Consider the following 646,897-nt stretch of genomic DNA (forward strand, 5'->3'; position numbering starts at 1 on the left):
CATTGGCCCGGCGCACGTCGGCGGCTTTCGCCTGCTCAAGGGCCAGCTCTTCGGTGAGGCTGATGAAACTGTTGAGCTGCGGGTCGAGCTGAGTAATACGCGCCAGCAGGACTTTGGTCAGCTCTTCGGAAGAAAACTTTTTATCGGCGAGACCGCGGGCGATCTCGGCCAGAGTCAATTGATGCATTGCAGGCTCTTTCCCTTTAGTCGATGACTTTCGGAACCAGGTACAGGCCGTTTTCGACCGCTGGTGCGATGGACTGATAAGCCTCGCGGTTATTGCTTTCGGTCACGACGTCGGCGCGCAGGCGCTGACTGGCTTCCAGCGGGTGGGCCAGCGGTTCGATACCGTCGGTATTGACCGCCTGCATTTCGTCGACCAGCCCGAGAATGCTGTTGAGGGCCGAAGTGATGTGTGGAAGATCGGCGTCATTAAGGCCAAGGCTGGCCAGATGAGCGATTTTTTCCACGTCGGAGCGTTCTAGCGCCATCGGGTTTCTCCAGTGGAAAACAGGACGGACGGCGTCCGTGTGTTAGATTGTCGGAACACTACCGCACTTCTACGGTCATAAGGCCGCGATTGTGGGGCTTGGTGCACAGAAAAGCGGCCAATTTAACATATTGGCGCCTTGCCCAAAATCCCTGTCGTTGTTAGAGTTTGCCGCACTTTTTTACCCACGCGTTGCCTAGGGTCCCTTTCCCATGTTCAAGAAACTGCGTGGCATGTTTTCCAGCGATCTTTCCATTGACCTGGGCACTGCCAACACCCTTATTTACGTGCGCGAGCGCGGTATCGTCCTGAATGAGCCATCGGTTGTGGCCATTCGGACACACGGTAACCAGAAAAGTGTCGTCGCTGTCGGCACCGAGGCCAAGCGCATGCTCGGCCGTACGCCGGGCAACATTGCTGCCATTCGTCCGATGAAGGACGGCGTGATCGCCGACTTCAGCGTCTGCGAAAAGATGCTGCAATACTTTATCAACAAGGTTCACGAAAACAGCTTTCTGCAGCCCAGCCCTCGTGTGCTGATCTGCGTTCCATGCAAGTCCACCCAGGTTGAGCGTCGTGCCATCCGTGAATCGGCCCTTGGCGCCGGTGCCCGTGAAGTGTTCCTGATCGAAGAGCCGATGGCGGCAGCGATCGGTGCCGGCCTGCCGGTTGAAGAAGCTCGCGGTTCGATGGTCGTGGATATCGGTGGTGGTACCACCGAAATCGCGCTGATCTCCCTGAACGGTGTGGTCTATGCCGAGTCCGTACGTGTTGGCGGCGACCGCTTCGACGAAGCGATCATCACCTACGTGCGCCGCAACTACGGCAGCCTGATCGGCGAATCCACCGCCGAACGCATCAAGCAGGAAATCGGCACGGCCTACCCGGGCGGCGAAGTTCGCGAAGTCGACGTTCGTGGTCGCAACCTGGCCGAAGGCGTTCCACGCGCATTCACCCTGAACTCCAACGAAGTGCTGGAAGCTCTGCAAGAGTCGCTGGCGACCATCGTTCAGGCGGTGAAAAGTGCTCTGGAGCAATCGCCGCCGGAACTGGCTTCCGACATCGCCGAGCGTGGCCTGGTGCTGACCGGTGGTGGCGCGCTGCTGCGTGACCTCGACAAGCTGCTGGCTCAGGAAACCGGTCTGCCGGTGATCGTTGCCGAAGATCCGCTGACCTGCGTCGCTCGCGGCGGTGGCCGTGCATTGGAAATGATGGACAAGCACACCATGGACCTGCTCTCCAGCGAATAATCGCCGGGTGCAATACGTGGGTGAGCGCACAGGCAGCACTTTGCAGTGCTGCCTGTTGGCGTTTATCTTCTGTCAGTCTTCATCCAGGCCGGTTTGATGCCGTATGAATAAACAGAACATTTGCCTGGGAGGAGCGGCTTATTAAACCGCTTTTCGCCAAGGGCCCCTCACTGGGCGTGCGCTTGTTGGTGCTGGCCGTACTGTCGGTCGCGCTGATGGTCGTTGACGCGCGCTTCAGCCTGCTTAAACCCGTACGCAGCCAGGCCTCGCTGGTGCTGATGGACGCCTACTGGATTACTGACCTGCCCGGACGATTGTGGGAAGGTATCGCCAGCCAGTTCGGCAGTCGCACCGAGCTCGTCGCCGAAAATGAAAAACTCAAGTCGGAGAACCTGCTGTTGCAGGGTCGCATGCAGAAGCTTGCCGCCCTCACCGAGCAGAACGTCCGCCTGCGCGAGTTGCTCAATTCCTCCGCGCTGGTCAACGAGAAGGTCGAAGTGGCCGAGCTGATCGGCATGGACCCCAACCCTTTCACCCATCGCATCATCATCAATAAAGGTGAGCGTGATGGCGTGGTGCTCGGTCAGCCGGTGCTCGATGCTCGCGGCCTGATGGGGCAGGTGGTCGAACTGATGCCGTACACTTCCCGTGTGCTGCTGCTGACCGACTCGACCCACAGCATTCCCGTGCAGGTGAACCGTAACGGTCTGCGGGCGATTGCCAGCGGCACCGGTAACCCTGAGCGTCTGGAACTGCGCCACGTGGCGGACACTGCCGACGTCAAGGAAGGCGATCTGCTGGTCAGCTCCGGCCTGGGTCAGCGTTTCCCGGCCGGTTATCCGGTGGCGACGGTCAAGGAAGTCATCCACGATTCCGGCCAGCCTTTCGCCATTGTTCGCGCCGTGCCGACCGCCGCGCTGAACCGCAGCCGTTACCTGCTGCTGGTGTTCAGTGACAACCGCACGGCCGAAGAGCGTGCCAACGATGCCGCGCAGGCTCAGGAAAACCTCGATGCCTTTGGTGGTGGTCCGGTGATTCCATCCACGGTGCCGAAAATCGTCACCCCGCCAGCCGCAGCCGCAACTCCTGCCACGACGACTCCGTCGGCTGCGCCTGCTGCCGACACCGCGCCGGCCAAACCCGCTGCGAGCAAACCGCCTGCAGCCACACCCGCGGCCAGCAAGCCACCGGCCAATCAGCCGGCGGCTCGACCAGCGGCCAAGCCGCCTGTCACTGCGCCGGCGACCACCGGGAGGCAAGAATAATGGTCGGAGCTACCGCATCGCGTAACGGCTGGATCGTCTGGCTGACGTTCATCGTCGGCATTCTGCTCAGTGTGTCGCCACTGCCCATTTTCATGGAAATCCTGCGTCCGCTCTGGCTGGCCTTGCTCCTGACCTTCTGGGCTTTGTATCTGCCGCATACGGTCGGCATGGTCACGGCCTTCTGCCTGGGACTGGCCGAAGATGTGCTGCAAGGCGATCTGCTCGGTCAGAATGCCCTGATCCTGACCCTGATTACGTTCCTGGTGCTGTCGTTGCAACAACGCCTGCGAATGTTCCCGATGTGGCAGCAGAGCCTGGTGATTCTGGTGATCTTCGGCTTGGCCCAGCTCGTACAACTCTGGCTCAGTGCCTTGACCGGCAACCGTCAGCCGACCCTCGCACTGGTCCTGCCGGCACTGGTCAGTGCCTTGCTCTGGCCTTGGGTCAGCTTCGCTTTGCGTGGATTGCGTCGGCGCTACAAAATCAACTGATTCGGTCAGGCATTTGCCCGCACCTCGACAGGGAGATGTCTTGATGAAAAAGCTTTACCTCGCCTCAGGATCGCCGCGTCGGCGTGAATTGCTCACGCAGATCGGCATCCCGTTTACCGCCATCAGCGCGGATATCGATGAAACACCTCTAGCCAATGAATCCCCATCGGCCTACGTCGAGCGCCTGGCGCGCGGCAAGGCCGAGGCCGGGCGGCGCATCGTCACCTCCGAGCCACCGTTTTGCGTACTCGGCGCCGACACCGCCGTGGTGCTGGACGGCAAAATTCTTGGCAAACCGGTGGACGAAGCCGATGCATGCGCCATGCTGATGATGTTGTCCGGCAAAGAGCATGAAGTGCTGACGGCGATTGCCGTGCTCGACGGCGAGCGTTGCGAGTCGCGGTTGGTGCGCAGTCTGGTGCGGTTCCGCTCGATCAGCCGCGAAGAAGCCGCCGCCTACTGGGCCAGCGGCGAACCCCGGGACAAGGCGGGTGGCTACGGCATTCAAGGACTCGGCGCGGTGTTCGTCGCCGGCCTCAATGGCAGTTACTCGGCGGTCGTCGGCTTGCCGGTGTGCGAAAGCGCAGAACTGCTCGGCCATTTCGGCATACCCTGTTGGCAAACCCTGAACGCGCAATGAGCGTCGAACGGACAAGATGCGGCCATTATCGTGAACATGCCTGAACGAGACCCTGCCATGAGTGAAGAGATTCTGATCAACATCACGCCGATGGAATCGCGCGTGGCGGTGGTCGAAAACGGTGTGCTGCAAGAAGTGCACGTCGAGCGTACGCAAAAACGCGGGATCGTCGGCAACATCTATAAAGGCAAGGTGGTGCGAGTCCTGCCGGGCATGCAGGCGGCCTTCGTCGACATCGGTCTGGATCGCGCAGCCTTCATTCATGCATCGGAAATTTCACTGCGTGAAGGCCCGGCAGTAGAAAGCATCAGCGCTCTGGTGCACGAAGGCCAGAGCCTGGTGGTGCAGGTCACCAAGGACCCGATCGGTTCCAAAGGCGCGCGGCTGACCACGCAGCTGTCGATCCCATCGCGCTATCTGGTGTACATGCCGCGCACCGCTCACGTCGGTATTTCTCTGAAGATCGAAGACGAAGCCGAGCGCGAACGCCTCAAGCAGGTGGTCAGCGATTGCGTGGCCAAAGAAGGCATCAAGGAGGCTGGCGGCTTTATTTTGCGCACCGCCGCCGAAGGTGCCGGGGCCGATGAGATCCTGATGGACATCCGCTATCTGCGCCGCCTGTGGGATCAGATCAACGAACAGATCAAGACCATCGGCGCACCGAGCGTGATTTACGAAGACCTCGGCCTGGCACTGCGCACCCTGCGCGATCTGGTCAGCCCGAAGATCGAGAAGATCCGCATCGACTCCCGAGAAACTTTCCAGAAGACCACGCAGTTCGTCGCCGAACTGATGCCGGAAATCGCCGATCGTCTGGAACACTACCCGGGTGAACGACCGATTTTCGACCTGTATGGCGTCGAAGACGAAATCCAGAAGGCCCTGGAGCGCAAGGTGCCGCTGAAGTCTGGCGGTTATCTGGTGATCGATCCGGCCGAAGCCATGACCACCATCGATGTGAACACTGGAGCGTTTGTCGGTCATCGCAACCTCGAAGAAACCATCTTCAAGACCAACCTCGAAGCCGCGACCGCGATTGCCCGGCAGATGCGCCTGCGCAATCTGGGCGGGATCATCATCATCGACTTCATCGACATGGAAGACGAAGAGCACCAGCGTCAGGTGCTGCGTACCCTGGAAAAACAACTGGAGCGCGATCACGCCAAGACCAACATCATCGGCATCACCGAGTTGGGCCTGGTGCAGATGACGCGCAAGCGCACCCGCGAAAGTCTCGAGCAGGTGCTGTGCGAACCGTGCAGCAGCTGTCAGGGCCGGGGCAAGCTGAAAACCCCGGAAACCATTTGCTACGAGATTTTTCGCGAGATCCTGCGTGAAGCCCGGGCCTATCAGGCCGAGGGGTATCGGGTGCTGGCGAACCAGAAAGTGGTGGATCGCCTGCTCGATGAAGAGTCCGGTAACGTGGCCGAACTTGAAGGTTTCATCGGGCGCACCATACGCTTCCAGGTGGAAACCATGTATTCCCAGGAACAATATGACGTGGTGCTGCTCTGAATCCCTGCATCACCCTTTTCCTGAAACGGCTGGCCTCAGCTTTTTGCAGTATTTTTGCCATGGGAGCCAACTGACATGGAACGTCTGACACGCATTTTGGCTGCGCTGACCCGCTGGGGTCTGGGCCTGTGCGCGTTGGTTCTGGTATTGATGGCGTTGTACGTCAGCCTCGGCCGGGAACTCACGCCACTGGTGGCCGAATACCGCACCGATATCGAAGACAAGGCCAGTGACGCCCTGGGCATGCCGCTGCAGATCGGCGAGCTGGAAGGCAACTGGAGCGGATTTGCCCCGATCCTGCTGGCTCACGACGTGATGGTCGGCAGCGGCGCCAACGCCTTGCGCCTGGATCGGGTGCGCGCGGTGCCGGATCTTTGGGCCAGTTTGCTGGCCCGGGAAGTGCGCATCGCCCATCTGGAACTCAACGGTCTGAAGATCAGCCTCAAGGAAGGCGAAGACGGGAAGTGGGCGCTGGAAGGCTTGCCGGTGCAGCAGGACCAGCCCATGGATCCCGAGCAACTGTTCAACCGCATGCAAATGATTCAACAACTGTCGGTTCTCGACAGTCAGGTGACCTTGCAACCGCGGGAGCAGGCGCCGCTGACGCTCACGTATGTCGGCCTCAATCTCAAGACCGGCACCAGCCGTCAGCGCCTCGATGCCCGATTGACCCTGCCTGACGGCCAGCCCGTGGCGCTGAGTCTGCGCACGCGGATTCGTCCGAGTCAGTGGCAGAGCAGCGAAGTGGAAGGTTATGTCAGCCTGCCGCAGAGCGATTGGTCGAAATGGCTGCCCGAGCGCGTCACCCAGCAATGGAATTTCTCCGAAATCAAGGCCGGTGGCGAGCTGTGGGTCAACTGGCGCGAGGGGGCGTTGCAGAGTGCTGCGATCCGTCTCAACGCGCCGCAACTGACCGGTGCCTACGCCGAGCGCAAGCCGATCCAGATCCACAATCTGGCGCTCAACGGCTATTTTCAGCGCGGCTCCGAAGGGGCCACAATCACGCTTGATTCGCTGGCGATGAATGTCGGCGAAACCCGCTTCGAATCCCATGTCCAGATCAAACAGACGGCCGCCACCGACAAAGCGCAAGAGCTCTGGCATCTGCAGGCCGACCGGCTTGACCTGACGCCGATCACACCTTTACTCAATGCCCTCGGCCCATTGCCCCAAGGTTTCGCCACCGTGGTCGAGCGCCTGAAAGTGACCGGCGGCCTGCGTAACGTACTGCTGGATTTCCGGCCGAACGCCACCGACGACAGCAAATTCAGCTTCGCCGCCAATCTCGATCAAGTCGGCTTCGACGCCTACCACGGCGCGCCGGCGGCACGGAATGTCAGCGGCAGCCTTACCGGCAATCTCGGCGGCGGCGAGCTGCGCATGGACAGCAAGGACTTCGTTCTGCACCTCGATCCGATTTTCGCCAAGCCATGGCAGTACATTCAGGCCAACGCCCGGTTGACCTGGAAGCTCGACAAAGAAGGTTTCACCCTGATCGCGCCGTACCTGAAGGTGCTCGGCGAGGAAGGCAAGATCGCCGGCGACTTCCTGATCCGCCTGCACTTCGATCACAGCCAGGAAGACTACATGGACCTGCGGGTCGGTCTGGTGGATGGCGATGGACGCTACACCGCCAAGTATCTGCCGCAAGTCCTGAGCCCGGCCCTCGATGAATGGCTGCGCACGGCAATTCTCAAAGGCGCGGTGGATCAGGGCTTCTTTCAGTATCAGGGTTCGCTGAACAAGAACGCCGGGGAAGCGGATCGCAGCATCAGTCTGTTCTTCAAGGTGCACGACGCCGAGCTGGCGTTCCAGCCGGGCTGGCCGCACGTGAGCAAGGTCAGCGGTGACGTGTTCATCGAAGACAGCGGCGTGCGCATTCTCGCGAGCAAGGGCCAATTGCTCGACACCCAGGTCAGTGATGTTTTCGTCAATATTCCCCATGTGCCGAGCGGCGAGCACAGCCATATGTTCCTCGACGGCGCGTTCGCGGGTGGGTTGGGCGATGGCCTGAAGATTCTTCAGGAGGCGCCGATCGGCACTGCCGACACCTTTGCCGGTTGGGAAGGCGAGGGTGATCTGCAGGGCAAGCTCAAGCTCGATGTGCCGTTGGCCAAGGGCGATCAGCCGAAAATCCTCGTCGACTTCAAAACCGCCAATGCGCGATTGAAGCTTGCCGAGCCGAAGCTGGAACTGAGCCAGCTCAAGGGTGATTTCCGCTTCGACAGCGACAAGGGGCTGAGCGGTCAGAACATCAGCGCCAGGGCCTTCGATAAACCGGTCTCGGCGCAGATCTTCGCCGACGGCGGCCCCGGCAGACTCAAGACCCGGGTGGCGGCGTCGGGGCAGGTCGAAGTCAAGAAACTCACCGACTGGCTAGGCGTGACTCAACCGTTGCCGGTATCCGGAACCATCCCTTACCAGCTGCAGGTGAATCTGGACGGCGCCGACAGTCAATTGATGGTCAGTTCCAGTCTGAAAGGTGTGGCGGTGGATCTGCCGGCGCCGTTCGGCATGGCGGCCGATGTCGGGCGTGACACGGTGTTCCGCATGACGTTGCAGGGGCAAGAGCGGCGTTACTGGGTCAATTACGATCAACTGGCCAACTTTACCTTCGCCGCGCCACCGGGCAATTTTGTCGATGGTCGGGGCGAGTTGTTCCTCGGCACCGGCGAAGCGGTGTTGCCGGGCAACAAAGGCCTGCGGGTGCGCGGCGTGTTGTCCGAGCTGGACGTCAAACCCTGGCAGGATCTGCTGGACAAGTACGCTGGTCAGGATCCGGGTGGCAGCGCCAAGCAGTTGCTCAGCAGTGCGGACTTCAAGATTGGCAAACTCACCGCCTTCGGCACCACACTGGATCAGGCAGCCGTGCAGGTGAATCGCAAGCCCGGTGCCTGGGCTCTGGCCCTCGACAGTCAGCAGGCCAAAGGCACCGCCGGCATTCCCGACGCCAAGGGCGCGCCGATTGCGGTGAACCTGCAATATGTGCGGTTGCCGGCAGCGGACCCGACGGTGCAGGCCGACGAGAACGCGCCGGACCCACTGGCTTCGGTCGATCCGAGCAAGATTCCGGCGCTGGATATCACCATCAATCAATTGTTCCAGGGCCAGGATCTGGTCGGCGGCTGGTCGCTCAAGGTTCGCCCGACCGCCAAAGGCATCGCCCTGAACAATCTCGATCTGGGCCTCAAGGGCATTCTTTTGCAGGGCAGCGGCGGCTGGGAAGGCGCGCCCGGTGCTACGAGCAGTTGGTACAAGGGCCGGATCGGCGGCAAGAATCTCGCCGATGTGCTCAAGGGCTGGGGCTTTGCACCGAGCGTGACCAGCGAAGAATTCCACATGGATGTCGACGGCCGCTGGCCGGGCTCGCCGGCGTGGCTGGCGACCAAGCGCTTCTCCGGCACCCTCGATGCGTCCCTCAACAAAGGCCAGTTTGTTGAAGTGGAGGGCGGCGCTCAGGCATTGCGGGTATTTGGTCTGCTCAACTTCAACTCGATTGGCCGGCGTTTGCGCCTCGACTTCTCCGACCTGTTCGGCAAAGGCTTGAGCTATGACCGGGTCAAGGGATTGCTGGTGGCGACCAAAGGCGTGTATGTGACGAAAGAGCCGATCAAGTTGACCGGGCCTTCGAGCAACCTGGAACTGGACGGCACGCTGGATCTGGTGGGCGATCAGGTTGATGCCAAATTGCTGGTGACCTTGCCGGTGACCAATAATCTGCCGATTGCCGCGCTGATTGTCGGCGCACCGGCGGTCGGCGGTGCCTTGTTCCTGATCGACAAGCTGATCGGCGATCGCGTGGCACGGTTCGCCAGCGTCAAATACACCGTCAAAGGCCCGTGGAAAGAGCCGAAAATCACCTTCGACAAGCCTTTTTGAACAGCCAGCCCCTGAACCGATGGAGTAGCATGGCCGCATACCTCTTGCGGAGTGCGCCATGTCTTTAGCGGTGATTCAAATGGTCAGCCAGAGCGATGTGCTGGCCAATCTGCGCGATGCCCGACGTTTGCTCGAACACGCATCTAACGCCGGTGCGAAGCTGGCGGTGCTGCCGGAAAATTTCGCGGCCATGGGCCGTCGCGACATCGCCGATATCGGCCGCGCCGAAGCACTCGGCGAAGGCCCGATTCTGCCGTGGTTGAAACAGACCGCCCGTGACCTCAAGTTATGGATTGTGGCCGGCACCTTGCCGTTGCCGCCGGTGGGGCAGCCTGAGGCCAAGTCCCATGCCTGCTCGCTGCTGGTGAATGATCAGGGCGAAATCGTTGCGCGCTATGACAAGTTGCACCTGTTCGATGTCGACGTGGCGGACAATCGCGGCCGTTACCGCGAATCCGATGACTATGCTTATGGCAGTGGCGTGGTGGTCGCGGACACCCCGGTCGGGCGACTGGGCCTGACGGTGTGCTACGACCTGCGTTTCCCGGAGCTGTACAGCGAATTGCGCGCAGCCGGGGCTGAACTGATTACCGCACCGTCGGCCTTCACCGCGGTGACCGGTGCGGCGCACTGGGATGTACTGATCCGCGCGCGGGCCATTGAAACCCAGTGCTACGTGCTGGCGGCCGCTCAGGGCGGGACGCATCCGGGGCCGCGGGTAACCTTTGGGCACGGGGCGATTGTCGACCCGTGGGGCCGCGTGCTGGCACAGCAGGAGCAGGGCGAAGCCGTACTGCTGGCCGAGCGCGACAGCAATGAACAAGCGTCCATCCGGGCGCGAATGCCGGTGACGGGTCATCGGCGGTTTTTTTCGCAGGGCGCACAGCGACCTGCTTCAGAACACGAATTTAAGGCGTAAAACCTATGAGCGAGTTGTTGTCCTCAGTCAGTGATCACCTGTTGGCGCCCGGCGGCGTGACGATCGAGAGTCTGCAAGGCGTGCTCGGTGATCTGGCGGGTCCAGGCATCGATGCGGCCGACCTGTATTTCCAGGGGCAGATTTCCGAGTCCTGGTCGCTGGAAGACGGCATCGTCAAGGAAGGCAGTTTCAACCTCGACCAGGGCGTCGGCGTGCGTGCGCAGTCCGGCGAAAAAACCGGTTTCGCCTACAGCAACGCGATCACCCTCGAAGCCCTCGGCGCAGCGGCCCGTGCGGCCCGTTCGATTTCCCGCGCCGGGCAGAACGGCACAGTGCAGGCTTTCAGCAGCCAGGACGTCGCCCAGTTGTATGCGCCGGACAACCCGCTGGAAGTCCTGAGCCGCGCTGAAAAAGTCGAACTGCTCAAACGCATCGACGTGGCGACCCGCGCCCTCGACCCGCGTATCCAGCAGGTCAGCGTAAGCATGGCCGGGGTCTGGGAGCGAATTCTGGTGGCCTCGACTGACGGTGGCCTGGCTGCCGATGTGCGTCCGCTGGTGCGTTTCAACGTCAGTGTGATCGTCGAACAGAACGGCCGTCGCGAACGCGGTGGTCATGGCGGCGGCGGGCGTACCGACTACCGTTATTTCCTCGCCGAAGACCGAGCCATGGGCTATGCCCGTGAAGCGTTGCGTCAGGCGCTGGTGAATCTGGAGGCGATTCCGGCACCGGCCGGCACCTTGCCGGTGGTTCTGGGCTCGGGCTGGTCCGGCGTGTTGCTGCATGAAGCGGTCGGTCACGGTCTGGAAGGCGATTTCAACCGCAAGGGCAGCTCTGCCTACAGCGGTCGCATGGGCGAAATGGTTGCTTCGAAACTCTGCACCATAGTCGATGACGGCACCCTGAGCGGTCGTCGCGGTTCCCTTAGCGTCGACGACGAAGGCACTCCGACCGAGTGCACCACGCTGATCGAAAACGGTGTGCTCAAGGGCTACATGCAGGACAAGCTGAATGCGCGGCTGATGGGCGTGGCCCGCACCGGCAACGGTCGTCGCGAATCCTACGCGCACCTGCCGATGCCGCGGATGACCAATACCTACATGCTCGGCGGCCAGAGCGATCCGGCGGAAATCATCGCGTCGGTGAAGAAGGGTATCTACTGCGCCAACCTCGGTGGCGGTCAGGTCGATATCACCAGCGGCAAGTTCGTGTTTTCCACCAGTGAGGCTTATCTGATCGAGGACGGCAAGATCACCGCGCCAGTCAAAGGCGCAACGTTGATCGGCAACGGTCCGGAAGCGATGAGCCGAGTGTCGATGGTCGGTAACGATCTGGCGCTGGACAGCGGTGTGGGCACATGCGGCAAGGACGGGCAGTCGGTACCGGTGGGTGTCGGTCAGCCGACGCTGAAAATCGATGCGATCACCGTGGGTGGCACGGGCGCGTAAGAAGGGATGGAGCTTCGGGTGGCGCGCGGTGCGGCCACCCGGTGACGAATATCAACGCAGACCGCGTTGAGTCTCGTCCAGCTCACGGATGTACTTGAAGATCTTGCGGCTCGAGGCAGGAGGTTTGTTTTGCGCAACCTCGTGCTGGGCCTGACGGATCAGGGAACGCAGTTGCTGGCGGTCGGCGTCCGGGTAATCGACGACGAATTTCTCCAGCACGGCATCGTCACCGGCGATCAGGCGGTCACGCCAGCGTTCGAGGTTGTGGAAACGCTCGTTGTACTGACGGGTAGAGGCATCGAGTTGATCGAGCAAGGTGAGAATGGCGTCAGTGTCCTGATCGCGCATCAGTTTGCCGATGAACTGCAAATGCCGTTTACGCGCGATGTTCGCGGTGTGCTTGGGCGCATCGGCCAGGGCCCGGCGCAAGGCGTCGGTCAATGGCAGTTTTGCCTGCAAGTCGGGCTTGAGCGTTGTAAGGCGCTCGCCAAGGTCAACCAGAGCATGCAGCTCGCGTTTGACCTGGGATTTGCTTTTTTCTCCCGTATCGAGGGAGTCGTCGTAAGAATCAACCATGGTGGCAGTCCGCAAAGAAACGCCGCCATGATAACCAGTCGGGGGCCGCTTGTCCGGCCCGGTCGCTCGAAGGCCCCAGCCGAAAGCAGAATTTGAGTGGAGATGAGCATGAGTGCAGTTGAAAGCGTCGGCCCACAGGCATTGCCGGCACTGCAGGAACAGGTCGAGCAGATCATCGCCGAAGCCAGGCGTCAGGGTGCCAGTGCCTGCGAAGTAGCGGTGTCGCTGGAGCAGGGCCTGTCGACGTCGGTGCGTCAACGTGAAGTCGAAACGGTCGAGTTCAACCGCGATCAGGGTTTTGGCATCACGTTGTATGTCGGTCAGCGCAAAGGCTCGGCCAGCACCTCCGCCACCGGGCCGGATGCGATTCGCGAGACCGTCGCTGCGGCGCTGGCCATTGCCAAACACACCTCCGAGGACGAAGCCTCGGGGCTGGCCGATGCCGCGCTGATGGCCAGGGATATTCAGGATTTCGACCTGTTCCACCAGTGGGACATCACTCCGGAGCAGGCCATCGAGAAGGCGTTGCTCTGCGAAGCTGCCGCGTTCGACGCTGATGCGCGCATCAAGAATGCCGATGGCACCACGTTGAGTACCCATCAGGGTTGCCGCGTGTACGGCAACAGCCACGGTTTTATCGGCGGTTACGCTTCGACCCGACACAGCCTGAGCTGCGTAATGATCGCCGAGGCCGATGGCCAGATGCAGCGCGACTACTGGTATGACGTGAACCGCCAGGGCAGTTTGCTGGCGGATCCGGTGAGCATCGGCCAGCGTGCTGCGCAGCGGGCGGCGAGTCGCCTGGGCGCGCGTCCGGTGCCGACCTGCGAAGTGCCGGTTTTGTTTTCGGCGGAACTGGCAGGTGGGTTGTTCGGCAGCTTTCTGTCGGCGATTTCCGGCGGAAGCCTGTACCGCAAATCGTCGTTCCTCGAAGGCACCCTGGGGCAGAAACTGTTCCCGGAGTGGCTGACGATCGACGAACGCCCGCACCTGATGCGTGCCATGGGCAGTGCTTCCTACGATGGTGACGGCCTGGCGACCTATGCCAAACCGTTCGTCGAGAAGGGCGAGTTGGTGTCGTACATTCTTGGCACTTATTCCGGTCGCAAACTCGGCATGCCGAGTACCGCCAACGCGGGCGGCGTGCACAACCTGTTCGTCACCCATGGCGATGAAGATCAGGCGGCCTTGCTGCGACGCATGGGGCGTGGGTTGTTGGTCACCGAGTTGATGGGCCACGGTCTGAACATGGTGACCGGTGATTACTCGCGCGGTGCGGCGGGTTTCTGGGTCGAGAACGGTGAAATCCAGTTCGCGGTGCAGGAAGTGACCATCGCCGGCAACATGCGTGACATGTTCAAGCAGATCGTCGCGGTCGGTAACGATCTGGAGCTGCGCAGCAACATTCGCACTGGTTCGGTGTTGATCGAGAAGATGACTGTCGCGGGCAGCTAAGCCCCAGGCAGGTACAAAAAAGGCGCGCCACCCGATTGGGAGGCGCGCCTTTTTTTGTGTCTGCAAACTTTTCGATCTGATGAGGGCAGCAAAAAAGCTGCTCTTGTTTTGGTTCTCATTATCATCTAATAATAAATCTCATTATCGGATGAGCCCAGGATCATGAGTTCTGCCTTGCACGAGCAGCCGTATCTCGAAAGCTGGCGCTGGATGAGTCGCCAGATCCGTTGCGCGATGGATCCCGATGAACCTCGCCTGATTGAACACTACCTGACCGAAGGCCGGTATCTGGCCTGCTGCACGGCGACCTCGCCCTGGATGGTTGCTGAAACCTCTTTCCGCCTGCTGCTCGACACGGCCACCGACATCGCGCTGCCGTGGCATTGGCGCAGCCTGTGTCTCGATCAAGCCTGGCGGCCCTTGCGTGAAATGGAGCGCCTCTCGCTTTGCAAGTGCCGGCTCAAACGCTGGCAAAGCTACACCTGGCAATTGGCGATCTGCGAGCTGCTTCCCTCGATTCCCCTCATAGAACTGGTGCAAGGATTTTCAGATGACCAAGACACGTATTGAGCGCGACAGCATGGGCGAACTGCAGGTGCCGGTGGACGCTCTCTACGGCGCGCAGACCCAGCGCGCCGTGGATAACTTCCCGATCAGCGGCAAGCCGATGCCGACCCAGTTCATTCGCGCTTTGATTCTGGCGAAAGCCGCTGCCGCCCGGGCCAACGTTGAACTCAACCAGATCAGTGCCGCGCAAGGCAAAGCCATCAGCGATGCCGCCCAAGGGTTGCTGGAGGGCGACTTCATGCGGCATTTCCCGGTGGACATTTTCCAGACCGGTTCCGGCACCAGCTCCAACATGAACGCCAACGAGGTGATCGCCACGCTGGCCAGTCGTCTGCTCGAGGAGCCAGTAAACGCCAATGATCATGTGAACTGCGGGCAAAGCAGCAACGACATTATTCCAACCACTATCCACGTCAGCGCCGCGCTTGCCCTGCACGAACAACTGCTGCCGGCACTGCTGCACCTGGTGCAAGTGATCGAACGCAAGGCCGAGCAAGTCCATCACCACGTCAAGACTGGCCGCACCCACTTGATGGATGCCATGCCGGTGCGCATGAGCCAGGCGTTGAACGGTTGGGCGCAGCAGCTCAAGGCTAATATCGGTCACCTGCAGGACTTGTTGCCAAGCCTGCAATCCCTGGCACAGGGTGGCACAGCGGTCGGTACCGGGATCAATGCGCATCCGGAATTTGCTGCGCGGTTCAGCCGCCAGCTCAGCCAGTTGACCAATGTCCAGTTCACCCCTGGCAAGAATCTGTTCGCCCTGATCGGCTCGCAGGACACTGCCGTGGCCGTGTCGGGCCAGCTCAAGGCCACCGCCGTATCGCTGATGAAAATCGCCAACGACCTGCGCTGGATGAACTCCGGCCCGCTCGCCGGCCTCGGTGAAATCGAATTGGAAGGCCTGCAACCGGGATCGTCGATCATGCCGGGCAAGGTCAATCCGGTGATTCCGGAAGCCACTGCCATGGTGGCCGCGCAAGTGATCGGCAACGATTCGGTGATCACCATCGCCGGGCAGTCGGGCAATTTCGAACTGAACGTGATGCTGCCGATCATCGCCCAGAACCTGTTGAGCAGCATCGAGTTGCTGGCCAACTCCAGCCGTCTGCTGGCTGACAAGGCCATCGCCAGCTTCAGGGTCAACGAGTCGCGCCTCAAGGAAGCGCTGTCGCGCAACCCGATTCTGGTGACTGCGCTCAACCCGATCATCGGTTACCAGAAAGCTGCCGAAATCGCCAAGCAGGCCTACAAACAGGGCCGTCCGGTGATCGACGTTGCGCTGGAGCACACCGACCTGTCGCGCAGCCAGCTGGAAGAGTTGCTCAATCCCGAGAAGCTCACCGCCGGCGGCGTGTAAGCACCGCAACCGCTTTGGAGGTTCACCATGGAGCACTGGAAACGCACGATCGAACGGGCCAATCGCTGCTTCATGCTTGGCGAGCTGATCGATGCCCGCGAGGCCTACCTGCAAGCATTGGCCCTGGCGCAGGTGTTGTTCGAGCGCTGGGCCGATGCCGACGAAGCGGTGGCGGCCTGTGTCATCTCCCATCACAACCTGGCGGATCTGCATCTGCGCCTGAATCAGCCGGAGGAGAGCGCCGAGTACCTGTGCGCGATCCATCAACGGCTGTTGCAGACCATGCAGGACGAGCGCATGCGCCCGGCGCTGCGTGAAGCGGCCCTGCGCCAGAGCAGCAAGACCTACGTCGAGCTGCTCAATTTCATCAGCGAACACGGCGAATACCCGCGCACCCAGCGTTTGCTGCATCCGGATACCGGCAATGCGCGGCGCGCGCCTGCCCCACATCACCATGGAGTCCACTGAAATGGCTTTTACCCTGCCAGCTTTGCCTTACGCCTACGACGCACTGGAGCCGCACATCGATGCGCAAACCATGGAGATCCACTACACCAAGCATCACCAGACCTACATCAACAATCTGAACGCTGCGGTCGAGGGCACCGAATTCGCGGAATGGCCGGTGGAAAAACTGGTCGCCAGCGTTCAGCAACTCCCGGAAAAACTTCGCGCGGCGGTGATCAACCAGGGCGGCGGTCACGCCAACCATTCGCTGTTCTGGGAAGTGATGGTGCCTGGCGGTGGCGGCAAGCCGGACGGCGCGCTGGCCAAGGCGATCGATGAGCAACTGGGTGGCCTCGACAGCTTCAAGGAAGCCTTCACCAAAGCCGCGCTGACCCGCTTCGGCAGTGGCTGGGCGTGGCTCAGCGTGACGCCGGACAAGAAACTGGTAGTGGAAAGCAGCGGCAATCAGGACAGCCCGCTGATGAACGGCAACACGCCGATTCTCGGGCTCGACGTGTGGGAACACGCTTACTACCTCCGTTATCAGAACCGTCGGCCGGAATACATCAGCGCGTTCTACAACGTGATCAACTGGCCACAAGTCGCTGCGCGTTATCAGGCCGCGCTGGTTTGAGTCTCCTATAAAAACAATCCAAGGCTGACTATGGGCACTGAAACACTGGCGATCGGAAGTGGGCGCATGTTTCGTTACGCAATCGGATCGCTGCTGCTGTTGGCGGGTATGACTTTGCTGATCGCCCACGGACTGGAATGGCTGAACCTGGAGCCGAGGTTGTCGCGGGCTCTACAGGGCGGGGCGATTTGCGCCCTCGGCACCGCACTCGGGGCTGTTCCGGTGCTGGTGATTCGCAACATGCCTCAGGCATTGGGGGATACGCTGTTGGGTTTTGGCGCTGGCGTGATGCTGGCAGCGACCGCGTTTTCGCTGATCGTGCCGGGAATCGCCGCGGCCGAAGGTCTGGGGTTGAGCCCTTGGGGCGCCAGCGGCCTGATCTGCTTTGGCATCATGCTCGGGGCGTTTGGCCTTTATCTGGTTGATCGCCGGGTCTCGGGCGCCTCGCCGGAAATGCTCATCGGCACAGTCGAGCATCCGGTGATTCCGCCGCGGATCTGGTTGTTCGTGTTCGCCATCATTGCCCATAACATCCCGGAAGGCATGGCGGTCGGTGTCTCGGCGGGTGGTGGCATGTCGGACGCAGACAGTCTGGCCATGGGCATTGCCTTGCAGGATGTGCCGGAAGGGCTGGTGATTGCACTGGTACTGGCAGGTGCCGGGATGTCGCGGGTCAAGGCATTCTTGATTGGCGCAGCGTCAGGTCTGGTCGAGCCGGTGTTCGCGCTGCTCTGTGCCTGGCTGGTCAGTCTTGCCGAGTTGTTGCTGCCCTTGGGCTTGGCGTTGGCGGCGGGTGCCATGCTGCTGGTGGTGACTCACGAGGTCATCCCGGAGTCGCGACGCAATGGTCACGAGAAGCTTGCAAGCCTGGGATTGTTGATCGGTTTCTGTCTGATGATGGTGATGGATACGGCGTTGGGCTGAGCCGGGAAGAGGAAGTGAGCTCCCTCGCCTGAAACGGTTTCAACCACCTTCGTCGAAATAGTTGTTGATCAGGGTCACCAGCGCGTCCATGGCTTCCTGTTCCTGGTGGCCGTCGGTACTCAGGTGGATTTTGGTGCCCTTGCCCGCAGCGAGCATCATCATTGCCATGATGCTTTTACCGTCGACCGTGGTTTCCGGGGTGCGGCCCACTCGGATCGTGCAATCGGGAAACTGTCCCGCCACTCCGACGAATTTTGCCGATGCGCGGGCGTGCAGGCCCAGCTTGTTGATGATTTCGATTTCACGAGCAGGCATCGCGGTGTGAATCCTTTAGCTGAGGTCGCGGTGGCGGACCTGGACGTTCTTCAGGGTCTTCTGCAGCGCCTGGCCCAGACGTTCGGTCAGGTAAACGGAACGGTGATGCCCGCCGGTGCAGCCGATGGCAATGGTGACGTAAGCGCGGTTGCTCGCCGCAAAGCGCGGCAACCATTTGTACAGATACGTGTAAATGTCCTGGTACATCTCCTCGACCTCAGGCTGGGCCGCCAGATATTCGGCAACCGGCTGGTCGAGACCGGATTGCGCGCGCAGCTCCGGTTTCCAGTACGGGTTCGGCAGGCAGCGTACATCGAACACCAGATCCGCATCCACCGGCATGCCGCGTTTGAAACCGAACGACTCCACCAGAAACGCAGTGCCAGGTTCCGGCTGGTTCAACAGACGCAGTTTGATGGTGTCGCGTAGCTGGTACAGGTTGAGATGGGTGGTGTTGATTTTCAGGTCGGCGAGATCGGCAATGGGGCCGAGCAGGGCGCTTTCATCCTGAATGGCCTCTGCCAGCGAACGATTGGCGTTGCTCAGTGGGTGGCGGCGGCGAGTTTCGGAGAAACGCTTGAGCAGGGTTTCTTCGTCGGCATCCAGGTACAGGACATCGCATTGAATATGCTTGGCGCGTACGTCCTCGAGCAATTCCGGAAATCGGCTCAGATGGCTCGGCAGATTGCGTGCGTCGATCGATACCGCCACCAGTGGCTGCGCCAGTTCGGTGTGAATCAGGGCACGTTCGGCCAGCTCCGGCAGCAGGCCGGCCGGCAGGTTATCAATGCAGTAGTAACCGTTGTCCTCAAGGACATCCAGGGCGGTACTTTTACCCGAGCCGGAACGGCCGCTGACAATGATCAAGCGCATGATTACGGCCTGTTCTGCTCTTCCAGTACAACCTGGTACAGGGCTTCGTTGCTTGGCGCGCTGCGCAGTCGATCGCGCACGTCCTTGCGGTCGAGCATGCTGGCGATCTGGCGTAACAGCTCCAGGTGCGCATCGGTGGCGGCTTCGGGCACCAGCAGGACGAACAGCAGGTCCACAGGCGCGCCGTCGATAGCGTCGAAATCGATAGGGGCATCAAGGTGCATCAGCGCACTGATCGGCGCTTCGCAGCCCTTGAGGCGGCAGTGGGGAATCGCGATGCCGTTGCCAAAACCGGTGGAACCCAGTTTTTCACGGGCAATCAATGCCTCGAAGACATCTTGCATCTCCAGATCCGGAACTTCCCGGGCGATCAGGTTGGCAATTTGTTCGAGGGCTTTCTTTTTACTGCCGCCCGGCACGTTCACCAGGGAACGGCCGGGGGTCAGGATACTTTCAAGTCGGATCATGGGGTTGGGGGTTATCGACCGGTAGCGCCCTGAAGCAGGCTCTGGGTCTTTTCCTTATGCTTTTTGAGTTGTTTATCAAGCTTGTCGGTCAACGCGTCGATCGCAGCGTACATATCGGTATGTTCCGCGTTTGCGACGACCTCATTGCCGGGAATATGCAGCGTGGCTTCGATTTTCTGCTTCAGCTTTTCGACGCACATCGTGACCTGTACGTTGGTGATCTTGTCGAAATGCCCTTCGAGCTTCTTGAGCTTGAGCTCGATGTACTCGCGCAGAGGCTGGGTAACTTCCAGTTGGTGTCCACTGATGTTGACTTGCATACAGCTTCTCCTTCGTTGCCAGTGCATAAAGCGGCAGGCCGAAAAGCCTGCCACTGGAACGCTGTAACGTGGCTTACATCAACCGCTTGCGTTCGCTCGAAGGCGCGATCCCGAGGGATTCGCGGTACTTGGCGACGGTGCGGCGAGCCACCTGAATGCCTTGTGCCTCCAGTAAACCAGCGATCTTGCTGTCACTCAACGGCTTTTTCTGATTTTCCGCGGCAACCAGTTTCTTGATGATCGCGCGGATCGCCGTGGACGAGCATTCACCGCCTTCTGAAGTGCTCACATGGCTGGAGAAAAAGTATTTCAGTTCATATATGCCTCGCGGGGTATGCATGAACTTTTGCGTGGTCACGCGGGAAATCGTCGACTCGTGCATGCCCACCGCTTCAGCGATGTCATGCAGGACCAGCGGCTTCATCGCTTCGTCGCCGTATTCCAGAAAGCCGCGCTGGTGCTCGACGATCTGGGTCGCTACTTTCATCAGGGTTTCGTTGCGGCTCTGCAGGCTCTTGATGAACCAGCGGGCTTCCTGCAACTGATTGCGCATGAAGGTGTTGTCGGCGCTGGTGTCGGCGCGGCGCACGAAACCGGCGTACTGGGCGTTGACCCGCAGGCGCGGCACCGATTCCTGGTTCAGCTCGACCAGCCAGCGCTCGTTGTCCTTGCGTACGATGACGTCAGGTACCACGTATTCGGCTTCGGTGGATTCGATCTGAGAGCCGGGGCGCGGGTTGAGGCTCTGCACCAGTTCGATGACTTGGCGCAGTTCGTCTTCCTTGAGCTTCATGCGGCGCATCAGCTGGCTGTAGTCGCGGCTGCCGAGCAGGTCGATGTAATCGGTGACCAGACGCTTGGCCTCTGCCAGCCAAGGGGTCTTGGCCGACAGCTGGCGCAATTGCAGCAACAGGCATTCGCCCAGGTTGCGTGCGCCGATGCCGGCCGGTTCGAACTGCTGGATGCGGTGCAGGACGGCTTCGATTTCGTCCAGCTCGATGTCGAGTTCCGGATCGAAGGCGTCGAGAATTTCTTCGAGGGTTTCGTCGAGGTAACCCTGATTGTTGATGCAATCGATCAGGGTGACAGCGATCAGGCGATCGGTGTCGGACATCGGGGCAAGGTTCAACTGCCACAGCAGGTGACTTTGCAGGCTCTCGCCGGCGGAGGTGCGGGTGGTGAAGTCCCACTCGTCATCATCGCTGCTCGGCAGGCTGCTGGCGCTGGTCTGATAGACGTCTTCCCAAGCGGTGTCGACGGGCAGTTCGTTGGGGATGCGCTCGTTCCATTCGCCGTCTTCGAGGTTGTCGACTGTCGGCGCGGTCTCCTGATAGGAAGGTTCCTGGATCTCGGTGTTGGGCTTCTGTTCGGCGTTGTCGGCCATGGGATCGGAGTTGTCGAAGTCGTCGCCGTCTTCCTGGCGTTCGAGCATCGGATTGGATTCCAGAGCCTCCTGGATTTCCTGTTGCAGATCCAGGGTCGACAATTGGAGCAGGCGGATGGCCTGTTGCAGCTGCGGTGTCATCGTCAGCTGCTGGCCCATTCTCAAGACTAGCGATGGTTTCATGGCAGGGGCTTAACACCTTATTCGCCGGCGCTATGCGCCATCCACTACAGGGCGCCGAAGCGCCAAACTTAAGCAAATTATATGCCTGAAACTGTCGTGTTTGCCTAGAGCGCTGTAACAATAAAAGCGTATAAAAAGGCGCTTCAATGTTACAGCACCCGGACGGCTGGTCGAATGCTGTCACGCTTACAGGCGGAACTCGTGACCCAGATAGACTTCCTTCACCAGATTGTTGGCGAGGATGGTTTCTGAGTCGCCTTCGGCGATCAACTGGCCGTCGTTGACGATGTAGGCGGTTTCGCAGATATCCAGCGTCTCGCGGACGTTGTGGTCGGTGATCAGTACGCCGATCCCCTTGGCCTTGAGGTGATGGATGATCTGCTTGATGTCGCCGACCGAGATCGGGTCGACACCGGCGAACGGTTCGTCGAGCAGGATGAATTTCGGTGCCGTGGCCAACGCTCGGGCGATTTCCACGCGGCGGCGCTCACCACCGGACAGGCTCATGCCGAGGTTGTCGCGGATGTGGCTGATGTGGAATTCCTGCAGCAGGCTTTCCAGCTCCTTGCGACGACCTGCCTTGTCGAGTTCCTGACGGGTCTCGAGGATGGCCATGATGTTGTCGGCCACCGACAGTTTGCGGAAGATCGACGCTTCTTGCGGCAGATAGCCGATACCGGCCTTCGCACGGCCATGCATCGGCTGGTGGCTGACGTCCAGGTCGTCGATCAGTACGCGACCTTGATCGGCCTGAACCAGGCCGACGATCATGTAGAAGCAGGTGGTCTTGCCTGCACCGTTCGGACCGAGCAGGCCGACGATCTGGCCGCTGTCGATCGACAGGCTGACGTCACGCACGACCTGGCGGCTTTTATAGGCCTTGGCCAGGTGCTGAGCTTTCAGGGTTGCCATTACTGGGTCTTCTCGTCGGTTTTCTTCTTCGGCTGGATCACCATGTCGATGCGCGGACGCGCTTCGGTGACCTTGCTGCCGGTGGCGCGACCGGCACTGGCCAGTTTCTTCACCGTGTCATAGACGATTTTTTCGCCTTGAGTGACGTTGTTGTCCTTGTCGACGACCTTGGCCTTGTCGATCAGCACAACGCGGTTCTGCTGCGCGTGGTACTGAATGGTCACGCCGTAGCCCTGGACCGGCTTGGCGTCGCCCTGGGTCTGCAATTGCTCGAAGTAGGCCAGGTTGCCCACCGAGGTCACGACATCGATATCGCCATTGGGCGCACGGGTCATGGTCACGGTATTGCCTTTGACGATCATCGAGCCCTGGGTAATGATCACGTCGCCCTTGTAGGTCGCGATGCCATTCTTGTCATCGAGCTGAGCATCGTCAGCCTGGATGCGGATCGGTTGCTGACTATCGTTCGGCAGAGCCCAGGCGCTCACGCTTCCCAGTGCTGCGCCCAGACTGAGCAAAATAGGGAGGGTTTTAACGAGCCTCATACTGTCCTCTTACGTTCGATAGCAGGTGTATCCTGCTTTCCTTCAAATACGCTTTCATTCCCACGCCAGTCGATACACCGCCAGCGCCGTCGATTCTAACGGGTTGCTGGGTCTGCGCATATTGCTGCTGCGGGAACACCGTCATGCGAGTGGAGGTGATCAAGGTGTCGCGGTTCTTTTCGTCGGTGCGCTTGACGCGTACCGAGTCGATCAACTCGACCTCGGTGCCACCGGAGTTCACTTCACCGCGTTCACTGGTCACGTGCCATGGGAAATCGGTGCCGCGGAACATGTTCAGATCGGGCTTGGTGACCAGTGTAATGTCGGTCACCTTGACGTGCTCTGCCTTCTCGGACGTCATTTCGTACTGCACTTTGCCGTCTTCAAGGTACTGGATCGTGTGAGTATTGGTCGCATACCAGTCGATCGGGCTCTCCGCCGCCGAGACGGGGGGCTTGTCGAGAAAGCGCTCAGGGCTGATGTTCCAGTAGCCCACCGCACCGAAAATCGCTGCGATGCAACCGAACAGCAGGATGTTGCGAAACTTTTTGCTAAACATGGTTGGACTCACAGGTACGCGTTGTTGGCGGCGTCGAGGCTGCCTTGGGCGCGCAGGATCAGTTCGCAGAATTCGCGGGCGGCACCTTCGCCGCCACGGGCCTGGGTGACGCCATGAGCGTGTTCGCGCACGAAGGCAGCGGCGTTGGCTACGGCCATGCCCAGCCCCACACGGCGGATCACCGGCAGGTCGGGCAGGTCATCACCAAGGTAAGCCACTTGTTCATAGCTTAGGCCCAGTTGCTGCAGAAGACCGTCGAGAACCACCAGTTTGTCTTCGCGGCCCTGAAACAGGTGCGGGATCCCCAGGTTTTTTGCCCGACGCTCGACCACCGGGGTCTTGCGACCGCTGATGATGGCGGTCTGAACGCCGGCGTTCATCAGCATCTTGATGCCCTGGCCATCGAGCGTATTGAAAGTCTTGAACTCGCTGCCGTCTTCAAGGAAGTACAGGCGCCCGTCGGTGAGAACACCGTCGACGTCGAATACCGCCAGTTTGATGGCTTTGCCGCGTTGCAGCAGATCGGTGCTCATTTACATCACTCCTGCGCGCAGCAGGTCGGAGAGGTTGAAGGCGCCGATCGGGCGATCCTCCTCATCCACGACAACCAGCGCGTTGATTCGGTGGTCTTCCATGATTTTCAGCGCTTCGGCGGCGAGCATCTCGGCGCGGGCGGTCTTGCCGTGCACGGTCATCACCTGGTCGATGGTAGCGCTGTGGATATCGATGCTGCGATCCAGGGTGCGACGCAGGTCGCCGTCAGTGAAGATTCCGGCCAGTTTGCCGTCCGCTTCAAGAATGACGGTCATGCCCAGACCCTTGCGAGTCATTTCCATCAGCGCGTCCTTGAGCAGGGTGCCGCGCTGTACCTGCGGCAGTTCCTGGCCGGCGTGCATGACATTTTCCACTTTCAGCAGCAGGCGTCGGCCCAGTGCGCCGCCCGGGTGGGAAAAGGCGAAGTCTTCGGCGGTGAAACCGCGCGCTTCCAGCAGCGCCACGGCCAGGGCGTCGCCCATGACCAGCGCGGCGGTGGTCGAGGAGGTCGGTGCCAGGTTCAGCGGGCAGGCTTCGTGTTCGACGTGAACGTTGAGGTTGACCTCGGCGGCCTTGGCCAGCGGCGATTGCGGGTTGCCGGTGACGCTGATCAGCTGGATGCCCAGGCGTTTGATCAGTGGCAGCAGGGTGACGATTTCGTTGGTGGAGCCGGAGTTCGACAGGGCCAGTATCACGTCGTCACGGGTGATCATGCCCATGTCGCCGTGGCTCGCCTCGGCCGGGTGTACGAAGAACGCCGGGGTGCCGGTGCTGGCCAGGGTCGCGGCAATCTTGTTGCCGATGTGCCCGGACTTGCCCATGCCGACCACGACAACACGGCCCTTGCTGGCCAGAATCATCTCGCAAGCGCGTACGAAATCGGCGTCGATATGGGGCAACAAGCCTTGTACGGCTTCCACTTCGAGGCGGATAGTGCGTTGTGCCGATTGAATCAGGTCGCTGGTTTGGCTCATGTCAGAAATCGTATAGCCCGATGAAAAGGTGGCGATTATAGCGGTTATGTTGAAAAGCCTCACGCAAGTTCGTCGTGCTTTGTCATTCCTCGTTACCAAAACTCCATAAATAAGGCTTCAAGCCCTTCAACTCGCAGAATGCGGACCGGTGCAGGCCTTGGGCGCTTGCCCTTTGCAGTGATATAGTTCGCCGCCAGTTCGGCCTGCCCGGGATGTAGGGGCTTTCTCAAGAAAGCCAGGCGTCCGAGTGAGAGGCTGCATCGCAAGGAGTTTAGATGAGTGCCGATAACGCCTACGCGGTCGAGCTGAAGGGAGTCTCCTTCAAGCGCGGTGCGCGGAGCATTTTCAATAACGTCGATATCCGCATCCCGCGCGGCAAGGTCACCGGCATCATGGGGCCTTCCGGGTGTGGCAAGACCACGCTGTTGCGCCTGATGGGCGCCCAGTTGCGGCCATCCAAGGGCGAGGTCTGGGTCAACGGCCAGAACCTGCCGAAGCTGTCGCGCAGCGATCTGTTCGATGCGCGCAAGCACATGGGCGTGCTGTTTCAGAGCGGTGCGCTGTTCACCGATCTCGATGTATTCGAGAACGTCGCCTTTCCGCTGCGCGTTCATACCGAACTGCCGGACGAGATGATCCGCGACATCGTGCTGCTCAAGTTGCAGGCGGTAGGACTGCGCGGTGCGATCGAACTGATGCCTGACGAGCTGTCCGGCGGGATGAAGCGTCGTGTTGCCCTGGCCCGGGCCATTGCCCTCGACCCGCAGATCCTCATGTACGACGAACCGTTCGTCGGCCAGGATCCGATCGCCATGGGCGTTCTGGTTCGCCTGATCCGTCTGCTCAACGATGCCCTGGGGATCACCAGCATCGTGGTGTCCCACGACCTCGCCGAAACCGCGAGCATCGCCGACTACATCTATGTGGTCGGCGATGGCCAGGTTTTGGGACAGGGCACGCCGGACGAACTGATGAGCTCGGACGATCCGCGTATCCGTCAATTCATGACCGGTGAACCCGACGGCCCGGTGCCGTATCACTTTCCAGCGCCGGATTACCGCGCCGATCTTCTGGGGAAGCGCCGCTGATGCGCAGAATTACATTAATGGAGCGTGTGCGTCGCTTCGGCCTCGCCGGAATCGACAGCGTCGCAGTGTTCGGGCGTTCGACCCTGTTCCTGTTTCATGCCTTGCTGGGTCGTGGCGGCATCGGCGGCGGTTTCGGCCTGCTGGTCAAACAGCTGCATTCCGTCGGCGTGATGTCGCTGGTGATCATCGTGGTGTCGGGGATTTTCATCGGCATGGTGCTGGCCCTGCAGGGCTTCAACATCCTGTCGAGCTACGGCTCGGAGCAGGCTGTCGGGCAGATGGTGGCGCTGACCCTGTTACGTGAGCTGGGGCCGGTGGTGACCGCGCTGTTGTTTGCCGGTCGTGCCGGTTCGGCGCTGACGGCGGAAATCGGCAACATGAAATCCACCGAGCAGTTGTCCAGCCTGGAAATGATCGGGGTCGACCCGCTCAAGTACATCATCGCTCCGCGTCTGTGGGCCGGCTTCATTTCCCTGCCGGTACTGGCGATGATCTTCAGTGTGGTCGGCATCTGGGGCGGTTCGTGGGTTGCCGTCGACTGGCTGGGTGTCTACGAAGGTTCCTACTGGTCGAACATGCAGAACAGCGTGAGCTTCGGTGACGATGTGCTCAACGGCATCATCAAAAGTGCAGTATTCGCTTTTGTCGTCACCTGGATCGCCGTATTTCAAGGCTATGACTGCGAACCCACTTCCGAGGGGATCAGTCGTGCCACCACCAAGACCGTGGTTTACGCCTCGCTGGCAGTACTCGGCCTGGACTTTATTCTGACCGCTTTGATGTTTGGAGATTTCTGATGCAAAACCGCACCCTGGAAATCGGTGTCGGCCTGTTCCTGCTGGCAGGGATCCTGGCTTTGTTGCTGCTGGCCCTGCGGGTCAGTGGCCTGTCTCCGACTTCGACCACCGATACCTACAAGCTTTACGCGTATTTCGACAATATCGCCGGTTTGACGGTCAGAGCCAAAGTGACCATGGCGGGTGTGACCATCGGCAAGGTCACCGCGATCGATCTGGACCGCGACAGCTTCACCGGTCGGGTGACCCTGCAAGTGGATAAAAGCGTCGACAATCTGCCGACCGACTCCACAGCATCTATCCTGACTGCGGGTCTGCTGGGCGAGAAATACATCGGTATCAGCGTGGGTGGGGAAGACACCCGCCTGAAGGATGGTGGAACCATCCACGACACGCAGTCGTCTCTGGTACTGGAAGACCTGATCGGTAAATTCCTGCTCAATACCGTTAGCAAAGACGCCAAATGAGGAGCTTTTGAATGATCTCTACCTTGCGACGTGGCCTGTTGGTGTTGCTTGCGACGCTGCCGCTGGTGGCTAACGCCGTGGCGGCACAATCGGCGCACGATCTGGTTCAGGACACCACAAACCGGATGCTTGCCGATCTGTCGGCCAATAAAGAGAAGTACAAGCAGGATCCGCAGGATTTCTACACGGCGCTGAACACCATCGTCGGGCCGGTCGTGGATGCCGAGGGCATTTCCAAGAGCATCATGACGGTCAAGTATTCGCGCAAGGCAACCCCGGCGCAGATGAAGACCTTCGAGGAAAACTTCAAGCGCGGCCTGTTCCAGTTCTACGGCAACGCCTTGCTCGAGTACAACAATCAGGGCATCACCGTGGATGCGCCCAAGGATGAGTCGGGCGACCGCACCAGCGTCGGCATGACCGTCAAGGGCAACAATGGCGCGATCTATCCGGTGTCGTACACCCTCGAGAAGATCAACGGCGAGTGGAAGCTGCGCAACGTGATCATCAACGGCATCAACATCGGCAAGCTGTTCCGTGATCAGTTCGCCGACGCAATGCAGCGCAATGGCAACGACCTGGACAAGACCATCAACGGCTGGGCCGGGGAAGTCGCCAAGGCCAAACAGTCGGCCGAGCAGAACGAGAAGCCTGCCCAATGACCGAGTCGGCCATTCGTCTGGACGAAGCCAGTGAGCTGCAGCTCAGCGGTGTGCTGGATTACCGCACCGGCCCTGATCTGCGCGAGCAGGGCCGGGCGCTGATCAAGTCGTGCAATGCCCCGGCATTGGTGATCGATTGCTCGGCGGTGGAGAAATCCAGCAGCGTCGGTCTTTCGCTGCTGCTGTGCTTCATTCGCGATGCCAAGGCCGCCGGCAAGGCGGTCAGCATTCGCGGGATGCCCGAAGACATGCGCGAAATTGCTCAGGTCAGCGAGCTGACCGAGCTGTTGGCGCAACCCTGAACCCGCATCAGTAGAGAAGCCCCCCGTCAGAGTCCTGCGCAGCGGGGTTCGCAGGCGCGGGGCTTTTTTGTATGATGTCCGACCCGTGCGCACAGGGCGCCGATTGAGGTTGAGCATGCAGGCCGTAGAAGTGAAGAGCTTCCTTGAAGGAAAGCTGCCAGGAACGCAGGTGGAAGTTGAAGGCGAAGGCTGCAACTTTCAGCTGAACGTGATTAGTGATGAACTGGCGGCGTTGAGCCCGGTCAAGCGTCAGCAAAGCATCTATGCCCATTTGAACCCTTGGATCGCCGATGGCAGCATCCACGCGGTCACTATGAAATTTTTCAGCAGCGCGGCCTGGGCCGAGCGCACCTGAGCCCTAGGGCGTCGAGATTCTTATGGATAAATTGATTATTACCGGTGGCGCTCGTCTTGATGGCGAGATCCGCATCTCCGGGGCGAAGAACTCCGCCCTGCCGATCCTGGCCGCCACCCTGCTGTGCGATGGCCCGGTTACCGTCGGCAACCTGCCGCACCTGCATGACATCACCACCATGATCGAGCTGTTCGGTCGCATGGGCATCGAGCCTGTGATCGACGAGAAGCTCAGCGTCGAAATCGACCCGCGCACCATCAAGACCCTGATCGCCCCGTACGAACTGGTGAAAACCATGCGTGCGTCGATCCTGGTGCTGGGCCCGATGGTTGCGCGTTTCGGTGAAGCCGAAGTCGCACTGCCTGGCGGTTGCGCCATCGGTTCGCGTCCGGTCGACCTTCACATCCGTGGCCTGGAAGCCATGGGCGCAGTCATCGATGTCGAAGGCGGCTACATCAAGGCCAAGGCGCCTGAAGGCGGCCTGCGCGGCGCGCACTTCTTCTTCGATACCGTCAGTGTGACCGGTACCGAGAACATCATGATGGCTGCCGCTCTGGCCAAGGGCCGCAGCGTGTTGCAGAACGCCGCTCGCGAACCTGAAGTGGTCGACCTGGCGAACTTCCTCAACGCCATGGGTGCCAAGGTTTCCGGTGCCGGAACCGACACCATCACCATCGACGGCGTCGAGCGTCTGGGCTCGGCCTTCTATAAGGTCATGCCTGACCGTATCGAAACCGGCACCTACCTGGTGGCCGCTGCGGTTACCGGTGGCCGCGTGAAGGTCAAGGACACCGATCCGACCATCCTCGAAGCCGTTCTGGAAAAACTCCGTGAAGCCGGTGCAGAAATCACCTGTGGTGAAGACTGGATCGAGCTGAACATGCACGGCAAGCGCCCGAAAGCGGTCAACGTGCGCACTGCGCCGTATCCGGCGTTCCCGACCGACATGCAGGCGCAGTTCATCTCGCTCAACGCCATTGCCGAAGGCACCGGTGCCGTGATCGAGACGATCTTCGAAAACCGCTTCATGCACGTGTACGAACTGCACCGCATGGGCGCGCACATCCAGGTCGAAGGCAACACCGCCATTGTGACCGGTATCGAAACACTCAAGGGCGCGCCAGTGATGGCAACCGACCTGCGTGCTTCGGCGAGCCTGGTGATTTCGGCGCTGGTGGCACAGGGCGATACCCTGATCGACCGCATCTACCACATCGACCGTGGTTACGAGTGCATCGAGGAAAAACTGCAGATGCTGGGCGCCAAGATCCGTCGCGTTCCGGGCTAATCGCTGCATCTGGACACAGGGAAGTGTCCGTTGAATTCGTTTTGATCGGGGGTGGCAACGCCCTCGAAGTATGTCCGGCGCCGATTGCGACCGGACATGAGTACCTTGATAAGGACTGACGTTTCCCATGTTGACCATCGCACTGTCCAAGGGCCGCATCCTTGACGACACCCTGCCGCTTCTCGCCGAAGCGGGCATCGTGCCGACCGAGAATCCGGACAAGAGCCGCAAGCTGATCATCCCCACGACCCAGGAAGACGTTCGCCTGTTGATCGTGCGGGCCACCGACGTGCCGACCTATGTCGAGCATGGCGCGGCCGACCTCGGCGTTGCCGGTAAAGATGTGCTGATGGAATACACCGGCCAGGGCCTGTACGAGCCGCTGGACCTGCAGATTGCCCAGTGCAAGCTGATGACCGCCGGCAAGGTCGGCGCGGTCGAGCCCAAGGGCCGCCTGCGCGTCGCCACCAAATTCGTCAATGTCGCCAAGCGTTATTACGCCGAGCAGGGCCGTCAGGTCGACATCATCAAGCTGTACGGCTCGATGGAGCTGGCACCGCTGATCGGTCTGGCCGACAAGATCATCGACGTGGTCGACACCGGTAACACCCTGCGTGCCAATGGTCTGGAACCCCAGGAACTGATCGCCACGATCAGCTCGCGTCTGGTGGTCAATAAAGCTTCGATGAAAATGCAACACGCCCGAATCCAGGCGTTGATCGACACCCTGCGCAAGGCAGTGGAGTCTCGACACCGCGGCTGATGTACCTGCGCGACGTTAAGTCGCGCCCGTCTATCCGCCTCATAGCCAGAATCTCAGGTGCCCAAGCGGAAACGACTGCTAAGTTAGGGCGCCTGAGTTTTTGCCATTCCTATGAGGCTCTCGCTATGACCGCACCGACTGCAATTCGCCGACTCAACGCTGCTGACCCGGATTTCGCGCATCATCTGGATCATCTGCTGAGCTGGGAAAGTGTGTCTGACGACTCGGTCAATCAGCGGGTGCTGGACATCATCAAGGCTGTGCGCGAGCGCGGTGACGCGGCGCTGGTCGAGTTCACCCAGAAATTCGACGGCCTCGAAGTCGCCTCCATGGCAGACCTGATCCTGCCGCGCGAGCGTCTGGAACTGGCCCTGACCCGTATCACCGTGGCTCAACGCGAAGCGCTGGAAAAAGCCGCCGCCCGTGTGCGCAGCTATCACGAAAAACAGAAGCAGGACTCCTGGAGCTACACCGAAGCCGACGGCACCGTGCTGGGCCAGAAGGTCACGCCGCTGGATCGCGCCGGTCTGTATGTGCCGGGCGGCAAGGCATCGTACCCGTCGTCGGTATTGATGAATGCGATTCCGGCAAAGGTCGCTGGCGTGACTGAAGTGGTCATGGTGGTGCCAACCCCGCGTGGCGAGGTCAACGAACTGGTGCTGGCGGCGGCGTGCATTGCCGGCGTCGACCGGGTGTTCACCATCGGTGGCGCACAAGCCGTTGCTGCGTTGGCCTATGGCACCGAAAGCGTGCCGCAGGTGGACAAGGTCGTCGGCCCGGGCAACATCTATGTCGCCACTGCCAAGCGTCACGTGTTCGGTCAGGTCGGCATCGACATGATTGCCGGCCCGTCTGAAATCCTCGTGGTGTGCGACGGCCAGACCGATCCGGACTGGATCGCCATGGACCTGTTCTCCCAGGCCGAACACGACGAAGACGCCCAGGCGATTCTGGTCAGCCCGGACGCCGAGTTCCTCGACAAGGTCGCCGCGAGCATCGACAAGCTGCTGCCGACCATGGATCGCGCAACCATCATCGAAACCTCGATCAACGGCCGTGGTGCCCTGATTCACGTGCGCGACATGGCCCAGGCCATCGAAGTCGCCAACCGCATTGCCCCGGAACACCTTGAGCTGTCGGTCGCCGACCCTCAGGCCTGGCTGCCGCAGATCCGCCACGCCGGCGCGATCTTCATGGGTCGCCACACCTCCGAAGCGCTGGGCGACTACTGCGCAGGCCCGAACCACGTGCTGCCGACCTCCGGCACCGCGCGTTTCTCCTCGCCGCTGGGCGTGTATGACTTCCAGAAACGTTCGTCGATCATCTTCTGCTCCGAGGCCGGTGCTTCGGAACTTGGCAAGACTGCATCGATCCTGGCCCGTGGCGAATCGCTGAGCGCCCACGCGCGCAGCGCCGAATACCGCATCAAAGACGACGTGAAGGAGAACTGAACATGAGCAAATTCTGGAGCCCGTTCGTCAAGGATCTGGTGCCTTACGTGCCGGGCGAGCAGCCGAAGTTGACCCGTCTGGTCAAACTCAATACCAACGAAAACCCGTACGGCCCGTCGCCAAAAGCCTTGGCGGCGATGCAGGCCGAACTCAACGACAACCTGCGTCTGTATCCGGATCCGAACAGCGATCTGTTGAAAAATGCCGTCGCCAAGTACTACGGCGTACAGAACAATCAGGTGTTCCTCGGCAACGGCTCGGATGAAGTGTTGGCGCACATCTTCCACGGTCTGCTGCAACACGATCAGCCGATCCTGTTCCCGGACATCAGCTACAGCTTCTATCCGGTCTACTGCGGCCTTTACGGCATCACGTTCGACGCGGTGCCGCTGGATGCCCAGTTCCGGATCAACCCGGCTGACTACGCCAAGCCGAACGGCGGGATCATTTTCCCCAACCCGAACGCACCGACCGGTTGCCTGCTGGCGCTGGAAGCGGTCGAGCAGATTCTCAAGGGCAGCCCGGATTCGGTGGTGGTGGTCGACGAGGCCTACATCGACTTCGGCGGCGAAACCGCGATCAGCCTGGTGGACCGTTATCCGAACCTGCTGGTGACTCAGACCCTGTCCAAGTCCCGTTCGCTGGCGGGCCTGCGGGTCGGTCTGGCGGTCGGCCATCCGGACCTGATCGAGGCGCTGGAGCGGATCAAGAACAGCTTCAACTCCTACCCGATCGATCGCATGGCGAATGTCGGTGCTGCAGCGGCATTCGAGGATCGCGAATACTTCGACAAGACCTGCGCACTGGTGATCGAGAGTCGCGAATGGGTGGTTGCGCAGTTGCAGGCCAAGGGCTTTGAAGTGCTGCCGTCAGCGGCGAACTTCATCTTCGCCCGGCATCCGCAACACGATGCGGCGGGGCTGGCAGCCAAACTGCGTGAACAGGGCGTGATAGTGCGCCACTTCAAGCAGGAGCGGATTGCCCAGTTCCTGCGGATCTCGATCGGCACGCCGGAGCAGAATCAGGCGTTGATCGACGGTCTGGGCGAACTCTGAAACGACGCTGATCCCTGTGGGTTTCGTCCCACAGGGATCAGCGTTGGTTCATTCGTGATGCGGTTCGCCCAGGAACGTCAACGAACTGAATAACCCCCGACTGCTCACCTCTGCATTGTCCTTCACCGGCACCTCCACCTGCGCTGCAATCACATTCAATCCCTCGTTACGCACCAGCACCTGAGCGCGGCCGTCCTTGTCGGTTTCAGTGCTCAAGGTATTCGGCGCGCTGCGGTAGTCACCGATCAACTTCACGCCCGCTGCCGGTTTGCCATCCAGCAACACCCGCACCGGCAATGATTTCCCCGGGCCGACGGTCAGAGGATCGACCTCCGGCAAAATCAGCAATTTGATCTGATCGAGTTTGGGCAACTTCGCTCCCGGCTGATAAATCGCCAGGCTGTACTTGAGGGTCTCGGTCGACTCGATGGCGCCCGGGACTTTGCTGCGCCCCTCGTTGACCCATTTCTTGTCGGCGGTTTGCGACCACATGCCATTGTTCAGGGCCACGGCCATTACCGCCGGCGGTTTCAGCGGTTGCAGACGTGCATGATCGGTCAGGCGTTGCACGTTGACCGGGATCATCTTGCCGCTGACGTCATATGCCCATGCACCGCTGATTTTCTGCGCTTTGAACGCGTTGTCTTCTGCGCCGTGGCCGTAGATCACTTCGATATTGCCGCGTCGTTGTTCGGTCCACAGACCATGCGCTGATGCTTGGCCAGCGAACAACGCAGCGATGATCAATAAGAGTTTGCCGAAATGCATGGTGACGTCCTTTTACAGGTTGAATGTCAGGCTGACCGTGAAATTGCGCGGCTCGCCGGGGTTGACCCAATAGTTGCTGTACGAGCGCTCGTAGTACTTTTCGTCGAACAGGTTGTTCAGGTTCAGGCCGAGAGTGACGGTGTCGCTGGCCTTGTAATGGGCCAGCAGGTCGACGGTGTGATAGGCCGGCAGCTCGAAATCGCTGCCGGACTCACCTGAGCGGTCACCGACGTAAGTGAACGCCGCGCCGATATCCGAGCCGCGCAAGCGGCCGTCCTGAAACTCGTAGACACCCAGCAGGCTGCCGCTGCGTTTGGCCACCCCGAGGATGCGGCTACCGGCGGGGATCGCGGCATCACCCTTGGTGACTTCGGCGTCGATCCAGGCGAAGGCGCCGATCACCCTGACGGCGTCGGTGACTTGCCCGGTGACCTGCAGATCGAAACCCCGGCTGCGGGCCTTGCCCATGGCGCGGCTGGTATCGGTGCCCGGGTCGAGGGCGAGGACGTTTTCCTTGTCGATATGGAAGAAGGCGAGGGTGCTGCTTAAACGTTCGTCGAACAGCTCGTTCTTGATCCCGATTTCGTAACCCACGCCTTCTTCCGGATCGAAGGATTTGCCAGCCACATCGAGGCCGTTGTTCGGTTTGAATGAGGTCGAGGCGTTGGCGAACAGGCCGGTGTCCGGTGTCAGTTGATAGAGCAGGCCGGCACGTTGGGTGAGCGCGTCGTGGGTCTGGCGGCTGGTGGTGTTGCGGCTGTGGTCATCGATGGTTTGCTCGAAGTGCTCGAATCGGGCCCCGATCATCCCGCGCAGTTTTTCGCTGAAGACGATTTGATCCTGCAGGTTCAGCGCATGGCTTTCGACGTGTTCGAAGAAGTCTGTACCGGAGCGTGCGCCGTTGGGTTTGGGCTGGCCGTACACCGGGTTATAGATATCGATGGCGTAAGGCCCGCCGGCGATGGTGGTGACGCGCTCGTTCTTGCGGAAATTCTCGTACTCGCTGCCGATCAGCAGTTCGTGCTGCCAGGTGCCGAGGTCGAACAGGCCGCGCAGTTCCAGTTGGGTGATGCTGTCGTGCCAGTTGGTATCGCGTTCGCGATAGCGGCGGTTGACGGTGTGGCCATCGGCATTCAAGGGACGGTTTTCGGAGGCGAAACCCCAGAGTTTGCCTTCCTTGTAATGGCTGGCCAGGCGCAGTTTCCAGGCATCGTTGAGGTGGTGCTCAAGCGTGGCTTGCAGTCTGTTGTTGTGGTTGTCGATGTTGCCGTCGTTCGGCTCACCCAGGAATGTCGAGCGCGAGACGCCGCTCCATTTATTGTTAGGTGCAACGATGCCGCGGTCGAAGGTCGAGCTATGACGCACGAATTCGCTCTCCACCAGCAGGCTGGTGTCCGGGTTCAACTGCCAACTGAAAGAGGGGGCAACGAATACACGTTTACTGTCGACGTGGTCGCGAAAGCTGTTGTTGTCCTCGACCGCGAGATTGATTCGCGACAGCACATCACCCTGATCATCCAGCGGCGTGTTGACGTCCAGCGCGGTGCGATAGCGATCCCAACTGCCGGCGCTGGTTTGCAGGGTGGTGAAGGCCGCTGGCTGCGGTTTTTTGGTGACGATGTTTACCGTGCCGCCCGGATCACCTCGGCCATACAGGCTGGCGGCCGGTCCTTTTAGCACTTCGATGCGCTCGATGTTGGCGGCGTCCGGTGTGCTCGGATAACCACGGTTGGCGCTGAAACCGTCCTGGTAAAACTCAGAGGTGGTGAAGCCGCGCACGCTGTATTCGTAAAGCGTCAGGCCGCCGAAGTTGTTTTGCTTCGACACGCCACCGGCGAAATCCAGCGCGCGTTCTACGCTGGTGCTGCCCAGATCCTTGAGCACGCTGGCGGGCACCACGCTGATGGCCTGCGGAATATCGCGGATCGCGGTGTCGGTTTTGGTGGCGCTGGACGAGCGGGTAGCGCGATAGCCTTTGACCGGGCCGGCAGGGGATTCGTAATCGGAGATGACGCTGATGGCGTCGAGTTCAAGCGTTTGCGGTTCATCTGCAAACGCGGGATCGCCCAGCAGGCCAAGGGTCAGGCCGAGGAGGGAGGCCTTTTTTCGAGACGACATGTTATGTTGTTCCAATGTGCTAATTGAAACAATATAACATGCCTGTTGAGAATGTCTGTTATTCGCGTCAGTGACGCGAACAAAGTCTTACTCTTCTTTTTCCTTCACCGGCGCCGGCGGTGGACGCAGACCGATTTCAGCGGTCAGCTTCAACTCCTTGCCGTTGCGCATCACCTGAATCGTGACCTTGTCGGTCGGCTTGATCCGCGCCACCTGGTTCATCGACTTGCGGCCATCACCGGCCGGTTCGCCGTCGATGCTGAGAATCACGTCACCCAGTTGCAGGCCGGCCTTCTGGGCCGGGCCATCGCGGAAAATCCCCGCCACTACAATTCCCGGACGCCCGGACAGGCCAAACGACTCGGCCAGTTCCTGGGTCAGCGGTTGCACTTCAATGCCCAGCCAGCCGCGAATCACCTGGCCGTGCTCGATGATCGACTTCATCACTTCCATCGCCAGTTTCACCGGGATCGCGAAGCCGATGCCTTGCGAGCCGCCGGACTTGGAGAAAATCGCAGTGTTGATGCCGGTGAGGTTGCCGTTGGCGTCGACCAGCGCACCACCGGAGTTGCCCGGATTGATCGCCGCGTCGGTCTGGATGAAGTCTTCGTAGTTGTTCAGGCCCAACTGGTTGCGGCCGGTGGCGCTGATGATGCCCATGGTCACGGTCTGGCCGACCCCGAACGGGTTGCCGATCGCCAGTGCGACGTCGCCAATGCGGATATTGTCGGAGCGTCCGACGGTGATCGCCGGCAGGTTCTTCAGGTCGATCTTCAGGACGGCGAGGTCGGTTTCCGGATCGCTGCCGATCACTCGGGCCAGGGTTTCGCGACCGTCCTTGAGCGCCACGACGATCTGGTCGGCGCCGCTGGTGACGTGGTTGTTGGTCAGGATGTAGCCTTCCGGGCTCATGATCACGCCGGAGCCGAGGCTTGATTCCATGCGCTTCTGCTTCGGCGAATTGTCACCGAAGAAACGGCGGAACTGCGGGTCTTCGAACAGCGGATGGCTTGGCTTGTTGATGACTTTGGTGGTGTAGAGGTTGACCACCGACGGCGCGGCGATGGTCACCGCGTCGGCATAGGACACCGGCCCCTGCTGCACGCTTGTGGTCTGCGGGGCCTGTTGCAGGTTGACGTCGAGGCTCGGAAGCCCGACCCACTGCGGGTAACGCTGAATAATCAACAGAGCGATAAGCACACCGGCCAACAGCGGCCAGCCGAAAAAACGCAGCGCCTTGAGCATTAAGCACGTCCTGGAAAAGTTGCAGGCGGGGTCAGACCGCCCATAATGTCGCGCATTATACGAGGCCGCGCGCGCCTCTGAACGGGATATTTAGGAGTCTTTCATGGCCGTCGCCCTGAGCACCCTGGTCGAAGAAGCCGACCGTTACCTCGGCAGTGCGAAAATTGCCGATTATTGTCCCAACGGCCTGCAGGTCGAGGGCCGTCCGCAGGTGATGCGCATCGTCAGCGGCGTCACCGCCAGCCAGGCGCTGCTGGATGCCGCCGTCGAGGCCGAAGCTGATCTGGTGCTGGTGCATCACGGTTATTTCTGGAAGGGCGAGAACCCGTGCATCACCGGCATGAAGCAGCGTCGTCTGAAGACGCTGCTCAAGCACGACATCAGCCTGCTCGGTTACCACCTGCCGCTGGATCTGCACCCGGACGTCGGCAATAACGTGCAGCTGGCCCGGCAACTGGACATCACCGTCGAAGGGCCGCTGGACCCGGACAATCTGAAGATCGTCGGTCTGGTCGGTTCGCTGAGCGAGCCGATGACCCCGCGCGACTTCGCCCGCAAAGTGCAGGAGGTCATGGGCCGCGAACCGCTGCTGGTCGAAGGCAGCGCGATGATCCGTCGAGTCGGCTGGTGTACCGGCGGCGGCCAGGGTTACATCGACAATGCGATCGCGGCCGGCGTCGATCTGTTCCTCAGCGGTGAAGCTTCCGAGCAGACATTCCACAGCGCCCGGGAAAACGACATCAGCTTCATCGCCGCCGGCCACCACGCCACCGAACGCTATGGCGTGCAGGCGCTGGGCGACTACCTGGCGAAGCGTTTTGCCCTCGAGCACATCTTCATCGACTGCCCGAATCCGATCTGACTTTTGCCTGGAAGCACCCGAACGGGCAGGCATATTCATATACCCTTTCGATCTAGTTGGCGTCCTGATTAGAAGAGGTCGCTGTGCTAGGATTCCTCGCTCGAACACGGCCCGCTGGCCGTTCATAAGAAAGCTTTCGTGAGTAGCCATGGTCGACAAACTGACGCATCTGAAACAGCTGGAGGCGGAAAGCATCCACATCATCCGCGAGGTGGCCGCCGAGTTCGACAACCCGGTGATGCTGTACTCCATCGGTAAAGACTCCGCCGTGATGCTGCATCTGGCACGCAAGGCGTTCTTCCCGGGCAAACTGCCGTTTCCGGTGATGCACGTCGACACCCGCTGGAAATTCCAGGAAATGTACAAGTTCCGCGACAAGATGGTCGAAGAGCTTGGCCTGGACCTCATCACTCACATCAACCCCGACGGCGTGGCGCAGAACATCAACCCGTTCACCCACGGCAGCGCCAAGCACACCGACATCATGAAGACCGAGGGCCTGAAGCAGGCACTCGACAAGCATGGTTTCGACGCAGCCTTCGGCGGTGCCCGTCGCGATGAAGAGAAGTCCCGCGCCAAGGAGCGCGTCTACTCGTTCCGCGACAGCAAACACCGCTGGGACCCGAAGAACCAGCGTCCCGAGCTGTGGAACGTCTACAACGGCAAGGTCAACAAGGGCGAATCCATTCGTGTATTCCCGCTGTCGAACTGGACCGAGCTGGACATCTGGCAGTACATCTACCTCGAAGGCATCCCGATCGTACCGCTGTACTTCGCCGCCGAGCGCGAAGTGATCGAGAAGAACGGCACGCTGATCATGATCGACGACGAGCGCATCCTCGAGCACCTGTCCGACGAGGACAAGGCGCGCATCGTCAAAAAGAAAGTGCGTTTCCGTACCCTTGGCTGCTACCCGTTGACGGGCGCGGTGGAGTCCGAGGCCGAAAGCCTGACGGACATCATTCAGGAAATGCTCCTGACGCGAACTTCCGAGCGCCAGGGCCGGGTCATCGACCACGATGGCGCAGGCTCGATGGAAGACAAGAAACGTCAGGGTTATTTCTAAGGGGTTGTCATGTCGCACGCATCTGATTTGATCAGCGAGGACATCCTCGCCTACCTGGGCCAGCACGAACGTAAAGAGCTGCTGCGCTTTTTGACCTGCGGTAACGTCGATGACGGCAAGAGCACCCTGATCGGGCGCCTGCTGCACGACTCGAAGATGATCTACGAAGATCACCTGGAAGCCATCACCCGCGATTCGAAGAAAGTCGGCACCACCGGTGACGACATCGACCTGGCATTGCTGGTCGACGGCCTGCAGGCCGAGCGCGAGCAGGGCATCACCATCGATGTCGCCTACCGCTATTTCTCTACCGCCAAGCGCAAATTCATCATCGCCGACACCCCCGGCCATGAGCAGTACACCCGCAACATGGCCACCGGTGCCTCCACCTGTGACCTGGCGATTATCCTGGTCGACGCCCGTTACGGCGTGCAGACCCAGACCCGTCGCCACAGCTTCATTGCCTCGTTGCTGGGCATCAAGCACATCGTCGTCGCCATCAACAAGATGGACCTCAAGGGCTTCGATCAGGGCGTGTTCGAGTCGATCAAGGCCGACTACCTGAAGTTCGCCGAAGGCTTGAAGATGAAGCCGACGAGCATGCACTTCGTGCCGATGTCCGCTCTCAAGGGCGACAACGTGGTGAACAAGTCCGAGCGCTCGCCGTGGTACACCGGGCAGTCGCTGATGGAAATCCTCGAGACCGTGGAAGTGGCGGGCGACCGCAACTTCACCGATCTGCGTTTCCCGGTGCAGTACGTCAACCGTCCGAACCTGAACTTCCGCGGTTTCGCCGGTACCCTGGCCAGCGGCATCGTCAAGAAGGGCGACGAAGTCGTGGTCCTGCCGTCGGGCAAGAGCAGCCGCGTGAAATCCATCGTCACTTTCGAGGGTGAACTGGAACACGCAGGTCCTGGCCAGGCGGTAACGCTGACCATGGAAGACGAGATCGACATCTCCCGTGGCGACCTGCTGGTACACGCCGACAACGTTCCGCCGGTGACCGACAGCTTCGAAGCGATGCTGGTGTGGATGGCTGAAGAGCCGATGCTGCCGGGCAAGAAATACGACATCAAGCGTGCCACCAGTTACGTGCCGGGCTCCATCGCCAGCATCGTCAACAAGGTCGACGTCAACACCCTCGAAGAAGGCCCGGCGAGCGCGTTGCAGCTCAACGAAATCGGCAAGGTGAAGATCGCGCTCGACGCGCCGATCGCCCTAGACGGTTACGACAGCAACCGCACCACCGGCGCGTTCATCGTCATCGACCGTTTGACCAACGGCACTGTAGGCGCCGGTATGATCGTCGCTCAGCCGGTGACCCATGGTACGGCTACGCACCACGGCAAACTGGCCCATGTAGCGACCGAAGAGCGCGCTCAGCGTTTCGGTCAGCAACCGGCCACTGTGTTGTTCAGCGGCTTGTCGGGCGCTGGCAAGAGCACCTTGGCGTACGCGGTCGAGCGCAAGCTGTTCGATCTGGGTCGTGCGGTGTTTGTGCTGGATGGTCAGAATCTGCGTCATGACCTCAACAAAGGTCTGCCGCAGGATCGCGCCGGTCGCACCGAGAACTGGCGTCGTGCTGCACACGTGGCGCGTCAGTTCAACGAAGCGGGTCTGTTGACGCTTGCTGCGTTTGTGGCGCCGAGTGCCGAAGGTCGTGAGCAGGCGAAGGATCTGATTGGCAGGGAGCGTCTGTTGACGGTTTATGTCCAGGCCTCGCCGACTGTGTGCGCAGAGCGTGATCCGCAAGGTCTGTACGCTGCCGGTGGCGATAACATTCCGGGTGAGTCTTTCCCGTATGACGTGCCGCTGGATGCTGATCTGGTGATCGACACTCAATCGTTGTCGCTTGATGAAAGCGTGAAGCAGGTGTTGGATCTGTTGCGTAAGCGTGGCGCGATTTAAGCGCTGACTGGAAATGAAAAAACCGCCGATGAGGGATCATCGGTGGTTTTTTTTGTGTCCTTGAAGTTGTCATCGCAGGCAAGCCCGCGATGAGGGTATTACAGACACCTGATTACTTCGTTGGATATTCGCGGTGCATCTGTTCCAGCAGTGAATCCTTGTCTTGCCACAGCTGATTGATCCAGCCCTGGAATTGCAGGCGGTACTCGCCGTCCTGGTCATAGTTCCTGCCAATGAACTGCGGCGGGATCTTCAGCTCTTCAAAGTGCACCACTACGTCTCGGACGTTGCCGCACAGCAGGTCCCAGAAGCCAGGGCGTCCGCCCGGGTAGTGGATGGTCACGTTGACGATCGATTCCAGCTGTTCGCCCATCGCATCCAGTACGAATGCGATGCCACCGGCCTTTGGTTTGAGCAAGTATTTGAACGGTGATTGCTGCTGCGCGTGTTTGCCTTCGGTGAAGCGTGTGCCTTCGACGAAGTTGAAGATGCCTACCGGGTTGTCGCGGAATTTAGCGCAGGTCTTGCGGGTGGTTTCGAGGTCTTTGCCTTTCTTTTCCGGGTGTTTTTCCAGATAGGCCTTCGAATAGCGCTTCATGAACGGGAAGCCGAGTGTCCACCACGCCAGGCCGATGACCGGGACCCAGATCAGTTCCTGCTTGAGAAAGAACTTCAGCGGCTGAATGCGTCGGTTGAGCACGTATTGCAGCACCAGGATGTCGACCCAGCTCTGGTGGTTGCTGGTGATCAGGTACGAGTGTTGATAGTCCAGGCCTTGCAGGCCGCTGAGGTGCCAGCGGGTGCGGCGGACCAGGTTCATCCAGCCTTTGTTGTTGCTGATCCAGGCTTCGTGGGTGTGGCTCATCAGCCAGCGTGAGGCGCGGCGTGCGAGGTCGAACGGCAGCACTTTGATCAGTGCCACGAGAAACAGGAACGAGCACAGCAGGATCGTGTTCAGCGCCAGCAGCAGCGCGGCGATCACGCCGCGCAGGGTGGCAGGGAGGAAAGCCAGCATCGGGTCAGATATCCAGAGGTCGGTTGGCAGCCTGAATCGCGGTCAGGGCGATGGTGTAGACGATGTCGTCGACCTGCGCGCCGCGCGGCAGATCGTTCACCGGTTTGCGCAGGCCTTGCAGCATCGGGCCGAGGCTGACGCAATCGGCGCTGCGCTGCACGGCTTTGTGGGTGGTGTTGCCGGTGTTCAGGTCGGGGAACACGAACACTGTGGCGCGACCGGCCACCTGGCTGTTCGGCGCCAGTTGGCGGGCCACGGTTTCGTTGGCGGCGGCGTCGTATTGCAACGGGCCGTCGATCAGCAAAGAGTGCTGTTGTTCGTGGGCGAGCAGGGTGGCTTCGCGGACCTTTTCGACTTCCTCGCCGGTGGCCGATTCGCCGCTGGAGTAGCTGATCATCGCCACGCGCGGGGTGATGCCGAACGCGGCGGCCGAGTCGGCGCTTTGCAGGGCGATTTCGGCCAGTTCGCTGGCGCTCGGGTGCGGATTCATCACGCAGTCGCCGTAGACCAGCACTTCCTCGGGGAACAGCATGAAGAACACCGACGACACCAGCGTGCAGCCCGGCGCGGTCTTGATCAGCTGAAGCGCCGGGCGGATGGTGTTGGCGGTGGTGTTGATGATGCCGGAGACCAGTCCGTCGACCTCATCCAGCGCGAGCATCATGGTGCCGATCACCACGGTGTCTTCCAGTTGCTGCTCGGCCATCGGCGCATTGAGGCTTTTGCTCTTGCGCAGGGCGACCATCGGTTCGACGTAGCGTTCGCGGATCAGGTCCGGGTCCAGGATTTCCAGCCCCGGCGGCAGCGTGATGCCCTGGGCTCTGGCCACGGCTTCAACGTCTGCCGGTTTGGCCAGCAGCACGCAACGGGCAATCCCGCGTTCCTGACAGATCGCCGCCGCTTGCACGGTGAACGGCTCGCTGCCTTCGGGCAGGACGATGCGTTTGTTGGCGGCCTGCGCGCGTTGAATCAATTGATAACGGAACACCGCCGGCGACAGGCGCATTTCCCGTGGCGTGCCGCAGCGCTGGTGCAGCCAGTTGGCGTCCAGATGGCTGGCGACGAAGTCGGTGATGATCTCCGCGCGTTCGCGGTCATCGACGGGGATTTCCTTGTTCAGGCCGTTGAGCAGGTTGGCCGTGTCGTAGGAGCCGGTGCTCACCGACAGCACTGGCAGACCGGCCTGCAACGCGCCACGGCACAAGTCCATGATGCGCGGATCCGGCAGGGTATCGCTGGTCAGCAGCAGGCCGGCCAGCGGCACGCCGTTGATAGCGGCGAGACTGACGGCGAGGATGATGTCGTCGCGATCGCCGGGGGTCACCACCAGCACGCCGGGCTTGAGCAGGTCCACGGTGTTGCGCATGGTGCGCGCGCAAATGATGGTTTTGGTCATGCGCCGGGTTTCGTAGTCGCCGGCGTTGAGCACCTGGGCGCCCATCAGGTCGGCGACGTCGCGGGTGCGCGGGGCGTTGAGTTCGGGCTGGAACGGAATGCAGCCGAGCAGACGGAAATCACCGGTGCGCAGCAAGGGCGAATGCTCTTTCAGGCGCGCGGCGAAGGCGTCCATGCTTTCGTCGGTCTTGACCTTGTTGAGGATCACGCCGAGGACTTTCGGGTCTTTCGGCCCGCCGAACAACTGCGCCTGCAACTCGACGCGGCCCGACAGTTCGGTCAGCACTTCGTTTTCCGGGGCCGAGACCAGAATCACCTCGGCATCCAGGCTCTTGGCCAGGTGCAGGTTGACCCGCGCGGCGTAGCTGGCGCTGCGGGTCGGTACCATGCCTTCGACGACCAGCACGTCTTTGCCGATGGCGGCCTGCTGGTAGAGGGTGATGATTTCTTCAAGCAATTCGTCGAGCTGACCGTCGCCGAGCATCCGCTCGACATGGGCCAGGCCCAGTGGCTGCGGCGGTTTCAGGCCGTGGGTGCGGGCCACCAGCTCGGTGGAGCGCTCAGGGCCGGTGTCGCCCGGATGCGGCTGGGCAATCGGTTTGAAGAAGCCGACTTTCAGCCCGGCCCGTTCCAGCGTACGCACCAGCCCGAGGCTGATGGAGGTCAGACCCACACCAAAGTCGGTGGGCGCGATAAAAAAAGTTTGCATGCGGATTCTCTAAGGGTGCATGGCAATGGCGATCGTCTCTGTGTGCCGATCTGCCGCAATTCAGTCGCCAAGGTTATCGCTAACCGAGCCTTGAGCGCACCAACCGCAAGCAAAGGGTTGGCCTATTTTTTCAATACGTTGCGTTGCGTCCAGGACCCATGCCCTGGACTGCCAGGGCGGGAGGTGGCGCAGGTGCTGGGTGTGGCCGCAGGACAGCTCGGCGACCCAGTGGCCGTCCTCGTCCTGATGGAATCCGGTGACGGTCACGGGCGCCAATCGATCCCGTCTGTCCGGGTTCTGTTCGCTTTCGGGCAAATCCTTGTTTAGACTTGTCCGTTCTTCATTCTTATGCAAAAGGTCTCGCCCCATGCTGATCGCCGCCAATAAGGCTGTCTCCATCGACTATACCCTGACCAACGACGCTGGTGAGGTCATCGACAGCTCCGCCGGCGGCGCTCCGCTGGTCTACCTGCATGGCGCAGGCAACATCATCCCGGGCCTGGAAAAAGCCCTGGAAGGTAAAGAAGTCGGCAACGATCTGGAAGTTTCCGTCGAGCCGGAAGATGCCTACGGCGAATACGCCGCTGAACTGGTCAGCACCCTGAGCCGCAGCATGTTCGAAGGCGTTGACGAGCTGGAAGTCGGCATGCAGTTCCACGCTTCGGCGCCGGACGGCCAGATGCAGATCGTCACCATTCGTGACCTGGACGGCGACGACGTCACCGTCGACGGCAACCACCCGCTGGCCGGTCAGCGCCTGAACTTCAAAGTGAAAGTCGTTGCCATCCGTGACGCCAGCCAGGAAGAAATCGCTCATGGTCACGTCCATGGCGAAGGTGGCCATCACCACTGATTTTCTGCGCTAAGCTTTCGAGTACTGGAGAGGCGCCCGAGGGCGCCTTTTTAGTCCGCGGCTGTCCTTGGTGGCCTCGCCAAGTGGCTGTTTCGAGTAGAACACGGGAATCTGGAGTTCGTCATGAGTGCTTTTCACGACCTTAAGTTGACAGCCCTGGATGGTCAGGAGCTACCGCTGGCACCCTTCAAGGGCCAAGTCGTGCTGGTGGTCAACGTCGCCTCCAAATGCGGCTTGACCCCACAGTACGCGGCCCTGGAAAACCTTTATCAGCAATACAAAGGCAAAGGCTTCAGTGTGCTGGGCCTGCCGTGCAACCAGTTTGCCGGTCAGGAACCGGGCAGTGAGCAGGAGATCCAGGAATTCTGCAGCCTCAACTATGGCGTGAGTTTTCCGTTGTCGAAAAAGCTCGAAGTCAATGGCCACGACCGTCATCAGCTGTACCGTCTGCTGGCGGGCGAGGGCGCGGAGTTTCCCGGTGACATCACCTGGAATTTCGAGAAATTCCTGCTCGGCAAGGACGGTCGGGTACTGGCCCGGTTCTCGCCGCGCACGGCGCCGGATGATCCTTCGGTGATTACGGCGATTGAAAAAGCCCTGAGCTGAAACACCAAAATCGCAGCCCTCGAGCTGCGATTTTTTTCGCCTGCCTTTTGACCCTTAATCATTCAGATCAATAGTGCTAGCAGCTGGGTGGAACTAAACATATTATCGCCGTCATATGAATCGCATGCCCGTCGATAACCTTTTCGTGGAGCCTCCCATGCCCGTGCAAGCCCTGTTCAAACCGTTCCAGCTCGGTGCCCTCGAACTGCCGACCCGCGTGGTCATGGCGCCGATGACCCGTTCGTTTTCCCCGGGTGGCGTACCCAATTCCAAAGTGATCGAATACTACCGTCGTCGTGCGGCGGCCGGTGTCGGCCTGATCATCACTGAAGGCACCACCGTTGGCCACCAGGCTTCCAACGGTTACCCGAACGTGCCGCACTTCTACGGTGAAGCGGCGTTGGCCGGCTGGAAAAAAGTCGTCGAGGCGGTACACGCCGAAGGCGGCAAGATCGTTCCGCAGCTGTGGCACGTCGGCAATGTGCGCCGTCTGGGCACCGAGCCGGATGCGAGCGTGCCGGGTTACGGCCCGTCGGAAAAACTCAAGGACGGTCAGGTCGTCGTACACGGCATGACCAAACAGGACATCCAGGACGTGATCGCAGCCTTCGCCCAAGCGGCGAAAGATGCCCAAAGCATCGGCATGGACGGCGTGGAAATCCACGGCGCCCACGGTTACCTGATCGACCAGTTCTTCTGGGAAGGCAGCAATCAGCGCACTGACGAATACGGTGGCAGCCTGGCCAACCGTTCGCGTTTCGCCATCGAGCTGATCCAGGCCGTACGCGCCGCTGTTGGCGAAGGCTTCCCGATCATCTTCCGCTTCTCGCAGTGGAAACAGCAGGACTACACCGCGCGTCTGGTGCAAACCGCCGAAGCGCTGGGCGAATTCCTCAAGCCGTTGTCCGACGCAGGCGTGGACATTTTCCACTGCTCCACGCGGCGTTTCTGGGAGCCGGAATTCGACGGTTCCGACCTGAACCTGGCCGGCTGGACACGCAAACTGACGGGCAAACCGACCATCACCGTCGGCAGCGTCGGCCTCGATGGCGAGTTCCTGCAGTTCATGGTCAACACCGACAAGGTCGCGCAACCGGCCAGTCTGGAAAAACTGCTGGAGCGTCTGAACAACGAAGAATTCGATCTGGTGGCGGTGGGGCGTGCGCTGCTGGTCGATCCGGACTGGGCGCAGAAAGTGCGCGAAGGCCGCGAGCAGGACATTCTGCCGTTCAGCCGTGAGGCGTTGATGACGCTGGTTTGATCGTCGTGGGAGGCTTGTCGCGCAGGTCGCGGCAAGCCCCCAGCAAATGGTTTTCAAATTGTTCGACGATAGCTGCCCAACCCTGGCGGCTGGCGTGTTGGCGTGCGTTCAGGCGTACGCAGCGCAGCCTTTCATCCTCTTCCAGCACCCACACCGCTGCCTCGCAGAACGCCTCTTCATCCCCGGGCATCGCCAGCACGCCGTTGTAGCCATGGCGAATATGCTGGGCCGCCGCAGCCTGATCGTAAGCCACCACCCCAAGGCCCGAAGCCAGCGCTTCCAGCACGACGTTGCCGAAGGTTTCGGTCAGGCTCGGAAACAGAAACACATCCCCCGACGCATAGTGCGCCGCCAGTGCTTCGCCCCGTTGCGAGCCGCAAAAAACTGCCTTGGGCAGTTCCTTTTCCAGTGCCAACCGTTGCGGCCCGTCGCCGACCACGATCAGCTTCAGATTGCGTTGTGGATAAGTGCCGGCGAGCTTGTCGAAACTGCGCTTGAGCAGGCCGAGGTTCTTCTCCGGCGCCAGGCGTCCTACGTGAATGACCGCAATGTCCTGCTCGCCGAGACCCCATTGCTCACGCAAGGCATTCAGGCGTTTCGCCGGGTGAAACAACTGACTGTCGACACCCCGCGACAGAAGCGCCAGGCGTTCAAAGTGCCGACGCTCCAGTTCCAGGCGCTGGCTGACGCTCGGAACCAGCGTTAGCGCCGAACGGTTGTGAAACCAGCGCAGGTAATGGGTGAGCAAACGGGTCAGCAATCCCAGCCCGTACTGGTGGGTGTATTGCTGAAAATTGGTATGAAATCCGCTGACCACGGCAATCCCCAGATGCCGTGCTGCGCGCAATGCCGACAGCCCGAGCGGACCTTCGGTGGCGATATAGAGCACATCCGGGCGCTGGCGGGTCCAGCGCCGCAACAGTTTGTGCATCGACGACTGACCCCATTGCAACCCCGGATAACCCGGCAACGGCCAGCCCCGGCACAACAGCAGCGAGTCGTCTTCAGTGCGCTGCGGATCGTCAGCCTGACGCGGTCGGACCAGTTCCACCCGATGCCCGCGTGCGCGCAAACCGTCGCACAAACGGCCAAGGGTATTGGCCACGCCGTTGATTTCCGGTGGGAAGGTTTCGCTGATGAGGGTGATATGTAGAGCTGTCGTCATGACCTCAGTGTCGGCTGAGGCCATGTCGCGGTTGTGACGTTCGGATGATGGATTTGTGACGCGGCCTCAGCGTTGCGTCACCAGATTCTCGGCCCCGCGTTCGCGGACCCAGAACAATGTAGCCCCGGCCACCGCGGCCGGCATCATCAGGATATTGACCACCGGAATCAGCAACACCAGATAAACGATCCCGCCAAAGCTCATGCTCTGCCAGCGCTTCTGGCGCAGCCAGGCGAGCATTTCGTTCCAGCCCAGTTTGTGGTTGTCCGCCGGGTAGTCGATGTACTGGATCGCCATCATCCACACCCCGAACAGCAGCCACAGCGGTGCGGCGACGATGTTCACCACCGGGATGAACGAGAGGATGAACAGGCCGATCGCCCGGGGCAGGAAATAACCGAGCTTGCGCATTTCCCGGGCCAGGGTGCGCGGGATCATCGCGATCAGTTCGCCCCAGCTGAAGGCCGGGAAGTCGTCGGTGCCGCGTACTACGACTTCGACTTTTTCCGCGAGGAAGCCGTTGAGGGGCGCAGCGATCACGTTGGCCAGCATGGTGAAGGTGAAGAACACCATCAATGCCACCAGTACCACGAACAGTGGCCACAGGATGTAACTGAGAAAGCTCAGCCATTCGGGCAGCGACGGCATCAGCGTATCAACCCACAGGCTGAACTGGTGGCCGGCCAGATAGATCAATCCGACGAACAGCACCAGGTTGATGGCCAGCGGCAGCAGCACGAACAGGCGCAGGCCCGGGCTCAAGACCAGTTTGAGGCCTTCGCGCAGGTATTGCGGGCCGGACAGAACAGGGGCGGGCATAAGGTGCTCCGAACAAGGGAAAACGCGCCGACCTTACCGACTTTGCAGAACCTGTGAAAGCGCGGCGGCGAGATCGACATTCACTGTAACAAAGACGTCCGTCTCGTCAGTGTGTCGGCATAGAGACCACCTATGAGCTGGATTGTTAAACCGTATTTCCTTAATCTTGCCCCCCTCGATACGCTGCACCCAACTTTTTACAGGACTGTCGAGCTCACGCCTTCCCCAAGGTTATCCACAGTCCTTTTTTATTCCCGCCGGCAGTCCGGCGTCCGGCCAGGTGTCTTGGCCGGTCAACAGGAGCAGGTTCATGTCTGAAGTCCGTCATTCGCGAGTGATCATCCTCGGTTCCGGCCCTGCCGGTTACAGCGCTGCCGTCTACGCTGCCCGCGCCAACCTCAAGCCGCTGCTGATCACCGGCATGCAGGCCGGCGGTCAACTGACCACCACCACCGAAGTCGACAACTGGCCGGGCGACGTCCATGGTCTGACCGGCCCGGTGCTGATGGAGCGCATGCGCGAGCACGCCGAGCGTTTTGAAACCGAGATCGTGTTCGATCACATCAATGCTGTGGACTTCGCTTCCAAGCCATACAGCCTGACCGGCGACAGCGGCACCTACACCTGCGACGCGCTGATCATCGCCACTGGCGCCAGCGCTCGTTACCTGGGCCTGCCGTCGGAAGAAGCGTTCATGGGCAAAGGCGTTTCCGCCTGTGCGACCTGCGACGGTTTCTTCTATCGCAACAAGCCGGTGGCCGTGGTCGGTGGCGGCAACACCGCTGTCGAGGAAGCCCTGTACCTGGCCAATATCGCCAGCAAGGTCACCCTGATCCACCGTCGCGAAACCTTCCGCGCCGAGAAGATCCTGATCGACAAGCTCAACGCCCGTGTGGCCGAAGGCAAGATCGAGCTGAAACTGAACGCGACCCTGGACGAAGTGCTGGGCGACAACATGGGCGTGACCGGTGCGCGCCTGAAGAACAACGACGGCAGCTTCGACGAAATCAAGGTCGACGGCGTGTTCATCGCGATCGGCCACACTCCGAACACCTCGCTGTTCGAAGGTCAGCTGGAATTGAAAGACGGCTACTTGGTCGTTCAGGGTGGCCGTGAAGGTAACGCCACTGCGACCAGCGTCGAAGGCATCTTCGCTGCCGGCGACGTGGCCGACCACGTTTACCGTCAGGCCATCACCTCGGCCGGCGCCGGCTGCATGGCGGCACTGGACACCGAGCGTTACCTGGACGGTTTGCAGAACGCTTCGTTCTAAGATCGCAGAAACGAAAAAACCGGCCAATTGGCCGGTTTTTTCATGCCTGCGATTCGCTGGGGAATCAGCGGCGGGTCAGCGGTTGCGCTTCGAATTTCACGCCCGCCAGACCGTGCTGGATCAGCGCACGGATATTGCCGTGATCGCTGCCTTCAGGTGTTGCCACGACCGAGCGGTAGTGCTCGCCGAACGCCAGCAGTGCTTCTTCATCGCTCAAGCCTTCCAGCAACGCCAGACCCAAGGTCTTGCACGAACCTTCGTTCTGCCCGGCGGCGTTTTCCACGCCGCCGTTGTTGAACGCCTGCGGCTGGTAGTCGTAACCGGCGGCGATGAACGACAGGGTGTCGGCAAAAACGTGTTCGCCGCTCTTGAGGCTGGCGCGCAGGGTGTTCAGATCACTCATGGGGTTTTCCTTTGGCGAACGCCGCTTGTTGTTCGGCGCTGGCTTCTTGCTGATATTGGGCTTTCCAGTCGGCGTACGGCATGCCGTAAACCACTTCACGGGCATCGTCGAGGCTGACCTCGATCCGGCGCTCGTCAGCCTCGGCCTTGTACCACTTGGACAGGCAGTTGCGGCAGAACCCGGCGAGGTTCATCAGGTCGATGTTCTGCACGTCCTTGCGGCTGTCCAGGTGGGCGACCAGCCGGCGGAAGGCGGCGGCTTCGAGTTCGAGGCGTTGTTGCTCGGTCATGATGGGCTCTGTGCAGTCAAATCGTGGCGCGGATGATAAAAGTCTGACGCCCGGAGCGCCAGACACGTTCAGCGGCTGGCCGCGAGGGTGATCGACACCGATTCGGCAAATCGCAAGGCATGCGGCTTGTCGACTTCGACTTCGGCGTACAGCACCGATTCGTTGGCCATTACCAGATCCAGCAGCTCCTGGGTCAGGCGTTCGAGCAGGGCAAAACGGTTGCCCTCCACGTGGGCGATGATCGCCTTGGTGATGGTGCGGTAGTTCAGCGCGTGGTCGATGTCGTTGTCACGCACCGCTTCCTGTGCGGCGTACAGGATGGTCAGGTTGATCAGCACATCCTGCTTGTTGAGGATTTCGTCCTCGTTGATCCCGATAAAGGTGCGCAGGCGCAGATCCTTGACCCGGATGCGCGCCATTCCCGGTTGAAGTTGTGGCATTTACTTGCTCCGTCCAATCAATTGCAGGAACTCCTGACGGGTGTTGCTCGACTCGCGGAAGGCGCCGAGCATGACCGAGGTGTTCATGGTCGAATTCTGTTTCTCGACACCGCGCATCATCATGCACATGTGCCGGGCTTCGATGACCACCGCGACACCGGCGGCATCGGTGACTTGCCGGACCGCCTCGGCGATCTGGCGGGTGAGGTTTTCCTGGATCTGCAGGCGGCGGGCGAACATGTCCACCAGCCGCGCGATCTTCGACAGCCCCAGCACCTTGCCCGTCGGAATATAAGCCACATGGGCCTTGCCGATGAAGGGCAGCAGGTGATGTTCGCACAACGAATAGAGCTCGATGTCGGCGACGATGATCATCTCGTCGCTGTCGGAGGCAAACAGCGCGCCATTGACGATCTCGTCGACGCTCTGTTCGTAGCCGTGACACAGATACTGCATGGCCTTGGCCGCGCGCACCGGTGTGTCGAGCAAGCCTTCACGGTCGGGATCTTCACCGAGGCCGATCAGGATCTCGCGGTAATTCTCGGGCAGGGAACGGGTCATGGAGCATCCTCGCGGGGGCGTATTACTTGACGTGCCGCCCGCCGTTGACGGTCAGGGTGGTGCCGGTGACATACGGGTTGTCGAGCAGATAACGCAGGCTCTGATAAATCACTTCGCTGCCGGGTTCGATGCCCAGCGCGGACTTGGCCAGCGCCTTGGCACGGTACTCCGCGTCGTCGTCGGGATTGAACAATAGCAGGGCCGGTGCGATGCCGTTGACCTTGATTGACGGCGCGTAGCGCGCGGCGAAGGACAGCGTGAGACTGTCGAGCCCGGCCTTGCTGGCGCAATAGCCGATGTGTTTGCTGCTGCCCTTGCGGGTGACGTCATCGCTGATGTGGATGATGTCGGCAGGACTCGAACGTTGCAGCAATTCAGCGCAATGCAGATTGATCAGGTACGGCGCCAGCATGTGAATGTTGAACATGCGGCTGAAGGCTTCGGCTTCGCCGTCAGCGGTTTCCGCCAGCCACTCCGAGGCGTTGTGCACGATCGCGCGCAGGCTGTCGGTGTGTGACTTCAGCTCGGTGATGAAGGCGAGGATCGAAGCTTCGCTGGAAAAGTCCGCGTGCAGCCCTAGGGCGCCCAGATCCCGCAAGGTCTTCACACCCGGCCGTTCGCTGCGGTAAGTGAAGATCACCCGATGACCATCTTCCAGCAGACGCTGCGCACAATGCAGGCCGACCCGCTGGCCGGCGCCGGTGATAAGGATGGGAGCGGTGGGAGAAGTCATGTACGGCTCGCGTCGAAGTCAGAGCAAAAACTATAACAGCGACGCGAGCGACGGTTTCAGCGATTTTGCGTGGAGGGTGCGGCAGGCAGCGGGCGTGCAGGCGCCGGGTTGAGCCAGCCGGCCAGCAGGCGGGTCGACAGCGGAATGAAAAAATAGACCATCAACGGGGTCAAGCACAGCGTGCTGATGAAGACCCTCGGCAACAGGCTCATTTCCGCGAGCAGCGGGCCCAGCACGAAATTGAACAGCAGCGACACCGGGAAGAACGCGAGCCAGATCGCCACAGCTTGTTTCCAGCGCGGCGGGCGATGCCCGGCGGCTCCGAACCAGCCTTCGATCCCGCTGACCCGATGTTCCGTCGGGTGGGCGAACAGATCGCTGCCGCGGGCCAACCATGCAGTGCGCGATGCCGAGTGTTCCCAGGCGTGCAGGGTCTGTTCGTCGACGAAGCGGAAAATGATCTGGAATTCATCGTCGCCGGGAGGCGGAGCCAGTACGCCGGAGCCGAGATAACCGGGGAAGTCGGTGGCCAGTTGTTCGCCTTCTCGCAACCAAGCGATCAGGTCCTGATAACGACCATTGGCGACACGACGCGCGACCATCAGCGTGACGGGGGAAGTAGACATTGTGTATCTCCGTATTGCATGTGCGTCGCTCCGGGTAGGAGTTTCGCCTGACGCAGCGCCGGGGTAGAGGGCTGCGTTTTTTGACAAGCAAGGATTATTCCTTATTTCCGTGACGAACCCGAGACTTTCGTTCCATTTGATCGCTTGAACCTTCATGGGGCATCAGGAGTAGAATGGATCCAACTTTGCCAACAAGGACGTGTCCGCACCAATGCCTGTGATCACAGACGTTCGCCCTGCTTCGCAGGAATCTGTTGCGCTGGAGCGCGAGGATCTTTTCCCTATACGTGAAGTGGCGCGCCTGACCGGGGTGAACCCGGTGACATTGCGCGCATGGGAGCGGCGATACGGATTGATCCAGCCAACGCGCACCGAGAGTGGGCATCGCCTGTATTCGATGACCGATATCGAGCGTGTTCGCAGCATCGTCGACTGGATCGACCGGGGTGTTGCCGTGAGCAAGGTGGGCAAGATCCTGGCCAAGACCGAGCCGATGAAGGTGCTGGCTCATCTGATTCCCGATGACCTGGTGCACGCGGACTATATCCAGTGGCAGGAGCAGGTTAAGCAGGCGGTCAGCACTTTCGACGATCAGTTGCTTGATCGGGTCTACGGTCAGATTTTCTCTTCCTATGCTTTGCCCGTGGTGTTTCAGGACATCCTGATGCCGCTGTGGCTGCAAATGCTGCAGCGTCAGGATGCATTCGGGCAAACCAGTGAGTGGTTGTTCTTCGATGGTTTTCTGAGAGCCAAGGTGCTGCAGCGCATTGTCGTGCTGCGTGGCTCGCAACCGCGCAAGGTAATTGTCAGCGCGCTGGCCGGTCAATGTCGCGAGCTCGAATTGCTGGTGGCGGCGCTGTTCCTCAGTGGCAATGACGCGGGCGTTCGTGTGCTCACGACCGGTCAGCCGTTCGATGAGCTGACGCTGGTGTGCGAAAAGATCAAACCTCAAGCCCTCGTGCTTTTTTCCAATCACGCACCGACTGCCGAGCTTCCAAGGCGGCTGAACCGGTTGGCGCTGAGTCTGGATTGTCAGTTGCTGCTGGCGGGCGATGCGGCCGATCTGGCCCAGGACAGCCTGGCGGGATCATCGGTCGGCTGTCTGGGCAATGAAGGTTCGACAATGCGCCAGCGAATGAATCAGTTTCTGGCGGGGACGCTGGATACCTGAGTATCAGGTGTGCAGGGCAGGGTGGGTCAGACGATGCTGTTGCAGAATGAACTGGCGCAGACGCTCGGTTTCGTCGGCATCGCTCTGGCTCAGCTCGTAAGCGTAAAAGCCGCTTTCGGTTTCCCGCTCGAACGTCCCGCGCAGGGAGATCCGCTCGTAGCCCGAGGGGCTGAACCACAAGGCAAAATGCTTCGGCGGTTTGGTCTTGTTGCGCACTTCCAGCAGCACACCCTTGTGGGAAACCTCGTGCACCCACAACGTACCTGGCTGGCCCTTGGCATTTTCCAGTGCCACTGGCTCTTCCAGAGTCAGGCGCCATGGACGCACCATCGGCCCGTCTTCATAGATGCTCGGTACACCCAGGCGCAGGTGCAGGGCGTGAAATTCGTCCTCCACCAGATGCAGCGGGAAAGTCATCTGCTGATTTTCGAAGTTGGCCTGGATGGTGACTTGCTCATGGGCCGCCAGACGCGTTAGCAGGTCACGGATCTGCGAACCACCATTGACCAGCAGGCTCGACGTCGCATCCCGCACATTGAGTTGCGGGTTGTGTTGCATGGTCTGGATGAAATCCAGCTCATCCTGAGTGAGGAGGGCGTCGCGCTGCATTGGTTAACTCGAAATGAATAATTACAAAGTCATTGGTGATTGTAGTTACTGACACTTAGTTCGCAGTTTTGTTTGCGCCGTTCGTCGCTTTCAAGGCTGCAAGTTCTGCTTCCAGTGCCGCCACCTGGGCTTCCAGTTGCGCAACCCGCTGCTGAGCCTTGACCTGAACGGTGACGTCCTTTTGCACGCCGACGAAGTAGGTCTGCCCGTCGTCCACATTTTTAACCGTTGAAAGAGACAGCTCGTTCCAGAACGGCGTGCCGTCCTTGCGGTAGTTACGCAGAATTTCCCGGCATGAGCCGTTGTTGCGCAGGGCATCGCGAATCAGGGCCAGGTTCTCCTGATCGCGATCGCCCGACTGCAGGAAACGGCAATCCTGATAAAGGATTTCTTCGCTGGTGTAGCCGGTCAGGCGTTCGAAGGCCGGGTTCACGTAAATCAGGATGTTGTCATCCTTACCCTCCCGTTCGGCCACCACGATTCCATCGTTCGACGCGTTGATCACCATTTGCATGAGACTGGCATTGATCATCTTTGAATCCTTTCAAGGTTATCGACCGAAGGCATTCTAGAAGATCGCCCGGCGCTGTCTACTGGCCATCAGCGCTTATCGAGAGCCAATCGCAACATGACGTCGCCGGCTGTTACTATCGGCGCTCTTTTTTTCAGTTTCAGGATCAGATTGATGAAAGTCGCCATCCTCTCCGGCTCGGTGTACGGCACGGCCGAAGAAGTCGCTCGCCACGCTCAGAGCCTGTTGAACGCCGCCGGTTTTGAAACCTTCTACAACTCGCGCGCCAGCCTTGCCGATCTCCAGGCTTTTGGCCCTGAAGCCCTGCTGGGCGTGACCTCGACCACCGGCATGGGTGAGCTTCCGGATAACCTGCAACCTTTGTATTCGGCCATTCGCGATCAGTTACCGGCGGCCTGGCGGGGCTTGCCCGGCGCGGTAATCGCCTTGGGTGACGCCAGTTACGGCGACACTTTCTGCGGCGGCGGCGAGCAACTGCGCGAGTTGTTCGGCGAACTGGGCGTACGCGAGGTGCAGGACATGCTGCGCATCGACGCCAGCGAAAGCGTCACCCCGGAAACCGACGCCGAGCCTTGGCTGCAACAGTTGATCGCCACGCTCAAGGGCTGATCCCGCGTTCACGCAGCAGCGCCAGCCAGGCCTGCGCAGCCTTCGACAGATAGGCGCCCCGGCGCCAGATGAAAGCGATGTCCCAGCGCAGGTAGTCCGGCGCGTTCAAGGTCAGGCGCACCACGCCTGGCCGCACCAGACCGCGCGCCACCACGCTGGGCAGCAACACCACGCCCTGCCCGGCGGCGACCAGCGCCGCGAGAAAATCCGCCTGACCACTGCGCCCGCCTTCTTTCGGCGTGAAGCCCATTTGCTGGCACGCCTGAAGCAAACGATCGTTGAGCACGAAACTGCGCTGATACAAAAGGAACGGCGTATCGGCCAGTTCCTCCAGACCGATTTCGCCTTTTGCCGCCAGCGGGTGATCCACCGGAAGCAGCGCATCCAGCGGTTCATCACAGAACGGCTGAAAGTCGAATTGCGGATCCTTCGGCAGCAGACTGCCACCCAACTCCAGCTCCCCGCTGAGCACCGCCTGTTCGATATTGCGGCTGCCACCTTCAAGCAACTGCACGCTGATGTTCGGATAGCGCCGTCGGTATTCGGCAAACAGCCCGGCAAACAATGCATCGCTGCCCAGCAAGGGCAGCCCGAGACGTAACTCGCCCCGTGCCAGTTGGCTGAGGTCATCCAGTTCGCTGAGCAATTCATTGCGCAAGCGCAGCATGCCTTCGGCCCGATGCAACACCACACTGCCGGCGGCGGTCAGGCGTATCTGCGAGCCGAGCCGTTCGAGAAGCGGGGTGCCGAGACTCTGTTCGAGCTGGGCGATCTGCTTGCTCACGGCGGACTGACTGATGTGCAGGGTCTTCGCGGCTTGGGTGAAGCCGCCTTGATGAATGACTTCGACAAAGCTTTTGAGCTGTTTGAATTCCATGGCCCGATTCCAGATTGGAATGGCTTTGAGTCTAACAATTCGCTTCGGAGATGGCAGGCAGCTTCGTAAAATAGGCACCCGAAAGGAGCCCACCGATGAAAGCCTCGACCGTTAAATACCTCTCTCGCCTGCTGGCCGAACTGGCCGTGCTGCTCGCTTTTTACCTGCTCGGCTGCCAGATCGCAGCGTGGCTGGCCTGGCCGATTCCCGGCGGCGTGATCGGCATGGCGCTATTGCTGCTGGGCTTTGCGTTCGGCTGGATTAAACCGGCGGCGCTGCAAATGGGCGCCGGCCTGTTGATGGCCGAGATGCTGCTGTTCTTCATTCCCGCGCTGATGAGCCTGCTGGATTACGGCGCGTTGTTGCGTGACGACGGTTGGCGGATTCTGCTGGTGATCGCCGCCAGTACGTTGATGGTGATGCTGGTGACCGCGTTCGCAGTAGAGCTGGCCGTGCGCCTGAGGCGGTCCCATGAAGCTTGAGCTGATGCCGATGTTCTGGCTGGCGTTCACGTTGCTGGCCTACCTGTTCAGTCGCTGGCTGTATCGCCGGACCGGGCGTTACGTGCTGTCGCCACTGATTCTGGTCCCCGCGTTGCTGCTGGCGCTTGCCGTGCCGCTGCACACCGCTTACGCCGAATATTCGAGCAACACCCATTGGCTGATGCTGGTACTGGGCCCGGTCACCGTGGCGTTTGCGGTGCCGATCTGGCAACAGCGGCGTTTGCTGGTGCGGCATTGGTCAGCGTTGCTGCTGGGCATGCTGGCTGGCAGTGCGGCGTCGATCGCCACCTCGTTCGGCCTCGCGAAAGCGCTGGCGCTGGACAGTTCGGTGACGCTGTCGCTGGTGCCGCGTTCGATCACCACGCCGTTCGCCATGCCGCTGGCGCAGGACCTGGGTGGTGTGCCTGAGCTGACAGCGGTGTTCGTGATGTTCACCGGTGTGTTCGGCGCGATGCTCGGTGGTGTGCTGCTCAAGTGGCTGCCTTTGCGCAGCGCCCTGGCGCGCGGTGCATTATTCGGCGTCGGTGCGCACGGTGCCGGGGTCAGCCGGGCCCATGAAGTGGGCGGCGAAGAAGGTTCGGTGGCGGGGTTGGTGATGGTGCTGACGGGGTTGCTCAATCTGTTCGCCGCGCCTTTGTTGGCGGCGGTGCTTTGACATGGATCCAAGCTGTTTGCGTTGCTGACTCGTTCAGTCATCAAGCTGGCTGCCAATGCAACTACGCGACCGTCCGGGGCTGACTAGACTGCTGACACACGCAAAAACAATAAGAACGCAGAGGTGCATACAGTGAGCGTAGCCCCCGTCCCCTCGTCCGTGAATGTCAAAGACCAGGTCAGTGCCGCGGAATGGCAGACCCGGGTCGATCTGGCCGCCTGTTATCGTCTGGTCGCGCTGCATGGCTGGGACGATCTGATCTTCACGCACATTTCCGCCAAGGTCCCCGGCACCGAAGATTTCCTGATTAACCCGTTCGGCCTGATGTTCCATGAGATCACCGCCTCGAGCCTGGTGAAGGTCGACCAGGCCGGCAACAAGCTCATGGACAGCCCCTACGAGATCAATCCCGCCGGCTACACCATCCACAGCGCCGTGCACGAAGTGCGGCACGACGTGGCCTGCGTGCTGCACACCCACACCGCTTCGGGTGTCGCGGTGTCGGCGCAGAAGCAGGGCGTGTTGCCGATCAGTCAGCAATCGCTGTTCGTACTGTCGAGCCTGGCCTTTCACGCCTATGAAGGGGTGGCCCTCAACCATGAAGAGAAAGCGCGGTTGCAGGCGGACCTGGGTGACAACAATTTCCTGATGCTGCACAACCACGGTTTGCTGACCTGTGGCGGCACCATCGCCGACACGTTTCTGATGATGTTCACCTTCCAGCGTGCCTGCGACATTCAGGTCATGGCGCAGACCGGCGGGGCCGAACTGATCGCCATCGAACCGCAGATACTGGCGGGTGCCAAGGCAATGATTGCCGGCGTCACGAAAAGTGCTCAAGGCATGGGGGGCGCGCTGGCCTGGCCGGCGCTGCTGCGCAAACTCGATAAACAAGACCCGGGGTACAGACTCTAATGCCTCTCGCCGAGATCCCTCTGAGTGTCTGGCGCAAGCGCAGCCAGACGTTTGTCTTCCGTGGTCAGCCGATCCGCTACTGGACGGCCGGGCAGGGCGATCCGCTGCTGCTGATCCACGGCTTTCCGACGGCCAGTTGGGACTGGCATTACCTGTGGCAGCCGCTGTCCCAGCGCTACCGGGTGATTGCCTGCGACATGCTCGGCTTTGGCGACTCGGCCAAACCGCTGAATCACACCTACAGCCTGCTGGAGCAGGCCGATCTGCAACAGGCCTTGCTGTCGCATCTGCAGGTCGAACAACCGGTGCACATTCTGGCCCATGACTACGGCGACAGTGTTGCCCAGGAACTGCTGGCCCGGCATTACGAAGATCGGATCGAGGTCGCCAGTTGCGTATTCCTCAACGGTGGTCTGTTCCCGGAAACCCATCGGCCGCTGCTGGCGCAAAAGCTGCTGCTAAGCCCTTTGGGCTGGATGATCGGCCGGGCATTCACCCGCGATGCGCTGGTGAAGAGTTTCCAGCAGATTTTCGGCCCGGACACTCGGCCCAGTGAAAGCGAGATGGATGATTTCTGGAGCCTGATCGAATGCAATCGCGGGCAACGGGTCATGCACAAGCTGATTCACTACATTCCCGAACGACGGGTTCAGCGTGATCGCTGGGTCGCGGCAATGCAGCGTGGCGAGGTGCCGTTGCGGGTGATCGATGGCGAAGTCGATCCGATTTCCGGGGCGCACATGGTTGAACGGTATCGCGAGCTGATCCCTGACGCCGACACGGTGCAGTTGCCGGGCATCGGTCACTACCCGCAAATAGAAGCGCCGGTGCAGGTGCTCAGGCACTACCTCGAATTTCGCGATCACTTCGTGCTGCCTCCGCGCAAGGTAGCGTGTTCCTGAGTTCGTGCCGAACGCGCTTGGCGCCTCGGCACGTTTTCATCATCCTTCAGCCTTATCGCGCACCATTCAGCCCCAGCCGTGTTCGTTGTGACCGCACGCTCTGTGCCTGACACTCAGGGACACTGTCCCTCAGGTCTGCTGGAGTTGCCCCGATGAATGAGTCTGTGCGTTTCGAAGATAAAGTCGTGATCGTCACCGGAGCCGGTGGTGGCCTGGGACGCGCTCACGCTTTGCTGTTCGCCAAACAGGGCGCCAAAGTGCTGGTCAACGACCTCGGCGGCTCGACTCAGGGCGAAGGCGCCAACGCTTCGGCCGCCGACCGCGTGGTGGCGGAAATCCGCGAGGCCGGCGGCATCGCCGAAGCCAACCACGATTCGGTTACCGACGGCGACAAACTGGTACAGAACGCCCTCGACGTGTTCGGTCGCGTCGATGTCGTGGTCAACAACGCCGGGATCCTGCGCGACAAGACCTTCCATAAAATGGAAGACGCCGACTGGGATCTGGTCTACCGCGTCCACGTCGAAGGCGCCTATAAAGTGACCCGCGCCGCCTGGCCCCATCTGCGCGAGCAAAATTACGGCCGGGTGATCTTCACCGCCTCGACCTCGGGCATCTACGGCAATTTCGGCCAGTCCAACTACGGCATGGCCAAACTCGGCCTCTACGGCCTGACCCGCACCCTGGCCATCGAAGGTCGCAAGAACAACATCCTGGTCAACGCCATCGCTCCCACCGGCGGCACCCGCATGACCGAAGGCCTGATTCCGCCGCAAGTGTTCGAACAACTCAAGCCTGAACTGGTCAGCCCGCTGGTGGTGTACCTGGCCAGTGAACAGTGCCAGGAAACCTCGGGCCTGTTCGAAGTCGGCGGCGGCTGGATGGGCAAGGTGCGCTGGGAGCGCAGCCTGGGCGCCGGCTTCGATCCACGCGTCGGGTTTTCCCCGGAAGACGTCGCGGCGCACTGGCAGCAGATCTGTGATTTCGAAGGTGCGGCGCATCCGAAGGACAATATCGAGGCGCTGAAGGAAATGATGGGGAATTTGCAGAAGTATTCGTTGTAATACATAAAGAGACGAGCAGGCATGAGTTGCCTGCTCGTTGTTTGCTTTCTATTCTTCGTTTTTAAATCCGGGTTTTCCGTTGGCAGCGCGCCAAGCCTTGATGGTTTCTAAAACTCCTGCCGGACTGTCGTCCGTATCCTCTTCCGGGTAGTAAAGAACGTCCGTTCCATTTGGGTGCTCCGAGGTTTTTACAATGTTGTCGACGATAGCGTCATGCTCTTTTTCTGATGAGTAATCACCTTCGACCAGCCGATTAATAAGTGCTACATATTCGGCTTCCGTATATTCCTCAAATTTATTCTTGAATTTCATTTTTTTGTTTTCTCATTTCGGAATGGGTTTCAATGTGTCGTTTTGGAGTTAATACACGAAGATTGTCTAGATCGTAAACCGAACCACCTTCAGCGATAGGTACGACATGATGTATATCCAGTTTTGTTTTTCCACCCACTTGTTCTGACCTGGGAGCTGTTGGTGAAAGACCCTTTTTTATGTCAAATTTACTGAAAGTGGTGAATTGTTCAAACAACGCTTGATCATCCCCTACCGCCTTCCAAAACGCCTTGCGAAATGCCCTGAAACTCGAAAACTCCCTACCTCTGAGCTTATCCGCAATTTGCGTCGGAATCGGCGCACCTTGCTGCGTCGCAGCTGTTCCCAACCAATTGCCTGAAACCGTTTGCCCTATCCCACTGGCGATACCGGGATCCTGCCGCCGATCCCGAAACATCGTGAAAATCGGCGGTATTCCAGAGTCGATCGGGAAAACCGTAACCCACCCATCAAACCCATACTGATCAAGCTGAGGAAATGGATCGATCCGTCCGCTGTCAGGCGTGACATCGGCGCCTTCGTAGTTCGGCAAGTCTGTGTCGGCGACTGGCAAATCTGTCGAAGGATTCAGCGGTTTTACCAACGGCGTCCAAGTGACGACAGGGCCTTTGGAGTCGCTTTAGCAGTGGAAATGTAAGTGTTTTTCTGTACGTCAAAGCGTGCGAGTACCACCGGCACTTTGCTGGGGACTGTCACGCCATCGGTGCTGACGACGACAACTTCGACTGTGTTACCGAACGTTCTGGAGCCAAGCCTGACCGGCAGATCGACTTCACCGCCGGTCGTCGCCAGTTCGTACAGGTCGGTGTCCAAATCAGGCGCAAGTTCTGATAGCGGGACACTTGCAGCAAACAGGTCGCCGTTCCCAAGTTCCGAGGGAACGAGCAAAGCGGCGAACCCGACTATCACCGGCGCCGCCGCTGTGGATATGGCCGCCAGCGCCAGGGACACCGCCGTTCGCAGCGATGTTCTGAGTGCCAGCGTGGTTGCCGGGTTGTTGCCAAAAACACCGAGAGGCCCGGTAAAGGTCGGGCCGATTGCAGCCATCGATCCGGCATTGGCAAAGACGGGAGATTGTCCGCTCAGGGCGTTTTCTGCTTGCCGTCGGGCCTGTTCCCTGGCGATCTTGCGCGCTTTTTTACGGCGTTTTTTCTGTGCCTTTCGCAGCGCTTTCTGCTGTTTTTCCTGCCGTGTTTTTTCAGCCAGCAGCCAGCGCTCTTCATTGCGGCGCTGAGCATCGGCTTGCGCTTGCAGACGTGCCTGTTCGGCAGCAATCTGTTGCGCTGCAGCGTCGGCGGCGATTTGCGCCTGCTCAGCAGCAAGCCGTTGTGCTTCAGCCAGCGCTGCAAGGCGCGCCTCTTCACGAGCCTGGATTTCCTCTTGTTCCTTTTGCTGCCGTGCCGCCTCTGCGAGTGCTTGCTGACGGTGTTGTTCGGCGGCAACGCGCTCTCGCTCGGCCACTACACGTGCAGCTTGTGCCAGCGCTTCAAGTCGAGCTTGTTCATTGATCCGCGCCAGTTCGGCAGCAGCTCTCTGCGCTTGTTGCTCGGCGGCGATTCGCGCTTGATCGTTGGCCTGAACGGTCGCCAGCCAGTTGAGCACATTGACTTGCTGCTGGTTGAGCAACTGCAGCGATTGCGACAACAGCCTCGCTTCGTGAGCGGCCCGGTATGAGAACGACCAGGTCTGAAAGGCAATGCCATCAGGCTTGAGAGGGCGCTCCATCATTCGCGCTCGCGCGGTGAAATCGTTCAACGGCCGGTTCAGGGGATCGCTGCCATAAAACGTGTTGCCCAAGGCGGTCTGGCGATGAAACTCGGCAGTCTTGCGCGCCATCAGCGTATTGCGAACACCGAGTTCACGAATGATTGCCTCGGCGGGCGGCAGAGGGTGAGTTGAAACTTCGAGTCTGGCGGCGGCAAGTTCATGTTCGAGGGTTTGTGCAAGTTGACTGGCTCTGGCCTGAAACTCCTGATCCAGCACTTGAGCGGTGCCTTTCACGATATGTACGTTGCCCGCAAAGGCAGGCGGCCTTTGAAAGGCGCCGCTGCTGCTGACATCAAATGTAGTTGCCGGTAACGGGTTGTAGCCGGGAGGCGCTACCGCTGTCGTGTGGACAGGTTCAGTCAGCTCCAATGCTGGAGGCCTTTGCATATTCATATCCTTTTGAATGTGCGTTGTTTAAAAGTGATGAGTTGTTCTGCCATTTAAAGTTACAGGTGAAACGCCGGGCGCGGGTCCGAGAGTCCTGTAGGCAGTTACAGAGGAGCGCGGCAGAAAATTCGGTGATAAATAACGAATAGAAGTTGTTCGTTATTTCAATAAGGAAGTTTCCGAAAAGGATTCAGGAAGCATCTGACAGTGGCGGGGGGGAGTGACTGATTACTGGCTCAATGCGGTAAACCAGCGCCCATAAAAAAGGCCGCTGCAAACGCAGCGGCCAAGGTAAGACGTTGGATCAAGGAGCTACAAATCAACGTCAGTGAACACCGGGGCGATGGGTCGAAAAACGCTTCGGTCCATCAGAAATCGGTTGCCGACGACTAGGTCGCGGACTTCGGGCTTTCTGGCGGTCTGCCGTGAAAGCCCGCTCAGAATACGGGCTGGCGCCTCGGGGAAAAATAGCGATTCCGGACATGCACTGTTACGGGGCGTGTAACAGTGGCGCGCACCGGGGTGGTCATTATCCGCTGCGTTGATAGTGGTCCATCCAGCCTGTTCATGGTGGGCGCAAACCCTTGTCGCAGGCGGGGATTCATCCTTTCGAGCGACAGCGTGAATACCTCCTTGGTGCGCTTATCGTCCCCGTGTGGCGGCAGTAGGGTGAGGCCTTCTGTCACTCACCGGGGAAGACGCATGACAAAAACAACAATGCGCGCCATCTTCACTCCGCAGGCGCTTGCCGCTGCGGTGGCTTTGGGTTGCTGTGCCCAGGCGCACGCGGTCGCTTTCAATATCGGGGAAATCGAAGGCACGTTCGACTCGTCGCTGTCGGTCGGTGCGAGCTGGGGCATGCGCGATGCCGACAAGTCGCTGGTGGGTACGGTCAACGGCGGGACGGGCCAGTCGTCCACCGGTGATGACGGGCGTTTGAACTTCAAGAAGGGCGAGACCTTTTCCAAGATCTTCAAAGGCATCCACGACCTCGAACTGAAGTACGGCGACACCGGTGTGTTCGTGCGCGGCAAGTACTGGTACGACTTCGAACTCAAGGACGAAGACCGCGAGTTCAAACCGATCAGCGACAAGGGCCGCAAGGAGGGCGCGAAGTCTTCGGGCGCGCAGATTCTCGATGCGTTCGTCTATCACAACTATTCCATCGCCGATCTGCCGGGCACGGTTCGCGCCGGTAAACAGGTGGTGAGCTGGGGCGAAAGCACCTTCATCGGCAACTCGATCAACAGCATCAACCCGATCGACGTTTCGGCGTTCCGTCGGCCGGGTGCGGAGATCAAGGAGGGGCTGATTCCGGTGAACATGTTGTTCGCCTCTCAGGGGCTCACCGATCAACTGACGGTCGAGGGCTTCTATCAACTGGAATGGGATCAGACCGTCCTCGACAACTGCGGCACCTTCTTCGGTGTCGACGTGGCGGCGGACGGTTGCAACAACGGCTACACCGTCGGCAGCCCGGCGATCGCTCCGTTGGCGCCGCTGACGGCAGCCTTCGGTCAGCCGATCCAGGTCACCCGCGAAGGTGTGATCGTGCCCCGTGGCGGCGACCGCGATGCGCGGGATTCCGGACAATGGGGTACGGCACTGCGCTGGCTCGGCGATGACACCGAGTACGGCCTCTACTTCATGAACTACCACAGCCGCACGCCGACCGTTGGCACCAGCACCGCCGGCCTGTCGACCCTGGCGTCATTGCCGGGCATGGTCGGGATCGCCAACCGGCTGGCACCCGGCAGTGGTTCGGGACTGGCGCAAAGCGTGATGCTCGGGCGTGGTCAGTACTACCTCGAATACCCGGAAGACATTCGCCTGTACGGCGCGAGTTTCTCCACCACGTTGCCGACCGGCACCGCCTGGACCGGCGAGATCAGCTATCGGCCCAATGCGCCGGTGCAGGTCAACACCAACGACCTGACCCTGGCGCTGCTCAATCCGATTGCCGGCGGTGCTGCGTCGCCGCTGGTCACCTCGCCAGGGGCCGACAACAAGGGCTACCGGCGCAAGGAAGTGACGCAGATCCAGAGCACGCTGACGCACTTTTTCGATCAGGTCTGGGGCGCTCAACGTTTGACCCTGGTCGGTGAAGCGGCGGTGGTCCGGGTCGGTGGGCTGGAGTCGCGCAGCAAGCTGCGTTACGGCCGCGATTCGGTCTACGGCCAGTACGGTTTCGGCGGTGACACCGACGGCTTCGTCACCTCCACCTCCTGGGGCTATCGCGCACGGGCGATCCTCGATTACGCCAACGTGATCGGCGGGATCAACCTCAAGCCCAACCTGTCCTGGTCCCACGACGTCGCCGGTTATGGCCCCAACGGTCTGTTCAACGAAGGCGCCAAGGCCGTCAGCGTCGGGGTCGATGCCGACTACCGCAACACCTATACCGCGAGCCTGAGTTACACCGACTTTTTCGGCGGTGACTACAACACCCTCGAAGACCGTGACTTCGTGGCCCTGAGCTTCGGTGTGAACTTCTGATCTGCCCGAGAAGGATGAGTGCAATGCGCAAGATGATTCTGCAATGCGGTGTCCTGGCCCTGAGCCTGCTGGCCGCCAACGTGATCGCGGCGGTGTCGCCGGACGAAGCCAACAAGCTCGGCACCAGCCTGACACCGCTGGGGGCCGAGAAGGCCGGCAATGCCGACGGGTCGATTCCGGCCTGGACCGGCGGTATCCCGAAAAACGCCGGGGCGGTCGACAGCAAGGGCTTCCTGGCTGACCCGTTCGCCAGCGAAAAACCGCTGTTCACCATCACCGCCGCCAACGTCGACAAGTACAAGGACAAGCTGTCCGACGGGCAGGTGGCGATGTTCAAGCGCTATCCCGAAACCTACAAGATTCCGGTCTACCCGACCCACCGCACCGTGGCCGTGCCACCGGAAATCTACGAGTCGGCCAAGCGCAGTGCGCTCAACGTCACCACGATCAACGACGGCAACGGTCTGGCCAACTTCACCGGCAATCGCTACTACGCCTTCCCGATTCCGAAGAATGGCGTTGAGGTTCTGTGGAATCACATCACCCGCTATCACGGCGGCAATCTGCGACGGATCATCACTCAGGTGACCCCGCAGACCAACGGCAGCTACACGCCGATCCGCTTCGAAGAAGAGATCGCGGTGCCGCAACTGATGAAGGATCTCGATCCGGAAAAAGCCGCCAACGTCCTGACCTTTTTCAAACAGTCGGTGACCGCCCCGGCGCGTCTGGCCGGTAACGTGCTGCTGGTGCACGAGACCCTCGATCAGGTGAAAGAGCCGCGCCTGGCGTGGATCTACAACGCCGGCCAGCGCCGGGTACGGCGTGCGCCGCAGGTTGCCTATGACGGGCCGGGCACCGCCGCCGACGGCCTGCGCACCTCGGACAACTTCGACATGTTCTCCGGCGCGCCGGATCGCTACGACTGGAAACTGATCGGCAAGAAGGAAATGTACATTCCGTACAACAGCTACAAGCTCGACTCGCCGAGCCTCAAGTACGACGACATCGTCAAGGCCGGGCACATCAACCAGGACCTGACCCGCTATGAACTGCACCGGGTCTGGGAAGTGGTCGGTACGGTCAAACCGAACGAGCGGCACATCTACGCCAAACGCCACATGTACATCGACGAGGACAGCTGGCAAGTGGCACTGGCCGACCACTACGACGGTCGCGGGCAACTGTGGCGAGTGGCCGAAGGACACGCTCAGTACTACTACGATCACCAGGCGCAGGCCTACACCCTTGAGGCGCTCTACGACATCATCGCCGGCCGCTACATTGCTCTGGGGATGAAGAACGAAGAGAAGCACAGCTTCGAGTTCGGCTTCGAAGCCAAGGCCGCCGACTACACCCCGTCGGCCCTGCGTGCCGAGGGCGTACGGTAAGGGTTTCGATACATTTGCAAGGCAAAGGGCGACCGTACGGTCGCCTTTTTTATGGGCACCAATCAGCGTACTGAATACTCGTCAACAAGCGCCGGGGAGAGGGCTAGGGTGAGCGTACAACGATAAAAAGGCGTACCCGATGACCGCCATGACCCACGCTCCGGATCGCCCGGGATTTCTGCCCAGACTCTCAGCTCATCATCTTCCACGTCCACATCTGACTGCATCACTGCTCGAGTCTGCGGCACGGGTCCGGCTGATCTGTGCACCGGCCGGCAGTGGCAAAAGCACGCTGTTGACCGAATGCCTGCTGCAGGCGCCCGCCGAATGTACGGTGTGCTGGCTGCCGCTGGCGGGCCTGTCGATGAGTGTCGCGGCATTTTGCGAGCGGCTGGCGCAGGCATTGGGGCTGGCAGCGGCGGATGAGTCGTCGCTGCTGCATGAGCTGGCGCGCCGGTCCTCGCCGGTGTGGGTGTTTCTCGACGATTACTGCCGTGTTGAAGAACCCGCGCTGGATGCATTGCTCGACCGGATGCTGGCGCTTGCCAGTCCCGCCGTCACCTGGTGGATCGGCACCCGTCGACGCCCGCAATGCAACTGGCCGCGCCTGCTGCTTGATGACGCCGTGTACGAGTGCGAAAGCGCGGCGCTGGCGTTGAGTCGCGGCGAGATTGCACAACTGTTGCGGCACCTGCCGCCAGCCCAGGCCGGCGACGTGGCCGGGCGGATCCTCCAGCGCAGCGGTGGCTGGTGCGCCGGGGTGCGGATACTGTTGATGCAAAAATGCGACTGGTCGCAAAAGACCTTGCCGCAGCAACGCATGGATACCCTGCTGGACTATCTGCAACACGAACTGTTCAACGGTTTGAGCCCGGAGCTGGCCGACGCCTGGCGGGTGCTGGCGCATTTGCCGCGGTTCAACGCCAGTCTGTGCGATCACCTGTTCGGTGCCGGCGAAGGGGCGCAGTGGATGCGCACGCTACAAACCCTCGGGTGTTTTATCGAACCCTGGCAAGGGTCGCCGGACTGGTTGCAGGTGTGTGCTCCGCTGTCGCGTTTGATGCGCGACGAACCCTGGTCGGCCGGACGTTCCTGGCATCGCCTGGCCTGCCAGTGGTTTGCTGCCGGCCAGCATTGGAAATGCGCCTTCGAACAGGCGTTGCTGGCCGAAGAGTACGAAGTCGCGGTGAGCCTGCTGCAGCACTTTACGTTCGAGCATCTGTTCGAGGAGCAGACGGTTGTGCTGTTGTTGCGCCTCTACGAGCAGCGAGGCGAGGAATTGCTGCTGGGTTCGGCGCAACTGGTCGGGCTGATCACGGCAGCGCTGTTGTTTGCCGGGCGTTTTGCCCAGGCGGCGGATTGCATCGGGCAACTGTCGCGTTTTCTTCCGCCACCGTCGGCGGGTCAGCAACGGCAATTGATCGCGCGCTGGCAGGCTCAGCAAGGCTGGCTGTTGCATTTGCAGGGGCACATGGACGAGGCGCGCGCGCATTTCGAGCAAGCCTTGAACGATCTTTCGCCGCAGGCCTGGACGGCGCGCCTGCTGTGCCTGTCGGGCCGCACTCAGCAAGCGTTGCTGTGCGGTGATCTGGAGCTGGCGCATTCGATCAATCGTGAAGCGTTGTGCCTGGCCCGGGCCGAGGGGTCATTGCTGCTCGAGGCGTTGCTGGAGCTGGATCACGCCCAGCTGCTGGAGCAACGGGGGGCGACGGCTCGCGCCGAAGACTTGCTGGCCGGTCTTTGCGAAATGCTCGGCGCGTCCGTCGAGCGACCGACGCCGATGCTGGGGCGCATCGCCCTGCGTCGAGGGCGGCTGGCACTGACCATGGGGCAGCAAGGCCGGGCGGCCGTGTTCTTTCAACAAGGGCTCGACGACTGCCTGCGCAGCTATGACAAACGAGTGCTGTACGGCTTTCTGGGACAGGCACAACTGGCCGCCGATCAGGGCGATTATCCGCGGGCATTCATGCGTCTGCGTGATGCAGAGCGGCTCATGCAACAGCGGCAGATTCCCGACACGGTTTATCGCGGCGTTCTGCTGCAGGTCAGCAGCGAATTCTGGTTGCAACAAGGGCGACCAGAACTGGCTCGCGAAGCATTGAGTCGCGTGCTCAGGCACTATCGTGGCCCGCGCGCACGGCAGGCCCCGCCGGCGACGCTGGAACTGGTTCCGCGCATCGAGTGTTTGTTGATTCTGTCCGAGACCCGCTTGCATCAGATGCAAATCTCTCTGGTTCGCCTGCGTGCCTTGCTGACGTCGGCACAGGCTCGAGGAATGGTGAGGCTGGAGGCCGAGTTACTGTTGACGCTGACCGAAGTGGCGCTGATCCTGGGCGAGCCAGATCAAGCCAGGAGTTTCTTCGATCAGGGTTGCCAGATCATAACGCGCTGCAGCCTGCAGCAAATGCTGGCTGAGCTCTATATCCGATGCGTGGAGATGCCCTCGCGCTGGCGCATTGATGAAGCAGCGGAACAGGTGGACGAACAATCTACGACGATCAACCCTCTCAGTCAGCGAGAACTTAAAGTCCTGCAACTGATTGCCTTCGGCGATTCCAATCTACAAATTGCCGAGAAGTTGTTCATCTCATTGCATACAGTAAAAACTCATGTCCGTCGTATACATAGCAAATTGGGTGTTGAGCGCCGAACTCAGGCGGTGGCGAAGGCCAAGTTGCTGAATTTGTGTTGAGTTGTTTAAGTCTCGCCTTGATATTTAGACTTGTTGAAATATATGGCGTCTTTGATTTTTTAATTGGATGGGGCATTTTCGCTACAGTGAAAGTGACATTGAGTTGCTTTCGTTTTGTATGACATACAGGATGTGCCCAATGGGAATGATGTTTAAAGAATCAATGGTTGACGCTGTTTTGGATAATCCGGATGGGCAAGTTGCGCTGGATGACGCACGGCGTGCGGGAGAAGAGTTGAGGGGGATGCTGGAACGTTCTCCTTCCCTGAGAGAAGTTGTACGAAAAAGGCTTTCGGAACGATTCGAACGATTGGGGAAGTCTCTTGATGTGGAGCGTTTGTATATCAATGCCGGTTCTGATCAATATGAAATCGAGAGCAGGCCGTCCGGTTCCATACTTGATGTTTTTTTTGATCTCCTGAAGCGTGCTGTTTATCCGTCTTATATCCAGAATCATGACTTTGTCTATTTGAGCCCGGGTACAACAGATGCGCGCTTGAAAATCGAGAGTTTAAAGATTGTCGACGTCGAGGACGTTTTGACTCAGGCGTTACAACAGTTGGCCAGTGATCAGGCGAGCGCCTCGCGTCAATATTGGAGCAGTTCAATTCGCAGCCAGTCCGGGGAGTTGACAACTCACAAAGTATTGTTGGAAGCGGCGTTTGCCGAAGCATTGCGGGCCGAGTTGGCTCTGACGGAAGTAGCAGGTTCGCTCAAGAGTTATCAGGCACTGCGTGCCAGGGAGATGTTGAGGATGGACTCGCCCGGTGCGTATAAAATCAGTATTCGCGCGACATCCGGTATTGCGCGGGATCTGGCGTCTGGCTTTGTCATGTCCTATTCCAGCATCGCAGATTCTGAGGTCAAGCTGTCCAGCGATGCTTATGGCTGGTTCCTTTATACCCCGGACAAGGGTTTCGAATATTTCTCCAGCAGTTCCGACTTGCATGCAGCACTGTGCAGCCGACTGGCAGTCGCGCCTGATGCCATCAGGTATCCGGCATTGTCAGTCAGCCTGTTCACACACTGCGTGGACAGCAGGCTCAAGGAGCAGGAGACACACTTTGCTGCACGGCTCAGATCCGGTGAGCAACGCCAGGAAGGATTTGTCCAGGAACTGGAAAAAATTCATCAGGTCTTTGCGATGCATTCGGATCTGAACCAACGGATCGGCGCTCTGCGCGTACTCGTCAAGCGTCTGACGTGGCCAGACTGGTTAAAATCGGCCGGTGAGTCTGTAGGTCATGCTTACGAAACCCTGGAGGCTTCGAAAGAAGGGTATGAATTCGAGCACGCCCAGGTATTCGATACGCTGTTCTCACTGCGTCATTTCGCCGTAGAACATTTCGGTGCCTGGTGTGAAAGCGCATTGGGCATGCGTCTGGACCCGGATGCGATCAAGGTCCACAGCCTGCACCGGATCAAGGTCGGCGGACGCACGATCGAGCAGGAGGACACTTGCACCCTGACCGAGTTCATCGTTATCGGCCTGCAGGATGCCGGCAACCGCGCGAGCCTGCGCATAGAGGGTGCTCCGGCAGATAGCGGGTTGACCGTCGCCAGACTGGAAGGCTGGTTATCCAATCGGGACCTGCGCGTGGAGTTCAGCAATTCCCTGCCGTCCGACAGTCCGCAAATGTTTCGCGAGTCCTACTTCAATTATCTGCACAGTCAGGCGGAGTTCGCACTGTTCGTTGCCCAACATTCTGCAGTTTTCAATGAAGCAGATGCTGCATTGATCAAACGCACGTTGCAGGGTGACCCTTCCGTGGAAATTCGCGGAGTGAAACTGAAATCTCGACCTTCGATTTTGCAAGACGTGCTGTTGTTCGTTTCGCGCACAACAAGTACTCGTTACGCGTTGATGAAAATGCCCCATGGTCAATTCGAATTCGTGAAGTTTGCCGACATTTACCAGTTCAATCGCTGGCTGGAGTCTATGTTGTCGGATAATCGCGCGTATGCCGAATCATTGATCCCGCCTGACGACCTGGCCACTGCCGGCCAACTGATGGGAGGAGGATCTACCGCACTGCATTACATGTATGAACTGGATCCTTTGCCGGGTTACATGGCTCTGAAGGCGGGTGAGCCGTTATTCGGTTATAGCGAAGTGGCTTATGCGAATGAAGCAGGCCGTGTTCGAGCGCTGGCACCTCCAGCCTACACCTATGCGGGAATAGCGGCGCGGCAAAGATATGTGCGCCTCAGTACTGAACTCAGGGCATTGTCGATGGTGAACTCCCGGGATAATGGCTTTCCGACTTTTGAGCAATTTACCCGTGCCCTGATCAAACAAAGGATTGAAGAATTACTGCTTTCTCGTGGTCAGACGGTTCAAGTCGATCCCGATAAAATCATGATTCAGACCGACGATTTTCATCTGGATCTGACCACTGTCCTGATTGAAGGCCATAACTTCGACGTCCCCGAGACGCCCGGTCGGACGCCTGATGAGAATCCGAAGTTCTACGTGACCGGTGGACACCCTTCGATTGAAAAACTGGATATCAGGGATCTTTCCAGCTGGTCGGAAACCTTGCGTCCTGGGAATCACTACACCCGTCTTTTGCAAAACGACTATCTGGACCGGAAACATCCGGGCTATGAGTTCAAGCGGGCTGTGCATGCCACAAAAATCCGCTGCGAGATGCACTTCGACGCCTGTCATCAGTATTTCTCCGGGAACCTCTCTACGGAAGTCTTCAAAGGGATTCAACGCCTGGTCGACAACCTGAGCGAGACCGCCGGCACGGATGGCTCTCCGTTTCCATCGAATACAAACGAGGGGATCTACAAGTTCCGCCTGCTGAGCCGGCGAATCGTCGAAGGTGTTTATATTTTCCGGATGTCCATTAATGGAAAATTCCATGACTATCTTTACACGCCCAATGCGCCTGACGGTGTGAGTTTCCGTTCGCTCAACGAGTTTGTCGGCTCCATTCGTTACCGTTATGGGCCTTTCCGTGATTACTACACGGCGAGGGTGAAGATTGACGACCGCAAGGTTGTGGATGATTACTTCGACAACCTTGTTGCCACGGTCAATGCCGTCGCACCACCTCAACCCGAAGGCCAGGTACGGTTGCTGGGTCTCTCTATGCTTCATGACGACAGTATCTATCGCGTTCTCAGCGATATTGACGCACGAACCACAAGTCTGAATGAGGTCATAGCCGGTCTGGTGTATGACAATGTGATTTTTGCCGCCAACATTATCAGTCTTGTGATTCCTCCCGTTGGAGTAGTGGTCACCGCCGTGGAAGTGTTCAAGAGCCTTTATGACGGTGCCAGAGCGTATGAGCAGGGTGATTACTCATCCGCCTTTGGCCACGGAAAATCCGCGCTGATCGGATTGGTGAGTCTCGGAAAGGCAGCCGCAGCCGGCAAACCGGTCAAGGTGACACAGGCTCAGAAGAGTTTGTTTGACCTGGGCAAGGATGCCAGGACCGTGGTGGGCTGGATGGCCCAGGCCACAGGGCAGAAGTTGGGAGAAAAGCGCCTGATCGAAATCATCGAGCAATTGATGAAGGATCATCAGAGCCGCAGGAGTCAGACCACCGTCCTGTGACAGGCGGATCGAGCCTCAAGCGTCTAGTGCTTGAGGCTCATGACCCATCCGCCAGCTCACGGCCCGCGTCGCAGCCAATAACCGCTGCGCCGCCGGGCCGTTTTCGTCGGCATGAAACAGCGAGGTCGGGCCGACGATGGTCAACACCGCAGCGACCTGTCCGAGGGCGTTGAACACCGGTGCCGACAAGGCGTCCACACCGGGCATCAGCAAGCCGTGGACATGATGCAGACCGCGTTCGCGGATCTGTTCGCACAACGCCTCATAAGCTTTTTCGTCCGCCAGCGGTTGGCCGCCGCTGGCGATTTCCTGTTCGCGCAATTCATCGGTTTCCCGGTGCGGCAGGTACGCGGCGAAGACCAGACCGGTGGAGGAACTGAGCAGCGGCAATACCGAGCCCAGTTGCGTCACTACCGTTACCGCGCGCACCGCCGGTTCGATGTGCACCACGGTCGCGCCCTGATTGCCCCACACCGCGAGGAAACAGGTTTCGTTGAGTTCGTCGCGCAACTCGGCCAGCGGCAGGGCGGCAACTTTCAGCACGTCCATACTGTTGAGTGCGGCCAGGCCCACGCGCAGCGCTTCGCGGCCGAGGCCGTAATGGTTGGTGGCGGTGTTCTGTTCGGCGAAACCGCTGGCGATCAAGGCCTGCAGATAACGGTGAACCTTGCTCGCCGGCATCTGCACATGTTCGGCCAGACGCGACAGCGAAGTGGACGGCGACAACTCGGCCAGGGCCTTGAGGATGTCGGTGCCGACTTCGGCGGAGCGGACTTTCTGTTTGCCGTTGCTGTCGCTGGTCTTTTCCATGGTGCTGCCGTGTCCCGGAACGAATGGGCGTCTTTATAGCTTGACGCTGGATAGCGAGCAAATTACGTTATGCGTAATTGAATTACGATAAAAATAACCCCGGCGTGCCAAGACCTCTGATCCAGAGCGTCCGGCCATGCCGACGCCCTGTTCAGGAGGCTCCATGAACCTCGATTCAGCCCTGGCTTACCAGTCCGGTTTCGGCAACGAATTCAGCTCGGAAGCGTTGCCCGGCGCACTGCCCGTCGGCCAGAACTCCCCGCAGAAAGCCCCGTACGGTCTGTACACCGAACTGTTCTCCGGCACCGCGTTCACCATGACCCGCAGCGAAGCGCGGCGTACGTGGATGTACCGGATCCAGCCGTCGGCCAATCACCCGGCATTCGTCAAACTGGAGCGGCAACTGGCGGGCGGCCCGTTGGGTGAAGTGACCCCCAATCGCCTGCGCTGGAACCCGCTGGACCTCCCGACCGAACCGACCGACTTCATCGACGGTCTGGTGAGCATGGCGGCCAACTCCGGCGCCGACAAACCGGCCGGCATCAGCATCTATCACTATGGCGCCAACCGTTCGATGGAGCGCGTGTTCTTCAACGCCGACGGCGAGCTGCTGCTGGTACCGCAACTGGGTCGCTTGCGCATCGCCACCGAACTGGGTGTGCTGGACGTGGCGCCGCTGGAAATCGCCGTGTTGCCACGGGGCCTGAAATTCCGCGTCGAACTGCTCGACCCGCAAGCACGCGGGTACGTCGCCGAGAACCATGGCGCGCCACTGCGCCTGCCGGACCTGGGGCCGATCGGCAGCAACGGCCTGGCCAATCCACGGGATTTCCTGACCCCGGTCGCCGCCTACGAAAACCTGCAACAACCGACCACCCTGGTGCAGAAATTCCTCGGCCAGTTGTGGGGTACCGAACTCAATCACTCGCCGCTGAACGTGGTCGCCTGGCACGGCAACAACGTGCCGTACAAGTATGACCTGCGCCGCTTCAACACCATCGGCACCGTCAGTTTCGATCACCCGGACCCATCGATCTTCACCGTGCTGACCTCGCCGACCAGCGTCCACGGTCTGGCCAACCTCGACTTCGTGATCTTCCCGCCGCGCTGGATGGTGGCCGAGAACACCTTCCGTCCGCCGTGGTTCCACCGCAACCTGATGAATGAATTCATGGGCCTGATCCAGGGCGAATACGACGCCAAGGCCGAAGGTTTCTTGCCCGGCGGCGCGTCCCTGCACAGCTGCATGAGCGCCCACGGCCCGGACGGCGAGACCTGCACCAAAGCTATCAACGCGGACCTCAAACCGGCGAAGATCGACAACACCATGGCCTTCATGTTCGAGACCAGCCAGGTGCTGCGCCCAAGCCGCTTCGCCCTCGACTGCCCGCAATTGCAATCCACTTACGACGCCTGCTGGGCCACGCTGCCCGCCACGTTCGATCCGACCCGGAGATAACCCATGACTCAGAATTCCATCACCCGCAGTTGGGTCGCCTCGGCCAACGGTCACGCGGATTTCCCATTGCAGAACCTGCCGCTGGGCGTATTCAGCACCAACGGTTCGGCACCGCGCGCGGGCGTGGCGATTGGCGAACACATCTTCGATCTGCAAGTGGCGCTGGAATCCGGTCTGTTCGACGGCGCCGCGCGCAGTGCAGTCGAAGCCATGCGCGGCGGTCAGTTGAACGCGTTCTTCGAACTCGGCCGCGACGCCCGCGCTGCCTTGCGCGAGCGTCTGCTGGAACTGTTCAGCGAAGGCAGCACTCACCGCGGCAACATTGAAGCCCAGGGCGCAAAACTGCTGCCACTGGCCGCCGATTGCCAGCTGCACCTGCCGGCGCGCATCAGTGACTACACCGACTTCTACGTCGGCATCGAACACGCGCAGAACGTCGGCAAACTGTTCCGTCCGGACAACCCGTTGCTGCCGAACTACAAACACGTGCCGATCGGCTACCACGGTCGCGCGTCCACTGTGCGCGCTTCCGGTGCCGACGTGCGCCGCCCTAAAGGCCAGACCCTGCCGGCCGGCGCAACCGAGCCGACCTTCGGCCCGTGCGCGCGGCTGGACTATGAGCTGGAACTGGGGATCTGGATCGGTCAGGGCAACGAGATGGGCGAGCCGATCGCCATTGGTGATGCCGCCGAACACATCGCCGGTTTCTGCCTGCTCAACGACTGGTCGGCCCGTGACATCCAGGCCTGGGAATACCAGCCGCTCGGCCCGTTCCTGTCCAAGAGCTTCATCACCAGCGTCTCGCCATGGGTGGTGACCGCCGAAGCGCTGGCGCCATTCCGTACCGCGCAGCCGGCGCGTCCGCAAGGTGACCCGCAGCCGCTGCCGTACCTGCTCGACAAGCGCGATCAGGAGGGTGGTGGCTTTGACATCGAGCTGGAAGTGCTGCTGCTCACCGAGAAAATGCGCGAGCAGAACCTGCCGGCCCATCGCCTGACCCTGAGCAACACCCGTTACATGTACTGGACCGTCGCGCAAATGGTCGCGCACCACAGCGTCAATGGCTGCCAGTTGCAGGCCGGTGACCTGTTCGGTTCGGGCACTTTGTCCGGCCCTGAGAACGGTCAGTTCGGCAGCCTGCTGGAAATCACCGAGGGCGGCAAAAAGCCGATCGAACTGGCCTCCGGTGAGGTGCGCAAATTCCTTGAGGACGGCGACGAAATCATCCTGCGCGCCCGCTGCGCCCGCGAAGGTTTTGCCTCCATCGGTTTCGGCGAATGCCGTGGCACCGTGCTGGCGGCGCGCTGACAGGAGCGGCTCATGGATCTCTACACCTATTACCGTTCCACCTCGTCGTACCGGGTGCGGATTGCGCTGGCGCTCAAGGGCCTCGACTATCAGGCGTTGCCGGTCAACCTGATCGCACCGCCCGGTGGCGAGCATCGGCAACCGGCGTACCTGGCGATCAATCCCCAGGGCCGGGTGCCGGCGCTGCGCACTGACGATGGCAAGTTGCTGATTCAGTCGCCGGCGATCATCGAGTATCTGGAGGAGCGTTATCCACAGGTGCCGTTGTTGCCCGAAGACCTCGTTGCCCGCGCCCGGGTGCGCGGTGTGGCGGCGGTGATCGGCTGCGACGTGCATCCGCTGCACAACGTCAGCGTGCTCAATCGCCTGCGCGGTCTGGGGCATGACGAGCCGCAGGTCAACGAGTGGATCGGCCACTGGATCAGTCAGGGGCTGGCGACGGTGGAGCAGTTGATCGGCGACAGCGGCTTCTGTTTCGGCGAGTGGCCGTGTGTGGCGGACGTGTACCTGATTCCGCAGTTGTACGCGGCCGAGCGTTTCAATGTTTCGCTGGAGGCGTATCCACGGATTCGTCGGGTGGCTGCGTTGGCTGCTGAACATCCGGCGTTCATTGCGGCGCATCCGGCGAATCAGCCGGACACGCCGAAGTAGCATTTGATGGCTCTCGTGCAGCGCACGGGAGCCATTACGGTTACCCGCAAAAAATCATAAAAACAAAACAGGTACCTTGCGATGCATAACCAGATTGCCAGCTTTCGGGCGGCACTCGACGCCCGTCCTGTGTCCCGCTTTCAGTGGTTGCTCCTGATTCTTCTCGCCTTGCTGCTGGTCACCGACGGCTATGACGCCCAGGTGCTCGGTTACGTGGTGCCGGCACTGGCGCAGGACTGGGGCCTGGAAAAATCCGCATTCGGTCCGGTATTCAGCGCCAACCTTCTGGGCCTGACCCTCGGTTCGCTCGCTGTGACGCCGCTGGCCGATCGCTTCGGCGTTCGACGGATTCTGCTCGCCTGCGTGCTGATCTACGCCAGCCTCACCGTGCTGATGGTGTTCGCCGATTCCCTGAATACCCTGATGATCGCGCGTTTCATCTGCGGCATCGGCATGGGCGGCGCGATGCCCAGCGCCATGGCGTTGATGTCGGAATATTCACCGCCACGCCTGCGTACGCTGATGGTGACGCTGGCGGCCTGCGGTTTTTCTTTCGGCGGTGCGGCGGGTGGTTTTGTCGCGGCCGGTTTCATTGACCGTTTCGGTTGGCAAGCGGTGTTCCTCGCCGGCGGTGTCACGCCGTTGCTGTTGTTCCCGTTTCTCTGGTGGATGCTGCCGGAATCCTTGCCACGACTGCTGCGTGACGCACCACCCTATGCGCGCCTGCGCAAAGTCACCGCGCGAATGCTGCCAGACTGGCAACCGCCCGCCGCATCGGTCGAGCAGAATGAGCGCGAGCAGGGCAGCAAACTGACCGTGATGGAGTTGTTCCGCAATGGTTACGCACGTCCGACCTTGCTGATCTGGGCGACGTTTTTCGTCAGCCTGATCCTGCTGTATTTCATGATCAGCTGGCTGCCGTCGCTGCTGCTGGAAAGTGGCCTGAAACTCAATGAAGCGAACCTGGTGACGTCGATGTTCCTGTTCGCCGGCACGTTGGGGGCGATCTGCATGGCGTGGTTCGCCGACCGGCTGAAGAGCAAGGTGCTTCTGTTGTCCGGCGTGTTGGCCGGCGCGGCGGTGTGCACGATCCTGCTGGGCCTGAATCATGACAATCCGCGCTATCTGGTGGCCTGTGTGTTTGCGGCGGGGTTCTGCATCATCGGCGGGCAACTGACGCTTAATGCGTTCGCCAGCAATTTCTATCCGGCCCACGTGCGCGCCACCGGCACCGGTTGGGCGTTGGGAGTAGGGCGGTTCGGCTCGATTCTCGGGCCGCTGTTCGGCAGCCTGTTGCTGGCAACGCACATTCCGGTGGAGCAGATTTTCTTCTTCTGCGCGATTCCGGCGGTGATTGCGGCGTTGCTGATCATTCAGGTGCGTTCGCCAGCCACTGCGCTGTTCAGTGGACAACCGCGTTCGGTGGCAGATGGCCCAGCCGTTCCGTCAGGCGAAGTCGCTGAATCGGGTCGTCGCTGAGCAATAGCGCATGCTCCAGATCGAAACGCTCGGCGTTCGGGCAATCGAGACGCTGGTACAGACTGGCCCGCGCCAGGTAGTCGGCGGCGCTGGCGTTGCCCAGCTCGAGCACGCGCTCGGCATCGATCAGCGCCGCGATGAAGTCGTCGTGGGTCAGGTGCAACTGGCGCAGGTTGCGTGACAGACGCTGAAGCATTTGCAGAGGAGTGGCAGTCAGCAGGTGGTCGGCGTTGAGTTTCATCTGATGGCCGTACTGGCGATGCAGCAGTTCGCGGCAATCGTTCGGATACAGACGTCGTCCGCCGCACGGATCGAGCAGGTGATCGGCCCCGGGAACCTTGAGCAGGAAATGCCCGGGGAAGTTCACGCCAACCAGCGGAATCTCCAGACCACGGGCCAGTTCCAGAGCGATCAGTGCCAGCGCCAGCGGCTGGCCGCGTTTGGTCTGCATGACTTTGTGCACCATCGCTGCCTGTGGGCGCAACGGTACGAAATCATCCTGGGCAAACCCCAGATCGGTCATGCGCCGCAGCAGCGGTTGCGCCAGCTCGCTGACCGGCAGCAACGGCAAGCCATAGCTGACCCGCTGCTGCAGTTCCTTGAATTCCTGCAACAGCGCTTCGGGATCGGCTTGTTTGTCGTGCTCGGCGGCCATCCACAACGCCGCTTCGAACAGCGCGGGCGGTGAACGGTGCAGACAATCGAAGAAACGTTGGCGCGGACTCATCTAAATCTCCGGGGCATGCCTCGTTTTAGCCCCGTCTTTGCCATTCGTCCAGTGCCGGGCCGCGCTGCCATCGGGTTATGCCACAACCCTGTAATCGGTGGCGGCGCTTATTCCGGTGCGCTTCAGCAATTTTCGGGCGCAAGCCTATACTGGCGTCTACCAGAAGTGATTCGGGAGCCTGCCGATGTTCGCTCTCATGCAAAGCACTCGCCTGGAATCGCTGCACCTTAGCGTTGATCCGGTGTCCGGATTGAAGGCGGTCATTGCCATCCATAACAGTCGCCTCGGGCCAGCCCTGGGCGGGTGTCGTTATCTTGCCTATCCGAACGACGAATCCGCAGTCGAGGATGCCATACGCCTGGCCCAGGGCATGAGCTACAAGGCCGCATTGGCTGGTCTCGCCCAAGGCGGTGGGGTGGCCGTGATCGTGCGGCCGGCCCACGTGGAAAACCGCGCCGCACTGTTCGAAGCCTTCGGCCGTTGCATCGATCAGCTCGACGGGCGCTACATCACCGCCATCGACAGCGGCACTTCGGTGGCGGACATGGATTGCATCGCCCAGCAGACCCAGCATGTCACCAGTACCACCTCGGCCGGCGACCCTGCACCGCATGCGGCGATGGGCGTGTTCACCGGGATTCGCGCCACTGCGATGGCACGGCTCGGTAGCGACAACCTCGAAGGCTTGCGCGTGGCGATTCAGGGGCTGGGCAACGTCGGTTATGCCCTCGCTGAACAGCTGCACGCTGCCGGTGCCGAACTATTGGTCAGCGACATCGACCACGGCAAAGTGCAACTGGCGATGGAGCAGCTCAACGCCCATCCGATCGCCAACGACGCGTTGCTCAGCACGCCATGCGACATTCTCGCGCCGTGCGGTTTGGGCGGTGTGCTCAACAGCCACACGGTCACCCAGTTGCGCTGCTCGGCGGTGGCGGGTTCGGCCAACAATCAGCTGACGCACCTGGACGTCGCCGATCAACTGGAACGGCGCGGCATCCTGTATGCGCCGGATTACGTGATCAATGCCGGCGGGCTGATCTACGTTTCCCTCAAGCATCGGGGCGAAGAGCTGACGACCATCACTGCGCACCTGTCGAAGATCAGCTCGCGCCTTACCGAAGTCTTCGCCCACGCCCAGGCGGAAAAACGTTCACCCGCGCGGGTGGCTGACGAACTGGCGGAAAAGGTGTTGTACCGCTGAGATTCGTCCGGGCATGAAAAAGCCCCTGAGTCTTTCAACTCAGGGGCTATTCAATTCAGAGGCTTCAATTACTTCGCAGCCTTTGCCGCTTTGGCAGGTTTGGCTGGCGCTTCTACCGGTTCAGCCACGTCTGCTGGCTCGGTTGCCACAACCGGTGCAGCCGGTGCGTTGATTAGCTCCGACAGGGCATCAGGCTGGCTCTTGAACGCCCGGGCGAATACATCGCGGTTCTTCGCCATGAAGATCCCAACTTCTTCCACTTGCTGCTCGCTCAACGATGGAACGGCTTTTTCCAGCACTTCGGCCAATAGTTCGGCCAGTTCGAGCATTTTGTCATGACGGTCAGCTTCGGCTTTATCCATGAACAAGCGCTCCAGATCTCGGCTGCTGCGGTATACCACTTCGACGGCCATTCACCACCTCACATGCCTTCACATTAAGTTGTCTTCGCGACTACTGTATCTATATACAGCGAAAAGGATAAGCGAATCCCTGCGCTTTGGGTAGTGGCTTTTCAATGTAGACCGGATTCGGATTTTGTCAGCCCGACGCCTGCGCACAGGTGCGACCAAACGCCACGGCGCGGGTTTCGCGGCGGCTCGCCATGATGGCGTGGCCTCTTTTCTGCATGCATCTGCGTACGTGCGCAATAACCGTCACGTCCAGCAAGCAACATCCGCTCGAACCGGGCTAAGGAACCTTCATCGTGAAAATCAACTGGGCCGAGAAACTGCGGCAAAACGTGCATCAACTGGCCGAGTCCCTGGGCAACCTGTTCGTCGAGACCTTCCATTACCTGGCGCTATTCGCCATTGGTGCGGTAACCGCCTGGGCGGCGGTGATGGAATTTCTCGGGATGCTCGAGGAAGGGCACATCAAGATCGATGACATTCTGCTGCTGTTCATCTACCTGGAACTGGGGGCGATGGTCGGGATTTACTTCAAGACCAACCACATGCCGGTGCGCTTCCTGATCTACGTGGCGATTACGGCACTGACGCGCCTGCTGATCTCCAACGTCTCGCACCACAATCCGCCGGACATGGGGATCATTTACCTGTGCGGCGGGATTCTGCTGCTCGCATTCTCGATTCTGGTGGTGCGTTACGCCTCCTCGCAGTTTCCTTCGGTGAAAATCGAGAACCCGCACCGCAAGATCGGCACGGGTTCCAGTGAACATCCGGAAGTGGAGAAGGGCGAACTTTAAACGCCAGCGGCTGGCCGGGGCTGATGTTTGGCCTGACGCGGTGGCGGAGCGATTCCGTCGCCGCGGGTCATGGCATCGAGGATCGCCATGGCGCTGTGGCCCTGCTCGATGGCGATGCCGAATTGAATGCTTTGCACCAGGCGCTTCAGGCGCTTGGGATCATTGCGCTGTTCGGCGCTGATCATCCGTTTGGCGACGATCCGGCCGCCATTGGAGAGGGTCAGCATGATGCTGCCGTCGAGGCCCTGAATGCTCAGGTTGATCTGATAGTCCGGCGCAAAGGCATCGGTAATGATCTGAAAAGGATTGTCCATGATGCGTCACCGCCTGATTGAACGTGCAGTTGTTGACCGGCCTTGATCGGGTTGGTTCGCCAAACCTGACCATCGGCCCTTCCGTGGTCCTGTCTCCTTCAGCGATGTAGCAAGGGACATGCCGGGAATATTGTCGAACAATGAAACCGGCCAAAAAGAAGGCGAGCCCATGGCTCGCCTTCTTCGTTTACGGCCCGTTTCAGGGCAGAACCGAGTAGATGATCGCTGACAGTGCAATCAGGCCGATCAGCACCACGAACACGTTCGACACCTGACCCGAATACTGGCGCAAGGCCGGAACGCGGCGGATTGCGTACATCGGCATCAGGAACAACAGGCAGGCAATCACCGGCCCGCCGAGGGTTTCGATCATGCCGAGGATGCTCGGGTTGAAGGTCGCCACGGCCCAGCAGCTGAGGATCATGAACAGCGCGGTCGCACGGTTCAGCCAGCTCGCCGACATTACTCGGCCACGGCTGCGCAGGCTTTTGACGATCATGCCCTGAAAGCCTTCGCTGGCGCCGATGTAATGGCCGAGGAAGGATTTGGTGATCGCCACCAGCGCAATCAGCGGCGCGGCGTAAGCGATGACCGGAGTCTGGAAGTGGTTGGCCAGGTACGACAGGATCGAAATGTTCTGCGCCTTGGCCGCTGCCAGGTCTGCCGGCGACAGCGCCAGCACGCAGCTGAAGCAGAAGAACATCACCGTCACCACCATCATGCCGTGGGCCATGGCGAGGATACCGCTGCTCTTGCGTTCGGCCTGGTCGCCGTAGCGTTGTTTCTGCTCGACGGCGAACGCGGAAATGATCGGCGAATGGTTGAACGAGAACACCATCACGGGGATCGCCAGCCACAGGGTCTTGAGAAACACCGACATTTCCATCGGTTCTTGAGCACTGGCGAAGAACGCGCCGTTCCAGTTCGGAATCAGGCTGAAGCCGAGCAACAGCAGCGCGGCGACGAACGGATACACCAGCACGCTCATGGCTTTGACGATCACGCTCTGACCGCAGCGCACGATGGCCATCAGACCGAGGATCAGCGCCAGCGACAGCACCGCGCGCGGTGGCGGGGCGATGTGCAACTGGTGTTCGAGGAAGCTGCTGAGGGTGTTGGTCAGCGCCACGCTGTACACCAGCAGGATCGGGAAGATCGCGAAGAAATACAGCAGCGTGATCAGCTTGCCGGCACCGATGCCGAAGTGTTCTTCCACCACTTCGGTGATGTCACCGGAGCGGCCGGACAGTACGAAGCGGGTCAGGCCACGGTGCGCGAAGAAGGTCATCGGGAACGCCAGCAACGCCAGGATCAGCAACGGCCAGAAGCCGCCAACACCGGCGTTGATCGGCAGGAACAAGGTGCCGGCACCAATGGCCGTGCCGTACAGGCCGAGCATCCAGGTGGTGTCGAATTTGCTCCAGCCCTTGTGGGCTGTTTCGTTATTGCGTGTGCGGTCTACAGCGGGATTTTCGGCAGCAGGTGTGCGTACATCGGTCATCGTTTTTGCCTCGTTATTATTCTTGCTCGGGCTCACGTGTTACGGGCGGTCAGGGAGTGCTCCTCAGCACTCCACCCAGCTCACGGCCAAGCCGCCCCGTGAAGTCTCTTTGTATTTGTCATGCATGTCGGCGCCGGTATCGCGCATGGTGCGGATCACCCGGTCGAGGGAAATGAAGTGTTTGCCGTCGCCGCGCAGGGCCATTTGCGTGGCGTTGATCGCCTTCACCGCAGCGATGGCGTTGCGCTCGATGCACGGCACCTGCACGAGCCCGCCGACCGGGTCGCAGGTCAGGCCGAGGTTGTGTTCAAGGCCGATTTCGGCGGCGTTTTCCAGTTGCTCGGGCGTAGCGCCCAGCACATCGGCCAGACCCGCAGCGGCCATGGCGCAGGCGGAACCGACTTCACCCTGGCAGCCCACTTCGGCACCGGAGATCGAGGCGTTTTTCTTGCACAGGATGCCGACGGCGGCAGCGCCCAGAAAGAACGCAACCACGTCGTCGTCGGACGCGTCCGGGTTGAATTTCATGTAGTAGTGCAGAACGGCGGGAATGATCCCGGCAGCGCCATTGGTCGGCGCGGTCACCATGCGCCCGCCGGCGGCGTTTTCTTCGTTGACGGCGAGGGCGAACAGGTTGACCCACTCCATCGCCGACAGGGTCGAACTGATGACGTTCGGCTTGCCGATTTCCAGCAGGCTACGGTGCAATTTCGCAGCGCGGCGGGGAACATTCAGACCGCCAGGCAGGATGCCTTCGTGACGCAGGCCCTGCTCGACGCATTCGCGCATCACCGACCAGATGTGCAGCAGGCCCTTGCGGATCTCGGCGTCGCTGCGCCAGGCCCGTTCGTTGGCCATCATCAGTTCTGAAACCCGCAGGTTGTGTTGCTTGCACAGCGCCAGCAGTTCGACGGCGCTGGAGAATTCGTAAGGCAACTCGACGTCGCCGGCCGGCGCTACGCCGGATTCGGCTTCGGCCGCTTCGATGATGAAACCGCCGCCGACGGAGTAGTACGTTTGCTCGAACAGTTGGCCGGATGCACCGAAGGCCGTCAGCGACATGGCGTTGGGGTGGTAGGGCAGGCTCTCGTCCAGCAGCAGGAGATCGTGCTGCCAGTTGAAGGCGATTGAGCGTTTACCGGCTAGAGAGAGTTGGCCGGTTTCGCGCAGTTGCTGGATACGAGGCTCGATGGTCGACGGATCAATGCTGTCCGGCCATTCGCCCATCAAACCCATGACCGTCGCGCGGTCAGTGGCATGGCCGACACCGGTGGCCGAAAGCGAGCCGTACAAACGGATTTCCACCCGCTGCACATCGTTCAGCAAATGCTGGTCGATCAGCGCCTGGGCGAAGCTCGCGGCGGCGCGCATCGGGCCGACGGTGTGGGAACTGGACGGGCCGATGCCGACTTTGAATAGATCGAAAACACTGATAGCCATGCTAAACCCTTACAAGCAATGGAGTAGGAATCGCTGCCATTTTTTGTAGGACAAGCGCAATGTCGGCGATACTGCCTACCTCGCTTCGACGTGACTAACGAAACTTCCTAAGTAAGCCTTTAGCAGGACTAAACCATGAGTCGTCAATTGCATGCCCAGACTTACGTCTGGCTGCAGGTGTTTTCCTGTGCCGCGCGGCACCTGTCATTCACCCGTTGTGCCGAAGAACTGCACATCACGCCGGGGGCGGTGAGTCAGCAAATCCGACAGCTGGAAGAGCGGCTGGGATTTCGCCTGTTTCATCGCCGTGCGCGAGGCGTGGAGTTGAGCGCGGAAGGGCAGCGACTGGCGATCACGGTCAACGAGGCTTACGGCAGCATCGACGCGGAATTGCGTCGGCTGGATGCGGGGATGATCAGCGGGATTCTGCGGGTGCGCTCGATTCCATCGTTCCTCAGCAAATGGCTGACCCCGCGCCTGCCGCGCCTGCAACAGCGTTACCCGGACATCCAGCTGCGGCTGGTGGCCGAGGACAGCAGCGTGCCGTTGCATGAGGGGGATTTCGACCTGGCGATCGACCTGAACGACGGCAGTTATCCGGGACTGTTATCCACAGCCTTGCTCGACGAGCAGATATTTCCGGTGTGCGCACCGGGCCTGTTGCGCGGACGGCCGCCGCTGCACGGGCCGGCGGATCTGGTGCACTTCCCGCTGTTGCATGACATCACCGCCTGGCGCGGCAGCTATGAATACGCGGAGTGGGAGTTTTATCTGCATGCCATCGGTTTCGAGGGTGCCGATGTGCGGCGCGGGCACACGTTCAATCGCAACCACCTGACCATCGAAGCGGCGATTGCCGGCATGGGCGTGGCGATTGCCCGACGCACGTTGCTCAACGATGAGCTGGAGCGGGGGACGTTGATCGTGCCGTTCGGGATTTCGGTGCCCAATCACAAGCGCTATGTCTTGCTTTATGCGCCGGGGGCCCTGAGCCATCCGGGGGTGCGGGCGGTGCATGACTGGCTGGTGGAAGAGGCGGGGATTTTTCGCAGCCTGCACCCGTTGGGTGATGGCCAATTGTGAGCAGATTTTTCGGGGTGGCGGGGCAACCCAACTCCCGACCTTACCAGCGCTTTACTCGGTTGTCCGGCTTTTTTTGCGAATGAATATTTATCTTTTTTCAGGGGTTGAAATGTTCGTCCGGCGGGCCGATTGTTGTAATCAAGAGGTCACGAAATCCTGTTCCAGGCCTCTTGCGAGCTAGCTGAAATAAGGGATGAACTATGCAAATCCAAGTCAACAGCGACAACCATATTCAAAGCAGCAAACGACTGGAGGAGTGGGTACGCACCACAATTGAGAGCACGCTCGACCGTTATGAGGAAGACCTGACCCGTGTCGAAGTCCACCTGAGCGACGAGAACGGTGACAAACCAGGTCCTCATGATTTGCGCTGCCAACTGGAAGCGCGGCCAAAAGGCCATCAACCGATTTCCGTCACCCACAAAGCCGATTCGCTGGAACAGGCGATCGATGGTGCAGCCGAAAAACTGGAGCACGCGCTGGAGCACCTGTTTGGCAAACTGCGCGGCAAACCGCGAGCCGCTGTGGTGCCATTCACAAGCAAAGCCAATGACAAGCTATTGGCGGAGGAGTTTGACGAGAACGAACAGGCAGCGATCAACAGTTGATGCGCTGATTTTCCAAGCCACCCAATGAGAAAGGGCCTGCAATTGCAGGCCCTTTCTGTTTTCAACAGGATCAGAAAGCCACGGAGGTCTGCACGTACACCGTGCGCGGCTCGCCGACATACTTGCCCTTGTTGTTGTCATCGAACGAGCGGGTGAAGTATTGCGTGTTGAAGATGTTCTTCACCCCCACCGCCACGTTCAGGTCCGACAGCTGCGGGCCGAAGTCATAACCGGCACGGCTGCTGAACAGCATGTAGCCGGGGATCTTGCCGGTGCTGCCGTCGGCGCTTTCTTTCGAGGTGTTGGCGTTGTCGGCGAACTGGTCGCTCTGGAAGCTGCTGTCCAGGTTGAGTTTCCATGGCCCTTCGGTGTAACCGACGCCGATCGTGCCTTTGTGTTTCGACGAGAACGGCACACGATTGCCCTTGTTCGGCCCGTCTTCGCGGATGGTCGCGTTCACATAGGCGTAAGTGGCGTAAACATCGAAGCCGGCCAGCGCCGGGCTCAAGTCGTCGAGAGCATAATTGATGCTGGTCTCGATGCCCTGATGCCGGGTTTCGCCACGGGCGATTACCGAATCATTGGTCTGGTTGCTTTCGTACTGGTTGTCGAAGTTGATCAGAAATGCGCCGATCTCCGCTCGCAGCGCACCGTTGTCGTAACGGGTGCCGAGTTCCCAGGTGCGGGCCTTCTCCGGTTTCACTTCGCCGCTGCTGACGCGGTTGGGCATCTGGCTGTATTGCACGCTACCGAACGAACCTTCGGTGTTGGCGTACAGGTTCCAGCTGTCGGACAGGTGATACAGCACGTTCAGCGCCGGCAGCGCGGTGTTGTAGTCACCCTTGTATTTGACGTTGGTCAGGTTGTTGGTCTGTTGCGATTCGATCATCTCGTAGCGCACACCCGGGGTGATCGTCCACTTGCCGATGTCGATCCGGTCATCGACGAAAAACGCATTGGCTTCGGTGCCGCCGCGCGTGTCGCGGTCATTGCGGCTATTGGTGGTCGGGTACTCATTGCTGCTGATCGGCGTGCGATAGCGCAGTTCGTGGCCGGCCTCGTTGATATAGCGATAGCCGACGCCGACTTCATGGCTGGTGGCGCCGAGGTCGAAGCCTTGAGCGAAACGGGTTTCCAGACCGCGAACCCAATACTCGCGCGGCGACAGGGAGAGGAAGGTGCCCTGGTCCAGATAACCGCTGCGCAGGGTCTTGGTGAAGAAAGTATTGGCGGTGAATTCGCGGCGGTCTTCCTGATAGCGGTAGCCGACATTGAACATCGTGCGACGGCCCCAGAACTGGTCTTTCGGCCGGGTCGACTGATACGGGTCGGCATCGTAATCGGCGACGTTCAGGCCGCCCGGCATGTCGGCCTTGCCTTCGTAATACTGGGCCATGGCGTTGAAGCTGTTGGCTTCGTCGAGCTGGTATTTGCCCTTGAGGATCAGGTCGTCGATTTCCGTGTCGCTGTGTTCGCGCCAGTCGCCGCCTCGAGTGCCGGAGTACAGCAGAGCGCCGCCCAGGCCGTTGGCATTGGTGCCGCCGGCCAGCAGGTTGGCGCTGGTCTTGAAGCCGTCGTGGCTGGACGATGGGCTGGTTTCGGTCTGGAAGCCGCCCTTGACGGTCGGCTCGTCCGGAATCGCCCGGGTCACAAAGTTGACCACGCCGCCGACGTTCTGCGGGCCGTAACGCACGGCGCCGCCGCCGCGCACCACGTCCACCGCATCCATGTTGCCCATGCTGATCGGCGCGAACGACAACTGCGGCTGACCGTAAGGCGCGAACGGCACCGGAATGCCGTCCATCAACACCGTCGAACGTGCGGCCAGGCGCGGGTTGAGACCGCGAATACCGAAGTTCAGCGCCATGTCGTGGCTGCCGGTGCCGTTGTTTTCCGGCGCGTTGACCCCGGGAATGCGGTTGAGCACATCGCGGGCCTGAGTCGCGCCCTGGCGTTCGAATTCTTCGCGGCGGATCACGTCACGGGCACCGGGATGTTCGAAGACGTTGACCTGCGCCGCTTCACCCAACCAGTCGCCGACCACTCTCGAGGTGTCCAGCTCCAGTGCGCCGTCGTTCGACGGTTGCAGGCTGAAGGCATTGCCACCTTCGGCGCGGGCTTGCAGACCAGTGCCTTCGAGCAGCGCGTTCAGACCTTGCTCGGCTGTGTAGCTGCCTTCTAGGCCACGGCTCTGCACGCCGCTGGTGACTTGCGAGCCGAACGAAATCAGCACACCGGCTTCACGGCCGAACTGGTTGAGGGCGTTCTCCAACGACGACGGGGCGATGTGATAAGCCTTGGTGTCGGCAGCCTGCGCAAGGGGCAGGGCGCTGAAGCTCAGGCTGGCGCCGAGGACGAGGTTACGCAGGGTTCGGGCCAGCGGCGTGAGGCGGGTGGGTTGCATGAAGGACAGTCCTGAGAAGGTTGAATCAAGGGGGCTTTCCTTCTCTGTCACGCCAGATCTGAAAAACGGCTCATTTATTTTTGCGTTTGATCAAACCTTGGCTTCGACCGTCACCCAATAGCGAGTAAAACGCTTCACTTTCACCGGCAGGCTGATTTCCAGCAGGTCGAGAATCCGCTCGCTGTCGTCCAGTGGATAAGTCCCGGAGATCAGTAAATCAGCGACTTTCGCATCGCAATGGAGCTGCCCGCGACGGTAGCGGCCGAGTTCGTCGAGAAAGTCGCCAAGACGCATGTGCGCGGCCACCAGCATGCCGTCGGCCCAAGCGCCGCTGTTGGCGTCCAGTGGTTTGGCGTCAATGATGGAGGTGGCGCTGAAACTCAGTTGTCGGGCGACCGGCAGCAGCATCGGCGCGCGACCTTGCGCGTTCAATTCGACCCGACCTTCAAACAGTGCGATCTGTGTACGGTCGGCAAACTGCCGCACGTTGATCCGCGCACCCTGGGTTTTCAACAGGCCTTGGGCGGTTTGCACTTCGAAGGATTGAGTGGCGGTCAGCAGCATTTCGCCTTCGAGCAGGCGGATCAGGCCATCGCCCCGGACATCCGCCGCGCTGGCGGTGTTGAGCTGCAATTGGCCGCCGGCGCCGAGCGAGATCTTGCGTCGCTGACCGATCGGGCTGCGGTAATCGGCCAGCAGCGATGGCAGAGGATTGTGCTCGCGCATGCCCCAGGTCACCGCCGAGCCAGCGCCGAGAATCAGCAAAAATTTGAGTGCCTGACGACGGCTGCCGGACTTCGGCGCATTCAACGCGGCGTGGGCCAGTGGCGACGACAACCCGCGCAACCGCGAATTGACTCGCTGAATGTGCTCCCAAGCGCTGCGGTGTTCGCTGTGGGCGTCGATCCATTGCTGCCAGGCTTGTTGCTGACGCGGGTTCAAGGGGCCCTGCTGCATTTCCAGCAACCAGTGCACCGCCTGTTCGGCGACCTGCGCGGAAAAATCCATCGGCGGGTTCACAGGGCGAAGTAGCAGCGCATCGCCGCTTTATTCAGATGACGTTTGACCGTGGCGACGGAAATGCCCAGTTCGGTGGCGATCTGCGGATAGGTCAGGCCATCGACCTGCGCCAGCAGAAATGCGCGTTTGACGGCGCGCGGCAGACCATCGAGCAACTGATCCAGCTCCATCAGGGTTTGCAGGATGATCGCTTTCTCTTCTTCTGAAGGCGCGACCATTTCCGGCATCTGCGCGAGGGTGTCGAGATAGGCGCGCTCCAGGTCCTGGCGGCGGTAATGGTTGAACAGCACGCGCTTGGCCAAGGTGGTGAGGAATGCGCGCGGCTCGATGATCACCGCCGGCTCGCGGGCGGTCAGCAGCCGAATGAAGGTGTCCTGGGCCAGGTCGGCGGCGCTGTCCGGGCAGCCGAGTCTGCGCCGCAGCCAGCCGGTGAGCCAGCTGTGGTGGGCCTGGTAGAGCGATTCGACAGGATGGGCGGACGACAACGGCATCACTCCGGGCGCATGCGGGATGCGTTAGAGAACAAGAATGGTTCGCATTGTAGGGCTGTCAGGGATGCCCGGCAATCAGACTCTTTTGCGTATGAGAATATTTATCATTAATATTGCTCACCTGTCGTTCGGCGTCTTGGTCGGACGTTAATCGTTTCAGGGTCGAAACATGAAAGCCAAACTCGCCGCACTCCCCATGTCCTATCGTCTGGCCGTCACTTCGCGGGTGCTCGCGGCGGTGTTTGGCGGCTATCTGGTCGCGGCGCTGGCCAGTGTCACGCTGACGCTGTGGCTGCCGCTGAACCGTGCCGAGGCGGTGGTGACCGGCATGACCGTTTCGTTTCTGGTCTATCTGGTGGCGGTGCTCTGGTGTTTCGCCTGTCGCACGGCGTGGTCGGCGTGGGTCGGTCTGCTGGTGCCGAGCGTGATTCTGGCGACTGTTTCCGGGGCTGCGCGCGGTCTGGGTCTGGCATGAAAGAGGGTTTTCGGCAGGCGATGGCCTGGCTGCATACATGGACCGGGCTGGTCTTCGGCTGGCTGTTGTTCGCGATTTTCCTGACCGGGACGCTGGCCTATTTCAAGGACGAGATCAATCACTGGATGCAGCCGGAAATCCCGTCACGCCCGCTCGATGCCGCCGCGAGCCTGACGCTTGCTCAAACCTATCTGCAGCAGCGTGCACCCGACGCGCCGAGCTGGCAGATCACGCTTCCCGATGCGCGCGATCCCGGAATATCTGTAAGTTGGCAGCAAGCCCCGGCCAGACCCGGCGAGCGCGGCAGATTCACCGAAAAGATCCTCGACGCTCAGACCGGTGCCGAAGTGCCCGTGCGCAAAAGCTTTGGCGGCGAGTTCTTCTACCGCTTTCACTTCCAGCTGCAAATGCCTTATCCGTGGGGTCGCTGGCTGGCGACCAGCGCTGCGATGGTGATGTTCATCGCACTGATCACCGGCATCATTACCCACAAGAAAATCTTCAAGGACTTCTTTACCTTCCGTCCGCGCAAAGGCCAGCGCTCCTGGCTCGACGGACATAACGCGGTGGGCGTGCTGGTGCTGCCTTTTCACCTGATGATCACCTACAGCAGTCTGGTGATCTTCATGGCGATGGTGATGCCGGCGAGCCTCCTGGTGTCCTATGGCAGCGATCGCAGTGCGTTTTACGACGAAGTGTTTCCCGAAGCGCCCACACCGGAGCGCGCAGGCATACCCGCCACATTACCTGCAATGGCGCCGCTGCTAGCGCGTGCGAGCGAACAATTGGGCGGTGGTAATGTTGCGCGGGTGACCGTGATCAACCCCGGCGACACCAATGCCTCCGTGCAGGTGGCGCGTGCCAGCTCCGACAGGATCACCTACGAATACGGTAACGACGTGACCTTCAATGGAGTGAGCGGGCAAATCCTCGATGCGACTCCGGCCAAGCCGCTGCCGATGGCGATTGCCGGCAGTTTTTATGGTCTGCACATCGGCCACTTCGCCGGCCCGGTGCTGCGCTGGCTGTATTTCATCTGCGGCCTGGCCGGCACGGCAATGATCGGCACCGGACTGGTGATCTGGCTCGGCAAGCGTCAGCTCAAACACGCCAAAACCGGGGTGATGCTGTTCGAACTGCGGCTGGTCGAAGTGCTGAACATCGCCAGCATGGCCGGGCTGATCGGTGCGGTGGCGGCGTTCTTCTGGGCCAACCGTCTGTTGCCACTGAGTCTCGACGGCCGGGCCAACTGGGAAGTGAACACATTCTTCATCGCTTGGACATTGAGCCTGGTGCATGCGTTGCTCCGGCCCGGTCGCAAAGCCTGGGTCGAACAATTGACGCTGGCAGCGCTGCTGTTCACCACGGTGCCGTTGCTCAACGCGTTGACCACTGCGCATCACCTCGGCGTCACGCTGGCGCAGAAGGACTGGGCATTGGCCGGTTTCGACCTGACCTGTCTTGCTGCCGGTCTGCTTCTGGCGTGGGCTGCCTGGAAAATGCAGCGTGCCGCTCACACCGTCCGAGTGGAAAAAACACGTCGTGAAACGACCCGGCCGATCACGCTTGAGCAGGGGACGCGCTGATGTTGCTGGCGCTGTTGCTGTGTTACGTCGGATTCACAGCGTTGTGCCTGTCGATGCCACGGCATCACGATGAGCTGCTGGGTCGCAAGCCCTCATCCCGACGAGTTAGAAATCTGAAGCTCGCCGGTTGGTTGCTGCTGTGCCTTTCACTCTGGGCCGCCGTGGCTGCCAAAGACTGGGGATTTGGTCTGGTCGACTGGTTCGCCGTGTCGATGTTCAGCGCATTGTTGCTGGTGCTGCTGATGCCGTACCGACCAAAACTGGCATTGGCGCTGGCGGCGTTGAGCCTGTTGGCTGCGCCCGTCGCCGCATGGGCGTGGTGGTGACATGCTGATCGGCCATCCCCCCGAGCACCGCGACGACGAACCCCATGGCGCCCGTGCGCATTTTCTTCAGGTGTTCCTGTCCCAGCGTTCGCAGATGGAAGCGCTGGTGAGCCGGCGCGTCGGTTGCCGGGCGACCGCGGCGGATCTGGTGCAGGACCTGTTCCTGCGTTTCTGGCGTCGGCCGCTGGTGCAGGTCGAAGAACTCAGCACTTATCTTTTGCGCTGCGCCGGCAATATCGCCATCGATCATTTGCGCAGCGAAGGCGCGCGAGTTCGAGTCACCGAAGGCTGGCAACCGGACGAGCCGGACAGCAGCGCCAGCGAACCGCAGGCGGCGCTCGAAGCGGGCAACGATTTGCGCCACGTCGAGGCGGCGTTGCGCGCGCTGCCCGAGCGCACGCGGCAGATCTTTTTGCTCAATCGCATCCACGGGCGCAAGTACGCCGAGATCGCCAAGGCCATGGGCCTGTCCCAAAGCGCCGTGGAAAAACATATGATGCGCGCCCTCGAGGCCTGCAAGGCCAGCCTGCGCGAACCCGCGCCACGCACGCCAGGGAAAGCACCGTGAATCACATCGAACGCGTCATTCCGACGCCTGCTCAGGAACAGGCCGCTTTCGCCTGGTTGAGCCTGTTGCACGACCACCCCAGCGCCGGCGATCAACTGACGTTCAGTCAATGGCTGCATGCCGATCCGGCTCACGCCGAGGCCTACGCCCAGGCGCAAGTGGTCTGGGAGTTGAGCGAAGGGCCGGCGCGCACTCTGGCCGATGAAGACGCGTTGGCGTTGCAGGGTTTGCTCAATGTGATGGACCGGCCGCGTCGTCCGCAGGTCCGGCGTTGGGCCGGCGCGCTGGCCATGGCGGCCTGCCTGTTGTTGATGATCAGCCTCGGCACAGGTTGGCAGCCGCAGCGCTGGATCGATGATCTGGGCGCCGATTACGTGTCGGCACCGGGCGAGATCCGCACCGTGATCCTCGCCGATCAATCGCAGGTGACGCTGGACGCCGACAGCGCTATCGCCGTGGATTTCAGTCACGGCGAGCGGCATGTGCAACTGCGCCGGGGCGCCGGATTTTTCAGCGTGACTCACACGGGCGATCCTTTTGTGGTCGAGGCCGAGAAAGGCCAGGCGCGAGTGTTGGGCACGCAGTTCGAAGTGCGCCTGCAACCGCAAGGTGCCCAAGTGACAGTGCTGGCCGGACGCGTCGGCGTGACGCCATCCCGCGATGGCCAACAGCAGGTTCTGACCGCTGGCCAGCAAGTGGCGTACAGCGCAGGCACCGCGGAAAAACTCCACGCCGTGGACAGTGAAGCGCAACTGGCGTGGCGTCAGGGCTGGCTGACTTACTACAAGTCGACACTGGCCGATGTGGTGCAGGATCTGCGGCGTTATTACCCCGGGCGAATCGTGTTGCTCAACGACGAACTGGGCGCGCGCAAGGTCAGCGGCAGCTTTCCGAGCAAGGATCCGCAAGCCGTGCTGAATTCGCTGCAGGGGGTTCTGGGATTCGAGCAGCATCAGGTGCTGAACAAGCTGATTATCCTGCGCTGAAAATATTTTCAAATTTGTGGTGAGGTAAATCCCGACGCCATCCGTGTAGTGACTGAAACTGCGAGTCATTCGCATCCGTTGCGGTTCTACACAGGTCATGAGCAATGAAGTCCAGGGCAAAATCGGGTTCGGTCAAACAGTGGTTAGGCGTTTCGGCCTTGAGTTTTTCGGCATTGGCCCTGTTGCCGCTGAGTGTGGCGCTGGCCGCTGAATCCGTCAGCAGTCAGCTGCAAAAGCAATTCAGTTTTTCTCTGGCTGCCAAACCGCTGCCGCAAGCCCTGAGCGACTTCAGTCGCGTGACCGGGCAGAGCGTGGTCTACACCGATGAAGCCCCTTACGGCCTGACCGCACCGCCGATCAACGGCCAGATGAGTGCCGAACAGGCGCTGCAACGTCTGCTCACCGGCTCTGGCCTGACCTTCCGCCGCACCGACAGCCACACCCTGGCGCTTGAGCCGCAACCGACCGCTGGCGCATTGAACCTCGGTGCGACCACCATCACCTCGGTGGCCAACCAGCCGATGAGCTACCAGCCACCGGAAACCAGTTCGGTGATGCGCTCTTCCGCTTCGCTTCAGGAAATCCCCCAGACCGTCAACGTGATTCCGGCCCAGGTCATTCGCGATCAGGCTCCGCGTAATCTCGATGATGCACTGGCCAACGTCAGCGGCATCACCCAGGGCAACACCTTGGGCAGCACCCAGGATTCGGTGATGACCCGCGGCTTCGGCGACAACCGCAACGGCTCGATCATGCGCGACGGCATGCCGGTGGTGCAGGGCCGTGGCATGAACGCGACCGTGGATCGCGTCGAAGTGCTCAAGGGCCCGGCCTCGCTGCTTTACGGGATTCAGGACCCGGGCGGCGTGGTCAACATGGTCAGCAAGAAGCCTGAGCTGACTCAGTACAACGCGCTGACCCTGCGCGGCTCGACCTACGGTGACGGCAAGAATGGCAGCGGCGGCTCCTTCGACAGCACCGGTGCGCTGGGGGATTCCGGTCTCGCGTATCGCATGGTGCTGGACCACGAAGACGAAGATTACTGGCGCAACTTCGGTACTCACCGTGAATCGCTGATTGCGCCGTCGCTGGCCTGGTATGGCGAGCGCACCAAGCTGTTGTTTGCCTACGAGCACCGTGAATTCCTGACCCCATTCGATCGTGGAACCCTGATCGATCCGCGCACCAACCATCCGCTGGATATCTCGCGCAACGAACGTCTCGACGAGAAATTCAACGACATGGAAGGGCGTTCGGATTTGTATCACTTCGAGGCCGACCACGAACTCAACGACGACTGGAAAGCCCATTTCGGCTACAGCTGGAACCGCGAAACCTACGACGCCAGCCAGGTCCGTGTAACCGCGATCGACACCAAAAAAGGCACCCTGACCCGCAGCATGGACGGCACCCAGGGCGCGATCAGCACCGACCGTTTCACCACCGCCAGCCTCGAAGGCAAGGTCAACGTGCTGGGCATGCAGCATGACCTGGTGTTCGGCGTCGACGACGAGTACCGCAAGATCTACCGCGCCGACCTGATCCGTCAGAAAAGCCTGAGCACCTTCAGCTACGTCAATCCGGTCTACGGCCGCGAAGTCGAAGGCACCACCGTCAGCCCGGCGGACAGTGCGCAAACCGATCTGCTGCGCAGTGATTCGGTGTTCCTGCAGGACTCGATCCACCTCAATGACCAGTGGATTCTGGTGGCCGGCGGGCGCTTCCAGGAGTACGACCAGTACGCCGGAAAAGGCGTGCCGTTCAAGGCCAACACCGACAGCAACGGCCAGAAGTGGGTGCCGCGCGCGGGTCTGGTGTATCGCTACACCGACGAACTGTCGTTCTACGGCAGCTACACCGAATCGTTCAAACCGAACTCGACCATCGCTCCGTTGAGTGGTAGCAGCACCGTGCTCGACGGCAGCATTGCGCCGGAAGAGGCCAAGTCCTGGGAGCTGGGCGCACGCCTCGACATGCCGGGTCGCATCACCGGCAACATCGCGCTGTTCGACATCAAGAAACGCAACGTGCTGGTGGCCAACGCCGAAGGCCCGACCACGATCTACAGCGCCGCCGGTGAAGTGCGCTCCCGTGGCCTGGAAGTGGATCTGACCGGCCAGCTCAGCGACCGCTGGAGCATGATCGGCAGTTACGCCTACACCGACGCCGAGGTTACGGAAGATCCGGACTACAAAGGCAACAGGCTGCAGAACGTGGCGAAAAATACCGGCTCGCTGTCGGCGGTCTACGACTTCGGCAGCGTGATCGGTGGCGATCAACTTCGGGTCGGCGCCGGTGCGCGCTATGTCGGTGAACGAGCGGGTAACGCAGTGAATGATTTCGATCTGCCGAGCTACACCGTGGCCGATGCGTTCGCCACCTACGACACCAAGGTTGAGGGGCAGAAGGTCAAGTTCCAGCTCAACGTGAAGAACCTGTTCGACCGCACCTACTACACCTCGGCGGCGAGCCGGTTCTTTGTGTCGATGGGCGACTCGCGGCAGATTTCGTTGTCGAGCACGCTGGAGTTCTGATCAGCGCAAAAACGCCTGGCGATACTCGCCGGGCGTTCCACCCAGCACCTGGCGAAAGCGGTTGGTGAAATGGCTGGCACTGGCAAATCCGCACGCCAGGGCAATCTCGCCCAACGGCAACGCTGTCCCGCGCAACAACTCCCGGGCCCGGCTCAAACGCCGTGCCAACACATACTGATGCGGCGGTAGACCGAAGCTCACCCGGAACATCCGCGCAAAGTGGTATTCCGACAACGCACACAACCCGGCCAGTTGCCCGAGGCTGATCGGCTCGGCCAGTTGGCTGTCGATGAATTCCACCAGTTGCCGACGTTGATGCGGCGCCAGTCCACCCTTGAGACGCAAGCCCTGACGTACCCCGACCTGACTCAACAGGGTATGGCTGATCAGTTCGTGGGCCAGGCTGCTGGTCAGCAGACGTTCGCCGGGTTCGTCCCAGTTCAAGGTCAGTAACTGGCGAAACCGTTGGGCCTGTTGTGGATCTTCCAGAAACGTCTGTTCGCGAAGCTGCATTTCCCGGGGCTCGCGATCCAGCAGCGTGACGCACCCCAGGGCAAATTGTTCGGCGCTGAAATACAGGTGAGCCAGACGAATGTCGCCGTTAATGACCCAACCCGATTCGTGGTCGGCCGGCAGGATGCACAGCTTGTCCGGGCCGCCCTTGTGGCCGGGTTCGCCACGACGGAAGGTGCCGGTGCCGCCGGCGATGTAGCAGGAGAGGGTGTGATGGCTCGGCGCTTCGTATTCCTGGGCGTCGTGGTGATTGGTCCACAAAGCTGCAGACAGGCCGTCACCCAACTCGGCGCTGTGCACCAGGCGTGCATTGAGCGAATTGTTGAGGGCTTGAAAGACTTGCAGGGTATCGATGGCGGCCATGGTCGGTTCTCTTCAACGCCTTGCATCCTACTCCGTAGATTCTGCGCTGCCAGCCTGTGCCTCTTAAAAACCGCAAGTTTTCGCAAGTCATGAAAAAAGTATCAACGGTTGGTTTTTTAGTGCGTTTAGTACTTTGAGACTGTCAGAACTGACAGTTGGTAGATGCGGTGAATAAGCATTAGATGTGGGTTCACGATCCAGGTCTAAAAGGTGAAACATCATGGCGGAAGAAAAATTGTGGGAGGAAGGATTTGAAGGCGTGACTCCAGGCCGGCATCAGATCCTCAAGCTTGCCCATTTTGATATTGAACTAAAAACGACATGGGGAGCTGCAGATGTTCCATTGAACTGTCGTAATGCTACACCGACGGAAACTGCCGCTGGATTCCTAGGCAATGTGCTTGAGTTTTCTGGTGACCCCATGTCCGAAGGTGTGCGCGCACAAATGAAGGTTACCCTGAAATCGGAGGAGCGAATTCTGCGCATCAGATGCAAATTGATTTCCACGTTCAACGCAGTTGTCCAGATTTTCAATCAGGATGGTCGATTTGTGGATGAAATCAACGTGAGTGACGGTCAGTTCGACTACTCAATTCGTGATAGTCAGTGGGACAGCATTGGTTGGTTGTCTATGTTTTACACACTCGATTATTCCGGCCCCACTGTCGATGGTTTTGAAGGTTATACGTGGAAAGTATAGTTTTTCGGATGGCCCAGAACGTTGCAGATCCAGTCGGTCTGCAACGTTGTTGCGCAAATTGTATTGGTACCGGGCTTTCTGGTGATGTTCTCGTTGAGACTCACCGCCTGTTCTCACATCCCCGCAGTCTTGAATACTTCGTGCAGTGCGGGTAGTTAAAAAGAGCAATTTTTTGCAAGCGTGAAAGGTCGTCCTCAGCAGACACTGAAACCCAATCGAGGAGTGTCTGCCATGAACCTGTCGTTGTATTTGTTGACCGTGCTGATCTGGGGCACCACCTGGATCGCCTTGAAGTGGCAGCTGGGCGTGGTGGCGATTCCGGTGTCGATCGTCTATCGCTTCGGTCTCGCCGCGCTGGTGCTGTTTGCGCTGTTGCTGATCAGCCGGCGCCTGCAACCGATGAACCGGCGCGGGCATCTGATCTGTGTCGCGCAGGGCTTGTGCCTGTTCTGCGTCAATTTCATGTGCTTTCTGACTGCCAGCCAATGGATTCCCAGCGGTCTGGTGGCGGTGGTGTTCTCTACTGCGACCTTGTGGAATGCGCTGAATGCGCGAGTGTTCTTCGGCCAGCGTATCGCGCGTAATGTGCTGATGGGCGGGGCGCTGGGACTTGGCGGTCTGGGCCTGTTGTTCTGGCCTGAGCTGGCCGGGCATCACGCCAGTCCGCAAACTCTGCTCGGCCTTGGCCTGGCACTCTGCGGCACCTTGTGTTTCTCGGCGGGCAACATGCTCTCGAGCCTGCAACAGAAGGCTGGCCTCAAGCCGCTGACGACCAATGCGTGGGGTATGGCTTACGGTGCAGCGATGCTGTCGGTGTGGTGCCTGGTCAAGGGCATTCCGTTCGAGATGGAATGGACGTCGCGCTACATCGGCGCCTTGCTGTACCTGGTCATTCCCGGGTCGGTGATCGGCTTCACCGCGTACCTGACACTGGTCGGTCGTATGGGACCAGAGCGCGCGGCTTATTGCACGGTGCTGTTTCCGGTGGTGGCGCTGAACGTATCGGCCTTTGCCGAAGGCTATCAATGGACGGCGCCGGCGTTGGCGGGACTGGTGCTGGTGATGCTGGGCAATGTGTTGGTGTTTCGTAAACCGAAGGCGCTAGTGTCGCCGGTACAAGGAAAGTTGGCGTGAGATAAACGAGCGCTGAACTTCAGCGCTCGACTTTCAATGTGATGTAAATCATCACCGGGAATATAAAGTCAACAATATGCCGTGCCCAGTCCTTGGCATTCCAGGATTGAGAGGTGTCCATGTCAAACCATTCCACACCTACAGTTTGCAGGCAGACGTAGTAAATGAATATTGCGGCCAGTATTCCCATGATCGAGAAACTTTTTGCCTCGTGAAATAACTCTGCCGAGGCGTTGATGTTTCGATATAGCTGATAGGTGCCTATCAGGCACAGCACCGTATAGGTGACTTCCATCGTGATGATGAACCAGTAGATCCGGTGGTGAATCATTGGCGAGTCAATGGCTCGATACTTGATGTTTTCACTGCTGGTGGTCGTGTCCATGCTCAGGATATGGGAAACGTAAGTGTAGTTTGAGTCATAGTCGGTGAAATTGTGGATCATCACCAGTACGCCAAAGAAACTGATGTAAGCCATTAATATGACTTTGCTGTAGCGGATGATTTTGTCGGTCGTCAGGATGTTCAAGATTTAAGTTCTCCATAGCGTTTGTCGATAATTCGGCAGCCAGGGAGAGCTTATAATGCTGTTGTTTGAATTGGTTTGCTGTTCAATTTCAATTTGTGTATGGCGTAACTAACGGGCAAGTGCAGTCATGCACTTGCCCGTACTTTTTTATCCGCGCCAGACTTGTGGATTGACCAGATCCTGCGGCCGTTCGCCGAGCAGCGCGCTGCGCAGGTTGGCCAGTGCGCGGTTGGCCATGGCTTCGCGGGTTTCATTCGTCGCCGAGCCGATGTGTGGCAGGGTGACAGCGTTTTTCAACTGAAACAGCGGCGACTCGGCCAGCGGTTCTTTCTCGTAGACGTCGAGGCCGGCACCGCGAATGCGGTTGTTTTGCAGGGCTTCGATCAGTGCCGGCTCGTCGACTACCGGGCCACGGGAGATGTTCACCAGAATCGCGTCAGGTTTCATCAGCGCCAGTTCGCGATGGCTGATCAGGTGGCGGGTCTTGTCGCTGAGCGGCACCACCAGGCAGACGAAATCGGCTTCGGCCAGCAGTTGGTCAAGGCTGCGAAATTGCGCGCCGAGTTCCTGTTCCAGTTCGGTCTTGCGGCTGTTGCCGCTGTAGATAATCGGCATGTTGAAACCGAAACGTCCGCGACGGGCGACGGCGGCGCCGATGTTGCCCATGCCGACGATGCCCAGGGTCTTGCCGTGTACGTCGCAACCGAACAGTGGTGCGCCGACGCTGGCCTGCCATTGGCCGGCCTTGGTCCAGGCGTCCAGTTCGGCGACGCGGCGGGCGCTGCTCATGATCAGGGCGAAGGCCAGGTCAGCGGTGCTTTCGGTCAGGACGTCCGGGGTGTTGGTGAGCATGATCCCGCGTTCGTTGAAGTAGGCGAGGTCGTAGTTGTCGTAGCCGACGGAGACGCTGGAGACCACTTCGAGTTTCGCGGCGTTTTCCAGTTGGGCCTTGCCGAGTTTGCGACCGACGCCGATCAGGCCGTGGGCGTGGGGCAGGGCTTCGTTGAACTGGGCGTTGATGTCGCCGTTTTTCGGGTTGGGGACGATGACGTCGAAGTCCTGTTGCAGGCGTTCGATCATGGGCGGGGTGATGCGGCTGAAGGCCAGGACTGTTTTTTTCATTGGCATTGGGCTCGGGCTTGGCGGCTGATGTGATTGCCAAGCAAGCTAACATTTTCTGTTTGAGGTTGTCTTGGCGGCCTCTGGGCCGACCAGGCTCTTGGGGTTTTGGGTGAATATCCGTTGCTGCGGTAACGGCTTCTTAGGGTTTCGCCCTTACGGCGAGTCACTTTTTTCAAACGCCAAAAAAGTAACCAAAAACGCTGGGCCCCGGCGTTCGGCACCTCGCTTTGGCTCGGTGTTCCTTCGTTCCGGAATTCATCCGGGGGCATCGCCTACGGTTTGCTTCGCTGCACCTCCTCTCGATGCATGCGGCTGCGCCGCACGGTCGCTGCGCTCCCACCCCCCGGATGAATCCCTCCACTCAGCCTGCCGAAGGGGCCGGCACGTCAAAAGCGGTACTCGAGCTAACGCTCATTGTGTTGAGTGGGGGACGCGGAAGCGGAGTTATGTGCGTTTTAGAACCTGAGTTCACCTCGGTATTTCACGTCGGCGTACCTCTCCCAAACAACTCGGTCGGTCCCCTCTCCCTTGGGAGAGGGCTAGGGTGAGGGGTTGGCGCCCTCCGTATTCCCCCATTTTTCAGACCGGCCAACTCAATTCGCCACTCGCACCCCCGCCAGGCTCCCACTCAGCTCATAAGCCGCCAACTCCGCCTGATGCCCCGCCAATATCTCCGGCAACGACCCACGCAGGTATTCAACCCAGGTCTTGATCTTCGCATCCAGATACTGCCGCGACGGGTAGATCGCATACAGGTTCAGTTCCTGCGAGCGGTAGTTGGGCATGACCCGCACCAGCGAGCCATTGCGCAAGCCTTCAATCGCGGCGTACACCGGCAACACGCCGACGCCCATGCCACTGGTGATCGCGCTTTTCATCGCGTCGGCGGAGTTCACCAGGAAAGGCGAGCTGTTGATGGTGACCATTTCCTGGCCGTCAGGGCCGTCGAAGGCCCATTTTTCAAGGGGGATCACCGGGCTCACCAGGCGCAGGCAGGCGTGGTTCAGCAGGTCGCTGGGTTTTTGTGCGCAGCCGTTGGCTTTCACGTAGGCCGGGGAGGCGCAGACGATGCTGTAGGTGATGCCCAGACGTTGCGAGACGAAGCCCGAGTCCGGCAATTCGCGGGCCAGGACGATGGACACGTCGTAGCCTTCGTCGAGCAGGTCCGGCACGCGGTTGGCCATGGTCAGGTCGAAGGTCACGTCCGGGTGGGTCTTGCGATAACGGGCGATGGCGTCGATCACGAAGTGCTGGCCGATGCCGGTCATGGTGTGCACTTTCAATTGTCCGGCCGGGCGCGCGTGGGCTTCGCTGGCTTCGGCTTCGGCCTCTTCGACGTAAGCGAGGATCTGCTCGCAGCGCAGCAGGTAGCGCTTGCCGGCTTCGGTGAGCGCGATGCGGCGGGTCGTGCGATTCAGCAGGCGGGTTTGCAGGTGGGCCTCAAGGTTGGAGACCGCGCGCGAGACGTTGGCGGTGGTGGTGTCGAGCTGCACGGCAGCGGCGGTGAAGCTGCCGGCTTCCGCTACACAACTGAAGGCGCGCATGTTTTGCAAAGTGTCCATGGGGTGCTCTCAAGGGAGATGGCAAATTGTGACACGAAGTTTCAGGGGCTGAGACCCCCGACCAAGGGATTATCTCGTTAACGGTAACAAAGATTCACAGGATTCCCAGCTTATCGCCGTAATGACGCCCCCCTAGAATTGCGCCCACCTCGAAACATCTCCCACCTCAGGAATTCGCAGCAGTGCCGCGTCGCATCAACAGAGCGCTTTTGCCGCTCAGTGTTCTGGCTCTTTCGTTAGGTCTCGGCGGCTGCATTGGAACCGGAGGAATTGCCCCGCAGGGCAAGGCTCTGGAGGCTAATGAACTGGCCACCGACGAGGCCATCGCCCACGCCGCCCGTGACGCAAACTGGCCCACCGCCCAATGGTGGCAAGCCTACGGTGACCCGCAACTCAACCATTGGATCGACCTCGCCGTGCAAGGCAGCCCGACCCTGGCCATGGCCGCCGCACGCGTGCGTCAGGCCCGGTCACTGGCCGGTGTCGCCGAAGCCGCCGAGTCGTTGCAGATCAATGGCGAGTCGACCCTCAAGCGCCACAACTGGCCGACCGACCCGTTCTACGGCCCCGGTGAGCTGGCCAACAGCACCACCTGGGACAACAACGCCGCGCTGGGTTTCAGTTACGCCCTCGACCTTTGGGGCCGTGAAAGCAACAGCACTGAGCGAGCCGTCGATATGGCACACATGAGCGCGGCCGAGGCGCGTCAGGCGCAGCTCGAATTGCAGAACAACATCGTGCGCGCCTACATCGAGCTGTCGCTGCATTACGCTCAGCGCGACATCGTCGCGGCGACGCTCAAGCAGCAACAGCAGATTCTTGAGCTGGCGCAGAAACGCCTGGACGGCGGGATCGGCACCCACTTTGAAGTCAGCCAGGCCGAAACCCCGCTGCCGGAAACCCATCGGCAACTGGATGCGCTGGACGAAGAGATCGCCCTGAGCCGTAACCAGATCGCCGCACTGGCCGGCAAAGGCCCAGGCGCCGGCGCGCAGTTGCAGCGTCCGACCCTGTCCCTCGGCGCGGCACTGAAACTGCCGTCGGCATTGCCCGCCGAATTGCTCGGCCAGCGTCCGGACGTGGTCGCCAGTCGCTGGCAAGTGGCGGCGCAGGCGCGCGGGATCGATGTCGCGCATGCCGGGTTCTACCCCAACGTCGATCTGGTCGGCAGCCTCGGCTACATGGCCACCGGCGGCGGGGCGCTGGAGTTCCTGACCGGCAAGAAGCTCAACTACAACGTCGGGCCGGCGATCTCGCTGCCGATCTTCGACGGCGGGCGACTGCGCGCCGAATTGGGTGAAGCCTCGGCGGGTTATGACATTGCCGTCGCGCATTACAACCAGACCCTGGTCAATGCGCTGAAGAACATCTCGGATCAGTTGATCCGCCGCGAGTCGATGGACAAGCAGCAGACGTTCGCCGCCGAATCCGTGGCCACGGCGCAGAAGACCTACGACATCGCGATGATCGCCTACCAGCGCGGGCTCACCGATTACCTCAACGTGCTCAACGCCCAGACCCTGCTGTTCAAACAGCAGCAGGTTCAACAGCAGGTGCAGGCGGCGCGTTTGAGTGCTCATGCGGAACTGGTGACGGCATTGGGCGGTGGGCTTGGTGCGGGTAACGACGTGCCGACTTTTGAGCAGACCGCCGCACCGAAAACCCCGGCCCTTCTTCAAGCCCTCGACCACTGAGCAAGCCTTAATGACTCCCTTGCCCGCACCTTTGCGCTGGCTCTACTCCCTGGAATGGCGCCGGGGTTTCTTCGACTGGGCGCGCAGCGACGGCGTGACCTGGGTCTACATCTTCAAGGTGTTGATCGCTGCGTTCCTGACGCTGTGGCTGGCGATGCGCCTGGAATTGCCGCAACCGCGCACGGCAATGATTACCGTGTTCATCGTCATGCAGCCGCAGAGCGGCCAGGTGTTCGCCAAGAGTTTCTATCGCTTCCTCGGCACCCTGGCCGGGTCGGCGATGATGGTCACGCTGATTTCCCTGTTCGCCCAGAACACCGAACTGTTCCTCGGTTCGCTGGCGATCTGGGTCGGCATCTGCTCGGCCGGCGCCGCCCGTTGCCGCAACTTCCGCGCCTACGGTTTTGTGCTGGCCGGCTACACCGCCGCGATGGTCGGCCTGCCGGCGCTCGCCCATCCTGACGGTGCGTTCATGGCGGCGGTGTGGCGGGTGCTGGAAATCTCGCTGGGGATTCTCTGCTCGACCCTGGTCAGCGCCGCGATCCTGCCGCAAACCGCCAGCGCCGCGATGCGCAACGCCTTGTATCAGCGCTTCGGTGTGTTCGCGTTGTTCGTCACCGATGGTCTGCGCGGGCGCAGCAAACCGGAGGCGTTCGAGGCGAGCAACGTGCGCTTCATCGCCGAAGCGGTGGGGCTGGAAGGGCTGCGCAGCGTGACCGTGTTCGAAGACCCGCACATGCGCCGGCGCAATGGTCGGCTCAGTCGCCTGAACAGCGAGTTCATGGGCATCACCACCCGTTTCAACGCCTTGCACCAGTTGCTCGAACGCCTGCGCCGCAACGGTGCCGATCACGTGGACGCGGCGATCAAGCCGGGCCTGCAGGATCTGGCCGAAGTGCTCGACGGCTTCAGCGGGCGTGCCCTGACCAGCCCGGATGCGGCGCGTCTGGTGCTGGCGCTGGCGGCGTACAAGGAAGGCTTGCCGGCGCGGGTGCGCAGCCTGCGGGCGCTCTTTCAGGAGAGCGAGCCGAGCGACGCCGAGCAGCTGGATTTCCACACTGCATACGAGTTGCTCTATCGCTTCGTCGATGACCTGCACAGTTATGCACAGACCCACGCCTCGCTCGCCGATCACCGCCACGAACGCGAGCGCTGGGATGAGCCGTTCACCCCGCAAACCAGTTGGTGGGCCGCAGCGGCTTCGGGGATTCGTGCGTCATTCATCCTGATCGTGCTCGGCAGTTACTGGGTCGCCACCGCGTGGCCGAGCGGCTCGACCATGACCCTGATCGCCGCTGCTACCGTGGGCCTGTCCGCCGCCACGCCGAACCCGAAACGCATGGCGTTCCAGATGGCCTGCGGCACGTTCCTCGGAGCGCTGATCGGCTTCGTCGAGATGTTTTTCATCTTCCCGTGGATCGATGGCTTCCCGCTGCTGTGCGTGATGCTCGCGCCGGTGATCGTGCTCGGCTCGTTCCTCACCTCGCGGCCGCAATACGCCGGTGTCGGTCTCGGCCTGCTGATTTTTTTCAGCACCGGTTCGGTGCCGGACAACCTGACGATCTACAACCCCTACACCTTCATCAACGACTACATCGCCATGGTCATGGGCATGCTGGTCTGCGCGGCGGCGGGGGCGATCATTCTGCCGCCGAACAGCCGCTGGTTGTGGCAGCGCCTGGAGCAGGACCTGCGCGGGCAAGTGGTGTACGCGATCAGCGGCAAACTCAAGGGCCTGGCGTCGAGTTTCGAAAGCCGTACCCGCGACCTGATGCATCAGGCTTATGGCCTGGCGGCCGGTCAGCCGCTGGTGCAGAAAAACCTGCTGCGCTGGATGTTCGTGGTGCTGGAAGTCGGCCACGCGATCATCGAGCTGCGCAAGGAACAGGCGATCCTGCCGGTGCACCCGGCGTATGCCGAATCCCAGCCGTGGCGCCAGGCAATCCGGGTCATGGGGCGCTCGCTGGTGCGGCTGTTCCTGCAGCCGAATTCGAGCAATCTGGAACGCGCACTGGTCGCGGTGGATCACGCCATCAGCCGGGTCGCCGCCACTGACGAACCGTTCGCACCGCACTTCGATACCTCGGCGCTGCGGCGGGTGAAAAGCTACCTGCACTTCATCCGCACCTCGTTGCTCGACCCGCAATCGCCCCTTGCTGCCTACGCCATCGCCAAGCCCGAAGGACTTGCCCATGCCTCGTGAAATCGCCTTCCACGGCGTGTACATGCCGACCATGACCCTGATGTTTTTCGTCGCCGCGGCACTGGCCTGGGCGCTGGACCGGTTCCTCTCGGGGTTCGATCTGTACCGTTTCTTCTGGCACCCGGCGCTGCTGCGCCTGAGCCTGTTTACCTGTCTGTTCGGCGCGATGGCGCTGACTGTCTACCGTTGAGAACATTCTGATGAAAAAGTTTTTCAGCCTGCTCGCGACCCTGCTGGTGCTGGCCCTGGCGCTGTGGATCGGCCGCACGTTGTGGGAGCACTACATGAACACCCCGTGGACCCGCGACGGCCGGGTGCGCGCCGACATCATCAATGTTGCCGCCGACGTCACCGGTGAAGTGGTCGACGTGCCGGTCCGCGACAACCAGTTGGTGAAGAAAGGTGATCTGCTGATGCAGATCGACCCCGAGCACTACCGCCTGGCGGTGAAACAGGCGCAGTCGCTGGTCGCTTCGCGCAAGGCCACGTGGGAGATGCGCAAGGTCAACGCCCATCGCCGCGCCGACCTCGATAACCTGGTGATCTCCAAGGAAAACCGCGACGACGCCAGCAACATCGCCGACTCCGCACTGGCCGATTACCAACAGGCCCAGGCGCAACTGGAAGCGGCCGAACTCAACCTCAAACGCACCGAAGTGCGCGCGGCGGTGGACGGCTACGTGACCAACCTCAACGTCCATCGCGGCGATTACGCTCGTATTGGCGAAGCGAAAATGGCCGTGGTCGACATGAACTCGTTCTGGGTCTATGGCTTCTTCGAAGAAACCAAACTGCCTCACGTGCGGGTCGGCGATAAAGCCGACATGCAGCTGATGAGCGGCGAAGTCCTCAAGGGCCATGTGGAAAGTATTTCCCGCGGCATCTACGACCGTGACAACCCTGAAAGCCGCGAGCTGATTGCCGATGTGAACCCGACCTTCAATTGGGTGCGCCTGGCGCAACGGGTGCCGGTGCGGATTCACATCGATGAAGTGCCGGAGGGTGTGTTGCTGGCGGCGGGGATTACCTGCACCGTTGTTGTGAAGCAGGACGTTGTCGAGTAATCCGATGGCGAGGGAGCAGGCTCCCTCGCCAGAACCGGAGGGTGTCAGCCCTGGCAAAACGTTTCGTGCACATGCCGCCAGATCACCCGTCCGGATTCGGCTTTTTCGAACACCACGGTTGAACGTCGATCCGTGTGCAAGCCGCTCGCATCGGTCTGCTGCTCGCGATAACTCACTGTCGCGCCGTGCTCATGCAAGGCAATCCCTTGAAGCTCGCCGAGCTCGATCCTGAACCCGCTCTTCTTGCCGCCCGCCATTTGAAACAGCGCACGCAAAGCCTCGAAATCCAGCACACGCCCCAGCGGCGTCACCATGGAAAACCGTGACGAAAAACGCGCCAGCAATCGTTCAAGCGCTGCCTCTTCCTCGTCAACGGCAAACCATCGTTCGATGGCCTCATGGGCCTGGATCACTTCGTCAAAATAGTCGGCGTAGTCAGTCATGTGGATTTTTCCTGAAGGTGAGGTGAGCGCAGAAGGGCTAGCACTTTTGTCGAGTCGAAACGCAACACGGCGGCCATCGGCAACAGCGTGAGCAGTGCAGCGGCGAGAAAGCAGTATTTGAATCCGTTGGCGCCCAAAGCGTCCAACAGGGAGCTGAGCAGTGCCGCGCCGAGGCAGAAACCGAGTTGGCGATTGATATTCCACAGAGCGCTGGAGTGACCCATTTTTTCCGGCGTGATGCCGACAAATGCCAGAGTTTGTGCGGTGACGCTGCACAGGCTGCCGCCCAAACCCATCAGGGCATAGGCGAGGATCAACGGGCCGCTGGCGGGTTGATCGATCTGCATCAGTACAACGATGCCAAGGCATTGCAGCAACATGCCGGCGATCAGCAATGGCTTGGGGCCGATCCGGTTGAAGCGGCGTTTGCCCAGCATGATCGCCACGCCCGAGGCCGCCGCCCAGGCCAGCATCAGCGCCCCGGTTTGTGCTGCGCCGAAACCGAGATCGTGCAGGTACAACACGGCAATCATGTTGGTGCCGGTAAAGATGCCGGGCACGAACAGGTAGATCAGCATCGCCAGGCGCAATGACGGGTTCCTGATCAGTTGCAGATCAAGGACGGCACCCGGTTTGTTCCAGCCATCGCGCAGGTAGATCCACAAGGTGATGACGCTGAGCAGCAGGACACCGCCGGCGAGATGTCGGGTTGCGGGGGCGCTCGCCAGACTGACGGCCATCAGCAACAGACTCAGCGCGGCCACCGCCAGCAGCAGGCCGCGAGCGTCCAGTTTCGGGCGCTCACTCGCAGCCTGATCCGCTTTCAACCAGCGCAGGCCCAGACCGAAAGCGAAATGCGCCACCGGCATGTTCAGAAGGAAAATCCAGCGCCACGACAATGCCTCAACGATCAAGCCTCCAGCCGCCGGCGACAGCGCCGGCACCATCAGCGCCACCAGCAACACCACACCGGTGAAGTGCGCGCGTTGTGTCGCCGGAAACTCTCGATAGGCCAGCGCCTGACCAACCGGAAGCAGCAACCCGCCACCCAGCCCTTGCAGCAGTCGCCAGCCGATCAGACTTTCAATCGAGCTCGCCTGAGCGATAAGCCCGGAGGCAATCCCGAACACCAGCAGCGAACCAAGAATCAGCCGCCGCTCGCCAACCTTTGCCGCGAGCCAAACGCTCATCGGAATGATCAGCGTCAGCCCGAGCATGTAGGCGTTGGTGATCCACGCCAGTTGCGTCACCGAAGCGTGCAACTGCGTGGCGATGTCCGGGTAGGCGATGCTCGCGGCGAACATGTTCAGCAGGTCGAGGGCGAACCCCAACAGATACACCAGCGCGACTTTCGAGCGATAGGCCATGGCAGCTTCCCTGTGATGAGGCGTGCAGGGTAGGGCGCTGGCGGTAATAGAAATACGCTGGTTTGGCTGCTAGTTTGTCAAAATTATTTTGACACCGGAGCGCTGCGAACATGGTCAGCCTGGATCGATTCGATACCTTCAAAGCCGTGGTCGAGGCCGGCTCGCTGACCGCAGCCGCTGACACGCTGGGGCAAACGCGGGCGGTGGTGAGCTTCAACCTCAAGCGCTTGGAAGAGGAGCTGGGCGTCACCTTGCTCACCCGCAACACCCGGCAACTGGCCCTGACCGATGCCGGAGAGCGTTTTTATCGGCGCTGCCTGCGCACGCTGGACGAAGCACGGCTGGCCGTCGAGGAAGCGCGCTCGGAACACTCACAACTCAAAGGCACCCTGCGCATCACCACGACCGTGGAGTTTGCGCTGGCGCAGGTGGTGCCGGCGCTGGAAGTGTTTCGACAACAGCAGCCGCAACTGAATATTCACTTATCCACATCCTCGACCCACGCCGATCTGATCTCCGAACGGTTCGACCTGGCGATCCGTTTGGGACGCATGCTCGACTCCAATCTGCGCGCGGTGCAGTTGTCGACATTCGAGGTGTTTGCCGTGGCGGCGCCGGGACTGATCGAGCGTTTTGCGCCGGTCGATACGCTGGCGGTGCTGGAGTCGATGCCGACGCTGGGGCATGGTCGAGTGCCGGAAATGACGGTCAGCGACCCGGCCGGCACCGAGCATATCTACCAGCCAAAACCGGGAACCACCGCCATCGTCGCCGACAACTCGGCGACCCTGCGCGCCTTTGCGCTGACCGGGCAAGGCGTCGCGATTCTGCCGCAGTGGCTGATTCAGGAAGACCTGGATGCCGGGCGATTGCAGCGCTTGCTGCCGGATTACCGCTTCGCTCAGCAAGGGGTTTATGCGCTTTACCCGGACACCCGGCACCTGCCACTGAAGGTGCGGGCGTTCATTGATTTCATGAAGGGCCGGCGCTGACTCTGTCTCAGAGTTGCCGGCGCAAGCCGAAGCGCTTCATCAACGTTGACTCCAACAAACCTTTCGGCAACAACGTCGCCAGCAACGGCAACGCCCGACTGCCATTGCCGATGCGGATCAGCCGTGGAGGTTTGCTCTGCTGCACTGCCTTGAGCAACTCCGAAGCAAAGTCGCTGGCCGGCGTCGGTTTGTCCTGGGACGCTTTAGCCCGCGCCCGGATGCCTTCGCGCAACGGAAACCACGGCGATTGTTCGTTGATCAATTGTTCGGCCTCATGCCCGGCATTCTTGGCGAAACTGGACTGAATCGCCCCCGGCTGCACTTCCATCACGCGAATTCCGAACGGCGCCAGCTCCATGCGCAACGCATCGCTCAACGCATGCACCGCCGCTTTCGAGGCGCAATAGGCGCCGGCAAATGGCGTGACCAGCACCCCGGAAACACTGCCGACATTCACCACCAGGCCTTTGGCCCGGCGCAGCACCGGGAACAGCGCACGGGTCACGCCGACAATCGAAAACACGTTGGTTTCGAACTGGCGCTGCATGGCTGAAACACCGCCGTCGAGCAGCGGCCCCATGGCGCCGTAACCGGCATTGTTGATCAGCACATCGAGGCCGCCGTGTTGCTGATTGATTCGCTCGGCGAGCTGTTCCAGCGCGGCATTGTCATTGACGTCGAGCTGCACGGCGGTAAATCCGGCAGCGCCGAGTGTCGCGACATCTTCAACTTTGCGTGCACTGGCCCAGACCTCGTAGCCGGCATTTTTGAAGGCATCGGCGAGGGCGCGGCCGATGCCGCTGGAACAACCGGTAATCAACGCAACGGGCATGGCGCATTCCTTGTGCAAAACAGTGGGAGAGGGGATCAGTCGGAGAAACTGCCCTGCAAGCGCTCGGCGCGAAACTCCAGGGTTTGCGGGCGATAACCGGGGCGCAACGGCGGCATCGGCAGGCAGTCTTCCCAGTTGCCGCCCGCCTGCAATTCGCCTGGGCCGCGATAGCGTGGGGCGGCGTATTGATTGTCGGCCAGGTTCACGGTATCGCCCGGCGCGTACGCGGCAATGCGCCAGCGCAGTTCGGTCAGCGGCACGTCGTTGCCATTGTTCAACTTGAGCAACAGCGGACGGTCGGCAGGGCAGTGTTCGGGGGCATAAACGATGCGCAGTTCAAGGCGCGCCAGTTGCTTGACCTCGCGGTTGTCCAGCCACACCACCCACATCGCCACCAGCCCCAGGCCGACAGCGGCAGCCATCGACACCGGCAAGGCCTTGGCCGGGTAGCGCAACAGCAGGATCAGCCAGGTGATGACCAGCAAGACGCCGATAAACATGTTCTAACACTCCTTGAACTCGTGATGACCATCCTACCGAAGGGGCGCGGGAATGGACATTCACGGATTGCGCGCAGGTGCCGTTGGTCGGGACTGTAATTTCTGACAGTAGCCGCACGAGCGCCGCGCATGCTCCGCTACCCGAGGCAAGAAATGCCGGTCGCGCGGGGAACGGGCTCCATGAGTGTGCACATCAATACGCCGAGGATGTCTGTGTTCGACCCGCGCGGCTTGCCGGTGCGCACGGTCGACTATTGCCGAGACATCGAGGACGGACCGGTCGAGTCCCGGATCAACCGCACCCTGCATGACGCTGCCGGGCGTGCGATGAAACAGTGGGACCCGCGACTTTGGCTGTCGCAGGCCGACGACCGGCTGACGCCGGCCAATCTGACGCAGGTGTTTGCTCTGGACGCCACGGTGATTCGCTCGGACAGCGTCGATGCCGGTACGCAAATCGAACTGAAGGGACTCGCTGCACAAACGCTGTTCAGTTGGGACAGCCGTCAGACGCGGCGCGAGATCGAGCACGACAATTTGCTGCGCCCCGTGGCGATATTCGAAGAAGGAACAGGCGTGCCTCGGCGTTGTGTCGAGCGCCTGACCTACGGTCATCCCGGCAGCGGGGATCAGTCGCGAAACCAGTTCGGGCAGCTGATTCGTCATGATCATCCGGCGGGCAGCGTGCTGTTCACCGCGTTTGCAATCATCGGCGCATGCACCGAAGACACCCGCCACTTCACGCTGGAACTGCTGGCACCTGACTGGCCGGAGCGGGAGGCGGATCGTCTTCGGCTGCTGGAGCCTGGTGTTGGTGCGACATCGCGGTGGCGCCATGGTGCGCTGGGGGATGTACTGCAACAGACGGATGCCCGGGACAACCGGCATACGTTCGAGCTGACCGTTGATGGCCGTTTGCGCGAGCGCCGTTTGCAGTTGAAGGATGAGCCTGAGCAAACCCTGGTCACTGACATCCGCTACAACGCGCAAGGCAGTGTCACGCGGGAAACCGCCGGCAACGGTGTGCAAACCACCCGGACGTACCGCCCTGAAGACGGTCGCCTGCTGGACCGCCGGACCGAAGATGCTGACGGTGGAGTGCTGCAACATCTGATGTATGGATACGACAGCACGGGCAATGTCCTGAGTATCGAAGACAGGGCATTGCCGACCCGTTATTTCGCCAATCAGCGCATCGAGCCGGTCAGTCGTTTTTTCTACGACAGTCTTTACCGATTGACCAAGGCTTGCGGCTGGGAAGCCGGCACTGCCAGTCAGGGCCCGCAATCCATGGGGCGAGTCGATCCTGCGGCGATCAGCAACTATCAGCAGACTTACAAATATGACGCCGACGGCAATCTGTGCGAATTGATTCACCTTGGCCCACAAGATCATGGGCGCAAACTGCGACCGGCGAGCTACAGCAACCGCAGTCTGCCATACAAAGTCACGCCGCCTACCGATGCACAAATCGAAGCTGCATACGATCGAAGAGGCAACTTGCTGCAGCTGGAACCGGGGTGGTTGTTGAGCTGGAACCTGCGTAATCAACTGCAATCGGTCAGCCCGGTGGAGCGTGTTTCCGGTATCAATGACAGCGAGACCTATCTCTACGATGGCAGCAGTCAGCGGGTACGCAAGATCCGCTCCTTGTTAACCAATGCCCGGACCCTGGTTGCCGATGTGCGCTATTTGCCTGGACTGGAGTTGCGCACCGACAACGGCACCGGCGAACGGTTGCAGGTCATCACGGCCGACGGTATTCGGGTACTGCGTTGGGAAAGCCCACCGCCCTGGGGAGTCAACATTCAATATCGATACCAGCATGTCGATCACCTGGGCTCGGTCAGTCTGGAAACCGCCGATGACGGTGCGATGATCAGCCGGGAAACGTTTCACCCTTTCGGTACCAGTGCCTGGCAGGACGGCGAATTCAGCTACAAATACATCCGTTACTCAGGCAAGGAGCGTGATGCGACCGGGCTTGACTACTTTGATCTGCGTTACTACATCCCGTGGTTGCAGCATTGGTTGAATCCGGACCCTAAAGGCATGATCGATGGGCTCAATCTGTACTGTATGGTCGCCAATTCACCGGTCACATTTTTCGACAGCGACGGTGGAGGCAAAACCGAAGCCGCTGAATTGAACAATAGCGTGGACAAACAGCAGGCCTTGTTGTCAGCAGTCTCATCGGCCGCTGCGAACACCCGCAACTCCATCATGAATCACCTGTATGCCCGTCAACGTTTTCAGGCACTGGGCAGGCGCATCATCACGCAGTTGGGCAGTTCCGCATTCAGCGCCGGCGCCAGCGCGGCAGGCTCCGCAGCTGGGGGCGGCATTGGCGGGTTGTTGGGTCCGGGTGGTGCGAAATTGGGTGCCGCTGCCGGGGAAAAGGCTGCGTCAATGGCAGCAGACCGCCTTGTGTCTAAAGTGGTGGACGCCTATCAACTGGATCGCGCGATCAATTTCAAAGGCAATGAAATGAATCCCAAGGCTTTCATCGAAAGCGTCGAGCCGAAAAAGAGGCCGGGCCTGGCAACGCTGGGATTCGAGCTCGCGGCATCGGATCCTCGTACACCCGAAGGACGCGCCCGACTTGCGAGAGTGGTGGTCGATAAAGCCATTGACAAGGTGGGTGGCAAGCTGGGCTCGGAGGCGCCGGGCTTTATAAGAACGGGGATTGAGTTCTACCATGCCTCGCAAGGATTGGATGCAGAGACACTGAGTGAAGCCCACGAACATACGCTAGCGGTGATCGACATGCTGGAATTCAGAACACAGGCGATCAAGGACGAAGTGGCGGTATCCGATGATGCAACGGCGGAGGTCTTCGAAAAGGTTTCCGAGCTGTCGGCGCAAACTCCGGTCGTTGTTCAGGCGCTGAACAGGAATCAGGACTTCATCGCGCTGGTTGCGCCGACGCCCTATGCCGGCAAACGGCACTCGCTCAAACGAGGGGCGGGAGCGAAGTCTTCCCCTTCCAGGCAGCAGTCGTTTGGCTGAAGTAAAAAAAGCCCCCGCCCAACCCGCTGCGGATAGGGGACACAGCGGGCTGGACGGGGGCTTCTTGTTTTACGGAACGCTTACTGCGCGATGGTTTTCACCGACACGCCGCGTTCGATCGGGGTCGAGCGCCCGTAGATATCTTCGAAGCGCTCGATGTCGTCTTCACCCAGGTACGAGCCCGACTGCACTTCGATGATTTCCAGCGGGATCTTGCCCGGGTTGCGCAGGCGATGCACCGAGGCGATCGGGATGTAGGTCGACTGGTTTTCAGTGAGCAGAAACACGTTCTCGTCGCAGGTCACTTCGGCGGTGCCGCTGACCACGATCCAGTGTTCGGCGCGGTGGTGGTGCATCTGCAGTGACAGGCACGCGCCCGGCTTGACCGAGATGTGCTTGACCTGGAAGCGGCCGCCCATGTCCACCGAGTCGTACGAGCCCCACGGACGGTACACCTCGCAGTGGTTCTGGGTTTCGCTGCGGCCCTGGGCGTTGAGGGTGTTGACCATCTGCTTCACGCCCTGAACCTTGTCCTTGTGGGCGATCATCATGGCGTCCTTGGTTTCGACGACGACGATGTTTTCCAGACCGATCACCGACACCAGTTTGCCGTTGCCGTGGATCATGCAGTTCTTGCTGTCCTGGATCACCACGTCGCCCTTGCTGACGTTGCCGTTGGCGTCCTTTTCGTTGACCTCCCACAGCGACGACCAGCAACCGACATCGCTCCAGCCGGCGGTCAGCGGTACCACGCAGGCGCGCTGGGTTTTTTCCATCACGGAATAGTCGATGGAGTTGTCCGGGCAGCAGGCGAAGGTGGCTTCGTCCAGGGTGACGGTGTCGGCATCCTGCTGGCTGCGCTCGAGGGTCAGCAGGCAGGTGTCGTAGATGTCCGGATCGTGCTTTTTCAGCTCTTCGAGGAAGCGGCTGGCGCGGAACAGGAACATGCCGCTGTTCCAGTAGTAACCGCCGGACTCAACGTACTCGGTGGCGCGTTTGACGTCGGGTTTTTCCACGAAGTGCGAAACACGGCTGACGCCTTCCGGCAGCAGCGAATCACCGGTGGACTTGATGTAGCCGTAACCGGTTTCCGGTTTGGTGGCCGGTACGCCGAACAGCACCATCTCGCCGTTTTCGGCGGCGACGGTGGCCAGGGCCAGGGCGCGTTGCAGGGCTTTCTGGTCCTCCAGAACGTGGTCGGCCGGCAGCACCAGCATCAGTTCGTCGCGACCTTCATTGACCAGCATCATCGCGGTCAGCGCCACGGCCGGCGCGGTATTGCGCCCGAACGGTTCCATCAGGATGCGTTGGCATTCCAGATTGCGGCTGGCCAACTGCTCGTTGACGATGAAGCGGTGATCCTTGTTGCAGACCACGATCGGGGTGTCCATGCCTTCGAACACCAGACGCTCGAGGGTTTGCTGGAACAGTGTGTGTTCGCCGGTCAGGGCGAGGAACTGCTTGGGAAACTGCTTGCGCGAAAGCGGCCAAAGACGTGAGCCGCTACCACCTGACAAGATCACCGGAATCATATTGTTTACTCCATAAAATCGATTGGGTCAGAGCCACGAACGTTGTGTCGTTTCACTCTTGTTGTTGTTCCGTACCGGGCAGCGACGGCTGCCCGGTTTCATGTGCTTAGCGGGTCGACACCGGGCGTTTCACCCAGACTGGCGACAGGTTGCTGCCGTTGCCGGTGACGTACAGCACCGCTGCCTCACCGCGCTCCAGGGCGACCGGTTTCACGTCGCCGACTTTCTTGTCGCCTTCGTACAGCGCCAGGCTGACTTTCACCGGGTTGATTTCACGCTCGCCACGGCCCTTGGCGGCGACGTTCGGCACCACCTCGGTCTTGCCGTCGGCGGTCTTCAGGGTCAGCGGTTTGTCGCTGAGGTTCTGTACGCGCACCAGGGATTTCTGCTTGTTCTTGAACGGCGGTTCTTCGATCAGTTGCGGCGCGCCGGAGGCGTTGTTGACCAGGGTGTAGTAATGGTCACCGGCGAGTTTGACCGGCAGGGTCTGGCTGCCGACCTTGGCGCTGTAGTCACCGCCCGGCATGAAGCTGAAGTCGCTGCTGGCCAGCGGCGCGACGTCGCTCAGATTGGTGCTGCCGACGGTGGCGCTGACTTCAGCGTTGCTGGCGTTGTAGACCCGTACGAAGGTCGAGCCTTTCGGTGCAGTCGGGCCGTACAGCGCAGCGTCGCCACCGGCGAAGGCCTGGACCGACAGCACGCTCAGACCCGCAACCAGAGCGAAGCGTTTGGCGAGACGACGAGGAGTAGTAGTGAAAGTCATGGTGTTACCTCTCTTTCAGTTTTGCGCCCGATCGGGCGTCTCGGATTTAGTGTTGATGGCTACGTTTTGTTGGCGAGCACCGGCTTGTTTAAGCTCTGCGACCCACTGCGGGTCGGCGTCGCCGATTTCGTTGTTCACAGGCAGATATCGTTCAGGAAACTCCCAGATCAGCACCTGTGGCGGGCTGTTCTTGAAGTCATCGCTTTTCAGGTAGCTGAGCATCGGCAGGATCGGGCCGTGGCCGTCTTCGGCGTAATTGACCACGTCGCTGTGCAGCGCTTGCTTGAGCGCCCCGACGAAGTTCCAGTTCGGGTTGGCGCTGTAGCTGGTGCCGATCAGGGCCACCGGCACTTCGCTGTTGGCGAACAGCGCGTCGTCCCCGGCAGGTTGCTCGACGGCCACGGTGTTGCGCTTTTGCAGCGGTTCCTTGGCCGGCATCAGGTTTTCGAACAGCGGATCCAGCGGCAGGAACAGACGCAGGTCGCCCTTGTGCGTGACTTTCTCCGCCGGTGTGGTGACAAAGTTTTGCGGCTCGCCGCTGAGCGGGAATTTGTCGGAGATGGTCCTGGCCAGGGTGTTGGCGGCGATTTCCGCGCCTTCAGGTGTCCAGTGAGTGTCGGTGCGCAGGAACACTTGCTGACCGTTCTGCTTGGCCTTTTGCAGCGGGCCGAGCAGGTCGGGGGCGAGGATCTTGTCCGCCGCGACACGGGCATGGAAGTCCTGATAGAGATTGGCGTGGATGCTCGCCGGTTTCACTTCACCCAGGTGTTCCGGGTACAGGCGAGCCTTGGCCGGCACGATCGCCATCACCAGTTTCACGCCTTTCTCTTTCAGGGTCTGGCGCACGCCTTCGACCAGCGCATAGTTGCCTTGCAGGTTCAGCTCTTCGTTGACGATCGGGTTGAATTCCTCATCGCTGTACAACCACTGATCGCGACCGAGCACCACGCCCGGACGACCTTCGTTGAACAGTTTGAAATCCAGCGCGGCCCAGAGGTTGGTGCCCAGGCGCTTGATCGGGAATTCATCGTCGTAGTGGGTTTCCACGGCTTTGGTCCAGCGGCCGTTGAGCACCGTCGCGTCGGCGTTGGTGCTGAAGCCGAAGAAGCTGCGCACCGACCACAGACCGAGCACCAGCAGGGTCACCAGAAACAGCGCGATGTAGAAGATGCGTAATGAGCGGGTCATGTCAGATCCCTCAGAACTGGAAGTAAAGGAACGGCGAGAAGCTTTGCGCCGAGAGTTTGAGAATCGAGGCGATGAACAGCAGCAGGATCAACCCGCGCATCACGTAGCGCGACCAGTCCGCGGTCCAGTAGGCCGGTTGCACCTGGGCCTCGACGCCGACGGTGTAGCCAGGCTCGTGGATGCTCGCCGGGTTTTCGCCCGGGGCTGCCTTGATCATTCCCGGCGTCGCCGTGGCCGGGCCGTTGGCCTCGACGTTGACCTCAGGTTTGCTCTTGGCTGGCGGCTGGTTTGTGTACAGATCACGCAGGCCGAAGAACGCCAGGGTCACGTAAGCCACAACGAGGGTCGCCACTTGCAGGCCGGTGAGGCTGGCCTGATTGAGTTCCGACAGCGACCAGTCGCCGAAGCTGAACATCGCGCCGTACATGCGGCCGGCAACGTGCAGGTTTTCGGCACGGAAGATCACCCAGCCCATGACCACCAGCAGGAAGGTCAGCGCCCAGCGGATCGGATTGAGGCTGCGTGGCGCGGTGTTGAGGCCGAGCATTTTTTCGATCGCCAGCCACATGCCGTGCCACGCACCCCAGACGATGTAGGTGATGTTCGCGCCGTGCCACAGACCACCGAGCAGCATGGTCAGGAACAGGTTGCGATAGGTCATCAGCGTGCCTTTGCGGTTGCCGCCAAGCGTGATGTACAGGTAGTCACGCAGCCAGGTCGACAGGCTGATGTGCCAGCGGCGCCAGAACTCGGTGATCGACTGGCTGATGTACGGCTGCTTGAAGTTTTCCATGAAGCGGAAACCCATCATCAGGCCCAGGCCGATGGCCATGTCGCTGTAACCGGAGAAGTCGAAATACAGCTGCGCGGTATAGGCCAGCGCGCCGAGCCAGGCATCGCCCGTGGTCGGGTTTTGCAGGGCGAAGCAATGGTCGGCCACCACGGCGAGGGTGTCGGCGATGAATACCTTCTTGATGAAACCCTGCATGAACCGCGTGCAGCCCTCGGAGAACTTGTCGAGGGTGTGGGTGCGGTTGTTGAACTGGTCGGCCAGGTCACGGAAACGCAGCACGGGACCTGCGATCAGGTGCGGGAAGATCGCCACGAACGCTGCAAAGTCGATCAGGTTGCGGGTGGCCGGAGTGTCGCCGCGGTAGACGTCGATGATGTAGCTGATCGACTCGAAGATGTAGAACGAGATACCGATCGGCAGCAGCACGTGGGTCAGGATGAACGGCTCGAGCCCCATCGAGGTCATGATCGCGTTGATGCTGTCGACGCCGAAATTGGCGTACTTGAAGTAGCCGAGGATGCACAGGTCGACCGCCACGCCGAGCAGCAGCCAGCGCTGGGCCGGTTTGCTGCGCACGCCGGCGGCGCCGACTTTCAGGCCGATCCAGTAGTTCCACAGGGTGACGCCGGCGAACAGCGCCAGGAAGTCCACCCGCCACCACGCGTAGAACACGTAGCTGGCGATCAGCAGCAGCAGGTTGCGATAGCGTTGCCCGCTCAGGTAGTACAAGCCGAGAAAGATCGGCAAGAACAGAAACAGGAACACGTTGGATGAAAATACCATCCCGATCTCTCCATGTTTGAACCAACAGTCAAGGGCCAAAGCCCCCCCAAACCCCCCATGAAAAGTCCGGGGGATGTATTGCATCCAGATTCACCACAACTCTTGTGGGAACTGGCTTGCCAGCGATGGCGTCGGGTCAGTCGACATCAGTGTTGAATGTCGGATTGCAATCTCTGGCAAGCCAGCTCCCACAGGGTTTTGTGTTCTGCCTTACGATCCCTTGTTGCCCTTTTCATGGGACGGGTCGTAGACCTTGGTCAGGTCGCCACCGAGGCGGAAGGTCTTGAACGGCTGCATGCCGTGCTTCTTCTCGAGCACATCCGGCGAACAGGTGTAGAGGGTGCAGAACGGTTCAAGCCAGGCGAATTTCATATCCTCTTTCAGGTCGGTCATGTCCTGCTCTTTGCCGTTCTTCTTCTCGAACTGATCCGGGTCTTTCACCCCGGCCAACACCCGGTCACCCAGGCGTTTCAGCGCGCCGTTGTTTTCCTGACGCAGATCCACACCGTTGACCTGAGCAAAACTGGCGATCATCGCCAGCGGCGGCAGGGCGTAGTTGTGATAGGCGAGGGCGCGTTGCTGGCGCTTGAGTTCGTTCGGCAGGAAACCGTCGGCATCGACTTGATTGACGCCGACCTTGTATTCCTTGACTGCCCAATCGAACAGGTCGCGGCGGTTGGTCGCGACCGATGTCGCCATCACCGACCAGGCGGCCCAGTACGAGTGGTTATTGGTTTTTTCCAGCGGCAGGTTGTCCCAGTCGCTGACCACCTGATCGGCCATCTTGCTGAACCAGGCCTCGATCAACTGTGCCTCTTGCTGATGCTGGGCCAACGGATGGGAGTCGGAGAACTTCAGGCGAATGTACGAAGACGCCATGCTGCCCAGCGCCCATTTGCGCATCGACTTGCCGGTGTGGTTGAAATCCTTCGACATCAACGCATCGGCCTTGGCCCACGCGGTGAGCCAGTTCAGCGTGCAATCCAGTTGCTCAGGACGACCGTCGCGCATGAACTGCATCACCCGTTTGGCGGTGCCGCGCTCCAGGGTGGTGATGTCTTTCGTGGTGTCGCGGAAGGCTTTTTCCGACTGCACGTTCAGCGTCGCGCGGGCCTTGTCCGAGCCTTCGTATTTGCTGCGAAATTGCAGCGGCCCGGTGTAGGGCGCCGGCATCGCATCGCAGCCTTCGCTTTTGTCACCGGTCTTGAATTTATCCACAGGCGCAAAGTAGCCCTGAGGAGGACGCAGTGGTGCGGCGGCCTGCGCGGTGCCGGCGAAGATCGCCAGCCCGAGCAGTGTCGGCGCCAAAAGAGTTTTCAGTTTCGGATTTCGCATAGCAGACCTCATTGCCCGACCTGAGCGGTTTGTGGCCCAGCGCCCGGGAATACGTTGCGTTTGCAGATTTTCGCTTCGACTTTCTGTGGCGCGGTGCCCGCTTCCGGGCCCTGGACTTCGACCGCCAGCAGGTTCTGCGAGGCCCAGTCTTCGTCCGTGCGCAACTCAAAGGCGAAACGACCGTCGGTGTCGGAGGTTTCCGGTTTCTCGATCTTGATGTCCTCGTGGCGACCGTTCATGTACCAGAGGGTGGCTTGCAGGGTTTTCACCGAGGTGTCGGCGAAGCGGATGTCGACCTGATGGCTGCTGTTCTGCAGGTTCAGGTTCTTGCTGTTGACCAGCAGTTCTTGTTTGCCGCCCGGCTTGAGCGTGGTGCTGGCGGACATTTGCGCCTCTTTGCCTTCGCAGCCGTTGTCCAGCAGCGCCATCATCTGGCGATAGATGGTTTCCTGGTCGAGGCGGTACAGCGGCGAGAATTCCCAGATAAGGATTTTCGGCGGCGTCTTCTGGAATTCGTCGCTGCCCAGGTACTGCAGCATCGAACCTTCCAGACCGCCGCCGGGGAAGGCGACGTTGAGAATGTCGGCGCCGATGGCTTCTTCGAGGAAGCCGGCGAAGTTGTAGTTCTTGCCGCTGTGCGAAGTGCCGACCAGGGTGATTTGCGGATTGCCGGAATCACCGAACAGATCGCCGTCGCCAGCCTCGCCTTTCGGCTCGGTGGTGAACTGGTCCATGTACTGGATCGCGTAACTGGTGCCGCACAGTTGCCCGGCCATGTTGTGCAGGGTGCCGGTCTTGCCCATGCGCCCGGAGCGTTTGGTTTCGAACTCACGCTTGGGAATGTCGGCGAAGGCCGGGATCTGCTTGACCTTCTCGGCGACGATTTTCGCCGTGCGCTGGGCGCCGTACGGGGTCCAGTGCTGGTCGCCGCGGAAGTAGAAGTCGTGGGCAGGCAGGGTGTCCGGCAGCGATTCGTTGGTCAGCGGCGACAGGTCCGGCACCACGTAACCCATCTTCGCGAAGCGGCCGAGCATGGTCTTGTAGTTGCCCAGTGCTTTCTCGTAATCGAACGCGGCTTTTTCCGCCGGGTTGAGCTTGTTGCGGTTTACCAGGCCACGGGTCGGCTGGTAGACGATCACCAGTTCGACGCCTTTGGCCTTGAACGCATCGTGCAGTTGTTGCAGGCGCTTGTAGCCGGCCGGGGTGGTGTTGAACTCGGTGCGCAAGTCTTCCTGGGTCCGGAACAGCCAGTCGCCCTGCGCCTGCACCAGAGTGGTGAAGTTCTGCTGGTAGCGCGTGGTGTAGTTCTTCGCGTCGTGGGCGGCCGGGCACAGGCTGCAGCAAGGCTCGGCCGTGAATTTCGGCGGCTGGACTTCATCGGCGCGGGCGCCGTTGCTGGCCGCCAGGATGCCCACGGTCAGGGCCGACAGGCTGAGTAATTTGATCAGGTGTGGGTGCATAAAATTATCCTCAGTCCTGCAATTCGGTCTGGCGTTCGACAGGGTCGATCAGCACGGCTTTCTGCTGGCGCACCAGCAGGTCGAGAATCTCATCCTGGCGCTCGCCGAGGATGCCGTTGAAGCTGATGCCGCTGGATTTGGTCGGCGCCAGCATCGACACGCGATACAGCTCGACACTCAGGGGCGAATCGATAGCCATCGGGCCGCTGCCGTTGGCCGCCAGTTCACCGCCGACCACGATCAGCGAGACCTGGGCGTCGAACGGGTCGAGCTTGATGTCACGGTCGGTGTCGGTCAGGTCCTTGATGTGCCCGTAGACACCGGTCAGGCCGTTGGCCATGGCGACGTTTTCGTAGAGGCGAATGTTCACGCTGTTACGAATACGGATGCCGTGGCGCTTGTTGCTGATGACCTTGTTGCCCCACAGCAGGTTGTCGGCAGACTCGTAGAGGGTGATGCCGTCGGTGTGGTTCTTGTAGATCTCGTTGTAGGCAATGATGTTGTTGACGCTGTTACGGTCGATCACCAGCCCCGAGAGGTGGTTGTCGTAGCTTTTGTTGTTGAAGATGAAGCTGTCGTTCACCTCACGGGAAATGATGATCCCGTGCTTCTTCTTCGTGCCGTACACCGTGTTCTCGGCAATGATCAGACCGTGGGAACGGTCGTGCGGGTCGATGCCGTAGACGATGTTGTCCTTGTAGGTGTTGCCCTTGACCACGAAGTCGCGGGTCTCGTAGCAGTAGAAGCCGTACCACATGTCCGAGAACTCGGAGCCGACGATCCAGCCGGTCGGCTCGGGACGCTTGAGCACCTTGGCCATGTTCGGCGTGTACTGGGAAATACTCACCCCGTATGACTTACTGTTGGCGTAGCCGAAGCTGGCCATCTTGCTGTTGACGATGTAGGTCTCGGTGCCGCCCCAGGCCAGCAGGAACGGGCGGAATTCCTTCGGCGAACGGAAGGTTGCCGGGCCGTTTTCCTTCTCGCGCCAGCCGGTGACTTTGGTGTCACGCACGAACAGCTGGCCGTCGTTGACCAGGAACGAACCGGCCTCCTGGGACAGGCGCAGCTCCTGGGTCTGGCCGTCGATTTCGAGGATGCCTTTACGGCCGACCACGATCGGCAACTTCGCCAGGTAGACGCCCGGCGAGGTTTCGCTGAAGTACTGCTTGGGCAGTTTCTGCGCCAGCTCTTTCAGGTTCATGTAGCCGTCGTCGACGAAGATCGCCTGCGGGATGCCGTGCTGACGCACCACCCATTCGGCCATCTTGTTGTCGCCGCCGATGAAGTCCTTCAGGGCGTCTTCCTGCATCATCCGGCGCACGCTGATCTTGCCCGGTTTGCTGCGCACGATTTTCGCGGCGGCGGCTTCGGCGGTGTAGCCGGAGAGGTCGGGTAATTTCGGCTTGGCCAGTTCCAGCGCTTCGGTTGGCGCGCTGCTGACGGTGTAGGTCTTGGCCTGTTGCAGCTCCTTGGCGGTGGTCGCGGGTTTGGCGGGTTCCACACTGGCGAAGGCGCCGGCCGAGGCCAGCAGCATAGCGCCGGCCAGCAGGCTGAGTGAGCCTTTGCGGGCACTGTTCATGTCGGGCACTCCCTTGGCGGTCAGCATCAGAAGCGCCAGATCACGTCGATGAACGCGCGGTGCATGTACGAATCAACCTGGCTGCCGTAGGCATCACCCGGCTTGAACACACCGCCACGGAAACGTACCAGCGCCGACGGCTCGTCGATCGACTGGCTCAGCGCCGCCGGCAGCAAGCCTTGCTTGAAGTACTTGGTGACCACCAGATCCATTTCCTGGCCCAGATCCTTGTTGCCGTCCTGCAATGGCAGCGAGGTGCTGGAAAGGATTGCGCCGGTGACGTCGTCGGTGTTGTTTTCCACGGCGTTGATGCCGTTGCTGCCAACCGGCTTGTTGCCGTCCACGCGCCAGAACTTGTGGTAGATCAGGCTGGCGTCGTACTGGTCGTTGAGCATCCACGAACCGAACAGGGTGGCGGTCTGCATGTTGTTCATTTCGCCACGGAAGGCCTCGCCGAAACGGTGAACCCGCGAGCGAGTACCGGTGTAGTTCGAGCGGTTGCTTTCCAGGCCGTTCTGTTCGTAATCGGCGCTGGCACGGGCATACGCCGCACCGATCTGCCACTGCGGATCGAGGCGCAGACGCACACCGATGTCGGTGGCCCAGCCGTCGACGTTGTCGCTGCGCTTGGCTTGCGCCGGACGAGTGCCATCGGCGTTGAGGGCGTTGACCGTGTCGCGGTCGCCGCTCATGCCGGTGATGCTGCCCCAGTAGTTGACGGTGTTGGTGTTGCGCCAGTTGTAGGCGTCGCTGTCAGCGGTCAGGCCGAGCCAGCTGATGTCGCCGTTTTCTTTCTTGTCCAGCGAGTCGCCGGCCACGCCCGGCTCCGGATAGTCGAGCTTGCCGTCGTCATGGGTGTGGTGGCCGCGAATCCCGACCCAGTTGCCCGGTGTCCACTGGTAAGCGGCATCGGCGTAGGCGTGCAGGCGATCCTTGTCTTTCGGCGCCAGCTCTTTCAAGTCGGTGCGGTATTCGCTGAAGCGTTCGGCGACACCGGCGTTGGCCCGCAGCAGGGTGGTGTCGAAAGTCCAGTTCAAGGCTTCGATGTTGGTGTCGCGCCACTGGCCGTCGTCGTTGCGCAGGCGCTGGCGACCGAACTTGAGGATCTCGCCGGGGTAGGGCGTCAGGCCGCTGTAGCCGACCCAGAACTCGCGCATCGCCAGGTAGTTTTTCTTGGTCTTGCGGTCGCCGTTGTCGGTGGTTTGTTCACCGTCGGACTGCTTCAGGGTGTCGGTCTCGATGATGTCGGTCGAGGTCACGGCCTGGCCCATGGCGTAGGCGCTCCACGCGCCGCTTTCGCCGTAGACCCACGGACGCAGATCAAGGCCGAGGCCGTTGACGTCGCCGCCGCTGGCGGTGCCGAGGTCGCGGTCGTCTTCGGACTGACCGGTGATTTTCACTTCGAGGCCGAAGTTTTTCGATTCCGTCATCGCGGCCAGGGTCGGGCAAGACCAGATCAGCGCGAACGTGAGGCCAATGCCGGCCTTCACAAAGGGATTCAATTTCATAATTTTTCCTCGCCGTCTTCTTCTTGCAGGGCGTGCAGTTGCAGCGTGTTCTGGTTCAGGGCGCCACGGGTCGCCTGTTCCTGTTGCAGCAGGCGCTGGGCTTCGGCCAGGCGCTCGGGCGGCAGCTGGGCGGCGAGGGTGGTCGCCAGCTCATCGGCTTGCGGGGTGTTTTGTGCTTTGGCCAACTGGCTGAACACGTAGGCGTTGACCGGGTCGGGCTTGGTGCCCTTGCCTTGGGAAAACAGCTGGGCGATGGCGAAGTCGGCGCTGTTCTGGCCGTTGCGCGCAGCGGTCAGCAGATGGTCGAGGGCCTTCTGCGGATAGACCTTGCCCAGGTAGCCACGGCGGTAGATCTGGCCGAGGTAGTAGTCGGCAGCGACTTCGCGGCCGACGGCTTTCTGGAAATGTTCCTCGGCGACTTTCGCGTCGGCCGGGACCAGTTTGCCTTCGTAGTAGAGCTTGCCCAGCAACAGCTCGGCGCGCGGCTGGTCGGCGGCGCGGCCGTTGTCCAGGTATTTCATCATCTGGTCGATGTCGCCCAGTTCCGGGAAGTCATACAGCAGCTGCGCGAGGGTGACCCACGAGGCCGGATAACCCGGAGCGATCGGCTCAAGCAGCGACTGCGCGGTTTTTTCGTCGGTCTTGCCCAGGGTCGAATCGGCCAGCACACGGGCCACCGAATCCACCCGCTGAGCACTGACGGTGCCACGGCTGTAACCGGCCTGCAGTTGTTTGATCAGCTCGGCCTGTTGCTCCGGCGCGCCACGTTTCTGATAGACCGTGGCCAGCTCGACGTAGCAGATGTCGGTGGTGTTGAGCGCGGCCTTGCAGATCTTTTCCACGTCATCCAGATGCTGGTCGTAAGTGCCCTGGGTGCGATACAGCAGCACCTGAGCGAGACCGGCTTCCGGGTAACCGGATTTGCGCCATTGATCGATCTGCTGCTGGGCGTTGATGTTCGGGAAGCTGTGCGGGAATTGCAGGTACAGCATCGCGAGCGGGATCAGCGTGTTGCCTTCGCCACTGGCGGCGGCTTTCTTCAGCAGGCTTTCGGCTTCCTGATGCTCGGCTTCGGTGGAGCCGGGCTTGGCCACCAGCAAACGACCGAGTCGGGCCTGGGCACGCGGCGAAACACTGGCAGCGGCGCGGTAGGTGGCTTCGGCCTGTTTCATCTGTTCCGGGTCGCGGCTGTCGACCTGAATATCGGCGAGACCCACTTGGGCTTCGCTGTAACCCAGATCGGCCAGCGCACGGTAGTTTTGCGCGGCGGTTGCGGTGTCACCGCGCTTGAGCGCTTCGTTGGCCAGACGCTGGTCGGGCAGGCCGGCGCAACCGGCCAGGGCGATTGCCATGGCCAGGGTCAGCGGGACCGGCAGGATTCTGATAGGGCTCGTCACGGGCATGTCCTCGACTTAAAGACCGGCTGCCATGGCTTTGTCGATCAGCCAGTTCAGGTTCGGACCGCGGTCGCTGTTCACCTCCACCGGGCGGCCGGCGAAGCGGCTGTCCAGCGGCTCGTCAGGCTGGATCTGCACGCGGATGTCGGAGGACAGGTCAGCGCTTTTCAGGCTGGTGCTGCTGACGATCTTGCCGGTGCGGGTCTTGTCTTCGCCGGCGATCTGGAAGCTCACCGGGGTGCCCGGACGCACGTCGCCGAACTGGCGATAGGAGAAGCGCGCATCGACGGTGGCCTGGGTGTTGCGCGGCACCAGTTGGAAGATCACGTCGCCCTTGCTCGCGTACTGACCGTCGGCCACCAGTTGCTGGGCCACGGTGCAATCGCACGGCGAGGTCAGGGTGCCGGTCATTTGCTTGCCGAACAGTTCTTCAACCTTGGCCGGAGACAGTTGATCTTCTTCCAGGTGACCTTTGAGTACGTCGAGCATGCTGGTACTGAACGTTGCCAGTGGAGCGCCTTTGGCGGCGACGCCGTCGGACTTCACCAGGCTTTGTACGGTACCGTCGCGCGGCATGGTGATGTTCATCCCCGGCACGCTGACCAGACCGGCCTGCGCATGGCTGACGAAGTACATGCTGTACACCGATTTGAAAATGAAACCCGCCGCCACCAGGCCGACCGCGAAGATACCGGCGCTGAAGGTCACGGCTTTCAGGCGCCCGAACGGGGTCATGCCGGAGTCGCTGTCCTTGACTTTGCGCGCCTTGGTGAAGTTGTCGCGCTGCAGGGTCGCCAGCACTTCGCCGATGCTGACGATGTCGCCGGCCAGGTGCGAAGTGATCAGGTGGCGCAGGGTGGAAATGTCCTGCGGTTCAAGGTTCTGGAACTGGCAACCGGCGCGACCGGTCTGGCGGTCGAAGGAGCGCACTTGCAACTCCACGTCCATGGCCAGGCCGAGGTTGTCGATGACGAACTGCAGACGCGCCTTGTACACCTCGCCGACGGTCAGCGGCAGTTGTCCGGCGTTGAACGCCAGACCACCGGCGGACAGGTCGAGGACCCGCGCTTCAACCGGAGTCCGGTCGGGGCCGAAGAAACGCAGCTTGGCCGGGATTTTGACCCGGGCGTGCTGACGCTGGGCTTCGGATTCATGCACTACGTTGGCGTTGACGGCGGTATTCATGGGGGCGATTTCCTTGTTAATTCAATAGGGGCAGGTCAGACCATCATCAGCAGCACGGCGACGAAAATGCTGCCGGCGGAGAAGGTCATGGTCCGAGACGACCAGGTGTTGAACCAACGTTGAAAGCTGGCGAGATCACGGGTCAGGGAAGTGGGTTGGCGAGTCCAGGATTGTTGGTCGAGGCGGAAGAACACGTAGATCTTCACCAGCGCACCGACGATCTGGTTGTAATAGAGAATTGCCGGGTAAGCCGGGCCGATCCGGTGGCCTGAGCAGGACAGCAGCAGCGTCAGGATCAGACGGGTGATGCCGATCCACAGCAGGTAAACCAGGATGAACGCGGTGCCGTACTTGAAGCTGGCGATGATGGCCACGGTCAGGCCGAGCAGCGAGGTCCACATCGATACGCGCTGGTCGAACAGCACCACCGAGGTGAAGGCGCCGAGGCGTTTCACACCCAGGCCCAGCGCTCGCGAGTTCTGGCGCAGGTTGTTGCCGTACCAGCGGAACATCAGTTTGCGGCTGGCCTTGATGAAGCTCTTTTCCGGCGGGTGTTCAACGGTGTTGATCGCCGCGTCCGGCACGTAGAAGGTGTCGTAGCCCAGACGCATCAGGCTGAACCAGCTCGACTTGTCGTCGCCGGTCAAGAACTTGAAACGGCCCAGGCGCCAGTGTTGCAGCGAGTCACTTTCGACGTCGGCGATGAATTCCGGGTTGGTGACCACGGTGGCGCGGAACACCGACATGCGCCCGGTCATGGTCAGCACGCGTTTGGACAGGGCCATCGAGCACATGTTGATGTGGCGCTGGGCGAAACGCAGCTTGTGCCATTCGCTCATGATGTAGCCGCCGCGCACTTCGCAGAACTCGTTGGTGGTCAGGCCGCCGACGTTGCCGAACATCTGGAACCATGGCACGGTTTTGCGCACGACGCCTTCGCCGAGCACGGTGTCGCCATCGATCACGGCCACCACGGCGCGGTCGTCCGGCAAGTGACGGGAGATCGCGCGGAAACCATAAGCCAGGCCATCGCGTTTGCCGGTGCCGGGAATGCGTACGAAGTCGAGTTTCACCCGGTCTGGCGGATTCATCCGTGCCCACAGTGCCTTGACCAGCAGCTCATCGGACATTTCGACGATGGAGCAGACCACGGTGGTCGGCAGTTCGCAGTCGATGGCTTCGCGGATCACCGAGCTGTAGACCTGCGCGGTGGTCAACGCGTCGATGCGAAAACTGGTGACCATCAGAAACACATGGGACGGGTCCGCCGCTTTACCCAGCTTGCGAACCTTGCGGCGCAGGTGCGGGTAGACGATGTAGAGAAAAATCATGCCGCGCACAAAGTGCGTGGCACCCATCGAATAGCGCCAGATACCCACGGCGCCAATCAGGAAAATGAAGTCCTTCGACTCGGAGTCGAATGTGGACGTGGGCAGCATCAGGGCCAGGCCCATCAGCAGGCTCAGAAACAAAAGCCAGCCGGCGGATTGCAGAAAAAAATGTTTGAGCTTGGACATGACCGTCATCCGAAGGTGATGGGGGCTTCAAGCCGCCCGCCGATTCACGGCGTGCGGCCTGAAGCTCGAGGCTTGCTGCTGCGTTACCAGCAGATCCCTTCGGTGCGGCTACCGGCACTGGTGGCCTTGGACATGAAGCCCACCAGGTCGATCACCTGCTTGCCCTGCGGCGCTTCTTCGGCGAGGGCGCGGAACTTCTCGTCGCGGTTGCCGAGGATGATCACGTCGGAGTTGTCGATCACCGAATCGAAGTCCGAATTGAGCAGGGACGATACGTGCGGGATCTTCGACTCGATGTAGTCCTTGTTCGCGCCGTGGACACGGGCGTACTGGACGTTGCTGTCGTAGATGCTCAGGTCGTAACCCTTGCCGATCAGCATCTCGGCCAGTTCCACCAGCGGACTTTCGCGCAGGTCGTCGGTGCCGGCCTTGAAGCTCAGGCCGAGCAGGGCGACTTTGCGTTTGTCGTGGCTTTCAACGATGTCGAAGGCGTTCTGCACTTGCGATTCGTTGCTGCGCATCAGCGAGTTGAGCAGCGGCGCTTCGACGTCGAGGGAGCCGGCGCGGTAGGTCAGGGCGCGCACATCTTTCGGCAGGCACGAACCACCGAAGGCGAAGCCCGGGCGCATGTAGTACTGGGACAGGTTGAGGGTCTTGTCCTGGCAGACCACGTCCATCACTTCGCGGCCATCGACGCCCACCGCTTTGGCGATGTTGCCGATCTCGTTGGCGAAGGTCACTTTGGTGGCGTGCCAGACGTTGCAGGTGTACTTGATCATCTCGGCGACGGCGATGTCCTTGCGGATGATCGGTGCGTCGAGTTCTTCGTACAGCGACTGCAGAACGTCGCCCGACGCCTTGTCGAACTCGCCGATGACGGTCATCGGTGGCAGGTCGTAGTCAGCGATCGCGGTGGATTCACGCAGGAACTCAGGGTTCACGGCAACACCGAAATCAACGCCGGCTTTCTTGCCCGAGCAGTCTTCGAGAATCGGGATGACAACGTTTGCCACGGTGCCCGGCAGAACGGTGCTGCGCACGACGATGGTGTGACGGGTGGACTTTTCACGCAGGACAAAACCGATCTCGCGGCATACCGCTTCGATGTAGTTCAGTTCCAGGTCGCCGTTCTTCTTGCTCGGCGTACCGACGCAGATCATCGACAGGTCGGTGTCGCGAATCGCTTCGGCGAAGTTGGTCGTACCGCGCAGACGACCGGTCTGGATACCTTGTGCGAGCAACTCACCCAGGCCCGGTTCAACAATGGGAGATTTGCCAGCGTTGATCATGTCGATCTTGTCTTTGGCAACATCGACGCCCACCACGTCGTGGCCCCGAGCAGACAGGCAACCGGCACATACTGCGCCAACGTAACCCAAACCAAATATGCTGATGCGCATCGCAATTACCTCTGTATATATCAGGCCTTAGAGGGCCGGAGTTAATGGTGTTCAGCGTTCATTAGTGCACTCGAAAGTGCGGCATACAGGCGCCACAATGCCGTGTGCAGGCATACTAAGTTTCGAGTGTCTAAATAAGTGCACTCAAGATGTGCGTAACCAGGCCTTGTTATTATGACGTGCCCTGTTATGCAGCCGATCTTCTTTGGAGAAGACTCTTGTGCAATCGTCTTGCGCGCTCGATGTCAGGATTAAAGTCCCGTAAATCAAGCGGTTGGGTGCTCAGGCGAGCACGTTTATAAGGGCGCGGCCATGGCCTTTGTAGGGGATATTAATGGTGCGTATCTCCTGTCCATCGTCTGTTTTGAGACTAGTTAGTCATCTAGGCAAGTTGCTGTGACAACTTGGTTACATGGCTATCTGCTCCGCGTAAGTTATCTCGTACAAACTCGGCGAGAATCGTTACCGGTGGTATGAGCTATGCATTCGGACGAAGTTCCTGTCCGCTCATCGCGAAATCTGAAATTTCTTGAAATATTGTCAGAGATGGCACCAGTATCAATTTGATAGCAATTTCGTTTTCGACCTTTAATAACAGGCGAAAAATCACGTTAGATAGTTTTGTGCCACTACGGTGAAAAAATTTAGGTGCCACTACTGAAAAAAATGATCAGTGTCGAGTGAAACTAATCTTAGAAAAGACAGGGAGGTTTTTCTGGCGCCAGTAAAATGGCGAAATGTGGCGAGGGTTTTTTGACATCGTGCGAGCTGCACGACTCTTCATATAAAGAGTCGTGCATTAGGCATGCTTTATTCGGGGGCGTGATCGCGTAGAAAAACCAGATTATCCGGTTTCGATTGCTCGGCGCTGTAGCGATAACCCTGCACATCGAACTGTTTGAGCAGGGCCGGATCGTTGATTTTTTCCTGGATCACGAAGCGGCTCATCAGGCCCCGGGCTTTCTTGGCGTAGAAGCTGATGATCTTGTACTGGCCGTTTTTCAGGTCCTTGAATTCGGTGTTGATGATCCGCGCATTCAAGGCTGTACGTTTGACCGCCGAGAAGTATTCGTTGGACGCCAGGTTCAGCAGCACGTCGTCGCCCTGGTCGGCCAGCGCTTCATTCAGCCATTCGCTGATGCGCGTGCCCCAGAACGCGTACAGGTCCTTGCCTCGGGCGTTGGCCAGTTTGGTGCCCATTTCCAGGCGATACGGCTGCATCAGGTCGAGCGGGCGCAGCAGGCCGTAAAGGCCGGAGAGCATGCGCAGGTGCTGTTGCGCGTAGTCGAAATCGGCTTCGCTGAACGACTGGGCATCGAGCCCGGTGTAGACGTCGCCCTTGAAGGCCAGCAGTGCCTGTTTGGCGTTTTCCGGCGTGAACGCCGGTGTCCAGCTGCCGAAACGCGCGGCGTTGAGACCGCCGATCTTGTCGGACACGTGCATCAGTTCGCTGATCTGCGCCGGGCTCAGTTCGCGCAGTTGCTGGATCAGTTCCTGGGAATGGTCGAGGTATTGCGGCTGGGTGAAGCGCTGGGTCGCCGGCGGTGTTTCGTAATCGAGGGTCTTGGCGGGGGAAATCACCATCAGCATGAAGTCGTCTCCTTTAATCGTGGGGGCGATTCTAGGGGGTTGGGGCGGATGACTCCAGCTATCGCGTGCATAGGTGATCGGCGGTTTGCCAGCCGGATCGGCTATAGTGCGGCGCGGGTTTTGTTATGGAGACACCCTTTGCGCATTGTTCTTTTTTTCACCGCGTGGCTGTTGAGCGTCGGTGCCGTTGCGGCGCCGGGCGATATCGCGACGCTGGATCGCAGCACCTGGCCGGAAAAACTCGACAATCCGACCCTGTTCGACGTCGCCTCGCGGGCGGAAATCCTGATGTTCGCCCGCGGCCTGCTCGGCACCGAAGCGCCGGACGAAGCGGCGCTGGCCCAGCGTCTGGGGCTGCGCACGGTGAATCTGGACGCCATCAACAGCCTGCGCGAGCGCCTGTGGCAGCGTTTGCTCGCCAACTACAACTTTGCCCAACAAAGCTGCGATCAGGATGCCTCGTTCTGCTTCCTCGTCGAAGACCTGCCGACCCTGCGCGAGCAGGCTGCCAAATTCGTGGTCAGCGACGAAAGCTATTACACCAGGTGGGCCGAACCGAGCCGGATCTTCCACCTGCAATACCTTGATGAGCTGATGCGCAAGGCTGCGCTCTCGCCGCAGATCAGCAGCGAACTCGATCATTTCGGAGACTACGAGCGCAACGGCGACGACATGCACGATCGCTTGTTTCTGCTGAGTTTCGACAGCGCCGCCAACCTGCAACCGGACAACACCGACTGGCTCGCCGAGTACCTGCGCAAGTCGAACCTGAGCGGCACCTTTTTCATGCTGGGCAAGGATGTTCAGGCGCGGCTGGCCGATCGTTCCGTCAGCAGTCTGCAAGCGGCGTTTTCGCAGCAGTGCGTCGGCGTGCAGGGCTGGGAGTTCCGTTCCCACAGCCACTGGCAGGACTGGCAGGATTCGGTGCGGCGCAGTGCCGATCTGGTCCGCAACAAGCTGCCGGAAAACTACGTGCCGCTGTTCCGTCCGCCGGAAGGCCAACGACGCAGCGATGCCCGTAGTTTCTTCAACAGTCAGGGCCTGCAAGTGGCGCTGTGGGACATCGATGCCCAGGACGGCGCCGGCAAGCTCAAGGGCGCTCCGAGCGCGCAGCGGGTGCTGACCCTGATGCTGCTGTGGCGGCACGGGGTGATCAATTTCAACATGAAACAGGATGCAGTGAAGACCGCGTTGCCGTGGCTGATCACACAAACCGCGCAAAGCGGTATCGGCTGGGAAGACTGTCAGGACGCGTTTCGCTGAAAAACGGCAAGAGCCCGGAAACATTGGGCTTGGGGTGATTTTTTTGCGGAATTTGATGCAGGCGGACTTCCGACTCTAACGGGGGCAGGGCGGTCCGCCAAGGGCTTTTCGTCACTTTGCAAAATAAACTTCAAAAAAGCGTCAAAGTGCTTTTTTCTGTCACGGGTTTTGGAGTATTACGAAGTCAGACCGCCGAAACCTGCAACACAGGTGGCGTCTTCCAAGACCCATTTTGTGTGCGGTTCACCTGCTATCCCGACAAAAGCTGTGCAGGTGGATTCGGCAGTCACTTCGAGGCGCAGCACCGCCGAGGTATTGCGTCGAATGGCTCCCACAAAGGTGACCGAGTATGGATGATCACGGACGTAGCCCTTCCTCCAACCAGCCAATCCTTTATGTACTCGATACCAACGTACTGATTCACGATCCGAACGCCCTGCTGAATTTCGAAGAACACCATGTCGCGATCCCGATGACCGTGCTTGAAGAGCTGGACAAGCTCAAGAGCGGGCATCACAGCGTGGCCGCCGAGTGCCGTCAGGCGATCCGGCTGATCGACAAGACCCTGGGCGATGCCTCACCCGATGACGTCGAACAGGGCGTGCCGATCCAGCGCGGCAAGGGCGGCCCGAAGGGCTTGCTGTCGATTCTGATGAGCAAACAGGCCGAATCGAACCTGATTCTGCCCGAGCATCTGAACGACAACAAAATCATCAACCAGCTGATCGACCTGCACACCCGCGAACCGAGCAAACCGGTGGTGCTGGTCACCAAAGACATCAACATGCGCCTCAAGGCGCGCGCCTGCGGGATCGACGCCGAGGACTACAGCACCGACCAACTGGTCGACGACGTGTCCCTGCTGCCCAACGGCTATCACAACATGACCGGCTCTTTCTGGGACCGCGTGAGCAAGGTCGAAACCCGTCAGGACCACGGCCGCACCTGGCATCAGGTCCAACTGATCGACAACCTGCCCGCCGTGCACATCAACGAGTTCATCATTGATGAGCAGGGCTTCGTCGGCTGGATCAAGGAAATCGAAGAAGACAAGCTGCTGATCCTCGACCTGCACCAGGAACCGCTGTTGCATCAGGAAGCCTGGGGCCTCAAGCCACGGGACATCTATCAGAGCCTGGCGCTGTACGCGCTGCTGGATCCGGACATTCACCTGGTCAACCTGTCCGGCGCCGCCGGCTCGGGTAAAACCATTCTGGCGCTGGCCGCTGCGATCGAGCAGACCATGGTCAGCAAGCGTTATCGCCGCATCATCGCCACCCGCAGCGTGCAGGGCCTGGACCAGGAAATCGGCTTCCTGCCCGGCACTGAAGCGGAAAAAATGGAGCCTTGGCTGGGCGCCATCACCGACAACCTCGAAGCCTTGCACATGGATGACGAAAACACCCATGGCAGCGTCGACTACATCCTCAGCAAAGTGCCGTTGCAGTTCAAATCGCTCAACTACATTCGCGGTCGCAGCTTCCAGCAGAGCCTGATCCTGATCGACGAATGCCAGAACCTCACGCCGCACCAGATGAAAACCATCATCACCCGGGCCGGCGCCGGTTCCAAAGTGGTGTGCCTGGGCAACCTGGCACAGATCGACACCCCTTACCTGTCCGCGACCAGTTCCGGGCTGACCTACCTGACCGAACGCTTCAAGGATTTCCCCAACGGGGTGCACATCACCCTGCAAGGGGTGCCTCGCTCGATCCTGGCCGAATACGCCGAATCGCATCTGTAACCGTCAAACCGAACCGGGCGACTGCAAAGTCGCCCGGTTTTTTATGTGCGCAATTCTGACCCCCAGGTTTACAATCGACGCTCCTGATCAGGAGTAATCCCGTGCTGACTCATCTCGATTCCCAAGGTCGCGCCAACATGGTCGACGTCACCGAAAAAGCCGTGACGTTCCGTGAAGCGACGGCCCAAGCGCTGGTGCGCATGCTGCCCGACACCCTGCAGATGATCGTCAGCGGCGGCCATCCCAAGGGCGACGTGTTCGCCGTGGCGCGCATTGCCGGCATTCAGGCGGCGAAAAAAACCAGTGACCTGATTCCCCTGTGCCATCCGTTGATGCTGACCGGCGTCAAGGTCGAACTCAGCGCCGAAGGCGATGACACGGTACGCATCGTGGCTCGCTGCAAATTGTCCGGGCAGACCGGTGTCGAGATGGAAGCGCTGACCGCCGCCAGCGTCGCCGCGCTGACGATCTACGACATGTGCAAGGCCGTGGATCGCGGCATGACCATCGAAAGTGTGCGCCTGCTGGAGAAAGTCGGCGGCAAGAGCGGGCATTTCCAGGCGGAGCAGCCATGAACCTGACCGTGAAGTTTTTTGCCCGTTACCGTGAGGCGCTGGGCGTGGATTCGGTGAAGGTCGAGGGTGATTTCGCCACCGTCGATGATGTTCGTGCGTTGCTGGCGCAGCGTGAGGGCGCCGAGGTGCTGAGCGAACAGAACCTGATGTGCGCACGCAACGAAGACCTCTGCCAGCTCGACGAGCCGGTGGTGGACGGCGACGAAGTGGCGTTTTTTCCCACCGTGACCGGAGGCTGAGCCATGGGCATTCGGGTGCAGTCCGAACCGTTCGATCCTGGCGCTGAAGTCAACGCGATGCACGCGGCGAATGTCGGCGTCGGCGCGGTGGTGAGTTTTGTCGGCTACGTGCGCGACTTCAACGATGGCCTCGATGTCGCCGGGATGTTCCTCGAACACTATCCGGGCATGACCGAAAAGGCCCTCGGCAAGATCGCCTTGGAGGCCGAGCAGCGCTGGCCGCTGTTGAAGCTGGAAGTGCTGCACCGCATCGGCGCGCTGGAACCGGGTGAACCGATCGTGTTTGTCGCCGCCGCCAGTGCCCACCGCCAGGCGGCGTTCGACGCCTGCGCCTTCGTCATGGATTACCTGAAAACCCGCGCGCCGTTCTGGAAGAAAGAGAACACCAGCGACGGCCCGCGCTGGGTCGAAGGCCGTGACAGCGATCATGCGGCGGCGGATCGCTGGAAGCAGTAATTCCTCCCCCCGATCAATCTCCCCTCGACTCCCGACCATCGGCTGACGCCGATGGTGTTTGTTCAATTGACGGCTTGTACGTAAAAGTCCAGTATGGATTTACAAGTACAAAAAAGGCCTGTTCCCGTTTCAGCTTTTTCTTCTGTCTTGCCAAACCAACAACAACCCGCGAGAGAACGAACATGAAGAAATTCCCCCTCATTACCGGTCTGGCGCTGAGCCTGTTGGCGTGCAGCAGCGCGTTCGCCGCCGAGAAAACCCTGCGTATCGGTATCGAAGCGGCGTATCCGCCCTTCGCCTCGAAAACCGACAAGGGTGAAATCGTCGGTTTTGACTACGACATCGGCAATGCCCTGTGCGCGCAAATGCAGGTCAAGTGCGTGTGGGTCGAGGGTGAGTTCGACGGTCTGATTCCTTCCCTGAAAGTGAAGAAAATCGACATGGCGCTGTCGTCCATGACCATCAATGAAGACCGCAAGAAGTCGGTGGACTTCACCCACAAGTACTATTTCACCTCGTCGCGGCTGGTGATGAAGGAGGGCGCGAGCGTCGATGACCAGTACGCCAGCCTCAAGGGCAAAACCGTCGGCGTGCAGCGTGCGACCACCACCGACCGTTACGCCACCGAGGTGTTCGAGCCCAAGGGCATCAACGTCAAGCGTTACGGCAACAACGAAGAAATCTACATGGACCTGGCGGCCGGGCGTCTCGATGCGATCTTCGCCGACACCATCCCGTTGACCGACTTCCTGTCGATGCCGCGCGGCAAGGGTTACGCGTTTGTCGGGCCTGAGCTGAAGGATCCGAAGTACGTGGGCGAGGGCGCGGGGATTGCGGTGCGCAAGGGCAACACAGAACTGGTCAGCCAGTTGAACACTGCCATCGACGGTATTCGCGCCAGTGGCGAGTACCAGAAGATTTCCGAGAAGTACTTCAAGTCCGATATCTACGGCGACTGAATCTGAAAACCGTGCAGCCTTCGCAGGCTGCACGGTTTCAGCCCTTCAATTCCTTCAAATGCTTGTACACCGTGGCCCGCCCCATGTTCAGTACATTGGCCACATAGTTCGAGGCGCTCTTGCCCTTGAACGCCCCCTCGGCGTGCAGCGCCAATACCAGTTCGCGTTTGTGATCGCGGGTCAGCAGGTTCAGGCTCAGTTGCCGCTCGCGTAGCCAGGCGTGCAGGAAAGTGTTGATGCGCTCCTGCCAGTCATCGCGAAACAGCGAGTCCGGTTGCGGGATCAGTTTGCTCGGCGAGAGGAACAGGTCTAGCGCAGCCTTGGCATTCTCGAACAGCGAAATATTCAGGTTGATGCACAGCACCGCCAGCGGATGACCTTCGCTGTCGCGCAGCACGGTGCTCAGGCTGCGAATCTTCTGACCGTCCCAATTGAGCTTTTCGTACGGGCCGATGTTCCGTTCGCTGACGTCGTCGCTGAGCATGTCTTCCAGCGATGATTCATCGCCGATCACCCGTTTCGACAGGTTATTGGCGATGTAGTCGACCTTCTGCGTGCGCAGGTCGTGCAGCACCACTTCGGCGTGGGGAAAGAACAGCGTAGCGATGGCATCGGCGATGGCGTGGTAGTTATCCAGCGCGGCGTCATGCAACTCGGGCGTGTGTTCGGGGGCGGTCATAACTGTGTAGCTCCAGGCAACGTCAACGCCCCCGTGATCCAGGGGCGTTGCGAGTGTGCCGCAATCCGTCGGGCGCGTCATCCGGGTGGACGGTCAGGCCAGGCGGGCAGGGGCGAGCATGGCGGCTGTCAGGCCGAACTGCTTGAGATGGTCGGGCAGCGATTCGCCACGCACCAACGCCGCGCTGGCCATGCCCATGGCCGGTGAGGTCTGGATACCGTAACCGCCCTGGGCCGCGACCCAGAACAGCCCCGGCACCTGCGGATCGAACCCGGACAGCAAATCACCGTCGGCGACGAAACTGCGCAGCCCGGCCCAGGTGCGGGTCGGGCGGCGGATGGTCACGGTCGTCGCTTCCTCGATCTGGTAAATGCCCATGGCGATGTCCAGTTCTTCCGGCTGCACGTCGTGGGGCTCCACCGGGTCGGCGTTGGCCGGGGAGCCGAGGAACATCCCGGCGTCGGGCTTCATGTAGAAGGATTCGTCGAGGCTGACCAGCATCGGCCAGTGATGAATGTCCACGCCTTCCGGGCCGGCGAAGATGAACGCCGCGCGGCGTTTCGGTTGCAGGCCCAGCGGCTTGGCGCCGGCGAGGGCACCGATCTTGTCGGCCCAGGCGCCTGCTGCGTTGATCACGATGTGCGCGCTGAAGGTCTGGCCGTTGGTCTGCACGTGCCAGATGCCGTCGGCGTCCCGGCTCAGTCCGAGCACTTCGCAATCGGTCTGCACCTGGCCGTTGTTGCGACGGATGCCGCGCAGATAACCCTGATGCAGGGCGTCGGTGTCGATGTCGCTGGCGGTCGGGTCGTAGATCGCGCCATGGACTTTTTCCCGGCGCAGGATCGGCAGCCGCGCGCAGGCTTCATCCGCGCTGAGAAGCTGCATTTCCGGCACCGTGGCTTTGGCGCTGAGGTACTGATTGTTCAGCTCGGCGGCGTCACCCGTGAAGTCGACAGTCATTTCTCCGCGTGGAGTCAGCAGCGGGTGTTCGCAGAAGCCGCTGGGCGGATGGTCGAAGAATTCACGGCTGGCCTGGGTCAGCGCCCGAACCTGCGGAGTGCCGTATGCGGCGGTGAACAGCGCAGCCGAACGCCCGGTCGAGTGATAAGCCGGGTGCGACTCGCGCTCCAGCACCACGACCTTGCCGTGCTGCGACAGCCAGAAACCGGTGGACGCGCCGGCAATCCCGCCGCCGATGATGATGAAATCTGCATGACTCATGAAAATCTCCGGTGTCAGCGCTGCAATTGGTATACGGCGTTGGCCAGGGCGATGTCTTCCAGGCCCAGACCGATGGAGCGGAAAAACACGTGGCGGTGGTAATCGGGGCGCTGCACTTTTGCGCTGAGCAGATCTGCCAGGTCACCGAGGATCGCGCTGCTGTCCCAGCCATGCTGTTCGCCGGCAATCAGCATCTCGCCGGCCGAGCCCGGGGTGGTCAGACGATAGTCGCAGAACACCTGCATGTCGTTGAGGCTCTGTGGCGGCACTTCATGGGCGCGCGGTGCGTTGGTGCTGATCGAGGTGATCAGCGCCGGTTTGCTCAAGTTTGCCGGGTCGATCACAGGCCCTGCGGACGAGGTGCAGAGCATGATCACGTCGGCCTCGGCGATGGCGGCTTCACGGCTGTCGGCAATGGTCACACGTGGATCGAGGGCTTGCAGTTGGCGGATGGTTGCCGGGTCTTCGCTCAAGGTAGGCGAGTACACGCTGATGCTCTGCCAGTCGCGCAACATCTTGACGTAATGCAGGTGCGCCTGGGCGACCTTGCCGCTGCCGATGATTGCCAGACGCGTGGCGTTCAACGGGGCGAGGGCATCGACCGCCACGGCCGTGGTCGCAGCGGTACGGGCAGTGGTCAGTTCGCCGGCATCACAGAGCAGCAGCGGCTGGCCGGTCTGCATCGACATCAGCAGCGTCCACGCCGTCACCAGCGGGCCTTGTTCGCGAACGATGTACGGCGAAGTCTTGACCCCGTACACGCCGTCTTGTGCCAATACGCCCAGATAGTTGATGAAATCCCCGGCACCCTGGGGGAATTCCACCAGTTGCTGTGCTGGTTGCACCGCGTCTCCGGCCGCCAGATCACGGAACAGCTTGCGCAGGATCTGCGGCACATCGATTCGGGCCAGCAGCTCGCGGGCCTGGGTTTGGTCGATCACGTAAGGCGTACTGGACATGCCGGACTCCGAAGACTGTTTATAAACTAATTTGTCTATTATGGACTTTTAGTATTATTGAACAATATCCGGGCGAAAAAAAAGCGCAGTCCGTTGCCGGCTGCGCTTCTAGTTTTGGCGGCGCTTACTGTGGACGCTTGCGCTCAACCGCCCGCAATAGATGCGTCGGCGGTGTTTCACAGCTGATCTTGCGACCGAGTTTTTCTTCGATGGACGGCAACTGATAGGAGTCGTCCTCACCGGCGAAGCTGATCGACACACCGTCGGCGCCAGCGCGACCGGTACGGCCGATGCGGTGCACGTAGTCGTCCGGGACTTCCGGCAGAGTGAAGTTGATCACGTGGCTGATGCCGTCGATGTGGATACCGCGACCGGCCACGTCGGTGGCGACCAGCACCCGGATCTTGCCTTCGCGGAAGCCTTCCAGCGTCTTGATCCGCTTGTGCTGCGGCACGTCGCCGGACAGCTGCGCGGCGTTGATGCCATCACGCACCAGGCGTTCTTCGATACGACGCACTTCGTCCTTGCGGTTGGCGAACACGATCACACGCTCCCAACCGTTGTCGTTGACCAGGTTGAAGAGCAGTTTGTATTTGTCGGCACCGGCCACCGCGTAGATGTGCTGCTCGACGTTTTCGTTGGCCACGTTGGTGACCTCGATTTCGACGATCGCAGGATCAGTGGTCCACTGCTTGGCGAGGTTCATCACGTCATCGGTGAAGGTCGCGGAGAACAGCAGGGTCTGGCGTTCGCTTTTCGGCGGGGTCTGGCGAATGATCTGCCGGACCTGCGGGATGAAGCCCATGTCGAGCATGCGGTCGGCTTCGTCCAGCACCATCACTTCGACCATGTCCAGGTGCACGTCGCCGCGCTGGTTGAAGTCAAGCAGGCGGCCCGGGGTCGCGACGAGGATGTCGCAATGGCGCGCTTCGAGGTGCTTGAGCTGCTTGTCGAAGTCCATCCCGCCGACGAAGGTCATGACATTGAGACCGGTGTACTTGGTCAGGTCGGCGGCGTCCTTGGCGATCTGCACCACCAGCTCGCGGGTCGGCGCGATGATCAGCGCCCGTGGTTCGCCCATGTAGCGCTCTTTCGGCGGCGGGGTCTGCAGCAGCTGGGTGATGATCGAGATCAGGAACGCGGCGGTCTTGCCGGTGCCGGTCTGTGCGCGGCCGATGGCGTCTTTGCCGGCGAGGGTATAACCCAGCACCTGGGCCTGGATCGGTGTGCAATACGGGAAACCCAGGTCGTGGATGGCGTGCATCAGTTCCGGGGCGAGTTTGAAATCGTGGAAGCGGGTCTTGCCTTCCTGGGGCTCGACGACGAAGTCTTCGAGTTTCCAGGGAATCACCGGCGCCTTGGGCTTGGGTTCGCGACGTGGTCTGGCCGGTTTCGGTGTTTCGCTGCGGGCCGGCTCGGTGGCGGGCGCGGCAGCTGGAGCGGGTTTCGGTTCTTGCTTTGGGGGCGTGGCGGGCGTCTGGCGGTCGGCCTTGCTGGCATCGTTGCGATGACCGGCGGCGTGCGACGGCGCAGTGGGGACTGGCGCGAGCTGCTCAGCCTCGCTTTTACCGAACATTTTCTTGAGTGCTTTGAGCACGGTCATCTCATCAATTGGTTAAGGAATGTACGCCGGCCAGTGTAATGCAAGAAACGGGCGCGGCGTAGTGGGATGATCAAAGGGCGACCCCTGTCGCAATTGTCAGCGCAGGCGTTCGCTCAACCATGTGCCGATGTCGCGAATTTCTTCGGGTAACACTTCGTGCTCCATTGGGTATTCCTGCCATGTCACGGTGACACCATGGGCCTTGAGATACTCATAAGCCGTGCGTCCCATCGAGTTCTGCACCACGTTGTCGAACTGGCCGTGCAGCGCCAGCACCGGAATCCGCTGCTGGCTGGCGGACAACTCCAGTTCATCACTGAAGGTCGGCGCGTATGTCGATAGTGCCAGTACCCCACCCAATGGCCCTTGCCACTTCAGGAATGCGGTGTGATAGACCACGGCGCCGCCCTGGGAAAAACCGGCGAGGAAAATCCGCGAGGCGTCTATTCCGCTGCTTCGCTGTTCTTCGATCAATTCGATGATGCGATCGGCAGACGCTTCCAGCTCATCGCGGTCGATCGCCCGGGCCGGGCTCATCGCCTTGATGTCGTACCAGCTCGGCATGGCATATCCGCCATTTATCGTCACCGGACGGGTCGGCGCCTGGGGCAGGACGAAACGCGTGCTCAGCAGGCTTTCCTGAAGCGCTTCGGCCACCGCCAGAAAGTCGTAGCGGTCGGCGCCGAGGCCGTGCAGCCAGATCACGCAGGCGTCTGCGGGCTTAACAGGCTGAAGAATCAAGGGCTCGGTCATGGCTGCTCCAATTGTGTGCGGGCGCTCTCATTGAGTGCGTGATTTGCGTGCGCGCCCGGTTGATCCGTTAAGAAGATGTCGCAAGGCTGCAAGTTTTGCTATTGACGTGTCACTCAATCGCTTCAGCAGCCGGTGTGGTACGGGCTTTGCTATGAGGTAGTCGTGCAATCGATCTCGCGCCTGGCGGTAACACTATCAGTGAACGCCTGGCGACGGGATAGCAAAGAATCCGGTGATGGATGTTCGCCAATGGCCGCAACGGGCTTAGCGAACGTGAAAGGGCTACCGCCCGTTCGGCCGACTGGTGAGAAGTGAGTTGTCCATGATGTGGATTGTCTCCTACTAGACTCATAGCGAAGGTCCTGCGTCGGTTGACCCCAAAAAAAGCCAACACGGGTCAACAACGCCTCAAAAGGGTGCGACTGGACTCAAGCTCCGACACAACAAGAGCAAAACTGGAGGTTTGAATGAAGATGTTGAAATCCACGCTGGCGATCGTGACTGCTGCTGCAGTACTGGGTGTCAGCGGGTTCGCTCAGGCGGGTGCAACCCTGGATGCAGTGAAGAAGAAAGGATTCGTGCAGTGCGGCGTCAGCGATGGCTTGCCAGGCTTCTCGGTTCCGGATTCCACCGGCAAGATCGTGGGTATCGATGCTGACGTCTGCCGCGCCGTGGCCGCTGCCGTGTTCGGCGATGCGACCAAGGTCAAGTTCAGTCAGTTGAACGCCAAGGAGCGTTTCACCGCGCTGCAGTCGGGCGAGATCGACATTCTGTCGCGCAACACCACCATGACCAGCTCCCGTGACGCGGGCATGGGCCTGAAATTCCCGGGCTTCATTACCTACTACGACGGCATCGGCTTCCTGGTAAACAACAAGCTGGGCGTGAAGAGTGCCAAAGAGCTGGACGGTGCAACCATCTGCATCCAGGCCGGTACCACCACCGAGCTGAACGTTTCCGACTACTTCCGCGGCAACGGTCTGAAATACACCCCGATCACTTTCGACACCTCCGATGAAAGCGCCAAGTCGCTGGAATCCGGTCGTTGCGACGTGCTGACCTCCGACAAGTCCCAGCTGTTCGCCCAGCGCAGCAAGCTGGCTTCGCCGAAGGACTACGTGGTTCTGCCGGAAACCATTTCCAAGGAACCCCTGGGCCCGGTCGTGCGTAACGGCGACGACGAGTGGCTGGCCATCGTGCGTTGGGTTGGCTACGCGCTGCTGAACACCGAAGAAGCCGGCATCTCTTCGAAGAACGTCGAAGCTGAAGCCAAATCCACCAAGAACCCGGATGTCGCTCGTATGCTCGGCGCAGACGGCGAATACGGCAAAGACCTGAAACTGCCGAAGGACTGGGTCGTACAGATCGTCAAGCAAGTCGGCAACTACGGCGAAATCTTCGAGAAAAACCTCGGCAAGAGCACTCCGCTGGAAATCGACCGCGGCCTGAACGCGCTGTGGAACAACGGCGGCATTCAATACGCACCACCAGTGCGCTGATGGTTCTGTCACCCGGCAGGCCAACTGCCGGGTGACGTTCTGTTCCATTATTTCCGGGGCACTTCATGCAAAATTCAATCGGCGCACCAAAGCAGAGGCTCAGCCTCAGCGATCCACGAGTGCGTGCGTGGGTATTTCAGATCATCACCATCGTGGCGGTGGTCTCCCTGGGCTGGTATCTGTTCGATAACACCCAGACCAACCTGCAACACCGGGGTATCACTTCGGGGTTCGACTTTCTCGAGCGCAGTGCCGGGTTCGGCATCGCTCAACACCTGATCTCCTACACCGAAGCGGACAGTTATGCCCGGGTGTTTGTCATCGGCCTGCTCAACACGCTGCTGGTGACGTTCATCGGTGTGATCCTGGCCACGATCCTCGGCTTCATCGTCGGCGTGGCACGTCTGTCGAAGAACTGGATCATTGCCAAACTGGCAACGGTGTACGTGGAGGTTTTCCGTAACATCCCGCCACTGCTGCAGATTCTTTTCTGGTACTTCGCGGTGTTCCTGACCATGCCGGGGCCGCGCAACAGCCACAACTTCGGCGATACCTTCTTCGTCAGCAGCCGTGGCCTGAACATGCCGGCCGCGCAAATGGCCGACGGCTTCTGGGCGTTTGTGGTCAGCATCGTGGTGGCCATCGTCGCCATCGTGCTGATGAGCCGCTGGGCCAACAAGCGCTTTGAAGCCACCGGCGAGCCATTCCACAAGTTCTGGGCAGGCCTGGCGCTGTTCCTGGTGATCCCGGCGCTGTGCGCGCTGATCTTCGGTGCACCTGTGCACTGGGAAATGCCGAAGCTGCAAGGCTTCAACTTCGTCGGTGGCTGGGTGCTGATTCCGGAACTGCTGGCCTTGACCCTGGCGTTGACGGTGTACACCGCAGCGTTCATCGCCGAGATCGTGCGTTCGGGCATCAAGTCGGTCAGCCATGGCCAGACCGAGGCGGCGCATTCGCTCGGCCTGCGCAACGGCCCGACCCTGCGCAAGGTGATCATTCCGCAAGCGCTGCGGGTCATCATCCCGCCGCTGACCAGCCAATACCTGAACCTGGCGAAGAACTCCTCGCTGGCGGCCGGTATCGGTTATCCGGAGATGGTTTCGCTGTTCGCCGGCACCGTGCTGAACCAGACCGGTCAGGCGATCGAAGTCATTGCCATCACCATGAGCGTGTACCTGGCGATCAGTATCAGCATTTCCCTGCTGATGAACTGGTACAACAAGCGCATCGCGCTGATCGAGCGGTAAGGAATAGCGCATGAGTACTCATACTTTCAAACCCGACATGCCACCGCCGGCCAAGGTCTTCGGCCCGATGGCGTGGATCCGCGCGAACATGTTCTCCAGCTGGCTCAACACCCTGCTGACCCTGTTCGCGTTCTACCTGATCTATCTGGTGATTCCGCCGATCCTCAGCTGGGCGATCATCGATGCCAACTGGGTCGGCACCACCCGTGCCGACTGCACCAAGGAAGGCGCCTGCTGGGTCTTCATCCAGCAGCGTTTCGGCCAGTTCATGTACGGCTACTACCCGCCGGAACTGCGCTGGCGCGTGGACCTGACCGTGTGGCTGGCGGTCATCGGCGTGGCGCCACTGTTCATCAAGCGCGTGGCGCACAAGGCGGTGTACGGCCTGAGCTTCCTGGTGGTCTACCCGATTGTTGCCTGGTGCCTGCTGCATGGCGGCGTCTTCGGCCTCGACACCGTGGCGACCAGCCAGTGGGGCGGTCTGATGCTGACCCTTGTGATCGCCACTGTCGGCATCGCCGGTGCGTTGCCGCTGGGGATTGTCCTGGCGCTGGGCCGGCGTTCGAACATGCCGGCGATTCGTGTGGTCTGCGTGACCTTCATCGAGTTCTGGCGCGGCGTGCCGTTGATCACGGTGCTGTTCATGTCCTCGGTGATGCTGCCGCTGTTCCTGCCCGAAGGCATGAACTTCGACAAGCTGCTGCGGGCGCTGATCGGCGTGATCCTGTTCCAGTCGGCGTACGTCGCCGAGGTGGTGCGCGGCGGTCTGCAAGCGATCCCCAAAGGCCAGTACGAAGCCGCGGCCGCGATGGGCCTCGGTTACTGGCGCGCCATGGGCCTGGTGATTCTGCCGCAAGCCCTGAAGCTGGTGATTCCCGGCATCGTCAACACCTTCATCGCGCTGTTCAAGGACACCAGCCTGGTGATCATCATCGGCCTCTTTGACCTGCTCAACAGCGTCAAGCAAGCCGCTGCCGATCCAAAATGGCTGGGCATGGCCACCGAAGGCTACGTGTTCGCCGCCCTGGTGTTCTGGATTTTCTGTTTTGGTATGTCGCGCTATTCCATGCACCTGGAACGCAAGCTCGACACTGGCCACAAGCGTTAGGAGTTTTTTCGATGAGCGAAGCAATCAAAAAGCCAGTGGGCCCTGAAGGCATCATTCAGATGCAGGGCGTGAACAAGTGGTACGGCCAGTTCCACGTGCTGAAAGACATCAACCTCAACGTGCGTCAGGGTGAGCGTATCGTGCTGTGCGGCCCGTCGGGTTCCGGCAAATCCACCACCATCCGCTGCCTCAACCGTCTGGAAGAGCACCAGCAGGGCCGCATCGTGGTCGATGGCGTGGAGCTGACCAACGACCTCAAGCAGATCGAAGCGATCCGCCGTGAAGTCGGCATGGTGTTCCAGCACTTCAACCTGTTCCCGCACCTGACCATCCTGCAGAACTGCACCCTGGCGCCGATGTGGGTGCGCAAGATGCCCAAACGCAAGGCCGAGGAAATCGCCATGCATTACCTGGAACGCGTACGCATTCCGGAGCAGGCGCACAAGTACCCGGGGCAACTGTCCGGCGGTCAGCAGCAGCGTGTGGCGATCGCCCGCGCACTGTGCATGAAACCGAAAATCATGCTGTTCGACGAACCGACCTCGGCACTCGACCCGGAGATGGTGAAAGAGGTGCTCGACACCATGATCGGCCTGGCCGAAGACGGCATGACCATGCTCTGCGTGACCCACGAAATGGGCTTCGCCCGCACCGTGGCCAACCGCGTGATCTTCATGGACAAGGGCGAAATCGTCGAGCAGGCGACACCGAACGACTTCTTCGACAATCCTCAGAATGATCGTACGAAGCTGTTCCTGAGTCAGATCCTGCATTGAGATCTGATGAGTAAAAACAACCCGGCCTTGTGCCGGGTTTGTTTTTTGTGGGTCAGGAGGCGGTGAGGGCTTCTTGTTCTTTGTGCTCGGTGAACTTGAAAGCCCCCCTCAAATCAGCCCCTTCGGCCAGGTTTCTCGCATCGGCAAGCAAGTGTGGATAGCGATCCAGCAGACGCATAAGTAGCATCAATGCTTTCGGCGGAAGTACCTCGCCGCGTTCGTATCGTGAAAATGCGTTGTGCCCGCCTCCTGAAAGCAATTGCACCGTTTCCTTTTGCGTCAGATGCAGTTTGCGGCGGATCCTTTTCATTTCGTTACCTATCATTTTTCTACAGGCGAGAACGAGTTCATCGCATGCATCCGAATAGCGCTGCCCGCACTCGTCATCCAATTCGACCTCGCCGCACTTCTGGCACTCCCAGCCCGACAAGTCGTCGATGCGACGCTCCATTCCCTTGGCGCTCAAGGTTTCGCCTCGACCTTTGAAATGCACCATGCCTTCCGGGGCGCCGCAACTGAAACACTGCTGCGTGTTCATGAATTGTTCTCCTTGAAGGAGATCACGGGTGGGCGCCTGTCGTAGTGATAGGACACCTTGATGTAAATCTCCAAACCATGTGATTGGATGTGATAGACGTCTTGCCAGATACGATGGTCGTCATAAGTCGTCATCGATTTGTACAGCATGCCGCGCTGCAGTCTGAGAACGATTTCCTGCATTTCTGCGAGACTCAGTTCGAGTGCAGTCCCAGTCTTTCTCGCCGTGTGCGTGAATGCCTTCCAACCGAGTCGCCTGACATCCGCCTTGATCACCGCCAAGTCGTAATGGGGTGTGTTCTTTTCCATAAGAAACCAAAACCCTGTCCCTGAAATTACCCTTAAAGGGTAATTTTGACCAATCGAAAATCCCGCTCCATTTGCCTCTCTCTGACCCTAGGTGGTTGCTGTCCTACGAGGAGCTGACTAACATGTCAGAAAATTCATCCCATGATTGGATGAAGGGGCGAATCCTATGTCAGACATTTCTCCACTCATTAAGCGATCCCTGGTCGACCAAGCCCTGGATCAGTTGCGCCAGCGCATTACCGACGGCACGTGGCAAGTCGGTCAGCGATTGCCGACCGAGTCCGAGCTGTGCGCCGAACTGGGCATCAGCCGCAACACCGTTCGCGAGGCGATGCGGGTGCTGGCGTTTTCCGGGTTGATCGAGATCCGTCAAGGTGACGGCAGTTACCTGCGGGCGGTGGTCGATCCGATGGACACGCTCAAGGCGCTGTCCAAATGCTCGCTGGACCAGGCCCGGGAGACCCGGCACATCCTTGAAGTCGAGGCCATTGGCCTGGCGGCCTTGCGTCGTACCGATGAAGACCTCGTCGCGTTGCGCGAGGCGCTGGGTGTTGCCGGCAGCCACTACCACGGCGACCTCGACAGTTACATCCGCTGCGATCTGGTGTTCCACCGCCGTCTGGTGGACGCCGCGCACAACCCCACCCTCAGCGAGCTGTATCGCTATTTTTCCAGCATCGTCGGCGCGCAATTGCGCCAGACCCTGAACATCGTCCCCCGTCGACAGGAAGTCTTCGATTTGCACGTCGCCTTGCTTGAGGCTGTCGAGCAGCGCGATCCGGAGCGGGCCAAAGCCCTGTCGAGGCAGTTGATCAATGAACCTTGAAACCGAGAAAACCATGTCCCGCCCAGAAGTTTCCCCAGCACCCGTTCGCAAGGCCGAGCTCGAAGAGTTGTTGATCGACGCCGAAGCCGATGACGAGCAGGTGCAGCAAAGCCATCCGCTGGTGCGGCGTCCGTGGCTGTTGCTGTTGGGGCTGATCCTGGTGGCGTTGAACCTGCGTCCGGCGCTGTCGAGCATGGCGCCGTTGCTCGGTGAAGTGTCGAAAAGTCTCGGTTTGTCCGCTGCTCAAGCGGGGTTGCTGACGACGTTGCCAGTGCTCTGCCTTGGGTTGTTCGCACCTCTGGCCCCATTGCTCGCACGGCGTTTCGGTGCCGAACGGGTGGTACTGGGGATTCTTCTGACACTGGCCGGCGGCATCATCCTGCGCAGCAGTTTCGGTGAGATCGGTCTGTTCGCCGGCAGCGTGCTGGGTGGCGCGAGCATCGGCATCATCGGCGTGTTGCTGCCGGGCATCGTCAAACGCGACTTCGCCAAACACGCCGGCACCATGACCGGCGTCTACACCATGGCCCTGTGCCTGGGCGCGGCAATGGCGGCAGGATCGACCGTGCCATTGAGCGAACACTTTGACCACAGCTGGGCCATGGGCCTGGGTTTCTGGGTGATTCCGGCGCTGGTGGCGGCAGTGTTCTGGCTCCCGCAAATCGGCCAGAAGCATGGTGCACACAACGTTGCCTACCGGGTGCGCGGTTTGCTGCGGGATCCGCTGGCCTGGCAAGTGACCTTGTACATGGGCCTGCAATCGTCGCTGGCCTACATCGTGTTCGGCTGGCTGCCGTCGATCCTTATCGGTCGCGGGCTGACGCCGACCCAGGCCGGGCTGGTGCTGTCCGGATCGGTGATCATCCAGCTCGCCAGCTCCCTGGCGGCACCGTGGCTGGCCACACGTGGCAAAGATCAGCGGCTGGCGATCGTGGTGGTGATGGCGTTGACCCTGGGCGGCCTGTTCGGTTGCCTCTTCGCGCCGATCGAAGGCCTGTGGGGCTGGGCGATCCTGCTGGGCCTGGGGCAGGGCGGCACGTTCAGCCTGGCGCTGACCCTGATCGTGCTTCGCTCGCGGGATTCCCATGTCGCGGCCAACCTGTCGAGCATGTCCCAGGGCTTTGGCTACACCCTCGCGTCGATGGGGCCGTTCGCGGTCGGCGTAGTGCATGACTGGACCGGTGGCTGGAACGCCGTAGGCTGGATTTTCGGCATCATTGGTGCGGGTGCAATCCTCGCTGGCCTCGGTGCCGGACGTGCGCTGTACGTGCAGGTGGTCAGCGAAAAGGTCTGATGCGCACATACTGTCGGTATTCGAAATGCGAATGCCGATAGTGTTTCAGGCGTTTGCGGATTATCGTGCTGGCAATCTGTACCTTTCCTGGAGATTGCCCATGAGTGAAGAAGCCCACAGCGCCCTGATCACCCGTTTCTACCAGGCCTTCCAGCGCCTCGACGCCGAGGCCATGGCCGCCTGCTACACCGACGACGTGGTGTTCAGCGATCCGGCCTTCGGCGAGCTGCGCGGTCGTGATGCCGGCGACATGTGGCGCATGCTCACCACTCGCGCCAAGGACTTCTCCCTGACCTTCAACAACGTCCGCGCCGACGAGCGCAGCGGCGGCGCCCACTGGGTGGCGACCTACCTGTTCAGCCAGACCGGCAATGTCGTGATCAACGACATCCAGGCGCGCTTCGTCTTCCGTGACGGCAAGATCTGTGAACACCACGACCACTTCGACCTGTGGCGCTGGTCGCGTCAGGCGCTGGGTTTCAAGGGGGTGTTGTTGGGCTGGACGCCTCTGGTGCGCAACGCTGTCCGTGCTCAGGCGCTGAAAGGGCTGAAGGCATTTCAGGCGAGTCGCTGATAAGATCGCCACCTGTTTTTCTTACGCCTGAATTGTCCCGTGAACAGCCTCAGCGAAAATCCTCTCGATGCCGACGTTCCAGTGAGCAAATCCTGGTTCGTCTACCTCGTACGCGCCGCCAACGGTTCGCTGTACTGCGGGATCAGCGATGATCCCGTGCGCCGTTTCGCCAAGCACCAGAGCGGCAAGGGCGCACGGTTCTTTCTTTCAAGCCCGGCGATGGCGCTGGTCTACACCGAGCGTTGCCGCGACAAGGGTGATGCTTTGCGTCAGGAGCGGTTGATCAAGAAGCTCAGGAAGAGTGCGAAGGAGTGTCTGGTGGCGTCTTATCGGCCTGATTGAGCAGGTGCAAACGGTAAAATCACTGGATGTCGAAGCACTGCCTCGGGCACACAACAGGCGAAAAAAAACCGCCTTTGCGGAGCGGTTTTTTCTGTAAACGCCGGTTTGCGGCCGGGTTTACTGCATCTCAATGGACACACTAGCGTGTATTCCGAAGGCGTACGTGGTCCGGTAAGCACGCTGGAGGTTTGGCCCCCAACCGGAGGCCAAAATGTATGAAGCTTTTGCTACGTACTCTGAGCCTCGTATGGAGGTCGTTCAAAGCGTTTCGCTTTTACGAGTTCCTGCGAGATCACTTCGATGACCTGATGTAGGTTCATTGAAGTGGGAAGCCGTCTCGGCCTTGGCTGAGGCGGTTTTTTAGTGCCTTATCAACCTGACTGATCAGTTCCCATCAGCCGGATCCGTAGGCTGCGAACGAATTGCGCGCTAAGCTGCTGGCTCACTTTCTGTGCGGCGGAGCCGAGCATGTCCGAGTTGATTCTGCATCATTACCCGACCTCTCCATTTGCCGAAAAGGCCCGGCTGCTGTTGGGTTTCAAGGGCTTGTCCTGGCGCTCGGTGCACATTTCGCCGGTGATGCCGAAGCCGGATCTGACCGCCCTGACAGGCGGCTACCGCAAGACCCCGGTGCTACAGATCGGCGCTGATATCTATTGCGACACCGCGCTGATCGCCCGTCGCCTCGAGCAGGAAAAGGCCCAACCTTCGTTCTTCCCGGAAGGTCAGGAAATGATCGCCGCCAGTTTCGCCGCCTGGGCCGATTCGGTGGTGTTCCAGCATGCGGTGAGCCTCGTTTTTCAGCCGGAGTCGGTGGCGGTGCGTTTCGGCAAGTTGCCGCCGGAAGCGATCAAGGCGTTCCTCGCCGATCGTGCCGGACTGTTCAGTGGTGGCAGCGCGACCAAGCTTTCAGCCGAACAGGCCAAGCACAATTGGCCGACCCTCATGGCGCGTCTGGAGCAGCAGTTGCAGCGTGAAGACGGTGACTTCCTGCTCGGTGAGCCTTCGATTGCCGACTTCGCCATGGCCCATCCACTGTGGTTTCTCAAGGCCACGCACGTGACGGCGCCGTTGGTGGATGCTTATCCGGCAGTGTCGGCGTGGCTGGGTCGGGTGCTCGGTTTTGGCCATGGCGTGGCCAGCGAGATGAGTTCGGAGGAAGCACTGGAGATCGCGCGCAGCTCTAAGCCCGTAGCGTTGCCGGATGAGGTGTTCACTGATCCGAACGGGTTCGTGGCAGGTCAACAGGTGCTGATCGCAGCGACAGACTACGGTGTTGATCCGGTGGCCGGTGAGCTGGTGTTTGCCGGTCGCGAGGAGCTGATCCTGCGCCGTGAAGACGAACGCGGCGGAGTGGTGCATGTGCACTTCCCGCGTTTCGGTTTCCGGATCGAGAAACGCTGAAACAACTGAGGGAGCCGATTGGCTCCCTCGTTCATTTCAGTGCAGCGAGAATCTCGTCGGGATCAAACCCGCGGATCAACGTGCCATTGACGTCGATCAGCGGAATCCCGCGTCCGCCCAGCGCTTCATACGCCTTGCGTGCTTCGGCATCCTTCTCGATATCGAATTCCTTGAACGCAATGCCTTTCTGATCGAGAAAGCGCTTGGTCTGCTTGCAGTAGCCGCACCAGTCTGTGGCGTACAGCACAACCCTGGCGTTGGCGCGAACCTGCTCGGACGCCATCTGCGACGGGTTGAACACCCGCTCGATCTTGCCCCAGTTCTGATAGACCACGACCACCAGCAGAACCAGCAGAACCTTTTTCAGCACATTGCCGAGCATCAGTTGCGGCGCTTCAACTGATCGGTGAGCGAGGTCGGCAGGCCTTTGATGACCAGGGTCCCGGCTTCTTCGTCGTACTCGATTTTCGAGCCCAGCAGGTGCGCTTCAAAGCTGATCGACAGGCCTTCGGCGCGACCGGTGAAGCGACGGAACTGATTGAGCGTGCGCTTATCCGCCGGGATCTCCGGCGACAGGCCGTAATCCTTGTTGCGGATGTGATCGTAGAAGGCCTTCGGGCGTTCTTCGTCGATCAGCTCAGACAGTTCTTCCAGCCCCATGGGTTCGCCGAGCTTGGCCTGGCTGCTGGCATAGTCGACCAGGGTCTTGGTCTTCTCGCGGGCGGAATCTTCCGGCAGGTCTTCGCTCTCGACGAAGTCGCTGAAGGCCTTGAGCAGGGTGCGGGTTTCGCCCGGGCCGTCGACGCCTTCCTGGCAGCCGATGAAGTCGCGGAAGTACTCCGAGACCTTCTTGCCGTTCTTGCCCTTGATGAACGAGATGTACTGCTTGGACTGCTTGTTGTTCTGCCACTCGGAGACGTTGATCCGCGCCGCCAGGTGCAGTTGACCGAGGTCGAGGTGGCGCGATGGCGTCACGTCCAGTTGATCGGTCACCGCCACGCCCTCGCTGTGGTGCAGCAGGGCGATGGCCAGGTAATCAGTCATGCCTTGCTGATAGTGGGCGAACAGCACATGGCCGCCGACCGACAGGTTCGATTCTTCCATCAGCTTTTGCAGGTGCTCGACCGCGACCTTGCTGAACGCGGTGAAGTCCTTGCCGCCTTCCATGTATTCCTTCAGCCAGCCGCTGAACGGGAACGCACCGGACTCCGGATGGAACAACCCCCAGGCTTTACCCTGTTTGGCGTTATAGCTCTCGTTGAGATCGGCGAGCATGTTCTCGATGGCTGCGGACTCAGCCAGTTCGGAGTCACGGGCGTGCAGGACTGCGGGTGTGCCGTCGGGTTTTTTGTCGATCAAATGGACGATGCAATGACGGATCGGCATAGGCTTCTCGGCTGGTGGAAGGGAGGAGGGCGGGCTCCCCCGAAAAAGCGCCCAGTGTACCGCAACCACTGGATTTGGCGCGGGGTGAAGGGCAAATCCGGGTCACCCGACTGCCCTTATGCATTTATTTACCGATTTAGCGCAATAAACCTGACCATTTGGCTAGCTAGAGGCGGATATTTCCTTGTCTCTGTGCTAGTTTTGCCCGGTCTTGTGCGAAGTCACCGCGACAAGCATGCATTCAGCTTTTGTCAGGTCGAACCAAACCTTGATTTCGGCATCTATAACCCCGACTCGTCGTGGTTATCGCCGAGGGTGCCAGATCCAGAAGATCGGGCTCGATGGCTGACACTGCACTCTGCAATCCATATGAATTTGATAGGGAAGGAACACTACATGGCTCTTACTAAAGACCAACTGATCGCCGACATCGCTGAAGCTATCGACGCGCCGAAAACCACCGCGCGTAACGCTCTGGACCAACTGGGCCAAATCGTTGCCGATCAGCTGGAAAACGGCGGCGAAATCACCTTGCCAGGTATCGGCAAGCTGAAAGTGACCGAGCGTCCTGCCCGCACTGGCCGTAACCCATCGACTGGCGCTGCCATCGAAATCCCTGCCAAGAAAGTGATCAAGCTGGTTGTGGCCAAAGGCCTGACCGACGCTGTGAACAAGTAAGACGCAGCGATAAAAAAACCGTGCACCGGAGCGATCCGGGCACGGTTTTTTTGTGCCTGCTGTTTGTGTTTCAGCAGTAGCGGCGGCTGCTTGCGGTCAAGCGCCGCCCAGGTTGAAACGTATTACTTGCGCACCCAGCGTTCGCGCCGCCAGATCTGCTGCTCGGACTTGGTCTGGAAGGTCCAGGCGACGAAGCGGCTCTGCTTCTGCCCCTGGGACATTTCCACCACCTGGCTTTCCAGCGCACCGGCCTTCTTCAGCGCGGTTTCGATGGCAGGCAGGTTCGAGGCTTTCGAGACCAGGGTGCTGAACCACAGCACCTTGTGTGCAAAGTTCGCACTTTCGGCGATCAGTTGCGTCACGAAACGCGCCTCGCCACCTTCACACCACAGCTCGGCCGACTGGCCGCCGAAGTTCAGTACCGGCAATTTGCGCTTCGGGTCGGCCTTGCCCAGGGCTCGCCATTTGCGCTCACTGCCCTTGGTGGCCTCTTCCATCGAGGCATGGAATGGCGGGTTGCACATGGTCAGGTCAAAGCGTTCGCCGGGCTCCAGCAGGCCGATCAGGATGTGCTTGCGGTTCTCCTGCTGGCGCAGCTGGATGACCTTGTTCAGGTCGTTGGACTGAACGATGGCCCTGGCAGCGGCCACGGCGGTCGGATCGATCTCCGAGCCGAGGAAGTGCCAGCGATATTCGCTGTTACCGATCAGCGGGTACACGCAGTTGGCGCCCATGCCGATATCCAGCACATTGACGATGGCGCCGCGCGGAACCACGCCGTCGTTGTTGCTGGCCAGCAGGTCAGCCAAAAAGTGGATGTAGTCGGCACGGCCCGGCACCGGCGGGCACAGATAATCGGCCGGGATGTCCCAATGCTGGATGCCGTAGAACGATTTGAGCAGCGCCCGGTTGAACACACGCACCGCATCGGGACTGGCGAAATCGATGCTTTCCTTGCCGTACGGGTTGGTGATCACGAACTTCGCCAGTTCCGGAGTGGTCTTGATCAGCGCCGGGAAGTCGTAACGACCCTGATGGCGATTGCGCGGGTGCAGGCTGGCTTCTTTACGCGGCTCCACGGGCTTGGCCGGGGTGGCGGAGTCAGGCTTCTTGCGCGCAGGTTTCGGTGTACGTGGGGCGTTCATGGGCGTGGTCGATTCGGGTAGGGCTGAAAGTGGCGGCTATTGTCCCACAGGGCGCTGCGTTGTTGGCCGGAAAAGTGCCGGGCACAAAAAAGGGAGGCCGTTGCGGGCCTCCCTTTTTCAGTGCGATTCGCCGTTACAGGCTGGCAATCCGCGCGTGCTGCTCGGCCAGCTTGGCCAGAGCCTGTTCGGCTTCGGCCAGTTTGGCGCGTTCCTTCTCGATGACTTCGGCCGGAGCCTTGTCAACGAAACCGGCGTTGGACAGCTTGCCGCCAACGCGCTGGACTTCGCCCTGCAGACGCAGGATTTCCTTGTCCAGACGCGCCAGCTCGGCGCCCTTGTCGATCAGACCGGCCATCGGCACCAGCACTTCCATTTCGCCAACCAGCGCAGTAGCGGACAGCGGCGCTTCTTCGCCGGCCGCCAGCACGGTGATCGATTCCAGACGCGCCAGCTTCTTCAGCAGCGCTTCATTCTCGGTCAGGCGGCGCTGGTCTTCAGCGCTGACGTTTTTCAGGTAGATCGGCAGCGGTTTGCCCGGGCCGATGTTCATTTCGCCACGGATGTTGCGTGTGCCGAGCATCAGGCCCTTGAGCCATTCGATATCGTCTTCGGCCGCCGGATCGATGCGCTCTTCGTTGGCCACCGGCCACGCTTGCAGCATGATCGTCTTGCCCTGAATGCCGGCCAGCGGCGCGATGCGCTGCCAGATTTCTTCAGTGATGAACGGCATGAACGGATGCGCCAGACGCAGCGCCACTTCCAGTACGCGAACCAGCGTGCGGCGAGTGCCGCGCTGACGCTCGACCGGCGCGTTTTCGTCCCACAGCACTGGCTTGGACAGTTCCAGGTACCAGTCGCAGTACTGGTTCCAGATGAACTCGTACAGCGCTTGCGCCGCCAGGTCGAAACGGAACTGATCCAGTTGGCGGGTCACTTCGGCTTCGGTGCGTTGCAGCTGCGAGATGATCCAGCGATCCGCCAGTGACAGCTCGTAGGCTTCGCCGTTCTGGCCGCAGTCTTCGCCCTTGTCCAGAACATAACGCGCAGCGTTCCAGATCTTGTTGCAGAAGTTGCGATAGCCTTCGACGCGGCCCATGTCGAATTTGATGTCGCGACCGGTGGACGCCAGCGAGCAGAAAGTGAAGCGCAGGGCGTCGGTGCCGTAGCTGGCGATGCCGTCGGCGAACTCTTCGCGGGTCTGCTTCTCGATCTTCTTCGCCAGTTTCGGCTGCATCAGACCGGACGTGCGTTTCTGCACCAGGGTTTCGAGCTCGATGCCGTCGATGATGTCCAGCGGGTCCAGGACGTTGCCCTTGGACTTGGACATCTTCTGGCCCTGGCCATCACGCACCAGGCCGTGCACATAAACAGTCTTGAACGGAACCTGCGGCGTGCCGTCCTCGTTCTTGATCAGGTGCATGGTCAGCATGATCATCCGGGCAACCCAGAAGAAAATGATGTCGAAACCGGTGACCAGCACGTCGGTGGAGTGGAATTTCTTCAGGAACTCGGTCTTTTCCGGCCAGCCCAGGGTGGAGAAGGTCCACAAGCCCGAACTGAACCAGGTGTCGAGAACGTCGTTGTCCTGTTGCAGCGCAACGTCCGGACCGATGTTGTGCTTGGCGCGCACTTCGGCTTCGTCGCGACCGACGTAGACCTTGCCCGACTCGTCGTACCAGGCAGGAATCCGGTGGCCCCACCACAGCTGACGGCTGATGCACCAGTCCTGGATGTCACGCATCCACGAGAAGTACATGTTTTCGTATTGCTTCGGCACGAACTGGATGCGACCGTCTTCGACGGCAGCAATCGCAGGCTCGGCCAGCGGCTTGGTGGACACGTACCACTGGTCGGTCAGCCACGGCTCGATGACGGTGCCGGAGCGGTCGCCTTTCGGCACTTTCAGGTTGTGGTCGTCGACGCTGACCAGCAGGCCGGCGGCGTCGAACGCGGCCACGATCTGCTTGCGCGCTTCGAAACGCTCGAGACCGGCGTACTCGGCCGGAATCTTGCCGTCGATGCTCTCGTTCAGCGTGCCGTCGAGGTTGAACACTTGCGCTGCCGGCAGCACGTTGGCGTTCTTGTCGAAGATGTTGAGCAGCGGCAGGTTGTGGCGTTTGCCGACTTCGTAGTCGTTGAAATCGTGGGCCGGGGTGATTTTCACGCAGCCGGTGCCGAATTCAGGATCGCAGTAATCGTCGGCGATGATCGGGATGCGGCGGCCGACCAGCGGCAGCTCGACAAACTTGCCGATCAGGGCTTTGTAGCGCTCGTCGTTCGGGTTCACCGCGACGGCGGAGTCGCCGAGCATGGTTTCCGGACGGGTGGTCGCGACGATCAGGAAATCGTTGCCTTCAGCAGTTTTTGCGCCGTCGGCCAGCGGGTATTTCAGGTTCCACAGGAAACCTTTCTCGTCGTGGTTTTCCACTTCGAGGTCGGAAATCGCCGTGTGCAGTTTGGTGTCCCAGTTGACCAGACGCTTGCCGCGATAGATCAGACCGTCTTCGTGCAGGCGCACGAAGGCTTCTTTAACGGCTTCCGAGAGGCCGTCGTCCATGGTGAAGCGCTCGCGGCTCCAGTCCACGGACGAGCCGAGACGGCGGATCTGACGGCTGATGTTGCCGCCGGACTGATCCTTCCATTCCCAGACTTTCTCGAGGAATTTTTCCCGGCCCAGATCGTGGCGGTTCTGGCCCTGGGCTTCGAGCTGACGCTCCACCAGCATCTGCGTGGCGATACCGGCGTGGTCGGTGCCCGGCTGCCACAGGGTGTTGCGACCCTGCATGCGGCGGAAACGGATCAGGGCGTCCATGATCGCGTTGTTGAAACCGTGACCCATGTGCAGGCTGCCGGTGACGTTCGGCGGCGGGATCATGATGGTGTAGGAGTCGCCCGCGCCTTGCGGGGCGAAGTAGTTCTCGGACTCCCAGGTGTTGTACCAGGAAGTTTCAATGGCGTGCGGCTGGTAGGTCTTATCCATGCGCGGCGGGACCCTATTGGCATTTATTCAGGAAAAGCCGGGAAGTATAGCGGGGCATGGGGCGCAGGGCGAGCGGGGCGGGCCGGGTGGAGACTTAAATGTGGGAGCTGGCTTGCCAGCGATGCAGGCGCCACGGTTTTTCAGGAAAACCGCAGTGATGCTATCGCTGGCAGGCCAGCTCCCACAGGAGATCAGGGAATTATTCGTACTGGCCGAGAAGCCGTTCCATTCGCGCCTCGAGGCGGCGTTTTATTTCGGTTTCGATGTGCGGCGCGAAATCGTCGATCACGTCCTGCATGATCAGTTGCGCAGCGGCGCGCAGTTCGCTGTCCAGGTGCAGGAGGGCGTCGGGGCCTTTATCCACAGGCGCGACGGGCGCAGTGGCGGGCTTCACGACGGGGGCGGGAGGCGGTACGACGGCGGGCGGCTCAGTGCCGACCGAGTCGAACAACATCGGAATCTGTTCCTGTTCGCCATCATCGACCGTGTCGGTCAACAGCGGCGGTTGCAGGTTGTCATCGCCGAGCAACTGGCGGATCGACTCAAGGTCATCCAGCAGGTGCGCGGGTTTTTGCAGCGGTTTTGGAGTGTCCATCGGCGTACTCAGAGTCGCTGTAAACGGTGGTCTTGCAGAGGATAGCCCTGTTCGCGGTAGAAACGGAAACTCTCCCGCGCCGCAGTGCGGATCGCCGGATCTTCCACCACCACCTCGGCAACGCGGGCGAATTTACTGGCGAAAACCGGGACTTTCAGGTCGAGGTTGACCAGCAAGTCTGTGTGCTGGCCACAGTCCTCGCCCACTCCCAATACGATCAAACCTTCCGGCTCGCTTTCAGCCGGGCCGTGAGGCACGAAGGTTTCACCCTTGAACGCCCACAGGCGCGCATCGAGATCATCACGCTGGGCGGCATCGCTGCAATGCAGGTAGATGCGATGGCCCATGCGCCAGGCTTTATCGGTGAGCTTGCAGGCAAAGTCCAGGCGAGCCGAAGGATCGGCGCTGGGCAGGATATAAAAGTCGACTTTGGTCATTGCGGTTCCTGAGCTGCGAGCGGCGCCCCTCAAGAGAGGCGCCGCTCGCAGTCATCGGTTTCAGGCTTTGGCGCGGTCCAGCAAGTATTGGGTCAACAGCGGAACCGGACGGCCGGTTGCGCCCTTGTCCTTGCCGCCGCTGGTCCAGGCGGTGCCTGCGATATCCAGGTGCGCCCAGTTCAGGTTCTTGGTGAAGCGCGACAGGAAGCAGGCGGCGGTGATGGTGCCGGCCTTCGGACCGCCGATGTTGGCGATGTCGGCGAACGGGCTGTCCAGTTGCTCCTGGTACTCATCGAACAGCGGCAGTTGCCAGGCGCGGTCGTCGGCAGCCTTGCCGGCGCTCAGCAATTGCTCGATCAGTTCGTCGTTGTTGCCCAGCAGGCCCGAAGTGTGGGCGCCCAGGGCAACGACGCAGGCACCGGTCAGGGTGGCGATGTCGATCACCGCTTGCGGCTTGAAGCGCTCGGAGTAGGTCAGTGCATCGCACAGCACCAGACGGCCTTCGGCGTCGGTGTTGAGGATTTCCACGGTCTGGCCGCTCATGGTGGTGACGATGTCGCCCGGACGCGAAGCAGTGCCGCTCGGCATGTTCTCGGCGCAGGCCAGAATGCACACCAGGTTGATCGGCAGTTTCAGTTCCAGCACGGCGCGCAGGGTGCCGAACACGCTGGCCGCGCCACCCATGTCGTATTTCATCTCGTCCATGCCGGCGCCCGGTTTCAGGCTGATGCCGCCGGTGTCGAAGGTGATGCCTTTACCGACCAGTGCGTACGGCTTCTCGGATTTCTTGCCGCCGTTGTATTGCATGACGATCAGGCGCGGCGGCTGGGCGCTGCCCTGGCCGACGGCGTAGAACGAACCCATGCCCAGCGACTTGATCTTCTTCTCGTCGAGGACTTCGACTTTCAGATCCTTGAACTCTTTGCCGAGGTTCTTGGCTTGCTCGCCGAGGAAAGTCGGGTGGCAGATGTTCGGCGGCAGGTTGCCCAGGTTACGGGTGAATGCCATGCCGTTGGCGATCGCGGTGGCGTGGTTCACGGCGCGTTGCACTTCGGCCTGAGCGGCCTTGATGGTCAGCAGGGTGATTTTCTTCAGGGCGCGCGGTTCGGCTTTCTGGCTCTTGAACTGGTCGAAGGTGTATTCGCCGTCGACCAGGGTTTCGGCCAGCAGACGGGTCTTGCCGTAACTGTCACGGTTCTTGACGATGATTTCATCGAGTGCCAGTACGGCGTCGCTGCCGCCCAGGCCTTTGAGGGTGTTGAGGATGCCGGCGACGATCTTGCGGAACGGACGGTCGCCCAGTTCTTCATCCTTGCCCACGCCCACCAGCAGCACGCGTTCGGCTTTCAGGTTCGGCAGGCTGTGCAGCAACAGGCTCTGGCCGACCTTGCCGGCCAGGTCGCCACGCTTGAGCACGGCGCTGATGGCGCCGCCGCTCAGTTCGTCGACCTGCCTGGCGGCGGCACCGAGTTTGCGGCCTTCGCCGACGGCAACCACCAGGGTGGCGGTTTTCAACGTTTCTGGGCTAACGCTTTTTACAACCAGTTCCATGTCCGGATCCCTGAATGAATGGTCAACACACAGGCGTTCGACGTGTCCGCCGTCGCCTGCTTATAGAGAGAAGAGGCGCAGGCCAGTGCCTGCGACAGAGGCGGCAGTTTGAACCTCGCTCACCGCGCCTGACAACCCTCGGTTGTACGATCTTCAACCGATTGCACGCTTGCGTGTGTGCGCGCAGTGACAGGCGCCCTCAATCACAGGATAATGCCGCATCTTTTTTCGACGGCTCTGCCTTGCGGGCCCGTCGATACGTTTGCTTGTTTGGCCGCCTTAGCCTGACAACTCTGGAGTGTCTGGTTTGATCGTCTTCCGTTATCTGTCCCGCGAAGTCCTGTTGACCCTGAGTGCGGTAAGCGCCGTGCTGCTGGTCATCATCATGAGCGGTCGCTTCATCAAATACCTTGCCCAGGCCGCCGCGGGCCAGCTCGATCCGGGATCGCTGTTCCTGATCATGGGCTATCGCCTGCCGGGCTTCATGCAGTTGATCCTGCCGCTGGGGCTGTTCCTCGGGATTCTGCTGGCGTACGGCCGGCTGTACCTCGAAAGCGAGATGACCGTGCTTTCGGCCACCGGCATGAGTCAGCAGCGGTTGTTCCGCATGACCCTGTTTCCGGCCACCCTGGTAGCTGTGGTGGTGGCCTGGCTGAGCTTGAGCCTGGCACCGCAAGGCGCCAACCAGTTCCAGCTGCTGCTGAACAAACAGGATGCCCTGACCGAATTCGACACCCTCGAGCCGGGCCGTTTCCAGGCCTTGCGCGACGGTACGCGGGTGACCTACACCGAAACCCTCAGCGATGACCGGGTCAACCTCGGCAGCGTATTCATCTCGCAGAAGAACCTCGGTGCCAACCAGAAGGATCGCGGGATTTCCGTGCTGGTGGCGGAGAAAGGTCGTCAGGAAGTGCGTCCCGACGGCAACCGTTACCTGATCCTCGACAACGGCTACCGCTACGACGGCAGCCCGGGTCAGGCCAACTATCGCGCCATCCACTACGAAACCTACGGCGTGCTGCTGCCCAAGCCGGATGTCAGCGAGGAAGTCACCGACCGTGACGCCATGCCGACCTCGTCCCTGCTCGGCAGTGACGACATTCGCTCGAAAACCGAACTGCAATGGCGCCTGTCGCTGCCGTTGCTGGTGTTCATCGTGACCCTGATGGCGGTGCCGCTGTCGCGGGTCAATCCGCGTCAGGGGCGTTTCCTCAAGCTGCTGCCGGCGATTCTTCTTTATATGGCTTACCTGACCATCCTGATTGCCGCCCGCGGCGCCCTCGAGAAAGGCAAGATTCCACCGGCGCTCGGCTTGTGGTGGGTGCATGCGATCTTCCTGACGATCGGTCTCGGTCTGTTGTACTGGGAGCCTTTGCGCCTGAAGCTGGCCAGCCGTCGCAGCGCAGCGCTGGAGGTGGCCCGTGGTTAAACTCGACCGCTACATCGGCAGCAGCGTGTTCATCGCGATCATCGCGGTGCTGGCGATCATTCTCGGCCTGGCTACCTTGTTTGCGTTCATCGACGAGATGGGCGATGTCAGTGATACCTACACCCTGGTCGATGTCCTGAGCTTCGTGCTCCTGACCGCCCCGCGCCGGCTCTACGACATGCTGCCGATGGCGGCGCTGATCGGTTGCCTGATCGGCCTTGGCAGTCTGGCGAGCAGCAGTGAGTTGACCGTAATGCGCGCTGCCGGTGTCTCCATCGGGCGTATCGTCTGGGCGGTGATGAAGCCGATGCTGGTACTGATGCTGGCCGGTGTGCTGATCGGCGAATACGTGGCCCCAGCCACCGAAAGCATGGCCCAGGCCAACCGTTCGCTGGCGCAAGGCAGCGGCGACGCGCAAAGCGCCAAGCACGGCATGTGGCACCGCCAGGGTGACGAGTTCATTCACATCAACTCCGTGCAACCCAACGGTCGTCTGTATGGTGTGACCCGCTATCACTTCGACAAAGAACGCCATCTGCTCAGTTCGAGCTTCGCCAAGCGCGCCGAGTTCGACACCGATCACTGGCAGCTGACCGACGTGACCACCACCAAATTTCACGAGCGTAGCACCGAAGTGGTCAATACGCCGGTCGAGCGCTGGGATGTCTCGCTGAGCCCGCAATTGCTGAGCACTGTAGTGATGGCGCCGGAATCGCTGTCGATCACCGGTCTGTGGGGTTACATCCACTATCTGGCCGATCAGGGTCTGAGCAACGGTCGTTACTGGCTGGCATTTTGGGTCAAGGTGTTGCAGCCGCTGGTGACCGCTGCGCTGGTACTGATGGCGATTTCCTTCATCTTCGGTCCGCTGCGTTCGGTGACCCTCGGTCAGCGGGTGTTCACCGGCGTGCTGGTGGGCTTCACCTTCCGCATCGTTCAGGATCTGCTGGGCCCATCCAGTCTGGTGTTCGGCTTCTCGCCGCTGTTCGCGGTGCTGGTGCCGGCTGGCGTGTGTGCGCTGGCGGGTGTCTGGCTGTTGCGTCGAGCCGGTTGATGAATAAGGTTTCACCCACGCTTTAGCTTTGAAAACGCCTCGGTCGCCAGACCGGGGCGTTTTTGCATGCAATCCGGGTGACAGGCGAACGTGACGCTTGCGCCGTGTATCAGGTACAATTCCCGGCTATTTTTCGGCGGGCCAAGCCTGCAGCCTTTTTGAGTGTTGATCCGTGAGTGATTTGAGTCATATCCGCAATTTCTCCATCATCGCCCACATTGACCATGGCAAGTCGACGCTGGCTGACCGTTTCATCCAGATGTGCGGCGGCCTGGCCGAGCGTGAAATGGAAGCCCAGGTACTGGATTCCATGGATCTGGAGCGCGAACGCGGGATCACCATCAAGGCCCACAGCGTCACCCTCTATTACAAGGCCAAAGACGGCGTCACCTACCAGCTGAACTTCATTGACACCCCGGGTCACGTCGACTTCACCTACGAAGTCAGCCGTTCCCTGGCGGCCTGTGAAGGTGCGTTGCTGGTGGTCGATGCGGGGCAGGGCGTTGAAGCCCAGTCCGTGGCCAACTGCTACACCGCCATCGAGCAGGGCCTTGAGGTCATGCCGGTGCTGAACAAGATCGACCTGCCACAGGCCGAGCCCGATCGCGTCAAGGACGAGATCGAGAAGATCATCGGCATCGACGCCACCGACGCCGTCACTTGCAGCGCCAAGACCGGCCTGGGTGTCGATGAAGTACTCGAGCGTCTGGTCGCTACCATTCCTGCGCCGATCGGCAACATCGAAGATCCGCTGCAAGCGTTGATCATCGACTCCTGGTTCGACAACTACCTGGGCGTAGTCTCCCTGGTGCGCGTGCGTCACGGCCGCGTGAAGAAGGGCGACAAGATCCTGGTGAAGTCCACCGGCAAAGTGCATCTGGTCGACAGCGTCGGCGTGTTCAACCCGAAACACACCGCCACCGCTGACCTGAAGGCCGGCGAAGTGGGCTTCATCATCGCCAGCATCAAGGACATTCACGGTGCGCCGGTCGGTGACACCCTGACCCTGAGCTCCACTCCGGACGTTCCGGTGCTGCCAGGTTTCAAACGCATCCAGCCGCAGGTTTACGCCGGTCTGTTCCCGGTCAGTTCCGACGATTTCGAGGACTTCCGCGAAGCGTTGCAGAAACTGACCCTGAACGACTCGTCGCTGCAATACACCCCGGAAAGCTCCGACGCACTGGGCTTCGGCTTCCGTTGCGGCTTCCTCGGCATGCTGCACATGGAGATCATCCAGGAGCGCCTGGAGCGCGAATACGACCTGGACCTGATCACCACGGCGCCAACCGTAATCTTCGAACTGGTGCTGAAAACCGGTGAAACGATTTACGTGGACAACCCGTCGAAGCTGCCGGACGTCTCGTCGATCGAAGACATGCGCGAGCCGATCGTGCGCGCCAACATCCTGGTACCGCAGGAACACCTGGGCAACGTCATCACTCTGTGCATCGAGAAACGCGGTGTGCAGGTCGACATGCTGTTCCTCGGCAATCAGGTGCAAGTGACCTACGACTTGCCGATGAACGAAGTGGTCCTGGACTTCTTCGACCGTCTGAAATCCACCAGCCGCGGCTATGCTTCGCTGGACTACCATTTCGATCGTTACCAATCGGCTAATCTGGTGAAACTGGACGTGCTGATCAACGGCGACAAGGTCGACGCTCTGGCGCTGATCGTGCACCGTGACAATTCGCACTTCAAAGGTCGCCAGTTGACCGAGAAGATGAAAGAACTGATTCCTCGTCAGATGTTCGACGTGGCCATCCAGGCTGCCATTGGCGGTCAGATCGTCGCCCGGACAACCGTCAAGGCACTCAGAAAGAACGTATTGGCCAAGTGCTACGGCGGCGACGTCAGCCGTAAGAAAAAACTGCTTGAGAAGCAGAAGGCCGGTAAGAAACGCATGAAACAGGTCGGCAACGTGGAAATTCCACAAGAAGCCTTCCTCGCCGTGCTCAGGTTGGAATAGTCAGGTCCTATGTCACTAAATTTCCCGCTGTTGCTGGTCATTGCCGTGTTCGTCTGCGGTCTGTTGGCGTTGCTCGATCTGTTGATCCTGGCACCGCGTCGGCGTGCCGCCATCGCCTCCTATCAGGGCAGCGTCAGCCAGCCTGATGTGGTGGTGGTCGAGAAGCTGAACAAGGAACCGCTGCTGGTCGAGTACGGCAAGTCGTTCTTCCCGGTGCTGTTCATCGTGCTGGTGCTGCGTTCGTTTCTGGTGGAGCCGTTCCAGATTCCGTCCGGCTCGATGAAACCGACCCTGGACGTCGGCGACTTCATTCTGGTGAACAAGTTTTCCTACGGGATCCGTTTGCCGGTGATCGACAAGAAGATCATCGAAGTCGGTGACCCGCAGCGCGGCGATGTGATGGTGTTCCGCTACCCGAGCGACCCGAACGTCAACTACATCAAGCGTGTAGTCGGCCTGCCGGGCGACACCGTGCGGTACACCGCCGACAAGCGTCTGTTCGTCAACGGCGAGTCGATTGCCGAACAACTGGTCGGCTCCGAGCCGGGCACGCTGGGCAGCGCGGAACTCTACAAGGAAAAACTCGGCGTCGCCGAGCACCTGATCCGCAAGGAAATGAGCCGCTACCGCGCCACGCCGGACCATACCTGGACCGTGCCGGCCGGGCACTACTTCATGATGGGCGACAACCGCGACAACTCGAACGACAGTCGTTACTGGGATGATCCGAACATTCCCAAGGATCTGCTGGGCATGGTTCCCGACCAGAACATCGTCGGCAAGGCCTTCGCGGTCTGGATGAGCTGGCCGGAACCGAAACTCAGCCACCTGCCGAATTTCTCGCGGGTCGGCCTGATCAAGTAAACAAACACGGCGCTGTTGACCACAGCGCCGAATGCATTTCTGGCGTCGGCACAACCGGCTCCGGGGCATGAAGCCACGATATTCAGGACGTCATTTTTGAACACAGCGTTAATTGTCCCAGGCCTGCGCCGTATCCCGGCGATGGCAGTGGAATCCAGCCACGAACTCAGCGTGGGTAAACCGTGAGCGTTTCTCTAAGCCGTCTCGAGCGTCAGCTCGGTTACACCTTCAAGGACCAGGAACTGATGGTCCTGGCCCTTACGCACCGCAGCTTTGCCGGACGCAACAACGAGCGTCTGGAATTCCTCGGCGATGCGATCCTCAACTTTGTGGCCGGCGAAGCCCTGTTCGACCGTTTCCCGCTGGCTCGTGAAGGCCAGTTGTCGCGTTTGCGCGCGCGCTTGGTAAAAGGTGAGACGCTGGCGGTGCTGGCCCGCGGTTTCGATCTGGGTGATTACCTGCGTCTGGGTTCCGGCGAGTTGAAGAGCGGCGGTTTCCGTCGCGAATCGATTCTGGCTGACGCCCTTGAAGCACTGATCGGTGCGATCTACCTCGACGCCGGCATGGAAGTCGCCCGCGAACGCGTACTGGCCTGGCTGGCCGGCGAGTTCGAAGGCCTGACGCTGGTCGATACCAACAAGGATCCGAAGACGCGCCTGCAGGAATTCCTGCAATCGCGCGGCTGCGAACTGCCGCGCTACGAAGTGGTGGACATCCAGGGCGAGCCGCACTGCCGTACCTTCTTCGTCGAGTGCGAAGTTGTCCTATTGAATGAAAAAAGCCGGGGTCAGGGTGTGAGCCGTCGTATTGCCGAACAGGTAGCGGCCGCCGCAGCACTGATTGCCCTGGGTGTGGAGAATGGCAATGACTGATACAAACGCAACGCGCTGTGGCTATGTTGCCATCGTCGGCCGTCCAAACGTGGGCAAGTCCACGCTGCTGAACCACATCCTCGGCCAGAAGCTGGCAATCACCTCGCGCAAGCCGCAGACCACTCGCCACAACATGCTCGGGATCAAGACCGAGGGTGACGTGCAGGCGATCTACGTCGACACCCCCGGCATGCACAAGGGTGGCGAAAAAGCCCTGAACCGCTACATGAACAAGACCGCTTCGGCGGCGTTGAAAGACGTCGACGTGGTGATCTTCGTGGTCGATCGCACCAAGTGGACCGAAGAAGATCAGATGGTGTTGGAGCGCGTGCAGTACGTGACCGGCCCGCTGATCGTCGCGCTGAACAAGACCGACCGCATCGAAGACAAGGCCGAGCTGATGCCCCACCTGTCGTGGTTGCAGGAACAGCTGCCGAACGCGCAGATCATTCCAATCTCGGCGCAGCAGGGGCACAACCTCGACGCGCTGGAAAAGGTTATCGCCGATCATCTGCCGGAGAACGATCACTTCTTCCCGGAAGACCAGATCACCGACCGCAGCAGCCGCTTCCTCGCCGCCGAACTGGTGCGCGAGAAGATCATGCGCCAGCTCGGCGCCGAGCTGCCGTACCAGATCACCGTGGAAATCGAAGAGTTCAAGCAGCAGGGTGCGACGCTGCACATCCATGCGCTGATCCTCGTCGAGCGTGACGGCCAGAAGAAAATCATCATTGGCGACAAGGGCGAGCGCATCAAGCGCATCGGCACCGAGGCGCGCAAGGACATGGAGCTGCTGTTCGACTCCAAGATCATGCTCAACCTGTGGGTCAAGGTGAAGGGCGGCTGGTCCGACGACGAGCGTGCGCTGCGTTCGTTGGGTTACGGCGACCTGTAAGCGCTGATCCCGAGAACACCGATACCCACTGTGGGAGCGAGCCTGCTCGCGATAGCGGTATTTCAGTCGACATCCTTGTTGTCTGATACACCCTCATCGCGAGCAGGCTCGCTCCCACAGTAGTTTTGGGTTTGTGTGTAAAACTGCGTTTCGTCATCGAGAACTCAATGTCGCAAAGCCCGCCTCCCGCCCAACCCGCCTACGTCCTCCACTCCCGCGCCTACCGCGAAACCAGCGCATTGGTGGACTTCCTCACGCCGCAAGGTCGGCTGCGGGCGGTGTTGCGCAGTGCGCGGGGCAAGGCCGGGACGTTGGCGCGGCCATTCGTGCCGCTGGAAGTGGAGTTTCGCGGCAAGGGTGAGTTGAAGAATGTCGGGCGCATGGAAAGCGTCGGCAACGCGACCTGGATGGTCGGCGAGGCGCTGTTCAGTGGCCTGTATCTCAATGAACTGTTGATTCGCCTGTTGCCTGCCGAAGACCCGCACCCGGCGGTGTTCGATCATTACGCCGCGACCTTGCTGGCATTGGCCGAAGGCCGGCCGCTGGAACCGTTGCTGCGTTCCTTCGAGTGGCGGCTGCTTGATGACCTCGGTTACGGTTTTTCCCTGAACACCGACATCAACGACGAGCCCGTTGCTGTTGATGGTCTCTACCGTTTGCAGGTGGATGCCGGACTCGAGCGTGTCTACCTGCTGCAACCCGGTCTGTTCAACGGCACCGAACTGCTGGCCATGGCCGAAGCCGACTGGTCGGCACCGGGCGCACTGTCCGCCGCCAAGCGCCTGATGCGTCAAGCCTTGGCGGTGCATCTGGGCGGTCGTCCCCTCGTCAGTCGAGAGCTGTTTCGCAAGCCCTGATATGCTGTGCGCCGAATCTTTCCCTTCAGGAGCGCATCCGTGACCATCAGCAATCGCATTCTTCTTGGCGTGAACATCGACCACGTCGCCACCCTGCGTCAGGCCCGTGGTACGCGCTATCCGGATCCGGTCAAGGCTGCGCTGGACGCGGAAGAGGCGGGTGCCGACGGCATCACCGTGCACCTGCGCGAAGACCGCCGGCACATTCAGGAACGCGACGTGCTGCTGCTCAAGGATGTGCTGCAAACCCGCATGAACTTCGAAATGGGCGTCACCGAAGAAATGATGGCGTTCGCCGAGCGCATCCGTCCGGCGCACATCTGTCTGGTGCCAGAGACCCGTCAGGAGCTGACCACCGAAGGCGGTCTGGATGTGGCGGGGCAGGAAGAGCGGATCAGGGCGGCGGTCGAGCGTTTGTCGAAGATCGGCAGCGAAGTGTCGCTGTTCATCGACGCCGACGAGCGGCAGATTGCTGCGTCGAAGCGCGTCGGCGCGCCGGCCATCGAATTGCACACCGGGCGTTACGCCGATGCCGAAACGCCGACCGAAGTGGCTGAAGAACTCAAGCGTGTGGCGGACGGCGTGGCCTTCGGTCTGGCCCAGGGCCTGATCGTCAATGCCGGCCATGGCCTGCACTATCACAACGTCGAGGCGGTTGCCGCGATCAAGGGCATCAACGAGCTGAACATCGGTCACGCACTGGTGGCGCACGCATTGTTCGTAGGTTTCAAGTCGGCGGTGTCGGAGATGAAGACGCTGATTCTGGCGGCTGCCAGGCACTAAGTCTCAACATCTTGTGGGAGCGAGTTTGCTCCCACATGTGTTTTGGAATGGGTTAAAGCGGGGCGGGCTCTTGAGCGGGTTTCGACTTGTCGATCCCCGGCACATGCAGGTTGCCCTCGGCCACCTGATCGCCTTCAAGCTGCGGCTGGGTCACCCAGGTGAGGATGTCGTAGTAGCGACGGATGTTCGCCACGAAATGCACCGGTTCGCCGCCCCGGGCGTAGCCGTAGCGGGTCTTGCTGTACCACTGCTTCTGCGACAGGCGCGGCAGGATCTTTTTCACATCCAGCCACTTGTCCGGGTTCAACCCTTCCTTGGCAGCCAGTTTGCGTGCGTCATCCAGATGACCGCTGCCGACGTTGTAGGCCGCCAGGGCAAACCATGTGCGATCCGGCTCCTGGATCGACTCGTCGAGCTGATCCTTCATGTAGGCCAGGTACTTGGCACCGCCCATGATGCTTTGCTTCGGATCGAGGCGGTTGGACACGCCCATGGCCTGGGCGGTGTTCTGGGTCAGCATCATCAGCCCGCGCACGCCGGTCTTCGACGTGACCGCCGGTTGCCACAGCGATTCCTGATAACCGATCGCCGCCAGCAGGCGCCAGTCGACTTTCTCTTTCTTGGCGTAGGCCTTGAAATGCTGTTCGTACTTGGGCAACCGCTGCTGCAAATGCTGGGCGAAGGTGGTGGCGCCCATGTAGCCGAGGACGTCGACATGGCCGTAATAACGGTCTTTCAGGCGTTGCAGGGTGCCGTTCTTCTGCACCTTGTCCAGATAACTGTTGATCTCGTTGAGCAGGCTGTTGTCTTCGCCGGCGGCCACGGCCCAGCTCTGGCTGCGCGCGTCGCCGAGGTCAAAGGCCACGCGGATGTTGGTGAAGTACACCTGGTTCATCGCCACTTCGTTGGAATCGACCAGGGTCAGGTCGATCTGACCTTCATCGACCATGCGCAGCAGGTCGACCACTTCAACCGCGTCGGACTCTTCATACTGGATGCCAGGATATTTCTGTTTCAGCTCCGCCAGTTGTTCGGCGTGAGTGCTGCCCTTGAGCACCATGATCTTCTTGCCCACCAGATCGCCGGCGTCGGTGGGGCGTGACTGGCCGTTGCGATAGATGATCTGCGGGGTGACTTCTAGGTAGGAGCGCGAGAAGCGCACCTGTTTCTTGCGCTGTTCGCTGCTGACCAGACCGGCAGCCGCCAGTACCGGGCCGTTCGGCTTGCCGACCTGGTTGAACAGGTCGTCGAGGTTGTCGGCGGTTTCAATCTTGAGCTCGACCCCCAAATCGTCGGCGAAGCGCTTCACCAGCTCGTATTCGAAGCCGGTTTCACCGCTGCGATCCTGAAAGTAGGTGGCGGGGCTGTTTCGGGTGACCACCCGCAGCACGCCATCCTCCTTTACGCGCTCGAGTGTGTTGGGTTTATCAACACAGCCACTGAGCATCAGGAAGAGTCCGGTAGCGATCAGCCATTTGGCGTATCGCGGACGCAAAGCCGTTGGGGAAAACATGTGCGCAGTATACGCAAAGGACAACGGGCGCCATATCTCGACAGTGGCGGGGTTGTCTGCTAGGCATCACAAAACCGCGCGAAACCCCGCAGAAACGGGCCCGAAAGGTATTTTGTGACAGAAAAAATAACCCGCCTTGCAGCACCCCATAAATTTGACCCTCAAGGCAGGAACACCACTCGACATCCGGGTGCAACCGTGCGTAGCGTTTCGGGTGATGTTGAGGGCGGTTTAGGCTAGAATGCACGGCCTCAAAGCACACCCCTTCCCGAGGCTGTCCCGAAGATGTTGATCCTGCGCGGCGCTCCTGCCCTTTCTGCCTTTCGCCACAGCAAACTCCTTGAGCAACTGAGCCAGAAGGTTCCAGCTGTCAGTGGCCTGTATGCTGAATTCGCTCACTTCGCCGAAGTCACCGGCGTCCTGACCGGCGACGAACAGCAGGTGCTTGCGCGCCTTCTGAAGTACGGTCCAAGCGTTCCGGTTCAAGAGCCGACCGGTCGTCTGTTCCTGGTGTTGCCGCGTTTCGGCACCATCTCGCCATGGTCGAGCAAGGCCAGCGACATCGCCCGCAACTGTGGCCTGAGCAAGATCCAGCGTCTGGAGCGCGGCATCGCGTTCTACGTCGCCGGCCAGTTCAGCGAAACCGAAGCGCAACAGATTGCAGACGTACTGCATGACCGCATGACGCAGATCGTTCTGGCCAACCTCGAGCAGGCCGCCGGTCTGTTCAGCCACGCCGAACCGAAGCCGCTGACCGCCATCGACATCCTCGGCGGTGGTCGCGCCGCGCTGGAGAAGGCCAACGTCGAACTGGGCCTGGCCCTGGCCGAAGACGAGATCGACTACCTGGTCAACGCCTTCAACGGTCTCAAGCGCAACCCCCACGACATCGAACTGATGATGTTCGCCCAGGCCAACTCCGAGCACTGCCGCCACAAGATCTTCAACGCCAGTTGGGATATTGACGGCGAGAGCCAGGAAAAAAGCCTGTTCGGCATGATCAAGAACACCTATCAGATGCACAGCGAAGGCGTGCTGTCCGCTTACAAGGACAACGCTTCGGTGATCGTCGGCAACGTCGCCGGCCGCTTCTTCCCGGATCCGGAAACCCGCCAGTACGGTGCGGTGCAGGAACCTGTGCACATCCTGATGAAGGTTGAAACCCACAACCACCCGACCGCGATCGCTCCGTTCCCGGGCGCGTCCACCGGTTCCGGTGGCGAGATCCGCGACGAAGGTGCAACCGGTCGTGGCGCCAAGCCAAAAGCCGGCCTGACCGGTTTCACCGTGTCGAACCTGCAGATCCCTGGCTTCGAACAGCCGTGGGAAGTGCCGTACGGCAAGCCTGAGCGCATCGTCAACGCGCTGGACATCATGATCGAAGGCCCGCTGGGCGGCGCCGCGTTCAACAACGAATTCGGTCGTCCGGCCCTGACCGGCTACTTCCGTACCTTCGAACAATCGATCACCACTCCGCACGGTGACGAAGTTCGCGGTTACCACAAGCCGATCATGCTCGCTGGCGGCATGGGCAACATCCGTGAAGAGCACGTCAAGAAAGGCGAGATCGTTGTCGGCTCCAAGCTGATCGTCCTCGGTGGCCCGGCGATGCTGATCGGTCTGGGCGGCGGCGCTGCTTCCTCCATGGCCACCGGCACCAGCTCGGCGGATCTGGACTTCGCTTCGGTTCAGCGTGAAAACCCTGAAATGGAACGTCGCTGCCAGGAAGTCATCGACCGTTGCTGGCAGCTGGGTGACAAGAACCCGATCAGCTTCATCCACGACGTGGGTGCGGGCGGTCTGTCCAACGCCTTCCCGGAACTGGTCAACGACGGCGACCGTGGTGGCCGTTTCGAACTGCGCAACATTCCAAACGACGAGCCGGGCATGGCCCCGCACGAAATCTGGTCCAACGAATCCCAGGAGCGTTACGTTCTGGCGGTCGGCCCGGCCGACTTCGAACGCTTCAAGGCGATCTGCGAACGTGAGCGTTGCCCGTTCGCCGTTGTCGGTGAAGCCACTGCCGAACCACAACTGACCGTGACCGACAGCCACTTCGGCAACAACCCGGTGGACATGCCACTGGAAGTGTTGCTGGGCAAGGCGCCGCGCATGCACCGTTCGGTGGTTCGCGAAGCCGAGCTGGGCGATGACTTCGATCCGTCGAACCTCGACATCGGCGAAAGCATCGAGCGCGTTCTGCACCACCCGGCCGTGGCGAGCAAAAGCTTCCTGATCACCATCGGCGACCGCACCATCACCGGCCTCGTGGCCCGTGACCAGATGGTCGGCCCATGGCAGGTTCCGGTGGCCGACGTTGCCGTCACCGCTACCAGCTTCGACGTCTACACCGGTGAAGCGATGGCGATGGGCGAGCGCACTCCGCTGGCGCTGCTGGACGCACCGGCGTCGGGCCGCATGGCCATCGGCGAAACCATCACCAACATTGCCGCCTCGCGCATCAACAAGCTCTCCGACATCAAACTGTCGGCGAACTGGATGTCCGCTGCCGGCCACCCCGGCGAAGACGCGCGTCTGTACGACACCGTGAAAGCGGTCGGCATGGAACTGTGCCCTGAGCTAGGCATCACCATCCCGGTCGGCAAGGACTCGATGTCCATGGCCACCCGCTGGAACGACAACGGCGAAGACAAGACCGTCACCTCGCCGATGTCCCTGATCGTGACCGGTTTCGCGCCAGTGGCTGACATTCGTCAGACCCTGACCCCGGAACTGCGCATGGACAAGGGCACCACCGACCTGATCCTGATCGACCTCGGTCGCGGCCAGAACCGCATGGGCGCCTCGATCCTCGCGCAGGTTCACGGCAAGCTCGGCAAGCAGGCTCCGGACGTCGATGACGCCGAAGACCTGAAAGCGTTCTTCGCGGTGATCCAGGGCCTCAACGCCGACGGTCACCTGCTGGCGTACCACGACCGTTCCGACGGTGGTCTGCTGACCTCCGTGGTGGAAATGGCCTTCGCCGGTCACTGCGGTCTGAGCCTGAACCTGGACAGCGTTGCCGAAAGCTCCGCTGAAATCGCCGCCATCCTGTTCAACGAAGAACTGGGTGCCGTGATCCAGGTTCGCCAGGACGCGACCCCGGACATCCTCGCCCAATTCAGCGCTGCCGGTCTGGGCGACTGCGTGTCGGTGATCGGCCAGCCGATCAACAACGGTCAGATCAACATCACCTTCAACGGTGACACCGTGTTCGAAGGCCAGCGTCGTCTGCTGCAACGTCAGTGGGCCGAGACCAGCTACCAGATCCAGCGTCTGCGCGACAACGCCGACTGCGCCGAGCAAGAGTTCGATGCGCTGCTGGAAGAAGACAACCCGGGCCTGAGCGTCAAGCTGAGCTACGACGTCAACCAGGACATCGCCGCGCCTTACATCAAGAAAGGCATTCGCCCACAGGTTGCCGTGCTGCGTGAGCAGGGCGTCAACGGTCAGGTGGAAATGGCGGCGGCGTTCGACCGCGCCGGTTTCAACGCGATCGACGTGCACATGAGCGACATTCTGGCCGGCCGTGTCGACCTGAACGAGTTCAAAGGTCTGGTGGCATGCGGTGGTTTCTCCTACGGCGACGTACTCGGCGCCGGTGAAGGCTGGGCCAAGTCCGCACTGTTCAACAGCCGTGCCCGCGATGCGTTCCAGGGTTTCTTCGAGCGTAACGACAGCTTCACCCTCGGCGTGTGCAACGGTTGCCAGATGATGTCCAACCTGCACGAGCTGATCCCGGGCAGCGAGTTCTGGCCGCACTTCGTACGCAACCGCTCCGAGCAGTTCGAAGCGCGCGTGGCGATGGTTCAGGTTCAGGAATCGAACTCGATCTTCCTGCAGGGCATGGCCGGTTCGCGCATGCCGATCGCCATCGCTCACGGTGAAGGCCATGCCGAATTCGAAAGCGAAGAGGCACTGCTCGAAGCCGATCTGTCCGGTTGCGTGGCGATGCGTTTCGTCGACAACCACGGCAAGGTCACCGAAGCCTACCCGGCCAACCCGAACGGTTCGCCGCGCGGGATCACCGGCCTCACCAGCCGCGACGGTCGCGTGACAATCATGATGCCGCACCCGGAGCGTGTGTTCCGCGCTGTGCAGAACTCGTGGCGTTCGGAAGACTGGAACGAAGACGCACCTTGGATGCGTATGTTCCGTAACGCGCGTGTGTGGGTGAACTAAGCGCTGTGTACAAGCTCGCGTTTTTTGTTCCCGACAGCCATGTCGAGGTGGTCAAGGACGCTGTATTCGCTGCTGGTGGCGGGCGGATCGGTGACTATGACCACTGTGCTTGGCAGGTGCTTGGCTCTGGTCAGTTTCGGCCTCTGGACGGGAGTCAGCCGTTCATTGGTCAGGCTGGGCAGGTTGAGCGGGTCGAGGAGTGGAAGGTCGAGCTTGTCGTTGGCGATGAGTTGATTCGCTCGGTAGTGGCGGCTCTTAAGTTGAGCCATCCCTACGAGACGCCGGCTTATGAAGTGTGGCGGCTGGAGGATTTTTGATCTTCCTTGGCTGCTGAAATGGAAAACCCGCTGAGAGTGATTTCAGCGGGTTTTTTGGTTTTTGGGGCTTGGGTTTGGATTGAGTGAATATCCGTTGCTGCGGTAATGGCTTCTTATGGTTTCGCCCTTACGGCGAGTCACTTTTTTCAAACGCCCGGAATGCCGGCCCAGAAAAAAGTAACCAAAAACGCTGGGCCCCGGCGTTCGGCACCTCGCTTTGGCTCGGTGTTCCTTCGTTCCGGGATTCATCCGGGGGCATCGCCTACGGTTTGCTTCGCTGCACCTCCTCTCGATGCATGCGGCTGCGCCGCACGGTCGCTGCGCTCCCACCCCCGGATAAATCCCTCCACTCAGCCTGCCGATGGGGCCGGCACGTCAAAAGCGGTACTTGAGCTAACGCTCATCATGTTGAGTGGTGGGAAGCAGGAAGCAGGAAGCAGGAAGCAAAAGTTAGCTGTGTACTGCTTGATCGTTCCCACGCTCCGCGTGGGAATGCAGCCTGGGACGCTCCGCGTTCCATTTTCGAATGTTTAAAGATGTGTGGGATTTACCGAATCTTCCCATTTGGTTTGAGCTTGCCTCTCGCAAGCTCCGGTCATGCGGTGGTTGCTTCAAATGGAACAGGAAACCCGGCCTAGGCCGGGTTCCCTGGTTGTAACCGCTTCACGTCAAAACTGGATGGCGACCATCAGACCTTCGCACTCACCTCACTCCGATTAACCAACCCTTCCAGCGCCACACTCAAACTCTGCGCCCGCTCACCTACCAGCAAGTGCCACACGCCATCCTCCAGCGCGCTCACACCCAAACATCCAAGTTCTTTCAACCGGCTTTCCGACAGCGCTTTGCCATCGGCCAGTTGCAGGCGTATCCGGCTCGTGGCGATGCAGTCGAGTTGCAGCACGTTGTCGCTGCCGCCCAGGGCGTTCAGCCATTGCTGGGCCTGCGGTGCGGCTATAGCAACGGGCTCGCTGGTTTCGACGACGGCGACAGGAGCAGTAGTCGCTGCGGCTCGACCCAATGCGGGCATCGCCAGGCGGATTTCGTCGGCAATGCTGTCGGCCAGCGGCCCGACGACTACCTGCAGACTGCCGCCCTTGCCCGGACGTACCACGGCCATTGCGCCCAGTGCTTTCAAGTCCGCATCGGAGGCTTTGTTGCGATCGACCATTTCCAGTCGCAGACGCGTGGTGCAGGCGCCGACGGTGAGCAGATTCTCGGCACCTCCCAAGGCTTTGATGTACGCAGCGGCGCGCTCGTTTTCTGTCAGCACGGATTTCTCGGCAGTGGCGACGTCTTCACGTCCCGGGGTTTTCAGGTTGAAGCGGCGGATGCAGAAATCGAACACCGCGTAGTAGATGACCGCATATGCAAGGCCTACCGGCACCACCAGCCAGCCGTTGGTCGAGCGTCCCCAGCCCAGCACCATGTCGATGAAGCCGCCGGAGAAGGTGAAGCCCAAGTGGATGTTCAGTGCGTTGGTGATTGCCATCGACAACCCGGTCAGCAGCGCGTGCAGCAAAAACAGCAGCGGTGCGAGGAACATGAAGGCGAATTCGATCGGTTCGGTGACGCCGGTGAGGAATGCGGTCAGGGCCATCGACAGGAAGATCCCGCCCATGACTTTGCGCCGCTCCGGCAGGGCGTTGCGGTACATCGCCAGGCAGGCGGCGGGGAGGCCGAAGATCATGACCGGGAACATGCCGGTCATGAACTGCCCGCCCTTCGGATCGCCGGCGAAGTAGCGGGACAGGTCACCGGTCACCAGCGCGCCAGTGGTCGGGTCGGTGAAGTTGCCGAACACGAACCACGCCATGTTGTTGAGGATGTGGTGCAGGCCGGTGACGATCAGCAGGCGGTTGAACACGCCGAACACGAACGCGCCGAAGCTGCCGCTTTCCATCAGCAGGGTGCCGAAGCTGTTGATGCCGTGCTGGATTGGCGGCCAGATGTAGCCGAACAGCACGCCCAGGCCGACTGCGCTGAACCCGGTGACGATGGGCACGAAACGCCGGCCGCCGAAGAATGCCAGGTACTCCGGCAGCTTGATGTCCTTGAAGCGGTTGTACAGCGCGCCGGCCATCAGGCCGCTGACGATCCCGGCGAGCATGCCCATGTTGATGCTGGCGTCGAGCACCTTGAGGGTGGAGATCATCACCAGGTAGCCGATCACTCCGGCGAGGCCGGCGGTGCCGTTGTTGTCCCGGGCGAAACCGACGGCGATGCCGATGGCGAAGATCATTGCCAGGTTGGCGAAGATCACCTGACCGGCATCGTGGATGATCGCGATGTTCAGCAGGTCGGTGTCGCCCAGGCGCAGCAGCAGGCCGGCGATCGGCAGGATCGCGATCGGCAGCATCAGCGCACGGCCGAGGCGTTGCAGGCCTTCGATGAAGAGTTGGTACATGGCGTTTGTCCTTGTTGTTTTTGTTAGCGCAGAGGCCAATGTTGATGACAGGCATGACGCACCGCGGCGGCGCTGCTCAGCTTGAGCAGGTCCCGGGCGAGGCGTTGGCATTCGGCTTCGTGCAGCTGGCGCACGCGGTCCTTGATTTCGCCGATCTGTACCGGGCTCACCGACAATTCGGTCACGCCCAGGCCGATCAACACCGGCGTCGCCAGCGGGTCGGAAGCCAGGGCTCCGCATACGCCAACCCAGCGCTTATGCACCGCCGCGCCTTCGCAGGTCATGGCGATCAGGCGCAGCAGCGCCGGGTGCAAGGCATCGATCCGTGCGGCGAGGCCGGCGTGGTCGCGGTCCATGGCCAGGGTGTATTGCGACAGGTCGTTGGTGCCGATGGACAGGAAGTCGGCGTGCTCGGCCAGTTGTTCAGCCTGCAATGCAGCGGCCGGGACTTCGATCATCACGCCGATTTCCGGACGTTGATTGATGCCCAGTTCCAGGCACAGCGCATCGACCCGCTGGCGGATGTGCAGCAGTTCGTCGACTTCGGTGACCATCGGCAGCAGGATCCGGCAGCGTTGCAACGGGCTGACTTGCAGCAGCGCACGCAGTTGCTGATCGAGGATTTCCGGGCGGGCCTGGGCCAAGCGAATACCGCGCAGGCCGAGTACCGGGTTGGCTTCCACCGGTAGTGGCAGGTAGTCGAGTTGTTTGTCGCCACCGACGTCGATGGTACGGATGATCACCGACTTGTCGCCCATGGCATCGATCACAGCTTGATAGGCGGCGCGTTGTTCTTCGACGTCCGGCGCAGTGTGGCGATCGACGAACAGGAACTCGGTGCGCAACAGGCCGACGCCGTCGGCACCGTTGGCAAACGCATCCGCCGCTTCATGGCTGGAGGCGACGTTGGCGACCACTTCGATGGCCACGCCGTTGCGAGTTTCGGCTGGCAGATGGGCCTGGGCCTGCTGGGCATCGCGCCGTTGTTGGCGATCGATTTGCGCTTGTTGGACTTCGGCCAGACGTTCGGCATTCGGCGTCAGTTCGAGGCGACCGCCGTCGGCGTCGAGGACCACCGATTGACCTTGCGCTTGATCGAGCAGCGCCGAGCCCAGTGCGACCATGCACGGCAGGCCTTTGCCCCGGGCCAGAATCGCCACGTGGGAAGTCGCGCCACCTTCGGCCATGCACAAACCGGCGACGCCTTGCGCGCTCAGTTGCAGCAAATCCGAAGGTGTCAGTTCGTGAGCGGCGACGATGGCGCCGGCCGGCACGTCGTAATGCCAGGCTTCGCCGAGCAGGGCGCGCAGCACCCGTTGCTTGAGGTCGCGCAGATCGTTGGCGCGCTCGGCCAGCAGCGGGCTGCCGGTGTTTTGCAGCACTTGGCATTGCGCGTCGATGGACTGGCTCCAGGCGTGAGTCGCCGCCGTGCCGGTTTCAATCGATTGCCGGGCGGCGTCGAGCAGGGCCGGGTCTTCCAGCAAGGCCAGGTGCGCAGCGAAGATGGCTTCTTCGTCGGCATTGCGCTGTTTTTTCGCCTGGGCGAGGGTGCCGTCGATTTCGCTGCGAACCTGATTCAGCGCCGTGTCGAGAATCTGTAGTTGTTGCTCGGGCTGATGATTGCCGCTGTCGGCTGGCAGGCTGATCGCGTTCAGGCGAAACAGCGGCCCGCCGACCAGACCCGGTGCGGCGCACACGCCGTGCAACACGCCGGCCTCGGCCGGGCGATTGCGTGGAGTGGCGGCAAGCGGTGCAGCGGCGTGATGATCCTCTGGCAGGGCGGTGGCCAGTGCAGCGAGCAAGGCTTGCAGTGCCTCTTGCGCGTCGGAACCCTGACAACGGACCTGCACTTCGTCCTGTTCGCCAATCGCCAGGCCCATCAAACCGATGAGGCTGTTGCACGGTGCCGATTTGCCGGCGAAATGCAGCTGCGACTGGCTCTTGAACCCTTGCGCCGTCTGACGGATCAACGCCGCCGGGCGCGCATGCAGACCGCCGCGATGGGCGACCTTTACGTGACCGTGAACTTCCGGGCCGCCGAGTTCTTCTGTATTCGCCGCTGCGCTGTGACGAGCGACGATGTGCAGCAGCGGTTCGCCGACCTTCACCGTTTTCAGGGTGATGGGGCGCGCCTGGAAATCCTGGCTGTTGGTCAGGATCAGCAGGCTGACCAGGCTTTTGCACTGGCGGCCGACCTTGTCCAGGTCATAGCGCAGCAGCGGCTGGCCATTGCTGACCCGCGCGCCTTCCTTGACCAGCATCGAGAAGCCTTCGCCCTGCAACTCCACCGTGTCCAGACCGAGATGCAGCAACAGCTCGGCGCCGTTGTCGGCGCGCACGGTCAGTGCATGGCCGGTGCGGGCGACGTGGATCACCACCCCGGCGCAGGGCGAATACAGGGTGTCGTTCAGCGGATCAATGGCAATGCCGTCGCCCATCGCGCCGCTGGCGAACACCGCGTCCGGGACTTTGGCGAGCGTGAGCACCGGGCCGCTGAGCGGGGCGCTTAAAGTCAGCTCTTTATTGTTGTTGTGCATGGCTCGGTCTCATCAGGAAAACGTTCGGTTCGGACTCAGTGCGTACGGGTGACTTTGCTCAGGTGTCGCGGCTGATCCGGGTCCATGCCACGGGCCACGGCCAGGCCGGCCGCCATCACGTAGAAACTCTGGATCGCCAGGATCGGATCGAGGGCCGGGTGTTCGGCACGGCTGAGGGTCAGGTCGCGTTCGCTCACGTCATCCGGCGCAGCCAGCAACACGCGGGCACCGCGCTGACGCATCTCGGCTGCCAGGCTCAGCAGACCGGCCTGTTCGGCGCCGCGCGGGGCGAACACCAGCAATGGGTAGTGTTCGTCGATCAGGGCCATCGGGCCGTGACGGACTTCGGCGCTGCTGAAGGCTTCGGCCTGGATCGCCGAGGTTTCCTTGAATTTCAGCGCGGCTTCCTGGGCGATGGCAAAACCGGCGCCACGGCCGATCACCATCAACCGCTCGCAATCGCGCAGGGCGTCGATGGCCGGGCTCCAGTCCTGTTGCGCAGCTTCGCGCAGGCCTTCGGGCAGGGCGTTGTGCGCCTCCAGCAATTCGGCGTCCTCTTTCCAGTGCGCGATCAGACGGGCGCTGGCGCTGAGGGTGGCGATGAAACTCTTGGTCGCGGCGACGCTGCTTTCGGTGCCGGCCAGCAACGGCAGGCTGAATTCACAGGCGGCTTCCAGCGGCGAATCGGCGGCGTTGACCATCGACACGCTCAGGGCGCCGCGCTTGCGCAGCAGGCGCAGGCTGTTGACCAGATCCGGGCTTTGGCCCGACTGCGAGAAGGCGAACGCGACCTGACCGCTGACCTTCAACGGCGCCTGTTGCATGGTCACCACTGACATCGGCAACGACGCCACCGGTACGCCGAGTTGCTGCATGGTCAGGTAGGCGAAGTAACTCGCGGCATGGTCGGAGCTGCCACGGGCAACGGTCATCGCCACTTGCGGTGGCTGACGGCGCAGGCGTCCGGCGATCTCGATCATTGGCGGGTCGAGCTGTTGCAGTTGGGCTTGCACGGCCTCGAACGAGGACAGCGCCTCCTCAAGCATTTTTGAAGTCAATGTCTTCTCCTTCGACCATGACGGCGGTCAGTGTGAGTGAGCGATCCAGCCGCACGCAGTCGGCCCAGGCGCCAGGTGCAAGGCGCCCGCGTTCGGTGATGCCGAGGTAGTCGGCGGGGAATTGCGAAAGACGTTGCGAGGCTTCGGCGATCGGCAAACCGATCTTCACCAGATTGCGCAGGGCCTGATCCATGGTCAGGGTGCTGCCGGCCAGGGTGCCATCGGGCAGGCGCACGCCGCCCAGGCATTTGGTGACGGTGTGGCTGCCGAGCTTGTATTCGCCGTCGGGCATGCCGGCGGCGGCGGTCGAATCGGTGACGCAGTACAGGCACGGAATCGAGCGCAGAGCCACGCGGATCGCGCCGGGGTGCACGTGCAGCAAGTCCGGAATCAGTTCGGCGAATTTGGCGTGGGCCAGCGCCGCACCGACGATACCCGGCTCGCGGTGATGCAGCGGGCTCATGGCGTTGTACAAGTGGGTGAAACTGGTGGCGCCGGCTTCGAGGGCGGCGACGCCTTCCTCGTAACTGCCGAGGGTATGACCGATCTGCATGCGGATGCCACGGCGGCTCAGTTCACGAATCAATCCGTCATGGCCGGCGATTTCCGGGGCGATGGTGATCACCCGGATCGGCGCCAGCGCCAGATAGTCTTCAACTTCGGCCATCAACGCGGTGTGGGCGAAGTTCGGCTGGGCGCCGAGTTTGCCGGGATTGATGTACGGGCCTTCGAGGTGCACGCCGAGGACTCGGGCAGCACCTTTCGGACGCTGCTCGCAGAACTCGCCGACCTCCTTGAGCACGCTGGCAATCTCGGCTCTCGGCGCGGTCATCGTGGTGGCCAGCAGCGAGGTGGTGCCGAAGCGCACGTGGGTCTTGGTGATGGTCTCGAACGCGCTGGCGCCTTCCATGATGTCCTTGCCGCCACCGCCGTGGACGTGCAGGTCGATGAAACCCGGCAGCAGATACGGCAAGTCATTGGTCGCCGGATCGCAAGGCTCGCCTTCGATCGACACGACTCTGCCGTGTTCGTGGATCAGCCGGCCGCGAATCCAGCCGTCAGCGGTGAGGATGTTGTCTTCGGACATTTCGCTTCTCTCGTTTGGCCTGGCTGCTGATCAGCGGCGAAGCTCTGCAACAAAGTCGTAGTAGTCGTTGCGGCAATAGGTGTCGGTGACTTCGATCGGCGTGTTGTCTTCCAGGTAGCCGACCCGGGTCATCAGCAGCATCGCGGTGCCGGGGGCGATGCCGACGAGTGCGGCGAACTCGTCCGAGGCGTTGATCGCCTGGATGTGCTGCAAGGCGCGCACGATCGGCTTGCCGATGCTGTCGAGGTGTTCGTAGAGGGAATCGCCCACCACCTGTGGCTTGGGCATGATCGAGGCGGGCAGGGTGCTCATCTCGATGGCCATCACGGTGTCGTCGGCCTTGCGCAGGCGTTTCATGCGCGCGACCTTGTCGTTCGGCGACAGGCCGAGGCGGATCAGTTCTTCGTGGGTCGGCAGGGTGATTTCCCGCTCCAGCCATTGCGAGCTGGGCACGAAGCCCTTGAGACGGAGCATTTCGCTGAAACCCGAGAGGCGCGACAGCGGTTGTTCAAGGCGTGGGGTGATGAAGGTGCCGGAGCCTTGCAGGCGGCGGATCAAACCTTGATCGAGCAGGACTTCCAGCGCTTTGCGCGCGGTGACCCGGGAAATCCCCAGCATCTCGCTGAGATTGCGCTCCGAGGGCATCGCCTGTTCGGCTTTCCACTGGCCGGCATGGATCGCGGCTTCCAGGTTGCGCGCCAGTTGCAGGTACAGCGGCGTCGGCTGGGAATCGTCGGGGCGTAGGGCGTGGAGGTCATTCATGTAAGGCATTTCCGGCGCTGATATAGGATTGTTGTCGCTCGGTAGTCGGGCGAAACCTAATACCACTTGCATACCATGTCAACGCGTCGGAAAGGCCTGTAGTCCTTTGGAATCGGGTGTTTCAGGCTCGGTGGTTTCAAGTGGTATTAGCGCTGGGCGCTGGAAAGCAAAAGATCGCAGTCTGCGGCAGTTCTGGCGGGTGAAAGTGGTATCACTGTTCAGGCGTTGCCGCAGGCTGCGATCTTTTTGATTTATTTTTTGCGGGCGACCAATGGTCAGGAGAAAGGGCCGTTTTAAGGCCCCTCGGGAGCGTGCTCCCTGGATGACAGAATCAGGGGCGGATTTCGATCATCGTGCCGTCCGGCACCAGGTTCCAGACTTCGCGCATGTCGACGTTGCGCATGGCGATGCAGCCGTCGGTCCAGTCCAGGGTGTGGAACAGTTGTTCGGGGTTGTCCTCGGAGTCCGGCGTGCCGTGGATCATGATCATTCCGCCAGGCTCGACGCCTTCGCGGCGGGCGCGGGCGGAGTCGCTGATGTTCGGGTAGGAGATGTGCATCGACAGGTTGAATTTTTCGCTGGTCTTGCGCCAGTCGATCCAATAGAAACCTTCCGGTGTGCGTTTGTCGCCTTCAATCAGCTTCGGGCCTTTTTTCGCGCCTTTGCCCAGGGAAATGCGATAGCTCTTGAGGGGCTTGCCGTCGGCGATCAACTGCAGTTGATGGGCCGATTTGAGCACCAGTACTTTTTCGATGAGCGGGGTGTTCGAAGGCGTCACGGTGGTCACGAATGACGCTTGGGAGACGGTGACGAACGACAGGCAGAACAGGGCAAGCAACCAGCGCATTGAAACGATTCCCCAGAAATGAAGCAGATACTTTATTTATAGATAGTGTGCAGGCGCTGTCGCGGTCTGCGTCAGCCGGTTATCGGCCGGCCGCCGTCGAAATCAAGTGATGGCCGGTTGAGCGAGTGGCGGGATCGATTCGGAGCGAACCGGATAAACCTCGACACGCCGGTCAGCGAAGAAGCATTCCAGGGTACGGCCCACCGTGCGGAAAGCCAGTTCGTCCCAGGGAATGTCTTCCTCGTCGAACAGGTGCACTTCCAGGCTTTCGGGGCCGGCGGCGAAGTCCAGATCCGCCAGCTCGGCGCGGAAAAACACATGCACCTGACTGATGTGCGGCACGTCGATCAAGGTATAGATGCTCAGGTTGCGCACCCGGGCGCAGGCTTCCTCGGCGGTTTCGCGGATGGCGGCCTGTTCGATGGTCTCGCCGTTCTCCATGAACCCGGCGGGCAGCGTCCAGTAACCGAGGCGTGGCTCGATGGCGCGGCGACACAGCAGGACTTTGCTGCCCCAGGTCGGTACGCAACCGGCCACGATATTGGGGTTCTGGTAGTGAATCGTCTGACAGCTGTCGCAGACGAATCGCAGCCGCGAGTCGCCTTCGGGAATGCGCTGGGTCACCGGGTTGCCGCAGTGGCTGCAAAATTTCATGCTGGGGTTCCTGAATGCTGCGCCTATCTTGGCGTGCAGCGGTGTCAGTCGGCAAGTTGTCGTTTCGCGACATGACGGCCGTTCGGGGCTTGGGCGGTCGCAATGATTGGTGCATGATGCAGGGTAAGGCACCGATCGAGAACACTTATGCTGGACGAGCTACTGCACCGGGTAAGCAATCACACGCCGCGCACGCTGGAGACCGACACGCGTTTCCCCGAGGCCGCTGTCCTGGTGCCGATTACTCGCAGTGACGAACCCGAACTTGTCCTCACCCTGCGCGCCAGCGGGCTCTCGACCCACGGCGGCGAAGTCGCCTTCCCCGGTGGGCGACGCGATCCCGAGGACCCGGATCTGGTGTTCACCGCCCTGCGTGAAGCCGAAGAGGAAATCGGCCTGCCGCCGGGACTGGTCGAAGTGATCGGTCCGCTCAGCCCGCTGATTTCCCTGCATGGCATCAAGGTCACGCCGTATGTCGGGGTGATTCCGGATTTTGTCGAATACCAGGCCAATGATGCCGAGATTGCTGCGGTGTTCAGTGTGCCGCTGGAGTTCTTCCGCAAGGATCCGCGCGAACACACTCATCGCATCGACTACCAGGGTCGCAGTTGGTACGTGCCGAGCTACCGTTACGGTGACTACAAGATCTGGGGGCTGACGGCGATCATGATCGTCGAGTTGATCAACCTGCTCTATGACGCCAAAATCAGCCTGCATCAGCCGCCTAAAAGCTTTATCAACACCTGAAGCCATCGCTCGAATGGCCAGCCATCGTGAGCCCTGAGGAAAACAAGATGAAATACCGCCTGGGCGACGCCCGCGTCGAAACCCATCCGCAGAGCTGGGTCGCCCCCAACGCCGTGCTCGTGGGCAAGGTCAGACTGGAAGAGGGCGCCAACGTCTGGTTCAACGCCGTGCTGCGTGGGGACAACGAACTGATCCTGATCGGCAAGAACAGCAACGTGCAGGACGGCACGGTGATGCACACCGACATGGGCTATCCGCTGACCATCGGCACCGGCGTGACCATCGGCCACAACGCCATGCTCCACGGCTGCACGGTCGGCGACTACAGCCTGATCGGCATCAACGCGGTCATCCTCAACGGCGCGAAGATCGGCAAGAACTGCATCATCGGCGCCAATTCGCTGATCGGCGAAGGCAAGGAAATTCCTGACGGTTCACTGGTGATGGGCTCGCCGGGCAAGGTCGTGCGCGAACTGACCGAGCAACAGAAGAAGATGCTCGAAGCCAGTGCCGCGCATTATGTGCATAACTCTCAGCGCTATGCGCGCGATCTGGTCGAGCAGGAAGAATGACAACCCCGGAAAGACCCGTTGCCTCGCCGTGCGTGAGCATTTGCGCACTGGACGAAGACGACATTTGTACCGGTTGCCAGCGCACGGTCGAGGAAATTACTCGCTGGAGCCGGATGACCAATGATGAACGTCGGGTTGTTCTCGGGCTCTGTCATGAGCGGGCGAAGGCCAGTGGCCTGGTCTGGATGATCGGCAAAACGCCGGGGCAATAGCCGATTTGATTGGCGTCATCGAAGGGCTGAAGTAACCTGTGCGCCAAATTGACAGGTCACGCCCATGATTTTCCTCATCGCTTACATCAGCAGCGTCGTGCTGATCAACTTCGCCTTCTCCACCGCGCCGCACCTGGACATCATCTGGTCGGCCTGGGGCGGGCTGGTGTTCGTGTTGCGCGACATGGTGCAGATCCGTTTCGGCCACGGCGCGATCGTGGCGATGCTGGCGGCGCTGGTGCTGTCCTATGTCACGTCCGATCCGTCGATTGCGCTGGCCAGTGCCACGGCATTCGCGGTCTCGGAGTGCATCGACTGGCTGGTGTTCACCATCACCAGGCGCCCGTTGCGCGACCGGTTGTGGATCAGCTCGGCGCTGAGCATTCCCCTCGATACCTTCATCTTCTTTGGCATGATCGACCTGCTGACGCCGCCAGTGCTTATCACCGCGCTGGCCTCGAAGTTCGCCGGCGTGACTGCGGTCTGGCTGATCATGGCCTGGCGCGAACGCAAACAGGCTGTCGCCGGCTGAAGCCAAACCCTCAGGTTCATGTAAAATGCCGCGCTTTCTCCCCATGGAAAGCGCGTCCGGCGTTGCTTTCCTCGATGATCCGCTTCTTTGAGGACCTGAGATGACCCGTATCGGAACTCCATTGTCGCCGACCGCGACCCGCGTATTGCTGTGTGGCTGTGGTGAGTTGGGCAAGGAAGTGGTGATCGAGCTGCAACGCCTGGGCGTTGAAGTGATCGCCGTTGACCGTTACGCCAACGCGCCGGCCATGCAGGTTGCCCATCGCAGCCACGTGATCAACATGCTCGATGGTGCCGCCCTTCGTGCAGTGATCGAAGCCGAGAAGCCGCACTTCATCGTGCCGGAAATCGAAGCCATCGCCACTGCCACGCTGGTCGAACTGGAAGCCGAAGGCTTCACTGTGATCCCGACCGCTCGCGCCGCGCAACTGACCATGAACCGCGAAGGCATCCGTCGTCTGGCTGCCGAAGAGCTGGACCTGCCGACCTCGCCGTACCACTTCGCCGACACCTTCGAGGACTACAGCAAGGCCGTTCAGGACCTCGGCTTTCCGTGCGTCGTGAAACCAGTGATGAGTTCGTCGGGCAAGGGTCAGAGCCTGCTGCGCAGCGCCGATGACGTGCAGAAAGCCTGGGATTACGCCCAAGAGGGCGGTCGCGCCGGCAAAGGTCGCGTGATCATCGAAGGTTTCATCGATTTCGACTACGAAATCACTCTGCTGACCGTGCGTCACGTCGGCGGCACGACGTTCTGTGCGCCGGTCGGCCACCGTCAGGAGAAGGGCGACTATCAGGAATCCTGGCAGCCACAGGCCATGAGCCCGGTGGCGCTGGCTGAATCCGAGCGTGTAGCCAAAGCCGTGACCGAAGCGTTGGGCGGTCGTGGTCTGTTCGGCGTCGAGCTGTTCATCAAGGGCGATCAGGTGTGGTTCAGTGAAGTGTCGCCACGTCCACACGACACCGGTCTGGTAACCCTGATTTCCCAGGACCTGTCGCAGTTCGCCCTGCACGCCCGAGCCATCCTCGGCCTGCCGGTGCCACTGATCCGTCAGTTCGGCCCATCGGCTTCGGCGGTGATTTTGGTGGAAGGCCAGTCGACCCAGACTGCATTCGCCAACCTCGGCGCTGCACTGAGCGAACCGGATACCGCGCTGCGTCTGTTCGGCAAGCCTGAAGTCAATGGCCAGCGTCGCATGGGTGTTGCACTGGCCCGTGACGAGTCGATCGAGGCCGCTCGTGCCAAGGCGACCCGTGCTTCTCAGGCTGTCGTTGTAGAGCTGTAATCTCGCAACCTGATCGCTCCCGCATCGGGCGGGAGCGATCAGGGCATTTACGACACCTGATTCAAATCGTTATTGCGCGTTTCCTTCAGGCACAGCACAGCGATCAGGCTGAGCACCGCGGCCGCAGACACATACCCGCCGACGTAACTCAAACCACCCATCGCCACCAGTTTCTGCGCAAAGAATGGCGCCGCCGAGGCTCCGACAATGCCGCCGAGGTTGTAGGCCGCCGATGCACCGGTATAGCGGACGTGTGTCGGAAACAGCTCCGGCAGCAGCGCGCCCATTGGGGCGAATGTCACCCCCATCAGAAACAGCTCGATGCACAGGAACAGGGCCACGCCCCAGGTCGAACCCTGAGTCAGCAGCGGCTCCATCAGAAACCCGGAAAGAATCGCCAGCACACCGCCGACGATCAGCACCGGCTTGCGCCCGTAACGATCGCTTGCCCACGCCGACAACGGCGTCGCGGCTGCCATGAACAGTACTGCGAAGCACAGCAGCCCGAGGAAAGTCTCACGGCTGTAGCCCAATGTGGATACGCCGTAGCTCAGGGAAAACACCGTCGAGATGTAGAACAGGGCGTAGCACACCACCATGGCAGCGGCACCAAGCAATGTCGGTGCCCAGTATTGGCTGAACAGCTCGACCAGCGGCACTTTCACTCGCTCCTGACGGGCGATGGCGTTGGCGAACACCGGGGTCTCGTGCAGCTTGAGGCGCACGTACAGCCCGACCATCACCAGCACAGCGCTGAGCAGGAACGGAATCCGCCAGCCCCAACTGCGGAACTGATCGTCGTTCAGGCTCATGGCAAGGGTCAGGAACAGACCGTTGGCGGCCAGAAAACCAATCGAAGGCCCGAGTTGCGGGAACATGCCGAACCACGCCCGTTTGCCTTTCGGCGCGTTTTCGGTCGCCAGCAGCGCTGCACCGCCCCATTCGCCACCCAATCCCAGGCCTTGGCCGAAACGCAGTACGCAAAGCAGGATCGGCGCCCAGGCCCCGATGCTGTCGTAGCCCGGCAGCACGCCGATCAGCGTGGTGCAGACACCCATCAGCAGCAGCGAAGCGACCAAAGTCGATTTGCGCCCGATCCGGTCGCCGAAATGGCCGAACAGCGCCGAGCCCAGCGGTCGGGCCAGGAAGGCGATGCCGAAGGTAAGAAATGCCGAAAGCATCTGCGCCGTGCCGGAAGTCTGCGGGAAAAACACCGGCCCGATCACCAGCGCAGCGGCGGTGGCGTAGACATAGAAATCGTAGAACTCGATGGCCGTGCCGATGAAGCTTGCCGTGGCCACGCGGGTGGCGGAGTTGGTCGGTTGGGCAGGCGTGGTGTCGCTGTAAGCGGTACTGGTCGTCATGCGGTGATCCCTGACAGTCATGAGCTCCGTTGGAGCGAATTATTATGGTCGAACACCCAGGGATGTGGGATGAGGCGCGATCGCTGCTTCAGGTAGGAACAGTCGTCGGTGTGATGCGGATATTGCCGATGAACCGGCCGGAACTTGTCGGGTGCGGGGTAAGCACACGGTTCGGCGGGGCTTGGGTGAGCACCGCGATTATAGGAAGGTGGCTAACGATTGAACAAGGGGCTGGCTAGCGGGCCGTGGCCAGCGTCGGGGCCGAAGTGGTGTGCCAGATCAGGACCTTGCTGACCCGGTTCTCTTCGGTTTCGAGAATCTCCAGCCGGTAGCGGCCGATCTTCAGGCAGACCGCGCTTTCCGGGATGGTTTCCAGCGCTTCGGTCACCAGGCCATTGAGGGTCCGGGGGCCGTCGCTGGGCAGGTGCCAGCCCAGGCATTTGTTCAGTTCGCGGATCGACGCCGCGCCATCGATCACCATGCGGCCATCGGCCTGCGGGTGGATGTGCGGATTGTCGAGGCTGTGCTCGCTTTCGAATTCGCCGACGATTTCTTCGAGAATGTCTTCCAGGGTGACGATGCCGAGCACTTCGCCGTATTCGTCCACCACCATGCCCAGACGCCGTTGCTGCTTGTGGAAGTTCAGCAGTTGCAGTTGCAGCGGGGTGCTTTCAGGGACGAAATACGGCTCGTAACTGGCCGCCAGCAAGGCTTCGCGGGTCAGGCTGCCGTTGTCGAGCAGGTGACGAATCTGCCGGGTATTGAGCACCGCTTCGACCTGATTGATATCGCTGTGGAAAACCGGCAGGCGAGTGCGTTGGTTCTTGCGTAATTGCTCGATGATTTCCTCGATCGGGTCGTCGAGGTTGATGCCGTCGACATCGCTGCGCGGCACCAGAATGTCGTTGACCGTGATGTTGTCCAGCGCATGGATGCCTGAAACCGGGTGCGGGCGCACCGGATGATCCGGGTCGTCATGACGCTCCGCCGGCACATCGTCTTCGCTCTGTTGCACCACCTGGGCCTTGCGGATGAACGGTTGCATCAGCAAACCACTGGTGCGGCTGAGTAGCCAGGCAAGCGGGTAAACCACTTTCAGCGGTACTGCCAGCAGCGTATTGCCGAACGACAGCACCGCATCCGGATAACGCTGGGCGAGGGCGCGGGGGAAATAGTCGGCAAAAACCAGCAGCAAGGCACCGGCGCCGAGGCAGGCGGCCCAGGGGCCATTTTCTTCACAGAGAAAGATTGCCAGCAGGGTGGCCAGAATGACGGCGAGGGCGCGGCACAGGGTATTGCAGAGGATCAGGCTGTCGAGCGGGAAGTTGAGCTTCGCCAGCGGCTTGTCGCTGGCGCGGGATGCGGTGCGTTGCGCGAGCAGATACTGCTGCGCCGCTTCGACGGCGGTAAACAGCCCCGACCAGAGAATCAGCAGGGCAAATACCGCGAGCATCGGCCCTATGGGCAAACCGTCCATTTATGCCGCCCGTCAGATGTGCAGGATGTATTCACGAACCAGTTTGCTGCCGAAGTACGCGAGCATCAGCAGGCAGAAACCGGCGAGGGTCCAGCGGATTGCCTTGTGGCCGCGCCAGCCGAGGCGGTTACGGCCCCACAGCAGGACGCTGAACACGACCCAGGCCAGGCAGGCCAGCAGGGTTTTATGCACCAGGTGCTGGGCAAACAGGTTCTCGACGAACAGCCAGCCGGAAATCAGCGACAGCGACAGCAGCGTCCAGCCGGCCCAGAGGAAGCCGAACAGCAGGCTTTCCATGGTTTGCAGCGGGGGGAAGTTCTTGATCAGTCCGGACGGATGCTTGTGCTTGAGCTGATGATCCTGCACCAGCAGCAACAGGGCCTGGAACACCGCGATGGTGAACATGCCGTAGGCGAGGATCGACAACAGGATGTGCGCGAGGATGCCCGGTTCCTCGTCGATGATCTGCACCGTGCCGGCCGGCGCGAACTGCGCCAGCAGTACGGTGATCGCACCCAGCGGGAACAGCAGCACCAGCAGGTTTTCCACCGGGATCCGCGAGCAGGCCAGCAGGGTCAGGGCGATGACGGCCGCAGCAATCAGGCTCGAAGCGCTGAAGAAATCCAGGCCCAGACCGATCGGCGTCAATAAATGCGTAAGCAGGCTGGCGCTGTGGGCCAGCACGGCGAGGACGCCGAGCGAGACCAGCAGGCGCTTGTTGGCCTTGGCGCCGGTGGCCAGGCGGGTGCCCTGATAGAGAGTCGCAGCGGCGTAGAGAAGGGCGGCGGCGAGGGTGGTCAGCAAACTCGGTGACAAGGGGAGCATAAATCCTGTTAGGCAAGCCCGAAAGGGGCTGAGTTTGGCATAGAACCGCCGTTGCACGAAAGACCGGCAAGCTGACAGCGAGGTGTCCGCCGGACGCAGTCTTCGCTATAATCCGCGACCTGCCCACGCCGCAGGCTCGCCGAGCACATGTTGATTCCGGTCTGGGCCGCCATTATCCCGGTCTACACAGGGCCTGAAAGGATCGCGCAATGTTTGAAAACTTAACCGACCGTCTCTCGCAGACGCTGCGCCATGTCACCGGCAAGGCGAAACTGACCGAGGACAACATCAAAGACACCCTGCGCGAAGTGCGCATGGCGTTGCTCGAAGCCGACGTGGCCCTGCCTGTGGTCAAGGACTTCGTCAATTCGGTCAAGGAGCGTGCTGTCGGCACCGAGGTGTCGCGCAGCCTGACGCCGGGCCAGGCGTTCGTGAAGATCGTCCAGGCCGAACTCGAAAGCCTGATGGGCGCGGCCAACGAAGACTTGAACCTGAGCGCCGTGCCGCCTGCCGTCATTCTGATGGCCGGTCTGCAGGGTGCGGGTAAAACCACCACCGCCGGCAAACTGGCGCGCTTCCTTAAAGAGCGCAAGAAGAAGTCGGTCATGGTCGTGTCGGCGGACATCTACCGCCCTGCTGCTATTAAACAGCTGGAAACCCTGGCCAACGACATCGGTGTGACGTTCTTCCCGTCCGACCTGAGCCAGAAGCCGGTCGACATCGCCAACGCGGCTATTAAAGAAGCAAAACTGAAATTCATCGACGTGGTCATCGTCGACACCGCCGGTCGTCTGCACATCGACGAAGAGATGATGGGCGAGATCAAGGCGCTGCACGCCGCGATCAACCCGGTCGAAACCCTGTTCGTGGTCGATGCCATGACCGGTCAGGACGCGGCCAACACGGCCAAGGCCTTCGGTGATGCGCTGCCGCTGACCGGTGTGATCCTGACCAAGGTCGACGGTGATGCCCGTGGTGGTGCCGCGCTGTCCGTTCGTGCGATTACCGGCAAGCCGATCAAGTTCATCGGTATGGGCGAGAAGAGCGAAGCGCTCGATCCGTTCCATCCTGAGCGGATCGCTTCGCGTATCCTCGGCATGGGCGACGTGCTCAGCCTGATCGAACAGGCTGAAGCGACTCTCGATAAGGAAAAGGCCGACAAGCTTGCTAAAAAGCTGAAGAAGGGCAAGGGCTTCGACCTCGAAGACTTCCGCGATCAGCTGCAACAGATGAAGAACATGGGCGGCCTCGGCGGGCTCATGGACAAGCTGCCGAACATCGGCGGCGTCAATCTCTCGCAAATGGGCAATGCCCAGAATGCCGCAGAGAAGCAGTTCAAGCAGATGGAAGCCATCATCAACTCCATGACCCCGGCCGAGCGCCGCGACCCTGAGCTGATCAGCGGTTCGCGCAAACGCCGGATCGCCCTCGGTTCCGGCACCCAGGTGCAGGACATCGGTCGCTTGATCAAGCAGCACAAGCAGATGCAGAAGATGATGAAGAAATTCTCCGCCAAGGGCGGAATGGCGAAAATGATGCGCGGCATGGGCGGAATGTTGCCCGGCGGCGGCATGCCAAAGATGTAAAAGAACTCGCCGGTCGTCGCACCGGCGCAGTCCCGCAAGGAAGCGGGATCCACAGCAAACCCGCACTCGGCGGGAGCTGACCGGCCGTGTTAAACGACGGCCCCATATGCAAATCTGCACGGCATGCCACAGGCGCCGGAAAAAGTCATTTGCAAAAGTCCGGATATTCCTTAGAATATGCGGCCTTTCGGGCACCCATGCCCGCTGTGCATTTAGATTTGCAGCACCGACTACAGGAACGATGTTCACATGCTAACAATCCGTCTTGCCCTTGGCGGCTCCAAAAAGCGCCCGTTTTACCACCTGACCGTAACCGACTCCCGCAACCCGCGTGACGGTTCCCACAAAGAACAGGTTGGTTTCTTCAACCCTGTTGCCCGTGGTCAGGAAATCCGTCTGTCCGTGAACCAAGAGCGCGTTGCCTACTGGCTGAGCGTTGGTGCACAGCCTTCTGAGCGTGTTGCTCAGTTGCTGAAGGAATCTGCCAAGGCTGCAGCCTGAGCAGTATGAGCGCGACGCCAGAAAAAGCTGATGACCTGATCGTTGTCGGCAAGATTTTTTCGGTTCACGGCGTTCGCGGCGAGGTGAAGGTCTTTTCCTTTACCGATCCGATTGAAAACCTGTTGGGCTATCGCAACTGGACGCTTCGGCGCGAAGGCGTGGTGAAACAGGTCGAGCTGGTCAGCGGCCGATCCACTCAAAAGGATCTGGTTGTAAAGCTCAAAGGCCTCGACGATCGCGATGAAGCCCGTCTTCTGAGCGGTTACGAGATTTGCATCCCGCGAAGCCTTTTGCCCGACCTGACTGCCGACGAGTACTACTGGTACCAGTTGGAGGGTCTGAGCGTCATCAACCAGGACGAACAATTGTTCGGCAAGGTTGATCACCTGTTGGAGACCGGCGCGAACGATGTATTGGTGGTCAAGCCCTGCGTTGGCAGCCTGGATGATCGCGAGCGGTTGTTGCCCTATACGGAGCAATGCGTGCTGGCAATCGACCTGGAAGCAGGCGTGATGAGGGTGGAATGGGACGCGGACTTCTAAGCAATGGCCAGCCTGCGCGTAGACGTCATTACGCTGTTCCCCGAGATGTTCTCGGCCATCAGTGAGTACGGCATTACCAGTCGTGCGGTCAAACAGGGGCTCTTGCAGCTGACCTGTTGGAATCCGCGGGATTACACGACGGATCGACATCACACTGTGGACGATCGCCCGTTTGGCGGTGGTCCGGGCATGGTGATGAAGATCAAGCCCCTGGAAGATGCTCTGGTTCAGGCCAAGGCAGCAGCCGGGGAGGCGGCGAAGGTGATTTACCTGTCCCCCCAAGGCCGTCAACTGACTCAGTCGGCGGTACGCGAACTGGCGAAATCGGATGCATTGATCCTGATTGCCGGTCGCTATGAAGGCATTGACGAGCGCTTTATTGAGGCTCATGTCGATGAAGAGTGGTCGATTGGTGACTATGTGTTGTCTGGCGGCGAGCTGCCGGCCATGGTCATGATCGATGCGGTTACACGACTGCTGCCCGGAGCTTTAGGGCATGCGGATTCCGCTGAGGAAGATTCCTTTACGGATGGTCTGCTGGATTGCCCGCACTACACCCGACCTGAGGTGTATGCGGATCAGCGTGTTCCCGACGTGTTGCTGAGTGGCAATCACGCGCATATCCGGCGTTGGCGTTTACAGCAGTCCCTTGGTCGGACCTATGAACGACGCGCCGATCTTCTGGAAAGCCGCTCGCTTTCTGGAGAAGAGAAGAAGCTGCTCGAGGAATACATCCGCGAGCGGGACGATAGTTAACAACGTATCGATGGTAGATCAGACGATTTACCTTAGGAGCACAGCATGACCAACAAAATCATCCTTGCACTCGAAGCAGAGCAGATGACCAAAGAAATCCCTACCTTTGCGCCGGGCGACACCATCGTCGTTCAGGTGAAAGTGAAGGAAGGCGATCGTTCCCGTCTGCAAGCGTTCGAAGGCGTTGTAATCGCCAAGCGTAACCGCGGCGTGAACAGTGCGTTCACCGTTCGTAAAATCTCCAACGGTGTTGGCGTAGAACGTACTTTCCAGACCTACTCCCCGCAGATCGACAGCATGGCTGTCAAACGTCGCGGTGACGTACGTAAAGCCAAGCTGTACTACCTGCGCGACCTGTCGGGTAAAGCAGCTCGCATCAAGGAAAAACTGGCTTAAGTCCAGCTTCCGATGCAGAAAAAAGCAGCCTACGGGCTGCTTTTTTGTTGCCCGCAATTTATCCACAGCATTCCGTTTCAGGCCTGACCCATGACCCCTCGCGAGCAAGAAATCGAACGCCGCACCGAACTGTCGGTGACCCGCGTGACCAAGGCGGTTTTCCCGCCGACCACCAACCACCACAACACGCTGTTCGGCGGCACTGCGCTGGCCTGGATGGACGAAGTGTCGTTCATCACCGCCACACGGTTTTGCCGTTTGCCGCTGGTGACCGTGTCCACCGATCGTATCGACTTCAACCACGCGATCCCGGCGGGTTCTATAGTCGAACTGGTCGGACGGGTGATCAAGGTTGGCAACACCAGCCTCAAGGTCGAAGTGGAAGTGTTCGTCGAAAGCATGAGTTGCGATGGCCGTGAGAAAGCCATTCACGGGCAGTTCAGCTTCGTTGCCATTGATGATGACAAGCGTCCGGTGCCGGTGCTGCCGGGTTTCGCGGCCTGATCCAGCACCGAGTCGCGATCCGGCCGGTCAGGCGTTGACGCTCTCCGGCTGAATCAGCGCCACCAGCGTCCACCCCGGCCCAGGTTTCAGCACGGTTTCCGGCGACACGACATGCACCCAGCCGCTGTCATCGCGCATGAACAGCAGTGTCGCGCGGTTGCCATGCAGCGCCCGGTAATCGTCCCAGCCAAATCCGTCCGTCAGCGTCGTGCTGTACAGATCGGCGCCCTGACCCAGTTGGCTGGCCAGTCTGGCGTAAGTCAGCGCTTCGTTACCCAGTTGATTGCCGCGATGTTCGAGGCTGGCGCGGTGCTTGTCGCTGCGACGGCTTTCCTGACCACTGGCGAGCCCGAACAATCGTTGATGGCCGAAGTCATGACGAAAGCGCATGGCTGCCAGCGTATTGAGTTCGCCCGACGGTGACAGCGCCAGCAAATGCCCCAGCCCGACTAGGTCCAGATGTGCATCGGCGTGCTGCGAGGCCGGATTGCCAAAGTAGGTCGGCAAGCCTTCCATGCGCGCCGCCCGGATATTTTCCCAGCTTGAATCCGTCAGCAGCACCCGGCTGCCCAACTGCTGCAGCGACTTGCCGAGCAGGCGCGCAGGCCCGTTCGCCCCGACGATCAGGAAGCCGCTGGGCGCTGGTTCCGCAACTTTCAACAGTCGGGCCAGGGGCCGGGCAGTCGCACTTTGCAGCACGACGGTGCCGATGATCACGGCGAAGGTCAGCGGCACCAGCAACAGCGCGCCTTCATGGCCCGCTTCATCCAGGCGAATCGCAAAGATCGCCGAGACCGCCGCCGCGACGATCCCGCGCGGGGCAATCCAGCACAACAGTGCACGCTCACGCCAGCTCAGACTCGAACCGGCGGTACTCAGCACCACGTTCAGCGGCCGGGCGATCAACTGGATCACCAGCAACAGAATCAACACCAGCGGCCCGAGACCGATCAGCGCGTTGAGGTCCAGTCGTGCCGCCAGCAGGATGAATAACCCGGAAATCAGCAACACGCTGAGGTTTTCCTTGAAGTGCAGGATGTGCCGCACATCCACGCCCTTCATGTTCGCCAGCCACATGCCCATCAGCGTCACCGCCAGCAGACCGGATTCGTGCATGACCTGGTTGGCGGCGATGAATATCCCCAGCACCGCGGCGAGCGATGCCAGATTGTGCAAATACTCCGGCAACCATTGGCGCCGGATGATCGTGCCGAGCAGCCAGCCACCGGCGACGCCGAACGCGCTGCCGCAGACAATCACCCCGCCAAATGTCAGCAGGCTCTGTTCCAGGCCATGGCCTTCGGCCCGAGCAATGATGAAGCTGTAGACCACCACCGCGAGCAGCGCGCCGATCGGGTCGATCACAATCCCTTCCCAGCGCAGGATATTGGCGATCGAAGCCTTCGGCCGCACCACGCGCAGCATCGGCACGATCACGGTCGGCCCGGTGACCAGGGTCAGACTGCCGAAGAGGATGGCGAGCAACCAGTCGAAGCCCAGCAGCCAGTGGGTCGCGACCGCAATCACGATCCAGGTCGAGAGCGCGCCAAGGGTCACCAGCCGATGCACGACGCTGCCGATCTCGCGCCACTCCGACAGGTGCAGGGTCAGGCTGCCTTCAAACAGAATCAGCGCCACCGCCAGCGACACCAGCGGCATCAGCAGCGGGCCGAACATTTCCTGAGGGTCGAGCCAGCCCAGCACGGGGCCCGCCAGAATGCCGGTCAGCAGCAGAAACAGAATCGCCGGCAGCTTCAGGCGCCAGGCGAGCCATTGGCAGCCCAGCGCGGCGGCACCGATACCACCGAAAGCCAACAGAATTTGCTGCTCGTTCATTGAAGCTCCCTGTTCCTTGAAATAGCGGGCTATGAAAGACTAGCGGCCATTTCAACCGTTCACTCTTTATTTGCGCGCAGTGCCAAGCCTGCGTGTCTTGAGCGCCCATGCCTGCCATCGACCACCCACTGATCGACCAGTTTCTCGACGCCCTCTGGCTGGAAAAAGGTCTCTCCGACAACACTCGCGACGCCTACCGCAGCGATCTCGCGCTGTTCAACGGCTGGTTGCAGGATAAAGGTCTCGAACTGATCAATGCCGGTCGTGAACTGATCCTTGACCACCTGGCCTGGCGTCTGGAACAGAACTACAAACCCCGCTCCACCGCGCGATTTCTCTCCGGTGTACGTGGCTTTTATCGCTACCTGCTGCGGGAAAAACTGATTTCGGTCGATCCGACCTTGCGCGTGGATATGCCGCAACTCGGTCGGCCATTGCCCAAATCCCTGTCGGAAGCCGACGTCGAAGCGCTGCTGAAGGCGCCAGACCTGAGCGAAGCCATCGGCCAGCGGGACCGCGCCATGCTCGAAGTCTTGTATGCCTGCGGTCTGCGTGTCACTGAGCTGATCAGCCTGACCCTGGAGCAGGTCAACCTGCGTCAGGGCGTGCTGCGGGTGATGGGCAAGGGCAGTAAAGAGCGCCTTGTACCGATGGGCGAGGAAGCGATTGTCTGGGTCGAGCGCTACCTGCGCGACGGTCGCGGCGAGCTGCTCGGCGGGCGCCCCAGCGATGTGTTGTTTCCCAGCCAGCGCGGCGAGCAGATGACTCGGCAGACCTTCTGGCACCGTATCAAGCATCAGGCCAAGGTCGCCGGCATCAGTAAATCGCTGTCGCCGCACACCTTGCGTCACGCGTTTGCCACCCACTTGCTCAACCATGGCGCCGACTTGCGGGTGGTGCAGATGCTGTTGGGCCACAGCGACCTGTCAACCACGCAGATCTACACTCACGTCGCCCGGGCACGTTTGCAGGATCTGCATGCCAAGCATCACCCGCGCGGCTGAGCGCCGTTTGTCTTGCGACAGGCGCATTCGGCCACGCCAGCCTTATGTGGTAGGCTTTGCCGGTTTGCACGATGGGCGGTTATGACCCGGTGTTCCGGCACGGGCGTTCTGATCGTTCCATTTGTCCGCCTTCAGGAGTTCTCATGCGTCTGACCCAGATTTTCGCCGCCGCAGCCATTGCGTTGGTCAGCACCTTTGCCGTCGCCGATGACGCGGCCGACAAAGCGATTCGCCAAAGCCTGGAAAACCTCCAGCTCGACGTGCCGGTGGACACCATCACCGCCAGCCCGCTGCCGGGCCTTTACGAAGTCAAGCTCAAGGGCAGCCGCGTGCTGTACGCCAGCGCCGATGGCCAGTACATCGTTCAGGGGTACATGTTCCAGCTCAAGGACGGCAAACCGGTCAACCTGACCGAGAAGACCGAGCGCCTGGGCATTTCCAAACTGATCAACGCGATCCCGGTGGCCGAGACCGTGGTTTACCCGGCCGTGGGCGAAACCAAGTCGCACATCACCGTTTTCACCGACACCACCTGCCCGTATTGCCACAAGCTGCACGCCGAAGTGCCGGAGCTGAACAAGCGCGGCATCGAAGTGCGCTACGTCGCGTTCCCGCGCCAAGGCCTCGGCTCGCCGGGTGACGAACAGCTGCAAGCCGTGTGGTGCTCCAAAGACAAGAAAGCCGCCATGGACAAAATGGTCGACGGCAAGGAAATCAAGGCCGCCAAGTGCGAGAACCCGGTTTCCAAACAGTTCGCCCTCGGTCAGACGATCGGCGTGAACGGTACACCGGCCATCGTTTTGGCCGACGGACAAGTCATTCCGGGCTACCAGCCTGCGCCACAAGTCGCCAAACTGGCGCTGGGCGCGAAGTAATTCGCATCGTCACGCTCAGGCGTTGACGAGCGTGGTCCGGCGGCAGGATTGCCGGGCCATCAACAGAGAGCCGCGAACCTGCGGTTGTTTTCACGGCCGGCCTCGCGTCGGCCGTTTTATGGGGAGTTCACAGTGAAACCGGTCAAAGTAGGCATCTGTGGGTTAGGGACCGTCGGTGGCGGAACCTTCAACGTACTTCAGCGCAACGCCGAGGAAATTGCTCGTCGTGCCGGGCGTGGAATCGAAGTGGCACAAATTGCCATGCGCACGCCAAAGCCTCAGTTCCAGACGACCGGTATTGCGATTACCAACGATGTCTTCGAAGTGGCCACGAACCCTGAGATCGACATCGTCATAGAGCTGATGGGCGGCTATACCGTTGCCCGCGAGCTGGTACTCAAGGCCATCGAGAATGGCAAGCATGTGGTCACCGCGAACAAGGCTCTGATTGCCGTTCACGGTAATGAAATTTTCGCCAAGGCACGCGAGAAAGGCGTGATCGTGGCGTTCGAAGCGGCGGTAGCCGGTGGCATTCCAGTGATCAAGGCGATCCGTGAAGGCCTGTCCGCCAACCGTATCAACTGGGTCGCCGGGATCATCAACGGCACCGGTAACTTCATCCTCACCGAAATGCGCGAGAAGGGTCGCACCTTCGAAGACGTGCTGGCCGAGGCCCAAGCACTGGGTTACGCCGAAGCCGATCCGACCTTCGACGTCGAAGGCATCGACGCCGCGCACAAGCTGACGATCCTGGCCTCGATCGCATTCGGTGTTCCGCTGCAGTTCGACAAGGCTTACACCGAAGGCATCACCAAGCTGACCACCGCCGACGTGAATTACGCCGAAGCGCTGGGCTACCGCATCAAGCACCTGGGCGTGGCACGCAGCACCGCCGCCGGTATCGAGCTGCGCGTACACCCGACGCTGATCCCGGCCGATCGTCTGATCGCCAACGTCAACGGCGTGATGAACGCGGTGATGGTCAACGGTGACGCTGCCGGTTCGACCCTGTTCTACGGCGCCGGCGCCGGCATGGAGCCGACCGCTTCGTCGGTGATCGCGGATCTGGTGGACGTGGTTCGCGCCATGACCTCCGACCCGGAAAACCGCGTGCCGCACCTGGCCTTCCAGCCGGACTCGCTGTCGGCCCATCCGATCCTGCCAATCGAAGCCTGTGAAAGCGCCTACTACCTGCGCATTCAGGCCAAGGACCATCCGGGCGTATTGGCTCAGGTGGCAAGCATCCTCTCGGAGCGCGGCATCAACATCGAGTCGATCATGCAGAAGGAAGTCGAGGAACACGACGGCCTGGTGCCGATGATCCTGCTGACCCACCGCGTGCTGGAGCAGCACATCAACGACGCGATCGCCGCCCTCGAAGCGCTGGCGGGCGTGGTCGGTCCGGTTGTGCGGATCCGCGTCGAGCACTTGAACTAAGCCGATCTCCTTCACCGGTCCCGCCAGCGGGGCCGGTGTCGTGAACACTGTCCATTGGAGTCAGTCATGCGTTACATCAGTACCCGCGGCCAGGCACCGGCCCTGAATTTCGAAGACGTCCTGCTGGCCGGTCTTGCCACCGACGGCGGTCTGTACGTCCCGGAAAACCTGCCACGCTTCACCCAGGAAGAAATCGCTTCCTGGGCCGGCCTGCCGTATCACGAGCTGGCTTTCCGCGTCATGCGCCCGTTCGTCACCGGCAGCATTCCGGACGCCGATTTCAAAAAGATTCTTGAAGAAACCTACGGTGTGTTCGCCCACAACGCCGTTGCGCCGCTGCGTCAGCTGAACGGCAACGAATGGGTGCTGGAGCTGTTCCACGGCCCGACCCTGGCGTTCAAGGACTTCGCCCTGCAACTGCTCGGTCGCTTGCTCGACTACGTGCTGGAAAAGCGCGGCGAGCGCGTGGTGATCGTCGGCGCCACTTCGGGTGACACCGGTTCGGCCGCCATCGAAGGCTGCAAGCACTGCGAAAACGTCGACATCTTCATCCTGCACCCGCACAACCGTGTGTCCGACGTGCAGCGTCGGCAGATGACCACCATCCTCGGTGAGAACATCCACAACATCGCCATCGAAGGCAACTTCGATGACTGCCAGGAAATGGTCAAGGCCAGCTTCGCCGACCAGAGTTTCCTCAAGGGCACTCGCCTGGTTGCAGTCAACTCTATCAACTGGGCGCGGATCATGGCCCAGATCGTTTACTACTTCCACGCCGCCCTGCAATTGGGCGGCCCGGCGCGTTCGGTGTCGTTCTCGGTGCCGACCGGCAACTTCGGCGACATCTTCGCCGGTTACCTGGCGCGCAATATGGGCCTGCCGATCAACCAGTTGATCGTCGCCACCAACCGCAACGACATCCTGCACCGCTTCATGAGCGGCAACCAGTACGTCAAGGAAACCCTGCACGCTACGCTGTCGCCGTCGATGGACATCATGGTCTCGTCGAACTTCGAACGCCTGCTGTTCGACCTGCACGGTCGCAACGGCGCGGCGATTGCCGGCCTGATGGATTCGTTCAAGCAGGGCGGCGGTTTCAGCGTCGACCAGGAACGCTGGACCGAAGCACGCAAGCTGTTCGATTCTCTGGCCGTGGACGATGCGCAAACCTGCGAAACCATCGCCGAAGTCTACGAGCAGACCGGTGAAGTGCTGGATCCGCACACCGCCATCGGCGTGAAAGCCGCTCGCGAATGCCGTCGCAGCCTGGATATCCCGATGGTGATTCTGGGCACGGCGCATCCGGTCAAGTTCCCGGACGCGGTGGAGAAAGCCGGTGTAGGAAAAGCTCTCGAACTACCTGCACATCTTTCTGATTTGTTTGAGAGAGAAGAGCGCTGCACTGTGCTGCCGAATGAGCTCAAAGCCGTGCAGGCCTTTGTCAGTCAGCATGGCAACCGCGGCAAGCCTCTTTAAGCGCGCAAAGCTGTCACATTTTGAAGCCCGTCTCCTGACGGGCTTTCTTGTTTTTGCATGCCACACTGCGCGCGTTTCGCCCACCAAGGACGGGCGAGTCGATGACGAAGGATGTGGCAATGCGGTTTTTTTCAGGATTGAAACCAGCCCTGTGCTGGTGGTTTTTGTTGGGAAGCTTCGGGCTGGCGCAGTGGGCCGAAGCTGCCCATCTGGCGAAGCATTCCGAGGCGCTGGAGAGTGTTCAGCTTATCGAGCTGGATGAACATGAGCGTCAGTGGATTCGAGAGAATCCCCGAGTGGTCGTTGCCTCGGTGCAATACCCGTTGTATCTGTTTCAGGACGAGCATGGCCAGTGGAGCGGCTTGAACAACGATGTGCTCAAGCACATCAGCACCATGACCGGATTGCAGTTCGTCCATCAGGAGTCGTTTTCCACCGATCACATGCTGGAACGGCTCCAGAGTGGCGTGGCCGACATCAGCACGACGTTGGCAATGAATGACGAGCGCAAGGTATTTCTGGACTTCAGTCACGCGTTCGGTGGTGCCGGATGGGTGTTCGTCGGTCATTCGGACGAGCCGGCGATACAGTCGCTCGCAACGCTGACCAAGCGGGTACTGGTGCTGCCGGCCAGGCATGCGCTTGAGGACAGCATCCGACGCGACTACCCGTCGATCCAGATCCGCTCGGTCAAGACCTATGCCGAGGCTCGGGCACTGGTCGAGAGTGGCGAGGCCTACGCCACTATCGAAAACGAGATCGGGGCTCAGCTGTTTCCCTCAGGGCTGCTCAAGGTCGGTGGTCTCGTGGAGGGCAAGTGGGAGGCCGATCATCTGGCCGTCCGCAAGGGAATGCCTGAACTGCTGAGCATCCTCAACAAGGCATTGGGTGCTTTCTCGGGGGCTGAACTGCGGGCCATGCGTCTTAAATGGCTGGGAGGCGTTTCCCCTGTGCCCGCACCCTCGATCGGGGCACGCATGATCGAGTGGGGCTGCTGGGCAATGGGCGCTGTGGGTTTGTTTGGGCTGCTGTCGCTATTGTGGAACCGTCGACTGGCGGCGCAAGTAAAACAGCGACGTGAGGCGGAAAAGGATCTGGGCGATCAACTGGCCTTTCAACATGCACTGATCGATGCGATGCCCGACCCCGTGTTCGTGCGCGATCTGCAGGGACGCTTGATCATGTGCAACCGCAGTTATGAGGATGCTCTTTCGGTCAGGCAGGAGCAGGTGCTGGGCCGCATGCTGTTCGAGTTTGATGCACTTCCGCAGGCTACGGCATTGATGCTGCACGACGAGTTCATGGCGCAGTTGGGCACACATAAAACGCGCTTCAGCAAACGACAGTTGATGTTCAAGAGCGGCCCCCGTCAGATCTATCAGTGGACGGTGCCGTTTTACAGTGCCGACGGAAAGCTGCGTGGCCTGCTCGGGGGCTGGACGGACATCACCGAGCGGCGGAAGGAGAGCGGGTGTCGATGTCTGCATTAAAGATGGGAAAAGTCCTATAAGCAGCGATTCCTTTTCTGATGGGAGGCTTAGGACCACTGCCCTAGAGTGACAGGCCACTGCGGCGTGAATCCGCGATTGTCGCTCCAGAGGTCGTCCCATGCGCTCGCTCAAGATCCTGATTCTAGAACCCAATCCGTTCCAGCTGATGGCGTTGCACCAGATGCTCAACGCCATCGGTATCTACGATGTATTGACCGCTCCCACGCTGAGTTCGGCAAAGCGTTCACTCGAACGACGCGGCGCGGTCGATATCGCCATATGCAATCCCCAGCTGAAGGGCGGTGACGGACTGGCACTGATCACGCATCTGGTCGCTCGACAAAAGGCACGGTCGCTGATTTTGCTGGGGATGGTAGCCCCCAGCCTGTTGGCCGATCTTGAGGTGCTCATGGAGGACGACGGGGTGAGGCTTCTGGGCAGCCTGCCTACGCCGGTTTCGGCCGTGCTGATGCGCAAGTTGCTGGACCGCTACCTGTCGTCACCCCGACATCCGGTCAGTGCCTGAGGCGGCCGGTTATTTTTCTGTCATCTTCGCCATGCATGCTCCGATAGGCCGGTGACGCTCCGGGAGAGGCCGGCGGCAGGCAGAACTTTCCTCTCGGGCCGGTGGTCATTTACTGTGAACACGCCCCAGACACTGTGTTTTCGGACTATTGAGTGGAGATCGAGATGGAAAGTATCAGTCTATTGCTCGGTGAGGCTCTGAGCCCGTATCAGGTGACGTTGACCCCTCGCGGTCGCCATGGCGAATGCCTGGTGACCTTGAAGAACGGCAGCGGCGCGATCGTGGTGGAGCGCGAATTCAATCAGGCGCAATTGAGCGACAGGCGCCAACTGACGGATGTAGTCGACGGTCTGCACCGTGACATCCTGATTGCCGAAGGCCGGCTGGAGCCTTGTGTGATCGCGGCGTTGCGAAACGCGGCCCTCGACAAGCACCCGACCCTCTGAAACTGATTTTTCTTTTGTGGGAACCTTCCTGCACCCAGGTCAGTCAGACCCCGTAACGGCAGGATCAAGCATTGTGCTCCGGTGCTTGTCGCTTGCTGCTACGGGTCTTTGATACAGACCACGTTTAACCCCGAGTCGTCTCCCCACTTCTCGGGGTTTCTTTTTGCCCGGATTTCACTGCGCGGCTTGTTGCTGGAAGAAAATCCGCGCCTGTTCCAGATAGTCCTGGCGCCTCTCGGGGTCGAGCCAATCGGCGTAGAGCTGGTTGAGATGTTCGTGGGGCAGGGTGCGCAACAGCTGATTGATTTCCGTGATTGCCTGCCGGCCTGCGGTAGTGTCGGTGCAGCCCACATGGCCCGACAGATACTTGCCCGTGCCGCGAATCGGGAAGAACAGCAATTCGTCCTCGGCGATCTTGGCCTGGCGCGCCTGATAACGGATTTCCGGCCAGTAACCCAGCACCACCTGCAAACGCCCCAGACGCTGCATCGACAGCAGACTGCTGAGCGCATCGTTGCCGTAGTGAGGCGTCAGCGCGCCGCTCGGTGCCTGATGCAGCAATGTATCGATGTACTCGCCATAACTGCGCTCCGCGACCACTCCGACTTTTCGCTCGCCGTTGGCCAGAAACGCCGACAGGTCGACTTCGCCCTCGACCAGAAATGGCTCCAGCACTTCGCGATCTCTCTGACGCACCACCAAGCCATTGCTGACAGCACGGAACGCGGGAATGGAGAACGCGATCCACTGTGCCCGTTCCTTGTTCCAGATCAGCGACGGGTCGCAAGCGAAGGGATGTTCATGCAGCATTTGAGTGCCACGGGCGCGATTGACCCGCATCAAGGTGTGTTCGTATTGCGGCATGCCGGCAATCAGCATCGGCATCAATTGATCGATAACGCCCTGGCCCTTTTTCGGGCCTTCGAAGATCGTCAGCGGCGGCAGGTCGCGCAGCAGCCAGATCAACGTCGGTTTGGCCTGTGCCCACCCCGGCAGCACCAGCAGAAATAGCAGGCCGAACAACCGCCAGGTCCACCAATGGTGGGCGCGGTTCGAGGCCGAGGGCATCAGGCGCTTCAGCTCAGATGGCTCCGTCTTCGCGCAGCCGGGCGATCTGCTTCTCGTCGTAGCCAAGATCGTGGAGTACCTGCGCATTGTGTTCACCGAGCTGCGGTCCGACCCATTCGGACGTGCCGGGTGTCTCAGAGAGTTTCGGCACGATGCCCGGCATCTTGAAGGGTTTGCCGTCCGGCAGTTTGGCGTGCAGGAACATTTCCCGGGCCAGGTACTGCGGATCATTGAACATGTCCTCGGCGCTGAAGATCCGGCTGGCCGGCACTTCGGCCTGGTTCAGCAGGTCCAGCACGGTTTGCAGCGGCAGCGAATTGACCCAGCGGTCGATCACCCCATACAACTCGTCACGGCGGGTGTCGCGTCCGTCGTTACTGGCGAGCGTCGGGTCATTGGCCAGATCTTCACGGCCGATGATCAGCATGAAGCGCTTGAAGATCGCATCGCCGTTGGCGCCGATCTGCACGTGTTTGCCGTCGGCGCTGGTGTGGATCGAGGAGGGTGTGATGCCCGGCATGATGTTGCCGGTACGCTCGCGAATGAATCCGAACACATCGAACTCCGGGACCATGCTTTCCATCATGGCGAAGATGGCTTCGTACAACGCCACATCGACCACCTGACCGAGACCACCGTTGACCTCGCGATGACGCAAAGCCATCAACGCGCCGATCACGCCCCACAAAGCCGCAATCGAATCGCCAATGGAAATCCCGGTGCGCACCGGCGGCCGGTCTTCGAAACCGGTGATGTAGCGCAGGCCGCCCATGGATTCGCCGACCGCGCCGAAACCTGGCTGGTCCTTCATCGGCCCGGTCTGGCCGAAACCGGACAGGCGCACCATCACCAGTTTGGGATTGAGTGCGTGAAGGGTTTCCCAGCTCAGACCGAGTTTTTCCAGCACGCCGGGGCGGAAGTTTTCGATCAGGATATCGGCTTCACCCAGCAGTTTTTTCAGGATCGCCAGGCCGTCGGGGTGTTTCAGGTTCAGCGTCAGGGACTTTTTGTTGCGTGCCTGGACGAACCACCACAGCGACGTGCCTTCGTACAACTTGCGCCACTTGCGCAACGGATCACCGCCGTCCGGCGACTCGATCTTGATCACTTCGGCGCCGAATTCGCCGCAGATGCGCGAGGCAAACGGCCCGGCAATCAAAGTACCCAATTCAATGACTTTCAGACCGCTGAGCGGTTTGTTGGCGAACGGCATGCGAGATCCTGTAGGACAAGGCTGAGCGGATACAGCGTTTTAACATAGCCGGCTGTCAGTCGCGCAAGGTTGATCGCCATCAATTCGTGGATTGCCTACAGCATCGGTTAGACTTGCCGACTTTCCTCGTATCAAGAAGCTCGTTCATGGCCCAGCCGTCCACTACCTACAAATTCGAACTGAACCTCACCGATCTTGACCGCAGCGTCTACGAGAACGTGAAGCAGACCATTGCCCGCCACCCTTCGGAAACCGAAGAACGCATGACCGTGCGCCTGTTGGCCTACGCGCTCTGGTACAACGAGCAACTTTCGTTCGGTCGTGGTCTGTCGGACGTGGATGAACCTGCGCTGTGGGAAAAGAGCCTGGACGACCGTGTCCTGCACTGGATCGAAGTCGGCCAACCGGACGCGGACCGCTTGACCTGGTGCTCCCGTCGCACCGAGCGCACCAGCCTGCTGGCCTACGGCAGCCTGCGCGTCTGGGAAGGCAAAGTGATTCCGGCAATCAAGAACCTGAAGAACGTCAACATTGCGGCTGTCCCGCAGGAAGTGCTGGAAACCCTGGCCAAGGACATGCCCCGCGTCATCAAGTGGGACGTAATGATCAGCGAAGGCACGATCTTCGTCACCGATGACCGTGGCCAGCACGAAGTCCAGCTCACCTGGCTGCAAGGCGAGCGCGGTTAAGTCCGCGCTACTCCGGAAAAATCCCACGTATCCAAGAGAAGCTCCTGTCACCCCATGCGTATCGATCCTCGCCCGTTGCCCGCCACTCTGCCGTTTCTCGGTGAATTGCCACCTTTGCTGACCCGCCTGTACGCGGCGCGGGGCGTGAAGTCCGAGGCAGAGCTGGACAAGAGCCTGGCGCGGCTGATTCCGTTCCAGCAGCTCAAAGGGATCGATGCGGCGGTTGACCTGCTGGTGACAGCGCTGGAGCAGCGGCAGCGGATCCTGATCGTCGGCGACTTCGACGCCGACGGCGCGACGGCCAGCACCGTGGGCGTGCTCGGTTTGCGCCTGCTGGGCGCGGCGCACGTCGATTATCTGGTGCCGAACCGCTTCGAATACGGCTACGGCCTGACCCCGGAAATCGTCGAAGTCGCGATGACTCGCAAGCCGCAACTGTTGATCACCGTCGACAACGGTATTTCCAGCGTAGAAGGTGTGGCAGCCGCGAAGCGTCACGGTCTGAAGGTCTTGATCACCGACCACCACTTGCCCGGCGATGAACTGCCGCAAGCCGATGCACTGGTCAATCCGAATCAGCCAGGCTGCGAGTTCCCGAGCAAGGCGCTGGCCGGGGTCGGGGTGATTTTCTACGTATTGATGGCTTTGCGCGCACGCCTGCGCAGCCTCGGCTGGTACGAGAGCAAACCACAGCCGAACATCGGTGAACTGCTGGATCTGGTGGCGCTGGGCAGCGTTGCCGACGTGGTGCCGCTGGATGCCAACAACCGGATTCTGGTGCACCAGGGGCTGGAACGGATTCGCGCCGGGCGTGCGCGGCCGGGGATCAAGGCGATCCTGGAAGTGGCCAAGCGTGAGGCTTCGCGCATTACGTCTACCGACCTCGGCTTCATCGTCGGCCCGCGCCTGAACGCGGCGGGGCGTCTGGATGACATGAGCCTCGGGATCGAGTGCCTGTTGACCCAGAATGCAGAGCTGGCCCGCGAAATGGCGGCGCAACTGGACGGCATGAACCAGGATCGCAAATCCATCGAGCAGGGCATGCAGCGCGAGGCGCTGGCCCAGCTCAAGGACTTGCCGGTCGAGTCGATGCCGTTCGGGTTGTGCCTGTTCGATCCGGAATGGCACCAGGGTGTCATCGGTATTCTGGCGTCGCGGATGAAGGAGCGGTATTTCCGCCCGACCATCGCCTTCGCCGATGCCGGCGACGGCCTGCTCAAGGGCTCGGGCCGTTCGGTGCAGGGTTTCCATATTCGTGATGCGCTGAGCGTGGTCGCGGCACAACATCCGGATCTGATCAGCAAGTACGGTGGCCATGCGATGGCGGCCGGTCTGACCTTGCCGCAGGAGAATTTTTCGTTGTTTGCCGAGGCCTTCGACGCCGAGGTGCGTAGGCAACTTCGCGAAGAGGACCTGACCGGGCGCCTGCTGTCGGACGGCACGCTGGCGGTCGAGGAGTTTCATCTGGAGCTGGCTCGTGCCCTGCGCCACGCCGGGCCATGGGGCCAGCATTTTCCAGAACCGCTGTTTCACGGGGTGTTCCAGTTGGTCGAGCAGCGGGTTGTGGGTGAGCGGCACCTGAAAGTGGTGCTGAAAACCGAATGCGGTTCGGTGAAGCTTGATGGCATCGCGTTCGGGATTGATCGCGATATCTGGCCGAACCCGACGATCAAATGGGTCGAACTGGCTTACAAGCTCGACCTCAACGAGTTTCGCGGCAATGAGACCGTGCAGTTGATGATTGCTCATATCGAGCCGCGCTAAAGATCATTGCGCCCTTTACTGAAGGGCGCAGGCATCTTCAATTGTGCTGTTTCATTTCGGAACCCTCCCTCATCCCCGGATGTCGACTAGGCTCTAAGCACTGCTTGATTGGCCTTGTGACGTCTTGTCGAATTTTTTGCCCGCGGGGGCGGGTGCTGCACCTTTTTCCTGTCACTCGTCGACTTTTCAAACAGAACCCTGGAGCCTGCCCACTGATTTGAGAGGTGCCCCATGAGTCTGCTGCTTGAACCCTTTACCCTTCGCCAACTGACCCTGTCCAACCGCATCGCCGTGTCGCCCATGTGCCAGTATTCCAGCGTCGATGGCCTGGCCAATGACTGGCATCTGGTGCACCTCGGCAGTCGTGCCGTGGGGGGCGCTGGCCTGGTGTTTACCGAAGCTACGGCGATCACGGCCGACGGGCGGATCACCGCCGAAGACCTGGGCCTGTGGAACGACGAACAGATCCTACCCCTGCAACGCATCACCCGTTTCATCAACGCGCAGGGCGCAGTGGCCGGCATTCAATTGGCTCACGCCGGGCGCAAGGCCAGCACCCATCGGCCGTGGATCGGCAAGCACGGCAGCGTCAAACCGGAGGACGGTGGCTGGATCCCGGTGGGGCCTTCGCCGATTGCCTTCGACCCGCAACACACCCAACCGAAACAGCTGGATGAAGGGCAGATCGCCCAGGTCATTCAGGATTTCGTGGCCGCAGCCAAACGTGCGCTGACCGCCGGTTTCAGTGTGGTCGAGGTGCATGCGGCGCACGGTTATCTGCTGCACCAGTTTCTATCACCGCTGAGTAATCAGCGACGTGACCAGTACGGCGGTTCGTTCGAAAACCGTATTCGTCTGGTGCTGCAAGTGACCGAGGCGGTACGCGCGGTGTGGCCGGAAGAACTGCCGGTGTTCGTGCGCCTTTCGGCTACCGACTGGGTCGAGGACGGCTGGAATCCGGATGAAACCGTGGAGCTGGCGCGACGCCTGAAAGCCTTGGGGGCTGATTTGATCGATGTCTCGTCTGGCGGCACGGCAGCCAACGCGGAAATCCCCGTGGGGCCGGGATATCAGACGCGCTTCGCCGAACGGGTGCGCAAGGAGTCAGGCATCGCCACCGGCACCGTGGGAATGATTACCGAGCCGGCTCAGGCCGAGCACATCCTGAGAACCTGCCAGGCCGATATCATCTTCCTCGCCCGTGAGCTGCTGCGTGATCCGTACTGGCCACTGCACGCCGACGATGACCTGGGGGGACGCAAAGCGGTGTGGCCGGCGCAGTATCAGCGTGCGACCCATCGGGATCAGCCGATTCACGAGTCTGATCTGCGGGATTGATTCCGACCCGCCGCAAAGCCTATAAAACCCGCCATTGAAATGGCGGGTTTTTTCTTGCCTGCCGTCCGGAATTGCAAAGGAATGTATCGCAATGTTGATCGAACGTGAGCTGACTGAATCGGACTTGCCGCTGCTGGCGCTGATCGACCGCAGCGAGTTGGTCGAGGAATGCTATCGCGTGGAAAACGGTGAGTTGATTCTGTATCCGGCGCGTTTCGACATGCGCGGCTGGCCCGAAGGGGAGGCGGAGGAAAATGCGCGGGTATTGGAAAAATGCTGGCGCAGCGGTGGGTGGCTACACGGGATTTTCGATGGCGAGACGCTGGTGGCGGCAGTGGTTGTGGATAACCGGGTTATTCACAATCAGGGTTTGAAGATGCGGCAGTTGAAGTTTCTGCACATCAGCCGCGCCTGGCGCGGGCAGGGATTGGGCGGGCGATTGTTTGCACTGGCTTGCGGGCATGGCCGGGAGGTCGGTGCCGAGGCGCTGTATGTCTCGGCGACCGAGTCGCGCAATACCGTGGAGTTCTATCAGCGCCAAGGCTGCCGGTTGCTGGAACAACCGGATTCCGAGCTGTTTGATCTGGAACCCCACGATATCCACATGTACTGCCCGTTGGCCTGACGGCTCAACGCATCAAGGGTACTTGCGCTTGTCCGGCGCCGGCGGGAAGTACTGGTACAGCCAGGTCTCACTCAGCGTGCGGTCGTTGGTGCGGATGAACAGCCGCAGCTCCACCGGATCCACGCTGTCGTTGGTCGGGTACCAGTCGAACAGGATCCGGTAGCCCTTGATGTCATCCAGCACCAGCACGCTGAAGTCCTGCACCTTGCCGTTGGAGCAAGTCACCACCGGTTCGATCCCGGTGCCCTGCGGCAGGCGATCCAGGCCGCCACCGGTGAAGTCCACAGCAAAGCGACGGGCCCAGACCGGCGGGTAATGCTCGCCCGGTGCCCAGCCTTCGACGAAGCCTCCCATGCCCGAACGGGTCGCATGCACCCGCGCCAGCGGCGTGCCGACCGGCGGCAGGGCGCTCCAGTAGAGCTTGTAGCCGTAGTTCAGCGAATCCCCGGCGGCTACCGGTTTCTTCGGCGTCCAGAACGCAACGATGTTATCGAGTGTCTCGCCGGTTGTAGGAATTTCCAGCAGATCGATAGAGCCTTCGCCCCACGCGGTTGTAGGTTCTACCCACAGACTCGGACGCTTGCTGTACCAGTCGACGGTGTCCTGATAGTTGGCGAATTCGTGGTCGGTCTGCACCAGACCGAAACCTTTCGGATCGGTGTCGGCGAAGGCGTTGAATTGCAAGGTTGCCGGGTTGTTCAGCGGACGGCAGATCCACTCGCCGTTGCCGCGCCACATGGCCAGACGATCCGAGTCATGGATTTGCGGGTGGATGGTGTCGCACATCCGGCGCTCGTGGGTGCCGCAACTGAACATGCTGGTCATCGGAGCGATGCCCAGTTGTTCGATGGCGGTGCGGGCGTTGATGTGAGCATCGACTTCCATCACCACGCGCTCAGCCTGGCAATCGATGTCGAAGCGATAGGCGCCGGTCGCGCTCGGCGAGTCGAGCAGGGCGTAGACCACGAAGCGGGTCGCGTTCTGATCCGGGGTCTCGAACCAGAACTTGGTGAAGTCAGGGAATTCTTCGCGTTTCTTGGCGTAGGTGTCGACAGCCAGGCCACGGGCGGAGAGGCCATATTGGCCAGTGGCATCCACGGCGCGGAAGTAGCTGGCGCCGAGGAACGACACCACGTCATGCCGATCCAGTTCCGGCGCCTTGAACAGCTTGAAGCCGGCAAAACCTAGGTCGCCCTTGAGCTGCTGGGTGTCGACCGAGGTGTTTTCATAGTTGAACAGCTGAGGGCGGAAATGCACCTCGCGGGCCGTGCGGGTCTTCGGATCGACGCTGTACATGCGCACCGGCTGGCGGAAACCCATGCCGACGTGGAAGAACTGCACATCGAGCTGACCCTTGTTCTCCTTCCACAGCGAATGCTCGCCGTCGTAGCGGATCGCGTTGAAGTTCTGCGGGGTCATGGTCGCCAGGGTCGGCGGCAGCACCTGTTTGGTGTCCTGATAGGCGCTGCCGGCCAGTTGCTTGGCCTGGCGCTTCAGCGTTTCAAAGTCGAAGGCCTGGGCCTCACCGTCGGCGGCACCGCCAGAGGCGGCCCAGGCGCGGGAGGCCAGCAGGCCCGTAGCCGATAGGCCGGTATAGGCCGCAATGGCCATGGACGCTTTGAGCAAATTCCTGCGGTGCATAGATACAACCTGTCGTGGACAATCCCGCGCCGTTCCTGGCACGTACTGGATCAGAAATTACGGTTCGGACAAGCCTTCGGCCAAACGCTACGGACTAGTAACAGATGCCCGCTAGCTTAATCGGTTCGCCGATTTTGCAAAATTCATTGATGGCACGGCGACAGCGTCTCAATGAAACAAGACGTTACGGTTATTTATCTCACAGACCTTTCTGATTTATAGGGCATATCTGCTTTTTTCGACTAATTACTCTAAAAACAGCTTTTCAGCGCCGATTTAATTTCTATTCTATGGGCATCGCCGGTCACGACCCATCCGACCGGCAGGGCTCAAATCGCTGCTTAAAGGAGCAGGGCGATGCGGTTATCGAAAATTTCTGACGTACTGGAAAAGGACATCGTCCATGACAAAAGGACAAGGCATCACCGAAATGCTGGGCATCTTTCCCTGCCTCACCAACGTCCGGCGAAGACGCCGGCTCAGTCCTGACGAACTGAAACTGGTGGAGCGTTACCGGGAGTTGTCGGAAAGCGACCGGATTGCGATGCGGTATCTGGTGGATGCGATGAGGAGTGTTTCGCGGTTTTGAAACAGGAGGTTCACCGTGAAAGCCATTTGGCTTTCACGGTGGCCAGATCAATCAACTTACCCGCGTCAGCATCGGCGATGCCGACATGGATTGCGTGCAGATGCTCGGCATTGCCGACTTGCTTCAGGTATCCCTCCGCTAGGCACTCATCTCTCGAGATGGTCTCTAGAATCTGCGGCATTTCAATTATTGGCTCTTTCATCTGCATAAAGCTCGGTTAGGGTTTGCAGCGCTTAACCTGTGGCGAGGGAGCAACCACCCTTGCCACAGTTTTTTTTGTTGAGTCGACTTCTCAGATACAGGTATCCAACACCGGATATGGACGCTGGCTGTGCATTAACTCGGGGACGTCGCGCCATTTGACCCAAGCTTGTTGCTGCCAATGCAGCAGCGGCACAGTAATGCCAGCCCAATGCATTGAGCTCAGGCTCGGATAGTTTTCCTCAGAGATTGTGCTGGTTTCGCGCAGCATCGGAATGACTTCGTGGCTCAGCCATTGGCGCAGGTTGCGGTTCTCCGGGACGAAGTGATGGACGAGCAATGCGAACAGGCCGGACTCGCTGACCATCGCGCAATCGACTATTTCGCCGTCCTTACGCATGAGGACATTGCGACGCTGATCAGGATCTAGTTTCAGGGTGAGGCGTTCGTTCAGGGGGTAGCCCATCAGGCGACCAAGATCCTGGACGCAGAACCACACTTGATGGTCTTGCATGAATGCGCGGAGAAAACGGTTGTGGCGGGTGAAAACGGTGGGAGTAAAGAAAGGAGAACTTTCAGAAAGACTTTGGACGTGTTTAGACATTTATCGACTCCAATGTTGAGAAAAGAGCCGCCACTCAAATGAGTGCGGTCACGCCATGTTGATATCTGTTCCGGCCTCGACACCGGGCCGCTGACTTCGCCGCCGAGAGGAAGCCTATTGGGTAACCACCTGTGCTGCCAAGTCGGTTCTGTCGACACCCACCGTAGGAAAAAGAGGGGGTTTCTGAGGGTTGTATCTGTAGGACGTGCCTGTTTTTTTACTGCAGCCAGCGACCCCATCCCTAATCGGCATTTTTTACGTTATTCATTTGAATCTCGCGAATTGCTTCAGATGATGTGAACTCAATGACGACTGTATTTATTGCTGGCTCTATCAATATCAAGAACCTTGATCCGAAGGTTAAGGAGCGTATCAGTAATATCGTTGCGTCTGAATTCGATGTGGTCGTTGGTGATGCAGGTGGTGCCGATACCTCCATTCAGGAATATTTGCTGAGTCTTGAGCGATCCAAAACTACAGTGTTCTGTAGTGGTCCAGCACCGCGGAACAACCTCGGACAGTGGCCCGCCAGAACAGTGGACTCCAAACACTCCAAAGGATCGAGGGCCTTCTTCACCGAGAAAGACGTGGTGATGGCCGAAGCCGCTGACTACGGCTTGATGATATGGGATGCGAAGAGCACCGGTACGCTCAGCAACGTCATAGAACTGTTGTCGAGAAAGAAGAAGTCCCTTGTCTTCGTCAACAAGGAGAAGGAATTCAAAGTGGTGGGAGACGTCAATCAGCTCGAAGAGTTGATTGCATTCATGTCTGACCACGCCAAGCAAAAAGCCAACGAAAAAATCAAACTGTTCGATCGTATTTCCTCGCTGAAATACGATCAGTCCGAGCTTTTCTTTTGATGCTTTGCGTCGGCTTTCTTGAACCCCGGCACTCTATCGGTGCCGAGGCCAAAATCTTTTAGTGACTCACTTTCCAGGCATCCCCAGCCGGCGCCTTCCCATGGTCATACGGCTTGCCAATCCACATGTAAACCAGCCCCAGCCCAATCACGATCGCCGTGCTCAGCACCATCGCGTAGTTGATGTACCACGCCGCATCCGGGGTGCGTGGCCAGGCCATGTTGATGATTGCGCCGACGCCGTACACCAGCGCGCCGATGTTCACCGGCCAGCCCCAGGCGCCGAGGGTGAATTTGCCGCTGGGTTTCCAGCCTTTGCTGCGGGCGTACAGGGCGGCGAGGACGATCATCTGGAACGCGAGGTAGATGCCGATGGCGGCGAAGCTGACGATGGTGGCCACGGCGTCTTGCAGGAAGAAGCCGAGGGCGATGATCAGGCCGGGCAGGACGCCGGACACGAACAGGGCGGCAACCGGCACCTGAGTCGTAGGAGAAATCTTTTTCAGCAGTCGGCTACCGATGACCATCTCATCGCGGGCGTAGGAATACAGCAGACGACTCGCCGCCGCTTGCAGGCTGATGACGCAGGAGATGAAGGAAATCATCACCACGCCCATCACCACTTTCGAGCCTATCGGGCCGAAGGCGTTGTTGAGGATGGTGGTGACCGGATCCTTGTCGGTGCCGTTGATCACCGCTTGCATGTCCGGCACAGCGAGGATCAGCGCCAGGCAAGCGAACATCGCTGCGATGCCGCCGATGTAGATGGTCATGCGCATGGCCACCGGGATTTTCTTGCTCGGGTTCGGGGTTTCTTCGGCGACGTCGCCGCAGGCCTCGAAGCCGTAGTAGAGGAACATCCCGGCCAGCGAAGCGGTGAGGAAGGCCGGCAGGTAGGAGCCGTCGACGCTGATATCGAAGGTGTTGAACAGCACGCTGATCGGCTGGTGACGCTCGAAAATCAGCAGGTACACGCCGACGATCACCGCGCCCACCAGTTCGCAGAGGAAGCCGAACATGGCGATCCGCGCCAGCACTTTGGTGCCGCTGAGGTTGACCAGTGTGGCGAACAGGGTCAGTACCAGGGCGATGACGATGTTGGTGTTGTTGCTTGGCTCAAAACCCAGCATGGCGGCGAGGTACGGGCCGGCACCGACTGCCACGGCGGCGATGGTCACGCACAGGGCTATGGAGTAGATCCAGCCGACCATCCATGCCCATTTCTTGCCCACCAAGCGACGCGCCCAAGGATAGACACCGCCGGAAATCGGGAACTGCGACACCACTTCGCCGAAGATCAGGCACACCAGCAATTGACCGCAACCGACCAGCAAATAGGCCCAGAACATCGGCGGCCCGCCAGCGGCCAGGCACAGGCCGAACAGGGTATAAACCCCTACGACCGGCGACAGATAAGTGAAGCCCAACGCGAAGTTTTCCCACAGGCTCATGCTGCGGTTGAAGTTGGAGGTGTAACCCAGTTGGCGCAGTTGTTCGGCATCGCTGTCGGCAACGGCGGCTGAGAGATCGGGTAATGCACTCATGTGTGTTTTGCTCCGTGAAATCGGCAGATTTCGGATGGCCGAAGCCGTGGCGGGGCTTGGTGAGCGCCGCCCGGATCGGTAGTTATTGTTTTGAATGCCTGGTGGTGCGTAATGCCGGTTTCTGCCTTGAAGCCGGGGGATGCCTTTAGTGCTTGAACATCACATGCCGAACCGTGGTGTAGTCCTCCAGCCCGTACATGGACATGTCCTTGCCGTAGCCGGACAGTTTCTGACCGCCATGAGGCATTTCGCTGACAAGCATGAAGTGCGTATTCACCCAGGTGCAGCCGTACTGCAAGCGTGCGGACAAGCGATGGGCGCGTCCTACATCCGCCGTCCACACCGAGGACGCCAGGCCGTAGTCCGAATCGTTGGCCCACTCCAGCGCCTGGGCTTCGTCGGTGAATTTGGTCACCGACACCACCGGCCCGAACACTTCGCGGCGGACGATTTCGTCGTCCTGCTGCGCGTCGGCCAGCACCGTCGGTTCGAAGAAGAAACCGTTGCCGTCCACCGCCTTGCCGCCAGTGATCAAGCGAATGTGCGGTTGCGCCACAGCGCGTTCGACAAACCCGGCCACGCGGTCGCGATGCTGGGCGGTGATCAGCGGCCCGAGCTCGGTCGACGGATCATCCTGCAAGCCGTACTTGATGCTGCTGACCGCTGCGCCGAGCTTCTCGACGAACTTGTCGTAGATGCCTTGCTGGGCGTAGATCCGGCACGCGGCGGTGCAGTCCTGGCCGGCGTTGTAGAAACCGAAGGTACGAATGCCTTCGACTGCCGCGTCGATGTCGGCGTCGTCGAAGATGATTACCGGCGCCTTGCCGCCCAGTTCCATGTGCATGCGTTTGACGCTGTCGGCGGTGCTGGAAATGATGTTCGAACCAGTGGCGATGGAGCCGGTCAGCGAGACCATGCGCACTTTCGGATGGGTCACCAGCGGACTGCCCACGCTCGGTCCACGCCCGAACACCAGATTGAGTACACCCGCCGGGAAAATGTCCGACGCCAGTTCGGCCAGACGCAACGCGGTCAGCGGGGTTTGTTCCGACGGCTTGAGCACCACTGTATTACCGGCGGCGAGGGCCGGGGCGATTTTCCAGGCGACCATCATCAGCGGGTAGTTCCACGGCGCGATAGAGGCGATTACGCCCACCGGGTCGCGGCGGATCATTGAGGTGTGGCCGGGCAGGTATTCGCCGCCGGCCGAACCGCTCATGCAACGGCTGGCGCCGGCGAAGAAACGAAACACGTCGGCAATCGCCGGGATCTCGTCGTTCAGCGCGGCGTTGTAGGGTTTGCCGCAGTTGTCCGATTCCAGTTTCGCCAGCTCTTCGCCGTGGGCTTCGATGGCGTCGGCGAGTTTCAGCAGCAGCAGCGAACGGTCTTTCGGCGTGGTCTGCGACCACTCGGCGAAGGCACTGTCGGCGGCGCGCACGGCGGCATCGACCTGAGCCTCGGTGGCCTCGTTGATTTCCACCAGCACGTCACCGCGTGCCGGGTTGAGCACCGATTGCGCCGGGCCTTCGCCGTTGACCAGTTGGCCGTTGATCAAGAGTTTGGTTTGCATGTTGTTGTCCTCTTTCTACTGCAAATTCAGGGTGGGAAAGGTCAGGGAAATCATTTACCGCCGCTGCCGGCCACACTCTCGCCACCCCGGGTCAGGTAGTAGGCGCCGAGGATCGGCAGCATGGTCACCAGCATCACGAGCATCGCCACAACGTTGGTCACGGGTACGTCCCGTGGGCGGCTCAACTGGTTGAGCAACCACAGCGGCAAGGTGCGCTCATGGCCGGCGGTGAAAGTGGTGACAATGATTTCGTCGAACGACAGCGCAAACGCGAGCATGCCGCCCGCGAGCAGCGCCGAGCCGAGGTTCGGCAGGATGATGTAGCGGAAGGTCTGCCAGCCGTCGGCGCCGAGATCCATCGACGCTTCGATCAAACTGTGTGAGGTGCGGCGCAAGCGGGCGATGACGTTGTTGTAGACGATCACCACGCAGAAGGTCGCGTGGCCGACGATGATGGTGAACATCCCCGGCTCGATCCCCAGCGTCTTGAAAGTCGCCAGCAACGCGATCCCGGTGATGATCCCCGGCAGTGCAATCGGCAGGATCAGCATCAGCGAAATGCCCTGCTTGCCGAAGAAGTCCCGGCGATAAAGCGCAGCGGAAGCGAGGGTGCCGAGCACCATTGCGATCAGCGTGGCGATGGCCGCGATCTGCAACGACAGCTTGATCGCTTCCAGCACGTCCGGCCGGGAAAACGCCACGCTGAACCAATGCAGCGTGAAGCCTTTCGGTGGAAAGCTGAATGCCGCGTCTTCGGTGTTGAAGGCGTAGAGGAAGATGATCAGGATCGGGAAGTGCAGAAACACCAGCCCGCCCCAGGCTGCAATGCGCAAGCCTATTGAAGCCTTTTCAGAGTGCATCGAAGGCCCCCAGACGTTTGACGATGGACAGGTAAATGGCGATCAGCACGATTGGCACCAGGGTGAACGCCGCAGCCATTGGCATGTTGCCGATCGCGCCCTGCTGCGCGTAAACCATGCTGCCGACGAAGTAGCCCGGCGGGCCCACCAGTTGCGGCACGATGAAGTCGCCCAGGGTCAGCGAAAAGGTGAAGATCGAACCGGCCGCAATCCCTGGCACCGACAGCGGCAGAATCACCTGCATGAAGGTCTGGCGCGGCTTGGCCCCGAGGTCGGCGGAGGCTTGCAGCAACGATGGCGGCAGGCGTTCCAGCGAGGCCTGGATCGGCAGGATCATGAACGGCAGCCAGATGTAGACGAACACCATGAACCGCCCCAGATGCGAGGTCGACAAGGTGCTGCCACCGACCCCGGGAATCCCCAGAATGAACTGCAGAACCGGCTCCAGCCCCAGGTGCTGAACGAACCACTGCGCCACGCCGCCCTTGGCCAGCAGCAGCGTCCAGGCGTAGGCCTTGACGATGTAACTGGCCCACATCGGCATCATCACCGCGATGTAGAAAAACGCCTTGGTCTTGCCGGTGGTGTAGCGCGCCATGTAGTAGGCAATCGGGAACGCGACGATGGCGCTGGCGATCGACACCACGACGGCCATGCTCAGGGTGCGCAGGATGATGTCGAAGTTCGACGGCTGAAACAGCGCGGCGAAATTGGCCAGGGTCAGGTCCGGGGTGACCGCCATGGTGAAGTCGTCGAAGGTGTAGAAACCTTGCCACAACAGCACCAGCAGCGAGCCCAGATAGATCGCGCCGAACCACAGCAGCGGCGGCACCAGCAGCATCGACAGATACAGATTCGGCTTGCGATAGAGCAGGTTGGAAAACCTGCGCAACGGCGCCGATTGCGGGAGGGCGAGGGCGGTCATGTCACACCCCGCTCGCAACGGTGTCGTGCAACGGAATCATCGCTTCCCGCGCCCAGCGCGCGCTGATGCGCTGACCGGTCTGGTGCTGCGAGCTGGTGTCGATCCACTGATTGTTGGCCTGGCTGATGCTCAGGGTCTGGCCGTTTTCCAGCTTCAGTTCATAGCGCGTGGCGCTGCCCTGATACTGGATGTCGTGGAGCAGACCACTGACTTCGATCTCGTGGCTGGCCAGCGGGCCTTCGGCGAAACGCACGTGTTCCGGGCGGATCGAAAACGGCTGCGGATGACCGCTGAGCTGGCGCGCCAGATCGCCACGAATCACGTTCGAAGTGCCGACGAATTCGGCGACGAAGGTAGTGGTCGGTTTCATGTACAGATTGCGCGGCGTGTCGACCTGTTCGATGCGGCCCTTGTTGAACACGGCCACGCGGTCGGACATCGACAGCGCTTCGGTCTGGTCGTGAGTGACGAAGATGAAGGTGATGCCGAGCTGGCGTTGCAGCTTCTTCAGCTCGCTTTGCATCTGTTCGCGCAGCTTCAGGTCGAGAGCGCCCAACGGCTCGTCGAGCAACAACACTCGCGGGCGATTGACCAGGGCGCGGGCGAGGGCGACACGCTGGCGCTGACCGCCGGACAACTGCACCGGTTTACGGGCACCGTAGCCGCCGAGGGCGACCATGTCCAAGGCTTCTTCGGCGCGCTTGTGGCGTTCGGTTTTGTTTACGCCTTTGACTTTCAAACCGTAGGCGACGTTGTCCAGCACGTTCATGTGCGGGAACAGCGCGTAATCCTGAAACACGGTGTTGACGTCGCGTTGATAGGGCGGCAGGCTGGCGGCTTCGGCACCGTGAATGCGGATCGAGCCGGCGCTCGGTTGTTCGAACCCGGCGATCAGGCGCAGGCACGTGGTCTTGCCCGAACCGGAGGGGCCGAGCATGGAAAAGAACTCGCCGTCCTGGATATCGATGGAAACCCGGTCAACGGCTTTCACTTCGCCGAACTGCCGGGAAACGTTAGTGAACTGGACTGCAAGCGTCATGGTGCGGTGCTCCGAAAAGGCGAAGGCCGTCGCAGCGGCCCTGCCTGGACTTCTGAAAAAACTGGATCGTTTGGCGGTGTATGCCCGTGTTGGCTCACCTTTGATGAGGGCGACGCGGTTCGCTTTTAGCTCCCTCTCCCTCCGGGAGAGGGCGGGGGGTGAGGGCAGCGGTTTCGGCCATTGCTCGAATTTCAGAAGCAAAGTCAAAAGCTACCCCCTCATCGGCACGCCGCCCGCCCAGCCCTCTCCCCCAGGGGGGCGAGGGGAAAGGGGGCAGACCGAGTCGTTCCGGAGTGCTACCTACCGCCCATAATCGCAATGTAGTCCTGCGTCCACCGGCTATACGGCACAAACTTCCCACCCTCAGCCTGCGGGGTTTTCCAGAAAGCGATCTTGTCGAACTGATCGAACCCGTTGGTTTTGCACCCCTCGGCACCCAGCAGTTCACTACCCTGGCAAGCCGCCGGAACCGCTGGCAACGAACCGAACCAGGCCGCCACATCACCCTGGACTTTCGGTTGCAGCGACCAGTCCATCCACTTGTACGCGCAGTTCGGGTGCTTGGCTTCGGCGTGCAGCATGGTGGTGTCGGCCCAGCCGGTGGCGCCTTCTTTCGGCACGGTCGAAGCGATCGGCTGTTTCTCGTTGATCAGCCCATTGACCTGATACGGCCAGGCGCTGGACGCGACCACGCCTTCGTTCTTGAAGTCGCTCATCTGCACCGTGGTGTCGTGCCAGTAGCGGTGGATCAGTTTCTGCTGGGCGCGCAACAGTTCCAGCACAGCCTTGTACTGATCTTCGGTGAGCTGGTACGGATCCTTGATTCCCAGCTCAGGCTTGGTGGATTTCAGGTAAAGCGCCGCATCGGCGATGTAGATCGGGCCGTCGTAGGCTTGCACGCGGCCCTTGTTCGGCTTGCCGTCCGGCAGGTTCTGCGCGTCGAACACCACGTTCCAGCTGGTCGGCGCGGTCTTGAACACGTTGGTGTTGTACATCAGCACGTTCGGGCCCCACTGGTACGGGGTGCCGTAGGTCTGGTTGTTGACGACGTACCACGGTGCGTCTTTCAGGCGCGGGTCGAGGGATTTCCAGTTCGGGATCAACGCGGTGTTGATCGGTTGCACACGCTTGCCGACGATCAACCGCAACGAGGCATCGCCCGACGCGGTCACCAGGTCGTAACCGCCCTTGGCCATCAGGCTGACCATTTCGTCAGAGGTGGCGGCGGTTTTCACATTGACCTTGCAGCCGGTTTCCTTCTCGAAACCGGTCACCCAGTCGTAGGCCTTGTCGCTTTCACCGCGTTCGATGTAGCCGGGCCAGGCGACGATATCCAGCTGGCCTTCGCCGGCGCCGACGGCTTTCAGCGGCTCGGCGGCCTGCAGGCTGGCGCTGGCCAGCAGGGCCGTGGTGATTGCACTGAGCAGTGCGGTCTTGTGCACGAACATGGTGAACCCTCTTCTTCAAATTATGGTCGGGGCAGTTGTGAACGCGGTGGAGCATGCCGTCAGCGGCTTGTTATTAGCGTAGTCAGAGATGCTGGCCGTGGCGGGCCATGATGTGCCGCACCACGCTGTAGTCCTGTAGCGAATCGCTGGATAAGTCTTTGCCGTAACCGGAGCGTTTCAACCCGCCGTGGGGCATTTCGCTGACCAGCATGAAATGGCTGTTGATCCAGGTGCAGCCGTACTGCAGGCGTGCGGCGACCTGCATCGCCTTGTCCAGGTTCTGGGTCCAGACCGACGAGGCGAGGCCGTATTCCGAGTCGTTGGCCCAGTCCACCGCTTGCGCCAGTTCGTCGAAGCGGGTCACGGTCACCACCGGGCCGAACACTTCGCGCTGGACGATTTCATCGCTCTGTTTGCAACCGGCCAGCAGGGTTGGCTGATAGAAGAACCCGGCGCCGGAATGCACCGCCGCGCCGGTCACCCGCTCGATGTGCGGCTGGCCGAGGGCGCGCTCGACGAAGCTGGCCACGCGGTCGCGCTGGCGCGTGCTGATCAGCGGGCCGATTTCGTTATCGGCATCGCGTTTGCCGGCGAAGCGCAGGCTACTGACCGCCGCGCCGAGTTCAGCCACCAGTTTGTCGTGAATCCCGGCCTGGGCGTAAATCCGGCAAGCCGCCGTGCAATCCTGCCCGGCGTTGTAATAGCCATAAGTGCGCACGCCTTCGACCACGGCTTTGAGATCCGCATCGTTGCACACGATCACCGGGGCCTTGCCGCCGAGTTCGAGGTGGGTGCGTTTAAGGGTTTTTGCGGCAGCCTGGAGGATTTTCTGGCCGGTGACGATATCGCCGGTCAGCGACACCATGCGCACTTTCGGATGCCCGACCAAGTGACTGCCAACCCCTTCGCCGCCACCGCAGACGATATTGATCACCCCGCGCGGCAGGATTTCGGCCAACGCCGGAGCCAGCGCCAGAATCGACAGCGGCGTGTGCTCGGAAGGCTTGAACACCAGCGTATTGCCGGCGGCGAGGGCCGGGGCGATCTTCCACGCGGCCATCATGATCGGGTAGTTCCACGGCGCAATCGAGGCGACGACGCCAATCGGATCGCGGCGCACCATGCTGGTGTAACCCGGCACGTATTCGCCGCTGAGCTGGCCGGTCTGGCAGCGCACGGCGCCGGCGAAGAAGCGGAACACATCGATGGTCGCGGTTAAATCGTCCTGCCGCGCCAGATGCAGCGGCTTACCGCAGTTCAGTGCTTCGAGGCGGGCGAGGTGGTCAGCGTGCTTTTCGACGGCGTTGGCGATTTCCAGCAGCAGGTTCGAACGTTGTTGCGGGGTGGTGCGCGACCACTCGGCAAAAGCGCGGTGGGCGGCGAGGATGGCGGCTTCGACTTGCTCGGTGCTGGCTTCGGCGATCTGGGTCAGGACTTCGCCGGTGGCCGGGTTGAGGATCGGTTCGACAAAACCCTGGCCGGCGACCAGTTCGCCGTCGATCAGCAACGCGGTATGCATGTGGGTCTGCGCGCCAGCCATTTTCCGTGATCTCTTTTCTTGTATGGCCATGTTGCTCCCTGTTCCGGGAGCCGACCGTCTTATCGATGCAGCAAGACTAGTGCGCGGCTCCGGGGTCGACAAATTCTAAATATTGAAGGTGGCATTCGATTAAATAGATGGCTTGCGTCCGCCGTGGGGCTGTTCGCGGGCCACGGTCAGGAAAGGATCGACCAGCGCGGGGCGCGCTGTGCCGCGACGCCAGGCCAGACCGACGTCGAGGGTCTGGCTGAGGTCGGCAATCGGCCGGGCTTCGATGATGTCGCCTTCCAGCGACCAAGGGCGGTAGGTCATGTCGGGCTGGATCGAAACGCCGAGACCCGCCGCGACCAGACTTCGTACGGCCTCGGTGGACGCAGTTCTGAGGGTGATCTTCGGCTGCAGTCCGGCCCCGCGCCACAGGCGTTGGGCGTTGCGATCCATCTCGTCGACGTTCAGCTGAATCAACGGCTCCCGGGCGACATCGGCGAGGTTGATGCTGTCGTGTTCCAGCAGCGGATGCTGGGCCGGTAGCCACAAACGGTGCGGCGAATGGGTCAGCACTTCGGTCTGCAAAGCGTGGCGGTCTTCGAGGTTGGACAGGATCAGCACACCGACATCGATCTCGCCGCTGACCAGCAAATGCTCGATGTACGGCCGCTCGTCCTCCATCACCCGGATCTCGACATTGGGATAGGCGCGCTGGAAACGGGTCAGCAAATCCGCCAGGTAATAACCGGCCACCAGACTGGTCACGCCGACGATCAGCTGCCCGGCGACCTGATCGGTGCTCTGTTGCAGGCTGCGTTTGGCGTTGTCTACGGTCGCCAGAATCAGGTGCGCCTGGCGCAGGAACTGGTGGCCCTGATGGGTCAGCGTCATGCCCTTGGCGTGGCGGTTGAACAGGCTGACACCGATCTCTTCCTCCAGTTGCTGGATGGCCAGGGTCAGGGTCGATTGGGAAATGAACGCGGTTTGCGCGGCGGCGGAGATCGAGCCGGTCTCGGCCACGGCGATGAAATGGCGGATCTGACGCAAGGTCATCATGGAAGGTTTACCCAGTGGGCGGTTTTTATAGATTGCCTCGAGTGTATATCTATTTTCGCGAAGGGCTGCTCTGAGCCAGGCAACATCTGGAAGCACACTCGCACCCAAATGACGGGCACTTTCGAACTAGGCTGAGGGCCTTATTGATCCGGATAACCCCCTGTTTGGAGACGGAACATGAACACCCGTGGATTGCTCGATCAACTCCTCAAGTCCGGCCAGGATCTGCTGCAGAACAAGGCGGGCGGGGCGCAGAACAAACCGGCGGCCGGCGGTTTGGGCGGCTTGCTGGGCGGATCTTCCAGTAACGGCGCACTCGGCGGCTTGCTGTCAGGCGCAGGCGGCGGTGCCCTGGCGGCTGGCGCCATGGGCCTGCTGCTGGGCAGTAAAAAGGCCCGCAAGGTTGGCGGTAAAGTCGCCCTCTACGGCGGCCTCGCCGCACTGGGCGTGATCGCCTACAAAGCCTACGGCAACTGGAACGCCCAGAAAGGCACTGCCCCACAAAGCGAACCGCAAACCCTCGATCGCCTGCCACCGGCGCAAGTCGAACAACACAGCCAGGCGATCCTCAAGGCCCTGGTCGCCGCCGCCAAGGCCGACGGCCACATCGACGACCGCGAACGCCAACTGATCGAAGGCGAGTTCACCAAGCTCGACAACGATCAGGAACTCAAACACTGGCTCCACGCCGAACTCAACAAACCCCTCGACCCCACCGACGTCGCCCGCGCGGCGAGTACGCCGGAGATGGCCGCCGAGATGTACGTGGCGAGCGTGATGCTGGTGGATGAGGAGAACTTCATGGAGAAGAGCTATCTGGATGAACTGGCGCGGCAGTTGAAGCTGGAGCCGGGGTTGAAGGTGGAGCTGGAGAAGCAGGTCCGTGTAGCTACCCAGTAAAACTGTTGTCAGCGATATCAGAACCCGCAATCCCGCACAGGATGGCGGGTTCTTTCGTTGCAGCAGCTGAAATGACCAATCCATCGCCCCTTTTTGCCATTGCGTCACTGGCACGCCGACCTCCGATTGCCGGAAAGTCCCAGTCCAGAGCCCATCGCGTTTCATGAGCGAAAGGCCAGAGCGCGGCAAACCGTCTTATAAATGAAACACCGCCCTCAGCTATACTCCCCCGCATTTCGACCCGCCCCGAGGACTGACTGTGAAGAACTGGACGTTGCGCCAACGCATTTTGGCGAGCTTTGCGGTGATTATCGCCATCATGCTGCTGATGGTGGTCGTCTCGTATTCGCGGCTGCTGAAGATCGAAGCCAGTGAAAACAGCGTCCGTGACGACGCGATTCCCGGCGTCTATTACAGCTCGATGATTCGTGGCGCGTGGGTCGACAGCTACCTGCAGACCCAGGAACTGCTGGGGCTCAAGGAAGGGCAGGGCATCAGCAGTGAAGACGCGGCCGATTACAAGGCTTTCGAATCTCGGCTTCAGGAACAGATGGCTAATTACCGTGGCACAGTGGTTACGGACGAGGACAAGCTCGAATTCGCGGCGTTCGAGAAGTATCACGATGCCTACCTGAAAATTCAGGATGCGGTGCTCGATCTGCACAAGCGAAATCTGGAAGCGGATGCGGTCAAGCTGTTCCACGAGCAACTGACTCCGACCTGGTACTCGGGCCGGATGAAGCTCAACGACATCATCAGCGAAAACAAGAGAGTCGCCGACCAGGCCATGGCCAACATCGACGAGGCCGTGGCGGCAGCCAAAGTCAGCATGTTTGTGTCGCTGGTGGTGGCGGTGCTGGCCGCCGGTTTCTGTGGTCTGTTGCTGATGCGCGCGATCATGGCGCCGATGAACCGCATCGTGCAGATCCTCGACATCATGCGCACCGGCGATCTGAGCAGCCGCTTGAATCTCGAGCGCAAGGACGAGTTCGGCGCCGTGGAAACCGGCTTCAACGACATGATGACCGAGCTCACCTCGCTGGTGTCCCAGGCCCAGCGCTCGTCGGTGCAGGTCACTACCTCGGTGACCGAGATCGCTGCGACCTCCAAGCAACAGCAAGCCACCGCCACCGAAACCGCTGCGACCACCACTGAAATCGGCGCGACGTCTCGCGAAATTGCGGCGACCTCCCGCGACCTCGTACGCACGATGACCGAAGTCTCCACCGCCGCCGATCAGGCCTCGGTGCTGGCCGGTTCCGGGCAACAAGGCCTGGCGCGGATGGAAGACACCATGCATTCGGTGATGGGCGCGGCGGATCTGGTGAACGCCAAACTGGCGATCCTCAACGAGAAGGCCGGCAACATCAATCAGGTGGTGGTGACCATCGTCAAGGTCGCCGACCAGACCAACCTGCTGTCCCTGAACGCTGCGATCGAAGCGGAGAAGGCCGGCGAATACGGTCGCGGTTTTGCGGTGGTCGCCACCGAAGTGCGGCGTCTGGCGGATCAGACCGCTGTTGCCACGTATGACATCGAACAGATGGTCCGCGAGATCCAGTCGGCGGTGTCCGCCGGGGTGATGGGCATGGACAAGTTCTCCGAGGAAGTACGGCGCGGCATGGCCGAAGTGCAGCAGGTCGGCGAGCAGCTGTCGCAGATCATCCATCAGGTGCAGGCGCTGGCGCCGCGGGTGTTGATGGTCAACGAAGGCATGCAGGCCCAGGCCACCGGCGCCGAACAGATCAACCATGCGCTGGTGCAACTGGGTGATGCCAGCAGCCAGACGGTCGAGTCGTTGCGTCAGGCCAGTTTCGCCATCGACGAACTGAGCCAGGTGGCCGTGGGCCTGCGCAGCGGCGTTTCGCGATTCAAAGTCTGATGAGCGAAATCACCGCCAAACGCAGCGCTGCACCGGTGGCGAAGCAGGCGTTGTTTCTGCTGTTTCGCATCGGCAGCGAACGCTACGCCCTGCGCGCCACGGAAGTAGCCGAAGTGCTGCCGCGCCTGCCGTTGAAGCCGATTGCCCGGGCGCCGCACTGGGTGGCGGGGGTGTTCGCCTATCGCGGCACGGTGGTGCCGGTGATCGACCTCAGTGCCCTGACCTTCGGCCATCCTGCGCAAGCGCGCACCAGCACGCGACTGGTGCTGGTGCATTACCGCGCGGAAGACTCGCAACCCGCGCAGTGGTTGGGACTGATCCTCGAACAGGCCACCGACACCCTGCGCTGCAACCCGGATGAGTTTCAGTCGTACGGCCTCGACAATCGTCAGGCACCGTACCTGGGCCCGGTGCGCGAAGACGCGCAAGGGCTGGTGCAGTGGGTACGGGTCAACGACTTGCTCGACGAGTCGGTGCGCACGCTGTTGTTCCCGACACCGCCGCTGGATCCGGCGCGGCTTGAGGAGCAGCCATGAGCAGCGACCAGCGCTTCTTCGACTTTCTCAAGGAACGCATCGGCCTCGACGTCGCTTCGGTCGGGCCGGCGATCATCGAGCGGGCCGTGCGCCAGCGCATCACCCTGTCGCAAACGGTGAATGCCGATGAGTACTGGCAGACCCTGCAAGGCTCGCGGGATGAACAGCAGGCGCTGATCGAAGCGGTGATCGTCCCCGAGACCTGGTTTTTCCGTTACCCGGAATCCTTCGCCACCCTGGGCAAACTGGCGCGCAAACGCCTGGGCGAATTGAACAACATGCGCGCGCTGCGCATCCTCAGCCTGCCGTGTTCCACCGGTGAAGAACCCTATTCGATTGCCATGGCGTTGCTCGATGCCGGTCTCAAGCCCCATCAGTTCAAGGTCGATGGCATGGACGTCAGCCCGTTGTCGGTGGACAAGGCGCGGCGGGCGCTGTACGGCAAGAACTCGTTTCGCGGCCAGGAGCTGGATTTTCGCGAGCGGCATTTTTCTGCCGAGAACGAAGGTTACCGGGTGAGTGAAAGCGTCCGCGAGCAGGTGCGCTTGCATGTTGGCAACGTGCTCGATCCGTCATTGCTGGTCAACGAGCCGCCGTTCGATTTCGTGTTCTGCCGCAACTTGCTGATCTATTTCGATCAGCCAACCCAGCAGCAGGTATTTGCCGTGCTCAAGCGCCTGACCCATGTCGATGGCGTGCTGTTTATCGGCCCGGCCGAAGGCAGCCTGCTCGGGCGGCTCGGCATGCGTTCGATCGGAATTCCGCAGTCGTTCGCCTTCAGTCGTCACAGCGAACCGCAGCCCGAACCGTTGCCGATGCCGACCGCTATTCCGCTGCCGTTGCCTGTGCGCCAGCCGCTGCGCAGCACGCCACCGACGCCGGTGCGCAACCGTCCGTTTGCTGGCGTGACGCCTTTGCCCGCGACGGCTAAAAGCACAAATCCCGACGCCACGACCTTGTTGGCCAACATCGCCGCCCTGGCCAACGAAGGCAAAAGCGCAGAGGCCCGGGCTGCGTGCGAACAGTATTTGCGCAGCCATGAGCCGGTGGCCCAGGTGTTTTACTGGCTCGGCCTGTTGAGCGATGTCGCCGGCAGCGCCCTCGAAGCCCAGGGCTTTTACCGCAAGGCGCTCTACCTCGAACCGCAACACCCCGAAGCCTTGATGCACTTGGCTGCGTTGCTGCAGGCCCAGGGCGACACGGCCGGCGCCAGACGATTGCAGGAGCGCGCCGCCCGCAGCGGCCGCACCGCCGACAGTGAGCGTAAACGATGATCCCGTCCGACACCTTGAACGTCACCCACGAAGACGCCCGGGCCATCGACGATTGCTGGAACCGCATCGGCATCCACGGCGACAAGTCCTGTCCGCTGCTGGATGAGCACATCCATTGCCGCAATTGCTCGGTGTATTCCGCCGCCGCCACGCGCCTGCTCGACCGCTATGCGTTGCAGCAGGACGAGCGCGATCCGGTGGCGATCCAGGTCGAGACCGAGCTGAAGACCCGTTCGCTGCTGATGTTCCGCCTCGGCGAAGAATGGCTCGGTCTGGCCACCCGCAGTCTGGTGGAGGTCGCGCCGTTGCAGGCGATTCACTCGCTGCCGCACCAGCGCTCCCGGGCCTTGCTCGGCGTGGCGAACGTGCGCGGTGCGCTGGTGGCGTGCCTGTCACTGGTCGAACTGCTCGATCTCGACAGCAGCGCAGCCCCGGCGACCGGCGCGCGGATCATGCCGCGCATGCTGATCATCGCGGCCCAGGGCGGGCCGGTGGTGGTGCCGGTTGACGAAGTCGACGGGATTCACGCCATCGACGAGCGAATCCTCGACGCCGCGTCACGTTCCGGCGCACAGGCCAGTGCCAAATACACCCGAGGCGTGTTGCCTTTCAAAGGTCGCAGCCTGCGTTGGCTGGATGAAGAACAGCTGTTGTCCGCCGTGTCCCGGAGCCTCACATGACCCCCGAGCAAATGCGCGACGCCTCCTTGCTCGAGCTGTTCAGCCTCGAAGCCGAAGCCCAGACCCAGGTGCTCAGCGCCGGGCTGCTGGCGCTGGAGCGCAATCCGACCCAGGCCGATCAGCTCGAATCGTGCATGCGCGCGGCGCACTCGTTGAAAGGCGCGGCGCGGATCGTCGGCATCGACAGCGGCGTCAGCGTCGCCCACGTGATGGAAGATTGCCTGGTCAGTGCGCAGGAGGGGCGGTTGTTCCTGCGTCCGGAGCATATCGACGCGTTGTTGCAGGGCACCGATTTGCTGATGCGCATCGCCACCCCGGCCAACGGCCCGCAACCGGCGGACATCGAGGCTTATGTGGCGTTGATGGGCGGTTTGCTCGACCCGGCGGCACCGGCCGTGGTGCCCGCCGCTCAGAGCGCACCGCCGATGGCCGAGTTTCAGCTTCAGCCACTGCCGGTGGTTGAGCCAGCGCCGGTTGAAGTCTCGGTCGAGGTGACCGAGCCGGAGCCCGCGCCGCGCAAGAGCAAACGCACCACTGAAGGTGGCGAGCGGGTGCTGCGGGTCACCGCCGAACGCCTGAACAGCCTGCTCGACCTGTCGAGCAAATCCCTGGTGGAAACCCAGCGCCTCAAGCCGCACCTGGCCACCATGCAGCGCCTCAAACGCATGCAGAACAACGGCCTGCGGGCGCTGGAAAGTCTTAACGTTCATCTCAAGGAACACGCCCTGAGCCTTGAAGCTCAAGAGGCGCTGGAAGACGCGCGACGTTTGCTCGCCGAATCCCAGCAGTTGCTGGCAGAGAAAAACGCCGAACTCGACGAGTTTGCCTGGCAGGCGAGTCAGCGTGCGCAAGTGCTCTATGACACCGCGCTGGCCTGCCGCATGCGGCCGTTCGCCGATGTGCTGTCGGGTCAGGTGCGGATGGTGCGCGACCTCGGCCGCAGCCTCGGCAAGCAGGTGCGGCTGGAGATCGAGGGCGAGAAGACTCAGGTCGACCGCGATGTACTGGAAAAACTCGAAGCACCGCTGACGCACCTGCTGCGCAACGCGGTCGATCACGGCATCGAAACCCCACAGGAACGCCTGCTCAAGGGCAAGCCCGAGGAAGGCCTGATCCGTCTGCGCGCCTCGCATCAGGCCGGTCTGCTGGTGCTGGAACTGAGCGACGACGGCAATGGTGTGGATCTGGAAAAAGTCCGCCGCAGCATCGTCGAACGCCAGTTGTCGCCCGCGGAAACCGCCGCCCAGTTGAGTGAAGAGGAACTGCTGACCTTCCTGTTTCTGCCGGGTTTCAGCCTGCGCGACAAGGTCACCGAAGTGTCTGGTCGTGGCGTCGGTCTCGATGCTGTTCAGCACATGGTCCGCCAGTTGCGCGGTGCGGTGGTGCTGGAGCAGACGGCGGGCGAGGGCAGCCGTTTCTATCTCGAAGTGCCGCTGACCCTGTCGGTGGTGCGCAGCCTGGTGGTGGAGGTCGGCGACGAGGCCTATGCCTTCCCGCTGGCGCACATCGAGCGCATGTGCGACCTGGCGCCGGAGGACATCGTGCAGGTCGAAGGGCGCCAGCATTTCTGGCACGAAGGCCGGCACGTCGGGCTGGTGGCGGCCAGTCAGTTGTTGCAACGCCCGGCCAGCCAGAACAGCGGCGAGACCCTGAAGGTCGTGGTAATCCGCGAGCGCGATGCGATCTACGGCGTGGCGGTCGAGCGCTTCATCGGCGAGCGCACGCTGGTGGTGCTGCCACTGGACGAACGGCTGGGCAAGGTGCAGGACATTTCCGCCGGGGCCTTGCTCGACGATGGCTCGGTGGTGCTGATCGTCGATGTTGAAGACATGCTGCGTTCGGTGGACAAACTGCTCAATACCGGGCGTCTGGAGCGCATTGCCCGCCACGGTAATCAGGCCGCGGAAGCCGCGCGCAAACGGATTCTGGTGGTCGACGACTCGCTGACCGTGCGCGAGCTGCAACGCAAGCTGCTGCTCAATCGCGGCTACGACGTGGCCGTTGCGGTGGACGGCATGGACGGCTGGAACGCCCTGCGCTCCGAGGACTTCGATCTGCTGATCACCGACATTGACATGCCGCGCATGGACGGCATCGAACTGGTCTCGCTGCTGCGCCGCGACAACCGTCTGCAATCGTTGCCGGTGATGGTGGTGTCTTACAAGGATCGCGAGGAAGATCGCCGCCGTGGACTGGACGCCGGCGCCGACTATTATCTGGCCAAGGCCAGTTTTCATGACGACGCCCTGCTCGACGCGGTGGTTGAGCTCATCGGAGGAGCGCGGGCATGAAGATCGCAATCGTCAACGACATGCCCCTGGCGGTGGAGGCCCTGCGCCGGGCGCTGGCTTTCGAGCCGGCGCATCAGGTGGTGTGGGTCGCCAGCAACGGCGCCGAAGCGGTGCGCCTGTGCGCGGAAAACACCCCGGACCTGATCCTGATGGACCTGATCATGCCGGTGATGGATGGCGTCGAGGCCACCCGCCGGATCATGGCCGAGAGCCCGTGCGCGATCGTCATCGTCACCGTGGACCGCCAGCAGAACGTGCACCGGGTGTTCGAAGCCATGGGCCACGGCGCGCTGGACGTGGTCGACACCCCGGCCATCGGCGGCGGCAATCCTCAGGAAGCGGCGGCGCCGCTGCTGCGCAAGATCCTGAACATCGGCTGGCTGATCGGCGAAAAAACCGCCCGCTCGCGCCCCGCACCTGCGGCACCGCGCAGTACCGCCTCGCGCCAGCGGCTGGTGGCGATCGGCTCTTCGGCCGGTGGTCCGGCGGCGCTGGAAGTCTTGCTCAAGGGCCTGCCGCGCGACTTTTCGGCGGCCATCGTGCTGGTGCAGCATGTTGATCAGGTGTTCGCCGCCGGCATGGCCGAATGGCTGGCCAGCGCCAGCGGTCTGGATGTGCGTCTGGCCCGCGAAGGCGAACCGCCGCAGGCCGGCGCGGTGTTGCTGGCCGGCACCAACCACCATATTCGTTTGCTCAAGAACGGCACGCTGGCCTACACCGCCGAGCCGGTCAACGAGATCTACCGCCCCTCGATCGACGTGTTTTTCGAAAGCGTCGCCAACTACTGGAATGGTGACGCAGTAGGGGTTTTATTGACAGGGATGGGACGCGACGGGGCTCAAGGGCTTAAGCTCATGCGTCAACAGGGCTATCTGACCATCGCGCAGGATCAGCAAAGCAGTGCGGTGTACGGCATGCCCAAGGCTGCCGCAGCCATCGACGCGGCCGTAGAAATCCGTCCACTGGAAAAGATAGCGCCACGATTGCTGGAGATATTCCCCAAATGAACGTGTTCCTCCGCATTCCTGGCCCCCGCAACACTCAGGTGACCGCCCATGAATGACTTACAGATCGATGACATCAAAACCGACGAGAACGCCGCCATGGTGTTGTTGGTGGACGATCAGGCGATGATCGGCGAAGCCGTGCGCCGTGGGCTGTCGAATGAAGAGAACATCGACTTCCATTTCTGCTCCGACCCGCATCTTGCCGTGGCCCACGCGGTGCGGATCAAACCCACCGTGATCCTGCAGGATCTGGTGATGCCCGGCCTCGACGGTCTGAGCCTGGTGCGCGAATACCGCAATCACCCGGCGACCAAGGACATTCCGATCATCGTCCTCTCGACCAAGGAAGACCCGCTGATCAAGAGCGCGGCGTTCTCCGCCGGGGCCAACGATTACCTGGTGAAACTGCCGGACAACATCGAACTGGTGGCGCGCATCCGCTATCACTCACGCTCCTACATGACGTTGCTGCAACGGGACGCGGCCTATCGCGCGTTGCGGGTCAGCCAGCAGCAATTGCTCGACACCAATCTGGTGTTGCAGCGCCTGATGAACTCCGACGGCCTGACCGGACTGTCCAACCGCCGGCATTTCGACGAATACCTGGAGCTGGAATGGCGCCGCTCGCTGCGTGACCAGAGCCAGTTGTCGCTGCTGATGATCGACGTCGATTACTTCAAGTCCTACAACGACACGTTCGGGCACGTCGAAGGCGACGAAGCGTTGCGCAAGGTTGCTACGGCGATTCGCGAAGCCAGTGCCCGGCCGTCCGACCTGCCGGCGCGTTATGGCGGCGAAGAGTTTGCGCTGGTGCTGCCCAACACCTCGCCGGGCGGGGCACGGCTGGTGGCGGAAAAGCTGCGCCAGACGGTCGCGGCGCTGAAGATTCCGCACAATGCCCCGGCCGAAGGATCGAGCCTGACCATCAGCATCGGCCTGGCGACCATGGTGCCGGAGTCGGGCAGCGACTGCCGGCTGCTGATCTCGGCGGCGGACCGCGGCCTGTACCTGGCCAAGAACAACGGGCGCAATCAGGTGGGGATCGAATGAACCATTGGGTTCATTCGCCTCAAGAGCCGCCAGACGGGCTGCCGTGACAGCTTGATTACGTTATACTCGCCGGCTTTCAAAAGTTCGCCAACGAGTGCTGCCCGTCATGGAAATCAACCCGATCCTGAACACCATCAAGGACCTGTCCGAGCGCTCCGAAACTATTCGGGGGTATCTTTGACTACGATCAAAAGCATGAGCGTCTGATCGAAGTCAATCGCGAGCTTGAAGATCCTGCCGTCTGGAACAAACCTGAATACGCCCAGGAACTGGGCCGCGAGCGCGCTGCGCTGGCGCAGATCGTCGATACCCTCGACGAACTGAACGGTGGCCTGGCCGATTGCCGCGAGCTGCTGGACATGGCTGTTGAAGAGAACGACGAGGGCGCGGTCAACGACGTCGTCGAAGTCCTTCAAGGTCTCGAAGAGTCCCTGTCCAAGCTCGAATTCCGCCGTATGTTCAGCCACGAGATGGACCCGAACAACGCCTACCTGGACATCCAGGCCGGTTCCGGCGGCACCGAAGCCCAGGACTGGGCCAACATCCTGCTGCGCATGTACCTGCGCTGGGCCGACAAGCGCGGTTTCGACGCGACCATCATGGAGCTGTCGGCCGGTGAAGTCGCCGGGATCAAGGGTGCGACCGTGCACATCAAGGGCGAATACGCCTTTGGCTGGCTGCGTACCGAGATCGGCGTGCACCGTCTGGTGCGCAAGAGCCCGTTCGACTCCGGCAACCGTCGCCACACCTCGTTCTCCGCGGTTTTTGTCTCGCCCGAGATCGACGACAAGGTGGAAATCGAAATCAACCCGGCAGACCTGCGGATCGACACCTATCGTTCCTCCGGTGCCGGTGGTCAGCACGTAAACACCACCGACTCGGCCGTACGTATCACCCACGTACCGACCAACACCGTGGTGAGCTGCCAGAACGAACGTTCCCAGCACGCCAACAAGGACACCGCCATGAAAATGCTGCGGGCCAAGTTGTACGAGCAGGAAATGCAGAAGCGCAACGCGGCGTCCCAGGCGCTGGAAGACACCAAGTCGGACATCGGCTGGGGTCACCAGATCCGTTCGTATGTGCTCGATGCGTCGCGGATCAAGGATCTGCGTACCAACATCGAACGCAGCGACTGCGACAAGGTACTCGACGGCGACATCGACGAATACCTGGAAGCCAGCCTGAAATCGGGCCTGTAAGAAACGCAATACAGGATCGGCTGATTCAACTCGATCCCTGTAGGAGCCAGCCTGCTGGCGATCCTCGGGCCGAAAGGCCCGGGGGCAACGAACCTGTGATGGAATATTTAAAGACATGAGCGACCTACAACTCGATCCGCAAGCCCTGCAACAGGAAGAAAACTCCCTGATCGCTCTGCGCAAGGAAAAGCTTGCTGCCGAGCGCGCCAAGGGCAATGCCTTCCCGAACGACTTCCGCCGCGACAACTACTGCGATGCGCTGCAGAAACAGTACGCGGACAAGACCAAGGAAGAGCTGGCAGAGGCGGCGATCCCGGTCAAGGTTGCAGGTCGCATCATGCTCAACCGTGGCTCGTTCATGGTGATCCAGGACATGACCGGTCGCATCCAGGTCTACGTCAACCGCAAGACCCTGTCCGAAGAAACCCTGGCCGCGGTGAAAACCTGGGACATGGGCGACATCATCGCCGCCGAAGGCACCCTGGCCCGTTCCGGCAAGGGCGACCTGTACGTCGAGATGACCAGCGTGCGCCTGCTGACCAAATCCCTGCGCCCGCTGCCGGACAAGCACCACGGCCTGACCGACACCGAACAGCGCTACCGTCAGCGCTACGTTGACCTGATCGTCAACGAAGACGTGCGTCAGACTTTCCGCGTGCGTTCGCAAGTGATCGCGCACATCCGCAGCTTCCTGATGAAGCGCGACTTCCTCGAAGTCGAAACGCCGATGCTGCAGACCATTCCTGGCGGCGCCGCGGCCAAGCCGTTCGAAACCCACCACAACGCGCTGGACATGGAAATGTTCCTGCGTATCGCGCCAGAGCTGTACCTCAAGCGTCTGGTGGTTGGTGGCTTCGAAAAAGTGTTCGAGATCAACCGCAACTTCCGTAACGAAGGCGTTTCGACTCGTCACAACCCTGAGTTCACCATGTTGGAGTTCTACCAGGCTTACGCCGACTACGAAGACAACATGGACCTGACCGAAGAGCTGTTCCGCGAACTGGCGCAGCTGGTTCTGGGCAGCACCGACGTGCCGTACGGCGACAAGGTGTTCCACTTCGGCGAGCCGTTCGTGCGTCTGTCGGTGTTCGACTCGATCCTCAAGTACAACCCCGAGCTGACCGCCGATGACCTGAACGACATCGACAAGGCGCGCGCCATCGCCAAGAAGGCCGGCGCCAAGGTGCTGGGCTTCGAAGGTCTGGGCAAGCTGCAGGTGATGATTTTCGAAGAGCTGGTCGAGCACAAGCTGGAGCAGCCGCACTTCATCACCCAGTATCCGTTCGAAGTGTCGCCGCTGGCCCGTCGCAACGACGACAACCCGAACGTCACCGACCGCTTCGAGCTGTTCATCGGCGGTCGTGAAATCGCCAACGCTTACTCCGAGCTGAACGACGCGGAAGACCAGGCCGAGCGCTTCATGGCCCAGGTGGCCGACAAGGACGCCGGCGACGACGAAGCGATGCACTACGACGCCGACTTCGTTCGCGCGCTGGAGTACGGCATGCCGCCGACGGCCGGTGAAGGTATCGGCATCGACCGTCTGGTGATGCTGCTGACCAACTCCCCGTCGATCCGCGACGTGATCCTGTTCCCGCACATGCGGCCACAAGCGTAAGTGTTTCAATAAAAAAGCCGCCTGAAATGGGCGGCTTTTTATTGCCTGTCTGGTACAAACGTATCAAATGGTTAATTTTGAAGAAAACAACAGAGGTATGCCTGTCGTGATCGGTGCAATGGCTCAAGAGGGTGCAGCGGGAATCGCCACTGCGGTCGCTGAAAGTGTTCAGTACCAGGGCCGCAAGGCCAGCCGGCAGGGCAGTGAACAGCGTCGACAGGACATTCTCGATGCGGCGATGCGCATTGTCGTGCGCGATGGCGTGCGGGCCGTGCGTCACCGTGCGGTGGCGGCCGAGGCCGGTGTGCCGCTGTCGGCCACCACGTATTACTTCAAGGACATCGATGACCTGCTCACCGATACCTTCGCCCAGTACGTCGAACGCAGCGCGGCCTACATGGCCAAGCTGTGGATCAACAACGAAGGCCTGCTGCGCGAAATGGTGGTCAGCGGTGACGGCAGCCCGGAGTCCCGTTCGCAACTGGCCGACGATATCGCGCGTTTGATGGCTGATTACGTGCATCGGCAACTGGTCAACCGTCGCGAGCATTTGATGGCTGAACAGGCATTCCGCCAGGAAGCGCTGCTCAACCCGCGTCTGGCGGAACTGGTGCGTTCCCATCAGCAGATTCTGTTGCAGGGCACCTGCCAGTTGTTCCAGGTATTGGGCTCGCGCGAGCCGCAGCAGGATGCCAAGGTGTTGACGGCGATTATCGGACGGATGGAATATCAGGGCCTGCTCAACGACGCCGAGCCTTTGGCTGAAGAGGACATGCTCGGCATTCTGACGCGCTATATGCACCTGGTACTCGCGTCGGTCTGATAGCCGATGGAGGTCCCTTGTGGGAGCGGGCTTGCTCGCGAATACGGTGGTTCAGTCAACTGAAGTGTTGAATGTGAAACCGCTTTCGCGAGCAAGTCCGCTCCCACAGGGGAAGGTGTTTCAGGTTCTAGGGAGTGTCAAATGAAAGCCTGGCGTGGCGTGCTGATCGCCTTGTCGTTCCTGCTGCTCAGCGGATGTCTGGTGACCTTCAAGGAGCCGCTGCCCGCCAGTGAGCCGGCGCCCAAGGGCCTGCTCGGCAAATGGTCGAGCACCAACGCCTGGGGCGAGCCGATGAATCTGGAGCTGACGCGCCTGGGCAACGACCGCTATCAGGCGGTTGCGTATTTCAAAGCCAAACCTCGGGAGCGTGAAGCCTATCCGTTCACGGTGTCGCGCCACGGCAACCGCTGGTACCTGTCGGCGAAGGTGCCGGCGCAATACGGCGGGCACTTCACCATCGCCGGCTTCGAGATCACCGACAAGCGCGAGCTGGTGATCTACAACCTCGACCTCGAACAGATCAACCAGGCCATCGCCCAGAAAGCCCTCGACGGCCAGGGCTTCCAGACCGATGACGGCGAGGGCGTGCAGGTCGACAGCCCGCTTGAAAAGGTCTTTGCTTACCTCGACGACCCGGCCAATTCCGACGTTTTCGTCGAAGCGGCGCGCTATCAGCATCAGGCCAAAGCCAAATAATTCAGTTCGTCACGTTTTCTACAGGAGTTTCGGGTGGACGATTACCAGCAGACGATACGCATTCTGTCCGATCGCATAGTGCTGGCGCAGACGCCGATCCGCGTGCTCGACGCGGTCAAGTGGGACGAGAACATCCGCAAGGGCTTCCTCAAGGCCAAGGGCAAGGAATTGCCGGCGGTGGATCGCGACTACTACCTCAACCGGCCTCTGTCTTTCGATTCGAGCAAGGTCAAACTGGAATTCCAGAACATCGAGCGCGACATCACCCGCCAGCTCGGCCAGTTCAACCCGGTCGGCCAGATCATGCGTCGCATGTGCAAGGAATACCGGATGGTGGTGCGCATGCTCGAAGCGCGCGGCACCGAAGATTTCGGTCTGATTTCCCAGGAATTGTACGGCGCCGCGTCTGATGCGTTTCACGCCGGTGACCCGACCCTGGCCGATCTTGGCCTGATGATGTCGGACTATCTGAACAACATCGACGGTCGTGGCGACCTGAAGGACGAACCGAAGACCCTTACCGCCAAGGACGCCGTTCACCTGCTGCAAACCCGCCTGAACAAAGTGTTCGGCGAGGCCGAGGAAACCATCCGCGTGTTCGAGTCCGACGGCATCGTCGCCGATGCGGCGGCGGGTGCCGACTACATCAAGATCCGCACCGACGCGATGTTCAATGACCGCGACGTGCGTGCGCTGGAAGTCCACGAAGGCCTGGTGCACGTCGGCACCACGCTCAACGGTTTGAACCAGCCGATCTGCACCTTCCTGTCCAAGGGCCCGCCCTCGTCGACGGTGACCCAGGAAGGCCTGGCGATCCTGATGGAAATCATCGCGTTCGCTTCCTACCCGAGCCGCCTGCGCAAACTGACCAACCGCACCCGCGCCATTCACATGGTCGAGGAGGGCGCGGACTTCCTGCAGATCTTCGAGTTCTTCCGCGAGCAGGGCTTCGAGATGGCGGAAAGCTACGGCAACGCCAGTCGGGTTTTCCGCGGATCGACGCCGACCGGTCTGCCATTCACCAAAGACTTGTCCTATCTCAAGGGCTTCATCATGGTTTACAACTACATTCAGTTGGCCGTGCGCAAGGGCAAGCTCGAGCAGATCCCGTTGCTGTTCTGCGGCAAGACTACGCTTGAGGACATGCGAACCCTGCGTCAGCTGGTGGACGAAGGCTTGGTGGTGCCGCCAAAGTACCTGCCGGACCAGTTCCGCGACATGAATGCGTTGTCGGCGTGGATGTGCTTCTCCAACTTCCTCAATCACTTGAGCCTGGACCGGATCGAGGCGGATTACTCCAACATCCTGTAACTCCATTGATGGTTCCCACGCTGCGCGTGGGAATTCGAATTACGCGAGGTTTCACCGGATGAGAATCCTCGGCATCCTTTGCCTGCTCCTGACCCTCGGCGGTTGCAGCTCCTTGCTGTTCTACCCCGAGCCGGGTCAGATCTTCACGCCAGAAAAGGCCAAACTCGAATACCGCACCGTCACCCTGACCACCGCCGACGGCCTCAAGCTGAATGCCTGGTGGCTGCCTGCCAAGTCCGGTGTCGAGGTCAAGGGCACAGTGCTGCACCTGCACGGCAACGGCGGCAACCTGCCGATGCACCTGGGCGGGAGCTGGTGGTTGCCGAAAAACGGCTATCAAGTGCTGCTGGTGGACTATCGCGGTTACGGCTTGTCCGAAGGCGAGCCGAGCCTGCCGGCGATCTATCAGGACATCGATGCCGCGTTCGCCTGGCTGGACAAGGCGCCGGAGGTCAAAGGCAAGTCGCTGGTACTGCTGGGCCAGAGTCTCGGCGGGGCGATGGCCGTGCATTGGCTGGTGCAACATCCGGAAAGACAAAAACAGCTCAAGGCCCTGGTGCTCGACGGTGTGCCCGCCAGTTACCGCAGCGTCGGACAATACGCCCTCAGCACCTCATGGCTGACGTGGCCGTTCCAGGTGCCGCTGTCGTGGCTGGTGCCCGATGGCGACAGCGCGATCAATGCAATGCCGCAGCTCAACGGCGTGCCGAAACTGATCTTCCACAGCCTCGACGATCCGCTGGTGCCCCTTTCCAACGGCATCCGTCTGTATCAAGCTGCGCCGCCACCGCGCGTGCTGCAACTGACCCGGGGCGGGCATGTGCAGACCTTCGGCGATCCGGTGTGGCGTCAGGTGATGCTGCGCTACCTCGACGATCCCGAACACTTCAACGGCCTGCGCCGTCTTGGCGAGATCCCGAACTATCCAACACCCCCGAATTCTGAAGACGAACCACCAGAGAGTCCGCAATGAGTGAAGAACGTAACGCCATCCCGCTGATCATCACCGGCATCTGCAGCATCCTCGGCACCGTCGGCGCCCTGTGGTACTACGGCTACCTGCACTTCGCCAAACCCGAGGATGCGTTGCTGCTCAACGACTTCACCATGCTCAAGACCGTTCCCGGCGAAGACTACAAAGTCTCCCTGACCCCGGCGCCGCAAGTGGCGCAGTGTATCGATGGCGTGCTGGTGCTGTTCGACACCGAACAGAAAGGCCTGACCGGCGTGCTGGTCAATGCGCAGAAAAAAGCCGTGCGCTGCATGGGGCAGGAGACGCCGCAGAAGCTGGAAGAGTAAACCTGCGGCAAACAAAAGCCCCGCCTGATCAAATCAGGAGGGGCTTGTTCGTTACCGCGTAACGCTTAGTTCGAGCTGACAGCCGAACGTGGCATCACTGGCTGGTTGTCGTTGGAAATGGTCACTTCCACCCGACGGTTCATGGCACGGCCCGACACGCTGCCGTTATCCGCAACCGGGTATTCCTTGCCATAGCCCTGCACCACGATGCGCGAAGGGTCTACACCCATCTTGATCAGCGCAACCTGCACCGAGGTCGCGCGACGCTCGGACAGCGACTGGTTGTAGCTCGCCGAACCGGTGCTGTCGGTATAGCCTTCGACGATCACTTTGCGATCCGGGTTTTCCTGGAGGAATTGTGCCAGTTTGTTGATGTTCACCAGACCGCTGGATTTCAGGTCGGCCTTGTTGGTGGCGAACAGCACATCACCGAAAGTCACCAGCGTACCGCGATCGGTCTGCTTGGCGTTGAGGCTGTCCTGCAGCTGCTTGATCTGCTGATCGCGAGCGTCCAGACGGGCCTGGGCACGTTGGGCGGCGGCGTTCTTCAGGTTGTTTTCAGCGGTACGCAGGGCGATGGTCTGCTTGGCCACTTCCACGCGCTGGTTGGTCAGATAAGCCAGTTGATCGACCTTGGCGGCGTCCTCTTTATCCAGATAAGCCTTGTCGGCCTTGTCCAGATAGTCGCTGGCGTCCTTGGTTTCCAGCGCTGCGACCTTGCTTGCCTGCGGGTTGGCCTGCAGGCCGGCGTAGTTGGTGCGTGCCTGTTCCAGATTCGGGTTGGGCGGCGTGGAGCAGGCAGCCAGGGCAACGCTTGCGGCCAGGAGAGCGGGGATCATCAGTTGTTTACGCATAATCGTTCGTCCTTTATATCGATAAGAGTTTCAGCCTTGCGGTCGGGATGCGCGCTTACTGCACTGGGCGCTGACTTTCCTGACGCAGTTCCTGAACACCTTTCTGGGAGTCCTTCACAGCCAGTTCGGCCTTGGCTGCCTGAGCCTTGCGTTCGGCAACGCGGGCATCCCACTCGGCCTGCTCGGACAAGCGACGGGCTTCGTCATACTTCTTGTCGTGCATGGCGATTTCGGCTTGTTTCAGCTTGTCCTGTGCCTGCTTCATTTCCACGGCGGCAAACTCGGTACCGCCGGCGCTGACCGCGCTGTTGACCGCCGATTGAGTCACGGCGTACTGCTCGGTCGGTGGATTGCCGGCGCAGCCGGCCAGTACGAAGCTGGTGCCGATGGCCAGAGCGGCCAGTTTCAGACCGCGCAGGTGGGAGAACGAGGTTTGGGTCTTCATGGTCTTCAACTCCATTGGTTAACTCCTTGGAAGCTTCGAAATCCATCCTGGTCGAGGAGTGACAACCGTCATGTGTCAGCGCGTTTTGAAACGCTCGTTCCAGGCGTGGTTACCTGTTCCGACCGAAGGCATTTTTCAAAAGTTCAGAAAAGATGGCCCATCGCCAAAAAAAACTTTGACCGAACGGACAGGGCTCTAAACCGGGAACTTTGGCGGGGGAGAGAGGTACGCGCGGGCGAAAAATGGCGCAAAAGCGGAGGGGCAATACAGTCCCTGTGGGAGCCGGCTTGCCAGCGATGAGGCCATTAAATTCACCCGTTTGTGGCTGAATTGACGCCATCGAGGCAAACCATCTCCCACCGTCTTGAAGTATCAGGGATCAGTGTTTTTGCTTGCCGGCAGCGGCCGACAAGTCATGCAGATGACGCCGCGACAGGGCGAGAAAACGCGGCGTCGGGCCGACATCCTCATACAGCGGATCGCCTTCCTCGTCGGTGGCGACCACGGTCGAACCTTTCACATACGGCAGGCTCGCTTCGAACTCTTCGAGGGCGGCGCCGATCAGCTCGCCGAGCAGTTCTTCGGCGTGGCGTTTGGGGTACATCTCGGCGATTGCCGCCAGGCGTGCGGCAGCTTCCACATCCAGATGAATCGTGTAGCCGGTGTCGGTCAGGCGACCCTTGGCGGTTTCTTCCCAATGCTGGGCGAGTTCACGGATTTTCATAAAAACCTCATGTCGCACCTGCTCATGGCAGGTCTTGGTGAGTGTCCGCCGTCAGCCGGCGGCAAGCCGTTGTGCGGCTTACCCTTGAGACTAGCTTCAACCCTCAAGGTTTAAAGTCCCTTCGTCGTCTGCTTGTAAGAAGCGTCCCAGAGCGGCACTCTCTGTTCATCCACTCACTTGCGATCCGTCACCGATTACTGCTGGAGAGATGCTGATGACCGATATTGATGCACGCTTGCGCGAAGACGTTCACCTGCTCGGTGAGCTGTTGGGCAACACCATTCGTGACCAGTACGGCGAGGCGTTTCTCGACAAGATCGAGCAGATCCGCAAAGGCGCCAAGGCCGACCGGCGTGGCTCGATGGACGCCGAACTCAGCGCCAGCCTCAATCAATTGAGCGAAGACGAACTGCTGCCGGTGGCGCGGGCCTTCAACCAGTTTCTCAACCTGGCGAACATCGCTGAGCAATACCAGCTCATCCATCGCCGCGAAGAGACCCATGCTGCGCCGTTCGAGTCCCGCGTACTGCCGGAATTGCTCGCCCGCTTGCGCAACGAAGGGCACAGCGCCGAATCCCTGGCGCGGCAACTGGCGCGGCTGGAAATCGAACTGGTGCTCACCGCGCACCCGACCGAAGTGGCCCGGCGCACGCTGATCCAGAAGTACGACGCGATCGCCGCGCAACTGGCGGCTCAGGATCACCGTGACCTGACCACGGCCGAGCGCGAGCAGATCCACAACACCCTGCAACGCCTGATCGCCGAGGCCTGGCACACCGAAGAAATCCGCCGCACCCGGCCGACTCCAGTGGACGAAGCCAAGTGGGGTTTTGCGGTGATCGAACACTCGCTGTGGCAGGCGATTCCCCACCATATGCGCAAGGCCGATCAGGCGCTGTTTGCGGCCACCGGTTTGCGTTTGCCACTGGAAGCCGCGCCGATCCGCTTCGCTTCGTGGATGGGTGGCGACCGTGACGGCAACCCGAACGTGACCGCTGCCGTGACCCGCGAAGTGTTGTTGCTGGCGCGCTGGATGGCGGCGGATCTGTACCTGCGCGACGTCGATCACCTGGCCGCCGAACTGTCGATGCAGCAGGCCAGCGACGCGCTCAAGGCCCGGGCCGGCGACAGTGCCGAGCCGTATCGGGCGGTGCTCAAGCAATTGCGTGAACGGCTGCGCGCCACGCGCAACTGGGCCCATGCATCTTTGACGGCGACCACGCCGGCGCCTGCCGATGTGCTGCACAACAACCGCGACCTGCTCGATCCGCTGGAGCTGTGTTTCAACTCGCTGCACGAATGCGGCATGGGTGTGATTGCCGACGGGCCGTTGCTCGATTGCCTGCGCCGGGCCGTGACCTTCGGCCTGTTCCTGGTGCGCCTCGATGTACGTCAGGATTCGTCCCGTCACAGCGCGGCCATGACCGAAATCACCGATTACCTCGGCCTCGGCAAATACGAGGAGTGGGACGAAGAACAGCGCATCAGCTTCCTCACTCGCGAGCTGCAAAACCGTCGGCCGTTGCTGCCGGCGCATTTCAAACCTTCGGCCGACACCGCCGAAGTGCTCGCCACCTGCAAGGAAATCGCCGCCGCGCCGGGCGCTTCGCTGGGCTCCTACGTGATCTCCATGGCCGGTGCCGCTTCCGATGTGCTGGCGGTGCAATTGCTGCTCAAGGAATCCGGCGTACTGCGGCCGATGCGCGTGGTGCCGCTGTTCGAAACCCTCGCCGACCTCGAGAACGCCGGCCCGGTGATCGAGCGCCTGTTGCTGCTGCCGGGTTACCGTGCGCGGCTGCAAGGCCCGCAGGAAGTGATGATCGGCTATTCCGATTCGGCCAAGGACGCCGGCACCACTGCGGCGGCCTGGGCGCAGTACCGGGCGCAGGAGCGGCTGGTGGAAATCTGCCGCGAGCAGCAAGTCGAACTGCTGCTGTTTCACGGTCGCGGTGGTACCGTGGGACGTGGCGGCGGCCCGGCGCACGCGGCGATTCTGTCGCAGCCGCCGGGTTCGGTGGCCGGACGTTTCCGCACCACCGAGCAGGGGGAAATGATTCGATTCAAATTCGGCCTGCCGGACATCGCCGAGCAAAACCTCAATCTGTATCTGGCGGCGGTGCTCGAAGCGACCCTGTTGCCACCGCCACCACCGACGCCGGAATGGCGGCATTTGATGGACGAACTGGCCGCCGACGGCGTCGCTGCTTACCGTGCGGTGGTGCGGGAGAACCCGCAATTCGTTGAGTATTTCCGCCAGTCCACACCGGAGCAGGAATTGGGCCGCTTGCCGTTGGGCAGCCGTCCGGCCAAGCGCCGTGCCGGTGGCATCGAGAGCCTGCGGGCGATTCCGTGGATCTTCGGCTGGACCCAGACGCGCCTGATGCTGCCGGCCTGGCTCGGCTGGGAAACCGCACTGAACAATGCGCTGGAGCGCGGCGAAGGCGAGTTGCTGGGGCAGATGCGCGAGCAGTGGCCGTTCTTCCGCACCCGTATCGACATGCTGGAAATGGTGCTGGCCAAGGCCGACGCCGATATCGCGCTGTCCTACGACGAGCGTCTGGTGGAGCCGGAGTTGTTGCCGTTGGGTGCGCACTTACGCGACCTATTGTCGCAGGCGTGTTCCGTTGTCCTCGGCCTGACCGGTCAGTCGCAGCTACTGGCACATAGCCCAGACACCCTGGAATTCATCCGTCTGCGCAACACCTACCTCGACCCGCTGCATCTATTGCAGGCCGAGTTGCTGGCGCGTTCGCGGCAGCAGAATGTCGAGCAGGGCAGCCCGGTGGAACAGGCGTTGCTGGTGTCTGTGGCGGGGATTGCCGCCGGTTTGCGAAATACCGGCTAAGGTTTTCTGCGTGGGGCGGGGCACCCGGGGCGAACCTCGGGTGCCGTTTATTGACTGTAGGAAAAATGCGGTCAGGCGACAGTTAATGATGGGGTTGCGACTTGGGGAACCGCGTCGCAAGGTCGCGGCGGGCGCCGGTTTCTCCGACTTTTGGCGTCTTGTGTGGGCGCAGCCTGCTGTGTATCTTGATCAGCCTTTGGCCGTTTGGGCGGCCACGACCCGTTTTATGAGATTGGCCCCACGAGGCGAATCCATTGTTTTTTATATAAAAAATTGAGGAGCACATCGATGCGCGTCATTCTGCTGGGAGCTCCCGGGGCCGGTAAAGGTACTCAGGCTAAGTTCATCACCGAGAAATTCGGCATTCCGCAAATCTCCACCGGCGACATGCTGCGTGCCGCGGTCAAGGCCGGCACCGAGCTGGGCATCAAGGCCAAGAGCATCATGGATGCCGGCGGCCTGGTGTCGGATGACCTGATCATCGCGCTGGTCAAGGACCGTATCGCTCAAGCCGATTGCGCCAAGGGTTTCCTGTTCGATGGCTTCCCGCGCACCATTCCTCAGGCTGAAGCGCTGGTGACTGCCGGTGTCGAGCTGGACGCCGTGGTCGAAATCGCCGTTGAAGACGAAGAAATCGTTCAGCGTATCGCCGGTCGTCGCGTTCACGAGGCCAGCGGCCGCGTTTACCACATCGTCTACAACCCGCCGAAAATTGCCGGTAAAGACGACATCACCGGCGAAGAGCTGGTACAGCGCAAGGACGACACCGAAGAAACCGTGCGTCATCGCCTGTCGGTCTACCACTCCCAGACCAAGCCGCTGGTGGAGTTCTACCAGAACCTGTCCGCCAAGAACGGTGGCAAGCCGAAGTACAGCCATATCCCTGGCGTCGGTTCGGTTGAAGCGATCACTGCCAAGGTGCTTGAAGCCCTGAGCTGAAAAACCTGATCCGCTGCATCATCCACGGCCCGCTTGCGGGCCGTTGTTGTTTATACTGGCGCACTTTTCCCCACCTGATTTACGGACACATCGATGAGCACCTTGCTGGCCCTGGACACCGCGACCGAAGCTTGCTCCGTTGCCTTGCTGCATGACGGCAAGGTCACGAGCCATTACGAGGTGATCCCGCGCCTGCACGCGCAGAAACTGCTGCCGATGATCCAGCAACTGCTGGCCGATGCCGGCACCACCCTGCAAGCGGTGGATGCCATCGCCTTCGGCCGTGGCCCGGGCGCTTTCACCGGCGTGCGGATTGCCATTGGCGTGGTGCAAGGCCTGGCGTTTGCGCTGGATCGCCCGGTGTTGCCGGTGTCGAACCTGGCCGTGCTGGCACAGCGGGCTTATCGCGAGCACGGCGTGAGCCAGGTCGCGGCCGCCATCGATGCGCGGATGGATGAGGTCTATTGGGGCTGCTACCGCGAGACGGCCGGGGAGATGCGTCTGGTCGGCGCCGAGGCGGTGCTGCCGCCGGAAGTCGCCGCGCTGCCGGACGATGCTTCCGGTGACTGGTTCGGTGCCGGCACTGGCTGGGGTTATGGCGAACGCATCGCTGTAAACCTGAGCGGGTCCGATGCGGGCATGCTGCCCCACGCCGAAGACCTGCTGACCCTGGCGCGATTTGCTTGGGAGCGCGGTGAAGCGATTCCGGCAGATGATGCCCAGCCGGTTTACCTGCGCGACAAAGTGGCCACCCCGAAAGCACGCTGAGGCTATTCACCCTGTGGCATTCGCCGCAGGGTTCTCCCTGTTCCTGCCAATCGTCCGTTTCTAACCCCGCGCTTTAAACCTTTTGTCTTTTATGTGTTCTAGTTATCACTCGGCGATTTGCTAAGTCGGTCAGGTGCCGCTAAATTGCCATCATCGATACCGAGCATGACTTTATGCGTATAGACGGCGTTTCCACTCATTCCTACCCCATCAAGCGCAAGCCTCGCAAAGGCAATCCGGCGCTGGATGAGTCCGTCGACGATATCGACGGCGAGCTGGAATTCCCGACCGAAGAGCAACTGGCTGCCCGTGCCGCCAAAGCCACCGCGCAACGCCTGAGCAATCTGCCCGCCCGTCAACAAGACATGATTTATCACCGCGCGATGAAGAAAAGCGTGGCCATGGCCTTGGCCAGCTACCTGAGCACCGCCGGTTTTGTCGATTGGGATGCAGACGTGCTGGGCCTTGATCTGTACATCTGATGGATCTGCCTTACTACCTCGGTTGCCCGTCCTGGAGCGAAAACGCCTGGCGCGAGTACCTGTATCCGGTAGACGCCAAGACCTCCGATTTGCTCGGACTCTATTCGCAAGTATTCAACGCCGTGGAAGGCAACACGACCTTCTACGCCAGCCCGTCGCCGGCCACCGTGCAGCGCTGGGCCGAGGTGATGCCCGAGCACTTTCGCTTCACCGCCAAGTTCCCCGGTGACATCAGCCACAGCGGCGACTTGCGCGATCAACTGATCGCCGCCGAAACCTTCCTCCAGCTACTCAAGCCGCTCGGTGAGCGCGTCTCGCCAATGTGGCTGCAACTGTCGAAAAGCTTCACGCCGCACCGTTTGCCGGAACTTGCTGCGTTCATCGATGCGCTGGATTGTCCGCTGGCGGTGGAAGTGCGCCACGAACAGTTCTTCGCCAAAGGCGAGAGTGAGCGACTGCTGAACCGGCTGTTGCTGGATCGCGGCGTGGAGCGTATCTGTCTTGATCCCCGCGCGTTGTTCAGTTGCCTGTCCACCGAATCGTCGGTGATCCACGCCCAATCGAAAAAGCCCCGCGTACCGACGCGGCCGGCAGCGTTCACTCAATTCCCGCAGGTGCGCTTCATTGGCCATCCGGAGCTTGAGGCCAACGATCCGTTTCTGGTGCCGTGGGTGGCGAAGATCGCCGAGTGGATCGAAGAGGGGCGCACGCCGTACATCTTCCTGCACACCGCCGACAACATTCTGGCGGCGAAGCTGGCGCAACGTTTTCACGCACAACTGATGCAACGTTTGCCTGGCCTGCCGTCCCTGCCTGAGCTATACAGAGAACCCGCCGCCGAGCAACTTGGCCTGCTCTGAGGCGGATTTCTTTCCTGCCCAGGAGCCTGCCGATGGACGCTCAAGCCCGTCAACAACTAGCCCGTAAAGCCGAAGCCTTCAAAGCCCTGCACGAACGCCCCGGGATTTTCGTGATTCCCAATCCATGGGATGCCGGTTCCGCGAAGATGCTCGCCAGTCTCGGCTATCAGGCGCTGGCGACCACCAGCGCCGGCTATGCGTTTTCCCAGGGCAATCCCGATGGCGGCCTGAGCCTCGACGATACCCTGGCCAATGTCCGGGCGATTGTCGCGGCCACCGATCTGCCGGTGGCGGTGGATCTGGAAAACGGTTTCGCCGACGCCCCGGCCGAATCGGCGCAGAGTCTGATCCGCGCCGCCGAGGCGGGCGCTGTGGGCGGCTCGATCGAAGATGCCACCGGCCGGGAAGACTCACCGATCTACTGTTTCGAACACGCTGTGGCGCGGATCGAAACCGCCGTCGCTGCCGTGCGCACCTTGCCGTTTCCCTTCACCTTGACGGCCCGTGCGGAAAACTACCTGCACGGCAATCCCGATCTCAACGACACCCTCCGCCGTCTGCAGGCCTTTGCCGAAGCCGGCGCCGACGTGCTGTACGCGCCGGGCCTGCGCACCGCCGAAGAAGTTCTGGCGGTGGTGCGCGCGGTGGCGCCGAAACCGGTCAATGTGTTGATGTCCGGCGGCTTGAAGCTGACGGTGCAGCAGCTCGAGGAAATGGGCGTGAAGCGGATCAGCACCGGTTCGGCGCTGGCCCTGGCGGCGTTCGGCGAGTTTTTCCGCGCGGCTGAAGAAATCCAGCAATCCGGCACGTTCACCTTCACTTCCCGCTCGATGCCGTACGCCAAGGCCAATCAATTCTTCAAGGGATGAGCATGGGGCGCTGGCTACTGTTGGCGGGGCTGCTGATCATCGGTGGCGGCCTGATCGGCGTCTGGCGCGGCTGGCTCGATGTGCCGCCGCGGTGGAATCCGTGGGCGCCGCTGGACGTGCAGGCGACGCCCAACTGGCTCACAGGCTATAAGTTGATGCGTCTGCGTAGCAATCCGCTCTTGTGCGAGCAGGCATTGGGCAGCTCCGGCCTGCGGGTTTCGCCACAGGCCGACAGCCGCGATGCCAAATGCCCGCTGATGGGTGCTTTGCGCGTGCAGGGCGGCGGGGTGGGGCTCAGCAGCAGCTTTCTCGCCAGTTGCCCGTTGGCCGTGGCGTTCGCGATGTTCGAGCGTCATACGCTGCAACCGGCGGCGCAGTGGGCCTACGGTCAGCCGGTGGCGCGGGTCGATCACCTCGGCAGCTTCGCCTGCCGCAACGTCTACAACCGCGAGAACGGCGCGCTCAGTCGCCACGCCAGCGCCGATGCGCTGGACATTGCCGGCTTCCGTCTGGCGGATGGTCGCGCGATCAGCGTACTCAAGGACTGGCCGAAGCAAAATCAAGACGCGCAGTTTCTACGTCAGGTGCGCGATGGTGCCTGCGAGTCGTTCAGTGTGGTGTTGAGTCCGGATTACAACGCCGCCCATCGCAACCACTTTCATGTCGATGTCGGACGCTGGAGCGTGTGTCGCTGAGAAATCAGGCGGCGATGCGCAGGTTCTGCTGAACGATCGGGCGCACCCAGCCGTTATCGAAGTCCAAGGCTTTCTGCTGCTCGACGATGGCTTCCGGCGGGAACGGCGGGTAAGGCTGCAGCAGATCCAGATCGAATTCGGCAATCGGCAGGTACAGCGGTTTTTTCTGCGGGGCAGGGCCCGGTTCCGGAATCGGCTGACCGTTGTTGATCACGATCGGGCGAACCCAGCTGCTGTCGAATTCCTGCTGTTTTTGCTGAGTCTTGATGGCTTCCGGCGGGAATGGAGGGTACGGCTCGGCCAGTGTCATGTCGATTTCGGCGATCGGCAGGAACAGCGGCTCCGGCGGACGCACCTGGGTTTCCACCACATCGCATTCGCGCTGGCTGATGATGTGCGCATGCAGTTCACTGCCGACGGTCGGTTCTTCAGGGCTTTCCAGGTCAACCGGCGGAAAAGTGCCGCAGGCCGGCACCACATCACTCGATTGTTCGGCCAGCGCCTGGGCAAAAAAATCCTGCCACAGGTGGCTGACGCCGCCCAATGCTTGAGTGTTATGACGGCTGAAATCGCCTGTGGGCGAAAGGTAGCCAATCGATGTGGGAAGAATGCCTGACATTTTTTTCGGTTGACGCTCAGCTCTGGCAAAATGCGCGTTGATTGGGTTATCGGCGGATTTTGCCGATCCTTAACTTTTTTGAGCGTGTTTTCCATGATTGAGCAACCCGCGGCCTGCCGCATCCATGTCGAGGCCCTCGGCCCGACGTTCGAAGCGCAGGCCGAGCAGTGGGCGCAACGCCTGAACCTGCCGTTGCAGGTGGCTGACGGCGAGTTTGCCCTGCAGGTCGGCGAGCAGGGTTTGCAGCTACAACAACTGGGACCGGATGCGCCGGGGCCGGTGCGGGTCGACTTCGTCGAGGGTGGCGCGGCCCATCGCCGGTTGTACGGCGGTGGCAGCGGACAGATGATCGCCAAGGCGGTCGGCATCGCCCAGGGCGTACGTCCGCGGGTGCTGGATGCCACGGCGGGGCTGGGCAAGGATGCCTTCGTGCTGGCCAGTCTCGGCTGCGAGATGAGCCTGATCGAGCGCCAGCCATTGATCGGCGCGTTGCTGGAGGATGGTCTGGCCCGAGCGGCGGAAGACTTCGATGTGGCGCCGATCGTGGCGCGGATGAAGCTGCTCAAGGGCAACTCCATCGAGGTGATGCGCAATTGGGAGGGCGAACCCCCGCAGGTGATCTACCTCGATCCGATGTTCCCGCATCGTGAGAAAACCGCGCTGGTGAAGAAGGAAATGCGCCTGTTTCGCCCGTTGGTGGGCGATGATCCGGATGCACCGGCCTTGCTGGAAGCGGCGTTGGCACTGGCCACCCACCGGGTGGTGGTCAAGCGACCGCGCAAGGCGCCGTGTATCGAAGGGCCGAAACCGAGTCATGCGCTGGACGGCAAATCCAGCCGCTATGACATCTACCCGAAGAAAGCGCTCAAGGCCTGAGCCGTCGCATAAGAAAATCCCACGCATGGCGTGGGATTTTTGTTTTCAGGGGCGATAGGCCCGCATGAACAGCCCGACCACTTCCTGCACATGACTTTCCGCCGCCTCGTCGGTCAGCGGCTCACCGCAGCCGTACAACAGGCGGAAATTCCCGGCGCCCTTGATCAGACAAAAGAAGTGCTCGGCGGCGTTGTGCGGGTTGTCGATGCTCAGCACGCCGGTTTCGTGAATCCGCCGCAGCAATCGTTCCATGCCTTGCACCATGCGCTGGGGGCCGGCCTCGAAGAAGATCAGCGACAGCTTCGGATCCTGACTGCCCAAGGCCATGATCAGGCGATGCAGGTTCACCGATTCCTCACTGTTGATGAGATGGTGAAAGCCTCGCGCAATGTTCAGCAACACATTTTCCACCGCAATGCCGTCCGGCAATTCGAAGAACAGCGGCGGTAATTGCTCCTCGCATTTAGCCACCACGGCGGCGGAGAACAGCGTCTCCTTGTCGTTGAAATGGCTGTACACCGTCAGCTTCGACACCCCGGCCTCGGCGGCTACCGCGTCCATGCTGGTGTTGGCATAGCCATGACTCAGAAACAGGATTTTCGCCGCCTCGAGAATCGCCTGGCGCTTGGCCGGATCCTTCGGTCGGCCGGGGCCGTTTGGAGTGGAAAGATTGTTCGACATTCTTCGCTTTTAATACTGGACTGGTGAGTTTGCTATTAATAACATACCGGCCAGTATAATTATTCCAAGCCTCCTTAGCGAAAGGTCCTTCACCATGTTCCGCCATGCGTTGTCCTTTGCGGTGCCAGTCAGTCTGGCGTTTTTGTTGTCGGCGTGTGGCAAGGAAGAGGTGACGCCAGTCAGCGTGCGACCGGCCATGGTGGTGCAGCCAGAGCCTTCGGCGCAGGCGATGGAGAGTTATCCGGGCGAGGTTCGCGCCCGCTACGAACCGGATCTGGCGTTCCGCATCGGCGGCAAAGTCAGCCGACGACTGGTCGATGAAGGCCAGCGCGTGAAGGCCGATCAACCACTCGCCGAACTCGATCCGCAGGATGTACGCCTGCAACTGGAAGCCACCCGGGCCCAGGTTGCGGCCGCCGAAGCCAACCTGAACCTGGTGCGTGCCGAACGTGACCGCTACAAGACCCTGATGGAACGGCAGATGGTCAGCCGCTCGGCCTACGACAATGCCGAGAACCTCTATCGCTCCGGCGAAGCCCGCCTCAAACAGATCAAAGCCGAATTCAACGTCTCGACCAATCAGGCCAGTTACGCCGTGTTGCGTGCGCCCCAGGATGGCGTGGTGGCCAAGCGTTCGGTGGAAGTCGGGCAGGTGGTTGCCGCCGGGCAGACCGTTTTCACCCTCGCCACTGACGGCGAACGGGAAGTGCTGATCAGCCTGCCGGAGCAGAGCTTCGGTCGCTTCAAGGTCGGCCAGCCGGTGTCGGTAGAGCTGTGGACACAACAGAACCAGCGCTTCGCCGGGCAGATCCGCGAGCTGTCGCCAGCCGCCGATCCGAAATCCCGCACCTTTGCCGCACGCATTTCATTCACCTCCGGCAAAGTCCCTGCGGAACTGGGTCAGAGCGCCCGGGTCTTCGTGCAGACCGCCGATGTCATCCCGCTGTCTGTGCCGCTCTCGGCGCTGACGGCCGAGAACGGCGCGACCTACGTCTGGGTCGTCAGCGCCAACAACACGTTGAAAAAGACCCCGGTGCGCACCGGCCCCTTCGGTGAGAAAACCGTGCCGGTGCTCGAAGGCCTGAACGCCAGCGACTGGGTGGTCGCCGCCGGCGTCCATGTGCTGCTGGAAGGGCAGCAGGTGCGTCCGGTGGATCGCTCCAACCGCGTGGTCAATCTGGCGGACAAGGAGTAATCCCCGATGGGTTTCAATCTTTCCGCCTGGGCGCTGCGCAATCGCCAGATCGTACTGTTCCTGATGCTTTTGCTGGCGATCGTCGGCGCCTTGTCCTACACCAAGCTCGGCCAGAGCGAAGACCCGCCGTTCACCTTCAAGGCGATGGTCATTCAGACCCGCTGGCCGGGCGCCACGGCCCAGGAAGTTTCGCGTCAGGTCACCGAGCGCATCGAAAAGAAGCTGATGGAAACCGGCGAGTACGAGCGGATTGTTTCGTTCTCGCGCCCCGGTGAATCCCAGGTCACGTTCATTGCCCGCGACTCGATGCATTCGGTAGAGATTCCGGATCTTTGGTACCAGGTGCGCAAGAAAGTCAGCGACATTCGCCAGACCTTGCCGCCGGGGATTCAGGGGCCGTTTTTCAACGATGAATTCGGCACCACCTTCGGCAATATCTATGCGCTGACCGGCGACGGTTTCGACTACGCGGTGCTCAAGGATTACGCTGACCGCATCCAGATCCAGCTGCAGCGGGTCAAGGATGTGGGCAAGGTTGACTTGCTTGGTTTGCAGGACGAGAAGGTCTGGGTCGAATTGTCCAATGTCAAACTCGCCACCCTCGGCTTGCCGCTGGCGGCGGTGCAGCAGGCGCTGGAAGAACAGAACGCCGTGTCCACCGCCGGTTTCTTCGAAACCGGCAGCGAGCGATTGCAGCTACGGGTTTCGGGGAATTTTCAGACAGTCGACGAGATCAAGAACTTCCCGATCCGGGTCGGTGATCGTACGTTCCGTATCTCCGATGTCGCCGACGTGCGGCGTGGTTTCAACGATCCTCCGGCGCCGCGCATGCGCTTCATGGGCGAAGACGCCATCGGTCTCGCGGTGGCGATGAAGGACGGCGGCGACATTCTGGTGCTGGGCAAGGCCCTGGAAATCGAATTCGCCCGGATCCAGAAAAACCTGCCGGCCGGCATGCAATTGCGCAAGGTCTCCGACCAGCCCGCCGCCGTGAAAACCGGTGTCGGCGAGTTCGTTCAGGTGCTGGTCGAAGCGCTGGCCATCGTGTTGCTGGTGAGCTTCTTCTCCCTCGGCGTGCGCACCGGCATGGTGGTGGCGCTGACCATTCCGCTGGTGCTGGCGATGACCTTCGCCTGCATGTATTACCTCGGCATCGGCCTGCACAAGATTTCCCTCGGTGCTCTGGTGCTGGCGCTGGGTTTGCTGGTGGACGACGCGATCATCGCCGTGGAAATGATGGCGATCAAAATGGAGCAGGGTTTCGACCGGATCAAGGCTGCCAGTTACGCCTGGACCAGCACCGCGTTCCCGATGCTCACCGGTACGCTGATCACCGCCGCCGGTTTCCTGCCGATCGCCACGGCGCAGTCCGGTACCGGCGAATACACCCGCTCGATCTTCCAGGTGGTGACCATCGCCTTGCTCGCATCCTGGGTGGCAGCCGTGGTGTTCGTGCCCTATCTGGGGGAAAAACTCCTGCCGGATCTGGCGAAAATTCACGCGGCCAAACACGGTACGGCGGACGGCCAGACCGATCCCTACGGCACGCCGTTCTACCAACGGGTGCGGCGTCTGGTGGAGTGGTGTGTGCGTCGGCGCAAAACCGTGATCGTGCTCACCGTGCTGCTGTTCGTGGCGTCGGTGGCGTTGTTCCGGTTCGTGCCGCAGCAGTTCTTCCCGGCTTCCGGCCGTCTGGAGCTGATGGTCGATCTGAAGCTCGCCGAGGGCGCCTCGCTGGCCAATACCACGGGTGAGGTCAAACGCCTGGAAGCGATGCTCAAGGATCACGCTGGCATCGATAACTACGTCGCTTACGTCGGCACCGGTTCGCCACGTTTCTACCTGCCGCTGGATCAACAACTGCCGGCGGCGAGCTTCGCCCAGTTCGTCGTGCTGGCGAAAACCATCGAGGAACGCGAAGCGCTGCGCACGTGGCTGATCGACACCTTGAACGAGCAGTTCCCGGCCCTGCGCTCGCGGGTCACGCGTCTGGAGAACGGTCCTCCGGTTGGCTACCCGGTGCAGTTCCGCGTCACTGGTGAGCACATTGAGGAAGTCCGTGCGCTGGCGCGCAAGGTCGCGGCCAAGGTGCGCGAGAACCCGCATGTGGTGAACGTGCATCTGGACTGGGAAGAGCCGAGCAAGGTCGTGTACCTGAACATCGATCAGGATCGCGCCCGGGCCCTGGGTGTGAGCACGGCGAATCTGGCGAAATTCCTCCAGAGTTCGCTGACCGGATCCAGCGTCAGCCAGTACCGCGAGGACAACGAACTGATCGAAATCCTTTTGCGCGGAACCGTGCACGAGCGCACCGAACTGTCGTTGCTGCCGAGTCTGGCGGTGCCCACCGATAACGGTCGCAGCGTCGCGCTGTCGCAGATTGCCACGCTGGAATATGGCTTCGAGGAAGGCATCATCTGGCACCGCAATCGCCTGCCGAACGTGACCGTGCGCGCGGACATTTACGGCAAGGAGCAACCGGCGACGCTGGTGAAGCAGATCCTGCCGACGCTTGATCCGATCCGCGCCGAATTGCCGGACGGTTATCTGCTGGATGTCGGCGGTACGGTGGAGGATTCGGAGCGTGGGCAGAAGTCGGTGAATGCGGGCGTGCCGATGTTCATTGTCGTGGTGCTGACGTTGCTGATGGTGCAGTTGCGCAGTTTTTCGCGCACGGCGATGGTGTTTCTGACCGCGCCGCTGGGGTTGATCGGGGTGACGCTGTTTCTGCTGGTGTTCCGTCAGCCGTTCGGGTTTGTGGCGATGCTCGGGACGATCGCGCTGTCGGGGATGATCATGCGTAACTCGGTGATTCTGGTGGATCAGATCGAGCAGGACATCGCCGCCGGGCTCAAGCCGTGGCAGGCGATTATCGAGGCGACCGTGCGGCGGTTTCGGCCGATTGTGCTGACGGCGCTGGCAGCGGTGCTGGCGATGATTCCGCTTTCTCGCAGTGTGTTTTTCGGGCCGATGGCGGTGGCGATCATGGGCGGGTTGATTGTTGCTACGGCGTTGACGCTTTTGTTTTTGCCGGCGTTGTATGCGGCTTGGTTCCGGGTTCGCAAGGAGGCTTGAGGCTGTTTGAGCTTGGCGGCCTTTGGGCCGACCAGGCTCTTGGGGTTTTGGGTGAATATCCGTTTCTGCGGGTGTTGCCGCTGGCGGTTCCGCTCTTACAGTGGCTCACTTTTGCAAACGCCCAAAAGTAAGCAAAACGCTGGGCCCCGGCGTTCGGCCCCTCGCTGGGGCTCGGGGTTCCTTCGTTCCGGGATTAATCCGGGGGCATCGCCTCCGGTTTGCTTCGCTGCACCTCCTCTCGATGTGTTCGACTTCGTCGAACGGCGCTACGCGCCTACCCCGGATAAATCCCTCCACTCAGCCGGCCGAAGGGGCCAGCACGTCAAGAGCGGTACTCGAGCTAACGCTCATCGTGTTGAGTGGTTAGAAGCGAAGCGCATCGGAGTGTAGGGTTTTGCGCGTTTCTGTGGGAGCGAGCTTGCTCGCGAAGGCGGCCTGTCTGCCAACCATGCTCTATCGGTTGGACTCAATCTTGTCGGAGCTGGCCTGCTAGCGATGGCAGCCTGACAGCTGAGCAAAACAATGGTGTAGGACTCTGTGTCGTCTCCTACGTTTTTTTCAGACGCCTCCGATATTGAGTCGCTGTGTTGGCGGTGCTGTACTCGAGGCTGTTTTTCAGCCTTGGTTGAGCAGCGTTGATGAAGAAACCGCCGGTATTGAAAGGTCGGGCCGATCCGGTCTTTGAGTTGTTGATGCGCGCGCCTCACAAGCAGCGTCTGGCGGACTATCTTGCGTTGCTCAAGCCGCTGGATGATCACGGGCGGTATCTGCCTTTTGAGGATTTGCGGTATCGCTGGGCCAGCGGGCTGGATTCGCGTTTGTGTTGGGCGTTGGTCAAGAAGGCGCGGGCCGCTCAGTACATTCATCTTCTGCCTTTGGGGGAGCCGGCCCAGTGGGGGAAGTTTGTGCCGACGCCAACCGCGCAGAAGGCCCTTTCAGTGGTTGATCGGCAAACCACGACGGCGTCGCTGGAGTACATGACCAGCCAGATAGGCGAGCGGGCGCATTTCAGTTATTTGCTTAACGATTTGATCGAGGATGAGGCGATCAGCAGCAGTCAGCTGGAAGGCGCCGCGACCACTACCCGTGTTGCCAAGGACATGCTCAAGCAACGGCGCCAGCCCCGGACGCCGGATGAGCGGATGGTCATGGGTAATTTCCGGATGATGAATTTCGCTTGGGAAAAGCGTTACGAGCCTTTGAGCGTGGAGTTGATTGCGTCGATGCATCGGGTCGGTGTCGAGGGTATTGATGACGAGCAGTACGACCCCGGGCTTTTCAGGACCAACGATGAAGTGGTGGTGGAGGACGGCGAAGGGAATACCGTCCACTCGCCACCGCCTGCCGCCGGATTAGTGAGGCGACTGGATTTGCTCTCGCAGTGGATCAATCAACCACAGGGTTCACCTCGGCAAAAAAACTACCTGCATCCGCTGATCAAGGCGATCACGCTGCACTTTGCCCTGGGCTATGAACATCCCTTTCGCGATGGCAACGGGCGGGTCGCCAGGGCGCTGTTTTACTGGCTCATGTTCAAACACGAGTTTTCGGCATTCCGCTATATCGCGATCAGTCTTTTACTGCGCAACGCGCCGGTAAAGTACGGGCGGTCGTATTTGCACAGCGAGGCTGATGAGCTCGACCTGACGTACTTCATCGAGTTTCAGTGTTCGGTGATTTTGCGGGCGGTGGAGGGTTTTACCGACGTGTACCGCAAGCGTGTGGCGTACAGCGAAGGCTTCGAGCGCTGGCTGACCTGTTCGGGCTTTTTTGATCGGCTGACAGAGCGGCAGCGAGCGATTTATCAGGTGGCCAGAAGTGGGGTGGCGAAGGAGTTCACGGCGGGGAACGTCAAGGAGCATCTTGGTTGTGCCTACAACACAGCGGTGTTGACGTTGAGCGGGTTGGTTGAGCTGCAGGTTTTCGAGAAGAAGAAAATGGGACGCGAGTGGGTGTACTTTTTACGTGTGTCTGCTGGCGACGGATTGAACTACGGGAGTGAGAAAACTCACTCCCGTGTGGTGCCGGTTTAGAGCGTACCGAACACTTTCTTCGCCAGACTCGTCGCCGCAGCGGCCGGGTTCTTGCGGATGGTTTCTTCCTGTTTGCCGATCATTTCGAACAGGCCGTTGAGCGCTTGTTCGGTGACGTAGCTTTCGATGTTGGCGCTTTTCGCATCGACCACGCCGAAGGTCGCGGCCTGGCCGGCGAAGGCGTTGTATTTCTGGGCTACGCCGACTTTGTCGGTTGCCTGTTTGACGATCGGCAGGAACTTGGTGCGGATCTGTTCGCGGCTGGATTTGTCCAGGTATTGGGTGGCGGAGTCGTTGCCGCCGCTGAGGATGCCTTTGGCGTCTTCCACGCTCATTTTCTTCACGGCGTCGACGAGGATTGGCTGGGCCTGGGTGACGGCGGTTTCCGCAGCCTTGTTCATGGCGGTTTCCAGCTCCTCGACCTGGGCGCCCATGCCGAAGGCTTTCATCTTGCCGGCGACTTTGCCGAGTTTGCCCGGCAGTTCGATCTTCACGTCCGGGTTGTTGCTGAAACCGCCCGGGGTGCCGAGTTGTTTGACGGCCAGTTGCGCGCCCTGGGTCAGGGCATCCTTGAGACCGCCGGTGGCGTCGCCTTGCGACAGGTCGCTGAGGGACAGGGCCAGTGCGTTGGCGGAGATCATCAGGCCCGCGCACAGGCCGGCGAAGCGAAGGGTGGGGCGGAGCATGGCGGCTTCCTTGTTGGGAGAGATTCAGCGGGCGGCGTCGACGCGGATCTTCAGTGGCTGCGGATCCTTGCCATCGAGCTGCACGGCATGGTTTTCGGTGGTGATGAACATCAGCTCGCCGTTGACTTCAATGCGTGCGCTGACCGAGTAGCGGTGGCCGGGCTTGACCTGGGCCGGATCGTAGCTCAAGTGGAACGGCAGCGGCACCTGGCCTTTGACCGGGCCTGTCTGTTCGTCGAGTACCACGGCCGGAGCGTCGGCCAGCGAAACGTCCTGCAGGCTCACGCTCAAGGTCGCACTGGGCGGCAGGGCGATGCGTTGCAGATAGAACACTTCGCCGTCGAGGCTGACCTTGCCGGCCGGAGAGGTCGACTGGCAGGCGCTGAGCAGGGTGGCGGCGGCCAGCAGAGAAAGTTTTTTCATCGCAGATCTCCGTATCGACGGCGCCAGAAGAAGCCTGGCGCCTTTAGGAATTTAGTCGTTTTGCACAGGGGGGGCGACCTGATCGGCCGCATCTTCGCTGCGATGCAGGGCTACCTGACGGATCGACAGGCGAATCTCCGCCGGCAACACCCGTTTGGCCGCACCCTCGGCCAGTTCGCCGAGCAGTTCGTGGTAGCTCAACTTGCCGGCTTCGTCGCGACGCAGCACGTCGAGGTCGAGCAGGGTCTGGATGAAGTGGCGGAACAGGCTCTTGTCGAAGAATTCCGGCGCGTTCAGGCCATGCAGGATCGACAGGCGCTGGGCCATGACCGTACACAGGTCTTCCAGTTCTTCGGCGCTGATGCTGTTCTGGCCGCTGTTGAGCAGCAGGGAAACGGTCATGTAGAAGCGTTGCAGGGTCTGGGCGATGCTCTTCGACAGCAATGTCAGCAGCACAAAATGCCGCGAGCTTGGCGCCGGGCGCAGGTAGACGTCTTTCTCGAAACGCAGCAGGCCCTGTTCGACGAACGCTTCCAGCCACTGATCGATGACTGCATCCAGTTCGTCCAGGGTCCAGCGGATGAACAGTTCCGATTGCAGGTACGGATACAGCGCGCGGGTGTAGCGCAGGATCTGTTCGCGGCTCATGCGCGAGGTGCTCTGGAAGAAGCTCGCCAGCAGCGCCGGCAGGGCGAAGATGTGCAGCACGTTGTTGCGGTAATAGGTCATCAGGACGGCGTTCTGCTCGTCCAGGTACAGAATCTTGCCCAGCGCATCGTTCTGCTCGGACAGCAGATCCATGTCCTTCACGTGCTCGATCAGCGCCCGGCCATCGCCTTCCGGCAAGGTGGTGTGCGGCGAGTACGGAACCTTGCGCAGCAGCGCCAGATACAGATCCAGCACCCGCGCCATGGCCCGATCGTCGAGTGCCAGGCGCGTAGTCGAGAGCAGCGCCAGCGCCACCAGGTTGACCGGGTTGATCGCCGCCGCTTCGTTCAGGTGCTGTGCGACTTTCTCGCCGAGGCGGTTGGTGGTTTCGTTGAGCCAGGCCGGTTTGTACTGCGGGCCGAGTTCCTGCTGGCGCCAGTCGGGCTGTTCGCTGTCGAGGAATTCCGCCAGTTTGATCGGCTCGCCGAAGTTCACCGCCACCTGGCCGAAGCGCTGCTTGAGCGCGCCGATGACTTTGAAGATGTCGAAGATCGATTCTTTCTTCTTGCTCGCGCCGCGCAGTTCGCCGAGGTAGGTGCGGCCTTCGAGCACGCGCTCATAACCGATGTACACCGGCACGAACACGATCGGCATCCGCGACGAACGCAGGAAACTGCGCATGGTGATTGCGAGCATCCCGGTTTTCGGTTGCAGCATGCGCCCGGTACGCGAGCGCCCGCCTTCGACGAAGTACTCGACCGGGAAACCTTTGGTGAACAGGGTGTGCAGGTATTCGTTGAACACCGAGGTGTACAGCGGATTGCCCTTGAACGTGCGGCGCATGAAAAACGCCCCGCCACGGCGCAGCAGACTGCCGATCACCGGCATGTTCAGGTTGATTCCGGCGGCGATGTGCGGCGGGGTCAGGCCGTTGCGGAACAGCAGGTACGACAGCAGCAGGTAGTCGATATGGCTGCGATGGCACGGCACGTAGATCACTTCGTGACCCTGGGCGACCTTCTGCACGCCTTCGATGTGGTTGACCTTGATCCCGTCGTAGATCTTGTTCCAGAACCAGCTCAGTACCACTTCCAGAAAACGGATCGCGGTGTAGGTGTAGTCCGAGGCGATCTCGTTGCCATAGCGCAGGGCCTGGGCCTTGGCTTTTTCCGGGGAGATGTTTTCGCGCTCGGCTTCGTCGAGGATCGCTTGCTTGACCAGCGGCTGGTTGAGCAGGCCTTTGACCAGGTTGCGGCGGTGGGAAATGTCCGGGCCGATCACCGCAGCTTTCAGGTTGCGGAAGTGCACCCGCAGGATCCGCTGGGCCATGCGCACGGTGCGTTCGTGGCCCTTGTTGTGTTCGATCAGTTCGCGCAGGTGGATCGGTGCGGAGAATTGCACGCGGGTCTTGCGCCCCAGAATCATGATGCTCAGCAGCCGGCGCAGGCGTCCGGTGACGGCCCAGCTGTCGGCGAACAGTAGTTTCCATGGGCTGTTCTCGCTGTCCGGCGACTGGCCCCAGAACACGCTGACCGGAATGATCTGTGCATCTTCGGCAGCGTTCTGGCTCAGGGCGCTGACCAGGCGGGTCAGGGTCGGCGGCGCGCCGCGCTTGTCCTGGCGGCCGAGCCAGTCCGGGTCCGGCGTCAGGTAGAAGAACGCCGCCGGTTCGATCAGCGAACCCACGGACACCGGCAGCACCGGGCGCGGCAGACCGGCCTTGGTGCACTCGGTGTCGACCACCGCCAGATCAGTCAGCGATGGGTTTTGCAGGACGTAGAACACCGGACGACTGCGGTCTAGGTTGAGGGTGAACGACGACTGGTTGATCGTCTCGGAGCGAACCCAGAGATACAACAGTCGGCGCAAGGTGCCAAACACAAGACGGCGGAACGGGGAACGGGTCATACGGCTTCTGCGTGAGTGGATAAACCGAGCGTTTGCTCGGGAGGGCGACAGTTTGCCGGATTACTCGAAAATCGGCAAAAAAGCGGCGAAGTAATCTCCTGTTGAGAGTTTTGCCGCCTGTCATATACTCGGCGATCTGTCGCCGGGGCCCTTTTATGGACGTCGGACGCAGGCTGACGTTCCGCAAAGGCTTTCCTGCGAAAAGCCTGTTCAATAATAAAAAAGGAGTATGAACAGATGGCAACACGTGAAACCGGCAACGTGAAGTGGTTCAACGACGCCAAGGGCTACGGCTTCATTCAGCGCGAAGACGGGGTGGACGTGTTCGTGCACTACCGTGCGATTCGCGGCGAAGGCCACCGTTCGCTGACCGAGGGTCAGCAGGTTGAATACGCGGTGGTGGAAGGGCAGAAGGGGTTGCAGGCTGAAGATGTTGTAGGTCTGTAAGCCAACTTCGAGCTGATCGTTCCCACGCGCAGCGTGGGAACGATCAAGCGATCAGCGTCAGGCAGTTTTCCAGGTGATCTCTTCTTCACCATCGGCGCTGATCCGGATCCAGCGATCCGCCGTCTCCTCACCTTCTTCCTCGACCCACGTCCCCGGCGCGCAGCGCACTTCGACGTTCAGCGCGGCAAAGGCTGCGCGGGCGCAGGCGATGTCGTCGTCCCAAGGGGTCGCATCGCTTTCCAGGTACAGGCTGTTCCACTTGCCTACGGCTTTCGGCAGCCAGGTCACCGGGATGTTGCCGGCCTTGCACTTCCAGGTCTGGCCTTTCTGTACCCAGTCGCTGCACGGGCCGAGGGCGGCGCCCAGCCAGGCGGAAATGGCCTTGTGGTCGACGTCGGCGTCTTTCAGGTAAATCTCGATGTCCGGTTGGCGCATGGATATCCTCACTGCGGGTCTGAAAAATCCATTCGCGGATTTAGCCGGCCCCGGGCACTCGCCCGAGTCCAAAAGTTATTGAAGAACGAAATAATCGTAGCGCATCGAGACCGTGGTCACGAACGGCTCGGCCTGTTCGATGACCGCCGCGCGGCGCTCGGCACTGGCGCGCCAGCCGTGGGGTGTCATCGCCAGCAGGTTGGCGCGATCCTCGGGCTTGTCCAGCGTCAGTTTGAATTCCAGGGTTTCACTGTGCGCCAGCGCCATGCCTTCCGGCACCAAGGCCAAGTGCTTGTCGTCGGTATATTCGCGCACTTCGTCGTACAGGCGTTCGCGCAGTTCCATCAGGTGGCCGCTGGTCGGGCCGACTTTCATCAGACCGCCGCCAACGCTGAGCAGGCGCTTGGCTTCTTCCCAGTCCAGCGGACTGAAAACGCTGGCCAGAAACTGGCAGCTACCGGAAGCCAGTGGCACCCGGGCCATGCTGGCGATCAACCAGGTCAGCGCCGGATTGCGTTTGCAGGCGCGTTTGACCGCTTCCTTCGAGATGTCCAGCGCGTAACCGTCAGCATCGGGCAAAGCCTCGGCGATCTGCGCGGTGTAGTAACCCTCGCCACAGCCGATATCGATCCAGCGCGCCGGCGCATAACCCGCCGCCAGCTCCGCCAGGCGCTTGGCCACCGGCGCGTAATGCCCGGCGTTCAGAAAGTCGCGGCGGGCCTCGACCATCGCCTGGTTGTCGCCGGGATCGCGGCTGTTCTTGTGCTGCACCGGCAGCAGGTTCAGATAACCCTGACGCGCGCGGTCAAAGCGGTGGCCTGCGGGGCAGACCACGCCGTTGTCCACCGCGTTCAGCGGTTCACTGCAGATCGGGCACGCGAGCATCAGGCGAGCAACTTGATCAGGGTCTGGTAGTAGATTTCGGTCAGCACGTCGAGATCGGCCGCCAGTACGCGCTCGTTGACCTGGTGGATGGTCGCGTTGACCGGGCCCAGTTCAACAACCTGCGTGCCCATGGTCGCGATGAAACGACCGTCGGAGGTGCCGCCGCTGGTGGATGTCTTGGTCTCGCGGCCGGTGATGTCCTTGATGCTCGAAGACACCGCGTCGAGCAGTGCGCCCGGCTCGGTGAGGAACGGCAGACCGGACAGCGCCCAGTCGATGTGCCAGTCCAGGCCATGTTTGTCGAGAATATCGGCGACGCGCTTTTGCAGGCCTTCCACGGTGGATTCGGTGGAGAAACGGAAGTTGAACACCGCCACCAGATCACCCGGAATCACGTTGGTCGCGCCGGTGCCGGAATTGACGTTGGAAATCTGGAAACTGGTCGGCGGGAAGAAATCGTTGCCATGATCCCAATGCTCGGCGGCCAGTTCGGCCAGAGCCGGGGCGGCGAGGTGGATCGGGTTCTTCGCCAGGTGCGGATAGGCCACGTGGCCCTGCACGCCGCGCACGGTCAGTTTGGCGCCGAGGGAGCCGCGACGACCGTTCTTCACCACATCGCCCACCAAAGTGGTGCTCGACGGTTCGCCGACGATGCACCAGTCCAGACGCTCGTTACGGGCGGCCAGACGCTCGACCACGGCCTTGGTGCCGTGATGCGCCGGGCCTTCTTCGTCGCTGGTGATCAGGAACGCGACCTTGCCCTTGTGATCCGGGTAGTCGGCGACAAAACGCTCGGCTGCCACAGTCATCGAGGCCAGGCTGCCTTTCATGTCCGCCGCCCCACGGCCGCAGAGCATGCCGTGCTCGTCGATCACCGCGTTGAACGGGTCGATCTGCCAGGCAGTCACCGGGCCGGTCGGCACCACGTCGGTGTGGCCGGCGAAGCACAGCACCGGGCCGTCGCCTTTGCCGTGAGTCGCCCAGAAGTTATCCACATCTTCGATGCGCATCGGTTCCAGCTGGAAACCGGCATCGCCCAGGCGCTGCATCATCTGCTTCTGGCAATCGGCGTCGACCGGCGTCACGGACGGACGGCGGATCAGGTCGATGGCGAGTTGGAGGGTCGGCGAAAGGTCGGCGTGGGCCGTCATGGAAAACTCCGAAAGCTGGGGGGGCAAGGCGCGCAAAATGGCGGTTATCTTAAAGCAAAACGGCGACCATTGGCCGCCGTTTAGTGCATCGGTGAGGATTTAGACCACTGGTGCCGGTTCAGGCGCAGCCGCAGGTTTTGGCAGCGACGACAGGAACGCCATGATCAGCGCCGCTACATACGGCAGCGATTGCACCAGCAGCATGGCCACCCAGAAGCGCATGTCGTTGCTCGGAATGCCCTGCACCAGGAAGATCCCCAGCGCCGCGCCCCACAACAGCAGCATGATGAACAGCTCTTCCCGGGCCTCGGAAATCGCCACCCAGAAGCCATGGTTGTCGGCGTTTTTCGGGGTGCGGAAGAACGGAATGCTGCTGGTGAAGAAGCCGTACAGCACCGCTTTGGCGATGGTGTGCGACAACGCCAGACCGGCCAGTGCCGCGCAGAACGCATCCTTGAGGTTCACGCCCACGGCGCGACGGTAGAGGAAGATGATCTTGCCGACCTTGAACACGAACAGCGCCAACGGCGGGATCGCGAAAATCAGCAGCGGTGGGTCGACCCGTTGCGGCACGATGATCATCGCCGCCGACCACAACAGCGCGCCGACGGTGAAGAAGATGTTCATGCCGTCCGCCACCCACGGCAGCCAGCCCGCGAGGAAGTGGTAACGCTGGCCGCGCGTCAGCTCGGTGTCCTTGCCGCGCAGCAGGCTGCGGGTGTGGCGCTTGATGATCTGGATCGCACCGTAGGCCCAGCGGAAACGCTGCTTCTTGAAGTCGATGAAGGTGTCCGGCATCAGACCCTTGCCATAACTGTCGTGGTAATACGCCGCCGACAGGCCTTTCTCGAATACCCGCAGACCAAGCTCGGCGTCTTCACAGATGCACCAGTCGGCCCAGCCCAGTTCTTCCAGAACCGAGCGACGGGTCATGGTCATGGTGCCGTGCTGGATGATCGCGTCGCGGTCGTTGCGGGTGACCATGCCGATGTGGAAGAAGCCTTTGTATTCGGCGTAGCAGAGCTTCTTGAAGGTGCTTTCGTTCTGGTCGCGGTAATCCTGCGGCGACTGCACCACGGCGATTTTCGGGTCGGCGAAGTGCGGCACCATGTGCTTGAGCCAGTTCGGGTGCACGCAGTAGTCGGAGTCGATCACTGCGATCACTTCGGCGTCCTTGGCGGTGTGCGGGATCAGGTAGTTCAGCGCACCGCCCTTGAAACCGGCCAGGGGCGAGACGTGGAAGAACTTGAAGCGCGGGCCGAGCGTTTCGCAATAGTCGCGCACCGGTTCCCAGACCGCCGGGTCCTTGGTGTTGTTGTCGATGATCAGGACTTCGAAGTCCGGATAGTCGAGGTTGGCCAGGGCGTTGAGGGTCTGTTTGACCATCTCCGGCGGCTCGTTGTAGCAGGGCACGTGGATCGAGACTTTCGGGCGGTAGTCGGAGTCGCCGACCACCGGCAGGAATTCACGCCGGCGTTTGTGAATCCACACCGCCTCGGCCAGTTCGTGGGCCTCGGTCAGCAGCACGATGAACACCCCGAGCGCACCGAGCGCGAGCAGGAAGCCCACCGTCAGGCTGAACCACGTGCTGTATTGCTGGCTGTAGTCGTAACCGATCCACACCAGCACCGAACCGCAGAGGAACGCGATAAAGGTCAGGAAGGTACGGCCGCGCTGACGCAGGGCCGAGCCGTCGATCATCAGCAGGGTCAGCGACAACAGCGCCAGCACCACCGAACCGATGGCCAGCACGCGCCATTGCGGGATCGCCACCACCGGGCCTTCGAAGTTGAATTTCTGCTGGCGCGCGGCGTTGAACACGCCCCAGTAAGCGCCGACCGAACCTTCGTCGCTGGCCTTCCATGGCTGGTCGAACGCTTCGATCACGAAGTAGTTGAAGCCCTGGCGGTTGAGTTTGTTGACCAGCGTGCGCAGGTAGATCGCCTGATCCGCCGGCGACGCATCGGCGCCACCGCGCATGCGGCCGTTGCTCGGCCAGCCCACTTCGGACAGCAGCAGCGGCTTTTTCGGGAACATCTTTTTCAGGTCGCGAGCGCGGTCGAAAACGAACTGCCCGGCCTTGTCCACCGGAATGAATTCCCAGTAAGGCAGCACGTGCGCGGCGATCAGGTCGACGTGCTTGGCCAGTTCCGGGTGCTCTTCCCAGACGTGCCACTGTTCGGAGGTGGTCACCGGCACTTTGACTGCCGCGCGCACGCGGTCGAGCAACACGCTGAGTTCCTGGGCAGTGATTTCCTTGCGGAAGATCGCTTCGTTACCGACCACTACGCGAACTACGCTGCGCGAGGTGTTGGCCAGTTCGATGGCGCGGGTGATTTCCCGCTCGTTGCGTTCCTGGTCGGGGCTGATCCAGATCCCCAGGGTCACGCGAAGGCCGAATTCTTCCGCCAGTTTCGGGATGTCCTGCAGGGAGCCGTCGACCGAGTAGATGCGGATGTTGTCCGTCAGCTTGCTCATGATCTCCAGGTCGCGGCGCATTTCATCGTCGGACGGATACTGATCCTTCTGTGGGAACTGTCCTTGCTGGAATGGTGAATAGGAGAAACCGGAGATCTGCTCCGGCCAGTTCGGCGCGGAGACGGGGCGATTGATCAGCGCCCAGAAACCGGTGAACAGGGCGGCGATTGCCAGAACCACCACCAGGTTGAGTCCAAATTTACGCGATGACATAGCTGTGTCGGGTTCCAAAGGCTGTGGAACGAAGGGTCGGCTGGTTGACGCCAAGAGGGCGCGCATCCTACACCGGCAGTTCGCCTAGTCCTACAAGAGACAGGGAAATGCCGGACGTTGGGCAATCCAACCTGACTTAAGTTCTTTCGTTTCAGCGTGTAAGACAAATCTTTGTTACGTGCAGCTTTAATTAAAGCAGGCGCATTCGCCGTTCATAGCGCAAAGATGCTCTTGGCCGCCGACGGCCCTATAATGCGCGCCGGTTTTCAGGGTAATGGTCATGAGTACAGAAGATCCGCGGTTTGCAGGCATCGCCCGTTTGTATGGCATCGAGGGCCTCGAGCGCCTGCGTGCAGCCCACGTGGCGATTGTCGGCGTTGGCGGCGTCGGTTCCTGGGCGGCGGAAGCCATGGCCCGTTGCGGGGTGGGCGAAATTTCGCTGTTCGACCTCGACGACGTCTGCGTCAGCAACGCCAACCGCCAGTTGCACGCGCTGGACAGCACGGTCGGCAAGCCCAAGGTCGAGGTGATGGCCGAGCGTCTGCGCGGGATCAACCCTGACTGCACGGTGCACGCCGTGGCGGATTTCGTCACCCGCGACACCATGGCCGAATACATCACGCCGAACATCGATTGCGTGATCGACTGCATCGACGCCGTCAACGCAAAAGCCGCGCTGATCGCCTGGTGCAAACGGCGCAAGATCCAGATCATCACCACCGGCGGGGCGGGCGGGCAGATCGATCCGACGCTGATTCAGGTCTGCGACCTCAACCGTACGTTCAATGATCCTCTGGCCTCGAAAGTGCGCTCCACGCTGCGTCGTGACTATGGTTTCTCGCGCACTGTGACTCGCCATTACAGCGTGCCGTGCGTGTTCTCCACCGAACAGCTGCGCTATCCGAAACCGGACGGCAGCATTTGCCTGCAGAAGAGTTTTGTCGGTGATGGCGTGAAGCTGGACTGCGCCGGCGGGTTTGGCGCGGTGATGATGGTGACGGCGACGTTCGGCATGGTCGCGGCGACCAAGGCTGTAGACAAGATTGTGGCGGGTGTTCGGCGCCCGGCGGATCGGGTCAAGCCTCAGGCCTGAAGCATAGGGCTGCGCAGCAGCCCTTTACTGCGCCAGCTCGTTCATCCGCTGCAGAACGGCATTCAAGCCATTGCTGCGCGACGGCGACAACTGCCGCGACAGTCCCAACTGATTGAACCAGTCCGGCAGATCCACCTGCTGCAGCTCCCTCGCGGTCAAGCCGTTGACCCGCAACAGCAGCAACGCCACCAACCCGCGAATCATCCGTGCATCGCTGCTCGCTGCGAATTGCCAGTGGCCGTCGCTCAACTCGCCAACCAGCCACACCTGGCTTTCACAGCCGTGCACCCGGTTGGCGTCGCACTTGTCCGCATCGCTCAACGGCGGCAGGCGATCACCGAACTGCATCAACAGCCGCGCCCGTTGTTCCCAACCGGCAGCGTTCTGAAACGTTTGCAGCGCCTCGGCGGCTTCTACCGGCAGGCTCATCGCAACAACTCCAACGCCTGATCCAGCGCCTCAAAGAACCGCTCCAGATCCTCGGAATCGTTGTACAGCGCCAGCGACACGCGGATGGCCCCGGCCAGTTCAAAGCGCTTGAGCAACGGCATCGCGCAGTGATGCCCGGCACGCACGGCGATGCCTTGCTCGGTCAGCAAATGCGCCAGATCGGCGTTGTGCACGCCTTCGACGACAAAACTGGCCAGCGCCAGTTGCGGCTTGCCCAGCAGACGGATGCCATTGCGGGCGGCGAGGCCTCGCAAAAGGTAATCGTGCAGCGCGGCTTCGTGGGCGGACACGGCGTCCTGATCCAGACCGGCCAGGTAGTCGAGGGTCGCACCCAGGCCGATCACGCTGGCAATCGGTGGCGTTCCGGCCTCGAAGCCCAGTGGCGCCGGACGAAAACGAGCGTCGTGATAATTGGCTTCCAGCACCATCTCGCCACCAAATTGCCACGGGCGCAGTTGCTCAAGCGCTGCGTTGCACCCGAACAGCACGCCGAGGCCATCGGGGCCGTACAGCTTGTGGCTGGAAAACACGTAAAAGTCGCAACCCAGCGCCTGCACGTCATGCCGGCCGTGGACCACGCCTTGAGCGCCATCGACCACGGTCAGCGCGTTGTGTGCTTTGGCCATCGCCAACAATGCCGGCAACGGTTGCCAGGCACCAAGCACGTTGGACAACTGACTGACCGCCAGCAAGCGAGTGCGCGGGCCGATCAGGTGAACGGCGGCGGCGAGGTCGATCACGCCGTCATCGTCCAGCGGCAGGATCACCAGTTTGAGTTCGCGACGTTGTGCCAGTTGCTGCCAAGGCAGCAGGTTGGCGTGATGCTCCAGGGCGCTGATGACAATTTCATCGCCCGGATGGAGAAGATGTTCCAGGCCGTAAGCCAGGAGATTCAGCGCGCTGGTGGCGCCGTGGGTAAAGATGATCTGCCCGCTGTCACCGGCATTCAGCCACTGGGCAACCTTCAGGCGGCTGTCCTCGAACGCCTGCGTGGCATGGGCGCCGGGCAAGTGCTGGGCACGATGCACGTTGGCTGCGCCGTTGGCGTAGTAATGCGCCAGCGCGTCGAGCAAGGCCTGGGGTTTTTGCGTGGTGGCGGCGTTGTCCAGGTAAGTCTGGTCTTGCCGTTGCAGGGCGGCGATGGCCGGGAAATCGGCGCGCCAGGGGGAGGGAATCATCACGGTTTCAAGCCCTGGTGAAGATGGGCGGGTTAACGCCGAACCCTGTGGGAGCGGGCTTGCCCGCGATGACGATCGGTCGAACGCCATCGCAAACAGGCTGGCTCCCTCAGGTGAGCTTCTGGCGCTTAGTTGTGAGCGTGCAGTGCTTCGTTCAGTTCGATCGCCGATTTGTGGGTTTTGCATTCCACGGCACCGGTTTCCGAATTGCGACGGAACAGCAGGTCGGTCTGACCGGCCAGTTCACGGGCCTTGACCACTTTGACCAGATTGTTGTTCTCGTCCAGCAGTGCGACTTTGGTGCCGGCGGTCACGTACAGGCCCGACTCGACGGTGTTGCGGTCGCCCAACGGGATACCGATACCGGCGTTGGCGCCGATCAGGCAGCCTTCGCCGACCTTGATCACGATGTTGCCGCCGCCCGACAGGGTGCCCATGGTCGAGCAGCCGCCGCCCAGGTCCGAGCCCTTGCCGACGAATACGCCAGCGGAAACGCGGCCTTCGATCATGCCCGGGCCTTCGGTGCCGGCGTTGAAGTTGATGAAGCCTTCGTGCATCACGGTGGTGCCTTCGCCCACGTAGGCGCCCAGACGCAGACGCGCGGCGTCAGCGATACGCACGCCGGCCGGTACCACGTAGTCGGTCATTTTCGGGAATTTGTCCACCGAGAACACTTCCAGCAGTTCGCCACGCAGACGGGCTTCGAGTTGCAGCTCGGCCAGTTCGCTCAGGTCGATGGCGCCCTGGCTGGTCCATGCCACGTTTGGCAGCAGCGGGAAGATCCCGGCCAGGCTCACGCCGTGCGGCTTGACCAGACGATGGGACAGCAAGTGCAGCTTCAGATAAGCCTCAGGAGTCGAGGTCAACTGAGCGTCTTCGGCCAGCAGGGTGGCGACCAGTGGCTTGTGGCTTTCAGCCAGACGGGTCAGCAGTTTGCCTTGTACCGCGTCGATGCCTTTCACGGCTTCAGCCAGTTGCGCAGCCTGTGCGGTGGTGAAGGTGATGGCCTGGTTGCCTTCGGTGTAGCCGAGGATCGGGGCAACAGCGGCGACCAGTTCAGCCGAAGGATTGAGCAGCGGCTGGGCGTAGAACACTTCCAGCCATGCGCCTTGACGGTTCTGGGTGCCGACGCCGAAGGCGATACTGAACAGGGAGTTGGACATGTGAATACCTCTACAAAATGTGACGGGCTGCTTACTTGAGGGCGGCCGCGTAGATGTCTGGCTTGAAGCCAATCAGGGTTCGGTCACCGAGATCGAGCACCGGGCGCTTGATCATCGAGGGTTGAGCGAGCATCAGTTCGATGGCTTTCGACTGGTCGAGATCGGCTTTGCGTTCGTCGTCGAGTTTGCGAAAGGTCGTGCCTGCGCGGTTCAACACCGTTTGCCAGCCATGTTCGTCGCACCATTGGGTCAGGTGCTCGCGGTCAATGCCGGCGGTCTTGTAATCGTGGAAGTCATAGCTGACAGCGTGTTCATCGAGCCAGGTGCGCGCCTTTTTCATGGTGTCGCAGGCTTTGATGCCGAAAAGGTGCAACGTTTTGCTTGAAACGGTCAAGGAATTGCCCCCTTTACAGGTGCTGGAAAAAAATGGTGTCGGATTATGCCATGACCAGACGGTTTCGCGGCGCCGAGGTTGCTTTTGCTGAGCGGGCTGCGACATAGGTGCAACGGTCACGCACAGCCTAAGCGGCTAATATGGCAGTTCAACGCTGTCGATTGTCCGGGATTTCCGCTTTATGCAAACTGCTTATACCGTCCTGATCCTGCTGATGCTGGTCAGTGTCTCGCGCCTGGTGGGACGGGTGATTCCGCTGCCGCTGCCACTGGTGCAGATTGCCGCCGGTGCCTTGCTGGCCTGGCCGACTCTCGGCCTGCACGTGGCCCTCGATCCCGAACTGTTCCTGTTTCTGTTCCTGCCGCCGCTGCTGTTTTCCGATGGCTGGCGCATGCCCAAGCGCGAATTGTGGCGCCTGCGCGGGCCGGTGCTGACGCTGGCGGTGGGTTTGGTGCTGTTTACCGTGGTCGGTGCCGGCTACTTCATTCACTGGCTGCTGCCGACGATTCCTTTGCCGGTGGCCTTTGCGCTGGCGGCGGTGCTGTCGCCGACGGATGCTGTTGCAGTCTCGGCCATCTCACAGAACCGCCTGCCGACGCCGTTGATGCACATGTTGCAGGGCGAGGCGTTGATGAACGACGCCTCGGGTCTGGTGACGTTCAAGTTCGCGCTGGTCGCGGCGGTGACCGGTGCGTTTTCCCTGGCCAATGCCAGCCTGACCTTCGTGCTGGTGGCCGTCGGCGGGCTGGCGGTCGGCGTGGCGCTGAGCTGGCTGGTCGGAAGGTTGCGCGCCTGGATGATTGCCCGGGGCTGGGACGATCCGGCGACCCACGTGGTGTTCATGTTGCTGCTGCCATTCGCCGCTTACGTGCTGGCCGAGCGGCTTGGCGCGTCGGGCATTCTTTCGGCAGTGGCGGCGGGGATGATGCAGAGCTGGCTCGATCTGCTGCCGCGCCAGACCAGCACCCGGTTGCTCAACCGCAGCGTCTGGTCGTTGCTGGAGTTTGCCTTCAACGGTTTGATCTTCCTGCTGCTCGGCCTGCAACTTCCGGACATCGTTAAAGCGGTGGTCAGCCACGAGACATCGTTATGGCCGACCCTGTTCTATCGCTGTCTCGATGTGGTGGCGATTTTTCTGGCGCTGGTGTTGTTGCGCTTCATCTGGGTGCAGAGCATCTGGCGGCTGTCGGTGCTGCTGCGTCGCTTGCGCGGCAAGGGTGATCTGACGCAGGTGCCGACCGCCCGTTCCTGCTGGCTGCTGACCGTCGGCGGCGTGCGCGGTGCGGTGACCCTGGCGGGCGTGATGTCGGTGCCAATGCTGATGGGGAGCGAGGCGTTCCCCGAGCGCGATCTGCTGATCTTCATCGCCGCCGGGGTGATTCTGTTATCGCTGGTGGCGGCCTGTATTGCGCTGCCGTTGCTGTTGCGCGGTATCGAAAAAAGTCCGGACGACAAGCGTCGTCAGGAAGTGCGCGACGCCTGGCGCAAGACGGCGGAAGCGGCGATCCATGCGCTGGAAACCGAAGAGGTCAACCCGCAGGACGCCGCGCAAGCCGCGCTGGCAGCGGAGCTCAAGGCGCGGATCATGTCCGAGTATCGCCATCAACTGGAGGTCTTCAACGATTCGGCCGAAGCCCAGGCGCTGGCGTTCCAGATGGATCTGCTCGAACGCCGCTTGCGCCTCAAGGCACTGCGCGCGCAACGCCTTGAGTTATACAGCCTCAGTCGTCAGCACCAGATTGGCGATGACGTTCTGCGTGAAGTGTTGGGCGAACTGGACTTGAGTGAGGCGAATCTGGGGTCGGTCAAATAATGGCGTCACGTTGGTCCGAATGGGTTACTCCGCTTGTTCAGCAGGGTAGGGGTAGGCTTTCGACATGAACGTCTTGTCCTTTTCACTGAGCTCCAGATTCAGATCAATCTTGAAGTCGCCGTGAGTCCAGTCCTGACGCACGGCGTAGTGCATGATCGATTTCGGATCGTAGGGTGAATAGTCGAAATCGCTGGCATCGAGCAGGTTGAAGTAGCGTTCATCGACAGACCGGCGGGCGTAATCGTCTTCGTCGGCGTTTTCTTTGACCCAGTGCGCGGCATAGACCGCTGCCTTGTTCCAGGGGATGTTCGATTCCGGATGCAGGTGCTCATGCTCGGCCCCCAGCGCATGCCCGAACTCGTGCATGACGTTGGCGGCAAAAAACGCCGGTGCCTGCAGATCCGGCGACAGCCTCATGGTCGGGCCGTCCTCGATCAGCAGTGCGTGGGTGCCAATCATCGACCAGTAAATCCCGGGCTCGCTGCTGATTCGGATATCTCCCGATTCACCCTCGACGAAATCAAAGTTCAAATTGATGTACGACAGCCATTCGCTGGCAGCAGACTTGACCGCGTCCTTGAACGGCTGGTCGCCGTTTAAGAAGGCAATGCGTAATGTTTGACCCGGTGTCCAGAAGTGAGCCGGTTTGCCAATTGCACGTTTTTTACGACGGGGGGCGGTGAAAGTCGGATTCATGTTCAAATGTCCTTGCTTGTAGAATTGATAGTTGAATTTCCCGGAGCTCGATGGGTTCGGGTGGTGTTGAAGTTAGTGGTAGATGTTAGTTTGTGAAAGTTGTTTGATGTAAGGTTGTGTGTTTTCAATTCAAGTTTGCCAGGCGTTGCACCTGGCAAACTTTTTAGTTTGAAATGTCCGAATTATTTTGGATAAAGCAGCTTCATCAATTGTTTGTCTTTTTTACTGATCTTGCGGTTTGTCGGTACTTCCCAGTTGCCGATGGTCAAATCGTTCGATACAGGATGATGCATGATCGATCGCCTGTCGTAGTTCGTATAAATCGCATCCAGCGTATCGAAGGTCGCGAACAGGTTGCGGTCGACCTGTTCGTGAGTCAGCGGATTCATTTCCCGATTCCGGTAAAACTCGTAAACCTTGGGTTTGTCCCACGGAATATTGGCTTGAGGGTGCTGATGTTCATGCAGGGCGCCCAGTGCATGGCCGAACTCGTGGATCACGATGGTCTCGAAATCGGGATGCTCTGGTTTGACGCCCAGATTCATCGTTGGATGGTCGGGATGTATCAACAGGGCATCGGTACCCAGCATTGAACTGTTGTCATTGTTTCGGGTTGCGATGCGAATATCGCCTTTCAGATCTTCGACGAATTCGAATGTCAGGTTGATATAAGCCAGCCATTTACGAGCCGCGTTGATAATCCTTGTCTTATGATCGGCGTCGGGTGCGTCCATGAAAGCAATTTTCAATGTTCGGCCATTTGCCCAGAGTTTCGAATAGTTGACCACAGAGCGTTTGCGGCGAGAGCCTGCTGTGCTTTGGGTGCCGGCATTCGCCGGGTTCTCGTTGATGGCGGCGATGTAAGCCGCCTGGTTGTCAGGCCATTGAATCAGTTGGCAATCCAGAAGTTCTTTCATTATTTACTTCTTCCATGAAGTTGCAGATTGATTTTGGGTGATGCGCAGAATGACGCGACTCAAGACTAACGTCGGGCCAGCGTAAAGGTGGGGTACAAAAAGCGGGGGAAGTGTTACGTCATGTTTGATCGCCCGTGCCGGATTGCCCGGCACGGGCGTGAGCGATTACTTATGGCGCAAGACGAAATCGCGAATGCGCTCGGCCGCTTCCACGCACTCCGCCAAGGGGGCTACCAGCGCCATGCGCACGCGCCCGGCGCCCGGATTGACGCCATCGACGTCCCGCGACAGATACGAACCCGGCACCACAGTCACGTGCTCTTCAGCAAACAGATCCCGGCAGAACGCGGCATCGTCACCTTGCACATTCGGCCACAGGTAGAAGCTGCCATCCGGACGCTGCACATCCATCACCGGGCTGAGGATCGCCAGCACGGCATCGAATTTTTCGCGGTACAGCGCACGGTTGGCGCGAACATGCACTTCGTCATTCCATGCGGCGACGCTGGCCAGTTGGGTTTGAACCGGCATCGCGCAGCCGTGGTAGGTGCGGTACAGCAGGAAGCCCTTGAGGATGTCGGCATCGCCGGCGACAAAACCGGAGCGCAGGCCCGGCAGGTTCGAGCGCTTGGACAGGCTGTGGAACACCACGCAACGCTTGAAGTCCTTGCGACCCAGATCGGCGCAGGCGCTGAGCAGGCCCGGCGGCGGGGTCTGTTCGTCGAAGTACAGCTCGCTGTAGCACTCGTCGGCGGCGATCACGAAGTCGTATTCGTCGGCCAGGGCAATGAGCTTTTTCAGCACGTCGACCGGAATCAGCGCGCCGGTCGGGTTGCCCGGCGAGCACAGGAACAGGATCTGGCAGCGCTTCCAGATGTCAGGCGATACCGCGTCGAAGTCCGGGTTGAAGCCGTTCTCGTCCAGGCATGGCAGGTAGTGCGGCTTGGCGCCGGCGAGAAACGCCGCGCCTTCGTAGATCTGATAGAACGGATTCGGGCTGACCACCAGCGCGTCGTCGCCACGATTGACCACGGTCTGGGTGAAAGCGAACAGCGCTTCACGGGTGCCGTTGACCGGCAGCACGTTGCGCGCCGGGTCGATCCAGCCGCTCGGCACGTTGAAACGACGTTCGCACCAAGCCGCGATGGCTTCGCGCAGGGCCGGGATGCCGAGGGTGGTCGGGTACACCGCCATCTGCTCCAAATTGTTCGCCAGCGCCTCGGCGACAAAGCTTGGCGAGCGATGCTTCGGTTCGCCAATGGACAGCGCGATCGGGCGCTTGTCCGGGTTTGGCGTGACGCTGCCGAGCAGGGCGCGGAGCTTTTCGAACGGGTAGGGCTGAAGCTGGGACAGAGCGTTGTTCATCGGTGCGGGATCTCGTGCAAAGCGGTTGAATCCGGGCGCGCAATCAAATGCTGATGCGCGACAGTTTGATATCGGGTTCCTGATTGACGCTCAGCTGTTCGACGATTGCATCCTGCAAACGGCTGCACAGCAGCGGGTCGGACAGCGGTTGATTGTGGGCGTCGGTGATGAAGAACACGTCTTCCACCCGCTCGCCCAGGGTGGCGATCTTGGCGTTCTGCAGCGACAGGTCGAATTCGAGGAAAATCCCGCCGACCCGTGCCAGCAGGCCCGGGCGATCGGGTGCCGTGAGTTCCAGCACCGTCACCGGGCGCTGGGCATCGTTGTGGATCGTCACCTGCGGGGCGAACGCGAAATGCTTGAGCTGGCGCGGCACTCGACGCTGAATGATCGTCGGGTAGTCGGCCGGGTTGCGCAGGGCTTCGGTCAGGCCGTCGCGAATCTGCTTGACCCGGACCGGATTGTCGCCGATCGAGTCGCCATCGGTGTCGAGCACGATGTAGGTGTCGAGGGTGAACTGGCTGCTGGACGTGATGACCCGGGCATCGTGAATGTTCAGGTTGAGCTGGTCCATCGCGGCCACGGTCACGGCGAAGAAGTCGTGCTGGTCCGGCGCATAGATGAAGATCTGCGTGCCACCCTCGAATTCGCGCTGGGTGGTTTCCTTGATCAGCACCAGCGGACCGCCGTCAGCCGGTTGCTGAAGGATGGCGTCGGTGTGCCAGGCCACATCGCCGGCGGTGTGACGCAGGAAGTAGTCGTCACCCAGTTGCGCCCACAATTGCTCGACGTCATCCGGATCGGTGCCGCCGCGTACCAGTATGTCCAGCGCTGCGCTCTGGGTCTGGCGGATCTGCTCTTCGCGATCCACCGGATTCTCCAGTCCACGGCGCAGGGCACGCTTGGTTTCGGTGTAGAGCTGGCGCAACAGGCTGGCACGCCACGAGTTCCAGAGGGTCGGGTTGGTCGCATTGATGTCGGCCACGGTCAGGACGTACAGGTAGTCGAGACGGGTTTCGTCACCAACCGCCAGCGCGAAGTCATGGATTACCTGCGGGTCGGACAAATCCTTGCGCTGGGCGGTGGTCGACATCACCAGGTGGTTCTGCACCAGCCACACGATCAGGCGGCTGTCCCACACCGGCAGTTGGTGGCGCTGGCAGAACGCCTCGGCATCCACTGCGCCAATTTCCGAGTGATCGCCATGCCGGCCCTTGCCGATGTCGTGATACAGGCCAGCCATATAAATGAGTTCAGGCTTCGGCAGTTTGGCCATGAGCTTGGCGGCCAGCGGGAATTTCTCCGACACCTGGGTGTACTGCAACTTGCGCAGGTGTTTGATCAGGTTAAGGGTGTGCGCATCGACCGTATAGATGTGGAACAGGTCATGCTGCATCTGCCCGACGATGAAGCCGAACTCCGGCAGATAGCGCCCGAGAATGCCGTAACGGTTCATCCGCCGCAGGTTGCGGTGGATGCCGATCTTGCACTTGAACAGCTCGATGAACAGGCTGGTGTTGCGGATGTCGTTGCGGAAGTTGTCGTCGATCAGGTGACGGTTTTCCCGCAGCAGACGAATGGTGTCGGCGCGTACGCCTTTGATTTCCGGCTGCTGGGCCATCAGCACGAAGATCTCGAGCATGGCGAACGGCGTGCGGCGGAACACGTTGTCGTTGCGTGCCTCGATGTAACCGTCGTGCAGCTGGAAGCGCGAGTTGATCGGCTGCGGCGGCGCTTCGTCTTCCGGGGCGAGGATGACTTCCTCGAAGTGCTGAATGATCAGGTCGCTGAGCTGGGCGATGCTCATCACCACCCGGAAATACTGCTGCATGAAGTTTTCGACGGCCTGTTTGGCGTCGTCGCCTTCAAACCCCAGCAGCCCGGCAATGGTGCGCTGGTGATCGAACAGCAGGCGGTCCTCGGAGCGACCGGCCAGCATGTGCAGGGCGTAACGCACCTTCCAGAGGAATTCCTGGGAGGACGCGAGCAAGGCGTTTTCACTCTCGACCAGAAAGCCTTCGCCGGCCAGGGCGCGCAGGTTCAGGGTGCCGTACTGACGACGGGCTACCCACAGAATTGTCTGAATATCCCGTAGTCCGCCGGGCGAGCCTTTGACGTTGGGTTCCAGGTTGTATTCGGTGTCGTTGTACTTGTGGTGGCGAGCCTTCTGCTCGGCGCGCTTGGCCAGAAAGAAATCCTTGCTTGGCCACATGTGCGCAGTGCTGGTGACATCGAGCATGCGCTGGCGCAGGCGCTCGGGGCCGCAGATGGTGCGGCTTTCCATCAGGTTGGTGACCACCGTCAGGTCGGCGCGGGCCTCTTCGGCGCATTCGTCGACCGAGCGAACGCTCTGACCGACTTCCAGGCCGATATCCCAGAGCAGCGTCAGAAAGCGCTCGATGGAATCGCGGAAGATTTCGTGATCGGCGCTGTCCAGCAGGATCAGCAGGTCGATGTCGGAGTAGGGGTGCAGCTCACCGCGACCGTAGCCGCCGACCGCGACCAGCGCGATGTCGGCGTCTTCGCTCCAGTCGAACTGGTCCCAGGCCTTTTGCAGGATGTTGTCGACGAACCACGCCCGGTCTTCGATCAGCCGGCGGATGTCGCGACCGGCCCGAAAGCGTGCATCGAGCACTTCGCGGGCCTGGCGGATCGCCTTCTTGAACGCCGCGATGGGACTCGCTTTCAGGGCCAGTTCAGCCTGGAACTGGCCGCGGTCAAAGAGTTCGGGATCCACCTGCGGCATCGATTGGCTTTCCTTCTATAGGCTGGGAACGGTGTCTGGGTCAGGCCGAGATGCGCGGGATGGTGTCGTCGCTGCGCAGGGTGAAGATCTCGTAGCCGGTGTCGGTGACAAGCAAAGTGTGTTCCCACTGTGCTGACAGCTTGCGATCCTTGGTGATCGCGGTCCAGCCGTCGCCCAGTACTTTGGTGTCGGCCTTGCCCTGGTTGATCATCGGTTCGATGGTAAAGGTCATGCCAGCCTTCAGTTCCATGCCGGTGCCGGCGCGACCGTAGTGCAGGATTTGCGGTTCTTCGTGGAATACCTTGCCGATGCCATGGCCGCAGAACTCGCGCACCACCGAGAAGCCGTTCTTTTCCGCGTGCTTCTGGATGATTTCGCCGATGTCACCGAGGCGGCAGCCGGGTTTGACGATTTCGATCGCCTTGTACATGCACTCCTGGGTGACCTGCGACAGGCGCTCGGCCCAGACCGGCACGGTGCCGACGTGGAACATGCGGCTGGTGTCGCCGTGGTAGCCGTCCTTGATCACGGTGACGTCGATGTTCAGGGTGTCGCCGTTTTTCAGCGGCTTGTCGTTCGGGATGCCGTGGCAGACCACATGGTTGATCGAGGTACAGATCGACTTCGGGTAGCCCTTGTAGTTGAGCGGGGCAGGGATGGCTTTCTGCACGTCGACGATATAGTCGTGGCAGATCTGGTTCAGCTCATCGGTGGTCACGCCCGGTTTTACGTGTTCGGCAATCATTTCCAGCACATCGGCGGCCAGTTTGCCGGCGACACGCATGCCAGCGATGTCCTCGGGAGTTTTGAGGGTGACGGTCATACAGACTCTCTCTGCGCTCGGCGGCGCTTGCTGATACGAACAGGGGCGCAGCTGTTGATTTGGCGGCCCCGAAAAATGCGATTCTAACAGACCAAAGGCGCAAATCCGCGCCTGCGTGCATCGCTTCACTCTATACAATACGGTGCATTGTCCCGATTCCAAGGGGCTGGCGCGCATGTCCCTGACGCGATTGCAGATTCCGGGTTCCGTTTGCGTCGTCCCTGTGGTATAAAATGCGCCGCTTTCCGGGGATAGCCCCGGGAGCATTAACCCACACACGTGTCGACACGATGGCCTGGGTGCCTTTGATCCTCGGATCAATGGTTGGTCATTGGGATACGTGGAGGCCCAACCCGACTTATCAAGGAACTATCATGTCCCAAGTCAACATGCGCGATATGCTGAAGGCCGGTGTGCACTTCGGTCACCAAACCCGTTACTGGAATCCGAAAATGGGCAAGTACATTTTCGGCGCGCGTAACAAGATTCACATCATCAACCTTGAAAAAACCCTGCCAATGTTCAACGAAGCTCTGACTTTCGTAGAGCGTCTGGCCCAGGGCAAAAACAAGATTCTGTTCGTCGGCACCAAGCGTTCCGCTGGCAAGATCGTTGCTGAAGAAGCAGCACGTTGCGGTTCGCCGTACGTCGATCACCGCTGGTTGGGCGGCATGCTGACCAACTTCAAGACCATCCGTGCTTCCATCAAGCGTCTGCGTGACCTTGAAGTACAAGCCGAAGACGGTACTTTCGCCAAGCTGACCAAGAAAGAAGCGCTGATGCGCACTCGCGATCTTGAGAAGCTGGATCGCTCCCTGGGCGGCATCAAGGACATGGGCGGTCTGCCAGACGCACTGTTCGTGATCGACGTTGACCACGAGCGCATCGCGATCACCGAAGCCAACAAGCTGGGCATCCCGGTCATCGGCGTTGTCGATACCAACAGCAGCCCGGAAGGCGTTGACTACATCATCCCAGGCAACGATGACGCAATCCGCGCTATCCAGCTGTACATGGGTTCGATGGCTGACGCAGTGATCCGCGGTCGCAACAACGTTGCTGGCGGTACTGTAGAATTCGCAGCTGAAGAAACTCAGGCTGCAGCTGAGTAATTGACGCCCTGGCGTTGACTCAGTAAGCAAAAAGGGGGCTTGGCCCCCTTTTTGCCACCTTGAAAACCATTTGTCGGCAGCGCAGCTACAGCATCTGTAACGTGCAGCGGCTACAAGGTGGCTCGGGAAGAATTGAACGCCCGTTCGATCGGGTGGAATGGTTGAAAACCTATCCAAGAGGAATTTTAAAATGGCAGCAATTACTGCAGCGTTGGTCAAAGAACTGCGCGAGCGTACCGGCGAAGGCATGATGGATTGCAAGAAAGCCCTGGAAAAGGCTGGCGGCGACATCGAAAAAGCCATTGATGACATGCGTGCTTCGGGCGCCATCAAGGCTGCCAAGAAAGCTGGCAACGTTGCCGCTGAAGGCGCTATCGCCATCAAGGACGACGGCAAGGCTGCCGTTCTGATCGAAGTCAACTCGCAGACCGACTTCCTGGCTCTGCAAGACGACTTCAAAAACTTCGTTGCTGCCAGCGTTGACAAAGCATTCGCTGACAAGCTGACCGACGCAGCTCCGCTGATCGCTGCTCAAGAAGCCGCTCGCGAAGCACTGGTTGCCAAAGTAGGCGAGAACGTCAACATCCGTCGCCTGGTGCGCGTAGAAGGCGACGTAGTCGGCACCTACCTGCACGGCAACAAGATCGGTGTTGCTGTTGTCCTGAAAGGTGGCGACGTCGAGCTGGCCAAAGACATCGCAATGCACGTTGCTGCAAGCAACCCTGAGTTCCTGCTGCCTTCGCAAGTCTCCGACGAAGCGATCGAGCGTGAAAAGGCTGTGTTCCTGCAGCTGAACGAAGAAAAAATCAAAGGCAAGCCAGAAAACATTGTTGAGAACATGGTCAAGGGCCGTATCAGCAAGTTCCTGGCAGAAGCGAGCCTGGTTGAGCAGGCGTTCGTCAAGAACCCTGAAATCAAGGTTGGCGAGCTGGCCAAGAAAGGCGGCGCTGAAATCGTTTCCTTCACCTACTTCAAAGTAGGCGAAGGCATCGAGAAGCCGGTCGACAACTTCGCTGAAGAAGTTGCTGCTCAGCTGGCTGCCGCCAAGCAATAAGACGGTTTTTCAACTGTCGCCCGAAAGAGGCTGCCCGCTCACGCGCGCAGCCTCTTTTCAGATAGGGTTACCAATTTTTAATTGGTTTCCCCTTGGAACTGACTTACAAAGCCATGTTCCGATGGCGCTGAAGCAGCGCCAAGCTAGAGTGAACGCCAGCTGTAAACAGCTCGCAAAGAATTTTTAAAATACGCCGCAGGAGAGATTCGCAATGGCTCAGCAGGGCAGTGGTTATCAGGCTCGCTATAAACGCATTCTACTCAAGCTTAGCGGCGAGGCCCTGATGGGCTCGGAAGAGTTCGGGATCGATCCGAAAGTGCTGGATCGCATGGCGCTGGAAGTCGGCCAACTGGTCGGTATCGGCGTTCAGGTCGGTCTGGTGATCGGTGGTGGCAACCTGTTCCGCGGTGAAGCGCTGAGCAAGGCCGGCATGGATCGGGTCACGGGCGACCACATGGGCATGCTGGCCACTGTGATGAACGCCCTGGCCATGCGCGACGCGCTGGAACGTGCCAATATCTCGGCGATCGTGATGTCGGCCATCTCGATGGTTGGTGTGACCGATCACTATGACCGTCGCAAGGCCATGCGTCATCTGAACTCCAAGGACGTGGTGATTTTCGCGGCCGGTACCGGCAATCCGTTCTTTACCACGGATTCGGCAGCCTGCCTGCGCGCCATTGAAATCGACGCGGACGTCGTGCTCAAGGCGACCAAGGTTGATGGCGTCTACACCGCTGACCCGTTCAAAGACCCGCATGCCGAGAAGTTCGATCATCTGACCTACGATGAAGTACTGGATCGCAAGCTGGGTGTAATGGATCTGACGGCTATCTGCCTGTGCCGCGATCACAAGATGCCGCTGCGCGTATTTAACATGAACAAGCCGGGCGCCCTGCTGAACATCGTGCATGGTGGCGCTGAAGGCACTCTGATCGAGGAAGTCCAACAATGATCAACGAAATCAAGAAAGACGCTAAAGAGCGCATGACGAAGTCCGTTGAGTCCCTGGCTCACAACTTCGGTCGTATCCGCACCGGTCAGGCGCACCCAAGCATCCTGGAGGGTGTGATGGTGCCTTACTACGGCGCTGACACCCCGATCAAGCAAGTGGCCAACATCACCGTCAAGGACGCTCGTACCCTGCAAGTCGTTGCGTTCGAGCGCAACATGCTGGGCGCCGTCGACAAGGCTATCGGCAGTGCAGGTCTGAATCTGAACCCGACCAACCTGGGTGAGCTGCTGCTGATCAGCATGCCGGCCCTGACCGAAGAAACCCGTCGCGGTTTCACCAAGCAGGCGCGTGACGTGGCAGAAGACGCCCGTGTTGCCGTGCGCAACATCCGTCGCGATGCGAACAGCTCCCTGAAGGATCTGGTCAAGGAAAAGGAAATCAGCGAAGACGAAGAGCGTCGCGCCGCAGGCGAGATCGACGATCTGACCAAGAAGTTCGTGGCTGAAATCGACGCCAAGCTGGCCGAGAAAGAAAAAGACCTGATGGCCGTATAAGGGTCGAGTTTTAAATGGACAAGACCAAGCAGACTGCGCCGTCCACGGTGCCGCGCCATGTCGCGATCATCATGGATGGCAATAATCGCTGGGCGAAAAAACGCTTTATGCCGGGTGTCGCCGGGCATAAGGCTGGCGTGGATGCTGTGCGGGCGGTGATCGAGGTGTGTGCCGAGGCCAAGGTCGAAGTGCTCACCCTGTTCGCCTTTTCCAGTGAAAACTGGCAGCGTCCGGCTGACGAGGTCAGCGCCTTGATGGACCTGTTCTTCAAGGCGCTGCGTCGTGAAGCCAAGCGCCTGAACGACAACAACATCAGTCTGCGCATCATCGGCGACCGTACGCGGTTTCATCCCGAGCTTCAGGCAGCCATGCGTGAAGCAGAAGCGATGACCGCTGGTGCCAACCGCTTCATTCTGCAGATCGCCGCCAATTACGGCGGTCAGTGGGACATTGCGCAAGCGGCGCAGCGTCTGGCGCGTGAAGTTCAGGCGGGTCATCTGCGACCGGAAGACATCACGCCGGATCTGCTGCAGACCTGTCTGGTCACTGGTGATCTGCCGTTGCCCGACCTGTGCATCCGCACCGGCGGCGAGCATCGCATCAGCAACTTCCTCTTGTGGCAGTTGGCTTACGCCGAGTTGTACTTCTCCGACCTGTTCTGGCCGGACTTCAAACACGAAGCCATGCGCAATGCGCTGGCCGATTTCGCTTTGCGCCAGCGTCGCTTCGGTAAAACGAGCGAGCAGGTCGAAGCTGGAGCCCGGGTTTAATGCTTAAACAACGCATCATCACTGCACTGATTCTGTTGCCGATCGCTCTGGGCGGATTTTTCCTGCTCGAGGGTTCCGGTTTTGCCCTGTTCATCGGTCTGGTCGTGAGTCTGGGTGCCTGGGAGTGGGCGCGTCTGGCCGGTTTCACCGCGCAGGCATTTCGTGTCGGCTACGCGGCGGTCGTCGCGCTGATGCTGTTTGTCATGTATATCCTTCCGGGGCTGGCGCCTTGGGTGCTGGGTGCTTCGGTAATCTGGTGGGCATTGGCGACCTGGCTGGTGCTGACGTACCCGCGTTCCAGCGAGCGCTGGTCCAGTGCCGCCAGCAAACTGGTGATTGGTTTGCTGATTCTGTTGCCCGCCTGGCAGGGGTTGGTGCTGATCAAGCAGTACCCGCTCGGTAACTGGTTGATCATGGCGGTGATGGTGCTGGTCTGGGGGGCTGATATCGGGGCGTACTTCTCCGGTCGTGCATTCGGCAAGCGCAAGCTGGCGCCGCAAGTCAGTCCCGGCAAAAGTTGGGAAGGCGTGTATGGCGGTCTGGCGCTGAGCCTGGTCATCACCACGCTGGTCGCACTGTTCCGTGACTGGACGGTGGCGCAACTGTTCAAGGGGTTGATCGGTGCAGCGGTGATTGTCTTCATCTCTGTGGTGGGTGATCTGACCGAAAGCATGTTCAAGCGCCAGTCCGGCATCAAGGACAGCAGTAATCTGCTGCCGGGGCATGGTGGCGTGCTGGATCGCATCGACAGTCTGACGGCGGCGATCCCGGTCTTTGCGGTGCTGTTGTGGATGGCGGCATCGTGAGTCGCCCACAGCAGATTACCGTCCTGGGCGCGACCGGATCGATCGGTCTGAGTACGCTGGACGTTATCGCCCGGCATCCGGATCGTTATCAGGCTTTCGCCCTGAGCGGTTTTACCCGTCTGAGCGAACTGTTTGCCCTGTGTGTCCGTCATCTTCCTGAATATGCGGTAGTGCCGGAGGCCGGTGCTGCTCGCAACCTGCAGGACGATTTACGAGCCGCTGGCCTGTCGACGCAGGTGCTGGTTGGCGAGGAAGGCTTGTGTCAGGTCGCTGCTGCGCCTGAGGTGGATGCCGTCATGGCGGCCATTGTCGGCGCGGCGGGTTTGCGCCCGACTCTGGCGGCTGTCGAGGCGGGCAAGAAGATTCTTCTGGCCAACAAGGAAGCGCTGGTCATGTCCGGCGCCTTGTTCATGCAGGCGGTGCGCAAGAGCGGTTCGGTCCTGTTGCCGATCGACAGCGAGCACAACGCGATTTTCCAGTGTATGCCGCAGGACTTTGCTCGCGGGTTGAGCAATGTCGGGGTCCGTCGGATTTTGCTGACGGCCTCCGGTGGCCCTTTCCGGCAGACGCCAATGGCCGAACTGGCGCATGTTTCACCGGACCAGGCCTGTGCCCACCCGAACTGGTCGATGGGCCGCAAGATCTCCGTGGATTCGGCCAGCATGATGAACAAAGGGCTCGAATTGATCGAAGCCTGCTGGTTGTTCGATGCCAAGCCTTCGCAAGTCGAAGTGGTGATTCATCCACAAAGCGTGATTCATTCGCTGGTCGATTATGTGGACGGTTCGGTGCTGGCGCAGTTGGGCAATCCCGACATGCGCACGCCGATTGCCAATGCCCTGGCCTGGCCTGAGCGCATTGACTCGGGCGTGGCGCCGCTGGATCTATTCGCTGTAGCACGCCTGGATTTCGAAGCGCCCGACGAAGAGCGCTTCCCGTGCCTTCGGCTTGCGCGGCAGGCGGCCGAGGCGGGAAACAGCGCCCCGGCCATGCTCAATGCGGCGAATGAAGTGGCGGTGGCCGCGTTTCTCGACGGACGGGTTCGCTACCTGGAAATCGCGAGTATCATCGAGGAAGTCTTGAATCTCGAGCCTGTGGTGGCCCTGGACAATCTCGATGCGGTATTCGCCGCTGACGCGACTGCCCGGACATTGGCCGGGCAGTGGTTGAGTCGTCACGGCCGATAGGTCTTGCAATACATGGCTTCACGCGGCACTGGACAGGATTGCGGAGAAAGTAGATGAGCGCGCTCTATATGATTGCCGGCACCCTGATCGCTCTGGGTGTGCTGGTCACCTTTCACGAATTCGGCCATTTCTGGGTCGCGCGTCGCTGTGGCGTCAAGGTTCTGCGTTTCTCCGTGGGCTTCGGCATGCCGCTGCTGCGCTGGCATGACAAGCAGGGCACCGAGTTCGTGGTCGCGGCCATTCCGCTGGGTGGCTACGTCAAAATGCTTGATGAGCGCGAAGGCGAAGTACCGGCCGATCAGCTTCATCAGTCATTCAATCGCAAGTCCGTACGTCAGCGTATCGCCATCGTCGCGGCCGGCCCTGTGGCCAACTTCCTGCTTGCGCTGGTGTTCTTCTGGGTGCTGGCGATGCTCGGCAGCGAACAGATTCGCCCGGTCATCGGTTCGGTGGAGTCCGGCAGCATCGCCGCTACGGCTGGGCTGAGCGCCGGTCAGGAAATCGTCGCGATCGACGGCGAGCCGACCTCGGGCTGGGCGGCGGTCAACCTGCAGTTGGTGCGACGTCTCGGGGAAAGCGGTTCCTTGCAGGTACTGGTGCGCGAGCAGGGCTCTACGGCTGATTCGCCTCGTGAACTGGCACTCGATAAATGGCTCAAGGGGGCTGACGAGCCGGATCCGATTCGCTCTCTCGGCATTCGCCCTTGGCGCCCGGCATTGCCGCCGGTGCTGGCCGAACTTGATCCCAAAGGTCCGGCCCAGGCAGCCGGGCTGAAAACCGGCGATCGTCTGCTGACACTGGATGGCAAGGCGCTGGATGACTGGCAGCAGGTGGTCGACACCGTTCGTACGCGTCCTGATACCAAAATCGTGCTGCGCGTCGAGCGCGACGGTGTTCAAATCGACGTCCCTGTGACATTGGCTGCACGTGGCGAGAAGAAGTCGCCAAGCGGTTACCTGGGGGCGGGCGTCAAGGCTGTCGACTGGCCACCGGAAATGATCCGCGAGGTCAGCTACGGTCCTTTGGCGGCGATTGGCGAGGGTGCCCGTCGTACCTGGACCATGAGCGTCCTGACGCTGGATTCACTGAAGAAAATGCTCTTCGGCGAGCTCTCGGTAAAAAACTTGAGTGGACCGATAACCATTGCTAAAGTGGCGGGCGCTTCTGCCCAGTCGGGCGTCGCTGATTTCCTGAATTTCCTTGCTTATCTGAGTATTAGCCTGGGGGTTCTGAATTTGCTGCCCATTCCTGTACTGGATGGGGGGCATTTGTTGTTTTATCTGATCGAGTGGGCGCGTGGTCGTCCCTTGTCGGATCGGGTGCAAGGTTGGGGGATACAGATCGGTATCAGTTTGGTGGTCGGGGTGATGTTGCTTGCTCTGGTCAACGATCTGGGTCGTCTGTAACGCTTCGCTGAATTGCGAATCTGCCGCATTTTGCGGCAGTTTGTTTATTGCCAGTTGGAATAAGAAAGGACTTCATGAAACGTCTGCTGCTAACTGCGGTTCTCACCGTATTGATGATCGCCGAAGTTCACGCCGAGTCCTTCACTATCTCTGATATTCGCGTCAATGGCCTCCAGCGGGTCTCCGCGGGTAGCGTCTTTGGTGCCTTGCCGTTGAACGTCGGCGAGCAGGCGGATGATCGTCGCCTGGTGGAATCCACTCGTGCGTTGTTCAAAACCGGTTTCTTTCAAGATATCCAGCTGGGCCGCGAAGGCAACGTTCTGGTGATCACTGTCGTCGAACGTCCCTCGGTCGCCAGCATCGAGATCGAAGGCAACAAGGCGATCTCTACCGAAGACCTGATGAAAGGCCTCAAGCAATCCGGTCTGGCCGAAGGCGAGATCTTCCAGCGCGCGACCCTTGAAGGCGTGCGTAACGAGCTGCAACGTCAGTACGTTGCACAAGGTCGTTACTCGGCTACCGTCGATACCGAAGTGGTCTCGCAGCCGCGCAACCGTGTCGGCCTGAAAGTGAAGATCAACGAAGGCACCGTCGCTGCCATTCAGCATATCAACGTGGTGGGCAACACGGTTTTCCCCGAGGAAGACCTGACCGACCTGTTCGAACTGAAAACCACCAACTGGCTGTCGTTCTTCAAGAACGACGACAAGTACGCCCGTGAAAAACTGTCCGGTGACCTGGAGCGTCTGCGTTCCTACTACCTGGACCGCGGCTATATCAACATGGATATCGCTTCGACCCAGGTGTCCATCACCCCGGACAAGAAGCACGTCTACATCACTGTCAACGTCAACGAAGGCGAGAAGTACACCGTTCGTGACGTCAAGCTCAGCGGTGACCTGAAGGTTCCTGAAGATCAGGTCAAGTCCCTGTTGCTGGTGCAGAAAGGCCAGGTGTTCTCGCGCAAGCTGATGACCACCACTTCCGAACTGATCACCCGGCGTCTGGGTAACGAGGGTTACACCTTCGCCAACGTTAACGGCGTGCCACAACCGCATGACGAAGATCACACCGTCGATATCCTGTTTGCCGTCGATCCGGGCAAGCGTGCCTACGTCAACCGCATCAACTTCCGTGGCAACACCAAGTCCGAGGACGAAGTGCTGCGCCGTGAAATGCGTCAGATGGAAGGTGGCTGGGCTTCTACTTACCTGATCGATCAGTCCAAGACCCGTCTGGAGCGTCTGGGCTTCTTTAAAGAGGTCAACGTCGAAACCCCGGCCGTGCCAGGTGTCGACGACCAGGTTGACGTGAACTACAGCGTGGAAGAGCAGGCCTCCGGTTCGATCACCGCCAGCGTCGGTTTCGCCCAAAGTGCCGGTCTGATCCTCGGTGGTTCGATCACCCAGAACAACTTCCTCGGTACCGGTAACCGCGTCAGCGTCGGCCTGACCCGCAGCGAATACCAGAGCCGCTACAACTTTGGCTACGTTGACCCCTACTGGACCGCCGATGGCGTGAGCCTGGGTTACAACGCGTTCTACCGCACCACCGACTACAAAGACCTTGACGTCGACGTAGCTAGCTACGCGGTAGACAGCCTGGGCGCCGGCGTGAACGTGGGCTACCCGATCAGCGAGACTTCGCGTCTGACCTTTGGTCTGTCCGCTCAACAGGACAAGATCAAGACCGGTCAATACACCGTTGACGAGATTTTCGACTTCGTTAAGCGTGAAGGCGACAACTACCTGAACTTCAAGGCTTCGGCCGGCTGGTCCGAATCCACCCTGAACAAGGGTGTATTGCCAACCCGTGGTCGTTCCCAGAGCCTGACCCTGGAAACCACGATTCCAGGCAGCGACCTGTCGTTCTTCAAGCTCGATTACCGTGGCCAGTTGTTCCAGCCACTGAGCGAAAACTACACCATGCGCCTGCACACCGAGCTGGGTTATGGCGACGGTTACGGTTCGACCGATGGCTTGCCGTTCTATGAAAACTACTATGCTGGTGGTTTCAACTCGGTACGTGGCTTCAAGGACAGCACCCTGGGTCCGCGCAGTACCCCTAGCCGTGGTGCGGATGTGACCGGTAACGCTGGTACGTTGCGTGACCCGGATCAGGATCCGCTGCCGTTCGGTGGTAACGTGTTGATCCAGGGTGGTGTCGAGGTGTTGTTCCCGCTGCCATTCGTCAAGGATCAGCGTTCCCTGCGTACTTCGGTATTCTGGGATGTGGGTAACGTATTCGACTCCAAGTGCGAGAAGACCACCAACGCGACTGTCGGCTCGACTTCTGCCACCCAATGCAACGACATCAGCCTCAGCAACATGGCCAGCTCCGTCGGTGTCGGTGTGACCTGGGTCACTGCGCTGGGCCCGCTGAGCTTTGCACTGGCGATGCCGATCAAGAAACCGGATGACGCTGAAACTCAAGTGTTCCAATTCTCCCTCGGCCAGACGTTCTAAGCGTCTGACCCAAGACAACGACAATGGATTTTGTAGGAGTGCATCGTGCGTAAGTTGACTCAATTGGTTCTCCTGGCCTCCGTACTGGTGGCAGGCCCGGCATTTGCCGACATGAAAATTGCCGTTCTGAACTATCAGATGGCGCTGCTGGAATCCGACGCGGCCAAGAAGTACGCCGTGGATGCCGAGAAGAAATTCGGTCCGCAACTGACCAAGCTCAAGACCCTGGAAAGCAGCGCCAAGGGCATTCAGGATCGTCTGATGGCCGGTGGCGACAAGATGCAGCAAGGCGAGCGCGAGCGTCTGGAGCTTGAGTTCAAGCAAAAGGCTCGTGACTTCCAGTTCCAGTCCAAGGAACTGAACGAAGCCAAGGCCGTTGCCGACCGCGAAATGCTCAAGCAACTGAAGCCGAAACTGGATAGCGCAGTGGAAGAAGTCATCAAGAAAGGTGGTTTTGACCTGGTGTTCGAGCGTGGCGCAGTGATCGATGTCAAACCTCAGTACGACATCACGCGCCAGGTTATCGAGCGCATGAATCAGCTGAAGTAACCCATGACCGTGACTATCAAGCTCGGCCAGTTGGCCGAGTTCCTCGGCGCCACCCTGAGTGGCGACCCCGAGAAGCAAATCACTGGGCTAGCCACCTTGCAGGAGGCTGGCCCAGCTCAGTTGAGCTTTCTGGCAAACCCCCAATACCGTAAATACCTGGCTGGCACGCAAGCCGCAGCCCTGTTGCTCAAGGCTGCCGACGCGGAAGGTTATGCCGGTAATGCGCTGGTGGTGCCGGATCCTTATCTGGCTTACGCACGCATTTCCCATCTATTCGATCCGAAGCCCAAGGCCACTGCCGGCATTCATCCGACGGCGGTGATTGCCGAGGATGCCGTGGTCGATCCGAGCGCCAGTGTCGGTCCCTTCGTTGTGATCGAAGCCGGTGCTCGAATCGGCGCAGATGTGACACTCGGCGCGCATTGCGTTGTCGGAGCCCGCAGCGAAATCGGCGAGGGCGGCTGGCTGGCCCCGCGAGTCACGCTGTATCACGATGTGCGGATCGGCAAGCGGGTGGTGATCCAGTCCGGCGCCGTGCTCGGCGGTGAAGGCTTCGGTTTTGCCAACGAGAAGGGTGTTTGGCAGAAGATCGCCCAGATCGGCGGCGTGACCATCGGTGACGATGTGGAGATTGGCGTGAACACTGCCATCGACCGCGGTGCGCTGGCCGATACCGTGATCGGCAATGGTGTGAAGCTCGACAACCAGATTCAGATCGCCCACAACGTGCAGGTCGGTGACCACACCGCCATGGCCGCGTGCGTGGGGATTTCCGGCAGCACCAAAATCGGCAAGCACTGCATGCTCGCCGGGGGTGTTGGCCTGGTAGGGCACATCGATATTTGCGACAACGTATTCCTGACCGGGATGACCATGGTGACCCACTCGATTACCGAGCCGGGTGCCTATTCTTCCGGCACAGCTATGCAACCTGCGGCCGAATGGCGCAAAAGCGCGGCCCGTATTCGTCAGCTCGATGACATCGCGCGACGTTTGAAACAGCTGGAAAAGCGGTCCGGGGAAGTGACCCCCGACGGTAATGCTTCATCTGAAGGCTGATACCATTTCCATATCAAGTGTGCACAGCCTCTGGACTGCCTCCTTGATTTGCTAGAGGAGTGCGCGTCAGTCGCGCTCCCAATCTTTACATAGGCTTCCCCCCGAAATGATGGACATCAACGAGATTCGCGAATACCTGCCTCACCGTTACCCGTTCCTGCTGGTGGATCGGGTAGTGGAGCTGGATACGGAAGGCAAGCGCATTCGCGCCTACAAGAATGTCAGCATCAACGAGCCGTTCTTCAACGGTCACTTCCCGGCGCACCCGATCATGCCGGGCGTGCTGATCATCGAAGCCATGGCTCAGGCTGCCGGGATCCTCGGTTTCAAGATGCTTGACGTGAAACCGGCCGACGGCACCCTTTATTACTTCGTTGGCTCCGACAAACTGCGTTTCCGCCAGCCAGTGCTGCCGGGCGATCAGTTGATCCTCGAAGCCAAGTTCATCAGTTGCAAGCGTCAGATCTGGAAGTTCGAATGCCAGGCTTCGGTCGATGGCAAACCGGTCTGCTCGGCTGAAATCATCTGTGCGGAACGCAAGCTATGAGTTTGATTGACCCTCGCGCAATCATCGATCCATCGGCCGTCCTGGCCGATGGCGTCGAGGTCGGCCCGTGGTCGATCATCGGTGCAGGTGTGGAAATCGGCGAGGGAACGGTCATCGGGCCACACGTGATCCTCAAAGGTCCGACCCGTATCGGCAAGCACAACCGCATCTACCAGTTTTCCTCGGTAGGCGAAGACACGCCGGACCTGAAATACAAGGGCGAAGAAACCCGCCTGGTGATCGGTGACCACAACGTCATCCGCGAAGGCGTGACGATTCATCGTGGCACCGTTCAGGATCGTTCCGAAACGACCCTGGGTGATCACAACCTGATCATGGCCTATGCCCACATCGGACATGACAGCGTCATCGGCAACCACTGCATCCTGGTCAACAACACCGCGCTGGCCGGCCATGTGCACGTTGATGACTGGGCAATCCTGTCCGGTTTCACCCTGGTGCATCAGTATTGCCACATCGGCGCCCACAGCTTTTCCGGCATGGGCACGGCGATCGGCAAGGACGTTCCGGCGTTCGTCACCGTATTCGGCAACCCGGCCGAAGCGCGCAGCATGAACTTCGAAGGCATGCGTCGTCGTGGTTTCAGCGAAGACGCCATTCACGCCCTGCGCCGTGCGTACAAAACGGTGTATCGCCAGGGCCTGACCGTCGAGCAGGCGCTGGCCGAGCTGGCCGAGCCGTCTGCACAGTTCCCGGAAGTCGCGATGTTCCGTGACTCCATCCAGTCGTCGACCCGCGGCATCACCCGCTGACCATGGCCAATCTGCGTATTGCGCTGGTGGCGGGTGAGGCTTCCGGTGACATTCTGGGCGCCGGTCTCATGCGCGCCCTCAAGGCACAGCACCCTGCGGTGGAGTTCATCGGTGTCGGCGGTCCGCTGATGCAGGCCGAAGGCCTGACCTCCTATTTTCCGATGGAACGTCTGTCGGTCATGGGGCTGGTGGAAGTCCTGGGGCGGTTGCGTGAACTGCTCAAGCGCCGCAAGGACCTCATCGCCACGCTTATCGCTGAAAAACCGGATGTATTCATCGGTATCGACGCACCGGACTTCAACCTCAATATCGAACTCAAGCTGCGTCAGGCCGGAATCAAGACCGTGCACTACGTCAGCCCTTCGGTATGGGCGTGGCGGCAGAAGCGGGTGCTGAAGATCCGCGAAGGCTGCGACCTGATGCTCACGCTGCTGCCGTTCGAAGCCAGATTCTATGAAGAGAAAGGCGTCCCGGTGCGGTTCGTCGGCCATACGCTGGCCGACACCATTCCGCTGGAGGCCGATCGCGCCGCTGCGCGTGCCGAACTCGGTCTGCCGGACGGTCCGCTGGTGGCATTGATGCCCGGCAGTCGGGGTGGCGAAGTCAGTCGTCTGGGGGCGCTGTTCCTTGATACCGCCCAACGTCTGCGTGCCATGCGCCCGGGTGTGCGTTTCGTCATCCCTTGCGCCAATCCCGAGCGTCGTGCCCAGCTCGAAGAGCTGTTGGCTGGCCGCGACCTGCCGGTGACTCTGCTCGATGGCAAATCCCACCTGGCTCTGGCAGCGTGCAACGCGGTTCTCATCGCGTCGGGCACGGCAACCCTGGAAGCGCTGCTGTACAAGCGTCCGATGGTCGTGGCCTACCGTCTTGCGCCGCTGACGTTCTGGATTCTCAAGCGCATGGTCAAGAGCCCGTACGTGTCCCTGCCGAACCTGCTGGCCCAGCGATTGCTGGTCCCGGAATTGTTGCAGGATGATGCGACTGTCGAGGCGCTTGCCCAGACCCTGTCGCCGTTGATCGACGGTGGCGAAGAGCAGACCCGCGGCTTCGACGAGATCCATCGCACCCTGCGCCTGGACGCTTCCAATCAGGCGGCTGATGCCGTTCTCAACCTGATCGGGCAAACACGATGAGCAAGACAAGCATGCAGATGGGGCTGGATTTTACCCTGGTCGCCGAAGTCGAAGAACTGGTGGCCGGTGTCGATGAAGTCGGTCGTGGCCCGCTGTGCGGCGCGGTCGTCACGGCCGCGGTTATCCTCGATCCGAACCGCCCGATTCTCGGCCTCAACGACTCGAAGAAACTCACCGAAGCCAAGCGCGAAAAGCTCTACGATGAAATCTGCGAGAAGGCGCTGAGCTGGTGCATCGCCCGCGCCGAGGTCGAAGAAATCGACGAACTGAACATCCTTCACGCCACCATGCTGGCGATGCAGCGCGCTGTCGCTGGCCTGCACATCCAGCCGAAACTGGCGATGATCGACGGCAACCGTTGCCCGAAACTGCCGATGCGTTCCGAAGCGGTGGTCAAGGGCGACAGCAAGGTTCCGGCCATCGCCGCGGCCTCGATTCTGGCCAAGGTCAGCCGCGACCGCGAGATGGCGGCGTTCGAATTGATCTACCCGGGTTACGGCATCAGTGGTCACAAAGGCTACCCGACGCCCGTTCATCTGGAAGCGCTGGTGCGCCTGGGGCCGACGCCGATTCACCGGCGTTCTTTTGCCCCGGTTCGTCAGGCTTATGAAGCGCTGGAAGGTCTCGTGCAGGTTTAGCGGCGAGGCTGATGTTTTGTTCGGGGCCCGGTACAATCCGGGCCTTGTTGTCTCTATGTAACTGGACAGGATCACTATGCCGGCTTCATTCGTTCATCTACGCCTGCACACTGAATACTCCCTGGTCGACGGGCTGGTGCGGATCAAGCCGTTGGTCAAGGCCCTGACCGGCATGGGCATGCCGGCCGTTGCGGTGACCGACCAGAACAACATGTGTTCGCTGGTCAAATTCTATAAAAACACCATGGGCGCCGGGATCAAGCCGATCTGCGGCGCCGACCTGTGGCTGTCGAACAAGGACCCGGATGGGCCGCTAAGCCGGATCAGCCTGCTGGTCATGAATGCCCAGGGCTATCGCAACCTGACCGAGCTGATTTCCCGTGGCTTCATCGACGGTCAGCGTAACGGCATGGTCATCATCGAGCGCGAGTGGGTCGCCGAGGCCAACGAAGGCCTGATCATGCTGTCCGCCGCGAAAGAAGGCGAGATCGGCATGGCCATGATCGGCGGCAACCCCGCCGAAGCCGAGGCGCTGGCCCGCGAATGGATGGCGGTGTTCCCGGATCGTTTCTATCTGGAAGTTCAGCGTACCAACCGTCCGAACGACGAAGAACAGTTGCACGGTGCCGTGGCCCTGGCCGACAAGCTCGGCGCGCCGTTGGTAGCTACAAACGACGTACGCTTCATCAAGCAGGAAGACTTCGCCGCTCACGAAACCCGCGTCTGCATCGGTGAGGGCAGGGCCCTCGACGATCCGCGGCGTTCGAAGAACTACAGTGATCAGCAGTACCTGAAAAGCGCCGAAGAAATGGCCGAGCTGTTCAGCGACCTGCCGGATGCGATCGAGAACACCGTCGAGATCGCCAAGCGCTGCAACATCGACGTGAAGCTGGGCAAGCACTTCCTGCCCGACTATCCAATTCCCGATGGCATGACCATCGACGAGTATTTCCGCAAGGTCTCTTTCGATGGCCTGGAAGAACGCCTCAGCGTGCTGCTGCCCAAGGACACCACCGAGGACTACGAGGCCAAGCGTCAGGTCTACGTCGACCGGCTGAATTTCGAGCTGGATATCATCATCCAGATGGGGTTCCCCGGTTACTTCCTGATCGTGATGGACTTTATCCAGTGGGCCAAGAACAACGGCGTGCCGGTGGGCCCAGGCCGGGGGTCGGGTGCCGGATCGCTGGTGGCCTATGTGCAAAAGATCACCGACCTCGACCCGCTGGAATATGACCTGCTGTTCGAACGTTTCCTCAACCCGGAACGGGTATCGATGCCCGACTTCGACGTCGACTTCTGCATGGATGGTCGCGACCGGGTGATCGATTACGTGGCCGAAAAATACGGCCGCAATGCGGTGAGCCAGATCATCACCTTCGGTTCCATGGCGGCGAAGGCTGTGGTGCGGGACGTGGCGCGGGCCCAGGGCAAGTCGTTCGGCCTGGCGGATCGCCTGTCGAAGATGATTCCGTTCGAAGTCGGCATGACCCTTGAAAAAGCCTACGAGCAGGAAGAAATCCTGCGCGACTTCATCAAGGTCGATGAGGAAGCGGCGGAAATCTGGGAGATGGCGCGCAAGCTCGAAGGCGTGGTGCGTAACGTCGGTAAACACGCCGGTGGTGTGGTGATCGCGCCGACCAAGCTGACCGACTTCTCGCCGATTTACTGCGACGAGGCCGGCGACGGTCTGGTGACCCAGTTCGACAAGGACGACGTCGAGGCGGCCGGTCTGGTGAAGTTCGACTTCCTCGGCCTGCGGACCCTGACGATCATCGACTGGGCGCTGAAGACCATCAACCGCGACCGCGCCAAGGTCAACGAGCCGCCGCTGGACATCGCGTTCATCCCGCTGGATGACAAGCCGACTTATCAGCTGCTGCAAAAGGCTGAAACCACCGCGGTGTTCCAGCTCGAATCCCGCGGCATGAAAGAGCTGATCAAAAAGCTCAAGCCCGACTGCCTCGAAGACTTGATCGCACTGGTGGCCCTGTTCCGTCCGGGCCCGCTGCAATCAGGCATGGTGGATGACTTCATCAACCGTAAGCACGGTCGCGCGGAACTTGCGTATCCGCACCCGGATTACCAGTACGAAGGTTTGCAGCCGGTACTGGCACCGACCTACGGCATCATCCTGTATCAGGAACAGGTGATGCAGATCGCCCAGGTCATGGCCGGTTATACCCTCGGTGGCGCGGACATGCTGCGTCGGGCGATGGGCAAGAAGAAGCCCGAGGAAATGGCCAAGCAGCGTGGCGGTTTCATTGAGGGTTGTGCGTCGAACAATATCGACGCGGATCTGGCCGGTAACATTTTCGACCTGGTGGAAAAGTTCGCCGGTTACGGCTTCAACAAATCCCACTCCGCCGCCTACGGCCTGGTCTCGTATCAGACTGCCTGGCTGAAGGCTCACTACCCGGCGCCGTTCATGGCTGCGGTACTGTCGGCGGACATGCACAACACCGACAAGGTCGTGACCTTGATCGAGGAAGTGCGCACGATGAAGCTGCGCCTCGATGCGCCGGACGTGAACACGTCGGAATTCAAGTTCACGGTGAACGACGAGGGACGCATCGTGTACGGCCTGGGCGCGATCAAAGGCGTCGGTGAAGGCCCGGTGGAAGCGATCACCGAGGTCCGTCAGGCCGGTCCGTTCAAGGACCTGTTCGACTTCTGCGCCCGAGTTGACCTCAAGCGTATCAACAAGCGCACGCTGGACGGTCTGATCCGCAGCGGTGCGCTGGATCGCCTCGGCCCGTACTTCCACGACGAGCAGAAGGCCTATCAGGCCAACATCGACCGCAACCGTGCCGTTCTGCTGGCGGCGATGGAAGAGGCGATCAAGTCGGCCGAGCAGACCGCGCGCACCCGTGACAGCGGCCACGCCGACCTGTTTGGCGGGCTGTTCGTCGAGGAAGACGCGGACGTTTACGCGGTTCATCGCAAGGCGAAAGAGCTGACCCTCAAGGAACGGCTCAAAGGTGAAAAAGACACCTTGGGCCTGTACCTGACCGGTCACCCGATCGACGAGTACGAAGGCGAAATTCGCCGATTCGCCCGTCAGCGCATCATCGACCTGAAACCGGCCCGGGATACCCAGACCGTGGCGGGGATGATCATCGCCCTGCGGGTGATGAAGAACAAAAAGGGCGACAAGATGGGCTTCATCACCCTCGACGACCGCTCCGGGCGGATCGAGGCGTCGCTGTTTGCCGATGCGTTCCATTCTGCGCAATCGCTGTTGCAGACCGATGCGATGGTGGTGGTCGAAGGCGAGGTCAGCAACGACGACTTCTCCGGCGGCCTGCGCCTGCGGGTCAAGCGGGTGATGAGCATGGAAGATGCGCGCACCAATCTGGCCGAGAGCCTGCGCCTGAAGTTGCAGACCCAGGATCTGAAGGGCGATCAGCTACGCTGGTTGGGTGATTTGCTCAAGCGTCATCGCGGGGCGTGCCCGATCACCATGGAATACACCAGTCCCGATGCGAAGACCTTGCTGCAGTTTGGCGAGACCTGGCGGATCGACCCGGCGGATGCCTTGATTCAAGCCCTGCGTGACCAGTTCGGGCGAGACAACGTCTTCCTCCAATACCGTTGACCGGCAGGTGCAATCAAAGCGCCTGCCCACAACCTGAATTTTTAATCTCGACCTTAGCGCGCCTCTCCCTTATGGTAGGGCGCGAATAGACAACCGGCCGGCCCAAGCTCACTTGGGACACGACCCAAGACGGACGCCTATGAACCCGAATTTTCTAGATTTCGAACAGCCGATCGCCGACCTGCAAGCCAAGATCGAAGAGTTGCGCTTGGTCGGTAATGACAATTCGCTGAATATCGGCGATGAGATCTCCCGCCTGCAGGACAAGAGCAAGACGCTGACCGAAGACATCTTCGGCAAGCTGACCAGCTGGCAGATCGCACGTCTGGCGCGTCACCCGAAACGTCCTTACACCCTGGACTACATCGAGCACATCTTCACCGAGTTCGACGAACTGCACGGTGACCGTCACTTCTCCGACGACGCGGCCATTGTGGGCGGCGTTGCACGTCTGGAAGACCAGCCAGTGATGGTGATCGGTCACCAGAAGGGCCGTGAAGTGCGTGAAAAGGTACGCCGCAACTTCGGCATGCCGCGTCCGGAAGGCTACCGCAAGGCTTGCCGCCTGATGGAAATGGCCGAGCGTTTCAAGATGCCGATCCTGACCTTCATCGATACCCCGGGCGCCTACCCTGGGATCGACGCCGAAGAGCGCAACCAGAGCGAAGCGATCGCCTGGAACCTGCGCGTCATGGCCCGCCTGAAAACCCCGATCATCGCCACCGTGATTGGTGAAGGTGGTTCCGGCGGTGCACTGGCAATCGGTGTATGCGACCAGTTGAACATGCTGCAGTACTCGACCTACGCGGTGATCTCGCCGGAAGGTTGCGCTTCGATTCTGTGGAAAACCGCAGAGAAGGCGCCGGATGCTGCTGAAGCGATGGGTATCACCGCCGAGCGTCTGAAAGGCCTGGGCATTGTCGACAAGGTGATCAGCGAGCCTCTGGGCGGCGCCCACCGTGATCCGGCCGCTGCTGCCGCATCGATCCGCGCCGAGCTGAGCTCGCAACTGGCGATGCTGAAGAAGTTCGACAACGAAGCGCTGCTCAAGCGTCGTTACGATCGTCTGATGAGCTACGGTCTCTAAGTCGAGCCGTTCCGACCAGCGATGCAAAACACTGTGGGAGCGGGCTTGCCCGCGAATGCGATGTAACATTCAACGACTGTGTTGGCTGTTTCAGCGCTTTCGCGAGCAAGCCCGCTCCCACATTTGGTTTGTGAAAAGGTAGAAAAATGGGTCAGCCCTCGATTGACTTGCCTTCCAGGCTTCTGCGCAATCTCAAGCCCTGGCTCGGTGCTTCCCATTGGCGCATCGCCTTCTCCGGTGGCCTCGATTCCACCGTTCTGCTGCACCTCCTGGCCAAACTCGCCAAAAACCAATCCATTCCGGCGCTAAGCGCCATCCATGTCCATCACGGTCTTCAGGCTGCGGCCGACGCATGGCCTGCGCATTGTCAGGCTGTTTGCGAGGAACTGGCGGTGCCGTTGCAAGTGCAGCGTGTGCAGGTGCAGCCGGGGGCGAGTGTAGAGCGCGCGGCACGGGATGCACGCTATGCGGCGTTCAGTGCGGCGACTCAGGCCAATGACGTGCTGCTGACCGGGCAGCATCGCGACGATCAGGCTGAAACGCTGTTGTTCCGTCTGCTGCGTGGCGCCGGCGTGCGTGGGTTGTCCGGAATGCCGGCCACGCGAGCGCTGGGGCAGGGCAGTCTGGTGCGGCCGTTGCTCGACGTCACACGCGCAGAGTTGGAAGCCTATGCGCGGGACCATGGCCTGCGTTGGATCGAGGATCCGTCGAATCAGGATCGACAGTTCTCTCGCAATTATCTGCGCCATCAGATCATGCCGCTGCTGATCGGCCGCTGGCCGCAGGCACACGCCAGCATGGCCCGCAGCGCGGCGCATCTGCGTGAGGCGCAGGGCTTGCTTGATGAGCTGGCACAAATCGATCTGACTCAAGCAAGTTTGCCCAGCGAGTTCGAATGGTCGGGATTGCCATCGCTGGAGTTTGCGGCCATCGCGAAATTGTCCGATGCCCGTCAGCGAAATGCACTCAGCCACTGGCTTGAGCCGTTGACCCGACTGCCGGATACCGACCATTGGTCGGGTTGGGTCGATGTGCGTGACGCCGGCAACGATGCCTCGCCGATCTGGCGTCTGGCGGATGGCGAGCTGCATCGAAGCGCCGGCCGCTTGTGGTGGCTCAGCGGAGAATGGCTACGCACACCGGTGGTCAGCGGCGACTGGCATGACCTGTCGTCAGCGCTACGCTTGCCCGATAACGGACGTGTCATGTTCAGCGGCCAGACTCCCGTCGGGCCGCTGCACATCCGCTATCGGCAGGGCGGCGAGGTAATGGACCTGGCGGGTCGCGGTCATCGCGATCTCAAGCGCCTGCTCAATGAGCGCGCGGTGCCGGGCTTCGTGCGTGGCAGATTGCCGCTGCTGTTTCGCGGTGAAGAATTGCTCGCCGTGGCGAACCTGCCGGGGCTCGACGGCAATGCGCTGGAAGGCTGGCGATTGCATTGGCAGCCTTCGGACGAAGATCAAGGTTTGAGATGAAGGGGGCATTCCGGTAGACTACGCTCCCTTCTTGATACAACTTCTGTGGATTCGCCTGAATTGCAGGAGTTGCCGATTACCAAGCAGTCTTTGCTGGGCGATTCCAAAAAATGTGTAGCGAGCAACGTACCGGTGTTTTCACTTCCGGTCTGTCCCAACGCGGCGGTTTTTTTGAAAGGTGCACTGTGATTAATGCAGGTGATCGGGGGCTTCGGCCTTCCTTCGCTTTCCCCGGCGGCTCGGACCGCTTTAACGCAGACTTCTAGGGTTTTTCATGACGCGCTACATATTCGTCACGGGCGGTGTTGTTTCTTCTTTGGGGAAAGGCATTGCATCGGCTTCATTGGCGGCCATCCTGGAGGCGCGGGGGCTTAAGGTCACCATGCTGAAGCTGGATCCGTACATCAACGTCGACCCGGGCACCATGAGCCCGTTCCAGCACGGTGAAGTGTTCGTCACCCACGACGGCGCCGAGACCGACCTGGACCTGGGCCACTACGAGCGGTTCATCCGCACGACCATGACCCAGAACAACAACTTCACCACCGGCCGTGTCTACGAGCACGTGCTGCGCAAAGAGCGCCGTGGTGACTACCTGGGTGCAACCATCCAGGTGATTCCGCACATCACCGACGAAATCAAGCGTCGCATCATCAAGGGTGCCGGCGACGCCGACGTGGCCCTGGTGGAAATCGGCGGTACTGTTGGCGACATCGAGTCGCAACCGTTCCTAGAAGCCATCCGCCAGCTGCGTGTGGAAGTCGGCTCCAAGCGCGCGATGCTGATGCACCTGACCCTGGTTCCGTACATCGCCACCGCTGGCGAGACCAAGACCAAGCCGACCCAGCACTCCGTGAAGGAACTGCGTTCGATCGGCCTGCAGCCAGACGTCCTGATCTGCCGCTCCGACCATCCGGTGGATGTGTCCTCGCGTCGCAAGATCGCGCTGTTCACCAACGTTGAAGAGCGTGCGGTGATCTCCCTGGAAGACGTCGACACCATCTACAAGATCCCGGCCGTGCTGCACGCTCAGGGTCTGGACGATTTCGTCGTCGAGCGTTTCGGCCTGCAATGCAATGGCGCCGACCTGTCCGAGTGGGAAAAGGTCGTTGATGCCAAGCTCAATCCAGAGCACGAAGTCACCATCGCGATGGTCGGCAAGTACATGGAGCTGCTGGACGCCTACAAGTCGCTGATCGAAGCGATGAGTCACGCCGGCATCACCAACCGCACCAAGGTCAACCTGCGCTACATCGATTCCGAAGACATCGAGAATCAGGGCACTGCGCTGCTGGAAGGTGTCGACGCGATCCTTGTACCGGGCGGCTTCGGTCTGCGTGGCGTGGAAGGCAAGATCACCGCCGTTCAATACGCTCGCGAAAACAAGGTTCCATACCTGGGCATCTGCCTGGGCATGCAAGTGGCGGTCATCGAGTTCGCCCGTAACGTGCTGGGCTGGAAAGACGCCAACTCCACCGAGTTCGATCGTGCCAGCGGCCATCCGGTTGTCGGTCTGATCACCGAGTGGGAAGACGCCACCGGTGCCGTTGAAGTGCGTACCGAAGCGTCCGATCTGGGCGGCACCATGCGCCTCGGCGCTCAGGAATGCCTGCTCGAAGCCGGCTCCAAGGTGCACGACTGCTACGGCAAGGATGTGATTGTCGAGCGTCACCGTCACCGTTACGAAGTGAACAACAACCTGCTGCCGCAAATCATCGAAGCCGGCCTGAAGATTTCCGGTCGCTCTTCCGATGCAGCGCTGGTTGAAGTGGTCGAAGCACCGGATCATCCATGGTTCGTCGCTTGCCAGTTCCACCCAGAGTTCACCTCGACGCCACGCGATGGCCATCCGCTGTTCAGCGGCTTCGTCAAAGCGGCATTGGCTCAACACCAGAAGAAGGCGTAACCCCGATGGCACAGAAGATCATCCGCGTCGGCGACATCGAGATTGCCAACGACAAACCCATGGTGCTGTTCGGCGGCATGAACGTGCTGGAAAGCCGTGACATGGCCATGCAGGTTTGCGAAGAGTACGTGAAGGTCACCGAAAAACTCGGCATCCCTTACGTGTTCAAGGCCAGCTTCGACAAGGCCAACCGTTCTTCTGTGACCTCCTATCGCGGTCCTGGCCTGGAAGAGGGCATGCGCATCTTCCAGGACATCAAACAAGCCTTCGGCGTGCCGATCATCACCGACGTCCACGAGCCTGACCAGGCTGCGGTCGTCGCTGAGGTCTGCGACATCATCCAGCTGCCGGCCTTCCTGTCGCGCCAGACCGATCTGGTCGTCGCGATGGCCAAGACCAACGCTGTGATCAACATCAAGAAAGCCCAGTTCCTCGCGCCTCAGGAAATGAAACACATCCTGAACAAGTGCGTGGAAGCGGGTAACGATCAGTTGATCCTCTGCGAGCGCGGTTCGAGCTTCGGCTACAACAACCTCGTGGTCGACATGCTCGGCTTCGGCATCATGAAGCAGTTCGAGTACCCGGTATTCTTCGACGTGACCCATTCGCTGCAAATGCCGGGCGGTCGTTCCGACTCCGCCGGCGGTCGCCGCGCCCAGGTCACCGACCTGGCCAAGGCTGGCATGAGCCAGTCGCTGGCGGGGCTGTTCCTCGAAGCGCACCCGGACCCGGACAACGCCAAATGCGACGGCCCTTGCGCCTTGCGTCTGGACAAACTGGAGCCATTCCTGGCCCAGCTCAAAGCCCTGGACGAACTGGTGAAGAGTTTTCCGACGGTAGAAACCGCGTAAACCTCAATTCTCCGGTAAAGTACCGCACGATTTGTCGCTCATGCCCTCGGGTATGAGCGTTGTCGTCTGCAAGCTGCCCGCTGCACACCACTTGCCGACGGTAAAAAGATTTCCTCTAGCTGCGTCGTTTTCGTCAACTTTGGAGTGTTTACAACAATGGCAAAAATCGTCGACATCAAAGGTCGTGAAGTTCTCGACTCCCGTGGCAATCCCACCGTGGAAGCGGACGTGCTTCTCGACAACGGCATCATCGGCAGCGCCTGCGCGCCGTCCGGTGCATCCACTGGCTCGCGTGAAGCGCTCGAGCTGCGTGATGGCGACAAGAGCCGTTACCTGGGCAAGGGCGTGCTCAAGGCGGTAGCCAACATCAACGGTCCGATCCGCGATCTGCTGCTGGGCACCGACCCAAGCGACCAGAAAGCGCTGGATCACGCGATGATCAAGCTCGACGGTACTGACAACAAAGCGACCCTGGGCGCCAACGCGATCCTCGCCGTGTCCCTGGCTGCGGCCAAGGCGGCTGCACAGGATCAGGACCTGCCGCTGTACGCACACATCGCCAATCTGAACGGCACCCCGGGTGTTTACTCGATGCCGGTTCCGATGATGAACATCATCAACGGTGGCGAACACGCCGACAACAACGTCGACATCCAGGAATTCATGGTTCAGCCGGTTGGCGCCAAGTCCTTCTCGGAAGGTCTGCGCATGGGCACCGAGATTTTCCATCACCTCAAAGCCGTGCTGAAGGCCCGTGGCCTGAGCACTGCCGTCGGTGACGAAGGCGGTTTCGCGCCGAACCTGGCTTCCAACGAAGACGCACTGAAAGTGATCTCCGAAGCAGTCGCCAACGCCGGTTACAAGCTGGGCACCGACGTGACCCTGGCTCTGGACTGCGCAGCCAGCGAATTCTTCGAAGACGGCAAGTACAACCTGTCCGGCGAAGGCCAGGTGTTCACCGCTGAAGGTTTCGCCGACTACCTCAAAGGTCTGACCGAGCGTTACCCGATCATCTCGATCGAAGACGGTCTGGACGAGTCCGACTGGGCTGGCTGGAAGATCCTCACCGACAAGATCGGCGAGAAGACCCAACTGGTTGGCGACGACCTGTTCGTGACCAACACCAAGATCCTGAAAGAAGGCATCGACAAGAAGATCGCCAACTCGATCCTGATCAAGTTCAACCAGATCGGCACCCTGACCGAAACCCTGGAAGCCATCCAGATGGCCAAGGCTGCCGGTTACACCGCCGTGATCTCGCACCGTTCGGGCGAAACCGAAGATTCCACCATTGCCGACCTGGCTGTGGGTACTTCGGCTGGCCAGATCAAGACCGGTTCGCTGTGCCGTTCCGACCGCGTTTCCAAGTACAACCAACTGCTGCGTATCGAAGAGCAGTTGAATGGCAAGGCCAAGTACAACGGTCGCTCCGAGTTCCGCGGCTGATTGCTACATGTTAAAAAGACACCGGATTGTGTCGGAAAAGTCGTGACAGCGATGGATTTGCCACTAATCTGATGCCTTATATGCACAAGCCTGGATATTCCAGGCTTCGTGCTATCAGATGCTTCAAAGTTTAGGCGTGGCTGTCTTTTTTCACTGGATACCTGATATTCGATGCGCAGTCCTTACTGGTTGTTTCTCGTTTTGCTCTTGCTGCTGGCCGGTCTGCAGTACCGCCTGTGGGTGGGCAATGGCAGTCTGGCGCAAGTCGCCGAGCTGAATCAGCAGATCGCTGATCAACACGCCGAGAACGAAGCCTTGCTGGAGCGCAACCGGGTGATGGACGCTGAAGTCAGCGAGTTGAAGAAAGGCATGGAGACCGTTGAAGAGCGGGCTCGTCACGAACTGGGCATGGTCAAGGACGGCGAAACCCTTTACCAGTTGGCCCAATGATCGATTCCCTGCCGGCCTTCTGGGCCGTGATTCCTGCCGCGGGCGTCGGTGCCCGTATGGCCGCGGACCGTCCCAAGCAATACCTGCAACTGGGCGGGCGCACAATTCTCGAACACAGCCTCGGCTGTTTCCTCGATCACCCGAGACTCAAGGGGTTGGTGGTCAGTCTTGCCGTTGATGATCCTTATTGGCCGAACCTGGCCAGCGCCAGTGATCCGCGAATTCAACGGGTCGACGGTGGCACCGAACGTTCCGGCTCGGTACTCAATGCCTTGCTGCATCTGCACGCCCAAGGTGCCGACGACGAGGACTGGGTGCTGGTGCACGATGCGGCGCGGCCCAATCTGAGCCGTGACGATCTCGACAAATTGCTCGCTGAGCTGGCGAACGATCCGGTCGGTGGTTTGCTGGCTGTGCCGGCGAAGGACACTCTCAAGCGGGTCGACAAGCACGGTCGGGTGGTGGAAACCGTCGATCGCAGTGTGATCTGGCAAGCCTATACGCCGCAGATGTTCCGCCTCGGTGCGCTGCACCGGGCTTTGGCCGACAGTCTCGTGGCGGATGCAGTCATCACCGATGAAGCTTCGGCGATGGAGTGGGCTGGCATGGCGCCGCGTCTGATCGAGGGCCGCGCGGATAACTTGAAAGTCACCCGCCCCGAAGACCTCGAATGGTTGCGTCAGCGCTGGACCAACCGTCGTTAAGCTCGATATTCCGGCCGTTCGGCCAAACCTTCCTTGAGAAAATCCACCAGTTTGCGCACCTTGGGCGACAGGTGCCGCTGCTGCGGATACAGCGCCCACACCGCCGTATTCGGCGGTTGATGCGTCTCCAACAAAGAAACCAACGCACCGCTGTGCAGATGTTCCAGCACGTAATAGTCAGGCAACTGACACAGTCCGACGCCTTGTAGCGCCGCATCCAGCACCGCTTGCCCACTGTTGCAGCGCCAGTTTCCCTGCACCCGCTGGGAAAATTCCCGCCCGTTTTGTTCAAGTTGCCAGATATCCGAGCTGCCGATCAGGCAATTGTGCCGCCCCAGTTCCGACAAACTGTGTGGGCGCCCGTACCGTTCCAGGTAGGAAGGCGACGCACACAGATACATGCGCCGCGGTGCCAGCCGGGTCGCCACCAACCGGGAGTCCTGAAGCCGGCCAAGACGGATCGCCAGGTCCAGGCCTTCATGCACCAGATCGAGTTGCCGGTTGGTCAGTTCGATATCGATGCGCAGTTGCGGGTAGTGCCCCATGAACCGCGTCACCAGCGGCACAATGAAACGCTCGCCATACGCCACGGCACAGGTCATGCGCAGCATGCCTTTGGGTTCGCTGGTCAGATCGCCGACCGCGCGCAAGGCTTCTTCGCGTCCGTCCTGCAGACGTTGGCAATGTTGCAGAAAGGTCTGGCCGGCCTCGGTCAGGGTGACGCGCCGGGTGCTGCGATACAGCAGTCGCGTCTGCAAACGCTCTTCCAGTCGTACGATTTGTCGACTGATGTGCGAGGAAGAAACGCCCAGGCGTTCGGCAGCGGCTGTGAACTGACTGCATTCGGCAACGGCGACGAACTCGTCGATACCTTCCCAGCGATTTTCGGACATGGGGATTATCCCTGTATGGCAATAATGTTTTGCTTTTGTCCGGATTATTCATCATGCAGCGCTGAACTACACTGACCGTCTGGTTTTTTATTCAATGGGTTCACTGGAGATTCAGCATGATCAAGTCGCGCGCCGCCGTTGCCTTCGAGGCCAAAAAGCCGCTGGAAATCGTAGAAGTCGATGTCGCCATGCCCAAGGCCGGTGAAGTATTGCTGCGCGTGGTGGCTTCCGGGGTTTGCCACACTGACGCTTACACCCTGTCCGGCGCGGACCCGGAAGGTATCTTCCCGTCGATCCTCGGCCACGAAGGCGGCGCCATCGTCGAAGCGATCGGCGAAGGCGTGACATCCGTGGCGGTCGGCGATCACGTCATTCCGCTGTACACCCCGGAATGCGGTCAGTGCAAATTCTGTAAGTCGGGCAAGACCAACCTGTGTCAGGCGATTCGCGCCACCCAGGGCAAGGGCCTGATGCCGGACGGCACTTCGCGCTTTTCCTACAAGGGCCAAACGATTTTCCACTACATGGGTACTTCGACGTTCTCCGAGTACACCGTGCTGCCGGAAATCTCCGTGGCCAAGATCTCCAAGGATGCGCCGCTGGAAAAGGTCTGCCTGCTCGGTTGCGGCGTGACCACCGGTATCGGTGCGGTGATCAACACCGCCAAGGTCAAACCGGGTGACACCGTGGCCATCTTCGGTCTCGGCGGCATCGGACTGTCGGCCGTGATCGGCGCGGTGAAGGCCAAGGCCTCGCGCATCATCGCCATCGACATCAACCCGGCCAAGTTCGAAATCGCCAAACAATTGGGTGCCACCGACTGCGTGAACCCGAAAGACTTCGATCGTCCGATCCAGGAAGTGATCGTCGACATGACCGATGGCGGCGTCGACTTCTCCTTCGAATGTATCGGCAATGTGCAACTGATGCGTGCGGCCCTTGAGTGCTGCCACAAGGGCTGGGGCGAGTCGGTGATCATCGGTGTTGCCGGCGCCGGCCAGGAAATTGCCACCCGTCCGTTCCAGCTGGTGACCGGTCGCGTCTGGCGCGGTTCGGCGTTCGGTGGCGTGCGTGGCCGTACCGAACTGCCAAGCTATGTTGACATGGCGCAAAGCGGCGAAATCCCGCTGGATACTTTCATCACCCACACCATGGGTCTGGAAGACATCAACAAGGCCTTCGATCTGATGCATGAAGGCAAGAGCATCCGTACCGTCATTCATTTCTGATCAATCGCGAACCATGGCCGCCAGCGCGCGGCCGTGGTTGCGTAGGAGTCCTACATGAGTCTGGAAAACATCTCCTGTCAGAAAAGTTTCGGCGGTTGGCACAAGCGTTATCGCCATCGTTCCGAAGTGCTCGGTTGTGACATGGTGTTCGCCGTGTACCTGCCGCCGCAGGCAGAGCAGGGCGGCAAGTTGCCGGTGCTGTACTGGCTGTCGGGCCTGACCTGTACGGACGAGAACTTCATGCAGAAGGCCGGTGCGATGCGCATGGCGGCCGAGCTAGGCCTGATCATCGTGGCGCCGGACACCAGTCCGCGCGGCCCGGATGTACCGGATGATCCTGACGGGGCTTGGGATTTCGGCCTCGGTGCCGGGTTTTATCTGAATGCCACGCAGGAACCGTGGTCGCGGCACTATCGGATGCATGACTACGTCGTGCAGGAATTGCCTTCACTGGTTGAAGCGCATTTCCCGGCGTCGGACAAGCGCAGCATCAGCGGCCACTCCATGGGCGGTCACGGTGCGCTGGTCTGTGCGTTGCGCAATCCAGGGCGTTATCAGTCGGTATCGGCGTTTTCGCCAATCAACAATCCGATCGACTGCCCGTGGGGCCAGAAGGCATTCACCCGCTATCTGGGCGAAGACCGTTCGAAATGGCGCGAATGGGATGCCTGTGCACTGATCGCCGAAGCGGACGAGAAGCTGCCATTGCTGGTCGATCAGGGTGACCGTGACGATTTCCTCGCCACCCAACTCAAACCGGAAGCCCTGCAACAAGCCGCAAAACATGCGGGCCACCCGCTGACGTTGCGCCTGCAACCGGGCTATGACCACAGCTATTTCTTCATCGCCAGCTTCATTGACGACCACTTGCAGCATCACGCGCGCGCTCTAGGCGCCTAACGCCTGACAAAGCAGGTAGAATCACGCCCTGACAAAATTCGGGGCGTTTTTTTATGCGTATTGGCCACGGCTATGATGTGCACCGTTTCGCTGAAGGCGATTTCATTACTCTGGGCGGCGTGCGAATCGCACACGGCTTCGGGCTGCTCGCTCACTCCGACGGTGACGTCCTGCTGCACGCCTTGAGCGATGCCTTGCTCGGCGCGGCGGCGCTGGGTGATATCGGCAAGCATTTTCCGGACACCGACCCGCAATTCAAGGGTGCCGACAGCCGAGTGCTGCTGCGTCACGTGGTCAGTCTGATCCATGCCAAAGGCTGGAAGGTCGGCAACGTCGACAACACCATCGTTGCCCAGGCTCCGAAAATGGCCCCCCATATCGAATCGATGCGCGCGCTGATTGCCGCGGATCTGCAAGTAGAACTGGATCAAGTGAACGTGAAAGCCACCACCACCGAAAAGCTCGGCTTCGTCGGTCGCGAAGAAGGCATCGCCGTGCATTCCGTTGCCTTGTTGCTGCGCGCATGAACGAACTGCAACTGCTCGGCCCGCGGGCCTATGGCGACGCCCTCGGCACCGCGGTACTGAAAGCCATCGCTGAAGATTTCCAGGTCGATGAAGTCCTCGATATTCCGTTCAGCGGTGACGGCGAGCACCTGTGGATCTGGGTGGAAAAGCGCGGCCTGAATACCGAAGAGGCTGCACGCCGTATCGCCAAGGCGGCCGGTGTACCGTTGCGTACGGTGAGCTATGCCGGTCTGAAAGACCGTCAGGCGCTGACCCGTCAGTGGTTCAGCGTGCAATTGCCGGGCAAGGCCGATCCGGATCTGTCGGCGGCGGAAAACGACACGCTGAAAATCCTCAAGACCACCCGCCACAAGCGCAAGCTGCAACGCGGTGCGCATTCGGCAAACGGTTTCACCCTGCGCCTGACTCAGTTCAATGGCGACAAGGCGGCCATCGACGAGCGCCTGCGACTGATCGCCAAACAAGGTATCCCGAATTATTTCGGCGCCCAGCGTTTCGGCCATGACGGTGGCAATGTGGTCGATGCCCGTTCGTGGGCTGCGCGCAAGGCACTGCCGGAGCAGCGCAATGTGCGCTCGCGCCTGCTGTCGACCGCGCGCAGTTTTCTGTTCAATCAGGTGCTCGCGGCGCGGGTGGCCGATGGCACCTGGCAGCGCGCCCAGGTCGGCGATCTGCTGGCCTTCACCGACAGCCGCAGCTTTTTTCCGGCCGGTGAAGCCGAGTGCAGCGATCCGCGTCTGGCCATTCTTGACCTGCACCCGACCGGTCCGCAGTGGGGCGAAGGTGACTCGCCGGCGGCCGGGGTTGTCCATGATCTGGAGCAGGGGATTGCCGCACGCGAGGCGGATCTGCGCGATTGGTTGATTAATGCCGGTATGAGCCACGAACGTCGCATCCTGCGGCTGCCCATTGGCGGGTTGACGTGGCATTATCCCGAGCCTGACATTCTGCAACTGGAATTCGTCCTCCCGGCCGGATGCTTCGCCACCGTATTGGTGCGCGAGCTCGTTGATCTGGTGCCGGTGGGGCAGACGGACAGCCCATGCGTATTCTGATTTCTAACGACGATGGGGTGACTGCGCCCGGTCTTGCCGCGCTATATGCTGCGCTGGCGGATTACACCGAGTGCGTGGTTATCGCCCCGGAACAGGACAAGAGCGGTGCCAGCAGTTCGCTGACACTCGACCGTCCGCTGCACCCGCAGTACCTGGCCAACGGCTTTATCAGCCTCAATGGCACACCGACCGACTGCGTCCATCTGGGGCTCAACGGTTTGCTCGAACGCGAGCCGGACATGGTGGTTTCGGGTATCAACCTTGGCGCCAACCTGGGTGATGACGTGCTGTATTCCGGAACGGTGGCAGCCGCCCTCGAGGGCCGCTTTCTCAAGCGCCCGTCGTTTGCCTTCTCGCTGGTTTCGCGGCAGGTCGACAACTTGCCCACGGCCGCCTACTTTGCGCGCAAACTGGTCGAGGCCCACGCCGGGCTCGATCTGCCACCGCGCACGGTGTTGAACGTGAACATTCCTAATCTGCCGATCGATCACATTCGCGGCATTCAACTGACCCGTCTCGGCCATCGCGCCCGTGCGGCGGCACCGATGAAAGTCGTGGACCCGCGCGGCAAGGCCGGTTACTGGATCGCAGCGGCAGGTGATGCGGAAGACGGCGGGCCGGGCACCGATTTCCATGCGGTGATGCAGGGTTACGTATCCATCACTCCGTTGCAGCTCGATCGCACCTTCAATGATGCCTTCAGAAGTCTCGACGGCTGGCTGGAGGGGCTCAACTGATGGCTCGTGAACAAGACGACAGGCTGCGCAGCGGCATCGGGATGACGTCCCAGCGAACCCGTGAGCGCCTGATCCAGCGTCTGTACGAAGAGGGCGTTTCCAACGCCAGCGTGCTGGAAGTGATCCGCCGCACCCCGCGACACCTGTTCGTCGATGAAGCGCTGGCGCATCGTGCCTATGAAGACACCGCGCTGCCGATCGGCAACAACCAGACCATTTCCCAGCCTTATATGGTGGCGCGCATGAGCGAGCTGCTGCTGGAAGCCGGGCCGCTGGATAAGGTGCTGGAGATCGGCACCGGATCCGGTTACCAGACGGCAGTGTTGTCGCAGTTGGTCGAGCGGGTGTTCTCGGTAGAGCGCATCAAGGTGCTGCAGGATCGGGCCAAGGAACGCCTGGTCGAGCTCAACCTGCGCAACGTGGTGTTTCGCTGGGGCGATGGTTGGGAAGGGTGGCCGGCGCTAGCGCCGTACAACGGCATTATCGTCACGGCGGTCGCCACCGATGTGCCTCAGGCTTTGCTTGATCAACTGGCTCCGGGTGGGCGGATGGTGATCCCGGTCGGTTCGGGCGAAGTGCAGCAATTGATGCTGATCGTGCGCGAAGAAAACGGTTTCTCCCGACACGTTCTGGGGGCGGTGCGTTTCGTGCCATTGCTCAACGGTCCGCTGGCCTGAGCATTTGTTCGAGGCCGCTGAATTCCTGTCGAACGCGCCTGTCTTACAGCGGCGGCGAGTGTTTAAACAGAAAGGATCGTCTACAAGCAAACGTGTGCGCCGAGCGATAGCGCTTCTATAAAGGTAAAGCCGGTTGCGCTCGTTATACTTGCGAAGTTTCATGCCGGAATCGGCATTCCACATTTTTCAGCCACCACAAAGGGAGCGGCGGGTGAGTCTCACAGTCATTGCGCAGCGTATGGGTAACACGAGCTTTCAGCGCCTGGTGACTGGCCTTGTCTTGAGCACCTTGCTGGTCGGTTGCTCCAGCACAAAATCGAGCAACGTTCGGGTCGTGGATCGCAACAATGCGGTGGCCCAGCGTCCGGTCGTGACGACCGGGCAGTATGTAGTCCGTCCGGGCGATACCTTGTTTTCCATCGCTTTTCGCTACGGCTGGGACTACAAAGCCCTCGCCGCCCGGAACAACATTCCTACGCCATACACGATCCATCCGGGTCAGACGATTCGCTTCGACGGCCGTACCGGTTCAACGTCGACTGCGGTCGTCAGCAACTCCGGTTCTTCAGCGTCTTCGTCCAGCAAAACCACGGTTATCCGGCGCCAGGCAAATGGCACGACAACCACCACGACCACGGGTTCCGGCGCAGCTTCGACGACGGTTGTACCGTCCGTCGCCAACAAGCAAACACCCGCTCCGCTGCCTCCACCGGGCCCGGCCCCGACCGGCTGGGGATGGCCATCTAATGGCATTCTCATTGGAAAATTCTCTTCAAACGGTAGTTTGAATAAAGGAATTGATATCGCCGGAGATTTGGGACAGCCTGTTTTAGCTGCGTCTGATGGGACGGTGGTATATGCCGGGAGTGGCTTAAGGGGCTACGGCGAATTGGTCATCATCAAACACAGCGAAACCTACGTCAGTGCTTACGGACACAACCGTCGGCTGTTGGTACGGGAGGGGCAGCAGGTCAAGGTCGGACAGACAATTGCCGAAATGGGGTCAACGGGTACAGACCGGGTGAAACTGCATTTTGAGATTCGCCGACAAGGTAAACCTGTAGATCCGCTGCAGTTCCTGCCAAGACGTTGATTTGCAGACCAGCCTGTTCCGTCACGTAGAGGGGACAGGCTCCAGCGTTGCCAAGGATAAAGGCGCCGCTTGAGCTTGGGGTCGAACTCACCAAAGGACTATAACAATGGCTCTCAGTAAAGAAGTGCCGGAGTTTGACATCGACGATGAGGTTCTCCTGATGGAGACCGGCATCGATTCGGATTCGATGTCGAATGATGAAGGGGCTGCTCCACCTTCCGTTCGTGCCAAATCCAAACACTCCGCTTCACTTAAACAACATAAGTACATCGATTACACTCGGGCACTCGATGCCACGCAGCTGTACCTCAACGAAATCGGCTTTTCCCCTCTGCTCTCCCCGGAAGAAGAAGTTCATTTTGCGCGCTTGTCGCAAAGTGGCGACCCGGCCGGGCGCAAGCGCATGATCGAAAGTAACCTGCGGCTGGTGGTCAAGATCGCCCGGCGTTACGTCAATCGGGGGCTGTCGCTGCTGGATCTGATCGAAGAGGGCAACCTCGGACTGATCCGAGCGGTGGAAAAGTTCGATCCTGAGCGCGGCTTCCGCTTCTCGACCTACGCAACCTGGTGGATTCGTCAGACCATCGAACGCGCGATCATGAATCAGACCCGGACCATCCGGCTGCCGATTCATGTGGTCAAGGAGCTCAACGTGTACCTGCGGGCTGCACGGGAGCTGACGCAAAAGCTCGACCACGAACCTTCACCCGAAGAAATCGCCAACCTGCTGGAAAAACCGGTGGGCGAGGTCAAGCGCATGCTGGGCCTGAACGAGCGGGTTTCTTCGGTCGACGTCTCGCTGGGTCCGGATTCGGATAAAACCCTGCTGGACACCCTGACGGATGACCGTCCGACTGATCCGTGCGAACTGCTGCAGGATGACGATCTGTCGCAGAGCATCGATCAATGGCTCTCGGAGCTGACCGACAAGCAACGCGAGGTGGTGGTACGCCGCTTCGGTCTGCGCGGCCACGAGAGCAGCACGCTGGAAGATGTAGGCCTGGAGATCGGCCTGACCCGGGAACGGGTGAGACAGATCCAGGTGGAAGGCCTTAAGCGCCTTCGGGAAATTCTCGAGAAAAACGGCCTGTCGAGCGAGTCGCTGTTTCAATAAGCCGCCCGCCTGACCGCCATGCAGAAAGCCCCGACTGGTTCGGGGCTTTTTGTTTGTGTGCTGAAAGCGGCAGGTATTCCCACCTTGTAGGTTTGCGCTGTAAGCCTTTGCTGACTGTATCGTAAGTGTTCGTTATTTTTACACTGCTGCCGAAGGCGATTGCGCTCATCATCTTCGGGTAACACAATGATTTATATGGTTATTTTTTAATGTTAAGGGCTTATGACAACAGGTTCACGCGCTGAGGGCCGGTTGCCCCCTGCGGGGAACTCGCTAGTATCTGGGTTGTGTCGACGGATAGACACGCCCTTCAAGGAAGAGGGGAATGGACATCGCAGGAAGCGATTCATCAGGACGATGAAAAGGAACACAGGGAATAGGGAAAAAATGTGGGCGGGTCAAACCGCCCCTTTTTTTGCCTGAAGAAAAGCCAGACCCGCAAAAACAAAAAGGCCCGCGAGGGGCCTTTTCATTCGAGCGCGGGACAGATCAGCGTTCGAGGTCTTTGATCTTGCCTTTGACGCCATCCCACTCTTCGGCATCCGGCAGCGATTCTTTCTTCTCGGTGATGTTCGGCCAGATTTCGGCCAACTCGACGTTCAATTGAATGAACTCCTGCATCTCTTCCGGAACTTCGTCCTCGGAGAAAATGGCCACGGCCGGGCATTCCGGTTCGCACAGGGCGCAGTCGATGCACTCATCCGGGTGAATCACCAGGAAATTCGGGCCTTCGTAAAAGCAGTCCACCGGACAGACTTCTACGCAGTCGGTGTACTTGCACTTGATGCAGTTGTCGGTGACGACGAAGGTCATTTCTAATTTTCTCCTCAGGCGGCGGCAGCGTTGCCCCTTCACGGTTGGGGTCGCCAGGTTCGGGAGCGATGTCTGCCAGCCAGGCTATTAGCCAGCAGCATCCCGAACCGCGCGAGATTCTAACAGCTTGAAGCCGTTTGCGTTATATCCGGTTCGTCGGTGCTTAGATCCGGTTCTTAAGTGCATATAACATTTCGAGCGCACGACGCGGTGTAACGTCATCCAGATCCAGTTTGGCCAACTCATCCAGCACCGGATGCGGAAGGCTGGCAAACATGTCGCTCTGTTGCGGCGCTGCCGGTTTGCCCTTGGCGGCCGGCTTCGGCGCCTCATGTGGCAGCGCGGTATCTTCCAGGCGGCTCAAGTGTTCACGAGCACGCACGATCACTTCGCTCGGCACTCCGGCCAGTTGTGCAACCGCGAGGCCATAACTCTGGCTCGCCGGCCCCGGCAACACATGGTGCAGGAATACGATGCGCTCATTGTGCTCGGTGGCGTTGAGGTGCACGTTGGCCACCAGCGGTTCGGCTTCCGGCAACACGGTCAATTCGAAATAGTGCGTCGCAAACAGAGTATAGGCCCGCAGCTGCGCCAAACGCTCCGCCGCCGCCCACGCCAGGGACAGACCATCAAAGGTGCTGGTGCCGCGCCCGACTTCGTCCATCAGCACCAGACTGCGCTCGGTGGCATTGTGCAGGATGTTCGCGGTTTCGCTCATTTCCACCATGAAGGTCGAGCGTCCGCCGGCGAGGTCGTCGCTGGAACCGATCCGGGTGAAGATCCGGTCCACCAGCGACAGTTCACAACTGGCTGCCGGCACGAAGCTGCCGATGTGTGCCAGCAGCACGATCAGTGCAGTCTGGCGCATATAGGTGGATTTACCGCCCATGTTCGGACCGGTGATCACCAGCATGCGGGTGTTGTCGTCCAGGCTCAGGTCGTTGGCCACGAACGGCGTTGTCAGCACTTGCTCGACCACCGGATGACGGCCCTGGGAGATGCGCATGCACGGTTCGCTGACGAACGTCGGGCAATTCAGGTCGAGATTCAGCGCACGTTCGGCGAGGTTGCTCAGCACGTCCAGCTCGGCCAGGGCACCTGCGGTGTCCTGCAGCGGCGGCAGCTGGCTGATCAAATCTTCCAGCAGCGCTTCATAAAGCATTTTCTCGCGAGCCAGGGCGCGGCTCTTGGCCGACAACGCCTTGTCTTCGAACTCTTTCAGTTCCGGGGTGATGAAGCGCTCGGCACCCTTGAGGGTCTGACGACGGATGTAGTCTGCCGGCGCTGATTCAGCCTGCTTGCTCGGCAACTCGATGAAGTAGCCGTGAATGCGGTTGTAGCCGACTTTCAGGTTGGCGAGGCCGGTACGGGCCTTTTCCCGGGCTTCCAGATCGATCAGGAACTGGCCGGCGTTCTCGCTCAGCGATTGCAGCTCGTCGAGCTCGCTGTCGTAACCGGTTTTCAGCACGCCGCCGTCACGGATCACCGCCGGCGGGTTGTCGATGATGGCTTTTTCCAGCAGCGCCGCCAGTTCCGGATAAGTGCTGGTGGTGGTCGCCAGACGTTGCAGGTGCGGCGCCTCGAGATCGGTCATCGCCACTTGCAGTTCAGGCAGCGCACCGAGCGCGTCGCGCAGGCGAGCGAGGTCGCGAGGGCGGGCATTGCGCAGGCCGATCCGCGCCAGGATACGCTCGATGTCGCCGATTTCCTTGAGCTGCGGTTGCAGGTTTTCAAAGCGATAGCGGTCGAGCAGGCAAGTGATCGAGGTCTGGCGAGCCAGCAGCACGGTCAGATCGCGCAGCGGACGGTTGAGCCATCGGGTCAGCAAGCGGCTGCCCATCGCGGTCTGGCAACGGTCGACCACCGATTGCAGGGTGTTGTCGCGGCCACCGGCCAGGTTAGTGTCAAGTTCGAGGTTACGGCGGCTGGCGCCGTCCAGCACCACGGTGTCGTCCAGCCGTTCATGGCGCAGGCTGCGCAAATGGGGCAGGGCGGTGCGCTGGGTTTCCTTGGCGTACGCCAGCAAGCAACCGGCGGCGCCGATGGCCAGGGTCAGGGTTTCGCAGCCAAAACCTTTGAGGTCTTGGGTGGAGAATTGCTGGCAGAGACTTTTCAGCGCCGAATCACGTTCGAAATCCCACGGTGCACGACGACGTACGCCACGGCGTTTTTCCGCCGGCAGATCCTTCGGCCAGTCATCCGGGATCAGCAACTCGACCGGGTTGACCCGCTCCAGCTCCGCCAACAGGTTTTCCCAGCCCTTGATCTCCAGCACGGTGAAGTTGCCGCTGGTGATGTCCAGCACCGCCAGACCGAACAGGCGCTCGTCGCCCAGCACCGCCGCGATCAGGTTGTCGCGGCGCTCATCCAGCAACGCTTCGTCGCTGACCGTACCGGGGGTGATGATCCGCACCACCTGACGTTCCACCGGGCCTTTGCTGGTGGCCGGGTCGCCGACCTGCTCGCAGATCACCACCGACTCGCCGAGCTTGACCAGCTTCGCCAGATAACCTTCCGCCGCGTGATACGGAATCCCGCACATCGGAATCGCCTGACCCGCCGACTGCCCGCGCGCGGTCAGGGTGATGTCCAGCAACTTAGCCGCCTTCTTCGCGTCTTCGTAGAAGATCTCGTAGAAGTCGCCCATGCGGTAGAACATCAGCTGGTCCGGGTGCTGATTCTTCAGGCGCCAGTACTGCTGCATCATCGGGGTGTGGGAGGACAGGTCGGAGACGGCTTTATTCATCGGATTGTCAGGCAACTCGTTGGAAGGTGTGGGGCAAAAGCGGGGCAGTCGCCGGGCTTTTCCGCGATGGGCGCAAGGTTACCATGGGCGGTCTGTCGGACGCAGGCATCGCGGCCGGGTGACATCTATCTGGTGCAAAAACGTCGACTATGCACGATTTATGCAAATCAGCATTTGTCTTCGCGAAAAACTTCAAGCACTATGCGCGTTATGCAAAAACGCAACGTATCTACCGTCTTAAGAGCACTGCTCGACCAGCACGGGATCTCCCCCACGGAGCTCCACCGTCGCACCGGCGTGCCTCAATCCACGCTCTCGCGGATTCTAAGCGGGAAGATCGTCGATCCTTCAGATAAGCACATCTCGAAGATCGCCGAGTACTTTGCCGTGAGCACCGACCAGTTGCGCGGGCGCGCGGATGTTGCGCCCGCCGCCAACGCCGGACGCGACGAGTTGCATTCCGAACTCAAGGACATAAGCCTGTGGGACGACGACACCCCCGTCGATGACGACGAGGTGTCGGTGCCCTTTCTTCGCGAGGTTGAATTGGCTGCTGGATCAGGAAGATTCGTCATCGAAGAGAGCGAACGCTCAAGCCTGCGCTTCGGCAAGCGCAGCCTGCGCCATAACGGTGTGCAGTTCGACCAGGCCAAATGCGTGACGGTGCGGGGCAACAGCATGTTGCCGGTGCTGCGCGACGGTGCCACGGTTGGGGTCAACGCGGGCAAGTGCGGGATCGGCGACATCATCGATGGCGACCTTTATGCGATCAACCACAACGGTCAACTGCGGGTGAAGCAGCTTTATCGCCTGCCTACCGGTATCCGTCTGCGCAGCTTCAATCGCGATGAGCATCCGGACGAGGACTACAGCTTCCAGGACATGCAGGAAGAGCAGATCGTCATCCTCGGTCACGTTTTCTGGTGGGGCATGTACGCCCGGTAACCCGATCCCTTTCGGATAAAACCCGCCTCGGCGGGTTTTTTTTCGCCTGTAGAAAACCGGGCAACCCTTGATTGGCGGGGCTTCCATGCATCCGCGCATTTCTCGTGCATAAATAAATGCATTTACGCATTGACTGTATATGCATCCATGCATATTCTTGCCACCAAGCCGCTCGACAAAGCGGCTGGCAACAACAGCTCTTTAGTTCCACAAGAACAGGCAGCGATGAACCGGCCTCAACGGTTCAGAGGGTTGGCAACTGACCCGGGTGTGCAGCGTAAAGCACCAGAAGCAGTTATCCGGCGGGCAGGGACCGCGGTCGGAAAAACAATTTGAATGGACTCGTACCGCGCCAGTAGCGCCGAAAAGTCAGCTTCCTTCTTTGAACAATGGACAGAAGGAAGGCGAAGGAGCGCATTACTGAAAAGCCCGGCGAGTTGCCGGGCTTTTTGGAATGCCTGCCTGATATTCAAGAGGTGTGCAGAAGGACGCGCAGCGTGTATTGGAAATCATCAGAGGTAAAGCGAATGAATCGTTACGTTTTGGTAGGACGTGTTTATAAGTCCGGTTATCAAGTCGCGCTGCAGATTCTGGAATCGGATGAGCCCATGCCGACGACTCTTCCGGTTGGGATAGCGGACGCAGAGTGGTATGACATCACCGGAGATACTACGGCTCACGTGGGATGGAAGGTTTTTTTTAAACTGGAAGAAGACGGTTTGCTCTTCGTCGAGCCGACCCACGAAGAGCATCTCGCAATCAACGCTGCCCGCATGCAAGAGCGGTTTGATGTCGCTGCACTCTGGCTGACATTCAATCCTTTGCAATACAAGCTGGATCTTGGCGTCGCTACGCCGGCGGACGAAGCTGCGTTACTTGCTTACAAGCAATACTTCGTTGCCGTCAGCGAAGTCAAAAAACAGCCTGGCTATCCGGCCACTATCAACTGGCCGGTAGCTCCCTTCTAGTTTCAGCCACGAGTGCGCATTACTGAAAATCCCGGCCTTGCGCCGGGCTTTTTGGAATGCCTGCCTCAAGAGAAAACGTTTGAACCCTACACACAACACTCACCCATTACTCCCGGAGGCGTGACATGACAAACGAGCAACAAGCGTTGGCGGACATGCCGATCTGGTTGGTGATCCTCCTCGCCGTGGTCGGCGGGGTGTCCGGCGAAATGTGGCGCGCCGACAAGGAGGGCGCTCGCGGCTGGTCACTGTTGCGGCGCCTGGCCTTGCGTTCCGGCGCCTGCATGATCTGCGGTGTCTCGGCGATCATGCTGCTGTATGCCGCCGGGCTGTCGATCTGGGCTGCCGGCGCATTCGGTTGCCTGACGGCCATGGCCGGGGCCGACGTCGCCATCGGTCTGTACGAGCGCTGGGCGGCCAAGCGCATTGGCGTCTGCGAAGTCCCGCCACGCGACCAGCCTTGAATTTCAATTTTCCCCATGCCGCCATTTCGGCGGCAGGGCTTCGCGTGGACGAATGAAAAGGAGGTCATCTATGCCCACACCGATCCAGCAGCCGTCGCAACTGTTCACCGCCATCGCGACGACACTGCGCAACACCGCCGGACTCGACCTCAAGGTCGGCAGCCGCGGGGATTTTGATGCGCCGGGCGAGCAGGCCTGGGTGCTGATCGACATCGAGCGAAATGCACCGGGAGAGCGTGCCGCCAATGGGCGAATCGCTCATGTGCTGACGCTGTCGCTGCAAGTTATTCCGGCGCTGTCCGCCACGGCGTTTGCTGCCTGCGACCTGATCGCCGCCTTGAAGAATCTGGTCACCGACAACCGCTGGGGCTTGCCCGGCGATCAATGCGATCTGCCGATGAACATCGATGGCTTGCCGTCATTGCTCATCCGCGCCGACCAGCCGAACAAAGCCTGGACGCTGTCGTTCAACCAGACGCTCTACCTGGGCCCGGCCCTGTTGGACGATCCGTTGGGTACACCGAAATTCGCCCGCACCTGGGAAGTCAGCGACATCGACGATCCGGATCAGTACACCACGCTGGAGGCCTGACCGATGTTCGACGCGTTACTGCGAATGCAACTAGGCCCGATCATCGAGCGACTGGCGGAAATGGAAGCGGAGATTGAAGACCTGCACCGGCGTGCCGAGAGTTATTGCCGCATCGGCATCTGTCAGGACGTCGACGCCGCGAGCAATACCTGCCGGGTCAGCCACGGTGGATTGCTCACCCCGGCCATCCGATTTTTCAACCCGAGCGCTGGAGCACAGAGCGAGTCGCGGATCCCGACGGTGGGCGAGCAGTGCCTGCTGCTGAACTACGGCAGTGGTGAAAGCGGTGCGCAAAGCGTGGCGTTGTTCGGCCTGAACAGTGACCGTTTTCCACCAACCTCGACGGTGCCGACGTTGACTCGTCGTGTTCATCAGGACGGCAGCGAAAGCGGCTACGACGACGCCACGCACACGCTGCATTGGCAAAACGGGCCGGCCGCCTTCAACGGTTCTCGCGAGTCGCTTGAGCTGAGCATCGGTCCGGCACGGCTGGCGATGACCCCGCAAGCGATCAGCCTGCAACTGGGCGCGGTCGGCCTGAGCATCGACGCCTCGGGCGTGCACTTCAGCGGCCCGTTGGTGGATCACCAGGGCCGCGTCATCAGCCCCTGAATCAAGAGCTTCCCATGATCGGAATCGATAGAGACAGCGGGGCCACGGTCGACGACTGGCTGCAATTCGTGCAGCGCGCGACCCGGGCCCTGACCACGCCGCTGGGCACCCGGCAAAAACGGCCCTTGTACGGTTCGCTGATCCCCACGCTGCTGGGGCAGAACCTGGGCGACGACATCCTGTTACTCGCCCAGAGCCACGCGGCCCAGGCGTTCTACAACCCGCAAAACGGTATCGGCGATTTCCAGCCCGGCGTGATTGTCGCCACCCGTCAGGGCGCCGGTCTGCTGCTGCGGTTTGCCGGCACCTGGAAAAACCGCCAACAGACTTTCGAGGTCGTGACATGAGCATGTTGATCCCCGGCCAGAACCAGTTGGCCGAACCCTCCTTGATCAAGGTCGATGCCTTCGAGGATCTGCTCGCCGAGTTCAAGACCTTCGTGGTCGAGTACGTCGGCGCGCGCTCGCCGCAGAACGCGGAAAAACTCAAGACCAGCCTGGAAAACGAAAGCGAACTGCTGACCCTGGCTCTGGAGGCCTTTTGCGTTCGCCTGCAAACCCACGAACGCAAATACAACGCCCGGATCAAGCAGATGCTGGCGTGGTGGGCCACCGGCAGCAATCTTGATGCGCGGTTGGCGGACATGGGCCTGGAGCGCCAGTTGCTCGACCCGGGTGATCCGGCGGCATTCCCGCCGGTGCCGGCGATCTACGAAAGCGACGATGACGCCCGGCTGCGCTATTACCTGGCACCCCATGCGCCGGCGGCGGGTTCGCGGATGCAGTATCGCCGCGAGGTCTTCACCCTCGGTGAACGGCCGACGGTGAAAGTCGAATCCACCGAGGCCGGTGTGGTGAACGTTACCTACACCTTCGACCCGGACGGCCTTGCTGCGCAGGTCAAAGACGGCAACGGTCGCCGCACCGCGCCTGGCGAAGTGCAAGTCACCGTGCTTGCCCGCGAGGGCGACGGTACACCGTCCCCGACGCTGCTCGAAGGCGTACGTCGACACTTCGCACGGCCCGACGTTTGTCCCGAGACGGACAAGGTGACGGTGCAGGCCGCCGAGATTCAGCGCTACAAAATCCGCGTGGTGGCGAAGATCAATTCCGGTCCGGATTCGGGCCTGACCAAGGTCGCCGCGCAGCAGCATTTGCAGGCCTACGCCGACAGTTGCCATCGCCTGGAAGGCCGGGTCGATCCGAGCTGGATCGACTACACGCTGCACAGCGCCGGCGCCGTGCAATTGCAGATTCTTGAACCTCTGGGTTCCGTTGTGTGCTCGGCGTTTCAAGCGCCGTACTGCACGGCGGTCGAGGTCGAGGTGCAGACGCTATGACCGATCAGACACCGCGTCCAACTCTGCTGCCGGCCAACAGCTCGGCGCTGGAACGGGCCCTCGACATCGGCTTCGGCGCACTGCTTGATCGCGTCGCGCCGCCGTTTCCAGAACTGATGAACCCGGCCTCAACCCCCGTCGCCTTCCTGCCGTATCTCGCAGCGGATCGTGGAGTGGCCGAATGGAGCACCGACGCACCGGAAGCGGAAAAGCGCCTGACCGTCGAACTGGCCTGGCCCACCGCGCGCCAGGCCGGCACTCGCAAGGCGCTGGAGAACGCCGCCAAGGGTTTGCAGCTCAGGCCGGAAATCCGCGCCTGGTACGAGCAGACACCGCCCGGCGAGCCCTACAGCTTTTCCGTGCGGGCCTTCAGCGAACAACCCTACAGCGAAGAAATCGACGCCCGTCTCGACCGGCGCCTGGCTGATGCCAAGAGCGAGCGGGACGTGCTGTCGGTGTCGGTCGGCCTCAGCGCCTTCGGCAATCACGTCATCGGCGCCGCGACCTTCTGCGGTGAGTTGACCACGGTTTATCCGGTGTTCATCGAAGGGCTCGAAACCTCGGGAGAGGCGTTCTTGGGCGCGGGCATGTACACCGTCGAAACATCCACTATTTATCCTCAGGGGGCCTGAATGGCTGACTATTACACCCTGCTCACCAACGCAGGGATTGCCTACGAAACCGCCTGCAAGGCAGCGGGCGTACCGATCAAGCTGACGCAGATTTCCGTCGGCGATGGCGGCGGCGCGGTCTACAACCCGGCCGCGACGGCTACCGCGCTGAAACGCGAAGTCTGGCGCGGACCGCTCAATGCGCTGTTCCAGGACGAGAAAAATCCGAGCTGGCTGCTCGCCGAAGTCACCATCCCGCCGGACGTCGGTGGCTGGTACGTGCGTGAAGCCGGTCTGTGGACCGACACCGGCATTCTCTACGCGATCGTCAAATACCCGGAGTCGTTCAAACCGGTGCTGGCCACGTCCGGCTCGGGCAAAGAGTTCTACATCCGCTCGATTTTCGAGACCAGCAATGCCTCGCTGGTGACGCTGGTGATCGATGACACGGTGGTAAAGGCCACTCGTGCGTGGGTCATGAGCTACCTCGCCGAAGAACTTGGCAAACTGGATGGCAAACAGTCGGTTCGCGTAGCTGCGACTGGCAATGTCGTGTTGAACGGTGCACAGCAAATCGACGGTGTTGCAGTGGTTGCTGGCGACCGTGTGCTGCTGCCGAATCAGACCCTGGCCAAGGACAATGGTCTGTGGATCGTCACCAACGGCGACTGGGTTCGGGCCAACGATGCCAACGTCAGCGCCAAGGTCACACCGGGCCTGACGGTGATGGTGGAGGAGGGCACGCTCAACGGCGATTCGCTGTGGCACCTGACCACCAACGCACCGATCACGCTCGGCACTACCGCGCTGACATTCAAGATGCTGGCCGGGCGCACCGGGATTGCCGCCGGTACCTACAAAAGTCTGAGCGTCGACGAATACGGCCGCGCGACAGCCGGCTCGAATCCTGACACGCTGGCCGGTTTCGGCATCAAGGATTCGTACACCAAGGCTGAAGTCGAATCGTTGATTGCCAAGGCGTCGGCGTTGCCGGTGGGGTCGATTGTCGCGTTCCCTGTCGATACGCCGCCGCCGGGTTTTCTGGAGCTGGACAACAGCGTCAAGAGCAGCGCGACCTACCCGGACTTGAGCGCCTATCTGGGTGGCAAGTTCAACAAGGGGGATGAGGGTGTCGGGAATTTCCGGTTGCCTGAGGCGCGTGGGGAGTTTTTGCGCGGTTGGGATCATGGGCGTGGTATCGATGGCGGTCGGGCAATCGGCAGTTCTCAGACTGACACCCTGCAGAACCTCTACGGCATCTTTGATGGCTATCTCGATATCACCACCGCAAATGGTGTGTTCGGCTTGGGTAACATGAGCAAGTCTTTAACGCAGACCACCCAGAAAGACGCTTATCACAGTGTGATCTTTGATGCTTCAAAGGTGGCTCGTACCTCTGCGGAAACCCGCCCCCGCAATATTGCCGTGATGTGGTGCATCAAGGCCTGGAACGCTCCGATCAATCAGGGAAACATTGACGTAGCGGCACTGGTCAAGGAAGTATCCCGGTTGGGATCTGCCGTTCCGGTGGGTGCCGTCATGGCGTTCCCGACAGGTATCGTGCCGCCCGGCTTTCTTGAACTCAATGGCAGTGTGCAGAGCACTTCGACTTATCCGGATTTGGCGGCATATCTCGGCACCACTTACAACAAAGGTGATGAGGGTGCCGGAAACTTCAGGTTGCCGGAATCGCGTGGTGAGTTCCTGCGAGGTTGGGATCATGGTCGTGGTGTAGACCCGGGTCGGGCGATTGGCAGTTGGGCACCTGATGAGCTGAAGTCTCACGTTCACCAAGTTGACGCGCCTGCCAATCCGAGCGGATTTGGCCAGGACAAGGTCGCTCGTGGCAACCGCTCCGACAGCAACGGAACACCACAGACGACTGCCACTGGCGGTTCGGAAACCCGTCCGCGCAGCATTGCAGTCATGTGGTGCATCAAGGCCTGGAACGCGCCGATCAATCAGGGAAACATCGACGTCGCCGCACTGGCCAATGAAGTCGCACAGCTCAAATCTTCCGTTCCGGTCGGTGCTGTCCTGTCGTTTCCAACGGGCGTCGTTCCTGCCGGTTATTTGGAGCTGGACGGCAGTGTGCAAAGCATTGCGACCTATCCGGATCTGGCGGGTTATCTCGGCACAAAGTTCAACAAGGGGGACGAAGGTGCGGGCAACTTCCGGTTGCCGGAATCTCGCGGTGAGTTTCTGCGTGGTTGGGATCATGGTCGCGGTGTTGACGCTGGTCGGACAATCGGTAGCTGGCAAAAAGCGACGTTGGTTGCGCACGATGCGGTGACCTCGACAGCGCAGGCTATCCAAGCTGCCGCCTCATCTTGGAAACTCAATCCAGACAATAGTGGGAAGTCTCACCCGGTACTTGGAGGCGACGTTGCCTCTGCGGCCGACTATCCTTCCGCATTTTTCTCTTCTGGCGAAATCACCTCCCCTGTATCGCTGAATCAGGCGGCGCTGTTTACTGATGGGCACCTGGTTGGCACCCGTCCGCGCAACCTCGCCGTCATGTGGTGCATCAAAGCCTGGAACGCACCGGTCAATCAGGGAAGCATTGATGTCGCAGCGCTGGCTCCTCTGGCCCAGCAAGCGACCGAAATCAAACAAGGCACAGCCAAACTCGCCACTCAGGCGCTGACCGATGCCGGGGCTGACGACACCACAATCGTGACACCCAAAAAACTCCGCTGGGGATTTCAGATTCTCAAGGAAATCAACGGGTACATCATTTTCCCGTCCTGGCTCGGTGGCCTGATCATTCAGTGGGGCAGGGTCTCCGGAAATGGTGGTACGGACATCGCCACTGCCTTCCCGATTGCTTTTCCAAATGGCATGTACAGCCTGAACGCGACGTTGAACTACACACCAGGGTCGGCAGTGAACGGGTATGTGGATGTCGGTGTGTCAAATCTCACTTCGTTTTATGGAAAACATACCTTTCCCGGGGTCACGGTCTTTCATTGGGTCGCGGTGGGCAGTTAAGGAGAGATCATGAAATACGCACTGTTTGACGAGAATTCGAACTTGCAAACCTGCCTGATTGAAGGGGTTCACCCGATTCCCGCGTCGGCAGTCAAAGTCGATGACAAGTTGTTTATCAGGTTGACCCAGGAAGCCGACGGCATCTGGCGTCGAGTAGGCGATGAAATTGTCAAAACGCCTTTCCCACAAGTAACTCCTGATTATGCGCAACGGGTCGCCGATGAGCGCTATGAGCGGGAGGACGCGGTCGTTTCTGTGGAAGGTTTAACTGTTGCAACCTCCCGTGAAAGCGCGGGGATGATCTATGGCGCTGGCATCTCGGCGATCCTCGATCCTGATTACCGCTGCAACTTCAAAACGCTCGAGGGTTTCGTCGAGATCGGCGCGCAGCAGATTCTCGCGATTGCCAAAGCTGTCAGGGCGCACGTGCAGGCTTGTTTCGACCGCGAACTGGAATTGCTCCAGGCAATCGAGGATGGCACGTACTCCGATGAAATGCTCAAGGAAGGCTGGCCCGATTCCATGCCAGCTTCACCGACCTCCGAGCCTCAATAAAACGCCCCGCACCCCGGGGCGTTTTATTGTCCGCCCAACACATTCAACACCCGCCAAGCCCCTCCCTTTGAGGGGCTTTCCCGTTTATGGAGAAACGAAAAATGGCAACCCGCCAAACCTACACCGTGCTCGTTCCATTCCCCACCGGCGGTGGGCACTGGTCGAGCCTCGGCCAGGAACTCGATCTGCTCGACGTCGAGGCCAGTGCCCTGCACAGCGCCGGTCGACTGGAGCTGAAAACACCTACCACCAAGGCCGTGAAGGCCGCTGCCAAGAAGGCTGACTGACTATGGCTGAGGTTCTGAACTTCGAGCACAACGGCATTACCGTCAATGCCACCGAATCCCCCGAGGCCATGGGTGGCCTGGGCGACAACGTCATCGGTCTGGTCGGCACCGCGCCGAAAGCCGATCCGCTGATTCCGCGTAACGCACCGTTTCGCATCAACAGCTTCACCACCCATGCGCTGCTCGATCCGACCGGTTCGGAAGAGGGCACCCTGTACCACGCCGTCTACCAGATCCTCAAAGTGGTCAAGGTGCCGGTGTACGTGGTGATCGTCGAAGCGGGCGCGACTCCGGCTGACACCGTCAACGCGGTGATCGGCGGCGTTGATCCAACCACCGGTCGCAAACTCGGTCTGGCGGCACTGGGCAGCGTCCCGGAAGACCTGACCATCATCGGCGCACCGGGCTTCACCGGCACTAAAGCGGTGGCCAGCGAGTTCGCCTCGTTCGGCAAGCGCATCAAGGCCCGTGTGGTGCTGGACGGCAAGGACGTCTCGGTCGCCGATCAGGTGCTGTATAGCCAGGAACTGGGCGGCGCTGACCTCGGTTTCGACCGTTGCCTGGTGGTGCACAACATGCCGGCCGTGTACTCGAAAGCGGCGAAGAAAAACGTGTTCCTCGCGCCATCGAGCCTGGCGATCGCCGCGCTGGCCAAGGTCAAGCAATGGGAAAGCCCGGGCAACCAGGTGACCTACGCCGAAGACGTGTCGCGGGTCGTGGAATACAACATCCTCGACACCTCCACCGAAGGCGATCTGCTCAACCGCTACGGCGTCAGCTATTACGCCCGCACCATCCTTGGCGGCTTCTCGCTGCTGGGCAACCGTTCGATCACCGGCAAGTTCATCAGCTACGTCGGTCTGGAAGACGCCATCAGCCGCAAGCTGGTGAAGGCCGGCCAGAAAGCCATGGCCAAGAACCTGACCAAGTCGTTCATGGATCAGGAAGTCAAACGCATCAACGACTGGCTGCAAACCCTGGTCGCCGACGAAACCATTCCCGGCGGCAGCGTATATCTGCACCCGGAACTCAACAGCGTCGAGAAGTACAAGAACGGCACCTGGTACGTGGTCATCGACTACGGCCGCTACGCGCCGAACGAACACATGGTTTATCAACTCAACGCCCGCGATGAAATCATCGAGCAGTTCCTGGAGGACGTTCTCTAATGTTTACCAACCGCGTAAGACAGGCCATCGCGGCCACCCTGCAAGGCCTGCCGCTGTCGGCGACCGTGGAGGAATTCACTCCGCCGAAGATCGACTTCGACATGGAAAGCATGACGGGCGGGCGCTTCATCGTTGAGGAAATGGCCAAGAGCGCCAAGGCACTGAATGCCACGCTCAAGCTGCAAGGCACCGGCGCTGAAGTGCTGCTGGCGATGGGCGTGAAACTGGGCGACGACATTCTGCTGAACGTGCGCGAAGCCGGACAGGATCAGGACGGCAACACCTGGTTCACCTATCACACCATCGGCGGCAAGCTCAAAACCATGGGTGAGGAAGCAATCAAAATGGGTGGCAAAGCCCTGACGACTCTTGAGTTCTCCTGCCGCACCTACAACCGCCTGGAAAACGGCATTCCGGTGATCGACATCGACGTGCGCACCCAGAAGTTCGTGCTCAACGGCGTCGACATCCTTGGTGATGCCCGTCGTGCGGTGCTGATGCCGTAAGCCTTTCGGCAGATCAGGCACAAAACCTGTGGGCGTTCATGCCCACAGGAATCTTCAAGAACACCCAAGGAATTCCTTTCATGTCGTGGATGCCACCCAAGCATGTCCTGTTGTCGCCGATCACCGGTGACGACGGCTCGCAGATCGAATCGATCCAGCTCAAACCGCTGTTCTACGCCGCCCAGAAAGAAGCGCTGGAACGCGCTGGCGACGATGAAGACGATCAGTTCTTCGAACTGGCGCTGCTGGCCACCGGCTTGTCGGTCAAGGAACTCGACCAGCTCAAGCGCCCGGACTACGTGACCATCGCGCAGTACGTGCACGAGATGTCGACCCGTCCGGCGTCGTACTTTCTCGACCAGGTCGAGGACGCGGAAAAGTCTGACGATCCCGATCAGGTGCAACTGCTGCAACCGCTCGCCGTCACCGGCCGCACCGTGACTTCGCTGAGCCTGGAAATGCCGGCGCTGCGGGCCACCAAAGTGATGAAGAAACTGAAAACGGCCAAGGAACGCGCCGAGTTCATCACCGCCCATTGCACCGGCCTGATGATCCCCGATCTGGCCCTGATGACCGTCCCGGACTGGACGCAATTGCAGGTGCGCATCGACGATTTTTTAAACCAGCCGGCGGCCTTCTTTCAGAACGCGACATCGAAGTAATCCTCGATATCGTGCCGCTCATTTACCCGGTAAGTGAGGCGGAAATTCTGGAGTGGGACGCCGAAAAGGCGTTGCGCCGCTACGACATAGCGATCACTCGCCTTGGCGTGAAAAAGGAGTAGAGCGGCATGGCAGACACATCGTTTTCGCTGATGTACGCCGCGCAAACCGCAGGTGCGGGTTCCGGTTTGTCGGCAGCGGGATCGGCCACGGACAGCCTGATCAAACCACTGTCCGAACTGAAAGAGGCGCTGCTCACGGCCAGTGTCGACATCCGCAGTCTGGTGCGTGAACAGATCAAGCTCGGCGCCGTTGTCCTGGGGCTGAACACAGCTCTGGCATCGTTCAAGGTGCCGGTTGTAACTGCCGCACCGGCGGCAGGCGGCGAGAGCAAGTCTAAGCTCAAGGCTGAGATTGAACAGCGCTCGCCTCCGGCCTACCTGCAATCGGACATGGCCCTGAAAGCCGCCATGGCCCAGCTCAGGCAGGTTCAAGGCCTGAGTGGCGACCTCGACACGCTGTCGAAAGCCAACCTCAAACTGGCCACCGATAAACGGGTTGCCGGCAGTGGGGCGACGGTCGTGGATCTGGTGCAGGTCGAAGTCGCGGCTGGCAGATCCGGGATTGGCGCTGGTCTCAAGGGCGCCGACAAGGAGCAAGTGCTGCTGGACTTTGCCCGGGATGCGGCGGTCAATGCGTCGGCGTTCGGCATCAGCCTGAAGTCGGCCGGTGAAATGCTGTCGGCCTGGCAAATCTCGATGAAACTGGATCGCACTCAAGGTCAACTGTTGGCCGATGCGACTCAGCATCTGGGCAACAGCGGACTGAATGCGACGGCTGCCGACATCGGTTCGGTCGTGCAGCAATCCGGCGAGTCGGGCGTTGCGGCCGGCATCCTTCCCGAGCAGTTGGCGGCGTTGTCCGCCGCATTGTTCAACGCTGATGTCGACAAGGCCGGTGCCGGGGCGGCGGTGAAAAGCATCAGCGCAGCCCTGGCCAAAGGCACCCAAGGCTCGGCGGCCGAGCAGTCGGCGTGGAAGGCGTTGGGGCTTGATCCCGGCAAGTTGACCGAAAACGTACCGGACAGCCTTGTCAAAGCGTTGGCGGCATTGAAGCAACAACCGGCAGAGCAGCAAACGGCGCTGATCAAGACACTTTTCAGTGGCGACGATGGTGTACGCAAACTGCTGGCGAAACCCGAAGACCTGCAAAAAGCGTTTTCGCTGGTCGCGCCGGCCAAACTGGAAGGAACGTCGACGCTGGTGTCCTCGCAAGCGGCCCAGAGCAGACTGGCATCGTCATTTGCGGGTGAGGGAGGCGTGGGTCAATGGATGGGCAAACCCGGCGAGGCACAGACGCCGCTTTCATTGCTCAAGCCCAATGATCCACTGACACCGGCTTACAGCGGCGCGATTGAACGCAGCGCCGAGCCTGCGGGCAAAGACCCGCAGCGAAGCTGGAACGCGTTCGATGCCAGTCTCAATCGTCTGATCACGGCGTTGGCGCCGGATGCGACCGGCACGTTGGACTCGCTGACGAATATGACCAATGGCGTGGCCGATATGGCCGAAGCCTATCCAAAAACCTCGACGGCGCTGGCCGTTGCGGGCGCTGGACTGTCGGCCATCGTGGTGGCGGTGATGGGCAAGGCGTTCGGCAATTTCACCGACAAACTGCTCAAGGGCGTCGCTTCAAAATTGCCGTTCGGTCTTGGCGGTTTGATTGCCGATCTTGAAGACCCCAAAGCAAAGGACAAGTCTGCCAGGAATGGCGCGGATCATGACTGCTGCTGCAAACCGTTGGGCAGCGGGAGCGGGACGGCTAACACACTCGAGCCACGCTGGCCAGGCATCCGGCGGCGAGCCGGACGTGAGCCCACCGGCCGAAGCGTGCGAAGTCTACGCAGGGTGACGCCTTGGCCACCACGGACCAGCGCACCACCAGCGGTGCCGGCACGGCCCGTTCTGCCTTCCATGTCCGGCTCACCCTGGCCGGGAAGCATGACGGCATTTTCCGGCTCGTCGGCCGTCAGTGCTGCACCGGCCGCTCCGCTGTCCGGTGCTTACGCTAGGGCAGGCAAGTTGCTCGCCAAGCGAGCGCCGCCGCTGCGATTGCTCAGCGCCGGGTATGAAATGGTGACCGGCGTCATGAAGGGCGATACGCGTTCCGTCGTGTCGTCCGGTGCATCGTTAGCCGGGTCGTCTGCCGGAGCCGCTGTCGGTGCTGCACTGGGCACGTTGATTCTGCCGGGTTTGGGCACCATGGTCGGCGGGTGGCTCGGAAGCATGGCGGGGGGAGCCATCGGTGAGTCCCTGGGCGACAAGCTCGGGACACAAGTCGATCGTCTTGGCTCTCCTGCACAGGTCAGTAAAGATCTGATCGCGACCTCGGCGACCTTCACGATTCCCGCGACACCTGCCACCGCAACTGCCAGCCAGCCTGTCACGTTCAACTCCACCATTAACATCAATGGTCAGGATCAGGGCAGCGCCCAGGCACTGGCCAATCTGGTGGTGCAGACAACGATGAGTCAATTGGGCCAGATCATGCCGACCAACCCCCTCGCCACACGACGTGACGCAGCCCTGACCGATGGAGTCGCCACATGAAACAACAAATGGCACTGGGCAGTTTCATCTTCGGCCTGTCCCGCGGCTTTGCCTACAGCACATTGCTGCGCAAATCCGATGGCGGCTGGACGGAACTGCCGATTCTCACCAGCAAACCCAAGTCCAGTCAGATCGGACAGAAACCGGAAACCCTGAACATCACCGGCAAGTCGATGTACGCGGTGGCCATGGATCGGCTCGATGAGCTGCGGGCCCTGCAATCGCTTCGAGTCCCCCTGCCGCTGATCGATGGCATCGGCCGCAACTGGGGTCTCTGGCGAATCAACAATGTTCAGGAAACCCAAAGCTGCGTCATCGATGACGGCACGGCGATGGTGGTCGACTGGGTTATCGAACTGGCGGAGTTCAACAATGCGTAAGGTACGAAGCGTGGCCGGTGACTCGGTGAATCTGTTGCTGTACCGCGAAACCGGTCGCAGCGATGACAGCGCCGAAGAAGCCCTGTGGACACTCAACCCGACCCTGGCCGAGCACGGCCCGATCCTGCCGGCAGGTGTCTGGGTGACGCTGCCGGAACTCGACTCGAAACCAGCCGTGATCAAACCGGTCCTTGCCTGGGATTAAGGAGGCTGTATGGCACAGGGATTTACGCCGGCGATTGAAATCTACGGGGCCAACAAGGATCTGCTCAACCAGCGTCTGATCAGTTGGGAACACATCGATGCCGCCGGGATGGAGTCCGATCAACTGACGCTGGTGCTCGATCTGGAAGGCCTTGAAGGCTTGCCGACCCTGGGCGGAACCATCGGCCTGCGGGTGGGCTATCTGGAGACCGGGCTGGTGGAAAAAGGCCAGTTCAAGGTCACTCGACTGACGCCGACGCTGTTCCCGCTGCGCCTGACGCTGGTCGCGACCGCCGCGCCTTTCAGCGGCAAGGACGACTCCGGATTCAAGGAACGGCGCACGGCCAGTCATGGCCCTACAACCCTTGGCGGACTGTTTCGCGAGCTGGTCTCGAGACACGGATTCTCGCCGCGCGTGGATCCCGAACTGGCGCTGATCAGGATCGCCCATGTCGACCAGTCGAACGAAACCGACATGAGCTTCATCACACGCCTGGCGAAAAAGTACGACGCGGTGGCCAAACCGTTCAACGACCTTTACGTACTGGCGAAACCGGCGCAGCTCAAAAACCTGTCGGGCCAGGTGATACCCAACGTCATGCTGTCGGTCACCCACAACAATCGGCCGGGCGATCACGCATTCATCAGCGCCACGCTGGAAGAGACCGCCCGTACCCAGAATCAGGGTTGCAAAACCTCCTTTTGGGACAGTGCGCTCGGCAAACTGCGCGAAGTGGTCACCGGTTCCGAACCCTACAAGGTCATCCGCCAGAGACTGGCCAGCGAAGAAGAAGCCAAAGCCATCGGCGAGGCCGAAGTGCGCAAGATGCTGCGCGAGAAATACAAGCTGAAGGTCACCTGTCCGGGCGATCCGTTGCTGGCGGCCGAAGGTCTGCTGGTGCTCGACGATACCTGGCCGGATTTCATGCGCGGTCGCTGGTCGATTGAAAAAGTCACCGCCAGTGGCAAGCGCGAAGAAAGCTATCGCTGCCTGATCGAAGCCAACGGCCGGGATCCCGAGGCAAAAGCCAAGGACTGATTCCCCGGTCTCACCGCCACACGCATCACTGTGGCCACTCCCACATCCTGGAACGCTCCCCATGAAGATCTCCCCGATCCTCACGCAGCTGCGTGCGCAATGCCCAAGCCTTGCCGGCCATATCGCGACAGGTGTCGACCTGGCGCTTCTGCAAGGCAACCCGAATCTGCCGATGCCCTCGGCCCATGTTTTACCGCTGGCCGACATGGCCAGCGCCAGCACCGCACAGAACTCTCCCAGCCAACCGATCCGCGACCGCTTCGAAATCATCCTGGCACTGGATGCCACGGACGCCACAAAAGCGCTGGATCTGTTGCACGACCTGCGCGCCGAACTGTGGCGTGCGCTGGTGGGTTTCAAGCCCGCTTCCGACTACAGCGCCATCGTTTATGACGGCGGCGAAACGGTCTCGATCAACAGCAGCCGCGCGTTCTACCGGCTGCGCTTTTTTGCCGAGTTCCAGCTGGGCCGCAATCTGCCAAGTCAGCCTGCGGAGAGTTGGCACGAACGCGAACTGGACGGTTTGTCGTCCTTTACCGGGGCCACCGTGCGGGTCGATGCGATCGACCCGGCCGACCCCAACCTGAAACGCCCGGGCCCTGACGGGCGCGTGGAAATGACTTTCTCTGGAGACGTAACCCCATGAGCAACCGCATCACCGTAGTGCCGGCCGCCGGCCGTGCCGTGCCGGACCCGGAAGCCGGCGACCTGCTGCCACTGGAAGGCCGTGAGGTGCTGGACAGCGCCTGGTGGCGCCGGCGTCTGGCCGACGGCGATATCACCCTCAAAACCGCAACAGCCAAACAAAAGGGAGCCAAATAATGGCGATCGGATTCAGCAACATCCCTGCGGACATTCGTGTACCGCTGTTCTATGCCGAAATGGACAACTCGGCCGCCAATAGCGCGTCCTCGTCCATGCGTCGCCTGATCGTGGCGCAGGTCAACGACAACATCGCTCCGAGCGAAGTCGGCAAACTGGTGCTGGTCTCCAGCGTGGCGCTGGCCAAGAGCATTGGCGGCCAGGGCTCGATGCTGGCGTCGATGTACGAGACCTTCCGCAAGGCCGACCCGATCGGTGAGATCTGGTGCCTGCCGCTGCACAACGCCACCGGCGCCATCGCCAAAGGCGTGCTGACCCTGACCGGTACCGCGACTCAGGCGGGCGTGCTCAACCTGTATGTCGGCGGCGTCCGCGTCCAGGCCACCGTGGTCAACGGTGCCACGGCTGCACAGGCTGCGACTGCTCTGGCCCAGAAAATCAACGCCACCGCCGATCTGCCGGTGAGCGCAGCAGCGGCCGAAGGCGTGGTCACTCTGAACGCCAAATGGACCGGCGAGAGCGGCAACGACATCAGCCTGCAATTCAATCGCCTGGGCAAGAGCAACGGCGAAGAAACCCCGGCCGGCCTGACCACCGCCATCACCGCCATGACCGGCGGCGTCGGTGTACCGGATCAAGTGGCTGCCGTTGCAGCACTGGGCGATGAGCCGTTCGAATTCATCGCACTGCCATGGTCCGACCTGGCCACCCTCAACACCTGGCAAGCGGTGATGGACGACAGCACCGGTCGCTGGTCGTGGGCCAAGCAACTGTTCGGTCACGTCTACAGCGCCAAGCGCGGCACCGTCGGCACGCTGGTGGCAGCCGGTCAGGCTCGCAACGACCAGCACATGACCATTCAGGCGCTGGAGTCGGGCGTTCCGCAACCGGTGTGGGTACAAGCCGCCGCACTGGCTGCGCGCACTGCGGTGTTCATCTCGGCTGACGCCAGCCGTCCGACCCAGAGCGGCAGCCTGCCAGGTGTCGATCCGGCCCCGGCGAGCGAGCGCTTCACCCTGACCGAGCGTCAGTCGCTGCTCAACTACGGCATCGCCACCGCGTACTACGAAGGCGGCTACGTGCGCATCCAGCGCTCGATCACCACCTACCAGAAGAACGCTTACGGCCAGGCCGACAACTCGTACCTGGACAGCGAAACCATGCACCAGTCGGCGTTCATCGTGCGTCGCCTGCAAAGCGTGATCACCAGCAAGTACGGTCGCCACAAACTGGCTGCCGACGGCACCCGTTTCGGCGCCGGCCAGCCGATCGTCACCCCGGCGACTATTCGCGGCGAGCTGATCGCCCAGTACGCCAAGCTCGAACTCGAAGGCCACGTGGAAAACGCCGAGCTGTTCGCCGAGCACCTGATCGTCGAGCGCGACGTGCAGGACCCGAGCCGCGTGAACGTGCTGTTCCCGCCGGATTACATCAACGGTCTGCGCGTGTTCGCACTGCTCAACCAGTTCCGCCTGCAGTACGACGACGTCGCCTGATCGGCGCGTCTGACACTGTGATTTCAGCCCACCTCGCGTGGGCTTTTTATTTGAAGGGAGTAACACCATGGGTCAACTGATTGCAGGCACCTGCTACGTCAAGGTCGACGGTGCACAACTGACTATCAACGGTGGCTGCGAAGCCCCGCTGATGGCCGTCAAACGCGAAACCGTCGTGCCGGGTTTCTACAAGGAAACCGACATCGCGCCATCGTTCAAGGTGACCGCGCTGCACACCGCCGACTTCCCGCTGAAGAAGCTGATCGAAGGCACCGACATCACCGTCACCTGCGAATTCAGCAACGGCAAAGTCTACGTACTGGCCGGTGCCTACCTGGTCGAAGAGCCAGTCTCCAAAGGCGATGACGCCACCATCGAACTGAAATTCGAAGGCATCAAGGGGACCTGGCAATGAGCGGCGCCGTGAAGCTTCAAGTTGCGATCGAAGCTCACGGCGAGCCCCTGACCGAACTCGTCCTGCGCCGTCCTACGGTGCAGGAAGTGCGAGCGATCAAGGCGCTGCCGTACAAGATCGACAAGAGCGAAGAGGTCAGCCTCGACATGGACGTGGCGGCCAAATACATCGCCGTGTGCGCCGGCATTCCGCCGTCGTCGGTCAACCAGCTGGACCTGGCTGACCTCAACGCGCTGAGCTGGGCCGTTGCGAGTTTTTTCATGAGTGCGGCGTCGGAGCCATCACCGACCTGATTTCGGTCGCCTATGACCTGGCCTGGTTCTGGAAGGTTGACCCCGAACAGATGATGGCCAGGCCACTGGATGTGCTTCGCGAATCGCTGGAGCACGCGCAACGGATCAATGCGATGCAGCAGGTGCAGTGATGGCAGAAGAAACCAAAGCTAAAGCGTCGGTGCTGCTTACCGGCATCGACGAACTGTCACCCAAACTCGGCGCCCTGCGAGTGAAGGTCGATGACTTCAAGAAAAACCTCGAACAGACCGGCCTCGGCAAACTGGACATCAGCGGTCTGTTCAAGGGCGGCAGCGTGATTACGCCGTTCGTGGACGGCATCAAATCGGCTGCGGCGTTTCAGGGCAAGCTTGCCGAGGTCAGCGAGACGGCGAAAACCGTCGACCTGCCGGAAACACCGAAAGCCGCCGCGCAGAACATGAACGTGTTCAGCGCATCCATGGAGAAGGTGTCCGCTGCGGTGGACGCCGCACTGGTGCCGGTGGTGGGCGCATTGGTGGTCGGGCTGGAGCCGATGCTGACCCAGGTCGGCAGCCTGCTGGCCGACAACCCGAAACTGGTCGAAGGCCTGGCAGCGGGGGCGATTGCGTTTTCCGCCATGCAGACCGCCGTCACCGGCATGACTCAGGTGATGGACGTCATGAGCATGGTGCTCAAGACCAATCCGATCATGCTGATCGCCATGGGCATTGCCGTGGCGGCCGGTCTGATCGTGGCCAACTGGACACCGATTTCCGCGTTCTTCAGCGGATTGTGGGAGGGCGTGAAAAACGCCGGAGCCAGTGCAATGGCGACGTTGCGCTCGGTGCTCGACTGGCGGCCGCTGGAGGCACTGGCGGCGCTGTGGGAACCGGTCACGGCTTTCTTCTCCGGAATCTGGGACAAGGTCAAAGCTGTGACCGCGCCGGTGATCGACTTCTTCAAGTCGGTTTTCTCGTGGTCGCCCGCAGGCATGATCCTGGAAAACTGGGGGCCGTTGACCGGTCTGTTTTCGGCGATCTGGGAATTGCTCAAGGCCTTGAGTGTGCCGGTGATGTCATTCCTCAAGGGGCTGTTCGACTGGACGCCACTGGGCATGATCATCAACAACTGGGGCGCGATCAGCGGTTTCTTCGCTTCGATCTGGGCCGCGCTGCAGCCGGCGGCGCAAGCCATCAAGGACTTCTTCGGCAGCCTGTTCGACTCTTCCCCGCTGGGGATGCTCGTCAACAACTGGGGCAGCGTCGTGACCTTTTTCGAACCGGTCTGGGCCGCGCTGCAAACGTCGGCACAAACGATCAAAAGCTTTTTCCAGAGCCTGTTCGAATGGTCGCCGCTGGAGCAGATCGCGCAGTACTGGCAGCCGATCAGCGAGGTGTTTTCGGCGCTGTGGGGCGTTGTACAGGCGTTGGCCGCACCGGTGCTGGAGTTCCTGCACAACATGTTCGAATGGACGCCCTTGGGGCAGATCATCAAGAACTGGGGACCGATCACCGAATGGTTCGGCGAGTTGTGGCAAAAGCTGCAAACCGTCATCGCGCCAATCAAGGAGTTGTTCGACGGTGGCTTCGCCGGGCTGATCGCCAAGGTCACCGGTAAGGTCGAAACCCTGACCGAAGCGCAGCGCCAGACCAATGCCGAAGGCAAGGGCGAACTGGCGCCGGCCTTCTTCGGTGCCAGTGCGAAAACCGAGGGTGGCGGTGCGTTGCAAGGCGGTTCGTTGCCGCAATCCTCTGGCGCCCTGATCCAGCAAAGCGCCGCCAACAACCGCACGCAACTCGAAGGCGGCCTGACGGTGCGCTTCGAAAATGCGCCGGCGGGGCTGCGCACCGATCAACCGCAAACCAATCAGCCGGGGCTGGCGCTCAGTTCGCGCATCGGCTATCGCTCGCTGTCCATGGGAGGTTCCAATGAACTGGCGTGACCGTTTGTTGCCGGCATCCTTTCGCGGTGTCGGTTTCTGGATCGATCAGGCGAAAACCCCGGTCGGTCGCAAGGGGCAGTTGCACGAGTATCCGCAACGGGATCTGCCGTTCTTCGAGGACCTTGGCCAGCAGGCCAAGACCCACGACCTGACGGCGTTCATCATCGGCGCCAATTGCCTGGAACAGCGCGACAAGCTGCTCCAGGCGCTGGAACAGGGCAGCGGCGAACTGGTGCATCCGTGGTTGGGGCGCTTGCAGGTCAAGGTCGGTGAGTGCGACATGACTCACACCCGCCAGGACGGCGGGATGGTGACGTTCAGCCTGAAGTTCTACCCCGACCGGCCGCTGCCGTTTCCGACGGCGACGGTCAGCACGCAGAAAGTGCTGCTGGCCAAGGCCGACGGTTTGCTCGGCTCGGCGGTGGCGCGCTTCGAACAGGCGATGACCCTGATCAAGGCCGCGCGGATCGGCATCGCCAATCTGCGCAACAGCCTCACCGGTGTGTACGACGTGATCAAGGAGCAGCTCAAGCCGCTGATCGCGCAGTACAAGCAGATCACCGAACTGGTCAGGGCCGTCAAGGAACTGCCCAAGGAAGTGGCGGCGGAGTTCAAGGGGTTGCTCGGCGATATCAAGGAGCTGAAGGCATTCGCGAAGGAGGGCTACCGTGGCGTGATTGCCGACGTGTCCCAACAGATCGAAGCCATCCGCAAGGCCGATGCGCCGAAAATCACCACCGGCAAGGACACCAACGCCGCCGCGCAAGCGATGGCCAATCTGGTGCAGGACATGCTGATCGTCAAAGTGGCGCAGTGGGTGGCCTCGATGCCGGTGGCGTCGACGCCGGTGAAACTCAACTCGACACCTTCGCTGGATCAGCAATCGAAGCAGCCGGTCAGCCGTCAGGAAGTTCCGGTCACCGACGATCTGCAAGCCCTGCAAAAAGAGTTGAGCGACGCGCTGCAAAAGGCCCAGGACAAGGCCGACCCCGCGCACTATCAAGCCATCGCCGATGTGAAGGAGGCGCTGATCGCGCACCTCAAGGCAGTGGCTTCGTCCGGTGTGCGACTGGTCAGCAAAACGTTCCAGGAAACCTTTCCGGCAGTGGTCGTGGCCTACAAACAGTTTGGCGACGCCACCCGGGTGACCGAGGTCATTCAGCGCAACGGTCTGTCTCATCCGGGGTACTCACCCAACGAAGTCAAGGTTTCCCGGGAGTGAGCCATGAACGAGACTGACAACCGCGTCACGCTGACCGTCAACAACATGGAGTACGGCGGCTGGAAAAGCGTGCAGATCACCGCGGACCTGGAGCGTCAGTTCCGCACCTTCAAACTCGACATCACCTGGCAATGGCCGGGGCAGACCGTGGATCAGCGGATCAAGGCCGGCGACCCGTGCGAAGTGCGGATCGGCCAGGATCTGGTGCTCACCGGTTATGTGTTCAAGGCCCCGATCAGCTATGACGGGCGGCAGATCAGCCTGAGCATCGAAGGCAGTTCCAAGACCCAGGATCTGGTCGACTGTGCGGCGCGAAACATTCCCGGCCAATGGCAGGAGCAGCCGCTGTTGAACATCGTCCAGGCCCTGGCCGGGGAATACTCGCAGTTTGTGGTCAACGAGATTCCCGAGACCGCACGCCTGAGCAAACACACCATCGTTCCGGGTGAAACCGTGTTTCAGTCGATCGACCGTCTGCTCTCGCTGTACCGGGTGTTTTCCACCGATGACGCCGAGGGCCGGCTGGTGCTGGCCAAACCGGGCAGCGGCGGCCGCGCCAGTGATGCGCTGGAGCTGGGCAAGAACATTCTCTCGGCCAATGCGCCGATGGATCACAGCCAGGTGTTCTCCGAATACAAGGTGATCGGCCAGCAAAAGGGCAACGACAAGAAGAGCGGGGCGGCGGTCAGCGAGGTTGAATCCAGCGCCACCGACCTGAGCTTCAAGCGTCGGCGCACCACGATCATCAACGAAGGCTCGCAACTGACGTTCGAACTGGCCCAGCAACGGGCCCAGTGGGAAAGCGCCACGCGCATGGGCCGGGCGCTGACCACCACTTATCAGGTGCAGGGCTGGCGCCAGTCCAACGGCGATCTGTGGCGCCACAACACGCTGGTGAAGGTCAAGGATCCGGTGCTCGGTTTCGATGGCGACATGCTGATCTCCAAGGTGACGTACTCGCTGTCGGCACAAGGCTCGGTGACCACGCTACAAGTGGCGCCGCCGCATACCTTCGACGCCAATCCGACCCCGCCGAAAAAAGCCTGAGCCGGCACCTCCCTCCAAGGAAACCCTATGAGCCTACTGACACGCCTGCTGGCGCGCGGCACTGTCGTGCTCGCCAATTCGGCATCCAAGCTGCAATCGCTGCAAATGCGCCTCACCGCCGGTGAAGTGAACGACGACCTGGAGCACTTCGAACCCTACGGCTTCACCAGCCATCCGCTGGCCGGTGCCGAAGGCGTCGTCACGTTTCTCGGCGGCGACCGTTCCCACGCCATCGCCCTGGTGGTCGCCGACCGCCGTTACCGCCTGCAATCGCTGGCGGCCGGTGAGGTGGCGATCTACACCGACGAGGGCGATAAGATTCACTTCAAGCGCGGGCGGATCATCGACATCGAAACCGCCACGCTCAACATCCGCGCCAGCACCGCCGTGAACTTCGAGACGCCGGTGATCAACCAGACCGGCAAGATCGTTTCCAAGGGCGATCAAGTGGCCGGCGGCATCAGCCAGATCAAGCACGTGCACGTTGGCGTGCAGGCGGGCAGTGGCCAGACCGGCGCGCCGGCGGGAGGTCAGTGATGCTGTTCAGTCAGAACCTCCACGCCGCGCTGACCCGTGCGGTGCTGATCAGCCTGTTCACCTGGCGCCGCGCCGCCGACGACGATGCCCTCGACGACGAGGAGCGCTTCGGCTGGTGGGGCGACACCTTTCCCACGGTGGCCGACGATCGCATCGGCTCACGGCTGTGGCTGTTGCGCCGGGTCAAGCTGACCCGCCAGACCCAGATGGACGCCGAGTTCTATGCCCGCGAAGCCTTGCAGTGGCTGATCGACGACGGCCATTGCAGCGCCATCGACATCATCAGCGAACGCCTCGACGCCCAGCGCCTGAACCTGCGCACGGTCCTGACCCTGGCCGACGGCGAGCGCCTGGACATCAACCCCGATAACAGTTGGCAGGTGATCTATGCCGTTTGAAACCCCTTCGCTGCCGGTGCTGATCAAGCGCACCCAAAGCGACCTGGCCGGCGATTCGCTGCGCCAGTCCGATGCGCAAGTCCTGGCCCGCACACTCGGCGGCGCCGCTTATGGCCTGTACGGCTACCTCGACTGGATTGCCGAGCAGATCCTGCCCGACACCGCCGATGAATCGACCCTGGAACGCATCGCCGCGCTGCGCCTGAACCAGCCGCGCAAACCGGCCCAGGTCGCCACCGGCAACGTCAGCTTCAACGCGACGGCGGGCGCAGTGCTGGATGCTGATACGTTGCTGCAGGCGGGTGATGGCCGCACATTCAAGGTCACCGCCACCCGCACCACCGTCAATGGCGTCAACACGACCAGCATCGCCGCGCTGGAGGCCGGCAGCCTGGGCAACGCCGAAGCCGGGCTGGCACTGACGCCGGTACAGCCGATCGCCGGCGTGGTCGGCAACAGTTTCGTGGTGCTGGCGCCCGGACTGAACGGCGGCGTGGCGCGAGAAAGCCTGGAGTCGTTGCGCTCGCGGGTCATTCGTTCCTATCGCGTGATCCCCCACGGCGGTTCGGCCAGCGACTATGAGACCTGGGCGCTGGAAGTGCCGGGCGTGACCCGCGCCTGGTGCCGTGGCGGCTTCCTCGGGCCGGGCACCGTCGGCGTGTACATCATGCGCGACGACGATCCGCAACCGGTGCCGAATGCCGATCAACTGGCCGAAGTGCAGGCCTACATCGAGCCGTTGCGCCCGGTGACTGCCGAAGTGCATGTACGCCCGCCGGTGCAGAAGCCGGTGACCTATCAACTGAAGCTGACCCCCGACACCACCGCCGTGCGCGCGGCTGTCGAAACCCAGTTGCGCGATCTGCACAACCGCGAAGCCGATCTGGGCGCGGATCTGTTGATCAGCCATATCCGCGAAGCGATCAGCAGCGCGGCAGGTGAGACCGACCATGTCCTCTCGGCCCCGGTGGCGAACGTGGCCGCGGGTGACAGCGAACTGCTGACCTTCGGGGGTTGCGTATGGCTGCCATAAGAACCGCCGCGCAATACCAGGCGCAACTGCGCGCCTTGCTGCCGAGCGGTCCGGCATGGGATCCGGAGCGCGTGCCGGAACTCGAGGAAGTGCTGCAAGGCGTCGCCGTCGAACTGGCGCGCCTCGATGCCCGTGCCGCCGATCTGCTCAACGAGATGGACCCGGCCGGCGTCAGCGAACTGGTGCCGGACTGGGAACAGGTAATGAACCTGCCCGACCCGTGCCTCGGCGCTACGCCGCTGTTCGACGACCGTCGCCTCGCCGTGCGCCGCCGCTTGCTGGCGGTCGGCAGCCAGGCTGTCGGTTACTACCTGGAAATCGCCAAAAGCCAGGGTTACCCCAACGCCACCATCACCGAACTCGAAGCCCCGCGCATGGGCCGTTCGCGTTTCGGCGCGGCGCACTGGGGCACCTGGGAAGCGCAATTCATGTGGACGCTCAATACCGGCGGCCGACTTTTGCTCGGCCGGCGTTATGGCGCGAGTTACTGGGGCGAACGCTTTGGCGTGAATCCGGGCTCGGCGCTGGAATGCCTGATCCACCGGGCGGCACCGGCGCATACGAAGGTGCATATCAACTATGACTAGGGAATAACGCAATGGATTATCCGAAGAGTGTCCCCAGCGCCGGTCTGGTGAACGGGAAATTTATCGATGAGAACCCGCTGACCGGGACGCCGGGGTCGTTGATCCCCGCTGACTGGGGCAACAGTGTCACGCAGGAAATTCTCAGCGTGATCAAGGCCGGGGATCTGACCCCGGACGAGAAGAAATACGATCAGTTGTTGCAGGCGATTCAGACGGTGACGGCCAAAGGCTGGAATCAGGATCTGGCGTTGCCGCTGGCAGCATTGCCATTGCCGACCGTGGCCACGTCGGATGCCCGGATGCCGATCACACCGGCAGCCGCATCGACCAGTGGCGGGCGAGTTTCGGTGCCGGCGGGTGTTTACGTCAGCATCGGTCAGGAAGTGGTGGCGGGGCAGCTGGGACGTTCGCGAACGTTCACCACTCAGGCCTGGAGCAGCGCCGATCTGCTGCCAAGCTCGGGTTACTTTCTGCGGGCGCAGGTGGTGGGTGGTGCGCTGACGTTTTACATGCAGCGCGGGACGATTTATGACGCCAGCCCCGATAGCTTGAAGGGGACGGTCAATGGGGCGGCAGGTGGTGGTTTCCAGTCGACACCGCTGGATATTTGTCTCGCCTGGGTCGTCACGGCGGGTCCGGGATCCGTGCCGATTGTCCGGCAGATCTACAACCGTAACCGGTTGTCCTGGACTCAGGTGGTCAATGGCAATGGCGTGGTCTATCTGCCGCTCGACCCTCATGCTCGAACAGCACGTCTGGTGGTCGGGAATCCGACCCCGCACCCGACGGCTATCACTGGTGTGTCGTTTGCACCGGGCGGCTGGCTGGGGGGGAATTACTGTTTCCTCAATCCGACTATCGGTACGTCCAATAATTGGGACGGCTGGGGAACGGCAGGCGCATCGGTGGGAATCTTCACCAGTAACGTCGTCAACGACACCACGCTTTCAACGTTGACGGCCGGTTTCGATCACTCGGAACTGCGTTCGCTGTGGCAGGTGTACCAAGCCGAGCACACCTGGAACGCAGGGAATGCCGTCAGTGACGAATTGCTATTCGGGATGGGGATCAAAAGCTTTTCTCAAACCGATTATTCGAACGGCATCGCAGTCAATTTCACGGCGGCCGTGAATGTGCATTTGTCTTGGGAGTTGATCCGATGAACATCATTCAGGAACTGCATCAATTCGAAGACGGCTTGCGTCCGGTACCACCTTCTGCCGCCCATGACTGGGACGGTGAGCAATGGCATGCCAGCGCTGACAAAGCCGCGTTACTGGAACAGCAGGAAACCGAACGCCTGTGCGACCGGGTCGATGCCGCCGCCGACAGTGCGCGCACGACTTTGGCCGGCGACCCGCTCAAAGCGCTGGAATACGCCCAGGCGGCTGTTGACGCTCAAGCCTTTCAAGACGCCGGTTATCCAAAAAAGGAAGTGCCGCTGTCCGTCGCTGCCTGGATCGCCAAGGGCCGTTCGGCAAAGCAGTCGGCCGAGCAGATTCTCGACAAGGCCGCCCAGCTCAGCGACAGCCTGCTGACCCTGCGCACCTTGCGCCTGAAAGCCAAGACCCGGATCCGTGCGTTTGCGAGCAAGAGCCAGATGGATCAGGCCCGCGTTGCCGCCGATGAGGCGTTGCAGGCCATTCGTGAACTGACGGCCAACCCGGCCTCGTAACTGCAATCGCATCACCCAAGCCCACTTCATTGTGGGCTTTTTATTTTCAGGAACAGAAACGTCGGCATCGTCTCGAGTGCGCGCTGCTGCGTTTGATTTTTCATTGCAGAGGAACGAACACCAATGGACTACCCAAAAAGCGTCCCCAGCGTCGGCCTGGTCGATGGCCGGTTCGTCGATGAAAACCCGGTGGCGGGAACGCCGGGTTCGTTGATACCGGCGGTGTGGGGCAACAGCGTTACACAAGAAATTCTCAACGTGATTACCGGCGCCGGGCTGACAGCCGCCGAAGCCGATACCGGTCAGTTGCTCAGAGCCATTCAATCGATTGTCGGCAATGCCAGTCCTATGCGCTCAGTGGTGACACGGCTGACGGCTTCCAAGGCGCTGACCGACCCGGAGCTGGGCCTGGTGCTGATCGATGGCGGATCCAGTGCCGTGACGGTGACGTTGCCGCCGGCAAGCGCGGCGCTGGGTGTGCGCGATGTGATTGTTCGGCGCATGGATAACAGCGGCAACCGTCTGATCGTTCAGGCGTCAGGTTCCGACCGCATTCGTTTTCACACGCACCTGTCACCCAGCGGTTATCCGTTTCTGGTGTTGATGGGCGGCGGGGACTGGTGGCAGTTGCGCAGCGATGCTGCGGGTAGCTGGTGGCCAGTCGGCCGGTTCGACAACACTCCACTCGGCCGGCCGTTTTTTGAAACGACCATCCTGCTCAGTCCCGGTGGCTACGGTGCGCTCAACGGTACAGTCATGAAGCGTGCCGAGTGGCCCTGGTTGTGGGACCACGCGCAGCTATCCGGAATGTTGGGTACCGAAGCCGCGCGTGCGGGCAACGAAGGTAAATGGACGTCGGGTGACGGTGCAGCAACCTTTCGTGGCCCTGAAGGGCGCGGCGAGTTTCTGCGAGTGCTGGACGAGGGGCGGGGCGTGGATGCGGCACGTGCGATGGGTTCTTTTCAGGTGGGCTCGACGCATTCGTATGCCATGGGCGCCAATGGTGCCGGAGCGGTCGGTGCGTGGTGGTCGGACAGCCTGACGGGTTTCGGTGCCGATACTCGTGAAGAACCGCAATACGTGTCCGGGCTGTACAACGGTGGCCCGGTCTTCCCTGCCGGTACGAGTTATCAGCGGGATGCCGCCAACGCCCTGCTGCTGGCGTTCAAGTCGCGCCCTCGCAACATCGCCTATCCCGGCCGTATCAAGCTCATCTGAGGTGCCTATGTTCAATTATCTGTTTGACGGCTCGGGCGCCTTGTCCGGGCCTGTCGAGTTTTTTGTAACCCCGGGCATCGGTATTCAACTGCCCGGCAATGCGGTGGAGTTGTCCTTCGAGCTGCCCGCGCCTGAAGCCGGTCGTATCTGGGCCTTGATCAACGGTGTTCCGCGAGAGGTGATCGACCGGCGCGGTCCGGTTTTCCGCAAGGACGGTGGCGGGCAGCAGATCTGGAGTGAGTTGGGGGAGTTGCCCGATACCCTCACAACGCAGCCCTGGCCTGGGGAATTCCATGTGTGGCGCGGCGACGCCTGGCAACTGGATGAGCAGGCCCGTTTGCTCAGCATCAGCCAGCAGATGCTGGAGCAGCGCGACACGCTGCTGCGCGAAGCCGTCCTGCGCATCGCCCCCCTGCAATACGCCGAGGACATCGGCGATGCCACTCACGAAGAACAGATGCAGTTGCTCGAATGGAAGCTCTACAGCGTGGAGCTCAATCGCATCGACAAGCAGACAGGCTTCCCCCGGGAAATCACCTGGCCTTCGCTGCCAGGCCCCGTCACCACCGATTGATAAGGAGATGAATCTTGGACTATCCCAAAAGCGTACCCAGCGTCGGGCTGGTGAACGGGCAATTTGTCGATGAGGATCCCGTCGCCGGAAAACCCGGCTCGCTGATTCCTGCCGCTTGGGGCAACGGCGTCACGCAGGAAATTCTCAGTGTCGTACAGGCCGCCGGCATGACGCCCAACGAGGCGAACACTCATCAACTGCTCGACGCACTGCGCAGTCCGGGGTTGTTCACGACGGCTGCGCAATTCGATGTCAGCCGATCGGCTGCAACGGCCGAGTTTGTCCAGCGGGCGCTGGGCAACTACGCCAGCGCTCGCGGCATCTCCGGCTCGACCCAACTGACCCTGGCCGATATCGGCTGCTCGATCGGGATGGGCGGTAACGCTGCGTACACCGTGACCTTGCCGGACGCCACTGCAGTGCCCAGCGGCGCGACGATCAGCCTGCATTGCCGAAACAGCGCAGCGGTCACGGTTGCCAGTAAAACCGGTACGCAGATCAGCCCCCAGGGGGCCTATCTGGGTTCGATCACGATGAACGCGGGCGAGAGCGCAACCTTCGTCCGGGAGTCGGGTGTCTGGGTCGTTTACGGCACCGCAGCGTTGAAGTATTCGGCGCTCTATGCGTCGCAGTTCGCCACGGCCGGATATCAGAAACTTCCCAGCGGCTTGATCGTGCAGTGGGTGACCGGGGGCTCCGATGCGAATGGAGTCATGACGGTGTCGTTGCCGATGATGTTTCCCAATGCTGTCCTCGGCGGGATCGCCAATGAGGGTTATCCGGCAGGCTGGGGCAGTTCCAACGTCACTGTCTGGGCATTCGACGGGGCCAACTCCACGACATCGACGGTTGTTGCCAGGGTTCGCAATGTCCTGGCGTCGAGTGTGAAGGCTGAACCTGGAATCTCGGGGCGCATATTGGTTTGGGGACGATAACCATGGCTATTTATTTTCATGCACAGACACGCGGCTTTGAACTGGTCGACAGCCCCTATCCGGAACCACCTGAAGGCGCCGTGGAAATCACCCGCGCCCAATACGCCGAACTGTTTGCCGGGCAGGCAAGCGGCAAGGTCATCAGCGCCAGTGCCAGCGGTCAGCCCGTATTGAACGACCCGGTCATCTCCCCGCAGGCACTGGCTTCCCGGGAGCGCGCGTGGCGCGACAACGTCCTGCAAGACACTCAATGGCTGGTGTGGCGTGACGCTGAAGAACTGGAAGTCGGCGAGGGCACGACGCTGCGTACCGAAGAATTCAAACAGCTTCTTGCCTATCGACAGGCACTGCGCGACTGGCCCAATGATCCGGAATTTCCGGATGCCCAGGCTCGCCCTGTAGAGCCCGACTGGCTTGAAGGCTTGCTGCGGTCGAACGGCTGAACCGTTGACCCGATCAATGAGGAATCAAAGTGGATTATCCGAAAAGCGTTCCCGGCTCAGGCCTGGAGAATGGCAAGTTCGTCGATGAAGACCCGATTGCCGGAAAACCGGGATCGTTGATCCCGGCCAGTTGGGGCAACAGTGTGACGCAGGAGATTCTCAACGCGATCACGGCCGCCGGCCTGACGCCGGATGAGGAGCAGACCGATCAACTGGCACAGGCCATTCGGCAACTGGCCAAGCCCGATCCGCTGCAGCAGTTTCCTGTGCAGGTGTATCGCAAGAATCTGTTGATCAATGGCGGATTCAATATCTGGCAACGCGGCACGACCAATCAGGCGCCGAACATCGGTGGGTATGTAGCGGATCGTTTCCGGTGCGACTGGAACGGCAACGCAGGTGTCAGCATTTCGCGCCAGGATTTTCCCCTCGGTCAAACGGAAGTCGTGGGTGAACCCGCTTATTTCCTGCGCTGGCAGCAGGCCACCGCAGGCACGGGAGCAACGGTGCATAAAGTCGCCCAGAGCATTGAATCGGTGAGGACTCTGGCCGGGCGAACGGCTACGGTCAGCTTCTGGGCGCGATCCGATGCGACGCGTCCTTTGCGCGTCACGATTGCTCAGCAGTTCGGAACGGGCGGTTCGGAGGGTGTGGTGAAGGTTGTCGACGTCTTTCAACTGAGTACGTCGTGGAAGAAATACAGCGCAACGTTTCAGGTGCCAACCATCGCCGGGAAAATGCTGGGCGTGAATGACTGCCTGACCTTGTCGTTCGATCTGCCGCTCAACGTGTTGCAGACCGTCGATCTGGCACAGATGCAATTGGAGGAGGGGCCGGTTGCAACACCGTTTGAATACCGTCCAGCGGCGGAAGAGTTGACTCTCTGTCAGCGCTATTTCGAAAAATCTTTTGTAAACCGTTTGCCGATCCGTTCGAACAACGGTCCAGGAACCTGTATCGCCACCTTTTCCCAAGTAGCGGCAGCCAATTCCGGCCAATATGGAATGTGCATCGATATGCAGGTGCCCAAGCGAGTTCAGCCAACGGTCGTGACGTATTGCCCTGGTGAGGCGAGCAATCAAGTCTGGCATTCATCGCTTGCGAAGGCCTGCACAGGAACCATCCTGCAAAGTGTGAGCGAGCGAGGGTTTGCGCTTGCCACCGTGACGCCCGTAGGCAGCTTTCCCGGGCAGGCATTGCAGGTCGATTGGACCGCGGACGCGGAAATCTAGGGGACAAGTCCATGAGTTATCAGCTCACATCGTATGGCGTTCTGCGCCTGAGTGATTCAGCGTTTATTCCACAGGATCCCGTTAATCGGGACTGGCTCGAGTACCAGGAGTGGCTGGTGTCCGGAGGACAGGTACTGCCACTGGACCCGCCGCTAGAGAGGCTGACGGCCAATCAAGGCATGCTGGGGTTGTTCAAGCGAATGATCCAGGTGTCCCCGGACAGCACGCTGAAAACTGAGGTAAACAATGGCTGATCAGCTTTGGTCGCCATCCGTGATTCAATCGGCGCATCCAGGGAGGACCGAGCATTATGCAAATCACTGAAGACAACCTACTCAACATCATGCCCAACGCCCGCCGCCAAGCGGGCGTTTTTGTTTCACCGCTCAACGATGCGATGGCGCGCCATCGCATCGACACGCCCAAGCGTATTGCCGCGTTTCTCGCCCAGATCGGACACGAATCGGGGCAATTGCAGTACGTGCGTGAACTGGGCAACAACCAATACCTGAGCAAGTACGACACCGGTACGCTGGCGTTGCGATTGGGCAACACGCCCGAGGCCGATGGCGACGGGCAGAAGTATCGCGGGCGCGGGCTGATCCAGATCACCGGCCGCGCCAACTATCGCCAGTGCAGCCTCGGGCTGTTCGGTGACGAGCGCTTGCTGGCGCTGCCGGAACTGCTGGAACAACCGCAATGGGCGGCCGAGTCCGCCGCGTGGTTCTGGGCGCAGAACGGTTTGAACGCGCTGGCGGATCAGGATCAGTTCAACAGCATTACCCGGCGGATCAACGGAGGGTTGAACGGTTTGCAGGATCGCCTGGAACTCTGGGGGCGGGCGAGGGCGGTGTTATGCCTGCCTTCGGTCTGAGCGTCTGGCGGCTGATCGGTCTGATGCTGCTGGCCGCAGGTTCGGCGGCGCTGGCCTGGCAGTTTCAGGATTGGCGCTACGGCCGCCAACTGGCCGAACAGGCGCGGTTGCACGCCGAAACCCTCAATCAACTGACTCTGACGGCCGCCACCGCGCAACAGGCCGAACAGGACAAGCGCATGGCCCTGGAGCAACGACTCACGGCCAGTGAACAAACCCATTACCGAGCACTGAACGATGCCCAACGTGATCAGGATCGCTTGCGTGATCGTCTTGCCACTGCTGATCTGCGCCTGTCAGTCCTCATCGACGCAGGCGACGCTGCCCAAGGCTGCGGTGTGCCAGCCACCTCCGGCGCCGGCGGCGTGGATCATGCAGCCGTACGCGCCCGACTTGACCCGGCGCATGCTCGACGAATTGTCGCCATCACCGGCGAAGGCGACCGCGGACTGATTGCCTTGCAGGCTTGTCAGGCCTATATCAGAGCGCTGGCGCCCGCACATTTTGAATAAGCTTGTGTATTGAAAGCGCAACCGGCTCGTGTACGGTGGTACCCATTCCATCCGATCCGGAGCGCGCCGTGAAAGAAATCACTCAATTGGCGGCCGAACTTGGCCGACGCCTGCAGTTGCTCAATGCCCACGTCACGACGGCCGAGTCCTGTACCGGTGGCGGGATTGCCGAAGCCATCACCCGGATTCCGGGAAGTTCGGCGTGGTTCGAAGCGGGTTACGTGACCTACTCCAACCGCCAGAAAACCCAGCAGCTGAATGTACCGACGGAGCTGTTCGGCACTGTGGGTGCGGTCAGTCGCGAGGTGGTCGAGGCCATGGTGCGCGGCGCCCGGGAGAAAAGCCTGGCGCGGTTTGCCGTGGCGGTCAGCGGCGTGGCCGGGCCGGACGGTGGTTCGCCGAACAAACCGGTGGGCACCGTCTGGCTGGCGTGGGGCGTGGGCGACCAGGTTTCCAGCGAGGTCCAGCACTTCCCCGGCAACCGCGACGACGTCCGCCGACAAACGGTGAAGGCCGCGCTAGAGGGCTTGCTGCGACTAGCGGCACGAGAAATCGAAAATCAGGGGTAGGCGATCCGTGAACGCTGTGGAATAATACTGGCTACTTATACAGGTGTTGGCCGTCAGGCCTTATTGATTACGTGAGGACTTTAATGGACGACAACAAGAAGAAAGCCTTGGCTGCGGCCCTGGGTCAGATCGAACGTCAATTCGGCAAGGGTGCCGTAATGCGTATGGGCGATCAGGACCGTCAGGCGATCCCGGCCATTTCCACCGGCTCTCTGGGTCTGGACATCGCACTCGGCATCGGCGGCCTGCCAAAAGGCCGTATCGTTGAAATCTACGGTCCTGAATCTTCCGGTAAAACCACACTGACGCTGTCCGTGATCGCCCAGGCTCAAAAAGCCGGTGCGACCTGCGCCTTCGTCGACGCCGAACACGCCCTCGACCCAGAGTACGCCGGCAAGCTGGGCGTCAATGTCGACGACCTGCTGGTTTCCCAGCCGGACACCGGCGAGCAGGCCCTGGAAATCACCGACATGCTGGTGCGCTCCAACGCCGTTGACGTGATCATCGTCGACTCCGTGGCCGCTCTGGTACCGAAGGCAGAAATCGAAGGCGAAATGGGTGACATGCACGTGGGCCTGCAAGCCCGTCTGATGTCCCAGGCGCTGCGTAAAATCACCGGTAACATCAAGAACGCCAACTGCCTGGTGATCTTCATCAACCAGATCCGCATGAAGATCGGCGTGATGTTCGGCAGCCCGGAAACCACCACCGGTGGTAACGCGCTGAAGTTCTACGCCTCGGTTCGTCTCGACATCCGCCGTACCGGCGCGGTGAAGGAAGGCGACGAAGTGGTCGGCAGCGAAACCCGCGTCAAGGTTGTGAAGAACAAGGTGGCTTCGCCGTTCCGTCAGGCCGAGTTCCAGATTCTCTACGGCAAGGGTATCTACCTGAACGGCGAGATGATCGACCTGGGCGTTCTGCACGGGTTCGTCGAGAAGTCCGGCGCCTGGTATGCCTACGAAGGCACCAAGATCGGTCAGGGCAAGGCCAACTCGGCCAAGTTCCTGGCGGACAACCCGGAAGTCGCGGCCAAGCTCGAGAAGCAACTGCGTGACAAGCTGCTGTCGCCAGCCGTGATCGCCGACTCCAAGGCTTCTGCGGTCAAAGAGACCGAAGACGACCTGGCTGACGCTGACATCTGATTGCACCGATGACAACCGCCGTACTCGATACCCTCGTCGCGGTGCGGCGAACCGCCATGGACCTGCTCGCACGCCGCGAGCACGGTCGAGTCGAGCTGACGCGCAAACTGCGTCAGCGTGGCGCTCCCCCCGAGATGATCGAAACAGCCCTCGACCGATTGACGGAAGAAGGGCTGCTTTCCGAAGCCCGCTATCTTGAAAGCTTTGTTTCCTATCGCGCCCGCTCCGGTTATGGCCCTCTGCGGATTCGCGAAGAACTGAGCCAGCGCGGTTTGCAACGCGCCGATATCGAACTCGCCTTGCGCGATAGCGGCATCAACTGGCAGGAGCAGCTAACGGACACGTGGCAACGGAAGTTCTCCGGACAACTTCCCGGCGATGCCAAGGAACGCGCCAGACAAGGTCGATTCCTGGCGTACCGGGGATTCTCGATGGAGATGATCAACCGCTTGTTCAGCGGCAGAGGAATGGACGATTAAATCGCTCCAGCTTCAATCAAAAAAAAACGGCCCGCTATTTCGATAGCGGGCCGTTTTTTTTTGCCTTCACGTTACCTTCGACGGTTCGCGGGTGCGTTGCGCGGTCTGGGGTTTTGACTGGGCCCAGTTTTCCGGCAGATTGATGTAGTCCACCAGCTCCCGCAGACGCCCGTGATCCCGGGCGTTGAAGGCGAATGCCAGACGCGTGAGGTGGCTGAATTGAGCCTCGTCGTGTTCTTCGCCGCTGTAGGCGTGTTGATGGAACTGATCGCTCAGGCACAGATCGGCAAACGCTTCCTGCATATGGTCGAGGGCCTGATCGCTCAGCTTGTGGTTCATGCGAATGACAAACTGGCGCTTGAGCCAGCGGCTGGAATGGAAGTTGCCGTAGAACTGGTTGATCTGCTCCACCGCCTCTTCAACGTTGTAGACCAGGCGCATCAGCTTCAGGTCGGTCGGCAGGATGTAGCGATTTTCCTCCAGTTGCTGGCGGATGAAGTCCAGCGCGGCTTGCCAGAACGTCCCGCCCGGTGCGTCCAGCAGAACCACCGGCACCAAGGGGCTTTTGCCGGTCTGGATCAGCGTGAGCACTTCCAGGGCTTCGTCCAGGGTGCCGAACCCGCCGGGGCACAACACCAGCGCATCGGCTTCCTTGACGAAGAACAGCTTGCGGGTGAAGAAAAAATGGAACGGCAGCAGGTTGTTGGTGCCGTCCACGGTGGGGTTGGCATGTTGTTCGAAGGGCAGGGTGATATTGAACCCCAGGCTGTGATCGCGGCCGGCGCCTTCATGGGCCGCGGCCATGATTCCGCCGCCGGCACCAGTGATGACCATCATGTTCGAGCGAGCCAGCGAGGCCCCGAGTTCCCGAGCCATGGCGTAAAGGGGATGTTCGACCGGGGTTCGAGCCGAACCGAACACCGTGACCTTGCGTCGCCCCTTGAACTGTTCAAGGGTGCGAAAGGCCTGCTCCAGTTCGCGCAGGGCTTGCAGGGTGATCTTGGCGTTCCAGCGGTTGTGGTCTTCCTGGGCCATGCGCAGCACGGTCAGGATCATGTCTCGGTAAATGGGGGAATTCGGGCTGTCGGGTGACACCAGGTTGAGTTGTTCTTCGACCTTGCTGATGAGGTCGTGGCCGCTTTCCTGAAAATGACGGCTGAGCAGGTCATTCGGTTGGTAAGGCATGCAACTTCTCCTTCTGCACAGAGCTTTCGGCCCTGACGTGCGGCGTCAGTGCCGCGCTGCAAGAAAACAAACAGCCGGCAGCTCCTTTCCTACCGTTAGAAAAATGAACGGGAATACGTTGAATCTAGACCCTCAAAGCATTTTTCGCTCATCGAGCATTACGCCGCAAAGTCTTTCCTGGCAACTGCTTATTGCCGCTTTTCGAAGTGTTTTCACCGCTCGTCCGATGCCACGTCGAGGGCTGAATGCTCTGATTTACTAAGTTAAAGGCGCCGTACGACAACTTTGCGTCAACGACCGTACGCAAGGTGCACGCTATTCAAGGATTTGCGGGTGGCAAGGAGGCGGGACACATGACCAGAGTCATTCTGGAGATCGATGCGCAGCTGTATCGATTGTTGAAAGCATCAGCCGAGACCAATCATGTGAGTCTCGAAGAGGAGTGCTGCCGACGCCTGGCGGGAGGGGAGCGCCGCTCGCGTTACTTGCAGGCCTTGCTGGCCGAACTGCGCGCCGAGGATGAACAGCGGCGCGCCACGTCGAGATGATTACTTCTTCTTCGCTGGAGCCGCTTTCGGGCAATCCGATTCCTGGTAGCTGGCGGAGCCGATCGCCTTGTTGGTTTTCACTTCGGTGAAGTCGTAACGCATGATCGCGCCCTTGGCCATCAGCTTGCGGTACGACGGGTTGTTGCAGACCGAAGCGCCCAGCTGGAAATACACGGCTTTGGGATCGGCGCGCATTTTGTCGGCGTGGCTCTTTTGCACGCTAAGGTGATTGACCAGCGTGGTGCCTTCGACGGTGTAGCCCTGATCAAGAATGTCTTCGTTGATCGCCCGTGGCGTGCCGACGCTGCTTTGTGCGGCGACATTGCGCAGCTCTCGGTTCAGATTCTGCTCACTCAGGGATGCAGCCTGAGCGCTGAAGGACGAGGCCAGCAGAATGGCAGCGGTGGGAACGATAAGGCGCAGCATGAAACTCTCCTGGTTCAGTGACTGGTGGTTCGACCAGCCACGTGACTGTGCGTTCAGTGGCGGCGAATTATAGGGGAGCCGGTCGGGAGGGTACAGGCTTGTGCCCGTCGCTCTGGTAAACTGCCGGCCTTTATTGCCCTGCTGAGTGTCGTTCGTGTCGAGTTTCCCTGCCTGCCGGTGCCGTCTGCGATGAATCATGCCCCCAACGCCGTGGCCCGCCTGCGCGATCAGCGCGAGGACGAGGGCATCAAGCCGATCCAGGCCCGGGGCTTTCGCTCCCCGCGTTGCCGCGATTGCCGGGTGATCATCAGCCATTGCCTGTGTGCCTGGCGGCCGACGGTCGATGCGCGTTCGGGCGTTTGCCTGATCATGACCGGCAAGGAAGTGTTCAAACCCAGCAACACCGGCTGGTTGATCGCCGACATCGTGCGCGACAACCATGCCTTTATCTGGTCGCGGACCGAGCCCGACGAGCAACTGCTGGCGCTGCTGAACGACCCGCAATGGCAGCCGTATCTGGTGTTCCCCGGCGAGTACGTCGAACCTTCGCGGGTGACCAACACCGTGGATCTCGATAGCAGCAAGCGTCCGCTGTTCATCCTGCTGGACGCGACCTGGACCGAAGCCCGGAAGATTTTCCGCAAGAGCCCGTATTTCGACCGTTTGCCGATTCTGAGCCTGTTGCCCGACAAGCTGTCGCGCTATCGCCTGCGCCGCTCGACCCGCAGCGAGCACCTGTGCACCGCCGAAGTGGCGGCGCTGTGCCTGGAACTGGCCGGCGATTCTGACGCCGCATCGGCGCTGGATGCCTATTTCGATGTGTTCAGCCAGCATTATCTGGGGGCCAAGCAGCAACTGGACGTCAATGTGTCGACGCCGGCCCATGCCGAATTGCTGCCCTATATCCGAAACGCGGCGCCAGCACCGGCCTGATCCTGGCCCATACTGCTAAAGCAGTGGCCGTGCGGCTTGACCACCCCGGCTTCGCTGGTCATGCTTGGCGCCGATTGGGGTGCGGCCAAGGTTTGAAACGCCGTTTTTGTTCGTGATTGGCGTTGAACGTGCCCCTGTGGATGCCGCTGCCGGGCGGTATCTGGATTTGCTTTGGCACGACCCGAATGCGCGGGCCGGCCATCAAAAACAGGATCATTTGAAAAATGGCCACATACGACATCCTGATTGCCGATGATCACCCTCTTTTTCGTAGCGCACTGCATCAAGCGGTGACGATGGGCCTTGGCCCGGACGTACGAATGGTGGAGGTGGCGAGCATCGCCGAGCTGGAAACCCGCCTGACCGAAAAGGCTGACTGGGATCTGGTGCTGCTGGACCTGAACATGCCGGGCGCTTTCGGATTTTCCGGGCTGGTGATGCTGCGCGGTCAATACCCGCAGATTCCGGTGGTGATGGTTTCGGCCCAGGAAGAAGCCTCGGTGATGGTCAAGTCCCGGGAATTCGGTGCCAGTGGTTTCATTCCCAAGTCCAGCGACCTGAGCGTGATTCAGGAAGCGGTGCGTAAAGTGTTGGACGGGGACGTGTTCTGGCCACCCCAGGCGTTCGAAGCGGTCAGCGTTTCGGATGAAGCCAAGGCTGCCAGCGATGGCCTCGCCAGCCTGACGCCACAGCAGTTCCGGGTGTTGACCATGGTCTGCGAAGGCTTGTTGAACAAGCAGATCGCCTACGAGCTGAGCGTGTCCGAAGCGACCATCAAGGCCCACGTCACGGCGATTTTTCGCAAGTTGAACGTGCGAACCCGGACCCAGGCCGCTTTACTGCTGCAACAACTTGAGTCAATTCCGAGCCAGTAAGCGCTGGCGTCTTCACGCTTTTTTGACTTTCGTTGATCTAGCTTCCCCACTTCCTTTCGGTCGGTTATCTACTTTATGTCACCTTTCAAGGGCCAGACGGGCCTGAAACGCATCCTCAACGCTTCCGGATATTCGCTGGACGGCTTGCGCGCCGCCTTCACCGGCGAAGCGGCTTTCCGCCAACTGGTGTTGCTCAACGTGGTGCTGATTCCACTGACGTTTTTCCTCAATGTCAGCCGGGTCGAGCAGGCGCTGCTGATTGCCGTGTGCCTGCTGGCGCTGATCGTCGAGCTGTTGAATTCGGCGGTGGAGGCGGCCATCGACCGCATCTCGCTGGAGTTGCATCCGCTGTCCAAGAACGCCAAGGACATGGGCAGTGCCGCGCAATTCGTGGCACTGAGCATGATCGCCCTGGTGTGGGCGGTGATTCTGCTTTAAGCGATGCTCGGCAGAACGATCTCGTCGCTGCGCTGCACCCCGGCGGTGAAAGCGCGGCACAGGTCGAGGAATTCGCGCATGGCAGAGGTCTGGTACTTTTGCTTGTGCCAGATGAAATAGAACTGCCGCGCCAGATCCAGATCCGGCGTCTCCACCGGTACCAGGCTGCCGCGCCGGAAGGCGTCACGCAGCGCAAGACGCGAGATGCAGCCAATTCCCAGGCCTGATTCCACGGCGCGCTTGATCGCTTCGGTGTGTTCCAGCTCCAGCCGGATGTTCAGCGCGCTGCGGTGATGCCGCATCGCCTGATCGAAGGTCAGGCGCGTCCCCGAACCCTGCTCCCGCAAAATCCACGCTTCGTGCGTCAACTCTTCCATGGTCGCGCTGCCGCGCTTGGCCAACGGATGCTGTGGGGCACAGAACACCACCAGTTCATCCTCGACCCAACTCTGCACTTCGATGTCCGGATGGCTGCAATCGCCTTCGATTAGACCCAGATCAATTTCGTAATGAGCAACCTGTTGCACGATATTGGCAGTGTTCTGCACATGCAGCTTCACCTGGCTTTCCGGGTGGCGCTGCATGAAACCGCCGATCAGCAGCGTCGCCAGGTAATTGCCGATGGTCAGGGTTGCGCCCACTGACAGCGAGCCGAAACCGGATTTGCCGTTGAGCAGGTCTTCGATTTCCTTGGCCTGATCGAGCAGGGCCACCGCTTGCGGCAGCAACTGTTTGCCGAGGGCGTTGAGGCTCAGGCGTTTGCCGGCGCGATCGAACAGCTGGCAGCTGGACTGGCGCTCCAGTTCGGTGATGGAAGTGCTGGCGGCCGATTGCGACAGGTTGAGCAGACCCGCTGCGCGGGACACGCTCTCCTGTTGGGCGACGGCGACGAAGACTTGCAGTTGACGAAGAGTAAATCGCATATCGATATAACCGATAACCCTTATCTTAATAATCCAGTTAACAGATATTGTCGGCGCTATTAGAATGCGATGCAATTGCGCACCGTCGGCATTCTTCAACAAGAGCCGGGCAGGCGCAGATCAATCTCCAGGAGTCCCACGTACATGAGCAACATGAACCACGAGCGTGTCCTCAGTGTTCATCACTGGAACGACACTCTGTTCAGCTTCAAGTGCACCCGCGATCCGGGCCTGCGCTTCGAGAACGGTCAGTTCGTGATGATCGGCCTGCAACAGCCAAACGGCCGCCCGCTTATGCGCGCTTACTCGATCGCCAGCCCGAACTGGGAAGAGCATCTCGAGTTCTTCAGCATCAAGGTGCCGGACGGTCCGCTGACCTCCCAGTTGCAGCACCTGAAGGAAGGCGACGAGATCATCATCTCGAAAAAACCGACCGGCACCCTGGTGCTGGACGACCTGAACCCGGGCAAGCACCTGTACCTGCTGAGTACCGGCACCGGTCTGGCGCCGTTCATGAGCGTGATCCAGGACCCGGAAACCTACGAGCGCTTCGAAAAAGTGATCCTGGTTCACGGTGTTCGTTACGTCAACGAAGTCGCCTACCGCGAGTTCATCACCGAGCACCTGCCGCAAAACGAGTTCTTCGGCGAAGCGCTGCGTGACAAGCTGATCTACTACCCGACCGTGACTCGCGAACCGTTCGAGAATCAGGGTCGCCTGACCGACCTGATGCGCAGCGGCAAGCTGTTCAGCGACATAGGCCTGCCACCGATCAACCCGCAGGACGACCGCGCGATGATCTGCGGCAGCCCGAGCATGCTCGACGAGACCAGCGAAGTGCTCGACAGCTTCGGCCTGAAGATCTCGGCGCGGATGCGCGAGCCGGGTGACTACCTGATCGAGCGCGCATTCGTCGAGAAATAATCCCGACGATGCCGATAGAAAAGCCCGCGTTGCCTGAGAAGGCAGCGCGGGCTTTTTCGTTTTCGGGGTTCAGTCAGCGGCGGGGATGACTTCCAGGACGCGGATCTGTTCGGGCGTCGGGTAATGCCAGCGCACATCCAGATCCCAGAACTGCGCGCCGTATTCGCGCTCTGGCATTGGCGTCTGATACGCCGGGCGCGGATCCTGGGCCAGGCATTGTTCGATCAGCTCGACCAGCGGCTCGGCCAGGCGCTGAGCGTGCGTCTGCGCCTGTTGCAGCGCCGCGTCCGTCCACTGCACGTCGATCAGGTGCGGCGCGGCACTGGCGATGCTGTTGGAAGCGTCAGTGATGATGTCGGCGTAGGGCACGTAGGGTTTGATGTCGAGAATCGGCGTGCCGTCCAGCAGGTCGATACCGGAGATGAGCAGGCGATTGGCCTCGACCTTGTCCAGCTTCACCACCGACTGACCGATGCCGTTCGGCCGGTGCGTGGCGCGGGTGGCGAACACGCCCATGGATTTGTTGCCACCGAGGCGCGGAGGGCGGACCTTGAGGCGCGGCTTGTCTTCCAGCGCCTGATGGAACAGGAACAGCAGCCAGACATGACTGACCTGCTCCAGCCCCTGCACCGCATCGCCCTGATCGAACGGCGCCACCAGCTCCAGCACGCCACGGGCGGCGGGGGCCAGTTGCGGCTGGCGCGGGATGGCGAACTTCTCCTTGAAGCAGGAGCGGACGAAGCCGATGGGGGAGACGCTGTAAGTCATGGTTTGCATTCGAAGCGGAGCAGGGCGGGCATGATAACCCGTCCGGCCGCGTCGCCGATCTAAAGACTGAACCCGCCATCCAGCGGAATGATATTCCCGGTCATGTACGCCCCGGCTGTACTCGCCAGGCTGATCGCCAGCGCCGCCATCTCTTCCTCGCGGCCCCAGCGTTTCATCGGGATCAGCGCGGTGTCTTCGGCCAGCGCCTGTTGATCACTGCCGATGTGCTGGGTCATCTTGCTCGGAAAGCGCCCCGGTGCGATGACGTTGACGTTGATGTGCTGGCTCACCAGTTCCCGGGCGAGGATCCGCGACAGCTGATGAAGGGCGGCCTTGCTCGGTCCGTAGGCGTAGGCCTGTTCACCAAAGGAAGAAATCCCCGCCACCGAACCGATGTTGATGATCCGCGCCGGATTGGCCGCCGAGCCGGATTTGCGCAACAACGGCAGAAATTGCTGGATGCAACTGAACACCGAGGTCACGTTGAGCTGCATGACTTTCTCCCAGCCCTTGACCGGGTAGCTCTCCAGCGGCGCGCCCCACGTCGTGCCGGCGTTGTTCACCAGAATGTCCAGATGCGTGATCTGCTCGCCCAGTCGCGCGGCCAGCTCTTTCACGCCTTCTTCGGTCGCCAGGTTCGCCGCCATGCCCAGACAAGTGCCCAGAGCACTGAGTTCTTCAGCGGTTTGATGGCAGGCTTTCGCGTCACGGGAACAGACGTACACGCGGGCGCCGGCCTCGACATAGGCCTTGGCGATCATTTTGCCGATACCACGGGTGCCGCCGGTCACCAGGGCGGTGCGGCCTTGCAGGGAGAAATACGGGTGCATGGCGAATCCTGAGGGCTAGGGTTCAGTACACCCTAGTCGCCGGCCGCAAAAAGCGGAGCCACTATTTTTGGAAGGAATGGAACGGCATGCATGAAAACGGCGACCGAAGTCGCCGTGATCGAATGGGTCAACCGCGAACGCGCAGGGTCAGGCCCTTGAGGAAATTGCGCAGCAACTGATCGCCGCACGGGCGGTAGTTGGTGTGGCCGACCTTGCGGAACAGCGCGCTCAGCTCAGGCTTGGACACCGGGAACTCGGCAGCCTTGAGGATCGCGTGCATGTCGTCTTCCTTCAGTTCGAAGGCCACGCGCAGCTTTTTCAGGATGATGTTGTTGGTCACCGGGAGTTCGATCGGCAGCGGCGGACGGCTTTCGTCCTTGCCGCGCTTGAAGATCACCAGACCGTCGAGGAAGTGCGCGATGACTTCGTCCGGGCAGCGCACGAAACCTTCTTCGTCTTCTTCTTTCTTGTCGAGGTACGTCACGACATCAGCCAGCGTGACGTCCAGGCCGCCGAGTTTGATGATCTCGACCACTTTCTTGTCGCTGATGTCGAGCATGTAGCGCACGCTGCGCAGAACGTCGTTGTGAACCATGTGTGCAATCCTGATTGTTCGCTGTGGGCATTGCGCGGGCGCGATGCCGGAAATGTAGGGTGGCTTGCGAGCCTTAGAATTTCTCTTTGCCGGACAGATAGCGCCATTGGCCGACCGGCACCTTGCCGATGGACACGCCGCCGATGCGGATCCGGCGTATGCCGATGACCTTCAGGCCGACCGCTTCGCAGAACTGGGCGATGATCCCCGGCTGCGGGTTCTTCATGGCGAAGCGCAGGCGGTTTTCGTTCTGCCAACTGGCCTTGACCGGCGGCAGCTCCTTGCCCTTGTGGGTGAGGCCGTGCTGCAGGCGATTGAGGCCGTGGGCAACCATGTCGCCTTCGACTTCGACCACGTATTCCTGCTCGATCTTGGCCGCGTCGGCGGTGAGCTTGCGCAGCACCTTCCAGTCCTGGGTGAACACCAGCAGGCCGCTGGCCTTGGGTTGCAGGTCGGCGCTGGCGGTCAGGCGCAGGAAGTGTCCGCGCAGCGGACGTTTGCCGTAGCGGTGTTCTTCGCTGAGGGTTTCGGCGTTCAGCGACTGCATGGCGCTGTCGACATCCATGCCCGCCGGCACGTTGAGCAGGATAGTCACCGGCTCCGGCGCGGTGGCCTTGGCGTCCTTGTCGAGCTCGACTTTCTGGTCGCCGACCTTGAACTGCGGCTCGTCGATGACTTCGCCGTCCACGGTGACCCAGCCGCCCTCAATGAACAGCTCGGCCTCCCGGCGGGAGCAACCGACCAGCTCGATAAGGCGTTTGGAGAGGCGAATCGGGTCAGTCATGACAGGGGCCGTAACAAAAAAGGGGTGGGCATTGTACCTGCCTGGGGCCGGTTAAGCCCGATTGCATTTGCGCCGTGTGGCTTTTAGCCGCGTACCGCGCGCTGCTCCGGTTGTTTCAGACGCATATGCAACAACGGATACGGCTGGCCCATGCCATCGACCTCCGAGCGGCCGATCACCTCGAACCCTTGCTTGAAGTAAAACCCCAGCGCCTGGGGGTTCTGTTCGTTGACGTCCAATTCGTCGGCGTTCAGGTGTTCCATCGCGTACTTCAACAGTTTCTTGCCAAGGCCCTGGCCGCGATGGGCCGGGTCGATGAACAGCATTTCGATCTTGCCCGCCGCGACCCCGGCAAACCCGGTGATGCGCTGGTGGCTGTCGCGGGTGCAGATCAGCATCACCGCATCGAGGTAGCGGGTCAGCACCAGATTCTTCAGCAGCTCGATGTAGGATTCCGGCAGGAAATCGTGGGTCGCGCGAACCGAGGCCTCCCAGACCCGGGTCAGTTCCTGATAATCGCTGAGTTTCGGCGTGTGGATGACCGAGTGGTGACGCATGCCCGATAGCCTCTTTGTCATGGATGAGGGAGTCCTTCCCACCCCAAACGATAGCCGTAAAAAAGCCCCGCATCTCGTAAAGAGAGCAGGGCTTTCTGTATTTTTCGCGCTTAAATCTGTTCGGCCCAGAGGTCGTATTCGTCGGCGTCGGTCACCTTGCACCAGACCTTGTCGCCCGGCTTGAGGTTGCTGCCGTTGTCGATGAACACGTTGCCGTCGATTTCCGGGGCATCGAAGAAGCAGCGGCCGACCGCGCCCTGCTCGTCGACTTCGTCCACCAGTACTTCGATTTCACGGCCGATGCGCATTTGCAGGCGCGCCGAGCTGATGGCCTGCTGGTGCGCCATGAAGCGTTCCCAGCGATCCTGCTTGACGTCGTCCGGAACCACTTCCAGATCCAGATCGTTGGCTGGAGCGCCTTCGACCGGCGAATACTGGAAGCAGCCGACGCGGTCGAGCTGGGCTTCGGTCAGCCAGTCCAGCAGGTACTGGAAGTCTTCTTCGGTTTCGCCGGGGAAGCCGACGATGAAGGTCGAACGAATGATCAGGTCCGGGCAGATCTCGCGCCAGTTCTTGATCCGCGCCAGGGTCTTGTCTTCGAACGCCGGGCGTTTCATCGACTTGAGGACTTTCGGGCTGGCGTGCTGGAACGGGATGTCCAGGTACGGCAGGATCTTGCCGGCGGCCATCAGCGGGATCAGCTCGTCGACGTGCGGGTACGGGTAAACGTAGTGCAGACGGACCCAGACGCCGAGGGTGCTCAGCGCTTCGCACAGTTCGGTCATGCGGGTTTTCACCGGCGCGCCGTTCCAGAAACCGGTGCGGTATTTGACGTCAACGCCATAGGCGCTGGTGTCCTGGGAAATCACCAGCAGTTCCTTCACGCCGGATTTGACCAGACGCTGGGCTTCGTCGAGCACGTCACCCACCGGACGGCTGACCAGTTTTCCGCGCATCGACGGGATGATGCAGAAGCTGCAGCTGTGGTTGCAGCCTTCGGAAATCTTCAGGTACGCGTAGTGGCGCGGGGTCAGCTTGATGCCTTGCGGCGGCACCAGGTCGATCAGCGGGTTGTGATCCTGCTTCGGCGGCACGACTTCGTGCACCGCGTTGACCACTTGCTCGTACTGCTGCGGACCGGTGACGGCCAGCACGCTCGGGTGCACGTCACGGATATTGCCTTCTTCGACGCCCATGCAGCCGGTCACGATGACCTTGCCGTTTTCCTTGATCGCTTCGCCGATGACTTCCAGCGATTCGGCCTTGGCCGAGTCGATGAAGCCGCAGGTGTTGACCACGACCACGTCGGCGTCCTGATAGGTGGACACCACGTCATAGCCTTCCATGCGCAGCTGGGTCAGGATGCGCTCGGAGTCGACCAGTGCTTTCGGGCAACCCAGAGAAACGAAGCCAACCTTTGGATTGGCCGGCGCAGGAGTGGTGGACATGTCTAACCTCGGTGTTTTGTGACGTCGCTTGCCTGGTTCGGTAACCGACGGATGGGCGCTTGAACTGCGCCTCTGATCAAAAAGTGCGCAATTCTAGCGACGAGCAGCGCACTTGACCAGCTTTATACAGGGAAATACGACGAGTGCTGCGCTATGCTTCGCGCCGTTGCGCTTTACTGAATTTTTACAGTCAAGAAAACGTCTGTTACAGGGCGTAAAAACGCGCATGCTGCACACAAAGCATAGTGCTTCATATAAGAAGCCGGTCTGGGAATCAGGAGTGTTGGATGGGTCAGGCAAGTAGTCACGCGGCGGGCGCCGAAGGTTCGGCCACCAAGCCGCTGAGCATGCTGGTCGCGGCGGTCGGGGTAGTTTACGGCGACATCGGCACGAGCCCGTTGTACACCCTCAAAGAAGTGTTTTCCGGCGCTTATGGCGTGCCTGTCAATCACGACGGGGTGCTCGGCATTCTGTCGCTGATTTTCTGGTCGCTGATCTGGGTCGTTTCAATCAAGTACATGATGTTCGTGCTGCGCGCCGACAACCAGGGCGAAGGCGGGATCATGGCGCTCACCGCGCTGGCCCGTCGGGCGGCGGCGGGGCGCAAGCGGTTGCGCACGCTGCTGGTGGTCTGCGGGCTGATCGGCGCAGCGCTGTTCTATGGCGACAGCATGATCACCCCGGCGATTTCCGTACTCTCGGCCATCGAAGGTCTGGGCCTGGCCTTTGACGGCATCGACCACTGGGTGGTGCCGCTGTCACTGGTGGTGCTGGTGGGTCTGTTTCTGATCCAGAAACACGGCACGGCGCGGATCGGCATTCTGTTCGGGCCGATCATGGTCACCTGGTTCCTGGTGCTCGGTGCCCTCGGCGTCTACGGCATCAGCCATTACCCGGAAGTGCTGCACGCGATGAACCCGGTCTGGGCCGTGCGCTTTTTCATGGTTCATACGGGCATGGGCGTGGCGATCCTCGGCGCCGTGGTGCTGGCGCTGACCGGTGCCGAAGCGCTGTACGCCGACATGGGCCACTTCGGCCGCAAGCCGATTGCCCGTGCGTGGTTCCTGCTGGTGCTGCCGGCGCTGGTGCTCAACTACTTCGGTCAGGGCGCCTTGCTGCTGGAGAACCCGGACGCCGCGCGCAACCCGTTCTACCTGCTGGCCCCGAGCTGGGCGTTGATTCCGCTGGTCGGTCTGTCGACCCTGGCCACGGTGATCGCGTCCCAGGCGGTGATTTCCGGCGCGTTCTCCCTGACCCGTCAGGCGATCCAGCTCGGTTACATCCCGCGCATGTACATCCAGCACACCTCCAGCGACGAGCAGGGCCAGATCTACATCGGTGCGGTGAACTGGTCGCTGATGGTCGGCGTGGTGTTGCTGGTGATCGGCTTCGAGTCCTCCGGCGCCCTGGCTTCGGCCTACGGCGTGGCGGTGACCGGCACGATGTTGATGACCACGATTCTGGTGTCGGCCGTGATGCTGCTGCTGTGGAAATGGCCACCGATTCTGGCGGTGCCGGTGCTGATCGGCTTCCTGTTGGTGGACGGCCTGTACTTCGCCGCCAATGTGCCGAAAATCGTCCAGGGCGGCGCCTTCCCGGTGATCGCCGGTATCGCGCTGTTCGTGCTGATGACCACCTGGAAGCGCGGCAAGCAACTGCTGGTCGAGCGCCTCGACGAAGGCGCGCTGCCGCTGCCGATCTTTATCAGCAGCATCCGCGTGCAGCCTCCACACCGCGTGCAGGGCACCGCCGTGTTCCTCACCGCCCGTTCCGACGCGGTGCCGCACGCGCTGTTGCACAACCTGCTGCACAACCAGGTGCTGCACGAACAAGTGGTGCTGCTGACCGTGGTCTACGAAGACATCCCGCGCGTCCCGCCATCCCGGCGCTTCGAAGTCGAAGCCCACGGCGAAGGCTTCTTCCGGGTGATCCTGCACTTCGGCTTCACCGACGAACCGGACGTCCCGCAGGCGCTGAAACTGTGCCACCTGGATGATCTGGACTTCAGCCCGATGCGCACCACCTACTTCCTCAGCCGCGAAACGGTTATCGCCTCGAAGCTCGAAGGCATGGCCCGTTGGCGTGAAGCGCTGTTTGCGTTCATGTTGAAGAATGCCAACGGGAACCTGCGGTTCTTCAATCTGCCGCTGAACCGGGTGATTGAGTTGGGGACGCAGGTGGAGATGTAAACCGGCGTCATCAAAAAGCCCCCGTCAGCCTTGTGGCTGGCGGGGGCTTTTTTGTGTTTGTGCACTTATCAGAATCCAGTGGAGATCCCTGTGGGAGCGGGCTTGCCCGCGAATGCGGTGTATCAGTTTACAAATCAGCTGCCTGACCCATCGCCATCGCGGGCAAGCCCGGCTCCCACAAGGATCTCGGGTGTTTGCCAAAACGAAAAAGCCCCCGCAACTGCGAAGTTGCGGGGGCTTTTTTGGGGGCGCTTCAGATCACTCCTCCGCCACCTGCGCCGAGTTCTGGCGCTTCTCGATCAGATCCACCAGACGCTTGGCCAGCGCCGGGTAGTTCTCGTCGAAGTGGTGGCCGCCAGGTAGCTTCACCGCTTCGCCCACCGCCGTCTTGTCGGTGCAACCGCTTTCATCGGTTTCTTCTTCACCGTAGATGCACACGACCTTGGCCGGTGGCAGCTTGGCCATTTCCGGGCCGGTGGCGGCTTCTTTGCCGGCGTTGCCGAGCCAGCCTTCGACTTCGATTTCGAAGCTGCCGGTGCGGGCGAAGGCCAGCAGAATGATTGCGTCGACGCGCTGCTGCTCGGTTTCCGGCAGGCGGTTGTAGATGGCCGGCAGGACGTCGGCGCCGAACGAGTAGCCGGTCAGGATGAAGCGCTTGGTGCCCCATTTCTGGCGGTAGTGCTGCATCAGTTCGGTCAGGTCCAGGGCGCTCTGTTCCGGGCTCTTGTGCTGCCAGTAGTAGCGCAGGGTGTCGATGCCGACCACCGGGTAGCCGATCTTGGCCATTTCACCGGCCACGTCGCGGTCCAGATCGCGCCAGCCGCCGTCACCGGACAGGAACAGGGTCACGGTGTCCTTGGCCTGGCCGGCAGGGACTTCCACCACCGGGATCTGCAGGCCGCCGTTGGCCTTGTCGCCGCCTACGAGGATCTTGCGCAGTTCGTTGTTCAGCACTTGCGGCAGGTTGATGTCGTAGTCGCTGATGCTGGTCTCGGCGTTCGGTTGATCGCGCACGAAACCGGCGCTGGTGTCGTCCGGGTTGTCGTTCCACGCCACCAGCCAGTGGCCGTGGGCGGCGGCTTTTGGCAGCAGGTGAGTGCAGCCGGGTTTTTCCAGGGCCAGGTCGACGGAGACGGCCTGTGCCTTGTCGTCTTTCTGCTCGGACAGCCAGCGCCACGCCAGGACGGCGCCGGGGCCGATGCCGCTGACCAGGGTCGCTGGGCCGTTCAGTTCGCGCAGGCCGGCCTGCAGGGCGCGGCTTTGCAGCAGGCAGTCCTTGGGCAGGATCACCTGAACGATCTGCGCCGAAGCGCTGCGGCTCAGAGTGCTCAGTTGCTTGTCGCTGAGTTTCTGGTCGTCGTTGACCGCCACCAGCACCTGCGCCTTGGGCTTGGTACCGGGGATGACCCGGGTCATGGCAGCGCCATCGGCCGGAGTGAGCTGTTCGAGGGTCGGTTCCGGTGCCGGGCGTTTGAGGTACCAGAAACCGCCACCGGCAATCGCGGCCAGCACCAGCAGTGCGACCAGGATGTACTTCAGGGAGCGTTGAATCATCAGCGTTTCACCAATCCAGTCAAGCCGCCCGCGATCAGGGCAGCAGTATCGGCCAGTGCCACCAGCGGATCGAGTCCGGCGGGCACTGCCATATAACGGGGTTCCCAGTCAGGCTGGAACTTGTCTTTGAAGCGGCGCAAGCCTTGGAAGTTGTACAGCTGCTCACCACGGCGGAAAACCATCGAACCCAGACGCTGGGTCAGCGGTGCCCCGCGCCGGGGTTGCAACCCCGACAGCGGCACCATGCCCAGGCTGAAGCGCGCGTATCCGTGACTCTTATAGTGTTGAATCAGACCGACCATCATGAATTCCATGGTCAGTTTGGGGGCGTCCGGGTGCGCGCGCATCAGGTCGAGACTGGCCAGGTCATGGCTGTAGGTCTCGAGCAGGTTGGCGAACGCCACCGGACGCCCTTCGAAGCGAATCACCGCGATGCGGAAATGCTTCAGGTAATCGTCGCTGAAGCGGCCGAGGGAGAAGCCTTTCTCGCGCACGTTCTTGCCGGTCAGCCAGGCATCGGAAATCACCTTGAGCTCATCCATCGGCGCCTGGCCCGGCTCATGGATTTCCAGCGACAGGCCGTCGCGGGTGCCACGGTTCCAGGTGTAGCGCAGGTCTTTCATCTCCTTGCCCTTGGCTTCCAGGTCAAAGCGATGCAGATCGACCCGGGCTTCTTCGCCGAGCTTGATCGCGGTCAGGCCGATGTCCATGTAGTACGGCAGGTTCTCGGCGCGCACCTGATAGAACACCGGGCGGGCGTGATGGATGTCGCACAGGTCGCGGAACTGCCAGATCATTTCGGCCCGTTGCTGGCCGGGGCCGATCGGGTCGTACAGGGCCACGAGGCTGCGGCCGCGACGGGCGTACATCAGGAAGGCTTCGTCGTTGGGATGAAACAGCAGCGCCTTGTCACCGGTCAGGGCCAGGCCACCGTCCGGTTGCGAGGAGGCCATCAGAATTTTCGAGGCGCGTTCCAGCTCATCGGGTGTCGGCAGGTGAATCACCGGGCGAGCAGTGCGCAGCAGCCAGGTCAGGGCAATCACCAGCAGCAACACGGCGGCGCCGAGCAGTGAGCGCAAGCCGCGCGGGGCGTCGGCGTCGAGGGTGAACTGCCACCACAGTTGATGGCTGTAAGGAACGTCCTGATAAGCGAACAGCAAAAGCCAGGTCGAGGCACCGAGTACGCACAGGCTGGCCACCAGATACAGCGGCGAGAACGGCAGTTCGGTGAGGCGGCTCGGGCGGTAGAACGAACGGCGGAACACCCCCAGCAGCGCGGCGGTGAGGGTCATCAGGGTCGCTTCTTCCCAGTCGAAACCCTTGAGCAGCGAGAGCAGGGCGCCCACCAGCAACAGAATGGTGGTCAGCATCCACGCCGCCGACAACCGGCGACGCAGGCCTTGAGCGAGCATCAGGCACAGCACGCCGATCAGGCTGGCGCCAAAGTGCGAAGCATCGACCAGACGGTGGGGAATCAGAAAACCGATGTGTTCAAGACGGGTGTCGATCTCTGGCGTCGCCCCGGAAAACAGCAGCACCACGCCGGACAGGAACACCAGCACCGCGAGAATCGGTGCCGCCAGACCGGAAGCCGCACGCATGGTCTGCGACTGAAACAGGCGCTGGCCTTCATTGATCAGCAGCAGCACGCAGGCCACCAGCAACGGCAGCACCACATAGATCAGGCGATACAGGAGCAGGGCAGCAGCCAGTGGCGCGGCGCCGAGCTTGTCGGCGAACGCGGCCAGCAGAATTGCTTCAAAGACGCCCACGCCACCCGGAACGTGACTGAGCACGCCGGCCGCCAGCGCCAGCAGATAAACCAGCAGGAATGCACCGAAGGGTGGCGCTTCCGGCAGCAGCAGATAAAGGACGGTCGCAGCAGCGGCGACGTCGAGGGCGGTGATGACCAGTTGCAGGAAGGTCAGGCGGCGACCCGGCAGGCGCAGGGTGCGGCGACCGGCCCGGACCAACAGGTTGTCCGGATAGGGTTGTTCCGGCAGGCGACGGCGATAGATGCCGATGGCCAGGATCGCGCCGAGCAGCAGCACCACGCCGGCAATCGTGCCCAACAAGGTCTCGGACAGCCCCAGGGCCTGTGACGCGGCGGGCAGGTTGCTCAGGGTCGCAAGCGCAGCCAGCGGCGGCAGGGCGCAGCCCAGCGACAGGCTGGCGAACAGGGTCATGTGCGCGACTTCGGAAGCGCCCAGGCCATGTCGTGCATATAAACGGTAACGCACCGAGCCACCGGACAGCATCGACAGGCCGATGGCGTTGCCGATGGCAAACGCGGTGAAACCGCCCAGTGCCAGCACTTTCGGCGCCAGCGTCACGCGGGCATAACGACTGGCCGACCATTCATAGCCGAGCAGGATAATGAAGCCGACGACCGTCGCACCGAGGGCACCGAGCAGGGCCGGTTTCGGCACGTCGAGTATCGAGTCGTGCAGGGCGTCGAGATCGAGTTCGCTGAGCAGATGGCGACAGGCAATCAGCGCGATGGCGAACAGCAGCAAAGTGACCGCCAGACCGATCGGTTGCCGGTATTTGCTGATCCGATCCAGCAGGCGCAGACGCTCAGGCTTGATCGGTGGGTTCGCTGTGATGGTGTCTTGTGAATCAGACGAGTTGGCGCGCATCAATCACCTCTTGGATTGTGCGCGACAGGATGGAGGTATCCAGCCAAGTTACCAATCCCTGTAGAAAAAAATAATCACAAAATACTACGCCTCTCACCGGGTATCGGCGAGGGCAGCTCCTGGATTGCAGACGCCTTGCCCGCGACTTGAAGCATAGTCGCAACTCGGTGGGTCTGAAGATCCTGAACGGTTCACTGCACAGTGACAGATCATTGTTGCGAAAGGACTTTTTCCACAGATACAAAAAAGGCCACTCTTTCGAGTAGCCTTTTTTGAAGTTTGGTTGCGGGAGCCGGATTTGAACCGACGACCTTCGGGTTATGAGCCCGACGAGCTACCAGACTGCTCCATCCCGCGTCTGTGTGGCGGCATTCTACAGGCGAACGGCGGGGTGTCAACCGATAATCCCGAGAAGGGTCAAATAAGTGCGAAAGCGCGGCAAACGGTCGCAGGGCAAGCGCTAAGTTTCGGAATCGGAACGATTTCCGGGTTAAGTCTGGATCCGAAAAACAGACGCGCACAAAAAAGGCCAATCTTTCGATTGGCCTTTTTTGATGTTTGGTTGCGGGAGCCGGATTTGAACCGACGACCTTCGGGTTATGAGCCCGACGAGCTACCAGACTGCTCCATCCCGCGTCTGTGTGGCGGCATTCTACAGAGGATCGCCGGGGTGTCAACCTTCAATTCGGATAAAACCTCTTCAGCTTCAATCGGTTAGCGCTGACGGACGGTCTTTTCAAGGGCTGCAGGTCAGGCAGGGCAAGGGTTTCAGCTCTATTGGAGGTTGGCTTTCGATTGAGAAAATAAATTCAAAATCCGTTTCCTACAAACTGAAAAGAACATTCTTACCACTGGTGCTATATACAGGTGTCAGTGAGATACTGCCGGTCCGGCTCGCCATGTTTCCTTTTCTGTCATGACTCAGCGAAAAATCATCCACGTCGACTGTGACTGTTTCTACGCCGCCATCGAGATGCGGGATGACCCGAGCCTCGCCGGCAAGCCGTTGGCGGTGGGTGGCTCGGCAGACAGGCGCGGAGTGATCGCCACCTGCAACTATGAGGCGCGGGCTTACGGGGTTCGCTCGGCGATGTCGTCCGGACACGCCCTGAAGCTGTGCCCGGACCTGACTATCGTCAAGCCGCGAATGGACGCCTATCGCGAGGCGTCGAAGGAAATTCATACGATCTTCAGCGATTACACCGACCTGATCGAGCCTCTTTCCTTGGACGAGGCCTACCTCGACGTCTCGGACAGCGCGCATTTCGGCGGCAGCGCCACGCGGATCGCCCAGGATATTCGTCGTCGGGTTTCCAATCAGTTGCACATCACTGTCTCCGCCGGCGTGGCGCCGAACAAGTTTCTGGCCAAGATCGCCAGCGACTGGAGAAAACCCAACGGCTTGTTCGTGATCACCCCGGATCAGGTCGAAGAATTCGTCAGTGGCCTGCCGGTGAGCAAGTTGCACGGGGTGGGCAAGGTCACGGCCGACAAGCTGGGCAAGCTCGGTATCAATGACTGCCTGCAATTGCGCGAGTGGGACAAGCTGGCGCTGGTGCGGGAATTCGGCAGTTTCGGCGAGCGCTTGTGGAGTCTGGCCCGTGGGATCGATGAGCGGTTGGTGCACAACGACAGTCGTCGTCAGTCGATCAGCGTCGAAAACACCTACGATGTCGATCTGCCGGATCTGCGCAGCTGCCTCGACAAGCTTCCGGAACTACTGGAAACCCTGAAAACCCGCATGGCGCGGATCGACAGCAGCTACCGGCCGGGCAAGCCGTTCGTCAAAGTGAAGTTTCACGATTTCACCCAGACCACGCTTGAGCAGGCCGGGGCAGGGCGGGATCTGGGCAGTTACCAGTTGATGCTGACCCAGGCGTTCAATCGCGGTGGTAAGCCGGTGCGGTTGTTGGGGGTGGGTGTGCGGCTCGAAGATTTGCGCGGCGGTTTTGAGCAGATGGAGTTGTTTGAGCGATAAGCGGACAAAAAACTGCCCGAAGCAGGTTCGGGCAGTTTTTCAGGGGATTCAGTTCGGCCCCGGATCCGCCACCAGACGCCCCGCATCCCGGGTCAGGGACTTGAGGAATTCAGCTTGCAACTCGGGATCGTTGCGGGTCAGTTCGATCAGGCTTTGTTCCAGCTCACTGGCTTCTTCTTCCAGACCCAGTTCCGACAGACGCTTGACCCGGTGCACCCACTGGCTCACTTCGTCGTCTTCCAGATCGTCGTAGATCAGCCCGTGAGCCTCCAGCAGCTTGCCGCGCAGGTGAGTGCTGATCGCCAGGGACGAATCGGAATGCACGTCATCTTTGCCGTCTTCGACGCTGATCTGCAGTTTGCCCACATGATTGAGGTCGTTTTCGGCGAACGGGCTGTCCAGCAGGTTCAGACGCAGCACGCCGTTGCGATCGGTGGTCATGTCGAAGGTCTGTTTACCAGCCTTGACCTGAACCGGACGCTCGCTCCAGGGCAGGCTCGAATACTCCGTGCGCTTGTCGCGCTGGACTTCATCGATGCCGGCCAGGTTCTGCTGCGCGCGACCGTTGGATTGCACGTTCATGAACGGGTTGAGCCCGGCGAAACCGTAGCTGAGCCAGTCCCGTGTCACGCTGTCGGGCAGATTGCCGAGGGCAAACACGTTGACCACGTTCGCGCCGATGCCGCCGACCACCGCCACCGCACCCAGCGGGATCTCGTAGATCTCCCGCCACGGCTGGTAAGGCGTGTAACGGTCGTAATGGCGGGTGACTTCGAACTCGGTGACTTCGAAAGTCTTCTGTTCGTTGATCTTCACGCGCCGTTGCGGCAGCTCAAGCACCTTGGGCTCGCCGACATCGATCTGCAGGCTGTGATCGAGCAGTTTGCGCTCGACACGTTCCTCGTGCTCGCTGCGTTGTGACATGTGATTGGCACAGCCGCTGACCAGCAGGGTGCCGCACAGGGCGGCACCACCGAGGCCTAAGGTGTTTCGCTTGAACATGACGTCTCTATCTGGTTTCAGCGGCGGATACGGGCCTGAAGGAAGGACAGCACGTCGGCAACCGGCAGCGCTTGCGCCTGGCCTTCGGTACGGCTCTTGTATTCCAGGTTGCCTTCGGCGAGGCCGCGGTCGCTGACCACGATCCGGTGTGGAATGCCGATCAGCTCCATGTCCGCGAACTTGATGCCCGGGCTGGTTTTCTTGTCGCGGTCGTCCAGCAGCACTTCGAAGCCGGCCGCGGTCAGTTCCGCGTACAGCTTGTCGGTGGCTTCACGCACCAGCTCGGTTTCATAGCGCAGTGGCACCAGAGCGATCTGGAACGGTGCCAGGGCGTCGCTCCAGATGATGCCGTTCTCGTCGTTGTTCTGCTCGATGGCGGCAGCCACCACGCGGGACACGCCGATACCGTAGCAACCCATTTCCAGGGTCACCGGCTTGCCGTTCTCGCCCAGCACTTCGCACTTCATCGCCTTGCTGTACTTGTTGCCCAGCTGGAAGATGTGTCCGACTTCGATGCCGCGCTTGATTTCCAGGGTGCCCTTGCCGTCCGGGCTCGGGTCGCCGGCCACGACGTTGCGCAGGTCGGCCACGGTCGGAACCGGCAGATCACGCTCCCAGTTCACGCCGAAGTAGTGCTTGTCGTCGATGTTGGCACCGATGGCGAAGTCGCTCATCAGCTCGACCGAACGGTCGATGATGATCGGCAGCGGCAGGTTCAGCGGGCCGAGGGAACCGGCGCCGGCGCCAATGGCGTCACGCAGTTCGGCATCGGAAGCCATGACCAGCGGGCTGGCAACGCCTGGCTGGTTGGCAGCCTTGATTTCGTTCAGCTCGTGGTCGCCACGGATGATCAGGGCGATCAGCTTGCCTTCTTCTTCGGCGTGCACGATCAGGGTCTTGATGGTCTTTTCAATCGGCAGATTGAATTTCTCCACCAGGGCCGCGATGGTCTTGGTGTCTGGCGTGTCGACCAGACGCAGCTCTTCGCTTGGCGCGGCGCGCGAGGTTTCACGCGGCACGGCTTCGGCTTTCTCGATGTTCGCCGCATACTCGGAGCCGTTGCTGAAGACGATATCGTCTTCGCCGGACTCGGCCAGCACGTGGAATTCGTGGGAACCGGCGCCACCGATCGAACCGTTGTCGGCTTCCACCGGACGGAATTTCAGACCCAGGCGGGTGAAGATGTTGCAGTACGCTTCGTGCATGCGGTCATAAGTGATCTGCAGCGACGCCTGATCCGCATGGAACGAGTAGGAGTCCTTCATGATGAATTCGCGACCGCGCATCAGGCCGAAGCGTGGACGGATTTCGTCACGGAATTTGGTCTGGATCTGGTACAGGTTGATCGGCAGCTGTTTATAGCTGCTCAACTCGTTGCGCATCAGATCGGTGATCACTTCTTCGTGGGTCGGGCCCGCGCAGAAATCACGACCGTGGCGGTCTTTGATGCGCAGCAGTTCTGGGCCGTATTCTTCCCAGCGCCCCGATTCCTGCCACAGCTCGGCCGGTTGGGTGCTCGGCATCAACACTTCCAGAGAGCCGGCGGCGTCCATTTCTTCGCGAACGATGGCTTCCACCTTGCGCATCACTCGCAAGCCCATCGGCAGCCAGGTGTACAGGCCCGAGGCGAGTTTGCGGATCATGCCGGCGCGCAGCATCAGCTGGTGGCTGATCACGACCGCGTCGGAAGGCGTTTCTTTCTGTGTGGCGAGCAAAAATTGACTGGTGCGCATGGTTGGCCGTTGTCGGTTGCTATGACTGGAAATGACGGAGCAGTGTAACGGCGAGATCCGCCGACGTACAGAAGTGCAGCCCCGGCGCGAACCCTCTCGCCGGGTGCGAGATGTCTTACGATTCTTCCACGACGGAGGTCGGTGCGGGTTCCGGGGTCGGCGTCGGGCCTTCTCGGCGGCTTTCCTGGAACCAGTGCAGGGCGATCAGCACCAGGGTCGGAACGCCGAGCAGCGCGGTGATCAGGAAGAAGTTGTGATATCCGAATTTTTCCACCATCACCCCGGAGTAGCCGCCGATCAGGCGTGGCAGCAGGAGCATGATCGAGCTCAGCAGGGCGTACTGGGTGGCGGAGAATTTCAGGTTGGTCAGGCTCGACAGGTAGGCGACGAACGCCGAGGTGGCCAGGCCCGAGCTGAAGTTGTCGAGGGAGATCGTCACCACCAGCATCTGCAGGTTCGGGCCCATGTCGGCGAGCATCAGGAACAGCAGATTGGTACCCGCCGACGCGGCACCGCCGATGAACAGGATCGGCAGGATGCCGAAGCGCACGATCAGCAGACCGCCCATGCCGGCGCCAACGAGTGTCATGATCAGGCCGAAGATCTTGCTGACGCTGGCGATCTGGTCCTTGGTAAAGCCCTGGTCGATGTAGAACACGTTGGCCATCACGCCCATCACCGTATCGGACATCCGATAGGTAGCGATCAGGCCCAGCAGCAGCAGTGCCTGCCAGCGGTAGCGCAGGATGAAGTCGTTGACCGGTGTCAGTACCGGCGCCAGGCCACGGCGACCCATGGCCGAGAGGCACAGGCAGGTCAGCGTGGTGTAGAGAATGGCACGCAGGAACGCCCGGTCTTCCAGCAGCAGGTCCAGCGGACTCATGTCACCAAACAGCACGCTGGCGAAATCGGTGTTGTAGAGCTGGGTAAACATTGCTGGCACAGACACCAGCAAAATGATCAGCACGAACACTGACATCAACTGATGCATGAAGGTGTAACGCCCCGCCTGCAACTGGGTGCGCAACGGCACCGGCGGCTCGCGCATCAGCAGAGTGGTGAGCAGGGCAGGGACCATCAGGGCGCCGAACAGCACGTAGGTGCCGGTCCAGGCCGAATGCTGGTACTTGAATCCTGTAGAGCCGAAGCCCTCGGCGAAGAACAGCGCACCCGCGGTCGCGAGCAGGGCGGCGATCCGATAGCCGGACATATAGCTGGCGGCCAGCGCGGCCTGACGGCTGTCTTCGGCGATTTCCAGGCGATAGGCGTCGACGGCGATATCCTGAGTGGCGGAGGCGAATGCAACCACCACCGCGATAGCGATCAGCCAGGACAGGTGTTTTTGCGGGTCGCAAAAGCCCATGCCGATCAGACCGAGGATCACCAGCGTTTGTGAAAGTACCAGCCACGAACGGCGACGACCCAGCTTGCCGAGCAACGGCAGGCGCCATTGGTCGAGCAGGGGCGACCAGACCCATTTGAAGGCGTAGGCCAGACCGATCAGGCTGGCGTAGCCGATCGTCTCGCGGGCCACACCGGCTTCACGCAGCCAGACCGAAAGTGTCGAGAACACCAGCATGTACGGCAGGCCGGCGGCGAAACCCAGCAACAACAGCACGAGCGTCGAAGGACTGGCATAGGCGGCGAGCGCGGCGCGCCAGGTTTTACGGGGCATGGGCTGAAGTCTGCCTCAAGATTGCGAAAACAAAGCGCGCACTCTAACCGCTGTGCTCTACCGGACGCCAGCCATGGCGCCGAATATCCACGCGATTGTTCAGGACGGTGATGCCCTCCATGCGCAATCGCGCGCGCTGTTCGTCCCCGGACGGGCTGCCCGCCGGCAGGCTGATCCGACCGCCGGCGCCGAGTACGCGGTGCCAGGGCAGCTTGGTGTCGCCGGGCAATTGGCTCAGGGTCCGGCCGACCCAGCGGGCGGCGCGCCCCAACCCCGCCAGTTCGGCCAACTGACCATAGCTGACGACTTTGCCCTCGGGCACTTGGGCGAGGGTCGAATAGAGTGCCGTGCGTCGGATTTGCGGATCGTTTTCGCAGGCATGCATCGGGTCTGTCACGTGCGCGGTTCCTGAACTTGATCGCCTTATGGCCGTAAGCGTAATCGGTGGATGGGCAATTGAGAAATGAACTCAACAGAATTAGCCGGGTCACTCCTTGTCAGGGAATTATTCCTACGGATAATGCCGACCCTTTTTTCGCAAACTTGAGTCTTCGATTCGCTTATGTTGTCCAGAACCCTGCTGTGCCTTGCTGTCTTCAGTGCGTCCACACCTTTGCTTGCCGACACCGTCTGGTTGAAGAACGGTGACAAGCTGAGCGGCAAAATCACGCTGTTCGACGGCGGCAAGTTGCTGGTCCAGACCCAGTACGCCGGTGCCGTCACCATCGACTGGAAGCAGGTCAAGACCCTGGAAAGTGATCAGGAGTTGCTGGTCAAACAGGACGCCTACAACGGCGAGAAGGCCAAGTCGCTGAGCGCCGCCGAAGACGGCAAGGTCACCCTGGCCAACGGCGAAGCGCCGAAAACCGTGGAACTGGCGAGCATTCAGCAGATTCTCAAGCCCAAACCGGTGGTCGAGGATCTGGTGTGGAAGGGCAACGTTGACCTGGCGCTCGACTACCAGCGTGCCGAGAAAGATACCGATGATTACGATGTCGGCTTCAAGACCACTGCTCGTCACGGCCGCTGGCGCCATACCGCCGAAGGCGAATACAACCGCGAAGTGCAGGACGACGTGACCACCACCGATAACTGGCGCGCCGAGTACTCGCTCGACCGCTTCCTCACTGATCAATGGTTCTGGCAGGGCCGCCTGAACTACAAGCGTGATCACATTGAAGAGCTGGCCCGCCAGCGCGTGGTCGGTACCGGTCCGGGTTACCAGTTCTGGGACGATGAACTGGGAGCGTTCTCCCTGGGTTCGCTGCTCAACCGAACCGATTACGAGTACCGCGATGGCAGCAAGGACAACTTCTATTCGGTCGCCATGAAGTGGGACTACAACCGCTACCTGATCGGCAAGAAGGTCGAGTTCTTCACCAATGGCGAGGTCGGCAAGCCGTTGTCCGGCGTGGCCGACTACGCGCTGGATGCGGAAATGGGCCTGCGCTACAAGGTCACCGACTGGGCCTCGCTCAACCTCAAGGCCGAACGCGACATCATCAGCGGCACCGAGGACGCGGATCTGAGCAAAACCCGCTACACCGCCGGCTTCGGCGTCGCCTGGTAAACAACAAAAAAGATCGCAGCCTTCGCAGGCTGCGTTTTTTTGCGCCTGGAAAAACAGACGCCCACAAAAAAGCCCCGCTTTTGAGGGCGGGGCCTTTTACTAAAGAAGCTACAAGTTAGATAACTTGTACTTCTTCAGCTTGCATGCCTTTCTGACCGCGGGTAGCGATGAAAGAAACCTGTTGGCCTTCTTTCAGGCTTTTGAAGCCGTCGGATTGGATAGCTTTGAAGTGAACGAACAGGTCGTCACCGGATTGTGGAGTGATGAAGCCGAAGCCTTTTTCATCGTTGAACCACTTAACGGTACCGGTTTGGCGATTAGACATGGTGTAACTCCTTGAACAAAGATAACTGCGACTCAGGAAGAACCCTGGCCGAGACTGAGTGCAAAGAGCAGGAAAAATTCTTGTAGATGGTTGGATCGAAATTCAACATATCGTGTAGAGATTCTCAGTGACACAAGCAGCACAGTGGCGCCACCTTAACCCTTTTTCCGGAACGTGCCAATGCTTCTTGCGAAGGTTTCTCTGTTTTAGGGATCGACGGTGTGACGGTTCGTCGCCAGGGCGCGTAATTCCTGCACGTTCGCCGAGATTTGCAGCCCGGACTTTGAACCCGGCAGCGCGCCCGGTAAGATGCCGGACAGATTTTTTCCACCTCGCTATTCAGGACACCCGCCATGAGCATCAAATCGGACAAGTGGATTCGCCGCATGGCGCAGGAACACGGCATGATCGAGCCGTTCGTCGAGCGCCAGGTACGTGGCAGTGACGACAGCCGTGTGATCTCCTACGGTGTGTCGAGCTACGGCTACGATGTGCGTTGCACCAATCATTTCAAGGTGTTCACCAACATCAATTCGGCCATCGTCGATCCGAAAAACTTCGACGCCGGCAGTTTTGTCGACGTCCACAGCGATGTCTGCATCATTCCGCCGAACTCCTTTGCCTTGGCCACGACCGTTGAATACTTCCGTATTCCACGCAACGTCCTGACCATCTGCCTGGGCAAGAGCACTTACGCCCGTTGCGGCATCATCGTCAACGTCACCCCGCTCGAGCCCGAGTGGGAAGGCCAGGTGACCCTGGAGTTCTCCAACACCACCAACCTGCCGGCGAAGATCTACGCGAATGAAGGCGTGGCGCAGATGCTGTTCCTCGAATCCGACGAGGAATGCGAAGTGTCCTACAAGGACCGTGCCGGCAAATACCAGGGCCAGCGTGGCGTGACCCTGCCGCGCACCTGATCCGTCCATCCGGCAGTTACCGGGAATTCTTCGGCGGGTAGACACTCTATGAGGTGTACTGCCCGTTTCGCGAACAGCGGGACGGGCCTTCGCCGAGGAGTGCTCCATGAAGATCGATCCGCAAATCACTGCCGAACTGGCAAGGCTCGAGCCCAATCAGGTTGGCGTAATGGCCTGGTCGTTGTTGGCACACCCACCCATCACCACGGCCGGCGGAATCCCTCACCAGCCCGATCCCGATACCCCCAACGAAGAACCGACCGAGCCCGGCGAACCTACGTTGCCGGACAAACCGCCACCCGCGCCCGTCGCGTGATTGAATGCATGGCCCGTCGGCTGAATCCTGAACAGGACTTCAGCCGACGGGCCATATTTCGTTGTCGCCAATGACAAAGATCCGACAGCTGTCTTCCTTCTCCACTGGAAAACCACCGGTGAAGGCACCAAAGGCCGGCAGCAGGCTGATGCGTTCTCCGAGCCTGAAACACGCCAGCCGTAAACGCTGACGCCCCTTGCCGATCAATCGATAAACCGGGTGTACGTGCCCTGCGAGGACGTGCCGCTCAGGGTGCGGATCCGGCTCGTGTTGCAACGCGAAGGGCCCTAGCAGCAACGGCTCTGGCACCACCCGGATGTTCAGCGCTAGCGGCGGATCGCCCGCCCGCTTGTCGTGATTGCCGCGAATCAGCGTCATCGGCAGGTCGGCATGACGCGCCCGCCACTGCGCCAAAGCCTGCAAGGTGTCGGGGGCGTGGGAGCCAGGTCCGTGCAGAAAGTCCCCCAGAAAGATCAGTTGCCGACACGGCAGCTTCGCCAGCAATTGCTCGATCACCGCGATATTGCTCGTCGTAGTGCCCTGCGGAACCGGTTGGCCAAGTCGACGATAAGCGGCTGCCTTGCCGAAATGCACATCGGCAATCAGCAGCGCCTGTTGCGCTGGCCAGTAAAGCGCCTTTTCCGGCAGTAACCAGAGTTCTTCGCCTGCCAGACGCAAGGGGTAGGGCGCGTTCATCGGGATTGGCCTGTGTCGGCGGTTTTCTCCAGATCGCCAACCATGCGCCGGATCCGGTCGGCAAGTTTTTCCGAACTCATGCTTTCGCGCATGCGCTCCACCAGCAATGGAAAGCCGAGCGGTGTAGGACGTTTGATCAAGTGCATGTCCAGTTTCATCCGATTGATCCGCTCCAATGTCTGTTCAAGTCGACGAATATCCAGTTCTTCCCGCAGGACTTCTTCCCCGGCCTGCGCCAGTAGCAGGTTGTCGGCGTCGTATTGTTTGAACACTTCAAAAAACAGCCCGCTGGAGGCCTGCACCTGACGTGTACTTTTCGGCGCGCCGGGGTAACCGGCGAACACCAGGCCGGCTATCCGCGCGATTTCCCGAAACCTGCGCAGCGCCAGTTCGCCCGCGTTGAGGCTGGCCAGCACATCCCTCAACAAACCTTCGGGACTGAGCAGGGCCTGATTCAGCTGTACAGACCAGTCAACGGGCGTGGCGCTGAGCAGTTCCAGTCCGTAATCGTTGACCGCAATCGAGAAGGTCACAGGCAAGCGCTGACTGGCCCGCCACGCCAGCAGGCTGGCCAGCCCCAGATGCACCTGGCGTCCGGCAAACGGGTAGAGGAAAAGGTGCCAGCCTTCGCGGGATTTCAGCACTTCGGCCAGCAGGTTGTTGTCTGTCGGCAGGCCCGACCAGCGCATCTGTGTTTCCAGCAGCGGGCGCAAGGCGTGCATTTCCGGGCCGGCAAACTCACCGTGTGCCGCCGCGCTGAAGCGGCTGACCACGGCTTCCGCCAACTCATTGGAGAGCGGCATGCGTCCGCCATTCCAGCGCGGTACGGCGGCTTTTTTTGCGGTGCTGCGTTTGACGTAGGCGGTCATGTTTTCCACCCGCACCAGTTCCAGCAAGCGCCCGGCGAACAGAAAACCATCACCGGGTTTCAGGCGTGCGATGAAGCTTTCTTCCACGCTGCCCAGTTGTTTGCCGCCACCGCCCTTGCTCCAGAATTTCAGGTGAATGCTGGCATCGCTGACGATGGTGCCGATGCTCATGCGATGGCGGCGCGCCAGGCGGGCATCGGGGACGCGCCAGATCCCGTGCTCATCCGGCTCGACCCGGCGGTAATCCGGGTACGCCGTCAGCGACATCCCGCCGTGGCGTACGAACGCCAGCGCCCAGGCCCAGTCTGCTGGTGTCAGGTCGCGATAGGCCCAGGCACCACGGACTTCTTCGTACAGCTCATCGGGAACAAAGCCACCGCCCAGGGCCATGCTGACCAGATGCTGCACCAGCACATCCAGCGGTTTGTGCGGTGACAGTCGCGGTTCGATCCGCCGCTGTGCCACGGCATCGCCAGCGGCCGCAGCTTCAATCAGCTCCAGGCTGTGGGTCGGCACCAGCGTGACCCGAGACGTTCTGCCGGGCGCATGCCCCGAACGTCCGGCACGCTGCATCAGCCGCGCCACGCCTTTGGCCGAGCCAATCTGCAGCACCCGCTCCACCGGCAGGAAATCCACCCCCAGATCCAGGCTTGAAGTGCAGACCACGGCTTTGAGTTGGCCGTTCTTCAGCGCCTGCTCGACCCAGTCGCGGGTGTCGCGGGACAGAGAGCTGTGGTGCAGGGCAATCAAACCGGCCCAGTCCGGCCGCGCTTCCAGCAAGGCCTGATACCAGATTTCCGATTGCGCCCGGGTGTTGGTGAACACCAGGCTGCTGGCGCAGACGTCCAGTTCGGCGACCACCTGCGGCAACATCTTCAGACCGATGTGCCCGGCCCAGGGAAATCGTTCGATGGCCGGTGGGAGCAGGGTATCGACCTTGAGCGACTTTTCGCTTTGCCCCTGAATACTCACGCCGCCGCCCTGTGGGATCAGCACCTGTTCGGCGTGGGACTGATTGCCGAGCGTCGCGGAAACGCCCCAGACGATCAGCCCCGGCTGCCAGCGCCGTAGCCGGGCGAGGGCCAGTTGCAATTGCACGCCGCGCTTGTTGCCGAGCAATTCGTGCCACTCATCCACCACGACCATACGCAGCGTCGACAGCGCCGTTTGCGCGTCGGCCCGGGCGAGCATCAGGGTCAGGCTTTCCGGGGTGGTGATCAGCGTGGTGGGCAGGCGCCGGTTCTGCCGGGCGCGTTCGCTGCTGCCGGTGTCGCCAGTGCGCAGGCCGACGCTCCAGGGAATCTGCAGATCGTCCAGCGGCGCTTGCAGGGCGCGCGCGGTGTCGGCAGCCAGCGCGCGCATGGGGGTGATCCACAAGACTGTCAGCGGTTCGGCCGGCGGTGGGCGTTTGCGGGTGGTTTCAGCAGCAGGCCTGGAGCGGGCAAACCGATTGAGCGCGGCAAACCACACCGCGTAGGTTTTACCGGCGCCGGTACTGGCGTGCAGCAGGCCGGACTCGCTCCGTTTGACCGCGGCCCACACCTGTTTTTGAAAGGCGAAAGGCTTCCAGTCGCGGGCGCTGAACCAGTATTTGGCGAAGTCGGTGGAAGTGCCCATGCCGGCGACGTGTGCTCTGAAGGTGTTCCTTCAATGACCGCGCCGGCCGGGCAATAGTTTTACTTGAGATTGCCGCTGAGGAATTGCTTCAGGCGTTCGCTTTTCGGATTGCCCAGCACTTCTTCGGGTGCGCCTTCTTCTTCCACCAGCCCCTGATGCAGGAACAGCACCTGGCTTGAGACCTTGCGCGCAAAGCTCATTTCATGGGTGACCATGATCATGGTCCGGCCTTCTTCGGCCAGGCCCTGAATCACCTTGAGCACTTCGCCGACCAGCTCCGGGTCAAGTGCCGAAGTCGGTTCGTCGAACAGCATGACTTCCGGCTCCATCGCCAAAGCCCGGGCAATCGCCACCCGCTGTTGCTGGCCGCCGGAGAGAAACGCCGGGTACTGATCGGCCACCCGTGCCGGCAGGCCGACCTTTTCCAGATAACGCCGGGCGCGGTCGTCGGCTTCCTGTTTGCTGCAGCCCAGCACCCGGCGCGGGGCCATGGTGATGTTTTCCAGCACGGTCATGTGGCTCCACAGGTTGAAGTGCTGAAATACCATTGCCAGCCGGGTGCGCAGGCGTTGCAGTTCATCGGCGTCGGCGACGTGCATGCCGTGGCGGTCGGTGACCATGCGGATCGCCTGGCCATCGAGGCTCATCGCGCCGTCGTTGGGTTGTTCGAGAAAGTTGATGCAGCGCAAAAAGGTGCTTTTGCCCGAGCCGCTGGCGCCGATCAGGCTGATCACGTCACCGGTCCTGGCCTTGAGCGACACGCCTTTGAGCACCTGATGGTCGCCATAGCTTTTGTGCAGGCCTTCAACGGTCAATTTGTACATGGGACAGGCATCCTCAAGGCGAAAGTAGATAGCCGCTGCGATAGGCTTCGGCGCCCGCGACGTGGGCGATCACCATCCCGGCGGTGGCCATGCGCCGCAGCGAGCGGGCGTAGAGCAGACCGGAAGCGGTGCAATGGACTGGTGTGACCCGGTCGCTGATCGGGTCGATGATTTCGGCGATTTTCTGCCCGGCTTCCAGAAGCTGGCCGGGTGTGGCGGTGTAGACGAGCAGGCCGCCGACGGGAGTGGCCACCGGTTCTACGCCGGCCAAAGGTGTGGCGGGATGTGGCAGGGCCGGCAAGGCTTTGGGCTCGCCGACGATGGCTCCGAAATGAATCAGGTAATCGATCAGCGCCTGGCAATCGCGACTGGCCAGCGGATGGGTGACATCCCCCTGGCCACGCAACTCGACGGTGACCGAGAAACTGCCGAGCGGAATCTCGAAGTGTTCGCCGAAGCGCTCCTTCAATTGCCACCACAGCAGGGTGAAGCACTCATCGAACGACTGGCCGCCGGAGTCGGTGGCCAACAGGCTCGCCTGGGATTCGATGTAGCGCGCCAGCGGCTCGACCTGCGGCCAGGCCTCGGGCGTTGTGTAGAGGTGAACCACGGATTCGAAATCGCAATGCAGGTCGAGCACCATGTCCGCATCGCAGGCCAGCCGTTGCAGGGTCAGGCGCTGGGATTGCAGTTGGGTGCTGGCGGTCTGGCGGGCGAGGGCATTGCGCAGGCTGGCGCGGATCAGCTCAAGGTTGCGCTGCGGGTCGTCGCACAGCTGTGTTTCGATCTCGTTGCCGATTTCCTCGCTGAGGTCGACAAACCAGCGGTTGAAGTTCTGCCCGCTCTCCAATTCGTAGCGGCCCAGCGGCACATCCATCAGCACCTGTTCGAGGCCGACCGGGTTGGCCACCGGCACCAGCACGATTTCGCTGCGCAGGCGGCCGGCGGCTTCCAGCTCCGCCAGGCGCTGCTTGAGGTGCCAGGCCACGAGCATGCCGGGCAGTTCGTCGGCGTGCAGCGAAGACTGGATGTAGATCTTGCCTCGGGCCTTGTCCGGGCCAAAGTGAAAACTGTGGATCTGTCGTGCGGTCCCCGGCAGCGGGGCCAGCAGGTCGTGTATCTGATGACGCATCTCTAATGGGTCCTAGTGGGTCGGGCCGAGGAAGGCCAGCCATCGGCGTTCGGCAAGGCGGAACAGGCCGACCAGCGCAAAGGTGATGGTCAGGTAGATCAGCGCGGCGATGCCGAACGACTGAAAGGTCAGGAAGGTCGCCGAGTTGGCGTCCCGCGCGACTTTCAGGATGTCGGGGATGGTCGCGGTGAAGGCCACGGTGGTCGAGTGCAGCATCAGGATCACTTCGTTGCTGTAGTACGGCAACGAACGGCGCAGCGCCGACGGCATGATCACGTAGGCATACAGCTTCCAGCCGGTCAGCCCGTAGGCCTTGGCCGCTTCGACTTCACCGTGGTTCATGCTGCGGATCGCCCCGGCGAAAATCTCCGTGGTGTAGGCGCAAGTGTTGAGGGCGAAGGCCAGGATCGTGCAGTTCATCGCATCGCGAAAGAAACTGTCGAGCAGCGGCTGCGCGCGCACGGCGGCCAGGCTGTAGATCCCGGTGTAGCAGATCAGCAGCTGGATATAGAGCGGCGTGCCACGGAACAGGTAGGTGTAGAACTGCACCGGCCAGCGAATGTAGAAGTGCGGCGAGACCCGGGCGATCGACAGCGGAATCGACACGATGAAGCCGAAGAAGATCGAGGCGCTGAGCAGCCACATCGTCATCGCAAGACCAGTGATGTTCTGACCGTCGGTATAAAGGAAGGCTTTCCAGTATTCCTGCAGGAGTTCGATCATCGTACGGCCTCCCTTGCACCGGCGGCGTAGCGGCGTTCGAGCCAGCGCAGGATGAAGTTCGAGGCACTGGTGATGAGCAGGTAAATCAACGCGGCGAGCACCAGGAAGTAAAACAGCTGATAGGTGCTCTTGCCGGCGTCCTGCGCGGCCTTGACCAGATCGGCCAGGCCGATGATCGAAACCAGCGCAGTGGCCTTGAGCATCACCATCCAGTTGTTGCCGATGCCCGGCAGGGCGAAGCGCATCATTTGCGGGAACACCACGAAGCGAAAGCGCTGGCCGCGCTTGAGACCATAGGCGGTGGCGGCTTCGACCTGACCGCGCGGCACGGCGAGAATCGCCCCGCGGAAGGTTTCAGTGAAGTACGCGCCGTAAATGAAGCCCAGGGTCAGGACCCCGGCGCTGAACGGGTCGATCTCAATGTATTCCCATTCCAGGTAATCGGTGAGCGTCGTCAGCCAGGTTTGCAGGCTGTAGAAGATCAGCAGCATCAGCACCAGGTCCGGCACCCCGCGAATCAGCGTGGTGTAGAGCTGGGCGGGCAGGCGCAGCAGTTTGACTTTTGACAGCTTGGCACTGGCGCCGAGCAGGCCGAGCAACACGGCCACCAGCAGCGACAACGCCGACAATTTGATGGTCATCCAGGTGCCTTCCAACAGCAACGGGCCAAAGCCCTTGAGGCTGAAGGCGGAGAGCCCCAGATTTTGTAAGAGGGTTTCGAACATAAATCAGCAACCTGACTGAATGAAAAAGGCGCCCATCGAGGATGGGCGCCGGGGCATTATTTGCCGCTGTACAGATTCAGATCGCCAAAGTGTTTCTTTTGAATCTCGGCGTATTTGCCGTCATCGTGTAACGCTTTGATACCTTTATCCAAAAGCGCTTTCAGCTCGGTGTTACCTTTCTTAATACCGACAGCGGTCTTGGCTGGCAGCAAGTGGTTGTCGACCGGCTTGCTGACTTCATAATCAGCGCCTTGCGGCGACTTCAGAAAGCCCAGTTCGGCCTGCAACATGTCCTGAATGCCCGCATCGAGACGGCCCGAGGTCAGGTCGGAATACACCTGGTCCTGATTCTGATAGGCCTGGGTTTTCACGCCGGCTTTGTCCAGCACGGCTTTGGCATAGGCTTCCTGGATGGTGCCTTGCTCGTAGCCGACGGTTTTGCCTTTCAGGGAAGCGACGTCGTCGGTGATGCCCGAACCTTTTTTCGACACGTAGGCCGTCGGGCCGGAGAACAGCTCGCTGGAGAAGTCGATGACTTTTTCGCGGGCTTCGGTAACGGTCATCGACGAGATCACACCGTCGAATTTATTGGCCTTGAGGCCCGGAATCATGCCGTCGAAGTCACTTTCAACCCATTTGCACTTGACCTTCAGCTCGGCGCAGATCGCGTTGCCCAGATCGATGTCGAAGCCAACCAGGCTGCCGTCTGCCGCTTTCGACTCGAACGGTGCGTAGGAAGGGTCAACGCCAAACCGCAGTTCTTTGTATTCCTTGGCCAGCGCGGAGCCGGCGGCCATGCACAACGCCAGTGCAGAAAGGGTCAGCAATGCTTTTTTCATTATTCAATCCCTAAGAACCAATATGAGCGCTTGTGGCGCGGAATGATTGTTACTGGAGCGCTTACGACTTATAGAAAGTAGCAATTTCCGAACCAGAGTCCCGAACAAGTGTTTTAAAAGGTGCAGCAAGTGCATGCCGGGGCCGGTCAGTGCACGAAAACGGGCGCGCCGCAAAAGCTGCACCAGTATGGTTCAGAGGATCATTCCCACGCTCTGCGTGGGAATGCAGCCGGGACGCTCCGCGTCCCAAAGCGGACGCAGAGCGTCCATTGAGGCATTCCCACGCGGAGCGTGGGAACGATCGGGGTGAGGGGGAGTATCGGGGGAAGGAGTCAGACCAACAGGTTTTGCAGGGTCGCCAGGCTGTCGGCCTCGTCCACGGTCTTGTCCTGGCGCCAGCGCAGCATGCGCGGGAAGCGCACGGCGATGCCGCTCTTGTGCCGACGGGAGAGGGCGATGCCTTCGAAACCCAGTTCGAACACAAGGCTCGGCTTCACGCTGCTGACCGGACCGAATTTTTCCACGGTGGTCTTGCGCACGATGCTGTCGACTTCGCGCATTTCCGCGTCGGTCAGCCCGGAATAGGCCTTGGCGAAGGGCACCAACGCCCGCGCACTGGCACCGGGCGGGCCGTCCCACACCGCAAAGGTGTAATCGCTGTAAAGGCTGGCGCGGCGACCGTGACCGCGCTGGGCGTAAATCAACACCGCGTCGACGCTGAACGGGTCGACCTTCCATTTCCACCACACGCCCATGTCCTTGGTGCGACCGACGCCATACATCGCATCCCTGGCCTTGAGCATCATGCCTTCGACCCCCAGGCGTCTGGAGGCTTCGCGCTGGCGGGCGAGGTCGAACCAGTCATCTCCCGTCAGGATCGGCGAAGGCAGCAGCACCGGGTTGTTGCAGCGGGCGATGACCTGCTCCAGTTGCTCACGACGTCTGGCCTGGGGCTGGTTGCGCCAGTCTTCGCCCTGCCATTCGAGCAGGTCATAGGCGAGTACCACCACCGGCGCGTCTTCAAGGATTTTCCGGTCCAGCGATTTACGGCCAATCCGTTGCTGCAACAGCGCGAAGGGTTGCACCGCCGGAGCTTCTGTCGACTGCGGATCGAAAGCATCTTCGGTGACCGGGCGCCGGTTTTTCCAGACCACGATTTCGCCGTCGATCACCGTGCCGTCGGGCAACCCGTGCACCAGTGTGTCGAGTTCGGGAAAGCGTTCGGTGACCAGTTCTTCGCCCCGGGACCAGACCCACAGTTTTCCGTCGCGCTTGACCACTTGCGCGCGAATGCCATCCCACTTCCATTCCACCTGCCAGTTACTGGCAGGCCCGAGCAGGGCTTCGAAGGTTTCCACCGGTTGCGCCAGCGCGTGGGCGAGGAAGAACGGGTAGGGCTGGCCGCCGCGCTGGGCATGCTCGTCGCTGGATTCGGGGGCGATCAGTTTCAGGTAACTGGCAGCGTTCGGCCGGTTGGACAGGTCGGTGTAACCCACCAGCCGTTGCGCCACTCGCTTGCTGTCGAGCCCGGCCATGGAAGCCAGAGCGCGGGTCACCAGCAGCTTGGATACGCCGACCCGGAAGCTGCCGGTGATCAACTTGATGCACAGCATCAGGCTCGGCCGATCCAGTTGCGCCCACAGTGCGGGCAACTGATGGGCGAGGTATTCCGGGGTTTCACCGCGCAGGGGCAGCAGTTTGTCTTCGATCCATTCGGCGAGGCCGGCCTCGGAGGTGTATGGATGTTCCGGCAACACCAGCGAGATGGTTTCCGCCAGGTCGCCGACCGCTTGATAGCTCTCCTCGAACAGCCATGGCGCCAACCCGGACATTTCGACCGCGAGATCGCGCAGGATCCGCACCGGCACCAGTTGCCGCGGCCGACCGCCGGACAAGAAGTACACCGCCCAAGCGGCATCCTGCGGTTGCGCCTGGGCGAAGTAGGTTTGCATGGCCGCCAGTTTGGCGTTGCTGGAGGTGGTGGCGTCGAGTTCGGCGTACAACCCGGCGAAGTCTTTCATGGTTGCACCTCGGCAACGGCGGGCGTGGCGGCAGGCAGCTCTTCCTCATCGTCACCGTATTCGGTGTTGAAACCCTGTGCGTCCAGACCCTGCTCGCGCAGATGGCGCACCAGCACGCCAATCGAGCCGTGGGTGACCATCACCCGCTCGGCGCCGGTCTGTTCGATAGCCCATAAAAGACCGGGCCAGTCGGCGTGATCCGAGAGCACGAAGCCGCGATCCACGCCGCGCCGCCGACGGGTGCCGCGCAGGCGCATCCAGCCGCTGGCGAAGCTGTCGCTGTAATCGCCGAAACGGCGCATCCAACTGCTGCCGCCGGCCGAGGGCGGGGCGATGACCAGCGCCTGGCGCATCATCGGGTCGTTCTTTTTCACCTCGCCGGCGTAGATCGTTGGCGGCAGGTAGACACCGGCCTCGCGGTACACACGGTTCAGCGGCTCGACCGCACCGTGGCTGAGGATCGGCCCGAGGGTTTCGTCGATGCCGTGGAGAATCCGCTGGGCCTTGCCGAACGAATAGCAGAACAGCACGCTGGCCTTGCCGGCCTCGATGTTGGCCTGCCACCACTGATTGATTTCGGCGAACACCTGCGCCTGCGGCTGCCAGCGGTAGATCGGCAGGCCGAAGGTCGATTCGGTGATGAAGGTGTGGCAGCGCACCGGTTCGAACGGCGCGCAAGTGCCGTCCGGTTCGATCTTGTAGTCGCCGGACGCGACCCAGACTTCGCCGCCGTATTCCAGCCGCACCTGGGCCGAGCCGAGTACATGACCGGCGGGATGAAAACTCAAGGTGACGCCGTGGTGGGTCAGGCGCTGGCCGTAGTCGAGGGTTTGCAGGTTGATGTCCTGGCCCAGACGCGCGCGCAGAATCCCTTCACCGGCGCTGGCAGCCAGATAATGCTGGTTGCCGCCACGGGCATGGTCGCCGTGGGCATGAGTGATGACCGAGCGCTCGACGGGTCGCCACGGGTCAATATAGAAATCCCCGGCGGGGCAGTACAAACCTTCGGGGCGGGCGATAACAAGGTCCATGGCGTTACCGGAATGGAAGACTTGTTAGCTATGAGGTTGGCGCGAAGTCAGAAGTTCTATTGATTTTCTGAACTGTCGCATGATCGTTCCCACGCTCTGCGTGGGAATGCCTCAAGGGACGCTCTGCGTCCAGTGACGCGGAGCGTCACGGGCTGCATTCCCACGCGGACGGTTCGACGCCTCGACGTGGGAACGATCAGATGGGGATTTATTTGCCGGGGGTAAGCGTCAACCGCGTCTTGCCATACACCCGGTCAAAGTTCTGCGGCTGCATCGGCAAGCCGATGTACTGGCCCTTGAGCCACGGGTCGATGCCGTTCAGGTAGTTCGGGCTCACCGGATTCCCCGATTGCCCCGTCCCGTTCTGCCCCAGCAGCGGTTCGCTCTGACCGAAGTCGACGATAAAGCGCATCGACGGCGCACGCGTGGTGTTGAAGTCCTGGCCCCAGGCAAATGCCGCCGTGTTCAGGGTGGTATGGTCACCGCCCGCCGCGATCGGACCGCGAACGCTCTGGCCGTTGGCATTCTTCCACTCGTAGCGGTGCAGTTTGCCCCACTGCCAGGCTCTGCGATCACCGCCCAACTGACTGTCGCCAGCGCTGATCGCTGCTGCCAGACTGCGAGCGAGGATCGCCGGTTTGTCTTCTTTTTGCGGGGTGCGGGCGTCGTCCCAGAACGCACTGTCTTCGCGGCCGAGCAAGTGATCGGCCTGGGCGGCGTAGGACAAGTCGCCGTTGGCGATAAACGCTTTCCACGCCGGGCTGCCCTGCGGGCCGAGCTCGTCGAGGAAGATCTGCTTCATGCTTTCCTGCAGGAACAACTCGTAGATCGCTGCGTCGGCGGAAGTCGGGCTGAGCTTGCCGTCGAACGCCATCAGACGGGTGTAGGCCTCGCGGGCCTTGCTGCGGTCAGCTTCCGGCAGCGCGTCGATCGCCTGTTTCAGCGGCTGCGACATGCCCGGTGCCTCGAACATTTTCTTCAGTTTGGCGGCGAAGGTGGTGGTCTGGTCGTACTGCATGGCGATCACGCTGCGACCGTCATGCTTGCCGCTGCCGGCCAGTTCGGCCAGGCGCTCGCCACGCTCCGGCGCCGCCCAGGAATTGGACAGTTGCATGCCGTAGCCGTGAGGGATGACCCGCTGGTTGGCGGTGCCGAGCCAGCCCTGGGCCGGGTCCTGATCGTAGGGGTGGAGCATCGGGTCGGCGTAACCGTCCCAGTCGTAGCGACCTTCCCAGCCCGGCGACGGCAGCAAACCTTCACCTTCACGGCGGTTCGGGAAGCGCCCGGTGACTTGCCAGCCAATGTTGCTGGCGTCGGCAAACACCAGATTCAGCGCGATGGCGCGGATTTCCCGGGTGGCGTCCGAGGCGCGTTCCACGTTCTGCGCGCGGCTCAGATCGAAAAACGCATCGAGTGATTTGTCGTCGGTGAAGCTCGGCGTCTGCAAGGCCAGGCCAAAACCTGTGCCCTGAGCGGCAGCCTGGGTGCTGTTGAGCAGCGCGCCATGGCGGGTTTCGTACACCGCTTCGCGAATCGGCCGCTGGCCTTTGACGAAGTAGGTTTCGTTGCGCACGGCGACCGGTTGCCATTTGCCGTTGACCTCGTAGGTCAGGCTGCTGCCCTGACGACGGATTTTTTCCAGGAACAGATCCTGGTTATCGCCGAGCACGCTGGTCAGGCTCCACGCCACTTTGCCGTTGAAACCGCCGAGCACCATCGGCAGACCGGCCACGGTCACGCCGGCGGCCTGGTATTTCGGAGCGCGGATCTGCACGAAACTCCACAGCGACGGCGCGGCCAGCGGGCCATGGCTGTCGCTGGCCAGCAGGCTCTTGCCGCTGCGGCTGCGTTGCGGGGCGATGGCCCAGTTGTTCGATGACTGAGTGCCCAGCAGGTTGAGGGCGGCCAGTTGTTCGCTGGCGTTGCTCAGTTCCGTCAGCCCCGGAATCTGCCCGTTGAGCTTGATGCCTTGCAGCTTGTCGGCTTCGGCCAGCGGCAGGTTTTCGTCGGGAGCGGACGGGGTCAGCCACGCCAGTTTGTCGTTGGTCACGGTCTGTGCCAGCACCAGCGAAGCGATTTCTTCCGGCAGGTTGGCCGACTGGCTGAAGTTCAGCAGGCAGAAGATCAGCGCCGAATCTTCCGGTTTCCAGTACTCAGGCTTGTAGCCGCTGGAAGCCAGATCCCCCGGCAACTTGTCGGCGTAGCGGAACAGGTAGGCGTTGACGCCCCGGGCATAGACTTCGAAGAAACGCTTGAGCCGTGGCGACGAAGCCTTGTACAGCTCGCCGGCGCTTTTCTTCAGGTTGACGGCGCGCATGTAGCGGTCGGCGTCGAGCATCGACGAACCGGACATTTCCGCGAGACGACCCTGGGCCAGCAGGCGCAGGGTGACCATCTGATTGATCCGGTCGCTGGCGTGCACATAGCCGAGGGCGAACAACGCGTCGTGGAAACTGTTGCTTTCGATCAGCGGCATGCCCATGGCATTGCGGCGTACCGAAACGTTCTGCGCCAGGCCCTTGAGCGGCTGCACACCGGAGGTCGGCGGGAGGGTGTCCTGGGCGTTCCAGGTCTGACAACCGGTCAGGCTCAGAACACCGGCCACTGCTGCGGCAACGCCGAACCGGGGAAGAAAATGTGAAAGGGCTGGCGAGGCCATGGCAAAGCTCCTGCGGGGTGTAGAGGCTGGGGGCGCAATAAAGCCGCTACGTTAGTGAGCAGGAGGGGGCCGCGCAAGCGGGGCGAGCGGTTATTTCTTCCCGTTGATCGTTCCCGCGCACGGGAACGATCAGGCCGGGTGACTCAAGCCTTCGGTGGATTGATCTTCTGCACCAGCGCGTAGGCCTTCACGGTCGCCGGGCGATCCTTGATGTGGTTGAACCAGCGCTGCACGTTCGGGAAGTCTTCGAGGTTCTGGCTTTGCCACTTGTGGGAGACGATCCACGGGTAGATCGCCATGTCGGCGATGCTGTATTCGCTGCCGGCGACGAACTCATTGTTGGCCAGTTGCTTGTCCAGCACCCCGTACAAACGGGCGGTTTCATCGACGTAGCGCTTGATCGCGTAGGGGATTTTTTCCGGCGCGAACTGGCTGAAATGATGGTTCTGCCCGGCCATCGGCCCCAGCCCGCCCATTTGCCAGAACAGCCATTGCAGCGCCACCTGGCGGCCACGCAGATCCTTGGGCAGGAACTTGCCGGTCTTTTCCGCGAGGTACAGCAGGATCGCCCCGGACTCGAACAGCGACAACGGTTCGCCGCCATCGGCAGGTTCATGATCGACGATCGCGGGGATGCGGTTGTTCGGGGCGATTTTCAGAAAGTGCGGCTGGAACTGCTCGCCCTGGCTGATATTGATCGGGTGCACGTCGTAGCGCAGGCCCGCTTCTTCGAGGAACAGGGAAATCTTGTGGCCGTTGGGCGTGGTCCAGTAATACAGGTCGATCATGGAAAGCTCCAAATCAGGAAAATGGCTTACGTGCGGACAGCAAACGCCGGCTTCAGGTTGTCCTGTGTGCGTTCGATAGCTTGCTTAGTCACAGGAGGTGATGCTCAAGTACGGGAAATTCAATGACCCCGCGTGAGAAAAATCGCCATGGAGCTCAAGGCCAACGCTGCACTGATCATAATCGACCAGCAAAAAGGCATTCTGCAGCCGCGTCTGGGGCGGCGGAATAATCCGTTGGCCGAAGAACGAATCCTCGACTTGCTGAACTTCTGGCGGCACAGCGGTCGGCCGGTGATCCACGTGCAGCACTTGTCGCGCTCACCGGATTCGGTGTTCTGGCCCGAGCAGTCAGGCGTGGATTTTCAGGAAAGGTTTCTGCCGCAGGACGGCGAGTGGCTGATCCAGAAGCAGGTGCCGGATGCGTTTTGTGCGACGGGGCTTGAGGCTAAGTTGCGTGAGGCGGGGATCGGGCAGTTGATCATTGTCGGCGTGGCGACGAACAACTCGGTGGAATCCACGGCGCGCACGGCGGGCAATCTGGGGTTTGACGCGTGGGTGGCGGAGGATGCGTGCTTTACCTTCGACAAGGCCGACTATTTCGGCACGTTGCGTTCGGCTGAGGAGGTACATGCGATGTCGCTGGGGAATCTGCACGGGGAGTATGCGACGGTGGTCAGCAGTGCCGGGATTCTTGAGGCAGTCTGATACTGATCGGGGAGTGCGCCGGCCTCATCGCTGGCAAGCCAGCTCCCACATTCGACCGAGTTGCTCCTGATGGAGCGCGATCCCTTGTGGGAGCGAGCTTGCTCGCGATGGCGGTGTGTCAGGCGAAGTAGGTCTTCGCCCGAAACATCAAGCGCCGTGGCACTTCTTGAATTTCTTGCCGTTGCCGCATGGGCAAGGGTCGTTGCGGCCAACGTCTTTCAGGGCGTTGCGCACCGGTTCCTGGTGGGCGTGGCCGCAGTTCGGGCCGTGGACATGGCCATGGTCGTGATCATGGTGATGGTCATGATCGTGGTTGCAGTCTGGGCCATGGACATGAGGTTGCTGGGTCATCGGGGTCACTCCGTAATCAAATCGGCGGGGATTATCACGCCATTGCGCGCCAGGTGCACGTAGTGCGCGATGAATAAACCGGTTTCCATCTCGCCCTCCAGTCGGTAGGGAATCTGCTGGTTGGGGTTTTTCAGCATTTTCACCACCTCTTTGACCTTCGGCCACAGGTTGGTACGGATCGGCACCTTGTAAAACGCGCTGCTTTTGGGGTTCACCGTGATCCAGTGTTCGTGCTCGCCTTCGGCCAGCAGCATGTCGGCCAGGTGTATGCGGTATTCCAGACCGCGCACGGTCAGGTCGCTGTCATTGGGGTTGTCGATGCGAAAGTGCAGGATGAATTTCTGTTCCAGCAACTTGGCGCGCACCACTTCGACTTTCACCAGGTGCACGGCGGGGTCGCGGGCGTCGTCGGTAAACCAGGACGCGCAGCCGCCGAGCCCCAGAAACATGAGCAGTGAGAAGACCTGGATTGTGCGCCAATGACCGAGCATGGTTTAACTCCCTTTGCTGCCCAGTCTAGCCTCAGCTGCCGAAATACCCCGCACAGCATTTCTTGAACTTCTGGCCGCTGGCGCACGGGCAGGCGTCGTTGCGGCCCAGCTTCAGTTGCACGGTCGGGTCGATGAAGTACCAGCGCCCGCTGTTCTGCACGAATGACGAGCGCTCGCGGTGGCTGTGTTCGCCCTGACCGTCATGCCAGCGCGCGGTGAAGGTGACGAACGCGTGCTCCGGCTGGCCGCCGAGCACTTCCGAGCTTTCCACGTCCAGACCGAGCCAGGTGCTCTGGGCGCTCCAGTTGCTGATCGACTGGCGATCCAGCCCCGCTTGCTGGGCGGGCAGGGTGGTGGCCACCAGATAATCGATCAGGCCCAGCACGTAGGCGCTGTAGCGCGAGCGCATCAGGGCTTCGGCGCACGGGGCCGGGTGGCCGGCGTGATAGTGACCGCAGCAGGCATCCAGCAGGTTGCCGCTGCCGCAAGGGCAAATGGCTGTACTCATTGCATTACCACCAGTATTTCCCGAAGTTTTCCGGATTGGCCCAGAACCGCGAGTTGAGCCAGTCGGGGACTTGTTTGTAGTCAAGCAGATCGTAGGTGAAGAGTGTCAGTACCTGCTCGTCACGGGCGAAGCGTTCGCTGGCTTGCAGGGCCAGAGAGTAAAAATCGGTTTCCTGCCAGCCGCTGGCCGGCAGATCCGCCAGCACGGCGATGCGGCTGGCGTTGAGGTTGCGGATCCCGCCCAACAGATTCAGGCCGTCGCGCTTGGGCAAATGTTCCAGGCAATCGACCACCAGCGCCAGGTCGAAACGCCGGGCCGCCAGTTCCGCCGGTAACGCACCGGGCGCGGCGTGCGCGACGCAGGTGTCCGGGTGCGCTTCCTTGAAGGCAGCCAGCGCCGGGAACTCGCTGGCGCCGATCAGCAGCAGACGTGCCGGGGCGTAGCGGTCGAGCAGGGCGGCCAATGCCTGCTGTGGCGTGCGGGAAGAAATGGCGACGTTCATCGAAGCTCCTCAATCTGAGCGCCAAGACTAGCCTGCCCGGACGCCAAGGCCTAGATCTCTGTCCTGCGGGTTTGCGGCAAATTCGTCGAAGTCCCGTGAACAGGCGCACAAACAGCAATGGCCTATTGCTGGCGGAGATTAAAACTCCGGTCTTTACTCCCTGAATCGGTTCTAAGCCGATCCCTCAGGAGAAAACTAGATGAGCATAGTTCGGACAGCATTACCCTTGGTTCTGCTAACCAGTGTGTTGACTGGTTGCGCAGGTTTGCAGAAAACCGACTGGCCGACCTGTGCGGCAGTCGGTGGTGTCGTCGGTGCGGGTCTCGGCGCGACCGAAAGCTCCGCATGGGCGGGGTATGGCGCGTTACTCGTCGGCGGTACGGCAGCAGCCTATTGCTGGGTTCACGGTGATGGCGACGAAGACGGCGATGGTGTGCCGGACAGTCGCGACAAGTGCCCGGGCACGCCTAAAGGCGTACAGGTCGATGCTGACGGCTGCCCTCCACCAGCCCCTGCACCAGTGGTCGAAGAAGCTGTAGTGGTCAAGGAAGAAACCATTGTCATCCGCGATGTTCACTTCCAGTTCGACAAGGCCACGTTGACCCCGGCCGACAAACTGGTCCTGGATAAGGTCGCTTCGCGCCTGAAACAGGAATCCAGCACGGCGCAACTGACCGTGACCGGCCACACCGACAGCGTCGGCAGCGATGCCTACAACCAGAAACTGTCGGATCGCCGTGCGCACTCGGTGGTCAAGTACCTCGTCGAAAGCGGCGTACCGCAAAGCAGCTTCGTTTCGGTGACCGGTGCCGGTGAAAGCCAGCCGGTGGCGGACAACAAAACTGCCGACGGTCGCGCGCTGAACCGTCGTACCGAAATCAAAATCAACCGCTAGCCCCCTCGCATCCGCGGCTTGTGCAGTCGCGGATGCGGGTCTTTACTCCTGTGTAACCGGTATGGGCCGGTGACACAGGAGCTTTAACGATGAGTGTTCTTACAAGGTCCGTCTTGCCGGTTCTGCTGCTGGGCAGTCTGTTGACCGGTTGCGCCACCCACAGCGATGGCACCGCTCCCCTCAATCAACGTACCTGGCCGATCTGCAGCCTTATTGGCGGGCTGGTCGGCGGCGGTCTCGGCGCGCTCGAAAGTGGCGGCTGGGCCGGCGGTGGCGCTGCGCTGGGGATCCTCACCGGCGGATTGATCTGTTATGCCCAGGATGGCGATGAAGACGACGACGGCGTGTTCGATCGCCGCGACCGTTGCCCCGATACCCCGGCCAACACCCCGGTCGACCACCGTGGCTGTCCGCTGCCGCAATATCCGGTCACCGAGAAACCTGCCGAACCGGCCCCGCAAACCGAAGTCATCACCCTCAACGATGCCGGCAACGTGCTGTTCGACTTCGACAAGTCCGATCTGAAACCGGCCGCGAAAAGCCAGCTGGACACGCTGATGGACAAACTGCGCAATGCCGACGTGGTGAGCATCAAGGTCATCGGTCACACCGACAGCAAGGGTTCGGACGCCTACAACCAGGCACTTTCGGAGCGCCGCGCCAGCAGTGTGGCGGAGTATTTGCTGAGTCAGGGGCTGGCGCCGAACAAACTCACCAGTGAAGGGCGTGGCGAGAGCGAACCGGTCGCCGATAACAACACGGACGAGGGGCGTGCACAAAACCGTCGGGTGGAACTGCACATCAATCGTTAGGATGCGTCTGTAGTCCGCAGGCTAGAGCTGTCGGTCGATGATCCTTGTCGAACCGGCAGCCATCCGGCGGTGGATCGGTTTTTTTCATTTTTCCCTCTGGCTTATCCCCTGCAGAAGCCGTTACTGTGCGCCCAAAGAATAATTCGCAACACGGGGGAGCGTATGAAGGTGTTCTGTGGGCTGGGGCGATTGTTGACCCTGCTGTTCTGCTGCGTGGTGCTGGCCAATCAGCTGGTGCCGTTTGTTCATCCGCTGCACCTGCTGGTCAATCTGGCCGGCGCTCTGCTGCTGGCGATCCACGTGCTCGAAGTGCTGCTGTGCAACCGCAGCCTCAAGGGCCGTCCGCGCCCTTGGCGTGATCGTGGCCGTATCCTGTTGTTTGGCGTATTCCACCTGCAAACCATCCCGGCCCCGGCCGCTCCGGAGGCTTCCCATGCGTAAACTCTGCCTGCTCGCTGCATTCATCAGTCCATTGGCCTGCGCCCAGGTGGTCAGCGTCGAAACCAATTCCCTGATGCGTCTGCCCAACACCGCCAGCACTTTGCAGCTGGAGAAACTGGTGGTCGCCGATTACGGCACTTTGCTGATTCCTTCGAACGTGACCGAGCTGAGTGTCGGCGAATTGCAACTGGGCCATGAGGCGCGCATTGCCATTGTGCCAAGCGAACAGGCGCTGGATATGAAAGTCATCCGCGCTCAATTTGCCGAGGGCAGCCAGATCACCGCCCGTGGCGCCCCGGGCACCTACGAAAAAGCCGCCCGCGCCGGGCGCAATCTGAACCTGCAATTCAAGGCGTTGAATGCGCCGAAACTGGTGGTCGATGCCCGTGGCGGCACCGGTGCACCGGGTTTTGTCGGGCTCGATGGCGCCAATGGTCAGGAGCCGGGTTGCACCTGGGGTCAGGCGGGACACGGTTTTGATGGCAGCAACGGCAGCGATGGTCAGCCGGGTGCACCGGGCGCACTGGTGCGTCTTGAAGTGCCGCGCGAATTTCCGGCCGAGCTGATCAAGGTCGAAGTTGCCGGCGGTGCCGGTGGCCCGGCCGGTCCTGGCGGCAAACCGGGGGCGGGTGGCAAGTCCAAGGGCTGCCTGGTCTATCGCGCCGATGGCGGCAAGAGCGGCAAACCGGGGGCTGACGGGCAGCCGGGGCCTGCGGGTGCGGCGGGGTCTGTCACCGTACAGCGGTTGTAATCTGTCACCTGATCGCTCCCGCGCCGTGCGCGGGAGCGATCGCGATTAAATCATCGGCCGCGCGGCAGCCACCGCCACCAGCAGCATCCCGACCAGCAGATTGAACCCCACCACCTTGCGAATCCGCCCCAGCACCGCCGCACCCGCCGGCCAGTCCTTCGCCTGCACCGCCGTGCGCAGTTCCGGCAGCATCAAGGCCTGAATCCGGATGAACAACGCGGTCATCACCACATACAACCCCATCATCACCTGTACATAGCGCGGCGCGTTATCGAAAGCGATGTGTTGCAGGTGCAGCATGCCCACTCCGGTCACCGGTAGCAGAATCACCGCTCCCCACACCCAACGAAAAAAACCTTGAAACACTTCCACCCAGAGCGTCAGGCGCCCGGGGCCGTCCAGGGCCTTCATCGCCGCAGGGCGCAGCACCATCCAGGCGAAAAACATGCCGCCGACCCACACCAGCGCGGCCAGTACATGGATGGGGTAAATGAGGCTAAAAGGTGTCATTGGGGTACTCCGATCTGCGCAGGATTGATTCGCGGGGTATGATAGCCCCCCATCCGAACCACTGAAAATTTATCCAGCGTTTTTTGCGCCCGACATTCAATGATCAGCACTGAACTCAAAACCACGATCCAGGGCGCCTACTCGCGTTTTCTAGAGGCCAAGAGCCTCAAGCCGCGTTACGGCCAGCGCCTGATGATCGCTGAAGTCGCCAAGGTCCTCGGTGATATCGACACCGACGACGAAGGCCGGCGCAGTGGCGACCCCGCGATTGTCGCGGTGGAAGCCGGCACCGGTACCGGCAAGACCGTGGCCTACAGCCTGGCGGCGATCCCGACCGCCAAACTGGCCGGCAAACGCCTGGTGATCGCCACCGCCACCGTCGCCCTGCAAGAGCAGATCGTCTACAAGGATTTGCCCGACCTGATGCGCAACAGCGGGCTGAACTTCAGCTTCGCCCTGGCCAAGGGCCGTGGCCGCTACATGTGCCTGTCCAAGCTCGACATGCTGTTGCAGGAAGGCCATGCGCAGACCGCCACCGCGCAGCTGTTCGAAGAAGAAGGCTTCAAGATCGAGGTCGATGAGGCCAGCCAGAAGCTGTTCACCAGCATGATCGAGAAGCTCGCCGGCAATAAATGGGACGGCGACCGTGACAGTTGGCCCAACGCGCTGGAAGACGCCGACTGGGCGCGCCTGACCACCGATCACAGCCAGTGCACCAACCGTCATTGCCCGAATTTCGGCCAGTGCGCCTTCTATAAGGCCCGCGAAGGCATGGGCAAGGTCGACGTGATCGTCACCAACCACGACATGGTGCTGGCCGACCTGGCGCTGGGTGGCGGGGCCGTGTTGCCGGATCCGCGCGACACCATTTATGTGTTCGACGAAGGCCACCACCTGCCGGACAAGGCCATCGGCCACTTCGCTCATTACACGCGCCTGCGTTCCACTGCCGACTGGCTGGAAACCACCGCCAAGAACCTCACCAAACTGCTGGCCCAGCACCCGTTGCCGGGCGACCTCGGCAAGCTGATCGAGCAGGTGCCGGAGCTGGCGCGGGAGATCAAGACCCAGCAGCAGTTCATGTTTACCGCCTGCGAGCAGGTCGCCGATTTCAAGCCCGGCGAAGACGTCGAAGGCCGCGAGCGCCCGCGTCATCGCTTCATCGGCGGGGTGATTCCGGAACACATGCGCGAGATGGGCATCGAGCTGAAAAAAGGCTTCGCCCGCCTCAATGACCTGTTTACCCGCCTGACCGATCTGCTCAAGGAAGGCATGGACGGCGAGGTCAACATCGGTATCGCCAGCAATCAGGCCGAAGAATGGTATCCACTGTTCGGCAGCCTGTTGTCCCGTGCTTCCGGCAACTGGGAGCTGTGGACCGCGTTCACCGCCGAAGACCCCGAAGACAACCCGCCGATGGCCCGCTGGCTGACCCTGGCCGAAAGCGGTTCGCTGTTCGACATCGAGGTCAACGCCAGCCCGATCCTTGCCGCCGAAACCCTGCGCCGCAGCCTGTGGAACGTGGCCTATGGCTGTCTGGTGACCTCGGCGACCTTGACCGCACTCGGCACCTTCGACCGTTTCCGCATGCGTGCCGGTCTGCCGAAAAAAGCCGTCACCGCCGTGGTGCCGAGTCCGTTCCATCACGCCGATGCCGGTGTGTTGCGGGTGCCGGACCTGAAGGCCGATCCGCGCGACGCCGCCGCCCACACCGCCGCGATCATCCGTGATCTGCCGGAACTGGTCGAAGGCTCGCGCGGCAGTCTGGTGCTGTTCTCGTCGCGCAAACAGATGCAGGACGTGTTCGACGGCCTCGACCGCGACTGGCGCAAGCAAGTGTTCATTCAAGGCAACCTGTCGAAACAGGAAACCCTGAACAAGCACAAGGCGCGGGTCGATGGCGGCGATTCCAGCGTGCTGTTCGGCCTCGCCAGTTTTGCCGAAGGCGTGGACTTGCCGGGCGCCTACTGCGAGCACGTGGTGATCGCCAAGATCCCGTTCTCGGTGCCGGACGATCCGGTCGAAGCCGCACTGTCGGAATGGATCGAAGCCCGGGGCGGCAATCCGTTCATGGAAATCTCGGTGCCCGACGCCTCGCTGAAGCTGGTCCAGGCCTGCGGCCGTCTGCTGCGCACCGAAGAAGACCGCGGCACCATCACCTTGCTGGATCGGCGGCTGGTCACCCAGCGCTACGGCAAGGCGATCCTCAATGCGTTGCCTCCTTTCCGTCGTGAAATATCCTGAGACATCGGTGGGCAGTTTTGCCCGCCGCGCTGTCTATCTCTCTGTCACTGCTTTTCCATTGGCCCTTGCGGGTCGTTAGGGAGAATTCCGTTCTCATGATTCGTCGTTCGTTGCCTGCCGTTTTTGCCCTGGTTTTCGCTGCGCCTTTATTCGCGGCACCTGCCGGCCAGCAGACCCTGTTCAACTTTGTCCGCCCCGCCGATGTGGTGAAAGTGGCGACCGAAAACGCCGACCTGCCGCAAGCCAACGCCGAGCAGACCCCCGAAGGCGAAGTGCTGCGCCGGGTGACGTTCAACCCGACGGCCCGCCCGACCCTGCGTCTGTCCCCGCAGACTGGCGCCTGGGACTGGTCGCAGTCCGGCATGATGAGCCTGCGCATCCAGAGCGCGATGAACTGGGCCGTGACCGTCTACGTACAAATCCAGAGCAATGACGGCAAGACCTTGGTCAGCCGCGTTGACCTGCCGGCCGGCCCGGCGCAGACCTTGCTCGTGCCGTTGACCGCGACCTCGCCACTGAGCCAGGGCATGAAAGCCGGGCCGGCGATGCCGATGATGATCGACGGGCAGCGCATCCTGCTGGCGAGCAGCAGCGGTGAGCTGGATCGCAGCCAGGTGGTGTCGGTCAGCCTGTCGATGGATCAGCCGAAAGCCGCGCAAAGTCTGTTGCTCGAGCGCTTTGGCGTGCAGGACGAAGGCGAAGTGATCAAATCTGCCTACGGCAATCTGGTGGACGCCTATGGCCAGTCGACTCGCGGCAAGTGGCCGGAGAAAGTCGCCAATGACGAACAACTGAAATCCGCCGCCGCCAAAGAACAGCAACAACTGAGCACCTGGCTGGCCGAGCGCGAAAAGTCCTCGCTGGACAAGTTCGGTGGCTGGAGCAAAGGCCCGGCGTTCAAGGCCAGCGGTTTCTTCCGCACCGAGAAACGTGACGGCCGCTGGTATCTGGTGACGCCCGAGGGCCATCCGTTCTATTCCCTGGGCGTGAACACCGTCAGCCCGGAGGTCAACCAGACCTACGTGGCCGGCCGCGAATACATGTTCGAATCCCTGCCCAAACCGGAAGAGCCACTGGCCAGCCACTTCGGCGAAGGTGACAACCGTGGTGGCAACGGTGTCGATCAAGGCCGTGGCTACAACTTCGGGCGCTGGTACGACTTCTACGGCGCCAACCTTCAGCGCCTTTATGGCGAGCCATGCATCCCGGATAGCGGCAACAAGGCCGGTGTCGCCGAAGCCGCCAAGGCTGGCGCCGCCGAAGAGGCGGCAACCAACGCCAGTGCACCGGTAGCCGCCTCCGAACAGCCGAAAGCCGGGGTCGCCGAATCTGCAGCCACCAGCGGGCAAAGTGTCGCGACGCAGTGCAAAAACACGGTCGACGAGCAAAAGTGGGCCAGCCACACCCTTGATCGCCTGCAAGCCTGGGGCTTCAACACCATCGGTAACTGGAGCGCCCCCGCCCTCAGTGACGCCGAGCGCATGCCCTACACCTTGCCGCTGTCGATTGTCGGCGATTACACCAGCATCAGCACCGGTACCGACTGGTGGGGCGGCATGCCTGATCCGTTCGATCCGCGTTTTGCCATGGCCACCGAGCGCGCCGTAGCGATTGCCGCCCGCGATCATCGCGATGATCCGTGGCTGATCGGCTACTTCGCCGATAACGAGCTGGCCTGGGCGGGTCCCGGTGATGACCCGAAATCCCGTTACGCGCTGGCCTACGGCACCTTGAAAATGACCACTGACGTTCCGGCCAAGCGCGCGTTCCTCAAGCAGTTGCGCGACAAGTACCGCAATCAGGCGGGTCTGTCGAAAGCCTGGGGGATTGATCTGCCGGCGTGGGAATTGATGGAGGATCCCGGGTTCGAGGCGCCGCTGCCGAATCCGGAGCATCCGGAAATCGAGGCCGACTTCAAATACTTCCAGAAGGTCTTTGCCGACACTTACTTCAAGACCATTTCCGACTCGCTGAAATGGCACGCGCCGAACCAGTTGCTGCTCGGCGGCCGTTTCGCCACCAGCACCCCGGAAGCCGTGGCGTCCTGCGCCCAGTATTGCGACGTGCTGAGCTTCAACATGTACACCCTGCAACCGCAGGACGGCTATGACTTCGCCGCGCTGCACAACCTCGACAAACCGGTGCTGATCACCGAATTCAACTTCGGCTCCACCGACCGTGGCCCGTTCTGGGGCGGCGTGACCCCGTTGAGCAAGGAAGAAGACCGCGGCCCGGCCTACGCCAACTTCCTCAAACAGGCGCTGAGCGAACCGTCGATTGTCGGCGTGCACTGGTTCCAGTATCTGGACCAACCGGTGACCGGGCGCCTGCTCGATGGCGAGAACGGTCACTTTGGTCTGGTCGGGGTCACTGATCTGCCGTTTCAGGGCTTTGTCGAAACGGTGCGCAAAAGCAACCTGGCGACCGTCGATCAGTTGAGCAAAGAGGCGCAGAAAGCGGCTGCCGCAGCGGACAAGGCCGGCCACGAAACCGAAGGCGGCCGCAAGGCTGACGCCGTCAAAGGCCCGGGGCAGGGCGCAGGCCATACAGGCGGGCATTCCGGCAACGGCCACTGATCATTACAAAACCTGAAGACCGCCCGGCCCGCAGCGGTTCCCAAAACCCTCTCGGGCTGGAACAATGCGGGCCACTTTGTAGAGCGTTTTTGCGGGGGAGTTGCGGGTGCAGATTCAGGGCCATTACGAGCTTCAATTCGAAGCGGTGCGCGAAGCCTTCGCCGCACTGTTCGACGATCCCCAGGAACGCGGCGCCGCGTTGTGCATCCGGGTCGGCGGTGAAACCGTCCTCGACCTCTGGTCCGGTACCGCCGACAAGGACGGCGCCGAAGCCTGGCACAGCGACACCATCGCCAACCTGTTCTCCTGCACCAAGACTTTCACCGCCGTCACCGCGCTGCAACTGGTCGCCGAAGGCAAGTTGCAGCTCGATGCGCCGGTCGCCCGTTACTGGCCGGAATTCGCCGCTGCCGGCAAGGAGTCCGTCACCCTGCGCCAACTGCTTTGCCATCAGGCCGGCTTGCCGGCCCTGCGCGAATTGCTGGCGCCGGAAGCGCTGTATGACTGGCAAACCATGGTCGACGCCCTCGCGGCCGAAGCACCGTGGTGGACGCCGGGCACCGGTCACGGTTATGCCGCGATCACCTACGGCTGGCTGGTCGGCGAATTGCTGCGGCGTGCCGACGGTCGCGGGCCGGGGGAGTCCATTGTGGCGCGGGTCGCCAAACCGCTGGGGCTGGATTTCCATGTCGGTCTGGCCGACGAAGAATTCCATCGCGTGGCGCACATCGCTCGCGGCAAGGGCAACACTGGCGACGCTGCCGCCCAACGCTTGCTGCAAGTGACCATGCGCGAGCCAACGGCCATGACCACCCGGGCCTTCACCAATCCGCCGTCGGTGCTCACCAGCACCAACAAACCGGAATGGCGACGCATGCAGCAACCGGCGGCCAACGGCCACGGCAATGCCCGCAGCCTGGCCGGGTTCTACGCCGGTCTGCTCGACGGCAGCCTGCTGGAAAGCGAAATGCTCGACGAACTGACCCGTGAACACAGCCTCGGCGAGGACAAGACCTTGCTGACCCGCACCCGTTTCGGTCTCGGTTGCATGCTCGATCAACCCGACATGCCGAACGCCACCTACGGCCTCGGCCCGCGTGCATTCGGCCATCCGGGGGCGGGCGGTTCCATCGGTTTTGCTGATCCGGAGCACGATGTGGCCTTCGGATTTGTGACAAATACCCTGGGGCCGTACGTCTTGATGGATCCGCGCGCGCAGAAGCTGGCGCGGGTACTAGCCACTTGTCTGTAAAGCGGCGTCCGAGGTTCCAGGGCCGGAACCTCATGGCGAATTTCGTTTCAAAGCGTCTGTTTATCCGGGCGAAAGTCCTCTGATTGTTCACTAATTACTTTTGTGGGTTTCCAATGTCGTCCAAACAAACTCTCGCCCTGGCCCTGTGTTTCGCAATCACCGGTTGTGCACAGACTCCGAAGAACGACGCCGATGGCGGCAGCTGGTGGCCGTTCGGTTCTTCCGACAAAGTTGCAGCCAAGGAGCCGGCTCCGGCGCCTGCCCCATTGAAACCGGCCGCCACCGCGCCTGTGGCCAAGGCCGAGAGCAGCAATCCGTGGTACTGGCCGTTTGGCTCGGACGACTCGGCGGCAGCCAAGCCAGAAGTGAAAGCTGAAGCCAAGCCCGAAGCAAAACCGGTCGAAGTCGCCAAGGCAGAGGCCGACAAGGGTGGCAAATGGTGGTGGCCGTTTGGTGGCAAGGAGCAGGACACTGCCAAAGTCGTGCCGATGCCCGATCCGAAAGTGACCCAAGCGTGGCTGGATGACTACGAACCGCGCCTGCGCACCGCGATCAAGGACAGCAACCTGCAACTCGAACGCCGTGAAAACGTGCTGGTCGTGACCGCGCCGGTGGAAGGCTCGTTCAACCCGGATCGCCCGGCCATGCTGCTGCCAGTGACCCTCGGTCCGTTCACCCGTGTGGCGAAAATCCTCGAAGCCGACCCGAAAACCGCCGTACTGGTGCTCGGTCACAGTGACACCACCGGTGCTGCGCCGGCCAACGTCAAGTTGAGCCAGGAACGCGCCCAGGCTGTGGCGGCGATCTTCCGCCTGAGCGGTCTGCAACGTGATCGCCTGATGCTGCGCGGCATGGGTTCCGAAGCACCGCGTGCCGCCAACGACAGCGTTGAAGGCCGTGCCCTGAACCGCCGTGTAGAACTGTTGGTGACCCCGCAGAACACCATGGTCGCGCTGCTGAGCAAATACAACATGCCAGCACCGAAGCCAGTGACCATGGTCGCTGCCCAGGACGTCAAGCCTGCCGCCAAACCGGTGACCCCGGCGCCGGCGGCGAAGAAAGCCGCTGTACCGGCCACCAAAAAGGCCCCGGCCAAGAAAGCCGCCGCCAAGGCTCCAGCGAAAAAGGCCCCGGCGAAAAAGACTGCACCCGCCAAAGCTGCCGCAACCGACAAGAAAGTCGCTGCGACCGATACCACCAAAAAGTGATCCGCTAACGAAAAGGAATGCGCCGTGACCCAGTCTCTGGCAGATATGCGTCGTGATTACACCCGGGATGGCCTGACCGAGGCGCAAGCCCCGGCGGAGCCCTTTGCGTTGTTTCACCAGTGGTTTGCCGAAGCGGTCAAAACCGAGCAGGCGCCGGTGGAAGCCAACGCCATGACCCTGGCCACGGTGGATGCGGACGGCCGGCCGCATTGCCGCATTCTGCTGCTCAAGGGGCTGGACGAGCAGGGCTTCACCTTCTTCACCAACTACGAAAGTGCCAAGGGCCAGCATCTGGCGGCGAACCCGTTCGCCGCCATGACGTTCTTCTGGCCGACCCTTGAGCGCCAGGTGCGCATCGAAGGTCGGGTGGTGAAGGTCACACCCGAAGAGTCCGACGCTTATTATCAGGTGCGACCGCTGGGCAGCCGACTTGGCGCCTGGGCTTCACCGCAGAGCCGGGTGATCAACGGCCGGGGTGAGCTGGAAGATTTGCTCAAGGCGACCGAGCAACGCTTCACCGACACTCAGCCTCACTGCCCGGAACACTGGGGTGGCTACCGCCTGCTCCCCGAGCGCGTGGAATTCTGGCAGGGCCGGGCGAGCCGCCTGCACGATCGCCTCAACTACCGAGTGCAGGGCGCCGACTGGATTCTTGAACGTCTGGCACCTTGAGCAGTCTACCGAGCGGGATAGCCTGCCGCAGCGGCTTCGAGCCACTTCGGCAGGTCCCGGCGCTTGATCTTCTGCGCCTGAGCCTGCTTCAGCCGTTCGAGCATGAAGGCGCGTTTGCCTTCATCCTTGCCGGCCAGTGACAGGGCCAGGTCGCGATCCATCCAGCGTTTGATCCGCACATACAGCCACCAGTGGAAGTACAGACCGGCGGCGGTGGTGACGACAATGATGAAGTAATCCATGGAAATCCTTGGGTCGGCGGCGCAGGAAACGGATTTTGGCGCTACTGTTGGGTGAGTTCGCGGGTGCCTGTACGGGGCCTGAATGAAAGCAACTTTATCCGGGCGACGCCGTGACAGGCGTCAAGCTGCGGAGTTTAATGAATACCTGTCCTTTGGAGTTGATGCTATGCGTAAGTCTGTTCTGCTGGTTGCTTCCTTTTCCACGATGGCGATGTTGCTGACCGGCTGCCAGTCGAGCCTGACCGGTGACTCCTACTCCCGTGACGAAGCGCGTCGCGTGCAGACGATTCGCATGGGCACCATCGAATCCCTGCGTCCGGTGAAAATCGAAGGCACCAAGACCCCGATCGGCGGCGCTGCCGGTGCAGTGGTTGGCGGTGTTGGCGGCAGTGCCATCGGCGGCGGCAAAGGCAGCATCGTGGCAGCCGTTATCGGCGCCGTGGCCGGCGGCCTGATCGGTTCGGCCACTGAAGAAGGCCTGACTCGCACTCAGGGTGTTGAAATCACCGTGCGCGAAGACGACGGCAGCATGCGCGCCTATGTGCAGCAAGTGCAGGAGAATGAAGTGTTCCGTGTGGGTGAGCGGGTACGGATTTCCACCGTTGGCGGGACCAGCCGCGTTTCGCACTAATCGCGAACGCGCGGTAAAGGAAAACCCCGATCAGGTGACTGGTCGGGGTTTTTTTATTGGTTGTTTACGAGCCCGCCCGAGTGCCAATGAAATATTCCAGGCCTTTCGGAAAGTCGACTTTCAAAAGCTCTGACGCCTGCCTGACCTGACTTTCAGTCATCTCCAGCTCTCCTGGTTCAACTTCCTCAAGAGTTTTGGATTCAGTGATTTGCGCTAATGCTTGGCTCAGTTCGTAATCTTTTACCTTGAGCTCGAATTGCAACGAGTCATCCTGCTTCTCATCCGGGAAAAATCCGGTGATCGATAAATAGCGCATCTTTCTCTCTTTAGTGAGTTATCTGGGAGTCGTTCTGCCTGGCTTTGCTTTTTTTGTTCGCTCTCCCGTCAAATGATTGAATTCTCCCAAATGAATTCCCAGCTTGTCGTACAGCTCTATAGCGCCGGTTTTGGAGTCCCATTCATATATCCGGCCTTTTCCATCAAGCCAGCGGGCTCTCTTTTTCCCACCACCTCGCACTGAGGCCTTTGACTTCACCCTTTGAGTGTCGGGGAACGCAGGAAGCGTTTCGGGATCATCGTAGTACTTATGGTCTCCAGGTTTGCTGACAACAATGTACAGCGGCCGAACCCCGGACTCCGCCGGAAACACCAATATGAAATCCCAATACTCCGGCGGATAAACCGGATTCACCAGAATCCCGTCCGCCGCTTTCGTCGGCGGATACACCCAGATATGCGGCGCCTGCGGAGCAGCCTCCAGTGCCGGAATACCGAGGATGTCGGAACCGTCCACGGCAGGCGTCCAGACCAGCTCAACACCTTCACCAAGGTCTGCGACAAACCGGTTACCGCGTGCAGCGAACTGCACAACATCAACCATCTCCCAATCGCGATTCTTGCCGGTGTAGAAGCCATAACCCTTCAGGTTCCCATCGGCCTGCTGTTCAACGCGCAGACGCACACGGGTTCGGGCCTGCTTGAGGGCGAGTAACTGGTCCTCGGTGTAGAGAGCGCTATCGCCCAGGTTCGAGGGCATGAACATCGCCACCAAACCGAGCAACGGGCTGATGACTGCAGCAGATGCCAGCGCGGGCAATGCCTTGAACCCCTCACCGGCAAGGGCAAAAGTGCCCAGCCCCGCAGGAATGGCCGTGCAGCTGATTTTCTTGAGCTCAACCCCACCGCTGTCATCGACCTGACGGCCACCGAGCAAAATCAGCTCGCCGTAATCCTTCAGACTGTCAGTCGGCACCATCCCCGAAGGATTCGAGTAATCGATGATCGCGTCCGGCAGCTTGCACGACTTGGTGAACACGCAGCCCGCGCGCACCGGCTCAGGCTTGTTCGCCGCGACCTCACGGCTGCGTTCGAAGGCGTCCTGTCTCGCCAGCATGGCGTCGTACTTGTCTTGTCGGTCTTGCTGATCGGCCAGTTCGGTAGCCGTCATATAGCGGTAGGAGACGTGATGCCCGTCGCCCGCCGGTGGGTTGGGAACCCGGGGAATGTCCTTTTGACCAGCCACTGATTGTCCTTTCGTTCATGCATCGGCAACCCCTCGCAAGGGGCTGCACGACGTTAACGAAGCAGGAAAATCGTGGCTGTAGGACGTATCCCTAAAGACGTGGGGATTGTTCGCTACGGCATCAGGAAGGCAGCGCGGTGTTCTTTCTACTCGCAGCCGCCGTCACCGCATAACCGATCAATGCCGCAAACACCGACCCGGTGAGAATGCCCATCCGGTCCATCCCGGCGTATTCACTGGCACCCGGCACGAATGCCAGGGAGCCGACAAACAGGCTCATGGTGAAGCCGATCCCGCAGAGGATCGCCACGCCCAGCACCTGGCCCCAATTGGCACCTTGGGGCAGGGCGGCGATGCCGGTCTTGACGGCGAGCCAGGTCAGGCCGAACACGCCGAGGGTCTTGCCCAGCAGCAGGCCGACGGCGATGCCCATCGGCACGTGGTGGGTGAAGCTCTCGACAGTCACGCCGCTCAGCGACAGACCTGCGTTGGCGAAGGCAAACAGCGGCAGAATGCCGTAAGCGACCCACGGGTGCAGCGCGTGTTCGAGGGTCAGCAGCGGCGAAGGTTCGGCGTTTTTCGTGCGCAGCGGGATGCAGAACGCCAGGGTTACGCCGGCCAGCGTCGCGTGGACACCGCTCTTGAGCACGCATACCCAGAGGATCAGACCAATGATCATGTATGGCCCGAGCTTGACCACCCCGAGCCGGTTCATCGCTACCAGCGCCGCAATGCACGCCGCCGCAAGGCCCAGCGACAGGGTCGAGAGTTCGCCGGAATAGAAGATCGCGATGATCACGATGGCGCCGAGGTCATCGATGATCGCCAGGGTCATGAGAAACAGCTTCAGCGATACCGGCACGCGCTTGCCGAGCAAGGCCAGTACGCCAAGGGCGAAGGCGATGTCGGTGGCGGTCGGAATCGCCCAGCCGTCGAGGGCTGCCGGGTTGTCACGGTTGAGGAACCAGTAGATCAGCGCCGGCACCAGCATGCCGCCAATTGCGGCCGCACCGGGCAGGACGATCTGCGATGGTTTCGACAGCTGACCGTCGAGCACTTCGCGCTTCACTTCCAGGCCGATCAGCAGGAAGAACAGCGCCATCAGGCCGTCGTTGATCCACAGCAGCAGGGGTTTGGCGATTTTCAACGCGCCGATCTGCGCCACCACCGGGGTGTCGAGCAGGCCGTTGTACAACCACGACAGCGGCGAGTTGTTGATGATTAGAGCCAGGATGGCCGCGGCGATCAGTAACAGACCGCTGGCAGCTTCCAACTGAAAGAAACGCGTGAAAGTGCTACGCAGAGGCAAGGTCGCTCTCCATCGATAAAGTCAAAAGGTGGGACACCCTAACCCGTACCGTTAGTTGTTAAAACAAAAGTTATATTCTTTTTTGTTATATGTGGTTACAGGGCGCCGGCCAACGTGCAGGAGAGCCTAGCAGTTGCCCAAGGTATTGAAGTTCAGCTGTATCTGTCGGTGCTGTAGGTTTTTTCCTAAGCTTGGGGCTGAGCCTGTGAAGGCATTTTTGCCCGATTCAACGAGAACAACAGCCATGAGCGACAACCGACAGTGGGCCCGCGAAGCCATCCGGATCATCGAAGCGGACTTCCAGCGCAGCGCCGACACCCACCTGATCCCTTTGCCGCTGCCGGGTTTTCCGGGCATCGAACTGTACTTCAAGGACGAGTCCAGCCACCCGACCGGCAGCCTCAAGCATCGGCTCGCCCGGTCGCTGTTTCTTTACGCGTTGTGTAATGGCTGGCTCAAACCCGGGGCGCCGGTGATCGAGGCGTCCAGCGGATCGACGGCGATTTCCGAAGCGTACTTCGCACGGATGCTCGGCCTGCCGTTCATTGCGGTGATGCCGGCGACCACCTCCAAGGAGAAGATTGCGCAGATCGCCTTCTACGGTGGCCAGAGTCATCTGGTGGATGATCCGACCCAGATCTACGCCGAATCCGAACGCCTGGCCCGCGAGCACGACGGTCACTTCATCGACCAGTTCACCTACGCCGAGCGCGCCACCGACTGGCGGGCGAACAACAACATCGCCGAGTCGATCTTCCAGCAGATGCGCTATGAGCAGCATCCATGCCCGGCCTGGCTGATTTCCAGCCCCGGCACCGGTGGTACCACGGCGACCCTGGGGCGTTACGTACGTTATCGCCAGCACTGCACTCGCGTGCTGTGCGCCGATGCCGAGCGTTCGGTGTTCTTCGACTTTTACCAGAGCGGCGATGCCAGCCTGCGTCTGGACCACGGTTCGCGGATCGAAGGGATCGGCCGGCCGCGGGTAGAAGCGTCGTTCCTGCCGAAGGTAATCGATGCGATGGTCAAGGTGCCGGACGCCTTGTCGCTGGCGGCCATGCATTACCTGGCGCAGCGTCTGGGCCGGCATGTTGGCGGGTCGAGCGGCACTAACCTGATCGGCGCATTGATGGCGGCGCAGCAGATGAAAGCGGCGGGGGAGTCGGGCTCGATCGTGGCGATCCTGTGCGATGGTGGCGAGCGTTACGCGGACACCTATTACGATCAGGCGTGGCTCAAGGCGCAAGGCTATGAACTGGATGGATTGATGGCGGCCGTGGCAGCGAGTGCCGAGCAGGGTGAGGCGCTGCCGGCCTCGGTTCTGCGTGCCAATATCTGACGCTGAAAACGACTGTGGGAGCGAATTTGCTCCCACAGGTTTTTACAGTGTTTCAGGTGGTGCGGATCAGTCTTTCAGACCGAGGATGTCACGCGCCACCGCTTCAGCAATCCGAATCCCGTCAACACCCGCCGACAGAATCCCGCCCGCATAACCCGCGCCTTCACCGGCCGGGAACAGACCTTTGACGTTCATGCTCTGCAGCGTCTCGTTTCGGGTGATGCGCAGCGGCGACGAGGTACGCGTCTCGATCCCGGTCAGCACCGCATCGTGCAGCGAATAACCGCGAATCTGCTTTTCGAACGCCGGCAAGGCTTCCCGAATGGCTTCAATGGCGAAGTCCGGCAAGGCCAGGGCCAGATCGCCCAATGCCACACCCGGCTTGTACGACGGCTCGACTTCGCCCAGCGCGGTGGATGGTGTGCCGGCGATGAAGTCGCCGACCAGTTGCGCCGGCGCCTTGTAATCGCTGCCGCCGAGGATGAAGGCGTGGGACTCCAGACGTTCCTGCAACTCGATCCCGGCCAGCGGGCCGCCCGGATAATCGACTTCCGGGGTGATGCCGACGACGATGCCGGAGTTGGCGTTGCGCTCGTTACGCGAGTACTGGCTCATGCCGTTGGTGACCACGCGGTTCGGCTCGGAAGTCGCCGCGACCACGGTGCCGCCCGGGCACATGCAGAAGCTGTAGACCGAGCGGCCGTTCTTGGCGTGGTGCACCAGTTTGTAGTCGGCGGCGCCCAACTTGGGGTGGCCGGCGTATTTGCCCAGTCGCGCACGGTCGATCAGCGATTGCGGGTGCTCGATGCGGAAACCCACCGAGAACGGCTTGGCTTCCATGAACACGCCACGGCTGTGGAGCATGCGGAAGGTGTCGCGGGCACTGTGACCCAGCGCCAGGATCACGTGTCTGGAGTGCAGGATTTCGCCGCTGGCCAGTTCGACGCCGACCAGTTGGCCGTCCTCGATCAGCACGTCGGTGACGCGTTCCTGAAAGCGTACTTCACCGCCGAGGGCGCGGATTTCTTCGCGCATGGTCTCGACCATGCCGGTCAGACGGAACGTACCGATGTGCGGTTTGCTGACGTAGAGGATTTCTTCCGGCGCGCCGGCCTTGACGAACTCGTGCAGGACTTTACGGCCGAGGAATTTCGGGTCCTTGATCTGGCTGTACAGCTTGCCGTCGGAGAACGTGCCCGCGCCGCCTTCGCCGAACTGCACGTTGGACTCGGGGTTGAGCACGCTTTTGCGCCACAGGCCCCAGGTGTCCTTGGTGCGCTGGCGCACTTCGGTGCCGCGTTCGAGGATGATCGGCTTGAAGCCCATCTGTGCCAGCAGCAGGCCGGCGAAGATCCCGCACGGGCCGAAACCGACCACGATCGGGCGCTGGTTCAGGTCGCTTGGTGCCTGACCGACGAATTTGTAGCTGACATCCGGCGCCACGTTGACGTTACGGTCGTCGGCGAACTTGCCCAGCACTTTGGCCTCGTCGCGCACTTCGAGGTCGATGGTGTAGATGAAGCACAGTTCGGAGGACTTTTTGCGCGCATCGTAGCTGCGCTTGAACAAGGTGAAATCGAGCAGGTCATCGCTGGCAATGCCCAGGCGTTGCACGATGGCAGCGCGCAGGTCTTCGTCGGGATGGTCGATCGGCAGCTTGAGTTCGGTGATTCGTAACATGACAGGATCCGGTTCGCGGGGCGCACAACTGCGCCAGGGCGTTTGAAGGCGGCGATTATAAGCCGCAACGGCCGGATCCCGTGAGGGTAAAACGATCAGTCGTTACGCGAACCGCCGAAATACCCGCAACCGCGCTGTACCTGGCCGTCGATACGCAACTCGGCGCTCATGTGCTGCACGCTGCCGGTGCTGCTGTCGACGCAACGCTGCGGCGCGACCCACAACTCGATGCGCTGGTTGTTGGCTTCGCTGCTGAGGTTGAAACGACCGTCGCCCAGTTGCTCTTCGACGTAAGGCACGGCGAGCGGTGGCTGGCCTTCGCGGTCGATGACCAGGCCCTTGCCGCTGACCTTGACGTTCCATTCCGGGCCATGACCGGCGGCGCGCAGGATCAGCTGTTTGAAGTTGGGGTCGTCGCAGGCGGTGCCGGAGCGTTCGACGCGATAGAGCTGGGTCAGGTCGAGGCGATCGCCGGCGATCTTCCCGCGCACGTCGGCGAACAGCTTGCCCTGTTGATCGGCCAGGGTGGCGGCCTCCTGCAGGACGCTGGTGCCGCCGACGTCATTGACCACGTACTGGCGCTGCTCGCCGCAGGCCTGGAACACCAGTTTGCCGTCGGTAGCGGTCAGTTGCCCCTGCATCCGCGTCTGGCCGACGTGGGAGGCGCTTTCCCGCGCACCATCGAACAACTGGCACGCGGCAAACAACGGGAGCAGGGCAACAACGATCAGGGAACGGGCAACACGCATCTTTGGCTCTCCAGACAAGTGCCGCCACGTTACGCAGGCTGACCGTTCATCACAAGGGTTTAGCCCACGTGAAATGTCTGACCTGTCTGCAAGCCTTCGACACTTTTGGCGTAGGCCAATGCCACATCCGCCGCAGGAACCGGCTTGTAGCCACGGAAGTACGGGGCATAGCTGCCCATGGCTTCGACCAGCACGGTCGGGCTGATCGAATTCACGCGCAGGCCGCGTGGCAGTTCGATGGCCGCTGCGCGGACGAAGCTGTCCAGCGCGCCGTTGACCAGTGCAGCCGAGACGCCGCTGCGGATCGGATCGTGGCTGAGCACGCCGGTGGTGAAGGTGAACGATGCGCCGTCGTTGGCGAATTCGCGGCCGATCAGCAGCAGATTGACCTGGCCCATCAACTTGTCTTTGAGGCCGAGGGCGAAGCTGTCTTCGGTCATTTCACCCAGCGGGGCGAAGGTCACGTTGCCGGCGGCGCAGACCAGCGCGTCGAACTTGCCGGTCTGTTCGAACAGCTTGCGGATCGATGCGCTGTCGCTGATATCCACCTGGAAATCGCCGCTGCTGCGGCCGATACGAATGACTTCATGACGCTGCGACAGCTCTTTGTCCACGGCCGAACCGATGGTGCCGCCCGCGCCGATCAACAGAATTTTCATCGTGATTGCCTCAAGTGATTGAACGAGGTTTCAGTCTAGAGTGGTTTTTTCTGCGGATAAGCGCACTAATGGGCAACCTTTGGTTTTCAAATGGAAACAATCCATGAGCGAGATGGATGATCTGGCGGCGTTCGCGGTGTTGATCGAAGCCGGCAGTTTTACCTTGGCGGCGCAGCAATTGGGGTGCAGCAAGGGGCAGTTGTCCAAGCGCATCAGTCAGTTGGAGGCGCGGTTTTCCGTGGTGTTGCTGCAACGCACCACGCGTCGGCTGAGCCTGACGGCGGCCGGTGCGGCGTTGTTGCCACAGGCTCAGGCGCTTGTCGTCCAGGTGGAGCGAGCGCGTCAGGCATTGGCGCGATTGAAGGACGACATGGCCGGCCCGGTGCGTATGACGGTTCCGGTGTCGCTGGGGGAAACCTTCTTCGACGGTCTGCTGCTGGATTTCTCGCAGAAATACCCCGAGGTACAGATCGAACTGGAGCTGAATAACAGCTACCGCGACCTGTCTCGCGACAGTTTCGATCTGGCGATCCGCACCGAGGTGGCCAATGACGAGCGACTGGTGGCCAAGCCGCTGCTGGCCTGGCAGGAAATGACCTGCGCCAGTCCTGAATATCTGGAGCGCTTTGGCGAACCGCTGACGCCGCAGGCGCTGGCCGAGCACCGTTGCCTGCTCAACAGTCATTACAGCGGTCGCGAGGAATGGCTCTATCACCAGCAGCACGAACTGCTGCGGGTGCGGGTGTCGGGGCCGTTCGCCAGCAATCACTATAACCTGTTGAAGAAAGCCGCATTGGCCGGCGCCGGGATCGCTCGCCTGCCGTCCTACCTGTTGCAGGCGGAATTGGCTGACGGCCGATTGCGCTGGCTCCTTCGCGATTTTCAGACCCGACGCATGCCGATGTATCTGGTGCACCCGTATCAGGGCGGTCTACCGAAACGCACCCAGGTGCTGGCAGATTACCTGATCGGCTGGTTCAAGCTCAGCGGCGAGGCGCTGGACCGGTTGTAGTGCCTGGCGATCAGGTGATCGATCGACAGTTTGCCTGGCCCGGTCGCCATCAGGTACAGCAACACCGCCATCCAGGTGCCGTGGGTCGGGTACGCATCCGGATACACGAACAGCTGAATGGTCAGGGTCATGCCCAGCAATGCCAGTGCCGAAAAACGCGTGGCGAAGCCAATCAGGATCAGGACCGGGAAGAAATGCTCGGCAAACGCGGCCAGATGTGCGGCGATTTCCGGCGCCAGCAGGGGCACGTGGTATTCGCTCTTGAACAGTGGAATCGTCGAGTCGGCCAGACGCGGCCAGCCGAACTCGAAGGTGCCATCGATCAGGTCGACGGCCAGGCCTTCGATCTTGGTCTGCCCGGATTTCCAGAACACCGCTGCGATGGAAAAACGCGCGATGAAAGCGATCAGACTGTGGGGGATTTTTTCCAGCAGCGCGATGGCGCGGACAATGAGGCTGTTCATGACGACACCTTTGGATGGAAATGAGTGATGACTTGGCGACTGATCAGCAGGGCGAGGGTCTGGCTGAGGTCGAAGGCCTCGGCGGATTCCAGCGCCTGCGTGAGTGAGTGGCCGGCCTTGAGCTGGCGAATGAACTGGCTGGCGCCGCTATCCATGGCGAACACCTCGACCTCCAGTCCGTTGCGCAGGATCAAAGCGTGTTGGGCGTGGTGCAGATCGATCCCGGCCAGCGTCGCGTCGTGCTGATGCGCGGCCCAGACGTCCACCACGGCGAAGCTTGAATCGAGCAGATGCAGCGAAGGGTGCAGGCCGATACGCAGTTCGTTGAGTGCATCGACATCTGCAAATACAGCAGCGATCAGGTCCTGACTGAGGGGTAACACATCGGCAACGTGGTAGGCCTGCGTGCGCAAGCGTTCGAGCCGCGCGACATCGGCCAGATAGGGAACGCTCGCGGCAGGTCCGAACTTGCTGATGAAGTCCGCCAGCTCACTGCCGTAATCGCTCATTAACGGACTGTGTGGCGGATGGCTTTGCACAAAAACTCCGGCCATGGCCCGAAAGAATTCGTCCCCCACCAACTGCACCACCACGGGATAACTGTCGGCCAGTGCGTTGATCAACGAGCTCTGAACATTGTTGCGATACACCGCGAAACGGCTGGCCGGATCGGCGCCGTTGGCGCTGCACAAACCGTCGGGGCAGGGCAGGTCGATATCGAGCAACGCTGCGCTGAATGCGGCTTGAGTGCTCATGGCCGACCTCCCGCGCACAGCAGTAGCTCATCGGCCTGCTGCGCTTCCGCCAACAGCATGTTGAAGGCCGGCACCTGATTGTCCCGTTCGATCAGCGTCGCCACCGGGCCGACACGTTCCAGCGCTTTTCGATACAACGACCAGACGGCTTGATCGATCGGTGCGCCGTGATCATCGATCAGCAAGCGATCACCGAGGCTGTCGGAGTCTTCAGCAAACCCCGCCAGATGAATCTCGCCCACCGCGTGCAGCGGCAGTGCGTCGAGATAAGCCAGGGGGGCGCGCTGATGGTTGATGCACGAGACGTAGACGTTGTTCACGTCCAGCAACAGACCACAGCCAGTGCGCCGGATGACCTCACGGATGAATTCCGCTTCGTCGATCGTCGAGCGCTGGAAGGCCAGATAGGTTGCCGGGTTCTCCAGCAGCATCGGGCGTTTGAGGGTGTTCTGCACCTGGTCGATGTGATCGCAGACGCGATTCAGCGTCGGCGTGTCGTACGCCAGGGGCAGTAAATCATTGAGAAACACCGGGCCATGGCTCGACCAGGCCAGGTGTTCGGAAAAAGAGTGGGGTTGATAGCGCTCGATCAGCGCTGACAGGCGTTTGAGGTGCTGGACATCCAGCGCGCCTTCGGCACCGATGGACAGCCCGACGCCATGCAACGACAGCGGATACGCGTCGCGAATCAAGCCCAGAAAATGATGAAACGGGCCGCCGGCCACCATGTAGTTTTCGGCGTGGACTTCGAAAAAACCGATGTCCGGACGTGAATCGAGCACTTCGCTGAAGTGCTCGCTCTTGAGCCCCAGCCCGGCACGGGACGGGAGCCCGGTGAGGGCTGCCCGAGTGCGGCGCAAGGCATGGTCGCAGGATGTGATCATGATCGACACTCGGGCGGCTCCCGGATCAGGACTTGGCTTTGAACGCTTCGAGCTGACCGAAACCGGTCGGCGAGGTTTTGCTTTCGGTGGTGGTGCAGGTGCCTTTCGGAACCAGCTTCCAGGCGTTGGCCTGATGATCCATTTTCGCGGTGCCGGCACAGGTGGTGCCTGCGCCTGCGGCGCAATCGTTCTTGCCTTTCATGGCCACGCCGAAGCATTTTTCCATGTTGTCGTCAGCAGCGTGGGCGGTAGAGACGGCAGCGATGCTCAGAGCAGAACCGAGGGCCAGAACCAGGGCAGTGGCGGACAGGGTGCGGGTGGTAGCAGTCATGATGTTTCTCCGGTTTGAACTTGGGTTTGAACAAGCGATTGCGCTTGCTTGCCCCACTAGAGAAACGACTTGGCGATGCGTTACAGCGATCGGTAAAAGTTTTTTTTGCCGGGCACAAAAAACGGCCCGAAGGCCGTTTTCTGTTTGAAGCGATCCATCAACCGCCGAGGTACGCCTCGCGCACTTTCGGGTCGGTCAGCAGCGCTTCGCCGGTGCCTTGCATCACCACCCGGCCGTTCTCCAGAACGTACGCACGGTCAGCGATTTTCAGCGCTTGGTTGGCGTTCTGCTCGACCAGAAACACCGTCACACCGTCCTTGCGCAATTGTTCGATGATGTCGAAGATCTGCTGGATGATGATCGGTGCCAGGCCCAGCGACGGCTCGTCGAGCAGCAGCAATTTCGGCTTGCTCATCAGCGCACGGCCGATGGCGAGCATTTGCTGTTCGCCGCCGGACATGGTGCCGCCGCGCTGGTTGAAGCGTTCTTTCAGGCGTGGGAAAAGTCCGAGAACCTTGTCCATCTGTTCCTGATAGTCGCCCTTGTCGGTGAAGAATCCGCCCATGGACAGATTTTCTTCGACGGTCAGACGGGCAAATACCCGACGGCCTTCCGGCACCACGGCGATGCTCTTGCGCATGATCTGCGACGAGTCCTGGCCGACCAGTTCCTCACCCATGTAGCGGATGCTGCCGCTGTGGGCCTGCGGCGAACCGCACAGCGTCATCAGCAGCGTGGACTTGCCGGCACCGTTGGCGCCGATCAGGGTCACGATCTCGCCCTGGCGGACTTCGACGTTGACACTGTGCAGGGCCTGGATCTTGCCGTAGAAGGTGGAAACGTTTTCGAACTGCAGCATTTACGCTTCCCCCAGGTAGGCTTTGATCACTTCAGGATTGTCGCGGATCTCTTCCGGCGTGCCGTTGGCCAGGGGCGTGCCCTGGTTGATCACGACGATGTGGTCGGAAATGCTCATGACCAGTTTCATGTCGTGTTCGATCAGCAGCACAGTCACATTGTGCTCTTCACGCAGCACGCTGATCAGCGCCTTGAGGTCTTCGGTTTCCTTCGGGTTCAGGCCGGCCGCCGGTTCGTCGAGCATGAGGATCCGCGGACGGGTCATCATGCAGCGGGCGATTTCCAGACGACGCTGCTGACCGTAGGCCAGGGTGCCGGCGGGGCGGTTGGCGAACTCTTTCAGGTTGACCTTTTCCAGCCAGTACTCGGCGAACTCCATGGCCTCGCGCTCGCTCTTGCGAAACGCCGGGGTCTTGAACAGGCCGGACAGGAAGTTGGTGTTCAGGTGACGGTGCTGGGCGATCAACAGGTTCTCGACCGCCGTCATGTCCTTGAACAGGCGCACGTTCTGGAAGGTCCGCACCACGCCTTTGAGGGCAATCTTGTGGCCCGGCAGGCCGTGGATCGGCTCGCCGTCCAGCAGGATGCTGCCCCCCGATGGCTGGTAGAAGCCGGTCAGGCAGTTGAACACGGTGGTCTTGCCCGCGCCGTTCGGCCCGATCAGCGCCACCACCTGTTTTTCCTTGACAGTCAGGGCCACGCCGTTGACCGCCAGCAAGCCGCCGAAGCGCATGCTCAAGTTTTCGACTTTAAGGATCTCGCGGCTCATTTGCGCAACTCCATGTGTGGGCGTTGCATCGGCAGCAGACCTTGTGGACGCCAGATCATCATCAACACCATCAGGGCGCCGAACATCAACATGCGGTACTCACTGAACTCACGCATCATTTCCGGCAGCAGGATCATCACCACGGCCGCGAGAATCACGCCCAGCTGCGAGCCCATGCCTCCCAGCACCACGATGGCGAGGATGATCGCCGACTCGATGAAGGTGAACGACTCCGGCGTCACCAGACCCTGACGGGCGGCGAAGAAGCTGCCGGCGAAACCGGCGAAGCTCGCACCCAGGGTGAACGCCGAGAGCTTGATCACGGTCGGGTTGAGACCCAGCGCACGGCAGGCGATTTCATCTTCACGCAGCGCTTCCCACGCACGGCCGATCGGCATGCGCAGCAGGCGGTTGATGATGAACAGTGCGGCCAGCGCCAGCAGCAGGGCAACCAGGTAGAGGAAAATCACCTTGTTGATCGAGTTGTATTCCAGGCCGAAATACTCGTGGAAGGTTTGCAGGCCTTCCGCGGCCTTGCGTTCGAAGGTCAGGCCGAAGAACGTCGGTTTCTCGATGTTGCTGATCCCGTTCGGACCACCGGTGATGTCGGTCAGGTTACGCAGGAACAGGCGGATGATTTCCCCGAAACCGAGGGTCACGATCGCCAGGTAGTCGCCGCGCAGACGCAACACCGGGAAGCCGAGCAGGAAGCCGAACGTCGCCGCCATCAGGCCGGCAATCGGCAGGCAGATCCAGAAGCTCAGGCCGTAGTAGTGCGACAGCAGCGCGTAGCTGTAGGCGCCGACGGCGTAGAAGCCGACGTAACCCAGATCGAGCAGACCGGCGAGGCCGACCACGATGTTCAGGCCCAGGCCGAGCATCACGTAGATCAGGATCAGCGTCGCGATATCCACTGCGCCGCGGGAGCCGAAGAACGGCCACACCAGCGCACCGATGATCAGCGCGATGATGAAGTAGCGCTGGGTGGTCGGCAGGGTCAGGAAGTTGCTGGCCTTGGCCGGGATCAGCGGCATGCCCGGCGACGAACGCCACGCCTTGCTGATCTGCTGGTTGAACAGCACCCGCAGAAACATCAGCACCGAGCAGATGGCGATGGTCGCCAGAATGGCCGGGCTGGTGTTGTGCACTTCCAGATTGGTGCCGACGATAGTCAGTTTCAGGCCCAGTACCGGATAGGCCACGGCCCAGACCAGCAAGGCGCTGAACAACGCCTGTTTAAGATTCCTAGTCATACTTTCTCAACCTCCGGACGGCCCAGAATGCCGGTCGGACGGAACAACAGCACCAGAACCAACAAGCCGAAAGCCACGACGTCCTTGTATTGGTCGCCGAAGATATCGGCGCCAAAGGCTTCCGCCACCCCGAGCACCAGCCCGCCGAGCATGGCGCCGGGGATGCTGCCGATCCCGCCCAGCACTGCGGCGGTGAAGGCCTTGAGGCCGACGAGGAAACCGGCGTTCGGGTTGATCACGCCGTATTGCATGCTCAGCAGCACGGCCGCGACGGCCGCCAGCGCAGCACCGATGACGAAGGTCAGGGCGATGATGTTGTTGGTGTTGATGCCCAGCAGGTTGGCCATCTTGATGTCTTCGGCGCAGGCGCGGCAGGCGCGGCCCAGGCGAGAGCGGGAGATGAACAGCGTGAGGCCGAGCATGGCGATCAGGGTCACCACGAACACCACGATTTGCATGTAGGAAATCAGCACTTCATGTGCGCCACCTGGGCCGAAGGCGAAGTTGCCCGGAATCAGGTTGGGGATTGCTTTGTCCTTGGAGTCTTGCGCCAGCAGAACCGTGTTCTGCAGGAAGATCGACATACCGATCGCGGAAATCAGCGGGATCAGACGGTTGCTGCCGCGCAACGGGCGGTAGGCAATGCGTTCGATGCTGTATCCGTAGGAGCTGGTGACGACGATGCTGGCGATGAACGCCACGGTCATCAACAGCGGGACGCTTTCGAGTCCCATCATGGTCAGCCCGGCGATGGCGATGAACGCCACGTAGGAACCGATCATGTACACCTCGCCGTGGGCGAAGTTGATCATTCCAATGATGCCGTAGACCATCGTGTAGCCGATGGCGATCAGGGCATACATGCTGCCAACGTTCAAGCCGTTAACCAGCTGTTGGAAGAAGTGATAGATGTCAGGCATTACAGCGCTCCTAAAAACCTGATACGCATTTCACTGGTGGAGTCATTTTCCCGCCCGGCCCCGTGGATCTATATCCACTTCGAATCCGGGTTTTGCCAGCGAACCGCTGATGACGGTTTTGAGATTTTCAGGTGGGGAGACTGGCGGATCACGCCAGCGCGGCCCAATACGTTCGTAAAACAAAGCCCACGGCACGCCGTGGGCTTTATTGGCAGTCAGTCAGGCAGCGCCTTACTGAGGCGACGCTTCAGTTTTTGGGCCGTTAGCGTGCCATGTGTAAACCACGAACTTGAAGTCCTTCAGGTCGCCCTTGTCGTCGAAGCTCAGGTCGCCGGTCGGAGTCTTGAAGGTGCCTTTGTGGATGGCTTCAGCTACTTTGGCAGCATCTTCGGACTTGGCAGCCTTGATACCTTCGGCAATCACTTCAACCGCCGAGTAGGACGGGAACACGAACGGGCCGCTCGGGTCTTCTTTCTTGGCCTTGAATGCATCGGCCAGGGCCACGTTGGCCGGATCCTGGTCGAAGGATTTCGGCAGGGTCACCAGCAGGCCTTCGGCAGCGTCCTTGGCGATCTGGGTGATCGAGTCGTTACCCACGCCTTCCGGACCCATGAACTTGGCTTTCAGGCCTTTTTCCTGGGCTTGACGCAGGATCAGGCCCAGCTCCGGGTGGTAGCCGCCGTAGTAGACGAAGTCGACGTTGGCTTGCTTGAGCTTGGCGATGATCGCGGAGAAGTCCTTGTCGCCGGCGTTGACGCCTTCGAACACGGCAACCTTGGTGCCTTTCTTCTCGAGGGTGGATTTGACGGCGGTGGCGATGCCTTCACCGTACTGCTGCTTGTCGTGCAGCACGCCGACGATTTTCGGCTTCACGTGATCGGCGATGTAGTTACCGGCTGCAGGGCCTTGGGCGCTGTCCAGACCGATGGTGCGGAAGACCATTTTGTAACCACGGTTGGTGATGTCCGGGCTGGTGGCAGCCGGCGTGATCATGATCACGCCTTCGTCTTCGTAGATGTCCGAAGCAGGCTGGGTGGAGCTGGAGCACAGGTGACCGACCACGAACTTGACGCCGTCGTTGACGACCTTGTTCGCGACTGCTACCGCTTGTTTTGGATCGCAGGCGTCATCGTATTCAACGGCTTCGAGCTTCTTGCCGTCGACGCCGCCTTTGGCGTTGATCTGTTCGATGGCCATTTTCGCGCCACTGAACTGCATGTCGCCGTACTGGGCTACTGGACCGGTTTTAGGGCCGGCGATACCGATCTTGATGGTGTCAGCTGCGAACGAATGGCTGGCAACCCCGGCCAGAACCATAGCGGCAAACAGTTTGGAAATCTGCTTAGTAGCCTTAGTCATAGTGCTCCACTCTTACTGTTGTATTTTTTTAGAGTCCTGACGCCGTAGCAGCAGAACCGGGACAGATATCTAGGCGATACCCTCCGGAAAAGCCCCCGGCAACTGTACCGGTACAGTGTAGAGCGCCGGTTGTTGGCCTGGGAAGCTGGCGCCAGGGGGCAAAACCTGAGGGTGTCGCTTAAATGAAAGAAAAAGACAGAATTGCGGCGGGACGTTCAGAGGGCTTATACCCCAATCATCAGCATTCCTTGGCGTTCCTGCTCTTTTCGTTCGGTACGGCCTTTTGCAACCGGGTTTTTCTGCCGGACCACCGACGTTATCATTCGCGCCGATTTCTTTTCCGGACAGTCCCATGAATCAAGAACCTAGCACCCTCTATGCCAAGCTGCTTGGTGAAACCGCATCTATTACCTGGAAAGAGCTGGAGCGCTTCTACGCCCAGGGTGCCCTATTGTGGGTCGACGCCAGCCTGGATTTGATCGCGGTCGCCGAGGCCGTGGCGGCGGATCAGGGCGAGAAAGTCGCTGCCTGGCTGGCCGAAGACAAGGTCGCCAAGCTGTCTGAAACGCGGGCGCTGGATATTTTCGAGCGTGATCCAGAGATGTGGGCGGTGGTGGTCCGGCCATGGATCCTGGTCCAGGAAAGGGCAGTGGCCTGACGGGTTGCACCTTGTTGGTGCGAGTGCATGTCGGCAAAAAGTGTGTAGCGGAGTAGCGTGATGGCACGTTGCCGTAGAGAAATGCCACAAGCGTAGGTGGCATAACGGTGACGTAAACGTAACGGGCACAGTTTAGTAAGCAGCCTAACGGCTGCTTAATTGTTTCGGGATGTTGGGAAGGCCGAATAAACCGGGAATTTGAGCGCCTTATCGCGAGCAGGCTCGCTCCCACAGGAAATGCATTCCATTGTGGGAGCGAAACTGTTCGCGATAGGGGCGCCTCGGTCTGGTGTCAGACCGAGTAAGACTTGCCAGTGTGGTTATTGAGGGAAATAACCTTGGTCTTGCCGATCCGGTGACGGTAGATCTCGCGCAAGTATTTGATCGACTTCTTCACGCAATCGCGCGACAGGCGAATGTCGTTGATCGAGACAAACTTCTCTTTGTCGTTGATCAGTTCGCGGTACTTCTTCTCGTACATCGGCTTGATCGCGTACCAGTTGGTATCGAGGATCTTCGCCGGGTTCTCGAATTCGTTGAGCAGGTCGTCGATGCGGTCCTCGTCGAACTCTTCCTGAATGATGAAATCGAGGATCGAGTTGTCCAGGGTCTCGTCGAAACGGTACGGGGTCTTGGCGAAGCAACGCTTGATGAACGCCACGATCAGCGTCAGGAAGTCGTCCGACAGGCACGGGCTCTTGGCGATCAGGGTGGTCAGCGACAGGTTGGCCGAGGCGCCGATCACCAGCGCGTAGCGCTTGAGCGTGGTGTTGGGGAACAGGCTGTTGAGGTGGGTCTTCAACCGGTTCAGGTCCATGTACGACAGCTTGTAGTCTTTCGGCAGCGAAACGATCGAGACCACCGACGAGCAATTCTTGAAGAAGTGCAGGTCATGCAGCGCGGCGGCATCGTAGCCGGAGTTCTTGTACTGCTCCAGCGACGCGCGATAGCGCTTGGACTCGATCGGCAGCAGGCTGATGCCTTCGATGGCCTGGGTCACCTTGTTGAAGTGCGGCAGATCGATCGAGCGGAAGAACAGGTCGTCGATGTTCAGGCGCTGCGGCTCTTTGTCGAACACCTTGAACTTGTCGCTGCTCGGCGGCGGGGTTTCCGGCACTACCGACTCGGCGTAGGCAATCGCCACCGGGCCGGCCAGACTCATGAACAGGTCGTTGGCGTCCAGGCGAATGGTCTCGCCGATGTCGATGCCGGCGCGGCGGAAATAGTTCTGGTCGTAGTCGGTCGTGACCGCCTGGGCCGTCAGAATGTTGAAGATCTGCTGCGAGATGTACTGGTTGGCGTGCTTCTCCATCGCATTGACATCAATGTTCTGGATGTTGCCGTCATCGCTCTCTTCGGCATAACGCATGATGTCGTTGGAGATCAGCATCATCGCGTTCCATGGGCGGATACGGCCCATGACGCTGGCTTCGCTGCTGTCTTCGTTGGCGAAGTTGTACGAGAAATCCCATTCTTCCGACAGGTATTTGCACAGCAGGCGACCGGCGTTGATGTGCAGCGCCTCGGACATTTCGCTGCGGTGGTCGGAAATGTTCGGCAGCACACAGATGCCGCTGGTGAAGATCGGTTCGAACACGAACGAATGACCGCTCTTGCCGTCGTGCTCGTCCATCGGCTTGGTGTCGAACGTCTTGTTCATGTACGAGTGCTGCTGGGCCAGGCCGAATTCCGAGGCCATGCCCGAACCGGTACCGCCGCCGGCACTGAAGATCGAGAAATACAGGCGCGACTGGTTGGCCTTGATGCCGCAACTGTCGATCAGGTACGAGTGGATCATTTTCCAGTCAGGGCTGGAGAAGCGCTGGGTGTCCTTGTTCAGGATGATCTTCGCCAGATACTGGCCGAGAATAGGTGCGTTACCGGCACCACCGGCGTGGACTTCCGACAAGTCCATGATCTTCATCTTGCTGTAGTCGCGCAGGAAACCGCTCTTTTCGCCCTTGCGCGAGAAGCGGATACGCCCGGCAATGTCCTTGTCGAGATCGCCGAGCATCACCAGCGGTTCTACCAGGAACACCGGTTTGGTCGACTTGTTCGGGCCGATCCGCAGATTCTGCTTGATCCACTGGGCCGGGCTGTAGCCTTTGTCGGAGGCCAGGCGACGGTCAGCCGCGCGATCCTCGTTGTTGAATTCGTTGAGGTAGAACTTGCGCGCGTTGTACACCAGCTCCGCCACGTCGAGGGCGATGTTGGAGCCGCAGCGACCGAGGCCGATCAGGCACACCGACGGGAATTCCTGATCGTTGTGCTGTTCGTTGTCGCCTTCCAGGTGCGGCGGGCGCGGGAATACCAGGTCACGCAGGCCATCAAGGTTGTCGAGGATGCGGTCGGTATTGGTTTCGGTGAAGTACAGGTATTGCTGGGTGCCCAGCGGACGCGAGGGTGGCAATGGCTTCATCGGGGCAGGGCTGTTCGCCGCTGGGCTCAGAGTCAGATCGGATACCGCAGTGGCCGGATTGTTTTTAGAAGTCATTGTGCGCCATATACCTGGACTGGTTGGTCGGCGACCGCTGTCGTCGAGCCTCACGGAATGGGAATCTCGCGTCTTTTTTCTGCGCGTATTTGGCCCGTGCGTCAGGGTTATGGCCTGAGTGTCGCGCGGGGGAATCCTTTCCTGATTGATGATGGATCGGCCATTATTCGGCGATCTTTAATCAAAAGGAGGCTAAATGATGTCAACGCGACCTTCGTTGGGGTTTGCCGGAATCGGTCTGATGGGCCTGCCGATGTGCCGCCGTCTGCTGGCCGCCGGCTATCCGCTGGCCGTGTGGAACCGCAACCCGGCCAAGTGCGCGCCGCTGGTCGAGGCTGGCGCCCGGCAGGTGGCGACTCCCGCTGAACTCTGTGAACAGGCTGACGTGGTGATGCTGTGCCTGGCGGACACCGCGGTGGTTCGCGAAGTGGTGTTCGGCCCGGCGGGCGTGGCCGAAGGGGCGAAACCCGGTCAGTTGCTGGTGGATTTTTCCAGCCTCGAACCGACGGCGACCCGTGAGATGGCAGCCGAGCTGGCCGACAAGACGGGCATGGCCTGGCTCGATTCGCCGGTGTCCGGCGGGGTAGTCGGGGCCGAGGCCGGCAGCCTGGCGATCATGGTCGGCGGTGCCGAGGCGGATCTGCAGCGAGTACGCCCGGTGCTGCTCGAACTCGGGCAGCGGGTCACACACATGGGCGGCGTGGGCGCCGGTCAGGTGACCAAGGCCTGCAATCAGATGATCGTCGCCTGCAACGCCTTGGTGATTGCCGAAGTGGTGGCGCTGGCCGAACAGGCCGGGGTCGATGCCAGCCTGATTGCCGAAGCGCTGGCCGGTGGTTTTGCCGATTCCAGACCGTTGCAGATCCTCGCCCCGCAAATGGCCGAAAGCCGTTTCGAGCCGGTGAAGTGGCACGTGCGCACGCTGCTGAAAGATCTGGATACCGCGGTCAAGTTTTCCCGGGAAACCGGCTCGGCCACGCCGATCAGCGGATTGGCCGCACAACTGATGCGCCTGCATGGGGCACAAGGCTTTTTGCAGAAGGATCCAGCGACACTGGTGCAAATGTACCGCGCGCCAGACTCAACGGATTGACCGCGTGCGCGTGTTTGCGCTGATTGATTTCCTCCAGCACCGGACGCAGTTCGGCCAGTGGCACCGGGCGGCTGAGCAGGTAACCCTGAATGAAGTCGCAGCCCGAGCGCTCCAGGAATTCGTATTGCTCCAGGCTTTCGACGCCTTCGGTGACCACCTGCAAGTGCAGGGTGTGCGCCATGACGATGATCGCCTGGACGATCTCCATGTCGGCGGTGGCCTTGGGAATGTCGAGGATGAACGAGCGGTCGACCTTCAGGGTGTTGAGCGGCAGGCGTTTGAGATAGGCCAGCGACGAATAGCCGGTGCCGAAGTCGTCGATCGACAGTGACACGCCGAGGGCGCGGATCTGCCGAAGCAGCACCAGCGTGTTGGCGATGTTGCCCATCAAGGCGTTTTCGGTGACTTCCAGTTCCAGCCGTTCAGGCGCGACCCCGGCGCTGCGCAAGGCATGCTCGATTTCATTGGCCAGTTCTTCCCGGGCCAGATTCAACGGTGAGCAGTTCCAGGCAATCTTCAGTTCTTCACAGCCATGGCGCGACAGCTCGCCAAGGTCCTCACAGGCCTTGCGCAGGACCCAGTTGTCGAGTTCGGCAATCAGGCCGTTGTTTTCGGCGATGGCAATGAATCGGTCCGGGGTGAGCAGGCCGTGCACCGGGTGCTGCCAGCGGATCAGCGCTTCAAGCTTGGTAACCTTGCCGGTCTTGAGTTCGAAGATCGGCTGGTAATACAGCAGCAGACCGTTCTCCTGACGCAGCGCGTGGCGCAACTCTTCCTCCAGTTGCAGTTCAAGGCTGGCGCGGTTTTTCAGATTGGAATCGAAAAAGTGCACGCCGTTGCGCCCGGCGCCCTTGGACTGGTACAGCGCCAGATCCGCGTGCTTGAGCAGTTCATCGCAGGTGGACCCGTCCTCGGGAAACAGGCTGATGCCGATGCTGGTGGTCATCACCATGCGCCGTCCGGCCAGTTCGATCGGCTCTTTCATCTTGAGCATGATGCGCTGGGCCAGGTTGCGCGCCTCTTCGCGGTCGCGCAGACCGATCAGGATGCAGAACTCGTCGCCGCCGAACCGCGCCACCACATCTTCATGGCCGCGCACCGAGCCCTTGATGTGCTGGGCAATGACCTTCAGCAGTTCGTCGCCGGCGTCATGGCCGAGGCTGTCATTGATGCGTTTGAAGTGGTCGATGTCGAGAAACATCACTGCCAGCATCCCGCCTTCGCTGGTTTTCTGGCTGAGTTTTTCAGCGAAGATCTGATTGAAGCCACGCCGGTTGATCAGGTTGGTCAGCGCGTCGTAGTTGGCCACGTGCTGCAGCGACATGCGTGCCTGATCCAGCTGGCTGAGCAGGGCGTTGACCCGGCGCAGATCGTGCTCCTTGTTCTGCAGCTTCTTGTCGGCCAATGCGGCGCTGATGGCGCTGCCAAGAATCAGCAAGGTGATCAGCGCGACGGTCAGGCCCAACTGCAAATGGCTGGTTTGCGACGCCAGGGTCGGCAGTTGCCCTTCGGGCAGCACCAGTTGCAGCGCCGCCATGCCGGTGAAATGCATGCTGAGGATGCCCGCACCGAGAATCAGCGCCGCCACGTATTTGAGCATCTGGATGTGCAGGCCGCTGCCTTCGCGCAGATAACCGGCCACCCACAGTGCGGCGAAGCTGGCGCCGATCGCGATCACGATCGAGGCCAGAAACAGAGTGGGGTCGTAGTAAGCCGAGGCGGCGGATTCGATGGCGGCCATGCCGACGTAGTGCATGCCGGCGATGCCCAGACCAATGACGATGGCGGTCTTGAGGTACTGCAGCAGGCTCGGCTGGGGCGTGCTCAGGGTGTGCATCGCCAGCCAGGACGCCAGTAGCGCGATCACCAGGGAAAACAGGGTCACGGGCAGGTCGTACTGAATGCCGATCGGCGCCTGGAACGCCAGCATGCTGATGAAGTGCATGGCCCAGATGCCGCCGGCCAGACAGGTTGCACCGATCCAGCGCCATATCCGCTGCGAGCCGGGCTCTTCAGCGTGGGCGACCCGTTCGGCCATGTCGAGGGTGGCGAAGCTCGCGGCGCAGGCGACCAGGTAAGCCACCAGCACCAGCAGGGGATTGTGTGTGCAATTGAGGATGACCTGCCCGCTCTCCGGCTGCTCGGCAACGAACTGCAAACCAAGCCACTCCATAGCATGCCCCGTCTCTGAATACGTCCTTACTGCGTCATCAACGCAGGCGAATGTTTGCAGTATAGAGGCGGTTTTTGCCGTGCAAGCGGTAGTGGCACATTGGTGCTAATGATTTCGGCATTAGCCTCATAGCGAATGGCGCTAAGCGTGCACAGGCCTGAACTCAGGCGACTTCGTTCCAGTGCGGTTGCAGCGGTGGCAGGCCGAAGCGGGCGCGGGCCTTGTCGCAGTCGGTGTTCTGTTCGCCGTTTTCCCAAGACGCTTCGAACTCGCGGCAGGGGCTGGAACGCTTGTCGTAGATCGTGCAGGCCACCGCTTTTCCGACTTCGCCCTCCAGCGCGGTGCAGCGCGGCGCCTTGCGGTCGGTGCCGATCATCGCGACCCGGCTGGGCGTGATCTGGGTGACCAGTTCATCGGGCACAGTCCCGCCGGAGGATGCGCATTCACCCCAGAAAAATGACACACGAAAATGGGAACAGCAGGCACCGCAATTCAGACACGGACTGGCTTCGGACATGGGCGGGATATCAAAGGGGTTGATCGGCAGGAACCGGACGGATCCGGCGGCCATTCTAGGCTTCGCCACGGCGTTGGGAAGGGGGGCGTGAAAGTATTTTTTCATTGCCGGATTTTTCCGCAAAACCCCCGGTTTTCGGGGGATTCGAAGCATTTCAAGGGCTTACGTTTCGTTACACGGCCATGGCCCGTCATCAGGCTTGCGAATGATCACAGACAGCCCCGACGAGCGTGACTAGATTGCAGGTTCCGGGCTCGGATGCGTTGGCAGTGAAGCCCTCATAACAATAAAGAGACGGACCCATGCAGAACTCGACCCAAGCGGCGAATGCCTGGCGCATTCTGTTCCTGCTGTTCCTTGCCAACCTGTTCAACTTCTTCGACCGCACCATCCCGGCGATCATCATCGAGCCGATCCGCATGGAATGGCACCTCAGCGACTTTCAGCTGGGGATTGTCGGCACTGCGTTCACTCTGGTCTACGCGATTGCCGGGCTACCACTGGGCCGAATGGCCGACACCGGTTCGCGCAGCAAACTGATGGGTTGGGGCCTGGCGACCTGGAGCGCGCTCACTGCCGTGAACGGTCTGGTCGGCAGTTTCTGGAGTTTTCTGCTGGTGCGCATGGGCATCGGCATCGGTGAAGCCAGTTACGCGCCCGCCGCCAACTCGCTGATCGGCGACCTGTTCCCGGCCCATCGCCGGGCCCGGGCCATGGGCATCTTCATGCTCGGCCTGCCGCTGGGACTGCTGCTGGCCTTCTTCACCATCGGCTGGATGGTCAAGGCATTCGACAGCTGGCGCGCACCGTTTTTCATCGCCGCCGTGCCGGGGCTGGTGCTGGCGGTGTTCATGTTTTTCATCAAGGAACCCAAGCGTGGCGCGGCGGAAACCGTACAGGTGTCCCAGGAGAAAGTCGACAGGCCGATTCGTCGGGTCCTCGCCATTCCGACCTTCCTGTGGCTGGTGATGGCCGGGCTGTGCTTCAACTTCGCGACCTACGCCTGCAACTCGTTCCTGGTGCCGATGCTCCAGCGTTATTTCCTGATGCCGTTGCAGGAAGCGGCGGTGGCGACCGGGGTAATCGTCGGTGTGACCGGGTTGATCGGCCTGACCCTCGGCGGCTGGATCGCCGACAAGATTCACCAGCGGGTGGCCAACGGGCGACTGCTGTTTGCCGCGTTCAGCCTGATCATCTCGACCCTGTGCACGGCGTGGGCGCTGCATGCCGGGCGTATCGAGATCGGGGTGTTTGTCGCGGTGTTCAGTGTGGGCTGGCTGTTCGCCTACAACTTCTACACCTGCGTGTACACGGCGATTCAGGACGTGGTCGAGCCGCGCCTGCGGGCTACGGCGATGGCGCTGTTCTTTGCCGGCTTGTATTTGCTCGGCGGCGGGCTGGGTCCGGTGGTGGTCGGCGGCTTGTCGGATCACTTCGCCAAGTCGGCGATGGTTGCGGCGGGCGCCGAGCAGATGACCGAAGCCTTCAAGGCCGTCGGCCTGCATGATGCGATGTACCTGATTCCGGTGGCGTTGTTCCTGACCATGGTGTTCCTGTTCCTCGCCTCGCGCTGCTTTGTGCGGGATGCGAAGCGGATGAAGGAGGGGCTGGTGGCAGTGGTTGAGCCGCAGAATCAGGCCGTTACCGCTTGATCGGAGAGGCAAACAAAAAGGCCCGCATCGCTGCGGGCCTTTTCGTTTTTGGCGATGGAGCAGGGCGGTTTAACCCGCCACCAGCACCCGGATCGCTTCCAGTCGCAGCGCTGCCTTGTCGAGCATTGCCAGACCTTGTTCACGCTGCTTGCGCAGAGCGTCCAGTTCGCTGTCGCGCACGGTCGGGTTGACCGCCTGCAACGCGGTCAGGCGTGCCAGTTCTTCGTCGGTGTCGGCTGCCAGACGGCGGCGGGCCTCGGCCACGCGCTCGGCGTGGCGCGGGGTGACCTTGTCTTCACCGGCGTTGATCCGTGGCGTCAGCTGATCGCGCTGGGCCTGGATGAACTTGTTGGCGCTGGCGCGCGGCACGCTTTCCAGTTGATCGTTGAGGGTTTCGAACGCCACGCGCGACGACAGGTCGTTGCCGTTGGCATCGAGCAGGCAGCGCAGGGCGGCCGGCGGCAGGTAACGGCCCAGTTGCAGCGAACGCGGGGCAACCACTTCGCTGACGTAGAGCAGTTCCAGCAGCACGGTGCCCGGCTTGAGCGCCTTGTTCTTGATCAGCGCGACGGCGGTGTTGCCCATCGAACCGGACAGCACCAGATCCATGCCGCCCTGCACCATCGGGTGTTCCCAGGTGATGAACTGCATGTCTTCGCGCGACAGCGCCTGGTTACGGTCGTAGGTGATGGTCACGCCTTCGTCGTCGCCCAGCGGGAAGCTGGCGTCGAGCATCTTCTCGCTCGGCTTGAGGATCAGGGCGTTTTCCGAATGGTCTTCGCTGTCGATGCCGAAGGCGTCGAACAGGGTTTCCATGTAGATCGGCAGGGCGAACTGGTCGTCCTGCTCGAGGATGGCCTCGACCAGCGCCTCACCTTCGCCGGCGCCGCCGGAGTTGAGTTCCAGCAGGCGGTCGCGACCGGTGTGCAGCTCGGCTTCCAGACGCTCGCGCTCGGTGCGCGCCTCGTCGATCAGCGCTTGCCATTCGCCGTCGTCGGCCTCTTCGAGCAACGGCAGCAGGCGCGGGCCGAACTGATGCTGCAAGGCGTTGCCGGTCGGGCAGGTGTTGAGGAACGCGTTCAGGGCTTCGTGGTACCACTGGAACAGGCGCTCTTGCGGGCTGGTTTCCAGGTACGGCACGTGCAGTTCGATGATGTGCTTCTGGCCGATCCGGTCGAGACGACCGATCCGCTGCTCCAGCAGGTCCGGGTGCGACGGCAGGTCGAACAGCACCAAGTGGTGGGCGAACTGGAAGTTGCGACCTTCACTGCCGATTTCCGAGCAGATCAACACCTGCGCGCCGAACTCTTCGTCGGCGAAGTAGGCGGCGGCGCGGTCACGCTCGAGGATGTTCATGCCTTCGTGGAACACCGTGGCCGGGATCCCGGAGCGCACGCGCAGGGCGTCTTCCAGGTCCATCGCGGTTTCGGCGTGGGCGCAGATCACCAGCACTTTGGTGCGCTTGAGCATTTTCAACTGGTCGATCAGCCACTCGACGCGCGGGTCGAATTTCCACCAGCGTTCTTCTTCGCTGGCGTCCGGCTGGGCCTGGAAGCTGACTTCCGGGTACAGCTCGGCGTGCTCGCCCAGCGGCAGTTCGAGGTATTCGTCCGGGCACGGCAGCGGGTACGGGTGCAGTTTGCGCTCCGGGAAACCCTGCACGGCGGCGCGGGTGTTACGGAACAGCACGCGGCCGGTGCCGTGGCGGTCGAGCAGTTCACGCACGAGGCGGGCGCTGGCTTCGGTGTCGCCATCGTTGACGGCGGTGAGCAGGGCTTCACCTTCGTTGCCGAGGAAACCGTGGATGGTCTTGTGCGCGGCCGGCGACAGGCGACCCTTGTCCAGCAGCTCCTGAACGGCTTCGGCCACCGGGCGATAGTTTTCGCTCTCGGCACGGAAGGCGGCCAGGTCATGGAAACGGTTCGGGTCGAGCAGGCGCAGACGGGCGAAGTGGCTGTCCTGACCGAGTTGTTCCGGGGTGGCGGTGAGCAGCAGCACGCCGGGAATGACCTCGGCCAGCTGTTCGACCAGCGAGTATTCCGGGCTGACTTTGTCTTCGTGCCACACCAGGTGGTGGGCTTCGTCGACCACCATCAGGTCCCAACCGGCAGCGAACAACGCGTCTTGCGCCTTTTCGTCGTCGACCAGCCACTCCAGCGCCACCAGGGCCAGCTGGGTGTCTTCGAACGGGTTGGTGGCATCGCTTTCGATGAAACGTTCTTCGTCGAACAGCGCGACCTGCAGGTTGAAGCGGCGGCGCATTTCCACCAGCCATTGGTGCTGGAGGTTTTCCGGCACCAGGATCAGTACGCGGTTGGCGCGGCCCGACAGCAACTGACGATGGATCACCAGACCGGCTTCGATGGTCTTGCCCAGACCCACTTCGTCCGCCAGCAATACGCGCGGCGCGATGCGGTCGGCGACTTCACGGGCAATGTGCAACTGGTGGGCGATCGGTTGGGCGCGTACGCCACCCAGGCCCCAGAGCGCGGACTGCAACTGGCGGCTGGTGTGTTCCAGGGTGTGATAACGCAGGGAGAACCACGCCAGCGGGTCGATCTGGCCGGCGAACAGACGGTCGCTGGCCAGACGGAACTGAATGAAGTTCGACAGTTGGGTTTCCGGCAGGGTGACCGCTTCGTTCTGCGCGTTGAGGCCGTGGTAGACCATCAGGCCGTCGACGTCGTCGACTTGCTGGACGGTCATCTTCCAGCCTTCGAAGTGCGTGATCGAATCGCCGGGCGAAAACCGCACGCGGGTGAGGGGCGCATTCCGTAGCGCGTACTGGCGAGTCTCGCCAGTGGCCGGGTAAAGCACGGTCAACAAGCGGCCGTCCTGTGCCAGAACGGTGCCTAAACCAAGCTCTGCTTCGCTGTCACTGATCCAGCGTTGCCCCGGTTGATACTGCTGCGCCATGCTGCCTGACTCCCACCTTGAAAAAGCGGGCTATCTTAACGGAATGAGGGCCCGAGGCCAAAGGATAAGGAGCCTCGGCCCGGCTTTTAACCGCAATCGGCCAATTGCAGGGAAGATTAGGTCATGCATCGGTTTTGCGGGATGTTGCGGCACCCTTGAGTGCCAAACCGGTCACAAGTTTGCGACCGATGGCTCAAGGCACCCCTGGCGCCGCCGATAACCTGCTGACAGGAGACCCTTCATATGCTGCCACCGATGCTCCCCCTGAGCGCCGTGCCGATCACCTCCCAACAGGATCCGATCCGCCAGCGACCGGATATTCCCCCTGTGGTGCCGGTGCAGGAAAGCTCCAACGAAAGCACCATCGACCTGCAAAAGCGCGATCCGGAAGAGGACGGCTATCTGCTGCGCGAAGAGCAGCGCCGTCAGCAGGAACGCGATCGCCGGCGCCGCGAAGCCGACGACGACCCCGAAGCGCACCTCGCCGTGCCCGGCACCGAACTGAATGCCGACAACACCGTACCGGTGGCGCCGTTGATGGAAGATCAGCCGCGTCAGGGGCTTTGGGTCGATATCGAGATCTGAGGCCGGGCGGCCAGTTCCGTCAGGTTTTCCAGCAGCACGTCGATCTCTTCTTCTGTGTTCAAGTAGCTCAACGCCACCCGCGCAATATTCGTCAGCCCGCGCGCCTGCATGTCCAGCGGCGTGTAGGCCACGCCATTGGCGCCGATGTTGATTCGCCGTTCGGCCAGCGTCTGCTTCAGCGCCACGCTGTCCCAGCCTTCGAGCGTGAAGGCGATCAGCCCGGATTGTTGATTGGCCGCGCCAAGATTCCGCAGCGTCAGGCCGGGAATCGCCTTCAGGCGTTGCCGCAGTCCATTGCTCAGGTGTGCGATGCGTTGGCGGATCGCGAACGCGCCGAGGCGATTGTGCTCCTCCAGCGCATTGGCCAGCCCGGCCAGCAGCGCCAGCGACACTTCACTGGTTTCAAAGCGGCGCGCGTCATCACGCAGAGTGAATCGCTTGCCGTCCCACGGCGCCGACAAAACATCGCGCTGCACGGGGAGCAGCCGTTGCAGAAATTGCGCCCGGATGTACATCAACGCCGTGCCGCGCGGCCCGCGCAGGAACTTGCGTCCGGCACCCTTGAGCACGTCGCACTGCAAGTCTTGAACATCGCAAGGCAACTGCCCCAGCGCCTGACCGGCATCGATGAAATAAGGGATGCCGTGACGCCGCGCCACGCTGCCGATCTGCGCGGCGGGGTTGATCAGACCACCGTTGGCCGGCAGCCAGGTCAGGGCGATCAGGCGGACCTGGCCGTCGATCATCTGCGCCAGGGCTTGCGGGTCGACTGCCCCGTGGGCGTCACAAGGAATCACTTCGAGCCGCGCGCCGGCCTTCACCGCTTCGGCCATGCACGCCAGATTGCCGGCCCATTCATGACGCCCCACCAGAATCCGTTCGCCGGGCTGCCACGGCCCCAGCGCGTTGAACGCCTGGCTCCAGGCTGCCGAGCCGCTGCTGGCGAAGGCGATGTCTTCGGGCTGGGCGTTGAGCAGGGCGGCGGCCGCGTTGCGCGCGCGTTCCTGTACCCGGTTGTCTGCCGCTTCCATCGGCCCGCCGAGGGCTTCGCGTTGCAACTGTTCGATCACTGCATCGAGGGTGGCCTGGCTAGGCAGCGAGGCGCCGGCGTGGTTGAAGTGGACCACCTGAGCGCAGCCGGGTGTGGCTGCGCGCAGGCGCGAGAGGTCATCGATGTTCACGGCTTGAGCTCGAAGATCGCGTCGATTTCCACCGCGACGCCGGCTGGCAGGCTCGCCACGCCGACCGCGGTGCGCACGTGTCGGCCCTTGTCGCCGAGGGCGTTGACCAGCAGGTTCGAAGCGCCGTTGGCGACGGCGCCCTGAGCCTTGAAGTCCGGTGTGGCGGCCACGAACACCCCGAGGCGCAGGATACGCACCAGTTTCGACAGGTCATCGCCCAGTGCGTGGCTCAACTGGGCGAGCAGGCCCAAGGCAGCCAGTTCAGCGGCTTTAACTCCTTCCTCGTCGGAAATCGCTTCGCCCAGTCGCCCGATGAACGCAGGTTTGCCGTCGAGCAATGGAATCTGCCCGGAGATGAACAACTGATTCTGGCTGAGCACATGGTTGACGTAATTGGCGATCGGCTGGCTCGGTTCGGGCAGGCGCAGACCGAGTTGTTGCACACGTTGGCTGAGGGAATTGGTCATGGGAAGTCCTCCTGAGTGAGGGCTTCAGCATGTTGGCGCGAGCGTAGGGCGACAAACGGATAGATTTAATCCGACGCATCCAAAAAACTCATGCGTTCGCGGTGTCCTCCAACCATTGGCAGAAACATTGCGCTGGCGACGTGAGCGGGCGTTGCGGGGTGACCAGCCAATAACCGATCTCGCCGAGCATCGGCGGCGTGTCGAAGGCTGGCACCAACGCGCCGTCCTTGATCCGCCGTTCGATCATTCGTTGACGGCCCATGGCAATGCCCTGACTGGCGACGGCAGCTTCGACGACGATGTTGTAGTCGTGGAGCATGACGCTGGGCACATGAGCCAGATCGATGCTGCTGTGTTGCTGCCAGTCGATCCATTCGAACGGCTGGTGCGATTTGGCCATCAGCAACGGTCCGTTGCTCACGCTTTTGGCCTTGAAGGCCGGGCTGCATACCGGCATCAGGGTTTCGCCCATGAACCGGCGGGCCTGGACTTTCGGCCAGCCGCCCTTGCCGTAGCGGATCGCCAGATCCACCTCGCCGGCGTCGACATCGGCCAGTTGCACGGCGGGCAGCAGTTCGACGTGGATGTTCGGGTAGTTCGCGTTGAAATCCGCCAGGCGCGGTGCCAGCCATAAAGTGGCGAAAGAGGCGAGCAGGCCGATGCGCAGGGTGGCGGGGCGTTCGCCGCGCAGGTCGTGGGTGGCGGCGGCAATCGCGGCGAGGGCGGGTTCGATCTGCCGGTAGTAGTGTTCGCCGGCGGGTGTCAGATCGATCGCCCGGGTGCGGCGCACGAACAGTCGCTGATCGAGGAACTCTTCGAGTTTGTGCACCTGATGGCTGATCGCGCTTTGGGTCACCGACAGCTCAGCGGCAGCCTTGATGAAGCTCAAATGGCGGGCCACGGCCTCAAAGGCGCGCAAGGCCATCAGCGGTGGCAGATCCTGATGCAGGGGCACGGCGCAGATCCTTCGGGTTCATGGCGAGGTGCCGATTGTGCGGGCAAATCCGGTGGGCGGTACATGAATTGTTGTAGAGCGTTCAGGTCAGTGGCTGGTCAGCGCCTGCGTCAGGCCGCATTATTGGCGCAGTCCTGTCGGAGATCCGGCAGTTGTGATTCAGTCCAAGCGATGCACCGAACGCCATGAGCCAAGACGACAAGCTGATTGACCTCAACACCGAACGCGCCAAGCGGGTGCATGACCTCAACGAGAAGCGCCTGAACGAAGTACGCCAGGCTTTCGAACAGGCCATGCCTTTGGGTAAACCGAAGAAAAAGCCGAAAAACAAACCGAAAAAGCGTTGATCTCCTCTGCATCCGTTGATGCAGGTCAGTTATTTCCCCTCCTTTCCTCCCCATGGTGAGCGGCATTGATCCCGGTCAATTCCTGCGCCTGCCTGATTGGTTAACTTAGTTCCATCGCAGCAGAGCAGGGGCCAGGAGGCCAGTCATGTTTTTCGATAACGTGGTGTTTGCCGGGGTCCTGACTGTGGGCCTGATGGTTCTGTTTTTTGCAGGGTTTGGATTTTTTATCTGGAAGGATGCGAACAAGCGCAAGAAGCCTTGATTCTTCCGGGTTTGATGAGCACGCAAGGCATTTTGGGCAACTTCGGTTGCCCTTTTTTTTGTCTTCTTGGCGGCCTTTGGGCCGACCATGCTTTGGGTTGTTTGGGGTGAATATCCGTTTCTGCGGGTGTTGCCGCTGACGGTTTCGCCCTTACGGCGAGTCCCTTTGGCAAACGCCCCAAAGGAACCAAAGGTCTGGGCCCCGGCGTTCGGCACCTCGCTTTGGCTCGGCGTTCCTTCGTTCCGATGGGGCCGGCACGTCAAAAGCATTACTCGAGCTAACGCTCATCGTGTTGAGTGGTGAGGAGCGGAAGGCGGACTGCTTTGCTTTGATCGTTCCCACGCTCCGCGTGGGAATGCAGCCCGGGACGCTCCGCGTCGCATCTCTGGAAGCAACAAAAAAGGCGTGATCCTTTCGAATCACGCCTTTTTCATTTCAGCGGTCTATCAGCTACCCAGCGCCTTCGACGCCAGCCAGAACAGGCCGGCCGACAGCGCCACGGTGGCTGGCAGGGTCAGGACCCAGGCCAGCAGGATGGTTTTCACCGTGCCGCCTTGCAGGCCGCTTTTGTTGGCGACCATGGTGCCGGCCACGCCCGAGGAGAGGACGTGGGTGGTGGACACCGGCAGGCTGAAGATGTTGGCCATGCCGATCAGGCTGGCGGTGGTGATCTGGGCCGACATGCCTTGGGAATAGGTCATGCCTTGTTTGCCGATCTTCTCACCGATGGTCAGTACCACGCGTTTCCAGCCGACCATGGTGCCCAGGCCCAGGGCCAGCGCTACCGCCAGAATCACCCAGAACGGGGCGTATTCGGTGGTGGTGGTCAGGTCTTTGCGCAGTTTGTCCAGGTCGGCTTTTTCACGAGCGGCGAGGCCTGGCAGTTTGCTGACTTTCTTCGCGGTGTCGTCCAGGCAGAGCAGGTAGCGACGCACTTCGATGCGGCTTTCAGCGGACAGCGAGTGGTAGTCAGCTACACCTTTGAGCGTGTCGAGCAGGGCGGCGATGGTCGGTTCGGTCTGTTGCGGGTTGCAACGGAATTTCTCCGGCAGGTCGCCTTCCACGCTTTTGCCCAGGGCCAGGAATTCGCCCAGGGTATCGGCGTTGCGCTTGTAGAACTGGCTCAGGTGCAGGGTCGCGTCGCGAGTGCGTTCGATCTGGTAGGTAGTGCTGTTCAGGTCGAGTACGAACTGCGCAGGCACGATACCGATCAGTACCAGCATGATCAGGCCGATACCTTTCTGGCCGTCGTTGGAGCCGTGCACGAAGCTCACGGCCATTGCCGAGATCACCAGGACCAGGCGGTTCCAGAACGGTGGGTGCTTCTTGTCGTCGATCTTGCGGCGCTGTTCCGGCGTCTTGTGCATCTTCGACAGCGGGCGCCACCATTTCAGGCCGATCAGCACCAGCGCGGCGATCAGGAAGCCGGCCATCGGCGAGAACACCAGCGAGGCGCCGATGTCGATCGCTTTCTGCCAGTTGACGCCGTCAGCCAGTGGAATTTCGTTGATCAGGGCGTTGGCCAGGCCGACACCGAGGATCGAACCGATCAACGTGTGCGAACTGGAGGCCGGGATACCGAAGTACCAGGTGCCCAGGTTCCAGGCAATCGCGGCGGCGAGCAGCGAGAACACCATCGCCAGACCATGGCCGGTGTTTACGTTGATCAACAGTTCTACCGGCAGCAGGTGCACGATGGCATACGCCACGCCAACGCCGCCCAGCAGTACGCCGAGGAAGTTGAACACGCCCGAGAAGAACACCGCCAGGTGAGGCGGCATCGCTTTGGTGTAGATAACAGTGGCTACCGCGTTAGCGGTGTCATGAAATCCATTGATGAACTCGAAGGCGAGGACAAATGTCAGGGCGAGCAGGAGGCTCACAAGCACCCAGGCATCCAGTCCGCTGAATAAATCGATCATGAAGGTTTTCTGACCCGGTCATAAGGGGGCGCGATTATGCCAGAAAAGACTGGAAATCGATCCCCTACCTGCTCATCGGTAAGCTTCTTCGCCAAATTAATTTGTATCAAGGTGCATTACCCAAGCTTTTTGCAGGGTTTTGCAAGGTATTGATTCTATTGATAAAAATGCGATACGCCGGCGGATTGGCCGGTTGTCGGGAGGGGGCTGAAACTTGTATGAAATATCTGAGAAACGCGTCTGACATGCTCCAGACCTGTGCAATACAGGGGAGTTTGCCGCTGCCCGCGGGTAGCGGGCGCGCAAGGCATCGTCAGTCCACCGTGCTTGTAGCCCGGTGAGTACGCTTACCCTCGAAAGTCTCAAAGGAAGGTTTCAAGGCTCTTCGGCTTTGAGTTCCTCTTCCATTTTTTTCAGTTCTTGCTGGAAGACCTGATCCTGAACGGTAGGGCGTTTTCGCCAGGCTTTGCGTTCTGGTTCGGGCTGAGCGGCGTAGGTGGTGACTTCCCCGCCGTAAACTTCCTTGTAACGTTGTTCCTGGCGCTCAAGTTCCGCGCGCAGTTCGTCTTTCGTCACAGTGCTACCTGTATGAGTTGAGATAAATGTCTGGTGAACGCACTGCAACGAATCATTTAACCGATTCATCGACAAACGCTCGCCCGGACAGGCAGCGGTGTTGTCGGGAAGACGGTCAGGACTTCCATGTTGCAGGCGGCTACGGCACCAGATTAAAACTGACGCAGCATCAGTTTCCTGTTTCAGCGAGCGCGCTGGCGGTGCATGAGTAATGCGCATCAGGCGCTGGCCGGGGCCGGCGGCGATGGACATCGCGCCGGCGGGTGGCACCGTCGGCAAATAAAAGCGCGGTGTCACTGAGGTGCATTATAGCGGCCGAATCGGGATTGACTATCTTTGCCAAGTTAAAAACGGTTCCGGATGTGTGATTGTTTTGTGACGTGCAACTTCCGGCAATAGTTGCATCGTTGTTGCCCAGTGTTTGGTTTCTGGCGCCATTTAGTCGAACAACTAAGGCGCTTAAATCGTCCAGACGTTCCAAGTTCAAATCCGCTCTGCACAGCCTGGCCGAGGAGGCCAGGGTGATTGCGATTATCGGTCGACGGTTCGATAATCGCCCGGTGTTGGCGGTCTGTCACTTGTGTATCCGCCAGCGAGCCGCTTGTATAGCCGTTGATCCGAACAAGAAAAAAAGGACCTGACATGAACGATCAAATGCGCAATTCCTTCACCTCGGTAGCGCCGCCGATCGTCGCTTCGCCGGCCAAGCGTATCCAGGCCCTGACTGGTGATCCGGATTTCATGACCTCCCTGGCCCGTGGCCTGGCGGTGGTGCAGGCGTTTCAGGAGCGCAAGCGCCACCTGACCATCGCCCAGATCAGCCACCGCACGGAAATTCCCCGCGCCGCCGTGCGCCGTTGCCTGCACACACTGATCAAACTCGGCTACGCCACCACCGACGGGCGCACTTATTCGCTTCTGCCCAAAGTGCTGACCCTCGGTCACGCCTATCTGTCGTCGACGCCGCTGGCGGTCTCGGCCCAGCCGTACCTCGACCGCATGAGCGAGCAACTGCACGAGGCCTGCAACATGGCCACGCTGGAAGGCGACGACATTCTCTACATCGCCCGTTCGGCGACCACTCAGCGTCTGATTTCGGTGGACCTCTCGGTGGGCGGGCGTTTGCCGGCGTACTGCACGTCCATGGGGCGGATTCTGCTGGCGGCGCTGGACGACACCTCGCTGCGCGAATACCTCGACCACGCCGAACTGGTGGCCAAGACCAGCCGCACCATTCACACCGCAGACGCCTTGCTCGAATGTCTGCAGGAAGTCCGGCAGCAGGGCTGGTGCATCGTCGATCAGGAACTGGAACAGGGTCTGCGCTCGATTGCTGTGCCGGTGTACGACGCTTCCGGCCAGGTGGTGGCGGCGCTCAACGTCAGCACCCACGCCGGTCGCGTCAGCCGCACCGAGCTGGAGCAGCGCTTTTTGCCCGGTCTGTTGAGCGCCAGCCGCGACCTCAGTGCGCAATTGTTTGCCTGATGAAGCTGTTCGATAAACGCACAGAGTTGCGTTTATCGAATTGACGCTAAAACCCCCGGATCATTAATGTCGCGGCAGCGTCATCCGGCGCGAATGTGAATGAGCCCGCCGGATCGTCGACTCCCATAATAATGACAAGAGGCAACTTCCCATGCGCACGTTCCCCGACTGTCGCCGCTCCCGTTCCTGTTGCCGGTATTAGCGCAACGCCTGATTTCTTCCTTATATAGTTGTGACCGTGCCGCTCTCTGGCCGGCCGCCGTTCGACTGCGTTTTCTTGCGTGGAATAAAAATAATGAACCAGCCTCAGTCCGCTGTAGGTCACTGCCTCGACGTGCAGTCCTTCATCAACGCTCAACCGATCTCGCGCTATCAGTGGCGCGTGGTGATCCTGTGTTTTCTGATTGTGTTCCTCGATGGCCTCGACACTGCGGCCATGGGTTTTATCGCGCCAGCCCTGTCCCAGGACTGGGGCATCGACCGCGCCAGCCTCGGCCCGGTGATGAGTGCCGCGCTGATCGGCATGGTCTTCGGTGCGCTGGGCTCCGGGCCGCTGGCTGACCGCTTCGGGCGAAAAGTCGTACTGGTCGGCGCGGTTTTCCTGTTCGGTGCTTTCAGCCTGGCGTCGGCCTACGCCACCAATGTCGATCAGTTGCTGGTGCTGCGTTTCCTCACTGGTCTGGGACTGGGCGCCGGCATGCCGAACGCCACCACGCTGTTGTCGGAATACACCCCGGAGCGCAAGAAGTCATTGCTGGTGACCAGCATGTTCTGCGGCTTCAACCTGGGCATGGCCGGCGGTGGATTCATCTCGGCCAAGCTGATCCCGGCATTCGGCTGGCACAGCCTGTTGCTGATCGGCGGGATCCTGCCGCTGATCCTCACCGTGGTATTGCTGCTCTGGCTGCCGGAATCGGCGCGCTATCTGGTGGTGCGCAATCGCGGCACTGACAAGGTGCGCAAGACTCTCGCACCCATTGATCCTGCCATCGTCGCTCAGGCCGCGAGTTTCAGCGTGCCGGAACAGAAAACCGTCAAAGCGCGCAACGTGTTCGCGGTGATTTTCTCCGGTACCTACAGCGTCGGCACGTTGCTGCTGTGGCTGACCTACTTCATGGGCCTGGTGATTGTTTACCTGCTGACCAGCTGGCTGCCGACCCTGATGCGCGACAGCGGCGCGAGCATGGAGCAGGCGGCGTTTATCGGCGCGCTGTTCCAGTTCGGCGGGGTGTTGAGTGCGGTCGGCGTGGGCTGGGCGATGGACCGCTTCAATCCGCACAAGGTCATCGGCATTTTCTACCTGCTGGCCGGGGTTTTTGCCTACGCGGTGGGGCAGAGTCTGGGCAACATCACGCTGCTGGCGACGTTGGTGCTGGTGGCGGGCATGTGTGTCAACGGCGCGCAATCGGCGATGCCGTCGCTGGCAGCGCGGTTTTATCCGACGCAGGGCCGGGCGACCGGTGTCTCGTGGATGCTCGGGATCGGCCGCTTCGGCGCGATTCTCGGGGCGTGGATGGGCGCAACCCTGTTGGGCCTGGGCTGGAATTTCGAACAGGTGCTGACAGCGTTGGTGATCCCGGCCGGGCTGGCCACGGCAGCGGTGGTGATCAAGGGCCTGGTCAGTCACGCGGACGCAACCTGATATCCACGTCCATCACTCCCGCACGCGGTGCGGGAGTGATCATTAGGCAGATAACAATCTGTTCGATAAACGAACACTCAGTCGATTATCGGATTGTTTGGCGAAAATCAGCGGCTTAATCTTCAGTGACTCCGGCGCAGAACCTCGCGCCTTTTTATTCACTGGCGATTCATTACAAAAACGGGAGCCCGCTCCATGGCTGAGATCCTTTCGCTGCACGACGCGGTGAAGCAATTCGTCAACGACGGCGACACCGTCGCGCTCGAAGGCTTCACTCACCTGATCCCTACGGCGGCAGGTCATGAAATCATTCGTCAGGGCAAGAAAGATCTGACCCTGGTGCGGATGACGCCTGACCTGATCTATGACCAACTGATCGGCGCCGGCTGTGCACGCAAGCTGATCTTCTCCTGGGGCGGCAACCCTGGCGTGGGTTCGCTGCACCGTCTGCGCGACGCGGTCGAGAAGCAATGGCCGCACGCGCTGGAAATCGAAGAACACAGCCACGCCGACCTGGCCAACGCCTACGTCGCCGGCGCTTCAGGCCTGCCATTCGCGGTACTGCGGGCCTACGCCGGTTCCGACCTGCCGAAGGTCAACCCGCTGATCAAGTCCGTGACTTGCCCGTTCACCGGTGAAGTGCTGGCAGCGGTGCCGTCGGTGCGCCCGGACGTGACCGTGATCCACGCCCAGAAGGCCGACCGTCAGGGCAACGTGCTGCTGTGGGGCATCCTCGGCGTGCAGAAAGAAGCCGCACTGGCTGCCAAGCGGTGCATCGTCACCGTCGAAGAAATCGTCGACAACCTCAACGCCCCGATGAACGCCTGCGTGCTGCCGACCTGGGCCTTGAGCGCGGTCTGCCACGTACCCGGTGGCGCGCATCCGTCCTACGCCCACGGTTACACCGAGCGTGACAACCGCTTCTATCAGGCGTGGGATCCGATCGCCCGCGACCGTGAGACGTTTACCGCGTGGATCAACGAATACATCCATGGCTGCGCTGACTTCAGCGAGTTCCAGGCCAAGTTGGCCGCTGCTTCGGAGGCCAAGTAATGACTTACACCACCAACGAAATGATGACCGTTGCCGCGGCCCGTCGCCTGCAGAACGGCTCGGTGTGCTTCGTCGGCATCGGCCTGCCGTCGAAAGCCGCCAACCTGGCGCGCCTGACCTCGTCGCCGGACGTGGTGCTGATCTACGAATCTGGCCCGATCGGCGCCAAACCCAGCGTATTGCCTCTGTCGATCGGTGACGGCGAACTGGCGGAAACCGCTGACACCGTCGTGCCGACCGGTGAGATTTTTCGCTACTGGCTGCAGGGCGGGCGCATCGACGTCGGTTTCCTCGGCGCAGCCCAGGTCGACCGTTTCGGCAACATAAACACCACCGTGGTCGGCGACTATCATCAGCCGAAAGTACGCCTGCCGGGTGCCGGTGGCGCGCCGGAGATTGCCGGTTCCGCCAAAAGCGTGCTGATCATCCTTAAACAGTCGGCGCGTTCGTTTGTCGACAAACTCGATTTCATCACCTCGGTCGGCCATGGCGAGGGCGGCGATTCGCGCAAACGTCTGGGCCTGCCGGGTGCCGGCCCGGTCGGGATCATCACCGACCTGTGCATCATGGAGCCGGAAGAGGGCACCCACGAATTCGTGGTCACCGCACTGCACCCGGGCGTGACCCGTGAACAAGTGATCGCTGCCACCGGTTGGGCCATCCGTTTTGCCGACAACGTTGACACCACCGCCGAACCGACCGAAGTCGAGCTGACCGCCCTGCGTGATCTCGAAGCCCGCACCGCAGCGGCCCACGGCCAGGCACCGGGAGAAGCATGATGCGCGACGTTTATATCTGCGATGCGATTCGTACCCCCATCGGTCGTTTTGGTGGCGGTCTGGCGGCGGTTCGCGCCGACGACCTGGCCGCCGTGCCGATCAAGGCCCTGATGGAACGCAATCCGTCGGTGGACTGGAGCGCCATCGACGAGGTATTCCTCGGCTGCGCCAACCAGGCTGGCGAAGACAACCGTAACGTGGCGCGCATGGCGTTGCTGCTGGCCGGTCTGCCGGAGAGCGTGCCGGGCGTCACTCTCAATCGCCTCTGCGCGTCGGGCATGGATGCCATCGGCACCGCGTTCCGCGCCATCGCCAGCGGTGAAATGGAGCTGGCGATTGCCGGCGGTGTCGAGTCGATGTCCCGCGCACCGTTCGTGATGGGCAAGGCCGACGCGGCGTTTTCGCGCAACATGAAACTGGAAGACACCACCATCGGCTGGCGTTTCATCAACCCGTTGATGAAGGCCCAGTACGGCGTCGACGCGATGCCGCAGACCGCCGACAATGTTGCCGACGATTACGAAATTTCCCGCGAGGATCAGGACGCTTTCGCCCTGCGCAGTCAGCAACGTACTGCCGCTGCCCAGGCTGCCGGCTACTTCGCCGAGGAAATCGTCGAAGTGCGGATCGCCCACAAGAAGGGCGAAACCGTGGTCAGCCAGGACGAACACCCTCGTGCCGACACCACTATTGAAGCCCTGACCAAACTGAAACCGGTCAACGGCCCGGACAAGACCGTCACCGCCGGCAACGCGTCGGGCGTCAACGACGGTGCCGCCGCGCTGATTCTGGCCTCGGCGGAAGCGGTGAAAAAACACGGTTTGACTGCCCGCGCCAAAGTGCTGGGCATGGCCAGCGCCGGGGTCGCGCCACGGGTGATGGGCATCGGCCCGGTGCCGGCGGTGCGCAAACTCACCGAACGCCTCGGCGTGGCGGTCAGCGATTTCGATGTGATCGAACTCAACGAAGCGTTTGCCAGCCAGGGTCTGGCGGTATTACGCGAGTTGGGGCTGGCGGACGACGCGGCCCAGGTCAACCCGAACGGTGGCGCGATTGCCTTGGGCCACCCGTTGGGCATGAGCGGTGCGCGACTGGTGCTGACCGCGCTGCATCAGCTGGAAAAATCCGGTGGCAAGAAAGGTCTGGCGACCATGTGCGTCGGTGTCGGCCAGGGTCTGGCCCTGGCCATCGAACGCGTCTGACGCAAGCCGTGACGAAAAAGAACAGAGGAAAGCGAAATGACTGACAAGCCTGGTTACCGCCGCCCGCAGGAAGGCACCCAGCCGCCGTACCTGCACCCGACCTATCAATCCACCAATCTGCGCTCGCCGTCCAAGCCGTTGGTGTTCCTGCCGCATTCGCTGTCGGAAATCACCGGCCCGACCATCGGTGCCGAGCGTGTGGCCGATACCGACAACGATCTGACCGCCCAGCATCAGGGTGAACCGCTCGGCGAGCGGATCATCATTCACGGGCGTGTGCTCGACGAAGACGGTCTGCCGGTGCCGGGGATTCTGGTGGAGATCTGGCAGGCCAACGCCGCCGGTCGCTACAACCACGCCCGTGACCTGCACGACGCACCGCTGGACCCGAATTTCACCGGCACCGGTCGCACCGTGACCGACGCCGATGGCTGGTATCAGTTCCAGACCATCAAGCCCGGCGCCTATCCGTGGGGCAACCACCACAACGCCTGGCGCCCGGCGCATGTGCATTTCTCGCTGTTCGGGCCGAGCATCCTGACCCGTCTGGTTACGCAGATGTATTTCCCGGGCGATCCGCTGCTGGCCTACGACCCAATCTACAACTGCGTGCCGGACACCTCGGCCAAGGAACGCCTGATCGCCGCTTTCGATCTGGAAAAAACCATTCCGTCCTACGCCCTCGCTTATCGCTGGGACATCGTGCTGCGCGGCCGCGAAGCCACGCCGATGGAGAAATGAGATGACCCTGACTGCGACCACGTCCCACACCGTCGGGCCGTATTACCACATCGGCCTGACCTGGCTGAACCGTGAAAACCTCGCCAACGAACTGACCCTCGGCCAGCGTGTGGCGATCACCGGGCAAGTGGTGGATGGAAACGGCGATGTCGTCAACGACGCCATGCTCGAAGTCTGGCAGGCCAACGCTGCCGGCAAATACGATCACCCTGAAGACGAGCAGGCCAAGCCGCTCGATCCGAATTTCGAAGGCTTCGGCCGGGTGCCGGTAGATGCCGATGGGCGCTTCCGTTTCACCACGATCAAACCGGGCACGGTCGAAGGCCTGAAAGGCACGACCCAGGCGCCGCATCTGGTGGTGCTGGTGTTTGCGCGCGGGTTGGTGAAGCACTTGCTGACGCGGATTTATTTCGAGGGCGATCCGGCGAACGTCAACGATCCACTGCTCGAATGCGTACCGGCCGAGCGCCGCGATACGTTGCTGGCGAAGCCGGATGCGGCGGGTGTCTATCAGTGGAATGTGATCCTGCAGGGCACTGATGCCGAGACGGTGTTCTTCGATTACTGAAGATCACCACATCCCTTGTGGGAGCGGGCTTGCTCGCGAAGAGGGCCTGTCAGTCGCCATTGATGTTGGCTGACCCACCGCTTTCGCGGGCAAGCCCGCTCCCACAGGGATTTGCAGCGCTTGAGTATCTGCGGAACGGGACTGTTGCGAAGTATGTCTAGACTGTCACTGTCCCTATCGAGTGAAAAAATAATGACAACCACCACCTCCCATTACACCGGCGAAGAGCGCAGCAAGCGCATCTTTGCCATTGTCGGTGCCTCGTCCGGCAACCTCGTCGAATGGTTCGACTTCTACGTCTACGCTTTCTGCGCGATCTACTTCGCCCCGGCGTTTTTTCCCTCGGACAACCCCACGGTGCAGCTGGTCAACACCGCTGGCGTTTTCGCCGCCGGGTTTCTGATGCGACCGATCGGCGGCTGGATTTTCGGCCGGGTCGCAGACAAGCACGGGCGCAAGAACTCGATGCTGATCTCGATCCTGATGATGTGCTTCGGCTCGTTGCTGATCGCCTGTCTGCCGACTTACAAGGACATCGGCGTCTGGGCGCCGCTGTTGCTGTTGTTCGCGCGTCTGCTGCAAGGCCTGTCGGTGGGCGGTGAGTACGGCACCACCGCGACCTACATGAGCGAAGTCGCGCTCAAGGGCCAGCGCGGGTTCTTCGCCTCGTTCCAGTACGTGACCCTGATCGGCGGGCAACTGCTGGCGGTGCTGCTCGTGGTGATCCTGCAACAGTTCCTCACCGAAGAAGAATTGCGTGCCTACGGCTGGCGGATTCCGTTCGTGGTCGGTGCGGCCGCCGCGCTGATTTCGCTGTTCCTGCGTCGCTCGCTGAAAGAAACCACGAGCAAGGAAATGCGCGAGAACAAGGACGCCGGCAGCATCCGCGCACTGTTCCGCGACCACAAGGCTGCGTTCATCACCGTGCTGGGCTACACCGCCGGCGGCTCGCTGATTTTCTACACCTTCACCACGTACATGCAGAAGTACCTGGTGAACACCGCCGGCATGCACGCCAAGACCGCCAGCTACATCATGACCGGCGCGCTGTTCCTGTACATGTGCATGCAGCCGCTGTTCGGCATGCTCGCCGACAAGATCGGCCGGCGTAACTCGATGCTCTGGTTCGGCGGCCTCGGCACGTTGTTCACAGTGCCGATCCTGCTCAGCCTGAAAAGTGTCGGCAGTCCGTTCCTGGCCTTTGTGCTGATCACCCTGGCGCTGGCGATCGTCAGTTTCTACACCTCGATCAGCGGTCTGGTGAAAGCCGAGATGTTCCCGCCGGAAGTCCGCGCCCTCGGCGTCGGCCTGGCCTACGCGGTGGCTAACGCGATCTTCGGCGGGTCGGCCGAATACGTGGCCCTGAGCCTCAAGGCTGGCGGCATGGAAAACGCGTTCTACTGGTATGTCACGATCATGATGGCCGTGGCATTCCTGTTCAGCCTGCGCTTGCCCAAAGAAGCGAAGTATTTGCACCACGACCTTTAAACCGATGCGCGCGGGCCACACCGGCCCGCGCCGGCAAGGACTGTTTATGACTCAGCGACCGGGCAATCAATTGTTCGATGCCTACTTTACTGCCCGCGACATGCGCGAAGTGTTCTGCGATCAGGGCCGGGTGCAGGCGATGCTCGACTTCGAAGCGGCGCTGGCCCGGGCCGAGGCGCGGGTCGGCTTGATTCCGGCGGATGCTGTCGCGGCCATCGAAAACGCCTGCCGCGCCGGGCTGTTTGATTTCGCAGCGCTGGGCGAGGCGATTGCCACGGCCGGCAATTCGGCGATTCCACTGGTCAAGGCATTGGGCAAACAGATTGCCGCGACCGATGCCGAAGCCGAGCGCTATGTGCATCTGGGCGCCACCAGCCAGGACGTGATGGATTCCGGGCTGGTGCTGCAAATGCGTCAGGCGCTGGAGTTGATCGAAGGGGCGTTGGCGCAACTGGCCGACGCCCTCGCCATTCAGGCGCTGCGCCACGCCGCGACGCCGCTGGCCGGACGTACCTGGCTGCAACATGCGACGCCGGTGACGCTCGGCATGAAGATCGCCGGTTGGCTCGGTGCGATCACGCGCAGCCGTCAGCGTCTGCGCGAGCTCAAGCCACGGCTGCTGGTGCTGCAATTCGGCGGCGCGTCCGGCACCCTCGCGGCGCTCGGCGAACAGGCGTTGCCGATCGCCCAGGCGCTGGCCGAAGAACTGCACCTGACCTTGCCGGAACAACCCTGGCACACCCAGCGTGATCGCATCGTCGAGTTCGGCGCGGTGCTCGGTCTGATCGCCGGCAGCCTCGGCAAGTTCGGCCGCGACATCAGCCTGTTGATGCAGACCGAAGCGGCGGAAGTGTTCGAGCCGTCGGCGCCGGGCAAGGGCGGTTCCTCGACCATGCCGCACAAGCGCAATCCGGTGGGCGCGGCGGTGCTGATCGGCGCCGCCACCCGCGTGCCGGGGCTGGTGTCGACGCTGTTCAGCGCCATGCCCCAGGAACACGAGCGCAGCCTTGGTCTGTGGCACGCCGAATGGGAAACCCTGCCGGAAATCTGCTGCCTGGTGTCGGGCGCACTGCAACAGGCGCGGCTGCTGGCCGATGGTCTGGAAGTCGATGCCGCGCGCATGGCCCGCAACCTGGAGTTGACTCAAGGCCTGGTGCTGGCCGAAGCGGTGAGCATCGTGCTCGCGCAACGGGTCGGTCGTGATACCGCGCATCATCTGCTCGAGCAATGCTGCAAACGAGCGGTGGCCGAACAGCGTCACCTGCGTGCGGTTCTCGGTGACGAGCCGCAGGTGACCGCCGAACTGAGCGCAAGCGAACTGGATCATCTGCTGGATCCCGCCCACTACCTCGGTCAGGCGCAGGTCTGGGTCGAGCGGGCAGTAGCCGAACACAACGCATTGTCTGACTGAAAGGAGAGGGCTGTGGCTTTCGTTCAACTCGCCGATGGCGAACTGCATTACTCATTGGAAAGCCCGGTCGATGCGCCGGTGCTGGTGCTGTCCAACTCGCTGGGCACCGACCTGCACATGTGGGACGTGCAGATGCCGGCCTTCACCGAACATTTTCGGGTGCTGCGTTTCGACACGCGCGGGCATGGCCAGTCGCTGGTGACGCCGGGCCCTTACAGCATCGAGCAACTGGGCCGCGACGTGCTGGCGCTGCTGGATGCGCTGCACATCGAACGCGCACATTTCTGTGGTCTGTCGATGGGCGGGTTGATCGGCCAGTGGCTGGGGATCAACGCCGGCCAGCGTTTGAACAAACTGATCGTCTGCAACACGGCGGCGAAAATCGGCGATCCGTCGGTGTGGAATCCGCGCATCGAAACCGTGCTGCGCGACGGCCCGGCGGCAATGGTCGCGTTGCGCGATGCATCGATTGCCCGCTGGTTTACCCCGGACTTTTCTGCCGCCAATCCGGCCGCAGCGAAGCAGATCACCGACATGCTGGCAGCGACCAATCCTGAAGGTTACGCCGCCAACTGCGCGGCGGTGCGCGATGCGGATTTCCGTGAGCAGTTGTCGTCGATCAAGGCGCCGCTGCTGGTGATTGCCGGTACCGAAGATGCGGTGACGCCACCGTCCGGCGGGCATTTCATTCAGGAACATGTGCGTGGCGCCGAGTACGCCGAGTTTTATGCGGCGCACCTTTCCAACGTTCAGGCCGGCGACGCGTTCAGCGACCGCGTGCTGACCTTTTTGCTGGCTGATTGAGGGGATTTCCGTGGACGAGAAACAACGTTACGACGACGGCATGCAAGTGCGCCGCGCGGTGCTCGGCGACGCTCACGTCGATCGCAGCCTGACCACGCTGACCGAGTTCAACTCGGAGTTCCAGGAGATGATCACCCGTCACGCCTGGGGCGACATCTGGACCCGCCCGGGCCTGCCACGCCATACCCGCAGCCTGATCACCATCGCCATGCTGATCGGCATGAACCGCGAAGGTGAACTGAAGTTGCACCTTCGCGCAGCGGCGAACAATGGCGTGAGCCGAGGCGAGATCAAGGAAGTGATCATGCAGAGTGCGATCTACTGCGGGATTCCGGCGGCGAATGCGACCTTTCATCTGGCCGAGTCGGTGTGGGATGAGCTGGGTACCGAATCCCGCGAGTAATCGTCGAATTCGAGGGGTCGCAGCCTGTTGAAGGCTGCGATCCTTTGAACTTCATACCTTGGCAACAATGAAAATCCGCTTGAACGCAAACAACGTATGGCCGTTTTCCTCCTGCGGATAGTGCGCATGCACCCGCCTCAGGTAGTGATAAATGAAGCGTGCCTGTTCCTCTGACGTCAGTCCCTGCATCACCGGCCGCAGCGCCGACACCTTCACCCAGTCATAAATCGGTGAGCTTCCGCGCACGACCTGCAACTGCTCGGTTTCCCAGATATCCAGCGACTGGGTCCGCGGAGCCAGCAGCCGGTAGTAATCCTCCAGCGACAACAACGTCCGCGCGGCCATGCGCTGGCGCAATTGCGCAGTGCCGATGGGGCGGCCGCAGGGGCCGGCATCGTTGAGGGTGCCGAGCATCAGCCGATACCACAGCGCATCACGCCAGTCCGGCATGTGCGCGGCGAGGCACCCGCCGGGGTTGAGGTGGCGAAGCAGTCCCGGCAACAGCGTTCGATGGTCATCGATGAAATGCAGCACGGCCGCGGCGAACAACAGGTCGGCCGGCTTGCGGGGTTTCCAGTGTTGCAGCTCGGCGTGTTGCCAGCGCGCCTTGATCGGCAGGCAACGGGCGACCTCAAGCATGTCTTTCGAACTGTCGATGCCTTTGATATCTGCCTGCGGCCAGCGATCGGCCAGAACCTTGGTGGCAATCCCGGTGCCGCAACCGAGGTCATAAATGCGCTGAGGATTGTGCAGGTCGACACGGCCGAGCAATTCATCGACCGGTTGTTGCCTGAGACGGGAAAACTGCTGGTACGCCCGGGCGTCCCAGTCTTTGTCGACGGGAGCCGGTTTGAGTCGGGTGATCATGAGGTCGTCCTCCGGTGATCAGCAGGGTCTTCCGATGACAACCTGGCCAAGTCTTGGGGACCTACATCAACAGATAACGGAAGCGAAGAGGGTGGAGCACCTGAGTCCTTCAGGTTTTTCCACTTTAAATGATGGCTGGCGTAACGCCAGCCATTCGGACAGGCGGCTTAGAGCAAACTGATCGGATAGCTGACGATCAGGCGGTTCTCGTCGAACTCGTTGTTGCTGAAGTCGCGGCGCATGGTCGAGTTGCGCCATCTGACGTTCAGGTTCTTCAGCGCACCGCTCTGCACGGTGTAGCCCAGTTCCGATTCGCGGCCCCATTCCTTGCCGTCGGTGATGGTGCCTGTGTGCACGTTGTCGCCACTGATGTAACGGTTCATCAGGGTCAGGCCGGGGATGCCCAGGGCAACGAAGTTGTAGTCGTGACGCACCTGCCAGGAGCGTTCCTGCGCGTTGTCGTAACTGGCGTTGTAGCTGTCGTTGGCCAACGTGCCGCCGCTGGTACCGTTGACGCGCATCCAGGCGCTGTCGCCGGTGAGTTTCTGCAGGCCGACGTAGAAGGTGTGGCCACCGTATTTTGCCGAGAACATCCCCGACCAGGTCTTGTTATCGAGGTCGCCGGCGCGGGCACTGCCGTCGTCCTTGCCATAGAAGAAGCCGAGGTTGGCGCCCAGGGTCCAGTCGCCGAGCGGCTGGCTGTGGATCAGGTTGACGTATTGCTGGCTGTAGATGTCCTTGAGTTCGGCGTTCCACAGGCCGATCTGGGTGCGCTTGTCGTTGAACACGTATTCGCCGCCCTGGAAGTTGAAGCGATCCGAGGTGAACGCGGCTTTGCCGGTCATCGACATGTCGCTCATGCTGCTGTCGTCGCGCGGGCTGTTGGCGCGGAACTGGCCGCCGTAAAGGGTCAGGCCATCGATTTCCTTCGAGGTGATCTGGCCGCCGCGAAAGGTCTGCGGCAGGGAGCGGCCGTCGTCCGAGCGCAGGATCGGCAACACCGGCATCCACTCGCCGACCTTCACTTCGGTTTGCGACAGTTTTGCCTTGAACGCGACGTTGGTGCGGCCGAAGTTGTCCGCCGGGCGTCCGTCATGATCCAGCGGCAACAATTGCGTGCCGCCGGTGCCTTTGCCGCCATCGAGCTTCACCGAGTACAACCCCAGCACATCCAGACCGAACCCGACGGTGCCTTGGGTGAAACCGGATTTGGCGTCGAGGATGAAGTTCTGCGTCCACTCTTCAGCCTTGCCCTGAGCCTTGGTCGGGTTGGTGAAGTTGCGATTGATGTAGAAGTTGCGCAGGTTCAGGTTGACCTTGGCCCCGTCGATAAAACCGGCTTCTTCAGCCGCAGCGGGCAGCGCGATGCCGGCCAGGGCGAGGGCGATCAGACCGGGAAGTGCGTAGGGCGCAGGGGAGGTTGTCATGGGCTCGGGTCTCTCTTGTTTTTTTGGGGCGAACGGGAGCGCTGCGGCCGTTTTCTGAGGCGCAGGAATTCAATGGAATCAGGGGGCGAGCGGCGGCGATCAGCCGGGTGGAGCAGGGCGCGGGAGCATGGTGTCGAACCTGTTGTTATTGGTTTTGTGGCTCGAATGGTGCGGGGCGCGGGCGAGGCGATTCAATCGGCGAAAGTGGAATTCGGGCGATTATCGAACGCAAGATTCGCAGGCAACAAAAAGCCCACCAAACGGTGGGCTTCTTGTATTCAGCAGATGATCAGAACAGCTTCATCTTCGGCGCTTCTTCTTTGAGCGGCTCGTTCTGCGCGGTCTGCGCATTCCAGCCACCGCCCAGGGCCTTGTACAGGTTGACCGCACTGGTCAGCTGCGCGAGGCGGTCGGTGATCAGCGATTGTTGTGCGCTGAACAGCTGACGCTGGGCATCGAGGAAGGTCAGGTTGCTATCGACGCCAATGCGATAGCGACGCTCGGCCAGGCGGTAGTAATCCTGGTTGGCCTGAACGAAATCACGCTGGGCCTGCAACTGCTCGGTGTAGGTCTGGCGTGCGGCCAGGCCGTCGGCGACTTCCTGGAAGGCCGTTTGAATGGACTTCTCGTAGTTCGCCACGCCAATGTCCTTCTGGATCTTGGCGTAGTCGAGGCTTGCACGCAGGCTGCCGGCGTTGAAGATCGGCAGGTTGATCTGCGGCTGGAACAGCCACGTACCCGAACCGCCCTTGAACAGGCCGGACAGGTCCGGGCTCAGGCTGCCCGCGTTGGCGGTCAGGCTGATGCTCGGGAAGAACGCTGCACGGGCCGCGCCGATGTTGGCGTTGGCGGCCTTCAGGTTGTACTCGGCCTGCAGGATGTCCGGACGACGTTGCAGCAGATCCGACGGCAGACCGGCCGGTACGTCGGCCAGCAGGTCATCCGACAGCGGCTTGGCCGCTTGCAGGTTGGCCGGGATGCCGGTGCCCAGCAGCAGGGTCAGGCTGTTTTCGTCCTGGGCGACCTGGCGGGTATAACGCGCCAGTTGTGCCCGGGCGTTTTCCACCGAGGTACGCGACTGCGCCAGGTCCAGCGCCGAGGCCACACCGACTTCGTTGCTGCGACTGGTCAGCTTGTAGCTTTCCTCGAAGGCACCGAGGGTGTCCTGCGTCAGCTTGAGCAGTTCCTTGTCGGCCTGCCAGGTCAGGTAGGCGTTGGCCACGCTGGCCACCAGGCTGATCTGGGTGCTGCGGCGCGCTTCTTCGGTGGCGAAGTATTGTTGCAGCGCTTGTTCGCTCAGGCTGCGAACCCGACCGAACAGGTCGAGTTCGTAGGCGCTGATGCCGACGGTAGCGGAGTAGGAACTGCTGATGGCCGCTTCACCGGTCTGCGACGCACGGGCCGGAACCCGCTGACGGCTGCCGCTGGCATTGGCCGACACGGCCGGGAACAGGTCGGCGCGCTGGATGCGGTATTGAGCCGCATAGGCGTCGATGTTCAGCGCCGCGACACGCAGGTCGCGATTGTTTTCCAGGGCGACCTGGATCAGCTGTTGCAGGGCCGGGTCATGGAAAAACTGTTTCCAGCCCTGCTCGGCAGCGGCCTGCGCCGGTGCCTGGGCCGGCGAGTACGCCGGGCCCTGCGGGAACTGCGCGGCCACCGGTGCTTCCGGCTGCTGATAATCCGGTATCAGCGAGCAACCGCTCAGCACGAAGGCGGCGACTGCGATGGAGAGTAGCGACTTGCTCATTGGCCAGCCTCTTTAGGAGTTTCTATGGCGTCATCCTTGCCGGCGTTTTTGCGCTGACCCATGGACGACACAGTGACGAAGAACAGTGGAACCCAGAATATCGCCAGAACGGTGGCAGTGATCATACCGCCAATCACCACGGTGCCGATTGCGTGCTGGCTGCCCGAACCTGCCCCGGTGGAAATTGCCAGAGGCACCACGCCGAGGATGAACGCCAGGGACGTCATGATGATCGGACGCAGACGCATGCGGCAAGCCTCGATGGCGGCATCGCGCAGACTGCTGCCCTGTTCGTGCAGTTCCTTGGCGAATTCGACGATCAGAATGGCGTTTTTCGCCGCCAGACCAATGGTCGTCAACAGACCCACCAGGAAGTACACGTCGTTGGACAGACCGCGCAGACTGGTCGCCAGCAATGCCCCGATGATCCCCAGCGGTACGACGAGCACGACGGCGATCGGAATCGACCAGCTCTCGTAGAGAGCCGCCAGACACAGGAACACCATCAATAGCGACAGCGCGAACAGTGCCGGCGCCTGCGAACCTGCCAGACGCTCTTCATAGGACAGACCGGTCCAGGAAATACCGACACCCTTCGGCAGTTTGGCAGCAATCGCCTCGACCTCGGCCATGGCTTCACCGGTGGAATAGCCAGGCGCCGGGGCACCGAGAATCTCGACTGCTTCCACGCCGTTGTAACGCGACAGTTTTGGCGAGCCGTAGATCCACTCCCCCTTGGCGAATGCGGAGAACGGAACCATGGTGCCGCTGGCGTTACGCACATACCATTTCTTGAGGTCTTCCGGGCTCATGCGCGAGTCCGGCTGGCCCTGTACGTACACCTTCTTCACCCGACCACGGTCGATGAAGTCGTTGACGTAGCTACTGCCCAGCGCAATCGACAGGGTGTTGTTGATGTCGGAGATGGTGATGCCCAGAGCACTGGCCTTCTCGTCGTCGATTTCCAACTGGAACTGTGGTTCGTCGTTCAGACCGTTCGGACGCACCTGCGACAGCACTTTGCTTTGCGCGGCCATGCCCAGGAACTGGTTACGCGCGGCCATCAGTTGCTCGTGACCGATACCGGCACGGTCCTGCAGGAACACGTCGAAACCGGTGGCGTTACCCAACTCCAGTACGGCCGGCGGGGCGAAGGCGAACACCATTGCATCGCGGAAGGTGAAGAAGTGCTGCTGGGCGCGGGCGGCGAGTTTGAACACGCTGTTGTCGGCGTTCCGCTCGTGCCACGGCTTGAGCATGATGAACGCCATGCCCGAGCTCTGGCCACGGCCGGCGAAGTTGAAGCCGGTCACGGTGAACACCGACGCTACGGCGTCGCCTTCACCGCCATCCTTGGTCGGACGCAGCAGGAACTCACGCATTTCATCCACCACCACTTGAGTGCGCTGGGCACTCGAACCGGCCGGGGTCTGCACCTGGGCGAACAGTACGCCCTGGTCTTCTTCCGGCAGGAAGGACGATGGAATACGCAGGAACAGCCAGATCATGCCGACGAAGATGATCAGGTAAGCCAGCAGGTACGGGGCCTTGTGGCGCAGGATGTTGCCGACGCCGCGCTCGTAGCTTTTGACGCTGCGGTCGAAACCACGGTTGAACCAGCCGAAGAAGCCTTTTTTCGGGGTGCCGTGTTCGCCGTGTGGAACCGCCTTGAGCATGGTGGCGCACAGCGCCGGGGTGAAGATCAGTGCAACCAGTACCGACAGCGCCATGGCCGACACGATGGTGATCGAGAACTGCTTGTAGATCACACCGGTGGAGCCGCCAAAGAATGCCATCGGTAGCAATACCGCCGACAGCACCAGGGCGATACCGACCAGGGCGCCCTGGATCTGGCCCATGGATTTCTTGGTCGCTTCCTTCGGTGACAAGCCTTCTTCGCTCATCACCCGCTCGACGTTTTCCACCACAACGATGGCGTCGTCCACCAGCAAACCGATGGCCAGCACCATGCCGAACATGGTCAGGGTGTTGATGCTGAAGCCGGCCGCCGCGAGGATGCCGAACGTACCGAGCAATACCACTGGCACGGTCATCGTGGTGATGACGGTGGCGCGGAAGTTCTGCAGGAACAGGAACATCACCAGGAACACCAGCGCAATCGCTTCGACCAGGGTGTGAACCACGCCTTTGATCGACTCGGTCACCACCGGGGTGGTGTCGTACGGGAACACCACTTCCATGCCTTGCGGGAAGAACGGCTTGAGGTCGTCAATCGTCTTGCGCAGTGCCTTGGCGGTGTCGAGGGCGTTGGCGCCGTTGGCCAGTTTTACCGCCAGACCGGACGCCGGGCTGCCGTTGAACTGGGCGCTGATCGCATAGTTCTCGCCACCCAGGCCGACGTCGGCCACGTCTTTCAGACGGACCTGAGAGCCATCCTTGTTGACCTTGAGCAGAATCTCTTTGAACTGCTCGGCGGTCTGCAGACGGGTCTTGCCGATGATCGTGGCGTTCAGCTGCTGGCCCTGCACGGCAGGCAAGCCACCGAGCTGACCGGACGACACCTGGACGTTCTGCGCCGCAATCGCGGTTTTCACGTCGACCGGGGTCAGGTTGAAGTTGTTCAACTTGGCCGGGTCGAGCCAGATGCGCATCGCGTACTGGGCACCGAAGACCTGGAAGTCACCGACACCGGCGGTCCGCGAGATCGGGTCCTGCATGTTCGACACGATGTAGTTGGACAGGTCGTCCTTGGTCATGCTGCCGTCACGCGACACCACGCCGATCACCAGCAGGAAGTTCTTCACTGCCTTGGTCACGCGGATACCCTGTTGCTGCACTTCCTGCGGCAGCAGCGGGGTGGCCAGGTTCAGCTTGTTCTGGACCTGGACCTGCGCGGTGTCGGAGTTGGTGCCTTGCTCGAAGGTCGCGGTGATGGTCATGCTGCCGTCGGAGTTACTTTCCGAGGACACATAACGCAGGTTGTCGATACCGTTGAGCTGCTGCTCGATCACTTGCACCACGGTGTCCTGAACCGTCTGTGCCGAAGCACCCGGGTAGGTCACGGAGATCGCAATGGCCGGTGGCGCAATGCTCGGGTACTGGTTGATCGGCAGTTTCAGGATCGAAAGTGCCCCGACCAGCATGATCACCAGGGCAATTACCCAGGCGAAAATCGGACGGTCGATGAAAAATTTTGACATGGATTACTCCCCTTTGCCGCCGGCGGCTTTGTCAGCTGCCTGAGCGGGGGCCGGGTTCTTGTTGCCGACGTTGGTCGCTTCGGTCGGTTTGACCTCAACACCCGGTTTGACGAATTGCAGCCCTTCGGTGATCAGGCGATCGCCGGCCTTCAGGCCGTCCTCGATCAGCCACTGGCTGCCGACAGTACGGCTGGCCTTGAGCTGACGCAGTTCGACCTTGTTGTCCGGGCCGACGACCAGTGCGGTCGGGGTGCCTTTGAGGTCGCGGGTCACGCCTTGCTGCGGCGCGAGGATCGCGGCGCTGTTCACACCGGCCTGCAACTGCGCGTGGACGAACATGCCCGGCAGCAGAGTGTGATCCGGGTTCGGGAACACGGCGCGCAGGGTCACGGAACCGGTGGTCTGATCGACCGACACTTCGGAGAATTCCAGCTTACCGTCGAGCTTGTACTGGCTGCCGTCTTCGAGGGTCAGCTTGACCGCAGCGGCGTTGTCGCCGGCCTTCTGCAGACGACCGCTTTCCAGTTCGCGGCGCAGCTCCAGCAACTCGACCGAGGACTGGGTGACGTCGACGTAGATCGGGTCCAGTTGCTGGATCACGGCCATCGCATCGGCCTGTCCGTTGCTGACCAGCGCGCCTTCGGTCACCGAAGAGCGGCCAATACGACCGGAGATCGGTGCGTAGACCTTGGTGTAGCGCACGTTGATCTGTGCGGTCTGCAACGACGCTTCCGATTGCAGGCGGTTGGCCACGGCGGTGTCGTATTCCTGACGGCTGACGGCCTGCTCGTCGACCAGTTGCTTGTAGCGGTCGGAGATCGACTTGGTCGAACGCAGGTTGGCTTCGGCGCTTTTCAGGGTCGCTTCATAGACCGACGGATCGATCTGATACAGCTGCTGGCCGGCTTTGACATCGCCGCCTTCCTTGAACAGACGCTTGAGAATGATGCCGTTGACCTGCGGACGAACTTCGGCGATGCGGAACGCGCTGGTGCGGCCCGGCAATTCGGAAGTCAGGGTAAAGGCTTGTGGTTGCAGGGTGACGACGCCGACCTGAGGAGGTGGTGCGGCGGGAGCCGCCTCTTCCTTTTTACATCCGCTGAGCAGCGATGCCAGGGCGACGGCAGTGACCAGAGCGGTAACAGCTGGCTTGAATTGCATGAAGATCCTCGGGTCAGGCGCGCGAAAAGCGCACAAGAAGTGTGGAAGGGTAAAAAAGGGTTACCGGGTGGATAAGTAGCTTGCTAATGAATATACTTACGTTCATGGTTGTTTGTAAACACCTTGGCGTCGTATCCACCCTGTTACAAAAGTCGCCGCAAGGTCTGAAATTGTAGGCCGGGGATCCGATCCGCGAGAGATCAACCCTTTTTTATTCAGCGGATATTCAGCCATCCCTGAAACATCCTGTTTGAGGTTTTACTGCCATGGTTCGTCGTACCAAAGAGGAAGCTCAGGAAACGCGCAGCCAGATTCTCGAAGCGGCCGAGAAAGCCTTCTATGAGCGGGGCGTGGCCCGCACGACCCTGTCGGACATCGCTACCTTGGCCGGGGTGACGCGCGGTGCGATCTACTGGCACTTCAGCAACAAGGCCGATCTGCTGCAGGCCATGCTCGATACCCTGCATGAGCCGCTGGACGAACTGGCCAAGGCCAGCGAAAGCGAGGACGAACCCGATCCGCTGGGTTGCATGCGCAAATTGCTGATTCATTTGTTTCATCAAGTTGCGCTGGATCCGAAGACCCGGCGTATCAACGAAATTCTGTTTCATAAGTGCGAGTTCACCGATGAAATGTGCGACCTGCGCCAGCAGCGCCGGACCGCCAGCCTCGATTGCAATGTGCGGATCGCGCTGACACTGAGTAATGCGGTCAATCGTGGGCAGTTGCCGGCAGACCTCGACACTGCCCGGGCAGCCATCAGCATTCACGCCTATATCGACGGCCTCCTTTATGGATGGCTATTGGCGCCGGACAGCTTCGAGCTGTACGCCGAGGCCGAACGCTGGGTCGATACCGGGCTGGACATGCTGCGCCTGAGCCCCAGCCTGCGCAAATGAAACAAAATTCGTTGTTGGATCAGTTTGTGTCAATGACGGAGGAGGGTGAAGATCCCTGTTCACTCGCCCCGCTGCAATGGGATGCTTTTATATACCTCTGCGGCGCGGGTTGATATGTAGCGAGCTACGTATTTTGTAGGGATTTTGTGTCGAGCCTGTGAAGGAATGTGAGCGAGTCACCCGTCCGGCGACCAATAAAAAGCCCCCGATTCTCACGAGTCGGGGGCTTTTGTGTTTCTGCGGTGTGGCTTACAGGGTCGGGTAGTCGAGGTAACCGACCGCACCTTTGCCGTAGAAGGTTTCCGGGTGCGGCTCGTTCAGCGGCGCATCGGCCTTCAGACGGGCCGGCAGGTCCGGGTTGGCAATGAACGGGATGCCGAATGCCACGGCGTCAGCCTTGCCCTCGGCCAGCCACGCGTTGGCGCTGTCCTTGGTGAAACGCTCGTTGGCGATGTACGCGCCGCCGAAGGCTTCTTTCAGTTGTGGGCCGAGGCTGTCGGCGCCCTCTTTCTCGCGGGAGCAGATGAAGGCGATGCCACGCTTGCCCAGCTCGCGGGCGACGTAGGTGAAGGTTTCGGCCAGGTTGTCGTCGCCCATGTCATGGGAGTCGGCGCGTGGTGCCAGGTGTACGCCGACACGGCCGGCGCCCCAGACTTCGATGGCCGCGTCGGTCACTTCCAGCAGCAGGCGTGCACGGTTTTCCAGGGAGCCGCCGTAGTTGTCGGTGCGCTGGTTGGTGCTGCTTTGCAGGAACTGGTCGAGCAGGTAACCGTTGGCGCCGTGGATTTCCACGCCGTCGAAACCGGCTGCCTTGGCGTTTTCCGCACCCACGCGGTAGGCGTCGACGATGTCGGCGATTTCAGCGGTTTCCAGCGCACGCGGGGTTGGATAGTCGGCCAGCGGGCGAACCAGGCTGACATGGCCTTTTGGCTGGATGGCGCTCGGTGCAACCGGCGTTTCGCCGTTCAGGTACGACGGGTGGGAGATCCGGCCGACGTGCCACAGTTGCAGGACGATCTTGCCGCCGGCGGCGTGAACGGCCTTGGTCACATTGGTCCAGCCGCGCACCTGGTCGTTGGACCAGATGCCCGGGGTGTCCGGGTAGCCGACGCCCATCGGGGTGACCGAGGTGGCTTCGCTGAGGATCAGGCCGGCCGAGGCGCGTTGTACGTAGTACTCGGCCATCAGCGCGTTCGGTACGCGGCCTTCGTCGGCGCGGCAACGGGTCAGCGGCGCCATGATGATGCGGTTGGACAGCTCGAGGTCGCCCAGTTTGATCGGATCGAAAATTGTTGCCATGAGATACAACCCTCGTGAGGTAAGTGAGTGAATCAGTTAGCGGTGGCCAGCTCGGGATTGCCGTTCTGGCGGAATGTGATCAGGGTCACCAGCAGCGCGAGAACCGCAAGCGCTGCAGCGGCGAGAGGCACGCTGGTCAGGCCGTAGCCGTGGGCGATGACGCTGCCGCCGACCCAGGCGCCGAGGGCATTGCCGACGTTGAAGGCGCCGATGTTCAGGGTCGACACCAGGTTCGGTGCGGCCTGGCCGTAGGTCACGACGTTCACTTGCAGGGCCGGCACCGCGGCGAAACACGCGGTGGCCCAGAGGAACAGGGTGATCTCGGTCGGGATCAGCGCGATGCTGGTCCAGGTCAGGACGGTGGAGGTCACGGCCATGGCGATGAACACGCCGATCAGCGTCGCGGCCAGGCCCTTGTCGGCCAGTTTGCCGCCGATGATGTTGCCGACAGTCAGGCCCAGGCCGATGAGCATCAGGGTCCAGGTCACGCCACGGGGCGAAACACCGGTGACATCGCCCAGCAGCGGTGCGACGTAGGTGAACAACGTGAACACCGAGGCGGCGAACAGCGCGGTCATGCTCAGCGACAGCCAGATCCCGGCGCCCTTGAGCGCGGCCAGTTCGGCGCGCATGTCGAGTTTTTCTTCGTCACGCTTGGCCGGCAGGAAGCGGATCAGTCCGATCAGCGCGATCACACCGATCACGGTCACTGCCCAGAAGGTCGAGCGCCAGCCGGCTTCCTGACCGAGCGCGGTGCCCAGCGGTACGCCCAGCACGTTGGCCAGGGTCAGGCCGGTGAACATCAGGGCCACGGCCGAGGCGCGTTTGTTCGGCGCCACCAGGTTGGCCGCGACCACCGAACCGATGCCGAAGAACGCGCCGTGACACAGGGCGGTAACCACTCGAGCGAACATCAGCACGTTGTAATCAGTGGCGATGGCGCAGAGCAGGTTGCCGATAATGAAGATGCCCATCAGCGTAACCAGTGCAGCCTTGCGCGGCAGTTTTGCAGTGGCCATTGCCATGAACGGCGCACCAATCGCCACGCCCAGGGCGTAGCCGGTCACCAGCCAGCCGGCACCGGGGATCGACACACCGAGGTCAGCCGCCACATTGGGCAGCAGGCCCATGATGACGAACTCGGTGGTGCCGATGGCGAAGGCGCTCAAGGCGAGTATGAGAAGCGAGAGGGGCATCGTTGGATCCTTTTGGCTGGCTGACGTTAAGGGTCAGAGCTCTTTGCTGAGGGTGCTGAGGAACGCCTGGATCACGTCCTCGTTGCGTTTGAAAAAGTGCCACTGGCCGGCTTTCTGACTGCTGATCAGCCCGGCCCGTTGCAGGGTGGCCAGGTGGGCGGAGACGGTCGATTGCGACAGGCCGCAGCGTTGATCGATCTGCCCGGCGCAGATGCCGTACTCGTGGTTGTGGATCTGTTCCGGAAACTGGGCTTTCGGGTCTTTCAGCCAGTTGAGGATGTCTCGCCGTACTGGGTGTGCCAGGGCTTTTATTATTTCGTCGAGGTCAATGTTCATGGCTGGGTGCTCGTGATGTGTGTAGCGCTATATCGCGATGAGGCGAACTTTATATCGGTACTTCGCGATACACCAATATGAATTTGATCTGATGACCGCATAAATCGGTATATCGGGTTATAACGATATGTGAGGTGTAAACAAACGCGGGCGCGGTGCTAAGCTGCGCCCATGAACTATCTCGCACATTTACACCTCGGTGGCCAGCGCCCCGGTCAACTGCTCGGCAGTCTGTATGGCGATTTCGTCAAAGGGCGGCTGCAAGGGCAGTTCGACCCGGAGATCGAGGCGGCGATTGCCCTGCATCGACAGATCGACGTGTTCACCGATCGCCACCCGCTGGTGGATGCCTCACTGGCGCGGTTTTCCACGACCCGCCGCCGTTACGCGGGCATCGTCCTCGATGTGTTTTTCGACCATTGCCTGGCGCGGGACTGGACGCTGTACGCCGACCGTCCGTTGGGCCAATTCACCACCGACGTTTACCGCGTGCTGTCCAGCGAGCGGCAATTGCCCGAGCGCCTGGCGAGGATCGCCCCGCACATGGTGGCCAATGACTGGTTGGGCTCGTATCAGGAGTTCGAAGTGCTGGAGCAGGTGTTGCGCGGCATCTCCCGACGCCTGACCCGGCCCGAAGAACTGGCGGGGGCGATGGAGGAGTTGCGGCGGTTGTATGAACCGTTGAGCGAAGACTTCCGCTTGTTCTACCCACAGCTGCAGGACTTTGCCGGCCGGCAGCTGTAGGCAGACGTCGCCGATCAGGCGGCGATCAGATCGCGGGCGTGTTGCGCTTCGACCGGTTTGAGCACATCGCCGAACAAGGCTTTCTGCACCGCCTGTTGTGCCTCGAACGCCAGCGCCGCGCGTTCCCGGCCCTGGCAGGCAATCGGTTTGAGCAGATGAATCTCGACATCGCCGCAATCGTTGCTGAACAGGCGCATCAGGTGCGACAGCAGATCATCGTCACCAATGAACGGTGCCAGCGAATCGATCTTGCCGTCGCGCAGATAACGGATCGCCACCGGTTGCAGTTTCACCTCGGAATCAATCGCCGCCGACAGCAGGCGACCGTGAAAGGTACGCAGCGAACGGCCATCGGTGGTGGTGCCTTCGGGGAACATCAGCAGCGGATGATCGGTTTGCAGGTGACGGGTCATTTGCTTGCGGATCAACTGGCTGTCGCCCGAACCGCGACGGATGAACAGACTGCCGGCCTTCGCCGCGAGCCAACCGGCCACCGGCCAGGTGCGCACTTCGGCCTTGGACAGAAACGACAGCGGCGTGAGCATCCCGAGCAGCGGAATGTCGGTCCACGACACATGGTTGCTGACCCACAGCATCGGCTGTTTCGGAAGCTCGCCATGCACGGTCACGCGAAAGGGCAGGGCATTGCTCAGGCGCGCCATGAAAAACCGCGACCAGCGCTGCCGACGCTCCATCGAATGGGCCAGCCCCAGACGTTCGAAAACCCCGAAAACACTGGCCATGCTCAAGCCCAGCGTCACCACCAGCAGCACTCGCGCGATCCGCGCGTACACCCGCAGCCGGCTCATCACACGGCCGCCTTGAAGTGCTTGGCGTAGCGCGGGCAGAGTTCGTCGCGCTTGAGCAGGATGAACACGTCGGCGACCTGGAAATCTTCGTCCCAGCACGGCTCGCCGCAGATCTTCGCGCCCAGGCGCATGTAGGCCTTGAGCAGCGGCGGCATTTCGGCGATCACGTTCGACGGAATGTCGAGGCTCGGCAGCGGATTCTTCGGCTCGGCGCGCAGGTGTTCGGTGCACAGATAACGTTCGCGCAGACGCTGCATGATCGCGTGGGCCTGTACACCGCCGTCCTGCATCGGGATGCTCGCGCAACCCATCAGGTAGCTGTAGCCGCCCTGATTCAGGACTTCGGCCAGTTCGCCCCACAGCACGGCGATGGTGCCGCCGTTGCGGTAGGCCGGGTCGACGCAGGTGCGGCCGATTTCCAGGATCGGGCCTTGCAGACCGGCGAGGCCGTGCAGGCTGAATTCTTCTTCGCTGTAGAACTTGCCCAGGCTGCTGGCGGCGGTGTGATCGAGCAAACGGGTGGTCGCCACCAGGCGGCCGGTGTTCAGGTCACGCACGCCGATGTGGCTGCAGTGAACATCATAGTCATCCATGTCCAGACCCAGCTCCGCGCCATTCAGCTTGGCGTTGAACTCGCCGCTGAACACGTTGAAGCGCAAGGCCTGGGCTTGCTGCAAGGCCTCGGCGCCGATCAGGCGTTCGGCTTGCAGGCGGCGTTCATTGCCGGTGTCGCTGATGCGGGCGATCTGAGTCATGTGAATCTCCGTACGGGCCTTGAACCCGTCATGGGTTGCAGCCGATCGACTTTCTTTATGCAGCCGTGTTGTGCAAAGTCAGGCTATGTAGCCCCGGTGTCATCGCCATGAATGTTTGGTGATGCTTATATGACAGCCCACGAGGAGCCTCTGATGACCTGGTCGACCCTGCTTGAATGCCGCGAACGCCTGCCCGCCGTTGTCGACCTGGCGGAGGGCTTCGCCACGTTGCTGCAGCAACTGGGCAGCGTCACGCCGTTCGAACTGGCGGTGGCGGGAGGGCGGCGAATGGCGACGCCGGGGCTGGCGTTTCTGGTGGGTTATCAGGCGGCGCTGCGCATGCTCTGGCCGAGCGCGCCGCCGAGCCTGGGCGCGTTGTGTGCGACCGAGCAGCGCAGCCTGCGCCCGGCGGACATGCAGACCCGGCTCACGGATCTGCGCCTCACCGGGCGAAAGGATTTCGTCACCGCTGGCGACGCGGCGGACTGGCTGCTTATCGCCGCGCGCAGTGAGCAACCCGACGAATCACCGCGCCTGAGTCTGGCGGTGGTGTATCCCGGCGAACCCGGCGTGCGGGTGGAAAAACTCCCGGCGCTGCCGTTGATGCCGGACATCAGCCATGGTCGGCTGCATCTCGACGATGCGTTGTGCGAGTTGCTCGCCGGGGACGGTTGGGATGCTTACGTCAAACCGTTCCGCACCCTTGAAGACGTATACGTGTTGAGCGCAATGACCGCGTGGCTGTACGGCGTCGGTCAGGACAGCGGCTGGCCGCAGCCGTTGCAATTGCGCTTGCTGGCGCTGTTGGCCGGTTGCGCGGAAGTCAGTCGCCAGCCGCCGAACAACCCTGCCGGGCATGTGTTGCTCGGCGGATTGTTTGCGCAGTTCGACGGGCTTGACGCGGAGGTCGATCAGGCCCTGCGTGACGGTAATCCTGAGTGGGCGACGATGTGGCAGCGCGATCAATCGGTCATGCAACTGGCGGCGGGTGCGCGGGCCAAACGCCTGGCCAAGGCTTTGGGGGCAAACCAAAACACATCTGTCATGAACGCCGGCTAGTCTTCTCAGGTTCATTCCCAGAGCCCTCGTCATGTTCAAAGGCCTGTCCCTGTTTCTGCTGCTGATCAGCTTCACGGTTCAGGCCGAACAATGGCCGGGCGAGCAATGGCCGACCGGCCCGAAACTCACCAGCCCGGCCGTCGATGCATTGGAGGCCTACGCCTTCCCGACCCGCGATGACAGCACCCGAAAAGGCATTCGCACCGACGCCTTGCTGGTGATCCGTGACGGCCAGCTCATCTACGAACGCTACGCCGCCGCGACCACCGCCGACACCCCGCACCTGACCTGGTCGATCAGCAAAAGCCTGATGGCCACGGTGCTCGGCGTGGCGTACGGCGAAGGCCTGTTCAAGCTCGATGACGCGGCGGCAACGTTCTACCCGGCGCTGGAAAAGCACCCGGCCATCACCCTCAAGGATCTGCTGCACTGGGCCTCGGGCATCGACTGGCAGGAAGACTACGAATACGCCCCATTGAAATCCTCGGTGGTGGCGATGCTCTACACCCGTGGCCACCGCGACATGGCCGCCTTCACCGCCGATCACGACAGCTACGCGCCGGCGGGTCAGGCGTTCCGCTATTCCAGCGGCGACAGCAATCTGTTGGCCTCCGCGCTGAAAACCGTCGTCGGTCCGCAACGTTATCCGGACTATCCGTGGACTGCGCTTTTCGAACCCTTGGGCATCCGCCATGCCACGTGGGAAACCGACGCCACCGGCACTTTCGTCGCCTCTTCCTATGCCTATATGACGGCCCGGGATCTGGCGCGAATCGGCCTGCTGATGGAACGTGACGGACGCTGGAACGACCGGCAGTTGTTGCCCAAAGACTGGGTCGCCTTCAACCGCCAACCCTTCGCCGGCTACAAGGCGAATCAGGACGAAGCCGTGCCCGGCGGCCACTGGTGGCTCAATCGCCCGGCGGATGGCGCCGCCTCCCCATGGCCCGACGCACCGCCCGACACCTTCGCCGCCCTCGGCCACTGGGGCCAGGCGCTGTACGTGATCCCGAGCGAAAAACTGGTGATCGTGCGCTACGCCGATGACCGCGACGGCAGCTATCGCCACAACGAATTGCTCAAGCGCGTGCTCGGGGCGGTGCGGCCATGAAACGGTTCAGACGCATCCTGCTGGTGATGTTGGTCGTGTTGCTGGGCTGGGGTTGGCACGAGCGCGAAAACCTGTGGGCCTTCCCCGACATCATCAGCGCCTACACCGCCAAGGAATATTGTTCGTGCCGCTACGTCATGAACAACGACGCCGAATATTGCCGGGGCTACGTGAAGCAGTGGCTGCCCAGCGAACTGACCGATGACCGCACGCAAAAAATCGTCACTGCCAGCGGCCTGGGACGCAGCAACAGCGCCCAGTGGCAAGGTGAACGCCAGGGCTGTCGCCTGCAACCCTGATCCGGTTCCACCCTGTGGAACCACATTCGATTGTCCTCTCGCGTGTCTCGCGGTTATCTGGCGGTGAGCACGACCTGCCGTTCACGTGTCGTGAAACAACACCGAACAACAAGACCGGGAACACCCGCGCGAGGAGATCCGTCATGCCCCGACATCAGCACATTCTGGCCTGGCTCAACGATGTGGCCAGCGACCTGCACGCCACCCGCCAGGACATTCACGCCCACCCTGAACTCGGTTTCGAAGAAAGCCGCACCTCGGCGCTGGTCGCCAGGTCGCTCGAAGAGTGGGGCTATGAAGTCCACACCGGCGTCGGCAAGACCGGCGTGGTCGGCGTGCTGCGCAACGGCAGCAGCACACGCAAACTCGGGCTGCGGGCCGACATGGATGCGCTGCCGATCATCGAAAATACCGGTGTCGCCTACAGCAGCCGGCATCAAGGCTGCATGCACGCCTGCGGCCACGACGGGCACACCGCGATGTTGCTCGGTGCGGCGCGTTATCTGGCCGCGACCCGTCAGTTCGACGGCACCCTGACGCTGATTTTTCAGCCCGCCGAAGAGGGCCAGGGCGGGGCGGAAGCGATGCTCGCCGATGGCCTGCTCGAACGTTTTCCGTGCGATGCGCTGTTCGGCATGCACAACATGCCGGGCCTGCCAGCGGGTCATCTGGGCTTTCGCGAAGGGCCGATGATGGCTTCGCAGGACTTGCTCACAGTGACGATTGAAGGCGTCGGCGGCCACGGCTCGATGCCGCATCTGGCGGTGGATCCGCTGGTCGCTGCGGCCAGTGTGGTGATGGCTTTGCAAACCGTGGTCGCGCGCAACATCGATGCGCAGCAGGCGGCGGTGGTAACGGTCGGCGCATTGCAGGCCGGCGAAGCGGCGAACGTGATTCCGCAACAGGCGATCCTGCGCCTGAGCTTGCGTGCGTTGAATGCCGAAGTCCGTGTTCAGACACTGGACCGCGTACGCTCGATCATCGAAGCGCAGGCCGAGAGCTTCGGCTGCACCTCGACCATCGAACACCGCCCGGCCTACCCGGTGCTGGTCAACCACGCCGCCGAAACCGAGTTCGCCCGTCAGGTCGGCGTCGAACTGGTCGGTACCGACGCCGTCGATGGCAACACTCCGAAACTGATGGGCAGCGAAGACTTCGCCTGGATGCTCCAGCGCTGCCCCGGCGCGTACCTGTTCATCGGCAACGGCGTGGCGCGGCCGATGGTGCATAACCCGGCCTACGACTTCAACGATGACATCCTGCTGACCGGCGCGGCGTATTGGGGCGCGCTCACCGAGAGCTGGCTCAAGCCGGCCTGATTTCTTCACTTTTTGCTGCCGCTGGAACGCAGGTGCGCACGCGCCTGCGTGGTCAACCCACAGCTTCTGGAGAATCCCCATGCAGACTTCGAACGCAGGCGTTTCGCGCACCCGGCAAGTGGTCGCCGCCGTCATCGGCAACGCCCTGGAATGGTACGACTTCATCGTTTATGGCTTTCTGGCGAGCATCATCGCCCGGCAATTTTTCCCGTCCGACGACGACTACGCTTCGCTGCTGATGGCGCTGGCGACTTTCGGCGTCGGCTTTTTCATGCGGCCGGTGGGCGGCATCCTGCTCGGCATCTACTCCGACCGCAAAGGTCGCAAAGCCGCGATGCAAATGATCATCCGCCTGATGACCGTGTCCATCGCCCTGATCGCGTTCGCGCCGAACTACGCCGCCATCGGCATGGGCGCGCCGCTGCTGATCGTGGTGGCGCGGATGCTTCAGGGTTTTGCCACGGGCGGTGAATACGCCAGCGCCACGGCGTTTCTGGTGGAGAGCGCGCCGGCCCATCGCAAGGGCTTGTACGGTTCGTGGCAACTGGTCGGGCAATGCCTGGCGGTGTTCAGCGGCGCGGCGATGGTGGCGCTGGTCACGCACCTGTTTTCCCCCGAGGCGCTGGATAGTTGGGGCTGGCGGATTCCGTTTGTGCTCGGCCTGTTGATCGGCCCGGTGGGCTTGTGGATTCGCAAGCACATGGAGGAACCGGAAGAGTTTCTCGAAGCGCGCAAGAAAGCCAAAGGCGCCGCGCCGGGCCTGTGGCAGGTACTGCGCGAACATCGCCGCAGCCTGTTGGTGTCGATGGGCCTGGCGTGCGGGGCGACGGTGTCGTTTTACGTGGTGCTGGTGAACATGCCGACCTTCGCTCACAAGAACCTCGGCCTGCCGCTGGATCAGGTGTTGCTGGTGCAGATGCTCGCGGTGGGGTTGATGACCGTGGTGATTCCGTTCTCCGGCGCACTGTCGGATCGCCTCGGTCGGCGGCCGGTGCTGATGGCTTTCACCCTGGCGTTTTTCGTCATGGTCTATCCGCTTTACGTGTGGGTCGCGACGGCGCCGTCGATCGAGCGTTTGCTGGTGATGCAACTGCTGCTGTGCACGGCGATTGGGGGGGTCTTCGGCCCGGCCCCGACGGCATTGGCCGAGCAGTTTCCGATTGAGGTGCGCTCCACCGGTGTGTCGGTGGCCTACAACGTAGCGGTGATGGTGTTCGGTGGTTTCGCGCCGCTGATCGTCACCTGGCTGAGCAAAGTTCTGAACACCCCGGTGGCGCCGTCGTTCTATGTCTTGTTCGCTTGCCTGCTGACCCTGCTCGGTACTTACTGTTTGCAGGAGGCACCACGCGCGAAGAAATCCGTTGCGCTCAACCTGGGAGTGAAACCGTGAGTCCGTTAGCCATTGATCCGATTGTCGCCCTCGACGCCGATGCGCTGTCCCGGGCGATCCATGCCCGCAAGGTGTCGTGCCGCGAGGTGATGCAGGCCTACCTGACGCACATTGATCGCTTCAATCCGGCGGTCAATGCGCTGGTTTCGCTGCGCCCGCAAGACGTGCTGCTGCGCGAGGCCGATGAATGCGATCGGCAACTGGATCGCAGCGAGTCCCGAGGCTGGATGCACGGCATGCCCCAGGCGATCAAGGACCTGGCGGCCACTGCCGGACTGCGCACGACCCTCGGCTCGCCACTGTTCGCCGAGCAAGTGCCGCAGCACGACGCGATCAGCGTGGCGCGGGTTCGCGACTGCGGCGCGATCATCATCGGCAAAAGCAACGTCCCGGAATTCGGCCTCGGTTCGCAGACCTACAACAGCGTGTTCGGCACCACCACCAACGCCTACGATCCGAGCCTGATCGCCGGCGGCAGCAGCGGCGGGGCGGCGGTGGCGCTGGCCCTGCGCCTGCTGCCGGTGGCCGACGGCAGCGACATGATGGGCTCGCTGCGCAACCCGGCGGCGTTCAACAACGTGTTCGGCTTCCGCCCGTCCCAGGGCCGCGTGCCTCACGGCCCGATGCCGGAAGTGTTCGTCCAGCAACTGGCCACCGAAGGGCCTATGGGGCGCACGGTCACCGACGTCGCGCGATTGCTCTCGACCCAGGCCGGCTACGATCCGCGTGTGCCGTTGTCGCTGGCCGATGAACCTCGGGATTTCGGGCTGGATCTGCAACAGGACTGCAGTGGCCTGCGCCTCGGCTGGCTCGGCGATTACAACGGCTATCTGCCGATGGAAGACGGCGTGTTGAGCCTGTGCGAATCGGCGCTGGCGAATTTCAGTGCGCTGGGTTGCCACGTCGAGGCCTGTCAGCCGGACTTTTCCATGGAACGCCTGTGGCAGACCTGGCTCACCCACCGGCATTTTCTGGTGCAGGGCAGCCTCGGCGCGGCGTATGCCGATCCGCAAAAGCGTGCGCTGCTCAAACCCGAAGCGCAATGGGAAATCGAGGGCGGTTTGCGTCTGACGGCAGCCGAGGTCTATCAGGCGTCGGTCGCGCGCAGTGAGTGGTATCGCGCGTTGAGCGAGTTATTCGAGCGTTACGATTTCCTGCTGTTGCCCACCGCCCAAGTGTTCCCTTTTGATGCACAGCAAGCGTGGCCGCGAGTCGTCGGCGGGCGGACCATGGACACCTATCACCGCTGGATGGAGGTGGTGATCGGCCCGACCCTGGCGGGGCTGCCGAGCATCAGCGTGCCGGTCGGTTTCAACCCGGCCGGGCTGCCGATGGGCCTGCAAATCATCGGTCCGGCCCAGGCGGATCGGGCGGTGCTGCAACTGGCCTACGCCCATGAACAGTTGACCCGCTGGGTCGAACGGCGACCGCCGGCATGCCTGCAATCAGCCTGAGCGGCCCGCATCTTGCTGCACGAAGTGATCTTTCATCCGCATCCATGGAGGTCGAACACATGGGCAGCAAGGCAGACACCGGCAGCGTGCGCTCGGTCGAACGGGCGCTGGCCATCGTCGAGTTGCTCGGCGAGCATCAGGCGTTGGGGCTGGAAGAGTTGCACTACCTGACGACTCTGCCCAAGGCCACGGTGTCGCGGATGCTCGCGACCTTGCAGGAGCAGGGCTGGGTCTATCGCGGCCTCAGCGATCGCCGCTACCGGTTGTGCGCCAAGCGACTGTTCGGTGACCGTCAGCAACGTTTCAAACGCCACCTGGTGGAAAGCGCCGCGCCGATGCTGCTGGAGCTCAGCGAGCGCACCGGGTTGGTGGCGGATCTGTCGTGCTTCGACGGCGAGCGGGTCGAAGTGATGGAAAGCGCGATCCCTCAAGTGCTGCGCAAACGCTATCCAACCAACTGCCAGATCGTCGGCCATCACGCGAGCCTGTTTCATTCGGCGATGGGCCGCGCGTGCCTTGGCGAACTCGATAGCCGGGACGTGAAACGTCTGGCCGAACGCGAACAGTTGGCGGATGACGGTGTATTGCAGGCCACCGAACAAGCCTTGCATCAGGGCTTCGGCCAGCGCACCGAAGGTTATTGGGAATACCCCGTGCGCCTGCCGTTCCTGATTCGCGCGGTGGCCTTGCCGATCCGTGCGCAAGGGCGGCTGGTCGGCAGCATGGCGCTGCACTGGCCGATGGATCAGGCGCCGGTGGAGCGGGTGCTGAGCCTGCACCTCAACAGCCTCGCGTCGACCATCGGCGAGGTGCAGCAGGCATTGGCCTGAGTGTTTGCACAGACTGACAGTTTGCAATAACGCCAAGGCCAGTTAAGGTTCGTGCACGTTTATCGGCCCCACGAGTCTTCAATGTTCAACCGTTCTCTGTGCAACGCCTTCGCCGGCCTGCTGCTGGGCGCCGCTGCGCTGCCGGCCCAGGCCAACTGGTATCTGGACGGCGAGTCGTCGCGGCTGTCGTTCGTCAGCACGAAAAACGCCAACGTGTCCGAAGTGCAGCGCTTTCTGGTGCTGCACGGCAAGGTCGATCCCGATGGCCGCGCCGAAGTCGAAGTCGAGCTGGACTCGATCAACAGCGGCATCCCGCTGCGCGACGAGCGCATGCGCAAGGAGTTGTTCCAGATCGAGCAATTCCCCGAAGCGACCATCACCACCCAGATCGACCTGCGCCCGATCAACGATCTGGCCCCCGGCGCGCAGCTGGAATTGCGCCTGCCGTTGACCGTCAACCTGCACGGCAAGCAACACGAATACCCCGCCGAACTGCTTGCCACGCGCCTCGATGACCGACGCTTTCAAGTGGTGACGCTGGAGCCGCTGGTGATCAGCGCCGAGGATTTCGATCTGCTGCCGGGCCTGGAAAGCCTGCGCAACCTGGCCGGCCTGTCGGCCATCAGTCTGTCGGTGCCGGTGGGTGCGGTGCTGATCTTCACGGCGCGCTGACATGCGCGGCGCGGTGTTTCCGTGGCGTGATGGCAACCGCTTCGAGCTGTTGATCGACGGCCCGCAATTCTTCCCGCGCATGCTCGAGGAAATCGCCCGCGCCCGTGAGCAGATCGAACTGGAGTTGTACCTGGTGGAAGCCGGTGCCTGTGCCGAAACCATCGTGCAGGCACTGGTGCTGGCGGCGGAGCGGGGCGTGCGGGTGCGTTGCCTGTTCGATGATTACGGCAGCCTCGCGTTCACCCTCACGCTGCGCCGGCGGCTGACTGGTGCCGGGGTCGAGCTGCGTTTTTACAACCGGCTGAACTGGCGGCGCTGGGTCGGCAATTTCTATCGCGATCATCGCAAGCTGTTGCTGGTCGACCAGCGTCTGGCGGTGGTCGGCGGCACCGGGGTCACCGATGAGTTCTGGACGCCCGGCCACGACACCAGCGAATGGCACGAGGTCATGGTGGAAATTACCGGCCCGTTGGTGCTCGACTGGCAGTTGTTGTTCGACCGCCAATGGATCGCCAACCGCCATCGCCGGGCCTGGCGGCCCAACGCGCATTTTGGGCTGCCACGGTTGCCCCGTGTGCCGGACACGGGCGAGGGCATGGGCCGTGTGGCCTACGCCGACGCCCGCCAGCATCGGGACATTCTGCAATCGCTGTTCCGCGCGCTGAACAGCGGCCAGCAACGGATCTGGCTGGCGACGCCATACTTCCTGCCGACCTGGAAAATCCGCCGCTCCCTGCGCAAGGCCGCCGCCCGTGGCCTCGATGTGCGTCTGCTGCTGACCGGGCCGCGCACCGATCACCCGTCGGTGCGTTATGCCGGGCACCGCTACTACCCGCGCCTGCTCAAGGCCGGGGTGAAAATCTACGAATACCAGCCGTGTTTCCTGCATCTGAAAATGGTGCTGGTGGACGATTGGGTGAGCATCGGTTCGTGCAATTTCGATCACTGGAATCTGCGCTTCAACCTTGAAGCGAATCTGGAAGCGCTGGATCCGTCACTGACGGCAGCGGTGGCGGCGAGTTTCGAGAAGGACTTCGGCCTGAGTCAGCAGGTGAGTCTGGAGGAATGGCGAAAACGGCCACTGTGGCGGCGGGTGAAGCAGCGGATCTGGGGCTGGGTGGATCGGGTGGTGGTCAACTTGCTCGACAGACGCGGCTAGTCGCTGTCCCCGATTGATCGTTCCCACGTCGAGGCGTCGAACCGTCCGCGTGGGAATGCAGCCCGGGACGCGCCGCGTTCCAAAGCGGACGCAGAGCGTCCATTGAGGCATTCCCACGCGGAGCGTGGGAACGATCGGTTAGCTTTAACAGTTACAGCAGTTCAAAGCTCTGCTGCGTCACGTCCTGGGAATCCAGGCCGATCTGCACGTTGAACTTGCCAGGCTCGGCCGCGTACTTGAGCTGGGCGTTGTAGAACTTCAGGTCATCTTCGGTGATGGTGAAGTGCACAACCTTCTGCTCGCCGGCCTTGAGCATGATTTTCTGGAAGTTCTTCAGCTCCTTGACCGGACGGATCATCGAACCGGTGACGTCCTGGATGTACAGCTGCACCACGGTTTCGCCGTCACGCTTGCCGGTGTTCTTGACCGTGACACTGGCGTCGAGCTTGCCGGTGGCGTTCAGGGTGGTCGAGGACAGCGCCATGTCGCTCAGGCTGAAATCGGTGTAGCTCAGACCGAAACCGAACGGGAACAGGGGACCGGTGGTGTCATCGAAGTACTGCGAGGTGTAGTTGCCCGGTTTGCCCGGCGTGAACGGCCGGCCAATGCTCAAGTGGTTGTAGTAGGTCGGGATCTGGCCCACGGAACGCGGGAAGGTCACCGGCAGTTTGCCCGACGGGTTGTAGTCGCCGAACAGTACGTCGGCGATGGCATTGCCGCCTTCGGTGCCGCTGAACCAGGTTTCCAGAATCGCGTCAGCCTGTTCTTTCTCTTCGAGGATGGTCAGCGGACGGCCGTTCATCAGCACCAGCACCAACGGCTTGCCGGTGGCTTTCAGGGCACGGATCAGCTCACGCTGGTTTTCCGGGATGTTCAGGTCGGTACGGCTCGACGATTCGTGAGACATGCCACGGGACTCGCCCACCGCTGCAACCACAATGTCGGCGTCCTTGGCGGCTTTCACCGCTTCGTCGATCAGCACGTTGGCCGGGCGCGGATCATCGACCACTTCCGGGGCGTCGAAGTTGAGGAAGTTCAGGTAGTCGAGGACTTTCTTGTCGCTGGTGATGTTGGCGCCACGGGCGTAGATCAGGTTCGCCTTGTCGCCGATCACATTGCTCATGCCGTCGAACAGGGTCACCGATTGCGCCGGACGACCGGCGGCGGCCCAACTGCCCATCATGTCGATCGGGGCCTTGGCCAGCGGGCCGACCAGCGCGACTTTCGCGGTTTTCTTCAGCGGCAGGGTTTCGTTCCGGTTCTTCAGCAGCACCAGGCTGCGACGCGCCACTTCACGGGCGTCGGCGCGGTGCAGACGGCTGTCGGCGTAGGTGTCGGCCGGATCGTCTTCAGCCTTGCCGATGCGCAGGTACGGGTCCTTGAACAGGCCCATGTCGTACTTGGCAGCGAGCACTTCACGCACCGCGTTGTCGATGTCCTTCTGTTCGATCTCGCCGGACTTGAGCAGCCCAGGCAGCTCTTTGCCGTACAGGGTGTCGTTCATGCTCATGTCGATGCCGGCCTTGATCGCCAGCTTCGCCGCTTCACGACCGTCGCGGGCCACGCCGTGCTTGATCAGTTCGAAGATCGCGCCGTGGTCGCTGACCGCCAGGCCCTTGAAGCCCCAGTCCTTGCGCAGCAGGTCGTTCATCAGCCAGGTGTTGGCGGTGGCCGGGATACCGTTGATCGAGTTCAGCGCGACCATCACGCCACCGGCGCCGGCATCAATCGCGGCGCGGTACGGCGGCAGGTAGTCCTGGTACATCTTCACCGGGCTCATGTCGACGGTGTTGTAGTCGCGACCACCCTCGACCGCGCCGTACAGGGCGAAGTGCTTGACGCTGGCCATGATGCTGTCGGCGGCGCTCGGGGTCTCGCCCTGATAAGCCTTGACCATGACTTTGGCGATGCGCGAGGTCAGATAAGTGTCTTCACCGAAACCTTCGGAGCTGCGGCCCCAGCGCGGGTCGCGGGAGATGTCGACCATCGGCGCGAAGGTGATGTCGAGGCTGTCGGCGGCGGCCTCTTTGGCGGCAATGCGCCCGGACCGGCCAATGGCGTCCATGTTCCAGCTCGATGCCAGGGCCAGCGGAATCGGGAAAATCGTACGGTGACCGTGGATCACGTCGTACGCGAAAAACATCGGAATCTTCAGCCGGCTGCGCATGGCTGCGTCCTGCATCGGACGGTTTTCCGGGCGGGTGATCGAGTTGAAGGTGCCACCGATGTTGCCGGCGGCGATCTCCTTGCGGATCAGCTCGCGGGGCATTTCCGGGCCGATGCTGATCAGGCGCAACTGGCCGATCTTCTCGTCGAGGGTCATTTGCTTCATCAGGTTACTGATGAACGCGTCCTTGTTTTCCAGGGGTACCGGGGTCGTGGCGGCCAGTACTTGATGACTGGCCAGGCTGACGAACAGGCCCAGCAAACACAGCTTCTTCATGAATAGTTTTCTCAAGGGCCTAAACGGCGTTGCATTGCCGGCCAGCCAAAATTTAGGGAGCGACTATTGTTGTTCGGGTGCTGATTCAGAAAACGACAGCCGAATGTACGTCGAACGTTTCGGCGACGTGATCGCGCAGGGCCTCTTTTTAGCCCATCGGCCCGCCGCAATCCAGTGGCGGGGGCGATTATGCCCCAACCGTCGGCTGAGAATGTTTCGCGATTCATTATTCATGAAATGTGCAAGGGAGCACCCGTCCGATGAATGTCAGTCCTGTCTACCGCTCGCGTTTGCAGGTCGCCACCCTGCTGGTGCTGGCCACGTTGTTGACCGCCTGCGGCATCAACAACATCCCCACCCTCGACGAACAGGCCAAGGCTGCCTGGGGCCAGGTGCAGAACCAGTACCAGCGGCGCGCCGACCTGATTCCCAATCTGGTGGAAACCGTGAAGGGCTATGCCAAGCATGAAGAGGAAACTCTGACGGCGGTTATCGAGGCCCGGGCCAAGGCGACGTCGATCCAGGTCGATGCCAGCACCCTCGACAACCCGGAAAAACTCAAGCAGTTCCAGCAGGCCCAGGATCAACTGACCGGTGCCTTGAGCCGCTTGATGGTGGTGTCCGAACGTTACCCGGACCTGAAGGCCAACCAGAACTTCCTCGCCCTGCAATCGCAACTCGAGGGCACGGAAAACCGCATCGCCGTGGCCCGTCGTGATTTCATTCTGGCGGTGCAGAAATACAACACCGAGATCCGCACCTTTCCCGGTCGCCTGTGGCACAGCGTGATGTACAGCGATCTGCCGATCCGTGAGACCTTCGAAGCCACCAGCCCCGGCGCGGACAAGGCCCCGGAAGTGAAGTTCTGAGCCGGGGATGCCCATGCGTGTGTTGAAGATGGGCCTGGTGCTGATGCTGTGGCTGTTCACCGTCAGCGCCCGGGCCGAGTTGACTTTTCCGGCGCTGACCGGGCGGGTGATGGACGAGGCGCAGATGATCGAGCCGTCAGTGCGCGCGCAACTGAGCCAGCAATTGCAGGCCCACGAGCAGGCGACCGGCGAACAGTTGGTGGTGGTGACGTTGCCGAATCTGCAAGGCGCCACCATCGAGGACTACGGCGTCGAACTCGGCCGGCACTGGGGCATCGGCCAGAAGGACAAGAACAACGGCGCGCTGTTGATCGTCGCCCGGGACGAGCGCAAATTGCGCATCGAAGTCGGCTACGGGCTGGAGGATCGCCTGACCGATGCCCAGAGTTCGGTGATCATCCATCAGGTCATCACGCCATCGTTCAAGGCCGGCAATTTCAGCAAGGGCATCAGCGACGGCGTGGCGGCGATGCTGGTGGTGCTGGGTGGCAATCCGCTGGACGAACCGTCCACGGTGTATGAATCGGCTGGCGATCCCGCGGATGATTTCGTCTCGCGCCACCCGGCGTTGTTCGTATTTCTGGTGATGTTGTTCATCCTGACTGTTTTTGTCTGCCAGATGCTCGGTATCCTTCCCGCCGGCCGGGGCGGCTCCGGAGGAGGGGGCGGCTTTGGTGGCGGAGGTTTTGGCGGCGGCGGTGGAGACGGGGGCTTCAGCGGCGGCGGTGGCAGTTTCGGCGGGGGCGGGTCCTCCGGCGGCTGGTGATAACAATAATGAGCAGGCACTTCACGACATGGCATTACTGACTGAACACGAACAACGCAAGGTCGCCGAGGCCATCGCCCGAGTCGAGCGCGACACCGACGCCGAACTGGTGACGGTGCTCGCGGCCCGCGCCGACGACTACGCGTACATCCCGCTGCTGTGGGCCAGCCTGCTGGCGCTGGTGGTGCCGGGGATCGTGCATTACCTGACGGGCTGGCTGACGATGCACAGCCTGTTGCTGGTGCAGTGGGTCAGTTTTGTCGTGCTGTGCCTGGTGTTTCGTCTGCCAAAGGTCACCACTCATCTGATCCCGCGCCACGTCCGCCACTGGCGCGCGTCGAACCTGGCCCGCCGGCAGTTTCTCGAACAGAACCTGCACCACACGGTGGGCAGCACTGGCATGCTGATTTTTGTCTGCGAGGCGGAGCGGTATGTGGAGATTCTGGTGGACGAAGGGATTTCCAGAAAGCTGGATAACAAGAGCTGGGATTCGATTGTCGCGGTGTTTACCGAGCAGGTGCGACAGGGGCAGACGTTGCAGGGCTTTGTCACCTGCATTGAAGCGTGCGGCGAGTTGCTCAAGGTGCATGTGCCGGTGACGCAGGTGAGGAATGAGTTGCCCAATCGCTTGGTGGTGTTGGGATAAGCCGTTCGGGAAATTAGCCGTGCCCTCGAACGCCATCCCCCCTAAACTAGCGTCCATTCCTGATTTGCCCGTCCGAGGCCGCTTTTTCCCATGTCCGTTACCGCTCCTTCCGCATCTGCCAAACCGGCGCCCGATCACCACGCCCGGTTCATCGAGCTGCTGCAAACCAGCCTCGAACAGAACGGCTTCATCAAACTGGTGCTGGCCAAGTACGTCGGCGAAGAAGCGGACCTGCAGCGGATCATCATCAAACCGGTGACGGTCAAGGCGCAGCCGTGCCTGTCCTTCGTTTATCGCTACAAGACCCGCGACATCACCAAGAACCTGCCATTGGACGAAGCGGTCACGACGATTGCCGGGCTGCTGCCGGCCGCGTTCAAAAATGCGCATTTGCTGGCGTTGACTGACGAAGCCCAGCTCGAATACAGCAAAAAGGGCAAGAGCTCGCTGTTCATGAGCAAACCTCAGCAATTGCGTGAAGTGCCTTCCGCCGAGCACAACCGCGAGAAGAACCGCTTTCTCGATCTGAACCGGCCGTTCCTCAAGGATCTGGGCGTGACCAATGCCCAGCACGAGCTGATTCCAGCGATGTCGCGCAAGTGGAAGCAGATCAACAAATTCATCGAAGTCTTCAGCCACGCGCTGACCTCGTCGCCGCTGGCCCTGGACAAACCGGTGCGGGTGGCGGATTTCGGTTCAGGCAAGGGTTACCTGACGTTCGCCATCCATGATTATTTGCGTAACACGTTGAAGGCCGAGGGCGAAGTGACCGGCGTCGAGTTGCGCGAAGAGATGGTCAATCTGTGCAACACCGCCGCCGCGAAGCTGGAACACCCAGGGCTGGTGTTCAAGTGCGGCGATGTGCGCAGCGTGGCGCCGAGCGAGCTGGACGTGATGATCGCCCTGCATGCCTGCGACATTGCCACCGACTACGCGATCCACACCGGCATCCGCTCCGGCGCCTCGATCATCATGTGCTCGCCGTGCTGCCACAAACAGATCCGCTTGCAGATCCAGAGCCCGGCGCTGCTCAAGCCGATGCTGCAATATGGCCTGCACCTGGGCCAGCAGGCGGAAATGGTTACCGACAGCCTGCGCGCGCTATTCCTCGAAGCCTGCGGTTACGAGACCAAGGTGTTCGAGTTCATCTCGCTGGACCACACCAACAAGAACAAGATGATCCTCGCCGTGAAGCGCGCCGAGCCGGTGGACCCGACTCAGCTGCTGGTGAAGATTCAAGAGCTCAAGGCGTTCTACCAGATCAGCGAGCACTGCCTCGAAACCCTGCTGCTCGCTGATGGCCTGCTGAAGCTCAAGGCTTGAGCTGAACCCCGGCGGGTAACGTGCCCGGTTGAGCCGGGCGCACCGCGGTCTTGCGCCCGAGCATCACCGTCGCGATCACGCCGCAGGCGAACAGCCAGGTGATCGGCTCCACGTGTTCACCGAAGAACAGCGCGGAAAACGCGATGGTGAAGAAGATCTGCAGCAACTGGATCTGACTGACCCGGGCAATGCCACCCATGGCCAGCCCGGCGTACCAGGCGAAGAAACCCAGGAACTGCGAAAACAGCGCGACGTAGCCGAAGGCCCACCAGGTCTTCGCCGACACCGCGCCCTGATGCTGGAAAGCCAGATACAGCACCGGGCCGATCAGCAACGGCGTCGACAGCACCAGCGCCCAGCAGATCACCTGCCAGCCGCCCATCTCCCGGGCCAGACGCCCGCCTTCGGCGTAACCCAGACCGCCCACCGCAATCGCACCCAGCATCAGCAAATCACCGGCCTGAATGCTGCCGGCGCCGGTGTACAACGCATAACCCAGTACCAGCGCACTGCCCAGCGCGGCGCAGGCCCAGAAGGCTTTCGACGGACGCTCATGGGACAACCATGCGGCGTACAGCGCCACGCACAGCGGCTGCAAACCGTTGACCAGCGCACCGTGGGACGCCGGCAGGGTCTGCATGGCCCACGCCGACAACACCGGGAAACCGAGAATCACCCCGGCAATCACCAGACTCAGACCTTTGACCTGCTGCCAGGTCGGCCACTTTTCCCGTCGCCACAACAGCAGCGCCGCTGCCGGAATCGCCGCAAACAAGGCGCGGCCGAGGCCGTTGAGCAGCGGATGCAGTTCCTGCACCACGATGCGGGTGAAGGGCAGGGTGAGGCTGAAAATCACCACGCCGAGCAGGCCGAGGGCCATGCCGGTGTTTTCGCGCGAAGACATGAGGGCAAACCGATTCAAAGGTGGCAGGGAGGTGCCTTCATCTAGCCACAAACCACGGCAGTCGGGCTGTTACAGCTGAGCGCAGAGTTATCCATACAGTTTGCGAACGCCATCGCGGTCCTTGGGCTACTGTGAATATTCCTGCGTATTCACCCGAGGAGCCCTGCCCATGGCCGCGAAAAAGATTCTGATGCTGGTCGGCGATTACGTCGAAGACTACGAAGTGATGGTGCCGTTCCAGGCCCTGCAAATGGTCGGTCACACCGTGCATGCCGTGTGCCCGGACAAGGCCGCCGGCAAGACCGTGCGCACCGCGATCCATGACTTTGAAGGCGATCAGACCTACAGCGAGAAACCCGGTCACCAGTTCGCCCTGAACTTCGATTTCGCCAAGGTCGATGCCAAGGATTACGACGCCTTGCTGGTGCCCGGTGGGCGTGCGCCGGAATACCTGCGGCTGAACGAAAAAGTCCTGGAACTGGTGCGCGCCTTCGACAAGGCCGGCAAGCCGATTGCGGCCGTCTGTCATGGCGCGCAACTGCTGGCGGCGGCGGGGATTCTCGAAGGTCGCGAGTGCAGTGCTTATCCGGCCTGTGCCCCGGAAGTGCGCTTGGCCGGCGGCACCTACATCGACATCCCGGTCACGGACGGCCATGTCCAGGGCAACCTGGCCACCGCGCCCGCCTGGCCGGCGCACCCGAAATGGCTGGCCGGTTTCCTCGGTTTGCTTGGAACCAAAATCACCCTGTGACACATCGATAAGGAGAAACACCATGTCCGGATGGTATGAGTTGAGCAAAAGCAGCAACGGCCAGTACAAGTTCGTGCTGAAAGCGGCGAATGCCGAAACCATTCTGACCAGCGAGCTGTACACCAGCCGCACGGCCGCCGAAAACGGCATTGCCTCGGTGCAGACCAACAGCCCGCTGGACGAACGTTACGAGAAAAAGTCGACGAAGGACGGCCATCCGTACTTCAACCTCAAGGCGGCCAATCATCAGATCATCGGCAGCAGCGAGTCCTATTCATCGGATGCGGCGTGTGCCAAAGGCATCGCCAGCGTCAAGGCCAACGGGCCGTCCAAGGTGATCAAGGACAAAACCCTGCCGGTGCTTTGACCCCCCCGTGACATTCGGTCGCCAAATCTTTGGCGACTGAATTCTGGCTATGTGCCATCATTTCGCTTATCCTCCGCCGCCAATCCATGGAAGGGGCGCCGAGATGACTCTTTCGCGGATTTTTTGAACAACCGCTGCCAGAGTTTTCCTGCCAATGATCCGCTTTTTCGCTGTCCTGACCCTGCTGCTCGGCTTGAGCGGCTGCTATAGCCTGTCTCCTACAAAAATCGATGATGAACTCGCACCGAGTGCCGATTCCGGCACGGCGTATCTGGTGGGTGTGGTTGGCATCTGGCCGAAAGCGGCCTATGCGGCCCAGGAACAGATGCTGCTGATCCGCAAGCGTGGCAGTGACGAATTCGCCAGCGCGCGCCTGCACAACGAGTTCTATGCCCGCACGGCACGGGACGTGCGCGAGACCGGCCGTGGTATCGGCACGCTGTTCGTGATGCCGCTCAAACCTGGACGCTACGAGATCTACAACGTGCGATTCGATCGCGGCAGATCGGTGTCCTGGAGCCGTGAAGACTTCACCATCGGCATGCAGCTCGAAGCGGGCAAGGCTTATTACATCGGTGACTTCCGCGCCGGCTGCGTGTCCCCCAGCGACAGCACCTGCCTGTTCCTGCACAGCGATCACCTCGAACGCGACGCCGCGCTGGTCCGCGCCGGGTATCCGCAAGTGCCCGGCCTGCAACGACTGGACATGCCGAACCTGTACACCGCCACTCCGTTCATTCGTGAAGAGAACGGCACCAGCGCCTCCGTCTACAAAGCCATGCTCTCGGGGAAATTCTGATGCTCATCAAACGTCTGCTTCTGGGCTTGCTTCTGCTGCTGGGCGGTTGCCAGGTCACCCATTCGCTGAAGGCGCCGGACGTCGATTACAGCAGCCAGCAATTGCCGGCCATCAACGTCAGTGTGATCGGCATGCCAAGCTGGATGCTGCGTGACGAATTGCGTCGGCGTGGCACCTTTGAAGAAGTGAAGGCCGGTCGCAGCGAAGACGGCTACAACGTACTGGTGGTCGCCAACAGCGATGTCGGCGGGATTCAGCCGCAGATGCTTCTGAGCGCCTTCACTCTGTTTCTGGTGCCGGTGCCGGTGAGTTTCGACAGCACGGTGGTGTTCAGCCTCAGCCATGGCAAGCAGATACTGGGCGTCTACACCGTGAAGAACCACACCGAATCCTGGCGCGGCGCATTCAACGCCTCGGGCGGTCAGTTCGAACACATGCGCTTGATCAGTGACACGTTCATCGCGCAGATTCTCAAGGATCAGCCGTTCCACCGCGAAGCCATGAAACGCGCCGCCAGCCTCTGATCGACGGCCACAAAAAATCCCGCCCGGGGTGAACCGGGCGGGATTTTTTTCGTTCAGCGCAAGGTGTACAGCAAGGCCTGCAATTGCGTACGCCCGGCCTCAGCCAGCGGGAACACCGGCAAACGCGGATCGCCGACTTCCAGACCGGTCAGTCGCAGACCGGCCTTGATCGTCGCCGGCAAGCCGCCCTTGAGGATGAAGTCCAGCAGCGGCAACTGGCGGTAGAACAGCTCCCGCGCCTTGCCGAGATCCCCCGCCAGTGTGGCTTCGTACAAATCCAGGTTGAGCTGCGGGATCAGGTTCGGCGCTGCCGTGCACCAACCCTTGGCCCCGGCGGCGAACGCCTCCAGCGCCAGCGGGTTGCAGCCGTTGTAGAACGGCACCCGGCCTTCGCCCAGCAGTTGCAGCTTGTGCATGCGCTGGATGTCGCCGGTGCTCTCCTTGACCATGGTCACGTTCTCCACGCCGTTGACGATGCGCAGGATCAGCTCCACCGACATGTCGGTGCCGCTGGTGGCCGGGTTGTTGTAGAGCATGATCGGCACGCCGATGCTGTCGCCGATGGCGCGGTAGTGGGCGAGGATTTCCGCTTCGGTGAGTTTCCAGTAGGACGTCGGCAACACCATCACCACGTCGGCGCCATGGGCTTCGGCAAAGCGTGCGCGGCGTACCGCTTTGGCGGTGGTCAGGTCGGACACGCTGACCACGGTCGGCACGCGTTTGGCCACGTGCTTGATGCTGAACTCGGCGACCTGATCCCACTCCGCATCGCTCAGGTAGGCGCCTTCGCCGGTGCTGCCCAGTGGCGCAATGGCGTGGACGCCGCCGGCGATCAGACGGTCGATGGAGCGGCCGAGGGCCGGCAGGTCAACGCCTTCGCCGTTGGCGCCGAACGGGGTGATGGTGTAGCCGATGATGCCGTGAATGTTGGACATGAGAGTGCTCCGCAAGGATGAGGTGTTCAGTTCAGGCAATCGGCGTGCTGACGCAGGTTCTGCCGGGCGTAGTAGTTGAAGGCTGCGGCGTGGCGTTTGGGTTTCGACACCCAGTCATGGGCCTCGCGACCCAGTTCGGGAATGATCGGTTTGATCGTCCCGGCGGCCATCGCCAGCAATTGCAGTTTGGCGGCGCGCTCGATCAGTTGCGCGATGACACAGGCTTCCTCGATGGTCGTCCCGGTCGACAGCTGCCCGTGGTGGGAAAGCAGGATCGCCCGTTTGTCACCCAACGCCCCGGCAATCAGTTCGCCTTCTTCGTTGCCCACCGGCACACCCGGCCAGCCTTCAAGGAACGCGCAATCGTCGTACAGCGGGCACAGGTCCATGTGGGAAATCTGCAGCGGCACTTCCAGCATCGACAGCGCGGCAATGTGTGTCGGGTGGGTGTGGATGATGCAGTTCACATCCGGCCGCGCGCGGTACACCCAGCTGTGGAAACGGTTGGCCGGGTTGGCCATGCCGTGGCCTTCGAGCACTTCCAGGTCTTCGTTGACCAGCAGCAGATTGCTCGCGGTGATTTCATCGAAACCCAGGCCCAGTTGCTGAGTGTAGTAAGTGCCTGGCTGCGGGCCACGGGCGGTGATCTGCCCGGCGAGGCCCGAATCGTGGCCGTTCTCGAACAGGATCCGGCAGGTCAGCGCCAGCTTTTGCCGGTCCGTCCACGTATTATCCGCCAGGGTTTTTTGCATCTGGGTCAGCGCTTGCTTGACCAGTTCGTCTTTGGGTAGTGCTAATGTCTTCGCCATATCCGTGTCCTGTGGTGGTTGCCATGGATGACACTTATGAGGCTATATGACACTTTGTGTCATTGGCAAGGACAAATCGTCTTTCCTTTGCTGGATTAATCGCTTCGCATGTCTATCCGTTTGAAATTATTGAGAAAAAAACTTGGCGTAACCCTTGAGGCACTGGCCGAGAAATCCGGCATGACCAAGAGTTATCTGTCGAAGGTCGAGCGCGGGTTGAACACACCGTCGATTGCCGCCGCGCTGAAACTGGCCAAGGCGCTGAACGTGAAAGTCGAGGAGCTGTTCTCCGAAGACAACGTCAGCCTCGACGGCTACAGCCTGGTGCGCAGCCACGAACGCCAGTCGCTGGCGGCCAACGACCACAGCCCTGGCTACGCGGTGCTGGCCCATCAGGTCAGCGAACGCAGCCTGCTGCCGTTCATCATTTATCCGCCGAGCGAATTCACCGACAAAACCTTCAAGGAACATTTGGGCGAGGAGTTTCTGTTCGTCCACGAGGGCCGGGTCGAAGTCGACTTCGTGAACGAACGGGTGCTGCTGGAGCGGGGCGATGCGCTGCACTTCAATGCGCAGAAGCCGCATCGCATCCGCTCAGTGGGCGAAGTGCAGGCGCAGTTGCTGGTGGTGGTGCACAGCAGCGAGGAGTGATCAGATCTCGACCGGTACCGACAGCTTCGGATGGCCCAGCGCATGGCTCTTGGAATCAAAGAACCGCAACTCGACGCCCGTGCCCTCGAACAGCTTCGCGTAGTGGCGCTTCTGGTGCTGGATGAACGCCGCGCTGCGCGGGTAGATCGAGATCGCCACGGTCTTCGGTTTCGCCAGACGCAGGGCGCGCACGAGGTGGCTGTCCTGTTCGCCGAGGGCGTGGCCAAAGACGCACAGGTTGTCGCCGTGACCGAGTAACTGGTCGTAGCAGAACGACAGGTAATCGGAACTGCGGATGCTCTTGAGCTTGTCGGCGCTCGGCCCTTCGTTGACGAACAGCGGCACATCATCGAGCGTCTTGATCGTGTTGTTGATCGCGAAACTGCCGAGCAGCGTGCCCTCGGTGGCGGTCAGCTTGCGTGCCGTGCCGTCCTGGTTGCGCACCAGATGCAGACCGCCGTGCAGGTACAGTAGACGCGGTTTTTCAGTGTGGCTTTCGCACAGATCGAAACTGGCATCGGGGCCGTTGAACAGGTCGTCGATGACCTCGCCCTGATGTTGCAGGGCCCAGTAATTGAGCAGGTCGTAATTGGTGGTGAACACCGTGCGATAACGCGCCAGTTCGCTGTTCAGGGTCGTCAGGGTTGAGGCTTCGATCAGCCGCCACGGGATGTGTACCGCGTGCACGGTGTTGATCAGCGCTTCCTTGATCGCGTAGTAGCGGTTGCGCGGCGCGGCCGAGCTGACGGCCAGCGCCTTGTTGACCCGACTGGTGGTTTTCAGCGCGCCGAGCACCTGCTCGAAACTGCGCGTCTGCAGCGCATCGAACACGCTCAGCTCCGACTGGCTTAACGGTTTTTCTTCCACCGTACGGGCGTTTTCGAACAGCGAGTCGTAGCCGAAATCGTCCCATACCGCACGACTGGCGCCGTTACCCAGCAACAGACCGCTGAAGTCGGTGGTGGCGCGCAACGCGTTCCAGTCTTCGAGGGTGGCGTCGACATCCAGAAAATCGCTCATTGCAGGGCACGTCTCAAAACAAAGGGGCAGATGGACGGCGACTTTATCACGAGCGGGCATTGAGCCAGATCAACATCCGCCGTGACCGATCGGTCGATCCTTGGCGCACCCGCCGAATTGCAAGCATCGATTTGGCCCCAGCCAGGAGACGCGCCATGAGCAGCACCTTTTTCATTCCCGCGGTAAACATCATGGGCAGCGGCTGCCTCGATGAAGCCATGAATGCGATCCGCAACTACGGTTTTCGCAAGGCGCTGATCGTCACCGATGCCGGGCTGGCCAAGGCCGGCGTGGCGACGATGATTGCCGAGAAACTGGCGATGCAGGACATCGATTCGGTGGTCTTCGATGGCGCCAAACCCAATCCGAGCATCGCCAACGTTGAGGCGGGGCTGGCGCTGCTCAAGGAGAGTCGCTGCGACTTCGTGGTGTCGTTGGGCGGCGGTTCGCCCCACGACTGCGCCAAGGGCATTGCGTTGTGTGCCACCAACGGCGGGCAGATCCGCGACTACGAAGGCGTCGATCAATCGACCAAGCCACAACTGCCGCTGATCGCCATCAACACCACCGCCGGCACCGCCAGCGAGATGACCCGGTTCTGCATCATCACCGACGAAACCCGTCACGTGAAAATGGCCATCGTCGACCGCAACGTCACGCCGCTGCTGTCGGTCAACGACCCGGCGCTGATGGTCGCCATGCCGAAAAGCCTGACCGCCGCCACTGGCATGGACGCGCTGACCCATGCAATCGAAGCCTATGTGTCCACCGCCGCCAACCCGATCACCGACGCCTGCGCGCTCAAGGCCATGACCCTGATCAGCAACAACCTGCGCCTGGTCGTGCGCGACGGCAGCGACCTGGCGGCGCGGGAAAACATGGCGTATGCGCAGTTCCTCGCCGGCATGGCGTTCAACAATGCCTCCCTCGGTTACGTGCATGCGATGGCGCACCAGTTGGGCGGTTTCTATGACTTGCCCCACGGTGTTTGCAACGCGGTGCTGCTGCCCCATGTGCAGACGTTCAACGCACAGGTCTGTGCCGGTCGCCTGACCGATGTGGCCCACGCCATGGGCGCCGACATTCGTGGCTTCAGCCCGGAGGAGGGCGCGCAGGCCGCGATTGCCGCGATCCGTTGCCTGGCCAGGGACGTGGAGATTCCCGGTGGCCTGCGTGATCTCGGCGCCAAGTGCACCGACATCCCGGTGCTCGCCGCCAACGCCCTGAAAGACGCCTGCGGCTTCACCAATCCGCGAGTGGCGGATCAGCGGCAGATCGAGGAGATTTTCCGCAGCGCGTTTTAAGCGGGCTGATGATCGGGCGTTAACCTCGTGCAGAGCACCGCGCCAAATGCCAGAACGCAGCACAGCATCGATAGCGGCCATGCCTGCGGACTGGCGAGCAGGCTGGCCACCGCGCCGATCAGTGCAGCCATCAATTGGTGGATGAAACCGCTCAGGGCCATCGCGTAAGCGCCGGCAATCGGCGCACCATCGTTGGCCCGTGACAGGCTGATCGGATAGTTCAGCGACTGGCCGAACACGGCGACGCAGTAAGGCAGCCAGAGCAGCCAGGCCATCGAGCTGGCCAACAGACTGCCGGCCAGCATCACGCCAGTGCCGGCCATCACCAGGCTGACCCCCAGTGTCATCAGCCGGTGCTGACCGGTACGCAGCACAAAGCGATTGACCGCCAGCGCCCCCAGGAAATATGCGGCGCTGATCGGCCAGCCCAGCAACCCATATGCGGTCGCCGACCAGTTGAACGGGCCTTGCAGAATCAACGGCGCAGCGCTGTTGAACGCGATGATCACGCCATAACCCAGACCGCCCGCAAGCGCCGGCAGCAGAAACGCCCGATGGATCAGGATCGTTCGATAGACCTCCCAGGGCGAAGCGGTTGTGGGCGCTTCGACGAGTTTCGGGAAACTCAGGCGCGAGACTATCGCGGCCATCAACAGGCTGACCGCGCCCAGCAGATAAAAGATCGCCTGCCAGCCCAGCGTCACCTGAATGAGCGAACCGGCGTATTGCCCGATCCCGAGCGCGACAACGAACGAAATCGAAATCCACGACAACGCCTTCGCCAGCAGATCCCCCCGAAAGCTGTCTCGAATCAGCACCCGCGCCATCACCGAAATGCCGCTGGCGCCGATCCCCTGAAGCAGTCGCAGCAACAGGAACGATTCCAGCGTCGCACCCAGCGGCAACGCCAGGTTCGCCAGCCCATAAATCCCCAGCGCCGCGAGCAGCACCGGTTTGCGGCCGATGCGCTGCGCCAGACTGCCCCACAGCAGCATCGGCAGCGCCATGCCGATCAGGTACAGCGACAAGCCCCAGGCCACCTGTGTTGCATCGACCTGTAAATGCTTGGCGATCTGTGGCAGCGCCGGCAGGTAAATGCTCATGCCCAACTGGGCGAGGAACACGGTGGAACAGGTGATGAGCAGAATGAGGCTGGGGTTCATGAGTCGTCCGTGGGGGGCAGAGATGTTCACTGTCGGTCAGCAAAAAACCAGGCGAATGATACGTCAGGCCAGCATCGGCTACGTCCGGTAGTGCTGTGTGTTTCTGGAATTTTTCCTGTAAGGCAATGCCAGTGTTGAATACAAGGCAATTGAGTGTCTGCACGGGGCGCAACCCGGCTATCCTGCCGGGATCAACGAACCCACGTTATCGAGCTTGCCATGCTGCAAAAAAGCCTGATCCGCCGCCTCGACCTGATCACCCTGCAACTGTTCGTCGCCGTCCACGAGGAAGGCACGCTGACCCGTGCCGCGTCCCGCGAGGCGATTGCCGTGTCGGCGGCGAGCAAGCGCTTGATGGAGCTGGAGGAAGCGCTGGGCATCAGCCTGTTCGTGCGTCAGGCCAAGGGCATGACCCTGACCCCGGCCGGCGAAACCCTGTTGCACCACGCCCGGCAGATGTTGTTCAACGTCGAGAAAATGGGCCTTGAACTGGGCGAGCACAGCCACGGTGTGCGCGGCTATGTGCGGATGCTGGCGAACCTGTCGGCGATCATTCAGTTTCTCCCCGAAGACCTGCGCGATTTCACCGCGCACCAGCCGCAGGTCAAGACCGATCTGGAAGAGCGGCCCAGCGCCGGCGTGGTTCAGGGCGTGCTCGATGGCGTGGCGGATCTTGGCATCTGCTCCAGCGACAGCGACATCAAAGGCCTGCACAGCGTGCGCTATCGCCGGGACAAACTGGTGGTGGTGATGTTGCCCGAGCATCCGTTGGCGGTGCGCGAATCCGTGGCGTTCAGTGAAACCCTCGACAGCGATTACGTCGGCCTGCACGCCGCCAGTTCGATCAACATGCGCACCCACGCTGCCGCGCGTCAGGCCGGCAAAGTGTTGCGCATCCGCATTCATGTGCCGGGCTTCGATGCCGTGTGCCGGATGGTGCAGGCCAACATGGGCATCGGCATCCTGCCGCAGCGGGCTTATGAGTTGTTCGGTCGGGCGCTGGGGCTGCAGGCGGTGCCGCTGACCGATGGCTGGTCGGATCGTGACTTGCTCGTGGTGGTGCGTGACGAGGCCGGGTTGTCGCCGGTGAGCCGGATCCTGTTCGAGCATTTGCGCGCAGCCAGCTGAGCGTTCGCGTTTGGCGAACGGCCGTTGCCGAGTGACGGCTGGATCGCAGCCATGACGTTCCTCTAGCCTTGGCCGCAATTCCAAGAACAAGAGGTACCCCGCGATGACTGCCCCTTTGAGTGCGATCAAAGTGATCGAAATCGGCACCCTGATCGCTGCGCCGTTTGCCGCGCGGATGCTTGCCGAATTCGGCGCCGAAGTGATCAAGATCGAAGCCATGGGTCAGGGCGACCCGCTGCGCAAATGGCGCAAGCTGCACGAAGGAACGTCGCTGTGGTGGTACCTGCAATCGCGCAACAAGAAATCCTTGGCGCTCAATCTGAAATCCGCCGAAGGCATCGAGCTGGTCAAGCAACTGGCTCGCGATGCCGACGTGATCATCGAAAACCTGCGCCCCGGCGCCCTGGAAAAACTCGGCCTGGGCTGGGACGTGCTGCACGGCCTGAACCCCAACCTGACCCTGGTGCGCATTTCCGGCTACGGCCAGACCGGCCCCTACCGTGACCGCCCCGGTTTCGGTGCGATCGGCGAGGCCATGGGGGGCATTCGCTACACCACCGGCACTCCCGGTTCACCGCCGGCGCGGGTCGGAGTCAGCCTCGGCGACTCACTGGCTTCGCTGCACGCGGTGATCGGCGCGCTGATGTCGCTGCTGCGGGTCAAGACCGGGCAGGGCGGCGGGCAGGTTGTCGATGTGTCGCTGGCCGAAAGCGTGTTCAACGTCATGGAAAGCCTGGTGCCGGAATACGACATGCTCGGCCATGTCCGCGAACGCAGTGGCGGCGCGTTGCCGGGCATCGCACCTTCCAATACTTACCTCACGGCTGACGGCGCCTACGTGGTGATCGCCGGCAACAGCGACCCGATCTACAAGCGCCTGATGCAGGTGATCGGTCGGGATGATCTGGCCGAAGCCGAAGAATTCGCCCACAACGACGGTCGTGCCGCAAAGAGCGGTCTGCTCGACGCTGCCATCACCCACTGGACGAGCAGCCTGCCGATCAATGACGTACTGGCGGCGCTGGAAGCCGCCGAAGTGCCGGCCGGCCGCATCTACTCGGTGGCCGACATCGTTGCCGATCCGCACTATCAGGCCCGGGACATGTTGCTTGACGCCGCGTTGCCCGGCGGGGCGACCGTGAAGATGCCGGGCATCGTGCCCAAACTCTCGGAAACCCCCGGTGGTGTGAACTGGTCGGGCCCCGGCCTCGGTCAGCACACCGATGGCATCCTCGCCGGTCTCGGCCTGACCGCTTCTGACATCGAACGCCTGAAAAACCAGGGGGTGGTGCAATGATCAGCGATTACTCGCAGACCCTGATCGTCCAGGAAGTCTCGCCCCGGGACGGCTTGCAAATCGAACCGACCTGGGTCGAGACCGAAGACAAGATCGCCCTGATCGATCAACTGTCCCGGGCAGGATTCAGCCGCATCGAAGCCGGCTCGTTTGTCTCGCCGAAAGCGATCCCGGCCCTGCGCGATGGCGAGCAGGTGTTCAAGGGCATCCAGCGTCAGCCGGGGGTGATTTATGTCGCACTGATTCCCAACCTCAAGGGTGCGCAACGGGCACTGGAGGCTGGCGCCGATGAACTGAACCTGGTGATGTCCGCCAGCCAGACCCACAACCTGGCGAACATGCGCATGCGTTGCGAAGCCTCGCTGGCGGCGTTTGGCGAGATCGTGACTTTCGCCAGCGGCTCGGGCGTGCGGCTCAACGGCAGCATCGCGACGACGTTTGGTTGCCCGTTCGAGGGCGGGATCGACGAAGACCGCGTGCTGCAAATCGTCGAGGCCTATCAACAGCTCGGCATTCAGGGCATCTCCCTGGCCGACACCACCGGCATGGCCAATCCGCGACAGGTCGACCGACTGGTGCGGCGGGTGTTGCAGCGGGTTTCGGCGGCGGATCTGACTCTGCACTTTCACAACACCCGAGGCCTGGGATTGTGCAACGTGCTGGCAGCTTACGAAGCGGGCGCCCGGCGTTTCGACGCGGCGCTGGGCGGGCTCGGCGGCTGTCCGTTCGCGCCCGGCGCATCGGGCAACATCTGCACCGAAGACCTGGTCAACCTCTGCGATGAAGTCGGCATTCACACCGGCATCGATCTGCCGTTGCTGCTGAAACTATCCCGTGGCTTGCCAGCGCTGCTGGGCCACGACGTGCCGGGGCAACTGGCCAAGGCCGGACGCAATTGCGATCTGCACCCGATGCCCACCTGATGTCACACGCTCACTGACTTACCCCCAACCAGACAACAAAAACAATCGGACGCCCACCGGCAGTCCGCCTGGAGAAAAAACTATGAGCCTCAATGTAATGGAGGCGGGCGCAAGCTCGTCCGTCGATCACGATGCCGAAAAAGCCCTGGTCAGCAAGGTCGCCTGGCGCCTGATGCCGTTGATCATGGTCTGCTACCTGTTCGCCTTCTTCGACCGCATCAACATCAGCTTCGCCAAGTTCCAGTTGCAGGCCGACCTGAGCCTGAGCGACACCGCTTACGGTCTCGGTGCCGGTCTGTTCGTGGTCGGTTACGTGCTGTTCGAAGTACCGAGCAACATGATGCTGTACAAGGTTGGCGCGCGGCGCTGGATCGCCAGGATCATGATGTCCTGGGGCGTGGCGACGGCGCTGATGGTGTTCGTCAACAGCGAATGGCAGTTCTACGTGCTGCGCTTTCTGATCGGCGCGATGGAGGCCGGTTTCGCCCCCGGCGTGCTGTATTACCTGACGCTGTGGTTCCCGCAGCACTTCCGTGGCCGCATCACCTCAATGCTGTTTCTGGCCTCGGCGTTTGCCGGGCTGGTCGGTGCGCCGTTCTCCGGACTGGTGCTGGAACACCTTGATGGCGTGTTGCAGATGCGCGGCTGGCACTGGTTGTTTCTGCTCGGTGGCGTGCCCTGTGTCGGCCTCGGGTTTTTGGTACTGACCTTGCTCAAGGACCGCATCGAGGACGCTCACTGGCTGACCCCGGAAGAGAAAAAACTGTTGGCCAGCCGCATCGCCCATCACGAACCGCACAAGAGCGGCGGCTCGTTGCTGGCGGCGCTGAAGATTCCGGGTTTCCTGACTTTGGGGCTGATCTACTTCCTGATCCAGGTCGCGTCCTACGGCCTGAATTTCTGGGCTCCGCAACTGATCCGCAGTGCCGGCACCGAGAGCCCGGTGATGATCGGCCTGCTGACCTCGATCCCTTACATTTGTGGTGCGATCAGCATGGTGGTGATCGGTCGTCTGTCCGATGCTACGGGTGAGCGGCGCAAGTTTGTCGCGGGGCTGGTGATCGTCGGCGCCATCGGCTTTTTCAGCGCGGGGATTTTTGCCAGCCACACCACGTTTTTGATCGTCGCTCTTGGCTTGTTGGGCGCCGGGATCATTGCGTCGATTCCGAGCTTCTGGACCTTGCCACCGAAACTGCTGGCGGGTGCCGGGGCCGGTGCGGCGGGCGGGATTGCGGTGATCAATACACTGGGGCAGTTCGGCGGCATCGTCAGTCCGGTGATGGTCGGCCGGATCAAGGACCTGACTGGCAGTACTACACCGGCACTGTATGTCATCGGTGTGGCGGCACTGATCGCGGCGGCGTTGCTGCTGTGGGGGCTGCCGCAGAAATTGCGCACACTCGACAAGTACTGAGGTTGCGGGCTGGTCGTTCCGATCACGCGAACGATCAGCCCGCCGGTGCCAAGGACCTGGCGGCCGAGTCACCAAACTGGATCAGCACCACTCCCGCCATCAACAACAGCGCGCCGAACAGGCGCGGCAACGTCAGATGTTTCTCTACCAGCCCGAACAGGCCGAAGTGATCCAGCACGATTGACGTGATCATTTGCCCGGCCAGGGCCAGCGCCAGAAATCCCGAAGCCCCCAGCTTCGGCAGCAACACCACCGCCAATGCGACGAAGCACACTCCGAACGCGCCGCCGGTCCACATCCACAGCGGCAGCTTGCTGGCGAGGGCCAGTGACGGTAACGGCAGGCGCAGGGCGACAATCACCGGCAATAACACCAGCACGCTCACCACCAGCGAGGTGAACGTCGCCCACAGCGGATGCCCCAACCCCCGCGCCAGATTGATGTTGATCGCACTCTGAAACGGCACCACCGCCCCGGCGAATACCGCCAACAGCAGCCATCCGACCCACTGCATCGTTCCCATGATTGTTCTCCGGCAAAGATTTTGCTGGACTCTAGGGTATTCGTCGAGCAGATTTAAATTCTGTTTTGGTATCCGGAACATGCATCGAATGAATGATTTGCGCCGCATCGACCTCAATCTGCTGGTGATCCTCGACGCCTTGCTCACCGAGCAACACGTGACCCGCGCTGCCGAGCGTCTGCACCTGAGTCAACCGGCGGTCAGCCATGCGTTGGCGCGTCTGCGTGACTTGCTCGACGATCCGCTGCTGGTGCGGGCCGGTTCGGGGTTGGTCCCCACCGCGCGGGCGTTGGAGCTGGCGGCGCCGCTGGCGGAAACCCTGGCCCAAGTGCAATCGCTGCTGGCGCCGAACACCTTTGATCCGACCAGCGCCCGTCGGACCTTTCGCCTCGCGATGTCGGACTACGGCGCGGCGCTCATCCTGCCCGGGCTGATTCGCACCTTGCGCGCAGAAGCACCGGGCATCGACCTGCAAATCAGCCACGCCAGCCGCGAAGGCATGGTCGAAGGCCTGCTCAACGGCGACATCGACCTTGCTGCCGGCGTACTGCCCGAACTGCCCGGCGAACTGCGCAGCACGCCGTTGTTCGAAGAGCGCTACGTCTGCCTCCTGGATCGTCAGAGCCTTCCCGCCGGAGGTGTTCTCGACTTGCCAACCTATCTCTCCCGTCCCCATGTCTTGCTGGAAATGCGCGGCAGCGGCACCCCGGAAATCGAACGCACCCTGACCGCCCTGCGTGAACGCCGCCGCGTCGCCATCAGCCTGCCGCACTGGAGCGTTGCGCCGCGGTTCATCAGCGGCACGGATCTGATCCTGACCGTGGCTTCGCGGGCGTTGAACGAGGTGGATGACCAATCGCTGATCGTCTTGCCGCCGCCGTTTGAAATTGCACCGTTCACGTTTGTCTCGGCGTGGCACAAGCGGCGGGGCGGGGATCAGGCGTTGAACTGGTTGAATCGGCGGATTGAGCAGGGGATAGTGCGCGGCTGACAAACATCAAGGAGCGGGGCGTGACAGTGAAGTCTGGGGTCGTTGGTTGGGTGGCGCTGTGTGGGGCGTTGATGGCGGGGCAGGTGTTGGCTGATTGTGTGCCTGCGCCGGTGACGGGCGCGCGGGACTTTTCAGTGTGCAAGGCGTGGCCCGCTTATCCTGGCTTGACGCTCAAGGCTGTCTCTAAATTTGCGCCGGATCCGGTTTATGGCAAAACCGGTGATGTCGGCAGTTACGATCTTGCTCTCTCTGTTGTCTCGGTCGAGGGGCCGGAGCCTCTGGCCACCTATCACAAGCCTTCTGCATTCCAGTCCGATGCCTTCGCGCTGGACAGTTTGGAATTCGATACCGCGCGCTACAAATTGACCCCTGAAATTCGGGCCTTTGGTGTTCGGGTTGTCTTCAAAGGCTCCTCCCGCGTCAATCCCATGGATGAGACTTCGCTGTCCCTTTACGTGAAAGAGGGCAACACGTTACGCCCCGTACTGGATCGGCTTGTGGTGTATGGCTACAACGGAGAGTGGGATGGAAATTGTTCGGGAGAACGTGCGAGCACCCTGCGCACGATCGAGATTGGAAAGACCAGTTCTCATGGTTACGCCGACTTGATCGTCAAATCGGTGACTACGGGTACTGTTGGCAAAGGCGATCCAGACACTTGTGATGAGAAAACCACAACCGCTAAACCTGTGCTGACGACCCTTCACTACGACGGAAAATCCTACGTCTTGCCTAAAGGTTTCAAAGCCATCGAGTGATACAGAACCAACGCGACTTAATTCAAGGAAGAACAATGTTTACCCCAACCCGACTTCTCATCGTCCTAGGCTTCCTGGCCGTAACCACTCAGGCCCACGCCGCCTGTGAGATCAAGAAATTCGACGGTCACTCCCTGTCACGCTGCAAAGTGTGGCCGGCCTTCCCGGAAAAGGCGATCTCGGCAAAATCTACCTTCGTGTCCGACTCCGAAGGTGATCACGACGGCGTTTTCGATCTTGAGTTGTCGCTCCTCAACGCCTCGAATGCCAAGCCTTTGGCGAATTACGTCAAGCCTGGAGCCTATAACTCCGACGCGATCCGCTTCGATGACTTGAAGATCGATACCGCGCGATACCGTCTGGCGTCGGACGTTCGTGCCTTTGGCCTGCGTTCGGATTTCGCCGACCGTCTCTCAAGAGCCAACCCCTACGCGAAAACCGATCTGGCGCTGTATGTGCGCGAAGGCAGCAAGTTGCGACCGGTGCTGGAAGGTCTGGTCATTCGGAAAGAATTTGGCGAGGGTAGCGGGGAGTGCGAAACCAAGGACACGAAAATCCTCAGGACAGTGGAAATCGGCTCGTCCAGCCATAACGGGTTCGCTGATCTGATCGTCTCCTCAAGTGGTGTGGTGTACACCTCGACCCAGTCAGGCAAAGAGTGCGTTTCCAAAACCACCGACCTGAAGAAAACCCAAATCACCCTGACCTACGACGGCAAGCAATACCTCATCCCCGAAGACCTCAGAGGTTACTGACCCGATGCTCACCGGCCTCAACCACCTGACCCTCGCCGTCACCGACCTGGACCGCAGCCTCGCGTTCTACCGCGACGTGCTGAAGCTGCGAGTCGAGGCCACCTGGGACGCCGGTGCCTACCTGTCGCTCCCGGGCCTGTGGTTGTGCCTGTCCCTCGATCCGAAGCGCCATCCCGAGCCCGCCGCCGACTACACCCACTACGCCTTCAGCATTGGCGCGGCGGATTTCCCGCTGTTCGTGCAACTGCTTCGCGCCGCCAACGTGCGGGAATGGCGCGATAACCGCAGCGAAGGCGCGTCGTTCTACTTTCTCGACCCGGACGGGCACAAACTCGAAGCCCACGTCGGCGATCTGGCCTCGCGACTGGCCGCGTGTCGGCAAAAGCCCTACGCGGGCATGGGTTTTTTCAACGAGCCGTGATCATCCGTTAATCGCTGATATAGACTGGCGGCCACGTTTTCCGGGACTTGCAGGTTTTCCATGACTCCATCGTTGCTAATGGCCGTGCTGGCTTCGGGTTTCATTTACGGCATCACGCCGGGGCCGGGTGTGCTAGCGGTGTTCGGCATCGGCGCCGCGCGCGGGCGGCGGGCCGGGGCGGGGTTTCTGTGCGGGCATCTGCTGGGCGATGTGATCTGGTGTAGCACCGCGCTGATCGCGATTGTCGGCGCCCGGGAAATCGGCAGCACCGCTTTCGATGTGCTCGGTGTGCTCAGCGGCCTGTACCTGTTCTGGCTCGGCTGGCGTGCAGTGCGGGCCAAACGCAGTAACGGCGAGCAGCCCCAGGGCGCGGCGCGTCAGCCGTTCTGGCACGGCATTCTGTTCGGCCTGACCAACCCCAAGGCCTACCCGGTGGCGGTGGCGACCTTCACTGCGTTGCTGTCGAGCCGCGCCGAACTGCTCAACTGGTCGATGCTGCCGATGCTGATCGCCTTGAGTTTCCTCGGCGGATTGCTCGCCTACGCTATCCTCATTGGCATCGTCGGGGCGCGCCAGGTGCGTACGTTGTACCAGCGTCATGAACTGGCGATCACCCGGTTGTGCGGGATCATGTTCATCGGTTTTGCCATCAACGCGCTGGTGCATGCGCTGCCAGGGCTGATACCGAACAAGGCTTGAAAACAGTCGCAGGGATGCGAGGTCGAGGTCATGGATGGTTGAACAGTGCTGCATTGCCCGGACACCCACGCTGAACCATGGAAAGCCGAAATTCCGCGCCGCTGGCGAGTTACATCGATCTGTTGCTGGACGCCGTTTGCGCGGTCGACAAGCAAGGTCGCTTCGTTTTTGTCAGTGCGGCCTGCGAGCGGATTCTCGGCTACACGCCTGACGAACTGATCGGTCAGTCGATGATCGATTACGTCTACCCGGCCGACCGTGAGCGCACCCTGGCCGCCGCGAGCGACATCATGGGCGGCGAGCCGAAGCACAATTTCGAAAACCGCTACGTGCGCAAGGACGGCAGCGTCGTGCACATCCTGTGGTCGGCGCGCTGGTCGGAAGTCGATCAACTGCGCATCGCCGTGGCCCGGGACATCACCGAACGGAAACTCGCCGAATCCCGTCAGGCGGCGTTGTACGCGATCTCCGAAGCGGCGCATGCGGCGGAGGATCTGCTGGCGCTGTTCAAGCGCATTCACCTGATCATCGGCGAGTGGCTGCCGGCGCTGAACTTCTCCGTGGCGCTGTACGACGAGCATTGCGCGCAGCTGAATTTCCCCTATCACGTCGACGATGACGAGTTGCAACCAGAGCAACCCGGCACTGTCACCGGACGCCTGTGCGCGCAAGTGATTCGCAGCGGCCAGCCAATCCTCCTGACCCCGGATTGCCCCCACGCGCCGCCGGAGTTCGCTGCGCTGGTGGCGGGGCAGCAATCGCCGTGCTGGCTCGGCGTACCGCTGAGCTCGAAAGACCGCACCATTGGCGCGCTGATCGTCAAAAGCCTGCCCGGCGGCGAGCGCTACACCGAACGCGACAAGGAACTGCTGCAATACGTCTGCGCCCAGGTCGCCACCGCCATCGAGCGCCAACAACTGCACGCCCGCCTGCGGCGCATGGCGCAATACGATCAACTGACCCAGTTGCCCAACCGCGAATTGCTGCGTGAACGCCTCAAGGCTGCGCTGACCTGCGCCCGGGAGCGGTCCGGGCACATGGCGCTGCTTTACGTCGATCTGGACCGTTTCAAGCAGGTCAACGACACCTTTGGCCATGGGGTCGGCGACATGCTGTTGCAGGCGGTGGCCAACCGGCTCAAGGGCTGCGTGCGCGAGACCGACACCGTGGCGCGGATCGGCGGCGACGAGTTCGTGGTGCTGTTGCACAGCGTCCACGCCGCCGACGATGCCGACGGTGTCGCGGAAAAAATCCGACAGGTACTGGTGCAACCCATGCGCCTGGACGGGCACAACCTGCACATCGAACCGAGCATCGGCGTGGCCCGTTATCCCGAGCACGGTGATGAGGAACAGCAACTGTTTCGTCACGCCGACCAGGTGATGTACGCCGCCAAACGGCAGAATCATAAAAGGCTGGACAGCTGATCGGCGGGTCACCGTTCGTCGCGGCGACGGCAACTTTTCTAAACCTTTATCAGTCAGGAAATTCTCAATCTAGGCGGGCACCTGCTCGCTTACGATCAATGCCAAGAGGTAGAGAATCATGCCTAACTCAAGAAACTCGAACTCGGGAAACTTCGCCAACGATCGAACGAAGGCGTCTGAAGCCGTTCGCAAAGGTGGGAAAACCACCACCACGACTGTCGACAAAGAGCCTAAAACCGACATGGGCCGCAAGCCTGCTCAGAAATCGAAGTAGTCGGCGAAGGTTGTTTTGATTGAGAGGCGGGGGCGCAAGCTCCCGCTTGAATCTGCACAGAAGGAGGGCGCGACCATGAGCCGGATGGCCACCCGAGTACGCCACATCAGTTTTGTCAGCCTGCTGGGGTTGTTCGCCAGCAGCGCGTTTGCCCAGTCGCCCGCCGACTTCATCAACGAAGCCTCGGCCAAAGGCATGGCCGACATCGAGGCCAGTCGTCTGGCGCACAGCAAGGCCGAGTCCAAAGAAGTCAAGGACTACACCATCCAGGTCATCAACGACCGCACCACCGCCAATCAGCATCTGGCGAAAATCGCCAAGAAACTGGACCTGCCGGTTGCACCCCGCGAAGAAGTCGCCGACAAGGCCAAGACTTTGATGCCGGAGGTCAAAGAGGGCGCCAGCTTCGATCAGGCCTACGCCGCCAGCCAGGTCAAAGCCACGGAAGAGGCCATTCAGCAGATCCAGCAGGAGGCTCAGACCACTGACGTGCCGGAGATCAAGGCGTTTGCCGACGAGACCCTGCCGAAATTGCAGAGTCATCTGGAAATGGCCCGGGCCCTTCAGGCCAGTCGCTGAATCCGCAGCAATGAAAACGGCGCTTTTTTAGCGCCGTTTTTTTTGCCTGTCAGCATTCATTCAGATCCTGCTTCGGCTTGCTCTTGTCCCCCAGACCTTGCAGGTCAAACACCTCATTCTCACCCATCGCCCGGTAATGCCGACGCAACGCTTCCAGCTGCTTGAGATCCAGCGACTCCAGCCCGAGCATCGCGTTCTGCGCCTGCTTGTTCACCCGCAGCAGTTCATCGAGTTTCAAATGCAGGATGTCAGTGTCGCGGTTCTGGGTGTTCTGGATCAGGAACACCATCAGGAACGTGATGATCGTGGTCGAGGTGTTGATGATCAGTTGCCAGGTATCGTTGTAATCGAAAATCGGCCCGCTCAACCCCCAGAGCCCGATCAGAATCAACGCCCCCATGAACGTCTTGGGGCTGCCGGCCCAGAGGGCGAGCGTCTGGGAGATCTTTGCGAATTTCATGGCTGTGTTCCTTGTGGGGGCGCTTGAAATTCAGACATCGGGGGTGGTGTGAAAATTCTACTGACAGAGACTTGCTGTCTTTGAAATTTGACTGCTCCAGGTCACGGTTTTGAACGCTTTTGGAAGTGGGAACTTTCTTTGTGTGGGTTTGCGTCTAGGATCAAATGGCAGTCAATTTGCCAGCATGCGAGTGCACGGATAGAAACCCAGTCAGAGGCCGCTCATGGAATTCTTCGAAAAGTTAACCAGTCTTGCCGCCAAAGTTCGGTTGCAGAGCGCTGCAATCCAGACAGAAGAGGCGACAAAAAACGCGTTTGTCATGCCCTTCATCAGTACTGTTCTGGGTTACGACGTATTCGACCCGACAGAGGTGACGCCGGAATTTGTTTGCGATATCGGCACGAAGAAGGGCGAAAAAATCGATTACGCCATCATGAAAGAGGGCGAAGTGCAGATCCTCATCGAGTGCAAGAAAATCGGCGAGCCACTGCACATCAATCACGCCTCGCAGCTGTTTCGTTATTTCCACGTTACCAGTGCCCGAATCTCCATCCTCACCAACGGCCAGGTCTATAAGTTCTTCACTGATCTGGATGCGCCGAACAAGATGGATGAGAAGCCCTTCCTTGAACTGGATCTTCTGGATATCGATGAGTATTCGGTGCCAGAACTCATCAAGCTCACCAAGTCTGCGTTCGACGTTGATTCGATCATCAACGCGGCGGGTGAGTTGAAGTACGTCAGCCAGATCAAAAAGGTCATCGCCTCGCAGGTCAGCAAGCCGGATGACGATTTCGTCAAAGTGTTTGCTTCGCGAGTCTACGACGGGGTTATTACGCAGAAGGTGCGGGAACAGTTTCATGAACTGACGAGGAAAGCGGTCGTTCAATTTCTCAACGACCAGATCAATGACCGCCTCAAGTCAGCCATGAGTGGTGCGATCCAGCCGGCTCTGGCGTCTATTCCGGCCGCGTCTGGAGGGACGGATCCGGTGGATCCCCGTGACGAGTCCGACGATAAGGTTTTGACCACTCTGGAGGAACTGGAGGGGTATCACATTGTTCGTGCATTGGTTCGATCTGTGGTCGATGCCAAACGAATCGTTCAGCGCGATACACAGAGCTACTTTGGCATCCTGCTGGACGATAACAACCGAAAGCCGATTTGCCGCCTGCATTTCAACCGTTCGCAGAAGTACATTGGCATTTTCGACGAGGAGAAAAACGAAACTCGCCATCCCATTAATTCCGTGGATGATATCTACGAGTATTCAGATCAGTTGAAAAAGACCGTGGGCTATTACGACTAGTGTGGGATTTTCCAAAGAACCGGCCATCGGCCGGTTTTTTTAAGCAAGCGAAGTCCGCGAAAAAGGTGCTTGCCGCCGTCACGTCTTAAGTCGGATAGGGGATGCGCAGGGAGTCGATGTATCGTAGCGAACCACTGCAAAAGTCCTGACAGGAGAACGCAATGACCTGGTCCGCCAAGCAATACGTCACTTTCGAAGATGAACGCACCCGCCCGGCCCGCGACTTGCTGACGGCGATTCCCACGCCCGAGGCGCGTTCCGTGGTGGATATCGGGTGTGGTCCGGGCAACTCGACCGAACTTCTGGTGGAGCGTTTTCCGGGGGCGAAAGTGCAGGGGCTCGACAGTTCGCCGGACATGATCGACGCCGCGCGCAAGCGTCTGCCGCAGTTGCAGTTCGCGGTGGCGGACATCGATAAATGGGCGGATGCGGGGCCATTCGATGTGATCTTTGCCAACGCCGTTTTGCAGTGGGTGCCGGATCACGCGACGTTGCTGCCGGCACTGGCGGGCAAGTTGGCGCAGGGCGGCAGCCTGGCGATTCAGATGCCGGACAACCTCAACGAGCCGTCCCATCGGTTGATGCGTGAAGTGGCGGCCAACGGGCCGTGGGCCAGCAAACTGGCGGACGCGGCGGGGCAGCGGACCGAGATGGCGGATGCCAGTGCCTATTTCTCGATGCTGCGGCCGCATTGTGCGCGGGTCGATGTGTGGCGCACCACCTATCACCATCAGTTGGCGGGCGGGGCTTCCGGCGTTGTCGAGTGGTTCAAGGGGAGTGGTTTGATTCCGTTTCTCAGTCCGCTGACGGATGCGGAGCGGGCGGAGTATCTGGCGCACTATCTGGCGGAGGTCGCGAAGGCGTATCCGGCGCTGGCGGATGGTTCGGTGCTGTTGCCGTTTCCACGGTTGTTCATTGTCGCCACACGTTGATACGAAAAAGGGCCGATTTGATCGGCCCTTTCTTTTGCGGTCAGCGCTGTACGGCGACCAGCATCATCATCGGTCGCTCACGCTCTTCCGCGAGGGCCGGTTGTGCGGCCACTTCCGCGTCACTCGGGCCCCATTCATTGACGTGTTGAATCGTGAATCCGGCGTCGATCAGCGCGTTAAGCAGCGTGCCGACCGTACGATGCTGCTTGATCACACCGTCGGCCAGCCAGTTCGTAACTCGCTCGCCTTCCATCTGATAACTGTCCAGCGGCCAGCGCTTGTGGCCCTCGCTGTCGATCAACCAGCCCGGATGGCGCGGCGCCATGAAGATCGGGTGCTCGATGGAAAACACAAAGTGCGCACCGGGTTTAAGCGCCGCATGCAGCTTGGTAAACAGCCCCGAGAGATCCTTAATGTAGTGCAGGGCCAGTGAGCTGTAGGCCAGATCGTAAGTGCATGCAGGCAAGTCGAGGTGTTCCAGGTCGGCACGTTCGTAGCGGATGTTTGCGGCCGAGGTGGTTTCCTTCGCCCGCTCGAGCATTTTCTCCGAGACATCCAGCCCCAGCACTTGGGCAGCGCCGTGTTCGCTGGCCCAGCGGCAGAACCAGCCGTGGCCGCAGCCCAGATCCACCACCTGCAAACCGTGCAGGGAGGGCAACAAGGCTTTCAGCGCAGGCCATTCCGGCGCGGCATCGAGGCCGCCGATGGAGCGGTTCATCTGGCTGTAGCCCTGGAAAAATTCGGGGTCGTCGTAGATGTTCTGGGTCATGGATTTGATGCTCTTTTGAATTTGATTTGGGTGGCTCGCAGGCCACGGTTTTGAATCCCTCGAAACGTGATGGCGCGTATTCGTCGATGGCCGCGCAGGGGGAGGGTGGTGGGCGATGGGGAAATGCTAGCGGGTCGTGGCGAGTGTGAGAACCGGGGGAGTGTTGGGGATCTGTAAATGTGGTTTTTCGATTCAGGATGTTTAAAGCGTTAGCCCTGTTTACTGAACCTTCCCACAAGGTTTTCAGGTTGTCCGTCGGAAGTGCGGGCTCTAGCCTGTGAGGGTCGCTGATGAATCGGCGATCGGGATTGGAACCCCGGCGACTTCCCAAAAAAGCAAAAGCAGCTTTCATGACGTATGCTTGCCTGCCTTCATGGTGTGCACACTGTTATGGCGGCTGTGCGCGAGAGACTTCGAGTCTGTCGGGCTTTTGGCTTTTTTCGCCCGGGTTCCAACTCGTGTACAGCTGCCACCTCTTCGATTGGAACCGAGTAGGTCAGCTCCACCTATCGACTAGAAAGAAGCCATTATGAAGAAGCCAACCCCGAATCCCCCCGAAGTCGAAACCGACCCAACATCCCCGTACGTCTCGATCGACTGCAGAAAACTCCACGACGCCGCCAACCGCGCCCTCGATCATTACCTCTGCCCCGGCGCCCATGTCATGGGCACGACCAACCAGCCCGATCCGATGTACTTCGCCAACCCGGCCTACGACACCGAATCCCTGCTGGCCAACGCCAGCGAATCACTGGGCTCGGCATCCGAGATGCTCAACAACTTCGCCGCCACCCTCGACCCCGCCCACCGCAGAACCGCGATAGGCATTGCGCAACTGGTGATGCTGGGTGAATTGGCGGTGAATCAAGCGCTGGATCATGTTGAGGTGAAGAGTTAACTGCGTTGATGCAATGTTTCAGAAGGCATAAAAAAACCGGCTCATTGAGCCGGTTTTACTTTACGAAGGTTTTCTCCTTCAAGGTGCGCAGGGCTCCAGCTGATCGACATCAGTGCCACTGCCAGCGCTACGGTCAACCTCGCCATTGCTCCCGATATGAATTTTAGTCGTGGGCCATTTCGGGGTGATCTTGATGCAATGGTTTTGCCCGGAATTACGCCAATCAAATTCCATAAAAAAATCATCATCGGGAAACAGATCCCCTGGTCCGCCCGTAGACTCTCCGGGGGCAAGGTTTCCGCGAAAGATCTCATTTTGCGTATTCAGCACAAACCTCAAATCACCTGTGCCTTCTTTCGAGAAATCAATCTCGACGCGTGGCACTGCGACGTACCAAACCAGATACGTCAACACCGCCAAAATAAGTACCCGCATGACGATATAGAGCGGGCGTCGCTTACTTGCATTCGTGGACACGGACTACATCTCCCCATGTCCTGGTAATGAAAAAACGTGTTTATCGCCCAAGCATGCGGAAGAAAGCATGAATCGTCCTTGTTGAGTACATCCGTTAACCCCAAGCGTCCTCTTGGGTGTGCGAATGCTAGCGGAGTCTCAAGGACTGGTCGCTGGGAAACGTCTGAAAACATGGCGAGCATCACGCCATGTTTGTGTGCGGCGATTCCTACAGGATTACTGGTCGTTCGTTCGGATGTCGTTCTTTTCAGTGGGCATCGGGTAGTGCTCCTTCTCATATTGCTCGATAAGCACTGCGAGGTTTTCCAGTTCATTTCCATCGGATGATCCGGGTTCAGCCCCCCAGAGCTTTTCCATCCGAGCAAATGCAATGTTCAGGTCTTTTCGGTTACGGATGGTTTCGCTGTTCATTGCAGATTCTCCGTGCAGATCAGATCCATCGGGGTCGAGATTATTCACGAACTCAACATACGCAACGCAGCCGAAGCCAAAAACGCGGAACGACTCTTTTCCTCCGGATGCTGGCTGACGTGAAGGTCGATGCGGCTCAACAAATAGCCTGGGAGTGTGATGTTGACCTTTTGCGTATTCCCCAGGCACTGACTGATGTCCACATCCACCAACGCCCATACGCAGTTTGCAAACCTCGGATCGGAAACATGGTTACTGATCTTGCTGGCGGCAGGTATCACTGCACCGCTCTCAGCGAGAATCTCGATGTGGATTTCTATCGCTTCTTTGGCCATTTCCAACGCATGGTCCTGATCGTTTCCGGCGGAGAAACAACCGGGGAGGTCTGGTACTTCAACACCCCATGTTGAGTCGCCTTCGCTGGGGGATATTGCGATTGGATAAAGCATGCGGATCATTTCCCTTGGGGCCGAACGCTTCGACATAGGAGCGCTCACGACATGAGTGGCTGATTGTCAGGAGCGTAAGCGCACACGGGGGGAATTCAATCAACGTGTTGTTTCTGAATGGTTCAAAACTAGCTTGCGTGTCATTAGACATCAGGCCTCAAAAAACGGCCATCTACGCCGGTCTACTGAATTTCTCCCCTGTAATGATCCGCGCGAGACTCTCATATTCTTTTCGTGCAAAAGCTTGAGAACCACGCCAACGTCAGAATGAAAAAGCCCGGCACTTGGCCGGGCAATTTTGGAAAGTAATCAGGCTTGCTTTTCACGTGCAGCCAGCATCACTTCATTCTGTTTTTTGGTGGCTTCGGTTAGCACTTCACTGTAAACGCGCTTTTTTTCTTCCGATTTCGCATTACGAATGAAGTCTGCGAATGGACTCGTGGACTCCTTTGGGGATCCGAGTTTCATGGAAAACATGGGGTTGCTCCGTCATTTATCCCAAGCATGGCCATCAGGTCGTGTCTCGTATGCTTCTCTGGGATATGGTAGTCGATCTTGTCAACGCCAGCCTTGTAGAGGCGGCCAGAATTATCAATGTGCTTCACAAGCAGATCGACATGAAGATCCTTGCCAAACTCTAGCTTAAGCGTGTTTACCACGTCACGTGCTGCAAAATATTGGTCGACGAAATGCTCCGGTCGAATTCTGCGTCCTTCGGCTTCCTCACGAGCCCTGACAAAGGACCAGGCAAGCCTGGGGTCTTGATAGACATAGAGAATTTGTACAAATCTCCCCTTGTCCAGGCAACGCCGCACATTGTTCCTTGCGATTTCTATATTCGAAAGCGTCCCGTCGAGCAGGAAAGATTGTTTTCGATCCAGGGCAAGATCAATCAGCTTTCCTACCAGAATTGAAACGGCGCCTTGGAAAAGCCAGGCATTGCCACCTTGATAGGCTTCAAATTCGTTTCTGAGGTCGTCTGGATCGATTCGCAGGATCGGCGTATCAGAGAAAAGGTTCAGCAGGGCTAATGATGCCTCTGTCTTGCCAGCGCCCGGCGATCCAGCCATGAAAACTGAAACAGGCTCTTTTTCGGGCGGATACCGGGTCTGATCCGTGAGTCGCTTGCCAATAACCTTCTTGTTTGATCGTGCGAACCTGATCGCATCGTCCCAGATGGCCTGTTCTTCATCCGTCATTCCAAGCCTTTTGTCTTCCTGCACTGGATGTGAACCCTCTTCGATTAAAAGGCCATTTACGGTTTGCGCTCTGTATTTACCGCAGTGTAGTGGTTTCCAATCGGTCAGAATCTTGATGGGAAACCGTACTCATGGATCATTCCTTTGAGCAAATTGTGTTTCTTGTGGTTGGAGAGAATGAAGAGTAGAGAGGCGTACCGTAACTGCAATCAACGGTGTGTTTCTGAATTGTTCTTTGCCGAACAAGCAGTTGACCTCAAAACGCAGACACAAAAAAACCGGCCATCAAGGCCGGTTTTTTCTGTTTGCGTATCCCCCGTCAAACCACGACGCAGGACATAAATTCGATTGGAGCGGGTGAAGGGAATCGAACCCTCGTTATCAGCTTGGGAAGCTGGAGTAATGCCATTATACGACACCCGCTCAGAGCGGCTGACTTTGTACCAGACTCGGCCACGGATTTGAAGTTTTCTTTGCACGCGAACTACGGAAAGTCTTGAAACAGAGCCGAAATCGGTCAATCGCGGGCAAGCGCTGCGGGCTGGAGGACGGCTGAATCTCAGGCCTGCAGGCTTGCTCGCGACGACACTGTTTCAAATGGCCAATGCATGGTGATCCTGGACAAACTGGTAACGCGTTCGGCTGGCCTGTTGCGCCGGTTTCAGGAAACCGAGCAGGGCGTTCTGGCTGTCCCGGCAGGCGGATTTGTGTTCCATGTCGAGGAAGTGCCCGGTGGCCTGCAGGGTGGTGAAGGTGCTCTGCGCGACGTGGTTGCCGAACAGGCGCGCATCTTCGGCGGCGGTGTATTCGTCCCATTCGCCGTTCAGGAACAGCACCGGTACGTTGATTTTCTTCGCCGCGTTCAAATAGCACTGACGATCGCTGTGCAACACGTCGTTGATGTGGAAATGCATCTGCCCGTATTCGTGCTCGGCCAGGCTGCTGACGTGGCGATAGTTGAAGCGCTTGAACAGCGACGGCAGGTGTTTGCCGATGGTGTCGTTGACGAGGTGGCCGACCCGATCGCCGTCGCGTTTGCCGAGGCATTCGACGCCGCGTTCGAGGTAATCAAGCATGTGTGCATTGATCACCGGGGAGAACGAGCTGATCACGGCTTTTTCAATGCGCCGAGGCTGATGCGCGAGGGCGACCATGGTCGCAGCGCCACCCCAGGAGAACGACAGCACGTGTTCAGCGGCGAAGTGATCGATCAGCTCCAGCAGGATCAGACCTTCGACTTCTTTCGTCAGATGTTTCTCGTGGCGGTTGTGGACTTTCGACTTACCCGCATAGGGCTGGTCGTAGCAGACCACGTTGAATTGCGGGTGCAGATTTTTCACGGTTTGTGCAAACGACGCAGTCGTGGCCATCGAGCCGTTGACCAGGATGATGGTCTTTTCTGCGGCGTCTGCGCGATAGAACTCCGTGTAAACCCGATACTGACCCTGTATATCCAGCACAGCGATTTCTGGCCTCATGTCATAAGACTCCTGGCAAGCAAGCGGGTATGCGCGCAAATGAGATTGCACGAGCTTTGTGACAGGTAGGCATATGCCTGGAATTTTGTGGCCCATGTCGATCCGATACGGCAGGTCGACGGGTGTTGTTATTGGCGGGCAGTCTGCCGGCTGAGGCGCAGCCCTGATGGGCTGTCTACCGACAAAAAGTTTCTTGGATGTTATGTGTGACTCATCGGTCACAATTTGGCCGACGACCTGATTCAAGCAGGGGGATCCGGATCGCGCAAGTGCCGTTGGTAAATTGTTCGACAACTTCTGCTGAGCGGTCGGCTGCTTAGAACAAATGAATCTCTTCGGTGCGCAAAGCGCGGTACTCGCCCGGTTTTAGCGCGTGATCCAGCGCCAGCGGGCCCATGGATTCGCGGTGCAGGCGCAGCACTTTGTTGTTGAAGTGGCCGAACATGCGCTTCACCTGATGGTAACGACCTTCGACGATGCTCAACCGCGCCGTTCGCGGGCCGAGCACTTGCAGCTGCGCCGGTTGGGTGGTCAGGTCCTCAAAGGCGAAGTAGATCCCCTCGGCGAACTTGATCGCATATTCCGGGCCGATCTCCTGTTCGGTCTCGACGTAATAGACCTTCGGCAGTTTGGTCTGCGGCTGGGTCAGGCGCCGCGACCAGCTGCCGTCGTTGGTGATCAGCATCAGCCCGGTGGTGCTGAAATCCAGACGCCCGGCGATGTGCAGGTCGTCCTTGTCCGGCTCGTGGATCAGGTCGAGCACGGTCGGATGCTCGGGATCGCGGGTGGCGCTGACGCAGCCTTGCGGTTTGTACAGCATGAAGTAGCGCGCCGGTTTGCCGGGTTGCAGCACTTCGTTGTCGACTTCGACGCGGCTGAATTCAAGGACTTCGCTGTGGGGATCGCTGACGACTTTTCCGTCAATGCGCACGCGCTTTTCCACCAGCAACAGGCGAACCTGCTTGCGGTTGTAGCGGGGCAGGTTACTCAGGAAACGGTCGACACGCATGATCAGCAATCGGCAGGTAGCGGGGCGCGCATCTTACGGGATCGACGGCCTGGCCGCTTGCAGTTGCGCCTCGACCTGGGCGCAGCGCGGGCACAGGCAGGACTTGTCGCGCAGTTCCGCCGGCAGGGCTTCGAGCACTGCCGGGTCGATGGAAACGCCGTAGCACCAGCAGGCGCGGTCGGCGGTGCGCGGGTCGGCCAGGGTGCAGTCGTTGCGGGCGCCGCAGGCCGGGCAGAGGTCAGGTGTGTTATTGGTGTCAGGCATAGGTCGAGTGAGGCATTTCCACGCAGGTGCGGTTACGGCCGGTCTGTTTGGCCCGGTACATCGCATGATCGGCCCGGGACAGCAGACTGTGCAAGGTGTCATCCGGTTGCAGGGTGGTGGCGCCGATGCTGACGGTCAGATTCAGGGTGTGACCGTTGTAGGCATATTCATGCTGTTCGACGTGCTGGCGGATCTTCTCGGCAATCTTCTGACCGATCTCGCCGTCGGTGTCTTTCAACAGAACGATAAATTCCTCACCGCCCCAACGGCAGACGATGTCGGAATGCCGCAGGCAGCTTTGCAGGTCCCTGGCGAACCCGATCAGCACCTGATCGCCGGCCATGTGCCCGTAGGTGTCGTTCAAAACCTTGAAGTGATCCAGATCCAGCAGCAGCGCGGTCAGCGGTTTCGGCTCACGGTGCGCTTCGTGCAGCGCTTGCACGGCGAGCAGGTCGAAGCCGCGGCGGTTGGGCAGTTCGGTGAGGCTGTCGAGGGTGGCCTGAGCGTGGATCTTGTCCTGATAGCGCTTGATCAATCGATTGACCAGCGCCAGCACGATCAGCGTCACCAGCAGGCAGATCAGCAGGTTGAGATAGAGCGACTGGCGGATTTCACTCAGCGCGCCGTCTTCGCGTTTGTCGACGAACAAGTACCAGTTCAGCTCTGGAATAAACCGCACGTTGAGGAAATGCCCCTGGCCGTGGGTGGAATATTCATAGCTGCCGCTGTGGGGTTTGGGCAATTGGCTGACAAGGCTTTTCATGCTGTCGATGTCGGTCAGGCTTTTCCCGACCCGCGCCCCTTCCGGCCCACCCTCGGCGCCGGTCAAGACCAGCCGACCGAAGGTGTCGACGAAGTACACACTGCGTTGATAGCGCTGCTGATACTTGTCGATCAGCTTGATTACCGCGTCCACCGTCAGCCCTACGCCGGCGGCGCCGATGAAGCGATTGTTGTAGTCGTAGACCTTGTAGTTGATGAAGAAGGTCATGTTGTCTTTGTTGGCCAGATCCGGGTCGACATTGATCTCGTACGGATCCTTCATGTCGCGCACGCGGAAGTACCAGGCGTCGCGTGGCTCGTCGATCTTCACCTGCTTGAGCACGCCCTTGGCATGGTAGTAGGTGTGGGTGCTGTTGGAGACGAAAAACGCGGTGTAGGCGCCGTAGTGGGTCATGACCTCGTCGAGGTAGCGGGTCATCTGGTCGCTGTCTTTCTCGCCGTTCACTACCCAGTCGCGCATGAAGGTGTCGCGGGACATCATCGAGGAAATCAGGATCGGTCTGACCAGGTCTTTCTGGATTTCCGAGTACACCGTGTCGGAGGTCAGCGGCAGTTCGGTGTTGACGATGTTGTCGCGGATCGACGCCCGCGAGGCGTAGTAGCTGAGCAGCGAAGTAGCAAGGAAACCTGCGCCGAGCAGGGCGACGAGGGTCAGTACCAGCGAACGTTGGGAGTGAAACGCAGATCTGAGCGGCATTGGCAATTCCGTTGACAGTGACCCGATGGGCAGCATTCTAGTGGCACGGCGGGGAAAAGACTGCGGGATTTGTGCCTGAAATGCGGGGGGATCAGCCGGGCAGGGGTGTCTGGAGAATGGCTCACTCATCCAGCCCCCTCCCGGAACGAAAGGGGGCCGCTGTTCGGATCAGTTTCCGGTTTGCAGATACGCTCGCCACCCGCCCAGGTGGCTGATGTCGATCGCACCTTCCAGGCCGTAGGGTTCGCAGATGAATCCGCTTTCCCAACGGCCATCCGCCAGTTGCACCTTGCCCAGTCCCAGCGGTGCCGGGATCCCGGTCAGGAACGAGCCCAGTTCACTGCTCGGCAACTCCCAGACTTCCACTGCAATGGCCACGCCACCTTCGGCCACGCGCAGCATTCCTGGACGCAACGGTGGGCCGCCGGCCAAGGCATAGAGTTTGTAGTTCTTCGAGCTGTAAGTGGCCTCGATCAGGCGTGCGCCGCGTTGCCGCAACTGCCAGTTCAGGGCCAGTCCGTCCAGGTGCGCACCGCAGACCACCAGTCGTGCACGGTCATGGCGCGCCGGATTGTTCGGCGTCGGCAGCGCGGGATCCTGCTGGCGCTGCAAAGCGTCCGCCACACTCAGCAAATACTGGTCGGTGAACGCCCGGCCAAACAGCGTTACACCCCACGGCAGACCGTTGACCATGAAACCGCTGGGCACGGCGACGGCAGCGTAATCGAGCAGGTTCATGAAGTTGGTGTAGTAGCCCAGTTCGGAATTGCGCAGCACCGGTTCGGCGTCGAGTTCCGCCAGCGTCACCGGACGACCGATGGTGGGCGTGAGCACGCAGTCGAGTCCTTCCAGTGCTTTATCGCAAACGGCTTTCAGCGCTTGCAGGCGGTATTGCGCGCGGAACGTCTGCACGCCGCTGACGGCCGGTGCTTTGGCCAGCACCGCGCGGATCACCGGCAGCACTGCTTCGGGATTTTCTTCCATCAACTCGCCGGCCACGCTGTAGCGCTCGGCCACCCACGGCCCTTCATAGAGCAACCGCGCCGCTTCGAGGAACGGCGACAGGTCCAGTTCGACCGCTTCACCGCCCAGAGCTTTCAGACGGTCGATGGCATCGCCGAACAGCCGCGGGCCTTCCTCACAGCCGAAAAACGCCAGGTCTTGCGCACGCGGTACACCGAAGCGAAACGGCCGTGGCGCGCCGAACGCGGTGCCGTCGTTCCATGACGGATTGCTGCGGCTGTATTCGTCCCTCGGATCGAGGCGCGCGGTCAGCGCCAGCAGCTGACTGGCTTCCCGCGCCGTTGCGGTGAACGTGGTGACGCAATCGAGCGTGCGACAGGCCGGCAGCACCCCGGCGGTGGAAATCAGGCCTTTGCTGGCTTTCAGACCCACCAGGTTGTTCAGCGCCGCCGGCACCCGGCCGGAGCCGGCGGTGTCGGTGCCCAACGCGAAACTGGCTACACCGAGCGCCACGGCCAATGACGAACCGGCGCTGGAGCCGCCCGACGGATACTCCGGCAACACGCTGTTCGGGCAGGCGCCGTAAGGCGAACGGCTGCCGTTGAGGCCGGTGGCGAACTGGTCGAGGTTGGTCTTGCCCAGCGGAATCGCGCCCAGCGCCAGCAGCTGCTCGACGATGGTCGCCGAACGCTCCGGTACGTAGGCGAACGCCGGGCATGCAGCGGTGGTCGGGACACCGGCCAGATCAATGTTGTCCTTGATCGCAAACGGCACGCCATACAACGGCAGGCTGTCGAGATCGCGACCGTCGAGGGCGGCCAGATACGGCTCCAGTTCTTCGGCGCTGAGCAGATGGATGAACAGGTGATAGTCCGGGTTCAGCGCAGCGGCTTTTTCCCGCAACGCCAACAGCAATTGCCGGGGTGTGGTGTCGCCATTGCGGTAGGCCTGGCGCAGGGCATCGAGTTGCAGATTCATGGGTTGATCCTTTGGCAAATGGTTTCAGTCGAGTTCCAGCACCACGACCCGTTGTCCGGCACGCACCGCCGATCCCGGCTGCACGCGAATGTCCTGCACCACCCCGGCCATGGGCGCGAGCACGGGGATTTCCATCTTCATCGACTCCAGAATCACCAGCACATCACCGGCCGCCACGCGGCTGCCGACCTCGACCTGCACCTGCCAGAGGTTGCCGGCAATGTGGCTGTCGATACTTTGCTGGCCGCTGGTCAGCGGTGTGTCTTCGCTGCTGTCCGGCACGGCTTCTTCGCTGTCGAAGTGCGCCTGGCCACTGGCGATCCAGCGTTCGCGCTCAGCCTGGAAGGCACCCTGTTGCTGCGTTCGGAAGGCGTCGATGGTCTCGGCTTCGCGTTGCAGAAAGGCCTGGTAGTCGGCGAGGTTGAGCTGGCTCTGTTCGATGTTCAGGTCGAAACGCCCGAGGGGAAAATCCCGGCGGATGCGCAGCAGTTCTTCGGCGCTGACCGGGTAGAAACGGATCTGATCGAAAAACCGCAGCAGCCACGGTTTGCCGTCGAACGCGGCGACTTCGCGATAGCGGTTCCACATCTGCAAGGTGCGCCCGACAAACTGGTAACCGCCGGGGCCTTCCATGCCGTACACGCACATGTAGGCGCCGCCGATGCCCACCGAGTTCTCGGCGGTCCAGGTGCGTGCCGGGTTGTACTTGGTGGTCACCAGCCGATGGCGCGGGTCGAGCGGGGTGGCGACCGGTGCGCCGAGATACACATCACCGAGGCCCATCACCAGATAACTCGCATCGAATACCGTGCGCTGCACTTCATCGAGGTTCGGCAGGTCGTTGATGCGGCGGATGAACTCCAGATTGCTCGGGCACCACGGCGCGTCCTTGCGCACGGTGGTCATGTATTTCTCGATCGCCAACTGGCAGGCCGGGTCGTCCCACGACAGGGGCAAGTGGACGATCCGCGACGGCACTTGCAAGTCCTGGGCGGCGCACACCGCATCCCATTCACCGGCGACGATGCCGAGCAGATCGGCCAGCGGCAGTTGTTCGGGCTGGTAGTGGATCTGCAGCGAACGAATGCCCGGTGTCAGGTCGATCACGCCGTGCAGGTTTTTGCCTTCCAGCGCCTGCATCAGGGCATGGGCGCGAAAGCGCAGGACCAGATCCAGTTCCGGCGCGCCGATTTCCAGCAGCAGATGGGTATCGCCGGATACACGCCCGACCAGCCGCTTGTCGCCCTGACCCAACTCCAGAACCACAGGCGAAACCAGGGCCTGTGGGAGCTGGCTTGCCAGCGATGAAGTTGACGCGGTGTCTGCTCGGGCCCCATCGCTGGCAAGCCAGCTCCCACAGGCGTCCCATTTGAGGGCGAGATCGCGTGCGGTCTTGAGATCGACGGGCACGAACTGCACTTTATCCCCGGCCTTGAGCTGCCCGAGCTGCCATAGATCGGCCTCGATCACCGTCACCGGGCACACGAAGCCACCGAGGCTCGGGCCGTCCGGGCCGAGGATCACCGGCATGTCGCCGGTGAAGTCCACGGCGCCGATGGCGTAGGGGTTGTCGTGAATGTTCGACGGATGCAGCCCGGCCTCGCCGCCGTCGGCGCGCACCCATTCCGGCTTTGGTCCGATCAGGCGCACGCCGGTACGGCTGGAGTTGAAGTGCACTTCCCAGTGCGTGGCGAAGAACGTGTCGATGTAGTGTTCGGTGAAATATTCCGGCGCGCCGTGGGGGCCATAGATCACCCGGATCCGGCGCACGGCGGGCAGTTCGCTGACGTGATGCGGGGCCAGGGTCTGCCCGGCGCTTCGGTCGCTCAGGGGCGCCAGGTGCAACACGTCGCCGGCACGCAGGGCTCGCCCGCCATGACCGCCGAACTGACCGAGGGTGAAGGTGCTTTTGCTGCCCAGATAGTCCGGCACCTGCAGGCCGCCGCGCAGGCACAGGTAGCTGCGGGCGCCGGCGTCGAGCAAACCGCCGAGATGTAACTGGCTGCCCGCTTCAATCAACAGCGCGGTGTTCATCGGCACCGCTTCGCCGTCGAGGGTCAGCGCCAACGGTGCCCCGGTCACCGCCACCACCGCGTCGCAATTGAAGCGCAGCAGCGGCCCGTTCATGGTGATTTCCAGTGCCGCCGCGCCTTCGTCATTGCCCAGCAAGCGATTGCCCAGACGCAACGCGCGACTGTCCATCGGCCCCGAGGGTGGCACGCCCACCGCCCAGTAGCCGAGGCGGCCGGGGTAGTCCTGGACGCTGGTCTGGGTGCCGGCGCTCAGCACTTCGAAGGTGTTGGCCTGGTACACCAGACCTTCCAGGCAACGGGTCCAGGGCTGACCGCTGGCGAACGGTGTATCGAGCAGAATCTGCCGCAGGTAGTCGCGGTTGGTTTCCACGCCGTACAGCATGCTGTCGCCGAGGGCGTGATGCAGATCGGAGCGGGCCTGTTCGCGGGTCGGCGCCCAGCTGATGACTTTGGCGATCATCGGATCGAAGTAGGGCGGGATCTCGCAACCGGCCTCGACCCAGGTGTCGATGCGCAGTTGAATGCCGTTGGCCGCAGGAAACTCCACAGCGGTCAGCAGCCCCGGACTCGGCTGGAAATCGCGCCCCGGATCCTCCGCGTACAGTCGCGCCTGAATCGCGTGGCCGTCCGGTTTCAGGCCCTCAAACAATGTGCTCAGCGGCGGCAGATCTCCCGCCGCCAGTTCAATCATCCAGCGCACCAGATCGACGCCCCACACCTGTTCGGTAACGCCGTGCTCAACCTGCAACCGGGTGTTCACTTCCAGAAAATAGAAGCGCTGCGCATCGCTGTCGAAAACGAATTCGACGGTGCCGGCGCTGCGGTAATTCACTGCTTTGGCCAGTTTGATCGCCGCCGCGCACAGCTCATCCGCCATGCCGTCGGGCAGGTTCGGTGCCGGGGTTTCCTCAAGGACTTTCTGATTGCGCCGCTGCACCGAGCAGTCGCGCACGCCGAGGGCGATCACTGCGCCTTGGCCGTCGCCGAACACCTGGACTTCCAGATGCCGCGCACGCTGGATGTACTTCTCGATGAACACTCCGGCGTCGCTGAAGTTGTTCTGGCCGAGGCGCTTCACCGCCTCGAACGACTCGCTCAGTTCGCTGGCGTTACGGCACACGCGCATGCCGATGCCACCGCCCCCGGCGGTGCTTTTGAGCATCACCGGATAACCGACCTGCGCGCCGGCAATCAGCGCGGCGTCGAGGCTGTCGAGCAGTTCGGTGCCTTCGAGCATTGGCACGCCGTGCTGTTTGGCCAGGGCCCGTGCGGTGTGCTTGAGGCCGAACACCCGCAGTTGCTCCGGTGTCGGGCCGATGAAGGCAATGCCATGGTTGGCGCAGGCTTCGGCGAACGCCGCGTTCTCGGAAAGAAAGCCGTAGCCCGGATGGATCGCGGTGGCGCCAGTGGCTTTGGCGATGGCGAGAATCTTGTCCACGGCCAGATAGGTGCTGGCCGCGGCGCCTTCACCGAGGCTGTGGGCTTCGTCCGCTTGCAGGATGTGCAGGCTGGCGGCATCGGCTTCGGAGTACACCGCGACGCCTTCGACGTGCAGTTCACGCAAGGTGCGCAGAATGCGGCAGGCAATCGCGCCACGGTTGGCAATCAGGACTTTTTCGAACATGCAGAAACCCCCGGAGTCCGCGCAGGGTGCGGGCTCGACTGGGAGGCGGGCCGTCCCGCCGTTTTTGTTCAGACGCCAGGGTCGTCCCCGACGGCGAAATCACTTCACTTTTTCAGGCACTGGCCTGAGCGCGCCTGGCACAGGGCAAACAACCAGCGGCGCAGACGGACGAATGTCAGTTCCATACCAGTAGCTCCGCAGGTGTCGGGTTGTAGGCGTTGCACGGGTTGTTCAGTTGCGGACAGTTGGAGATCAGCACGATCACGTCCATTTCGGCGCGCAGGTCGACATATTTGCCGGGGGCGGAAATGCCGTCCTCGAAGGTCAGGCCGCCGTCGGCGGTCACCGGTACGTTCATGAAGAAATTGATGTTCGGCCCGATATCACCTTTGTTCAGGCGCCCGTCGTGGGCGCAAGCGCGCAGGTAGTTGTCGCGGCAGCTGTGCATGTAGCGTTTTTCCAGGGCGTAGCGCACGGTGTTGCTCTCTTGCGCGCAGGCGCCGCCGAGGGTGTCGTGGCGGCCGCAGGTGTCGGCGATGATGGTCAGCATCGGTTTGCCGAGATTGGAATACAACACGCTGCCGGTGCTCAGGTACACGCTGTTCTGGCGGCGCAATGTGCGTTGCACGTCGTAGCGCTCGCGGGGATTGGCGGTGCTGTAAAACAGGGTGTCCACCGCTTGGTTGCCTTCCAGATCGAGAATGCGCAGGGTCTGGCCGGCCTTGACCTCCATCAGCCAGGGTTCGCCGGCGGGAATGGTGGCGCGGTACACCGCAGTGTCGGGTTGTTTCTGCGAAGTGGCGATAGCAACTGACATGGCGATGATCCTCAGGCGAACAAACGGTCGGTGTTGATAAAGCCGCGCTCGTTCTCCGGGCGCGAGGTACGGCAGTGCTCGGCGACGCTCGGGTCGGCGTTCATCCAGCTCAGCTTCAGCGGTTTGGGTGCGTATTGCGGTGACGGATCCAGCGGGTGTTGCAGGGCGGTCAATACAACCAGGGTATCCATCGGTGCATACAGTTCGATGTAGTCACCGGCCTGCGAATGGCCCTCGACGAAATGGAAGCGTCCGGCGTCATCGACGTTGACCCGGCTGAACAGGTTGAGGGTCATCAACAGGTCGGACAGGCCCAGCCCCCACTTGCCCAGCTCCACCAGCAGGTTGTCGGTGCCGTTGCGAAAGAAGCCGTTGCGCAGTTCCTGATAGCGGCCCTGGCCGTATTTTTCCGCGACCTCTTCAGCGCACAGCACGCCGCCGAGGCTGTCGCTCCAGCCACAAGTGTCTGCGGTGATTGCCGCCAGCACCCGGCCCATGTCCGAGTACAGGCAATGGCCTGCGGTCAGCTTGGCGGTGTGTTGGCACTTGAGGCTGTCGGGCAGGTTCAGGCGCTCGGTTTTCTCGTTGGCGTTGAGCAGGGTCAGGCTGACGTTTGCCCCACCGCGCAGGTCGGTCAGGCGCAGCAGTTGGCCGCGTTTCAGGACGAAGGAACGGTGGCCGCCACCGGGCAGGGTTTCCTCGGCGAAGGGGGGAAACAGTTGGGTCGAATCAGTCATGGGAGCAGTCCTCTCAGGCAATACGAAGCGTGCCGGCCAGCTCGGCGGGCAGGGCGTCGACGGCGGCGCGTTGGGCGCGACGGTCGCTGTTCAAAGGGATGTCGTAGGTGATGCGGGCGCCATAGGCGCCGGGGGCGTGCGGGTCGAGGCGGACCTTGTCGAACACCAGCAGGCGGGTGCCGAGGCTGAAACCTTCGGACAGGTCGTGGGTGACCATGAACACCGTCAGTTGCGTCTCGCGCCACAGCTCCAGCAGCAGGGCGTGCATGTCCTTGCGAATGCCCGGATCGAGCGCGCCGAACGGTTCGTCGAGCAGCAACACGCGCGGCTTCATGATCAACGCCTGGGCGATCGCCAGCCGCTGTTGCATGCCGCCGGACAGTTGCGCCGGGTACTTGTCCAGCGCATGGCCGAGGCCGACTTTGTGCAGCAGCGCCAAGGCCTGCTCGCGGGCGTCCCGTTTGGCGCTGCCGAACAGACGCCCGAGCAGTGGCGCCCGGGGCAGTTCGAGGCCGAGGGCGACGTTGTCCAGCACGCTCAGGTGCGGGAACACCGAGTAGCGCTGGAACACCACGCCACGGCTGGCATCCGGCTCGCGGGCCAGTGGCTGGCCGTCGAGCAGAATCTCGCCGCGACTGGCGGTTTCCTGACCGAGCAGCAGGCGCAGGAAGGTCGACTTGCCGCAACCCGAGGCACCGACCAGCGTGCAGAACTCGCCCTCGTTGACGTTGAGGTTCAAGCCTTCCAGCACCACTTGGTCGGCGTATTGCTGCCACACGTTTTTCACCGTGATGAAGCTCATTTGGCGGCTCCCTCATACCAAGGAAATGCCCGACGGGTCAGGTATTTGAGGCCCCAATCCATCAGCCAGGCGAGCAGGGTGATCCACACCACGTACGGCAGGATCACGTCCATCGCCAGGTAACGGCGCACGAGGAAAATCCGGTAGCCCAGACCGTCGGTGGAGGCGATGGCTTCGGCGGCGATCAGGAACAGCCACGCCGAACCGAGCATCAACCGCAGTGAAATCAGCAGGCGCGGCAACAGTTGTGGCAGAACCACACGCAGCATCAGGGTCCAGGTCGAGGCGCCGAGGGTCTGGGCCTTGATCAGCAGTTCGACGGGGATGTCCCGGGCGCGCTGTTCCAGATCACGGGCCAGGGCCGGGGTGATACCGATCACGATCAGCATCACTTTCGACAGCTCGCCGAGGCCGAAGACGATGAACAGGATCGGCAGGATCGCCAGCGGTGGCACCATCGACAGCACCGTCAGCATCGGCGACAACGGTGCGCCGAACAGCGGCAGGGTGCCGGCGGCCATGCCCAGGCATAACCCGGCCAGCGCCGCGATGCCGAGGCCGATGGCCAGGCGTTGCAGGCTCGACGCGGTGTCCTGCCACAACAGGTATTCACCGGTGCGGCTGTCGGCGTTGAAGGCCAGGCGTTTCACCGCGTCGGTCATCTGCACCGCGCTGGGCAGCAGTTTGTCGTTGGGATTGTCCGCCAGGCGCTCGGCCGAGCCCATGAAATAGGCGAACAGCACCAGGGCGAACGGCAGGATCACCAGCAACAGGCGACTCGGGCGATCCGGGTGGCGATTGATCAGGCGCATGGCCAAATCCTCCGTGGCTTACAGCTTGGCGTCAGCGGCCATCTGCACGTAGGTCGGATCGAAACGCAGCTTGAGGTTGCCGGTATCGCCGCTGGTCACGCCGTTGGCGAACGCCATGCCGACCGCGCTGGTGTCTTTCGCGCCTTCACCGAGCAAACCGTGCTGGAACGAGAACTCGGCGACCCTGCGCATGGTTTCCGGCAGTTGCTTGCTGGTGGCGAACGCCAGGGCTTCTTTCGGTGTGGCGAACAGTCTGGTGGTGTCCAGTTGCGCCTGGAATCCGGCCAGGTCGGTGCCCGAGGCCTTGGCCATGTGCTCAAGTGCGGCTTTGCCCGCCGCGTTCTTGGCGTTCATCAAGTCGACCACTTCGAACCACGCGCCGGTCAGCGCCTTGCCCAGCGCCGGGTTGTCTTTGAGGGTGGCACTGTTGACCACCATCATGTCCATGATTTCGCCGGGGATCTGGCTGGAGTTGAAGACTTCGGTCACGCCCGGTTTGGCCTTGATGTCCGAAAGCATCGGGTTCCAGGTGGTGACGGCGTTGACCTGCTCGGTGTTGAAGGCGGCGGAAGTGTCGGCGTCGGAGGTGTTGACCACTTTCAGGTCTTTCTCGGTGAGATCCACCGAATCCAGCGCGCGGGCCAGCAAGTAATGCGAGACCGACAGTTCGACCAGGTTGACGTCCATGCCCTTGAGGTCGGCGACTTTCTTGCCTTCGCCCTTGAGGACGATGCCGTCATTGCCGTTGGAGAAATCGCTGACGATCAGCGCAGTGCTGTCGACGCCACCGGCGGCGGGAATGGTCAGCGCATCCATGTTGGTCATGGTGCAGCCATCGAACTGACCGGCGGTGTATTGATTGATCGATTCGACGTAGTCGTTGAGCTGGACCACATCGATCTTGATCCCGTACTTCTTCGCCCATTTGTCGACGATGCCCTGGCTACCGGCGTATTCCCATGGCATCCAGCCGGCATAGATCGTCCAGCAGACGCTGAAGTGGTCTTTCTGCGCGGCGGGGGATTGAGTGCTGATCAGCGCGGCGAACGCGGCGGCGAGCAGGGCGGGCAAACGTAGTCGGGACATGGTGGCTTCTCCAGTTGATCGAGGGCGGACAGGAAGGCAACGCGGCACCGCGAACGGTGGCTTGTCTCCCGGGCTTTTGTCCCGCCGTGTAACCTCAACTGGAGGTCGCCAACTCTCGGACCAGTCACTCGCAGATGCGAGCCGGAACCCTAGTCAGCCATTGCAAATTGTGGTGCCGCGAACCTTTGATGACTCCTGCACGAGTTTGCTAAAGCGAGAGGCGTGCCAAGTCGGGTCGGGCGCTCTGTTACGGGCTTTCGTGACGTTACGGCGGATGGCGAACGCCTGTGGGCGCTTTGTGTTGGTGCGCGGTTGCACCGTCATGCAGCGTCCGCTGCCGCTGATCCGATGCCCCTGAGGGTTGGGCACTCGGTAGCGGTCAGCCAGTCAAATCTGATGTCAGCCGGTCTGTGCCGACTGCTGTCACAGGTCTTTCAGGAGGCCGCCATGCGTATTTCAAAATTGCTGCGTCGGGTGCTGCTGGGAGCAGTGCTCGGTCTAGGGCTGTCCGGCTGTTACTACTACGCCGGCGGCTACGATGTTTACTCCACGCCCTACTACTATCCCGGCTATTACTCGCCCTATTACTACGGTGGTTATTACGGCCCGCGTTACTACGGTGGCGCCCGCTATTACTACGGCGGCCATGGCTATCGCGGCGGTTACGGACGGGGTTATCACGGCGGCGGATACCACGGTGGGCACCACTAATCAGCGGCTGAATGACGGCGTTTCTGCATGAACAAGGTTTCATCAATCACTTGTTTCAAGTTGTTGCAGAAACGCACCGGATGCCGAAATCGCTGTCAGATATTTCGTCAGTCGCCGAATAAAAGACTGACGCCTGCCAGCGTCGCTGGTGTGGCTACCCGCGGTCCAGGAGGCCGCCATGTATCGCCGAATTCTTCTGTTTACCGTGATGCTTTTTTCCCTTGGCGGATGCGTCCCTTATTCCTACGGAGATGGCTACTACAGCTCAGAGGTCTACACATCGCAGGCACCTTCGTACTACAGCGGCGGCACCTACTACAGCGGCGGCAGCACGTACTACTCGGCGCCGCGCTACTACCAGCCAGCACCGCGCTATTACCAACCGGCGCCCCGTTATTATTCAGCGCCCCGTTACTACCAACCGGCCCCGCGCTACTACGAGAACCGTCGCTGGCACGGTCATGATCGCGGACGCTGGGACGACCACCGTCGCGGTGGCTGGGATGACCGCCGGGGTCGTGGCAATTACGACCGTCACAGTGGACGTGGCGATTACGGCCGACACGGCAACCGCTGGTAACCCCCCGCAGAAAAAGCGGCGCATTGAGCGCCGCTTTTTTTGTGCCTGGATTTCAGTAACTGGAGAGATCCGCCAACGGATGCCGCCCCTCCCAGACTTTGTGAAAGTGCGCCTCGACCACCGCGTCCGGCACCCGGGCGATGTCCGGCCAGTGCCAGTGCGGTTTGTGATCCTTGTCGATCAGCCGCGCCCGGACTCCTTCGCTGAATTCCGGATGCCGGCAGCAATTGAGGCTTAGGGTGTATTCCATCTGAAAGACTTCGGCCAGCGACATGTGGCGGGCACGAATGATCTGCTCCCAGACCAGATGCGCGGTCAGTGACGAGCCTTCACTCATGGTTTTCGCCGCACGGGCAATCAACAGGTCGCTGCTGTCGCGATGCAGGCTGATGGCTTTCCAGGCACAGGTCACGTCGCTGACATCCAGCCATTCATCGATTTGCTGCCGACGCGGCAGCCATTGCGCCTCGGGCATCTGCGCCACGGCTTCCTGCTGCAGCGCCTTGAGCAGGCTGTTGAGCTGCATGGCAGTCTGTTCCTGCCAGTTCAACTGCAACAAGCCGTCGATCAGTTCCTGTTGCTGTTCGTCGAGCAGGAAACGGTCGGCCAGGTCCAGATCAATCGCATCGCGACCGTTCATGTGCACACCGGTCAAACCAAGGAACAAGCCGAGCTTGCCCGGCAGTCGTGACAGGAACCAACTGGCACCGACATCCGGGTACAGGCCGATGCTGATTTCCGGCATCGCCAGACGACTGCTCGGCGTGACGATGCGGATGCTCGCACCTTGCAGCAGGCCCATGCCGCCGCCGAGCACATAACCATGGCCCCAGCAGATCAACGGTTTCGGGTAAGTGTGCAGGCTGTAGTCCAGACGGTATTCAGCGTTGAAAAACTGTGCGGCCAGCGGCGGTACTTCGCCGGGATGGGCGCGACAGGCTTCCACCAGGCTGCGCACTTCGCCGCCGGCGCAGAAGGCCTTGGCGCCGTTGCCGCGCAGCAGCACGCAGACGATTTGTGGATCCTTGGCCCAGGCGTTCAGTTTGTCGCTCAAGGCGTGGATCATCGGCAGGGACAGCGCATTGAGCGACTTTTCGGCATCCAGCGTTGCCACGCCGATGCGCGCGCCGTCGGTGCCGGTGAGTTCTTCGAAGTGCAGATTCATCGTGACCTCGATCGGGAATTTGAACGATCAGTATGATCGCTGTGTGGGAAAGTGCCGGATCTGCGTCAGATCAATTGACAAGCGTGGTCGGCTTTCCTAGGGTTCGCCCCATTGTTTTTGCCGGGTATGACCATGACTGCTGACGACCGTATCAAACTCGAACCGAGCTGGAAGGAGGCACTGCGTGCCGAATTCGACCAGCCCTACATGGCAGAGTTGCGCACTTTTCTGCAGCAGGAGCGGGCGGCCGGCAAGGAAATCTATCCGCCGGGACCGATGATCTTCAACGCGTTGAACTCGACGCCGCTGGACAAGGTGAAAGTGGTCATTCTCGGCCAGGATCCGTACCACGGCCCGGGCCAGGCCCACGGCTTGTGCTTCTCGGTGCAACCGGGCGTGCCGGCGCCGCCATCGTTGGTCAACATCTATAAAGAGTTGAAGCGCGACCTGAACATCGACATCCCCAACCACGGCTATCTGCAGAGCTGGGCCGATCAGGGTGTGCTGATGCTCAACACCACCATGACCGTCGAGCGCGCCAACGCCAATGCGCACAAGGACAAGGGCTGGCAGTTCTTCACGGATCGGATCATCGAGGTGGTCAGCCAGAAACAGCCGCATCTGGTATTCATGCTGTGGGGCGCCCATGCGCAGAGCAAGCAGAAGCTGATCGATGCCACCAAACATCTGGTGCTGACCTCGGTGCATCCGTCGCCACTGTCGGCCTATCGCGGCTTCCTCGGTTGCGGGCATTTCAGCCGCACCAACAAATTCCTCGAGCAGAACGGCGAAGCGCCGATCGAGTGGCGCCTGCCGCCGGTAGTCTGATGCTCAGGGCTGGCGGTTCCAGTATTTGAACAACGGTTCCGCCAGAAACAGCACGAACAACAACCGCATCACCTGCATTGCCGTCACCAGCGGCACCGACAGTTGCAGGGTTTCCGCCGTCAGGCTCATCTCTGCGATCCCGCCGGGCATCATGCCCAACGTCAGCGAGCGCAGGTCCAGATGGGTCAGCGCACTCAAGCCCAGCGCCGCCAGTGTCGCGATCAACATGGTCAGTGCCGTGCCGATCAACGTGCGTCCCATGAACGATGGTGCGCGGCGGAAGAACTGCCGGTTGAAATGGCAACCCAGGCCGCTACCGATCAACCACTGGCCAATCTGACTGCCGCCATTGGGCAAACCGATGTGCAGATCCCAGCCGATGCTCACCGCCGCGCTGACCAGCAGCGGGCCGAACAGCCAAGGGTTGGGTTGACGCAAACGTTGCCAGAGCCAGGCGAGCATGCCGCCCGCCGGAAAAAGAATCGCCAGCCAGCGCCAATCGACGCTGCCGGCGTGTGAAATCGGTGTGCCGTCACCCAGCAGATATTTGAACGCCGCCGGTACACACAACACCACCACCAGCACCCGCAGACTCTGCCCGGCCGCGACATGGCTGAGCAGTGCACCGTTGCGGGCGCCGAGGTTGACCATCTCGCCGGAGCCGCCGGGCATGCTGGAGAAAAACGCTGTGGCGCGATCCTCGCCGGTTCGGCGCATCAGCCACACGCCGACCACCGCCGAAAGGCTGGTGACCAGCGCGCCGAAGAAGATCAGGCCGAAGTGGCTGAGTACCTGCTCCATCACCAGCGGGGTGAAGTGCAGGCCGATACCGATGCCGACGATCCACTGGCCGCACTTGCGGCCGCCAGGGATTTCGGTGAGTTGCCACGGGGTCAGGCAGCGCACCAGGATGATCGCCAGCAACGAGCCGACCATCCACGGCAGCGGCCAGCCGATCTGGCTGGCGATGAAACCGCCAAGCAGACCGACCAGCGGGGTTCCCCACCAGGTTTTGAGGGAGAGCCGATCAGACATCGGCAACGGCGCGTTGCGCGGCCGAGCGTTTGCGCCAGATGCGCAGCAGCGGCATCAGCAACATGATCGCGGTCAGCACCCAGACGCCGAAGGTGATCGGGCTCGACCAGAGAATCTCCAGCGCACCGTTGGAAATCGACAGCGCCCGGCGCAGGTTCTGCTCCATCAGGCCGCCGAGGATGAACCCCAGCAGGACTGGCGACAGCGGGAAGTCCAGTTTGCGCAGGATGTAGCCGAAGATGCCGATGCCGACCATCAGGAACAGATCGAACGTGGTCGCGTGCACGGCGTAGACGCCGATCCCGGTAATGATCGCGATCACCGGCACCAGTGCCCAGTTCGGCACGGCGAGGATGCGGGTGAAGATGCGGATCATCGGGATGTTCAGGATCACCAGCATGATGTTGGCGATGAACAGCGAAGCGATCAGGCCCCAGACGATGTCCGGCTGTTGCTGGAACAGCAGCGGGCCGGGGGTGATGTTGTACAGCGACAGAGCGCCGATCATCACCGCTGTGGTACCCGAACCCGGAACACCGAGGGTCAGCATCGGTACCAGCGCGCCGCAAGCGGAGGCACCGATGGCGGTTTCCGGCGCAGCGAGACCGCGGGCGTCGCCCTGGCCAAACTTGCCGCTGGCACCGGCGATGCGTTTCTCGGTCATGTAGGCCACGGCGCTGGCGAGGGTCGCACCGGCACCCGGCAACACGCCCATGATGAAACCGAGCAGGCCGCAACGGATGTTCACCACGAACACCGACGCCGCTTCCTTGAAGTTGAACATCATCCGCCCGGTGGCTTTCACCGCTTCCTGGCCGCGGTGGGTTTTCTCCAGCAGCAGAAGAATTTCGCTGACCGAGAACAGGCCCAGTACCAGCACCACGAACTGAATGCCGTCAGTCAGGTGAATGTTGTCGCCGGTGAAACGGTACACACCGCTGTTGGCGTCGATGCCGACGCTGGACAGGAACAGACCGATCAACGCCGCGATAAAGGTTTTCACCGGCCGGTCACCGGCCATGCCGCCGAGACAGACAATCGCGAACACCATCAGTACGAAATATTCCGCGGGTCCGAAGGCAATCGCCCATTTCGCCAGCAGCGGGGCGAACAGCACCATGCCGCAGGTGGCGATGAAGGCGCCGATGAACGAACTCCACGCCGACAACGACAGCGCCACGCCGGCCAGGCCTTTGCGGGCCATCGGGTAACCGTCGAGGGTGGTCATTACGGTGGAGGCTTCGCCCGGAATGTTCAGCAGGATCGAGCTGATCCGGCCGCCGTATTCGCAGCCCAGATAGACCGCCGCCAGCAGGATCAGGGCCGATTCCGGCGGCAGTCCGAGGGCGAACGCGATCGGGATCAGCAGCGCCACACCATTGATCGGGCCCAGGCCCGGCAACAAGCCGACCACGGTGCCGATCAGCGTGCCGGTCAGGGCGGTGACCAGGTTGTACGGACTCAGCGCGACGCCGAAGCCCTGACCCAAATAACCGAGAGTATCCATATCAGTTCTCCAGAACGTCGAGCAGGCCGAGGGGCAGCGGTACGTCCATCACGCGGTCGAACAGCACGTACAGACCGATCGCCATCAGCGTTGTGACGATGACGCTCGGTAACCAGCGCCCGCCATACAGGCGCGCCATCGGAATGCCGATCAGAATGCTGCTGAGAATGAAGCCCAGCGGCTCGAACAAGCCGGCAAACACCAGCAGCAGGGCGACGCAGATCGCGATCTTGGTCAGGGTTTCGCGATCCAGCGGCGGTTCGTCATCGCTGTGTTTGATCGGCGCCGGGCGAAACACCATGTACAGCAGCGCCAGGCTCATCAGACCCAGCATCAACAGAGGGAATGCCCGAGGACCGACCGGTTCGTAGGAAAAAGCCGCCTGATACGGCCACGCCATCAGCGCCAGGCCGGCACAGGCCAGCAACAGCACCGAGGCAAAAATGCGTTGAATAAGCATGAGGGAACTCCTGCCATGGCCCCGCTGAAAGGGCCATGGACGCTAGACCGAGACGATCACTGAATCAGGCCGAACTCTTTGGCCAGTACCTTGTAGTCCGCCACTTGCTTCTTGACGTAGGTGTCCAGCTCGGGACCGGTCATGGCGAACGGGAAGAGTTCACGCTGATCACGCAGCTTGGCGAAGTCTTCCGAGGCCAGCAGTTTGTCGAAGGAGTCTTTCCACCAGGCGTAGTCTTCATCGCTGACTTTTGGCCCGAGGTAGAAGCCGCGCACCACCGGCCAGACGATGTCGTAGCCTTGCTCGCGAGCGGTAGGAATGTCCTTCATTTCCGGCTCGTCCAGGCGTTTCTCGGCAAACACGGCCAGCAGGCGCATGTCACCACTCTGGATGTGCGGCATGGAGTCGGAGATGTCGGTACTGCCGACCTGGATATGACCGCCGAGCAGCGCGGTAGCGATCTCGCCACCCCCTTCGAGGGCGACGTAGCGCAGGTCGCGCGGGTTGATCCCGGCGGCTTTGGCGATCAGCGCAGTCTGCATCCAGTCCTGGCTGCCGACGGTACCGCCGGAGCCGATGACCACGGAGCTCGGATCTTTCTTCAGCGCCTGCACGAGATCATCGAGGGTTTTGTAGGGCGAATCGCTTTTCACCGCGATGGCGCCGTAGCTGGTGCCGACCGCGGCCAGCCAGCGTACGTTGGTTTCATCGAACCGACCGAACTTGCCCTGAGCCAGGTTGAGCAGCGAGCCGCTGGACCACGCCACCAGCGTGCCGGCATCGGCGGGACGCTGCGCTACCACCGCGTTGTACGCTACCGCACCGACGCCGCCGGGCATGTAGGTCACGCGCATCGGTTTGGTCAGCAGTTTTTCGTTGACCAGCGCGCTTTGCGCCAGTTTGCAGGTCAGGTCGAAACCGCCGCCGGGGGAGGCGGGGGCAATGCATTCCGGACGTTTCGGTTCGGCCATCAGTTGGCCGGCGAACAGCACGCAACCGGCGGCGAGGGCGAAACGGCGCAGGGATCGGTTCATGAGTGTCTCCACGGGAGTTGTTGTTTTTGGGGATGTTTCAGGTGCGGCGGTTTCGCGCGCGCAGGCTAACAGGCTCAGACCCGGACGGGTTGAACGCCGCGCAGCCGAGGATGGCGCTGACAAGCGAAAACGGGGAAATTCGAGAGGAAGAATGAAACGGGTCAACCTGAAGCTGTGTCGACAGCATGGTGCAGTACCTCGTTATTGTTCTTATTGGCGAAAACGCATCGTGGCGTTTTTCGAGAGCTACGTTTTGAAGCTACGGTGCAAGTACAGGCAAAACGGCGAAGGTCGGCAGTCGGGACCTTCGGTGAAACGACTCTAACGGCCCAACCTTTCGCTAACCTTTCAGTATTCTTTCGCATGTTTTCGGGCTTCACAGTGGCGGTTGCGGCTGTAAACTCCGCCGCAAAGAATGGCGTCGGCCATCCCTGAATGAGGTAGAGATCCATGCGTGTCCTGCTCGTCGAAGACCATTTGCCGCTGGCCGAAAGCGTTGCCCAGGCGCTCAAGAGCACCGGTCTGACCGTGGACGTCTTGCACGATGGCGTGGCTGCCGACCTGGCTCTGGGCAGCGAGGAATACGCGGTGGCGATCCTTGATGTCGGCCTGCCACGCATGGACGGTTTTGAAGTGCTGGCGCGCCTGCGGGCTCGGGGCAAGAATCTGCCGGTGCTGATGCTGACCGCTCGTAGCGACGTCAAGGATCGGGTCCACGGGCTCAATCTCGGCGCCGACGATTACCTCGCCAAACCGTTCGAACTCACCGAACTCGAGGCGCGGGTCAAGGCCCTGTTGCGCCGCAGCGTGCTCGGCGGCGAACGCCAGCAGCGTTGCGGTGTGCTGGCCTATGACCTCGACACCCGGCGCTTCACCCTCGGCGATGAATTGTTGACGCTGACTTCTCGCGAACAGGCGGTGCTCGAAGCGCTGATTGCCCGTCCCGGTCGGGTGATGAGCAAAGAACAGCTGGCTGCGCAGGTGTTCGGTCTCGACGAAGAGGCCAGCCCCGACGCCATCGAAATCTACGTGCATCGCCTGCGCAAAAAGCTCGACGGCCATTCGGTGGCTATCGTGACCTTCCGCGGTCTGGGCTATCTGCTGGAAAGCCGCGATGCATAAGCCCAGCAGCTTGCGCTGGCGGTTGCTGTGGAACCTCGCGTTGCTGCTGGTGGTGTTGATGCTCGCCAGCGGATTGAGCGCCTACTGGAACGGTCGCGAGGCCGCCGACACCGCCTATGACCGCACGCTGCTGGCCTCGGCGCGGACCATCGCCGCCGGTCTGTCGCAGCGCGATGGCAGTCTCAGTGCCGACGTGCCGTATGTGGCGCTCGATACGTTTGCTTACGACAGCGCGGGTCGTATCTATTACCAGGTCAACGACATCAACCAGAAGTTGATTTCCGGCTATGAAAATCTGCCGGGCCCGCCGCCAGGCACGCCGAGAACCGACAGCTATCCCGCCCTCGCGCGCTTTTACGACGCGAAATATCAGGGGCAGAACGTGCGTGTGGTGAGTCTGCTCAAGGCGGTCAGCGAGCCGAACATGAACGGCATGGCGGAAATCCGCGTCGCCGAAACCGACGAGGCGCGTGTCAGCATGGCTCGGAGTCTGGCCGCCGACACCTTGCTGCGATTGGGCATGCTCGCGATTGGCGCGTTGTTGCTGGTGTGGTTTGCGGTGAGTGCGGCGCTGCGGCCGATCGAACGTTTGCGCACGGCAGTGGAAGAGCGCCAGCCCGATGACCTGCGGCCGTTGCCGTTGGTCGAGGTGCAACACGAGTTGTGGCCGCTGGTGCGGGCGCTCAATCACTTTACCGAACGCCTGCGCGGGCAATTCGAGCGACAGGCGCAATTCATCGCCGATGCGGCCCATGAACTGCGCACCCCACTGGCAGCGCTCAAGGCTCGTCTTGAACTGGGCTTGCGCTCGAACGAGCCGCAGACCTGGCGCGACACACTGGAATCCTCGGCGCAAAGCACGGATCGCCTGACCCATCTGGCCAACCAGTTGTTGTCGCTGGCGCGGGTGGAAAACGGCGCCCGGGCGATCGCCGAGGGCGGGGCGCAGTTGCTCGATCTGAGTCAGCTGGCGCGGGAACTGGGCATGGCCATGGCGCCGCTGGCCCATGCTCGCGGCGTTGCCTTGGCGCTGGAAGCGGACGAGCCGGTGTGGCTGCGCGGCGAGCCGACATTGCTCAACGAGTTGCTGAGCAATCTGGTGGACAACGCACTGGCGCACACGCCGCCGGGCGGCAACGTGATTCTGCGGGTCACTGCGCCCGCGGTGCTGGAGGTTGAAGACGATGGGCCGGGCATTCCGCTGGAAGAGCGGGATCGGGTGTTCGAACGTTTTTACCGGCGCAACCAGCAGGTCGCTGGTTCCGGGCTGGGGCTGGCGATTGTCGGGGAGATCTGCCGCGCGCATCTGGCGCAGATCAGTCTGCACGATGGTGAACAGGCGGGTTTGAAGGTACGGGTGAGTTTTGTCGCCGGTTGATCAGTAGAACATCGACCGCGATTCTTCCAGATCGGTGCACAGCGCCTTGTTCTCCGGGTCGATGCCGAGCTTGCGGAATGCCGGCACGCTGAACGGATCGATGCGGGCCAGCGGGTGATCGGTGTCCTTGTGGCAATACAGGCTGGCCACTTGCACGATGTCGACGTAATCGATCTGCTGCGATTCGCGCTTGAGGTCCTGATACAGCCCCGGCAATTCCACCAGACGCTCCGGAAACTCCCAGACCCGCAGTAATTTGTCGCCGAGCAACGGGTGAATGTGATCGATCACATGGTTGAGGCTTACCGGATCGGACAGCAGTTCGTAGTGATCTTCGGCATAGGTCAGGATCGGCAGCACGCCGATCTGATGAACCAGTCCGCCGAGCGCGGCCTGATCGGGCTTGAGCTGGGTATACCGACGGCACAGGGCGTAGCTGACGCCGGCGATTTCCAGGCTTTTGCGCCAGACTTCGCGCATCTTCTGTTCGACCACGTCGGAACGGGCGTGAAAGATCTGCTCCATCACCAGACCGATCGCCAGGTTGCTGCTGTAATTGACGCCGAGCCGGGTAATGGCGGTGTGCAGGTCGGTGACTTCCTGGGTGGCGCGCAGCAGCGGGCTGTTCACCACTTTGATCAGGCGCGCCGACAGCGCCGTGTCGCGGCCGATCACTTTGCTCAGGTCGCTGACGCTGATATCCGGATCTTCAGCGGCCTTGCGAATCTGCAGGGCCACTTCCGGTAACGTTGGCAGAACCAGGTCATCGTTATCGATGGCCTCAACCAAATCCTGTTGGACCTTATCCGCCAGCTCACTCATGTCGTTTCTCTAGGGTGTTGCAACAAATGCTGCGATCAACGCTGGATTTCGCGGTCGCGATCCAGTTCGTATGGCAGGTCGAGCAAGTGCAGCGCCGGACCTTCGGCCGAGCCCAGATGCAAGTCGCCCGCTTCGGCAGCTTCGGCCTGCAACACCGCCAGCAGTTCAATATTCTTTTCGGTACGGGCGGCCAGCACCACTTCGCCGATCGAACTGCCGTGGCTCGGGGCGAACAGCGCGGTGCCGGGCTCCGGCAACTCAGCGGCATCCAGTTTCACGCGATACAGGCGACGTTTGAGTTTGCCCAGGTACTGCATGCGCGCGACGATTTCCTGGCCGGTGTAGCAGCCTTTCTTGAAGCTCACACCGCCGACGGCCTGCAGATTGAGCATCTGCGGGATGAACAGCTCACGGGTGCTCGGCATGACCTGGCCGATACCGGCGCGGATCTGGCCCAGCAGCCATTGATTGAGTTCGGCTTCGGTCAATTGCGCGCACAGCTTGCCTTTGACGGTGTCGGCCTGATCGGCAGGCACCCAGAGTTCGGCACGATTAGGGGAGACGCGAATCGCGATCAGCCCTTCGTGGCGGGCCACGCTGTCTGTTTCTGCCGGCAGTTCCAGACCCAGGCTGCTCAGGGCCGCATCGCCATGATCCAGACCGAAGCGCACCCAGGAGGCGCTTTCGTCGGTCAGTTTCGATTTGGAGAACACCGCGTACTTCTTCAGATCCGCCAGTTGCGGTTCCAGCAGCGCGCCGGCCATCGCCAGCAGCACGCCGTCGCCTTCAAGCACGATGCGGAAACTCGACTGCATCCGGCCTTTCTGTGTGCAACGGGCACCAAGGCTGGCCTGGGTTTCACTCAGGTAATTGATGTTGCAGGTCAGCTGGCCTTGCAGGAATTTGCCGGCATCCGCGCCGCGAACCGCGAGAACGCCTTCATGAGACAGGGTGCAGAAAAAAGCAGAATCGGCCATGGGTCATCGCAGGGTAAATAGACTGGGGCACATCATAAGGGGGTGGTGTTGAAATGGGTAGTTGATAAAGGATCGATGGCGCCCGACCAAAGCCGACTGTTCGGCCCGCTTCGGGCCTGTATACTTGCGGCCTATTTCAGGAGGGCTCCATGGTCGAACAAGTTGAACTGAATCGCCTCTTTTGGCACAGCCGTCGCGGCATGCTGGAACTCGACGTGTTGCTGGTGCCGTTCGTGAAAGAGGTCTACGCCAATCTGAACGAGGTGGATCGTGCGCTGTATGTCCGCCTGCTCGAGTGCGAGGATCAGGACATGTTCGGCTGGTTCATGGAGCGCAGCGAATCGGAAGATCCCGAGCTGCAACGCATGGTTCGCATGATTCTGGATCGTGTCCAGCCCAAGTAACACGTTCGAATGCCGCTGGCATGCCTCACGGCAGTTGCTGGCGGCGTATCTTCTGGCCCAGGCATTCGCGCTGGGTTCCCTGTTTCTATTGTCGATTTCTTTCTGGGCCGGTTTGCTCGGGGCTTTCGCGTGTCTCGGCCATGCTGCCTGGGTGTTGCCGCGGCAGATACTGCTGAGTCATCCCAAGGCATTTTGCGGATTGCGTCGGGACGCGGATGGCTGGCAGCTGTGGAACAAGGCCGATGGCTGGCAAGCGGTGCAGTTGCGCCCGGACAGCCTGGCGCTGCCACTGATCGTGGTGCTGCGCTTTAGATTGCGTGGTGAACGGCGGGTCAGGTCGATCTGTGTAACGCGGGACTCGCAGGCGGCGGATCTGCACCGACGCCTGCGGGTACGCCTCAAGTTCAGCCGACGTAGGTGGGCGGCACCAGAATAGTGTCGAGTGCTTCGGGCAGCAGGTCTGGGTAGTCGAGTGTGTAATGCAGGCCTCGGCTTTCCTTGCGCTCCATGGCCGAGCGGATCATCAGTTCCGCTACTTGCGCCAGGTTGCGCAACTCGATCAGGTCGCGACTGACTTTATAGTTGCTGTAGAACTCGTCGATTTCATCCAGCAGCAGACGCACGCGGTGTTGTGCCCTTTGCAGGCGCTTGTTGGTGCGCACGATGCCCACGTAGTCCCACATGAAGCGCCGCAATTCGTCCCAGTTGTGGGCGATGATCACGTCTTCATCGGAGTCGGTCACCTGGCTGGCGTCCCAGGCGGGCAGGGCGCGCGGGATCAAGACGTCGGGCAGTTGCTCGAGAATGTCCGCCGCTGCCGATCGGGCGTAAACGAAGCATTCCAGCAGCGAGTTGCTGGCCATGCGGTTGGCGCCATGCAGGCCGGTGAAGCTGGTTTCGCCAATGGCGTACAGGCCGGGCACATCGGTGCGGCCCTGTTGATCGACCATCACTCCGCCGCAGGTGTAATGCGCAGCCGGTACGACCGGGATCGGTTGCTTGGTGATGTCGATGCCGAATCCGAGGCAGCGTTCGTAGACGGTCGGGAAGTGCGATTTGATGAAGGCTTCGGGTTTGTGGCTGATGTCGAGGTAGACGCAATCGACACCCAGGCGCTTCATTTCGTGGTCGATGGCGCGGGCGACGATGTCTCGAGGCGCCAGTTCTGCACGTGAGTCGAAGCGTTGCATGAAGCGTTCGCCGTTCGGCAGCTTCAAATGGGCACCTTCACCGCGCAGGGCTTCGGTTACCAGAAAACTCTTGGCTTGCGGGTGGTAGAGGCAGGTGGGGTGGAACTGGTTGAACTCCAGGTTCGCCACTCGGCAGCCCGAACGCCAGGCCATGGCGATGCCATCACCGCAGGCGCCGTCGGGGTTGCTTGTATATAGATAGACTTTCGCGGCGCCGCCGGACGCCAGAATCACGAAGCGTGCACCGAAGGTATCGACTTCCCCGGTTTTGCGGTTGAGTACGTAGGCGCCGAGGCAGCGTTCGCCTTCCAGCCCCAGCCGACGCTCGGTGATCAGATCGACCGCTACCCGCTGTTCGAGCAGTTCGATGTTCGGGCGTTCTTTGGCCTGGGCCAGCAGGGTCGTGAAGATCGCAGCGCCAGTGGCATCGGCGGCGTGGATGATCCGTCGATGGCTGTGACCGCCTTCGCGGGTGAGGTGAAATTCGAAGCCGCCGTCTTCGGTGCCGGACTGTTCGTCGCGAGTGAACGGCACGCCCTGGTCGATCAGCCATTGGATCGCTTCCTTGCTGTGCTCGACGGTGAAACGCACCGCGTCTTCATGGCACAAACCGCCGCCAGCATTGAGGGTGTCATCGACATGGGATTCGACAGTGTCGGTGTCGTCCAGCACGGCTGCGACGCCACCCTGTGCCCAATAGGTCGAGCCGTTGGCAAGATCGCCTTTGCTCAGTACGGCGATGCGCAAGTGACCGGGCAGGGTCAGCGCGAGACTCAAACCGGCAGCGCCGCTGCCAATCACCAGAACATCGTGTTGAAACTGTTGGCTCATTTCAGGATTCCGCTCAAAGCGACCCGGGTCGGGGTTGGCGCAGGACAGGCGGATGGGCGAGTCGAGACAGCCACACAGCCCACTAGTATATAGAGGGGTTGGGCGGCACAATAGTCGGGCCGATATGGCATTGTGAAACTACCGTGACGAAAAAATACGGACGCTTTGTCGGGAAGTTTTTTTCATCGGTTTTAGGAAAAAGCGACTGTATCGCAGATGAAACACGCTTTTTCAGCTCACGGTTGCACAATGTCGGCGCGGCACGTCTATAAATATTTGGAACTTTTGCCAAAGGCCCAAGATCAATAGACAGTTGCCCGAAACAAGGGACAGTGTCGGCTTCAATGCGGAACCTGCGGTTGGGTTCTTGCCGGCGAGCCGATGACAAGATTATTCGCGCAGCCGGTTCATCCCGCGCTGCGTTTTTCGTGCGTGCCAAATCAGAGCCCGCAGGAAACTTGCTTGGAGGGGGAGAACTTTTGCGAAAAGCCCGAGTCTATGTTTGCAAGTCCGGTCGTTTGGTCATGCAAACCTCCTCCGAGTTTATCGAGGAGTGTTCATGCTAACCCAGGAAGAGGATCAGCAGCTGGTCGAACGCGTTCAGCGTGGCGACAAGCGAGCTTTCGATCTGCTGGTGCTGAAGTATCAGCACAAAATTCTCGGGTTGATCGTGCGTTTTGTGCACGACACCCATGAAGCCCAGGACGTCGCACAAGAAGCCTTTATCAAGGCGTATCGAGCGCTTGGAAATTTCCGTGGCGACAGTGCGTTTTATACGTGGCTGTACCGCATCGCCATCAACACGGCGAAGAACTATCTGGTTTCACGCGGCCGTCGGCCGCCGGATAGCGATGTAAGTTCCGAGGATGCAGAGTTCTATGACGGCGATCACGGCCTGAAAGATCTCGAGTCACCTGAACGTGCATTGCTGCGGGATGAGATCGAAGGCACCGTCCATCGAACCATTCAGCAACTGCCAGAGGATTTGCGCACAGCGTTAACTTTGCGCGAATTCGATGGTCTGAGTTACGAGGACATCGCGAGCGTCATGCAATGTCCGGTTGGTACCGTGCGCTCCCGGATTTTCCGCGCCCGGGAGGCCATCGATAAAGCCCTGCAGCCGTTGTTGCAGGAAAACTAAAGACAGCGGCGACAGCCAAGAGAGGAACGCCATGAGTCGTGAAGCCCTGCAGGAATCGCTGTCCGCAGTGATGGATAACGAAGCGGACGAACTGGAATTGCGTCGAGTGCTCAATGCACTGGACGATGTTGAAACCCGTGAAACCTGGGCTCGTTATCAGATCGCTCGGGCAGCCATGCACAAGGATCTGTTGCTCCCACGTCTGGATCTTGCTGCGGCCGTTTCTGCTGCGCTGGAAGACGAAGCAACTCCTGCCAAAGTGTCCCGCGGCCCATGGCGCAGCCTTGGTCGTCTGGCCGTAGCTGCCTCGGTGACCGTTGCCGTACTGGCGGGTGTTCGTCTGTACAATCAGGACGAAATCGCTGGCGTCGAACTCGCTCAGCAATCCAATCAGCCAGTGCTGGCTACCCCTCAGGTAAAAGGCCCGGCGGTATTGGCAGGCTATAATGAGAGTTCTGAAGCTACTGGCCCAATGGCCAATGGTGTACTGCAAGGTCAGCCAGGCTGGCACGATCAGCGTCTGCCAGGTTACCTGCGTCAACACGCTCAACAGGCTGCCTTGAAAGGCACCGAGAGCGCGCTGCCATATGCACGTGCAGCAAGCCTGGAAAACCGTTAAGGGGGATCATGCGCGCCATACCTCTACTTTCGCTTCTGCTCAGCGGCTGGTTCATTGTTCCAGCCCACGCCGACGAGGCTCAGGACTGGTTGACCCGCCTGGGCCAGGCCGAGCAGCAGCAAAGCTTTCACGGCACATTCGTTTACGAGCGTAACGGTAGCTTTTCTACCCACAACATCTGGCATCGCGTCCAGAATGGCCAGGTCCGCGAGCGTTTGCTTCAGCTCGACGGTTCGGCTCAGGAAGTCGTGCGCATTGATGGACATACTCAATGCGTCAGCGGCACTCTGATTGCGGGGCTTGGGGATTCTCCCAATTCCGCCGCTCGCCCTCTCGATCCCCAAAAGCTGAAGAACTGGTATGAGCTTGCCGTCATTGGCAAGTCACGTGTGGCAGGACGCGAAGCGGTGATCGTATCGCTGACGCCCCGTGATCAGCACCGCTACGGCTTCGAACTGCATCTGGACAAGGAAACGGGTCTGCCGCTCAAGTCGCTGCTGTTGAACGACAAGGGGCAGTTGCTTGAGAGGTTCCAGTTCACGCGGCTGGATACTTCTGAAATTCCGTCCGATAAAGACCTGCAAGCCAACTCCGATTGCAAGACAGTCACTCTCGACAGCGACAAGGCTTCTGCGGTCAAGACCGCACAGGTCTGGCGTTCTGACTGGCTGCCTCCTGGCTTCGAACTCACCAGTAGTTCCTCGCACAAGGATCCGGAAACCAAGACCCAGGTCAACAGCCTGATGTATGACGATGGTCTTGCCCGCTTCTCTGTTTTCCTGGAGCCGCTGAATGGCGCAACCGTCACCGATACCCGAACTCAACTGGGCCCGACCGTTGCCGTATCCCGTCGTTTGACTACGCCTCAAGGCGAAATGATGGTGACGGTCGTCGGCGAGATTCCAATCGGGACCGCCGAACGGATTGCCCTGTCGATGCGCAATGATGGCGCTGCAACCAGCAAGCAGTGAGCTGATTCCAGCTATCTCCACTTCGTCGTCGAGACGTGAAATGTTTGCTGAGCATTTTCATTTGCAAAACACCCGAAAATTTTTTATAGGTCAGAGCCTCTCGGCTCTGGCCTTGTTTGTTGTTCCCGGAACAAAAATGCCGGCCTGTGGTTTCCGGTGTTCCTTGCTCCATATCGCTTAACCCTGCTCGTCGTAACGGGAGCTGTATGTCGATACCAAGCTTGAAGTCTTATCTCTCCATTTTCGCCACGGTGCTGGTGCTCGGTCAGGCTGTTCCTGCAGTCCATGCGGCTGAGGCGGCCAGCCCGGCCAACCTGCCGGATTTCACCCAGCTGGTCGAACAGGCCTCGCCTGCGGTGGTGAACATCAGTACCACGCAAAAGCTGCCGGATCGCAAAGTGAACCAGCAAATGCCCGACCTGGAAGGCTTGCCGCCGATGCTGCGCGAGTTCTTCGAGCGCGGCATGCCGCCGCAACAGCGTTCTCCGCGTGGTGATCGCCAGCGTGAAGCGCAGTCGCTGGGGTCGGGCTTTATCATTTCGCCGGATGGCTACATCCTGACCAATAACCATGTGATCGCCGATGCCGACGAAATCCTCGTCCGTCTGGCTGATCGCAGTGAAATGAAAGCCAAGCTGATCGGCACCGACCCACGCTCCGACGTGGCGCTGCTGAAAATCGAAGGCAAGGATCTGCCAGTGCTGAAACTCGGCAAATCCCAGGACCTGAAAGCCGGTCAATGGGTGGTGGCAATCGGTTCGCCATTCGGCTTTGATCACACCGTGACTCAAGGCATCGTCAGTGCCGTCGGTCGCAGCCTGCCGAATGAAAACTACGTGCCGTTCATCCAGACCGACGTACCGATCAACCCGGGTAACTCCGGTGGCCCGCTGTTCAATCTGAACGGTGAAGTGGTCGGGATCAACTCGCAGATCTACACCCGTTCCGGTGGCTTCATGGGCGTGTCGTTCGCCATTCCGATCGACGTGGCAATGGACGTTTCCAATCAGCTGAAAAGCGGCGGCAAAGTCAGCCGTGGCTGGTTGGGCGTTGTCATCCAGGAAGTGAACAAGGATCTGGCCGAGTCGTTCGGTCTGGATAAACCGGCCGGTGCACTGGTCGCACAGATTCAGGATGACGGCCCGGCTGCAAAGGGCGGCCTGCAAGTGGGTGACGTGATCCTGAGCATGAACGGTCAACCGATCGTCATGTCTGCTGACCTGCCACATCTGGTGGGTGCGTTGAAGGCTGGCGCCAAGGCCAACCTCGAAGTGATTCGTGACGGCAAGCGCAAGAATGTCGAGCTGACTGTCGGCGCCATTCCAGATGAAGACAAGGAACTGGATGCTCTGCCGAAATCTGGTGCTGAAACCAACAGCAATCGTCTGGGGGTATCGGTTGCCGAGCTGAGCGCCGAGCAGAAGAAAACCTACGACCTCAAAGGTGGTGTGGTGATCAAGGAAGTGCAGGACGGTCCTGCAGCCCTGATCGGTCTGCAACCGGGCGACATCATCACCCACCTGAACAATCAGGCCATCGGTTCTTCCAAGGAGTTCGCCGAGATCGCCAAGGCGCTACCGAAAAACCGTTCGGTGTCGATGCGCGTTCTGCGTCAGGGCCGTGCCAGCTTCATCACGTTCAAACTGGCTGAATGATCCAGTTGTCCAAGCAGTAAAAAAAACCGCCTCGAAAGAGGCGGTTTTTTTGTATCCGGAATTTGTCTCGGCGCGGGCTTAACCCATCATGTCCTTGACCATACGCTCTTGCTCCATCAGCTCGCGCTGACGGGCATCGATACGCGACGACAGCGGGAAGTTGCTGCCGGCCTTGCGTTTGGCGAAGTCCAGTTGCTGGATGGCCTGGCGATAATCGCCGACCAGCGCGAAATACTCGGCACGGGCCTGATGCAAGCCAATGATATTGCCGGACAGTCCGCGGGTTTCTGCAACCTGGTACCAAACGTCTGGATCGTCCGGACGCGATTTCAACAAGCCCTCGAGTGCCTTCTCCGCATCGGCGGTTCGGTTCTGTTTCAGCAGCAGATCGACACGCACCTGATTCAGCGGATAGTTGCCAGGATACTGGCTGAGCATCCGGTCAACCCGGGACTGAGCATCGGGCAGTTTGTTGTTGGTGATGTCCAGGTCGATCTGCGCGAGGTTGTAGATGATCTCGTTCGGCGATTTCTCCAGCAGTTGCTTGAGATTCTCCCGTGCTTCGTTCAACTGACCACCCTTGATCTGGGCGATCGCCAGACCATAGCGAGCCACGTCGTTTTTAGGGTTCTCATCCAGTTGCGCGCGGAAGCGCTTGGCACCAAGGCCCGGCGTTTCTTCATAGGTCAACTGCACCCGCGCCCGGATCAGTTGGTAGCGCTTGCTGTCTTCGATACCGCCGGGTTTAGCCTGTTCGGCGCGGTTGCGGGTGTCGGCGATCCGCGATTCGGTGACCGGGTGGGTCAGCAGGAATTCCGGCGGTTTGGCATCGAAGCGGTACTGGCGCATCAAACGCTCGAACATGGTCGGCATCGAGCGCGGATCGTAGCCGGCCTTTTCCAGGTTGAGGATGCCGATGCGGTCGGCCTCCTGCTCGTTCTGGCGCGAGAAACGTCGTTGTTCCTGAATTGCTGCCGCCTGGGTACCGGCAATCGCAGCAATCCCGGCATCGCCTGCGCCTGCCGCGGCGATCACGATGCCGGCCAGCAGCGCCGCCATCATCGGCACCTGCATCCGCTGGGAAGCCTCGACGCCACGGGCGAAGTGGCGTTGGGACAAGTGCGCCAGCTCGTGAGCCAGTACCGAAGCATATTCGCCCTCGGTCTGGGCATTGAGGAACAGGCCGCCATTGACCCCGACAATCCCGCCCGGTGCCGCGAATGCGTTCAGCTGCGGGCTGTTGATCAGGATGAATTCCAGGCGTCGGTCATTGACCTGGCTGGTTTCCACCAGCTTATAGACGCTGGATTCGACGTAGTCTTTGAGCTGTGGATCGTTGAGCTGCGAAACCTGGCTGCGCAGCAACGCCAGCCAGGCGCGACCCAATTGATATTCCTGTTGTGGCGAGACGATGGCAGAACTGGCGTCACCGAGTGACGGCAGGTCGTCGGCGAAGCCCGGTGAGGCGAGCAGGCAAGCGAGCGTCAGCAGGGTAGGGCGCAGAAATGTCATGCACAAAGCCTTAGTCGACAAAGACCTTACTGTAGCCGGACACCGGGCCTGCGACCAGATATTCTAGGCAGCCTGACCACCTGATCCGGAGTGACGCATGACCGACGCTGTAGCCCATGACTGTGAACTGGACGCCAGTGGCCTGAATTGTCCGTTGCCGTTGCTCAAGGCCAAGATGGAGCTGAACAAGCTGCCTAGCGGCGCGATACTCAAGGTAATTGCCACGGACGCAGGCTCGCAACGCGACTTTCGCACCTTTGCCAAGTTGGCCGGTCATACGCTGCTGCGTGAAGAAGACGAGGCGGGTGTCTACCGTTACTGGCTGAAAAAAGCCTGAAACCGACCGCGTAAATGACCTAAGGAAAATTGATGTTCAAAGTGTTGCGCGACTGGATTCAGCGCTACTTCTCCGATGAGGAAGCAGTGGTGCTGGCGGTTTTGCTGTTTCTCGCCTTCACCGCGGTGCTGACACTGGGCGGAATGCTTGCGCCGGTGCTGGCCGGGATGGTGCTGGCGTATCTGATGCAGGGGCTGGTGGTCACGCTCGAACGTCTGCGCGTGCCCGGAGGGGCGGCGGTCGGTCTGGTGTTTGCGCTGTTCATGGGCGTGCTGATGGTGTTCATCGTCGTGGTGCTGCCGCTGCTCTGGCACCAGTTGATCACCCTGTTCAACGAGTTGCCGGGCATGCTCGCCAAGTGGCAATCGCTGCTGTTGCTGCTGCCCGAGCGCTACCCGCATCTGGTTTCCGACGAGCAGGTGCTGCAAGCGATCGAAGCGGCGCGGGGCGAGATCGGCAAGTTCGGCCAGTGGGCGCTGACGTTCTCGTTGTCGAGCTTGCCGCTGCTGGTGAACATCATGATCTATCTGGTGCTGGTGCCGATCCTGGTGTTCTTCTTCCTCAAGGACCGGGCAATGATCGGCGAGTGGGTGCGCGGCTATTTGCCGCGCGAACGGGCGCTGATCACCCGGGTTGCCGAGGAAATGAACCGGCAGATCGCCAACTACATTCGCGGCAAGGTCATCGAGATCGTGATTTGTGGTGGCGTGACCTACATCGCGTTCGTCGCGCTGGGGCTCAATTATGCGGCGCTGCTGGCCCTGTTGGTGGGCGTGTCGGTGGTGGTGCCGTATGTCGGGGCGGTGGTGGTGACCGTGCCAGTGCTGCTGATTGCGCTGTTCCAGTGGGGCTGGAGCGATCAGTTCATCTATCTGATGGCGGTCTACGGGATCATTCAGACCCTGGACGGCAACGTGCTGGTGCCGTTGCTGTTTTCCGAAGCGGTCAATCTGCACCCGGTGGCGATCATCTGCGCGGTGCTGTTGTTCGGCGGGCTATGGGGATTCTGGGGCGTGTTCTTCGCGATTCCGCTGGCGACCCTGTTCAAGGCAGTGCTGGATGCGTGGCCGCGCAAGGAGCCGGCGGTAGCGCCGCTGCTTTGAAAATGAAACGGCGCCCGCAAGGGCGCCGACAGCATCAGGCCTTGTTCAGCGCCTGAGCAGCAGCCAGCACTGCATCGACATGTCCTGGCACCTTAACGCCGCGCCATTCCTGACGCAGTACGCCGTTCTTGTCGATCAGGAACGTGCTGCGATCAACGCCCAGGTATTCCTTGCCGTAAAGTTTCTTCAGCTTGATCACGTCGAACAGCTGGCAGACGGCTTCGTCCTTGTCGCTGATCAACTCGAACGGAAACTCCTGCTTGCACTTGAAGTTCTCGTGGGACTTCAGACTATCGCGAGAGATGCCGAAGATTTCCGTGTTGGCAGCCTTGAACGCTGTGTATTGATCGCGAAAGCCTTGGCCTTCGGTGGTGCAGCCCGGGGTGCTGTCCTTCGGATAGAAGTAGATCACCACTTGCTTGCCCTTGAGGGCCGACAGGCTGACAGTCTGCCCGCTGGTGGCAGGTGCTTCGAAATCCGTAACCGGTTGGTCGATGACAACGGCCATGTAAAGCTTCCTTACATTGGGTTCTGTGGGCGCCAAGGTTCGATCAGTGCATCCAGGTTCATGGCGTCGGCGAAATCCAGGAACTGGTCACGCAGCCAGCTGATCTGGGTGCCGGCGGGCAGGGTCACGGTGAACGTGGCGTTGAGCATGGTGCCGCCGGTCTGCGGTGCCTGATAGGTATCGCACGTCAGGTTTTCCAGCTCGACGTTGTGATCCATGAAGAACTGGCACAGCTCGTTGATGATGTCCGGACGGTACGCCGAAGACACGTAAGCCACGTACGGCAGGGCTTGCGGACGGTTTTCCAGGGCGGCGCTGCGCACCACATTGACGGTGAACGCATGACGCTTGGCCAGCACGGGCAGGCTGCCTTCAAGGCGAGCCAGTGCGTCCCAGCTGCCGGAGACTTCGAGCACCAGCGCGCTGCACTCGCCGTGGCGGGTCAGGCGCGAGGTGACCACCGCGCAGCGGTTTTCATGGCTGGCGCGGCACAGGACGTTGGTCAGCTCCATGGGATTGGCGCCGAGGGCACTGATGACAAGGAATTGTTCGCGAACTGTGGGGGTGGACATGCAGCATTCCTAAAGCGATGAGCGGTCGGTAGGGAGAGGGCGTTGATTGCCGGGGCAATGCCTGTCCGGAAGACCCGATTCGTGTGGCGCTACGGCTCCATGAACAAGCAAGCGTACGGCAACGACACTGGAACGGGGCCCGGGAGGCCGAAACGGGAGACTGGAACCCGGCGTACAAGCTGATCAGTACCGATCAAAGTCTGAAGGGTAGCGAAAAGCGGCGCCAAGGGGAATGGCGGCACAGTACTTCGCTTGTGCAAGCATCTTGGCGCCAGTACCATTACCGCTCTCTTTTTCCGGCAGGAGCGGTTTCATGATTGCGGGCAGTATGGTGGCACTGGTCACACCCATGGATGCACAAGGGCGTCTTGACTGGGACAGCCTCAGCAAACTCGTGGACTTCCATCTCAAGAACGGCACCCATGCCATTGTCGCGGTCGGCACCACCGGCGAGTCGGCAACCCTTGATGTAGAAGAACACATCGCCGTCATCAAAGCCGTGGTCAAACAGGTTGCCGGTCGTATTCCGGTGATCGCCGGTACCGGCGCCAACTCGACCCGCGAAGCTGTCGAGCTGACCCGCAATGCCAAGGAAGCCGGCGCCGATGCCTGCCTGCTGGTAGTCCCGTACTACAACAAGCCGACCCAGGAAGGCCTGTACCAGCACTTCAAGCACATCGCCGAAGCGGTCGACATCCCACAGATTCTCTATAACGTTCCCGGCCGCACCTCCTGCGACATGCAGGCCGAGACCGTGATCCGCCTGTCCACCGTGCCGAACATCATCGGCATCAAGGAAGCTACCGGCGACCTGAAACGTGCCAAGGCGATCATCGACGGCGTGAGCAAGGACTTCATCGTGCTGTCCGGCGATGATCCGACCGCCGTAGAGCTGATCTTGTTGGGCGGCAAGGGCAACATCTCCGTCACCGCCAACGTCGCGCCACGCGAAATGGCCGACCTGTGCGAGGCCGCGCTCAAGGGCGACGCCGAGACCGCACGGGCCATCAACGAAAAACTGATGCCACTGCACAAGGACCTGTTCATCGAAGCCAACCCGATTCCGGTGAAGTGGGCTTTGGTCGAAATGGGCCTGATGCACCAAGGCATCCGCTTGCCGCTGACCTGGCTGAGCGCTCCTTGTCATGAAACGCTGCGCTCGGCCCTGCGCCAGTGCAACGTCCTGGTTTAATTGAGGAAGTACAACGCATGAAGCGAATGGCCGGACTTTCCGCACTTGCCTTGATTATCTCCAGCACCAGTGGCTGCGGATGGATCTGGGGCCCGGAAGGTTATTTCCGTGACCGTGGTAGCGATTACCTGGAAGCGCAACAGACTGCACCGATGCAACTGCCACCGGACGTCAGCACCTCCAAGCGCCTGGATCCGTTGCTGCCGATCCCGCGCAACGTGGCCGACGACACCGCCAAGGGTGAATACATCGTTCCGCGCCCTCAACCGCTGTCGACCGTTGCCGATGCCAGCGACTACTCGCTGCAGAAGAGCGGTGATTCGCGTTGGGTCATGGCCCAGCATCCACCGGCCGAAGTCTGGCCAGTGGCGGTGCAATACTTCCAGGACAACGGTTTCCGTCTGGATGAACAGCGCCCGCAAACCGGCGAATTCACCACCACCTGGCAGCATTCCGACGAACTGTCCGCCGCCATGGCCAAGCGCCTGAGCGCCGCCGGCGTCAGCACCGACAGCGAAACCCGCGTGCGGGTACGCATCGAGCCGGGCGTGCAGCGCAACACCAGTGAAGTCTACGTGGTCAGCGCCGAGCGTCCTGCCGGCAGCACCGCCGATGTGGCCTTCACCAACCGTTCGGTCAACACCGGTCTCGACGCTGCGCTGGTCGACGACATGCTCGCGAGCATGAGTCGTACTTCCGAGAAGGGTGGTTCGGTGTCGATGCTGGCTTCGCGTGATTTCGACACCCCGAGCCGTGTCAGCCTGAGCGAAGACGGCAGCGGCAACCCGGTACTGAACGTCGGTACGGACCTGGATCGTGCCTGGTCGAGCGTCGGTCGTGCGCTGGAGCAGGGTGAATGGCGCGTTGAAGACATCAACCGCAGCCTGGGTCTCTACTACATCAACTTGTCCGAAAAGGCCGAGAAGAAAGACGAGAAACCTGGTTTCTTCAGCAGCCTGTTCGGCAGCGCGCCGACCAAGGAAGAAGTTGAAGCTCGCGCCGAGCGTTATCAGGTTCGCCTGAGCAAGGTCGGCGAGAACGTTCAGGTCACCGTCGAGAAAAACATCAACACCGTTGCGCCGGCCGATGTGGCCCGCAAAGTGTTGAGCGTGATTCAGGACAACCTGGGCTGATCCAATGCGTTTTGCCGTTCTCGGCAGCGGTAGCCAAGGGAACGGCACGCTGATCGCCAGTGCTGATACGTATGTGCTGGTGGATTGTGGTTTTTCCCTGCGGGAAACCGAAAAACGCCTGTTGCGCCTGGGTGTGAACCCGGCGCAACTGAGCGCGATACTTGTAACCCACGAACATGCCGACCACGTGCATGGCGTGGGTTTGCTGTCTCGGCGCTACAATCTGCCTGTCTACCTTAGTCGCGGCACACTGCGCGGGATGCGCAAACCGATTGAACCTGCCGGTTTCGTGACCGGTGGCGAGCAGTTGCAGATCGGTGCTCTGAACATCGGGGTCATTGCCGTGGCCCATGATGCACAGGAACCGACCCAGTACGTATTCAGCGATCAAGAGCAGCGGCGCTTCGGCCTGCTGACCGACCTGGGTTCATACTGCGAGCGGGTGCTGGACGGCTATCGGGACCTCGATGCGTTGATGATCGAGTCCAATCATTGTCGCGACATGCTGGCCCGTGGTCATTACCCGTACTTTCTCAAGCAGCGGGTGGGCGGCGAGCTGGGGCATTTGAACAACCATCAGGCGGCATTCCTGGTGGCCGAGTTGGGCTGGCAAGGCCTGCAACACCTGGTCCTGGCCCATCTGAGCAGCAAGAACAACCTGCCGCAGCTGGCCCGGCAATGTTTTGTCGACACCCTCGGGTGCGACCCGGACTGGCTGCAACTGGCCGATCAAGATTCAGGGCTCGACTGGCGCCACATCGCCTAGCCCATCTACTTAGCAAGCGGAGCCCATCATGGAAAAACGTGAAGAACTCTACCGCGGCAAAGCCAAATCGGTTTACAAGACCGACGACGCTGACCGCTTGATCCTGCTGTTTCGCAACGACACTTCGGCGTTCGACGGCAAGCGCATCGAGCAGCTCGACCGCAAAGGCATGGTGAACAACAAGTTCAACGCCTTCATCATGCAGAAACTCGAAGCGGCCGGCATTCCGACCCAATTCGACAAACTGCTGGCCGACAACGAAGTGCTGGTGAAAAAACTCGACATGATCCCGGTCGAGTGCGTCGTGCGTAACTACGCCGCCGGCAGCCTGGTCAAGCGTCTGGGCGTCGAGGAGGGCATGAAGCTCAACCCGTACACCTTCGAACTGTTCCTGAAGGACGACGCCAAGGGCGATCCGTTCATCAACGAATCCCACGTCGTGGCCTTCGGCTGGGGTACTGCCGAGCAACTGGCGCGCATGAAAGAACTGTCGCTCAAGGTCAACGAAGTCCTGAGCAAACTGTTCGACGACGCCGGCCTGTTGCTGGTGGACTTCAAGCTTGAATTCGGCGTGTTCAGCGACGGCTCCATCGTCCTGGGCGACGAGTTCAGCCCGGACGGCTGCCGTCTGTGGGACAAGGACACCAAGAAGAAGATGGACAAGGACCGCTTCCGCCAGGGCCTCGGTGACGTCATCGAAGCCTACGAAGAAGTCGCCAACCGTCTGGGCGTACCGCTTTAATCGACGCAAGCATCTGATAGCACGGAAAAAATTTCGTCTGGGGGTTTCCCATTCAGCGAAAGTGTTGTTATGATGCGCGCCGTTGGAGAGATGCCAGAGTGGCCGAATGGGACGGATTCGAAATCCGTTGTACCTTCACCGGTACCTAGGGTTCGAATCCCTATCTCTCCGCCATACATAGAAAAAGCCCCGTAGCTGAGAAGCTACGGGGCTTTTTCGTTTCCGATCCCGCCTAATTCGATACCCCAACTACTTCTGCCCCAAATCCACCACCTCCCAACTATCATCCGGATCAAACCGCGTCATCGCCTTCGCCACTTTCTCCCCATCCGGCCCGAGATCCTTCTGAAACACCTGACCCTCATGGCTGATCATGAAGCTCATCACCCCGGTGTCGTCATACTTCGCAGGCCACGCGATCAAGGCGAACCCGCGGCTCATCTTGTCTCCAATCAGATAGCTGTAAGCGCCGCCCGGGGCTGAGGGGCCTTGGGCGTCGAGGATGCGGAAGTGGTAGCCGTGCCAGTCTTCGTCGTTGATGGCTTGGCCGAAGGCGGGGCCGAGGGGGCTGATCTGGTTGGTGTCGTCTTCTGGCCAATAGAGGCCGTCGTGTTTGCCGGGGGAGCTGAAGATTTTCTGTGCGTATTCGAGGGCGCCGTCGCCGTCGCGGTCTTCCGAGGCGTAGTCCATTTGCGCGTCGTGATAGGCCAGCGCCGATTGCACTGCCGCCAGTTCGTTACGGCCGATGCGGCGGGCGCGGATTTCGACCTGGGCGGCGTTCATGTCGAAGCGCCAGCCGGTTTTGTCTTTGATGAGCGGGATGGGCAGCGTCCAGTGATCGGGCCCGACGGAGAGCACGGCCTTGCTGTCGCCGGTCTTTTCCAGCGTGTGCTGTTCGCGGTATTGCTGCAGGAAGGCATCGACATCGCTGCGCTGCACGCCTTCACGGGGAATGAAACTGTGCCATTCCTCGCCCAGCAATTCCGTCAGGCGTTTTTGGTCGGCGTGTTGCGTGCCGAGGGCTTCGACGAAGGCGTCAGCGGCTTTTTCCGGGGTTGGAAATACCTGCTGGGCCAAGGTGAGGCTCGAAAATGCGAGGCCGGCCGCGAGGGTCAGGCTGCTCCTGAGCAGAGAATGAATGTTCATCGACGGCCACCTCCTCTCTGACGCATGCCCCCGCCGGATGGCCGGCTGATCTGATGTCCGGCGGCACGTGAGGGGTTGGGACGTTGCGCAGAAATCTGGCTGGCCCGGCCGCGATCAGCCTGGACTCGGGTCTGTGACGGGGAGCGCGCGCCGGCGAAGGCGTTGTTCCGTGCGCTGCCTGCTGCGGGTCGGGCTTGAGATGCACGGGTATCACGTTGATTCGCGCCCGGTTGCCGCGCTTCCCGCGTGTTGCCTTGAGCGCGGTCGGCGGCTCTGGGTCTGTCCGCGCCGCCTTGCATGCGATTGCCAACATTGGCGGATTGCGCTTCGCGGACTTGATTGCGGGCTTCCCGATTGCTGGTGGCGGGGCGTTCGAAACCGGCTCTGTCCATCGAACTGCGCGCCCGTTCGCGGGCCTGCGCCCGCTGCGCGTTGTCCCCGCGATAGGCGTCACGCTGAGCCGCGCCGTCCAGCTGCCGGCCATACTGGGCGCGACTGCGGTTGTCACGATAAGGCACGCCATCGCGATGCACGGTGTTGTGCTGCCACTTGTTCTGGTTGTTGGTGATCCGGTTGTTGGCGTTGATGTTGTTGTAACGGTTCACATCGATGTCGATATCGTTGTTGCCCCAATCACAGTCGCCCCACAACGATGCGACGACTGCCACGCCCGTACCGAAGGCCAGCCCGGCTACCAGTGCCTGACCCGGGTAGTAAGCGGGTGGCGGCGGGTAATACACCGGCGGCGAGGCGGGATAAGGCCAGGTGCCATAAGTGGTGGTCGGGTTATAGGTCGGGACGTAGACCACCTGCGGATCGGCGGGCTGAATGATGATGGTCGTGTTGTCGGCCGGCTTGGTTGTCCCGGCAGAGATGGGCGGCGTTACGTTCTGTACTGTCACATTCTGATATTGATTGCTCTGCAGATTGCCCGCCGCCTGGGCCTGACGCCGCAAGCGCTGAACGCCGGCCATGAGTTCGTCAGGCTGGGCCAGAAAGGCATCCCCCAGACGCTGTACCCAGACCGGATCCTGACCCAGTGTCGCCAAGACCTGCGGGAACGCCACCAAGGCCTGCACGCTCGGATCCCACGTCTGGCTGGCCACTTGCTTGACCGCATTATCGCCCTTGGCGTCCGGATGCGCCTTGGACCAGGCTGCGGCTTCGGCGACTTCTCCCGGATAGGTGGCGGCCATCAGCACTTGAGCAAGCAGTGGATCGGGATACAGGGCAATCGACGCGAGCATTTGGTCGAGCTGCTCCGTGGTAAACACGGCATCTTTGGCCGGAACGGTGGTCGCCGCCTGGGCCGCAGGCGCATCGGCGGCCTGCAACAAGAGCGGTGCAGCGCTCAAGGCGAGCAGGAGCGACGCGGCACGCAAGAGCGAACTGTGCATGACCTCTTCCCCACATCCAAATGGCAGGTTTGCATCCAGCGAGACATCCACGGCCAACATCGGACGCTGCGCCGTGATGGAGAATGGTTGGCGATTGGCATTCCGTCAAAAACTGCACAGGCTTTTTCGAAATAAGCACGTTGTCTGTGACTTACTGCACGTTTCCTTGCGTTTTGCGATAAATGACTAAACTTTCCGGTTCCAGGTCATGCATTGCCAACGAGCCTGGCTGTCGTTCCAACCCGAGAGGTCTGGTCATGGCAAAGGGAAAGAAGAAAGACTCGCCCCGAGAAAAAACTGACGAACATACAAAACTGTCGAACAAGAACTACCTTGCCGAGCTGCGCCGTCTGCATATCGAACTGGTGAAAATGCAGGAGTGGGTGAAGGCCGAAGGCATCAAGATCTGCATCATCTTCGAAGGCCGTGACGGTGCGGGCAAGGGCGGCACGATCAAGGCGCTGACCGAGCGGGTCAGCCCGCGGGTGTTTCGCGTCATCGCGTTACCGGCGCCGACCGATCGCGAGAAGAGCCAGATGTACATGCAGCGCTACTTGCCACATTTGCCGGCGGCCGGCGAAGTGGTGATCTTCGATCGCAGTTGGTACAACCGTGCCGGCGTCGAGCGGGTGATGGGTTTTTGCACGGACAAGGAGGTCGACAAGTTCCTCAAAGCCGTGCCGCTGGTGGAGCGCGCAGTTGTCGGTTCGGGGGTGATCCTGCTCAAGTACTGGCTGAATGTCAGTCAGGAAGAACAGACCCGGCGCTTGGAGGCGCGCATTGTCGACGGGCGCAAGATCTGGAAGCTGTCGCCGATGGACCTCAAGTCCTACAGCCGCTGGTATGACTACTCCCGGGCGCGGGACGACATGATCGAAGCGACCGACACCGATTACGCACCGTGGCTGGTGGCCGACTCGAACGACAAGCGCAGGGCGCGGCTCAATATCATCTCCGACCTGCTCAGTCGCATCCCCTATAAAGAGGTGCCGCGAGAGAAGGTGACATTGCCCAAGCGGCAGAAACCGGGGGGATACAAAGAGTCGGATTATCCCTTCAGGCACATTCCCGAAAGATTCTGAAGCAACTTCAGAAGTCGCCGGAGCTGCCAACTCAGGCAGCCCGGCGTCCTGGACAGTCCTCAGATCTCCTTGACCGGGGTCTCTCCCTGCACACTCTTGATCAACTCGATCACATGCAGACAATCCGCCTTGTTCACATACGATTCGCCACTGGCGACCGTCTCGTGGTTGCCCGCGCGTAGCCGCCAGCGCCATTGGCCCTTGCCGGTGCTCGGGGTGCCTTTGGATTGCCTGTAAATCTCGAAATACATTCAGTTCGCTCCATGCGATTTATGTGCGACAGCCTGTGTGACGCCTCGACGCAAGCCTAGCGGAGCGAGGGTGTTTGGCTATCGGGGATTTGTTTCCAATCGTTCGTGAATGTTTCTGGAAGGCGCGGGCCAGAGCGCAGGGATCGTCCTCCGGATTGGCCGGAACGCCCTCGTTTCACCCTTGCATGACGTTCCGGGCTGCTGCTTAATACGGAGCGGCTCATGGCGTCGAACAGCGTTCGGCGACCGACAATCACTATAAGAAAGAGCAGTCCATTGACCCATCCGCACGGAACGCAACACGCGGGCCCGGTGAAGTTGTCGCTGGTGATCCCCGTATTCAATGAAGAGGACAGCCTCGACGGTTTTCTCCTGCGCATTCGTCAGGTTTTCGAGCAAGAGACGCTGGTCGAACTGGAACTGGTGTTCGTCAATGACGGCAGTTCCGATACAACGCTGGAGCGCTTGCTGAACTGCCAGCAGAGCGACTCGCGCATCCGTATCGTCGATCTGAGCCGCAATTTCGGCAAGGAAGCGGCGCTGTCCGCCGGTTTGCAGACGGCCACCGGGCAAATCGTGGTGCCGATCGATGTCGATCTGCAGGATCCGCCCGAGGTCATCCTGCAAATGATCGAGCGCTGGCGCGAAGGGTTTGAAGTGGTGCTTGGCCACCGCATCAGTCGGCGCAACGACTCCTGGGCCAAGCAGACTTCCGCCGGTTGGTTCTATCGCCTGCACAACAAAATTGCCGAACAGGCATTACCGGAAAACGTCGGTGATTTCCGGCTGATGGATCGCTGCGTGGTCGACGCGCTGCTGACACTGCCCGAATCCCGACGCTTCATGAAAGGCCTGTTCGCCTGGGTCGGATTTCGCACCACCCAGGTCGAGTACGAACGCCCGGAGCGGGCGGCGGGGCAGAGCAAGTTCAATGGCTGGCGGCTGTGGAATTTCGCCCTGGAGGGCATCACCAGTTTCAGCACCGAACCGTTGCGGATCTGGACGTATCTGGGAGCGCTGGTCTCTCTGGTGTCGTTCGCCTTTGCGATGTTCATTGTGGTGCGCACGCTGATCCATGGCGTCGACATGCCCGGTTACGCCTCGCTGATGGTTGCCGTGACGTTTCTCGGCGGTTTGCAGTTGATTGGCATCGGTGTGCTCGGCGAGTATCTGGGCCGCACTTATATCGAAGCGAAGCGCCGGCCGGTTTTCCTGGTGCGCCGCATCTACGAATCCAAGGACTGACAGATGGATCTCAAGGAAACCGACATCCTCGGCGACAGCATCGGCGAACATTGGTATTACTGCTCCAAAGCGGCCGCGACCCGTCGTTTGCTGGGTGAAGCGCCGATCCAACGAATTCTCGACGTCGGCGCCGGTTCAGGATTTTTCTCCCATCATTTGTTGACCCACACGGCGGCGCGCGAAGCGTGGTGCGTGGACATCAGCTACCCGGCCGATTCGAGCGCCATCACTGCTGGCAAACCGGTGCATTACCGCCGGTCCATCGACACCGTGGACGCTGATCTGGTGTTGCTGATGGATGTACTGGAACACGTCGAAGACGACCTCGGCCTGCTCAAATCGTACGTCGACAAGGTACCGTCCGGCAGTCGCTTTCTGATGACCGTGCCGGCGTTCCAGTTCATGTGGAGCGGGCACGATGATTTTCTCGAACACAAACGTCGCTACACCCTGGGGCAATTCGAGGCTCTGGCGGGTGACGCCGGATTGACGGTGGAGCGGGGCGCCTATTACTTCGCAGCGGTCTTCCCGCTTGCGCTGGCGTCGCGCCTGTTACCCGGCGGCGCTCGAGAGGCGGCCCCGCGTTCACAGCTGAAAAAACATCATCCGTTGGTCAATACACTGCTCAAAACCCTGTGCAGTCTTGAGTTGCCGTTGATGGGCATCAACCGTGTGGGCGGTCTGAGTGTGTTCGTGCTGGCGCGCAAGCCGTGACGATACCCCGGAGATCCGCTTTGATTCAGCGCGGCCTGCGCTTCGCCGTAACCGGCCTGTTCGTCACGGCGCTGCATGCTTTGGTGGCGGTGCTGTTCATCAACTTCGTCAGTCCCCAGCCGCCGTTGGCCAACGGCGTGGCTTTTGCCGTGGCGACGGTGGTGTCCTATGTGATCAACACCACCTGGAGCTTTTCTGCGCGCCTGCACGGCAAGACCCTGCTGCGCTTTCTGATGGTTTCGGCGGGCGGCTTTCTGTTGGCGATGTTCGTGGCCTGGGCGGCGCAGATGGCCGGGCTGCATTATCTGGCGGGTATCGGTGCGGTGGCGCTGACGATTCCGGCGTTCACGTTCGTACTGCATAACTTCTGGACGTATCGATGAAGGATTCACGCGAGCAGCCGGCTCTATTTCTATTGCCCTTGTTATTGGGTGTTCTGGTGTTTTTTCTGGTGGTCGGGCCGCAGGCGCTGAACCCCCAGAACATCGCCTGGCTGGAGCAGGGCGATCCGGCGACGCATTATCTGGGCTGGGCATTTTTCCGGCATGCGCCGTGGACATTTCCTCTCGGGCTCAACCCGTACTATGGGTTGGAGCTGGGCAGTGCGATCATTTTTTCCGACTCCATTCCACTGCTGGCGCTGTTGTTCAAACCATTCAATGCCTGGTTGCCGGACACCTTTCAGTATTTCGGTTTGTGGCTGTTGGCGTGTTGCGTGTTGCAAGCCTGGTTTGGCTGGAAACTGATTGGGCTGATGACGGCCAATCCCTTGATTCGACTCCTGGGTGCAGGGCTGCTGGCGTTCTCGCCAGCAATGTTCTTGCGCATGGGCGGGCACCTTTCACTGGCCGGCCATTTCCTGATCCTGGCCGCGCTGTACCTGACGTTGCTGCCAAATCTACGCCGACGGCGCCTCGCCTGGGGAGCCTTGCTGGCGGTGACGGCATGGGTGCACGCCTACCTGCTGGCCATGGTTGCCCTGATCTGGGTGGCGGATCTGCTGGGCAAGACTTTCAATCAGTCTTTGAGCCGGCGTCAGGGGTTGATCGAGGGCGGTACGCTTTTCGCTCTGGTGAGCGTGTGTTGCTGGCAGGCCGGTTACTTCAGCATTGCCGATGGTGCGGCCTCCGGCGGTTTTGGTTTGTACCGGATGAATCTGCTGTCGCCTGTCGACCCGGCTGGCTGGTCATTGATCCTGCCCGATCTGCCGAAGGGGAGTGGGGACTACGAAGGTTTCAACTACCTTGGCCTGGGCGTTCTCTTGTTGATGCCGCTGGCGCTGATAGCCTGGTTTCGGAACCGCCAATCGCTGAACCATCAGGTGCGCGCACGTCCATGGCTGTTGATGGCCCTGTTTGGTTTATGGCTGTTCGCGCTGTCGAATCAGATCGGCATCGGGGCGTGGAACCTCGGTTATCCGCTGCCGAAAAGTCTTGTCGCGCTGGCCAATATCTTTCGTGCCTCGGGCCGGATGTTCTGGCCGGTTCTGTACGTCTGCATCCTGGCTGCGATTTTTCTGGTGGCGCGCGGTTATCGACCGCGTATCGCCATCGGTCTGCTCGCGGTGGCGCTGCTGATCCAGGTCGCCGATAGCCGCAACGGCTGGATGGGGCTGCGGCAGGGAAAATCGGTGGCACCTTCGTCGGTCTGGGCCAGCCCGATGAAGGATCCGTTTTGGGCAAGTGCCGCTGCGCGTTATGCCAATGTCCGCAGCCTGATGCCACAGAACCAGGGTGAGCGTTGGCAGATGATTGCCGGTTTCGCAGCGACTCACGGGATGAAAACCGATGCGGTCTATCTGGGACGCATGAGCACTTCGGCGCTGGCGCGGGCACAGCAGAAAGCACGCGCGATGCTCGATTCGGGGCAATACGACGCGGACTCTTTGTACCTGCTGGACGACGATGCGCTGGTCGATGCCGCCAGAACCATCAACAGTGAAACCGATCTGCTGACACGCGTGGATGGGGTCGCGGTGCTGGCGCCGGGCTGGAAACGCTGTGTGCAGTGTCTGTCAGTACAGGATGAGGGGCGGCGGATGTCACTGATCCCCCTCACCCGCCCGGGACAAACGCTCACCTTCAATTATCGAAATCGACAACTGGCCAGCGGCTGGTCGACGCCGGAAAGCTGGGGGACGTGGACGGAAGGGCAACAGGCGAAGATCGAATTGCGGGTGTTGCCGCCGGCGCGTTCGATCGTGATCGACGCATTGGCATTCATCCAGCCCCGGCACCCCGGCCAGCGGGTGATCGTCAGTCTGAACGGCCAACAGGTACTGGATACCCGTTTGACGCAGTTTCAAGGCAATCGCCTGGAAGTTCCGATCAGCGCCGCGCTCAACCAGCGCCTCGGCAATGATGACCGGCTCGATATCGAATTACAGTTGCCGGATGCCGTCAGCCCTCGGCAGCTAGGTATCAACGACGATTCGCGGATGATGGGCCTGGGGCTGAAGACGTTGACGGTGCAATGACGCAGCGTTTCGATGGACGCCGCCCCCGCGGCCTTTCTACACTGCCCGCAATCTGGGGATCGGGGGGCAATGGATGAACCGCAATGAACTACGCAAGGCCGACATCAACCTGATGGTGGTGTTCGAGACCTTGATGCTCGAACGCAACGTGACCCGGGCCGCCGAGAAGCTGTTTCTCGGCCAGCCGACCATCAGCTCGGCGCTCAATCGTCTGCGCACCATGCTTAACGATCCGTTGTTCATCCGCGTCGGCCATCGCATGGAACCGACCGCCCGTGCCGAAGACATCTATCGCCATCTCAAGCCTGCGCTCGACTCGTTGTCGGTGGCCCTTAGCCTGACCCGGGATTTCGATCCCGCCGTCAGCACCATGACCTTTCGCATCGGGCTGTCGGATGACGTCGAATTCGGCCTGCTGCCACCGTTGTTGCGCGCCTTGCGCCAGGAAGCGCCGAGCGTGGTGTTTGTGGTGCAGCACGTCGATTACTGGCGGATTCCCGACCTGTTGGCCGCCGGCGACATCACCGTCGGCATCAGCCAGACCCGCGGCCTGCCGGCCAACGCCAAGCGCAAACTGCTGCGGCACATTCAGCCGAGCATCCTGCGCGCCGACAAGTCCGACACGCCACTGACCCTCGATGAATATTGCGCACGACCGCACGTCCTGGTTTCCCACACCGCCAATGTCAGTGGCTACGCCGATGAGTGGCTGGCGGACATCGGTCGCACCCGTCAGGTGGTGCTGTCGGTGCCGCAGTACAGTTCGTTGCCGGCGCTGCTGGCCGGCACCGATCTGATTGCCAGCCTGCCGGACTACACCGCCGACGCCATGGCCGCTTCCGGACTGCTGTTCAAGGAGCCGTTCCCGTTCAAGACTCCGACCCTCGATCTGTCGATGGTCTGGCTCAGCCACGTTGACAGCGACCCGGGCGAGCGCTGGCTGCGTTCGCGGCTGGAGCAATTCATGAGTGAGCGGCCGGTGATGTCGTCGCTGGAGTGAGTCAGGCATTGCTGTGTTATATGTACGACCTTTCCGCCGAACCACTGGAGCACCGAGATGCCGCACCTGCACCTGGAATACACCGCCAACCTGCCGCAACTGAACGCCGATGTTGCGTTGATCCGGCTCAACAACACCCTGGTGGGTTCCGGTCAATTCGGGGCGGAATTCGATATCAAGAGCCGTGCGTTCAAAGTTGAAACCTTCAAGGTCGGCACCGCCATGAACGAGCGCGCCTTTGTCGCGGTCAGGCTGGCGCTGCTCAGCGGGCGTTCCCCGGAAATCAAGAAGCAACTGTCGCAGAGCCTGTTGGCGGTATTGCAGGAATTGTGCGAATGGCCGGCCGGGGTCGAGGTGCAGTTGAGTGTGGAACTGCTCGACATCGACCGCGAGTCCTACAACAAGACCGCCATCGGCGTGTAGGACTCAGGCCGCTTCCAGCTCCGCGCAGGTCTTGATGACCTGCTCGCGCAACCAGAGGTTGGCGCTGTCCTGATCGACGTTGTGACTCCACTGCATGTCGAGGGTGAACCCCGGCAGACCGTTCGGCGCCTCGCAGTGATTGAACACCGCGTCGTTGGTCAGCAAACGCTGAATGCGCCGGGGCAGGGTCAGGATGAAATCGGTGCCGGTGATCATCTTCAACGCCGCGCTGTAACTGTTTGAACGGGCGACGATCTGGCGTTTCTGCGCCTGGCGCGCCAGCCAGCCGTCGACCATGTTGGTGGTCGACGTCCACGGTGTCGGGAACACATGCCGGCGTTCGGTGAAGGCTTGCAGGCTGAGGCGCGGCTCAAGCGGTGTGGCGCGTTTGTCGAAGACGCAGACCAGGTCATCTTCCAGCAACATCCTTGATTTCAGGTCGGCGTGGCTGCGATGGAAGTGCGGGCCGAAACAGATCACCAGATCGAGGCTGCCATCGCGCAATTCTTCGACCGGCACGTCGGTTTCGAACTTGTGCATGTTGACCATCACCGGTAAGTCATCGAAGTCGAAGCGTTTCAACATTCGCGGCAGGATCAGTTGTTCGAAGTATTCCGGTGCGCAGATGTTGAAGGTCACCGGTTGTGCCATCGGGTCGAAGGTCGGGGCGCCGGCGTGGCACAGGTTGATGCTTTCGAGGATTTTCTGCACATGGCCGTACATGCTGCTGGCCTTGTAGGTCGGGCGCATGCCCGTGCGGGTGTTGACGAACAACTCGTCCTCAAAACTGGTGCGCAGTTTTTTCAGGCAGTAACTGACGGTGGACTGGCTGACGAACAGCGCCTCCGACACATCGGTGACGCTGCTTTGCTCATACACGGCGACAAACACCATGAGATCCTGCATGTCGAGCTTTCTAAGCAAGTTACTGTTCAGCATCCGTTCTGTCTCGCTGTGCTCCTTGCGCCGAATCCGCGCAAACGTGTGCGCATGATCGTAACGGAACGATGGTGCCAGGACAAAGCCCTGTAGGACTTTTCACGGTCAGTTGTGGGACAGAAAGTTTTAGTAACACGACGTACACAATCAAACCCGGAAAAGGTGGCCAGAAGCCTTTATCCAGACGGCTCGGCCAGATTAGTCCATGTGTTGCGCGTAATGCCGTGGGTTGAAGCGCAGCACCATCAGCAACATAAGCACCATCACTGCCGTCAGTGACCACCAGGCCCACTCGAAGCTGCCCAGTCGATCGCGAACCACCCCGGCCATGAGCGGCGACAGCCCGGCAATCAGGTAACCGATACCTTGTACGAATGCGGTCAGACCGCCGGCACGCTGCGGTTCGTCGAGATGATCAAGGGACACGATCAGGCTCATCGGGAACAGTCCGCCGATGCCCAGCCCGAGCAGGCAGGGCCACAGTAGGCTCAGGTGCTGCGGGCTGAGGATCAGCCCCAGAAATCCGGCGATGATCAGGCCGAGCAGTGCCCCAAGCACCAGACGTCGGTCACGGCTGCGATTGGCGATGGCCGGCACCACCAGCCCGGAAATCACCTCCATGGCCGTCAGAAAACCCAGCATCAGACCGGCATTTTGTTCGCTCCAGCCCTTTTCCACGTAGTACGGTGCCAGCCAGGCGAGCACGCAGGTGTAGGACGCGGTGCCCAGACCGAAGAAGATCGCGAGCAACCAGGCGCGGGAATTCGTGATGAAGGATTCTTTTCTGACGACGGCCCGGGTGGTGTCCGGTGGTGTGGCACGGGTTGCCCACCACACAGGAATGGCGAGCAGTGCCAAAACCGCCCAGACGGCAAGCCCTGCCCGCCAGTTACCGGTTTGCATCAACACCCACGGTGCGAACGATGCGGCCAGTGCCGCGCCGCCCATGATCGAAGTGACGTAAAGCCCCATGCACAGCGCCACGTTGTCGGGAAACCGCGATTTGATCAGCGCGGGCATCAAGGCCTGGATCAGGGCAATGCCGATCCCGGCCAGCACGGCGCTGGCGATCAATCCGCCCGCCGAGTCGAGAAACAACCGTGACAGCGTCGCCAAGCCAATGATCAGCAACGACAGCAGTACCGTGCGGTGTTCACCGAGGCGCCGACTGACCGTCATGCCGAAAAACATCGCCAGCCCCATCGCCATCACCGGCAGCAGGGTCAGCAATGCTGCGAGACTGAAACTCAGCGCCATATCGCCGCGAATGGCCGAGAGCAAGGGCCCGACCGCCGCCATCGACGGGCGCAGGTTGAGGGCGACCAGGATGATGCCGAGCATCAGCCAGACAGCGGGGCGGGCAGTGGCGCGTACGTTTTCCATCGTCAGACCTTTGAACCAGAGGCTGCCGATTAGGCGGGCAGGCGAGCGGGGCGGCAAATCAGAAAGTCGGGAGCGCTATCGAGAAATTCGATACCGCGTTTTCGTTGCCCACGACTGAACCACAGCTGAACCATTCTCAAATACTCCAAAAGTTTCATGGTTATTTCATGGGCCAACTAATCGTTGGCTTCTTTTTCACAAAAAATTGATGGTTGCGTGCTTAAAGTTTGTGTGGTCTGAGTCAATGAAATTTTCACAATTGACGACGGCACTTCTTTCAAGGAAATCGCCCCTCGCCATGCTCAAGTTAAAAGCCGTGCGCCCGGAATGGGTGACGTTGTTTGCCAGCGCCTTTCTTTTGGCCGGATTCAATTTCGTTCTCTGGCAGCACCTGTTCGATATTACCGCTGCGGACGGCAAGGGCATTGCCATGCGTATTGCGTTCGGGGTGATGATCTTCGCGGCGTATAACATCGTGCTGACGTTGCTGGCGTTTCGACCCGTGTTGAAACCGGTGTTGACGTTGTTGTTCATGGTCAGTGCCGGCGTGGCTTATTTCATGAGCCAATACGGGGTCATGATCGATGCCGGCATGTTTCGCAACTTTGCCGAAACCAACGCCACGGAAGTTCGCGACCTGCTGTCTTTGAAGTTGCTCGCTTATATCTTTTTTCTGGGTGTCTTGCCGTCCTGGTTGTTGTGGAAAGTTCCAGTCAATTATCGTCGCTGGCATCGCGAGTTATTAAGTAAAGTTGTGGTGAGTGTCGCGTCGGTTGCAGTCATTGGCGGCGTGGCGCTGGCCAATTATCAAGGGCTGTCGTCGCTGTTTCGCAATCACCACGAAATTCGCTTGATGCTGGTGCCGAGCAACTACATCGGCGCCTCGGCCGGTTATCTGCGTGAGCAGGTGGCTTCGGTGCATCAACCGTTCGTCACAATCGGCGAAGATGCCCAGCGCAACGCCGCCGTGCAGAACCATCCGCGCAAATCCCTGACGGTGCTGGTGGTGGGGGAAAGTGCCCGGGCGGAAAACTTCGGCATCCTTGGTTATGGCCGCGACACCACGCCGAAACTGGACAAGGAAGCCGGCCTGATCGCTTTCACCGACGTGCATTCCTGCGGCACGGAAACCGCCGTGTCGGTGCCGTGCATGTTCTCCAACATGGGCCGCAAGGATTACGACGCCAGCAAGGCGAAGAATGAAGAAGGGCTGCTGGACGTGCTCAAGCGTGCCGGGATCGACGTGATCTGGCGCGACAACCAGTCCGGCTGCAAGGGCACCTGCGATCGCGTCACCCTGCAGGATGTCAGCAATCTGAAAGACCCGGCGCTGTGCGCCAACAGCGAATGCCGCGATGAAATCCTCTTGCAGGGCCTGCAAAGCTTCATCGATCACCTGGACAAGGACACCGTGCTGGTCCTGCATCAGATGGGCAGCCACGGCCCGGAGTATTTCAAGCGTTATCCAAAGGAATACGAACACTTCACTCCGGTATGTGAGAGCAACGCACTGAACAATTGCAGCCGCGAGAGCATCGTCAACGGTTACGACAATACGTTGGTGTACACCGACCATGTGCTGTCGAGCCTGATCGATGTGCTGCGCAGCAATCAGGACAAGGTCGATACCGCCATGCTGTACCTGTCCGACCACGGCGAGTCGTTGGGTGAGTACAACCTGTTCCTCCACGGCACGCCGTACATGCTGGCGCCGGAGCAGCAGAAACACGTGGCGATGCTGGCCTGGTTCTCCGACAGCTATCAGAAGTCCTACTCGGTCGACACTCATTGCCTGCAAATGAGCCGCGACAAGCCATTGAGTCAGGACAACCTGTTTCACTCGATGCTCGGTCTGCTGGAAGTGCAGAGCAAGGTCTACCAGCCGGATCTGGACATGTTTGCCGGCTGCCGGGGCGCGGTGATCGACGGGGTGTTGGCCAAGGACTGAGCCGGCAGACTCACTCTGTAAGACTATTCTTTCCCACAGGCAGGAGATTTCATCAAGCTCTTGCCCTGTAGAGGCGCGGAAAGCGCCGGTGGCGATATATACTGCGCGCCATTCTTGAAGGGAGAGCCGTGTGGCCATCGATATTCACTGGATTCGCGACAACGATAGCCTCGCGCAGTTTTGCGCCGAGTGGCAGCAGCTGCCGTTCGTTGCCCTCGACACCGAATTCATGCGGGTCGACACCTTCTATCCGATTGCCGGCCTGTTGCAGGTTGGCGACGGCAAACGCGCCTACCTGATCGACCCGCTGACCATCAACGCCTGGCAACCCTTGGCCGCGCTGCTGGAAAACCCGGCGGTGCTCAAAGTCCTGCACGCCTGCAGCGAAGACCTCGAAGTCCTGCTGCGCCTGACCGGCAGCCTGCCGGCGCCGCTGTTCGACACCCAACTGGCCGCTGCCTACCTGAACCTCGGGTTCTCGATGGGCTATTCGCGTCTGGTGCAGGAAGTGCTGGGCATCGAACTGCCGAAGGGCGAAACCCGGTCCGACTGGTTGCAGCGTCCGTTGTCCGACACGCAAATCAGCTATGCCGCCGAAGACGCCGTGCATCTGGCGGAGGTTTTCGTACAACTGCGTCCGAAACTGTCCGACGACAAATTCGCCTGGGTGCTGGAGGACGGCGCCGAACTGGTCGCCAACCTGCGCCGCGAGACCGATCCGTACGAGGTGTATCGCGAGGCCAAACTGGCGTGGAAGCTGTCTCGCGCCCAACTGGCTGTGCTGCGCGAATTGTGCGCCTGGCGTGAGCGCGAGGCCCGCGCCCGCGACCTGCCGCGCAATCGCATCGTGCGTGAACACTCGCTGTGGCCGCTGGCCCGGACCCAACCGGACAACCTCAGCGCGCTGGGCAAGATCGAAGACATGCACCCGCGTACCGTGCGTCAGGACGGCGAGTTTCTGCTTGATCTGATCAAGCGCTCTGGCAGTGTGGGGCCTGATCAATGGCCGCCAGCCGTGCCGGAGCCATTGCCGATCGAAGCCGCCGCGCTGATCAAACAGCTGCGGGCGCTCGGTCAGGCCGAAGCCGAACGTCTGGGCATCGCGCCGGAACTGATGCTGCGCAAGAAAACCCTCGAAGCGCTGGTCAAAAGCGGCTTCCCCGAGGGCCCTTACCAATTGCCTGATTCGCTGCGTGGCTGGCGCCGCGAATTGATGGGCCAGAAGCTGCTCGACAGCCTGGCCACCGCCGGAGAACAGCCTTGAAACGTATTTGTTCCATTTATCAAAGTTCGAAGAAAAGCGGCATGTACCTGTACGTGCTCAAGAGCGATGCGCTGGAGCGCGTGCCGGAAGGCCTGATGGCGGCGTTCGGCAAGGCGAAGCATTCCTTCGATCTGGTACTGACCCCCGAGCGCAAGCTGGCCAGCGAAGACATCGCCGTGGTCCTGGAAAACCTCGAAAAGCAGGGCTATCACCTGCAAATGCCACCGGCCGAGGAAGAGTACATCGAGCACTTGCCCGAAGAGTTGCTGCGACGCAACGACCCCGTCTGATCCGCGAGGCCCTGTCCTGGGCCTCTGGTAACCCCTGGAACGGTTTTTACGGCGACGGCTGCCACGAAGTGGACGGCCGCCTGCACGGTTTGCGAAAGGTTTGAAGATGCGCGTTCTGATTGCTGAACACGACCACGCGATATACGCCCGACTGCTGCGTCAGGCGGCCCCGGAGCTTGAAGTACTGACCAGCGGCGACTCCGCCGAACTGGCCCGCCAGGCCGTCGATTGCCCGGTGTGGCTGGGCCAGCCGGATCTGCTGGCGACCCTTTTGCGTCAGGGTCATCAGCCCCAATGGCTGCAATCGACCTGGGCCGGGATCACGCCGCTGCTGGCCGACGGCCTGCGCCGGGATTACCGCCTGACCCGGGCGGTCGGCATTTTCGGCCAGGTCATGGCTGAATACGTGCTGACCTACATGCTCGGCCACGAACGCGAAGTACTGGCGCGGCTGGTCAGCCAGGTCGAGCGCAAGTGGGACAACCGCACCGGCCAGAGTCTGGTCGGGCGCAAGGTGCTGATCGTCGGCACCGGTGACATCGGCCAGAGCGTGGCGCAGTTCCTGCTGCCGTTCGGCGTCGAGTTGTACGGCATCGCCAGCAGCGCCCGTGAGCAGGCGCCGTTTGTCGAAGTCGGTTCGATGGCGGACTTGCCGCGTCTGGTGGGCGAGGCGGATTACGTGGTCAACCTGCTGCCCAACACCGAGCACACCCACGACATTTACGACGCGGCGCTGTTCAAGCAATTCAAGCCGACCGGGTTGTTCATCAACGCCGGACGCGGTGTCGCAGTGGTCGATGCGGATCTGGTCGAAGCGTTGAAGGAAGGTCATCTGGCGGGCGCGGTGATCGATGTCTGCCGTCAGGAACCGTTGCCGCAACGGCATCCGTTCTGGACTGCATGGGGCTTGTTGCTGACGGGGCACAGCTCGGCGCCGACCTCGCCGCCGATGATGGTGCAGTTGTTTCTGGATAACTTGCGAGCGTATCAGGCGGGAGAGGCGTTGCGCGGGGAAGTGGATTTCGCACGCGGTTACTGAGCTCTTCGAGATCGTTCCCACGCAGAGCGTGGGAACGATCATGTGGTGAAGCTTTAAAGGGTGAAATCGCCTTCAGCTGCCAGCTCGCTCAGCGGACGACGCGGGCTCGGCGTTTCCCGTGCTTGCAGGTAATCCGCCAGGGTTGCCTTGTCACCCAGCTTGCCCACCGCCACGGCGGCATGCAGCGCATAACCTTCTGGAATGTTCAGCTCCTTGCGGGTCAGTTCCTGATCGAAGCCGGCCATGCCGTGGGTGTGCCAGCCGCTCAGGCTCGCTTGCAGCGCCAGATGGCCCCAGGCGGAACCTGTGTCGAAGGTGTGCCACAGCGCCGGCGTTTCCTCGGTCGCGCCCGGTGCGGTGAAGGTGGTCTTCGAAATCACGATCACCAGCGCCGACGCGTGCTGCGCCCAGCTGCGGTTGAATTCATTGAGCAGGCCCAGGTAACGCTCCCAGTTCGGCGTGTCGCGACGGGCGTAGAGAAAACGCCACGGCTGCGAGTTGTACGCCGATGGCGCCCAGCGCGCGGCTTCGAAGAAGCTCAGCAGGGTTTCTTCCGGGATCGTTTCGCCGGTGAAGGCGCGCGGCGACCAGCGATCGGTGAACTGCGGGTGAATGGCGTATTCGGCAACGCGAGGGTTGGCACTCATCGAAAGATTCCTTGCTACGTTTGAGGACAGGTTGGAAGCGAAACCCGGCGGGATCAGTTGAGCTGAACGATGGGGTTGTGGCGCAAGCCTGCAGTTCACCGGATGCAACGCGGTCGAGCGTTAATGGCATCCGGCAGAGGCCTGGTGTGACCGGCAAAGCTACTTGGCCGCGCAAAAACTGACAAGCCCCGCACAACCGGCAGTCGCCAGCGCTTGGCCCACGGGGCCTTGGGCACTAGACTGGCGGCCTTTTCACCACCTGATGTTGATGCTTGAGCCATGGCCGCCAAAGTCGAACCGTTCTGGATACGCAAAACCCTCGATCAACTCGATCACGAGGAATGGGAATCGCTGTGCGACGGTTGCGGCCTGTGCTGCCTGCAGAAGCTCGAGGATGAAGAGGACAACAGCGTCTATTACACGCGTATCGCCTGCAAACTGCTGGACCTGAAAACCTGCCAGTGCAGCGATTACCCGAACCGCATGAAGTTTGTCCCGGACTGCATCCAGCTCACCCCGGGCCAGGCCGAAGAGTTCAAATGGCTGCCGCCGACCTGCGGTTATCGGTTGGTCAGCGAAGGCAAGGATCTGCCGCTGTGGCATCACCTGGTCTGCGGTGATCGCGACGCGGTGCACCACGAACGGATTTCCCAGTCCGGGCGCATGCTCGCCGAAGGCAGCGTGCCGGAAGACGACTGGGAAGATCACCTGATTTTCCGCGCAGGTTAACGATTGACCCAGGAGCAGGTATGGCGACGGGATTGCGCCGGGCGCTGATCGTCACGCTGCTGGCGCTGAGTGCGCCGGTGTGGGCGGCGAAGAAAGTCGATCTGGATTATCAGGTACGCCTGCTGCCGCAGAGCGATCAGGCCGAAGTGCGCCTGACCCTTGCCAAGGGCGAAGCGGTGCGCAGCCTGGATTTTGATCTTGGCGATGGCAGCCACTACAGCGACTTCAAGGCCGACGGCCAGTGGCAACTGACACCGGGCAAAGCGGCGCGCGGGGTGTGGCGCCCGACGGCGGACAAGGCCAGCCTGACCTATCGCGTGCGCATCAGCCACGGCCGCAAGAACGGCAGCTTCGACACGCGCATGACCCCGACCTGGGCGTTGATGCGCGGCGATGAACTGGTGCCGCCGGCCAGGCTTGATCAGCAGGACGGTATCGAACTGGTCGCGCGCCTGCACTTCGAATTGCCCGACGGCTGGAAAAGCGTCGAAACCGCCTGGCCGCGCATCGGCAAGAACAAATTCCGTATCGACAATCCGTCACGCCTGTTCGACCGCCCGACCGGCTGGATGCTCGCCGGCCACCTCGGCAGCCGCCGCACCCGGCTGGGCGAAACCGAAGTCACCGTGGCGTCGCCGCAAGGTCAGGGCATGCGCCGGATGGATGTGCTGACGCTGCTGACGTTTGTCTGGCCGCAGGTGCAGGCGGTGTTTCCCCGCCATCCGAGCAAACTGCTGATCGTCGGCGCCAATGACCCGATGTGGCGCGGCAGTCTGGCGGCGCGGGAGTCGATCTACCTCAACACGCGGTTGCCGCTGGTCAGCGAAAGCGGCAGCAGCGCCCTGGTGCGCGAGCTGGCGCAGGTGTTCGGGCGGATCAACGACGAGCAGCGCAGCGACTGGATCAGCGAAGGGTTTGCCGAGTATTACGCCATCGAACTGGTGCGCCGTGCCGGCGGCATGAGTGACGAGCGTTATCAGAGCTTGCAGGCGAAACTTGCGAAGGACAGTCAGAAAGTCACGACCCTGCGCGGCGAGCAGATCAGCCCGGCGCAGCTGTCGAAAGCGGTGCTGTTGTTGCAGGAGCTGGACGGCGAGATTCGCCTGAAGACCCGAAACAAGCGGTCGTTGGATGACGTGCTGCGCGGGGCGATGCACTTGGGGACTGTCGATACAAAAGAATTTGTGCAACTCGCCGAAAGCATTCTCGGCGAGTCGTCCAAAGTCCTTGATACCGGGTTGGTCCGGTAGCGGTCAGCCCCCGGCTTTCGGCGATTTCACCGAGTCATTGCCGGTCACGGTGGCAGTGTTGGTCGCCGCCTCGGCATTGGCCTTGAGCTTGCTCAGTTCTTCACCGGCCCGCTCGATCTTCGCCCGCACGTTGTTCATGTCCTGACGGCTTTTCTCCAGCAGGCTTTTCACCGAACTGTGACCGGTAATGCCGCGGGCCATGGCCACGCCGCCAATCGCCACCTGAATCAGCCCGAATACCCCGCCACGGCGCAGGCCCTTGCCGACCATGATCACGCCGCCGGCCAGCGAGCCGATGCGCTCCCAGCCTTCGACGTTCTGCTCAGGACGGCTCTGGAACGGGGTGGATTCGATACGCTCGACGCGTTTGAGCTCGGTCATGATCTTTCTCCAGGCAATGAGTAATGGATAAACAAGCTGACTGCGCAGGCGGTCAGCTCGTTCCATCGGATGTGCGGCGTTTCAGCGGAATTTCGGTCCGGAGCGGGTATTCAGGCCTTTGGCCATGCGGTCGTAGAGCACAACGTTGACCGTGGCGGCGAGGTTCATGCAGCCGGTGGTCGGGATGTACACGACGTCTTCGCACCAGTCGCGGATCTCCTGATCCAGCGAGCCGTCTTCGGGGCCGAAGATGTACAGGGCGCGATCCGGGTGGGTGTATTCCGGCAGCGGGCGGGCGCCATCGACCAGTTCCACGGCGACCGGGACGCAATTGAGCGGCAGGATCTTTTTCAGGTCGTCGATGCCGATCAGCGGGATGTCGTAGTGCACGCGCTTGGTGTCGGTGACGAAGTCGGCGGCGCGTTCATAGCGCTTGCCGGTATAGAACACGGTCGACACGCCGTAGCAGCCTGCGGCGCGCATCACCGAACCGACGTTTTCCGGTGATTTGGGGTTATACAAACCAATGCAGCTGTACCGTTTGTCTGCCACGAGCGGGGTGCCTTCGGGAAAAAGAGGGCGATTATACGGGGATTGGGGGAGGGTGGAACCGATCATTCCCGCACGGGGCGGGAATGATCACGGACGACTCAGTCTTCTTTTTTCATGAGGCCGGCCAGCGCCGCAAACGGATTGTGCGTGGCCTTGGCGATTTTCGGCGTGCTCAGCGAGCCTTCGCCGAAGTATTGCTGGTCGGTGTAGCGCGAGTGTTCGTTGTCGTGGCAGTACAGGCACAGCAGTTCCCAGTTGGAACCGTCCTGAGGGTTGTTGTCGTGGTTGTGGTCGCGGTGGTGCACGGTCAGCTCGCTCAGGCGCTTGCCGGAAAACTCACGGGCGCAGCGGCCGCACACGTGCGGGTACATCTTCAGGGCCTTGTCGCGGTAGCCCATTTCCTTGTCGCGCTGGTTGTCGGCGAGGATGCGATCCAGCTTCGAAGTGTTGGTCGGGGTGGACGAACTCATGGGTTCACCTTTGCAGAAGACTAATGACGGTTATGGGGCAAGTTTAGCTCAGCCCTTGAGCTTCTCGGCAATCCAGATCGTGTGGCGCGTGCCCTTGTTGCCGTGGGCGAAGACCTGGACTTCCTCGGCCTTGAAACCGGCCTTCTTCAATTTGTCGGAAAACTGCCGGTCGGCGCTGGCCGACCACACCGCGAGCACGCCTTTGGGCCGCATGGCCTTGGCGCACGCGGCAAGACCGGCGGCGGAATACAGCCAACTGTTGGCCTTCTGGGTCAGGCCTTCGGGGCCGTTGTCGACGTCGAGCATGATCGCGTCGAAGCCGTTCGGCTCGCTTTGCAGCACCTTGGCCACGTCTTCCTGACGGATCACCGTGCGCGGGTCGAGCAACGGACGTCCGGACTTTTCACCGAGCGGGCCACGGTTCCACTCGACCACCCCGGGCACCAGTTCGGCGACCACTACTTCAGCACTCTTGCCCAGATGCTTGAGCGCCGAGGCGAGGGTGAAGCCCATGCCCAGACCGCCGATCAGTACCCGCGAATTCGGCCGGCCGGCGACCTTGCGGCACGGGATCTCTGCCAGCGCGTCTTCGGAGCCGTGCATGCGGGTGTTCATCAATTGGCCGCCGTCGCCGCCCTGGATCTTGATGACGAAATCCTCGCCATACTCGAACAGGCACAGGGCGCCGCCGTTGTCAGGGATCGGCGTGGTGTCGAGCAGAACGAAACGTTTCATGGAAATCTCTACAGGGGGGAAGGCAAGCCGGCGCGTTGGGAGTAGCCTGAAGGCAGACTTCAGGCCAACGGAGCCCTTGATGAAGCGCACCATTCTAACGGTCATTACCCTGGCCGCGCTCTCGATAACTGCCGTACAGGCGCAACAGACGATTCCCGTCAGTCCGACACCGCAACCGGGTTCGCCCGGTACGGCGACGCCAACCCCGTATCCGCAGATCAGCCCGGTGCCGATTCCCAAGGCCGGCCCCGGCAGTGGCGGCCCGCCACTGGTGCCGATCGAAATGCCCAGCCCGCCGACCAAGGATCAGCCATTGCCGGGCCTGGAACAGAACGACAGCAAACCCAAATCCCCGGGAGGCTAGATCTGCTGGGCGGCGAGCTGGCCGTCGGCCATGCGCAGGCGTTTGGAGAGGGAGACGGCGAGGGCGCGGATGATTTTGGCGGCGATCTTCGGCGCGTCGTTGAGCATTTTTTCCAGCGAATCCTTGCCGAGGTTGAGCAACTGACAGTTGCTCGCCGCCACGCAGGTCGCCGAGCGGCGTTCGCCGTCGAGTACGGCCATTTCGCCGAACGCCCGGCCGCTGCGCAGGGTGGCCATGGTCACGACCTGACCGTCGCCGCCGGTTTTCTGCACGGCCACCTGGCCGGTGTGGATGATGCACATGAAACTGCCGGCATCGCCTTCGCGAAAGATCGCTTCGCCTTCAGCCACGGTACTGATGCTGAAGTAGCCCGAAGCGGCGGCAAAATCCGCCAGCTGCAATTGATCGAACAGGCCGCAGTCCATCAGCCAGTCGCGAATTTCGTTGTTCAGTAGGGTTGGTTCTGACATGTCATGCAATCTTTTTGTTGTGTCGGGTGGCAGGCTCGCCACCGGGGGCCGATCTGCTTATCGGCTCCCGGTGCCCGGTGCCCGGAATTAAGACCTGACTGACCGGCGGAGTTCCTCAGACAATGCCCAGAACCTTGAAAACAAATGCATATTCGAGCGCTACGTCACGTAATCCCTGATAACGCCCGCTCATGCCACCGTGGCCGGCGCCCAGTTCAGTCTTGAGCAGCAGCGGATTGTCATCGGTCTTGGTCGCGCGCAATTTCGCCACCCACTTGGCCGCTTCCCAATACTGCACGCGGCTGTCGTTGTAGCCGGCGATCACCAACGTTGCGGGATAGGCCTGCGCGGTGACGTTTTCGTACGGCGCGTAGGCCTTGATCCGCTCGTAGACCTCCGGCTCTTCGGGATTGCCCCACTCGTCGTATTCAGTGACGGTCAGCGGCAGGTCCGGGTCGAGCATGGTATTGAGCACGTCGACGAACGGCACTTCGGCAATCGCCACACCGAACAGATCCGGACGCTGGTTGAGCACCGCACCGATCAGCAAACCACCAGCGCTGCCGCCACTGATCGCCAGCTGTGGCGCGGTGGTGATGCCGTTGAGGATCAGGAATTCGGCGCAGGCAATGAAGTCGCTGAACGTGTTGTGCTTGTGCTCCTGCTTGCCGGCGCGGTACCAGGCTTCGCCCAGTTCACCGCCGCCGCGCACATGGGCGATGGCGAACGCCATGCCGCGATCCAGCAGACTCAGGCGGGCGTGGGAGAACCACGGGTCGAGGCTTGAGCCGTAGGCGCCGTAACCGTACAGGTACAGCGGCACCGCTTTGCCGACCATTTCCCGTTTCATCACCAGACTGATCGGCACCTGGGTGCCGTCCGGCGCGGTCGCCCACAGGCGCTGGCTGACGTAGGCGTCGGCGTCGAACGGGCCGAGCACCGGGGTTTCCTTGAGCACAGTCTGCTCGCCGGTGGCGAGGATCAGTTGCCGAACCTGAGCCGGACGATTCAGCGCTTCATAGCGCAGGCGAATGCGGTCACTTTCGAATTCCAGGCTGTTTTGCACGTAGAGGCTGTAGGCCGCGTCCGGTAGTTGCACGCGATAAGGCGCCAGACCGTGTGGTCGAACTTCGATGATTGGCAGACCACCCTCGCGCAGGCTCAGGGTCAGGGCTTCGGCGTTGAGGGTCACGCCATCGAGCATCACCGAATCACTGTGCGGAATCAGGTTCTGCCAGTCGGCTTCGCTCGGTGCAATACCGGTGTCCGGCGCCTGATACAGGGCGAAGTTGATGCCGTCGCGGTTGGTGCGGATGAACCAGGTCCATTCGCCATCGAGCTTGCCGTGATCGACGTCGTACTCGTGATCCTCGACCCGTGGCGCCAGGCAAGTGAATGGCTGCTGCGGCTGATTGGCATCCAGCGCCCAGACTTCGCTGGTGGTCTTGCTGCCCAGGGACAACAGCAATTGCTGCTCGGAGCTGGCGCGGTAGCAATGCAGGAAGAAACGCCCGTCCGGCTCGTGGAACACCTCTTCGGCGGCGGTGCCGTCCAGGCGGTAGCGGAACAGTTTGTGCGGGCGGTGGGTGTCGTCGAGCACGCCGAAGAACAGCGTGAGGCTGTCGTTGGCCCAGGTCATGCTGCCGTCGCAGTCCTGGAATTCCAGTTCGCTGACGCGCTCGCTGGACAATTCCTTCACGAACAGCGTGTAAATCTCGTCGCCCGAGGCATCGACGCTGTAGGCCAGACGCTGGTGATCCGGGCTGATGCTGAACGCGCCCAGGGAGAAAAAGCCGCCATTGGCCAGGGCGTTCGGGTCGAGCAGCAATTGTTCGCGGCTTTCGTCGAGGGTCAGGCTGTCGTCGGCCGGACGCGGGCAGCGGTAGTGGCGGGCGTATTCGTCACCCGCTGTGGTGCGGGTGTAATACAGGTACGGGCCCCATGGTGATGGCAGCGACAGGTCGGTTTCGAGGATCCGGCCCTTGATCTCTTCGAACAGGGTTTCACGCAGTTCGGCCTGATCGGCGGTCTGCGCCTGCTGATAGTCGTTTTCAGCCTTGAGGTAGTCGAGCACCGCGTCGGTGTCGCGTTCCTGCAGCCAGGCGTACGGGTCGTGACCGGCGGCCTTGTGGGCAATCGGGGCGCTGATGACGTTGGCGGATACGGGCATGGAAAGCTCTCGGACATGACAAATAAGGGCCGCACGGACGGCGGGGAAGCCTGACGTGCGAAAAGTCGTTACTATAAGCGCCTATTTGCCTGCCTTGCCATGGACACCATGACCGAGAACGACTATCTGATCGCCTGGGGCCTTTACGCCTTTGCCGCCGTGGGCTGCCTGCTGGTGTGGATGCGCATGACCCGCTGGATGTGGCGCTGGCTGCGCGAGCCGCTGCGTGTATTGATGGTGGTGCTGCTGTTCAGCCCGACCATCATTGATCCGGTGAAGGAAAAATTCGCCCCGGCCATCGCCATCACCGCGCTGGATCTGGCGTTCAAGGTCGGCAACAACGCCTGGCGCGCCATTTCCGAACTGCTCATGTACGCCATGATCGCGTTCGGCCTGTACCTGATTTTCGTGCTGATCCGTTTCCCGATCGAGCGCGCTTCGAACGCTCGCAAGGAACAGGCCGAAGCGGCTCGCGCAGCCGCCCGCGCCGAAGACGAGCGTGACGCCGATCAACCGTTCGGCGGCGCCGGCGATGACCGCTACGGTCGCCCGCCGGTACCGAGCAATCCGCAGCGCATGCGGGTCGAGCCGCGCCTGTAATCACGAGAGTCCGCACATGTGTGAATTACTGGGCATGAGTGCCAACGTGCCGACCGACATCGTGTTCAGCTTCACCGGGTTGATGCAGCGCGGTGGTCGCACCGGGCCACACCGCGACGGCTGGGGCATTGCCTTCTACGAAGGGCGCGGCTTGCGCCTGTTCCAGGACCCGGCGGCCAGCAGCGAGTCGGAAGTCGCCAATCTGGTGCAGCGTTATCCGATCAAGAGCGAAGTGGTCATCGGTCACATCCGCCAGGCCAACGTCGGCAAGGTCTGCCTGTCCAATACCCACCCGTTCGTCCGCGAGCTGTGGGGGCGCAACTGGTGCTTCGCGCACAATGGCCAGCTCGCCGATTTCTCCCCGATCAAAAGTTTCTACCGCCCGGTCGGCGATACCGACAGCGAAGCGGCGTTCTGCGATTTGCTCAACCGGGTACGTGCAGCGTTTCCGGAACCGGTCGATATAGAAGTGCTGCTGCCGGATCTGGTCGCAGCCTGCGCCGAATATCGCAGCAAAGGCGTGTTCAACTGCCTGCTCAGCGACGGCGACTGGCTGTTCTGCTATTGCTCGACCAAACTGGCGCAGATCACCCGTCGTGCACCGTTTGGCCCGGCGCGGCTCAAGGACGTCGATGTGATCGTCGATTTCCAGGCCGAAACCACGCCCAACGACGTGGTGACGGTGATTGCCACTGAACCCTTGACCGAAAACGAAACCTGGACCCGCTACGAACCGGGCCAATGGAGCCTGTGGCGACGCGGCGAATGCGTAAGCCAAGGCACGACCGAATAAGGATTGCACCCCCATGTTGCTCAGTTATCTACGGCTGGTGTTGTTTGCGGCGGGCCTGTTGATCGGTGTCCAGGTGCCGGGCTTCATCAACGATTACGCCAAGCGGGTCGAAGCGCACCTGATCGAGGCGCAGACCGGTCTGCGCGGCTTCCAGGGCACCGCCGAGCAGTTCTTCAAAGGGGATATCCAGGCGCTGGTCGCCCATTACCGTGCCAGCGAAGATCCGGTGTTTCGCAGCGATGCCGACAGCTTGAGCACTTTGCTCAACCGTCAGCTGGCGCTGGACAAGCAATTCCAGGCGATGCAGGGCCCGTGGTACATCCGCTTCCTGCAGGTGGTGCTGGCCGCCGATCCGGACATCCGCAAGGAAACCTGGAATGGCTACAGCTACCAGATCCTGCTGACGCCTGAGGCGATGATCTGGGGCATGAGCGGCGCGATGTTGCTGTCGTTCGGCCTTGAATGCCTGTTCCGTCTGATCGACTGGGTGGTGCTGGGCGGCAAGCGCCTGCGCCAGAGCCGGCCGATCGAAGACCGGGATGTGCGAGGGCTGTAAGCTTCGATGCATCGTTCCCACGCAGTGGGAACGATCAACTTAAAGCGATGTAATCCTTGCCCACCTTGCGCGTATACCCCTCCAGCACCTGCTGACACAGCGTCACAATTTCCTCGACCCATTCCACGCCGACCCGCCACGACACCACGACCTGGAGGTTCGGCGGGCGCTGTTCGATGTCGAGCAGGGTCAGTTCGCCCCGCGTCAGCTCCTCGGCCACCAGCACCGGCGGCAACGCGCCAATGCCGAACCCGTCGCGTAACAGCCGGGTAATCGCCGATACCGAATTCACACAGTTCAACCGTGGCGCCAACACACCTTGGGCCTGCATCAACGCCAGGATGTCCTGGTGCGGCCGGGAGTTTTTCGAGTAGGTGATGATCCGTTCCTGGGCCAGGTCGGCGAGGCTCTGGTAATCGCGGTTGTAGATCGAGTTGCTGGCGACGATCCAGCCGATGGGGTGGCTGGCCAGCTCCAGGCTGCGCACGCTTTCCTGGCGCACCAGATCGGTTTGCAGGATCAGATCGAGAAAGCCTTTTTGCAGCTGATCGCAGAGGTTCAGCGAGGTATCCGCCACCAGCTCGATTTCCACCCGTGGGTACAGATCGGTCATCTGCGCCACCAGCGGGCTGAGCCAGGTGTGGATCACCGTGTCCATCACCCCGATGCGCACCCGGCCGACCTTGCTCGATCGGGTCTCGATCGACTGCTTCAGCGCCTGCATCGTGTCGAGCATCTGCTCGGCATAGTCCAGCACTTTCAAACCTTCGGGCGTCAGGCTGACGCCGCGTGAATCACGCAGGAACAGCTTCACCCCGAGCTCGCCTTCGAGCACCGCGATCCGGCTTGAGATCGAGGCCTGAGTGGTGAACAGCTTGTCGGCGGTCAGGCGAAAACTTTTCAGCCGGGCGACCCAGACGAACGTTTCGAGAAACTTCAGGTTCATGGCAACAAATTTTTCTTATGTCTTGGGCGGGTTTTTATTCGTTGGACGCGACCGGGTGACGCACCCAAGAATCGACGCATCCGGTTCCCACGATAGGCGTCGTCGGAGCTTCGAACAAGACCAATAAAAGCCTGCGGAGACATGCCATGAGTGCGCCCGACACCCTCGACCTCCCCAAGACTGCGGCCCGTCCCGGCCCGTTCGACTGGTATCGCAACATCAATCAGCAGGAGCGCCGGACCTTCTGGAGCTGCAAGATCGGCTACGGTCTGGACGGCATGGACACCCAGATGCTCAGCTTCGTGGTGCCGACCCTGATCGCAATGTGGGGCATCACCACCGGCGAAGCCGGCCTGATCCACACCAGCACCCTGATCGCTTCGGCCATCGGCGGTTGGGTGGCGGGAATTCTCTCCGACCGCATCGGCCGCGTGCGCACCCTGCAACTGACGGTGCTGTGGTTTGCCTTCTTCACTTTCCTTTGCGGCTTTGCCCAGAACTACGAACAGCTGTTGATTGCCCGCACCTTGATGGGCTTCGGTTTCGGCGGTGAATGGACCGCCGGTGCGGTGCTGATCGGTGAAGTGATCCGGGCCAAGGACCGCGGCAAGGCGGTGGGCATGGTGCAATCCGGCTGGGCCTTGGGTTGGGGCCTGACGGCGATTCTGTATGCGCTGCTGTTTTCGGTGCTGCCACCGGAAGACGCCTGGCGCGCACTGTTCATCCTTGGCATCGTGCCGGCGGTGTTCGTGATTTTCGTCCGCCGTCTGGTGAAAGATCCGGAGATCTACCGCGAAGCCAAGGCCAGACAAACCCCGGAAAGCCCTTCGAAGTTCTACGAGATTTTCGCCCCCGGCATGCTCTTCACCACGATTCGTGCCTCGCTGCTGACCACCGGCGCCCTCGGCGGTTATTACGCGATTACCTCCTGGCTGCCGACTTTTCTGAAAAACGAACGCGGTTTGAGCGTACTCGGCACCGGCGGTTATCTGGCGATGGTGATCATCGGTTCCTACGCCGGTTATGTGATCAGCGCCTATTTGACCGACCTGTTGGGCCGCAAGAAGAACTTCATCCTGTTCGCCGTCGGCTCGTTCACCATCGTTCTGCTCTACACCCAATTGCCGGTCAGCAACGGCGTGATGCTGTGGCTGGGTTTCCCGCTGGGCTTTTTCGCCTCGGGGATTTTCAGTGGGATGGGCGCGTTTCTCACCGAGTTGTTTCCAACCCGGATTCGTGGCTCGGGGCAGGGCTTCTGCTACAACATCGGTCGGGCGCTGGCGGCTTTGTTCCCGCTGCTGATCGGCCTGCTCAGTCAGAAGGTGCCACTGAGCGTAGGCATCGGTGCCTTTGCGGCGGTGTCCTACGGGGTGGTGATCCTCGCGGCGTTGAGCCTGCCGGAAACCCGTGGCAAGCAACTGGACGCGCAGTAACTGATAACCTGCGACAACGCCCTACGATAAAAAAAGACAAAAGCTACAGGAGTGTTCACCATGAGCCGCCTGCTATTGAACTGTGACATCGGCGAGAGCTTCGGCAGCTGGACCATGGGTCTGGACGCGGAAGTCATGCCCTTCATCGACTGCGCCAACATTGCCTGCGGTTTCCACGCCGGCGACCCGAGCATCATGCGCAAGACCGTCAGCCTGGCGTTGAGCCACGGCGTGAAGATCGGCGCGCATCCGGCCTATCAGGATCTGGTGGGGTTCGGCCGACGTTCCATGGCCTACACGGCCCAGGAACTGCAGGACATCCTGCATTACCAGATCGGCGCTCTCGACGGCATTTGCCGTGCCCAGGGTGGCAAAGTCAGTTACGTCAAACCCCACGGCGCGATGTACAACGACATGATGGCCAACCCGGCGCAGTTGCGCGCGGTGATTCAGGCCGTCGTGGCTTACGATCGCAGCTTGCCGTTGATGCTGATGGCCACCCGCGACAACACGGCAGCCCAGCAACTCGGCGACGAATACGGCGTGACGCTGTGGTTCGAAGCCTTCGCCGACCGCGCCTACGACAGCGCCGGCCGACTGGTCTCGCGACAACTGCCGGGCGCGGTGCACCACGATTGCGAAACCATCATCGGGCAAGCGCTGACCATCGCCCGTGGCGACAACCTCACCGCCAGCGACGGCAGCGCGCTGCACCTGCAAGCCAACACTTTGTGCGTGCACGGTGACAACGCCAGCTCAGTGGCGGCCGTGCAGCGCATTCGTCAGGCCTTGAACGAGCAGAGCGCGCCATGAATCCGCGGGTGGAAGTGGTGGCGCTGGATTGCCTGATGCTGCGCTTGTTCGATGAAATCGCCGAAGCCAACATGCCGTGGATGCTCGCCGCCAGCGAGCGGTTGCGCGCGTTGTTCGGCGCACATCTGATCGATCTGGTGCCGTCGTACACCACGTTGATGGTGCATTACGATCTGACCGCGTTGAGCCCGAATCAGGCGCGGGAGTTGATCGCCGAAGCGCTGATCGACCTGTCGCCGAATGCGCGTATCGGCGGCCAGTGCCATGTGCTGCCGGTGTGGTACGACCTGAGCGTCGGACCGGAATTGAGTTTGCTGTCTCAACGCAGCGGCTTGGCAGTAGAGGAGGTGATCCGCCGCCACAGTGCCCGTGAATATCAGGTGTTCGCGCTCGGATTCGCACCGGGGTTTGCCTTCATGGGCCTGGTGGAAGAAGTCCTCGCGGCGCCGCGTCTGAATACCCCACGCAAGAAAGTCGCCGCCGGCAGTGTCGGCATCGCCGAGCGTCAGACAGCGGCGTATCCGGTGGTGTCCCCCGGTGGCTGGAACCTGATCGGTCGCACGCCGGCAAAGTTGTTCGACCGTGAACGCGATGGCTACAGCCTCATGCAACCCGGCGATACCGTACGTTTCGAAGCGGTAAGCCATGCCGAATTCATCCGCCTCGGCGGTGACGACACGCCTCTGGAGGCCCTCGCATGAGCCGACTGACGATTGAAGCGAGTACGCCGCTGTGCCTGTTGCAGGATGCCGGCCGGTTTGGCGTACGGCATCTGGGCGTGACCCAGGGTGGCGCGGCGGACTGGCGGTCGATGGCCTGGGCCAACTGGCTGCTGGGCAATGGCCTGGACTTGCCGGTGATCGAAATTACCCTCGGCGGGTTCACGGTGGTGGCTGAAGAAGATTGCTTGCTGGCATTGGCGGGTGCCGATCTTGGCGCGCAGATCGACGGTGAGGCGTTAGCGCCGTGGCGCAGTTTCAAACTGCGTAAAGGGCAGACCTTGACGTTCACCCAGCCGTTGCTGGGGGCTCGGGCCTATCTGGCTGCGCCTGGCGGTTTCAGCGCGCCGCCAGTGTTGGGCAGCAGTGCCACGGTAGTGCGCGAAGAACTCGGCGGGCTCGATGGTTTTGGCCTGCCGCTGGCCAAGGGCGCTTCGCTGAGTTATCAGGGCGAAACCTTACTGGTGCGCGAGGTGCCGGCGGAGCATCGACCGGATCTGCGCCTCGACGCGCCGCTCGATCTGGTGCTCGGCGCGCAGATCGGTCAGTTCAGCGGGCAGAGTCTGTTCGATGCCTTCAACCGTGCCTGGACGCTGGACAGTCGCGCCGATCGCATGGGTATTCGTCTGTTGGGCACGGCGTTGCAGTATCAGGGCAAACCGATGATTTCCGAGGGCATTCCGCTGGGCGCGGTGCAGGTGCCGCCGGACGGGCAGCCGATCGTGTTGCTCAATGATCGGCAGACCATTGGCGGCTATCCGCGATTGGGAGCGTTGACACCGTTGGCGTTGGCCCGCCTGGCACAGTATCTGCCGGGGGCGAAGGTCAGGTTGCGCCCGGTGGTGCAGGAAGTGGCACACCGGGAACACATCGAATATCTGAAGCGCTTTTGATTGTTCCCCCGCCGCTGGCGGGGGAGCCGTTGCGGATTACTTGGACAGAAACCGCATCCCTTCTTCCAGCCCGCGCAACGTCAGCGGATACATCTGATCCTCGATCAAATCCCGCACGATGTTGGTCGACGAGGTGTAGCCCCACGTATCTTTCGGGTACGGATTGATCCAGATGAGCTTCTTGTACTTCTCCATGAAGCGCTGCATCCACACGTAACCCGGCTCTTCGTTCCAGTGCTCGACGCTGCCACCGGCCTGGGTGATTTCATAAGGCGCCATGGCGGCGTCACCGATGAAGATCACTTTGTAGTCGGCGCCGTACTTGTGCAGCAGGTCCTGGGTCGAGGTGCGCTCGGAGGTGCGGCGCATGTTGTTCTTCCACACCGACTCATAAATGAAGTTGTGGAAATAGAAGTACTCCAGATGCTTGAACTCGGTCTTGCAGGCCGAGAACAGTTCCTCGCAGATCTTCACGTGGGCGTCCATCGAGCCGCCGATGTCGAACAGCAGCAACAGCTTCACCGTGTTGCGCCGTTCCGGGCGCATCTGGATGTTCAGCAGTCCGGCGTCCTTGGCGGTATGGTCGATGGTGCCGTCGATGTCCAGCTCTTCCGCCGCGCCCTGACGCGCGAATTTGCGCAGGCGGCGCAGGGCGACCTTGATGTTGCGGGTGCCCAGTTCCACGGAGTCGTCGAGGTTTTTGTACTCGCGCTGATCCCAGACTTTCACCGCTTTGCCCTGGCGTTTGCCGGCATCGCCGACCCGAATGCCTTCCGGGTTGAAACCGCCGGAGCCGAACGGGCTGGTGCCGCCGGTGCCGATCCATTTGTTGCCGCCGGCGTGGCGTTCCTTCTGTTCTTCCAGGCGTTTCTTGAACTCCTCGATCAGCTTGTCCAGGCCGCCGAGGGACTGGATCTGCGCGCGTTCCTCGTCGGTCAGCGAGCGCTCGAATTCCTTGCGCAGCCAGTCTTCGGGGATCAGCGCCTGCAAGTGGTCGTCGAGTTTTTCCAGGCCGTTGAAGTAGGCGCCGAACGCACGGTCGAACTTGTCGAAATGCCGTTCGTCCTTCACCAGAATCGCCCGGGACAAGTAGTAGAACTCGTCCATGTCGGCGAAGGTCACGCGCTGTTTCAGCGCGTTGATCAGGTCGAGCAGCTCGCGCACCGACACCGGTACCTTGGCTGCACGCATTTCATTGAACAGGTTGAGCAACATGGCGTCAGCCTCTTAGCGGGTGCCGCGACGGCTCATGAACGCCAGGCGCTCAAGCAGTTGCACGTCCTGTTCGTTCTTCACCAGTGCACCGGCCAGCGGCGGGATGGCTTTGGTCGGATCGCGTTCGCGCAGCACTGCTTCGCCGATGTTGTCGGCCATCAGCAGTTTCAGCCAGTCCACCAGTTCGGAGGTCGAAGGCTTCTTCTTCAGGCCCGGCACCTTGCGCACGTCGAAGAACACGTCCAGCGCTTCGCTGACCAGGTCTTTCTTGATGTCCGGGTAGTGAACATCGACGATCTTCTGCAGGGTGGTGCGGTCGGGGAAGGCGATGTAGTGGAAGAAGCAGCGGCGCAGGAAGGCGTCCGGCAGCTCTTTCTCGTTGTTGGAAGTAATGATGATGATCGGACGCTTTTTGGCCTTGATGGTCTCGTCGATCTCGTAAACGTAGAACTCCATCTTGTCGAGTTCTTGCAGCAGGTCGTTGGGAAACTCGATGTCGGCCTTGTCGATTTCGTCGATCAGCAGAATGACCCGCTCTTCGGACTCGAACGCTTCCCAGAGCTTGCCCTTCTTCAGGTAGTTGCGCACGTCGTGGACTTTTTCATTGCCCAGTTGCGAGTCGCGCAGACGGCTGACCGCATCGTACTCGTACAGGCCTTGATGGGCCTTGGTGGTGGACTTGATGTGCCAGGTGATCAGCTTGGCGCCGAACGATTCGGCCAGTTGCTCGGCGAGCATGGTCTTGCCGGTGCCCGGTTCGCCCTTGACCAGCAGCGGCCGCTCCAGAGTGATGGCGGCGTTGACCGCCAGCTTCAGGTCATCGGTGGCGACGTAGGCCTGGGTGCCTTCGAACTTCATCTGCTAATCCTCGAACGGTAACGCCGACCTGAACGGGCAGGGCGGGGGCGAAATAATCGGATGCCCGACTATAACGCGCGGCCCGGTCGACTGTGAACGCAGACGGCTTATTCAGTCTCTGAATGGGGCGTCACATGTTGACTCAGTTTCGGCACGAGGCCAGTATTTCAGGTATCGCCGATTTGGCGATAGCCTTCGGGCATGACTACCAAATACCGATTTCGCGAAAAATACCGCATTCAGTTGCGCGAGAAGGATCACCCGCCACCCCATGTTCACCTGACCGGTGGTGGAATGGATGTGATGCTTAGCCTGGAAACCGTCGAGGTCATGATGGGCAAGGCACCGCCACTGATCATCAAGGAAGCGTTGGCGTGGGTTTCGGCCCATCAGACGCAATTGCTGGAGGACTGGAAACGATGTTACCCATGAAGCGGCCACGATTGGCCGCAGTGCAGGCTGCTGGCGATGCTTGCCTGTCGCTGACCTTTATTGATGGCCAACGGCTGAACCTGGATTTGAGCCGCGATCTGCAAACCTATCCTGGGCTCGCTCCGCTACTGGACGCTGAAGTGTTCGCAAGCGCTGAGTTGGGTGACGACGGCTGGAGCGTGGAGTGGCTGGAGCCGGATATCCAGATTGGTGCCGATACCTTGTACCGGGACGCGCTCGCGCAAAATGCGCCCGACGAAAACACACGGATTTTCATGGATTGGCGCGCTCGCACCGGTCTACCGTTGAATGAGGCGGCCGAAGCGTTGGGTGTCAGCGCCCGCAGCATCAGTCGCTACAGTAATGGTCGGGAAGCGGTGCCGCGATCATTGGCCCTGGCCTGTCTGGGTTGGGATTCGTTGCAGGAGAAGCCTGCACTGATCGCGGCAGAGGATACCGGGCACTACATCGTCAACCGAAAAACTTAGCCCGCATCCGGCTTCGGCCGTTCATACCGGGCATTGAAGGCCTGGATGAACCCATTGCGCAAAATCTGCAAAAACGCTTCGAACGCGTTGATATCTTGCTGGTGCACGCTGCCGCTGAGTTCGACCCGGGTGGCAAACTGGTTTTTGCCCTGGTTTTTCAGCACGGTTTCGGTGCCCCCGACCAGCGCTTCCCAGATCGAGCGGAAGATCCCCTTGTTCTTGTTCTCGACATCCTGGTGCCAGTTGAAGACGTCGACGTCGCGCAGCAGCGGTTTGATGTAGCCCTTGAGCTGGCCCTTGTTGGCGGCGGCTTCGATGACCACGTCGCCGCGGCCGGCGTTGAAGTCGAATTTGCCGTAGGCCGAGGCGAAGTCGTTCATGCGCTTGAGTTCAATGTCGCGGGCCCGCAGGCGAAATTCGAAGTCTTCGAAATTGCTCAAGGGGTCGAAGGTGGCTGTGGTTTCCAGCGGGGCATGCCCCAGCAGCAGAGCCTTGCCTTCGAAGCGAGCGTCGCGTTTGCCCTCCTTGTCGACCACGTTGGTCAGGTTGTAAATGCTGGCGTCGACGTTGGTTGCATTCATGTTTACCGGTGGTTTGGAGTTGAAGTTGCGAAAGCTGATCCGCCCATCGCTGATCTGCACTTCGTCGAGCGTGATAGGCAACAGTTTGCCCAGTTGCTCACGCCAGTCGGTGCCCTGACCGGTCTGGGAGTTCTGCTTGTTGGCACCACCATCGACGAAGTTCACCTGAGGTTTAAAGAATTTCACCTGTGCCACAACAGCATGGTCGTACCAAAGCGAGTGCCAACTGACAGACAGGTCGATAGCCGGCGCATCGACGAATGGCACCGGCACCTTGCCGTCGGCCTTGACGATTTTCAGGCCATTGATCTTGTAGGCCCCGCGCCAGAGCGCTAGGTCCACGTCGGTGATCTGGCCGCGGTAATCGCCCATGTTGGCCAGTTTGTCATTCAGATAGTCGTGCACCAGATAGGGCAGGGCGATGTGCAGGGCGATCAGCAGAACAACGGCAGTGGCAATAGTCCACAATGGCCAGCGGTAGCGACGCTTCATGGCAATAGATCCCGAACGGTATAAGGCGGTTGACTGCCGCCTGCCGCAGACGTTCGACCGAACTGGACTGAAAAAGGCAACAGGCTTACCTTGGAGAGCTGAATTCAACGCTGCACAAGGACCCAGCCATGAGCCGTATTTTTGCTGACAACGCCCATTCCATCGGCAACACGCCGCTGGTGCAGATCAACCGCATTGCGCCCCGTGGCGTGACCATTCTGGCCAAGATCGAGGGTCGCAACCCGGGCTACTCGGTCAAGTGCCGGATTGGCGCCAACATGATCTGGGACGCCGAAAGCAGCGGCAAACTCAAGCCGGGCATGACCATCGTCGAGCCGACCTCCGGCAACACCGGCATCGGTCTGGCCTTCGTGGCGGCCGCTCGCGGTTACAAATTGCTGCTGACCATGCCGGCCTCGATGAGCATCGAGCGGCGCAAGGTGCTCAAGGCGCTGGGTGCCGAGCTGGTGCTGACCGAACCAGCCAAAGGCATGAAAGGCGCTATCGAAAAGGCCAACGAAATCGTAGCCAGTGACGCGGGCAAATACTTCATGCCGGCCCAGTTCGATAATCCGGCCAACCCAGCCATTCATGAAAAGACCACCGGCCCGGAAATCTGGAATGACACCGATGGCGCCATCGATGTGCTGGTGGCGGGCGTCGGGACCGGCGGAACCATCACCGGCGTGTCGCGGTATATCAAGAATACGGCAGGCAAACCGATTCTGTCGGTGGCGGTGGAACCGGTGTCTTCGCCGGTGATTACCCAGGCGCTGGCAGGTCAAGAAATCAAGCCGAGCCCGCACAAGATTCAGGGCATCGGTGCCGGGTTCGTGCCGAAGAACCTTGATCTGTCGATGGTTGACCGGGTCGAGTTGGTGACGGATGACGAGTCCAAAGCCATGGCCCTGCGCCTGATGCAGGAGGAAGGGATCCTGTGCGGTATTTCCTGCGGTGCGGCCATGTCGGTGGCGGTGCGTCTGGCGGAGACGCCGGAAATGCAGGGCAAGACCATTGTGGTGGTGCTGCCCGACTCCGGTGAGCGTTATCTGTCGAGCATGCTGTTCAGTGATCTGTTCACCGATCAGGAGAACCAGCAGTAAGTGGCGTGTTGATTCAGGTCAGCCAGGGTTCAGGATCGTTATGTTAATAAGTGCTTTGTTGCGCAATTCTTAACACTGAATCTTGAGTCGGGCGGGTTTTTCCCGGAGCCGGTAGTGTTTATCATGGCCGGCCGCCATCTCGGGCAAATGACATGGCGTGGCGTTGTCTTATTTCAAGGAGTTGTTGATGACCTTTTCGTTAGCCGCCAAGGTGTCGGTGTTGCTGCTGTTTGTGGGCAGCATCCTCTACGTGCATTTGCGCGGCAAGGCGCGTTTGCCGGTGCTGCGGCAGTTCGTCAACCACTCGGCGCTGTTCGCCCCGTATAACGCCTTGATGTACCTGTTCTCGGGCGTGCCGTCCAAGCCGTATCTGGATCGCAGCAAGTTTCCGGAACTGGACGTTCTGCGCGATAACTGGGAAACCATTCGTGACGAAGCCATGCACCTGTTCGACGAGGGTTATATTCGCGCCGCCGAGAAAAACAACGACGCCGGTTTCGGCTCGTTCTTCAAGAAAGGCTGGAAGCGTTTCTACCTCAAGTGGTACGACAAACCGCTGCCTTCGGCCGAAACTCTGTGCCCGAAAACCGTGGCGTTGGTCAGTGCCATTCCCAACGTCAAAGGCGCGATGTTCGCGCTGTTGCCGGGTGGCAGTCATTTGAACCCGCACCGCGATCCGTTCGCCGGTTCCCTACGTTATCACCTGGGCCTTTCGACGCCGAACTCCGACGACTGCCGGATTTTTGTCGACGGTCAGGTCTACGCCTGGCGCGACGGTGAAGACGTGATGTTCGACGAGACCTACGTGCACTGGGTTAAAAACGAAACCGAACAAACCCGCGTCATCCTGTTCTGCGACATCGAGCGGCCGTTGAGCAACCGCCTGATGACCCGCATCAACCGCTTCATCAGCGCCTGGCTGGGCCGTGCCACGGCACCGCAGAACCTCGACGACGAACGTGTTGGCGGGATCAACCAGGCTTATGCGTGGAGCAAGAACTTCAGCGACAAGTTCAGTGGTGCGGTCAAACAGTGGAAACGCCGCAATCCGAAGGCCTACCGCGTAATGCGGCCGGTGCTGGCGGTGGTGGTGTTGACGTTGCTGGGGTATTGGCTATTTGGTTGAGGCTGGATTTAAAAGCATAAAAAACCGCTCTTTTGAGCGGTTTTTTATGCGGGGAAGGTAAAGGATGCGCCGGCGAGAACACCTCCCGGCTCCTCCGCTGCTGGATTAGCCAATGCCTCTCTGATTCGGAGTAACTCCTTTTCAGATAATTCTCCAGCAGAGCGCTTTCCTTTGGCCCTGGTCAATTTGGCGCCTGGCGCTTTGTTCTCAGCAACAGCTTTCATGGCGTCTCCGGCGTTGATCATTTAATGAACAGTGATCCGATACTAGACTTAGTCAATGGGCTTCACAAGACGACCTTCCGAGTCCAACTCAAACCCCAGTTGCCGATAAAGCGGTATTACTCCGGGAACAGGCTCCTGAATTTCGATTTGCTTGCTGCCTACGATTCGCGCGAAGTGCGTCACGGCGGTCAATGCAAATGTTGCGATTCGGCTCTTGAGCGGGTGATCGTTTCCCGGCTTTCCTTCCAGGCGCACGATTTTTACTCTCAATCGGCTCTGGTTCGGATTCGCAAAGCAAAGTCCGCATAGCTCATGATCAAACCAGATTGCTAAATCGAATCCCAGTGGTTCTCTGGCCTTCCACCTGACAACTTCCTGCCAGGAGAAATAAGGGTCCAGCCATTGTTCATAGGCATTCAGTGCCAAAGCGTCGATAGCTTCGAAACGAACTCTGGAGTGATCGACATCTACGATCCCTTTTTGCTTCAGGTCTTCCTGCAGCTTTGCGAAGGTGATGCCCGCGTACTTCCTGGCTTGCGATTTGTACAACTGATACCGCAGATGATTACGTTCCCTTGGCATATGATCTCGCGCATTCCATGTCCCCCATCAATGGTCGTTGCAATTGCAAACGAGCCTATGCGCCTGCCTCCTGCCTGTCGCTACTGGCCCTTTGTCCAATTCATTGCAATCCATGTCGCGGGCTGGTTATAGTCGGCGCTCGTGAGTCCCACGACTCACCTTTCAACCCTTCAAAAAAGATCAGCCCAGATGCCTGCATCCCTCATCAACGCGGTAGTCGATTCAGCGGTCAACGCTGGCGTCGTGCCGTGCGGGAATCAGCAGCCTGTGCAGATCAGTCATTACCCTCCACCTGTCAGTAGCACGCCGGTGTGCGCAGTCGTATCACCGCCGGGCGTTGGTGTTTCGGGCTGATCAGCGTTTCCTGCTGACCCCTGTGCCCGCCTGAAAAAAAACCTACTGAATTTCAGCTTCGGCTGAGTTGGCTATTTGCCTGACTACAGGTGGTATTCATGTTTGTCCTTTCGAAAAAGTCCGCGCTCGCGGCGGCGTCCACGAGCCTGTTCGTTCTACTGTGGAGCAGCGGGGCGATCTTCTCCAAGTGGGGGCTGGCCCACGCTTCGCCCTTTGCCTTTTTGCTGATCCGTTTTGTCATTGCCCTGTGCGGGCTGGTGCTGCTGGTGCCGTTGCTCAAGCTGAAACTGCCCAAGGGCGGCAAGCCGATGCTGTATGCGATGGCCACCGGCGTGGTGCTGTTGGGGGCTTATCAGATCTTCTATCTGCTGGCGCTGGATCTGAAAGTCACGCCCGGAGTGATGGCGACCATCATGGGCGTGCAGCCGATCCTCACGGTGGTGATCATGGAGCGGCAGCGCTCGGCGAGCCGGATGTTTGGTCTGGCGTTGGGATTGGCCGGTCTGATCATGGTGGTTTACCAGGGCATCGGTCTGGCCGGGATGTCGCTGGCGGGGATGCTGTTCGGGCTGCTGGCGCTGGCGAGCATGACCTTCGGCTCGATCATGCAGAAACGCATCACCGACAATCCCCTCGGCACGCTGCCGGTGCAGTATCTGGCCGGTCTGCTGCTGTGCGGGATTTTCGTGCCGTTCCAGCCGTTTAACTTCGAGCACAGCGCCGGTTTCATCGTGCCGGTGTTGTGGATGGGGCTGGTGGTTTCCGTGCTGGCGACGTTGCTGCTGTATCGACTGATCGCGCGGGGCAATCTGGTAAATGTCACCAGTCTGTTCTATCTGGTGCCGGCCGTGACGGCGGTGATGGACTACCTGATCTTCGGCAATCGCCTGGCGGCGTTGAGCGTGCTGGGGATGCTGTTGATCATCGTCGGTCTGGTGTTCGTGTTCCGTAAATCGGCGTAACCGCCGCGCATGAAAAGGCCCGGGAGGAAACTCCCGGGCCTTCGTGCATCTGCAAATCAGCGAGTGGCGATTTCTGCCGGTTTCACCGCCGCCGGTTTCAACACCAGCCACAGCGCAATGGCGATCAACACCCCGCCATACACGTGGGCCATCGACAGCGGCTCATCGAGAAACAGCGCCCCCCACAACACGCCGAACGGCGGAATCATAAAGGTCACGGTCATCGACTTCACCGGCCCGATGGAGCTCAGCAGGCGGAAGTAAATGATGTAGGCAAACGCGGTGCAGCCCAGCCCTAGGCCCAGCAGCGACAACCAGACACTCCAGCCGCCCCAGCTCACCGGCGGCGCAGTGATGACGCTGTAACCGAACAGCGGCAACAGAAACAGGGTTGCTCCGAGCATGCTGCCCAGCGCCGACAGACGGCTGTCGAGCCCGCCGGCCTGATCCAGCCAGCGTCGGGCGAGGAACCCGGCGAAGCCGTAGCATGTGGTTGCGAGCAGACAGGCAACCGCACCCATCAGCAGCTGCAGATCGAAGGCGACCGGGCCGGCGCGAGTCAGCACGCCCACCCCGAGCAGACCGAGGAACACCCCGGCGAGTTTGGCCAGCGTGAGTTTTTCACTGAAAAACAAACCGCCGATCAACACACCCATCAATGGTGTGGTGGCATTGAAGATCGCCGAATAACCGGCGGGCAGCACCTGGGCGGCGACGGAGTACAGCGTCGCCGGCACGCCGGAGTTGATCACGCCCAGCAGCATCACGGTCTTGAGCTTGCCTTTGAAATCCCAGCTGATGCGCATCAGCCCGAGGATCACCAGCAGGCCGACAGCGGCAATCGAAACGCGGAAGAAACCGGTCGGAATCGTACCGATCGCCGGAGCGATGATGCGCATGAACAGGAAGCTCGCGCCCCAGATGGCGGCCAGCGACAACATGCGGAATATATCGACAGGGCTCACGGGCCACTCCTTCCTTGATCGGGACGAGAGTGTTGCCGAGGGCCCCGGCGATGGCAACCGTTAATCGGGCATTTAATTTTCTGATCAGATCACGAAGCGCGTCACCAGCCCGTTGAGGTCTACGGCCAGTCGCGACAGTTCCTGGCTGGCGGCAGACGTCTGGGTGGCGCCGGCAGCGGTCTGGGTCGACAGGTCGCGGATGGTCACCAGATTCTGATCGACTTCCCGCGCCACCAGCGCCTGCTGCTCGGCGGCGCTGGCGATCACCAGGTTGCGCTGGTTGATCTGCGAGATCGACGCGGTGATTTTCTCCAGGGCCTGGCCGGCGCTGTTGGCCCGGCGCAGGGTGTGGCTGGCCTGCTCGGCGCTGGATTGCAAAGCGCCGACGGTGGCGCTGGTGCCTTGCTGAATGCTGCTGATCATCAGCTCGATTTCTTCGGTGGAGTTCTGCGTGCGCTGGGCCAGCGAGCGGACTTCATCGGCGACCACCGCAAACCCTCGTCCGGCCTCGCCGGCCCGCGCCGCTTCAATGGCGGCGTTGAGTGCCAGCAGGTTGGTCTGCCCGGCGATGCCGCGAATCACCTCCAGTACCTTGCTGATGTCCTGGGCCTGAGTCGCCAGGCCCTCGGCCTGTTCGGACGCACCCAGCACTGCGCTGACCAATTCCTGAATCGAACTGATGGTCTCGCTGACCTGCACATGCCCGTGCTTGCTGTCCTCGTTCGAGGCTTCGGAGGCTTCGGCACTGGACACCGCATTGGCGGCCACCTCATCGACCGCCGTGCTCATCTCGGTGACCGCCGTGGCAGCCTGTTCGATCTGGTCATTCTGCTGTTGCAGGCCGCGGGTGCTCTGTTCCATCACCGAACTCATTTCCTCGGCGGCGGAGGCCAGTTGCTGGGCCGACTCGCTGATGCCGCGAATGGTCGAGCGCAGATTGCTCTGCATCTCGGCCAGAGCGATCAGCAACTGCGCCGCTTCATCCTTGCCGTTGCTGTCGATGCGACCGCTGAGGTCTCCCGAAGCAATCCGTCGTGCCACGTTCAGCGCCTGATTGATCGGCGCGGTGATGCTGCGGGTCAGCAACCAGGCCAGCAGCAACGTGGCGATCAGCGCAATGACGATGATCATCGCGACGATCCACAGCGCCTGCTGGTACATCGCCGCCGCGGACTTGGCGGCGGTATCCGCGCCTTGTTGGTTGAGCGTGATCATTTGCTCCAGCGTTTTGTCGAGCACCGTGCCCTGGGGCGCCAGTTCATTGGTCAGGCGCGCGTAGGCCTGATCGTTTTGTCCGGCGTCGATCTGTTTGATGATCTGGTCAAGGATGCTCAGGTACTTGGCGGTGTCCGCGCTCAGTCCTTCCAGCATCGCCTGTTCCTGATCGTTGGCGATCAGGGCTTTGTGATCGTCGAGGCGCTTGAGCAACTCCTGGCGTTGCACCGTGAGAAGGCCTTTGCTGCGTTCGCGCACGGCAGCCTGGGTGCTGGTGATCAGGCGCAGGGATTCGAGACGGATGCTGGCGATGTTCGCCGCTGTGTCATGGATGCTTTCGATGCTGGGCATCCATGCTTCCTCGATCACCGCCGCGCTCTCGCGCAGGGTTTTCATCTGGCCCAGACCGAACAGGCCGACCACCACCAGCAGACTGGCCAGAACGGCAAAACACAAACTGGCGCGCAAACCGATGCGCAGATTCCGGATAGTCATCAATGTGCTCCTTGGGCATTTGGGGAGAGGTCGTCCTCGTGAGCCGAGGATCTTGTTGTGAGGCGGGTGATGGCGGGCTGTATATCAAAGTGCCACTATCTTGGTAAGACCAGTCATTGGCTATTGGCAGATGGAATGGACAGGAATGAACAAGCCGGGCAAAAGTGCAAGCTAGAGATGTCGCCGTTGAATTGGATCCGAAACCCAGAGAAATCGCGGGCTGGCGCCCGGCGCTGGGGAGCACCTGAGGGGATGTTTATTGACCGAACGGTCGATTAAAAAAACTTTGATAAAAACTGTGTCGTTGTACAACCCGCAAGAGGATTTGGCCGAAATTGCGCTTCTCCTGCAGCCGCTTCCGTGGCTAAGCTCAGGCCTTCGAGCACAGATTCTCCAATTCCCGCAGAGGTCTCATCTATGCCGCAGCAATGGCCAGCCACCGACATCGCCCGCCTGATCCTCGATGGGTTTGACGATTACCGCGAGCATTTCCGGCGGATCACCGACGGCGCCCGGGAGCGCTTCGAGCAGGCCCGCTGGCAGGACACGCAAACCGCGTCGGCGGCCCGGATCAACCTCTACGAAGAAAAGGTCGGTGAAACCGTCGCCCGCCTGCGCGAGTATTTCGAGCCGGACACCTTGATGGATGTCACCTGCTGGCCGCTGGTGAAAAGTGCCTACATCAGCATCATCGACCTGCGCTTCGACGATGAACTGTCCGAGACCTGGTACAACTCGATTTTCTGCAGCCTGTTCAGCCACGACCTGATCAGCGACGGCTGCATGTTCATCCACACCACGCGCCCGAGCCTGCGCCGAGCGCGGGCCGCACAGACCCGCACCTACAAGCCCCATGGACAGATCTCGAGCATGCTCGCGAGCATCTTTGCCGATTATCGCTTCAGCGAGGCCTACGCCGATTTGCCCGGCGACTTGCAACGCCTGGAAGCGCAACTGCGCGAGAACCTGCCGGACTGGGTGTGCAAGGATCCGGAGTTGAGTGTCGAGCTGTTTTCCTCGGTGCTCTACCGTAACAAGGGCGCATACCTGGTCGGGCGCATCTACACCAACGACGATCAATGGCCGCTGGTGATTCCATTGCTGCACCGCGAAGGGCGGGGGATTCAGATCGACGCGTTGATCACCGACGAAGCGGAGGTGTCGATCATCTTCTCCTTCACCCGTTCGTATTTCATGGTGGATGTGCCGGTGCCAGCGGAGTTTATCGGCTTCCTCAAGCGCATCCTGCCGGGCAAGCACATTGCCGAGCTGTACACCTCGATCGGCTTCTACAAGCACGGCAAATCCGAGTTCTATCGCGCGCTGATCAACCATCTGGCCAGCACCGACGACCAGTTCATCATGGCCCCGGGCGTGCGCGGCATGGTCATGAGCGTGTTCACGCTGCCGGGTTTCAACACCGTATTCAAGATCATCAAGGACCGGTTCTCGCCGTCGAAAAACGTCGACCGCGCCACGGTGATCGAGAAGTATCGACTGGTAAAAAGCGTCGACCGGGTCGGACGTATGGCCGATACCCAGGAATTCGCCGACTTCCGTTTTCCGTTGAGCAAATTCGAGCCAGCCTGCCTGGCGGAACTGCTGGAAGTCGCGCCGTCCACGGTGTCGCTGGAAGGCGAAACCGTGCTGATCCGCCACTGCTGGACCGAGCGCCGGATGACCCCGCTCAACCTGTATCTGGATAACGCCAACGAAGCCCAGGTGCGCGAAGCGCTGGAGGATTACGGGCTGGCGATCAAGCAACTGGCGGCGGCCAACATCTTCCCCGGCGACATGCTGCTGAAGAACTTCGGCGTCACCCGCCATGGCCGGGTGGTGTTCTACGACTACGACGAGATCTGTTTCCTCACCGAAGCCAACTTCCGCCACATCCCGGCACCGCGCACGCCGGAGGACGAAATGGCCTCCGAGCCTTGGTACTCGATCGGTCCGCTGGATGTGTTCCCCGAGGAGTTTCCGCCGTTCCTGTTTGCCGATTCGGCGCAGCGCAAATTGTTCGATCAGTTGCATGGCGAGTTGTACAACGCTGATTACTGGAAGGGATTACAGGAGGCGATTCGGGCGGGGAAAGTGATTGATGTTTTCCCGTATCGGCGCAAGGGCCTAGATAACGAATAACCCGTTAATGATCGTTCCCATGCTCTGCGTGGGAATGCCTCACCGGACGCTCCGCGTCCGCTTTTGGGACGCGGAGCGTCCTTGGCTGCATTCCCACGCAGAGCATGGGAACGATCACAGTCAGGCGTAAATCTGCGACAATCGCGTCCTTGCGCCACTAGACGACCGAATTGCGTACCCGATGACCGACGAATCGCCCTCCATCGACAAACTGCTGAAAAACCTCGATCACGCCATGCTCGCCGACCGCCACCGGCTGCGGCGGCAGTTGCTTGAGCTGCGCAAGAAACCCGACGAGGCCAAGCTGGCCCAGTGGGTGGCGCGCATGCAGGCTTCCTGCGATCAGGTGCTGGCGCGCAAGGCCAGCCTGCCAGTGATCCGTTACGACGACAGCCTGCCGATTGCGGCCAAGCGTGACGAAATCATGAAGGCCCTGGAAAAGCACCAGGTGCTGATCATCGCGGGCGAAACCGGATCGGGTAAAACCACCCAGTTGCCGAAAATCTGTCTGGAGATCGGTCGCGGCCAGCATGGTCTGATCGGCCACACCCAGCCTCGGCGAATTGCCGCGCGCAGCGTGGCCAGTCGGGTTGCCGAAGAACTCGGCACGCCGCTGGGTGCACTGGTCGGCTATCAGGTTCGATTCGAGGATCAGAGCGATTCCAATACGCTGATCAAACTGATGACCGACGGCATCCTGCTGGCGGAAACCCAGAACGACCGGTACCTCGAGCGCTACGACACGATCATCGTCGACGAAGCCCACGAACGCAGCCTCAACATCGACTTCCTGCTCGGTTACCTGAAAACCCTGCTGCCGCGTCGTCCGGACCTGAAAGTCATCATCACGTCGGCGACCATCGATCTGGAGCGTTTCTCCAAGCATTTCGATGACGCGCCGATTGTCGAGGTTTCCGGCCGTACCTTCCCGGTGGAAACCTGGTATCGCCCGCTGACGCTTGAGCAGGACGAAGAGGGCAACCGTGTCGAAGACGACCTGACCGTGGATCAGGCGATCCTCGCCACCCTCGACGAAATCGCCGCCTATGAGCGCAGCGAACGGCGCAGTCCTGGTGACGTGCTGGTGTTCCTGCCGGGCGAGCGTGAGATCCGCGACGCCGCCGACATGCTGCGCAAGGCCCAGCTCAAACACACCGAAATCCTGCCGTTGTACGCGCGCCTGTCGCCGGCTGAACAGCAGCGGATTTTCCAGTCGCATCCGGGCCGTCGCGTGGTGCTGGCAACCAACGTCGCCGAAACCTCGCTGACCGTGCCGGGCATCCGTTACGTGATCGACAGCGGCACCGCGCGCATCAGTCGCTACAGCTACCGCGCCAAGGTCCAGCGGTTGCCGATCGAAGCGATTTCCCAGGCCAGCGCCAACCAGCGTAAAGGTCGCTGCGGTCGGGTCGAGCCGGGTATCTGCGTGCGCTTGTACAGCGAGGAGGATTTCCTCGGTCGCCCGGAATTTACCGATCCGGAAATCCTGCGTACCAACCTCGCGGCGGTGATTTTGCAGATGCTCCATCTGCGCCTCGGCGAGATCACCGATTTCCCGTTCATCGAGCCGCCGGACGGCAAGGCGATCAGCGACGGTTTCAACCTGCTGCAAGAACTCTCGGCAGTGGATCGCAACAGTCAGCTGACCCCGCTCGGCCGCCAGTTGGCGCGCCTGCCGGTGGATCCGCGCATGGGCCGCATGCTGCTGGAAGCGGCGAAGCTCGGCAGCCTGCAGGAAGTGCTGATCGTCGCCAGCGCCATGTCGATTCAGGACCCGCGCGAGCGTCCGCCGGAGCGTCAGCAAGCCGCTGACCAGGCTCACGCCCAATGGAAGGACGCTGACTCCGACTTCGCCGGGCTGGTCAATCTGTGGCGCGGTTTTGAAGAGCAGCGCCAGGCGCTGACGGCAAGCCCGCTGCGCAACTGGTGCCGCAAGAATTTCCTTAACTATCTGCGTCTGCGCGAGTGGCGTGATTCCCACCGTCAGTTGAGCCTGATCTGTCGCGACTTGCAGCTGAGCCTGAACAAAGAGCCAGCGGATTATCCGAAGCTGCACAAAGCGGTGCTGGTCGGCTTGCTCAGTCAGATCGGCCAGAAAACCGAGGACGGCGATTACCTTGGCGCCCGTCAGCGGCGGTTCTGGATTCACCCGTCTTCGGGCATCGGCAAGAAGCGCCCGCAGTGGGTGATGACCGCCGAACTGGTGGAAACCACCAAGCTTTACGCGCGGATGGTGGCGAAGATCGACGCCGACTGGATCGAGCCGCTGGCCGGGCACTTGATCAAGAAGAACCACTTCGAACCGCACTGGGAGAAGAAGCGCGGCCAGGTCGTGGCGTTCGAGCAGATCACCCTGTTCGGTCTGATCGTGGTCGGTCGCCGACCGGTGCACTACGGCCCGGTGGATCCTGTGGTTTCGCGGGAGCTGTTCATCCGCGAAGGTCTGGTGCGGGGCGAGATTCAGTCTCGGGCCAAGTGCCTGACCGCCAACAAGCAATTGCTCGAACAGCTCGACGAACTGGAAGCCAAGGCCCGTCGCCGGGACATTCTGGCCGACGAAGAAACGCTCTACGCGTTCTACGACGCGCGACTGCCGGCGGAGATTCACCAGACGGCGACGTTCGATAGTTGGTATAGGGTCAACAGCCAGAAAGATCCGCAACTGCTGATCATGCGCGAGGAAGACGTGCTGGCCCGCGAAGCCAGCGAAGTCACCGCGCAGCATTACCCGGACACGCTGCACATCGGCGATCTGGAACTGGCCCTGAGTTATCACTTCGAACCGAATCACCCGCGCGACGGTGTGACCCTGCGAGTGCCGGCGCCGCTGTTGCCGATGCTGCCGCCGGAGCGCCTGGAGTGGCTGGTGCCGGGGCTGATCGAAGCCAAATGCATTGCGCTGGTGCGCAACCTGCCCAAGGCCCTGCGCAAGAACTTCGTGCCGGTGCCGGACTTCATCAAGGCCGCGCTGCAACGCATGACGTTTGCCGAAGGTTCGTTGCCGCAAGCGCTGGGCCGCGAACTGCTGCGCATGACCGGCGCGCGGGTCAGCGATGAAGCCTGGGCCGAAGCGGCGCAGCAGGTTGAAAGCCACCTGCGGATGAACCTGGAAATCGTCGACGGCCAGGGCAAGTTCCTCGGCGAAGGCCGGGATCTGGCCGAGCTGACCGCACGTTTCGCCGAAGCCAGCCAGGCCGCGTTGGCCGTGCCGCAAAGTGCGAAGAGCCAGCAACCGGTGGAGGCCAAGGTCTTCGCGCCGGTGGCGGAAAAGACTCAGCAGAAGATCGCCGGGCTGTCGATGACGGTCTATCCGGCGCTGGTGGAAGAGGGCGGCACGGTCAAGGAAGGTCGTTTCTCGACACCGGCCGAGGCCGAATTTCAGCACCGCCGCGCCTTGCAACGCCTGCTGATGCAGCAACTGGCCGAACCGGCCAAGTTCCTGCGCGGCAAGTTGCCGGGCCTGACCGAAATGGGCCTGCTGTACCGCGAACTGGGCCGCGTCGATGCGTTGGTGGAAGACATTCTGCTGGCCAGCCTCGACAGCTGCATTCTCGACGGCGAAGACCCGTTGCCGCGTGACGGCGCAGGGCTGGCGGCACTGGCCGAGCGCAAGCGCGGCAGCTGGACCGAGCACGCCGAGCGCGTGGCACGCCTGACGCTGGAAATCCTCAAGCTCTGGCACGGTCTGCAAAAACGCTTCAAGGGCAAGATCGATCTGGCTCAGGCCGTGGCGCTCAACGACATCAAGCAGCAGCTCAGCCATCTGGTGTATCCGGGCTTCGTCCGCGAAACGCCGATGCTCTGGCTCAAGGAGTTATCGCGCTATCTGAAAGCGGTCGAGCAGCGTTTCGAGAAGCTGGGCGCGCAGGTGCAGAAGGATCGGGTCTGGAGCGGCGAACTTGCCGGCCTTTGGACGCAATACCAGACCCGCGCCGCCAAACATGCTCAGGAAGGCAAACGCGATCCGCAGCTCGAGCTGTATCGCTGGTGGCTGGAGGAGTATCGGGTTTCGCTGTTCGCCCAGCAGTTGGGCACGAAAGTGCCGATCTCCGACAAGCGCCTGAACAAACAATGGACGCAGGTCGAGGCATGACCATGGGGGACGAAATTCCCCTTGTGGGAGCAAGCGCGCTCCCACATTGGTCAGGCGTTGTACTTGAGAATGGGGCCAAAACCTTGGGTTTATGGCAAACTTCGCCACCATAAATGCCGTTTTCGCGTCCCAGAGCCTTTGCCGGGCCGCGCAGCGGAATAAAGCGATGCCTGGTTTTTGCGTCCCTTGATACGGGAATGGACCCTTTGCGTGTTGGCACGTCGGTGCCAGCACTTTCTGCCTGAACAGATTAGAGAAACGACCATGCATAACGTCGTCATCAGCGGCACCGGCCTGTACACCCCGGCCAACAGCATCTCCAACGAAGAGCTGGTGCAGTCTTTCAATACCTACGTCGCCCAGTTCAATGCGGACAACGCCGAAGCTATCGCCAGCGGCGAAGTCCAGGCCCTGACCGAGTCCAGCGCCGCGTTCATCGAAAAAGCTTCCGGCATCAAGAGCCGCTTTGTCATGGACAAGGATGGCATCCTCGACCCTGCGCGCATGGCGCCACGCCTGCCGGAGCGTTCCAACGACGAATGGTCGGTGCTTTGCCAGATGGCCATCGGCGCTGCCGATCAAGCCCTGCAACGTGCCGGCAAGACTGCCGCCGACATCGACGGCGTGATCGTCGCCTGCTCCAACCTGCAGCGTGCCTACCCGGCCATCGCCATCGAAGTCCAGGAAGCGCTGGGCATCCAGGGTTTCGGTTTCGACATGAACGTTGCCTGCTCGTCGGCGACCTTCGGCATCCAGCAAGCGGCCAACACCGTGCAACTGGGCCAGGCCCGGGCGATCCTGATGGTCAACCCGGAAGTCTGCACCGGTCACCTGAACTTCCGCGACCGCGACAGCCACTTCATCTTCGGTGACGCGGCCACCGCCGTGATTATCGAGCGCGCCGATCTGGCAACCTCCAAGCACCAGTTCGATGTGGTCAGCACCAAACTGCTGACCAAGTTCTCCAACAACATCCGCAACAACTTCGGCTTCCTCAACCGCGCAGCGGAAGAGGGCATCGGCGCCCGCGACAAACTGTTCGTGCAGGAAGGCCGCAAGGTGTTCAAGGATGTTTGCCCGATGGTGGCCGAACTGATTGGCGAGCATCTGGAAGAGAACAAGCTCAATGTCGGTGACGTAAAACGCTTCTGGCTGCACCAGGCCAACCTGAGCATGAACCACCTGATCGTGCGCAAGCTGCTGGGCCGCGAAGCCACCGAAGAAGAAGCCCCGGTGATTCTCGACACCTACGCCAACACCAGCTCCGCCGGTTCCGTGATTGCGTTCCACAAATATCAGGATGATCTGGCGGCCGGTTCGCTGGCGGTGCTGAGTTCGTTCGGTGCCGGTTACTCGATTGGTAGCGTGATTCTGCGTAAACGCTAACAGCGGGTTCATTTCCTCTTAATCGCGCTGACGTTTCCTACATCCGAATCGGCGCGAACGCTGTAATTTTCGAAAGTGGCGGCAGGCGAAGTCCTGCCGCTATCATTTTCGAAGTCAGGAACAGGGGATTGATGGATGGCAGTTGACGACACCCGATTGCTTGAGCGGCTGCTCGCCGGTGAGCAGAAGGCTTTCAAGGAGCTGGTCAGCACCTATCAAAGCCCCATGCGCGCGGTGGCCTACGCGATTGTCGGCCAGCGCCATGTCGAAGAAGTGGTGCAGGACGCCTGGCTGTCGGTGGTGCGCAATATCGGCCGCTTCGAGGGGCGCTCCAGCCTCAAGACCTGGCTGCTGACCATCACCGCCAACTCGGCCAAGAGCCGCTACAAACTCAATCGTCGCGAAGTGCTGCTGGATGATCTGCCGTCCCCCCACGGCACCATCGATGACGATCGTTTTTCTCCCGGCGACGGCCACTGGCTGGTAGCACCGTTCGCCTGGCACCAGGACACACCCGAGGCATTGCTGACCGAAGGCGAGCTGCGTGAATGCCTGGAGCATACGCTGCTCAGCCTCTCCGAACTTCAGAGCAGTGTGCTCACGCTGCGCGAGCGCCAGGGCCTGGAGCTGGAGGAGATCTGTAATCTTCTGGAGATCTCGCTCTCCAATGTCCGCGTGCTGCTGCACAGGGCACGTTTGAAGGTCTTTGCGACCGTGGAGCATTTTGAGGAGACGGGAGAATGTTGACCTGCAAGGAGCAAGTGGCGCGATCCAGCGATTATCTCGATGGCCAGTTGAGCTTTCGCGAAAAACTGATGGTGCGTCATCACCTGATGTTCTGCCGCAATTGCCGGCGTTTCATTCGCCAGATGCGTTTGATGCAGGCGACGCTGCGGGCGATGCCGCAAAAGCCTGAAGAGGGCGTGGACGCGTTGGCCGAGCAGTTGGCAGAGCTGCGGCGCAAGGACAGTCCCTGAAAACACAGACTGGCGCGGCCGCAGCGAACGGATGATGGGGATCGCTGCGGTCGCGCCAGTCTGTTGAAGCCTCTTCAAACGATGGAACCGGATGTACAACCCATCGTTTGAAGTCTGTTGCCGGGTTGCTTAGAACTTCGCTTCCGCGTCCAGCTGCAGGGTGTTGGTGTCTGCATCACGCTGGGTACGGCTGGAGAAGTCGGCCTTGGTCAGGAAGTAAGTCGCACCAATGGCGAAGTTCTTGTCGATGTCGTAACCGACCTTGAACTTGTGGCCACGGGAACCGGTGGTGCCGTTGGCGAAGTCCGAATCGGTGAAGGCGCCGACCACAGCGTTGCGCTGCACATCACGATAGTTGTAGTCGAGGTTCAGGCCGAAGACTTTCGACTTGGCACCGACCAGCCATGCGGTGTCCTGATCGGTCACTGCATCGTTGTTCTTCACGTACTGACCGTAGAACGACAGCGGCATTGGCAGGCCGCCGATGTCGACCTGGCTGAAGCCTTCGTACAGACGGAATTCGTTGTTCGCCGAGTTGCCGTTGACGGCCAGGGCGCACGGCGTGGAGGTGCCGGTGCAACGGCTGTCTTCGTCGTTCTGGTAGGCGTAGACGCTGCCGCCCAGGGTCAGTTTCAGGTTGTCGGTGATGGCGAAGCGGCTGCCCAACTGGCCGGCGGTCAGACGCAGGTCATGACGGAATTGCACGCCGTCGCCATCCACGTTGTCCTTGAGATTATAGTTACCCAGGCTGCCGAACAGCTCCACGCTGCTGCCCAATGGATACTTGTAGGTAACGGCCAGACCTTCCGGGTTGATGTCGCTGTCCCAGATCACGTCGCCCATGCTCACCCACGGTTGCAGCATCTTGCCGCCGATGATGTGCAGGTTCTTGATCTGATCCGGGTGGTAGTCGATGTAGCCCAGGTCGAGCCAGATCTGCTTCTTGTCGAAGTAGTTGTCCTGGTCCTGGTTGGTCGAACGGGCGTCGTCGCCGCCGCCGGTGGCGATACGGATGCCGGTGTCGACTTGCGGGTTGATCTCGGTGTACGCACCCAGACGGGCACGGATACGCTGGCGATCCTTGTCGCGGCCGCCGTTGTTCGGTTCGCCGTCGATCTTGATGGTTTCCTGACGGATACGCACATCGCCCTTGAACTGGGTCTTGGCGGCCCAGGCCAGTTTCTGGTCGAAACTGCTGAGCTCGTTGGTTTTCTTCGCGGTCGCCGCGATTTGCTCGTTGGTCTCTTGCTGCGCCTGCTGCGCGATTTGCTGGGCCTTCTGATCCTTGGCCAGTTCAGTTTGCAGTTCAACGTACTGCGCCTGGGAAATCGAACCGTTAGCCTTGAGCATGTCGAGCAGTTTGGCGTCGACTGCGGCACTGGCCGGTACACTCATGGCCAGCAACAGGCCACCGCACAGGGCCGCCGCAGTTTTCGTGGAAGCAAGACGCATAGCAATCTCCGAAGATGAAAAGGGGATGGCTGAACCATCCTGGGCACAACCGACGGTTTGACGGTCGGAAAACATTGTCCGGGGTAGAACCCGGCGCTCTAAAAACAGGCGCCAGTATCGCGATGGTTTATGACAGAGCAGTGGCACGATGATGGCAGGTTGATGACGATACAAAACTGCCGTGAACTATTGATCTAGAGCGCTGTCGCGCATTCGGGCGTGGGCAACGCCCGGCCGATCAGCGATACTCGCCGGGCGTTCACGCCCGAAAGTGGAGAGGAAAATGCCGCTGCAACGTCTGCACAAACTGTCGGAAATTCCAGCCTCCGACTGGGATGTTCTGGTCCCGCAAAACCAGCCGTTTCTGCGCCACGCCTTTCTGGCTTCGCTGGAAGACAGCGGCAGCGTCGGCCCGCACACGGGCTGGCAAGCGGAGCATTTGCTGCACGTCGAAGCGGGACGTGTGATCGCTGCGCTGCCCGGTTATCGCAAGTGGCATTCCTACGGCGAATACGTGTTCGATCACGGCTGGGCCGATGCCTGCGCCCGGGCCGGCATCGATTACTACCCCAAGTTTTTGAGCGCGGTGCCGTTCAGCCCGGTCAGCGGCCCTCGGTTGCTGGCAGCGAATGTCGAAGACGGATTCGAACTGCTCAAGAGCCTGCCGGGGTATCTGGAAATCGAAGAACTCTCCAGCGCCCACATCAACTTTACCGACGCGTTTACCGATGCTGCCATGGCCGAGCAGCCGGGCTGGCTGCAGCGCATCGGCTGTCAGTATCACTGGCAGAATCGCGGCTACCGCGACTTTCAGGACTTCCTCGACGTGCTCGCCTCGCGCAAGCGCAAACAGATGCGCAAGGAGCGCGAGCAAGTGGCGGGGCAGGGCTTCGAGTTCGAATGGCTGGAAGGCCGCGAGCTGGACGAGGCGCAGTGGGATTTCGTCTACGCCTGTTACGCCAACACCTACGCGGTGCGTCGGCAGGCGCCGTACCTGACCCGGGAATTCTTCAGCCTGCTGGCCGAGCGCATGCCGGAATCGATTCGCGTGGTCCTGGCCCGACAGGACTCACGGCCGGTGGCGATGGCGTTCAGCCTGGTGGGCGGCGACAGTTTTTACGGACGCTACTGGGGATGCCTGGCCGAGTTCGACCGGCTGCACTTCGAGACCTGTTTCTATCAGGGCATGGACTATGCGATTGCCAATGGATTTCAACGTTTCGATGCCGGTGCCCAGGGCGAACACAAACTGATTCGCGGCTTTGAACCGGTGATCACCCATTCCTGGCATTACCTGCGCCATCCCGGTTTGAAAGCTGCGGTCAAAGACTTCCTGCACCAGGAGCGCGCCGGTGTGCTGGCCTATGCCGAAGAGGCGAGGAACGCCTTGCCGTATCGGCAAGCCTGATCCTCGCCGGCTCCTTCAGCTGTCTTCCTTGCCCAGCCAGCGATAGAGCACGCCGCCGACCACCGCACCGAGCAGCGGCGCGACCCAGAACATCCACAACTGGGCGATGGCCCAGCCGCCGACCATCAGCGCCGGGCCCGTGCTGCGGGCCGGGTTGACCGAGGTGTTGGTCACCGGAATCGAGATCAGGTGGATCAGCGTCAGGGCCAGGCCGATGGCGATCGGTGCCAGTCCTGCCGGAGCGCGCTTGTCGGTGGCGCCGAGGATGATCACCACGAACATGGCGGTCATCACCAGTTCGGTGACGAAGCCGGACGCCATCGAGTATTTGCCCGGCGAGTGTTCGCCATAACCGTTTGAGGCAAGGCCCGCGGCGATGTCGAAACCTTCCTTGCCGCTGGCGATGTGATAGAGCAGGGCCGCTGCCAGAATCCCGCCGAGCACCTGGGCGATGACGTAGGCAGGCAGTTCCTTGGCCGGGAACCGACCGCCGACGACCAGACCGACCGACACGGCCGGGTTGAGGTGACAGCCGCTGATGTGGCCGATGGCAAACGCCATGGTCAACACCGTCAGACCGAACGCCAGGGCGACCCCCAGCACGCCGATTCCCAAGGGTGAAGACGCGGCAATGACCGCACTGCCGCAGCCGCCCAACACCAACCAGAACGTACCCAACAACTCAGTGACTGAACGTTTGAAAAGAGACATGACAGAGTCCTTGATAGGCGTGCTATCGAGACTGCATCGAGTGATGCTTCCCTGCAGATTTACGACAGGTTCCGTTCCGGAGCCTTCGCTGATTACAGCAGGGTTTCAGGGGATTTCCAGCAGGCGATAAAAAACCGCCAGAGCCCGTGGTTAAAGGGCTCTGGCGGTTTTTGTGTTTTGACGCAGGATCAGTCGATGCCGACAAACCCTCCCGTCTGGTGCGCCCACAACCGCGCATACAATCCGCCGTGCGCCAGCAGTTCGGCATGGTTGCCGCTTTCGGCGATCTTGCCGTTCTCCAGCACCACCAGTCGGTCCATGCGGGCAATGGTCGAGAGGCGGTGGGCGATGGCGATCACGGTCTTGCCCTGCATCAAAGTTTCCAGGCTTTCCTGAATCGCCGCTTCGACTTCCGAGTCCAGCGCCGAGGTCGCTTCGTCCATGATCAGGATCGGCGCATCCTTGAGCAGCACCCGCGCGATGGCGATCCGCTGACGCTGACCGCCGGACAGTTTCACCCCGCGTTCGCCGACATGCGCATCGAACCCGGTGCGTCCTTCGGCGTCCGACAACAACGGGATGAACTCATCGGCGCGAGCCTTGCGCACCGCTTCCCAGAGCTCCGCGTCAGTGGCGTCGGGCTTGCCGTACAGCAAGTTGTCGCGGATCGAGCGGTGCAGCAGCGAGGTGTCCTGAGTGATCATGCCGATCCGTGCGCGCAGGCTTTCCTGGCCGACTTCGGCGATGTTCTGGCCGTCGATCAGGATCCGCCCGCCCTCGACGTCGTACAGGCGCAGCAGCAGGTTGACCAAAGTCGATTTGCCGGCGCCGGACGGGCCGATCAGACCGATTTTCTCGCCGGGTTTGATGGTCAGGTTGAGGTCGCCGATGATGCCTTTCTTCTTGCCGTAGTGAAAATCCACGTGCTCGAAACGCACTTCGCCACGGGCGACGGCCAGCGGTTTGGCCTGCTCCCGGTCGGTGACGCTGACCGGTTGCGAGATGGTCTGCAGACCATCCTGAACCATGCCGATGTTTTCGAAGATCCCGGTGACCACCCACATGATCCAGCCGGACATGTTGACGATGCGGATCACCAGACCGGTGGCCAGGGCGATCGCGCCGACGCTGATCAGCGATTGCGTCCACAGCCACAGGGCCAGCGCCGTGGTGCCGACGATCAACAGGCCGTTCATGGTGGTGATGGCCACGTCCATGCTGGTGACCACGCGGCCGGCCAGCTGGGCTTTTTCGGTCTGTTCCTGGATCGCTTCGCGGGCGTAGTGCTGTTCGAAATTGGTGTGGGCGAACAGCTTCAGGGTGGCGATGTTGGTGTAGCCGTCGACGATCCGGCCCATCAGCTTCGAGCGCGCATCGGAGGCTTCCACCGAGCGGTTCTTGACCCGTGGCACGAAGTAATAGAGCGCGCCGATGTAGGCGGCGATCCACGTCAGCAGCGGGATCATCAGGCGCCAGTCGGCCTCGGCGAACAGCACCAGCGAACTGATCGCGTAGATCAGCACGTGCCACAGCGCATCCACCGCTTGCACGGCGGAATCGCGCAGCGAGTTGCCGGTCTGCATGATGCGCTGGGCAATGCGCCCGGCGAAGTCGTTCTGGAAGAAATTCAGGCTCTGCTTGAGCACGTAACTGTGGTTCTGCCAGCGAATCATGCTGGTCATGCTCGGGCTCAGGGTCTGGTGCACCAGCATGTCGTGCAGCGCCAGGAACAGCGGGCGCAGCAGTAACGCTACCACCGCCATCCACGCCAGTTCGACGCCGTGCACCTTGAAGAAGTCGACGTTCGGCGTGCCCTGGGCGAGGTCGATGATGCGACTCAGGTAGCTGAACAGCGCCACTTCGATCAGTGCACCGAACAGGCCGACGATCAGCAGGGCGGCGAAACTCGGCCAGACCTGCTTCAGGTAATAGGTATAGAAGGGCAGAACGCGGTCCGGCGGGGATGCCGTCGGGGCATCGCGGAATATGTCGATCAGTTGTTCGAAACGGCGATAGAGCATCAGATAACCGCCCGGAGCACGGGCTCTCCTTTTATCAGTGTGAGCGGCGTGACATCAGGTCAGCGCCGCTCGATATGCCCTGTAAAGCTTAGTCGATGCGCTTGGCCGACTTGATGATCACAGGGTCGACCGGCACGTTTTGCATGCCCTGTTTGGTGGTGGTCTGGGAGTTGACGATGATGTCGACCACGTCCATGCCCTTGACCACTTTGGCGAACACCGCGTAACCGGCGTCACGGCCCGGATCGAGGAAAGCGTTGTCGGCCACGTTGATGAAGAACTGGCTGGTGGCCGAATCCGGGTTGGAAGTACGGGCCATCGACAGGGTGCCACGAACGTTATGCAGGCCGTTGCTGGCTTCGTTCTTGATCGGGGCCTTGGTGTCTTTTTGTTGCATCTGCTGGGTGAAGCCGCCGCCCTGGGCCATGAAACCCGGGATCACGCGGTGGAAAATGGTGTTGTTGTAGAAACCGCTGTCGACGTACTCGAGGAAGTTCTTGGTACTGATCGGCGCCTTGACCGGGTCCAGTTCGATTTCGATCTGGCCGTTGGTGGTGTCCAGCAGCACGTGCGGCGCTTTTGCCGGCGTGGCAGCCATCAGGTTGGCGGCGAACAGCACGGTGCCGGCGGCGAGGGCGAGTTTTTTCAGCATGGGTCAGTGATCCTGAGGGTGATTATCGGCTGTGGCGAGGAACTCCAGCAGCGTTTGATTGAAGCGTTCGGGCTGGTCGAGCGGGGTGGCGTGGCGTGAATCGGCGATCACCACCAGCCGCGCATCGGGCAGCAGTCTGACATAGGTTTCTTTCAACGAAACGGGGGTGTAGTCCCGGTCGGCGCTGACGACGAGAGTTGGACAGATGACCCGGGAAAGTCGTTCCTGGACGCCCCAGCCAACAATCGCGTCGAAGCTGGCGAGATAAGCACGTTTGTCGTTTTTTGCCCAGCGTTCGGCCATCTTCTGACGCAAATCGGCCTGCTCCGGTTTGGGGAACAGCTTGGCGCCAAGGGCCTTGCCGATGGTGGCGAGGCTGAGCACACGCATCAGACTCCAGCGCTTGAACCATTGCCAGTAATCGTCGCGGCTGCGCACCTTGACCTCGGGCGCGCTGTTGACGATGGTAAGGCTCTTGAGCATCCGCGGGTGATCGACGGCGAACTGGAAGCCGATCATGCCGCCCATGGACAGCCCGGCGTAGTGCACCGGGCCGAGTTTCAAATGCTCGATCAGGGCGACGATGTCGGCGCTGAAACCGGCGATGCTGTAGCGCTCGCGGGGCTTGTCGGAGCGGCCGTGACCGCGCACGTCCGGGACGATCACCCGGTAATGCGCGGCCAGGGCGGGAATCTGCATTTCCCAGTCCAGGGTGCTGGAGCCCAGACCGTGAACCAGCAGCAACGGATCGCCGTGGCCATATTCCTCGTAGTGCAGGTTGCAACCTTCATGCTCGAAATACGCCATCGGTGAACTCCGTGTCAGGCTTGTTCGGGGGCGGCGAACGGTGCGTCCAGCGGCAGGGTGTCGAAGGTGCGCAGCAGTTCGATGAGGATTTGCGTCGCTGGGCCCAAGGGTTTGTCCTTGTTCGAATAGAGATAGAAACTGGAGTTGCGGTTGCCGCCTCTGTCCAACGGTAGCAGCTTGAGCGAGCCGTCTTTCAGTTCCCGCTCGATCATGTGGCGTGGAAGCCAGGCGAATCCCAGGCCACTGCTGACGAACGTCGCAGCCGTGGCGAGACTGCCGACGGTCCAGCGCTGCTCGGCGCCGAGCCAGCCGACGTCCCGGGGTTGCTGGCGGCCGGAGTCGCGGATCACCACTTGCATCTGGGTTTCCAGGTCCTGAAAGCTCAGCTCGCGGTTGAGCCGGTGCAGCGCATGGTCAGGATGGGCGACGGCGACAAATTCGACATCGCTCAATTCCGCGCCAAGGTAACCGGGAATGCTCAGGCCGGTGATGGCCAGGTCGGCCACGCCTTCGAGCAGCACTTCTTCGACGCCCGACAACACTTCCTCACGCAGCCGCACCCGGCAGCCGCGACTCTGCGGCATGAAAGCGGTCAATGCGCGCACGATACGGGCGCTCGGGTAGGCGGCGTCGACCACCAGCCGTACTTCGGCTTCCCAGCCCTGCTCCATGTGATGGGCAAGGTCTTCCAGCTGGCTGGCCTGTTTCACCAATTGCCGCGAGCGGCGCAGCAACACGCCGCCGGCTTCGGTCAGCACAGCCTTGCGACCGTCGATGCGCAACAGCGGCACGCCGAGCTGATCCTGCATGCGGGCGACGGTGTAGCTCACCGACGATTGCGAACGGTGCAGGGCCTCGGCGGCCTGGGCGAATCCGCCGTGGTCGACCACGGCCTGCAACGTTCGCCATTGATCAAGGGTCACGCGGGGCGCTTTCATCAATAGCTCCTCTTGTCCTAAGCTGGCGGTCCCTCATGGAGACTGCCGAATGAAAAAATTCTGTTGTGTGTTGCTGGCGCTGCTTCCGCTGACTGCGTTCGCGTACCCGATCGATGTGGAAAAGGACCTCAACGGCCTGAAGATCGACTACAACGCGTTCGACACCGATAACGACATCGGCTCCATACAGGTCAACAACTACGGCGACGTCGACGCAACCTGCAAGGTGGTATTCACCAACGGCCCGGAAGCGCCGCGCACGCGCAACATCGAAGTGGCCGCGGGCAAGCATAAAAACGCCACGGCCAAGTTCACCCGGACCATCATCAAGCTGCGCATCAAGCTGAGCTGCACCCCGAAATAGCGTCATGGGCCTGTGGGGGGCGGGCTCCTACAGGGTTCGGCTTGCATCTAAACGAATTTTTCGATGCTTTGCAGCAATTATTTGCGCTTTTTCATCGATACGACACTGTTTAACCTTCACTCCATCGACTTACAACATTCTCGGATGGAGGCTACACAACATGTCCCGCGTTCTGATCATCGAAAGCAGCGCCCGCCAGCAAGACTCGGTTTCCCGTCAACTGACCCAGACCTTCATCAGTCAGTGGAAAGCGGCGCATCCGGCCGATCAGATCACCGTACGTGACCTCGCCGTGAACCCGGTACCGCACCTGGACATCAACCTGCTGGGCGGCTGGATGAAATCCGCCGAGCAGCGCAACGACAGCGAGCAGGCCTCGCTGGACCGTTCCAACGAATTGACCGATGAATTGCTGGCCGCCGACGTGCTGGTGATGGCCGCCCCGATGTACAACTTCGCCATTCCGAGCACCCTGAAGGCCTGGCTCGACCACGTACTGCGTGCCGGCGTGACCTTCAAATACACCGAAACCGGCCCGCAAGGCCTGCTCAGCGGCAAGCGTGCCTACGTGCTGACCGCCCGCGGCGGCATCTATGCCGGTGGCCCGGCCGATCATCAGGAACCGTACCTGCGTCAGGTGATGGGCTTCATCGGCATTAATGACGTGACCTTCATCCACGCCGAAGGCATGAACCTGGGCGGCGACTTCCAGGAGAAAGGCCTCAACCAGGCCAACGCCAAACTGTCCCAGGTCGCCTGATATGTTAATCGCCAGATAATCGCCGATTGTTCTAGTGACCTGGCGCAACCCCTTCAAGGCTCTACGCGCATCGAACCTCCCTTTGCACTTGTTGCTCCTGAGTGCTGTAGCCCGATTGAACGCTTTAGCGAGATCGGGCTTTTTTTTGCCCGGGATTTAGCGATGGCCGGCAAAAAACGCTATCGTCGCCGCCATTCGAAATCGAGGCGAGCATGGGCTATCTACTTTTTGTCACGCTGATCCAGGCGTTTTCCTTCAGTCTGATCGGCGAATACCTGGCCGGTCATGTCGACAGCTACTTCGCGGTGCTGGTGCGTGTGGTGCTGGCCGGGCTGGTGTTCATCCCGCTGACCCGCTGGCGTTCGGTGGAGCCGGCGTTCATGCGCGGCATGTTGCTGATCGGCGCGTTGCAGTTCGGCGTGACTTACGTCTGCCTGTACTTGAGCTTCCGGGTGCTGACGGTGCCGGAAGTTTTGCTGTTCACCATCCTCACGCCGCTGCACGTGACGCTGATCGAAGATGCGCTCAACCGACGCTTCAACCCGTGGGCGCTGATCGCGGCACTGGTGGCGGTCGCAGGCGCGGCGGTGATTCGCTACGACCGGATCAACCCGGACTTCTTCATGGGCTTTTTGCTGCTGCAACTGGCCAACTTCACCTACGCCGCCGGGCAGGTGCTGTACAAACATCTGGTGGCGAAGCACCCGAGCGATCTGCCGCACTACCGACGTTTCGGTTTCTTCTACCTCGGTGCACTGGCGGTGGCGCTGCCGGCGTTCCTGCTGTTCGGCAAATCCAACTTCCTGCCCGAAGCGCCGCTGCAATGGGGCGTGCTGGTGTTCCTCGGTCTGGTCTCCACTGCACTGGGCCTTTACTGGTGGAACAAGGGTGCGTGCCTGGTCAACGGCGGCACCCTGGCGGTGATGAACAACCTGCACGTGCCGGTGGGGCTGCTGCTGAATCTGCTGATCTGGAATCAGCACGAGGAGCTCGGGCGGTTGTTCCTCGGTGGCAGCGTGATTCTGGCGGCGGTGTGGATCAGCCGGCTTGGGATTCGCCAGTCGGCGCCAATTGCTCCACCAGAAACGCGATAAACGCCCGGGTCTTCTGCGGCACCCGCCGGGCTGACGAATACACCGCGTTGATGGTGATCGCCGGCGCCTGCCATTCGCACAGCACCGGCACCAGTCGCCCGGCCGCCAACGCCTCTTCGACGATGAAGTCCGGCAGCAGCGCAATGCCCATGCCGGCCTCGGCCGCTTGCGCCAGCAGGTCGCCGTTGTTGGCGTGCAGCGGCCCGGTCACGTTGACCCGCTGCGTTTCTTTGCCGTTGCACAGTTGCAGGCTGACGCCACTCTGCAGATAGCCGTAGTTCAAGCATTGATGCGAGCGCAGATCCTGCGGGGTCTGCGGCGTGCCCGCGCGTTCGAGGTAAGCGGGGGAGGCGACCATGATCCGTGGGGCCGGCGCCAGTTGCCGGGCGATCATGGTCGAGTCGGGCAGGCTGGCGATGCGGATGGTCACGTCGAACCCGCCGCGCACCGGATCGACCTGCTGGTCGCTGAGCACCAGTTGCAGTTCGATGTTCGGGTGCTGCTCGTGAAACAGCGGAATCAGCTTGCCCAGCCGCCGCAGGCCGAACGACATCGGTGCGTTGACCCGCAACACACCACGCAATTCACCCACCCCGTCCCGCGCCCGCTGCTCGGCCTCGTCCAGTGCCGCAATCACTTCCCGCGCCGCTTCGAAATACTCGGCACCTGCTTCGGTCAGGTGCAGGCTGCGGGTGGTGCGTTGCAGCAGCTGCACACCGATGGCTTCTTCCAGCGCCTGAATCTGTTTGCTGACTTTCGAGCGGGGCACGTCCATGGCCCGGGCGGCGGCCGCGAAGCCGTTCTCGCCGACCGTCACCACGAAGGCGCGCATGCATTCGATGCGATCCATGATTGTCCCTATTTTAGAATCAATGATTCTCGATTTTAGGGAATTGTCCCTTTATCGGCCAGCCCCTAAAGTGACATCCAAGCCGAGACAACAACGCCGCAGATGGCAAAGCGACTCGACTCACCAATACCTGATCGAAACTTTGAATCGACATCAAAAGGAACTCGCCATGTCTATCCGTGAACTGCTGAACCCAACCAACTCCGCCCTGATCCTGATCGACCACCAGCCGCAAATGGCTTTCGGCGTGCAGTCGATCGACCGTCAGACCCTGAAGAACAACACCGTCGGCCTGGCCAAGGCAGCCAAGATCTTCAACGTACCGACCATCTACACCTCGGTCGAAACCGAAAGCTTCAGCGGCTACATCTGGCCGGAACTGCTGGCGGTACACCCGGAGCAGAAGCCGATCGAGCGCACCTCGATGAACTCCTGGGAAGACAAGGCGCTGGTTGACGCGGTGAAGGCCACCGGTCGCAAGAAACTGATCATCGCCGCGCTGTGGACCGAGGTCTGCCTGACCTTCCCGGCTCTGGAAGCTTTGGCTGAAGGCTACGAGGTGTACATCGTCACTGACGCGTCCGGCGGCACTACCAAAGAAGCCCACGACATGTCGGTACAGCGGATGATTCAGGCCGGCGCGGTGCCGGTGACCTGGCAGCAAGTGCTGCTCGAGTACCAGCGTGACTGGGCGCACAAAGATACTTATCAAGCGGTGATGGACCTGGTGCTGGAACACAGCGGCGCGTACGGCATGGGCGTCGACTACGCCTACACCATGGTGCACAAGGCACCGCAGCGGCAGGCCTGATAAATCGGCGGGAAAAAAAAGACGCAACCAAGGTTGCGTCTTTTTTTGCATTTGAAGAAAGCGCTACATCAGATGTTTTTCGGCTTCTGGAATGTGGCTCGCGCCAAGGACTGCCGGCAACAACCCCGACCGCAAATCCCCACCGCTCGGCTGCTGATACAGGCTCAGCCCGAACTCCGGCAGCACCGCCAGCAGGTAATCGAAAATATCCCCCTGGATCCGCTCGTAATCGGCCCACACCGTGGTGGTGGTAAAGCAGTAGATTTCCAGCGGAATGCCCTGGGCGGTGGTTTGCATCTGGCGGACCATGCAGGTCATGTTCGGCTGGATTTCCGGATGGCTCTTCAGGTAAGCCAAGGCATAGGCGCGGAAGGTGCCGATGTTGGTCATGCGCCGGCGGTTGGCCGACATCGCCGCGACGTTGCCCTGGGCTTCGTTCCAGGCCTTGAGCTCGGCTTTCTTGCGCCCCATGTAAGCGGTCAGCAGGTGCACCTGGGAGAGTTTTTCTTCTTCGTCGTCGCGGATGAAGCGCACACCGCTGGCGTCGATGAACAGGCTGCGCTTGATCCGCCGCCCGCCGGACTGCTGCATGCCGCGCCAGTTTCTGAACGACTCGGACATCAGGCGCCAGGTCGGGATCGAGACGATGGTTTTGTCGAAGTTCTGTACCTTGACCGTGTGCAAAGTGATGTCGACCACGTCGCCATCGGCGCCGACTTGCGGCATCTCGATCCAGTCGCCGACCCGCAGCATGTCGTTGCTGGTCAGTTGCACGCTGGCGACGAACGACAGCAGGGTGTCCTTGTAGACCAACAGGATCACCGCCGACATCGCACCGAGACCGGACAGCAGCAACAACGGCGAACGATCGATCAGGGTGGCAACGATGATGATCGCGCCGAACACGTACAGGACCATTTTCGCCAGTTGCACATACCCCTTGATCGAGCGGGTGCGGGCGTGTTCGGTGCGGGCGTAGATGTCCAGCAGCGCATTGAGCAGGGCGCTGACCGACAGCAACAGGAACAGAATGGTGAACGCCAGCGCCACGTTGCCGAGGAACACCGTGGCGGTCTTGCTCAGTTCCGGCACCAGGTGCAGGCCGAACTGGATCACCAGCGATGGCGTCATCTGCGCCAGACGCTGAAACACCTTGTTATGGCGAAAGTCGTTGATCCAGTGCAACGCGGGCTGGCGACCGAGCATGCGGCTGGCATGCAGGATCAGATAACGCGCCACTCGTCCGAGTACCAGCGCGATCACCAATAACAGGAGCAGTGCCAGGCCGGCGTGCAGGAGCGGGTGCTGTTCGAGGGCACCCCAGAGGTCTTGGGCATTGAGCCAGAGCTGTTTGAAATCCATGAGTGAAACGATTCTTCTGTAAGACGCGACGGGCGATTAGAGCATTTAAGACGCTGTGTATTACCGTTGGAGACAAATCGAGCAACAAAAAAGCCACTGATTACGGCGGATTTCACAAAGAAACTCGGCCTGAGCGCTCGAAACCGGTAACCTATGCAGCTGATTTTTTGCATATCTTCGAGGTAGCACCCGTGTTTTCCCAATTCGCCCTGCACGAACGCCTGCTCAAAGCCGTGGCCGAGCTGAAATTTGTCGAGCCAACGCCTGTGCAAGCCGCGGCCATTCCGCTGGCGCTTCAGGGGCGTGACCTGCGGGTGACGGCGCAAACCGGTAGCGGCAAGACCGCCGCTTTCGTCCTGCCGATCCTCAACCGGCTGATCGGCCCGGCCAAGGTTCGCGTCAGCATCAAGACCCTGATCCTGCTGCCGACCCGCGAGCTGGCCCAGCAGACCCTGAAGGAAGTCGAGCGCTTTTCGCAGTTCACTTTCATCAAATCCGGCCTGATCACCGGCGGTGAAGACTTCAAGGTCCAGGCCGCCATGCTGCGCAAGGTGCCGGACATCCTGATCGGCACCCCGGGCCGGATGATCGAGCAACTGAACGCCGGCAACCTCGACCTGAAAGAAGTCGAAGTGCTGGTGCTCGACGAAGCCGACCGCATGCTCGACATGGGTTTCGCCGAAGACGTGCAGCGTCTGGTCGACGAATGCCCGAACCGTCAGCAGACCATGCTGTTTTCCGCCACCACTGGTGGTTCCGGCCTGCGCGAGATGATCGCCAAGGTGCTGAACAACCCTGAGCACCTGCAGCTCAATGCGGTCAGCCAACTGAACGACACCACCCGTCAGCAGATCATCACCGCCGACCACAACCAGCACAAAGAACAGATCGTCAACTGGCTGCTGGCCAACGAGACCTATCAGAAGGCCATCGTCTTCACCAACACCCGGGCCATGGCCGACCGCATCTACGGTCGTCTCGTCGCCCAGGAATACAAGGCGTTCGTGCTGCACGGAGAAAAAGACCAGAAGGATCGCAAACTGGCGATCGACCGTCTGAAGCAGGGCGGCGTGAAGATCCTGGTGGCTACCGACGTGGCGGCCCGTGGTCTGGACGTCGACGGTCTGGATCTGGTGATCAACTTCGACATGCCACGCAGCGGCGACGAATACGTGCACCGTATCGGTCGTACCGGCCGAGCCGGCAACGACGGTCTGGCGATCTCGCTGATCTGCCACGGCGACTGGAACCTGATGTCGAGCATCGAGCGTTATCTGAAGCAGAGCTTCGAGCGCCGCACCATCAAGGAAGTCAAAGGCACCTACGGCGGACCGAAAAAGGTCAAGGCCTCGGGCAAAGCCGTCGGCGTGAAGAAGAAAAAGACCGACGCCAAGGGCGACAAGAAGAAAACTGCCGCCAAAACCCCGACCAAGCGCAAGAGCGCCAACCGTCCGAAACCGGACGCTCTGGTGAGCAGCGACGGCATGGCCCCACTGAAACGCCGCAAACCGGCAGCGCCAGCGGCTGAGTAAGCCGTTTCAGGCAGGCAAAGAAAAACCCGGACATGGTCCGGGTTTTTTTATTGCCAGCGTTTATCAGCTGCCCAGCAGGCCTGTGGTGTCGGCATCAAAGCGCCCCTTGGCCTGATCGGCTGCCGGTTTGAGCTGTGCGAGCAGGGCGGCCTCGCTGTACAGCCCGGTCAGCGCCAGCTCTTTTGGCGTTGGCTCGATCGGGATCAACACGTCTTCGCCCGCCGCATGCAGCCAGATCGCCACAAGGTGCAGCGCAGAAACAAACAACATCCGCAGTTCAACGGTTTTGCCCTTCAGCTGCGGCGATTGCTCGGCCAGTTTCAGCGCATCGACCGTGGCGCTCGCCAGATTGCCGTGGTTCAACGAGGCAAACTCGACGTGACCGTGTACTTCGGCCAATTGCGCATCGGCAATCGACACACCGCCGGAAAACACCAGGTAATGCCAATCGCCGACTCGGGCGTTTTTCAGGCCTTTGCCCTGGCTCAAGTCGTCCAGACTGAGCGAGTAACCGCGATAGGCCTCGCTGAGGCTGATCCCGGCGGGCGCGGCGCTGGCGAACTGGCGATTGACGCCAAAACCCTGGGTCTGCAACGCGGCCTGCAGGGCCGGACGCAAGGTCTGTACGCCGTTGGAAGGCGCCTTTGGATAAGTCAGTTTCATGCTGCCGCCCCCTGGTTTTTCGCCGTGAAGTAAGTGTGAGTCCAGTTACCGCCGCCGTTGTAGGAGCCGGGGAACGAGTTCAGGGAGCGGGTCGAATAGCCGTAGATCGAGTCCGCGACCAGCACGTAATTGCCGTTGGTGCCGTAGATCGCCAGAAAGTGCGCACCGCCGCCGTACCAGGCACAGCGCAGGCCGATCGGGCGGCCCATGTTGATCTGGTTCTGGATGGCCGACATTTGCAGCGAACCCGAATTCATGCCGTTGAAACTGCGGGTGATTTTCAGCGCAACGTCGAGATAGCCATACACGTTGCACGGCCCCGGTTGATTGCAGCAGTTGCGATCCAGCGCGGCGCTGGCAACGGCGCATTGGGTCCAGGACCCGGTGCCGTAATAATTGCCGACCGAGGCGGAAGCGGCGGCCCAGCACCAGTTGGTCTGGGTCTGTTGTTGCATGGTGAAGTTCAGGCTGGCGGCCGCCAGGGCACGTTGTTGTGCAGCTGCCTCGACCTCGACCAGTTGCGGGTCGAGCAGATGGCCGATCAGACATTCGGGCAGGGTGTTGCCGGTGAATGCCGTTGTTTCAGTGGTTAACATTTTTCAATCCTCCATGAATGAAAACAAACGTTCCGCGTTTGCGGGATAACGCTATTGCCGAGCGATCAGTGCTAAAGGGGTGCCATCTCTGATGGCCGGTTACGATCAGGCTCGGGGGTAACCCTAGGTTTGAATATGCATTTGTGCAAATAATAAATGCACCAGTGCAATTTTCCGGACAAAAGGAAGCAGGCTCTGGTATCGATCCAGCCTGATCGATGCCAAAGCCTGCCGTTGTCTGCGCGGGTCTATCCCTCGGTTTTCTTCTCGGCCGAACCCAGTTCCTTCAAGCGCTGATCAATCAACTGGCATTTGTCCGGCAGATCGGCGGAGGCCGTACCCAGATCCATTTTCTGCAACTCGGCGTTGATCTCCTTGGCCTTGGTCGGGTTTTGCTCAGTGAGCTTCGCGACTTCCTTGGCCAGTTGCTCGCGTTTGGCGGTGGCTTCTTCCGGCGTACAGGCCCAGACGGGCAAGGCGCAGGCAAGCGTCGCGGCGAGGGTGAGCTTGAGCAGGTTTTTCATGGGGGGCAGGCCTCAGTTCCGGTTAAGGCGGGTTAACCGGTTGAGGGCTGTGGCCGGTGAAAAGTTCAGTGTGTTTGGGGCTCAGTCTCCATGGCAGCAACTGGATTTTGCGGCGCCGTCGTAGCGGTCATGATGCCGCACCCATTCCATGATCTCGTCCTCGTTCCGGCCCTTGGGCGTGAGGTCGAGGTAATTGTAGGCGCCGACCAGCATGTCCAGGCCTCGCGCGTAGGTTGAGTAGGTGTGGAAAATGTCGCCGTTGTCGGCGCGATAAAACACGCTCAGCCCCGGCATTTCTTCCTCGACGCTGTCGGTCTTTTCGTAGTTGTACGTAGCCTTGCCTGCCTCGACATCTTCAGCGCGGGCGCACACGCCAAAGTCGTAGTTGAAATCGCAACCGGCCGACGACACCCAGTCGAATCTCCAGCCCATCCGCCGCTTGAAGGCCTGGAATTCGGCGAACGGTGCGTGGGACACCGCCACCAGCGCAATGTCGTGATGGGCCAGGTGTTGGTTGGCGCCGTCGATGTGGTCGCTGAGGAATGAACAGCCCGGGCAGCCTTCCTCCCAGCCCTTGGCGAACATGAAGTGGTAAACGACGAGTTGGCTGTGTTTGCCGAACAGGTCGGCAAGTTTCAATTCGCCATTCGGCCCCATGAAGCGGTAATCCTTGTCCACCTTCACCCAGGGCAGGGCGCGGCGTTTGGCGCTGAGGCGGTCGCGTTCCCTGGTGAAGGCTTTTTCATCGGCCAGATGCTGCCTGCGGGCGGTGAGCCATTCTTCTCGCGACACCACTGGATGATTCTCAACGTTCATGATGATTTCTCCTGCGGGGTTGAAACCGTCTGTCTCAGACTAGTCGCTCAACCCCCCGGAAAATCGACAGACCGCCGGTCGGTCGGGGCGCCGAATAATCCTGAACGGTGGCGCAGCGCTCCGGTCACAACCTTGAACGCGCCAAAAAATCACGCGCACCGGAGGTTGAATCAGGATGACGACTTATAACTGGGATTTGATTGAACGCCTGCTGCATGAAGTGCAGAACGGCGCGGGCCACAGCTTTGCACCACGGTCTTTTGCCGAAGACTATGCGGCGGAGAAAGCGGCGGCGGGCGAGCCGATCGAGAATCTGGATCACCTGAAAACGCTCGCCTGCGACTATGAACAATTGCTGCTGTTGCGCGGTTACATCCAACCCCGTGGCGAAGACGAGGGCAGTACCGGCAACAACTTCAGCCTGACCCCTCGCGGCTCCAGTCTGCTGAGCCTGATCGACAGCAGCATTCCCGGCAACGATCATCCGCGCGAAGTGCTGGATGATCAGGAAGACGCGCTGGATGAGCTGACGTTCGATGAGGTGGCCTCCAAGGCGCAGATTGCCTGAGGCTTTGCACAAAAAAATGTGGGAGCGACCTTGCTCGCTCCCACATGGTTTTTTCGGTGTTCTCAGCTTTTTTGTGCGGCCTTCAGGCACTTCAAGTCATTGAAATCCTTGCGCACCCCCTCGATCTTTTTCAACAGGCGCTGGCGCTGCTGCGGCGTGCTGTCGGCCATCAGATCGACGAACAGCGAACGGGCCTGCGCCTCGGTATTGGCGTAAGCCTTTTGGTAATCCGCTGTCCATAAACGCTCGCGATTGACCAGAAGCGTCTCGATCCGTTGTGGGAATTCGGGACTTTTGCGTTGCGCCACCGCCGCGCTGAACTGCTTCTGCCAGTGAGCACGGTTGGCGATCCACTGGGTGTTCTGATCGCCCAGGGCGGTCGACCAGGCCATCACCCGTTGCTCCTGCTCCGCGCTCAACGGGCCGAGCCAATCGTTGAGACGCTTGTCCATGCGCGCGCCACGTTCGGCAATCTGCTGCGACAGCGGAGGCTTGAGGTATTCCTGCTGGCGCTTTTGCAGGTCTTTGGCAAAGGCGTCGTTCATTTCAGCGACCTGCCGATCATCCAGGCCTTGCAGCAATTCAATCGCCGACGGGGTGATTTCCCGGGCGGTTTCGGCGATTGCCTGCTTGGCCTCTGCGGTGCGGGCCTGCAGCGCGGTGTCGGTGACCTGATTGTTCTCGACCATGGTTTGCAGGCGATCGAGCCAGTCCAGATAACCCGGTAACTGCGTGGTGCAGTGCCAGCTCAGGTGTTCCCTGAGGCGTTCGTTGAACCAGCCTTTCTGCTCGCCGTTCATGTCCAGGTAGTCGCTGAGTGTCCACGGAATGATCACGTCGAGATTGCGATAGGCCAGGCCGACGCGGCTGCAGGCGCCGAGGGCGAGGGTCAGGATCAGTAGAATCGCGATGCGTTTGAACCAGCTAGACATGGGCGAGTCCTTGCGAAAGCCAGCCTTGAGGGTCTGATGCTCATGTGAACGCAGGATGGCCCCGGCAGTTCAGCCAATCAATAGAACGCGCGTTCGGCCTTGAGCGTGACCAGCCCGTCGCACTGACTGTTATGCCCGGAATAGGCCGAGCAATCGCTGCCGCTTAGGCTTGAATTGCTGTAGATCAGGTCGAGGTCGATGCCCATGAACGGCCGGGAAAACTTCACCGACCAATCGGTAAAACTGCTGACATAACCGCCGTCCACCGAGACCGGCGTGTTGAGCTGATGGGTGGTGTATTTCATGCTGATCCCGATGCCGAACGGCTGATTGCCGCCCAGGTCGGCAAACAGGGTGTTGTTCTGTTTATCCGGATCGTTGCTCAGGGCGATGCCGATCCGGCTGCCGAGCAGGGTCAGGCCACCGAACAGTTCCTGGCTGTCGAGGGTGTCGACCTTGGGGTAGCTGTAATGGATCATCCCGACTTCGTAGCCGAGGGTCTGATCGAAAGGTTGTTTGAAGCCGACGTAGGAATCGATTTCGAGATTCTTCCCCGGCGTGAGGCCCATGCTCGGTGCGTACTGGCCGACATACAGGCCGCTGTCGTGGCTCAGGTCCAGGCCCCCGTGGAACGAACCGACCGCCGAAGGCTTGACCAGCCCTTGGGCCATGCTGCGGCTGGGCGTGGTGCCGAGCTTGAGGTCGAAGTCGCCGAGCTCACGCTGGAAAATCTGCGCATGCGCCGCCGGGCTTGTCAGCAGGCCTACAAGTAATAAACAGAAGGGTTTGAGCATGCGTCACTCCTTGAATAGCGAGCGCAGGCTGGTAAACCTGCTGAAACGCTTGATCCAGACGCGTGCAAGGATACCGGCGAATGATCGGCATCGAGGGCCGTTCGTCGATTTCTGCGGTTTTGAATGTTTGATTAAACGCGAGAAGGGTCTTGCGAGGGATCCGGTCCAGACGCTTCGAAACTCAAAGCGCCTTTGGACTGGTGTGCTGCGGGGGTGTTACTTCTTGCCCAGGCTGATCTGCTTGGACGGGCCGAACGTCTGGCCGCTGACGCCCTTGGCAATTTGCTGGATCTCGCCGCCGGACTTGAGGAATGCCGCGATCTGATCGTTGATCGATTCGCTGGTTTCAACGGCTGGAGCTGGCTTTGCTTTGCTGGTGGATGCTTTTACACGCATGGCGGCCATTAACCTGTAGAAAAGTAACTCGGCCAGGCATCGTACAGGAATAACTTGACAATTGCTTGGTAAATATCCCCCGGAATAACCCAGTGCGCAGGTGGATTATTCGCGATTAATTATTCGAAATATCCCGCTAACCTGCTGTTTTAAATAACAACATTTATTCGATTTCGGGATGCCAGACCGGCTCGGGATCAGGCAAAAGCCGTCACGCTGGCCTGACGAGCGGGGCAAAATGCTGGAAAATCAAGGCCTCCCACAGATTTTTACTCGGCGGTCCGATCTGGCGACCGACGAATCCGGCAAAACCGGGTAGAATGCCGCCCACGCAATGAGGGTATTGGAAATGGCTTTAGTCGGGCGTTACAACAGTTTGCAAGTGGTGAAACACACTAACTTCGGTTTGTATCTGGACGGCGGTGCCGACGGCGAAATTCTTTTGCCCAACCGTTACATCCCTAAAGATATTCCCAGCGAAGATGAAGACTGGCTCAATGTTTTCATTTATCTGGACAGCGATGACAAACTTATTGCCACCACTGAAAAACCAAAAGTTCAGGTCGGTGAGTTTGCCAGTTTGAAAGTTGTTGAAGTCAACAGCATCGGCGTGTTCCTCGACTGGGGCCTGCCGAAGGATCTGCTGCTGCCGTACTCCGAAGAAAAACGCCAGATGACTGCCGGCGAGTACTGCGTGGTGCACGTCTACCTCGACAAGCACACCCGCCGCATCACCGCCACCGCGCGCCTGGATCGTTATCTGGACAAGACCCCGGCCAACTACAGCGCGGGCCAGGAAGTTGATCTGCTGGTCGCCGAAGCCACCGACATGGGCTTCAAGGCGATCATCAACAACAAGCACTGGGGTTTGATTCACAAGAATGAAATCTTCAAGTTCATGCGGGCCGGCATGCGCGAGAAAGGCTTCATCAAGGAAGTGCGCGCCGACGGCAAGATCAGCCTGAGCCTGCAACCAGTGGGGCAGGAAGCAGCCAGCAGCCTGAACTCGAAGATCCTCGCGAAGTTGCGCGAAAGCAACGGCACCCTGGCCGTCAGCGACAAGAGCGATCCGGCACTGATCAGCAGCCTGTTCGGTGTCAGCAAGGGCAACTTCAAGAAGGCTATCGGTTCGTTGTACAAGAACGGCCAGATTGTCATTCACGCCGATCGCATTGAACTAACCTGAGTCTCCCGTGGCCCATGTTGCATGGGTTCACTTGAGGTCGGGCAGATGAAAAAAGCGCTGATTGCCTACGTTGCCACATTGCTGGCGTTTCTTCTGCTCGACGGTATCTGGCTCGGAGTGTTGATGGCGCCGACCTATCGCGAACTGCTCGGTTCGCTGATGCTTGAAAAACCGTTGCTGGTGCCGGCAGCGGTTTTTTATTGCCTGTACGTCTTCGGCTGTGTGGTGTTTGTGGTGCTGCCATCGCTGACCTGGCAACGCGCCGCCCGGATGGGCGCGCTGCTCGGGCTGGTCGCTTATGGCACCTATGACCTGACCAACTGGGCGACATTGCGCGGCTGGTCAGCACAGGTGTCGCTGATGGATTGGGCCTGGGGGACGTTTGCCACGGCGCTGGCCTGTACGGTCGGGTTCCGGGCCGCTCGCCGAAGCTGACGGCGGGCATGACGCAACAGGGCAATTGCATGTCTTTGCCGGGCGGCAATTTCTGTCCGACTGGTTGATAATTCCTGCCATTCTTCTTCGCCCCGGACAAAGAGCCGGGGCTTTGCTTTGACCATTGGAAAAACTGCCATGTCGTGTGTGTTCGAGGTGTCGAGGTGAGCGTCAGTCGGCGCAGTGCCGACGGGTTCGCCCTGCAAGTGATGATCGGCCTGTGCCTGATCTGGGGCGTGCAGCAGGTGATGATCAAGTGGGCGGCGACCGACATTGCGCCGGTAATGCAGGCGGCGGGGCGGTCGGGAATTTCCGCGTTGCTGGTAGGACTGCTCATCTGCTGGAAGGGCGGCTGGGATCAGGTCGGTGCTACCTGGCGCGGCGGCTTGCTGGCCGGTGCCTTGTTCGGTCTGGAGTTCCTGTTCATCTCCGAAGGCTTGCAGTTGACCACGGCGGCGCACATGTCGGTGTTCCTCTACACCGCGCCGATTTTCACCGCGCTGGGCGTGCATTTCCTGTTGCCGAGCGAGCGCTTGCGGCCGGTGCAATGGCTGGGGATCTTCATGGCGTTTGTCGGGATTGCCGTGGCGTTTGCCGGCGGCGTGTCGTGGGACAACCTCGACCGCCGCATGCTGATGGGCGATGCCCTCGGCGTGCTGGCCGGCGCCAGTTGGGGCGCGACCACCGTGGTGGTGCGCGCCTCGCGCCTGTCGGAAGCGCCGGTGACCCTGACCCTGTTCTATCAACTGATCGTCGGCTTCATCGGCCTGTTGCTGATCGCGCTGCTCAGCGGCCAGATCACCCACGTCAGCCTGACCGTCGTAGCCGTGGGCAGCGTGCTGTTCCAGGGACTGGTGGTGTCGTTCTTTAGTTACCTGACCTGGTTCTGGCTGCTGCGCCGTTATCTGGCGGCCAACCTCGCCGTTTTTTCCTTCATGACGCCGTTGTTCGGCGTCACGTTCGGCGTGGTACTGCTCGGCGAAGAATTGAGCCTGAACTTCATCATCGGCGCCGTGCTGGTGTTGCTCGGCATTACCTTCGTCAGCGCGGAACAGTGGGTGCGTCGGCGCCTGCGCAAAGCCCTCGGTCAGCCGTAACCGATTTGCACGCCAGACCGCCGGCAATCAGCAGGCCGCTGCCGGCGATCACCAGCGCCGGTTGCAGGCCACCGCTGAAGTGGCTGCTGACCGCCGCCAGCAACGGCCCGCTGAGCTGACCGACGGCGAAGCACGCGGTGAGCAGGCCGGCGTTGCGCTGGGTGGCGTGGGGCGCCAGTTCCCGGGAGCGTTGCATCACCAGTTGCATGCAGGCCAGGAACGGCGCGCCGCACAGGAGCACACCCAGTGCCAGGCCGAGGCCGCTGCCCAGCAGGCAGGCAAAGACACCAGCAGCCTGCAGCCACAACGTTGCCATCAACCAGTGCCGGGTGGTTTGCGGATCATGCCGACGCAAACTCACCAGCAACACGCCAATGGCGGCGCCGAGGCCGAAGCACGGCCAGAACAGATCGGCCTGCCACTGTCCGTGAAACTGCGCGTTAGCCATCTGCGACAGAAACGTGGCCGGGATGATGTAGCCCACGCCATACAAGGCATACACCACCGCCAAACGCCCAATGCCGCGATTCGACGAACTCACGGCAGTCGGTGTGGCCGGCACACCGACGCCCGGTTGCGGCAGGATCCGTACGATCCCCAGCAACATCAGCAGCGCCACAGCAGCGTAAATCAACCACAGGGTAGCGGAAGTCTGCTGCGCCAGATGTGAGAACAGCGCCAGCAACCCCGTCAGAAAAATTCCCAACCCCGGCCCGGCAAACACCAGCGCGCCCAACCGTGGACGACCCGCCGCCGCAGCCAGCGGCTGACTCAGCGCAGTAATCATCACCAGCACCCAGGCGCTCGCGACACCGGTGCCGAAACGCAGCAGCAAGTGCGACCAGAAACCGTTGGCCCAGAACGACGCCAGCGTCAGCAACACACACAACCACAGACCGCCATGCAGGCGCCGCTGCACCTGATCCGGCCGCCGGGAAAACATCGCATCCACTGCGCCGAGCAGGTAACCGAGGTAGTTGGCCGCCGCAATCAGACCGGCGGCGGTCAGGTCGATCTGGCCTTCGCTGAGCAGGTGCGGCAGTTGCGGGGTGAGGGCGAAACGCCCGATGCCCATGGCCATCATCAGGGCAATGAAACAGGCGGATAAGCGAATCAGCGGGGACATGGTCTGAATTCCGTTGCAGGTTCAATGACCGTCAGGCTAGGACTGATTGACTTTCTTTAAAATTGAATAATAGTGAGTAACTTGTTCAGTTCAGGAGAAAGGTTGTGGAGTTCAGCCAATTGCGGATCTTCCAGGCCGTGGCGGAGGAGGGCTCGATCACCCGCGCCGCCGAACGTTTGCATCGCGTGCCGTCGAACCTGTCGACCCGGCTCAAACAGCTGGAGGAGCAACTGGGTGTCGAACTGTTCGTCCGTGAGCGTCAGCGTTTGCAGTTGTCGCCTGCGGGAAAAGTCCTGCTGGACTACACCGGCAAACTGTTCGCCCTGCGCGATCAGGCCAGTGCGGCGGTGATGGGCGGGCAACCGGCGGGGGATTTCGTGCTCGGCACGCTGTACAGCACCGCCGCGATCCATTTGCCGGCGCTGCTCGCGCGGTATCACAAGCAATATCCGGCGGTGAATCTTCAGGTGCAGTCCGGGCCCAGTGGTGAATTGCTTGAAGGCCTGCTCACCGGTCGTCTCGACGCCGCGCTGGTGGATGGCCCGCCGCAACTGGCCGGGATCGACGGTGTGCCGCTGTGCAACGAGCGGCTGGTGCTGATCAGCGAGGCCGATCACCCGCCGATACGCAGCGCCAGGGATGTCGAGGGGCGGGCGGTTTTCACCTTCCGTCATGGCTGCGCCTATCGCGCGCGGCTGGAAGCGTGGTTCGCCCACTATCAGGCGGCGATGGGCCGGGCGATGGAGATCGAGTCCTATCAGGGCATGCTCGCCTGCGTGATTGCGGGCAGCGGTGTGGCGCTGATGTCGGAGTCGATGCTCGCCAGCCTGCCGGGGCGCGAAAGCGTGGCAGTGCACCCGCTGGCCGAGCCTTTTGCCAGTGCGACAACATGGCTCATGTGGCGCCGGGGCATGGTCGGTGCCAACCTCAATGCGTGGATCGAACAGCAGCAGGCGCTCTATCCCGTGGCTGGCGAAGACGTGCGGGAAACGGCTTGAACGAACGGTCAGGGATTTGGATCAATTCAGTAACAGATCATTGCGGATTTGGCCGAGCATTGCGTAGGACTTCGGACTATTATCAGTGCGAAGCGGCCTCAGAATTCCGGACGCTCAGCACCACCCTGAAGGGGGCATGACGATGAAAGAGAAAATTCAAAACTGGCTGCACGATTTGGGTGTTGCCCTCGGCTTGATCGAACCGCCTCTGCAACCGGTCCCGATTCGCACCGATGACGAACAGCGTCGGCGTCAGCCACGTCGGCGGTAATGCCCCGCTTTGAAGGGTCAAAGGTTTTAAACGACAAAAGATCGCACCCGGTCGTCACTCCATGGAGTGGCGGCCGGGTGCGATCTTTTGTTTTCAGTGACGCCCGATTTCCATCAGAAACCGGCTCAGGTCATTCGCGGTTTTCGCGGTCTTGAGCATCCGGTCCTCTTCGGCGGTGAATGCCGTCAGTCCGAATTCATCTTCCAGATGGAAGATCAGATCCTCGATATCCGCTTTTTCCAGCCCCAGCTGCGCGAGGCTGGTGTGGTCGTCGAATTCACGATTTTCCAGCAGGCGCAGGATGAAGCGGTGCACGGCAGCACGCACGGCAGCTCTTCTCATGGCAGATCTTTGTGTCGTTAGTCTGACTGAAGTACAGCAGGCCTCAGGCGTGCCGGCGCAGCCATTCGTCAATCATCCCGCGCAGATGCTCTCCGGAAAAACTGCCGAAGTGCCCGCCATGCACCGTGCGGATCTTCAACTCATGCAAACGGCGCAGGCTGGCAGCGTAGTCGTCGAGGTTGGAATGGTAGGCGTCTTCGATCAACGGCCCGTCGTAGATGATGTCACCACTGAACAGTGTCTCTGTGGCCGCTTCGTAAAGGCTGATCCCGCCCGGTGAATGCCCCGGCGTGTGCAGCACCTGCAACGTGCGGTTGCCCAGGTCCAGCACATCGCCATCCTCGACAAACCCGGTGGCCGGCGCCGCCTTGACCCGGTATTCGGCATAGCACAAAGGGCAATCCGGGTGCGCTTCGAACATGTCGTCGCCGACGAAGGCCCGGCTCAGATCGTTCTCGCCATCCGGCGCTGCAAGGATGTCCGCCTCGGCGGGATGCACCAGCCGTTCGGCAAATTCATGATGCCCGGCGATGTGGTCGAAATGGCAATGACTGGCCACCGCCACCAGCGGCCGCTCGGTCAGCCACGGCAGTTGCTCGCGCAGGCTGACCAGCCCGGAACCGCTGTCGAGCAGCAGATCCTTGTCCCGCCCCTGAACGTGCCACAGGTTGCAGCGGTAGAAGGGGCGGATGAACGGCTCGTGAATCAGCCGAATGCCGTCGCTCAGGGTTTGCACTTCGAACCACTGATCGCGAGAAACAATCTTCATAAGCACTTTCCTTGAGACGAAAAAAACGGGTGTGGCAACCGACGCCACACCCGCCGAAGAAAGCATCAAGTCGTTATAGCGAGCTTAGACCGCGCTAGCCACCGGGGCAGGGCGACGGGAAAACAGGCTGACCACCACAAAACTCACCAGACCCACAGCCAGGCTGTAGTAGATCGGCGTGTTGGCATCCAGACCATCCTTGAACATGAACAGCAGGGCGGTGGCGAAACCCAGGCCCATGCTGGCGATGGCGCCGGCAGTGGTCGCGCGTTTCCAGAAGATCGCACCGATCAGCGGGATCAGCATGCCGCCCACCAACAGGTTGTAAGCGAGGGTCAGAGCGCTGATCACGTCGTTCACCACCAGCGCGATGCCCAGCACCACGACACCGGTCAGCAGGGTGAACAGACGGTTCACACCCAGGCTCGACTGTTTGCCGCCACGCAGTTTCGGCAGCAGGTCTTCAGTCAGGGTGGTGGCCGCGGCGAGCAGGCCGGCGCTGGCGGTGGACATCATCGCGGCCAGGGCAGCGGCGATCACCAGACCACGGATGCCGTCCGGCAGCGACAGTTTGACGATCGCGGCGAAGGCGTTGTTGACGTTGTCCAGATCCGGGATCAGCACGTGTGCAGCCATGCCGATCAGGGCGCAGGCCAGACCGTAGAGGATGCAGTAGATGCCCGCGAAGCTACCGGCGTACTGAGCCACTTTTTCGTTCTTGACGGTGAACACCCGTTGCCAGATGTCCTGACCGATCAGAATGCCGAAGAAGTAGATCATGAAGTAGGTAATGATCGTGTCCCAGCCGATGGTGGTGAAATTGAATGCCGCCGCCGGCAGCTTCAGCACCAGTTCGTCCCAGCCGCCGACGCGGTACAGGCAGATCGGCAACAGGATGAACATCAGGCCGACGGTCTTGATGATGAACTGGACGATGTCGGTCAGGGTCAGCGACCACATGCCGCCGATGGCCGAGTACACCACGACCACGCCACCGCCGAGCAGTACCGAGATCCAGAACGGCAGGCCGAAAAGAACCTGAAGAACGGTGCCGATGGCGAGGATCGAGGTCACGCCGATCATCAGCGCGTAGGCCAGCATGATCGCCGCGCTCGCCGAGCGGGCCATCGGGTTGTAGCGTTTTTCCAGGACCTGGGTAACGGTGTAGATCTTCAGTTTCAGCAGCGGCTTGGCCAGGAACAGGTTCAGCGCCACGATGCCGCAACCCAGTGCCGCGCACAGCCAGAAACCGGAGATGCCATGCACGTAGCCCAGACGCACGGTGCCGACGGTGGACGCGCCACCGAGAACGGTCGCAGCCATGGTGCCCATGTACAGGCTAGGGCCGAGGTTACGCCCGGCGACCAGGAAGTCCTCGTTGGTCTTGGCCTTGCGCATGCCGAAGTAGCCGAGCAAGAGCATGCCGGCGGCGTAGATGAGGACGACGAATAAATCCAAAGCCATGATGGCGTGTCTCCGATTGTCTTTTTTATGGGGTGGAACACTGTGGGAGAAGGCTGACCCCCACAGGCGATTCGTTTATCAGGCAGCCTGGCGCAGCGCCGCTTCAGCCGGCGCATGCGCGCCTTTGCTCCGTGGATCCTTCGGGCCGTAGACCAGCGCCGGTTCCGGAAACAGGCTCAGCAACATCAGGTACATCACCGACGCCAGACCGAGGGTCACCAGCAGGCTGATGTCGATGCCGCCGGCCAGTTCACCGAGCGGGCCGACGAACTGCCCCGGCAGGTTGACGAAGCACAGGCCGACCGCCGCGCTCGGGATCCACGCACCCAGACCGCGCCAGTTCCAGCCGTGGCTGAACCAGTAGCGTCCGCCTTGCTCGCCGCGCGTGAACACTTGCAGGTCGTCCGGGCAGTAGAAGCCGCGACGTACCACCAGGCCGATGATCATGATCACCATCCACGGGGTGGTGCAGGTGATGATCAGCACGGCGAAGGTCGACACGCTCTGCACCAGGTTCGCCGCAAAGCGCCCGATGAAGATGAAGGCAATCGACAGCACGCCGATCAGCAACGTCGCCTTGACTCGCGATAGCAGTCGCGGGAACACGCTCGACATGTCCAGCCCGGTGCCATACAGCGACGTGGTGCCGGTGGACATGCCGCCGATCACCGCAATCAGGCACACCGGCAGGAAGAACCAGCTCGGCGACACCGCCAGCAGACCGCCGACGTAGTTGTTGGCCGCAATGTAGTCCGGCGCCTGAATCGCGACGATGGTCGCAGTGGTCAGGCCAAACAGGAACGGGATGAACGTCGCGATCTGCGACAGAACCACCGCCGCCATGATCCGCTGACGCGAGGTTTCACGCGGGATGTAGCGGGCCCAGTCGCCGAGGAACGCGCCGAAGGAAATCGGATTGCTCATCGCCACCAGCGCGGCGCCGATGAACGCGGCCCAGAAGCCCGGCTGGCCGAGGCTGACAGTGCCGGCGTAGTGCGAATCGAAAGGACCGGCGAAGGCAAAGATGCCCAGCAGGAACAACAGGCTCGCGCTCCACACCGCGACCTTGTTCACCCACAGCAGGAAGCGGAAGCCGTAGATGCACACGGTCAGCACCAGAATCGCGAACAGACCGTAGGCCAGGCCCAGGGTCAGGTCGGTTTCCGGCAGGCCGATCAGGCGTTTCGCACCACCGATCAACGCATCCCCCGAACTCCACACCGAGAGCGAGAAGAAGGCGATGGCGGTCAGCAGCGACAGGAACGAACCGACGATCCGCCCGTGCACGCCGAAATGTGCACCGGACGACACGGCATTGTTGGTGCCGTTGAGCGGGCCGAACAGGCCCATCGGTGCAAGGATCAGCGAGCCGAGCAGCACGCCCGAGACAATCGCCCAGACGCCCGCCTGAAAGGACAGGCCGAACAGCACCGGGAAACTGCCGAGCACGGCGGTGGCAAAGGTATTCGCGCCGCCAAAGATCATGCGGAACAAGTCCACGGGACCGGCGGTGCGTTCGTTGTCCGGGATCTGTTCGACCCCGTGGGTTTCAATCTGCGTAAGGCTTTGGTCTTTGTTGTTGTTATTCATGATCTGCTCCGATCATAAAGGCGCGCTCATCGTGCGTGAGCGTCACCTGTCTTGGCTAAGGGGATGGCAGCCCTTCCGGCATTGCGGACAAATGTTCGTGGCAGGCCAGCCAATGGCCTTGTTGTTCTAGGCTCGACGCTTGTTTTCTGAAAACAATCGTCTCGCGCTCCTGGCTGAAGTGTTGCTCCCCTTGCATGCGCAGCTCGGTGGCCACGTCATGGATGAAAATCGCCACGTCACCCTGCAGGCTGACGAAGGCGTTGCTCGAGGTGCAGGACAGCACCTCGAAGCCATCCTCGGCGCGCCAGCTGTCCCACAACGCCTGATAGGCATCGCGCGACAGCAGGGGCTGTTCGAGGGTGTAGAACACGAAGCTCGCATCGGCGCTGAAGGCGCCGAAGTAGGCTTCGCGATCGTTGCGGGCGAAGGCGGACACCAGATCGGCGGCCGCTTTCAGAACCTGATCACGTTCGTTCATGACCCGACCCTCAGCGGTGGACCACGCCCGGCAGTACGCAGAGCATTTCGTACAGCAGGTTGGCGGCCAGCAGCGAGGTGTTGCCGGTGGTGTCATAAGCGGGCGAGACTTCTACCAGATCGCAGCCGATCAGGTCGAGGCCCTGGCAGCCGCGAACGATTTCAATCGCCTGAATGGTCGTCAGACCACCGATTTCCGGGGTGCCGGTGCCAGGCGCCCAGGCCGGGTCGATGCCGTCGATGTCGAAGCTCAGGTACACCGGGCCGCCACCGACTTTCTCGCGCACTTCGGCCATCAGCGGTGCCAGCGACTTGTGCCAGCACTCTTCGGCCTGCACCACGCGGAAGCCCTGATCGCGGCTCCAGTTGAAGTCGTCAGCGGTGTAGCCCTGCGCACGCAGACCGATCTGCACCACACGGTCGCAGTCCAGAAGACCTTCTTCGACCGCACGACGGAAGGTCGTACCGTGGGCGATCTTCTCGCCGAACATGTGATCGTTGACGTCAGCGTGGGCGTCGATGTGTACCAGACCGACCTTGCCGTGCTTTTTGTGGATCGCACGCAGGATCGGCAGGGTGATGGTGTGGTCGCCGCCCAGGGTCATCGGGATCACGTTGTGCTCGAGGATGTTGTCGTAGGCTTCTTCGATGATGCGCACGGCGTCGAGCAGGTTGAAGGTGTTGATCGCCACGTCACCGATGTCGGCAACCGACAGCGAGTCGAACGGCGCAGCGCCGGTGGCCATGTTGTACGGGCGGATCATCACCGATTCGGTGCGGATGTCGCGAGGCCCGAAGCGGGTGCCGGGGCGCAGCGAAGTACCGATGTCCAGTGGCACGCCAACAAAGGCAGCGTCCAGGCCGGCAGCGGTCGGAACATGGGGGAGTCGGAGCATGGTGGCGATGCCGCCGAAGCGCGGCATTTCGTTGCCGCCCAGTGGTTGGTGAAGAATCTTGTCCACGGGTAGGGCCTCATCGTCTTTGTTTTATTTATGTCGGCGCACCGCATTCGCAAGGTCACGGGCACCGCTGTGGGCCGATTCTGCGAAATGTAGTGGGGCGGAAGAATCGCTACGGGCAAATACTTAGTTCAGAAATTTCTAAACTAATGGAAGGGGTGGAGATAGACTTCTCGCCTATGCTCGTTGCCCGATCAGTGGAGTAGACATGGCCAACGCTTTACCCGACCTGAAACTGTTGCGCATCTTCGTCAGCGTCGTGCGCCATCAGGGGTTTGCCAACGCGCAGCAGGAACTCAACCTGTCGACCTCGGCGATCAGCACCTACATGAGCCAGCTCGAAGCCGCGCTCGGTCTGGTGCTGTGCCATCGCGGGCGCGGTGGTTTCAGCCTGACCAGCAAGGGCGAACTGTTCCATCAGGAAACCCTGCGTCTGCTGGCCGAACTCGAAGGTTTCGAGCAATACGCGGCAGCGCTCAAGGGCGAACTGCGTGGCACGCTCAACCTCGGGGTGATCGACTCCACGGTCAGCGACAAGGCCCTGCCGTTCGCCGAAGCCATCGGCGCCTACAGCCAGGAACACCCGGCGGTGCATTTGCATCTGTCGGTGATGAGCCCGTATGAACTGCAACTCGGCGTGCAGGACAACCGCCTCGATCTGGCCATCGGCGCATTCTCCACGCGCATGAGCGGTCTGGTGTACATGCCGCTGTACCGCGAGCAGCACTGGCTGTATTGCAGCAGCCGTCACCCGTTGTTCAACGAACGGCGGATTCCCGAGCAGGTCATCACCCAGCAACGCATGGTCGGGCGCGGTTACTGGAGCCAGGCCGAACTGGCGCGCCACGGTTTCAAGCACAGCGCCGCGACGGTGGAAAGTATGGAAGCGCAGCTGATTCTGGTGCTGTCCGGTGCCTACATCGGTTACCTGCCGGAGCACTACGCCCAGGCCTGGGCCGACAAGGGCGACCTGCGGGTGCTGCTGCCGGCCACCTTCGGCTATCAGGCGCCGTTTTCCATGATCATGCGCCGTGGCCGCAGCCGCGAGCCGCTGATCCAGACTTTCCGCGATCTGCTCAAAGCGCAGCTCAATCAGGCCTGAGAACATGTCCAGACCCCAATGCCTGCGCTGCCTGCGCCCACAAACCCATTGCCTGTGCCCGCTGATCCCCAGCCTCGACAGCCGCACCCGGGTGTTGCTGTTGCAGCACCCGAGCGAGGTCAATCACGCGCTCAACACCGCACGGCTGGCAGCGCTCGGGTTGAACAATGCCGAGCTGATGGTCGGTGAGGTTTTCGAGGATTTGCCCGCGCTGCTGAACCGACCGGGGTATCGGGCGCGGTTGTTGTTTCCGGCGGACGATGCGCAACCGATGCAGGCGTACACCGCGTCCGATGAACCGCTGTTGCTGGTGGTGCCGGACGGCACGTGGCGCAAGGCGCGCAAGATGTTGCACCTCAATCCCTTGTTGGCGGCGTTGCCACGGGTGACGCTGGCCGAAGGCGGGATTTCCCGGTATCGGCTGCGCAAGGCGCCGGGGCCGGGGGCGCTGTCGACCATCGAGGCGATTGTTCAGGCGTTGCAGACGCTGGAAGCGCCGGCGTCTTTCGAGCCGTTGCTCAAGCCGTTCGAGGCGTTGATCGAAGGGCAGATTGCGGCGATGGGGGAGGAGACTTTCCAGAAGAATCACGGTGGCTGATCGGACTCAGACCGATCGGACTCGCCCTGATCGTTCCCACGCAGAGCGTGGGAACGATCAATTCACCGCAAAGTCCGGATCATCACTAGCGCTCGCGCATCGCCTCGGTCCGGGCCTTGAGCACCGGTTTTAGCAGGTAATCCAGCACGCTTTTCTCCCCGGTAATGATGTCCACCGTCGCCACCATCCCCGGAATGATCAGCAGCGGTTTCACATCCCCGCCCAAGTGGTTTTTGTCGGTGCGCACCTGGATCAGGTAGAAGCTGTTGCCCTTGTCGTCGGTGATGGTGTCAGCGCCGATCAGCTCAAGTTTGGCACTGAGCCCGCCGTAGATCGTGTAGTCGTAGGCGCTGAACTTGACCATGGCTTTCTGGCCCGGGTGCAGGAACGCCACGTCCTGCGGCCGGACTTTGGCTTCGATCAGCAGGTTGTCTTCCAGCGGCACGATTTCCACCATGTCGCTGCCCGGCTGCACCACGCCGCCGATGGTGTTGACCTTCATTTGCTTGATCACCCCATGCACCGGCGAGGTCACCGTGGTACGGCTGACGCGGTCGTCGATGGCGATGCTCGAAGCAGTGATTTTCGACAGGTCGGTACGTTTCTCATTGAGCTCCTTGGCCGCTTCCGAGCGGAAAGTCTGTTCCGATTCGTCGATCTTGCTGCGGATCTCGGCGATGGCCGATTCGGCGCGGGGAATGGCCAGGGTCGTGGCGTTCAGGGAACCGCGGATTTCCACGGCACTGCGCTTGAGCCGCAGGATCTCCACCGGCGACACGGCGCCAGTCTTGACCAGCGGTTCGGACATGTTCATTTCCTGATTCACCAACGCCAGGCTTGAGCTGTACTGACCCTGTTTCGAGCGAAACTCCGCCAGCTCCTGAGTCTTCTGCCGCAGCTGTTCGCTGAGGGTGCGTTGCTCGCTGGCCAGCCGCCGCTGCCGTTGTTCGTACAGCGAACGCTCGTCCTCGGCCACTTGCGGGGCCTTGGCGATCACTTCGTCCGAGAGCTTGAATGGCCGGCCTTCGGCTTCGGCGGACAAGCGTTCGACCTGCGCGGTCAAGGCATAACGATCAGCCTCGCTCTCACCCTTGTTCGACAGAAACCGCGTGTCGTCCAGGCGCAGCAGTTTGTCGCCCTTGTCGACCATCTGCCCTTCGCGCACGAAGATCTCGGTGACGATCCCGCCCTCGAGGTTCTGGATCACCTGAACCTTGCTCGACGGAATGGCCTTGCCTTCGCCCATGGTCACTTCCTGCAGCACCGCGAACTTGGCCCAGACCAGCGCACTGATCAGCAGCGCCGCCGCCAGCCACACGGTGATGCGCGACCAGCGTGGCGAATCCTGCAGCGAGGCACCGGCGGTTTCCGGCATGAATTCAGCCTCGGCGCTTTTGCCGAAACTGTCGAAGTAACCGCGCGGTTTTGAAGAGGAGGAAGCAGACATGGGGCAACTCCTAGACCGCTGCCGAGCCGACCCGGCCCTTGCGCAGCGCATCGATGACCGCTTCTTTCGGACCGTCGGCGACGATCCGGCCGTTGTCCAGCACCAGCAACCGGTCCACCAGGCTCAGCATCGAGGTGCGGTGGGTGACCAGCAGCAAGGTTTTGCCCTGCACCCAGCCGTGCAGCTTCTGGCGCAAGACGTCTTCGCTGCTGTTGTCCATGGCGCTGGTGGGTTCGTCGAGCAGCATGATTGGCGGGTCGAGCAACAGCGCTCGCGCCAGCAGGACTGCCTGGCGTTGCCCGCCGGAGAGCAATTGCCCGCGCTCGCCAACCGGCCGGTCGAAGCCTTGCGGGTGTTGCCGTGCAAGCTCGGTAACGCCGGTCAGTTCGGCCACTTCAAGCATCCGCGAATCGCTGATGTAGCGCGCGCCGAGGGTCAGGTTGTCGCGCAGACTGCCGGCCAGCAGCGGCAGGTCATGGGCGACGTAACCGATCTGCTGGCGCAGGTCGGCGACATCCAGTTGCCGCAGGTCGAGGCCATCGAGCAGCAACTGGCCTTCTTCCGGTTCGTAGAAGCCCATCACCAGCCGCGCCAGGGTGCTTTTGCCCGAGCCGCTGCGGCCGATGATGCCGATCCGTTCGCCGGGTTTGACGCTGAAGCTGACGTTGCTCAGGGCCGGGGTGTTCTGGCCGTTGTAGTGGAAGGTCACGGCGTTGGCGTCCAGCGCGCCTTGCAGTTGCGTGCGCTCCAGCGGCCGCTGTTTGCCGTCGCGTTCCTGAGGCAGGGACATCAGCGCGTCGGTGCTTTTCATGGTCAGTTGCGCTTGCTGGTAACGAGTAATCAGCCCGGCGATCTGGCCCAGCGGCGCGAGCACGCGGCTGCCGAGCATGTAAGTCGCCACCAGTGCGCCGACGCTGAGATTGCCGGCGATGATGCTGTAGACCCCGGCCACAATCGTCGCCATCCCCGAAAACTGCTGGATGAACAGCGTGCCGTTGGTGGCCAGCGCGGAGAGATTACGGGCGTGGCTGTCGAGGCGGGTGAGGGCGCCGTGGGTGCTTTCCCATTTGTGCTGGCGCTCGCTTTCGGCGCTGCACGCCTTGAGGGTTTCCAGTCCGCCGAGGGTTTCGATCAGCAACGCCTGACGCTCGGCACCGAGGCTCAGGCTTTTCTGCACGGTGTCGCGCAGACGGGCCTGAATGATCATCGCGAACACGATTGTGATCGGAAACGCCAGCAGCGGAATCACCACCAGCCAGCCACCGAGCAGGCCGATCACCACCAGCATCAACACCACGAAGGGCAGGTCGATCAGGCTGGTCAGGGTCACGGCGGTGAGAAACTCGCGCAGGCCCTGAAAGTCGTGAATGCTCTGGGCAAATCCGCCGATGGTCGCCGGCCGGGCCTTCATCGCCATGCCGGTGATGCGCTCGAACAAAGTCGCGGAAAGGATCACGTCGGTTTTCTTGCCGGCGGTGTCCAGCAGGTGCGCGCGCACCACCCGCAGCACCAGTTCGAACCCGGTGCCGATCAGCAGCCCGATGGCCAGCACCCACAGGGTCGACGTGGCCTGGTTCGGCACCACGCGGTCGTAGGTCTGCATGACGAACAGCGGCACCATCAGGCCCAGCAGGTTGATCAGGAAACTGGCGAGGATCGCGTCGCTGTAGAGCCATTTCGACAGCTTCAGGGTGTCGCGAAACCACGCTTGCACCCTTGGCACCAGCGGCGAGCGCAGGTCTTCCAGTTCATGCCGTGGCCGGGCGAACAGGGCTTGGCCACTGTAGTGTTCGGTGAGTTCTTCACGACTGACCCATTGCTCGCCGCCGTCGGCTTCGCTGGGCAGGATCAGCGCCTTGCCGTCTTCGGCAAAACGCCGCAGCACCGCCGTGCGCCCGTTGCCGAGCAGCAACAGCACCGGCAGGTTCAGCGGAGAAATGTCTTTGAGTTCCCGGCGCAGCAAGCGCGCCTGCAACCCGGCCCTGGCTGCGGCGCGGGGCAGCAGGTCCAGGCTCAGGCGTTGTTTGTCCAAGGGCAGCCCGGCGCTCAGGCTGGCGCGACTGACCGTCGCGCCGTGGAGTTTGCAGAGGATCAACAGACCGTCGAGCAACGGGTCATCGAAACTCAGCCGCGGATCGATCCCGGTGTTACCGGGTTGCATGCTGGTCATATTGATCGCTCCCCTGGCACTACATCATCGGGACTACTTCAGTTCAGGCAAGCGTGCTTCGTTCTTCACCTCGGTCGCGGCAATCGCATCGGCTGGTAACACAACCCGCTGCTTGTTCAACAACTGGCCCATGTTCGCCAGCACGCGGTACATCGAATATTCCTCGGTGTAGCGGATTTCGGTGTAGCGACGGTTGGCGTTGTACAGCTCGTTTTCGCTGTCGAGCAGGTCGAGCAGGGTGCGCTGGCCGAGGCCGAACTGATCCTGATACGCGGCGCGCACACGCTTGGTGGTCTCGGCGTATTCGCGGGCGGTCGGGGTCTGTTTCTTGGCGTTGAGCATGGCGTTCCACGCCAGGTGAATGTTCTCGTTGAGCTGGCGCAGGGCGTTGTTGCGGATGTCCATCGCCTGGTTGATCTGGTGCGCGTCGGAAGCCAGTCGCGCCTTGTCGCTGCCGCCACGGAACAGGTTGTAGTTCATCACCACGCCGACCCGCCATTCGTTGTCGTGGCCCTCGTCACCCTGCACGTTGTTGTTGGCGCCGACGGCGGCTTCTGCGTCGAAGCGTGGATAGAACGGCGACTTGGCAACTTCATACTGGCTCTCGGCCGACTGCACGTCAGCCTGGGCGGATTTCAGGTACGGGTTGTTCTCGACCATGCTCTGCTGGGCTTCGGGCAAGGTGGCGGGCAACTCGCCGCGGGTCGAGGCGGGGGTTTCCAGCTCATCGGGCATGCGTCCGACCACGCTGTAGAAGTTCGACTCGGCGTCGGCCAGATCGACTTCGGCAGTGTCGAGGTTGTTCTGCGCCAGCGCCTTACGGGCGACCGATTGATCGGAGTCGGCGGTGCTGCCCACGCCGCGCTCGGTGCGCAGGCCGATCTGGTCGTTGACCCGCAAGTGCGCCTGCAGGTTGTTCCTGGCCAGAGTCACCAGTTCACGGCGCTTGAGCACTTCGAGGTAGACCTCGATGGTGCGCAGCGCCAGGTCCTGGGCGGTGCCCTGGGCGTAATAGGCGCGCGAGTTGGAAACGCCCTTGGTGCGCTCGACTTCGTTTGCAGTGTTGAAACCGTCGAACAGCATCTGCCGCAGACGCAGCTCGGACTGGGTGTAATTGAGGATTTCGGTGTGGTGGTTACCGAAAGCCCGGGTGTTGGTGTTGTCGCTATAGCCGCGCCCGTAGGCAGCGTTCAGATCCACCGACGGATAGAAGCCGCCCTTGGCGACCTTCACCTGTTCATCAGCTGACAGGCGCGCATCCACGCGCGAGGCCAGTTCGGGGTGGGTAGCGATGGTGCTCTGAATCGCTTCGGTGAGGTTCATGGCCTGGGCTTGGGAAGTGCAAGCCATGGCCAGCAAAACCGCGCTGCAGAGGGGGGTTAGTACGCGCATGGGTGCATCTCCCTGAGTCCTGATGGTGTTCCGCTGTCGCCAATTTATTGACGATATTTTTAGTAAAAAGCGTTTCATGCCTGTAACAACAGAGCTAAGAACATCCTGAAGCGTAGCTAAGAAAAAATTTTCATATGGGTTATGCCAAAAAAAACTTATGCGGTTCGCCAAATCCAGCACATTGTTCCACTCGAAAGCCTTTGTTTTATGCGCTTTAGGGAGCACAGAAAGGCTTGAGGAAAGTTCCACTCACTTTGCGACATACGGCGAAGTACTGCTAAAGGGGAGGGACGCGTAGCGGCTGATGAGCGACAGTTTTTTGTCACTCGGGTGATTCACCACCGTTACGTAGCGCTAGTGGGCCTGCTGCATCTAACAGAGATTCCAAGTGCTTGACGGCACTGGCGTTTCTGGATTTGCACAACCTGCGAAACGAACTGTCGAGGTGCGAGCGTCGCCCCGACAACCCGCTTGAGCCATGGGCTGCTTCGCGAACCAGCGCCGACGGTGGTCGGCAGCGGAGGAATGCACATGGCAACGCTCATCGGGACCGTCACTAAAGTCATTGGTCAGGTTTTCGCTCAGTCGGCGGACGGCACTCGTCGCGCACTGGTCGAAGGCGATCGGCTGTTTGCAGGGGATCAATTGATCACCGGGGCGGAGGGGGCGGTTGCCGTCCATCTGCAAAATGGCCAGGAACTGACCCTCGGTCGGGACAGCAGCCTGACCATGACCGGGCAGTTGCTCGCCGATCAGGCCGCCCACGTCAATGCCCCGGAAGCGGTGACCCCGAGCGAGTCGCAACTGACCGACGTCGAACAGATCCAGAAAGCCATTGCCGCCGGCGATGACCCGACCAAAACCGCCGAAGCGACCGCGGCCGGCCCCGGAGCCACCGGTGGTGCGCCGGGTGCGCTGGGTGGCGGCCACAGTTTTGTGTTGCTGACCGAAGTGGCGGGCCGGGTCGATCCGGTCATCGGTTTCCCGACGGCCGGGTTCAACGGCATTCCGGAGTTTCCCGAAGAGCGGCATAACGCCGTGATCGACAACGGTGACGGCCAGGCCACCCCGATTGTTCCGCCTCCACCGCCAGTCAACAATCCGGTCACACTCACCGGGCTGTCTGTTGCCGGTGGCGAATTGAATCTCAACGAAGCCAATCTGCCCGACGGTTCCGCCGCCAACCCTGGCGCGCTGACCCAGACCGGCAGCTTCACGGTGTCGGCGCCGGACGGTCTGAGCAGCCTGAGCATTGGCGGTATCAACGTGATCGTCGGTGGCGTGCCGATCGGTTTCCCGCAATCGATCACCACGCAACTGGGCAATACCCTGACCATCACCGGCTACAACCCGGCCACCGGCACGGTCAGTTACAGCTACACCCTCAACGGCAACGAGACCCACGCAGCGGGCGACGGCGCCAACAACCTCAGCGAACAATTCACCGTGATCGCCGGCGACAGCAATGGCGACACCGCGACTGGCACGCTCGACGTCAACATTACCGACGACGTGCCGAAAGCGTTCGATGACAACAACGGTACGGCGACAGAGACTCAACTGACGCTGACCGGCAACGTGCTGACCAACGACGTGCAAGGTGCCGACCGCGTACTTGTCGGCGAAAACGCCGGCCCGATCACCGCCGGTACATTCATCGGGACTTACGGCACCTTGGTGCTCAACGCCAACGGCACTTACACCTACACCCTCAACACCAACGATGCGGACTTCAAAAACCTGCACGGCGGCGGCAATGGCACTGAGACTTTCACTTACACCCTGACCGATGCCGACGGCGACACCAGCACCGCCAACCTTGTGTTGCAGATCCACAACA

The 646,897-nt window shown here is 61.0% G+C and carries 630 protein-coding genes, 4 tRNA genes, 1 pseudogene and 1 riboswitch (1 of these 636 running past the window's edge); of the genes and pseudogenes, 357 read left to right on the plus strand and 278 right to left on the minus strand.

Features of this window, described 5'->3' with window-relative positions:
* Both gatA and gatC read right to left on the minus strand, forming a co-directional pair.
* Positions 1–187, minus strand: the beginning of a protein-coding gene (gene gatA, locus QRN46_RS17855; RefSeq protein ID WP_011332456.1) for an Asp-tRNA(Asn)/Glu-tRNA(Gln) amidotransferase subunit GatA. 1,265 nt of this gene lie to the left of the window's left edge; only the first 187 of its 1,452 coding nucleotides appear in the window; its start codon is at positions 185–187; its stop codon lies off the left edge, out of view.
* 16 nt (positions 188–203) lie between these two features.
* Complete coding sequence (gene gatC / locus QRN46_RS17860) at positions 204–491, minus strand: Asp-tRNA(Asn)/Glu-tRNA(Gln) amidotransferase subunit GatC (RefSeq protein WP_007953612.1); 288 nt, start codon at positions 489–491, stop codon at positions 204–206.
* Positions 492–702: 211 nt separating this feature from the next.
* Between gatC and mreB the strand changes: the two genes are divergently transcribed.
* From mreB to tldD, 8 genes are all read left to right on the plus strand, one after another.
* Complete coding sequence (gene mreB / locus QRN46_RS17865) at positions 703–1,740, plus strand: rod shape-determining protein MreB (RefSeq protein ID WP_002555108.1); 1,038 nt, start codon at positions 703–705, stop codon at positions 1,738–1,740.
* A 140-nt stretch (positions 1,741–1,880) separates the two neighbouring features.
* Positions 1,881–3,005 carry a rod shape-determining protein MreC gene (gene mreC, locus QRN46_RS17870; RefSeq protein ID WP_201819118.1) on the plus strand — a complete coding sequence of 375 codons (1,125 nt, stop codon included), beginning with the start codon at positions 1,881–1,883 and terminating at the stop codon, positions 3,003–3,005.
* Positions 3,005–3,496, plus strand: coding sequence for a rod shape-determining protein MreD (gene mreD, locus QRN46_RS17875; protein ID WP_064593386.1), 492 nt, complete (start codon positions 3,005–3,007; stop codon positions 3,494–3,496). Before mreC ends, mreD begins: the two co-directional genes overlap by 1 nt.
* Before the next feature lie 43 nt (positions 3,497–3,539).
* Complete coding sequence (locus QRN46_RS17880) at positions 3,540–4,136, plus strand: Maf family protein (protein ID WP_285356293.1); 597 nt, start codon at positions 3,540–3,542, stop codon at positions 4,134–4,136.
* A gap of 57 nt (positions 4,137–4,193) precedes the next feature.
* The gene (rng, locus tag QRN46_RS17885; protein ID WP_007953605.1) at positions 4,194–5,651 is read left to right on the plus strand and encodes a ribonuclease G; all 1,458 of its coding nucleotides are present in this window, start codon (positions 4,194–4,196) and stop codon (positions 5,649–5,651) included.
* Positions 5,652–5,726: 75 nt separating this feature from the next.
* Positions 5,727–9,530: a YhdP family protein gene (locus QRN46_RS17890; protein ID WP_285356296.1), complete on the plus strand. Its 3,804-nt coding sequence runs from the start codon at positions 5,727–5,729 to the stop codon at positions 9,528–9,530.
* 58 nt (positions 9,531–9,588) lie between these two features.
* Entirely contained in the window at positions 9,589–10,449 is an 861-nt protein-coding gene (locus QRN46_RS17895) for a carbon-nitrogen hydrolase family protein (protein ID WP_285356298.1), read from the plus strand.
* 5 nt (positions 10,450–10,454) lie between these two features.
* Positions 10,455–11,897, plus strand: coding sequence for a metalloprotease TldD (tldD, locus tag QRN46_RS17900; protein WP_011332462.1), 1,443 nt, complete (start codon positions 10,455–10,457; stop codon positions 11,895–11,897).
* A gap of 51 nt (positions 11,898–11,948) precedes the next feature.
* Here tldD and yjgA read toward each other — a convergent pair whose 3' ends face one another.
* Positions 11,949–12,473 (minus strand): ribosome biogenesis factor YjgA, encoded by a 525-nt coding sequence (gene yjgA / locus QRN46_RS17905; protein WP_007953598.1) that lies wholly within the window; start codon positions 12,471–12,473, stop codon positions 11,949–11,951.
* Positions 12,474–12,581: 108 nt separating this feature from the next.
* Here yjgA and pmbA point away from each other — a divergent pair, with 108 nt between their 5' ends.
* The 6 genes from pmbA to QRN46_RS17935 all read left to right on the plus strand — a co-directional run bounded on the left by pmbA (position 12,582) and on the right by QRN46_RS17935 (position 17,860).
* Positions 12,582–13,928 carry a metalloprotease PmbA gene (gene pmbA / locus QRN46_RS17910; protein WP_064382538.1) on the plus strand — a complete coding sequence of 449 codons (1,347 nt, stop codon included), beginning with the start codon at positions 12,582–12,584 and terminating at the stop codon, positions 13,926–13,928.
* Positions 13,929–14,090: 162 nt separating this feature from the next.
* On the plus strand, positions 14,091–14,498 hold the full coding sequence (locus tag QRN46_RS17915) for a FagA protein (protein ID WP_285356301.1): 408 nt from the start codon (positions 14,091–14,093) through the stop codon (positions 14,496–14,498).
* A complete protein-coding gene (locus QRN46_RS17920) occupies positions 14,479–15,855 on the plus strand; it encodes a class II fumarate hydratase (RefSeq protein WP_285356302.1) in 1,377 nt (458 codons plus the stop codon). The genes QRN46_RS17915 and QRN46_RS17920 overlap by 20 nt, the downstream gene beginning before the upstream one ends.
* Positions 15,856–15,882: 27 nt before the next feature.
* Positions 15,883–16,323, plus strand: coding sequence for a DUF2753 family protein (locus QRN46_RS17925; protein WP_011332467.1), 441 nt, complete (start codon positions 15,883–15,885; stop codon positions 16,321–16,323).
* A gap of 1 nt (position 16,324) precedes the next feature.
* Positions 16,325–16,936, plus strand: coding sequence for a superoxide dismutase (locus QRN46_RS17930; protein ID WP_011332468.1), 612 nt, complete (start codon positions 16,325–16,327; stop codon positions 16,934–16,936).
* Positions 16,937–16,966: 30 nt separating this feature from the next.
* The gene (locus tag QRN46_RS17935; protein WP_221615047.1) at positions 16,967–17,860 is read left to right on the plus strand and encodes a ZIP family metal transporter; all 894 of its coding nucleotides are present in this window, start codon (positions 16,967–16,969) and stop codon (positions 17,858–17,860) included.
* 39 nt (positions 17,861–17,899) lie between these two features.
* Here QRN46_RS17935 and QRN46_RS17940 read toward each other — a convergent pair whose 3' ends face one another.
* The 10 genes from QRN46_RS17940 to QRN46_RS17985 all read right to left on the minus strand — a co-directional run bounded on the left by QRN46_RS17940 (position 17,900) and on the right by QRN46_RS17985 (position 24,926).
* Complete coding sequence (locus tag QRN46_RS17940; protein WP_007953585.1) at positions 17,900–18,175, minus strand: HPr family phosphocarrier protein; 276 nt, start codon at positions 18,173–18,175, stop codon at positions 17,900–17,902.
* Positions 18,176–18,190: 15 nt separating this feature from the next.
* A complete protein-coding gene (gene rapZ / locus QRN46_RS17945) occupies positions 18,191–19,048 on the minus strand; it encodes an RNase adapter RapZ (protein WP_011332470.1) in 858 nt (285 codons plus the stop codon).
* A gap of 2 nt (positions 19,049–19,050) precedes the next feature.
* The gene (ptsN, locus tag QRN46_RS17950) at positions 19,051–19,515 is read right to left on the minus strand and encodes a PTS IIA-like nitrogen regulatory protein PtsN (RefSeq protein ID WP_007953580.1); all 465 of its coding nucleotides are present in this window, start codon (positions 19,513–19,515) and stop codon (positions 19,051–19,053) included.
* A gap of 11 nt (positions 19,516–19,526) precedes the next feature.
* The gene (gene hpf / locus QRN46_RS17955; RefSeq protein WP_011332471.1) at positions 19,527–19,835 is read right to left on the minus strand and encodes a ribosome hibernation-promoting factor, HPF/YfiA family; all 309 of its coding nucleotides are present in this window, start codon (positions 19,833–19,835) and stop codon (positions 19,527–19,529) included.
* A 73-nt stretch (positions 19,836–19,908) separates the two neighbouring features.
* Positions 19,909–21,402, minus strand: a complete 1,494-nt coding sequence (locus QRN46_RS17960; protein ID WP_011332472.1) for an RNA polymerase factor sigma-54 — start codon at positions 21,400–21,402, stop codon at positions 19,909–19,911.
* A gap of 186 nt (positions 21,403–21,588) precedes the next feature.
* Entirely contained in the window at positions 21,589–22,314 is a 726-nt protein-coding gene (lptB, locus tag QRN46_RS17965; protein WP_011332473.1) for an LPS export ABC transporter ATP-binding protein, read from the minus strand.
* On the minus strand, positions 22,314–22,859 hold the full coding sequence (gene lptA, locus QRN46_RS17970) for a lipopolysaccharide transport periplasmic protein LptA (RefSeq protein WP_011332474.1): 546 nt from the start codon (positions 22,857–22,859) through the stop codon (positions 22,314–22,316). Before lptA ends, lptB begins: the two co-directional genes overlap by 1 nt.
* Entirely contained in the window at positions 22,846–23,418 is a 573-nt protein-coding gene (gene lptC, locus QRN46_RS17975) for an LPS export ABC transporter periplasmic protein LptC (protein ID WP_011332475.1), read from the minus strand. Before lptC ends, lptA begins: the two co-directional genes overlap by 14 nt.
* A gap of 8 nt (positions 23,419–23,426) precedes the next feature.
* A complete protein-coding gene (locus tag QRN46_RS17980; RefSeq protein WP_201819041.1) occupies positions 23,427–23,951 on the minus strand; it encodes a KdsC family phosphatase in 525 nt (174 codons plus the stop codon).
* A complete protein-coding gene (locus QRN46_RS17985) occupies positions 23,952–24,926 on the minus strand; it encodes a KpsF/GutQ family sugar-phosphate isomerase (protein WP_011332477.1) in 975 nt (324 codons plus the stop codon).
* 275 nt (positions 24,927–25,201) lie between these two features.
* Between QRN46_RS17985 and QRN46_RS17990 the strand changes: the two genes are divergently transcribed.
* The 10 genes from QRN46_RS17990 (at position 25,202) to hisC (ending at position 33,154) form a co-directional block, all read left to right on the plus strand.
* On the plus strand, positions 25,202–26,014 hold the full coding sequence (locus QRN46_RS17990) for an ATP-binding cassette domain-containing protein (protein WP_011332478.1): 813 nt from the start codon (positions 25,202–25,204) through the stop codon (positions 26,012–26,014).
* The gene (mlaE, locus tag QRN46_RS17995) at positions 26,014–26,811 is read left to right on the plus strand and encodes a lipid asymmetry maintenance ABC transporter permease subunit MlaE (RefSeq protein ID WP_007953561.1); all 798 of its coding nucleotides are present in this window, start codon (positions 26,014–26,016) and stop codon (positions 26,809–26,811) included. The genes QRN46_RS17990 and mlaE overlap by 1 nt, the downstream gene beginning before the upstream one ends.
* On the plus strand, positions 26,811–27,278 hold the full coding sequence (gene mlaD, locus QRN46_RS18000; RefSeq protein WP_007953559.1) for an outer membrane lipid asymmetry maintenance protein MlaD: 468 nt from the start codon (positions 26,811–26,813) through the stop codon (positions 27,276–27,278). The genes mlaE and mlaD overlap by 1 nt, the downstream gene beginning before the upstream one ends.
* Positions 27,279–27,289: 11 nt before the next feature.
* Complete coding sequence (locus QRN46_RS18005) at positions 27,290–27,940, plus strand: MlaC/ttg2D family ABC transporter substrate-binding protein (RefSeq protein WP_011332479.1); 651 nt, start codon at positions 27,290–27,292, stop codon at positions 27,938–27,940.
* Positions 27,937–28,242, plus strand: coding sequence for an STAS domain-containing protein (locus tag QRN46_RS18010; protein ID WP_007953557.1), 306 nt, complete (start codon positions 27,937–27,939; stop codon positions 28,240–28,242). The genes QRN46_RS18005 and QRN46_RS18010 overlap by 4 nt, the downstream gene beginning before the upstream one ends.
* Before the next feature lie 115 nt (positions 28,243–28,357).
* A complete protein-coding gene (locus tag QRN46_RS18015) occupies positions 28,358–28,597 on the plus strand; it encodes a BolA family protein (protein ID WP_007953556.1) in 240 nt (79 codons plus the stop codon).
* A gap of 22 nt (positions 28,598–28,619) precedes the next feature.
* Positions 28,620–29,885 carry a UDP-N-acetylglucosamine 1-carboxyvinyltransferase gene (murA, locus tag QRN46_RS18020; RefSeq protein WP_007953555.1) on the plus strand — a complete coding sequence of 422 codons (1,266 nt, stop codon included), beginning with the start codon at positions 28,620–28,622 and terminating at the stop codon, positions 29,883–29,885.
* A gap of 127 nt (positions 29,886–30,012) precedes the next feature.
* Positions 30,013–30,648 (plus strand): ATP phosphoribosyltransferase, encoded by a 636-nt coding sequence (gene hisG, locus QRN46_RS18025; protein ID WP_007953554.1) that lies wholly within the window; start codon positions 30,013–30,015, stop codon positions 30,646–30,648.
* A 125-nt stretch (positions 30,649–30,773) separates the two neighbouring features.
* Positions 30,774–32,099 (plus strand): histidinol dehydrogenase, encoded by a 1,326-nt coding sequence (gene hisD, locus QRN46_RS18030; RefSeq protein WP_221615048.1) that lies wholly within the window; start codon positions 30,774–30,776, stop codon positions 32,097–32,099.
* Positions 32,100–32,101: 2 nt separating this feature from the next.
* Entirely contained in the window at positions 32,102–33,154 is a 1,053-nt protein-coding gene (gene hisC, locus QRN46_RS18035) for a histidinol-phosphate transaminase (protein WP_011332481.1), read from the plus strand.
* Between the two features lie 48 nt (positions 33,155–33,202).
* Here hisC and QRN46_RS18040 read toward each other — a convergent pair whose 3' ends face one another.
* From QRN46_RS18040 to algW, 3 genes are all read right to left on the minus strand, one after another.
* Positions 33,203–33,922 (minus strand): DUF4198 domain-containing protein, encoded by a 720-nt coding sequence (locus QRN46_RS18040; protein WP_011332482.1) that lies wholly within the window; start codon positions 33,920–33,922, stop codon positions 33,203–33,205.
* A gap of 12 nt (positions 33,923–33,934) precedes the next feature.
* Positions 33,935–36,040 (minus strand): TonB-dependent siderophore receptor, encoded by a 2,106-nt coding sequence (locus QRN46_RS18045; protein ID WP_201819045.1) that lies wholly within the window; start codon positions 36,038–36,040, stop codon positions 33,935–33,937.
* 87 nt (positions 36,041–36,127) lie between these two features.
* Positions 36,128–37,285, minus strand: coding sequence for a Do family serine endopeptidase AlgW (algW, locus tag QRN46_RS18050; protein ID WP_011332484.1), 1,158 nt, complete (start codon positions 37,283–37,285; stop codon positions 36,128–36,130).
* Between the two features lie 103 nt (positions 37,286–37,388).
* Here algW and QRN46_RS18055 point away from each other — a divergent pair, with 103 nt between their 5' ends.
* The 3 genes from QRN46_RS18055 to cysN all read left to right on the plus strand — a co-directional run bounded on the left by QRN46_RS18055 (position 37,389) and on the right by cysN (position 41,121).
* Complete coding sequence (locus tag QRN46_RS18055) at positions 37,389–38,147, plus strand: Nif3-like dinuclear metal center hexameric protein (protein WP_011332485.1); 759 nt, start codon at positions 37,389–37,391, stop codon at positions 38,145–38,147.
* 148 nt (positions 38,148–38,295) lie between these two features.
* The gene (cysD, locus tag QRN46_RS18060) at positions 38,296–39,213 is read left to right on the plus strand and encodes a sulfate adenylyltransferase subunit CysD (RefSeq protein ID WP_007912374.1); all 918 of its coding nucleotides are present in this window, start codon (positions 38,296–38,298) and stop codon (positions 39,211–39,213) included.
* Between the two features lie 9 nt (positions 39,214–39,222).
* Positions 39,223–41,121, plus strand: a complete 1,899-nt coding sequence (gene cysN, locus QRN46_RS18065; RefSeq protein ID WP_011332486.1) for a sulfate adenylyltransferase subunit CysN — start codon at positions 39,223–39,225, stop codon at positions 41,119–41,121.
* Between the two features lie 112 nt (positions 41,122–41,233).
* Here the strand turns inward: cysN and yihG are convergent, their stop codons facing one another.
* The 3 genes from yihG to QRN46_RS18080 are packed head-to-tail and all read right to left on the minus strand — an operon-like array spanning position 41,234 to position 44,609.
* Complete coding sequence (gene yihG / locus QRN46_RS18070) at positions 41,234–42,136, minus strand: 1-acylglycerol-3-phosphate O-acyltransferase, YihG family (RefSeq protein ID WP_201819047.1); 903 nt, start codon at positions 42,134–42,136, stop codon at positions 41,234–41,236.
* A gap of 4 nt (positions 42,137–42,140) precedes the next feature.
* A complete protein-coding gene (pta, locus tag QRN46_RS18075) occupies positions 42,141–44,240 on the minus strand; it encodes a phosphate acetyltransferase (RefSeq protein ID WP_011332488.1) in 2,100 nt (699 codons plus the stop codon).
* A 60-nt stretch (positions 44,241–44,300) separates the two neighbouring features.
* Positions 44,301–44,609 (minus strand): DUF3565 domain-containing protein, encoded by a 309-nt coding sequence (locus QRN46_RS18080; protein WP_080511033.1) that lies wholly within the window; start codon positions 44,607–44,609, stop codon positions 44,301–44,303.
* On the opposite strand from QRN46_RS18080, the gene QRN46_RS18085 reads away from it, so the two are divergent.
* The 3 genes from QRN46_RS18085 (at position 44,608) to QRN46_RS18095 (ending at position 46,960) form a co-directional block, all read left to right on the plus strand.
* Positions 44,608–45,093, plus strand: a complete 486-nt coding sequence (locus QRN46_RS18085; RefSeq protein WP_011332490.1) for an FKBP-type peptidyl-prolyl cis-trans isomerase — start codon at positions 44,608–44,610, stop codon at positions 45,091–45,093. The two genes, QRN46_RS18080 and QRN46_RS18085, sit on opposite strands and share 2 nt — an antisense overlap.
* Before the next feature lie 123 nt (positions 45,094–45,216).
* Positions 45,217–45,699: a glutathione peroxidase gene (locus QRN46_RS18090; protein WP_007959082.1), complete on the plus strand. Its 483-nt coding sequence runs from the start codon at positions 45,217–45,219 to the stop codon at positions 45,697–45,699.
* 157 nt (positions 45,700–45,856) lie between these two features.
* Positions 45,857–46,960, plus strand: a complete 1,104-nt coding sequence (locus QRN46_RS18095; RefSeq protein WP_221615050.1) for an NADH:flavin oxidoreductase — start codon at positions 45,857–45,859, stop codon at positions 46,958–46,960.
* Here QRN46_RS18095 and QRN46_RS18100 read toward each other — a convergent pair.
* Together QRN46_RS18100 and cysZ are read right to left on the minus strand one after the other, a co-directional pair.
* Positions 46,929–48,149 carry a glycosyltransferase family 4 protein gene (locus tag QRN46_RS18100; protein WP_221615051.1) on the minus strand — a complete coding sequence of 407 codons (1,221 nt, stop codon included), beginning with the start codon at positions 48,147–48,149 and terminating at the stop codon, positions 46,929–46,931. The two genes, QRN46_RS18095 and QRN46_RS18100, sit on opposite strands and share 32 nt — an antisense overlap.
* Positions 48,150–48,191: 42 nt before the next feature.
* Positions 48,192–48,944 (minus strand): sulfate transporter CysZ, encoded by a 753-nt coding sequence (gene cysZ / locus QRN46_RS18105; protein ID WP_221615052.1) that lies wholly within the window; start codon positions 48,942–48,944, stop codon positions 48,192–48,194.
* A gap of 310 nt (positions 48,945–49,254) precedes the next feature.
* On the opposite strand from cysZ, the gene trxB reads away from it, so the two are divergent.
* Entirely contained in the window at positions 49,255–50,217 is a 963-nt protein-coding gene (gene trxB, locus QRN46_RS18110) for a thioredoxin-disulfide reductase (RefSeq protein WP_039769336.1), read from the plus strand.
* Positions 50,218–50,281: 64 nt separating this feature from the next.
* Here trxB and QRN46_RS18115 read toward each other — a convergent pair whose 3' ends face one another.
* The 6 genes from QRN46_RS18115 to QRN46_RS18140 form a co-directional block, all read right to left on the minus strand.
* On the minus strand, positions 50,282–50,620 hold the full coding sequence (locus QRN46_RS18115; RefSeq protein ID WP_011332495.1) for a HopJ type III effector protein: 339 nt from the start codon (positions 50,618–50,620) through the stop codon (positions 50,282–50,284).
* Positions 50,613–50,909, minus strand: coding sequence for a DUF1244 domain-containing protein (locus QRN46_RS18120; protein WP_064593416.1), 297 nt, complete (start codon positions 50,907–50,909; stop codon positions 50,613–50,615). The genes QRN46_RS18115 and QRN46_RS18120 overlap by 8 nt, the downstream gene beginning before the upstream one ends.
* 68 nt (positions 50,910–50,977) lie before the next feature.
* Positions 50,978–51,349 carry a dihydroneopterin triphosphate 2'-epimerase gene (folX, locus tag QRN46_RS18125; protein ID WP_007957207.1) on the minus strand — a complete coding sequence of 124 codons (372 nt, stop codon included), beginning with the start codon at positions 51,347–51,349 and terminating at the stop codon, positions 50,978–50,980.
* The gene (gene folE, locus QRN46_RS18130) at positions 51,350–51,910 is read right to left on the minus strand and encodes a GTP cyclohydrolase I FolE (protein ID WP_011332497.1); all 561 of its coding nucleotides are present in this window, start codon (positions 51,908–51,910) and stop codon (positions 51,350–51,352) included.
* Between the two features lie 22 nt (positions 51,911–51,932).
* On the minus strand, positions 51,933–52,643 hold the full coding sequence (folM, locus tag QRN46_RS18135) for a dihydromonapterin reductase (protein ID WP_011332498.1): 711 nt from the start codon (positions 52,641–52,643) through the stop codon (positions 51,933–51,935).
* A 56-nt stretch (positions 52,644–52,699) separates the two neighbouring features.
* Positions 52,700–53,269, minus strand: a complete 570-nt coding sequence (locus QRN46_RS18140) for an antibiotic biosynthesis monooxygenase (protein ID WP_011332499.1) — start codon at positions 53,267–53,269, stop codon at positions 52,700–52,702.
* A gap of 211 nt (positions 53,270–53,480) precedes the next feature.
* On the opposite strand from QRN46_RS18140, the gene QRN46_RS18145 reads away from it, so the two are divergent.
* A complete protein-coding gene (locus QRN46_RS18145) occupies positions 53,481–54,440 on the plus strand; it encodes a MerR family transcriptional regulator (RefSeq protein WP_011332500.1) in 960 nt (319 codons plus the stop codon).
* A 3-nt stretch (positions 54,441–54,443) separates the two neighbouring features.
* On the opposite strand, the gene QRN46_RS18150 is transcribed toward QRN46_RS18145, so the two are convergent.
* Together QRN46_RS18150 and QRN46_RS18155 are read right to left on the minus strand one after the other, a co-directional pair.
* Complete coding sequence (locus QRN46_RS18150) at positions 54,444–55,049, minus strand: hypothetical protein (protein ID WP_007957217.1); 606 nt, start codon at positions 55,047–55,049, stop codon at positions 54,444–54,446.
* Between the two features lie 55 nt (positions 55,050–55,104).
* Positions 55,105–55,581: a PAS domain-containing protein gene (locus tag QRN46_RS18155; RefSeq protein ID WP_011332501.1), complete on the minus strand. Its 477-nt coding sequence runs from the start codon at positions 55,579–55,581 to the stop codon at positions 55,105–55,107.
* A 153-nt stretch (positions 55,582–55,734) separates the two neighbouring features.
* On the opposite strand from QRN46_RS18155, the gene QRN46_RS18160 reads away from it, so the two are divergent.
* Positions 55,735–56,190, plus strand: a complete 456-nt coding sequence (locus QRN46_RS18160; protein ID WP_064382505.1) for a flavodoxin — start codon at positions 55,735–55,737, stop codon at positions 56,188–56,190.
* Here QRN46_RS18160 and QRN46_RS18165 read toward each other — a convergent pair.
* Positions 56,180–57,067, minus strand: coding sequence for a LysR family transcriptional regulator (locus tag QRN46_RS18165; RefSeq protein WP_064382504.1), 888 nt, complete (start codon positions 57,065–57,067; stop codon positions 56,180–56,182). The two genes, QRN46_RS18160 and QRN46_RS18165, sit on opposite strands and share 11 nt — an antisense overlap.
* 95 nt (positions 57,068–57,162) lie before the next feature.
* On the opposite strand from QRN46_RS18165, the gene QRN46_RS18170 reads away from it, so the two are divergent.
* The 5 genes from QRN46_RS18170 to QRN46_RS18190 all read left to right on the plus strand — a co-directional run bounded on the left by QRN46_RS18170 (position 57,163) and on the right by QRN46_RS18190 (position 61,106).
* Positions 57,163–57,549 carry a CidA/LrgA family protein gene (locus QRN46_RS18170; RefSeq protein ID WP_221615059.1) on the plus strand — a complete coding sequence of 129 codons (387 nt, stop codon included), beginning with the start codon at positions 57,163–57,165 and terminating at the stop codon, positions 57,547–57,549.
* Complete coding sequence (locus tag QRN46_RS18175; protein WP_011332505.1) at positions 57,539–58,225, plus strand: LrgB family protein; 687 nt, start codon at positions 57,539–57,541, stop codon at positions 58,223–58,225. The genes QRN46_RS18170 and QRN46_RS18175 overlap by 11 nt, the downstream gene beginning before the upstream one ends.
* 132 nt (positions 58,226–58,357) lie before the next feature.
* Positions 58,358–59,140 carry a class II aldolase/adducin family protein gene (locus QRN46_RS18180; protein WP_039769359.1) on the plus strand — a complete coding sequence of 261 codons (783 nt, stop codon included), beginning with the start codon at positions 58,358–58,360 and terminating at the stop codon, positions 59,138–59,140.
* Positions 59,140–60,042, plus strand: coding sequence for an alpha/beta fold hydrolase (locus QRN46_RS18185; RefSeq protein WP_285356341.1), 903 nt, complete (start codon positions 59,140–59,142; stop codon positions 60,040–60,042). The genes QRN46_RS18180 and QRN46_RS18185 overlap by 1 nt, the downstream gene beginning before the upstream one ends.
* A gap of 152 nt (positions 60,043–60,194) precedes the next feature.
* Positions 60,195–61,106 carry an SDR family oxidoreductase gene (locus QRN46_RS18190; RefSeq protein WP_011332507.1) on the plus strand — a complete coding sequence of 304 codons (912 nt, stop codon included), beginning with the start codon at positions 60,195–60,197 and terminating at the stop codon, positions 61,104–61,106.
* A gap of 48 nt (positions 61,107–61,154) precedes the next feature.
* Here the strand turns inward: QRN46_RS18190 and QRN46_RS18195 are convergent, their stop codons facing one another.
* Genes QRN46_RS18195 through QRN46_RS18205 form a run of 3 tightly spaced genes read right to left on the minus strand, consistent with a single transcriptional unit; the run spans position 61,155 to position 63,593 of the window.
* Positions 61,155–61,418 (minus strand): bacteriocin immunity protein, encoded by a 264-nt coding sequence (locus tag QRN46_RS18195; RefSeq protein WP_285356344.1) that lies wholly within the window; start codon positions 61,416–61,418, stop codon positions 61,155–61,157.
* Positions 61,402–62,022, minus strand: coding sequence for a pyocin-S2/colicin E7-DNase domain-containing protein (locus QRN46_RS18200; RefSeq protein WP_350310503.1), 621 nt, complete (start codon positions 62,020–62,022; stop codon positions 61,402–61,404). The genes QRN46_RS18195 and QRN46_RS18200 overlap by 17 nt, the downstream gene beginning before the upstream one ends.
* The gene (locus QRN46_RS18205) at positions 62,016–63,593 is read right to left on the minus strand and encodes an S-type pyocin domain-containing protein (protein WP_285356347.1); all 1,578 of its coding nucleotides are present in this window, start codon (positions 63,591–63,593) and stop codon (positions 62,016–62,018) included. The genes QRN46_RS18200 and QRN46_RS18205 overlap by 7 nt, the downstream gene beginning before the upstream one ends.
* A 702-nt stretch (positions 63,594–64,295) precedes the next feature.
* Here QRN46_RS18205 and QRN46_RS18210 point away from each other — a divergent pair.
* The 4 genes from QRN46_RS18210 to QRN46_RS18225 all read left to right on the plus strand — a co-directional run bounded on the left by QRN46_RS18210 (position 64,296) and on the right by QRN46_RS18225 (position 73,743).
* Positions 64,296–66,089 (plus strand): DUF1302 domain-containing protein, encoded by a 1,794-nt coding sequence (locus QRN46_RS18210; protein ID WP_011332509.1) that lies wholly within the window; start codon positions 64,296–64,298, stop codon positions 66,087–66,089.
* Between the two features lie 23 nt (positions 66,090–66,112).
* Positions 66,113–67,480, plus strand: a complete 1,368-nt coding sequence (locus QRN46_RS18215) for a DUF1329 domain-containing protein (RefSeq protein ID WP_011332510.1) — start codon at positions 66,113–66,115, stop codon at positions 67,478–67,480.
* Positions 67,481–67,619: 139 nt separating this feature from the next.
* Positions 67,620–70,172, plus strand: a complete 2,553-nt coding sequence (locus tag QRN46_RS18220) for a helix-turn-helix transcriptional regulator (RefSeq protein ID WP_285356351.1) — start codon at positions 67,620–67,622, stop codon at positions 70,170–70,172.
* Positions 70,173–70,311: 139 nt separating this feature from the next.
* Positions 70,312–73,743 carry a dermonecrotic toxin domain-containing protein gene (locus tag QRN46_RS18225; protein ID WP_221615061.1) on the plus strand — a complete coding sequence of 1,144 codons (3,432 nt, stop codon included), beginning with the start codon at positions 70,312–70,314 and terminating at the stop codon, positions 73,741–73,743.
* A gap of 15 nt (positions 73,744–73,758) precedes the next feature.
* Here QRN46_RS18225 and QRN46_RS18230 read toward each other — a convergent pair whose 3' ends face one another.
* The gene (locus QRN46_RS18230; protein ID WP_011332513.1) at positions 73,759–74,553 is read right to left on the minus strand and encodes an IclR family transcriptional regulator; all 795 of its coding nucleotides are present in this window, start codon (positions 74,551–74,553) and stop codon (positions 73,759–73,761) included.
* 163 nt (positions 74,554–74,716) lie between these two features.
* On the opposite strand from QRN46_RS18230, the gene hmgA reads away from it, so the two are divergent.
* From hmgA to QRN46_RS18250, 4 genes are all read left to right on the plus strand, one after another.
* Positions 74,717–76,012: a homogentisate 1,2-dioxygenase gene (gene hmgA / locus QRN46_RS18235; protein ID WP_221615062.1), complete on the plus strand. Its 1,296-nt coding sequence runs from the start codon at positions 74,717–74,719 to the stop codon at positions 76,010–76,012.
* A 3-nt stretch (positions 76,013–76,015) separates the two neighbouring features.
* Positions 76,016–77,320, plus strand: coding sequence for a fumarylacetoacetase (gene fahA / locus QRN46_RS18240; protein WP_011332515.1), 1,305 nt, complete (start codon positions 76,016–76,018; stop codon positions 77,318–77,320).
* 12 nt (positions 77,321–77,332) lie between these two features.
* The gene (gene maiA / locus QRN46_RS18245) at positions 77,333–77,971 is read left to right on the plus strand and encodes a maleylacetoacetate isomerase (protein ID WP_011332516.1); all 639 of its coding nucleotides are present in this window, start codon (positions 77,333–77,335) and stop codon (positions 77,969–77,971) included.
* 81 nt (positions 77,972–78,052) lie between these two features.
* The gene (locus tag QRN46_RS18250) at positions 78,053–79,450 is read left to right on the plus strand and encodes an MFS transporter (RefSeq protein ID WP_285356354.1); all 1,398 of its coding nucleotides are present in this window, start codon (positions 78,053–78,055) and stop codon (positions 79,448–79,450) included.
* Here the strand turns inward: QRN46_RS18250 and QRN46_RS18255 are convergent.
* Positions 79,374–80,177, minus strand: coding sequence for a SirB1 family protein (locus tag QRN46_RS18255; RefSeq protein ID WP_011332518.1), 804 nt, complete (start codon positions 80,175–80,177; stop codon positions 79,374–79,376). The two genes, QRN46_RS18250 and QRN46_RS18255, sit on opposite strands and share 77 nt — an antisense overlap.
* Positions 80,178–80,361: 184 nt before the next feature.
* Here QRN46_RS18255 and QRN46_RS18260 point away from each other — a divergent pair, with 184 nt between their 5' ends.
* The gene (locus QRN46_RS18260) at positions 80,362–81,381 is read left to right on the plus strand and encodes a Glu/Leu/Phe/Val dehydrogenase family protein (RefSeq protein ID WP_011332519.1); all 1,020 of its coding nucleotides are present in this window, start codon (positions 80,362–80,364) and stop codon (positions 81,379–81,381) included.
* 155 nt (positions 81,382–81,536) lie between these two features.
* Here the strand turns inward: QRN46_RS18260 and QRN46_RS18265 are convergent.
* Positions 81,537–81,794, minus strand: a pseudogene (locus tag QRN46_RS18265) (YebG family protein); the annotation flags it as partial.
* Between the two features lie 293 nt (positions 81,795–82,087).
* Between QRN46_RS18265 and QRN46_RS18270 the strand changes: the two are divergent.
* Complete coding sequence (locus QRN46_RS18270; RefSeq protein ID WP_007957255.1) at positions 82,088–82,588, plus strand: phosphate-starvation-inducible protein PsiE; 501 nt, start codon at positions 82,088–82,090, stop codon at positions 82,586–82,588.
* On the opposite strand, the gene QRN46_RS18275 is transcribed toward QRN46_RS18270, so the two are convergent.
* The 3 genes from QRN46_RS18275 to QRN46_RS18285 all read right to left on the minus strand — a co-directional run bounded on the left by QRN46_RS18275 (position 82,585) and on the right by QRN46_RS18285 (position 85,843).
* Positions 82,585–82,902 carry a DUF3509 domain-containing protein gene (locus QRN46_RS18275; RefSeq protein WP_201819066.1) on the minus strand — a complete coding sequence of 106 codons (318 nt, stop codon included), beginning with the start codon at positions 82,900–82,902 and terminating at the stop codon, positions 82,585–82,587. The genes QRN46_RS18270 and QRN46_RS18275 overlap by 4 nt on opposite strands.
* Positions 82,903–83,101: 199 nt before the next feature.
* A complete protein-coding gene (locus QRN46_RS18280; protein ID WP_201819068.1) occupies positions 83,102–84,403 on the minus strand; it encodes an HAAAP family serine/threonine permease in 1,302 nt (433 codons plus the stop codon).
* A 63-nt stretch (positions 84,404–84,466) separates the two neighbouring features.
* Complete coding sequence (locus QRN46_RS18285) at positions 84,467–85,843, minus strand: L-serine ammonia-lyase (protein ID WP_285356360.1); 1,377 nt, start codon at positions 85,841–85,843, stop codon at positions 84,467–84,469.
* Between the two features lie 135 nt (positions 85,844–85,978).
* On the opposite strand from QRN46_RS18285, the gene QRN46_RS18290 reads away from it, so the two are divergent.
* Positions 85,979–86,926, plus strand: coding sequence for a LysR substrate-binding domain-containing protein (locus tag QRN46_RS18290; RefSeq protein WP_201819070.1), 948 nt, complete (start codon positions 85,979–85,981; stop codon positions 86,924–86,926).
* Positions 86,927–87,126: 200 nt separating this feature from the next.
* A complete protein-coding gene (locus tag QRN46_RS18295; protein WP_011332524.1) occupies positions 87,127–87,534 on the plus strand; it encodes an HPF/RaiA family ribosome-associated protein in 408 nt (135 codons plus the stop codon).
* A 70-nt stretch (positions 87,535–87,604) separates the two neighbouring features.
* Here QRN46_RS18295 and fecA read toward each other — a convergent pair whose 3' ends face one another.
* From fecA to QRN46_RS18310, 3 genes are all read right to left on the minus strand, one after another.
* A complete protein-coding gene (gene fecA, locus QRN46_RS18300; protein ID WP_201819077.1) occupies positions 87,605–89,938 on the minus strand; it encodes a TonB-dependent Fe(3+) dicitrate receptor FecA in 2,334 nt (777 codons plus the stop codon).
* A gap of 90 nt (positions 89,939–90,028) precedes the next feature.
* Positions 90,029–90,958: a DUF4880 domain-containing protein gene (locus QRN46_RS18305; protein WP_285356365.1), complete on the minus strand. Its 930-nt coding sequence runs from the start codon at positions 90,956–90,958 to the stop codon at positions 90,029–90,031.
* On the minus strand, positions 90,955–91,443 hold the full coding sequence (locus tag QRN46_RS18310; RefSeq protein ID WP_285356980.1) for a sigma-70 family RNA polymerase sigma factor: 489 nt from the start codon (positions 91,441–91,443) through the stop codon (positions 90,955–90,957). Before QRN46_RS18310 ends, QRN46_RS18305 begins: the two co-directional genes overlap by 4 nt.
* A gap of 175 nt (positions 91,444–91,618) precedes the next feature.
* Between QRN46_RS18310 and QRN46_RS18315 the strand changes: the two genes are divergently transcribed.
* The 6 genes from QRN46_RS18315 to QRN46_RS18340 all read left to right on the plus strand — a co-directional run bounded on the left by QRN46_RS18315 (position 91,619) and on the right by QRN46_RS18340 (position 97,924).
* Entirely contained in the window at positions 91,619–91,924 is a 306-nt protein-coding gene (locus tag QRN46_RS18315) for a DUF3649 domain-containing protein (protein WP_007957267.1), read from the plus strand.
* Positions 91,921–93,510, plus strand: a complete 1,590-nt coding sequence (locus QRN46_RS18320) for a PepSY-associated TM helix domain-containing protein (protein WP_285356367.1) — start codon at positions 91,921–91,923, stop codon at positions 93,508–93,510. The genes QRN46_RS18315 and QRN46_RS18320 overlap by 4 nt, the downstream gene beginning before the upstream one ends.
* Positions 93,510–93,836 (plus strand): DUF3325 domain-containing protein, encoded by a 327-nt coding sequence (locus QRN46_RS18325; protein ID WP_285356369.1) that lies wholly within the window; start codon positions 93,510–93,512, stop codon positions 93,834–93,836. Before QRN46_RS18320 ends, QRN46_RS18325 begins: the two co-directional genes overlap by 1 nt.
* A gap of 1 nt (position 93,837) precedes the next feature.
* Entirely contained in the window at positions 93,838–94,404 is a 567-nt protein-coding gene (locus tag QRN46_RS18330) for an RNA polymerase sigma factor (RefSeq protein ID WP_285356371.1), read from the plus strand.
* The gene (locus QRN46_RS18335) at positions 94,401–95,390 is read left to right on the plus strand and encodes a FecR family protein (protein ID WP_285356373.1); all 990 of its coding nucleotides are present in this window, start codon (positions 94,401–94,403) and stop codon (positions 95,388–95,390) included. Before QRN46_RS18330 ends, QRN46_RS18335 begins: the two co-directional genes overlap by 4 nt.
* Before the next feature lie 104 nt (positions 95,391–95,494).
* Positions 95,495–97,924 (plus strand): TonB-dependent siderophore receptor, encoded by a 2,430-nt coding sequence (locus tag QRN46_RS18340; RefSeq protein WP_285356375.1) that lies wholly within the window; start codon positions 95,495–95,497, stop codon positions 97,922–97,924.
* Here the strand turns inward: QRN46_RS18340 and QRN46_RS18345 are convergent, their stop codons facing one another.
* Entirely contained in the window at positions 97,925–98,800 is an 876-nt protein-coding gene (locus QRN46_RS18345; protein WP_011332533.1) for an AraC family transcriptional regulator, read from the minus strand.
* Between the two features lie 220 nt (positions 98,801–99,020).
* Here QRN46_RS18345 and QRN46_RS18350 point away from each other — a divergent pair, with 220 nt between their 5' ends.
* Positions 99,021–99,500: a hypothetical protein gene (locus QRN46_RS18350; RefSeq protein ID WP_041475143.1), complete on the plus strand. Its 480-nt coding sequence runs from the start codon at positions 99,021–99,023 to the stop codon at positions 99,498–99,500.
* Between the two features lie 231 nt (positions 99,501–99,731).
* On the plus strand, positions 99,732–100,634 hold the full coding sequence (locus QRN46_RS18355; protein ID WP_011332535.1) for a DMT family transporter: 903 nt from the start codon (positions 99,732–99,734) through the stop codon (positions 100,632–100,634).
* A gap of 19 nt (positions 100,635–100,653) precedes the next feature.
* Here QRN46_RS18355 and QRN46_RS18360 read toward each other — a convergent pair whose 3' ends face one another.
* The 3 genes from QRN46_RS18360 to QRN46_RS18370 form a co-directional block, all read right to left on the minus strand.
* The gene (locus tag QRN46_RS18360) at positions 100,654–101,163 is read right to left on the minus strand and encodes a DUF2165 family protein (protein ID WP_011332536.1); all 510 of its coding nucleotides are present in this window, start codon (positions 101,161–101,163) and stop codon (positions 100,654–100,656) included.
* 147 nt (positions 101,164–101,310) lie between these two features.
* Complete coding sequence (locus QRN46_RS18365) at positions 101,311–102,285, minus strand: 2-hydroxyacid dehydrogenase (RefSeq protein WP_201819087.1); 975 nt, start codon at positions 102,283–102,285, stop codon at positions 101,311–101,313.
* 593 nt (positions 102,286–102,878) lie between these two features.
* On the minus strand, positions 102,879–103,847 hold the full coding sequence (locus QRN46_RS18370; RefSeq protein ID WP_011332538.1) for a LysR family transcriptional regulator: 969 nt from the start codon (positions 103,845–103,847) through the stop codon (positions 102,879–102,881).
* A gap of 182 nt (positions 103,848–104,029) precedes the next feature.
* Here QRN46_RS18370 and QRN46_RS18375 point away from each other — a divergent pair, with 182 nt between their 5' ends.
* The 4 genes from QRN46_RS18375 to QRN46_RS18390 are packed head-to-tail and all read left to right on the plus strand — an operon-like array spanning position 104,030 to position 108,808.
* Positions 104,030–105,541 carry an efflux transporter outer membrane subunit gene (locus tag QRN46_RS18375; RefSeq protein WP_221615071.1) on the plus strand — a complete coding sequence of 504 codons (1,512 nt, stop codon included), beginning with the start codon at positions 104,030–104,032 and terminating at the stop codon, positions 105,539–105,541.
* 10 nt (positions 105,542–105,551) lie between these two features.
* Positions 105,552–107,744 carry an FUSC family protein gene (locus QRN46_RS18380; protein ID WP_285356382.1) on the plus strand — a complete coding sequence of 731 codons (2,193 nt, stop codon included), beginning with the start codon at positions 105,552–105,554 and terminating at the stop codon, positions 107,742–107,744.
* Positions 107,734–107,934, plus strand: coding sequence for a DUF1656 domain-containing protein (locus QRN46_RS18385; protein WP_003221811.1), 201 nt, complete (start codon positions 107,734–107,736; stop codon positions 107,932–107,934). Before QRN46_RS18380 ends, QRN46_RS18385 begins: the two co-directional genes overlap by 11 nt.
* A gap of 10 nt (positions 107,935–107,944) precedes the next feature.
* The gene (locus QRN46_RS18390) at positions 107,945–108,808 is read left to right on the plus strand and encodes an efflux RND transporter periplasmic adaptor subunit (protein WP_011332541.1); all 864 of its coding nucleotides are present in this window, start codon (positions 107,945–107,947) and stop codon (positions 108,806–108,808) included.
* A 44-nt stretch (positions 108,809–108,852) separates the two neighbouring features.
* Here the strand turns inward: QRN46_RS18390 and QRN46_RS18395 are convergent, their stop codons facing one another.
* Together QRN46_RS18395 and QRN46_RS18400 are read right to left on the minus strand one after the other, a co-directional pair.
* The gene (locus tag QRN46_RS18395) at positions 108,853–109,251 is read right to left on the minus strand and encodes a DUF4440 domain-containing protein (RefSeq protein WP_221615074.1); all 399 of its coding nucleotides are present in this window, start codon (positions 109,249–109,251) and stop codon (positions 108,853–108,855) included.
* Positions 109,248–110,618, minus strand: coding sequence for an MFS transporter (locus tag QRN46_RS18400; RefSeq protein ID WP_285356389.1), 1,371 nt, complete (start codon positions 110,616–110,618; stop codon positions 109,248–109,250). Before QRN46_RS18400 ends, QRN46_RS18395 begins: the two co-directional genes overlap by 4 nt.
* 110 nt (positions 110,619–110,728) lie before the next feature.
* Here QRN46_RS18400 and QRN46_RS18405 point away from each other — a divergent pair, with 110 nt between their 5' ends.
* The gene (locus QRN46_RS18405) at positions 110,729–111,610 is read left to right on the plus strand and encodes a LysR family transcriptional regulator (protein ID WP_011332544.1); all 882 of its coding nucleotides are present in this window, start codon (positions 110,729–110,731) and stop codon (positions 111,608–111,610) included.
* 7 nt (positions 111,611–111,617) lie between these two features.
* Here the strand turns inward: QRN46_RS18405 and QRN46_RS18410 are convergent, their stop codons facing one another.
* On the minus strand, positions 111,618–112,442 hold the full coding sequence (locus QRN46_RS18410; RefSeq protein ID WP_221615076.1) for an SDR family oxidoreductase: 825 nt from the start codon (positions 112,440–112,442) through the stop codon (positions 111,618–111,620).
* Positions 112,443–112,477: 35 nt separating this feature from the next.
* The gene (locus tag QRN46_RS18415) at positions 112,478–112,942 is read right to left on the minus strand and encodes a hypothetical protein (RefSeq protein WP_064382468.1); all 465 of its coding nucleotides are present in this window, start codon (positions 112,940–112,942) and stop codon (positions 112,478–112,480) included.
* A gap of 180 nt (positions 112,943–113,122) precedes the next feature.
* Between QRN46_RS18415 and QRN46_RS18420 the strand changes: the two genes are divergently transcribed.
* Entirely contained in the window at positions 113,123–115,951 is a 2,829-nt protein-coding gene (locus tag QRN46_RS18420) for an RHS repeat domain-containing protein (RefSeq protein WP_011332548.1), read from the plus strand.
* Between the two features lie 80 nt (positions 115,952–116,031).
* On the opposite strand, the gene QRN46_RS18425 is transcribed toward QRN46_RS18420, so the two are convergent.
* The 13 genes from QRN46_RS18425 to yaaA form a co-directional block, all read right to left on the minus strand.
* On the minus strand, positions 116,032–117,483 hold the full coding sequence (locus tag QRN46_RS18425) for a mannose-1-phosphate guanylyltransferase/mannose-6-phosphate isomerase (protein WP_011332549.1): 1,452 nt from the start codon (positions 117,481–117,483) through the stop codon (positions 116,032–116,034).
* Positions 117,484–117,589: 106 nt separating this feature from the next.
* Complete coding sequence (locus QRN46_RS18430) at positions 117,590–118,246, minus strand: alginate O-acetyltransferase AlgF (protein ID WP_011332550.1); 657 nt, start codon at positions 118,244–118,246, stop codon at positions 117,590–117,592.
* Positions 118,247–118,261: 15 nt separating this feature from the next.
* Entirely contained in the window at positions 118,262–119,434 is a 1,173-nt protein-coding gene (locus QRN46_RS18435; protein WP_011332551.1) for an alginate O-acetyltransferase, read from the minus strand.
* A gap of 10 nt (positions 119,435–119,444) precedes the next feature.
* Positions 119,445–121,010 (minus strand): MBOAT family O-acyltransferase, encoded by a 1,566-nt coding sequence (locus QRN46_RS18440; RefSeq protein WP_011332552.1) that lies wholly within the window; start codon positions 121,008–121,010, stop codon positions 119,445–119,447.
* A 210-nt stretch (positions 121,011–121,220) separates the two neighbouring features.
* Positions 121,221–122,345 carry a mannuronate-specific alginate lyase gene (locus tag QRN46_RS18445; RefSeq protein ID WP_221615079.1) on the minus strand — a complete coding sequence of 375 codons (1,125 nt, stop codon included), beginning with the start codon at positions 122,343–122,345 and terminating at the stop codon, positions 121,221–121,223.
* Between the two features lie 8 nt (positions 122,346–122,353).
* Positions 122,354–123,805 carry an alginate O-acetyltransferase gene (locus QRN46_RS18450; RefSeq protein WP_221615080.1) on the minus strand — a complete coding sequence of 484 codons (1,452 nt, stop codon included), beginning with the start codon at positions 123,803–123,805 and terminating at the stop codon, positions 122,354–122,356.
* Positions 123,806–123,815: 10 nt separating this feature from the next.
* A complete protein-coding gene (algG, locus tag QRN46_RS18455) occupies positions 123,816–125,387 on the minus strand; it encodes a mannuronan 5-epimerase AlgG (protein WP_221615081.1) in 1,572 nt (523 codons plus the stop codon).
* A gap of 26 nt (positions 125,388–125,413) precedes the next feature.
* Entirely contained in the window at positions 125,414–126,895 is a 1,482-nt protein-coding gene (locus QRN46_RS18460; RefSeq protein ID WP_011332556.1) for an alginate export family protein, read from the minus strand.
* On the minus strand, positions 126,892–128,298 hold the full coding sequence (algK, locus tag QRN46_RS18465; RefSeq protein ID WP_285356398.1) for an alginate biosynthesis TPR repeat lipoprotein AlgK: 1,407 nt from the start codon (positions 128,296–128,298) through the stop codon (positions 126,892–126,894). Before algK ends, QRN46_RS18460 begins: the two co-directional genes overlap by 4 nt.
* A gap of 9 nt (positions 128,299–128,307) precedes the next feature.
* Positions 128,308–129,477 carry an alginate biosynthesis protein Alg44 gene (locus QRN46_RS18470; protein ID WP_285356400.1) on the minus strand — a complete coding sequence of 390 codons (1,170 nt, stop codon included), beginning with the start codon at positions 129,475–129,477 and terminating at the stop codon, positions 128,308–128,310.
* Positions 129,478–129,512: 35 nt separating this feature from the next.
* Complete coding sequence (gene alg8 / locus QRN46_RS18475; RefSeq protein WP_163974069.1) at positions 129,513–130,994, minus strand: mannuronan synthase; 1,482 nt, start codon at positions 130,992–130,994, stop codon at positions 129,513–129,515.
* Between the two features lie 83 nt (positions 130,995–131,077).
* Positions 131,078–132,394 carry a nucleotide sugar dehydrogenase gene (locus QRN46_RS18480; protein WP_011332560.1) on the minus strand — a complete coding sequence of 439 codons (1,317 nt, stop codon included), beginning with the start codon at positions 132,392–132,394 and terminating at the stop codon, positions 131,078–131,080.
* Between the two features lie 810 nt (positions 132,395–133,204).
* Positions 133,205–133,984 (minus strand): peroxide stress protein YaaA, encoded by a 780-nt coding sequence (gene yaaA, locus QRN46_RS18485; RefSeq protein ID WP_064382456.1) that lies wholly within the window; start codon positions 133,982–133,984, stop codon positions 133,205–133,207.
* Positions 133,985–134,122: 138 nt separating this feature from the next.
* Between yaaA and QRN46_RS18490 the strand changes: the two genes are divergently transcribed.
* From QRN46_RS18490 to aotJ, 6 genes are all read left to right on the plus strand, one after another.
* Positions 134,123–135,247, plus strand: coding sequence for a polysaccharide deacetylase family protein (locus QRN46_RS18490; RefSeq protein ID WP_285356407.1), 1,125 nt, complete (start codon positions 134,123–134,125; stop codon positions 135,245–135,247).
* Between the two features lie 349 nt (positions 135,248–135,596).
* Positions 135,597–136,991, plus strand: coding sequence for a PhoH family protein (locus tag QRN46_RS18495; protein ID WP_011332563.1), 1,395 nt, complete (start codon positions 135,597–135,599; stop codon positions 136,989–136,991).
* A gap of 101 nt (positions 136,992–137,092) precedes the next feature.
* Complete coding sequence (gene moaC, locus QRN46_RS18500) at positions 137,093–137,566, plus strand: cyclic pyranopterin monophosphate synthase MoaC (protein WP_064382454.1); 474 nt, start codon at positions 137,093–137,095, stop codon at positions 137,564–137,566.
* Positions 137,563–137,805: a MoaD/ThiS family protein gene (locus QRN46_RS18505; RefSeq protein ID WP_085608143.1), complete on the plus strand. Its 243-nt coding sequence runs from the start codon at positions 137,563–137,565 to the stop codon at positions 137,803–137,805. Before moaC ends, QRN46_RS18505 begins: the two co-directional genes overlap by 4 nt.
* 3 nt (positions 137,806–137,808) lie before the next feature.
* Entirely contained in the window at positions 137,809–138,261 is a 453-nt protein-coding gene (moaE, locus tag QRN46_RS18510; RefSeq protein WP_011332565.1) for a molybdopterin synthase catalytic subunit MoaE, read from the plus strand.
* A gap of 182 nt (positions 138,262–138,443) precedes the next feature.
* A complete protein-coding gene (aotJ, locus tag QRN46_RS18515) occupies positions 138,444–139,220 on the plus strand; it encodes an L-arginine-binding protein AotJ (protein ID WP_011332566.1) in 777 nt (258 codons plus the stop codon).
* Positions 139,221–139,257: 37 nt separating this feature from the next.
* Here aotJ and QRN46_RS18520 read toward each other — a convergent pair whose 3' ends face one another.
* The 5 genes from QRN46_RS18520 to QRN46_RS18540 all read right to left on the minus strand — a co-directional run bounded on the left by QRN46_RS18520 (position 139,258) and on the right by QRN46_RS18540 (position 144,435).
* The gene (locus tag QRN46_RS18520; RefSeq protein ID WP_007957327.1) at positions 139,258–139,899 is read right to left on the minus strand and encodes a helix-turn-helix transcriptional regulator; all 642 of its coding nucleotides are present in this window, start codon (positions 139,897–139,899) and stop codon (positions 139,258–139,260) included.
* 93 nt (positions 139,900–139,992) lie between these two features.
* Positions 139,993–141,120 (minus strand): NAD(P)/FAD-dependent oxidoreductase, encoded by a 1,128-nt coding sequence (locus QRN46_RS18525; protein WP_285356417.1) that lies wholly within the window; start codon positions 141,118–141,120, stop codon positions 139,993–139,995.
* Between the two features lie 14 nt (positions 141,121–141,134).
* Positions 141,135–142,079, minus strand: a complete 945-nt coding sequence (locus tag QRN46_RS18530; protein WP_285356419.1) for an ornithine cyclodeaminase family protein — start codon at positions 142,077–142,079, stop codon at positions 141,135–141,137.
* Positions 142,080–142,203: 124 nt separating this feature from the next.
* Complete coding sequence (rhlB, locus tag QRN46_RS18535) at positions 142,204–143,682, minus strand: ATP-dependent RNA helicase RhlB (protein WP_011332569.1); 1,479 nt, start codon at positions 143,680–143,682, stop codon at positions 142,204–142,206.
* Between the two features lie 96 nt (positions 143,683–143,778).
* Positions 143,779–144,435 carry an alpha/beta hydrolase gene (locus QRN46_RS18540; protein ID WP_285356422.1) on the minus strand — a complete coding sequence of 219 codons (657 nt, stop codon included), beginning with the start codon at positions 144,433–144,435 and terminating at the stop codon, positions 143,779–143,781.
* 467 nt (positions 144,436–144,902) lie between these two features.
* On the opposite strand from QRN46_RS18540, the gene QRN46_RS18545 reads away from it, so the two are divergent.
* From QRN46_RS18545 to QRN46_RS18560, 4 genes are all read left to right on the plus strand, one after another.
* Positions 144,903–145,934, plus strand: a complete 1,032-nt coding sequence (locus tag QRN46_RS18545; RefSeq protein ID WP_011332571.1) for an amino acid ABC transporter substrate-binding protein — start codon at positions 144,903–144,905, stop codon at positions 145,932–145,934.
* Positions 145,935–145,999: 65 nt separating this feature from the next.
* The gene (locus QRN46_RS18550; protein ID WP_285356424.1) at positions 146,000–147,181 is read left to right on the plus strand and encodes an amino acid ABC transporter permease; all 1,182 of its coding nucleotides are present in this window, start codon (positions 146,000–146,002) and stop codon (positions 147,179–147,181) included.
* Between the two features lie 10 nt (positions 147,182–147,191).
* Positions 147,192–148,289 (plus strand): amino acid ABC transporter permease, encoded by a 1,098-nt coding sequence (locus QRN46_RS18555; protein WP_262158466.1) that lies wholly within the window; start codon positions 147,192–147,194, stop codon positions 148,287–148,289.
* Positions 148,290–148,300: 11 nt separating this feature from the next.
* Positions 148,301–149,065 carry an amino acid ABC transporter ATP-binding protein gene (locus QRN46_RS18560; RefSeq protein WP_285356428.1) on the plus strand — a complete coding sequence of 255 codons (765 nt, stop codon included), beginning with the start codon at positions 148,301–148,303 and terminating at the stop codon, positions 149,063–149,065.
* A gap of 52 nt (positions 149,066–149,117) precedes the next feature.
* Here the strand turns inward: QRN46_RS18560 and QRN46_RS18565 are convergent, their stop codons facing one another.
* Together QRN46_RS18565 and QRN46_RS18570 are read right to left on the minus strand one after the other, a co-directional pair.
* Positions 149,118–149,603 (minus strand): type II TA system antitoxin MqsA family protein, encoded by a 486-nt coding sequence (locus QRN46_RS18565; RefSeq protein WP_127796992.1) that lies wholly within the window; start codon positions 149,601–149,603, stop codon positions 149,118–149,120.
* Positions 149,600–149,911: a type II toxin-antitoxin system MqsR family toxin gene (locus QRN46_RS18570; protein WP_201819108.1), complete on the minus strand. Its 312-nt coding sequence runs from the start codon at positions 149,909–149,911 to the stop codon at positions 149,600–149,602. Before QRN46_RS18570 ends, QRN46_RS18565 begins: the two co-directional genes overlap by 4 nt.
* A 166-nt stretch (positions 149,912–150,077) precedes the next feature.
* Between QRN46_RS18570 and QRN46_RS18575 the strand changes: the two genes are divergently transcribed.
* The 5 genes from QRN46_RS18575 to QRN46_RS18595 all read left to right on the plus strand — a co-directional run bounded on the left by QRN46_RS18575 (position 150,078) and on the right by QRN46_RS18595 (position 154,351).
* Complete coding sequence (locus QRN46_RS18575; protein WP_285356432.1) at positions 150,078–150,737, plus strand: FadR/GntR family transcriptional regulator; 660 nt, start codon at positions 150,078–150,080, stop codon at positions 150,735–150,737.
* Positions 150,727–152,031, plus strand: a complete 1,305-nt coding sequence (locus QRN46_RS18580) for a CynX/NimT family MFS transporter (RefSeq protein ID WP_011332575.1) — start codon at positions 150,727–150,729, stop codon at positions 152,029–152,031. Before QRN46_RS18575 ends, QRN46_RS18580 begins: the two co-directional genes overlap by 11 nt.
* Positions 152,032–152,131: 100 nt before the next feature.
* Positions 152,132–152,605 (plus strand): nuclear transport factor 2 family protein, encoded by a 474-nt coding sequence (locus QRN46_RS18585; RefSeq protein ID WP_064382440.1) that lies wholly within the window; start codon positions 152,132–152,134, stop codon positions 152,603–152,605.
* A 39-nt stretch (positions 152,606–152,644) separates the two neighbouring features.
* Complete coding sequence (locus QRN46_RS18590; RefSeq protein WP_064382439.1) at positions 152,645–152,947, plus strand: GIY-YIG nuclease family protein; 303 nt, start codon at positions 152,645–152,647, stop codon at positions 152,945–152,947.
* Between the two features lie 468 nt (positions 152,948–153,415).
* Entirely contained in the window at positions 153,416–154,351 is a 936-nt protein-coding gene (locus QRN46_RS18595) for a glutathione S-transferase family protein (RefSeq protein ID WP_201819110.1), read from the plus strand.
* Positions 154,352–154,382: 31 nt separating this feature from the next.
* Here the strand turns inward: QRN46_RS18595 and QRN46_RS18600 are convergent, their stop codons facing one another.
* Positions 154,383–154,733: a glutaredoxin family protein gene (locus tag QRN46_RS18600; protein WP_064593565.1), complete on the minus strand. Its 351-nt coding sequence runs from the start codon at positions 154,731–154,733 to the stop codon at positions 154,383–154,385.
* Positions 154,733–155,737, minus strand: coding sequence for a nucleoid-associated protein YejK (gene yejK / locus QRN46_RS18605; protein ID WP_007957356.1), 1,005 nt, complete (start codon positions 155,735–155,737; stop codon positions 154,733–154,735). Before yejK ends, QRN46_RS18600 begins: the two co-directional genes overlap by 1 nt.
* Before the next feature lie 396 nt (positions 155,738–156,133).
* On the opposite strand from yejK, the gene QRN46_RS18610 reads away from it, so the two are divergent.
* Positions 156,134–156,415, plus strand: a complete 282-nt coding sequence (locus QRN46_RS18610) for an HU family DNA-binding protein (protein WP_003221909.1) — start codon at positions 156,134–156,136, stop codon at positions 156,413–156,415.
* Positions 156,416–156,537: 122 nt separating this feature from the next.
* Here QRN46_RS18610 and rlmF read toward each other — a convergent pair whose 3' ends face one another.
* From rlmF to QRN46_RS18635, 5 genes are all read right to left on the minus strand, one after another.
* A complete protein-coding gene (gene rlmF / locus QRN46_RS18615; RefSeq protein WP_011332580.1) occupies positions 156,538–157,560 on the minus strand; it encodes a 23S rRNA (adenine(1618)-N(6))-methyltransferase RlmF in 1,023 nt (340 codons plus the stop codon).
* Between the two features lie 133 nt (positions 157,561–157,693).
* Positions 157,694–160,540 (minus strand): valine--tRNA ligase, encoded by a 2,847-nt coding sequence (locus QRN46_RS18620; protein ID WP_011332581.1) that lies wholly within the window; start codon positions 160,538–160,540, stop codon positions 157,694–157,696.
* Positions 160,541–160,739: 199 nt separating this feature from the next.
* Complete coding sequence (locus QRN46_RS18625) at positions 160,740–161,135, minus strand: hypothetical protein (RefSeq protein WP_064382433.1); 396 nt, start codon at positions 161,133–161,135, stop codon at positions 160,740–160,742.
* 8 nt (positions 161,136–161,143) lie between these two features.
* On the minus strand, positions 161,144–161,572 hold the full coding sequence (locus QRN46_RS18630) for a DNA polymerase III subunit chi (RefSeq protein WP_011332583.1): 429 nt from the start codon (positions 161,570–161,572) through the stop codon (positions 161,144–161,146).
* Between the two features lie 60 nt (positions 161,573–161,632).
* A complete protein-coding gene (locus tag QRN46_RS18635; protein ID WP_011332584.1) occupies positions 161,633–163,123 on the minus strand; it encodes a leucyl aminopeptidase in 1,491 nt (496 codons plus the stop codon).
* Between the two features lie 307 nt (positions 163,124–163,430).
* Here QRN46_RS18635 and lptF (QRN46_RS18640) point away from each other — a divergent pair, with 307 nt between their 5' ends.
* From lptF (QRN46_RS18640) to pdxJ, 8 genes are all read left to right on the plus strand, one after another.
* A complete protein-coding gene (gene lptF / locus QRN46_RS18640; protein WP_011332585.1) occupies positions 163,431–164,552 on the plus strand; it encodes an LPS export ABC transporter permease LptF in 1,122 nt (373 codons plus the stop codon).
* A complete protein-coding gene (gene lptG, locus QRN46_RS18645) occupies positions 164,545–165,606 on the plus strand; it encodes an LPS export ABC transporter permease LptG (RefSeq protein ID WP_011332586.1) in 1,062 nt (353 codons plus the stop codon). Before lptF (QRN46_RS18640) ends, lptG begins: the two co-directional genes overlap by 8 nt.
* A 172-nt stretch (positions 165,607–165,778) precedes the next feature.
* A complete protein-coding gene (gene lepA, locus QRN46_RS18650; RefSeq protein ID WP_011332587.1) occupies positions 165,779–167,575 on the plus strand; it encodes a translation elongation factor 4 in 1,797 nt (598 codons plus the stop codon).
* 9 nt (positions 167,576–167,584) lie between these two features.
* On the plus strand, positions 167,585–168,439 hold the full coding sequence (gene lepB, locus QRN46_RS18655) for a signal peptidase I (RefSeq protein WP_011332588.1): 855 nt from the start codon (positions 167,585–167,587) through the stop codon (positions 168,437–168,439).
* 182 nt (positions 168,440–168,621) lie between these two features.
* The gene (gene rnc, locus QRN46_RS18660; RefSeq protein ID WP_011332589.1) at positions 168,622–169,311 is read left to right on the plus strand and encodes a ribonuclease III; all 690 of its coding nucleotides are present in this window, start codon (positions 168,622–168,624) and stop codon (positions 169,309–169,311) included.
* Complete coding sequence (gene era / locus QRN46_RS18665) at positions 169,304–170,206, plus strand: GTPase Era (RefSeq protein WP_011332590.1); 903 nt, start codon at positions 169,304–169,306, stop codon at positions 170,204–170,206. Before rnc ends, era begins: the two co-directional genes overlap by 8 nt.
* Positions 170,207–170,373: 167 nt before the next feature.
* The gene (gene recO, locus QRN46_RS18670; protein ID WP_011332591.1) at positions 170,374–171,063 is read left to right on the plus strand and encodes a DNA repair protein RecO; all 690 of its coding nucleotides are present in this window, start codon (positions 170,374–170,376) and stop codon (positions 171,061–171,063) included.
* A gap of 39 nt (positions 171,064–171,102) precedes the next feature.
* On the plus strand, positions 171,103–171,846 hold the full coding sequence (gene pdxJ / locus QRN46_RS18675) for a pyridoxine 5'-phosphate synthase (protein ID WP_285356450.1): 744 nt from the start codon (positions 171,103–171,105) through the stop codon (positions 171,844–171,846).
* Positions 171,847–171,898: 52 nt separating this feature from the next.
* Here the strand turns inward: pdxJ and mltF are convergent, their stop codons facing one another.
* Entirely contained in the window at positions 171,899–173,359 is a 1,461-nt protein-coding gene (gene mltF, locus QRN46_RS18680; RefSeq protein WP_011332593.1) for a membrane-bound lytic murein transglycosylase MltF, read from the minus strand.
* Between the two features lie 285 nt (positions 173,360–173,644).
* Between mltF and purL the strand changes: the two genes are divergently transcribed.
* Both purL and QRN46_RS18690 read left to right on the plus strand, forming a co-directional pair.
* Positions 173,645–177,541 carry a phosphoribosylformylglycinamidine synthase gene (gene purL, locus QRN46_RS18685; RefSeq protein ID WP_064382426.1) on the plus strand — a complete coding sequence of 1,299 codons (3,897 nt, stop codon included), beginning with the start codon at positions 173,645–173,647 and terminating at the stop codon, positions 177,539–177,541.
* Positions 177,542–177,546: 5 nt separating this feature from the next.
* Positions 177,547–177,858 carry a YqfO family protein gene (locus tag QRN46_RS18690; protein ID WP_201817050.1) on the plus strand — a complete coding sequence of 104 codons (312 nt, stop codon included), beginning with the start codon at positions 177,547–177,549 and terminating at the stop codon, positions 177,856–177,858.
* A 688-nt stretch (positions 177,859–178,546) separates the two neighbouring features.
* Here QRN46_RS18690 and nagE read toward each other — a convergent pair.
* The 7 genes from nagE to QRN46_RS18725 form a co-directional block, all read right to left on the minus strand.
* A complete protein-coding gene (nagE, locus tag QRN46_RS18695) occupies positions 178,547–180,265 on the minus strand; it encodes an N-acetylglucosamine-specific PTS transporter subunit IIBC (RefSeq protein WP_011332598.1) in 1,719 nt (572 codons plus the stop codon).
* 23 nt (positions 180,266–180,288) lie between these two features.
* Positions 180,289–182,802: a phosphoenolpyruvate--protein phosphotransferase gene (gene ptsP, locus QRN46_RS18700; protein WP_285356454.1), complete on the minus strand. Its 2,514-nt coding sequence runs from the start codon at positions 182,800–182,802 to the stop codon at positions 180,289–180,291.
* A gap of 35 nt (positions 182,803–182,837) precedes the next feature.
* Complete coding sequence (locus QRN46_RS18705; protein ID WP_086776357.1) at positions 182,838–183,860, minus strand: SIS domain-containing protein; 1,023 nt, start codon at positions 183,858–183,860, stop codon at positions 182,838–182,840.
* A complete protein-coding gene (nagA, locus tag QRN46_RS18710; RefSeq protein ID WP_011332601.1) occupies positions 183,841–184,947 on the minus strand; it encodes an N-acetylglucosamine-6-phosphate deacetylase in 1,107 nt (368 codons plus the stop codon). The genes QRN46_RS18705 and nagA overlap by 20 nt, the downstream gene beginning before the upstream one ends.
* A gap of 30 nt (positions 184,948–184,977) precedes the next feature.
* On the minus strand, positions 184,978–185,709 hold the full coding sequence (locus tag QRN46_RS18715) for a GntR family transcriptional regulator (RefSeq protein ID WP_007954613.1): 732 nt from the start codon (positions 185,707–185,709) through the stop codon (positions 184,978–184,980).
* A 331-nt stretch (positions 185,710–186,040) separates the two neighbouring features.
* On the minus strand, positions 186,041–186,556 hold the full coding sequence (locus tag QRN46_RS18720; protein WP_011332603.1) for a L,D-transpeptidase family protein: 516 nt from the start codon (positions 186,554–186,556) through the stop codon (positions 186,041–186,043).
* Between the two features lie 102 nt (positions 186,557–186,658).
* Positions 186,659–187,210 carry an NUDIX hydrolase gene (locus tag QRN46_RS18725; RefSeq protein WP_285356460.1) on the minus strand — a complete coding sequence of 184 codons (552 nt, stop codon included), beginning with the start codon at positions 187,208–187,210 and terminating at the stop codon, positions 186,659–186,661.
* A 147-nt stretch (positions 187,211–187,357) separates the two neighbouring features.
* Here QRN46_RS18725 and QRN46_RS18730 point away from each other — a divergent pair, with 147 nt between their 5' ends.
* The 5 genes from QRN46_RS18730 to purT all read left to right on the plus strand — a co-directional run bounded on the left by QRN46_RS18730 (position 187,358) and on the right by purT (position 190,555).
* Positions 187,358–187,957, plus strand: a complete 600-nt coding sequence (locus tag QRN46_RS18730) for a CoA pyrophosphatase (protein WP_011332605.1) — start codon at positions 187,358–187,360, stop codon at positions 187,955–187,957.
* Positions 187,958–188,004: 47 nt separating this feature from the next.
* The gene (locus tag QRN46_RS18735; protein WP_011332606.1) at positions 188,005–188,529 is read left to right on the plus strand and encodes a gamma carbonic anhydrase family protein; all 525 of its coding nucleotides are present in this window, start codon (positions 188,005–188,007) and stop codon (positions 188,527–188,529) included.
* A complete protein-coding gene (locus tag QRN46_RS18740) occupies positions 188,526–188,741 on the plus strand; it encodes a DUF1289 domain-containing protein (RefSeq protein WP_007954618.1) in 216 nt (71 codons plus the stop codon). The genes QRN46_RS18735 and QRN46_RS18740 overlap by 4 nt, the downstream gene beginning before the upstream one ends.
* A 64-nt stretch (positions 188,742–188,805) precedes the next feature.
* A complete protein-coding gene (locus tag QRN46_RS18745) occupies positions 188,806–189,273 on the plus strand; it encodes a preQ0 transporter (protein ID WP_011332607.1) in 468 nt (155 codons plus the stop codon).
* Positions 189,274–189,373: 100 nt separating this feature from the next.
* Positions 189,374–190,555 carry a formate-dependent phosphoribosylglycinamide formyltransferase gene (gene purT, locus QRN46_RS18750; protein ID WP_039769540.1) on the plus strand — a complete coding sequence of 394 codons (1,182 nt, stop codon included), beginning with the start codon at positions 189,374–189,376 and terminating at the stop codon, positions 190,553–190,555.
* Between the two features lie 47 nt (positions 190,556–190,602).
* Here the strand turns inward: purT and QRN46_RS18755 are convergent, their stop codons facing one another.
* The 3 genes from QRN46_RS18755 to QRN46_RS18765 form a co-directional block, all read right to left on the minus strand.
* Entirely contained in the window at positions 190,603–191,919 is a 1,317-nt protein-coding gene (locus tag QRN46_RS18755; protein WP_221615092.1) for an MFS transporter, read from the minus strand.
* Positions 191,920–192,154: 235 nt separating this feature from the next.
* Complete coding sequence (locus tag QRN46_RS18760; protein WP_011332610.1) at positions 192,155–193,396, minus strand: transporter associated domain-containing protein; 1,242 nt, start codon at positions 193,394–193,396, stop codon at positions 192,155–192,157.
* Positions 193,397–193,408: 12 nt separating this feature from the next.
* The gene (locus tag QRN46_RS18765) at positions 193,409–194,221 is read right to left on the minus strand and encodes a cytochrome C assembly family protein (RefSeq protein WP_221615094.1); all 813 of its coding nucleotides are present in this window, start codon (positions 194,219–194,221) and stop codon (positions 193,409–193,411) included.
* 209 nt (positions 194,222–194,430) lie between these two features.
* On the opposite strand from QRN46_RS18765, the gene ffh reads away from it, so the two are divergent.
* The 6 genes from ffh to QRN46_RS18795 all read left to right on the plus strand — a co-directional run bounded on the left by ffh (position 194,431) and on the right by QRN46_RS18795 (position 198,506).
* On the plus strand, positions 194,431–195,807 hold the full coding sequence (gene ffh / locus QRN46_RS18770) for a signal recognition particle protein (RefSeq protein ID WP_011332612.1): 1,377 nt from the start codon (positions 194,431–194,433) through the stop codon (positions 195,805–195,807).
* 249 nt (positions 195,808–196,056) lie between these two features.
* The gene (rpsP, locus tag QRN46_RS18775) at positions 196,057–196,308 is read left to right on the plus strand and encodes a 30S ribosomal protein S16 (RefSeq protein WP_003185073.1); all 252 of its coding nucleotides are present in this window, start codon (positions 196,057–196,059) and stop codon (positions 196,306–196,308) included.
* Positions 196,309–196,313: 5 nt separating this feature from the next.
* A complete protein-coding gene (gene rimM, locus QRN46_RS18780; protein WP_011332613.1) occupies positions 196,314–196,850 on the plus strand; it encodes a ribosome maturation factor RimM in 537 nt (178 codons plus the stop codon).
* A gap of 3 nt (positions 196,851–196,853) precedes the next feature.
* The gene (trmD, locus tag QRN46_RS18785) at positions 196,854–197,606 is read left to right on the plus strand and encodes a tRNA (guanosine(37)-N1)-methyltransferase TrmD (RefSeq protein ID WP_003221981.1); all 753 of its coding nucleotides are present in this window, start codon (positions 196,854–196,856) and stop codon (positions 197,604–197,606) included.
* Positions 197,607–197,651: 45 nt separating this feature from the next.
* Positions 197,652–198,002: a 50S ribosomal protein L19 gene (rplS, locus tag QRN46_RS18790; RefSeq protein WP_003175895.1), complete on the plus strand. Its 351-nt coding sequence runs from the start codon at positions 197,652–197,654 to the stop codon at positions 198,000–198,002.
* A 90-nt stretch (positions 198,003–198,092) separates the two neighbouring features.
* Positions 198,093–198,506 carry an acyl-CoA thioesterase gene (locus QRN46_RS18795; RefSeq protein ID WP_011332614.1) on the plus strand — a complete coding sequence of 138 codons (414 nt, stop codon included), beginning with the start codon at positions 198,093–198,095 and terminating at the stop codon, positions 198,504–198,506.
* A gap of 27 nt (positions 198,507–198,533) precedes the next feature.
* Here the strand turns inward: QRN46_RS18795 and QRN46_RS18800 are convergent, their stop codons facing one another.
* Positions 198,534–200,342, minus strand: coding sequence for a cation:proton antiporter (locus QRN46_RS18800; RefSeq protein ID WP_011332615.1), 1,809 nt, complete (start codon positions 200,340–200,342; stop codon positions 198,534–198,536).
* A 107-nt stretch (positions 200,343–200,449) separates the two neighbouring features.
* Between QRN46_RS18800 and xerD the strand changes: the two genes are divergently transcribed.
* From xerD to QRN46_RS18835, 7 genes are all read left to right on the plus strand, one after another.
* Positions 200,450–201,346 carry a site-specific tyrosine recombinase XerD gene (gene xerD / locus QRN46_RS18805; protein ID WP_011332616.1) on the plus strand — a complete coding sequence of 299 codons (897 nt, stop codon included), beginning with the start codon at positions 200,450–200,452 and terminating at the stop codon, positions 201,344–201,346.
* 143 nt (positions 201,347–201,489) lie between these two features.
* Entirely contained in the window at positions 201,490–202,221 is a 732-nt protein-coding gene (dsbC, locus tag QRN46_RS18810; protein ID WP_011332617.1) for a bifunctional protein-disulfide isomerase/oxidoreductase DsbC, read from the plus strand.
* Between the two features lie 132 nt (positions 202,222–202,353).
* Positions 202,354–203,658 carry a homoserine dehydrogenase gene (locus QRN46_RS18815; protein WP_011332618.1) on the plus strand — a complete coding sequence of 435 codons (1,305 nt, stop codon included), beginning with the start codon at positions 202,354–202,356 and terminating at the stop codon, positions 203,656–203,658.
* A gap of 66 nt (positions 203,659–203,724) precedes the next feature.
* Positions 203,725–205,134, plus strand: coding sequence for a threonine synthase (thrC, locus tag QRN46_RS18820; protein WP_011332619.1), 1,410 nt, complete (start codon positions 203,725–203,727; stop codon positions 205,132–205,134).
* A 119-nt stretch (positions 205,135–205,253) separates the two neighbouring features.
* The gene (locus QRN46_RS18825) at positions 205,254–206,624 is read left to right on the plus strand and encodes a transporter substrate-binding domain-containing protein (RefSeq protein ID WP_285356982.1); all 1,371 of its coding nucleotides are present in this window, start codon (positions 205,254–205,256) and stop codon (positions 206,622–206,624) included.
* Between the two features lie 118 nt (positions 206,625–206,742).
* On the plus strand, positions 206,743–207,150 hold the full coding sequence (locus QRN46_RS18830; RefSeq protein WP_041475150.1) for a response regulator: 408 nt from the start codon (positions 206,743–206,745) through the stop codon (positions 207,148–207,150).
* Positions 207,151–207,314: 164 nt separating this feature from the next.
* Positions 207,315–207,596 carry a DUF3509 domain-containing protein gene (locus QRN46_RS18835; RefSeq protein WP_011332621.1) on the plus strand — a complete coding sequence of 94 codons (282 nt, stop codon included), beginning with the start codon at positions 207,315–207,317 and terminating at the stop codon, positions 207,594–207,596.
* A gap of 174 nt (positions 207,597–207,770) precedes the next feature.
* On the opposite strand, the gene QRN46_RS18840 is transcribed toward QRN46_RS18835, so the two are convergent.
* Both QRN46_RS18840 and QRN46_RS18845 read right to left on the minus strand, forming a co-directional pair.
* The gene (locus QRN46_RS18840) at positions 207,771–208,664 is read right to left on the minus strand and encodes a TIGR02285 family protein (RefSeq protein WP_285356481.1); all 894 of its coding nucleotides are present in this window, start codon (positions 208,662–208,664) and stop codon (positions 207,771–207,773) included.
* A gap of 13 nt (positions 208,665–208,677) precedes the next feature.
* Entirely contained in the window at positions 208,678–209,877 is a 1,200-nt protein-coding gene (locus QRN46_RS18845) for a CaiB/BaiF CoA transferase family protein (protein ID WP_248738214.1), read from the minus strand.
* Between the two features lie 146 nt (positions 209,878–210,023).
* Between QRN46_RS18845 and QRN46_RS18850 the strand changes: the two genes are divergently transcribed.
* The 4 genes from QRN46_RS18850 to QRN46_RS18865 all read left to right on the plus strand — a co-directional run bounded on the left by QRN46_RS18850 (position 210,024) and on the right by QRN46_RS18865 (position 214,293).
* Positions 210,024–210,566, plus strand: a complete 543-nt coding sequence (locus QRN46_RS18850; protein WP_011332624.1) for a YaeQ family protein — start codon at positions 210,024–210,026, stop codon at positions 210,564–210,566.
* A gap of 54 nt (positions 210,567–210,620) precedes the next feature.
* The gene (gene recJ / locus QRN46_RS18855; RefSeq protein WP_285356489.1) at positions 210,621–212,330 is read left to right on the plus strand and encodes a single-stranded-DNA-specific exonuclease RecJ; all 1,710 of its coding nucleotides are present in this window, start codon (positions 210,621–210,623) and stop codon (positions 212,328–212,330) included.
* Positions 212,331–212,561: 231 nt separating this feature from the next.
* The gene (locus tag QRN46_RS18860; protein ID WP_236195858.1) at positions 212,562–213,668 is read left to right on the plus strand and encodes an NADH:flavin oxidoreductase/NADH oxidase; all 1,107 of its coding nucleotides are present in this window, start codon (positions 212,562–212,564) and stop codon (positions 213,666–213,668) included.
* 91 nt (positions 213,669–213,759) lie between these two features.
* Positions 213,760–214,293: a GNAT family N-acetyltransferase gene (locus QRN46_RS18865; RefSeq protein ID WP_221615100.1), complete on the plus strand. Its 534-nt coding sequence runs from the start codon at positions 213,760–213,762 to the stop codon at positions 214,291–214,293.
* A 12-nt stretch (positions 214,294–214,305) separates the two neighbouring features.
* Here QRN46_RS18865 and QRN46_RS18870 read toward each other — a convergent pair whose 3' ends face one another.
* The gene (locus QRN46_RS18870; protein ID WP_085711631.1) at positions 214,306–215,934 is read right to left on the minus strand and encodes a glucan biosynthesis protein D; all 1,629 of its coding nucleotides are present in this window, start codon (positions 215,932–215,934) and stop codon (positions 214,306–214,308) included.
* Between the two features lie 403 nt (positions 215,935–216,337).
* Here QRN46_RS18870 and QRN46_RS18875 point away from each other — a divergent pair, with 403 nt between their 5' ends.
* Positions 216,338–216,523: a hypothetical protein gene (locus tag QRN46_RS18875; protein WP_007954656.1), complete on the plus strand. Its 186-nt coding sequence runs from the start codon at positions 216,338–216,340 to the stop codon at positions 216,521–216,523.
* Positions 216,524–216,533: 10 nt separating this feature from the next.
* Here QRN46_RS18875 and QRN46_RS18880 read toward each other — a convergent pair whose 3' ends face one another.
* Together QRN46_RS18880 and QRN46_RS18885 are read right to left on the minus strand one after the other, a co-directional pair.
* On the minus strand, positions 216,534–216,725 hold the full coding sequence (locus tag QRN46_RS18880; protein WP_285356497.1) for a hypothetical protein: 192 nt from the start codon (positions 216,723–216,725) through the stop codon (positions 216,534–216,536).
* 90 nt (positions 216,726–216,815) lie between these two features.
* Positions 216,816–217,328, minus strand: a complete 513-nt coding sequence (locus QRN46_RS18885; protein WP_285356500.1) for a BRO-N domain-containing protein — start codon at positions 217,326–217,328, stop codon at positions 216,816–216,818.
* Between the two features lie 305 nt (positions 217,329–217,633).
* Between QRN46_RS18885 and QRN46_RS18890 the strand changes: the two genes are divergently transcribed.
* The gene (locus QRN46_RS18890; RefSeq protein ID WP_039769587.1) at positions 217,634–218,191 is read left to right on the plus strand and encodes a hypothetical protein; all 558 of its coding nucleotides are present in this window, start codon (positions 217,634–217,636) and stop codon (positions 218,189–218,191) included.
* 58 nt (positions 218,192–218,249) lie between these two features.
* Here the strand turns inward: QRN46_RS18890 and QRN46_RS18895 are convergent, their stop codons facing one another.
* The 8 genes from QRN46_RS18895 to QRN46_RS18930 all read right to left on the minus strand — a co-directional run bounded on the left by QRN46_RS18895 (position 218,250) and on the right by QRN46_RS18930 (position 228,160).
* Positions 218,250–219,734 carry an APC family permease gene (locus QRN46_RS18895; protein ID WP_285356503.1) on the minus strand — a complete coding sequence of 495 codons (1,485 nt, stop codon included), beginning with the start codon at positions 219,732–219,734 and terminating at the stop codon, positions 218,250–218,252.
* Positions 219,735–219,879: 145 nt separating this feature from the next.
* Positions 219,880–221,304, minus strand: coding sequence for a gamma-aminobutyraldehyde dehydrogenase (locus QRN46_RS18900; protein ID WP_221615103.1), 1,425 nt, complete (start codon positions 221,302–221,304; stop codon positions 219,880–219,882).
* A gap of 50 nt (positions 221,305–221,354) precedes the next feature.
* Entirely contained in the window at positions 221,355–222,164 is an 810-nt protein-coding gene (locus tag QRN46_RS18905) for an ABC transporter permease (RefSeq protein ID WP_007954663.1), read from the minus strand.
* Positions 222,154–223,089 (minus strand): ABC transporter permease, encoded by a 936-nt coding sequence (locus QRN46_RS18910; protein ID WP_007954664.1) that lies wholly within the window; start codon positions 223,087–223,089, stop codon positions 222,154–222,156. The genes QRN46_RS18905 and QRN46_RS18910 overlap by 11 nt, the downstream gene beginning before the upstream one ends.
* Before the next feature lies 1 nt (position 223,090).
* Positions 223,091–224,128 carry an ABC transporter ATP-binding protein gene (locus QRN46_RS18915; RefSeq protein WP_285356507.1) on the minus strand — a complete coding sequence of 346 codons (1,038 nt, stop codon included), beginning with the start codon at positions 224,126–224,128 and terminating at the stop codon, positions 223,091–223,093.
* Positions 224,129–224,424: 296 nt separating this feature from the next.
* Positions 224,425–225,576 carry a putative ABC transporter substrate-binding protein YdcS gene (gene ydcS / locus QRN46_RS18920; RefSeq protein ID WP_085609162.1) on the minus strand — a complete coding sequence of 384 codons (1,152 nt, stop codon included), beginning with the start codon at positions 225,574–225,576 and terminating at the stop codon, positions 224,425–224,427.
* A gap of 82 nt (positions 225,577–225,658) precedes the next feature.
* The gene (locus QRN46_RS18925) at positions 225,659–227,146 is read right to left on the minus strand and encodes a gamma-aminobutyraldehyde dehydrogenase (protein ID WP_221615104.1); all 1,488 of its coding nucleotides are present in this window, start codon (positions 227,144–227,146) and stop codon (positions 225,659–225,661) included.
* A 99-nt stretch (positions 227,147–227,245) separates the two neighbouring features.
* Positions 227,246–228,160 (minus strand): LysR family transcriptional regulator, encoded by a 915-nt coding sequence (locus QRN46_RS18930; protein ID WP_065259672.1) that lies wholly within the window; start codon positions 228,158–228,160, stop codon positions 227,246–227,248.
* A gap of 177 nt (positions 228,161–228,337) precedes the next feature.
* On the opposite strand from QRN46_RS18930, the gene QRN46_RS18935 reads away from it, so the two are divergent.
* The 15 genes from QRN46_RS18935 (at position 228,338) to QRN46_RS19005 (ending at position 244,729) form a co-directional block, all read left to right on the plus strand.
* Entirely contained in the window at positions 228,338–229,060 is a 723-nt protein-coding gene (locus tag QRN46_RS18935; RefSeq protein WP_011332638.1) for a tellurite resistance TerB family protein, read from the plus strand.
* A gap of 259 nt (positions 229,061–229,319) precedes the next feature.
* A complete protein-coding gene (locus QRN46_RS18940; protein ID WP_011332639.1) occupies positions 229,320–230,942 on the plus strand; it encodes a methyl-accepting chemotaxis protein in 1,623 nt (540 codons plus the stop codon).
* A complete protein-coding gene (locus QRN46_RS18945; RefSeq protein ID WP_011332640.1) occupies positions 230,942–231,478 on the plus strand; it encodes a chemotaxis protein CheW in 537 nt (178 codons plus the stop codon). The genes QRN46_RS18940 and QRN46_RS18945 overlap by 1 nt, the downstream gene beginning before the upstream one ends.
* Positions 231,475–232,752, plus strand: coding sequence for a CheR family methyltransferase (locus QRN46_RS18950; RefSeq protein ID WP_011332641.1), 1,278 nt, complete (start codon positions 231,475–231,477; stop codon positions 232,750–232,752). Before QRN46_RS18945 ends, QRN46_RS18950 begins: the two co-directional genes overlap by 4 nt.
* On the plus strand, positions 232,749–233,432 hold the full coding sequence (locus QRN46_RS18955; RefSeq protein WP_011332642.1) for a chemotaxis protein CheW: 684 nt from the start codon (positions 232,749–232,751) through the stop codon (positions 233,430–233,432). The genes QRN46_RS18950 and QRN46_RS18955 overlap by 4 nt, the downstream gene beginning before the upstream one ends.
* Positions 233,429–235,723, plus strand: a complete 2,295-nt coding sequence (locus QRN46_RS18960; RefSeq protein WP_011332643.1) for a hybrid sensor histidine kinase/response regulator — start codon at positions 233,429–233,431, stop codon at positions 235,721–235,723. Before QRN46_RS18955 ends, QRN46_RS18960 begins: the two co-directional genes overlap by 4 nt.
* The gene (locus tag QRN46_RS18965; RefSeq protein ID WP_285356517.1) at positions 235,720–236,730 is read left to right on the plus strand and encodes a chemotaxis response regulator protein-glutamate methylesterase; all 1,011 of its coding nucleotides are present in this window, start codon (positions 235,720–235,722) and stop codon (positions 236,728–236,730) included. Before QRN46_RS18960 ends, QRN46_RS18965 begins: the two co-directional genes overlap by 4 nt.
* Positions 236,731–236,778: 48 nt before the next feature.
* The gene (locus QRN46_RS18970; RefSeq protein WP_011332645.1) at positions 236,779–237,780 is read left to right on the plus strand and encodes a response regulator; all 1,002 of its coding nucleotides are present in this window, start codon (positions 236,779–236,781) and stop codon (positions 237,778–237,780) included.
* Between the two features lie 106 nt (positions 237,781–237,886).
* Positions 237,887–238,982 (plus strand): peptide chain release factor 2 gene (prfB, locus tag QRN46_RS18975; protein WP_102621447.1). Its coding sequence is split into 2 segments (ribosomal slippage): positions 237,887–237,958 and positions 237,960–238,982, totalling 1,095 coding nucleotides; the frame shifts between segments, so codons are not numbered across the junction.
* Positions 238,983–239,097: 115 nt separating this feature from the next.
* Positions 239,098–240,600, plus strand: a complete 1,503-nt coding sequence (lysS, locus tag QRN46_RS18980; protein WP_039769614.1) for a lysine--tRNA ligase — start codon at positions 239,098–239,100, stop codon at positions 240,598–240,600.
* A 118-nt stretch (positions 240,601–240,718) separates the two neighbouring features.
* Complete coding sequence (locus tag QRN46_RS18985; RefSeq protein ID WP_011332647.1) at positions 240,719–241,423, plus strand: TetR/AcrR family transcriptional regulator; 705 nt, start codon at positions 240,719–240,721, stop codon at positions 241,421–241,423.
* A 141-nt stretch (positions 241,424–241,564) separates the two neighbouring features.
* A complete protein-coding gene (locus QRN46_RS18990) occupies positions 241,565–242,119 on the plus strand; it encodes a hypothetical protein (protein WP_102686536.1) in 555 nt (184 codons plus the stop codon).
* Positions 242,120–242,152: 33 nt separating this feature from the next.
* On the plus strand, positions 242,153–243,430 hold the full coding sequence (locus QRN46_RS18995) for a flavohemoglobin expression-modulating QEGLA motif protein (protein WP_129974054.1): 1,278 nt from the start codon (positions 242,153–242,155) through the stop codon (positions 243,428–243,430).
* A gap of 58 nt (positions 243,431–243,488) precedes the next feature.
* A complete protein-coding gene (locus QRN46_RS19000) occupies positions 243,489–244,403 on the plus strand; it encodes an alpha/beta hydrolase (RefSeq protein ID WP_201817011.1) in 915 nt (304 codons plus the stop codon).
* Positions 244,400–244,729 carry a PA3694 family proteiin gene (locus tag QRN46_RS19005; protein ID WP_285356524.1) on the plus strand — a complete coding sequence of 110 codons (330 nt, stop codon included), beginning with the start codon at positions 244,400–244,402 and terminating at the stop codon, positions 244,727–244,729. Before QRN46_RS19000 ends, QRN46_RS19005 begins: the two co-directional genes overlap by 4 nt.
* Before the next feature lie 65 nt (positions 244,730–244,794).
* Here QRN46_RS19005 and lptF (QRN46_RS19010) read toward each other — a convergent pair whose 3' ends face one another.
* From lptF (QRN46_RS19010) to QRN46_RS19020, 3 genes are all read right to left on the minus strand, one after another.
* Complete coding sequence (gene lptF, locus QRN46_RS19010) at positions 244,795–245,583, minus strand: lipotoxin F family OmpA-related lipoprotein LptF (protein WP_285356526.1); 789 nt, start codon at positions 245,581–245,583, stop codon at positions 244,795–244,797.
* A 55-nt stretch (positions 245,584–245,638) separates the two neighbouring features.
* Positions 245,639–246,043, minus strand: a complete 405-nt coding sequence (locus QRN46_RS19015; RefSeq protein WP_011332653.1) for a DUF4398 domain-containing protein — start codon at positions 246,041–246,043, stop codon at positions 245,639–245,641.
* Positions 246,044–246,407: 364 nt separating this feature from the next.
* A complete protein-coding gene (locus tag QRN46_RS19020) occupies positions 246,408–246,752 on the minus strand; it encodes a hypothetical protein (RefSeq protein WP_011332654.1) in 345 nt (114 codons plus the stop codon).
* Between the two features lie 214 nt (positions 246,753–246,966).
* On the opposite strand from QRN46_RS19020, the gene ppc reads away from it, so the two are divergent.
* The 7 genes from ppc (at position 246,967) to QRN46_RS19055 (ending at position 254,210) form a co-directional block, all read left to right on the plus strand.
* Positions 246,967–249,597 carry a phosphoenolpyruvate carboxylase gene (gene ppc, locus QRN46_RS19025; protein ID WP_201817009.1) on the plus strand — a complete coding sequence of 877 codons (2,631 nt, stop codon included), beginning with the start codon at positions 246,967–246,969 and terminating at the stop codon, positions 249,595–249,597.
* A 288-nt stretch (positions 249,598–249,885) separates the two neighbouring features.
* The gene (gene adk, locus QRN46_RS19030) at positions 249,886–250,536 is read left to right on the plus strand and encodes an adenylate kinase (protein ID WP_007954716.1); all 651 of its coding nucleotides are present in this window, start codon (positions 249,886–249,888) and stop codon (positions 250,534–250,536) included.
* Positions 250,537–250,629: 93 nt separating this feature from the next.
* Complete coding sequence (gene tsaB / locus QRN46_RS19035; protein WP_007954718.1) at positions 250,630–251,304, plus strand: tRNA (adenosine(37)-N6)-threonylcarbamoyltransferase complex dimerization subunit type 1 TsaB; 675 nt, start codon at positions 250,630–250,632, stop codon at positions 251,302–251,304.
* A 173-nt stretch (positions 251,305–251,477) separates the two neighbouring features.
* Positions 251,478–251,786 (plus strand): hypothetical protein, encoded by a 309-nt coding sequence (locus tag QRN46_RS19040; RefSeq protein ID WP_007954720.1) that lies wholly within the window; start codon positions 251,478–251,480, stop codon positions 251,784–251,786.
* A complete protein-coding gene (locus QRN46_RS19045) occupies positions 251,786–252,646 on the plus strand; it encodes a DUF72 domain-containing protein (RefSeq protein WP_285356532.1) in 861 nt (286 codons plus the stop codon). Before QRN46_RS19040 ends, QRN46_RS19045 begins: the two co-directional genes overlap by 1 nt.
* A gap of 32 nt (positions 252,647–252,678) precedes the next feature.
* Complete coding sequence (locus tag QRN46_RS19050; RefSeq protein ID WP_011332657.1) at positions 252,679–253,515, plus strand: isocitrate lyase/PEP mutase family protein; 837 nt, start codon at positions 252,679–252,681, stop codon at positions 253,513–253,515.
* 2 nt (positions 253,516–253,517) lie between these two features.
* The gene (locus QRN46_RS19055; protein ID WP_011332658.1) at positions 253,518–254,210 is read left to right on the plus strand and encodes an extensin-like domain-containing protein; all 693 of its coding nucleotides are present in this window, start codon (positions 253,518–253,520) and stop codon (positions 254,208–254,210) included.
* A 4-nt stretch (positions 254,211–254,214) separates the two neighbouring features.
* Here QRN46_RS19055 and QRN46_RS19060 read toward each other — a convergent pair whose 3' ends face one another.
* Positions 254,215–254,829 (minus strand): hypothetical protein, encoded by a 615-nt coding sequence (locus tag QRN46_RS19060; RefSeq protein ID WP_011332659.1) that lies wholly within the window; start codon positions 254,827–254,829, stop codon positions 254,215–254,217.
* 93 nt (positions 254,830–254,922) lie between these two features.
* Between QRN46_RS19060 and QRN46_RS19065 the strand changes: the two genes are divergently transcribed.
* Positions 254,923–255,705 carry a class I SAM-dependent methyltransferase gene (locus QRN46_RS19065; RefSeq protein ID WP_007954738.1) on the plus strand — a complete coding sequence of 261 codons (783 nt, stop codon included), beginning with the start codon at positions 254,923–254,925 and terminating at the stop codon, positions 255,703–255,705.
* Positions 255,706–255,750: 45 nt separating this feature from the next.
* Here the strand turns inward: QRN46_RS19065 and QRN46_RS19070 are convergent, their stop codons facing one another.
* Positions 255,751–256,386: a TetR/AcrR family transcriptional regulator gene (locus QRN46_RS19070; protein WP_011332661.1), complete on the minus strand. Its 636-nt coding sequence runs from the start codon at positions 256,384–256,386 to the stop codon at positions 255,751–255,753.
* A gap of 94 nt (positions 256,387–256,480) precedes the next feature.
* Between QRN46_RS19070 and QRN46_RS19075 the strand changes: the two genes are divergently transcribed.
* From QRN46_RS19075 to QRN46_RS19085, 3 genes are all read left to right on the plus strand, one after another.
* Positions 256,481–257,581, plus strand: a complete 1,101-nt coding sequence (locus tag QRN46_RS19075) for an efflux RND transporter periplasmic adaptor subunit (RefSeq protein WP_236194211.1) — start codon at positions 256,481–256,483, stop codon at positions 257,579–257,581.
* 6 nt (positions 257,582–257,587) lie between these two features.
* A complete protein-coding gene (locus tag QRN46_RS19080; RefSeq protein ID WP_221615111.1) occupies positions 257,588–260,656 on the plus strand; it encodes an efflux RND transporter permease subunit in 3,069 nt (1,022 codons plus the stop codon).
* Between the two features lie 638 nt (positions 260,657–261,294).
* Entirely contained in the window at positions 261,295–262,689 is a 1,395-nt protein-coding gene (locus QRN46_RS19085; RefSeq protein WP_285356540.1) for a Fic family protein, read from the plus strand.
* Here QRN46_RS19085 and QRN46_RS19090 read toward each other — a convergent pair.
* Genes QRN46_RS19090 through plsB form a run of 3 tightly spaced genes read right to left on the minus strand, consistent with a single transcriptional unit; the run spans position 262,686 to position 266,354 of the window.
* A complete protein-coding gene (locus QRN46_RS19090) occupies positions 262,686–263,375 on the minus strand; it encodes a DUF4197 domain-containing protein (protein WP_011332665.1) in 690 nt (229 codons plus the stop codon). The two genes, QRN46_RS19085 and QRN46_RS19090, sit on opposite strands and share 4 nt — an antisense overlap.
* A gap of 24 nt (positions 263,376–263,399) precedes the next feature.
* Complete coding sequence (locus tag QRN46_RS19095) at positions 263,400–263,798, minus strand: YbaY family lipoprotein (RefSeq protein ID WP_011332666.1); 399 nt, start codon at positions 263,796–263,798, stop codon at positions 263,400–263,402.
* 51 nt (positions 263,799–263,849) lie between these two features.
* Complete coding sequence (gene plsB / locus QRN46_RS19100) at positions 263,850–266,354, minus strand: glycerol-3-phosphate 1-O-acyltransferase PlsB (protein ID WP_201816963.1); 2,505 nt, start codon at positions 266,352–266,354, stop codon at positions 263,850–263,852.
* A 237-nt stretch (positions 266,355–266,591) separates the two neighbouring features.
* Here plsB and QRN46_RS19105 point away from each other — a divergent pair, with 237 nt between their 5' ends.
* Positions 266,592–266,801: a cold shock domain-containing protein gene (locus QRN46_RS19105; RefSeq protein WP_007954750.1), complete on the plus strand. Its 210-nt coding sequence runs from the start codon at positions 266,592–266,594 to the stop codon at positions 266,799–266,801.
* A 57-nt stretch (positions 266,802–266,858) separates the two neighbouring features.
* On the opposite strand, the gene QRN46_RS19110 is transcribed toward QRN46_RS19105, so the two are convergent.
* The 4 genes from QRN46_RS19110 to QRN46_RS19125 all read right to left on the minus strand — a co-directional run bounded on the left by QRN46_RS19110 (position 266,859) and on the right by QRN46_RS19125 (position 271,963).
* Positions 266,859–267,236 carry a hypothetical protein gene (locus QRN46_RS19110; RefSeq protein ID WP_011332668.1) on the minus strand — a complete coding sequence of 126 codons (378 nt, stop codon included), beginning with the start codon at positions 267,234–267,236 and terminating at the stop codon, positions 266,859–266,861.
* Between the two features lie 75 nt (positions 267,237–267,311).
* Entirely contained in the window at positions 267,312–268,121 is an 810-nt protein-coding gene (locus tag QRN46_RS19115) for a putative RNA methyltransferase (protein ID WP_221615113.1), read from the minus strand.
* A complete protein-coding gene (gene dapE, locus QRN46_RS19120) occupies positions 268,121–269,272 on the minus strand; it encodes a succinyl-diaminopimelate desuccinylase (RefSeq protein ID WP_285356547.1) in 1,152 nt (383 codons plus the stop codon). Before dapE ends, QRN46_RS19115 begins: the two co-directional genes overlap by 1 nt.
* A gap of 99 nt (positions 269,273–269,371) precedes the next feature.
* Positions 269,372–271,963 carry a glycosyltransferase gene (locus tag QRN46_RS19125; protein WP_041475151.1) on the minus strand — a complete coding sequence of 864 codons (2,592 nt, stop codon included), beginning with the start codon at positions 271,961–271,963 and terminating at the stop codon, positions 269,372–269,374.
* 274 nt (positions 271,964–272,237) lie between these two features.
* Here QRN46_RS19125 and tcdA point away from each other — a divergent pair, with 274 nt between their 5' ends.
* A complete protein-coding gene (gene tcdA / locus QRN46_RS19130; protein WP_039762445.1) occupies positions 272,238–273,056 on the plus strand; it encodes a tRNA cyclic N6-threonylcarbamoyladenosine(37) synthase TcdA in 819 nt (272 codons plus the stop codon).
* A 24-nt stretch (positions 273,057–273,080) separates the two neighbouring features.
* Here tcdA and QRN46_RS19135 read toward each other — a convergent pair whose 3' ends face one another.
* From QRN46_RS19135 to QRN46_RS19150, 4 genes are all read right to left on the minus strand, one after another.
* Entirely contained in the window at positions 273,081–273,485 is a 405-nt protein-coding gene (locus tag QRN46_RS19135; RefSeq protein ID WP_201816935.1) for a SufE family protein, read from the minus strand.
* Positions 273,482–274,687 (minus strand): aminotransferase class V-fold PLP-dependent enzyme, encoded by a 1,206-nt coding sequence (locus tag QRN46_RS19140; protein ID WP_041475152.1) that lies wholly within the window; start codon positions 274,685–274,687, stop codon positions 273,482–273,484. Before QRN46_RS19140 ends, QRN46_RS19135 begins: the two co-directional genes overlap by 4 nt.
* Positions 274,688–274,812: 125 nt before the next feature.
* Positions 274,813–275,847 (minus strand): 2,3,4,5-tetrahydropyridine-2,6-dicarboxylate N-succinyltransferase, encoded by a 1,035-nt coding sequence (dapD, locus tag QRN46_RS19145; protein WP_011332675.1) that lies wholly within the window; start codon positions 275,845–275,847, stop codon positions 274,813–274,815.
* Between the two features lie 31 nt (positions 275,848–275,878).
* Positions 275,879–276,241: an ArsC family reductase gene (locus QRN46_RS19150; RefSeq protein ID WP_003222107.1), complete on the minus strand. Its 363-nt coding sequence runs from the start codon at positions 276,239–276,241 to the stop codon at positions 275,879–275,881.
* A 181-nt stretch (positions 276,242–276,422) separates the two neighbouring features.
* Here QRN46_RS19150 and QRN46_RS19155 point away from each other — a divergent pair, with 181 nt between their 5' ends.
* A complete protein-coding gene (locus QRN46_RS19155; protein ID WP_011332677.1) occupies positions 276,423–278,054 on the plus strand; it encodes a Na+/H+ antiporter in 1,632 nt (543 codons plus the stop codon).
* 24 nt (positions 278,055–278,078) lie between these two features.
* On the opposite strand, the gene QRN46_RS19160 is transcribed toward QRN46_RS19155, so the two are convergent.
* From QRN46_RS19160 to map, 5 genes are all read right to left on the minus strand, one after another.
* Positions 278,079–278,750: a M12 family metallopeptidase gene (locus QRN46_RS19160; protein WP_011332678.1), complete on the minus strand. Its 672-nt coding sequence runs from the start codon at positions 278,748–278,750 to the stop codon at positions 278,079–278,081.
* Between the two features lie 182 nt (positions 278,751–278,932).
* Positions 278,933–279,667, minus strand: coding sequence for a M12 family metallopeptidase (locus tag QRN46_RS19165; RefSeq protein ID WP_011332679.1), 735 nt, complete (start codon positions 279,665–279,667; stop codon positions 278,933–278,935).
* 165 nt (positions 279,668–279,832) lie between these two features.
* A complete protein-coding gene (gene dapC, locus QRN46_RS19170) occupies positions 279,833–281,032 on the minus strand; it encodes a succinyldiaminopimelate transaminase (protein ID WP_108559814.1) in 1,200 nt (399 codons plus the stop codon).
* 43 nt (positions 281,033–281,075) lie between these two features.
* Positions 281,076–283,778, minus strand: coding sequence for a [protein-PII] uridylyltransferase (locus QRN46_RS19175; RefSeq protein WP_007954768.1), 2,703 nt, complete (start codon positions 283,776–283,778; stop codon positions 281,076–281,078).
* A 40-nt stretch (positions 283,779–283,818) separates the two neighbouring features.
* Entirely contained in the window at positions 283,819–284,601 is a 783-nt protein-coding gene (gene map / locus QRN46_RS19180; protein ID WP_011332681.1) for a type I methionyl aminopeptidase, read from the minus strand.
* Positions 284,602–284,975: 374 nt separating this feature from the next.
* Here map and rpsB point away from each other — a divergent pair, with 374 nt between their 5' ends.
* From rpsB to ispD, 23 genes are all read left to right on the plus strand, one after another.
* Entirely contained in the window at positions 284,976–285,713 is a 738-nt protein-coding gene (gene rpsB / locus QRN46_RS19185) for a 30S ribosomal protein S2 (RefSeq protein WP_008052780.1), read from the plus strand.
* Positions 285,714–285,903: 190 nt separating this feature from the next.
* Complete coding sequence (gene tsf / locus QRN46_RS19190) at positions 285,904–286,767, plus strand: translation elongation factor Ts (protein ID WP_011332682.1); 864 nt, start codon at positions 285,904–285,906, stop codon at positions 286,765–286,767.
* A 211-nt stretch (positions 286,768–286,978) separates the two neighbouring features.
* Positions 286,979–287,722, plus strand: a complete 744-nt coding sequence (gene pyrH / locus QRN46_RS19195) for a UMP kinase (protein WP_011332683.1) — start codon at positions 286,979–286,981, stop codon at positions 287,720–287,722.
* Complete coding sequence (gene frr, locus QRN46_RS19200) at positions 287,719–288,276, plus strand: ribosome recycling factor (protein WP_011332684.1); 558 nt, start codon at positions 287,719–287,721, stop codon at positions 288,274–288,276. Before pyrH ends, frr begins: the two co-directional genes overlap by 4 nt.
* A 14-nt stretch (positions 288,277–288,290) precedes the next feature.
* Positions 288,291–289,046 carry a polyprenyl diphosphate synthase gene (gene uppS / locus QRN46_RS19205; protein WP_064379010.1) on the plus strand — a complete coding sequence of 252 codons (756 nt, stop codon included), beginning with the start codon at positions 288,291–288,293 and terminating at the stop codon, positions 289,044–289,046.
* A complete protein-coding gene (locus QRN46_RS19210; protein WP_011332686.1) occupies positions 289,046–289,852 on the plus strand; it encodes a phosphatidate cytidylyltransferase in 807 nt (268 codons plus the stop codon). The genes uppS and QRN46_RS19210 overlap by 1 nt, the downstream gene beginning before the upstream one ends.
* A complete protein-coding gene (gene ispC, locus QRN46_RS19215; RefSeq protein ID WP_201816927.1) occupies positions 289,849–291,039 on the plus strand; it encodes a 1-deoxy-D-xylulose-5-phosphate reductoisomerase in 1,191 nt (396 codons plus the stop codon). Before QRN46_RS19210 ends, ispC begins: the two co-directional genes overlap by 4 nt.
* 53 nt (positions 291,040–291,092) lie before the next feature.
* The gene (rseP, locus tag QRN46_RS19220) at positions 291,093–292,445 is read left to right on the plus strand and encodes a sigma E protease regulator RseP (protein ID WP_011332688.1); all 1,353 of its coding nucleotides are present in this window, start codon (positions 291,093–291,095) and stop codon (positions 292,443–292,445) included.
* 74 nt (positions 292,446–292,519) lie between these two features.
* Positions 292,520–294,910 (plus strand): outer membrane protein assembly factor BamA, encoded by a 2,391-nt coding sequence (bamA, locus tag QRN46_RS19225; protein ID WP_011332689.1) that lies wholly within the window; start codon positions 292,520–292,522, stop codon positions 294,908–294,910.
* Positions 294,911–294,955: 45 nt separating this feature from the next.
* Positions 294,956–295,459: an OmpH/Skp family outer membrane protein gene (locus QRN46_RS19230; protein WP_003222140.1), complete on the plus strand. Its 504-nt coding sequence runs from the start codon at positions 294,956–294,958 to the stop codon at positions 295,457–295,459.
* Positions 295,460–295,462: 3 nt separating this feature from the next.
* The gene (gene lpxD / locus QRN46_RS19235; protein WP_011332690.1) at positions 295,463–296,518 is read left to right on the plus strand and encodes a UDP-3-O-(3-hydroxymyristoyl)glucosamine N-acyltransferase; all 1,056 of its coding nucleotides are present in this window, start codon (positions 295,463–295,465) and stop codon (positions 296,516–296,518) included.
* A gap of 106 nt (positions 296,519–296,624) precedes the next feature.
* On the plus strand, positions 296,625–297,065 hold the full coding sequence (gene fabZ, locus QRN46_RS19240) for a 3-hydroxyacyl-ACP dehydratase FabZ (RefSeq protein WP_003222142.1): 441 nt from the start codon (positions 296,625–296,627) through the stop codon (positions 297,063–297,065).
* Positions 297,062–297,838 carry an acyl-ACP--UDP-N-acetylglucosamine O-acyltransferase gene (gene lpxA / locus QRN46_RS19245; RefSeq protein WP_007954792.1) on the plus strand — a complete coding sequence of 259 codons (777 nt, stop codon included), beginning with the start codon at positions 297,062–297,064 and terminating at the stop codon, positions 297,836–297,838. The genes fabZ and lpxA overlap by 4 nt, the downstream gene beginning before the upstream one ends.
* Before the next feature lie 2 nt (positions 297,839–297,840).
* Positions 297,841–298,971 (plus strand): lipid-A-disaccharide synthase, encoded by a 1,131-nt coding sequence (lpxB, locus tag QRN46_RS19250; RefSeq protein WP_011332691.1) that lies wholly within the window; start codon positions 297,841–297,843, stop codon positions 298,969–298,971.
* A gap of 11 nt (positions 298,972–298,982) precedes the next feature.
* Positions 298,983–299,609, plus strand: coding sequence for a ribonuclease HII (rnhB, locus tag QRN46_RS19255; RefSeq protein WP_041475153.1), 627 nt, complete (start codon positions 298,983–298,985; stop codon positions 299,607–299,609).
* A 76-nt stretch (positions 299,610–299,685) separates the two neighbouring features.
* On the plus strand, positions 299,686–303,207 hold the full coding sequence (gene dnaE / locus QRN46_RS19260) for a DNA polymerase III subunit alpha (protein WP_285356571.1): 3,522 nt from the start codon (positions 299,686–299,688) through the stop codon (positions 303,205–303,207).
* Positions 303,208–303,346: 139 nt separating this feature from the next.
* Positions 303,347–304,294 carry an acetyl-CoA carboxylase carboxyltransferase subunit alpha gene (locus QRN46_RS19265; protein WP_011332694.1) on the plus strand — a complete coding sequence of 316 codons (948 nt, stop codon included), beginning with the start codon at positions 303,347–303,349 and terminating at the stop codon, positions 304,292–304,294.
* Positions 304,295–304,440: 146 nt separating this feature from the next.
* Positions 304,441–305,769, plus strand: a complete 1,329-nt coding sequence (gene tilS / locus QRN46_RS19270; protein WP_011332695.1) for a tRNA lysidine(34) synthetase TilS — start codon at positions 304,441–304,443, stop codon at positions 305,767–305,769.
* A gap of 274 nt (positions 305,770–306,043) precedes the next feature.
* Entirely contained in the window at positions 306,044–307,675 is a 1,632-nt protein-coding gene (pyrG, locus tag QRN46_RS19275; RefSeq protein ID WP_011332696.1) for a CTP synthase, read from the plus strand.
* Between the two features lie 5 nt (positions 307,676–307,680).
* Positions 307,681–308,526, plus strand: a complete 846-nt coding sequence (kdsA, locus tag QRN46_RS19280; protein ID WP_007954807.1) for a 3-deoxy-8-phosphooctulonate synthase — start codon at positions 307,681–307,683, stop codon at positions 308,524–308,526.
* Positions 308,527–308,682: 156 nt separating this feature from the next.
* On the plus strand, positions 308,683–309,972 hold the full coding sequence (eno, locus tag QRN46_RS19285; protein ID WP_285356580.1) for a phosphopyruvate hydratase: 1,290 nt from the start codon (positions 308,683–308,685) through the stop codon (positions 309,970–309,972).
* A gap of 171 nt (positions 309,973–310,143) precedes the next feature.
* Positions 310,144–310,422: a cell division protein FtsB gene (gene ftsB, locus QRN46_RS19290; RefSeq protein ID WP_003222158.1), complete on the plus strand. Its 279-nt coding sequence runs from the start codon at positions 310,144–310,146 to the stop codon at positions 310,420–310,422.
* Positions 310,419–311,126, plus strand: coding sequence for a 2-C-methyl-D-erythritol 4-phosphate cytidylyltransferase (gene ispD / locus QRN46_RS19295; protein ID WP_201816916.1), 708 nt, complete (start codon positions 310,419–310,421; stop codon positions 311,124–311,126). Before ftsB ends, ispD begins: the two co-directional genes overlap by 4 nt.
* Here ispD and QRN46_RS19300 read toward each other — a convergent pair.
* A complete protein-coding gene (locus tag QRN46_RS19300; protein ID WP_011332699.1) occupies positions 311,123–312,019 on the minus strand; it encodes a LysR family transcriptional regulator in 897 nt (298 codons plus the stop codon). The two genes, ispD and QRN46_RS19300, sit on opposite strands and share 4 nt — an antisense overlap.
* Before the next feature lie 116 nt (positions 312,020–312,135).
* On the opposite strand from QRN46_RS19300, the gene QRN46_RS19305 reads away from it, so the two are divergent.
* The 8 genes from QRN46_RS19305 (at position 312,136) to rpoS (ending at position 319,351) form a co-directional block, all read left to right on the plus strand.
* Complete coding sequence (locus QRN46_RS19305; RefSeq protein WP_007954819.1) at positions 312,136–313,248, plus strand: S-(hydroxymethyl)glutathione dehydrogenase/class III alcohol dehydrogenase; 1,113 nt, start codon at positions 312,136–312,138, stop codon at positions 313,246–313,248.
* 54 nt (positions 313,249–313,302) lie between these two features.
* Positions 313,303–314,148, plus strand: coding sequence for an S-formylglutathione hydrolase (gene fghA, locus QRN46_RS19310; protein WP_285356587.1), 846 nt, complete (start codon positions 313,303–313,305; stop codon positions 314,146–314,148).
* A 53-nt stretch (positions 314,149–314,201) separates the two neighbouring features.
* Positions 314,202–314,675, plus strand: coding sequence for a 2-C-methyl-D-erythritol 2,4-cyclodiphosphate synthase (ispF, locus tag QRN46_RS19315; RefSeq protein WP_007954821.1), 474 nt, complete (start codon positions 314,202–314,204; stop codon positions 314,673–314,675).
* A complete protein-coding gene (truD, locus tag QRN46_RS19320; protein WP_201816913.1) occupies positions 314,672–315,730 on the plus strand; it encodes a tRNA pseudouridine(13) synthase TruD in 1,059 nt (352 codons plus the stop codon). The genes ispF and truD overlap by 4 nt, the downstream gene beginning before the upstream one ends.
* Positions 315,718–316,467: a 5'/3'-nucleotidase SurE gene (gene surE, locus QRN46_RS19325; protein ID WP_011332703.1), complete on the plus strand. Its 750-nt coding sequence runs from the start codon at positions 315,718–315,720 to the stop codon at positions 316,465–316,467. The genes truD and surE overlap by 13 nt, the downstream gene beginning before the upstream one ends.
* Before the next feature lie 41 nt (positions 316,468–316,508).
* Complete coding sequence (locus QRN46_RS19330) at positions 316,509–317,144, plus strand: protein-L-isoaspartate(D-aspartate) O-methyltransferase (RefSeq protein WP_170844894.1); 636 nt, start codon at positions 316,509–316,511, stop codon at positions 317,142–317,144.
* A gap of 211 nt (positions 317,145–317,355) precedes the next feature.
* Positions 317,356–318,237 (plus strand): peptidoglycan DD-metalloendopeptidase family protein, encoded by an 882-nt coding sequence (locus tag QRN46_RS19335; protein WP_011332705.1) that lies wholly within the window; start codon positions 317,356–317,358, stop codon positions 318,235–318,237.
* Between the two features lie 106 nt (positions 318,238–318,343).
* Positions 318,344–319,351, plus strand: a complete 1,008-nt coding sequence (gene rpoS / locus QRN46_RS19340) for an RNA polymerase sigma factor RpoS (RefSeq protein ID WP_007954831.1) — start codon at positions 318,344–318,346, stop codon at positions 319,349–319,351.
* A gap of 489 nt (positions 319,352–319,840) precedes the next feature.
* Here the strand turns inward: rpoS and fdxA are convergent, their stop codons facing one another.
* Both fdxA and mutS read right to left on the minus strand, forming a co-directional pair.
* Positions 319,841–320,164 carry a ferredoxin FdxA gene (gene fdxA, locus QRN46_RS19345; protein ID WP_007908827.1) on the minus strand — a complete coding sequence of 108 codons (324 nt, stop codon included), beginning with the start codon at positions 320,162–320,164 and terminating at the stop codon, positions 319,841–319,843.
* Positions 320,165–320,327: 163 nt separating this feature from the next.
* Positions 320,328–322,910 (minus strand): DNA mismatch repair protein MutS, encoded by a 2,583-nt coding sequence (gene mutS / locus QRN46_RS19350; protein ID WP_011332706.1) that lies wholly within the window; start codon positions 322,908–322,910, stop codon positions 320,328–320,330.
* 210 nt (positions 322,911–323,120) lie between these two features.
* Here mutS and QRN46_RS19355 point away from each other — a divergent pair, with 210 nt between their 5' ends.
* The 43 genes from QRN46_RS19355 to recX all read left to right on the plus strand — a co-directional run bounded on the left by QRN46_RS19355 (position 323,121) and on the right by recX (position 358,249).
* Positions 323,121–323,855, plus strand: coding sequence for an XRE family transcriptional regulator (locus QRN46_RS19355; RefSeq protein ID WP_041475154.1), 735 nt, complete (start codon positions 323,121–323,123; stop codon positions 323,853–323,855).
* 527 nt (positions 323,856–324,382) lie between these two features.
* On the plus strand, positions 324,383–324,823 hold the full coding sequence (locus QRN46_RS19360; RefSeq protein WP_011332708.1) for a tail fiber assembly protein: 441 nt from the start codon (positions 324,383–324,385) through the stop codon (positions 324,821–324,823).
* A gap of 125 nt (positions 324,824–324,948) precedes the next feature.
* Positions 324,949–325,287, plus strand: a complete 339-nt coding sequence (locus tag QRN46_RS19365; protein WP_011332709.1) for a phage holin family protein — start codon at positions 324,949–324,951, stop codon at positions 325,285–325,287.
* A gap of 70 nt (positions 325,288–325,357) precedes the next feature.
* Positions 325,358–325,879, plus strand: coding sequence for a hypothetical protein (locus QRN46_RS19370; RefSeq protein WP_285356601.1), 522 nt, complete (start codon positions 325,358–325,360; stop codon positions 325,877–325,879).
* A 3-nt stretch (positions 325,880–325,882) separates the two neighbouring features.
* Complete coding sequence (locus tag QRN46_RS19375; RefSeq protein ID WP_285356603.1) at positions 325,883–326,491, plus strand: phage baseplate assembly protein V; 609 nt, start codon at positions 325,883–325,885, stop codon at positions 326,489–326,491.
* A 14-nt stretch (positions 326,492–326,505) separates the two neighbouring features.
* Positions 326,506–326,838 carry a hypothetical protein gene (locus tag QRN46_RS19380; protein WP_007954853.1) on the plus strand — a complete coding sequence of 111 codons (333 nt, stop codon included), beginning with the start codon at positions 326,506–326,508 and terminating at the stop codon, positions 326,836–326,838.
* Entirely contained in the window at positions 326,835–327,830 is a 996-nt protein-coding gene (locus QRN46_RS19385; RefSeq protein WP_285356606.1) for a baseplate J/gp47 family protein, read from the plus strand. The genes QRN46_RS19380 and QRN46_RS19385 overlap by 4 nt, the downstream gene beginning before the upstream one ends.
* Entirely contained in the window at positions 327,827–328,462 is a 636-nt protein-coding gene (locus QRN46_RS19390; RefSeq protein ID WP_201816887.1) for a phage tail protein I, read from the plus strand. The genes QRN46_RS19385 and QRN46_RS19390 overlap by 4 nt, the downstream gene beginning before the upstream one ends.
* On the plus strand, positions 328,463–331,432 hold the full coding sequence (locus QRN46_RS19395) for a tail fiber protein (RefSeq protein WP_285356610.1): 2,970 nt from the start codon (positions 328,463–328,465) through the stop codon (positions 331,430–331,432).
* 9 nt (positions 331,433–331,441) lie between these two features.
* Positions 331,442–331,987 (plus strand): DUF4376 domain-containing protein, encoded by a 546-nt coding sequence (locus QRN46_RS19400; RefSeq protein WP_201816884.1) that lies wholly within the window; start codon positions 331,442–331,444, stop codon positions 331,985–331,987.
* A gap of 101 nt (positions 331,988–332,088) precedes the next feature.
* Positions 332,089–332,274 carry a hypothetical protein gene (locus tag QRN46_RS19405; protein ID WP_221615122.1) on the plus strand — a complete coding sequence of 62 codons (186 nt, stop codon included), beginning with the start codon at positions 332,089–332,091 and terminating at the stop codon, positions 332,272–332,274.
* A 2-nt stretch (positions 332,275–332,276) separates the two neighbouring features.
* A complete protein-coding gene (locus tag QRN46_RS19410) occupies positions 332,277–333,443 on the plus strand; it encodes a phage tail sheath protein (RefSeq protein ID WP_011332716.1) in 1,167 nt (388 codons plus the stop codon).
* On the plus strand, positions 333,443–333,949 hold the full coding sequence (locus tag QRN46_RS19415; protein WP_011332717.1) for a phage major tail tube protein: 507 nt from the start codon (positions 333,443–333,445) through the stop codon (positions 333,947–333,949). The genes QRN46_RS19410 and QRN46_RS19415 overlap by 1 nt, the downstream gene beginning before the upstream one ends.
* Positions 333,950–334,029: 80 nt before the next feature.
* Complete coding sequence (locus QRN46_RS19420; protein ID WP_011332718.1) at positions 334,030–334,611, plus strand: phage tail assembly protein; 582 nt, start codon at positions 334,030–334,032, stop codon at positions 334,609–334,611.
* Between the two features lie 128 nt (positions 334,612–334,739).
* Positions 334,740–337,220: a phage tail tape measure protein gene (locus tag QRN46_RS19425; protein ID WP_285356616.1), complete on the plus strand. Its 2,481-nt coding sequence runs from the start codon at positions 334,740–334,742 to the stop codon at positions 337,218–337,220.
* A complete protein-coding gene (locus tag QRN46_RS19430; protein ID WP_011332720.1) occupies positions 337,217–337,600 on the plus strand; it encodes a phage tail protein in 384 nt (127 codons plus the stop codon). The genes QRN46_RS19425 and QRN46_RS19430 overlap by 4 nt, the downstream gene beginning before the upstream one ends.
* The gene (locus QRN46_RS19435) at positions 337,593–337,805 is read left to right on the plus strand and encodes a tail protein X (protein ID WP_011332721.1); all 213 of its coding nucleotides are present in this window, start codon (positions 337,593–337,595) and stop codon (positions 337,803–337,805) included. Before QRN46_RS19430 ends, QRN46_RS19435 begins: the two co-directional genes overlap by 8 nt.
* Positions 337,806–337,814: 9 nt before the next feature.
* A complete protein-coding gene (locus tag QRN46_RS19440) occupies positions 337,815–338,843 on the plus strand; it encodes a hypothetical protein (RefSeq protein ID WP_011332722.1) in 1,029 nt (342 codons plus the stop codon).
* Positions 338,844–338,904: 61 nt separating this feature from the next.
* Entirely contained in the window at positions 338,905–339,489 is a 585-nt protein-coding gene (locus QRN46_RS19445) for a phage tail terminator protein (RefSeq protein ID WP_221615125.1), read from the plus strand.
* The gene (locus tag QRN46_RS19450; RefSeq protein WP_007954893.1) at positions 339,486–339,665 is read left to right on the plus strand and encodes a DUF2635 domain-containing protein; all 180 of its coding nucleotides are present in this window, start codon (positions 339,486–339,488) and stop codon (positions 339,663–339,665) included. The genes QRN46_RS19445 and QRN46_RS19450 overlap by 4 nt, the downstream gene beginning before the upstream one ends.
* Positions 339,665–341,161, plus strand: coding sequence for a phage tail sheath subtilisin-like domain-containing protein (locus tag QRN46_RS19455; protein WP_221615126.1), 1,497 nt, complete (start codon positions 339,665–339,667; stop codon positions 341,159–341,161). The genes QRN46_RS19450 and QRN46_RS19455 overlap by 1 nt, the downstream gene beginning before the upstream one ends.
* A 67-nt stretch (positions 341,162–341,228) precedes the next feature.
* Positions 341,229–341,576 (plus strand): phage tail tube protein, encoded by a 348-nt coding sequence (locus QRN46_RS19460; RefSeq protein ID WP_007908779.1) that lies wholly within the window; start codon positions 341,229–341,231, stop codon positions 341,574–341,576.
* Complete coding sequence (locus tag QRN46_RS19465; RefSeq protein ID WP_003222226.1) at positions 341,573–341,869, plus strand: phage tail assembly protein; 297 nt, start codon at positions 341,573–341,575, stop codon at positions 341,867–341,869. The genes QRN46_RS19460 and QRN46_RS19465 overlap by 4 nt, the downstream gene beginning before the upstream one ends.
* 130 nt (positions 341,870–341,999) lie before the next feature.
* Positions 342,000–343,772: a phage tail tape measure protein gene (locus QRN46_RS19470; RefSeq protein ID WP_285356626.1), complete on the plus strand. Its 1,773-nt coding sequence runs from the start codon at positions 342,000–342,002 to the stop codon at positions 343,770–343,772.
* Positions 343,759–344,994, plus strand: a complete 1,236-nt coding sequence (locus QRN46_RS19475; RefSeq protein WP_285356628.1) for a DNA circularization protein — start codon at positions 343,759–343,761, stop codon at positions 344,992–344,994. The genes QRN46_RS19470 and QRN46_RS19475 overlap by 14 nt, the downstream gene beginning before the upstream one ends.
* A 3-nt stretch (positions 344,995–344,997) precedes the next feature.
* The gene (locus QRN46_RS19480; protein ID WP_011332727.1) at positions 344,998–346,041 is read left to right on the plus strand and encodes a phage baseplate assembly protein; all 1,044 of its coding nucleotides are present in this window, start codon (positions 344,998–345,000) and stop codon (positions 346,039–346,041) included.
* 27 nt (positions 346,042–346,068) lie between these two features.
* Positions 346,069–346,578, plus strand: coding sequence for a phage baseplate assembly protein V (locus QRN46_RS19485; RefSeq protein WP_115076756.1), 510 nt, complete (start codon positions 346,069–346,071; stop codon positions 346,576–346,578).
* Entirely contained in the window at positions 346,578–346,976 is a 399-nt protein-coding gene (locus QRN46_RS19490; RefSeq protein ID WP_007954906.1) for a phage GP46 family protein, read from the plus strand. The genes QRN46_RS19485 and QRN46_RS19490 overlap by 1 nt, the downstream gene beginning before the upstream one ends.
* Positions 346,966–348,009, plus strand: coding sequence for a baseplate J/gp47 family protein (locus QRN46_RS19495; protein ID WP_201816859.1), 1,044 nt, complete (start codon positions 346,966–346,968; stop codon positions 348,007–348,009). Before QRN46_RS19490 ends, QRN46_RS19495 begins: the two co-directional genes overlap by 11 nt.
* Positions 347,997–348,596, plus strand: coding sequence for a YmfQ family protein (locus tag QRN46_RS19500; RefSeq protein ID WP_011332730.1), 600 nt, complete (start codon positions 347,997–347,999; stop codon positions 348,594–348,596). Before QRN46_RS19495 ends, QRN46_RS19500 begins: the two co-directional genes overlap by 13 nt.
* Positions 348,597–348,607: 11 nt before the next feature.
* On the plus strand, positions 348,608–349,759 hold the full coding sequence (locus QRN46_RS19505; protein ID WP_011332731.1) for a hypothetical protein: 1,152 nt from the start codon (positions 348,608–348,610) through the stop codon (positions 349,757–349,759).
* Positions 349,756–350,271, plus strand: coding sequence for a phage tail protein (locus tag QRN46_RS19510; protein ID WP_285356637.1), 516 nt, complete (start codon positions 349,756–349,758; stop codon positions 350,269–350,271). Before QRN46_RS19505 ends, QRN46_RS19510 begins: the two co-directional genes overlap by 4 nt.
* Before the next feature lie 123 nt (positions 350,272–350,394).
* Positions 350,395–351,489 carry a phage tail protein gene (locus QRN46_RS19515; protein ID WP_285356639.1) on the plus strand — a complete coding sequence of 365 codons (1,095 nt, stop codon included), beginning with the start codon at positions 350,395–350,397 and terminating at the stop codon, positions 351,487–351,489.
* Positions 351,490–351,496: 7 nt separating this feature from the next.
* The gene (locus tag QRN46_RS19520) at positions 351,497–352,063 is read left to right on the plus strand and encodes a tail fiber assembly protein (RefSeq protein WP_011332734.1); all 567 of its coding nucleotides are present in this window, start codon (positions 351,497–351,499) and stop codon (positions 352,061–352,063) included.
* 14 nt (positions 352,064–352,077) lie between these two features.
* The gene (locus QRN46_RS19525) at positions 352,078–352,998 is read left to right on the plus strand and encodes a gp53-like domain-containing protein (protein WP_011332735.1); all 921 of its coding nucleotides are present in this window, start codon (positions 352,078–352,080) and stop codon (positions 352,996–352,998) included.
* Between the two features lie 2 nt (positions 352,999–353,000).
* Positions 353,001–353,441: a phage tail assembly chaperone gene (locus QRN46_RS19530; RefSeq protein WP_011332736.1), complete on the plus strand. Its 441-nt coding sequence runs from the start codon at positions 353,001–353,003 to the stop codon at positions 353,439–353,441.
* A 29-nt stretch (positions 353,442–353,470) separates the two neighbouring features.
* Positions 353,471–354,673, plus strand: coding sequence for a carbohydrate binding domain-containing protein (locus QRN46_RS19535; RefSeq protein ID WP_011332737.1), 1,203 nt, complete (start codon positions 353,471–353,473; stop codon positions 354,671–354,673).
* 11 nt (positions 354,674–354,684) lie between these two features.
* Positions 354,685–354,927, plus strand: coding sequence for a hypothetical protein (locus QRN46_RS19540; protein WP_011332738.1), 243 nt, complete (start codon positions 354,685–354,687; stop codon positions 354,925–354,927).
* A 56-nt stretch (positions 354,928–354,983) separates the two neighbouring features.
* Entirely contained in the window at positions 354,984–355,547 is a 564-nt protein-coding gene (locus QRN46_RS19545) for a glycoside hydrolase family 19 protein (protein WP_011332739.1), read from the plus strand.
* Entirely contained in the window at positions 355,529–356,059 is a 531-nt protein-coding gene (locus tag QRN46_RS19550) for a lysis system i-spanin subunit Rz (RefSeq protein ID WP_201816853.1), read from the plus strand. Before QRN46_RS19545 ends, QRN46_RS19550 begins: the two co-directional genes overlap by 19 nt.
* 68 nt (positions 356,060–356,127) lie before the next feature.
* Positions 356,128–356,628, plus strand: a complete 501-nt coding sequence (locus QRN46_RS19555) for a CinA family protein (RefSeq protein WP_041475156.1) — start codon at positions 356,128–356,130, stop codon at positions 356,626–356,628.
* An 83-nt stretch (positions 356,629–356,711) separates the two neighbouring features.
* Positions 356,712–357,770, plus strand: coding sequence for a recombinase RecA (gene recA, locus QRN46_RS19560; RefSeq protein WP_003222269.1), 1,059 nt, complete (start codon positions 356,712–356,714; stop codon positions 357,768–357,770).
* An 8-nt stretch (positions 357,771–357,778) separates the two neighbouring features.
* Positions 357,779–358,249, plus strand: a complete 471-nt coding sequence (gene recX / locus QRN46_RS19565; RefSeq protein ID WP_011332742.1) for a recombination regulator RecX — start codon at positions 357,779–357,781, stop codon at positions 358,247–358,249.
* 66 nt (positions 358,250–358,315) lie between these two features.
* On the opposite strand, the gene QRN46_RS19570 is transcribed toward recX, so the two are convergent.
* Entirely contained in the window at positions 358,316–359,434 is a 1,119-nt protein-coding gene (locus QRN46_RS19570; RefSeq protein ID WP_285356650.1) for an LOG family protein, read from the minus strand.
* Between the two features lie 353 nt (positions 359,435–359,787).
* Here QRN46_RS19570 and QRN46_RS19575 point away from each other — a divergent pair, with 353 nt between their 5' ends.
* On the plus strand, positions 359,788–359,982 hold the full coding sequence (locus QRN46_RS19575) for a hypothetical protein (protein ID WP_011332745.1): 195 nt from the start codon (positions 359,788–359,790) through the stop codon (positions 359,980–359,982).
* Here the strand turns inward: QRN46_RS19575 and QRN46_RS19580 are convergent, their stop codons facing one another.
* Positions 359,983–360,408, minus strand: coding sequence for a PA3611 family quorum-sensing-regulated virulence factor (locus QRN46_RS19580; protein ID WP_011332746.1), 426 nt, complete (start codon positions 360,406–360,408; stop codon positions 359,983–359,985).
* 189 nt (positions 360,409–360,597) lie between these two features.
* On the opposite strand from QRN46_RS19580, the gene QRN46_RS19585 reads away from it, so the two are divergent.
* On the plus strand, positions 360,598–361,341 hold the full coding sequence (locus QRN46_RS19585) for a tRNA-uridine aminocarboxypropyltransferase (protein WP_011332747.1): 744 nt from the start codon (positions 360,598–360,600) through the stop codon (positions 361,339–361,341).
* A gap of 58 nt (positions 361,342–361,399) precedes the next feature.
* Here QRN46_RS19585 and QRN46_RS19590 read toward each other — a convergent pair whose 3' ends face one another.
* Positions 361,400–361,573 carry a hypothetical protein gene (locus QRN46_RS19590; RefSeq protein ID WP_181457886.1) on the minus strand — a complete coding sequence of 58 codons (174 nt, stop codon included), beginning with the start codon at positions 361,571–361,573 and terminating at the stop codon, positions 361,400–361,402.
* On the opposite strand from QRN46_RS19590, the gene erdR reads away from it, so the two are divergent.
* Both erdR and QRN46_RS19600 read left to right on the plus strand, forming a co-directional pair.
* Positions 361,566–362,216, plus strand: a complete 651-nt coding sequence (gene erdR, locus QRN46_RS19595) for a response regulator transcription factor ErdR (RefSeq protein WP_007954938.1) — start codon at positions 361,566–361,568, stop codon at positions 362,214–362,216. The two genes, QRN46_RS19590 and erdR, sit on opposite strands and share 8 nt — an antisense overlap.
* A 75-nt stretch (positions 362,217–362,291) precedes the next feature.
* Entirely contained in the window at positions 362,292–362,654 is a 363-nt protein-coding gene (locus QRN46_RS19600; protein WP_003222276.1) for a diacylglycerol kinase, read from the plus strand.
* Here QRN46_RS19600 and QRN46_RS19605 read toward each other — a convergent pair.
* Positions 362,651–363,577: a LysR family transcriptional regulator gene (locus QRN46_RS19605; protein WP_011332748.1), complete on the minus strand. Its 927-nt coding sequence runs from the start codon at positions 363,575–363,577 to the stop codon at positions 362,651–362,653. The genes QRN46_RS19600 and QRN46_RS19605 overlap by 4 nt on opposite strands.
* Positions 363,578–363,721: 144 nt before the next feature.
* On the opposite strand from QRN46_RS19605, the gene fpr reads away from it, so the two are divergent.
* Complete coding sequence (fpr, locus tag QRN46_RS19610) at positions 363,722–364,501, plus strand: ferredoxin-NADP reductase (protein WP_003222277.1); 780 nt, start codon at positions 363,722–363,724, stop codon at positions 364,499–364,501.
* 69 nt (positions 364,502–364,570) lie between these two features.
* On the opposite strand, the gene tsaA is transcribed toward fpr, so the two are convergent.
* The 6 genes from tsaA to rimO form a co-directional block, all read right to left on the minus strand.
* Complete coding sequence (gene tsaA / locus QRN46_RS19615; RefSeq protein WP_181457885.1) at positions 364,571–365,269, minus strand: tRNA (N6-threonylcarbamoyladenosine(37)-N6)-methyltransferase TrmO; 699 nt, start codon at positions 365,267–365,269, stop codon at positions 364,571–364,573.
* A gap of 59 nt (positions 365,270–365,328) precedes the next feature.
* Positions 365,329–366,099, minus strand: coding sequence for an SDR family oxidoreductase (locus QRN46_RS19620; RefSeq protein ID WP_285356672.1), 771 nt, complete (start codon positions 366,097–366,099; stop codon positions 365,329–365,331).
* Between the two features lie 127 nt (positions 366,100–366,226).
* On the minus strand, positions 366,227–366,694 hold the full coding sequence (locus tag QRN46_RS19625) for a YehS family protein (RefSeq protein WP_007954948.1): 468 nt from the start codon (positions 366,692–366,694) through the stop codon (positions 366,227–366,229).
* 73 nt (positions 366,695–366,767) lie between these two features.
* A complete protein-coding gene (locus QRN46_RS19630) occupies positions 366,768–367,478 on the minus strand; it encodes an rRNA pseudouridine synthase (RefSeq protein WP_011332751.1) in 711 nt (236 codons plus the stop codon).
* Positions 367,479–367,561: 83 nt separating this feature from the next.
* Positions 367,562–368,035, minus strand: a complete 474-nt coding sequence (locus QRN46_RS19635) for a GNAT family N-acetyltransferase (RefSeq protein ID WP_041475157.1) — start codon at positions 368,033–368,035, stop codon at positions 367,562–367,564.
* A 110-nt stretch (positions 368,036–368,145) separates the two neighbouring features.
* On the minus strand, positions 368,146–369,483 hold the full coding sequence (rimO, locus tag QRN46_RS19640; protein ID WP_085748160.1) for a 30S ribosomal protein S12 methylthiotransferase RimO: 1,338 nt from the start codon (positions 369,481–369,483) through the stop codon (positions 368,146–368,148).
* A 347-nt stretch (positions 369,484–369,830) separates the two neighbouring features.
* On the opposite strand from rimO, the gene QRN46_RS19645 reads away from it, so the two are divergent.
* Complete coding sequence (locus QRN46_RS19645; protein ID WP_373423134.1) at positions 369,831–371,672, plus strand: potassium transporter Kup; 1,842 nt, start codon at positions 369,831–369,833, stop codon at positions 371,670–371,672.
* 258 nt (positions 371,673–371,930) lie between these two features.
* On the opposite strand, the gene QRN46_RS19650 is transcribed toward QRN46_RS19645, so the two are convergent.
* The 4 genes from QRN46_RS19650 to QRN46_RS19665 form a co-directional block, all read right to left on the minus strand.
* The gene (locus QRN46_RS19650; RefSeq protein ID WP_011332755.1) at positions 371,931–373,226 is read right to left on the minus strand and encodes a virulence factor family protein; all 1,296 of its coding nucleotides are present in this window, start codon (positions 373,224–373,226) and stop codon (positions 371,931–371,933) included.
* Positions 373,226–375,865, minus strand: a complete 2,640-nt coding sequence (gene mprF / locus QRN46_RS19655; RefSeq protein ID WP_011332756.1) for a bifunctional lysylphosphatidylglycerol flippase/synthetase MprF — start codon at positions 375,863–375,865, stop codon at positions 373,226–373,228. The genes QRN46_RS19650 and mprF overlap by 1 nt, the downstream gene beginning before the upstream one ends.
* 280 nt (positions 375,866–376,145) lie before the next feature.
* Positions 376,146–376,222 (minus strand) — tRNA-Met (locus QRN46_RS19660).
* A gap of 202 nt (positions 376,223–376,424) precedes the next feature.
* Positions 376,425–376,501, minus strand: a tRNA-Met gene (locus QRN46_RS19665).
* A gap of 280 nt (positions 376,502–376,781) precedes the next feature.
* Between QRN46_RS19665 and dinB the strand changes: the two genes are divergently transcribed.
* Positions 376,782–377,843: a DNA polymerase IV gene (gene dinB / locus QRN46_RS19670; RefSeq protein WP_011332757.1), complete on the plus strand. Its 1,062-nt coding sequence runs from the start codon at positions 376,782–376,784 to the stop codon at positions 377,841–377,843.
* A 48-nt stretch (positions 377,844–377,891) separates the two neighbouring features.
* Here dinB and QRN46_RS19675 read toward each other — a convergent pair whose 3' ends face one another.
* The 4 genes from QRN46_RS19675 to QRN46_RS19690 all read right to left on the minus strand — a co-directional run bounded on the left by QRN46_RS19675 (position 377,892) and on the right by QRN46_RS19690 (position 382,638).
* Complete coding sequence (locus tag QRN46_RS19675) at positions 377,892–378,845, minus strand: hypothetical protein (RefSeq protein WP_011332758.1); 954 nt, start codon at positions 378,843–378,845, stop codon at positions 377,892–377,894.
* Positions 378,846–378,862: 17 nt separating this feature from the next.
* On the minus strand, positions 378,863–380,578 hold the full coding sequence (locus QRN46_RS19680; protein ID WP_285356680.1) for a proline--tRNA ligase: 1,716 nt from the start codon (positions 380,576–380,578) through the stop codon (positions 378,863–378,865).
* A gap of 115 nt (positions 380,579–380,693) precedes the next feature.
* Positions 380,694–382,253, minus strand: coding sequence for an AmpG family muropeptide MFS transporter (locus tag QRN46_RS19685; RefSeq protein ID WP_011332760.1), 1,560 nt, complete (start codon positions 382,251–382,253; stop codon positions 380,694–380,696).
* 43 nt (positions 382,254–382,296) lie between these two features.
* The gene (locus QRN46_RS19690) at positions 382,297–382,638 is read right to left on the minus strand and encodes an MGMT family protein (RefSeq protein WP_011332761.1); all 342 of its coding nucleotides are present in this window, start codon (positions 382,636–382,638) and stop codon (positions 382,297–382,299) included.
* 177 nt (positions 382,639–382,815) lie between these two features.
* Here QRN46_RS19690 and QRN46_RS19695 point away from each other — a divergent pair, with 177 nt between their 5' ends.
* Positions 382,816–383,823 carry a DUF481 domain-containing protein gene (locus QRN46_RS19695; RefSeq protein ID WP_011332762.1) on the plus strand — a complete coding sequence of 336 codons (1,008 nt, stop codon included), beginning with the start codon at positions 382,816–382,818 and terminating at the stop codon, positions 383,821–383,823.
* A gap of 115 nt (positions 383,824–383,938) precedes the next feature.
* Here the strand turns inward: QRN46_RS19695 and QRN46_RS19700 are convergent, their stop codons facing one another.
* Positions 383,939–384,148, minus strand: coding sequence for a cold-shock protein (locus QRN46_RS19700; RefSeq protein ID WP_002554837.1), 210 nt, complete (start codon positions 384,146–384,148; stop codon positions 383,939–383,941).
* Between the two features lie 353 nt (positions 384,149–384,501).
* On the opposite strand from QRN46_RS19700, the gene dcd reads away from it, so the two are divergent.
* Both dcd and QRN46_RS19710 read left to right on the plus strand, forming a co-directional pair.
* Positions 384,502–385,068 (plus strand): dCTP deaminase, encoded by a 567-nt coding sequence (dcd, locus tag QRN46_RS19705; RefSeq protein ID WP_007954988.1) that lies wholly within the window; start codon positions 384,502–384,504, stop codon positions 385,066–385,068.
* Between the two features lie 106 nt (positions 385,069–385,174).
* Positions 385,175–385,384: a hypothetical protein gene (locus QRN46_RS19710; RefSeq protein WP_011332763.1), complete on the plus strand. Its 210-nt coding sequence runs from the start codon at positions 385,175–385,177 to the stop codon at positions 385,382–385,384.
* Positions 385,385–385,423: 39 nt separating this feature from the next.
* On the opposite strand, the gene pdeM is transcribed toward QRN46_RS19710, so the two are convergent.
* The 11 genes from pdeM to QRN46_RS19765 all read right to left on the minus strand — a co-directional run bounded on the left by pdeM (position 385,424) and on the right by QRN46_RS19765 (position 399,308).
* Complete coding sequence (gene pdeM, locus QRN46_RS19715) at positions 385,424–386,080, minus strand: ligase-associated DNA damage response endonuclease PdeM (protein WP_221615137.1); 657 nt, start codon at positions 386,078–386,080, stop codon at positions 385,424–385,426.
* Positions 386,077–388,566, minus strand: a complete 2,490-nt coding sequence (locus QRN46_RS19720; protein WP_285356688.1) for a ligase-associated DNA damage response DEXH box helicase — start codon at positions 388,564–388,566, stop codon at positions 386,077–386,079. Before QRN46_RS19720 ends, pdeM begins: the two co-directional genes overlap by 4 nt.
* A 59-nt stretch (positions 388,567–388,625) precedes the next feature.
* Entirely contained in the window at positions 388,626–389,390 is a 765-nt protein-coding gene (locus QRN46_RS19725) for an ABC transporter ATP-binding protein (RefSeq protein WP_039771333.1), read from the minus strand.
* A 13-nt stretch (positions 389,391–389,403) separates the two neighbouring features.
* Entirely contained in the window at positions 389,404–390,522 is a 1,119-nt protein-coding gene (locus QRN46_RS19730) for a succinylglutamate desuccinylase/aspartoacylase family protein (protein WP_085655626.1), read from the minus strand.
* 12 nt (positions 390,523–390,534) lie between these two features.
* Positions 390,535–391,245, minus strand: a complete 711-nt coding sequence (locus QRN46_RS19735) for an ABC transporter permease (RefSeq protein ID WP_011332767.1) — start codon at positions 391,243–391,245, stop codon at positions 390,535–390,537.
* Positions 391,242–391,970: an ABC transporter permease gene (locus QRN46_RS19740; protein WP_085647837.1), complete on the minus strand. Its 729-nt coding sequence runs from the start codon at positions 391,968–391,970 to the stop codon at positions 391,242–391,244. The genes QRN46_RS19735 and QRN46_RS19740 overlap by 4 nt, the downstream gene beginning before the upstream one ends.
* A gap of 56 nt (positions 391,971–392,026) precedes the next feature.
* The gene (locus QRN46_RS19745) at positions 392,027–392,809 is read right to left on the minus strand and encodes a transporter substrate-binding domain-containing protein (RefSeq protein ID WP_011332769.1); all 783 of its coding nucleotides are present in this window, start codon (positions 392,807–392,809) and stop codon (positions 392,027–392,029) included.
* 332 nt (positions 392,810–393,141) lie between these two features.
* A complete protein-coding gene (locus tag QRN46_RS19750; RefSeq protein ID WP_011332770.1) occupies positions 393,142–394,830 on the minus strand; it encodes an ATP-dependent DNA ligase in 1,689 nt (562 codons plus the stop codon).
* Positions 394,827–395,861, minus strand: a complete 1,035-nt coding sequence (locus tag QRN46_RS19755; RefSeq protein WP_011332771.1) for a ligase-associated DNA damage response exonuclease — start codon at positions 395,859–395,861, stop codon at positions 394,827–394,829. Before QRN46_RS19755 ends, QRN46_RS19750 begins: the two co-directional genes overlap by 4 nt.
* Before the next feature lie 208 nt (positions 395,862–396,069).
* Positions 396,070–398,520, minus strand: a complete 2,451-nt coding sequence (locus tag QRN46_RS19760) for a penicillin acylase family protein (RefSeq protein ID WP_285356697.1) — start codon at positions 398,518–398,520, stop codon at positions 396,070–396,072.
* Between the two features lie 143 nt (positions 398,521–398,663).
* Positions 398,664–399,308, minus strand: coding sequence for a glutathione binding-like protein (locus QRN46_RS19765; protein ID WP_201816822.1), 645 nt, complete (start codon positions 399,306–399,308; stop codon positions 398,664–398,666).
* A gap of 147 nt (positions 399,309–399,455) precedes the next feature.
* Here QRN46_RS19765 and QRN46_RS19770 point away from each other — a divergent pair, with 147 nt between their 5' ends.
* A complete protein-coding gene (locus tag QRN46_RS19770) occupies positions 399,456–400,013 on the plus strand; it encodes a cysteine hydrolase family protein (protein WP_285356991.1) in 558 nt (185 codons plus the stop codon).
* 147 nt (positions 400,014–400,160) lie between these two features.
* On the opposite strand, the gene QRN46_RS19775 is transcribed toward QRN46_RS19770, so the two are convergent.
* The 4 genes from QRN46_RS19775 to QRN46_RS19790 are packed head-to-tail and all read right to left on the minus strand — an operon-like array spanning position 400,161 to position 401,865.
* Positions 400,161–400,364: an SEC-C metal-binding domain-containing protein gene (locus tag QRN46_RS19775; RefSeq protein ID WP_003198420.1), complete on the minus strand. Its 204-nt coding sequence runs from the start codon at positions 400,362–400,364 to the stop codon at positions 400,161–400,163.
* A 5-nt stretch (positions 400,365–400,369) separates the two neighbouring features.
* Entirely contained in the window at positions 400,370–400,855 is a 486-nt protein-coding gene (locus QRN46_RS19780; RefSeq protein WP_011332776.1) for an LEA/WHy family protein, read from the minus strand.
* Positions 400,856–400,886: 31 nt separating this feature from the next.
* Positions 400,887–401,363, minus strand: a complete 477-nt coding sequence (locus QRN46_RS19785; protein WP_011332777.1) for a YchJ family protein — start codon at positions 401,361–401,363, stop codon at positions 400,887–400,889.
* Between the two features lie 4 nt (positions 401,364–401,367).
* Positions 401,368–401,865, minus strand: coding sequence for a DUF6231 family protein (locus tag QRN46_RS19790; protein WP_011332778.1), 498 nt, complete (start codon positions 401,863–401,865; stop codon positions 401,368–401,370).
* 199 nt (positions 401,866–402,064) lie between these two features.
* Between QRN46_RS19790 and QRN46_RS19795 the strand changes: the two genes are divergently transcribed.
* The 4 genes from QRN46_RS19795 to QRN46_RS19810 all read left to right on the plus strand — a co-directional run bounded on the left by QRN46_RS19795 (position 402,065) and on the right by QRN46_RS19810 (position 404,764).
* Positions 402,065–402,760, plus strand: a complete 696-nt coding sequence (locus tag QRN46_RS19795) for a PA1041 family peptidoglycan-binding anchor lipoprotein (RefSeq protein WP_011332779.1) — start codon at positions 402,065–402,067, stop codon at positions 402,758–402,760.
* 89 nt (positions 402,761–402,849) lie between these two features.
* Entirely contained in the window at positions 402,850–403,572 is a 723-nt protein-coding gene (locus tag QRN46_RS19800) for a PA1041 family peptidoglycan-binding anchor lipoprotein (protein WP_007952001.1), read from the plus strand.
* 162 nt (positions 403,573–403,734) lie between these two features.
* On the plus strand, positions 403,735–404,013 hold the full coding sequence (locus QRN46_RS19805; RefSeq protein WP_011332780.1) for a DUF1145 domain-containing protein: 279 nt from the start codon (positions 403,735–403,737) through the stop codon (positions 404,011–404,013).
* Complete coding sequence (locus tag QRN46_RS19810) at positions 404,006–404,764, plus strand: collagen-like protein (RefSeq protein WP_285356705.1); 759 nt, start codon at positions 404,006–404,008, stop codon at positions 404,762–404,764. The genes QRN46_RS19805 and QRN46_RS19810 overlap by 8 nt, the downstream gene beginning before the upstream one ends.
* A gap of 45 nt (positions 404,765–404,809) precedes the next feature.
* On the opposite strand, the gene QRN46_RS19815 is transcribed toward QRN46_RS19810, so the two are convergent.
* On the minus strand, positions 404,810–405,274 hold the full coding sequence (locus QRN46_RS19815) for a CopD family protein (protein ID WP_011332782.1): 465 nt from the start codon (positions 405,272–405,274) through the stop codon (positions 404,810–404,812).
* A 99-nt stretch (positions 405,275–405,373) separates the two neighbouring features.
* Here QRN46_RS19815 and dinG point away from each other — a divergent pair, with 99 nt between their 5' ends.
* From dinG to pdxH, 5 genes are all read left to right on the plus strand, one after another.
* Positions 405,374–407,518, plus strand: coding sequence for an ATP-dependent DNA helicase DinG (dinG, locus tag QRN46_RS19820; RefSeq protein ID WP_221615141.1), 2,145 nt, complete (start codon positions 405,374–405,376; stop codon positions 407,516–407,518).
* Positions 407,519–407,613: 95 nt separating this feature from the next.
* Entirely contained in the window at positions 407,614–410,094 is a 2,481-nt protein-coding gene (locus QRN46_RS19825; RefSeq protein WP_285356708.1) for a beta-galactosidase, read from the plus strand.
* A 106-nt stretch (positions 410,095–410,200) separates the two neighbouring features.
* Positions 410,201–411,346, plus strand: coding sequence for a serine hydrolase domain-containing protein (locus tag QRN46_RS19830; protein WP_285356710.1), 1,146 nt, complete (start codon positions 410,201–410,203; stop codon positions 411,344–411,346).
* A gap of 113 nt (positions 411,347–411,459) precedes the next feature.
* Positions 411,460–412,554 (plus strand): OmpA family protein, encoded by a 1,095-nt coding sequence (locus QRN46_RS19835; protein ID WP_285356713.1) that lies wholly within the window; start codon positions 411,460–411,462, stop codon positions 412,552–412,554.
* A 24-nt stretch (positions 412,555–412,578) separates the two neighbouring features.
* On the plus strand, positions 412,579–413,226 hold the full coding sequence (pdxH, locus tag QRN46_RS19840; RefSeq protein ID WP_011332787.1) for a pyridoxamine 5'-phosphate oxidase: 648 nt from the start codon (positions 412,579–412,581) through the stop codon (positions 413,224–413,226).
* Positions 413,227–413,231: 5 nt separating this feature from the next.
* On the opposite strand, the gene QRN46_RS19845 is transcribed toward pdxH, so the two are convergent.
* The gene (locus tag QRN46_RS19845) at positions 413,232–413,468 is read right to left on the minus strand and encodes a hypothetical protein (RefSeq protein WP_007959143.1); all 237 of its coding nucleotides are present in this window, start codon (positions 413,466–413,468) and stop codon (positions 413,232–413,234) included.
* Positions 413,469–413,634: 166 nt separating this feature from the next.
* On the opposite strand from QRN46_RS19845, the gene QRN46_RS19850 reads away from it, so the two are divergent.
* A complete protein-coding gene (locus QRN46_RS19850; protein WP_007969461.1) occupies positions 413,635–414,099 on the plus strand; it encodes an outer membrane lipoprotein in 465 nt (154 codons plus the stop codon).
* A 64-nt stretch (positions 414,100–414,163) separates the two neighbouring features.
* On the opposite strand, the gene QRN46_RS19855 is transcribed toward QRN46_RS19850, so the two are convergent.
* From QRN46_RS19855 to nhaA, 3 genes are all read right to left on the minus strand, one after another.
* The gene (locus QRN46_RS19855; RefSeq protein WP_011332788.1) at positions 414,164–414,415 is read right to left on the minus strand and encodes a pyocin S6 family toxin immunity protein; all 252 of its coding nucleotides are present in this window, start codon (positions 414,413–414,415) and stop codon (positions 414,164–414,166) included.
* Positions 414,416–414,433: 18 nt separating this feature from the next.
* Positions 414,434–415,621: an S-type pyocin domain-containing protein gene (locus tag QRN46_RS19860; RefSeq protein WP_285356720.1), complete on the minus strand. Its 1,188-nt coding sequence runs from the start codon at positions 415,619–415,621 to the stop codon at positions 414,434–414,436.
* Between the two features lie 121 nt (positions 415,622–415,742).
* The gene (gene nhaA / locus QRN46_RS19865) at positions 415,743–416,930 is read right to left on the minus strand and encodes a Na+/H+ antiporter NhaA (RefSeq protein WP_011332790.1); all 1,188 of its coding nucleotides are present in this window, start codon (positions 416,928–416,930) and stop codon (positions 415,743–415,745) included.
* A 244-nt stretch (positions 416,931–417,174) separates the two neighbouring features.
* On the opposite strand from nhaA, the gene QRN46_RS19870 reads away from it, so the two are divergent.
* On the plus strand, positions 417,175–418,269 hold the full coding sequence (locus QRN46_RS19870) for a PLP-dependent cysteine synthase family protein (protein WP_074691413.1): 1,095 nt from the start codon (positions 417,175–417,177) through the stop codon (positions 418,267–418,269).
* Positions 418,270–418,335: 66 nt separating this feature from the next.
* On the opposite strand, the gene QRN46_RS19875 is transcribed toward QRN46_RS19870, so the two are convergent.
* From QRN46_RS19875 to QRN46_RS19885, 3 genes are all read right to left on the minus strand, one after another.
* The gene (locus tag QRN46_RS19875; protein ID WP_011332792.1) at positions 418,336–419,949 is read right to left on the minus strand and encodes an NAD(P)/FAD-dependent oxidoreductase; all 1,614 of its coding nucleotides are present in this window, start codon (positions 419,947–419,949) and stop codon (positions 418,336–418,338) included.
* 95 nt (positions 419,950–420,044) lie between these two features.
* Positions 420,045–420,698 (minus strand): COG3650 family protein, encoded by a 654-nt coding sequence (locus QRN46_RS19880; RefSeq protein WP_011332793.1) that lies wholly within the window; start codon positions 420,696–420,698, stop codon positions 420,045–420,047.
* Between the two features lie 59 nt (positions 420,699–420,757).
* Complete coding sequence (locus QRN46_RS19885; protein WP_011332794.1) at positions 420,758–421,357, minus strand: short chain dehydrogenase; 600 nt, start codon at positions 421,355–421,357, stop codon at positions 420,758–420,760.
* A 103-nt stretch (positions 421,358–421,460) separates the two neighbouring features.
* On the opposite strand from QRN46_RS19885, the gene QRN46_RS19890 reads away from it, so the two are divergent.
* Positions 421,461–422,369 (plus strand): LysR family transcriptional regulator, encoded by a 909-nt coding sequence (locus tag QRN46_RS19890; protein ID WP_041475158.1) that lies wholly within the window; start codon positions 421,461–421,463, stop codon positions 422,367–422,369.
* Here the strand turns inward: QRN46_RS19890 and QRN46_RS19895 are convergent.
* The 9 genes from QRN46_RS19895 to QRN46_RS19935 form a co-directional block, all read right to left on the minus strand.
* A complete protein-coding gene (locus QRN46_RS19895; RefSeq protein WP_011332796.1) occupies positions 422,318–422,833 on the minus strand; it encodes a DoxX family protein in 516 nt (171 codons plus the stop codon). The genes QRN46_RS19890 and QRN46_RS19895 overlap by 52 nt on opposite strands.
* Positions 422,830–423,588, minus strand: a complete 759-nt coding sequence (locus QRN46_RS19900; RefSeq protein ID WP_011332797.1) for an HvfC/BufC N-terminal domain-containing protein — start codon at positions 423,586–423,588, stop codon at positions 422,830–422,832. The genes QRN46_RS19895 and QRN46_RS19900 overlap by 4 nt, the downstream gene beginning before the upstream one ends.
* Positions 423,585–424,472, minus strand: a complete 888-nt coding sequence (bufB, locus tag QRN46_RS19905) for an MNIO family bufferin maturase (protein WP_041475510.1) — start codon at positions 424,470–424,472, stop codon at positions 423,585–423,587. The genes QRN46_RS19900 and bufB overlap by 4 nt, the downstream gene beginning before the upstream one ends.
* A gap of 25 nt (positions 424,473–424,497) precedes the next feature.
* Complete coding sequence (locus QRN46_RS19910; protein ID WP_011332799.1) at positions 424,498–424,803, minus strand: BufA1 family periplasmic bufferin-type metallophore; 306 nt, start codon at positions 424,801–424,803, stop codon at positions 424,498–424,500.
* 157 nt (positions 424,804–424,960) lie between these two features.
* Positions 424,961–425,662, minus strand: a complete 702-nt coding sequence (locus tag QRN46_RS19915; RefSeq protein ID WP_003222380.1) for an ABC transporter ATP-binding protein — start codon at positions 425,660–425,662, stop codon at positions 424,961–424,963.
* Positions 425,663–426,430 carry a high-affinity branched-chain amino acid ABC transporter ATP-binding protein LivG gene (gene livG, locus QRN46_RS19920; RefSeq protein ID WP_011332800.1) on the minus strand — a complete coding sequence of 256 codons (768 nt, stop codon included), beginning with the start codon at positions 426,428–426,430 and terminating at the stop codon, positions 425,663–425,665.
* Entirely contained in the window at positions 426,427–427,683 is a 1,257-nt protein-coding gene (locus tag QRN46_RS19925) for a high-affinity branched-chain amino acid ABC transporter permease LivM (RefSeq protein ID WP_011332801.1), read from the minus strand. Before QRN46_RS19925 ends, livG begins: the two co-directional genes overlap by 4 nt.
* Entirely contained in the window at positions 427,680–428,603 is a 924-nt protein-coding gene (livH, locus tag QRN46_RS19930; RefSeq protein ID WP_007959165.1) for a high-affinity branched-chain amino acid ABC transporter permease LivH, read from the minus strand. The genes QRN46_RS19925 and livH overlap by 4 nt, the downstream gene beginning before the upstream one ends.
* Positions 428,604–428,834: 231 nt before the next feature.
* Positions 428,835–429,962 carry a branched-chain amino acid ABC transporter substrate-binding protein gene (locus tag QRN46_RS19935; RefSeq protein WP_201816771.1) on the minus strand — a complete coding sequence of 376 codons (1,128 nt, stop codon included), beginning with the start codon at positions 429,960–429,962 and terminating at the stop codon, positions 428,835–428,837.
* Positions 429,963–430,314: 352 nt separating this feature from the next.
* On the opposite strand from QRN46_RS19935, the gene QRN46_RS19940 reads away from it, so the two are divergent.
* Positions 430,315–430,620: a DUF2288 domain-containing protein gene (locus QRN46_RS19940; protein WP_201816769.1), complete on the plus strand. Its 306-nt coding sequence runs from the start codon at positions 430,315–430,317 to the stop codon at positions 430,618–430,620.
* Between the two features lie 292 nt (positions 430,621–430,912).
* Here QRN46_RS19940 and QRN46_RS19945 read toward each other — a convergent pair whose 3' ends face one another.
* On the minus strand, positions 430,913–433,114 hold the full coding sequence (locus tag QRN46_RS19945; protein WP_011332804.1) for a hypothetical protein: 2,202 nt from the start codon (positions 433,112–433,114) through the stop codon (positions 430,913–430,915).
* A gap of 196 nt (positions 433,115–433,310) precedes the next feature.
* Here QRN46_RS19945 and QRN46_RS19950 point away from each other — a divergent pair, with 196 nt between their 5' ends.
* Complete coding sequence (locus tag QRN46_RS19950; RefSeq protein WP_011332805.1) at positions 433,311–434,207, plus strand: NAD(P)-dependent oxidoreductase; 897 nt, start codon at positions 433,311–433,313, stop codon at positions 434,205–434,207.
* Here the strand turns inward: QRN46_RS19950 and QRN46_RS19955 are convergent.
* Positions 434,098–436,380, minus strand: coding sequence for a putative bifunctional diguanylate cyclase/phosphodiesterase (locus QRN46_RS19955; RefSeq protein ID WP_285356732.1), 2,283 nt, complete (start codon positions 436,378–436,380; stop codon positions 434,098–434,100). The genes QRN46_RS19950 and QRN46_RS19955 overlap by 110 nt on opposite strands.
* A 163-nt stretch (positions 436,381–436,543) precedes the next feature.
* Complete coding sequence (locus tag QRN46_RS19960; protein WP_011332807.1) at positions 436,544–436,897, minus strand: YkgJ family cysteine cluster protein; 354 nt, start codon at positions 436,895–436,897, stop codon at positions 436,544–436,546.
* Between the two features lie 302 nt (positions 436,898–437,199).
* Here QRN46_RS19960 and QRN46_RS19965 point away from each other — a divergent pair, with 302 nt between their 5' ends.
* A complete protein-coding gene (locus QRN46_RS19965) occupies positions 437,200–438,549 on the plus strand; it encodes a spinster family MFS transporter (RefSeq protein WP_011332808.1) in 1,350 nt (449 codons plus the stop codon).
* Between the two features lie 69 nt (positions 438,550–438,618).
* Here the strand turns inward: QRN46_RS19965 and rapA are convergent, their stop codons facing one another.
* Positions 438,619–441,465 carry an RNA polymerase-associated protein RapA gene (gene rapA, locus QRN46_RS19970; RefSeq protein ID WP_011332809.1) on the minus strand — a complete coding sequence of 949 codons (2,847 nt, stop codon included), beginning with the start codon at positions 441,463–441,465 and terminating at the stop codon, positions 438,619–438,621.
* 243 nt (positions 441,466–441,708) lie between these two features.
* Between rapA and QRN46_RS19975 the strand changes: the two genes are divergently transcribed.
* Positions 441,709–442,050, plus strand: coding sequence for a hypothetical protein (locus tag QRN46_RS19975; protein WP_007959194.1), 342 nt, complete (start codon positions 441,709–441,711; stop codon positions 442,048–442,050).
* Here the strand turns inward: QRN46_RS19975 and QRN46_RS19980 are convergent.
* The 3 genes from QRN46_RS19980 to QRN46_RS19990 form a co-directional block, all read right to left on the minus strand.
* On the minus strand, positions 442,020–443,231 hold the full coding sequence (locus QRN46_RS19980) for an aminotransferase class V-fold PLP-dependent enzyme (protein WP_201816766.1): 1,212 nt from the start codon (positions 443,229–443,231) through the stop codon (positions 442,020–442,022). The two genes, QRN46_RS19975 and QRN46_RS19980, sit on opposite strands and share 31 nt — an antisense overlap.
* Positions 443,228–443,698, minus strand: coding sequence for a RidA family protein (locus QRN46_RS19985; RefSeq protein ID WP_201816764.1), 471 nt, complete (start codon positions 443,696–443,698; stop codon positions 443,228–443,230). The genes QRN46_RS19980 and QRN46_RS19985 overlap by 4 nt, the downstream gene beginning before the upstream one ends.
* 88 nt (positions 443,699–443,786) lie before the next feature.
* Positions 443,787–444,653 carry a LysR substrate-binding domain-containing protein gene (locus tag QRN46_RS19990; RefSeq protein ID WP_285356737.1) on the minus strand — a complete coding sequence of 289 codons (867 nt, stop codon included), beginning with the start codon at positions 444,651–444,653 and terminating at the stop codon, positions 443,787–443,789.
* 185 nt (positions 444,654–444,838) lie between these two features.
* On the opposite strand from QRN46_RS19990, the gene QRN46_RS19995 reads away from it, so the two are divergent.
* Positions 444,839–445,000 carry a hypothetical protein gene (locus tag QRN46_RS19995; protein WP_007959203.1) on the plus strand — a complete coding sequence of 54 codons (162 nt, stop codon included), beginning with the start codon at positions 444,839–444,841 and terminating at the stop codon, positions 444,998–445,000.
* Positions 445,001–445,145: 145 nt separating this feature from the next.
* Entirely contained in the window at positions 445,146–445,262 is a 117-nt protein-coding gene (gene ccoM / locus QRN46_RS20000) for a cytochrome c oxidase subunit CcoM (RefSeq protein ID WP_007959205.1), read from the plus strand.
* Positions 445,263–445,708: 446 nt separating this feature from the next.
* Here ccoM and QRN46_RS20005 read toward each other — a convergent pair whose 3' ends face one another.
* Positions 445,709–447,184: an inorganic phosphate transporter gene (locus QRN46_RS20005; protein WP_011332813.1), complete on the minus strand. Its 1,476-nt coding sequence runs from the start codon at positions 447,182–447,184 to the stop codon at positions 445,709–445,711.
* 375 nt (positions 447,185–447,559) lie between these two features.
* On the minus strand, positions 447,560–447,760 hold the full coding sequence (locus QRN46_RS20010; protein ID WP_007957826.1) for a hypothetical protein: 201 nt from the start codon (positions 447,758–447,760) through the stop codon (positions 447,560–447,562).
* 642 nt (positions 447,761–448,402) lie between these two features.
* Between QRN46_RS20010 and pcaR the strand changes: the two genes are divergently transcribed.
* The 11 genes from pcaR (at position 448,403) to pcaC (ending at position 459,336) form a co-directional block, all read left to right on the plus strand.
* Complete coding sequence (gene pcaR / locus QRN46_RS20015) at positions 448,403–449,245, plus strand: pca regulon transcriptional regulator PcaR (protein ID WP_011332816.1); 843 nt, start codon at positions 448,403–448,405, stop codon at positions 449,243–449,245.
* 295 nt (positions 449,246–449,540) lie between these two features.
* Positions 449,541–450,887, plus strand: coding sequence for a 4-hydroxybenzoate transporter PcaK (gene pcaK / locus QRN46_RS20020; protein WP_011332817.1), 1,347 nt, complete (start codon positions 449,541–449,543; stop codon positions 450,885–450,887).
* A 195-nt stretch (positions 450,888–451,082) separates the two neighbouring features.
* Positions 451,083–451,940, plus strand: coding sequence for a CoA transferase subunit A (locus QRN46_RS20025; RefSeq protein WP_003222404.1), 858 nt, complete (start codon positions 451,083–451,085; stop codon positions 451,938–451,940).
* The gene (locus QRN46_RS20030) at positions 451,940–452,719 is read left to right on the plus strand and encodes a CoA-transferase subunit beta (RefSeq protein ID WP_221615148.1); all 780 of its coding nucleotides are present in this window, start codon (positions 451,940–451,942) and stop codon (positions 452,717–452,719) included. The genes QRN46_RS20025 and QRN46_RS20030 overlap by 1 nt, the downstream gene beginning before the upstream one ends.
* A complete protein-coding gene (gene pcaF, locus QRN46_RS20035; protein WP_201816759.1) occupies positions 452,716–453,921 on the plus strand; it encodes a 3-oxoadipyl-CoA thiolase in 1,206 nt (401 codons plus the stop codon). The genes QRN46_RS20030 and pcaF overlap by 4 nt, the downstream gene beginning before the upstream one ends.
* A gap of 36 nt (positions 453,922–453,957) precedes the next feature.
* Complete coding sequence (gene pcaH, locus QRN46_RS20040) at positions 453,958–454,662, plus strand: protocatechuate 3,4-dioxygenase subunit beta (protein ID WP_011332820.1); 705 nt, start codon at positions 453,958–453,960, stop codon at positions 454,660–454,662.
* Position 454,663: 1 nt separating this feature from the next.
* Complete coding sequence (gene pcaG / locus QRN46_RS20045; protein WP_011332821.1) at positions 454,664–455,230, plus strand: protocatechuate 3,4-dioxygenase subunit alpha; 567 nt, start codon at positions 454,664–454,666, stop codon at positions 455,228–455,230.
* 192 nt (positions 455,231–455,422) lie between these two features.
* Complete coding sequence (locus tag QRN46_RS20050; protein ID WP_041475161.1) at positions 455,423–456,718, plus strand: MFS family transporter; 1,296 nt, start codon at positions 455,423–455,425, stop codon at positions 456,716–456,718.
* A gap of 46 nt (positions 456,719–456,764) precedes the next feature.
* Complete coding sequence (locus QRN46_RS20055) at positions 456,765–458,129, plus strand: 3-carboxy-cis,cis-muconate cycloisomerase (RefSeq protein WP_285356751.1); 1,365 nt, start codon at positions 456,765–456,767, stop codon at positions 458,127–458,129.
* Positions 458,130–458,141: 12 nt separating this feature from the next.
* Positions 458,142–458,933 (plus strand): 3-oxoadipate enol-lactonase, encoded by a 792-nt coding sequence (pcaD, locus tag QRN46_RS20060; RefSeq protein ID WP_011332824.1) that lies wholly within the window; start codon positions 458,142–458,144, stop codon positions 458,931–458,933.
* A gap of 10 nt (positions 458,934–458,943) precedes the next feature.
* Positions 458,944–459,336, plus strand: a complete 393-nt coding sequence (gene pcaC / locus QRN46_RS20065) for a 4-carboxymuconolactone decarboxylase (RefSeq protein WP_011332825.1) — start codon at positions 458,944–458,946, stop codon at positions 459,334–459,336.
* Between the two features lie 51 nt (positions 459,337–459,387).
* Here pcaC and QRN46_RS20070 read toward each other — a convergent pair whose 3' ends face one another.
* The 5 genes from QRN46_RS20070 to emhA form a co-directional block, all read right to left on the minus strand.
* Entirely contained in the window at positions 459,388–460,203 is an 816-nt protein-coding gene (locus tag QRN46_RS20070; RefSeq protein WP_285356754.1) for a methyltransferase domain-containing protein, read from the minus strand.
* Between the two features lie 167 nt (positions 460,204–460,370).
* Positions 460,371–461,630: an OprD family porin gene (locus tag QRN46_RS20075; protein ID WP_285356756.1), complete on the minus strand. Its 1,260-nt coding sequence runs from the start codon at positions 461,628–461,630 to the stop codon at positions 460,371–460,373.
* Positions 461,631–461,919: 289 nt separating this feature from the next.
* Positions 461,920–463,380 carry an efflux RND transporter outer membrane subunit EmhC gene (gene emhC / locus QRN46_RS20080; RefSeq protein ID WP_011332828.1) on the minus strand — a complete coding sequence of 487 codons (1,461 nt, stop codon included), beginning with the start codon at positions 463,378–463,380 and terminating at the stop codon, positions 461,920–461,922.
* Positions 463,377–466,541: an efflux RND transporter permease subunit EmhB gene (gene emhB, locus QRN46_RS20085; RefSeq protein ID WP_285356758.1), complete on the minus strand. Its 3,165-nt coding sequence runs from the start codon at positions 466,539–466,541 to the stop codon at positions 463,377–463,379. Before emhB ends, emhC begins: the two co-directional genes overlap by 4 nt.
* Positions 466,542–466,544: 3 nt before the next feature.
* Positions 466,545–467,702, minus strand: a complete 1,158-nt coding sequence (gene emhA, locus QRN46_RS20090; RefSeq protein ID WP_011332830.1) for an efflux RND transporter periplasmic adaptor subunit EmhA — start codon at positions 467,700–467,702, stop codon at positions 466,545–466,547.
* Positions 467,703–467,968: 266 nt separating this feature from the next.
* Between emhA and emhR the strand changes: the two genes are divergently transcribed.
* Complete coding sequence (emhR, locus tag QRN46_RS20095) at positions 467,969–468,601, plus strand: efflux system transcriptional repressor EmhR (RefSeq protein ID WP_007957850.1); 633 nt, start codon at positions 467,969–467,971, stop codon at positions 468,599–468,601.
* 249 nt (positions 468,602–468,850) lie between these two features.
* Here emhR and QRN46_RS20100 read toward each other — a convergent pair whose 3' ends face one another.
* From QRN46_RS20100 to QRN46_RS20110, 3 genes are read right to left on the minus strand one after another with little or no spacing between them, the layout of a single operon-like run.
* Positions 468,851–469,900 carry an alkene reductase gene (locus QRN46_RS20100; RefSeq protein WP_011332832.1) on the minus strand — a complete coding sequence of 350 codons (1,050 nt, stop codon included), beginning with the start codon at positions 469,898–469,900 and terminating at the stop codon, positions 468,851–468,853.
* Positions 469,901–469,932: 32 nt separating this feature from the next.
* Positions 469,933–471,096, minus strand: a complete 1,164-nt coding sequence (locus QRN46_RS20105; RefSeq protein ID WP_011332833.1) for an MFS transporter — start codon at positions 471,094–471,096, stop codon at positions 469,933–469,935.
* Positions 471,097–471,129: 33 nt separating this feature from the next.
* A complete protein-coding gene (locus tag QRN46_RS20110; protein WP_007957866.1) occupies positions 471,130–471,432 on the minus strand; it encodes an ArsR/SmtB family transcription factor in 303 nt (100 codons plus the stop codon).
* 171 nt (positions 471,433–471,603) lie between these two features.
* On the opposite strand from QRN46_RS20110, the gene QRN46_RS20115 reads away from it, so the two are divergent.
* Entirely contained in the window at positions 471,604–472,176 is a 573-nt protein-coding gene (locus QRN46_RS20115; protein ID WP_011332834.1) for an acyl carrier protein phosphodiesterase, read from the plus strand.
* A gap of 14 nt (positions 472,177–472,190) precedes the next feature.
* On the opposite strand, the gene QRN46_RS20120 is transcribed toward QRN46_RS20115, so the two are convergent.
* A complete protein-coding gene (locus tag QRN46_RS20120) occupies positions 472,191–472,985 on the minus strand; it encodes a lysophospholipid acyltransferase family protein (protein ID WP_221615152.1) in 795 nt (264 codons plus the stop codon).
* Positions 472,985–473,740: an L-ornithine N(alpha)-acyltransferase gene (gene olsB, locus QRN46_RS20125; protein WP_007957877.1), complete on the minus strand. Its 756-nt coding sequence runs from the start codon at positions 473,738–473,740 to the stop codon at positions 472,985–472,987. Before olsB ends, QRN46_RS20120 begins: the two co-directional genes overlap by 1 nt.
* 153 nt (positions 473,741–473,893) lie before the next feature.
* Here olsB and QRN46_RS20130 point away from each other — a divergent pair, with 153 nt between their 5' ends.
* From QRN46_RS20130 to QRN46_RS20170, 9 genes are all read left to right on the plus strand, one after another.
* A complete protein-coding gene (locus tag QRN46_RS20130; protein ID WP_221615153.1) occupies positions 473,894–474,799 on the plus strand; it encodes an acyl-CoA dehydrogenase middle domain-containing protein in 906 nt (301 codons plus the stop codon).
* A 31-nt stretch (positions 474,800–474,830) separates the two neighbouring features.
* Positions 474,831–475,910 (plus strand): serine hydrolase domain-containing protein, encoded by a 1,080-nt coding sequence (locus QRN46_RS20135; RefSeq protein ID WP_285356766.1) that lies wholly within the window; start codon positions 474,831–474,833, stop codon positions 475,908–475,910.
* On the plus strand, positions 475,907–476,209 hold the full coding sequence (locus tag QRN46_RS20140) for a hypothetical protein (RefSeq protein WP_011332838.1): 303 nt from the start codon (positions 475,907–475,909) through the stop codon (positions 476,207–476,209). Before QRN46_RS20135 ends, QRN46_RS20140 begins: the two co-directional genes overlap by 4 nt.
* A gap of 143 nt (positions 476,210–476,352) precedes the next feature.
* A complete protein-coding gene (locus QRN46_RS20145; protein ID WP_011332839.1) occupies positions 476,353–477,528 on the plus strand; it encodes a M20 aminoacylase family protein in 1,176 nt (391 codons plus the stop codon).
* Between the two features lie 79 nt (positions 477,529–477,607).
* A complete protein-coding gene (locus tag QRN46_RS20150; RefSeq protein ID WP_011332840.1) occupies positions 477,608–478,918 on the plus strand; it encodes a citrate-proton symporter in 1,311 nt (436 codons plus the stop codon).
* The gene (locus tag QRN46_RS20155; protein WP_285356769.1) at positions 478,915–480,372 is read left to right on the plus strand and encodes an amidase; all 1,458 of its coding nucleotides are present in this window, start codon (positions 478,915–478,917) and stop codon (positions 480,370–480,372) included. The genes QRN46_RS20150 and QRN46_RS20155 overlap by 4 nt, the downstream gene beginning before the upstream one ends.
* A 59-nt stretch (positions 480,373–480,431) precedes the next feature.
* Complete coding sequence (locus QRN46_RS20160) at positions 480,432–481,202, plus strand: IclR family transcriptional regulator (protein ID WP_285356771.1); 771 nt, start codon at positions 480,432–480,434, stop codon at positions 481,200–481,202.
* Between the two features lie 81 nt (positions 481,203–481,283).
* Positions 481,284–481,874: a YceI family protein gene (locus QRN46_RS20165; RefSeq protein WP_011332843.1), complete on the plus strand. Its 591-nt coding sequence runs from the start codon at positions 481,284–481,286 to the stop codon at positions 481,872–481,874.
* Position 481,875: 1 nt separating this feature from the next.
* Positions 481,876–483,033 carry a phospholipase D-like domain-containing protein gene (locus QRN46_RS20170; protein WP_285356774.1) on the plus strand — a complete coding sequence of 386 codons (1,158 nt, stop codon included), beginning with the start codon at positions 481,876–481,878 and terminating at the stop codon, positions 483,031–483,033.
* Between the two features lie 151 nt (positions 483,034–483,184).
* On the opposite strand, the gene bglX is transcribed toward QRN46_RS20170, so the two are convergent.
* Positions 483,185–485,476 carry a beta-glucosidase BglX gene (bglX, locus tag QRN46_RS20175; RefSeq protein ID WP_285356777.1) on the minus strand — a complete coding sequence of 764 codons (2,292 nt, stop codon included), beginning with the start codon at positions 485,474–485,476 and terminating at the stop codon, positions 483,185–483,187.
* Positions 485,477–485,736: 260 nt separating this feature from the next.
* Here bglX and QRN46_RS20180 point away from each other — a divergent pair, with 260 nt between their 5' ends.
* The 4 genes from QRN46_RS20180 (at position 485,737) to QRN46_RS20195 (ending at position 489,080) form a co-directional block, all read left to right on the plus strand.
* Positions 485,737–486,345: a LemA family protein gene (locus QRN46_RS20180; protein WP_007957897.1), complete on the plus strand. Its 609-nt coding sequence runs from the start codon at positions 485,737–485,739 to the stop codon at positions 486,343–486,345.
* A gap of 13 nt (positions 486,346–486,358) precedes the next feature.
* Complete coding sequence (locus tag QRN46_RS20185; protein WP_285356780.1) at positions 486,359–487,111, plus strand: TPM domain-containing protein; 753 nt, start codon at positions 486,359–486,361, stop codon at positions 487,109–487,111.
* 28 nt (positions 487,112–487,139) lie between these two features.
* The gene (locus tag QRN46_RS20190) at positions 487,140–487,757 is read left to right on the plus strand and encodes a TPM domain-containing protein (protein WP_192559989.1); all 618 of its coding nucleotides are present in this window, start codon (positions 487,140–487,142) and stop codon (positions 487,755–487,757) included.
* A gap of 90 nt (positions 487,758–487,847) precedes the next feature.
* Positions 487,848–489,080, plus strand: a complete 1,233-nt coding sequence (locus QRN46_RS20195; protein ID WP_115076850.1) for a class I SAM-dependent methyltransferase — start codon at positions 487,848–487,850, stop codon at positions 489,078–489,080.
* On the opposite strand, the gene QRN46_RS20200 is transcribed toward QRN46_RS20195, so the two are convergent.
* Positions 489,070–489,984, minus strand: coding sequence for a DMT family transporter (locus tag QRN46_RS20200; RefSeq protein ID WP_039772745.1), 915 nt, complete (start codon positions 489,982–489,984; stop codon positions 489,070–489,072). The genes QRN46_RS20195 and QRN46_RS20200 overlap by 11 nt on opposite strands.
* 169 nt (positions 489,985–490,153) lie before the next feature.
* Here QRN46_RS20200 and QRN46_RS20205 point away from each other — a divergent pair, with 169 nt between their 5' ends.
* From QRN46_RS20205 to QRN46_RS20220, 4 genes are all read left to right on the plus strand, one after another.
* Positions 490,154–490,735, plus strand: a complete 582-nt coding sequence (locus tag QRN46_RS20205) for a DJ-1/PfpI family protein (protein WP_007957909.1) — start codon at positions 490,154–490,156, stop codon at positions 490,733–490,735.
* A gap of 22 nt (positions 490,736–490,757) precedes the next feature.
* Positions 490,758–491,102: a YegP family protein gene (locus tag QRN46_RS20210; RefSeq protein WP_011332849.1), complete on the plus strand. Its 345-nt coding sequence runs from the start codon at positions 490,758–490,760 to the stop codon at positions 491,100–491,102.
* Between the two features lie 154 nt (positions 491,103–491,256).
* Positions 491,257–491,901: a hypothetical protein gene (locus QRN46_RS20215; RefSeq protein WP_011332850.1), complete on the plus strand. Its 645-nt coding sequence runs from the start codon at positions 491,257–491,259 to the stop codon at positions 491,899–491,901.
* Complete coding sequence (locus QRN46_RS20220; protein WP_285356788.1) at positions 491,901–492,425, plus strand: hypothetical protein; 525 nt, start codon at positions 491,901–491,903, stop codon at positions 492,423–492,425. The genes QRN46_RS20215 and QRN46_RS20220 overlap by 1 nt, the downstream gene beginning before the upstream one ends.
* A gap of 53 nt (positions 492,426–492,478) precedes the next feature.
* Here QRN46_RS20220 and QRN46_RS20225 read toward each other — a convergent pair whose 3' ends face one another.
* Complete coding sequence (locus QRN46_RS20225) at positions 492,479–493,360, minus strand: dihydrodipicolinate synthase family protein (RefSeq protein WP_011332852.1); 882 nt, start codon at positions 493,358–493,360, stop codon at positions 492,479–492,481.
* Between the two features lie 26 nt (positions 493,361–493,386).
* The gene (locus tag QRN46_RS20230) at positions 493,387–494,169 is read right to left on the minus strand and encodes an aldolase (protein ID WP_064594034.1); all 783 of its coding nucleotides are present in this window, start codon (positions 494,167–494,169) and stop codon (positions 493,387–493,389) included.
* A 108-nt stretch (positions 494,170–494,277) separates the two neighbouring features.
* On the opposite strand from QRN46_RS20230, the gene QRN46_RS20235 reads away from it, so the two are divergent.
* Complete coding sequence (locus tag QRN46_RS20235; RefSeq protein ID WP_011332854.1) at positions 494,278–494,820, plus strand: helix-turn-helix domain-containing protein; 543 nt, start codon at positions 494,278–494,280, stop codon at positions 494,818–494,820.
* Here QRN46_RS20235 and QRN46_RS20240 read toward each other — a convergent pair whose 3' ends face one another.
* Positions 494,821–495,840 (minus strand): DUF4917 family protein, encoded by a 1,020-nt coding sequence (locus QRN46_RS20240; protein ID WP_285356794.1) that lies wholly within the window; start codon positions 495,838–495,840, stop codon positions 494,821–494,823. It lies immediately after the preceding gene.
* Positions 495,841–495,995: 155 nt separating this feature from the next.
* On the opposite strand from QRN46_RS20240, the gene yiaY reads away from it, so the two are divergent.
* On the plus strand, positions 495,996–497,144 hold the full coding sequence (gene yiaY, locus QRN46_RS20245) for an L-threonine dehydrogenase (RefSeq protein ID WP_011332856.1): 1,149 nt from the start codon (positions 495,996–495,998) through the stop codon (positions 497,142–497,144).
* Here yiaY and QRN46_RS20250 read toward each other — a convergent pair.
* Entirely contained in the window at positions 497,141–498,307 is a 1,167-nt protein-coding gene (locus QRN46_RS20250; RefSeq protein ID WP_011332857.1) for an MFS transporter, read from the minus strand. The two genes, yiaY and QRN46_RS20250, sit on opposite strands and share 4 nt — an antisense overlap.
* Positions 498,308–498,526: 219 nt before the next feature.
* Between QRN46_RS20250 and QRN46_RS20255 the strand changes: the two genes are divergently transcribed.
* The 4 genes from QRN46_RS20255 (at position 498,527) to QRN46_RS20270 (ending at position 503,069) form a co-directional block, all read left to right on the plus strand.
* A complete protein-coding gene (locus tag QRN46_RS20255) occupies positions 498,527–499,435 on the plus strand; it encodes a LysR family transcriptional regulator (RefSeq protein ID WP_011332858.1) in 909 nt (302 codons plus the stop codon).
* A gap of 103 nt (positions 499,436–499,538) precedes the next feature.
* On the plus strand, positions 499,539–500,732 hold the full coding sequence (locus QRN46_RS20260; RefSeq protein ID WP_285356798.1) for a CaiB/BaiF CoA transferase family protein: 1,194 nt from the start codon (positions 499,539–499,541) through the stop codon (positions 500,730–500,732).
* Positions 500,729–501,655, plus strand: a complete 927-nt coding sequence (locus QRN46_RS20265) for a hydroxymethylglutaryl-CoA lyase (protein ID WP_285356800.1) — start codon at positions 500,729–500,731, stop codon at positions 501,653–501,655. The genes QRN46_RS20260 and QRN46_RS20265 overlap by 4 nt, the downstream gene beginning before the upstream one ends.
* An 82-nt stretch (positions 501,656–501,737) precedes the next feature.
* A complete protein-coding gene (locus tag QRN46_RS20270; RefSeq protein WP_011332861.1) occupies positions 501,738–503,069 on the plus strand; it encodes an MFS transporter in 1,332 nt (443 codons plus the stop codon).
* A 34-nt stretch (positions 503,070–503,103) separates the two neighbouring features.
* Here the strand turns inward: QRN46_RS20270 and QRN46_RS20275 are convergent, their stop codons facing one another.
* Positions 503,104–503,592, minus strand: a complete 489-nt coding sequence (locus tag QRN46_RS20275) for a DMT family transporter (RefSeq protein ID WP_201816712.1) — start codon at positions 503,590–503,592, stop codon at positions 503,104–503,106.
* Positions 503,593–503,671: 79 nt separating this feature from the next.
* On the opposite strand from QRN46_RS20275, the gene QRN46_RS20280 reads away from it, so the two are divergent.
* From QRN46_RS20280 to QRN46_RS20315, 8 genes are all read left to right on the plus strand, one after another.
* A complete protein-coding gene (locus QRN46_RS20280; protein ID WP_285356804.1) occupies positions 503,672–504,583 on the plus strand; it encodes a LysR family transcriptional regulator in 912 nt (303 codons plus the stop codon).
* A gap of 20 nt (positions 504,584–504,603) precedes the next feature.
* Positions 504,604–505,341 (plus strand): PA3715 family protein, encoded by a 738-nt coding sequence (locus QRN46_RS20285; RefSeq protein ID WP_285356806.1) that lies wholly within the window; start codon positions 504,604–504,606, stop codon positions 505,339–505,341.
* 35 nt (positions 505,342–505,376) lie between these two features.
* Positions 505,377–506,096, plus strand: coding sequence for a PA3715 family protein (locus QRN46_RS20290; protein WP_011332865.1), 720 nt, complete (start codon positions 505,377–505,379; stop codon positions 506,094–506,096).
* Positions 506,097–506,100: 4 nt separating this feature from the next.
* Complete coding sequence (gene fos, locus QRN46_RS20295) at positions 506,101–506,517, plus strand: fosfomycin resistance glutathione transferase (protein WP_285356808.1); 417 nt, start codon at positions 506,101–506,103, stop codon at positions 506,515–506,517.
* Positions 506,518–506,577: 60 nt separating this feature from the next.
* Positions 506,578–507,216, plus strand: coding sequence for a LysE family translocator (locus QRN46_RS20300; protein WP_011332867.1), 639 nt, complete (start codon positions 506,578–506,580; stop codon positions 507,214–507,216).
* 77 nt (positions 507,217–507,293) lie between these two features.
* Positions 507,294–508,643, plus strand: a complete 1,350-nt coding sequence (locus tag QRN46_RS20305) for a sensor domain-containing protein (protein ID WP_285356810.1) — start codon at positions 507,294–507,296, stop codon at positions 508,641–508,643.
* Positions 508,644–508,761: 118 nt separating this feature from the next.
* Positions 508,762–508,917, plus strand: a complete 156-nt coding sequence (locus QRN46_RS20310) for a KGG domain-containing protein (RefSeq protein WP_285356812.1) — start codon at positions 508,762–508,764, stop codon at positions 508,915–508,917.
* 75 nt (positions 508,918–508,992) lie between these two features.
* Positions 508,993–509,496: a DUF4142 domain-containing protein gene (locus tag QRN46_RS20315; protein ID WP_064383040.1), complete on the plus strand. Its 504-nt coding sequence runs from the start codon at positions 508,993–508,995 to the stop codon at positions 509,494–509,496.
* A 49-nt stretch (positions 509,497–509,545) separates the two neighbouring features.
* On the opposite strand, the gene QRN46_RS20320 is transcribed toward QRN46_RS20315, so the two are convergent.
* Positions 509,546–509,956 carry a low affinity iron permease family protein gene (locus tag QRN46_RS20320; protein WP_285356815.1) on the minus strand — a complete coding sequence of 137 codons (411 nt, stop codon included), beginning with the start codon at positions 509,954–509,956 and terminating at the stop codon, positions 509,546–509,548.
* Positions 509,957–510,179: 223 nt separating this feature from the next.
* Between QRN46_RS20320 and QRN46_RS20325 the strand changes: the two genes are divergently transcribed.
* Positions 510,180–511,265, plus strand: coding sequence for a type I restriction endonuclease (locus tag QRN46_RS20325; protein ID WP_011332871.1), 1,086 nt, complete (start codon positions 510,180–510,182; stop codon positions 511,263–511,265).
* A 161-nt stretch (positions 511,266–511,426) separates the two neighbouring features.
* Positions 511,427–512,197, plus strand: coding sequence for a trans-aconitate 2-methyltransferase (gene tam / locus QRN46_RS20330; protein WP_285356817.1), 771 nt, complete (start codon positions 511,427–511,429; stop codon positions 512,195–512,197).
* Positions 512,198–512,237: 40 nt separating this feature from the next.
* Here the strand turns inward: tam and QRN46_RS20335 are convergent, their stop codons facing one another.
* Positions 512,238–512,966 carry a class I SAM-dependent methyltransferase gene (locus QRN46_RS20335; protein ID WP_221615163.1) on the minus strand — a complete coding sequence of 243 codons (729 nt, stop codon included), beginning with the start codon at positions 512,964–512,966 and terminating at the stop codon, positions 512,238–512,240.
* A gap of 529 nt (positions 512,967–513,495) precedes the next feature.
* On the opposite strand from QRN46_RS20335, the gene QRN46_RS20340 reads away from it, so the two are divergent.
* Positions 513,496–513,864, plus strand: a complete 369-nt coding sequence (locus tag QRN46_RS20340) for a DUF6124 family protein (protein WP_201816683.1) — start codon at positions 513,496–513,498, stop codon at positions 513,862–513,864.
* Positions 513,865–513,942: 78 nt separating this feature from the next.
* Here the strand turns inward: QRN46_RS20340 and QRN46_RS20345 are convergent, their stop codons facing one another.
* The 17 genes from QRN46_RS20345 to QRN46_RS20425 all read right to left on the minus strand — a co-directional run bounded on the left by QRN46_RS20345 (position 513,943) and on the right by QRN46_RS20425 (position 530,483).
* Positions 513,943–514,341, minus strand: a complete 399-nt coding sequence (locus QRN46_RS20345; protein ID WP_238383026.1) for a hypothetical protein — start codon at positions 514,339–514,341, stop codon at positions 513,943–513,945.
* A gap of 216 nt (positions 514,342–514,557) precedes the next feature.
* Entirely contained in the window at positions 514,558–514,752 is a 195-nt protein-coding gene (locus QRN46_RS20350) for a hypothetical protein (protein WP_050761152.1), read from the minus strand.
* Between the two features lie 44 nt (positions 514,753–514,796).
* Positions 514,797–515,201: a type II toxin-antitoxin system HicB family antitoxin gene (locus QRN46_RS20355; RefSeq protein ID WP_041475514.1), complete on the minus strand. Its 405-nt coding sequence runs from the start codon at positions 515,199–515,201 to the stop codon at positions 514,797–514,799.
* 309 nt (positions 515,202–515,510) lie between these two features.
* Complete coding sequence (locus QRN46_RS20360; protein WP_167443763.1) at positions 515,511–515,678, minus strand: hypothetical protein; 168 nt, start codon at positions 515,676–515,678, stop codon at positions 515,511–515,513.
* Entirely contained in the window at positions 515,666–516,400 is a 735-nt protein-coding gene (locus tag QRN46_RS20365; protein ID WP_041475165.1) for a zeta toxin family protein, read from the minus strand. The genes QRN46_RS20360 and QRN46_RS20365 overlap by 13 nt, the downstream gene beginning before the upstream one ends.
* A 349-nt stretch (positions 516,401–516,749) precedes the next feature.
* Positions 516,750–516,823 (minus strand) — tRNA-Gly (locus tag QRN46_RS20370).
* Positions 516,824–516,993: 170 nt separating this feature from the next.
* Complete coding sequence (locus QRN46_RS20375) at positions 516,994–517,878, minus strand: alpha/beta fold hydrolase (RefSeq protein ID WP_011332879.1); 885 nt, start codon at positions 517,876–517,878, stop codon at positions 516,994–516,996.
* A 316-nt stretch (positions 517,879–518,194) separates the two neighbouring features.
* Positions 518,195–518,887: a pseudouridine synthase gene (locus tag QRN46_RS20380; protein ID WP_285356831.1), complete on the minus strand. Its 693-nt coding sequence runs from the start codon at positions 518,885–518,887 to the stop codon at positions 518,195–518,197.
* Positions 518,888–518,920: 33 nt separating this feature from the next.
* Entirely contained in the window at positions 518,921–519,151 is a 231-nt protein-coding gene (locus tag QRN46_RS20385) for a cysteine-rich CWC family protein (RefSeq protein ID WP_041475166.1), read from the minus strand.
* Positions 519,144–520,631: a sensor domain-containing diguanylate cyclase gene (locus tag QRN46_RS20390; protein ID WP_285356833.1), complete on the minus strand. Its 1,488-nt coding sequence runs from the start codon at positions 520,629–520,631 to the stop codon at positions 519,144–519,146. The genes QRN46_RS20385 and QRN46_RS20390 overlap by 8 nt, the downstream gene beginning before the upstream one ends.
* Before the next feature lie 168 nt (positions 520,632–520,799).
* Positions 520,800–522,572 carry an allophanate hydrolase gene (gene atzF / locus QRN46_RS20395; protein ID WP_285356835.1) on the minus strand — a complete coding sequence of 591 codons (1,773 nt, stop codon included), beginning with the start codon at positions 522,570–522,572 and terminating at the stop codon, positions 520,800–520,802.
* 24 nt (positions 522,573–522,596) lie between these two features.
* Positions 522,597–526,229 (minus strand): urea carboxylase, encoded by a 3,633-nt coding sequence (uca, locus tag QRN46_RS20400; RefSeq protein WP_285356837.1) that lies wholly within the window; start codon positions 526,227–526,229, stop codon positions 522,597–522,599.
* Positions 526,230–526,404: 175 nt separating this feature from the next.
* A complete protein-coding gene (locus tag QRN46_RS20405) occupies positions 526,405–527,046 on the minus strand; it encodes an urea amidolyase associated protein UAAP2 (protein WP_221615167.1) in 642 nt (213 codons plus the stop codon).
* A gap of 11 nt (positions 527,047–527,057) precedes the next feature.
* Positions 527,058–527,783 carry an urea amidolyase associated protein UAAP1 gene (locus QRN46_RS20410; protein ID WP_221615168.1) on the minus strand — a complete coding sequence of 242 codons (726 nt, stop codon included), beginning with the start codon at positions 527,781–527,783 and terminating at the stop codon, positions 527,058–527,060.
* 13 nt (positions 527,784–527,796) lie between these two features.
* A complete protein-coding gene (locus QRN46_RS20415; RefSeq protein ID WP_221615169.1) occupies positions 527,797–528,585 on the minus strand; it encodes an ABC transporter ATP-binding protein in 789 nt (262 codons plus the stop codon).
* Positions 528,582–529,397 carry an ABC transporter permease gene (locus QRN46_RS20420; protein WP_221615170.1) on the minus strand — a complete coding sequence of 272 codons (816 nt, stop codon included), beginning with the start codon at positions 529,395–529,397 and terminating at the stop codon, positions 528,582–528,584. The genes QRN46_RS20415 and QRN46_RS20420 overlap by 4 nt, the downstream gene beginning before the upstream one ends.
* Before the next feature lie 18 nt (positions 529,398–529,415).
* A complete protein-coding gene (locus QRN46_RS20425; protein WP_285356841.1) occupies positions 529,416–530,483 on the minus strand; it encodes a putative urea ABC transporter substrate-binding protein in 1,068 nt (355 codons plus the stop codon).
* A gap of 63 nt (positions 530,484–530,546) precedes the next feature.
* A riboswitch (guanidine-I (ykkC/yxkD leader) is annotated at positions 530,547–530,647 on the minus strand.
* Between the two features lie 283 nt (positions 530,648–530,930).
* Between QRN46_RS20425 and QRN46_RS20430 the strand changes: the two genes are divergently transcribed.
* Positions 530,931–531,194 carry a hypothetical protein gene (locus QRN46_RS20430; RefSeq protein ID WP_064383076.1) on the plus strand — a complete coding sequence of 88 codons (264 nt, stop codon included), beginning with the start codon at positions 530,931–530,933 and terminating at the stop codon, positions 531,192–531,194.
* A 178-nt stretch (positions 531,195–531,372) separates the two neighbouring features.
* Positions 531,373–531,774 carry a hypothetical protein gene (locus tag QRN46_RS20435; protein ID WP_011332890.1) on the plus strand — a complete coding sequence of 134 codons (402 nt, stop codon included), beginning with the start codon at positions 531,373–531,375 and terminating at the stop codon, positions 531,772–531,774.
* A 52-nt stretch (positions 531,775–531,826) separates the two neighbouring features.
* Here the strand turns inward: QRN46_RS20435 and dspII are convergent, their stop codons facing one another.
* Positions 531,827–532,939 carry an enoyl-CoA hydratase/isomerase DspII gene (dspII, locus tag QRN46_RS20440; RefSeq protein WP_285356844.1) on the minus strand — a complete coding sequence of 371 codons (1,113 nt, stop codon included), beginning with the start codon at positions 532,937–532,939 and terminating at the stop codon, positions 531,827–531,829.
* 132 nt (positions 532,940–533,071) lie between these two features.
* Between dspII and ung the strand changes: the two genes are divergently transcribed.
* Positions 533,072–533,767, plus strand: coding sequence for a uracil-DNA glycosylase (ung, locus tag QRN46_RS20445; RefSeq protein ID WP_201819588.1), 696 nt, complete (start codon positions 533,072–533,074; stop codon positions 533,765–533,767).
* 3 nt (positions 533,768–533,770) lie between these two features.
* Here ung and QRN46_RS20450 read toward each other — a convergent pair whose 3' ends face one another.
* The 4 genes from QRN46_RS20450 to QRN46_RS20465 are packed head-to-tail and all read right to left on the minus strand — an operon-like array spanning position 533,771 to position 537,803.
* Positions 533,771–534,802 carry an AbrB family transcriptional regulator gene (locus QRN46_RS20450; protein ID WP_285356847.1) on the minus strand — a complete coding sequence of 344 codons (1,032 nt, stop codon included), beginning with the start codon at positions 534,800–534,802 and terminating at the stop codon, positions 533,771–533,773.
* On the minus strand, positions 534,795–536,309 hold the full coding sequence (locus tag QRN46_RS20455; protein ID WP_011332894.1) for a tripartite tricarboxylate transporter permease: 1,515 nt from the start codon (positions 536,307–536,309) through the stop codon (positions 534,795–534,797). The genes QRN46_RS20450 and QRN46_RS20455 overlap by 8 nt, the downstream gene beginning before the upstream one ends.
* Position 536,310: 1 nt before the next feature.
* The gene (locus QRN46_RS20460) at positions 536,311–536,769 is read right to left on the minus strand and encodes a tripartite tricarboxylate transporter TctB family protein (RefSeq protein WP_011332895.1); all 459 of its coding nucleotides are present in this window, start codon (positions 536,767–536,769) and stop codon (positions 536,311–536,313) included.
* Between the two features lie 56 nt (positions 536,770–536,825).
* Positions 536,826–537,803 (minus strand): Bug family tripartite tricarboxylate transporter substrate binding protein, encoded by a 978-nt coding sequence (locus tag QRN46_RS20465; protein WP_011332896.1) that lies wholly within the window; start codon positions 537,801–537,803, stop codon positions 536,826–536,828.
* Positions 537,804–538,253: 450 nt separating this feature from the next.
* On the opposite strand from QRN46_RS20465, the gene tctD reads away from it, so the two are divergent.
* Positions 538,254–538,925, plus strand: a complete 672-nt coding sequence (tctD, locus tag QRN46_RS20470) for a two-component system response regulator TctD (protein WP_007957980.1) — start codon at positions 538,254–538,256, stop codon at positions 538,923–538,925.
* Positions 538,918–540,303 (plus strand): two-component system sensor histidine kinase TctE, encoded by a 1,386-nt coding sequence (gene tctE, locus QRN46_RS20475; RefSeq protein WP_011332897.1) that lies wholly within the window; start codon positions 538,918–538,920, stop codon positions 540,301–540,303. The genes tctD and tctE overlap by 8 nt, the downstream gene beginning before the upstream one ends.
* Here tctE and QRN46_RS20480 read toward each other — a convergent pair whose 3' ends face one another.
* Together QRN46_RS20480 and ygfZ are read right to left on the minus strand one after the other, a co-directional pair.
* Positions 540,304–541,125 (minus strand): HDOD domain-containing protein, encoded by an 822-nt coding sequence (locus QRN46_RS20480; protein ID WP_011332898.1) that lies wholly within the window; start codon positions 541,123–541,125, stop codon positions 540,304–540,306. It lies immediately after the preceding gene.
* 35 nt (positions 541,126–541,160) lie between these two features.
* Entirely contained in the window at positions 541,161–542,102 is a 942-nt protein-coding gene (ygfZ, locus tag QRN46_RS20485; RefSeq protein WP_011332899.1) for a CAF17-like 4Fe-4S cluster assembly/insertion protein YgfZ, read from the minus strand.
* 149 nt (positions 542,103–542,251) lie between these two features.
* Between ygfZ and QRN46_RS20490 the strand changes: the two genes are divergently transcribed.
* Together QRN46_RS20490 and QRN46_RS20495 are read left to right on the plus strand one after the other, a co-directional pair.
* Entirely contained in the window at positions 542,252–542,506 is a 255-nt protein-coding gene (locus tag QRN46_RS20490; RefSeq protein WP_007957989.1) for an FAD assembly factor SdhE, read from the plus strand.
* Complete coding sequence (locus QRN46_RS20495) at positions 542,490–542,942, plus strand: protein YgfX (protein WP_011332900.1); 453 nt, start codon at positions 542,490–542,492, stop codon at positions 542,940–542,942. The genes QRN46_RS20490 and QRN46_RS20495 overlap by 17 nt, the downstream gene beginning before the upstream one ends.
* Here the strand turns inward: QRN46_RS20495 and nadB are convergent.
* Positions 542,911–544,527 carry an L-aspartate oxidase gene (nadB, locus tag QRN46_RS20500; protein ID WP_011332901.1) on the minus strand — a complete coding sequence of 539 codons (1,617 nt, stop codon included), beginning with the start codon at positions 544,525–544,527 and terminating at the stop codon, positions 542,911–542,913. The two genes, QRN46_RS20495 and nadB, sit on opposite strands and share 32 nt — an antisense overlap.
* Positions 544,528–545,086: 559 nt before the next feature.
* Here nadB and rpoE point away from each other — a divergent pair.
* From rpoE to QRN46_RS20520, 4 genes are all read left to right on the plus strand, one after another.
* Positions 545,087–545,668: an RNA polymerase sigma factor RpoE/AlgU gene (rpoE, locus tag QRN46_RS20505; RefSeq protein WP_003172477.1), complete on the plus strand. Its 582-nt coding sequence runs from the start codon at positions 545,087–545,089 to the stop codon at positions 545,666–545,668.
* 31 nt (positions 545,669–545,699) lie between these two features.
* Positions 545,700–546,287: a sigma-E factor negative regulatory protein gene (locus QRN46_RS20510; protein WP_011332903.1), complete on the plus strand. Its 588-nt coding sequence runs from the start codon at positions 545,700–545,702 to the stop codon at positions 546,285–546,287.
* An 8-nt stretch (positions 546,288–546,295) separates the two neighbouring features.
* Entirely contained in the window at positions 546,296–547,258 is a 963-nt protein-coding gene (locus QRN46_RS20515) for a MucB/RseB C-terminal domain-containing protein (RefSeq protein ID WP_011332904.1), read from the plus strand.
* A gap of 206 nt (positions 547,259–547,464) precedes the next feature.
* Positions 547,465–548,913: a DegQ family serine endoprotease gene (locus QRN46_RS20520; RefSeq protein ID WP_011332905.1), complete on the plus strand. Its 1,449-nt coding sequence runs from the start codon at positions 547,465–547,467 to the stop codon at positions 548,911–548,913.
* A 78-nt stretch (positions 548,914–548,991) separates the two neighbouring features.
* Here QRN46_RS20520 and QRN46_RS20525 read toward each other — a convergent pair whose 3' ends face one another.
* Complete coding sequence (locus tag QRN46_RS20525; RefSeq protein ID WP_285356858.1) at positions 548,992–550,425, minus strand: M48 family metalloprotease; 1,434 nt, start codon at positions 550,423–550,425, stop codon at positions 548,992–548,994.
* A gap of 97 nt (positions 550,426–550,522) precedes the next feature.
* On the opposite strand from QRN46_RS20525, the gene QRN46_RS20530 reads away from it, so the two are divergent.
* Together QRN46_RS20530 and QRN46_RS20535 are read left to right on the plus strand one after the other, a co-directional pair.
* The gene (locus QRN46_RS20530) at positions 550,523–550,762 is read left to right on the plus strand and encodes a sulfurtransferase TusA family protein (RefSeq protein ID WP_011332907.1); all 240 of its coding nucleotides are present in this window, start codon (positions 550,523–550,525) and stop codon (positions 550,760–550,762) included.
* Between the two features lie 32 nt (positions 550,763–550,794).
* Positions 550,795–551,865 carry an AI-2E family transporter gene (locus QRN46_RS20535; protein WP_085700599.1) on the plus strand — a complete coding sequence of 357 codons (1,071 nt, stop codon included), beginning with the start codon at positions 550,795–550,797 and terminating at the stop codon, positions 551,863–551,865.
* A 34-nt stretch (positions 551,866–551,899) separates the two neighbouring features.
* On the opposite strand, the gene QRN46_RS20540 is transcribed toward QRN46_RS20535, so the two are convergent.
* Complete coding sequence (locus tag QRN46_RS20540; protein ID WP_011332909.1) at positions 551,900–552,373, minus strand: peroxiredoxin; 474 nt, start codon at positions 552,371–552,373, stop codon at positions 551,900–551,902.
* Between the two features lie 11 nt (positions 552,374–552,384).
* Positions 552,385–552,945 carry a glycine cleavage system transcriptional repressor gene (locus QRN46_RS20545; protein ID WP_007958014.1) on the minus strand — a complete coding sequence of 187 codons (561 nt, stop codon included), beginning with the start codon at positions 552,943–552,945 and terminating at the stop codon, positions 552,385–552,387.
* A gap of 313 nt (positions 552,946–553,258) precedes the next feature.
* Between QRN46_RS20545 and dapA the strand changes: the two genes are divergently transcribed.
* From dapA to QRN46_RS20570, 5 genes are all read left to right on the plus strand, one after another.
* Entirely contained in the window at positions 553,259–554,137 is an 879-nt protein-coding gene (gene dapA, locus QRN46_RS20550) for a 4-hydroxy-tetrahydrodipicolinate synthase (RefSeq protein ID WP_007958015.1), read from the plus strand.
* A 17-nt stretch (positions 554,138–554,154) separates the two neighbouring features.
* A complete protein-coding gene (gene bamC / locus QRN46_RS20555) occupies positions 554,155–555,270 on the plus strand; it encodes an NlpB/DapX family lipoprotein (RefSeq protein WP_221615174.1) in 1,116 nt (371 codons plus the stop codon).
* Between the two features lie 4 nt (positions 555,271–555,274).
* Positions 555,275–556,036 (plus strand): MBL fold metallo-hydrolase, encoded by a 762-nt coding sequence (locus tag QRN46_RS20560; RefSeq protein ID WP_011332911.1) that lies wholly within the window; start codon positions 555,275–555,277, stop codon positions 556,034–556,036.
* A 28-nt stretch (positions 556,037–556,064) separates the two neighbouring features.
* The gene (purC, locus tag QRN46_RS20565) at positions 556,065–556,778 is read left to right on the plus strand and encodes a phosphoribosylaminoimidazolesuccinocarboxamide synthase (RefSeq protein ID WP_007958019.1); all 714 of its coding nucleotides are present in this window, start codon (positions 556,065–556,067) and stop codon (positions 556,776–556,778) included.
* 84 nt (positions 556,779–556,862) lie between these two features.
* A tRNA-Ser gene (locus QRN46_RS20570) sits at positions 556,863–556,952 on the plus strand.
* Between the two features lie 75 nt (positions 556,953–557,027).
* Here QRN46_RS20570 and QRN46_RS20575 read toward each other — a convergent pair.
* Positions 557,028–557,924, minus strand: a complete 897-nt coding sequence (locus QRN46_RS20575; protein ID WP_285356866.1) for a DUF2950 domain-containing protein — start codon at positions 557,922–557,924, stop codon at positions 557,028–557,030.
* Positions 557,921–559,321 carry a DUF3300 domain-containing protein gene (locus tag QRN46_RS20580; protein WP_285356868.1) on the minus strand — a complete coding sequence of 467 codons (1,401 nt, stop codon included), beginning with the start codon at positions 559,319–559,321 and terminating at the stop codon, positions 557,921–557,923. Before QRN46_RS20580 ends, QRN46_RS20575 begins: the two co-directional genes overlap by 4 nt.
* 257 nt (positions 559,322–559,578) lie before the next feature.
* Between QRN46_RS20580 and ppk2 the strand changes: the two genes are divergently transcribed.
* The gene (gene ppk2, locus QRN46_RS20585; protein WP_285356870.1) at positions 559,579–560,403 is read left to right on the plus strand and encodes a polyphosphate kinase 2; all 825 of its coding nucleotides are present in this window, start codon (positions 559,579–559,581) and stop codon (positions 560,401–560,403) included.
* 59 nt (positions 560,404–560,462) lie between these two features.
* Here the strand turns inward: ppk2 and QRN46_RS20590 are convergent, their stop codons facing one another.
* Positions 560,463–560,654, minus strand: coding sequence for a YegP family protein (locus QRN46_RS20590; protein WP_011332915.1), 192 nt, complete (start codon positions 560,652–560,654; stop codon positions 560,463–560,465).
* Between the two features lie 276 nt (positions 560,655–560,930).
* Between QRN46_RS20590 and QRN46_RS20595 the strand changes: the two genes are divergently transcribed.
* The 6 genes from QRN46_RS20595 to QRN46_RS20620 all read left to right on the plus strand — a co-directional run bounded on the left by QRN46_RS20595 (position 560,931) and on the right by QRN46_RS20620 (position 566,512).
* Complete coding sequence (locus QRN46_RS20595) at positions 560,931–561,899, plus strand: glycosyltransferase family 2 protein (protein ID WP_041475168.1); 969 nt, start codon at positions 560,931–560,933, stop codon at positions 561,897–561,899.
* A 3-nt stretch (positions 561,900–561,902) separates the two neighbouring features.
* Positions 561,903–562,613 (plus strand): class I SAM-dependent methyltransferase, encoded by a 711-nt coding sequence (locus QRN46_RS20600; RefSeq protein ID WP_011332917.1) that lies wholly within the window; start codon positions 561,903–561,905, stop codon positions 562,611–562,613.
* Between the two features lie 20 nt (positions 562,614–562,633).
* Positions 562,634–562,996: a GtrA family protein gene (locus QRN46_RS20605; RefSeq protein ID WP_011332918.1), complete on the plus strand. Its 363-nt coding sequence runs from the start codon at positions 562,634–562,636 to the stop codon at positions 562,994–562,996.
* The gene (locus QRN46_RS20610) at positions 562,993–565,089 is read left to right on the plus strand and encodes a DUF6311 domain-containing protein (protein WP_285356874.1); all 2,097 of its coding nucleotides are present in this window, start codon (positions 562,993–562,995) and stop codon (positions 565,087–565,089) included. The genes QRN46_RS20605 and QRN46_RS20610 overlap by 4 nt, the downstream gene beginning before the upstream one ends.
* Positions 565,090–565,162: 73 nt before the next feature.
* A complete protein-coding gene (locus QRN46_RS20615) occupies positions 565,163–566,089 on the plus strand; it encodes a LysR family transcriptional regulator (protein WP_011332920.1) in 927 nt (308 codons plus the stop codon).
* A 57-nt stretch (positions 566,090–566,146) separates the two neighbouring features.
* Positions 566,147–566,512 (plus strand): 5-carboxymethyl-2-hydroxymuconate Delta-isomerase, encoded by a 366-nt coding sequence (locus QRN46_RS20620; RefSeq protein WP_285356876.1) that lies wholly within the window; start codon positions 566,147–566,149, stop codon positions 566,510–566,512.
* A 3-nt stretch (positions 566,513–566,515) separates the two neighbouring features.
* Here QRN46_RS20620 and QRN46_RS20625 read toward each other — a convergent pair whose 3' ends face one another.
* Positions 566,516–567,451 (minus strand): LysR family transcriptional regulator, encoded by a 936-nt coding sequence (locus tag QRN46_RS20625; RefSeq protein ID WP_236192108.1) that lies wholly within the window; start codon positions 567,449–567,451, stop codon positions 566,516–566,518.
* Positions 567,452–567,649: 198 nt separating this feature from the next.
* Positions 567,650–568,834, minus strand: a complete 1,185-nt coding sequence (locus tag QRN46_RS20630; protein WP_285356880.1) for a cyanate transporter — start codon at positions 568,832–568,834, stop codon at positions 567,650–567,652.
* A gap of 298 nt (positions 568,835–569,132) precedes the next feature.
* Between QRN46_RS20630 and QRN46_RS20635 the strand changes: the two genes are divergently transcribed.
* The 4 genes from QRN46_RS20635 (at position 569,133) to QRN46_RS20650 (ending at position 573,375) form a co-directional block, all read left to right on the plus strand.
* Positions 569,133–570,782 carry a phosphoethanolamine transferase gene (locus QRN46_RS20635; protein ID WP_285356882.1) on the plus strand — a complete coding sequence of 550 codons (1,650 nt, stop codon included), beginning with the start codon at positions 569,133–569,135 and terminating at the stop codon, positions 570,780–570,782.
* Positions 570,783–570,912: 130 nt separating this feature from the next.
* A complete protein-coding gene (gene rnd, locus QRN46_RS20640) occupies positions 570,913–572,046 on the plus strand; it encodes a ribonuclease D (RefSeq protein ID WP_007958043.1) in 1,134 nt (377 codons plus the stop codon).
* Complete coding sequence (locus QRN46_RS20645; RefSeq protein ID WP_007958052.1) at positions 572,043–572,336, plus strand: YcgL domain-containing protein; 294 nt, start codon at positions 572,043–572,045, stop codon at positions 572,334–572,336. Before rnd ends, QRN46_RS20645 begins: the two co-directional genes overlap by 4 nt.
* A 106-nt stretch (positions 572,337–572,442) precedes the next feature.
* The gene (locus QRN46_RS20650; protein WP_007958054.1) at positions 572,443–573,375 is read left to right on the plus strand and encodes a D-2-hydroxyacid dehydrogenase; all 933 of its coding nucleotides are present in this window, start codon (positions 572,443–572,445) and stop codon (positions 573,373–573,375) included.
* Positions 573,376–573,428: 53 nt separating this feature from the next.
* On the opposite strand, the gene QRN46_RS20655 is transcribed toward QRN46_RS20650, so the two are convergent.
* Entirely contained in the window at positions 573,429–574,022 is a 594-nt protein-coding gene (locus tag QRN46_RS20655; RefSeq protein ID WP_221615185.1) for a nitroreductase family protein, read from the minus strand.
* A gap of 279 nt (positions 574,023–574,301) precedes the next feature.
* Between QRN46_RS20655 and QRN46_RS20660 the strand changes: the two genes are divergently transcribed.
* The gene (locus tag QRN46_RS20660; protein WP_007958058.1) at positions 574,302–574,751 is read left to right on the plus strand and encodes a YcgN family cysteine cluster protein; all 450 of its coding nucleotides are present in this window, start codon (positions 574,302–574,304) and stop codon (positions 574,749–574,751) included.
* A 20-nt stretch (positions 574,752–574,771) separates the two neighbouring features.
* Complete coding sequence (locus QRN46_RS20665; protein ID WP_285356888.1) at positions 574,772–576,001, plus strand: hypothetical protein; 1,230 nt, start codon at positions 574,772–574,774, stop codon at positions 575,999–576,001.
* A 3-nt stretch (positions 576,002–576,004) separates the two neighbouring features.
* Here QRN46_RS20665 and QRN46_RS20670 read toward each other — a convergent pair whose 3' ends face one another.
* The 4 genes from QRN46_RS20670 to QRN46_RS20685 form a co-directional block, all read right to left on the minus strand.
* Positions 576,005–576,382 (minus strand): YgaP family membrane protein, encoded by a 378-nt coding sequence (locus QRN46_RS20670; protein WP_011332928.1) that lies wholly within the window; start codon positions 576,380–576,382, stop codon positions 576,005–576,007.
* A gap of 81 nt (positions 576,383–576,463) precedes the next feature.
* Positions 576,464–576,934, minus strand: a complete 471-nt coding sequence (locus QRN46_RS20675) for an RNA methyltransferase (protein WP_007958066.1) — start codon at positions 576,932–576,934, stop codon at positions 576,464–576,466.
* 98 nt (positions 576,935–577,032) lie between these two features.
* Entirely contained in the window at positions 577,033–577,404 is a 372-nt protein-coding gene (locus QRN46_RS20680; RefSeq protein WP_007944009.1) for a YajD family HNH nuclease, read from the minus strand.
* 48 nt (positions 577,405–577,452) lie between these two features.
* On the minus strand, positions 577,453–578,139 hold the full coding sequence (locus tag QRN46_RS20685; RefSeq protein WP_011332930.1) for a spermine/spermidine synthase domain-containing protein: 687 nt from the start codon (positions 578,137–578,139) through the stop codon (positions 577,453–577,455).
* Positions 578,140–578,218: 79 nt separating this feature from the next.
* Between QRN46_RS20685 and QRN46_RS20690 the strand changes: the two genes are divergently transcribed.
* Positions 578,219–578,503: a hypothetical protein gene (locus tag QRN46_RS20690; protein ID WP_039772629.1), complete on the plus strand. Its 285-nt coding sequence runs from the start codon at positions 578,219–578,221 to the stop codon at positions 578,501–578,503.
* Here QRN46_RS20690 and QRN46_RS20695 read toward each other — a convergent pair.
* Both QRN46_RS20695 and QRN46_RS20700 read right to left on the minus strand, forming a co-directional pair.
* A complete protein-coding gene (locus tag QRN46_RS20695; RefSeq protein ID WP_007956482.1) occupies positions 578,500–578,973 on the minus strand; it encodes a cyclic nucleotide-binding domain-containing protein in 474 nt (157 codons plus the stop codon). The two genes, QRN46_RS20690 and QRN46_RS20695, sit on opposite strands and share 4 nt — an antisense overlap.
* A gap of 115 nt (positions 578,974–579,088) precedes the next feature.
* Positions 579,089–581,143, minus strand: coding sequence for a S9 family peptidase (locus QRN46_RS20700; protein WP_011332931.1), 2,055 nt, complete (start codon positions 581,141–581,143; stop codon positions 579,089–579,091).
* A 99-nt stretch (positions 581,144–581,242) separates the two neighbouring features.
* Between QRN46_RS20700 and QRN46_RS20705 the strand changes: the two genes are divergently transcribed.
* From QRN46_RS20705 to QRN46_RS20715, 3 genes are read left to right on the plus strand one after another with little or no spacing between them, the layout of a single operon-like run.
* Complete coding sequence (locus QRN46_RS20705; RefSeq protein WP_011332932.1) at positions 581,243–581,743, plus strand: hypothetical protein; 501 nt, start codon at positions 581,243–581,245, stop codon at positions 581,741–581,743.
* A 16-nt stretch (positions 581,744–581,759) separates the two neighbouring features.
* Positions 581,760–582,536: a class II glutamine amidotransferase gene (locus QRN46_RS20710; RefSeq protein ID WP_011332933.1), complete on the plus strand. Its 777-nt coding sequence runs from the start codon at positions 581,760–581,762 to the stop codon at positions 582,534–582,536.
* A 13-nt stretch (positions 582,537–582,549) separates the two neighbouring features.
* On the plus strand, positions 582,550–583,092 hold the full coding sequence (locus tag QRN46_RS20715) for a DUF2937 family protein (protein ID WP_011332934.1): 543 nt from the start codon (positions 582,550–582,552) through the stop codon (positions 583,090–583,092).
* Positions 583,093–583,126: 34 nt separating this feature from the next.
* Here the strand turns inward: QRN46_RS20715 and QRN46_RS20720 are convergent, their stop codons facing one another.
* Complete coding sequence (locus tag QRN46_RS20720) at positions 583,127–584,038, minus strand: LysR family transcriptional regulator (RefSeq protein WP_011332935.1); 912 nt, start codon at positions 584,036–584,038, stop codon at positions 583,127–583,129.
* 146 nt (positions 584,039–584,184) lie between these two features.
* Between QRN46_RS20720 and QRN46_RS20725 the strand changes: the two genes are divergently transcribed.
* From QRN46_RS20725 to QRN46_RS20740, 4 genes are read left to right on the plus strand one after another with little or no spacing between them, the layout of a single operon-like run.
* The gene (locus QRN46_RS20725; protein ID WP_102685983.1) at positions 584,185–585,471 is read left to right on the plus strand and encodes an MFS transporter; all 1,287 of its coding nucleotides are present in this window, start codon (positions 584,185–584,187) and stop codon (positions 585,469–585,471) included.
* Between the two features lie 60 nt (positions 585,472–585,531).
* Positions 585,532–586,284: a 5-oxoprolinase subunit PxpA gene (locus QRN46_RS20730; RefSeq protein WP_011332937.1), complete on the plus strand. Its 753-nt coding sequence runs from the start codon at positions 585,532–585,534 to the stop codon at positions 586,282–586,284.
* Complete coding sequence (locus tag QRN46_RS20735) at positions 586,281–586,985, plus strand: 5-oxoprolinase subunit B family protein (protein WP_011332938.1); 705 nt, start codon at positions 586,281–586,283, stop codon at positions 586,983–586,985. The genes QRN46_RS20730 and QRN46_RS20735 overlap by 4 nt, the downstream gene beginning before the upstream one ends.
* Positions 586,982–587,896 carry a 5-oxoprolinase subunit C family protein gene (locus tag QRN46_RS20740; RefSeq protein ID WP_011332939.1) on the plus strand — a complete coding sequence of 305 codons (915 nt, stop codon included), beginning with the start codon at positions 586,982–586,984 and terminating at the stop codon, positions 587,894–587,896. The genes QRN46_RS20735 and QRN46_RS20740 overlap by 4 nt, the downstream gene beginning before the upstream one ends.
* Before the next feature lie 36 nt (positions 587,897–587,932).
* On the opposite strand, the gene QRN46_RS20745 is transcribed toward QRN46_RS20740, so the two are convergent.
* Together QRN46_RS20745 and QRN46_RS20750 are read right to left on the minus strand one after the other, a co-directional pair.
* On the minus strand, positions 587,933–589,111 hold the full coding sequence (locus QRN46_RS20745; RefSeq protein ID WP_007956512.1) for a vWA domain-containing protein: 1,179 nt from the start codon (positions 589,109–589,111) through the stop codon (positions 587,933–587,935).
* Between the two features lie 12 nt (positions 589,112–589,123).
* The gene (locus QRN46_RS20750) at positions 589,124–589,969 is read right to left on the minus strand and encodes an AAA family ATPase (protein WP_007911294.1); all 846 of its coding nucleotides are present in this window, start codon (positions 589,967–589,969) and stop codon (positions 589,124–589,126) included.
* A gap of 201 nt (positions 589,970–590,170) precedes the next feature.
* On the opposite strand from QRN46_RS20750, the gene QRN46_RS20755 reads away from it, so the two are divergent.
* Positions 590,171–590,401: a DUF4160 domain-containing protein gene (locus QRN46_RS20755; protein WP_201819556.1), complete on the plus strand. Its 231-nt coding sequence runs from the start codon at positions 590,171–590,173 to the stop codon at positions 590,399–590,401.
* Positions 590,389–590,889 carry a helix-turn-helix domain-containing protein gene (locus tag QRN46_RS20760; RefSeq protein ID WP_041475170.1) on the plus strand — a complete coding sequence of 167 codons (501 nt, stop codon included), beginning with the start codon at positions 590,389–590,391 and terminating at the stop codon, positions 590,887–590,889. Before QRN46_RS20755 ends, QRN46_RS20760 begins: the two co-directional genes overlap by 13 nt.
* Here QRN46_RS20760 and QRN46_RS20765 read toward each other — a convergent pair.
* Positions 590,886–591,962: a DUF748 domain-containing protein gene (locus QRN46_RS20765; protein ID WP_285356910.1), complete on the minus strand. Its 1,077-nt coding sequence runs from the start codon at positions 591,960–591,962 to the stop codon at positions 590,886–590,888. The two genes, QRN46_RS20760 and QRN46_RS20765, sit on opposite strands and share 4 nt — an antisense overlap.
* Before the next feature lie 128 nt (positions 591,963–592,090).
* Between QRN46_RS20765 and cysK the strand changes: the two genes are divergently transcribed.
* Positions 592,091–593,065 carry a cysteine synthase A gene (cysK, locus tag QRN46_RS20770; protein ID WP_011332943.1) on the plus strand — a complete coding sequence of 325 codons (975 nt, stop codon included), beginning with the start codon at positions 592,091–592,093 and terminating at the stop codon, positions 593,063–593,065.
* Positions 593,066–593,252: 187 nt separating this feature from the next.
* Positions 593,253–594,191 (plus strand): aspartyl/asparaginyl beta-hydroxylase domain-containing protein, encoded by a 939-nt coding sequence (locus QRN46_RS20775; RefSeq protein ID WP_011332944.1) that lies wholly within the window; start codon positions 593,253–593,255, stop codon positions 594,189–594,191.
* A gap of 44 nt (positions 594,192–594,235) precedes the next feature.
* On the opposite strand, the gene QRN46_RS20780 is transcribed toward QRN46_RS20775, so the two are convergent.
* Both QRN46_RS20780 and QRN46_RS20785 read right to left on the minus strand, forming a co-directional pair.
* Positions 594,236–594,415, minus strand: coding sequence for a hypothetical protein (locus QRN46_RS20780; RefSeq protein WP_146615304.1), 180 nt, complete (start codon positions 594,413–594,415; stop codon positions 594,236–594,238).
* A gap of 48 nt (positions 594,416–594,463) precedes the next feature.
* A complete protein-coding gene (locus QRN46_RS20785; protein ID WP_011332945.1) occupies positions 594,464–594,997 on the minus strand; it encodes a hypothetical protein in 534 nt (177 codons plus the stop codon).
* A 452-nt stretch (positions 594,998–595,449) separates the two neighbouring features.
* On the opposite strand from QRN46_RS20785, the gene QRN46_RS20790 reads away from it, so the two are divergent.
* Positions 595,450–596,313, plus strand: a complete 864-nt coding sequence (locus tag QRN46_RS20790) for a DMT family transporter (protein WP_201819554.1) — start codon at positions 595,450–595,452, stop codon at positions 596,311–596,313.
* A 56-nt stretch (positions 596,314–596,369) separates the two neighbouring features.
* Here the strand turns inward: QRN46_RS20790 and QRN46_RS20795 are convergent, their stop codons facing one another.
* Together QRN46_RS20795 and QRN46_RS20800 are read right to left on the minus strand one after the other, a co-directional pair.
* The gene (locus QRN46_RS20795; protein ID WP_011332947.1) at positions 596,370–597,278 is read right to left on the minus strand and encodes a DMT family transporter; all 909 of its coding nucleotides are present in this window, start codon (positions 597,276–597,278) and stop codon (positions 596,370–596,372) included.
* A gap of 84 nt (positions 597,279–597,362) precedes the next feature.
* The gene (locus QRN46_RS20800) at positions 597,363–598,988 is read right to left on the minus strand and encodes a methyl-accepting chemotaxis protein (protein ID WP_201819553.1); all 1,626 of its coding nucleotides are present in this window, start codon (positions 598,986–598,988) and stop codon (positions 597,363–597,365) included.
* Between the two features lie 417 nt (positions 598,989–599,405).
* Here QRN46_RS20800 and aceK point away from each other — a divergent pair, with 417 nt between their 5' ends.
* From aceK to QRN46_RS20825, 5 genes are all read left to right on the plus strand, one after another.
* Positions 599,406–601,127, plus strand: coding sequence for a bifunctional isocitrate dehydrogenase kinase/phosphatase (gene aceK, locus QRN46_RS20805; RefSeq protein WP_221615191.1), 1,722 nt, complete (start codon positions 599,406–599,408; stop codon positions 601,125–601,127).
* A gap of 181 nt (positions 601,128–601,308) precedes the next feature.
* Positions 601,309–605,220: an ATP-dependent RNA helicase HrpA gene (gene hrpA, locus QRN46_RS20810; RefSeq protein ID WP_285356917.1), complete on the plus strand. Its 3,912-nt coding sequence runs from the start codon at positions 601,309–601,311 to the stop codon at positions 605,218–605,220.
* Between the two features lie 264 nt (positions 605,221–605,484).
* Complete coding sequence (locus QRN46_RS20815) at positions 605,485–606,606, plus strand: beta-ketoacyl-ACP synthase III (protein ID WP_285356919.1); 1,122 nt, start codon at positions 605,485–605,487, stop codon at positions 606,604–606,606.
* A gap of 135 nt (positions 606,607–606,741) precedes the next feature.
* Positions 606,742–607,353 carry an RNA polymerase sigma factor gene (locus tag QRN46_RS20820; RefSeq protein ID WP_011332952.1) on the plus strand — a complete coding sequence of 204 codons (612 nt, stop codon included), beginning with the start codon at positions 606,742–606,744 and terminating at the stop codon, positions 607,351–607,353.
* On the plus strand, positions 607,347–607,583 hold the full coding sequence (locus QRN46_RS20825) for an anti-sigma factor family protein (RefSeq protein WP_011332953.1): 237 nt from the start codon (positions 607,347–607,349) through the stop codon (positions 607,581–607,583). Before QRN46_RS20820 ends, QRN46_RS20825 begins: the two co-directional genes overlap by 7 nt.
* Before the next feature lie 129 nt (positions 607,584–607,712).
* Here QRN46_RS20825 and QRN46_RS20830 read toward each other — a convergent pair whose 3' ends face one another.
* Positions 607,713–609,035, minus strand: coding sequence for a putative porin (locus QRN46_RS20830; protein ID WP_011332954.1), 1,323 nt, complete (start codon positions 609,033–609,035; stop codon positions 607,713–607,715).
* Between the two features lie 283 nt (positions 609,036–609,318).
* On the opposite strand from QRN46_RS20830, the gene QRN46_RS20835 reads away from it, so the two are divergent.
* Entirely contained in the window at positions 609,319–610,443 is a 1,125-nt protein-coding gene (locus QRN46_RS20835; protein ID WP_285356925.1) for a GNAT family N-acetyltransferase, read from the plus strand.
* Between the two features lie 15 nt (positions 610,444–610,458).
* Here the strand turns inward: QRN46_RS20835 and aqpZ are convergent, their stop codons facing one another.
* The 5 genes from aqpZ to QRN46_RS20860 form a co-directional block, all read right to left on the minus strand.
* On the minus strand, positions 610,459–611,154 hold the full coding sequence (gene aqpZ / locus QRN46_RS20840; protein ID WP_011332956.1) for an aquaporin Z: 696 nt from the start codon (positions 611,152–611,154) through the stop codon (positions 610,459–610,461).
* A 188-nt stretch (positions 611,155–611,342) separates the two neighbouring features.
* The gene (locus tag QRN46_RS20845) at positions 611,343–613,175 is read right to left on the minus strand and encodes an ABC transporter ATP-binding protein (protein ID WP_011332957.1); all 1,833 of its coding nucleotides are present in this window, start codon (positions 613,173–613,175) and stop codon (positions 611,343–611,345) included.
* 88 nt (positions 613,176–613,263) lie between these two features.
* Entirely contained in the window at positions 613,264–613,827 is a 564-nt protein-coding gene (locus tag QRN46_RS20850; protein ID WP_011332958.1) for a peptidylprolyl isomerase A, read from the minus strand.
* Between the two features lie 3 nt (positions 613,828–613,830).
* Positions 613,831–614,634: an alpha/beta fold hydrolase gene (locus tag QRN46_RS20855; protein WP_285356929.1), complete on the minus strand. Its 804-nt coding sequence runs from the start codon at positions 614,632–614,634 to the stop codon at positions 613,831–613,833.
* 14 nt (positions 614,635–614,648) lie between these two features.
* Positions 614,649–615,572, minus strand: coding sequence for a PA3225 family LysR-type transcriptional regulator (locus QRN46_RS20860; protein WP_011332960.1), 924 nt, complete (start codon positions 615,570–615,572; stop codon positions 614,649–614,651).
* 49 nt (positions 615,573–615,621) lie between these two features.
* Here QRN46_RS20860 and QRN46_RS20865 point away from each other — a divergent pair, with 49 nt between their 5' ends.
* The 3 genes from QRN46_RS20865 to QRN46_RS20875 all read left to right on the plus strand — a co-directional run bounded on the left by QRN46_RS20865 (position 615,622) and on the right by QRN46_RS20875 (position 617,790).
* Positions 615,622–615,936 (plus strand): hypothetical protein, encoded by a 315-nt coding sequence (locus QRN46_RS20865; protein WP_011332961.1) that lies wholly within the window; start codon positions 615,622–615,624, stop codon positions 615,934–615,936.
* Between the two features lie 160 nt (positions 615,937–616,096).
* Positions 616,097–616,696 carry an FMN-dependent NADH-azoreductase gene (locus QRN46_RS20870; protein WP_011332962.1) on the plus strand — a complete coding sequence of 200 codons (600 nt, stop codon included), beginning with the start codon at positions 616,097–616,099 and terminating at the stop codon, positions 616,694–616,696.
* A gap of 212 nt (positions 616,697–616,908) precedes the next feature.
* Positions 616,909–617,790 (plus strand): carboxylate/amino acid/amine transporter, encoded by an 882-nt coding sequence (locus QRN46_RS20875; RefSeq protein WP_102685997.1) that lies wholly within the window; start codon positions 616,909–616,911, stop codon positions 617,788–617,790.
* On the opposite strand, the gene QRN46_RS20880 is transcribed toward QRN46_RS20875, so the two are convergent.
* A complete protein-coding gene (locus QRN46_RS20880) occupies positions 617,735–618,640 on the minus strand; it encodes a LysR family transcriptional regulator (protein ID WP_285356931.1) in 906 nt (301 codons plus the stop codon). The genes QRN46_RS20875 and QRN46_RS20880 overlap by 56 nt on opposite strands.
* A 169-nt stretch (positions 618,641–618,809) precedes the next feature.
* Between QRN46_RS20880 and QRN46_RS20885 the strand changes: the two genes are divergently transcribed.
* Entirely contained in the window at positions 618,810–619,451 is a 642-nt protein-coding gene (locus QRN46_RS20885) for a hydrolase (protein ID WP_007956548.1), read from the plus strand.
* A 63-nt stretch (positions 619,452–619,514) separates the two neighbouring features.
* Here QRN46_RS20885 and QRN46_RS20890 read toward each other — a convergent pair whose 3' ends face one another.
* A complete protein-coding gene (locus QRN46_RS20890) occupies positions 619,515–620,813 on the minus strand; it encodes a mechanosensitive ion channel family protein (RefSeq protein WP_011332965.1) in 1,299 nt (432 codons plus the stop codon).
* A 191-nt stretch (positions 620,814–621,004) separates the two neighbouring features.
* Here QRN46_RS20890 and QRN46_RS20895 point away from each other — a divergent pair, with 191 nt between their 5' ends.
* Positions 621,005–622,345 (plus strand): DEAD/DEAH box helicase, encoded by a 1,341-nt coding sequence (locus QRN46_RS20895; RefSeq protein ID WP_011332966.1) that lies wholly within the window; start codon positions 621,005–621,007, stop codon positions 622,343–622,345.
* Positions 622,346–622,408: 63 nt separating this feature from the next.
* On the opposite strand, the gene QRN46_RS20900 is transcribed toward QRN46_RS20895, so the two are convergent.
* From QRN46_RS20900 to QRN46_RS20915, 4 genes are all read right to left on the minus strand, one after another.
* Entirely contained in the window at positions 622,409–623,008 is a 600-nt protein-coding gene (locus tag QRN46_RS20900; RefSeq protein WP_011332967.1) for a hypothetical protein, read from the minus strand.
* Entirely contained in the window at positions 623,005–623,604 is a 600-nt protein-coding gene (locus tag QRN46_RS20905) for a papain-like cysteine protease family protein (protein WP_011332968.1), read from the minus strand. Before QRN46_RS20905 ends, QRN46_RS20900 begins: the two co-directional genes overlap by 4 nt.
* Before the next feature lie 248 nt (positions 623,605–623,852).
* A complete protein-coding gene (locus tag QRN46_RS20910; protein WP_011332969.1) occupies positions 623,853–624,128 on the minus strand; it encodes a hypothetical protein in 276 nt (91 codons plus the stop codon).
* An 81-nt stretch (positions 624,129–624,209) separates the two neighbouring features.
* Positions 624,210–624,944 carry a DUF899 domain-containing protein gene (locus QRN46_RS20915; RefSeq protein WP_285356939.1) on the minus strand — a complete coding sequence of 245 codons (735 nt, stop codon included), beginning with the start codon at positions 624,942–624,944 and terminating at the stop codon, positions 624,210–624,212.
* A gap of 175 nt (positions 624,945–625,119) precedes the next feature.
* On the opposite strand from QRN46_RS20915, the gene QRN46_RS20920 reads away from it, so the two are divergent.
* Positions 625,120–625,512, plus strand: coding sequence for a hypothetical protein (locus QRN46_RS20920; protein WP_007956567.1), 393 nt, complete (start codon positions 625,120–625,122; stop codon positions 625,510–625,512).
* A gap of 62 nt (positions 625,513–625,574) precedes the next feature.
* Here the strand turns inward: QRN46_RS20920 and QRN46_RS20925 are convergent, their stop codons facing one another.
* The 3 genes from QRN46_RS20925 to QRN46_RS20935 all read right to left on the minus strand — a co-directional run bounded on the left by QRN46_RS20925 (position 625,575) and on the right by QRN46_RS20935 (position 627,643).
* Positions 625,575–626,444 (minus strand): DUF6279 family lipoprotein, encoded by an 870-nt coding sequence (locus tag QRN46_RS20925; protein WP_011332971.1) that lies wholly within the window; start codon positions 626,442–626,444, stop codon positions 625,575–625,577.
* A 77-nt stretch (positions 626,445–626,521) separates the two neighbouring features.
* Positions 626,522–627,238 (minus strand): TorF family putative porin, encoded by a 717-nt coding sequence (locus tag QRN46_RS20930; protein ID WP_221615195.1) that lies wholly within the window; start codon positions 627,236–627,238, stop codon positions 626,522–626,524.
* Between the two features lie 216 nt (positions 627,239–627,454).
* Entirely contained in the window at positions 627,455–627,643 is a 189-nt protein-coding gene (locus tag QRN46_RS20935) for a PFL_1563 family small protein (RefSeq protein ID WP_016985943.1), read from the minus strand.
* 340 nt (positions 627,644–627,983) lie between these two features.
* On the opposite strand from QRN46_RS20935, the gene QRN46_RS20940 reads away from it, so the two are divergent.
* From QRN46_RS20940 to QRN46_RS20950, 3 genes are all read left to right on the plus strand, one after another.
* Complete coding sequence (locus QRN46_RS20940) at positions 627,984–628,820, plus strand: CvfB family protein (protein WP_011332973.1); 837 nt, start codon at positions 627,984–627,986, stop codon at positions 628,818–628,820.
* Positions 628,821–628,865: 45 nt separating this feature from the next.
* Positions 628,866–629,255, plus strand: a complete 390-nt coding sequence (locus QRN46_RS20945) for a DUF2177 family protein (protein WP_011332974.1) — start codon at positions 628,866–628,868, stop codon at positions 629,253–629,255.
* Between the two features lie 164 nt (positions 629,256–629,419).
* Positions 629,420–630,352, plus strand: a complete 933-nt coding sequence (locus QRN46_RS20950; RefSeq protein WP_011332975.1) for a DMT family transporter — start codon at positions 629,420–629,422, stop codon at positions 630,350–630,352.
* On the opposite strand, the gene QRN46_RS20955 is transcribed toward QRN46_RS20950, so the two are convergent.
* Positions 630,297–631,478 carry an MFS transporter gene (locus QRN46_RS20955; protein ID WP_011332976.1) on the minus strand — a complete coding sequence of 394 codons (1,182 nt, stop codon included), beginning with the start codon at positions 631,476–631,478 and terminating at the stop codon, positions 630,297–630,299. The genes QRN46_RS20950 and QRN46_RS20955 overlap by 56 nt on opposite strands.
* Positions 631,479–631,582: 104 nt before the next feature.
* Between QRN46_RS20955 and ptrR the strand changes: the two genes are divergently transcribed.
* The gene (gene ptrR, locus QRN46_RS20960; RefSeq protein ID WP_007956575.1) at positions 631,583–632,476 is read left to right on the plus strand and encodes a putrescine utilization regulator PtrR; all 894 of its coding nucleotides are present in this window, start codon (positions 631,583–631,585) and stop codon (positions 632,474–632,476) included.
* A gap of 142 nt (positions 632,477–632,618) precedes the next feature.
* Positions 632,619–632,747, plus strand: coding sequence for a PA1414 family protein (locus QRN46_RS20965; protein ID WP_003184145.1), 129 nt, complete (start codon positions 632,619–632,621; stop codon positions 632,745–632,747).
* Positions 632,748–632,840: 93 nt separating this feature from the next.
* Here the strand turns inward: QRN46_RS20965 and QRN46_RS20970 are convergent, their stop codons facing one another.
* The 6 genes from QRN46_RS20970 to speB all read right to left on the minus strand — a co-directional run bounded on the left by QRN46_RS20970 (position 632,841) and on the right by speB (position 638,351).
* Positions 632,841–633,089 carry a phosphopantetheine-containing protein gene (locus QRN46_RS20970; protein ID WP_108560177.1) on the minus strand — a complete coding sequence of 83 codons (249 nt, stop codon included), beginning with the start codon at positions 633,087–633,089 and terminating at the stop codon, positions 632,841–632,843.
* Positions 633,090–633,132: 43 nt separating this feature from the next.
* The gene (locus tag QRN46_RS20975; RefSeq protein WP_285356958.1) at positions 633,133–633,858 is read right to left on the minus strand and encodes an MBL fold metallo-hydrolase; all 726 of its coding nucleotides are present in this window, start codon (positions 633,856–633,858) and stop codon (positions 633,133–633,135) included.
* A gap of 84 nt (positions 633,859–633,942) precedes the next feature.
* The gene (locus QRN46_RS20980; protein WP_285356960.1) at positions 633,943–635,322 is read right to left on the minus strand and encodes a sodium:solute symporter family protein; all 1,380 of its coding nucleotides are present in this window, start codon (positions 635,320–635,322) and stop codon (positions 633,943–633,945) included.
* Between the two features lie 78 nt (positions 635,323–635,400).
* Positions 635,401–636,912: a purine-cytosine permease family protein gene (locus QRN46_RS20985; RefSeq protein WP_007956582.1), complete on the minus strand. Its 1,512-nt coding sequence runs from the start codon at positions 636,910–636,912 to the stop codon at positions 635,401–635,403.
* 55 nt (positions 636,913–636,967) lie between these two features.
* The gene (locus QRN46_RS20990; protein ID WP_007956584.1) at positions 636,968–637,390 is read right to left on the minus strand and encodes a YybH family protein; all 423 of its coding nucleotides are present in this window, start codon (positions 637,388–637,390) and stop codon (positions 636,968–636,970) included.
* A gap of 10 nt (positions 637,391–637,400) precedes the next feature.
* On the minus strand, positions 637,401–638,351 hold the full coding sequence (speB, locus tag QRN46_RS20995) for an agmatinase (protein ID WP_003222717.1): 951 nt from the start codon (positions 638,349–638,351) through the stop codon (positions 637,401–637,403).
* A 205-nt stretch (positions 638,352–638,556) separates the two neighbouring features.
* Between speB and QRN46_RS21000 the strand changes: the two genes are divergently transcribed.
* Positions 638,557–639,450 (plus strand): LysR family transcriptional regulator, encoded by an 894-nt coding sequence (locus tag QRN46_RS21000; protein WP_007956593.1) that lies wholly within the window; start codon positions 638,557–638,559, stop codon positions 639,448–639,450.
* Positions 639,451–639,454: 4 nt separating this feature from the next.
* Complete coding sequence (locus tag QRN46_RS21005; protein WP_011332983.1) at positions 639,455–640,048, plus strand: tRNA-uridine aminocarboxypropyltransferase; 594 nt, start codon at positions 639,455–639,457, stop codon at positions 640,046–640,048.
* Positions 640,049–640,133: 85 nt separating this feature from the next.
* Here QRN46_RS21005 and QRN46_RS21010 read toward each other — a convergent pair whose 3' ends face one another.
* From QRN46_RS21010 to QRN46_RS21020, 3 genes are read right to left on the minus strand one after another with little or no spacing between them, the layout of a single operon-like run.
* Entirely contained in the window at positions 640,134–641,495 is a 1,362-nt protein-coding gene (locus QRN46_RS21010) for an HlyD family type I secretion periplasmic adaptor subunit (RefSeq protein ID WP_011332984.1), read from the minus strand.
* 10 nt (positions 641,496–641,505) lie between these two features.
* The gene (locus tag QRN46_RS21015; protein ID WP_011332985.1) at positions 641,506–643,665 is read right to left on the minus strand and encodes a type I secretion system permease/ATPase; all 2,160 of its coding nucleotides are present in this window, start codon (positions 643,663–643,665) and stop codon (positions 641,506–641,508) included.
* Positions 643,666–643,698: 33 nt separating this feature from the next.
* Positions 643,699–645,057: a TolC family outer membrane protein gene (locus QRN46_RS21020; protein ID WP_011332986.1), complete on the minus strand. Its 1,359-nt coding sequence runs from the start codon at positions 645,055–645,057 to the stop codon at positions 643,699–643,701.
* 531 nt (positions 645,058–645,588) lie between these two features.
* Here QRN46_RS21020 and QRN46_RS21025 point away from each other — a divergent pair.
* On the plus strand, positions 645,589–646,897 hold a 1,309-nt coding region (locus QRN46_RS21025; protein WP_285356970.1), incomplete at its 3' end, for a retention module-containing protein.

The sequence above is a fragment of the Pseudomonas sp. lyk4-R2A-10 genome (assembly GCF_030209075.1).
GTDB lineage: Bacteria > Pseudomonadota > Gammaproteobacteria > Pseudomonadales > Pseudomonadaceae > Aquipseudomonas > Aquipseudomonas glycinae.

What these genes read in the sequence shown, in the direction of transcription:
- gatC (WP_007953612.1), bottom strand. Translation starts at nt 491, where the DNA reads ATGGCGCTAGAACGCTCCGACGTGGAAAAAATCGCTCATCTGGCCAGC.
- mreB (WP_002555108.1), top strand. Translation starts at nt 703, where the DNA reads ATGTTCAAGAAACTGCGTGGCATGTTTTCCAGCGATCTTTCCATTGAC.
- mreD (WP_064593386.1), top strand. Translation starts at nt 3,005, where the DNA reads ATGGTCGGAGCTACCGCATCGCGTAACGGCTGGATCGTCTGGCTGACG.
- QRN46_RS17880 (WP_285356293.1), top strand. Translation starts at nt 3,540, where the DNA reads ATGAAAAAGCTTTACCTCGCCTCAGGATCGCCGCGTCGGCGTGAATTG.
- rng (WP_007953605.1), top strand. Translation starts at nt 4,194, where the DNA reads ATGAGTGAAGAGATTCTGATCAACATCACGCCGATGGAATCGCGCGTG.
- QRN46_RS17890 (WP_285356296.1), top strand. Translation starts at nt 5,727, where the DNA reads ATGGAACGTCTGACACGCATTTTGGCTGCGCTGACCCGCTGGGGTCTG.
- QRN46_RS17895 (WP_285356298.1), top strand. Translation starts at nt 9,589, where the DNA reads ATGTCTTTAGCGGTGATTCAAATGGTCAGCCAGAGCGATGTGCTGGCC.
- tldD (WP_011332462.1), top strand. Translation starts at nt 10,455, where the DNA reads ATGAGCGAGTTGTTGTCCTCAGTCAGTGATCACCTGTTGGCGCCCGGC.
- yjgA (WP_007953598.1), bottom strand. Translation starts at nt 12,473, where the DNA reads ATGGTTGATTCTTACGACGACTCCCTCGATACGGGAGAAAAAAGCAAA.
- pmbA (WP_064382538.1), top strand. Translation starts at nt 12,582, where the DNA reads ATGAGTGCAGTTGAAAGCGTCGGCCCACAGGCATTGCCGGCACTGCAG.
- QRN46_RS17915 (WP_285356301.1), top strand. Translation starts at nt 14,091, where the DNA reads ATGAGTTCTGCCTTGCACGAGCAGCCGTATCTCGAAAGCTGGCGCTGG.
- QRN46_RS17920 (WP_285356302.1), top strand. Translation starts at nt 14,479, where the DNA reads ATGACCAAGACACGTATTGAGCGCGACAGCATGGGCGAACTGCAGGTG.
- QRN46_RS17925 (WP_011332467.1), top strand. Translation starts at nt 15,883, where the DNA reads ATGGAGCACTGGAAACGCACGATCGAACGGGCCAATCGCTGCTTCATG.
- QRN46_RS17930 (WP_011332468.1), top strand. Translation starts at nt 16,325, where the DNA reads ATGGCTTTTACCCTGCCAGCTTTGCCTTACGCCTACGACGCACTGGAG.
- QRN46_RS17935 (WP_221615047.1), top strand. Translation starts at nt 16,967, where the DNA reads ATGGGCACTGAAACACTGGCGATCGGAAGTGGGCGCATGTTTCGTTAC.
- QRN46_RS17940 (WP_007953585.1), bottom strand. Translation starts at nt 18,175, where the DNA reads ATGCCTGCTCGTGAAATCGAAATCATCAACAAGCTGGGCCTGCACGCC.
- rapZ (WP_011332470.1), bottom strand. Translation starts at nt 19,048, where the DNA reads ATGCGCTTGATCATTGTCAGCGGCCGTTCCGGCTCGGGTAAAAGTACC.
- ptsN (WP_007953580.1), bottom strand. Translation starts at nt 19,515, where the DNA reads ATGATCCGACTTGAAAGTATCCTGACCCCCGGCCGTTCCCTGGTGAAC.
- hpf (WP_011332471.1), bottom strand. Translation starts at nt 19,835, where the DNA reads ATGCAAGTCAACATCAGTGGACACCAACTGGAAGTTACCCAGCCTCTG.
- QRN46_RS17960 (WP_011332472.1), bottom strand. Translation starts at nt 21,402, where the DNA reads ATGAAACCATCGCTAGTCTTGAGAATGGGCCAGCAGCTGACGATGACA.
- lptB (WP_011332473.1), bottom strand. Translation starts at nt 22,314, where the DNA reads ATGGCAACCCTGAAAGCTCAGCACCTGGCCAAGGCCTATAAAAGCCGC.
- lptA (WP_011332474.1), bottom strand. Translation starts at nt 22,859, where the DNA reads ATGAGGCTCGTTAAAACCCTCCCTATTTTGCTCAGTCTGGGCGCAGCA.
- lptC (WP_011332475.1), bottom strand. Translation starts at nt 23,418, where the DNA reads ATGTTTAGCAAAAAGTTTCGCAACATCCTGCTGTTCGGTTGCATCGCA.
- QRN46_RS17980 (WP_201819041.1), bottom strand. Translation starts at nt 23,951, where the DNA reads ATGAGCACCGATCTGCTGCAACGCGGCAAAGCCATCAAACTGGCGGTA.
- QRN46_RS17985 (WP_011332477.1), bottom strand. Translation starts at nt 24,926, where the DNA reads ATGAGCCAAACCAGCGACCTGATTCAATCGGCACAACGCACTATCCGC.
- QRN46_RS17990 (WP_011332478.1), top strand. Translation starts at nt 25,202, where the DNA reads ATGAGTGCCGATAACGCCTACGCGGTCGAGCTGAAGGGAGTCTCCTTC.
- mlaE (WP_007953561.1), top strand. Translation starts at nt 26,014, where the DNA reads ATGCGCAGAATTACATTAATGGAGCGTGTGCGTCGCTTCGGCCTCGCC.
- mlaD (WP_007953559.1), top strand. Translation starts at nt 26,811, where the DNA reads ATGCAAAACCGCACCCTGGAAATCGGTGTCGGCCTGTTCCTGCTGGCA.
- QRN46_RS18005 (WP_011332479.1), top strand. Translation starts at nt 27,290, where the DNA reads ATGATCTCTACCTTGCGACGTGGCCTGTTGGTGTTGCTTGCGACGCTG.
- QRN46_RS18010 (WP_007953557.1), top strand. Translation starts at nt 27,937, where the DNA reads ATGACCGAGTCGGCCATTCGTCTGGACGAAGCCAGTGAGCTGCAGCTC.
- QRN46_RS18015 (WP_007953556.1), top strand. Translation starts at nt 28,358, where the DNA reads ATGCAGGCCGTAGAAGTGAAGAGCTTCCTTGAAGGAAAGCTGCCAGGA.
- murA (WP_007953555.1), top strand. Translation starts at nt 28,620, where the DNA reads ATGGATAAATTGATTATTACCGGTGGCGCTCGTCTTGATGGCGAGATC.
- hisG (WP_007953554.1), top strand. Translation starts at nt 30,013, where the DNA reads ATGTTGACCATCGCACTGTCCAAGGGCCGCATCCTTGACGACACCCTG.
- hisD (WP_221615048.1), top strand. Translation starts at nt 30,774, where the DNA reads ATGACCGCACCGACTGCAATTCGCCGACTCAACGCTGCTGACCCGGAT.
- hisC (WP_011332481.1), top strand. Translation starts at nt 32,102, where the DNA reads ATGAGCAAATTCTGGAGCCCGTTCGTCAAGGATCTGGTGCCTTACGTG.
- QRN46_RS18040 (WP_011332482.1), bottom strand. Translation starts at nt 33,922, where the DNA reads ATGCATTTCGGCAAACTCTTATTGATCATCGCTGCGTTGTTCGCTGGC.
- QRN46_RS18045 (WP_201819045.1), bottom strand. Translation starts at nt 36,040, where the DNA reads ATGTCGTCTCGAAAAAAGGCCTCCCTCCTCGGCCTGACCCTTGGCCTG.
- algW (WP_011332484.1), bottom strand. Translation starts at nt 37,285, where the DNA reads ATGCTCAAGGCGCTGCGTTTTTTCGGCTGGCCGCTGTTGGCCGGTGTG.
- QRN46_RS18055 (WP_011332485.1), top strand. Translation starts at nt 37,389, where the DNA reads ATGGCCGTCGCCCTGAGCACCCTGGTCGAAGAAGCCGACCGTTACCTC.
- cysD (WP_007912374.1), top strand. Translation starts at nt 38,296, where the DNA reads ATGGTCGACAAACTGACGCATCTGAAACAGCTGGAGGCGGAAAGCATC.
- cysN (WP_011332486.1), top strand. Translation starts at nt 39,223, where the DNA reads ATGTCGCACGCATCTGATTTGATCAGCGAGGACATCCTCGCCTACCTG.
- yihG (WP_201819047.1), bottom strand. Translation starts at nt 42,136, where the DNA reads ATGCTGGCTTTCCTCCCTGCCACCCTGCGCGGCGTGATCGCCGCGCTG.
- pta (WP_011332488.1), bottom strand. Translation starts at nt 44,240, where the DNA reads ATGCAAACTTTTTTTATCGCGCCCACCGACTTTGGTGTGGGTCTGACC.
- QRN46_RS18085 (WP_011332490.1), top strand. Translation starts at nt 44,608, where the DNA reads ATGCTGATCGCCGCCAATAAGGCTGTCTCCATCGACTATACCCTGACC.
- QRN46_RS18080 (WP_080511033.1), bottom strand. Translation starts at nt 44,609, where the DNA reads ATGGGGCGAGACCTTTTGCATAAGAATGAAGAACGGACAAGTCTAAAC.
- QRN46_RS18090 (WP_007959082.1), top strand. Translation starts at nt 45,217, where the DNA reads ATGAGTGCTTTTCACGACCTTAAGTTGACAGCCCTGGATGGTCAGGAG.
- QRN46_RS18095 (WP_221615050.1), top strand. Translation starts at nt 45,857, where the DNA reads ATGCCCGTGCAAGCCCTGTTCAAACCGTTCCAGCTCGGTGCCCTCGAA.
- QRN46_RS18100 (WP_221615051.1), bottom strand. Translation starts at nt 48,149, where the DNA reads ATGGCCTCAGCCGACACTGAGGTCATGACGACAGCTCTACATATCACC.
- cysZ (WP_221615052.1), bottom strand. Translation starts at nt 48,944, where the DNA reads ATGCCCGCCCCTGTTCTGTCCGGCCCGCAATACCTGCGCGAAGGCCTC.
- trxB (WP_039769336.1), top strand. Translation starts at nt 49,255, where the DNA reads ATGTCTGAAGTCCGTCATTCGCGAGTGATCATCCTCGGTTCCGGCCCT.
- QRN46_RS18115 (WP_011332495.1), bottom strand. Translation starts at nt 50,620, where the DNA reads ATGAGTGATCTGAACACCCTGCGCGCCAGCCTCAAGAGCGGCGAACAC.
- QRN46_RS18120 (WP_064593416.1), bottom strand. Translation starts at nt 50,909, where the DNA reads ATGACCGAGCAACAACGCCTCGAACTCGAAGCCGCCGCCTTCCGCCGG.
- folX (WP_007957207.1), bottom strand. Translation starts at nt 51,349, where the DNA reads ATGCCACAACTTCAACCGGGAATGGCGCGCATCCGGGTCAAGGATCTG.
- folE (WP_011332497.1), bottom strand. Translation starts at nt 51,910, where the DNA reads ATGACCCGTTCCCTGCCCGAGAATTACCGCGAGATCCTGATCGGCCTC.
- folM (WP_011332498.1), bottom strand. Translation starts at nt 52,643, where the DNA reads ATGACTTCTCCCACCGCTCCCATCCTTATCACCGGCGCCGGCCAGCGG.
- QRN46_RS18140 (WP_011332499.1), bottom strand. Translation starts at nt 53,269, where the DNA reads ATGTCTACTTCCCCCGTCACGCTGATGGTCGCGCGTCGTGTCGCCAAT.
- QRN46_RS18145 (WP_011332500.1), top strand. Translation starts at nt 53,481, where the DNA reads ATGCCTGTGATCACAGACGTTCGCCCTGCTTCGCAGGAATCTGTTGCG.
- QRN46_RS18150 (WP_007957217.1), bottom strand. Translation starts at nt 55,049, where the DNA reads ATGCAGCGCGACGCCCTCCTCACTCAGGATGAGCTGGATTTCATCCAG.
- QRN46_RS18155 (WP_011332501.1), bottom strand. Translation starts at nt 55,581, where the DNA reads ATGATCAATGCCAGTCTCATGCAAATGGTGATCAACGCGTCGAACGAT.
- QRN46_RS18160 (WP_064382505.1), top strand. Translation starts at nt 55,735, where the DNA reads ATGAAAGTCGCCATCCTCTCCGGCTCGGTGTACGGCACGGCCGAAGAA.
- QRN46_RS18165 (WP_064382504.1), bottom strand. Translation starts at nt 57,067, where the DNA reads ATGGAATTCAAACAGCTCAAAAGCTTTGTCGAAGTCATTCATCAAGGC.
- QRN46_RS18170 (WP_221615059.1), top strand. Translation starts at nt 57,163, where the DNA reads ATGAAAGCCTCGACCGTTAAATACCTCTCTCGCCTGCTGGCCGAACTG.
- QRN46_RS18175 (WP_011332505.1), top strand. Translation starts at nt 57,539, where the DNA reads ATGAAGCTTGAGCTGATGCCGATGTTCTGGCTGGCGTTCACGTTGCTG.
- QRN46_RS18185 (WP_285356341.1), top strand. Translation starts at nt 59,140, where the DNA reads ATGCCTCTCGCCGAGATCCCTCTGAGTGTCTGGCGCAAGCGCAGCCAG.
- QRN46_RS18190 (WP_011332507.1), top strand. Translation starts at nt 60,195, where the DNA reads ATGAATGAGTCTGTGCGTTTCGAAGATAAAGTCGTGATCGTCACCGGA.
- QRN46_RS18195 (WP_285356344.1), bottom strand. Translation starts at nt 61,418, where the DNA reads ATGAAATTCAAGAATAAATTTGAGGAATATACGGAAGCCGAATATGTA.
- QRN46_RS18205 (WP_285356347.1), bottom strand. Translation starts at nt 63,593, where the DNA reads ATGCAAAGGCCTCCAGCATTGGAGCTGACTGAACCTGTCCACACGACA.
- QRN46_RS18210 (WP_011332509.1), top strand. Translation starts at nt 64,296, where the DNA reads ATGACAAAAACAACAATGCGCGCCATCTTCACTCCGCAGGCGCTTGCC.
- QRN46_RS18215 (WP_011332510.1), top strand. Translation starts at nt 66,113, where the DNA reads ATGCGCAAGATGATTCTGCAATGCGGTGTCCTGGCCCTGAGCCTGCTG.
- QRN46_RS18220 (WP_285356351.1), top strand. Translation starts at nt 67,620, where the DNA reads ATGACCGCCATGACCCACGCTCCGGATCGCCCGGGATTTCTGCCCAGA.
- QRN46_RS18225 (WP_221615061.1), top strand. Translation starts at nt 70,312, where the DNA reads ATGGGAATGATGTTTAAAGAATCAATGGTTGACGCTGTTTTGGATAAT.
- QRN46_RS18230 (WP_011332513.1), bottom strand. Translation starts at nt 74,553, where the DNA reads ATGGAAAAGACCAGCGACAGCAACGGCAAACAGAAAGTCCGCTCCGCC.
- hmgA (WP_221615062.1), top strand. Translation starts at nt 74,717, where the DNA reads ATGAACCTCGATTCAGCCCTGGCTTACCAGTCCGGTTTCGGCAACGAA.
- fahA (WP_011332515.1), top strand. Translation starts at nt 76,016, where the DNA reads ATGACTCAGAATTCCATCACCCGCAGTTGGGTCGCCTCGGCCAACGGT.
- maiA (WP_011332516.1), top strand. Translation starts at nt 77,333, where the DNA reads ATGGATCTCTACACCTATTACCGTTCCACCTCGTCGTACCGGGTGCGG.
- QRN46_RS18250 (WP_285356354.1), top strand. Translation starts at nt 78,053, where the DNA reads ATGCATAACCAGATTGCCAGCTTTCGGGCGGCACTCGACGCCCGTCCT.
- QRN46_RS18255 (WP_011332518.1), bottom strand. Translation starts at nt 80,177, where the DNA reads ATGAGTCCGCGCCAACGTTTCTTCGATTGTCTGCACCGTTCACCGCCC.
- QRN46_RS18260 (WP_011332519.1), top strand. Translation starts at nt 80,362, where the DNA reads ATGTTCGCTCTCATGCAAAGCACTCGCCTGGAATCGCTGCACCTTAGC.
- QRN46_RS18275 (WP_201819066.1), bottom strand. Translation starts at nt 82,902, where the DNA reads ATGGACAATCCTTTTCAGATCATTACCGATGCCTTTGCGCCGGACTAT.
- QRN46_RS18280 (WP_201819068.1), bottom strand. Translation starts at nt 84,403, where the DNA reads ATGACCGATGTACGCACACCTGCTGCCGAAAATCCCGCTGTAGACCGC.
- QRN46_RS18285 (WP_285356360.1), bottom strand. Translation starts at nt 85,843, where the DNA reads ATGGCTATCAGTGTTTTCGATCTATTCAAAGTCGGCATCGGCCCGTCC.
- QRN46_RS18290 (WP_201819070.1), top strand. Translation starts at nt 85,979, where the DNA reads ATGAGTCGTCAATTGCATGCCCAGACTTACGTCTGGCTGCAGGTGTTT.
- QRN46_RS18295 (WP_011332524.1), top strand. Translation starts at nt 87,127, where the DNA reads ATGCAAATCCAAGTCAACAGCGACAACCATATTCAAAGCAGCAAACGA.
- fecA (WP_201819077.1), bottom strand. Translation starts at nt 89,938, where the DNA reads ATGCAACCCACCCGCCTCACGCCGCTGGCCCGAACCCTGCGTAACCTC.
- QRN46_RS18315 (WP_007957267.1), top strand. Translation starts at nt 91,619, where the DNA reads ATGAAAGCCAAACTCGCCGCACTCCCCATGTCCTATCGTCTGGCCGTC.
- QRN46_RS18320 (WP_285356367.1), top strand. Translation starts at nt 91,921, where the DNA reads ATGAAAGAGGGTTTTCGGCAGGCGATGGCCTGGCTGCATACATGGACC.
- QRN46_RS18325 (WP_285356369.1), top strand. Translation starts at nt 93,510, where the DNA reads ATGTTGCTGGCGCTGTTGCTGTGTTACGTCGGATTCACAGCGTTGTGC.
- QRN46_RS18330 (WP_285356371.1), top strand. Translation starts at nt 93,838, where the DNA reads ATGCTGATCGGCCATCCCCCCGAGCACCGCGACGACGAACCCCATGGC.
- QRN46_RS18340 (WP_285356375.1), top strand. Translation starts at nt 95,495, where the DNA reads ATGAAGTCCAGGGCAAAATCGGGTTCGGTCAAACAGTGGTTAGGCGTT.
- QRN46_RS18345 (WP_011332533.1), bottom strand. Translation starts at nt 98,800, where the DNA reads ATGGCCGCCATCGATACCCTGCAAGTCTTTCAAGCCCTCAACAATTCG.
- QRN46_RS18350 (WP_041475143.1), top strand. Translation starts at nt 99,021, where the DNA reads ATGGCGGAAGAAAAATTGTGGGAGGAAGGATTTGAAGGCGTGACTCCA.
- QRN46_RS18355 (WP_011332535.1), top strand. Translation starts at nt 99,732, where the DNA reads ATGAACCTGTCGTTGTATTTGTTGACCGTGCTGATCTGGGGCACCACC.
- QRN46_RS18365 (WP_201819087.1), bottom strand. Translation starts at nt 102,285, where the DNA reads ATGAAAAAAACAGTCCTGGCCTTCAGCCGCATCACCCCGCCCATGATC.
- QRN46_RS18370 (WP_011332538.1), bottom strand. Translation starts at nt 103,847, where the DNA reads ATGGACACTTTGCAAAACATGCGCGCCTTCAGTTGTGTAGCGGAAGCC.
- QRN46_RS18380 (WP_285356382.1), top strand. Translation starts at nt 105,552, where the DNA reads ATGACTCCCTTGCCCGCACCTTTGCGCTGGCTCTACTCCCTGGAATGG.
- QRN46_RS18385 (WP_003221811.1), top strand. Translation starts at nt 107,734, where the DNA reads ATGCCTCGTGAAATCGCCTTCCACGGCGTGTACATGCCGACCATGACC.
- QRN46_RS18390 (WP_011332541.1), top strand. Translation starts at nt 107,945, where the DNA reads ATGAAAAAGTTTTTCAGCCTGCTCGCGACCCTGCTGGTGCTGGCCCTG.
- QRN46_RS18395 (WP_221615074.1), bottom strand. Translation starts at nt 109,251, where the DNA reads ATGACTGACTACGCCGACTATTTTGACGAAGTGATCCAGGCCCATGAG.
- QRN46_RS18400 (WP_285356389.1), bottom strand. Translation starts at nt 110,618, where the DNA reads ATGGCCTATCGCTCGAAAGTCGCGCTGGTGTATCTGTTGGGGTTCGCC.
- QRN46_RS18405 (WP_011332544.1), top strand. Translation starts at nt 110,729, where the DNA reads ATGGTCAGCCTGGATCGATTCGATACCTTCAAAGCCGTGGTCGAGGCC.
- QRN46_RS18410 (WP_221615076.1), bottom strand. Translation starts at nt 112,442, where the DNA reads ATGCCCGTTGCGTTGATTACCGGTTGTTCCAGCGGCATCGGCCGCGCC.
- QRN46_RS18415 (WP_064382468.1), bottom strand. Translation starts at nt 112,942, where the DNA reads ATGTTTATCGGCGTCTTGCTGGTCATCACCTGGCTGATCCTGCTGTTG.
- QRN46_RS18420 (WP_011332548.1), top strand. Translation starts at nt 113,123, where the DNA reads ATGAGTGTGCACATCAATACGCCGAGGATGTCTGTGTTCGACCCGCGC.
- QRN46_RS18425 (WP_011332549.1), bottom strand. Translation starts at nt 117,483, where the DNA reads ATGATTCCGGTGATCTTGTCAGGTGGTAGCGGCTCACGTCTTTGGCCG.
- QRN46_RS18430 (WP_011332550.1), bottom strand. Translation starts at nt 118,246, where the DNA reads ATGACTTTCACTACTACTCCTCGTCGTCTCGCCAAACGCTTCGCTCTG.
- QRN46_RS18435 (WP_011332551.1), bottom strand. Translation starts at nt 119,434, where the DNA reads ATGACCCGCTCATTACGCATCTTCTACATCGCGCTGTTTCTGGTGACC.
- QRN46_RS18440 (WP_011332552.1), bottom strand. Translation starts at nt 121,010, where the DNA reads ATGGTATTTTCATCCAACGTGTTCCTGTTTCTGTTCTTGCCGATCTTT.
- QRN46_RS18445 (WP_221615079.1), bottom strand. Translation starts at nt 122,345, where the DNA reads ATGCGAAATCCGAAACTGAAAACTCTTTTGGCGCCGACACTGCTCGGG.
- QRN46_RS18450 (WP_221615080.1), bottom strand. Translation starts at nt 123,805, where the DNA reads ATGCACCCACACCTGATCAAATTACTCAGCCTGTCGGCCCTGACCGTG.
- algG (WP_221615081.1), bottom strand. Translation starts at nt 125,387, where the DNA reads ATGAACAGTGCCCGCAAAGGCTCACTCAGCCTGCTGGCCGGCGCTATG.
- QRN46_RS18460 (WP_011332556.1), bottom strand. Translation starts at nt 126,895, where the DNA reads ATGAAATTGAATCCCTTTGTGAAGGCCGGCATTGGCCTCACGTTCGCG.
- algK (WP_285356398.1), bottom strand. Translation starts at nt 128,298, where the DNA reads ATGCCCGTGACGAGCCCTATCAGAATCCTGCCGGTCCCGCTGACCCTG.
- QRN46_RS18470 (WP_285356400.1), bottom strand. Translation starts at nt 129,477, where the DNA reads ATGAATACCGCCGTCAACGCCAACGTAGTGCATGAATCCGAAGCCCAG.
- alg8 (WP_163974069.1), bottom strand. Translation starts at nt 130,994, where the DNA reads ATGTCCAAGCTCAAACATTTTTTTCTGCAATCCGCCGGCTGGCTTTTG.
- QRN46_RS18480 (WP_011332560.1), bottom strand. Translation starts at nt 132,394, where the DNA reads ATGCGCATCAGCATATTTGGTTTGGGTTACGTTGGCGCAGTATGTGCC.
- yaaA (WP_064382456.1), bottom strand. Translation starts at nt 133,984, where the DNA reads ATGCTGATGGTGATTTCCCCCGCCAAGACCCTCGATTACGAAACACCG.
- QRN46_RS18495 (WP_011332563.1), top strand. Translation starts at nt 135,597, where the DNA reads ATGGATGATCACGGACGTAGCCCTTCCTCCAACCAGCCAATCCTTTAT.
- QRN46_RS18505 (WP_085608143.1), top strand. Translation starts at nt 137,563, where the DNA reads ATGAACCTGACCGTGAAGTTTTTTGCCCGTTACCGTGAGGCGCTGGGC.
- moaE (WP_011332565.1), top strand. Translation starts at nt 137,809, where the DNA reads ATGGGCATTCGGGTGCAGTCCGAACCGTTCGATCCTGGCGCTGAAGTC.
- aotJ (WP_011332566.1), top strand. Translation starts at nt 138,444, where the DNA reads ATGAAGAAATTCCCCCTCATTACCGGTCTGGCGCTGAGCCTGTTGGCG.
- QRN46_RS18520 (WP_007957327.1), bottom strand. Translation starts at nt 139,899, where the DNA reads ATGACCGCCCCCGAACACACGCCCGAGTTGCATGACGCCGCGCTGGAT.
- QRN46_RS18525 (WP_285356417.1), bottom strand. Translation starts at nt 141,120, where the DNA reads ATGAGTCATGCAGATTTCATCATCATCGGCGGCGGGATTGCCGGCGCG.
- QRN46_RS18530 (WP_285356419.1), bottom strand. Translation starts at nt 142,079, where the DNA reads ATGTCCAGTACGCCTTACGTGATCGACCAAACCCAGGCCCGCGAGCTG.
- rhlB (WP_011332569.1), bottom strand. Translation starts at nt 143,682, where the DNA reads ATGACCGTGCTCAAAGCACTCAAGAAAATGTTCGGTAAAAGCGAGGCT.
- QRN46_RS18540 (WP_285356422.1), bottom strand. Translation starts at nt 144,435, where the DNA reads ATGACCGAGCCCTTGATTCTTCAGCCTGTTAAGCCCGCAGACGCCTGC.
- QRN46_RS18545 (WP_011332571.1), top strand. Translation starts at nt 144,903, where the DNA reads ATGAAGATGTTGAAATCCACGCTGGCGATCGTGACTGCTGCTGCAGTA.
- QRN46_RS18550 (WP_285356424.1), top strand. Translation starts at nt 146,000, where the DNA reads ATGCAAAATTCAATCGGCGCACCAAAGCAGAGGCTCAGCCTCAGCGAT.
- QRN46_RS18555 (WP_262158466.1), top strand. Translation starts at nt 147,192, where the DNA reads ATGAGTACTCATACTTTCAAACCCGACATGCCACCGCCGGCCAAGGTC.
- QRN46_RS18560 (WP_285356428.1), top strand. Translation starts at nt 148,301, where the DNA reads ATGAGCGAAGCAATCAAAAAGCCAGTGGGCCCTGAAGGCATCATTCAG.
- QRN46_RS18565 (WP_127796992.1), bottom strand. Translation starts at nt 149,603, where the DNA reads ATGAACACGCAGCAGTGTTTCAGTTGCGGCGCCCCGGAAGGCATGGTG.
- QRN46_RS18570 (WP_201819108.1), bottom strand. Translation starts at nt 149,911, where the DNA reads ATGGAAAAGAACACACCCCATTACGACTTGGCGGTGATCAAGGCGGAT.
- QRN46_RS18575 (WP_285356432.1), top strand. Translation starts at nt 150,078, where the DNA reads ATGTCAGACATTTCTCCACTCATTAAGCGATCCCTGGTCGACCAAGCC.
- QRN46_RS18580 (WP_011332575.1), top strand. Translation starts at nt 150,727, where the DNA reads ATGAACCTTGAAACCGAGAAAACCATGTCCCGCCCAGAAGTTTCCCCA.
- QRN46_RS18585 (WP_064382440.1), top strand. Translation starts at nt 152,132, where the DNA reads ATGAGTGAAGAAGCCCACAGCGCCCTGATCACCCGTTTCTACCAGGCC.
- QRN46_RS18595 (WP_201819110.1), top strand. Translation starts at nt 153,416, where the DNA reads ATGTCCGAGTTGATTCTGCATCATTACCCGACCTCTCCATTTGCCGAA.
- QRN46_RS18600 (WP_064593565.1), bottom strand. Translation starts at nt 154,733, where the DNA reads ATGCTCGGCAATGTGCTGAAAAAGGTTCTGCTGGTTCTGCTGGTGGTC.
- yejK (WP_007957356.1), bottom strand. Translation starts at nt 155,737, where the DNA reads ATGCCGATCCGTCATTGCATCGTCCATTTGATCGACAAAAAACCCGAC.
- QRN46_RS18610 (WP_003221909.1), top strand. Translation starts at nt 156,134, where the DNA reads ATGGCTCTTACTAAAGACCAACTGATCGCCGACATCGCTGAAGCTATC.
- rlmF (WP_011332580.1), bottom strand. Translation starts at nt 157,560, where the DNA reads ATGAACGCCCCACGTACACCGAAACCTGCGCGCAAGAAGCCTGACTCC.
- QRN46_RS18620 (WP_011332581.1), bottom strand. Translation starts at nt 160,540, where the DNA reads ATGGATAAGACCTACCAGCCGCACGCCATTGAAACTTCCTGGTACAAC.
- QRN46_RS18625 (WP_064382433.1), bottom strand. Translation starts at nt 161,135, where the DNA reads ATGGACACTCCAAAACCGCTGCAAAAACCCGCGCACCTGCTGGATGAC.
- QRN46_RS18630 (WP_011332583.1), bottom strand. Translation starts at nt 161,572, where the DNA reads ATGACCAAAGTCGACTTTTATATCCTGCCCAGCGCCGATCCTTCGGCT.
- QRN46_RS18635 (WP_011332584.1), bottom strand. Translation starts at nt 163,123, where the DNA reads ATGGAACTGGTTGTAAAAAGCGTTAGCCCAGAAACGTTGAAAACCGCC.
- lepB (WP_011332588.1), top strand. Translation starts at nt 167,585, where the DNA reads ATGTCACTAAATTTCCCGCTGTTGCTGGTCATTGCCGTGTTCGTCTGC.
- era (WP_011332590.1), top strand. Translation starts at nt 169,304, where the DNA reads ATGACTGATACAAACGCAACGCGCTGTGGCTATGTTGCCATCGTCGGC.
- recO (WP_011332591.1), top strand. Translation starts at nt 170,374, where the DNA reads ATGTCGCAAAGCCCGCCTCCCGCCCAACCCGCCTACGTCCTCCACTCC.
- mltF (WP_011332593.1), bottom strand. Translation starts at nt 173,359, where the DNA reads ATGTTTTCCCCAACGGCTTTGCGTCCGCGATACGCCAAATGGCTGATC.
- purL (WP_064382426.1), top strand. Translation starts at nt 173,645, where the DNA reads ATGTTGATCCTGCGCGGCGCTCCTGCCCTTTCTGCCTTTCGCCACAGC.
- nagE (WP_011332598.1), bottom strand. Translation starts at nt 180,265, where the DNA reads ATGTACCAACTCTTCATCGAAGGCCTGCAACGCCTCGGCCGTGCGCTG.
- ptsP (WP_285356454.1), bottom strand. Translation starts at nt 182,802, where the DNA reads ATGCACAACAACAATAAAGAGCTGACTTTAAGCGCCCCGCTCAGCGGC.
- nagA (WP_011332601.1), bottom strand. Translation starts at nt 184,947, where the DNA reads ATGTCCGAAGACAACATCCTCACCGCTGACGGCTGGATTCGCGGCCGG.
- QRN46_RS18715 (WP_007954613.1), bottom strand. Translation starts at nt 185,709, where the DNA reads ATGAATGACCTCCACGCCCTACGCCCCGACGATTCCCAGCCGACGCCG.
- QRN46_RS18720 (WP_011332603.1), bottom strand. Translation starts at nt 186,556, where the DNA reads ATGCGCTGGTTGCTTGCCCTGTTCTGCCTGTCGTTCGTCACCGTCTCC.
- QRN46_RS18725 (WP_285356460.1), bottom strand. Translation starts at nt 187,210, where the DNA reads ATGAAATTTTGCAGCCACTGCGGCAACCCGGTGACCCAGCGCATTCCC.
- QRN46_RS18730 (WP_011332605.1), top strand. Translation starts at nt 187,358, where the DNA reads ATGCTGGACGAGCTACTGCACCGGGTAAGCAATCACACGCCGCGCACG.
- QRN46_RS18735 (WP_011332606.1), top strand. Translation starts at nt 188,005, where the DNA reads ATGAAATACCGCCTGGGCGACGCCCGCGTCGAAACCCATCCGCAGAGC.
- QRN46_RS18740 (WP_007954618.1), top strand. Translation starts at nt 188,526, where the DNA reads ATGACAACCCCGGAAAGACCCGTTGCCTCGCCGTGCGTGAGCATTTGC.
- QRN46_RS18745 (WP_011332607.1), top strand. Translation starts at nt 188,806, where the DNA reads ATGATTTTCCTCATCGCTTACATCAGCAGCGTCGTGCTGATCAACTTC.
- purT (WP_039769540.1), top strand. Translation starts at nt 189,374, where the DNA reads ATGACCCGTATCGGAACTCCATTGTCGCCGACCGCGACCCGCGTATTG.
- QRN46_RS18755 (WP_221615092.1), bottom strand. Translation starts at nt 191,919, where the DNA reads ATGACGACCAGTACCGCTTACAGCGACACCACGCCTGCCCAACCGACC.
- QRN46_RS18760 (WP_011332610.1), bottom strand. Translation starts at nt 193,396, where the DNA reads ATGGACGGTTTGCCCATAGGGCCGATGCTCGCGGTATTTGCCCTGCTG.
- QRN46_RS18765 (WP_221615094.1), bottom strand. Translation starts at nt 194,221, where the DNA reads ATGCTCCCCTTGTCACCGAGTTTGCTGACCACCCTCGCCGCCGCCCTT.
- ffh (WP_011332612.1), top strand. Translation starts at nt 194,431, where the DNA reads ATGTTTGAAAACTTAACCGACCGTCTCTCGCAGACGCTGCGCCATGTC.
- rpsP (WP_003185073.1), top strand. Translation starts at nt 196,057, where the DNA reads ATGCTAACAATCCGTCTTGCCCTTGGCGGCTCCAAAAAGCGCCCGTTT.
- rimM (WP_011332613.1), top strand. Translation starts at nt 196,314, where the DNA reads ATGAGCGCGACGCCAGAAAAAGCTGATGACCTGATCGTTGTCGGCAAG.
- trmD (WP_003221981.1), top strand. Translation starts at nt 196,854, where the DNA reads ATGGCCAGCCTGCGCGTAGACGTCATTACGCTGTTCCCCGAGATGTTC.
- rplS (WP_003175895.1), top strand. Translation starts at nt 197,652, where the DNA reads ATGACCAACAAAATCATCCTTGCACTCGAAGCAGAGCAGATGACCAAA.
- QRN46_RS18795 (WP_011332614.1), top strand. Translation starts at nt 198,093, where the DNA reads ATGACCCCTCGCGAGCAAGAAATCGAACGCCGCACCGAACTGTCGGTG.
- QRN46_RS18800 (WP_011332615.1), bottom strand. Translation starts at nt 200,342, where the DNA reads ATGAACGAGCAGCAAATTCTGTTGGCTTTCGGTGGTATCGGTGCCGCC.
- xerD (WP_011332616.1), top strand. Translation starts at nt 200,450, where the DNA reads ATGCCTGCCATCGACCACCCACTGATCGACCAGTTTCTCGACGCCCTC.
- dsbC (WP_011332617.1), top strand. Translation starts at nt 201,490, where the DNA reads ATGCGTCTGACCCAGATTTTCGCCGCCGCAGCCATTGCGTTGGTCAGC.
- thrC (WP_011332619.1), top strand. Translation starts at nt 203,725, where the DNA reads ATGCGTTACATCAGTACCCGCGGCCAGGCACCGGCCCTGAATTTCGAA.
- QRN46_RS18825 (WP_285356982.1), top strand. Translation starts at nt 205,254, where the DNA reads ATGCGGTTTTTTTCAGGATTGAAACCAGCCCTGTGCTGGTGGTTTTTG.
- QRN46_RS18830 (WP_041475150.1), top strand. Translation starts at nt 206,743, where the DNA reads ATGCGCTCGCTCAAGATCCTGATTCTAGAACCCAATCCGTTCCAGCTG.
- QRN46_RS18835 (WP_011332621.1), top strand. Translation starts at nt 207,315, where the DNA reads ATGGAAAGTATCAGTCTATTGCTCGGTGAGGCTCTGAGCCCGTATCAG.
- QRN46_RS18840 (WP_285356481.1), bottom strand. Translation starts at nt 208,664, where the DNA reads ATGCCCTCGGCCTCGAACCGCGCCCACCATTGGTGGACCTGGCGGTTG.
- QRN46_RS18845 (WP_248738214.1), bottom strand. Translation starts at nt 209,877, where the DNA reads ATGCCGTTCGCCAACAAACCGCTCAGCGGTCTGAAAGTCATTGAATTG.
- QRN46_RS18850 (WP_011332624.1), top strand. Translation starts at nt 210,024, where the DNA reads ATGGCCCAGCCGTCCACTACCTACAAATTCGAACTGAACCTCACCGAT.
- recJ (WP_285356489.1), top strand. Translation starts at nt 210,621, where the DNA reads ATGCGTATCGATCCTCGCCCGTTGCCCGCCACTCTGCCGTTTCTCGGT.
- QRN46_RS18860 (WP_236195858.1), top strand. Translation starts at nt 212,562, where the DNA reads ATGAGTCTGCTGCTTGAACCCTTTACCCTTCGCCAACTGACCCTGTCC.
- QRN46_RS18865 (WP_221615100.1), top strand. Translation starts at nt 213,760, where the DNA reads ATGTTGATCGAACGTGAGCTGACTGAATCGGACTTGCCGCTGCTGGCG.
- QRN46_RS18870 (WP_085711631.1), bottom strand. Translation starts at nt 215,934, where the DNA reads ATGCACCGCAGGAATTTGCTCAAAGCGTCCATGGCCATTGCGGCCTAT.
- QRN46_RS18875 (WP_007954656.1), top strand. Translation starts at nt 216,338, where the DNA reads ATGACAAAAGGACAAGGCATCACCGAAATGCTGGGCATCTTTCCCTGC.
- QRN46_RS18880 (WP_285356497.1), bottom strand. Translation starts at nt 216,725, where the DNA reads ATGAAAGAGCCAATAATTGAAATGCCGCAGATTCTAGAGACCATCTCG.
- QRN46_RS18885 (WP_285356500.1), bottom strand. Translation starts at nt 217,328, where the DNA reads ATGTCTAAACACGTCCAAAGTCTTTCTGAAAGTTCTCCTTTCTTTACT.
- QRN46_RS18890 (WP_039769587.1), top strand. Translation starts at nt 217,634, where the DNA reads ATGACGACTGTATTTATTGCTGGCTCTATCAATATCAAGAACCTTGAT.
- QRN46_RS18895 (WP_285356503.1), bottom strand. Translation starts at nt 219,734, where the DNA reads ATGAGTGCATTACCCGATCTCTCAGCCGCCGTTGCCGACAGCGATGCC.
- QRN46_RS18900 (WP_221615103.1), bottom strand. Translation starts at nt 221,304, where the DNA reads ATGCAAACCAAACTCTTGATCAACGGCCAACTGGTCAACGGCGAAGGC.
- QRN46_RS18905 (WP_007954663.1), bottom strand. Translation starts at nt 222,164, where the DNA reads ATGCACTCTGAAAAGGCTTCAATAGGCTTGCGCATTGCAGCCTGGGGC.
- QRN46_RS18910 (WP_007954664.1), bottom strand. Translation starts at nt 223,089, where the DNA reads ATGACCGCCCTCGCCCTCCCGCAATCGGCGCCGTTGCGCAGGTTTTCC.
- QRN46_RS18915 (WP_285356507.1), bottom strand. Translation starts at nt 224,128, where the DNA reads ATGACGCTTGCAGTCCAGTTCACTAACGTTTCCCGGCAGTTCGGCGAA.
- ydcS (WP_085609162.1), bottom strand. Translation starts at nt 225,576, where the DNA reads ATGTTCGTGCACAAGACCGCACTGCTCAGTGCAATCACCACGGCCCTG.
- QRN46_RS18925 (WP_221615104.1), bottom strand. Translation starts at nt 227,146, where the DNA reads ATGGCCATACAAGAAAAGAGATCACGGAAAATGGCTGGCGCGCAGACC.
- QRN46_RS18930 (WP_065259672.1), bottom strand. Translation starts at nt 228,160, where the DNA reads ATGATGACCTTGCGTCAGATCCGCCATTTCATCGCCGTGGCCGAGACC.
- QRN46_RS18935 (WP_011332638.1), top strand. Translation starts at nt 228,338, where the DNA reads ATGAACACCCGTGGATTGCTCGATCAACTCCTCAAGTCCGGCCAGGAT.
- QRN46_RS18945 (WP_011332640.1), top strand. Translation starts at nt 230,942, where the DNA reads ATGAGCGAAATCACCGCCAAACGCAGCGCTGCACCGGTGGCGAAGCAG.
- QRN46_RS18950 (WP_011332641.1), top strand. Translation starts at nt 231,475, where the DNA reads ATGAGCAGCGACCAGCGCTTCTTCGACTTTCTCAAGGAACGCATCGGC.
- QRN46_RS18955 (WP_011332642.1), top strand. Translation starts at nt 232,749, where the DNA reads ATGATCCCGTCCGACACCTTGAACGTCACCCACGAAGACGCCCGGGCC.
- QRN46_RS18960 (WP_011332643.1), top strand. Translation starts at nt 233,429, where the DNA reads ATGACCCCCGAGCAAATGCGCGACGCCTCCTTGCTCGAGCTGTTCAGC.
- QRN46_RS18965 (WP_285356517.1), top strand. Translation starts at nt 235,720, where the DNA reads ATGAAGATCGCAATCGTCAACGACATGCCCCTGGCGGTGGAGGCCCTG.
- QRN46_RS18970 (WP_011332645.1), top strand. Translation starts at nt 236,779, where the DNA reads ATGAATGACTTACAGATCGATGACATCAAAACCGACGAGAACGCCGCC.
- lysS (WP_039769614.1), top strand. Translation starts at nt 239,098, where the DNA reads ATGAGCGACCTACAACTCGATCCGCAAGCCCTGCAACAGGAAGAAAAC.
- QRN46_RS18985 (WP_011332647.1), top strand. Translation starts at nt 240,719, where the DNA reads ATGGCTCAAGAGGGTGCAGCGGGAATCGCCACTGCGGTCGCTGAAAGT.
- QRN46_RS18990 (WP_102686536.1), top strand. Translation starts at nt 241,565, where the DNA reads ATGAAAGCCTGGCGTGGCGTGCTGATCGCCTTGTCGTTCCTGCTGCTC.
- QRN46_RS19000 (WP_201817011.1), top strand. Translation starts at nt 243,489, where the DNA reads ATGAGAATCCTCGGCATCCTTTGCCTGCTCCTGACCCTCGGCGGTTGC.
- QRN46_RS19005 (WP_285356524.1), top strand. Translation starts at nt 244,400, where the DNA reads ATGAGTGAAGAACGTAACGCCATCCCGCTGATCATCACCGGCATCTGC.
- lptF (WP_285356526.1), bottom strand. Translation starts at nt 245,583, where the DNA reads ATGCGTAAACAACTGATGATCCCCGCTCTCCTGGCCGCAAGCGTTGCC.
- QRN46_RS19015 (WP_011332653.1), bottom strand. Translation starts at nt 246,043, where the DNA reads ATGGAGTTGAAGACCATGAAGACCCAAACCTCGTTCTCCCACCTGCGC.
- QRN46_RS19020 (WP_011332654.1), bottom strand. Translation starts at nt 246,752, where the DNA reads ATGAAAATCCGTGAACTCGCCCAGCATTGGGAAGAAACCGCCAAGGGT.
- ppc (WP_201817009.1), top strand. Translation starts at nt 246,967, where the DNA reads ATGACCGATATTGATGCACGCTTGCGCGAAGACGTTCACCTGCTCGGT.
- adk (WP_007954716.1), top strand. Translation starts at nt 249,886, where the DNA reads ATGCGCGTCATTCTGCTGGGAGCTCCCGGGGCCGGTAAAGGTACTCAG.
- tsaB (WP_007954718.1), top strand. Translation starts at nt 250,630, where the DNA reads ATGAGCACCTTGCTGGCCCTGGACACCGCGACCGAAGCTTGCTCCGTT.
- QRN46_RS19040 (WP_007954720.1), top strand. Translation starts at nt 251,478, where the DNA reads ATGCGTATAGACGGCGTTTCCACTCATTCCTACCCCATCAAGCGCAAG.
- QRN46_RS19045 (WP_285356532.1), top strand. Translation starts at nt 251,786, where the DNA reads ATGGATCTGCCTTACTACCTCGGTTGCCCGTCCTGGAGCGAAAACGCC.
- QRN46_RS19050 (WP_011332657.1), top strand. Translation starts at nt 252,679, where the DNA reads ATGGACGCTCAAGCCCGTCAACAACTAGCCCGTAAAGCCGAAGCCTTC.
- QRN46_RS19055 (WP_011332658.1), top strand. Translation starts at nt 253,518, where the DNA reads ATGGGGCGCTGGCTACTGTTGGCGGGGCTGCTGATCATCGGTGGCGGC.
- QRN46_RS19060 (WP_011332659.1), bottom strand. Translation starts at nt 254,829, where the DNA reads ATGTCAGGCATTCTTCCCACATCGATTGGCTACCTTTCGCCCACAGGC.
- QRN46_RS19065 (WP_007954738.1), top strand. Translation starts at nt 254,923, where the DNA reads ATGATTGAGCAACCCGCGGCCTGCCGCATCCATGTCGAGGCCCTCGGC.
- QRN46_RS19070 (WP_011332661.1), bottom strand. Translation starts at nt 256,386, where the DNA reads ATGTCGAACAATCTTTCCACTCCAAACGGCCCCGGCCGACCGAAGGAT.
- QRN46_RS19075 (WP_236194211.1), top strand. Translation starts at nt 256,481, where the DNA reads ATGTTCCGCCATGCGTTGTCCTTTGCGGTGCCAGTCAGTCTGGCGTTT.
- QRN46_RS19080 (WP_221615111.1), top strand. Translation starts at nt 257,588, where the DNA reads ATGGGTTTCAATCTTTCCGCCTGGGCGCTGCGCAATCGCCAGATCGTA.
- QRN46_RS19085 (WP_285356540.1), top strand. Translation starts at nt 261,295, where the DNA reads ATGAAGAAACCGCCGGTATTGAAAGGTCGGGCCGATCCGGTCTTTGAG.
- QRN46_RS19090 (WP_011332665.1), bottom strand. Translation starts at nt 263,375, where the DNA reads ATGCTCCGCCCCACCCTTCGCTTCGCCGGCCTGTGCGCGGGCCTGATG.
- QRN46_RS19095 (WP_011332666.1), bottom strand. Translation starts at nt 263,798, where the DNA reads ATGAAAAAACTTTCTCTGCTGGCCGCCGCCACCCTGCTCAGCGCCTGC.
- plsB (WP_201816963.1), bottom strand. Translation starts at nt 266,354, where the DNA reads ATGACCCGTTCCCCGTTCCGCCGTCTTGTGTTTGGCACCTTGCGCCGA.
- QRN46_RS19105 (WP_007954750.1), top strand. Translation starts at nt 266,592, where the DNA reads ATGGCAACACGTGAAACCGGCAACGTGAAGTGGTTCAACGACGCCAAG.
- QRN46_RS19110 (WP_011332668.1), bottom strand. Translation starts at nt 267,236, where the DNA reads ATGCGCCAACCGGACATCGAGATTTACCTGAAAGACGCCGACGTCGAC.
- QRN46_RS19115 (WP_221615113.1), bottom strand. Translation starts at nt 268,121, where the DNA reads ATGCTCGCGTGCCCGATCTGCAGTGAACCGCTGAACGCGGTGGACAAC.
- dapE (WP_285356547.1), bottom strand. Translation starts at nt 269,272, where the DNA reads ATGACGGCCCACGCCGACCTTTCGCCGACCCTCCAACTCGCCATCGAC.
- QRN46_RS19125 (WP_041475151.1), bottom strand. Translation starts at nt 271,963, where the DNA reads ATGTCATCGCGTAAATTTGGACTCAACCTGGTGGTGGTTCTGGCAATC.
- tcdA (WP_039762445.1), top strand. Translation starts at nt 272,238, where the DNA reads ATGGTCATGAGTACAGAAGATCCGCGGTTTGCAGGCATCGCCCGTTTG.
- QRN46_RS19135 (WP_201816935.1), bottom strand. Translation starts at nt 273,485, where the DNA reads ATGAGCCTGCCGGTAGAAGCCGCCGAGGCGCTGCAAACGTTTCAGAAC.
- dapD (WP_011332675.1), bottom strand. Translation starts at nt 275,847, where the DNA reads ATGTCCAACTCCCTGTTCAGTATCGCCTTCGGCGTCGGCACCCAGAAC.
- QRN46_RS19155 (WP_011332677.1), top strand. Translation starts at nt 276,423, where the DNA reads ATGCAAACTGCTTATACCGTCCTGATCCTGCTGATGCTGGTCAGTGTC.
- QRN46_RS19160 (WP_011332678.1), bottom strand. Translation starts at nt 278,750, where the DNA reads ATGAATCCGACTTTCACCGCCCCCCGTCGTAAAAAACGTGCAATTGGC.
- QRN46_RS19165 (WP_011332679.1), bottom strand. Translation starts at nt 279,667, where the DNA reads ATGAAAGAACTTCTGGATTGCCAACTGATTCAATGGCCTGACAACCAG.
- dapC (WP_108559814.1), bottom strand. Translation starts at nt 281,032, where the DNA reads ATGAACAACGCTCTGTCCCAGCTTCAGCCCTACCCGTTCGAAAAGCTC.
- QRN46_RS19175 (WP_007954768.1), bottom strand. Translation starts at nt 283,778, where the DNA reads ATGCCGCAGGTGGATCCCGAACTCTTTGACCGCGGCCAGTTCCAGGCT.
- map (WP_011332681.1), bottom strand. Translation starts at nt 284,601, where the DNA reads ATGACCGTCACCCTCAAAACTCCCGAGGACATCGCTGGCATGCGTGTC.
- rpsB (WP_008052780.1), top strand. Translation starts at nt 284,976, where the DNA reads ATGTCCCAAGTCAACATGCGCGATATGCTGAAGGCCGGTGTGCACTTC.
- tsf (WP_011332682.1), top strand. Translation starts at nt 285,904, where the DNA reads ATGGCAGCAATTACTGCAGCGTTGGTCAAAGAACTGCGCGAGCGTACC.
- pyrH (WP_011332683.1), top strand. Translation starts at nt 286,979, where the DNA reads ATGGCTCAGCAGGGCAGTGGTTATCAGGCTCGCTATAAACGCATTCTA.
- frr (WP_011332684.1), top strand. Translation starts at nt 287,719, where the DNA reads ATGATCAACGAAATCAAGAAAGACGCTAAAGAGCGCATGACGAAGTCC.
- uppS (WP_064379010.1), top strand. Translation starts at nt 288,291, where the DNA reads ATGGACAAGACCAAGCAGACTGCGCCGTCCACGGTGCCGCGCCATGTC.
- QRN46_RS19210 (WP_011332686.1), top strand. Translation starts at nt 289,046, where the DNA reads ATGCTTAAACAACGCATCATCACTGCACTGATTCTGTTGCCGATCGCT.
- rseP (WP_011332688.1), top strand. Translation starts at nt 291,093, where the DNA reads ATGAGCGCGCTCTATATGATTGCCGGCACCCTGATCGCTCTGGGTGTG.
- bamA (WP_011332689.1), top strand. Translation starts at nt 292,520, where the DNA reads ATGAAACGTCTGCTGCTAACTGCGGTTCTCACCGTATTGATGATCGCC.
- lpxD (WP_011332690.1), top strand. Translation starts at nt 295,463, where the DNA reads ATGACCGTGACTATCAAGCTCGGCCAGTTGGCCGAGTTCCTCGGCGCC.
- fabZ (WP_003222142.1), top strand. Translation starts at nt 296,625, where the DNA reads ATGATGGACATCAACGAGATTCGCGAATACCTGCCTCACCGTTACCCG.
- lpxA (WP_007954792.1), top strand. Translation starts at nt 297,062, where the DNA reads ATGAGTTTGATTGACCCTCGCGCAATCATCGATCCATCGGCCGTCCTG.
- lpxB (WP_011332691.1), top strand. Translation starts at nt 297,841, where the DNA reads ATGGCCAATCTGCGTATTGCGCTGGTGGCGGGTGAGGCTTCCGGTGAC.
- rnhB (WP_041475153.1), top strand. Translation starts at nt 298,983, where the DNA reads ATGCAGATGGGGCTGGATTTTACCCTGGTCGCCGAAGTCGAAGAACTG.
- dnaE (WP_285356571.1), top strand. Translation starts at nt 299,686, where the DNA reads ATGCCGGCTTCATTCGTTCATCTACGCCTGCACACTGAATACTCCCTG.
- QRN46_RS19265 (WP_011332694.1), top strand. Translation starts at nt 303,347, where the DNA reads ATGAACCCGAATTTTCTAGATTTCGAACAGCCGATCGCCGACCTGCAA.
- tilS (WP_011332695.1), top strand. Translation starts at nt 304,441, where the DNA reads ATGGGTCAGCCCTCGATTGACTTGCCTTCCAGGCTTCTGCGCAATCTC.
- pyrG (WP_011332696.1), top strand. Translation starts at nt 306,044, where the DNA reads ATGACGCGCTACATATTCGTCACGGGCGGTGTTGTTTCTTCTTTGGGG.
- kdsA (WP_007954807.1), top strand. Translation starts at nt 307,681, where the DNA reads ATGGCACAGAAGATCATCCGCGTCGGCGACATCGAGATTGCCAACGAC.
- eno (WP_285356580.1), top strand. Translation starts at nt 308,683, where the DNA reads ATGGCAAAAATCGTCGACATCAAAGGTCGTGAAGTTCTCGACTCCCGT.
- ftsB (WP_003222158.1), top strand. Translation starts at nt 310,144, where the DNA reads ATGCGCAGTCCTTACTGGTTGTTTCTCGTTTTGCTCTTGCTGCTGGCC.
- ispD (WP_201816916.1), top strand. Translation starts at nt 310,419, where the DNA reads ATGATCGATTCCCTGCCGGCCTTCTGGGCCGTGATTCCTGCCGCGGGC.
- QRN46_RS19300 (WP_011332699.1), bottom strand. Translation starts at nt 312,019, where the DNA reads ATGTCCGAAAATCGCTGGGAAGGTATCGACGAGTTCGTCGCCGTTGCC.
- QRN46_RS19305 (WP_007954819.1), top strand. Translation starts at nt 312,136, where the DNA reads ATGATCAAGTCGCGCGCCGCCGTTGCCTTCGAGGCCAAAAAGCCGCTG.
- fghA (WP_285356587.1), top strand. Translation starts at nt 313,303, where the DNA reads ATGAGTCTGGAAAACATCTCCTGTCAGAAAAGTTTCGGCGGTTGGCAC.
- ispF (WP_007954821.1), top strand. Translation starts at nt 314,202, where the DNA reads ATGCGTATTGGCCACGGCTATGATGTGCACCGTTTCGCTGAAGGCGAT.
- truD (WP_201816913.1), top strand. Translation starts at nt 314,672, where the DNA reads ATGAACGAACTGCAACTGCTCGGCCCGCGGGCCTATGGCGACGCCCTC.
- surE (WP_011332703.1), top strand. Translation starts at nt 315,718, where the DNA reads ATGCGTATTCTGATTTCTAACGACGATGGGGTGACTGCGCCCGGTCTT.
- QRN46_RS19330 (WP_170844894.1), top strand. Translation starts at nt 316,509, where the DNA reads ATGACGTCCCAGCGAACCCGTGAGCGCCTGATCCAGCGTCTGTACGAA.
- rpoS (WP_007954831.1), top strand. Translation starts at nt 318,344, where the DNA reads ATGGCTCTCAGTAAAGAAGTGCCGGAGTTTGACATCGACGATGAGGTT.
- fdxA (WP_007908827.1), bottom strand. Translation starts at nt 320,164, where the DNA reads ATGACCTTCGTCGTCACCGACAACTGCATCAAGTGCAAGTACACCGAC.
- mutS (WP_011332706.1), bottom strand. Translation starts at nt 322,910, where the DNA reads ATGAATAAAGCCGTCTCCGACCTGTCCTCCCACACCCCGATGATGCAG.
- QRN46_RS19355 (WP_041475154.1), top strand. Translation starts at nt 323,121, where the DNA reads ATGCAAAAACGCAACGTATCTACCGTCTTAAGAGCACTGCTCGACCAG.
- QRN46_RS19360 (WP_011332708.1), top strand. Translation starts at nt 324,383, where the DNA reads ATGAATCGTTACGTTTTGGTAGGACGTGTTTATAAGTCCGGTTATCAA.
- QRN46_RS19365 (WP_011332709.1), top strand. Translation starts at nt 324,949, where the DNA reads ATGACAAACGAGCAACAAGCGTTGGCGGACATGCCGATCTGGTTGGTG.
- QRN46_RS19370 (WP_285356601.1), top strand. Translation starts at nt 325,358, where the DNA reads ATGCCCACACCGATCCAGCAGCCGTCGCAACTGTTCACCGCCATCGCG.
- QRN46_RS19375 (WP_285356603.1), top strand. Translation starts at nt 325,883, where the DNA reads ATGTTCGACGCGTTACTGCGAATGCAACTAGGCCCGATCATCGAGCGA.
- QRN46_RS19380 (WP_007954853.1), top strand. Translation starts at nt 326,506, where the DNA reads ATGATCGGAATCGATAGAGACAGCGGGGCCACGGTCGACGACTGGCTG.
- QRN46_RS19385 (WP_285356606.1), top strand. Translation starts at nt 326,835, where the DNA reads ATGAGCATGTTGATCCCCGGCCAGAACCAGTTGGCCGAACCCTCCTTG.
- QRN46_RS19390 (WP_201816887.1), top strand. Translation starts at nt 327,827, where the DNA reads ATGACCGATCAGACACCGCGTCCAACTCTGCTGCCGGCCAACAGCTCG.
- QRN46_RS19395 (WP_285356610.1), top strand. Translation starts at nt 328,463, where the DNA reads ATGGCTGACTATTACACCCTGCTCACCAACGCAGGGATTGCCTACGAA.
- QRN46_RS19400 (WP_201816884.1), top strand. Translation starts at nt 331,442, where the DNA reads ATGAAATACGCACTGTTTGACGAGAATTCGAACTTGCAAACCTGCCTG.
- QRN46_RS19405 (WP_221615122.1), top strand. Translation starts at nt 332,089, where the DNA reads ATGGCAACCCGCCAAACCTACACCGTGCTCGTTCCATTCCCCACCGGC.
- QRN46_RS19410 (WP_011332716.1), top strand. Translation starts at nt 332,277, where the DNA reads ATGGCTGAGGTTCTGAACTTCGAGCACAACGGCATTACCGTCAATGCC.
- QRN46_RS19415 (WP_011332717.1), top strand. Translation starts at nt 333,443, where the DNA reads ATGTTTACCAACCGCGTAAGACAGGCCATCGCGGCCACCCTGCAAGGC.
- QRN46_RS19420 (WP_011332718.1), top strand. Translation starts at nt 334,030, where the DNA reads ATGTCGTGGATGCCACCCAAGCATGTCCTGTTGTCGCCGATCACCGGT.
- QRN46_RS19425 (WP_285356616.1), top strand. Translation starts at nt 334,740, where the DNA reads ATGGCAGACACATCGTTTTCGCTGATGTACGCCGCGCAAACCGCAGGT.
- QRN46_RS19430 (WP_011332720.1), top strand. Translation starts at nt 337,217, where the DNA reads ATGAAACAACAAATGGCACTGGGCAGTTTCATCTTCGGCCTGTCCCGC.
- QRN46_RS19435 (WP_011332721.1), top strand. Translation starts at nt 337,593, where the DNA reads ATGCGTAAGGTACGAAGCGTGGCCGGTGACTCGGTGAATCTGTTGCTG.
- QRN46_RS19440 (WP_011332722.1), top strand. Translation starts at nt 337,815, where the DNA reads ATGGCACAGGGATTTACGCCGGCGATTGAAATCTACGGGGCCAACAAG.
- QRN46_RS19445 (WP_221615125.1), top strand. Translation starts at nt 338,905, where the DNA reads ATGAAGATCTCCCCGATCCTCACGCAGCTGCGTGCGCAATGCCCAAGC.
- QRN46_RS19450 (WP_007954893.1), top strand. Translation starts at nt 339,486, where the DNA reads ATGAGCAACCGCATCACCGTAGTGCCGGCCGCCGGCCGTGCCGTGCCG.
- QRN46_RS19455 (WP_221615126.1), top strand. Translation starts at nt 339,665, where the DNA reads ATGGCGATCGGATTCAGCAACATCCCTGCGGACATTCGTGTACCGCTG.
- QRN46_RS19460 (WP_007908779.1), top strand. Translation starts at nt 341,229, where the DNA reads ATGGGTCAACTGATTGCAGGCACCTGCTACGTCAAGGTCGACGGTGCA.
- QRN46_RS19465 (WP_003222226.1), top strand. Translation starts at nt 341,573, where the DNA reads ATGAGCGGCGCCGTGAAGCTTCAAGTTGCGATCGAAGCTCACGGCGAG.
- QRN46_RS19470 (WP_285356626.1), top strand. Translation starts at nt 342,000, where the DNA reads ATGGCAGAAGAAACCAAAGCTAAAGCGTCGGTGCTGCTTACCGGCATC.
- QRN46_RS19475 (WP_285356628.1), top strand. Translation starts at nt 343,759, where the DNA reads ATGAACTGGCGTGACCGTTTGTTGCCGGCATCCTTTCGCGGTGTCGGT.
- QRN46_RS19480 (WP_011332727.1), top strand. Translation starts at nt 344,998, where the DNA reads ATGAACGAGACTGACAACCGCGTCACGCTGACCGTCAACAACATGGAG.
- QRN46_RS19485 (WP_115076756.1), top strand. Translation starts at nt 346,069, where the DNA reads ATGAGCCTACTGACACGCCTGCTGGCGCGCGGCACTGTCGTGCTCGCC.
- QRN46_RS19490 (WP_007954906.1), top strand. Translation starts at nt 346,578, where the DNA reads ATGCTGTTCAGTCAGAACCTCCACGCCGCGCTGACCCGTGCGGTGCTG.
- QRN46_RS19495 (WP_201816859.1), top strand. Translation starts at nt 346,966, where the DNA reads ATGCCGTTTGAAACCCCTTCGCTGCCGGTGCTGATCAAGCGCACCCAA.
- QRN46_RS19500 (WP_011332730.1), top strand. Translation starts at nt 347,997, where the DNA reads ATGGCTGCCATAAGAACCGCCGCGCAATACCAGGCGCAACTGCGCGCC.
- QRN46_RS19505 (WP_011332731.1), top strand. Translation starts at nt 348,608, where the DNA reads ATGGATTATCCGAAGAGTGTCCCCAGCGCCGGTCTGGTGAACGGGAAA.
- QRN46_RS19510 (WP_285356637.1), top strand. Translation starts at nt 349,756, where the DNA reads ATGAACATCATTCAGGAACTGCATCAATTCGAAGACGGCTTGCGTCCG.
- QRN46_RS19515 (WP_285356639.1), top strand. Translation starts at nt 350,395, where the DNA reads ATGGACTACCCAAAAAGCGTCCCCAGCGTCGGCCTGGTCGATGGCCGG.
- QRN46_RS19520 (WP_011332734.1), top strand. Translation starts at nt 351,497, where the DNA reads ATGTTCAATTATCTGTTTGACGGCTCGGGCGCCTTGTCCGGGCCTGTC.
- QRN46_RS19530 (WP_011332736.1), top strand. Translation starts at nt 353,001, where the DNA reads ATGGCTATTTATTTTCATGCACAGACACGCGGCTTTGAACTGGTCGAC.
- QRN46_RS19540 (WP_011332738.1), top strand. Translation starts at nt 354,685, where the DNA reads ATGAGTTATCAGCTCACATCGTATGGCGTTCTGCGCCTGAGTGATTCA.
- QRN46_RS19545 (WP_011332739.1), top strand. Translation starts at nt 354,984, where the DNA reads ATGCAAATCACTGAAGACAACCTACTCAACATCATGCCCAACGCCCGC.
- QRN46_RS19550 (WP_201816853.1), top strand. Translation starts at nt 355,529, where the DNA reads ATGCCTGCCTTCGGTCTGAGCGTCTGGCGGCTGATCGGTCTGATGCTG.
- recA (WP_003222269.1), top strand. Translation starts at nt 356,712, where the DNA reads ATGGACGACAACAAGAAGAAAGCCTTGGCTGCGGCCCTGGGTCAGATC.
- recX (WP_011332742.1), top strand. Translation starts at nt 357,779, where the DNA reads ATGACAACCGCCGTACTCGATACCCTCGTCGCGGTGCGGCGAACCGCC.
- QRN46_RS19570 (WP_285356650.1), bottom strand. Translation starts at nt 359,434, where the DNA reads ATGCCTTACCAACCGAATGACCTGCTCAGCCGTCATTTTCAGGAAAGC.
- QRN46_RS19575 (WP_011332745.1), top strand. Translation starts at nt 359,788, where the DNA reads ATGACCAGAGTCATTCTGGAGATCGATGCGCAGCTGTATCGATTGTTG.
- QRN46_RS19580 (WP_011332746.1), bottom strand. Translation starts at nt 360,408, where the DNA reads ATGCTGCGCCTTATCGTTCCCACCGCTGCCATTCTGCTGGCCTCGTCC.
- QRN46_RS19585 (WP_011332747.1), top strand. Translation starts at nt 360,598, where the DNA reads ATGAATCATGCCCCCAACGCCGTGGCCCGCCTGCGCGATCAGCGCGAG.
- erdR (WP_007954938.1), top strand. Translation starts at nt 361,566, where the DNA reads ATGGCCACATACGACATCCTGATTGCCGATGATCACCCTCTTTTTCGT.
- QRN46_RS19600 (WP_003222276.1), top strand. Translation starts at nt 362,292, where the DNA reads ATGTCACCTTTCAAGGGCCAGACGGGCCTGAAACGCATCCTCAACGCT.
- QRN46_RS19605 (WP_011332748.1), bottom strand. Translation starts at nt 363,577, where the DNA reads ATGCGATTTACTCTTCGTCAACTGCAAGTCTTCGTCGCCGTCGCCCAA.
- fpr (WP_003222277.1), top strand. Translation starts at nt 363,722, where the DNA reads ATGAGCAACATGAACCACGAGCGTGTCCTCAGTGTTCATCACTGGAAC.
- tsaA (WP_181457885.1), bottom strand. Translation starts at nt 365,269, where the DNA reads ATGACTTACAGCGTCTCCCCCATCGGCTTCGTCCGCTCCTGCTTCAAG.
- QRN46_RS19620 (WP_285356672.1), bottom strand. Translation starts at nt 366,099, where the DNA reads ATGCACCCGTATTTCTCCCTGCAAGGCCGCACCGCCCTGGTGACCGGC.
- QRN46_RS19625 (WP_007954948.1), bottom strand. Translation starts at nt 366,694, where the DNA reads ATGGTTCACAACGACGTTCTGCGCAGCGTGCGCTACATGCTCGACATC.
- QRN46_RS19630 (WP_011332751.1), bottom strand. Translation starts at nt 367,478, where the DNA reads ATGACTGACCCGATTCGCCTCTCCAAACGCCTTATCGAGCTGGTCGGT.
- QRN46_RS19635 (WP_041475157.1), bottom strand. Translation starts at nt 368,035, where the DNA reads ATGCGTCACCACTCGGTCATCCACACGCCGAAACTCAGCGATTATCAG.
- rimO (WP_085748160.1), bottom strand. Translation starts at nt 369,483, where the DNA reads ATGTCCACCACTCCTGCGCCGGCCAATCCAAAGGTTGGCTTCGTTTCT.
- QRN46_RS19645 (WP_373423134.1), top strand. Translation starts at nt 369,831, where the DNA reads ATGCTGGTCGCGGCGGTCGGGGTAGTTTACGGCGACATCGGCACGAGC.
- QRN46_RS19650 (WP_011332755.1), bottom strand. Translation starts at nt 373,226, where the DNA reads ATGATTCAACGCTCCCTGAAGTACATCCTGGTCGCACTGCTGGTGCTG.
- mprF (WP_011332756.1), bottom strand. Translation starts at nt 375,865, where the DNA reads ATGCGCGCCAACTCGTCTGATTCACAAGACACCATCACAGCGAACCCA.
- dinB (WP_011332757.1), top strand. Translation starts at nt 376,782, where the DNA reads ATGACTCAGCGAAAAATCATCCACGTCGACTGTGACTGTTTCTACGCC.
- QRN46_RS19675 (WP_011332758.1), bottom strand. Translation starts at nt 378,845, where the DNA reads ATGTTCAAGCGAAACACCTTAGGCCTCGGTGGTGCCGCCCTGTGCGGC.
- QRN46_RS19680 (WP_285356680.1), bottom strand. Translation starts at nt 380,578, where the DNA reads ATGCGCACCAGTCAATTTTTGCTCGCCACACAGAAAGAAACGCCTTCC.
- QRN46_RS19685 (WP_011332760.1), bottom strand. Translation starts at nt 382,253, where the DNA reads ATGCCCCGTAAAACCTGGCGCGCCGCGCTCGCCGCCTATGCCAGTCCT.
- QRN46_RS19690 (WP_011332761.1), bottom strand. Translation starts at nt 382,638, where the DNA reads ATGCATGCCTGCGAAAACGATCCGCAAATCCGACGCACGGCACTCTAT.
- QRN46_RS19695 (WP_011332762.1), top strand. Translation starts at nt 382,816, where the DNA reads ATGTTGTCCAGAACCCTGCTGTGCCTTGCTGTCTTCAGTGCGTCCACA.
- QRN46_RS19700 (WP_002554837.1), bottom strand. Translation starts at nt 384,148, where the DNA reads ATGTCTAATCGCCAAACCGGTACCGTTAAGTGGTTCAACGATGAAAAA.
- dcd (WP_007954988.1), top strand. Translation starts at nt 384,502, where the DNA reads ATGAGCATCAAATCGGACAAGTGGATTCGCCGCATGGCGCAGGAACAC.
- QRN46_RS19710 (WP_011332763.1), top strand. Translation starts at nt 385,175, where the DNA reads ATGAAGATCGATCCGCAAATCACTGCCGAACTGGCAAGGCTCGAGCCC.
- pdeM (WP_221615137.1), bottom strand. Translation starts at nt 386,080, where the DNA reads ATGAACGCGCCCTACCCCTTGCGTCTGGCAGGCGAAGAACTCTGGTTA.
- QRN46_RS19720 (WP_285356688.1), bottom strand. Translation starts at nt 388,566, where the DNA reads ATGGGCACTTCCACCGACTTCGCCAAATACTGGTTCAGCGCCCGCGAC.
- QRN46_RS19725 (WP_039771333.1), bottom strand. Translation starts at nt 389,390, where the DNA reads ATGTACAAATTGACCGTTGAAGGCCTGCACAAAAGCTATGGCGACCAT.
- QRN46_RS19730 (WP_085655626.1), bottom strand. Translation starts at nt 390,522, where the DNA reads ATGCGTCATCAGATACACGACCTGCTGGCCCCGCTGCCGGGGACCGCA.
- QRN46_RS19735 (WP_011332767.1), bottom strand. Translation starts at nt 391,245, where the DNA reads ATGATCGAACTCCTGCAGGAATACTGGAAAGCCTTCCTTTATACCGAC.
- QRN46_RS19740 (WP_085647837.1), bottom strand. Translation starts at nt 391,970, where the DNA reads ATGTTCGAAACCCTCTTACAAAATCTGGGGCTCTCCGCCTTCAGCCTC.
- QRN46_RS19745 (WP_011332769.1), bottom strand. Translation starts at nt 392,809, where the DNA reads ATGAAAAAAGCATTGCTGACCCTTTCTGCACTGGCGTTGTGCATGGCC.
- QRN46_RS19750 (WP_011332770.1), bottom strand. Translation starts at nt 394,830, where the DNA reads ATGAAAGACTTCGCCGGGTTGTACGCCGAACTCGACGCCACCACCTCC.
- QRN46_RS19755 (WP_011332771.1), bottom strand. Translation starts at nt 395,861, where the DNA reads ATGGACCTTGTTATCGCCCGCCCCGAAGGTTTGTACTGCCCCGCCGGG.
- QRN46_RS19760 (WP_285356697.1), bottom strand. Translation starts at nt 398,520, where the DNA reads ATGGCCTCGCCAGCCCTTTCACATTTTCTTCCCCGGTTCGGCGTTGCC.
- QRN46_RS19765 (WP_201816822.1), bottom strand. Translation starts at nt 399,308, where the DNA reads ATGATCGACCTGTATTACTGGACCACGCCCAACGGCCACAAGATTTCC.
- QRN46_RS19770 (WP_285356991.1), top strand. Translation starts at nt 399,456, where the DNA reads ATGGAGCTCAAGGCCAACGCTGCACTGATCATAATCGACCAGCAAAAA.
- QRN46_RS19775 (WP_003198420.1), bottom strand. Translation starts at nt 400,364, where the DNA reads ATGACCCAGCAACCTCATGTCCATGGCCCAGACTGCAACCACGATCAT.
- QRN46_RS19780 (WP_011332776.1), bottom strand. Translation starts at nt 400,855, where the DNA reads ATGCTCGGTCATTGGCGCACAATCCAGGTCTTCTCACTGCTCATGTTT.
- QRN46_RS19785 (WP_011332777.1), bottom strand. Translation starts at nt 401,363, where the DNA reads ATGAGTACAGCCATTTGCCCTTGCGGCAGCGGCAACCTGCTGGATGCC.
- QRN46_RS19790 (WP_011332778.1), bottom strand. Translation starts at nt 401,865, where the DNA reads ATGAACGTCGCCATTTCTTCCCGCACGCCACAGCAGGCATTGGCCGCC.
- QRN46_RS19795 (WP_011332779.1), top strand. Translation starts at nt 402,065, where the DNA reads ATGAGCATAGTTCGGACAGCATTACCCTTGGTTCTGCTAACCAGTGTG.
- QRN46_RS19800 (WP_007952001.1), top strand. Translation starts at nt 402,850, where the DNA reads ATGAGTGTTCTTACAAGGTCCGTCTTGCCGGTTCTGCTGCTGGGCAGT.
- QRN46_RS19805 (WP_011332780.1), top strand. Translation starts at nt 403,735, where the DNA reads ATGAAGGTGTTCTGTGGGCTGGGGCGATTGTTGACCCTGCTGTTCTGC.
- QRN46_RS19810 (WP_285356705.1), top strand. Translation starts at nt 404,006, where the DNA reads ATGCGTAAACTCTGCCTGCTCGCTGCATTCATCAGTCCATTGGCCTGC.
- QRN46_RS19815 (WP_011332782.1), bottom strand. Translation starts at nt 405,274, where the DNA reads ATGACACCTTTTAGCCTCATTTACCCCATCCATGTACTGGCCGCGCTG.
- dinG (WP_221615141.1), top strand. Translation starts at nt 405,374, where the DNA reads ATGATCAGCACTGAACTCAAAACCACGATCCAGGGCGCCTACTCGCGT.
- QRN46_RS19825 (WP_285356708.1), top strand. Translation starts at nt 407,614, where the DNA reads ATGATTCGTCGTTCGTTGCCTGCCGTTTTTGCCCTGGTTTTCGCTGCG.
- QRN46_RS19835 (WP_285356713.1), top strand. Translation starts at nt 411,460, where the DNA reads ATGTCGTCCAAACAAACTCTCGCCCTGGCCCTGTGTTTCGCAATCACC.
- QRN46_RS19845 (WP_007959143.1), bottom strand. Translation starts at nt 413,468, where the DNA reads ATGGATTACTTCATCATTGTCGTCACCACCGCCGCCGGTCTGTACTTC.
- QRN46_RS19850 (WP_007969461.1), top strand. Translation starts at nt 413,635, where the DNA reads ATGCGTAAGTCTGTTCTGCTGGTTGCTTCCTTTTCCACGATGGCGATG.
- QRN46_RS19855 (WP_011332788.1), bottom strand. Translation starts at nt 414,415, where the DNA reads ATGCGCTATTTATCGATCACCGGATTTTTCCCGGATGAGAAGCAGGAT.
- QRN46_RS19870 (WP_074691413.1), top strand. Translation starts at nt 417,175, where the DNA reads ATGAGCGACAACCGACAGTGGGCCCGCGAAGCCATCCGGATCATCGAA.
- QRN46_RS19875 (WP_011332792.1), bottom strand. Translation starts at nt 419,949, where the DNA reads ATGTTACGAATCACCGAACTCAAGCTGCCGATCGACCATCCCGACGAA.
- QRN46_RS19880 (WP_011332793.1), bottom strand. Translation starts at nt 420,698, where the DNA reads ATGCGTGTTGCCCGTTCCCTGATCGTTGTTGCCCTGCTCCCGTTGTTT.
- QRN46_RS19885 (WP_011332794.1), bottom strand. Translation starts at nt 421,357, where the DNA reads ATGAAAATTCTGTTGATCGGCGCGGGCGGCACCATCGGTTCGGCCGTG.
- QRN46_RS19890 (WP_041475158.1), top strand. Translation starts at nt 421,461, where the DNA reads ATGAGCGAGATGGATGATCTGGCGGCGTTCGCGGTGTTGATCGAAGCC.
- QRN46_RS19895 (WP_011332796.1), bottom strand. Translation starts at nt 422,833, where the DNA reads ATGAACAGCCTCATTGTCCGCGCCATCGCGCTGCTGGAAAAAATCCCC.
- QRN46_RS19900 (WP_011332797.1), bottom strand. Translation starts at nt 423,588, where the DNA reads ATGAGCACTCAAGCCGCATTCAGCGCAGCGTTGCTCGATATCGACCTG.
- bufB (WP_041475510.1), bottom strand. Translation starts at nt 424,472, where the DNA reads ATGATCACATCCTGCGACCATGCCTTGCGCCGCACTCGGGCAGCCCTC.
- QRN46_RS19910 (WP_011332799.1), bottom strand. Translation starts at nt 424,803, where the DNA reads ATGACTGCTACCACCCGCACCCTGTCCGCCACTGCCCTGGTTCTGGCC.
- QRN46_RS19915 (WP_003222380.1), bottom strand. Translation starts at nt 425,662, where the DNA reads ATGCTGCAGTTCGAAAACGTTTCCACCTTCTACGGCAAGATCCAGGCC.
- livG (WP_011332800.1), bottom strand. Translation starts at nt 426,430, where the DNA reads ATGAGCCGCGAGATCCTTAAAGTCGAAAACTTGAGCATGCGCTTCGGC.
- QRN46_RS19925 (WP_011332801.1), bottom strand. Translation starts at nt 427,683, where the DNA reads ATGACTAGGAATCTTAAACAGGCGTTGTTCAGCGCCTTGCTGGTCTGG.
- livH (WP_007959165.1), bottom strand. Translation starts at nt 428,603, where the DNA reads ATGCCTGACATCTATCACTTCTTCCAACAGCTGGTTAACGGCTTGAAC.
- QRN46_RS19935 (WP_201816771.1), bottom strand. Translation starts at nt 429,962, where the DNA reads ATGACTAAGGCTACTAAGCAGATTTCCAAACTGTTTGCCGCTATGGTT.
- QRN46_RS19940 (WP_201816769.1), top strand. Translation starts at nt 430,315, where the DNA reads ATGAATCAAGAACCTAGCACCCTCTATGCCAAGCTGCTTGGTGAAACC.
- QRN46_RS19945 (WP_011332804.1), bottom strand. Translation starts at nt 433,114, where the DNA reads ATGACTTCTAAAAACAATCCGGCCACTGCGGTATCCGATCTGACTCTG.
- QRN46_RS19950 (WP_011332805.1), top strand. Translation starts at nt 433,311, where the DNA reads ATGATGTCAACGCGACCTTCGTTGGGGTTTGCCGGAATCGGTCTGATG.
- QRN46_RS19955 (WP_285356732.1), bottom strand. Translation starts at nt 436,380, where the DNA reads ATGGAGTGGCTTGGTTTGCAGTTCGTTGCCGAGCAGCCGGAGAGCGGG.
- QRN46_RS19960 (WP_011332807.1), bottom strand. Translation starts at nt 436,897, where the DNA reads ATGTCCGAAGCCAGTCCGTGTCTGAATTGCGGTGCCTGCTGTTCCCAT.
- QRN46_RS19965 (WP_011332808.1), top strand. Translation starts at nt 437,200, where the DNA reads ATGCAGAACTCGACCCAAGCGGCGAATGCCTGGCGCATTCTGTTCCTG.
- rapA (WP_011332809.1), bottom strand. Translation starts at nt 441,465, where the DNA reads ATGGCGCAGCAGTATCAACCGGGGCAACGCTGGATCAGTGACAGCGAA.
- QRN46_RS19975 (WP_007959194.1), top strand. Translation starts at nt 441,709, where the DNA reads ATGCTGCCACCGATGCTCCCCCTGAGCGCCGTGCCGATCACCTCCCAA.
- QRN46_RS19985 (WP_201816764.1), bottom strand. Translation starts at nt 443,698, where the DNA reads ATGACCAATTCCCTCAGCCAACGTGTGCAACAACTCGGTCTGCGCCTG.
- QRN46_RS19995 (WP_007959203.1), top strand. Translation starts at nt 444,839, where the DNA reads ATGAGCCAAGACGACAAGCTGATTGACCTCAACACCGAACGCGCCAAG.
- ccoM (WP_007959205.1), top strand. Translation starts at nt 445,146, where the DNA reads ATGTTTTTCGATAACGTGGTGTTTGCCGGGGTCCTGACTGTGGGCCTG.
- QRN46_RS20005 (WP_011332813.1), bottom strand. Translation starts at nt 447,184, where the DNA reads ATGATCGATTTATTCAGCGGACTGGATGCCTGGGTGCTTGTGAGCCTC.
- pcaR (WP_011332816.1), top strand. Translation starts at nt 448,403, where the DNA reads ATGAACGATCAAATGCGCAATTCCTTCACCTCGGTAGCGCCGCCGATC.
- pcaK (WP_011332817.1), top strand. Translation starts at nt 449,541, where the DNA reads ATGAACCAGCCTCAGTCCGCTGTAGGTCACTGCCTCGACGTGCAGTCC.
- QRN46_RS20025 (WP_003222404.1), top strand. Translation starts at nt 451,083, where the DNA reads ATGGCTGAGATCCTTTCGCTGCACGACGCGGTGAAGCAATTCGTCAAC.
- QRN46_RS20030 (WP_221615148.1), top strand. Translation starts at nt 451,940, where the DNA reads ATGACTTACACCACCAACGAAATGATGACCGTTGCCGCGGCCCGTCGC.
- pcaF (WP_201816759.1), top strand. Translation starts at nt 452,716, where the DNA reads ATGATGCGCGACGTTTATATCTGCGATGCGATTCGTACCCCCATCGGT.
- pcaH (WP_011332820.1), top strand. Translation starts at nt 453,958, where the DNA reads ATGACTGACAAGCCTGGTTACCGCCGCCCGCAGGAAGGCACCCAGCCG.
- pcaG (WP_011332821.1), top strand. Translation starts at nt 454,664, where the DNA reads ATGACCCTGACTGCGACCACGTCCCACACCGTCGGGCCGTATTACCAC.
- QRN46_RS20050 (WP_041475161.1), top strand. Translation starts at nt 455,423, where the DNA reads ATGACAACCACCACCTCCCATTACACCGGCGAAGAGCGCAGCAAGCGC.
- QRN46_RS20055 (WP_285356751.1), top strand. Translation starts at nt 456,765, where the DNA reads ATGACTCAGCGACCGGGCAATCAATTGTTCGATGCCTACTTTACTGCC.
- QRN46_RS20070 (WP_285356754.1), bottom strand. Translation starts at nt 460,203, where the DNA reads ATGATCACCCGACTCAAACCGGCTCCCGTCGACAAAGACTGGGACGCC.
- QRN46_RS20075 (WP_285356756.1), bottom strand. Translation starts at nt 461,630, where the DNA reads ATGACAACCTCCCCTGCGCCCTACGCACTTCCCGGTCTGATCGCCCTC.
- emhC (WP_011332828.1), bottom strand. Translation starts at nt 463,380, where the DNA reads ATGAGCAAGTCGCTACTCTCCATCGCAGTCGCCGCCTTCGTGCTGAGC.
- emhB (WP_285356758.1), bottom strand. Translation starts at nt 466,541, where the DNA reads ATGTCAAAATTTTTCATCGACCGTCCGATTTTCGCCTGGGTAATTGCC.
- emhA (WP_011332830.1), bottom strand. Translation starts at nt 467,702, where the DNA reads ATGCAATTCAAGCCAGCTGTTACCGCTCTGGTCACTGCCGTCGCCCTG.
- emhR (WP_007957850.1), top strand. Translation starts at nt 467,969, where the DNA reads ATGGTTCGTCGTACCAAAGAGGAAGCTCAGGAAACGCGCAGCCAGATT.
- QRN46_RS20100 (WP_011332832.1), bottom strand. Translation starts at nt 469,900, where the DNA reads ATGGCAACAATTTTCGATCCGATCAAACTGGGCGACCTCGAGCTGTCC.
- QRN46_RS20105 (WP_011332833.1), bottom strand. Translation starts at nt 471,096, where the DNA reads ATGCCCCTCTCGCTTCTCATACTCGCCTTGAGCGCCTTCGCCATCGGC.
- QRN46_RS20110 (WP_007957866.1), bottom strand. Translation starts at nt 471,432, where the DNA reads ATGAACATTGACCTCGACGAAATAATAAAAGCCCTGGCACACCCAGTA.
- QRN46_RS20115 (WP_011332834.1), top strand. Translation starts at nt 471,604, where the DNA reads ATGAACTATCTCGCACATTTACACCTCGGTGGCCAGCGCCCCGGTCAA.
- QRN46_RS20120 (WP_221615152.1), bottom strand. Translation starts at nt 472,985, where the DNA reads ATGAGCCGGCTGCGGGTGTACGCGCGGATCGCGCGAGTGCTGCTGGTG.
- olsB (WP_007957877.1), bottom strand. Translation starts at nt 473,740, where the DNA reads ATGACTCAGATCGCCCGCATCAGCGACACCGGCAATGAACGCCGCCTG.
- QRN46_RS20130 (WP_221615153.1), top strand. Translation starts at nt 473,894, where the DNA reads ATGACCTGGTCGACCCTGCTTGAATGCCGCGAACGCCTGCCCGCCGTT.
- QRN46_RS20135 (WP_285356766.1), top strand. Translation starts at nt 474,831, where the DNA reads ATGTTCAAAGGCCTGTCCCTGTTTCTGCTGCTGATCAGCTTCACGGTT.
- QRN46_RS20140 (WP_011332838.1), top strand. Translation starts at nt 475,907, where the DNA reads ATGAAACGGTTCAGACGCATCCTGCTGGTGATGTTGGTCGTGTTGCTG.
- QRN46_RS20145 (WP_011332839.1), top strand. Translation starts at nt 476,353, where the DNA reads ATGCCCCGACATCAGCACATTCTGGCCTGGCTCAACGATGTGGCCAGC.
- QRN46_RS20150 (WP_011332840.1), top strand. Translation starts at nt 477,608, where the DNA reads ATGCAGACTTCGAACGCAGGCGTTTCGCGCACCCGGCAAGTGGTCGCC.
- QRN46_RS20160 (WP_285356771.1), top strand. Translation starts at nt 480,432, where the DNA reads ATGGGCAGCAAGGCAGACACCGGCAGCGTGCGCTCGGTCGAACGGGCG.
- QRN46_RS20165 (WP_011332843.1), top strand. Translation starts at nt 481,284, where the DNA reads ATGTTCAACCGTTCTCTGTGCAACGCCTTCGCCGGCCTGCTGCTGGGC.
- QRN46_RS20170 (WP_285356774.1), top strand. Translation starts at nt 481,876, where the DNA reads ATGCGCGGCGCGGTGTTTCCGTGGCGTGATGGCAACCGCTTCGAGCTG.
- bglX (WP_285356777.1), bottom strand. Translation starts at nt 485,476, where the DNA reads ATGAAGAAGCTGTGTTTGCTGGGCCTGTTCGTCAGCCTGGCCAGTCAT.
- QRN46_RS20180 (WP_007957897.1), top strand. Translation starts at nt 485,737, where the DNA reads ATGAATGTCAGTCCTGTCTACCGCTCGCGTTTGCAGGTCGCCACCCTG.
- QRN46_RS20185 (WP_285356780.1), top strand. Translation starts at nt 486,359, where the DNA reads ATGCGTGTGTTGAAGATGGGCCTGGTGCTGATGCTGTGGCTGTTCACC.
- QRN46_RS20190 (WP_192559989.1), top strand. Translation starts at nt 487,140, where the DNA reads ATGGCATTACTGACTGAACACGAACAACGCAAGGTCGCCGAGGCCATC.
- QRN46_RS20195 (WP_115076850.1), top strand. Translation starts at nt 487,848, where the DNA reads ATGTCCGTTACCGCTCCTTCCGCATCTGCCAAACCGGCGCCCGATCAC.
- QRN46_RS20200 (WP_039772745.1), bottom strand. Translation starts at nt 489,984, where the DNA reads ATGTCTTCGCGCGAAAACACCGGCATGGCCCTCGGCCTGCTCGGCGTG.
- QRN46_RS20205 (WP_007957909.1), top strand. Translation starts at nt 490,154, where the DNA reads ATGGCCGCGAAAAAGATTCTGATGCTGGTCGGCGATTACGTCGAAGAC.
- QRN46_RS20210 (WP_011332849.1), top strand. Translation starts at nt 490,758, where the DNA reads ATGTCCGGATGGTATGAGTTGAGCAAAAGCAGCAACGGCCAGTACAAG.
- QRN46_RS20215 (WP_011332850.1), top strand. Translation starts at nt 491,257, where the DNA reads ATGATCCGCTTTTTCGCTGTCCTGACCCTGCTGCTCGGCTTGAGCGGC.
- QRN46_RS20220 (WP_285356788.1), top strand. Translation starts at nt 491,901, where the DNA reads ATGCTCATCAAACGTCTGCTTCTGGGCTTGCTTCTGCTGCTGGGCGGT.
- QRN46_RS20225 (WP_011332852.1), bottom strand. Translation starts at nt 493,360, where the DNA reads ATGTCCAACATTCACGGCATCATCGGCTACACCATCACCCCGTTCGGC.
- QRN46_RS20230 (WP_064594034.1), bottom strand. Translation starts at nt 494,169, where the DNA reads ATGGCGAAGACATTAGCACTACCCAAAGACGAACTGGTCAAGCAAGCG.
- QRN46_RS20235 (WP_011332854.1), top strand. Translation starts at nt 494,278, where the DNA reads ATGTCTATCCGTTTGAAATTATTGAGAAAAAAACTTGGCGTAACCCTT.
- QRN46_RS20240 (WP_285356794.1), bottom strand. Translation starts at nt 495,840, where the DNA reads ATGAGCGATTTTCTGGATGTCGACGCCACCCTCGAAGACTGGAACGCG.
- yiaY (WP_011332856.1), top strand. Translation starts at nt 495,996, where the DNA reads ATGAGCAGCACCTTTTTCATTCCCGCGGTAAACATCATGGGCAGCGGC.
- QRN46_RS20250 (WP_011332857.1), bottom strand. Translation starts at nt 498,307, where the DNA reads ATGAACCCCAGCCTCATTCTGCTCATCACCTGTTCCACCGTGTTCCTC.
- QRN46_RS20255 (WP_011332858.1), top strand. Translation starts at nt 498,527, where the DNA reads ATGCTGCAAAAAAGCCTGATCCGCCGCCTCGACCTGATCACCCTGCAA.
- QRN46_RS20260 (WP_285356798.1), top strand. Translation starts at nt 499,539, where the DNA reads ATGACTGCCCCTTTGAGTGCGATCAAAGTGATCGAAATCGGCACCCTG.
- QRN46_RS20265 (WP_285356800.1), top strand. Translation starts at nt 500,729, where the DNA reads ATGATCAGCGATTACTCGCAGACCCTGATCGTCCAGGAAGTCTCGCCC.
- QRN46_RS20270 (WP_011332861.1), top strand. Translation starts at nt 501,738, where the DNA reads ATGAGCCTCAATGTAATGGAGGCGGGCGCAAGCTCGTCCGTCGATCAC.
- QRN46_RS20275 (WP_201816712.1), bottom strand. Translation starts at nt 503,592, where the DNA reads ATGGGAACGATGCAGTGGGTCGGATGGCTGCTGTTGGCGGTATTCGCC.
- QRN46_RS20280 (WP_285356804.1), top strand. Translation starts at nt 503,672, where the DNA reads ATGCATCGAATGAATGATTTGCGCCGCATCGACCTCAATCTGCTGGTG.
- QRN46_RS20290 (WP_011332865.1), top strand. Translation starts at nt 505,377, where the DNA reads ATGTTTACCCCAACCCGACTTCTCATCGTCCTAGGCTTCCTGGCCGTA.
- fos (WP_285356808.1), top strand. Translation starts at nt 506,101, where the DNA reads ATGCTCACCGGCCTCAACCACCTGACCCTCGCCGTCACCGACCTGGAC.
- QRN46_RS20300 (WP_011332867.1), top strand. Translation starts at nt 506,578, where the DNA reads ATGACTCCATCGTTGCTAATGGCCGTGCTGGCTTCGGGTTTCATTTAC.
- QRN46_RS20305 (WP_285356810.1), top strand. Translation starts at nt 507,294, where the DNA reads ATGGAAAGCCGAAATTCCGCGCCGCTGGCGAGTTACATCGATCTGTTG.
- QRN46_RS20310 (WP_285356812.1), top strand. Translation starts at nt 508,762, where the DNA reads ATGCCTAACTCAAGAAACTCGAACTCGGGAAACTTCGCCAACGATCGA.
- QRN46_RS20315 (WP_064383040.1), top strand. Translation starts at nt 508,993, where the DNA reads ATGAGCCGGATGGCCACCCGAGTACGCCACATCAGTTTTGTCAGCCTG.
- QRN46_RS20320 (WP_285356815.1), bottom strand. Translation starts at nt 509,956, where the DNA reads ATGAAATTCGCAAAGATCTCCCAGACGCTCGCCCTCTGGGCCGGCAGC.
- QRN46_RS20325 (WP_011332871.1), top strand. Translation starts at nt 510,180, where the DNA reads ATGGAATTCTTCGAAAAGTTAACCAGTCTTGCCGCCAAAGTTCGGTTG.
- tam (WP_285356817.1), top strand. Translation starts at nt 511,427, where the DNA reads ATGACCTGGTCCGCCAAGCAATACGTCACTTTCGAAGATGAACGCACC.
- QRN46_RS20335 (WP_221615163.1), bottom strand. Translation starts at nt 512,966, where the DNA reads ATGACCCAGAACATCTACGACGACCCCGAATTTTTCCAGGGCTACAGC.
- QRN46_RS20340 (WP_201816683.1), top strand. Translation starts at nt 513,496, where the DNA reads ATGAAGAAGCCAACCCCGAATCCCCCCGAAGTCGAAACCGACCCAACA.
- QRN46_RS20350 (WP_050761152.1), bottom strand. Translation starts at nt 514,752, where the DNA reads ATGAACAGCGAAACCATCCGTAACCGAAAAGACCTGAACATTGCATTT.
- QRN46_RS20355 (WP_041475514.1), bottom strand. Translation starts at nt 515,201, where the DNA reads ATGCTTTATCCAATCGCAATATCCCCCAGCGAAGGCGACTCAACATGG.
- QRN46_RS20360 (WP_167443763.1), bottom strand. Translation starts at nt 515,678, where the DNA reads ATGTTTTCCATGAAACTCGGATCCCCAAAGGAGTCCACGAGTCCATTC.
- QRN46_RS20365 (WP_041475165.1), bottom strand. Translation starts at nt 516,400, where the DNA reads ATGACGGATGAAGAACAGGCCATCTGGGACGATGCGATCAGGTTCGCA.
- QRN46_RS20375 (WP_011332879.1), bottom strand. Translation starts at nt 517,878, where the DNA reads ATGAGGCCAGAAATCGCTGTGCTGGATATACAGGGTCAGTATCGGGTT.
- QRN46_RS20380 (WP_285356831.1), bottom strand. Translation starts at nt 518,887, where the DNA reads ATGCGTGTCGACCGTTTCCTGAGTAACCTGCCCCGCTACAACCGCAAG.
- QRN46_RS20385 (WP_041475166.1), bottom strand. Translation starts at nt 519,151, where the DNA reads ATGCCTGACACCAATAACACACCTGACCTCTGCCCGGCCTGCGGCGCC.
- QRN46_RS20390 (WP_285356833.1), bottom strand. Translation starts at nt 520,631, where the DNA reads ATGCCGCTCAGATCTGCGTTTCACTCCCAACGTTCGCTGGTACTGACC.
- atzF (WP_285356835.1), bottom strand. Translation starts at nt 522,572, where the DNA reads ATGAATCTGCAACTCGATGCCCTGCGCCAGGCCTACCGCAATGGCGAC.
- uca (WP_285356837.1), bottom strand. Translation starts at nt 526,229, where the DNA reads ATGTTCGAAAAAGTCCTGATTGCCAACCGTGGCGCGATTGCCTGCCGC.
- QRN46_RS20405 (WP_221615167.1), bottom strand. Translation starts at nt 527,046, where the DNA reads ATGTCAGTTGCTATCGCCACTTCGCAGAAACAACCCGACACTGCGGTG.
- QRN46_RS20410 (WP_221615168.1), bottom strand. Translation starts at nt 527,783, where the DNA reads ATGACTGATTCGACCCAACTGTTTCCCCCCTTCGCCGAGGAAACCCTG.
- QRN46_RS20415 (WP_221615169.1), bottom strand. Translation starts at nt 528,585, where the DNA reads ATGAGCTTCATCACGGTGAAAAACGTGTGGCAGCAATACGCCGACCAA.
- QRN46_RS20420 (WP_221615170.1), bottom strand. Translation starts at nt 529,397, where the DNA reads ATGCGCCTGATCAATCGCCACCCGGATCGCCCGAGTCGCCTGTTGCTG.
- QRN46_RS20425 (WP_285356841.1), bottom strand. Translation starts at nt 530,483, where the DNA reads ATGTCCCGACTACGTTTGCCCGCCCTGCTCGCCGCCGCGTTCGCCGCG.
- QRN46_RS20430 (WP_064383076.1), top strand. Translation starts at nt 530,931, where the DNA reads ATGCGTATTTCAAAATTGCTGCGTCGGGTGCTGCTGGGAGCAGTGCTC.
- QRN46_RS20435 (WP_011332890.1), top strand. Translation starts at nt 531,373, where the DNA reads ATGTATCGCCGAATTCTTCTGTTTACCGTGATGCTTTTTTCCCTTGGC.
- dspII (WP_285356844.1), bottom strand. Translation starts at nt 532,939, where the DNA reads ATGAATCTGCACTTCGAAGAACTCACCGGCACCGACGGCGCGCGCATC.
- ung (WP_201819588.1), top strand. Translation starts at nt 533,072, where the DNA reads ATGACTGCTGACGACCGTATCAAACTCGAACCGAGCTGGAAGGAGGCA.
- QRN46_RS20450 (WP_285356847.1), bottom strand. Translation starts at nt 534,802, where the DNA reads ATGTCTGATCGGCTCTCCCTCAAAACCTGGTGGGGAACCCCGCTGGTC.
- QRN46_RS20455 (WP_011332894.1), bottom strand. Translation starts at nt 536,309, where the DNA reads ATGGATACTCTCGGTTATTTGGGTCAGGGCTTCGGCGTCGCGCTGAGT.
- QRN46_RS20460 (WP_011332895.1), bottom strand. Translation starts at nt 536,769, where the DNA reads ATGCTTATTCAACGCATTTTTGCCTCGGTGCTGTTGCTGGCCTGTGCC.
- QRN46_RS20465 (WP_011332896.1), bottom strand. Translation starts at nt 537,803, where the DNA reads ATGAACCGATCCCTGCGCCGTTTCGCCCTCGCCGCCGGTTGCGTGCTG.
- tctD (WP_007957980.1), top strand. Translation starts at nt 538,254, where the DNA reads ATGCGTGTCCTGCTCGTCGAAGACCATTTGCCGCTGGCCGAAAGCGTT.
- tctE (WP_011332897.1), top strand. Translation starts at nt 538,918, where the DNA reads ATGCATAAGCCCAGCAGCTTGCGCTGGCGGTTGCTGTGGAACCTCGCG.
- QRN46_RS20480 (WP_011332898.1), bottom strand. Translation starts at nt 541,125, where the DNA reads ATGAGTGAGCTGGCGGATAAGGTCCAACAGGATTTGGTTGAGGCCATC.
- ygfZ (WP_011332899.1), bottom strand. Translation starts at nt 542,102, where the DNA reads ATGGCCGATTCTGCTTTTTTCTGCACCCTGTCTCATGAAGGCGTTCTC.
- QRN46_RS20490 (WP_007957989.1), top strand. Translation starts at nt 542,252, where the DNA reads ATGGTCGAACAAGTTGAACTGAATCGCCTCTTTTGGCACAGCCGTCGC.
- nadB (WP_011332901.1), bottom strand. Translation starts at nt 544,527, where the DNA reads ATGAGCCAACAGTTTCAACACGATGTTCTGGTGATTGGCAGCGGCGCT.
- rpoE (WP_003172477.1), top strand. Translation starts at nt 545,087, where the DNA reads ATGCTAACCCAGGAAGAGGATCAGCAGCTGGTCGAACGCGTTCAGCGT.
- QRN46_RS20510 (WP_011332903.1), top strand. Translation starts at nt 545,700, where the DNA reads ATGAGTCGTGAAGCCCTGCAGGAATCGCTGTCCGCAGTGATGGATAAC.
- QRN46_RS20515 (WP_011332904.1), top strand. Translation starts at nt 546,296, where the DNA reads ATGCGCGCCATACCTCTACTTTCGCTTCTGCTCAGCGGCTGGTTCATT.
- QRN46_RS20520 (WP_011332905.1), top strand. Translation starts at nt 547,465, where the DNA reads ATGTCGATACCAAGCTTGAAGTCTTATCTCTCCATTTTCGCCACGGTG.
- QRN46_RS20525 (WP_285356858.1), bottom strand. Translation starts at nt 550,425, where the DNA reads ATGACATTTCTGCGCCCTACCCTGCTGACGCTCGCTTGCCTGCTCGCC.
- QRN46_RS20530 (WP_011332907.1), top strand. Translation starts at nt 550,523, where the DNA reads ATGACCGACGCTGTAGCCCATGACTGTGAACTGGACGCCAGTGGCCTG.
- QRN46_RS20535 (WP_085700599.1), top strand. Translation starts at nt 550,795, where the DNA reads ATGTTCAAAGTGTTGCGCGACTGGATTCAGCGCTACTTCTCCGATGAG.
- QRN46_RS20540 (WP_011332909.1), bottom strand. Translation starts at nt 552,373, where the DNA reads ATGGCCGTTGTCATCGACCAACCGGTTACGGATTTCGAAGCACCTGCC.
- QRN46_RS20545 (WP_007958014.1), bottom strand. Translation starts at nt 552,945, where the DNA reads ATGTCCACCCCCACAGTTCGCGAACAATTCCTTGTCATCAGTGCCCTC.
- dapA (WP_007958015.1), top strand. Translation starts at nt 553,259, where the DNA reads ATGATTGCGGGCAGTATGGTGGCACTGGTCACACCCATGGATGCACAA.
- bamC (WP_221615174.1), top strand. Translation starts at nt 554,155, where the DNA reads ATGAAGCGAATGGCCGGACTTTCCGCACTTGCCTTGATTATCTCCAGC.
- QRN46_RS20560 (WP_011332911.1), top strand. Translation starts at nt 555,275, where the DNA reads ATGCGTTTTGCCGTTCTCGGCAGCGGTAGCCAAGGGAACGGCACGCTG.
- purC (WP_007958019.1), top strand. Translation starts at nt 556,065, where the DNA reads ATGGAAAAACGTGAAGAACTCTACCGCGGCAAAGCCAAATCGGTTTAC.
- QRN46_RS20575 (WP_285356866.1), bottom strand. Translation starts at nt 557,924, where the DNA reads ATGAACATTCATTCTCTGCTCAGGAGCAGCCTGACCCTCGCGGCCGGC.
- QRN46_RS20580 (WP_285356868.1), bottom strand. Translation starts at nt 559,321, where the DNA reads ATGCACAGTTCGCTCTTGCGTGCCGCGTCGCTCCTGCTCGCCTTGAGC.
- ppk2 (WP_285356870.1), top strand. Translation starts at nt 559,579, where the DNA reads ATGGCAAAGGGAAAGAAGAAAGACTCGCCCCGAGAAAAAACTGACGAA.
- QRN46_RS20590 (WP_011332915.1), bottom strand. Translation starts at nt 560,654, where the DNA reads ATGTATTTCGAGATTTACAGGCAATCCAAAGGCACCCCGAGCACCGGC.
- QRN46_RS20600 (WP_011332917.1), top strand. Translation starts at nt 561,903, where the DNA reads ATGGATCTCAAGGAAACCGACATCCTCGGCGACAGCATCGGCGAACAT.
- QRN46_RS20610 (WP_285356874.1), top strand. Translation starts at nt 562,993, where the DNA reads ATGAAGGATTCACGCGAGCAGCCGGCTCTATTTCTATTGCCCTTGTTA.
- QRN46_RS20615 (WP_011332920.1), top strand. Translation starts at nt 565,163, where the DNA reads ATGAACCGCAATGAACTACGCAAGGCCGACATCAACCTGATGGTGGTG.
- QRN46_RS20620 (WP_285356876.1), top strand. Translation starts at nt 566,147, where the DNA reads ATGCCGCACCTGCACCTGGAATACACCGCCAACCTGCCGCAACTGAAC.
- QRN46_RS20625 (WP_236192108.1), bottom strand. Translation starts at nt 567,451, where the DNA reads ATGCTGAACAGTAACTTGCTTAGAAAGCTCGACATGCAGGATCTCATG.
- QRN46_RS20630 (WP_285356880.1), bottom strand. Translation starts at nt 568,834, where the DNA reads ATGGAAAACGTACGCGCCACTGCCCGCCCCGCTGTCTGGCTGATGCTC.
- QRN46_RS20635 (WP_285356882.1), top strand. Translation starts at nt 569,133, where the DNA reads ATGCTCAAGTTAAAAGCCGTGCGCCCGGAATGGGTGACGTTGTTTGCC.
- QRN46_RS20650 (WP_007958054.1), top strand. Translation starts at nt 572,443, where the DNA reads ATGCGCGTTCTGATTGCTGAACACGACCACGCGATATACGCCCGACTG.
- QRN46_RS20655 (WP_221615185.1), bottom strand. Translation starts at nt 574,022, where the DNA reads ATGAGTGCCAACCCTCGCGTTGCCGAATACGCCATTCACCCGCAGTTC.
- QRN46_RS20660 (WP_007958058.1), top strand. Translation starts at nt 574,302, where the DNA reads ATGGCCGCCAAAGTCGAACCGTTCTGGATACGCAAAACCCTCGATCAA.
- QRN46_RS20665 (WP_285356888.1), top strand. Translation starts at nt 574,772, where the DNA reads ATGGCGACGGGATTGCGCCGGGCGCTGATCGTCACGCTGCTGGCGCTG.
- QRN46_RS20670 (WP_011332928.1), bottom strand. Translation starts at nt 576,382, where the DNA reads ATGACCGAGCTCAAACGCGTCGAGCGTATCGAATCCACCCCGTTCCAG.
- QRN46_RS20680 (WP_007944009.1), bottom strand. Translation starts at nt 577,404, where the DNA reads ATGAGTTCGTCCACCCCGACCAACACTTCGAAGCTGGATCGCATCCTC.
- QRN46_RS20685 (WP_011332930.1), bottom strand. Translation starts at nt 578,139, where the DNA reads ATGAAACGTTTCGTTCTGCTCGACACCACGCCGATCCCTGACAACGGC.
- QRN46_RS20690 (WP_039772629.1), top strand. Translation starts at nt 578,219, where the DNA reads ATGAAGCGCACCATTCTAACGGTCATTACCCTGGCCGCGCTCTCGATA.
- QRN46_RS20695 (WP_007956482.1), bottom strand. Translation starts at nt 578,973, where the DNA reads ATGTCAGAACCAACCCTACTGAACAACGAAATTCGCGACTGGCTGATG.
- QRN46_RS20700 (WP_011332931.1), bottom strand. Translation starts at nt 581,143, where the DNA reads ATGCCCGTATCCGCCAACGTCATCAGCGCCCCGATTGCCCACAAGGCC.
- QRN46_RS20705 (WP_011332932.1), top strand. Translation starts at nt 581,243, where the DNA reads ATGGACACCATGACCGAGAACGACTATCTGATCGCCTGGGGCCTTTAC.
- QRN46_RS20710 (WP_011332933.1), top strand. Translation starts at nt 581,760, where the DNA reads ATGTGTGAATTACTGGGCATGAGTGCCAACGTGCCGACCGACATCGTG.
- QRN46_RS20715 (WP_011332934.1), top strand. Translation starts at nt 582,550, where the DNA reads ATGTTGCTCAGTTATCTACGGCTGGTGTTGTTTGCGGCGGGCCTGTTG.
- QRN46_RS20720 (WP_011332935.1), bottom strand. Translation starts at nt 584,038, where the DNA reads ATGAACCTGAAGTTTCTCGAAACGTTCGTCTGGGTCGCCCGGCTGAAA.
- QRN46_RS20725 (WP_102685983.1), top strand. Translation starts at nt 584,185, where the DNA reads ATGAGTGCGCCCGACACCCTCGACCTCCCCAAGACTGCGGCCCGTCCC.
- QRN46_RS20730 (WP_011332937.1), top strand. Translation starts at nt 585,532, where the DNA reads ATGAGCCGCCTGCTATTGAACTGTGACATCGGCGAGAGCTTCGGCAGC.
- QRN46_RS20735 (WP_011332938.1), top strand. Translation starts at nt 586,281, where the DNA reads ATGAATCCGCGGGTGGAAGTGGTGGCGCTGGATTGCCTGATGCTGCGC.
- QRN46_RS20740 (WP_011332939.1), top strand. Translation starts at nt 586,982, where the DNA reads ATGAGCCGACTGACGATTGAAGCGAGTACGCCGCTGTGCCTGTTGCAG.
- QRN46_RS20745 (WP_007956512.1), bottom strand. Translation starts at nt 589,111, where the DNA reads ATGTTGCTCAACCTGTTCAATGAAATGCGTGCAGCCAAGGTACCGGTG.
- QRN46_RS20750 (WP_007911294.1), bottom strand. Translation starts at nt 589,969, where the DNA reads ATGAAGTTCGAAGGCACCCAGGCCTACGTCGCCACCGATGACCTGAAG.
- QRN46_RS20755 (WP_201819556.1), top strand. Translation starts at nt 590,171, where the DNA reads ATGACTACCAAATACCGATTTCGCGAAAAATACCGCATTCAGTTGCGC.
- QRN46_RS20760 (WP_041475170.1), top strand. Translation starts at nt 590,389, where the DNA reads ATGTTACCCATGAAGCGGCCACGATTGGCCGCAGTGCAGGCTGCTGGC.
- QRN46_RS20765 (WP_285356910.1), bottom strand. Translation starts at nt 591,962, where the DNA reads ATGAAGCGTCGCTACCGCTGGCCATTGTGGACTATTGCCACTGCCGTT.
- cysK (WP_011332943.1), top strand. Translation starts at nt 592,091, where the DNA reads ATGAGCCGTATTTTTGCTGACAACGCCCATTCCATCGGCAACACGCCG.
- QRN46_RS20775 (WP_011332944.1), top strand. Translation starts at nt 593,253, where the DNA reads ATGACCTTTTCGTTAGCCGCCAAGGTGTCGGTGTTGCTGCTGTTTGTG.
- QRN46_RS20780 (WP_146615304.1), bottom strand. Translation starts at nt 594,415, where the DNA reads ATGAAAGCTGTTGCTGAGAACAAAGCGCCAGGCGCCAAATTGACCAGG.
- QRN46_RS20785 (WP_011332945.1), bottom strand. Translation starts at nt 594,997, where the DNA reads ATGCCAAGGGAACGTAATCATCTGCGGTATCAGTTGTACAAATCGCAA.
- QRN46_RS20790 (WP_201819554.1), top strand. Translation starts at nt 595,450, where the DNA reads ATGTTTGTCCTTTCGAAAAAGTCCGCGCTCGCGGCGGCGTCCACGAGC.
- QRN46_RS20800 (WP_201819553.1), bottom strand. Translation starts at nt 598,988, where the DNA reads ATGACTATCCGGAATCTGCGCATCGGTTTGCGCGCCAGTTTGTGTTTT.
- aceK (WP_221615191.1), top strand. Translation starts at nt 599,406, where the DNA reads ATGCCGCAGCAATGGCCAGCCACCGACATCGCCCGCCTGATCCTCGAT.
- hrpA (WP_285356917.1), top strand. Translation starts at nt 601,309, where the DNA reads ATGACCGACGAATCGCCCTCCATCGACAAACTGCTGAAAAACCTCGAT.
- QRN46_RS20815 (WP_285356919.1), top strand. Translation starts at nt 605,485, where the DNA reads ATGCATAACGTCGTCATCAGCGGCACCGGCCTGTACACCCCGGCCAAC.
- QRN46_RS20820 (WP_011332952.1), top strand. Translation starts at nt 606,742, where the DNA reads ATGGCAGTTGACGACACCCGATTGCTTGAGCGGCTGCTCGCCGGTGAG.
- QRN46_RS20825 (WP_011332953.1), top strand. Translation starts at nt 607,347, where the DNA reads ATGTTGACCTGCAAGGAGCAAGTGGCGCGATCCAGCGATTATCTCGAT.
- QRN46_RS20830 (WP_011332954.1), bottom strand. Translation starts at nt 609,035, where the DNA reads ATGCGTCTTGCTTCCACGAAAACTGCGGCGGCCCTGTGCGGTGGCCTG.
- QRN46_RS20835 (WP_285356925.1), top strand. Translation starts at nt 609,319, where the DNA reads ATGCCGCTGCAACGTCTGCACAAACTGTCGGAAATTCCAGCCTCCGAC.
- aqpZ (WP_011332956.1), bottom strand. Translation starts at nt 611,154, where the DNA reads ATGTCTCTTTTCAAACGTTCAGTCACTGAGTTGTTGGGTACGTTCTGG.
- QRN46_RS20845 (WP_011332957.1), bottom strand. Translation starts at nt 613,175, where the DNA reads ATGCTCTATCGCCGTTTCGAACAACTGATCGACATATTCCGCGATGCC.
- QRN46_RS20850 (WP_011332958.1), bottom strand. Translation starts at nt 613,827, where the DNA reads ATGCTGAAAAAACTCGCCCTCGCCGCCGGCACCGTGCTGTTCGCCGCC.
- QRN46_RS20855 (WP_285356929.1), bottom strand. Translation starts at nt 614,634, where the DNA reads ATGGCGTATTTCGAGCATGAAGGTTGCAACCTGCACTACGAGGAATAT.
- QRN46_RS20860 (WP_011332960.1), bottom strand. Translation starts at nt 615,572, where the DNA reads ATGAAAGCGCCCCGCGTGACCCTTGATCAATGGCGAACGTTGCAGGCC.
- QRN46_RS20865 (WP_011332961.1), top strand. Translation starts at nt 615,622, where the DNA reads ATGAAAAAATTCTGTTGTGTGTTGCTGGCGCTGCTTCCGCTGACTGCG.
- QRN46_RS20870 (WP_011332962.1), top strand. Translation starts at nt 616,097, where the DNA reads ATGTCCCGCGTTCTGATCATCGAAAGCAGCGCCCGCCAGCAAGACTCG.
- QRN46_RS20875 (WP_102685997.1), top strand. Translation starts at nt 616,909, where the DNA reads ATGGGCTATCTACTTTTTGTCACGCTGATCCAGGCGTTTTCCTTCAGT.
- QRN46_RS20880 (WP_285356931.1), bottom strand. Translation starts at nt 618,640, where the DNA reads ATGGATCGCATCGAATGCATGCGCGCCTTCGTGGTGACGGTCGGCGAG.
- QRN46_RS20885 (WP_007956548.1), top strand. Translation starts at nt 618,810, where the DNA reads ATGTCTATCCGTGAACTGCTGAACCCAACCAACTCCGCCCTGATCCTG.
- QRN46_RS20890 (WP_011332965.1), bottom strand. Translation starts at nt 620,813, where the DNA reads ATGGATTTCAAACAGCTCTGGCTCAATGCCCAAGACCTCTGGGGTGCC.
- QRN46_RS20900 (WP_011332967.1), bottom strand. Translation starts at nt 623,008, where the DNA reads ATGAAACTGACTTATCCAAAGGCGCCTTCCAACGGCGTACAGACCTTG.
- QRN46_RS20905 (WP_011332968.1), bottom strand. Translation starts at nt 623,604, where the DNA reads ATGTTAACCACTGAAACAACGGCATTCACCGGCAACACCCTGCCCGAA.
- QRN46_RS20910 (WP_011332969.1), bottom strand. Translation starts at nt 624,128, where the DNA reads ATGAAAAACCTGCTCAAGCTCACCCTCGCCGCGACGCTTGCCTGCGCC.
- QRN46_RS20915 (WP_285356939.1), bottom strand. Translation starts at nt 624,944, where the DNA reads ATGAACGTTGAGAATCATCCAGTGGTGTCGCGAGAAGAATGGCTCACC.
- QRN46_RS20920 (WP_007956567.1), top strand. Translation starts at nt 625,120, where the DNA reads ATGACGACTTATAACTGGGATTTGATTGAACGCCTGCTGCATGAAGTG.
- QRN46_RS20925 (WP_011332971.1), bottom strand. Translation starts at nt 626,444, where the DNA reads ATGTCTAGCTGGTTCAAACGCATCGCGATTCTACTGATCCTGACCCTC.
- QRN46_RS20930 (WP_221615195.1), bottom strand. Translation starts at nt 627,238, where the DNA reads ATGCTCAAACCCTTCTGTTTATTACTTGTAGGCCTGCTGACAAGCCCG.
- QRN46_RS20935 (WP_016985943.1), bottom strand. Translation starts at nt 627,643, where the DNA reads ATGGCCGCCATGCGTGTAAAAGCATCCACCAGCAAAGCAAAGCCAGCT.
- QRN46_RS20940 (WP_011332973.1), top strand. Translation starts at nt 627,984, where the DNA reads ATGGCTTTAGTCGGGCGTTACAACAGTTTGCAAGTGGTGAAACACACT.
- QRN46_RS20945 (WP_011332974.1), top strand. Translation starts at nt 628,866, where the DNA reads ATGAAAAAAGCGCTGATTGCCTACGTTGCCACATTGCTGGCGTTTCTT.
- QRN46_RS20955 (WP_011332976.1), bottom strand. Translation starts at nt 631,478, where the DNA reads ATGTCCCCGCTGATTCGCTTATCCGCCTGTTTCATTGCCCTGATGATG.
- QRN46_RS20965 (WP_003184145.1), top strand. Translation starts at nt 632,619, where the DNA reads ATGAAAGAGAAAATTCAAAACTGGCTGCACGATTTGGGTGTTGCCCTC.
- QRN46_RS20970 (WP_108560177.1), bottom strand. Translation starts at nt 633,089, where the DNA reads ATGAGAAGAGCTGCCGTGCGTGCTGCCGTGCACCGCTTCATCCTGCGC.
- QRN46_RS20975 (WP_285356958.1), bottom strand. Translation starts at nt 633,858, where the DNA reads ATGAAGATTGTTTCTCGCGATCAGTGGTTCGAAGTGCAAACCCTGAGC.
- QRN46_RS20980 (WP_285356960.1), bottom strand. Translation starts at nt 635,322, where the DNA reads ATGGCTTTGGATTTATTCGTCGTCCTCATCTACGCCGCCGGCATGCTC.
- QRN46_RS20985 (WP_007956582.1), bottom strand. Translation starts at nt 636,912, where the DNA reads ATGAATAACAACAACAAAGACCAAAGCCTTACGCAGATTGAAACCCAC.
- QRN46_RS20990 (WP_007956584.1), bottom strand. Translation starts at nt 637,390, where the DNA reads ATGAACGAACGTGATCAGGTTCTGAAAGCGGCCGCCGATCTGGTGTCC.
- QRN46_RS21000 (WP_007956593.1), top strand. Translation starts at nt 638,557, where the DNA reads ATGGCCAACGCTTTACCCGACCTGAAACTGTTGCGCATCTTCGTCAGC.
- QRN46_RS21005 (WP_011332983.1), top strand. Translation starts at nt 639,455, where the DNA reads ATGTCCAGACCCCAATGCCTGCGCTGCCTGCGCCCACAAACCCATTGC.
- QRN46_RS21010 (WP_011332984.1), bottom strand. Translation starts at nt 641,495, where the DNA reads ATGTCTGCTTCCTCCTCTTCAAAACCGCGCGGTTACTTCGACAGTTTC.
- QRN46_RS21015 (WP_011332985.1), bottom strand. Translation starts at nt 643,665, where the DNA reads ATGACCAGCATGCAACCCGGTAACACCGGGATCGATCCGCGGCTGAGT.
- QRN46_RS21020 (WP_011332986.1), bottom strand. Translation starts at nt 645,057, where the DNA reads ATGCGCGTACTAACCCCCCTCTGCAGCGCGGTTTTGCTGGCCATGGCT.